Annotated in this window: 627 protein-coding genes, 4 tRNA genes, 11 pseudogenes and 1 riboswitch; of the genes and pseudogenes, 311 read left to right on the top strand and 331 right to left on the bottom strand. The window is 58.9% G+C overall.

Going from position 1 to position 714,209, the window contains the following annotated elements:
* Positions 1–218 precede the first annotated feature (218 nt).
* On the bottom strand, positions 219–2,027 hold the full coding sequence (locus ACP7BN_RS03210) for a monovalent cation:proton antiporter-2 (CPA2) family protein (protein ID WP_420648907.1): 1,809 nt from the start codon (positions 2,025–2,027) through the stop codon (positions 219–221).
* Positions 2,028–2,216: 189 nt separating this feature from the next.
* On the opposite strand from ACP7BN_RS03210, the gene ACP7BN_RS03205 reads away from it, so the two are divergent.
* The 3 genes from ACP7BN_RS03205 to ACP7BN_RS03195 all read left to right on the top strand — a co-directional run bounded on the left by ACP7BN_RS03205 (position 2,217) and on the right by ACP7BN_RS03195 (position 5,874).
* Positions 2,217–2,525, top strand: a complete 309-nt coding sequence (locus ACP7BN_RS03205) for an RcnB family protein (RefSeq protein ID WP_426201547.1) — start codon at positions 2,217–2,219, stop codon at positions 2,523–2,525.
* 192 nt (positions 2,526–2,717) lie between these two features.
* The gene (locus ACP7BN_RS03200) at positions 2,718–4,217 is read left to right on the top strand and encodes a diguanylate cyclase (RefSeq protein WP_420648905.1); all 1,500 of its coding nucleotides are present in this window, start codon (positions 2,718–2,720) and stop codon (positions 4,215–4,217) included.
* 112 nt (positions 4,218–4,329) lie between these two features.
* Positions 4,330–5,874: a class I SAM-dependent methyltransferase gene (locus ACP7BN_RS03195; RefSeq protein ID WP_426201545.1), complete on the top strand. Its 1,545-nt coding sequence runs from the start codon at positions 4,330–4,332 to the stop codon at positions 5,872–5,874.
* A gap of 73 nt (positions 5,875–5,947) precedes the next feature.
* Here the strand turns inward: ACP7BN_RS03195 and ACP7BN_RS03190 are convergent, their stop codons facing one another.
* The 3 genes from ACP7BN_RS03190 to ACP7BN_RS03180 all read right to left on the bottom strand — a co-directional run bounded on the left by ACP7BN_RS03190 (position 5,948) and on the right by ACP7BN_RS03180 (position 7,551).
* Positions 5,948–6,109, bottom strand: coding sequence for a DUF2986 domain-containing protein (locus ACP7BN_RS03190; protein WP_420648903.1), 162 nt, complete (start codon positions 6,107–6,109; stop codon positions 5,948–5,950).
* Positions 6,110–6,178: 69 nt separating this feature from the next.
* Complete coding sequence (locus ACP7BN_RS03185) at positions 6,179–6,490, bottom strand: protealysin inhibitor emfourin (RefSeq protein ID WP_426201543.1); 312 nt, start codon at positions 6,488–6,490, stop codon at positions 6,179–6,181.
* Positions 6,487–7,551 (bottom strand): M4 family metallopeptidase, encoded by a 1,065-nt coding sequence (locus ACP7BN_RS03180; RefSeq protein ID WP_426201541.1) that lies wholly within the window; start codon positions 7,549–7,551, stop codon positions 6,487–6,489. Before ACP7BN_RS03180 ends, ACP7BN_RS03185 begins: the two co-directional genes overlap by 4 nt.
* A 143-nt stretch (positions 7,552–7,694) precedes the next feature.
* Between ACP7BN_RS03180 and ACP7BN_RS03175 the strand changes: the two are divergent.
* Positions 7,695–8,033: pseudogene (locus ACP7BN_RS03175) on the top strand (FKBP-type peptidyl-prolyl cis-trans isomerase).
* 61 nt (positions 8,034–8,094) lie between these two features.
* On the opposite strand, the gene ACP7BN_RS03170 reads toward ACP7BN_RS03175, so the two are convergent.
* From ACP7BN_RS03170 to ACP7BN_RS03155, 4 genes are all read right to left on the bottom strand, one after another.
* Complete coding sequence (locus tag ACP7BN_RS03170) at positions 8,095–8,430, bottom strand: hypothetical protein (protein WP_426201539.1); 336 nt, start codon at positions 8,428–8,430, stop codon at positions 8,095–8,097.
* 81 nt (positions 8,431–8,511) lie between these two features.
* A complete protein-coding gene (locus ACP7BN_RS03165) occupies positions 8,512–8,793 on the bottom strand; it encodes a hypothetical protein (protein WP_426201537.1) in 282 nt (93 codons plus the stop codon).
* Positions 8,794–8,803: 10 nt separating this feature from the next.
* Positions 8,804–9,175 carry a DUF6124 family protein gene (locus tag ACP7BN_RS03160; RefSeq protein ID WP_426201535.1) on the bottom strand — a complete coding sequence of 124 codons (372 nt, stop codon included), beginning with the start codon at positions 9,173–9,175 and terminating at the stop codon, positions 8,804–8,806.
* Between the two features lie 453 nt (positions 9,176–9,628).
* Positions 9,629–10,729 (bottom strand): cytochrome P450, encoded by a 1,101-nt coding sequence (locus ACP7BN_RS03155; RefSeq protein WP_426201533.1) that lies wholly within the window; start codon positions 10,727–10,729, stop codon positions 9,629–9,631.
* Between the two features lie 78 nt (positions 10,730–10,807).
* Here ACP7BN_RS03155 and ACP7BN_RS03150 point away from each other — a divergent pair, with 78 nt between their 5' ends.
* From ACP7BN_RS03150 to ACP7BN_RS03140, 3 genes are all read left to right on the top strand, one after another.
* Positions 10,808–11,566 carry an ArsR/SmtB family transcription factor gene (locus ACP7BN_RS03150; protein WP_426201531.1) on the top strand — a complete coding sequence of 253 codons (759 nt, stop codon included), beginning with the start codon at positions 10,808–10,810 and terminating at the stop codon, positions 11,564–11,566.
* A 75-nt stretch (positions 11,567–11,641) separates the two neighbouring features.
* Positions 11,642–12,862, top strand: coding sequence for a putative DNA modification/repair radical SAM protein (locus ACP7BN_RS03145; RefSeq protein ID WP_426201529.1), 1,221 nt, complete (start codon positions 11,642–11,644; stop codon positions 12,860–12,862).
* A complete protein-coding gene (locus tag ACP7BN_RS03140) occupies positions 12,859–13,695 on the top strand; it encodes a TIGR03915 family putative DNA repair protein (RefSeq protein WP_426201527.1) in 837 nt (278 codons plus the stop codon). The genes ACP7BN_RS03145 and ACP7BN_RS03140 overlap by 4 nt, the downstream gene beginning before the upstream one ends.
* Positions 13,696–13,748: 53 nt before the next feature.
* Here ACP7BN_RS03140 and ACP7BN_RS03135 read toward each other — a convergent pair whose 3' ends face one another.
* From ACP7BN_RS03135 to ACP7BN_RS03115, 5 genes are all read right to left on the bottom strand, one after another.
* A complete protein-coding gene (locus ACP7BN_RS03135) occupies positions 13,749–14,768 on the bottom strand; it encodes a branched-chain amino acid aminotransferase (protein ID WP_420648892.1) in 1,020 nt (339 codons plus the stop codon).
* Between the two features lie 232 nt (positions 14,769–15,000).
* On the bottom strand, positions 15,001–16,374 hold the full coding sequence (gene lpdA, locus ACP7BN_RS03130) for a dihydrolipoyl dehydrogenase (RefSeq protein ID WP_426201525.1): 1,374 nt from the start codon (positions 16,372–16,374) through the stop codon (positions 15,001–15,003).
* Positions 16,375–16,377: 3 nt separating this feature from the next.
* Positions 16,378–17,646: a dihydrolipoamide acetyltransferase family protein gene (locus ACP7BN_RS03125; RefSeq protein WP_426201523.1), complete on the bottom strand. Its 1,269-nt coding sequence runs from the start codon at positions 17,644–17,646 to the stop codon at positions 16,378–16,380.
* On the bottom strand, positions 17,647–18,705 hold the full coding sequence (locus ACP7BN_RS03120) for an alpha-ketoacid dehydrogenase subunit beta (RefSeq protein ID WP_402804330.1): 1,059 nt from the start codon (positions 18,703–18,705) through the stop codon (positions 17,647–17,649).
* A gap of 1 nt (position 18,706) precedes the next feature.
* Positions 18,707–19,942, bottom strand: a complete 1,236-nt coding sequence (locus tag ACP7BN_RS03115; RefSeq protein ID WP_420648889.1) for a 3-methyl-2-oxobutanoate dehydrogenase (2-methylpropanoyl-transferring) subunit alpha — start codon at positions 19,940–19,942, stop codon at positions 18,707–18,709.
* 185 nt (positions 19,943–20,127) lie between these two features.
* On the opposite strand from ACP7BN_RS03115, the gene bkdR reads away from it, so the two are divergent.
* Positions 20,128–20,616: a Bkd operon transcriptional regulator BkdR gene (gene bkdR, locus ACP7BN_RS03110; protein WP_420648888.1), complete on the top strand. Its 489-nt coding sequence runs from the start codon at positions 20,128–20,130 to the stop codon at positions 20,614–20,616.
* Between the two features lie 13 nt (positions 20,617–20,629).
* Here the strand turns inward: bkdR and ACP7BN_RS03105 are convergent, their stop codons facing one another.
* Both ACP7BN_RS03105 and ACP7BN_RS03100 read right to left on the bottom strand, forming a co-directional pair.
* Entirely contained in the window at positions 20,630–21,490 is an 861-nt protein-coding gene (locus ACP7BN_RS03105; protein WP_426201521.1) for a tyrosinase family protein, read from the bottom strand.
* Positions 21,491–21,616: 126 nt separating this feature from the next.
* On the bottom strand, positions 21,617–22,480 hold the full coding sequence (locus tag ACP7BN_RS03100) for an MBL fold metallo-hydrolase (RefSeq protein WP_426201519.1): 864 nt from the start codon (positions 22,478–22,480) through the stop codon (positions 21,617–21,619).
* 104 nt (positions 22,481–22,584) lie between these two features.
* Between ACP7BN_RS03100 and ACP7BN_RS03095 the strand changes: the two genes are divergently transcribed.
* The 3 genes from ACP7BN_RS03095 to ACP7BN_RS03085 are packed head-to-tail and all read left to right on the top strand — an operon-like array spanning position 22,585 to position 25,015.
* Positions 22,585–22,920 carry an ArsR/SmtB family transcription factor gene (locus tag ACP7BN_RS03095; protein ID WP_420648885.1) on the top strand — a complete coding sequence of 112 codons (336 nt, stop codon included), beginning with the start codon at positions 22,585–22,587 and terminating at the stop codon, positions 22,918–22,920.
* 40 nt (positions 22,921–22,960) lie between these two features.
* A complete protein-coding gene (locus ACP7BN_RS03090) occupies positions 22,961–24,205 on the top strand; it encodes an FAD-dependent oxidoreductase (RefSeq protein WP_426201517.1) in 1,245 nt (414 codons plus the stop codon).
* A gap of 9 nt (positions 24,206–24,214) precedes the next feature.
* Positions 24,215–25,015 (top strand): sulfite exporter TauE/SafE family protein, encoded by an 801-nt coding sequence (locus ACP7BN_RS03085; RefSeq protein ID WP_426201515.1) that lies wholly within the window; start codon positions 24,215–24,217, stop codon positions 25,013–25,015.
* Positions 25,016–25,063: 48 nt separating this feature from the next.
* Here the strand turns inward: ACP7BN_RS03085 and ACP7BN_RS03080 are convergent, their stop codons facing one another.
* The 6 genes from ACP7BN_RS03080 to ACP7BN_RS03055 all read right to left on the bottom strand — a co-directional run bounded on the left by ACP7BN_RS03080 (position 25,064) and on the right by ACP7BN_RS03055 (position 31,321).
* Positions 25,064–26,344, bottom strand: coding sequence for a TRAP transporter large permease (locus ACP7BN_RS03080; protein ID WP_420648882.1), 1,281 nt, complete (start codon positions 26,342–26,344; stop codon positions 25,064–25,066).
* The gene (locus ACP7BN_RS03075) at positions 26,345–26,872 is read right to left on the bottom strand and encodes a TRAP transporter small permease (protein ID WP_420648881.1); all 528 of its coding nucleotides are present in this window, start codon (positions 26,870–26,872) and stop codon (positions 26,345–26,347) included. It abuts the gene before it with no gap.
* Between the two features lie 75 nt (positions 26,873–26,947).
* The gene (locus ACP7BN_RS03070; protein ID WP_426201513.1) at positions 26,948–27,919 is read right to left on the bottom strand and encodes a TRAP transporter substrate-binding protein; all 972 of its coding nucleotides are present in this window, start codon (positions 27,917–27,919) and stop codon (positions 26,948–26,950) included.
* Between the two features lie 60 nt (positions 27,920–27,979).
* Positions 27,980–28,870: an SMP-30/gluconolactonase/LRE family protein gene (locus ACP7BN_RS03065; RefSeq protein WP_426201511.1), complete on the bottom strand. Its 891-nt coding sequence runs from the start codon at positions 28,868–28,870 to the stop codon at positions 27,980–27,982.
* 50 nt (positions 28,871–28,920) lie between these two features.
* Positions 28,921–29,745 carry an NAD-dependent epimerase/dehydratase family protein gene (locus ACP7BN_RS03060; protein ID WP_426201509.1) on the bottom strand — a complete coding sequence of 275 codons (825 nt, stop codon included), beginning with the start codon at positions 29,743–29,745 and terminating at the stop codon, positions 28,921–28,923.
* Between the two features lie 283 nt (positions 29,746–30,028).
* Positions 30,029–31,321, bottom strand: a complete 1,293-nt coding sequence (locus ACP7BN_RS03055) for an OprD family porin (RefSeq protein ID WP_426201507.1) — start codon at positions 31,319–31,321, stop codon at positions 30,029–30,031.
* 235 nt (positions 31,322–31,556) lie between these two features.
* On the opposite strand from ACP7BN_RS03055, the gene ACP7BN_RS03050 reads away from it, so the two are divergent.
* The 5 genes from ACP7BN_RS03050 (at position 31,557) to ACP7BN_RS03030 (ending at position 38,417) form a co-directional block, all read left to right on the top strand.
* Positions 31,557–33,215 carry an MFS transporter gene (locus ACP7BN_RS03050; RefSeq protein ID WP_426201506.1) on the top strand — a complete coding sequence of 553 codons (1,659 nt, stop codon included), beginning with the start codon at positions 31,557–31,559 and terminating at the stop codon, positions 33,213–33,215.
* On the top strand, positions 33,212–34,354 hold the full coding sequence (locus ACP7BN_RS03045; protein ID WP_426201504.1) for an HlyD family secretion protein: 1,143 nt from the start codon (positions 33,212–33,214) through the stop codon (positions 34,352–34,354). The genes ACP7BN_RS03050 and ACP7BN_RS03045 overlap by 4 nt, the downstream gene beginning before the upstream one ends.
* 212 nt (positions 34,355–34,566) lie before the next feature.
* Positions 34,567–35,325, top strand: coding sequence for a DNA polymerase III subunit epsilon (gene dnaQ / locus ACP7BN_RS03040; RefSeq protein WP_420648874.1), 759 nt, complete (start codon positions 34,567–34,569; stop codon positions 35,323–35,325).
* A gap of 207 nt (positions 35,326–35,532) precedes the next feature.
* Positions 35,533–37,788, top strand: coding sequence for an Orn/Lys/Arg decarboxylase N-terminal domain-containing protein (locus tag ACP7BN_RS03035; RefSeq protein ID WP_426201502.1), 2,256 nt, complete (start codon positions 35,533–35,535; stop codon positions 37,786–37,788).
* 14 nt (positions 37,789–37,802) lie between these two features.
* Positions 37,803–38,417, top strand: a complete 615-nt coding sequence (locus tag ACP7BN_RS03030) for a GNAT family N-acetyltransferase (protein ID WP_426201500.1) — start codon at positions 37,803–37,805, stop codon at positions 38,415–38,417.
* On the opposite strand, the gene ACP7BN_RS03025 is transcribed toward ACP7BN_RS03030, so the two are convergent.
* Together ACP7BN_RS03025 and ACP7BN_RS03020 are read right to left on the bottom strand one after the other, a co-directional pair.
* Complete coding sequence (locus ACP7BN_RS03025) at positions 38,383–39,276, bottom strand: LysR family transcriptional regulator (protein ID WP_426201498.1); 894 nt, start codon at positions 39,274–39,276, stop codon at positions 38,383–38,385. The two genes, ACP7BN_RS03030 and ACP7BN_RS03025, sit on opposite strands and share 35 nt — an antisense overlap.
* Positions 39,277–39,362: 86 nt before the next feature.
* The gene (locus ACP7BN_RS03020) at positions 39,363–39,599 is read right to left on the bottom strand and encodes a hypothetical protein (protein ID WP_420648870.1); all 237 of its coding nucleotides are present in this window, start codon (positions 39,597–39,599) and stop codon (positions 39,363–39,365) included.
* A 185-nt stretch (positions 39,600–39,784) separates the two neighbouring features.
* Here ACP7BN_RS03020 and ACP7BN_RS03015 point away from each other — a divergent pair, with 185 nt between their 5' ends.
* Both ACP7BN_RS03015 and ACP7BN_RS03010 read left to right on the top strand, forming a co-directional pair.
* A complete protein-coding gene (locus ACP7BN_RS03015; RefSeq protein ID WP_420648869.1) occupies positions 39,785–40,342 on the top strand; it encodes an NADPH-dependent FMN reductase in 558 nt (185 codons plus the stop codon).
* 89 nt (positions 40,343–40,431) lie between these two features.
* Positions 40,432–41,715 carry an arsenic transporter gene (locus ACP7BN_RS03010; protein ID WP_426201495.1) on the top strand — a complete coding sequence of 428 codons (1,284 nt, stop codon included), beginning with the start codon at positions 40,432–40,434 and terminating at the stop codon, positions 41,713–41,715.
* A 150-nt stretch (positions 41,716–41,865) separates the two neighbouring features.
* Here ACP7BN_RS03010 and ACP7BN_RS03005 read toward each other — a convergent pair whose 3' ends face one another.
* A complete protein-coding gene (locus ACP7BN_RS03005; protein ID WP_426201493.1) occupies positions 41,866–42,816 on the bottom strand; it encodes a DUF1853 family protein in 951 nt (316 codons plus the stop codon).
* A gap of 113 nt (positions 42,817–42,929) precedes the next feature.
* Between ACP7BN_RS03005 and ACP7BN_RS03000 the strand changes: the two genes are divergently transcribed.
* The 8 genes from ACP7BN_RS03000 to pepN all read left to right on the top strand — a co-directional run bounded on the left by ACP7BN_RS03000 (position 42,930) and on the right by pepN (position 51,468).
* The gene (locus ACP7BN_RS03000) at positions 42,930–43,820 is read left to right on the top strand and encodes an NAD(+) kinase (RefSeq protein ID WP_085733063.1); all 891 of its coding nucleotides are present in this window, start codon (positions 42,930–42,932) and stop codon (positions 43,818–43,820) included.
* Complete coding sequence (locus ACP7BN_RS02995) at positions 43,820–44,791, top strand: metallophosphoesterase (protein ID WP_420648866.1); 972 nt, start codon at positions 43,820–43,822, stop codon at positions 44,789–44,791. Before ACP7BN_RS03000 ends, ACP7BN_RS02995 begins: the two co-directional genes overlap by 1 nt.
* 57 nt (positions 44,792–44,848) lie before the next feature.
* Positions 44,849–46,198: an ATP-binding protein gene (locus ACP7BN_RS02990; protein ID WP_426201491.1), complete on the top strand. Its 1,350-nt coding sequence runs from the start codon at positions 44,849–44,851 to the stop codon at positions 46,196–46,198.
* Positions 46,198–46,683: a hypothetical protein gene (locus ACP7BN_RS02985; protein WP_420648864.1), complete on the top strand. Its 486-nt coding sequence runs from the start codon at positions 46,198–46,200 to the stop codon at positions 46,681–46,683. Before ACP7BN_RS02990 ends, ACP7BN_RS02985 begins: the two co-directional genes overlap by 1 nt.
* A complete protein-coding gene (locus ACP7BN_RS02980) occupies positions 46,683–47,606 on the top strand; it encodes a tetratricopeptide repeat protein (protein ID WP_426201489.1) in 924 nt (307 codons plus the stop codon). Before ACP7BN_RS02985 ends, ACP7BN_RS02980 begins: the two co-directional genes overlap by 1 nt.
* A 106-nt stretch (positions 47,607–47,712) precedes the next feature.
* The gene (locus ACP7BN_RS02975; RefSeq protein WP_420648862.1) at positions 47,713–47,973 is read left to right on the top strand and encodes a YeaC family protein; all 261 of its coding nucleotides are present in this window, start codon (positions 47,713–47,715) and stop codon (positions 47,971–47,973) included.
* Complete coding sequence (locus ACP7BN_RS02970; RefSeq protein WP_420648861.1) at positions 47,970–48,800, top strand: DUF2797 domain-containing protein; 831 nt, start codon at positions 47,970–47,972, stop codon at positions 48,798–48,800. Before ACP7BN_RS02975 ends, ACP7BN_RS02970 begins: the two co-directional genes overlap by 4 nt.
* A gap of 10 nt (positions 48,801–48,810) precedes the next feature.
* Positions 48,811–51,468 carry an aminopeptidase N gene (gene pepN, locus ACP7BN_RS02965; RefSeq protein WP_426201487.1) on the top strand — a complete coding sequence of 886 codons (2,658 nt, stop codon included), beginning with the start codon at positions 48,811–48,813 and terminating at the stop codon, positions 51,466–51,468.
* Between the two features lie 233 nt (positions 51,469–51,701).
* Here pepN and katG read toward each other — a convergent pair whose 3' ends face one another.
* From katG to ACP7BN_RS02935, 6 genes are all read right to left on the bottom strand, one after another.
* Positions 51,702–53,975, bottom strand: a complete 2,274-nt coding sequence (katG, locus tag ACP7BN_RS02960) for a catalase/peroxidase HPI (protein WP_426201485.1) — start codon at positions 53,973–53,975, stop codon at positions 51,702–51,704.
* Between the two features lie 133 nt (positions 53,976–54,108).
* On the bottom strand, positions 54,109–56,319 hold the full coding sequence (locus ACP7BN_RS02955; protein WP_426201483.1) for an LTA synthase family protein: 2,211 nt from the start codon (positions 56,317–56,319) through the stop codon (positions 54,109–54,111).
* A gap of 320 nt (positions 56,320–56,639) precedes the next feature.
* The gene (locus ACP7BN_RS02950; protein WP_426201481.1) at positions 56,640–57,116 is read right to left on the bottom strand and encodes a copper chaperone PCu(A)C; all 477 of its coding nucleotides are present in this window, start codon (positions 57,114–57,116) and stop codon (positions 56,640–56,642) included.
* The gene (locus tag ACP7BN_RS02945; RefSeq protein WP_426201479.1) at positions 57,116–57,721 is read right to left on the bottom strand and encodes an SCO family protein; all 606 of its coding nucleotides are present in this window, start codon (positions 57,719–57,721) and stop codon (positions 57,116–57,118) included. Before ACP7BN_RS02945 ends, ACP7BN_RS02950 begins: the two co-directional genes overlap by 1 nt.
* Before the next feature lie 156 nt (positions 57,722–57,877).
* Entirely contained in the window at positions 57,878–59,284 is a 1,407-nt protein-coding gene (locus tag ACP7BN_RS02940; protein ID WP_426201477.1) for an efflux transporter outer membrane subunit, read from the bottom strand.
* Between the two features lie 43 nt (positions 59,285–59,327).
* A complete protein-coding gene (locus ACP7BN_RS02935) occupies positions 59,328–60,122 on the bottom strand; it encodes a helix-turn-helix transcriptional regulator (protein ID WP_426201475.1) in 795 nt (264 codons plus the stop codon).
* A gap of 473 nt (positions 60,123–60,595) precedes the next feature.
* Here ACP7BN_RS02935 and ACP7BN_RS02930 point away from each other — a divergent pair, with 473 nt between their 5' ends.
* The 5 genes from ACP7BN_RS02930 to ACP7BN_RS02910 all read left to right on the top strand — a co-directional run bounded on the left by ACP7BN_RS02930 (position 60,596) and on the right by ACP7BN_RS02910 (position 101,231).
* A complete protein-coding gene (locus ACP7BN_RS02930) occupies positions 60,596–66,988 on the top strand; it encodes an amino acid adenylation domain-containing protein (RefSeq protein WP_426201474.1) in 6,393 nt (2,130 codons plus the stop codon).
* A 253-nt stretch (positions 66,989–67,241) separates the two neighbouring features.
* Positions 67,242–80,264: an amino acid adenylation domain-containing protein gene (locus ACP7BN_RS02925; protein WP_426201472.1), complete on the top strand. Its 13,023-nt coding sequence runs from the start codon at positions 67,242–67,244 to the stop codon at positions 80,262–80,264.
* The gene (locus ACP7BN_RS02920) at positions 80,261–98,068 is read left to right on the top strand and encodes a non-ribosomal peptide synthase/polyketide synthase (RefSeq protein ID WP_426201471.1); all 17,808 of its coding nucleotides are present in this window, start codon (positions 80,261–80,263) and stop codon (positions 98,066–98,068) included. The genes ACP7BN_RS02925 and ACP7BN_RS02920 overlap by 4 nt, the downstream gene beginning before the upstream one ends.
* Before the next feature lie 56 nt (positions 98,069–98,124).
* On the top strand, positions 98,125–99,273 hold the full coding sequence (gene macA, locus ACP7BN_RS02915) for a macrolide transporter subunit MacA (protein WP_426201469.1): 1,149 nt from the start codon (positions 98,125–98,127) through the stop codon (positions 99,271–99,273).
* 2 nt (positions 99,274–99,275) lie between these two features.
* Positions 99,276–101,231, top strand: coding sequence for a MacB family efflux pump subunit (locus tag ACP7BN_RS02910; protein ID WP_426201467.1), 1,956 nt, complete (start codon positions 99,276–99,278; stop codon positions 101,229–101,231).
* Between the two features lie 5 nt (positions 101,232–101,236).
* On the opposite strand, the gene ACP7BN_RS02905 is transcribed toward ACP7BN_RS02910, so the two are convergent.
* Positions 101,237–101,986, bottom strand: coding sequence for a helix-turn-helix transcriptional regulator (locus tag ACP7BN_RS02905; RefSeq protein WP_426201465.1), 750 nt, complete (start codon positions 101,984–101,986; stop codon positions 101,237–101,239).
* A gap of 274 nt (positions 101,987–102,260) precedes the next feature.
* Between ACP7BN_RS02905 and ACP7BN_RS02900 the strand changes: the two genes are divergently transcribed.
* Positions 102,261–102,911, top strand: a complete 651-nt coding sequence (locus ACP7BN_RS02900) for a glycosyltransferase (RefSeq protein ID WP_426201463.1) — start codon at positions 102,261–102,263, stop codon at positions 102,909–102,911.
* Positions 102,912–102,935: 24 nt separating this feature from the next.
* Positions 102,936–103,136, top strand: coding sequence for a hypothetical protein (locus tag ACP7BN_RS02895; RefSeq protein WP_420648844.1), 201 nt, complete (start codon positions 102,936–102,938; stop codon positions 103,134–103,136).
* A gap of 60 nt (positions 103,137–103,196) precedes the next feature.
* Here ACP7BN_RS02895 and ACP7BN_RS02890 read toward each other — a convergent pair whose 3' ends face one another.
* Together ACP7BN_RS02890 and ACP7BN_RS02885 are read right to left on the bottom strand one after the other, a co-directional pair.
* Positions 103,197–103,673: a hemerythrin domain-containing protein gene (locus ACP7BN_RS02890; protein WP_420648843.1), complete on the bottom strand. Its 477-nt coding sequence runs from the start codon at positions 103,671–103,673 to the stop codon at positions 103,197–103,199.
* 225 nt (positions 103,674–103,898) lie between these two features.
* On the bottom strand, positions 103,899–104,345 hold the full coding sequence (locus tag ACP7BN_RS02885; RefSeq protein ID WP_426201460.1) for a short chain dehydrogenase: 447 nt from the start codon (positions 104,343–104,345) through the stop codon (positions 103,899–103,901).
* Between the two features lie 326 nt (positions 104,346–104,671).
* Here ACP7BN_RS02885 and ACP7BN_RS02880 point away from each other — a divergent pair, with 326 nt between their 5' ends.
* Both ACP7BN_RS02880 and ACP7BN_RS02875 read left to right on the top strand, forming a co-directional pair.
* Entirely contained in the window at positions 104,672–105,556 is an 885-nt protein-coding gene (locus tag ACP7BN_RS02880) for a manganese catalase family protein (protein WP_426201458.1), read from the top strand.
* 60 nt (positions 105,557–105,616) lie between these two features.
* Positions 105,617–106,546, top strand: coding sequence for a ZIP family metal transporter (locus tag ACP7BN_RS02875; protein ID WP_426201456.1), 930 nt, complete (start codon positions 105,617–105,619; stop codon positions 106,544–106,546).
* Here the strand turns inward: ACP7BN_RS02875 and ACP7BN_RS02870 are convergent.
* The 10 genes and pseudogenes from ACP7BN_RS02870 to ACP7BN_RS02825 all read right to left on the bottom strand — a co-directional run bounded on the left by ACP7BN_RS02870 (position 106,543) and on the right by ACP7BN_RS02825 (position 119,819).
* Positions 106,543–109,125: a bifunctional diguanylate cyclase/phosphodiesterase gene (locus tag ACP7BN_RS02870; RefSeq protein ID WP_426201455.1), complete on the bottom strand. Its 2,583-nt coding sequence runs from the start codon at positions 109,123–109,125 to the stop codon at positions 106,543–106,545. The genes ACP7BN_RS02875 and ACP7BN_RS02870 overlap by 4 nt on opposite strands.
* Before the next feature lie 899 nt (positions 109,126–110,024).
* A pseudogene (locus ACP7BN_RS02865) lies at positions 110,025–110,165 on the bottom strand (heme-binding protein); the annotation flags it as partial.
* A complete protein-coding gene (gene glcF, locus ACP7BN_RS02860) occupies positions 110,116–111,363 on the bottom strand; it encodes a glycolate oxidase subunit GlcF (RefSeq protein ID WP_426201453.1) in 1,248 nt (415 codons plus the stop codon). The gene glcF and the pseudogene ACP7BN_RS02865, both read right to left, overlap by 50 nt.
* Positions 111,364–111,366: 3 nt before the next feature.
* Positions 111,367–112,431 carry a glycolate oxidase subunit GlcE gene (gene glcE, locus ACP7BN_RS02855; RefSeq protein WP_426201451.1) on the bottom strand — a complete coding sequence of 355 codons (1,065 nt, stop codon included), beginning with the start codon at positions 112,429–112,431 and terminating at the stop codon, positions 111,367–111,369.
* On the bottom strand, positions 112,431–113,930 hold the full coding sequence (gene glcD / locus ACP7BN_RS02850) for a glycolate oxidase subunit GlcD (protein WP_426201588.1): 1,500 nt from the start codon (positions 113,928–113,930) through the stop codon (positions 112,431–112,433). The genes glcE and glcD overlap by 1 nt, the downstream gene beginning before the upstream one ends.
* 167 nt (positions 113,931–114,097) lie before the next feature.
* Positions 114,098–114,922, bottom strand: coding sequence for a suppressor of fused domain protein (locus tag ACP7BN_RS02845; protein ID WP_426201449.1), 825 nt, complete (start codon positions 114,920–114,922; stop codon positions 114,098–114,100).
* A 137-nt stretch (positions 114,923–115,059) separates the two neighbouring features.
* Positions 115,060–116,562, bottom strand: coding sequence for a glycine betaine/L-proline transporter ProP (proP, locus tag ACP7BN_RS02840; RefSeq protein WP_420651417.1), 1,503 nt, complete (start codon positions 116,560–116,562; stop codon positions 115,060–115,062).
* Positions 116,563–116,744: 182 nt separating this feature from the next.
* Positions 116,745–118,127, bottom strand: a complete 1,383-nt coding sequence (locus ACP7BN_RS02835; protein WP_426201446.1) for an LLM class flavin-dependent oxidoreductase — start codon at positions 118,125–118,127, stop codon at positions 116,745–116,747.
* Between the two features lie 28 nt (positions 118,128–118,155).
* Positions 118,156–119,001: an amino acid ABC transporter permease gene (locus tag ACP7BN_RS02830; RefSeq protein WP_426201444.1), complete on the bottom strand. Its 846-nt coding sequence runs from the start codon at positions 118,999–119,001 to the stop codon at positions 118,156–118,158.
* On the bottom strand, positions 118,998–119,819 hold the full coding sequence (locus ACP7BN_RS02825) for an ABC transporter substrate-binding protein (RefSeq protein ID WP_426201443.1): 822 nt from the start codon (positions 119,817–119,819) through the stop codon (positions 118,998–119,000). The genes ACP7BN_RS02830 and ACP7BN_RS02825 overlap by 4 nt, the downstream gene beginning before the upstream one ends.
* Before the next feature lie 234 nt (positions 119,820–120,053).
* Between ACP7BN_RS02825 and ACP7BN_RS02820 the strand changes: the two genes are divergently transcribed.
* Positions 120,054–120,317 carry a hypothetical protein gene (locus ACP7BN_RS02820; protein WP_426201441.1) on the top strand — a complete coding sequence of 88 codons (264 nt, stop codon included), beginning with the start codon at positions 120,054–120,056 and terminating at the stop codon, positions 120,315–120,317.
* A 212-nt stretch (positions 120,318–120,529) separates the two neighbouring features.
* On the opposite strand, the gene ACP7BN_RS02815 is transcribed toward ACP7BN_RS02820, so the two are convergent.
* Entirely contained in the window at positions 120,530–120,979 is a 450-nt protein-coding gene (locus tag ACP7BN_RS02815) for an NUDIX hydrolase (protein ID WP_426201439.1), read from the bottom strand.
* Between the two features lie 241 nt (positions 120,980–121,220).
* Between ACP7BN_RS02815 and ACP7BN_RS02810 the strand changes: the two genes are divergently transcribed.
* Both ACP7BN_RS02810 and ACP7BN_RS02805 read left to right on the top strand, forming a co-directional pair.
* On the top strand, positions 121,221–121,436 hold the full coding sequence (locus ACP7BN_RS02810; protein WP_207866938.1) for a hypothetical protein: 216 nt from the start codon (positions 121,221–121,223) through the stop codon (positions 121,434–121,436).
* Positions 121,437–121,712: 276 nt separating this feature from the next.
* Positions 121,713–122,261 carry a hypothetical protein gene (locus ACP7BN_RS02805; protein ID WP_426201437.1) on the top strand — a complete coding sequence of 183 codons (549 nt, stop codon included), beginning with the start codon at positions 121,713–121,715 and terminating at the stop codon, positions 122,259–122,261.
* 39 nt (positions 122,262–122,300) lie between these two features.
* Here ACP7BN_RS02805 and ACP7BN_RS02800 read toward each other — a convergent pair whose 3' ends face one another.
* A complete protein-coding gene (locus ACP7BN_RS02800; protein WP_426201435.1) occupies positions 122,301–122,636 on the bottom strand; it encodes a helix-turn-helix transcriptional regulator in 336 nt (111 codons plus the stop codon).
* 271 nt (positions 122,637–122,907) lie between these two features.
* On the opposite strand from ACP7BN_RS02800, the gene ACP7BN_RS02795 reads away from it, so the two are divergent.
* Positions 122,908–123,321, top strand: a complete 414-nt coding sequence (locus ACP7BN_RS02795) for a hypothetical protein (RefSeq protein ID WP_426201433.1) — start codon at positions 122,908–122,910, stop codon at positions 123,319–123,321.
* Between the two features lie 289 nt (positions 123,322–123,610).
* A complete protein-coding gene (locus tag ACP7BN_RS02790; protein WP_426201431.1) occupies positions 123,611–123,829 on the top strand; it encodes a hypothetical protein in 219 nt (72 codons plus the stop codon).
* Between the two features lie 215 nt (positions 123,830–124,044).
* Here the strand turns inward: ACP7BN_RS02790 and ACP7BN_RS02785 are convergent, their stop codons facing one another.
* The 5 genes from ACP7BN_RS02785 to ACP7BN_RS02765 all read right to left on the bottom strand — a co-directional run bounded on the left by ACP7BN_RS02785 (position 124,045) and on the right by ACP7BN_RS02765 (position 129,091).
* Positions 124,045–125,463, bottom strand: coding sequence for a hypothetical protein (locus ACP7BN_RS02785; protein ID WP_426201429.1), 1,419 nt, complete (start codon positions 125,461–125,463; stop codon positions 124,045–124,047).
* A 275-nt stretch (positions 125,464–125,738) separates the two neighbouring features.
* Positions 125,739–126,131: a hypothetical protein gene (locus ACP7BN_RS02780; RefSeq protein WP_426201427.1), complete on the bottom strand. Its 393-nt coding sequence runs from the start codon at positions 126,129–126,131 to the stop codon at positions 125,739–125,741.
* Positions 126,112–127,245, bottom strand: coding sequence for a polymorphic toxin type 44 domain-containing protein (locus tag ACP7BN_RS02775; RefSeq protein ID WP_426201425.1), 1,134 nt, complete (start codon positions 127,243–127,245; stop codon positions 126,112–126,114). The genes ACP7BN_RS02780 and ACP7BN_RS02775 overlap by 20 nt, the downstream gene beginning before the upstream one ends.
* Before the next feature lie 225 nt (positions 127,246–127,470).
* Positions 127,471–127,833, bottom strand: a complete 363-nt coding sequence (locus tag ACP7BN_RS02770) for a DUF6124 family protein (protein ID WP_426201423.1) — start codon at positions 127,831–127,833, stop codon at positions 127,471–127,473.
* A 460-nt stretch (positions 127,834–128,293) separates the two neighbouring features.
* On the bottom strand, positions 128,294–129,091 hold the full coding sequence (locus tag ACP7BN_RS02765) for a response regulator transcription factor (protein WP_426201421.1): 798 nt from the start codon (positions 129,089–129,091) through the stop codon (positions 128,294–128,296).
* A gap of 120 nt (positions 129,092–129,211) precedes the next feature.
* On the opposite strand from ACP7BN_RS02765, the gene ACP7BN_RS02760 reads away from it, so the two are divergent.
* From ACP7BN_RS02760 to ACP7BN_RS02750, 3 genes are all read left to right on the top strand, one after another.
* The gene (locus ACP7BN_RS02760) at positions 129,212–130,027 is read left to right on the top strand and encodes a carbon-nitrogen hydrolase family protein (protein ID WP_426201420.1); all 816 of its coding nucleotides are present in this window, start codon (positions 129,212–129,214) and stop codon (positions 130,025–130,027) included.
* A gap of 93 nt (positions 130,028–130,120) precedes the next feature.
* Positions 130,121–131,230 carry a polyamine ABC transporter substrate-binding protein gene (locus ACP7BN_RS02755; RefSeq protein WP_426201418.1) on the top strand — a complete coding sequence of 370 codons (1,110 nt, stop codon included), beginning with the start codon at positions 130,121–130,123 and terminating at the stop codon, positions 131,228–131,230.
* Positions 131,231–131,289: 59 nt separating this feature from the next.
* Complete coding sequence (locus tag ACP7BN_RS02750; RefSeq protein ID WP_426201416.1) at positions 131,290–132,423, top strand: P1 family peptidase; 1,134 nt, start codon at positions 131,290–131,292, stop codon at positions 132,421–132,423.
* 140 nt (positions 132,424–132,563) lie between these two features.
* Here the strand turns inward: ACP7BN_RS02750 and ACP7BN_RS02745 are convergent, their stop codons facing one another.
* The 3 genes from ACP7BN_RS02745 to ACP7BN_RS02735 form a co-directional block, all read right to left on the bottom strand.
* Positions 132,564–133,511 (bottom strand): AraC family transcriptional regulator ligand-binding domain-containing protein, encoded by a 948-nt coding sequence (locus tag ACP7BN_RS02745; RefSeq protein WP_426201414.1) that lies wholly within the window; start codon positions 133,509–133,511, stop codon positions 132,564–132,566.
* Between the two features lie 54 nt (positions 133,512–133,565).
* Complete coding sequence (locus ACP7BN_RS02740; protein ID WP_426201412.1) at positions 133,566–134,402, bottom strand: oxidoreductase; 837 nt, start codon at positions 134,400–134,402, stop codon at positions 133,566–133,568.
* A 400-nt stretch (positions 134,403–134,802) separates the two neighbouring features.
* A complete protein-coding gene (locus ACP7BN_RS02735; protein WP_426201410.1) occupies positions 134,803–135,165 on the bottom strand; it encodes a DUF6124 family protein in 363 nt (120 codons plus the stop codon).
* A gap of 524 nt (positions 135,166–135,689) precedes the next feature.
* Between ACP7BN_RS02735 and ACP7BN_RS02730 the strand changes: the two genes are divergently transcribed.
* The gene (locus ACP7BN_RS02730) at positions 135,690–136,256 is read left to right on the top strand and encodes a hypothetical protein (RefSeq protein ID WP_426201409.1); all 567 of its coding nucleotides are present in this window, start codon (positions 135,690–135,692) and stop codon (positions 136,254–136,256) included.
* A 183-nt stretch (positions 136,257–136,439) separates the two neighbouring features.
* Here ACP7BN_RS02730 and ACP7BN_RS02725 read toward each other — a convergent pair whose 3' ends face one another.
* Together ACP7BN_RS02725 and ACP7BN_RS02720 are read right to left on the bottom strand one after the other, a co-directional pair.
* Entirely contained in the window at positions 136,440–137,438 is a 999-nt protein-coding gene (locus ACP7BN_RS02725; protein ID WP_426201408.1) for an NADP-dependent oxidoreductase, read from the bottom strand.
* Between the two features lie 3 nt (positions 137,439–137,441).
* Positions 137,442–138,230 (bottom strand): annotated as a pseudogene (locus ACP7BN_RS02720) (SDR family NAD(P)-dependent oxidoreductase).
* Positions 138,231–138,405: 175 nt separating this feature from the next.
* On the opposite strand from ACP7BN_RS02720, the gene ACP7BN_RS02715 reads away from it, so the two are divergent.
* Both ACP7BN_RS02715 and ACP7BN_RS02710 read left to right on the top strand, forming a co-directional pair.
* Positions 138,406–138,990 carry a TetR/AcrR family transcriptional regulator gene (locus ACP7BN_RS02715; RefSeq protein WP_426201406.1) on the top strand — a complete coding sequence of 195 codons (585 nt, stop codon included), beginning with the start codon at positions 138,406–138,408 and terminating at the stop codon, positions 138,988–138,990.
* A 12-nt stretch (positions 138,991–139,002) separates the two neighbouring features.
* Complete coding sequence (locus ACP7BN_RS02710) at positions 139,003–139,764, top strand: alpha/beta fold hydrolase (protein WP_426201405.1); 762 nt, start codon at positions 139,003–139,005, stop codon at positions 139,762–139,764.
* 10 nt (positions 139,765–139,774) lie between these two features.
* Here the strand turns inward: ACP7BN_RS02710 and ACP7BN_RS02705 are convergent, their stop codons facing one another.
* Complete coding sequence (locus ACP7BN_RS02705) at positions 139,775–140,587, bottom strand: DUF1206 domain-containing protein (RefSeq protein ID WP_426201403.1); 813 nt, start codon at positions 140,585–140,587, stop codon at positions 139,775–139,777.
* 192 nt (positions 140,588–140,779) lie between these two features.
* On the opposite strand from ACP7BN_RS02705, the gene ACP7BN_RS02700 reads away from it, so the two are divergent.
* Entirely contained in the window at positions 140,780–141,355 is a 576-nt protein-coding gene (locus ACP7BN_RS02700) for a TetR/AcrR family transcriptional regulator (protein WP_426201401.1), read from the top strand.
* A gap of 138 nt (positions 141,356–141,493) precedes the next feature.
* Entirely contained in the window at positions 141,494–142,048 is a 555-nt protein-coding gene (locus ACP7BN_RS02695; RefSeq protein WP_426201400.1) for an OsmC family protein, read from the top strand.
* Positions 142,049–142,212: 164 nt separating this feature from the next.
* Here the strand turns inward: ACP7BN_RS02695 and ACP7BN_RS02690 are convergent, their stop codons facing one another.
* Both ACP7BN_RS02690 and ACP7BN_RS02685 read right to left on the bottom strand, forming a co-directional pair.
* Entirely contained in the window at positions 142,213–143,319 is a 1,107-nt protein-coding gene (locus ACP7BN_RS02690; protein ID WP_426201398.1) for an alkene reductase, read from the bottom strand.
* Positions 143,320–143,362: 43 nt separating this feature from the next.
* On the bottom strand, positions 143,363–143,695 hold the full coding sequence (locus ACP7BN_RS02685) for a carboxymuconolactone decarboxylase family protein (RefSeq protein ID WP_420650234.1): 333 nt from the start codon (positions 143,693–143,695) through the stop codon (positions 143,363–143,365).
* A gap of 339 nt (positions 143,696–144,034) precedes the next feature.
* Between ACP7BN_RS02685 and ACP7BN_RS02680 the strand changes: the two genes are divergently transcribed.
* On the top strand, positions 144,035–144,274 hold the full coding sequence (locus tag ACP7BN_RS02680; RefSeq protein WP_426201396.1) for a hypothetical protein: 240 nt from the start codon (positions 144,035–144,037) through the stop codon (positions 144,272–144,274).
* 51 nt (positions 144,275–144,325) lie between these two features.
* On the opposite strand, the gene ACP7BN_RS02675 is transcribed toward ACP7BN_RS02680, so the two are convergent.
* Positions 144,326–145,123 (bottom strand): helix-turn-helix transcriptional regulator, encoded by a 798-nt coding sequence (locus tag ACP7BN_RS02675; RefSeq protein ID WP_426201394.1) that lies wholly within the window; start codon positions 145,121–145,123, stop codon positions 144,326–144,328.
* 105 nt (positions 145,124–145,228) lie between these two features.
* Here ACP7BN_RS02675 and ACP7BN_RS02670 point away from each other — a divergent pair, with 105 nt between their 5' ends.
* The gene (locus ACP7BN_RS02670) at positions 145,229–146,188 is read left to right on the top strand and encodes a threonine dehydratase (protein WP_426201393.1); all 960 of its coding nucleotides are present in this window, start codon (positions 145,229–145,231) and stop codon (positions 146,186–146,188) included.
* 66 nt (positions 146,189–146,254) lie between these two features.
* Here the strand turns inward: ACP7BN_RS02670 and ACP7BN_RS02665 are convergent, their stop codons facing one another.
* On the bottom strand, positions 146,255–147,532 hold the full coding sequence (locus ACP7BN_RS02665; RefSeq protein WP_426201392.1) for a carbohydrate porin: 1,278 nt from the start codon (positions 147,530–147,532) through the stop codon (positions 146,255–146,257).
* 95 nt (positions 147,533–147,627) lie between these two features.
* Entirely contained in the window at positions 147,628–150,033 is a 2,406-nt protein-coding gene (locus ACP7BN_RS02660) for a glucose/quinate/shikimate family membrane-bound PQQ-dependent dehydrogenase (protein WP_426201391.1), read from the bottom strand.
* Positions 150,034–150,294: 261 nt separating this feature from the next.
* On the opposite strand from ACP7BN_RS02660, the gene ACP7BN_RS02655 reads away from it, so the two are divergent.
* A complete protein-coding gene (locus ACP7BN_RS02655; protein WP_426201389.1) occupies positions 150,295–152,313 on the top strand; it encodes a DUF262 domain-containing protein in 2,019 nt (672 codons plus the stop codon).
* Positions 152,314–152,369: 56 nt separating this feature from the next.
* Here the strand turns inward: ACP7BN_RS02655 and ACP7BN_RS02650 are convergent, their stop codons facing one another.
* A complete protein-coding gene (locus ACP7BN_RS02650; protein ID WP_426201387.1) occupies positions 152,370–152,723 on the bottom strand; it encodes a hypothetical protein in 354 nt (117 codons plus the stop codon).
* Between the two features lie 3 nt (positions 152,724–152,726).
* On the bottom strand, positions 152,727–153,626 hold the full coding sequence (locus ACP7BN_RS02645; RefSeq protein ID WP_426201385.1) for a LysR family transcriptional regulator: 900 nt from the start codon (positions 153,624–153,626) through the stop codon (positions 152,727–152,729).
* Positions 153,627–153,741: 115 nt separating this feature from the next.
* On the opposite strand from ACP7BN_RS02645, the gene ACP7BN_RS02640 reads away from it, so the two are divergent.
* The 17 genes from ACP7BN_RS02640 to ACP7BN_RS02560 all read left to right on the top strand — a co-directional run bounded on the left by ACP7BN_RS02640 (position 153,742) and on the right by ACP7BN_RS02560 (position 176,303).
* Complete coding sequence (locus tag ACP7BN_RS02640; RefSeq protein WP_426201384.1) at positions 153,742–154,782, top strand: AbrB family transcriptional regulator; 1,041 nt, start codon at positions 153,742–153,744, stop codon at positions 154,780–154,782.
* Between the two features lie 91 nt (positions 154,783–154,873).
* Entirely contained in the window at positions 154,874–155,998 is a 1,125-nt protein-coding gene (locus ACP7BN_RS02635; protein ID WP_426201382.1) for an alkene reductase, read from the top strand.
* Positions 155,999–156,050: 52 nt separating this feature from the next.
* Positions 156,051–156,371: an ArsR/SmtB family transcription factor gene (locus tag ACP7BN_RS02630; RefSeq protein WP_426201380.1), complete on the top strand. Its 321-nt coding sequence runs from the start codon at positions 156,051–156,053 to the stop codon at positions 156,369–156,371.
* 289 nt (positions 156,372–156,660) lie between these two features.
* The gene (locus ACP7BN_RS02625) at positions 156,661–157,194 is read left to right on the top strand and encodes a fimbrial protein (protein WP_261735259.1); all 534 of its coding nucleotides are present in this window, start codon (positions 156,661–156,663) and stop codon (positions 157,192–157,194) included.
* Between the two features lie 86 nt (positions 157,195–157,280).
* Entirely contained in the window at positions 157,281–159,725 is a 2,445-nt protein-coding gene (locus ACP7BN_RS02620; RefSeq protein WP_426201378.1) for a fimbria/pilus outer membrane usher protein, read from the top strand.
* Positions 159,726–159,773: 48 nt separating this feature from the next.
* Complete coding sequence (locus tag ACP7BN_RS02615) at positions 159,774–160,511, top strand: fimbrial biogenesis chaperone (protein ID WP_426201376.1); 738 nt, start codon at positions 159,774–159,776, stop codon at positions 160,509–160,511.
* The gene (locus ACP7BN_RS02610; protein WP_426201375.1) at positions 160,508–161,527 is read left to right on the top strand and encodes a fimbrial protein; all 1,020 of its coding nucleotides are present in this window, start codon (positions 160,508–160,510) and stop codon (positions 161,525–161,527) included. Before ACP7BN_RS02615 ends, ACP7BN_RS02610 begins: the two co-directional genes overlap by 4 nt.
* A gap of 117 nt (positions 161,528–161,644) precedes the next feature.
* Positions 161,645–162,832 carry an EAL domain-containing response regulator gene (locus tag ACP7BN_RS02605; RefSeq protein WP_426201372.1) on the top strand — a complete coding sequence of 396 codons (1,188 nt, stop codon included), beginning with the start codon at positions 161,645–161,647 and terminating at the stop codon, positions 162,830–162,832.
* Between the two features lie 42 nt (positions 162,833–162,874).
* Entirely contained in the window at positions 162,875–163,501 is a 627-nt protein-coding gene (locus ACP7BN_RS02600) for a response regulator (protein ID WP_420650251.1), read from the top strand.
* The gene (locus tag ACP7BN_RS02595; protein WP_426201370.1) at positions 163,502–167,140 is read left to right on the top strand and encodes a transporter substrate-binding domain-containing protein; all 3,639 of its coding nucleotides are present in this window, start codon (positions 163,502–163,504) and stop codon (positions 167,138–167,140) included.
* Between the two features lie 206 nt (positions 167,141–167,346).
* A complete protein-coding gene (locus ACP7BN_RS02590) occupies positions 167,347–169,647 on the top strand; it encodes an autotransporter outer membrane beta-barrel domain-containing protein (RefSeq protein WP_426201368.1) in 2,301 nt (766 codons plus the stop codon).
* A 115-nt stretch (positions 169,648–169,762) separates the two neighbouring features.
* Positions 169,763–170,968, top strand: coding sequence for an EAL domain-containing response regulator (locus tag ACP7BN_RS02585; RefSeq protein WP_426201366.1), 1,206 nt, complete (start codon positions 169,763–169,765; stop codon positions 170,966–170,968).
* Positions 170,969–171,160: 192 nt separating this feature from the next.
* Positions 171,161–171,946: an EAL domain-containing protein gene (locus ACP7BN_RS02580; RefSeq protein WP_426201365.1), complete on the top strand. Its 786-nt coding sequence runs from the start codon at positions 171,161–171,163 to the stop codon at positions 171,944–171,946.
* A gap of 84 nt (positions 171,947–172,030) precedes the next feature.
* Positions 172,031–172,852 carry an alpha/beta fold hydrolase gene (locus ACP7BN_RS02575; protein WP_426201364.1) on the top strand — a complete coding sequence of 274 codons (822 nt, stop codon included), beginning with the start codon at positions 172,031–172,033 and terminating at the stop codon, positions 172,850–172,852.
* Entirely contained in the window at positions 172,842–174,347 is a 1,506-nt protein-coding gene (locus tag ACP7BN_RS02570; RefSeq protein WP_426201362.1) for a PAS domain-containing sensor histidine kinase, read from the top strand. The genes ACP7BN_RS02575 and ACP7BN_RS02570 overlap by 11 nt, the downstream gene beginning before the upstream one ends.
* Positions 174,348–174,470: 123 nt before the next feature.
* On the top strand, positions 174,471–175,913 hold the full coding sequence (locus ACP7BN_RS02565; RefSeq protein ID WP_426201360.1) for an ATPase domain-containing protein: 1,443 nt from the start codon (positions 174,471–174,473) through the stop codon (positions 175,911–175,913).
* 24 nt (positions 175,914–175,937) lie between these two features.
* Entirely contained in the window at positions 175,938–176,303 is a 366-nt protein-coding gene (locus tag ACP7BN_RS02560) for a response regulator transcription factor (RefSeq protein WP_426201358.1), read from the top strand.
* A gap of 14 nt (positions 176,304–176,317) precedes the next feature.
* On the opposite strand, the gene ACP7BN_RS02555 is transcribed toward ACP7BN_RS02560, so the two are convergent.
* Complete coding sequence (locus ACP7BN_RS02555; RefSeq protein ID WP_426201356.1) at positions 176,318–177,205, bottom strand: LysR substrate-binding domain-containing protein; 888 nt, start codon at positions 177,203–177,205, stop codon at positions 176,318–176,320.
* 110 nt (positions 177,206–177,315) lie between these two features.
* Between ACP7BN_RS02555 and ACP7BN_RS02550 the strand changes: the two genes are divergently transcribed.
* The 7 genes from ACP7BN_RS02550 (at position 177,316) to ACP7BN_RS02520 (ending at position 182,672) form a co-directional block, all read left to right on the top strand.
* On the top strand, positions 177,316–177,741 hold the full coding sequence (locus ACP7BN_RS02550; RefSeq protein WP_426201355.1) for a VOC family protein: 426 nt from the start codon (positions 177,316–177,318) through the stop codon (positions 177,739–177,741).
* A 115-nt stretch (positions 177,742–177,856) separates the two neighbouring features.
* Positions 177,857–179,116, top strand: coding sequence for a cation:dicarboxylate symporter family transporter (locus ACP7BN_RS02545; RefSeq protein ID WP_426201354.1), 1,260 nt, complete (start codon positions 177,857–177,859; stop codon positions 179,114–179,116).
* A 75-nt stretch (positions 179,117–179,191) separates the two neighbouring features.
* Complete coding sequence (locus ACP7BN_RS02540) at positions 179,192–179,773, top strand: TetR/AcrR family transcriptional regulator (protein ID WP_426201352.1); 582 nt, start codon at positions 179,192–179,194, stop codon at positions 179,771–179,773.
* Positions 179,774–179,830: 57 nt separating this feature from the next.
* The gene (locus tag ACP7BN_RS02535; protein WP_426201351.1) at positions 179,831–180,934 is read left to right on the top strand and encodes an alkene reductase; all 1,104 of its coding nucleotides are present in this window, start codon (positions 179,831–179,833) and stop codon (positions 180,932–180,934) included.
* A 39-nt stretch (positions 180,935–180,973) separates the two neighbouring features.
* Complete coding sequence (locus ACP7BN_RS02530; protein WP_426201349.1) at positions 180,974–181,717, top strand: SDR family oxidoreductase; 744 nt, start codon at positions 180,974–180,976, stop codon at positions 181,715–181,717.
* 59 nt (positions 181,718–181,776) lie between these two features.
* The gene (locus tag ACP7BN_RS02525; protein ID WP_420650265.1) at positions 181,777–182,163 is read left to right on the top strand and encodes a nuclear transport factor 2 family protein; all 387 of its coding nucleotides are present in this window, start codon (positions 181,777–181,779) and stop codon (positions 182,161–182,163) included.
* 68 nt (positions 182,164–182,231) lie between these two features.
* On the top strand, positions 182,232–182,672 hold the full coding sequence (locus tag ACP7BN_RS02520) for an SRPBCC family protein (RefSeq protein WP_426201347.1): 441 nt from the start codon (positions 182,232–182,234) through the stop codon (positions 182,670–182,672).
* 3 nt (positions 182,673–182,675) lie between these two features.
* On the opposite strand, the gene ACP7BN_RS02515 is transcribed toward ACP7BN_RS02520, so the two are convergent.
* Genes ACP7BN_RS02515 through ACP7BN_RS02500 form a run of 4 tightly spaced genes read right to left on the bottom strand, consistent with a single transcriptional unit; the run spans position 182,676 to position 186,674 of the window.
* Positions 182,676–182,816, bottom strand: a complete 141-nt coding sequence (locus ACP7BN_RS02515) for a DUF2256 domain-containing protein (RefSeq protein WP_426201345.1) — start codon at positions 182,814–182,816, stop codon at positions 182,676–182,678.
* Entirely contained in the window at positions 182,813–184,351 is a 1,539-nt protein-coding gene (locus ACP7BN_RS02510; RefSeq protein ID WP_426201343.1) for a cryptochrome/photolyase family protein, read from the bottom strand. The genes ACP7BN_RS02515 and ACP7BN_RS02510 overlap by 4 nt, the downstream gene beginning before the upstream one ends.
* A gap of 30 nt (positions 184,352–184,381) precedes the next feature.
* The gene (locus ACP7BN_RS02505; RefSeq protein WP_426201341.1) at positions 184,382–185,593 is read right to left on the bottom strand and encodes an MFS transporter; all 1,212 of its coding nucleotides are present in this window, start codon (positions 185,591–185,593) and stop codon (positions 184,382–184,384) included.
* Positions 185,594–185,651: 58 nt separating this feature from the next.
* On the bottom strand, positions 185,652–186,674 hold the full coding sequence (locus tag ACP7BN_RS02500; RefSeq protein ID WP_426201340.1) for an alpha/beta hydrolase: 1,023 nt from the start codon (positions 186,672–186,674) through the stop codon (positions 185,652–185,654).
* A 168-nt stretch (positions 186,675–186,842) separates the two neighbouring features.
* Here ACP7BN_RS02500 and ACP7BN_RS02495 point away from each other — a divergent pair, with 168 nt between their 5' ends.
* Positions 186,843–187,757, top strand: coding sequence for an AraC family transcriptional regulator N-terminal domain-containing protein (locus ACP7BN_RS02495; protein WP_426201338.1), 915 nt, complete (start codon positions 186,843–186,845; stop codon positions 187,755–187,757).
* A gap of 27 nt (positions 187,758–187,784) precedes the next feature.
* Here ACP7BN_RS02495 and ACP7BN_RS02490 read toward each other — a convergent pair.
* The 3 genes and pseudogenes from ACP7BN_RS02490 to ACP7BN_RS02480 all read right to left on the bottom strand — a co-directional run.
* A pseudogene (locus tag ACP7BN_RS02490) lies at positions 187,785–187,922 on the bottom strand (NAD(P)-dependent alcohol dehydrogenase); the annotation flags it as partial.
* A gap of 41 nt (positions 187,923–187,963) precedes the next feature.
* Entirely contained in the window at positions 187,964–188,803 is an 840-nt protein-coding gene (yghU, locus tag ACP7BN_RS02485; protein ID WP_426201336.1) for a glutathione-dependent disulfide-bond oxidoreductase, read from the bottom strand.
* Positions 188,804–188,832: 29 nt separating this feature from the next.
* A complete protein-coding gene (locus ACP7BN_RS02480; RefSeq protein WP_426201335.1) occupies positions 188,833–189,405 on the bottom strand; it encodes an AAA family ATPase in 573 nt (190 codons plus the stop codon).
* A 300-nt stretch (positions 189,406–189,705) separates the two neighbouring features.
* On the opposite strand from ACP7BN_RS02480, the gene ACP7BN_RS02475 reads away from it, so the two are divergent.
* Positions 189,706–189,942: a hypothetical protein gene (locus ACP7BN_RS02475; protein ID WP_426201333.1), complete on the top strand. Its 237-nt coding sequence runs from the start codon at positions 189,706–189,708 to the stop codon at positions 189,940–189,942.
* A 100-nt stretch (positions 189,943–190,042) separates the two neighbouring features.
* Positions 190,043–190,423 carry a type 1 fimbrial protein gene (locus ACP7BN_RS02470; RefSeq protein ID WP_426201331.1) on the top strand — a complete coding sequence of 127 codons (381 nt, stop codon included), beginning with the start codon at positions 190,043–190,045 and terminating at the stop codon, positions 190,421–190,423.
* Between the two features lies 1 nt (position 190,424).
* Here ACP7BN_RS02470 and chrA read toward each other — a convergent pair whose 3' ends face one another.
* Positions 190,425–191,636, bottom strand: a complete 1,212-nt coding sequence (gene chrA / locus ACP7BN_RS02465; protein WP_426201329.1) for a chromate efflux transporter — start codon at positions 191,634–191,636, stop codon at positions 190,425–190,427.
* Positions 191,637–191,762: 126 nt separating this feature from the next.
* Here chrA and ACP7BN_RS02460 point away from each other — a divergent pair, with 126 nt between their 5' ends.
* Positions 191,763–192,266 (top strand): GNAT family N-acetyltransferase, encoded by a 504-nt coding sequence (locus ACP7BN_RS02460; RefSeq protein WP_426201327.1) that lies wholly within the window; start codon positions 191,763–191,765, stop codon positions 192,264–192,266.
* On the opposite strand, the gene ACP7BN_RS02455 is transcribed toward ACP7BN_RS02460, so the two are convergent.
* Genes ACP7BN_RS02455 through ACP7BN_RS02445 form a run of 3 tightly spaced genes read right to left on the bottom strand, consistent with a single transcriptional unit; the run spans position 192,267 to position 195,066 of the window.
* Positions 192,267–193,031, bottom strand: coding sequence for an ABC transporter ATP-binding protein (locus ACP7BN_RS02455; RefSeq protein WP_426201326.1), 765 nt, complete (start codon positions 193,029–193,031; stop codon positions 192,267–192,269). It lies immediately after the preceding gene.
* Positions 193,028–194,032: a FecCD family ABC transporter permease gene (locus tag ACP7BN_RS02450; protein ID WP_426201586.1), complete on the bottom strand. Its 1,005-nt coding sequence runs from the start codon at positions 194,030–194,032 to the stop codon at positions 193,028–193,030. Before ACP7BN_RS02450 ends, ACP7BN_RS02455 begins: the two co-directional genes overlap by 4 nt.
* Positions 194,033–194,040: 8 nt before the next feature.
* On the bottom strand, positions 194,041–195,066 hold the full coding sequence (locus ACP7BN_RS02445) for an ABC transporter substrate-binding protein (protein ID WP_426201324.1): 1,026 nt from the start codon (positions 195,064–195,066) through the stop codon (positions 194,041–194,043).
* A 140-nt stretch (positions 195,067–195,206) separates the two neighbouring features.
* Positions 195,207–195,403: riboswitch (cobalamin riboswitch) on the bottom strand.
* 599 nt (positions 195,404–196,002) lie between these two features.
* On the opposite strand from ACP7BN_RS02445, the gene ACP7BN_RS02440 reads away from it, so the two are divergent.
* Positions 196,003–196,890: a LysR family transcriptional regulator gene (locus ACP7BN_RS02440; RefSeq protein WP_426201584.1), complete on the top strand. Its 888-nt coding sequence runs from the start codon at positions 196,003–196,005 to the stop codon at positions 196,888–196,890.
* Between the two features lie 2 nt (positions 196,891–196,892).
* On the opposite strand, the gene ACP7BN_RS02435 is transcribed toward ACP7BN_RS02440, so the two are convergent.
* On the bottom strand, positions 196,893–198,113 hold the full coding sequence (locus ACP7BN_RS02435) for an MFS transporter (RefSeq protein ID WP_426201323.1): 1,221 nt from the start codon (positions 198,111–198,113) through the stop codon (positions 196,893–196,895).
* A 279-nt stretch (positions 198,114–198,392) separates the two neighbouring features.
* Here ACP7BN_RS02435 and solA point away from each other — a divergent pair, with 279 nt between their 5' ends.
* The 4 genes from solA (at position 198,393) to ACP7BN_RS02415 (ending at position 203,261) form a co-directional block, all read left to right on the top strand.
* A complete protein-coding gene (solA, locus tag ACP7BN_RS02430; RefSeq protein WP_426201321.1) occupies positions 198,393–199,571 on the top strand; it encodes an N-methyl-L-tryptophan oxidase in 1,179 nt (392 codons plus the stop codon).
* Positions 199,572–199,756: 185 nt separating this feature from the next.
* A complete protein-coding gene (locus ACP7BN_RS02425) occupies positions 199,757–201,952 on the top strand; it encodes an OsmC domain/YcaO domain-containing protein (RefSeq protein ID WP_426201319.1) in 2,196 nt (731 codons plus the stop codon).
* 208 nt (positions 201,953–202,160) lie between these two features.
* Positions 202,161–202,796 carry an isochorismate family cysteine hydrolase YcaC gene (gene ycaC, locus ACP7BN_RS02420; protein WP_420650285.1) on the top strand — a complete coding sequence of 212 codons (636 nt, stop codon included), beginning with the start codon at positions 202,161–202,163 and terminating at the stop codon, positions 202,794–202,796.
* A gap of 183 nt (positions 202,797–202,979) precedes the next feature.
* Positions 202,980–203,261: a hypothetical protein gene (locus ACP7BN_RS02415; RefSeq protein ID WP_426201317.1), complete on the top strand. Its 282-nt coding sequence runs from the start codon at positions 202,980–202,982 to the stop codon at positions 203,259–203,261.
* A gap of 13 nt (positions 203,262–203,274) precedes the next feature.
* On the opposite strand, the gene ACP7BN_RS02410 is transcribed toward ACP7BN_RS02415, so the two are convergent.
* Complete coding sequence (locus tag ACP7BN_RS02410) at positions 203,275–203,871, bottom strand: LysE family translocator (RefSeq protein ID WP_426201315.1); 597 nt, start codon at positions 203,869–203,871, stop codon at positions 203,275–203,277.
* Between the two features lie 50 nt (positions 203,872–203,921).
* Positions 203,922–204,758 (bottom strand): AraC family transcriptional regulator, encoded by an 837-nt coding sequence (locus tag ACP7BN_RS02405; RefSeq protein WP_426201313.1) that lies wholly within the window; start codon positions 204,756–204,758, stop codon positions 203,922–203,924.
* Between the two features lie 177 nt (positions 204,759–204,935).
* Between ACP7BN_RS02405 and ACP7BN_RS02400 the strand changes: the two genes are divergently transcribed.
* From ACP7BN_RS02400 to ACP7BN_RS02360, 9 genes are all read left to right on the top strand, one after another.
* Positions 204,936–207,062, top strand: a complete 2,127-nt coding sequence (locus ACP7BN_RS02400) for a TonB-dependent receptor family protein (protein WP_426201311.1) — start codon at positions 204,936–204,938, stop codon at positions 207,060–207,062.
* Positions 207,063–207,261: 199 nt separating this feature from the next.
* Positions 207,262–208,308 carry an isopenicillin N synthase family dioxygenase gene (locus ACP7BN_RS02395; protein ID WP_426201309.1) on the top strand — a complete coding sequence of 349 codons (1,047 nt, stop codon included), beginning with the start codon at positions 207,262–207,264 and terminating at the stop codon, positions 208,306–208,308.
* A 17-nt stretch (positions 208,309–208,325) separates the two neighbouring features.
* The gene (locus ACP7BN_RS02390; protein WP_426201307.1) at positions 208,326–209,135 is read left to right on the top strand and encodes a MetQ/NlpA family ABC transporter substrate-binding protein; all 810 of its coding nucleotides are present in this window, start codon (positions 208,326–208,328) and stop codon (positions 209,133–209,135) included.
* The gene (locus ACP7BN_RS02385; protein WP_426201305.1) at positions 209,132–209,932 is read left to right on the top strand and encodes a methionine ABC transporter ATP-binding protein; all 801 of its coding nucleotides are present in this window, start codon (positions 209,132–209,134) and stop codon (positions 209,930–209,932) included. The genes ACP7BN_RS02390 and ACP7BN_RS02385 overlap by 4 nt, the downstream gene beginning before the upstream one ends.
* Positions 209,929–210,600 carry a methionine ABC transporter permease gene (locus ACP7BN_RS02380; RefSeq protein ID WP_426201304.1) on the top strand — a complete coding sequence of 224 codons (672 nt, stop codon included), beginning with the start codon at positions 209,929–209,931 and terminating at the stop codon, positions 210,598–210,600. Before ACP7BN_RS02385 ends, ACP7BN_RS02380 begins: the two co-directional genes overlap by 4 nt.
* A gap of 8 nt (positions 210,601–210,608) precedes the next feature.
* A complete protein-coding gene (locus ACP7BN_RS02375) occupies positions 210,609–212,165 on the top strand; it encodes a sugar ABC transporter ATP-binding protein (protein ID WP_426201302.1) in 1,557 nt (518 codons plus the stop codon).
* Positions 212,158–213,183 (top strand): ABC transporter permease, encoded by a 1,026-nt coding sequence (locus ACP7BN_RS02370; RefSeq protein ID WP_426201300.1) that lies wholly within the window; start codon positions 212,158–212,160, stop codon positions 213,181–213,183. Before ACP7BN_RS02375 ends, ACP7BN_RS02370 begins: the two co-directional genes overlap by 8 nt.
* Before the next feature lie 30 nt (positions 213,184–213,213).
* Positions 213,214–214,269: a substrate-binding domain-containing protein gene (locus ACP7BN_RS02365; RefSeq protein ID WP_426201298.1), complete on the top strand. Its 1,056-nt coding sequence runs from the start codon at positions 213,214–213,216 to the stop codon at positions 214,267–214,269.
* Positions 214,270–214,758: 489 nt separating this feature from the next.
* A complete protein-coding gene (locus ACP7BN_RS02360) occupies positions 214,759–217,146 on the top strand; it encodes a TonB-dependent receptor plug domain-containing protein (protein ID WP_426201296.1) in 2,388 nt (795 codons plus the stop codon).
* A gap of 22 nt (positions 217,147–217,168) precedes the next feature.
* Here ACP7BN_RS02360 and ACP7BN_RS02355 read toward each other — a convergent pair whose 3' ends face one another.
* A complete protein-coding gene (locus tag ACP7BN_RS02355; RefSeq protein WP_426201295.1) occupies positions 217,169–217,630 on the bottom strand; it encodes a DUF3574 domain-containing protein in 462 nt (153 codons plus the stop codon).
* Positions 217,631–217,765: 135 nt separating this feature from the next.
* Positions 217,766–217,999 carry a hypothetical protein gene (locus ACP7BN_RS02350; protein ID WP_426201293.1) on the bottom strand — a complete coding sequence of 78 codons (234 nt, stop codon included), beginning with the start codon at positions 217,997–217,999 and terminating at the stop codon, positions 217,766–217,768.
* A 167-nt stretch (positions 218,000–218,166) separates the two neighbouring features.
* On the opposite strand from ACP7BN_RS02350, the gene ACP7BN_RS02345 reads away from it, so the two are divergent.
* Positions 218,167–218,808 (top strand): ATPase, encoded by a 642-nt coding sequence (locus tag ACP7BN_RS02345; RefSeq protein WP_426201291.1) that lies wholly within the window; start codon positions 218,167–218,169, stop codon positions 218,806–218,808.
* A gap of 260 nt (positions 218,809–219,068) precedes the next feature.
* On the opposite strand, the gene ACP7BN_RS02340 is transcribed toward ACP7BN_RS02345, so the two are convergent.
* The 3 genes from ACP7BN_RS02340 to ACP7BN_RS02330 form a co-directional block, all read right to left on the bottom strand.
* A tRNA-Gln gene (locus tag ACP7BN_RS02340) sits at positions 219,069–219,143 on the bottom strand.
* 193 nt (positions 219,144–219,336) lie between these two features.
* Entirely contained in the window at positions 219,337–219,546 is a 210-nt protein-coding gene (locus ACP7BN_RS02335; RefSeq protein WP_426201289.1) for a hypothetical protein, read from the bottom strand.
* An 85-nt stretch (positions 219,547–219,631) separates the two neighbouring features.
* Entirely contained in the window at positions 219,632–220,039 is a 408-nt protein-coding gene (locus tag ACP7BN_RS02330) for a RidA family protein (protein ID WP_426201287.1), read from the bottom strand.
* A 121-nt stretch (positions 220,040–220,160) separates the two neighbouring features.
* Here ACP7BN_RS02330 and ACP7BN_RS02325 point away from each other — a divergent pair, with 121 nt between their 5' ends.
* Complete coding sequence (locus tag ACP7BN_RS02325) at positions 220,161–221,102, top strand: LysR family transcriptional regulator (protein ID WP_426201285.1); 942 nt, start codon at positions 220,161–220,163, stop codon at positions 221,100–221,102.
* Here the strand turns inward: ACP7BN_RS02325 and ACP7BN_RS02320 are convergent.
* Positions 221,065–221,925 carry a LysR substrate-binding domain-containing protein gene (locus ACP7BN_RS02320; RefSeq protein WP_426201284.1) on the bottom strand — a complete coding sequence of 287 codons (861 nt, stop codon included), beginning with the start codon at positions 221,923–221,925 and terminating at the stop codon, positions 221,065–221,067. The two genes, ACP7BN_RS02325 and ACP7BN_RS02320, sit on opposite strands and share 38 nt — an antisense overlap.
* Before the next feature lie 136 nt (positions 221,926–222,061).
* Here ACP7BN_RS02320 and ACP7BN_RS02315 point away from each other — a divergent pair, with 136 nt between their 5' ends.
* On the top strand, positions 222,062–223,114 hold the full coding sequence (locus ACP7BN_RS02315) for an agmatine deiminase family protein (RefSeq protein ID WP_426201282.1): 1,053 nt from the start codon (positions 222,062–222,064) through the stop codon (positions 223,112–223,114).
* A gap of 74 nt (positions 223,115–223,188) precedes the next feature.
* Here ACP7BN_RS02315 and ACP7BN_RS02310 read toward each other — a convergent pair whose 3' ends face one another.
* Entirely contained in the window at positions 223,189–223,572 is a 384-nt protein-coding gene (locus ACP7BN_RS02310; protein ID WP_426201280.1) for a hypothetical protein, read from the bottom strand.
* Positions 223,569–224,075, bottom strand: coding sequence for a PaaI family thioesterase (locus tag ACP7BN_RS02305; RefSeq protein ID WP_426201278.1), 507 nt, complete (start codon positions 224,073–224,075; stop codon positions 223,569–223,571). Before ACP7BN_RS02305 ends, ACP7BN_RS02310 begins: the two co-directional genes overlap by 4 nt.
* Before the next feature lie 197 nt (positions 224,076–224,272).
* On the opposite strand from ACP7BN_RS02305, the gene ACP7BN_RS02300 reads away from it, so the two are divergent.
* A complete protein-coding gene (locus ACP7BN_RS02300; protein WP_426201276.1) occupies positions 224,273–226,183 on the top strand; it encodes a tyrosine-protein phosphatase in 1,911 nt (636 codons plus the stop codon).
* A gap of 11 nt (positions 226,184–226,194) precedes the next feature.
* Here ACP7BN_RS02300 and ACP7BN_RS02295 read toward each other — a convergent pair whose 3' ends face one another.
* From ACP7BN_RS02295 to ACP7BN_RS02280, 4 genes are all read right to left on the bottom strand, one after another.
* The gene (locus ACP7BN_RS02295) at positions 226,195–227,160 is read right to left on the bottom strand and encodes an AraC family transcriptional regulator (protein WP_426201274.1); all 966 of its coding nucleotides are present in this window, start codon (positions 227,158–227,160) and stop codon (positions 226,195–226,197) included.
* A gap of 486 nt (positions 227,161–227,646) precedes the next feature.
* Entirely contained in the window at positions 227,647–229,323 is a 1,677-nt protein-coding gene (locus ACP7BN_RS02290) for an MFS transporter (protein WP_426201272.1), read from the bottom strand.
* 1,246 nt (positions 229,324–230,569) lie between these two features.
* Entirely contained in the window at positions 230,570–231,265 is a 696-nt protein-coding gene (locus ACP7BN_RS02285) for a transposase (RefSeq protein ID WP_426201270.1), read from the bottom strand.
* Between the two features lie 1,259 nt (positions 231,266–232,524).
* Complete coding sequence (locus ACP7BN_RS02280; RefSeq protein WP_426201268.1) at positions 232,525–232,908, bottom strand: DUF6124 family protein; 384 nt, start codon at positions 232,906–232,908, stop codon at positions 232,525–232,527.
* Between the two features lie 457 nt (positions 232,909–233,365).
* On the opposite strand from ACP7BN_RS02280, the gene ACP7BN_RS02275 reads away from it, so the two are divergent.
* Complete coding sequence (locus ACP7BN_RS02275; RefSeq protein WP_426201582.1) at positions 233,366–233,797, top strand: DNA methylase; 432 nt, start codon at positions 233,366–233,368, stop codon at positions 233,795–233,797.
* A complete protein-coding gene (locus ACP7BN_RS02270) occupies positions 233,797–234,501 on the top strand; it encodes a DUF72 domain-containing protein (RefSeq protein ID WP_426201267.1) in 705 nt (234 codons plus the stop codon). The genes ACP7BN_RS02275 and ACP7BN_RS02270 overlap by 1 nt, the downstream gene beginning before the upstream one ends.
* Here the strand turns inward: ACP7BN_RS02270 and ACP7BN_RS02265 are convergent.
* The 14 genes from ACP7BN_RS02265 to rfaH all read right to left on the bottom strand — a co-directional run bounded on the left by ACP7BN_RS02265 (position 234,476) and on the right by rfaH (position 251,143).
* Positions 234,476–235,939 carry a LamG domain-containing protein; glycoside hydrolase family 16 protein gene (locus ACP7BN_RS02265; RefSeq protein WP_426201265.1) on the bottom strand — a complete coding sequence of 488 codons (1,464 nt, stop codon included), beginning with the start codon at positions 235,937–235,939 and terminating at the stop codon, positions 234,476–234,478. The genes ACP7BN_RS02270 and ACP7BN_RS02265 overlap by 26 nt on opposite strands.
* A 30-nt stretch (positions 235,940–235,969) precedes the next feature.
* Positions 235,970–237,025, bottom strand: coding sequence for a UDP-glucose 4-epimerase GalE (galE, locus tag ACP7BN_RS02260; protein ID WP_426201263.1), 1,056 nt, complete (start codon positions 237,023–237,025; stop codon positions 235,970–235,972).
* A gap of 29 nt (positions 237,026–237,054) precedes the next feature.
* Positions 237,055–238,473 carry an oligosaccharide flippase family protein gene (locus ACP7BN_RS02255; RefSeq protein WP_426201261.1) on the bottom strand — a complete coding sequence of 473 codons (1,419 nt, stop codon included), beginning with the start codon at positions 238,471–238,473 and terminating at the stop codon, positions 237,055–237,057.
* Positions 238,474–238,488: 15 nt separating this feature from the next.
* Complete coding sequence (locus ACP7BN_RS02250) at positions 238,489–239,412, bottom strand: glycosyltransferase family 2 protein (protein ID WP_426201259.1); 924 nt, start codon at positions 239,410–239,412, stop codon at positions 238,489–238,491.
* Entirely contained in the window at positions 239,406–240,701 is a 1,296-nt protein-coding gene (locus ACP7BN_RS02245) for an O-antigen ligase family protein (protein WP_426201257.1), read from the bottom strand. Before ACP7BN_RS02245 ends, ACP7BN_RS02250 begins: the two co-directional genes overlap by 7 nt.
* The gene (locus ACP7BN_RS02240) at positions 240,698–241,810 is read right to left on the bottom strand and encodes a glycosyltransferase (protein ID WP_426201255.1); all 1,113 of its coding nucleotides are present in this window, start codon (positions 241,808–241,810) and stop codon (positions 240,698–240,700) included. Before ACP7BN_RS02240 ends, ACP7BN_RS02245 begins: the two co-directional genes overlap by 4 nt.
* Entirely contained in the window at positions 241,807–242,880 is a 1,074-nt protein-coding gene (locus tag ACP7BN_RS02235; protein ID WP_426201254.1) for a glycosyltransferase, read from the bottom strand. Before ACP7BN_RS02235 ends, ACP7BN_RS02240 begins: the two co-directional genes overlap by 4 nt.
* A gap of 15 nt (positions 242,881–242,895) precedes the next feature.
* On the bottom strand, positions 242,896–243,603 hold the full coding sequence (locus ACP7BN_RS02230; RefSeq protein ID WP_426201252.1) for a WecB/TagA/CpsF family glycosyltransferase: 708 nt from the start codon (positions 243,601–243,603) through the stop codon (positions 242,896–242,898).
* A complete protein-coding gene (locus ACP7BN_RS02225) occupies positions 243,600–244,952 on the bottom strand; it encodes a UDP-glucose dehydrogenase family protein (RefSeq protein WP_426201250.1) in 1,353 nt (450 codons plus the stop codon). The genes ACP7BN_RS02230 and ACP7BN_RS02225 overlap by 4 nt, the downstream gene beginning before the upstream one ends.
* A gap of 29 nt (positions 244,953–244,981) precedes the next feature.
* The gene (locus tag ACP7BN_RS02220) at positions 244,982–246,373 is read right to left on the bottom strand and encodes an undecaprenyl-phosphate glucose phosphotransferase (RefSeq protein WP_426201248.1); all 1,392 of its coding nucleotides are present in this window, start codon (positions 246,371–246,373) and stop codon (positions 244,982–244,984) included.
* A 168-nt stretch (positions 246,374–246,541) separates the two neighbouring features.
* Positions 246,542–248,857, bottom strand: coding sequence for a GumC family protein (locus ACP7BN_RS02215; protein ID WP_426201580.1), 2,316 nt, complete (start codon positions 248,855–248,857; stop codon positions 246,542–246,544).
* A 2-nt stretch (positions 248,858–248,859) separates the two neighbouring features.
* Complete coding sequence (locus ACP7BN_RS02210; RefSeq protein WP_426201246.1) at positions 248,860–249,393, bottom strand: polysaccharide biosynthesis/export family protein; 534 nt, start codon at positions 249,391–249,393, stop codon at positions 248,860–248,862.
* A gap of 12 nt (positions 249,394–249,405) precedes the next feature.
* The gene (locus tag ACP7BN_RS02205) at positions 249,406–250,572 is read right to left on the bottom strand and encodes an outer membrane beta-barrel protein (protein WP_426201244.1); all 1,167 of its coding nucleotides are present in this window, start codon (positions 250,570–250,572) and stop codon (positions 249,406–249,408) included.
* A 52-nt stretch (positions 250,573–250,624) separates the two neighbouring features.
* Entirely contained in the window at positions 250,625–251,143 is a 519-nt protein-coding gene (rfaH, locus tag ACP7BN_RS02200) for a transcription/translation regulatory transformer protein RfaH (RefSeq protein WP_426201242.1), read from the bottom strand.
* Between the two features lie 757 nt (positions 251,144–251,900).
* Between rfaH and ACP7BN_RS02195 the strand changes: the two genes are divergently transcribed.
* From ACP7BN_RS02195 to ACP7BN_RS02180, 4 genes are all read left to right on the top strand, one after another.
* Positions 251,901–252,875, top strand: a complete 975-nt coding sequence (locus ACP7BN_RS02195) for an NAD-dependent epimerase/dehydratase family protein (protein ID WP_426201240.1) — start codon at positions 251,901–251,903, stop codon at positions 252,873–252,875.
* Positions 252,876–252,947: 72 nt separating this feature from the next.
* Positions 252,948–253,328: a RidA family protein gene (locus tag ACP7BN_RS02190; protein ID WP_426201238.1), complete on the top strand. Its 381-nt coding sequence runs from the start codon at positions 252,948–252,950 to the stop codon at positions 253,326–253,328.
* Positions 253,329–253,508: 180 nt separating this feature from the next.
* Positions 253,509–255,497 carry a peptidase U32 family protein gene (locus tag ACP7BN_RS02185; protein WP_426201236.1) on the top strand — a complete coding sequence of 663 codons (1,989 nt, stop codon included), beginning with the start codon at positions 253,509–253,511 and terminating at the stop codon, positions 255,495–255,497.
* Positions 255,498–255,620: 123 nt separating this feature from the next.
* The gene (locus ACP7BN_RS02180) at positions 255,621–256,604 is read left to right on the top strand and encodes a GlxA family transcriptional regulator (RefSeq protein WP_426201578.1); all 984 of its coding nucleotides are present in this window, start codon (positions 255,621–255,623) and stop codon (positions 256,602–256,604) included.
* A 127-nt stretch (positions 256,605–256,731) separates the two neighbouring features.
* On the opposite strand, the gene ACP7BN_RS02175 is transcribed toward ACP7BN_RS02180, so the two are convergent.
* Entirely contained in the window at positions 256,732–257,778 is a 1,047-nt protein-coding gene (locus tag ACP7BN_RS02175) for an alpha/beta fold hydrolase (RefSeq protein ID WP_426201234.1), read from the bottom strand.
* 217 nt (positions 257,779–257,995) lie between these two features.
* Positions 257,996–258,190 (bottom strand): PLD nuclease N-terminal domain-containing protein, encoded by a 195-nt coding sequence (locus tag ACP7BN_RS02170; protein ID WP_420650331.1) that lies wholly within the window; start codon positions 258,188–258,190, stop codon positions 257,996–257,998.
* Between the two features lie 413 nt (positions 258,191–258,603).
* On the opposite strand from ACP7BN_RS02170, the gene ACP7BN_RS02165 reads away from it, so the two are divergent.
* From ACP7BN_RS02165 to ACP7BN_RS02145, 5 genes are all read left to right on the top strand, one after another.
* Positions 258,604–261,510 carry a type VI secretion system tip protein VgrG gene (locus ACP7BN_RS02165; protein WP_426201232.1) on the top strand — a complete coding sequence of 969 codons (2,907 nt, stop codon included), beginning with the start codon at positions 258,604–258,606 and terminating at the stop codon, positions 261,508–261,510.
* Positions 261,507–266,120, top strand: coding sequence for an RHS repeat-associated core domain-containing protein (locus ACP7BN_RS02160; protein ID WP_426201230.1), 4,614 nt, complete (start codon positions 261,507–261,509; stop codon positions 266,118–266,120). Before ACP7BN_RS02165 ends, ACP7BN_RS02160 begins: the two co-directional genes overlap by 4 nt.
* Before the next feature lie 11 nt (positions 266,121–266,131).
* The gene (locus ACP7BN_RS02155; protein WP_426201228.1) at positions 266,132–266,638 is read left to right on the top strand and encodes a DUF4265 domain-containing protein; all 507 of its coding nucleotides are present in this window, start codon (positions 266,132–266,134) and stop codon (positions 266,636–266,638) included.
* Positions 266,639–266,792: 154 nt separating this feature from the next.
* Positions 266,793–267,056, top strand: coding sequence for a PAAR domain-containing protein (locus ACP7BN_RS02150; protein WP_426201226.1), 264 nt, complete (start codon positions 266,793–266,795; stop codon positions 267,054–267,056).
* 106 nt (positions 267,057–267,162) lie between these two features.
* Positions 267,163–267,804 (top strand): LysE family translocator, encoded by a 642-nt coding sequence (locus tag ACP7BN_RS02145; protein WP_426201224.1) that lies wholly within the window; start codon positions 267,163–267,165, stop codon positions 267,802–267,804.
* A 10-nt stretch (positions 267,805–267,814) separates the two neighbouring features.
* Here the strand turns inward: ACP7BN_RS02145 and argP are convergent, their stop codons facing one another.
* Positions 267,815–268,744, bottom strand: coding sequence for an HTH-type transcriptional regulator ArgP (gene argP / locus ACP7BN_RS02140; RefSeq protein ID WP_426201222.1), 930 nt, complete (start codon positions 268,742–268,744; stop codon positions 267,815–267,817).
* A gap of 782 nt (positions 268,745–269,526) precedes the next feature.
* On the opposite strand from argP, the pseudogene ACP7BN_RS02135 reads away from it, so the two are divergent.
* Positions 269,527–272,457, top strand: a pseudogene (locus tag ACP7BN_RS02135) (Ice nucleation protein); the annotation flags it as partial.
* Between the two features lie 6 nt (positions 272,458–272,463).
* Here ACP7BN_RS02135 and ACP7BN_RS02130 read toward each other — a convergent pair.
* Complete coding sequence (locus ACP7BN_RS02130; RefSeq protein ID WP_426201220.1) at positions 272,464–273,354, bottom strand: EamA family transporter; 891 nt, start codon at positions 273,352–273,354, stop codon at positions 272,464–272,466.
* Positions 273,351–274,580, bottom strand: a complete 1,230-nt coding sequence (locus ACP7BN_RS02125) for an MFS transporter (RefSeq protein ID WP_426201218.1) — start codon at positions 274,578–274,580, stop codon at positions 273,351–273,353. The genes ACP7BN_RS02130 and ACP7BN_RS02125 overlap by 4 nt, the downstream gene beginning before the upstream one ends.
* 136 nt (positions 274,581–274,716) lie before the next feature.
* On the opposite strand from ACP7BN_RS02125, the gene ACP7BN_RS02120 reads away from it, so the two are divergent.
* Entirely contained in the window at positions 274,717–275,181 is a 465-nt protein-coding gene (locus ACP7BN_RS02120; protein ID WP_426201216.1) for a winged helix-turn-helix transcriptional regulator, read from the top strand.
* Here the strand turns inward: ACP7BN_RS02120 and ACP7BN_RS02115 are convergent.
* Positions 275,156–276,049 (bottom strand): alpha/beta hydrolase, encoded by an 894-nt coding sequence (locus ACP7BN_RS02115; protein ID WP_426201576.1) that lies wholly within the window; start codon positions 276,047–276,049, stop codon positions 275,156–275,158. The two genes, ACP7BN_RS02120 and ACP7BN_RS02115, sit on opposite strands and share 26 nt — an antisense overlap.
* Positions 276,050–276,236: 187 nt before the next feature.
* Here ACP7BN_RS02115 and ACP7BN_RS02110 point away from each other — a divergent pair, with 187 nt between their 5' ends.
* Positions 276,237–277,163 carry a Gfo/Idh/MocA family protein gene (locus ACP7BN_RS02110; RefSeq protein WP_426201214.1) on the top strand — a complete coding sequence of 309 codons (927 nt, stop codon included), beginning with the start codon at positions 276,237–276,239 and terminating at the stop codon, positions 277,161–277,163.
* 12 nt (positions 277,164–277,175) lie between these two features.
* On the opposite strand, the gene ACP7BN_RS02105 is transcribed toward ACP7BN_RS02110, so the two are convergent.
* The 6 genes from ACP7BN_RS02105 to ACP7BN_RS02080 all read right to left on the bottom strand — a co-directional run bounded on the left by ACP7BN_RS02105 (position 277,176) and on the right by ACP7BN_RS02080 (position 282,995).
* Positions 277,176–279,560, bottom strand: a complete 2,385-nt coding sequence (locus ACP7BN_RS02105) for a DUF3772 domain-containing protein (protein WP_426201212.1) — start codon at positions 279,558–279,560, stop codon at positions 277,176–277,178.
* A gap of 264 nt (positions 279,561–279,824) precedes the next feature.
* A complete protein-coding gene (locus ACP7BN_RS02100; protein WP_426201210.1) occupies positions 279,825–280,220 on the bottom strand; it encodes a GFA family protein in 396 nt (131 codons plus the stop codon).
* A gap of 49 nt (positions 280,221–280,269) precedes the next feature.
* Positions 280,270–280,890 (bottom strand): LysE family translocator, encoded by a 621-nt coding sequence (locus ACP7BN_RS02095; protein ID WP_426201208.1) that lies wholly within the window; start codon positions 280,888–280,890, stop codon positions 280,270–280,272.
* A gap of 43 nt (positions 280,891–280,933) precedes the next feature.
* Entirely contained in the window at positions 280,934–281,401 is a 468-nt protein-coding gene (locus tag ACP7BN_RS02090) for a metallophosphoesterase family protein (RefSeq protein WP_426201206.1), read from the bottom strand.
* Positions 281,402–281,588: 187 nt separating this feature from the next.
* Positions 281,589–282,206 (bottom strand): glutathione transferase GstA, encoded by a 618-nt coding sequence (gene gstA / locus ACP7BN_RS02085; RefSeq protein ID WP_426201204.1) that lies wholly within the window; start codon positions 282,204–282,206, stop codon positions 281,589–281,591.
* 108 nt (positions 282,207–282,314) lie between these two features.
* Positions 282,315–282,995: an NAD(P)H-dependent oxidoreductase gene (locus ACP7BN_RS02080; protein WP_426201203.1), complete on the bottom strand. Its 681-nt coding sequence runs from the start codon at positions 282,993–282,995 to the stop codon at positions 282,315–282,317.
* Between ACP7BN_RS02080 and ACP7BN_RS02075 the strand changes: the two genes are divergently transcribed.
* Positions 282,976–283,923 (top strand): LysR family transcriptional regulator, encoded by a 948-nt coding sequence (locus ACP7BN_RS02075; RefSeq protein ID WP_426201201.1) that lies wholly within the window; start codon positions 282,976–282,978, stop codon positions 283,921–283,923. The genes ACP7BN_RS02080 and ACP7BN_RS02075 overlap by 20 nt on opposite strands.
* Positions 283,924–284,006: 83 nt before the next feature.
* On the opposite strand, the gene ACP7BN_RS02070 is transcribed toward ACP7BN_RS02075, so the two are convergent.
* Positions 284,007–284,735 carry a nitroreductase family protein gene (locus ACP7BN_RS02070; protein WP_426201199.1) on the bottom strand — a complete coding sequence of 243 codons (729 nt, stop codon included), beginning with the start codon at positions 284,733–284,735 and terminating at the stop codon, positions 284,007–284,009.
* A 98-nt stretch (positions 284,736–284,833) separates the two neighbouring features.
* Between ACP7BN_RS02070 and ACP7BN_RS02065 the strand changes: the two genes are divergently transcribed.
* A complete protein-coding gene (locus ACP7BN_RS02065; protein WP_426201197.1) occupies positions 284,834–285,460 on the top strand; it encodes a TetR/AcrR family transcriptional regulator in 627 nt (208 codons plus the stop codon).
* A 285-nt stretch (positions 285,461–285,745) separates the two neighbouring features.
* Here the strand turns inward: ACP7BN_RS02065 and ACP7BN_RS02060 are convergent, their stop codons facing one another.
* Positions 285,746–286,174 (bottom strand): Rrf2 family transcriptional regulator, encoded by a 429-nt coding sequence (locus tag ACP7BN_RS02060; protein WP_426201195.1) that lies wholly within the window; start codon positions 286,172–286,174, stop codon positions 285,746–285,748.
* A gap of 141 nt (positions 286,175–286,315) precedes the next feature.
* Between ACP7BN_RS02060 and ACP7BN_RS02055 the strand changes: the two genes are divergently transcribed.
* Positions 286,316–287,203, top strand: a complete 888-nt coding sequence (locus tag ACP7BN_RS02055) for an NAD(P)/FAD-dependent oxidoreductase (protein WP_426201193.1) — start codon at positions 286,316–286,318, stop codon at positions 287,201–287,203.
* Positions 287,204–287,239: 36 nt separating this feature from the next.
* Here ACP7BN_RS02055 and ACP7BN_RS02050 read toward each other — a convergent pair whose 3' ends face one another.
* On the bottom strand, positions 287,240–287,491 hold the full coding sequence (locus ACP7BN_RS02050; protein ID WP_426201191.1) for a DUF6555 family protein: 252 nt from the start codon (positions 287,489–287,491) through the stop codon (positions 287,240–287,242).
* A gap of 221 nt (positions 287,492–287,712) precedes the next feature.
* Here ACP7BN_RS02050 and ACP7BN_RS02045 point away from each other — a divergent pair, with 221 nt between their 5' ends.
* Both ACP7BN_RS02045 and treZ (ACP7BN_RS02040) read left to right on the top strand, forming a co-directional pair.
* Positions 287,713–287,991 carry a hypothetical protein gene (locus tag ACP7BN_RS02045; protein WP_426201189.1) on the top strand — a complete coding sequence of 93 codons (279 nt, stop codon included), beginning with the start codon at positions 287,713–287,715 and terminating at the stop codon, positions 287,989–287,991.
* Positions 287,992–289,791: a malto-oligosyltrehalose trehalohydrolase gene (gene treZ / locus ACP7BN_RS02040; RefSeq protein ID WP_426201188.1), complete on the top strand. Its 1,800-nt coding sequence runs from the start codon at positions 287,992–287,994 to the stop codon at positions 289,789–289,791. It begins immediately after the preceding gene.
* A gap of 6 nt (positions 289,792–289,797) precedes the next feature.
* On the opposite strand, the gene ACP7BN_RS02035 is transcribed toward treZ (ACP7BN_RS02040), so the two are convergent.
* On the bottom strand, positions 289,798–290,925 hold the full coding sequence (locus tag ACP7BN_RS02035) for an ATP-binding protein (protein WP_426201187.1): 1,128 nt from the start codon (positions 290,923–290,925) through the stop codon (positions 289,798–289,800).
* A 38-nt stretch (positions 290,926–290,963) separates the two neighbouring features.
* A complete protein-coding gene (locus ACP7BN_RS02030) occupies positions 290,964–291,638 on the bottom strand; it encodes an HAD family hydrolase (protein WP_426201185.1) in 675 nt (224 codons plus the stop codon).
* A gap of 223 nt (positions 291,639–291,861) precedes the next feature.
* Here ACP7BN_RS02030 and ACP7BN_RS02025 point away from each other — a divergent pair, with 223 nt between their 5' ends.
* The 4 genes from ACP7BN_RS02025 to ACP7BN_RS02010 all read left to right on the top strand — a co-directional run bounded on the left by ACP7BN_RS02025 (position 291,862) and on the right by ACP7BN_RS02010 (position 293,831).
* Positions 291,862–292,221 carry a response regulator gene (locus ACP7BN_RS02025; RefSeq protein WP_426201183.1) on the top strand — a complete coding sequence of 120 codons (360 nt, stop codon included), beginning with the start codon at positions 291,862–291,864 and terminating at the stop codon, positions 292,219–292,221.
* A gap of 120 nt (positions 292,222–292,341) precedes the next feature.
* Positions 292,342–293,040 carry a hypothetical protein gene (locus tag ACP7BN_RS02020; RefSeq protein WP_426201181.1) on the top strand — a complete coding sequence of 233 codons (699 nt, stop codon included), beginning with the start codon at positions 292,342–292,344 and terminating at the stop codon, positions 293,038–293,040.
* 64 nt (positions 293,041–293,104) lie between these two features.
* Positions 293,105–293,491: a hypothetical protein gene (locus ACP7BN_RS02015; RefSeq protein WP_420651481.1), complete on the top strand. Its 387-nt coding sequence runs from the start codon at positions 293,105–293,107 to the stop codon at positions 293,489–293,491.
* Between the two features lie 43 nt (positions 293,492–293,534).
* A complete protein-coding gene (locus ACP7BN_RS02010) occupies positions 293,535–293,831 on the top strand; it encodes a DUF7660 family protein (RefSeq protein ID WP_426201179.1) in 297 nt (98 codons plus the stop codon).
* Positions 293,832–293,915: 84 nt separating this feature from the next.
* On the opposite strand, the gene ACP7BN_RS02005 is transcribed toward ACP7BN_RS02010, so the two are convergent.
* From ACP7BN_RS02005 to ACP7BN_RS01995, 3 genes are read right to left on the bottom strand one after another with little or no spacing between them, the layout of a single operon-like run.
* Positions 293,916–294,542: a glutathione S-transferase family protein gene (locus ACP7BN_RS02005; RefSeq protein WP_426201177.1), complete on the bottom strand. Its 627-nt coding sequence runs from the start codon at positions 294,540–294,542 to the stop codon at positions 293,916–293,918.
* Between the two features lie 45 nt (positions 294,543–294,587).
* On the bottom strand, positions 294,588–295,130 hold the full coding sequence (locus ACP7BN_RS02000; protein WP_426201175.1) for a GNAT family N-acetyltransferase: 543 nt from the start codon (positions 295,128–295,130) through the stop codon (positions 294,588–294,590).
* A 39-nt stretch (positions 295,131–295,169) separates the two neighbouring features.
* Positions 295,170–296,525, bottom strand: a complete 1,356-nt coding sequence (locus ACP7BN_RS01995; RefSeq protein ID WP_426201173.1) for a PBS lyase — start codon at positions 296,523–296,525, stop codon at positions 295,170–295,172.
* A gap of 93 nt (positions 296,526–296,618) precedes the next feature.
* On the opposite strand from ACP7BN_RS01995, the gene ACP7BN_RS01990 reads away from it, so the two are divergent.
* Positions 296,619–297,083, top strand: a complete 465-nt coding sequence (locus tag ACP7BN_RS01990) for a GNAT family N-acetyltransferase (RefSeq protein WP_426201575.1) — start codon at positions 296,619–296,621, stop codon at positions 297,081–297,083.
* 23 nt (positions 297,084–297,106) lie between these two features.
* On the opposite strand, the gene ACP7BN_RS01985 is transcribed toward ACP7BN_RS01990, so the two are convergent.
* The 3 genes from ACP7BN_RS01985 to ACP7BN_RS01975 form a co-directional block, all read right to left on the bottom strand.
* Positions 297,107–297,517, bottom strand: a complete 411-nt coding sequence (locus ACP7BN_RS01985; RefSeq protein WP_426201171.1) for a hypothetical protein — start codon at positions 297,515–297,517, stop codon at positions 297,107–297,109.
* Between the two features lie 32 nt (positions 297,518–297,549).
* Complete coding sequence (locus ACP7BN_RS01980) at positions 297,550–298,578, bottom strand: alpha/beta hydrolase family protein (RefSeq protein WP_426201169.1); 1,029 nt, start codon at positions 298,576–298,578, stop codon at positions 297,550–297,552.
* 141 nt (positions 298,579–298,719) lie between these two features.
* Positions 298,720–299,349, bottom strand: coding sequence for a TetR/AcrR family transcriptional regulator (locus ACP7BN_RS01975; protein ID WP_420650922.1), 630 nt, complete (start codon positions 299,347–299,349; stop codon positions 298,720–298,722).
* Between the two features lie 127 nt (positions 299,350–299,476).
* Between ACP7BN_RS01975 and ACP7BN_RS01970 the strand changes: the two genes are divergently transcribed.
* Positions 299,477–300,694, top strand: coding sequence for an MFS transporter (locus tag ACP7BN_RS01970; protein ID WP_426201167.1), 1,218 nt, complete (start codon positions 299,477–299,479; stop codon positions 300,692–300,694).
* 12 nt (positions 300,695–300,706) lie between these two features.
* Here ACP7BN_RS01970 and ACP7BN_RS01965 read toward each other — a convergent pair whose 3' ends face one another.
* Positions 300,707–301,240: a hypothetical protein gene (locus ACP7BN_RS01965; protein ID WP_426201165.1), complete on the bottom strand. Its 534-nt coding sequence runs from the start codon at positions 301,238–301,240 to the stop codon at positions 300,707–300,709.
* Between the two features lie 207 nt (positions 301,241–301,447).
* Here ACP7BN_RS01965 and ACP7BN_RS01960 point away from each other — a divergent pair, with 207 nt between their 5' ends.
* On the top strand, positions 301,448–302,149 hold the full coding sequence (locus ACP7BN_RS01960) for a tRNA (adenine(22)-N(1))-methyltransferase (RefSeq protein ID WP_426201163.1): 702 nt from the start codon (positions 301,448–301,450) through the stop codon (positions 302,147–302,149).
* A 10-nt stretch (positions 302,150–302,159) separates the two neighbouring features.
* On the opposite strand, the gene ACP7BN_RS01955 is transcribed toward ACP7BN_RS01960, so the two are convergent.
* The 5 genes from ACP7BN_RS01955 to ACP7BN_RS01935 all read right to left on the bottom strand — a co-directional run bounded on the left by ACP7BN_RS01955 (position 302,160) and on the right by ACP7BN_RS01935 (position 306,661).
* Positions 302,160–303,182: a sensor histidine kinase gene (locus ACP7BN_RS01955; RefSeq protein WP_426201161.1), complete on the bottom strand. Its 1,023-nt coding sequence runs from the start codon at positions 303,180–303,182 to the stop codon at positions 302,160–302,162.
* Between the two features lie 40 nt (positions 303,183–303,222).
* Positions 303,223–304,677, bottom strand: coding sequence for an RAD55 family ATPase (locus tag ACP7BN_RS01950; RefSeq protein WP_426201159.1), 1,455 nt, complete (start codon positions 304,675–304,677; stop codon positions 303,223–303,225).
* Positions 304,674–305,108: a hypothetical protein gene (locus tag ACP7BN_RS01945; RefSeq protein ID WP_426201157.1), complete on the bottom strand. Its 435-nt coding sequence runs from the start codon at positions 305,106–305,108 to the stop codon at positions 304,674–304,676. The genes ACP7BN_RS01950 and ACP7BN_RS01945 overlap by 4 nt, the downstream gene beginning before the upstream one ends.
* Before the next feature lie 148 nt (positions 305,109–305,256).
* Complete coding sequence (locus ACP7BN_RS01940) at positions 305,257–306,159, bottom strand: bestrophin family protein (protein WP_426201155.1); 903 nt, start codon at positions 306,157–306,159, stop codon at positions 305,257–305,259.
* A gap of 145 nt (positions 306,160–306,304) precedes the next feature.
* Positions 306,305–306,661 (bottom strand): DUF7079 family protein, encoded by a 357-nt coding sequence (locus ACP7BN_RS01935; RefSeq protein ID WP_426201153.1) that lies wholly within the window; start codon positions 306,659–306,661, stop codon positions 306,305–306,307.
* Positions 306,662–306,834: 173 nt separating this feature from the next.
* Here ACP7BN_RS01935 and ACP7BN_RS01930 point away from each other — a divergent pair, with 173 nt between their 5' ends.
* The 4 genes from ACP7BN_RS01930 to ACP7BN_RS01915 all read left to right on the top strand — a co-directional run bounded on the left by ACP7BN_RS01930 (position 306,835) and on the right by ACP7BN_RS01915 (position 309,400).
* Positions 306,835–307,284 (top strand): anti-virulence regulator CigR family protein, encoded by a 450-nt coding sequence (locus tag ACP7BN_RS01930; protein ID WP_426201151.1) that lies wholly within the window; start codon positions 306,835–306,837, stop codon positions 307,282–307,284.
* Between the two features lie 450 nt (positions 307,285–307,734).
* Positions 307,735–308,097, top strand: coding sequence for a DUF6124 family protein (locus ACP7BN_RS01925; RefSeq protein WP_426201149.1), 363 nt, complete (start codon positions 307,735–307,737; stop codon positions 308,095–308,097).
* A gap of 237 nt (positions 308,098–308,334) precedes the next feature.
* A complete protein-coding gene (locus ACP7BN_RS01920; RefSeq protein WP_426201147.1) occupies positions 308,335–308,844 on the top strand; it encodes a hypothetical protein in 510 nt (169 codons plus the stop codon).
* 145 nt (positions 308,845–308,989) lie between these two features.
* The gene (locus ACP7BN_RS01915) at positions 308,990–309,400 is read left to right on the top strand and encodes a hypothetical protein (protein ID WP_426201146.1); all 411 of its coding nucleotides are present in this window, start codon (positions 308,990–308,992) and stop codon (positions 309,398–309,400) included.
* 243 nt (positions 309,401–309,643) lie between these two features.
* On the opposite strand, the gene ACP7BN_RS01910 is transcribed toward ACP7BN_RS01915, so the two are convergent.
* On the bottom strand, positions 309,644–309,961 hold the full coding sequence (locus ACP7BN_RS01910) for a hypothetical protein (protein ID WP_426201144.1): 318 nt from the start codon (positions 309,959–309,961) through the stop codon (positions 309,644–309,646).
* Between the two features lie 627 nt (positions 309,962–310,588).
* Here ACP7BN_RS01910 and ACP7BN_RS01905 point away from each other — a divergent pair.
* Complete coding sequence (locus ACP7BN_RS01905) at positions 310,589–310,861, top strand: ECs_2282 family putative zinc-binding protein (RefSeq protein ID WP_426201142.1); 273 nt, start codon at positions 310,589–310,591, stop codon at positions 310,859–310,861.
* Positions 310,858–311,334, top strand: a complete 477-nt coding sequence (locus ACP7BN_RS01900; RefSeq protein ID WP_426201140.1) for a hypothetical protein — start codon at positions 310,858–310,860, stop codon at positions 311,332–311,334. Before ACP7BN_RS01905 ends, ACP7BN_RS01900 begins: the two co-directional genes overlap by 4 nt.
* Positions 311,335–311,463: 129 nt before the next feature.
* Here the strand turns inward: ACP7BN_RS01900 and ACP7BN_RS01895 are convergent, their stop codons facing one another.
* The 3 genes from ACP7BN_RS01895 to ACP7BN_RS01885 form a co-directional block, all read right to left on the bottom strand.
* A complete protein-coding gene (locus tag ACP7BN_RS01895; RefSeq protein ID WP_426201138.1) occupies positions 311,464–312,003 on the bottom strand; it encodes an AAA family ATPase in 540 nt (179 codons plus the stop codon).
* Between the two features lie 184 nt (positions 312,004–312,187).
* Positions 312,188–312,706 (bottom strand): GNAT family N-acetyltransferase, encoded by a 519-nt coding sequence (locus ACP7BN_RS01890; RefSeq protein WP_426201573.1) that lies wholly within the window; start codon positions 312,704–312,706, stop codon positions 312,188–312,190.
* Between the two features lie 59 nt (positions 312,707–312,765).
* Positions 312,766–313,308, bottom strand: a complete 543-nt coding sequence (locus tag ACP7BN_RS01885; RefSeq protein ID WP_426201136.1) for a DUF3833 domain-containing protein — start codon at positions 313,306–313,308, stop codon at positions 312,766–312,768.
* Positions 313,309–313,544: 236 nt separating this feature from the next.
* Here ACP7BN_RS01885 and ACP7BN_RS01880 point away from each other — a divergent pair, with 236 nt between their 5' ends.
* Entirely contained in the window at positions 313,545–314,345 is an 801-nt protein-coding gene (locus tag ACP7BN_RS01880) for a 2OG-Fe(II) oxygenase (protein ID WP_426201134.1), read from the top strand.
* A 50-nt stretch (positions 314,346–314,395) separates the two neighbouring features.
* Here the strand turns inward: ACP7BN_RS01880 and phnE are convergent, their stop codons facing one another.
* The 7 genes from phnE to gstA (ACP7BN_RS01845) form a co-directional block, all read right to left on the bottom strand.
* A complete protein-coding gene (gene phnE / locus ACP7BN_RS01875; RefSeq protein ID WP_420650937.1) occupies positions 314,396–315,163 on the bottom strand; it encodes a phosphonate ABC transporter, permease protein PhnE in 768 nt (255 codons plus the stop codon).
* Positions 315,160–315,987, bottom strand: a complete 828-nt coding sequence (locus ACP7BN_RS01870; RefSeq protein WP_426201131.1) for a PhnE/PtxC family ABC transporter permease — start codon at positions 315,985–315,987, stop codon at positions 315,160–315,162. Before ACP7BN_RS01870 ends, phnE begins: the two co-directional genes overlap by 4 nt.
* On the bottom strand, positions 315,981–316,778 hold the full coding sequence (locus tag ACP7BN_RS01865) for a phosphonate ABC transporter ATP-binding protein (RefSeq protein WP_426201129.1): 798 nt from the start codon (positions 316,776–316,778) through the stop codon (positions 315,981–315,983). The genes ACP7BN_RS01870 and ACP7BN_RS01865 overlap by 7 nt, the downstream gene beginning before the upstream one ends.
* Positions 316,775–317,647 carry a putative selenate ABC transporter substrate-binding protein gene (locus ACP7BN_RS01860; RefSeq protein WP_426201127.1) on the bottom strand — a complete coding sequence of 291 codons (873 nt, stop codon included), beginning with the start codon at positions 317,645–317,647 and terminating at the stop codon, positions 316,775–316,777. The genes ACP7BN_RS01865 and ACP7BN_RS01860 overlap by 4 nt, the downstream gene beginning before the upstream one ends.
* Before the next feature lie 130 nt (positions 317,648–317,777).
* Complete coding sequence (locus ACP7BN_RS01855; RefSeq protein WP_426201125.1) at positions 317,778–318,419, bottom strand: paraquat-inducible protein A; 642 nt, start codon at positions 318,417–318,419, stop codon at positions 317,778–317,780.
* A complete protein-coding gene (locus ACP7BN_RS01850) occupies positions 318,416–319,012 on the bottom strand; it encodes a paraquat-inducible protein A (protein WP_426201123.1) in 597 nt (198 codons plus the stop codon). The genes ACP7BN_RS01855 and ACP7BN_RS01850 overlap by 4 nt, the downstream gene beginning before the upstream one ends.
* 123 nt (positions 319,013–319,135) lie before the next feature.
* Complete coding sequence (gene gstA / locus ACP7BN_RS01845) at positions 319,136–319,747, bottom strand: glutathione transferase GstA (RefSeq protein ID WP_426201121.1); 612 nt, start codon at positions 319,745–319,747, stop codon at positions 319,136–319,138.
* Between the two features lie 109 nt (positions 319,748–319,856).
* Here gstA (ACP7BN_RS01845) and ACP7BN_RS01840 point away from each other — a divergent pair, with 109 nt between their 5' ends.
* Positions 319,857–320,750 (top strand): transcriptional regulator GcvA, encoded by an 894-nt coding sequence (locus ACP7BN_RS01840; RefSeq protein ID WP_426201119.1) that lies wholly within the window; start codon positions 319,857–319,859, stop codon positions 320,748–320,750.
* Between the two features lie 28 nt (positions 320,751–320,778).
* On the opposite strand, the gene ACP7BN_RS01835 is transcribed toward ACP7BN_RS01840, so the two are convergent.
* From ACP7BN_RS01835 to ACP7BN_RS01765, 15 genes are all read right to left on the bottom strand, one after another.
* Positions 320,779–321,129: a hypothetical protein gene (locus tag ACP7BN_RS01835; RefSeq protein WP_426201117.1), complete on the bottom strand. Its 351-nt coding sequence runs from the start codon at positions 321,127–321,129 to the stop codon at positions 320,779–320,781.
* A gap of 11 nt (positions 321,130–321,140) precedes the next feature.
* Entirely contained in the window at positions 321,141–321,839 is a 699-nt protein-coding gene (gene arsH, locus ACP7BN_RS01830) for an arsenical resistance protein ArsH (protein ID WP_426201115.1), read from the bottom strand.
* A 12-nt stretch (positions 321,840–321,851) separates the two neighbouring features.
* Positions 321,852–322,322, bottom strand: coding sequence for an arsenate reductase ArsC (locus ACP7BN_RS01825; protein ID WP_426201113.1), 471 nt, complete (start codon positions 322,320–322,322; stop codon positions 321,852–321,854).
* A 34-nt stretch (positions 322,323–322,356) separates the two neighbouring features.
* Entirely contained in the window at positions 322,357–322,704 is a 348-nt protein-coding gene (locus ACP7BN_RS01820) for a metalloregulator ArsR/SmtB family transcription factor (protein ID WP_426201111.1), read from the bottom strand.
* 115 nt (positions 322,705–322,819) lie between these two features.
* Positions 322,820–323,260, bottom strand: a complete 441-nt coding sequence (gene tspO, locus ACP7BN_RS01815; protein ID WP_426201109.1) for a tryptophan-rich sensory protein TspO — start codon at positions 323,258–323,260, stop codon at positions 322,820–322,822.
* Between the two features lie 119 nt (positions 323,261–323,379).
* Positions 323,380–323,580 (bottom strand): hypothetical protein, encoded by a 201-nt coding sequence (locus ACP7BN_RS01810; protein ID WP_426201108.1) that lies wholly within the window; start codon positions 323,578–323,580, stop codon positions 323,380–323,382.
* A gap of 78 nt (positions 323,581–323,658) precedes the next feature.
* Positions 323,659–325,833, bottom strand: coding sequence for a TonB-dependent siderophore receptor (locus ACP7BN_RS01805; protein ID WP_426201107.1), 2,175 nt, complete (start codon positions 325,831–325,833; stop codon positions 323,659–323,661).
* Between the two features lie 184 nt (positions 325,834–326,017).
* Positions 326,018–327,880: an ABC transporter ATP-binding protein gene (locus ACP7BN_RS01800; RefSeq protein WP_426201106.1), complete on the bottom strand. Its 1,863-nt coding sequence runs from the start codon at positions 327,878–327,880 to the stop codon at positions 326,018–326,020.
* A gap of 124 nt (positions 327,881–328,004) precedes the next feature.
* The gene (locus ACP7BN_RS01795) at positions 328,005–330,560 is read right to left on the bottom strand and encodes a fimbria/pilus outer membrane usher protein (RefSeq protein ID WP_426201105.1); all 2,556 of its coding nucleotides are present in this window, start codon (positions 330,558–330,560) and stop codon (positions 328,005–328,007) included.
* A 75-nt stretch (positions 330,561–330,635) separates the two neighbouring features.
* Positions 330,636–331,385: a fimbrial biogenesis chaperone gene (locus ACP7BN_RS01790; RefSeq protein WP_426201104.1), complete on the bottom strand. Its 750-nt coding sequence runs from the start codon at positions 331,383–331,385 to the stop codon at positions 330,636–330,638.
* 70 nt (positions 331,386–331,455) lie between these two features.
* The gene (locus tag ACP7BN_RS01785; RefSeq protein ID WP_420650955.1) at positions 331,456–332,040 is read right to left on the bottom strand and encodes a fimbrial protein; all 585 of its coding nucleotides are present in this window, start codon (positions 332,038–332,040) and stop codon (positions 331,456–331,458) included.
* A 168-nt stretch (positions 332,041–332,208) separates the two neighbouring features.
* Positions 332,209–332,856, bottom strand: a complete 648-nt coding sequence (locus tag ACP7BN_RS01780; RefSeq protein WP_426201103.1) for a response regulator — start codon at positions 332,854–332,856, stop codon at positions 332,209–332,211.
* 37 nt (positions 332,857–332,893) lie between these two features.
* The gene (locus ACP7BN_RS01775; RefSeq protein ID WP_426201102.1) at positions 332,894–336,112 is read right to left on the bottom strand and encodes an ATP-binding protein; all 3,219 of its coding nucleotides are present in this window, start codon (positions 336,110–336,112) and stop codon (positions 332,894–332,896) included.
* A gap of 77 nt (positions 336,113–336,189) precedes the next feature.
* Entirely contained in the window at positions 336,190–337,383 is a 1,194-nt protein-coding gene (locus ACP7BN_RS01770) for an EAL domain-containing response regulator (RefSeq protein WP_426201571.1), read from the bottom strand.
* On the bottom strand, positions 337,370–340,021 hold the full coding sequence (locus tag ACP7BN_RS01765; RefSeq protein ID WP_426201101.1) for an ATP-binding protein: 2,652 nt from the start codon (positions 340,019–340,021) through the stop codon (positions 337,370–337,372). The genes ACP7BN_RS01770 and ACP7BN_RS01765 overlap by 14 nt, the downstream gene beginning before the upstream one ends.
* On the opposite strand from ACP7BN_RS01765, the gene ACP7BN_RS01760 reads away from it, so the two are divergent.
* The 3 genes from ACP7BN_RS01760 to ACP7BN_RS01750 all read left to right on the top strand — a co-directional run bounded on the left by ACP7BN_RS01760 (position 339,995) and on the right by ACP7BN_RS01750 (position 342,616).
* Complete coding sequence (locus ACP7BN_RS01760) at positions 339,995–340,303, top strand: hypothetical protein (RefSeq protein ID WP_426201100.1); 309 nt, start codon at positions 339,995–339,997, stop codon at positions 340,301–340,303. The two genes, ACP7BN_RS01765 and ACP7BN_RS01760, sit on opposite strands and share 27 nt — an antisense overlap.
* Before the next feature lie 30 nt (positions 340,304–340,333).
* A complete protein-coding gene (locus ACP7BN_RS01755; RefSeq protein ID WP_426201099.1) occupies positions 340,334–341,296 on the top strand; it encodes a fimbrial protein in 963 nt (320 codons plus the stop codon).
* A 66-nt stretch (positions 341,297–341,362) separates the two neighbouring features.
* Positions 341,363–342,616: a ferredoxin reductase family protein gene (locus tag ACP7BN_RS01750; protein ID WP_426201098.1), complete on the top strand. Its 1,254-nt coding sequence runs from the start codon at positions 341,363–341,365 to the stop codon at positions 342,614–342,616.
* Between the two features lie 307 nt (positions 342,617–342,923).
* Here the strand turns inward: ACP7BN_RS01750 and ACP7BN_RS01745 are convergent, their stop codons facing one another.
* On the bottom strand, positions 342,924–343,973 hold the full coding sequence (locus ACP7BN_RS01745) for a tyrosine-type recombinase/integrase (RefSeq protein WP_426201097.1): 1,050 nt from the start codon (positions 343,971–343,973) through the stop codon (positions 342,924–342,926).
* A gap of 1 nt (position 343,974) precedes the next feature.
* The gene (locus ACP7BN_RS01740; protein WP_426201096.1) at positions 343,975–344,217 is read right to left on the bottom strand and encodes a DUF4224 domain-containing protein; all 243 of its coding nucleotides are present in this window, start codon (positions 344,215–344,217) and stop codon (positions 343,975–343,977) included.
* Between the two features lie 101 nt (positions 344,218–344,318).
* Between ACP7BN_RS01740 and ACP7BN_RS01735 the strand changes: the two genes are divergently transcribed.
* On the top strand, positions 344,319–344,540 hold the full coding sequence (locus ACP7BN_RS01735) for a hypothetical protein (RefSeq protein WP_426201095.1): 222 nt from the start codon (positions 344,319–344,321) through the stop codon (positions 344,538–344,540).
* 50 nt (positions 344,541–344,590) lie between these two features.
* Here ACP7BN_RS01735 and ACP7BN_RS01730 read toward each other — a convergent pair whose 3' ends face one another.
* The 4 genes from ACP7BN_RS01730 to ACP7BN_RS01715 are packed head-to-tail and all read right to left on the bottom strand — an operon-like array spanning position 344,591 to position 346,605.
* Entirely contained in the window at positions 344,591–344,908 is a 318-nt protein-coding gene (locus ACP7BN_RS01730; protein ID WP_426201094.1) for a hypothetical protein, read from the bottom strand.
* Positions 344,905–345,240 carry a hypothetical protein gene (locus ACP7BN_RS01725; protein ID WP_426201093.1) on the bottom strand — a complete coding sequence of 112 codons (336 nt, stop codon included), beginning with the start codon at positions 345,238–345,240 and terminating at the stop codon, positions 344,905–344,907. Before ACP7BN_RS01725 ends, ACP7BN_RS01730 begins: the two co-directional genes overlap by 4 nt.
* A 58-nt stretch (positions 345,241–345,298) precedes the next feature.
* On the bottom strand, positions 345,299–346,006 hold the full coding sequence (locus tag ACP7BN_RS01720) for a hypothetical protein (protein ID WP_426201092.1): 708 nt from the start codon (positions 346,004–346,006) through the stop codon (positions 345,299–345,301).
* Positions 346,003–346,605 carry a hypothetical protein gene (locus ACP7BN_RS01715; RefSeq protein WP_426201090.1) on the bottom strand — a complete coding sequence of 201 codons (603 nt, stop codon included), beginning with the start codon at positions 346,603–346,605 and terminating at the stop codon, positions 346,003–346,005. The genes ACP7BN_RS01720 and ACP7BN_RS01715 overlap by 4 nt, the downstream gene beginning before the upstream one ends.
* Before the next feature lie 110 nt (positions 346,606–346,715).
* On the opposite strand from ACP7BN_RS01715, the gene ACP7BN_RS01710 reads away from it, so the two are divergent.
* Positions 346,716–347,207 carry a hypothetical protein gene (locus ACP7BN_RS01710; RefSeq protein WP_426201089.1) on the top strand — a complete coding sequence of 164 codons (492 nt, stop codon included), beginning with the start codon at positions 346,716–346,718 and terminating at the stop codon, positions 347,205–347,207.
* A 36-nt stretch (positions 347,208–347,243) separates the two neighbouring features.
* Here the strand turns inward: ACP7BN_RS01710 and ACP7BN_RS01705 are convergent, their stop codons facing one another.
* Positions 347,244–347,825, bottom strand: coding sequence for a hypothetical protein (locus ACP7BN_RS01705; protein ID WP_426201088.1), 582 nt, complete (start codon positions 347,823–347,825; stop codon positions 347,244–347,246).
* A gap of 104 nt (positions 347,826–347,929) precedes the next feature.
* Here ACP7BN_RS01705 and ACP7BN_RS01700 point away from each other — a divergent pair, with 104 nt between their 5' ends.
* On the top strand, positions 347,930–348,691 hold the full coding sequence (locus tag ACP7BN_RS01700) for a hypothetical protein (protein WP_426201087.1): 762 nt from the start codon (positions 347,930–347,932) through the stop codon (positions 348,689–348,691).
* Between the two features lie 32 nt (positions 348,692–348,723).
* On the opposite strand, the gene ACP7BN_RS01695 is transcribed toward ACP7BN_RS01700, so the two are convergent.
* On the bottom strand, positions 348,724–349,578 hold the full coding sequence (locus tag ACP7BN_RS01695; protein ID WP_426201569.1) for a DNA adenine methylase: 855 nt from the start codon (positions 349,576–349,578) through the stop codon (positions 348,724–348,726).
* Positions 349,579–349,676: 98 nt separating this feature from the next.
* Here ACP7BN_RS01695 and ACP7BN_RS01690 point away from each other — a divergent pair, with 98 nt between their 5' ends.
* On the top strand, positions 349,677–350,093 hold the full coding sequence (locus tag ACP7BN_RS01690; protein WP_426201086.1) for a hypothetical protein: 417 nt from the start codon (positions 349,677–349,679) through the stop codon (positions 350,091–350,093).
* A gap of 476 nt (positions 350,094–350,569) precedes the next feature.
* Positions 350,570–350,758, top strand: a complete 189-nt coding sequence (locus tag ACP7BN_RS01685; protein ID WP_426201085.1) for a hypothetical protein — start codon at positions 350,570–350,572, stop codon at positions 350,756–350,758.
* A gap of 289 nt (positions 350,759–351,047) precedes the next feature.
* On the opposite strand, the gene ACP7BN_RS01680 is transcribed toward ACP7BN_RS01685, so the two are convergent.
* The 7 genes from ACP7BN_RS01680 to ACP7BN_RS01650 form a co-directional block, all read right to left on the bottom strand.
* Entirely contained in the window at positions 351,048–351,419 is a 372-nt protein-coding gene (locus tag ACP7BN_RS01680; RefSeq protein WP_426201084.1) for a hypothetical protein, read from the bottom strand.
* A 75-nt stretch (positions 351,420–351,494) separates the two neighbouring features.
* Positions 351,495–351,959: a hypothetical protein gene (locus ACP7BN_RS01675; RefSeq protein WP_426201083.1), complete on the bottom strand. Its 465-nt coding sequence runs from the start codon at positions 351,957–351,959 to the stop codon at positions 351,495–351,497.
* Positions 351,960–352,205: 246 nt separating this feature from the next.
* On the bottom strand, positions 352,206–352,769 hold the full coding sequence (locus tag ACP7BN_RS01670) for a siphovirus Gp157 family protein (protein WP_426201081.1): 564 nt from the start codon (positions 352,767–352,769) through the stop codon (positions 352,206–352,208).
* Positions 352,766–353,500 carry a hypothetical protein gene (locus tag ACP7BN_RS01665; RefSeq protein WP_426201080.1) on the bottom strand — a complete coding sequence of 245 codons (735 nt, stop codon included), beginning with the start codon at positions 353,498–353,500 and terminating at the stop codon, positions 352,766–352,768. Before ACP7BN_RS01665 ends, ACP7BN_RS01670 begins: the two co-directional genes overlap by 4 nt.
* 157 nt (positions 353,501–353,657) lie before the next feature.
* On the bottom strand, positions 353,658–353,852 hold the full coding sequence (locus tag ACP7BN_RS01660) for a hypothetical protein (RefSeq protein WP_426201078.1): 195 nt from the start codon (positions 353,850–353,852) through the stop codon (positions 353,658–353,660).
* Complete coding sequence (locus tag ACP7BN_RS01655; RefSeq protein ID WP_426201076.1) at positions 353,849–354,040, bottom strand: hypothetical protein; 192 nt, start codon at positions 354,038–354,040, stop codon at positions 353,849–353,851. Before ACP7BN_RS01655 ends, ACP7BN_RS01660 begins: the two co-directional genes overlap by 4 nt.
* On the bottom strand, positions 354,037–354,441 hold the full coding sequence (locus tag ACP7BN_RS01650; RefSeq protein WP_426201074.1) for a hypothetical protein: 405 nt from the start codon (positions 354,439–354,441) through the stop codon (positions 354,037–354,039). Before ACP7BN_RS01650 ends, ACP7BN_RS01655 begins: the two co-directional genes overlap by 4 nt.
* Before the next feature lie 431 nt (positions 354,442–354,872).
* On the opposite strand from ACP7BN_RS01650, the gene ACP7BN_RS01645 reads away from it, so the two are divergent.
* Positions 354,873–355,112 (top strand): YceK/YidQ family lipoprotein, encoded by a 240-nt coding sequence (locus ACP7BN_RS01645; protein ID WP_426201072.1) that lies wholly within the window; start codon positions 354,873–354,875, stop codon positions 355,110–355,112.
* Positions 355,113–355,301: 189 nt separating this feature from the next.
* Here the strand turns inward: ACP7BN_RS01645 and ACP7BN_RS01640 are convergent, their stop codons facing one another.
* The 4 genes from ACP7BN_RS01640 to ACP7BN_RS01625 form a co-directional block, all read right to left on the bottom strand.
* Positions 355,302–356,081: a hypothetical protein gene (locus ACP7BN_RS01640; protein ID WP_426201070.1), complete on the bottom strand. Its 780-nt coding sequence runs from the start codon at positions 356,079–356,081 to the stop codon at positions 355,302–355,304.
* A gap of 448 nt (positions 356,082–356,529) precedes the next feature.
* A complete protein-coding gene (locus ACP7BN_RS01635; RefSeq protein ID WP_426201068.1) occupies positions 356,530–357,411 on the bottom strand; it encodes a hypothetical protein in 882 nt (293 codons plus the stop codon).
* Positions 357,408–358,286 (bottom strand): hypothetical protein, encoded by an 879-nt coding sequence (locus ACP7BN_RS01630; RefSeq protein WP_426201067.1) that lies wholly within the window; start codon positions 358,284–358,286, stop codon positions 357,408–357,410. Before ACP7BN_RS01630 ends, ACP7BN_RS01635 begins: the two co-directional genes overlap by 4 nt.
* Complete coding sequence (locus ACP7BN_RS01625; RefSeq protein WP_426201066.1) at positions 358,267–358,842, bottom strand: helix-turn-helix domain-containing protein; 576 nt, start codon at positions 358,840–358,842, stop codon at positions 358,267–358,269. Before ACP7BN_RS01625 ends, ACP7BN_RS01630 begins: the two co-directional genes overlap by 20 nt.
* Positions 358,843–358,950: 108 nt before the next feature.
* On the opposite strand from ACP7BN_RS01625, the gene ACP7BN_RS01620 reads away from it, so the two are divergent.
* The 10 genes from ACP7BN_RS01620 (at position 358,951) to ACP7BN_RS01575 (ending at position 364,628) form a co-directional block, all read left to right on the top strand.
* Positions 358,951–359,151, top strand: a complete 201-nt coding sequence (locus ACP7BN_RS01620; RefSeq protein WP_032877429.1) for a Cro/CI family transcriptional regulator — start codon at positions 358,951–358,953, stop codon at positions 359,149–359,151.
* Between the two features lie 68 nt (positions 359,152–359,219).
* Positions 359,220–359,690 carry a YmfL family putative regulatory protein gene (locus ACP7BN_RS01615; protein WP_426201065.1) on the top strand — a complete coding sequence of 157 codons (471 nt, stop codon included), beginning with the start codon at positions 359,220–359,222 and terminating at the stop codon, positions 359,688–359,690.
* A gap of 145 nt (positions 359,691–359,835) precedes the next feature.
* Positions 359,836–360,564, top strand: coding sequence for a Rha family transcriptional regulator (locus tag ACP7BN_RS01610; protein WP_426201567.1), 729 nt, complete (start codon positions 359,836–359,838; stop codon positions 360,562–360,564).
* Position 360,565: 1 nt separating this feature from the next.
* Positions 360,566–361,537: a phage replication protein gene (locus ACP7BN_RS01605; protein WP_426201064.1), complete on the top strand. Its 972-nt coding sequence runs from the start codon at positions 360,566–360,568 to the stop codon at positions 361,535–361,537.
* Positions 361,524–362,321, top strand: coding sequence for a hypothetical protein (locus ACP7BN_RS01600; RefSeq protein WP_426201062.1), 798 nt, complete (start codon positions 361,524–361,526; stop codon positions 362,319–362,321). The genes ACP7BN_RS01605 and ACP7BN_RS01600 overlap by 14 nt, the downstream gene beginning before the upstream one ends.
* Positions 362,318–362,545: a hypothetical protein gene (locus ACP7BN_RS01595; RefSeq protein WP_426201060.1), complete on the top strand. Its 228-nt coding sequence runs from the start codon at positions 362,318–362,320 to the stop codon at positions 362,543–362,545. The genes ACP7BN_RS01600 and ACP7BN_RS01595 overlap by 4 nt, the downstream gene beginning before the upstream one ends.
* The gene (locus ACP7BN_RS01590) at positions 362,538–363,008 is read left to right on the top strand and encodes a hypothetical protein (RefSeq protein WP_426201059.1); all 471 of its coding nucleotides are present in this window, start codon (positions 362,538–362,540) and stop codon (positions 363,006–363,008) included. Before ACP7BN_RS01595 ends, ACP7BN_RS01590 begins: the two co-directional genes overlap by 8 nt.
* On the top strand, positions 363,005–363,625 hold the full coding sequence (locus tag ACP7BN_RS01585; protein WP_426201057.1) for a recombination protein NinG: 621 nt from the start codon (positions 363,005–363,007) through the stop codon (positions 363,623–363,625). Before ACP7BN_RS01590 ends, ACP7BN_RS01585 begins: the two co-directional genes overlap by 4 nt.
* The gene (locus ACP7BN_RS01580; RefSeq protein WP_426201056.1) at positions 363,622–364,203 is read left to right on the top strand and encodes a hypothetical protein; all 582 of its coding nucleotides are present in this window, start codon (positions 363,622–363,624) and stop codon (positions 364,201–364,203) included. The genes ACP7BN_RS01585 and ACP7BN_RS01580 overlap by 4 nt, the downstream gene beginning before the upstream one ends.
* 230 nt (positions 364,204–364,433) lie before the next feature.
* Positions 364,434–364,628, top strand: coding sequence for a hypothetical protein (locus ACP7BN_RS01575; RefSeq protein ID WP_426201565.1), 195 nt, complete (start codon positions 364,434–364,436; stop codon positions 364,626–364,628).
* A gap of 218 nt (positions 364,629–364,846) precedes the next feature.
* On the opposite strand, the pseudogene gmtX reads toward ACP7BN_RS01575, so the two are convergent.
* The 3 genes and pseudogenes from gmtX to darA all read right to left on the bottom strand — a co-directional run.
* Positions 364,847–365,002 (bottom strand): annotated as a pseudogene (gene gmtX, locus ACP7BN_RS01570) (gamma-mobile-trio protein GmtX); the annotation flags it as partial.
* 162 nt (positions 365,003–365,164) lie between these two features.
* Positions 365,165–366,316: a beta-ketoacyl synthase DarB gene (darB, locus tag ACP7BN_RS01565; RefSeq protein ID WP_426201054.1), complete on the bottom strand. Its 1,152-nt coding sequence runs from the start codon at positions 366,314–366,316 to the stop codon at positions 365,165–365,167.
* Positions 366,317–366,323: 7 nt separating this feature from the next.
* The gene (darA, locus tag ACP7BN_RS01560; protein WP_426201053.1) at positions 366,324–367,265 is read right to left on the bottom strand and encodes a 2-hexyl, 5-propylresorcinol biosynthesis aromatase DarA; all 942 of its coding nucleotides are present in this window, start codon (positions 367,263–367,265) and stop codon (positions 366,324–366,326) included.
* 776 nt (positions 367,266–368,041) lie between these two features.
* Between darA and ACP7BN_RS01555 the strand changes: the two genes are divergently transcribed.
* From ACP7BN_RS01555 to ACP7BN_RS01545, 3 genes are read left to right on the top strand one after another with little or no spacing between them, the layout of a single operon-like run.
* Complete coding sequence (locus tag ACP7BN_RS01555) at positions 368,042–368,380, top strand: MFS transporter (protein WP_426201052.1); 339 nt, start codon at positions 368,042–368,044, stop codon at positions 368,378–368,380.
* Positions 368,377–368,742, top strand: a complete 366-nt coding sequence (locus tag ACP7BN_RS01550; protein WP_426201051.1) for a hypothetical protein — start codon at positions 368,377–368,379, stop codon at positions 368,740–368,742. The genes ACP7BN_RS01555 and ACP7BN_RS01550 overlap by 4 nt, the downstream gene beginning before the upstream one ends.
* The gene (locus tag ACP7BN_RS01545) at positions 368,739–369,239 is read left to right on the top strand and encodes a DUF2514 family protein (protein WP_426201050.1); all 501 of its coding nucleotides are present in this window, start codon (positions 368,739–368,741) and stop codon (positions 369,237–369,239) included. Before ACP7BN_RS01550 ends, ACP7BN_RS01545 begins: the two co-directional genes overlap by 4 nt.
* A gap of 73 nt (positions 369,240–369,312) precedes the next feature.
* Here the strand turns inward: ACP7BN_RS01545 and ACP7BN_RS01540 are convergent, their stop codons facing one another.
* Positions 369,313–369,714, bottom strand: coding sequence for a hypothetical protein (locus tag ACP7BN_RS01540; protein WP_426201048.1), 402 nt, complete (start codon positions 369,712–369,714; stop codon positions 369,313–369,315).
* A gap of 79 nt (positions 369,715–369,793) precedes the next feature.
* Here ACP7BN_RS01540 and ACP7BN_RS01535 point away from each other — a divergent pair, with 79 nt between their 5' ends.
* The 12 genes from ACP7BN_RS01535 (at position 369,794) to ACP7BN_RS01480 (ending at position 379,083) form a co-directional block, all read left to right on the top strand.
* Positions 369,794–370,315 carry a hypothetical protein gene (locus ACP7BN_RS01535; protein WP_426201047.1) on the top strand — a complete coding sequence of 174 codons (522 nt, stop codon included), beginning with the start codon at positions 369,794–369,796 and terminating at the stop codon, positions 370,313–370,315.
* 1 nt (position 370,316) lies between these two features.
* The gene (locus ACP7BN_RS01530; protein ID WP_426201046.1) at positions 370,317–371,804 is read left to right on the top strand and encodes a terminase; all 1,488 of its coding nucleotides are present in this window, start codon (positions 370,317–370,319) and stop codon (positions 371,802–371,804) included.
* The gene (locus tag ACP7BN_RS01525; protein WP_426201045.1) at positions 371,801–373,216 is read left to right on the top strand and encodes a DUF4055 domain-containing protein; all 1,416 of its coding nucleotides are present in this window, start codon (positions 371,801–371,803) and stop codon (positions 373,214–373,216) included. Before ACP7BN_RS01530 ends, ACP7BN_RS01525 begins: the two co-directional genes overlap by 4 nt.
* Positions 373,191–374,276: a minor capsid protein gene (locus ACP7BN_RS01520; protein ID WP_426201044.1), complete on the top strand. Its 1,086-nt coding sequence runs from the start codon at positions 373,191–373,193 to the stop codon at positions 374,274–374,276. Before ACP7BN_RS01525 ends, ACP7BN_RS01520 begins: the two co-directional genes overlap by 26 nt.
* Positions 374,277–374,308: 32 nt before the next feature.
* Complete coding sequence (locus tag ACP7BN_RS01515; RefSeq protein WP_426201043.1) at positions 374,309–374,620, top strand: hypothetical protein; 312 nt, start codon at positions 374,309–374,311, stop codon at positions 374,618–374,620.
* Positions 374,621–374,710: 90 nt separating this feature from the next.
* Positions 374,711–375,439, top strand: coding sequence for a hypothetical protein (locus ACP7BN_RS01510; protein ID WP_426201042.1), 729 nt, complete (start codon positions 374,711–374,713; stop codon positions 375,437–375,439).
* Between the two features lie 12 nt (positions 375,440–375,451).
* Complete coding sequence (locus ACP7BN_RS01505) at positions 375,452–376,414, top strand: major capsid protein (protein ID WP_426201041.1); 963 nt, start codon at positions 375,452–375,454, stop codon at positions 376,412–376,414.
* Between the two features lie 47 nt (positions 376,415–376,461).
* Positions 376,462–377,067 carry a hypothetical protein gene (locus ACP7BN_RS01500; RefSeq protein ID WP_426201040.1) on the top strand — a complete coding sequence of 202 codons (606 nt, stop codon included), beginning with the start codon at positions 376,462–376,464 and terminating at the stop codon, positions 377,065–377,067.
* A 61-nt stretch (positions 377,068–377,128) separates the two neighbouring features.
* A complete protein-coding gene (locus tag ACP7BN_RS01495; RefSeq protein ID WP_426201039.1) occupies positions 377,129–377,632 on the top strand; it encodes a DnaT-like ssDNA-binding protein in 504 nt (167 codons plus the stop codon).
* A 16-nt stretch (positions 377,633–377,648) separates the two neighbouring features.
* On the top strand, positions 377,649–378,017 hold the full coding sequence (locus ACP7BN_RS01490; RefSeq protein WP_221729488.1) for a hypothetical protein: 369 nt from the start codon (positions 377,649–377,651) through the stop codon (positions 378,015–378,017).
* Positions 378,014–378,670: a hypothetical protein gene (locus ACP7BN_RS01485; protein ID WP_426201038.1), complete on the top strand. Its 657-nt coding sequence runs from the start codon at positions 378,014–378,016 to the stop codon at positions 378,668–378,670. Before ACP7BN_RS01490 ends, ACP7BN_RS01485 begins: the two co-directional genes overlap by 4 nt.
* Complete coding sequence (locus ACP7BN_RS01480) at positions 378,667–379,083, top strand: phage tail terminator-like protein (protein ID WP_426201037.1); 417 nt, start codon at positions 378,667–378,669, stop codon at positions 379,081–379,083. The genes ACP7BN_RS01485 and ACP7BN_RS01480 overlap by 4 nt, the downstream gene beginning before the upstream one ends.
* A 6-nt stretch (positions 379,084–379,089) precedes the next feature.
* Here ACP7BN_RS01480 and ACP7BN_RS01475 read toward each other — a convergent pair whose 3' ends face one another.
* Entirely contained in the window at positions 379,090–379,326 is a 237-nt protein-coding gene (locus tag ACP7BN_RS01475) for a hypothetical protein (protein WP_426201036.1), read from the bottom strand.
* 186 nt (positions 379,327–379,512) lie between these two features.
* Between ACP7BN_RS01475 and ACP7BN_RS01470 the strand changes: the two genes are divergently transcribed.
* Genes ACP7BN_RS01470 through ACP7BN_RS01455 form a run of 4 tightly spaced genes read left to right on the top strand, consistent with a single transcriptional unit; the run spans position 379,513 to position 384,348 of the window.
* A complete protein-coding gene (locus tag ACP7BN_RS01470) occupies positions 379,513–380,166 on the top strand; it encodes a phage tail protein (protein ID WP_426201035.1) in 654 nt (217 codons plus the stop codon).
* Between the two features lie 9 nt (positions 380,167–380,175).
* Positions 380,176–380,568: a phage tail assembly chaperone gene (locus tag ACP7BN_RS01465; protein WP_426201034.1), complete on the top strand. Its 393-nt coding sequence runs from the start codon at positions 380,176–380,178 to the stop codon at positions 380,566–380,568.
* Between the two features lie 17 nt (positions 380,569–380,585).
* Positions 380,586–380,879 (top strand): DUF1799 domain-containing protein, encoded by a 294-nt coding sequence (locus ACP7BN_RS01460; protein ID WP_426201033.1) that lies wholly within the window; start codon positions 380,586–380,588, stop codon positions 380,877–380,879.
* A gap of 10 nt (positions 380,880–380,889) precedes the next feature.
* Complete coding sequence (locus ACP7BN_RS01455; RefSeq protein ID WP_426201032.1) at positions 380,890–384,348, top strand: phage tail tape measure protein; 3,459 nt, start codon at positions 380,890–380,892, stop codon at positions 384,346–384,348.
* A gap of 24 nt (positions 384,349–384,372) precedes the next feature.
* Here the strand turns inward: ACP7BN_RS01455 and ACP7BN_RS01450 are convergent, their stop codons facing one another.
* Positions 384,373–384,585 (bottom strand): hypothetical protein, encoded by a 213-nt coding sequence (locus ACP7BN_RS01450; protein ID WP_426201031.1) that lies wholly within the window; start codon positions 384,583–384,585, stop codon positions 384,373–384,375.
* Positions 384,586–384,633: 48 nt separating this feature from the next.
* Here ACP7BN_RS01450 and ACP7BN_RS01445 point away from each other — a divergent pair, with 48 nt between their 5' ends.
* From ACP7BN_RS01445 to ACP7BN_RS01395, 11 genes are all read left to right on the top strand, one after another.
* On the top strand, positions 384,634–384,969 hold the full coding sequence (locus ACP7BN_RS01445) for a phage tail protein (RefSeq protein ID WP_426201029.1): 336 nt from the start codon (positions 384,634–384,636) through the stop codon (positions 384,967–384,969).
* A complete protein-coding gene (locus tag ACP7BN_RS01440) occupies positions 384,969–385,667 on the top strand; it encodes a phage minor tail protein L (RefSeq protein ID WP_403016118.1) in 699 nt (232 codons plus the stop codon). Before ACP7BN_RS01445 ends, ACP7BN_RS01440 begins: the two co-directional genes overlap by 1 nt.
* Before the next feature lie 10 nt (positions 385,668–385,677).
* Positions 385,678–386,451, top strand: coding sequence for a C40 family peptidase (locus tag ACP7BN_RS01435; protein ID WP_426201028.1), 774 nt, complete (start codon positions 385,678–385,680; stop codon positions 386,449–386,451).
* 62 nt (positions 386,452–386,513) lie between these two features.
* Positions 386,514–386,864, top strand: coding sequence for a hypothetical protein (locus tag ACP7BN_RS01430; RefSeq protein ID WP_426201027.1), 351 nt, complete (start codon positions 386,514–386,516; stop codon positions 386,862–386,864).
* 56 nt (positions 386,865–386,920) lie between these two features.
* Positions 386,921–387,574 carry a tail assembly protein gene (locus tag ACP7BN_RS01425; protein ID WP_426201025.1) on the top strand — a complete coding sequence of 218 codons (654 nt, stop codon included), beginning with the start codon at positions 386,921–386,923 and terminating at the stop codon, positions 387,572–387,574.
* A gap of 78 nt (positions 387,575–387,652) precedes the next feature.
* On the top strand, positions 387,653–391,216 hold the full coding sequence (locus ACP7BN_RS01420) for a host specificity protein J (protein WP_426201024.1): 3,564 nt from the start codon (positions 387,653–387,655) through the stop codon (positions 391,214–391,216).
* Positions 391,217–391,256: 40 nt separating this feature from the next.
* Positions 391,257–391,520: a hypothetical protein gene (locus ACP7BN_RS01415; RefSeq protein ID WP_426201022.1), complete on the top strand. Its 264-nt coding sequence runs from the start codon at positions 391,257–391,259 to the stop codon at positions 391,518–391,520.
* On the top strand, positions 391,520–392,410 hold the full coding sequence (locus ACP7BN_RS01410) for a hypothetical protein (protein WP_426201020.1): 891 nt from the start codon (positions 391,520–391,522) through the stop codon (positions 392,408–392,410). The genes ACP7BN_RS01415 and ACP7BN_RS01410 overlap by 1 nt, the downstream gene beginning before the upstream one ends.
* Positions 392,411–392,474: 64 nt before the next feature.
* Positions 392,475–393,482, top strand: a complete 1,008-nt coding sequence (locus ACP7BN_RS01405) for a hypothetical protein (protein ID WP_426201019.1) — start codon at positions 392,475–392,477, stop codon at positions 393,480–393,482.
* The gene (locus tag ACP7BN_RS01400; RefSeq protein ID WP_426201017.1) at positions 393,479–393,919 is read left to right on the top strand and encodes a tail fiber assembly protein; all 441 of its coding nucleotides are present in this window, start codon (positions 393,479–393,481) and stop codon (positions 393,917–393,919) included. The genes ACP7BN_RS01405 and ACP7BN_RS01400 overlap by 4 nt, the downstream gene beginning before the upstream one ends.
* 61 nt (positions 393,920–393,980) lie before the next feature.
* Positions 393,981–394,406, top strand: a complete 426-nt coding sequence (locus ACP7BN_RS01395; RefSeq protein ID WP_426201015.1) for a cell wall hydrolase — start codon at positions 393,981–393,983, stop codon at positions 394,404–394,406.
* A 16-nt stretch (positions 394,407–394,422) separates the two neighbouring features.
* Here the strand turns inward: ACP7BN_RS01395 and ACP7BN_RS01390 are convergent, their stop codons facing one another.
* Positions 394,423–394,782 (bottom strand): hypothetical protein, encoded by a 360-nt coding sequence (locus tag ACP7BN_RS01390; RefSeq protein WP_426201013.1) that lies wholly within the window; start codon positions 394,780–394,782, stop codon positions 394,423–394,425.
* 177 nt (positions 394,783–394,959) lie between these two features.
* On the opposite strand from ACP7BN_RS01390, the gene ACP7BN_RS01385 reads away from it, so the two are divergent.
* Together ACP7BN_RS01385 and ACP7BN_RS01380 are read left to right on the top strand one after the other, a co-directional pair.
* Positions 394,960–395,178 carry a hypothetical protein gene (locus ACP7BN_RS01385; protein WP_426201011.1) on the top strand — a complete coding sequence of 73 codons (219 nt, stop codon included), beginning with the start codon at positions 394,960–394,962 and terminating at the stop codon, positions 395,176–395,178.
* Between the two features lie 316 nt (positions 395,179–395,494).
* On the top strand, positions 395,495–396,427 hold the full coding sequence (locus ACP7BN_RS01380; RefSeq protein ID WP_426201009.1) for a diguanylate cyclase: 933 nt from the start codon (positions 395,495–395,497) through the stop codon (positions 396,425–396,427).
* A gap of 89 nt (positions 396,428–396,516) precedes the next feature.
* Here ACP7BN_RS01380 and ACP7BN_RS01375 read toward each other — a convergent pair.
* A pseudogene (locus ACP7BN_RS01375) lies at positions 396,517–396,730 on the bottom strand (hypothetical protein).
* A gap of 214 nt (positions 396,731–396,944) precedes the next feature.
* Here ACP7BN_RS01375 and ACP7BN_RS01370 point away from each other — a divergent pair.
* Positions 396,945–397,460 carry a GNAT family N-acetyltransferase gene (locus ACP7BN_RS01370; protein WP_426201008.1) on the top strand — a complete coding sequence of 172 codons (516 nt, stop codon included), beginning with the start codon at positions 396,945–396,947 and terminating at the stop codon, positions 397,458–397,460.
* 215 nt (positions 397,461–397,675) lie between these two features.
* Here ACP7BN_RS01370 and ACP7BN_RS01365 read toward each other — a convergent pair.
* Together ACP7BN_RS01365 and ACP7BN_RS01360 are read right to left on the bottom strand one after the other, a co-directional pair.
* Positions 397,676–397,875 (bottom strand): annotated as a pseudogene (locus ACP7BN_RS01365) (hypothetical protein); the annotation flags it as partial.
* A 207-nt stretch (positions 397,876–398,082) separates the two neighbouring features.
* Positions 398,083–398,170 (bottom strand) — tRNA-Ser (locus ACP7BN_RS01360).
* A gap of 122 nt (positions 398,171–398,292) precedes the next feature.
* Between ACP7BN_RS01360 and ACP7BN_RS01355 the strand changes: the two genes are divergently transcribed.
* Entirely contained in the window at positions 398,293–398,964 is a 672-nt protein-coding gene (locus ACP7BN_RS01355) for a Bax inhibitor-1/YccA family protein (protein ID WP_095118699.1), read from the top strand.
* 62 nt (positions 398,965–399,026) lie between these two features.
* On the opposite strand, the gene ACP7BN_RS01350 is transcribed toward ACP7BN_RS01355, so the two are convergent.
* Positions 399,027–399,353, bottom strand: a complete 327-nt coding sequence (locus ACP7BN_RS01350) for a YceK/YidQ family lipoprotein (protein WP_426201007.1) — start codon at positions 399,351–399,353, stop codon at positions 399,027–399,029.
* A 57-nt stretch (positions 399,354–399,410) separates the two neighbouring features.
* A complete protein-coding gene (locus ACP7BN_RS01345; RefSeq protein WP_401211098.1) occupies positions 399,411–399,848 on the bottom strand; it encodes an Lrp/AsnC family transcriptional regulator in 438 nt (145 codons plus the stop codon).
* 136 nt (positions 399,849–399,984) lie between these two features.
* Here ACP7BN_RS01345 and ACP7BN_RS01340 point away from each other — a divergent pair, with 136 nt between their 5' ends.
* On the top strand, positions 399,985–400,878 hold the full coding sequence (locus tag ACP7BN_RS01340; protein ID WP_426201006.1) for a DMT family transporter: 894 nt from the start codon (positions 399,985–399,987) through the stop codon (positions 400,876–400,878).
* A 2-nt stretch (positions 400,879–400,880) separates the two neighbouring features.
* Here the strand turns inward: ACP7BN_RS01340 and ACP7BN_RS01335 are convergent, their stop codons facing one another.
* The 3 genes from ACP7BN_RS01335 to ACP7BN_RS01325 form a co-directional block, all read right to left on the bottom strand.
* Positions 400,881–402,773: an acyltransferase family protein gene (locus ACP7BN_RS01335; RefSeq protein ID WP_426201004.1), complete on the bottom strand. Its 1,893-nt coding sequence runs from the start codon at positions 402,771–402,773 to the stop codon at positions 400,881–400,883.
* 83 nt (positions 402,774–402,856) lie between these two features.
* Positions 402,857–403,897, bottom strand: a complete 1,041-nt coding sequence (locus ACP7BN_RS01330; RefSeq protein ID WP_426201563.1) for an FUSC family protein — start codon at positions 403,895–403,897, stop codon at positions 402,857–402,859.
* A 44-nt stretch (positions 403,898–403,941) separates the two neighbouring features.
* Positions 403,942–405,567: an NADP-dependent glyceraldehyde-3-phosphate dehydrogenase gene (locus ACP7BN_RS01325; RefSeq protein ID WP_426201003.1), complete on the bottom strand. Its 1,626-nt coding sequence runs from the start codon at positions 405,565–405,567 to the stop codon at positions 403,942–403,944.
* Positions 405,568–405,807: 240 nt separating this feature from the next.
* Between ACP7BN_RS01325 and ACP7BN_RS01320 the strand changes: the two genes are divergently transcribed.
* From ACP7BN_RS01320 to ACP7BN_RS01260, 13 genes are all read left to right on the top strand, one after another.
* A complete protein-coding gene (locus ACP7BN_RS01320; RefSeq protein ID WP_426201001.1) occupies positions 405,808–406,161 on the top strand; it encodes a c-type cytochrome in 354 nt (117 codons plus the stop codon).
* A gap of 76 nt (positions 406,162–406,237) precedes the next feature.
* A complete protein-coding gene (locus tag ACP7BN_RS01315; protein WP_426201561.1) occupies positions 406,238–407,566 on the top strand; it encodes a D-arabinono-1,4-lactone oxidase in 1,329 nt (442 codons plus the stop codon).
* 74 nt (positions 407,567–407,640) lie between these two features.
* Positions 407,641–408,849, top strand: coding sequence for a DSD1 family PLP-dependent enzyme (locus ACP7BN_RS01310; protein ID WP_426201560.1), 1,209 nt, complete (start codon positions 407,641–407,643; stop codon positions 408,847–408,849).
* 326 nt (positions 408,850–409,175) lie between these two features.
* Positions 409,176–409,778 carry a transposase gene (locus tag ACP7BN_RS01305; RefSeq protein WP_426201558.1) on the top strand — a complete coding sequence of 201 codons (603 nt, stop codon included), beginning with the start codon at positions 409,176–409,178 and terminating at the stop codon, positions 409,776–409,778.
* 50 nt (positions 409,779–409,828) lie between these two features.
* A complete protein-coding gene (locus ACP7BN_RS01300) occupies positions 409,829–411,427 on the top strand; it encodes a ShlB/FhaC/HecB family hemolysin secretion/activation protein (RefSeq protein ID WP_426200999.1) in 1,599 nt (532 codons plus the stop codon).
* A gap of 15 nt (positions 411,428–411,442) precedes the next feature.
* Positions 411,443–413,242 (top strand): DUF2341 domain-containing protein, encoded by a 1,800-nt coding sequence (locus tag ACP7BN_RS01295; RefSeq protein WP_426200997.1) that lies wholly within the window; start codon positions 411,443–411,445, stop codon positions 413,240–413,242.
* Positions 413,243–413,253: 11 nt separating this feature from the next.
* The gene (locus ACP7BN_RS01290) at positions 413,254–413,679 is read left to right on the top strand and encodes an ExbD/TolR family protein (protein ID WP_420649933.1); all 426 of its coding nucleotides are present in this window, start codon (positions 413,254–413,256) and stop codon (positions 413,677–413,679) included.
* 2 nt (positions 413,680–413,681) lie between these two features.
* The gene (locus ACP7BN_RS01285) at positions 413,682–414,389 is read left to right on the top strand and encodes an energy transducer TonB family protein (RefSeq protein ID WP_426200995.1); all 708 of its coding nucleotides are present in this window, start codon (positions 413,682–413,684) and stop codon (positions 414,387–414,389) included.
* A 39-nt stretch (positions 414,390–414,428) separates the two neighbouring features.
* The gene (locus tag ACP7BN_RS01280) at positions 414,429–416,129 is read left to right on the top strand and encodes a putative porin (protein ID WP_426200994.1); all 1,701 of its coding nucleotides are present in this window, start codon (positions 414,429–414,431) and stop codon (positions 416,127–416,129) included.
* A 17-nt stretch (positions 416,130–416,146) separates the two neighbouring features.
* On the top strand, positions 416,147–416,776 hold the full coding sequence (locus ACP7BN_RS01275) for a DNA repair protein (protein WP_426200993.1): 630 nt from the start codon (positions 416,147–416,149) through the stop codon (positions 416,774–416,776).
* A 32-nt stretch (positions 416,777–416,808) separates the two neighbouring features.
* A complete protein-coding gene (locus tag ACP7BN_RS01270) occupies positions 416,809–417,282 on the top strand; it encodes a YbjN domain-containing protein (RefSeq protein WP_420649929.1) in 474 nt (157 codons plus the stop codon).
* Positions 417,279–418,226, top strand: coding sequence for a peptidylprolyl isomerase (locus tag ACP7BN_RS01265; protein WP_426200992.1), 948 nt, complete (start codon positions 417,279–417,281; stop codon positions 418,224–418,226). Before ACP7BN_RS01270 ends, ACP7BN_RS01265 begins: the two co-directional genes overlap by 4 nt.
* 175 nt (positions 418,227–418,401) lie before the next feature.
* Positions 418,402–419,379 (top strand): LysR substrate-binding domain-containing protein, encoded by a 978-nt coding sequence (locus ACP7BN_RS01260; RefSeq protein ID WP_426200991.1) that lies wholly within the window; start codon positions 418,402–418,404, stop codon positions 419,377–419,379.
* 283 nt (positions 419,380–419,662) lie between these two features.
* Here the strand turns inward: ACP7BN_RS01260 and ACP7BN_RS01255 are convergent, their stop codons facing one another.
* A complete protein-coding gene (locus tag ACP7BN_RS01255; RefSeq protein ID WP_426200990.1) occupies positions 419,663–421,270 on the bottom strand; it encodes a hypothetical protein in 1,608 nt (535 codons plus the stop codon).
* A 210-nt stretch (positions 421,271–421,480) separates the two neighbouring features.
* The gene (locus tag ACP7BN_RS01250) at positions 421,481–421,747 is read right to left on the bottom strand and encodes a short-chain dehydrogenase (protein ID WP_426200989.1); all 267 of its coding nucleotides are present in this window, start codon (positions 421,745–421,747) and stop codon (positions 421,481–421,483) included.
* A 382-nt stretch (positions 421,748–422,129) separates the two neighbouring features.
* Here ACP7BN_RS01250 and ACP7BN_RS01245 point away from each other — a divergent pair, with 382 nt between their 5' ends.
* From ACP7BN_RS01245 to ACP7BN_RS01235, 3 genes are all read left to right on the top strand, one after another.
* Positions 422,130–422,519, top strand: coding sequence for a hypothetical protein (locus tag ACP7BN_RS01245; protein WP_426200988.1), 390 nt, complete (start codon positions 422,130–422,132; stop codon positions 422,517–422,519).
* Positions 422,520–422,572: 53 nt separating this feature from the next.
* Positions 422,573–423,082: a GNAT family N-acetyltransferase gene (locus ACP7BN_RS01240; RefSeq protein WP_426200986.1), complete on the top strand. Its 510-nt coding sequence runs from the start codon at positions 422,573–422,575 to the stop codon at positions 423,080–423,082.
* A 115-nt stretch (positions 423,083–423,197) separates the two neighbouring features.
* The gene (locus ACP7BN_RS01235) at positions 423,198–423,689 is read left to right on the top strand and encodes a hypothetical protein (RefSeq protein ID WP_426200985.1); all 492 of its coding nucleotides are present in this window, start codon (positions 423,198–423,200) and stop codon (positions 423,687–423,689) included.
* 250 nt (positions 423,690–423,939) lie between these two features.
* Here the strand turns inward: ACP7BN_RS01235 and ACP7BN_RS01230 are convergent, their stop codons facing one another.
* Entirely contained in the window at positions 423,940–424,161 is a 222-nt protein-coding gene (locus tag ACP7BN_RS01230) for a cbb3-type cytochrome c oxidase subunit 3 (protein WP_426200984.1), read from the bottom strand.
* 15 nt (positions 424,162–424,176) lie between these two features.
* The gene (gene ccoN / locus ACP7BN_RS01225; protein WP_426200983.1) at positions 424,177–425,604 is read right to left on the bottom strand and encodes a cytochrome-c oxidase, cbb3-type subunit I; all 1,428 of its coding nucleotides are present in this window, start codon (positions 425,602–425,604) and stop codon (positions 424,177–424,179) included.
* 252 nt (positions 425,605–425,856) lie between these two features.
* On the opposite strand from ccoN, the gene ACP7BN_RS01220 reads away from it, so the two are divergent.
* From ACP7BN_RS01220 to ACP7BN_RS01205, 4 genes are all read left to right on the top strand, one after another.
* Positions 425,857–427,530, top strand: coding sequence for a nitrite/sulfite reductase (locus ACP7BN_RS01220; RefSeq protein ID WP_426200982.1), 1,674 nt, complete (start codon positions 425,857–425,859; stop codon positions 427,528–427,530).
* Positions 427,527–428,006: a DUF934 domain-containing protein gene (locus ACP7BN_RS01215; RefSeq protein ID WP_426200981.1), complete on the top strand. Its 480-nt coding sequence runs from the start codon at positions 427,527–427,529 to the stop codon at positions 428,004–428,006. Before ACP7BN_RS01220 ends, ACP7BN_RS01215 begins: the two co-directional genes overlap by 4 nt.
* Before the next feature lie 298 nt (positions 428,007–428,304).
* Positions 428,305–429,279: a hypothetical protein gene (locus ACP7BN_RS01210; RefSeq protein ID WP_426200979.1), complete on the top strand. Its 975-nt coding sequence runs from the start codon at positions 428,305–428,307 to the stop codon at positions 429,277–429,279.
* 119 nt (positions 429,280–429,398) lie between these two features.
* Positions 429,399–430,070 carry a DUF3313 domain-containing protein gene (locus ACP7BN_RS01205; RefSeq protein WP_420649914.1) on the top strand — a complete coding sequence of 224 codons (672 nt, stop codon included), beginning with the start codon at positions 429,399–429,401 and terminating at the stop codon, positions 430,068–430,070.
* Positions 430,071–430,085: 15 nt separating this feature from the next.
* On the opposite strand, the gene ACP7BN_RS01200 is transcribed toward ACP7BN_RS01205, so the two are convergent.
* A complete protein-coding gene (locus ACP7BN_RS01200) occupies positions 430,086–430,511 on the bottom strand; it encodes a YciI family protein (protein ID WP_426200978.1) in 426 nt (141 codons plus the stop codon).
* Between the two features lie 219 nt (positions 430,512–430,730).
* On the opposite strand from ACP7BN_RS01200, the gene tpx reads away from it, so the two are divergent.
* The 5 genes from tpx (at position 430,731) to ACP7BN_RS01175 (ending at position 440,392) form a co-directional block, all read left to right on the top strand.
* Positions 430,731–431,231 (top strand): thiol peroxidase, encoded by a 501-nt coding sequence (tpx, locus tag ACP7BN_RS01195; protein ID WP_258696018.1) that lies wholly within the window; start codon positions 430,731–430,733, stop codon positions 431,229–431,231.
* A 188-nt stretch (positions 431,232–431,419) separates the two neighbouring features.
* On the top strand, positions 431,420–432,724 hold the full coding sequence (locus ACP7BN_RS01190) for an MdtA/MuxA family multidrug efflux RND transporter periplasmic adaptor subunit (protein ID WP_426200975.1): 1,305 nt from the start codon (positions 431,420–431,422) through the stop codon (positions 432,722–432,724).
* Positions 432,721–435,825 (top strand): MdtB/MuxB family multidrug efflux RND transporter permease subunit, encoded by a 3,105-nt coding sequence (locus tag ACP7BN_RS01185; RefSeq protein ID WP_426200973.1) that lies wholly within the window; start codon positions 432,721–432,723, stop codon positions 435,823–435,825. Before ACP7BN_RS01190 ends, ACP7BN_RS01185 begins: the two co-directional genes overlap by 4 nt.
* Positions 435,822–438,929, top strand: coding sequence for an efflux RND transporter permease subunit (locus ACP7BN_RS01180; RefSeq protein WP_426200971.1), 3,108 nt, complete (start codon positions 435,822–435,824; stop codon positions 438,927–438,929). Before ACP7BN_RS01185 ends, ACP7BN_RS01180 begins: the two co-directional genes overlap by 4 nt.
* Positions 438,926–440,392 carry an efflux transporter outer membrane subunit gene (locus ACP7BN_RS01175; RefSeq protein WP_426200969.1) on the top strand — a complete coding sequence of 489 codons (1,467 nt, stop codon included), beginning with the start codon at positions 438,926–438,928 and terminating at the stop codon, positions 440,390–440,392. The genes ACP7BN_RS01180 and ACP7BN_RS01175 overlap by 4 nt, the downstream gene beginning before the upstream one ends.
* A 13-nt stretch (positions 440,393–440,405) precedes the next feature.
* Here the strand turns inward: ACP7BN_RS01175 and ACP7BN_RS01170 are convergent, their stop codons facing one another.
* On the bottom strand, positions 440,406–442,034 hold the full coding sequence (locus ACP7BN_RS01170) for a hypothetical protein (RefSeq protein WP_426200968.1): 1,629 nt from the start codon (positions 442,032–442,034) through the stop codon (positions 440,406–440,408).
* A 416-nt stretch (positions 442,035–442,450) separates the two neighbouring features.
* Between ACP7BN_RS01170 and ACP7BN_RS01165 the strand changes: the two genes are divergently transcribed.
* Positions 442,451–444,532: a putative bifunctional diguanylate cyclase/phosphodiesterase gene (locus ACP7BN_RS01165; protein WP_420649908.1), complete on the top strand. Its 2,082-nt coding sequence runs from the start codon at positions 442,451–442,453 to the stop codon at positions 444,530–444,532.
* A gap of 90 nt (positions 444,533–444,622) precedes the next feature.
* Positions 444,623–445,369 carry an SDR family oxidoreductase gene (locus tag ACP7BN_RS01160; RefSeq protein ID WP_420649907.1) on the top strand — a complete coding sequence of 249 codons (747 nt, stop codon included), beginning with the start codon at positions 444,623–444,625 and terminating at the stop codon, positions 445,367–445,369.
* Between the two features lie 150 nt (positions 445,370–445,519).
* Here ACP7BN_RS01160 and mapR read toward each other — a convergent pair whose 3' ends face one another.
* The 3 genes from mapR to ACP7BN_RS01145 form a co-directional block, all read right to left on the bottom strand.
* Positions 445,520–446,929: a GntR family transcriptional regulator MpaR gene (gene mapR, locus ACP7BN_RS01155; protein WP_426200966.1), complete on the bottom strand. Its 1,410-nt coding sequence runs from the start codon at positions 446,927–446,929 to the stop codon at positions 445,520–445,522.
* A gap of 219 nt (positions 446,930–447,148) precedes the next feature.
* Positions 447,149–448,585 (bottom strand): cytochrome c oxidase accessory protein CcoG, encoded by a 1,437-nt coding sequence (gene ccoG / locus ACP7BN_RS01150; RefSeq protein ID WP_426200964.1) that lies wholly within the window; start codon positions 448,583–448,585, stop codon positions 447,149–447,151.
* A gap of 195 nt (positions 448,586–448,780) precedes the next feature.
* Positions 448,781–449,014, bottom strand: a complete 234-nt coding sequence (locus ACP7BN_RS01145; RefSeq protein ID WP_420649904.1) for a DUF3203 family protein — start codon at positions 449,012–449,014, stop codon at positions 448,781–448,783.
* A 122-nt stretch (positions 449,015–449,136) separates the two neighbouring features.
* Between ACP7BN_RS01145 and ACP7BN_RS01140 the strand changes: the two genes are divergently transcribed.
* The gene (locus ACP7BN_RS01140) at positions 449,137–449,655 is read left to right on the top strand and encodes an MgtC/SapB family protein (protein WP_426200962.1); all 519 of its coding nucleotides are present in this window, start codon (positions 449,137–449,139) and stop codon (positions 449,653–449,655) included.
* Between the two features lie 8 nt (positions 449,656–449,663).
* On the opposite strand, the gene ACP7BN_RS01135 is transcribed toward ACP7BN_RS01140, so the two are convergent.
* Positions 449,664–449,822, bottom strand: coding sequence for a hypothetical protein (locus ACP7BN_RS01135; protein ID WP_420649902.1), 159 nt, complete (start codon positions 449,820–449,822; stop codon positions 449,664–449,666).
* Positions 449,823–450,039: 217 nt separating this feature from the next.
* Between ACP7BN_RS01135 and ACP7BN_RS01130 the strand changes: the two genes are divergently transcribed.
* The 3 genes from ACP7BN_RS01130 (at position 450,040) to glgB (ending at position 457,802) form a co-directional block, all read left to right on the top strand.
* Positions 450,040–452,037, top strand: a complete 1,998-nt coding sequence (locus ACP7BN_RS01130; protein ID WP_426200960.1) for an alpha-1,4-glucan--maltose-1-phosphate maltosyltransferase — start codon at positions 450,040–450,042, stop codon at positions 452,035–452,037.
* A gap of 189 nt (positions 452,038–452,226) precedes the next feature.
* Positions 452,227–455,568 carry a maltose alpha-D-glucosyltransferase gene (gene treS / locus ACP7BN_RS01125; protein WP_426200958.1) on the top strand — a complete coding sequence of 1,114 codons (3,342 nt, stop codon included), beginning with the start codon at positions 452,227–452,229 and terminating at the stop codon, positions 455,566–455,568.
* Positions 455,569–455,570: 2 nt separating this feature from the next.
* Positions 455,571–457,802, top strand: a complete 2,232-nt coding sequence (glgB, locus tag ACP7BN_RS01120) for a 1,4-alpha-glucan branching protein GlgB (RefSeq protein WP_426200956.1) — start codon at positions 455,571–455,573, stop codon at positions 457,800–457,802.
* 607 nt (positions 457,803–458,409) lie between these two features.
* Here glgB and ACP7BN_RS01115 read toward each other — a convergent pair.
* The 17 genes from ACP7BN_RS01115 to ACP7BN_RS01035 all read right to left on the bottom strand — a co-directional run bounded on the left by ACP7BN_RS01115 (position 458,410) and on the right by ACP7BN_RS01035 (position 480,483).
* Positions 458,410–459,480, bottom strand: a complete 1,071-nt coding sequence (locus tag ACP7BN_RS01115) for an autotransporter domain-containing protein (RefSeq protein WP_426200955.1) — start codon at positions 459,478–459,480, stop codon at positions 458,410–458,412.
* A gap of 346 nt (positions 459,481–459,826) precedes the next feature.
* Positions 459,827–460,624 (bottom strand): endonuclease/exonuclease/phosphatase family protein, encoded by a 798-nt coding sequence (locus ACP7BN_RS01110; protein ID WP_426200953.1) that lies wholly within the window; start codon positions 460,622–460,624, stop codon positions 459,827–459,829.
* 65 nt (positions 460,625–460,689) lie between these two features.
* Positions 460,690–461,451 (bottom strand): PIG-L deacetylase family protein, encoded by a 762-nt coding sequence (locus ACP7BN_RS01105; protein WP_426200952.1) that lies wholly within the window; start codon positions 461,449–461,451, stop codon positions 460,690–460,692.
* Between the two features lie 242 nt (positions 461,452–461,693).
* On the bottom strand, positions 461,694–462,293 hold the full coding sequence (locus ACP7BN_RS01100; protein ID WP_426200950.1) for an SAM-dependent methyltransferase: 600 nt from the start codon (positions 462,291–462,293) through the stop codon (positions 461,694–461,696).
* Positions 462,290–463,048: a PIG-L deacetylase family protein gene (locus ACP7BN_RS01095; protein ID WP_426200948.1), complete on the bottom strand. Its 759-nt coding sequence runs from the start codon at positions 463,046–463,048 to the stop codon at positions 462,290–462,292. Before ACP7BN_RS01095 ends, ACP7BN_RS01100 begins: the two co-directional genes overlap by 4 nt.
* A complete protein-coding gene (locus ACP7BN_RS01090) occupies positions 463,045–464,043 on the bottom strand; it encodes an acyl-CoA dehydrogenase (protein WP_426200947.1) in 999 nt (332 codons plus the stop codon). The genes ACP7BN_RS01095 and ACP7BN_RS01090 overlap by 4 nt, the downstream gene beginning before the upstream one ends.
* Before the next feature lie 2 nt (positions 464,044–464,045).
* On the bottom strand, positions 464,046–466,205 hold the full coding sequence (gene glgX, locus ACP7BN_RS01085; protein WP_426200945.1) for a glycogen debranching protein GlgX: 2,160 nt from the start codon (positions 466,203–466,205) through the stop codon (positions 464,046–464,048).
* 99 nt (positions 466,206–466,304) lie between these two features.
* Positions 466,305–466,616 carry a DUF2934 domain-containing protein gene (locus ACP7BN_RS01080; RefSeq protein WP_426200944.1) on the bottom strand — a complete coding sequence of 104 codons (312 nt, stop codon included), beginning with the start codon at positions 466,614–466,616 and terminating at the stop codon, positions 466,305–466,307.
* 29 nt (positions 466,617–466,645) lie between these two features.
* Positions 466,646–469,435 (bottom strand): malto-oligosyltrehalose synthase, encoded by a 2,790-nt coding sequence (locus ACP7BN_RS01075; RefSeq protein WP_426200942.1) that lies wholly within the window; start codon positions 469,433–469,435, stop codon positions 466,646–466,648.
* Positions 469,432–471,510, bottom strand: coding sequence for a 4-alpha-glucanotransferase (gene malQ, locus ACP7BN_RS01070; RefSeq protein ID WP_426200941.1), 2,079 nt, complete (start codon positions 471,508–471,510; stop codon positions 469,432–469,434). Before malQ ends, ACP7BN_RS01075 begins: the two co-directional genes overlap by 4 nt.
* The gene (treZ, locus tag ACP7BN_RS01065) at positions 471,507–473,309 is read right to left on the bottom strand and encodes a malto-oligosyltrehalose trehalohydrolase (protein WP_426200940.1); all 1,803 of its coding nucleotides are present in this window, start codon (positions 473,307–473,309) and stop codon (positions 471,507–471,509) included. Before treZ (ACP7BN_RS01065) ends, malQ begins: the two co-directional genes overlap by 4 nt.
* 17 nt (positions 473,310–473,326) lie before the next feature.
* Positions 473,327–474,913, bottom strand: coding sequence for a glycogen synthase GlgA (gene glgA / locus ACP7BN_RS01060; RefSeq protein WP_426200938.1), 1,587 nt, complete (start codon positions 474,911–474,913; stop codon positions 473,327–473,329).
* A gap of 460 nt (positions 474,914–475,373) precedes the next feature.
* Positions 475,374–476,327, bottom strand: coding sequence for a D-2-hydroxyacid dehydrogenase family protein (locus ACP7BN_RS01055; protein WP_426200936.1), 954 nt, complete (start codon positions 476,325–476,327; stop codon positions 475,374–475,376).
* Between the two features lie 13 nt (positions 476,328–476,340).
* Positions 476,341–477,366 (bottom strand): alpha/beta fold hydrolase, encoded by a 1,026-nt coding sequence (locus ACP7BN_RS01050; RefSeq protein ID WP_426200934.1) that lies wholly within the window; start codon positions 477,364–477,366, stop codon positions 476,341–476,343.
* 86 nt (positions 477,367–477,452) lie between these two features.
* Positions 477,453–477,887 carry a YqaA family protein gene (locus ACP7BN_RS01045; RefSeq protein WP_426200932.1) on the bottom strand — a complete coding sequence of 145 codons (435 nt, stop codon included), beginning with the start codon at positions 477,885–477,887 and terminating at the stop codon, positions 477,453–477,455.
* Positions 477,887–478,333 carry a DUF411 domain-containing protein gene (locus tag ACP7BN_RS01040; RefSeq protein WP_420649883.1) on the bottom strand — a complete coding sequence of 149 codons (447 nt, stop codon included), beginning with the start codon at positions 478,331–478,333 and terminating at the stop codon, positions 477,887–477,889. Before ACP7BN_RS01040 ends, ACP7BN_RS01045 begins: the two co-directional genes overlap by 1 nt.
* A gap of 158 nt (positions 478,334–478,491) precedes the next feature.
* Entirely contained in the window at positions 478,492–480,483 is a 1,992-nt protein-coding gene (locus tag ACP7BN_RS01035; RefSeq protein WP_426200930.1) for a methyl-accepting chemotaxis protein, read from the bottom strand.
* A 381-nt stretch (positions 480,484–480,864) separates the two neighbouring features.
* Here ACP7BN_RS01035 and ACP7BN_RS01030 point away from each other — a divergent pair, with 381 nt between their 5' ends.
* Positions 480,865–481,398, top strand: a complete 534-nt coding sequence (locus ACP7BN_RS01030) for a hypothetical protein (RefSeq protein ID WP_420649881.1) — start codon at positions 480,865–480,867, stop codon at positions 481,396–481,398.
* A gap of 47 nt (positions 481,399–481,445) precedes the next feature.
* Here the strand turns inward: ACP7BN_RS01030 and ACP7BN_RS01025 are convergent, their stop codons facing one another.
* From ACP7BN_RS01025 to ACP7BN_RS01005, 5 genes are read right to left on the bottom strand one after another with little or no spacing between them, the layout of a single operon-like run.
* Entirely contained in the window at positions 481,446–482,384 is a 939-nt protein-coding gene (locus tag ACP7BN_RS01025) for a GNAT family N-acetyltransferase (protein WP_426200929.1), read from the bottom strand.
* A complete protein-coding gene (locus ACP7BN_RS01020) occupies positions 482,372–483,673 on the bottom strand; it encodes a phenylacetate--CoA ligase family protein (protein ID WP_426200928.1) in 1,302 nt (433 codons plus the stop codon). Before ACP7BN_RS01020 ends, ACP7BN_RS01025 begins: the two co-directional genes overlap by 13 nt.
* Positions 483,670–486,123 (bottom strand): aldehyde dehydrogenase family protein, encoded by a 2,454-nt coding sequence (locus ACP7BN_RS01015; protein ID WP_426200926.1) that lies wholly within the window; start codon positions 486,121–486,123, stop codon positions 483,670–483,672. Before ACP7BN_RS01015 ends, ACP7BN_RS01020 begins: the two co-directional genes overlap by 4 nt.
* A 1-nt stretch (position 486,124) precedes the next feature.
* On the bottom strand, positions 486,125–487,255 hold the full coding sequence (locus tag ACP7BN_RS01010; RefSeq protein ID WP_426200924.1) for an acyl-protein synthase: 1,131 nt from the start codon (positions 487,253–487,255) through the stop codon (positions 486,125–486,127).
* Between the two features lie 14 nt (positions 487,256–487,269).
* Positions 487,270–488,517 carry an MFS transporter gene (locus ACP7BN_RS01005; RefSeq protein ID WP_426200923.1) on the bottom strand — a complete coding sequence of 416 codons (1,248 nt, stop codon included), beginning with the start codon at positions 488,515–488,517 and terminating at the stop codon, positions 487,270–487,272.
* 376 nt (positions 488,518–488,893) lie between these two features.
* Between ACP7BN_RS01005 and ACP7BN_RS01000 the strand changes: the two genes are divergently transcribed.
* Positions 488,894–489,082: a hypothetical protein gene (locus tag ACP7BN_RS01000; RefSeq protein ID WP_420649874.1), complete on the top strand. Its 189-nt coding sequence runs from the start codon at positions 488,894–488,896 to the stop codon at positions 489,080–489,082.
* An 18-nt stretch (positions 489,083–489,100) separates the two neighbouring features.
* Here ACP7BN_RS01000 and ACP7BN_RS00995 read toward each other — a convergent pair whose 3' ends face one another.
* Positions 489,101–489,478 (bottom strand): fe2+ zn2+ uptake regulation protein, encoded by a 378-nt coding sequence (locus ACP7BN_RS00995; protein ID WP_420649873.1) that lies wholly within the window; start codon positions 489,476–489,478, stop codon positions 489,101–489,103.
* 335 nt (positions 489,479–489,813) lie between these two features.
* Between ACP7BN_RS00995 and ACP7BN_RS00990 the strand changes: the two genes are divergently transcribed.
* Positions 489,814–492,117, top strand: a complete 2,304-nt coding sequence (locus ACP7BN_RS00990; protein ID WP_426201556.1) for an acylase — start codon at positions 489,814–489,816, stop codon at positions 492,115–492,117.
* A gap of 50 nt (positions 492,118–492,167) precedes the next feature.
* On the opposite strand, the gene ACP7BN_RS00985 is transcribed toward ACP7BN_RS00990, so the two are convergent.
* The gene (locus tag ACP7BN_RS00985) at positions 492,168–493,169 is read right to left on the bottom strand and encodes a FecR family protein (RefSeq protein ID WP_426200921.1); all 1,002 of its coding nucleotides are present in this window, start codon (positions 493,167–493,169) and stop codon (positions 492,168–492,170) included.
* A gap of 153 nt (positions 493,170–493,322) precedes the next feature.
* Here ACP7BN_RS00985 and ACP7BN_RS00980 point away from each other — a divergent pair, with 153 nt between their 5' ends.
* Positions 493,323–493,592 carry a PepSY domain-containing protein gene (locus tag ACP7BN_RS00980; RefSeq protein WP_420649870.1) on the top strand — a complete coding sequence of 90 codons (270 nt, stop codon included), beginning with the start codon at positions 493,323–493,325 and terminating at the stop codon, positions 493,590–493,592.
* 59 nt (positions 493,593–493,651) lie between these two features.
* On the opposite strand, the gene ACP7BN_RS00975 is transcribed toward ACP7BN_RS00980, so the two are convergent.
* Positions 493,652–497,143, bottom strand: a complete 3,492-nt coding sequence (locus ACP7BN_RS00975; protein ID WP_426200920.1) for a dermonecrotic toxin domain-containing protein — start codon at positions 497,141–497,143, stop codon at positions 493,652–493,654.
* Between the two features lie 75 nt (positions 497,144–497,218).
* Positions 497,219–498,436 carry a hypothetical protein gene (locus ACP7BN_RS00970; protein ID WP_426200918.1) on the bottom strand — a complete coding sequence of 406 codons (1,218 nt, stop codon included), beginning with the start codon at positions 498,434–498,436 and terminating at the stop codon, positions 497,219–497,221.
* A 187-nt stretch (positions 498,437–498,623) separates the two neighbouring features.
* Between ACP7BN_RS00970 and ACP7BN_RS00965 the strand changes: the two genes are divergently transcribed.
* Complete coding sequence (locus tag ACP7BN_RS00965; RefSeq protein WP_426200917.1) at positions 498,624–499,655, top strand: Ldh family oxidoreductase; 1,032 nt, start codon at positions 498,624–498,626, stop codon at positions 499,653–499,655.
* Positions 499,656–499,714: 59 nt separating this feature from the next.
* Here the strand turns inward: ACP7BN_RS00965 and ACP7BN_RS00960 are convergent, their stop codons facing one another.
* On the bottom strand, positions 499,715–500,032 hold the full coding sequence (locus ACP7BN_RS00960) for a DUF883 family protein (RefSeq protein ID WP_420649867.1): 318 nt from the start codon (positions 500,030–500,032) through the stop codon (positions 499,715–499,717).
* Between the two features lie 153 nt (positions 500,033–500,185).
* Between ACP7BN_RS00960 and ACP7BN_RS00955 the strand changes: the two genes are divergently transcribed.
* On the top strand, positions 500,186–500,440 hold the full coding sequence (locus ACP7BN_RS00955) for a hypothetical protein (protein ID WP_426200916.1): 255 nt from the start codon (positions 500,186–500,188) through the stop codon (positions 500,438–500,440).
* Positions 500,441–500,447: 7 nt separating this feature from the next.
* On the opposite strand, the gene ACP7BN_RS00950 is transcribed toward ACP7BN_RS00955, so the two are convergent.
* Complete coding sequence (locus ACP7BN_RS00950) at positions 500,448–501,362, bottom strand: LysR family transcriptional regulator (RefSeq protein ID WP_426200914.1); 915 nt, start codon at positions 501,360–501,362, stop codon at positions 500,448–500,450.
* Between the two features lie 83 nt (positions 501,363–501,445).
* On the opposite strand from ACP7BN_RS00950, the gene ACP7BN_RS00945 reads away from it, so the two are divergent.
* Positions 501,446–502,369 carry a carbon-nitrogen hydrolase family protein gene (locus ACP7BN_RS00945; RefSeq protein WP_426200912.1) on the top strand — a complete coding sequence of 308 codons (924 nt, stop codon included), beginning with the start codon at positions 501,446–501,448 and terminating at the stop codon, positions 502,367–502,369.
* A 134-nt stretch (positions 502,370–502,503) separates the two neighbouring features.
* Here ACP7BN_RS00945 and ACP7BN_RS00940 read toward each other — a convergent pair whose 3' ends face one another.
* The 4 genes from ACP7BN_RS00940 to ACP7BN_RS00925 form a co-directional block, all read right to left on the bottom strand.
* Positions 502,504–503,049 carry a GNAT family N-acetyltransferase gene (locus ACP7BN_RS00940; protein ID WP_426200910.1) on the bottom strand — a complete coding sequence of 182 codons (546 nt, stop codon included), beginning with the start codon at positions 503,047–503,049 and terminating at the stop codon, positions 502,504–502,506.
* Between the two features lie 53 nt (positions 503,050–503,102).
* Positions 503,103–503,576: an LEA type 2 family protein gene (locus tag ACP7BN_RS00935; RefSeq protein WP_426200909.1), complete on the bottom strand. Its 474-nt coding sequence runs from the start codon at positions 503,574–503,576 to the stop codon at positions 503,103–503,105.
* Between the two features lie 67 nt (positions 503,577–503,643).
* Positions 503,644–505,101 carry a nucleobase:cation symporter-2 family protein gene (locus ACP7BN_RS00930; RefSeq protein WP_426200907.1) on the bottom strand — a complete coding sequence of 486 codons (1,458 nt, stop codon included), beginning with the start codon at positions 505,099–505,101 and terminating at the stop codon, positions 503,644–503,646.
* Positions 505,102–505,377: 276 nt separating this feature from the next.
* The gene (locus ACP7BN_RS00925; RefSeq protein ID WP_426200906.1) at positions 505,378–506,271 is read right to left on the bottom strand and encodes a LysR family transcriptional regulator; all 894 of its coding nucleotides are present in this window, start codon (positions 506,269–506,271) and stop codon (positions 505,378–505,380) included.
* 99 nt (positions 506,272–506,370) lie between these two features.
* Between ACP7BN_RS00925 and ACP7BN_RS00920 the strand changes: the two genes are divergently transcribed.
* The 5 genes from ACP7BN_RS00920 (at position 506,371) to ACP7BN_RS00900 (ending at position 510,752) form a co-directional block, all read left to right on the top strand.
* Positions 506,371–507,462, top strand: coding sequence for a polyamine ABC transporter substrate-binding protein (locus ACP7BN_RS00920; RefSeq protein WP_426200905.1), 1,092 nt, complete (start codon positions 506,371–506,373; stop codon positions 507,460–507,462).
* A 15-nt stretch (positions 507,463–507,477) separates the two neighbouring features.
* The gene (speB, locus tag ACP7BN_RS00915; protein WP_426200903.1) at positions 507,478–508,437 is read left to right on the top strand and encodes an agmatinase; all 960 of its coding nucleotides are present in this window, start codon (positions 507,478–507,480) and stop codon (positions 508,435–508,437) included.
* Between the two features lie 15 nt (positions 508,438–508,452).
* A complete protein-coding gene (zapE, locus tag ACP7BN_RS00910; protein WP_426200901.1) occupies positions 508,453–509,571 on the top strand; it encodes a cell division protein ZapE in 1,119 nt (372 codons plus the stop codon).
* Positions 509,572–509,589: 18 nt separating this feature from the next.
* Positions 509,590–510,171, top strand: coding sequence for a DinB family protein (locus ACP7BN_RS00905; protein WP_426200899.1), 582 nt, complete (start codon positions 509,590–509,592; stop codon positions 510,169–510,171).
* Between the two features lie 83 nt (positions 510,172–510,254).
* Positions 510,255–510,752: a GNAT family N-acetyltransferase gene (locus ACP7BN_RS00900; protein WP_426200897.1), complete on the top strand. Its 498-nt coding sequence runs from the start codon at positions 510,255–510,257 to the stop codon at positions 510,750–510,752.
* A 79-nt stretch (positions 510,753–510,831) separates the two neighbouring features.
* On the opposite strand, the gene ACP7BN_RS00895 is transcribed toward ACP7BN_RS00900, so the two are convergent.
* The 4 genes from ACP7BN_RS00895 to ACP7BN_RS00880 all read right to left on the bottom strand — a co-directional run bounded on the left by ACP7BN_RS00895 (position 510,832) and on the right by ACP7BN_RS00880 (position 515,743).
* Positions 510,832–511,038, bottom strand: coding sequence for a hypothetical protein (locus tag ACP7BN_RS00895; protein WP_420649855.1), 207 nt, complete (start codon positions 511,036–511,038; stop codon positions 510,832–510,834).
* A 169-nt stretch (positions 511,039–511,207) separates the two neighbouring features.
* Entirely contained in the window at positions 511,208–513,454 is a 2,247-nt protein-coding gene (locus ACP7BN_RS00890; RefSeq protein ID WP_426200895.1) for a TonB-dependent siderophore receptor, read from the bottom strand.
* A gap of 146 nt (positions 513,455–513,600) precedes the next feature.
* Positions 513,601–515,349, bottom strand: a complete 1,749-nt coding sequence (locus ACP7BN_RS00885) for a phosphoethanolamine transferase CptA (RefSeq protein WP_420649853.1) — start codon at positions 515,347–515,349, stop codon at positions 513,601–513,603.
* 211 nt (positions 515,350–515,560) lie between these two features.
* On the bottom strand, positions 515,561–515,743 hold the full coding sequence (locus tag ACP7BN_RS00880) for a DUF6026 family protein (RefSeq protein WP_420649852.1): 183 nt from the start codon (positions 515,741–515,743) through the stop codon (positions 515,561–515,563).
* A gap of 273 nt (positions 515,744–516,016) precedes the next feature.
* Here ACP7BN_RS00880 and gnd point away from each other — a divergent pair, with 273 nt between their 5' ends.
* Genes gnd through ACP7BN_RS00865 form a run of 3 tightly spaced genes read left to right on the top strand, consistent with a single transcriptional unit; the run spans position 516,017 to position 519,323 of the window.
* Entirely contained in the window at positions 516,017–516,997 is a 981-nt protein-coding gene (gene gnd / locus ACP7BN_RS00875) for a phosphogluconate dehydrogenase (NAD(+)-dependent, decarboxylating) (RefSeq protein WP_426200893.1), read from the top strand.
* On the top strand, positions 516,994–518,517 hold the full coding sequence (gene zwf, locus ACP7BN_RS00870) for a glucose-6-phosphate dehydrogenase (RefSeq protein ID WP_426200891.1): 1,524 nt from the start codon (positions 516,994–516,996) through the stop codon (positions 518,515–518,517). Before gnd ends, zwf begins: the two co-directional genes overlap by 4 nt.
* Complete coding sequence (locus tag ACP7BN_RS00865) at positions 518,514–519,323, top strand: HAD family hydrolase (protein ID WP_426200889.1); 810 nt, start codon at positions 518,514–518,516, stop codon at positions 519,321–519,323. The genes zwf and ACP7BN_RS00865 overlap by 4 nt, the downstream gene beginning before the upstream one ends.
* Positions 519,324–519,849: 526 nt before the next feature.
* Here ACP7BN_RS00865 and nhaB read toward each other — a convergent pair.
* The 3 genes from nhaB to ACP7BN_RS00850 all read right to left on the bottom strand — a co-directional run bounded on the left by nhaB (position 519,850) and on the right by ACP7BN_RS00850 (position 523,264).
* The gene (gene nhaB / locus ACP7BN_RS00860; RefSeq protein WP_426200887.1) at positions 519,850–521,352 is read right to left on the bottom strand and encodes a sodium/proton antiporter NhaB; all 1,503 of its coding nucleotides are present in this window, start codon (positions 521,350–521,352) and stop codon (positions 519,850–519,852) included.
* 74 nt (positions 521,353–521,426) lie between these two features.
* Positions 521,427–522,716, bottom strand: coding sequence for a hypothetical protein (locus tag ACP7BN_RS00855; protein WP_426200885.1), 1,290 nt, complete (start codon positions 522,714–522,716; stop codon positions 521,427–521,429).
* 281 nt (positions 522,717–522,997) lie between these two features.
* On the bottom strand, positions 522,998–523,264 hold the full coding sequence (locus ACP7BN_RS00850; protein WP_420649846.1) for a hypothetical protein: 267 nt from the start codon (positions 523,262–523,264) through the stop codon (positions 522,998–523,000).
* 345 nt (positions 523,265–523,609) lie between these two features.
* Here ACP7BN_RS00850 and ACP7BN_RS00845 point away from each other — a divergent pair, with 345 nt between their 5' ends.
* Positions 523,610–524,935 (top strand): sigma 54-interacting transcriptional regulator, encoded by a 1,326-nt coding sequence (locus tag ACP7BN_RS00845; RefSeq protein ID WP_420649845.1) that lies wholly within the window; start codon positions 523,610–523,612, stop codon positions 524,933–524,935.
* An 85-nt stretch (positions 524,936–525,020) separates the two neighbouring features.
* On the opposite strand, the gene ACP7BN_RS00840 is transcribed toward ACP7BN_RS00845, so the two are convergent.
* From ACP7BN_RS00840 to ACP7BN_RS00795, 10 genes are all read right to left on the bottom strand, one after another.
* Positions 525,021–525,374, bottom strand: a complete 354-nt coding sequence (locus tag ACP7BN_RS00840) for a hypothetical protein (protein ID WP_426200883.1) — start codon at positions 525,372–525,374, stop codon at positions 525,021–525,023.
* A gap of 242 nt (positions 525,375–525,616) precedes the next feature.
* Positions 525,617–526,921 (bottom strand): hypothetical protein, encoded by a 1,305-nt coding sequence (locus ACP7BN_RS00835; protein WP_420649844.1) that lies wholly within the window; start codon positions 526,919–526,921, stop codon positions 525,617–525,619.
* Positions 526,922–526,966: 45 nt separating this feature from the next.
* Positions 526,967–527,713 (bottom strand): hypothetical protein, encoded by a 747-nt coding sequence (locus tag ACP7BN_RS00830; protein ID WP_426200881.1) that lies wholly within the window; start codon positions 527,711–527,713, stop codon positions 526,967–526,969.
* Between the two features lie 44 nt (positions 527,714–527,757).
* On the bottom strand, positions 527,758–528,438 hold the full coding sequence (locus ACP7BN_RS00825; protein WP_420649842.1) for a C39 family peptidase: 681 nt from the start codon (positions 528,436–528,438) through the stop codon (positions 527,758–527,760).
* Positions 528,439–528,501: 63 nt separating this feature from the next.
* Positions 528,502–529,479, bottom strand: coding sequence for a heme utilization protein (locus tag ACP7BN_RS00820; RefSeq protein WP_420649841.1), 978 nt, complete (start codon positions 529,477–529,479; stop codon positions 528,502–528,504).
* A gap of 68 nt (positions 529,480–529,547) precedes the next feature.
* Complete coding sequence (locus tag ACP7BN_RS00815; RefSeq protein ID WP_420649840.1) at positions 529,548–530,120, bottom strand: adhesin; 573 nt, start codon at positions 530,118–530,120, stop codon at positions 529,548–529,550.
* A 1-nt stretch (position 530,121) separates the two neighbouring features.
* Entirely contained in the window at positions 530,122–530,571 is a 450-nt protein-coding gene (locus tag ACP7BN_RS00810; RefSeq protein ID WP_426200879.1) for a hypothetical protein, read from the bottom strand.
* A 357-nt stretch (positions 530,572–530,928) separates the two neighbouring features.
* Positions 530,929–531,453: an AAA family ATPase gene (locus tag ACP7BN_RS00805; RefSeq protein WP_426200877.1), complete on the bottom strand. Its 525-nt coding sequence runs from the start codon at positions 531,451–531,453 to the stop codon at positions 530,929–530,931.
* Positions 531,450–532,013: a nicotinamide riboside transporter PnuC gene (pnuC, locus tag ACP7BN_RS00800; RefSeq protein WP_426200876.1), complete on the bottom strand. Its 564-nt coding sequence runs from the start codon at positions 532,011–532,013 to the stop codon at positions 531,450–531,452. The genes ACP7BN_RS00805 and pnuC overlap by 4 nt, the downstream gene beginning before the upstream one ends.
* Positions 532,014–532,226: 213 nt before the next feature.
* Entirely contained in the window at positions 532,227–533,861 is a 1,635-nt protein-coding gene (locus ACP7BN_RS00795) for a methyl-accepting chemotaxis protein (protein WP_426200874.1), read from the bottom strand.
* 308 nt (positions 533,862–534,169) lie between these two features.
* Between ACP7BN_RS00795 and ACP7BN_RS00790 the strand changes: the two genes are divergently transcribed.
* The gene (locus ACP7BN_RS00790) at positions 534,170–535,000 is read left to right on the top strand and encodes an undecaprenyl-diphosphate phosphatase (protein WP_426200872.1); all 831 of its coding nucleotides are present in this window, start codon (positions 534,170–534,172) and stop codon (positions 534,998–535,000) included.
* Positions 534,997–535,425: a DUF1294 domain-containing protein gene (locus ACP7BN_RS00785; protein ID WP_426200870.1), complete on the top strand. Its 429-nt coding sequence runs from the start codon at positions 534,997–534,999 to the stop codon at positions 535,423–535,425. The genes ACP7BN_RS00790 and ACP7BN_RS00785 overlap by 4 nt, the downstream gene beginning before the upstream one ends.
* Here the strand turns inward: ACP7BN_RS00785 and ACP7BN_RS00780 are convergent.
* The gene (locus ACP7BN_RS00780; RefSeq protein ID WP_420649833.1) at positions 535,422–535,781 is read right to left on the bottom strand and encodes an MmcQ/YjbR family DNA-binding protein; all 360 of its coding nucleotides are present in this window, start codon (positions 535,779–535,781) and stop codon (positions 535,422–535,424) included. The genes ACP7BN_RS00785 and ACP7BN_RS00780 overlap by 4 nt on opposite strands.
* Positions 535,778–536,686 (bottom strand): LysR substrate-binding domain-containing protein, encoded by a 909-nt coding sequence (locus tag ACP7BN_RS00775; RefSeq protein WP_426200869.1) that lies wholly within the window; start codon positions 536,684–536,686, stop codon positions 535,778–535,780. The genes ACP7BN_RS00780 and ACP7BN_RS00775 overlap by 4 nt, the downstream gene beginning before the upstream one ends.
* Positions 536,687–536,813: 127 nt before the next feature.
* Between ACP7BN_RS00775 and ACP7BN_RS00770 the strand changes: the two genes are divergently transcribed.
* Positions 536,814–537,425, top strand: a complete 612-nt coding sequence (locus tag ACP7BN_RS00770) for an FMN-dependent NADH-azoreductase (protein ID WP_426200867.1) — start codon at positions 536,814–536,816, stop codon at positions 537,423–537,425.
* 168 nt (positions 537,426–537,593) lie between these two features.
* A complete protein-coding gene (locus ACP7BN_RS00765; RefSeq protein WP_420649831.1) occupies positions 537,594–538,631 on the top strand; it encodes an alpha/beta hydrolase family protein in 1,038 nt (345 codons plus the stop codon).
* A gap of 84 nt (positions 538,632–538,715) precedes the next feature.
* Here the strand turns inward: ACP7BN_RS00765 and ACP7BN_RS00760 are convergent, their stop codons facing one another.
* Complete coding sequence (locus ACP7BN_RS00760) at positions 538,716–540,302, bottom strand: ABC-F family ATPase (RefSeq protein WP_420649830.1); 1,587 nt, start codon at positions 540,300–540,302, stop codon at positions 538,716–538,718.
* Positions 540,303–540,613: 311 nt separating this feature from the next.
* Here ACP7BN_RS00760 and lpxO point away from each other — a divergent pair, with 311 nt between their 5' ends.
* Positions 540,614–541,513 carry a lipid A hydroxylase LpxO gene (gene lpxO / locus ACP7BN_RS00755; RefSeq protein WP_426200865.1) on the top strand — a complete coding sequence of 300 codons (900 nt, stop codon included), beginning with the start codon at positions 540,614–540,616 and terminating at the stop codon, positions 541,511–541,513.
* Between the two features lie 156 nt (positions 541,514–541,669).
* Here lpxO and ACP7BN_RS00750 read toward each other — a convergent pair whose 3' ends face one another.
* Positions 541,670–542,515: a Ku protein gene (locus tag ACP7BN_RS00750; protein WP_426200863.1), complete on the bottom strand. Its 846-nt coding sequence runs from the start codon at positions 542,513–542,515 to the stop codon at positions 541,670–541,672.
* 188 nt (positions 542,516–542,703) lie between these two features.
* On the opposite strand from ACP7BN_RS00750, the gene ACP7BN_RS00745 reads away from it, so the two are divergent.
* Positions 542,704–543,045: a hypothetical protein gene (locus ACP7BN_RS00745; protein ID WP_420649827.1), complete on the top strand. Its 342-nt coding sequence runs from the start codon at positions 542,704–542,706 to the stop codon at positions 543,043–543,045.
* A 35-nt stretch (positions 543,046–543,080) separates the two neighbouring features.
* A complete protein-coding gene (locus ACP7BN_RS00740) occupies positions 543,081–544,232 on the top strand; it encodes a PQQ-dependent sugar dehydrogenase (protein ID WP_426200862.1) in 1,152 nt (383 codons plus the stop codon).
* Between the two features lie 35 nt (positions 544,233–544,267).
* On the opposite strand, the gene rimI is transcribed toward ACP7BN_RS00740, so the two are convergent.
* Positions 544,268–545,368 carry a ribosomal protein S18-alanine N-acetyltransferase gene (gene rimI / locus ACP7BN_RS00735; protein ID WP_426200860.1) on the bottom strand — a complete coding sequence of 367 codons (1,101 nt, stop codon included), beginning with the start codon at positions 545,366–545,368 and terminating at the stop codon, positions 544,268–544,270.
* 92 nt (positions 545,369–545,460) lie between these two features.
* Between rimI and ACP7BN_RS00730 the strand changes: the two genes are divergently transcribed.
* Positions 545,461–547,035, top strand: coding sequence for a RimK family protein (locus ACP7BN_RS00730; protein WP_426200858.1), 1,575 nt, complete (start codon positions 545,461–545,463; stop codon positions 547,033–547,035).
* A gap of 7 nt (positions 547,036–547,042) precedes the next feature.
* Positions 547,043–547,966 (top strand): magnesium transporter CorA family protein, encoded by a 924-nt coding sequence (locus tag ACP7BN_RS00725; RefSeq protein WP_426200856.1) that lies wholly within the window; start codon positions 547,043–547,045, stop codon positions 547,964–547,966.
* On the opposite strand, the gene ACP7BN_RS00720 is transcribed toward ACP7BN_RS00725, so the two are convergent.
* Complete coding sequence (locus tag ACP7BN_RS00720; RefSeq protein ID WP_426200854.1) at positions 547,947–548,285, bottom strand: DUF2834 domain-containing protein; 339 nt, start codon at positions 548,283–548,285, stop codon at positions 547,947–547,949. The two genes, ACP7BN_RS00725 and ACP7BN_RS00720, sit on opposite strands and share 20 nt — an antisense overlap.
* A gap of 264 nt (positions 548,286–548,549) precedes the next feature.
* On the opposite strand from ACP7BN_RS00720, the pseudogene ilvA reads away from it, so the two are divergent.
* Positions 548,550–549,539 (top strand): annotated as a pseudogene (gene ilvA, locus ACP7BN_RS00715) (threonine ammonia-lyase, biosynthetic); the annotation flags it as partial.
* 41 nt (positions 549,540–549,580) lie between these two features.
* On the opposite strand, the gene eco reads toward ilvA, so the two are convergent.
* On the bottom strand, positions 549,581–550,066 hold the full coding sequence (eco, locus tag ACP7BN_RS00710) for a serine protease inhibitor ecotin (protein ID WP_426200853.1): 486 nt from the start codon (positions 550,064–550,066) through the stop codon (positions 549,581–549,583).
* 370 nt (positions 550,067–550,436) lie between these two features.
* Between eco and ACP7BN_RS00705 the strand changes: the two genes are divergently transcribed.
* Entirely contained in the window at positions 550,437–550,706 is a 270-nt protein-coding gene (locus ACP7BN_RS00705) for a DUF1652 domain-containing protein (RefSeq protein WP_420649819.1), read from the top strand.
* Here ACP7BN_RS00705 and ACP7BN_RS00700 read toward each other — a convergent pair.
* From ACP7BN_RS00700 to ACP7BN_RS00640, 13 genes and pseudogenes are all read right to left on the bottom strand, one after another.
* Positions 550,703–551,101 carry a hypothetical protein gene (locus ACP7BN_RS00700; RefSeq protein ID WP_420649818.1) on the bottom strand — a complete coding sequence of 133 codons (399 nt, stop codon included), beginning with the start codon at positions 551,099–551,101 and terminating at the stop codon, positions 550,703–550,705. The genes ACP7BN_RS00705 and ACP7BN_RS00700 overlap by 4 nt on opposite strands.
* Before the next feature lie 89 nt (positions 551,102–551,190).
* Complete coding sequence (locus tag ACP7BN_RS00695) at positions 551,191–551,460, bottom strand: DUF2790 domain-containing protein (RefSeq protein WP_420649817.1); 270 nt, start codon at positions 551,458–551,460, stop codon at positions 551,191–551,193.
* A 190-nt stretch (positions 551,461–551,650) separates the two neighbouring features.
* A complete protein-coding gene (locus ACP7BN_RS00690; protein WP_426200850.1) occupies positions 551,651–552,313 on the bottom strand; it encodes a YcxB family protein in 663 nt (220 codons plus the stop codon).
* 89 nt (positions 552,314–552,402) lie between these two features.
* Positions 552,403–553,356, bottom strand: coding sequence for a PoNe immunity protein domain-containing protein (locus tag ACP7BN_RS00685; protein WP_426200848.1), 954 nt, complete (start codon positions 553,354–553,356; stop codon positions 552,403–552,405).
* On the bottom strand, positions 553,353–553,571 hold the full coding sequence (locus tag ACP7BN_RS00680) for a hypothetical protein (RefSeq protein ID WP_426200846.1): 219 nt from the start codon (positions 553,569–553,571) through the stop codon (positions 553,353–553,355). The genes ACP7BN_RS00685 and ACP7BN_RS00680 overlap by 4 nt, the downstream gene beginning before the upstream one ends.
* A gap of 36 nt (positions 553,572–553,607) precedes the next feature.
* On the bottom strand, positions 553,608–554,258 hold the full coding sequence (locus ACP7BN_RS00675) for a DUF2931 family protein (protein WP_426200844.1): 651 nt from the start codon (positions 554,256–554,258) through the stop codon (positions 553,608–553,610).
* A 229-nt stretch (positions 554,259–554,487) separates the two neighbouring features.
* Entirely contained in the window at positions 554,488–555,438 is a 951-nt protein-coding gene (locus tag ACP7BN_RS00670) for a PoNe immunity protein domain-containing protein (RefSeq protein WP_426200842.1), read from the bottom strand.
* A gap of 63 nt (positions 555,439–555,501) precedes the next feature.
* Positions 555,502–556,461: a PoNe immunity protein domain-containing protein gene (locus ACP7BN_RS00665; RefSeq protein WP_426200840.1), complete on the bottom strand. Its 960-nt coding sequence runs from the start codon at positions 556,459–556,461 to the stop codon at positions 555,502–555,504.
* A 19-nt stretch (positions 556,462–556,480) separates the two neighbouring features.
* Positions 556,481–556,639: pseudogene (locus tag ACP7BN_RS00660) on the bottom strand (type VI secretion system tip protein TssI/VgrG); the annotation flags it as partial.
* Between the two features lie 84 nt (positions 556,640–556,723).
* Entirely contained in the window at positions 556,724–558,850 is a 2,127-nt protein-coding gene (locus ACP7BN_RS00655; RefSeq protein WP_426200838.1) for a lipase family protein, read from the bottom strand.
* Positions 558,851–558,861: 11 nt separating this feature from the next.
* Entirely contained in the window at positions 558,862–559,656 is a 795-nt protein-coding gene (locus ACP7BN_RS00650; protein WP_426200837.1) for a hypothetical protein, read from the bottom strand.
* A 61-nt stretch (positions 559,657–559,717) separates the two neighbouring features.
* The gene (locus ACP7BN_RS00645) at positions 559,718–560,569 is read right to left on the bottom strand and encodes a DUF4123 domain-containing protein (protein WP_420649813.1); all 852 of its coding nucleotides are present in this window, start codon (positions 560,567–560,569) and stop codon (positions 559,718–559,720) included.
* A complete protein-coding gene (locus tag ACP7BN_RS00640; protein ID WP_420651456.1) occupies positions 560,566–562,638 on the bottom strand; it encodes a type VI secretion system tip protein VgrG in 2,073 nt (690 codons plus the stop codon). Before ACP7BN_RS00640 ends, ACP7BN_RS00645 begins: the two co-directional genes overlap by 4 nt.
* Positions 562,639–563,009: 371 nt before the next feature.
* Between ACP7BN_RS00640 and ACP7BN_RS00635 the strand changes: the two genes are divergently transcribed.
* A complete protein-coding gene (locus tag ACP7BN_RS00635; protein ID WP_426200835.1) occupies positions 563,010–564,311 on the top strand; it encodes an OprD family porin in 1,302 nt (433 codons plus the stop codon).
* Between the two features lie 135 nt (positions 564,312–564,446).
* Here ACP7BN_RS00635 and ACP7BN_RS00630 read toward each other — a convergent pair whose 3' ends face one another.
* The 12 genes from ACP7BN_RS00630 to ACP7BN_RS00575 form a co-directional block, all read right to left on the bottom strand.
* Positions 564,447–565,052: a hypothetical protein gene (locus ACP7BN_RS00630; RefSeq protein ID WP_420649810.1), complete on the bottom strand. Its 606-nt coding sequence runs from the start codon at positions 565,050–565,052 to the stop codon at positions 564,447–564,449.
* A 62-nt stretch (positions 565,053–565,114) separates the two neighbouring features.
* A complete protein-coding gene (locus tag ACP7BN_RS00625) occupies positions 565,115–566,053 on the bottom strand; it encodes a carbohydrate kinase family protein (protein WP_426200833.1) in 939 nt (312 codons plus the stop codon).
* A 12-nt stretch (positions 566,054–566,065) separates the two neighbouring features.
* Positions 566,066–567,562 (bottom strand): xylulokinase, encoded by a 1,497-nt coding sequence (xylB, locus tag ACP7BN_RS00620; RefSeq protein WP_426200832.1) that lies wholly within the window; start codon positions 567,560–567,562, stop codon positions 566,066–566,068.
* Positions 567,563–567,771: 209 nt separating this feature from the next.
* Positions 567,772–569,244 carry a mannitol dehydrogenase family protein gene (locus tag ACP7BN_RS00615; RefSeq protein WP_426200830.1) on the bottom strand — a complete coding sequence of 491 codons (1,473 nt, stop codon included), beginning with the start codon at positions 569,242–569,244 and terminating at the stop codon, positions 567,772–567,774.
* Positions 569,245–569,259: 15 nt separating this feature from the next.
* Positions 569,260–570,363, bottom strand: a complete 1,104-nt coding sequence (locus ACP7BN_RS00610) for an ABC transporter ATP-binding protein (protein ID WP_426200828.1) — start codon at positions 570,361–570,363, stop codon at positions 569,260–569,262.
* 32 nt (positions 570,364–570,395) lie between these two features.
* Positions 570,396–571,226, bottom strand: a complete 831-nt coding sequence (locus ACP7BN_RS00605) for a carbohydrate ABC transporter permease (RefSeq protein ID WP_426200826.1) — start codon at positions 571,224–571,226, stop codon at positions 570,396–570,398.
* A gap of 8 nt (positions 571,227–571,234) precedes the next feature.
* Complete coding sequence (locus ACP7BN_RS00600) at positions 571,235–572,161, bottom strand: carbohydrate ABC transporter permease (RefSeq protein ID WP_426200825.1); 927 nt, start codon at positions 572,159–572,161, stop codon at positions 571,235–571,237.
* Between the two features lie 143 nt (positions 572,162–572,304).
* Positions 572,305–573,615 carry an ABC transporter substrate-binding protein gene (locus tag ACP7BN_RS00595; RefSeq protein ID WP_426200823.1) on the bottom strand — a complete coding sequence of 437 codons (1,311 nt, stop codon included), beginning with the start codon at positions 573,613–573,615 and terminating at the stop codon, positions 572,305–572,307.
* 156 nt (positions 573,616–573,771) lie between these two features.
* The gene (locus ACP7BN_RS00590; RefSeq protein ID WP_426200821.1) at positions 573,772–574,677 is read right to left on the bottom strand and encodes an AraC family transcriptional regulator; all 906 of its coding nucleotides are present in this window, start codon (positions 574,675–574,677) and stop codon (positions 573,772–573,774) included.
* A gap of 78 nt (positions 574,678–574,755) precedes the next feature.
* Positions 574,756–575,622, bottom strand: a complete 867-nt coding sequence (locus tag ACP7BN_RS00585) for a phospholipase (RefSeq protein WP_426200820.1) — start codon at positions 575,620–575,622, stop codon at positions 574,756–574,758.
* 147 nt (positions 575,623–575,769) lie between these two features.
* Entirely contained in the window at positions 575,770–577,062 is a 1,293-nt protein-coding gene (locus ACP7BN_RS00580) for a glycosyltransferase (RefSeq protein WP_426200819.1), read from the bottom strand.
* 125 nt (positions 577,063–577,187) lie between these two features.
* Positions 577,188–577,553: a response regulator gene (locus tag ACP7BN_RS00575; protein ID WP_420649799.1), complete on the bottom strand. Its 366-nt coding sequence runs from the start codon at positions 577,551–577,553 to the stop codon at positions 577,188–577,190.
* 262 nt (positions 577,554–577,815) lie between these two features.
* On the opposite strand from ACP7BN_RS00575, the gene ACP7BN_RS00570 reads away from it, so the two are divergent.
* From ACP7BN_RS00570 to ACP7BN_RS00550, 5 genes are all read left to right on the top strand, one after another.
* Positions 577,816–581,310 (top strand): response regulator, encoded by a 3,495-nt coding sequence (locus tag ACP7BN_RS00570; RefSeq protein WP_426200817.1) that lies wholly within the window; start codon positions 577,816–577,818, stop codon positions 581,308–581,310.
* Positions 581,310–582,143, top strand: a complete 834-nt coding sequence (locus tag ACP7BN_RS00565; RefSeq protein WP_420649797.1) for a CheR family methyltransferase — start codon at positions 581,310–581,312, stop codon at positions 582,141–582,143. The genes ACP7BN_RS00570 and ACP7BN_RS00565 overlap by 1 nt, the downstream gene beginning before the upstream one ends.
* Positions 582,140–582,733, top strand: a complete 594-nt coding sequence (locus tag ACP7BN_RS00560; protein ID WP_426200815.1) for a chemotaxis protein CheB — start codon at positions 582,140–582,142, stop codon at positions 582,731–582,733. The genes ACP7BN_RS00565 and ACP7BN_RS00560 overlap by 4 nt, the downstream gene beginning before the upstream one ends.
* Positions 582,727–583,920, top strand: coding sequence for a hybrid sensor histidine kinase/response regulator (locus tag ACP7BN_RS00555; protein WP_420649795.1), 1,194 nt, complete (start codon positions 582,727–582,729; stop codon positions 583,918–583,920). Before ACP7BN_RS00560 ends, ACP7BN_RS00555 begins: the two co-directional genes overlap by 7 nt.
* Positions 583,921–583,985: 65 nt before the next feature.
* The gene (locus ACP7BN_RS00550; protein ID WP_102356158.1) at positions 583,986–584,363 is read left to right on the top strand and encodes a response regulator; all 378 of its coding nucleotides are present in this window, start codon (positions 583,986–583,988) and stop codon (positions 584,361–584,363) included.
* 39 nt (positions 584,364–584,402) lie between these two features.
* Here the strand turns inward: ACP7BN_RS00550 and ACP7BN_RS00545 are convergent, their stop codons facing one another.
* From ACP7BN_RS00545 to ACP7BN_RS00535, 3 genes are all read right to left on the bottom strand, one after another.
* Positions 584,403–586,073 (bottom strand): ATP-binding protein, encoded by a 1,671-nt coding sequence (locus tag ACP7BN_RS00545; RefSeq protein WP_426200812.1) that lies wholly within the window; start codon positions 586,071–586,073, stop codon positions 584,403–584,405.
* Positions 586,070–587,572 (bottom strand): ATPase domain-containing protein, encoded by a 1,503-nt coding sequence (locus ACP7BN_RS00540; RefSeq protein WP_426200811.1) that lies wholly within the window; start codon positions 587,570–587,572, stop codon positions 586,070–586,072. Before ACP7BN_RS00540 ends, ACP7BN_RS00545 begins: the two co-directional genes overlap by 4 nt.
* Before the next feature lie 138 nt (positions 587,573–587,710).
* Positions 587,711–588,766: a tetratricopeptide repeat protein gene (locus ACP7BN_RS00535; RefSeq protein ID WP_426200809.1), complete on the bottom strand. Its 1,056-nt coding sequence runs from the start codon at positions 588,764–588,766 to the stop codon at positions 587,711–587,713.
* 356 nt (positions 588,767–589,122) lie between these two features.
* Here ACP7BN_RS00535 and ACP7BN_RS00530 point away from each other — a divergent pair, with 356 nt between their 5' ends.
* Positions 589,123–591,024: a potassium transporter Kup gene (locus ACP7BN_RS00530; RefSeq protein ID WP_426200808.1), complete on the top strand. Its 1,902-nt coding sequence runs from the start codon at positions 589,123–589,125 to the stop codon at positions 591,022–591,024.
* 132 nt (positions 591,025–591,156) lie between these two features.
* Here ACP7BN_RS00530 and ACP7BN_RS00525 read toward each other — a convergent pair whose 3' ends face one another.
* The 9 genes from ACP7BN_RS00525 to namA form a co-directional block, all read right to left on the bottom strand.
* Complete coding sequence (locus tag ACP7BN_RS00525; protein ID WP_426200806.1) at positions 591,157–592,578, bottom strand: efflux transporter outer membrane subunit; 1,422 nt, start codon at positions 592,576–592,578, stop codon at positions 591,157–591,159.
* Positions 592,575–595,754 (bottom strand): efflux RND transporter permease subunit, encoded by a 3,180-nt coding sequence (locus ACP7BN_RS00520; protein WP_426200804.1) that lies wholly within the window; start codon positions 595,752–595,754, stop codon positions 592,575–592,577. Before ACP7BN_RS00520 ends, ACP7BN_RS00525 begins: the two co-directional genes overlap by 4 nt.
* 15 nt (positions 595,755–595,769) lie before the next feature.
* Complete coding sequence (gene mexE, locus ACP7BN_RS00515; protein WP_420649788.1) at positions 595,770–597,023, bottom strand: multidrug efflux RND transporter periplasmic adaptor subunit MexE; 1,254 nt, start codon at positions 597,021–597,023, stop codon at positions 595,770–595,772.
* Positions 597,024–597,295: 272 nt separating this feature from the next.
* Positions 597,296–597,748 carry a DUF805 domain-containing protein gene (locus tag ACP7BN_RS00510; protein WP_420649787.1) on the bottom strand — a complete coding sequence of 151 codons (453 nt, stop codon included), beginning with the start codon at positions 597,746–597,748 and terminating at the stop codon, positions 597,296–597,298.
* Between the two features lie 17 nt (positions 597,749–597,765).
* Positions 597,766–598,113: a DUF4190 domain-containing protein gene (locus tag ACP7BN_RS00505; protein ID WP_420649786.1), complete on the bottom strand. Its 348-nt coding sequence runs from the start codon at positions 598,111–598,113 to the stop codon at positions 597,766–597,768.
* A gap of 145 nt (positions 598,114–598,258) precedes the next feature.
* A complete protein-coding gene (locus ACP7BN_RS00500) occupies positions 598,259–598,915 on the bottom strand; it encodes a hypothetical protein (protein WP_426200802.1) in 657 nt (218 codons plus the stop codon).
* Positions 598,916–599,145: 230 nt separating this feature from the next.
* Positions 599,146–599,520, bottom strand: coding sequence for a nuclear transport factor 2 family protein (locus ACP7BN_RS00495; protein ID WP_426201554.1), 375 nt, complete (start codon positions 599,518–599,520; stop codon positions 599,146–599,148).
* Positions 599,521–599,653: 133 nt separating this feature from the next.
* Complete coding sequence (locus ACP7BN_RS00490) at positions 599,654–600,037, bottom strand: nuclear transport factor 2 family protein (RefSeq protein ID WP_420649784.1); 384 nt, start codon at positions 600,035–600,037, stop codon at positions 599,654–599,656.
* Between the two features lie 45 nt (positions 600,038–600,082).
* Positions 600,083–601,123, bottom strand: a complete 1,041-nt coding sequence (namA, locus tag ACP7BN_RS00485; protein WP_426200800.1) for an NADPH dehydrogenase NamA — start codon at positions 601,121–601,123, stop codon at positions 600,083–600,085.
* Positions 601,124–601,236: 113 nt separating this feature from the next.
* Between namA and ACP7BN_RS00480 the strand changes: the two genes are divergently transcribed.
* The gene (locus ACP7BN_RS00480; RefSeq protein ID WP_426200799.1) at positions 601,237–601,626 is read left to right on the top strand and encodes a winged helix-turn-helix transcriptional regulator; all 390 of its coding nucleotides are present in this window, start codon (positions 601,237–601,239) and stop codon (positions 601,624–601,626) included.
* Positions 601,627–601,748: 122 nt separating this feature from the next.
* Here ACP7BN_RS00480 and ACP7BN_RS00475 read toward each other — a convergent pair whose 3' ends face one another.
* Positions 601,749–602,663: a LysR family transcriptional regulator gene (locus ACP7BN_RS00475; protein ID WP_426200797.1), complete on the bottom strand. Its 915-nt coding sequence runs from the start codon at positions 602,661–602,663 to the stop codon at positions 601,749–601,751.
* Between the two features lie 270 nt (positions 602,664–602,933).
* Here ACP7BN_RS00475 and ACP7BN_RS00470 point away from each other — a divergent pair, with 270 nt between their 5' ends.
* The 4 genes from ACP7BN_RS00470 (at position 602,934) to pgm (ending at position 609,162) form a co-directional block, all read left to right on the top strand.
* Positions 602,934–603,956, top strand: a complete 1,023-nt coding sequence (locus ACP7BN_RS00470) for a zinc-dependent alcohol dehydrogenase family protein (RefSeq protein WP_426200796.1) — start codon at positions 602,934–602,936, stop codon at positions 603,954–603,956.
* A gap of 548 nt (positions 603,957–604,504) precedes the next feature.
* Entirely contained in the window at positions 604,505–605,959 is a 1,455-nt protein-coding gene (locus tag ACP7BN_RS00465; protein WP_426200794.1) for a hypothetical protein, read from the top strand.
* Between the two features lie 49 nt (positions 605,960–606,008).
* Positions 606,009–607,439: a PLP-dependent aminotransferase family protein gene (locus tag ACP7BN_RS00460; protein ID WP_426200792.1), complete on the top strand. Its 1,431-nt coding sequence runs from the start codon at positions 606,009–606,011 to the stop codon at positions 607,437–607,439.
* A 76-nt stretch (positions 607,440–607,515) separates the two neighbouring features.
* Positions 607,516–609,162 carry a phosphoglucomutase (alpha-D-glucose-1,6-bisphosphate-dependent) gene (pgm, locus tag ACP7BN_RS00455; protein WP_426200790.1) on the top strand — a complete coding sequence of 549 codons (1,647 nt, stop codon included), beginning with the start codon at positions 607,516–607,518 and terminating at the stop codon, positions 609,160–609,162.
* 65 nt (positions 609,163–609,227) lie between these two features.
* Here pgm and ACP7BN_RS00450 read toward each other — a convergent pair whose 3' ends face one another.
* Positions 609,228–609,923, bottom strand: coding sequence for a pirin family protein (locus tag ACP7BN_RS00450; RefSeq protein WP_426200788.1), 696 nt, complete (start codon positions 609,921–609,923; stop codon positions 609,228–609,230).
* A gap of 280 nt (positions 609,924–610,203) precedes the next feature.
* Between ACP7BN_RS00450 and ACP7BN_RS00445 the strand changes: the two genes are divergently transcribed.
* Complete coding sequence (locus tag ACP7BN_RS00445) at positions 610,204–612,678, top strand: UvrD-helicase domain-containing protein (RefSeq protein ID WP_426200787.1); 2,475 nt, start codon at positions 610,204–610,206, stop codon at positions 612,676–612,678.
* Between the two features lie 56 nt (positions 612,679–612,734).
* On the opposite strand, the gene ACP7BN_RS00440 is transcribed toward ACP7BN_RS00445, so the two are convergent.
* A complete protein-coding gene (locus ACP7BN_RS00440; protein ID WP_420650757.1) occupies positions 612,735–613,007 on the bottom strand; it encodes a DUF1652 domain-containing protein in 273 nt (90 codons plus the stop codon).
* Positions 613,008–613,270: 263 nt separating this feature from the next.
* On the opposite strand from ACP7BN_RS00440, the gene ACP7BN_RS00435 reads away from it, so the two are divergent.
* The 14 genes from ACP7BN_RS00435 (at position 613,271) to ACP7BN_RS00370 (ending at position 634,920) form a co-directional block, all read left to right on the top strand.
* The gene (locus tag ACP7BN_RS00435) at positions 613,271–614,086 is read left to right on the top strand and encodes a helix-turn-helix domain-containing protein (protein WP_426200785.1); all 816 of its coding nucleotides are present in this window, start codon (positions 613,271–613,273) and stop codon (positions 614,084–614,086) included.
* A 51-nt stretch (positions 614,087–614,137) separates the two neighbouring features.
* A complete protein-coding gene (locus ACP7BN_RS00430; protein WP_426200783.1) occupies positions 614,138–615,544 on the top strand; it encodes an NAD(P)/FAD-dependent oxidoreductase in 1,407 nt (468 codons plus the stop codon).
* 30 nt (positions 615,545–615,574) lie between these two features.
* Entirely contained in the window at positions 615,575–615,916 is a 342-nt protein-coding gene (locus ACP7BN_RS00425) for a cupin domain-containing protein (RefSeq protein WP_426200781.1), read from the top strand.
* 55 nt (positions 615,917–615,971) lie between these two features.
* Positions 615,972–617,057, top strand: coding sequence for a polyamine ABC transporter substrate-binding protein (locus ACP7BN_RS00420; RefSeq protein ID WP_426200779.1), 1,086 nt, complete (start codon positions 615,972–615,974; stop codon positions 617,055–617,057).
* Between the two features lie 415 nt (positions 617,058–617,472).
* Complete coding sequence (locus ACP7BN_RS00415; RefSeq protein WP_426200778.1) at positions 617,473–618,939, top strand: serralysin family metalloprotease; 1,467 nt, start codon at positions 617,473–617,475, stop codon at positions 618,937–618,939.
* Positions 618,940–619,031: 92 nt separating this feature from the next.
* Entirely contained in the window at positions 619,032–619,460 is a 429-nt protein-coding gene (locus ACP7BN_RS00410) for an AprI/Inh family metalloprotease inhibitor (RefSeq protein ID WP_426200776.1), read from the top strand.
* A gap of 204 nt (positions 619,461–619,664) precedes the next feature.
* Entirely contained in the window at positions 619,665–621,452 is a 1,788-nt protein-coding gene (locus ACP7BN_RS00405) for a type I secretion system permease/ATPase (protein WP_426200774.1), read from the top strand.
* Positions 621,449–622,798, top strand: a complete 1,350-nt coding sequence (locus ACP7BN_RS00400) for an HlyD family type I secretion periplasmic adaptor subunit (RefSeq protein ID WP_420650738.1) — start codon at positions 621,449–621,451, stop codon at positions 622,796–622,798. Before ACP7BN_RS00405 ends, ACP7BN_RS00400 begins: the two co-directional genes overlap by 4 nt.
* A gap of 2 nt (positions 622,799–622,800) precedes the next feature.
* Entirely contained in the window at positions 622,801–624,165 is a 1,365-nt protein-coding gene (locus tag ACP7BN_RS00395; protein ID WP_426200773.1) for a TolC family outer membrane protein, read from the top strand.
* 311 nt (positions 624,166–624,476) lie between these two features.
* Positions 624,477–627,428, top strand: coding sequence for an autotransporter domain-containing protein (locus tag ACP7BN_RS00390; RefSeq protein ID WP_426200771.1), 2,952 nt, complete (start codon positions 624,477–624,479; stop codon positions 627,426–627,428).
* A gap of 204 nt (positions 627,429–627,632) precedes the next feature.
* Positions 627,633–630,719 (top strand): autotransporter domain-containing protein, encoded by a 3,087-nt coding sequence (locus ACP7BN_RS00385; RefSeq protein ID WP_426200769.1) that lies wholly within the window; start codon positions 627,633–627,635, stop codon positions 630,717–630,719.
* Between the two features lie 22 nt (positions 630,720–630,741).
* Positions 630,742–632,430 carry a polyurethane esterase gene (locus ACP7BN_RS00380; protein WP_426200767.1) on the top strand — a complete coding sequence of 563 codons (1,689 nt, stop codon included), beginning with the start codon at positions 630,742–630,744 and terminating at the stop codon, positions 632,428–632,430.
* A gap of 103 nt (positions 632,431–632,533) precedes the next feature.
* Entirely contained in the window at positions 632,534–634,387 is a 1,854-nt protein-coding gene (locus tag ACP7BN_RS00375; RefSeq protein WP_426200766.1) for a polyurethane esterase, read from the top strand.
* Positions 634,388–634,545: 158 nt separating this feature from the next.
* Positions 634,546–634,920 (top strand): hypothetical protein, encoded by a 375-nt coding sequence (locus ACP7BN_RS00370; RefSeq protein WP_426200764.1) that lies wholly within the window; start codon positions 634,546–634,548, stop codon positions 634,918–634,920.
* A gap of 45 nt (positions 634,921–634,965) precedes the next feature.
* Here ACP7BN_RS00370 and ACP7BN_RS00365 read toward each other — a convergent pair whose 3' ends face one another.
* The gene (locus ACP7BN_RS00365; protein ID WP_420650731.1) at positions 634,966–635,190 is read right to left on the bottom strand and encodes a YgdI/YgdR family lipoprotein; all 225 of its coding nucleotides are present in this window, start codon (positions 635,188–635,190) and stop codon (positions 634,966–634,968) included.
* Positions 635,191–635,390: 200 nt separating this feature from the next.
* On the opposite strand from ACP7BN_RS00365, the gene ACP7BN_RS00360 reads away from it, so the two are divergent.
* The 6 genes from ACP7BN_RS00360 (at position 635,391) to ACP7BN_RS00335 (ending at position 643,050) form a co-directional block, all read left to right on the top strand.
* Positions 635,391–637,043, top strand: a complete 1,653-nt coding sequence (locus tag ACP7BN_RS00360) for a VRR-NUC domain-containing protein (RefSeq protein ID WP_426200762.1) — start codon at positions 635,391–635,393, stop codon at positions 637,041–637,043.
* On the top strand, positions 637,040–639,325 hold the full coding sequence (locus ACP7BN_RS00355; protein ID WP_426200761.1) for an ATP-dependent DNA helicase: 2,286 nt from the start codon (positions 637,040–637,042) through the stop codon (positions 639,323–639,325). Before ACP7BN_RS00360 ends, ACP7BN_RS00355 begins: the two co-directional genes overlap by 4 nt.
* A 187-nt stretch (positions 639,326–639,512) precedes the next feature.
* Positions 639,513–640,127: a zeta toxin family protein gene (locus tag ACP7BN_RS00350; RefSeq protein ID WP_426200759.1), complete on the top strand. Its 615-nt coding sequence runs from the start codon at positions 639,513–639,515 to the stop codon at positions 640,125–640,127.
* Positions 640,128–640,157: 30 nt separating this feature from the next.
* The gene (locus tag ACP7BN_RS00345) at positions 640,158–640,421 is read left to right on the top strand and encodes a hypothetical protein (protein ID WP_426200757.1); all 264 of its coding nucleotides are present in this window, start codon (positions 640,158–640,160) and stop codon (positions 640,419–640,421) included.
* Between the two features lie 95 nt (positions 640,422–640,516).
* Positions 640,517–642,439, top strand: coding sequence for a PAS domain S-box protein (locus ACP7BN_RS00340; RefSeq protein ID WP_426200755.1), 1,923 nt, complete (start codon positions 640,517–640,519; stop codon positions 642,437–642,439).
* A 74-nt stretch (positions 642,440–642,513) separates the two neighbouring features.
* Positions 642,514–643,050 carry a hypothetical protein gene (locus ACP7BN_RS00335; RefSeq protein WP_426200753.1) on the top strand — a complete coding sequence of 179 codons (537 nt, stop codon included), beginning with the start codon at positions 642,514–642,516 and terminating at the stop codon, positions 643,048–643,050.
* Between the two features lie 54 nt (positions 643,051–643,104).
* On the opposite strand, the gene ACP7BN_RS00330 is transcribed toward ACP7BN_RS00335, so the two are convergent.
* The gene (locus ACP7BN_RS00330; RefSeq protein WP_426200751.1) at positions 643,105–643,401 is read right to left on the bottom strand and encodes a hypothetical protein; all 297 of its coding nucleotides are present in this window, start codon (positions 643,399–643,401) and stop codon (positions 643,105–643,107) included.
* Between ACP7BN_RS00330 and ACP7BN_RS00325 the strand changes: the two genes are divergently transcribed.
* Positions 643,400–643,600, top strand: a complete 201-nt coding sequence (locus ACP7BN_RS00325; RefSeq protein WP_426200749.1) for a hypothetical protein — start codon at positions 643,400–643,402, stop codon at positions 643,598–643,600. The two genes, ACP7BN_RS00330 and ACP7BN_RS00325, sit on opposite strands and share 2 nt — an antisense overlap.
* On the opposite strand, the gene ACP7BN_RS00320 is transcribed toward ACP7BN_RS00325, so the two are convergent.
* The 3 genes from ACP7BN_RS00320 to ACP7BN_RS00310 all read right to left on the bottom strand — a co-directional run bounded on the left by ACP7BN_RS00320 (position 643,575) and on the right by ACP7BN_RS00310 (position 648,326).
* On the bottom strand, positions 643,575–644,930 hold the full coding sequence (locus tag ACP7BN_RS00320) for a cation:proton antiporter (protein ID WP_426200747.1): 1,356 nt from the start codon (positions 644,928–644,930) through the stop codon (positions 643,575–643,577). The genes ACP7BN_RS00325 and ACP7BN_RS00320 overlap by 26 nt on opposite strands.
* Before the next feature lie 178 nt (positions 644,931–645,108).
* On the bottom strand, positions 645,109–646,251 hold the full coding sequence (locus ACP7BN_RS00315) for a MalY/PatB family protein (RefSeq protein ID WP_426200745.1): 1,143 nt from the start codon (positions 646,249–646,251) through the stop codon (positions 645,109–645,111).
* A gap of 107 nt (positions 646,252–646,358) precedes the next feature.
* Entirely contained in the window at positions 646,359–648,326 is a 1,968-nt protein-coding gene (locus ACP7BN_RS00310; protein WP_426200743.1) for an alkyl/aryl-sulfatase, read from the bottom strand.
* A gap of 104 nt (positions 648,327–648,430) precedes the next feature.
* On the opposite strand from ACP7BN_RS00310, the gene ACP7BN_RS00305 reads away from it, so the two are divergent.
* Positions 648,431–649,315 (top strand): LysR family transcriptional regulator, encoded by an 885-nt coding sequence (locus ACP7BN_RS00305; protein WP_426200741.1) that lies wholly within the window; start codon positions 648,431–648,433, stop codon positions 649,313–649,315.
* Positions 649,316–649,346: 31 nt separating this feature from the next.
* Here ACP7BN_RS00305 and ACP7BN_RS00300 read toward each other — a convergent pair whose 3' ends face one another.
* A complete protein-coding gene (locus tag ACP7BN_RS00300; RefSeq protein WP_426200739.1) occupies positions 649,347–649,691 on the bottom strand; it encodes a hypothetical protein in 345 nt (114 codons plus the stop codon).
* Between the two features lie 322 nt (positions 649,692–650,013).
* Here ACP7BN_RS00300 and ACP7BN_RS00295 point away from each other — a divergent pair, with 322 nt between their 5' ends.
* Positions 650,014–650,256, top strand: a complete 243-nt coding sequence (locus tag ACP7BN_RS00295; protein ID WP_426200738.1) for a hypothetical protein — start codon at positions 650,014–650,016, stop codon at positions 650,254–650,256.
* Positions 650,257–650,299: 43 nt separating this feature from the next.
* Here the strand turns inward: ACP7BN_RS00295 and ACP7BN_RS00290 are convergent, their stop codons facing one another.
* The 3 genes from ACP7BN_RS00290 to ACP7BN_RS00280 all read right to left on the bottom strand — a co-directional run bounded on the left by ACP7BN_RS00290 (position 650,300) and on the right by ACP7BN_RS00280 (position 652,973).
* Positions 650,300–650,665 (bottom strand): hypothetical protein, encoded by a 366-nt coding sequence (locus tag ACP7BN_RS00290; RefSeq protein WP_426200736.1) that lies wholly within the window; start codon positions 650,663–650,665, stop codon positions 650,300–650,302.
* Between the two features lie 233 nt (positions 650,666–650,898).
* Positions 650,899–652,233, bottom strand: coding sequence for an ATP-binding protein (locus tag ACP7BN_RS00285; protein WP_426200734.1), 1,335 nt, complete (start codon positions 652,231–652,233; stop codon positions 650,899–650,901).
* Positions 652,230–652,973 (bottom strand): response regulator, encoded by a 744-nt coding sequence (locus ACP7BN_RS00280; RefSeq protein WP_426200732.1) that lies wholly within the window; start codon positions 652,971–652,973, stop codon positions 652,230–652,232. The genes ACP7BN_RS00285 and ACP7BN_RS00280 overlap by 4 nt, the downstream gene beginning before the upstream one ends.
* 130 nt (positions 652,974–653,103) lie before the next feature.
* Between ACP7BN_RS00280 and ACP7BN_RS00275 the strand changes: the two genes are divergently transcribed.
* The 5 genes and pseudogenes from ACP7BN_RS00275 to ACP7BN_RS00255 all read left to right on the top strand — a co-directional run bounded on the left by ACP7BN_RS00275 (position 653,104) and on the right by ACP7BN_RS00255 (position 657,590).
* Positions 653,104–653,415, top strand: coding sequence for a hypothetical protein (locus tag ACP7BN_RS00275; protein ID WP_426200730.1), 312 nt, complete (start codon positions 653,104–653,106; stop codon positions 653,413–653,415).
* The gene (locus tag ACP7BN_RS00270; protein WP_426200729.1) at positions 653,415–654,101 is read left to right on the top strand and encodes a DUF3313 domain-containing protein; all 687 of its coding nucleotides are present in this window, start codon (positions 653,415–653,417) and stop codon (positions 654,099–654,101) included. Before ACP7BN_RS00275 ends, ACP7BN_RS00270 begins: the two co-directional genes overlap by 1 nt.
* Before the next feature lie 84 nt (positions 654,102–654,185).
* Positions 654,186–655,572 (top strand): annotated as a pseudogene (selA, locus tag ACP7BN_RS00265) (L-seryl-tRNA(Sec) selenium transferase).
* Positions 655,569–657,488: a selenocysteine-specific translation elongation factor gene (gene selB / locus ACP7BN_RS00260; protein WP_426201552.1), complete on the top strand. Its 1,920-nt coding sequence runs from the start codon at positions 655,569–655,571 to the stop codon at positions 657,486–657,488. The pseudogene selA and the gene selB overlap by 4 nt, the downstream one beginning before the upstream one ends.
* Positions 657,489–657,494: 6 nt before the next feature.
* Positions 657,495–657,590, top strand: a tRNA-Sec gene (locus ACP7BN_RS00255).
* Between the two features lie 50 nt (positions 657,591–657,640).
* Here the strand turns inward: ACP7BN_RS00255 and ACP7BN_RS00250 are convergent.
* Complete coding sequence (locus ACP7BN_RS00250) at positions 657,641–658,936, bottom strand: OprD family porin (protein WP_426200727.1); 1,296 nt, start codon at positions 658,934–658,936, stop codon at positions 657,641–657,643.
* 183 nt (positions 658,937–659,119) lie between these two features.
* On the opposite strand from ACP7BN_RS00250, the gene ACP7BN_RS00245 reads away from it, so the two are divergent.
* Entirely contained in the window at positions 659,120–659,728 is a 609-nt protein-coding gene (locus ACP7BN_RS00245) for a dTMP kinase (protein ID WP_420650707.1), read from the top strand.
* Between the two features lie 87 nt (positions 659,729–659,815).
* On the top strand, positions 659,816–660,577 hold the full coding sequence (locus ACP7BN_RS00240; protein WP_426200725.1) for a YoaK family protein: 762 nt from the start codon (positions 659,816–659,818) through the stop codon (positions 660,575–660,577).
* A 114-nt stretch (positions 660,578–660,691) separates the two neighbouring features.
* On the opposite strand, the gene ACP7BN_RS00235 is transcribed toward ACP7BN_RS00240, so the two are convergent.
* From ACP7BN_RS00235 to ACP7BN_RS00210, 6 genes are all read right to left on the bottom strand, one after another.
* On the bottom strand, positions 660,692–661,630 hold the full coding sequence (locus ACP7BN_RS00235; protein WP_426200723.1) for a fumarylacetoacetate hydrolase: 939 nt from the start codon (positions 661,628–661,630) through the stop codon (positions 660,692–660,694).
* Between the two features lie 5 nt (positions 661,631–661,635).
* Positions 661,636–662,907 carry an MFS transporter gene (locus ACP7BN_RS00230; protein WP_426200721.1) on the bottom strand — a complete coding sequence of 424 codons (1,272 nt, stop codon included), beginning with the start codon at positions 662,905–662,907 and terminating at the stop codon, positions 661,636–661,638.
* A gap of 132 nt (positions 662,908–663,039) precedes the next feature.
* Positions 663,040–664,089: a type III polyketide synthase gene (locus ACP7BN_RS00225; protein ID WP_420650704.1), complete on the bottom strand. Its 1,050-nt coding sequence runs from the start codon at positions 664,087–664,089 to the stop codon at positions 663,040–663,042.
* A 194-nt stretch (positions 664,090–664,283) separates the two neighbouring features.
* Positions 664,284–664,724, bottom strand: coding sequence for a Zn-ribbon domain-containing OB-fold protein (locus ACP7BN_RS00220; protein ID WP_426200718.1), 441 nt, complete (start codon positions 664,722–664,724; stop codon positions 664,284–664,286).
* Positions 664,725–664,735: 11 nt separating this feature from the next.
* Positions 664,736–665,932: a thiolase family protein gene (locus ACP7BN_RS00215; protein ID WP_426200716.1), complete on the bottom strand. Its 1,197-nt coding sequence runs from the start codon at positions 665,930–665,932 to the stop codon at positions 664,736–664,738.
* 29 nt (positions 665,933–665,961) lie between these two features.
* Complete coding sequence (locus tag ACP7BN_RS00210; RefSeq protein ID WP_426200714.1) at positions 665,962–667,050, bottom strand: hydroxymethylglutaryl-CoA synthase; 1,089 nt, start codon at positions 667,048–667,050, stop codon at positions 665,962–665,964.
* Between the two features lie 447 nt (positions 667,051–667,497).
* Between ACP7BN_RS00210 and ACP7BN_RS00205 the strand changes: the two genes are divergently transcribed.
* The gene (locus tag ACP7BN_RS00205; protein WP_420650701.1) at positions 667,498–668,094 is read left to right on the top strand and encodes a TetR/AcrR family transcriptional regulator; all 597 of its coding nucleotides are present in this window, start codon (positions 667,498–667,500) and stop codon (positions 668,092–668,094) included.
* A gap of 60 nt (positions 668,095–668,154) precedes the next feature.
* On the opposite strand, the gene phlG is transcribed toward ACP7BN_RS00205, so the two are convergent.
* Positions 668,155–669,033 (bottom strand): 2,4-diacetylphloroglucinol hydrolase, encoded by an 879-nt coding sequence (gene phlG / locus ACP7BN_RS00200; RefSeq protein WP_426200711.1) that lies wholly within the window; start codon positions 669,031–669,033, stop codon positions 668,155–668,157.
* Between the two features lie 142 nt (positions 669,034–669,175).
* Here phlG and ACP7BN_RS00195 point away from each other — a divergent pair, with 142 nt between their 5' ends.
* The 3 genes from ACP7BN_RS00195 to ACP7BN_RS00185 all read left to right on the top strand — a co-directional run bounded on the left by ACP7BN_RS00195 (position 669,176) and on the right by ACP7BN_RS00185 (position 672,505).
* The gene (locus tag ACP7BN_RS00195; RefSeq protein ID WP_426200709.1) at positions 669,176–669,838 is read left to right on the top strand and encodes a TetR/AcrR family transcriptional regulator; all 663 of its coding nucleotides are present in this window, start codon (positions 669,176–669,178) and stop codon (positions 669,836–669,838) included.
* Between the two features lie 248 nt (positions 669,839–670,086).
* Positions 670,087–670,161, top strand: a tRNA-Lys gene (locus tag ACP7BN_RS00190).
* Between the two features lie 55 nt (positions 670,162–670,216).
* Positions 670,217–672,505 (top strand): hypothetical protein, encoded by a 2,289-nt coding sequence (locus tag ACP7BN_RS00185; protein WP_426200707.1) that lies wholly within the window; start codon positions 670,217–670,219, stop codon positions 672,503–672,505.
* Positions 672,506–672,681: 176 nt separating this feature from the next.
* On the opposite strand, the gene ACP7BN_RS00180 is transcribed toward ACP7BN_RS00185, so the two are convergent.
* The 6 genes from ACP7BN_RS00180 to ACP7BN_RS00155 all read right to left on the bottom strand — a co-directional run bounded on the left by ACP7BN_RS00180 (position 672,682) and on the right by ACP7BN_RS00155 (position 680,465).
* Positions 672,682–673,194, bottom strand: coding sequence for a cupin domain-containing protein (locus tag ACP7BN_RS00180; RefSeq protein ID WP_426201549.1), 513 nt, complete (start codon positions 673,192–673,194; stop codon positions 672,682–672,684).
* A gap of 110 nt (positions 673,195–673,304) precedes the next feature.
* On the bottom strand, positions 673,305–675,431 hold the full coding sequence (locus ACP7BN_RS00175) for a TonB-dependent siderophore receptor (protein WP_426200705.1): 2,127 nt from the start codon (positions 675,429–675,431) through the stop codon (positions 673,305–673,307).
* A 195-nt stretch (positions 675,432–675,626) separates the two neighbouring features.
* Positions 675,627–677,981, bottom strand: coding sequence for a TonB-dependent receptor (locus ACP7BN_RS00170; protein ID WP_426200703.1), 2,355 nt, complete (start codon positions 677,979–677,981; stop codon positions 675,627–675,629).
* 40 nt (positions 677,982–678,021) lie between these two features.
* Complete coding sequence (locus ACP7BN_RS00165; RefSeq protein WP_426200701.1) at positions 678,022–678,969, bottom strand: FecR domain-containing protein; 948 nt, start codon at positions 678,967–678,969, stop codon at positions 678,022–678,024.
* Complete coding sequence (locus tag ACP7BN_RS00160; RefSeq protein ID WP_426200699.1) at positions 678,969–679,478, bottom strand: sigma-70 family RNA polymerase sigma factor; 510 nt, start codon at positions 679,476–679,478, stop codon at positions 678,969–678,971. Before ACP7BN_RS00160 ends, ACP7BN_RS00165 begins: the two co-directional genes overlap by 1 nt.
* Before the next feature lie 87 nt (positions 679,479–679,565).
* Positions 679,566–680,465, bottom strand: a complete 900-nt coding sequence (locus tag ACP7BN_RS00155) for a helix-turn-helix domain-containing protein (RefSeq protein ID WP_426200697.1) — start codon at positions 680,463–680,465, stop codon at positions 679,566–679,568.
* A 161-nt stretch (positions 680,466–680,626) separates the two neighbouring features.
* On the opposite strand from ACP7BN_RS00155, the gene ACP7BN_RS00150 reads away from it, so the two are divergent.
* The 5 genes from ACP7BN_RS00150 (at position 680,627) to ACP7BN_RS00130 (ending at position 686,799) form a co-directional block, all read left to right on the top strand.
* Complete coding sequence (locus tag ACP7BN_RS00150; RefSeq protein WP_426200695.1) at positions 680,627–681,985, top strand: glutamine synthetase family protein; 1,359 nt, start codon at positions 680,627–680,629, stop codon at positions 681,983–681,985.
* 110 nt (positions 681,986–682,095) lie between these two features.
* Positions 682,096–683,184: a polyamine ABC transporter substrate-binding protein gene (locus tag ACP7BN_RS00145; RefSeq protein WP_426200693.1), complete on the top strand. Its 1,089-nt coding sequence runs from the start codon at positions 682,096–682,098 to the stop codon at positions 683,182–683,184.
* Entirely contained in the window at positions 683,181–684,482 is a 1,302-nt protein-coding gene (locus ACP7BN_RS00140) for an NAD(P)/FAD-dependent oxidoreductase (protein ID WP_426200691.1), read from the top strand. Before ACP7BN_RS00145 ends, ACP7BN_RS00140 begins: the two co-directional genes overlap by 4 nt.
* 99 nt (positions 684,483–684,581) lie before the next feature.
* Positions 684,582–686,237 (top strand): intermembrane transport protein PqiB, encoded by a 1,656-nt coding sequence (locus ACP7BN_RS00135; protein ID WP_426200689.1) that lies wholly within the window; start codon positions 684,582–684,584, stop codon positions 686,235–686,237.
* A gap of 16 nt (positions 686,238–686,253) precedes the next feature.
* Entirely contained in the window at positions 686,254–686,799 is a 546-nt protein-coding gene (locus ACP7BN_RS00130) for a PqiC family protein (RefSeq protein WP_426200687.1), read from the top strand.
* A gap of 3 nt (positions 686,800–686,802) precedes the next feature.
* On the opposite strand, the gene ACP7BN_RS00125 is transcribed toward ACP7BN_RS00130, so the two are convergent.
* Complete coding sequence (locus ACP7BN_RS00125) at positions 686,803–687,693, bottom strand: site-specific integrase (protein WP_426200686.1); 891 nt, start codon at positions 687,691–687,693, stop codon at positions 686,803–686,805.
* A gap of 402 nt (positions 687,694–688,095) precedes the next feature.
* On the opposite strand from ACP7BN_RS00125, the gene arnB reads away from it, so the two are divergent.
* From arnB to ACP7BN_RS00075, 10 genes are all read left to right on the top strand, one after another.
* Entirely contained in the window at positions 688,096–689,244 is a 1,149-nt protein-coding gene (arnB, locus tag ACP7BN_RS00120; RefSeq protein WP_426200684.1) for a UDP-4-amino-4-deoxy-L-arabinose aminotransferase, read from the top strand.
* Positions 689,241–690,260: an undecaprenyl-phosphate 4-deoxy-4-formamido-L-arabinose transferase gene (arnC, locus tag ACP7BN_RS00115; protein ID WP_426200682.1), complete on the top strand. Its 1,020-nt coding sequence runs from the start codon at positions 689,241–689,243 to the stop codon at positions 690,258–690,260. Before arnB ends, arnC begins: the two co-directional genes overlap by 4 nt.
* The gene (arnA, locus tag ACP7BN_RS00110; protein WP_426200681.1) at positions 690,257–692,263 is read left to right on the top strand and encodes a bifunctional UDP-4-amino-4-deoxy-L-arabinose formyltransferase/UDP-glucuronic acid oxidase ArnA; all 2,007 of its coding nucleotides are present in this window, start codon (positions 690,257–690,259) and stop codon (positions 692,261–692,263) included. Before arnC ends, arnA begins: the two co-directional genes overlap by 4 nt.
* A complete protein-coding gene (gene arnD / locus ACP7BN_RS00105) occupies positions 692,263–693,147 on the top strand; it encodes a 4-deoxy-4-formamido-L-arabinose-phosphoundecaprenol deformylase (protein WP_426200680.1) in 885 nt (294 codons plus the stop codon). The genes arnA and arnD overlap by 1 nt, the downstream gene beginning before the upstream one ends.
* A complete protein-coding gene (gene arnT, locus ACP7BN_RS00100) occupies positions 693,144–694,793 on the top strand; it encodes a lipid IV(A) 4-amino-4-deoxy-L-arabinosyltransferase (RefSeq protein ID WP_426200678.1) in 1,650 nt (549 codons plus the stop codon). Before arnD ends, arnT begins: the two co-directional genes overlap by 4 nt.
* Positions 694,790–695,134, top strand: coding sequence for a 4-amino-4-deoxy-L-arabinose-phosphoundecaprenol flippase subunit ArnE (gene arnE / locus ACP7BN_RS00095; protein WP_426200676.1), 345 nt, complete (start codon positions 694,790–694,792; stop codon positions 695,132–695,134). The genes arnT and arnE overlap by 4 nt, the downstream gene beginning before the upstream one ends.
* A complete protein-coding gene (arnF, locus tag ACP7BN_RS00090) occupies positions 695,131–695,535 on the top strand; it encodes a 4-amino-4-deoxy-L-arabinose-phosphoundecaprenol flippase subunit ArnF (protein ID WP_426200675.1) in 405 nt (134 codons plus the stop codon). Before arnE ends, arnF begins: the two co-directional genes overlap by 4 nt.
* Positions 695,532–696,911: a UDP-glucose dehydrogenase family protein gene (locus ACP7BN_RS00085; protein WP_426200674.1), complete on the top strand. Its 1,380-nt coding sequence runs from the start codon at positions 695,532–695,534 to the stop codon at positions 696,909–696,911. Before arnF ends, ACP7BN_RS00085 begins: the two co-directional genes overlap by 4 nt.
* A gap of 36 nt (positions 696,912–696,947) precedes the next feature.
* Positions 696,948–698,126, top strand: a complete 1,179-nt coding sequence (locus tag ACP7BN_RS00080) for an MFS transporter (RefSeq protein ID WP_426200672.1) — start codon at positions 696,948–696,950, stop codon at positions 698,124–698,126.
* A 167-nt stretch (positions 698,127–698,293) separates the two neighbouring features.
* Complete coding sequence (locus tag ACP7BN_RS00075) at positions 698,294–698,980, top strand: HPP family protein (protein ID WP_426200670.1); 687 nt, start codon at positions 698,294–698,296, stop codon at positions 698,978–698,980.
* Positions 698,981–699,077: 97 nt separating this feature from the next.
* Here ACP7BN_RS00075 and ACP7BN_RS00070 read toward each other — a convergent pair whose 3' ends face one another.
* The 3 genes from ACP7BN_RS00070 to ACP7BN_RS00060 all read right to left on the bottom strand — a co-directional run bounded on the left by ACP7BN_RS00070 (position 699,078) and on the right by ACP7BN_RS00060 (position 700,733).
* Entirely contained in the window at positions 699,078–699,437 is a 360-nt protein-coding gene (locus ACP7BN_RS00070) for a hypothetical protein (protein WP_426200669.1), read from the bottom strand.
* Between the two features lie 88 nt (positions 699,438–699,525).
* Positions 699,526–700,122, bottom strand: a complete 597-nt coding sequence (locus ACP7BN_RS00065) for a hypothetical protein (RefSeq protein WP_426200667.1) — start codon at positions 700,120–700,122, stop codon at positions 699,526–699,528.
* 104 nt (positions 700,123–700,226) lie between these two features.
* A complete protein-coding gene (locus ACP7BN_RS00060) occupies positions 700,227–700,733 on the bottom strand; it encodes a PAAR domain-containing protein (protein WP_426200665.1) in 507 nt (168 codons plus the stop codon).
* Positions 700,734–701,262: 529 nt separating this feature from the next.
* Between ACP7BN_RS00060 and ACP7BN_RS00055 the strand changes: the two genes are divergently transcribed.
* The 6 genes from ACP7BN_RS00055 to ACP7BN_RS00030 all read left to right on the top strand — a co-directional run bounded on the left by ACP7BN_RS00055 (position 701,263) and on the right by ACP7BN_RS00030 (position 708,261).
* On the top strand, positions 701,263–701,529 hold the full coding sequence (locus ACP7BN_RS00055) for a short-chain dehydrogenase (protein ID WP_426200663.1): 267 nt from the start codon (positions 701,263–701,265) through the stop codon (positions 701,527–701,529).
* Positions 701,530–702,124: 595 nt separating this feature from the next.
* Positions 702,125–704,575, top strand: a complete 2,451-nt coding sequence (locus ACP7BN_RS00050) for a cytochrome P450 (protein WP_426200661.1) — start codon at positions 702,125–702,127, stop codon at positions 704,573–704,575.
* A complete protein-coding gene (locus ACP7BN_RS00045; protein ID WP_426200659.1) occupies positions 704,572–704,970 on the top strand; it encodes a Rid family hydrolase in 399 nt (132 codons plus the stop codon). Before ACP7BN_RS00050 ends, ACP7BN_RS00045 begins: the two co-directional genes overlap by 4 nt.
* A gap of 41 nt (positions 704,971–705,011) precedes the next feature.
* Entirely contained in the window at positions 705,012–705,830 is an 819-nt protein-coding gene (locus ACP7BN_RS00040; protein WP_426200657.1) for an alpha/beta hydrolase, read from the top strand.
* Positions 705,831–705,999: 169 nt separating this feature from the next.
* Entirely contained in the window at positions 706,000–707,106 is a 1,107-nt protein-coding gene (locus tag ACP7BN_RS00035) for an enoyl-CoA hydratase/isomerase family protein (protein WP_426200656.1), read from the top strand.
* Positions 707,107–707,109: 3 nt separating this feature from the next.
* Entirely contained in the window at positions 707,110–708,261 is a 1,152-nt protein-coding gene (locus ACP7BN_RS00030) for an acyl-CoA dehydrogenase family protein (RefSeq protein ID WP_426200654.1), read from the top strand.
* 52 nt (positions 708,262–708,313) lie between these two features.
* On the opposite strand, the gene ACP7BN_RS00025 is transcribed toward ACP7BN_RS00030, so the two are convergent.
* The 5 genes from ACP7BN_RS00025 to ACP7BN_RS00005 are packed head-to-tail and all read right to left on the bottom strand — an operon-like array spanning position 708,314 to position 713,896.
* Entirely contained in the window at positions 708,314–709,087 is a 774-nt protein-coding gene (locus ACP7BN_RS00025) for an enoyl-CoA hydratase (protein WP_426200652.1), read from the bottom strand.
* 15 nt (positions 709,088–709,102) lie between these two features.
* Positions 709,103–710,230, bottom strand: a complete 1,128-nt coding sequence (locus ACP7BN_RS00020; protein ID WP_426200650.1) for an acyl-CoA dehydrogenase — start codon at positions 710,228–710,230, stop codon at positions 709,103–709,105.
* Between the two features lie 20 nt (positions 710,231–710,250).
* The gene (locus ACP7BN_RS00015; RefSeq protein ID WP_426200648.1) at positions 710,251–711,441 is read right to left on the bottom strand and encodes an acetyl-CoA C-acyltransferase; all 1,191 of its coding nucleotides are present in this window, start codon (positions 711,439–711,441) and stop codon (positions 710,251–710,253) included.
* Positions 711,442–711,453: 12 nt separating this feature from the next.
* A complete protein-coding gene (locus ACP7BN_RS00010; RefSeq protein WP_426200646.1) occupies positions 711,454–712,215 on the bottom strand; it encodes an SDR family NAD(P)-dependent oxidoreductase in 762 nt (253 codons plus the stop codon).
* Between the two features lie 16 nt (positions 712,216–712,231).
* The gene (locus ACP7BN_RS00005) at positions 712,232–713,896 is read right to left on the bottom strand and encodes an AMP-binding protein (protein WP_426200644.1); all 1,665 of its coding nucleotides are present in this window, start codon (positions 713,894–713,896) and stop codon (positions 712,232–712,234) included.
* Positions 713,897–714,209: the final 313 nt, after the last annotated feature.

The following is a 714,209-nucleotide window of genomic DNA, read 5'->3' as shown; positions in this document are numbered from 1 at the left end:
TCTTTATCGGCGCTTGGGTGAAAGGAGGAGGGGCGAAATCTCCCACGGATCTGTACTGCGTCAACAGTCAGAAGCCAGCCTAGTCCCTCCTCCTCCCTTCAAGTACCAAGCATACAAGCTAGCCTGCTGGCGATGGCGTCCGTTCAGTCACCGGTGATGGTGGCTGAACTGGCGCTATCGCCAGCAGGCTTGCTCTCACATTTGGATCTGTGCAAGGCTCAGGATCTACCGGACTGTTCTTCCAGGTGATCGGATTCAAACAATCTGGCCAATTCCGCCCGCGCTTCCTGGGCGGTTTGCAGGACTTTCGCCGCGTCGTCGTATACCGCGTGTTGAGCTTCCAGCACTTGTTCGTCGTGATGCTTGAAGCGCTTGATCCGCGCATCAGCCTGCGCTTGAGTCAGGCCAAGTCCGACCAGCGTGCGCCGGCTCATTTCCAGACTCGAATAGTAAGTCTCTCGCACCGCCTCAGCCCCCACATCGACCAAGCGATGCACATGCTGACGGTTACGCGCGCGGGCGATGATTTTCATGTGCGGATACAGCTTGCGCACGATCTCGGCGGTCTTGATGTTGGTGTCCGGATCGTCCGTGGCGATCACGAAATATTCCGCTTCCCCGACCTTGGCCGCATTGAGGATTTCCGGACGCATCGGGTCGCCGTAGAACACCGGCACGCCGCCAAAACTGCGCGACAGTTCAATGGTTTCCACCGAGGTATCCAGTGCGACGAACTTGATGTTCTGCGCGCGAAGGATCCGCGCGACGATCTGGCCCATCCGACCCATGCCGGCGATCACCACGCGCGGTGCATCGGTATCGATCTGACGGAATTGTTCCGGCACTTCCACAGGTTGCACTTTCGGGCTGACCAGCCGCGCGCAGATCAACAGCAGCAACGGCGTGACGGCCATCGACAGGGTGATGGTCAGCACCAGCAGGTCATATAGACGTGGTTCGAACAGGCCCTGATCGCGGCCGATCTTGAACACCACAAACGCAAACTCACCGCCCGCTGCCAACACAATGCCGAGGCGGATTGCACTGACCTTGTTCAACCCACCGGCTAATCGCCCGACCACGAACAACAGCGGCAATTTCAGCGCGATCAACAGCAGCGTCAGACCCAGCACGGTGATCGGTGCGCTGAGCAGCAGACTCAAATTCGCACCCATGCCCACGCTGATGAAAAACAGCCCGAGCAACAGACCTTTGAACGGTTCGATCTGCGCTTCCAGCTCATGCCGGTATTCCGAATCCGCCAGCAGCAGACCGGCGAGAAACGCGCCGAGCGCCATCGACACGCCGACCTGATCCATCAGCCACGCCGTGCCGATCACCACCAGCAGCGCGGTCGCTGTAGAGACTTCCGGCAAGCCGGTTTTCGCCACAATGCGGAACACCGGACGCAACAGATATCGTCCACCGATCACCACCACGGCGATGCTGCCAAGTACGCGCAAACCGTGATTCAGATCCTCGGCGGCGCTGGTGGTGTGATCGCCGCCGGCCAACATCGGTACCAGCGCAATCAACGGGATCGCGGCGATGTCCTGGAACAGCAGAATCGCAAACGCCAAGCGCCCGTGGGGGCTAGTCAGTTCCTTGCGCTCGGCAAGGCTTTGCAGACCGAACGCAGTCGACGACAACGCCAGACCGAGGCCGAGCACAATCGCGCTGTTAAGCGACTGGCCGAAGACAAACAGCGCCAACACACCGATCACCGAGCCGGTCAGCAGCACCTGCGCCAGACCAACACCGAACACCGCTTTGCGCATCACCCACAAACGTCGTGGCGACAGCTCCAGACCGATGATGAACAACAGCAACACCACGCCCAGTTCCGAGATGTGGCTGACGCTTTGCGGATTACCGATCAGGCCCAGCACCGACGGGCCGATAATCACCCCGGCAAACAGATAACCGAGCACCGCGCCCAGTTGCAGACGCTTTGCCAGCGGCACGGTGAGCACGGCGGCGAACAGAAACACGACGGCGGCTTGTAACAGATTGCCTTCATGGGGCATGAGCGGGACTCCAGACACTCGGTACGGCGGGGGCGACAAGGATAAAGGCTGATCCGCCGGCACACCACATACTCCTGGAGATAGGGTGCGTCTGTCGCAATACTCCACAGAAAAATCAGCCATTCACAAGGAATGTTTCCAGCGCTGCGCAGTCGGAGTTCTGGTACTTAACACTCAAGAGGTTGACCCATGAACAGCAAAACCCTGATTGCCAGCCTGGCCCTCGTCGCAGGCATCGCCGGGATCACCCCGATCGTTCAAGCGGCCGAAACCTCGAACGACACCGTTCAACATTCGCCTGCTGGCGGACGTGAACTGAAAGCCAACGACCGCGCGCCGGACGTTTATCAGCGTGAAGACAAAGCGCTGAAAGACTGGAAAAAACGTGGCCTCAAGGCACCGATTGAGGAGTCGCAGTGGGTGCAGATCAACGACAAGTACGTGATGGTGATGATCACGAACGGCACGATTGTCGAGATTCAGCCGGTGGTGCGTTAAGCCTGTTGCAACAATTGGCCACGGATGGCTGATTGCATTCGAGCACTGTTCGGGTAAAAACGTCGCCCTGATCTGTTGCTGCAGTAGTGCACGGCCACTTATATCCTGATTCAATAGAAGGACATACGGTCGCCGTTATTGCCCGGATCCAATAGCTGAAACGGAAAATCGGACTTTCCCTAAGGTAATGACGTGAAACGTGATACCCGCCTCGTTGTGCTTTTGCTGCTGGTCATCGGCTGTTCCCTGGCCTCGCTGACTGTCTGGAAGGTGCTGGCCTCCCGCGATCGAGCGCTGGAGGAAGTCGATGTCCATGGGTTGAACCTTACCCAGGCGCTTTCCACTTACTCCGAAGGCATCGTCCGCCAAAGCTCGCTGCTGTTGCTCGGACTCGTCGAACGCCTGGAAACCGAAGGCAGTGGCCCCATGCAGATCGAGCGACTCAGGGCCTTGGTTGATCGCCAGGAACCGCTGATGCCCCAGCTCAGTGGCATCACCATCTACGACAATCAGGGACGCTGGCTGATGTCTTCCAATCGGCCGATTCCGGCCGGGGCGAACAGCAGTGACCGTGCCTATTTCATTCATCATCGCGACGATCCATCCCGCGAGACCTTCATCGGTCCGCCCATCCAGAGCCGTTCCAATCTGGAATGGGTAATCACCGTCAGCCGCCGTTTCAATGATGTTCACGGGGAGTTTGCCGGGGTGGTGGCGGTGACTCTGGGGGTGGAAAACTTCCTGCGCCTGTTCGGCAAAATTGACGTCGGGCAGGACGGAGCCATCGGGTTGTCTTACACCGACGGGACCTTGCTGGTGCGCTATCCGTTTCGCGAGCAGGACATGGGGCGCAACTTTTCCAAGTCACCGATTTACGCGAAATATCTGGTGGATCGATCCGTTGGTACTGCGTCGTTCACGTCCAGTCTGGATGGCGTCGAGCGACTTTACGCCTTTCGCAAGAGTGAAAAACTGCCGCTGATCACGACCGTCGCGCTCGGCAAGCGTGAAGCCCTCACGGCATGGCGGATGGAGGCCTTGCTGTCGGCAGTAGTGGTCACGGGACTGCTGGGGCTTACGGGCCTGATTGGTTGGTTTTTGATGCTGGATATCCGTCGGCGCACCGAAGTAGAGGGGCAGCTGAGGGGCGCTCAACAACAGTTGCTTTCATCTAATCGGCAATTGGAGTTATTGGCACTCAAGGATGCGCTGACAGGTTTGGCGAATCGGCGCTGCTTTGATGAGACGTTGGCCCTGGAGGCGCGACGTGCTCAGCGCGAAGGCACGTATTTGGCGCTTTTGATGATTGATATCGACTACTTCAAACTGTTCAACGATTCCCTTGGGCATGTTGCCGGGGATGCTTGCCTGCAGAAAGTCAGTCAAGCGATTGAGGAGTGCGTACGTCGACCGTCGGATCTGGTAGCGCGTTATGGCGGTGAAGAGATAGGCGTGATCATGCCCAATACGGACAGTGAGGGCGCGCAGGTTGTGGCGCAACTTATCCTCGACCGTTTGCGCCAGGAGAACATTAGCCACGACACCAGCCCATTGGGTCGCGTGAGTGTCAGCATAGGGATTGCCGCCGCCACTGGTTCGCGTCTGGACCCGGTGCAAGGTTTGATCGAAGCGGCAGATCAGGCGTTGTATAGCGCCAAGGCGCTTGGGCGCAACCAGCTTGTAACAAGCTAAAAGGGCAGAGATTTATGCATGAATAGTAAATCTCTGCCCTGTGGCACTTGTGGTTGGTAATCCCAACCCCTTATAAGAGCAACCTTTCACTCGCCCTATGAAGGATGCACGTATGAGCAACGCCTGGAATGAAGGTTATTTCACCGATGAGGGCTACACCTACGGGTATAGCCGGGAAATCAACCCGGTTTTTCAGCGTTATTGCTTGTTGCTGCGTGGTTTTGCCAGTCTGGAGAGTACGGACGGCTATCACTGCGAACTGGGTTTTGGCCAAGGTGTTTCGATCAACATCCATGCCGCAGCCAATCCGGGCTCCTATGTAGGCACCGACTTCCATCCCGGCCAGGCCGCCCACGCAAGTGCATTGGCAACTGCCTGCAACAGTAATGCACAGCTGTATGACGACAGTTTCGAGCAGTTGCTGGCGCGCAATGATTTGCCGCAATTCGATAGCATCAGTCTGCATGGCATCTGGAGTTGGGTCAGCCGTGACAACCAGAAGCTGATTGTCGAATTCGCCCGGCGTCACCTCAAGCCAGGAGGGTTGCTGTACGTCAGTTACAACTGCTTCCCGGGCTGGTCGCCTTCGGCTCCATTGCGCCAACTGTTCAGCCTGCACGATCGCTTTGCCAGTCAGGCCTGCGCGCGCCCGGATCAGCGTATCGATGCAGCGCTGCAATTTTCCGAAGCGCTGCTGGCGGCCAATCCGAAGTACGCCCACTCAGCGCCGAGCCTTGGTGCCAAGTTGGAGAACATCAAGGGCCAGAATCGCCAGTACGTCGCCCATGAGTATTTCAACCGCAGCTGGGACTGCATCTATTTCACCGACATGGTGGATGCCCTCGCTGGCGCCAAACTCGACTACGCGACGACGGCCGTGCCGCTGGATTCGGTAGCCCCGCTCAACTTGAGCGCAGAAGGTATGGATTTTCTCGAGGGCATCGAGCACCCGATCATGCGCGAGCAGGCGCGGGATTACTTCGTCAATCAGAATTTCCGCCGAGATCTGTACGTGCGCGGCGCCACCCGACTGTCTGCCCCGGAGCATCGCGAGAGCATGCTCAACACCCGGTTTGTGCTGCTGCAAGTAGTTGCAAACGTGCCGGGTTCGGTCACCGGTCCTGCCGGCGAAGCTTCGTTGCAGGAAGAGATCTACGGCCCTGTACTGGAAGCGCTGGCGGCCAAAGCCTACGCACCGAAAACCCTGCGTCAGTTGATGGGGGCGCTGCCTTCGATGGCTTATGACGACCTCGAACAGGCCATCAACGTGTTGATCGGTATGGGCGCTGCGGCCCCGTGTCAGAGTGAAGCGGCCGAGAAACTGGTGCAGGATCAGTGCAACACCCTCAATTTGCAACTGTGCAGACGCTCGCTGTTCAACAACAACATCCAGGTATTGGCCAGCCCGGTCACGGGCGGCGGCGTGCCGGTCAGCCGCTTCCAGCAACTGTTCCTGATATCCATCAAGCAAGGCAAAAAGCTGCCAGGCGAATGGGCGCAGTTGGCTTGGGGCATTATCGGCAACCAGGGCACAGTGATCCTCAAGGACAACCAGCCGCTGAGCACGGCCGAAGAAAACATCGCCGAACTGACCGAACAGGCGCGAGTGTTCGCCGAGACGTCGTTGATCATTCTGAAGGCGTTGAAAATCGCGTAAGAGGTTGTCTGGTCCTGAAATGAAAAAAGGGGGACAGATTTATTTTATAAATAAATCTGTCCCCCTTTGGTTATCAGTTCTCGGAAGAAACGACTGTTTCTTGACCGCCTTCAGCCTCTAGCTTCGCCCGATCAGCTTTGCTGATGTACTTGTCTTTGCTCTTTGGCGCGAGTTTCGCGCTGGCCTTTTTGGCGTTGGCTTTGAGGATCTGGTTCAGTTTCTTGCGACGGTTCATGCGTTTTACTCAGCTTGTAAATTCTCGAATGGCGCCAGTTTAAACGTTAACCGGATCTCGTGGCGCGTCCTACAGCAACTGGCCTTTGTCCCACAGGTGCACCAGTTCCCCCGGCGCCTGATCTTCCGGGACTTTCAGGGTCATTTCGCCCGTGCCATAGCGCACTTCGATCTGATAAAAACGCTGATCGCCACGGCCGGATTCGCTGCTGTCGAGCGTCAAGCACCCCTCTAACACTGAACAAATGCGCGTGCGCTGGGTGATATCGCACTGCGCGAACTCGATTTCCCGAGGTCGGGTCAGGCTGTGAATCGCCGCCATGCCGCCCTGACGCGACACGCGCACTACCGAATCGTCGCCCAGTTCGGGCAGGGTTTTCATACGGCCTCCTCGGATAATTCGATGCCGACCTGCGCCCAGCTCTGACGGACTGCCGCGACCTCTCTGGCGCTGAAGCGCCTGGCGGCGTGTGCGACGGTGAGTTGGGCGAACGCCTCGAACGTGGCGTCGCGGCTCAAGCGCTTGTCGCAGAGTGTGTCGTACCAGATACGCCCGGCCTTTTCCCAGGCGAAACCGCCCATGGCCCTGGCCGTGAGATAGAACGCGCGGTTGGGAATCCCGGAGTTGATGTGCACGCCGCCGTTGTCTTCGGTGGTGATGACAAATTTGCGCATGTGATCCGGTTGCGGGTCTTTGCCGAGTAACGGATCGTCGTACGCAGTGCCGGGGTGGGACATCGAGCGCAGGCCTTTGCCTTTGATCTTCGGTGTGAGCAGGTCAGCGCCGATCAGCCAGTCGGCTTGTTCGACGGTATGGCTGAGCGCGTACTGTTTGGTCAGCACGCCGAACACGTCCGACAGCGATTCATTCAGTGCGCCGGATTGGTTGGCGTAAGTTAGGCCAGCTTCGCTTTCGGTCACGCCATGCGCCAGTTCGTGGGCGATCACGTCCAGCGAGCGGGTGAAGCGCTGAAAGATTTCGCCATCACCATCGCCGAAGACCATTTGTGCGCCGTTCCAGAATGCATTTTCGTAACCCTGGCCGTAATGCACGCTGCCAATCAGGGCAAAACCTTGATTGTCGATCGAGTCGCGGCCGAGCACCTTCCAGAAGAAATCATAGCTGGCGCCCAACGCGTCATAGGCTTCGTCGACCGCCGGATCGCCTGAGGCCGGTTGGCCCTCGGCGCGCACCTGCACGCCCGGTAACAACATTTTGTTTTGCGCATCATGCACGCTGCGCTGGGCCAGGCCCGGTTTGCCGTGTTGCTGCAGAACTGCCCGCTCCGGGAAACGCGACATCGGGCCGGGATTGGGCAGCAGGCTGCGGACATGATTAAGGGTGACCATCGCCGCTGCACGTTGCGGCTCCGAACCGTGTGCAATGATTCGGTTGAGGATGTAGGGCGGGATGAAGCTGCGCAGCAATCTGGAGTCGGTCATCAGAGCTTCCCTGGCTAAATACGATGTCGATAAGCATGTGAGCAGCGGCGAGAGTTTCCGTTCCGTGGATTGCCATCGGCGGCGGTTTCTGCGAAAAAGTCCGCCCGCGTCCCGACCGGGCCAAACGAATCGAGTAAACAACCATGACAGACGAACTGCAAATCATCGACCTGCAAATCGGCGAGGGCAAAGCCGCCGTCAAAGATGCGCTGATTACCACCCAATACACCGGATGGCTGGAGGACGGCACCGAGTTTGATTCTTCGTGGAGTCGCGGCAAGCCATTCCAGTGCGTGATCGGGACTGGCCGGGTTATCAAAGGCTGAGATCAGGGGATTATGGGGATGCAGGTTGGCGGCAAGCGCAAATTGCGGGTGCCGGCGCATTTGGGCTACGGCGAGCGGACAATGGGTAAAATTCCGCCGAATTCGGATTTGGTGTTTGAGATTGAGTTGTTGGAGGTTTTGACGCGGGAGGATTGAGGAAGGTGGTGATGAGAGGACAGGTTGCTCATCACCATTCCTTATTCGAACGCTCACTTGGTCAGGTAAAAGCGTGAATATCATCGAGCGTGTCTTCAACAACTCCTTCCAAGGCTGAGAAAGTTGTTTTGACGGTTTCGAGCGCAGGGATGACCGATTCTTTATCTACCTCGCCGTGCCTGCGCGCTATGTGCCCGAGCGCGGTCACGGCTGCTGCCACAACCAATTCGCTTTCGGCTTCGAGGTGTTTCAGGCACGTGTTCTGCGCCCAGATTCTGTCGGATTCGTTCAGGCCAATTGAAATTAATGCGGCGGCAGTTTCCGCATCCGCGCCACTGGCCAAGAGCCTCAGTGCTCGATCATGGGTCATCGTTGGGTCTTGATAGATCAGGCTCACTTTTAAACTCCCGCGAAAACAAATCACCCGCTGCATTCGTAAATGAACGCATCGGGTGTTTTTATCTGCTCTGCTGGTTAATCAGGCAACCATCGCCAAATTACCCAACACCGCAGCCACCGTTCCAGTCAGCCCCGGAAACCTGCGTTTCACTTTATCCAGCGCGGGTAATACGCGCTCCCGATCCAGTTCACCTCGATTCCGGGCAATTTCGCCAAGGGCGGTGACGGCGGAGGCGACGATGGATTCTCTTTCGCTGTCGACGAGGATCAGGCAGGCCTTCTGCGCCCATTGGCTGTCTCGATCATTGAGACCGATGGAGATCAGCGCGGCGACGACGTGTGCGTCGGTTTTTATTGTCACGGTGATGTCCTCAGTTCGATGGGTCGATGTTGTCGAGGGCGCGGTTGACGGCGAGTTCACCGCCCATGACCACTTGGGCGATGCCCAGCACGGTGTTGCGGTAGGGCGCGTCGAGCAGGGCGGCGAAGTCGCTGAGCATGATGCTGGCCGAGGCCATGGATTCGCAGGCGTGGGCGAGGAGGGTTTCTTGATCGGTTTCGGGTGCGATCAGGAACATGGTGCTGGGTTTTCGGCGTTTCGGGGCTTGGGGTTTCAGGTAGTGGTCGAGGGCGCGTTCGGCGGCGTCGTGGAGTTTGCTTGAATCGAGGGTGGAGTAGGGCGAGGCTGGATCGGCTTCAGTTGGAGCGTCCGCTTCGGGCGGATTTGGAGTGACTTTTATCATTGCTTGAATACCTCAAATTGAGGGCCGACACTTCTTGCGACTAAACAATAGGTGGCAGCTGTACGCAGGTTAGTCGACCAGTATCCAAGCACTACCGGCGCGCCCGAAAGCGCCCTGCGCACAGCCGCCATAGAGTGCAGGCGTGACAGTGCCTGACTGAATAACAGCTTGCGAACTTGAATAAATCACCGAGCGACTAAACCCGTTCACTGACCATTCAGTGATGCGATTCAAGTTACCGGCAGGCTCCAAGCCGCACAATCGGCGGATTCTGGCGTAGTTGTAGGCAAAGGCGCAAGGCGATGTAGCCTGCCGGATGATGCTGAAATGATGCTGCGCTTTTCCGGGCCTCATCGCGGGCAAGCCCGCTCCCACAGGATTCGATGCTGTTCCCACATTCCAGGTACGACGCGAAATACTGTGGGAGTCGGGCTTGCCCGCAATGGCGGACTGTCAGGCGTCCAAGATGCTGAACAGCGGAATCCGGCCATTGAGCGAAGGGCGGTACTGCCAGCTCAGACGATCCAGATCAATGCCTTGCGCGAGGATCTGACTCACCGTGGCGCTGGCGATGGTCATTGCCAGCACCCGCCCCGGACATTGATGCCGCCCGTTGCCGAAACTGAAGCTGCGACGGTTCGGTCGATCCAGCAAAAACTTGTCGGGCTGCTCATTGATCGCCGGATCACGATTGGCCGAGGCCAGCAGCACCAGAATCACGTCACCCGCTTCCAATCGAACGCCATCAATCTCGCAACTTGCCGCAACAAAACGCCGAGTGTTCTGCACCGAAGGATCGAAGCGTTGCACTTCGGCCAACAGCTCATCCGGCCCTGCGCTGCGCAATGACGATTCGCGATGCAGGGCGAGCAAGGCATTGCCGATCAACCCGGCGCTGGCTTCGAACGTCTGCGAACACAGGCCAATCAGGTTGGCGATCAGCGCGTCCTCATCCCCGGAGAATCGCTGCTGAGTATTCGCAACGAACACATTCGGCTCGGCCAACAACTCAACGAAATACCCGCGCAATTGCTCCGCCGCGCGGTGCGCCGCGTCCAATTGCAGATCGTTGCTCAATGGCGACAGACACGCGACGAAATCCGCCGTCAGTTCACTGATCAGCCGAGCCTGCGTCGGGTTGAAACCGAGCAGCGCCGCGACCACGCATACCGGGCCGCGAAACATTGCCTTATATAAGCCGTCAGCGTCGGGCGTGATCAGCCGCGCGGCAACCAGTGCCTTGATCGCAGCCATATCAATCAAGGCCAATTGCGGCTCGATCGCCGAACGCGGGCAACGCTGGCGCTCACCGTCATTCATGCGCATCAATTGGCCGAACACCTGACCCGCCCATCCGCCAGCAATGGCGTTGGGCACTGGTTCTTGCGTAGGACGCACACGGCAATTGGCGTGAGCCAACACCGCGCAAACCGCGCGCGCACTGCTGGCGACCCACAGCTTCAGTCCATGATGAAAGGTCAAACCGCCCTCGACGCGCAGCTCGGCGTAATAAGGGTAGGGATTGGCATGAGTCGCAGCGATGATCGGGTCCATGGTCGCAGCCTTGTCGGTGGGGAAAGTGTTGCTACTATCTCCAGTCCGTCAGGGCCTTGATTCGTTCGGGAGCGAAGTATGTATGCACAACAGCACGACATCGGCGTCTCGCAGGTGGCCGCCGCCATCGCCGAACCGGCGCGCACCAAAATCCTTTGCTCGTTGATGGACGGCCATGCGCGCACCAGTACGGAGCTCGCGGCCATCGCCGAAGTCAGCGCTTCGACCGCCAGCGCGCACTTGGCCAAACTTAAAGAGCTGGAGTTGGTGCGTTTGCACGTGCAGGGCCGCCATCGTTATTACAGCCTGGCTGACAAGCGCGTGGCCCAAGCGCTGGAGGCGCTGATGGTGATCGGCCACAACCCTGCGCCGACTTTCAAGCCGCACACGCCGGATCGGCTGCAATTTGCCCGCACTTGCTACGACCACATGGCTGGAACGCTGGCGGTGTTGCTGCATGACCGCTTGCTGGCGGCGGGATGGCTGGTGGAGACCGATGAGCGGGCGTATCGCTTGAGCGAGAGCGGTGGGGCGCTGTTTGAGGGGCTGGGGATTGAGGTTGCGGACTTGTCGACGATGCGGCGCAGGTTTGCTTGCCCGTGTCTTGATTGGAGCATGCGTCGGCCGCATCTGGGCGGATCGCTTGGGGCAGCGTTGTTGCAAGTCGCGTTGAAGCGTAAGTGGGTGACGCAGGATCTGGACAGTCGGGCGTTGGCGTTGACGGTAGTGGGGCGTAAGGAAATTGAGGGGCGGTTTGGGGTTGAGTTATCAGACGAAGGCAAGATCAACAGATCGCAGCCTTCGGCAGCTCCTACAGGGGATTTGCGATCCAACTGACGAAGGGTCGTTTTGCATCTTGTCGAATTTGACTCGGCTCTATACTGTATATGCGAACAGTATAGAGTCAGTGCCATGCAAATCATCGACAAGCTCAGCATCCTCGCCGACGCCGCCAAGTACGACGCCTCCTGCGCCAGCAGTGGCGCGCCCAAGCGCAGCTCGGAAGGCAAAAGCGGCTTGGGTTCAACCGATGGCATGGGCATTTGCCACAGCTATACGCCGGATGGGCGCTGCGTTTCGCTATTGAAAATCCTCCTGACCAATTTCTGCCTTTACGACTGCCAATACTGCGTCAACCGCCGCTCCAGTGACGTGCCACGCGCACGCTTCACGCCGGAAGAAGTGGTGGCGCTGACCATGGATTTCTACAAGCGCAATTGCGTCAGCGGGTTGTTCCTCAGCTCCGGGATCATTCGCTCGGCCGACTACACCATGGAGCAGCTCAACCGTGTGGCCAGGTTGCTGCGCGAGGAACACGAATTCCGCGGCTACATCCACCTCAAGACCATTCCTGAGGCCGACCCGGCATTGATCGCAGAGGCCGGCCGCTATGCTGATCGACTCAGCGTCAATATCGAGTTGCCCACCGACGCCAGCCTGCAAGTCCTGGCGCCGGAGAAGGACATCGGTTCGATCAAGCAGGCGATGAGCACCATCTACACCGGCGTGCAGACTGTATTGAACGAACCGCGCTCGGCGAAATTCGCCCCGGCTGGACAAAGCACGCAGATGATTGTCGGCGCCGATGACACCGACGACAGCACCATCCTGCACAGCGCACAGGCCTTGTACGGCAACTTCCGCCTGCGCCGGGTCTATTATTCGGCGTTCAGCCCAATCCCCAACAGCCCGAAAAGCGTGCCACTTGCGGCGCCGCCGCTCATGCGTGAACACCGTTTATATCAGGCCGATTTCTTGTTGCGCAGCTATGGCTACAGCGCTGGCGAATTGTTCAAAGGGCCGGGGCATCTGGCGCTGGATATCGATCCGAAACTGGCGTGGGCGCTGCAGAATCGCGAAGTGTTTCCGCTGGACTTGAACCGCGCCGAAGCCTCGTTGATCTCGCGCATCCCCGGCATCGGCCTGCGCACCACCGAGCGGCTGGTGGAACTACGCCGGCAGCGGCGCATTCGTTACGAAGACCTGACTCGCATGCGCTGTGTGCTGTCCAAAGCGAAGCCGTTCATCATCACCAGCGATTACCACCCGCAGCAGGCCGAAGTCACCAGCCAGATGCTTTATCAGCAGCTGCGCGACCGGCCGATGCCGCAACAAATGGGGTTGTGGGGATGATCAATCTCGATTGCGACGATCTGTTCGAGACTTGGCGCCAGCAGGCGCGTTGGCTGCTCAGCCATGAAGTCGACCCGAGTCTGGTGGGCTGGGCCACGGAAGGGGTCAGCGATCTGTTTGCCAACGATCATCACGTGCCCGAAGGGCAGGGGCCGTTTCAGGCGCGGATCCCGCGCGCACTCCTCGACACCCTCGAGCGTGCCGCTCGTTACCGTGGCGATCAGCGCTGGAGTCTGTTGTATGAGGTGCTGTGGCGCGTCAGCCATGGTGACCGCACGGCGATGATGGCCGGCGACAAACTGGGCAGCGAGTTGCAGCGCCGGATCAAGCAGGTGCAACGCGAAGCCCATCATTTGCATGCGTTCGTGCGATTCATCGAGCGGCCGCCAGGCAGTGCGGGCCCGGAGTACGTGGCCTGGCATGAACCGGCCCACGATATTTTGCATAAGGCCAGCGAGCATTTCATTGCGCGTATGGGGCGTCATCGCTGGTTGATCGCTACGCCGCGCGATGGGGTTTATTACGATGGTGAGCAACTGGTGCATCAACGCGAGTGTCCGGTGGAGTGGCAGCAACTGGCGCAGAATGTCGAGGACCCGCATGGGGATCTTTGGCTTACTTATTACAGCCATATCTTCAATCCGGCGCGGTTGAACCCGAAAGTGATGCAGGGGCATTTGCCGGTGCGCTTCTGGAAAAATCTGCCGGAGGGGGAATTGATTCCGGGGTTGATTACGCAGGCGCGGATGGGCAAGCAGCAGAATGGGCAGGCGAGTGGGATTGCCGGACGTTCCGGTAAGCGGATCGCCATGAAAGGCAGCGAGCGAAGCTAATAAAAAGCCCCCACCGGTTTTCCGGTGGGGGCTTTTGTACATCTGGTGTCAGATCAAACCTTAACAATCCAGCCCGCCGGCGCTTCAATATCGCCAGTCTGCACACCCGTCAGCTCTTTATAGAGCTTCTGGGTAACCGGACCCACTTCGGTCTCGCTATGGAACACATGCAGGTGATCGTTGTAGCTGATCCCGCCAATCGGCGTAATCACCGCAGCGGTACCGCAAGCACCGGCTTCTTTGAAGTCCGACAACTTGTCGATCAGCACATCACCTTCAACCACTTCCATGCCCAGACGGGACTTGGCCAGCTCGATCAGCGACAGACGGGTGATACCCGGCAGTACCGACGGCGAGTTCGGGGTGACGAACTTGTTATCGTGGGTGATCCCGAAGAAGTTGGCCGAACCTACTTCTTCAATTTTGGTGTGAGTCATCGGGTCCAGGTAGATGGCGTCGGCGAAGTTGGCTTTTTTCGCCTTCGAGCCTGGCATCAGGCTGGCGGCGTAGTTGCCACCGACCTTGGCTGCGCCGGTGCCTTGTGGGGCCGCGCGGTCGTAGCTGGAGATCTGGAAGTTATGCGGGGTCAGGCCGCCCTTGAAGTAGGCGCCGACCGGGATGCAGAAGATCGAGAAGATGAACTCGGGTGCAGTGCGCACGCCGATGTTGTCACCCACGCCGATCACGAACGGACGCAGGTACAGCGCGCCGCCGGTGCCGTAAGGCGGAATGAAGCGTTCGTTGGCGCGAACCACGGCTTTACAGGCTTCGATGAACTGCTCGGTTTCGACGAACGGCATCAGCAGGCGCGCGCAGCTGCGTTGCATGCGCAGGGCGTTCTGGTCCGGGCGGAACAGGTTGATCGAGCCGTCCTTGCAACGATAGGCCTTCATACCTTCGAAGCACTGCTGGCCATAGTGAAGGGCAGTCGAGCCTTCGCTGATGTGCAGCACGTTGTCTTCGGTCAGGGTGCCTTTGTCCCACTCGCCATTGCGAAAGTACGACAGAAAACGTTTGTCGGTTTTGATGTAGTCAAAACCCAGCTTGTCCCAATTGATGCTCTCGTTACCCATGACACCCTCTATCACTGAACAACCGCCGGAACGGTTCAAGGCTTCTGACGTTTTTTGGATGGGCACAACAATACTTCATTCTTGAGCGCTTGTGGCGAGGGAGCTTGCTCCCGCTCCAGTGCGAAGCACTGGCAAAACCGGTAACGCAGTGCACCGGACATTCGGTTTTGGCCGATTTGGGGCTGCTGCGCAGCCCAGCGGAAGCAAGCTCCCTCGCCACAGGGGTTGGCGTTTACAGATGTAAAGCGTGACCCAACGCACGCAACGCCGCTTCCTGCACCGCTTCACCCAAAGTCGGGTGGGCGTGAATGGTGCCGCCGATGTCTTCCAGTCGCGCGCCCATTTCCAGGCTCTGCGCGAACGCCGTCGACAATTCAGACACGCCAACCCCGACCGCTTGCCAGCCGACAATCACATGATTGTCCCGACGAGCGACCACCCGCACGAAACCGGTTTTCGATTCCAGCGTCATCGCTCGGCCATTTGCGGCGAACGGGAAGCTCGAGACGATGCAATCCAGTCCGGCAGCCGCAGCTTCGTCCGGCGTTTTGCCGACCACCACCAGTTCCGGATCGGTGAAGCACACCGCAGCAATAGCCGTCGGGTTGAAGTCGCGGTTTTTGCCGCTGATCAACTCGGCGACCATCTCGCCCTGAGCCATGGCGCGGTGAGCGAGCATTGGCTCGCCGCTCAAGTCGCCGATGGCATAGACGTTGCGCATGCTGGTCTGGCAGCGGCTGTCGATCTTGATCGCCGAGCCGCTCATGTCCAGATTCAGTGCTTCGAGGTTGAAGCCTTGAGTATTGGGCCTGCGACCCACGGCAACCAGCACCTGATCCGCTTCCAGATTGAGCGTGTCGCCGTTTGGATCGCGCACCTGCAAGCTGCCGTCGAAACCTTCAACGCTGTGCTTGAGGTACAGCTTCACGCCAAGTTGCTTGAGCGCTTCGTGCACCGGTTGGGTCAGTTCGGCATCGTAAGCCGGCAGAATCCGCTCCTGCGCCTCGACAACGCTGACTTCGGCGCCGAGTTTGCGATAAGCGATGCCCAGTTCCAGACCGATGTAACCACCGCCGACCACGATCAGGCGTTTTGGCACAGAAGTAGGTGCCAGCGCTTCGGTGGAGGAGATGACCGGCCCGCCAATCGGCAGCATTGGCAAGTTGACGCTTTTCGATCCGGTCGCCAGCACCAGATGCTCACACTGGATGCGCGTGTCGCCGACTTCTACGGTTTTGCCATCGATCACTTTGGCCCAGCCATTGATGACTTGAACCTTGTGCTTTTTCAGCAACGCGGCGACGCCGGTGGTGAGGCGATCAACGATGCCGTCCTTCCACTCGACGCTTTTATTGATGTCGAGGGTTGGCGCCGAGACGCTGATACCCAGCGCCGAATGCTGGCTGTGATGCTGCGTCTGATGAAACTGTTCAGCCACATGGATCAGCGCTTTGGACGGAATGCAGCCGATGTTCAGGCAGGTGCCGCCCAGCGACTGGCCTTCAACCAGAATGGTCGGAATGCCCAATTGTCCGGCACGAATCGCCGTCACGTAACCGCCAGGCCCGCCGCCGATGATCAGCAGCGTGGTGTTCAAAGTTTGCATGCGTTACTCCACAAACAAAGTGGCAGGTTGTTCGATCAAGCCGCGAATGGCTTGGATGAAGAGCGCCGCGTCCATGCCATCAACCACGCGGTGATCGAAGGAGCTGGACAGGTTCATCATCTTGCGAATTACCACTTGGCCTTTGACGACCATCGGCCGTTCGACGATTTTGTTCACGCCGACGATGGCCACTTCCGGCAGGTTCAACACCGGCGTGCTGACAATCCCGCCCAACGCGCCGAGGCTGGTCAGGGTGATGCTCGAGCCGGACAGCTCGTCGCGGCTGGCCTTGCCATTACGCGCGGCGTTGGCCAAACGCGAGATTTCCGCTGCGCTGTCCCACAGGCTGCGCGCTTCGGCGTGACGCACCACTGGCACCATCAGGCCGATATCGCTTTGCGTGGCGACGCCGACATGCACGGCGCCGAGGCGCGTGATCACCTGAGCCTCGTCATCGTAACGCGCGTTGATTTGCGGGAAGTCACGCAGGGCAACCACCAGCGCTCGCACCAGAAACGGCAACAAGGTCAACTTGCCACGGCTGGCGCCGTGTTTCTCATTGAGGTGCGCGCGTAGCTCTTCAATCGCGGTGACGTCGATTTCTTCGACGTAACTGAAGTGAGCGGCGCGCTGGGTGGCGTCCTGCATGCGCTGGGCAATCTTGCGGCGCATACCGATCACCTGAATCTGCTCTTCATCGTTACGCTGGGCGTAAGCGGCAGATGCAGGCGCCGAGGCGTTCGACTGACCTTGCGCCAGATAGGCTTCGAGGTCGTTGTGCAGCACGCGACCGGCCGGGCCGCTGCCGCGCACAAGGCGCAATTGAATGCCCAGATCGAGCGCGTGTTTGCGCACGGCGGGGGAGGCCAGTGGACGCTCATTCGCTTCGCGGGCAACCATCGGGCCTTGGCATACAGCAGCCGAACGCGGCGCGGCGGCGGGTTTGCTTTCAACAATCGCCTCAACTTTTGCAGCAGCAGGCGTGTCTTTAACCGGCGCAGGCGCTGCAGACTCTTTCAGATTCCCCGCGCCTTCAACTTCAATGCTGATCAGAATACTGCCAACTGCCATCACTTCACCCGGCTGACCGCCAAGCGCAATGACCTTGCCATGCACCGGCGACGGAATATCGACCATCGCCTTGTCGGTCATCACGTCCGCCAACACTTGATCCTCAACCACCAGGTCGCCGACCTTGACGTGCCACTGCGACAGTTCAACTTCTGCGATGCCTTCGCCAATGTCCGGCATCTTGATTACGTGCGTGCCCATTCAGACCTCCATGACCCGTTTCAGCGCCGCGCCCACTCGGGACGGCCCAGGGAAATACGCCCACTCTTGCGCGTGCGGGTAGGGGGTGTCCCAACCGGTGACGCGTTCGATTGGCGCTTCCAGGTGATGGAAGCAATGCTCTTGCACCAGCGACACCAGTTCGGCGCCGAAACCGCAAGTACGGGTGGCTTCGTGAACAACTACGCAGCGGCCGGTTTTCTTCACCGAATTGACGATGGTTTCCAGGTCCAGCGGCCACAGGCTGCGCAGGTCGATGACTTCAGCATCGACGCCGCTTTCTTCAGCAGCCACTTGCGACACATATACGGTGGTGCCGTAGGTCAGCACGGTGACATCTTTGCCCGGACGAGTGATTGCGGCGACGTCCAGCGGCACGGTGTAGTAACCGTCCGGAACTTGCGCGGCAGGGTGTTTCGACCACGGGGTTACCGGGCGGTCGTGGTGGCCGTCGAACGGGCCGTTGTACAGGCGTTTCGGCTCGAGGAAGATCACCGGGTCATCATTTTCGATGGAGGCGATCAGCAACCCTTTGGCGTCGTACGGATTGGATGGCATGACGGTGCGCAGACCGCAGACCTGGGTGAACATCGCCTCGATGCTCTGGCTGTGGGTCTGGCCACCGTAGATGCCGCCGCCGCAAGGCATGCGCAGGGTCATCGGCGCGGTGAACTCGCCAGCCGAGCGATAACGCAGACGCGCTGCTTCGGAAATGATCTGGTCAGAGGCCGGATAGACGTAGTCGGCGAACTGGATTTCCGCCACCGGACGCAAGCCATAAGCGCCCATGCCCACCGCCACGCCGACGATGCCGCTCTCGGAGATCGGTGCGTCGAACACCCGCGAAGAACCGTATTTGGTCTGCAAGCCTTCGGTGCAGCGAAACACGCCGCCGAAGTAGCCGACGTCCTGGCCAAATACCACGACGTTGTCGTCGCGTTCAAGCATCACGTCCATGGCCGAGCGCAGGGCCTGGATCATGGTCATGGTGGTCGTGGTCATGGCGGTTTCCAGCTGGATATTGTTGTTGTGATCGTTCATCTCAGACCCCCAACTGCTGACGCTGGCGCTTCAAATGCTCCGGCATCTCTTTGTAGACGTCTTCGAACATGGTCGCCGCGCTCGGGATCTGGCCGCCGGCGAGGGTGCCGTACTGTTCGGCCTGTTTTTGGGCGGCAATCACTTCGGCTTCAAGTTCGGCGCTGACGGCAGTGTGTTCTTCTTCCGACCAGTGGCCTTGCTTGATCAAGTGCTGCTTGAGACGGGCAATCGGATCGCCCAGCGGGAAGTGGCTCCAGTCATCGGCAGGACGATATTTCGATGGATCGTCGGAAGTCGAGTGCGGGCCGGCGCGGTAGGTGACCCATTCGATCATGGTCGGGCCGAGGTTACGGCGGGCGCGTTCGGCAGCCCAGGCCGAGGCGGCGTAGACCGCGACGAAATCGTTGCCATCAACGCGCAAGGACGCGATACCGCAACCAACGCCGCGTCCGGCGAAGGTAGTAGCTTCACCGCCGGCGATGGCTTGAAAGGTCGAAATCGCCCATTGGTTGTTGACCACGTTGAGAATGACTGGCGCGCGGTAAACGTGAGCGAAGGTGAGGGCAGTGTGGAAGTCCGATTCGGCGGTAGCGCCGTCGCCGATCCAGGCCGAGGCGATTTTGGTGTCGCCCTTGATCGCCGAGGCCATGCCCCAGCCCACGCCCTGAATGAATTGGGTGGCGAGGTTGCCGGAAATGGTGAAGAAACCGTAGTCCTTGACCGAGTACATGATCGGCAACTGACGGCCCTTGAGCGGGTCGCGCTCGTTGGACAGTAACTGGCAGATCAGGTCGACCAGCGGCACGTCGCGCGCCATCAGAATGCTTTGCTGGCGGTAGGTCGGAAAGCACATGTCGTCGACGTTCAGCGCCAGCGCCTGAGCGCTGCCAATGGCTTCTTCGCCGAGGCTCTGCATATAGAACGACATTTTTTTCTGACGCTGGGCGACCACCATGCGGTTGTCGTAGATGCGCGTCTTGAGCATGGCGCGCATGCCTTTGCGCAGGATCTCGACCGGCACATTTTCAGCCCATGGGCCGAGAGCGTTGCCCTGGTCGTCGAGCACGCGGATCAGACCACGAGCGAGGTCGGCGGTGTCGGCCGGTTCAACGTCAATTGGGGGTTTGCGCACCGTGCCGGCATCGGTCAGATGCAGGTAGGAGAAGTCGGTTTTGCAGCCTGGACGGCCCGATGGTTCGGGGACGTGCAGACGCAGCGGTTCATACGCTTGGGTCATGGCTTCTACGCTCGATCTTGTGAATTTCTTGTAGTGAGCTGGCAGTCATTCTCTTGTAGGAGAAATCTTGTCCTACAACAATCATAGGCGCGGGCAAGAAGAATATTTCTCTCTGTTTCGTTGCACTGGAGACGATTTGCAGATAGAAATTCTGCATAAACATAAAAAACAGGTGGTTTTGTCTCATGCGCAAACTGGACCGTACCGATATCGGCATTCTCAATAGCCTCCAGGAGAACGCGCGCATCACCAACGCCGACCTCGCCCGATCGGTGAATCTGTCGCCAACGCCGTGCTTCAATCGGGTCAAAGCCATGGAAGAACTCGGCCTGATCCGCGAGCAAGTGACCCTGCTGGATGCCGATCTGCTCGGGCTGCATGTCAACGTGTTCATCCACGTCAGCCTGGAAAAACAGGTGGAAGAAGCCTTGCAGCATTTTGAGGAGGCAATCTCCGATCGCCCGGAAGTCATGGAGTGTTACTTGATGGCCGGCGACCCGGATTACCTCATCCGGGTGCTGGTGCCGACCATTCAGTCGCTGGAACGCTTCATGATGGACTTTCTGACCAAAGTCCCCGGTGTGGCGAACATCCGTTCAAGCTTTGCGCTCAAGCAGGTGCGCTACAAGACTGCATTGCCGTTACCGGCCAATGGTCTGATTCTCGGGAGCTGAATGTCCGGGTTCGTCAGAGGTCGTCATAGCCGTAATCCAGATTGGCAGTGATCAGCGTCTCTCCGACCGTAAAAGGCTGCAGCCAGGGCGCAGGCTCATTGTCTGGATTGAAAATCAGCGTTGAGCCAAGCATTCCATGCGGCGCGTTTTCGGGAAAGTTGATGACTGGCTCCGTCGGATGTCTGCGTTTCCAACGCTCCCACAAATAGTCGAGATAGCAGTGGTGCAAGAAGAAAACCGGGTCGTTTGGTGAAGAGGCTTCACCCATATTGCCGCCCACCCAGCCATGCACGACGTTGTGCATCAATTCTGTAAGGTTCTCCCAGCCGTTCGGTACGGACCAGTAGGGTGTCAATTCCCGGACCGACTCGACATCTTGTGCCGATGGCAGTGGCGGGCCATCCGCGCCGAAGTTCCGGCGCAGCCCCGCATCTCCCGGTTCGCCATCCCAGACCTTTATCCCGAATAAACGATGTTCGAAGGCAAACGGGCCAAAGGTCACACGCTGGCTCTGTGCAGGATCGCCATCTCTGCCCATGAAATCATCGGTGAACGGGTCGTCTGACCCGCTCATGCTCCAGTTCCAGTAGGGCAGGGTGATGCTCGGGTTGTCGGCCGCGGCTTGAAGTTCCAGTTCAAACTGGCGAATCAGGATGCGATGCCAAGGGAAAAACAGGGGAGTGCGGTGCGGGTTGGGAAAGATCGGGTTGCCTCGCCCCATGGAATTTTTGTGAATCTGCACAAAGTCATCGTAGCGATTCTGCTGGCCAGGACGCAGTACGCTGGGGGTGTGGTTTTTCAGGATCAGAACGGCATTTACGAAAGCGCGTTTCTGCTCAAGCGTCATGTCACGGTGGTTACGGCGAATATCCATATTGCCAAATCTCCAGTGGTTGATTGCCCAATGAAGTCTGCCTGTTGGCTGAAACTGCGAACAGTTCATGGCATTCGACGCGAGGTGTAAGAAAAGCATCAGCCGCAATAACGGCGATGTTTTTTCTTACACTGAATTGATGGGGATCTTCAGATACACCACGCCATTTTCCTCAGCGGGCGGAAGATTCCCCGCCCGAACATTCACCTGAATCGCCGGCAGTAACAGGGTAGGCATGCCCAACCCGGCATCGCGTCGGGTGCGCATTTCAACGAACGTCGCTTCATCGATGCCGTCATGCACATGGATGTTGCTTTTGCGTTGCTCGCCGACCGTGGTCTGACATTGCGCCTGACGACTGTCGGGCGGGTAGTCGTGACAAACGTAAAGCTTCACGCCAGCCGGGAACGCCAGCAGTTTGCGGATCGAGTTGAACAACTGATGCGCGTTGCCACCGGGGAAGTCGCAGCGGGCGGTGCCTACATCGGGCATGAACAGGGTGTCGCCCACCAGAATCTGTTCGCCGTCGATCAAGTAAGCCATGTCCGCCGGCGTGTGGCCGGGGACGTGCAGCGCGGTGGCCTTGAGGTTGCCGATCAAAAACGACTCGTCAGGCGCGAACAGGTGATCGAATTGCGAACCATCGACGCAAAATTCCGGTTCCAGATTAAACAGCGCCTTGAACACGTTCTGCACTTTGCTGATCGATTCGCCGATGGCGATCTTGCCGCCCAGCTCGCGGCGCAGGTAAGGGGCTGCTGACAGGTGATCGGCGTGGGCATGGGTTTCCAGCAGCCATTGCACCTGCAACTGATGCTCGCGGACGAAGGCGATGATTCGGTCGGCCTGCGCAGTGCAGGTGCGGCCGGCCGCGCCGTCGTAATCGAGCACCGGGTCGACGATTGCGCATTGCCCGCCATCAGCTTCGTAGACCACGTAGCTGTAGGTCGAGGAGGCGGGGTCGAGGAAGGCTTCAATCAACGCGGGCATGGACATGAACCTGTGCAAGGAGGGCGAAAAGTCAGTCAGGGTTGCAACACTTTATGTTTACACATAATGTCCGCAGCTTAAGTGACGTTGAAGGCATCGTGCAAATGCAATCCAGTCTGACCGAATGTGAAGTCGCCCAACTGCGTGCGTCGGCCTCCAAGGCCTGCTCGCTGCTCAAAGCGCTGGCCAATGAGGATCGGCTGCTGATCCTGTGTCAGTTGACTCAGGGCGAACGCAATGTCGGCGAACTGGAGAAAATGACCGGCGTGCGCCAGCCGACCCTGTCCCAGCAACTGGGCATATTGCGCGATGAAGGACTGGTCGCGACCCGTCGGGAAGGCAAGTACATATTTTACGGTCTGGCCAGTCACGAAGTGATCCAGGTGATGAAAACCCTCTCCGGACTCTACTGCGGGGCCGTGCTCAAAAGCTGGGCGTAACCGACCCGGCATCCCTTGCGTGCAGCAAAAGGAACAAGCAATGAACGATCAACACTGGGGCCCATCCATCAGTGCGGACATCGTGGTCATCGGCGGCGGCACTGCCGGCATCGGTTTCGTCGCCAGTCTGCTCAAGCGCGAACCACATCTGAAGATCACTGTGATCGAGCCAAGTGCCGAGCATTACTATCAGCCGGCGTGGACGCTGGTCGGTGGCGGTGCTTACAACGTGAAAGACACCGTACGCCCCATGGGCTCGGTGATGCCACGTCAGGCCAAATGGCTGCAAGCGTCTGTCACCGGCATCGACCCGAACCAGCGCCTGCTGACCCTCGATGACCAACGCAGCGTCAGTTATCAAAATCTGATCGTCTGCCCCGGCCTGCGTCTGGCCTGGGAGAAGATCGAAGGCTTGCAGGAAAGCCTCGGCCAGCATGGCGTGACCTCCAATTACAGTTTTCAGCACGCTAACTACACCTGGGAACAGGTTCAAAAACTCAAGTCCGGCAAGGCGCTGTTCACTCAGCCCGCAATGCCGATCAAATGCGCCGGCGCGCCGCAGAAGGCGTTGTACCTGTCCTGCGATCACTGGCGCAAACGTGCTGTGCTGAACAACATCGACGTGGAATTCAACCTGGCCGGCGCGGCTTTGTTCGGCGTGGCGACGTTTGTGCCGCCGCTGATGAAGTACATCGAGAAGTACAACGCACGACTGGCGTTCAACGCCAATCTGGTCAAGGTCGACGGCCCGGCGCAAACCGCATGGTTCGAAGTTAAAGATGCCGATGGGAATGTCACGCGCCAGGCGAAAACCTTTGATCTGTTGCACGTCGTACCACCGCAAGTGTCGCCGGATTTCATCGCAAACAGTCCGCTGGCCGACGCTGCGGGTTGGTGCGAAGTCGATCCGCACAGCCTGCAACATCCGCGTTATCCGGACGTCTTCGCCCTCGGCGATATCTGCGGCACGACTAATGCGAAAACCGCCGCCGCGGTGCGCAAGCAAATCGTGGTGGTCGCTGAAAATCTGCTGGCCTTGCGCAAGCAACGACCGCTGCCGCTGAAATACGACGGTTACGGTTCCTGCCCGCTGACGGTGGAGAAGGGCAAGGTGATCCTCGCCGAGTTCGGCTATGGCGGCAAACTGCTGCCGACCTTTCCTCTCGACCCGACCGTGCCGCGCCGTTCGGCGTGGTGGCTGAAGGCGACGTTGCTGCCGTGGTTCTACTGGAACGGCATGCTCAAGGGTCGCGAGTGGCTGACGCGTGTGTCGCGGGTCGATTGAGAAAATCCTATGTTGCTGGCAAGTCTGTTTGGCGTGTTGATGGGATTGCTCCTCGGACTGACCGGGGCCGGTGGCGGCATCCTCGCGGTGCCGGCGCTGGTGCTGGGACTTGGCTGGAGCATGACGCAAGCGGCGCCGGTGGCGTTGTTCGCGGTGGGCAGTGCGGCGGCGGTCGGCGCTATCGATGGCTTGCGTCATGGTCTGGTGCGCTATCGGGCGGCGCTGCTGATAGCAGGACTCGGCGCGGTGTTTTCACCGCTGGGCATCTACTTCGCCCATCAGCTGCCGGAAAAAATCCTGATGATTCTGTTCAGCCTGCTGATGGTGATGGTTGCCTGGCGCATGCTGCGGCGCGAACGTCAGGCGCCTGGCCCAAGTGACCATGGCCATGCCAGTTGGGGCCAGAAAAATTGCATGCTCGATGAAGAAACCGGGCGCTTCGACTGGACTGCCAAATGCACCGCGACTTTAGCGGCGTTAGGCGCGGTGACCGGCGTGGTCTCGGGTCTGCTCGGGGTTGGCGGCGGGTTTCTGATCGTGCCGGCGTTCAAGCAACTGACCGATGTGCAGATGCGCGGGATTGTAGCCACGTCGTTGATGGTGATCAGCCTGATTTCGGCGATCGGGGTGATCGGCGCGTTTCATGCCGGAGTGCGCATTGATCGACTTGGGATGGCGTTTATCGTCGCGAGCATTGTCGGGATGATCATCGGCAGAAAGCTGTGCGCGCGGGTGCCGGCGCGGGCCTTGCAGGTCGGGTTTGCAAGTGTGTGTCTGGTGGTGGCGGGGTACATGCTATTTCGAGCTTGAAGCAACCCCTGTGGCGAGGGAGCTTGCTCCCTCGCCACAGGGGTGGGGTTAGAGCACCAGGTGCGGCAACCACAGCGACAGCGCCGGCACATAAGTCACCAGCATCAGCACCAGAAACAGCACCGCGTAGAACGGCAGCAAAGCCTTCACGGTGCTTTCAATACTGACCTTGCCCACCGCTGATCCGACAAACAACACCGCACCCACCGGCGGCGTTATCAATCCGATCCCCAGGTTGACCAGCATGATCATGCCGAACTGCACCGGGTCGACGCCGATGCCGAGGATCACCGGCATCAGGATTGGCGTAAGGATCAGGATCAGCGGCGCCATGTCCATCACCGTGCCGAGCAACAGCAGCATGACGTTGATGCACATCAGGATCACGTAGCGGTTGTCCGACAGGGTCAGGAACATCGTGGTGATCTTCGCCGGGATCTGCATCAGCGTCATGATGTAGCCGAAGCTGGCGGCGAAACCGATCAGGATCATCACGATGGAAATGGTGCGGACCGTGCGATGCATCAGCTTGGGCAGTTCACTCCATTTGTAGTCGCGATAGATGAACATCGTCACGAAGAACGACCACAACACAGCGATGGCCGCCGACTCGGTGGCGGTGAAAATCCCGGAGAGAATCCCGCCGAGGATGATTACCATCGCCATCAGGCCCCACAGCGCTTCGCCGCAGATTTTCAGCGCCTGACGCATCGGGATGACTTCGCCCTTCGGATAGTTGCGTTTACGCGCGAAGATCAGGCACAGCACCATCAGGCACGCGCTCATCAGCAGGCCCGGAACCACGCCGGCCATGAACAGCGAAGCGATCGAAACCGTGCCGCCGGCCGCCAGCGAGTAGAGCACCGAGTTGTGGCTCGGCGGCGTCAGCAAGGCCTGCACCGAACCGCTGACTGTCACCGCGGTGGAGAAGTCGCGCGGGTAGCCCTTGCGCTCCATTTCCGGGATCAGCACCGAGCCGACGGATGCGGTGTCCGCCACCGATGAACCGGATATTGCGCCGAAAAATGTCGAGGCCATGATGTTGACCAGTGACAGTCCGCCGCGCACAAATCCCACCAGCACCCCGGCGAATGCCACCAGCCGCCGCGACATGCCACCCTCGGCCATGATCGCACCGGCCAGTACGAAGAACGGAATCGCCAGCAGCGAAAACTTGTTCACCCCGCCAGCCACTTGAATCATCAGCGCCTGAAACGGGATGTCGATCCACCACGCGCCGATCAGCGCCGACAGACCGAGGGCGTAGGCGACCGGCATGCCGATCAGGATCAATGCGATAAAACTGCCGAGCAGAATCAGAGCGTCCATTTAAGCGGCACCTTCACTTTCTTCAACCAGGTCGAAACGCACGACCCGACGGTTGCTCTGATCACCGAGCAAGAGTTTTTCCAGCACGAACACCAGCGTCAGTGCGCCGCCAATCGGGATCGGCATGTAGGTGACGCCGACGCGCAGGGTGGGCAGGGCGCTCATGAACTGGTTCCAGGTGGACATGCACAGCTTGGCGCCCCAGATGGTCATGAACAGACAGATGGTCGCCATCAGCAGTTGCGAAACAATGCTCATGGTCTTGCGCAGATTCGGTGGCATGCGGTCGGTGAGCATCGCCACTGCCATGTGCGCGCCGGCGCGGTAGCTGGCGGCGGCGCCGATGAAGGTAAACACCATCATCAGCAGGATTGCAGTGGGCTCCGGCCAGCTCGAACCGGTGCCAAGCACGTAGCGGGCAAACACGCCCCACGGGATCATCAGGGAAATGGCCAACACCGACAGGCCGGCGACCCAGATGCAGGTCATGTACAGCTTGTCGTTGAAGCGCAGCAGCAAATTCTTCATTGGGGTCCACCGTAACCGGGCACTCACGGACGTCAGTCAACGCCAGCGGTGCCGGGCCTTTGCTTGAGGGGAGGGTTACTGCACGGCTTCGATGCGCTTGATCAGGTCAGCGTAAGGCGCGCCGTATTTCTCGCGAACCGCAGCGGTGGCCTCGTAGAAGGGTTTCTTGTCGACGGTAATGAACTCGACCCCGGCGGCCTTGAGCTTTTCTTCGCTGCTGGCCGACTTGGCATCCCACAGCGTGCGTTCCTCAGCTTGCGCAGCCTTGGCGGCTTTCTTCACTAGCGTCTGCTGATCGGGGGTGAGTTTTTCCCAGGTGATTTTCGACATCACGATCGGCTCGGGCAGGATCAGGTGCCCGGTCAGGCTGTAGAACTTGGCGTTCTGAAAGTGGTTGTGTTCGAGCAGGGTCGGCGGGTTGTTTTCCGCGCCATCAATGACGCCGGTTTGCAGGGCGCTGAAGATCTCGCCGGTGTCCATGGCGATGCCGTTACCACCCATGGCATTGATGGTGTCGATGAACATCGGGTTGCCCTGCACGCGGATCTTCATGCCCTTGAGGTCTTCAAGTTTGCGCACTGGTTTCTTGGTGTAGATGTTGCGCGTGCCGCCATCCATCCAGGCCAGGGCTACCAGGCCAAACTCGGAATTGGTGATCTTGTCGAGAATCGCGTCGCCGACTTCACCGTCGATGACTGCGCGCATGTGCGCCTGGTCACGGAAGATGAATGGCATGTTGAACACGTTCACATCCGGCACCACCGGGCCGACGATGCCGAGGCTGACTCGAGTCATCTGAATTGCGCCGACCTGAGCCTGCTCAATGACCTCTTTTTCCGATCCCAGAACACCGCCCGGGAAATATTTGAAGGTCAGTTCGCCATTGGTCTCCTTGGTCAACGCCTCGCCCATGCGTTGTTCAGCGACCACGGTTGGATATCCGGCGGGATGAATATCGGCGAACTTCATTTCCAGTGCATGAGCAGCACTGGCGAAGGTGAAGGCGAGCGGAAGTGCAGCGGCGAGCAAGGTGCGTTTGAAGTCCATGGGGCGAGTCTCCAGTCTTGTTATTTTTGTGTTCAAGGCACAGCAATGCAGCAGAAGCGGTTACAGCGAATCGTTGAAAGTCGGCTCCGGCAAGCCTTTGACGCCGGGGTTCAGGGCAAACACGCCGCCAGCGAGTGATTGCGGATCATGGTCATCACCGGGGCGGATCGAGGCGACAAACAGGGTGTCCAACCGGCTGCCGCCGAAGGCGCACATGGTCGGCTTCCTGACCGGGACCGGCAGCGAATAATCGAGGCGCCCATCGGGGGTGAATCGGTGGACGAGACCTGCGTCGTTGGCGCAGATCCAGTAGCAACCTTCGGCATCCACGGCGGCGCCATCCGGGCGGCCGAGGAAATGATTCATGTCGACGAACACCCGGCGATTCGAAGGCGTACCGGTTTCAGTGTCGTAATCGAACGCCCAGATCAGTTGCACATTGGGGTGTGAATCCGACAGGTACATTGTTCGGCCATCGGGGCTGAAGCCGAGGCCGTTGGGCACGATGAAGCCGTCGAGTTGCGCTGCGATCACATCGAGTCCGGCGCCGTAGCGATACAGCCGACCCTCGGGCGCATTCAGGCCCATGTTCAGCACCATGCTCCCGGCCCAGAACCGGCCCTGACGGTCGCAGCGGCCGTCGTTGAGGCGCATGTCGACGCGGGCATGTTCGACGCGGGCGAGAAGTTCGCTGTCGAGGCTGCCATCGTTATTCGTCTGTAGATGAAAGAAACCGCTCTCCATCCCGGCGACCCAGCCGCCACGTTTGTGACGGGCGATGCAGGCGAGCATTTCCGGAGCCTTCCAGGCGTAGACATGGCCAGTGTCGGCGCTCCAGCGTTGCAGTCCGCCGTTGGGAATATCCACCCAGTACAGAGCGTTTTCCTCGGGCACCCAGACCGGGCTTTCACCGACGGCGTTGCGTGCGTCGACGATCAATTCAGCTTGCATACTCATTCCCTTGGTTTTTATTGGAGGGGATCAAGTCACCAGTGAGCGCGTCAGTCGCCGAACGGCCCGGCCGCGACGAAAGCGCCGCCCTGATAGATTCGCGCCGGGTCATCGGCGGCCGGCATCGGCTGCGCTTCGACCTGCTCGCGAAACACTTCGGAGCTGTCACGAGCCTCGAAACCGAGGTGGCTGGCGAAGCGGTTGTCCCACCACACATCCTTGTTATCCGACATGCCGTAGACCACGGTGTGGCCGACGTTCGGCGTGTACAACGATTTTTCGAGTAGCTGGGTGAGGTCGTCGAAACTCAGCCAGGTGTGCATCATTCGCCGGTTCTGCGGCTCCGGGAATGAGGAGCCGATGCGGATGCTTACGGTCTCGATGCCGTAGCGATCGAAGTAGAAACTGGCCATGTCTTCGCCGTAGGACTTGGACAAACCGTAGTAGCCGTCCGGCCGGCGCGCCGAGCTGGCGTCGAGCTGCTCGTCCTGCTTATAAAAGCCGATGACGTGGTTGGAGCTGGCGAAAATCACGCGCTTCACGCCATGGCGACGCGCCGCTTCGTAGATGTGAAACACGCCGCAGATGTTGGCGCCGAGGATCTCTTCGAACGGCCGCTCCACCGAGACGCCGCCAAAGTGCAGGATCGCGTCCACGCCTTCGACCAATTGGTGCACGGCGTTTTTGTCGGCCAGATCGCAGACGACGATTTCTTCGCGATCATCGATGGCGGGGGCGAGAGCGGCGATGTCCGACAGGCGCAAAACGTTGGCGTAAGGGCGCAGGCGTTCGCGCAGGACTCTGCCCAGTCCGCCGGCGGCACCGGTCAGCAACAGGCGGTTAAAGGGCGTTCGATCTGTGGGGGTGGTCGTCATGGCAATCCCTGAACTTGTTGTTTTGGATTTGTTGTAGGTTGTCGTATGACTGTGTCGAAGTATCGGTAGGGTTTCCGGATATTGTCAACGCGACTTTTGGGGTAAATGACGGAAGGGGCATTCCCGTGCTGTCTGTCAGATAATCCCCTGTGGCGAGGGAGCTTGCTCCCGCTGGGTGGGGCAGCCGCCCCCGCCGTTTTTATTTAAAAGCGACGACTGCTGCGCAGCCGAGCGGGAGCAAGCTCCCTCGCCACAGGTATTTGATCGAACACGCTTTCATGAGTTACAACAACGAAATCGGATAGCTGATAAAGATTCGGTTCTCGTCAAACTCATTGGTGCTGAAGTCGCGGCGGATGCTTGCGTTGCGCCATTTGACGTTGAGATTTTTCAGCGCGCCGCTCTGCACGGTGTAGGCCAGCTCTGATTCGCGGCCCCATTCCTTGCCGTCGCTGGTGGCGGCGGTGTGCACGTTATCGCCGCTGATGTAGCGGTTCATCATGGTCAGGCCGGGGATGCCGAGCGCGACGAAGTTGTAGTCGTGGCGTACTTGCCACGAGCGCTCTTTGGCGTTGTCGTAACTGGCGTTGTAACTGTCGTTGGCCAGGGTGCCGCCGCTGGTGCCGTTGACACGCATCCAGGCATCTTCGCCGCTGAGTTTTTGCAGGCCGACGTAGAAAGTGTTGCCGCCGTATTTCGCCGAGAGCATGGCGAACGCGGTTTTATTGTCGAGGTCGCCGGCCTGGGCGCTGCCGTCTTCCTTGCCGGTAAAGAAGCCGAGATTGGCGCCCAGTGTCCAGTCGCCGAGCGGCTGGCTGTGGCTGAAGTTGAAGTACTGCTGCTGATAGATATCGCTGAGTTCGGCGTACCACACGCCGACCATGGTGCGTTTTTCGTTGAAGCTGTATTCGCCGCCGCCGAAGTTGAAGCGATCGGATGTGAACGCACCGCGGCCGTTCATTGACATGTCTTCCATGCTCGCGTCGTTGCGCGGGCTGTTGCCACGAAACTGGCCGCCGTAGAGGCTCAGGCCATTGACCTCGGTGGAGGTGATCTGACCGCCGCGAAAGGTCTGCGGCAGGGAGCGGCCGTCGTCGGAGCGCAGGATCGGCAGCACCGGCATCCATTCGCCGACCTTCAGTTCGGTCTTCGAGACCTTGGCTTTCAGCGCTACGCCGAGCCGGCCGAAGTTGTCCGCCGGGCGTCCGTCATCATGGATCGGCAACAGCTGAGTGCCGCCAGTGCCCTTGCCGCCATCGAGCTTCTGCGAGTACATGCCGAGCAGGTCCAGGCCGAAGCCGACGGTGCCCTGGGTGAAGCCGGATTTGGCGTCGAGGATGAAGTTTTGTGTCCACTCTTCAGCCTTGCCCTGAGCGTTGTCCGGGTTGGTGAAGTTGCGGTTGAAGTAGGCGTTGCGCAGGTTCAGCGTGGCTTTGCTGTCTTCGAGAAAACCTTCGGCTTCGGCGTTCATCGGCAGGGTGAGGGCGAGGCTGCCACAGCTGATCAGGCTCAAGGTGCAACGGTTGGCGAGGCTGGAACGGGAAGGGCGGACGGAATTACAGACGAGTGTGCTCACTGTGACGCTCCCTTTTTCGATTGTTATTTTTATTTTTGTCATACGTCGTCGTACAACATTGAGGCGGATATTTGCGGGGTTTTCCGCGAATGTCAACTGGAAGTTATACGATGACTTGAATCGGAAAAATCTCGGTCCAACACAGAACCCGGCGGGAGCTGTTGTTGCCTACGCAGATGTGTGTTGCCGGTGAAATTGCGGCAAACTTCAGCCATCTTTCGTACAAGGCTTGGCAATGGATCAATACGCCCCGCGCAACTGGCAGCCCCACGAGCGGCCCAGCTTGCCCGGTTCCCCCTCGACGCCGTTGCACTCCAACCCCAAGCGCATCGCCTATGCGCTCGTTGGATTGCTGGTGGCATTGACCGGTGGCCTCGGTAATTCGCTGGTGGTCGCTAATCTGATCTACCTGCAAGGCGCGCTGGGGGCGACCACTGCCGAAATGGCCTGGCTGCCGGCGGCGTACGTGATGACCAATGTGTCGATGAACCTGTTGCTGGTGAAGTTTCGTCAGCAGTTCGGCTTGCGCGCGTTCACCGAGGTGTTTCTGGTGCTGTATGCGCTGGTGACCTTCGGCCATTTGTTCGTCAACGACCTGAGTTCGGCCATCGCGGTGCGGGCGGCGCACGGCATGGTCGGGGCGGCGCTGAGTTCGCTGGGCCTGTATTACATGGTGCAAGCGTTCCCGGCGAAGTGGCGGATGAAGGCGCTGGTGCTCGGGCTGGGTGCTTCGCAGTTGGCGTTGCCTATGGCGCGGCTGTTTTCTGAGGACTTGTTGCAGATTGCCGAATGGCGTGGCTTGTACCTGTTCGAGCTGGGCATGGCGCTGATCTCGCTGGGCTGCGTGTTTCTGCTGAAACTGCCGCCGGGCGATCGCTTCAAGACCTTTGAAAAACTCGACTTCCTGACCTTCGCGATTCTCGCCAGCGGCGTGGCTTTGCTCTGCGCGGTGCTGTCGCTGGGGCGTATCGACTGGTGGCTGGAAGCACGCTGGATTGGCGTTGCGCTGGCCGGCTCCATCGCGCTGATTTTTGCCGGACTGGCGATCGAACATAACCGCAGCAACCCGATGCTGATGACCCGCTGGCTCGGCAGCGGCACGATGATTCGGCTGGCGCTGGCGGTGGTGCTGATCCGGATGGTCACCTCGGAGCAATCCACCGGCGCCGTCGGCTTCATGCAATACCTCAATATGAGCAGTCAGCAGCTGCACAGTCTGTACGTGGTGATGCTGATCGGCAGCGTCGCCGGGCTGCTGACCAGTGCGCTGACCATCGACCCGAAACACTTGCTCCTGCCGCTGATCATTTCGCTGGCGCTGATGGCCACCGGTTCGGTGATGGACAGTTATTCGAACAACCTGACGCGCCCGCAAAACCTGTATTTCAGTCAGTTTATGTTGGCGTTCGGCAGCACGTTTTTCCTCGGCCCGACCATGGTTTTGGGCACGCGCAATGTACTGACCAATCCGCGCAATCTGGTGAGTTTTTCCGTGTTGTTCGGGATCTGTAATAACCTCGGCGGCTTGCTCGGCGCGGCGCTGCTGGGGACGTTCCAGATCGTGCGCGAGAAATTTCATTCCAGCCACCTCGTTGAGCATCTGACGTTGTCCGATCCGTTGGTGGCTGCGCGGGTGCAGAGCGGCGGCTCGGCCTATGGCTCGTTGCTGGCCGACCCGGGCCTGCGCAATCTGGCGGGCATTCGCAGCCTGTCCAATGCAGCCGCTCGCGAAGCCAACGTGCTGGCCTATAACGATGTCTTCATGCTGATCGCGGTGATTGCGGTGCTGACCATGATCTGGATTTCCATCCGTGCGCTGTGGCTGATGAGCACCACCAAAGCCGTCGACGCGACACCTTCTTCCGTACCTTCCAGCGGTGTCACTTCTTCATGACCGAACCGACCACCACGACCACCAATGCCATTGCCGCCACCCCCGAAGGCGTGGCGCCGCCGGCTTCGCCGAACACCGAGCCGCGCTCGCTGCGGGTGCGGATCATCTCGTCGCTGGGCTTCGCCGCGATTGCCATCGTCGGCGTGTTGATCGTGCTCTATGCCTGGCAATTGCCACCGTTCAGCAGCGCGGTCGAGACCACCGAAAACGCCTTGGTGCGCGGGCAGGTCACGGTCATCGGCCCGCAACTCGCCGGCTATGTTTATGAAGTGCCGGTGCAGGATTTCCAGTTTGTGAAGGCCGGGGATTTACTGGTGCGCCTGGACGACCGCATCTATCAGCAGCGCCTCGACCAGGCGCTGGCGCAACTGGCGGTGCAGAAAGCCGCGCTGGCGAATGTGGTGCAGCAGCGTAACAGCGCCGAGGCGACCATCAAGTTGCGTCAGGCAGTATTGGCCGACAGCGAAGCGCAGGCGCGCAAAAGTGATGCGGATCTGCGCCGTAACAAAGAGTTGGTCAGCGACGGTTCGGTGTCGAAGCGCGAGTTTGACGTGACTCTCGCGGCCAGTGCGCAGACTGCCGCGTCGGTGGCGCAGGCCAAGGCCAATCTGGAAATCGCCCGCCAGGATCTGCAAACGGTGATCGTCAATCGTGGCTCTCTGGAAGCTGCGGTGGCCAGTGCCGAGGCGGCGGTGCAATTGGCGCGAATCGACCTGTCGAACACGCGGATCATTGCGCCGCGTGACGGTCAGCTCGGGCAGATCGGCGTGCGCCTTGGTGCCTACGTCAATTCTGGTGCGCAGTTGATGGCGTTGGTGCCGGATCAGAAGTGGGTGATCGCCAACATGAAAGAAACCCAGATGGACAATGTGCGAGTCGGGCAACCGGTGCGCTTCACCGTCGATGGCTTGAACCACCGCAAATTCACTGGGCGGGTGCAGCATATTTCGCCGGGCACCGGTTCGGAATTTGCGCTGTTGCAGGCGGATAATGCCACTGGCAACTTTGTGAAGATTGCTCAGCGGGTGCCGGTGCGGATTACGATTGATCCGGATCAGCAGGAGATTGAACGGTTGCGGCCGGGGATGTCGGTGGTGGTCAGCATCGATACGGCGGCGGGTGACACTCAGCATCACTGATGCACCTTCTTACCCTGTGGGAGCTGCGGTGCGACGATTCGACTTGCCAGCGATGGCGGCCTTATAGCCGACCAATCGTTTTCGGATGTACCCAGTTTCACTGTGGGCCAGCCGCTGGCGATTGCAGGCGACACGGTCTGACTGAAACACCCTTGCAAGCGTGTTAACATCGCCGCTTTTGCACGATTGACCCCGTTGAGAGCTGAACACTGATGGCCACCAGATCCGTTGTACTCGATACCGAAACCACCGGCATGCCGGTGACCGACGGCCACCGGATTGTCGAGATCGGCTGTGTCGAGCTGATCGGTCGACGCCTGACCGGGCGGCACTTTCACGTGTATCTGCAACCGGATCGCGAAAGTGACGAAGGCGCTATCGGTGTTCACGGCATCACCAACGAGTTTCTGGTCGGCAAGCCACGTTTTGCCGAAGTGGCGGATGAGTTTTTCGAGTTCATCAACGGCGCGCAACTGATCATCCATAACGCGGCGTTCGACGTTGGCTTCATCAACAACGAATTCGCATTGATCGGCCAGCAGGATCGCGCCGATATCACCAGGCATTGCTCGATCCTCGATACCCTGATGATGGCCCGGGAACGTCACCCCGGTCAGCGCAATAGCCTTGATGCATTGTGCAAACGTTACGGCGTCGACAACTCCGGCCGTGAACTGCACGGCGCCTTGCTCGACTCGGAGATTCTCGCCGACGTCTACCTGACCATGACCGGCGGCCAGACCAGCCTGTCGCTGGCGGGTAATGCTTCCGACGGTAATGGTACGGGCGAGGGCAGCGATAACTCGGCTACCGAGATTCGTCGTCTGCCGGCAGATCGGCAGCCAGGGCGGATCATTCGCGCGACTGAAGATGAGCTGGCTGCGCATCTGGTGCGGTTGGAAATCATTGCCAAGTCTGCGGGTGCGCCGGCGTTGTGGACGCAATTGCTGGAAGCCGAAGCGCAAGCTTGAAGATCAAGAGATCGCAGCCTCGTTGCACTCGACAGCTCCTACAGTGAAATGCCAATTCCTTTGTAGGAGCTGTCGAGTGCAACGAGGCTGCGATCTTTTTTGCGTTGGATAATGCTGACAAGTGGCCACACTCGCGACATTCGCTGCGACCCTCTACCCTGAGGACATTGGCAGATCACCATCCGCCGCCTCAGGACACTGAGCCCCATGTATAAAGATCTGAAGTTTCCGGTGTTGATCGTCCACCGTGACATCAAGGCTGACACGGTTGCCGGGGAGCGCATTCGTGGCATCGCCCGCGAGTTGGAGCAGGAAGGCTTCAGCATCGTCTCGGCCACCGACTACACCGAAGGCCGGCTCGTCGCGTCGACCCACCATGGCTTGGCGTGCGTACTGATCGCCGCCGAAGACGCCAGCACCAACTCTCATCTGCTGCAGAACATGGCCGAACTGATCGGCCTCGCGCGGGTGCGTGCGCCGGATCTGCCGATCTTCGCCCTCGGCGAGCAAGTCACTCTGGAAAACGCGCCGGCCGATGCGATGGCCGAGCTCAATCAGTTGCGCGGCATTCTCTATCTGTTCGAAGACACCGTACCGTTTCTCGCCCGGCAAGTGGCGCGGGCCGCACGCAAGTATCTGGATGGTTTGCTGCCGCCGTTCTTCAAGGCGCTGGTGCAGCACACGGCTGACTCAAATTATTCGTGGCACACCCCCGGGCATGGCGGCGGCGTGGCGTATCACAAGAGTCCGGTGGGGCAGGCGTTTCACCAGTTTTTCGGTGAAAACACTTTGCGCTCGGACTTGTCGGTGTCGGTGCCGGAACTCGGATCGCTGCTCGATCACACCGGGCCGCTGGCCGAGGCGGAAGAACGCGCGGCGCGCAATTTCGGCGCTGATCACACGTTTTTCGTGATCAATGGCACCTCGACTGCCAACAAGATCGTCTGGCACTCGATGGTGGCGCGAGATGATCTGGTCCTGGTCGACCGCAACTGCCACAAGTCGGTTTTGCACTCGATCATCATGACCGGCGCAATCCCGCTGTATCTGTGCCCGGAGCGCAACGAACTGGGGATCATCGGCCCGATTCCGCTGAGCGAATTCAGCCGCGAATCGATTCAGGCCAAGATCAACGCGAGTCCGCTGACCAAGGGCCGCGAGCCGAAAGTCAAACTGGCGGTGATCACCAACTCGACCTATGACGGCCTGTGCTACAACGCCGAGCTGATCAAGCAGAGCCTGGGCAACAGCGTCGAAGTGCTGCATTTCGACGAGGCGTGGTACGCCTACGCGGCGTTTCATGAGTTTTTTGCCGGGCGTTACGGCATGGCCACTTCGCGCAGCGCGGACAGCCCGCTGGTGTTCACCACGCATTCCACGCACAAGTTGCTGGCGGCGTTCAGTCAGGCCTCGATGATTCATGTGCAGGACGGTGGGGCGCGGCAGCTCGATCGCGATCGTTTCAACGAAGCATTCATGATGCACATCTCGACTTCGCCGCAATACAGCATCATCGCCTCGCTGGACGTGGCCTCGGCGATGATGGAAGGCCCGGCCGGGCGTTCGCTGTTACAGGAAACTTTCGATGAAGCTTTGAGCTTTCGCCGCGCGTTGGCCAATTTGCGCCAGCACATTGCTGCTGACGATTGGTGGTTCTCGATCTGGCAGCCGCCGGGCGTCGAAGGCATTGATCGAGTACAGACCGCAGACTGGCTGCTGCAACCCGGCGCGGAGTGGCACGGCTTCAGTGACGTCAGCGACGATTACGTACTGCTCGATCCGATCAAGGTCACGCTGGTCATGCCCGGCCTGAATGCGGGCGGCGCGCTGAGCGACAAGGGCATTCCCGCAGCCGTGGTCAGTAAATTTCTCTGGGAACGCGGATTGGTGGTGGAGAAGACGGGGCTGTATTCGTTCCTCGTGTTGTTCTCCATGGGGATCACCAAGGGCAAATGGAGCACGCTGCTCACCGAACTGCTGGAATTCAAACGCAGCTACGACGCCAATGTCAGCCTCGCCACTTGCTTGCCGTGCATAGGCCAGAAAGACCCCGAGCGTTATCGCGGCATGGGCTTGCGCGATCTGTGCGATCAGTTGCACGCCTGCTACCGTAGCAACGCCACCGCCAAACATCTCAAGCGTATGTACACCGTGCTGCCGGAAATCGCCATGAAACCGGCATATGCCTACGATCATCTGGTGCGCGGCGAAGTCGAGGCAGTGCCGATTGATGATCTGGAGGGCCGCGTGGCCGCCGTGATGCTGGTACCGTATCCGCCGGGTATTCCGTTGATCATGCCCGGTGAGCGCTTTACCGAAGCGACCCGCTCGATCATCGATTACCTGAAATTTGCCCGCACGTTCGATGCGAGTTTTCCAGGTTTCGTTGCCGATGTGCACGGGCTGCAACATGAAGATGAGGGCAATGGGCGGCAATACACCGTCGATTGCGTCAAGGAATGAGGACTTATCCGAGCATGCAACCTGCCGTGAATCCAAAATACCCGGGTCTTTCGGTGCGCGTCGCCGATGAAGGTTTTGCGCCTTATATCTGGGGCAGCGATTTCAGTTTCGAGGTCGCCGCTTACGGCGAAGCGCTGATTGGCAAGCCGGTCGAGCAATGGCCGGTGACGCCGATCGTGCCGTATCGCAAGTGCTATGGCATCGATCCCGAGGAGTTCAGCAGCTATCGCGATGCCGCCGACAGCGCGATTTTCATGGCCTGGCTCGACGACGAACCGGTCGGCCATCTGGTGATCAGCACTAACTGGAACGGCTTTGCGCACATCGACGAACTCGCGGTACACGCCCCGGCGCGCCGCCATGGCGTGGCCAAGGCGTTGCTCGATGTGGCGCAGTTCTGGAGTCGCAAGAAGAAGCTGCCGGGGATCATGCTCGAAACTCAGAACAACAACCTCGGCGCCTGTCGTTTATACGAGCGCAGCGGTTATGTGATCGGCGGGATTGACCACATGCGCTATCGCGGGATCGATCCGAACACTGCTGAAGTGGCGTTGTTCTGGTACCGATTGTTCGATAACCCGCTGGAAAATCCGATCAACTCGCCAGCATCGCCGCGGCTTGTTCCGTAATAATGGTGAGCAGAGTCTCAATCGCCGACGAAGGTGCGGCGTGCTTGAAGGTCAACGCATACAGGCTGATCGGCACCGCCGGTGACAACGGGCACACGTCGAGACCTGCGGCCCGCGCGCCAAGCGCGGTGAACGGGTCGACGATGGCCAAACCTTCGCCGGCCTCGACCATGCTGCCCATCATCTGATGAGTCTGCACGCGGGTCTGGATCACCGGCGCCGGGTGCAAAGCCTGGAGTTTGTGCTCGAGCGCCGGGCTCAGCGGGTCTTGGCCTTCAAGGCCGACCAGCGCTTGACCAGCCAGATCCTGCAATGAAATGTACTTCTGCTTCGGTTGCAGCCAACCGTGGGGCGCGAGCAATTGCAGCTTGCCTTGGGCCAGCGGCTGGCAATCGATGTCGGGATGTTCGGGGTCGTGCAGGCTCAAGCCCAGATCGCTTTCACGCAACAACAGACTGCGCACGATATCGCGGGTCGGCAGGCTAAGCAGGGTGCACGGCGCATCGGGCAAGCGCCGACGCAGGGCGGCCAGGCTTTGCGGCAACAGTTGCTGAGTAAGCGGCGGGGTGCCGATGACGCGCAGAGGCGGGGCGAGGTATTGCTTGAGGCTGCTGGCCAGGCGTTGCACCGGCTCCAGCGCTTCGTAGACATGCGCGATTTCTGCCTGCAACGCGCGCGCTTCGGCAGTCGCCGTCAGTCGTCCGCGCACGCTGGCGAACAACATGAAACCCAACTGACTCTCGGCTTCGCGCAGTCGCTCTTCGACTTCAGTCACCGGCAATTGCAGCCATTCGGCGGCAGTGCCTACGTGACCGGTCTGCAACAGCGCCTGAATCACTTCGATATGACGTAAACGCATGCGTGAAGTCCATGTCCGAGCAGTTGGGGTCAGTGGCTGAATCCTACCCCAACTCTGCGATTAAGACTTCTGCTCATAACGGCCAGTTATGAGGCGGCAATCGGCTCAGGTTCGCGGGTCAGGATAATGCCCGACTGAACCAGCTTGAATTCAGCGTCATCAAGTTTCTCGATGCGATCGCCAATGGCCAGTTTGTAAGTGGTGACGGGCTCCGTGCCGGTGATTCCGTCCGCCGACGGAGTGGATTCCTGGAACTCATGCACGGAATAAACGCGGCCTTCCGCATCTCTTGCATGGAACTGACCGACGAGTACTGCTGCCATCTGCTTAAAACCTCTGGAGATAAAACACTTGATTTGCGGCTTGGTAGACCATCATCTAGCGCTGTAAGTTTTCCTACAGGAAAAAAAAATTCAGGACGCGGGAATTTACCCTCGTCGTCTGGTGGAACCGTCGCCGGATCATCTATAACTACAGCCTTCTCCCACGCACAGTCGAGAGTCTTCCCATGAGCAATGTCTATAACGTCGCTGTAGTCGTCGGCAGTCTGCGCAAAGCCTCGATCAACCGCAAAGTCGCGCTGGCACTGGCGGAGCTGGCCCCGGCCAACCTCAAGCTGAGCATTGTCGAAATCGGCGATCTGCCACTCTACAACGAGGACATTGACGGCGATTCACCGCCCGCAGCCTACAGCACTTTCCGGGAGAAAGTGGCTTCATCCGACGCGGTGCTGTTTGTCACACCTGAATACAACCGTTCCGTGCCGGCGCCGTTGAAGAATGCGATTGACGTTGGTTCACGGCCTTATGGCAAAAGTTGCTGGAGCGGCAAGCCCGGCGCGGTGATCAGTGTTTCGCCGGGTGCGATCGGCGGTTTCGGCGCGAACCAGCATCTGCGCCAGTCGTTTGTGTTTCTCGATGTGCACTGCATGCAGCAGCCGGAAGCCTATCTGGGCGGCGCGGGGTCGGCGTTTGACGAGGCGGGCAAGCTGAGTGAATCGGTGAAGCCGTTTTTGCAGAAATTCATCGATGCGTATGGACAGTTCGTCGAACAACACAAAAAATGATTTGCCAGAAATTGCCTGTGGTGAGGGGACAGTCCCTCCACCACAGGTGTTCCTCCTACTAAATATTTTGTTGAACAAGGCTGTTTTGAATGCTCGCTGCGTCACTGATTTTCCTGCTGACCATCACTCTCGTCATCTGGCAACCCAAAGGCCTCGGGGTCGGCTGGAGTGCAATGCTCGGCGCCATCCTGGCGCTGATTTTTGGCGTGGTCCACCTGAGCGATATCCCGCTGGTGTGGCAGATCATCTGGAATGCCACCGGGACCTTTGTCGCGCTGATCATTATCAGTCTGCTGCTCGACGAAGCCGGGTTCTTCGCCTGGGCTGCGCTGCACGTGGCGCGTTGGGGGAAGGGCCGTGGACGCAAGCTGTTTGCGTTCATGGTGCTGCTCGGCGCGCTGGTTTCGGCGCTGTTCGCCAACGACGGCGCGGCGCTGATTCTCACGCCGATCGTGATTTCGATGCTGCTGGCGTTGCGTTTTTCGCCGGCGGCAACCTTGGCGTTCGTCATGGGCGCAGGCTTCATTGCTGATACCGCCAGTCTGCCGCTGGTGGTGTCGAACCTGGTCAACATTGTCTCGGCGGATTTCTTTCACATTGGGTTCAACCGTTATGCGGCGGTGATGGTGCCGGTCAACTTTGTCAGCGTGGCGGCGACGCTGGGCATGTTGCTGTGGTTCTTCCGCCGTGACATTCCCAAGGCTTACGACCCTGAGCAACTTGAACAGCCACACACCGCGATCCACGACAAGGCCACGTTCTACGCCGGTTGGGCGGTGTTGGTGATTCTGTTGATCGGCTGTTTTGCACTGGAACCGCTGGGGATTCCGATCAGCGCAATTTCAGCGGTGTGCGCCGCGTTGCTCCTGGGGATTGCCGCGCGCGGGCACAGGATTTCCACGCGCAAGGTGCTGAAGGATGCGCCGTGGCAGATCGTGATCTTCTCGCTGGGCATGTATCTGGTGGTCTATGGCCTGCGCAATGCCGGGCTGACGGACTATCTCGCGGGCTGGCTGAATGTCTTCGCTGGCTACGGCATATGGGGCGCGGCGCTGGGCACCGGGGTGCTGACCGCGTTTTTGTCTTCGATCATGAACAATATGCCGACGGTGCTGATCGGCTTGCTGTCGATTGATGCCAGTCAGGCGAGCGGTGTGGTCAAGGAAGCGATGATCTACGCCAACGTGATCGGCAGCGATCTGGGGCCGAAGATCACGCCGATTGGCAGTCTGGCGACGCTGCTCTGGCTGCATGTGCTGGCGCGCAAGGGAATTCAGATTGGTTGGGGGTATTACTTCAAGGTCGGGATTGTGCTGACGGTGCCGGTTTTGTTAGTGACCTTGGCGGCTCTGGCTCTGCGGTTATCCATTTAGACCGGGTCGGCTTCATCGCTGGCAAGCCAGCTCTCACAGGGAATGCATTGCAAATTGAGGGAGTAGCCAGTTCCCACAGCTCCAGTGTTCACCGCGAAACCTGTGGGAGCTGGCTTGCCAGCGATGAGGCCGGTTCAGACAAAGCAAATCTCAGGACTGGCCCGGTACATTCGGCCAAAGATCCGACACCAGAAACAAGCGCTCAGCCTCTTCCCATTCCCCCTGAGCGTTTTCGATCAGGCGCACCATCAACTGCGCCGGGGCCAATGGCTCCAGCTCATCAAGCCACATCTGCAAATGTTCAAGGCTCCAGGTCTGATCCGCCGGGTAATGCGCCGGCGCTAGCCAGGCGTGGCGGGGCAGGGGTTGCCAGCGTCCGGCCGGGCGCTGTGCGACAAATGCCGGCCAGTCTTTCTGATGCAACCAACTGCCACGCAAATGCTGCGGATGCGCGCCGCTCGGCGATTGCGCCTGACCGGGCCACGGATACAGCAGATAACCGCCCAGCCACAGCTGCGCGCTGAACTCGCCGATATCCAGCCGCGCCAGCACTTCGCGGCTTTCCGGGCGCGCCGAGATCGGCAGTTGATGCTGACTCAGATGCGCCAGTTTGCGATCCAGCCGATCATGGCAACCCGGCCCCAGCCACTGCGCTGAATCGCGCCCATCGCCATTTTGTGGGCCGAGATAGAGTTTGATCGCCAGTTCCAGATGATGCACGCCGTCGCGGTCGCGCAGCAGCATGTCCAGCTCGCCAAGGGTGTGGCCCTCACGACGGATCGGCAGATTCGCCGCAATCAATTCGATGCCCGGCGCATGCTGCACGGCAAACTGCCACAAGCGCTCGTAATACAGACCCAGCCGCCGCGTGCGCGCCTGCGCCAACCAATGCAGCAGGCCATAACTGTCGCGGTCGAGCGCGCGTAACCAATGCTCCAGACGCTGGGGATCGTCCACCCACTCGCTGCCGGCCAGCGGATGCCGCTGCGGCCACGGCGTAATGGCAAGCATCGGCGGGGCGAGGATCACCCACGCCAGATCGCGCACCTCGGGGTGGCGCAACTGGTGGGGCAACTGGAGCAAATCGGGAAATAGGATCATCTTGCGAGCATAGCCGCAAACACCGGCGCCTCCTTGAGGCTGAAAGGATTTTGTCTATCGCAGGCTTTCGCCCATAATCGGCCTTTTCGCACCCGACACCCCGCAGGAGCCCCATGGAGCAATTTCGTAATATCGGCATCATCGGTCGCCTCGGCAGTTCGCAGGTGCTGGATACCGTCCGCCGACTGAAACGCTTTCTGCTCGATCGGCACCTGCATGTGATCCTCGAAGACACCATCGCCGAAGTCCTGCCGGGGCATGGCCTGCAAACCTCGTCGCGCAAGATGCTCGGCGAAGTGTGCGACATGGTCATCGTGGTTGGCGGTGACGGCAGCCTGCTTGGCGCCGCGCGGGCGCTGGCCAAACACAATATTCCAGTGCTCGGGATCAACCGGGGCAGCCTCGGCTTCCTGACAGATATTCGCCCGGATGAGCTGGAAGTCGAAGTCGCCAAGGTGCTCGACGGCCATTATCTGGTGGAAAACCGCTTTTTGCTGCAAGCCGAAGTCCGCCGCCATGGCGAGGCCATCGGCCAGGGCGACGCGCTCAATGACGTGGTGCTGCATCCCGGCAAGTCGACGCGGATGATCGAATTCGAGCTGTACATCGATGGCCAGTTCGTTTGCAGCCAGAAGGCTGACGGCCTGATCGTCGCCACGCCGACCGGTTCCACCGCGTATGCGCTGTCCGCCGGCGGGCCGATCATGCACCCCAAGCTCGATGCCATTGTGATCGTGCCGATGTATCCCCATATGTTGTCGAGCCGGCCGATTGTGGTCGACGGCAACAGTGAGCTGAAAATCGTCGTGTCCAAAGATATGCAGATTTATCCGCAAGTTTCCTGCGACGGGCAGAACCATTTCACCTGCGCGCCGGGCGATACCATCACCGTTAGCAAGAAAGCGCAGAAGCTGCGTCTGATCCATCCGCTGGATCACAACTATTACGAAGTGTGCCGCACCAAGCTCGGTTGGGGCAGCCGCTTGGGCGGTGGAGGCGAGTGATGCTCGATCCCGCGCGTAGTTACGATCTGATCGGTGACGTGCACGGTTGCGCTCTGACCCTTGAGCACTTGCTCGACCGCCTCGGTTATCACAAACAGGCTGGCGTCTGGCGGCACCCGTCGCGCATGGCGGTGTTTGTCGGCGACATCATCGACCGCGGCCCGCGCATTCGCGAAGCGCTGCACATCGTCCACGACATGGTCGCGGCCGGTCAGGCGCTGTGCATCATGGGCAACCATGAGTTCAACGCGCTCGGCTGGAGCACGCCGGCACTGCCGGGCAGCGGCAAGCAGTTCGTCCGTGAGCACACACCGCGGCATGCGCGCCTGCTGCACGAAACCCTGACCCAATTCGAAGACCACCCGGGCGACTGGCATGACTTTCAGCAGTGGTTCTACGAGCTGCCGCTGTTCGTCGATGCCGGGCGTTTCCGCGTGGTGCACGCCTGCTGGGACGCCGGCCTGATCGAGCCGCTGCGCGCGTTGTTCCCGGATGGCTGCATCGACGAACACTTCCTCCAGGCCTCGGCCGTGCCCGGCAGTTTTGCCTGCACCGTGTTTGATCGCCTGTTGCGCGGCACCGACATGCCCCTGCCGGATGGCCTGACCATGACCAGCGGCGATGGTCTGGTGCGTTCGTTCTTCCGCACCAAATTCTGGGAAGACGACCCGCAAACCTACGGCGACATCGTGTTCCAGCCCGACGCGCTGCCGGAACCGGTGGCACAAAAGCCGCTCACCTCGAGCGAAAAAAACAACCTGCTGCGCTACGGCGAAGACCAGCCATTGCTGTTCGTCGGCCATTACTGGCGCAGCGGCAAACCGGCGCCGATCCGGCCGAACCTCGCCTGTCTGGATTACAGCGCAGTGCTTTACGGCAAACTCGTGGCCTATCGTCTGGATCAGGAAACCCGCCTCGATCCGCAGAAATTTGTCTGGGTCGATGTCGAGCGGCCGGAGGTGCTGCGATGACCCCGGGCCGGACGTTCTATTTGTTCAATCTGCAACTGGCTGTCACAAGGATTCACCATGGATGACACGACGCTGGATCAACTGGAGGCCGCTCTGCTGGCCTCGCCGGGAAACGTTGCGCTGATCACCTTGCTGCTCAAGGCGTGCCTTGAGCGTGGTGATCACGCGCGCGGGCTCAAGCTGATCCCCGAAGACCTGCCGCAACTCAAGGATGCCGAAGCGCTGCAACCCGTCGCGGCCCAGCTGTATCTGGCCGCCGGACAGGCGCAGAAGGCGCTGGACGTCGCGGTTGGCGATGACCCGGCGTTGCGCCTGTTGCGCGCGCGGGCGCTGGCCGATCTCGAACGTCTGAAGGAGGCTCAGGTTGAATACCGCGCGGCCATCGACGCCAATCCGTCACTTGAGGACATGGTGCTGTGGCGCCGGCTCAACGTGTCGGTGGTGGACTTTGCGGGCGGCGAGGGTCGTCCGAAGTTGCGGGTGATCTCCAACGATGACACCGACCAGACCGAAGTCCGCCGTCTGCTGGTGCCGGAAGATAAAACGGTCACCTTCAGCGATATCGGTGGTCTGGACGATCTGAAAAAGACCATCCACAAAAAGATCATCCTGCCGTATCAGAAACCCGGTCTGTTCGAACGCTTTCGCAAGCGTGTCGGCGGCGGCGTGCTGCTGTACGGCCCGCCGGGTTGCGGCAAGACCCTGCTGGCGCGGGCCACGGCCGGCGAGTGCAACGCCAAGTTCTTCAACATCGCGATCTCCGATGTGCTGGACATGTACATCGGCGAATCCGAGCGCAAGTTGCATGCGTTGTTCGAGCAGGCGCGGGCGCAGGCGCCGGCGGTGATGTTCTTCGATGAAGTCGAGGCGCTCGGCGGCAAACGCTCCAACACCCGCGAGTCGACGTCGTCGAAACTGGTCAGCACGTTCCTGTCGGAAATGGACGGCTTTGCGAAAAACAACCATGGCGTGCTGATCCTCGCCGCGACCAACGTGCCGTGGTCGGTGGATTCGGCGTTCCGTCGTCCCGGTCGCTTTGATCGCGTGCTGTTCGTGCCGCCACCGGATCGTCCTGCGCGGGAAAACATGCTGCAAATGATGGTCAAGGGCCGGCCGCTGGCGGCGGATATCGATTTCGCGTTTCTCGCCAAACATACTTCTGGATTCTCCGGGGCCGACCTCGGTGAGCTGGTGGAAACCGCCGCTGACGAAGCCATCGAAGAATCGATCAATGAAGGCTCCGAGCAACCGATCTGTGACCGGCATTTCAAGCAGGCCTTGAAAGAAGTGCGTCCGACTACGCTTGAGTGGCTGACCACGGCGCGCAACTACGCGCGTTATGCCAACGAAGGCAATCAGTACGACGAAGTGCTGGCCTTTCTCGACAAACATGGCAAGGGACGCTGATGGCCAGCCAGAATTTTTACCGGATTGAAGACGAACCGCGCCCGGGTGGCCTGGCGCGATTTGCCGTGTCGCCGTTCTGGCCGCTGCTGGCGCTGATGATGGGCGGGGCTTGGCTGGGCTTGCCGTGGTTCGTGCTGAACTCGATTGCGGTGGGCAGCCCCACCCGCGTGCGCGAATGGATCTGGGTCGGCGTCGGCGCGGTGGGCAGCCTGCTGATCGGCCTGGCGCTGATCAGTCTGTTGAACAACGGCTATCTGAGCACTCAGGCGCAGATTCAATACGCCTTGCTGGTGCTGGTGGTGTGGAAACTGACCATTGGCTATGTGCTGTTCACCCTGCAAAACGCGACCATCGAGCTGTATCAGTATTACGGCGGCGTATTGAATCGCTTCGCGCCGCTGGTGGCGCTGGGTGGCGCGTTCGTGCTCAAGGGCTTCGTGGTCAAACTGGTGCCTGCCACCCTTTGGTATCTGGTGGTGAGCTGATGAACACTTCGCATCTGTTACAAGTCGCTTATCAGCGTCTGGATTCCGGGCATTTCGACGGCGCCATCGACAGCCTTCGCCAGTTATTGGCCGATGATCCCGAGTGCTCGGAGGCGCACGCGCTGCTGGCGCTGTGCCTGATGAACATGCGTCGCCTGCACGCGGCGCGGCATGAGGCTGCGCTGGCACTGGCGATGGACCCTGCGTTGCCGCTGGCGCATTACGCCGCCGCGCACACCGCCATGGCCTCGCGTCAGTTCAAGATTGCCGAGCAGCACTTGCTGCAATTGCTCGACATGGAACCCACCGACCCGCGCTATTACCGCAGCCTTGCCGATCTGTTCCAGCTCACCGGTCGCTTGAGTCAGAGCCAGCCGTTGCTGGAAAAAGCGCTCGAGCTGGAGCCGGATGCCGCTGCCAACCTGGTGGCCATGGCCGAATACCATCTGGCCTGCGGACACTGGGAGCAGGCCGAAGGCTTTGCCCGTCAGGCGTTGCAGGCCGATCCCGGGCATGCCGCAGCGGTGATCGTGCTCGGTCGTTTGCGTCTGCGTGAGGGCGACGTCAATGGCGCGCGCGAGCACGCGATCTGGGCCTTGCAGGAAAACGCCAACAACGTCTCGGCGCTGAGTTTGCTGACCGCGGTCAAGGCGCGCAGCAACCTGTTCATGGGCTTCTGGTGGCGCTTCAACAGCTGGCTGACCGAGCGCAGCACCACGCGCGCAATCATTTTGTTGCTGGCCATGTTCGTGGTGTATCGCGTCACCGTGATCACGGTCACGGCGCAGGGTTATCCCGGTGCCGCCGAGGTGATCGACTGGCTCTGGCTGGGTTTCGTCCTCTATACCTTCACCGCGCCGCAGATTTTCAAGCGCGCGATGGAGAAGGAACTGACCCAGGTAAAACTTTCAAGAGAGTTCTAGGACGGCAGGCGTTACGCCCGTCGCTTCGCTCGCTGACCTGATGCCCGGCACTGTGCTGGCGCATCAGCGTCGTTAAACTAGCGACATTTTTTGGAGAGTGTTCAACATGTCGTCTTTTGCCGAATTGATTAAAAACATCACCCCCGATATCTACCAGAGCCTGAAACTGGCGGTGGAAATCGGCAAATGGGCGGACGGTGGCAAGCTCACCGCCGAACAGCGCGAATTGTCGTTGCAGGCGATGATCGCCTGGGAAATCGACAACCTGCCTGAAGACCAGCGCACCGGTTACATGGGCCCGCAGGAATGCTCGTCGAAGTCGATCGAAGTGCCGAATATCCTGTTCAAGTCGGACGCCATCCATTGATCGAGATTGGCCGCGGTGCAATCAGCAAGATGTCGGCGCGCCTTGACGGGCCGAACGTGCAATACGCGTTTCGTCTGGATGACGTCGAGGTGCCGGTCAACCCGTTGATCGGCAAATCGCTGCGTCTGGAGTTCCTCGGAGCGATCCACTGCTCGCATTGCGGGCGCAAGACCAAAACCAGTTTCAGCCAGGGTTATTGCTACCCGTGCATGACCAAACTGGCCCAGTGCGACCTGTGCATCATGAGCCCGGAGCGTTGCCACTTTGATGCTGGCACTTGCCGTGATCCGGCGTGGGGCGAGCAGTTCTGCATGACCGACCATGTGGTCTATCTGGCGAATTCGTCGGGGATCAAGGTTGGCATCACGCGTGCCACGCAATTGCCCACCCGCTGGATCGATCAGGGCGCGAGTCAGGCATTGCCGATCATGCGCGTCTCGACGCGTCAGCAATCGGGCTTCGTCGAAGACCTGTTCCGCAGCCAGGTGGCCGACAAGACCAACTGGCGTGCACTGCTCAAGGGCGATGCGGTGGCGGTGGATCTGGCGCAGGTGCGTGATCAGTTGTTCGAGAGCTGTGCCGAAGGCTTGCAAGGTTTGCAGGAACGTTTCGGTTTGCAGGCGATTCAGACGATTGCCGATGTCGAACCTCTGGAAATCCGCTACCCGGTCGAGCAGTACCCGGCCAAGATTGTCAGCTTCAACCTGGACAAGAACCCGATTGCCGAAGGCACGCTGCTGGGGATCAAGGGCCAGTACCTGATCTTCGACACCGGCGTGATCAATATTCGCAAGTACACGGCCTATCAGCTCGCCGTGCATCAATAAGGACTCCAGCATGCGCACCGAACAACCGAAGATGATTTACCTGAAGGACTATCAGGCGCCCGAGTACCTGATCGACGAAACGCACCTGACCTTCGAGTTGTTCGAGGACCACAGTCTGGTCCATGCGCAACTGGTGATGCGCCGCAACCCGGCGCGTGGCCCGGGCCTGCCGCCACTGGTGCTGGATGGCCAGCATCTGGAACTGCTGTCGGTGACGGTGGCCGATAAGGCGCTGTCCGAAGGCGACTACGAGCTGAGCGAAGACCACCTGACCCTGCACCCGACCAGCGAAAGCTTCACGGTCGATACCAGCGTCAAGATCCACCCGGAAACCAACACCGCGCTGGAAGGCTTGTACAAGTCCGGCACGATGTTCTGCACCCAGTGCGAGGCCGAAGGTTTCCGCAAGATCACCTATTACCTCGACCGCCCGGACGTGATGAGCAAATTCACCACCACCGTGGTCGCCGAGCAACACCGCTACCCGGTGCTGTTGTCCAACGGCAACCCGATTGCCAGCGGCCCCGGCGAAGACGGCCGGCACTGGGCGACCTGGGAAGATCCGTTCATGAAACCGGCGTACTTGTTTGCGCTGGTGGCCGGTGACTTGTGGTGCGTTGAAGACAGCTTCACCACCATGTCCGAGCGCAACGTGGCGCTGCGCATTTACGTCGAGCCGGAAAACATCGACAAGTGCCAGCACGCCATGACCAGCCTGAAAAAGTCGATGCGCTGGGACGAAGAGGTCTACGGTCGCGAATACGATCTGGACATCTTCATGATCGTCGCCGTGAACGACTTCAACATGGGCGCGATGGAGAACAAGGGCCTCAACATCTTCAACTCCAGCGCCGTACTGGCCCGCGCCGAAACCGCTACCGATGCCGCGCACCAGCGCGTCGAGGCGATTGTCGCCCACGAATACTTTCACAACTGGTCGGGCAACCGCGTGACCTGCCGCGACTGGTTCCAGTTGTCGCTCAAGGAAGGCTTCACCGTGTACCGTGACGCGGGTTTCTCCGCCGACATGAACTCGGCCACGGTCAAGCGCATTCAGGACGTGGCATACCTGCGTACCCACCAGTTCGCCGAAGATGCCGGCCCGATGGCCCACGCCGTGCGCCCGGACAGCTTCATCGAGATCTCCAACTTCTACACCCTGACCGTGTACGAAAAGGGTTCGGAAGTGGTCGGCATGATCCACACTTTGCTCGGCGCCGAAGGCTTCCGTAGGGGCAGCGATCTGTACTTCGAGCGTCACGACGGCCAAGCCGTGACCTGCGACGATTTCATCAAGGCCATGGAAGATGCCAATGGCGTTGACCTGACCCAGTTCAAACGCTGGTACAGCCAGGCCGGTACGCCGCGTCTGGCGGTCATCGAGTTCTACGACGCTGCGGCGAAGACCTACAGCCTGACCTTCCGCCAGAGCTGCCCGGAAACTCCGGACAAGGTTGAAAAACTGCCGTTCGTGATCCCGGTGGAATTGGGCCTGCTTGACTCGAAAGGCGCGGCGATTGCCTTGCGTCTTGCCGGTGAAGCCAGCGCTCAGGGCACTTCGCGGGTGATTTCGGTGACTGAAGCCGAACAGACTTTCACTTTCGTCGACATCGCTGAACAGCCGCTGCCGTCGTTGCTGCGCGGCTTCTCGGCGCCGGTGAAACTCAGCTTCCCGTACAACCGTGATCAGTTGATGTTCCTGATGCAGCACGACAGCGACGGTTTCAACCGCTGGGATGCCGGTCAGCAACTGTCGGTGCAAGTGCTGCAAGAGCTGATTGCCCAGCAGCAGAAAGGCGAGAAGCTGGCCCTTGATCCGCGCCTGGTTTCGGCCCTGCGCAGCGTGCTGTCGGACGAATCGCTGGATCAGGCAATGGTCGCGGAAATGCTCTCGCTTCCAGGCGAGGCGTATCTGACTGAAATCAGCGAAACGGCTGACGTCGACGCGATCCACATCGCCCGCGAATTCGCGCGCAAGCAATTGTCCGAAGGCTTGTTCGAAGCGCTGTGGTTGCGTTACCAGGCCAATCGCGATCTGTCGAAGAAAACCCCGTACGTGGCCGAAGCCGAGCACTTCGCTCGCCGCGCGTTGCAGAACATTGCGCTGTCGTACCTGATGCTCAGCGGCAAACCGGAAGTGCTGGCGGCGACGCTGGAACAGTTCGAAACCGCCGACAACATGACCGAACGCCTGACCGCGCTGGCGGTGTTGGTCAACTCGCCGTTCGAGGAACAGAAGGCTGCGGCACTGGCGAGTTTCGCCGAGCAGTTCAAGGACAATCCGCTGGTCATGGATCAGTGGTTCAGCGTGCAGGCCGGCAGCACCTTGCCGGGCGGTCTGCAGCGGGTGAAGGCGCTGATGCAACATCCGGCGTTCACCATGAAGAACCCGAACAAAGTCCGCGCGCTGGTCGGCGCGTTTGCCGGGCAGAACCTGATCAACTTCCACGCGGCGGATGGTTCGGGGTATCGCTTCCTCGCCGATCTGGTGATCGAGTTGAACGGCTTCAACCCGCAGATTGCTTCTCGGCAATTGGCGCCGCTGACGCGCTGGCGCAAGTATGACGCTGCTCGTCAGGCGTTGATGAAGGCTGAGCTGGAGCGAATCTTGGCGTCAGGGCAGCTGTCGAGTGATGTGTATGAGGTGGTAAGCAAAAGCCTGGCTTGAGAGATTGGCTCAAAAGCTTTCCCCTCACCCTCACCCTAACCCTCTCCCGGAGGGAGAGGGGACTGACCGAGGTGTTCTTTCGAGTTACACCGACTTGAAGTACCGAGTCGAACTCAAGTTTCAAAAGCACGAAGATCGGCTCCCTTTCCCCCTCGCCCCCCTGGGGGAGAGGGCTGGGGTGAGGGGGTTAGATGTTCGCCATGCCACAAAACAGGAGCCGAATAAAAAACCCTCTACTTCTTCAGATCGAACCGATCCAGGTTCATCACCTTCGCCCAGGCCTTCACAAAGTCCTGCACGAACTGCTCTTTGGCATCCGCACTCGCATACACCTCAGCCACCGCACGCAATATCGCGTTAGACCCAAACACCAGGTCCACTCGGGTCGCCGTCCACTTCACATTGCCGTTCTTGCGATCCCGCCCTTCAAACTCGTCCGCACTTTGCGAGGTGGGTTTCCACTCCACCCCCATGTCCAACAGATTTTTGAAAAAGTCATTGGTCAAAGTGCCGGGACGGTCGGTGAAAACACCGTGTTTCGTTTGGCCGACATTGGTGTCCAAAACCCGCAAACCGCCAATCAACACGGTCAACTCCGGCGCCGAAAGGGTCAGCAGTTGCGCCTTGTCGATCAACAACGCTTCGGCCGGGACGCGGAATTTGCTTCGGGCGAAGTTGCGGAAGCCGTCGGTGTGCGGTTCGAGGAAGCCGAATGATTCAACGTCGGTTTGCTCCTGAGTCGCATCTGCGCGGCCGGGCGAGAAGGGCACCGTCAGCGTATGCCCGGCATTCTTCGCGGCCTGCTCAACCCCGGCATTGCCTGCCAGCACGATCAGATCCGCTAGTGAGATTTTCTTGCCGGACGCTCCAGCGTTGAAGTCGTTCTGAATCCCTTCCAGCGTGCTCAGCACCTTGCTCAGTTGCTCCGGCTGATTGGCCTGCCAGAATTTCTGCGGCGCCAGACGCAGGCGCCCGCCGTTGGCTCCGCCGCGTTTGTCCGAACCACGGAAGGTGGAAGCAGCTGCCCAGGCAGTGGAAACCAGCTCTGAAACGGACAAGCCAGAGGCAAGTACTTTGCTTTTCAGATCGGCGACTTCAGCGTCGCTCACCAATGCATGAGTCACGTCGGGAATCGGGTCCTGCCACAGCAGTTCTTCCTTCGGCAGTTCCGGGCCGAGATGACGGGACAGCGGCCCCATGTCACGGTGGATCAGTTTGTACCAGGCACGGGCGAAGGCGTCCGCCAATTGATCGGGATTGGCCAGGAAGCGCCGGGAAATCTGCTCGTAAGCCGGATCGAAACGCAACGCCAGATCGGAGGTCAGCATCGTTGGACTGAGGCGCTTGTTCGGGTCGTGGGCATGCGGAATGGTGCCAGCGCCGGCGCCGTTCTTGGGTGTCCACTGATGGGCACCGGCCGGGCTTTTAGTCAGTTCCCACTCGAAGCCGAACAGGTTTTCCAGGTAGTTGTTGCTCCACTGGGTGGGGGTGGTGGTCCAGGTGACTTCCAGGCCACTGGTGATGGTGTCAGCACCCTTGCCGGTGCCGAAACTGTTTTTCCAGCCCAAACCTTGTTGTTCGAGGTCTGCCGCTTCCGGTTCCGGGCCGACGTTATCCGCAGGGCCGGCGCCGTGGGTTTTGCCGAAGGCGTGCCCGCCAGCGATCAGGGCCACGGTTTCTTCGTCGTTCATCGCCATGCGGCCGAAGGTTTCGCGAATGTCCTTGGCCGAGGCGACTGGATCGGGATTGCCCTCGGGGCCTTCCGGGTTCACATAGATCAGGCCCATTTGCACTGCAGCGAGCGGGTTTTCCAGATTGCGTTCGCCCTGATTGGTGCGGCTTTCTTCGTTGCCATGCAAGTCGGGTTCGGCAACAAGGGTGCCGTCACCGGGTTCTTGCATCAGCTGTTGTTCCTTACCGTAGCGGGTATCGCCGCCGAGCCATTTGTTTTCCGAACCCCAATACACATCTTCATCCGGCTCCCAGACGTCAGCGCGACCACCGGAGAATCCAAAGGTCTTGAAGCCCATGGATTCCAGCGCGACGTTGCCGGTGAGCACGATCAGGTCAGCCCAGGAAATGTTGCGACCGTACCTTTGCTTGATCGGCCACAACAGGCGACGGGCCTTGTCGAGGCTGACGTTGTCCGGCCAGCTGTTGAGCGGGGCGAAACGTTGCTGGCCGGAACCGGCACCGCCGCGACCGTCAGCGGTGCGGTAGGTCCCGGCGCTGTGCCAGGCCATGCGAATGAACAGTGGGCCGTAGTGGCCGAAGTCGGCGGGCCACCAGTCCTGTGAGTCAGTCATCAGCGCCGTCAGATCGCGTTTCAACGCTTGGAAATCCAGACTCTGAAACGCCTTGGCGTAGTCGAAGTCCTTGCCCAGCGGGTCGGACTGCGGCGCGTGCTGACTGAGGATTTTCAGATTCAGTTGATTCGGCCACCAATCACGATTGGTCGTGCCACCGCCGGCAGCGTGATTGAACGGGCACTTCGATTCGTTTGCCATGTTCGGGTCCTTATCAGGTCTTTGCGGCCGGCTCGTGCCGACTTCGGACTTGTAAGGCTAGACCCGACTTGGCCAGTCAGCTAATAGGCCGACTATTGGTGGCTGATAGGCAAAGTCTTTTATCCAATCAGAGTCAACTCGATTGCGCGGCATCATCCGCCGGTACGTCATCGAGCATATCTTCCTGCCCCGGCAACTCGGTGATCACGCTGAAATCGGTCACCTCGACCGCGCCCAACCCATAACCCAGCAAGTGAAAAGAGAACGCTTTGCGCGGCAGGGGGTTGTCGAAGCTGAAGTCCATTTGCAGCGGTTGATCGGCCGTGGCGACCATTTCTGTTGGCAATCCGAGTTGCACGTCCTGCTCGAATTCCTTGGCCTTGAGCTGTATGTAGGCAGCCTGCTGCGGATCCATCGAACGCACGGTCAGGCGCACGCGGGTGTGCGAGCCTTTGGGCATTTCCAGATATTGCGCGCCGATCAGGTTATCGGCCCAGTCATCCTTGATCTGCGCTTGCAGCGGGATGACGTTGTCGCTGCCGAACTGATAACGATGGTTGAGCGAGGTGCGCAGCAGCGACAGATCCAGGGCGTTGGCACGGGCGGCGATTTGCCGGGCGCTGTGACTGCTGGCGTTGCCTTTGAATTTGGCACTCTCGGCGATGAACCCGCTGCTGGCGTAAGAACGGCAGCGGCGCGGCATGTCGCACTCGGTGAGGATGCCGTTGCCATCGTGGTAGCGCAGTTTGCCGTTGGTGAACGACATGATTTCGCGGCCGGTATCGTAATCGCGAAACAGCGAGCGACCGCTAAGGGCGGAAGGCACCGGAAAATCAAAGTAATCAAGGATCGACGCGCTGAGGTCGACGTGGCCATACACCCCGGAGTTCAAGCGCGGCAACTGCGCCTGCTCCGGCGCGAGGGTCAGGTTGAAACCCCACGAGGAAGCGAGACGCACGCCGTCGATGCCGTGGGATTCATCCGAGGTAATCACCACCAGCGTGTCTTTCAGCACGCCCTGACGCTCCAGCCCTTGCAGAAACTGCTCCAGCGCATCGTCCAGATACCCGACGGCGGCTTGCTTGGGCGTGTCGTAGCGTTGCAGATACTCATCCGGCGCGGAGTAGGGCTGATGGGTGCCGACGGTCAGCAGGGTGAGCATCCACGGCTGCCTGGTTTTCTTCAACTGGCCGACGTACTTCAACGCGCCTTCGAAAAACGCCTTGTCATCCTTGCCCCACGGGAACTCCAGATAATTGGCGTTGGTGAACCATTCCAGACCATGGGTCGCATCGAAACCGATGTGCGGCATGATCTTGTCCTTGGCCATGAAACGCAGACCCGCGCCTTGCAGGTAGTGAGTGGCGAAACCGTGCTGGCGCAATTGCGCGGGCAGGCAGGCCTGATTGCGTTCCTGCTGGGTGAGCATTTCCACGCCTTTGGGCGTGCCATTGTCGAGTTTGTCGTAATCGCCGCAAAGCATGGCGTACAGCCCGCGAATCGTCTGGTGGGTGTGCAGTACATAATCCGGGGTGTTCATGCCGCGCTCGGCCCAGCGGCTGAGATTGGGCATCAGGTCTTCCTGATAATGGCTGCCGATGGCTTCGCGGTTGGCACCAATGTAGGCACCGGGAATGCCTTCCAGGGCGATGATCAACACGTTGCGCGCCTGACCTCGCCCCGCCAGCAGGCTTTGGCCGTTGAGGTCGACATCGGTCAGACCGGCCATCGGCGGTGTAGCTACGACGGCGTCGCCGTCCAGCCATTCCTCGGCCTGCATCTGCACATCGGCCACTTGAGTGGCGAGCAGTTGGTGCGGGAGGTTGTACAAACGCCACGGGTCGGCATCGCTCGGGGAGATGTTTTGTGCGCCCCAGTGTGCGGTGAACAGCAGCAACGGCCCTGCCCATATCGCACGCGGCAGGGCCGGGGCCGGTATGGCACGACGGGTCCACTGCGTCACCAGCCACGCGATCAGCGCCAGCAGCAGCGCCACGGCCAACCCCGGATGGGCGAAACCGCCACCGGTGGAGTTTTCCACGAACTGCGGGTCGATCAGATAATGCAGATCGGTCGGGTTGGGCAAGCGGCCCACCGCACTGACCAACTCTGCCGTGGCCACCGCCAGCAAACCCCAGAACACCAGCACCGGTAGCGCCAGCCACCAAGGGCGGCGATGCAGCAGCACGACCAGCAGGCTGCCGATCGCCAGATCCGACAGATAGCCGAACGGCGTCGACCAGCCGAGTGCCGCGCGCAGGCACACGGGCACGATCAGCACCAAAGTGATCAGGGAGACAAGGCGTGCATCCAGCTGCCGCAACCGGTGAAAAATAGCGCTCACAAAAAAAGACCTTCCAGTCATCAAACCGTCATAAAAAGTGGGCGCGATGATAACAAGGGTAGGAGCGCTGATCGTGTTTTTAAACGCCAAATTGATCTGGCCGCGGAGCACCGCGCGGCCACTGCGCATCGCGTGAGACCTTGACCGGCGCTCACGTCAGCCTTGGTGGCTGTTGATTCAGAGGAGGGGGAATTATTGTTTCAGGCTATTTATCGAGCCTGTGTGCCTTCGATCTGTTTAAGCTGCATTTACATCAAAAGCAAAACGGGGCGACATGATCAAGATCATATCGCCCCGTTTTTACTGCTTGGAACGCGCGATCAATGCATCTTGCTGTGATCGTGCGCTTCCATGGTCAGCGCCTTGACCTGCGCCTCAACCTTGACCGTTTCCTTCTCGCCTTTGGCGTTCTCGACGGTCAGGGTCAGCGGCACGGTTTCGCCTTCTTTCAACTGACCGGTCAGGCCCATCAGCATCACGTGGTAGCCGTTCGGATCGAAGTTGACGGTTTTGCCCGCTGGCAGCTCCACCGACTTCACCGGGCCCATGCTCATGACGTCGTTCTTCATGCTCATTTCGTGGATCTGCACATCTTTGGCCGCAGGCGAGGCGACGCTGAGCAGTTTGCTGTCGCTGTCGGCGGTGACGGTCATGAACGCGCCGCTGGCCGACTGGTTCGGCACGGTCGCACGCACCCAGGCGTTGTCGACGCGGGTCTGCGCCGCAGCGCTGAATGCCAGGCCCAACAGGGACAAGCCCAGTACGGCACGTTTGATATTGGTGAAAACAGGGTTCATCAGCAGACCTCCATGACGGTAAGCAAATCTTCGGTGCACTCTTGTGCAGTCAGCGATTGGGACAGGCCCACACGCAGTCCGCCACGGGTGTCGTAGACGTAACTGGTGGCGGTGTGGGAGATGGTGTAGGTATCGCCGGCCGGGACTTTTTCGAAGAACACATCGAACTCCTTGGCCGTGGCTTTGGTTTCTTCAAGGGTGCCGTACAGCGCGACGAAGCTTGGGTCGAAGGCTTTGACGTAGGCGTCGAGAATTTCTGGCGTGTCGCGTTCCGGGTCGAGGGAGATGAACACCACTTGCAGGATGTCGCCGTCCTTGCCCATCAGCTTCTTGATTTTTGCCGCGCGGGCCAGCGTGGTCGGGCAGACTGCCGGGCACTGGGTGAAGCCGAAGAAGATCATCGGCATCAGGCCGCGAAAGCTCGACAGCGACACGGTGTTGCCTTCGGTGTCTTTGAGCTTGAAGGTGCGCCCCATGATCTTGTCGCTCAGATCCTTGCCGTATTTGTACGACAGTTGGCCACGGGTGTCGCAGCCGGCGAGCAGGCCCAGACCGAGCACGCCCATTCCCGCAAGCACCTTGCGGCGAGTCAACAAAGCCGTCATTTCATACCGCCTTTTGTAGCCCGCCAGTCGCTGAGACAGGCGGGCGGTTAACCGTAAAAGCGGCGCATGATAGCAAACTGAACCGGCGGGTCGGTTTTCGATCGTCCGTCAATGTCGGATCCGGCGACAAAAGGTGTAAGAAAAAGTGACCTGCGGTTACTGAGTGATGGGCTCAAACGTGCTCCAGCCCCCGCCGAGCGCGGTGTACAGGTTTACCTCGGCGACCAGTTGCGCCAGTCGATCAGTGATCAAGCCTTGCTGCGAACTGAACAGCGAACGCTGGGCATCGAGGAACACCAGGCTGCTGTCGACTCCGCTCTGATAGCGGTGTTGCGCCATGTTGTAGTAATCCTGCGTGGCCTGCACCAGATCGCGCTGGGCTTGCAGTTGCTGCTGATAAGTCTGGCGCGCCGCCAACCCGTCGGCCACTTCCTGAAACGAGGTCTGGATCGATTTCTCGTATTGCGCCACGTTGATGTCTTTCTGCAGTTTCGAGTAATCCAGACTCGCGCGCAGGCTGCCGGCGTTGAAAACCGGCAGGTTGATCTGCGGTTGAAACAACCACGCGCCCGAGCCACCCTTGAACAGTCCGGACAGATCACTGCTGGAGGTGCCGGCATTCGCGGTCAGGCTGACACTGGGGAAAAACGCCGCACGCGCCGCGCCGATGTTGGCGTTGGCCGCGCGCAGTTGGTATTCGGCCTGAACAATATCCGGCCGGCGTTGCAGCAGATCCGACGGTAGCCCGGCCGGCAGTTGCGCCAGCAGATCGCTCGACAGCGGACGCGCCGGCAGCGTGTCGGGCACTGGCGCACCGACCAGCAGCGTCAGGCTGTTCAGGTCTTGCGCCACTTGCCGCTGATAGCGCGCAAGGCTGGCGCGGGTGCTATCGACGCTGGTCTGCGCCTGAATCTGTTCCAGCGCCGAGGACTTGCCGGCCTCGCGATTGCGCGTGGTCAGGCGCAGGCTTTGCTCATCGGCGGTTAGCGTCTCGTGGGCCAGAGCGAGCAGTTCCTGATCGGCGCGCCAGGTCAGGTAGGCGTTGGCTACGTTGGCTACCAGACTCAATTGCGCACTGCGCCGTGCTTCTTCGGTCGCCAACCAGCTCAGCAGCGCCTGCTGGCTGAGGCTGCGCACCCGACCGAAGAAGTCCAGTTCATAGGCGCTGACCCCGAGATTGACGCCGTAGGTGGAAGTGATTACGGCTTTGCTGTTAGCCACAGGCATGCGTCGGCGCAATTCAGAGGCAGTGGCCGAAACCGCTGGAAACAGATCGGCCCGTTGAATCCGGTACTGCGCCTGAAACGCCTCGACGTTGAGTGCCGCCACCCGCAGATCGCGGTTATTCACCAGCGCACTTTCAATCAACTGCTGCAACGCCGGGTCGTTGAATAATCTGCGCCAATCCTGATCAGCGCTGGAAACCTGCGATGCAGCCGGGTAAGCCGGGCCTTGCGGATATTGCGTAGCACTCGGCGACGTCGGGCGCTGGTAATCGGGAATCAACGAACAGCCGCCCAGCAGCAACGCCACGGACAGCAGGGAAATCGGCAACCTGAACATCAAACAGCCTCATGCACACAAGAAAACCGCCACCAAAACCGCATCAGGCCCCGGCCATCCATTTCGCCAGACCGTGTCGACCACTGACGCCGAGCTTGGCCGCCGCACGTTTCAGATAGGTCTCGATCGAGCTGTTTTTGACCCGCAGCTTTTCCGCCATTTGCGGCACGGTGCCGCCGGTCAACAGGCCCAGACACACCTCTTTCTCACGCGCCGACAAGCTGATTTCGCCCATGGCCAGGCGCTCATCGAAGACGTGTTGCAACGGTGTCTGTTCCTGATCTGCAGTTGGCAGGCGTGGCTGCCTGGCACTGGTCTGACGGCTGAGTTGCGCGTGGCGCTCGATCAGTGGCAACAGGGTGTCGGACAGGCTCTTGAGAAACGACAGTTCCGGCAGCGAGAAGACCCGATGGGTGTGCGGACGGTAAAACGCGATGACGCAGCGGCGATTCGAGGTGCGCGACACCAGATTGCACTGATGCACGCTGTGGTGCGGGGATTGCTGTCGCAACGAGGCTTTCAATTGGATCAACAGCGAGTCATTCATCTCGATCATCTTCTGCAGCAACGGATGATCGTCAGGTCGCTGCAAGGGATCAGGCGCAGGAAAGGTATCAGGCAATCCGGCACTGCCAAGGGGCTTGACCTCGACCACGCTGGCCTGGCGTTCATCCAGCGTCCACTCACTGAGATCGACGCGATTGACCGGCACCAGCGTGTCGACCAACTGGAACATGTTGTTGGCGAAATGATCGCCACCGGTGCTGGCAATCAACTCACCCAGTTGCCAGTAAAAATGCGGGTTTTCCGTGTTGCGAATACTGCCGGTCAGATTCATATCCTTGTCATCCTTGAATGAGAGCCATCGCTGAATCGTCTGCCGTGCACGCCCTGCCAAAAACCGTTTCTCCTTGAAAGCGATCTGCAGCGGGATTTAAGCCTATACATTTGTCCTACGTCTGTAGGGGAAAACAGGGACACAAAATGCCACCATTTCCGAAAAGCTGCTGCGACGCTTTCGACGCAAAAAGTCCCCACGGCGCGTTCGTCATGACCGAATGGTCACGGCTGCGCCCGATAATCTGCGGCATGAGCACAGTGGCGCGTTAACCGGCGGGTCTGGGGTGTGGCGTTTTTCCTACAGGTTTTTCAGCCTTTCCTTTCCGAACTTTTAGACGGATCGCCAAGTGTTAGCGCTCTGCACGGGGCCACAGGGCGCGCTGGCCGCTCAGGACTGTCCGGGTTTCAGGTGTCATGCCGGTTTCGGGGCCGATGCTTGAATATCAGGCATAACGCCATGAGACGGATCTTATGAACCATTTTGCTGCCGACGCAGTGGACGCTCTGTCCGCCACTTGCGAGACCTTCCCGCTGACCACTGCGCAACGCGACATCTGGCTGGATCAACTGAGTCAGGGCGATTCACCGCTGTACAACATTGGCGGCTATGTAGAGCTAAATGGCGTAATCGATCCGGTGTTGATGCAAGCGACCGTGGAGTGTCTGGTCGCGGCCAACGATGCGTTGCGCACAGTTTTGCTACCGGGCGCCGGCGCGGATGGATTACCGCTGCAAACCTTCGTCGCATCGCTGCCGGCGCCGCTGGCTTTGGTAGATTTTTCTGCGCATCCGGATCCGCACTCAGCCGCTCAGGCGCTGGTTGAAGCGCAGATGCAAGAGTCCTTTGCGCTGGATGGCCAGCCGTTGTTCCGCTTTGGGCTGATCCGCCTCGACCAGCGGTGTTACTGGTTCACCGCGCAGGCACATCATTTGATTATTGATGGCTGGGGTTTTGGGCTGCTGTTCAAATCCGCCGGCGAGATCTACAGCGCGTTGAGTGCAGGACAACAGCCGCTGTTGTCGGCTCCGTCGTTTGCCGGATTTATCGACGAGGATGGCCAATATCACGACTCCCCGCGTTACTTGAACGCAAAGACGTACTGGCTGGAAAAGTACCGCAACGTCCCCGAACCGCTGCTGACCGCGCGTTACCGGGAACAGATCGCACCGCCAACGCCGGCCCACGTCGTGGCCTTCCCGGCAGCGCTGCATGAGCGTATGAAAGACGTCGCGCGCACGCTCGGTGGCTCGGCATTTCATGTATTGCTGGCCGCACTGCATGTGTATTTCAGCCGCACCGCGCAGCGGGATGAGTGGGTGGTCGGCGTGCCGATCCTCAATCGCTCCGGCGCGCGCTTCAAAGCCACACTTGGGTTGTTCACCCAGGTCAGCGCGGTGTCGATGCACTTCGGTCGCGCGCTGTCGTTTGCCGAATTGATCAAAGCCATTGGCGATGAACTGAAGCAGGATTTTCGTCATCAGCGTTTTTCCCTGAGCGAGATGAACCGCGCGCTCGGCTTACTGGCTGAAGGGCGTTCGCAGTTGTTCGAAGTGTCACTGTCCTACGAGCAGGACGACCATGAGTATCTTTATGCTGAGGCGCCGGGACACGTGGTCAAGGTTTCCAATCGGCATGAAGCCACGCCGCTGGCCATTCATCTGCGCAGCAACCGATTCAACGACAAGGCCTGGCTGCATCTGCTGTATGGCTCGGCGTATTTCGACGCCGCCGAGGTCGCGGCGCTGGCGGAATGTCTGCTACTGATATTGCAGCAGGGGCTGGACAACCTCGATTTGACGGTTGGCGAGTTCAGACTGAATACCCCGGCAGAACTTGCGCAGTTGCAGCAGTGGAACGACACCCGCGCCGACTACCCGCAGGGCCTGACCATTCATCAACGCTTTGCCGCACGCGCAGCCGAGCAGCCGGATGCAGTCGCGGCGGTTAGCCAGGGACAGCAACTGACCTACGCCGAACTGAATCACGAGGCCAACTCACTCGCGCACCTGTTGATCGGGCTGGGTGTGCGGCCGGATGACCGAGTCGCGATTGTCGCCCGCCGAGGGCTGGACACGCTGGTCGGGCTGTTGGCGATTCTCAAGGCTGGCGCGGCGTATGTGCCGATTGATCCCGCGCATCCGGCCGAGCGCTTGAGTTATCTGCTCGGCGACAGCGCGCCGGTTGCGCTGCTGACTCAAAGTGATCTTCGCGAGCGCCTGCCGCAGTACCAAGTGCCCGTGGTCGAACTTGACCGGCGCCTGTGGCCGGTCAACCCGGTCAATCCGCAGGTGGCGAATCTGACCAGCGAACATCTGGCCTACGTGATCTACACCTCCGGCTCCACCGGCCAACCGAAAGGCGTGATGGTTGAACATCACACGCTGTCGAACCTGGTGGACTGGCACCGCGAAGCCTTCGACCTTGACGCTGACAGCCACACCTCAAGCCTCGCCGGATTCGGTTTCGACGCCATGGCCTGGGAAGTCTGGCCAGCGCTGTGTGCCGGGGCGACCCTGCATCTGGCACCGGCCAATGACGGCAGTGAAGACATTGATGCGCTGCTGGAGTGGTGGCGCGCGCAACCGCTGGACGTGAGTTTCCTGCCGACGCCGATTGCCGAATATGCTTTCAGTCGGCACATCGAACACCCGAGCTTGCGCACGCTGCTGATCGGCGGTGATCGCCTGCGCCAATTCAACCGCGCGCAGAGCTTTGAGGTGATCAACAACTACGGCCCGACCGAGGCCACGGTGGTTGCCAGCTCTGGCCGCATCGAACCCGGCGCGCCGCTGCACATTGGCAGACCGGTGAGTAACGCCACGCACTACGTGCTGGATGAGCAGCAGCAAGCGCTGCCGATTGGCGTTGCCGGTGAGCTGTATGTCGGGGGTGCCGGGGTTGCCCGTGGTTATCTCAATCGACCGGAGTTGACGGCCGAACGCTTCCTCGACGATCCGTTCAGCACCCAGCCGAACGCGCGCATGTATCGCAGCGGCGATCTGGTGCGCTGGCGGCCTGACGGCAATCTTGAATACCTGGGGCGCAATGACGATCAGGTGAAAATCCGTGGCGTGCGCGTCGAACTCGGTGAAATCGAAGCCGCGCTGGCCAGTCATGAATCAGTGCGCGAAGCCGTGGTGCTGGTACGCGACGGCCAGTTGCAGGCGTGGTTCACCGAGCATCAACCGCTGGACATCACCCTGTTGCACGAACATCTGAAAAACCATTTGCCCAGCGCATTGCTGCCGTCAGCCTATGTGCGCATCCCGGCGCTGCCGCTGACCGCCAACGGCAAACTCGATCGCCAGGCGTTGCCTGCTCCGGGGCCGGACGCGCTGATCCGCAGGGTGTACGAAGCACCGCAGGGCGACGTGGAAATTCTCCTGGCGCAACTCTGGGGCGAAGTGCTGCAAGTCGAGCGAGTAGGGCGCCACGACCATTTCTTCGAACTGGGCGGGCATTCGTTGCTCGCGGTCAATCTGATCGAACGCATGCGCCAGAATGGCATGAGCAGCGACGTGCGCGTGCTGTTCGGTCAGCCGACACTCGCGGCATTGGCCGCTGCGGTGGGTAGCGGTCGCGAAGTGGAAGTGCCGGCCAATCGCATCCCGCTCGGTTGCACGCATATCACCCCGGATATGCTGGCGCTGGTGCAACTTGATCAGGCAACCATCGACACTGTTCTGGCCACGGTGCCGGGTGGCGCGACCAATGTGCAGGACATCTATCCGCTGGCGCCGTTGCAGGAAGGCATTCTTTACCACCACATCACCGCCGAGCAGGGCGATCCGTATCTGCTGCAATCGCATCTGGCCTTCGACAATCTCGCGCGGGTGGAAGCCTATGCGGCGGCGCTGTGTGAGGTCATGGCGCGCCACGATATCTTGCGCACTGCGGTTGTCTGGGAGGGATTGAGTACACCGCTGCAAGTGGTTTGGCGCGAGGCGCAACTGCCGGTGCAAGAGATCGTGCTCGATCCGGCCGAGGGCGATGTGCTGGAGCAACTGCATCAGCGCTTCGATGCGCGCAGCTATCGCCTGGATATCAGCCAGGCGCCGCTGATTCGACTGTTTTATGCGCGCGATCCGGCCCGTGGGCGCATTGTCGCGATCTTGCTGTTTCATCACTTGGCGATGGATCACATCGCACTCGAAGCGATGCGCGAAGAAATGCGCCTGAGCCTGATGGGCCATACCGATCCGCTGCCGGCGGCGGTGCCGTATCGCAACTATGTGGCGCAGACTCGGCTGGGTGTGAGCGAAGCCGAACACGAGGCGTTTTTCCGCGAAATGCTCGGCGATATCGATGAGCCGACGCTGCCTTTTGGGTTGCAGGATGTGCAGGGTGACGGTCGTGGCATCGACGAAGCGGTGCAAACATTACCCGCCGAGATTGATCGACGTTTGCGCCTGCAAGCGCGGCAGTCGGGTGTCAGCGTGGCGAGCCTGATTCATCTGGCATGGGCGCAGGTATTGGCAGCGACCTCAGGGCTGCAACACGTGGTGTTCGGCACGGTGCTGATGGGCCGAATGCAGGGCGGCGAGGGGGCGGATCGTGCGCTCGGCGTGTTCATCAATACCTTGCCGTTACGCGTCGATGTCGATCAAGGCGTGCGCGCAGCAGTGCAGGCGACCCATGCGCGGCTGACCGCGCTGCTCGGGCATGAACATGCGTCGCTGGCACTGGCCCAGCGTTGCAGTGGCGTGGCCTCGCCGTCGCCGCTGTTCAGTGCGTTGCTCAACTACCGGCACACCGACGCCGAGCAATCCGCACGTCAAGTCTGGGAAGGCATCGAAACCCTGGCCAACGAAGAGCGCACCAATTACCCGGTGACCCTGAGCGTGGATGATCTGGGCAGCGGCATGCAATTGACCACCCGCACGCTCAACAGCGTCGGTGCACAACGGATTTGCGCTTACGTGCAAACCGCGTTGCAATCGCTGGTCGACGCGTTGGAACACGCCCCGCAACAACCCTTGAACCGCTTGTCGATCCTGCCGGCGGCGGAGCTTGAGCAACTGTTGATCGAGTTCAACAACACCGAAGTCGATTGCCCGATTGATCAGCCGCTGCAAACCCTGTTCGAGCAACAAGTGCAGCGCAAACCGCATGCCATCGCGGTGCAGGCGGGTGAGCAGACGCTGACTTACCGCGAACTCAACGAGCAGGCCAACCGACTCGCCCATCACCTGCGCGAGCACGGCGTGCAAGCGGATTCGCGGGTGGCGATCTGTGTCGAGCGCAGTCTCGATCTGGTGGTCGGTCTGCTGGCGATTCTCAAGGCTGGCGGCGCGTATGTGCCGCTGGATCCGGAGTATCCGCTGGAGCGCCTGCATTACATGCTCAAGGACAGCGCGCCGGTGGCGGTGCTGGTGCAGGCCGCCACCCGCGAACTGCTGGGTGATCCGGGCCTGCCGCTGATCGATTTCGATCAATGCGCGTGGCAGCAAAAATCGCCGGGCAATCTGCATGTGCCGGGCCTGAGCGCGGCGAATCTGGCCTACATGATTTACACCTCCGGCTCCACCGGCACGCCGAAGGGCGTGATGATCGAACACCGTGGCCTGTGCAATCTGGTGCATTGGGGTTCGCAGATCTGCCCGCCGACGCCGGATGCGGCGCTGCTGCAAAAAGCGCCGTTCAGTTTTGACGGTTCAGTGTGGGAATTCTTCTGGCCGCTGACGGCGGGTGTACGGCTGGTGCTGGCGCGTCCCGGCGGCCATCGCGAGCCGGCGTATCTGGCGCAGGTGATTCGCGAGCAGCAAATCAGCGTGGTCAAATTCGTGCCGGCGCTGCTGCAACAATTCCTCGAGCTGGAAGGCGTCAGTCAGTGCAGCAGTCTCAGCGACGTGTTCTGCGGGGGCGGCGAACTCACCGCAGCCTTGGCCCGCAGCGTGCGCCAACGCCTGCCGTGGGTGCGTTTGCATAATGTCTACGGCCCGACCGAAGCCACGGTCGACAGCACCGCGTGGACGCTGGAGCCAAAAATGCCGATGCCGGAGAGCGAGCTGCCGATTGGCAGCGCCATCTGCAACACCCGGCTGTATGTTCTAGATGCGCATGATCGACCGGTGCCGCTCGGCGTCAGCGGCCAGTTGCACATTGGCGGGGTTGGCGTGGCACGCGGTTATCTCGGCTTGCCGGACATGCAGGCCGAGAGGTTTATCGACAGCCCGTTCGTGGCCGGTGATCGGCTGTATCGCACCGGGGATCTGGTGCGTTATCGGGCCGATGGCAATCTTGAGTTTCTCGGGCGCAATGACTTCCAGGTCAAGCTGCGTGGCTTGCGTTTGGAACTGGGTGAAATCGAAGCGCGGCTGATCGAGCATCCGGCGGTGCGTGAAGCGGTGGTGCTGGTACGCGACGAGCGGCTGGTGGCGTATTTCAGCGTACGCGACGGCGAGTCCGCGCCGGGCATTGAAGCCTTGCGCGCGCATGTGCTGGAGCGTTTGCCGGATTACATGACGCCGGGCGCGTTTGTGCTGCTCGACACGTTACCACTGTCGCCGAACGGCAAGGTCGACCGCAAAGCCTTGCCGGCACCGGATCAGGCCTCGGTCATCAGCCGTGCATACGAGGCGCCGCAAGGCGCAGTCGAAACCGCGCTCGCGCAGATCTGGGCCGAGGTGTTGGGTGTCGAGCAGGTCGGCCGTCACGACAACTTCTTCGAACTTGGCGGGCATTCATTGCTGGCGGTGAGTCTGGTGGCGCGCATGCGTCAGGCCGGGTTGCACGTCGATGCACGCACGCTGTTCAGCCAGCCGACGCTCGCGGCACTGGCCGCGCAGACCACGGCGCAGGCGAGGCAGGTCGAAATCCCGCAAACCACCATCCCGACACTCAACCGCAAACGCCGACTCTGAGCGATGTACGGCCTCACTGTAGGAGCTGCCGAAGGCTGCGATCTTTTGATCTGGATCTTAAAAAACAAGATCAAAAGATCGCAGCCTGCGGCAGCTCCTACAGGGGAATTGTGGCAAGTGCTGCCAAATCTTGTCCCCGCTTCCCATGTCAGCCCCGCAAGCCTTGATGTTTTAGTTTTTCCAAGCTGCGCCCAATCGGCAGGGACTCGCCGCTGCGCGCTCCTTTTTCATGCATTTACAGCAGGTTACCCCCATGCATTTCAGCGAACTGATGGCTGTTATTTCCACCCATGCGATCCGCCTTCAACAGGAAGATGAAGACTTGGTCATTCTGGGTAACGACGACGCCTTGGACGATGCGTTGTGGGACAGCCTCGCCGAGCATAAGGCGCAGCTGCTGGAACTGGTCGCGCGGCATGGCGGCGGCTGGTCGAGCCCGGCGCTGCGCATCACCCCGGACATGCTGCCGCTGGTGGATCTCGATCAGGACACCCTTGACCGTATCGTCGACACCGTGCCGGGTGGCGCGGCCAATGTGCAGGACATCTACCCGCTGGCGCCGTTGCAGGAGGGCATGCTCTATCACCATCTGTCGGCGGCTGATGGCGATCCCTACGTGTCGCAGGCGCGGTTCAGTTTCGCCAGTCGCCAACATCTGGAGGCGTTCGCTGATGCATTGCGCTGGGTGATCGAGCGCCACGATATTCTGCGTACTTCATTCATCTGGGAACGTCTGGATCAGCCGTTGCAAGTGGTCTGGCGCCAGGCGCCGCTGGTCTGCGAAGAAATTCACCTCGACGCCAGCGCTGACGTGCTCACGCAACTGCTGCAACGGCATGACCCGCGCCACTTCCGTCTGGACTTGCAGCAAGCGCCGCTGTTGCGCGTGGCGTACGCCGAGGACGCCAATGACGGTCGTATCGTCGCGTTGATGCTGTTCCACCACATGATCATGGATCACATCGCGCTGGACGTGGTGCGCAGTGAAATTCAGGCGTATCTGCTTGAGCAAACGGCTGATGTTCCGGGCGCCGTGCCGTATCGCAATCACCTGGCGGCGGCGCGTATGCGCGGCGAGGAACAGGCCCACGAAGCGTTCTTCCGCGAGATGCTCGGCGACATCGACGAGCCGACGCTGCCCGGCGGTTTGCAGGATGTGCAGGGCGACGGTCAGCACATCGAAGAAGCCGTGCTGATGCTCGACAGCGATCTGAGCCGGCAACTGCGCGGGCAGGCGCGGCAACTCGGTGTCAGCGTGGCGAGCCTGATGCACCTTGCACTGGCGCGGGTGCTCGGCCAGTTATCCGGGCGTACAGCGGTAGTATTCGGCACCGTGTTGCTCGGGCGGATGGACGCGGGCGAGGGCGGTGAGCGGGCGTTGGGCATGTTCATCAACACCTTGCCGCTGCGCGTGGATGTCGGTGCAGAAAGTGTGCGTGACGGCGTGCTGGCGACCCACCGCCGCCTGACGGCATTGCTCGCTCACGAACAGGCGTCACTGGCGCTGGCCCAGCGTTGCAGCGCAGTGGCGGTGCCGACGCCGTTGTTCAGCGCGATGCTCAATTACCGTCATAGCACGCTGGAAGAAGTCGCCGAGGTAGTTGATCTGGTACCGGGGATTCAGGTGCTCGGCGCCCGCGAGCGCACCAACTACCCGCTGACCGTGAACATCGACGACCTCGGCCAGGACTTGCGCATCACCGCACTGGTCGATGCAACCCTCGGCGCCGAGCGCATTGCGCACTACCTGCACACCGCGCTGGAAAGCCTGGCGCAGACTCTGAAAGACACGCCGCAAGCGCCGCTGCACAGCCTGAATATTCTGCCGAGCGCCGAGCGCGAATTTTTGCTGCACGGCCTCAATTCCCCACAGGCGCAGTTCGCCGAAGCGCCGCTGATCCACCAGCAATTCGAAGCCCACGCGCAATTGCAGCCCGATGCCACGGCGCTGATTTTCCAAGAGCAAACGCTGAGCTACGGCGAACTCAATCGCCGCGCCAATCAGGTCGCCCAGCGCTTATTGGCGCTGGGCATCAGGCCTGATGATCGCGTGGCGATCTGCGTCGAGCGTGGCCCGCACATGCTCATCGGCTTGCTCGGCGTGCTCAAGGCTGGCGCCGGTTATGTGCCGATTGACCCGGCGTATCCGCTGGAACGCATCGCTTTCACGCTGACGGACAGTGCGCCGGTAGCGCTGCTGATGCAGGCCGACACGCAGGATCGCGTTGCCGATCTCACTGTGCCGAAAATCGATCTCGATGACCCGACGCTGCAAGCCGAACTGGACTGCAATCCGCAGGTTCCAGGACTGACCCCGGCGCACCTCGCCTACGTGATCTACACCTCCGGCTCCACCGGTCTGCCCAAAGGCGTGATGGTCGAGCACCGCAACGTCGCGCGGCTGTTCTCGGCGACCGATGACTGGTTCAACTTCAACCGGCAGGACGTGTGGGCGCTGTTCCATTCCTTTGCTTTCGACTTCTCGGTATGGGAAATCTGGGGCGCGCTGAGCTTCGGCGGGCAGTTGCTGATCGTGCCGCAAAAGGTCAGCCGCTCGCCGGACGAGTGCTACGCGCTGTTGTGCAGTGCTGGCGTCACCGTGCTGAACCAGACGCCGAGTGCTTTCCGTCAATTGATCGCAGCGCAAGGGCGCAGCACGTTGCAGCATTCGCTGCGCGAAGTGATCTTCGGCGGCGAAGCGCTGGAACCGGGCCTGCTCAAAACCTGGTACGCCCGGGTCGGCAATGCCGGCACGCGGCTGGTCAACATGTACGGCATCACTGAAACCACGGTGCACGTGACCTATCGCCCGTTGGCGGCGGCGGATGCCCAACTGGTCGGCGTCAGCCCGATTGGCGTACGCATTCCCGACCTGCAACTGTACGTGCTCGATGAGCAGCGCGAGCCGTTGCCGGTCGGCGTAGTCGGGGAGTTGTACGTCGGTGGCGCCGGGGTGGCGCGGGGTTATCTCAATCGTGAAGGCCTCACGGCTGAACGCTTCATCAAAGACCCATTCACCGCTCGCGCCGACGCACGTTTGTACAAGACCGGCGACCTCGCACGCTGGGCGGCCGACGGCAGCCTCGACTATCTGGGGCGTAACGACGATCAGGTGAAAATCCGCGGTTTCCGCATAGAACTCGGCGAGATCGAAGCACGTCTGGCCGCGTGCACAGGCGTGCGCGAAGCGGTGGTAATCGCCCGCGAAGACAGCCCCGGCGATCAGCGACTGGTCGCGTACTGGCTGGCTGAAGAGGGCGCCGATCCGAGCGTGGCGCAACTGCGTGAACAACTGCTGGTGTCGCTGGCCGAATACATGCTGCCAAGTGCGTTCGTGCACCTCGAAGCCTTTCCGCTGACTGCCAACGGCAAGCTCGATCGCAAGGCCTTGCCGCAACCGGACGCTGACGCCTATGCCCGCCGTGGTTTCGAGGCGCCGCAGGGCGATGTCGAACAGCGCATCGCCGCGATCTGGCAGACCTTGCTGCAACTGGAGCAGGTTGGCCGCCACGACAACTTCTTCGAACTCGGCGGCCATTCGCTGCTGGCGGTCAAGCTGATCGAACGCATGCGTCAGCAGGAAATGCACTGCGACGTGCGCGTGTTGTTCGGCCAGCCGAGCGTCGCGGCGCTGGCGGCAACCTTGGGTGGTGAGCAAGCGGTGACAGTGCCGGCCAATCGCATCGAACCGGGCTGTACGCGCATCACCCCGGACATGTTGCCGCTGGCCACTCTGGATCAGGACTCCATCGACCGCATCGTCGCGAGCATCCCCGACGGCTTCGCCAATGTGCAGGACATCTATGCGCTGGCACCGTTGCAGGCCGGTATTCTCTATCACCATCTGGCGACCGCCGACGGCGATCCCTACGTGTTGCAGGCGCAATTCGCCTTCGACGGACTGCCACAGATCAAGGCGTTGGTTCGCGCGCTGAACAGCGTGATCACGCGCCACGACATCCTGCGCACCAGCGTGCACTGGGAAGGCCTGGAGGAACCGGTGCAGGTGGTCTGGCGCGAGGCGCGGCTGGCGCTGGAGCGGGTCGACGCTGATCCAGAGGACGGCGACGTATTGCAGCAAATGCAACATCGTTTCGACCCGCGCCACTATCGCCTCAATCTCAACCGCGCGCCGCTGATGCGCTTCGCCTACACCGAAGACCCGCTGCAACAGCGCTGGGTCGGCATTCTGCTGTTGCACCACATTGTCCTCGACCACACCGCGCTGGAAGTTCTGGTGGCAGAGATCAGCGATGCCATGCACGAACAGATCAGCGCACTGCCGCCGCCGGTGCAATACCGCAATTACGTGGCGCAGGCACGGCTCGGCGATAACGCTGAGGCCCACGAAACATTCTTCTGCGACATGCTCGGCGACATCGACGAGCCGACCGTGGCCTTCGGTGTGCAGGATGTGCATGGCGACGGCAGCACGATCATTGACAGTGAACTTGCGCTGGATGCAGAGCTGGGCCAACGCCTGCGCCAACAGGCGCGCCGACTGGGGATCAGCGTCGCTAGCTTGGTGCATCAGGCCTGGGGTCAGGTGCTGGCGCAGGTTGCAGGGCGCGACGACGTAGTGTTCGGCACCGTGCTGCTCGGACGCATGCAGGGCGGCGCCGGGGCCGAGCGCTCGTTGGGGATGTTCATCAACACCTTGCCGCTGCGCGTCAGCGGCGGGGCGCTGGGCGTGGAGCAGGGCGTGCGCGCCACCCATGAACGGCTGGCGCAATTGCTCGCGCACGAACAGGCTTCACTCGCGTTGGCCCAGCGTTGCAGCGGCGTGGCCGGTTCGCTGCCGCTGTTCAGCACTTTGCTCAATTATCGCCACAGCGCGGCTGAACCGGCGACGCTGGACTGGGACGGCATTCAGATTCTCAGTTCCCGCGAGCGCAGCAATTATCCGCTCGTGGTCAGTGTTGATGACCTTGGCGAAGCCTTCCGTCTTTCGGTGCAGGCAGTACCTGAAGTGGATGGCTCGCGGGTGTGTGATTACCTGCAAACCGCGTTGAACAATCTGGTCTTGGCGCTGGAGCAAAGTCCCGCCACAGCGCTGCATGACGTTTCGATTGTGTCGCCGAACGAGCGCCAGAAGGTGCTGGTCGGTTTCAATGTTACTGGCCGTGAATATCCACCCGCGCAGACTGTGCAACGTCTGTTCGAAGCGCAGGTCGCGGCGCGTCCGGACGCGGTGGCGGCGGTGCAGGGCGCGCAGTGGCTGACTTATCTTCAGCTGAATCAGCAGGCCAACCGACTGGCCCATTACCTGATTGACCTCGGCGTCAAACCGGATGACCGTATCGCCCTTTGCGTAAAGCGTGGCCCGCAGATGCTGGTCGGGATGCTGGCGATTCTCAAGGCTGGCGCTGCTTATGTGCCGGTTGATCCCGCGCATCCACGCGAGCGAATCGCGTATTTGTTACGTGACAGCAAACCAGTTGCCGTGTTGGCACAAGCTTCAACGATGGATCTGCCGGGCGCAGGGCCGGTGATTGATCTCGACAGCGGCAACTGGCAGCACATGGCAGACACCAATCCACAACTGCCAAGCCTGACCCCGGCGCATCTGGCTTACGTGATCTACACCTCCGGGTCGACCGGCGAGCCGAAAGGCGTGATGGTCGAGCATGCGACCCTGGAAAACCTCGTGCACTGGCACGCCGAAGCGTTCGACCTGCACGCCGGTAGCCACACCGCGAGCATTGCGGGCTTGGGTTTTGATGCGATGGCGTGGGAAGTCTGGCCAGCGCTGTGCGTTGGCGCGACCCTGCACCTGCCGCCCGAGTCGATCAGCAACGAACACCTTGATGAACTGCTCGACTGGTGGCGCGCGCAGCCGTTGCAAGTGAGTTTCCTGCCAACCCCGATTGCTGAATACGCCTTCAGTCGAAACGTAGGCCATCCGACTCTGCGCACGCTGCTGATCGGTGGCGACAAACTCCGGCAGTTCCCGCGCGACCAGACCTTTGAGGTGATCAACAACTACGGCCCGACCGAGGCCACCGTGGTCGCAACATCCGGGCGCATCGAATCTGGGGAAATCCTGCACATCGGCCGGCCCATCGCCAATGCCAAGGCCTACCTGCTCGACAAGCAGCAGCGCCCGGTACCGGTTGGCGTCGAAGGCGAGTTGTACGTTGGCGGCGCAGGTGTCGCCCGTGGCTACTTCAATCGCCCGGAGCTGACTGCCGAACGCTTCCTGCGCGATCCGTTCAGCCACCAGCCAAACGCGCGCATGTATCGCACCGGCGACCTTGCACGCTGGCTCGCCGACGGCACCATCGAATACCTCGGACGCAATGACGATCAGGTCAAACTGCGCGGCGTGCGCATCGAACTCGGCGAAATCGAAGCCGCGCTGGCCAGTCACCCAGCGGTTCAAGATGCCGTGACGCTGGTGCGTGACGGGCAATTGCTCGCGTGGTTCACCGAACGCGAGCCGGTCGATATCCAAGCGCTGCGCAGCCACTTGCAGGCATGTTTGCCGCAGGCGCTGGTGCCTGCGGCGTATGTGCGACTGGATGCGTTGCCACTCACCGCCAACGGCAAACTCGACCGCAAAGCCTTGCCGGAACCGGATCAAAGCGCCTGGCGCAAGCGTGAATTCGAAGCGCCGCAAGGCGCGGTCGAAATCGCCCTGGCGCAGATATGGGCCAGCGTGCTCAAAGTCGAACAGGTCGGGCGGCATGATCATTTCTTTGAGCTGGGTGGCCACTCACTGCTGGCGGTCAACCTGATCGAACGCATGCGGCAAGCGGGGCTGAGCACTGATGTGCGGGCGCTGTTCAACCAACCGACGTTGGCGGCATTGGCCGCAGCAGTCGGCAGCGGCCGCGAAATCGCAGTCCCGGCCAATCGCATTCCGCTTGGTTGCACGCACATCACCCCGGACATGCTCAGCCTGACCGAACTCGATCAGACGAGCATCGAGCGCATCGTCGCCAGCGTGCCCGGTGGCGCAGCCAATGTGCAGGACATTTATCCGCTGGCGCCGTTGCAGGAAGGCATTCTCTATCACCACTTGAGCGCCGAGCAGGGCGATCCGTACTTGCTGCAATCGCGCCTGGCTTTCGACAGTGTTGAGCGGCTGCGCAACTTCGCCGGCAACTTGCAGCGGGTCGTCGCGCGTCACGACATTCTGCGCACCAGCGTGGTCTGGGAAGGGCTGCCTAGCCCGCAACAAGTGGTCTGGCGCCACGCCGAACTGCTGGTGCAACAGGTTGCGCTGGACCCGGCCGACGGCGACATTCTCGGCCAACTGCACGCACGTTTCGACGCCCGACATTACCGCTTCGATCTGAGTCATGCGCCGTTGCTGCGCATCGTGTATGCCGAAGACCCGACAGAACAACGGGTCGTGGCCATTGTGCTGTTCCATCACCTGATCCTCGATCACACCGCGATGGAAGTGGTGGGTGAGGAAATGCGTGCGTTCATGTTTGATCGGGCGGATACGTTGCCCGCGCCGATGCCGTACCGCAATTACGTGGCGCAAGCGCGACTGGGAGCAGGCGAGCGAGAGCACGAAGCGTTCTTCCGCGAGATGCTCGGCGATATCGATGAGCCGACCCTGCCGTTTGGTCTGCATGACGTGCAGGGCGATGGCCGCGCCATTGAGGAAGCGCTGCAACCGGTGGACGCCGCACTCAACCGGCGTCTGCGCGATCAGGCGCGGCAACTGGGTGTGAGCGCGGCGAGCCTGATGCACTTGGCCTGGGCGCAGGTGTTGGGCGCGGTTTCCAGCCGCCGCGATGTGGTGTTCGGCACCGTACTGATGGGCCGCATGCAGGGCGGTGATGGTGCCGACCGCGCGCTGGGGGTGTTCATCAACACCTTGCCGTTGCGGGTGGATGTCGGCGAGGGCGTGCGCGCGGCGGTCAAGGCGACCCATGCCCGACTCACCGCGTTGCTCGGGCATGAGCATGCATCCCTGGCCTTGGCGCAACGTTGCAGCGGCGTTGCCAACGGCTCGCCGCTGTTCAGCGCGTTGCTCAATTACCGCCACACCGTGGCCGAGCATCAGCCGCGCGATGGCCAAGGCATCTGGGCCGGTGTGCGCTTGCTCGGTGGCGAAGAACGCAGCAATTATCCGCTGACGTTGAGCGTGGATGACCTGGGCGAAGCCTTTGCCTTGAACGTGCTCGCGGTGGCTCCGATCGGCGCGCAACGGATTTGCAGCTACATGCATACCGCGCTGGAGCATTTGGTGCTGGCGCTGGAGCAGTCGCCGCAACTGCCGCTGAATCACTTGCCGATCTTGCCAGCCGCCGAGCAGGAGCGCTTGCTCAACGGTTTCAATCAGCACGCTCAGGCGTATCCACGCGGGGCGATGATTCATGCGCTGGTCGAGGCTCAGGCCGAGCGCAATCCCGAAGCCATCGCGGTCATTCAGGGCGCGCAGCAACTGACTTATCGCCAACTCAATCAGCAGGCCAATCGACTGGCCCATCACCTGATCGGCCTCGGTGTGCAAGCCGATGACCGCATCGCGCTGTGTGTAAAGCGCAGCCCGCAAATGCTGGTGGCATTGCTGGCGATTCTCAAGGCCGGCGCCGGGTATGTGCCGGTCGACCCGGCGTATCCGCAGGAGCGCATCGCCTATCTGTTGCAGGACAGCGATCCGGTGGCGGTACTGGTGCAGGCTTCGACGCGTCATCTATCGGGTTCGGTGCCGGTGATCGATCTGGACAGCGCCGACTGGAATTCACTGCCGGACAGTAATCCGCAGTTGCCGAACTTGACCCCGGCGAATCTCGCCTACGTGATCTACACCTCCGGCTCCACCGGCCAGCCGAAAGGCGTAATGGTCGAGCACGCGACCCTGGAAAACCTCGTGCAATGGCACGCCGATACCTTCGATCTGCACGCCGGCAGCCACACCGCCAGCGTTGCCGGTTTCGGTTTCGATGCTATGGCCTGGGAGGTCTGGCCGGCGTTGTGTGTCGGCGCGACCTTGCATCTGCCGCCGGAGTCGGTGGGCAACGAACACCTCGATGAACTGCTCGACTGGTGGCGCGCGCAGCCGTTGCAGGTGAGTTTCCTGCCGACCCCGGTTGCCGAATATGCGTTTAGCCGTCATATCGGCCATCCGACGCTGCGCACGCTGCTGATCGGTGGCGACAAACTGCGGCAGTTCGCACAGGCGCAGACGTTCGCGGTGATCAACAACTACGGCCCGACCGAAGCCACGGTAGTTGCCACTTCCGGCCCGGTCGAAGTCGGGCGGCCGCTGCACATTGGTCGCCCGATTGGCAACGCGCGGGTCTATTTGCTCGACGAGCAGCAACGGCCAGTGCCAGTCGGCGTGGCCGGCGAGTTGTACGTGGCGGGCGCCGGGGTTGCTCGTGGTTATCTGAACCGGCCTGAGCTGACTGCCGAGCGTTTCCTCGACGACCCATTCAGCGATGAACCGCAGGCGCGCATGTACCGCACTGGCGACCTCGCGCGCTGGCTGGCAGACGGCAATATCGAATACCTGGGGCGCAACGACGACCAGGTCAAATTACGTGGCGTGCGCGTCGAACTCGGCGAAATTGAAGCTGTGCTGAGCAGCCATCCCGCCGTGCAGGACGCCGTGGCGCTGGTGCGCGACGGCCAATTGCTGGCGTGGTTCACCGAGCGCTCGCCGGTCGATATCGAAGCGCTGCGCAGTCATCTGCAAGCGCGTCTGCCGCAAGCGCTGATCCCGGCAGCCTATGTCCGACTGCACGCCTTGCCGCTGACCGCCAACGGCAAACTCGACCGCAAGGCCTTGCCGGAACCGGATCAATTCGCGTGGCTCAGCCGCGAATATGCAGCACCAGAAGGCGCAGTTGAAATCGCCCTGGCGCAGATCTGGGCCGATGTACTCAAGGTCGAACAGGTTGGCCGCCACGACAACTTCTTCGAGTTGGGCGGGCATTCACTGCTGGCGGTGAGCCTGATCGAACGCATGCGTCAGATCGGCCTCAGCGCCGACGTACGTGCGTTGTTCAGTCAGCCGACCCTCGCGGCGCTGGCCACGGCGGTCGGCAGCGGACGCGAAGTCGAGGTGCCGGCCAACCTGATTGCCGCCGATTGCACGCGGATCACGCCGGAGCTGTTGCCGCTGGTGCAACTGGATCAGGCGAGCATCCAGCGCATCGTCGCGACGGTGCCGGGTGGCGCGGCCAACGTGCAGGATATTTATCCGTTGGCGCCGTTGCAGGAAGGGATTCTGTATCACCACTTGAGCGCCGCGCAGGGTGATCCGTATCTGCTGCAATCGCGTCTGGCGTTCGACAGCCTCGAACGGGTGCAAGCGTTCGCCGCTGCGCTGAGCCAAGTCATGGCGCGTCACGACATTCTGCGCACCGGTGTGGTCTGGGAAGGCTTGGCGGCGCCGGTGCAAGTCGTGTGGCGGCATGCCGAGTTGCCGGTTGAGGAAGTTTTACTGGATTCGGCGCAGGGTGAAATTGCCGATCAACTGCACCAGCGTTTTGATGCGCGGCATTTCCGGCTGGACATCGGCCAGGCGCCGCTGATGCGTCTGGTGTATGCCCGCGATCCGGCCAACGACCGCGTGGTGGCGATGCTGCTGTTCCATCACATCGTCATGGACCACACGGCGCTGGAAGTTGTGAGCCAGGAAATGCAGGCGATCCTGCTCGGGCACGAAGCACCATCGATTGCTGCGGTGCCGTACCGCAACTACGTAGCACAGACGCGTTTGGGCATCAGCGAGCAGGAGCACGAAGCGTTCTTCCGCGCGATGCTCGGCGGCATCGATGAACCGACCTTGCCGTTCGGTCTGCAAGACGTGCGCGGCGACGGCCACGATATTGAGGAACTGCGTCAGCCGCTGCCGGCAGCGTTGGCCCAGCGTCTGCGCAGTCAGGCGCGGCAAATCGGCGTAAGTGTGGCCAGCCTGTTTCATCTGGCGTTCGCGCAAGTGCTGGGTGCGACGTCCGGGCGCGATTCGGTGGTGTTCGGCACCGTGCTGTTGGGCCGGATGCAGGGCGGCAGCGGCGCGGATCGCGGCTTGGGCATGTTCATCAATACCTTGCCGCTGCGCGTTGATCTGGCTGATATCAGTGTGGGCGCCGGGGTCAAGGCGACCCATCAGCGCCTCACCGAATTGCTTGGGCATGAACACGCTTCGCTGGCATTGGCGCAGCGCTGCAGCGCGATTGCCGCGCCGTCGCCGCTGTTCAGCGCGATGCTCAATTACCGGCATGGCGCCAGCGAGGACGCGCAACAAGCCGCGCGTCTGGCCTGGCAAGGCATTGAAACGCTGGGCGGTGAAGAGCGCACCAACTATCCGCTGAGCCTCAACGTCGATGACTTGGGCAGCGATTTCATTCTGACGGCGATGACCCCGTCGCAGATTGGCGCTGAACGCATCTGCGGTTTCATGCAGCGCACCTTGACTGCGTTGGTCGAAGCGCTGGAGCACGCGCCGCACCAAGCGTTGAAGCGCTTGCCGGTGTTGCCGGACGCCGAACGCCAGCGCTTGCTGGTCGACTTAAATGCCACCGCGGTTGATTACAACCTCAACCAGAGCATCCATGGCCTGTTCGAGGCGCAGGTATTGCGCACGCCGCAGGCCGTCGCGGTGCAAAGTGGCGAATCGCGTCTGACCTATACCGAGCTGAATCAGCAGGCCAACCAATTGGCTCAGCATTTGCGTGAACTGGGCGTGCAGCCTGATTCACGGGTGGCGATTTGCGTGGAGCGCAGTCTGGAAATGGTCGTCGGCCTGCTGGCGATTCTCAAGGCTGGCGGCGGTTACGTGCCGCTGGATCCGGCGTACCCGGCAGAACGCCTGGCCTACATGCTCGAAGACAGCGCGCCGCTGGTGGTGCTGGTGCAGGGTTCGACGCGGAATTTGTTGGGCGAAGTGGCCGCGACGGTCATCGATCTTGAGCAAAACACCTGGCAATCGCAGTCCAGCGCCAACCCTCAAATCCCGACGCTGACCGCGCAGCACACCGCGTATGTGATCTACACCTCCGGTTCCACCGGCCAACCGAAAGGCGTGATTAACGAACACGCGGCAGTGGTCAACCGCTTGCTGTGGATGCAGGACGCCTATGGCCTGACGGCTGAAGACTCAGTGCTGCAGAAGACTCCGTTCAGTTTCGACGTGTCGGTCTGGGAGTTCTTCTGGCCATTGATGACCGGCGCGCGGCTGGTGATGGCGCGGCCCGGCGGACACAAGGATCCGCTGTACCTCAGCGAAGTGATCGAAGCAGAAAACATCAGCACGCTGCACTTTGTGCCGTCGATGCTCGACGTGTTCCTCGCCCATGGCGACAGCGCGCGTTGCGCCAGTCTGCGCCAGGTTATGTGCAGCGGCGAGGCACTGCCGGGCAGTCTGGTACGGCGCTTCAAGCAGCAACTGCCATCCAGCGCATTGCACAATCTGTACGGCCCGACCGAAGCGGCGGTGGACGTGACTGCGTGGAATTGCGCCGGGCCACTGCAGCAAACCCCGGATAACACGCCGATCGGCAAACCGATTGCCAACACGCGTATGTACATCCTCGACGCTCAGCAGCAACCGGCGCCGCTGGGTGTGGTCGGCGAGTTGTACATCGGCGGCGTGCAGGTTGCGCGCGGCTATCTCAACCGTCCTGAACTCAGCGCCGAACGCTTCCTCGACGATCCGTTCAGCGAGCAGCCGCACGCACGCATGTACCGCACTGGCGATGTCGCGCGCTATCGGGCGGACGGCAATATCGAATACCTGGGGCGCAATGACGATCAGGTGAAGATTCGTGGTCTGCGCATCGAACTCGGAGAAATTCAGGCGCGTCTGACCGCGATTGCCGGCGTGCAGGAGGCTGCGGTGTTGGCCCGCGAAGACGTGCCGGGGGACAAGCGTCTGGTCGGCTATTACACCGGGACACAGCTTTCCAGCGATCACTTGCGCACGGATCTGCTGGCGCATTTGCCGGAATACATGGTGCCGGCGCTGTTCGTGCATCTCGAAGCCTGGCCGCTGAGTCCCAACGGCAAACTCGATCGCAAAGCCTTGCCGGCACCGGATCAGACCTCGCTCATCACCCGCGAATACGAAGCACCGATTGGCGAGGTGGAAATCACCCTCGCACGGCTGTGGGCCGAGTTGCTCAACGTCGAGCGGGTAGGGCGCCACGACCATTTCTTTGAATTGGGCGGGCACTCATTGCTGGCGGTCAGTCTGATCGGCCGCTTGCGTCAGGAAGGCATGGAAGCCGACGTCAGGGCGTTGTTCGAACAACCGACCCTGGCCGGCTACGCCGCAATTACCGAAAGAATGGAGATCGTCCTGTGAGCGTGTTCGAACTGTTGGCAACCCTCAAAGCCAAAGACATTCAGTTGGCAGTCACCGACGATCAGTTGCGCGTGCAGGGCAACAAACAGGCCTTGAGCGATCCGGCGCTAGTGGCGCTGCTGCGCGAGCACAAACCGGCGTTGATCGAGCTGATCAAGGCCGGTGAGTACTCGGCGAGCAAGAGCGGTCAGGTCACGGTGCCGGATAACGGCATTGTTCCCGGTACCAGCCGAATCACTCCGGCAATGCTGACGCTGGTCGAACTCGACCAGCCGACCATCGACCGACTGGTCAGCGACGTGCCCGGCGGCGCCGCCAATGTGCAGGACATCTACCCGCTGGCGCCGTTGCAGGAAGGCATTCTTTATCACCATGTCAGCGGCGGTGAGGGCGATCCGTACATCATGCAGTCGCAGTTCGCGTTCGCCAGTCTGGAGCGTTTGCACGCGTTTGCTCAGGCGCTGCAAAGCGTGATCGATCGTCATGACATTCTGCGCACGGGCGTGGTCTGGGAAGGCCTTGATCAGCCTTTGCAAGTGGTCTGGCGTCAGGCCGATTTGCCGTTGGAGGAGGTTGTACCGCAGGCCGACGGAGATGTTCTCGCGCAGTTGCATGAGCGTTTCGACGCCCGGCATTTCCGCATGGATGTCAGCCGCGCACCGCTGATGCGCCTGGCTTACGCCGTCGATGCTGCCGGACAGCGTGTGGTCGCGACCTTGTTGTTCCACCATATGGCACTGGATCACTCGGCGCTCGACGTGGTGCGCCACGAGATGCGCGCGTGCCTGCTCGGGCAAAGTGAACTGCTGGGACGCCCGGTGCCGTTTCGCAATTACGTGGCGCAGGCGCGACTGGGTGTCAGCGAAGCCGAGCACGAGGGGTTTTTTCGCGAGATGCTCGGCGATATCCACGAGCCGACGCTGCCGTTCGGGTTGCAGGATGTGCAGGGCGACGGTCAGGGCATCGCTGAGCTGAGCGTGCCGATCGATGCGCAATTGGGCCAGCGCCTGCGCAGTCAGGCGCGGCAACTCGGCGTCAGCGCGGCAAGCCTGTTCCACTTGGGTTGGGCGCAGGTGCTGGCGACCATTACCGGCAAACAATCGGTGGTGTTCGGCACCGTATTGATGGGCCGCATGCAAGGCGCCGAGGCCACAGATAGAGCCTTGGGGATTTTCATCAATACTCTGCCGTTGCGCGTCGATATCGATGCGCAAAATGTGCGCGCCGCCGTCCACGCGACCCACGCGCGGCTGACCACGGTAATGCGCCACGAACACGCGCCGTTGGCACTGGCTCAGCGTTGCAGCAACGTGGTGTCGCCGACGCCGCTGTTCAGTTCCTTGCTCAACTACCGCCACAGCCACACTGCCGCGACGGCCAGCGCTGAAACCCTGTCGGCGTGGGAAGGCATCAGCAACCTGCATTCAGAAGAACGCACCAACTATCCGCTGACCCTGAGCGCCGACGATTTTGGCGACGCCTTTAGCCTGACGCTGCTGGCCAGCACGCAAATCGATCCGCAGCGGGTGTGCGCTTACATGCACTGCGCGCTGGAGAGTCTGGTGCTCGCGCTGGAGCAGGCACCTGAAACGCCGATGAATCAGTTGTCGATTTTGCCGGCGGCCGAGCGTGAGCAAGTGCTGGTCGGCTTCAACGCCACAGCGGCCGACTACCCGCGTGACATGACCATTGCGCAGCGCTTCGAGGCTCAAGTTTTGGAGCGGCCAGAAGCTGTGGCGGCGGTATTCCTCGGTGAACAGCTGACCTACGCCGAACTCAATCTGCACGCCAATGCTCTGGCCCATCACCTGATCGATCTGGGTGTGCAGCCTGACGACCGCGTGGCCATCGTCGCCCGCCGGGGGCTGGATACGCTGGTCGGGCTGGTGGCGATTCTCAAGGCGGGCGCCGGTTATGTGCCGGTCGATCCGGCGCACCCGGCCGAGCGTTTGCACTATCTGCTGAGCGACAGCGCACCGGTCGCGGTATTGATCCAGAATGACCTGCGCGAGCGCTTGCCCGCGCTCGCGGTACCAGTGATTGATCTCGACCGCTGCACCTGGCCGCTGAATTCGGCGCTCGATCCGCAAGTGCCCGGCCTGAGCGCTGAACACCTCGCCTACGTGATCTACACCTCGGGTTCGACCGGCCTGCCCAAAGGAGTGATGGTCGAACACCAGACCTTGTCCAACCTGGTTGACTGGCATTGCAACGCGTTCGATCTGTGCGCCGGTCGCCACACTTCAAGCCTTGCCGGATTCGGTTTCGACGCCATGGCCTGGGAAGTCTGGCCGGCATTGTGCGCGGGCGCGACCTTGCATCTGGCGCCAACGCAGGACGGCGGCGAGGACATCGACGCGCTGCTGCAATGGTGGCGCGCACAACCGCTGGACGTGAGTTTCCTGCCAACGCCAGTCGCCGAATACGCCTTCAATCAGAACCTCGAACACCCGACTCTGCGCACGCTGCTGATCGGCGGTGATCGCCTGCGCCAATTCAGCCGCAACCAGCATTTCGACGTGATCAACAACTACGGCCCGACCGAGGCCACGGTGGTCGCGACCTCCGGCAAGATCGAAGCCGGGCAGACCTTGCATATCGGCCAGCCAGTGAGCAACGCCACGGTGTACCTGCTCGATGCACAGCGGCGCCCGGTGCCGATTGGGGTTGCCGGCGAGTTGTATGTCGGTGGCGCCGGGGTAGCCCGTGGTTATCTGAATCGTCCGGAACTGACTGCCGAACGCTTCCTCGACGATCCATTCAACAGCGGCCGCATGTACCGTACCGGCGACCTCGCACGCTGGTGCGCCGACGGCACGCTCGAATACATCGGGCGCAATGACGATCAAGTCAAAATTCGTGGCGTGCGCATCGAGCTCGGCGAAATCGAAACCCGCCTCAACCAGCTCCCGGGGATTCAGGAAGCGGTCTTGCTCGCCCGTGAAGATCAACCGGGCCAGGTGCGGCTGGTGGGGTATTTCACCGAACAGGCGCATGTCGAACCGCTGGCAGTCGGCGAACTGCGCGCGCATTTACTGACTCAGTTGCCCGAGTACATGGTGCCGGTGGCGTTCGTCAGGCTTGATTCGCTGCCGCTGACGGCCAACGGCAAAGTCGACCGCAAGGCTTTGCCGAAGCCCGAACACAGCGCACTGTTCACCCGCGAATACGCGGCGCCGCACGGGGAGCTGGAAATTGCCTTGGCGCAGATCTGGGCCGATGTGCTGCAAGTCGAGCGGGTCGGGCGGCAGGATCACTTCTTCGAACTCGGCGGGCATTCGCTGTTGGCAATGCGCATGGTGTCGCAAGTGCGCCAACGCCTGGGCGTCGAGTTGGCCTTGAGCGACTTGTTCGCCAATGCCGAACTGGCTGCGGTGGCCGAGGTGCTGACCCGGGCGGCGCGCAGCACCCAGCCGGAAATCCTGCCGGTGCCGCGCGACGGCGCGCTGCCGCTCTCCTTCGCCCAGCAGCGACTGTGGTTTCTGGCGCAGATGGAAGGTGCCAACACCGCTTACAACATCCCCATCGCCCTGCGTTTGCGCGGTCGCCTCGATGACGATGCGCTGCAACGCGCGCTGGCGCGGATCGTCGCGCGGCATGAAACCCTGCGCAGCCGTTTCGTCCAGTTCAACGATGCAGCGCAGGTGCTGATCGCGCCAGTCGACAGCGGTTTGCTGCTGCGAGTCGAGGATTTGCGTGAGCACCCGCAGGCTGACGAGGTGTTGCAGGCGCTGATCGAAGGCGAAGCGTCCGGTCCGTTCGATTTGCAGGACGATCCGCTGATTCGCGGGCGCCTGGTGCGCCTCGCCGATGATCATCATGTGCTGCTGCTGACGGTGCACCACATCATCGCCGACGGTTGGTCGATGGGCGTGCTGACCCGCGAACTGATGGCGTTGTATCAGGCATTCAGCCACGGCGAGGCGGATCCGCTGCCGCCGCTGGCGCTGCAATACACCGATTACGCGGTGTGGCAGCGGCGCTGGCTGAGCGGCGAGGTGCTGCAACGGCAGAGCGAGTACTGGCAGCAAACGCTGGCCGGTGCGCCGGCATTGTTGCTGCTGCCGACCGATCGCCCGCGTCCGGCGCAGCAGGAATTCGCTGGCAGCACCGTTGAGGTGCTGCTCGATGAGCGCCTCACCGCTGGACTTAAAGCGCTGTGCCAGCGGCACGGCGTGACCCTGTACATGGCGCTGATCAGCGCTTGGGCAGTGTTGCTCAGTCGCCTGTCCGGCCAGTCCGACGTGGTGATCGGTTCGCCGGTAGCCAACCGCAGCCGCGCGGAAATCGAAGGCCTGATCGGCATGTTCGTCAACACCCTCGCGCTGCGCATCGACACTTCGGGCGAGCTCAGCGTTGAAGCGCTGTTGGCGCGGGTCAAGACGCTCACGCTGGAGGCGCAGGCGCATCAGGATCTACCGTTCGAACAAGTGGTGGAAATCACCAGACCGCCGCGCAGTCTGGCGCACAGTCCGTTGTTCCAGACCATGTTCAGTTGGGACAGCGGCAACGGTTCCGGCCTGACCCTGGGGGATTTGACGCTGGAAGGTGTGGCCGAGCCGAGTCACTTTGCCAAGTTCGATCTGTCGCTGACGCTGGGCGAGGTGCAGGGCGAGATTCGCGGTGTACTGGAATTTGCCACGGCGCTGTTCGATGAAGCGACGGTTGTGCGGTTTGTCGGTTACTTCCAGCGCCTGGTGCAGGCGATGGTCGGCAATGATCAGGCGCTGCTCGAGCAAGTGGAAATAGTGGCGCAGGAAGAACGCCAGCGCTTGCTGGTCGACTTCAATGCCAGCGCTATGGAGTCTGATCTGGAGCAGACCGTTCAAGGCTTGTTCGAGACGCAGGTATTGCGTACGCCAGACGCGGTGGCGCTGGTTGCGGGCGAGCAGATGTTGACTTATGCCGAGCTGAATCAGCAGGCCAATCGCCTCGCGCAGCATTTGATCGAACACGGTGTCGGGCCGGATTCGCGGGTGGCGATTTGCGTCGAGCGCTCGCTGGATCTGGTGGCTGGTCTGTTGGCCATTCTCAAGGCCGGCGGCGCTTATGTGCCGCTGGATCCGGTGTATCCGCCGGAACGTCTGGCCTACATGCTGGAGGACAGCGCACCGGTCGCGGTGTTGGTACATGGCGCGACGCGCTCCTTGCTCGGCGCGAGCGCGACAAACCTGATCGATCTCGATCGCTGCACCTGGCAAAACCAGTCCGGGCGCAATCCGCAAGTGCCCGGCCTGACTGCGGCAAACCTCGCTTACGTGATCTACACCTCGGGTTCCACCGGCACCCCGAAAGGCGTGATGGTCGAGCACCGCAGTGTGGCCAATCTGCTGCACTGGAGTGCCCAGTTGTGCCCAACCGTGGCCGACGCGGCGCTGTTGCAGAAAACTCCGTTCAGTTTCGATGCCTCGGTCTGGGAGCTGTTCTGGCCACTGACGGCCGGTTTGCGTCTGGTGCTGGCCAGCCCGGATGCGCATCGCGATCCGGCTGAGCTGGCGCGGGTAATCGTCGAGCAACGGATCACTGTCATTCAATTCGTCCCGGCGCTGTTGCAGCAGTTTCTTGAGCTGGAAGATGTTGGCCAGTGTCGCAGCCTTACCGAGATTGTTTGCGGTGGCGGCGAGCTGAGCGCGGCGCTGGTGCGCAGTGTGCGCGAGCGTCTGCCGCAGGTGCGCCTGCACAACGTGTATGGCCCGACTGAAGCGACGGTAGACAGCAGCGTGTGGACGCTGGAACCGAATTCGCCTCTGGCGGACAGCGCGCCGCCGATTGGCAAACCGCTGTGCAACACCCGCGTGTACATCCTTGATGCGTGGCAGCAACCGGTGCCTTTGGGCGTGGTTGGGGAGTTGTATATCGGCGGCGAACAGGTCGCGCGGGGTTATCTGAATCGTCCGGAGCTGACTGCCGAACGCTTTCTCCAGGATCCGTTCAGCGCTGATGCACGGATTTACCGCACAGGTGACCTCGGCCGCTATTTGGCGGACGGTAATATCCAATACCTTGGTCGCAATGACGATCAAGTAAAAATCCGTGGCTTGCGCATCGAACTCGGGGAAATTCAGGCGCGTCTGAGCCAGATCGAAGGCGTACAGGATTGCGTGGTAATGGCCCGTGAAGACGTGCCCGGCGACCAGCGTCTGGTGGCCTATTACGTCGGCACACCGCTGGATACCGAAGTGCTGCGCGCTGATCTGCTCAGGCATCTGCCGGATTACATGCTGCCGGCGCTGTTCGTGCATCTGGATGCATTGCCGCTGAGTCCGAACGGCAAAATCGAGCGCAAGGCATTGCCCGCACCCGATCAGTCGGCGCTCAGCACCCGTGAATATGCGGCGCCGATTGGCGAGGTGGAAATCGCCATTGCCGGCCTCTGGGAAGAGCTGCTGAAAGTCGAGCGAGTAGGGCGCCACGACCACTTTTTTGAACTGGGCGGGCATTCCCTGTTGGCGGTCAATCTGGTGGCGCGCATGCGGCGTGCCGGGTTATCAGCGGATATTCGCGTGCTGTTCGGCCAGCCGACCCTGGCTGCGCTGGCGGCGGCCGTTGGTGGGGCGCAGGAAGTCGACGTGCCGGCCAATCTTATTCCTGAAGGCTGCACGCAGATCACGCCTGAGCTGTTGCCACTGGTTGCGCTGGATCAGCCAGCCATCGAACGCATTGTCGCCAGCATTCCGGGTGGCGCGGCTAACGTGCAGGATATTTATCCGTTGGCGCCGTTGCAGGCGGGGATTCTGTTCCATCACCTGTCGGCAACCGAGGGCGATTCGTACGTGTTGCAGGCGCAATTCGCGTTTGCCGATGAGCAGCGGTTGCAGGCCTTCACCCAAGCTCTGCAAGAGGTGATCAACCGCCACGATGTGTTGCGCACGTCACTGTTCTGGGAAGGACTGGAGGAACCGGTGCAAGTGGTCTGGCGCCACGCGGCGCTGGAATGTGAGGCACAAACGATTGACGCAGCGGGCGGGGACGCAATGGCCCAACTGCGCAGCCGTTTCGACGCTGCGCACTATCGCATGCCCGTTACCCAGGCACCCTTGATGCGCGTGGTGCATGCGCCGGATCCGGCCAATCAGCGTGTGGTGGCGTTGCTGCTGTTCCATCATCTGGTCATGGATCACGTGGCGCTGGAGGTGTTGCGTCACGAGATGCAGGCCGTGCTGCTGGGTCAGGCGCAGCGTCTGGCTGAGCCAGTGCCGTACCGCAATTATGTGGCGCGCACGCGCTCGGGGCTGAGCGAACAGGATCACCAAAGCTTCTTCCGCGAGATGCTCGGTGATGTTGATGAACCGACTTTGCCTTACGGGCACAACCCGGCGCAGGAGGGCCTGGCGCAACAGGCGCATCTGGCGCTGGAAAATCCGCTGAGCCGGCGCATACGCGCGCAGTCCCGGCGACTGGGCGTCAGCGCCGCCAGCCTGATGCACTTGGCTTGGGCGCAAGTGCTGGGACAACTCTCCGGGCGCCACGACGTGGTGTTCGGCACCGTGTTGCTCGGGCGTTTGCAGGGCGGCGAAGGTGCGGAGCGCGCAATGGGCGTATTCATCAACACCTTGCCGCTGCGCATCGATCTGGGCGCACACAGTGCCAAAGGCGCGGCGCTGGACACCCACCAACGATTGAGCCAGTTGCTGCAACATGAACACGCGCAACTGGCGCTGGTGCAACATTGCAGCGCGATGGCGCCGGGCACGCCGTTGTTCAGCTGTTTGCTCAATTACCGCCACAGCTCACCGATGGGCGCGGTATCCGACGAGGTGCAAACGGCGTGGCGCGGCATGCAATTGCTGCAGGCCGAGGAGTACAGCAACTATCGCCTGACCCTGAGCGTTGATGACCTCGGCGAAGGTTTCAGCCTGACGACGTTGGCCGGTGCCGGGATCGACGCCGGGCGGGTTTGCGCTTATATGCATCAGGCCTTGGCCGAGTTGCTGGAGGCGCTGGAACATTCGCCGCAGTCGGGGCTGGATCGGTTGTCGATTGTGCCTGCCGCCGAACTTGAGCAAGTGCTGGTCGGCTTCAATGCTACGGCGGCAGAGTATCCACACGGGCTGACGATTGCGCAGCGCTTCGAGGCTCAGGCAACTGCACGGCCAGAGGCGCTTGCGGCAGTTTTCGCTGGGGCACAGCTGACGTATGCCGAACTGAATCGCGAGGCCAACGCACTGGCCCATCACCTGATCAATCTCGGTGTGCGGCCTGACGACCGAGTAGCCATCGTCGCCCGGCGCGGGCTGGAGACGCTGGTCGGGCTGCTGGCGATTCTCAAGGCTGGCGCCGGTTATGTGCCGGTCGATCCGGCGCATCCCGCCGAGCGCCTGCACTATCTGTTGAGCGACAGCGCACCGGTGGCGGTGCTCACGCAAACCGATTTGCTCGAACGACTGCCGGCGCTGGAGGTGCCGGTGATTGAACTCGACACCCGCAGCTGGCCCAACGCTGCAACGCACAACCCAACAGTGCCCGGTCTGACCGCCGAACACCTGGCCTACGTGATCTACACCTCGGGTTCGACCGGCCTGCCCAAAGGCGTGATGGTCGAGCATCAAACGCTTTCGAACCTGATCGATTGGCATTGTGCTGCGTTCGACCTGCGCGCCGGCCGCCAGACTTCCAGCCTCGCCGGGTTTGGCTTCGACGCCACGGCCTGGGAAATCTGGCCCGCGTTGTGCTCCGGCGCGACACTGCACCTGGCGCCGACTCACGATGGCAACGAGGATATCGACGCGTTGCTCGAATGGTGGCGCGCGCAACCGCTCGACGTCAGCTTCCTGCCGACCCCGGTCGCCGAATACGCCTTCAGCCAGAATCTTGACCATCCGACCTTGCGCACGCTGCTGATCGGCGGCGATCGCCTGCGTCAATTCACCCGCACTCAGCGATTTGAGGTGATCAACAACTACGGCCCGACCGAGGCCACGGTGGTGGCCACCTCGGGCAGAATCCACGCCGGACAAACGTTGCACATCGGCAAACCGGTGAGCAATGCCACGGTGTATCTGCTGGACGAGCAACTGCGCCCGGTGCCGCTGGGTGTGGCGGGTGAGCTGTATGTCGGCGGTGCGGGGGTGGCCCGCGGCTATCTGCATCGTCCTGAATTGACCGCAGAACGCTTCCTCAAAGATCCGTTCAGCAACGGCCGCATGTACCGCACTGGCGACCTCGCACGATGGCGCGTCGACGGCACCCTCGAATACCTCGGTCGCAATGATGATCAGGTGAAAATTCGTGGCGTGCGCATCGAACTGGGTGAAATCGAAACCCGTCTCAACCAGCTCGCCGGGATTCAGGACGCCGTGCTGTTGGCGCGCGAAGACGAACCCGGTCAGCCGCGACTGGTGGCGTACTTCACCGAACAGACGCCATCCGAACCACTGGTTGTCAGTGATCTGCGGGCGCAGCTGTTGGCGCAATTGCCCGAATACATGGTGCCGGCGGCGTTCGTCAGACTCGACGCACTGCCGCTGACCGCCAACGGCAAGGTCGATCGCAAGGCGTTGCCGATGCCGGACCGGGCGGCACTGTTCACCCGCGAGTACGCAGCACCGCAAGGAGCCGTTGAAGGCGCTTTGGCGCAAACCTGGGCCGAGGTGCTGCAGGTGGATCAGGTCAGCCGTCACGACAACTTCTTTGAACTCGGCGGCCACTCGCTGCTGGCCATGCGCATGGCCTCGCAGGTGCGGCAACGGCTGGGCGTGGAGTTGCCGTTGAGCGAACTGTTCGCCAATCCCGAACTGGCGGCCGTGGCCGAAGCGCTGACTCGTGCCGGACGTTCTACGCTGCCGCAGATTCTGCCGGTCGAACGCGATGAAGTGCTGCCGCTGTCCTTCGCGCAGCAACGTCTGTGGTTCCTGGCGCAGATGGAGGGCGGCAACGCCGCCTACAACATTCCGCTGGGCCTACGCCTGCGTGGGCGGCTCGACGAAGCCGCGCTGCAACAGGCATTGGCGCGCATCGTCGCCCGCCACGAAACCCTGCGCAGTCGCTTCACCACTATCAACGATGAAGCGCAGGTGCAGATTGCGCCGGTTGACAGCCAATTCCTGCTGCAAGTCGACGATCTGCGCGGCGAGCCGAAGGCCCGAGAACGCATGCAGAAACTGATCGAAGACGAGGCTTCTGCGTCCTTCGATTTGCAATATGACTGGTTGATTCGCGGGCGACTGGTGCGTCTGGTCGATGATCACCATGTGTTACTGCTGACGGTGCATCACATCATCGCCGACGGCTGGTCGATGGGCGTACTGACCCGCGAGCTGATGGCGCTGTACGCCGCGTTCAGTCATGGCGAACCCGATCCGTTGCCGCCGCTGGCGTTGCAATACACCGACTACGCCGTATGGCAGCGACGCTGGCTGAGCGGCGAAGTGCTGCAGCGCCAGAGCGAATATTGGCAACAGACGCTGTCCGGTGCGCCGACCCTGCTGACGTTGCCCACTGATCGTCCCCGTCCCGCGTTGCAGGACTACAGCGGCGCAGGCGTACAAATCTGGCTGGATGCCGAGCTGAGCGCCGGGCTTCGGGCCTTGAGTCAACGTCATGGCGTGACTTTGTACATGACCATGATGAGCGCCTGGGCACTGCTGATGAGTCGCTTGTCGGGGCAGTCCGACGTGGTGATCGGCTCGCCAGTGGCGAACCGTGGCCGGGCCGAGATCGAGGACCTGATCGGCATGTTCGTCAACACCCTGGCATTGCGCATCGATACGTCGGGCGAACTGACGGGCGAGGCGCTGCTGGCGCGGGTCAAGGCGCGTACGCTGGAGGCTCAGGCCCATCAGGATCTGCCATTCGAGCAAGTGGTGGAAGTCGCGAAACCGGCGCGCAGTCTGGCGCACAGCCCCTTGTTCCAGACCAGCCTGAGCTGGAACAGCGCCACTGGCACTGATCTGGTGCTAGGCGATCTGACCCTGGAAGCGCTGGCCGGGCAGGTACACGTCGCCAAGTTCGACCTGACCCTGACGCTGGGCGAATCGAAGGACAAAATCGGTGGCTGGCTGGAATACGCCACCGCGCTGTTCGACGAGACGACGATCAAGCGTTACGTCGGTTACTTCCAGCGTTTGCTGCGGGCGATGGTCAGTAATGATCAGACGGTGCTGGAGCAAGTGCCGATCATTGAGGAGCACGAGCGCAACCGGCTGCTGGTCGAGTTCAACGCGACTGCGCGGGAGTATCCGCAAACGCTGAGCGTGCATCTGTTGTTCGAAGCGCAAGTGCTGGTCAATCCGCACGCCGTGGCTGCCGTTCATGGCGAACAACAGCTGAGCTATTTCGAACTCAACGCGCAGGCCAACCGGCTGGCGCATCAGTTGATCGGGCAGGGCGTGCAACCCGGCGCGCATGTGGCGCTGCTGCTGCCGCGCTCGCTGGATCTGCTGGTCGCACAACTGGCGATCAGCAAGTGCGCGGCGGCTTATGTGCCACTGGACATCAACGCGCCGAGCGAACGCCAGGCGTTCATGGTGCGGGACTGTGACGCAGTGGCCTTGCTGACGTTCAGCCATATGGAGGTCGACTACGCGGTCACGCGGATTGATCTGGACACGCTGACGCTCGACGGCCAACCCGACTACAACCCGGATCTGCCGCAATCGAGTGAATCGCTGGCGTACATCATGTACACCTCCGGTTCCACCGGCATGCCGAAGGGCGTGATGGTGCCGCATCGGGCGATTGGCCGGTTGGTGATCAACAACGGTTATGCCGATTTCAATCCGCAGGATCGTGTGGTGTTCGCGTCCAACCCGGCCTTCGACGCCAGCACCATGGATGTCTGGGGCGCGCTGCTCAATGGCGCTCAGGTAGTGGTGATCGACCATGCGACCTTGCTCGATCCGCTCGCGTTCGGTGAAGTGCTGGCCTCAAGCGGGGCGACGATCCTGTTCGTCACCACGGCGTTGTTCAACCAGTACGTGCAACTGATTCCCGAGGCCTTGAAGGGCTTGCGCATCCTGTTGTGCGGTGGCGAACGGGGCGATCCGGCGGCGTTTCGCACACTGCTGGCCAAAGCGCCGGGACTGCGCATCGTGCATTGCTATGGCCCGACTGAAACCACGACGTATGCCACCACATACGAAGTTCACGAAGTAGCGCATGACGCCGAAACCGTGCCGATTGGCGGGCCGATTTCCAACACTCAGGTCTATGTACTCGACGCGCATCAGCAACCGTTGCCGCTGGGCGTGACCGGCGAGCTGTACATCGGCGGTCAGGGTGTGGCGCTGGGCTATTTGAACCGGGCGGATCTGACTGCCGAGAAATTCCTGGAAGACCCGTTCAGCGACAAACCTGGTGCATTGCTTTATCGCACTGGCGACCTCGCGTGCTGGAATGCAGCCGGGCAACTGGAGTGCATCGGGCGTAACGATGATCAGGTGAAAATCCGTGGTTTCCGCATTGAACTGGGGGAAATCGAAAATCGTCTGCTGAGCTGCAATGGGGTCAAGGAAGCCGTGGTGCTGGCGCGTCAGGACGGCCAGGAACCGCTGCGTCTGGTGGCTTATTTCACCCTGAGCGATGCAACCGTGCAAAGCGCCGATCTACGCGCTCAGTTACAAGCGCGACTGCCGGAATACATGGTGCCGTCGGCCTGGGTGCGCCTCGACGTTTTGCCGCTGACCAACAATGGCAAAGTCGACCGTAAAGCTTTGCCGATCCCGGCGCAGGACGCGTTGCTCAGCCGTGGCTACGAGGCCCCGGCCACTGCGCTGGAACACACCCTCGCACGGTTGTGGGCCGAGGTGCTGCAGGTCGAGCAGGTCGGTCGTCACGACAACTTCTTCGAACTCGGTGGGCATTCGCTACTGGCGATGCGCATGGTTTCGCAGGTGCGGCAGCAGCTCGGGGTGGAGCTGACGCTGAATGATCTGTTCGCCAACGCTGAACTGGCGGCCGTGGCCGAGGTATTGAGCGGGGCCGCACGCTCCACGCTGCCGGACATCCTGCCAGCGTCACGCGATGAAGTGTTGCCGCTGTCGTTCGCGCAGCAACGGCTGTGGTTCCTCGCGCAAATGCAGGGCGGCAATACCGCTTACAACATTCCGATTGGCCTGCGCTTGCGTGGTCAGCTCGATGAGGTGGCGCTGCAACAGGCGTTGTCGCGCATCGTCGCCCGCCATGAAACCCTGCGCAGCCGTTTCACTTCATTCAACGATCAAGCGCAGGTGCTGATCGCGCCGCTCGACAGCGCCTGGCTGCTGCGCATCGAGGATCTGCGCGGGCACCCGCACGCCGAGCAAACCCTGCAATCGCTGATCGAAACCGAAGCCTGCGCGCCCTTCAATTTGCAGGACGGCCCTTTGTTCCGAGGACGTTTGGTGCGCCTGGCCGACGATCACCATGTGCTGCTGCTGACTGTGCATCACATCATCGCCGACGGCTGGTCGATGGGCGTGCTGACCCGCGAACTGATGGCGTTGTATCAGGCGTTCAGCAGAGGTGAGGAAGATCCGCTGCCGCCGCTGGCCTTGCAATACACCGACTACGTCGTGTGGCAACGGCGCTGGCTGACCGGCGAAGTGTTGCAGCGTCAGAGCGATTACTGGCAACGAACCCTGGCCGGTGCGCCGAGCGTGTTGACCTTGCCCCTTGACCGGCCGCGCCCGGCGCAGCATGACTACAGCGGTGCCGGCGTCGAAATTGTCCTCGACCAGCCACTGAGCGCTGCACTCAAAGCACTGTCGCAGCGTCACGGCGCAACCTTGTACATGACCCTGCTCAGCGCCTGGGCGATGCTGCTCAGTCGCCTGGCCGGGCAGTCCGAAGTGGTGATCGGTTCGCCAGTGGCCAACCGCAACCGCGCCGAGATCGAAGGGTTGATCGGCATGTTCGTCAACACCCTCGCGTTGCGCATCGACACCTCGGGCGAACTCAGCGTCGAGGCGCTGCTGGCGCAGGTCAAGGCGCGCACGCTGGAGGCGCAGAGTCATCAGGATCTGCCGTTCGAGCAAGTGGTGGAAATCACCCGGCCGGTGCGCAGTCTGGCGCACAGTCCGCTGTTTCAGACCCTGTTCAGTTGGGACAGCAGCGGCGGGCCGACTCTGGCCTTGGGCGAGCTGACGCTGGAAGGCGTGGCGGCGCAAAGTCATTCGGTGAAATTCGATCTGTCGCTGAGTCTAGGTGAGGCGCAGGACGGCATTCGCGGCGCGCTGAACTACGCCACGGCGTTGTTCGATGAAGCGACGATTCAGCGTTTTGTCGGTTACTTCCAGCAGTTGCTGCGGGCGATGGCCGCGAGTGATCAAACGATCCTCGAGCAGGTGGGCTTGTTGGGGCAGGACGAGCGGCGGCTGCTGCTTGAAGATTTCAACGCCACGGCCGTCGATTGCGCGATTGATCAGCCGATCCAGATGCTGTTCGAAGCGCAGGTGCGGCTCCAGCCGGACGCGGTTGCGTTACAGGCGGGCGAGCAATGCCTGACTTACCGTGAACTCAACGAACAGGCCAACCGACTCGCTCATCATCTGCGCGAACAAGGCGTGCAACCCGATTCGCGGGTGGCGATCTGCGTCGAACGCGGTCTGGAACTGGTGATCGGGCTGCTGGGGATACTCAAGGCCGGCGGCGCGTATGTGCCGCTGGACCCGGATTATCCGCTGGAACGCCTGCATTACATGCTGCAGGACAGCGCGCCGGTCGCGGTGCTGGTGCATGCGCCGACGCGGGATCTGTTTGCAGACAACGCTCTGCCGCTGATCGATTTCGACCGCTGTACCTGGCTTGATCAATCGGAAGCCAACCCGCACGTATCGGGCCTCAGTGCCTCGAACCTGGCCTACATGATCTACACCTCCGGCTCCACCGGGACGCCGAAGGGCGTGATGCTCGAACACCGTGGTCTGTGCAATCTGGTGCATTGGGGTTCGCAGATCTGCCCGCCGACGGCGGATGCGGCGCTGCTGCAAAAAGCCCCGTTCAGTTTTGACGGTTCAGTGTGGGAATTCTTCTGGCCGCTGACGGCGGGTGTACGGCTGGTGCTGGCGCGTCCCGGCGGCCATCGCGAGCCGGCGTATCTGGCGCAGGTGATTCGCGAGCAGCAAATCAGCGTGGTCAAATTCGTGCCGGCGCTGCTGCAACAATTCCTCGAGCTGGAAGGCGTCAGTCAGTGCAGCAGCCTCAGCGACGTGTTCTGCGGCGGCGGCGAGCTTACCGCCGCACTGGCCCGAGCTGTTCGCCAACGCTTGCCGTGGGTGCGTTTGCACAACGTCTACGGCCCGACCGAGGCCACGGTCGACAGCACCGCGTGGACGCTGGAGCCACAGATGCCGGTACCGGAGAGCGAATTGCCGATTGGCAGCGCCATCTGCAACACCCGGCTGTATGTCCTCGATGCGCATGATCGACCGGTGCCGCTGGGCGTCAGCGGCCAGTTGCACATTGGCGGGGTTGGCGTGGCACGCGGTTATCTCGGCTTGCCGGACATGCAGGCTGAAAGGTTTATCGACAGCCCGTTCGTGGCCGGTGATCGGCTGTATCGCACCGGGGATCTGGTGCGTTATCGCGCCGATGGCAATCTCGAATTTCTCGGGCGCAATGACTTCCAGGTCAAGCTGCGTGGCTTGCGTTTGGAGCTGGGCGAAATCGAAGCGCGGCTGATCGAGCATCCGGCGGTGCGTGAAGCGGTGGTGCTGGTACGCGACGAGCGGCTGGTGGCGTATTTCAGCGTACGCGATGGCGAGTTAGCGCCGGGCATTGAAGCCCTGCGTGCGCATGTTTTGGAGCGCCTGCCGGATTACATGACACCGGGCGCGTTTGTGCTGCTCGACACGTTGCCGCTGTCGCCGAACGGCAAGGTTGATCGCAAAGCCTTGCCGGCACCGGATCAGGCTTCGGTCATCAGCCGTGCATACGAAGCGCCGCGAGGCGCAGTGGAAACCGCGCTGGCGCAGATCTGGGCCGAGGTGTTGGGTGTCGAGCAGGTCGGGCGCCACGACAACTTCTTCGAACTTGGCGGGCATTCGTTGCTGGCGATTCGGCTGGTCAATCTGATGCAGCGCGCGGGTCTGCAAGTGACGCTGGCCGAGCTGTTCCAGCACCCGAGCATCGAGTCGGTGGCGACGCTGCTCAGCCGGGGCGACGCAGTTGTCGAGCAGCCGGAAGGCTTGGTCATCGTGCGCGCCGCAACGACAGGTACGCCGCTGTTTCTGGTGCATGAGTTCAGCGGCCGGGACGTGTATTTCCCGGCGCTGGGCATGCACATCGCTGGCGAATTCCCGATCTACGGGTTGCCCGGCGTGCCGCTCGGTCAACCGCAACTGCGCACGCTGGAATGCATGGCCGCGCGCATGGTCGGGATCATTCGTTCGGTGCAGCCGCAGGGGCCGTATCGTCTGGCAGGGTGGTCGTTCGGCGGGTTGTTGGCGTATGAAATTGCCCAGCAATTGCTTGGGCTGGATCAAGCGGTGGCTTTCGTCGGCATGATCGACACTTACGCGCCGCGCCCGGCCAGTCAAAACAAGGCGCAATGGAGCGGCGCCCATCTGCACGAGCGTCTGTTGCTGCAACATTGCCAGGCGCGTGCGTCATTGTCGGGAGGCGATGAGCAAGCGGCGGTGGCCCGGCTCGAAGCTCAAATGCCGCACATGGACTTCGCAGAGTTGTTCACACATTGCTGCGAGCAGCAGTTGCCGGATCCAGAATTGGCCGCGCTCGCGCCAGCCGATGCCTGGCACTACTTCGAGCGTGAAGCCGCGCACGGTCAGGCGTTGGCGCATTACCGGGTCAGCCCGGCGAGTCAGCCGATTCATCTGCTGCGCGCCCAGTCGCTGATGCCAGGACAGCTGGAAACCAGCCCGACGCGTTATTGGGGCGAGAAGATCTCCGCTGATTTGTTGCGGTGCATCGATGTGCCCGGCGATCACAAAAGCATGATGCAAGCGCCGCATGTCCAGATGCTGGGGGAAACCCTCAGCCGCGCAATGGAGGCGGCGAGCGTGCCTGCGCCCGTGACCTATCAACCCCTGCTGACCATTCAGACCGGACAACCCGGCCAGGCGCCGATCTTCTGCATACCGGGGGCGGGCGACAGCGTGACCGGGTTCATCCAGCTGACCGAGGCACTCGGGCCGGAGTGGCCGATCCACGGCTTGCAACCGCGTGGTCTGGATGGCGTCAGCGTGCCGCACACCCGGGTCGAGGCCGCTGCGGCGTTTTATCTGCACGCCATCGAGCAGGTTTACCCCGAAGGCGCCGTGCACTTGATCGGGCATTCGTTCGGCGGCTGGGTCGCGCATGCCATGGCCGCGCAGTTGCAAGCGGCCGGGCGCCCGGTGGCATCGTTGACCCTGATCGACACGGAGGCGCCGGATGGCAACGAAGTGACGGGCAAACCGCACACCACCACGGCGGCGTTGCAGCGCTTGATCGAAACCCTGCAATTGTCCTGCGGCAAATCCTTGGGAATCGATCCGCAGACCTTCGCCGATGCCGACGACAGTACGCAAATGCGCCTGCTGCACGAAGGCATGGTGCGTGCTGGCGTGTTGTCGCCACGCGCGGTCGCAGATGCGATGCATGGTCCGGTGCGCACCTTCGCTACGGCATTGCGCACGCTGTATCAGCCGACCCTGAGTTACAGCGGGCCGGTGCGGCTGGCGCTGGTCGATGACCCGAAACTCGATGCCGAGGGCAATCAGAGTGAGCAAGCGGCGCTGGTCGATGGCTGGCAACGGCAGGTCAGCGATCTGGCGGTGTGGTACGGGCCGGGCAACCACTTCACGATTCTCAAGGCACCGAATGTGTTCAGCCTCGCGGCGTGGTGGCACGACGGGCTGACGCACAAGGCCGGTGAAGTGCTGTCCTGATTTTCTGCAGCCCGGTCGCTGGCCGGGCTCACCCTTAACGGATTTTGTGGGCATTTATGGAAAAGTCGAAGTTGCGCAGAGTCGCTATGGGATTGGCGTTGTTGGCGGTGGCCGGGCTGGTGTTTTATGCGGTGCAGGCGCCGGCCGAAGCGCCGCAGTACCTGACCGCCACGGTCGAACGCAGTGACATTGAAAACGCGGTGCTGGCTACCGGGTTGCTCGAAGGCATCAAGCAAGTGGATGTCGGCGCGCAGGTCTCCGGGCAATTGAAGTCGCTTAAGGTCAAGGTTGGCGACAAGGTGAAGAAGGGCCAGTGGCTGGCGGAGATCGATCCACTGGTGCTGCAAAACACCTTGCGTCAGGCCCAGGTCGACGAGGAAAACCTGCAAGCGCAGCGTCGGGCAACCCAGGCGCAGTTGAAGCAGACCAAGGCGATTTACATGCGTTATCAGGATTTGCAGGAGGACGCGTCAATCTCGCGGCAGGATTTCGAAACCGCGCAATCCAACTACGAAGTGCAGCAGGCCAATCTGCTGTCGCTGGATGCGCAGATCAAAAGCGCACACATCCAGATCGACACGGCCAAGGTCAACCTCGCGTACACGCGGATCATTGCGCCGATTGACGGTGACGTGGTCGGCATCGTCACCCAGGAGGGCCAAACAGTGATCGCCAGTCAGTTGGCGCCGGTGCTGCTGAAACTGGCGGATCTGGACACCATGACCGTCAAGGCCCAAGTGTCAGAAGCCGATGTGATCCATATCGAGCCGGGGCAGGAGGTGTATTTCACCATTCTCGGCGAGGACAAACGCTATTACGGCAAACTGCGCGGCACCGAGCCGGCACCGCAGAACTTCCTCGAAACCGCGCCGGCCGGCACGCCGAAGCAAAACACTGCAGTGTTCTACAACGCCTTGTTCGAGGTGCCAAACCCCGATCACCGCTTGCGCATCTCGATGACGGCGCAAGTGCGGGTGGTGCTCGATACTGCCAAATCCACCCTGACAATTCCGGTGGCCGCGCTCGGCCCGCGCAATGCCGACGGCAGTTTTCCGGTGCGTGTACTCGATGGCAAAGGCCAGGCGCAATCGCGCAATGTGCAGACCGGCATCAACAACAACGTCAAAGTGCAGATCAACGCCGGACTGGCCGAGGGGGATCGGGTGGTGATCGGCGATCCGGTGTCGAGCGTGGCGGGGTCATGAGCATGAGCGAACCGCTGCTGCAACTGACCGGCATCACCCGCAGTTTTACCGCTGGCGACCGCGAGTTTCTGGCGCTCAAAGACATCAACCTGACGATCCATGCCGGGGAAATGCTGGCGATCATCGGCGCTTCCGGCTCTGGCAAATCGACGCTGATGAACATCCTTGGCTGCCTCGATTACGCCACCGCCGGCAGCTACAAGATCAACGGCCAGGAAACCCGCGATCTCGACGATCAGGCCCTCGCTGAGCTGCGCCGCGATTACTTTGGTTTCATCTTCCAGCGCTATCACTTGCTGCCGCACCTGAGCGCGATGCACAACGTCGAGATGCCGGCGATCTACGCCGGCACGCCGCAACTGCAACGCCACGCCCGCGCCCGTGAGTTATTGGCGCGGCTGGGGCTGCAAGGGCATCTGACGCATCGGCCGAGTCAGCTCTCTGGCGGCCAGCAGCAGCGGGTGAGTATCGCTCGCGCCTTGATGAATGGCGGCGAAGTAATCCTCGCCGACGAACCGACCGGCGCGCTCGACACCGCCAGCGGCAAAGAGGTAATGCGTATTCTGCTGGAGCTGCACGCGGCCGGGCACACGGTGATTCTGGTGACTCACGACCCGAAAGTCGCGGCCAACGCCGAGCGCATCATCGAGGTCAGCGACGGCGAAATCCTCAGCGACCGGCGCAACGAGCGCGACACTGCGCAGTTGCCGACCGAGTCGGTGCCAGCCAGATCCAGCACCGCGCGGCGGCTGGTGGCCAGTCTCGGGTTATTCAAAGAAGCCTTCGCCATGGCCTGGGTCGCGCTGATTTCGCACCGCATGCGCACCTTGCTGACCATGCTCGGGATTGTCATCGGCATCACCTCGGTGGTGTCAATCTCGGCCATCGGCGAAGGCGCCAAGCGCTATGTGCTCAAGGACATTCAGGCGATCGGCAGCAACACCATCGACATCTATCCCGGCGCGAGTTTTGGCGACAGTCGCTCGGCGTCTATCGAAACCCTCACGCCTGCGGACGTCACGGCGCTGAATCAACTGTATTACGTCGACAGCGCCACACCCGTAGTCGGGCGCAATCAGCTGCTGCGTTATCGCAACATTGACGTCGATGCGCAGGTCAACGGCGTCAGCCATCTGTATTTCCAGGTGCGCGGGATCAAGATGCAGGCGGGCATTCCATTCAGCGAAAACGATGCACGGCGTCAGGCACAAGTTGCGGTGATCGACCATAACACCGCCGGGCGCTTGTTCGGCGCAGGGGTCGATCCGCTGGGGCAGGTGATCCTGATCGGCAATCTGCCGTGTACGGTGATTGGCGTGGCGGCGGAAAACAAAAACCTCTTCGCCTCGGGCAAATCGCTGAACGTCTGGCTGCCTTACGAAACCGCTGCCGGGCGATTATTGGGCCAGCGTTATCTGGACAGCATCAGCGTGCGCATCAAGGACGGCCAGCCGAGCAAAGTGGTCGAAGACAACGTGATCAAACTGATGCTGCAACGCCACGGCACCAAGGATTTCTACACCAACAACCTCGACAGCGTGATGCAGACCGTGCAGAAAACCAGCCGCTCGCTGGCGCTCTTGCTGTCGCTGATCGCGGTGATTTCGCTGGTGGTCGGTGGCATCGGGGTGATGAACATCATGCTGGTGTCGGTGACCGAGCGCACCCGTGAGATCGGCATTCGCATGGCGGTCGGCGCGCGGCAGTCGGATATCCGTCAGCAGTTTTTGGTGGAGGCGGTGATGGTTTGCCTGCTTGGCGGTGCGATTGGCATTTCGCTGTCCTACGCCATCGGCCATCTGTTTTCGGTGTTCATCAAGGAATGGGAAATGGTGTTCTCGCTGGCCTCGGTGCTCACGGCAGTGGCCTGTTCGACCCTGATCGGCATCGTGTTCGGCTTCGTCCCGGCGCGCAACGCCTCGCGGCTGGATCCGATCGAGGCGTTGGCCCGCGATTAAACGGGTCAGGCGGCGCTGGATGTGTCCTGCGGCGAATACATCCAGCGCATCAGTGAGTGACGACCGCTGATGCCGAGTTTGATCGCGGCGCGCTTCAGGTAGCTTTCCACGGTGTTGACCTTGAGTTGCAGTTGCTCGGCCAGTTCCGGCGCGGTGCGCCCGGCAAGCAGGCCGACGCAGACTTCCAGTTCGCGGTTCGACAGGCTCAGGCCCAGTTGATCCATGCGCTCGCAAAAACGCAGGCGCAAGGTTTGCAGACCTTGCGCGGCCGCATCCTGAGATTGCTCGGCGGGCACTGCACAGATTGCAGGTTGCAGGGCGTTGATGTGCTTTTCCACCATCGGCAGCAGCACTGGCGAGATGTCCTGCAAGAGGCTGCGCTCGTGCGCCGAGAAGCGTTTGGACGCGCCGTTGCGATACACCGAAATCACGTAGCGGTAATCGTCCGTGCGGCGGGTCAGGTGCAGCTGCGAGGCATCGGTGACTGGCAAGCTTTCACGGCTGGGCATATCTGATGAGGGCGGTGCGCTGCTCAGTTCCGAGTACACCGTTTCGGCCAGCAGGGCGGCTTCCTTGGCGCTTTCCAGTTCACTGCGAAGGAGCGCGTGTCCGACCGGTTCTACGCGCATCTGGCGAATGTGCGTGGCGTCCACGGCCAGTTGGGTGAGGATCAGATCGTGCAGCATGCGCGGGAAATGCCGGCTGCCGGTGCTGGCAATGACTTTGCCGATGTGCGGGAACAAATGTGAATTCATGTGTTTCATCCATGAGTTGCAATGGGCTGATTGCATCCCGGACGCGCCGACCTTGAGCTCCGTGGCCGACGAAATTCGTCAGGAATTGGATCCTATGCTAGTACAACGCGTAACCAAGCGTTTAATAAAGGCGCTATTAGCTCATAACCGGCCAGTCCGTTGGCCGATATCAATGCAGTCCAGAAAAAAATCGAACCGAGGCAAATCCGCGCCGGTCTGTCTCCTAACGGTCACTCGAAATCAGTTGATCGACAGGGCAGGCAGGAGCATACACATGATTGGCGTCGTCATTCCCGCACACAATGAAGAAGCGTTGCTCCGGCATTGCCTTGAGTCGGTGCTTACAGCTGCGGCGCATCCGCTGTTGGATGAGCCGGTGGAAATCCTCGTGGTGCTCGACAGTTGCTCTGACGGTTCGGCGCGGATCGCGGAGCAAATGGGCATCAAAACCTTGACCACACGCGGACGCAACGTGGGCGAGGCGCGCTGGACCGGTGCTGAGTCGCTGATTGGCGCAGGCGCGCGCTGGCTGGCGTTCACCGACGCCGACACTCTGGTATCGCCGCAGTGGCTGGTGCGGCAACTGGATTGTCGCGCCGATGCGGTGTGCGGAACGGTCAGCGTTGATTGTTGGGACGCACATGCAGGGCAGGTACGCGCCAGATACGAGAACCTTTATCAGCCGGTCGAGGGCCATCGCCACATCCACGGTGCCAACTTCGGCGTGTGTTCGATTGCCTACCAGCGGGCCGGCGGCTTTAAACATTTGCAGGCGCATGAGGACGTGCATCTGGTGCGTGATCTGGAACGGGCGGGTGCGCGGATCGTCTGGACTGCGAGCAACAGCGTGGTGACCAGTGCACGCAAGGAGAGTCGCTGCCGCCAAGGATTTGCCGATTATCTGCTGTCTCTTGAAACCGCCTGAATCACCATTGAATGCGAGAACCCTATGATCGATCAGCGCAAGCGAGAATCACTGGCGGCATGGCGCAAACTGGCAACCCAATCGCAGCTGCGCATGGATCCGGAAGAACAGTACGACGAATTGCTTAAAGCGGCGGACGACATGGAAGAACAAGGCCTGATCAACAGCGCCGAATGGCGGCAGTTGGTGCGCGATGCGGGGAATGTTTTCACCAGCGGCGGGTAGGATGATTTACGCAGATACAACAAGGCCCGGCAAATGCCGGGCCTTGTTCATTTCCGTCAATCAAGCGGCCATGTTGCCGGCCGCCATTTCTTTCTTGTAACTGGCTTTCATGGCTTCCATCTGCGCACCCAGCTCATCGAGTCTGGCCTTGCCCAGGAGCTTCTTCGCCTTGGGAAACATTTCGGTCTCCTCTTCTTCGATGTGGTGCTCCAGCAGCTCTTTGACCACTTTCACCCGGCCGGCGAATTCCGGCGTACCTGGATCAGTGATTTTCAGATCCGGCAGCACCAGTGAGTCGACAGTGCGGTGCTCTTCCTTGGCCTCGTAATACATGATGTCCTCTTCCTTGCTGCCTGCTTCCTTGAAGGCCGGGTAGAGAATCTCTTCTTCCAGTCGAGTGTGAATGGAAATTTCCATTTCCAGTTTGGCCAGCAATTCGACGCGTTTTTTCAGCGCGCGATCGGTGGATTCGCTGAGTTGGCTCAGGATGTCTTTGACTTTTACGTGGTCGGCTTTGAGAAGGTCGATGGCATTCATGGTGGGTTGCCTCTGCGGTTCACGGGTAGACACAGTCCGCTGTCTCGCGGTGCTGCGGATTCCCTACAGCTGTCGCATTTGCCGTGCCAGTTTTGATCGCTGACCGCATTGCAACAGGATCAAGGACTTGCGCCGCTCAAGGCACAACGCCTTCGTGCAGCCTGCATGAAGCGCGTGTGGCGGGCATTGCAGATCACGGCTCGGGGCCATGACTGTTGCGCTGACTTAGCGCTGGCGTCGCGAGCGCGTTGCCAGCAGATAAGTTCCGAGCAACAGTGCCGCGCCGGTCAACAGCATGCGCGCTGAGGGGCGCGGCATCGCCGGAGCAGGGGGGAGCTGCTCGTAGTCGAGTGGCGGCGAGAGCGTGTCGGCAAGCATGCTGTCCTGGGCCTCGTAGGGCATTTGATTCAGCGGCAGACGGGCGCCGTCCGCCAGCGTCAGCGTCAGATCTTCGATCACCCCGGCCACGCGTCCGGGAAACACCGGTTCGCCGCTGGGGTCGAGTTCGTCATAGAGAAATCGGTTGCCCTCCAGCCAGCCGACAGCCGTGAGCAGTTCCGGGCTGAGGTAATACTTTCCGTCGAGAAAAAATCCTGGAAAGTGCCGCGCGCGTTCGATGCTTTCAACGGTGTAACGCTCACCGGATTTCATACCTGTCGATGGGGCGATCATGGTGCAAGTCCTCCGTGGTGGTCTGCGATAGAGAACACGCGATCACAGCAGGTTCCATCGAAATGCATGACCGGTATGGGGGGATAAACGCGGGAAATTTGTAGAGGCAATGGGAGAGAGGAAACTCGGCGAAAGTTTGAATTGAATGGCGGATACCAGACGACGGACACGAGAAATCGTGCATTTCGCGGTAAGTCCACCGCCCGTCGCAGCCAGGCTTGAATTTTGAAATTAACCCGATGGCGTGCCCTTCACATGACTGTGGGGCCGCATTCGATCATTCATCGGATGAGCAGCGACCCTCGTTTTGCCTGAGGAGAATTGTCATGTTTCTACATAACAAACGTCTGCAATACACCGTCCGTGTGGCGCAACCGAATCCGGGTCTGGCGAACCTGTTGCTCGAACAATTTGGCGGAGCGCAGGGCGAGCTGGCCGCGGCGTCCCGCTACTTCACTCAAGCGTTGGCCGAAGATGATCCCGGCCGCAAGGACTTGCTGATGGACATCGCCACCGAGGAGCTCAGTCACCTGGAGATCGTCGGCTCGATCATCGTCATGCTCAACAAAGGCGCGAAGGGACGCATGGCCGAGGGGGTTGAAGAGGAGGGCGAGTTGTATCGCGCGATCAACGGCGCCGGTAATGACTCGCACATCACCAGCCTGCTGTATGGCGCCGGCGCGCCTCTGACCAACTCGGCGGGCGTGCCCTGGTCGGCGGCGTACGTCGACACCATCGGTGAGCCGACTGCTGATTTCCGCTCGAACATCGCCGCTGAGGCGCGGGCGAAAATCGTCTACGAGCGTCTGATGCACGTGACGGATGATCCTGGGGTAAAAGAAGCACTGGGATTTTTGATGACGCGGGAAATCGCTCATCAGTTGTCGTTCGAAAAAGCCCTGCATGCAATCCAGCCGAATTTTCCGCAGGGCAAGGTTCCGGGGATGCCGGAGTTCACTAATGTCTACTACAACATGTCCCAAGGCGAAGGCAGCATGCGCGGACCATGGAACGAGGGTGAGGATTGGGATTTTGTCGAGGATCCGGCGCCGGCGGTGGACGGCGGTGACGGTACGGCCAGCGTGCAGCTCAGCGCAGAAGATGAAGACCTGTTGCTGAACATGAAGGTCCGGACAATGTCCGATCCTGAAAGCAACCCGATCACCGGGGCCGATCTGGGTGCTGGTGTGCAGGGCGAACCGCGCGACTGATGAAATTGCCGCACGCCCTCGCGGCGTGCGGTGATCGTCAATGGGAAAGAGGAGATTTTCATGCCGCAACCTTCACCTTCGCTGGGATCGCCCGTGCGCTCATGGCTGCGTCAGGTTTCACGCTCGGGATGGGGCGGGATTTTTTTCTGGCTGGTGCTGGCCGGCGTGGCCGTTTTGCTGTTGCTCAGCGGTTACGGCGCGCTAGTTGGGGCCAACAAGGACAATCTGCACTACGCCGTTCTCGGCGGAATGTCGGGCTTCGCTGCAACTGCACTCGGCGCGGTGATGGCGATTGCCTTGCGCGACATTGCTGCGCGCACCCAGGACATCATGCTCGGATTCGCCGCGGGCATGATGCTCGCCGCCAGTTCGTTCTCGCTGATTCTGCCGGGCATCGAAGCGGCGCAGGCACTGTTTGGTAACCCGTTGCTGGCCGCCAGTGTGGTGGTGGCGGGGTTGGCGCTGGGCGTGGCGTTGATGGTCGGACTCGATCGCTTCATCCCGCATGAGCATGTCGAAAGCGGTCGCCGCGGGCCGCAAGCGCAGCGCATCAACCGGGTCTGGCTGTTCGTGCTGGCGATCACCTTGCATAACTTGCCGGAAGGCATGGCGATTGGCGTGAGCTTCGCCAACGGTGACATGCAGGTCGGATTGCCACTGACCACCGCGATTGCCATTCAGGATATTCCCGAGGGCCTAGCGGTTGCGTTGGCCTTGCGGGTAACTGGCATTTCGGCGCTGCGGGCGGCGTTGATTGCGGTCGGTTCCGGCCTGATGGAGCCGTTGGGCGCGATTGTCGGGTTGGGCATCTCCAGCAGTTTTGCCTTGGGCTACCCGATCGCATTGGGGCTGGCGGCCGGTGCGATGATTTTCGTGGTGTCGCACGAGGTGATTCCCGAGACCCACCGCAACGGCCACGAGACGCCGGCCACACTGGGCCTGATGCTGGGTTTTGGCGTGATGATGTTTCTCGACACGGCGCTGGGCTAGGACCGCACTGCCTGCGGTGGGTCGCTGCGCGAAGCCGCCAGCAGCGCCGCGAAGGCGTGTTTGTCCACCGGGCGGCTCATGAAATAGCCCTGCACTTCGTTGCATTGATCCTTGCCGAGAATGTCCAGTTGTTCCTCGGTTTCCACGCCTTCGGCCGTCACGGTCAGACCCATGGCCTTGCCCAGGCCGATGATCGCTTGCACCACTGCGCGATCATTGTCGCCGCTGCTGATCGAGGCAATGAAACGCTTGTCGATCTTGATCCCGTCGAACGGGTAAGCGCGCAGATAGCCCAGCGACGAGTAGCCGGTGCCGAAGTCATCCATGTTCAGGCGCACGCCGAGTTCCTTGAGCGCAGTCATGGTGGTCAGCGCGCCGTCAGTGTCGTTGAGCATGACGTTTTCGGTGATTTCCAGCTCCAGCCGACTGGCCGGAAAACGCGTTTCGACCAACACTTCACGCACATCCTCGACCACATCGCTTAGCGCAAACTGCGCCGGCGAGAGATTGACTGAAAGAAACACGTCACTCGGCCAATCGAGTGCCGTTTGACAGGCTTCACGCAGCACCCAGCGACCGAGTGGCACGATCAGATCGGTTTGCTCGGCCAGTGGAATGAACAGGTCCGGCCCGAGCAGGCCTTGGGTCGGATGCATCCAGCGCACCAGTGCTTCGACCGAAACGATCTGCTTGCCATCGACCTTGTAGCGCGGTTGATAGTGCAGCACGAACTCATGGTTCTTGATCGCCAGGCGCAGGTCGTCCTCCAATTGTCGGCGGCTCTGAATCTGATCGCTCATGTGCGCTTCGAAATAGCACCAGGTGTTCTTGCCGTCGGACTTGGCCTTGTACAGCGCAATGTCGGCGCAACGGATCAGTTCGCCGGGCACGTAACCCTGGCGCCGACTCAGGGCGATGCCGACGCTGGCGCCGATGTGCAGCGGGTGATTTTCGAAGTTGATCGGCTGGTGCAGGCTGCCGATCAACCGCGTGCAGAACTTGTCGATTTCCTGATGGGTGTCCATGCCGTTGAGCACCACCACGAACTCATCGCCGCCCAAACGGGCGACCAGGTCCAGCTCGCGGGTGCACTCGCGCAGACGGCTGGCGACTTCCTGCAACACCGCATCACCGGCCGGGTGACCCAGCGAATCGTTGATCGGTTTGAAGTTGTCCAGGTCAATCACCAATACAGACAAGGGCGCGGAATGCTCCTTGTGCAATAGCGCTTCATCCAGATAGCGCGCGAGTTTGTTGCGGTTGGGCAGGCCGGTCAGCGCATCGTGCATCGACAGGTGCTGGATCTGCGCGTGTGCGGCGACTTCGTCGGTAATGTCGCTGGCGGTGCCGCGATAGCCAGTCACCGATCCGTTGTCGAAGATCGGCCGTGCGGACAGTCGGCAATGGCGCTGCTGCCCGGACTGGTCGCGGTAGGTGCAGCGCAGGTCGCTGGCATTGGTTTCCTCTGGCAACTTGTTGAACCACAGATCCAGCGGTGTGGTGTCGCAGACCAATAATTCACCGATGTTGCGGCCCAGCCAATGCGCCTCTGCATAGCCGGTCACTTCGCTGAAACGCGCGGAGAGATACGTGATGGACTGGTGATTGTCGGTTTCCCAGATCCAGTCCGAAGCCGCTTCGGCGACCGCACGAAAGCGTTCTTCGCTGGCCTCCAGCGCACGATTGGCAGCCTGCATGGTTGCGAAACTGCTATCGACGAAGCGCGAGGAGCGCAATGCATGGCGGAAAAAGTAAGCCGTCAGCAGCATCAACACCAGTAACGTGCCGCCCAGCGGCGGTAGTAGCGACCACAACAACTGTTGCCCGGGTCGCTCGAGATCGGCAATCAGGCTGTAGCCGGTGCTGTCGAGTGCGACACGCGGCTGTCCGGCATCGATGGTTTCGTCCGGTGCCAGCGTCAGGTTGTTCAGGCCGTAGCCGCTGCCAAGCTTGCGCAGTTTGGTTGGCGTGAGCTTGTCGACGAACACCAGTACCGAAGTTGTCTGCGGGTCGCCCAGCGGTCGCTCGTCGTTGGGGATAATCGCCGCAGCAGTAATCAGTGCGGGCCAGCCTTCAAAAAGCGAGTAGGTGGCAATCGGTTTTGTCAGATCCGGCTGGCTCTGTACTTGATCGACCAGATTTGCGGCGGACATTTGCAAGAAATTCGAGATATTCGAATCGAGCATTTGACCGCGAACCACGCTGTACTTGGTGCGCTCGCGATCGAGCACGAACACGCCGTCATAACCGTCGCTGGTGAACAGGGTTTTGCCGACATTTTGCTCGGTGAAAGCCCAGTTGATGTCGATCTCACCGCTAAGGTGCTCGTAGGCGCTGGTCCAGTAGGCGTAACTGGTGATGTAGTTTTTCGACGCGATGATACGGTTTTCCAGCGCGCGGGCTGAATAGAATCTGGTTTCGTTGACGTCCTGGGTGTCGAGGTGGCTGGCGATGCCAAGCAGGGCGCTGGCGGCAGCGAACACGCCGACAATAAACAGCAGACCTACGGCAAATGCCAGGCGCCGGGTCACTGCGCTTTGAGGAGCGAGGATTGGCGCCGCGTAAGTGGAGGTTTGCATTTCGCTCGTCCTTGATCCGTTTGCTACGGCATCTGGAACATTGCAGTTGGCAGATTGTTCAGACCTTCTGCGGGATTGCGCTGATCCGAATAGCCGAAAGCATAGTGAACTCGATTTGGCTTTGCCCGCCCTTATCTGAAACGGCTGAATTTTCTTTGCTTATACGGGCCTGCGATGTGTCCTGCAGTGGTAGGTCGGTGATTCATATTAATGACAGCTTATATGGTTCGAAAAAAAGCCCGCTTCAGCCGAGACTGAAACGGACTTCCCCCGCATTGATGACCGTTACTTCAGGTCGTCAAAGTGGTCTCGCAGGAATTCGTAAAAGCGGAACGCTTTAAACGATCTCCATACGAGGCTCAGCGTACGCAGCAAAAGCTTCATACGTTTTGGCCTCCAGGTTGGGGGCCAATCCTCCAGCGCACTTACCGGATCATGCGCGCCTTCGGCCGGCACGTCAGTACGGCTTGTGAGGCGGCCGGTCGAAATCCCTCCGAATCATCATTCCGGCACGGCTGCAAAACCGTGTCAGAGGGCATGAAACCGTTGGGTCGTCGGTCAGACCTCACCGCGGCACTGTCATGTGAGCGCAGGCATCCTAACCCAGAAAATTCACGCGAGAAGACGTATCTTTGCGGTTCGCTGGCCTCAAACTCACGTTTTCTGTAAAGCGTTATTTCTGTCAGGTATTGTTTGAAATGTTTATTGCGCGGGTTCACTATTCGTGCAGTGATTTGCGGCGCTATGCCACGAGAAAAAACCGTTGCACCGAGGAGCGAACGCAAATACCATGCGTCCACGTCAGTGCGGCTTGTGAGGCACAAAGGCTCAGTTGCAAGCTGAGCCTTACGAAAAAACCGTCCCGCAAAGACGGTTTTTTTTCGCCTGTCATTTACCCCTCAATCCAGACACTGCGCGCCCGCTCGGGCTACTTGCGCATCCTGCTCGGCCTTCACCCCCGACACCCCGACCGCGCCAATCACCTGCCCATCAAACGCGATCGGCACGCCGCCTTCGGGCGAGGCCAACAGCGTCGTCGACCAGTTCGATCCAGTGCCTCACGGGCGTGCGACCCGCGCCGTCGAGGTGGGACTGACAGCCGATATTGGCTGTGGCGATGATTTCCGGGTGACCACTTTCCAGTGCATTGAGTTTGTTGTCGCGCAGCTCTCGCGCCAGTTCAGGTTGGGTCAGCGAATAAGTGCCGGCCGAGCCGCAACACAGATGCGCGTCCGGCACAGCGGTGAGGCTGAAGCCCAGGCGCAGCAACACCGACTCCACCGCGCCGCCGAGTTTCTGCGCGTGTTGCAAGGTGCAAGGGCAATGGAACGCCAGTCGCCGATCCCCGTGAACACCGAGGGATTCCAATGGTTCATCCCTGAGCACTTCGACCAGATCCTTGGCCAGCGCGCTGACCCGTTTGGCCTTCTCGGCATACGCCGGATCGGCACACAGCAGATGCGCATAATCCTTGATGAACGCGCCGCATCCGCTGGCGGTTTGCACAATCGCTTCGGCGCCAAGTTCAATGGCCGGCCACCACGCATCGATATTGTGCCGGGCGCGATCCAGACCCACGTTCTGTGCGTCGAGGTGATAATCCACCGCGCCGCAGCATCCAGCTTCAAGGGCGGCAGTGACGCTGATACCCAAGCGATCCAGCACCCGCGCCGCTGCCGCATTGGTATTGGGCGACAACCCCGGCTGCACGCAACCTTCCAGCATCAACACTTGTCGCGCATGTCGGGTCACCGGTCGTGATCCAGGCGCTGCGGCGTTACGCGGCAGTTTGGCCTGTAAACTGCCCGGCAGCAGCGCACGAAACACCTGGCCGCTGCTGATCAACCCTTTGAACAAACCGGCATTCGGCGCCACGCTGCGCAGTCCTTCACGCAGCAAACGCTGACCCATCGGACGCGGCACCGCGGCATCGACCACTGCGCGACCAATATCCAACAAATTGTGATAATCCACCCCGGACGGGCAGGTGGTTTCGCAGTTGCGGCACGACAGACAGCGATCCAGATGCTCTTGAGTCTTGCGCGTGACCTGATTGCCTTCCAGCACCTGCTTGATCAGATAGATGCGCCCGCGTGGCCCATCGAGTTCATCACCGAGCAGTTGATAGGTCGGGCAGGTCGCGTTGCAAAAGCCGCAGTGCACACAGCTGCGCAGGATTTTTTCGGCCTCTTCGGCGCGCGGCAGTTGCCGGGATTCTGCGCTCAAGGTGGTTTGCATGGCTCACAGCTCCGCGTACAGACGACCGGGATTGAAGATCCCGCGAGGGTCGAGTTGTCGCTTGAGGGTTTGATGATAGTGCAGCAGGGCCGGCGGCAGCGGCTGGAACGGACTGTCCACCAGGCCATAGCTGTAGCAGGTCGCATGTCCACCGACTTCGCCGACTACCTTGCGAATAAGCGCTGTATCAGCATCGGACTTGAGCCAGCGCTGTGCACCAGCCCAGTCGAGCAACTGCGCGCCGGGCAGATTCAGCAGCGGCGTATTGTTTGGCACCGACAAGCGCCACAGCGGCTGGATTTCATCGAAAAATGCCAGTCGATGCTCATTCAAATCCGCCCAATACGCGGCATCAAGCAACTCGCCGCCCAATCGATCATGCGCCGCCGCCACCGAACCCTCGCCACCCTCCAGACGCAGATGCAAACGCTCGCCATCGTGACAAGCCGCGCTGATCGGCAATGGCTGTTGCCCCCATTCGGCCAGTCGCAAAAGAGCGCGTTGGCTGTTCATCTCAAGACTGATGCTCAGGCACTTTCGCGGTTTCGGCAGCACCTTGAGCGAGACCTCGGTGATCACGCCAAGCGAGCCATAACTGCCGGCCATCAACCGCGACAGGTCGTAACCGGCGACGTTCTTCATTACCTCACCGCCGAAGCGCAAATGTTTGCCATGCCCGGTAATGACCCGCGTACCCAACACAAAGTCGCGCACCGAACCCGACCACGGGCGGCGCGGCCCCGACAAGCCACTGGCGATCATGCCGCCTACCGTGGCGCCGTCGGCGAAGGCGGGCGGTTCGCATGGGAGCATCTGATGTGCGGCGTCTAATATCTCAAGCAATTCATTCAGCGGTGTGCCACAGCGCACGGTGACCACCAGTTCAGTCGGGTCATAGCTGACGATGCCGCGATGACTGCGCGTATCAAGTATCTCGCCAGCAACGATGCGCCCAAGAAACGCCTTGCTGTTGCCGCCCTGAATGCGCAACGGCGTTGCGTTTTCCAGCGCCTGATTGACCTGATCGAGCAACGCCGCGCTGTCGTCGAAATCCTGCGCATTACCCATCAGAATCGCTCCAGCTCTGGGAACGGCAACTGCCCGCCATGCACGTGCATCGCGCCAAACTCGGCGCAGCGCTGCAGAGTTGGAATGTTCTTGCCCGGATTGAGCAGACCGCTCGGGTCGAACGCCGCTTTCACCGCATGAAACAGGGCCAATTCGTCGCTGTTGAACTGCGCGCACATTTGATTGATTTTCTCGCGCCCGACACCGTGCTCGCCGGTGATGCTGCCGCCGACTTTCACGCATAACTCAAGAATCTTGCCGCCCAATGCTTCGGCGCGATCCAGCTCGCCGGGCTGGTTGGCGTCGAACAGAATCAATGGGTGCATGTTGCCATCGCCCGCGTGGAAAACGTTGGCCACGCGCAGACCGTATTCAGCGGACAGCTGTTTGATCGCATGCAATACGCCCGGCAGTTCTCGGCGCGGAATCGTGCCGTCCATGCAGTAATAATCCGGCGATAGACGCCCGACGGCCGGGAAGGCATTTTTGCGCCCGGCCCAGAAGCGCACGCGCTCTGCCTCGTCGCGCGCCTGACGCACCTCGGTCGCTCCGGCTTGCTCGAGCACTTGGCGTACCCGGTCGCAGTCGTCGTGGACATCGGCTTCGACGCCATCCAGTTCACAGAGCAGAATCGCTTCGGCATCCACCGGATATCCGGCGTTGATGAAGTCTTCGGCGGCACGGATCGCCAGGTTATCCATCATCTCCAAACCACCGGGAATGATCCCCGCAGCGATGATCTCACCCACCGCGCGCCCGGCCTTTTCCACCGAATCGAATGATGCCAACAGCACCTTGGCGGTCTGTGGTTTGGGCAGCAGTTTGACGGTCACTTCGGTGATCACCCCGAGCATGCCTTCGGAACCGGTGAACAGCGCCAGCAAATCAAATCCCGGAGAATCCAGCGCTTCGGAACCGAGCGTGAGCTGCTCGCCATCGACCGTCAGAATGTCGACCTTGAGCAGGTTGTGCACCGTCAGACCGTACTTCAGACAATGCACGCCGCCAGCGTTTTCCGCGACATTACCGCCAATCGAACAGGCGATCTGCGACGAGGGATCCGGCGCGTAATACAGCCCGAACGGCGCGGCAGCCTGCGAGATCGCCAGATTGCGCACCCCCGGCTGAACCCGTGCGGTGCGCGCCGCCGGGTCAATCTGCAGAATATTGTTGAAGCGCGCCATCACCAGCAACACGCCTTTCTCCAACGGCAACGCACCGCCGGACAACCCCGTCCCCGCACCACGCGCCACCACCGGCACCTGCCGCTCATGGCATATCCGCAGAATGCCCTGAACCTCATCCAGATGCCGGGGCAACACCACCAGCAACGGCGTGGTGCGGTAGGCGGAGAGGCCATCGCACTCATATGGCTTGAGTTCTTCGCGATCGTGCAGCACTTGCAGATCCGGCCATTGGCTGTGCAGAGCCTGCAGCAGCGCGGCTTTGTCGACGTCCGGCAACACACCGTCGAGCTGTTCGTCGTAGAGAATGTTCATGATCGGTGCACGACCCTCCTTGTAGTTTTCAGAGGTGTGGATCGTTGGGCGGCTCAATGCAACATTGAGCCGTTGGTGCCGGTGAGTAAAGCTGAGGAGGGAGGAGGATGGGTCAACGTGCGAAAAAGAATGGTGCTTGTCACGCCGTCACTGAGTTCCGCACGGCATCAAACAACGCTGGCACGTTGCAGACTGCTCACATACCCGATGCCCGCAGCGTTCAAGCGGCTGACCAGATCCTCGCGTGCGGCGCGCCCACCCGAGCGCACGTAGGCAAGCTCCGCCGCCGTGATCAACACCACCGGCACCAACCTGACCGGCGATAAAGGCATGTCATCCAGGCGCGTCGGGAAATCGGGTTGCGGGCCGCCCAGCAGCACGCCGACACAATCGTCATCGGTGACGAAGAGGGCGGGCACTTGACCGTCAATATGGTGCGATTGGCTGAACCCCGGGACGTCGACGGAGAGCACTCCGTGCTGATCGAGACTGTGGGTGATACCGCCCGCGTTGGCCACGGTTTTGGCGAGGGTTTCCAACAGTTCGAAAGCCCAGCTGCGCTTGAATGGATCGACGTCACCTACGGCGCCCTTGGCATGTTCGGGGATATCGGCGGTTTCGATGAATAACTCCATCTCAAACCCATTGGACATATCGTCCGTACCATCGAACGGGTCTGACAAGCCTTCGGTGGCAAGAATGATTGAATCGCCACGGCGCACCACGCGGTAGGCCTGGCGGGTAGACGGCCAGTCAGGGCCACCGGAAAAGCTCGGGCTGATCATGTAGGACAGGACATCCTGCTCGACAGCCCCGACCGATCGCCAGTGCCGATCCAGGCATTCCGCGCCGGCCACGCGAGCTGCATCGTGCGCCGCTTCGATCTCGGACCAGTCAGGCAGATCATCCGGCACGTCAGGTTGTGTTACCGGAGGAGCCGATTGAACGACGGGTTTTTTCGCTGAGGAGAAAAGCTTTTTGAAGAAACTCATGTGCGGTCCTTGCGGGGTTTGGTTCGGGATCGAAAGCAGCCGTTCATGACTGGCCGCTTTCGCTCCTTGATTTACCCGGCACTAAACCACTTATTCAGCGTTCTGCGAAGCCCGCGAGAGCGCTGAAAGCGAGTTTTTTATTCAATCCGCGGATGCTGCTGCACGAGGTTCTCGCGCTTGGCTTCCAGCTCGGCAATCTGCGCATCAATGTCCTCAATCTTGTGCTCGATATTGTCGTGATGCTCTTGCAAGAGTTCCTTGGCTTCTTCAAGGTCGGAAGCTGCAGGTGCCGCGCCGCGTAGCGGTTTGTTCGCGGTTTCTTTCATGGTCAGGCCGGTAGCGAGGCCGACCACCGCAATCACCATCAGGTAATACGCCGGCATGTACAGATTCTGCGTGGTCTCCACCAGCCAGGCGACGAGGGCAGGGGTCAGGCCGGCGATTAGCACCGAAACGTTGAACGCACTGGCCAGCGCGCTGTAGCGAATGTGCGTGGGGAACATCGCCGGCAGGGTCGAGGCCATCACGCCGATGAAGAAGTTCAGCAGCACCGCCAGCATCAGCAGGCCGGAGAAGATCAGGCCGATCTTGCCGCTGTTGATCAGCGTGAACGCTGGAATCGCGAGGATGAACAGGCCAATGCTGCCGCACACGATGAAGGGTTTGCGCCCGATCTTGTCGCTGATGAAGCCGATCAGCGGCTGCACGAACAGCATGCCGACCATGATCGCGATGATGATCAGCACACCGCTATTTTCGCTGTAGTGCAGGTTGTGGGTCAGGTAGCTCGGCATGTAGGTGAGCAGCATGTAGTAGGTGACGTTGGTTGCCGCGACTACGCCGATGCACGTCACGAGGCTGCGCCAGTGCTTGGTTACAACCTCTTTGAACGAGACTTTCGGGCCGTGGGCCAGACCTTCACGGTCGCCTTGTTCAAGTTGTTCGACGTGCTGCTGGAACGCCGGGGTTTCTTCCAGCGCGTTACGCAAATACAGGCCAATCATGCCCAGCGGCAGGGCGAGGAAAAACGGCAGACGCCAGCCCCATTCTTCGAATTTCTGTTCACCGAGAATCGTCGAAATCAGCACCACCAGACCGGCGCCGAACACGAAGCCGGCAATCGAGCCGAAGTCCAGCCAACTGCCGAGGAAACCGCGTTTGCGATCCGGTGCGTATTCAGCGACGAAGATCGAAGCACCGGTGTATTCACCGCCGACCGAAAAGCCTTGGGCGACTTTTGCCAGCAACAACAGGATCGGCGCCCAAATGCCAATCGAGGCATATGAGGGAATCAAGCCAATCGCGAAAGTACTGAGCGACATGATGACGATGGTCGCGGCGAGGACTTTCTGTCGTCCGTACTTGTCGCCCAACGCGCCGAAAAACAACCCGCCCAACGGCCGAATCAGGAACGGCACCGAGAAGGTCGCCAACGCGGCAATCATCTGCACACTTGGATCGGCCCCGGGAAAGAACACCTTGCCGAGCACGTAGGCGACGAAGCCATAGACGCCGAAGTCGAACCATTCCATTGCGTTGCCGAGTGCGGCGGCGGTGATCGCCTTGCGCATCTTGACGTCGTCGACAATGGTGATGTCTTGCAACCCGATCGGGTTGACGCTGTTTTTAGCTGCTTTCATGCGAGTCCACTCTGATCCAATCAGTCTTGATGCAAACCGCCCTGAGCCCCGTGTGGCGCGGGCTGGACAGCTTGCCTTGGCCGTTGCCATCTATTTGATGGCACAGCTTGTTCCTGATCAGATACAACTGGACACGAAAAAATTCACCGCTTTCGGCGATTTTTTGCTAATCGCCGACGCGGTCACTGTGTACGGTCGAAACGGAACGACGCGCCGTAAGCCGAATCCGGCAAATGATTCGCGCCATCGCCACGCAATCTCGAGCGGAACGTCCCGCGTTGCGGCTCAGTGCGATACAAACCGCGCTTCTGCAATTCGGGGATGATCAGTTCGACAAAGTCTTCGAGGCTGCCGGGGCTGATCAGCGGGTTGAGCATGTAACCGCTGGTGCCGGAGATCCGCGCGTGTTCTTCGATGCGATCCGCCACTTGCTCGGGTGTGCCGACCAGAATCAGGTCGCTGCCGCGCGTGACGCTGGCGAAGCGCTGTTTGACGTCGCCGGCGGTCAGCGGTTTGCCGCTGCCATCGGCGCGCATCACGTAGGAGGTCAGGCCTTCGGTGTGGGTCGAGAGCGCTTCATTGTCGGCATAGCGGCTGATGTCGATGCCGGTATCGCCGGCGTAACTGACCAGTTGCGCTTGCAGGTGATAGTTGCTTTGCAACTCGTCGTATTTGCGCTGGGCTTCGATCTCGGTTTTGGCGGTGACGATGCGCAACACGGTCAGCGATTTGACGTCCTCGCGTTGCCGACCGAGCGCCTGCGCCTTGGCCCAGATGTCTTCCAGCCCCTGGCGAATTTCCTGCGGATTGGACTTGGCGATGAAGATCAGCTCTGCATGCTTGGCGGCGAACTCGCGACCACGTCCCGACCAACCGGCCTGAATCAACAACGGCGTACGCTGTGGCGACGGTGAAGTCAGGTGTGGCCCGGCCACCCGGTAATGCGCGCCTTCATGATTGATCGGCCGCACCCGATCGCCGCGTGCGTAGAGCTGGCGCGCCTTGTCGGCGACCACCGCGTCATCCGCCCAGCTGCCTTCCCAGAGTTTGTAGACCACGTCCATGAACTCTTCGGCGCGCTCGTAGCGGTCGTCGTGTTTGATCATCTGTTCTAGGCCGAAATTGCGTGCGGCGCTGGACAGGTAAGAGGTGACGATGTTCCAGCCGACCCGGCCGTTAGTCAGGTGATCGAGGGTGCTGAAGCGCCGCGCGTGAGTGAACGGATGCTCGTAACTGGTGGTGACGGTCACGCCGAACGCGAGGTTTTCCGTCACCGCAGCGAGGGCCGGGATGATCATCAACGGATCGTTGGCCGGCGCTTCCACCGCCCATTTCATCGCCGCATCGCCGTTGCCGCCAAACACGTCATAGAAGCCCAGCACATCGCCGAAAAACAGCATGTCGAGATGCGCCTGATCGGCAATCCGCGCCAGGTTCGACCAGTAGCCGAGCGAGTTGATGCTCAGGCGTTCGTCAGCCGGGTGAGTCCACAGGCTTGGCGCACCGCCGCAGCCGACGCTGGCCTGTTCATAGAGTGCAAACAGCAGAGGTTTTGGATCGGACATTATCGTTCCTGAAAATATCGTGAGCGGCTTAGCGCTGATGCTTGAAGCCCCGGCCGTAATGGCGTTCGAGGCGGTGCTGGATCAGTTCGAGACCGATGGACAGCAGCCAGTAAATCACGGCTGCGGTGGTGAGCATTTCGATGTAGCGATAGGACGAGCGACCGTACGACTGCGCGAGAAACATCACTTCCCAGACGCCCATCACCGAGATCAACGAAGAATCCTTGAGCATCGAAATGAACTGGCTGGTGGTCGGCGGCAGAATCGTGCGCATCGCTTGCGGCAGGATGATGTGGATGAACGTGGCTGCCGGTTTCAGACCCAACGCTGCGGCCGCCTCACGCTGCCCCGGTGCCACACCGAGGATGCCCGCGCGGAAAATCTCACTGAGATAGGCGCCATAATTCAGCGACAACGCGATGATCCCGGCGCTGATCGCCCCCGGCACCACACCGAGCTGCGGCAGACCCAGATAGATCAACAGGATCTGAATCAGCAACGGCGTGCCGCGAAAGAACGAGGCATAAAAACTCGCAATCCCAAACGCCACCGCACTGCTCGACAACCGCGCCAGCGCCGTGACAAACCCCAACAGCAAGGAAAACCAGATCGAGCAGAAGCACAGAAAAATAGTCAGCGCCGCGCCCTGCAAAAAACCGTTCGGCCCCAGATGCACACCGACCAGGTTTGGCAGCTTGTCGAGAATGATCGAAAACTTCAGATCGAAGCTCAGGAAAAACATCACGCACAAACCGAGCAGCGCCGCCCACGTCAGATACAGCCGCGTGCGGAAACCGAACCACTGACGTGGTTGCTGCGGCGCAGGTTCGGGGACGACCCGGGTTTTCGCCGGGTGAGGGTTAAGGGCTGTCATTGGCTGATATCGGAGCCGATCCACTTCTGTGAGATCTTGCTCAGCGTGCCGTCAGCCTTGAGTTGCGCGATGACCTCGCTGACCTTGGCGTTCCACTGCGGATCACCTTTCTCGACCGCCACCACGTTCGGTTCGGCATACAGCGGCTCGCCGGCAACCTTGAAACGCGAATCCTGCGCGATGCGCTCGCGGGCGGTGATCAGGTTGGTGACCATCGCGTCCAGACGCACGCCGCTGCCCAAAGCGAGATCCTGGAATGCCACGGTTTCGTTGTCATACGGCGCGATCTGCACGCTTTCAAATGGATAGCTGAGCGGCTTGTCCTCGGCGCCTTCGATCACCAGATCCTTGTTCAGATAAGCCTCGTAAGTCGATGCGCTGATCACCCCGACTTTCTTGCCCGACAAATCCTTGCCCGCAGCGATGGCCGTGTCCTTGGCATTCACCACGATCACCGCCGGCGACTGGTAATACTGCACCGGAAAATCAAACACCTCGGCGCGCGCCTTGCTCGGTGTCATCGAGCACACGCAGATGTCGTAACGACCATTCCAGTGCCCAGCGGCGATCACATCCCACGACGGCGTCTCAAGTCGCAACTTCACACCCAGCTTCTCGGCCACGGCTTTCGCGACGTCCACATCGAAACCGTCCAACTGGTTTTGCGCATTGAGGAAAGAGAAGGGCGGATAACTCTCCATCAACACACCGGTGAGCACACCTTTCTGCGTGACGCGGTCGAGGATCGGCCCGGCGAGTGCGGCGGAGCAAGTGGTGGCCAATGCCAGGCCCAGGGTTAGAAATGCCGTGGTCTTCAAGTGCGAATGCTCCAAACAGAAAAAATCCTGAATAGATTAAAACGCACTATAAAAACTGTTTGTACTTCGATTTTTGCATATGCTGCTTTGTTCGTGGCATATCGGCTTTGCGGGTGAGGGCGGGGCATCATTGACTGCGTCGATAACAGCCATTAACTCAATGAAGTTCTCATATCGGAGGCGCGGCGTAAGATCGGCTCCATACCCAACCACTGCAACCCGGAGCACACAACCATGAAACGCCAAACCATCGTAGGTATTGTTTTCTCGATCTTCGCACTGAATGCCTTTGCGGCTACTGAGACTGATCCGCTGTTTAGTGATGCTGTGGCAGCGGCTACGCAGACTGATCCGTTGTTTAGTGATGCGGTGGCGGCGGCTACTCAGACTGATCCGTTGTTTAGTGATGCGATTGCTGCTGATGGGTCGGATCGATTGAAAGGTAATGAGGTTGCCGCCGACGGTTCGGATCGTCTGATCGAACGCCGTGCGGTGTAAGTGCAGGGTTTTACCGTAGGCCTCGACGAGAGCCCGGCCTTAGTAGCCGGGCTTTTTTTATCTTTTGGTTTCTGATCAGGAACGGCCAGTGGAGCGTTCACAACCTGCGAGATAACTCCGGCCGGCGGCAAAATCAGTAAGCACCAGAGGCTGCTATCGGCCATAAGCGGTCGCTCGAAAGACGTCTAAGGACATCAAGTCGGAGTTTCGGATCACGTATTTCTGCTGTGCTCTTGAGCCAACACAAAACCTCGCGCTGTCAGCCTGGCAGTTAGGAACCTTAACGCTCGACGGAAGACCGGATGACAGTCGGCATACGGCAAATTATCGAGCGGAGCCCAAAAAAAGCTGAAGGTATGGCCATGGTCATCAAGCGTGAGATGAGTCCATTGCTCCGGCAAGGATACCTGGATGAGACACAGCTGAAATGACCATATCTGGTCGAGATGCCCGGCGTCCCAGCAGCCCATATCGCTGACAACCGAGACGTCCGTAATGCCTGATTCTTCGCTTAATTCGCGCAGAGCGGTCTCAGCTGGAGTTTCGCCTTTCTCGATTGTCCCTTTGACCAGTTGTACGCCTGCTATTGGATGGCGGAACAGAAGGATGTGTGCACCAGGAATGCTGGAGAGGATTACGGGGCAAGCCTTGTTCGGTGACATGCGATTTCCTTATCGACAACGAAGCACCCATCTTACGACCCTATCCTCTGCGTGAGTCGCCAGATATTCTGATGTCCGCTTCGGGTCGGAAGCTGTCGTTCGTGGATGACTGCTTTCGGCCCAGAGTATGTAAAAACTCCAAAAACAGCTCGGATGATTAAAAATCGCCCCAAAATGCGCATTGCCGCATCTGTCCGGCGTCAGTAGGATTCGGTCATCACTGACATAAATGGATGTGTATATGGAAAGCATGCCGAGAATGGAAATTGAGCGCGTTGCGTATCAAGAGTTTTTAACTCTTTGGGAACGCGGAGCGTTCGATAATCAGCGCTTAGGCCAAGCGTTCTATAACCATTTTCGGCTTCATCGTCTAAGCGACCAAACGCGCCTGTTCGGTCTCTATGAAACTGACGGAGACAAGGCCATGACCGCGATCTCCCGCCTGTTCCAAATCTGATAACTCCGACCCCGCGTTTCGCGAGAGCAGGGTCAGCCTTGGGTGAAAATTTGGTCGCCATCGACGGAAGTAAATTCAAAGCCGAAAAAATAAAAAAATGGGGACGGATTTATTTTTTAAAAAAATGGGGACGGATTTATTTTTTCGGAAAATAAATCCGTCCCCATTTTTCGAAATCAGCTCAGCTCCAAAAGCTGTTATCGGCCAAAAGCAGACCCTGGACACGTAGCTAATACGCCAAGAGCAGACATTGACGAAAATACAGGTCCCCATCGTATGCCGACATCCCATCTGAACCCGTTAAGAGAAATCATCAATCAATGCCAAACGTCCCAACCCCCGTCTCCCTGGGAGCTCGCCGGGGAGTACACCGTTGCCGGTTTGTATGATGTTGGCTTTGATCGTGACTCGGAGTTGTTACTTGTATCTTCCAGTTCAGGACTAGGTCTATTCGATTGTGAGACCGGAGAAAAAATTGCCCGAGACGCTTCTGATCGAGCACTCACAGACCGCTTCCTCGAATGCAAGGGCATCGGTGCGCTTGAAAACAAGACCATCCGCATGGCTGGCATTTATGGCGGCAGTCTACCCTCTACTACACCCGATGGTTGGTCGACTGAGACCGTGACTTTGAAATGGCCTGAGCATCACTTGCTATTGTTCAAGCCGGGTTCCTGGCTTCATGGTGCCGAATGCAATCTACCATCGAGCTTTCACAAACTGGCGATCGATTCCGAAGTGAGAGCATTCGGTTTTTCCTACTCAGGGCAGACATTGGTGATTGCGACCTCTGGAGATGTGGTGATTTACAGGCGTCACGGTTGAAGGGCGCGGCAAGGTTCCGTCACGATTGACTGAACGTCGTCAACTCGCCTTGCGATAGCGTATCGGACTGATGCCGGTCCAGGTGGTGAAGGCACGGACGAATGAGTTACCGTCCTGGAAACCCAAGAGAAAGGCGATTTCCCCAGACGACAAGGTCGAGTTGTTCAGATAATGCCGGGCCAGCTCGGCACGGGTGGCGCCAAGAATGCCCTGGAAGTTGGCTGCTTCGGCACTCAAAGCCCGCTGCAAACCCCGCTTGCTCATGGCCAGGTGACTGGCTACGGCCTCGATGGAACCCAGCCCGCTGGAAAAAATGGCAGATTCCAGTGCGTTACTCGACGAAAGCTCGGCCTTACCCGCCGGGCTTTTTTGCATTTGTCGTGAAGCACCCCGAATTGCCCCCTGAGAATTTGTTCAGCTCGGCGGAAACTTAATGTAGGAGAACCAGTCTGTATAGATAATGGCACGCTGCCACCGTCGCTATTAACTTTTATGTAAGGCGTTACAGTTTCTTCGGGCTGGATCAAGGAGTTACAGGCAGTCCATCTTTTATGTTTGTCCTGGTAATAAACTCTAAAGTATTCGGGCTTAATGGCTCGGCGTCCTAGTGTTTCCAATGATATGTCCTGCTCGTTCAAGGAGTGTTATGAAGCTCAAGTTTGCTTTGCTGGGTGCGATTTTGTGTGGGTCGCCGCTGTATCAAGCCTTTGCGGACAGTTGCTCTGCCAATATCTACGGTGGCTATGAATGTCGATACGATAACGGAACAACTTCTTCGAGCAGTGCGAACATCTACGGCGGACAAGAAACCCGCTACAGCGACGGCCGCACCTCGACCAGCAGCGCAAATATTTACGGCGGACAGGAAACCCGGTTTAGCGATGGCCGTACTTCTTCCAGTAGTTCGAATATTTATGGCGGGCAAAACACTACGTACAGCGATGGAAATTCATCGCAGAGCAGCGCCAATATTTACGGGGGGCAAGAAACCCGTTATCGCGACGGTCGCAGTTCTTCCAGTCGTGCCAATATTTATGGTGGGCAAGATACGCGGAACTGAATAACGGGTTGTGGTTGAGTTGGTGATTCCAAAAGGGGCGGATTACTTTGGGTGATCTGCCCTTTTTTACGGTCTTTTTTCGTCAGATTGTCCGCTGTGCTCTCACTGGGTACCAGGAATGATCAATTCGCGACAGCGGCCATTCGAGTGCGTGGAATTTCTGGCAGGTATGAAGTGGCCTCGTCAATTCGCGAAAGGGTGTCTGCCGGCCTTTCAAACTAGCTAAGCAAGTTAGCTATGTGATAGCTCGGCCTGAACTTCAGTCTTTAACCCTCAGCAAGCCAACCACATGACCTCACCATTTTCGGGCGATAAAAAAATGGGGACGGATTTATTTTTTCGGAAAATAAATCCGTCCCCATTTTTCATCATCGTGATCACCTTAAATCTTGTGCTGCGTGACAAGAATAGCCGTGATATTAGTTCTTCGTCAGTTGGAACTGAAAATTACTGTCCCTCGCTTAGTGGCTTGCTGGGTGTTCATGGCGTCAACGACCAGGCAGATTAAATGACAGCTTATTCGTGAACACATCTGACTTGCTGGTGGACTGTCCGCTTTTGGCCGATTGCTGCCGTTCATGGCCGACCGCCCTACCTGAACTTCAACAGCCAGATATCAAACCATCGTGGCTGATCTTAAGGAAAAGGTCGTTCAGAACCGCCTCGAGCTTTTCTAATGTGATGAAAAAGCACCGTCTGCTGCATACTGCGAGTGTTAAAAGCTCAAGCCCGATCCGCCTCTACTTCACTCAAAGAATCATTGCAGCTACTGACACTTAAAAAGTCGACATCTCCTGCCATTGGCAAGCCTTTAACTACAGACCATAGAACTATTCTTGCATCGGTGCCATTTAACCCTAAACCACCGACTTCATTGAGAACCCTTCTACAAAAGGCGTCTGCAGCAGCCTTCTTGGCCAAAGGATTCATAAAACTCAGCTGTGCCGATGTGTACCAATCCTGCTGAGAAATAAATGCTTTGATGCTTCCGAGTCCCTGGGGATCACTGGTCAGCTTATAGTTAAGCACTTGGCTAACATCAATTTCTTTATGAATCTTCTCCAGTGCGGCTCTCCTGGTTTTTGCACATCTGGGAAGGGTCGACGCACTACACACTCGCCAATCTGAAAATATAGAAGGTCGCGGATGATCGAAGGTGATAATCCAATTTCCCACGGGCGAAGGCGCCGAGTTCCAGTCAGTCGTATCATTCGGTATGTGGAAACTCACTTTCACACCCTGAGGCGCGTTATTGTTCCCCGCTCTCCAGAATCGAAGATCTCTGTCAGTCCAATGCTCCTCAGTGACACCGCTAGAAAAAAGACGAGATATAGCATCATCAATCGCTCTTGCTTTGTCTCTGGTTGCCTGTTCGGAGAGCCGCGTTATCACTGACGCTGACCCTGCAGAGGCGCGCGCCACTCCAAGTGCAACCTGAACAGCCGCTGCGGCACCTCTAGAGGAGTAGGATTGCGTACCGTTGACTGTAAGCTTAACGACGGGAACTGAAGCGCTACCATCTGCTTTTACCAGAAATAACGGGAAGTTAGCTTTAGAGTGGTGGATAACCCGGTTCCACTGTTCGCCATTCGAATCACTTACGTGGCCTACGGTTGCGAGCGGGATGGTTGATTCAAATCCCCCCACTGTGACACTTGCCGTCAAATTTATTGAAAAGTCGCGCCCGACCAGAAAGCGTGATAACCAACCTCTTTTTTCGTAGCCCATTACCGGCAACGAGTCACCGGCGTCGCCTGCGTCTCCGTGTCGATAAGCAGGTATATCGCTAAGAATCAATAATCTCGTGTAGGAGTCGGAAAAGTTTTCTCCGTCTGCCCCTTCATATCCCCAGTCGTCATCAAACCCACTCAGAGGTGTGAGATTTAGCGGTTTTCCCTTTGCTAGGGGTTCAGGTGTGATTGCAGGTGCAGGTGCAGGCGGGACTACCGCTACGTTCACCGTTTGCGCATTTGCGGAGTATTCAGGAATGAGATACCCGCGTCGTTCGGAAGTGCTAGTGCAGCCCGTCAAAAAAATCATAAATGCAAGGCAGAGAGAAATCTCAGACACTCTTGTCTTTATGGAATGTTCGTCATTTAAATAAAACTCATGTCGGCTATTCCCAGCGTGCTCCAACTCCATTGCAGAATCTCCAAAATAATCGTCTTTAGAGTTTTGCCGGGATCAGTTTTTCTACTATCGCTGATCTGAGCACAGAACTCGCCGTACGTACGATAGTAGAGTGCCATCACCCTCGCAAGTCGTCTCGGGCACGATCCTGGGGCTAAAAGTCAACCAGCGTTTACATACTGAATGTCCGCTTTTGGTCGAAAGCCGCCACTCACAGAGGCGGTTACAGTAAAAAGGAGGCTGATTTTATTTATCATATTCATCAGTCCCCTTTTTACTCGGATTTTTTATTTTGGCAGTGGCCCACATGCTTCAATAACGTCGCCATCAGTACGGCCATCGATAGCGCCATCTGCCCCGATATATACGTCAGTGTTGGGCCATTTCGGTTTGACCCGGATGCAGTGCGATTTCCCTCCGTTGTTCCAATCAAACTCCATAAAAAACTGACTGTTCGGGAAGATGTGGCCAGCCCCTCCAGTGGCTTCACCTGGGTAAATCTCGCCTTTCGAAATGCCATGCTGAACATTCAAAATGTACCCGAGTCGCCCCTGTCCCTTGTCAGAGAAGTGGAAGCTCACTTGTGGTGTGGCGACATACCAAAAGACGATGGGGGCGAGTAGTAGCGCCATCACCCAGCGCCAGAAATGCCGTTTCGGTTTATTTGCAGACGTGGTCACGTGTGCCGTCTCCCCAGCTTGAACGTGGTAGTGCTAATACTTCATCCATTAGCATCTTTGCTGTAATTCCGCCGTTTGGATGCTGCTCGTAAAGTTTGATGCCAATGCTGATTGATACCCGGTCACCTACGTCATCCCAGGCCCGCATTCCGTCAATGTCTGCTGAGCGGTGAGGCCCTTTTCGCTCGTCCCACTTTTGAACTTTCCGCAAGGAGTCCGAGGCAATTTGCTCAAGCCCGGCACCGTCCAGGAGAACGCTTTCAGAAAGCCCCCCAGCGCGGCCTACATAGCCATAGTGGATGTTCGACCAGATGTCGTAGAAGTAGTCCAGTTGACCTTGTTTCTGCCAAGGTCCGCCGAACTCTTCCCCAATCGGTCCCTTGTGATCCCATTTCCGACCTTGTGCAACCCGCTCAGTCCATAGGGCCATCGCAGCCGCAGCGTTACCGAGCTCCATCGCTTGGAAATTGGGCGGTGAGATGCGTGCGTACCAAGGTAGCTTTTGAAACTTTGCATTTTCCGCTACTGCGTCAAAGCTGGTTAGCTTCTTCATTTTTAGTACGGATGGGTGCGTGATGTTGCGGTTCATTTCACCGGCGATATAGGTGGCCACCTGTTCCATCAGGTCAGGGTCTTTGCACGTAGCGGGGACTTTTGGTTCAGTCTTTGCGTCTGGCTTGTTCGGAGCGGCTTTGGGATCTACCAGAGCGTTTGCAGCAACTGCTTTCTCTTTCAACTTTGGGTCAGCGAGCAGTGTGGCCATTTTCTCATCGTCCACAGTGCCATCCGGCCTGAAGACTCCTAGCATCATGAAGTTGACGATGGTCGCACCACCAGCGTCGCCCATGACAAAACCGCCGCCAACATCGCCTGATCCGGTGATGATCGTTCCGCCGTGACTGGTTGGGCTGGCCAGGTGGGCCATAGGACGCCCGTTCACTTGAATAGACGGGAATCCTGTGGTGATTACGGCTCCACAGCCACAGGTATCGCCAACCCGAGCAGATCCCATGAAGTTGATATTTACGTCACCACTGGCGGAAGCAATCGGGGTGGTGCCGTGACCGGGCATTGGGCAGACATGCTTGTCACCCAATCGAGCGGAGGGAGTCATTCGTCATCCTTGTCGTGCAGTAAAAAGCCTCCGATGGAGGCAAAAAAACCTTTTTTTAACGCTCCGGGAGATTATCCCAGCGGTTGGAGGCGAGTCTGTAGGAAAAGTTCGAGTGTGAGCGTCTGGTCTTCTGTTTTGGTCGAAAGCTGCCTCTCACAGAGGCAGCTTCGAGTGGCCGTTAGCATCTGAGGCGTTGCGCTATTAGCTAACCTCAGCAGCCAATCCTCAAACCTTCACCTCAACATTATCCAGCGCCTGATTCACCGCCAATTCCCCCAACATCACCACCTGCGCAATTCCCAGCGCAGTCTTGCGGTGGGCAGGATCAAGCACGGCAGCAAAGTTGTGGAGCATTTCGCCCGCCGACCCAAGTGATTCACTGGCATTAGCGAGCAGCGATTCGGTGTCGTACGCCGTGTTGGCGATGAACATCGGGTCGTGTTTGTGGTGGCTGCCCATGATGCGTTGCTTTGGGGTGAGGTAATGGTCGAGGGCGCGTTCGGCGGCTTCGTTGAGGGTTCTTGAATCTGGAAATTGGTAAGGGGAGACGGGATCGGTTTCTGGGGGATTCGGTGTTGGTTTGATCATGATGACGCTCCTTGTGTCGCGATTCGGAGCCATCAACCTCGCGCTACCAAACGGAGGGTGGTGGCCATACGCAGGTTGGTAGACCGGGACACAAGGAGACCGGCGCACTCGAAAGTGCCCTGTGCATGACCACCATAAAGCCGAGACGATAGAACGCCGCGATGATGTGTTGTGCACCTTGTGTATATCCCGGGCTACCAAACCCGATCACTGTTTCTCAGTGACCGGCCAACAATAGAACCCGCGCCCAAGACGCACAAGCCGGCGGATTCTGGCGTAGTCGTAGGCAATGGCGCAAGCCGCTGTAGCCTTTAGGGAGTAACGTTTAGTGTCCTTAAACGCCATCCGCAAACCCGATTAAACACCCACGCCAACTGGTCGCTTTCGATCAAATCTTCCAAGCATCATCCACGCATGCATCAATTCGCCGGAGACCGCCAGCATGTGCGAAACGACGGCCTCAGCTCTGCGCGTTCAGAAACAGTGAGAACATCTCGGACTGGGATTTGATGCCGAGTTTGCTGTACATGTGCTTGCGGTGGACTTTTACCGTTTCTGCGGAGATCGCGAGCTTGCGCGCGATTTCTTTGTTCGAGCAACCGCTGAGCATCAGTCGACCGACTTCCAGTTCGCGGGCAGAGAGCGGTGTGTCGAGTTGCTGGTCAGTGGAGCCCAGCCAGCTCTGCCAGCTTGGCGCAGGCGACGCGGTTTGTTCTGGTGACTCGCGCTCGAATGTCATGCGCTGGCGCATCAGCGCCGCAACCCAAGGCTGGATGAGTGTGAGTAAGGCATTTTGTTCTGGACTGAAGCGGCCTTCGCTTCCCAGCGACAGACTCAGGGTGCGTTGCGCGTCGAGCTGGACGTTGATATGCACTTCGTCCGCAACGACATTGAGGCGGAAGTAACGTTGGTAATAGTCGGTCTGTTCGAAACACTCTGGCGCCACGTCGGCTAGCCAGAACAAACCGTTGTGCGGCGTTTCCCGGTTGGCCAGGTAAAAGGGGTCGAGCAGGTACAGGCCTTTGAGGTAATCCTGAAACAGCGGATCTGGCCCGCCGTCCTTGCCTGGGCATTCGGCAAGTACCTGCGGGCGGCCGCTGCCGAAAACCAGCACGACCCAGCTGTCCACCGGAATGTGTCTATCGAGCAGACGCACCAACGTCAGCCAGAAATCAGGCCGGTCAAGCGCCTCGATAAGCCGGCCAATCGCCTGATGCCAAGCCATGTCGTGCAGTGTGATGTTCTCGTTTCTACCCATACGGGGTTACCCCATCGATGTGATTACTTTCCTTTTTGTGGCTCTCCATACTCCATCCAGCCCTGGCAAGTGCTGTTCAGGTTGGCGATCACGAGCCACTGACACCCGAAAGGATCACCGATGAAGATTGAACTCGTACAACTAAGCGGTCGCGATGGCGATACCGCTTATAACCTGCAGCGTACATTGCAGGCCATCGCTACCTGCGCGGCCGATACCGATTTGCTGGTTTTTCCAGAGACCCAGTTGATGGGGTTTGCCAGCGCGCAACAGCTCGTTGAAATCGCCGAACCCCTGAACGGCCCAAGCGTGCAGGCAGTGCAGCGCGCCGCACGCCAACGGAACGTGTCGGTGGTGGTTGGCATGGCTGAGAATGACGCCGGAATGTTCTATAACACCTCCTTGCTGGTGACCCCGGAAGGGATCGCCTTGAGTTATCGCAAGACTCACCTTTGGCCGTCGGAACGCGGCTTGTTTGAGCCGGGGGACCGCTATGCCACCGTGCTGTGGAAGGGCGTGCGTGTCGGCATCCTGATTTGCTACGACATTGAGCTTCCGGAAAGTGCCCGCGCCCTCGGCCAACTCGGCGCCGAACTGATTCTGGTCACTAACGGCAACATGGATCCCTACGGCCCTGTTCACCGCACCGCGATCATGGCTCGCGCTCAAGAAAATCAGGCATTCGCGGTGATGGTCAATCGCGTCGGCGACGGCGATGAAGGACTGGTTTTTGCTGGTGGGAGTGCGGCTATCGACCCTTTCGGACGCCCGTTATTCGAAGCTGGGCGTGCTGAATGTCGTCAGGTGGTAGAGCTGGATCTCGACCTGCTGCGAACTGCCCGCCGCGACTATGACTACCTGAGCGACCGCCGCTTGCTGCTGACTGGCGAGCAGGTTGAACACGTTGATGGCCGGCGTGAATTATTGATCCGCTGAAGCTGAAGTCGACCCTGCCACAACAAAAACCACAAACCCGCAGGAGCAGTGCTCGTGTCCCTGGACTCGGCGCTAACGCTCTGGAGTATCCCGATGAAATCTCCTCGTTACATGCAATTAGTCCTGGTCACGCTTTTAAGTGCAGGTCTGGCATGCGCCAAGGCCGAAGAGCCAGGCAAATCGAGCGTGCATATCTACAACTGGTATGACTACATCGCCCCGAACACGATGAAAGACTTCCAGAAAGAAGCGGGCATCAGTGCTGTTTACGATGTGTTCGATAACAGCGATGTCATGCAAAGCAAGCTGATGGCCGGCCGCAGCGGCTATGACGTAGTGGTTGCCAGTGGTGACCTGCTGCCGAACCTGATCAAAGCGGGCGTGTTGAAAAAACTCGATCGCTCGAAGCTTCCGAACTGGTCGCATCTGGACCCCGACATTCTTGCCAAGTTAGAGGGTAATGATCCCGACAACAGCTATGCAGCTCCATATCTGTGGGGGACTACCGGCATCGGCTATGACGCGGACAAGGTCAAAGCGATTCTCGGGCCGGATGCGCCAGTCAATTCCTGGGATCTGATTTTCAAGGAAGAGAATCTGGCCAAACTGAGTCAGTGCGGCGTTGCCATGCTGGATGCGCCGGGAGAAATCATTCCCATCGCGTTGCACTACCTCGGACTGCCTTACAACAGCCAGAACCCCGAGGATTACAAAAAGGCTCAGGCGCTGTTGCTCAAGCTGCGCCCGCATATCGTCTACTTCGATTCTTCCAAGTTCATCTCTGATCTGGCCAACGGCAACGTCTGTGTCGTGTTGGGCTGGGGCGGAGGTGTTGCCGATGCGCAAAAGGCGTCCGAACTGGCGGGAAACCATCGCAACCTTGTTTACAGTATTCCTCGCGAAGGCGCACCGGTGTGGGTGGAGAGCCTGGTGCAACTCAACGACGCACCCAATCCGGAGCAGGGTTTGGCCTTCATCAACTACATGCTGCGTCCGGAAGTCATCGCGCAGGCCTCCAATTACCTGAGCTATCCGAACGCCAACAAAGATGCGACCGCGCTTGTCGATCAGAAAATCCGCGACAACCCCGGGGTGTATCCGTCGAAGGAGGTGTTGGACACATTGTTTCCGCTCCAACCCCTCCCGCTGAAGATGGAGCGTGTGCGGACCCGCACCTGGAACACGGTCAAGACCGGCGCTTGATTGGTGGACTCGTGCCGAGCCACGACTCCTTTTAAATCCCCATTGAAAAAGTGAACCCCATGAAAGACATGAAGAAACCCCGTGCCCGCGATTTGGGTATTCAGTTCGGCCAACTGCAGCCCGGTCCGCTCAATGCCATCACAGATGTGCCGGGTGTGCGGGTCGGCCACAGCGATGTGCGAGGGCGCACTGCCAACGGCCGCGACATCCTGACCGGTGTCACGGTCATCGAGCCGCGTGCCGGCTCTACCAGTCAGCAGCCGTGTTTTGCTGGCGTCCATGTGTTGAACGGCAACGGCGACGCCAGCGGTCTGGAATGGATTCGCGAAGCAGGGCTTTTGACCAGCCCCATCGCCTTCACCAACACCCATAGCCTGGGCGTGGTGCGCGACGCGCTGATTGTGCTGGACCGTGAACAGCAACCGGATGACGGCCGGCTCTACTGGAACATGCCGGTCGTGCTGGAAACCTTCGACGGTTTGCTCAACGACATCAACGGTTTTCATGTGAAGCCCGAGCATGTCGCCGAAGCTCTGCTCACTGCGCAGAGTGGTCCGGTAGTCGAGGGCAATGTAGGGGGCGGGAGCGGCATGATCTGCCATGAATTCAAGGGCGGTATCGGTACGGCTTCGCGGCAACTGAGCAGTGCCGAGGGTGGCTGGACTGTGGGGGCTATCGTTCAGGCCAACCACGGCATCCGCAATGAATTGCGGGTCGATGGTTACCCGGTCGGACGCTACATGGAAAAGGCCGACTCACCGTTTCTCAAAGCTTCGCTGCCGCATCCGGGTATGGGTTCGATTGTGGTTTGTCTGGCCACCGACGCGCCATTGCTGCCACACCAATGCACTCGCCTGGCCCAGCGCGCCAGCCTCGGCCTGGCTCGCACCGGCGGTGGCAACGAAGACCACAGCGGCGATATCTTCATCGCCTTTGCGACCGGCAACGACATGCCGCCCGCGGCTTATGAAAGCAAAAAAGCGCCGACCTGCGACAACCTGCGCATGGTGAATAACGATCACATCAGCGAACTGTTCTTGGCCGCCACTGAAGCGGTCGAGGAGGCGATCATCAATGCATTACTGGCAGGCGAAACGGCTGAAGGTAATGGGCATGCCGTGCCGGGGCTGGATGCCGAGACGTTGCTAAAAGCGCTGCATCTGGCTGGGTGGCCGGGATCGGCGCAAGGCTAGTTCATCGAGCATCAAAGGGGGGAGCGCACCTATTTAATGGAAACTGACACAGCTGATGAGGTTTCGGGCCAAAAGGTCATTGCATCGGCAGCCGATCAGTAGGGTGGATCCGTGTTTCCGTCACGATTGACTGAACGTCGTCAACTCGCCTTGCGATAGCGTATCGGACTGATGCCGGTCCAGGCAGTGAAAGCACGGACAAACGAGTTACCGTCCTGGAAACCCAAGAGAAAGGCGATTTCCCCAGACGACAAGGTCGAGTTGTTCAGATAATGCCGGGCCAGCTCGGCACGGGTGGCGCCAAGAATGCCCTGGAAGTTGGCGGCTTCGGCACTCAAAGCCCGCTGCAAACTGCGCTTGCTCATGGCCAGGTGACTGGCTACGGCCTCGATGGAACCCAGCCCGCCGGGGAGCATCTGCAGCAGTGCCACCCGCACACGCTCGGCGATGCCAGCCTCGGCATCCAGCATCGACAGACGCTGGCGCAGGTTGCTCGCAAAGAAGTCCCACATCTGCACATCCTCGGTTAAAAACGGCCGCTCCGCATCTGCGGTGCAAAAGCGGATGCGATTGCTCGTGCCGGCGCTGACAGGCACACCGAAGAAGTCTTGATAGGCTTCGGCCTGCTGTGGCGGCTGCACCAGCGTCACCGCCAATGGCACGATCGCCTGTCGGGTCGCCAGCCGCGCCAGTTGGGTGAAGAACACCAGCTCCGTGGTACACAGCGCACGCGGCAACGCACCGCTATAGCCGTAGCAGCTCAGTTCGACCGTGGTGGCGTCGGCAGTGACCTCCTGCAACAGGTGCATTGGCCCGATCAGGCGCTTGAACTCGCTCAGGCGCTGCAGGGCGACATTCAGATTGGGGCTGCAAAGGCTGGCGAAAATCGGCGGATCAAAAACTTCCACCGAGAGTGCCTGGGCAATCGCCAGTGGCAGCTCCAGATCGCCTGCAGCTGTCTCCAGGCCACGCCACAAGGCAAAGTAATCGGCCGGTGTGAGGCTGGCGTCGGCGCGACTGAACAGATCGCCCGGCAAACCGGCCAGAGCCAGGACGTCGGCCGGCTGCAGCCCCAGATCGGTGATCAACAGTCTCCAGCCGCGGTGGACACTAAAACGACTCGCCTGCTTCACGGTGTACCCTTACTTCACGGTCGACAGCACCAGTTTGTCGAAAAGCCGGTCACCAAACCACTTGCGGATGAACAGCATCGGTCGTGCGTATTTGCCAGCGATATAGCGCGTTTTCGGGCGCCGTGCACGGACTGCCTGCAGGATCAGCGTGCTGATCACCTGCGGATCAGAACCACCGCCACTGGCATAGCTGCTCCGGGTGGCGGCGGCCACAGCCTGGGCCATGGGCGCGTAGGCACCACTGCCGGAGCGCTGCAGCAGGGGCGTGACCATGACCTCACCAAACTCGGTGGAAATGACTCCTGGTTCGATGATCACCACCTTGATGCCAAAAGGCGCCAGTTCCAGACGCAAGCAGTCCGACCAACCCTCCAGGGCATGTTTGCTGGCGTGGTACCAACTACCCAGCGGTGTGTAAAGGCGGCCGCCCATCGACGAAATATTGATGATCCGCCCGCCACGCCGCTCGCGCATCGCCGGTAACAGCAGTTGAGTCAGGCGCGCCAGACCGAACAGATTGACCTCGAACTGATAGCGCGCCTCATCGATGCCAATATCTTCCATGGCGCCATACAGACCGAAGCCGGCATTGTTGATCAATACATCCACCGCTCCATGCCAGCCCTGAATGCGCTCGACGGCCGCCCGTACTTGCTCATCGCAGGTGATGTCCATCTGCAACGTATGTACGCCCAGCTGTCGCAAATCGTCCATCTGTTCCAGACGACGAGCGACGGCATAGACCACCAGGCCCTCATCGTGCAATGCCTTGGCGAAAGCCTTGCCCATACCTGAAGAGGCACCGGTAACCAGGGCCACTCGTGTGGTTGAATTGTGCGCGGTCATCTGCTTTCTCCTCGATTGGAATGCATTCGATGCTACGCAGCCATACTCCGGGAGTAACTCGCAGATCACGCCAATTTCAATGCCGATGGTGCCGGGTGCCGGGTGCCGGGTGCCGGGTGCCAGCACAGCGCGCCGGAAAAAATGGGGACGGATTTATTTTTTCGGAAAATAAATCCGTCCCCATTTTTTGTTTATTTTCGCCTGCTTTGGGTCACCGTTGGCCTTATGAGGGAGGTGAATGAGCTCGGTATTCCATCTACATTTGGGTATGCAATTGGCCAAAAGCTGACGGCAGGAACTGACCGCTATTGGCCGAATGCTGCCTCTCAAAAGAGGCAACATTCGGCTGAGGCGATTCAGCTCATGAGGTGCCGTACTACCAGCAGTCCTCAGCAGCCAATCAAACCTTCACCTCAACATTATCCAGCGCCTGATTCACCGCCAGCTCCCCCAACATCACCACCTGCGCAATGCCCAGCGCAGTCTTGCGGTGGGCGGGGTCCAGCACAGCGGCAAAGTTATGGAGCATTTCTCCAGCCGACCCCAGCGATTCACTGGCATTAGCGAGCAGCGATTCAGTGTCGTGCGCCGTATTGGCGATGAACATCGGGTCATGTTTGTGGTGGCTGCCCATGATGCGTTGTTTGGGAGTGAGGTAATGGTCGAGGGCGCGTTCGGCGGCTTCGTTGAGTGTTTTTGAATCTGGGAATTGGTAAGGGGAGACGGGGTCGGTTTCTGGGGGATTCGGTGTTGGTTTGATCATGATGAAGCTCCTTGTGTCGCGATTCGGAGCCATCACCCTCGCGCTACCAAACGGAGGGTGGTGGCCATACGCAGGTTGGTAGACCGGGACACAAGGAGACCGGCGCACTCGAAAGTGCCCTGTGCATGACCACCATAAAGCCGAGACGATAGAACCCGAACCACAAGCGCACAAGCCGGCGGATTCTGGCGTAGTCGTAGGCAATGGCGCAAGCCGCTGTAGCCTTTAGGGAGTAACGTTTAGTGTCCTTAAACGTCATCGGAAAACCCGATTAAACACCCAGGCTGACGTCTGAATGGGAGCTGGTAGTGTTATCCTTCGGCCGCCGCGCATGGCAAGGATCCAGCCGATCTTCCCTGAATGTTGGATTCAGTCCTGCAGTTCGCCGCAGGTTCAGAACGGGAGTTTCAAGGAAGAACAAGCATGATTCATGAACGAAGAGGCAAGCGCATCCATCCCAGTCATACCCAAACTCGCCCCCAGATAAATGTAGTCACGACGAGTCTAATGGCAGGCGCGTTGAAATGGTTATGACACGCTTATTGAAAGCGTTGAGTCGTGCTCTTTGGGGAACAGTTAAATACCTGGCTCAAGTCTTAATTAAAATCTTGCTGGGTATCGCTGCAATTGTGACCTCGGTTGTAGTTCTTATCTACGCAACGGCTGATTCGACCAGCATCGATATGGTGCCTCGGCTAAATACTCTGATCACCAGAGTCAATGATTATAAGGTTACTTATTTCCAGGATCAGGACTGGTGCAAAGCTCTGCTTGCCGAGGCGGGTAACTATGCCAGCTCACCAGCCTCTACCTGCGGCGATGGCGACAAAGCCCAACCCTTTGACGAGCAGGGAAGCGAGATTTTTACCAGGATCAGAGATGCAGCGAATAAGGCCAGCATAACTCCCATCATAATCAGTGTCCGGTCCGAGGGAGGCATTGTCTCGTTCGCGCAAGTCGATCTTTCGTGCTTCTACTGTTATGCCTCTTATATATATTCACCGCAGGCTGCATACCAGCCCGATAAGGCGGAGAAAGCCAGCGTCACTGACATGGGTGGGGGTTGGTACTACGTAAATACGGGTATTTGATTTTTCCGCTCGGCGAGGATGGAGTTGGGCTTTAGTGGCTATGAATCGTTATGTTAATTGTTCAGGGTCCGGAGTGAACCGACTGCTCCGGAGCGTCGGGAGTTGGCTTTTCCTCCGGCGCAGGCGCTGGAGGCTGATGCTCGGCAACATCCACGCTATCTACTGACATTCTTCGCAACGCACTTATCTCAATGTCACGGTGACTTTGCCCTTCGATCTGCCTTGCTCAACGTACCGCAACGCCTCCGCAGTCGATTCAAAAGGGAAGGAGCGATCAATAACCGGTTTGATAACCCCAGCCTCAATCAGCGCAGTGATTTTTTGCAGCTGTTTCCCATCAGCCCGCATAAACAAAAACGCATAATTCACCCCGTGCTTGCGGGCCTTTCTGCGAATCCCGCTGCTCAGCAGGCGCATGACTTGCCCCAACACCCAAGACAAACCTTGTTCTCGGGCAAATTGCGCAGTCGGTGGCCCTGATAGGGAAGTCAGCTTTCCACCAGGCTTGAGAACCTTGAGCGATTTCGCCAATACGTCGCCGCTGAGGCTGTTCAAGACCACGTCGAAATCGCTTAACTCGTTGGCAAAATCCTGCCGCTTGTAATCGATAACCACATCCGCCCCGAGCGCTTTCACCCATTCGACATTCGCCGTGCTGGTGGTGGTCGCAACGAAAGCGCCGAGGTGTTTGGCGAGCTGGATGGCGAGCGTGCCGACACCGCCGGAACCCGCGTGAATCAACACCTTCTGACCCTTTTTCACCTGAGCGATTTCAACCAGCGCCTGCCACGCGGTTAACGCGGCCAAGGGGATGGACGCCGCTTCGGCCATGTCGAGATTCGCGGGTTTCAGCGCGAGCGCGTTTTCATTCACGGCGATCAGTTCTGCAAACGTCCCGATCCGAGCCTCGGGAGGTCGGGCATAGACTTGGTCCCCCGGCTTGAATTGCGTCACCGCCGAACCTGTACGCACGACCACACCGGCGAAGTCATTGCCTAAAATCAGTGGAAATTTGTAGGGCAGAATCAGTTTGAATTCACCGGTTCTGATCTTCGAATCCAGCGGGTTGACGCTGCTTGCATGCACCTCGACCAGAACGTCATGTTCACCGACAGCAGGGGCGGGCACTTCGCCGATCATGCCGTTGTGCTTGCCGTAGCGCTCGATAAAAAATGCCTTCATGGTTCAGACTCGAGTCAAATAACGTTGCGCCACGGCGGACTGGCGGATCTGCGTCAACAGGCCCTGACGCGCGGTTTGCAGGGCATCCCAGCGCTCGCCTTCATGCAGCGGCGGAATGGTCACGGGTTCGCGACGGTCGAATCCCACCAGCGCGGCATCGACCAGATCCCCGACTTCCATGATTTCGCTCAAGGTATTGATGTCGATCCCGGCGCGATCTCAAATCTCGGTGCGGGTGGCGGCGGGCAGCACGGCTTGCACGTAGACACCCTGAGGCGACAGTTCCAGGCTCAGGCCTTGGGACAGGAACAGCACAAACGCCTTGGTCGCCCCGTAGACGGTCATGCCGAACTCAGGCGCCAGACCCACCACCGAACCGATGTTGATGATCGCGCCGTCACCTGCCTTGGCCAGACGTGGTGCGATGGCGCTGGCGAGCCGCACCAGCGCGGTGGTGTTGAGGGCCACCAGTTGCGCGACGCTGTCGGTGCTTTGCTCGATGAAGTTGCCGGACTGGGCGGCGCCGGCATTGTTGATGAGGATGCCGATGCGCGCGTCATCACGCAGACGCGTTTCGACGGTGTGCAGGTCGCTGAGTTGCGTCAGGTCGGCCGCAATTACTTCAACGGCAACGTTGTGTTCGCCACGCAACTTTGCTGCGAGGGCTTCAAGACGCGATTGGTCGCGGGCGACCAGTACCAGATCATGCCCGCGCTGGGCGAAACGCTCGGCGTAAACCGCGCCGATGCCGGTGGAAGCGCCAGTGATGAGAACGGTAGGGCGGTTAATCATGATGTAGGCTCTTTTTCGGGAATGTGGATTGGGATTGATGGGCGAGCGCGGCGTCGAAATCGATTCGCTTGAGTTTAGGATGATGATCGAAATCTAAACTGTCAACGGTTTTGATTACGGTCAACATCTATGTATGATCGGGCGATGAATTTCCAGCGGTAGCGAGGTAGCGAACATGCGAGTGTCCAAGGCGCAGGCCCAGGCAAACCGCGAGCACATCGTCGAAACGGCTTCAGTGGTATTCCGCGAACGCGGTTTTGACGGAGTCGGCGTGGCCGACCTGATGGCGGCCGCCGGTTTCACTCATGGTGGTTTTTACAAACATTTCGGTTCGAAGGCTGACCTGATGGCCGAAGCCTCGGCCAACAGTCTGGCGCAGTCGCTGGCTACTGCCGAAGCGATGAGCGTGCAGGACTTCATCGACGTGTATGTGTCGAGGGATCACCGCGACGGGCGCGCCACCGGTTGCACCATGGCGGCGTTGTGCGGTGACGCGGCGCGTCAGTCGGGTGATTTGAAATTGGCCTTCGCTGAAGGCATCGAGCGCACGTTGCAAACGCTCGGCGAGAAATACCCGACCGGACCGGACGCTGCGCCGGATGAGGCGCGGGTGAAAATGATCGACCTGCTGGCGCGCGCGGTTGGCGCGATCATGCTATCGCGCGCCTGTCCTGACGACTCTGCGTTGGCTGATGAAATCCTGGCGGTGTGTCGTGCGCAGATGAGCGAATCGTTGGCTGGTCAGTCAGAAGGAATCTAAAGGGAGAAATCCGTGACCACACGCCGACTCACCATTGATGACCTCACATTGAATATTTCAATCTGCGGTCAGGGTTCACCGCTGCTCTTGCTCAATGGCTTGGGTGGCTTGATGCGTACCTTCGATCCGCTGCGTGAGGAACTTGGGGACTACACGACCATCACCCTGGACGTGCCCGGCGTCGGCAAGTCGCAAATGCCCCGTTGGCCAATGCGTCTGCCGCGGCATGCCGATTTGATCGCCGAGATGCTCAAGCAATTGGGGATCGATCAGATCGACGTGTTCGGTGTGAGTTGGGGCGGTGCATTGGCGCAAGAGTTCGCTCTGCGTCACCCGCGTAGGGTGCGCCGGCTGATCCTTGCGGCGACTTCAGCTGGCCCGGCGATGCTGGTGAAGCCTGCCGACATCCTCGATTTTTTTGGCGCAAGCAAAAACGCCAAGCTGCGCAAGCAAGAAGGCTCGCGCAATTCGATACAGACGCTGCTGCGCTTGGGTGTGGCGAAGCGCATGCTAACGACAAACCCGCGAAGCTATTTGTACCAACTCGCGGCTCTGGTCGGCTGGACCAGCCTGCTCAGGCTTTTCCGTCTGCGCCAGCGCACGCTGATCCTCACCGGCGAACGCGACACCCTGGTTCTGCCGTACAACGCGCACATTCTGCGCCGTAGCATTCGCCGTGCTGAACTCCAGGTCATAGAGGGCGAGGGGCATTTTTTCGTGGTCACGAGCGCCAAGCGGACTGCCGAAGCAATCCGCGAATTTCTCTGCAAGTGATTGCGACATCTTAAAGTCTCGATACTCCCGGCACATCCATATTGATTTTGCGCCAGAAAGCCTCAGAGAAGCTGTACACCGAGAAGGCAATCAGCCCGAAGGCCATCACCATCAAAATCAGCCATCCAGCGGGGAGATTCTGCAGCGCGTCGAGGGCTTCCTTCATGCCGGGTGGATCCATGGCTTTATAAGCGGAACCGCTGACCGCCAACAGCAAGGCAATCTCGATAAACACCACCCCACGGGCGATTAACCCGAAGCGCGACACCGGGCGCACGTAGCGCATGACGTCTTCGTCAGCCTCAAAATATTTTTCGAACGTCGCCTTCCAGCCTTTGATGATGTGCGCAATGCCTACACCCAGCGGAATCAGGGCGACCACATAAATCAACAAGTTCGAGTAATCCCAAGACAGAAGATGCGCCAGCCAATCTTTGGTTTGCCCCCCGGAATTGCCCGAGCTTCGAATACCGCTGATGAGCAGGCCCAGTGCGAAGAGCGCCAAAGTGCCATTGACCAGACCTCCTGCAAACAGCCCCGCGCGAATCACCAGCCCTTTGAAGTTTTTTCCGTGGTGATCGACATCACGCGTCGCTTGCAGCACGCGCCAAGCCGCAAATGCCAGCAGACCCGCCACCACAAGCCCGACTAAAAAATACCCGAATGGCTGAGCCAGCAATGCTTCCAGGCTCTTGTGGCTATCCTTTGGTTTTGTCGAGTCCTGCGCTGCCAGCAGCGCGAAAATACCGATGATCAGATAAAGCACTCCCCGCGCGGCGTAGCCTCCCCGAGCGAGTAGTACAAGACTGTGTTGTGCGGACATGGGTTGTATTTCCAAAAGGTAATACAGAGCAGACCAGTCTCGCCGGGAGGGGTTCTATTGAGGTGGAGCAGGTTTGACTGGAATCCAAGTCCCTCATCTCTTTACGCGGAGGCGAGGCTGAAAATGTCGAGCGCTGTCTTATGAACAAGCACTAATTTATGATGCGTCATTACCGATTTTGGAAGCGACCCAATGAGTACACGTTCCGACCTTCTTGCCAGCGCTGAGATTTTGTTGCGTACCAAGGGCTATGCCGCGTTCAGCTACGCCGATCTGGCTGAGGAAATCGGTATCAAGAAAGCGAGTATTCACCATCACTTTCCAACCAAAGAGGGGTTGGCGATCGCCATCGTCGAGAGTTATCTGTTCCGCTTCAAGAATCAGCTGGAAAGCATCGACGATACACATCCCCTCATTATCGACCGACTTAATGCGTTCGCCCTTATGTTCGCGCACAGCAGCGAAAGTGCGTTGCTTCCGCTATGCGGCGCCTTGGCAGCCGAGCTATCGGCTTTGCCTGAAAGTTTGAAAGAGATGACACGAGATTTTTTCGAAATTCATCTGAATTGGCTTCAGGCCAATATTGTGCGGGGCCAGAAGGCGGGTGAGCTCAAAACCGACCTCGACAACGTCAAGGTTGCACGACTCATCTTGAATACGCTGGAAGGCGGCAGCTTTGTATCTTGGGCGCTGAACGACAACTACCAACATTTTTCCGGTATCGAGATAATTTTAGATGGACTGCGCCCTACCGGGACGCAGCACTAAGGCTCAACCATACGGTAATCTTCTCGGTCGATGCCCGTTCTCATTGCGGAATAAAACAATCTGTTGATGATCAACCTACCAGTTGGTAGGCTTATTTCTCTTTCGGGCTGCTGCCCAGAATTCAAGAGGAACAAGCATATGAGTAACAACCTGAACGGTATCGATGTCGCCGCGCTCCAGCAGTTTGCCCAAGGCGTAGCCGAGGATCAGACAAAACGGCTTGCAAGCTTTAACGTAAAGACCGAGTGGAAAGGCCAGACCCGTTCCGTGGCAAAGGTCAGCCGTTACAGCCTGGCGGGTGAAACCTATGCGCGGGATTTCGAAATCATTGCCGACGAACCAAACGAATTACTTGGACAGAACTCCGCACCTAATCCGCAGGAACTGCTGATGGCGGCTCTCAACGCGTGCATGTCGGTCGGTTATGCCGCCAACGCCGCAATGATGGGCATCAAGATTCACAGCCTGGAAATCGAAACTGATGGCACGCTCGACCTGCGTGGTTTTCTGGGTATCGACGAAAGCGTTAACCCGGGTTACGACGAAGTGAGTGTGGTGATCCGCCTGCACACCGACGCCTCGCGTGAGCGCGTTGAAGCATTGCACAACGTGGTGCTCAAGACCTCGGTCAACTACGCCAACTTCTCCAGGGCTATCCGCATGGTGCCGACGCTCGAAGTTCTTGAGGGCTGATCGTTTTAGTCTTCGACATTGAACGATGAAGCCGGTTTGTATGACACAAAAAAGCTCCTTGGAGATTGAGTACAAATGCACTCAACGACCAAGGAGCTTTTTTTATTTGAAAGTGCCGCTGATTACTCACTGGCCCGCAATTTCAATTATGTCTCAGCCGGGATTCAGGCTATGGCCGCAGCATATTCCGGATAATCGGTGTACCCCTTGTCAATCGAATCGCTGACACCGTAATAGGTTGCACGATCTCCCTCAGCCAATGGCCAATTGTTCTGCATACGCTCTACCAGATCCGGGTTGGCAATATAGGGCGTGCCGAAAGCGATCAGGTCAAGTTCACCTTTGGCCAGCTCAGACTCCGCAAGTTCTTTGGTGAAGCCGCCAGCCGCCATCAAGGTGCCTTTGTAAACTTCGCGGAATGCGGCGCCAAAACCCGGTGGTGTTGGTGCGGCGACGATAGTGGGTTGGTAGTTCAGGTGAACGAACGCCAGTTGGCGCTCATTGAGCGCCGCCGCCATGCTCATCCAGGTTTGTTCTTCGCCCTCGTACACGCCAAAGTCATACAGGCGGCCGAACGGCGACAGGCGTACGCCGATCTTCGAGCCACCGATCTCGGCTGCAATCGCATCTATGGTTTCCAGCAGGAAACGCTGGCGATGGGCGATGGAGCCACCGTACTGGTCGGTGCGCGTATTCAGGGCGCTGCTCAGGAACTGGTCGAACAAGAAGCCATTCGCGGCCATGATTTCAATACCATCGAAACCAGCGTCCATGGCCATACGCGCAGAGCTTACGAAGTCCGCAATCACGCGTTGCACTTCAGCAGTCTCCAACGCACGGGGTGCGCTGGGTTGCACTGGGCCTGACTTGCCAGGCTCGATCCAGGCATACACCGTGGTATCAACCGCAGCCACCGTGCCCGAGGAGACTGGCACCATGCCATGCACCGAGACATGGGACATCCGGCCAACGTGCCAGAGTTGCGCAAAAATCTTGCCGCCCTTGGCATGCACTGCGTCAGTCACTTTGCGCCAGCCAGGCAAGTGCTCATCTGCGTAAATACCCGGCGTATAAAGATAACCGCGAGCCTCGTCGGAAATCGGCAGGCCTTCGGTGATCAACAGGCCGGCGGAAGCACGTTGCGCGTAATACAGCGCGTTGGACTCATTGGGAATGTTGTCCAAAGTCCGGGTGCGAGTCATCGGGGCCATCACCACTCGATTCTTGAGCGCGGTACCTGAAAGATTGTACGGGGTGAACAGCTTATTCATGATTGATCTCGACGTGGTTGACGAATAGAGGGCCGGCGGTGGATCAAGACTTGTCGAACGCGTCGAGCACGTGAGTGCTGTAGACCAAAGCGGCACCGGCATTCATGTTGATTGCCACGCCTAGGGCTTCAGCAACTTCTTCGCTGGTGACTCCGACTTTCTTCGCTTCGGCAGCGTGGAAAGCGATGCATCCGTCACAGCGAGTAGTCACGGCTACGGCCAGGGAGATCAGCTCCCGAGTCTTGGCGTCCAGATGATTGGTTTTCGCGCCAGCGGCACCGAGCGCTGCCATGCCCTTCATGGTTTCAGGGCTCAAAGCGTTGAGTTCCATCAGTCGGGTGTTGATGTCTTTGCGGGTTTGCTTCCAGTCTTGCATGGGATTCTCACGAGAGTAGAGATACGGTGGGCGTCGCGTTGGTGAATCTGCGAAGAACACTACCATCCAGTTGGTAGGCTATCAAATGCCGCGCGTTGATATTAGCTATCAACGATATTTCTATCGTGACGAATAGAGCGCAGATTGGATGCCCGATACATAGATGACAGATTGATCACTCGGTTTTCGCGTGAGGTCCCATTTTCCCTGCCGCCCATCGCGTATCTCTATGCATCAAAAAAATTTGAACCGCTTCCAGACGTGCTCGCCTAATGATTAGCGTGTGGGTAATCCCACAGGCAATTTGCCAATATCGGCATACTCCGAGAGGTGTGTAACGTGGCTAAAGACGAGAAGAAAAGCAAAGACGACGCTTCGAAAGCCAGCAAGGATTTGAAGGACAAAAAGTCATCGCCAGCGAAAAAATCAGCAGCGGCATCGGCTCTTTCGAAATCTTCCGACAAGAAAGACAAGAAGAAAGACGCCGAACCGAAGAAGTCTGCAAAAAAGGCTGACAGCAAGCCGGAAAAGGCCAGGAAATCCGAGAAGTCGGACAAGCCGGCGAAGAAGAAAAAGTGACATCTGCATGAAGCTAGGGCTTTGCGCCCTAGCTTTCTCTTTTCGCTACCATCAAAAAATCTTGCGCAACTCCCCCGGACTCACCCCAAGCCGCTGCCTGAAAACCGTCGTCATATGCGCCTGCGAGTTAAACCCGCACGCCAGTGCAATCTCCGCCAGACTCGCCGCCGAATCGCGCATTTGCGCCCGCGCCTTGGCCAGGCGCCGGTCGATCAGATAGCTATGCGGACTTTTCCCCGTCGCCTGCTTGAAGGCGCGCATGAAATAGCCTTCAGACAACTCGAGCAATTGAGCCATCGCCTGAATACTCAGTGGCCCATCGAGTCCGGCGTCAATGAACTCATCCAGCAAACGCATGCGATTACCGGTCAAGCAATGCGGATGTTCAAAAGAAAAATCCCCCTGAACCCGCTCAGCCATCGCCAGCGCCCAAGCTTCGATATCGTCATCAACCGAGGCCTGCAACAACGCGCGGCGCATTTGCAGGGCCAGCTCAATCGCCTGCGGATCAACCCGGTTACTGAACTCCCGATCCCCGACCAACGCCGCGCCGTCAGTACGAATCACCCGCAGATATTCGCCACCTGACGGCGACTCGGACAACACGTCACACCCCACCGGCACGAATGCCAAGCCATTGGGTAACGCAGCAAACGGGCGCACCCGGTCACTGCCAATCGCGTGTACGCCGCGCTGGCTGTCGAAGGCGAAACCGATGGCTGACTGAGTCGCCACATAGCGCGTTGCGTAAGCGGCGCCGGGCAGCAGTTCGATCGCCCACGGCCCGGCTTCGATTCGGCAAATCGTTTGCGGGGCGGGCGAGGGCGATGGGCGATTTCGGGAATTCATGAACTGCATAGTAGTGAAGTGCCGAGGCAAAAGTCAGGTGAGTTTTTTGAAAGCCGACGTGTTGCGCCCGCTCCTAGACTGGGCACAATTTCAGGGAGACGACTCATGCACACACTGACTCGCGACGATATCGAACAAGCTGCGCAGCAGGTTTATCAGGTTATGCAGCCTACTGCGCAATACCGTTGGCCGTTGCTGGCCGAGCGCTTGGGCTGCACGGTGTGGGTCAAGCACGAAAACCATACGCCGACCGGCGCGTTCAAGGTGCGCGGCGGTATTACCTTCATGAACTGGCTGCGTCGTGCGCATCCGCATGTGAAGGGCATTGTCTCGGCGACGCGCGGCAATCACGGGCAGAGTCTGGCGCTGGCGGCCAGTGCCGTGGGGTTGCAGGCGTTAATCGTTGTGCCGATCGGTAACTCGGTGGAGAAGAACAACGCCATGCGCGGCTTCGGCGGGGAAGTGGTCGAGTGCGGGAAAGATTTCGATGAGGCCCGCGTGGAAGCCTGGCGTCTGGCGCAAGCGCGCGATCTGTATCTGGTCCCGCCGTTTCACAAAGAGCTGGTGAAAGGCGTGGCGACCTACGCGCTGGAGCTGTTCACGGCGGCGCCGGATCTGGACACGGTGTATGTGCCAATTGGCTGCGGGTCTGGCATTTGCGCCGTGATCGCCGCCCGCGATGCGTTGGGCCTGACCACCGAAGTGGTGGGTGTGGTATCCACCGAGGCCGCCGCTGCGAAGTTGTCGTTTGAAGCGCAGGAGATCCGCGAAACCGCCTCGGCCAATACCTTCGCCGACGGCCTCGCGGTGCGCATGCCGATTCCCGATGCGTTCGCCATTTACGGCGCCGGTGCCGCGCGCATCGTCTCGGTCAGCGAAGAGGAAATCGCCGAGGCGATCCGCGTGTATTACACCGACACCCACAACCTGGCGGAAGGCGCGGGCGCGGCGGCGTTGGCCGCGCTGATGCAGGAGCGCGGGTTGATGGAGGGCAAGAAGGTCGGGGTGATTTTGTCCGGCGGTAATATTGATCGCTCGGTGTATGCGCGGGTGATCGGCGAGTAGAACTTCAGCAAAACTGAACCCCGCCGGAGTGCAACGGATGAATCCGGCGGAGCTGTACTTTGAGGGTCAGAGCGCGGCTTTGACCTGCAAACCGACCACCAACGCATTGTCGATGTCCTGCCCGGAAAACGCGCCCGGCTCGATGATGTATTGCAGGTTCGGGCGCAGGGTCAGCCAAGGCGTGGCCTGATAACCGTAGCCGAGTTCGATCAACTGCTCGCCGCTGTCCAGATTGGACAGCGGCGTGCCATTGGCCAGCGCGGCGTCTTGCAGCACATCGCGGCTGCGCGGGTTGGGCACGGCGCGGCCGTAACCGAGGGCGAGGGTGTCACGCGGGCGACCTTCGAACGGTTTGTACAAAACCACCCCGGTGCCGTACCACTTGCTGAACGGCGAGGCCGCTTGGCTGGCCGCCGAATACTGGCCGAAGGCATGCAGGCTGCGGCCCTCGGAAGTCGGCGAGCGCCAGACAGCTTGGTCGACCAGCAGATAATGGCCGCCGCGACCGGACACTTCCTTGTCGCTGCCGATGCGTTTCACGTCGGAACTGTCGTAGTAGTAACCGAGCTTGTATTCGCCGGGCAGGCTGCCGGCGTGCTTGTACACCAGCTCGATTGGCACCACGGTGCCGGTGGTGTGTTTCGGGTCGAGGTGCCAGGCGCGGCTGGAGTTGCCGTTGCTTTCCGGGTCGACATTGAACGCGGCCACGCGCAGCTGCCAGGAGGACGACAGGTCGTATTTGACCCGCACGCCGAGGCGCGCATTCGGGTAGTTGGTCCAGCCGCTGCCGCCGGACATGTTCAGCGGATGGCCGCAGAAACCGGCGTTCATGAAGTTGCACAGAATGCCGCTGTCGAGGCCGCCGAGGTCGTTGCCCATGGCCATGTAGCCGAGTTTTACGTTGAGCGCCGGGGTGAACAGGCTGCGCTCGTAGCTGAGTTCGGTCAGGCGCGTGTAGAGGCCGCCGTAGTTTTCCTGAATCGGCAGACGGTTGCCGACCAGATCTTCCGAGGCGCTGTTGCCGCGTCGGTCGTTGATCGTGAGCTGGACCTTGCCGGCGTTGTCGACGCCATACAGTTTGCTCAGGTCGAACTGCACGCCGAGCTTGATGTTCTGCGAGTAGCGCGTCGAGCGGTGCAGGCCGCCATCGGCGTTGTAGGCGGTCTCGCCGCTGTAATCGCCGGTGAACTTCACGCCGTCTGCATCGAGCTGATGGCGCAGGCCGCCCCAGTCGCCGGTTAGCGTGTTGCGGGTGAAAACGCTGGAGTCGGTATCGGCGAGGGCGGGCAGGGCGGCGCCGCAGGTCAGGCCTGCCAGCAAGGCGTATTGAGGGAAACGAGACATGTGAATCTTCCTGCTGAAATCTGAGGCGATAGACAGAAAACGACGCGGCACCCGAAGGTGCCGCGCACTGTTGCGATGAAGGTGGTTGCTGCGGTTTACGGCAAGGCGTAAGCCATCACGTAGTCGCCACGGTCGGTCGATTGACGCGCACCACCAGCGGTGACGACGATGTATTGCTTGCCGGTTTTCGGCGAAACATAAGTCATCGGGCCGCCCTGACTGCCGACCGGCAGACGCGCTTTCCAGACTTCTTCACCGTTGCCGCTGTTGAAGGCGCGCAGGTAGAAATCCTGAGTGCCGGCGATGAAGATCAAGCCGCCCTGAGTCGACAGGGTGCCGCCGAGGGTTGGCAGCCCGATCTTGATCGGCAGGTGCATGCGGATGCCCAGTGGGCCAGTGTCTTCAACGGTGCCGACCGGCACTTGCCAGGCGACTTTCTGGGTCTTCATGTCGATCGCGGTCAGGGTGCCGAATGGCGGCGCCTGGCACGGAATGCCGGCCACCGACAGGAAGCGGTTTTTGTTCACCGCATACGGCGTGCCCTTCAGCGGAACCGCGCCCATGCCGGTGTTCAGCGCTTCGCCACCGGAGGTTGCCTGACCTTTGTTCTGCGACGGGATCATCTGAATCCACAGGCCCAGACGCATGTCGTTGACGAAGATGAAACCGTGCACCGGGTCAGTCGAGATACTGCCCCAATTCATGCCACCCAGCGAGCCGGGAAAGCTCAGGGATTTGTCGGTGCCCGGCGCGGTGTACAAGCCGTCATAACGCATGCCTTTGAAGTCGATGCGGCACAGCAATTGATCGTATGGCGTGGCGCCCCACATGTCGGATTCGGTCAGATGCTGAGCACCGATCTGCGGCATGCCCACCGATTTTGGCTGGGTCGGCGAGTAAGGTTCGTTGGGGATATTGGCGGCTTTGACCGGCACTTCATCGACCTGAGTCAGTGGTTTGCCAGTAGCGCGGTCGAGCACGTAAATCTGCCCGGCCTTGGTGCCGATCACCAGCGCTGGAACGGTTTTGCCGTCCTTGGTGAAGTCGATCAGGCTCGGCTGCATCGGCAGATCGAAGTCCCACAGATCGTTGTGCACGGTCTGGAATACCCAATTTTCCGCGCCGCTGTTGGCGTCCAGCGCGAGGATCGAGGCGCCGTAGGTGTGATCGAGTTTGCTGCGTTCGACGCCGTAGATGTCGGTTGAAGAGCTGCCCATCGGCAGGAAAACCGTGTTGGTTGCAGAGTCATAAGACATCGGCGCCCAGCTGTTCGGTGTGCTGCGGACGTAAGTGCTGCCGTCGGCCGGAGCGTTGCGGTCCTGCGGGTTGCCCGGATCGAATGCCCAACGCATGGCGCCAGTGATCACGTCGAAACCACGGATCACGCCGCCCGGCATATCGGCTTGCACGTTGTCGGCAACCCGACCGCCAACTACCACGGTAGTGCCGGCCATCAGCGGCGCGGAGGACAGTTGATAGTAGCTGTCCGGGACATCGCCCAGACCGGCCTTCAGATCAACCTGACCGTTGTTGCCGAACCCCTGGCAGAACTCGCCGGTGTCGGCATCGACTGCGATCAGACGTGCGTCGATGGTGTTGGTCAGCAGACGACGGGTGCAGTTGGCGCCGGGAGCAACTGGTGTTTCGGTAATCGGCGAACTGCTCGGTTTGGCGACGGCGGTGCTGGCATCGAAATAGGCCATGCCACGGCAACGCTGCCAGACTTTCGACTGGGCGTTGATGGCGTTTTTCCACAGTTCTTTACCGGTATCGGCATCCAGTGCGATGAGATTGTTGTGCGGGGTGCAGATGAACACCTTGTTGCCGATTTGCAGCGGCGTCAGCTGGTCTTCGGCGCCATTGCCGTCGCTCTCGGCGATGTCGCCGGTGTGGTAGGTCCACGCGACTTTGAGTTTGTCGACGTTGCTGCGGTTGATCTGATCCAGCGCAGCAAAGCGGCTGCCGCCTTCGGTATTGCCGTAGTGCGCCCAATCCTTCTGGGCCTTGTCCGGTGCAACCGGGGTCAGGCCCGGGCCGGTGCCGGTCGCGGCGACGGTCGGATGCGCAACGAACATGTTGCCGACAGCAACGGCCAGGCCCACTGCCAGAACAGCCGCAACCGCATAAGCACCACGCCCGGCAATGCCACCGTTGGCACGTTTGAGCAGCGGATAAACCAGCGTCACGGCAAGGCCGACGGCGCTGAACATGAACAGCCGCGAGAACACCGGCCAGAATTCCAGACCCACATCAACCACGGCCCAGATCGCTGTGCCGAGCAGGAACGCGGCAAACACCCACGCACCCGCAGGCTTGTAGCGGGCGATCAACAGACCGGACACGGCCATCACCAGACCGCCCACCAGGAAGTACCACGAGCCTCCCAGGCTGACCAGTTTCACGCCGCCAGCAGCGAGTGCCAGGCCGAGCAGGGCGATGATCACCCCGAGCCCGACCAATATGATTTTTGATACGCCGGAGACGCGTTGACTTGGCTTCACGTTGGGAGTCCCGTTGGAAATGAAGCGGCGATTATATAGGGAGCTATCTATTTAGTAACTGTTTAGTTCAAAGTTGAGAAAAGCCGTGGATCGCTTGGGATCCGGGAGCGCGATTTCACACTTCAGCGTGGCGCAGATTCGGTAAATGGCAAGGCACGCTTCAGAGCCGCCGGCCTCAAAAGGTGACTGCAATTTGATATTGAATGGCCACATCCTTAGACTTGCGCGGTTTTTCAGTTCGCTCATTTCCAAGGAAGGCCCATGCAGCCCAACGATCCAACCCTTCGCCATTTCGGTGAAGTGCTCGAGCATTACAGTTTTCTGATTCCGGATTACCAGCGTGGATATTCCTGGGGCGAAAGTCAGTGGCAGGCGCTGTGGCGGGATATTCAGAATGTCGCGCGCAGCGGTGCCGAGCAGCACTTCGCGGGCATGATGCTGGTACGTCCGTGTACGCAGAAAAAAGGGCCGCCACGAGTTGAGGTCGTCGACGGACAGCAGCGACTGATTACGGTGATCATCCTCGCGAATGCGCTGCGTACCTGCCTCGGTGAGGCGCCTCAGGACTTCGCAGTTGAGTTCAAGGGCAACAAGGAGCTGCAGGATTATTTTGACTTCTACGCTTTGGGCAATGCTGATGCTGAATCCAGCCTCTCGCGAGAGCCCTCCAGCTATGCGTTGAGTCTGAAGGCGGCTGCGGTGTTCTATGGCGATTTGGTCACGCAACTGCCCAACGCGGAGGCTCAACAGGTGCTGGATATCCTGCTGGACAAGTTTTGCGTGTTCTTGCTGGCGGTGTCGCCAGCGTTCGATATTCACATTGCGTTTGAAACGTTGAATAACCGCGGGCGCCCGCTTTCGAAAATGGAGCTGCTGAAAAACCGGCTCATCTATCTTTCAACTGTCGTCGCCCAGCCTGGCGACAATGCCGCGGACTTGCGCAATCTGGTTCACGAGGCGTGGAAGGGCATTTATCAGGCTTTGGGGCGCAGTGAAAAGACCCAGCACCACGACGATGAGTTTCTGTTGGCGCACGCCACCGCTTATTTCAAGCGCAAGCGCGAGGCTGACTGGCTGGAAAACACCCTGTTCAACGACGTGTTTACGGTTGGCAATGAGCAGACCACGTTCGCGTTTATTCAGGAGTACATCCAGAGCCTGCAGAGCGCGGCGCAATGGTGGTCGCACATTCATTCGCCTACGTTGATGCCGTCGGGGCACCAGAAGCAACTGGATCGACTGGAGCATTGCGGCTTTGCTTTTTTCAAACCGCTGATTCTCTCCGCTTACTTGCGTGCCTCCTCAGGTATTCGTGGAGCAATCGTCAGCCCGCGCGAGCATGCACGCGCATTGTCTTGCGTTGAAACGCTATTGGCGGAAATCGAACGCTTCATCGTGGTGGTTTTGAGGCTTTCCGGAGTTCGAGGAAACACCGGAAGAGCTGACATGGAGTCCGCTGCCTACACGTTGCTCAAACCTGGCAGGGATGGTTTTCTCGCCGAAGAGAACGGGATACACAAACTCAAGAACCATGAGGCAATTGAGCTGACCTCCCGCTTTGTCAGAGCCAGCGCGAGTAATGTGGAATACGAAGATGGAAGCTTTGACGATGACGAGTTTCCATGGGAGGGATTCTTTTACCCGAGTCAGTTGCAAGCGCATATCGAGCGGCGTTTTCAGAAAGGCGACGGCTTCTACAAATGGGATTTCACCCGTCTGGCTCTATATGAGTATGAAACGAGCTTTCAAAATGACGGCAACAATCCTGTGAAAATCCCGTGGTCGGATTTTCATTTTGATGAAACGGTCGAGCATATTTTTCCGCAGAATCCCTCTGGAGCGGGCAGAGCCTATTGGGATGAGAAGTTCTCTGTGGACGGGCGTTCAGATCGTCAGGGCCGGATTATCAAAGCGTTGCAGAACTCTCTGGGTAACTTGTTGTTCCTTTCGCGCGCCAGTAACTCGGCAGCCTCGAACGACGCCTACAGCATCAAACAAGGGCGAAGCGAGACTGGCAAGCGCATGCGCTACACGAACGCGAGCTATTCGGCGACTGAAGTGGCTCAATCCTTTCGCGAATGGAACGCGCAAAGCATCGCGGTCCGCGGTGTGGCGTTGCTCAAATTTATCGAGCAGCGCTGGGACATCGAATTGACGGATACCCCCGACGACCTCAAAAGCTATCTGCCACTGTGCTTTGGCTCACAAGGCCAAGCTATCAAAGAGGGCAAGGCCGGGAAAATATCCACGCGCAGTTTGAGAATGAAACAGGCCAACTGAGCAGCAAGAGCCTTTGCATAGGGCGTTGAGAGCAGGTAAGCCCGCTCGCAACGCTGTCAGTCTTCAGCGTGGGCTTCAAGCTGCTGCGGGTCTATCAACAACGGCAAATCATCTTCGCGCACGCCTTCGTCCCTCAGTCGCGCGCGAACTCTTGCGGTTTCTTCCACCAGGTCGAAATCGCAATCCAGCGGAATGTAGACCTGATCCCACATCTCCAATATCCGGTACTGGATTCGGCAGCCGTTCGATTGCAGAAATGCACCGAATTGCTGATCGGTGGGACGTGAAAAGTCCGAGCACCAGTAAGGCAACTTTCGGGCGAAATAGCCTCTGGCGATTACCAGATGGTGATGGAAGCTCTCATTCAAAATTGTGATCTCCGTGCTGGACAGGTGGTTGAGCTGTGACACTGATCATTTTTCCCGCAGTGTTCGCTGGATCACATCAACAAACGCTCTTACCAACGGACTGCGCTCGCGCTTTCGCGTCAATAACAGCAGGGGGGCGGTGGCGCCAGCCTCGGCTAACGGGCGATAGGTCACGCCGCGTTTAACCAGCGCTTGTGCGCATTGCGGAACGACAGCGACACCACGGCCGGCGGCGACCAAAGCGATAATCGAGGTGATCTGTTTGCCCGTCGGCGCCGGTAAAGGCGTCAGCCCATGGCGGCGATACAGCGCTTCGATGATGTCATTCAGGCCAGAACCATAGTCGGTCGGAAAGGCAATCAACGGGTAGGCGCTCAGCTCGGCCAGTGTCACTTGAGCCTGGCGGGCGAGTGGGCTGTCGCTGGCAATCGCCGCGACCAATGGTTCGTTGTCCAGGCAGATGGCCTGAATCTCTGAATCGTCTCCGGGCGGCTGCATGCGACTCATGCCGATGTCGAGCCGACCTTCGATAATCTGCGCACACTGGGTGCTGGAGGCACCTTCTTCCAATGTCAGTTGCACGTCCGGATACAGCGAGCAGAACGCCTGAATCGTCTGGCTGAAGATGTCCGACAGCGCAATCGAGCTGGCGTAGCCGACCGCCAGATGGCCAACGCTGCCGGCCGCCAATTTGCGGGTGATGGCTTCGGTGAGGTCGACCTGCTCCAGCACCGCCCGGGCGTAGGGGAGGAAATGCCGGCCCTCGGAGGTCAGCGTCACGCTGCGGGTGTTGCGGTCGAACAGGCGAAAACCCAGTTCGCTTTCGAGTGCCGAAATCTGCCGTGTCAGCGGTGGTTGGGCAGTGTTCAGGCGCAACGCGGCACGGCCAAAGTGCAACTCTTCGCTGACAACCAGAAAGCAGCGCAGGCGGCGGAGATCGATCATCGTCATCCTTGGGTATCAATCGGTCGAAAATAGGTATTGGATCCTTTCGTCGGCCCATCTTATAAAACTGTTTAAAAATATTACGAAGTTTTTCACCCCTCCACGGAATGGACAGATGACCCGAAACAGGCTGCTGGCACTGCAAAACGTTATTCCTGTCCCGGTGGCGGCATTGGGCGCATGGATCGGCTACATGACCGGGTTGCCGCTTGGCGAGTTGATCGGTGCGATTTGCCTGGTCACCGCGTTGAGCAAAATGGGCGTACGCATGCGCATGCCTTACCCGTTTGTGGCCGCGGTGCAGTTACTGCTTGGGGTCAGCGTCGGCTCGATCGTCACCGCGTCGATGATCAGCGAGTTAAGCGATGTGAGCATTCTGGTCGGCCTGCTGATCTGCATGACCACGCAGATTTTTGTCGGCTACAACTGGCTGCGGCGCATGGAAAAGTGGGGGCATATCGAGAGTTTGCTCGGTTCGATTCCGGGGGCGATGGCGGCCGTGATGACGGTGTCGGGCGAGGAGGGACCAGCGTCCGGGCGCATCGCGTTCGTGCACATCGTGCGTCTGCTTGCGCTGCTGCTGGTGGTGACGATCATTGCCGGTGGGCATGCCGACAGCGTGGCGCCCGCGCTGGGCTCTCTGGACAACTACCTTGGCGTCATTCCGCCGGCGATTGCGGCAGTCGCGCTCGGTTATCTGCTCGAGCGTTTCGATGTACCAGCGCCGTACATGCTGACCGGGCTGATTTGCAGCGCAGCGGTGAATGTGGTTTTCCCCCAAGCCCATCTGCGTGTGCCCGACCCGCTGGCGATTGTCGCGCTGATTCTGCTCGGCGGGCTGATCGGCATTCGTCTGAAAGACATCACCTTCAAGGATTTCGTGCGCTACATCCGCGCGGGTCTGGTGGTCACCGCGCTGACCTTTTGCACGACCCTGGCGGTCGCGTTCGCGTTCAGCAAACTGACCGGCAAACCGTTTCTGGCGTTGTTCATGTCCTGGGTCCCCGGCGGCGTCGAGGTGATGACGGCCGCGGCGTTGCTGCTCAAACTCGATCCGGCGTTTGTCATGCTCAATCATGTGGTGCGCATGTCGATCATCCATATTTCGCCGGCGTTTCTGCCCAAGCGTTTGCTGCAAGAGAATCCTTCAGCCTGATTGAGCGGGGAAAAGGTTCTTAAACACAACGTATTCATGTATTCGAATGTGTTAATGTGTGGCTCTCATTCAGCAGAGCTGCAGAAATTTCATGACCGAATCAAGCTTGTTCGCCCCGTTGTCACTGGGCGGCCTGACCCTTAAAAACCGCATCGCACTGCCGCCGTTGACCCGCTCGCGAAGCTCGCAGCCGGGTGACATTCCCAACGAACTGATGGCCACCTACTACCGTCAGCGCGCCACGGCGGGTTTCATGGTCACCGAAGGCACGCAGATCGAACCGCGTGGCCAAGGCTACGCATGGACGCCAGGCATCTATAGCCAAGAGCAAGTGGCTGGCTGGCAGAAAGTCACCGAAGCCGTGCACCAGGAAGGCGGGGTGATTTTCTGTCAACTCTGGCATGTCGGCCGTGTTTCACACACCAGTCTGCAACCCGACGACCAGCCGCCAGTCGCGCCTTCTGCGCTGCGTGCGACTGCGGTGAAAGTCTTCATCGAGACCGGCCCCGAGGCGGGCGCATTGGCGGATCCAAGCATGCCGAGGGCGTTGAGCACCGCTGAGGTTAAAGAGTTGGTCGAGCTGTATCGGCTGGCGGCGGTCAACGCCAAAGCCGCTGGCTTCGATGGCGTGGAACTGCATTCGGCGAATGGTTATCTGCTCAACCAGTTCATCTCCGAGCACACTAATCAGCGCACCGACGAATACGGAGGCTCCCTGACGAATCGCCTGCGTTTTCTGCGTGAAGTCACCGAAGCCGTGATCAGCGTATTTGGCAGCGAACGGGTCGGTGTGCGTTTCGCGCCGTTGTTCGAAACCACTGACGAAGAACGCGTGTATCTGGGGCTGGTCGAGAGCGATCCGCACGCCACCTACGTTCAGGCCGCCGCCATGCTCAATGAGTTGGCCATCGGTTATCTGTCGATTGCCGAAGCCGATTGGGACAACAGCCCGGACTTGCCGCTGACCTTCCGCGCTGCACTGCGCGAAACCTTCAGCGGGCCGATCATGTACGCCGGGCGCTACACCGAAGCCAAGGCCAAAAGCATCCTCAGCCAAGGCTATGGCGACCTGTTCGGCTTCGGTCGCACGTTCATTGCCAACCCGGATCTGCCGCACCGATTGCAGAATAATTTGCCGCTGAACCCGGTCAACCCTGCGACCTTGTACGGCGGCGGCCAGCAGGGCTACATCGACTATCCGTTCAGCCCGGCATAAAATGCGCCGCTAATCCCGGGGCTCGCTCCGACCGCACAGGAGCGAGCAACACATGACCGATCTGAACGAGACGCTCAAAGTCCTGGCAAGCCCGGTCAGGCGCACGGTGCTGACCTGGCTGAAAGACCCGCACACATCGTTCGCTGGCTACGAGCAACTCTACGACTTCAATGTGTATGGCGTCTGCGCCAGTTTGATTCAGGACAAGGCCGGGCTGGCGCAACCCGCGACCTCGCTGTGCCTCAAAGCCCTTGGTGACGTTGGCCTGGTGAAAGCCACCAAAGTTGGAAAGTGGACTTATTACCAGCGTAACGAGGAACAAGTAGCTGCTGCCATGGCGGGTTTGTTGGCAGACCTTGAAGTAAATCTCTGAATGCCGACGCGCTGATTTATTCCGCCGGAAAAATCCTACAAATCGGGCGGAAAGAACTTACATTTCCAGTCTTGGGTAACGCGCATTATTTTCCCCGGAGCAGAGCGATACGACTTGCATGATTATTATTGACGCATAACTTCTCAACTACTGCCGAGCATATGAAAGGGGGCGCCGCAGTTTTTCAGAAGTTCTGGATTTTCCTGAGGGGAAGTTGGATTTCTGGCAATCAATAGTCTGCAAGTCGATCGCTGGGCCTGATAAATAATTATCCCAAGAGATGGATTAAATGAAAAAGATTGTCGCTGTTACCGCCGCTACTGTTGTCATGGGCCTTGCTTCCTTCGCCAACGCCGCCACGCCGGCGAGCGGCAACCCGGGGACTGTGCGTTTCATCGGTGAAATCGTTTCCGGCGCTTGCGGTATCGACGCCAGCTCGCTGGACCAGACCGTGTCTCTGGGCCAAGTGCCGTCGAACCAGTTCAAGGCGATCGGTGATCGTTCTACGCCGACCAAGTTCGACATCATCCTGACCGACTGCGATACCGCCACCCAGAAAAACGCCCGCTTCACTTTCAGCGGCGTGCAGGATCCGGCGGTTCCGGCGCTGTTCGCCACCACCGGTCTGGCGCAAAACGTCGGCATCCGTCTGCAGGCCAGCGCCGGCGAAATGCTCGACAACGGCAAGGAGCAAGTTGCACCGGTTGTCCTGCAGAACGGCAACAACACCGTCACCTTCGCGGCCATGTATGAAGCCACTGCCGCGACCGTGACCACTGGTGAAGCAGACAGCGTTGCCAACTTCACCGTGGCTTACAACTGATACGCCCGTATCGAGTGTTGTAAGGAAAAGGGGCGAAAGCCCCTTTTTTCTTTGTCCGTTACGCTGCTGATTGAAGGGTACTTTCCGTGTACTGCCGCAAACTATTGGTGTCTTGCGTATTGATCTCCTGCGCGCGTTATTCCGCTGGGCTGGAATTCAATACCGAGTTTCTGAACATTGATCAAAATGACGATATCAGCCTCGGTCAGTTCACCCATGCGCAATACACAGTGCCGGGCAGCTACTTGCTGGATATCGTGGTTAATCAACGTTATTTCGGCACTCGCTCGATCGAATTCAAACCTGGCGACAACCCGCAGGAAAGTTACGCGTGCCTGGACGAAGAACTGGTGACCAAGTTTGGCCTTAAACCGGACTTGTTCAAAAACTTGCCGCGCCTCGCCGCAGGCCAGTGCGTGGACTTGCGTGCCATCGACAACGCCACGATCAAATACCTGAAAAACCTCGGTCGTCTGTCGATCAGCCTGCCACAGGCGTCGTTTGAGTACGACGACCCCAATTACATTCCTCCGGCGGCCTGGAGCGACGGGCTCGATGGCGCGTTGCTGGATTACCGGCTGATTGCCAATGATCGCCAGTCCAGCGCCGCTTCGGGCGATTCGCGTTCATTGCAGAGTTACGGCACCGCGGGGCTGAACATCGACACCTGGCGGGTGCGCGCCGACTATCAAGCCCAGCACAATTCCGGTGAGCAGAATCGCGGTTTCGACGACAAGGCGTTTCAGCTCAATCGTCTGTACGCCTATCGCGCACTGCCGGCGATTCGTTCGAAATTGTCGGTCGGCGAAGACTATTTGAACTCCGACGTGTTCGATACTTTCGCGCTGCGCGGCGCGACCCTGAGCAGTGACGATCGAATGTTGCCGCCCAACCTGCGCGGCTATGCGCCGTTGATCAGCGGCCTGGCGCGCACCAACGCGACGGTCACGGTTTCGCAACAGGGCCGGGTGTTGTACTCGACCACCGTGACCCCTGGCGCGTTCAGCATTCAGGATCTCAACAGCAGCGTTCAAGGCACGCTCGACGTGACCGTGCGCGAGGAGGACGGCAGCGAGCAGACCTTCACGGTGTCCACGGCGGCGGTGCCGTTTCTGTCGCGCGAAGGCGAGTTGCGTTACAAGGTCTCGGCGGGACAGCCACGGCTGACCGGCAGTGGCGGCACAGAACCCGGGTTCGTCGCCTCGGAAATGGCTTATGGCTTGCCCCACGACTGGACGGTTTACGGCGGTGTGCTGGCGGCCAGCGATTACCTGTCAAACGCGTTCGGCGTCGGCAAAGACCTCGGCGTTTTCGGTGCGCTCTCTGCCGATATCACCACCTCGCGCGCCAAGTTGCGCTGGACTGGCGAGGCCGCGGTGGGCAACTCGTACCGCATCAATTATTCCAAGCACTTCGATGGGATTGGCACCGATCTGCGCTTCCTCGGTTACCGTTTTTCCGACCGGACCTTTACCAACTTCTCGCAATTCGTCGGCGACCCCGATTCCTATGCCCTGAACTCGGGCAAGCAGCGCTATTCGGTGACGCTGGCCAAGCATTTTGGCTGGCTGTCGACGAGTTTTTCCTACGATCACTCGACCTATTGGGACGCGGCCCCGTCCGACCGTTTCGGCCTGTCGCTGGCGCGCAGTTTTTCCGTGGGCAACGTCAAGAACATCAACGTCAATCTGTCGGCTTACCAGACCCAGAATGCGCAGCGCAACGACTCGCAGATCTACCTCGGGGTAAGCATTCCGTTGGGCGGCAATTCGATGTTGTCGAGCAACGTCCAGCGCTCCGGTTCCGGTGGGTCATCGGCCAACGTCGGCTACAGCCACGACGACGGTCAGGGCGTGAATTACCAACTGTATGGCGGCGTGGGCGACAACAAATACGTGAATGCCTACGTCGGCAAACGTGCCTCGACTTATCGCGCCAACGCCTCCGCGACCACCGATGGCAGCACCTATCGCTCGCTGACCGGCGAACTTGACAGCTCGCTGGTCGTGACCCGTTATGGCGTGTCGGCGCATGGCAACGGTTCCAACGGCGACACCCGGTTGCTGGTGTCCACCGACGGCGTGCCGGACGTGGCCTTTACCGGCCAAGCGCGGACCAACAAGGATGGCTACGCGGTCATGGATGGCTTGCCGTCGTTTCAGGCCTATGAGGCGCGGGTCAACATGGAAAAGTTGCCGCTCAATACCGAAGTGACCAACCCGATCCAGCGCCTGGCTTTGACCGAGGGCGCAATCGGCTACGTCAACTTTGCCACCGGCCAGGGCCACAACGCGCTCGTGGCGTTGACCCAGGCCAATGGTCAGCCGGTGCCGTTCGGCGCATCGGTTCAGGACAAGGACACGAACAAGGAAGTCGCAATCGTCGGCGAGGCGGGCGTGACCTATCTGCTCGGCGCCAAAAGTGGCGCGCAACTGGTTGCGCGCTGGGACGACTCGAAAAGCTGTGCGCTTACCGCGTTACCCGACGAAGACGTGCTGAGCAATGTCGCCAAGCCCGTGCGGTGCCGGTAATCCGGGCATCGATGGATGCCTGTTCCTTGATTTTTGTGGAGAACCCTTATGTCAGTTTTCAAGATCCAGCCTTTATTCAATCGCCTGAGCCTGCTGGTCGGGTTGTGTATCCCGCTGCTCGCCAACGCGGCCGTTGTGCCGGATCGCACGCGAGTGATTTTTGAAGAGAGTGCGCCGTCGGTGAGCGTCACCCTCAGCAACAAGAACCCGCAATTGCCCTTTGTGGTGCAGTCGTGGATCGAAGACCAGAACAGCAAAAAGGTCAGTTCACCGTTCATGGTGCTGCCGCCCTTGCAGCGCATCGAGCCTAACGAAAGCAGCGTGCTGCGCATCGTCAAGCTGCCGGATGTGGCATTGCCCGCCGATCGGGAGTCGGTGTTCTACCTCAACGTACGCGAGATCCCACCGAAGACTGAAGCGGTCAATTCGATGCAGATCGCCCTGCAATCAAAGATCAAGCTGTTCTACCGCCCGGCGGCCGCCAAGCGTGAGCGCGGCGAAGATCTGGCATTGCGCATGAACCTGAAAATCGATCCGGTCGGCAAGCAATTGCTGGTGGACAACCCTTCGCCGTTTCACATCACCGTGGTCGGGCTGCTCACGGGGCCTGACAAGACCAAAATGCCCATGGACACCATCATGATCGCGCCCTTCAGCGGCGCCCGGATTGCCCTGAACAATATCGGTTTCAGCGAACTGCGGGTGTCGAACATGAACGACTTCGGCGGCCAGACCGACTCGCTGTTCAACTGCGCAGCCAATGTCTGCAAGGCCGTGAAGCCATGACATGCCGTGCGTTGCTCAGGCTGGGCGTTGTCGCGTTGTTGTTGGCGTTTTCTCAGGCGTCGTGGGCGCTGGTGTGCAAGTCGTCGCAGGGCGGCAGCTATCTGAGCGAGTACATCGGCCCGGTCTCGGTGCCTGACACCGTGCCCGACGGCACAATCATCTGGCGCTCGAAAACCCACGTGGTGCCCGCCGATTGCTGGAAGGTGCACGACATTCACTATCAGGAAAACGATCCGATCTATTTCTACGGCAACCCGGCCGGCCTCGACGCCACGCCCTGGGGCATCGAATTCGGCCTGGTGTACCGGCAGGTCACGTCGTGGGACGGTGACTGGAGCGCCAATCCGACTCAAGGCGTGAATACCGGCGTGATCGCGCCGGGTTGCCCTAACGCCAACAATGATGCCGATATGTTGGCCTGTTCGCGTGTGACCCCGAGCATCGCGTTCCAGGTGGTGATTCGTAAACGCGGGTTGCTACCGCTGCAGCGTCCGTCACAGGACACCTACGACGTGTTTCAGTTTGACGGCCTGTACGGACTCAACGGCGGCCCGAGCAACCCGTTCGGCAACTTCCGCTTCCAGCTGAGCGGCTTGCAGAACATCGTCGGCACCGCGTGTACGGTCGATGTCACCGTGACCCCGGAGCCGGGCATCGTCGACTTCGGCGTGATCCAGAAAACCGCCACCGGATTCTCACCGCCCAACCCGACCAAGCCGTTCAGCCTGGCGCTGGAGAAGAAATGCAGCAGCGCGATCAACATCGGCGCGACCTTCGTTACGGCCAGTCAGCAGGGTGAGTACAACGTCTTGCCCGCCGCTGACAGCCAGTTCGGTATTCAGGTCAGGGACGCGCACAACAACCTGGTGCCGATCAATGAGCCATTCCCGCTGGCGAATTTTCCGGCGGACGTCAGCCATATTGATGTGCCGTTCAGTGCCTCGGTTGTTTCGCTGGGTGACCCCAAGGTCGGGCCGTTCGAAGCGATCATGGTGGTGCAGGTGATTTACTACTGACTCTTTCAGGGTGTCCGTGGGAATTTTCCTACAAGACGCTCGGATGAATCCTTCGCTCGGCATCACGCACGCTCGCCACTATGCGCTATCACGGGTCGATTGAGCGACGGAAAGACGATGGCCTTCCCACGAGTGTTGGTGCTGGAAAATCAGGGTTTCGCGCGCAGCGTGCTGGTCAGGATGCTGCAGCGACTCGGTGCGCGGGACGTGTTGCAAGCCTGCGATGGCGAACACGCCATGCTGCAACTGCATTTGCTGGGCAAAGTCGATGTGGTGTTCTGTGATCTCGGTGATCGAGGGCTGGACTGTCTTGAATTTCTGACCCGCGCCAGCCAGGGCGCAATGGTTCGTTCGGTGGTGCTGTGCGGCGAACTGCAACCGGAGTTACAGCGCACGCTGGGTCAGTTGAGCTCGCTCGCCGGGTTGCGGCTGCTCGGTGTGCTGAGCCATCCGATCCAGTTGCGCGCCTTGCATCGTGTCCTGCACGGGTTCACGTTCACACCGCTTCCACGTCATGCACCGTTGCCACCCCGCGAGCTGCCCAGTGAAAACGATGTGCGCCGTGGCTTGGCCCTCGGCGAGTTTCGTGGCTGGTTTCAGCCGCAGTTCGACCTGCGCAACGGTGGCGTGGTGGCGGCGGAAGCGCTGGTGCGCTGGGAGCATCCGGCGCGAGGTGTGCTGTTGCCGTGCGATTTTCTCGCCGCGGTCCTCGCGTATGACTTGATCGACCAGATGTTCTTGCAACTGCTCGAACAGGGCTTGAGTCTGTTGCAGATCCTGCGTCGTCGCGGTGTGAACCTGACGCTGGCGTTCAACCTGCACGCTTCGCAGTTGGCGGGCGATGGCTTGATCGAAGACATCAAGCGCACGCTGGAACGCCATGGGTTCAAAGGCTCGACGCTGGTGTTCGAGCTGGCGGAAAACGGCTTGCTCGATTGCCCGCCGCAGACCCACGAAAACCTGTTGCGCCTGCGATTGCTCGGCTGTGGTCTGGCGATCGATGATTTCGGCGTGGGATTTTCCTCGCTGAAATGGCTTTGCCAGCTACCGTTCAACCAGATCAAGCTCGATGGCCGCTTTGTTCAGCGACTGGATCGGCCGGCTGACCGCGCGATGGTCGCCAGCACCCAGGCGCTGGTGCGGGCATTGGGCATGAGCCTCTTGATAGAAGGCATCAGCAGCCCGCGCATGCGCGACCGACTGCTGGAGCTGGGTTGCGAAACCGGCCAGGGGTTTTATCTGGAAAGGCCCATGAATGGCCATGCGCTGCTGCAATGGCTGGATAAAACCGCAGACGTACGGTAAAAAACCTGGCGCGCTCGCGAAAACATGTCGACAGAGGTTTTTATGTTTAAAGCGATGGTTGTGGACGATCATCCGTTCATTCGCTCTTCGGTCAAAATGCTCCTCAAGCAAGAAAACTTCGACGTGGTGGCGGAAGCGGATAATGGCGCCGATGCGGTGCAAATGGCCCGCGAGCACGCCCCGGATCTGATCGTGCTCGACATCGGCATGCCCAAACTGGACGGCCTCGAAGTGATTTCGCGGATCAGCGGGCTGGGCCTGTCGTCGAAGATTCTGGTGCTGACTTCGCAATCGGCGCAGTTCTATTCGATGCGTTGCATGAAGGCCGGTGCGGCCGGATTCATCTCCAAGACCAACGACATCAACGAGCTGATCAAAGCCATCAAAGCGGTCATGGATGGCTACACCTTCTTTCCCAATCTGGCTGGCAGTTCGGTACGGCGCAGCGATGTCGAGGCCACGGAACTGGATCTGATCCAGACATTGTCCGACCGCGAGCTGACGATTCTGCAGCAGTTGGCCAATGGTCTGAGCAACAAGGAGATCGGCGAGGCGATGCTGCTCAGCAACAAGACTGTCAGCACCTACAAGACGCGCCTGATCGAAAAGCTCAACGTCAAATCGGTGGTCTACCTCGCTGATTTCGCCAAACGCAATCACCTGGTCTAGATGAATATTCCCATCAAAAAATGCCTGGCCATTGTGTGGCTGCTCGGCACCTTCGGCGTGTTCAGCGCAGCGGCTGCCGAACCCGATGCCTTGCAAGTGCTCGGCCGCTCAACCGTGGACGAGTATTCAGTCTCTCTTGATGAAGCAGACTGGCAGTGGCTGCGGCACAAACGCAGCTTGCTGCTCGGTGCTTCGGCGCCCGATTACTCGCCGTTCGGCATCACCGGCAACAGCGACGATTACGAAGGCCTGACGGCGGATTACGCGCAGTTGGTCTCGCAACTGTTGCACATCAAAGTCGAGGTGCGGCGTTATGCGTCGCGCGCCGAAGTGCTCGCCGCGCTGAAGAACGGCGAGATCGATCTGCTTGGCACCGCCAACGGTTTTGAAGCCAGCGACCCGCAGTTGGCGATGTCCGAGGCCTACGCGGACGATCAGCCGACGCTGGTAACCCGCGTCGGTGATAGCCAAAACCTGCCGACAGACCTGGCCGGCAAGCGTGTGGCCATGCTCTATCACTATCTGCCGCCGGATACGGTCAAGGCGTTTTACCCCAAGGCCACGGTGCAGCTCTATCCATCGACCCTGAGCGCAATCGGCGCCGTCGCGTTCGGTCAGGCTGACGTCTATCTCGGCGACTCGATCAGCTCCAATTATCTGATCAGCAAGAATTATCTGAACAACGTCCAGCTCAGCGATTTCTCGCGCATGGAAGTGCAGCCGTTTGCGTTCGCCGTGGCCCGGGACAACGCGCGTCTGCTGCGAATTCTCAACGTGGCGCTGAAGGCTATTCCGGTCGACGAACGCATGACGATTCTGCGCCGCTGGAATGCCGGTGGCGCGACGATGCCTGGGCACAAGGTATTGCACTTCAGCGTCAGCGAGCAGCGCTGGCTGGATCAGCATCCGCGGATAACAGTCGCGATCAACGAAAACTTCCTGCCGCTGACGTTCATCGACGATGACGGTAACTTTCGCGGCATCAGCGCTGACGTGCTGGCGAAGATCAGCCTGCGCACTGGCCTGAAATTTGATTTGCAGCGCGCTGACTCGGTGCATGACCTGATCGACCGGGTGACCGATGGCGAAGCGGACATGCTCGCTGCGTTCACCCCGAGTGTGGAGCGCGAAAACGAGCTGCGTTTCACCCGGCCGTATTTGACCAACCCGTTTGTGCTGGTCACGCCGGTTGGCGCTGATCGGCCGCAAACCCTGGACCAGATGGCCGGCAAACGCCTGGCGTTGATTCGCGGCAACGTGCTGCGTGAATACCTGATCGAGCATTATCCGCGGGTGCAACTGCTGCCAGCGGACAACGCCGTCGACGCCATGGCCATGGTCGAGCGCGGTGACGCCGACGGCGCGATCAATTCGTTGATCAGCGCGCGTTACATGATCTCCCGCCAGTACCGCAATCGCCTGCAAGTCACCAGCACCGTCGGCACCTTGCCGGCGCGCATCGCGTTTGCGACCAACCGTGGCGCTCTGGAACTGTATTCGATTCTCGACAAGGCTTTGTTGAGTATTCCGCCGGAGGAAATGGACGAGCTGACCAATCGCTGGCGCAGCGAGATCGTCATCGATGACAGCTACTGGCTGCGCAACCGCAGTGCGATCATCCAGGGCTTCGTGGTGGCGGGCGTGTTGTTGCTGGTGGCGCTGGGCTGGATTGCCTATTTGCGTTTGCTGATCCGCAAACGACGGCAGGCCGAAGCCGCGCTCAACGATCAGATGGAGTTCATGCGCGTGTTGATCGACGGCACGCCGCACCCGATTTACGTGCGTGACCGCAATGGTCGTTTGATGACCTGCAACAGCGGTTACCTGAAAGTGTTCGGCGTCGAGCGCGACGCGGTGATCGGCAAAACCGTGATTGAAGGCGTGCTCAATAATGCTGATGAGGCGCGTGCCTATCACGAGGATTATTTGCAGGTCATGGACGAAGGCCTGCCGCGTATTCAGGATCGCCGGCTGACGTTGGCGCAGGGGCGAGTACTGACGATCTATCACTGGATGCTGCCGTATCGCGGCAGTGACGGCGCGGTGAGCGGCATGATTGCCGGATGGATCGACGTCAGCGAACGTCAGCAGCTGTTGCAGCAATTGCAGGAAGCGAAGGAGGGCGCCGACGACGCCAACCGGGCGAAGACCACGTTCCTGGCGACCATGAGTCACGAGATCCGCACGCCAATGAATGCGGTGATTGGCATGCTCGAACTGGCGATGAAGAAAGCCGATCAAGGCGTTCTGGATCGTTTCGCCATCGAAGTCGCCTCCGGTGCCGCGCGCGGTTTGCTCGATCTGATCGGCGACATTCTCGACATCGCCCGGATTGAATCCGGGCGCCTGTCGCTGGCGCCGGAGCGCGCCAATCTGCGTGAACAGATCGAATCGGTAGCGCGTATTTTTGACGGCTTGGCGCGACAAAAACAACTGCGTTTGCAACTCAATCTGGATGCGCTGAGCAACGTTGAAGTGCTGGTCGATCCGCTGCGCTTCAAGCAGATTCTTTCCAATCTGGTGAGCAACGCGATCAAGTTCACCGACACCGGGCATGTGCGCCTGAGCGTGCAAGTCGATACGAATGGCGGGCCGGAGCGGTTAGCGCTGTGTGTGCGGGTCGAGGACAGTGGCCGCGGTATTTCGCTGGAGGATCAGCAGCGGCTGTTCAGCCCGTTCACCCAGGCCGGCAATCACGGACAGACGTCGCGTGGCGGCTCCGGGCTGGGCCTGGTGATCAGCCGCACACTGTGCGAAATGATGGGCGGCACCTTGGTGCTGCACAGCACGCCGGGGCAGGGCACGCAGATTGAAGTGCGGCTGGATTTGCCGTTGCTTGAACCACTGGCTCATGTGCCGGTGGCCGAGGTAGAACCGGTTGAAGTCAGTCGCGCGTTGAATATTTTGGTGATCGATGACTACCCGGCCAACCGCCTGCTGCTGTCGCAGCAACTGAGTTATCTCGGTCACCGGGTCACGGATGCCGAGGACGGTGCCCATGGTCTGCGCGCGTGGCGCAATGAGCACTTCGACGTGGTGATTACCGACTGCAACATGCCGATCATGAACGGCTATGAACTGGTCAGGGCGATTCGTGACGAGGAGGCGGCACGTGGCTTGCCACGCAGTCTGGTGCTGGGTTTCACGGCCAACGCGCAGATCGAAGAAAAGCAGCGCTGCGCCGAAGCCGGCATGGACGATTGCCTGTTCAAACCGATCAGCCTTGAAAGTCTCAACGCACGGCTGGCTTCGGTCACACCGCAGCCTCGCGCAGAACCAGACGACATGCCTGCGGCGCCCGGCCCGGGCGAGATTGACCTGAGCAGCCTCGAGCAACTGACTCGCGGCGATCAGGCCTCCATAAAAAGCCTGCTGGCCGATCTGGCGACCAGCAACGATGACGACATGGCCAAGCTGATCCGCTTGTTCAGCCACAACGACTTGCCCGGCCTGGCGGATCTGGCGCACCGGGTAAAAGGTGGCGCGCGAATCATCAAGGCGCAGGCGTTGATTGAGGCCTGCGAAGCGTTGGAAGTCGCCAGCGAGGGCATGGATGCGCCAGCGCTGACCGAGGCGGTCGACAACTTGCAACAGGCCATGGAGCGGCTGGCCGGGCAATTGGAGATCCATCTGGCTTGATCGAGTGGTTTTTCCTGTTAACGCGTGACCGCTGATTGGCGTGGGAAAATTCCTACAAATGTAGGGAATTTTCCTACTCTTTTCCTCCGCTCTGATCTCTAAATTAGGTACCTCAACTGAGCCACTGGCCTCCCGTCAGATGCTGCTCAGCCTTATGCCATGGGCATTTGCATCGCCGGATCGGCGGTAAGACTGAGGTACTGAACATGACGACCCTTCACCCGAAAAAATCTTCGATTCTGGTTCTGTCGCCACTGGCGATGGCCATCTTCATGCTGCAGCCGATGCAGGCGCAGGCGTTTACTTCGACGGTCAACAACGGCGCGGTCGTTGACGGCGAAACCGTGACGGGAGGGCAGCAGACCATCGGCACTAACGGTACGGCGAACAATAGCCTGATCGAGGTGACCGGCACTCAGGTTGTATTCCTGAATGGCGTGTCGAGTGATGCCACGGTCAATGGTCTTCAAACGGTGCAAGGCGGTACGTCCAATCGCTCTATCGTCAACGCTGGCGGCAGACAGGATTTGAGGATGGGGGGTATCTCTAGCGGCACCGTTTTGAATGGTGGTATGCAGACTGTGGAAGCACTCAATAAATTCGGCCATAGCCGCGCCATTGGCACTGAGATTAACGCTGGCGGCGTGCAAGCTGTTTCGTTTGATGGCGTAGCTGTCGATACGGTTATCAATGACGGCGGGGTGCAGACCCTGCACAGCCTAGGCATGGCCGGTAGGACCGTGGTGCACACCGGTGGTGTGCAGAACATCGAGCGCGGTATCCTGGGCGGTGCGGTGGCAACCGGTACCTTGATCGACGGTGGCGTGCAAAACGTAAGAGACACCGGCACTGCCAACAGCAGTACCGTCAGCAACGGCGGCCAGGTCAATCTGTACAGCGGCGCCCAGGCTAACGGCCTGGTGGCAGAGGCGGGCGGCACGGTCAATGTGATGGAAAACGGCGTGAAGACGGTCGATTCGCTGACCCTCAACGGCGGCCGTCTGGCGTTCATGCCGAGCACCGATGGTACGTTCAAGACGTTTACCGTTAATGCATTGTCCGGCAGCGGCAGCATCTCGATGAACACTGACATCGCCACCGCCCATGATGATTTGCTGGTGGTTGAGGGGGCCGGCCTGGCGAATGGCGACCACACTTTGATCGTGGGCGACTCGGGCCATGAACCGACTACGTCTGACGGGCGTTTGCTGCTGGTCGACACCAACGGCGGTAACGCGAAGTTCGGTCTGTACGGCGGGCATGTCGACGCGGGCGCGTTCCGCTACACATTGCAGCAGGAAGGCAATGACTGGGTACTGGCGAGTGGCGGAACGACTCCAGTGACGCCGGTTGATCCGGTGAATCCAGTCGACCCGGTCAACCCGGTTGATCCGGTGAATCCAGTCGACCCGGTTAACCCGGTTGATCCGGTGAATCCAGTCGACCCGGTTAACCCGGTAAACCCGGTTAACCCGGTTAACCCGGTGGATCCGGTAAACCCAGTAAACCCTGTCGATCCCGTAACCCCAGTTGATCCAGGCAAACCCGTAGACCCGGTAACCCCGATTCGTCCGGTCAATCCAAACCCGGAAAACCTGTCCAAGGGCGCCAACGCCGCCGTGGCCGCGCACACCGCCAGCGCCAGTCTCTGGAGCGCGCAGATGAATGCGTTGGTCAAACGCATGGGCGAATTGCGCATGGGCAAGGATGACGGTGGCGTCTGGACCCGCGCTATCAGCAAGCGCTTCGATATCAGCGAGCAATCCAGTCGTGCCTATACCCAGGACATTTCGGGTGTCGAGATCGGTGCGGACAAGGCTTTCGCGCTGAACAGCGGCAAGGTCTACGTCGGTGGCATGGTGGGTACCGCTCAGTCGGACCTGGAATTCGGTGAAGGTGCGTCCGGCAAAATCGACAGCAAGATGTTCGGCGTTTACGCCACCTATCTGCACGACAACGGCATCTACGTCGACAGCGTTTTGAAGTACAGCCGTTTCGACAACGACATCAAGATGCCAAGCAACCTTGGAGAGTCGGTCAAGGGATCGTATAAAACCAACGGCGTGGGCGCGACTGTCGAGGTCGGCAAACAGATCAAACTGGGCAACGGCTGGTTCGTCGAGCCGCAAGTGGAACTGACCGCAACCCGTACTCAGGGCGCGAGCTACACCGCGAGCAATGGCCTGAAGGTCAAGTCCGACGACATGGATTCCCTGCAAAGCCGCGTCGGTTCGTTGTTCGGCCGCAGCATGGAACTGAGCAACGGCATGAAAGCCCAGCCCTACGTGAAAGCCTCTTACGTTACCGAACACGCTGGCAGCAGCAAAGTCAGCGTCAACGGCAATAAACTCGATGCTGAAGTGCCGGGCAACCGTGTCGAATTGGGTTTTGGCGGTGTGCTGCAAGTCAGCGAAAAGAGCAAGATTTCCATCGATGCCGAATACGCCAAGGGCAACTCCATCGAACAACCTTGGGGTGTCAGCGTGGGCTATCGCTACCTCTGGTAATGCAGGAAACGTCGCGGATGCTTGGGACATTTCGTACAAGCATCGCGGCATTTTCCTGAATAGATTGGCGCTTGAATGCCGGACACTGTCCTGAACAACAGAGGAGTTGACTACCATGCCCTGCCTTCCACTTCGCGTACTGGTTCTTGAGGATCACACGTTCCAGCGCTCCGTGGCGGTGAGCATGCTCAAGCATCTGGGCTGCAGTGAAGTGCTGGAGGCGGTCGATGGTGCGCAAGCGCTGGCGCTGCTGGAGACTTCAGGCCCGGTCGATATCGCGCTGTGCGATTTGCAGATGGAGGGCATGGACGGTCTGGAGTTCATCCAGCGCATCGGAGCAAGCGGGCAAGTGCGCTCGATCATCATCAGCAGTTCGTTGTCGGCGGATTTACGCCGCGCGGTGCGGCAGATCGTTTCGCTGCTGGGGCTGGAGTTTCTTGGCGACGTCGGTAAACCTTTGCACGCCGATGCGCTGGGCAAACTGTTGAACAAACAGTTGAACGCCTGCCCGGTGCCGGCATCGCCAGCCGCCGTGGCAACGGACCCGGCCAGTGAATCAGACGTGCGCCGGGCGCTCGCCACGCAGCAATTCAAAGCGTTTTACCAGCCCAAGTTCAACCTGCAAACCGGCGATGTGTGTGGTGTCGAAGTGCTTGCGCGTTGGCTGGATCCCTGCAAGGGCGTGATTTCTCCGGCGGCGTTTCTGCCGACGCTTGAGCGCTGTGGCCTGATGGATCAGTGGTTGTATGCGCAAATGGACCAAGCGCTGCACGTACAGGCGCAAGCCAGGCATCAAGGCTTCGCGTTGAACATGGCGTTCAACCTGCATGCTGCGCAATTGGCCAACCCTGAACTGGCGAGCAACATCCGTCAGTTGCTGACACGTCATGGCGCTGCGGGAAGCGCAGTGACGTTCGAGGTGACCGAAAGCGGTCTGCTGGAGGCGCCGACCATCAGTCTGGAAAGTCTGGTGCGCCTGCGCATGATGGGCTGCAGGCTGTCGATCGACGACTTCGGCGCCGGATTTTCTTCACTGCAACGCCTGTGTCAACTGCCGTTCAACGAAATCAAACTGGACGCCGAATTCGTCCGCACACTGGAACACGAACCGCGCTGCCTGGCGGTCATCGGCAGCACCCTGGCGTTGGGCGAAACCCTCGGCATGTCAGTGGTCATCGAAGGCATCGAAACCGAAGCGCAGTGTCAGCAATTGCGCGCGCTCGGCTGCACGCAAGGGCAGGGCTACTGGTACGCCCGACCCATGGCCGCTGAAGATCTGCTGAAATGGTTGCCCCGAGCAAACGCTGCTCAGAACGCCTGACCCCTCACAATCGCGCCGCGCCGGCCGATAACCTTGCACACGGCTGATTGCTCCAGCGACACGCGGCTGACGGGTTGTATGTGAAAAATACAGAACGTCCGCTTGCTGTCCGGAGTCTACGGTCAATAATCCATGCAAGCAGTCTCAAGAGTCACGCCATGGAAGGTGGCACATTATTTGGGCGAGGGCGTCATGACAGATTTTTCAGAACTATTCCCGCCACCCAGTGGCTGTCAGGGATGCAAGCGTAGCGGCGGATCCGATCTGGATTTTTCCTTCGCCTATCAACCGATCGTCGATCTGCGTGATCGAACAATTTTCGCCCATGAGGCGCTGGTCAGAGGGCCGAGTGGGGAAGGTGCCTTGACGGTGCTCAGTCAGATCGACGACCAGAATCGATACCGGTTCGATCAACTGTGTCGGGTGCGCGCGATATCCACCGCGGCGCAGCTTGGCATGACGCAGCACTTGTCGATCAACTTCCTGCCCAACGCGGTTTACCGCCCGGAGCTGTGTATTCGCAGCACCCTTGAAGCCGCGCGCACGCACAACTTCCCACTGGATCAGTTGATCTTCGAGGCGGTTGAAAGTGAACACGTAGAAAGCAACAAACATTTGACGAACATTCTGCGCGAGTACCGTGAGTTTGGCTTCAAGACCGCCATTGACGACTTCGGCGCAGGCTATTCAGGCTTGAATCTGCTGGCGGATTTTCAGCCGGACCTGATCAAACTCGACATGGCGCTGATCCGCGATGTCCACCTTGATCGTGTACGCCAGGTGATCGTGCGCAGTGTGGTGAATATGTGCATGGAGTTGGGCGTCGAGGTGATCGCCGAAGGCATCGAGCTGCCCGAGGAGCGCGACTTTCTTGCCGACTGCGGGATTTATCTGATGCAGGGATTCTGGTTCGCCAAACCTGCGTTCAAGTCTTTGGCCGAGATACCGGACAATGCCTGGCCATCGCTCTCGGAATGAATTAATCATCGCCAGGCATGTCCGAGTTTTTATCGAGCTGCTCGCCTCTGTGCCTGCGACTTCTCTTCAGCGCAGGAGCTTCATTTGTCCGTTCTAATTCGCAACAACGTCCGTGTTCGAGGTTCGGGACCGGCCACGCTGGTTTTCGCCCACGGTTTTGGCTGCGATCAGAATATGTGGCGGCTGGTGGAGCCGGCATTCAGCGACGCCTATCAAACCGTGTTGTTCGACATTGTCGGCTGTGGCAAATCGGATCTAGCGGCCTATGACGTCGCGCGCTATTCGTCCCTCAAAGGCTATGCGCAAGACATCATCGAGATCATTGAGGAATGCGCGGACGGTCCGGTAATTTTTGTCGGCCACTCGGTGAGTGCGATGGCCGGCGTGCTTGCCGCGAATATGCGCCCGGGGCTGATCGGCGCCCACGTGATGGTGGGGCCGTCGCCGTCCTATATAAATGACGGCGATTACTTTGGCGGCTTCAGCCGCGAAGACATCGAATCGCTGCTGGAAACCCTGGAAAGCAATTATCTCGGTTGGTCGAGTGCGATGGCGCCGGCGATCATGGGCGCGCCTGAGCAGCCTGAACTTGGCGCGGAACTGACCAATAGCTTCTGCCAGACCGACCCGGAAATCGCCCGGCGTTTCGCCCGCGTGACGTTCCTTTCGGACAATCGCAGCGACGTGGCGAAGCTGGACGCGCCAGCGCTGATCATTCAGTCAAACGAAGACATCATCGCGCCCGTCGAGGTCGGCGAATACCTGCATCGGGTGATTCCGCACAGTCGACTGGAAGTGATCGACAACGTTGGCCACTGCCCGCACCTGAGTGCGCCAGACCTTTGCATCGATGCGATCCGAAGCTTCCTCGCAAGCGTTCAGGATCGCATCGTCAATGCCGGTTGATCCTGTCCAGCTGCCTGACGCCGAAGCACTTTTCGAGCACGCGACCTGCGCACTGATCATCACTGACAAGACCGGCCTGATCCTCAGAGCCAATGCCACATTTTGTGGCTGGCTCGGTTACACCCGCGAGCAACTGGTGGGGCGGCGCAAGTTGCAGGAACTGCTGAATATCGGCGGGCGGATTTTCCACCAGACTCACTGGATGCCGCTGCTGCAGATGCAGGGTTCGATTTCCGAGGTCAAGCTTGAGTTCAAGGCGCAGGACGGCAAGACCCTGCCGATGATCCTCAACGTCGTCAGGCGCGAACACCCGACTGGCACCTTCGACGAAGTGTCGGCGTTCGTGGTGATCGAACGTCATCGGTTCGAGCAGGAAGTGTTGATCTCCAAGCGCCAGGCCGAGGACTCGCTGGCCGCGCACCTGGCGTTACAACGCGACCTCTCGGTCGCTGATGCAAGGCTGCGCGTTGCGCTGGAATCGGCGCAGATGCACGTCTGGGATGTGGATCCGGTGACCCGTGAGCGCCGCTACGACGACAGCGTCGCGCAGCTGTTGGGCTATGCGTCGAGCCAGGCTGTCAGCAATGTCGAGTATTCGCGCTGCATCGACCCCAAGGATCATCAGAAAGAACTCGACCTGTTTGCCGCGGCACTCGGGTCTGTCGCCCAGGAGTATCGATGCATCTACCGCTTGAATGGTATTGACGGCGTGCAGCGCACCGTACTTTCGACCGGGCGCGCAGCGTTTGATCCGGATGACCGGCTCGTGCAGTTTGTCGGCATTCTCCACGACATCACCGATGTCACTCGAGCTGCCGAAGACCGCGCGTTGTTCGCCGAACAGATGGTCGGGATTGTCAGCCATGACCTGCGTAATCCGCTGTCGGTGATCTCGATGGCGGCAGAAATGCTCGAACGCCAGGGGCTCACGCCCAAACAGCAGAAATTCGTCTCTCATGCTCAAGACGCTGCGCAGCGTGCGCGCAGGTTGATCAATGATCTGCTGGACTTCACCCAGGCGCGGATCGGCCGCGGTATCGGCGTGACCACCGTGCCTGTCGACCTGCACCGGTTGATCGGCGGGACCGTCGAGCAACTGCGCATCGTTTATCCGGCACGCGAGCTCGTCCACATCAGCCGTGGCGAGGGTGCCTGCGTTGCGGATGCCGACCGACTGTCCCAGCTGGCCGGCAATCTGATTTCCAACGCGGTCGCGTACGGTGCAGTTGACCGCCCGATAACCGTCTCCACCGTAGTGACCCACGACTGTTTTGAATTGGCGGTACACAACTGGGGGACGCCGATTCCCGAGCAGTTCATCGCCAATGTCTTCAGTCCGATGACCCGTGGCGTGAATCTCCCGCAGGACACGCGCAGCGTGGGTCTGGGATTGTTCATCGTCAGCGAAATCGTCAAGGCTCACGGCGGTACGGTTGCAGTGACATCGACGGCAGAAGAAGGGACGACCTTCAAAGGCGTTTTTCCGCTGATCTGACTTGGTCATCGGCAGTTTATTTTTTCTGCCTTCCTTTGGAAGTGGCGATAGCCCCGGCGTGGAAATGGCGTTAGCATCCATTCCATTGGTTAAACAGCGTGTTTTTCAGATCAGGGTCGCATTGTGGAAAAGCTAAATCGCCTTCAGAGCGGAATCGAAGGTCTGGATGCTCTGCTCAAGGGAGGGTTTGTCGCAGGTGCCTCCTATATCATTCAGGGGCGTCCGGGGTCTGGCAAAACCATCCTCGCCAATCAACTTGGATTTCACCATGCAAGCAATGGTGGCCGGGTGCTGGTCGCCACGCTGCTGGCCGAATCCCACGACCGGCTGTTCCAGTTCCTGTCGACGCTGAGCTTCTTCGATGCGGCCAGGGTTGGAGCGGAAATCCAGTTTGTCAGCGCGTTCGATACGCTGGAAAACGAAGGGCTTGATGAAGTCGTCAAGTTGCTGCGGCGTGAGATCAGCCGTCAGAAAGCCACGGTTATGGTGGTCGACGGCTTGCTCAACGCACGGTCGAAGGCCGACTCACCGATCGACACCAAAAAATTCATCTCCGAACTGCAAGGGCATGCCGCGTTTGCCGGTTGCACGGTGCTGTTTCTCACCAGTTCGCGACTGGACGATGGCAGCCCTGAACACACCATGGTCGATGGCGTCATCGAAATGGGTGAAGAGCTGTTCGGCACGCGTTCGGTACGGCGCATTCAAATGCGCAAGACCCGTGGCAGCGGCGCACTGACCGGGTTGCACGAGTGCGAAATCACCGATCAGGGGTTGGTTGTGTACCCGCGTCTGGAGAGCCTCTACAGCCATCCGTCATCGGCCGACAGCGCCGACATGACCCGGATCGGCAGCGGCATTCCTGCACTGGACCAGATACTGGGCGGTGGCCTGTACAGTTCCAGCGTAACGCTGGTCATGGGGCCTTCCGGGATCGGCAAGACGACGCTGGGGCTCAAATTCCTGTCCGAGTCGACGGTCGAGGAACCGGGCCTGCACTTCGGTTTCTATGAGAGCCCACAACGCTTGTGTCTGAAGGGTGAATCGCTGGGGATCGATATCAAGAGCATGGAGCGCAGCGGTGCCTTGAGCATTGTCTGGCAGCCGACCACCGAAGGACTGCTGGATGGATTGGGCGCGCGCCTGCTGAGCATTGTTGAAGAGAAGGGCATCAAGCGTCTGTTCATCGATAGCTTGAGCGGCATGACCCGGGTTTCGACCAATCCGGCACGCATCACTGATTTTTACAGCGCGCTGATGAACGAATTGCGCTCCCGCGGAGTGACAGTCTTTGCTTCATGGGAAATGCGCGGCATGTTCGGTTCCGAGATCAGCGCACCGAACTCTGACCTGTCGAGCATTGTCGACAACCTGATGCTCATGCGCTTCTTCGAGAATCGCTCTGAACTAAGCAGGACCGTTTCCATTCTTAAAGTTAGAGATAGCTCTTATGACCCCTCACTCTTCGAGGTGGTTATCCGTGACCAAGACGTTGATCTGAAAAAGGCTTCAAGTAATGAACCGCCAGTTCCCACTCATTCAGCGCTGCCTGGTTCAACATCCTAAGTCTTTGATTCGGGTTAAATTGACATGACCACTATCCTGGTCGTCGACGACGAGTATTTGATCGCTGATATTCTCGGCTATGCACTGGAAGACGAGGGGTACATGGTCGTGAAAGCGAGTAATGGCCAGAAGGGACTTGAAGTGCTGGACCGCGAACGCCCCGCACTGATCATTACTGACTTCATGATGCCGGTGATGGACGGCCTCGAGTTTGCCAAAGCCGTCCGCGCACAGCCCTCCGTCAATCATCTGCCGATCATTCTGGTCAGCGGCGCGCAAGCGCATATCGGCATGCAGCGCTCGGACCTGTTCGACGCGGTGCTGGACAAGCCGTTCAACATTGACGTGGTGATTGCCGAGGTCAGAAGCCTTCTGCGGGCTGGCAGCTGATCCAGCCTTACTGACTATTCGGGTTGTCCAGACTTGCCCAACGCATGCTCGATGATCAGTGCGGCCAGCAAGCGCACCGGTTCTGTCAGGCTTTGCCGAGACCGGTGGATCAGCCCGATATCACGATGAAAAGTGTGCTGCCCCAGATCCAGCGCGCGCACTCCCGCCGGCAATTGCTCAAGCGTCGCCGTCTGCGGTACCAGCGCCACGCCGACGCCGTTCTCCACCAGTTTGACGATCGCTTCCAGCTCATCCAGCTCGCAAACCTCGCGCAAGTTGAAGTGCATCTGCCGCAGGAAACGATCGACCTGCCTGCCACCAAATGACGACCGGTCGTAGCGAACGAACGGCTGACTCGAAAGCAATTCGACCCAGTCTTCTCCTGGCAGGTCCTGCGGTACGAGCAGGCGATAAGGCTCAAGCGCCAGCGTGGTCCAGCGCAAATCGCTGTGCAGCGAGAAGGGCGGACGGATGATCGCAGCCATGTCGATCTCGCCGGCATCCACCAGATTGACTAACTCCATCGACAGACCGGGGACGACCCGTGTCCTGCACTGCGGACTTTGCTGGTGAAATCTGGCGAGCGCATCCGGCAGAAACGAGCGCTGCACAGACGCGATGGCCCCGACATTGACGAGCACGCTCGCCGGCAATCCGACCGTGTTCGACCCCAGATTCTCGTAAAGGCGCAACAGCTCCTGAGCTTGCAGAAGTATCTGATGACCCATTCGATTGAGATGGGCAGTGCGCCCCTTGCGGTCAAATATCTCAAAGCCGAGTTCAGCCTCCAGACGCTGGATCTGCGCGCTGACGGCGGCCTGCGTCAGGCCGATTTTATTACCCGCAGCGGCGAAAGTGCCTTCGCGTGCAACCGCGATGAGTGTCTTCAGTTCTTTGATCATTCACAAATATTAATTGTGTTTCTGAGAAATATATATTGATTTTTTTGCTGGAATTGCCGGCCTAGGATGGGCCTGTCATCCACCAACAACAATATCGCCCTGGAGTTCTGATGAGCCTCTCGCCTTTCCACCTCGCAATACCGGTTTACGACCTCGCAGCTGCGCGCACCTTTTACGGTGAAGTGTTCGGTCTGCAAGAAGGTCGTTCCAGCAATCAGTGGGTCGACTTCGACTTTTACGGCCATCAACTGGTGATTCATGAACACCCGAAAACCGCTTCGCAGGAAAGCGTCCACAGCAATCCGGTCGATGGACATGACGTCCCGGTTCCGCACTTCGGGATCATTCTGGGCTGGGCCGAATGGGAAGCACTGGCGGAACGCCTGAAGTCTTTCGGCACCGAGTTTGTCATCGAGCCCTACATCCGTTTCAAAGGCCAGGTCGGCGAACAAGCCACCATGTTCTTGTTCGACCCGTGCGGCAACGCGCTTGAATTCAAGGCCTTCAAGGATATGGGCCAACTGTTCGCCAAATAACCGCAGTACCCATGGCACAACCCTGTTGTGCCATTTGATCTCAAGTGAGCTGGAAGCTCATGACTCTAGCAACTGCCATTAACGCAGACCTTTCATTCCAACAAGAAGGCTAGACATGAAACGTATTCCCTTGGTGTGGCAAATCGTTGCCGGGCTGTTGCTCGGCGTGTTCGTCGGTTGGTATTTCAATACGCATCCGCAGTATCAATCGTGGGTCAGCGCGGAAATTCTCAAACCGTTGGGCGACATCTTCATCAAGATGATGAAGATGGTGGTGGTGCCGATCGTGTTCTGTTGCATGATTCTCGGCATTGCAGGTGGCGGTGATAACAAGTCGTTCGGCCGCATGGGCGCCAAGTCGTTAGGCTACTTCTTTGCGATCACCGGGCTGGCGATTGTGCTGGGCCTGGTTTTTGCGAACATCTTCGAGCCTGGCAGCGGGACTGATATTTCCGGTATTACCCATAGCGCTGCGTCGATAACCATGGAGCCTTCAAAGGGCGCCTTGGTGATCGTGCAGAACATCGTCCCTGATAACGTGTTTGTGGCGATGTCGGAAGCGAAGTTGCTTTCGGTACTGTTCTTCGCGGTGTTGTTTGGCATGGCATTGAATGCGCTGCCAAGGGAGAAAAGCGCGCCTGTGGTAGCGGTGGTGCAGGGCATTTCCGATGCGATGTTCAAAGTGGTGTCGATCGTTATGGCCTACGCGCCGATTGGTGTGTTCGGCATGATCGGCGCGACGGTCGCGACCTTTGGTTTTGCCTCGCTATTGCCGCTGCTCAAATTGATCGGTGTGGTTTATCTGGCGCTGGTTGTGTTCGCCGTGGTGGTGCTCGGCGGGATCTGTTATCTGATCGGCGAGAACATCTTCAAGTTGATCAAATACTTTCGCAACGAGCTGATTCTGGCGTTCTCGAGCGCCGCTTCCGCAGCAGTCATGCCGCAGTTGATGAGCAAACTGGAAAGTTATGGCGTGCCGCGCCGGATCGTCAGTTTTGTGGTGCCGGTGGGCTATGCGTTCAACCTCGATGGGGCGTCGATCTTCCTCGGCGTGGCGACCATTTTTGTCGCGCAACTGTATGGCATCGACTTGTCACTTTCGCAGCAGATCTTGCTGGTGGTGACGATGGTGCTGACCTCCAAGGGGGCGGCCGGAGTGCCGGGGTTCGCCATCATTATTCTGTCGGCGACGCTGGCATCCGCCGGTTTGCCATTAGAAGGCGTAGCACTGATCGCGGGCATTTTCCGGATCATCGACAGCGGCACCACGACGCTGAACGTGCTGGGTAATGCGGTTGCACCGTTGGTCATTGCGAAGTGGGAGAGGGCGGCGTTAGAGCCTTCTTCAACGATATCGGCAGTGCAAAAAGTCTAATGTTCCAAGTCACTTCGTCAGGTGGCGGCACGAGTTACTAGACGACCGGTCTAGTTTTGTATAGGCTGCTTCCCCATGAAGAAACCTATCCAAGACATGCGACAGCACATCATCGATGTGGCCAAGTCGTTGATGACCAACAAAGGCTACACCGCCGTCGGCTTGTCGGAAGTGCTGACAACCGCGGGCGTGCCGAAGGGGTCGTTCTATCACTACTTCCGTTCGAAAGAGGAATTCGGCCAGGCGCTGCTCGAAGAGTACTTTCAGGAGTACATCGGCCGCGTTGACATCGTCATGGCGGCAGAGGGCACTGGCGCCGAGCGGCTGTTGGGCTACTTGAACTATTGGGCCAAGACCCAGGCGTTCGATCACCCCGAGGAGAAATGCCTGGTGGTGAAACTCGGCGCGGAAGTCTGCGACTTGTCCGAAGACATGCGCACGGTGCTGGAGGAAGGCACCGCCCTGATCATCCAGCGTATCGAACGCTGTGTTGAACAGGGCATGGCGGACGGCTCTGTGACAACGACCCAGGATGCGGCTTCGTTAGCCGAATCGCTCTATCAGCTGTGGCTGGGTGCTTCGTTGCTGGTCAAGGTCAAGAAGACCACCGACCCCTTTGAAACCGCACTGATCACGAGCAAACGCCTGCTGGTATAGAGGCGTTTTTTTTAACCGGATAACTAGACGACCGGTCTAATATTTGAGGAATCCAACATGATTGATAACAGTCGCAACACCGATCTTTTCGCGCCGACGCAGATGGGCGCGCTGCAATTGGCCAACCGCATCGTGATGGCTCCGGTGACACGCAGCCGTATGGCCGAAGACGGCGTGCCCAACGAACTGCACGCGACTTATTACGCCCAGCGGGCCAGCGCCGGCCTGATCATCGCCGAAGCCACAAACATTTCTGCGCAAGGGCGTGGCTATGCCAAAACGCCGGGCATCTGGACCGAGGAGCAAGTCGCAGGCTGGAAAAAAGTCACGGACGCGGTCCACGCGGCGGGCGGCAAAATCGTCAGCCAACTGTGGCATGTCGGTCGCTTTTCCAGCGTCGAGTTACAGCCGAACGGCGAATCGCCGGTGGCTCCGTCGGCGATCAAAGCCGAGGGCAGCACCTACACCGAAAACGGCTTTGTTGAAGTATCAATGCCGCGCGCCCTGGAAACCTCGGAAATTCCCGGCATCATCGAGCAATACAAACACGCGGCTGAAAACGCTAAACGCGCCGGTTTCGATGGCGTGGAAGTGCATTCCGCCAACAGCTATCTGCTCGACCAGTTTCTGCGCGATTCGACCAATCAGCGCACTGACCAATACGGCGGTTCGATTGAAAACCGCACACGTCTGACGCTGGAAGTCACCGAGGCCGTTGTTGAGATCTGGGGCAGTGATCGGGTCGGCATCCGTCTTTCGCCAGTGACCCCGGATGCGGGAAATACGCCGCCCGACAGCAATGTCATGGCGACTTACGGCTATCTGATCCAGCAGCTCAATCGCTTCAATCTGGCCTATTTGCACTTTGTCGAAGGCGCCACTGCCACCTCGCGCACCGTGCCGGAAGGCGTGGATCTGGACGCACTGAGCGCGCAGTTCGAAGGGGCGTTCATCGGCAACAACAACTACGACCTGGACATGGCACTGGAGCGTCGGGCGCAGGGCCGCATCGACGCGGTGGCATTCGGTCGCCTGTTCATCTCCAACCCGGATCTGGTGCAACGACTGCGCCACGGCATCGAGCTGACCATCGCCCCGCGTGAGAGCTACTACGGTGGCGGCGCCAAGGGTTATACCGACTGGCCGAACGCTGCTGCCTGAGTCCGGCCGATCAGAATTCACCGCGAAGAGACATTGAACATGAATTATCTGCAGAACAAAGTCGCCATCGTCACCGGCGCGTCCTCCGGCATTGGTGCCGCTACGACTCGCGCGCTGGCTGCACATGGCGTGCGCGTCGTGGCCGCGGCGCTTGATCAGCAAGGTCTGGAAGCGTTCGTCGCCGAGCTGCGCGAAGCCGGCCACGAGGTGCTCGCGTTCACCACCGACGTCACTCGACCAGAGCAAACCAGCACGCTGGCGCAGTTTGCCCACGACACCTACGGCGCCGTCGACATTCTGGTGAACAACGCTGGCCTGATGCTGTTCTCCAACTGGGTCGATCTGGCCGTGCAGGATTGGGACAAGATGATCGACGTGAACATCAAAGGCTATCTCAACGCCATCGCAGGCGTGCTGCCGTTCATGCTGGAACAGAAGTCCGGGCAGATCCTCAACATGGACTCCGTGGCCGGCCATCAGGTCGGGCCGGCGGCGGGCGTGTACAGCGCTACCAAATTCTTCGTCCAGGCCATGACCGAGTCGATGCGCAAAGAGCTCGGCGTGCAGCACGGCATTCGCGTCAACACCGTCAGCCCCGGCGTGATCAACACCGGTTGGGCCGATAAGGTCAGCGATCCCGAAGGGCGCAAAGCCGCGCAGGAACTGAACAAGATCGCCATCGCGCCCGATGACATTGCGCGCGCCGTGATCTATGCGCTCAACCAGCCGGAAAACGTAACGGTCAACGACCTGATCATCTCGCCGACGCGCCAGGATTGGTAACGCTAGTCGGCCATCAACTCCAGCACTCAATCCCGAGTGCTCACCCAAAGGAAACCACCATGTCCAAGAACATCAAAGCCGTCGCCACCGCTGACTACAACGCGGTCATCGCCACTGCCAATCAATACGTCGAAGGCCTGCGCGTCGGTAGCTCGGCCGATATCGCCAAAGCCTTCCACCAAGACGCCGTGATGTACGGTTTCACCAACGGCCAACTGCTCGGCGGCCCGATCAAAAACCTGTTCGATTTCGTCGACAGCAACGGTAAAGCCGCCAACATCACTACCCGACTCGACGTGCTGGCGATCACGCCAACCACCGCTGTGGTACGCGTTGATATGGAGCAGGACGCCATCGGCGCCGACTACAACGATTACCTGACCCTGATCAAAATTGACGGCAGCTGGAAAGTCATCGCCAAGGTTTATCACCAGTTCGAAAACTGAGTCCGTTCGCCCCGATGGCCGGTCCGCCGGGGCGGCGTTTACGCCCGAATAATCAGGAGGAAATCACAGTGCCGAGGGTCGAATTTTCCGCTGTGCTGGACAGCGATACAGGACACGCATGGAGCGTGTTGAAGCAGTTTGGCGAAATCCACAAATGGCATCCATCAATTGTGCAAAGCACGATTGAGGGCAATCAGACTGACGCCATCGTGGGATGCGTGCGCAAACTGGTACTGGTCGATGGCGCCGTGGTCAGAGAGCGTTTGCTGGCAGTTGATGATCGACATCTGACGTTGTCGTATCGCTTCGAAGAGGCGCCGCTCCCGCTGGATAACTACGTGGCCACGGTGAAGCTTGAGCCACTCACCGGCCAGGCAAAATCCTTTATCAAATGGTCGGCCAGCTTCGATGTGCGCGACCTGGCGACTGCGCAGCAGTATGAAGCGCTGATCCGTGGACTGATTGTGGACGGTCACAACAGTCTTCAGGAATTCCTCGCGACGCCGTGAACCTCACGGCGCCGAACTTTTATGCCGGCGGCAACGCTCCGAGCAATACCGCACTTCATCCCAACAGCGCGCCCATTTCTTGCGCCACGCAAAGGGCAGGCCGCAGACCACGCAGGTTTTGACCGGGAGTTCGCTTTTCTTCAAAGCGCCTCCCCGGCATCCAGTTTCGCCAGCAGCATCTGCCCGCGTTGCCAGAGCGCTTGCTGCTTGGCCTCAGTCATGCGATCAAGGTTTTTGTAGAGCATGCCCATGCGCTGATTGCCGCGCAAAACGTCGCCGTGACGCATCAGGAAATGCCAGTACAGGGAATTGAACGGGCAGGCATTGTCAGCAGTGCTTTCGGTGACTTTGTACGCGCAGTCGCCGCAGTAATTCGACATGCGTTTGATGTACTGGCCGCTGGCGCAATATGGCTTGGAACCCAGATAACCGCCGTCGGCGTGCATGACCATGCCCAACGTGTTGGGCAGCTCGACCCAGTCGAAGGCGTCCATGTAGATCGCCAGATACCACTCGCAAATCTCGCTCGGCGCAATGCCGGCGAGCAGGGCAAAGTTGCCCGTCACCATCAATCGCTGAATGTGATGTGCGTAGGCGAACTCCAGACTTTGGCCAATCGCCTGACGCATGCAATTCATCTTGGTATCAGCAGTCCAGTAGAACTCCGGAAGCGCGCGGCTGTTGCCGAACACGTTGCCATTCGCATACTCCGGCATCTTCAGCCAATACACGCCGCGCACGTATTCACGCCAGCCGATCAACTGGCGGATAAAGCCTTCAGCCGCGTTCAAAGGGACACTGCCAGACCAGTAGGCGGACTCGACGTCGCTGCATACCTGACGCAAATCCAGCAGGCCGATATTCAGCGCGGCGCTGATGCGTGCGTGAAACAGGAACGGCTCGTTGCTGGCCATCGCATCCTGATAGTCGCCGAATCCGGCCAGCGCATAATCGAGGAAATACGCCCACAGCTCCTGCGCCTCGGCGTGGGTCACCGGGTAGTCGAAATTGTCTACGGCGCCGTAGTGACTGGCGAAACGTTCCTTGACCAGTGCGATGACCTCGCGGGTAATCGTATCTGCAGAGAAACGTGCCGGGTAGGGCGCCTTCACGCCCTTGGGCAATGCCTTGCGATTGTCCGCATCGAAGTTCCACGCGCCGCCGACCGGCGTACCGTCGTCGTTGAGCAAAAGCCTGCTTTTGCGACGCATCTCGCGATAGAAGAACTCCATGCGCAGTTGCTTCTTGTCCTTGGCCCAGGCAGCGAATTCGTCGCGGCTACACAGGAAACGGCTGTCGGCGTGCCACTCGATCGGCAGGCCGCAATCCTTCATCGATTGCTCCAGCCGCCAGTCGCCGCACTCGGTTACGTGCACTTCTTCAGCGCGCGTCTGCGCCTGCCAGCGCTGTAACTCGCCGGGCACCGAACCGGTGTTTTGCGGGTCATCGAGGGTGACGTACTGCACCTGAAAACCCTGCTGGCGCAGTTCTTCCGCGAAATGGCGCATGGCGCTGAAGATCAGCACGATCTTCTGCGGATGGTGCGGCACATGGCTGGCTTCTTCCATGACCTCCACCAGCAACACCCTGTCGCGCTCGGCATCCAGCCCCTGCAAGCAGGCCAGATCAAACGATAACTGGTCGCCGAGAACCAGGCACAGACGGCGAATCGCGTTCATTTTGCTCAATCCAATAGGTGACCATGAGGTCTAGACACTATTTTCGCCTGCAAACTCCACGCGCCTCAATGCCGTTGTTGCGGCGCGTCCGGCCATGAACGCGAGAACAGCGGCTACGCCGAGCAAAACCGCACTCAATTCGAACGTTGCACGGTAGCCGCTGGTATCGAAAGCCAACCCGCCAAGGGTGGCGCCCGAAGCAATGGCGAGCTGGATGATTGCCACCATCAGCCCGCCGCCTGCTTCGGCATCATCGGGTAAGGTCCTCGCCAGCCACGTCCACCAGCCGACCGGCGCGGCGGTCGCAACCAGTCCCCACAAGCCGAGCAATACCGTGGTGATCAGCGCCGAGCTGCCAAACGCGACCAGCGCCATGGCGATCACCGCCATCAACATCGGGATCACGATCAACGTCCGCTGCAGGCCCTTTTTGATGAAGGCCTCGATCAGGAAGGTTCCGGCAAGCCCGGCCAGTCCCAACACCAGCAACATCAGCGACAGCATGGAAACGCTGACGTGAGTGACGGTTTCCAGGAACGGTCGCAGGTAGGTGAACAGCATGAACTGGCCCATGAAAAACACGCTGACGGCAATCATGCCCAGTGCGACGGGTCCGTTCTTCATCAACCGGAAGACATTGGTGCTAGCAGTATTGGCCTGGGCTTTCATTGCCGGCAGGCTGAACAACAGCCAGACCGTGGCGATCAGCCCCATCGGCACCACGCAAAAGAACGCGCCGCGCCAGCCGATCAGCGAACCGAGGAAACTCCCCAGCGGCGCTGCAACCACCGTCGCCAGTGCGTTGCCGCCATTGACGATGGCCATCGCCCGCGTCACCTGATCGTCAGGTACCAGGCGCATTGCCGTTGCCGCCGACAGCGACCAGAACCCACCGATGGCTACGCCGATCAGCGCACGGCCAATCATGAATATCGTGTAGTTCGGCGCGAACGCGACCACCGTTCCAGACACGATCATCAGCACGGTCAGCGACACCAGCAGCGGTTTGCGTCCGACCCGCGCCGCGACCAGCGGGATCAACAGACTGGTGAACAAGGCAAATACGCCCGACACGGAAATGCCCTGACCGGCCTGACCTTCCGTGACGTGCAGATCCGCCGCGATCGGCGTCAGCAGGCTGACCGGCATGAACTCGGACGCCACCAGCACAAACGCGGCCAGCGACATGGCGAAGACAGCGCCCCAGGAATACGAGGGCGTTGCGGGAGGGGAATGGGTCATGGTTTGAATCCTGTATTGCGTGAAGCGTCGCGGCCTCGCGAGCGAGGCCGCGATCAGGCTACTTCAGGTGAGTTTTGAAGAACGCGGTCAACTTGGCGAACGGAATCAGCTCGACCCGATCGTAAAGATCCACGTGCCCGGCGCCCGGGACGATCACCAGCTCTTTAGGCTCGGCGGCGCGTTCAAAGGCGTCCTCGCTGAACTCACGCGAGTGCGCCGCAGCGCCGGCGATGAACAGCATTGGCCGCGGCGAAATGCTCTCGATATCGTTGAACGGATAGAAGTTCATGAACTTCACGTTGCTGGTCAGCGTCGGCATGGTGGTGGTCTGCGCCGAGGCGCCGGCCGGGGTGACTTCGCCGCGCGGGGTGCGATAGAAGTCGTAAAACTCATCGCCGATGGCATTGCCGGTCAGTTGCAGCGGCGTGCCGCCGGTGTAGCGCACGGCGCCGCCCTGGAATTCCACATCACGCTGCGCGGCTGCTTCAGCAATGATTTTCTGACGCTGGGCCAGTGTCACCGAATGCTTGAGGCCGTTACGGTTGGCCGCGCCCATGTCGTACATGCTCACCGTGGCGATGGCTTTCATACGCGGATCGATCTTCGCCGCGCTTATGGCGAAGCTGCCACTGCCGCAGATGCCGATCACGCCGATACGCTGGGGATCAACCAGCGGTCGAGTGCCGAGGAAATCCACGGCGGCGCTGAAGTCCTCGGCGTAGATATCCGGTGACACGGCCTGACGCGGCGTACCTGCGCTGGCGCCCCAGAACGACAAGTCCAGCGACAAGGTGACAAAGCCTTGTTCGGCCATTTTGGTGGCGTACAGGTTGGCACTTTGTTCCTTCACCGCGCCCATGGGGTGACCGACGATGATGGCGGCATTTTTCGAGTCGGGTTTCAGGCCTTTCGGGGTGAACAGATTGCCCGCGACCTGCATGCCGTATTGATTGTTGAAGGTGACTTTTTCCATGCTCACCTGATCGCTTTTGTAGAAGTTGTCGGCACCGTTTGACATGTCGGCTCCCATTGAAGAAAACGAGGTCGCAAGCAGCCCGAGGGCCAGCAAAATTCCTTTCACGGGTAATTCCTTTCGAGTGAGTGGGCGAGCCAACATTCTCTCGCCCACGCCAGGCGTGCCGTAGTGCAATGCGCTGGATTGCTTGCCTGATCCTATGAGTCTTGAGTGTTTAGCGCGACGCATGTGCGCGGGGGCGCTAGAGTTCAGGCAAAGAGGGATTGAACGAAAATGACCAGCCTGCAAGAAACCGACACTCAGCGCACGGCGCTCGTGCAAACGCTGACACAGATCATCGCCGCCCGTGTTGCAGAACCGGGTGACTTCCCGATGCCGATTGCCGGGCTTGGCTTCTTCCGCCGCGAACAGCCATCAGCGCCGGTGGTGTGCATGGTCGAGCCGAGCATCATTCTGGTCGCGCAAGGCGAGAAGCAGCTGTGGGTCGGCGGCGAGGGGTATCCCTATGACACCTCGCGGTTTCTGGTCACGTCGTTGAACCTGCCGGCAAATTCCGAAGTGCTTGTGGCCAGTCCGGCTCTGCCGTGTCTGGGGCTGACGTTCAAGCTCGACCTGCGCATGCTCGCCGAGCTGGTGGCGCAGAATGAAACCCCGCCTGCGCGCGAGCGAGCAGTTTCCAAAGGCGTGGGGATTGGCACGGTTACCGTGGAAATGTTGAAGTCATTCGAGCGGCTGCTGGCACTGCTGGATGAACCCGAGGCGATCCCGGTGCTCGCACCGCTGATCCAGCGCGAAATTCACTTTCGTCTGCTGCAAAGTGATCAGGCGGGGCGGTTGCGGCAAATCATCGCCGTCGACGGTCAGGGCTACCGGATCGCCAAAGCCATCGACTGGCTGAAAGTCAATTACACCTCACCGGTACGCATCGAAGAACTCGCCGCACGGGTGCAGATGAGCGCGCCAACCTTCCATCACCACTTCCGCCAACTGACGGCGATGAGCCCGTTGCAATACCAGAAATGGCTGCGTCTGAATGAGGCGCGGCGACTGATGCTGGTCGAGCATCAGGATGCGTCAACGGCGGCGTTCAAGGTCGGTTATGAAAGTCCGTCGCAATTCAGCCGCGAGTACAGTCGGCTGTTCGGGGCGGCGCCGAAGCGTGATATCGAAGCGTTGCGCGGGGTTTGATGCCCACCCGCAGATGGGCATCGCGGGTTATCCAGCCAGCGTCGCGTTATCAATCACGAAGCGATACTTCACATCGCCCTTGAGCAGGCGCTCGTAGGATTCGTTGATCTGATCCGCGCGAATCAGTTCGATATCCGACACGATGCCGTGCTCGGCGCAGAAATGGGCACAATCACGCAGGCGAGGTGTGAGACATCAGCAGGGATTTAATCCAGATCTGCAGCTTCATGCCGCTCGGGCACCTGACTCGCCTCATCGCCCCACGTGCGATTGACGCGCTGACCGCGAATCACCGCCGGCCGCTTGGCAATTTCTTCGGCCCAGCGCTGCAGGTGCGTGTACTCGTGCGCCGAGAGAAACTCCGCCGCCGAGTAGACATTGTTGCGAATCAGTTGCCCGTACCACGGCCAGACCGCGATGTCGGCGATGCTGTAGCTGTCGCCCGCCAGGTAACGACTTTCGCCGAGGCGTCGATCCAATACATCCAGTTGACGTTTGGTTTCCATGGTAAAGCGGTTGATCGGGTACTCAAGCTTGTCCGGCGCGTACGCATAGAAGTGCCCGAAGCCGCCGCCCAGATAGGGTGCGGCGCCCATTTGCCAGAACAGCCAGTTCAAGGTTTCGGTACGACCGGCCGGATCGGTTGGCAGGAACGCGCCGAACTTCTCCGCCAGATAAAGCAGGATCGCACCGGACTCAAACACGCGAATCGGCGGCTCGACGCTGCGATCGAGCAACGCCGGAATCTTCGAATTCGGATTGATCTCGACGAAGCCGCTGGAAAACTGATCACCCTCGCCGATACGGATCAGCCAGGCGTCGTACTCGGCCGCGCTATGCCCCAGCGCCAGCAGTTCTTCGAGCAGAATCGTGACCTTCACGCCATTCGGTGTGGCCAGCGAATACAGCTGCAACGGCTGCTTGCCGACCGGCAGAGTTTTTTCATGCGTCGGCCCGGCAGTCGGGCGATTGATGTTGGCGAACTGACCGCCAGACGGCGCGTCGTTTTTCCAGACTTGCGGCGGAACGTAAGACGCTTTGCTCATGACACAGACCTCATCGGTTGCTTGCTGGGCTAGGCGCCGATTCTGTCGGTTGATTGTGGGGCGGACAAGGGGTCATTGATGAAATCAGCAGCCGGCAAGCTCGCGACAAACGCCGCGATTTGCCCAGTACCGCGTAAATGCACTACGGGAACGTCGGGGCCGACGGCCAAGCGCACTGCGTCGATGCCCGGCCGATAGCCACGATCAAAAGTCCACACGAACTTGAGAAAGGTCAGGAATTCCCGGTCGAGTTTCTCTGTGCAACCAGCGGCAAGATCCGCGCGAGGGCGGTTCATGACGCTGCGCACGATCACCCGCCAGAAACAGGTAAGCCGCGGGGTGTCGAGCCAGATAATCAGGTCGGCACGCGGCAGGCGCAACTCGAAGGTGCGCCGCGCATAGTTGCCTTCACACACCCAGTTATCGGCGGCGATTGCTTCGCGAACCCTTGCGCGAAATTGCTCAGCGTCGGGTTCGACCCAGCCGGGTTCCCAGAACAGCGTGTCGAGGTGTATGACCGGCAGGTCCAGACGCTTGCCGAGCGCGCGGGCGAGGGTGGATTTGCCGCTGCCCGCGTTGCCCAGAATCACAATCCGTTGCATGAAGCTTTCCTGTCTTGAAAAAGCCGGAGATTGTGCCGGTTTTGGATGAACTGCTAAAGCGCTTGCCTGCGGTTAAACATATGCAAAAAGCCTTTAGTCGAACACCAGATCCGGAACGAGCGCTGGATATTCCTTGCTCACATCAATCTGTACAAGCGGTTTGCGCATCATCATAGGCGTCTCAAGGTCGTGCGGCTCACGCCGGAATATCGAAGAGGGCAAACATAGCAGCTGAACTAAAACGCTGACCATCAAGTCAGCATATTCAGTTGCTCTCTTCCCTTCACGAGGATCCATTCCATGCACAATGTCACTGTCGAATACCTGTTCAACGGCGAACCGCGCACGCATTCTTTTGAGCTGGAACCTACTGAACTGTCCGACCACGAAGCCGCGATGCACCTGTTGCAACTGCATTTCGGGGATGGCGAAAACAGTCTGATCATGCCGAGTGCGGACGCAACGCCGGAGGAGATTCTGGAGCAGGCTGAGCTGATGGGGCTGACGCAGATCCAGGTGGTCGGTCACCCGGCTTGACTTGACGTGCCGTTAACCGTTTCCAACAAACAACGTTAAAAGACTCAAGTTTCTGGGCAAACCTGTCGATGCACTCCATATACCTCACGGAGTGTTGGCTATGAACTTGAATCGTCTGTCGGTCGGTATCAGCCTGTTATCCGCACTGAGTGGCAGCTGTCTGGCGGCGGCCCCGTCCAGCCAGGGTGTCATCCATTTCACCGGCAGCATCGTGGAACCGGGATGTACGTTTAACGCCGGGACAAGTTCGACCTTCGAACTCAACGGCTGCGCAACCCCGGCGCGTGGCGGCGCTGTCAGTGCGCGCAGCGTCGAGCCCGTGCGTTCGGTCACGGCGCTGAGGCGTTCTGCAGTCAATGTCAGACTGATCGCCGAGAGTGGCGAAGGTACTCGCTACTCTGACCAGCAGTATCAGTTGGTCGACGGCGCTGGAAAGCCGATCCGCTCGGGAAATTACGTGGTGACACTGACCTCGCCGTGACTCATGCCACAACGCTTAAACCCCACCCCAATATCCCGCTTGTGACGACCACCAGCCACGGCGGGAGCTTCCAGAACATCAGCGCCACCAGTGCGAGCAGTGCGAGGCCAAAGTCTTGCACCTGAACAATCGCACTGGTCCAGACCGGCTGATACAGCGCCGCCAGCAGCAGCCCGACCACCGCCGCATTCACCCCGGCAAGGGCGGACTGCGTACGCCGGTTGCGACGTAATTGCTCCCAGAACGGCAACGCACCCATGATCAGTAAAAACGACGGCGCGAAAATCGCCAGCAGGCAGATCAGACCACCGAGCCAGCCAGATGGAGCGGTACTCATCGATGCGCCAAGGAATGCCGAAAACGTGAACAAGGGCCCGGGCATGGCTTGCACCGCGCCGTAACCGGCGAGGAAAACTTCGTTGCTCACCCATCCGGCTGGCACCACTTGTGATTGCAGCAGTGGCAACACCACGTGCCCTCCGCCAAACACCAGCGCGCCTGCGCGATAAAAGGCGTCGACCACTGCGACAGTCTGATTGGGCAGCGCGTAGGCAAGCAGTGGCAACCCCGCCAGCAATACGAAAAACAACGCAAGCCATATCGCACCCGCACGCCGGCTGATCATGATCGGCAGCGGTTCATGCTCGGCAATCGGCCCCGGTTTGAATATCAGCAGTCCCAAGATGCCTGCGCCGACAATCACGCTGATCTGTCCCAATGCTGACGGTGCAAACAAGGCAACGCACGCCGCAATGATCATGATGCTGACCCGCATCACGTCGGTGCACAGGTGTCGCGCCATCCCCCACACCGCTTGCGCAACCACCGCAACGGCGACCACTTTTAGGCCGTGCAATGCGCCGGGCGAGAGCACCGAACCGTAATGCGAAATGCCCAGCGCGAACGCAATCAGCACGACGGCCGAGGGCAGGGTGAAGCCGGCCCAGGCAGCCAGCGCGCCACGGTAGCCGGCGCGTGACAGGCCCAAGGCGATCCCGACCTGACTGCTCGCAGGCCCCGGCAGAAATTGGCAGAGCGCAACGAGATCTGCGTAGCTGCGTTCACTCAGCCAGCGCCGTCTGGTGACGAATTCATCGCGAAAGTAACCGAGGTGCGCGACGGGACCGCCGAAAGACGTCAGGCCCAGGCGCAGAAAAATCAGAAACACCGATGCCGCGCTGCTTCTATGATCGATGCAACGGTCACTGGTCATGCCTGATCGCCCTGTCAAATGAACTCCGGGAACGCCTTGGTTACAGAGAATTGCTATAGCATTTTGCGAAACATACGTTTCAGTGTGGATACAAGGCAATCTCAATCAACCCATCATGGCGGGTGCATGACTGATAAAACCACCATCGAGGCCGTGAACGCCTCCGACATTCCTGAGGTTCTGGAGTTTGTGCTGCAAGCACGCGCCGAGCTGTTTCCGAAGCTGAGCGCGACTGGAATCCCGGTCGATCTGCAAAAATTTGAAGAAATTTACTTGCGCGGCGAAGGCGCGTTTTTGGTGGCGCGTGACGGAGGACGGATTGTCGCCTCGATCGGCTATCTGCCCTACGACGGACGTTTTTCGCAGTTTGATTATCAGCAACTGAACGTCGTGGAAGTGGTGCGGCTTTTCGTCCTGCCCGCGTTTCGTCGTTCGGGACTGGCCGGCAAGCTCTATCGGGCGTTGAAAGCGCTGGCGGTGGAGAACGGGGTGGAGGTGGTCTATCTGCACACTCATCCGTTCCTGCCGGGCGCGATTGATTTCTGGCTGCGGCAGGGTTTTGAGGTGATCGATGTCGAGGCCGATCCGCTCTGGCAGACGACCCACATGGAGAGTCGTCTGCCGCTGTGATCAGACCGAGCGCAAACGCAGGATCTGCGCCCCATCAAACGGATCGGTCAGGTAATGCGCCTGCACCGCGAAGGTGTCGAGCAGACGTTGCGGAGTCAGGACCTCCAACGGTTTGCCCAGCGCCACCAGACGCCCGCGTTCGAGTACAGCGAGGCGGTCGCAGGTCAGCGCCTGATTCAGATCGTGCAGCGCAATCAGCGTAGTCACCGGCAACGCTTGAACCACATTCAAAATCGCCAGTTGATGCTGGATATCCAGGTGATTAGTCGGCTCGTCGAGCAGCAGGATCTGCGGACGCTGGGCCAGCGCTCGGGCGATGTGTACGCGCTGGCGCTCGCCGCCGGACAGGCTGCGCCAGGTGCGGGTGCTCAGGTGTGTGGCGTCCACATCGTGAAGCGCCTGGTGGACGATTGCATCGTCGGCGGTTGACCACGGGCTCAGGGCCGACAGCCACGGTGTGCGACCGAGCGCGACGGCGTCGAACACGCGGATCGCATCGTCGGTATCGGCCTGTTGTTCGACCACTGCCAGACGTTGCGCGATGTCGCGCCGGGACAAGCGACCAATGGATTGACCTTCAAGTTGAACCGCGCCCGCGGAGGGAACACGCAACCCGGCAAGTAGCTTCAGCAATGTGGATTTCCCCGAACCATTCGGCCCGACGATGCCCAGCGTTTCCCCGCGCTGGACGTCCAGATTGATCCCGTGCAACAACTGCGCGTCACGCACCCTGAACGCCAGATCGGAGCAACTGAGTACGCTCATCGCGCGTTTCTCCGGGCAATCAGAATTAGCGCAAACACCGGCGCGCCGACCAGTGCCGTCACCACGCCAACCGGAATTACCTGACCTTTGATCAGGGTGCGCGACAGCACGTCCGCTGCAATCAGAAATACCGCGCCGCCCAGCGCACTTGCCGGCAGCAAGCGACCGTGACTGGTGCCGAGCATCAGCCGCGCGGCATGCGGAATCACCAGCCCGACAAAACCGATCGAGCCGACAATCGAGACCATCACTGCGGTCACCAGCGCCGCGCAACCGATCAGCACAAACTGCACGCGGCGCACCGGAATGCCCAGCGAAGCCGCCGAGTCGGCACCAAAGGTAAACGCATCCAGCGCCCGCCGATGCCACAGACACACCGCCAGGCCCAGCACCGCCACCGGCATCGCCAGCCACACCGAAGGCCAGCGCACGCCGCTAAGGTTGCCCAGCAGCCAGAACATGATGCCGCGCGCCTGTTCGGAGCTGGCCGACTTGGTGATCAGAAACGCGGTGAGCGCATTGAACAGTTGTGAGCCAGCGATCCCGGCCAGAATAATCTGCCCGGTGCCATTCGCGGTGCCGCTGGCGCGCGCCAGCAGAATCACCAGCCCGAACGCCGCAACGGCCCCGACAAACGCGCCCGCCGACAATGAAATCAAACCGGCGCCAACGCCCAACAGCGTGACCATCACTGCGCCGGTCGAGGCGCCAGCGGAGATTCCCAACAGGTACGGATCGGCCAGCGGATTGCGCAGCAGCGATTGCAGGATCACCCCGCAAGTCGCGAGTCCGGCGCCACACGCGGCAGCCACCAGTGCGCGGGTCAGGCGATAATTCCAGACGATGCCTTGATCAATCGGATCCAGCGCATAACCCGCGGCCCACAGCTTGTTGGCCAGCGTCTGCAACACCACGCCCGGCGCGATAGCGGTTTCGCCGATGGACACTCCGGCGAGTACGGCGATCAGCAAAACGCCGAGCGCCAACAGGATTCGCAACACGATCGCAGTCATTTGCTCAGGTCGTAGCCGTTGATGGCCGAGGCCAGTTGTTCCAGACCATCGAACATGCGCAGGCTGGCCTGCATGGCCATGGCATCAAGGATGATGATGCGGTTGTTTTTCACTGCGTCCATGTTGCGCGTGACCGGATCGTTGCGTAGAAACTCGAGTTTTTTCTGATAGTCATCTGCCGGGAAACGCCGGCGGTCCATACGTGCGATCACCAGAAAGGTCGGATTGGCCTTGGCGATGGTTTCCCAACCGACAGTTGGCCATTCTTCATCGGACTGCACGATGTTGCGCACGCCAAGCGTCTCGAGCATGAACTCGGGAACACCCTTGTGTCCGGCCACGAACGGATCGACCTCCAGCTCCGCACTGGAGAACCAGACCAATGCGCTGGCCTGTTGTTGCTCATGTTGGTGCTCGTGCTGTTTAGCCGTGGCGATCGATTTGGCGAGGCTGGCCTTGAGGTCGGCGTTGAGCTTCTCGCCACGCTCCTGCACGTCGAAAATCTCGGCGAACTGGCTGACGCTTTTATAAATGCTGTCGATGTGGAATGGGGCAAGACGTGTGCCGTCAGCGCCGACCAGATTGTTCTTCGCTTCACAATCGGAGGGCATCAGGTAGGTTGGGATTTTCAGCTCGTGAAACTGCTCGCGGGTGCCGACAGCGCCTTGCGCGCCGACCATCCACTCCAGTTCAACCGCGACCAGTTGCGGGCGCTTGGCGATCACCGCTTCGAAACTCGGCTCGTTGTCGGCCAGCCGTTCGATCCGCTGATCTTGTGCTTGGTACTTGGCCAACACATCGTTGTACCAGACTGAAGTGCCCAACACTTTGTCGCCCAGATCCAAGGCGTAAAGCATTTCGGTAGCGGCCTGGCCGACGGTTACGGTGCCGCTCGGGGCATGCTGAAAATTCAGGCTGCTGCCGCAGTTTTCCAGCGTCAGCGGGTAGTGAGTCGGGGCGGCGTGGGCGAGGGCGCAGACGCCAAGTCCGGTGATGAGCGCAGTAACGCGGGCCAGCAGCATGATGCATCTCCATTGGAACCGTACACGGAGCAGGGGTACGGACTGGAAACACATCGAACGCTGCCGCAGGAGCAGGGTAGGGCCGGTCGAAGAGGAAATTGCGCACGGCAGCGATGTCCTTCCCGGACACCCCGCCGGTTAGTGATATTGCATGGCCGGCAGGTCTCCTGACTGATGCGTCGTCGCCACGCTCCAAGCCTTCCCGGACATAAATCCAGTGGCAGAAAAGGAGCAGGCTCGGCATCTACAGTTGCGGGGGCAGTTCCGTTTCACGCCTCGTGAGGCGCTACGGATTCCCTATTAATCCCATTTGGAAACCGGCGGCGGCATGGTAGTCGATCGGGCGATGGAGGGGGAGTTAAATGTCTGAAACGGTGGGTGCATATCCGTTGCTGCGGTTATGGCTGCTTGGGATTCCGCCCTTACGGCGGGTCACCTTTTCCAGACGCCGGGATGCCGGCCCAGCGAAAAGGTAACCCAAAAGGCTTTACCCTGACGTTCGGCCCTCGCTGTGGCTCGGGTTCCTTCGCTGCGGGATTGATCCGGGGGCATCGCCTCCGGTTTGCTGCGCTGCACCTCCTCTCGATGTGTTTGGCTGCGCCAAACGGTCGCTGCGCTCCCACCCCCGGATCAATCCCTCCGCTCAGCCTGCCGACGGGCGCTCGAGATCAAGAGCGGTACTCGAGCTAACGCTCATTGTGTTGAGTGGTGGAAAGCGAAGTGCGGTTTTCGGGTGGCTGTAGATTCTGTGGGAGCTGGCTTGCCAGCGATGGCGGCCTGACAGACGAGCAGTCTCTTGGAGATGTACTCAGTTCTACTGTGGGAACTAGCCTGCTAGCGATTGGCATCCCCTCGCTCCAAAATCCTCCGCTTTGCAAATGGCCCTTGCACATCTACTCTGCCTGATCTCCCCCTGCACCGAGCACACCTTCCATGATGGACAGCCTCAGCGGTATCACCACCTTCATTCAGGTGGCCGAAACCCGCAGCTTTACCGAGGCCGGGCGTTTGCTGGAGATCTCCGCTTCGGCGGTGGGCAAAAGCGTCGCGCGCATGGAAGAACGCCTCGGTGTGCGGCTGTTTCATCGCAGCACCCGCAGCGTGACCCTGACCACCGAAGGCGAGCTGTTTCTCGACCGTTGCAAACGCATCCTCAGCGAAGTCGAAGCCGCACAAATGGAGTTGTTGGAACTGTCCGCTACACCGCGTGGCAAGGTGCGCATCAGCGTGCCGATTCAGAACGTGTTGATCATGCCGGTGCTCGCCGGTTTCATGCGCGCCTACCCGGATATCGAGCTGGACCTTGACATGTCCGACCGCATGGTCGATGTGATCGAGGAAGGCTTCGACGCAGTGATCCGTACCGGCGCGCCGCAGGACTCGCGGCTGATGGCGCGCAAGCTCGGCGGATTTCAATTGCAGTTGGTGGCGTCCCCAGCCTACCTCGAACGCAATGGCGAGCCGGCGCACCCGGACGATCTGAGTCGCCACGTGTGCCTGCTGCACAAGTTTCCTGCGACCGGGATGATCGAGCGCTGGCCGCTGCGCGTCGGTGATACGCACATCGAGCCAAACCTGACGCGTGCATTGACCAGCACCACGACGGACTCGCTGATGTACCTGGCACTGGATGGGGTGGGGATTGCGTGTCTGCCGGATTTTTCAATCCGCGAGCCGTTGGCCGATGGCCGGCTGAAGGTGGTGCTGGGGGATTACACCGATCACACCGGCAACCTGTGGATGCTCTGGCCTGCGTCGAAGCAGACGGCACCGAGGCTGCGAGTGTTGATCGACTATTTCAAAGACAACATATTGAAGGGCTGAAATCAGCGTTGCAGGGTCTCGGCAATAGGCGCTTTGCTCAGGCCGAAGCTGAGCATCACTACCAGCCCGAGCGCGCCAATCGCCGCCGCCAGCCACAGCACTGCAGACACGCCGGCATGATCGACCACCAGCCCGCCGGCCAGCGAACCCGAGGCAATCGCCACCTGGAACATGGTCACCAGCATCGCCGAACTCGCCTCAGGCAACTTCGGTGAAGTCAGTTGCATCCAGCTGCTCACGCCCAGTGGAATTGTCCCATACGCGATGCCCCACAGCAACACCGCCAACGTCACGCTCCAACCCTGCAACTGTGGCAAGGCCAGTTGCGCGATCACCATCAGCACTACCACCGCGCCCAGCGAGGCGCGTAAATGCGTGGTGATGGTGCCGGCCATGGCGAAATTGGCGAGCATGCCGGCCAGCCCGAAGCCCAATAGAATCGCGGTAGTCTCTCTCGGCGAGAAACCGGCCTCGTGTCCAAGGAATGGAGCGATGTAGGTGTAAGCGGTAAAATGCGCGGCCACCACGGTAGCCAGCAAGAGCATGCTGCGACGCGCGTTGCTGCGCGACAAAAAGGCCCACAGTGCGCGCATTTTCAAGCCTTCACTGGAGGGCAATGACGGCAACGTCAGCGCCTGCGCGACGAGTGCAATCAACGCCAGAGCGGCCGCCACCGCGAACGACACACGCCACGAAAACAGAGTGCTGACAAACGTCCCGAACGGCACGCCAAACACCGTCGCCAAGGTAATCCCGGCAAAGATCAGCGCCGTGGCTTTGGCCGCTTTCGACGGCTCGACCAGACGCCCGGCAACGGCAATCGCTACCGCCCAGAACCCACCCAGGGCCACGCCCAGCAGTGCGCGGCCCAACAGCATGAACGGCAACGACGGCGAAACTGCCGACACCAGATTTGAAACCACTAGCAGCAGCGTCAACAACAGCAACAACCGGCGCCGGTTCATGCGGCCGGCGCCGAGCATGATTGCTGGTGCCGCCACCGCCGCAACAATCCCCGGCACCGTAACCATCAACCCGGCCACGCCTTCGGTGACGTCGAGTTGATCGGCAATCTGCGGCAACACGCCGACCGGCAGGTATTCGGTAGTGACAAAGGCAAAAGCGCCGAGGGCCACCGAGTACACCGACAGCCAGTCGCGCCAGGAGGAGGGCACCTCCCGTGCAAGCGGCGCGGTGGCGGGAAGTGCGGATAAATCGTGCATGGCATAGCTCCACAATAATAAGTGGAGCCATGCTAGGTAAGCGCTTGCGTGAGAAAAACGGGGCGCGGTTCCGATCACTGCGGAGCAAACGCTCCGCAATCGATCAACCTCTGCCGTTTCGCACCGCATAGTTGAGCACGAACTGCACATGCGCCTTGGTTGATCCTGTTACTAACCAGTTCGACTAACGCGGCAATGGCATATGGATATGCCCATTTGTGCGTTGTTTTTTATAAGGATTTCCTCTCAACTGGCGGTTTTCTGCTTGGGCGAGCATTGATGTCTGAACGATTTGAAGCACTGGTAATCGGCTTGGGAGCCATGGGCGCGGCGACGGTTTATCAATTAGCCAAAGCCGGGGTAAAAGTCGCCGGCATCGACCGTCATCACCCGCCGCATACTTTCGGCTCAAGCCATGGCGACACGCGCATCACCCGGCTGTCGGTGGGCGAAGGCGCGCAGTACGTGCCGATCGTGCGTAACTCGCACCGTATCTGGCGTGAACTTGAGGCGCAGTCCGGCGAGTCTCTGTTCGAGCAGTCCGGTTTGCTGGTGCTGACCTCAAGCCCGGACTTCGATCCAGCCGATCAAACCGATTTCACCCTGCGCACCATCGGCCTGGCACAGACCTACGGCATCGAACATGAAGTGCTGGATGCCACGCAGATTCGCCAGCGCTTCGCGCAGTTCGCCGAGGTGCATGACAGCGCCGTCGGCTACTTCGAACCGGGCGGCGGTTTCGTGCGGCCCGAGCGCTGCATCGATGTGCAACTGAAGTTGGCGGAGCAACTTGGCGCGACTTTATTCATAGGCGAGATTGTTACCGAGATCAGTTCGGACGAGCAGGGCGTCAGCGTCACCACCAACCAGCGCACGTTGCAGGCTGACAAACTGGTGATCAGCGCGGGCAACTGGATGGGTGGACTGGTCGGTGATCCGCTGGACGGGTTGCTCAAGGTCTATCGACAAAAACTGTTCTGGTTTGAGCTGGAGCCTGATGCCGATCTGGTCGGCAGTTCGCCCACCTTCATCTTCACCCACGGCAAGGGTGACGACAGCGTCAACTACGGCTTCCCGGCCCAACCGGGCGAGGGCAGTCTCAAAGTCGCCACCGCGCAATACCACACGGCATCGTCGCCCGACACGCTTGACCGTACGGTCTCGATGGCAGAGCAGCGCGACATGTACGCGCAACAAGTTGAGGGCCGCATCGCCGGAGTTACTGACAAGGTGCTCAAGTCGGCGGTCTGCGCGTACACCGTCACGCCGGACCGGCATTTCATCATCGACGAGCATCCTTTGTTGCAACATACCTTGCTGGTGTCGGCCTGTTCCGGCCATGGTTTCAAACATTCGGCGGCACTCGGCGAAGCCTTTGCCCAATGGTGCATACGCGGCACCACCGACCTTGATCTCTCGTCTTTCTCCCTGAAACGCTTCGAAGGAAATCCATCGTGAAACGAGTAAGGTGAAAAACTTCATCCTGGAGCGCTATGACGGCTAAGTGGTTCCGGCGTTTTAAAGCGCTGAACACCTGAATTCACCGCTGTCATTCAGCGGTGAATTCAGGAAAGCACAAGACTTCAAGCGGAAAAACCGGATAATGGCGGCCAATTCGTAGCTCGCTATTCTGGTATTCCCGCATGGAAATCAAGGTCAACTTTCTCGACAACCTTCGACTTGAAGCCAAGTTCGACGACTTCACGGTGATCGCCGATCAGCCCATCCGCTACAAGGGTGACGGCTCGGCGCCGGGGCCGTTCGATTACTTTCTGGCTTCGTCGGCGTTGTGTGCGGCTTACTTTGTGAAGTTGTACTGCGACACGCGCAATATTCCGACCGACAACATCCGGCTGTCGCAGAACAACATTGTCGATCCGGAAAACCGCTACAACCAGATTTTCAAGATTCAGGTCGAACTGCCGGCAGACATCTCCGACAAAGATCGTCAGGGCATCCTGCGCTCCATCGACCGCTGCACCGTGAAGAAAGTGGTGCAGGCCGGGCCTGAGTTCGTCATTGAAGAAGTGGAAAATCTCGACGCCCACGCCCAGGCCTTGTTGATGCCGGCCTCGGCATCCGGCGCAAGCACGTTCATTGCCGGCAAGGACCTGCCGCTGGAGCAGACCATCGCCAACATGTCGGGCATCCTCGCCGACCTCGGCATGAAGATCGAAATCGCTTCGTGGCGCAATATCGTGCCCAACGTGTGGTCGCTGCACATTCGCGATGCGCACTCGCCGATGTGCTTCACCAACGGCAAGGGCTCGACCAAGGAAGGCGCATTGGCCTCGGCGCTCGGCGAATTCATCGAGCGGCTCAACTGCAACTTCTTCTACAACGATCAGTTCTGGGGCGAAGACATCGCCAACGCGCCGTTCGTGCATTACCCGGACGAGCGCTGGTTCCAGCCCGGCCCTAACGATGAACTGCCGGTAGAAATTCTCGACGCGCATTGCCTGAAAGTCTACAACCGCGAAGGCGATCTGCGTGGCTCGCATCTGTTCGACACTAACTCCGGTAATGAAGCGCGCGGCATCGTTTCGCTGCCATTCGTGCGTCAGTCCGACAAGGAAGTGGTGTACTTCCCGTCGAATCTGATCGAGAACCTGTTCCTCAGCAACGGCATGAGCGCCGGCAATACGCTGGCAGAAGCGCAGGTACAGTGCCTGTCGGAGATCTTCGAGCGCGCGGTCAAACGCGAAATCATCGAAGGCGAATTCGCGCTGCCGGACGTACCCGCAGAAGTGCTGGCCAAATACCCGAGCATCCTCGCCGGCATTCAAGGCCTGGAAGAGCAGGGCTTCCCGGTGCTGGTGAAGGACGCGTCGCTGGGCGGTGAATTCCCGGTAATGTGCGTGACTTTGATGAACCCGCGCACTGGCGGCGTGTTCGCCTCGTTCGGCGCGCACCCAAGCTTCGAAGTGGCGCTGGAGCGCAGCCTCACCGAACTGCTGCAAGGCCGCAGTTTCGAAGGCCTCAACGATCTGCCGCAGCCGACTTTTGAAGGTCACGCAGTCACCGAGCCGAACAACTTCGTCGAGCACTTCATCGACTCCAGCGGCGTGGTGTCGTGGCGTTTCTTCAGCTCCAAATCGGATTACGAGTTTGTCGAGTGGGACTTCACCGGTAACGGCGAAAACTCCAACGCCGAAGAAGCCGCGACCCTGTTCGCCATCCTCGAAGGCATGGGCAAAGAAGTCTACATGGCGGTCTACGAGCACATCGGCGCCACAGCCTGCCGCATCCTCGTGCCGGACTACTCGGAGATCTACCCGGTCGAAGATCTGGTCTGGGATAACACCAACAAAGCGCTGTTCTTCCGCGCCGACATCCTCAACCTGCACAGCCTCGACGACGCTGAACTCGCGGCACTGGTCGAGCGTCTGGTCGAGAGCGAACTGGATGATTACACCGACATCACCACGCTGATCGGCATCGAATTCGACGACAACACTGCGTGGGGTCAGTTGACGATTCTTGAGCTGAAACTGCTGATCTGGCTCGCCCTTGGCCAAACTGAAGAGGCCAAGGAAGTCGTGGAAATGTTCCTGCAGTACAACGACAACACTGTCGAGCGCGGCTTGTTCTACCAGGCTGTGAACGCGGTGCTGGAGATAGGCCTGGACGACGATCTGGAGCTTGAAGACTACGAAGCCAACTTCCGCCGCATGTTCGGCAACGAGCGCATGGACGCCGCGATTGGCTCGGTGGACGGCAGCGTGCGCTTCTACGGCTTGACGCCGACCAGCATCAAGCTGGAAGGCCTGGATCGCCATCTGCGCCTGATCGACAGCTATAAAAAGCTGCATGCAGCGCGCGGCGGTGTGACGGGTTAATCCGGCTAATCGCGCTCACAAGAAAGCACCTTCGGGTGCTTTTTTGTTTTGGGGAGAGATTCAGTTTTTTGGCTGCGTCTACTTGCATTGTCCTGCTCAGGTTGACAGTCAAACACTTTTCAGGCGATTTATCCCCGACGGAGGAGTCATTAATCTGTGCCCATGTTGAACGCAACCAAACTTCCATAACTTGAAAAGGGATTCAAACATGAGCACTGCAACCTACAACCGCCTGAACAAAGACGACGCCGTGGTACTGCTGGTCGACCACCAGACCGGTCTGATTTCACTGGTTCAAGACTTCTCGCCGAACGAGTTCAAGAACAACGTGCTGGCCCTGGCCGATGTGGCCAAGTTCTTCGACCTGCCGACTATCCTCACCACCAGTTTCGAACAAGGCCCGAACGGCCCGTTGGTGCCGGAACTCAAAGAAATGTTCCCGGATGCGCCATACATCGCTCGCCCAGGCCAGATCAACGCGTGGGACAACGAAGACTTCGTCAAAGCGATCAAAGCCACCGGCCGCAAACAGATCATCATTGCTGGCGTAGTGACAGACGTGTGCGTAGCGTTCCCGACACTCTCGGCGCTGGCGGAAGGCTTTGATGTGTTCGTGGTTACCGATGCTTCCGGCACCTTCAACACCACCGTGCAACAGGCCGCATGGAACCGCATGACTCAGGCCGGCGCGCAGATGATGAACTGGTTCTCGGTGGCCTGTGAGTTGCAGGGCGACTGGCGCAACGATATTGAAGGGCTGGGCAATCTGCTGTCGCAGCGGATCCCGAACTATCGCAACTTGATGAATGGGTATGCGGCGTTGACGGCTCGTCAGGCCTCTTAATCGCCAAAGATCAAAAGATCAAAAGATCGCAGCGTGCCGCAGCTCCACTGGGTGTACATCATTCCAATGTAGGAGCTGCGGCACGCTCGGGCCGCGATCGGACGATCTTTTGATTTTGCTCTGCGTGTGTGGAAGAAGATCTAAACTTTGTCTTAAGAATCACGTATTCCAGAGGCGGACCGGATGAACACCCAATCACGACGCAAGTGGATCCTGCCCTCGATGCTCATCATCAGCGTGATGTTCACAGCTGGATGCACTCGAAAATCCGCTCACTACTCAGCCTCGAACGTCGGCGACAGCTGTTACGCCAAAGCGCTACCGACAGTGGGCGAGGGCGGTCTGGCGTGGGGGGCGACTCTGAGCGTGGCACGCAAAAAATCACTGAGTAACTGCATGCGCTACGCCGGCAGGTCCGGAGGGACGCCGAACACCTGTCAGGTGGTCTTGGCCAAGTGCAAGTGACCGGCAATGAAGCCTAAACCAACACAGTCAGCCACGCCGACACCAGCAGCAAAACTGCCAACCCCGTGTTCATGCGTTTGAATGCCTGTGGCGAACTCAACGCCCGCGCACTGCCCACACCAAGCAGCGCCCAAAGGGTCATGCATGGCAGGCAGACCAATAGAAACGCCAGCGACAACACCAGCATCCGCAGCGTCTTGTCACCGCTGCCGGCAAACACGCTGGCCACCGCAATCGCCATCATCCACACCTTGGGATTGATCACTTGCAGCAGGGCGGCGCCGAATGCGCTGAGCTCGTCATCGCGCGCAGTTTGTGGCTCGAGCGATGGCGGCGCGCTGCGGAAGATCTGCCAGGCCAGCCAGCTCAACCAGAGCACCCCGGCCCACGCCATCAGCTGTTGCACACGGGGGAATTGCAGCAGTGTTTCGCCCAGCCCGAGGCCCACGGCCAACACCACCAAAGTTGCCGCCAGACAGGCGAAGAAAATGATCGGCAGCGTCGCCGTCAGGCCGCGCCGCGAACTGTAGCTCATCACCAGAATATTGGTCGGCCCGGGAGTGATCGAGGCAACGAAGGAGAACAGCAAAAACGGCAGCAACGATTCCATGGCAAGCATTCCACAATGAGTAGACGGCCATGGTCGCGAGTCAGGACGATTCAGTCTGGAAGGTTTGAGCAGCGCTTGCGGTAATCCGCCGGGGTGAGGTGGTAGGCACGGCGAAACCAGCGTCCAAGATGGCTTTGATCGGCAAACCCGAGGGCGCTCGCGACCTGCGCCGGCGACTCGCCGCGCGCCAGCAATTGTCGGGCCTTGGCCAGTCGCAGTTGGATCAGATACGCATGCGGCGCCAGCCCGAAGGCTGACTTGAAGGCGCGCGTCAGACGAAAGCGATCAACCCCGCAAGCGAGTGCCAGGTCATCCAGTCCGATGTCCTCGAAGGCATGCGCATGCAGATAATCGCGCGCCACTTGCGCCACCAGCGGCAGGCGCGGATCGACAGTCTGGCGCTTGCGCCAATCGAGGTGGCCAGTCAGCGCGCCGAGCAAATTGTCGACAGCGCTCTGCCGCACGATGCGCAAATCGCCCTCATGCAACGCGCGAAACGCCAGATTGATCGCGACGCTCAGGCGCGGGTCCTGACTCAAGGTGTCGGCAAAACCCGGCTGACTGTTGCTCGGCGCATTCTCGAACAACGCGTGCAGTTCGCGCTCCAGCCAGTGCGGATCGAGATACAGCATCGAATAGGTGAAACCGTCCTCGGTCGGCGCATGCCCGTCGTGGATTTCCCCCGGTTCGAGCATGAACACTTTGCCCAGCGTGCTCAGATGGCGCACCCGGCGGCAATTGAACTGCTGCACGCCTTGCTCGGTGACGCCCACCAGAAAACTGTCGTGCCAGTGCGGATCGTAGGCATGCCCCTGAAAATGCGCGCGAATCGATTCAATCCCGGTTTCGGCATCCTGAGACAGATCAATCCAGCTGCGTTTGTCCACGCAAGGCTCCTGGGGCGTTGAAGCGGTTGGCTGGCTAAATTACCGCGCTTTGCCAATAGCCGTTTAGAAGATTTGTGCAGGTTTGGCGGTCGGCCAAAGCAAATTCTCATGTGTTGCGTTCGTCCTTTCATACGTCGCAGTTCTCATTGCCCGTTCTCGTATGTCTGGAGTTTCTCGATGCCCGCGTCCAAATCCCTGCCCACTGCATTGTTGGGGCTGGCCCTTGCCTGTCCGGCCATGGCTGACGCCCAGAGCATGGAGTTGGGCCAAGTGCTGATCGGCGCCGAGGAAACCAGCGGCGCAGATCAGGCGGTCGAGGATGCAAAAGTGCGGCTGGATCAGGTTGCCGGTGGCACCAATCTGGTCGATATGCGCCGCCCGTTGCAGGGTAAAGTCGCGAGCAACCAGGACGTGCTGGCTTATCAGCCGGGCGTCTACGCGCAGTCGGCGGGCAATGAAGGGGTAAAGATTTCGATCCGAGGCTCGGGCATCAACCGCGCACCCGGCGCGCATGCTTCGGGCTTGTACACGATGCTCGACGGACTGCCGCTGACCGGGCCAGGTGGCACGCCGTATGAGTTGCTTGAACCGCTATGGCTCGACCATGTGGAGGTGCTGCGCGGCGCTAACGGTTTCGACCGAGGCGCACTGGCGTTGGGCGGGGCGGTCGATTACGTCAGCCACACCGGCTACGACGCACCGCGTTTGCAAGTGCGCTACGCAACCGGCAGCCACGGTTACCAGCAACGGCAGATCAGTTCCGGCCAAGTACTCGGTGATTTCGATTACTACCTGGCCGTGACTGATGCGCGCTCTGACGGTTATCAGGATCACACCGCCAGCCAGAGCCAGGGCGTGATCGCCAACTTCGGTTATCGCTTCAATCCGAACCTGGAAACGCGTTTCTACATCCGCCACCGCGAGACCGAAAACGACCTTGCCGGGCGCGTAACCAAAAACTCGATCGAACACACACCGCGCTCCGCCAACCCGGCTTACGTCTCGCGTGACGACAGCCGCGATCAGCCGGGTAGCACCTTCATCGGCAACAAAACCACGTACTACATCGATGACGATTCAAGCATCCAGACCGGGCTTGTCTATCATGACTATCCGATGGATTTGCGCGAAGGCCCGAACCGTCTGAAAGTCGCCTACAGCGATGTCAGCGGCACCTTCGACTACAAGCGTCGCGACACGCTTTGGGGCCTCGAAAGCCGCAGCACCGTCGGCCTGCGCGTCACCAAACACCTGCCGAATGCCGGCGCCAGCGAACTGGTGCGGATCCCCACCGGCAACACCGCCGGCTACGCGCCGGGCACGCCTATTCGCAATTTCACCTATCAAGGCTCGGACACTGTCCTGCACTTTGGCAATGACCTGGAAATCGCCGACGACCTGTGGCTGACCACCGGCCTCGCCGCTATCTACACCCGCCGCGAAAGCGCCGTGACCTACCCGCAAAGTGGCGGTAAAACCAGCATGAACGACTGGGATTACGCACCGCGTCTGGGCCTGCGCTACCAACTGACACCCGATCTGCAACTGTTCGGCAACCTCAGCCGCTCGGTCGAAGCGCCGCATCCGTGGTCGCTGATCTACAGCTCTAACGTTCGCTTTCCAATAGGTAGCGGCGTCGCCACCGGCGCGCAACGCGATCCGATCGAGCTGCAAAACCAGACCGCGACCACCCTTGAACTTGGCGGTCGCGGCGACAGCGTAATCGGCGAATGGAGCCTGGCGTGGTACTACGCTCAGGTACGCCACGAATTGCTCTCGGTGCTGCCCGACGCCAACGCCACCACGCCCTACGAACTCAACGCCAGCCCGACCGTGCACCAAGGCGTTGAAGCCAGCCTGCAAAGCAACCTGTGGTCAGCGAAGGATGGCGGCAAGCTCAGCCTGCGCCAGGCTTACACCTTCAGCGACTTCCACTACCGCGACGACCAGCGCTTCGGCGACAACCGCCTGCCGGGCCTACCGATGCATTACTACCAAGGCGAATTGCGCTACGACTTCCCGCAAGGCTTCTTCGCCGCCGTCAACACGCAACTGGTGTCCAAAGTCGCGGTGGATTACGCCAACAGCTACTACGCCGATCCGTACGCGACATTCGGCGCCACGCTGGGCTACAACGCGCCCAAGGGCGACTGGCAAACCTGGCTGGACATGCGCAACCTGACCGACAAGCACTACGCCGCTACCGTCACGCCGGGTTATGACGACAAAGGTCTGGATGCCGCAAGGTCGACGCCGGGGGAGGGCATGGCGATGTATGTCGGGGTTTCATGGAGTTTGCTTTGAGGGCAGTTCCTACAGGGTGAGCGTGCATCGGAGCTAAGCTAATGCAAAAATGATATTTCCCCGATGTTTTTAATATCGTTTAGTTTTGTCCTCACAAACGAATCGAAAGCATCAAACCGACAGACCTCCCGATTGCCATGACGGCGCACGCTGAATCGATCATCAGGCTCTTCAGGTTTGATTCACATGGGAGTGAATCATGCCGCACACCTCAGATATTTCCGCGTTACCGATCCTCGACCTGTCCCTGCTGGATGGCTCCGACTCGCAGCGCCAACGCTTCCTCGCCGACCTGCGCCACGCCGCGCGCGATGTCGGCTTTTTCTATCTGACTGGTCACGGCATCGACGCGGATCTGCTGCGCCAGGTGCAAGACCACGCCCGCCAGTTCTTCGCCCTGCCGGACAGCGAAAAAATCGCCGTCGGTATGATCAACTCGCCGCATTTTCGTGGCTATAACCGTGCGGCATCAGAGATCACGCGCGGCAAACCCGATCAGCGTGAGCAATTCGATCTCGGTGCCGAGCGTGAGGTCTTGCCACTCAATCCGCACAGTCCGCTGTGGGCGCGCTTGCAAGGCCCCAATCAATGGCCAGGTTCGTTGCCGCAAATCAAACCGCTGCTGCTCGATTGGCAGCAAGCCATGACGCAAATGTCCCTGCGCCTGCTGCGCGCCTTCGCTGAAGCCCTGTCGTTGCCGCCAAACGCCTTCGACCGCTTGTACGGCGACAAACCCAACGAACACATCAAGCTGATGCGCTATCCAGGTCAGTCATCCGAGGCGAGCAATCAGGGCGTTGGCGCGCACAAGGATTCCGGTTTCCTCAGCTTCCTGTTGCAAGACCAACAGGCCGGTCTGCAAGTCGAAATCGAAGAGGGCCGCTGGATCGATGCGCTGCCGCGCGACAACACCTTGGTGGTGAACATCGGCGAATTGCTGGAGCTGGCCACCAACGGTTATCTGCGCGCCACCGTGCACCGGGTGCAGTCGCCGCCGGAGGGTGTCGAGCGCTTGTCGATCGCGTTTTTCCTTGGTGCACAACTCGATGCGGTGGTGCCGCTGTACCCGTTGCCGAGCGTGCTGTTGCGCGAAGCGCGTGGCCCGGCGAGTGATCCGCACAATCCGCTGTTGCGTGATGTCGGCTGGAATTACCTCAAGGGCCGTTTGCGCTCGCATCCGGATGTCGCCCAACGGTTTTACGCCGACGCGTTGATCCCGCACACCCTCAAAGCGCTCAGCGCCTGATCTGAAGGATGCTCGCCATGCTGAAGAAAACCGGATTGACCCTGGCCATCGTCGGCGCGCTGCTGACATCCTGCAATGCGCTTGCGCTGGAGCCATTGCGCGTTGCTGCCGACCCCGTGCCCCACGCGCAAATCCTGGCGTACATCCAGAAAATCGACCCGCAACTGAACCTGAAAGTCATCGAAATCCCCAATGGAGTGAACTCCAACGAATTGCTGGTGCACGGCGACGTCGATGCCAATTACTTCCAGCATCTGCCGTACCTGAAATCCCAGGAACAAGCCCTCGGCGAAAAACTCGCAGTGGCCGCCACGGTACACATTGAGCCGCTGGGAATTTACTCCCGGCGCCACACAGACTTTGCCCAAGTGCCGGATAAAGGCACGGTTGCTGTGCCGAATAACGTCACCAATCTGAGCCGCGCGTTATACCTTTTGCAGGACAACGGCCTGATCAAACTCAAACCCGGGTTCAACGACCCGGCCGCCGATCAGGCCACGCCCAAGGACATCGCCGAAAACCCGAAACGCCTGAAAATTCTCGAGATCGAATCGCCGCAAATCCCCCGCGCACTGGATGACGTCGATCTGGCGGTGATCAACGGCAACTACGCGCTGGAGGCGGGTCTGGTGCCGGCCAAGGATGCGCTGGGGCTGGAGAAGGCCGAGCACAATCCGTACGCGAACATTCTGGTGACCACGCCGCAGTTGCAGAACGATCCGCGCATCCAGCAACTGGCCAAGGACCTGACTTCACCGCAAGTGGCCAAATACATCAGCGAGAACTTCAAAGGCTCGGTGATTCCGGTCGTGGACGCCCAGCCATGATCATCGTCGAGCAGTTGAGCAAGACCTATCCGTCAGCCTCGTTACCGGCGCTGGATCAAGTGTCGCTGAGCATTCCCGATGGTGCGGTTTACGGGATTCTCGGACGCAGCGGCGCCGGTAAATCGACGCTGCTGCGCTGCCTCAATTTGCTCGAACGCCCGGACTGCGGGCGGATTCTGCTCGATGGAGTAGACCTCGCCGCGCTGTCCGACAGCGACCTGCGCCAGCAGCGCCAGCGCATCGGCATGATCTTTCAGGGCTTCAATCTGCTGCATTCGCGCAACGTGTTCGACAACATCGCGGTGCCGCTGGAGATCGGCAAGGTCGCCAAACCCCAGCGTCAGCAACGGGTGCGCGAGTTGCTCGATCTGGTCGGCCTGAGCGACAAGGCGCTGGCGTTTCCCTCGCAATTGTCCGGCGGGCAAAAGCAGCGCGTTGGCATCGCCCGCGCATTGGCCGCACGCCCGGCGTATCTGCTCTCGGACGAGGCCACCAGTGCCCTCGATCCGGAAACCACCGCCTCGATTCTCGAACTGCTCAGCGACATCAACCGCCAACTTGGCCTGACCATCGTGCTGATCACCCATGAGCTGGACGTGGTCAAGTCGGTCTGCGACCACGCAGCTTCGATGGCGAATGGACGATTGGTCGAAGCCGGGCCGGTGGCCAAATTACTCGCTGATCCGAATTCTGCGCTCGGTCGCTCACTCAGGCCGAGTTGCGGGTTGCCGCTGGGCCACGACGCACCCGGTTTGAGCTTCCTCAAACAATACGGCGTACGGGCGGCGCACTCATGAACCGCACGATCAACTGGGATGAAATCCTGCAACTGGTACTCAATGCGACCGGCGAAACCCTGTACATGGTGTTGTTGGCCGGGCTGTTCACGCTGCTGATCGGTTTGCCGCTGGGCGTATTGCTGTTCATCAGCCGCCGCACTGGCCTGTACCCGATGCCCCGGCTGAATGCGGGGTTGGGCGCGGTGGTCAATCTCGGCCGTTCGATGCCGTTTGTGGTGATGCTGATTGCCCTGATCCCGCTGACTCGCCTTGTAGTCGGCACCACTTTGGGTAGCACCGCCGCTGTGGTGCCGATCACCATTGGCGCCTTTCCGTTCTTCGCGCGGATCGTCGAAAACGCGCTGGATGAGGTCGACAAGGGCCGCATCGAAGCCATCCTCGCGATGGGCGGTGACCTGCGCCATGTGATTTTCAAAGTGCTGCTGCCTGAAGCGCTGCCGGCATTGCTCGCGGGTATCACGCTGACGCTGGTGATGCTGATCGGCTTCTCGTCGATGGCCGGTGTGATTGGCGGCGGCGGGCTCGGCGATCTGGCGATTCGCTACGGTTATCAACGCTTCAACAATCAAGTGATGGTCGCCACTGTGGTGGTGCTGGTCATCCTCGTTCAGGGCGTGCAAAGCCTGGGCGATCGGCTGGTACGTTCGCTGGCTCATCGACGTTAAGGAATTTTATGAGTGGGCCTGTCTCCGTGGCATCCGCGCCGCTGATTCGTGTGCATGAACTGAGCAAGAGCTTCGGCTCGAACCGCGCGCTGGATGCGGTCAGCCTGCAGATTTATCCCGCTGAAGTGGTGGCGTTGCTCGGCGCCAACGGGGCGGGCAAATCGACGCTGGTGAAGATCCTCGCCGGCAGTCAGAGTGCTGATGGCGGGGAGCTGTGGGTGGACGGTCAGGCACGGCATTTCAGCTCGCCGCTGTCGGCGCGCCGAGTCGGGATTGTCGCGGTGCATCAGCAGATCAACGACGGCATCGCGCCGGGACTGAGCGTGGCCGAGAACCTGCTGCTCGATGAGCTGTGCCGGCCGGATGCGGGCTTTTGGCTCAATCGCAAGAAACTGCTGGAACGCGCGGCGAATATCGCCGCCGGTCTTGGCCTTGTGTTGCCGCTGGAGCAACCGATTGAACACTTGGGCCAGGCTGAACGGCAACTGGTGGTGCTGGCGCGAGCCTTCGCTTTGCAACCGCGTCTGCTGATTCTCGATGAACCGACGGCAGCTCTGTCGGATGCCGAGGCGCAGCGGCTGTTCGGGCTGATCGACACGCTGCGCAGCCGTGGCGTGGCGATTCTGTACATTTCTCATCGTTTGTCCGATCTGCAACGGGTCGCGGATCGCGCCATCGTCCTGCGTGACGGCAAACTCGCGGGTGAGTTCAGCGCTCGGCAGTTGCCGGAAGCGGTGGAAGCCATGCTCGGGCACTCGCTGGAGGTGCATGTCTACACGCCGCGACCTGCCGGGCGCGAGGTGCTGAGACTGCGTGGCGCGCAAATCCTGCCGCGTTCTTCAGCCTTTGATCTGAGCCTGCACGAAGGCGAAGTGGTGGTGCTGACCGGATTGCTCGGCGCCGGTAAAAGCGAAATTGCCGAGGTGCTGTTTGGCCTGCGCATAGCGGCGGCCGGCAGTCTGCTGCTGGATGGTGTCGAATGGCAGCCGGGTTCACCACGGCAGGCCATTCAAAGCGGCGTATTTCTCGCCGCCGAAGACCGCGCCAGCCAATCGCTGGTGCCGGATTTCTCGCTGCGGCGCACGCTGACGCTGCCATTTCTCGAACGTTTCACTCGCGGCGGTTTCATTCGCAATCGCGCTGAAGCAGCGGCGGTCGAAGCGCAAGTGGCGGCGTTGGGAATCAAGACGTCCGGCATCGATGTGCCAATGAGCGCGTTGTCCGGCGGTAACCAACAGAAAGTCGTGCTCGGCCGCTGGTTGCTCGGGGAAGGGCGGGTGTTGATTCTCGATGAGCCGTTTCAGGGCGTCGACGTGCGTGCCCGGCGCGAGATCGGCGAGTTGTTGCGCGACAGTGCCGCTGGCCGCGCGACGTTGGTGATCTGCGCCGATGTCGATGAAGCGCTGGAAATTGCCGACCGCATCTTGCTGGTACGCGATCACGCGGTAGTCGCCGAATACCCGCGCGCCGGACTGAGCCGCGCCACGCTGGTCGCCGCAGTCGCCGGCAACGATGTAGAAAATTCCAATGTTCACGCCGCGCCAAGGAGTAGAGCGAGTGCCTGATTCAAGTTCGCTGTTGTCGACAGCCCCGCCGATCACCGAGCGCTTTTTGCAGGCGCTGATCCGTTACGGCTTGCTCTGGGTGTTGGCGCTGATCGTGGTGTTTTTCAGTGTTGCCGAACCTGCGTTTCTGCGCGTGGGCAATCTGTTCAGCATCTTGCAGTCGGTATCGATTGTCGCGTTGCTGGCACTGGGCGTGACGCTGACCATGGCCGTGGGTGGGCTCGATCTGTCGATTGGCGCGGTGGCGGCGATGAGCCTGATGATCGCCAGTTACGTGATGGTCGTGCTCGGCTGGGGCGCGGTGCCAGCGGTGTTGATCAGCCTCGCGGGTGGCGCTCTGGTCGGGCTGCTCAACGGCTGGCTGATTGTGCAGATGCGCGTGCCGGACATTCTCGCGACGCTGGGCAGCATGTTTCTGGTGATCGGCGTGCAGTTGATTCCCACGGGCGGGCGCTCGATTGCGGTCGGCATGACGCTGCCCAATGGCGATGAAGCCGAAGGGGCCTTCAGTGCGACATTTCTGGCCCTCGGTCGCGGGCGCCTGTGGGAGGTGGTGCCGATTCCGGTGCTGGTCACCGCTGTGGTTGCGCTGGCGGTGTGGTTGTTTCTTGAGCGCACGCGCATCGGTCGCTTGTTCTATGCGATTGGCGGCAACGAGCAGGCCGCGCGGCTGGCCGGTGCGCCGGTGCAGCGCTTCAAACTGCTGGCTTACGTGCTCTCGGCGCTGCTCGCGTCGTTGGGCGGTTTGCTGTTGGCGGCGCGACTGGGGCGCGGCGATGTCAGCTCCGGCAACGGTCTGGTGCTGGATGCCCTGGGCGCTGCGCTGATCGGTTTTGCGGTGCTCGGCGCGAAGAAGCCCAATGCCTTCGGCACGCTGGTCGGCGCGCTGTTGGTGGCCGCGTTGCTCAACGGTCTGACCATGCTCAACGCGCCGTATTACGCGCAGGATTTCGTCAAGGGACTGGTGTTGGTGCTGGCCCTGATGTTCACCTTCGGCCTCGCGCATCGGGCGCGCTGAGCCGGTTCAACTTTGCTCCAGGGAAGATGTATGCACGGTTCAATCAAACAGTTCGCACGCCATTGCCTCAGCGCCGCTTTGCTCTCGGCGCTGGCCCTCAATGCTCAGGCCAAGGCCTTGCCCGGCGCTCCGGCGCCGTTCGATAAAGGCGAGGTGCAAATTGCCTTGGTCGGCTATCTGTTCTCCGGGGATTTCCCCGAAGCCTATCTGCGCGGCGTGGAGAAACAGACCGAAGCCCTCGGCGCCAACCTGCGGGTATTCGATGCGCGGCAACAGGCGGCCAGTCAGGGCGAGATGATCGATCAGGCCGCCGAGCTGGGTGTGGACGGAATCATCGTTCAACTGGGCCTGGCGGAAACCCTGAAAGGCCCGATTGACCGGGCCATCGCCAAAGGCATCAAGGTTGTGGCGTTCGACGTCGATCTGAACAACGCGCAAGTCACACAGGTCGAGCAGGATCACCACGCTCTGGCGCGGTTGGCGCTGGATCAGGCAGTCAAAGACAACGGCACGCGTTTCGACGCCGGCTATGTATACATCAGCGGTTTTACGCCGATGGAGCGTCGCGACGATATCTGGAGTCAGGTCAAAGCGGCCAATCCGGGGATCATCGAGAAGGCGCGTTTCGGCACGCTGAATCCGCCGATTGCCAACTCGGTCGCCGATCAGGCCAGCGCCGTGTTGCGCGCCAATCCGGGGATCAGCGTGATCTTTGCGCCGTTCGACGAGTTTGCCAAAGGCGCGAAAATCGCTGTCGATGAGGCGGGACTGAGCAGCAAGGTGAAAATCTACAGCGCCGACATTTCCACCGCGGATATCCAGATCATGAAAGAACCGAACAGCGCCTGGGCCGCGACGGCAGCGGTCAACCCGCAAGTGGCCGGGGCGATCAGCGTACGCAGTCTGGCGATGTTGATCGCGGGGGAAAATCCTGGCCACCAGGTGCTGGTGCCGCCAACCCTGATCACGCGTCAGCAGTTGCTCGATCTGGACGTGAAAAACGTACGCGATTTAGGGCAGAAACTGCCTGCGTTCGGTGACACCGCCAACGTCGCGCGGGCGTCGTGGATTCCTGTGGCGAACTGACTTTTCCCGGTGCCTGACGCACCGCCATCGCGGGCTTGCCTGCGATGAGGCCGGTAAATCCAACTTATCCTTAGCCGACACACCGCTTTCCCTGACCCGCTCGCACAAGCGGAATTGTGGTTTAAATACTTTCGGAAAGACTGCCTTGGCACAACTAGTGCGAAGCATGGTTGCGTCCGCGTTAGTTAATGATTGTTTGATCTTTTGTGTTGTTCCGCAAACATAGCTGTTGCTCAACCAACAATCTGTGCGCCGGGCATAACCTAAGCGTTATTGGTTCTTTGGCGTCAAGCGGCGGCTCGTCTAGGATCGCTATCTGGGGCATTTACTGACTTTTTGGTTACAGCGTTTCACCACTCGATAGTTGTTTAAGAACTTTCGCTTTTATTCAACACATCAAAACTACAGCAGACATTGCCGTGCACGAATTGTCGCCCGCTTACGGAGCGACAACGGCCGACTATTAGCTGCGATTCAAGGAGCTCTTGCATGATTCACCGTTCGCGATCATTACTCGCTATCGCTGTTATTAGTGCGATCTGGCAACTGCCTGCGCAAGCCGAAGACTCTGCGGCGCGCGTCGACGATGACACACGGTTGGGTACCGTGCTGGTCACCGGCACCCGCGGCACCGCGCGCACTGTGCTCGATTCGCCAGTGCCGGTGGACGTGCTGACTGCTGAAGACTTGAAGTCCGCTGGTGCCAGTGGCGGTGAGCTCGGCCAGGCGTTGCAGACGCTGTTGCCGTCGTTCAGCTTTCCGCGCCAGTCCAACTCCGGTGGCGCCGACCACGTACGCGCCGCGCAACTGCGCGGCATGAGCCCGGATCAGGTGCTGGTGCTGGTCAACGGCAAGCGCCGCCACACTTCGGCAGTGGTCAACGACTCATCGAAAATCGGTCGCGGCACAGCGCCAGTGGACTTTAACTCGATACCGATCAGCGCGATCAAGCGCATCGAAGTTTTGCGTGACGGCGCGGGCGCGCAATATGGCTCCGATGCGATTGCCGGGGTGATCAACATCATCCTCGACGACGCGCCCGAGGGCGGTGAAGTGACCACCAGTTACGGCGCCTATCACACCCATCAGGACGCCATCGGCAAAACCACCACCGACGGCCAGAACAGCATGACCACCGCCAAGATCGGCACGCGTCTGGGCGAGGACGGCGGCTTCATTCGTGGCGGTACCGAATACAAGGATCGCAACCCGACCAACCGCGCCGGTTTCGACGGTTTCGCCGATACGCCCGGCCAGCGCAACTACGTGATGGGCGACGGCATTGCGCGCGACGTCAACGCCTGGTTCAACGGCGAGCTGCCGCTGGCCGGCGGTAAAGCCTACAGCTTCGGCACTTACAACGAGCGTCATACCACCGGCGCCGAGTTCTATCGCTACCCGTCCGAGCAACCGCAGTTCTATCCCAACGGCTACCTGCCGCAGTCGCTGGGCGACAACACCGATATCTCGGCCACCGCCGGTTTCAAAGGCTTTATTGGCGATGATTGGGACTTCGACAGCAGCGTCACTCACGGGCGCAACCGCTTTGACGGGGCGACGCGGCGCACGCTGAACGTCAGCCTCGGTGCAGACTCGCCAACGCGTTTTGACACGGGTGATTATGAGCTGCGCCAGACCACCTCCAACCTCGATTTCAGCCGCGAACTGCGCCTTGGCGGACGCTCGTTCGTGCTGGCAGTGGGCGGCGAATATCGCTATGAAAACTACCTGACGTTTGCCGGCGACGAGGCTTCGTATATCGGCACCGGTGCGGACGGCGCCAACGGTCTGCGCCCGAGTGAAGAGTCGGATCTGGATCGCAACGTGTTCGGCACATACGCCGAGTTGTCCGGTGATCTCACCGACCGCTTGTTCGTCGACGGCGCGACGCGCTGGGAGCATTACGACGACGCTGGCAGCGGACTCACCGGCAAACTCAGTGGCCGCTACAAATTGACCGAGCAATGGGCGGCGCGCGGCGCGGTGTCGAACAACTTCCGCGCGCCGTCGCTGGCGCAAAGTGGTTTCCAGAACACCACCAGCAACTTCGGCGACGGCGGCACCCTGACCGACATTCGCGTGCTGTCGGTCAACGATCCGATTGCCCGTGCGCTGGGCGCGGAAAAGCTCGATCCGGAGACTTCGAAGAACTACAGCCTCGGCCTGACATTCCAGTTCAACGAACGCTTCGATGCGTCGCTGGACGTGTTCCGTATCGACGTCAAAGACCGCATCACCCTGTCCCAGCGCATCGGCAGCGACGCCCTGGAAACCTTCATCAACGACAACTACGGCGTGGCCGGTGTGCACGACGTGAACTTCTTCACCAACGCCGCCGACACCAGCACCCATGGCGCCGAACTGGTGCTCAACTATCACCAGCCGTTCTACGCAGGGCAGCTTGGCCTGACGACTGCGTACACCTACAACCACACCAAAGTCACCAGTACCAAAGGCACACCGTCGCAACTGACTGCATTGGGGATTGGCACCGACGCGCTGGTCGGCGTCGAAGAAACCAACACCCTGACCGACGCCGCACCCAAGGATCGCTTCGTGTTCTCGGCGAACTGGGCCAGCGAACATTGGGGCTTGCTCGGACGTCTGACGCGCCAAGGCGAGGCTACCCGTGTGTTCGACTTTGGCGACTCGCAACCTGAGCAAACCTACGGTGCGGTATGGCAACTGGATGCCGAGGTGGAATACAAATTCACCCCGAAATTCAACCTCGCCGTCGGCGGCAACAACCTGACCGACAACTACCCGGATCGCTCCAACTCCGCGATCAACTACGGCGGCAACCTGCCGTACGACGCGCTGTCGCCGATCGGCACCAACGGTGCGTATTACTACGCCCGCGCTACTTACGGCTTCTGAGTTCGCCCGCCACGGACGGCAATCAGAACGACACCTCAGCAGGTTGCGACAACCGCAGCACCGACAAATCCCCAGTCACACGCTTATAAGCCAGACGAATCGCCTCAATATTGCTCGCATTCTTCGGGCTGTTTTCATGCAGGATCACGATGACCTTGGTCGCCAGCCGCTCGGGCTCTTTTGCCCCGTGGTCGCGCCACTGGCCGTAAGCATCCAGCACGCTGAAACCGTCGGGAAACCGCGACGTGACCTCCTGATCAAGAAACTCGCGCCAGCGCGCCGGGCTGACCACTCCTTCCTTGCCATCCAGCGACCCCACCGAGAAATACAGCTCGGTGCGAATCCACTGCGCCTGCGCCGGACGCGTGGCATCGCCTTGCAAGGTCGAGCTGGCGGGGTCTTTGGTATGAACGGAGGCGGGCGGGGGTGTGACACAACCGGCGACTGCAATGAACAGCGCTGCCAGTATCAAATGTCGAGGCATGAAACGTCCTTAGTGTTGTTTTGAATTAACAAAATTATAAAACGCGCTGATGATCGCTATAAAAGATTAAAAAACCTCGCGCACAACACTTATGGAATAAGCAACAGGCTGAGAATGCTTGCCGCACAGGCGTTGTCAGAGCCAGGTTTCCTTGACCCGTCGATCCAGCTCTTCCCAGTCGGCCATGCCCAACACACGCGTGGTGTTCAAACCGCGCAGATAACCACGCAATTGATTTGCCATCGCCGGCACCAGTCCCGCATCCGCGGCGTCATTGAGCAGCACGCTTTCGTATTCCACCAGATACTCAGCAACCCGCTCACGATATTCGGGCAGGACGGCATCGCGGATCAGATCAAAGGTTCGCATGGGTATTCCCCCCAGGATTGTTTGGCTTGTTATCGACTGTCTCGCAGTCTGCACGTGGGGTAACTATTGGTTCAAGCAATAGTGATCATCAAGAATCGCGAGTTCTGCTTTGTCGGCGATGGGCACAAACTTGGCTCCATCGAAAACGCTGCTGAAGGAATTGCGCGATGAACATCATGACCCGACTGGCTGCAATTGCCCTGCTGATGAGCGGGATGTCTGCAACGGCGGTTTACGCCGATAACGCTCAGTCGTGTCACTTGTTGCCGATCACCGCCAGCAGTGCCGCACTCCAGCATTCGCAAACGGTCGGCGTGCTGTACAGCGACAACACCCTGGACGATCTGCAATACCTTGAGCGCTACCACGATGTGGCGGTGAACGGCGCCAAAGACGCGCTCGATGCCCGGATTCGCGAGGCCTTTATTGACAGCTCCGATCCGGAACTGGCGATCGACTGGCTGACCAGTTCGTTGCAACAGCAGTTTCTCTCGGTGACCGTCTACGACAACCTCGATGCACTGGTGCAGGCGCACCCGGACGTGGTGGTGATGCTCGACACGCATAACCGCTTGCTGACCCAGCGCAACAGCCAGGTCGAAGCGCGGTTTGCCGCAAGGTTCTACGACGCCGATCTGCAATACATCGGCAAGGCCGAAGGTGCGGTCGAGAAACAGATGCCTTCGGTCTGGGTGCACAACAAGGCTGCCCCCGAAATTGCCGCGCAGATCGCCCAGCAGCGGGATCTGCAACTGACTGCACTGAAACAGTTCGATGATTCGCTCAAGTCGCTGGTCAGCGCTGGCTGAGGAAGATTTCTGAAGATGCTCCTTTGGTTGGCCGCAACCAACCAATTTTTTGCCCCGCCAAGTGCGGGGCTTTTTTTGGACGCAAAAAAGCTCGCAGCGTGCCGCAGATCCTACAGATGAATGTGTAGGCGCTGCGGCACGCTGCGAGCTTTTGAATTTTTGGCGAATGTTTTAAACGATGAAGTAATTACGTAAACAAGAAGAAGTAAACAGAGGATAAGACGAGGGAAAGCTGGAGGAGGGTGAAACGAGGAAAAAAATGGCAGGGGCGGCTGGATTTGAACCAACGCATGGCAGGATCAAAACCTGCTGCCTTACCGCTTGGCGACGCCCCTGTAACCGTTGCTGTCAGCCCTGTGTGGGCCTCTGCTCGAGTGGGCGGCAATTTACCAGCGTTCTTGCCATCTGTGAAGCCCTGAGATGAATAAATTTGAAGAAAAACAGCTACTTATTTCCAGGGCCGGCTCAAATACCGCATTTTCAGACACTTGAGGATGCAAAAAGGGGCCGTAACGCGGCCCCCACCGGTCAATTGCCATCGGCAACCTTGCGTTCGATTTCTGCGGTTTTGCGCTGCAACTCCTCGGCTTCCTGCTCTTTGGTACGAATGGAGGTGGGCGTAATCACCTCATCCACGGTGCGGGTGTCATCGTCCGGGTCCCGCAGATCGCGCTCAACTACATTCACCGGTTTGCCGGATGCATCGCTGGCCTGGGTTTGGTTGTCGTCGCTGTTCATGTTGAATTCCTCCGTTGGCTTAAACGTTGGATACAGCGACGGCACGCGAGTTCGAGTTTTTTGCCGGGGAGTCTGTGCCCGCTGATTATTCCTCGGGCAGTCTCGCGATGACTTTGATCTCGAACTGAAAGCCATAAAGCCAAGTCACACCCACCGCGGTGATGTTCGGAAACGGCGCCTCGCCCCAGAACTCCGGCACCACTTCCCAAATGGTTTCGAACGTCGATTGCGGATCGACCATGAACACGGTCACGTCCACCACATCGTCGAAACTGCAACCGGCGGCGCCGAGGATTGCATTGAGGTTGGTGAACGCCAGGCGCACTTGTTGTTGCAGATCAGGTTCCGGCGAGCCGTCTTCATGACTGCCGACTTGCCCGGAGACGAACAGAAAACCGTTGGAGCGCACGGCCGGCGAGTAACGGTTACGTTCATAAAGAGCCTGACGGCCGGGTGGAAAAACTACGTCGCGTTTTGTTGTAGAAAGCGTCATGGGGAGTCTCCTTCAAGGTGTTGAGAAGACTTTAGGGGCTTGCATCCGCGCGATAAACCAGCAACCTTGGCGCTCACTGTTTGGAAATCCCAAACAATCGAACCGCATTCAGGGGTTGGATATGGACCGTTTTGACGCGATGCAGGCTTTTGCCAGAGTAGTGGAGGCGGGCAGTTTCACCAAAGCCGCCGACACCCTGCACATGAGCAAGACCACCGTGACGCACTTGGTGCAGCAACTGGAGGCGCGCCTGCGAGTGAAGTTGCTCAACCGCACCACGCGCAAGGTCAACGCCACGGCCGACGGTGCGGCGTATTACGAGCGAGTGATCAGAATCCTCGCCGAGATGGACGATGCCGACACCAGCCTGTCCGGCGCATCGGCGCAGCCCAAGGGGCGCCTGCGGGTTGATGTACCGAGTCCGCTGGCCAATCTGATTCTGGTGCCGGCGCTGCCGGAATTCTGCGCGCGCTATCCGGATATTCAGATCGACATGGGCGTCAGCGACCGCATCGTCGACATCATCGATGAGAACGTCGATTGCGTGGTACGCGGCGGTGAGTTGCTCGACCAATCGTTGATGGCGCGGCGTGTGGCTGATCTGCAACTCGGCGTGTTCGCCGCGCCGAGTTACCTCAAGCGCGCCGGCACGCCGTTGCATCCGCGAGAGCTGGAAGACTCGCATCATCGCGTGGTCGGGTTCCTCTGGGCGCGCACCGGTAAACCGGTGCCGTACGCGCTGCACAATCACAGCGAAAACCTGCAAATCAAAGGTCGTCACGTGCTGGCGGTGGATGACGGCAACGCTTATCTATCAGCCGGCCTCGCCGGGCTGGGCGTGCTCTGGCTACCCAAGTACATGTCCGGAGCTCATGAGGCGCGCGGCGATCTGGTGCCCCTGTTCGAAGACTGGCAACTCGATCCGATGCCGCTGTACATCGCCTATCCGCCGAACCGCCATATCAGCCTGAAACTGCGGGTGTTCATCGACTGGGTTGCCGAGGTGATGGCGCGGCATGCGCCGGTCATGCATCGGCCAGGTTACTCAGCAGCCACTCGGTGAAACTGCGCGCCATCGGGTCATGCTCGCTGTCGCGGTGGGTCAGCAGCGCCCAGTTCGGCCCGCGAATGGTGTCCTCGACCAAAGGTTGCAGCAGGCCATTTTCCCGGGCCTGACGGCTGAGCAACTGGCTGACCAAAGCGATGCCGAGTCCGCCGCAAGCCGCATCCAGCAACAAACCCGGATCGGAAAAATTCAGACCCTGATCCTGCTGGCCGACATCGATCCCGGCTTCGACCGCCCAATGACTCCAGTCCATTTCCCGCTCGCCGTGCAGCGTGGTGCGCTGCTGTGCGGGCAACTGTAAAAGGCTCGGGTGACAGGCCGGATATAGCCGATCCGCATGCAGCACGTTGAAGCTGCATTCAGCCTGCGAACTGATGTCGTCACGCACCGCCAGATCGATGGTTTGCGTGGCCATGTCCGGCACTTCATCGGTGCTGAAAATCCACAGATCGACATCCGGATGCTGGCGGCGAAACTCGCCCAGTCGTGGCAACAACCAATGACGGGCGAACGCGGGCGTGGTGTTGAGCACCAGTTGATTGGGCTTCTGATATTGGCCGAGCCGGCGGATGCCGACCGCCAGTTGCTGCAACATCGCCTGCGTAGTGCTGAGCAAATCATGGCCGGCGTCGGTCAGGGCGACGCTGCGGCCGCTGCGATGAAACAGCGGTTGCTCCAGATACGCCTCAAGGCTGCGGATCTGCTGGCTGATCGCAGATTGAGTCAGGCTCAACTCGTCGGCAGCCTTGTGAAAACTGCCCAGCCGCGCGGCCGCTTCGAAGCCGCGCAGGGAACTCAGGGGTGGCCAGTGTTTAAGCATGATCGATAAGCTCCGCTAATCATTTGTCCGCTAAATCCATCGTTTGTTCGCCGGTTTTGCCGACCGTAGCATACACATCAATCCCGCACAGGCGGATTTGACTGAACACAACGGCTTAACTGACGAGGCTTTTAGCATGCACCAACAGAACAATAACAACAGCGGTTGGATGATGCCGGCAGAGTGGGTAAAACACGCCGCGACGTGGATGGTATGGCCACACAATCAGGCGTTGTGGGAGTCGGGCTGGCGCGTGACTTTGCCGCAAGTGCAGGAAGATTTCGCCCGTGTGGCCAACGCCATCGCGCGGTTTGAACCGGTGAAACTGGTGGTCGATCCATCGGCGTTGGCCAGTGCCAAAGCCCTGTGCGGGCCGAACATCGAACTGATCCCGCTGGCGGTCAATGACAGTTGGTGCCGCGACTCCGGCCCAAGCTTTATCTGCCATCCGCAGCATGGTTTGGCTGGGGTGAGCTGGCGCTTCAACGCCTGGGGCGGCAAATCCGCGCACGATCTGGATGAAAGCCTGGCGCGCCGTGCACTCAATCATTTGCAGCTGGAATGCTTCGGCACGGCGCTGAGTAACGAGGGCGGAGCGATTCACGTTGATGGCCAAGGCACGTTGATCACCACCGAATCGGTGCTGCTCAACCCCAACCGCAACCCCGGCGTGAGCAAAGCCGAGATGGAAGACATCTTCAGCCGTCTGCTCGGCGTGAAGAAAACCATCTGGCTGCCCGGCGACCCGGACTACGTGACCGGCGACATGACCGACGGCCACGTCGATGGCGTCTGCGCCTTCGCCCGTCCCGGCGTGTTGTTGGTGGATGCCACTCACGATCGTAGCTCGGTGTACGCCGAAGTCGCCCGGGAAAACCGCCGCGCGCTGGAACTGGCCACCGATGCTCAGGGCCGCAAGTTCGAACTGATCGAACTGTTTGAAGCGTCCGATGCGGTGGACAGCGAAGCCGAAGTTTTCTGTGCTTCGTACACCAATTTCTACATCGCCAACGGCGCGATCATCATGCCGGCGTACGGCATCGAGGCCGACCACATCGCCGCAGAAACCCTGGCCAAAGCCTTCCCCGGTCGCGAAGTGGTGCCGGTGCAGATCAACCATCTTGCGCATGGCGGCGGCGGTGTGCATTGCATCACCCAGCAGCAGCCGGCCTGGCCATTGGAGGCTTGAGCCATGACGCTGCTCAAAGTCGCCACCACGCAAATGCCGTGCACTCGTCAGCTCCTACACGGCACGTCGACATTTCACTTTGCGCGCAGGTAGCGCATCAGGTTTGCGGTTTTTGTGATTACGCCATAGGCCACTGCCACGATCATCAATCCGGCCACCGCCACGCCGAGCGCATTGAGGCCAGTGAGGATCTGGATATCGAACGCCAGCAGCAGGATGAATACGACATAACTTGCGACTGTCTGTCTGAAGAACGCCAACACCAGCGGTATGAGCGCGACTGCCGCCGAGTGCGCAGCAACGCTCAGCAGGATTTCGATGATCAGATCCGAAGACGCATCCTCGACTTGTGCTTGCGCGATGATCAGCATGGGGCCGTCTATCAACCAGTGCAGCCCGCCGATCACCGCCAGGCTGATGGCGATGATCAGCAGGATACTGATCAGCCTGATATTCATTGATCGTCCTTGCGGCCATGCGCGGCGGCTGCCAGTTGTTCGGTATCGACGCGCACAAACACCGAATCACCCACGGCTGTCAGCACCTCTCCGGCATACACCTCGCAAATCACCCGCGTCTTGCGTCCGACTTCTCCCTCGACTTTGGCTTTCAGCGTCAGCGGCACGCCCATCGGCGTCGGCTTGATGAACTTGATGCCGAGGTTGCCAGTGACGCAGTTGATGCGTGGCAGGCTTTCGACGTCGCGCTGTTCGGCGCGGTAGTGGTAGGCCATTGCCGTCCAGTTCGAATGGCAGTCGACCAGCATCGCGATCAAGCCGCCATAGACCAGATCCGGCCAGCCGCAGAATTGCGCGTCAGGAATGTGTTCGGCGATGACGTGCACGCCGTCTTTGTGCCAGAAACTCTTGATGTGCAAACCGTGCGGGTTGCTGCTGCCGCAGCCGTAGCAAACACCGTCGGGCGCGGCGCTGTCTTGCAGGGAGGTGTCGAGCGTGGCCATGCCGGGATCATCCTTAAAAGTGGAAGCTGAACCGCGCTGATATTAACGCTGAATGCAGATCCTCGATATTCACGGACAGAAAACGCAGTGCCCGGACCGATCGCGCAGGGATTTTGCTGACAGGCATTTCTGTCACATTGCCGCTTGGTTGATTGCAGATAGTGGCGGCCCCAACCTGTTTCCCGTGAGGCTGCGCCGTGTTTCAACGTCTTGTGTGTTCGCTGTCCGTTTTGAGCCTGTCCATCGCCGCCGCGCAGGCGGCTGACCTTGATACGCCGCGTCTGCAGGGTATCGACAACTTCCGCGATATCGCCGGCACCACCAGCGCCTATTCAACGGCCAATGACGGCACGATGCGTTCGGGTGTGTTCTATCGCTCGAATGCGCTGACGCCGACTGCGGCAGATCTGACCGTCCTCAATGGCTTGGGGATCAAAGCCATTTACGATCTGCGCACGCCAAGCGAAATTGCCGCCACGCCGGACACACTGATCAGCGGTGCGACCTATCGCAACATCGACATTATTGGCGCCACCACGTCGGGTTCGAACATCACCAACATTTCGTTCCACAGCGCCGCCGAAGCCGTGGCGATGATGCAGGAGACCAACCGCGCCTTCGTCAGCGATGCCGGTATGCGCGGGCGGTTCACCACGCTGTTCAACGAACTCGCCGGAGTCGATGGAGCGGCGCTGTTCCACTGCACCGCCGGCAAGGATCGCACTGGCTGGACTGCCGCCGTGCTGCTGAGTATCGCCGGGGTCGACAGCGCCACGATCATGGACAATTACCTGGCGACCAACGAGTACACCGCCGCGCGCGTAGCGAAAACTCTGGCATCGATGCCTGCAAGCATGGCCGCGATATACGCGCCGCTGCTCGGCGTCGAGGCGAGTTTTTTACAGGCCGGTCTCGATCAAGTGACCACCCAATACGGCAGCATGGATAACTACCTCAAACAGGGATTGGGTCTATCGCAGGAAACCATCTACGTCCTGCGCGGCAAGATGGTTTATTACAACAGCCTGCCGGGTCAGCAGGGCCTGATCGGCAACGCCGGCGCCGGCGCGCAACTGTTGCAGCAACTGCAAAACAGCAGCCTGTCGGGCAGTTACAGCGACTACAACTATTACCTGCAATCAGCGATCGATGCCGGCACTCTCGGTGGTGTCGAATCCACGGTCGGCGGCCAGGTGCACGCCGATGCCGCGAGCTATTTGCTGCGTCAGGGCGCGATGATCGATCAAGCCGCTGCGCCGTTCACCAGCGGCACCGATCTGAAGATTGGCCAAACCCGGCTGTGGAGCACCGGACTGGCGGGTTATCTCGGCAACGACGGCTCGGCGCATGCCGCCAGCAGCAACGAGCACAGCCAAGGCCTGATGATCGGACTGACCCAACGTTTCAGCGAACAACTCAGCGCTCACGCCGGTTTCGGTTACAGCAAGGGCAATGTCGGCGGCGCGAGTGGCGAGGCGGATACTGATCTGACGTTCTTCGCGGTCGGCGCACGCTTCGCTCCGAATGGTCTGGAGCGCGGGCTGTTTGTCGATGCGGATGCCAACGCCGGTTGGCTCGACTACGAGAGCAAACGTGATCTCGGAGGCGGCCTCGGCTCAGCCAAGGGCGACAGCCACGGCAATCTCACTGGCGCGACCTTGGCGCTGGGGTATCGGCTGCCATTTAGCGGGATGATTTTTGAGCCAAGCCTCGGTATGCGCGTCAGTCATCTGGACCTGTCGGGCTTCAGGGAGAAGGGCAGCGAACTGGCGCTGGATGTCGACAGCATCCGAGAGACGCGCCGCAGTGCGGTGGCCAACCTCGACGTGTCGTTCGCGCCAGTTGCGATGGGTGCGTGGCAGCTGGTGCCGGGTGTTCGCGTGGGCTACGAGCATGTGCTGGGTGATCATCAGGTCGATAGTGAAGGGCATTTGCTCGGGCTGAATATCGAGCAGCGCGCGGCGTTCGACAATCGTGATCAGTTCACGGGTGGGGTGAATGTCATGGCCAACCTCGGCGCGTTCAGCGTCGGCGCGGAAGTCGCGGCCAGTGGCGGTGGGGACAGCCATGGTTTTGGCGGCAGTCTGAAGGCCAGTTACCAGTTCTGACGTTGCGGGTTTCAGCCCTTGCGCACCTGCGCGGGGCTGACGCCGTAGGCGCTTTGGAAATACTGGCAAAACCGGCCGACGTTGCTGAAGCCGAATTGCAAAGCCACATCACTCACTGTCGGTGACCCGTTTGTAAGTGCATGGTGGGCGCATTCCAGCCGAACTTGCCGCTGATAACTGACAATCGACGTCCCGGCAAAGCGCCGAAAACCGTCCTGCAACGCGCGCAGGCTGACGTTGCTCAAACGCGCCAGATCCGTACCACTGACCTGATGATCGGGGTGCGCCTGAAGGTAATCGATGGCCTGCTTCACATGCCTTGGTGCGATCAGCGGTTCGGGTCGATTCAGGGCTTCACTGAAGTTATGCGGCCAGGCTTGCAGCACAGCATCGACCAGCATTTCCCTCAGACGCGAGGGCATCAGCGAACCGCTGCTCAGTAGCAAATCAAACTCCGTGCCGGTCGCCAGATCAATCAGCGCGCGAATGCCCTGGAAGGCCTTGATGTTCAGATCCACCATGGGTTCGAAGCGCAGTTTTTGTAGCAGCGGCTTGCCGAGTAACGTTGCCAGGCGCTCGGTCAAAATCCCGCGCCCGATCGAAATCCCATGCTGCGCGTGATTGTCGATAAAGCGCATCGAACGCAACTCGGCTTTGTCGATGGCCAATCCGACTTGAGTCAAACCGACCGACTCGCTGCTGTGTTCGAAAACAATCTTGCCCGCCGTGGGAATCACAAAGGTGATCTCGTCAAACGGCGCCGGGAACGCCACAGTGAAATCACCGCGATAGTGCATCCGCCGAAAACTCACGCCCTCATGCCGCCCGTAAACCCCGCCAATGATGATGTTGCTCGGTAGCGGCGACGAGTCGGCATAGCGATTGCCGAACATCCGCGAGAACAGTGCGCCGAAGTCGTCGCAGTTCATGGCGTCGGAGCGAAGAATGATCGGTTGGCGCGTCGGGCTTGAGAACACCTTGGGTGATCGCCTTGCAGAGAGGGAGGCGCAAGGACGCTACCAACCAACAATGACAAACCTGTGACCACCACAAAACCCTGTGGGAGATTCTATGTTTGGGGGGAAGCCCCCAAACCTGTTTTTGACTGAGTCCATATCCGTTGCTGCGCTGCACCTCCTCTCGATGTGTTTGGCTGCGCCAAACGGTCGCTGCGCTTCCACCCCCGGATCAATCCCTCCACCCAGCCTGCCGACGGGCGCTCGAGATCAAGAGCCGCAGCCGAGCTAACGCTCATCCTGTTGAGTGGGGCGGCTTCGCCGCGGGGGTGTACGCAAATTTCTATTGTGGGAGCTGGCTTGCCAGCGATGGCGGCCTGACAGCCGACCGATCTCTAGCAGATGTACCCAGTTCCCACTGTGGGAGCTAGCTAGCCTGCTAGCGATGGCGCCAGAACATCCACCCAACATCGTGAATGTCCCAACGCCCTTACAAGCCTCGCCGCCTCAATCCTGATTAATCTCCCGATCCTTGGTTTCCGGCAAGAAGAACGTCCCAAGCACCGCCGTCATCACCGCAATCACAATCGGGTACCACAAGCCGTAATAGATATCGCCAGTCGCCGCGACCATGGCAAACGCCACCGTCGGCAGGAAACCACCGAACCAGCCATTACCGATGTGATACGGCAGCGACATCGAGGTGTAGCGAATACGGGTCGGGAACAGCTCAACCAGCCACGCCGCAATCGGCCCGTAAACCATGGTCACGTAGATCACCAGGATCGTCAGCAGCAGCAACACCATCGGGTAATTGGTCTTGGCCGGGTCGGCTTTTTCCGGGTAGCCAGCCTCTTTCAGGCCGCTGGTGAGGGATGCGGTGAAGGCGTCGTTGCGGGTCTTGAAATCGGCGGCTGGCAGCACACTGCCTTCGAAGCTTTCGACAACTTTATCGCCGATGCGCACTTGCGCCACCGTGCCCGGTTCGGCTTTGACGTTTTCGTAAGGGATCGCGCGCTTGGCCAGAATCGTCTTTGCCAGATCGCAGGAACTGGTGAATTTGGCCTTGCCCACCGGATCGAACTGAAACGAGCAGGCGTCAGGATCGGCAATGACTTTGACCGGATTCTTCTCCTGTGCGATGAACACGTCGGGATTCCCGTACTGCGTCAGCGCATGGAAGATCGGGAAGTAAGTCAGCGCCGCCAGAATGCACCCGGCCATGATGATGCCCTTGCGCCCGATGCGGTCGGACAGGCTGCCGAAGATCACAAAGAACGGCGTGCCAATCAGCAGCGAACCGGCGATCAGAAGGTTGGCGGTTTGCGGGTCGATCTTCAGCGTCTGCAGCAGGAAGAACAGCGCGTAGAACTGCCCGGTGTACCAGACGACGGCTTGCCCAGCGGTGCCGCCGAGCAGCGCCATGATGACGATTTTCAGGTTGTCCCAACGAGCGAAGGATTCAGTCAGCGGCGCCTTCGACGTCTTGCCTTCAGCCTTCATCTTGAGGAACACCGGCGACTCGCTGAGTTGCAAACGGATGTACACCGACACCGCCAGCAGCAGGAGCGACAGCAGAAACGGAATCCGCCAGCCCCACGCTTCGAACGCCTCAGTCCCCAGCGCCGTGCGGCAGGCCAGAATCACCAGCAGCGACATGAACAGGCCCAGCGTCGCTGTGGTCTGAATCCACGACGTGAAAAACCCGCGCTTACCCTTCGGTGCGTGTTCGGCGACATACGTCGCCGCGCCGCCGTACTCGCCACCGAGCGCCAGACCTTGCAGCAAACGCAGGGTAATCAGAATGATCGGCGCCGCCACCCCGATGGTCGCGTAACCGGGCAGGAAACCGACGATAGCCGTAGACACGCCCATGATCACAATCGTGATTAAAAACGTGTGCTTGCGCCCGATCATGTCACCCAGTCGCCCGAACACAATTGCGCCGAACGGCCGCACAGCGAAACCAGCGGCGAAGGCGAGCAGGGCGAAGATGAACGCCGTGGTTTCGTTAACCCCGGCGAAAAAGTGCTTGGCGATGATCGCTGCCAGAGAGCCGTACAAGTAGAAGTCATACCACTCGAACACCGTGCCGAGGGACGAAGCGAAGATGACCTTGCGCTCTTCACGCGTCATCCCCTGATTCGGGGCGCTGCCAGTCGATGCTGTGTCGATAACCGCCATGGGTGTTCTCCGTCGTACGTTTTTGTTTTAGGCCGGAGCACCTAACAATGTTGCTGTACCCGTGGCCTGGGGTGTGGCGCTTCGCGGGTTGCGGGAAGCGTGGACAGACTATGGGCCTCGCGCTGGGGGCGGGGTTAGGTTGAGCTTAATTGGGTTTTTGGGGATTTCCAGTTGATGTACCTGACTGACAGGTGTAGTGCGCGTCGGTCGTGATAGCGACTTTTAAGGGGATTTAGGAAATTACGGTTATTTCTTATTGTTATTAAAGACTGTCATTTCTATCAGGTGCGGCCGAGTGTGGTTGTGTTGATACTTCTTTTCGAGAAGGGGCGATTTTATCAGGTCGCAAGGCATTGAACTTCTGCGGTGGAAAATAAATCTGTCCCCTTTGTTGCCGTCCCCTTTGTTGCCTTTGTTGCCCCATTTGTTCTTCGTCCCCTTTGTCTGTTCGTGAGTAATAAAATATGCCTTCCAAGATCATTAAAAATATTCCGGTTCATGCCGCTGATGAAGCGCTGCTCGCTTTGTTGAAAGAGAGTTGCGCGGAAAAATTACTGGGTTAAGACGGGCGGCGGGGGCAACAACCGCTGTCGTGACATACGAGCTTGAGCTGGCGAACACTGGCAGGAATCCGCTCGTGATTATTGATAAGGATATTGACGATGAAACGCTATCAACGCTTATTCTAAATCGCTTTCGTAAGAGCTGAAAATGATCAAAGAATCAAAGAAGAATCAAAGGGGACAGATTTATTTAATTCTCCCTTGTCTAAAGCGGACGGCTGCTCAGAAAATAAATCTGTCCCCTTTATGCTTTCTATCAGGTGCGGCTGCGTGTGGTTGTGTTGATACTCGCTTTTGTAATAGCGCGGTTTTATGAGTGCGTAAGATGTTGCTATTCAAAGCTGAAGATAAATCTGTGTGCTTTAAGTTTTGTTGTCGTAAATTTAAGTTGAGGAGGTGTGTCGTGGTATTGGTCGATAGAGATGGAGATCCTGTTCAAGCAATAATTAATTACGAATTTGGAACAATCATTTATGATTATGGAGGTGGTGTCTACAGAGGTGCTTACGCTGACGGGGAACTTATCACGCTAATTTGTCGGTCGCTTGAAGAGGTGAAATTGCAGATAGGAAGACATGTAGCTCTTGATCATATTGGGCCAATATAATTTTAGGGAAGATCAAAGGAGGGGAATCAAAGGCGACTAAAAGGGGACAGATTTATTTAATCGTCCCCTTTGTGCCTTAAGACATTTTCTCTGGTCGCCCTCGCTCTCTAAGCAGGACTCGCCTACCGGTTATCTGTTCAATTTCGTCTACGAATTTCAAACCGCCCGTAAGCTGCCCCCTTTGAAGCGCGCCCCTTATAAGTTGCAATTCGTCCGTTGGCGTAGCCATCTCGACAAATGACTTGTAACGCTCACGCCGGACGGCGTCAGTAGGCCCGAGCTCCAGAAAGCAAGGATCCTTGTCCAGCCATGTGCTTTCCGAGTAGTCGTTGAGACGTAGAGCAAAACTCGACCAGCGGTAGCCCTCCGCACACGCCACCATATTCGCTCGCACCGGGTTTAACTCGATGTATCGGCTGCACGCCAGCAGATAGGTGTCGGACTGCACAACACTGGATTTGTAGCGGCTCTCCCATAACGTGCCAGTTCGCCCGTCGATCTTGTTGCGATAACGCGTCATCCGACCCGCTAGAGTTTTCATGAACTGTCCAAGGGCGGACGTATCGTCTCCAGGGGCAATCAGCAAATGGACATGATTGGTCATTAAGCAGTAGGCATAAACTTTTATACCTAATGCTTCTTTGAGTTCGCGCAGGTCAGAAAGATAGTGCTCGAAATCCTCCGGCTCGGCGAAAACGACCTGCTTGTTATGGCCACGCTGCACGATGTGGTGCGGGTAGTTTGCTAGCACAATGCGTCCCGTTCTGGGCATTAGTTATCCTACATCCTTGTTGAGATCCCTAAGAAGACTAGAAGGGAATGAGTGCGACGCATGGCGGATTTGTCAGGGAATGTATCGAGCAGGACTGGGATGGATTGAATCTTGAATAAGTCAGATTAATTTTACTGATATAGCGTTCGGGAATTTTCGTTGTTCTAAAAAGATATTAAAGACTGTCATTTGTATCAGGTGCAGATGAGCCTTATTGTGCCGATACTTCATTTGGTGAAGGGGGCAGTGGTGGAAATAAATCTGTCCCCTTTGATTGTCCCCTTTGATTTCGTTTCTTTCATAAATTTGGTCGAAAAGTGAGGTTTAGGATGGCTCGTAAAAGAGGTGTTAAATATTTGTCTACTATTTATTCTGGATATAAGACAAGGGAGCAGCTTGATCAATATTTGGCGATGCATAGTATTTCATTCGCGGATGTTGAAGCGAATGGTTCGGATTTTATTGTCTATTATGAGGATTCGAAAGGAGATGTGTATAAGCCATTCGCGAAAATCGAGTCGCTGCAGAATCGTCATCCGCCGGTCGATGAGAGATCCTGAGCTCCTATGAGCTTAGTGCAACTGAAAGGGAGGATGTAGATTTGCGTCTTTTTACAAATTTTATTTTTCTATATCCTTGCTTATCAGGGAAATGGTTTTATGAAGCTTCCGGTTGTGCACGCCATCGTTGCATCTTTTGTCGCTGTGGATATGCCTGCATTGGCACAAGCAGCTCTAGCCATCTGAAGGGGTTGTCTTACTTCTGACAACCTCCGACGTAGCGACAGGATCGGCCGTTGAGGTGGATGTGACAGTGCGTAGCGATCTAGTTGGGAAGGTTAGCGGTGTAGTGCAATTCGCGGCCTTTAAAGGTTCAGGCTCGATACTCAGCTCAGCCAACCAAACATTCTCGGTCGCGAATACTAAGGTCGTAGTAAATACGAAGCCTACATCTATTATTAATAACTACAAAGGCACATTGTTAGGTGTGGTGAATGGTGTTCAATGTGAGAAGAGGGTGGAGGGTGCGCTCGATTTGCACGCTCCATAACAAATCAAAGGGGAGATACCCATTGGACGGTTACTAATCAAGATTAAAGGCTGTCACCTTTGTTTTGCATCGACGAACTTCACTCCGCTCGTAGCGCATATCGTAAGTGCGGCCATGTAGGAGCTGCCGCAGGCTGCGATCTTTTGACTTTGAAGATCAAATGATCGCAGCCTGCGGCAGCTCCTACATTGGTGTAATACGGTATAGATCTATTCGGTCGGGACTAGATTATCCAGCACCTGATTCACCGCCAACTCACCTAACATCACAATCTGCGCAATACCTAGCAGCGTTTTGCGATGCGTGCCTTCGAGTAGTGCAGCAAAGTCGCTGAGCATGACGTTGGCTGAGCCGAGGGTTTCGCTGGCGTCGACCAGTAGGGCTTCGTTGGTGGACTTGGGGTTTGCGATGTAGAGGCGGTTGGGGTAGTAGGGCGCGGCCATCATGCGAGCGGCGAGTGGGCCCAAGTGGTAGTCGAGGGCGCGTTCGGCGGCTTCGTTGAATTTTTTGGAATCAGGACATTCGTAAGGCGATGTCGGGTCGGTGATGTGTGCCGGCTCGGTTACCGGCGGATTAGGCGTGACTTTGAACATATGCATTCTTTTCCGTGGTGAAGCCGTCAGACCCGAGCTACTAAACAGGGGTGGAGGCAGCTGTGCGCAGGTTAGTAGACCGGGGAAAAGAACAAAGCCGGCGTGCCCGGGGGCACCCTGCACACAGCCACCATCAGATACAGGTATGTGATTACCTGAATGACAGACGCCTGTGCACTGTTCAAATACCAACGGGCTACTAAACCCGATCACTGCGAATCAGTGACCCGATCAAAGTTACCGGCCGACCCCAGGTCGCACAAGCCGGCGGATTCTGGCCTAGCGGTAGGCAACGGCGCAAGGATTTGTGGGCATTTGGACGTAACACAGCGTTTCGCTAAACAGTCCTGCACTGCCCGGTTTATCGGCTTGCAACCATCAAAGAAAAGTCCCACAGAACCCCATGCCATTCGTCGGCAGCACCGCACTCAACCCCGCCGCACCCCTCCAACCCAACATGACCAAAACCATCACCGCCCAAGACCTGCACATCGCAATCGCCCCCCAAAACGAACCAGCCCTGTTCAAATGGCTGCTCGCCAGTTTCCTGATGGGCAAGCGCATCCAGGCTGATATCGCCGCCGAGGCCTACCGGGTGATTGTCGAAAAGCACCAACGCGACACGCCGCGTAAACTCGCCAATTGCACCCACCGCGAACTGGTGCGCATGCTCGGCGAAGCGCATTACGTGCGCTACGACGAAACCACCGCCACACGTTTGTTGGCACTCGCCGCCAAACTCAACGAAGAATACGCCGGCAAAGTCAGCGCCATCGTCGAGGCCAGCACCGACCGCAGGGATTTTGAAAAGCGCCTGCAAGCCTTCGAAGGCATCGGCCCCAAAACCGTGGAAATTTTCATGCGTGAAGCGGGCAGGGTGCTGTTTTGATGTTCATCGGTTGCGCAGGCTGGAGCCTCGGTCGCGAGTACTGGCCGGACTTCCCCACCGAGGGCACGCACCTGCAACGCTACGCGGCGCGGGTCAATTGCGCGGAGATCAACAGCTCTTTCTACGGCCCGCACCGCCGGCAAACCTATGAACGCTGGGCCGAATCCGTACCACCGAACTTCCGTTTCAGCGTCAAGCTGCCAAAGCTGATCACCCACGAACTCCAATTGCAGCACTGCGATCAGGCGCTAGACGAATTCCTGCAACAATCCTCGGGATTACAAGAAAAACTCGGATGCCTGCTAATCCAGCTCCCGCCAAAACTGGCCTTCGAAGCACCACAGGCCGACGCCTTTTTCAGCGAGCTCCGAGAACGCTTCAACGGTGACGTAGTGCTCGAACCACGCCACGAATCCTGGACAACTGCCCATGATCTGCTGATAGAACATCGCATCGCCCAAGCCGCAGTCGATCCCTCCCGCATCAGCACCGACGCAACGCCACAGGGCTGGCCGGGCGTACATTACTGGCGCCTGCACGGATCGCCCCGCATCTACCACAGCGCATACGACCCAACGTTTCTGCAACAACTGGCCACCCAAATACAAAAAGACAACACCTGGTGCATCTTCGACAACACCGCCAGCGGCGCCGCCCTCGGCAACGCGCTGTCACTGGTTACTTGCTGCGAGTCCAGACCTTGATGTAATCCACGCGAAACGTCGAAGGCAGATCTGCATCGTCAACCACCCCAAACCACTGCCACATCGCCTCGCTGTCGAACACGATCTGCATCGGAAAATGCCAGTGCGTGTTCTTCGCCTCGCGCACCAGTACCCCATCGACGTACCAGCGCAGCGTGCCCGGTTGCCAGTCAAACCCGTACACATGAAAGGTGCTCGCGAAACGCCACGGCGCAGTCCAGCTGCTGCCCTCGCTCAGGTGTTGATTGTTACCGGGTCTGGCCCAGACGTGGGCGTTCATGTTGTACAGCCGATCAAACTTGCCATCCCGGGTCTTGCCGCCGATTTCGAAGATATCGATCTCGGTGGCGTTGTCCGCCAACCCGGTCCACGCCAGCCAGAACGCGCTGGAACCGGCGGAATTCATCGGTTTCGCCCGAGCTTCGTAATAGCCGTAAAAACCCCGTTCGATGGTGCGCACCATCGCCGAGCTGTAATCCTTGTACCCAAGGCGCACGTACTTTTCCGGCAACACCTGTTTGCGGAAGTAGATGTTCAGATTGCCGTTGGCCACCTTGGCGTTCTCCGGCAAGAACAGCGCCGGTTTGCGTCCCAGCGAATCGGTGCCGGTCGCGTCGTTGACGTGCCAGCGGTTGCGGTCGAGGGCCGCACCGTTGAAGTCGTCGGACAGGCGCGTGTCGAGTAGCCATTGCCCGGCATTGGCTTGATCCGAAAGCGGCAGATTCGCGTTCATATGCTTCGGCGTTGGACCGAGCGGGCCACTGCGGGTCCACGCGCTGGACTGCTGCGGGATCGTCACCGCCCACTTTTCCGCGAGGTAGGCGAACACCTGCTCGCGTTCTGCCTGGGACACCAGCGGCCGGTCGTAGACCAGTACTTCGGCGATATCGCCGCGCAAGATTTCCGAGGTGCCGACCACGTTGCGCGCCACCGCAAACGGGCCGATCGGGACGTCGGTGGCTTCGACGAACGCGATGGCGGGTTCATACGCCGTGGTCTGCTGCACGCTGAGGCCGAAGTTCGGCGCGACGTTGTCGTTGTCGGCCAGTTGCGGACGCGAGCTGAACAGGCGTTGCCAGGCTTTGCCGCCAGCCTGCTCCGGCAAGCGTCGCGACACTACGAACACGCTGACCGGCCCGGTCCCACTGCGAATCGACGGGCCGATAAACGCCGACACGCCGCTGAAGCGCACCACCGAACGACCGTTGATGGCGTCGTTGACCAGTGTCGGCAATGCGCTCGCCGCCGGATTATCCAGGCTGACATTGACCGCGCGCGGTGATTTATCGCGCCAGCTCAACACGCCGTTCTGCCCGTCGATGCTCATGTGCGTCGGATCGGCGCCGTCCAGCCACAGCACCAAACCCTCGGTGACCATCGGCGCGGCCAGCGCATTCGTCGACAACAAACACAGCCAAATCACGCATTGCCTGAACATACGAAACTCCTTCCTTGAGTGAACCGGCTATTACTTGCCCGCGACTGCCAGCAACGGCGCAATGGGCGCGTGATAGCCGTGGGGATTGTTCGACTGCCAGCGCCAACTGTCAGTCAGCATCTGCCCGAGATTGCGTTGCGCCGACCAGCCCAGTTCGCGCCCGGCCTTGCTCGCATCGGCCCAGCACTGCGCAATATCACCTTCGCGGCGCGCGGCGAAACGGTAGGGAATGCTGATCCCGGTGACGTCTTCGAAACCCCGGATGATCTGCAGCACGCTGTAGCCGATGCCGGTGCCGAGGTTCCAGATGTGAATGCCGTGGTCGCCGTGCAAGCGTTCGAGTGCCTTGAGATGCCCTTCGGCCAGATCGCTGACATGGATGTAATCGCGCACGCAGGTGCCATCGACCGTGGCGTAATCATTGCCATACACGGTTAATTCGCCGGCCCGGCCGATGGCAACTTGGGTCAGGCAGGGCAGCAGATTATTTGGCACACCGTTAGGTGCTTCGCCGATCAGACCACTTTCATGTGCGCCGATCGGGTTGAAGTAGCGCAGCAGGGCGATGTTCCAGCGCGAATCCGAGCGCGCCAGGTCGGTGAGCAATTCTTCGGTCATCAGCTTGGAGCGGCCGTAGGGATTAGCCGGTTTGCCGGTGCCGAGCGCTTCGTCAATCGGCGTGCGCGCTGGCTCGCCGTACACCGTCGCCGAGGAGCTGAACACCAGATTGAACACATGCGCGCGGGCCATCGCCTGGCACAGAAACAGCGTGCCGACCACGTTGTTCGCGTAGTACTCCATCGGTTTGCGCACGCTTTGGGCCACCGCTTTGAGGCCGGCGAAATGCACCACGGCGTCGATGGCGTAGGCGCTGAAAATCTCGTCGAGCAGCAGTGGATCGCGGATGTCGCCTTCAATGAACTCGATCTGCGAGCGGGTCAGTTGTTCCAGGCGCGCGATGGATTCGACGCAGCTGTTGCTCAGGTTATCCAGCACCAGCACGCGATGGCCGGCCTCCACCAGTCTTACTACCGTGTGCGAACCGATGTAGCCGGCACCGCCCGTGATCAGCGTGGTTTTGCGCATGACGAAATGCTCCAGAGAGACAGCGCTGCTCACCGGGTGGTGAACACCGATTTGAATTCATGCGGCCAGCGCGGATGCAGCACGCTGTAGGCGAGGGTGTAGGTCAGCGCGCCGGCGAGGATGTTGGCGCCCAGATGCAGGTAGCCCGAGAGGTCGGATTGATGCGAGACCCAGACGACTACAGCGGCCATCACCAGCGTCGCGAGGACGCTGCGGTAAGCCGAGTCGAAGAAGCTGCGCCAGCGGTAACCGATGGCGGTGTTCAGCCCGCGAATCTGCAACGGCGTGATCGCCAGCATGCGCATCAGCAACGCGACGGCTGCGGCCATGCCGCCGTAAACCGGCCCCAGCGCATACACCAGCGCCAAGGCAAGAAAGGTGGTGGCGACTTCGGCCTTGAGCGTCAGATAGGTGCGATTGACTGCCACCAGCGCGGTGGTCGCGTACAGCGCCAGATTGCCCAGCGCGGCGGTGACGGCCAGCACTTGCAGCAGCACAATCGCGTCGGCCCATTTGTCGCCGAAGATCAACAGAATGATGTCTTCGGCAGTCAGTGCGATGCCGACGAACAACGGAGTCAGCAGAAAGCCACTGATGGCGGTCGAGTCGCCGATCAGACCGATCAGCCGCGACGGCTCAGCACTGCGCCGGGCAAACGCTGGCAACGCGTAACTCATCAAACCGTTGTAAATCGCCGAACGCGGCAGATCGATGATGCGCATCGCCAGGTTGAACATACCCACTGCATGCGCGCCGGCGGTCATGCCGAGCACGATGTTGACCCCGCGTTGCAGGGTTTGCGAACTCATCACATTGATCGCCACCGGCGTGCCGCTGCGCAGCAAGTCGCGCAACACCGCACCATCGATGACGAATGGAATGCGCCGCCGATCACCGCGCATCAACACTACCAGCGCCAGCAGATCCATGATCAGCGCCTGGGCAATCACCGCCCACGCGCCGAAGCCCAGCAGCGCGACGACGATCCCGGCGCTGCCGCCGGCAACCTTGCCCAGCAGCGTGCGCGAGGCCAGCAACTTGAAATTGCCGGTGCGGCGCATTTGCGCGACATAGACCCGCGCCATCATGGTGAAGAGGATTTTCACCGAGGCGATGGCCGTCATCCATTGCAGCACTGGCGACGAGGTATACAGGAATGCGCCGAGCGAAATCACCACGATCGAAACAAGGCTGATCAGCACCGAAAACCAGAACGCGGTGCTGATGTGCTTGTCTTCCAGACGCTCAAGCCTGACCAGCGGATCTTCCAGCACTGACGAATACAGAATGCCCACCACTTCGACGATCGCGATGATCACCGTGCCGATCCCCAACTCGGTCGGCGTGAGCAAACGTGCGTAGACGACGAAGGTGATCATCGACAGGAAAATCAGGCCGAATTTCTCGGTGAAGATCCAGATCAATGTCGTCAGGCGATGGTTGGCCATGGCAGCACCCGCGCTTCAGGAGGTCTTGCGCAAGGTCTTCGCCACGGCGTAGACGTAGCGCAGAGTCGGTTTGCCACGGGAGAAAAACAGCGTCTGCCACGAGTGCCCGAGCATGTTGCGAAAGACCTTGATCACCTGCGCGTGCTCGCCGCGCCGGGAGAATGCCGCGAGAAATTCGGCATGGTTGGCCAGCACGAAATGGATACGTTGCTGCTTGCTCAGTGTCGCGCCGTAGCGGGCCAGAAACAGCTCGATGAAGCGCATTTTGTGCGGGTAGTACTTGATCGGTTGCGCGGTGATGTTGCCGGCGTTGACCCCGCGCCGATGCAGTATTTCCGGCACCGTGTGGATTTCCCAGCGCTCGGCAATGCGTGTCCACAGCAAACGGTCTTCGGCAAAACGCAGGGTCTGATCGAAGCCGTTCAACGCCATCAGCACTTCGCGCCGCACCAGCACGCCGGAGGTGCCGTTGATCACGTTCTCGCGCATGAAATCGGCAAAGTGCTGGCCGCTTTTGCGCCGGTCTTCGAGCTGCCGGCGGCCGTCGCTGAATTCGCTCATCTGGTAGCAATCGATCAGCCCGACATCATGGCCGTCCGCAGTCAGCTGCTCGTAGAGCGCCAGTTGCTTTTCCAGCTTTTGCGGGTGCCATTGATCATCGGCATCGAGGAACGCAATGAAGGTTTCGCTGGCGTTGAAAATCCCTTGATTGCGCGCGCTGGCCGGGCCTTGGTTGGCCTGTTGCAGGAGCAGCACCGGGAACGGCGCCACAAAGTCCCGGACAATTTGCGGGCCTTGGTCTGTGGAGCCGTCGTCGATCACGATCACCTTGTCCGGACGCCGGTTTTGTTCGGTCAGCGAATCGAGCGTCTGGCCAATACTCGCGGCGCCGTTGTACAGCGGAATCACCACGCAGACCGTTGGCTTGTCATTCAACATGCTTTGTACTCCTTGGCCATGATGGCGCGCCGACGCGGCAGTGGCGCAGGGCGTTTGATGGCGTGATGACGGAACGACAGGGCCAGAACGCAGAACACCAGGAACTCGCCCGAGCGATAGTTGGGGATCACGTAGGCCACGTAATTGGTCACCACGAACAGGCCGATGATCACCAGCGCGCAGGCGTGATAGCGCGCCGATTGATCGGCGGTGATCGCGCGGTATTGCTTGGTCAGCGCTTCAGTGAACAACAGGATCAGCGCGATCAACTGGATCAGTCCGCCATTGAGCAGGGTTTCGACGTAGCCGCTGTGCGCGTTGCCGATGTAGCCCCAGCGGGTGATGAAGCCGTCGGCGTCGGGGCTGGTCCAGAACGCGCCGAAGCCGTAACCCTTGAGGAAACGCTCGTCGATCAGCGGCCCGAGCAGTTCCCAGATCAGCGTGCGGTCGGTGAGTGACGGGTCACGCCCGAGCCATTCCAGCAGCAGCGTGTAGTTGCCGTAGAGAAACAGGCAGATCAGCAAGTACACCACGGTGGCGACAAAAAACGCCGACAGCGAACGGTTGATGCGCAAGCGGATCAGCGTGAGGAAATACCAGTAGCTGGCGGTGCCTGTGACGATCAGCGCGATGCCGGTGGCCGACTGCGCGAGGCCGATGGCGATCAGCGAAAACAGCGCGTAAAGGATGGCTAACGGGTTGCGCTGGCGGATCATCGGCAGCAGCAACAGGATGCCGATTGCATTCAGCCGTGCGCCGGCGTTCTTCTCGGCAAAAATGCCCTTGAACGCGCCGTCGCGGATGCCGCCGGAAATAAACGCGATGTCGGGTCGGATCACGGCGAAGATCAACCCCACCAGCGCAGCGGCGCCGATCACGCAGCCGAGCACGAAAGCGATTTTTTCCAGGCTGTAGTGGTAAGCAATGAACCCGGCGAAGAACACCACGCTGAGCAGCGCGACAAAGCGTTTGAGGCTGAGCATCGGGTCGCCGGACCAACTGATGGACGCCGCGATGCACAGCAGGAACACCAACAGAAAGGTGTTTTGCCGGTAGAAGCTTTTGCTCAGGAACACCTTGTTGCGGATGAAGAAGAACAGCGGCACCAGCAATGTAATCAAGCCGCAGACCTGATTGACGACGTTGCCTTCGAGGTCTTTTTGCGCGTCATCCAGACTGGCCGCATTGCCCAGCCCGAGAAAGAAGCCGATCACTTGCAGATAAAACAGCACGCCGAACAGGGTGAAGGCGTCGCGCAGGCTGCTGTAGCGGATTTGCAGGCTGTTCATGGCGCTGGACTCCCGAGCAACGCTGCGAGATAGGTGTGCACCGCGCGACCACTGACAAAACGCGCCGCAGCGTCGAGACGCCGCTGGCGGTGCAGGTCTCTGGGCAAGGCCAGTTCGAGGGCAATGGCTTGCGCCAGCGCGGCGGGATTTTCTACTTCCACCAGTGGCGCAACCGCGCCGTCAGCGAGGATTTCTTGCGGGCCGTACGGACAGCGGGTCGAGATGACGGGCGTGCCGGTCGAAAGTGCTTCGACCAGCGCATTCGGGCTGCCCTCGAAACGCGACGACAGCACGAAGCAATCCGCCGCGCTGATCTGCGCCAACGGATCGGCGGCGTATCCCGGCAAATCGATACGTTCGGCAATGCCCAGGCTGGCAGCTTGTTCGAGTAATTCAGCCCTGAGCGTGCCTTCGCCGAAAATGATCAGCCGCGCACGGCGATCCGGCAGTTGGGCGAAGGCTTCGAGCAAAACATCAAAACCTTTCTGCCGCGCCAGCCTCCCGACGGCGACGATAACCGGTGTGGTTTTCTCCAGCAGCCATGGGTGGGTTGGGAGCCTTGGTGGCTTGTCGCGAAAGTCGTTGTCGAGCACCGGGTTGTCGGCGATAGTCACGTCCCGCGCGCGGGCCAGCGTGGTGTCGACCAGATCTTCGGCGACCCCGCGCGAGACGCAGATCACCGGGTTCGGAATCATTCGGTACAGCAGCGGCGCCAGCCAGTAAGCGAGGCGCACCGCTAACGCCGGGTTGACGTGTTTGTCGCGGGAAAACGCATTGCGCTCGCTGACGTGCAGCCGCGCCAGAGTGCCTGACAGCGTGGCGGCGGCGATGGCGATCACGTTGACGTGGGTGAGGGCGGCCAGTTGCGCGTCGAAGCGATTGTTGCGCAGAAAACGCGTGAGTGCCGGCACTGCGGCAGCGCTGCGCGGACTTTGCAGTTCGACCTGTTTGACCCGAGGATCGAGCGCCGCGACATTGATGCCGCCACCGGTGAGCATCAGCAAAGTCACGTCGTTGCCGGCCTCGACCAAGGCCCCGGCGAGGCGCGCCATCATTTTCTCGGCACCACCCGCGCTGAGATCTTGAAGGATGATCAGCAGTTTTTTCATTGATCCCACACCTGATAGTAGGCCTGCGCCGCATGCTGACTGGTGTAAGGCAACACCGCTTCGGCGGTCGCCAGCGCGGCGTTGACGCTGTCGGTATTCAGGCTGCGCAGCATGGCTTTGGCCAGCGCCGGCACATCGTTGACCGGCACCAGTTGGCCGAGTCGGCCGTGGTCGAGCAGTTCACGCGGGCCGCTGCCGCAATCGGTGGAAATCACCGGGGTGCCGAGGGCCAGCGCTTCGATCAGCACGGTGGGCAAGCCTTCGTGAAAGGAACTGAGCACCAGCAGTTGTGCGTGGCGGATCAACGGGTAGGGATTGCGCAGGTGTCCGGTGAAATGCACCCGGCGTGCGATGCCCAGCGCAATCGCCTGGGCTTCGAGTGTCGAGCGTTGCGGGCCGTCGCCTGCAAGCACCAGATAGGGCACGTCGGCCTTTTTTGCGGCCATCGCGTAGGCCTCCAGCAGTAAGTGAAAGCCCTTGGTTTCCACCAGACGACCGATGCCCAGCCAGAATCGCGCCGGCAGATCAGCCGGCAACGCTGCTTGTCCGGCACTGAGCAAATGCTCGCTGACCACCGCGTTCGGGCAGTAACGAACCCGCGGCCGGCCCCACGGCATCAAACCGGCCAGCGCCTGACGCAAACCCAGCGACACCGCCACGACTTTGCCGCTGCCGCACAGGTACAAGGCGTACAGCAGGCGCAGGCTGGCGACACCGGTTTTCTGTTCGGCGCAATCCAGTGCGGCGTGGCGGGTGTAGATCACCTGACACGGCGTGCCGAGGGTGGCGATCCAGCTACAGAGGTTGGCCTGTTCCTTGGCGCTGATCACATGGGTCACGCCTTCGTGCAGGATCGTCCGGCGCAGTAACCGCACCGATCTGAGCAAGCCGCGCAAACCATTGCCGCCGCCAGTGATGGTCGGCACATTCTCCAGTTCCGGTTGTTCGCCGTTCATGACGAAGAAGCTCACGTGCTGGCCGTCCAGCAGGAACTGACGGGCCAGCCGCTGCTGCACGCACTCGACACCGCCGCCGGGCTTGAAGTCTTTCAGAGTGAACAGGATGTGCATGGGAATCCCCGGCGCTCACGGCGCTGTGATGTCGATGGCGACCTTGTGCCGAACAATCATTTCGGCCAGTTGCAGGAAGTTGCGCGGGTAGTCGAGCAGGTAGCGCTTGATGGTGTGCGGCTCGCGGTACATGCGGTAGAACGCGCGCAGGTGCAGGCGATCAATGACTTCGGGGTAGTAGTGCTCGCTGGCGCTGGCCTCCTGACGGATGAAGCCGCCACAGGTGAAGGCCACGCCGTCGAAACCGGCGTTCAGCGCATCAATCACGAAGCGTTCCTGCAAACCGGCGCCAAGTCCCACCAGCAGCAAATTGGCCTGGCTGTGGCGGATGTCAGCCTGAATCCGCGCCGCTTGCGCCGGGTTGAAATAACCATTGTGCGTGCCGGCAATGATCAGCTGCGGATAACGCCCGCGCAGCTTGCCGATGAACGCGTCCAGTTCGGCTTGTCGGGCGCCGACGATGTACACCCGCAACTGCTGTTGTTCGGCGTCGCGCAGCACCGGATCGGCAATCGAGGTGAAATCGAAACTGACCCGTTGCACCGGTTGCCCGCTGACTCTGGCCATGAAACCCGACATCAGCATGCCGTCGCAAAAGTAGGCGAGGGCGGCGGGCGGCTGGCGCATGAAGCTGCCGACCGAGGCGAAGTTGATAAAGGAAAACGCCCGGTTGCAGCTCAGCAGGCTCGGTGAATAGTGGCCGACCACTTCGAGGCGGATCATGACGCGTCACTCGCTGCGGCGGGTGTCGGGCGGCCGACTGAAACGTAGGTGAAGCCGCGGCTGCTCAGGCGTTGCGGTTCGAACAGGTTGCGGCCGTCGAAGATCAATGGCTGTTTGAGCTGGCGTTTGAGCAGGTCGAAGTCCGGCGCGCGGAATAAGGCCCACTCGGTAACGATGATCAACGCATCGGCGTTTTTCAGTGCCGCTTCCTTGGTGCCGGCCAAGGTCAGATCATCGCGGGCGCCGTAGTGCCGTTGGGTCTCTTCCATGGCTTTCGGGTCGTAGGCCTGCACATTGGCGCCAGCGCGCCACAGCCCTTCCATCAGCACCCGGCTTGGGGCTTCACGAATGTCATCGGTATTCGGCTTGAAGCTCAGGCCCCACAGCGCAAAGGTCTTGCCTTGCAGCGCGCCGTTGAAGTGCTCGGAGATTTTGCGAAACAGCGTGGTTTTCTGTTCGTGGTTGCGCGATTCCACTGCTTTGAGCAGCCGTGCGTCGAAGTCCACCGTCTCAGCCGTGTGGATCAGCGCCTGCACATCCTTGGGAAAACACGAGCCGCCGTAGCCGATGCCCGGATAGATGAACTGGTAACCGATGCGCGGATCGGAGCCGATGCCGTGGCGCACTTTTTCGATGTCTGCGCCGAGTTTTTCCGCGAGGTTGGCCATCTCGTTCATGAAGCTGATCTTGGTCGCCAGCATGCAGTTGGCGGCGTACTTGGTCAGCTCGGCGCTGCGCACGTCCATGACAATGACTTTGTCGCGGTTGCGGTTGAACGGTTCGTACAACTCGCGCATGACTTCTTCGGCGCGCGGGCTGTCGGTGCCGATGATGATCCGGTCCGGGCGCAGGCAATCTTCGACCGCGCAGCCTTCCTTGAGAAACTCGGGATTGGACACCACGTCGAAGGTCAGGTCGCTGCGCTGAGTGTCGGCGAGTGTCTGGGCAATGCACTCGCGCACAAGGTCCGCCGTGCCCACCGGCACCGTCGATTTGTCGACGATGGTCGCGTGCCGCTGCAAATGCTCGCCGATGGTTTGCGCCACGCTGAGCACGTGTTTGAGATCGGCCGAACCGTCCTCGTCCGGCGGAGTGCCAACAGCGATCAACTGCACATCACCATGGCGCACCGCTGCGGCCAGATCGGTGCCAAAGCGCAGCCGACCGCTTTGATGGTTTTCGCGCACCAGCGCCTTCAGGCCCGGCTCGTAGATCGGCAGCGTGCCGTCTTCCAGCGCTTGCACCTTGGCGGCGTCTACGTCCACGCACAGCACGTCGTGGCCAACTTGCGCCAACGCAGCGCCCTGCACCAGGCCCACATAGCCTATGCCGAATACACTCACATTCATGGGTAAACCTCGGATGGGGTGAAGCGGGGTCAGTAGATGTCTTTGGAAAACAGGGTGAAGGGCGTCTTGCAGAGGATTTTGATGTCGAGCCACAGCGACCATTGGTTGATGTAGTTGAGGTCTTGGGCGACCCGCAGCTGCATCTTTTCCAGGGTTTCGGTTTCGCCACGATGGCCGGTGATTTGCGCCAGCCCGGTGATCCCCGGTTTCAGCCGATGGCGGGCCATGTAGGCGCGGACTTTGCCGGTGTAGTAGATGTTGTGGGTAACCGCGTGCGGGCGCGGACCCACCAGCGCCATGTGGCCGAACAGTACGTTGAACAGTTGCGGCAGTTCATCGATCGAACTGCGCCGCAAGAAGCGCCCGAGCGGGGTGATGCGATCGTCCTCACGGGTGGCCTGGCGCACCTGCTGATCGTCATGCACGCGCATCGAGCGAAACTTCCAGACCTTGATCACTTGCCCGTCGCAGCCGTGGCGGTTCTGCTTGAACAGCACCGGACCCGGCGACGTGAGCTTGACCGCAAGCGCCACGCCGAGCAGCAGCGGGCTGAGCAGAATCAGCGCGACTGCTGCCAGGCTGCGCTCGAACAAGTCCTTGCAGAACAGGCTGCCGGGGTGCGAGGTGATCAGGCTTTCGTTGAGGTAGATCGCCGGCATCCGTTCGATCTCCGAGATCGAATGGTTAAGCAAGACCATGCTGCCGAAATCCGGAATCCACACCACGTCGACGTTCATGTCGAGCAAGTCGATGTACAGCGCTTCGATGGTCGCGGCATCGGCCATCGGCAGCACGATGTACACCCGCCGCGCTTCAAGACGGCCGATGATTTCGCGGATATCGTCGACGTGCCCGAGCAGCGGCAGAATGCTTGGCGCCGGGCGCGCCGGATGGGTGGCGGCAACGAATCCGAGCAGCAGGGTGCGATCCGGATTGATGAGTTTTTTCGCCAGTTCATGGGCGGTCGGACAGGTGCCGATGATCACTGCGCGACGCTCGTTGCTGATCATTTTCGAGTACAGGCGCGCGATGAAATGCAGCGGCAGGAAACTGCAGGCCTGGACGAGGAACCCGGCCAGCGCCCAGACGATCATTACTTGCCGCGAAAACAGCGCACTGGTCTGCGTGACGAAGGCGATGGCGCTGAGTACCGCCAGCAGAATCAGCCAACCGGCGAGCAAGCGGCCGAGTCCGATCAACAGCCCGTGGCGCTTGTGATAGACCTGCATCAGGCTGTAGGTCGGCACTGAGCCGAGGATGGTCAGGATCATCAGCATTCGGTATTCGCTGGGCAAATAGCCGATCCGCCAATGCACGAGCACGATCAGCAACAGATTGACCAGGGTCATTGCGGCCAGCCACTGGCCCCAGAAAGTCAGGCCCCGGCGATGGGCCATTTGCGCGGTGTATTGCGGCGTCATGACTTGATCTCACAAAAGAGGAACGACCGGGAACCTGTGGCGAGGGAGCTTGCTCCCGCTGGGCTGCGTAGCTGCCCCAAAATCCTGTGAGCGCTGCGCACTCAAGCGGGAGCAAGCTCCCTCGCCACAGGGGGAGTTGTTGGCTGGCTCGGTTGCGGTGAGCAGGGTTTAGCGCGGGGCGAAGTCGTAGTCGTAGAACGAGCGCGAATGGCTGTGGCCGTACTTTCGCGCCTTGCGCAGGTCGACTTGGTTGAGCACCACGCCGAACACCGTGCCCTGACTTTGCTGGAGCATCGCCAGGCTTTTTTGCACCTGGCTGACTGGCGTGCTCTCGGCCTTGACCACGTAGATCACCGCGTCCGAATGCCGGGCCAGCAACAGCGCGTCGCTGACCATTTCGGCGGGTGGCGAGTCGATGATGATGTGTTGGTAGCGGCCCTTGAGCGCCTGCAACATGCGCCCCAGCCGTGGCGAGCTGAGCAGGTCCTGCGCCGGTGGCCGGTGCGCAGCGCTGAGCGGATCACGTGCCGAAGGCAGGCGCGGCGCATCAAACGGATCGAATGGCTCGAGGGACAGACTGCCGGCCGGCAGCATGTCCAGATTGCCTACGGTGCGGATGCAATCCTCAAGTTTGGCGGTGCCGGCGATCACATTGGCCAGACCCGGATTCTCCGGCGGGAAGTCGAAGTTCAATGACAGCGTGGGCTGGCGCATATCGGCGTCGATCAGCAGCACGCGCTCCAGCGACGTCAGTGAGCAGGCGAGGTTGTTGGCGATGGTGCTTTTGCCTTCGCCGGCCACGGAGGAGGTGACCAGCACCACTTGCGACGGCGTTTCGCTGCTCTGCAACATCAGCCAGGTGCGCAGGTTGCGGATGGTTTCGCAGAAGCGCGGATGGTCGTTGTCCTCGAACAGTCGCGCCAGTTGCCGACGGCTTTTCTTCATCACTAATGGCACCACGCTGAGCAGCGGCACGCCGAGGGTAGACTCGATGGTTTCATCACTTTTGAAGGTGTTACTCAGGGTCTCGAGCAAGAACGCCAGCGCCACGCCGAGCACCGCAGCGGCCAGCGCGACGATGGCGACGATCAGGCTTTTGCGTGGTTTGCTGGCTTCGGTCGGCACAATCGCCGGATCGACGATGCGCGCCTTGGCTGAATCCATGTCAGAGGTGGCGGCGGTTTCTTTCAAGCGGGTGACGAAGGTTTCGTACAGCGCGCGGGTGCTATCAACCTCGCGCTGAAACTCGCGCAGCTGGAATTCCTTGCGCGAAATGTCCTGGATCTGCGCCTTGTTGGTGTTGAACGACTGACGCAGGGCGTTTTCGCTGGCGACCGAGAGCTGGTATTGACGCTCGATACCGGCGACCACTTGCTGGACTTGCAGACGCAGGCTGTTGGCGGCGGTGCGCAGTTCGGTCTTGGCCGAGACCAGCGCCGGATGTTTTGGCCCATAACGACTGGACAGCTCTTCGACCTTGGCTTGCGACTTGGCCAGATCGGCCTGGAACTGCTGAATCAGCGGGTTGCTCAACACTGCGGGGACGCTGGAGAGGCGGCTGATATCACCGTTGCTCAGCGCTTGCGCCTGACGGAACTGGCTCTCGGCCTCGGCGCGATTACGCCGCGCATCGATCATGCGGTTGCCGGTCATTTGCAGCTCGTTGGCGCTGATAGTGGCGACGCCATCGACATCCACCAGACCTTGCTCTTCGCGATAACCCTGCAGCTTGTTTTCCGCATTGCGCAGGTTATTGCGCAGTTCCACCAGGCGGGTGTTCATCCAGCTGGTGTTGTTTTGTGAGGACTTGAGGCTGGTGTCTTGCTGGCTGTCGATAAAGCTCTGGGCCAGCGCATTGGCCACTGCCGCCGCGAGCGCAGGGTCAGGCAGTTCGACTTCGATTTCGATCAATTGGCTCTTGCCGACAAACTTGACGCTGGTGTGCAGCATCAGGTTCTGCGTGACGGCGTTGAACACGTCTGCTTCGGTTGGCGCAGGCTTCGCGGCGGGCAGAAGATCCATCCATGGCAGCCATTGATCGCGATTGAGCTCGGCCAGCCATTGGCGCGGTGTGAACCATGATGTCGGCCGCTGGCGCGGGTCGGTGATCGGGTGGGTGGTGAGGTTGAGTTTTTTCACCGCGCGCTCGGCCAGCTCGCGCGATTGCAGCAGGGCCAGTTGCGTCTGCAAGTAGTCGGTGGTGGTTGAGCCGCCCGAGTCGTTGGTCTGCTGAAAGCTCATCACCGGTGGGGTTTTGTCTTTGATCAGCAATGTGGTGCTGCCGACGTATTGCGGGGTGATGAACGACAACGCCGCCACCGCCAGTGCGCAACTGAGCGCCACCAGCAGCGCGATGTTCCACTTCGCCGCCCAGACCACGCGCCACAACTGCAGCAGGTCGAGGGTGTCCGATTCTTCGGCATGCTGCTGATGCACATGCGTCTGGAGCGGGCGTTCGGTGTAGGTGCTAGGGCTGTTATCGATCATCAGAAAAACCCCTGTGCGATAGAAATCGTGTCACCGGGACTGATGACGGTGGTGCGGCTGATGTCGTCGATCACCGGTGGGCCACCGGCGCCGCGCAGGATCGTCACGCGTTTCATAGAGGCGCGCTCGGTCAGACCGCCGCCCAGCGCAATGGCTTTTTCCAGTGTGAGGCCGGGCTGGAACGGGTAGCTTCCGGGCTTTTGCACTTCGCCATTGATGTAGAACGGGCGGTATTCGATCTGGCTCAGGCTGACTTTCGGGTCGACCAGATAGCCTTGCTTGAGGCCGTCGACGATCTTGCGTTCGACCTGATTCGGGGTGAGTCCGGCGGCGGTGACTTCGCCGAGGAACGGGTAGGAGAAGGTGCCGGCGTCGTTAAGGCGCACCTTCTTGATGCTCAGTTCCGGCTCGCCAAATACGGTGATGCGCAACACATCGCCGGCGGCCAGTTTGTAGTCGGGGGCGGGCTCAGCCGCATGGGCCGCCGGGATCAGCAGTACCAGCAACAGCAAATAAACAATGCGCGATTTCATGGGGCTGGCCTCTCAGAGACTGACGTCGAAACTGATCTGGAACACGTTGCGGGTGAAACTCTCGTTGTCGGCATCGGCATCGGAGTCGTTGTCGCGGTAGCGATAGCCGAGCTCGAGATCCAGCCAGCGGCGCATCTTGTAGATCACCGCGAGGTTGTAATCCTGCAGGTTGTCGGTGCGGTCCTGGCCTTCGTACTCGTAGCGACCCATGCCGGCCTGGGCGACGGTGATGACCCGTTCCGTCCAGCCGTGGCGCCAACCGACCTGGGTGAAGGTCGACTTGACCGCGTCGGCACCGTCGTCGCCCTCGGCCAAAGCCTGGCGGGCGAGAAAAGTGAAGGTCGAATAGGTGCGCGGTTTGAATTGCAGATCGACTTGCCAGGTGGGGTTGCTCAGGTCGTCGGAGGCGTTGTCATCGAAGTTCTTGCGTTCATAACCGAGCTTGAGCTTGCCGGTGGTGCGCGCGGTCATGTCCCATTCCGCGCCGGCGAGCAAGGCGTCCGACTTGCTGCTGCGCACGCTGTCAGATTGCAGGTAGTCAAAGCGCGTATGGTCGTATTCGAGCAGGCTGCGGGTCTTGCTGCCGAGGCGGTGATACCAGGTGGTGTTGAAACCGCTGGTATTGCGCTCCTTGTCATCGTTGATGCCATCGGCGTTGTCGTAACGCAGTTGCGCATAGTTGGCGCCGAAGTCGAGCTGATTGGCCGCGGTCTTGGCGCCGTAGGTGTACACGCCGTTGACCCGGGTATTTTCGATCTTGTCGTTGATGCCATCGACCGCGGTGGAGGTGGTGCGCTCGTATTTGCGCGCCTCGGCTTCGAGTTTCAGCCGATGACTGTCGGTGAATTCCATGATGCTCTCGGCACGCAGGCGCTGGGCGGTGTTGGAGGCGTCGGAATCCGAGTGATAGATGTAGCGCGTCGGTTGCCAGATCACCCGCGTGGCGCTGTTGCGATCTTCGGCCTTGAGTTCGAACGAAGGCGCGAGGCGGGTGATCATGGTCGACTCGACATCGTGTTCAAGTTCGCGAAAGTTATCGTCGTAGCTTTCCGACATGGAGAAGGTTGGAATGAAGTCGAAGCCATACACATTGATGGCTTGCGGATCCAGACTCCAAGCCGCCTCGGGGTAAGCAAAAGCCAAAAGCAAGGCGACAGGGCAGCGTGACTTCAGGGCCATGAGCCGTGCTCCTGGAGAAGTTTTTGTTGTGCGAAAGGGAGTGTTCCGGCGGTTACTGGCGTTGCCGCTCGACTACGTTCAGCGGTACGCAGACATGCTGTTGGCGGTTGAGAAACTGCAACAGGATCATCACCCGCTCGGCACCTTGCATCGACATGAACACGCCTTCCAGAGGCGAAAACGGACCTTGAACGATATTCAGGGTTTCGCCGGGTTCAAGCGTGTGGTTCGCCGGGGGTAGCACCGGTTTCAGGCTGCGCTCGCGCAGGTGCTCGATCACTTGCCCATGCACGATGGCCGGCTCATGGTTGAACTCGACAATGCGACTGACACCACGGGTCGAGCGGATTGGCGCCCAGTTGTCATCGCTGCTTAGTTGGATGAACAGGTAGCCTGGAAACAACGAGTCGAGCACCTTCAAGCGTTTGCCACGCACAATCCTTTCGCTCATCAGTTGCGGGCGAAAGGTCGTGTAGTCCTGCTGGAGCAAGTTGAATTGCGCCCGTTCATCCTGGCGGGGCTTGCACTGCAATAAATACCAGTTGGAGCCATTGCGGCTAACTGTCTGCATGCTGGAGTACTCCATACATAGCCAAAGTTTAAGCGCGCCAACGCACAGGTCGGTGCGGGTCGGCAGGCTTGCTAGTAGGTAGTAGGCTGATCAAGGCCAAATTGGCGAAACCAGATGCTAAGTGTGTTTTATCGGCAGTTTGAAGTGTTTCAAATTTGAATCACTTGCGCGGGGTATTAGTTATATGGTCGGTTGTCTTGAGCATAAGCCAGCGGCAGTTTTGTTTGGGCAAAGCTACCGCACGGTGTGCATTCGCAACCTTTGATCAATGTACTTGGATATTGGCCCGGCACTGCCTGGATGGAAACCGCCATGTTTGAGCGAGTCAATGCCGGGGTGGGATTAGTTATCAGCCAGTCTTGGCTTGCTGTCAAATGATAACAGTCAAAAAGCGCGCCTTTTATCCAATAGTTAGGGTCGAACGTCATAACCTGCTGTTTCTATTGGGCTTAAAATTATAGTTATTTAACATTAAACTTTTTCAGTGCTGTGAAGTCACGTTAGCCGGATTCCCCGGTAGTGGGTGATGTCAAACTAGATACATTGATTGTCATGTTGCTGTGATCTGCTGAAACTTGTGTTGGTGCAACTCTTTGTTGTTGCTGAATTTTAACTCTGGCTGTTGCGTGGTCTACATATGCCTGACTTCGATTAGTTGCTACGCCAGCGCGCCGCGCCTAGATTTAATGCTCTGCCAGATGTTCACTTTGGATCCATGCCGCCATCGAAACACATGTTCTGATCGGGAGTGCTCGTCATGACGATTCTGGTTACAGGTGCCGCCGGATTTATCGGCTTTCATACGGTTCAGCGCTTGTGTCGCGAAGGTTTTGAGGTGGTTGGCGTGGATAATCTCAACGCCTATTACGATGTGTCGTTGAAACGGGCGCGGCTGGAGCTGTTGCAGGGATTGCCGCAGTTTGAGTTTCTGCCGTTGGATATCGTCGACAAATCGGCGTTGGTTGGCCTGTTCGAAAAGCAGCGTTTTGAGTTTGTCGTGCACTTGGCGGCGCAGGCTGGTGTGCGTTATTCGCTGGATAATCCCGACGTTTACGGGCAGTCGAATCTGCTCGGCTTTTTAAATCTGCTGGAGGCCTGCCGGCAATATCCGCCTCAACATTTGATCTATGCCTCAAGCAGTTCGGTGTACGGCGCCAATCACAAGATGCCATTCAAAGAAAACGACCCGGTTGAGCAGCCGGTGTCACTGTATGCCGCGACCAAACGCGCCAATGAATTGCTCGCCTATAGCTATTGCCATCTGTATGGACTGCGGGCCAGCGGACTCCGGTTCTTTACCGTATATGGCCCTTGGGGCCGGCCCGACATGGCGTTGTTCAAGTTTACGGAGGCGATGCTGAAGGGGCGGGCAATCGATCTGTACAACCAGGGCGAGATGGCACGCGATTTCACTTATATCGATGACATTGTCGAGGCGATCTTTCGCCTGTTGAGCAAACCGCCTGCAGGCGAGGGGCAGCGCGGCGCCAATCGACTGTTCAACATCGGACGTGGCAGCCCTGTAGCGCTGCTGGAGTTTGTCGAGTGTCTGGAGTCGGCGCTGGGCATCAAGGCGCAGCGCAACTTTTTGCCGATGCAGGAGGGCGACGTAGTGCGCACCTGGGCCGATGTCTCGGCGTTGGCGGCACACATCGGCTTCAGCCCGCAGGTGTCGGTGGATGTCGGGGTGCAGGCGTTCGTTGAGTGGTACCGCGCGTACTACCGGCTATAGCGATGTTTTTCACATCGCGCGGCGGGCTGTAGACTGGCTGGCCAGAATTTCGATCACTCCTACAGGATTCTCATGGCCAATCAAGACATCACCTTCACCCCTGATCCGGATGCGGACTCGATCTCCTCCGACGTCACCGAGTTCAACGGCATTCTGATGTCGACGCAGATTCCGACCCATGGCGATGGAAGCCTGGAACTGGGCGACATCACCGCGCAAAGCGAATGCACATTGCAGGCGCTGAAAGTCGCGCTGGAGCGGGCCGGCAGTTCGATGGATCGGGTGATGCACCTGACCATCTACTTGACCGATATGGCTGATCGCCCGGCATTCAATGAAGTCTACAAGCGCTTCTTCGCCAAACCATGGCCGGTGCGTGCGGCGGTTGGTGTGGCTTCGCTGGCGGTTGAAGGGATGCGCGTGGAAGTCACCGCAATGGCCGCCAAGGCCTGATCCAGCGACATATTTCCCTTGTGGGAGCTGCGGTGCGACGGTTCGACTTGCCAGCTCCCACAGGGATTGCGGTGTCTCCAGCATTGTCGTCAGCTGCCACCCGGCAGCACAGGCGTGCCGGTCGCGCGTTTCGCGGCTACAATGCGCGCCTCGACCGTGACAGCCTGACTAAAAAAATATATGTCCTTGCCCAAGCATCACCTGGAATTGCTCAGCCCCGCCCGCGACGTGGCCATTGCCCGCGAAGCTATCCTGCATGGCGCCGATGCGGTGTACATCGGTGGCCCGAGCTTCGGCGCGCGGCATAACGCGTGCAACGAGGTCAAAGAAATCGCCGAACTGGTGGAATTTGCCCGCCGTTACCACGCGCGCATCTTCACCACCATCAACACCATCCTGCACGACAACGAACTGGAGCCGGCACGCAAGCTGATCCATCAGTTGTACGACGCCGGCGTTGACGCGCTGATCGTCCAGGATCTCGGTGTGATGGAACTGGATATCCCGCCAATCGAGCTGCACGCCAGCACCCAGACTGACATCCGCACTCTGGATCGCGCCAAGTTCCTCGATCAGGCCGGTTTCTCGCAGCTGGTATTGGCTCGTGAGCTGAACCTGCAAGAAATCCACGCCATCGCCGCCGAAACCGATGCCGCCATTGAGTTCTTCATTCACGGCGCGTTGTGTGTGGCGTTCTCCGGCCAGTGCAACATTTCCCACGCGCAGACCGGGCGCAGTGCCAACCGTGGCGACTGCTCGCAGGCTTGCCGTCTGCCGTACACCCTGAAAGACGAGCAGGGCGGCGTGATCGCCTACGAAAAACACCTGCTGTCGATGAAGGACAACAACCAGAGCGCCAACATCCGCGCGCTGGTCGAGGCGGGCGTGCGTTCGTTCAAGATCGAAGGTCGCTACAAGGACATGGGCTATGTGAAAAACATCACCGCCTATTACCGCCAGCGCCTCGACGCCGTGCTCGAAGATCGTCCGGATCTGGCTCGCGCCTCCAGCGGCCGCACCGCGCATTTCTTCCTGCCCGACCCGGAAAAAACCTTCCACCGTGGCAGCACCGATTACTTCGTCAGCGAGCGCAAGGTCGACATCGGCGCGTTCGATTCGCCGACTTTCACTGGTCTGGCCGTCGGCGTGGTCGAGAAAGTCGGCAAGCGTGACATGCAAGTGATCACCCACGAGCCGCTGTCCAACGGTGACGGTCTTAACGTGCTGGTCAAGCGCGAAGTGGTGGGTTTCCGCGCCAACATCGCCGAGGCCAAGGGCGAATTCGACGAGGACGGCGAGAAGCGTTATCGCTACCGCGTCGAGCCCAACGAAATGCCCGAAGGCATGCACAAGCTGCGGCCCAACCATCCGCTCAATCGCAACCTCGACCACAACTGGCAGCAGGCCTTGCAGAAGACTTCTGCCGAGCGTCGCATTGGCCTGACCTGGCTGGCGCGTTTGCGTGAAGATCGTCTGGAACTGATCGCCACCAGCGAAGAAGGCATCAGCGCCAGCGTCCGCCTTGACGGGCCGTTTGGTGTGGCCAACAAGCCGGAACAGGCGCTGGAAACCCTGCACGATCTGCTCGGCCAACTCGGCACCACTGAGTATCACGCGACGTCGATCGAGCTGGATGCGCCGCAAGCGTTTTTCATCCCGAATTCGCAGCTCAAAGCTCTGCGCCGCGAAGTGATTGAAGCGCTGACCGCCGCGCGCATTGCCGCGCATCCACGTGGTGGGCGCAAGGCGGAAACCACGCCGCCGCCGGTGTACCCCGAGTCGCATCTGTCGTTTCTGGCCAACGTCTACAACCACAAGGCGCGCGAGTTCTATCATCGCCACGGCGTGAAGCTGATCGACGCGGCCTACGAGGCCCATGAAGAAAAAGGCGAAGTGCCGGTGATGATCACCAAGCACTGCCTGCGTTTCTCCTTCAACCTGTGCCCGAAACAGGCTAAAGGCGTGACCGGCGTGAAGACCAAAGTCGCGCCGATGCAGTTGATCCATGGCGACGAAGTGCTGACCCTGAAGTTCGACTGCAAACCGTGCGAGATGCACGTGATCGGCAAGATGAAAGGGCACATTTTCAACCAGCCGCAACCGGGCAGCGTGGTCGGGCATATCAGCCCGGAAGACTTGATGAAAACCATCCACCGAGCACCGCACTGATAGTGCTGCAAGCGCGACGTTTCGGCGTCGCGCTTGCGTTCGGTGGCGCCCGCGCTTACAAATCTTGTTCCAACAAGAACAGTGGGCAGGACCTTGATCGAACGACGCCAATTCAGCGGTGGCATGAAGGGCAAGAACCTTCGCTACCTGAACGAGCCTTCCAGCGGCCCGGGGCACATGACCCGCACCGGTTTTGTGTTGCTGGAGCATTTCTCCTTGCCGGCGTTCACTCAAGCGCTGGACACCCTCATTACTTCGAATCTGCTGCGTCCGGGCTTGTTCTCGACGCGGACCTTTGGCCTGGACGAACACGAAGTCGTCAGTGATCTGGGATTGGTGATTCGCCCGGATGCACGGCTCGATGTCAGCGCACTGCAAGAACTCGATCTGCTGGTGATTTGCGGCGGTTATCGCACCGAACTGAAGGCCAGCGATGAATTCATCGGCGTGCTGAAACACGCGGCAGAGGCGGGCATCATTCTCGCGGGCTTGTGGAACGGCGCCTGGTTTCTCGGCCGGGCAGGGGTGCTGGAAGGCTATCGCTGTGCGATTCACCCGGAGCATCGGCCGGCGCTGGCAGAGATTTCCAGGGCGACTCAGGTCAGCAGCGAGCCTTATGTGATCGACCGTGACCGCTTGACCGCGTCCAGTCCGTCCGGGGCTTTTCACATGGCGCTGGACTGGATCAAGTCGCTGCATGACAAGGCTTTGGTCGAGGGCATCGAAGACATTCTGGCGTTCGAGGAATCGCGCTATCGGCGGATCAAACCGACCGAAAACATCTGCGTCAGCGCGCCGTTGCGTGAAGTGGTGAAACTGATGGATGCCAACCTTGAAGAGCCGTTGGAACTGGAGCAACTGGCGGTATACGCCGGGCGTTCGCGGCGCCAGCTCGAACGGTTATTCAAAGAACAACTCGGCACCACGCCACAGCGCTATTACATGGAACTGCGCATCACCGAAGCGCGGCGCTTGCTGCAACACACCGAGCTGTCACAAGTGGATGTGCTGGTGGCGTGCGGGTTTGTCTCGCCGAGCCATTTCAGCAAGTGCTACAGCGCCTATTTCGGTTATCGCCCCTCAAAAGAAAAACGCCTGATCAAGTAACTTGCGGCGATGGGCTCTTGTGGCGAGGGAGCTTGCTCCCGCTGGACTGCGCAGCAGGCCCAGATTTTAGGGGTCGCTTCGCAACCCAGCGGGAGCAGGCTCCCTCGCCACAAGGTTCGGTTATGCGTCACAAGTGATCCGCGTCGATGATCGCCTTGGCAAATGCTTTCGGGTCTTCCTGCGGCAGGTTGTGGCCGATGCCGCCGTCGATCAAGCGGAACTGGTATTTGCCGGTAAAACGCTTGGCATAGTCCGCCGGCGCCGGATGCGGCGCGCCGTTGGCATCGCCTTCGAGGGTAATGGTCGGCACGCTGATCGATGGCGCGCTAGCGAGCTTCTGTTCCAGCGCATCGTATTGGCTTTCACCCTGCACCAGACCCAGACGCCAGCGGTAGTTGAACACCGTGATCGCCACATGATCCGGGTTGTCCAGCGCAGCGGCACTGCGCTCGAACGTGGCGTCATCGAACGCCCACTTCGGTGACGCCAGTTGCCAGATCAGCCTGGCGAAATCGTGGGTATTTTTCTGGTAACCGGCGGCGCCGCGCTCGGTGGCGAAGTAGAACTGATACCACCATTGCAGCTCAGCCTTGGGCGGCAGCGGGTTCTTGCCGGCGGCCTGATTGCCGATCAGATACCCGCTGACCGACACCAGCGCCTTGACCCGCTCCGGCCACAACGCCGAGACAATGCCCGCCGAACGCGCGCCCCAGTCGTAGCCGCCGAGCACTGCTTGCTTGATTTTCAGCGCGTCCATGAAATCGATAACATCGCTGGCCAATGCGGCAGGCTGGCCATTGCGCACGCTTTTGTCAGAGAGGAAATGGGTGTCGCCATAACCGCGGGCATAGGGCATCAACACGCGATAGCCCTTGGCGGCCAGCAGCGGCGCGACGTCGTCGTAGCTGTGAATGTCGTAGGGCCAGCCGTGCAGCAGAATCACCACCGGACCATCGGCCGGGCCGGTTTCCGCGTAGGCCACGTCGAGCAAACCGGCTTTGATGTGCTTGAGCGGGCCGAACGGCAAACTGACGCTTTTCACGACCTGCGGCGCAGCACTTTGCGCATTGGCGACGTTGAAAACGCCGAACTGCATCAGTGCAGTCGCGATGATCGACAAGCCCAGCAGGCGCCGGCTGTTGGCGGATGAGGTGGTGCGCAGTGCATGCTTCATCTGAAGTCCCCTTTGCAAGCGACGGGTCAGGGCTCTGGCTGAACCCTGCAAACCTTGAACTTCAGTAAATCTTCTCGACGTATCTGCGCTGTTTCAGTTTTGCTCGCCAAATGCCGTGGGCTGTACCCGCGAGCATTCGGTACACACTGCGATACAAACCCCGGCCAATAAAAAACCCCGAATCATCGGGGTTTGTTTTGCGTCCATGAAGCAGGCGCTAAGCCTGGGTCACGTGCTTCGGCCCGGCCAAGGCCCAAGCGATCAATCCAAGCAACGGTACAAACACGATCAGTACGATCCACACACCCTTGTTACTCGATTTGCCTGCGCTTTTGCGCACCCGGTTGATGGCCCACAACTCGACCAGCAACAGCGCGACGGCCAACACAACCCATATTGTTTCGATCTGCATGAGCTACCTCCTGATGGTCTGTTCTGTTAGGCGGAGGCATGCGCGCAGGGTTCATTTAATTTGCCCGAAGCGGTCGCTGGCGAGCGGAAAATATTACGGTGAGTTGCGCAAGAAGTTGCGCAGTGGTTTTCGCCAAATCCTCCCGTGAATCGTCTACAAGCCACGCCGTTCGTGGCCTACAGCCAAGTGCGCAAGAAGTTGCGCAGTACTGCGCAACTTCTTGCGCACTTTTAGGCTGTTTCCTACAGAGAAAATCGAAGATTCCCCGCGCTGACGGCGTAAATCATTGATCCGTAATAGCTCACTAATGGCTGGCACGCATTTTGATGTGTGAATCGCTATCTCGAGCGGCAATCCCGTCTGCCCACATGGGCATGACGCGCGCGTGCTGCACTTCTGCGAGGAACAAAGGAATGTTCTCACCGGCCAATCAGCCTCATTTCAACCTGACCATCGATGGCGTGGAAACCGATTTCCAGGTCTTGTCGTTTACCGGCCGGGAGGCACTCAACACCCCCTTCGAATTCGAGCTGGAACTGGTCAGCGAAAAGGCTGCGATCAACCTCGAAAGCGTGCTGCACAAACTGGCTTTTCTACAACTGTCGCCCAGCGGCACCGGGATTCACGGGCTGGTCTACAGCATCGCTCAGGGCGAGGCGGGCAAGCGTCTGACCCGCTACAAGATCACCCTGCGCCCGCAACTGGCGTACCTGGCGCACCGGATCAATCAGCGGATTTTCCAGCAGATGACCGTGCAGCAAATTATCAGCCAGGTGCTGGAAGAACACGGCATCCTCGCCAGCGATTATCACTTCCAGCTCAGCGCGATTTACCCAGAGCGCATCTACTGCGTGCAGTACGACGAGTCCGATCTGCATTTCATCCAGCGCCTGTGCGAGGAGGAGGGGATTCACTACCACTTCCAGCACAGCGCCAGTGGCCACAAACTGACCTTTGGCGATGACCAGACGGTGTTCCCGAAACTGGCGCCGGTGGCCTATCAACAGGACTCCGGGCTGGTCGCGGACAAACCGGTGGTCAAGCGTTTCGGCCTGCGTCTGGCCACGCGCACCAGCCGTACCACACGACGCGATTACGACTTCGTCAAACCCAAGATCGAGCTGGAAAGTGATGCCAAAAGCAGCGCCCAGCCGGATCTGGAAGATTACGATTACCCGGGTCGGTTCGTTGATCGCGACCGCGGTAAACATCTGGCTAATCGGGCGCTGGAACGGCATCGCAGCGACTATCGTCTGGCCGAAGGCAACAGCGACCAACCAATCCTCGTCACCGGGCATTTCCTCGCCCTGACCGAACACGCCAACCCGACCTGGAACGACCTGTGGCTACTCACTGAGATCTTCCACGAAGGCAAGCAGCCGCAAGTGCTGGAAGAGTCGGTCACCAGCGACACCACTGACCTGAAGGACGATTTTCACCAGGGCTACCGCAACCGCTTCAGCGCGATCCTGTGGGACGTGCCGTACCGTCCGCCGCTCGATCACCCGAAACCGAAAGTCCTCGGCGCGCAAAGTGCGGTGGTCACCGGCCCTGAAGGCGAAGAGATCTACTGCGACCAGTATGGCCGGGTCAAGGTGCAGTTCTTCTGGGACCGCGAAGGCAAGCACGACGACATGACCACCTGCTGGATGCGCGTGGCGTCGAACTGGGCGGCGCAGACCTTCGGTTCGATCAACATCCCGCGGGTTGGCATGGAAGTGCTGATCAGCTTCCTGGAAGGCGATCCCGACCAGCCGTTGATCACCGGTTGCCTGTACCACGGCGCGAATCTTCCGCCGTACAAGCTGCCGGATTTCAAGACCCTGGCCACGGTCAAGAGTAAGGAATACAAGGGCAGCCGCGCCAACGAACTGCGAATCGACGACACCACCAGCGAGATCAGCATCGCGCTGCGCAGTGATCACGGTGCGAGCGCGATCAACCTCGGTTATCTGACGCATCCGCGCCCAAGCGGCGGTCAGCCGCGTGGCGAAGGTTTCGAATTGCGCACCGACCGCCACGGCGCAGTGCGTGCCGGTGCCGGTCTGCTGATCACCACCGAGCCACGTCCGAACGAATCCAAACACCACAAGGATCTGCCGGAAACCGCCGAACGCCTCGCCACCGCGAGCGATCAGCAGGACGGTTTTGCGGTGCAGGCCAAAGAGTTGCAAGCGCAGGAATCCGGCGATCAGGACGACGTGGCCAAGGCCTTGCACGCCCAGCATCAAGGTGTGCTCGGCAGTGGCCCGGCGAACATGACAGCCAACGAATTCCCGGAATTCACTGAACCGCATCTGGTACTGGCCAGCCCGGCCGGCATCGCCCTGACCACACCGCGCTCCAGCCACATCGCCACCGGCGAACATCTGGCATTGAGCAGCACCGGGCACACCAGCCTGTCGATCGGCAAACGTCTGCTGGCCAGCGCCAGTCGCGGCATGCGCCTGTTCGTTCAGAGCATGGGTTGGCGTTTGGTAGCCGCGTCCGGTGACATCGACGTGCGCGCGCTGAAGGACAGCATCAACCTGCTGGCCAAACTTAACATCACCGCCAATGCCGACCGCATCACCATCACCGCCAAGACTGAACTGGTGATCCAGGGCGGTGGCAGCGCCACCACCTACAACGCCGGTGGCATCACCCACGCCACCAGCGGCCCGTACACCGCGCATGCGGCGAACTTCGCCTATACCGGGGCCAAATCCTTGGCGGGCGTATTCCCGGAGCCACCGAAACCGGGCAAAGGCAACCTCGAACTGTTCAACCAATACGCCGGGCGCCAGGGCATCAAGGAAGGCGATTACGAAGTCATCGATGCCTTGGGCAAAAGCATCAAGGGCAAGCTCGACGCCAAGGGTTTCGCCAGCGTCTCTGGCGCCGCTCCGGGGCCAGCGCGCGTGCTGTTCGGCAAGGATCCGGCAGACACCTGGAGCGACGGCAGTTACATCGGCAAACCGGAGTGGCCGTTGAATCCGCCCGACGCTGCAGAGGTGCCAAGTCAGGTGCAAGCAATGGTCGCGCAGGTATTGCCAACGAAGAACTGGGACATGCTGGAGAAGGGCAAGGAAATGGCACAGACAGGGATGAGTGCGGTGCAGACGGCACAAGGCGCAATGCAAACGGCGCAGCAGGTGAAAGGCGCAGTGCAGGGCGGAGTGGCCGGATTGCCGAAACTGGCGAGTGCCGCCATGCCGAGTGCTTCTAGTGTGCTGAGCCTGGCGAGCAAGACGGGCAAGTTGCCGACGCTGCCGGCGCCAACGCTTGCGAAACCTTCCTTGAAAACTCCGGGTTTGTTGGCGGGTGAGGTGTTGGTATGACGACTGAGAATGCTGTGAAACGGCAGCCTCAGGTTGCCATTGTTCCGCTCAACACGATCGACATCAAAGACGTCGGGCGCGGTGCCGCGAGATTTGATGCCTGGCTGCAATCCATCAGTGGTGGTGTAGTCACGCTGGATCGGATCAAAAACGTCGCGGGCGCCTTGCCCGTGGTGGGCAACATCATGGCGTTGGTCGATGCGCTGGGCGATATCGTCACGTTGTCCAAGAGCAAGCAACGCGAGCTGCTGGACTGGGTCAGTCTGGGCATCAATCTGATTGGTGTGTTACCGGCACCGCCTACCATGGCGTCGGCGCGGATGAGCTTGCGTCCGACCTTGGCACTGGTGCGCCAAGAGCTGCGTAACAGCGCCAAAATGCTGCTCGGTGACTCATTGATCGAAGTGCTGATCGGCCATTTGAACGCGACCATCGTCGGCACAATCGATGACTTTGTAAAACAGGCCCAGCCCAAATTGGCAGGCATTCTTGATGATGCTGGCACACTCGGTAAAAACGCCGTAAACGAAATTGCCAAAGGTCTGGAAACCGTAGTCAACGGCAAGCTCGACGCCAAGGGCGACCTCAACGCGGCGGGCGCCAAAATGAGTGCAGCCGGCGGACAATTACTGCACAACCCCAAAGCCGCCATTGGCAATATTTTTGGCGCGGCCTTCAGTGCTTATAAAGCCGTAGGTAAAGGTGCGGCCAACAGCGCCGCGAAAAATCTGCTGCCAGAAAGTGCCAAGGCCTTGGTGCTCAGTCACACGTCCACCCTGCGTACTCTGGGCTCAGAGTTGCAAACCCAGTTGAAGAAACTGGGTAATCCGGGTGTGCAGCATTCGATCGGTTGGCTTCTGCAGATGCTGGCCGGTTCTGTGGTGACCTGGCGCAAGCGTAGGTCACACGGGCAGGGCGCCAGCGTCAAGCCCGCGGCGACCAGTAAAGCTCAACACCGGGCGGGAGAGGGCCGCCTGGAGGCCACGAGTCGCCAGGCGCCGGCGACAGGAGCAGCCAATGGCAAAAAGAACGGCACTTGCTCCAGCACCTGCCATAGAATCAACTTTGCACTCGGTTCAGAAACCCTACACCACACCGATTTCAGTCTTCCAGGTCCATTCCCGATTGAATGGACGCGCACCTATAACTCACGCCTCGGCGCCTACGATCACAGCGAACTGGGTGCGCGCTGGATCACTAAATTCACTACGCGGTTTGACTGTGTGGACGATGGCCTGACGTTCCACGGCGCCGACGGACGTAACCACAGCTATCCGTTGCCCAAGCTGGGTCTGGTCCACTACGACGCCATCGAAGACATCACCCTGGTTCGTACTGGCGAAGATCAGCTATTGCTGTGCCGCGGTTTCGAGCGCAAGGAAACCTATGTGCGCCGTGGTCAGCGCTTTGTGCTGACGAATATTTCGCTGCGCAACGGCGCTGGAATCATGCTGCATCACGAGCATCGTCACGGCGAGCATTCGGTGCTCTCGGATCTGATCACCTATCAGGAAAACGATGTCAGCAAAGTCCACCTGCACCTCGGCACGCTGATCGATGATCACGGCCGCTTGATTGGCTTGTGGGAAATTGTTGATGGTGCCCCGCTGCGGCAACTTTGCGCTTACCAGTACGGCACTGATGGCGACCTGATTCAGGCACAGGACGAGAATGCCTCGGTCTGGTCATATCAATACCAACATCACCTGATCACCCGTTATACCGACCGCACCGGTCGTGGCATGAATCTGCAATGGCAAGGCGTCGGCGCCGATGCCAAAGCCGTGCGCGAATGGGCTGACGACGGCAGCTTCGACACGCGTCTGGAGTGGGATGAGAACATTCGTTTGACCTATGTCACGGATGCGCTGGGCAACGAGACGTGGCACTACTACGACATCCAGGGTTACACCTACCGAATCCGCTACGCCGATGAGCGTTCGGAATGGCTGTTCCGTGACGAGGCGAAAAACGTGGTGCGCCACGTACACACTGACGGCAGCACGGATCGCTACAGCTACGATGAGCGCGGCAATTTACTTGAGCACCTACGCGCCGATCAAACTGTGATGCATTACGCCTACGACGATCAGGATCTGCTGACCAAGATCAGCGATGCCGAGGGCGGGCAGTGGCAGCGCACCTATGACGACCAAGGCAATCTGGTCGAAGCTGTCGATCCGCTGGGCAATAAGACCGAATACGCCTACAACAAGGCTGGTAAACCTACGGCAATTAAGGACGCCAACGGCAATGAAAAGACGTTGGATTGCAACGACGCTGGGCAACTGGTGGAGTACGTCGACTGTTCGGGCAAAACCAGTGCTTGGGAGTACAACGAACGGGGGCAGATGATCTCCTTCACCGACGCCGCCGGGAACGCCACCGAGTACGAATACAAAGCCGGGCAGTTGGTACTGATCAAGCACCCGGACAAAACCGAAGAGCGCTTCGAGCGTGACGCCGAAGGTCGTTTGCTGGCGCATGTCGATGGGCTGGATCGCTGCACCACCTGGAGCTATACCACTGCTGGTTTCATTGCCGAGCGTGTTGATGCGGCAGAGCAGACGCTACGTTATCGCTGGGATCGCCTGGGACGGTTGCAGGCACTGGAAAACGAAAACGAACAACGCGCGCACTTCCACTACGACCCGGTAGGTCGTCTGCTGGAAGAGTCCGATTTTGATGGGCGCACCACCCGTTATCAGTATGATCCACTCACTGGTTGTTTGGCCCAGTCCGCCAATGGCGAGCGCGTGATCGCGCTGAGCTTCGACCCAATGGGACGTTTGACCGAGCGTCGCGCGACCTTCGGCGATCAGTCACAAAGCGAGACCTTCGCCTACGACGGCAACGGCAACATGGTGCTGGCCGACAACGCCGACAGCCGCCTGCAATGGTTCCACGACCCGGCCGGCAATCTGCTGCGCGAACACCAACATTACCTCGGCCTGGAAAAGCCTACCGTCGCAATCTGGCAGCACGAGTACGACGTGCTCAACCAACGAGTTGCCACCGTGCGCCCCGACGGCCACCGCGTCAGTTGGCTGACGTACGGCAGCGGCCACCTGCTCGGCCTGCGCCTGGATGAACATGAACTGATCGGCTACGAACGCGACGACCTGCACCGCGAAGTCGCCCGCCATCAAGGCAATCATCTGCTGCAAACCCAGAGCTGGGACCCGGCCGGCCGCTTGCAGGAACAGTTGCTGGGACGCAGCGACGACAAATCCACACTGCTCAAACGCGAGTACACCTACGACGCTGCAGGCCAACTGACTGACATCAACGACAGCCGTCGCGGGCCGCTCGTCTATCGCTACGATCCGGTCGGCCGACTGCTCAGCGCCGCGACGCGTCAAGGCGTGGAAACCTTCGCGTTCGACCCGGCCGGCAACCTGCTGGACGACAAAGCGACGGAAATTCGTCGTCCTCTGGACCTGACCCCGCCGCGCAGCAAACTGGTCGACAATCTGCTGCGCGAATACGCCGGCACCCACTACGACTACGACGAACGCGGCAACCAGATCCAGCGCTGGCACAACGGGCAGCGTAGCGATCTGAAGTGGGACTTGTTTGACCGGCTGGTGCACTTCGAAGATCCACGCCTCGCGGTCGATTTCGCTTATGACGCGCTGGGGCGACGCCTACACAAAAACTCTCGCGCTCACTACAAGCAGCGCCCGGAAGCCGGCTCCCTGTGGAACCGCAACGAACACGCACGCAAGCAGCAAGAGCTGGGCTGCGGCTTCACGCTCTACGGTTGGGATGGCGACAACCTTGCATGGGAAAGCAGTCCCCCGCAGGCCGATGGAGAGCCTGGGCGCACTGTTCACTACATCTTCGAACCAGGCACCTTTGTTCCTGTTGTGCAGGCGGTGCGCCATGCACCGATTGTTCTTATGGAGCTTCCGAATTACACCAGTGCTTTCAGTCTTGATGATGACCCGTTGTGGAATCACAAAGCCATAGCAATGCAATTTGATGCGTTGGCCTGGTACCAGTGCGACCACCTGGGCACGCCGCAGGAGCTGACCGATCAACAAGGCAATATGGCTTGGGCTGCACAGTACAAGGCGTGGGGACAACTGACGGAGCAGCGTTCGGAATGGGCGCGGCAGCATGGTGTGACCAACCCGATACGGTTTCAGGGGCAGTACCATGATCATGAGACTGGGCTACATTACAATCTATACCGGTACTACGACCCGAGCACAGGAAGGTTCATCAGCAAAGACCCAATAGGGTTGGCGGGTGGACTCAACGTGTACCAATATGCACCGAACCCGTTGGAATGGGTTGATCCCTTAGGCCTTGCTCGCATTCCTAAAAAAGTGAAGGCTAACGTAGCAACGGAGAACAAGGAATTCTACGGTGTCGAGACGTGCGAAAAGTGTCTTATTGCAGTGGTGCCGGGTAAGAAGAGCCAGCGGGGTGTCACTCCCCCTTCGAATGAACGACAATTCGACCATATTGATCCTGACTCGCTGGGCGGAGGTAACGATGAGGCTAACACTGAGATACTGTGCCGTCATTGTAATCGCGAGGATTCAAACTCAATCAAGCCGAATTACAAGATTTTGAATCGCCTAGGTCGTTCCAACCCATGAGCGCATCTCACATGACCGAAATTTTTCATAAAATTATTTTTGAGTTAACACCTGATGAGGACGATTACCCACCGGTTTCTGCGGAGTCGGTATGGGGGATTTACCAAGGAGATAATGTTTATATTGTCGACAATACGCCTTATTACACGTATGGCGTAAGCAAGGGGGATAGCGTGCTAGCGCGTCAGAATGATGGCGAGTTAATCGTAACGCATGTAATCAGGCAGGGTGGGCACTCAACAATCAGGGTGTATGCCAATAATCCTGAAAAAAAATCAGAAATTATCGACAAGCTTCAAAAGCTTGGTGCTTCTTGTGTGTCTAACAAGGAGTTGTCACTCTTTTCAGTTGATATCCCCGGCTCTTGTGTTTTCTCGGTAGTCGATGAGTATCTTTCGGCCATCTCTGATGGAGAAAATATTGCGTACGAAGACGCATGCTTACAACACTCAGGCATCTCATCAGCTCGTCTGGATGAGTGCTTATCGCTTGCCACTGTTCCGTTCATGACACACTGATGACGTTACGAGATGGGCACCTGATAACTTTGTTCCTGACGGACTTGGATGAGCGAGCTGTCTAAATATGGAGGTAGTTGATTACTCCTTCCAGTCCGCTCGGAATGTATCGACTCAGACAGCCAGCCCCAACCCAAGTCAAAGGAGTGACAGTTTGAAAGACGCAATTCGCCTCGGCGACTCCACCACTCACGGTGGCAAGGTGCTCGAAGCATTCCCCCAGACCGACCTCAACGGCAAGCCGATTGCCGGGGTCGGTCATAAGGTCAGTTGCCCATTGTGCAAAGGGGTTTTCCCGATTGTCGAGGGCAGCAGCACCTACACCGTTGATGGCACGCCCATCGCTCTGGACGGTATGAAAACCGCTTGCGGTGCTGCGCTGATTGCCAGTGGACCGAAAGGGGCTGTGATCAGTTGAACGTCTGTTCTCCGGTCCGGCTTCCTTCCTGGAGTTGCAATGCTCGTCGCTTCTCACACGGATGTGACGACTGTAATATGGCCAACCCACTCCAACGAGCATGAAAATGGACTCTCACTCGCTTCTGGCTTTCACCCTGGTCGGTGCAATTGCCATCGCCAGCCCCGGCCCCGCGACGTTGATGGCGATCAACAACAGTCTGGCTCACGGCCAGCGCAGCGCGATCTGGTCGTCCCTTGGCAACGCGAGCGGTCTGTTCTGCCTGTCGGCCGCTGCGATGCTCGGCCTCGGCGCGTTGCTCGCCAGTTCTGAGATGCTGTTCAACGCGGTAAAGATCATCGGCGCCTGCTACCTGTTTTATCTGGGTATCAAGCAGTTCACCAAGAAGGGCCCGATGCTTGCGCAGGGTGCCGAGGCCGACGTGGCCAAGAGCCGGCCGACGCGCACCAGGCTGTATAAATCGGCGTTCCTGACGGCGGTGACCAATCCCAAGGCGACGATGTTTTTCACTGCATTGTTCCCGCAGTTCATCAATCAAAGTGAGGCGTTGCTGCCGCAGTTTTTGATTCTGACGTCAATCTTCATGGCGCTGTCGGTGACGTCGCTCAGCATGTACGCAGCACTCGCCTCGCGAGCCAAGGGTTGGTTGACCCGGCCGGAACTGTCGCGCTGGGTCAGCCGGGTGGTGGGGACGACGTTTATCGGTTTCGGCGCGGCGATTCTGACGATGCGTCGGCAGGCTGCGTAAGCGCTGCGTTTTATCTCTGTTTCAGCACGGTAGAGCGCTTGGTCGGTAACTTCGCGCTCAGGATGCGCCGGGCGGCATGTATCACGTGCCGCGTAAGTGCTTCCATACGCGGTGACTGTACGGCCCAGGCGTGCCAATAGAGCGCGACATCGGCGAAGTGGCCGGGCGCCAAATCCACCAACTCCCGGTTTTTCAGCAAGTCGCTCACTTGCAGCTGTGGAATCATGCCGTAGCCGAGGCCGCGGCGAATGGCCTTCAGGCGTGCCTCCGGAAGTGATAAGTAGTGAATCGGGAACGTGTCCGGGTGCAGGCCCAGGCGAGACTGCATGAACTCGGACTGCAACGTGTCTTTGCGCGAGTACGCAAAAATCGGCGCCTTGCGCGCCGCGTCTCGTGTCAGCCCTTTGGCAAACCATCGCGCCTCAAAGGCCGGGGACGCCACCAGCTGATAGCGAACCGACCCCAGAAGCTCTGCGAAACAACCCCGCATTGGCAGAGCGCGCGTGCCGATGCACGCAATGACTTGGCCACTTTCCAACAGCGTGTAGGTGTGATCCTGGTCGTCGACCACGACATCGAGCAGGATATTTTCGCTCACGAAGAACTCGGCGAGTGCCGGGAAAAACCATGTACACAGGGTGTCACCGTTGACGCCGACCACGACTCGCAAGTGGTCTTTTTCATCGCCGGACAGATCATGCAGCAGCTCTTCCTCAAGCACTGTTGCGCGGCGAAGATAGATCATCAGTTTTCTTCCAGTCAGCGTCGCCTCGCACGGGCGCCCGCGCACCACCACTGCACTGCCGAGCCGGACTTCGAGCGCGTGAATCCTCTGCGATACCGCTGAAGGCGTGACACTCAAGCGTTGCGCAGCCTTCTCAAAACTGCCACTTTCCACTACCGCCAGAAACGCCTGCATTTGTTTTGCGTCGAGCTTCATGACTGCAGTCCTGATTAAGTATTTCTAATCGATACTGAAATCTACTTCGTTTTTCTTCATATAAATACCGATTTGCTCAATCATTACCCTGTCGCAATGTGATTACGGTTGCAAATTGCGGTTATTGTTCAGAGTCGAAAGATTAACGTATTTGGTTTTTAGTGTGTCGCAGTCAGATGCTCTGTATCTGTGTCGACGTTATTGCCTGATTTGATTCTGCACATGGATTCTATGAAGGACGTTCGACTCCAAAGGATTTCAGAGATTTAAAGTTGTGAAGGTATCAGGAAATGAACACCGACAAGGTTTTGGTGCTGCGCACATGTGCCAATAACATGGCCGACCACTGCGGTCTGGTCTGGCCCATCTCAGGATGGGTGGAATGCAAGTATTGGGAACCTACGCGAAAGCTTGAAAATGGCTTGACCGGGTTGCTTTGGGGGCAGGGGCCAGACGCTCATTTGAGCATGCAGACAGATGCGCGATGGGTCGTATGTGAAGTTGCGGTGAGTGACCTGATTTTTCTTGAAGATGATGAAGGGGTCAAATTTTCGCGGGCTGAAGTGGTTCATGTGGGTACACGAGATAGCGCAATGGGCTATCTCTGCGATAACGCTGAGAAGTTTGAATCCTCGACGACGAATTTGATTGAGGCATTTGTGTTGCCTGAAGTGCAGCCAGACACCAGTGCGGTAACTCCCGTCCTGGCGCTGACAGCTGAAATTGCTCCCGATACCGTCAAACGCCGGACAACTGTTCGGGTTGTGCAAAAACTCGAAACCGCTGTTTATGGAAGTACCCTGACTGGCGCAAATCAGAGTCAGCTCATCGCAGGCTATGGCAGCACTGAAACTGCTGGAGATCGCAGCACGCTGATTGCCGGATATGGCAGTACCGGGACGTCGGGCTCCGATAGTTCGATCATTGCCGGCTACGGCAGTACCCAAACTGCCGGAGATGAAAGCTCGCTGATGGCGGGATACGGCAGCACGCAAACTGCCAAAGTTGGCAGTGATCTCACCGCAGGCTATGGCAGCACCGGCACCGCAGGCTCCGACAGCTCGCTGATCGCCGGTTATGGCAGCACGCAGACTGCCGGAGGTGAAAGCTCTTTGACCGCCGGTTACGGCAGTACGCAAACGGCGCAGGAAGGCAGTGATCTCACGGCGGGCTACGGCAGCACCGGCACCGCAGGTTCCGACAGCTCGCTGATTGCCGGTTATGGCAGTACGCAGACTGCCGGGGAAGACAGCTCCCTGACTGCCGGTTATGGCAGTACCCAAACAGCTCAATTGGGCAGCGATCTTACTGCCGGTTACGGCAGTACGAGCACCGCGGGTTCAGACAGCTCGCTGATTGCCGGTTATGGCAGTACGCAGACCGCCGGGGAAGACAGCACCCTGACTGCCGGTTATGGCAGTACGCAAACGGCTCAATATGGTAGCGATCTCACTGCCGGCTATGGCAGCACAAGCACAGCAGGCTCAGACAGCTCGCTGATCGCAGGCTATGGCAGTACGCAGACTGCCGGGGGAGATAGCTCCCTGACCGCCGGTTATGGCAGTACGCAAACGGCTCAATTGGGCAGCGATCTCACCGCTGGTTATGGCAGCACCAGCACCGCTGGCTCCGACAGTTCGCTGATCGCCGGTTATGGCAGCACCCAGACTGCGGGAGGAGAAAGCACCCTGACTGCCGGCTACGGTAGTACGCAGACGGCTCAGGAAGGTAGTGATCTCACCGCCGGCTACGGCAGTACGGCTACTACTGGATCCGGGAGTATGGTGACTGCCGGGTATGGCAGCTCGCAAACCGCCGGGCACGGAAGTGCATTAATCGCTGGTTACGGCAGCACTCAGACAGCAGGCTACAAAAGCATTCTGACCTCGGGCTACGGTAGTACTCAGACAGCCCAGGAAAGCAGCGATCTCATCGCCGGCTACGGCAGTACTGAAACCGGTGGATACGACAGCTCATTAATCGCCGGGTACGGCAGCACACAAACCGCCGGGCACGGCAGCGTTCTGACTGCCGGATACGGCAGTACCCAAACAGCGCAAGAAGGCAGCTCGCTGACCACGGGTTATGGCAGTACAAGCACAGCCGGGCCTGACAGTTCGCTGGTCGCGGGTTATGGCAGTACGCAAACCGCCGGTCAAGAAAGCACGCTCACGGCGGGCTACGGCAGTACCCAGACGGCGCAGGAAGACAGTTCACTCACTGCGGGTTATGGCAGTACTTCAACAGCCGGATTCAACAGTTCGTTGATTGCAGGCTATGGCAGTACTCAAACAACCGGCTATGACAGCACCCTGACTGCCGGCTACGGCAGCACGCAAACCGCTCAGGACAACAGCTCGCTTACCGCTGGCTACGGCAGTACGTCGACTGCGGGTTATCAAAGTTCGCTGATCGCCGGGTACGGCAGCACCCAGACCGCCGGCTATGATTCAACGCTCACCGCGGGTTATGGCAGTTGCCAGACGGCTCAGGAGCAAAGCTGGTTAACTACCGGCTACGGAAGTACATCGACCGCCGGCTGCGAAAGCACGCTGATCGCCGGCTACGGCAGTACGCAAACCGCAGGCTACCAAAGCACACTGACCGCAGGTTACGGCAGTACTCAAACCGCTCAGGAAGAAAGCTCGCTGACCACCGGTTATGGCAGCACCTCTACTGCGGGTTATAGCAGTACGCTGGTGGCCGGTTATGGCAGTACTCAAACCGCCGGTTACGCCAGCATCCTGACCGCAGGTTACGGCAGTACGCTGACCGCTCTGGACAGCAGCACGCTCACCGCGGGTTATGGCAGCACGCAAACGGCTGGTTTTGATAGCTCGTTGATGGCCGGTTACGGCAGCACGCAAATCGCTGGTTATGCCAGTACGTTGACCGCCGGTTACGGCAGTACCCAGATGGCAGCGCGCGACAGCACGCTCACCGCAGGTTATGGCAGCAACGGAACAGCGGGGCAGGACAGCTCACTGATTGCCGGTTACGGCAGCTCCTTGACCAGTGGCATGCACAGCTTCCTCACGGCGGGTTATGGCAGCACGCTGATCAGTGGACTTGAAAGCGTGCTGACCGCCGGTTATGGCAGCAGCCTGACTGCCGGCATGCACAGTAGCCTGACGGCCGGGTACGGCAGCAACCAGATCGCCAGTCACAAAAGTTCGCTGATTGCGGGCCAGGAAAGCACGCAGATTGCCGGGCACAAAAGCATGTTGATCGCCGGCAAGGGCAGTTCGCAGACGGCGGGTTCGCGCAGCACGTTGATCGCCGGCGCTGACAGCATCCAGATGGCCGGTGACCGCAGCAAACTGACTGCGGGTGCGGGCAGTAACCAGACCGCGGGCGACCGCAGCAAACTGTTGGCTGGCAGCAAGAGTTACCTCACCGCGGGCGATCGAAGCAAACTCACGGCGGGCGACGATTGTGTGCTCATGGCCGGTGACGCCAGCAAGCTGACGGCCGGCAAGAACTGCGAGCTGACCGCAGGCGCCAACAGTCGCCTCATCGCGAGCATTGGCTCAACCCTTACCGGCGGCGAAAACTCGACATTGGTATTCCGCTGCTGGGACGGCAAGCGCTACACCAACGTGGTGGTCAAGACCGGTACGGATGGCGTTGAGGCAGATATGCCCTATCAGTTGGATGAGGACAGAAGCGTCGTCATCAGAGCTGATGATCAGGCCGAAAGTGCAGCGATCTGATCGCCTTCATACGGTTGCGTAGCGCTTTAGAACCGCGCCAAGCAACCGCTGCCCATACAACCCGACCCCAAGCCCCGACACAATCAGCACCACCGCAATAATCTTGTTCAGCGACAATTGCTCATCAAAAATCACCACCGAACCCAGCAACCCGAACACCGGCACCAGCAACGACAACGGCGCGACGGTGGACACCGGATATTGCTTGAGCAACGAGTTCCATACCCAGTAGCCGAACAGCGTGTTGGGATAGACCTGAAACAGAATCGACAGGACGGCGCGGTAGTCGAGTTGGCTGACCAATGCGCTGTACCCCGTCGTGCCGTTCACCGCGTAATCCAGTGCAAACAGCGGTATCGGCGAGAACGCACTCGACCACACAAGAAACGCAAAAACCTCGGTGGTTCTGGCTTTCTTGTTGATCACGTTGGCCGCGCTCCAGGCAACTGCGCCGAGCAGCACCAGGCTCAAGCCAAGCGTGGTGACGGTGCCATCGACGATCGAAAGAATGCTCAGCAGACCACACAACGCGAGCGCCATGCCCGCGTATTGAAAGCGCGAAATCCTTTCCTTGAACACCCACGACCCGAGCAGGATGGTGAAGAACGCGCTGAACTGCAGCACCAGCGAAGCAATGCCCGCCGAAAGCCCGGATTTGATCCCGAGATTGACCACGCCCCACAACCCGATGCCGAACACCAGTCCGTAGCCGATGATGTAGCGCCATTGCACGTCAGGTTTCGGGATGAACAGGATCGCCGGCAGCGCGCACAGGGTGAAGCGAATGCCGGCGAGGATGAACGGGTCAACCGTGGTCAGTCCCAGTTTGATCACCGAGAAATTGATGCCCCAGATTGCGGTAATCGCAATGGCGAGTAACAGGTGCCTGGCCTTCATGCGGGTCTTCCTTGAGCGGGCGTTGAGTGATGAAGCGTGAGAAACCACAGGAGCAGGGCGGTCGCGCTGATCGCAGCGCCGAGCAGGCTGACCGCGATCCAGCCCCAGCGCGCGTAAACCTGGGTCGCGGCGACGGCGCCCAGTGCGCTACCGACTGAGTAGAAACACATGTACGCCCCGACCATGCGACTTTGCGCGTCGGGTCGTGCGGCGAAGATCATGCTCTGGTTGGTGACGTGCACGGCCTGCACCGCGAAGTCGAGCAGGATCACGCCGATGACCAGCGCGATCAGCGAAGACTCGGCAAAACTGCTGGGCAGCCATGAAAACGTCAGCAGCGCGAGGGATATGCCGGTCACCCGTTGCCCCAAACCCCGGTCAGCCCAGCGACCGGCACTTCTGGCCGCCAGCGCACCCGCAACGCCGGCCAAGCCAAACAGGCCGATCGCCGTATGAGAAAGCGACAGCGGCGGGGCGCTCAATGGCAGCACCATCGACGTCCACAGCACCGAGAAAGCGCCGAAGATCAACATCGCCAACAGGCCTCTGACCCGTAACGTGCGTTCGGTGATGAACAGTTTGAACAGAGAACCGATCAGCGCCCGATACGACTCTCGATGGCGCGGCAGCGCGGTGACCGGTGCGACTTTCCACAGCACTGCGGCGATGCTCAGCATCAACCCCGATGACACAAAATAAACCGCACGCCATCCCGCAAGATCTGCAATCACACCAGAAGTAAACCGCGCCAACAGAATGCCCAGCACGATGCCGCTGGTGACCGTGCCCACGGCTTGTCCGCGTTGTGCGGGCGTTGCGAGCATCGCGGTGTAAGCCACCAACACTTGAACCACCACGGCCAACAAACCAACGGCGATCATCGCGCTCAACAGGACCAGCCATTGCTGTGCAGCGCCGACAGCCGCGAGCGCCGCTGACGACAACAGGACTTGAGTCAGAACCAGCCGCTTGCGATTGACCAGATCCCCCAACGGCACGATGAACAATAACCCCAGCGCGTAACCAACCTGAGTCGCCATCACCACGATCCCGATCATCGACGGCGCTACGCCCAGGCTCTGAGCGATGGAATCAAGCAACGGTTGGGCGAAGTAAACATTGGCCACTGCCAGCGCGCAGGTGACCGAAAACAAAAACGTCAGCGCCGGCGATAGCCCGTCAGTCGCACGCGATGTGTTGATGGCCAATTTTGCATCTGCTGTCATGCACGCCTCCATGGCGTTAAACTGGTTTCAAATTAAAACCTGAGCTGATTGTTGCAATATCAGGTTTCAAATTGCAACCATGTTTCGCCTGGCGGGTCGCTAGACTCGCCAGGATCAAATTTCGGGAGGTCCCAACATGGTCGAAGTCGCATCACCGTCAGGCAACGAATGCCCAGTCGCCAGAACCCTTGAGGCCATTGGCGATCGCTGGTCGCTGATGATCATCCGCGATGCGTTTGACGACATTCGCCGCTTCAGTGAGTTTCAGAAGAGCCTCGGCGTGGCGAAAAACATTCTGGCGTCGCGCCTGAAAGCCTTGGTCGAGGTCGGGGTGTTTGATGTGCAACCGGCGTCGGACGGCAGCGCTTACAAAGAGTACGTACTGACCGAGAAGGGGCGGGAGATTTTTCCGCTGGTAATCAGCATGCGCCAGTGGGGCGAGCGCCATCTGTTCGAGCCGCAGGAGACGCGCTCGCTGTTGCTGGATAACGCCTCCGACCAACCGCTGCTGCCGATTGAAGTGCGCTCGGCAAGCGGTGAGAAACTCGGGCCGCGTGACTGCCACCGGATACGCCTTATTGGCGGCAAGCTGGCTGGTTGATGCGCGCGCTGATCCACTGTCGGCTGTGGCTCAGAACCCGTGCTGCGACAGTTGTGGGGAAGTGAATGAAGCCATGGGGACAGGCCGGCAACAGGTGCAGGTCAACTTCGGCGGCTTTCATCCACTGCCGGGCGATCAGCAGCGTGTCGTCACGCAACGGATCGAGCTCACCGGCAAACAGCAGCGCCGGAGGCAGACCGCTGAAGTCGCCATACAGCGGCGATAGCGGCGGTTGGCGACGTTGTTCGTCGCTCCTGTCTGGCGTGAGCATGCGCAGTGCTTCAACCATACCTGGGCCGTCGAGCAACAGCGTATCCGGGCCAGCGGCGCGCACGCTTGGCGTTCCGGTCAGGTCATAGACGCCGTAATACAGAACCGTCCCGAGTACGCGTTTGAGCAAGTCGGGCGAGGCTTTCAGTGACAACAACGTTGCAGCGGCGAGATGCGCACCAGCGGATTCGCCGACGACGATAACCGGCAGGTCCTTGAATTCTTCGCAGTCGCCCAACAGCCAACGCGCCGCGCCAAGGCAGTCACTCAGCAAGCCTTCGATCGGCGTCGACACCGCCAACCGGTAATCAACCGACACGGTGATCACCTCGCACGCGTTGACCATCGCCACGTTAAACGCGTCATCCATCTGCGCATTGCCAATCACCCAGCCGCCACCGTGGTAGTCCAGCACCACGCCTTTTGCCGGGCCTTCGGGTCTGATAATCCGCAAAGGAACGGCCACGCCGTCCACCGTGATCACTTTGGTCTCGGCAACAACCCCGCGCAATGTCCCCGCGCCAGAGATCTGCGCAACCCGCAACAAACCCTGAATCAAACGCGGCGTCAGACGATTGCGAATGCGGAAACGCGGCATCCATTTGAGCTTGCGGTTGAAGCGCTGCACCTGCTCCCGTTCTCTTTGGTCTAATGGCGCAAATTCTCTGCTATCCAATCTTTCACTCCCTTGTCAGGATAAGTCCCCGCGAACCCGCGGATTGTAGTGTGACCGCGTTCGACCTATAAACGCTTCCTAAAACAAGACAAACAATCAGGAGTCATTGATGCAACCGATCCGTCTCGGTCTGGTGGGCTACGGCAAGATTGCCCAGGATCAACACGTGCCAGCGATCATGGCCAACCCGGCGTTCGAGTTGGTGGCCGTGGCAACGCAAGGGCAGCCTTGCGCCGGCGTTGAGAATTTCCGATCCCTGAGCGAGCTGCTGGAAAACGGCCCGCAGGTCGATGCGGTTGCCTTCTGCACGCCGCCACAAGGTCGCTTCGCGCTGGTGCAGCAAGCGCTGGCCGCCGGCAAGCACGTACTCGTGGAAAAACCGCCGTGCCCAACCCTCGGTGAAGCGCTGGCGTTGGTCGATCAGGTCAACGCGCAAGGCGTCAGCGGTCTGTTCGCCTGGCATTCGCGTTACGCGCCGGGCATCGAAGCGGCGCGTGACTGGCTGGCCAGCCGCACTCTGCAAAGTGTGCAGATCGACTGGAAGGAAGACGTGCGCAAATGGCACCCCGGTCAGGCGTGGATCTGGCAGCCCGGCGGCCTCGGTGTATTCGATCCGGGCATCAACGCCTTGTCGATTGCCACCCACCTGCTGGCGTTGCCGCTGTTTGTCGAATCCGCCGAGCTGCGCGTGCCGAGTAACTGCCAGTCGCCGATTGCCGCGTCGATAAAAATGTCCGACGCGCGCCAGCTCGATGTACGCGCCGAGTTTGATTTCGATCACGGTCACGATGAGCTCTGGAGCATCGAAGTCCGTTGCGCCGAAGGTGTGCTGCGCCTCGACAATGGTGGCGCAATGTTGAGCATCGACGGCGTGCGCCAAGCGGTGTCGGAGGAGGGCGAGTACGCAGCGGTGTACCGACATTTCCAGCAGTTGATCAAGGACAAAACCAGCGACCTCGATCTGCAACCGCTGCGGCTGGTGGCTGACAGTTTCTTCGTCGGCAGCCGCGAGTTGGTTGCGCCTTTTTACGACTGACCGACGCAAGCGTCAGGCGGGCGGTTGGGCCGGTTTTGCCAGCTCGATTCCCGCCGCGCTCAAGCGCTTGAGGATTTCGAACAGCAAATCACTCTTGGTCGTGCCGACAATCCTCGGGCTGGCCACGTAACCGGTCACCGTCAACGTGATCCCGTCCGGCGACAGCTTGCTGAAGCGCACGAACGGCGCCGGGTTGGCGAGGATGGTTTCGTGTTCGGTGTAGGTGTCGAACAGCAGGTTCTGCACCTGCTCCGGGTCGATGTCCAGCGGAAACATCAGCTCCAGCGTCGCTACACCCTGGGCGCTGCCGCCGAGCGTGACGTTGCGCAGATTCTGCGAGATCAGCTGCGAATTGGGCACGATCACAATCGAGCGATCGCTGAGCTGGATCTCGGTGGCGCGCACATTGATGCGGCGGATATCGCCCTCGACGCCGCTGATGCTGATCAAATCGCCGACCTTGACCGGGCGCTCGGTCAGCAGAATCAGACCGGAGACGAAGTTCTTCACGATCTCCTGCAAACCGAAACCGATACCCACCGACAGCGCACTGACGATCCACGCCAGATTGGTCCACTGCACGCCTAGCGACGACAGCGTCAACAGAATTACCAACGCATAACCGATGTTGGAAAACAGTGTGCTCAGCGAGGCGCACATGCCAGGGTCCATATCGGTCTTTGGCAGAAACTCGTGGTCGAGCCAGCGGCGCAAAGCGCGGATCAGGTAGATGCCGATCAGCAGCGCCAGCATCGCGTTGAGCAAATGCCCAGGCACGATGTTCAATTTGCGCAGCCCGGCACCGCCAAGGATGGTGCCGATGTTGGCGATCAGTTGCCCGAGCGTAGTGCCGATGCCGCCGACGAACATGGTAATCACCGCCAGCAGCAGCAATCCGGCGCGCCCCACGCCCGCCAGCAGCGTCGAGGCTTGTTCAAGGCGCCGATCGCCGATGCCCAGCAACTGCTTCAACGCCTTGCCGCTGGAGTGGCGCGGCGAGAACAGGTACTCGCAGCTGTCCTTGAGCAGTTGCATCAGCAGATAAAATCCGCAGAACACGATGAACGCCCACACCAGCTCGTAAGTGATAAAACGCGCCAGCGACACGTAGCCGATCAGCAGCGCGCCGAGCGCAATTACCATTGCCAGAGTGGCGACGGTGTACACCACACCGGCAAATGTATTGCCCGCGACCGGCGCTTCACCGGCCGCCGCCAGCGCCTTGCGCACCTTGCCGAGTCGATACAGCAACGTCGCCACAATCCCCATCACCACCAGCGCTATCACCCCACGCCCGGAGATCACGATCTGGCTGCTCATCCCGGAAGCGTTGAAGATCTGCACCAGCGTGACCAGCACCAACAGCGTACCGGCGAGAATCTGAAAGAATGGCTTGAGTGTGAGTGCGACCTCGTCCGCCATCCCCGGCAAACGCCACGTCGGACGCTCGGTCGAGAGCAACGCGCGGCTCAACCCGGTGATCAGCACACAGGCATAAACCACCTTCTCGAATTCATCGGAAAACGTCGCCAGCATCGGCGGCAACGGTACATGCCGAGTGCAGGCGTAAAACAACAACTCCAGCGCAATCGCTGTGGCCGCCAGCGTTGCCAGCGCGGAAGCGAATGCCAGCGAACTGCGGCGCAAGCGTCCCTCCGGCATCCGATGAATACACACCCATGCCAACCACCGATCAGCGAACCGCCGGCCCAACGTCCACACCAGCCAGGCCAGCAGCACCAGAACGCCGGTGTAAAACCGCTGTTGCGGCCTCAATGCTTCGGCACCGGTTGCCTTGATTTGATCAACAAACCCCCCCAACCGGTGACGGTCGTCCCACGACGGCGCAACCAGCGGCGCCCAGAACCCGGTGCTCAACACACTGTGGCTGCGCAGAGTCAATTCGCTTTCCAGCAGCGTGCGCCTAATGCCAGCGATCTGGGTGATCAGCTCCGTCGCACTTTGCTTCAGCGTCGCGACATTCTTCAGCGCGGTATCGACCTTGTTCTTTTGCTCGGTCAAGGCCGCACGCTGCGCCACGATATCTGCCTGCTCGGCCGCCACCTCACCGACCGGTGCCGCGCCCAAAACACCAAGCTGCACGGTCAACTGCGCCTGCTGCGGCAACAACGAGGCCGACAACCGATCCAGGTCCAGAATAAACGCCTGCACCCGATCCTGCGGGCCTTCGAGCTGGTTGTAATTGTTCGCGGAGGAGATCTGCTGTTTGAGACCGTCAAGGCGCTGTTGCAGTGCCTGCAAATCGGTTTGAGTGACACCGGGGAGCGGGGCAGCGGTGTTGATCTCGGCCGTGCCCGGCAGATCGGCGGCCGACACCGACGCGATGGCTGGGCCGAGGAGGAGAAGCGCGAAGAAAAACAATAATGCTTTTTGCATGGGGGCTCGAACCAGGTTGATCACACAATCCTAAGAGGTTAGGTGATCGAAACGCGGAGCGAGGAAAAGTTTGGGGTGGAGTAGTTGAGCAAATGATTCAGATGCGGATTGATCGTGTCGTTGCGACATGGCGAAAAAACCTCATACCAACGGGTCACTCGCTAAATACAATTCCAGTGACTGGAGCCGATGCGCAGTTCCCCTGCGCCGTAATCAATGCCGGAGTCTTGCGACCAGAATGTCGGGAAACAGATCTTCATTTCGTCAACTCCACGTGCGGAACGGAATCTCATACCACGAGGCCTTCGACGCCACTTGAACGTGCTTTTGTTTGGCAGAGAAAAACTCAGTATCCAATGTCCCCAGCGCAATCGAGATCCAGTCGGCGTGTGCACCTGCGCTTGCGGACCAGAAGAGTGACGAGCCGCAATTGCCGCAAAACTGGCGAATGACTGATGGCGAAGACGCGTACGACTTGATGTCGTCGGCGCCCTGCACAAGGTGCAGGTCATCGCGCAACACGCTGGCGTAGCTGGCGAACGCGGCACCGTGACTTTTGCGGCATTGGCTGCAATGGCAGTGCGAAAGCGCTTTTGGACGGGAGTTGATCTGGTATTTAACGGCGCCGCACAGGCAGCTGCAGTGGAAAGTGTCAGTCATTCAGGCGTTATTCCTTGAGCGCGAGAGTGCACGGATTTAATCGATCAGATCAGCGCTTGCTGAACGCCAACCGCGCAGCAAACAACACAAAAATCAGCCCCGTGGTGCGATCCATCCAGCGGATCACCTTCTCACGCCGCAGAAACCCCGACAGCGGCTGCGTAGCGCCGATCAACACCGAGGACCAGATCAAACCCAGTACTACATGAATGCTCACCAGCCCGAACGTCCACGTCACGAGCGGCGCGCCCTGTGGAATGAACTGCGGCAGAAAAGACACGTAGAAAATCCCGATCTTCGGATTGAGCACGTTGCCGAGCATGCCCTTCAAAAACCAGTTCGAACCCGATTTGCCGTTGGCCTCAACCGCGCCCAACGAGCGGCGAGGGCGCAGCAGCATGTTCAACCCGAGCCACGCCAGATACGCCGCGCCGCAGTACTTCAATACGTTGTAGGCCAACTCGGAAACGGCGATCAACGCACCCAGGCCGAACGCGACCGCAGCGCCCCAGAGCAGACAGCCGGCATTGATGCCCAGCGCGGCGCGAAAGGCTTGTTGCCGGCCTTCGACGGTGGCGGTGCGCAAGATCAACGCGGTGTCGAGGCCGGGCGTCAGCGTCAGCACTGTGGCGGCGAGGGTGAACGCGAGGAGGTTGTCGGCGATGGACATGGATGCGTGAGTTCTTGGTGAATGTGCGGCTACGTTAGCGGTTTCAGGTGGACGGTTCCAGCAGGGAAATCAGGCGCGGTTCGAGCGATTGCGCGGTTACTTCGAGCAATGCCAGCGTCACCGGTAACTTGAAACGACGCGGGCCGGCACTACCCGGATTTATGTAGAGCCGCTCACCGCGCCACTCGATCAAAGGTTTGTGGGAGTGGCCGGTGATGACGATTTTGATCGCGGTATCGAGATTGGCCGGGACGTCGGCAATGTCGTGGACGAGCAGGGTCTGGTAGCCGTTGAGGTCGAAGGTCAGGACATCGGCCAAGTCTTGCGCCCATGGCGCGGATTGATCGTTGTTGCCGCGTACGGCGTGGACCGGGGCAATCGTTTCGAGCTGGGCGAGAATGGCAGCGCTGCCGATGTCGCCGGCGTGGATGATCAGCTCGCAGGACTGGATCGCCGCCAGGGCTTCGGGGCGCAGGAGGTTGTGGGTGTCGGAGATGATGGCGGTTTTCATGGGGTGTTGAGTCTGGTCAGTTGGGCAATTGGCTGGTATCTAACTACGCTTATGGCTTCTGGGGCAATTTGCGACGGACCGGTCTTGGCCTCGGTTGCGATTTGCACATCGCCACTGTCACCAGTCCAGACGTTCAGAGTAAGGGAGATAAATCTCCCCTTTTTTCTTGTCAGCTTGCTCGCTGAACTCAGCGTCGATCGTAATCCTCTTCCAGACCTTCAGCGTGGAGCGCGGCTTTGACTGCCGGACGGGCCTCGACACGCGCCATGTAGCCTCTGAATTCCGAGAACGTGTCTAGCGAAATCTTGAATTTGGCACACCAGCGTGTGAGGGCGTAGAGGTAGGCGTCTGCCACGGTGAACACGTCGCCCAGGATGTAGGCGCGACCACCGGCCAGCAAGCTGTTGAGGTAAGTCAACTTGGTGATAACCGGCCGCTGAGCGTCAGTGGCATCCGCATCGGTAGCCAGGTAGAACAGCGGAGTGAAAGACTTGTGAAAGTCCGAGGACAGGAAGTTCAGCATCTCGTGCAAGCGTGTGCGTTCGAGCGTGCCATTGGCAGGCACTAATGCAGGGGCGTAGCGGTCCGCCAGGTACTGTGTAATGGCTGGGCCCTCTGTCAGAAGATTTCCCTCGAACTCAAGGGCGGGCACAGTGCCCTTCGGGTTGATCCGGTAGTAATCGTCGCCCGATGCAGTCTTGTGCTTCCACAGATCGACCATCGATAGTTCATGGGACAGGTTGGCTTCGCGTAGCACGATGTGGACGGCCAGTGAGCAAGAGCCAGGGGAGTAATACAGTTTCATCTGAGTGCCTTGAAGATAATTTAGGAGGTGAGCGTTAAGAGCAAACAGCAGCATTGTTCCTTTCGGAGATGAATCTCTGCAGGAATGCGGCAGCGCGCGACTGGTCGATCAGGCGTGAAGTTGCTGTCCAATTCTGGCGACGCGAGCTGCGTAGAGCTTTACGGTTTCGAGGTCTCCTTGCGGAATGCCTTGGGCATCCTGATCGGATGGCGACTGCACCAGCGCGCCGACCGATCCGCCCAGGTTATTCACGTCTGCCCGCGTGGACCCCGATGAATTGGCAGGAGCCAAACCGAGACTGACCCAGATACCGCCGTGCTGCGATGCCAGCGTTTGCAGAAAGATCAGGGAAACTTGTTTGTCACCGTTCAAGCTTGCGCTGTTGGTAAAGCCTCCGAAGGCTTTGTCCTGCCATTGCCGAACGAACCACTTGTTGGACGTGGCATCGGCGAATTTTTTAAATTGCCAAGGCACCGAACCCATGTATGTCGGGGCACCGAAAATGATCGATTGCGCTCCGTCCAGTTGACCCCATGCAGTCTCGGGAATGTTGCCCTCGCCATCGATCTCGATCAGCGCTGCCTGTGCACCCTCTGCTGCCGCTTCCGCCACGCGCCTGGTATGGCCATATCCGGAAAAATAAACGACGACCGCTTTTGACATGATGATTTCCAAGTGAGTGAAGTTGACGGCAGAAATCGTAATTGGTCGCGCAAAAAAGAAAAATCTGATCCAGAATGACTCTTGGTTCAATAATTGCGAACAATAGATGGATAAGCTCACCGCCATGGCCACCTTCGTGAAGGTGGTAGGCGCCGGCAGCTTCACGCGTGCTGCCGATGCCCTGAATCTTCCCAAAGCACGTGTTTCCCAGCGCATCAGTGACCTTGAGAAATATCTTGGCGTGCGATTGCTCAACCGTACGACCCGTGCTTTGAGCCTCACAGACGACGGCAGCGCCTACTTCGATAAGTGCCAAATCTTGCTGCAGCAGATTGATGAGCTGGAGGCGACTCTGAATGGAGGGGCTGCAACCCCCATCGGCCGCCTGAGAGTTGACTCTCTGGTCTCCATTGCACGCTGGGTGATCGCTCCAAGGTTGCATGATTTTCAGATGCGTTATCCGAGGATCCAATTGCGGTTGAGCAGCTCTGACCGCATCAGTCACTTGCTGGAGGACGGCATCGATTGCACGATCAGGGGAGGTGCGCTCAAGGATTCGAGCATGATCGCTCGACATCTCTGCGACATTCATATGGGGCTGTATGCATCGCCCGAGTATCTTGCTTCTGTCGGGAGTGTGGACACTCCGAATGCGCTGTCGCAACTCAAGCGAATAAGCTGGTTCAGCGGTAGGGAGCGCAACCCGTTTGTCTGGGAACTCGAGTCGGGGACTCAACGCTTCGTAGTGCAGCCTGGCGAAGGTATGCAGTTCGATGAACCCGATGTCGCTATTTCGGCATGCATGGCGGGAGGCGGTATCTGCCCAGGTGCCCCTTTTGCGGTTGCCGGATTCGTCCGATCCGGGAAGCTTGTCCCGGTACTACCCCAATGGCAGTTCTCCCCCCGCCCCGTTCATATGGTCTATCCAGGCTCAAGGCACCTGTCGGTTCGCGTGCGCTGCTTTGTTGACTGGGTTTTGGAGATTTTTTCAGAAAATGGCGAAATCAAACTCACGCCCTTTGCGCTTGCACAGGATTCCAGCCATCCGCGATGAGTGACATCGCCGGTTTGCAGAGTTCTCGGCTGATCAGAGTCACGGCAATACTCCATTGACCGCTTTTGGCGAGAACGATGAACTCAATGTAAAACCACCATATCCGAGATCGGCTTGCGCCAGCGATCCTCAATCCTCGCGTCATCTGCTCGATAACCTAGTGCGATTACCAAAGGGATAACGCAGCCCCGTTGGAGGCCCAGAAGTCTGGCGACTTTCCTGGCCGAAAACCCCTCCATCGGACAAGAGTCGATGCCTTTCGCTGCTGCGCCCAACATGATCGTCTGAGCCGCGAAGATCGCATTACGCGCTGCCCACTGACGTCCTCCGAGATTGCCGATTGGCAGCAGTGAAAGTGTCGGCTGAAACAGGGCCGCAAGTGCAACAAGCGGGGACCACAATACAGATGACCCAATACCCAGGATTTTCTGAAACATCCCGACCTGCTTGCGGTAGTAGGCCTTCGAGTCCATTCCCAACGCCGACGAGTCTTCCACATGCGCGAGTTGCGCTTTGGCTGTGCGTAGCCCCAGCGCAGGGCTGGCCACGATCACGATAAATTCCGCGGCCGATGCAGCTGCCTTCTGACCGTTGCAGGCGATCGCCAGGCTGGTTTTCAATGCAGGATCTCGAACCCAGTGAAACTCGTAAGGCTGCATGTTCCCGCTCGAAGGTGCGTATGCCGCCTCCGTCAGCAATGCATGAATTTCACCTTCTGCGATGGGGGTCGAGTTGAATTTGCGAATGGCTCTGCGAAAACGGTTTGCAGCCTGAAAGCCGTCCCAAGGACGCACGGGGTCTTGAGTATTCATGGTTCATGGGGGCTCGGTTCGTGATCAACATTGTGTTTTCACAGGCCAAATCGTAAGTTAAAGCTTAGATTCAAAAAACTCATGTTCTGGAGCCCTTCGTGAGCACAAGCCGACCGGCCATCAAACCCAGAAAAATCCCGGGCCAGGCGCGTTCTCGTGCGACTGTCGAAGCGATTATTCAAGCGGCAACTTACATTTTGACCCGAGCCGGCTGGAGAGGGCTTACGACCAACGCCATCGCGGAGCGCGCGGGCGTCAATATCGGTTCGCTGTACCAATTTTTTCCGAACAAGGAAGCAGTGATCGCCGAACTGCAGCGACGCCATGCGGCCGCAACTCGCACCGATCTGTTCAAGGCATTGGAGGTTTTGCCGCAGCAGGGCTCTCTGCGAGAAGCGCTGACCATGATCGTTGAGATGATCGTCGCCGAACACTGCGTTGCGCCTGCACTTCACAAGGCAATTCATGAAGAGCTGCCAAGTGCTGTTCGTCAACTTGACGAGGACCAAGAGCATTTGCAGCAGCGCTTCTCGGAAGTATTGCGGCCGTTCATGCTCAACGTCCCGAACCCGGATCTCTCAATCTACCTGATGGGCATCGCAGCACACGCGATCATCCATACCGTCACAGCCGATCGGCCGAACTTGCTGGAGCAACCAGAGTTTGTAGTCGAGGTTGTTGCCATGCTGGAGAATTATCTTTATCGGCAGGTGCCGACGTCATAGCTGTTCGACTATGGCACTGTTCGGCGCAGATATCGATTTCCCGAGTGTTCAGACTTAAGAAACCCTCAATATATGCCCGCCGACACCGTCATCTGATCTTCGCAGCGGTGCTGTTCTTTTACTAAGTGCGCTTAGATTTCTTCAGTATTGATGGATACAGTGATGTTGAAGAATTTTATGTCTGACCACGAATCCCGTTTGTTCACCGAGTGCATTCCACATACTCTACAAATTCAGGCTAGCGGACGGATTGATCTCCTGCGCCTATCCTGCCCTCAACACCCCTTACAAACTCTGATACCGCCGCTCAAAATCCTCCGCCAACTGCTCAAGCGTGACACTCCCCAATCGCTCCAGAAGCAACGCCTGCGCCGCATCAAACGCATCTGTCAGCGCAGCGTTCACCGCTTGCTCGACCAGACATTTTGGATGGTCGGTTGACAAACCAATGGCAAAAACCGAGGACGAGCCCAAGGCTTGGTGGATATCCAGCAGCGTCATGTCCGCCAACGGTTTCGCCAGTGTCCAGCCGCCACGGTGACCCTTTTCCGAACTTACATAACCCTGTTCCTTGAGCAGCGCCATAGTGCGTCGGACCACCACTGGGTTGGTGCCGAGCATCTGCGCGATGGTGTCGGAGGTGGCCGGTTGTTCGTGGCGGGCCATGTGGATCAGTACGTGCAGCATGCGCGACAGGCGGGTGTCGTTTCTCATGGATGGTGATCTTCTGAATTGCTTGCGCCGAGTATCGCTCGATACAGCATAAGTTACGAGACCATTGACACTCCAATGTCACGTAACTTACGGTGTGTCTAGAATTCTTCGAGCAGGTCGAAGACTCACGGAGACACACCCATGGTTTACGACGTGATCATCGTTGGCGGCAGTTATTCCGGCATTTCCGCAGGCTTGCAACTGGCGCGGGCGCGGCAAAAAGTGTTGGTGATTGATGCGGGGCAGCGACGCAATCGCTTTGCTCACGCCTCACATGGATTTCTCGGGCAGGACGGTCGCGACCACGCAGCGATCGCCGATGAGGCACGCGCTCAGTTGCTTGCTTACCCGACTGTGGAGTGGCTTTCGCAGTCGGCCATGCAGGCGAAGGCGGGCGGCGATGGATTGGTGATAACGGCCGAAAACGGGCGCGAGTTTGCGGCACGGCGTCTGATCCTGGCCACCGGCGTGGTGGACGAATTGCCCAAGGTTCCCGGATTGGCAGAGCGCTGGGGGCAGTGCGTGTTTCACTGTCCGTATTGCCACGGCTATGAACTCGACAGCGGGCCGATCGGGGTATTGGCCGCGTCGCCTGTAGCGATTCATCAGGCGCTGATGTTGCCCGACTGGGGGCCAACAACGCTGTTGCTCAACCAGGCATTCGAGCCGGATCCCGAACAGTTGGAAAAGCTCGCCGGTCGTGGCGTTGTGATAGAGCGCGAAGCTGTGTTGTCGGTAGGCGGGGAACAAGCCGATGTGTTACTCGCCAGCGGCCGTGTAATCAAATTTGCCGGGTTGTTTACTCAGCCTCTGACGCGAATGGGCAGCCCATTGGCGACGCAACTGGGTTGCGAGTTTGAAGCTGGGCCAACGGGGGAATTCCTCAAGGTCGACGCGATGCGCGAAACAACCGTCCCCGGCGTATTTGCCTGCGGGGATGCGGCCGTTGGCGCGGGCAATGTGGCAATCGCCGTGGGCGACGGTGCACGCACGGGAGGCGCGGTGCACCAGTCGCTGATTTTTCGCTGAATGCAGGTATCGAGACCTGCAAAGCCAATCGAGTGATCAGGTCGTAACCTCCGACCACTCCAGCGACTCGGTCTCGCGCCATTTCACTTCGGTCACCCCGTATTTCTCCGCTTGTGGTTTGGACACCACCTTGAGTGGCGGCCTCCCGGGTTTCGGGATTGGCGCCATCCCCGCATCACAACTCGCCCAGTGCCACGCGTCCGCATTGCGCATCGATTTTGTGCGGATGACGAAGGACTTCGGCGCCCCATGGAGTTTGTATTCAATGACGAAAATATCAGTGTTCATGAGACCCTCCTCTAGCTCATAAACACAAGGAGTGACTGCGTCAGAAAAAATTCCAAGATTTTTCCGGGCAATTACAAGCCCATGAATCTGCGCGAATATTTTTCATTGTGCGGCCCCTGATGGGCAGTGCAGGCAAGAAGAAAATCACCCCTCGTCGGACGTTCTGAACCGGCCGTCAATTCCGAAGCTCCATTCTGAAACCTATCGGGATCGACGCTGCCATGAGTCATTTCAAAACCATGCTCCTGCCCGTTCAACTCCGGCGACTGCATGCGCTGGATTCCTGGTATCGCACTTTTGAAAATTGCGCGTTGCGGATGGATTGCCCGGACAGCTATCACGAAGAGCTTCTGCGTCAGGCAGATGAGATGGATCGCAAGTGCATCGTTGACTGGGATGAGTGGCGCGAGCTGCGCGTGGCCGCCGATCAGGCTTACTTGCGCGCAGTCGCGGGCGCGGATTACCAGCGGGGCGAGCAAGACACGTCGAAGGAGGATTGAATGGATCTGCCGACCGATTTGCGCGCACGCCACGGCGCAATCTTCATGGATTCGGGGCTGACGCGTTTCGCGCTGTGGGCGCCTGATGCGCAGACAGTCAGTGTCGTGACCTCCGACGGTCGCTCATGGCCGATGCCAGCACAACAGGGTGGCTGGTTCGTGCTCGAAGTCGAATGCGCGGCGGGCACTCTCTACAATTACAGAATTGACGGCCATCTGGAGGTGCCTGATCCGGCTTCGCGCGCTCAGGCTGAAGACATTTATGGGCACAGCGTGGTGCTCGATCAAAACGCCTTTCGCTGGCAGCATCAGGCGTGGCAGGGTCGGCCCTGGCATGAGGCGATCTTTTACGAACTCCACGTTGGCCTGGTGGGCGGCTATGCGGCAGTGGAGGCGATGTTGCCGCGCCTGGCTGATCTGGGCGTCACGGCTATCGAGCTGATGCCGCTCGCGCAGTTCCCGGGTATTCATAACTGGGGTTATGACGGCGTGTTCCCGTACGCGCCGCATGCATCCTACGGATCTCCACACGAACTCAAGTCGTTGATCGACACCGCGCACGGGCTGGGTTTGGCGGTGGTGCTGGACGTGGTCTACAACCACTTCGGACCAGACGGCAATAATCTGAATGCGTATGCCAGGAAGTTTTTCCGCAGCGATAAGGAGACGCCGTGGGGCGATGCCATCGATTACCGGCGGCGTGAAGTGCGCGATTTTTTCATCGACAGCGCGCTGATGTGGCTACAGGACTACCGTTTTGATGGCTTGCGGCTGGACGCCGTCCACGCCATCGAGGATCCGACTTTTCTCGAGGAATTTTCGCAGCGCGTTCGACAGCAGTGCGACGCAGCGCGTCAGGTCTGGTTGATCCTGGAGAACGAACTGAACGAGGCGCATCGACTTGAACAAGGTTTCGATGCGCAGTGGAATGACGACGGGCATAACACGCTGCACGTGCTGCTCACCGGCGAGACCGACGCCTATTACGCCGACTTCGCGCAAGCCACCACGCAAAAACTGGCCCGGATGCTGAGCGAGGGATTTGTTTACCAGGGCGAGCCGACCAGCGATGGCCAGTCCCGCGGTGAATGCAGCGCGCAGTTGCCGCCGAGTGCTTTTGTGCTGTTCCTGCAAAACCACGATCAGATCGGCAATCGCGCTTTCGGCGAACGGCTGGTACATCTTGCTCCCACGCCAGCCTTGCGCGCTGCCACGGTCTTGTTGCTGCTCTCGCCGATGATTCCGTTGATCTTCATGGGCGACGAATGTGGGGCCGATCAGCCGTTTCTGTTCTTCACTGACTTTCGCGATGAACTGGCGCAGCAAGTGTGTGAAGGGCGGCGAGGGGAGTTTGAAAATTTTGCCGCGTTTGCGGACAAAGAAACACGCGAGCGCATCCCTGATCCGAACGCCACATCGTCATTCGAAAACTCGATACCGGCACTGGATGCACCATCAAAGCAAAAAGACCAAGACCTCAATCCCGCCGACTGGTTGGCCTTGTACCGTGAGCTGCTGCAACTACGCCAGCGTGAGATTTTGCCCCGACTGCCTGGCGCCAAAGCGATTGAAACACTGGTGCTGGGTGATAAAGCAGTATCGGCACGCTGGCGCATGGGCGACGGTTCAGTTCTTCGGATCGATTTGAATCTCTCGGATCGGATCGTCTACCAGTTCGAAAATCCTGTGGGCCGAACGCTCTATGAACTTCCTGCGAGAAATGAGGAAGATTCGCTACGCTTGTCGCTTGATCGCTATGCGGTTTTAGTCACGCTCCAACCGAGCGGGGGGGACGCGTGAAACGCTTCACGCACGCTTCGGCATCGTTACCACGAAAGTGGTGCCGCTTCCCTGCTTTGAAATGACCTCGACGGCGCCACCGTGTGACGTAACGATCTCCGACGCGATGAACAAACCCAGACCCAGACTTTCACTTGGCCCATGGTCGGCAACCGGGTGCTGAGAAAAGCGGCCCATCGGGTTGAAAATGAACGGCAGCACATCGTCCGGAATCGGTTGACCACTGTTGTGTACCGAGAACGTCACACCGTCCTGCGAAGCATCCAGTGTCACCATCACAGGTTGCTGGTTATCACCGTGCTGCACGGCGTTGCCGATCATGTTGGAGAACACCTGCTCCATTCGCGCGCCGTCAAACTCGCCCTCACAGGAAGTGCTTTTCTCTAAGAGGATATCCGTGCCTGGATGGAATGCCCGAAGCTCATCAACAATGCGCTCGCACAAAGGCACCAGGTCCAGCCGCTCTCTTTTCACCGGAATACCCGGGCCCATCTGGCATCGCGTCAGATCCAGCAGATCGCCGACAATCTGACTGGCGCGTTTGACGCTGGTGTAAATCTGCGATGCGATTTTGGTCCCTCTGGGTCCGATGTCCTCCGAGCGTCGCAACATGTCGGCCCCGAGCAAAATGGCGCCCAACGGCGTTCGCAAATCATGCCCGAGAATGCCCAGAAAGACGTTGCGTGACACTTCGACCGCGCGTGAGTAGCTGGCGATGGATTCCGCCAGCGCCTGGTCGATTGCTTCGTGAAATCGGGTCATGTCATCCACGTCGAGTGGCGTGCCAGCCTTCATTTGCTTTGACCACTGACTGAGCACGCTCGCCCTGAGCGCACGGTACTCGGACGCCATCTGATCGATGGTGAAGCCTGCCATCAGTCGGGTGACAGCGTGGGTTTCCGCAGGCGTTTCGACCGGGCTGGCAGGTGCGTTGCCATGGGATTTCGCAAGCTGCTCCTGGGCCGTTTGCTTGGTGCGCAGATCTACCACGATGGCCTGGAGCATCTGTTCGGCGTGATCACGCAACGCGGTGGTACCTAACGGTGCGCCAGGCGTGTCGATGGTCCGTGCGAAATCTTCCCAGTCCTGCAAGATGGGCTCGATGTTGTCGGTGATGAAATCTGACAGCCGCATGTAGGTGATCCTGATAAAAATACAAAGTACGCGACGGGCTATGGACGCGATGCAACCTCATCCAGATGCTGCAAAAGGTTCAGCGGATCCTCGTAAACCCGCAGCGCCCCGGCACGCTCAAGCTCACCCGTGTCATAACCGCCTGACAGCAAGCCTATGCCGGTTGCCTTGCTGCGTCTGGCCGCGAGCATGTCCCAGACCGCATCGCCAATCACCAGGCATTGTTCTATCGGCGCATCGAGTTTTTGCGCTGCTGCCAGAAACAGGTCGGGATCCGGTTTGCCGTACTTGACATCATCGCGCGTGATGAGATTGACGCCTTGCGGATCAAGCCCTAGCGCCTTCAAGTTGATGCTCGCCGTTTCGATCCCGCCGCTGGTGGCAATGCACCATTTCAATTTCTCTTCGGTCAACGTGCCCAGCAATTCAATCGCACCGGGCAGGGCGGTGATCTGATGGCGCAGATCCTGATAAACCTCAGCGTGCTTTTTGCTCAACCTTTGCGCCTGTTCTGCGCTGATCTCTTGCCCGGTTTCCCGCGACAGCGTCTTGAGCATCAGCCCGCCGCTCATGCCGATCTTGCGGTGAATACGCCACATCGCCAGCGGAATACCTTCTGAATCCAGCGCCGCTTTCCAGGCGAATACATTCTGGTAAACGCTGTCGGTCAATGTGCCATCAAGGTCGAAAATAAATGAAGTCTGCGGCCGCATGCGGATACCTGTCTGTTGCTTGCATCGTAAAAATGAACTTCCTGCACCTCTTGATTAGACGTGCTGTATTTTTCGAAAGCAGGAGGGGGGCAGTCGTTCATTCTTTTGCTCAAGACAGGCTTGCAATTGCAGACCGATTGCGTCGATTCAGACCACTGGTCAGCCACGTAAAACGTCCAGCAACCGCGACAGCACTAAGTATCAAGGTCTTGGGATTTACGATATGTCGCTTACGGTGTTGGTAGTAGAAGATGACGAAACATTGCGCTCCCTGATCGTGGAGGCTGTCTCGCTGCTGGGTTTTCGAGTGCTGGATTGTGCCTCTGCGGATGACGCGCTCACCACTTTGGTTGACTGTTCTTCAGTGGCGTTGGTCATAACCGACGTTTGCATGCCGGGCAGTATGGATGGAATAGGGCTGGCGAAAATGATCTGGATACGGTGGCCATCTTTGCCCGTGATCATTACCTCCGGCAACCGTACGATGCCGGAGGACTTACTTCCCGATCACGCAATGTTCCTGCGCAAGCCATGGACGCTTGATGTGTTGCACAGCGCGATTACGGAGTATTTGCCCGAGTAGGATCGCGCGAGCAGCTGCCACGATCTGGCGTGCCCATCTGTCCCTTCTTGATTGTTTTTTACAGAATTTCAGCCCGGTGACGACAACCTGCCCGTACCTTTCTCTATGCGTGAGTCCTTCATGAAGAAGTTCGCTGTCCTGATGTTCGCCGTTCTGTTCCTGGCCGGATGTGCCAACCAGAAATTCAAACCCGAATACCGCACACAGATCCACACCGTGAAAATTCTGCCGGTCGCGTGGAAGCCCAAGGAAATGAGTTACATGGGCCGAGAACAAGCGTGGGGCGCAGCCATTGGCGCGGGCGTTGGAACCGGTGTTGGTTTGGCGGCGGAGGCCGGCAAAATTGGCACGGCGGCGTTGGGCGGTGCCGGATTTGCCGCGGGTATGAAGGCGGGCGATCTGGCGTCAATGTCGACGGTCGATGCGATCCTTTACAACATGGAAACCGCCGACATCAATCTCGGCGATCTGGTAAAGAAGAGTTTCGAGGAAAAACTCGCCGCCAGCGGCCGTTTCAAAATCGTCGGCGAGAACGAGCCGGCTGATGCGCAGATCGAGCTGACGATTTTCAGTTGGGGTTTCGCACTGACTCAAGGCTTCAGCAGTGTGGTCTACCCAACTATCGGGGTGAGCGGTGTGATGAAGCGCGGCGACGAGTTGATCTGGCAACGCAATGAACCGATCACCGCGTTCAACGGCGCCAACACCTACGGTTACGAGCCGCTGCGCTATCGCACCGAGCCCGAGTTGGTGCGCACGGCGTTGACCGGCGTTTCGCAAATTGTCGGCGGCTATCTGATCAGCGATTTGAACGAGTGAACGCGGCCATTTTGGTGCTCGATGAGCTGATGCACCTCAACCCCAAGCAGACTCTGCGAGGCGTATGACCAGGATATTTCCCACGCACGAACTCAACCGACTTTTGCGCGAAGCCGAAGCAGATGGCTTGACGCTGGGTGATCTGGCCGTCTCTTGCGAAAAGTTCGATATTGCGCCGACAGACCTGCTGAACGAGTTGTCTGTCGCAGTTGCGCATGGCTACCTACAGAGGGCCCTGAGCTATGATTTTTGCGATGCTGTCATGAACGGGATCATAGGTGCTGTGGTTGAAGTGGGGATGACTGACGATATGCCTCAGCCGGCTTTCGCCCTTTATCAGGCATTCGATCAAGGTGAATGGATTCGCCGTTACGATCCTCCGGAGACCAACCCGGCTGAGAAATACACGAGGCCGATGGTCGATCAAATCATGCGCAAGCTTAGAAGTTAGTTTCCGCAGATCCCAACGCCAGCAACCCGATATGAGGATAGCGATGCCTGTAGATTTGGATGAATTGTTGAAAAACGTGAACGATGAGCAATCGTTTATCGCGTTTGTTCAGGCGCTGGGTTGTGATTTTGCCAGAGAGCGTGTGCTGGAGCGGTCGACTCCCTCATCTCCGTACGGGCCCGGGGTTTTGGGTTGGGAGAATGGATCTGTCGATGCGTTTCTGGATGCAGCAGCTGCCTGGGCGACCGCTGACTCCAGGAGTACTCCGTCGAGTACTCCGGAACCAAATGTATGGCAGCGTTGTGCGGAAATTCTGCTCGCTGGCAAGTTTTATGAGTAAGCGAAGGTAAAACGGAGAGGGGACAGATTTATTATCCGTAAATAAATCTGTCCCCATTTTTACGGTCCCCATTTTTACGGCATCTCACTTCGCAAACGCATACTCCCCACCTTGTTCCAGCGCCTTGCGATACGCCTCTCTGCCCTGAAAGCGCTTCACCCACGCCGCGAGATTCGGGTACGCCTGCAACTTGCCCTGCGCCCCGGCGATTTCGCCGATAAAGCTCATCTGGATATCTGCGCCGGTCAGTTCTTCGCCCAACAGATACGGCGAGTGTTCCAGCGCGTCGTTCAGGTAACCAAGATAATTGGCCACTTCCGACTCAATACGCGGATGCAACGGCGCGCCGGCTTCCCCGAGGCGTCCGACATAGAGGTTTAGCATCAGCGGCAGCATGGCCGAGCCTTCGGCGAAGTGCAGCCATTGCACGTATTTGTCGTAGGTGGCACCGGCCGGATCCGGTTGCAGGCGACCGTCGCCATGGCGGCGGATCAGGTAGTCGACGATCGCGCCGGATTCGATCACCACGTTGGCACCGTCCTCAATCACCGGTGATTTTCCCAGCGCATTGATCGCCTTGAGTTCCGGCGGCGCGAGATTGGTTTTCGGGTCGCGCTGATAGCGCTTGATCTCGTAGGGCAGACCGAGTTCTTCGAGCAGCCACAGAATGCGCTGCGAGCGTGAGTTGTTGAGGTGGTGGACGATGATCATGTCGGCGCTCCAATGTGCACAGCCAGGGGGTGTATGAGCAGACTGCTATGCGACAGCAGAGTGCCCTGAATTGATTGACTTGTCTGACGGCAGTGGAGGATTTTGATTCAAGCGCATGCCCATCTCGACCGCGCGATTCTCAAACCCGAACTCCGCATACATGCGCGCCGCACGCTCATTGAACGGCCAGACCGTCAGTCTCAAGTCCTGCGCGTCATGCTTGACCGCCCAATCCCTGACACGCTGAATAAGCCCGCGCCCGATGCCTTTGCCGGAGAACCGCTCGGCGACACACACCGAACCGATGCGCACCACATTCATCGGCTGCATCAACGGGCCGACGCTTGGCGCTATGTTGGCAGTGATGAACGCGGCAGGTTGCTGATCGACATGCGCGATGAATACAACGTGCCCCGGCTTCTCGAACACGCCTGACCAGTGCGGCAGATCACGCGCAAAATCTTCGGTGGGCGCGGCGTAAATGTCGGGCCGGGCAACGTGGTGGACCGCGTTGAGCAATTGACCCAACTCGCACATGGTCAGTGCGTCGTCTGCGGTGGCGGTTCGGTAGGTGATGATTTCTTCCATGAGGTGTGGCTCTCGACGAATGGGTAAGGGCTACGCAAATTATCTGGTAAACCGGGTAACACTGACTTTGCATATGAGGCCGACGGCCGCAAGGTCACGCAGTTTTGTCACCACGGCTTCGCGCTCGGTTTTAGGGGTAAATGAATCCTGAACTGCATAGCGACCATCGCACCACGCATTGAGATGGCGGAGCCAGAAATCCTCCACAACCGGCTCTTTTTCCAGTCGCAGCAACAGGTACGCCACCTGCTGCCAACCGGGCCGCAAATGTAGTATTTGTTGGCGGCGACGTGGCGATAACTCATGCCAGTCGCGATCCAGTTTCTCGCCGACCAACGCGTTCACTGCAGACCAGGACTGCTTGTCGAGCCGCGCGATTGCTGTGGCGAACACCTTGTCGCACGGGTCATCAAGTGCCCCGAGTAACTCGGGCAGATGCGCCTCGCCAAGCAGCCGCGCCGTTGCCTGACGCACTGTGGGAAAGCTGGAGCGCAGCGCTGCGGTCAGCCATCGTTGGTCGAGGCAGGCGTCAATTTCGCCCGCCAGACCAAGGATGCCTAGCCACTCGCGTTTGCCTGTCGGGTGATCGTGCGCCAACCGTTCATTCAACGCTGCCAGCGCATCGAGGTCGTGACGCGGTGCCGACCAGCGCGCCAGACTGCGGATCGCGGGCGATGCATCGAGCAACGCCTTGCGCAACAGCGGTCGCGGGTCTTCGAACAACGGCAGTAGAGCGCGAAGCACGCACACCCGCACTTTCGCCCCCTGACGCGCCAAAGCCTCAACTAACAAAGGTGAGGCTTGCTGTGCCGGCAATTGCTGGCAGGCAGCTACTGCATCCAAGCGAACGATCAGCTCGCGATGAGCCAAGGCATCGCGCAGGAGGCCTTGCGGGTCGGGATCGTTCTCCAGTAAAAGCGCAAACAGATAGCGCGCGGCTTTACCCTGTCGTGTAAGGAAATCGGCATGGACTTGCGCGCGAGTTTCGGGCAATTGCAGTACGGCGCGAGCGGCATGCAGGGTCGGGCCGTGGTCGGCTCTTTGCCGCGCAGCCAGCGCAATGAGCGGCACCAGCGCGAACAACAACGCCGAAGCGTGCAAGGGCGTCAGATAACGGTTCAGCCCGGCCCGCGCCAGTTCACGGATCTGCGGCACCCAATCATTCAGGCGCACGATCAGCGCCACGAGTGTTTCTGGCGAAGCGTCGTTGCACAGTTCTCTGACTGCGACTTCGCGCACGAAACCGTTGTAGTGAGTGCTGAGCTCTATCCATGATCCGCTGCCCTTGGCGTTCGCCAGCAGCTCCAACGCTTCGGCGCGTCGACGCTCCTCCCATTTGCACTCGGATGTGTGCTTGTTCTTCAACCTGTCCAGCCATTCCCATGTGGAGCTCACGCTGCAATCCTTTCTGTACGCTGGTGCGGTCTGTTTGGCGGATACTCTAGCGACTTTTTCCGGCTGGTTGGCCAGTAGCACAAGGAGATTCAAATCATGGAGATCAAACGCGCCCGCCCCGGCGATGCCCAAGTGGCATTCGACATCCGTCTGCGAGCGATCAGGCATCAATGCATCGGCGCCTATACCGAGGAACAAATGCTGATCTGGACCAAAGGCGCGGCCGAGGACGGATATTGCACGCTGATGGAAAAGCACTTCTATCTGGGCTGCATCGAGGGCGAGCCGGTGGCAACCGGGATGCTCGATCTGGAGCATCGGGAGATCGGCGCGATCTTTGTATTGCCCGATTTCATGCAGCGCGGCCTCGGTCTGCAGATGCTGGATTTCCTTGAGTCGGTTGCGCGGGAATCGGGCCTCGAAAAAGTCAGCCTGGATGCCACGTTGAATGCGGCGGACTTCTATCGCCGTAGCGGTTATGAAGGTGAGCAAACGGCGATTTACCATTCGCCGTCAGGTCTGCAACTGGCGTGCATTCCGATGGTGAAGCAGCTTTAGCGCCGCGTCACTACCGTCGAGCGTTACTTACCGCCCATGCAATCAGGGAGGTTAGAGCCAACCTCGATCATGCCGACCGAAACACTTCTGCCCCAATAAAGATTGCCGCCGAAGTTAACGAGATCGTAGATGCCGCTTTCGCTGATGAATTCGCCGGTGTGATTGTTATACAAGCGGAAAAACGCCGGAGATTCCCACCCGACAAACCAGTGGGTTTCCATCATCTCATCAGGGTGGGGTTTAGGGTGGAAGAAGCTTGGCAAAACCCAGTAAGGTCTGAATTGCTGAACTCGGTAGCAGCCATTGGGGCTGATGTCGGCGGCATGGGCGGGTTTCGCCCACGCCTTTTCCCACCATTGCGAAGCGCCCCAAAGGGTCGTGCAGATCGCTAAAGCAACAAGGATCAACTTCGGGCGGCGGGTCCGATCGTTCAAGTCAGATAACTTCCATTTAAATAACGTCCGATCTAGCCGCGCGGTGCGTGCGCCAGAAACCCTGTGATCAACGAAGTCACCTCCTTCTGGATCACTTCGCGCGCGCGGCCACCCTCGCCATCGCCGCAAATGATGCCATCGCCGGGCGACGATTCTTCGATCAACTCCACCGCACCGGGTTTGCATCGGGCCATGAAGGTGAAGTGGCTGGCGTCCGCGATCTCGACGTAGCGCGACGACGCTGCGGGCAAGCGTTTTGCCAGATCGGCGGATTCCAGCTGCACGGGGAGGTCTACCGACGGCACGCCCGCGCCGATCACCAGCACGGGCACCGGCAGGGCCGCAAGGCTCGCATCGGTGAAGCCGCGGGACAGGCCGAGGTCCAGCGAGACGACGGCGCTGATCCGCTTGTCGCTCAAGTCAGCGGCCAGACGCGCCTCAGGGGTGGGATTGAATTTTTGGTAGTTGATGCAACTGCTCAGTTGCGTATGAACCTTGCAATCCTTGGCAAACAGGTCTGGATCGAAACGCGAGCCGGCGAGTTCAAGCGCGGTCCAGCCTCCGAGCGAATGGCCGACGACGGCAATGCGTTGCTTGGCAACGGCGCCAAACTTTTCCGGTTGCGCCGTCACTGCGTCGATAGCCCGGCGGATGTCGTTGGGCCGTTGCCACAACTGCGCCGCTGCCTGCGGACTGCGATCTTTGCTGGTGGTGCCGGGATGATTGACCGCCGCCACAATGTAACCCTTATGGGCCAACGCGCTGGCCAGCCACGCCTGGTTGATCCAGTTACCGCCGTTACCGTGAGAAATCACCACCAATGGATGTTCGCCCGCAGTCGGTGGCGCGTCGGGCACAGCAGGGTTACCGACGAACACGATGGTGTCGGCGATCAACTCCGGAGTAGTGGTGGTTGTGCTGGGGTACCAGACGACCATTTCCAGCGGACGATTGTTTTGTGCGTCCGGCAGGGTAGTGGTCTGAAAGCCGATAGGGCTGTCGACTGCGAATGCGGAGGTGTTCAGGCAAATCAGAAGGAGTGAGGCGAAAGCTTTTTTCATTGTTTTTATCTTCCTTGAATGGATCAACTCATCGGGAGCAACGCGTCAGGCGAGTCTGCCCCTGAGCGACGCTGCCGCCGATGCTAACAGCGGGGTATCGCGACAGGCTAGTGCCAGGCAGAACCGCTGCGTGATCGATGGTTATCGACGCGTCGAGATGGCGGAGGCCGCAATGTCCCACGTCAGCATTATCTGGGTGATCGCCGCATCGATGACCTCGTGCGATGTGTTGTCCCGAGCAAGTATCGAGATGCCCTGCAAGAAACTGTCAAACACCGTCGCCATGCCGTGCGCGTGGGTATTTCCCGGTAGTTCACCGGCAATGATTCCGCGCTCGACACACGCCAGAATCCCCGCGCGAGTGCGGGCGCGAGAGTGGGACAGCGCCGCGACCACCCGCGCATTTTCCGGGCTGGGTGCGCTCATCACGCCGAGGGTGACCATGCAGCCTTTCGGGTGGCCGTCTTCACACTGCATCAGCGCCGACTGCCGCAGTGCGGTTTCGATGGCGCGGCGGGGCGGCAGGTTCTCGTCCCACAGGCATTCGGTGACTTGGGCAAATGTCGTCAGATAACGCTGTACGCACTCATCAAACAGCGCTTCTTTGGAGCCGAACGCCGCATAGAAGCTCGGTGCGGAAATCCCGCCGCCCATGCCGTTTTTCAACTGCGCGAGCGAAGTGGCGTCGTAGCCGTGTTGCCAGAACAACAGCAAGGCCTGTTCTACGGCCTGGTCGCGGTCGAAGTTACGTGGGCGGCCCATTTGTGCCATTTCAACACTCCTCTGAGGAAGAGATAAATACTAGTCGATACATAAATCGTTGACAACGAGGCGTGTCGCCCGCAACATTTGTATCGATCAGTATTTAAATCCGCGATACGCTTTCAAGGAATCTCCCGTGACCCCCTCAATGACTTTATCCGCAGCGCCCGAACGCTTGCCTATCGGAGCTTTGCTCGCACTGGCGATGACTGGCTTCATCTGCATCGTCACCGAAACCCTGCCCGCAGGTCTGTTGCCACTGATTAGCGAAGGCCTGGCGATTTCCCCGTCGATGGCCGGCCAGATGGTCACGGCTTACGCACTGGGTTCAGTGCTGGCGGTGATCCCGATGACCATCGCCACCCGTGGTTGGCGTCGGCGCAATGTGTTGCTGCTGACCATTGTCGGTTTCTTGCTGTTCAATTCCATTACCGCATTCTCATCGCATTACGGCGTGACGCTGGTGGCGCGCTTTTGTGCCGGGATTGCGGCCGGGTTGGCCTGGAGCCTGCTGGCAGGTTACGCGCGGCGCATGGTCGAACCTCATCAACAGGGCAAGGCGCTGGCACTGGCCATGGTCGGTGCTCCGATTGCGTTGTCGTTGGGCGTGCCGCTCGGCACCTGGCTGGGTGGGCTCGTGGGTTGGCGCACCACCTTCGGCATCATGTCGGCGCTGACCCTGGTGTTGATTGCGTGGGTGCTGGTTAAAGTCCCTGACTACCCACCGCAAGCGGCGCACCAGCGCATGTCGCTGCGCACTGTGCTGACCACTTCAGGTGTCCGACCGGTGCTGGCGGTAGTGATCAGCTGGATGCTGGCGCACAACATTCTCTACACCTACATTGCGCCGTTCGTGGTGCCAGCGGGGTTGGGTGACCAAGTGGATCTGGTGTTGCTGGTGTTTGGAATTGCCGCGTTGCTGGGGATTTGGCTGACGGCCAAACTGGTTGAGCCGTTGTTACGCAAGACCGTGCTGGTGAGCCTTGCGGCATTTGCAGCGGTTTGCGTCGTGCTGGGACTTTTCGGGCGCGGGCCTGAGGTGATTTATCTGGGCGTGGCAGTTTGGGGGCTGAGCTTCGGTGGCGCGGCGACGTTGCTGCAAACCGCACTGGCCGACGCCGCCGGCGATGGGGCGGATGTGGCGCTGTCGTTGAATGTGGTGGCGTGGAACAGCGCGATTGCTGGCAGCGGCGTGATGGGCGGAGTGTTGCTCGACACATGGGGCGTCGCCTCTTTTCCTTGGGCGATGCTGGTGTTGGTCGGGGTGGGATTTGCGATTGCCTGGCGGGCGCGGGTTCACGGCTTTAAAGCAGGCCGCCGAGCGACGGGCAAGCCTGTGGTGGCGGGGCACTGACGGGTAAAAAATTCAATCGATGGTGGTCAACCAGCGAGTTACAACGCCTTCAAGGTCGGCGGGTAGCTCGTTGAGCAGCACCACGGATTGATCACCCTGATTAAGGAAGATTATGAAATCTTCAGTGCTGAAGACTGTTTTGAAACCTACGAGGTGATTACTTGGGCCAAGCTTGGTGTCGACCATGCCACGAACGTCGGTTATTACGGTGTTCTTGAGATGAGTTGCTGAAAGTCTGGTCAGGAGGCACTCAATTCGCCAGGAACAGATCGCGCCTGGTTCAATCTCAAAGGTGGGCGGCGTGTCGATAGGCAGTAAATCTGCACCTACAGACTCGCCATCACTCAGCGTATGCATTGAAACAGTCAAATGCTCAGCGCACTGCCACTGAATTGAACCTGCGTCGTCCCGGCATATTTGATCGTTGAAGTAATAAGGATTATGTAGCAGTGCAGTCACTGTCTGCCCGATCAGTTTTCGAGCATGGATAAGATCTTGGGTTTTTCGGTTGGCTCTCGCCGCCATGCGATGGTTCAGGTCATTCATGTGGCAGGTTTACTTGAGTAATAGCGGCCATAGATTTAAACAGCCGTTGTTCTGGTTGTCGACTGACGGCTTGGTGGCATCCGCGAGAGTTCGACCAATCTGCCACGGCCTTCATCGCATAAATTTGAAATGTGCTGCATTGCCCGACACAATCGCGCCCCGATCCGGCCCACAGCGCCGGACGTTCGTGGTGAAAAGGATCTGCAGTTGAATCAACACACATTGTCCATGCGCCTGGAACGCGTGGCGGCGCATGTGCCGGCGGGTGCGCGGCTGGCTGATATCGGTTCGGATCACGGCTATCTGCCGGTGGCGTTGATGCGCCGTGGCGCCATCTCGGCGGCGGTTGCGGGGGAGGTGGCGTTGACGCCGTTTCGCGCGGCGCAACGCACCGTGCGCGAAAACGATCTCGAGCAGCGAATTACGGTGCGTATGGCCAGTGGTCTGGCGGCAATCGAACCCGGCGACGGAATTACCGCGATCAGCATCTGTGGCATGGGCGGCGAGACGATTCGCGACATTCTCGAGGCTGGCAAGGCTCAACTGAGCGGCCGCGAGCGGCTCATCCTGCAACCCAACGGCGGCGAACAGCCTCTGCGCCAATGGCTGATGCAACACGATTACCGCATCGTCACTGAAGAGCTGCTGCGGGAAAATCGTTTTTACTATGAAATCATCGTCGCCGAGCGCGATGGCCCGGTGGCGTACAGCCCCGAAGAGCTGTACTTCGGCCCACTACAAATGCTCGGGCGCAGCCAGGTGTTTTTGAGCAAGTGGCAACACATCTTGCGGCACAAGCAGCAAACTCTGACCAGCTTCGCTCAGGCGCGGCAGGCCGTTCCCGAGGAGAAGGTGCAGGAGACGGCGCAACAGGCCAAATGGATCAGCGAGCTGCTCAGCCAAGCCTGACAAGCGGCTTTCAAGGACGCACCAAAGGCAACGTCACAGTGAATTCGCTGCCTTTGCCTTCGCCTTCACTGCGACCAATCACCGTGCCGCCGTGGGCTTCGACCAGTTCGCGCACCACTGTCAGACCAATCCCCAGGCCCGACCCGTTGAAACTGATGGCGCTTACGTCCTGTACATAGGGATCGAAAATGAAGGGCAGGGCATGCGCGGCGATGCCAATACCATTATCGGCAATACGGATCACCACCAAGTCGGATTCGGATGCAACAGATAGCTCGACCGTCCCGTCATTCGGCGTGTACTTGGTCGAGTTGGTCAGCAGGTTGTGCAGGATCTGCGCGAGACGCACCGCATCACCGTTGACCATCAGCGTTTCATCAGGGAAATGAGTGGTCAACTGCAGGTTTTTAGCGCTCATCATCGGACTGCATGTCTCGATTGCACTGTTGATGACTTGCACCATATCAACGTCGCAACGATTCAGGCGCAGCTTGCCGCTGCTGGCGCGCGACACGTCCAACAAGTCTTCGACCATGCGCGACATATGCTGAATCTGGCCTTCGATCAGCGCGCGCATGCGTGGCAACTCAACGCTCGGCATCTTGACCATGCGTTCGGCAATCATGCTGATCGGGGTCAGTGGATTGCGTAGCTCGTGGGCGACTTTCGCCAGAACGCTTTTTTGCTGCGCCAACGCCTGCTCGGCCCGCGATTGCAGGTCTTGAGCGCTGAGGGCGGCGAGAACCAGTTGCTCGTTGGCTTCAAGGGTTTCCAGATAGGACTCGGACAGCTCCGCGTTGGCCGGCGCATCCGGATCCGACAACGCCCCGAGCAGCGCCAGGACCAATTGTTGATTGGCCTCGATCAGATGCTCGATTTGCGGGCTGTCGCGCAGTTCACTGTTGACGTCGACCAGTTCTTTTTCCAGCGTTACCAGCAGCGCCCGGGCGTTGATGATTTTTTTGCCCAACAACAAGAGCTCGCGGGCGGCGTTGGCCAGCTCGCGTTCGTTCTTGCCACCGGTTTCGCTCATGTGAGGCACTCAGTCATATTCGTCTCCCAGACGTGGAGCATCAGGACGTGCTTTTAGTCGGGCGTCCGCCCAACAACCCTTCACGACCGTGGAGCATTTCGCCAACCTGCAACCCGTTGTCGTCGATCTGATACAGACGCAGTTCATCCGAGTGCGCACTGGCACGAACCTTGACCACACCCATGATGCGTAACAAGCGGCTGTCGACCTCGATATAGCGCTGCACGATGATCGCATCGGTGAGGAACGCTGTACCGTAAGGGCTGAACCGCAGATCGGTATACCGATCTTCGAGTTCGGAGGTCATCAACACCGTAACACCATATCCGGTCAAGGCGATGACCAGTCGCGACAACGATTCGCGGAAGTCGTCGCGAAAGGTCGGTGCCACCGCCAGTTCGAAGCCCGAGAGGGAGTCGATGACCACGCGGGTGGCGCCCAGACGGCGGATCTCGTCCAGCAGCATTTGCACAATCTCATCGATCGACAGATCGGGCGCGTGGCTTTCGACCAGTCCGACCTTGCCACTCTGAATCAACGCGGCCAGCTCAGCGCTACGCAGGTGATTGGGCCGCTGCTCGAAAACTGCGATGACCCCGGTTTCACCGTTGCGCGCGCCTTCGGCGAGGAACATCGAGGCGAGGATGCTTTTGCCTGATCCCGAAGGTCCGGCAACCAGCAATGAATAACCGCGGGGCAGGCCGCCACCGAGCATTTCGTCAATACCCGGCACGCCGATACTCAGACGTCCAGACTGCTTGCCGGCCGCTGAATCGGCCATTACTGCCCCGTCTGCGCCTGCGGGTGGAAAAACCTTTATCCCGCATTCGGCAATCCGGAAGGTGTGCAGCCCCGGCAGAGTCGGCTGGCCGCGCATCTTCATGATTTCCATCTTGCGCACCATCGAGTTGCGCTGGACGCTCTGACGCAGCCAGATCAAGCCATCGGCCACGGTGAAAATCGGGTTGGTGTCGGTTTCGGTGAAGTATTCGCCGATCAGGAACGTGGTGGCCTGCCAGGTGGTCATCAACATGCCCAGTTGTTGCACGAACTGCGGCAGATTGTTGTTCGGATTGACCTGTGTCTGGCTCGCCAGCACCACCGAGCGGAACGAATCGACGAACACCAGGCCCGGCGAGTATTTTTCGACTTCGATGACGATGCGGCGCAACACTTCGTCCAGATCACCGGCGAGTGTGTCGTCAGCCAGGTTGATGTAGCGCACCGACTTGTTGATGGTTTCACTGTCGAAAAAGTCGAACTGCTGCTGATAGCGCAGCATTTTCAGTGGTGGCTCACCCAGTACGGTGAAAAACAGCGCAGGACGCTCCGGGGTGGCCAGGGCGAACATCATTTGATGCGCCAGCGTGGTCTTGCCGCAGCCAGGCGGGCCGGCAATCAGGTTGAAGGAAAACTCCGGCAAGCCTCCGCCCAGCACTTCGTCCAGCCCGGGTACGCCCGTAGCCAAACGGTTGATTGTCACTTTGGTACTCATGGCGAGATTTCCTGCGCGGGTGGGGCGCTCGAATTGATGTCCCACACATCCAGAAGCAGACGTGCGCAGAGCGAATTACCGATCAGCGTGGCGAGCAACGCATACAGCGCTTTCAACCATTCTTCGCCAAAGAAAATGACGTCGGTTCGATTTTGCTGGACGAGGATGGATCTGAGATCCTCCAGATCCAGCGGGTCTGCGAGGCGCCGAGAAATGTCGACCAGCCGTGGCTGCGCAGAGGTGCAGAGGTTAAGACTACGGCGATAGAGTGCAGCGACCCCTTTGGGGCCAATGACCGGAACGAGCGCAGCGCTGGTGTCATGGAGCAACGTAATGATCGCACCGGCGACTTGGTCGATGTCTGCGATGTGATCAACCCGGAGCGCCAGGGACGCAACGATCCGGCGGCCCTCTTCGCTTTCCGTAGGCATGGCTGAAAGATTTCCGATGTGTGTACGTCGAGTCTACACGGGTGGGGTGGATGCAGCGGTGTTTTCCAGAGGTGCACAACAGATGGACAGTGGTTGTTGCGGGTTAGTTTGATATATCGGTTTTTTTCGGGCGTCGGAGCGCAAACCCTCAAGCCGGCTCTTCCAGCCTGCGCCCATGCCCCAAAGAATCTCGCTGCATCGATTGCAGGTTTTTCTCGATGGTTTCGCACAGGGCTTCCATCTGAATCTGATGTTCGCTATGGCGAAACGGGCTTTGCAGGTCGGTGCCGATGCGTTCGATGGCCAGCAGCATGAAACCCACCACGGTCGAGGCGAGTGGCGTGTACCAGCCCAGCGACTCAACCAGGCCCACCGGCACGATCAGGCAGAACAGCGAGATAAACAGCCGCGGAAAATACACGTAAGGGTAGGGCAGCGGCGTATTCGCGATCCGCTCCATGCCACCTTGGCTGTTGGACAAATCCACCAACGTCGACTCCAGCCGGGCCAGACGAATGCTGTCCAGCCGTCCGGCCTTGTACTCGCGCGCCAGCAACGCCGCCGAGCCGGTGAGAATGTCGTTGGCAAAGTTATTGGTGGTGCCACTGCGCGCAAATTCATCCGCAGGAATAAATGCACGGATTTCATCCGGGCAAGGATGGCCCTGCAGATGCGCCGCGAGGCAATTCACATACGCCACGTGGCGGCGCAGCAGAGTCGATTTGACCGGATTGACCTCGGCGCCAGCGTCATCCAGCAACGTCAGCACCTGCCGGGCGAAGCTGCGCGAATTGTTGATCATCGACCCCCACAACGTCCGCGCTTCCCACCAGCGGTTATACGCGCTGCTGTTACGAAAACTGATCAGCACCACCAATGCCGAACCGAGCAACGTCAGCGGCATCAACGGCAGGTTGATCTTGGCGTTGAGGAACAGCATGAAGTCCACAGTAACGGCAATGTCCCAGAGCAACAGCCAGAACAAAGCCCAGCCTACATAACCCATGGTCTTGATGATCAGACGGTATTTTTTGATGATGGCAGCTTTCAAACGGAAACCTCGTGGCGAGCGGTAAACATTAATGCCTAAGCTCGGACGGTGTTTTTGGGGGAAAGGTTCGCTGGCGGCTTGAGTCGTTGTAGAGCAGCCGACGAAGATACGGCGGATGGCTGTTAACCGCGGCGCGTTCAGGCGCTCATAGCCTGGAAGCAATTTCCTTCCAGATGTCGCTGTAGTTGTATTTCAGCCAGCGCACCAACGCTTTATCAAACTGCCTGCGAAACCAGTTACGTTCCCTTGCCGCCAACCTTTCCTCTATCGAAGCCCTGAGTAGATCGGGATCGAAGCCCGTCCACACCGGGGGCACGGGCGTCATAAGGTTGGTGAAGCACACTGGTGCGACCTCTGAATAAAGGATTTCGTAAAGTACGTCAGGATCGACGCCTCTTACGCTATTCGCTATGTAGTCATACTCGACGGCAAAATCGTTGAACGGCCAGGAGAGTGCGGCTCTGACGTCGGTCAACTGCGGCTCACTCAGAAAATGTCCCAATGCGAAAACTCCTTCAGCTCTTCATCCAATGAATCGGCGGTTGCTTGGCACGCGCTGCCACCTTCTTTCCAGTTTCTGAAAGGCTGTCGTTGCAGGTCAAGCGTAACGACGCCCTGATCGTCAAATGCGTCTATGGTTAAAAGACACCCCTTGGTCTTCTGAAGGAACGAACCATGCCCAACGTTCGCGCGTTATTTGCCACGATTACTTGTCTCGCGCTTGCCTGCGGCTCGGTGACGACACTGGCCGATCCTGGGAAGGGTCAGGGAAAAGCGCAAAACGGCCAAGCCCAAGGCAATTCGAAGTCGCATACAAACAAGGGCAAAAGTGCCGACGCAGACCGGAGCCATGGGCCGAGTATTGACCGCGGTAGCGTGCTCGGAATTGTCGGCGGCTATCGAGACTACTGGAGCCAAGGCCCAGCGTTGCCACCCGGCATTCAAAAGAATCTTGCGAGGGGTAAACCGCTTCCACCCGGCATCGCCAAAAAACTCGATGGCCGGCTGGTCGGCAGACTGCCTCATTACGACGGATACGAATGGCAGCAGGCCGGTACCGACTTGATACTGGTCGCGCTGGCGACCGGAATCATTTATGAAGTTCTCAACGGAGCATTTGATTAGTGGGGAATTTCTGCGCTGAGCGGTAAGCATTCGTGTGGTTGCGCGACTTCGACGTGATCTGACGCCTGATTCACCTCCAACCTTGTTTAATCGGGTTTTTCGATGGTGTTTAAGGACACTAAACGTTACTCCCTAAAGGCTACAGCGGCTTGCGCCGTTGCCTACGACTACGCCAGAATCCGCCGGCTTGTGCGTCTACGGCGCGGGTTCTATTGTTGGTCGGTCACTGAGAAACAGTGATCGGGTTTGGTAGCCCGTGTCCGTCAGCAGCACAAGACTACTGTCTTGCGGCGACTCTTATCGTCTCCGTTCTATGGTGGTCATGCGCGGGGCGTCCTCGGACGCGCCGGGGTTCCTGACGGCCGGTCTACCAACCTGCGTATGGCCACCACCCTTCGTTTGGTAGCGAGGGTGATGGCTCCTAATCGCTTATCCGTTGGGAGTTACACCATGATAAAACCTACGCCAAATCCTCCAGAAACCGACCCGGTTTCCCCTTACCAATTCCCCGATTCCAAAACCCTCAACGAAGCCGCCGAACGCGCCCTCGACCATTACCTGACGCCCAAGCAACGCATCATGGGCAGCCACCACAAACACGACCCCATGTTCATCGCCAATACGGCCTATGACACCGAATCGCTGCTGGCTAACGCCAGCGAATCTCTCGGTTCGGCCGGGGAAATGCTCCATAATTTTGCTGCCGTGCTGGATCCTGCTCACCGGAAGACTGCGCTGGGGATTGCGCAGGTGGTGATGTTGGGGGAATTGGCGGTGAATCAGGCGCTGGATAATGTTGAGGTGAAGGTGTGAGCATTTGCCACCTCGTCTAGGGGGCTGTGAGCGCACATAACTTGACCATCGCTTGGCCGGAGTTGCTTGGTGACAGGCAGCTATCGGCCAAAAGCGGCCGCACGAAGTGTGTACGATCGCAGTGGCGATTCCTATTTCTCCAATAGGGCTAGCGCATGAGCTTTAATGAAAGCTGACAGATACTGACAACGAAGCCCTTAGGGCTTCCTTTTGGAATTCTCGCAACTAGGAGGTTTCATGGACGAAGTAGTCAAATTTTTACTGCCTGTCGTATTGGCTATCCTTGCGTGGTGGTTGAAGCTAGCTCGGGAGCACAACACTGTTGGTCGAGCTATTTACTCGGAGATCATGGCGCTCATAGAGATAACTAGGCATCGTCACTTCTTGCAGGACTTGAGAATGCGTGCCCAGCTTTATAACAACGACCCTTCGAAGCCGGCCGAGGAATATAGGATACCCGTCGCTGACCATTACTGTAGGGTCTATGCCGGGAACATTCAAAACATTGGTTGCCTAGACGCGGAACAAGCGGCCCTCATTGTCAGGTTCTACCAGCTTGCGGATAGTGTCGTGAGAGACGTATCGGAGGGTGGGCAATTGTACCAAGGCACCAGTGATCCAAGTGCGTATGAGGAGAACGCTTTGCTTCTTGAGCAAGCCATGCAGGTTGCAGAGAATCTGAAAAGGCTGCGAGAGAGACAGTCAAATGAGCGCTGGTATCGACGCTGCTGGAGAGCGATTATATGACTCATGTCGTAGCGGCGATTCACAGTTCGCCTATTCTGCCGCAGGTAGTAGTGTCTGCCTGGATTGGGCTAGGTGTCTGTTGAATCTAAAACAGAAAGCTTGACGAGCACTTGGTCAAGCGTTACGAGTCACATGGAGTTGATGTATGAGTGGTATTGTTTCCAGAATCAACCAGGGAAGATATGACTCTGAGCAGAGTCTGCTGAATCTTCGTGACAATGCTATTGATAAAGATCGAACTGATGTTCTGGACTCAGTAAATCAACGCCTTAAAAAGTGTCATCCAAAAATCTATGAGCGGCTCGTAGGGCCACTTCATGAGCGTAAAAGAGACAAGAAATTCAAATGCTATTGTAATAATCCGCAGAGTCTGCATGCTATTTACCAAGACATCATAAGTGACGATGTTCATTTCCATTCGTTAATGTGTGATGCCTGCTGGCAGAAAGACATCGCCAAAACTTGGGGATACTACGGTTGGTCAAGCAAATTGATTCCAAAGAAAATATGGGACGATTTATGTGAAAAACGTGCGTATGAAAAATTCGTTGAGTGAATCGACCTCAATTTAGTAGATGTTTTGAGTGACTGCATCTGGCCGAATGCGGACATGGCGCCCGACATGACAGCTAATTAGAGCCCTAGCCCCCAAGCCGTGCACTTTAGAGTCACAACTAATTGTTTTATAAGTAAAACATCCATTTTTTACGTGACAAAACATCCGCTTTCCTTTGCTTATGCAAACGGTAAACCCTGCCTTCTAGCGGAGGTTTCGCGCAAGATTTTTCACTCAGCACACTCAATCTGGAGCCACCCAAGTGGCGATCCCCTGCAAAACTATTGAGATGGCAACCAAGGTGGCTGCCCACCTTAGATACGCACCATTGCGTTTTTCATCATTGGTGTTATTTAGTTGACGAAACCTGATTTCCGCTTCGCTTGGCATCCTAGGCTTATCGTCTCTCGCTTTTTCATATATTTCTTTTAAAAAATAGACCGGTAGTTCTTCCTCAGCTCGGCTGATGGCCAGCATTTTCAGATCTATGCGTGTCGCGAGCCACAGAGCAAGGAGCTGAAAAGCGTACGATGCAAGATTCAGGATTTTGACAGTGGTCATTTTGTCACTCGACTCGAAAGGTCAAGCATAATGCTATGAGACACCAAGGGCTCAAATTCCCCGGCTTATTCACTTGAAAAACCACCGAAGTCGACGGAAAAAGCGCACAGAATTATTTTTACGGCTAATAAGTTACCCTCCGGCACACTAAATGACGAAGGGCTGCCATTCTGCGTCTAGTCACCAGGCTTGTGCTTGTGAATAGGTAAAGTCGGGTGTTTTTTATCGTTAGGCGGATCTACGTGCCGTCTGCGGTCGTCTTTGCCATCCTCGCGCTTAGGTTTCGGGCCAGGCTTGATATCAGTAAACATACATACTCCTTAAAGAACAGTAGATGAAAAGCTTTCAAACAGTAGTACATAGCTACCCATCTCGCTCATATCGCAGGAAAAATCGCCGCTAAGTCGAGTTCTTGGGCAGGGGTATGGAAGCAGATAGGAGCGTTGTCTCGCCTCCGGAGCGGCCGAAAGCAGACTTGAGCCCTGAGACAGTTTTGGCCGCAACCCTTTTGGCGTGAATGAGACGGACAGCTAATGCCGTGAGCGCTTGTTTTTTAGCTTGGGCTATACTCAATCCCAAGCTGTGCGCATTTCAGCCCAACCCTATCTCAAACAGCTGAGGTTGATTATGAATCTTGATAAGCACTCCCGTACTATTGCCCTACAGTGCCCGACTTGTGGAGGCTCATCTTTTGAATCTGAAACGATTGAAAGTCCTGAAGTCAAATGCGTTCAGTGCGAGAGAGTAATTCAGCGCGATGAGCTTTTGCGCGAGAATAGTGAAAACATCCAGGAGAATTTAAATGAAGTAAAGTCAAACGTTTCAAAAGACATTGCCGGCCAGATTAGAAAGACTTTGAAAGATGCCTTCAAGGGTAGCAAGAATATTAAATTCAAATGATTAGTTTTGTAGTAGATTCCGGAGACATAATTGCAGGGCTTGCATTGGTTTTTTCAATCTATGCAACTTTCAAAACTATTAAGTTTAACAATCGGCAGCAAAAACTGATTCTTACACAAGAGAAGCTTAATCAGTTACTGCTTGAGAAAGAAACCACGGTAATTGAGGTCGAAAAGCAAGCTGAGCTCGGCGCGTCCTTTCTAAAGCTGGGAAGCAACAAGTATCGACTGAAAATTTGGAATAAAGGTAAGGCGCTCGCACAGAATGTCTCAATAGAGTTTCCTGAAGGAAATGAAGTTATTTCAGAGCGCGAGATCAATGAAAAATTTCCGCTGCAGTTCCTTGATGTTCATCAGGCTGTTGAACTCATTGCATCCGTGAGCCTCAGCACCAAGTCGAAGCACCTTGTAAAACTTGAATGGTCGGACGGAAGAATACAGAGAGTTGAAAAGCTCATATGGGTAACGATCTAACAATTGCAACTTTAAGAAGCCTGCGAACGACCGCTTCTGGCCGATCGCTGCCTCTCAAGAAAGGCTGCATTCGGCCAATACCAGCCGCTCGCAACCGGCAGTTTCCGTACTAAAGCAGTCAACCGTCGATCAATCTCGCGGATTCTGGCCAGCCAAATATCCAATGCTCGTGAGAAAAACTCTGATATCGCGATTACACCGCAGATGAACGACCCGGCAAGCCGATGGTGCAGTCGCCACGAGTTGCTGCATCTTCACCCGCGCTGATTTTTTTGTCCGCCACATGAATCTAAAAAACTCTGGCAGATTCGCCAGCAGTTCGGGGCAGTTCTCCGGCAGATCAGGCCGAGACCGGCCGCGCTGGAGCAGCGTTCTGAGCAGCACGCGCCAGAATCGAAGCGTCGCCGAACGATCAATCCATATCAAAATATCGGCGCGGGCCATCCGGTTGTTCCAAGTGGCTGAATGGCCACCTTCGAATATCCAGCGATCACAGGCCTCGACCTCGTGACAAAGGCGCGTCTTCTCGTCCCGGCTCCGTTCGACCCACCCTGGCTGCCAGTGGATTGTATCTATATGAACGACTGGCAAGCCCGTGCGCAGCCCAAGCTCACGCGCCAAAGTGCTTTTGCCCGACCCAGGCTGACCAACAATCATCACCCGTTGCATCGAAGCACCTTCTCGATATGCACGCTGTTTTTTGGGGTGGCGATTTTACGTCAGCGCCCGACTTCGTCAACAACAAGCAGACATCTTGTGGAAGAAGGGGACGGATTCGTTATCCAGCTAAAATAAATCTGTCCGCTTTTCTGCTTTTCTTTCCCAGGGGCTTAGAGGCCTGAAGGTTTTGCACTTAAATCACCGACCATGCCATGGCACACCGACTTTCCGGAGCGAATCCGTGGTTGTACTCCTCGCGCAATATCCCCGCGAGCCTCTGATCCAGGTCTGTGGTGGCTCTAATCTGAAATCCTGCGCGGGAGTAAAACGGTGCGTTCCATGGCACGTTTGTGAATGTCGTAAGCGTCACGAAACCCAGTCTGTTTGAGCGTGCATAATCCTTCGCTGCCTCAATCAGGCGCCGCCCCGTACCTTGTCCTTGCATCGATTGCATAACTGATAATTCATAGATGTGAAGATCACTGCCGTGGCGCTCAGCACTGAGAAATCCTTGTGGCCGATTTTCGGCATCAAGTGCAACCCAACAGGTCGATAGCGCAATTAGTTGGCTATGACGCTCGATGGACATCGGAGGCGATTCAGCCAGCCAACTCAACTCATCAATCATGCGAAATGCTTGAGCAGCGGAGATTTCAATGGCGGGCAGGAGTTGGGCATCTTCCGGTTGAGCTAGGCGGATAATCGCAGGCATGTGTCGCTTTTGGTGATGTGAGTTTTCCTCGGCACAGCGCGGATCCTGTTTGGGGCGGTTCACTGACTCGCTCCGGCGCTCTGGCGACGGAAGAACAACGTTACCTGGCCGACCTCTACCCCGAGCTTGGACATACTGGTGCGGTTGATCAAGGTGTCCTCGTCCATCAAGTACATCCAGTCGTCCATGCTCATTTCGTAGGTCGAGTCGTCGACCGGCAGGTTCAGGCGATAACGCCAGTGCAACGTGTTGCCAGCGATCTGGCCCTTGGCGACACCCACTACATCGTCCGCGCGCCCGCTCCAGCGGCCTTGGCCCTCAGGCGTCAGAGTCCAGACACGGCGCTGGCGAGTGCCGTCGCTGTAAAGGAAGCGCTCGTCGAGAATCAGGTTGCCGTCCTCACGACGGCTGACGATGTCGACCCCGAAACGCTTGGTTACCTCACCGTTGCTCTTCTGAAACATCCCCCAGGCTTTGACGGGCCGGCTAAAAAAATCCTCCAGACTCAATGCCGGTTTTTGATCCGCATAACGAGCGACATCCACGCTGCCGCAGCTCGCGACGCTGAGTACCAATGTCAGTAACAACAGAAACCGGGTCATTGCGTTACTCCCTGCGAAAAGTACGAAAAGGGGACTATTTCATACCGACATGTTTGTGACAGCCAGAAACATGCCGTAACAGCGTCCCACCACGTTTTGGAAAAGGACACTCGGCAGGCCATTGCTGACGTGGCAACCTGCTCGTACCTCTTCTCCGCGAGCCAACAGCGGCACTGTGCCGAGTCTCAGGCCCTGTTTGACGAACCCTGAAAGTTTTAAAGACCATTGGAGCGTCAATGTCAGCCAACACGCAAACACTCCCCATCACCTTGAACCCGCAACTCGACTTCGACCAAAACGCCGCCAGCGTTTTCGGCGAGTCGCTGACCAGTGAATATAGCCAGGCGACCCCATTCCCGCACATCGTCATCGACAACTTCCTGCAGACAGACGTCATCGCCAGCATCCGCGAAAACTTCCCGGTTGAACCGACCAACAACGAAATGCTTTACGAGCGCGGCTACAAAGGCCAACTCAAGCGCCAGATCAGCCCGAACGAATGCAGCCCCTTCTTGAAGAGCGTGTTCAACACCTTCAACTCCGCGCCGATGCTGCAATTCCTTGAAAAGCTGACCGGCATTCACGGGCTGATCCCCGATCCCTATTTCACCGGTGGTGGCCTGCACGAAACGAGAAGTGGCGGTTTCCTCGGCGTACATTCGGACTTTCGCCTCAACAAAAAGCTCAACGTTGAGCGGCGGCTGAACGTGATCATTTACCTGACGGAGGATTGGCAGGAGGAGTACGGCGGGAACCTGGAGCTTTGGGATATAGGGATGAAGAAATGCCTGAAAAAGGTTTTACCGATCTATAACCGGTGCGTGATCTTCAACACGGACAAGGACAGCAATCACGGACATCCGGAGCCGTTGACTACGCCTGAGGGCATCACACGCCGATCCATTGCGCTTTATTACTACACCGCGAGTACGCAGGCATCAGATCCGTCGCAGCGGAATAAAACGCACTACAAGCCGCGACCGAAGGATCGGTGGAGTTTGAAGTATTACGTGAACAAGTTGCTTAAGAAGCGATGAGGGGCTAATTGCTCACTGATCGCTATAGGCAGGCTTGAGGATGCGAAAATCTACGCCTTAACCCACCGCCCCCGACTCCACGCACTCAACATATCCACCCCCAAAACCAACACCAACATAGCCAAAATCACCGTACTCGCCTGCGCCTCCTGAAACAGACTCAAGCTCACATACAACATCTGCCCCAACCCACCCGCGCCAACAAACCCAAGTACGCTGGCCATCCGGATATTGTTCTCCCAGCGGTACAAACAATAAGCCAGCAACTGCGGCGCAAGGTTCGGCAGCGTGCCGTAGCAAAACGCCAGAACCGGATTGCCGCCTTGCAAACGAATCGCCTCTGCAGGTTCTGGCGGTGTGTTCTCCAGCGCTTCGGCGAACAGTCGGCCGAGTACGCCGGTGGTGTGCAGGGCGAGGGCGAGGGTGCCGGCGTTGGGGCCGAGGCCGGCGGCGAGGACCATGAGAGCGGCCCAGACCAGTTCGGGGATGGCGCGCAGGGCGTTGAGCAGCAGGCGTGAGGCGCTTTGCAGGGGCCAGCCGAAGCGGCCGGCGGCGGGGAGGGCGAGGGTGAGTCCGAGGATGGCGGCGAGCAGGGTGCCGAGGGCGGACATGGCCAGGGTTTCCATTGAGCCGCGCAGCACGGCTGTCAGGTATCCCGCGCTCAGATCGGGGCTGAGGAAGCGCTGCACGTAGCTGCCCATGTGTTTCAGGCTGTCGGCGCTGGCGAGTGCTTCGAGGTCGAGGCCGAGGTAGGCGAATGAGGCGATGACTGCGCCGAGGATGCCGGCGATCAGCAGCAGGTTGATCAGGCGCTTCATGCCAGCCTCCAGCGCAGCAGGCGGCTGAGTTGGTCGGCGCCGAGTACCAGCAGCAGGAAGGTCAGCAACATGCTTGCGACTTCACCGCCGGCGAACATGCGGATCGATAGGTCGATCTGTTGTCCCAAGCCTCCGGCGCCGACGAAGCCCATTACGACTGACGCGCGAATCGCGCATTCCCAGCGATACACCGTGTACGAGAGCAATTCCGCCGCGACATTGGGCAGAACGCCGTAGGCGAAACTCGCCAGCCGTCCGCTGCCGGCCTGCAACAAGGCGTGGGCCGGGCGTTGGTCGGTGGATTCATAGATTTCGGCGTAGACCTTGCCGAGCATGCCGCTGTAGGTGATGGCGATGGCCAGCACGCCCGCCGCCGGGCCGAGGCCGACGGCGCGCACGAACAGCAGCGCCCAGACGATTTCCGGCACGCTGCGCAGGAAGATCAGCAAGCCGCGCACCGGCCAGCGCAGCAGTCGGCCGAGACGGCTAGGTCGGCCGCTACGCGAAGCCGCAGACAGCGACAGCGCGCGGCTGGCGAGCAGGCTGGCCGGCACCGCCAGCAGCAGCGCCAAAGCCATGCCGGCCGTGGCGATGGCCAGGGTTTGCAGGGTGGCTTTCAGGAGTAATTGCAGAAAATCCCGATCATGCGCGGGCGGCCAGAATGCCGAGACAAAGCGGCCCATTTCACTTTGGCTGTCGGCATTAAACAGCACGCCCAAATCCAGTTCACTGAGCTGAATTCCCGGCCACAGCAACGCAATCGCCAGTAACGTAAGCAACAGCCGTGGCCAAGCAGCGGGATCGCGTGAATCAGCACTCAGCATCGAGGAATCTGCACAGTCAGAGACGCCGCGACGGTCACCGGCGATTGCAGTTGTTCGTTGGCGTACAACGCATCAAGCATTTCGCGGCTGACTTCTGCAGAAGGGCTATCAAACAGAATCTGCCCATCGCGCAAACCGATGATGCGCGGGAAGTGCGCCAATGCCAGTTCCACCGCATGCAGGCTCGCCACCAACGTGACGTTATGTTCCCGCGCATGCCGCGACAGGATCGACAGCGTGTGCCCGGCGAGCACCGGATCCATCGCCGAAACCGGCTCATCGGCCAGCAAGATTTCCGGCGCCTGATACAGCACTCGCGCAATGCCGACGCGCTGCAATTGCCCGCCGGACAGTTGCTGGCATTGAGCGAAGAGTTTGTCGCTCAGATCCAGCCGCGCCAGCGCCGCGCGGGCGCCGGGCACGTCCAGCGGATGCAGCAGATTGAGCAGACTTTTGCCGAGGCTCCATTGCCCGAGCTTGCCGGCCAGCACCGCTGTCACCACCCGTTGTCGTGGCGGCAGCGGCGGCGCCTGATGCACCAGACCAATGTGCGCACGCAGGCGTTGCCGTTGACGGGCGGACAAGTGCCAGGCGCGTTGGCCGAGCACCTGGATTTCACCGCTGCTGGGTTTCACAGCGGTGGCCAGCAAGTTGAGAAGACTCGATTTACCCGCACCGGACGGGCCGATGATCGCCACTTGCTCGCCCGCACCAATCTGCAAATCCACACCACGCAAGGCTTCGACCCCGTTGGCGTGGCGCAGAAAACCTTGCTCGAGGCGTAACGTCATTTCAACAGGTCGGCAGCGCGGGCGGCTTCCTCGATGCCTTTGTAGTTGTCCGGGCTGGTTTCGATGAAACGGCTGGCGGCTTGCAGATCGAGAATCTTCTTCTGCTCAGGTTTGGCCGGGTCGAGGTCGAGGAAGGCTTGCTTGATCTTCGCCGCCAGCGCCGGGTCGAGGGTGCCGCGCACGGTCCAGTTGTAATCGAAGTAGGTCGGGGTGGTGGCGAAGACTTTGACCTTGTTGGTGTCTACCTTGCCGGCGTCCACCAGTTTTTGCCAGACGCTGGCGTTGAGCACACCTGCATCGACTTTGCCGGCCTGCACCCAGGCGACGGTGGCGTCGTGCGCGCCGGAGTAGCCGACACGGCTGAAATACGATTCTGGCTTGATGCCGTCCTTGAGCATGAAATAGCGCGGCATCAGGCTGCCAGAGGTCGACGAGACCGAGCCGAACGCGAAGGTTTTACCTTTCAGATCGGCGAGGCTTTTGACGTTCGGGTCGGCGCTGATGAATTTGCTGGTGAACTGCGCATCTTGCTCACGCTGCACCAATGGAATGACTTTCGGGTCGCTTTTCAGCTGCGCCTGAACGAAGGTAAAGCCGCCGAGCCAGGCCATGTCGAGACGGTCGGTGGCCAAGGCTTCTACCACTGCCGGATAGTCGGCAACCGGCACAAACTCGACTTTCATGCCCAGCTCCTGCTCCAGATAGGCGCCCAACGGCTCGAATTTGCGCAGCAGTTCGGTCGGTGCTTCGTCGGGAATGGCGCTGACTTTCAAAACGTCGGCGGCTTGCGCCAGCACGGCGGATAAGGACAGGGCCAGGCCTGCGGTCAGTGCCAGGGTGCGCTTGAGCATGAATATTCTCCGTTTCATAAGCGTCGAGATGGATGCGCCGCGATTGCAAATCACAGCGGCGGCAAAGTCAGGTTAGACGAAGCGGGCGAGAGTATACGTCTTGAGGTGGTTTCACCGAGGTGGCTTTGTCACGGTTTATTGCGTGGCTTCAGGTTGACGGTTGCGGCTCGCCAAGCTCATCCGGCGCATCCTGCCAGATCAATCGCGGATCAAAACTCATCGCCGCGAGCATGGTGAACACCACGACCAGACCAAAAAACAGAATGCCCACGCGCGGCTCGATATCACCCAGCGCCTGGAACTTCACCAGCGCCGCCACCAGTGCTACTACGATCACATCAAGCATCGACCAATAGCCGATCAGTTCAACGAAGCGGAACATTTTCGAGCGCTCGCGCCGTGCCCAGTTGCTGTTGCGCTGCACGGTGATCAGCAGCAGCGTCAGCGCCACGAATTTGATGCCCGGCACGGCGATGCTGGCGATGAAAATGATCAGCGCGATGTCCCACGCGCCGTGCTGCCAGAACTCAATGACGCCGCTCATGATCGTGCTGTCGGCGCCATTCCCGAGCATTACGGTGTTCATCACCGGCAGCAGATTGGCCGGCACATAAAACGCCAGCGCCGTGAACATGTAAGCCCAGGTTCTGGCCAGTGAATTGGTTTTGTAACGATGCAAATCAGCGTCGCAGCGCGGGCACTGCTGCGGTTCTCCGGTCATGTCGCAGGCGAGTCCGCAGCTGTGGCACAGGCATAGATTGAGTTCGGGGGCGGTTGGTGGCCGGCTCATAGAATCTCCCACAGGTCGCGCACATCGCGCCCGGCAATGCGGATCAGCAACAGACTGAGCGCCGCCAGCGCGAACAAGCCGATGCCTGGCAATACGTCGAGCATCCCGGCCAGTTTGAACACTGCGACCATCGCGCCCAGCAGGCACACTTCGAGCATGCTCCACGGGCGCAGCGTCTCCAGCCAGCGCATGCAGGTCTTGAATCCCGGCGAGCGCTGTGAGGCGAGGGCGAAGCCCAGCACCCAGGTCAGCAGCACCAGTTGAAAGGCCGGGGCGATAATGATGGAGATCGCCGCGACCATCGCGATGAAGGTGATCGGCCCCTGACTCAGCGCCAGTACCGAATCCCACAACGTCGCGCTGTTCTTGATGCCTTGCAGGCTGATGCTCATCACCGGGTAGAAATTGGCGAACAGCCACAACATGCTCGCGGTGAAGGTCAACGCCAGCCGTTGTTGCACCGTCAGTCCGTTGTAGCGCTGCAGCACGCCGCCGCAACGCACGCATATAGTCTTCTGATGTTTGGCGAGTGGGACTTTTTCGTACACGCAGTCGCAGTGCTCGCAGATGATCAAGTGATCAGTCGTGGCCATGGGGCGCTCAAGGATGAAGGGCAAAGGCTGCCTTTAATATAGAAGCGCTGCGGCATTCGGCAACCCGCGCGTGCCTTTGGTCTGCCGGATGGCCGCTTTATCGGCAAGCCGCAGCCGGGAGACTCAAACCGGCTGCGTTGCGGCTTCTGCGGCGATGGCGGCCAGTACGCTCGGTCGGGCGCCGATTCTCTTCATGTACAGCGCCAGCGCTGGCCAGTCGTTGATCTCGATGTTGAACGCCGGCAGCCAAGTGAGGACGGTGAACAGATAAGCGTCGGCCACGCTGAAGCTTTCCATCAGGTACGCCTGAGTGCTGAGAATTCGATTGAGATAATCCAGACGCTTGAACAGTTTTTGCTGAAACATCTTCCTGGATGATTCCGGCAGATCAGCGCTGAATAACGGCGCGCAGCCGCCATGAATTTCCGAGCTGATGAAATTCAAATGCTCCTGCAACCGCGAGCGCGCCCAGGTACCAGCGGCCGGCGCCAAAGCTCGGCTGGGCATAAGGTCGGCAAGGAACTGCAAAATCGCAGGGCCTTCGGTCAGCACTTGGCCATTCTCCAATTCCAGCGCCGCCACGTAGCCCTTCGGATTGATCTGGCGAAAATCGCGGCCGTCGGCAGTGCGTTTGGTCTGGTTGTTGACCCTTATCAGTTCAAACGGCAAGCCAAGTTCACGCAGAACAATGTGCGGCGACAGCGAGCAGGTCATGGGGGCGAAGTACAGTTTCATGGGATTTCCTTTGAATGATGCGGCTCAGCATCCACCAACGCTGCGGCGCTTCGCAAAGGACATCTAGGGTGCTAGCGTATGACAAAATCTCATGGATCGAAGCCTGCCTATGCTCACCCGATTACCCTCGCTCAATGGATTGCGCGCGTTCGAATGCGCCGCCCGACACATGAGCTTTACCAAGGCCGGCGAAGAGCTGAACGTCACGCAAACTGCGATCAGCCACCAGATTCGGCGACTGGAAGATGAGCTCGGCGTGCGCCTGTTCATGCGTTTGAAGGACGGGCTGGCGCTGACCGATGAGGGCCAGGTTTATCTGCCTGGCGTGCGCGCGGCGTTCCATGAATTGCGCCATGCCACCGAGCAGTTACAGGCGTCGAGCAGCCACAGCGTGTTGACCATCAGCACGCTGGTGTCGGTGGGGTCGAAATGGCTGTTGCCGCGGTTGCCGTCATTTCGCGAGGCGCATCCCGAGATTGATGTGCGCATCAGCGCGTTCACCGAGCTGGCAGATTTTCGCAAGGGTGGCATCGACGCGGCGATTCGTTACGGCGACGGCAATTGGCCGGGGCTGCGCGCCGACTGGTTGATGTCCGACGAGATTTTCCCGGTGTGCAGCCCGCGCTTGCTCGCCGGGCCGAATGCGCTGCAAACCCCGGCCGATCTGGCTAATCACACGCTGCTGCAAGTCAACGGTGTGACCGGCAATGACTGGAGCAATTGGCTAAGCGCTGCCGGTCAGCCGCATCTCGCGGCGAAGGATGCGCGTCTAACGTTCGATCTGGCGCTGATGGCGGTGCAAGCGGCGGTGGACGGGCAGGGCGTTTGCATTGGTCGTTCCACCTATGTGGAAGACGACTTGCGCGCGGGCCGGCTGGTGGCGCCGTTTGATCTGCGCTTGAAGTCAGACTCGGGGTTTTACCTGGTCGCGCCACATGCCACGGCTGAGTCCCGGAAAATCACGGCATTCAGAAACTGGTTACTCAGCCGCGTGAACATGTAGGCCTGTCGGATAGACAGGCCTACATGAATCAGGGTTTTTTTGCGTCTTTGGAATCGCTTGAGGTGGCGGCGTCTTTTGCCGTTTCGTGCGATTCAGCGCCAGAGTTGTTACCGGAGGCTTCTTCGCCTTTTTTATCGGCCTTGTCGTATTTGGATTCCGAGCCTTGAGCCTGATCGACCCCGGGAATCCCGCTCGGTGGCGCGGCGGATCCCGCCGAGGATTTGTCGGCCGCCAGCACCGACAGCGAACAGAACGACAGCAGCCCGGCGAGCGTGAGAACGGCGATTGTTTTGTTCATCATCAAATCTTCCGTGCGAGGGGGTGTACTGCGTTGGAAGATTGTCGACGCCAAAGGTGCAGCGCACAGGACGAGCGGCAAGTTGCTCGTCCTCAGATCGAGCGCTGATTCACCCGCGCACTCAGTTGCTCGGCGCTTTCCTTGCGTTCGGAGTAGCGATCCACCAGAAAATCCTGATTGTTGCGCAGCAGCACAGTGAACTTCACCAGTTCTTCCATCACGTCGACCACCCGGTCGTAATAGGCTGAAGGCTTCATCCGGCCTGCGTCGTCGAACTCCATGAAAGCCTTGGGCACCGAGGACTGATTGGGGATGGTGAACATGCGCATCCAGCGGCCGAGCACGCGCAGTTGATTGACCACGTTGAACGACTGCGAGCCGCCGCACACCTGCATCACCGCCAGCGTCTTGCCCTGGGTCGGGCGAACGGCGCCGAGTTCCAGCGGTATCCAGTCGATCTGCGCCTTGAACACGCCGGACATCGCGCCATGGCGTTCCGGCGAACACCACACCTGACCTTCCGACCACAGCACCAGCTCGCGCAGTTCCTGCACTTTCGGATGCGTATTCGGAGCGTCATCCGGTAGCGGCAGACCGGACGGATTGAAGATGCGCACTTCAGCGCCGAAGTGTTCCAGCAGGCGCGCCGCTTCTTCGACCAGCAGGCGGCTGAACGAGCGCTCGCGAGTCGACCCGTACAGCAACAGCATGCGCGGTTTGTGCTCGCTAGGATTCGGCGTTCGTGGCTCTTCGAACAGGCTCAGATCGAGATTGGGCAGGTGCTCTGACATGAAAAGTGTTCCTTAAAGTGTGCCGATTCGGGCCAGCTCTAGCGTGAGTTGTTCGCGGCTTAGCGTATCGAAGGGAAGCCCGAGGAAGGCTGTGCAGCGCTGCTCGATGCGCGCCAATGTGGCGCGGAAAGCCGCGTCGATTTGCGCTTCGTCACCGATCACGTCGGACGGATCTTCCAGCCCCCAATGGGCTTTCAGCGCCGGGCCGAAATACACCGGGCAGGTTTCGCCCGCAGCCTTGTCGCAGACGGTGATCACCACATCCGGCGGGTTGTCCGCGAAAGCGTCATTGCCCTTGCTGTGCAAACCGTCGATGGAAATCCCGGCCTGCTGCAACGTGGTGAGGCTGCGCGGCAGGACCTGGCCTTTGGGGAAACTCCCGGCGCTCACGGCTGCGAAACCGTGGGGTGCCAGGTGATTGAACATGGCTTCTGAAAGGATGCTGCGGCAACTGTTGGCCGTGCACATGAACAGGACTCGCATAAATGCTCCTTGCGCGTGGGCGCAGGTTAGGGATTCAGCAGCAGGCTGCGTCGCGGACAGGACGGCTATCCATGTTTTGCAGGCGCGCAGCGTTGCTGTGCAGCCATTCGGAATTGGCTTGCGCGGTCAGCTGCAATATCTGCTGCACCCACTCTGGCAGCGCCGGGTTGAGGCGGTAATAAACCCATTGGCCCTGACGCCGATCCAGCAGCAGACCGCTGCTGCGCAGTTGCGCGAGGTGACGGCTGATCTTTGGCTGACTGTCGTCGAGTGCACACATCAGCTCGCATACGCACAGTTCACCCTGACTGGCGATCAGCAGTGTGGCGCGCACGCGGGTCTCGTCAGCCAGGCTTTTGAAGAGTTCGGGAGGGGTGATCACGTAGGCGGCTCATTACATGTGGATGGCCGAATATACGGATATCCATATGTTGTGAGCAAGCTTGAATTTGCGAATGGGGGGCGGGGCGCTTGAATCCCCCGCCCGAAACCTGTCCTCAGCGGTTCTTGATCAGGATCGAAAAATTCAACGCAGCTGCGACGCACAGCCAGGCAAGATAAGGAAACAGGATCAAACCGGTGATCACGTCCAGCTGCAACGCCAACACCACCATCGCCGCGACCACCAGCCAAAGCACGGCCAAAATCACCATCGCCGCGAAAATCTTGTGGGCGCCGAAGAACACCGGTGTCCACAGCGTATTCAGCGCAATCTGTGCGGCCCATAACGCCAGAACTGTCTGGCTGCCGGGGATCAAGCTCAACCGGTAACCGGCCCAGGCGAGCAGCAGGTAGATTGTCGTCCACGCGACCGGGAACAACCAATTGGGTGGCGTGAAGCTCGGTTTGGCCAGCGCTTCATACCAGTCGCCCGGTTTGAACATCACGCCGGTGGTTGCCGCAGCAGCGCAGGCCAGAAGGAAAATAAAGAAAGTCATCACCAGTCCTTAGCTGAAATCAGCTGTCCGCTTTTGAAAAGCCATGTCGGCAGTCTTAAAGACACAGACCGTTTCGCTAGCGGAAAAGTTTGGATCGAGGCGAGACTTGTTCTCGACTCTCAGTGCAGGACTCTGCGGCTCTCGCCGATTCTGATGCGGTCAAGTGCGCGGTTCAACGCATCCAGCGCATCGAGAAGGGCTTTGGCTTCGGCTTCGCGGCCATCACCCCACAAGCGCTCGGCCATTTTGTTCAGCGCCTGGATCGAGCGCTCTATTTCGGCGGCGGTGGGGGTCTGGCTTTGCGGTGGCTTCTTCGGCATTTCGGTAACTCTCGGGCTGATGCCGCAAGCTTACAACGCGAACTGCCTGGTGCGAGCGCGTCCCTGCGCTGAAGCTGTTTAGAAGCTGTACTTGGCAGTCAGCATCATGTTGCGCGGGGAGCCATAACTGTCGCCGCCGTAATCCGCCGTGGTGGCAATCGACGAGTAGTAGCTGCGGTCGAAAATGTTGTTGGCGTTCAGTTGCAGATCCAGGTGCTGGTTGACGCGGTAGCCGGCCATCAGATCGGTAACCGCGTAGGCGCCTTGTTTGAGGCGGTTGCTGCTGCCATCAGCCAGTTCGATGTCGTTGTACATGCGGCTCTGCCACAAGATGTTGCCGCCCACGCGCAGTTTTTCCAGCGGACCCTGAAGGTGGTAGGTGGTGGTCAGTTTGAACAGGTGCTCCGGGGTATCGGTGTCGAACTGTTTGTTGATCTTCTGCGGATTTTCCTGGTCCTTGATGGTGTGCGTGCGGGCGTAGGTGTAGCCAGCGCCGACCTGCCAATTGTCGGTGAGCGCGCCTTGCAGTTCGAAGTCGATACCCTGGCTGCGGATCTCGCCGGAGCTTTCATAGCAGGCAGACTGCGGGCAATTTGGCACGAACACTTGCACCGCGCGGTTTTCCTGATCCACGCGGAACACGGCGAAACTGGCATTCAGCGCGCCGTCAAGGTATTCGCCCTTGATGCCGACTTCGTAGTTTTTGCCGGCAATCGGTTTGACCGGTGTGCCCGAAGTGTCCTTGTTGCTCTGTGGAGTAAAGATGTCGCTGTAGCTGGTGTAGAGCGAGTGATGCTCGTCCAGTTCGTAGATCAGACCGGCGTAGCGCGTGACGTTGCGCGTGACCTTGTAGTCGCCATCGCCATCACGGTTGTCGTAGTCATACCAGTCCAGACGCCCGCCGAGAATCAGTTTGAGCGGATCGGCCAGGCTCAGGCGGGTGGTCATGTACAAACCGTCCTGCGTGGTAACTTCGCGCGTGTTGTCGGTGTGGGTGAAGTTCGGCTTGCCGGCGTTGATCGGCCAGTTGGTGTCGTACGGGTCGTAGTTGTGGGTGGTCATGTCGTAGATGCGCTTGCTTGCGCCGACCACCAGTTCATGGCTACGCCCGAATGCTTCGAATGGACCGCTGAAGAACGCGTCCAGACCTGCCTGATTTTCATCGTGGGCCGACTGGTAAACAGTGCGCGCCAGCGTGTTGTTGACCCAGCGCGACTGATAGGAACCGGAGAACAGCGCGTTCTGTTCGGAGTAATTTGCGTTGACCTGCAGCTTCCAGTCATTGGCCAGTTGCTGGCGGACCTCGGCGAACAGCGTGTTGATCTCCTGATCCTTGTTCTCCCACTTGGTGCCCGGGTTGTACGAACGCGGCAGGTCGAGGTGATGGCCATCCTGGCCGATCATCGATGAGCCCCAGAAGTAGTTGGTCTTGTCTTTCTGGTGCGAGAAACCCAGGGTCAGCGTGGTGTCTTCGCTCAGGTCGGCTTCAGTGATGGCGTAGAACAGATCGTGTTGTTCCTCGACGTCATCGATGAAGCTGTTTGTGTCCTGATAAGACGTGACTACTCGACCGCGCAGGGTGCCGCTGTCATTCAGCGGGCTGGAGGCGTCGATTTCGCCGCGATAGTTGTCCCAGGTCCCGGCTGCGCCCGTCAGGGTGACTTTCTGCTCGGCCAGTGGGCGTTTGCGCACCATGTTGATCGCCGCCGAAGGGTTGCCTGCGCCGGTGACCAGACCGGTGGCGCCGCGCACAACTTCTACCCGATCAAACATCGCCAGATTCGGCTGGGCGCCCACGGTTACACCGTTGTAGCCGCTGGGAATGCCGTCGTACATGATGTTGTCGATGTCGAAACCACGCGCGGTGTACGACTGGCGACCGGGACCGCTGGAGAAATTCAGGAACAGCCCCGGCGTGTATTTGACCACGTCGTTGATGCTGGTCATCGCCTGATCGTCCATGCGCTGGCGGGTGATGACCGTCACGGCTTGCGGCGTTTCACGCAAGGTCAGCGGCAACTTGGTCGCGGTGGCCATGGTGCCGGTGGTGTAGGAGTTGGAGCCTTCGGTGGTGCTGCCCAATTGATTCGAGGTGATTGCGGTCGCGCCGAGTTCGAGGACGGCTGGCGGGGCGCTGTCCTGGACCGGACTGCCTTCTTCGGCCAGTGCCGGAGTGATGATCGCCATGCAGACGGCCATGGACAGGAGATTGCGTGACGGATTGAAACGGCAATGCGAGGCGGGGCGCGACATGATTACTTCCTGACTTCTAACTAAGAGTAATGGAGCTAATGCGAATCATTACTATTAATTGTGTCAGGGTTTTTTACAGTGACAAAGGCATTCGTGAAAAAAATGTGAACTGGAAGCGGGAACTGGCGCTTTCGCCTGATGAACTCAAGCGAAAGCTTTGAGGGCATTTACGTCGGTGGAGCGCCTACGCCTGATCCAGCGTCTCCGCCACGCCTTGCTCCTCACCCAGAAAACCACCGCTTTGATGCTGCCACAGCCGCGCGTAGGTGCCGTTCTTCGCCAGCAATTCAGCGTGGGTGCCTTGTTCGATGATGCAGCCCTCATCCATCACAATCAGCCGATCCATGGCCGCGATGGTCGACAGCCGATGGGCGATGGCGATCACGGTCTTGCCCTGCATCATTTCATCGAGGCTTTCCTGAATGGCCACTTCGACCTCGGAATCCAACGCGCTGGTCGCCTCGTCGAGCAACAGGATCGGCGCGTTCTTGAGCATCACCCGGGCGATGGCGATGCGTTGGCGTTGGCCACCGGAAAGTTTGATACCGCGCTCGCCAACAAGCGTGTCATAGCCGGTATGGCCATTCTGGTCGCTCAGTTGCTCGATGAAACCGGCGGCCTGCGCATTCGCCGCAGCAGCACGCACCTGGGCGTCGGTGGCATCCGGGCGACCGTAGGCAATGTTGTCGCGAATGGAGCGGTGCAGCAGGGAAGTGTCCTGAGTGACCATGCCGATAGTGCTGCGCAGGCTGTCTTGAGTCACTTGCGCGATATTCTGTCCGTCGATGCGAATTTCACCGCTGTTTACGTCATAGAAACGCAGCAGCAAATTGATCAGCGTGGATTTACCGGCACCGGAACGGCCGACCAGACCGATTTTTTCGCCCGCACGAATGTTCAGGTTGAGGCCGTCGAGTACCTGGCGTTCACCGTTGTAATTGAAGCTGACATTGTCGAAAGTCACCGCGCCGCCCGCGGGCACCAGCACGCCGGCGTTCGGCGCATCCTGCACCTTCGGGCCGCGGGTCAGGGTGGCCATGCCGTCCTGTACGGTGCCGATGTTTTCGAACAGTGACGTCATCTGCCACATGATCCAGTGCGACATGCCGTTGATGCGCAGCGCCATGGCAGTAATCGCCGCCACCGCACCGGTGCCGACTTCGCCCTGATGCCACAGCCACAGCGCATAGCCGCCAGCGCCAAGGATCAACCCGACCACCAGCGCCTGATTGACGATCTCGAACTGACTGACCAGACGCATCTGCTTGAAACCGGTCTGTTTGAAATCCTCCATCGCCGCGCGCGCAAAGTGCGCCTCACGTTTGGAGTGCGAGAACAGTTTCACAGTGGTGATGTTGGTATAGGCGTCGGAAATCCGTCCGGTCATCGACGATCGCGCATGCGCCTGTTCTTGGCCGACTTTGCCCAGGCGAGGCACGAAGTACAGCATGGCCAGCCCGAACAAGACGATCCAGCCAAGAAACGGCAGCATCAGTTTCAGGTCAAAGGCGCCGGCTAGCGCGATGATCGCAATGAAGTAAACGCCGATGCCCGGGGCGATTTCGATCAGGGTGAACAGCACTTCGCGCACCGACAGTGCGGTCTGCATCACCTTGGTCGTGACCCGGCCGGAGAACTCATCCGAGAAAAACGAAAGGCTTTGCCGCAGCATCAGCCGATGGAAATCCCAGCGCAGCCGCAGCGGCAGATTGATCGCAAGAATCTGGTGCTGAACCATGGTGCGCAGCGCCACCAGCCCGATGCTGGTCAGCAACACAATGCCGATACCCCACAGTACTCGACGTTCTTCCTGCCCGTTGATATCGCCGCCGGCCTTCCAGGTCGAGAGCAGATCCACCACTTGCCCGAGGAAGGAAAACAGCCAGGCTTCGTAGATCGACACACTGGCACTCAACAGCGCCAGCAGCAGCACATAACCGCGCGCACCGCGTGTGCAGGCCCACAGAAAGCGCATCAGGCCGTCGGGCGGTGGCGGCGTTTCGTCGGGGGGGAATGGGTCGAGTCTTCGTTCAAACACGCGAAGCATTGTGGTCTCCGAAAAGGGCAGGTTGAGGGATTCTGCCATTGAACGAAGACATCTCGAAGAAATTGCGTGTAGCCAGCCCCGCTCCATGCCTCCGGGGTCTATCTGATCGCCCCCGGAGTCAGCACTACTGCATGCAGGTCAGCGCGACTCGCTCATAGTTAAGTGCCTCATCGCGCGGAGGCAGCGAGTAGGTCGCCTGACATTGCTTGCCGGCCCATTTAATCGTCAGCGTTGCACTCTGGTCTTGCACCAGGGCCAGAGCTTTGCCGGAAGGGTCGGTAATTGCGATCTGTTTCCCCGCCGCATCCTCCAGCGCTGCACCAAACGGCAAGCGATTGTGCGCGGTGTCGAACAGCTCGAATTGTACCCGGCGCCCGGTCTGCGAAAGGTAGCGCACCAGAACCGCTGCGCCACGGCGCGGTACGACTTGTTGGGTGGCGTTTTCGATCTCGACATTAGCGCCCAGGTCGCGGGTGTCCAGGCTGATCCAGTTGACCCGGTAGGGTTGCGTGTTGGGGATCACGGCAAAACCGTTGCGGCCGGTTTCGGTGCCGCTGTAACTGCCGATCTTGACGCCAGCCGGTACGTCCGGCACTTCGGCCAGGGCGAAGGTTTCGCCGAGGGTCTGGCCCAGGTTGATACCGCCGGCATGCGCGACGACCGAACCCGCCAGGCTGAGGTTTTGCGAGGTGTAGCCGCTTCCCTGGCTGTAGCCGGCGTTGACGTCGACAAAAGAATTACGCGTGCTGATGCTCGCCGATCCCGAATTGCCGCTGGTGCTGTTGTTGCCCGCTTGAACCGAGTAATAGGTGTCGCTGTTCTCCGACAGATAGCCATTCACGCCCAATTGGGTGTTGTCGCCGGATTTCTGGCTGGTGGTCGAGAGGAATGCGCGCGGTGCGCGAGGCGTCGAGCCCAGCGGGAATGACAGCGACAGGCTTAGCTGAGTGTCGTTGTTCGACGGCCCGGAATTACCGACATCCTTGGTGTGCATCACGCCGAGGTTGTACGTCATATCGCGCCAGTTGTTGCTGTAACCGGCGGACAGACTTTGCGATCCGCCACGCCCCCAATAGCGCTGGTCGGTGGCATTGAGGTACACGTTGCCGAATCGCTGGTCGCGGCCAAGGCTCTGGCTCACGGTCAGGTCGGTACGCGTCTTCGAGTTGCCGCGCCGTTGCTCTGTGGCACTTTCATCTTCAATGTGATCGGTCAACGTCCGATAACCCTCGGTGGAGTAGCGATAGGCGGCGAGGGTGAAGTTGGTGTCGGTGCCGGTGAAAGTTTTCGCGTAGAGCATCCGCAGGCTGTTGCCCTGGGTGGTCTGGCCACGTGCCTGGCTGGAAGAGTGGGTGACATCGAACGACACCGCGCCGAACGAGGTGTTACGGCCCATGCCCAGCGACATCGCATTGAAGTTGTCGCTGGTCTGCACGCCGAGAATACCGGTCATGTTGCTGCTCATGCCGTAGGCCAGGGTGCTACTGATGAACTGCGGCGAGGCCAGTCCTTCGCTGTTGCTTTTGTATTTGCCGGCCGAAACGCTGTAATTGATCTGACCCTGACGCACCATGATCGGCAGGCTGGAAAACGCCTGTACGGTTTCGCGCCGACGGCCATCGGCCTCGATGATTGTCACCTGCAGATCACCGTTGGAGCCGCTGGGATAAATATCGTTGATCTCGAACGGGCCGGGCGGCACGTTGGTGGTGTAAAGGATGTAATCGTTCTGCCGAATCTCGACCGTCGCATTGCTCTCGGCCACGCCACGAATCACCGGCGCATAGCCGCGCTCGCTGTCGGCGCGCATGCCTTCATCGGAGCTCAACTTGAGGCCGCGATAACGCACGCTGTCGAACAGTTGCGAGTCGGAGAAAATATCGCCGGCGCTGAACTGACCCTTCAACGCGGTCACGTCATGCTGCAGATAAGTGCGGTTGCTGTGGAAGGTATTGGGCTGGCCGGTGCGGCTGCTGAAGTTCGATTCATTACGCAGGCGCCAGGCGCCCAGATTGACGCCGTTACGCAGCCCGAGATTGTTCGAAATCGTCGTGCCGTTGTCGGTGTTTCTGCGGTTGCTACTTAACTGATAGTTGATGAACGCGGCAGACACGCCGGCATCCCACAGCGCAGGATCCACGTAACCGTGCATCCCGCGTTGCATGGCAACCTGCGGCACGCTGATCGACAGTCGCAGCCGCGCAGGGTCGTAATTGACCTTGGCCTGATCGATCAGGCTCGGCAGGTCGTAACAGGCCTCAGGCACGCCGGGTTGCAACTGGCCGGCTGCTTCCAGTCGGCTCATATTGATGCCCAGTTGTTGCAACATATCCAGGGTCAGACAGGCTTCAACCCGGCCGGTTTTTTCAACGCGACGAAAATCGATATCGCGGCGACCGACCAAGACTTCGTTGCTGTAAACGTCAACCCGGTAATTGCCGGGTAATACGCGGTTGGCCGACAACAACAAATCCAGGTCGACAGACGACCCGACACCCTGCAGGAACGAGGTGTTGAATTGGTTATCTTGTCCCTGGTTCGTTAGAACGACCGACTCGCTTGCATTCGCAAGTTGGGGCACGCCAACGATTATCGCCAGATACAGCGCGTTTAATCCCGGATTGATTGCAAGGCAATGTGGAGGATTAAAGTTGAAAATGCCGCGTGGGAATAAATACATGCCCAGCCCTATATTGCTACAGAGGACAAAAAGATTAATTAGTTATTAAAATCAGGTGGTGTCGCGACGCGCGAGTTACTCTTCGCCAGTTGATTGCGCTGGTTTGGCGCTGATTGCGCTATCGTGATTGAGCATCGCCGTGTAGCGATCTTGCGCGCCGTAGTCGTTGATACTGGAGAAGTTCAACAATGAATAATGCGAGGCGCTTGCAAGTTTAAGTTTCAGGGTTTTGCTTTGACCCGGTGCAATCATCATTGAGTCGACCAGAAGTTCATTTGTGGAACCTGAGCGAACAGTCACGTCTGACATGGACACGTGATAGAGGCCTGGATTGCTGATCGTCAATGTGGCGTGACGTCCTTGCTCATGTATTTGCCACAGCAGTTGTGTCGGAGCGAGATAAGCTTTCGCTGCAAGGCCGGCAGGCCGGAAAAACACTTTGATACGCTGGCGTACAGCCAACTGCAGGGTGTTTTCTTTCTTGGCTGTTTGCGGGATTTCCTGCACGTTGAGCCATACCACTGATTCTCTGTCGGTGGGCATGCCCGTGCCTTCATAAATCACCCGCAGCAGTTGCTGCTCCCTGGACTGGATTCTTGCCAACGGCGGGGTCACGGCGAAAGGCACAGCGTCGCCAGCGTCGTTATCAATCCAGGACTGGATCAACAGGTCGTCGCCATTGTTGCTGACTTTGATGCTGGCTTCCTTGTGTTCACCATCGAACACAAGTCGGGTCGCGCTTAATGAGATACCGGCACCTGCTTGAGGCGTGATCAACGCGCAGTGCAAGCCCAGACATACGCAAAGGAAATGACGAATTAACATGGGTAAACCGCCTGATATTCAAAAAAGGCGGGACGATCACGTCCCGCACAATGTCAGCCCGGAGCCTCGATTACTCGTATTGCAGAGTAAACGGCAGGGTGGCATCGCCACGGCCGGCAACTGCCGTTTTAGGATCGGCAGTGGTCACGTAAGCGGCAGAGAATTTCAGCGTGGTGTCGCCATCCTGCAGGTTGTTTTCAATTCTGGCGGCGGTCGGGGAGCTCAGGTCGATCAGCTCGCCCTGGGCGTCGAGCAATGCAATACCGATGTTTTTCGCTGCACCCACACCCGGGATCAAATTAAGCACTTTAGTGCCGGGGAAAATGCCCGAACCACCGCTCTTGGTCGGTTCGAAGATCATCGCTACTTTTGTACCGGCGTTGCAGTTGATTTTCATATCAAAGTTTTCGACACTCAACTTGCCGCTGCCTTTCGGTGCAGCCGCGGTGCCCATGTCTTTGATGGAAACGTCGCCCATCGCTACCGAGATGGTTTTACCCGGGCCTGCGTCTTCGATCGAGCAGGCGTCATTGTTGATGGTGCCTGTGAAGTTAATAGTGCCGCTGCCCGCTTTGGTCGGGGTTTCAGCGGCAAAGGATTGACCCGCCACAGCGAGCATGGAAAGTGTCAGCAGAGTCAGCGAAAGCTTTTTCATTTCAATATCCATCAGGTCGGAGATAAGTTGTGTTCTAAAACACGACCGAGAATATAAAACGGGTGTGATGGGGTGCCCATCAGACGATTCTTAGAGTCCGGGCTGGATTCGGATAGTTGCGTAATCTCAAGAGGCCGATCACGCTACTGGGTGTATTTCGCAGAACCATTAGTTGAAAACATTGGTTTCCAGGCAATACGTCAGCAGATCCTGGTCACTGCAAACATCCAGCTTGCGCATGGCCGCAATCTTCTGCGTGCTGATGGTTTTTGTACTTCTGTTAAGGCTGCGGGCAATCGTGGTGACGCTCTGCCCGGCGACAAACATGCGCAAGATTTCGAATTCCTTGGGCGACAGCCGCGACAGCCTTTCATCCAGCGCAACATTCGGTTCCATCACGCACGTTGGCGTCGGCTTGGCGCTGTTGAACGGGCGACCTTGCGCCACAGCCATCAACGCCAATTGAATTTCGTCATGCAACTGGCTTTTTTGAATGACTCCGACGACGCCCAACTCATACAGGCGCGTCAGGATCAACGGGCTGGAGATCATGGTCAGTACCAGGACTTTCACATCAGCGAAATGCCTGAGCAGGTATTCCACCAGTTTCAATCCATCGCCGTAAGGCGAGTCGGCGGGCATGTTGAAGTCGGTGATCACCAGGTCGACCGCTTGACGCTTGAGCAGCTCGATCAGCTCGTTCGAGCAAACCGCTTCACCCACGACGCGAAATCGCTCATCGCGCTCTATCAGCTCACGTACGCCCAGTAATACGATGGGGTGATCATCGGCGATCACGACGTTGAGTTTTGCCATGTTCGGCGTTCCCTGTTTATTGTTGAATGCATACGGATTACGCCAACGCGTCGAGCATTGCTGCCAGTCGCTCCAGCATAGCGCTGATCTCTGTAGCCAAGGCCGGAGTGAGAGGGTGACCATCGAGGCGGCTCTCAAGGTTGATGCACGCGTCTGCCAGGCTGCCGGCCTGCACGGCGCCCAAAGCTCCGGCCATGCCATGCAGATGTTGGCCAAGTGCCGCCGCGTCGTTCTCTTGAAGTGCTGCCGTGACCTTGTCGATGTCCTGCTGCATGGTGCTGAAAAACAAGACACGCATTTTTGCTGACAACTGCGGCTGATCAAAGCCAGGCTTGACGTGCGTGGGCCTGTGAGGATCGGCCGCCGGCGAAGTTTCGGCGACTTTGCAATGTTTGAGCAGTTGCGTTCGCAGTGTCTGCAGGTTTAATGGCTTGACCAGCCACGCATTCATGCCGACCGTTGCACAACGTTCGCCTTCATCGCGCAGGGCATTGGCGGTGATGCCGATAATCGGCAGATCGGCGTCGTTCTCGCGCAGCGCTATGGCGAGTTCATAGCCATTCATCACCGGCATGTTTACGTCCGTCAGCACCATGTCGAACAAGCCTGGCAGCCATTGGTGCAGGGCTTGTTCGCCATCGGCGGTGGCGACAACCGTGCAACCGAGCGCTTCCAGTTGCTCTTTGATGATTGCCCGATTGATCGGGTTGTCTTCGGCAATCAGGATATTCAGATCCAGCCGCCGGGCTTGCTCCGTGAGCGCAGTGCGGCTGTGCTCGCCCACGCCTTGTTGCGCGAAGCTGACCGCCCAGGCCATCGCCCGGATATCGTGCGCATCGACCGACCAGCCCTCGGCGGTGTACTCCGCCGGGTTGGCCCCGGCGCTGGTGGCAATCACGCGTGCGCCGCTCCATGCGGTTTGCGCGGACGGCAGCACATCCAGCAACAGCGCTGAAGTGCCGGGCAGTTGTTTTGCGTCCGGGCCGAGGATGCGCGCTTCCTGCCCCAACCGGCTGAACCAGTTGCACACATGTTGCGCCAGTTCCGGTGCCGGGGCCTGTACGTAAAGCGGCGGCGCATCAGGTGCGAATTCGGGGCAATCGCTCAACTGACCTTGTGCGCAAGCGAGATGCAATTGCAGCGAGAAACTGCTGCCCAGTCCGGGTTCGCTGACCACCTTCAATTGCCCGGCCATCAGTTCGCACAGCCACCAGCAAATGGCCAGGCCGAGGCCGGCACCGCCTTCGCTGGAGGCATCGCGGACCTGATAGAACGGGTCGAACAATTGGCTTTGCTGGGCCTGGGAAATACCGATGCCTGAATCGCTGACCTGCCATTGCAGATTGGCGCCACCGGCGTGGAGATCCAGTAGCCGCAGTCGCAAGACCACGCGGCCGTTGTCGGTGAACTTGATGGCGTTGCTCAGCAGATTATTCAGAATCTGCCGGATGCGCAGCGGATCGCCCTGCACCCGGTCCGGTATCGACGAATCAATGCACGCATAAAGCTGCAAACCCTTGGCCTCTGCGAACGCACTGTAGGTGCGCAAGGTGTCTTCGGTCAGCTCTAGCGGACAGAAGTCCTGAGCTTCGATGGTCATTTGCCCGGATTCGATTTTTGACACGTCGAGCACGTCGCTGATCAGTTGAAAAAGGGTGGCAGAAGAGCGCTGAATGGTGCGCAAGTATTCCTGTTGACGCGGCCCCAGATCGGTCAGACCCAGCAGTTCGAGCGTACCCAGTACACCGTACAGCGGCGTACGGATTTCATGGCTCATGGTCGCGAGAAAGCGCGTTTTCGCCTCGTTCGCCGAGTCGGCTGCACGCAAGGCTTGCTCCAGTGCTGCGGCATCATCGATGTGCCGGGTGACGTCATGAAATGCGCAGATCCACACATCTTCGCCATGGTAGCGAGCGCCGACCACTCCCACATGCAGATGGCGACCGTCAATTTCCAGGTCGGTCTGGCCGGGGCTGGTCAATGGGTGTTTCTGGTCGAGAGCGGCGATCAGTTGGTCGCTTGGTTGCCACTCTAGAATGCGCTGGTTTTCCAGCATTACCTGATGATCACTGCAACGCACCACACACAGCCCGGTGGGTGCAGCGTCGATGACCGCGCGGCTGAATGCCTGGCTTTCGGCAATGCTCCGGTGCGCTTGATGGGCTGGCAGCACCACGCGGATTTTGTACCAGCGGTTGAAGGCCAGGCCGCCGGCGATAGTGGCAAGCATCAACGTCAAGACGCCGAGCAACGGCCGCCACGCGTAGTCAATGAAGCTCTTGAAGCCGATGACGTACACGGCGGTCCAGCGTTGCGGGCCGGCACTGGAAATCTTGAACACCAGACCATCGAGGCGCACGTGCAGCCCCTCGCTCAACGCACGGTCGAGCTGCCCGCTGCCGATCAACAGGCTGCCGTTGGGCGCGGTCAGGCTGAAGCTGTCGTAAATCGACCACTTCATGATGCGCTCGATGTCGTTGATCTGGTTCAGGTTCATCAGCGACGCCACGACCACCCATGCACTGGCGCCGTCGATGGCCAATTGCGCCGCAGGCAATTCGATATTGACGTAGCCCAGAACCGTAGGCGGTTGAGCCTCATTCGATGCAGAGCCATAACGTATCCAGTGGACTTGATTGTCCAGCGGGCTGGAGTTGGAGGCATGCAGTCGTTCCCGCACCTGCTTCATCACAGGCTGGAACTCGCCGCCCTGGATCTGACCGGCACCGCGCAACTGGCCCACCGCTGGTACGGTGATATCAAAGTTGTTCGGCATGTTGAACAGGAATACCTGAGGTGACTGATAATACGATGCCGACCAGAATGCGCTGTAGTAACTGGCCAGGTGCGCACCCAATGCAAAGACTTTGTGTCGTTCACTGCGATGAATCGATAGCGGATTGATGTTCACGCTGAAGGGCAGGGAGAGCGGCAGCTCCTGACCTTTGAAGATCTCCTGTCCTTCTGCGGGTAGCGCTTGCTCCACAATCATGCGCAACTGATGAGTATCCAGCGGCAAGCCTTTGGCACTTTGAGTGGCGAGCGCACTGAGAAAGACTTCCTGTTCCTCGATGTTTTCCATCAGACGCGCGAAGTGAAACCGCACCGTGTCACGCTGTTCCTCAATCATGCGATTGAGGCCCCAGGCAGTCAGGCCGACCAGTATCGATGCGAGGCCGCACAGCACCACCAGACCCTTGTTCATCCGTAGTGAGCTGCTGGTCAGTTTCTGCAAAAGCGCGTTCGCGTGCGTCATTGGGCAGGTCTGCTGAAACTGCGTCGATAGACTGTGGGCACCATCACCTCCGATGAAAACACCATTGTACGCAAGGGTCAGTCAGCAACAGCCGGGCCGTCCTGAATCAGCAACTGCTGAAACACGGATGACGACACTGCGTGCGAAATGAGAAACCCCTGTACCTGAGTGCAGTTGATTTTACGCAGCAGGGCCAGTTCTCGTGCGGTTTCGACGCCTTCTGCCACCACCGTCAGGCCAAGCTGAAGGCCGAGTGCGACGATACTGGTGAGAGCCTGGGCCAACTCCTCGTTTTCGCTGCAGCCGTGCACCAGCGCCCGATCGATTTTCAGTTCGGTAAGGGGCGTCGAGACCAGGTTCATATACGAACTGTAGCCCTGACCGAAGTCGTCCTGCGACAGACCGAACCCCTTCATCCGTAACCGGCATGCACCGGCGTAAAAATTGCTGATGTCATCGGGCATCGAACATTCCATCAGCTCAAAGCAGATCATCGCCGGAACGCCGTGCTGCGCAATGACAAAATCGAGAATGCGGTCAGCCAGATCCGGGCTGTTCAGCAGGTGCGTGGGCAAGTTGATGGATACGGGAATCGCATAGCCTTTCGCGCCCCACAACTTTTGTGCCTTGATCGTATGCGAGAGGATTTGCCAAAGCAGGGATTCTTCCAGGTCGAACGCCTTGAGCGCCGGCAGAAAAGTTCCGGGTAACAGTACGCCGTGCTCGTGATGTATCCAGCGCACCAATGCCTCAGCGGCAACGATCCGGCCATTGGCAAGCGACTTTTTTGGCTGAAACCATGCCTGCAATTGACCATTGTCCAGTGCGGCGAGAATGCCCGGGCGATCGATTTTCGGACCGGCCTGGGGCAGGAGCGCGATAGCCTGGCGCAGATTGCCCAATTGGTCCGTGAGGGTGCGCAAGGCGTGGCTCTTGACCGGTTTGGAAATCAGACCGATGACGCGCACGCCCAGATTGCGCGCGGCGAGGCTGGCGCTGGTCAACATCCGACGTGACGCGACACTCATGATTGCCAGCGCAGGTCGTGAGCCCGAAGCTGCCAGCCCCTGAATGAACTGCACGCCGTCCATGCCCGGCATGAGCAAATCGGTCAACACCAGATCGAAGTCACGGCGCTTCAGACAGTCCAGTGCCGCGCTGCCTTCCTCAGCAAATGCCAAGTCGAAGTCGCCGAGTTCACTTAACAGATTTTGTAGATACAGTTGCTGGAATGGATGATCTTCAACGATCAGGATGCTAAGTGGTTTCATTGGGGATTCTTTCGTAGGGCGCCAGTTGGTTGTGCAGAGCCTGCAACGTGAAAGGTTTAACCAGACAATCGTCCATCCCAGCCGCCAGGCAGAGGGCTTCCTCGCCGCGCATGGCGTTGGCAGTTGCACCAATGATCGGCACCTTGCAGCCCAGACGACGTAACTCGCGAGCCAATTCGTAGCCGTTTTTTTTCGGCATGTTGACGTCGCTCAACACAACATCGAAGCGTCCCGCGTGCCACATCGCCAAGGCTTCCTCGCCGTTGCCGGCCAGCTCCGCCGTGCACCCCAGTTCGTGCAGTTGGTCATGCAGGATCAATTGGTTGATCACGTTGTCCTCTGCCACCAGCACATGCAGATGCAGTTTTTTCATCTGCAGTTGGGGATTTACCGTGTCCGGTTCGATGGCAGGCAACCCTAGGGCGCGGCCGAGCGCTTGGCGAATGGCATTCAAGTGATTGATGTTGACTGCCCAACCGCCCGAGCCGGGTTGCGGTTCGTTAAAGCCATCACCGGTGGCCAACACCAGCGGTCCTGACCATTCAGGGACCAGACGCTTGTCAAAGCGACCGGGGTGCAGTTCGAGCAATACGGCTTGCTGGTTTTTCATGCCGGGTGATGGCCGTTCCAACTGAGGGCGAGCACCCCAGCGGCGTAGCCAGCCGCTGATGGCTTCGGCCAGTTCGCGAACGGGCGAGACGACGAAAATCACTTTCGACGGCAATGCCGGCAAATCATGCGGCAGGGCCGAATGCACAGGCTGCTCCAGCGAAAGATCCAGAGAAAAACTGCTGCCGAGTCCGGGTTCGCTGACCACGCGGATGCTTCCGTTCATCAAGTGGGTCAGACGCTGGCAGATCGGCAACCCCAGTCCAGTTCCAGCGATCACGTTAGTGTGGCCACGCGACTGATAGAAGGGTTCGAAGATTTGCGCCTGGTCTTCCTCGGTAATGCCTTTGCCGGTATCCGAAACCTGCCACAACAGGTTGGTGCGTTCACCGTCCCGACCAAGCACGCTCACACGCAGGACGATGCGGCCGGCATCGGTGAATTTCAGCGCATTGTTCAGCAGGTTGTAGAGAATCTGCCGGATGCGCGACACATCGCCGATCACCCGCTCCGGCGACTTCGCATCAATCACGGCGTACAAATCCAGACCTTTGCCATGGGCGGCTGCGGCGTATCCTTGAATCACCTCGTGGACGAGTTCAAGCACGCTGAACTCCGTCAGTTCCAGCGCCAGTTGCCCGGCTTCGATCTTCGACACATCGAGCACATCGCAAATCAATTGCAACAGCGTTGCGGAAGACCCTTCAATGGTGCGCAGATAGTCGGTCTGCTGCGCATTCAGTTCGGTTCGGGCGAGTAACTCGAGGGTGCCCAGCACGCCATACAGCGGCGTGCGTATTTCATGGCTCATGGTGGCCAGGAACAGAGTTTTCGCTTCATTTGCGGCATCGGCTATTTGCCGCGCCTGATCCAGCGCTTCTTCAATCTGAGTGCGCGTGCTGATGTCGCTGAAGGCGCAGAGCAACACGTCCTCGCCCTTGTAACGAGTGGGCGCGCAGCTCAGGTACAGGTGGCGTCCGTCGGCGGCTTCGAAGTAATCGGTGACTTGCGGATTCATCTCGTCGAACGCCTGGTAGATCCAGCGCCGGCTAAGACGCTCACGCTCACCACTTGGGCCCAGCCATTGCTCTGACAAGGTGTTTTCCAGCACCACCTGGCCGTTGGCCCGACGCAATACGCACAGCGCAACCGGTGCGGTCTGGATCACGTCGCTGCTGAACAGTTCGCTTTCGACCAGCGCCTGAATGCGACTGATGGTGGGCGTAATAAAGCGGTATTCAAGGCGTCGAATCACAACCCACATCATGCTGATGCTGAACAGGCAAAACAGCAGGGCGCCACCCACTCGCGGCCACAGCGCGATCAGCACATCCTGTAAATCGATCGAGTAAACCAACTGCCAGTCGGAAAACTTCAGTTGTTTGCGCATCACCAGATTTTCGGGCAGCCAGTTTCTGCCGACAAAGCCAAAGAAATTCTGCCGCTGCATTTGCATGAGATTGCGACACAGCTGTACAGGTTGGCTGTTGCTGAACACCAACATTCCGTTGGGGTGAAACATCATGAACTGCCCGGCGCTTTGATCATCCAGCGCATGCGAGACTTCGCGGCCATCCATCTCAAGACCCAGCCAGCCGGAGTCGAGGTCCTGCGCATCGAGCCGGATAAACATGTAAAGCTGCGAATGGCTGGGCGATTGTTCGGTCAACCACAGTTCGTCCATCGCATTGCTGTTGTCGCGTTTCAATGCCTGCAAGCGATCGAGCATCGCTTGAGGGAAATCAGCGCGTATCGGGGTGGCCGTATAAAGCCTTTTCACCTGAAGGTCGTTGCCACTGCTGACGTACAGCAGATTGACCTGCTTGCTGGTCAGGTATTGCCGGATCCGCTCGGTAAGCCAGATGCTCCATTGCTTACCGCGCGTGGTGCCGAGCAATAGACGGACTTCTTCCGGCGAGACGAGCTGTTTCGAACCATTGGACTGGCGGATGGCCGACAGGCTCAGGCTCTCGAGCAGCGCCTCGCGCGTGGTGAAAAACGTGTGGGCTTCAGCGATCGCACTGCTCATAAGGCTGCGCCTGCGCGACACTTCGGCATTGAACGTCAGCAGCAAAAAACTGTAGACACCGCTCAGAATGCCGACGAGCAAGACCACACCGAAAATACGCAACAATCGTCGCGCAGCGTTTGGTGTGGAGAGGAGGGGATTTATCTGGTGAAGGTAGTTCTTCAGTTTCATCTGGTTACCCTAATGAGGGTAGGTTTGGATGTGTATCAGACGATTCCTAAAGTGCTGGAGCCAGTTCATTTAAGAATCGTCTTATCGCTCGGGCCAATTGTTCGCATGTAATGTGGGTAAAAGGCCGGAGGTGTTGTGTAGATGAAAAGCATTGTGTCTGTAAGTAAGTGTAGGGGGTCTTATCAAACAATCATAAAGTTGTTGGTGGCTTTAAATTTTTCAATCATAGCTGGTCAGGCCAATGCGGGCTGCGTTCTTTCTATCGGTTCCACGGCGCAAATAAGCTATTTTATACCCCAAACTATTGCGATACCCGCTGATACGCCAGTTGGGACTCTTCTCCATACATCGGAATCTTCAACATCAGCTCATGTGAGAGTTAGATGTACGGGTACCTATAACAGAGGGTTGAAAGGGGAGCGAGGTGCAGTGGCAAATAACGGAATACTTCCTTTCGGCGAGTCAGGGCTTGGGTATAAACTTTATTCTGCTGTAAGTCCGGCGAATGGGAATAGTGATAGCATTTATCCAAATCCCACTTCTGGTCCGGATTTGGGAACCAAAAATCCTTTTACTCTAGAAATCTACAAAATTGGCCCGATCAAAGGCTCTATAATTCCCGCAGGGGCGTTCGCGAGCTTCTATGGTGATTCGGTGAAAATGTATACCGCGAGTCTCGCCAGTGATGTTTATATCAATCAGAGCAGCTGCGAAGTACCCGACGTCACAGTGCAGATGGGTAATCAGCTGGCGTCTGATTTTACCGGCATTGGCGTGACCGTAGCTGCAAGAGATTTCTATATCGACTTGGTACGCTGTGGCTCAGGTATCAACAAAGTCACCTACATGCTGGATGGCGCTGACGGAAACTATTTTTCTGATCAAGGTGTTATAAAACTCGACCCGCAAAGTGTTTCCGGTGTAGGCGTGCAAATCAAGCGTGACGGCCATCCCGTTTCATTAGGGGCGTGGCTAACCGATTTTATCAAGCCGCAAATGGGCAGTAACCGGTACAGCTTTTCAGCATCTTATTATCAAGTAAGCAAGAACGTTTCGGTTGGGTCGGCAAATGCCTCGCTTAGAATAACGGTTAAATATTTATAGTGCTCGTCTCTGATACATGCGAGGCGTCGGTCTTGTAGTCCGGAATTAATGATTGGAGTATATTGGTTGAAAACCTCACATTGCATAATCGGAATCTTGCTGATTACGACGCTATTACTGTTGATTGAAATACCGATCGACACTTGGCTGACGTCGGCAACCCTGAGCCTGACACTTGGGGCCAGCGCACTGGTTTACATGGCGGCTTCCTGTCTGCTAGCCAGCCGCTGGGGGTTTATTGAGAGTCTGTTCGGCGGCCTGGATCGCGTCTATGAGGCACACAAGTGGCTAGGTATATGGGCTCTGGTATTCGCCACGTATCATTTTGTATTCAAGGCGGATCTCGATGTCTGGCACAGCGCATCTATCCTGGAATTACCCCGATACTGGACGCGACTGGTTCGCCAATTAAGCTATGTCGCATTGGGTCTGATAGTGCTACTGGCGCTGAACCGTCATATTCCTTACAGCCTGTGGCGATGGTGGCACAAACTCTCCGGCCCATTGTTCCTGCTCGTGATCTTGCATTGGCTCAGTTTCAGATCGCCGATCACCTTACTCAGCCCTTCGGGTATCTGGTTGACGCTGTTCTGCACACTGGGTGTGCTCGCTGCCCTCTACAAGCTGGTGCTCTATCCATTTGTTGCCCGTGCGGGCGAGTATCGAGTGACAGCCGTGCATAGAGAAAAAGATGCGCTGCATTTGACACTGCAGCCGACTCATAAAGGTTTTGAATTCAAAGCCGGGCAGTTCGCTTTTCTGGCAATGCAGGAAAAGGGCCTGCGCGAGCCGCACCCCTTCACGATAGCGAGCTCCAACGGTGCGGATGGGCAGATTGCGTTCATCATCAGAGGGCTGGGGGATTACACGAAAAAGCTCTGCGAATGCGCCACAGTCGGAATGCGCGCCACCGTCTATGCCCCTTACGGACGTTTTAAACGCGCCTCTCAGGCCGAGCGGGAAATCTGGGTCGGCGCAGGTGTGGGTATTTCGCCTTTCATTTCCTGGTTGCAGGACCCAGACGGCAAAGACTTCGAAAAAGCGACGCTGGTCTATTGCTTCACACCCGCGCGCGCCTTCCCCGCGCCCGAGGAGTTGCAAGTCATGACCGAGAGGCGTGGGGCGCAATTCGTGCGCAACGTCGGTGGTATCGAACAGCTAGCTGAAACCATCGGTCAGGCGGTGACCCAAACCGAACCGCGCAAAATCCACATCAGTTTTTGCGGTCCCAAAGGCTTGCTGACCAAGGTGCATGAGCTGATGGATATCAACCGGATCCCGAAAGCCAATCTGCACTTCGAAGTTTTCGAGTTCCGTTGATTTGCAGGGCTGGCGCTTGTAACGCTACACCGAGCTCCCCGCGGAGCTCGCGATTGACCAATTCCGGGCAAACCCCAGAAACGACAAAGCCCTGAATAATCAGGGCTTTGTCGGTACAAATATGGCGGAGGCGATGGGATTCGAACTCATGGACCTGTTACAGTCGACGGTTTTCAAGACCGCTATTCAAAGCCTTTAAAATCGCGGCGTACAGCGATTTTCCGTTCCATTACTTTTGTTTTTCGACACCCCTACAGACCGCGAATTATAAGGGGGGGCGTTTTGAGTTATGGAACGCTTTTTTTGGTTACTTTGAGGGTTTCGCGATGGCACCGACACGGCGATAAACGCGCTCGGTGATGTCGCCTTTCGTGTGCCCAAGCAACAAACTTGCGTCGCCCACATCGCTGATCTCTGACGCGGCCTTTGGGCGAATATCGCGGAACTGAAATTCCCCGATCCGGCCGGCGAGGAGATCGTCACCTTTCTCAAGCGCTTCCAGTTTTGCTTTCTCGCGCGCCGCATCCCACCGTTTTCTCAGCATCGTCGCCGTCATCCTCTTGCCGCTCCGGCTCACGATCAGATAGCTCGAAACCAGCAGAGTGTTTCGCTCTGTGATTTCCGCTATCAGCTTGCCCAGGCTGTTTGCCTCCCCGGCGGTGGTCATCTGGATGCGCAGTTTTTTGTGCGTCTTGTTCTGCTGCACCGTCAGGTATCCGCCCTCAACATCATCCTTCCTCATAACCAGCACATCTGCCGGCCGCTGTCCGGTCAGATAGGCCAGGTCCATCGCTTCTTTCAGCTCCTGAGCTGCCTTCTTGTAAACCGCATCCCACACCACATCATTCGCATAATAATCCCTCGGCGTCTCCTTGTTCTTGCGCACTCCTTGGCAGGGGTTTTCCTTCGTTGTCAGCCCCCATTCGCGGGCAATGTTGAAGACGTGCGAGAGGGTGGCGATCTCACGGTTCGCCCGCACCTTGGCCGAGCGAGCGTCCCGGTAGCCGGCAATGGTTGCCGGCGTGATCGAGTCAATCGGCGCGCCGTCGAACATCGGCCGGAGCTGCTTGATCTCCGCCAAGTTGTCCTTTTGCGTGCGCGGGGCCTTCTTGGGCACGATCTCGCGGATGTACCTGTCGAAAATGCCTTTCATCGTGCGCAAGTCGAGCGGCTTTTCCTTCGCCTCAAGTTCCGCCCATTTGAGCCTGGCTTTGTCGAGATCCTTGCCCAGCGGAATATCCTTCCCGAGTAGGTCGCGGTAGTAGTAGGCCGTCCAAACGCTGCCGTTTTTGCGTTTCCGTGAACGTTGGTACATCCGGGGCGGCAGGTGGTGGTGCTCGGTCTTGCGGGGGCGCATATCAGTTCACCTGCGAATAGTCTGGCGTCCATACCGGTGGAGCCGGCCGTGGGTTCGGGTCGGCAATGGAGGGGCTGATCATGCCCAGCTTCATGCGGGCATACATCCGACCCACCAATGGGCGTTTACCGCGGCTTTCGACGAACACCCACTGGCGATCAATCAACCATCGGCGCTGATACGCGCGCGCCTTGTAACCGGTGAGATCCGCCAACTCCTCGTCGGAGAGGATTTCTGTTTCCATGCTGGTGCTCCATGCCGCGCGTGGCGGCAGAGGTGGTAGGTATTGAGTGGTCGCACTTGGTCTACAGTTAGTGGACGCGCTACTTGATGCGGAGAAAATGGATGTTCAGCAGGTATCCCGAACAGAAGCAGAGCCGAAGGGTGATAGGTGCTTTCGGTGCCGCATTCCTTGCTTTGGGCTTATTTCTGATTGCCATCGAGGGAGTGGGTGGAGTTCTTTTCACCGTCATGGGGAGCGGTCTATTACTGTTGGTTTTTCTTGCGAATGAAAAAGCGTATGCGAGAGCAATGCGTGTTCTAGGCTGGTTCGACGGACTTTCGTGAATGGATCGCATCCCCCCTTCCACCGGCAGACTGTTGAGTAGGGTGAGGGGTTACTGCTGGGTGAGTTCGGCGGGGACGTTGACCGTGGCGCCGCGCTTGGCGAAGACCACTGCGCGGAACACTGCGATGGTCCGGGTTTCGCCGGGCTGGCGGTTGAACGGATCGTTCGTCATGTCGGCCAGCCACGGCTGCTGATGGCCGACATCGACCCAGACGCCGTGCTTCGTGATAAGCCGCTCGGCGTCGGGCAGGGCGAAGAGATCCATCTGACCCGCGACGGGCTGCTGATCACCCTCGATCGCATCGATTGCCCATTCCAGCGCCGGGCCGGTCAGTTCCTCGGTGCGGACGCTGACCATGCGGCTCATGGCTTCCAGCGCGTGCCAACGCGAAAAACCATCATCAGATTGTGGTGGAGGGGCACTTTGAGCACGCGGTCGAAAAACTCACCTTTTCCAGAGATGAAACCCGTAGGTACTTTGCTTCTTTCGATCCCGAACTCTCGCCAGCATTCTTCGCCGCCGTTCTCGTCCCAGTAGGCCCGCTCGCGCTTCGGAAGCTCATCGTAGGTTTTCATGAAGACGGAGTGACCCGGAATATCACAGATCCGGCGCCATGCTGGATTGCGCTTGCACCAGTCGACGGCATGCTGGGCAGCTTGCTCGGCAGAATAAAATTCGTTGGTGTTTTGTTCGGTCATCGCCACGGCCCCTTGTAGATGAGGTAGGCCATGTAGAGCGGCGCTGCTATGGGGAAGATCATGGCGTCACCCGCTTGAACTCGACGACCCAGACCCACGGATTGGCTTCCCAGTCGCCGCCAGTTGATTCCCAGAGATGGCGCCATGCGGCTTGCAGTGTGGGACGTCCGTCAGCGCCCGCCCCTGCGTGGCACATGTCGTATCGGTCTTGCCCGTCGGCCAGCGCATCCAGATCAATGCCCTCGGCTTCAATCTCGGTGTCGCTGAGGTCCTGCAACCGCTCGACGCGGACGTCGGTGATCTCCAGCAGGATGCGGCAGGCCCAGCGCGGCATGTGGATGCTCGGACGACCTTTGCCAGTCGTGACCATGGAGCAACCGGTCTGACGGACAGCTCCATCTGCTGGGTACCAGATTGGTTCGCCTTGGCTCAGGTCGCGAGGCGCTATCGAATCTACTTGCGCATCACAAGCCCATGCCTCGCGCACCCACAGCCGTTCACCGGGCCGGCCGTAAGGGCAAGGCGCGAACTCCTCCAGCTCTTTGGCGCACTCCGCTTCGGTCGCTCCGAACACGCCGAAACCGTAGCGCGGGTCGCGCTGGGCAATTGCCATCCAGCGATGGCGCTCGCCGGCAGCAACTGAAGCGTCCTCGGTCGGGATCTGTGCACCCTTTACCGGCCGCCGGGTGACCGTCTTCCGCCCATCCAGAATGGCGCGCACCATCGGTGCCGAGAACAGGATGGGGCGCTCCTTGATGGCGGTCATGGCATCACCTCGCATGCTGCCGCTCTCGCGGCAGTGACTTCGTCGATCAGCGATTGCGGGAGCTGCGCGGCGAATTCGCCTTCTGACCAGGACAGTGGCTCCGACTGGCGGATCATTTCGTTCAGCAACTCGAAGGCTGCGAGCAACTGGTCGTCGCGGATCTCGCCGTCTTCTGGCAGGTCGTCGCAGAAGTGGTCTGCCGGATCAATTTGACTGGGATAGTTCGGTTCGCAGATGCAGAGCTGTACGTCGGCCAGTTCGATATCACTTTCGATCAGGTAGTCGCGCAGGCTGTCCTCATCGAAGAAGTACCGGTCGCCATCGAAGATAACCAGCGGCTCGCCGGCCCATTCCTTGATCGGCATCGCCGCGAATTTTGCTCGGCGCCGGACGTGTCGGCACTCATAGCAGGAACTGTTCACCTCATAGATGGGGTGTTCAGGGTTCACATCGCAGCGTCGGTGACTTGCGCCGCAGTAGCGGGCAAGGTTTTCGTCGGCGCCGAAAAAGCGCCCGTCAGCGGAAACCCAGCCGGTTACCGTTTGGAGGCTGGCCGCTTCAGGAGCGTCGTACATGATGATTGGCTTTTGTGCAGACATGACTTCGTCCTTGCCGCTATAGCGGCTGACTTTTAAGGGGGGGGGTAGCTAAAATGTGATATCTATAGCAATGGGAAGTTTTTCATTATTGATAAGGTACGGAGTTGAAAGTGGAGCCTGTCCTAGATGAGGCATTATGTGCTGCTGTTGGAGTTGCAGTGCTGAGTTCGCAAGCATTTGAAAAAATGTTCGTATTGGCTGCGCGTCATGCGATCAAACAAGCGGATGCGCTGACAATTGAAGATATCGTTCCGGTGAATGCGTCAAAGGCCTTTAAACAGCCCGTCACCGCTTTACTGAAACAGATCTCTGGCAGCGTAGAAATTAAAGATCTGGAAGAAAGGATTCTTCGTTACATTGAAGATCGACATATCGTAGTTCATCGGCTGGTTGAAAAGGACTGGTCTGGTGAAGGCGGTCTGGATGCCATAAAAGAGACTTGTATGCGTGTTGCGTCTGAGTCGATAGAACTGCATAAGATTTTTACGATAATGTTCGGTGAGTGGCTATACAAGTTTCCAGAGTTTCACGCCGTAATTGAAGAGTACGAAATATTTAAAATGTATGGGTTAGGTAATTCCGCAGGAGCAGATAGCAATTAGTTTGATTAAAGAGCTGAGGGCCGACGTAGTCGCGCTTCATGCAGTCTCCTGCTGCGGGCGTTCTTGCCGTAACGCCTGCTGCACCGCGAGGATGATTCGCTCTAGGTAGGCGTAATCGGGATTTGGCTCAGTGGCATCACTTGTCATGTGCCACCACTCGTCGCCGAACAGCTTTGTCATCAGCTCGCTGAGGGCGCCGTGGAGATGATCAATCGAAGGCGGTTCGCGTAGATCCTCTGCCGCGTCGAACATTTCTCGCGCTTCGTCCGATGTGTAGCCGAATCGGCGGCGATCTTTCAGCACTAGGCGCTGCGCTTCGTTTGCCAGGGCATCACCGCTGAACTGGCGCGACCTGATGTTCTGATCGAAGTAGCCGATGATGTAGCTGGTGTTCAGCTCACAGAAGGATTGCGCAATGGTGTGGCCATCCCACATGCCGCCCCAGTACGCCGCCCAACTCTTGCCCCAGCAACTGACGGTGATCTTGCCTTTGGACGGAGCCAGGTCTTCGAGGAAGACGGTGATTGGATCGAGATTCTGCGCGCCGGTAATCACCAGCTTCGTTACTGTCGAGCGCTCAACCTTCAGCGGCTCGGCCGTTTTGTTTTCTGTGGGCATGGGGCGTCCTATGCCGCGGCATGCCCGGGCGGTGGGGGGGTGGGTAGTTTCCCGGTAGGCTCAGCAGTTCGGCATAATCGCGATTCAACTCGGAGGATGCGGTCGTGATTAAGGACAAGGTGGTATGGGGCGGGTGCGTTGGTCTTTTTCTAACTGGCGCCTTGTTCGCTTATGGCTTCTCGGGAGAGAAGGCCGAAGGCTTCAAAATCGTTGACCTGTTCGCGATCATTTCTGCTGTCGCGACGGCGTTCGCTGCCTTCGCAGCATGGAGCGCAGCAAGCGCTGCTCAGAAGCAGTCATTTGACTCTTCAATATCGATACGACGTCAAACATACAGGATGCACTTCGAGTCCTTTAACGAGTGGCTGGACGGGGTTGAGTCTTCTCTCAATATTGAGTTTTATCGAAGATACGAACTGTATGACTCGATCTTTCCAGACAACCGAAATCCATCCCTTGGATTCAGTGAGGTCGGGGATCCCGAACTTTTTTCATGGCAGAAGGCATTTAAGAGTCTCGCGGACCTTGCATGCAAACCAATTCAGCCAAGCAGACGGGAAGTTGCGACTTGGATTGGAGACTTCGCCTCACTTTCCGGGTATATGCATTACACGTTTCTAAAAGCTGACAAGGTTCAAATTTATCTTGGCGGTCATGTTCGATCAGAGATTTCAGCGGAGAACTTTAAGCGGGCCCTACCTGTTATGGGCATGGTATTGACCGCACTGACGAAGTTTTCGTATGTCGAAGGAGCGTCTTCTGATCGAGGCATGTCCCTTGAGTTTGAGTTCGCCTTCAATGAATTTATGGAAGCGATCATGGAAAGTTCATGGCATCAGCATGAGTACAAGATCATGCCTATTTGACGGCGGCTGACGTGGTTCGATGCTTGGTAGCGTTACGGTCGTTCGCCAAGATCCAAGCCGATTTGGCTGACCCGATCGAAACATACCGGGCTCAGCCAGACGCATTCAGTTCGACTTGCAGTGCCGCGGCTGGCGCTGATCCGCGCCGAAGTGCTGTAGCAGGCCCAGTCCGGCAGCATCTCTGCGTAAAGGTCGCTCGGGTATCCAGACAGCACTACCATGCCTTTCAGCTCAAGCAAAGCGCCGAGCAATTCGCGGTGCGCTGCGTCGTCCATTTCGTGCTTGTAGTAGCGCCCGCTCGATGCGCCTTTGTATCTGGTGTCATGCACATAGGGCGGGTCGACGTAGTGCAGAGTCTGCGGCCCGTCATGGGCTTTTATCACCTCGATCGCCGGCCTGTTCTCGATCAGCACTCCGCTCAAGCGCTGACCAACCTCGGCGAGTTGCTCAGGGTACGTAGCCCAAAGCGACTGAGCCGTGCCGTACTGCCGTTTCGTGTCGATGCGAAAGCCCGTTACGCCCTTGGTGGCGCCGGCAGAACCAAAACCCATCTGGGCACGGATGATGGTTCGCCTAGCGCGTTCGACCGGCTCGGCGCTCGGCTCCCACGATAGTTCGAACTCCTCGCGGGAGTAGGGCGTGAAGACCAGGCGTTCCGTGAGTCCCGATCGCGTCACCGGATCCTGTAGGACGCGGAACAGGTTGACGATGTCGCCGTCCAGGTCGTTGTAGACCTCGGCATACGATCGAGGCTTCTGCATCAGGACGCCGGCGGCACCGCCGAATGACTCGACGTAGCAGGTGTGCGGAGGAAAGTGTTGCAGCACCCACGGCGCAAGCCGGAACTTGGCACCGTGGTAGCGGATGACCGGTGCGGTGATGGTCATATTGAATTCCATGTGCGCGCCTGCCTCGCCGGCTGGCGTGATTCGAAGAAGTGGGCTATTTGTATTGGGCTCGGCATGAAGCCGGTTGGAGAAACACAGTGGAAAAAAGTGAAGCTGTACTCATCATCCGCAATCTTGCGGATTGCCTCAGAGCGAAGCCTAATCAGTTCACGTTCAATGTTTCTGCCAAAGCTGTAGGGCAGAAAATCGTCAGCAGTGGCGGAATTGGGATGGTCGTGAATGCGATTGGTGGAGCAAGTGGATCGTCAGTGATTGGCAACAAAGTCTCTGTGAGCAGCGCTGACGTTTCGATCGCTGTTGACGGAGCAAATGCCGCTATTGCCCAGCAGATGCAAGGTTTGATTGATTCCCTCGACGAGATCGCTAAGCAGTTGGAGTCCGTGAATCCAGACACAGGCTACATTCAGAAAGTGCTCAACTCCTTCAGCGAAGCCTGGGTCCCGCCAATTATCACAACCGTTATAAGCACGGTGACTGGTCTACTTGTGCCTTAGTTACGGAAAGACCGCATGTCGCTCTTGGTCATTTCGGGGTGTGGATCTCGTAGTCAGGCTCCGGCGGATCACCGGCAAGCGAGTTCATGCCGGCCGCCTAGATAAGTCGCGACACCTTTTCCGTTATGACAAAAGGTGTCGTGACACAGCGAAGCATCCACGTCTGTGTTTCGAAGTCGGCGCCGATTAGGTTTCGAATCAGGTCTTGATGATTTTCCTGCTGGTTGTTGAAGCCATGATCACTTATCACTTTCTTTAGATCGTGCTTGAACACGCCGGCGACCTCAGTCGTAAACTTCTCGACGCCCAATGCAGCGTCCTTTGCTGCTGCCTTCTCGCGCGTCCTGCGCTGCTCGATGGCTTCCGCCGTGGGCTGCTACTGTTCCTCGACCATGGCCTAGCTCTTCAATTCCGCTGGCCGGCAAGTCACTAGATGATGTATCAACCCCCTCAACTCACACTGGCAGGAGGCCGGCATGAGATTGCAAAGCGATGTAGATGCGCTCGCTGCAATTGAGGAAGACGCGCGAGCAATGCTGAAGCGGATAGGGTTGCCCGACAACGGCCAGAAGATCGAGATGGTCATCTGCCTGCGTCAGATAATTGATCTCGCCACCTATATGGATTCAACTGACCGCTTTATCGAAGCGCCGGGCGTTATCTGAGTCAGACACCACGCAACGCGATCGTTGCCTTAACACATTATTATGGCAATTAGATGTCACTTAGGTTATTTCTAGGGGTTCGGTATCGAGAGCTGCTAGGGACTATTTATGAGCATCCAGAAATTCATGGACGAGTGCACAAGGCTGACAAGCAACATGCAGGCGAAACTCGCTGCCTCGAAGCGTCTTGCTCTGTATGACTACTCAACCTCGAGTCACGTAGAAGAGTTTCTCAACGCGCAGCAAGAGCTGCACCGATCTATCCGGGATTTTGAAAATTTTCTCAGGTCTAGCTTGGGAAATAATCTTCAGGCGTGACAATCTCGTCGCCCGGATCGGCTGCCAGTTCGGCGATGCTCTTTTCGTCAAATGATTGCGACACCTTTTCGCTCAACTCATAAGGTGTCGTGACATTCCGCAACATCCAAGCCTGTGTTTCGAAGTCGGCGCCGATCAGGTTCCTCAGCAGCCGCTGGTGAACATCCTGCTGGTTGTTGATTCCATGGGCCTTCATGACCTTCTGCAAGTCAGGCTTGAATACTCCGGCCACTTCGATTTGAAACTTTCCGATCCCGAGCGCGGCATCCTTCGCCGCTGACTTCTCGCGCTTCCTGCGCTGCTTCATAGCTTCCGCCGTCGGCTGCTGCTGTTCCTCGGCCATGGCCTACCTCTCGAATTCCGCTGGCCGTCAAGTCCAGCCAGGTCTGTCGTTTACGTTGTTGGGTGCGAAAACGTCTCACGCTGCTACCTTCACCTGGTGCCAAGCGCCGGCGGCGTAGAACAGCTTCGCGGCTTGTGCTTCGTCGAGCGATACCTCTGCCGGGATGGCGATCCAGCCTGATGCGACCATGTGGTTTGGGTTACAGGCGTTTCGCAGCTCCAAGTAGTAATGCTCGATGGCATTGGTCAATCGCTCGACTTTGTACATGCCCTCGGGCGAGATCTCGACCGACTTGATGTACTCGGCGCCGCGCTCGTCTCGACACATGGCGCCGATGTAGATCGTCCATCGGTAGGAGAAGTCGAAAAGGGCGTTGGCGATCGCAACACTTCGAATCTGCCGGCAGTTCTTCCAGTTCGCCATGATCTGGCTGCCGCTCGGATCGATGTTCACGACCGCGACGTGGTTGGTGCTGAGCAGTGCCCGGCAACTGCGTTCGGCCCGGGCGAAACCGTTGTTGGGTTTTCGTTTCGATTTCATAGCGAGTCTGCCATTTTGCGCAGCGCCTTCCGGTCGGCAGCCGATATCGGCTTCGGGCGCCGTTTGAGAACCGTTTCAGGGTCTATTTTGTTGGAGCGGGGCGGCGGCAGCGGGTTGCGCGGCGGGCTTTTCAGTTGTCCGATTAGCCCGCCGGCGGCTAGGTATTGGGTGACCTGCGCCTATATCTCCTCGGCGCTTTGTCGCTGCTGTTCGACCAGGTTGAGATAATTGCTGATCATGCTTGCCTCACTTGATCCGGATTGAGCTGTCGCCGCGCTCAAGATGCGCCCACGCTGGCTCAGGAAGCAGTTCGTGTTCCGCGTCTTCGCCGGCGGCCATCCGCTTGCGCACCGCTTCGTTGTGCTCTCGGATTTCCTTGAGCTTGGCGGCGATGGCATTCTTGTCCGGCGCGATGCTGGTTTTCACGGCGGTCAACTCGTCGGGCACCGCGTCCTCGTTGTCGACGATGACCTTCTCTTTGCCCAGGGCGAGGGTGATGGTGAACAGAGGCCGCTTGATCGATTTGAGGTTCGCGGCTTCCATGTTTCGGCGCAGGTAGTCGCTGATCTCCGAAACACTGTTGGTCTTGATCCTCTTTAGCTCGGTGAGGCGCTCAATTTCGTTTTCGATCGCGGTTACATCACTTTCAATGTTGCGGCGCAGCATGACGATGTTGTCAGCCTTCACCTCAAACTCGCCTTGGATCTCGTCCATGGCGTGCTGCAGGGCCTCTTTCAGACCCTCGTCATCGGTGTCAGCCATTCCCTGAAGTTCGGCAAGCTTGCCGGTCAGTGCGTAGAGCTGGGTCATGCTGCTGCCTCCGTGCCTTTCTCAAGGCTGGCTTTGCGCTCTTCGAATGCGCGGGTGATGCGAGCGATATGCGTGGGCTCGTTTCGGCGGGTCGCTTCTCGAATGTATTTCACGTTAAGTGTTTTCAATTCGTAGGTTGTTACCGCTTTCCCGATGGTTTCGACTGCCGAGGCGAGCCAGTCGATGCGCTCCTGCTTCTGGCGCATAATTTCGGCATCCTTATCTGCGGCATCCTCAAGGCGCTCTTCATCCTTAAGTTGCTCGACGTAGCCGGCGTCATCAAACATGCCAAGGAATACGTCGGCACTGAAGCCGAGCATCGACAACGACTTTTTGATGGCGTCGGTCAGGGACTTTTTCGGCGCCTCGCCATCGGTGGTGGTGCCGTACTTCGATTTGTAGAGATAGCGAGTGCAGCCGTACTGCTCGATTTCGCCACGCTTGCCATTCAGCTCGAACCAGAAGCGAATCTTGATGGTGTGGTTGAGTTCCCGGCCCAGCACCAGGCGCTTGTCGCCTTCGCCGCTGACCATTTCGGAACCTTCGTCGAAGCGCTCCTCAATAATCGACCAACCGAATCCGATGCCGACCGGGCCAAATATCTCTGTTGCCTTCATGATCATCGCGGTGCCGTTGAGGCTGGTGATCTTCTGGCCGCCCACCTCAGCGGCTTTTGTGTACCGGGTATCAGTCGTGCTGACCTTGTCCCAGATCTGCATGTTCGTGGACACGAGCGAATCCTTGCCGCGCCGAGCGCAGCGATTGAATGCTTTGTTTATTGAGTGATGCGGTCGGCGAGGGCGCTGAGCAACATCAGGAGGGTGAAAACGCCGAGGGAGGTGAACGCACCGCGCCAAATAAGCAGGCGCCGCGCCCACTGGCGACCGGTCACGGCCTAACTCTCACTGCAATCTGTTTGCCCTTCATGCTGGGTGCCAGGCGCTGCGGGAGATTGGCGACCAGGTCCTCGCGCTTACGGCCGATCACCTCATTGAAGGGAAGGCCAAAACCGAGAATGGCGATCTTGTGTTCGATGTCCTCGAGCTGCTCTTCAATCAGCGATTTAACCGGTGCCGTACTCATGCCGCCTCCTTCCGCTGCTGACAGATGTCGCGCAGCCGCTTGCAGTAGTGGTTGAACTCGTCGATGGAGATAGCGCCGTCGGTGAAGAGGCGGGTGATTAGCCCCTGTACCAGCAAGCTGATGTCTTCTTCGCCGGCAGGCACTGACACGCCATCGAGCGCTTGGTCGATCAGGATGTGCGGGCTCAAAAGCCGCACTCCCTTTCAACGTGGTCACTGTCCCGTTTGGCATCCCGATACTCGTTGGCGTGTACTGCTACCAAGTCACTCGCCAACGACCGAACGATCTGCGGATCTCCGCCGACGGCCTCAACGGCCCATTCGTGCAAAATTCCACCATCACCGCGCCTGATCAGCTCGATCAAAATCTTCTCGATGTAGCGATCAGGATCCGGGGTCGCGGCCATGTAGTCCGTCAGGGCTTCCGGCAGGTGGTCAGCGTTGACCAAAACTTTGCTTCGGCCCACCGGGTTTGGTGCCTCGATGTGGCGTCGGCACAGCAGATCGTCGACTGATTCAGTCAGCCATTCCTGACCAGCTTCTGTGTCGAGAAAGTCGTCTTCCGGGATGAGCTTGCGTAGAGCTGACATGGTCGCCTCCAGAGTGGCGGGGTGTTGATCCAACAAAACTCGGATGCACTCATCCGCTCCGCTGGTTGCCGTTGGGCGCGGAGGGGAGTGCATTCGGGTGGTGTCGGGCAGTGACTAACTTTCCGTGATTGCGTCTACAGGCCACACAATGGAAAAGTGATAAGGAAGTTACGTGCTACGGAAGCTCATTTTGATGTTGGCCATTTCACAGTTGAGTGGCTGCGCCTGGCTTGGCGCAGTTACCAATCCGAATAGCTCATATGACTGCTATGACGGTGTTGAGGGTGAATACGACCTTTGGATGTTTCTCGGCCCGCTTGTGTTCATCGACTTACCATTCACTTTCGTGGCTGATACTGCGTCACTCCCTTTTTGCTGGTACTGATCACCGCAAACGCTGGCATGAATGCAACCATTAAAAAGGATGTTACGTGTTTCGAAGGGCGATTGTTTTGGCGCTACTTGCCAATGTCAGTGGGTGTGCGGCGACCGCTATGCGGATGGATTACGACGAGCGCCGGTGCCCCTATATCGGTGTGCGGTTTGATTGGTGGGCGGTGGGCGCATCCAAAGGAAAATTAATTCCATTTTTGCTGATCGATGCGCCGTTTTCTTTGGTCGTCGACACCGTCTTTTTCCCCTTCGAGTATCAATACAGCTGCAACCTTTGAGCTGTTATCAGGCGTCCGCATCGGGGTGTGATCTTGCAGGTGCCAATCCCTGCATCGATCCGAGTTCATTCCTCCGGATCTCGCTGGATGGAAGCTGTGCTGCTTGGCGGCAGGATTCAGATCACACCCCGGTGCGCTCTCATAGAGAGGATCGGGCAGTTAACGACAGGCTGTCGTGGTGCTGGTTGGTCAGTCGTCGAACCCGTAAGAGAAATCGCCTTCCTCGCAGTCGATCAGCAGAACGGCTTCGCCAAAGTAAAGCGAAGCCAGGATGCGCTCCCACTTCGTTTGAATTTTCATTTTTACCGAGACCTTCTTCTCGTCGAGCTGGGCGCTGTATACCTTCCCGAATTCGACTTTCGGTCTCCAGTGGTCGCCGGTTTCGCGCTCGCCTTCAACCATCACATGGAGATTGTGCTTAAGGCTGTAGTCGCTACGGCGCTCATTGCTAAGGCTGTAACGATTCCCGCCTTCTGGCTGCGGGTCGAAGTAGATGTGATAGAACTTGTGGGAGTGGCTGTCGTCCTCGGTAAAACGGATTTCCGGGGCGCTCCATCGCTCGTCCGCAGCCTCTTCTTTGTGCTCATCAATGAATGCTTCGAGCAAATCCTTCAGCGAGATCTCACCCGTGAGCAGACCTCCGCCGGTCAAAACCTCAGTGATGGATGCATCGGCCTGCTTCATGATTGCCGACTCCATACCCGCTGCCTCCCAGCGCTCCCGCAAAGCATTGGCGATCAGCGCGTTGTAGCGCTGAAGTTCAAACATGTCGGTGACATTGGCCGGAAAGGCTTCCTTCACGGCCGTTTTTATTGATTCGCCGATGGTGCCGTAAGATCTGAAAGCATCTTCGACGATGCTTTTGAACATCTTGTCGATGCCCTCATCGATCAGCTCGCGAGGGCGATCAGAGAGGGCGTAGGTGCTGACACGCTCGGCGAGCAGCGCTTGAAGTGTTTGTTCGCTCATTTGATGCTCCGTGCTTGATCGGTTGTTTTCCCAATGCACCCGTCACCAGGTGCATCAGTGAAACTTTCCGTGTTGCTGTCCGCCCCATGCTCGGCGCCGCGGTTTCCCCACCTGGCCGGCGTCACACATTTCGCATTCGGTGTTCTTCGCCGGCTGGCTTGCATGGTTTGGCGTTCTCCCATATGGGGAGTCCGGCAGGTTCCAGAGCCTGCATGGAGATCGAAGTTTGTGTTTCGCGCTGTTCCCGTTTCCGGGGATCGATCCGCGAAGATTTCTGACTGTTAAAGAGCGACGGGTCTGTTGAGGCCCTTCGCAGTAACTGTGTGTCGCTGCGATGAATGAACATTACCAATGGCATTATTAGCTGTCAATGCCATTGGTAATAATATTTGCCGATGGCAATAAAAAGCCCGCACTAGGCGGGCTGATTTGATGGATGATTTAGGCGTTATGCGACTCTATCTTCCCACCATTCGATTGTTTGATTGGCCAATGCGTCAGTCGATACGGCTTCGATGACGTCAACACCAGCCTTGCTGGCCCGATCCATCTGGCGAAAGGCCGTGTCATGGACCTTCCGAAATTCCTCTGCGGACATACCGCTATCAGAACTAGGCATAAGTACCGAAATAGAGCCTTTTCGATCTGAGTTGCTGGTGATGAGCAGAATGTCCGAGGCTGCTTGCAGGATGTTGTGCTCAACCACCAACGGACTCTTGTACCACGCTGAGACAATCGTGCCGGCGGCATCACTGCTAAGCAGTGGAACGTCTACTTCGATGCGGTTCGCAGACCCCTTCATTTTTAAGCTGAATTTTCCCTGCTGAATGATGCGGGATGCTTTTAGCCTCATTTTCTCTTCCATTATTCTCAGCACTCCGTCCCGTAGCTTGGGTGTGGAGTGATAGCGGAAGTGGTCACGCCTGGCTCCAAATTTTGGGCGGGCGAGGGTCACTACGTCATTGAAGAACTCATCAACGACGCTTTCTGCCGTGGCGCCAGATGCAAATAGGGCCTCGCCCAGTCGCACATCGTGTCCGATAAAGTCAGGGAGATTTCCGCCATAACTCAGCAGGGTGGCCTCTACGTCTTGAAGGTAATGAACCAAATCGTTTTGATCGATTCGACCATCATATAAGCAAGCCAGGCGTTGGAATGTATCGAGCATGCGAATCTCGACTTGCGCGCCATGCTGGAAGGCAACCCCGACATTAAGGAATTCCCCTGCATCAGGATCAAGGCACATGCTTATGCTTCTCCAGGAGCCACGCACGAGCTCCTGGCGGGGGGCACCGCCTATGCGACTTCTGAGCTTTTCGGAGATATTCATGATATTCCCAGCATTCCAAGTTCCTTGGAGTATCGGTCATTATCCAGACGCGCGGCAATGAAGTCGACCACCTGGGCTGACCCCTCGTCGCCTAGAAAGCTCGATAACATTTCCGTTGTTTTTTCTGCTCCACCGTCCCGAAAAGCCACAGAGAACGAATTGTACGCGATCAGCCTAGCGCTTCGAACAGGTAGATTCTGACTCCACTGAGGGACATAAAGATCGATTATTTCCATCAGCCTATTTGGGCATTTTCTTGCCCCGCTCAGCTTGGCTGGAGTCCAGTCAGGCCAGACAAATAGCCTTCCGTGATCTATCAGAGTGTACGATCCGCTAGACGCCCACAGCAGGTTCCCGAGGTGCCTATCAGAGTTCTGAAGCCATGCATCAAAAGACAAAATTGCCGGGATAGACTTGTTCTTGGATAGCTGCGCTACGAGTCTCTTTGCTCGACGCTCCTTCATGAAATCAGGAAAACCATCCACGTGCTTTTGCACAAGATTGGGATACGTCGTGTCTTGCGAGAACCACGCCAAATAGCTTTTCTGTGGGCCCGAGGGAGAAATAAAGTCGAGCGCGCGCTGAACTCTCTCAGGAATTTGGTCGCGGTCCAGCTCAATAACCCCCGCATTCTTAGCCACCGGCAGACCTACGATGCCGGCCAGCGCATACCCGATTGCCTCGCTTACGATTTCAGATGACTCAAACTCGTAGGTGCCCGGCCTTTCCCAAACCTTATCTGGGATCGGCTTTACGTAGCAGTGCAAAGACTCGTCACCGACCCGAATCTTTGCGCGAAATAATGGGTTAAGCCCTGTCTTAACTGGGTCACGCAATTGACCGCCGAAGCAGTCGCTATTCAGAAACTGGATCATGTTGAGTCAGCTTTTTCCTTAAACGCTGATGAGGCGATTCTGTTTTGGTGGTGGCCTTGATCGAGAATCGAGTGGCAATAGCCTCTAGGAGCAGAACATCTTGCTCACTAAGTAATCCAGAATCTGCGGCCTCGGCAATCCGCTCAAGCGCCAATCTAGACCTTGGGCTTGCGGCCAAGGCCAGGGCCCTTGCTTTATCGCCAGCCCCAGCAAGATCGCGATCAGACACAGAATAATCTTCGCTACTCACGAGAGGGGCGCGAACAGATCCACTTTGGTGCTGATCGACGGATGCTGCCATTTGAGAAATCTCTTTGGCGAGACGCTCACTAAAGTCGCGAACATCGACCTTCAATATGTTCGCGAATGACGCGGCAATCGAAGGATTAAGCGGGTTCACGCCATTTAAATAGTGGCTGACAGAGCTTTGATTGATTTCTAAGGCGTGAGCCAGCTTCTCCTGGGTCAGGCCAAGCTCATTTTTCTTTCTATTGAACAGCGCCTTCAGCCGAAGGCACTCTTCCTTTTTATCTTGCGGTAGGGGTTTCTTGCTCATCCCTGAATCGTATTCCCATCGGTAATATAGCTACAAATGCCAATGGCATTTACTTTTAAAAATGCCATAGGTAATATCTCCGCATGAAGAACCACGGAGATCACTCCTATGAATCGAATTCACATCACTGATTTTGCCCGCTGGCTTGGGCAGAGCGAGGCAGCCGCTCTACTGGGGATGACGCAGGGCGCCATCAGTAAAGCCATTCGTATTGGTCGTGACATCTACGTCACCCCTCACCCGAATGGGATTTGTACAGCAGAAGAGGTGAGGGCTTTTCCTTCTCAGAATCAGCGCCTCGCCAGCTAGGCGACATCCCTGTCCGCCGATCCATTGAAGCCATCTTGACCGCAACCGACCCAAGGAAAAACTAGACGATGAAGCCGTCAGTGCTAGAAACCCGCAGAGCCGCAGTGATTGCTGCCGCCAACGCCATCTCGGGCGGCCTTCCTTGCGCCGCTGCCTTTCTTGGCGAGGAAGACTTCAAGCGTTTCAAGAACCGGATTTATGAGTCTGCGGGGGTTAAGCGGTTGACTGATGACGAAGTCTGCGTTCTCGAAACCCAAGCAAAAACCACCTTTCTGCCCGATTACATCTGCGGAATGTATGGCGGTGTGTTCGTGAAGATCCCGGAAGCGGGGGAGCTGGACAACGTTGATCTGTATCAGCGCTCGCTGGCTGCATCCGCACAGCGCGGCGCTCTTGATCAGATGGTGGCTTCCGCCTTGGAAGACGGTGAGATCAATTCGGACGAAGCCAAGAAGATTCGCGCCCTACACGCCAAATACATGTCGGCGAGCCTTGAGGCTGTCGGCGCAGTAATCGAGTTGCACAAGGTTCGCGGCTGAATCGCGAGCACAAAAAAGCCGGGTTCACGGCCCGGCTCATTGCTACATCTGCGAGGCAATAATGAATACACAGAATGCTTACGTCAATACCCCCAACAATGTCGCGACACGTTTTTCGAATTCTGAAAACGTGTCGCGCACCGTTATGTCCTCTCGCGAGATCGCCAACGTCACCGGCAAACGTCACAACAACGTAAAGCGGGACATTGCGGCAATGCTGAAAGAACTTAAATTAGATGTGCTCAGTTTTGAGCACATCTATCTGGACGGCCAAAACCGCGAGCAGGTTGAGTACATGCTCGATCGCGAGCACACGGACTGCCTACTAACCGGCTACAGCGCGCCGATGCGCATGAAGGTTATTCGCCGCTGGCGAGAGCTGGAGCAGCAGCAGGGCGCCCGCGAACAGGTTCTGCTGAACGGCACAAAGGTCGTCGGCGAGATCGCGATCATGGAGTGCTTCACGCGCCTGCTGAAGCCTGCACCATCCTGCCAGATGGCCATGCTCACGAAAATCGCCCAGAACAACGGCCTAGACCCGAAGTTTCTCCCAGGCTACGCCATCGATGCCGCACCAGATGCTGCTGGTGGTTTCTCCATGCCTACCAAGTCGGCCACGGCCTTACTGAAGGACACCGCAATCCGTTATGCGCCGGCTGCATTCAACCGCGCCTTGGCGGCGAAGGGGTTTCTGAAGCAGCTTCAGCGCAAAAACTCCAAGCAGGAAACCGTGGACTTCTGGTCGGTTACCGAAAAAGGAATGGCCTTTGGCAAGAACCTGACCAGCCCACAATCGCCCCGTGAGACGCAGCCGCACTGGTATGTCGATCGTTTCGTCGAACTGGCCACGCTGGTATTGGCAGGGAAGGCCTGACATGCAATTCACCGTCACGATCAATCAGGTGAAGGCGCTGGAGTGGGGGCTGAATTCTCAGCAGGCCCTGCTGTTCGCCTTTGTCTACGGCTGCCCGAGCTGGACCAAGCCAATCAAGACTGACGACGGGATCTTCTTCGCTCTGAGCAAGGCCAAAATTACTGAGGAGCTGCCGCTGCTCACGGATAAGCCAGACACTGCTTACCGCATGCTGAAGGCTCTGGAAGAAGCCGGTTTGATTGAGCTTTCCAGTACATCGAACATCACTCTTTTCCGTCTGACCGAGAAGGCGATCGAGTGGAACCAGAAGCTGGACGGGTCGGAAAAATATCCGACCCCACCAAAGAACGAAGGTCGGAAAAAAATCCGATCTACCTCGGACAAAAATCCGATCAAGGTCGGAAAAAAATCCGAGGAAGGGTCGGAAAAATCTCCGACAAATCAGGATACCAATCATCAGGGTACTAATCAGGATACCAGTCAGGACTTGCAGGGTCGCCCGGACAAGCCGGCCCGCAATCTGGTGCTGGTGGTTGATCGAACCGATGCGCCACGGGTTGAAATCCCTGCCGACATGCCAGGCCCGAAAGACCAGTCCTGCAAAACCTTCAAAGTCTGGGCGAACTACGCCATGGCCTACCGCAAGCGTTACAACACCTGGCCGGTGTGGAACGCCAAGGTCGGTGGACAGCTTGGTCAACTCGTCGACCGCCTTGGCGCCGATGTCGCTCACCACGTCGCTGCCCACTTCCTGAAAACCGCTGATGCCGCCGTGCTGCGGAAGTGCCACAGCCTCAACGAACTACTGGCCAATGCCGAGAGCTACCACACCCAGTGGGTGACTGGTCAGCGCATCAACGGCACGACTGCCCGCCAGATGGAACGCACTGAAGCGAACGTCTCCGCCGCCGAACAGGCTGCGCAAATGGTCTTGGCCAAGCGCCAAGCGGGAGAGCGGAATGAATACCTCTGAAATGAACGATGCGCAGGTCGCTGGGTTGGCTGCCGCGATCTGCGCCACTGGCGAGGCCATGGGTCAGGAAATGAATCCAGGCACTGCGGCGATGATGGCTGAAGACCTTTGCTGCTACTCGGTCCCCGCAGTGAAGTCCGCGCTGAAGGCCTGCCGCTTCGAGGTGAAGGGCAAGCTGGCGATGGCGGACATCCTTCAGCGAGTACAGGCCTCCGATGGCCGACCGGGAAAAGACGAAGCCTGGGCGATCGCCATGACCGCGAACGACGAATTCGAAACCGTGGTGCTGACCAACGAGATCCAACTCGCGCTTGCTGCCGCAAAACCGATTCTCGACGCCGGCGACAAGGTGGGCGCGCGCATGGCGTTCATCAGCGCCTACGAGCGACTGGTCGGCCAAGCGCGCGAGGACACCAAGCAGGTGAACTGGCACGTCTCGGTGGGGTTCGACGCGAACCGTCGTACTCAGGCGATCACCAAGGCTGTGCAGATGCAGAGAATCCCACAGGAAAGCGCTCAGCAGTACTTGGCCGACTTGAGTGTTTCGCCGGTCACTGAGGATGGCAGGGCGGTCGTGGCGTTGCTCACCGGCGAAGTCGCGCGTCCATCGCCGAAGCTTCGGGCAAAGCTCGAAGCAGTGAAAGTTTCGATGCTCGCCATGCGCAGAGCGTCGGCAGAGGAAAAAAAAGAACTGCGAATTCAAGCGGCCAACGAACTGGCTGATCGCCGGGCGCTGCTGATCCAGCAGGCCAATCAATTGGAAGCCAGGAGGGCGGCTCAATGACCATCAACAAACAAAAACTCCAAGCACTGCTCTGGGCCGAAGCCGCCTCTTGGAGTTCTGATTGCGGTGATTGGAAGCGCAACACCGAGGCGCTGCAAGATTTCCTAGGGGAGAAGACCGTCGAGGAAGTGGCGCTGGAGCTGCTGGCTGAGAACGAACGACTGACAAAGCAACTTGAGGAGTTGATCGGCGGATTGGCTAGCAAGGTGGCAAGCCATGGCTGACAAAATCAGCGTCAATTGTCAGGCCAAGCTTTCCGAAGCCATTACCAAGCTGAGTGCAATGTACCGTGACAAGAAGTTCGTGGTGGTGTCGCTACGCCCGGGGAAGGATCGCACGCTCGACCAGAACGCCTTGTGGTTCGGAATGTACAAACGCATTTCCGAGATGACTCAGATTGGCGATGAAGCCGATGCCCGCCGGTACTGCAAGCTGCACTTCGGTGTTCAGATCCTGCTGAACGAGGATGCAGGGTTTCAGACGGAGTGGTATCGGGTTATGCGGCACCTGCCGTACGAAATGAAGCTGACCATGATGGGCGGCTGCAAGCTGTTCGGTCCCGACGGATTCCCAGTGACCAGCCTGTTCAACCGCGCCCAGGGCATCCAGTACACCGACCGCATCGCCACCTACTTCACTTGTCATGGCGTGGTATTCACTGACCTGCTGAGCAAGGAGGCCGCATGAAGCGCACTGAACTGAGGCGCACAACGCCGCTTAGCTCTGGCGGTATCCAATCGCGGGAGAGGCGCAAGAAGCGCTGCAAAGTATGCGAAGTCATGTTCACGCCTGTCCGCAACTTCCAGACAGTGTGCGGGGAGATCGCTTGCGCCATAGCCCACGCTCCAGCCAATCAAGTGAGGGCGCGTAAGGCGCTGGCCGACCTCGAGCGCAGCGAAATCAAAGTCCGCAAGGAGAAGCTGAAGAGCCGCGCCGAGCATCTGCGCGAAGCTCAGACGGCATTCAACGAGTGGATTCGCCTCCGTGATGGCGATCGCCCATGCGTGAGCTGTGGTCGCCACCATGAAGGCCAATACCACGCTGGTCATTACCGCTCTGTGGGAGCGAACCCAGAGTTGCGCTTCGAACCGCTGAATGTCTGGAAACAATGCGCCCCATGCAACACGCACCTGTCCGGCAATTTGGTTAATTACCGGATCGCGCTCGAGCAGATCATCGGCGCCGAAACAGTCGCATGGCTCGAAGGGCCTCATCCGGCCCGCAAGTACACCGTTGAAGAAATCAAAACCATCAAAGCCGAATACCGGGCAAAGACAAGAGAATTGAAGAGGGCGGCAGCATGAAAATTCATTCCACGCGTCAGGCTTGGCACGATTGTAATTATAACCCGGCCCCGGGTCAGACTTCGGACGCCGCCGAGCTGGGCGTAGTTGTGCAAAGCACTGAACGCGGCCCTACGGCCAACTCCGCAATACACGGTGCGTTGGCTGGCCACATCCAGTCAGCGATTGCGCGACTCCACTTCCAGCTTCGAGCCTTCGGCAATGCCATGTATGCGGCTGAGCCGACAGATGATGATCGGGAGGAGGCCGAAGCTGCGGTTTTCAATCTTGCATGTTCGCGAGCAATACGCATGACCGCCAGCAAGCGGGAGCGGGCCGAGTACGTTGCCAAGGGCGTGTTTCGACGCTACCGCTACATGCATCAGGGTGGACAATCTGCCAATGCTGATCCGCTGATTAAGCCGGAATTTTTTCGAGCCTGGGTGAAAGGGGAGTACGACATTGAGCTTCCGTCGGCGGCGTGGGGGCGAGATTGGGAGCCGTTCGTGCAGCTCTGCTTCGACGCCTGCTACGACATCGATGCCCGAGCATTGAGTCCGATTGGTGGAGTGATCTACAAGATTAAAGAGGCCGCTTAATCAGATCAGATAAGGTCAAAAAACATTTAATTGACTTCCCGCACGGCTGAAGGCATCATTTTGCCATAGTTAGCATTTTGCCTACGGCAACTAACGCTGAAAATTTAAATAACCCGGCCGTCGCGCCGGGTTTTTTATTGCCCACCGTTCGTCCAATGTTCGGCACTCGCGCCATGTTGTGTTCTCTCACCTTCAAGCGTGGACATCCTGCGCGCCAGTGGAGAGCCACAATGGACATCGACGAGAACGCCCCAGGCAATATTTCGCAGCAGGACGTGACGCGCACGACCGACGACGAAGCCGGTCACGACCCAAAGCGTGATGATCAGGTTCCGCTGCCGGCGGACGATGAAGCGCCGCTTGAGGAAGATATGACGGATCTGGATGCTGCCGATTCGGTAGCGGGCGAGCACCCCGCGCCGTAGCGTTCGACCTTTGCCAGAACCCGGCCACCGAGCCGGTTTTTTTTTGTCCGCCGGAATGCAAAAAGCCCCGACAAGTTCTGGGCTTTTTTATGCACGGAGAAAAAGAGAGGGCGACCGCAATGATTGCGCCCTGTGGGCGCCGGTCTACGGTCACCTGCGTGTTGGCCTTCAGAATTGAGCTGCGCCTTGAACTTGTCACGCTCGGTGATGACAGCCTGCATGATGGATCGGATGGCCGGGTCCTCAATGCGCATCAGGTACTCGTGACTTGCCAACGTCTTTCGCCGTTTGGGCGTCGGCGGCCCGGCGTAGGCCGCCCAGGCTTCGATGAGCACTCGGTATTCGGCGGACTGGGCATTGTGAGGCGTGGGCATAATTTGTGAAGTCTGCTTGGTTGACGCCCAGTTCGGGCGCCACCACTTTTTCCACATGTTGTTCGAACGTTTCCATGTTCATTCCCTTGCGGTTAGATGCGTACCACGAAACAGTGGCCGGCCCGTGCCGACCACTGGGCTCTTGAGACATGGCGATGCGTATCAGACCGCCGTCAGATGCATGAAACCACCGGAGAAGCGCCCGCTTTCCGGGACGAAACACAGCACGCGCTGCCCTTTGTCCAGGCGTCCGGACTCAAGCAGCTCGTGGATCATGATGTAGATCGACGCCGAGCCAGTGTTGCCACGCTGGGACAGGTTGGTGAACCAGCGCTCCTGGGGAATCGCCAATTCGGTGTTTTCCAGGCACTCGACAATCGGTTTGCGGAAGTATTCCGATGACATGTGCGGCAGGAACCAGTCGATGGCCTCGGGCGACAGGTTGTACTTGATCATCACCTCCTTGAGCGGCTTGCCGAGGGTGTACTTCACCACGTTCTCGTTCAGCAGCCGCACATCTTGCTTGATTGCGAAAATCGAGCGCGACGCCCATTGCTCAGAGGGCAACCGCATCCAGCCGGTCAAGCTGTCGTCCTCGGCCTTTTCCGCGCCCGCGTACATGCAGGTCGGCAATTCGTTAGCGTAGGAAAAGATGTCTATCCAGTCGATACGTAACGACAGGCTGCCGGCCCGTGGTTGGTTCTCCAGCAGGAAGGCCCCGGCCCCGTCGGATAGCATCCAGCGCAGGAAGTCTTTATCGAAGGCGATTTCTGGGCGGGCCGCCATCTGCGCCACCAGCGCTTCGTTTTCCGCATCGAAATTGCGCGCATGCAGCACCGGCGAAACCACCTCCGAAGCTGTGGCCACTGCATTGCGGCTGGCTCCCGCAAGCACCGACAGGTAGGCATATTTCAGCGCGGTGAGGCCAGCCAGGCAGATGCCGGCGGTGGACACCACCTCACAAGGTTTGTTGCCCAATTCGCCATGCACCATCACGCCATGGTTGGGCATCAGTTGGTCCGGCAAGGTGGTGCCGGTGGACAGGCATTCCATGGAGTCCAGGGTAAAATCGTCGCCCACCAGGCCCTTGATCGCCTCGGCGGTTATTTGCGCGTTAGTGAAACGGGGAACACCAGTCTCCGGGTCCAGCACATAATAGCGTTGCTTGATTCCGTTATTACGTAACACCACCTGCCGAGACCGTGAAGGTCGCCCGCCCACATACCCGAGAATGTTCTCCATCGTATCGTTATCGACCGCCTCTCCCGGCATATAAGTGGATGTTTTCGTAATATAGACAAACGATTTACTCATGATTATTTCACTCTTTAGATTCAAAATTTAGTTGCGAACCGGACGGCTGTTCGTAATAACGCTGCAACTCATTGAGGCGCGTCCGGATAAATGGATGAAGCAAGCGGCGTAACACAAGTGAAATAGGCAGGACGGTCATGATGACCAACAATAGATAGACGATGAATAAGCACAGCAAGAGTCGCCGTAGCCATTGTCCATACTTGCCAAAACGGCAAATTATTCCCGACCAGAACTTGAAGCCTCTATAAGCCGCTCGCTCGCTGAGTATCAGCCCAGGATTGACGGTCGCCGCCCCCAGTCCAGCCAGCATCGGCCCTTCGGCTTTCTCTTTATTGGCATACAGGGCGGCATTCAATGCCCGCCCGAAACGTGCAGTGCCTTGGACATCCTGGGCGCTAATCCCGGCCTTGGGCAGGCCGAGGAATGACTCGCGGTTGCCGGTGAACATCCAGCGCGGTGTGGTAATCAGTGTGGCGAAGGTATTGGCCCGGTCGGTTAGCACCACGTTGTCGCGCAACTGCGCGCCGGCCTCATCCAGTAGACGCTTGACCGCCTCCTGGGCCATCAGCCACATGTTGCGGCAGGCGATCACCGTGACCACCGGGCGCCCGGCCAGCAGACGCTTGCCTTCCGCGCTCTTGAGAAATGCGGTGATCAGCGGTGATGGCGACAGATACCAGACCTGATACGCTAGGATCACCAAGTCGAAGGGCTGAGTGTGATTCGTATACACCGGTTCGATGGCCGGCGGGCTGAGCTGCACGGTCTCGGGAAACACGTCGAAAAATTTGCCCACCGGCCAAGGAAATGGATAGGCGACCCGGGGCTTGAGCACCACTTCATGTACCTTAACCTCCTGTGTCGAACGTAGAGGCGAGATTAGACTTTCGACCACTTCGCTCAACTGACCGCTTTGCGAATAACGAATCACAAGAACATGTTTCATAAGTGCAGGGACCTTTTGCTTTTCAACTACACAAACACGCCAGAGATTCGAGTGGCAGTTCTGTAGAGCGAGATGCACCACCCCGGATAGCTTGTTGGGGTAATGGCACACCAAGTTTTTAACGTCTGATTTTTATTCGGGACGAGCGAATGCAGTACGTCACTAGTGGCGTACGCAATAGGAGAGGGGCGTCAACTTGCAGATAGCCGCGGAGGCTGTCTGGCGAAAGTCGATATACGAGTGGGCGGGATTGTTCTGGTAGGCTTTTGCGCGGTTCAACTGCGGCTCATCCGTGATCTTGTACATCATGCAACTCCTGGTTCTAGCTCGGGCAGACTGGATTCCTTCCAGTTCTTCACAGACGAACTCTAGATACTTATTGTGGCCTGTCAAATAACTGCGGCGAATTTTATCGCGTGCCCTCGATTCAGTGGCGCGAATACACGATGGCGCTGTTGGGCCAGGACGTGGTGTAACTCCCATGTTCTGCAGGTGTCCCGGATTGTGTAACCGTAATTTCTGTTCAACTTCGCTCGCATTCAAAGGAAGGGAGAAGGCCGAGAGCAGTAAGGCGAAGATTTCGATTTCTTCATTTATCTGTCCATAGAACGCTAAAAATTCGCAGTGGTTAAACCTCGCGCGCTGCGATTGCGCACCTATTCATGGCCTCGACATTGATGGAGGTCTTTTCGTTTTTGGCTCCGCCACCCATTGCTCCGAGCTGGGAGTGCAGCGGACGCCGATTTATTCAATCATGCACCCACGGAGTCGAGCGCATGGAGTTATTGCAGCGCCTGCTCGACAAGATCGACAGGCTGGAATTGCTGATCGCAGGACTGATCGGCGCTGTCGTCGCAAGTTGGTGGCACAAAGACGACCTAACCGACTGGCGCGCTTGGCTGTTTTTTCTGACCACCGGGTTGGCGTGCGCCATGTACCTCACTGGGATGGTGACCGCATACCTCGGCGTGACTGAGCCAAACATCGTCATCGGTATCGGCTTCCTGCTCGGCACCTTCGGTGGCTCGCTGCTGGCGGCCATCAACCGCGCCATCAAAGCCGCTGACCTCTGGGCGCTTATCCGCCAGCGGTTCGGGGGAGGCAATCCACCATGAATTTTGAACTGATCAACTCCATCGCCTGCGGCTTGATTGCGTTGTGGGCGACCTGGTGCGTTCTGAGCGGGCGAGTGCGCGACGGTATCCTCGGCAAGCTGATCTATTCGGCGATCGCCATTGGTGGTTTTGTCGTGATGAGTCGTAACCAGAACATCTTCATGATGGGGCCGACCACCGCCGGGATTACGTTGCACGTATCGCTCGCGCTCGCAGGCCTGCGCCACATCTTCATGGTTATCTGGTGGCAGCGGGTGAAAGCCTGGCTCTGTCGCACGATGAACTGCGAGCACTGCTTGAGCTGCGATCGCCAGACGGGACCGGACAAGCCTGGAGAGGCTCCGGCGAGGAAACTCCCGTGAGCGGCCTTATCCGGTTGATCCCGGTCTGGATGTGGGTGGTTTTGGCTGCTCTCGGATCTATCGGTTACCTAGCGATTCGGCTGGACAGCGTGAAGGCGGATCGAGCAGCCATCACGACAGAGCGCGACATTGCCAATGCGCGAGTGACCTCGATTACAAACACGCTGCGCCTTCAGCGCGAAATCACCGACGACATCAATCGAGTCTCCGACGATGCGAAAGCCAAGTCTGAACACGTTACGGCTGCCGTTGCTCTTGCTGACGGCCGCGCTCGCAGCCTGCAGCAGCAAATCACCGACCTCATTGCCAAGCGACAGTCTTGTACTGCCGAGGTTGCCAGCGGAAGCAAGGCAAGAGCCGACCTTACCGTTCTGCTCGCCGACTTGCGTCGAAGCGCTGACGAAACAGCGGGAAGACTGGCAGAAGCGCTTGACCGAAGCCGAATAGCTGGGTTTGCGTGTGAGGCTGCATACGCGGCCGCGCAAAAGAACAGGTAGGTCGCGACACGTTTCGCGAATCAGCAAATTGTGTCGCGTCAAATGAAAGACGTTAGCCGGTTTGCCGCTTACGTCAGGCTCTTTGCCTTTTCAGCGTAACGGCGAGCATGGCTGTCGACACTATTCCAGGCAATATAAAGATGTACGTGAGTGCGGGAAGGTCGCGCATATAGTAAGCGAGAAATATGCCCCAGATCATGGCAGCCACAGCACCCAATGCGAGCGATCGAGGGTTGCGCACGTTTGGTGAGGCTGCCATCGCGAGAGCATATATTTTCCATGCTGACCATATTGCAAGCAACGAAATGATGAAGGCGGCTATACCTCCCAGCACGACTAGAGGGGGATCTTGGTCGACAAAAAAGAGCGGAATGAACAAACCCACGATGCCAGCTGCGAAGAGGAGGGTAATTGGCAAAAGCCCGACAAGCGCTCCGATTGTCAGCGCGATGCGCAATTTTGTAAGGTTTTCCATTTTCCACCTTTTTCTGTAGCGCCATTTGTGCGGACTTAATACCGGCAAAAAATTGCTATTTCAAGCATCAGAGAATCCTATGACGACCAAGCAACCCGACTGGGAGGCGATCGAACGAGCCTACCGGGCCGGTCTGCTTTCCCTGCGCGCCATCGCCGCTGAACACGGGGTGGCGCACAACACGATCATGAAGCGCGCCGAGAAGGAAGGCTGGCAGCGTGACCTGACCAATAAGGTTAGAAGCGCTGTAAAGGACAAGGTGACCAGAGCGGTGACCACGGATGGTGACCACGAGAAGCTGGTCACTGATGCGGAGATCATTGAGGAGGCATCAGATCAAGCCGCGGCTGTGGTGCTTGCCCACCGATCCGGCTTGGCCCAATGGCGAGGCATTGCGAGCAAGCTCAGCACGTTTCTCTCCAGCGTAACGGTCACGGATGATAACCACGGCGACTTCGCTCGCTCACTCAACGCCGGCGTCGACGCTCAGCTCAAGGTCATCAAGGGCGAGCGCCAAGCATTCAACCTCGACACGGAAGAGGGCGATAAAACAGTCGACACCCTGGCCGCGATGATGGACGAACTATCGAAGGACGCCTGACATGAAGCCCGAGTACATGAAGCTGCTCCGGGACAAGCGATGGCGGTTGAACAATCTCTACTTCATCACCGACAAGCAGGGGAAGAAGACCCGCTTCCGGATGACGGACGAGCAGATTGAGTACTTCGATGGGATGCACACCCGCAACATCATCCTTAAGGCTCGGCAGCTCGGCTTCACCACTGAGTGCTGCATCATCCAGCTCGACGCCGCACTGTTCGAGTCGGCCAAGTGCGCGCTGATCGCCCACACCCTGAACGACGCCAAGCGCCTGTTCCGGGAGAAGGTGAAGTACGCCTACGACAACCTGCCGAAGGAGATCCGCGCTGCAAACCCGGCGAGCAACGACGCCGCCGGTGAGCTGGTATTCAGCAAAGGCGGCTCGCTCTACGTCAGCACCTCGTTCCGGGGCGGCACGCTGCGTTATCTGCACGTCTCCGAGTTCGGGAAGATCTGCGCCAAGTTTCCGCACAAGGCGCGCGAGATCGTCACCGGTGCCTTTGAGGCTGTGGCCACTGACTGTTTCGTCACCATCGAATCAACGGCGGAAGGCCGGGCCGGCTACTTCTTTGATTATTCGCAGACCGCCGAGAAACAACTGCTGTCTGGCACGCCGCTGGGCAAGCTGGATTGGAAGTTCTTCTTCTTCAGTTGGTGGAAGAACAAGGCCTACTGGCTCGACCCGACCGACGCGGTGATCCCGCAGCGCCTGACCGACTACTTCAACGAGTTGTTCGCCAAGCACGGCATCGACACCAACCCCGGCCAGCGCGCCTGGTACGCCGCCAAGGAGAAGACCCTCGGCGACGACATGAAGCGGGAATACCCGTCTCTGCCTGCCGAGGCTTTCCAGCAGTCGATCGAGGGCGCGTATTACGCCCAGCAGTTCAATAAGTTGTACGCCAGTCAGCGCATCGGCTTGCTACCGAACAACGACCACCTGCCGGTGATGACCATCTGGGACATCGGCGTCAGCGACTCCACGGCCATCTGGTTCGTGCGTCAGGTCGGCGAGCAGTACCACATCATCGATTACTACGAGAATTCCGGCGAAGGCCTGCGGCATTACATGAAGGTGCTCAAGGACAAGGGCTACACCTACTCCGAGCACTGGGGGCCGCATGACATCGACAACCGTGAGTTCGGTAGCGATGCCAAGACTCGTCGCGAGATCGCCCGCGAGGGTTACGAAATCGACGGCGAGAAATACAGTATGACGTTCCAGGTCGTCCCCAAAATTGGCATCAACGACGGCATTGAACAGGCTCGCGAGATCCTCGCCAGTTGCGCCTTCGATGAGGCCAAGTGCGAAGAGGGCATCAGCTGTCTCGAAAACTACCGAAAGGAGTGGGACGACAAGCGCGGCTGTTGGAAGAACAACCCGCTCCATGACTGGACCTCTCACGGCTCCGACGCCTTTCGGTACTTCGCTGTCGCCAAGAGCGCGCGGAAGCCGGCCACCTTTATCAAAATGGGATACGCCCGATGAGCAACGACGTTTCCTTCAAGCGGGCGGACTACATCGAAGTGCTGGATCGCTGGGCGACCGTGCGCGATGTCTGCGCCGGCCAGCACCGCGTGGTCGACCGACTGCCGTACATCAATGCCCACGACAAGTCGCCGGAAAACACCGACCGCAACAAGGCCTACCGCGAGCGAGCCGTGTTCAAGAATGCGACCGGGCATACACGCAATGGCTTGCTCGGCCTCGCGTTTCACAAAGACCCGACGCTGACAACGCCGAAGAAACTGGAGTACTTGCAGGACAACGCCAATGGATCGGGAGTGAGCATTTACCAGCACTCCCAAGGAACACTGGAAAAGGTTCTTGAGGCTGGTCGCCACGGCCTATACGTCGACTACCACCAAGATGAAGGCGCCGGCGGGCACTCAGTTATCCTCTCGTACTGCGCTGAGGACATCATCAATTGGCGCACCGGCATGGTGAACGGCCACAACGTGCTGACCTTGGTCGTGCTACGAGAGATGCCAGAGGTTGAGGACGGGTTCGGCTTCAAGGTTGTCGAGCAGTTCCGAGAGCTTGCGCTTGAGCCTGAAGGATTTGTATGCCGTGTCTGGCGCCGCTCTGGCCCACGGGGTGGTGGGCCACTGGAGGTCACGGACACATTCACTCCGGAGGGCGTTACCGGACGGCTGAAAGAGATTCCGTTCACCTTCGTCGGTGCGCAGAACAACGATCCGACTATCGACGAGTCGCCGCTATACGACATTGCCATGATCAATCTAGGCCATTACCGGAACAGTGCTGACTACGAAGACAGTGTCTTCTGGTGTGGCCAGGCTCAGCCTTGGATTTCCGGGCTGACCGAGCAGTGGGTGAAGTTGCTGGAAGAAAAGGGCGTGTACGTCGGCTCCCGGGCGCCAATGCTGCTTCCTGTCGGTGGCGCTTTTGGCTATGCGCAGCCGCTCCCGAACACGTTGGTCAAAGAGGCCATGGCCGACAAGAACCAGATGATGATCGAACTGGGCGCTCGCATGGTGGTGGCTTCGCTGGCCACCAAGACCGCGACCGAGTCGCGCGGCGATCAGTCAGCATCGACATCGGTGCTCGCCGGCTGCGTGGCCAACGTCAGTGAGGCGTACACCCGAGCGATCATGTGGTGCGGTCAGTACATGGGAATCTCCGACAAGGTCGCTTATCAGATCAATCAAGAGTTCGTTGAGCTGACCGCCGATCCGCAGATGATCACAGCCTTGGTTGGCTTGTGGCAGAACGGCGGCTTCGCTAAAGCAGACCTGCGTGCCTACCTGCGCAAACTGGGCCTGATCGCGCCGGAGCGAACCGACAAGCAGATTGACGGCGAGCTGGAGGAGCAGGGCGTTGGTCTGGGCCTGGACGACGAGGATAAATTAGATGGCGGCAAATCAAGCAATCCTTGACGCCACGATTCGGCATGCGGTTTTTCTCGAAAAGCTGAAGGCAGGAGAGGTCGGCAAGTTCGCGCCTTTCCTCAAAGAGATTGACCGCTCGATCCGCGAGCGGCTTACACAGTCGGATCTGACCGAGTACAACGTCAAGCGTCTGGAGGCGCTGCTGAAGGAGGTCGATAGCCTGCTGCTGGGCATCTTCGACCGCTACAGCGCGCAGTTGAATCTCGACCTGATCGACATCGCCAACTACGAGGCTGAATTTGAGGCGTCGAGCCTGGCCCGGTCTGCACCAGTTGGCGTCTCGTTGGATGTGGTCGCGCCAACGGCAGCGGCTATTCGCACTGCGGTGCTGACCAATCCCCTTAGTGTGCGCGGCACCGGTGGCGGCAAGCTGCTGAAGTCGTTCATCAAGGGTTGGACCAGTGCAGAGCGCGAGCGCGTCACCGGCACGATCCGACAGGGCTTCTTTGAGGGGCAGACGAACTTCCAGATCATTCGCAACATCCGAGGTACAAAGTCTGCCGGCTACAAGGACGGTATTCTCGCCACCACCAACCGCAATGCCAGCACAGTCGTACACACCGCGATTCAGCATGTGTCGTCTCAGGCGCGCATGGAAGTGGCCAAGGGCAACACCGACATCGTGTCTGAAGTCGAGATGGTCGCTACGCTGGACAGCAAGACCAGCCAGCAATGTCGGTCGATGGATAAGCGACGGTTTCCGGTCGACTCCGGGCCGCGACCACCGTTTCACCCAAATTGCCGCACGACGTTCGTCCTACTAACCAAGCTCAGCGAGATGTTCGCCAAGGACGCTACCCGAGCTTCCGTAGGAGCTAGTGGAGCGGGGCAGGTCAGTGCGAGCCTCGATTATTACCACTGGCTTCAGCAGCAGCCTGCTTCGTTCCAGGATGTGGCTATCGGTTCGGTCCGGGCCAAGCTATTCCGGGAGGGCGGGCTGAGCATCGAGCGATTCTCCGAGTTGCAACTTGATCGCAATTTTTCACCTCTGACCCTCGCACAAATGCGAGCGCTTGAGCCGCTGGCGTTTGAAAAAGCCAAGCTGTAGATTGCCCGGCTCATCAGTCCGGAGCGTCTAACATGGTTGAAAATCTGAATATTTTCGAAAGAGCAGAATTGGCTGCGATCTTTAGGTGCGTCATGGCCAATCCGGATGATGCAGCTCTATGCAAGGCTAAACACGAAGAGCTTAAGGTTTTGACCGATAGGGCAGTACGCGAAGGTCGGCTTGAAAAGAACATATACAACGCGATGTTGACGGCGTTCATTCACAACACCTGGATGTTTAGCAAAGGCAAGGAGCTGAAAAGCATAGAAGTAGCTGAGCCGCGTTATCCGTTTGGCCCGGACGAAGTGAAGATTTGGCAGCTGGAGGATGACCTCGGGCTCTAGTAATACCTTACACATTATTTTTAGAAACCCGCTTCGGCGGGTTTTTTTATGCCTGTAAAGCGGGCAAACAAACCCAAGGGGTGCATCAACGTGGCAGAAGAAAACGAAATCGACCTGGAAAACCCGGCAATCAAGGCCGCTATCGCGACTGCCGTTGACGCCTCCGTCGCTGGGTTAAAGGGCAAGAACTCCGAACTGCACGGCAAGCTGAAAGACGCGACCACGAAGCTGAGCCAGTTCGAAACCCAGTTTGAAGGCATCGATATCGACGCCGTCAAAGGTCTGCTCAGTCGCGCAGGCCAAGACGAAGAAACCAAGCTGCTGACAGAGGGCAAGGTGGACGAAGTCTTCAATCGCCGAACCGAACGCCTGCGCGCAGATACCGACAAGCAATTGAAGGCAATCACTACGCGTGCCGAGAAGGCTGAGGCGTTTGCTGCCAAGTTCCAGGGCAAGGTCCTGGGCGACTCGGTGCGCGGCGCAGCGCTGAAAGCCGGCGCGCTACCTGAAGCAACCGACGACATCATCCTGCGCGCCAAAGGCGTGTTTTCACTGAACGAAGAGGGCGAAGCGGTCGCTGTCGATGAGTCTGGCCAGACCATCCTCGGCAAAGATGGCAAGACCCCTCTGACCCCGCTCGAATGGGCGGAGTCACTGCGCGAAAGCGCGCCTCACCTGTGGCCAAGGGCTTCAGGGACACAAGCCCCGGGCGGGGGTGGCGGCCAGGCTGCATTCAAGCGCTCCGAAATGACCTCCGAGCAAAAGCGCGATTACCAGCGCAAGCACGGCCAAACCGCATATCTGCAATTGCCCAAGTAAGGGGAACCACCCATGGCAACGACTGTTAACAGCGACCTGATCATCTACAACGATGAGGCGCAAACCGCATATCTGGAGCGCGTCCAGGACAACCTCGATATCTTCAACGAATCGTCCAATGGCGCGATCGTGCTCGACAACGAGTTGATCGAAGGCGACTTCCGCAAGCGCGCGTTCTACAAGATCGGCGGCTCGCTCGAACATCGCGACGTCAATTCCACCGACAAGGTGACCGCGAAAAAGATCGGCGCTGGCGAGGCCATTGGTGTCAAGGCTCCGTGGAAATACGGCCCTTATCAGACCACCGAAGAAGCGTTCAAACGTCGCGGTCGCCCAGTCGAAGAGTTCTCCCAAATTATCGGCGCCGACGTTGCTGACGCGACACTGGAAGGATTCATTCAGTACGCCACTGCCGCACTGCGTGCCTCGATCAGCTCCAACGCTGACATGGTGGTTTCGGCCAACATCGAGACCGACGGCAAGAAGACCCTGACCCGTGGCATGCGTAAGTTCGGCGACAAATTCGGCCGCATCGCGCTGTGGGTCATGCACTCCAGTGCTTACTTCGACATTGTCGACGAGGCGATCGCGAACAAGGTCTACGAAGAGGCTGGTGTCGTCATCTACGGCGGTCTGCCAGGCACCCTTGGTAAGCCGGTGCTGGTCACCGACACCGCGCCCGCTGATGTGATCTTCGGCTTGCTGCCAAATGCTGTGGTGATCACCGAATCGCAGGCGCCGGGCTTCCGCTCGTACGCGGTGAACGATGAAGAGAACTTGGGCATCGGCTATCGCGCTGAAGGCACTGTCAACATCGACGTTCTTGGCTACAGCTGGAAGGAAACCGCTGGCGGCGCGAATCCTACGCTTGCTGCTGTGGGCTCGGCCGCGAATTGGGTCAAGCATTCCAATAGCAACAAGGTAACTGCTGGCGTGCTGATTTCTCTGACCACCACGCCACCAGCCGGCGGCTGATGCTGCCCCCCTGAAAGCGGCCAGCGATGGCCGCTACGGAGATTTTTATGGAACTGGTTTACTCAACTCAGAATTCGGACTTCGATCCGGAAAAGCGCTACCGCAATCCTTCGCATTTTGACCGGCCGGAGGCAGGGGTGACCCATGCAGTCGTGATCGGTGATTGGCCGAAAGTGGTTGCTGCCTACGCGAGTGTCGGCGTCGACGTGACTGCGGTCGAGGCTGAGCCGCGCCAGGTTCTGGTCCCAGTTGCTGACGGCACGGCCAAACTGGAAGAGGTGATCGGCAAGCTGCGTATCGAAAGCGACATGGTGCGCGCGGTCATCGATGGACTCGACGCCGGCGAGATTGAAAAGCCGGAAGCTGGTGAGCTCGCGATCCGGTTGTTTCAGTCGCTGGACGGACTCAGCCTCAAGATGGCTGAGCTGGTCGATCAGCGTGATGCTGAAGCTGATCGCGCCAGAAATCTGCAAAAGAAGGTGGACGACCTCTTGGCTCAGGCTGCTCAGGCTCGACTGGAAACAGGCGACGCCAAGGAGGCGAAGGAAATCGCCGAGCTGAAGGCTAAGCTCGACACTGCCAGCGTGCCGTACAGGGCAAACGCCTCGAAAGAATCCTTGGAAAAGCTCGTGTCTGATCTACCCAAGGCGTGATACTGCTGGCTGCCGGTAGACGGCAGTCAATCATTCAAAACTCAATCCAGCGAGTTGCTTCATGACACTCATCATTGAGGACGGCACCAGCAAGCCCGATGCCGAAAGCTACGCGAGCGCTGCGGATTTGGTCATGTACGCCGGCAAGTTCGGCGTGGCCATTCCTGCGGACGAGCCAGCGCAAGAGGCACTGCTTCGTCGAGCCGCTCTGGCAATGGATGGCAAGACTTGGAAGGGGCGCAAGTCCAGCAGCGAGCAGGCATTGTCTTGGCCGCGCCGGGGTGTCGAGCTGGATTACGAGATCAAGCCCGACAACTATCTGCCGGCGCGCATCCAGTACGGACAGATGGCTCTGGCGGCCGAGATCCATCAGGACGATATCGATCCGGTGGAGAAACGCAAAGGCGCTGTGACGCTGGAGCGTGTCGAAGGAGCGGTAACGCGCGAATACGCGACGATCCCGAACACCAGCGGCCGACTGTTGCCAGCGGCGCCGGACCGGCCGAGCGCAACTCAGTTCGCCGACTATCTGCAAAAGCGCGGTCTGTTCGCAGTGCGCGCATAGCTGAAACGGAGCCAACATGGCCTTCTACGACGAAATGGCCGTGATGGCTCTGGAGATGATCACAGAGTTCGGCCAGCCCGTGATCATCCGGGCGACTACTGTAGGCGAGTACGATCCGGACGCCGGTACCGCGCCGCCTGACACTACGAAAGAGCAAACCGCCCAAGGCATCCTGCTCGACTTCACCGGTCAAGAATTCCAGAACAATAGCCTCATCAAGCAGGGCGATAAGAAGCTGAAGATCGCTGCACAGGGGCTGGAGTGGGTGCCTGAGTTGCTGAACAAGGTCATTGTTCAGGGGCGCACCTGGTCAATCGTCCCGCCGCTGAAAGAGATCAACCCGGCCGGCACGCCGATCCTCTATGAGCTGCAGGTGCGCTCATGAGCAAGTACTCGGGCTTGAACGGCAGCTTCGCCGAGAACATCCGCCAGTTTGCCGAGCAGGCCCAAACGGCGCTCGACGCCACTTTCCGCGAGATCGTGATCGAGCTTGGTAATAGCGTGATCCGCATGTCGCCGGTGGGCAAGCCCGAGATCTGGGCGGCCAACGTCGCGCACCGAGCGGCCAACACCCGCGCGGCCGACGACTACGACTTCAAGGTGGCCGTGCGCAACACAGCCATCAACCTGACCGACAGCAACTTCACCAAGTCAGGCAGGCTCAAGCGCGGCGTGAAGTACGCCAAGCCACTGACCAAAACCGAGCGGAACCAGAACTTCAATGTGAATGGGCTGGTGGCCGGCAAGGGTTACGTAGGCGGGCGCTTTCGCGGCAACTGGCAGTTCTCCATCGATTCCCCGGCTGAGGGTGTGCTCGATCAGATCGACCCGTCCGGCAACGCCACGCTGGCGGCGCTGAGAGCACAGGTGTCCGCGCTGACCATTGGCCAGACCGCGTACATCGTGAACAACCTGCCTTACAGCATCCCGTTGGAATATGGCCACAGCAAGCAGGTGCCGCCCGGCGGGATGGTTCGCACGACACTCGCTCGCTTCCAGCAGACCGTTAGCGACGCCATCAGGAACAACCAGGTATGAGTCATCACCTCATTGCCTCGATCTACGAGGCCAAGCTGATTAACTGGGCCAAAGCCTTGCCGGTACCGCTGAAGGTGGTCGTCGAGAACGAAGCCTACAACCCCGTCGACGGTGAAACCTACCTGCGTGCCTTCACGCTGCCGGCCGACACCGCGAGCAATACGCTCAGCGGCGATCACCGGCTCTACACCGGCGTGTTTCAGGTCAGCATCGTCACGCCGTCGGGTAAGTACCGCGGCGCAGCCGGCGCGCTGGCCGATCAGATCGCCGCGCTGTTCCCGCTGTATGAGCGCAACACCCTAGGTGCGCTGACGGTGGTGACCATGAGCCCGGTCGACCCAGGTCCCGGTATCCCGGACGACACCACCTTCACCGTGCCTGTTTCGTTCATGTACCGAGCCGATACCAACTGAAGATTCCTACGCCTTGGCGCGCCGATTCAGGAGAAACCTTACTGCATACAAAGGAATCATCAGCATCAGCACCAGGCCCGCTGCTCCTGGCAATGAATCAATCCAGAGCGATCCCAAAAGCTTGGACTTGAATAGCCACCCCTGTGTGCCATTCGCGCCCATTTGGCCGTATGCCGAAATAAGTGAAACCATCGATGTAACTATCACTAGATTCATGGCTTCGCGAGCCAGTTCCCTTTTCATTTTTACCGAATCCCTTTCTGGACTTGAACAAGGCCTGCGATGCTATCAAGTAGCCATGTCAAGATCCATGCACTTGCAGGCGTGACAGTTGTTGAACTGTTCCGCGTTGCCAAGACAGCCCATAGGGCACCCCCACGAACCCGCCCTCGAGCGGGTTTTGTCATTTCTGCAATGAGGTAACACACCATGGGCTTCAGACTCCCCAATGGCGCGACCCTTGAGATCGCCGCCGCGTACGGCGTTGCCATCAAGGTCACCGCGCTCAGCAACGCCGCCCCGGCCGTCGCAACGGCTTCCGCGCATGGCCTGGCCGACGGCGACATCATCGCGGTGGCTTCGGGCTGGACGCGCCTGAACGATCGAGCGGTGCGCGTGGCGGATATCCAGTCCGGCACCTTCGCCTTGGAAAACATCAACACCACCAACGTGCAGCCATACCCGGCGGGCTCCGGTGTCGGCTCGGTCCGTGAGGTCACGGCGTTTCAGGAGATCTCGCAGATCACCGACCTGGCCTCGAGCGGCGGCGATCAGCAGTTCTTCAGCTTTGGCTTCCTGGCTGAGGATGACGATCGGCAGATCCCGACCACCAAGAACCCGGTGACCCTGGCAATCACCGTGGCCGATGATCCGGATCAGGCCTATGTGCCGATCGTCGAAGCAGCCGATGAAGACCGCGAAGTCCGGGTGCTGCGCCTGAACCTGCCGAACGGCGACATCATCCTCTACAACGGCTACGTGTCGATCACCTCGACCCCGGCTCTGGGTCGCAACAACCTGATGACCCGGGTGATCAGCGTGGCGCTGTCTGGCCGTCCAACCCGCTACAAAAAAGCACCTTAAGGGGTCCGCATGGCTACCAAATTCAAAATTGCCCAGAACCCGACCTTCAAGGTCGAGGTGGACATCCCGCGAGTCGGCGGCACCACAATCAAGGTTCTGTTCGAGTTCAAGTATCGCGACCGCAAGGAACTCGCCGCGCTGTTCGCGGGCTGGCAGGAGCAGACCAAGGCGGATCAGGAGCGGTTCAAGGCCAAGGGTGATGACCTGACCCTGGTGGAGATCACCGACTCGCACATCGAGCGCCAGATCGAGCAGGTCCAGGCGCTGGTCTCCGGCTGGGGCTTCGACGACAAGTTTGACGACGCGGCCATTCGTGCCCTGGTGGAAACCTCTGCCGGCGCCGGGGATGCGATTGTCGAGGCCTACCAGAAGGCGTTTGTCCCGGCCCGCCTGGGAAACTGACCCGGGTCGCCCGGCTGATGTACGAGCGTGGCCCGTCGGACGCTGATCTGGCGGCGCTCGGCATGTCCCGTGCGGACATCCCGGGCGAGGAGTGCGAGGTGCTGCCGGACAACTGGCGCACCTTCATCCTGTTCAACGCACTGTCCACGCAATGGCGCAGCGGCATGGGCGGCCCGACCGGTCTGGACTACACGTCGATTCGCGACGTGGCGCGCTACCTCAGCATCAAGAAAAAACAAATCGCTGAGATTTTCCACGACCTCCAGGTGATGGAGGCCGAAGCCCTGCTCGTCATGAGCGAATCGAAGTAATGGAGCACTCATGTCGGGCACAATTGCGCAGTTAGGTGTCGCCGTAGATTCAGGCGAGGCAGTCCAGGCCGCTACGGATCTGGAGCGTCTCGCGCAGGCCGGCGCCAAGGCAGAGAAAGCCGCTGATGGTGTGGCGGCTGGTTTCGACAAAGCGGCGGCAGCGTCCACCGGACTGGCCTCCGCCGAGGGCAAACTGTCCGAGTCCACCGACGACGCCATGAAACGTCTGACGGCAATGGCCAAGGCGTCTCTGGATTCCAGCGAGTATTACCAGCGGCTGACGACCAGCGTCGGTACCAGTGCATCAGCAATGGATGCCTCGGGTTCCTCAGTCAGCAGTCTCGCGGCACTCAAGCGGCGCTTGCAGGCTGAATCGGACGCACTGGTCGGCTCGACGGATAGAGAGGCTGATGCGGCTAAGAGGGCGGCGGCTGCGACCGGTGTACAAGCGGAGGGATTGCAAGCGCTGCTCGGCAAGATCAATCCTGCCATTGCCGCGCTCGACAAGCTGGACCAGCAACAGGCCCAGTTGCAGAAGTACAAAGCGGCTGGCCTGATCGATGCCGACACCTTTCGCGAGTACTCGACCCGCATCGAAGCATCCCGGCAGAAGCTGGGGGACTTTGATGAGGGCTTGCGCAAGACCGGTGTTAGCTCGAAGCAAACCGAGGCCGCACTCCGGCAGCTTCCGGCGCAGTTCACAGACATCTTCACCAGCCTGGCTGGCGGTCAAAACCCACTGCTCGTTCTGCTTCAGCAGGGCGGGCAGATCAAGGATTCTTTCGGCGGCGTGGGTGCCACGTTCGATGCCCTCGGAGCAAAGATAAAATCCCTGTTCACCGGCGGCGCAGGGGCGGCGGTGCTGGGCGAGTCACTCGCCGGCATAGCTGTCAACGCCAAGGACATGGCCGAGAACACCAGTGAAGCAGGTGAAAGCCTGTCTGGCCTAGCTGAGGGTGCCAACACGGCGGCCGATGCTACAAAAAATGCCAAGGAGGCCGCAGCGGCACTGAACGCCGCAACTCCTCCTTTGGGGGTTGGGCTGGGGGTAGTTCTCGCTGGAGCCGTCGCGGCAGCTGCGGCCATTGCGGCGCTGGGTTTCGCGTACAAGCAGGGCAGTGCGGAGTCCACCGCGTACTCCACCGCACTGGCGATGACCGGAAATACAGCCGGGATAACGGCCGCGCAGCTCAGCGTCATGGCCAGGTCCGTGTCCGAATCAAACGGGACAATTAATGAGGCTGCTGCAAGCCTGGCTCTGCTCGCAGGCTCGACGAGAATCCCAGTCACCTCGTTCGAAATGATCGCTACGGCCGCGGCGAATTTTGAGGATGCCACTGATAAAGCGGCATCAGAAACCGTCGCCAACTTCGAAAAGATCGCCAAAGAGCCAGTTAAGGCAGTCCTTGCCCTTAACGAGTCGATGAACTTCCTGACGGTCAGCACATATGAGCAGATCACTTCGCTTGAGCGCCAAGGCCGAACCCAAGAAGCTGCGAACGTTGCGAGCAAGGCTTACGCGGATTCGCTGAACACAGTTTCCTCGAACGTAAAGGCGAACCTCGGCGTTATCGAGTCAGCCTGGAAGGATGTCGCGGACGGCGCCAAAGGTGCTTGGGACGCGATGCTCAATGTCGGTCGGGAGAAGTCCTTCGCTGACAAAATGTCAGACCTCGAACGGCGCATCGCCGATTTCAAGACGCAGGGTGAAAGCATTGGCGGCAGCTACGGGGCGTCTCTTGCGGCCAACGGCGTGGCAAAGCTTGAAGCCGAAAAGACCCAACTCCTGATTGAAAAGGGAGAGGAGGATCGCCGGGCGGCCGCTAAAGGGTTTGCTCAGCAGCAGGAACAGAAAGCGGTTGCAGCGGCAGAGCACATCGGCAAAGTCCGCGAGGGCTTCCAGAGCAACGAGCAGAAGCGCGATAAGGAGATTCTCGATTACCGCAAAAGCGTCGAGGAACTCAGGAAGCGAAATGCGGCCAGCCCCTTGCTTGACGAGAAGCTGGTTGCGAAAGATATCCAGAACATCAAGGACAGATACAAGGACCCCAAAGCAGCTTCTGCTGGCGCCGTTGACCTCACCGGTTACAACGCCGCGCAAATTGCCCTCAAGGAAATCCAGGCCGATTACGCGAACACCCAGAAACAACTGGATGCAGCGCAGAAGGCCGGGCTGATTTCGCAGCAGGACTATCTGCTAAAGCGCGAGGCGTTGATCGGCAACGAGCGGGAAGAGGTCACCGCCGCATACGAGGCGGAGATCGCAGCGCTCGAAGCCGCGAAGGCGAAAGCCAGCACCACCGCCGAGCAGCGCATTCAGCTTGATCAAAAGATCGAAGACGCGCGCACGGACATGGTCAAAGCGCAGAAGACGGCGGACAGCGAACTGGAAGTGCTGGCGACGAATGAGCTGGGGCGGCTGAAGAAGCAGGAGCAGGCCGTTCGAACTTACACCAGCGCGTTGCAGCAGCAGGTCGATACCTTGCGCGAGCAGGGCAAGCGCGCTGCCGCTGGCCTGGGTCAAGGTGATCGGCAGCGTGGCCTGACCGATCAGCAGAACGCTATCGACGACCGCCTCAACTCGCAGAAGCTTGATCTGGCCAACCAGTATGGCGATGGCTCGCGCGGCATGAGCCTCGACGAGTACACGCAGAAACTCGCGGCGCTGAAAACCACGCAGCAGGATCTGCACGACACCGTTCAGGCCAACTATGACGAGATGACTGCCGCTCAAGGCGACTGGAGCGCCGGTGCGTCTTCGGCTTGGCAGAACTACCTGGAGTCAGCGCGCGACGTTGCCGGGCAGACCAAAAGCCTGTTCACCAACGCCTTCAGTTCGATGGAAGACGCGGTCGTCAACTTCGCCATGACCGGGAAGCTTTCGTTTGCTGACTTCACCAAGTCGATCATTGCGGATATGGCGCGGATTGCGAGCCGCCAAGCTTCGTCTGGGATTCTCAACGCAATTATTGGCGCGGGCGCCAACTATTTCGCTGGAGGCGGCGCTACTGCTGAGGCTACGGCCGGGAGTGCTGACGCAGGAGCACAAGGGTTCGGCAGTCAATTTGATGCCAGTTCTGCAACTGTTTCCTTCGGCGGTGGCCGCGCTACCGGTGGGGGTGTCGATCCGAACACACTCTACGAGGTGAACGAGAAGGGGCCGGAGCTTTACAGCGAGGGTGGGAAATCATTTCTGATGACTGGCGCGAATGGCGGCAGTGTTACGCCGCTGACCACTGGTGGCGGCCCTGGAATGGTCGCTTCTGGCGGCACGGGCGGCGCGCCTCAGGTCTACATCAACATCTCCAGTGACGGACAGACCGATGTTTCGAGCAATCAGTCTGGGCTTGAAAGCTTCGGCGCTGAAATCGGGAAATTCGTTGAGCAGAAGTACAAGCAACTGGAGGCGAAGTCTTTGGGGGCCCAAGGCAATATCCGTAGAGCTATCGACGGGAGGATGGGCAGGTAGTCGAGAGTCTGCATGCCCACGTCTTCATAGCAAGGATATCGCTTTGCTTATGGCCATCTCCTCAACCTCAGCGAAAGTAAGTGATTTTGGATCGCGATGTTCTACCTCGACATCGATGTCACCGCCGATTTTCGCTTCGGGGTCGTTAAAGACAATCATCAGCTTTGCAGTGAAGTACGGACTTTCGTCTGGGTTATATGGTGCCTGTATCGAAAATCGCAGCAGTTTACATTTCATAGAGAGCTCCGTTTTGGGCCTCCATAGTACACAGACGGGGGCCGCTTTATGGCTAACACATTCACGTTCCGTCCGGATAAGTCGGTCCCGGTGACGTTCGCCCAGCGGACACGATCGGCCACTTTCGGAGGCTACAAGCAGACTGCCGGCGACGGACTCAACACAGAAACCCAGACTTGGTCGCAGACCTTCACCGGCTCGAAAGCGAGGATTGTTGCGATCCTTGCCTTTCTACGGGCACATCAGGGCTACAAGTCTTTCATTTGGGTAACGCCTCTCGATGGGCCGCTGTATTTCACATGCAACGCTTACGGCGCCACACCGCAAGGCGGCAACGCCTGGGTGCTCACCGCTACCTTTGAACAAACCTTCCAGGTGCAATGATGGCTGAGAGTATTTACGAAGACATCCAGAAGCTGGAGGTCGGCCTATATGTCGAGTTGTTTGAACTCGATCTGACACCCATGAGCGGCGACATCTACCGCTTCCACGGGTACACGCAGCTTGGGCCGATCTACTGGCAAGGCGTTGAGTACTCGCCCTGGCCAATCAAGATTGAAGGCTTGGGCATGACGGGGGAAGGCCAGCAATCCAACCCCTCGCTCACTGTCGGCAACGTAACCGGCTTCATCACTGCGCTCTGTGCTACCTATCAGGATCTGGTCGACGCCAAGTTGCGCCGTCACCGAACTCTCGGCCGCTACATGGATGCGGCGAATTTCCCGGGCGGAAACCCTGAAGCTGACCCGAACGAGTACTTCGCTTCGGATAGCTACGTCATCGATCAAAAGCAATCGGCCGATGGCGAGGCAGTGGTTTTTGTCCTGAAGTCACCTCTGATTGCAACCGACCGCAAACTGCCCGGCCGGCAGATTGTCGCCAACTGCTGCCAATGGTCATCCATCGGGGGGTACCGCGGCGTCTACTGCGCTTGGACCGGGTCGAACTATTTCACTGACAAGGACGTGCCGACGGACGATCCTGCCAAGGACATGTGCTCGTTCACTCTGAAGGGCTGCAAGCTCCGCTTCGGCGAAAACAACCAACTTCGCTACGGATCGTATCCCAGCGCCGGAAACTAAGGGGCATTGCATGAAACTCAGCAAATCCATAGTCGAGGCCATTTACGCTCACGCCGAAGCGGAAGACCCCAAGGAGTGCTGCGGCATTGTGGTGCTGGCCGGCGGGAAGAAACGTTATCTGCCACTGCCAAACGCTGCCGAGGCACCCGAGAAGGATTTCCGTATCAGCGCCGAAAGCTGGGCCGGCGCCGAAGACCAGGGAGAGCCGGTGTGTGTCGTGCACAGCCACCCAGGGCAATCGGCCCGACTGAGTGGCGCCGACCGAGTTTCGCTTGAGGCTACCGAGTTGCCTTGGCTGATCGTGGAGGTGCGCGAGGGCAAGCCCCTCTCACATCTGATCCACTTGCCAACTGGTTACCAGGCTCCTCTGCTCGGTCGCTCGTTTCATCATGGCGTGCTCGATTGCTACACACTGGTCCGCGACTATTACCGGCGAGAACTGGGCATTGAGTTGGCAGATTATGAGCGCGAGGACGGTTGGTGGAACGGCACCGAAGACCACTACATGGAGAAGTACGAAGCAACCGGATTCCGTCAAATCGATCCGAGCGAGCTTCGTCAGGGCGACCTGATCATCATGCAAGTGCGGGCCGAGAAGGCGAACCACGCCGGCATCTATTTGGCAGACGGAAAGCTGAAGACCGAGCCGAATCACCATCCGGTGCTCGGGTGCATCCTTCACCACCTTTACGATAAAGATTCGAAGCGCGACATCTTTGGCGGGTACTGGCGTGATGCGGCTCGGCTATATCTGCGTCACAAGGATGCGCCTTCAGCGACATAACCAGAGATTCGTACAGGCGCAAACCGGTGATATGGTTGGCGCTTTCCACAGGAGTGACCTGCATGAAATTATTCGTAGGGGCGTTGGCGCTGGTGGCGCTGGCTGGGTGCTCGACGCCGACGATGCCGGAGATGCGTCAGTCCGAACCGGCGAAGACATACTCGTCGAACAAGCCAGAGGACGCGCTGGCCAAGTGCATTCTGTTTGCATGGCAAGATAGCAGCCTCTCTGGAGGTGGTATGCCGATGGGGATGCAGCCCGGTCGAGATGGCGGTAAATCCGTTTATGCTGGGAATCGCGAGTATTTTGCTGACGTGATCTCGGCAAAGCAGGGCACCAGTATCAAGTATTATGAAATTGCCAACAGTTGGGTTTCAAAAATACTGAAATCTGAAATTGAAGCCTGTCTATAACCCTTCAAAAACGAAAAGCCCGCGCTCTGCGGGCTTTTTTTCGTCCGGAGAAAGTCATGATATCCAGTTCGATCAATTCTTCTGCCAACGACCGCTTAAGAGAAATCCGCTTGGACGGAGCTCTTGGCAAGCGATTCGGCAGGGAGCACAGCCTTGCAGTCAGTAGCTTCGCAGAGGCGATCCGAGCATTAGGTGTACTGAAGAAAGGATTTACTCAATATCTGAATGAGGCCAAAAGCCGAGGAATTGTCTTCGCCGTTTTCTACGGTGATCGGAACATTTCAGATAGTGAGTTACGCGACCCGCCGGGCAGCGGGGTTATGCGTATTACCCCAGTCGTCCAGGGAAGCAAAAACAGTGGTGGGCTTCAGACCATTATTGGTATTGCTCTGGTTGTTGCCGCATCTTATTTCACGGCAGGTGCTGCGTCTGGCGCTGCCGGAGCGGGCCTGTTCGGCACCGCCAGTGCGGCATGGACGGTCGCCGGTACAGTCGGTCTATCCCTTGCTATCGGCGGTGTAGCCCAGATGGTCGCCGGCACCGCGCCTGGCATCGACAGTTCGGAGGCCGCCAATAACCAGCCCAGCTACAACTTCAGTGGCATCAAAAACACGGTAACCCAAGGCAACCCGGTCCCTCTCTGCTACGGCGAGATGGTCGTTGGCTCTGCCTGCGTTTCGCTAGGAGTTGTCGCAGAAGACCAGCAGTAGGCAAGCCTGCCCAGCCGCACCAAACACACAGAAATCCCAATGACCGCTACAGCGGTTTTTTTTCGCCTGGAGAAAAGCATGGGCGCAGCACAAACATTCGGCGCCGGCGGCTCGAAAGGCGGCAGCGAGAAACCGCATTCGCCTGTAGAGAGCCCGGACAGCCTGATCAACACCAGCTACGCCAACATCCTCGATGCTGTCAGCGAAGGGCCGATCGTCGGCCTAGTGAATGGCGCCCAATCGATTTTCTACAACCAGACGCCGCTGTCCAACTCTGACGGCAGCCTGAATTTTACCGGTGTGACCTGGGAGCAGCGCACAGGCGAGGCTGAACAGGAATACATCCGTGGCTTTCCGGCGGTTGAGTCTGAGACCTCTGTCGGTGTTGAGCTGAAGTTCTCTCAGTCGTGGACGCAGGCGATCAGCAATAGCGAGCTGTCGGCTGTGCGTGTTCGCCTGGGCGTATCGACGCTTTACACGACCGAGACGGACGGCGACACCGTGGGGTACGTGGTGCAATACGCGATCGACCTTTCCACGAACAACGGTGATTACGTTACCGTCCTGGCTCAGGCTTTCGACGGCAAAACCACGGGAGGATATCAGCGCAGCCATCGAATCGACCTGCCACCGTCTGACGGAGGCTGGCAGATTCGCATCCGCCGCCTGACCCCGGACGCCCCTAACTCCAGCATCCAGGCCAACACCTCGATCGTCAGCTACACCGAGGTGATCGACGCAAAGCTTCAATACCCATATACCGCGCTGATCGGCACCAAGATTGATGCCTCACAATTCAACTCAATCCCTGAGCGCGCCTTTCACATCAAGGGGCGCATCATCCAGGTGCCGGCCAACTATGACCCGGGCACTCGGGTTTACATGGGCGCCTGGGACGGCACCTTCAAACTGGCCTGGACCGACAACCCTGCCTGGATATATCGCGACCTGATCCTCAATGACCGCTACGGTTTGGGGGCGGTGATCAGCGATAGCCAGGTGGACAAGTGGGGTCTCTACCAGATTGCCGGCTACTGCGATGAGCTGGTGGATGACGGGAGGGGCGGTAAGGAGTCGCGTTTTACTTGCAATCTCTACCTGCAAAGTCGCGCCAATGCGCTGACCGTGCTGCAGGACATGGCCAGTATTTTCCGCGGCATGAGCTATTACGCTGGCAGCGAAGTGATGGTATCGGCAGACATGCCGAGTGACCCGGTTTACACCTACACGAACGCCAACGTGATCGATGGTAAGTTCAGTCGTTCGGCTTCGAGCGGCTCGACTCGTTACAGCGTGTGCAAGGTTTCCTGGTCTGACCGGACCAACTTCGGCGCCGCCAAAGTCGAGTTCGTCCAAAGCCAGAAAGCGATCGCCAGGTATCAGATCCGTGAAACTGAAACCACAGCATTTGGCTGTGTATCGCAAGGGCAAGCCCAGCGGCTTGGTCAATACATCCTGCTGACCAATCACTACGAAACAGACACGGTGAGCTTCTCAGTAGGCATGGATGGCACCATTGCTCGCCCCGGGCAGTTGATTCGGGTTGCTGACGAAAACTACAGCGGTAAACCAATGTCAGGGCGAATCAAAGCCGCAACTGCCGGCAGCGTGACGCTGGATGCTGACATTGAGGTGGAAGTCGGGGATACGCTGGTTGTGATCCGTCCCACTGGCACCGCCGAGGCCCGAGTCATTCAGAGCGTGTCCGGGCGCATTGTGACGGTGACTGAGCGCTTCTCGTCGATACCGACCTCGCAGTCGGTCTATACGATTGAGTCGGCCGAGCTGAAGGCGGAGACATTTAGGATTCTGTCTGTTGTCGAGAACTTCGGTGATGACAAGCTGCAGTACGACATCGTCGCCGTGCAGCACAACGCAAGCAAATTCGCGGCAATCGATAGCGGCGCGCAGATTGTCAAACTGCCGACAACGGTTCTTCCATCAGCCGTCCAAGCGATACCGACCAACGTGACGCTGTCAACGTTCGACGCGGTTCGCCAAGGGGTAAATGTTGCCACTATGCGCATTACCTGGACTGCACCCAAGGGCGCTGCTAGCTACAACGTGTGGTGGCGAAGAGGCTCGAGCGACTGGATTTTTGGCGGGCGCGTGTATACCGCCTCAATGGAAGTGCCGGGCATTTATACCGGCACCTACACGGCTCGCGTAGCGGCCATTGGTGCGAACGAAAATAGCTCTCTGTGGGCGTTCTCCGAGCCTACTGCTCTTCAAGGTAAAACCGGAAACCCACCCGCGCTCAGCTATCTGACGGCCACGCCGCTGATCTTCGGCATCTACCTGAAGTGGGGTTTCCCACCAGGTGCTGAGGACAGTCAGCGCACGGAGATCTGGTACGGGCCGACGACTAGTTTAGAGGCCGCCACCAAGCTGACTGATCTGGCCTACCCGCAAAGTGATTTTTCGCTGCTGGGCCTGCGCGCCGGCGTGACGTTCTACTTCTGGGGGCGAATCGTCGACAAGATCGGAAACATCGGGCCGTGGTATCCGATCGGCATGGGTGTGCAGGGTCAGTCGAGTTCGGACGCCGCGGCGATTCTCGAAATGATCGCTGGCCAGATTGGCGAAACGGAGCTTGGCCAAGACCTGCTGGACGAGATCCAGAAAATACCGGGTCTTCAGGCGCAGATCGATGCGCTGGACGGGCTGAAAACGTATGACCCGGAAGCCACTTACGAGGAATACGACCTTGTGGTGGTGGGCAAGCGGATCTACCAAGCCACCGGCCCGGTACCGCGCGATACACCGCCACCGAATCCCGGTTACTGGCTCGACGTCGGCCAGACGGTACAGACCGCCAATGGACTTGCTCAGCAAGTCGCAACCAACACCGCCGAGATCACTGAACTCGACGGCGTGGTGACGGCGCATGCGACAGCGTTTCAGGCGCTGCGCGCTTCGTCCCGCGAAGATGATGGATCGGGGGATCTTTCCGATGCGATGAAGGGCTGGACCAGCACGGCCGCGATAGCCTCGGAAAGTAAGGTCAGCGCCTCTGATCGCGAAGCGACAGCCCGACGCCTGACAAGCTTCGATGCAAAAGTTGGCGAAAACGCGGCGAACATCACACAACTGGAGCAGGTGGTGACCACCGCCAACTCGGCGACCGCCACAAAGATCGGGCAGCTCGGCGCTTCGGTAGGCCAAAACACTGCTCTGATCCAGGAGACATCGACTGCCTATGCGGACACGGCCGATAAGCTGACAACGTTGTGGTCCGTAAAGATGCAGATAAACGCTCAGGGGCAGTACATCGCCGCAGGGGTTGGCCTCGGCATCGAAAACACAGGCGCAGGCCTGCAAAGCCAATTCCTGGTGAGCGCGGATCGGTTCGCCATCGTCAACACCATCGCCGGTGGCGCCATCTCGGTACCGTTTGCGGTTCAGGATGGGCAGGTGTTTCTGCGCTCGGCATTTATCCAAGACGGCACCATCACCAACGGGAAGATCGGGGGAGCGCTTCAATCCACGGATTACATCGCCAACACACAGGGCTGGATGCTGCCTCGCGCCGGGGCTTGGCAAATGAATGGTACCAACGGCGCGGGCAGACTCCAGATCGCCAACACAGCCATCAAGCTCTACCACGCCAATGGCGTGTTGGGCATCGACATAAGTTTGTGACATGACTGGACTGACTATAAGAAACGATCAGGGTGTGGTCATGGTTGATATGACCATGAAAATCAGCCAAATGCAGGGGTATATCGACACGGGCGGCGGCAACGGATCTGCTGCTTTACCCGCGGCGCCCGCTGGAAAACAGCAGTTCTTTATGGTGGTGCCGCTGGTGGATTTGCAGCAGGAGGCGGGGAAAAAGCCGGGTGTGACGCTTTCCGGAGGCGTGCTGTCTTGGGCCTATGCCTACTCCACGGCAGGTTTTGGATTCTTCTCGGCAAACTGCCGAATCTTCTACGGATACTACTGATGGCGCACCTGGTGGTAAGCAAGGACACGGGCGAACTTTTGTTCGACACCGATCTGATCAGTTATGGATTGATCAAAAGTGGCTATCTGGCGTACTCGCAGTCTTGGACTCGCCGCATGCTGAGATCCATTCACCTCGATCCAAACAACGGGGCCAACTGGTTTCCTGTCGTTGTCACCGTCAACGAGTCCTATGATGACCGACTGCATGGATTCACCGTCGCCAATGCGATTTGTCCGGTGGTGTTTTTGGTGGGGCCGGGGACACTGAGTGGGACATCGCGCAGCGGCAACACAATGACCTTTCTGTATGCCAATGCAGAGACCTCGACGAGGTTCTACTGCTTCGACTTGATGGCTGACAATATCCCCGGCTCGCCCTATTTAAAAACGTGGGATCCCACGGGACGGATCACCTTCAATTCACTACAGCCACCAATGAATGTGGTCGCCGCTATTCAGGCGCCAGGCCCGGGAGCGCTGGATTTCTTCGGGCGATACAAGACCTGCTACGCCAATGGCTATAACCAGTCGGTAAGCCGCCCTATATCCTCTCGGAACAACTACTCAAACCTTCATTCGAAAGTAAATATTCCTCTCTCACCGGGCGTTGAGTACGCGGCCTATCTGCCTTGGAGTCGTGGAGTCGGTATCAACGACCTTTTCCCATATAACGGCTACGACAACTTCTCTCAGTACGGCGGAAATGAAGGGGCGTATGGATACGTGGGAGGGATCAGCTTCATGTTTGGCGTGGCTCCAGGAACTACAAGCGCTGGGCCGTCCGTTGCCAACCAGGTAGTGCCCTGTTCGTTCTTCAATTTGCCAACCGACCGCTACCCCGTAGCGCTGGTGATTCAAACGAGCTCATACCCGTTTCCATACGGTTAAAAGGGTCTGCAGATTTATACACCGCCATCGAGCGGTTTTTTTTTGCCTAAATTAAGGAAATGCCATGCCTTGGCACAGAGCGGGGACGGTTTCTGTCACCCAAAACTCAAGCACCGTGACCGGTGTAAACACCGCTTTTGCGGCAAACACCCGAATCGGCGACGCATTCATTGGCCCCGACGGTCGACAGTACGAAATCGGGAACGTGGCCAGCAATACGGTGATCTCGATTATTCCAGCCTATATAGGGCCTACCGTCTCCGGTGCCGGCTATGCAGTCGTACCCGTTCAGGGCTATCAGAAGGGGCTTGCTGATGAGGTTCGTGGCTGGGTAAACACCTACGGGCCGAAGATGGCGGCGCTCGGAACCACTGGCAACTACGATGTACTGCCCGTCGAGAAGGGCGGCACTGCGGCCAGCGATCCAGCATCAGCGAGAGCAAATCTCGGCCTGATCTTGCAAAACTCGGCAACCGACTACGCGCCGGGGAGGATCTTACTGGCGGGAGCTTTTGGCCTGGGTGGCAATGGCGGCGCACCGATCGTCACCGACCTGTACAACGGCCGCGCATTTGAAGCTGTGCAATTCAATAGCGGAACCGCGGGCGGACAGACCTCGTTTGGATGCGCGCTACGAATCCAAGGCTCCTCTGGCGAGTGGCGGAACGTACTTCAGTTTGGTACCAGCGGGGAACTCAACTGGACTTCGATCACGAACCCCTCCGCTGGCGGTACTTGGCGAAATTACACGATTTACCACAGCGGGCTTGCGGCTGGTAACTACATTCCGACCACGCTGCAGAACAATTACTCGACTCAACCGAGCCGCCTGAACGGTTACCGAATGTACCTCGGCAAAGTCGAGGTGAAGATGAACATCAGCTTCCCTGCGAGCTACACGGATGGCATGGTTGTTACGACATTACCTGCGGGGTTTAGACCCGATCAGGCGTTCGCGATACCGGGAACCTTTGGCTCTCGGGTGGTTGTGAACACCGACGGCACGGTCGCCGTTAATGGGGGTGTCGCCGGCGCCTCTACCAGTTTCGCCTTTGAGTTCAAGCCAGCATGAATCGAATCGTAGAGCTAGACCCGTCCGGGAGGTTCGTCTCGGACTTCATTGAAGGCATGGGCCTTCCAACCCCCAATGATTGGACGGCTGATATTTGCCCGGATGGATTCTTCGCCGCGCGCTATGCAGGCTCAAGAAGTATTTCGGGCGAGTGGGTGAAAGGTGTCTGGGTTGATGACAAAGCGCTGTCCAAGCTGGAACTGGCTGATTTGGAGCATGGGCAGTTGGTGAATGAGGCAATGGCGAAGGTTGATCGACTTCTCGAACAGGCCGCGCTGCGAATCGCGCCACTGCAAGATGCAGTGGACATCGATGAGGAGACAGAGGACGAAGGCGTTCGGCTGAAAGCCTGGAAGAAATACCGCGTTGCCCTCAATCGTCTCGCGGAGCAGGCGGGGTATCCGCAGATCATCGCATGGCCCATTGCTCCGGCTTGAACCGTTGCAGAACCCATTTAGAACCCACCTTGAGTGGGTATTTTTTTGCCCGGAGAAAACAATGAGCGCTACCGAAAAAGACCGCGACATCCTCGCCCGCACGCTGTGGGCTGAGGCGCGCGGCGAATCGCTGGTCGGCCAGATCGCCGTGGCCTGCACGATCCGCAACCGAGTAAATGACGGCAAGACCAAATCGTGGTGGGGCGAGGGCTACGCCGGCGTGTGCCAAGCGCCGTACCAGTTCAGCTGCTGGAACAAGACCGACCCGAACTATCAGTTCCTGATCGGCGTGAAGCAGATCCCTTTCCGCGAACTGGCGCAAGCGCGGATCGCTGCCGATCAGGTGATTGACGACAAGGTGCCGGATCCGACCGGGGGCGCCACGCACTATTACGCCGTCAGCATGAAAAAGCCGCCAGCGTGGGCGGCGAAGGCGAAGCAGACCCTCAAGCTGGGCGGGCACGTCTTCTTCAGGGATGTGCCGTGACGCGAGTGGTGCGCGATCATTCTTCCTCGCTATCGCGCCTCTCCCTGAGCAGTCGCTGATTTTCACTCTGTAAGTACTGTCTTTGATGCTCCACGTCAGCGAAGCTGCGCTTCTCGCACAACAAGTCCGTTTCCGCCCAGGCCAGCTTTGCCCGCAGTGAATCCCGATCGCTGGTGATCTCGTCATTCATGCGCACCAGCCCCTGAACGTTTTCCAGCGCCCGCGCCAGTCGAAGGGTGAGCGATTCAAATTCGTTCTCGTACATCCTGAGCTGGTGGCGGCAGGTTTCGAGCGGCTCGGGATTGCCAAGCCAGTCGTCAGTGTTTTCGATATCGGAGGGATCCACGGTAACGCCTTTGTTGAATACTGTTTGCATATACAGTAATCGAGGCGCGGCAGGTGGGCGAGGGTGAGGCGACGAGCTGTTGTGGATGGCGGTCCACGATCCTGCGCGGAGGGTTACGGGGATTGCTTTGGGAAAAATGATTGTTGGACAAACTAATCCGGACGCATGGACTACGCTGTTCCCAACCATCATTTTAGGACTGATCCCATGCCCAATAACTCAGGTTCCAACATCGCTACGGCAGATGCGCTGACATTGCTCCTGCACAACCAGCATGCGTTGGCGGCTGCAATAGAGGAGGTCACCGTATGGCTTTCAGCTAATGGCGTGGAGGTAGTTGCAGATAACGCTGTGATCGCTATGGAGACCCTAGACACAAACGCAAAAGCGATTACAGATGCGATCATGCGGATACGGCAGTCTTAGGAATCGCCCTAGCTGGCGGCAATCGGCCAGAAGCTGCCGGTCACCAAGCGGCCGCGCGCAAAATGAAGTGGCCAATTAAGCCTTTATCTGATGCCCTAATGCAGTTCATTTCTGTCGCAGTCAGCCAGCCAGGGCTGTTTCTGCGGAGCTTTTGACTGAAGTCAAGCGCAGCGGCTATCGAAAGCATAAAAAACAGACATTGTATTTTTTTCAACGACTACACTTATACATTCGTCAAGTTAATTAACTTTCTAGTCTAGATGGTATGCCCTTTTAAGACAGCTCTCCTCCATCCAGTCCTATCAAAGGAATTTGCATGAAAATTGAAATTCTTAAACAGGCAGTTATGGATTCACGAGACGGCATCACCATCTCTGACAATGGTATTGACGACAATCCGCTGATTTTTGTAAATCCTGCTTTTGAGCGCATGACCGGTTACTCGTTTGAAGAAATCACGAATGTTAACTGTCGATATCTACAAAAAGACGATCGAGAACAGCCTGAGCTTGAAATTGTTTCCAGTGCCGTTAAAAATGGAGAGTACTGCCTTGTAACATTGCGTAACTATCGCAAGGATGGGACGATGTTTTGGAATGAGCTGAGCATATCTCCAATTCATGATGAAAATGGTGTTGTGACAAATTTTTTGGGTATACAGAAAGATGTAACGCCTCGCATGCTGATATTGCAGCAGCTTCGCGACGAGCATCAGTCTCTTGAAGAGATGAAGGCGCACTTCGAGCAATTATCTATAAAAGATGGGCTGACAGGTATTTATAATCGTCGTTTTTTTGATACGCAGTTTGAAGTTCAATGCAGAATCGCGTGCCGTACCAGTGATTCATTGACTCTCGCCATGATTGATGTTGATCACTTTAAGTTATTCAATGATGTTTACGGGCATCAAGTTGGCGACGAAGTATTGAGGCGTGTCGCGGATAGTTTGAATAAGTCTTTCCAGCGAGGCTCAGATTTTGCAGCTAGGTATGGCGGTGAAGAATTTGTAGTTCTTTTCAGCGGAATGACAATCGAGCAATCAGCTCGGCACGTCGAAACTCTATGCCAGCTAGTGCGAGATTTGAGAATACCGCAGTGTGCTTCTAAGACAGGATACTTAACTATAAGCGTTGGTTTTTCAGTACATGTATTTAGTCCTCTGCACCCATGTAACGATCTGCTAGCCCGAGCCGACAGAGCTCTTTACATAGCTAAAGAACGTGGTAGAGACCAACACTTTAACCTATAAGGTCTGTACGTAAGTCTGGAGAAAATGGCTTTGATGATTTTGCTCCTTCATTCCAGTGAGAATAATCTGGGCAGACGTCTACACTCAATCTAGCCCTCGCTCTTTCCCCTCAACTTGGCCAAGCCCTGCTTGATGTGACCAGCGCTCTCGCCGATCCCCCACAAGGCGTCACGAACGTTTTCACCAACGCCGGCCAAACCTTGCTGTTCTGCGTGAAGCGTCAACCATCAGGGTCGCTTCCAAACCGAGCTGATTCTGGTACATCCTTTCCAGCGCATCCGATAACGAATACTCGTCTGACACTGCTCCCATTCCTTTCGAAAAATAACAAGCATAGCTTCTGAAGGGCGGTGATACCTGGAGCAAGTTATCTGGAAGTCCGCTTCTGGCCGATTGCAGCCTGTCGTAAAGGGCCGCAATTGACCCGAAGAGGACGTTCGATTCGCTGAAGAAACGATCAGCATGTTACTTTTACCGGACACAAGCGGAGTACTGCACCTCTGATATGGAAATTACGATGCCCGTCGATACCCGCGATATCTGCATTCAGTCGCCACACCTTCGTATTGAGCCATTCTGCGCGCAGGACGCGGTTGAATCCTACACTTGTATAACTGCCTCGTTGACTCGCTACATGTCGTGGGAACCACCTGCTTCGCTTGAGGATTACGCACAAGTCTGGCGGCAGTGGTTGCCTTCAATCGCTGATGGCAGCGACTTTGTGTTCGCAATTAGACAACTCGAAGATGCCCGTTTTACTGGCTTGGTTGGATTGCACGATACCCAAAGTGAAACACCAGAGCTGGGTATCTGGATTCGTGAAGATGAACACGGGCTAGGCTTTGGAGGTGAAGCGGTCCGAGCGGTTGTTCAGTGGGCCAGCCAGCGAATGGTAGCAAAAAACTTCATCTACCCCGTTGCGACAGACAACTATGCGAGTCGACGTATTGCCGAGGCTCTGGGTGGGATCATCCTCGAGATGCGCACATCAGCCAAGTACGACTCGGTTGTTTACCAAATACCAACCGTTTAATCACCTCTGTCACACCCGTGACTGACTGCTTTTGGCCGAGGCTGTGTAAAAACGTTTTTCAGCGCGATTGGAGCCCAGTGTTGGACTGAGAATCGCGTTTCTACGCAAAATCCAGCTCGCTGAGCAGCCGAAAATTTTCAGATTTCGCATAGACGCGCGAACTTCAGTTTTGACGAAGCGTTTTTACACACTCTGGGCCGAAAGCGGTCAGTCGAGGTCATCAATACAGTCAGGGACATCTTGATAGTTCCTCGTTACTGTCGATCGTCCAGAGCGCGCCACACACGTTCTCCGCGACGCAGACATATCCGCGCTGCTCGACGCCACAGCGTCAGCTCCATGATGGCGGCTTCGAGGGCGAGTTGGTTTTCGTTGATTTGTAGAGCAGGGAAGGAAGCAGATCTGAGTTTTGCATTGGGCTTCCTTCGTGAATGAACCCAGCCTAGCACCGTGTTACATGAAGAGTATTTAACGATCGGCAGGACGCCGGAGAAGGGGAAAAACAGGCCGAGTTATGGAACACGTCCATAAAAGTTATGGAACACATCAGGACGAGCCGGAATTTTCTCGAACCCCAGAAACGACAAAGCCCTGAATAATCAGGGCTTTGTCGGTACAAATATGGCGGAGGCGATGGGATTCGAACTCATGGACCTGTTACAGTCGACGGTTTTCAAGACCGTTGCCTTAAACCACTCGGCCACACCTCCGTTGCGTTGCGGGCGCCATAATACCTGAATGAAACACACTGTCAAACTCTCTGCATGGCTTGTTACAGAGCGTCTGTTATGATCTTTGCGACTGAACGTTTCAAACCAACAGGAGTGTCGCCATGCGCGAACAGGATTACGCAGTTAATAACAGCGTGCAGGCTGAGCAGCTAGAGGTTAGCCGCGTCCTGCGCAACACTTATGGCCTTCTGGCGCTGACGCTTGCATTCAGCGGCGTGATGGCTTTCGTGGCTCAGCAGATGCGTGTTGGCTACCCGAACATTTTCGTGGTGCTGATCGGCTTCTACGGGCTGTTCTTCCTCACTAACAAACTCCGCGATTCCGCGTGGGGCCTGGTGTCGGCATTTGCCCTGACCGGTTTCATGGGTTTCCTGCTCGGCCCGATCCTCAACCGTTACCTGGGCATGCAGGGCGGCGCTGAAGTGGTCAGCTCCGCGTTCGCGATGACCGCACTGGTCTTCGGTGGTCTGTCGGCCTACGTGCTGATCACCCGCAAGGACATGAGCTTCCTCGGTGGCTTCATCACCGCTGGTTTCTTCGTCCTGCTGGGCGCAACCCTGGCGAGCTTCTTCTTCCAGGTCAGCGGTCTGCAACTGGCAATCAGCGCCGGTTTCGTGCTGTTCTCGTCGGTCTGCATTCTGTTCCAGACCAGCGCGATCATCCATGGTGGCGAGCGCAACTACATCATGGCGACCATCAGCCTGTATGTATCGATCTACAACCTGTTTGTCAGCCTGTTGCAGATCTTCGGCATCATGAGCCGCGACGACTGATAGCTAGACTCGCAATAACGAAAAACCCGCTTCGGCGGGTTTTTTGTTGCCTGCGATAAAGGCTAATTGATGATGATGCTGCCATCGGCATTCTGTTTGTAGATCGTGTAAGGCAGCAGCAACGTGTCGAGCACCCCGGACGCTGCTGCATCGATCAGCAGACCTGGCGTTGCGTTTTTGTAGTTGAACGCATCGACATTTTCCGGGCGCTCGGCGTGCAGCATGCAGAAATCGTAGGTTACGCCGCTGTAGATCCGTGGCACGGCCCCACAGTAGGATTTCTGTTTTCTCAGATCCTTCGCCGCCGACTCATCGCTGAGGACCACGGTCTGCACCGTCCCGCAACCGGCAAGCATCATCGCCGCCAGCATCACTGCGTGAATTCTCATGCCGCCAATCCTTCGCCGGAAAAGTCTCAATCTACGCCGAACGCGGTTAAAAAGCACTCAAGCCATCGGCGGCAACCGGCGTTTGACCGGGGTCTTCTTGACGATCGCAGTATTGGTTTCAGCCAGCGTGTTAAGGCGATCCAGCAGCGTATCCAGTTGTTCCATCGAGCGCACATGCAGGCGCGCGATGAAGCAGTCTTCTCCGGTCACCTTGTCGCATTCGGTGAACTCGGGAATCGACTGGATCTGCCGCTCGACTTCCTGCAATTGTCCGGGCAGCGGTCGCACCCGAACGATGGCCTGCAACTGATAACCGAAGCACTTCGGGTCGATCTCCACGGTGTAGCCCTTGAGCACACCGCGCTCTTCCAACCGGCGCAGGCGCTCGGCGACGCTCGGTGAAGACAATCCGCTGATCTGCGCCAGCGCCTTGAGCGAACGCCGCGAGTCTTCCATCAATGCGCCGATGAGGATCTGGTCGATATCGTCAGTCATATACAACTCCAGCATTAGGCAATCACTGCGAACTACCCGCGATAAAAAAGGCAGAAACCGAGTTTAGCCTGCTTTATGCGCTGGAGAAGCCCTGTGTCCGCTTGGCATACTTTCCCTCAAACACAGGAGATCAATGATGGACAAAACCCTCCGGCGCGGCTCGTTCGAGATGACCGCCGCCATGCTGATTTCCGGGACCATTGGCTGGTTCGTGCTGGTGTCCGGGCAACCGGTTCTCGACGTAGTGTTCTGGCGCTGCGTGTTCGGCGCCGGCACTTTGCTGTTGATCTGCGCCGCGTTCGGCTTTCTAAAACCAGGCATTCTGACCCGCACCACGTTCCTGTTGGCAGTCATCAGCGGCGTGGCGATTGTCGGCAACTGGGTGTTGCTGTTCGCCTCGTATTCGCGGGCGTCGATTGCCATCGGCACGGCGGTGTACAACGTGCAGCCATTCATGCTGGTGGGACTGGCGGCGCTGTTTCTCGGCGAGAAAATCACCGTGCAGAAACTGTTGTGGCTGGCGGTTTCCTTCCTCGGCATGTTGGCGATTGTCAGTGCGCATGGCGGGCAGGGCGAGGGCGGCAGCGATTACCTGATCGGTATTGCCCTGGCGCTCGGCGCAGCGTTGCTCTACGCCATCGCCGCATTGATCATCAAACGCTTGACCGGCACGCCGCCGCATCTGATCGCGCTGATTCAGGTGTGCACCGGGATCCTCTTGCTCGCACCGTTTGCGCATTTCTCCGCGCTGCCACAGGCAACCAGTGCGTGGGCCAGTCTTGTGACACTGGGCATCGTTCACACCGGTTTGATGTATGTGCTGCTGTACGGCGCAATTCAGAAACTGCCGACCGCGCTGACCGGCGCACTGTCTTTCATCTATCCGATTGCCGCGATTTTCGTCGACTGGTTCGCCTTCGGCCATCGCCTGCAACCGCTGCAATGGCTCGGCGTGGCGGCGATTCTGCTGGCCGCGGCCGGCATGCAACAGGGCTGGGGGTTGAGAGCGCGGCGCTTGGCGGCGCAGTGACCTCATATGTCCTTGAACACCGATTTAAACAAGCCTTTGAGCTGCAGATTGCCGGCATCCACCAGATGGTTGTCGTCAAAGTACAAAGGCACGCCATCCTTCGATCCCATGCAATTGCCGTCAGGGCAAAGATTCGCAGTCGGGTCCAGCACCTGAGCGTTGCAGCGTTTCGCCGCTACGGCGATGGCGTTGTTGGCAATGCTGTTGCGCCGTTCATAGTCGAGCAACGGGACCGAAATGTCCGAAGCATCGCCAAAGATGCGCTGATGCAGATTCAGCCCCTTGAAGACGCTGAACGGCATCTCCGGAATTGGCCTGACGATGTACACCGGGTGGTTCTCGGCGATTGCGCAGACGGTTGCGGCGTACTCGGCGATGTAGGCATCGCTGAAGGCCACGTGTTGTTGATCTGGAAAGCGAATCCGGTAGCTGTTGCCGCGGCTTGGATCGGCATACAACGCCGCCCGGCTGAACAGCACCACAGGAACACCCGCGTATGAATCCTTGAGGATTTTCAGCTTGTCGTGATTGAACGCACGGCATTGGCCTTCTAGCTCTTTGTCGCGCATCTGAAAGTTCTGCAACGTCGGGCAACCGCCACGGGCCCAGGAAAACGCTGCATTCGGGTTATCCAGCTGCACGGCGGCCGCGGTGGATTGCGCATGGCTGTCGCCGAACAGAATCACCGATATCTCGCCGGCACCGAGCTTGCAATCGGCTGCGGCGTAGGCGTTGGGGTAGCACTCTTGCGTATAGAGCTTGCTGGTGTACTCCGGTTGCCCGAGGTCAACAAAGGCAAAGCGCAGATCCGGATGCGCCTTGACCAGCGAGGCCGTCGTGGCCGACAGCACAACCACCCCGACCACGGCCCCTGCAAACTTGAACAGCGTGCCGCGTGCCGAACTGATCGGCTTCACTCTGGATTCAACCAGGTAATAAGACAGGCCACCCAGCGCGAACGAAATGATCACCGCGCCGAGAACGTGCGGCCAGCTATCGAGCAGGCCGCAGGTATAGAGAAACACCACCAGTGGCCAATGCCACAGATACACCGAATAGGAAATAGTGCCGGTGAATTGCAGCGCCTTGTTATTACTGAAGACCGACTGCGTATTGGCGTAGATCACCAGCACCGTACCGAGCACCGGCAACAAGGCGAGGTAACCCGGCCACTGATCCTGCTCCGAAAAGCACACCACACTGGCCGCAATCGCCAGCAGCCCCAACCCCTCGCAGATCACGCTGTTGCGCTTGCTGATATGCAGCGGGAACAGAAACACCAGCCCGCCCGCAAGCAATTCCCAGGCGCGGGTCGGCAGCATGTAGAAAGCAAAAACCGGATCTGAACGAGTCACAACAACTGACGCCACAAACGAAACCCCAGCCAGCACCAGCACGGCGTAGCGAAACTTCTGTGGATCAAGCAACTTGTACAGCACCATTAGCAGCAGGGGATACAGCACATAGAACTGCCACTCCACCGACAGCGACCACGTATGCAGCAACCAGTTTTCCTGCAACGGCGCGTCGAAGTAGCTGCCACCCTTGGCGAACATGAAGTTGGAGCTGAACAGCAGGCTGCTTTTGATCGATCGGATAACTTCGCGAAAGTCATCCAGCGGCAGGAACACGAAACCAAACAGTAACAAGGCCACGCACAGCACCAGCAGTGCGGGAATGATTCGGCGAGCCCGGGATGCGTAAAACCCCAGAATCGAAAAACGCTGCTGCTCCAGCCCCTTGCAGATGATGCCGGTCATCAAGAAGCCGGAAATGACGAAGAACACGTCAACCCCGGCAAAGCCTCCGCCGAATCCTGTAATGCCGAAGTGATACAGCACCACCGAAAGTACGGCGAGCGCGCGCAAGGCGTTGATGTTCGTCCTGAATTGCATTTGGCGTCCGTGTCACATCCATGATGGGGACGCATTGTAGAGAGGGTATCGGGTTTGTTACATCAAAAAATCCCGGCGAATGATCAGATGTTCCAGCGCGGCGCCGTCTTTGCCAGACGCTGACGCATCTCGCCGATGTTGCTCGCCAGTTGCCGGGTCAGCAAACGATAGCCGTCGAGCGCGCTGTAGACCGGTGCATCAAGGCTGGCGTCCGGCAAATCCACGGGACGTGCCAAGCGCTGGGTCGAGCCGGTTTTCAGCGACCGGGCCATACCGATCAGTTGCACACGAATCTGTCGATGTTCAGCCTTCAGCGCCAATTGCAAATGCGCCATCGCCTCGGGGTCACTGGCGTCTGGTCGGGTATTGCCGAGTATTTCCAAGGTACTGATGCACATGCGCAGGTTGCGCTGGATCGCATCCAGTTCGGTCATGGAAACCTTCACTTCCTTGGACACCGACGGCATCAGCGAACGCAGCTGCACCATCACCGTGTTCAGTTTGCCCATCAGTTTTAGATGTTCATCGGCCGTCACCGGCTGGCCGCTGATGATCCGCCCGTACACCGTGGCGCAGTCGCGCAAAGCGTCAGCCAGGTTGTAGCGCCACGAGTACACCGCGTACAGCGGCAGCGCGAAAGAGAATGCCAAGGCCAAGGCGATGCCGATCAGGATGTCGACTCCGCGCCACAGCCCGTCGGTGATCGGATTGTCGCCGTGGCCGGCAACAATGAATACGGTAATCGCCGAGAGCAGGGCGGTGTAGCCACCCTTGCCGATGGCGTGATAGGAGAAGAAACCGCACACCACCGCCATCGCGAAATACGTCAGCCACGGCATGCCCAGCCACGCTTCCTGCGCCACCAGCAATAACCCTACGCCGGCACCGATCAAAGTGCCGGTAGCGCGTTCGGCGGCTTTTTTGCCGATATTGCCGTGATGCTGCAAACCGCCGATCACCACCAGCATCGTCACCGACGCCCACTCGCCGTGGGGCAGGTTGATGCCGGTGGTCAGCACGATCGTCGCCAGCAGCCCCAACGCCACCCGCACCGCGTGGATCAGCCGCGCATGTCGATAGCGGCGATACGGGTCCAATACAGGACGCAGAATCCGCCGCAACAGCGGTGGCCAACGGTGCGGGCTGAACGTGCTCAGTGTTGGTCTCCTCAGAAGATGTAGTCGGTGGTCAGGAAGCTTGAATCGCGTCCGCGAATGATCTCGCTGATCAGATCCTTGTTGCTGTCCTGGAACTTGGTCGCCACCAGCGTGCGGATCGAAAACACCCGCAATGCATCGTGTACCGACAGCGTGCCTTCGGCGGAGTTCTTGCGACCGTTGAACGGATAAGTGTCCGGGCCGCGTTGGCACTGGGCGTTGAGGTTGATCCGTCCAACCTGATTGGCAAACGTATCGACCAGTCGGCCGACCGCCACCGGGTTGGTACCGAAGATGCTCAGTTGCTGGCCGAAATCCGACTCGAGCACGTAATCGATCACGGTATCGAGGTGACGGTACGGCACGATCGGCACCACTGGGCCGAACTGTTCTTCCTGATACACGCGCATTTGCGGCGTCACCGGGTACAGCACCGCCGGATAGAAGAACGATTCGCGGGATTCGCCGCCATTCGGGTTGACCACTTGCGCGCCTTTGCTCCGGGCATCCGCCACCAGGCCGTGCAGGTAATCGACCTTGCTCGCTTCCGGCAACGGCGTCAGGGACACGCCGCTATCCCACGGCATGCCCGGTTTCAGGGTGGCGAGTTTGGCGTTGAATTTCTCGATGAAGCTGTCGACCACGTCTTCATGCACAAAGAGGATTTTCAACGCGGTGCAGCGCTGGCCATTGAACGACAGCGAACCGGTGACCGCTTCGCTGACCGCGTTGTCCAGATCGACCTCTGGCAGAACGATGCCGGGGTTTTTGGCGTCGAGGCCCAGAGCAGCACGCAAGCGGTGTGGTTTCGGATGCAGTTTTTTCAGGTCGCTGGCGGCTTTGTTGGTGCCGATGAAGGCGAAGATGTCGATCTTGCCGCTGGCCATCAGCGCGCTGACTGTCTCGCGGCCGCTGCCGTAGATCACGTTGATCACGCCGGTGGGGAAGCTGTCGCGAAAGGCTTCGAGCAACGGACGGATCAGCAACACGCCGAGCTTGGCCGGTTTGAACACCACGGTGTTGCCCATGATCAGCGCTGGAATCAGCGTGGTGAAGGTTTCGTTCAGCGGATAGTTGTAAGGCCCCATGCACAGCGCCACGCCGAGCGGCACGCGGCGGATCTGCCCGAGCGTGTCCTGTTCCAGCTCGAAACGGCTGGAGCGGCGATCGAGTTCTTTCAGTGCGTTGATGGTGTCGACGATGTAGTCGCAGGTGCGGTCGAACTCTTTTTCCGAGTCCTTGAGGTTCTTGCCGATCTCCCACATCAGCAACTTCACCACGGCGTCGCGCTGTTCACGCATGCGGCGCAAGAAGGCTTCAACGTGCTGGATACGTTCGGCCACGCGCATGGTCGGCCACAGGCCCTGACCACGGTCATAGGCGCGCACGGCGGCATCGAGGGCGGTGAGGGCAGTGTCGGCATCGAGCAGCGGCGTACTGCCGAGGATCACTTGTTCGTCGCCGTTTTCGCCCTTCAAGTAAACCGGGCTGCGCACCGTGGCGAGTGGGCCGTCCCAGCGGCGCAACTGGCCGTCAACCAGATATTCGCGTTGCTCGACTTGACCCTCGAGGCGATATTTTTCCGGGATGTCGCTGACAGAAGGGAACAGGTTCTCAAGGATGTGTGCTGTGGCCATGTCGCTACCCCATAGAGTTTGTCGGCGTGCCGATCGGAAAAGTCTGTACTGGTTATACGCCTGAATGCGCCGAAATTTAAACCCGCAAATGTCACGCGAATGTCACGCAAAGGCGCAGAACAGAGGCGATTGGCTGGCCCCGGAAGTCCCCATCAATGGCCCGCAATGCCCGCAGCGTCTGGCTTATGGTTGAACTCGCAGGAATCACAACAATAAAAGGCATTCCACGCGAGGATCACGATGCGCGCACCCCGACTGACTTTATTGATCGCGCTGTGCATGGCGCTGGCCGGTTGCGACGAGGATGCCAAGCCAGCGGCCGTCGTCGGTAAAGGCATGCCGGCCGATCCAGCCCTGGCACATATTTACGCCAACAGCTGCCAGCTCTGCCATGCCAACCCCGCCGCCAACGCGCCACTCACCGGTGATCGCAAAGCCTGGGAACCACGCGTGCAGCAAGGCACCGACACGTTGCTCGATCACGCCATCAACGGCTACAACGGCATGCCGCCGATGGGCCAGTGCGTCGAGTGTTCGGAAGATCAGTTTCTGCAGTTGATCGGCTTCATGGCCGATCAGCCGCTGCCACGCTAAGGGGGCGCGCATGACGATGGACCTGACACGGCGTCAGTTGTTGCAACGGGCAAGCATTGTCGGTGCGTTCAGTGCGCTGGCATCGAGCCCGGCGTTGGGCCAGTTGCTGCGCGCGCCTCGGTTGATTCCGTGGCGCAACTGGTCGGGCGGGCAGAGCTGCCAACCAGCCGCGCGCCTGGCGCCGAAGACTCTCGATGAACTGACCTCGGTGATCCAGCAGGCACCGGGCAAGATCCGCCCGGTCGGCTCGGCGCATTCCTTCAGCGCACTGGTGCCCACCGACGGCACGTTACTGTCCCTGAGTTACTTCAACGGCTTGCTCGAACATGACCCGAAAACCCTGCAAGCCGAATTCGCCGCCGGCACCCCGATGTCGCGCATGGGCGTGCCGCTCAAAGAGGTCGGCCAGGCCCTGCAAAACATGGCGGACATCGACTATCAAACCCTCGCTGGCGCGATTGCCACCTCGACCCACGGCACCGGCAAAACCTTCCAGTCTTACTCGGCCCATGTCTGCGGCATGCAACTGGTGACCGCCAGCGGCGAAGTGCTCGACTGCGACAGCCAACGTCATCCCGAAGTGTTCACTGCTGCTCGCGTCTCCCTCGGCGCACTCGGCGTAGCAACGAAAATCCGTATGCAAAACCGCCCAGGCTATCGCCTGCGCGAAACCCAGTGGATCGCCAGGACCGAAGAACTGCTTGAAGACCTCGACAAGAACACCCGCGAAAATCAGCACTGGGAAATGCTCGTCGTCACTCATTCCGACTACGCACTGTCCATCGCCCTCAACGAAACCAGTGATCCGCCCACACCGCCGATCAGTCCCGAGGAGGAGGGCGGTAACGAGTTCGTAACGCTGATCGAAAAGATCGACAAGTACGCCAGTGATTTCCCGGATCTGCGCCGCACGCTGCTCAATAACCTGCGCCATCTCGCCAGTTTCGATGACCGGGTTGGTGACTCGTTCGACATCTACGCCAACGTGCGCACCGTGCGCTTCAACGAGATGGAATATTCGGTGCCCGCCGAATACGGTCCGGCCTGTCTGCGCGAAATTCTCAAGCTGATTCAGGACAAGGATTTGCGCACCTGGTTTCCCATCGAGTACCGCTACGTCGCGGCCGACGATATTCCGCTGAGCATGTTCGAGGGCCGCGACAGCTGTTCAATCTCGGTGCACCAGCATTACCAGATGGATCACCACAACTTCTTCGCAGCGGTCGAGCCGATCTTCTGGAAGTACAACGGCCGCCCGCACTGGGGCAAGTTGCACACGCTTAATGCGCGGACGTTGCAGACGCTGTATCCGCGCTGGCAGGAATTCATTCAGGTTCAGCAGGCGCTGGATCCGGGCGGCAAGTTTCTCAATGCACATCTGTCGTCGATTCTGGGGGTGAGCTGATGGCGGTCAATCGACGCAATTTTCTGCTCGGCACATTGGGTGTTAGCGCGTTGCTGGTGGGAGTTGGCGCGTGGCTGCGGCCGGGGGATCGCGGCGCGCCATACAGCGAATATTTCCGCGCGCTGAATCGCGAACTCAAGGCGAACGGCCCGATGCGCCCGGTGTTGTTGATTGATCTTGATCGCCTCGATCACAACGTTGACGTGGTGGTGGCGTCGGTCAAACGCAGCGGCAAACATCTGCGGCTGGTGGAGAAATCCCTGCCGGCGCCGGGCCTGTTGAGTTACATCGCTCAGCGCGTCGGCACGCAGCGGCTGATGTCTTTTCATCAGCCGTTTCTCAATCACGATGCTTTGACGTTTCCGCAGTCCGATATTCTGCTCGGCAAACCGCTGCCGGTGCGTTCGGCCGAGCTGTTCTATCAGACGCACAAAGGTGAGTTCGAGCCGGCCAAACAGCTGCAATGGCTGCTCGACGGCCCTGAGCGCCTGCAACAATACCTCGACTTGGCGCGAGGCTTGGGCACGCGGATGCGCATCAACATCGAACTGGATGTCGGCCTGCATCGCGGCGGTGTCAGTGACGTGAATGTGCTCGGGCCGATGCTCACCATGATCGCCGCCAATCCGCAGCATCTGCAGTTCGCCGGGTTCATGGGCTACGACCCGTTTGTGGGCATGGGTGTGCCGGGGATTCTCGGTTCGCCTGAAGAGTTGTTCGCCAAGGTGATGGTGATTTACCAGCGCTGCGTCGACTTCACCCGCCAGCAATTCCCGGCGTTGTGGCATGACGGTTTGACTCTGAATACGGCCGGCAGTCCGAGCTATCGCATGCATGAAAATGAACGTCTGAGCACTGAAGTTTCGGTGGGCACAGCGATGCTCAAACCGACTCACTATGATCTGCCGTCGCTGGTCGATCACCTGCCCGCTGCCTACATCGCCACACCCGTGCTGAAAAGCACCGGTGCGGTGAACATCCCGGCGCTGGATGACAAGTCCAAGCTGTTCTCGTGGTGGGACGCCAACCAGCGCCAGACCTTTTTCATCTACGGCGGCAACTGGATGGCCGAGTTCGAATCGCCGCGCGGATTGCAAAGCAACGGCGTGTATGGCCGCAGCTCGAATCAGGAAATGGTCAACGGCTCGAATGCCGTGGGGCTCACCGTGGAGGATCAAGTGTTCCTGCGCCCGACCCAGACCGAAGCTGTCCTCCTGCAGTTCGGGGACTTACTGGCCGTGCGCGGCGGCAAGATCGTCGACACCTGGCCGGTCTACACCTGACATCAAATCACCACCAATCTCCTGTGGGAGCTCAGCCAGACACTCATTTTGCGTCCAACACAAAACCCTGTGGGAGCTGGCTTGCCAGCGATGGCAGTGTGTCAGCCAAATAAATGTTGCTGACCTGACGCTATCGCTGGCACGCCAGCTCCCACAGGTTTTTGTGGTGCCCCGTCGATCTCACTCCAATTCCGACATGAAGCTTTCATGACAAAAGTTCGGTAGCACATAGCCAGTCCGGTCATGCCTATGTAACGCGCTTGAGGGGCCTTGAGGCCGCTTTTCACAAGCCGAGGCGGGACGCCGGGAGTGAGGCAATGGGGACTATGGAACGCTACTCGAAAGTGGGCATGCAGGAACTCGATCAACGCCTGTCGAAGATCGTCGAAGCCGCGCGCAAGAAGCCGGTTTCGGTGTATCGCTACGGCGCGCCGTGGGTCTGGATCGTGTCGCAGGATGACTGGCAGGGCGCCTTGAAAGAGGTCTCCAGCTACATTCCGCCCGGCCATTCGCTGGTGCTGCTGCGCCCGCAGATCGACGATCTGCTCGACGCCCATCGCGAGCTCCTGCACGACCTCAACGCCCAGCCCGGCATGCTCATCCCCGCGCAAACGGTCATGCACATCCTGCTCCTGCAACTGCTGTATTCGGTGCCCAGCGAACAGCAGCTCTACGAACAGCTGAATTACAACCTGCTGTTCCGCTGGTTCGTCGGCCTTGGCCTGAACCAGAAAGTCTGGAGCTTCAACGTCCTCAGTCGCGACATCGCCACGCTGCTCAACAACCCGCGTGCGGTGCAGCTCATCCAGAAAATCATCGGCGAAGTGTTCTGCGGTGCCTTGCTGCAAATGCCCGAGTTCTCGTTGAACTTCGCGCTGTTGCACACCTGGCTCGGCAAGCATTCCTGCGCCTCGACAGCCAGCAATTGATGACGCGGCGCTTGAGCGCCAACAGATCCAAGGGAATTTCAGGGGGTAGTGTGGAACAGATTTTCACGTCACGGCTGGCGCTGTGGGGCTGGTTGCTGGTGACGGCGGGCGCGCAGCCGGTGTTCGCCGAAGAGGCCGCCGAAAGCGCTGCCGCCCAGCGTCTGGTCGACGTCAACGAATACTTCGTGCGCGGCAACACCGTGCTCGATGCGCGGGCGATTGAAGAGGCGGTGTACCCGTTTCTCGGCCCGCAAAAAGCCCTGACCGATATCGAAGGCGCGCGTGATGCGTTGCAGAAGGTCTATCAGGAACGCGGCTATCAATCGGTGTTCGTCGAACTGCCGGAGCAAGCGGTCGCTGACGGCATCGTCTACCTGCAAGTCAGCGAAACCAAGGTCGGCCGGGTGCGGGTGGTCGGCGCCAAACACTATTCGCCGCTGGATATCCGCGACAACGTCCCGGCGCTGAAAGAAGGCGAGGTGCCGGACTTCGCCAAGGTCCAGGGCGAACTCGCGCAACTCAACAAAACCCCGGGCCGGCAAGTCATGCCGCTGGTGCGCGAAGGTCAGCGCCCCGGCACCATGGACGTGGATTTGCAGGTCGAAGACCAGAACCCGTGGACCGCCAGCGTCGGTCTCAACAACGACTACAGCGCCGACACCGAAAAACTGCGTGCCGTCACCAGCCTTGGCTACAACAACCTCTGGCAGCTCGGTCACAGCATTTCCCTGACCTACTTCACCGCGCCCGAAGACACCAGCAACGCCAAAGTCTGGTCCGGTTCCTACACCGCGCCGCTGACGGATCGCTGGAGCGTGCAATTCTCCGGTTATCAGTCCGACAGCAACGTCGCCACCATCGGCGGCAGCAACGTGCTTGGCAAAGGTCATTCCTATGGGGTTGCGGCGATCTACACGCTGCCGTCCAGTGGCAACTGGTCAAACTCGCTGTCGGCCGGCATCGACTTCAAGGATTTCGACGAGCGCCTGACCCTGTCCGGCGAGAGCGACAAAGTCCCGCTGCAATACGCGCCATTCACCTTCGCCTACAACGGCTATCGCTACACCGAAAAGAGCCAGCTCGGTCTCGGCCTGAGTCTGGTCGCCGCCACGCGCAGCATCTTCGGTTACGGCAGCTCCGACGAAGATTTCGACTACAAACGCTACCGCGCCAACCCGAGTTTCGCCGTACTCAAGGGCGACACCAACTTCACCTGGACCTTCAACAACGACTGGCAGAGCGCCAGCAAAGCCGCGTTCCAGTTGGCATCCGGTCCATTGGTTTCCAACGAACAGTTCTCCGCCGGTGGCGCAACTTCGGTACGCGGCTATCTGGCCGCCGAACGCACCGCGGATGACGGCTACTTGCTCAGCCAGGAACTGCGCACTCCATCGCTGGCCAAGTACGCCGGCACCTGGGTGCAGGACTGGCGCTTCTACGCCTTCGCCGAAGGCGCGCAGCTGTATCTGCGCGACGAACTGCCTGATCAGGACGCCAATTACGCCCTGGCCAGCGTCGGCCTCGGCACCCGCGCCAGCCTGAGCAAATGGCTGTCCGGCAGCCTCGACTGGGGCTACCCGCTACTCGAAGGGCCGAACACCTCGAAACAGGAATCGCGCCTGCACTTCAACCTTCAGGCCACTTTCTAACAAGGAGCACTTTTCATGCAGCGCCTCTTCCTTTCGTTGTTGATCTGCCTGGGCTTCGTGCTCCCGGCCACGGCTCAGGCCTGGTGGCAGGACGACTGGCATTACCGCAAACAGATCGCCGTCGACACCACGCCACAAGGCGCGGCGATCAATCAGGCGCTGGGCCGCACCGCGCTGCTGGTGCGCCTGCACACTGGCAATTTCACCTTCGACGGCGTGAAGGAGGACGGCTCGGATTTGCGCTTCGTCAGCGCCGACGATAAAACCGTGCTCAACCACCAGATCGAAAGCTTCGACGCGCTGATGGGCATGGCGCTGATCTGGGTCGATGTGCCGAATGTCGAGGGCGGTCAGCGTCAGGACATCTGGATGTACTACGGCAACCAGAAGGCCCAGGCCACCGGCAACGGCCAACTGACGTTCGATCCGAATTACACCGCGCTCTATCACTTCGAAGGCGCCACCGGCACCCCGGCCAAAGACACCACCGCTTACGGCAACACCGCGCAAAGCGCGACCGGCGCGAGCATCGACGGCGTAGTCGGGCGGGCCTTGCAGTTCAGCGGCCAACCGTTGCTGCTGCCGGCCAGCCCTTCGCTGCAACACAACGCGGGCAGCTCGTTCACCTTCAGTGCCTGGTTGCGCCTCGACCAGGCGAATGGCGAACAGTTGATTCTGGCCCGTCGTGAAGGCGCCAACAGTCTGCTGATCGGTGTGAACCAAGGCGTGCCGTTTGTGGAAATCGATGGCCAACGCGCCGTCGCCACGCAACCGCTGAATCCAGGCCAGTGGCAGCATGTTGCGCTGACGGCTGAAGGCTCCAAAGTCACGTTGTTCATCAACGGTCGCGAAGGCGCGACGTTGGCTGTGGCGATGCCCGCGTTCAACTCGGTCATGGCTGTTGGTGGGGATCTCTCGGCCAGCGCATTCCAGCCATTTACCGGCGCCATCGATGAGCTGCGCCTGTCGAAAGTCTCGCGTCCGGTACCGCTGTTGCTGGCCGATGCCACGTCTCAGGGCGCGGAGTCGAAACTGGTCGCTTACGGCGTTGATGAAGAACAGTCCGGTTTTGGTTTCGGCAGCCTCGGCTTCCTGCTCAACGCGGTGCCAATCGACGCCTGGGTGATCATCGCGGTGCTGGTGCTGATGATGTTCCAGTCGTGGGTAATCATGTTGCGCAAAAACCGCACCCTCGGCCGCGTCACCGCCGCCAACGAACTGTTCCGCGAGCAATTCGCCAAGGTCGGCACGCGCCTGGAGATGTTCGCCGATGACGTGCAACTCGCCCAGCGTTTGCAGCATTCGTCGCTGTGGCGTTTGTACCTGGTGGCGGTCAAGGAGATTCGCACCCGCCGCGAGCAGGGCGCTGACACTTCTTCGGTTTCCGCTGCGACCATCGAAGCCATCCGCTGCTCGATGGACGGCGTGCGCACCCGCGAAAACCAAGCCCTTGGCTCGAAGCTTTCGACCCTGTCCAACGCCATCGCCGGCGGTCCGTACATCGGCCTGCTCGGCACGGTGATGGGGATCATGGTGGTGTTCCTCGGCACCGCCATGGCCGGTGACGTCAACATCAACGCCATCGCACCGGGCATGGCCGCAGCCTTGCTGGCCACCGCCATGGGCCTGTTCGTCGCGATCCCGGCGCTGTTTGGCTACAACCGCCTGATCACCCGCAACAAAGAGGTCAGCGCCGACATGCGCGTGTTCGTCGACGAGTTCATCACCCGTCTGGCGGAGATGCATGGCGAGAGCCAGTTCAGTGAAGCGGCGCATCAGCGCGGCCATCACGCCAATGCATCCGTACCGGCCTGAGGAGCACTGACATGGCGTCCGTAAATACCTCCCACGACGATGATGACGATGCACCGGTCGACAGTATCAACATCACGCCACTGGTGGACGTGCTGATGGTGGTGCTGGTGATGTTCATCCTCACCGCCACCGCGCAGGTCTCGGGGATCCAGATCAACCTGCCGAAGGCCAGCGCCTCGGTGTCGCTGTCGGAAGCCAAGACCAAGGCGATTTCGGTCAACGATGGCGGTCAGGTGTTCCTCGATGCGTACCCGGTGACTTTGCCGGAGCTGGAGGAACGCCTGCGCATCGAGAAGGCGCAGAACCCGGATTTCCCGGTGATCGTGCGCGGCGACGCTACGGTGCAGTACCAGAAGGTCATTGAAGTGCTCGACCTGCTGCGCCGGCTCGAACTGTCGCAGGTCGGTCTCGTCACCGGCAAACCGAGCCAGGGCTGACCATGACCGCACAACTGCCAATCGAGCCACTGCCGCCGGTAAAGAAGTCGCCGCTGCGCTTTGTGAAGTGGGGCGCCGGGTTGCTGCTCGGCGCCATCGCCGCGTATTTGCTGTGGCAGTGGGCCAACGACATGAGCGGCATCCGCCGTGAAGCGCCGAAGGTGCCGACGATCATTCCGTTGCCACCACCGCCGCCACCGCCGCCAGAAAAACCGCCAGAGCCGGAAACCCCGGTCGAAGAAAAAATCGTCGAGCCCGAGCCAACGCCCGAGCCGCAAGAGGTCAAGCCCGAGGAAGAAGCACCGCCATCACCAGCGGACGATCTGGCCAACCCTATGCAAATGGACGGCGACGCCCAGAGCGGCAGCGATGCTTTCAACATCGGTGCAGGCAAGGGCGGCGGCATGGCCGGTGCGGGCGGCGGGCGCCTGGGCAACGGCACTTACAGCCAGTTCCTCGCGTTCACGTTCCAGAAGCTGCTGCGCGAGAACCCCGACCTGCGCAACCTCGCGTTTTCGTTGCAGGCCGATGTGTGGCTGAGCAGCGTTGGCGAGATCACCCGCGTCGAGCTGATCAAGTCCAGCGGCAACCCCGAAATCGACACTCAGGTGCTGGCTGCCTTGCGTAACGCGCCTGCCTTAAGCGAGCGGCCACCGGCCTCCATCACTTTGCCTGTGCGCATGTCCCTGCAAGGGCGGCGTCCGGGTTAACCGAACTTTTAGAGTTTTGCCATAAGGAGTTGTGTGCAGATGATTTCCAACGTGAATCGATTGTCCCTGGCGGTCGGCATGGTCATCGCGACCCTGGTCGGTCAGGCCGTGGCAGCGCCTGCGCCCTCGGAGAACGCCACGATCAATCTGATCCGCTTGCTGGTCGAGCAGGGCATTCTGAAACAGGACAAGGCTGACGCGCTGATCGCTCAGGCGCAGAACGAAGCCGCGCAAGCCAAACAGGCTGCCGCATCCACCGCCGTGGTCGCCGCCGGGCCGGTCGCAGCGCCGGGTGATGTGCGTGTGCAATACGTGCCGGCAGCGGTGCGTGACCAGATCCGCGATCAGGTCAAAGCCGAAGTCATGGCCACCGCCAAGCAGGAAAACTGGGCCGCCCCCAATACTTTTCCCGACTGGATTTCCCGCGTCAGCTTTGACGGCGACATCCGTTTGCGTGACGAATCGCGTTACTACTCGGGCAGCAACAGCAACGAAATCGTCGACTTCGCCAAGCTCAATAACAACGGCCCGTACGACGTAAACCCCAACAGCAGCACCGCATTGCCGCCGTTGCTCAACACCCGCGAAGACCGCGAAAACCTGTTCCGCCTGCGTGCGCGTCTGGGCATGAAAGCCGTGATCTCGCCGGAATGGACTGCCGGCATCCGCATCGGCACCGGCTCGGACAACAACCCGGTTTCCACTACGCAGAGCCTCGGCGGTGGTTTCGCCAAAAAAGACATCTGGCTCGATCAGGGTTATCTGAGCTGGAAGCCTTCGGACGAGTTGACCCTTACCGGCGGCCGATTCGGCAACCCGTTCATGTCCACCGACATGCTCTATTCCAACGACTTGAACTTCGACGGCGTGGCAGCGATTTTCGACCACAAACTCAGCCGCGACTGGGGCGTGTTCGGCACCGTCGGCGCGTTCCCGGTCGAGTACACCAACGACACCGCATCGAGCAACGGCTTCGACAAGGAAGACAGCGACAACAAGTGGCTGTACGGCGCGCAGCTTGGCGCGAAATGGGCGATCAACAGCAACAACCGCATCAAGGGTGCGTTGGCTTATTACCGTTTCGACGACATCGAAGGACAGCGCTCCAGCCCTTGCGAACCGTGGGCTGGCGCGCCGGGTTGCGACACCGATGGCAGCCGCAGCGCCTTCATGCAGAAGGGCAACAGCGTGTTCCTGCTGCGCGACATCACGCCGAACCCGCTCAACCCGTCGACCACGCCGCAGCCGCAATTCGTTGGCCTGGCTTCGGAGTTCAACCTGCTTGATCTGAACGTGGTGTGGGACGCCGACCTGCCGGAAGACTTCAAACTGCGCAGCCAGGGCAACTACATCCACAACCTCAGCTACGACGAAGGCGACATGCGCAAGCGCTCGGCCGGGCAGATCGTCAACAACCTCGACAGCAACGGCAACGTCGAAAGCGGCGCCAATGCGTGGATGGTGCAGTTCACGCTCGGCACCGCGCTGGAGCTGAAGAAGCAGGGCGACTGGAACCTGTTCGCGGGCTACAAATACATCCAGCCGGATGCCTTGCCGGACGGCTTCAACGACTCCTCGTTCCACCTCGGCGGCACCAACGCCAAGGGTTACTTCCTGGGCGCCAACTACGGTCTGGCAAAAAACGTCTACGCCACTGGCCGCTGGTTGAGTTCGGAAGCGGTGTACGGCGCGCCGTACGACATCGACGTCATGCAGCTTGAGATCAACACGCGCTTCTAAGGCGCCGGGAGAGGCTAATGCACATGCGCATTTTGTTGTTTGGTTTGGGGGTTTTGGTCGCCAGCGGGGCCAGCGCCGAAGGCATGGAAGAACGCCTGCGCACCCAGTTGCGCAGTACCACCCAGCAACTGCAAGCCCTGCAAAGTCAGCAGGCCCAGGCCAGCGCCGCGCAACTGGCGGCGCAGAACGAGGCCAAGGCTGCGCAGGCGCAGATCAAGCAATTGAGCGCTGAACTGGCCAAGGCCCAGGGCGTTGCCGAGCAACTGGCCGGGCAGCAGCAGAACCTGCACAGCCAGGCGCAGGCGCAAGTGGCGGCCAGCAACGAGCAGACCGGCAAGTTCAAAAAGGCCTATGACGAGTTGCTGGTCATGGCCCGTGCCAAAGAGGCGGAACGGTCTAAGCTTCAGGCGCAATTGGCTGAACGTGACACACAAGTGCAGCAATGTTCAGTCAAGAATCAGCAAATGTACGGCGTGGCCAAGCAGATCCTCACTGCCTACGAAAACATCGACGTGGCCGAGGTGATGAAGATCCGCCAGCCCTTCGCCGGCACGGCCCGGGTCAAGTTCGAAGAACTGACGCAAGGCTTTGGCGACGATCTGTACAAGACCCAATTCGACGCGCCACAAGCTGCGCTCGCACACTGATTGTTATTAGACGGATCAACAAGGAAGAACCCATGACTCAATTGATCACCCACGTTTCTCCGCAATCGCTGACCGACGTGCTGCAAGCTGCCGGTTATCGCGTGAACCAGACCGAACAGAACGGCATCGTGCAGTTGCTCAGCGCCAGTCAGGGCATTGGCTACGCGGTGCGTTTCGGCAATCCGGCGGTGGAGCAGGGCAGTTTCGTTGACTTCACGTTCAGCTGCGCGCTGCGGGTGCAGGGTGAATTGCCGGTCGGTGTCGCCGAGCAGTGGAACGCCTCGCGCCGTTTCGCTCGCCTGTCGTTGCAGGGCGAATTTCTGGTGATGGAAATGGACGTGGTGGTCGCGGCCGGGGTCAGCAACGAACACCTGCGTGGCAATCTCGAATTGTGGGATCGCCTGCTGCAGGAATTCATCGTCTATCTGCGTGATTTCGCGCAGAACGGTGCCGCCGCGCAAACCGCGAAAGTAGCGGTCGCCGAGCAAGAGGAAGTCGCGCTGTGAAGAAACCGGCCATGGTAATCAGCGCTGCGGCTGTAGCGTTGTTGGTGGTCGCCGTGGCGCTGGTGGTGCGACCGGGCAGTGACCCGGTCGCCGCTCAGCAACCGTCGCCAGTGGCAGCGGTTGCTGGCGGGCCGGCGGTTGCGCGGCTCGGCAATCAGCACGTCTCACCGGAGGAATTGCAGACGCTGTTGGCGACCGTGCCTGAGGCGACGCGCGAGCAACTGCGCGGCAACCGCGAGGCGCTGGAGCGCTGGATTCGTGCGCGGCTGGCGGAGAAAGCCGTGCTGGAGCAGGCGGATGCACAGGGCTGGGCGCAGCGTCCCGAAGTTGCACGACAGACCCGTGCGGCGACTGAGCAGATTGTGTTCCGGGATTATTTGCAGTCGGTGAGTCAGGTGCCGGCGGATTACCCGAGCGCGGCTGAATTGCAGCAGGCGTATGACGCGGGTAAAGCCAATTGGCAAACGCCGGCGTTGTATCGGGTCAGTCAGATTTTTCTTGGCGTGAGTGATGCGCAAAATCTGGATGCGGTGCGTAAGCAGGCGGGGGAACTGAGCAAGAAAGTGCAGACCGCTCCATCCGAGTTTGCCGTGCTTGCTAAAGAATTTTCTCAAGACCGCGTCACGGCCGAACGCGGCGGCGACACCGGCCTGCAACCCTTGCAGCAACTGGTGCCGGAAGTGCGCAGCGCCGTCGCGCGGCTCAAGGTTGGCGCAGTCTCCGATCCCGTCCAAAGCAGCGCCGGTTTCCACATCATCAAACTCACCGAACAACAACCGGCCCGCACCGCGACCTTGGATGAACTGCGCGACCAACTGACCAAAGCCCTGCGCGCCCAACGTCAGGAACAAATCGCCCAGGCCTACCTGGACGGCATGCTCAACACCGCGACCCTGAGCATCGACGGCGCCGAACTCAACAAAATCCTGGAGCAAAAACAATAATCCCAGCATCACCCCAAACCCCCTGTGGGAGCTGGCTTGCCAGCGATGAGGCCGGTAAATCCAGCATCATTGGCGCCTGACACTCCGCCATCGCTGGCAAGTCGAATCGTCGCACCGCAGCTCCCACAGTGGATGTGTGTAACGACCAACAACAAAGATCGACAGGGAGTCATCGATGTCATTCACCGAACCCGCAGGACGACCGGGCAATCCCGATTTTCGCTGGCCACAAGACACCGCCGAGCCTTGGCTGGCCCAGGCCGCGAGCATTGAGGGCGAGATCGCACAATACTTTCTGGTCAGCGCCCGTTGCGGCTGCTTCATGCAAGCCGCGCGCAGCCTCAACGTGCGCTCGACCCTGCTGCGCAAACAACTCGCGCTGCTTGAACAAACCCTGCAACGCTCACTGTTCAGCTTCCAGGGCAGCGCCCTCAGCCTGACCCGCGAGGGCCAACAATTGCAGGCGCAACTGATCGCCCTCGCACACGAACGCAAACTGCCGGTGATCGAACAGCCACTGATCCGCCTCGCCGTGGCCGAATCGATCCTGCACGACATCCTCGGCCGCGACCTCATCGCACTGCTGCGGCGCAACGCCAGCGTACGCCTGGAAATCATCGCCCTCGACAGCGAACTGGCCCTGCAAAGCATCAGCGCTGACATCGTCCTCTGGCTGGCCCCCGGCGACAGCCCAACCCCCGGCCCGACCTTCGCCACCAGCCAACCACAACGCCTCGCCCAACTCGACTACCTGCCGCACATCGCCAAACGCTACTCCCGCGTCACCGCCCGCCCGGAAAGCCCCGAAGACCTCGCCGACTTCATGCTGGTGCAATGGCAGCACGACCGGCAGATCGACAGCTTTCGACCGTGGAATGATCTGGTCGAGCAGCGGTTGGCTGGCGTGGTGCAGATGCAGTCTTATGAGCTGATGCTGGAGATGATTCGCTGCAGTGCGTGCATCGGGTTGTTGCCGATGTACATGAGCCGCTTTGATCGTGGGTTGGTTGCGTTGCCGGGGTTGTTTGACGAGGTGATGCGGTTGCGGGTTTGGTTGGCGGTGAATGAGCATTCGCAGGATGTCGCTGAAGTGCAAACCCTTGTGGAGCTGATTCAGCGCACGTTTAGTGAGCGGGGGGAGTGGTTTGAGTGACTGCGTAAAGGACGGACTTGTTTAATTAAATAAATCCGTCCCGTTTGTTAGTCCCGTTTGTTAGTGCGATCCGTTTTCGCTACTGTCAGATCTGACGGGTGGCGACGAATGGTCATAGTTAGCGTGTGATTACGGGCATCAGCATCAAAAGATCGCAGCCTTCGGCAGCTCCTACAAAGGCTGTGAGCTTTTGATTTTGCTCGACGAAACGGGATTTTATTTATTTGTTAATTAAATAAATCGGCCCATTGTTGCTGGAATGAAAGTCGAGCACTACTTGCGGCTATAAAAACTCTATCCGATCGATGATTACCTGACCATCCGACACCACCGCAATAGACTTGATACCGTTCAGAGCCCCTGTGTCGATCTCTTGCTGACGCTGGTAACGGGTGACCATTCGGTTGATGGTATTAATTGTCTCTCCCGCAGCGTCCCGAAAAACCAAATTAAACTGAGCGGCGCCACCGAAAATATTTCCACCTGCTATCCAGATTCGGAGTCTATTGGCGGTCCTGCCAACTAATTCCACATCATAAGATATGAAGCTGGTCTGCCCATTTGGCGTCGCTAGATATCCATAGAACGCTTGTCCTTGTGCATCTACATCGCCGACGAAATTACCAATCGCCAGACTATCGTTTGAATGCACTTTCCCCGTCAGAGTTACTTTGATTTTGCTAGTCGATACTGACTGCCCAACTTCAGAGGCTCCCTGATTGGGTGCGCCATCGAAATCCTCAATGTCCGGCAACCCCTGTCCAATGACCTGCGCTTCGGCGACTTTGGAGACCCCCACAATCTTGCCTGCCCTGATCTGCTCATACGTCACCTTCACTTCACTATCGGCAACTGCCTTTGCGTTAGGAATTCTGGATGCCAGCTGAGTCGGTAGATCGGTGACAGTCAAAGTGTCCTCGTGGGTTCCAACCAGCACGCCATTCAGCCACGCCTCGAACAGGACATGAATCTCATCACCCAATTTCCAGATACTCTCTCCCACTTGAATCAACGCCCACAACGGCCCGCCCTTCATTTTGTCGAGATCAACCACCGCCGGATCGTCATTGTTATCGGTAGGGTTCTCTCGAAGAATTGCCTTCGAAAGCAATACCTGATCCAGCCGCACATCAACCACAAGAGCCTTGGACCAATGATCTTGCGGATTGAAAACACCGAACTGCGTCGTGCCCGAGAGATTGCCAGTCTCACTTCTCACGTTGTACTTAATTTCAAACTGGGGATTGTTACGGTCGTTAGCGAAGTGCTGAGTGGTCAGGATGATTTCAATAGGTTTGGTCAGATCCGGGTTTGGGTCAGCAACCGTAGGCGCGATCTGAACAGTAATGATCACTCCACCGCAATTGATGGTTATTACGTCGTAAAGATGTTTGTGCGGGTAATCCAGCGTCAGCGTCACCCCGTTCGCCGCTTGCGTAGCATCGACAATGGGGTGGCTGATGCTGCTGGCCAGCTTCGAATGCCCGCCACCGGCAACCAGGTCGTCGCCGCCGGGTGCGAAGGTGTGGTAAAGCACATCCAACGGCGGCGACGTTTCGCGATTACCTGACAGGCGCTCAACTTCGCATTTCAGGCTGTTGATACCCTCCAACAGCAGACCCGGTGGCATACGCATTAACACTGGTGCGCTACTACTTTGAACCACGGTACTGCTGATCGGAGTGGGATTGCCGTTCAGGAGCAGGTGGAGCGGTTCAAGCGGAGTCTGACCCGGATAAGGCCCGAACACGATCATCACGCCCAACGAGTCCTGGAATTGGTTGACGATCCCCAGCCCGACATGCCCCTGGCTGACAGGCGTGATGTCGAGCGGGATTTGCACTGGCGTAAGGGCGAAAGGGCTGATAGGTGACGAAGTGGGAGTAGTCATGACGGATGCTCGCTCTGGGACGGATGGAGGCCTGCATCATCAGAGCATCGCGTGCGGGTGTTGCCTACTGTCAGATCTGACAGGTGGCGACGAGTGGTCGGAGTCGGTGTGTGATTGTGGACATCAGGATCAAAAGATCGCAGCCTGCGGCAGCTCCTACACAGCCCGCGTACGTTCGCGAACAGGCTGCGATCTTTTGATTTTGCTGGGTCAGGCCTGTAATTGAATCTGCCGGCCCAGCACATCCATCACATCGCAGCCGTCACGCAACAACATTGCTGCTGCGTGCGCGAGTTGCTGCACGTCTGCGCCTTTGGCACCGGTGATGTCGAGGCTGGCGAGGCTTTCCATCATCTGTGTTACGGCGAGGAAGCGGCTGGCTGCGCTGGCGTGGAGGACGTCGAGTGGTGCCTGGGTTGACACGAGCAGGACGGGGATTGCGTCTTCGTTGTGGGTCATTGCGATATGCGTGTTCATCGGTGTAGCTCCTTAGTAATCAAGAGCTGCCACTTGGTCGCCGTCAAACGATAGGGTGGCAACTGTGCGCAGGTTGACGGACCGGTCTAAGGTACCCGGCGCACTCGAAAGTGCCCTGCACACAGTCACCATTAGTCTTTGTTCCGAGCACACGAGTGCACGAGCAAAGTTTGGGAACAATGCGCACCTTAAAAACCGCCGAGCCGTCAAACCCGATCACGAATGAGTCGTGACAGGCGCGAGGATAGGGAGTGAGGGCAGGGCAGTCAATCGCCGGAGCGCCTGAAAGCGCTGGTTTGCCTGTAGGTCGTTTCCGGCGTTCAGCGTAGAACGCACGTCCTGTACCATTCGCAAAATTCTCAAGATTCGAATGGAGCAATTCATGGCAGGCAAGCCACCACGCAAGTCCCGGAAAATGGCGGTCTGCCTGGCCGTGTCATTGCTGATCAACGCAGGTTTTCTGACGGTCGTTGCGCTCAAGGTATTTGGCCAGCGCACGGACATGCTGAAAACCACAGAACCGCTGGTGATTGAAGCGAACAACGACGATGACAACGTCTACGTTCTGCCGCGTGGCACGACGCTTTATTACGAGAAAAGCTATCCCGAAGGGTTCAGCCGTTATCGGGTGTATTTCAATCATAAGGGCGTGATCGCCGGTGATCCGGTCCGCATGGAACCGAAGTATTGGGGCACGCTGATTGATCCGCTGTGGTTGGCGAATATTGATGCGGATACGTTGAAGGGGATATGTACAGGATCTGGCAGATGAGCGTCTGTCCGGTTTAGAGTGATCAGCCACACAACGATCACGGACGAATCGCCATGCCAGACCACAACTCCGCCATTCACCTCGAGCGCTTCAGCGAGCAGCATCTCGATGGCGTCACCGCGCTCTACAACGACCCGGCCGTGGCGCGGCAGGTGTTGCAGATGCCATTTCAGTCGGTGGAGATCTGGCGTCAGCGGCTGCTGGCGGGCAATGACCGGGCGCTGAAACTGGTGGCGGTGCATCAGGGCGTGGTGGTCGGGCAGATCGGGCTGGAGGCGTATTCGCGGATTCGCCGCAGCCATGCCGGCAGTTTCGGCATGGGTGTCGCGACAGCGTGGCAGGGCAAGGGTGTCGGTTCGAAGCTGTTGGCAGCGGCGCTGGATGTGGCCGACAACTGGATGAATCTGCACCGCGTCGAACTGGCGGTGTATGCGGATAACGAAGCGGCGATCGGCCTGTATCGCAAATTCGGGTTTGAGGATGAAGGGTTGTTCCGCGACTACGCGGTGCGCGACGGGCAATGGGTCGACACCCTGAGCATGGCGCGCCTGCGCAAGGTCTGACCTTTTGTCAGTGAATGCCTGACAAGGCGGCCGTGCAGGCAAATCACTTGCACGGTCGTCATCGGCATCTGCCATGCTCAAAGTCCGCAGCACCGCTTCTCAAAGGAACACCGCAATGGACGACGTACAGCAACTGGGCGAAATGCTTCGCCACTATGCCGACAGCGAAGCGCACAAGAAGCAGCAGTTCGAGACGCAATCGGTGACGTGGGCCACACGTATCACCGAACTGTTCGACAAGATTCAGCAATGGCTGGAACCGGTGCAGGCGCCGGGTTTGCTGGAGGTTGGCCGTGAGGCGTATGTCGCGTTCGGGCCGAGTACGCCGGTTGAGACGTCGACCTTCAAGACTGAAAAACTGACCATTGTGATCGCTGGCAAACCGGTGGAGTTTGTGCCGGATGTGATGGGCAGTGGCGGGCAGATTTCGCTGGCGGTGATGGGGCTGACGGCTGCGCGTTACGGCAGTATTTCGCTGGTGGGGTTGCCGGGTGGGGAGTGGCAGTGGCGCAAGACTAACGGGTTGAAGGATCCGGATACGTATGCGTTTGATGCGAACTTTCTGGCGCAGCAACTGCAAAGCCTGATCCCGCGTGAACGCGGCTGAGATCAAGAGCTTACCCCCTCACCCCAACCCTCCCGAAACGTCGGACCGCCCCCAAGGGGGCGAGGGGGAAAGGGGGCAGATCTGCGTTGTTGTCGAAAACGAGGTCTGCGGGAAATGGGGGCAGATCTTTGTTGCTTTCAAGTTTTGAGTTCACCTTCGATATTTCACGTCGATGTATCTCGAACAAACAACTCGGTCAGTTCCCTCTCCCTTGGGAGAGGGCTAGGGTGAGGGCTACCGCTGACACCCCTCACATATCAACATTCCCCCACCCCGGCTTCGCCACCTCCGGCGCCACCGCTTTCACTGTCTTGCCCGTCGCCAATTCAACCCGCCGCGCCACCTCCGGATCATCCGCAAACGGCGTCAGACTCGCGTCCTCCAGACTCTGCGCAGTCTCATTGCGCAAGCAGTACTCCACCGCCAGCCACAAAAACACCACGCCCAGTACATTCAAAAAAATCTCGAACATGACCTGCTCCCTTGATCAGGCGATCTGCGCTTCACGGTGGGCCAATGCTACGTCCGCCACCCGCACGGTGCGCCACACGTTGTAAGCCATCAGCAGCATGCCGCTGAGGAAGAACACCCCGCCGGCAAAGCGCACGATGAACCCCGGATGACTGGCTTGCAGCGCTTCGACAAACGAGTAAGTCAAAGTGCCGTCCTCGTTGATCGCGCGCCACATCAGGCCCTGGGTGATGCCGTTGACCCACATCGAGGCGATGTACAACACCGTGCCGATGGTCGCCAGCCAGAAGTGCAGGTTGATCAGCGGTGTGCTGAACATCTGCTCGCGGCCGAAGATTTTCGGCACCATGTGGTAGGTCGCGCCGAAGGTGATCATTGCCACCCAACCGAGTGCCCCGGCGTGGACGTGGCCGATGGTCCAGTCGGTGTAGTGCGAGAGGGCGTTGACGGTCTTGATCGCCATCATCGGACCTTCGAAAGTCGACATCCCGTAGAACGCCAGTGACAGCACCAGGAAGCGCAGGATCGGGTCGGTGCGCAATTTATGCCAGGCGCCGGACAAGGTCATCATGCCATTGATCATCCCGCCCCAGCTCGGCGCGAGCAGGATCAGCGACATCGCCATGCCCAGCGACTGTGCCCAGTCCGGCAGTGCGGTGTAATGCAAATGGTGCGGGCCGGCCCAGATGTACAGGGTGATCAACGCCCAGAAATGCACGATCGACAACCGGTACGAATACACCGGGCGATTGACCTGCTTGGGCACGAAGTAATACATCATCCCGAGGAACCCGGTGGTCAGGAAGAAACCCACCGCGTTGTGTCCGTACCACCACTGCACCATGGCGTCGGTGGCGCCGGAATACACCGGATAGGATTTGAACCAGTCCACCGGAATCGCCAGGTGATTGACGATGTGCAGCATGGCGATCACCAGGATGAACGCGCCGAAAAACCAGTTGCCGACATAGATGTGTTTGGTCTTGCGCTGCACCACGGTGGTGAAGAACACCATGGCGTACGCGACCCAGACCACGGCCATCCACACCGCGCCGGAGAATTCGATTTCGGCGTATTCCTTGGTGGTGGTGTAACCCAGCGGCAGGGTGATAAACATCACCACGATCACCGATTGCCAGCCCCAGAACGTGAACGCGGCGAGCTTGTCCGAGTACAGCCGCACCTGGCAGGTACGCTGCACCGCGTAGTAGCTGGCGGCGAATTGCGCGCTGCCGGCGAAGCCGAAGATCACCAGGCTGGTGTGCAAAGGTCGCAAGCGGCCGAAGGTGGTCCACGGCAGGTCCAGATTCATTTCCGGCCATACCAGTTGCGAGGCAATCCATACCCCCATCGCCATGCCCACGACGCCCCAGAAAATAGTGGCGATGACGAATTGGCGGACGACCTTGTAGTTATAAGCCTGTCCGATTGTTGCTGTGCTCATGGTCAGTTCATCCACGGTTGCAAAGTCTTGCCAGGCCACCCGGTCTGGCATGGACTGCACTGTAGAAACACCGTCGGAAACAAAACAGGCTCAGGAATATTCGATTTATGCGGATCAGATAGGAGCACTGCCTGCGGCCATCTGCCGCGCGCTGATACGGTTTTTATCGTTTCAGGTGAATCTGTAACAGGCTGCGCTGCACGTCCATAGTCCTCATCTGGAAAAGTTGCATGATTCTGATGAGGTAGGCCGATGTATCAGTACGACGATTACGACCGGGCGCTGGTGTTCGAGCGCGTTGCGCAGTTTCGCGATCAGGTCGAGCGCTTCATGGGCGGGGAGTTGAGCGAAGAGGAGTTCCTGCCGCTGCGTTTGCAAAACGGCCTGTACATGCAAAAGCACGCGTACATGCTGCGCGTGGCGATTCCCTACGGCACCCTCGGCGCCGATCAGCTACGAACGCTGGCGAGCATCGCAGCCGACTATGATCGCGGCTACGGCCACTTCACCACGCGCCAGAACATGCAGTTCAACTGGATCGAGCTGAGCGATGTGCCGGACATCCTCGAGCGCCTGGCGCAGGTCAACATGCACGCGATCCAGACCTCTGGGAACTGCGTGCGCAACATCACCACCGAGGCCTTCGCCGGGGTCGCGGCAGACGAGTTGATCGACCCGCGCCCGCTGGCGGAGATCCTGCGACAGTGGTCGACGATCAACCCGGAGTTCCTGTTTCTGCCACGCAAATTCAAGATCGCCATTTGCTCGGCCAAGCAGGATCGCGCGGCGATCATGATGCATGACATCGGCCTGTATCTTTACCCCGGTCGCGACGGGCAGATGCTGTTGCGCGTGATCGTCGGCGGCGGGCTGGGGCGTACGCCGATCCTTGGTTTGCAGATTCGTGAAGGCTTGCCGTGGCAGCATTTGCTCTCGTACGTCGAAGCGGTGCTGCGGGTCTACAACCGCCATGGCCGACGCGACAACAAGTACAAGGCGCGGATCAAGATTCTGGTCAAAGCGCTGGGCATCGAGGCGTTCGCCAAGGAAGTCGAAGAAGAATGGCAGCACCTCAAGGACGGCCCGGCGCAGTTGACCGAAGCGGAATTCCAGCGGGTCGCCAACGCGTTTGTGCCGCCGATCTATAAGGCGCTGGCCAATACCGATCTGGAGTTCGGCACGCACATGGCCGAGACACCAGCGTTCGCCCGCTGGGTCGCGCGCAACGTGCAACCGCACAAAGTGCCGGGTTACACCAGCGTGGTGCTGTCGACCAAACCCGGTCAGGCTTCGCCGCCAGGGGATGTCACAGGTTTGCAGATGCTGGCGGTGGCCGACTGGTCCGAGCGTTTCGGTTTTGGCGAGATTCGTATTGCCCATGAACAGAACATCGTCTTGCCGGACGTGCCGAAGGCGCAACTGTTTGCGCTGTGGCAACAGGCCTGCGCACATGGGCTGGGCAGTGCCAACGTCGGCTTGCTGACCGACATCATTGCCTGCCCCGGTGGCGACTTTTGCGCATTGGCCAACGCCAAGTCGATCCCGATTACTCAGGCGATTCAGGCGCGTTTCGACAACCTCGATTATCTGCATGACCTCGGTGATATCAGCCTGAACATCTCCGGTTGCATCAACGCCTGCGGCCATCATCACATTGGCAACATCGGCATTCTGGGTGTCGATAAAAACGGCAGCGAGTGGTACCAGATCACCCTTGGAGGCGCGCAGGGTCGCAACAGTTCGCTGGGCAAGGTGATCGGCCCGTCATTCAGCGCAGCGGAGATTCCGCAGGTGATCGAGCGGATCATCGGCACGTTCGTGCGCTATCGCGAGAGTGAGGAGTTGTTCATCGATACGGTGGCGCGCATCGGGTTGGAGCCGTTCAAGGAACGCGTGTATCCGAAAGCGCTCGAGGTCTCGGCATGAATAATCTGCTGCGCATGGAGGAGGGTGGCGCGCGGATTGTCACGGATGATCCGTGGACGCTGGTGCGCTCGCCTGAAACCGATCTTCCCGCTGCCATGGCGATCCTGCCGCTGGCGCACTGGCTCGAATCGCCCTCGACCCACGCGGTTTGGCTCGGGCCGGATGACGGCGTTGAAAGCCTGCTGCCGTGGCTGGCCTCACTGCCGCTGATTGCCCTCGACTTTCCGAGCTTTCGCGATGGCCGCGCCTATAGCCAGGCGTATTTGCTGCGCAGTCGTTTCGGCTGGGCCGGGGAGTTGCGCGCGATTGGCGATGTGCTGCGCGATCAACTCAGCCACATGCGCCAGTGCGGGTTTGACAGCTTTGCCGTGCGCGAGGACAAATCTGCAGAGGATGCGCTGAAGGGTTTGGCCGGGATGAGCGTGCTGTACGGCCGCTCGGTGATCGAGCCAAGGCCGCTGTTTCGGCGGCGCTGATTCTATCTCTCTGACAGTAGAGTGCTTTTGTGGCGAGGGGATTTATCCCCGTTGGGCTGCGCAGCGGCCCCCTGCGATTTGGCATGGGAACCGAGTACTCAGGATTGACGACTGCTGCGCAGCCGAACGGGGATAAATCCCCTCGCCACAGGTTCTTTGTGCGCCAGCAATGCAGGGGAAACCCCTATACGCTTGCCCATTTCGGGATTTCTCCTTGGGTCGATGCTGGCCTTTTGGTAGAGTCCTCGCCGCCAGCGGGTTTTCGGCTGGACGACGGAACGAAGAAGGGAGTCTGTTTGTGACTGTGGGCAAGAAGATCTTGGGCCTCACGGCGTTGCTTTTGATGCTGATGCTGTGGGCCAGCTATTTTTACGTGTTCAAGGAAAACCGCGACGGCCAGTTGGGCGGCGCCAACCAGAGCACCGCGTGGTGCGGCACGCCGCCGTCCAATGAAGCGGCGCTGCTGGGCAAGGATCAACTGACCTTGCGCATCACCAACAACCTGCGCGGCGAGTTCATGCTCAGCGGCGCGGTGGTGGTTTCCGAGCGCACCTTCAACCGCTACGACCTCGGCCGCAACGAACTGCGCCTGCGGCTGGAGCCGTTGCAATGGTCGTACGGCGTCACGCCGATTTTCCTTGAACAGGTGAAAGTCCTGCCCCTGAGCCGTAACCTGGCGGCGACCAATAAAAGCGCGTTCGCCGAACTCGAATCGCGGCCGATCGGCGTTCAGGGCCGCGTCACCGAATTCCCCTTCGACACCTACCGTTACGGCTACAAACCGGTGCTCTACTACCTCAAGGGCACCGAGCGCGTCGACCTGCGCTTCAAGAACATCACCACGCTGATGGAGATGTCCAACACCTTCACGCCAATCCAGAAGTACAACCGCGTCGACTACATCAGCGAGAACAACTCGATGATCCGCGACGAGGACTACAAGGCCTATGGCGCGCATGAATGCGCGTTCAGCGTCGAGCGTAAAGATTCGTTCAAGGTTCTGGTGTTCATGCTGTTGCTGGTGCTGTCCCTGCCGTTGCTGCTGGTGTTCTTCCGCGAAGAGCCGGGGATCGATTTCCTCGCGACGCTGGTGGGGATTGCCGTAGTGCGGGTGTTGCTGGTGGGGCCGGTTGAAGACTTTCAGCTGTACAACATCGACTTCCTGTTTGGCGCGGCGATCTTGCTGGTGGGGACGGTGTCGTTGATCAAAGCGATGCGTGCCAATAGTCGGCGCGAGATGAAGATGAGGAGTGGCGAGACTTCTTCCTGGTAATCAACTGTGCTTGTGATCGGTTGCGCGAATTTTGCGTTCGGCGAACGCAAAAAACCGGGGTTTAGCTATAACTGTATTTCCCCACGCAATAAATCCGGACATCTGACAGGAGTTACAGCATGAAGCTAGCAGTAATGATGAGCACGCTGTGCATTGCCACGCTCGGAGTGGTGGGCTGCTCCAGCAAAACCGTCGCTCCCGATGAGTACTCCGGCTTCCTGAAAGATTACAGCCAGCTCAGGGAAGCCAAATCGCCGTCGGGCGCCGAGGTGATGCGCTGGATGGATCCCAAGCTCGACACCCGCAAGTTCACCAGTGTTTACATCGAGCCGACTCAGCTCTATCCCAAGCCGCAAGCTACGGTGAAAATTCCGCAGCAGACCCTCAATGGCATCACCGGTTATTACGATCAGGCGCTCAAACGTGAGCTCGGCAAGTCGCTGCCATTGGCCGCTGCTCCTGGCCCGGGCGTGATTGTGGTGCGGGCGGCGATCACCGCAGTCAGCAGCAAGACTGAAGGTCTGAAACCGTATGAAGTGATTCCGATTGCACTGGTGGCGGCGGCGGTCAGCACGGCCAGCGGTATTCGCGATCAGGAAACCACGCTGGCCACTGAAGCGGTGTTTCTCGATGGCGGCAACAACCATGTGCTCGCTCAAGTCGTGCGCAAAGGCACCGGCAAACCGCTGCAAAACGATTCGCAGGTGATGCAGGCCAGTGACGTTAAAAACGTGATAGATGGCTGGGCTTCGGATCTGCATCAGTCCTACCTCAAGCTCAAATCCAAATAACCAACTTTCCAGGTGTCAGGTTTTTCTGGACTGGTCGCGAATGCGTTCTTCCTGTTCGCGCAACTCGGGGGTGAATTCAGCGCCAAAGTCTTCGGCGCTGAACACCTGGCGAATCTCGATTTCGGCATCGGTGCCGGGCATCGGATTCGGGCAGCGTTTGACCCATTCGATGGCTTCGTCTTTGGATTTCACGTCCCAGATCCAGTAGCCGGCGATCAGCTCTTTGGTTTCGGCGAACGGGCCGTCGATCACGCTGCGGGTTTCGCCGCTGAAACGTACGCGAGCACCTTTGCTGCTGGGGTGAAGGCCGTCGGCCGAGACCAGAATCCCGGCGTTGGCCAGTTCTTCGTTGTAGTTGCCCATGGCGGTGAGCAGTCCTTCGCTGGGCATGACCCCGGCTTCGGAATCCGGGCTGGCTTTGACGATGATCATGAAGCGCATGGTTTTTTCTCCAATGGTTTTGCGGTTATTCAAGGTTTAGTCGAATGAGCGAAACCTGAATCGACAAACCGAGAAAAAAACAAGAATCACCGCAGACCCCCTGTGGTGCCGGCTGGCAACCATGACAATTTCAGTTCAACCATAGGTCGTCGGACAATTTCGTGGTTAACTTCGGCCTCTCAGAAATTCTTAACAACAACGTTCAGAAGGACTACGTTCATGGCTCAAGTCACTCTTAAAGGCAACCCGGTTCAAGTCAACGGCCAGTTGCCACAAGCCGGTTCCAAGGCACCAGCCTTTTCTCTGGTTGCCGGCAACCTGTCCGACGTGACCCTGGCGAGCTTCGCCGGCAAGCGCAAAGTGCTGAACATCTTCCCAAGCGTCGACACCCCGACCTGCGCCACCTCCGTGCGCAAGTTCAACGCGCAGGCCAATGACGTGGCCAACACCGTGGTGCTGTGCATTTCGGCTGACCTGCCGTTCGCTCAGGCACGCTTCTGCGGCGCCGAAGGTCTGGAAAACGTACAGAACCTGTCGACCCTGCGCGGCGCCGAGTTCATCGAAAACTACGGCGTGGCCATCGCTGACGGCCCGCTGAAAGGCCTGACTGCACGTGCCGTGGTCGTGCTCGACGAAAACGACAACGTGCTGCACAGCGAACTGGTCAAGGAAATCGCTGAAGAGCCGAACTACGACGCAGCGTTGGCAGTGCTTAAATAAGCATTCGCAAACAGCGTTTTTACAATTGTTAACGGCCTGGCCCTGTCCAGGCCGTTTTCATTTGTGTATCAGTGTTTTGCCTCACACCTTGAAACGTAAGTTGAAGGTAAATTGCCGGTAAAGCTGCTTTGCTTTACCCCCATCAGTGCTTATCGTTCAGCCTCCCGTAGAAGAAGCCCACGCGCCCAATGGTTAATCACTCCATGCAATCGTCCTCCCGTAACTCCCGTCGCTGGCTGATCAGCCTGCTTGTATTGTTGGTCATCGCCGTTCTGTGCTGGAAATTCTGGCCCGCCGGCTCAGCCAACAAGGAGGGCGCGGACAAGGCTGCCGGGCATACCGGACGTTCGGGAATGATGCGTCCGGGCTTCGGCGGTGCGGCCGGGCCGATTCCGGTGCGTGTGGCGCCGGCGGTCAAGGGTGACTTCCCGCTGTACTACAAAGCCTTGGGCACGGTAACAGCGCTGAACACCATCAATGTGCGCAGCCGGGTTGGCGGCGAACTGGTGAAGATTCATTTCGAGGAAGGGCAGATGGTCAAGGCCGGCGACCTGCTGGCAGAGATCGACCCGCGCTCGTACCAGAACGCCTTGCTGCAGGCTGAAGGCACCTTGCTGCAGAATCAGGCCCAGCTGAAAAACGCGCAGGTCGACGTCGAGCGCTATCGCGGCCTGTTCAAGGAAGACAGCATTGCCAAGCAGACACTGGACACCGCCGAAGCGCTGGTCGGCCAGTATCTCGGCACCGTGAAGACCAATCAGGCGGCGGTCAACGACGCCAAGCTCAATCTCGAATTCACCAAAATTCGCGCACCGATTGCCGGCCGCGTTGGTTTGCGGCAGATCGACGTTGGCAACCTGGTCACCGCCAATGACACCACGTTCATTGCGGTCATCACCCAGACCCAGCCAATCAGCGTCGCGTTCACGCTGCCGGAAAATAGCCTGGAAACCGTACTCGCGCGCTACCGCAGCGGCGCCAAGTTGCCGGCCGAAGCCTGGGATCGCGGCGATACCAAATTGCAAGCGACCGGTGTGCTGCAGAGCCTCGACAACCAGATCGACGTGACCACCGGCACCCTGAAATTCAAGGCACGCTACGAAAACCGCGATCAGTCGCTGTTCCCCAACCAGTTCGTCAACATCCACCTGCTGGCCGACACGCTGAAAGGCGTGGTGCTGGCACCGTCGGCGGCGATTCAGTTCGGCACCAACGGCACCTTCGTCTACGCACTGGACGGCGACAAGAAAGTCACCATCCGCCAGCTGAAAATCGGCGCCAGTGACGGCGACAACACGGTCATCACCGAAGGTCTCGCCGCCGGCGATCGCGTTGTGCTGGAAGGCACCGACCGTTTGAAAGAAGGCAGTGAAGTGGAAGTGGTCAACGACAGCCAGGACGTGCCGACCACTCCGACCGAACACCTGCAAGGCAAATCGGCCGCCACCCCGGCTGACGCTGCGCTAACCGACAAGGCCAAGAAGGGCGCATGAACATTTCGCGGCTGTTCATCCTCCGTCCGGTAGCCACTACCCTGAGCATGCTGGCCATCGTGCTGGCCGGTCTGATCGCTTATCGCTTGTTGCCGGTTTCGGCGTTGCCACAGGTCGATTACCCGACCATCCGCGTCATGACTCTGTATCCCGGCGCCAGTCCGGATGTGATGACCAGCGCCGTGACTGCACCGCTTGAGCGCCAGTTCGGGCAGATGCCGGGCCTGACGCAAATGGCCTCGACCAGTTCCGGCGGCGCCTCGGTGCTGACATTGCGTTTCAGCCTCGACATCAACATGGACGTCGCCGAGCAGCAGGTGCAAGCCGCGATCAACGCCGCGACCAATCTGCTGCCGACCGATCTGCCCGCGCCGCCGGTGTACAACAAGGTCAACCCGGCGGACACCCCGGTACTGACCCTGGCCATCACCTCGAAAACCATGCTGCTGCCCAAGCTCAACGATCTGGTCGATACGCGCATGGCGCAGAAAATCGCGCAGATCAGCGGCGTCGGCATGGTCAGCATTGCCGGCGGCCAACGTCAGGCGGTGCGGATCAAGGTCAACCCGGAAGCATTGGCGGCCAATGGTTTGAACCTGTCGGACGTGCGTACTTTGATTGGCGCGTCCAACGTCAATCAGCCCAAGGGTAACTTCGACGGCCCGACCCGGGTGTCGATGCTCGATGCCAACGACCAACTGACTTCACCCAAGGATTACGCCAACCTGATTCTGGCCTACGCCAATGGCGCGCCGCTGCGACTGAAAGATGTGGCGGAAATCGTCGACGGCGCCGAGAACGAGCGCCTGGCCGCATGGGCCAATCAGAATCAAGCGGTGTTGCTGAATATTCAGCGCCAACCGGGTGCCAACGTGATCGAAGTGGTCGACCGGATCAAGGCGCTGCTGCCAAGCATCACCGACAACTTGCCGGCCGGCCTCGAAGTCACCGTGCTCACCGACCGCACCCAGACCATCCGCGCCTCGGTGACCGATGTTCAGCATGAATTGTTGATCGCCATTGCCTTGGTAGTGATGGTCACGTTCCTGTTTCTGCGCCGTGCCAGCGCGACGATCATTCCCTCGATTGCCGTGCCACTGTCGCTGATCGGCACCTTCGGCGTGATGTACCTGGCCGGGTTCTCGGTGAACAACCTGACGCTGATGGCACTGACCATCGCCACCGGTTTTGTGGTCGACGATGCAATCGTGATGCTGGAGAACATCGCGCGCTTCATCGAGGAGGGCGACAGTCCGATGCAGGCAGCGCTCAAGGGCGCGAAGCAGATCGGCTTCACCCTGATTTCCCTGACCCTGTCGCTGATTGCGGTACTGATACCGCTGCTGTTCATGGCCGATGTGGTCGGGCGGTTGTTCCGTGAATTCGCCATCACCCTGGCGGTGGCGATTCTGATTTCGCTGGTGGTCTCGCTGACCCTGACGCCGATGATGTGCGCGCGCTTGCTCAAGCGTGAGCCTGAAGCGCACGAGCAGGGGCGTTTCTACCGTTCCAGCGGTGCGGTCATCGACTGGATGATCGCCGCGTACGGGCGCAAGTTGCAGTGGGTGCTCAAGCATCAGCCGCTGACCCTACTGGTGGCCATCGGCACACTGGCACTGACCGTCGTGCTGTACATGGTGGTACCGAAAGGCTTCTTCCCGGTGCAAGACACCGGCGTGATTCAAGGCATCTCGGAAGCACCGCAGTCGATTTCCTTTGCGGCGATGGGCGAGCGCCAACAGGCACTGGCCAAGGTGATTCTTGAAGATCCCGCCGTGGAAAGCCTGTCCTCCTACATCGGTATCGACGGCGACAACGCCACGCTCAACAGTGGCCGCTTGCTGATTAACCTCAAACCGCACGGTGCGCGTGATCTCAGCGCGACCGAGGTGATAGCTCGCCTGCAACCACAGTTGGACAAGCTGGTGGGGATTCGCCTGTTCATGCAACCGGTGCAGGATCTGACCATTGAAGACCGGGTCAGCCGCACGCAATACCAATTCAGCATGTCCTCGCCAGACTCCGAACTGCTCAGTCAGTGGAGCGGGCGTCTGGTCGAAGCATTGGCGCAGCGCCCGGAACTGACCGACGTCGCCAGCGATTTGCAGGACAAGGGTTTGCAGGTGTTTCTGGTGATCGATCGCGACGCGGCTTCGCGCCTCGGCGTGTCGGTGTCGAACATCACCGATGCTCTGTACGACGCCTTTGGCCAACGGCAGATTTCCACGATTTACACCCAGGCCAGCCAGTACCGCGTGGTGCTGCAAGCGCAGTCCGGCGAGAAGATCGGCCCGCAGGCGCTGGATCAGATTCACGTCAAAACCACCGACGGCGGTCAGGTACGCCTGTCGAGTCTGGCGCATGTCGAAGAACGCCAGGCGCAACTGGCGATCACCCATATCGGCCAGTTTCCGGCAGTGATGATGTCCTTCAATCTCGCGCCCGGTGTGGCGCTGGGGCATGCGGTGGACGTGATCGAGCAGGTGCAGAAAGACATCGGCATGCCGATTGGCGTGCAGACCCAGTTCCAGGGCGCGGCCGAAGCATTTCAGGCCTCGCTGTCGAGCACCTTGCTGCTGATTCTGGCGGCGGTGGTGACCATGTACATCGTGCTCGGCGTGCTCTACGAGAGCTACATCCACCCGATCACCATTCTTTCGACCCTGCCGTCGGCGGCCGTCGGCGCCTTGCTGGCGTTGCTGCTCAGTGGCAACGATCTCGGGATGATTGCGATCATCGGCATCATTCTGCTGATCGGTATCGTCAAGAAGAACGCGATCATGATGATCGACTTCGCCCTCGATGCTGAGCGCAATCAGGGCATGGACCCGGAAACCGCGATCTATCAGGCCGCGCTGCTGCGTTTCCGGCCAATCCTGATGACCACACTGGCTGCGTTGTTTGGCGCGGTGCCGCTGATGCTGGCGACCGGTTCCGGCGCTGAATTGCGTCAGCCGCTGGGTCTGGTGATGGTTGGTGGATTGCTGCTCAGCCAGGTGCTGACGCTGTTCACCACACCTGTGATCTACCTCTATTTTGACCGTCTCGGTCGGCGCTGGGGCCGTGCGCCTTCGGCCGTGGAGCCGGTAGAACAGCCATGAACCTGTCCGGTCCTTTCATCAAGCGCCCGGTGGCGACCATGCTCCTGAGCCTGGCGATCATGCTGCTGGGTGGCGTGAGTTTCGGCCTGCTGCCGGTGGCGCCGCTGCCGCAAATGGATTTCCCGGTGATCGTGGTGCAGGCCAGCCTGCCCGGTGCCAGCCCGGAAGTCATGGCCTCGACCGTGGCCACGCCGCTGGAGCGCTCGTTTGGCGCGATTGCCGGCGTCAACACCATGAGCAGCCGTTCCAGCCAAGGCTCGACCCGAGTCATTCTGCAATTCGACCTCGACCGCGACATCAACGGCGCGGCGCGCGAAGTGCAAGCGGCGATCAATGCTTCGCGCAACCTGTTGCCGAGCGGGATGCGCAGCATGCCGACCTACAAGAAGGTCAACCCGTCGCAAGCGCCGATCATGGTGTTGTCGCTGACCTCCGACGTACTGGAAAAAGGCCAGCTGTACGATCTGGCCTCGACCATCCTTTCGCAAAGCCTGTCGCAGGTGCAGGGCGTCGGTGAAGTGCAGATCGGTGGTAGTTCGCTGCCGGCGGTGCGCATCGAACTCGAACCGCAAGCGCTCAATCAGTACGGCGTGGCGCTCGACGATGTGCGCAAGACCATCGCCGAAGCCAACGTGCGCCGGCCGAAAGGTTCGGTCGAGGACGGCCAGCGGCTGTGGCAGATTCAGGCCAACGATCAGTTGGAGAAAGCCAAGGATTACGAATCGCTGATCATCCACTACGCCGACGGTGCCGCGTTGCGTCTGAAAGACGTGGCCAAGGTCAGCGACGGCGTCGAAGACCGCTACAACAGCGGCTTCTTCAACGATGACGCGGCGGTGCTGCTGGTGATCAACCGCCAGGCCGGCGCCAACATCATCGAAACGGTCAACGAGATCAAGGCCCAGTTGCCGGCGCTGCAAGCGGTGTTACCGGCCAGCGTCAAACTGAATCTGGCGATGGACCGCTCGCCGGTCATCAAAGCCACGTTGCACGAAGCGGAAATGACCCTGTTGATCGCCGTGGCGCTGGTGATTCTGGTGGTTTATCTGTTCCTCGGTAACTTCCGCGCTTCGTTGATCCCGACGCTGGCGGTGCCGGTGTCGCTGGTCGGCACCTTTGCGGTGATGTACCTCTACGGGTTTTCGCTGAACAACTTGTCACTGATGGCGCTGATTCTCGCCACCGGGCTGGTGGTGGACGACGCCATCGTGGTGCTGGAGAACATTTCCCGGCACATCGACGAGGGTGTCAAACCGATGCAGGCCGCGTACCTCGGGGCCAAGGAAGTCGGCTTCACCTTGCTGTCGATGAACGTGTCGCTGGTGGCGGTGTTCCTGTCGATCCTGTTCATGGGCGGGATTGTCGAAAGCCTGTTCCGCGAATTCTCGATCACGCTGGCTGCAGCCATCGTGGTGTCGCTGGTGGTTTCGCTGACCCTGACGCCGATGCTTTGCGCGCGCTGGCTCAAACCGCATACGCCAGGTCAGGAAAATCGCCTGCAACGCTGGAGTCGCCGCACCAACGACTGGATGGTCGGCAAATACGCCACCAGCCTCGACTGGGTGCTGCGCCATCGACGCCTGACCCTGCTCAGCCTGTTCGTCACGGTCGGCGTCAACGTCGCGCTGTATGTGGTGGTGCCGAAGACTTTCATGCCGCAGCAGGACACCGGCCAATTGATCGGCTTCGTGCGTGGCGATGACGGACTCTCGTTCAGCGTGATGCAGCCGAAGATGGAAATCTTCCGCCGCGAAGTGCTCAAGGACCCTGCAGTAGAAAGCGTTGCCGGTTTCATTGGTGGCAGCAACGGCACCAACAACGCGTTCATGCTGGTGCGTCTGAAACCGATCAAGGAGCGCAATCTGTCGGCGCAAAAAGTCATCGAGCGCATGCGCAAGGAAATGCCCAAGGTGCCGGGCGCACAACTGATGCTGATGGCCGATCAGGATCTGCAATTTGGCGGTGGCCGCGAACAGACCACGTCGCAGTACAGCTACATTTTGCAAAGCGGTGACCTTGGGGCCTTGCGCGAGTGGTACCCGAAAGTGGTTACCGCGCTCAGAGCCTTGCCGGAACTGACCGCGATCGATGCCCGCGAGGGCGGAGGGGCTCAGCAGGTGACGCTGATTGTCGACCGCGATCAGGCCAAACGTCTCGGCGTAGATATGGAGATGGTCACCGCTGTGCTCAACAACGCTTACAGCCAGCGGCAGATTTCGACGATCTACGACAGCCTCAACCAGTATCAAGTGGTGATGGAGGTCAATCCGAAATATGCCCAGGATCCGGTGACGCTCAAGCAGGTCCAAGTGATTACCGCCGATGGCGCGCGAATTCCGCTGTCGACCTTCGCTCACTACGAAAACAGTCTGGAAAACGACCGTGTCAGCCATGAAGGCCAGTTCGCTTCTGAAAGTATCGCGTTCGACATGGCTGAAGGCGTGACGGTGGAGCAGGGCGGCGCTGCCATTGAGCGGGCGATCGCCAAGGTCGGGTTGCCGGAAGACGTGATCGCGAAAATGGCCGGCACCGCCGACGCCTTTGCCGCCACGCAGAAGAGCCAGCCGTTCATGATTCTCGGCGCGCTGCTGGCGGTGTATCTGGTGCTTGGCGTGCTGTACGAAAGCTACATTCACCCGCTGACCATTCTGTCCACGCTGCCTTCGGCCGGGGTTGGCGCGTTGCTGTCGATCTACGTGCTCGGTGGCGAATTCAGCCTGATTTCTTTGCTCGGGCTGTTCCTGCTGATCGGCGTTGTGAAGAAGAACGCGATCCTGATGATCGACCTCGCGCTGCAACTGGAGCGCCATCAAGGGCTGTCGCCGCTGGAATCGATCCGCAGCGCCTGTCTACAACGACTGCGGCCGATCCTGATGACCACGCTTGCGGCGATCCTCGGTGCGTTGCCATTGCTGCTCGGCCGCGCCGAAGGTGCGGAAATGCGCCAGCCGCTGGGCTTGACCATCATCGGCGGGCTGATCTTCAGCCAGGTGCTGACCCTTTACACCACCCCGGTGGTTTACCTCTATCTCGACAAGTTGCGCCATCGTTTCAACAAATGGCGCGGCGTGCGTACTGATGCTGCTCTGGAAACTCCGCTATGACCGACCGTTCGCTTTTCACTCTGGCCACTGTTCGCGGTTCGCGTCTGTTGAGCCTGTCACTGTGCGTGGCCATGCTCAGCGCCTGCGCTGTCGGCCCGGACTACCAGCGCCCGCAAACCGCTGAAATCGCGCAGTACAAAGAGGCCGAGGGCTGGCGTCAGGCCAACCCGAGCGACTCGCTGGCGCGTGGCGCGTGGTGGGAACTGTATGGCGACCGCCAGCTCAACGAACTGATCGAGAAGCTCAACAGTTCGAACCAGACCGTCGCCCAGTCCGAAGCCCAATACCGTCAGGCCCAGGCGTTGGTGCGCAGCGCCCGTGGCGCGTTTTATCCGAGCGTCGATCTGAGCGTCGGCAAGACGCGCTCCAGCCAGGGCACCGGCAGCAGCAGTTCGAGCCTGAGCAGTTCTTCCAGCGGCATTCGTGATACCTACAACGCCGAGCTGGGCGTCAGTTGGGAGGCCGATATCTGGGGTAAGTTGCGCCGTGGTCTGGAGGCTGATGAAGCCAGCGCTCAGGCGAGTTTTGCCGATCTGGCAGCGATGCGCCTGAGCCAGCAGTCGGAACTGGTGCAAAACTATCTGCAATTGCGCGTGATCGATCAGCAGAAACGCTTGCTCGAATCGACCGTAGCGGCTTATCAGCGCTCGCTGAAAATGACCCAAAACCAGTACAACGCCGGCGTTTCCGGGCGTGATGCAGTGGCGCAGGCGCAGACTCAGCTGAAAACCACCCAAGGTGATCTGGTCGATCTGATCTGGCAGCGCGCGCAGTTTGAAAACGCGATCGCGGTGCTCACCGGTCAGCCGCCGGCGCAGTTCAGCATTGCCGAAAGCCAGGACATTCCCAAGCTCCCGCAGATTCCGCTGAGCCTGCCATCGCAATTGCTCGAACGCCGCCCGGACATCGCCTCGGCCGAGCGCTCGGTGATTGCCGCCAACGCCAACATCGGCGTGGCCAAAGCCGCCTATTACCCGGACTTGTCCCTGAGCCTCAGCGGTGGTTACAGCAGCAGTACTTCGCAGAATCTGATGAGCCTGCCGAACCGCTTCTGGTCGGTCGGCCCGAAAATGACCCTGCCGCTGTTTGACGGCGGTATCCGCTCGGCAGAAGTCGACCGCACCGAAGCGGTCTACGACCAGACCGTCGCCAAATACCGCCAGACCGTGCTCGACGGCTTTCGCGAGGTGGAAAACTATCTGGTGCAACTCAAGGTGTACGAAGACGAAGCGGCAGTGCGTCAGGAAGCGCTCGACGCCGCGCGTGATTCTCTGCGTCTGACCGAAAACCAGTACAAGGCTGGAGTGATTGCTTACCTCGACGTGGTGGTGGTGCAGGCGACTGCGTTGAGCAACGAGCGCACCGTGTTGAATATCCTGCAGAGTCGCTTGATCGCCAGCGTGCAACTGATTGCCGCATTGGGTGGCGGCTGGGACGGCGAGCTGGAAACCACCGCTGAGTAGCCCGCCATACAGGTTATTCGGGCAGGGGTGCCGTAGTAATCGACGGGTCAATGTCGTTTTGCACAGTTCCCATAGAACCCATAGCGTCTGTCACGTCCGGTCTCCGATAAAAGCCGAGGCCGAAGCTTTGGTCTGAGTTCGGGTCTACCGTGTAAAAAGTCTTCGACACGTAGTTGTAAACTTCGCCGACAGCAGCTCCCGTCCAGGCTGTTGGATATTCAGGGGACACCCCTCCAAAAAAGGGGAAGTTGTAGCAGCGCTTTAATACAGCAAGCAAGGTCGGTGTCAGCCCCAAATATCCCTTTTGATTTTGCCACGTAATGTACTTTGCGTAAGTCCAGGGACGATCGCTGTGGTAGACCCAATGCGAATAGATATTCCTAACCGAAACTGAGTACCTGACTTCAGCACCGACGCTGTCGCGTATCACGATGTCGCAGACACCATTCTCCATGCCTGTAACTTTGCCATCAGCGTCTACTTTGACTGCTACGCTGGTCGATCTAAAAGTGTAGGGTTTAACACCGCCTTCCGGGAGGCGTCTCGCCGTGTTGTCTTCTGCATCGACACCATTCAACGTTCCCAGATAACTGCCTGTGACCATGACGCCGTGCAGCCTGAGCAGCGAGGTGTCCACGGTCAGCGGAACAAACGGTTCGACGACCGCCGTTGCGGTTCTTGATGTTCCTTCCAGTACTCCATTTCTGAAAAGCTTGTACGACATGCGCGCTCTGCTGTCCGGCATGACTTTGTGGTTCTCGATCTGGAGGACGCAGGCCTTTTTCTGCCCCAGTTCATCTTCTTCCACAACCCCGGTTGTCTCGGTGACGACATCCGGCAAGCCCGGCTTCTCAGTGAGGTATTGCGCCTTGATCATGTCCCCTTTCTTGAAACGCGAGTCTTGTGTGAGAACGATCAAAGACAGCGGACTTGAACCCAACTTTTTCAAGCTGATGATGCCCGGGTCATCGATCGTATCGCTGAGGATTTCTCGCGGGATCAGTGGCGCTAATTTGAGGCCTGCCTGATCGACGTCCTCAGTTTCAACGGCAGACCAAACAGCATCTGAGTCCGGACCGTTTTCGATTTGGTCGTTGACCGTAAATGAAAATTTGAAGTCAGGATCATCTTTCAAGTCAGCGCTTGTGACCTCGAAACATATCCGTGTAGGAATCGGCGATCCATGACTCGGCGGTGCTGGGGCCTCAAGGATTGTCACCGTACGGTAGACGTCATGGCCATTGCAATTCAGGCGGATGCGGTCGTACGCACGACACCACGCGTATTCCACGCACACCGTTGCTTTGATGAAACCCGGACCGACACCGTCAGTAATCTCCTTCGGTAGAAATAGCTTGAGTGAAGAGTTCGCACCGTCACCGGGTGTCACATCCTGCTCACCCGGACCCTCTTTGTTGTAGAGGATTTCGATAGGTGGCTGAGAGGTGCCTGCGTTTAAACTGCCGCGCATCACGGTGTAAGTCAGCAGGTTGACGATCCCCGGGATAAGCAAGCCATGGGGTATGTAAAGTTTGACCGAGTCACTTGTCCCCTGAGTGGTTGTACTGTCGACATCAGGCTGGCCATTCACGTTTATTTTGACGGTGTCGCCTCCCTGCTGTCCCAGGTAGGCATCAACCACAACCTCGCAACCCTTGGGGTCCAGATCGTAGATGGCCCGACGTACCCCGTAGTGAGCGTCCACTACTGGGGCAGTCGCACGGGGGATCTTCGGCGCATATAGCACCAGCGTGGACTGTGGGGGTGTCGATGAGTTAGGCATGCAGAGATTCTCGTGGGCGCTGATTGCGGCTGGCGAGTAATCAAACCCCGGGTCATGCAGGCGCACAACTGTCAGAAGTTACAGGTCTGGTGTGGATTCCGATAAACGGTAGCGACTCTCGCAAGTCCATGCATAACATATCGAACAAGCGTTTCATCGGCTTGATGGCCAATTGCTCAGTTTGTCAGTGCGTTCTTCCGTGCAATCAGTACAATCGCCGCCTTTGGCCCCGCCGAGAACGGACGCAGTACGGCGGGGTGGTCACGAGAATTCGCATGCTCATCGGTAGTTATTCCTTCACGCTGGTCTTCATTTCGCTGTGTGTGGCGATTCTCGCGTCCTATACCGCGCTTGATCTGACCGGGCGCATCGCCACGGCCAGAGGTCGCGCCGTGCATTTCTGGATGGCGGGTGGCGCGTTCGCCATGGGCATCGGCGTCTGGTCGATGCATTTCATTGGCATGTTGGCTTTCAAACTGCCGATCAGCCTGGGTTACGACGTCGGTATCACTGCGCTGTCGCTGGTGATTGCCGTGCTGTCCTGTGGTTTTGCGCTGTGGCTGGTCAGTCAGCCGAAGTTGCCGGCATGGCAACTGGCGTTCGGCGCGTTGATCATGGGCGCCGGTATCAGCGCCATGCATTACACCGGCATGGCCGCGATGCGCATGACACCCGGGATTGATTACGATCCGACCTTGTTCGGTGCTTCGTTGGTGATTGCGGTCGGCGCGTCTGCCGCGGCACTGTGGATCGCCTTCCGGCTGCGGCAGAATTCGCCCTACGTTCGGCTGTTCCGCGCCGGTGCGGCAATCATCATGGGCGTGGCGATTGTCGGCATGCACTACACCGGCATGGCGGCGGCGCGGTTTCCCGAAGGCAGTTTTTGCGGCGCCGCGTTCAGTGGCTTGAACGGCAATGGTCTCGACAGCCTGGTGCTGATCACGACGTTGGCGGTGCTGAGTATCGCGCTGCTTACCTCGGTTCTGGATGCGCGCCTCGAAGCACGTACTGCCGATCTGGCCCACTCGCTGGTCGTGGCCAACCGCGAACTCACGCAGCTTGCCTTGCACGACACATTGACCGGTCTGCCCAATCGTCTGCTGCTGGACGACCGGATCAATCAGGCCATGAAAAAGGTCAAGGAGCAGGGCGGCTGCTTTGCGTTGATGTTCATCGATCTGGACGGTTTCAAACCGGTCAACGATGCCTTCGGCCATCACATGGGCGATCAGTTGTTGCGCGAAGTCGGTGTGCGTCTGCGCGAAGATCTGCGCAGTCTGGATACGTTGGCGCGGATCGGCGGCGATGAATTTGTGCTGCTGGTACGCCTGAGTGAACCGAACGATGCGCTGGGTCTGGCCGCGCGCCAGGTCAGCTTGATCGGGCAATCGTTCCGCGTCGCCGACCACGACTTGCAGATTTCCGCCAGCGTCGGCATTGCGCTGTACCCCGGTAACGGCGAAACCGCGCAGGAATTGCTGATGAACGCCGACGCCGCGATGTACCACGCCAAGGGCGGCGGCAAGAACGGCTACAGCTTCTTCGACGCCTCGATGAACAGCAACGCGCGCAAGCAATTGCAGTTGTTGCAGGACTTGCGCGCGGCACTGGAACACGGCGAATTCAGTCTGCATTACCAACCAAAATTCGATGCCGTCGGCGGTCGCGCGGTGGGTGCCGAGGCGCTGCTGCGCTGGGAACATCCGCTGCACGGCATGCTGATGCCGGACAAATTCATCGATCTGGCGGAGAAGTCCGGGCTGATCATCCCGATTGGCGAGTGGGTGCTCAACGAAGCGTGTCGGCAGATGCGCGAGTGGTACGTGCTCGGCTACACCGACTGGCGCATCGCGGTAAACCTGTCGGCGCTGCAATTTTGTCACGCCGGGTTGGTAAAGAGCGTCGCCAAAGCCTTGGCCACCCACCATTTGCCGGCCAACAGCCTGACTCTGGAAATCACCGAAACCACCGCCATGAGCGACGCCGACGCCAGCATGATGGTGTTGCAGGAGCTGTCGGACATGGGCGTCGATCTGTCGATTGATGACTTCGGCACCGGCTATTCGAGTCTGATGTACCTCAAGCGCCTGCCGGCCAACGAGCTGAAGATCGACCGGGGTTTTGTACGCGATCTGGAGCACGACAGTGACGACGCAGCGATCGTCTCCGCCATCGTGGCGCTGGGTCAGGCGCTCGGTCTGCGAATTGTTGCCGAAGGTGTCGAGACCGGCGTGCAGCAGGATTTTCTGACGAAACTGGGGTGTGATTCGCTGCAGGGCTATCTGCTTGGGCATCCGTTGCCGGCGGATCGCTTCATGCGCGACATCGTACGTGGCGAGCAACTGGCCAAGGTCTGACCTGGGTCACTACGCTCGCCATGCAAAAACCGCCAATGACGGTTATTCTTGCCCCCGACTGTTACGTGTGCATTCAGGGGAACGGCCAGCATGGATAAAGTCATTGTGATTACCGGAGGCGGGCGCGGGATTGGTGCCGCCACGGCAATGTTGGCTGCCGAGCAAGGCTATCGGATCTGCATCAATTACCAGTCGGACGAACAGGCTGCCCATCACGTGCTCGATCAGTTGCGTGAACGCGGCGCCACAGCGATTGCGGTGCGCGCCGATGTCAGTATCGAAGACGAAGTGATCGCGCTGTTTCAACGGGTCGACAGCGAATTGGGCCGGGTCACTGCACTGGTGAACAACGCCGGCACCGTCGGGCACAAGTCGCGGGTCGACGAGATGTCCGAATTTCGCATCCTCAAAATCCTCAAGACCAATGTTCTGGCGCCGATCCTCTGCGCCAAGCACGCGATCCTGCGCATGTCGCCCAAACATGGCGGGCAGGGCGGCAGTATCGTCAACGTCTCGTCGGTTGCCGCACGGTTGGGATCGCCCAATGAGTACGTTGACTACGCGGCTTCCAAGGGTGCACTCGATACCTTCACCATCGGCTTGTCCAAGGAAGTGGCGGGCGAGGGGATTCGGGTGAATGCGGTGCGGCCGGGCTACATCTTCACGGATTTTCACGCATTGAGCGGTGATCCCGATCGCGTGAGCAAGCTTGAGTCGGGGATTCCGATGGCCCGCGGGGGGCGTCCGGATGAAGTGGCGGAGGCGATTGTCTGGTTGCTGTCGGACAAGGCTTCGTATGCGACCGGGACTTTTGTTGACTTGGGTGGTGGGCGTTAACTTCTGAGAGCTTTGTTGTCCGGGCGGGCCTCATCGCGGGCAAGCCCGCTCCCACAGTGTTCTATGCTGGCCGCAAATTTTGTGTACGGCATTAAAACCTGTGGGAGCTGGCTTGCCAGCGATGGCGTCAGATCAGACAACACGGAAACGTCAGAACGACCGCACAATCCGCCCCAACGTCTCCATCGCCTTTTCGGTGTCTTCAGTCCACGGGCTGCCATAGTTCAAGCGAATACAATTCCTGAAGCGCTGGGTCGGTGAAAAAATCGGCCCCGGCGCGATGCTGATGCCTTGCGCCAGCGCCATCTGAAACAACTTCAACGAGTCCATCTGCGCTGGCAGCTCCAGCCACAGAAAGTAGCCGCCCGCCGGTTGGCTGACCCGCGTCTGCGCCGGAAAATAACGCGCAATTGCCGCAAGCATCGCACTCTGCTGTTCTTCCAGTGCGTAGCGCAATTTGCGCAGGTGTCGGTCATAACCACCGTGTTGCAGGTAATCGGCAATGGCCGCTTGCGCCGGCATCGACGCACACAAAGACGTCATCAGCTTCAGGCGTTCGATCTTCTGCGCGTAACGTCCGGCGGCGACCCAGCCGATGCGATACCCGGGCGCGAGGCTTTTGGCGAACGAGCCGCAATGCATCACCAACCCTTCGGTATCAAACGCCTTGGCCGGTTTCGGCGCCTGCTGGCCGTAATACAGCTCGGCGTAAACGTCGTCCTCGATCAGTGGCACTTGATGGCGGCGCAGCAGTTCGACCAGTTCCTGCTTCTTGGCTTCGGGCATGGTCGCGCCCATCGGGTTCTGGAAACTGGTCATGCACCAGCAGGCTTTGATCGGATGCCGTTCCAGCGTTTGCGCGAGCACGCCGAGATCGATGCCGTCGCGCGGGTGCACGGGGATTTCCACGGCTTTGAGTTTAAGCCGCTCGAGCACTTGCAGGCTGGCGTAAAACGCCGGGGCTTCGATGGCCACCAGATCGCCGGGTTCGGTGACGGCTTGCAGGCACAGGTTCAGCGCTTCAAGCGCGCCGTTGGTGATCAGCAGTTCTTCCATCGGCAACATCAGGCCGCCGACCATGTAGCGCAGGGCGATCTGCCGACGCAGTTGCGGGTTGCCCGGCGACATGTCGGTGACGACCATGCGCGGGTCCATCTCGCGCGCAGCGCTGGCCAGCGAGCGCGACAGGCGTTGTAGTGGGAACAGCGTCGGGCTAGGGAACGCCGAGCCGAATGGCACGGTGCTCGGGTCCTTGATCGAATCCAGTACCGAGAACACCAGTTCGCTGACGTCGACTTCGGTCGAATCGCTGACGTGGCTGCTGATCACTGGCTCCGAGAACGGGCTCGGTGCGTGGGTGTTGACGAAGTAGCCGGAACGCGGGCGGGCGCGGATCAGGCCCCGGCGTTCCAGCAGGTAGTAGGCCTGGAACACGGTGGACGGGCTGACGCCGTAGGTCTGGCTGGCGTAGCGCACCGACGGCACCCGTTGGCCGGGGCCGAGAACGCCGGAGCGGATCAGTTCAGCGATGTCTTCGGCGAATTTTTCGTAGCGTTTCATCGGGGGCCTTGGTGCTTGCTGGATGTGTAGGGTGGCAGGGAAAAGCCCCTCACCCTAGCCCTCTCCCGGGGGGAGAGGGGACTGATCGGGGATGCTCACGAAATACATCGACCTGGGATATCGAGTCGAACTCGGGTTTGAAAACAACTGAGATCTGCTCCCTTTCACCCTCGCCCCCTCGGGGGGAGAGGGCTGGGGTGAGGGGGGGATTCTAACGGCTCAACGATTCATCGGCGCAACAAACCGGCTCTTCGCCACGCTATTCACCGCCGGCTCATCACTGTCTTCAATCTTGAAACTCACCGTCTGCGAGCTGCTCGACGGCCGATCCGTGGTCATCGCTACCGACACTGGCACATCAACAATCTCGCCCGGCGCCAGGCTCAGCTCGGTCTTGCCCTGCAACTGGAAGCCGTCGCCATCCACCAGACTCAGCTTGTAGTCCTGGCGCTGCTGAGTCTTGTTGATGACTTTCATGCTGTAGATGTTCTCGATCTGGCCCAAGGCGTTCTCGCGGAACAAGCCGCGATCCTTGGTCACGTCCAGCGAGACCATCGGCCGCTCGACCAATGCCAGCACCAGCGCGCCAATCATCACCAGCAGCACCGCGACGTAACCAATCAAACGCGGGCGCAGCAGATGCGTCTTGCCACCCTGCAACTCGCGCTCGGAGGTGTAGCGGATCAGGCCGCGGGCGTAATTCATTTTGTCCATGATCGAGTCGCAGGCGTCGATACACGCTGCGCAACCGATGCACTCCATTTGCAGACCGTCGCGGATGTCGATCCCGGTCGGGCAGACCTGCACGCAGAGTTGGCAGTCGATGCAATCACCGAGGCCGGCCTCAAGGGGTTTGACGTCGCGTTTGCGCGGGCCACGGTTTTCGCCACGCGCCACGTCGTAGGAAATCGCCAGTGTGTCTTTGTCGAACATCACGCTCTGGAAGCGCGCATACGGGCACATGTGCATGCACACCGCTTCGCGCAGCCAACCGGCGTTTATATAGGTGGCTGCGGCGAAGAACAGCACCCAGAAGAGGCTGACGCCGCCGATTTGCAGGGTCAGCAGTTCTTCGGCGAGCGGGCGGATCGGCGTGAAATAGCCGACGAAGGTCAGGCCGGTGAGCACGCTGATCGCTAGCCACATCGTGTGCTTGGCGGCGCGGCGCGCGAGTTTGTTCAGACTCCACGGCGCGGCTTGCAGCTTGATGCGCTGGTTGCGTTCGCCTTCGGTGACCTTTTCGCACCACATGAAAATCCACGTCCACGAACTCTGCGGGCAGGTGTAACCGCACCAGACCCGGCCGGCAAACACCGTGATCGCGAACAGGCCGAATGCGGCGATGATCAACAGCGCCGACAACAGAATGAAATCCTGCGGCCAGAACGTCGCGCCAAAGATGTGGAATTTGCTCTCGGAAAGGTCCCAGAGCACGGCTTGGCGCCCGCCCCAGGTCAGCCACACCGTGCCGAAGAACAGCAAAAACAGAAACCCCGCGCCGCTCATGCGCAGGGTTCGAAACAGCCCGGTGAAGCTGCGGGTGTGGATCTGGTTGTCGCTGTAGCCGGCCTTGGTCTTCATTGGACGCAATGGCACATTCTGAATCTTCGGCTTGGAATCTGGTTCTAGGGTTCGGACGGGGATTTGTTCGCTCATGGTCAGTCGCTCATCAGCCTCCATCAGGCCGATGCACTATGAGCGCCGATCTGTTTGCATAACAGACTCAGCTAAATGAATAAAAAGCGGATCAGATGGGGCGTGGTCGCGTGCCTGCGACAACTTGAAGCAGCCCGCAGGCACAGGCGCAGATGTCTATCCCAGACGTCTGCGCGGGGTGTTGATCAAGGTCAGTCAAATCACCGAATCACTGCTGTCGGCCTTCAGATGCTTACGACCATCCGTGGCGCCTGCAACGGTCAATGCGTCGGCTTCTGCTTCGGTGATATACACGCGACGGCCCTCTATTTCCACGGCTGACATGGCTTTGTCGCTGTCGGTGATCACCGTCAGATCACTGCACAAACGGATTTCCTCGCCGTTTTCACTGGCGAAAAAGCAGGTCTGGTTTTCGATGCGCATGGTCATGAGGCTGTCCTTTTTCCGAGGGGTGTTGAGAGGTTAGGACGCGTGGCGTAGCGATGGTTCTACGCAACTGATTAATGGTCGGCGCTGTCCACCGTTCATCAATCTGAAACAAGGATGACGCAATGAATGCGTGGTGGCATGAAGTCTGGGTGACCCTGCAGGCGGAGTTCGCCGAAATCGGCGATGCGTCGCAATTGACGCGCATTACCGTGCGCTTGCTGGTGGCGGCGATTCTGGGCGGGATTCTCGGTTTTGAACGTGAATCCAAAGGCAAGGCTGCCGGGGTACGCACGCACATGCTGGTGGCGCTAGGCGCGGCGCTGTTTGTGCTGGTACCGCAAACCTCCGGGTCCGAATCCGACGCAATGAGTCGAGTGGTGCAGGGCGTAATTGCGGGTATCGGTTTCCTGTGCGCCGGTACCATCCTGAAAAATCAGGACGGCGAGGAAGGTCGGGTCAAAGGCCTGACCACGGCCGCCGGATTGTGGATGACCGCCGCCATCGGCGTCGCGGCCGGTCTGGGCCGCGAAGCGACGGCGTTGCTCAGTACATTGCTTGCGTTGGGCATCTTCAATGTCATGCCGAGGATCGTGAAAATCTTCGACAAGGATCACGACGAACGACCTAACGACAAGCTGTAATTCAAGCGCTAGAGAATCACCGGAGGCATTGTCGTCGGTGGTTCTTCCTTGGGCGGCGGCGTGGTGCCTGGCGGCTCCTGCTCGGGGATCGGTTGCGGCTCGGTTTCCGGAATCACCGGGTTGTCGATGTTCGGATCTGGCGTTTCAGCCGGGAACGGGTTGTTCATCAGATCTACCTCCGTGTGGCACATGGCGTGAGAAGTGCTTAAGTGGATTGACCACCTCGCAGCGAATTCGATCCAGTTTTGTTGTGCGGCAAATCCCTGTGAACTTTTCCCCGCGCCGGTCGCTCGGTATCTAGGTGAGTTCGTGGCGGACAAGTGCTTCGCTGTGGACATCTATCAGGCAAACGAGCGTCCTTGGGGCGTTAAGGAGAGATGCTCAATGACTGCTGAAACAGGTTCCGATTCGAGCTACAACCCGCATATTCCGCTGTCGCAGGCGCTCTTGCTGCCACGCATAGCAATAGAAGACGTTACGCCGACCCTTGATGGCGGACAGTTTGCTGTCAAGGCGATTGCCGGCCGTGAAGTCGTGGTCACCAGCAAGGTCTTCGCCGACGGTCACGACAAACTCGCGGTGCGTATCCGCTGGCGTGAAGAGGGCGAGCAGACCTGGCAAACCGAGATCATGGCCGATCAGGGCAATAACGGCTGGCAGGGCCAGTTCCGCCCGGAACGCATGGGCCGCTATCTGTTCCTGATCGAAGCATGGATCGACCAGTTCGCCAGTTTTCAGTACGAACTCGAGAAGAAACACGCTGCAGCCGTGCCGGTCAGCCTGGAGTTGCAGGAAGGTCGGAGCATGGTGCAACAGGCCGCCGAACGCAGCGAAGGCCAGCTCAGTGAACAACTGGCGGCTTTGCATCATGAGCTGTCCGGGCTGCTCGAAACCGAGCAGGTCGCGCTGTTTCTGCACCCGCAAAGTGCGCAACTGATGGCCGAGGCCGATCATCGCGCCTATCTCAGTGTCAGCCCGGAATTCCCGCTGGACGTCGAGCGTCAACTTGCCGAATTCGCCAGTTGGTACGAGCTGTTCCCGCGCTCGATCACCGACGATCCGGCCCGTCACGGCACCTTCAATGACGTGCACTCGCGCTTGCCGATGATTCAGGACATGGGTTTCGACGTGTTGTACTTCACGCCGATCCACCCGATTGGCCGCAGCCATCGCAAGGGCCGCAACAATTCCCTGACCGCCGGCCCTGACGATCCGGGCAGTCCGTACGCGATTGGCAGCGAGGAGGGCGGGCACGAGGCGATCCATTCGCAGCTCGGCACCCGCGAGGATTTCCGCCGATTGGTGACAGCGGCTGCCGATCACGGTCTGGAAATTGCGCTCGATTTCGCCATTCAGTGTTCGCAGGATCATCCGTGGCTCAGGCAGCATCCGGGCTGGTTCAACTGGCGGCCGGACGGCACGATCAAATACGCGGAAAACCCGCCGAAGAAATATCAGGACATCGTTAACGTCGACTTCTACGCGGCGGATGCGATTCCGAGCCTGTGGATCGAGTTGCGCGACATCGTGATCGGCTGGGTGGAAGAGGGCGTGAAGATCTTTCGCGTCGACAACCCGCACACCAAACCGCTGCCGTTCTGGCAATGGCTGATTGCCGATGTGCGCGCGCTGCATCCGGAGGTGATCTTCCTCGCCGAAGCCTTCACCACGCCGGCAATGATGGCGCGCCTGGGTAAGGTCGGTTACACCCAGAGCTACACCTATTTCACTTGGCGCAACACCAAGGCCGAACTGGCGACCTATCTCACCGAACTGAACCAATCGCCGTGGCGCGAGTGCTACCGGCCGAACTTCTTCGTCAACACCCCGGACATCAACCCCGCATTTCTGCACGAGTCGGGGCGCGCAGGTTTTCTGATCCGTGCGGCGCTGGCGACCATGGGCTCGGGCCTGTGGGGCATGTATTCCGGCTATGAACTGTGCGAAGCGGCGCCGGTGCCGGGCAAGGAGGAATACCTCGATTCGGAGAAGTATGAAATCCGCGTCCGCGACTTCAATGCGCCGGGCAACATCATTGCCGAAATCGCCCAGCTCAACCGCATTCGCCGGCAGAACCCGGCGCTGCACACGCACCTGGGCCTGACCATTTACAACGCGTGGAACGACAACATTCTGTACTTCGGCAAGCGTAGCGCGGATGGCAGCAACTTCATTCTGGTGGCGGTGAACCTGGATCCGCATAACGCGCAGGAGGCGAATTTCGAGTTGCCGCTGTGGGAAATGGGCCTGCCGGATGATGCCACCACCCACGGCGAGGATTTGATGAGCGGGCATCGTTGGGACTGGCATGGCAAATACCAGTTCATGCGGCTCGACCCGGCGCAACAGCCGTTCAGTATTTGGCGCATCACTACTTCTTGAATTTGCTGCACAGCACTGTGGCGAGGGAGCTTGCTCCCGCTCGGCTGCGCAGCAGTCGTCAATCCGGTGCATGCGGTTTGTACGAAGAAATGCAATGGGGCTGCTTCGCAACCCAGCGGGAGCAAGCTCCCTCGCCACAGGGGCGCATTCCAGTCCATGTGGCTTCAGTGAATTTTTCAGGAGTTACACATGGCGAAGAAACCCAAGGCTGCCACTTTTATCAAAGACCCGCTCTGGTACAAGGATGCGGTGATTTATCAGGTTCACGTCAAATCGTTTTTCGACTCCAACAACGACGGCATCGGTGACTTTCCCGGGCTGATCGCCAAACTCGATTACATCGCCGAACTCGGCGTCAACACCATCTGGCTGCTGCCGTTCTATCCGTCGCCACGTCGCGATGACGGCTACGACATTGCCGAATACCGTGGCGTGCACAGCGACTACGGGACCATGGCCGACGCCAAGCGTTTCATCGCCGAGGCGCACAAGCGTGGTCTGCGGGTGATCACCGAATTGGTCATCAACCACACCTCCGACCAGCATGCGTGGTTCCAGCGTGCGCGCAAGGCCAAGCCTGGTTCGGCGGCGCGCGACTTCTACGTGTGGTCGGATGACGATCAGAAATACGACGGCACGCGGATCATTTTCCTCGACACCGAAAAGTCCAACTGGACCTGGGATCCGGTCGCTGGCCAATACTTCTGGCACCGCTTCTATTCGCACCAGCCGGACCTGAACTTCGACAATCCGCAAGTGATGAAAGCGGTGATTTCGGTGATGCGTTACTGGCTCGACATGGGCATCGACGGCCTGCGGCTGGACGCGATCCCGTACCTGATCGAGCGCGACGGCACCAATAACGAAAACCTGCCGGAGACCCACGACGTCCTCAAGCAGATCCGCGCCGAAATCGACGCCAACTATCCGGACCGCATGCTGCTCGCCGAAGCCAACCAATGGCCGGAAGATACCCAGCTGTATTTCGGCGACGCCGACGCGCACGGCCTGAATGGCGACGAATGCCACATGGCGTTCCACTTCCCGCTGATGCCACGCATGTACATGGCGCTGGCCCAGGAAGATCGCTTCCCGATCACCGACATCCTGCGCCAGACCCCGGAGATTCCAGCCAATTGCCAATGGGCAATCTTCCTGCGCAACCACGATGAATTGACCCTGGAGATGGTCACCGATAAAGAGCGTGACTACCTGTGGAATTACTACGCCGCTGACCGCCGCGCGCGGATCAACCTCGGTATTCGTCGACGTCTGGCGCCGTTGATGGAACGCGACCGTCGTCGCGTGGAACTGCTCAACAGCCTGTTGCTGTCGATGCCCGGCACGCCGACTTTGTACTACGGCGATGAAATCGGCATGGGCGACAACATCTACCTCGGCGACCGTGACGGCGTGCGTACGCCGATGCAGTGGTCGATCGACCGCAACGGCGGCTTCTCGCGCGCCGACCCGGCGAGCCTGGTGCTGCCGCCGATCATGGACCCGCAGTACGGTTATCAATCGGTCAACGTCGAAACCCAGGCCGGCGATCCACATTCGCTGCTCAACTGGACCCGGCGCATGCTCGCCGTGCGCAAGCAGTCCAAGGCGTTCGGCCGTGGCACGTTGAAGATGCTTTCGCCGAGCAATCGACGCATTCTGGCCTACACCCGCGAATTCACCGACGCCGATGGCAAGCACGAAATCATCCTGTGCGTAGCCAACGTGTCGCGCAGCGCGCAAGCGGCGGAACTCGATCTGTCGGCCTACACCGGCATGGTTCCGGTGGAGATGCTCGGCGGCAACGCGTTCCCGCCAATCGGCCAGTTGAATTTCCTGCTGACGCTGGCGCCGTACGGCTTCTACTGGTTCGTGCTCGCCGCCGAAAATCAGATGCCGAGCTGGCACGTGGAACCGGCGCAAAGCCTGCCGGACTTCACCACGCTGGTGCTGAAAAAACGCATGGAAGAACTGCTCGAAGCGCCGTCGCGAACCACGCTGGAGCAACAAATTCTGCCGAACTGGTTGCAGAACCGCCGCTGGTTCGCCGGCAAGGATGCTGCCATCGATAAGGTCAATCTCACGTATGGCGTGCGCTTCGGCGATGCCCAGCACCCGGTGCTGCTCAGCGAAATCGAAGTCACCAGTGGCGGGCAGACCAGCCGCTATCAGCTGCCGTTCGGCTTCATCGGCGAAGATCACGTCGGCCCGGCGCTGCCGCAGCAATTGGCTTTGGCCCGCGTACGGCGTGTGCGTCAGGTCGGTTTGATCACTGATGCGTTCAGCCTCGAAACGTTTGTCCGCGCCGTGCTGCAAGGCATGCAGGCCAACACGGTACTGGCGTCGGACGCCGGCGAGATTCGCTTTGAGTCCACGCCGCAGCTGGACGCACTTGGCCTTGGCGCCGAGTCCGAGGTGCGTTACCTGTCGGCCGAACAGTCGAACAGTTCGGTGGTGATCGGCAACAGCCTGGTGCTGAAACTGATCCGCAAAGTCGCCTCTGGCGTACACCCGGAACTGGAGATGAGCGCCTATTTGACCGCCGCCGGTTTCGCCAATATCTCGCCGTTGCTCGGCTCGGTGATTCGCCGTGACGCGCAGGGTGAAGACAATTTGCTGATGATCGCCCAAGGCTATTTGAGCAATCAGGGCGACGCCTGGGAATGGACGCAGAACAACCTCGAACGGGCGCTGCGTGATGAGCTGGCGGACGCCATGTCCGAGCAGGAGCAACATTACAACGCGCTCGGCGAGTTGAGAGATTTCGCCGGCATGCTCGGTCAGCGTCTGGGCGAGATGCATCAGGTGCTGGCAGCCAAGACGGACGACCCGGACTTCGCGCCGCAAGTCAGCTCGGCCAAGGATGCGCAGGCCACCGCCAAGGATGTCGCCGCTCAAGTCGAACACGCATTGAAGCTGCTCAAGCAGCATCAGGGCGAACTGACCGCCGCGGATCAGAAGCTGGTTACGCGGCTGCAAGACAACAAAAAAGCCATCCTCAGCCACGTGCAGGATCTGGCGAAGAAATCTGCTGGCGGCCTGCGCATCCGCGTGCACGGCGACCTGCATTTGGGTCAGGTGCTGGTGATCAAAGGCGATGCGTTCCTCATCGACTTCGAGGGCGAACCGGCGCGGCCGTTGTCCGAACGTCGTGGCAAGCACAGCCCGTATAAAGATGTCAGCGGTGTGTTGCGCTCCTTCGATTACGCGGCGGCGATGACCATTAATGTGCATACGGTCGACATGAGTGCCGAGTCCGAAGCGGCGCGCAAACGTGTTGCTGATCGCTACTTGCGTGAGGCCCGTGAGGCATTTGTTCAGGCATATCGCCAAGCGGCAGCTAGTCTTGATCATGCCTGGCAGGATCCTGAAGGTGCTGACGCCGCACTGGCGTTGTTCGGCCTGGAGAAAGCGGCCTACGAAGTGGCCTATGAAGCCGAAAATCGCCCTACCTGGCTGCCCGTGCCGTTGCACGGTCTGTACGGGTTGTTGTCGGGGCTTAAACCCTTTTCCGATCTTGGTGGAGAGTAGTCATGAGTTTCTCAAACAAGGAACAGGGTCACGCTAAAGAAAGGTTGCTGCCCGCGGCGAGGGACATCGATGCCTTGGTGCGCGCGGTGCATCCCGACCCGTTTTCGATTCTTGGCCCGCATGGCGATGGTGCTGGCGGGCAGTTCATTCGCGCCTATCTGCCCGGCGCGTTGAGCGTTGCGGTGCTGGACAAGGACAGCGGCGAAGAAATCGGCGCATTGGAGGCGACTGAAACTGCGGGGCTGTTCGTCGGCCACTTCCCGCAGGCACGTCCATATTTATTGCGCACGCGTTGGGCTGGCGGCGAGCAGGTTGCGGAAGATCCGTACAGCTTCGGCCAGTTGCTCGGCGAAATGGACTTGTACCTGTTCGCCGAGGGCAATCACCGCGACCTGAGCAGTTGCCTCGGCGCACAGCTGACCAGCGTCGATGGCGTTGACGGTGTGCGCTTCGCCGTGTGGGCGCCGAATGCCAAACGCGTTTCGGTGGTGGGCGATTTCAACGTCTGGGATGGCCGTCGGCATCCGATGCGCTTACGCCATCCATCCGGGGTCTGGGAATTGTTCATTCCGCGCCTGCAAGCCGGGGAGTTGTACAAATACGAGATTCTTGGCGAACACGGCATTCTGCCGTTGAAAGCCGATCCGATGGCGCTGGCCACCAGCCTGCCGCCGGACACCGCTTCGAAAGTCGCTGCGCCTCTGCAAGTCGACTGGCAGGATCAAGACTGGATGAACAGCCGCCGCGAGCGCCACGCGCATGCGGCGCCGCTGTCGATTTACGAGTTGCACGCCGGTTCGTGGCAATGCGAGCTGGATGATCTCGGCGAGGTCGCGCGCCAGTACACCTGGCCGGAACTGGCCGAGCGCTTGATTCCCTACGTCAAGGAACTGGGTTTCACCCACATCGAACTGATGCCGATCATGGAGCATCCGTTCGGTGGCTCGTGGGGTTATCAATTGCTCTCGCAGTTCGCGCCGAGTGCGCGCTACGGCACGCCCGAGCAGTTTGCTGCGTTTATCGACGCCTGCCATCGGGCTGAAATTGGCGTGATCCTTGACTGGGTCCCGGCGCATTTCCCGACCGATACCCATGGTCTGGCGCAGTTCGATGGCACCGCGCTGTACGAATACGGCAACCCGCTGGAAGGTTTCCATCAGGACTGGGACACGCTGATCTACAACCTCGGCCGCACCGAAGTGCATGGCTACATGTTGGCTTCGGCGTTGCACTGGTTGAAGCATTTCCATATCGACGGTCTGCGCGTGGATGCGGTGGCTTCGATGCTTTATCGCGACTACTCGCGCAAGGCTGGCGAGTGGGTGCCGAATCGGCATGGCGGTCGCGAGAATCTTGAAGCCATCGACTTCCTGCGTCATTTGAACGACGTGGTCGAGCTGGAAGCGCCGGGCGCGTTGGTGATTGCTGAAGAATCCACCGCGTGGCCGGGCGTGAGTCAGAGCACCCAGCAGGGCGGCCTCGGTTTCGCTTACAAGTGGAACATGGGCTGGATGCACGATTCGCTGCACTACATTCAGCAGGATCCGGTGTATCGCGCTCATCACCACAACGAGCTGAGCTTTGGTTTGGTCTATGCGTGGTCCGAGCGCTTCATCCTGCCGATTTCCCACGATGAAGTGGTGCACGGCAAGCATTCGCTGATCGACAAGATGCCCGGCGATCGTTGGCAGAAGTTTGCCAACCTGCGCGCGTATCTGAGCTTCATGTGGACCCATCCGGGCAAGAAGCTGTTGTTCATGGGCTGCGAGTTTGGTCAGTGGCGCGAGTGGAATCATGATCAGCAGCTTGATTGGTATCTGCTGCAGTATTCGGAGCACAAAGGCGTGCAGAAGCTGGTTGGCGACCTTAATCGGTTGTACCGCGAGGAGCCGGCGCTGCATGATCAGGATGACGCGCCGCAGGGTTTTCAGTGGTTGATCGGTGATGACGCAATCAACAGCGTTTTCGCTTGGTTGCGCTGGAGCAAGGACGGTACGCCGGTGCTGGTGGTGGCTAACTTCACGCCGGTGCCGCGGCAGGCGTATCGGGTGGGCGTGCCGTTTGCCGGGCGCTGGAAGGAGTTGCTTAACAGTGATGCCGAGCAATATGCCGGTTCCAATTATGGCAATGGTGGTGGGGCGTTTACTGAAGAGGTGGCGAGTCATGGTCAGTCGTTGTCGCTGGAGCTGAATTTGCCGCCGCTGGCGGTGTTGATTCTCAAGCCTGAGGGTTGATCCCGGACCGGGTTGCTGCCATCGCTGGCAGGCTATCTTTCAGGCGCAGAAGCTATGGTGGATGTACCCAGAACCTGTGGGAGCTGGCTTGCCAGCGATGGCGACGGGTCAGGCGATGGATTTTTCTGGCGGTGTACATATCCGTTGCTGCGGTAACGGCTTCCTAGGGTTCCGCCCTGACGGCGGGTCACCTTTTTCAAACGCCAAAAAGGTAACCCAAAAGGCTTTTCCCTGACGTTCGGCCCTCGCTGTGGCTCGGGTTCCTTCGCTCCGGGATTGATCCGGGGGCATCGCCTCCGGTTTGCTTCGCTGCACCTCCTCTCGATGTGTTTGGCTGCGCCAAACGGTCGCTGCGCTCCCACCCCCGGATCAATCCCTCCACTCAGCCTGCCGACGGGCGCTCGAGATCAAGAGCGGTACTCGAGCTAACGCTCATTGTGTTGAGTGGGGCGGCTTCGCCGCATGGGGCGTGTGCAAATCAAAATGTGGGAGCTGGCTTGCCAGCGATAGCGTCGGCACATTCAATATCATCGCTGAATGTGCCAACGCTATCGCTGGCAAGTCGAATCGTCGCACCGCAGCTCCCACAGGGTCTCGGCGAATCCACTTACCAGCGCATGCGCACCCCCATGCTGCCGATCAACCCATTCAAGTCGTTGTCATCCACGTCACTGCTGTAATCCGCGCTGACGTACAGACTCACCGTCGGTGTCACCCGCGCCACCAGTCCCAATCCGACTTCCACGGTCGAGGATTTGCGGCTGCTGCTGATCTTGTCCACCTGATCCAGCGTCACCGTGTTGCCGGTGTAGACCGTGTGCCACAGGTTGGTGCGCACGTACGGCTCGACTGGCAGACCATTCAGATCGTAACTGCCTTTCAAGCGCGCGCCGACCCGGCCGCTCCACGATGAGATATCGCTCGATGACGCGTTGCCCGAGCCGGCATACGGCGTGTCGAGGGTGATGCGTTGGTTGATCAATTGCGCCTGCGGTTCGACCACCCAGTTTTCGCTGATGCCGATCGGGAATCCGCCTTCCACCGACAGCGTCATCGCGCTGCCTTCGGTGGCTTGGCGTGCGCCTTGTTGGTTGCGGCTGAAACCGCTGACGCGGCCGCCACTGGCCGACAGATCGACGTGCCAGCCTTGCGGGCCGGTCAGGCTGTAGTAAGCGCCGAGGCTCTGGCCTTGCAGGTTGAGGGTGTCGGAATTCGGGTCGGCGAGGGCGCGGCTGCTGATCAGGCCGTTGCCGTTGGCCTGGATCTGATTGACCCCGCCGATCAGGCCGATTTTTTGTGTGTGGCCGCTGCTACTTTGCAAGGTCAACACGGCAGGGCCTTTGAAGTCGCCGCTGCCGGGCATCGCGAAACCGGGGCTAAGGACGTCGGTTTGTGCCTGGCGTGAACTCGGTCCGTAAAGCTGATCCCACGCTGTCGGCGAAATGTCTTCGGTAATCAGGTGATTGCCGCGCAGATCGGGGCGCGGACTCAGGCGTTGCGGCTCGGGTGTGATGACGGTGGCAGGCAAGGTCATGACCGGCACGTTCTCTCGGTACCAGGACGTTGTCTCATCCGCCGCAGAACCGGCCTGCGCCTCCATGGATGAGCACAGCAAGATAGAACTCGAAACAGTGCAGAAGGTTGTTTTGATCTCTTGAGCAGTGAATGAAGTTTTCATGGAGGTCTACCTTGCTATCGCATGCGCACTCTCGCCTTGTCGTCTCTCCTACCCCGAATGAGGGGCGACCGAATGAGACGGGGCGAACCGCCGGGCGCCCGTTTTCGCGGGTGTCCGTGGGTTAGCCCCGAGTAGTATTTCCGGGGGTAGTAACCTAGATTCAAGAAGACCCGCGCCCATGCGTCAAGAAAATGAACGATGAGCGGTAGGGCTAAAACAGGTAATGCAAGTGTTTGTTTATCCGAACATATCTAAGTTCTTGTTTGTATGGAAGAACGGCCTCGAGTCCGTGATTCAGAGCGCTTGGGCAACTGACCACCGGTGCGCGCCGCTGTCAAAACTGCGACTACAGATGCACCTCCACCGCCAACGGCAAATGATCCGACAGATGTGTCCAGGGCTTGTTGCCGAGAATCTGTGGGTCGTGGCTGCTGGCATTGCGCAGGTAGATCCTGTCCAGTCGCAGCAGTGGGAAACGCGCGGGATAGGTTTTCGCAGGTCGACCGTGATGACGCTCGAAGGCTTCGTGCAGGTAGTCGCGGCGGGAGAGGGCGGCGTTGCCCTGCAATTGCCAGTCGTTGAAGTCGCCGGCGATGATCACCGGGGCATCTTCGGGCAGCGACTCGAGCAGTTGGCAGAGCAACTGCAACTGCAATTGCCGATGACTTTCCAGCAGGCTCAAGTGCACGCAGATCGCGTGGACTTCCGCATGTCCCGGTACGTCCAGCACGCAATGCAAAAGCCCGCGTCGCTCGGGGCCGGTGATCGAGACGTCAAGGTTGCGGTACTCGCGGATCGGGTACTTCGACAGCAGGGCATTGCCGTGATGGCCATGGGGATAAACGGCGTTGCGCCCGTAGGCGAAGTCGGCCCACATGCTGTCGGCGAGAAACTCGTATTGCGAGGTTTGCGGCCATTCGTTGTAACGATTGGAATGGCGTTCGTGCTCGCCAACCACTTCCTGCAGAAACACCAGATCGGCTGACGTGCTGCGCACTGCTTCGCGCAGTTCGGGGAGGATGAAACGTCGGTTGAGTGCGGTAAAACCCTTGTGTGTATTAACCGTCAGCACGCGCAAGCGATGGATGGCCGACGGCTCCAGGGGCTGAGCGTCGATAGCGTGACGCTGGGGATCACTGGACACGTTTACTCCTATGAATCATGACTGCCTGTGCATGCGACTGACGTGCGAACGCGCAGTTCAGTGTTTCAGTCGACGAGCACGATTTCATAGGGCAGGCGCATGCGTTCAAGAATCGCCCGCGGCAGCATCGGGGCAATGCCGATGGCCGGCTCGCCTGTGAGCTGGCTGGCGTAGGCGTGGGTCGCGTGGCTTTTGCGCGCGACAGTCCAAGTGTCCAGACGCAATTTGCGTGCGCGGTGCCAGGGAATCTGCGCGTGATCGCGTTCCGGCCAGTGCCAGGCCCAGACCGGCACATCATGGTAGGTAGCACCGGCCTGCAGGGCGGCGCGGGCACTGGCGCGACCTACCACTTGATGGTCGTCGCTGCCGTCTTTGCACCAGGTGCTGAACACCACATCGCCAGGGCGCAGGTAACGCATGATGAACTCGCTGAGCTGGAGTTCCTTGTCGAACAGGGCGTTGTGGGTAAAGCCGCCACGCACCCATTTCAGGCTGTGCATCGGCAACCCCAGACGCCGTAGCGCCTCGACGCTCTCTTGCGGGCGGAATACGCTCAGGCGTTTCTCTGACCATTGGCGCGAGCCGGGATGGCTGGCGCTGCCGTCGGTGATAGAGAGCAGTTGCAACGGATGGCCGAGGCTGGCGAGCAGTTGCAGCAGGCCGCCGCAGGTCACTACCTCGTCGCCGGGATGCGGGGCGATGACCACGGCACGTGCGCCGGCCGGCACCAGACTGCGGGTGTTGATGACGGGAATGTTGTCGAGTTGCGCGGCGCTGTTCCAGATTTGCGCCGGCAGGCTGCCTTCATTTAGGGATAACGGTTTCATGAGTGCTACGTCCTTGTTGTGTCTCGCCCTCAATCGCGCGCGGCGAGCATCGCTCAAGCGCTTCGACCCGTGAAGGCTGGTGGAAAACCATGCGGCGCTCCGAACCCTGGATTGCCGCGCAGAAGAGTATTGCTCATGGCGCGCGGTTCGTCGCGTCGGCGAGCAATCTGATCTGTGTTTTTTTGTTATAGCTGTGTTGGAGGTCGCAGACCGGCGCAGAAACGTTGAGCGACATCAGTGATTCAACGCAAACCTTCCAAAGCCGCGACGGAGCGCGGTTCGCGGCTCCAGACCTCGAGAATGAAGTCTGCTTCCTGATGCAAAACCAGCCTCGGCAGAGCCAATTGGTCGTGGATCTGATCGTGCACCTGCCGCGCATTCAACGGGCATTGATCAATCGGCGGGCGCCAGTGGCACGCCAGCAGTTGCCCGTCTGCGCTCAGGGAATTGCTGATGTGACGGATCACGGCTGTCAGATCATCGCCATCGAGGTAGTAGCCGATTTCGCTAAATACGATCAGGTCGAATTTTTCTTCTGGCCAGTCATCTGGCAGGCGGTTTTGGCGGACCTCGGCGTGATCGAACAAGCTCAAGCGCGTTTGCGCCAGACCCACCGCAGCGGCGGCCGTGTCGCAACACAATAACCGGTCACAGCGCTGCGCCAGCTCGGCACTCAGTTCACCATTGGCGCAGCCCGGTTCGAAGATTGCGCGATAGTGCGGGCGCGGCAGTGCCGCAAGCGTGATCGCCCGTTTGCGCTGCTCGTACCAGCGTTGGCGAAACGCCCAAGGGTCGTCGTTGCCGGCAAACAGCCCGTCGAAATAGCGGTCGTCGACGCTCACAGGAAGATCACCTCAAACGGTTGCAGCAGTCGATCCAGTACGTACGGTGCCAGCACCGGGCCGAGTCCAGCCACTGGGTCGCCTTCCAACTGACTGGCGAACGCATGCACCGCGTGGCGTTTGCGCGCGACTTGCTCACACGTCAGATTGATTTTGCGCGCGCGCTGCCAGGGCACGAAGGCATCTTCGGGCGTCGCCCAGTGCCACGTCCAGACCGGTAATTCATGACAGGTTGCGCCCGTGCGACGAGCCGCTTCGCTACTCGCGCGGCCAACCGCTTCATGATCGCAGTGACCGTCCTCGCTCCATGTAGTGAACACCACGTCGTTGGGGCGCAAATGGCGCTGGATGAATTCGCACAACTCGGCTTCACGCGCCGCCACCTGAGTATCGGCAAAACCGCCGCGCAGCCATTTCAAGCGATGCATCGGCAGGCCGAGGCGACGCAGGGCTTCGGCGGATTCCTGCGGACGGACCACGCTCAGGCGCTCAACCGGCCACCGTTGCGAGCCGGGGTGGCTGGCGCTGCCATCGGTGACCGAGATCAATTGCAGCGGACGTCCGGCAGCGGCGAGCAATTGCAGCAAGCCGCCGCACCCGAGCACTTCGTCGTCCGGGTGCGGCGCGATGACCACCGCGCGCGAACCGGGCGGCACCAGGCTGAGAATGTCGATGCTGTCCAGTTCAGCCAAATGCTGCGAGCTCTGCCATTGGTGCAGGGTCGTGCCCTGGCCGACAATCGGATTGGTTTTCATAACGTCCATGTCTCCGTGGGTTGCGCTGCGATCAATTGCCCGAGGGCGGCGAGGTCACGTTCGGCATGGCTTTGACGCAGGAACACCGGCAGATCAGCGCTCAAACGGGCGAACTGGCGATCCTTGCAGAACGGCCCGGCGCCCAATGCGCGACCAACATGATCAATGACTTGTGCGGCAGACTGCTCGACCACCGCCCGCGCACGGCGGGCCAGCAGTTCGGCATTGGCCTGCGGATGAGCATCAATGTGCAGCGCGCTGAAACGCAACACATCGGCAGCAGCCTGCAACGCCACATCGACCGCACCCAGATGCGCCAGCGAATGCGCTTCCTCGCGTTGCGCACAGTGCTGGCGCAATCGTTCGGCGATCTCACGTGCAGCGCCGTACCAACAGGCGGCGATGCCGATTCCGCCTTGCCAGAAACCCGGCCGTTGCAGGTAGTCACCGGGACTGCCAATCGCTTGGCCCTCGACCCTGTCAAACAACACCTCAACCGACCCGGTGGCGCCCATGCCGACCGCTTGCCAGCCTTGATCGGTGATGGTCACGCCCGGTTGATCGAGCGCGACCGCCACCAGTTGCTGGCGATCTGCTTCATCCCACGCCGTCAGCAGCGCATGACTGAGCACGGCAGCGCCGGAACACCACGCCTTGCGCCCGTCCAGCACCACCATGTGCCCGGATGGACTGACCTTGACCCGCGCCTGTGGTGGCTCGGCGGCCCACATGCCCCAGGTGCTGCCAGGAGTCGGCGCGCCACCCAGTTGCTCGATGATCGACAACGCGTCGGTGTGGCCCTCATACAGTTTGCACACGCCCAGATCATGCCCGCCCACGAGCGCCAGCCCTTGAAAACGCTCAAGGGTGTGGCCACTGCCCGGCAGTGGCAGGCGATCCAGTCCGGCCTCGACCAGCTCACGCAGACACTGGCCGAGGGCTTCGGGGTCGGCGTAATCCGCAGTGCGCGCGGATAAATAGCCGTGCAGGTCCATGATCAATCTTCTTCTTCGCGTTGCAGTTCGAACATCAACAGCGAGCGACCGGTGACTGAGTATTCATGGCCGAACTCGAAGCGCTCCTGGCCGCGAATTGCCGGCTGATTGGTGTCGATCATGCAGGTCCAGAAACTGCCTTCCGGTACTTCCGGCAGCGTGAAGTTGACGATGTCGTGATGCGCGTTGACCACCAGCAGCAAGGTCGCGTCTGCGCCTTTGCGGCGAATACCGGTTTCCTGCGCGCGGCCGTCGAGCAACATGCCCAGGCAGCGGTTGTGCGCGTCGTGCCAGTGCTCGGTGGTCATCTCGGTGGCGTCCGGCGCCAGCCAGGTTACGTCCTTGACGCCTATGTCTTCGTTGTACTCGCCGACCAGGAAACGCCCGCGACGCAGGATCGGATAGGCCAGGCGCAACTTGATCAGGCGTTTGACGAATTTCAGCAGGGCCTTGCCGTCTTCGCTCAGATCCCAGTTGACCCAGCCGATCTCGCTGTCCTGACAATAGGCGTTGTTGTTGCCGTCCTGAGTGCGGGCGAATTCGTCGCCGGCGACGATCATCGGCGTACCTTGGGCCAGCAGCAGCGTGGCGAAGAAATTGCGCATCTGCCGTTGGCGCAGCGCATTGATTTCCGGATCGTCGGTCGGGCCTTCGACGCCGTGGTTCCACGACAGGTTGTTATTACTGCCGTCCTGATTGTTCTCGTCGTTGGCCTCGTTGTGCTTGTCGTTGTACGACACCAGATCATTCAGGGTGAAGCCGTCGTGGGCGGTGATGAAGTTCACCGAGGAATATGGCCGGCGTCCACGTTCATTGAACATTTCGCCAGAGGCGGTCATGCGACTGGCGAAGTCGGCAACCTGGCCGTCGTCGCCTTTCCAGAACGCGCGCACGGTGTCGCGGAATTTGTCGTTCCACTCGACCCAGCCCGGCGGGAAGTTGCCCACCTGATAACCACCTGGGCCGCAGTCCCACGGCTCGGCGATCATTTTCACCTGACGCAGCACCGGGTCCTGACGGCAGGCCACGAGGAAGCTGTGGCGCTCGTCGAAACCATCGTGATAACGCCCGAGAATGGTCGCCAGGTCAAAGCGGAAACCGTCGACGTGCATTTCGCTGGCCCAGTAGCGCAGCGAGTCGGTGACCATTTGCAGCACGCACGGGTGGCTCAGATCCAGCGTGTTGCCGGTGCCGGAATCGTTGATGTAGTAGCGCTTGTCGTCCGGCATCAGTCGGTAGTACGACGCGTTGTCGATGCCGCGCATCGACAGGGTCGGGCCTTGCTCGTTGCCTTCGGCGGTGTGGTTGTAGACCACGTCGAGGATCACTTCGAGGTTGGCTTCGTGCAGGTGCGCGACCATCTCCTTGAATTCAGCGATCTTGCCGCTGGCCAGATAACGCGGGTCCGGGGCGAAGAACGCGATGCTGTTATAGCCCCAGTAGTTGGTCATGCCTTTATGCAGCAAATGCTGGTCGTTGACGAAGGCGTGGATCGGCAGCAGCTCCACCGAAGAAACCCCGACGCTGCGAATGTGTTTGAGCACATCGTCATTCATCAGACCGGCAAACGTACCGCGTACGTTTTCCGGCACCGAGGGGTGACGCATGCTGATGCCGCGTACGTGGGTTTCGTAAATGATGGTTTTGTCCCACGGCACGCTGACGCGCTGGTCGTTGCCCCAGGTGTGCGCCGGGTCGATGACTTTGCACTTGGGCACGAAGGGCGCGCTGTCGCGTTCGTCGAAGCTGAGGTCGGCGTCCGGGTGGCCGATGGTGTAGCCGAACAGCGCTTCCGACCATTTCAACTCGCCGACCAGTTGCTTGGCGTACGGGTCGATCAGCAGTTTGTTGTGGTTGAAACGGTGGCCGTTGGCCGGGTCATAAGCGCCGTAGACGCGGTAGCCGTAGATCAGCCCCGGATGCGCGTCGGGCAGGTAGCCGTGGTAGATCTCGTCGGTGTATTCCGGCAGTTCGATGCGCTCGAGTTCAACTTCGCCAGCATCGTCGAAAATGCACAGTTCGACCTTGGTGGCGTTGGCGGAAAACAGTGCAAAGTTGACCCCCAGACCGTCCCAGGTCGCACCGAGCGGGAAGGGCAGGCCTTCACGGATTCTCGAAGGCTCGGTATGTGCGGCGGGATCGGCTTTTTTTGGACTGGTCATACAATTGCTCCTGCAAAATCGGGGAAATCCGGGACGAGTTTGTCCTCGGTGGCGAGCGAGCTCGCCACACGGTGGTTCAAATCAAAGTTCTAAGTAGCGTCAGTTCGCCGGTTTGCGCGAGGTGCGCGGTTTCTTCTCGGCGGCTTTTTCGCCTGGAGGAATCACTTTGGCAGCGCCGGCAGGCTTGGCCTTGTCCGCAGCCTTGGGCTTGGCGTCAGCAGTCTTGGCGGTCGCGGTTTTGCCAGCAGTTTTGCTGCCAGCAGCCTTCGGTGACTTCTTCGGTGCCAGTGCTTCGGCTTCGGCCAGTTTGCGTGCCATCTCCCAATGACGAGCGTCTTCGCCCTCGGGTTGACCTTCGGATTCCCAGATCTGATAGGCGAATTCGCGAATGCGTTTATCGTCGGTACTCATCGCAATGCTCCTGAACTGAACTAGTGCTTCTATAAGTGTTGGATAAACAGATTGACCGGGAAATCCCCCAGCGCGGCGCTGACGTTCAGCTCCCTGTTTTTTGTGACTGCGACGCTGGAAAAAAGTCCCTTCAGATTTGCGTCAGAGGCGAGGAACGGTAAAACCACCCGCGTATCGCCCCAGCGCAGCGCATCTATCTGAGGTACGGCACTGTCTTCCAGCAGTGTCGCGCAACGGACTGGAACAACCACGATCGCCCGGTGCCCTGCATGTTCGCGACTGAACGCGAGCACTCTGTGTGCCTGGCTGCCCAGTACCTCAAGCGCCTGGTACGAACCACGGCGAAACAACTCCAGCTGTTCGGCGCGCAGGTTCAATACCTGTGCAATCAGCGCCTGCTTGATGCGCCCGTCGCGCCAGTTCGCCAGCAGTTCCGGCACCGGCGCGACTTGCTGTAACGCCTGTTCGCGCGCCGGGTAATCCACCGGCCGCCGATTGTCCGGATCGACCAGGCTGAAATCCCAGAACTCGTTGCCCTGATACAGATCGGGAATCCCCGGCACGGTCATGCGCAGCAAGGTTTGCGCCAGACTGTTCAGCGCACCCGCCGCGGCGATGTGGTCGACCGTATCGGCGAGTTTGCCGCGCAGCAGTCGGCCCTCGGGTGACAACAGCAGGCGTTCGGTGAAGTCTTTGGCGCTGTTTTCGTAAGCCTCGTTCGGCGCGCTCCAACTGCTTTGCAACTTGGCTTCGCGCAAAGCTTTCTGTTGCCACTGCCAGATGCGCCGGGCGTAATCGCTCAGGGCGTTCTGATCATCCGCGCGCAAATCCAAGGGCCAACTGCCGAGCAGGGCTTGATAGAGGATCAATTCGTCACCGGCTGACGGTTGTTGCTCATCACCACGCAGCGGCCGCGCCAGCACGCGCCACAATTCGATCTGGTCGGCATACCAGGCGCTGCGTTCGCTGAGCACTGCCAGTCGCGCGCGGGTGTCTTCGCCGCGCTTGTGGTCGTGGGTAGCGGTGGTCAGCAAGTTGTCCGGGAAGCTCTTCAAGCGCTGCTGACAGATGTCGTGGAAATCACTCAGTGGCGCGCTGAATTGTTCGGTGTTGTAGCCGACGTCATTGCGCGACAGCAGCACCGCCGAGCGATACAGCGCGGTGTCTTCCACGGCTTTGGCGGCGGCGGGCGAAGTCAGTTGCTGGAAACGCACACAGGCATGCTTGAGAATCTTGCGTGAGCGGCCACGCGGTTTGTTGCGCCATGGTTCGCCGCCAAGCCACGCGGCCACGCAGTCGAGTACTGGCCAGTCGCCTTCGCCGAGGGTCTGGCGCGCACCGTCCATGGCTTGCTGAAAGAATGCATCGTCCTGCGCCGAACGGCCCATGGCGCCGATGTAAGTGCGGTAAACCGGGAAGTGCACGATCAAGGCTTGCAGTGCGCGGCGGATCGCGCCGAGTGTCAAATCTCGGGTCATCAAGTCGTCGCGCGCCACTTGCAGCAGGGCTTGAGCAACGCTTTCGAAATCACTGGCCAGCGAGCCGTTGAGGATTTCCCGACGAGCGAGCTGCGCTTCCTCGATGAAAGCAGGAGAGCGCTCGGCATGGCGTTGCCACAATTCGCCCAACACTTGCTCGCCGCTCGGCTCATGTTGCAGCAGCGACAGTTGATTCATGAATTCGTAACCGGTGCTGCCGTCTACCGCCCAATCTTCGTGCAACGTTTCGCCTTCGCCGAGAATTTTCTCGACGTACAGCGGCAGATGCCGATCCGGGGCGAGCAGGTCGAGACGGCGGCGCAGTTTGCGGCAGTACCCGCGTGGATCGGCCAGACCGTCGATATGGTCGATGCGCAAACCATCAACCAGACCTTGGCTGATCAACTGGAAAATCTTGCCGTGAGTCGCTTCGAACACCGCTGGGCGCTCGACGCGCAAACCACCGAGTTCATTGACATCGAAGAAGCGCCGCCAATTGATGTCATCGGCAGCGGTGCGCCAGCTGGCGAGGCGATAGCTCTGGCGCTCCAGCAGTTGATGCAGGCGCTGGAAGCCTTGTGCGGTTTTCGAATCGTACAGCGCGAGGTTACGGGTGATGGCTGCAAGTGCCTGCGCATCACTGACGAGTTCGCTGAGTTCCTTTTTCAACGGAATCGCCAATGCATGCGCGTCAGTCTGATGGCTGAGGCTGTTGAAACGATCGGCGAGGTTGTTCAGTGCCTGGGCGCGTTCGCTATCGACAGCCGCGTCGGGCTTGAGCAGGTCGCCGTAGTCCTTGGGGCAGATCGGGAAGTGATGCTCGTAGTGCTCGACATGGAAGCTGCCGGTATCGGCGTTGAAGCACAGCGGCAGCGTCGCATCCTGCAAGGCGATACCGTAATCGCTGCCGAGAAAGGGCAGCAGCAACTGGCCTTCCATCAGCGGGTCGGGCGAGTGCCATTGAATATCGAAGAACTCGCCGTAGGGGCTGAGGCGACCCCATTCCAGCAAGTCCAGCCACCACGGGTTGTCACTGCCGCCAACGGCCATGTGGTTGGAGACGATATCGAGGATCAGCCCCATATCGTGTTCGCGCAGCGTCTTCACGAAGCGCCGCAGTGCCACTTCGCCGCCCAGTTCCGGATTGACTTGAGTCGGATCGACCACGTCGTAGCCGTGCATCGAACCTGCGCGGGCGGCGAGCAGCGGCGAAGCATAAATGTGGCTGATGCCGAGCCTGGCGAAGTACGGCACCAAAGGCACAGCATGATCCAGGGTGAAACCCTTATGGAATTGCAGGCGCACCGTGGCGCGTATGGGTTTGGTTATCGGCGTGCTCATTGGTCACGCTCGGCAGCTTGCAGGCGGGCGCAGGCCAGCAGTTCCAGACGGCGCGCGGCGTCAGCGCCATCGAGCAATGCTTCACTGGTGCCCGGCAGCCGTCGTGACCAGTTCGGATGAGTGTCGATAGTGCCGGGGAGGTTGGCCTGTTCGTCGAGGCCAAGGGCGTCTTCCAATGGCAGCAAAACCAGTGGCGCGCGGGTGTGGCCAAGGAAGCGTACGGCCGCGTCCACCACTTGGTCGGCCTCGTGGGATTCTTCGCGAAAGTTTTGCGGGTCTTCGCTGAGCGCGCTGCGCAGGCCTTCGCGTTCGCGAGCACGATGATGGCGCCATTCGATCTCGCCATTGGCATCGACAAACCCCAAGCGCGAATTCCAGTCGATGTCGCGGCCATGCCACCAGCCATTGAGCGTCGGCAAGTCGTGGGTGCTGGTGGTCGCCAAGGCGTTGTCCGGCCAGTCGAGGATTGGTTTGAAACGGGTGTTGTCGTGTTCAAACAGCAACACGCGCATGCCGAGCATGGCACGGGCGATGAGTTTTTCCTGGAGACCGTCGGGTACGGTGCCGAGGTCTTCGCCCAATACGATCGCTTGATGGCGGTGAGACTCGAGGGTCAGCAAGCGCAGCAAGTCGTCTACCGGGTAATAAAGATACGCGCCGTCCGCCGGAGCTGCGCCGTTGGGAATCACCCATAAACGTTGCAGGCCCATGACGTGGTCGATGCGCAGACCGCCTGCGTGGGCAAAGTTGGCACGGAGCATTTCGATGAACGCGCGGAAACCGTTGCGCACCAGACCTTCCGGGGAAAACGCGGAAATCCCCCAGCCCTGACCGGAGCGATTAAGAATGTCCGGCGGTGCGCCGACCGTCAGGGAAGCGAGCAATTCATTCTGAAAGCTCCAGGCCTGACTGCCGCCGCCATCGGCCCCGACGGCCAGATCGGCAATCAGACCGATGCCCATGCCGGCGCTGCGAGCGGCAGTTTGTGCGCGCTCCAGACAACGGTGGATAAGCCACTGGCAAAAAGCGAAGTAGCCAATGCGGTCGGCATTCTCCTCGGCAAAAACGCCTAAGGCCGTGCCACGCGGGTCACGCCATTGCTCTGGCCATTCGCGCCAATCTAGGCTTTCACCCCGGGCAGCGCGCATTTCCTGAATGGCTTCGAAGCGACAATGGTTTTCCAGCGCCGCGCCGCCGACGTGACGGAAACTGGCGAAGTCCTCGTGCAGCGGATGCGCGCCGCTGGTGAAGCCTTCGTACAAGGCGTGCAGGAGTTTTTGCTTGGCCTCGGCGGCGGTTGGCCAGTCGATCAGTTTCAGCTCTTCAAGCTGCTTGAACTGCTCGGTCAGCCCGGCGGATTCGATTGCATCACGCAGGGCGCGCTCACCGAGAATCGCACCTGGCGCCGCGTAAAGCGGATTGAGGAACAAGCGGCTGGAAGGCGAGTACGGGCTGTAACGCCCGGTGTCAGCGCTGAACATCGCGTGCAAAGGGCTGATCGCCAGCGCTTCGGCACCGCGTTCACCCGCCACTCGGGCCAGTTCTTCTAGCGCCTGAGTGTCGCCGAAGCCACCATCGCCGGGGCGACGCAGCCCATAAAGTTGAACACTCAAACCCCAGGCGCGGGGGATCGGACTGTCCACCGCATCGCCAACGCTGTAGCAACGCTCAGGGGCCACGGCCAAAGTGAAATGCTGATCGTCGATGTGCACTTGCTGGTAACCGACCGGGATCAGGCCGGGCAAGCGTGCTTCACCGTCGAGCTTGAGGTCCATGCGCGAACCGTCTTCGAGGTGAATTTCGCAAGGCGTTTCAGGCTTGAAGTAGCGTGCCAGATCCACGCCGACACCGACGTCGGCGGTCAGCAGCGGCGGCAGGTGGCGATCCTGCTGCACTTGTTGCAGTTGCAGCAGACTGGCGTCGATTTCCTGTGCGGTACTGGCCGGGTGGCCAAGTCCGGTGAGGACATTGCGCAGCACTGCCGGAGCGACTTTCTGCGGACGGCCGTTGGCATCGATCCAGTCGACGGCCAGGCCCGCGCGGCTTGCCAGAATTTCCAGTTGCGCATCGCTCATAGGCGCTCTCCATCCAAAGGTTGCAAAGGGGTTGCGGCCGTGAGGCTGACAAGTGCGCAGTACGGAGGGAGCAGGCCCTCATCCGCCGTCTCGTCGGCGGGTGGCTGCTGAAAGCGCCACACCGCGTCGGTCCGTGGAAGGTTGACCACTGGCTTGTCGCTGAGGTTCAGGTCAATTCGCAGCTCACTGCCATCGCCCAGCCGCCAGCGTGCACTGACGGCGCCGCGGTCGAGCAATTGCGCGCCGAGTGCCTGAGTGCCGGACAGATGAGGGATGATGTATTGATGGCGCAGCTGCAGCAGTTGCTGGTACAGGGCCAATGTGGCTTGTTGTTTTGGCGTGCCGTTGCCGATCAGCCGCGGTTGCGAGGCAAGGAAGGTTTTTTCGGCATTCGGATCGGGAATTCGCTGACGTTTTTCCGGGTCAGCGAAGGCACTGAAACCGGCGAATTCATTGCGCCGGCCATCGCGCACCAGCTCGGCCAGTTCATCGTGATGGTGGGTGAAAAACACGAACGGCTGCTCGGCGGCGAATTCATCGCCCATGAACATCAGCGGAATCATCGGCGACAGCAGCAACAGCACCGTAGCCGCTTCCAGGGCCCGAGGGTCGGCCAGTTGATGCAAGCGTTCGCCAAACGCGCGGTTGCCGATCTGATCATGGTTCTGCAAGAACAGCACGAAAGCGGTCGCTGGCAAATGGTCGCTAGGCTCGCCGCGCGGTTCACCGTGGCGCGTGATGTGGCCCTGAAACACGAAGCCCTGACTCAGGCAGCGGGTCAACTGGCGTGTCGGTTGCAGCGCGTAATCCGCGTAATAAGCGTCGGTTTCACCGGTCAGCAGCACGTGCAGAGCGTTATGGCCGTCATCGTTCCACTGCGCGTCATAGTGCTCTTCGAGCAGGCTCGACTGGTTGAGTTCGTTCTCCAGGGTCAGCCATATGTGGCGGCCCGGGTCGGTCTGCTGGCGAATGCGCTGCGCCAGTTCCGGCAGGAAATCCTCGCTTTCTATCGCGTGAACCGCGTCCAGACGCAGGCCGTCAAAGCGATATTCGAACAGCCACATCAGCGCGTTGCCGATGAAAAAATCCCGCACTTCAGGCAGGCGAAAATCAATCGCGGCGCCCCACGGCGTGTGTTTGTCTTCGCGGAAGAAGCTCTCGGCGTAGCGATGCAGATAATTTCCGTCCGGGCCGAAATGGTTGTAAACCACGTCGAGGATCACCGCCAGGCCATGGCCGTGGGCGCTGTCGATCAAGTGTTTCAGTTGTTCGGGCGTGCCGTAGGAATCTTGCGGCGCGTAATGCAGGACGCCGTCATAACCCCAATTGCGTTCGCCGGGGAATTGCGCGATGGGCATCAGTTCGATGGCGGTGATGCCCAATTCGGCGAGGCGCGCGAGGTGCTGTTCGACTTCGGCGAAGCCGCCAAGCGCACCGACGTGCAGCTCGTAGATCACCGCTTCACTCCACGGCCGACCCTGCCAGGATGTGTTTCGCCATTGATAGGCGAGGGGGTCGACCACCACGCAGTGGCCTTGGAGGCCACCATTTTGCGCCCTGGAGGCCGGGTCCGGCACTTGCAGTTCGCCATCGATATTGAAGCGGTACTGACTGCCAGCGGGGCAGCGAGTCTTGACTACAAACCAGCCGTCATCCTGCGGCAGCATTGGTAAGGATTGCCCATCGGCCAGTTCGACACTGACGTAAAACGCATCCGGCGCCCATAACGCAAACTGTGTGTGTTCGGCGTCCAGCATGATCGCGCCGTGGGGCCAGGTTGCTATAGACCGTGACGGCATTGTGGAAAATCTCTCTGTTATCTATGGCTGGCTTTACCTAGCGCCTTGGCGACCAGTTGTTCGTAAAGTTCAGCGTAGGGTTCGACCGCTTTGGACCAATTGAACGGTGCAGCCATCGCCCGGCAACGCATGGCGTTGAGCAGTTCGGGATAAGCGAAGACTTTGAATGCGCGGCTCAGGGCCTCGCGGTAACTGTCGGCAGTGGATTCGTCGAAGAGGAAACCGGTGACGCCGTTTTCGATGGTGTCAGCCAGGCCGCCGGTATTGCGTGCCACCGGCAACGAGCCGAAACGCTGGGCGTACATCTGGCTCAGGCCGCAAGGTTCGTAACGTGATGGCATCAACAGGAAATCGCTGCCGGCGAACATGCGTCGGGCGTCGGTTTCATTGAAGCCGATGCGCACGCCGATCTGGCCGGGGAAGCGCAGCGCCAGTTCGCGCATGGCTTGTTCTTCCTCTGGCTCGCCACGACCGATGATCGCGATCTGGCCACCGTTCTGCACGATGTACTCAGACACTGCTTCGGTCAGATCCAGACCTTTCTGGTAAACCAGACGCGAGACCACGGCGAACAGCGGGCCGGTGGAATCTTTCAAGCCGAACAACTGGCGCACATGCGCGGCGTTGACCGCTTTGCCTTCCCAGTCACCAATGGCGAATGGCGCAAACAAGTGCGGATCAGTAGCCGCATCCCAGCTCTCATCGATGCCATTCGGGATACCGCTGAGCAAACCTTGTTGGGTCTTGGCGGCGAGAAAACCGTCGAGGCCGCAGCCGAAATCCGGGGTGGTGATTTCCTGCGCGTAGGTCGCACTGACGGTGGTGATGTGGCTCGAATAAGCCATGCCAGCCTTGAGGAACGACATCTTGCCGTAGAACTCCATGCCTTCCTGTTGCAGTGCATGGTTGGGAATGCCGAGTTCCGGGCACGAACCGAGGCTGGTCACGCCTTGATAGGCCAGGTTGTGAATGGTGAACAGGGTCGGTGTGCGTTGCCCGCGCCAGTGCATGTAAGCAGGCGCCAGACCGGCCGGCCAGTCATGGGCGTGCACCAGATCCGGGCACCAGTGAATTTGTGCGAGGTTGGCGGCGATATCGGCAGCGGCCAAGCCCAGACGGGCGAAACGAATGTGGTTGTCCGGCCAGTCGCGACCGTTGTTGGCGCCGTAAGGTGAACCTTCGCGCTCGTAGAGTTCGGGGCAGATCAGCACATAGATGACCAGACCATCAGGCATGTCCATGCGCCCGATCTTGCAGGGTGGCAACGCGGCATGCCCGCCCAGCTCGCCGATAATATGAATCGGGTTTTCGCTGTTCATCACCTGTGGGTAGCCGGGGATCAACACGCGCACGTCATGCAGGTGCGCCATGGCCCGAGGCAGCGCGGCGGAAACGTCACCCAGACCGCCGGTTTTCACCAGGTCGGCGATTTCCGAGGTGACGAACAAAACTTTCTTCTTGTTGGGATTCTGGCGGATTACCGGCGTCAGTGGCTTGGTACCCGGGACGTTGATTGTCCGGGTGCCGGGAACGCTCACTGTGGTCGAGTCACCGATCGACTGCTGCACACGCTCTCCCTGAATATCCAATGCCACGCTGATCATATGAATCTCCCGTCGTTGATCTGATTCTTGTCTGGAACACCCGATGACCATGGCCAAGTCCTGTGGCCGGGCGCAAACGCGCCACGCATCGGTGAGCAAACGCTACCCAACACGTGCAAGCAGAATGGGTGAGGAGGCCATTGCAAAAGTTGAACCACTCGCGTTGGCCTTGCCTTTCAGATGACCCGCCGCCTTCAGCAAAAGTTTCGATTAATTTTCTGCTATGTGACGGCGAGATTTCGCCCCGCGAAAACCAGTCTAGGCCAGATCCTAGAGCGGGCGAGGGCAATCGGACGAATTGTTCGACAATCTGTTTCAGCGCCAGGTAAATCGCGGGTTGCAGCGGGGGTACGCACCGACGAAGTGCAGGTTTTCAGTATCGGGCGGGTCAAAATGGTGACTGATCAGTCACGGTTTCGGGCGCGGCAGGCGCCCGGGTGCACCGTTGCGGTGCGGAGAGTCAGTTCAGTAGTCGAATCGGCTTTCCAGCCGACCAAGCCTGAACATCTTCGATCATCTGCGAAAAGAACAACTCGTAGTTTTGCCGGCTGACATAGCCCACATGCGGCGTCGCCAAGACATTCTCCAGCGTGCGGAAGGGATGCAGCGACGGCAGCGGCTCCTGATCAAACACATCCAGAGCCGCGCCGCCGATCTGTTGTTTCTGTAACGCCTTGATCAACGCCGCTTCATCGACGATCGGCCCGCGTGCGGTGTTGACCAGCAGCGCAGTGGGTTTCATCCAGCCCAAGGCCTGAGCATCAACCAGGCCACGGCTGCGCTCGCTGAGCACCAGATGCACCGATAACACATCGGCTTGTTCGAACAGTTGCTGCTTGCTGACGTAAGTAGCGCCGACCTCGGACGCGCGTTCGGCGGTAAGGTTTTCGCTCCAGGCGATCACGCGCATGCCGAACACCTGCCCGAACTGCGCAACCCGCTGGCCAATGCTGCCCAGCCCGAGGATCCCCAGGGTCTTGCCGTGCAGGTCGCCACCCAGACCTTGCTGCCACTGGCCGTCGCGCAGGGTATTGGCCTCGGTCACCAGGTTGCGGGTGGCGGCCATGATCAGCGCCCAGGTCAGTTCGGGAGCGGCGTGCTTGTAGCTGTCGGTGCCGCAGATCCGGATGCCCAGCTTCGCAGCGGCTGGCATGTCCAGCGCGGCGTTGCGCATGCCGCCGGTGACCAGCAACTTCAGGTTTGGCAGTCGCTTGAGCAAATCCTCATCGAACCGCGTGCGCTCGCGCATCACGCAGATCACTTCGAAGCGTGCCAGACGTTCGGCCAGTGTGGCGTTGTCCGCCGGATACTCATGCACAAAACTCACTTCGCCCAGGCTGTCCAGCACCGACCAGTCGACCACATCGCGAGCCACGTCCTGCCAGTCATCGATCACTGCGATTTGCAACGCCATCAGCCTTACCTCATCAAGGAGAGAGTTTGTTTTGCGCCAGCCAGCCGAGCAGTGCCTGGTGGAATTTGGCCGGTTCTTCCATCTGCGGGGCGTGGCCCATGCCGGGGAATTCCACCAGCGTCGAATGTGGAATCAGCTTCGCTACCTGCTTGCCGAGTATCTCGTAATGCCCGATTTTCGCCTTCACCTCAGGCGGCGCGATGTCCTTGCCGATGGCCGTGGTGTCGGAGGTGCCGATCAACAGCAGGGTCGGCATTTTCAGGTCTTTGAACTCGTAGTACACCGGCTGGGTGAAAATCATGTCGTAGATCAGCGCCGAGTTCCATGCGACTTGTGTCTTGCCCGGGCCGTTGCTCAGACCCGAGAGCATGTCTACCCAGCGGTCGAATTCAGGTTTCCAGCGGCCGTCGTAATAAGTTGTGCGTTCGTAGTCGCGGATGCCTTGGGCGGTGACTTTCAGTTCACGCTGATACCACTGGTCTACGGTGCGATACGGCACGCCGAGGGCTTTCCAGTCTTCCAGACCGATCGGGTTGACCAGCGCCAACTGGTCGACCTGATCCGGGTATTGCAGCGCATAGCGGGTGGCGAGCATGCCGCCTGTGGAATGGCCGAGCAAGGTGGCTTTCTGGATACCCAGCGCCTTGAGCAATTGCTGGGTGTTGGTCGCCAGTTGCTGGAAACTGTACTGATAGTGCTCGGGCTTGCTGGAGCTACAGAAACCGATCTGATCCGGTGCGATCACCCGGTAACCGGCCTCGCTCAGGGCTTTGATCGAACTGTCCCAGGTCGCGCCGCAGAAGTTCTTGCCGTGCATCAGAACTACCGAACGACCATTGGCCTTGCCATCGGCGGCGACGTCCATGTAGCCCATTTGCAGGGATTTGCCCTGGGATTGAAATTCAAAGTGCTTGAGGGTGTAGGGATAGTCGAAACCTTGCAGTTCCGGCCCGTACTGCGCGTCTTCGGCATGCGCAACCAGCGGCAGAGTGGCGGTCAGGAGCAGGCCGGGCAGCCAGCGGGAAAGCGACACAGACATAGGGGCAACTCCGTAGGAAATCGACCGATGCTTGATCGGCCGGATTATGGCGACGTTAACCACAGGCAATACCCGCGCCCGAACGCTCAACCGAGCCAGCCGAGCGTGAGCATCGCGACCACCGCATAACGTGCACCTTTGGCCAGCGTGACGATCAACAGAAAACGCCATAGTGGCTCGCGCATCACGCCCGCAACCAGCGTCAGTGGATCACCGATCACCGGCAGCCAACTGAGCAGCAGCGTCCAATGTCCGTAGCGCTGATAGTGCTTGCGTGCTCGCGCCATGTGTCTGGCGCTCACGGGAAACCAGCGCCGATCCTGAAACCGCTCCAGCCCGCGCCCCAGCCACCAGTTCACCAGCGAACCGAGCACGTTGCCCAATGTCGCCACCGCGAGCAAGCCCCACAGCCAATAGCGCTCGCTGACAATCAAACCGACCAGCAATGCCTCGGATTGCAGCGGCAGCAACGTCGCGGCCCCAAATGCGGCGAAGAACAGCCCGGTGTAAGCCGCCGCCATCAATGCGCCGGGTAGTCCGCCACGATCACGTCAGTACCGTCCTTTTTCAGACCGATGACTTGATACGCATCGCTCATGCCGTCCATTTCCATGCCGGGCGAACCCATCGGCATGCCCGGTGCGGCCACGCCAAGCAGGTCGTCACGCTTGCTCAGGGCGAGGACTTGTTCCGCGGGCACGTGGCCCTCGACGAATTTGCCGTTGATGATTCCGGTGTGGCACGAGTTCAGACGTGGCGGCACGCCGTGCTTGAGCTTGAACTCGCTCATGTTGCTTTCGACGTGATCCTCGACCTTGAAGCCGTTGGCTTCGAGGTGGCTGATCCACTTTTTGCAGCAGCCGCAGTTGGCGTCACGATGGACTTCAATCGGGATCAGGTCGGCGGCTTGCGCCAGGGAGGAAATGAACAGGGCGCTCAGGGCGACCAGACGCAGAGGGTTTCGCATACAGGGCTCTCGGCTTGAATGTGGTCAGAAAAGAACGCATTTTGACCTGATTTTCCTGCCGGGCTTCAACGGAGTGTTTCCAGTTAATTCAAGGCAGGCCTGCCAGGATGATCGTAGATCAAACCTGACAGGCCGCTGAGTGGCAGATGACAAATCTGTCAGCGAACCTTGAAGCGTCCCATGATTGCGCTGACGCGGCTGTTGGCTTCGAGCAACTGACGGGTGTTGAGTTCGCTGGTGTGGCCGCTCTGCACCAGCTCTTCGACCATGTGGCGGATCTGCACCATGCTGCGGTTGATCTCTTCGGTCACCGCGCTTTGCTGTTCGGCAGCGGTAGCAATCTGTGTGCTCAGGCTGTTGATGTGGCTGACCGAACCGGCCATTTCGTCGAGGCCGGAATTGACCCGGGCGGTTGCGTCGGCGGCCGACTGGCAACTGACCTGAGTGTTTTCCATGGCGCTGACCGACGAACTCACGCCTTGGGTCAGGCGGGTCAACATCTCGTTGATTTCCGAGGTGCTGGCCTGGGTGCGGGCGGCGAGGGCGCGTACTTCGTCAGCTACCACTGCGAAGCCGCGACCCTGCTCGCCAGCGCGGGCCGCTTCGATGGCGGCGTTCAGCGCCAGCAGGTTGGTCTGACCGGCGATGGCGCCGATCACGCCAAGGATTTCGGTGATGCGCTGTGCGTCCTGCTGCATGCTCTCGACTTTGCGCGTGGCGCTGGCGACTTCGTCGATCAAGGCCACGACGCTGTTGGAGGCCTCGCCGACGACGACCCGCGAGCGGTCGGCGTTTTCGTTGGCGCGCTGGGTGAAGGCTGCGGTTTCGGCGGCGTTCTGCGCAACGCTTTCGGCGGTCGAACTCATTTCGGTGATGGCGGTGACGGTCTGGTCGGTTTCCGAGGCGTGGCGCAGCAGGATCTGGCTGGTGTGCGCCGAGGTGCGTTGCAGATCATCAAGGCCGGACGCCATCGCGCCGGTGGCCTGGGTGACTTCGCCGATCATGTTTTGCAGGTAAACGATGAAGGTGTTGACCGAGTGGCCAATGGCGCCCAGTTCGTCTTCGGCGCGAATGGTTATGCGTCGGGTCAGGTCGGCGTCGCCGCTGGACAGCAGATCGATGTTGGCTTTGAGGGCTTTCATGCGCTGCACCAGTTGGCGGATCGCATAGAGCTGCAACAGCACCAGCAGGATCACCATCGGAATCTGCAACAGACTCAGCGTGCTCAGTACGTCATCGCGCTGAGCGGTGATCAGGCGGGTCGGCAGGGCGGTGGCGAGGAACCACGGCGTGCCTTCGATCGGACGCATGAAGAAGGTGCTGGCTTCGCCGTTATTGTCGAATTCGACACGCTGCGCCTGATCGCGTTTTTGCAGTCCGGCCTTGACCTGGCTGGCGAAGGTCGAACTGGCGGCGAGTTCGCTGATGTTTTTCAGGACGATCGGGCCGCTGATGCGCGAGCTATTACTGATGACCTTGCCGTCGGCTTCGACGATGAGCATTTCGGCACTCAGGTCTTTTTCCTTGCGCGCCACCAGGTCGTTGAAGAAGCCCAACGTAACGTCGATGGTCGACACGCCCCAGGTGCTGCCGTTTTTCTGGATGGCCATGGCGCAGTTGGTGCGCGGTTCGGCACTGGCGTCGTCTTTATAGGCTGCGGCCCATGCGCACTGACCGCGCGGGGTCTGCATGCCGCCCTTGTACCAGCTCTGATCGTAATAGTTGGGTGCCGCGTCGCTGTTCCAGAAGGTGTTGACTGCCAGTTTGCCCGAGGCATCGCGGTGCCAGAACGTGCTGAATTTGTTGCGCCCGGCTTCGCGCTGTCCCGGCAACGGCCAGATCCCGCCACCGAACACCTTCAACTCGCCGTACTGATCCACCAGCCCCGGCAGCACCGTGTCGATGGCTGCGCTGTCGAGCAGCGGAATAGTCTGGGTGATGCTGCGCTGCTGCGACTGCACCTTGTTCAGTTCGCCCTGAATCTGCTCGGCGACCTCGGCAATACGATTGAGCACCACTTGCTCTTCGGTGTGGCGCAGCTTGGGCGCAACCAGTTGGCTGATGCCAACCACCGTCAGCACCGACAACAGCAAGATGAACAGAACCAGAAACAGCGTATAGCGAGCCTGAATAGTGCGGAATGCGGGCATGGAGACCGGTCCTTGAGCAGGGATTCTTATTATCGGCGGAGAGAAAACAGCGCGGGGTTCTACTACTTATCGTCGTGGCGCAAAGAAGCTTGAGGTACTCGAGTACTAAAAAGTGCTTTGAAGACCAGTGGCAGGTATCGAGATCGATACATGAAGACTAACCAGACGGTTCATTAGTCTTAAAGCTGCAATCTGGTGATCAGGCCAGAGCCGACAAAAGTCAATGATTGCTAGGGGAGGCTGGTTTGTGTCCGGAATGTACAAGATTTGTAAAAAATATGAGAAAAGAGTTGGATCCATCTGTTCATCGACCGATACTCGCCGCAATTTGCAGTCGATCAATAAGGAAATACCCATGTCTTTCTCGCAAGGAACCCGCTCATGACGATCGGCCTTACTGGAACCTGGCAACCCAAGGCAGGTTTGCTGGTGCGCGATACTTCGGTTTCCGGCAAACCGGTGTCGCAAAACCTCAAGGTCAAGCAGATGCTGGCCCTGGTCGGTAACGATCCAACAGCGATCAACACCGCGGAGATGGACAAGCAGGGGTTGCACAAGGCAATCAGGGGTTTTGATCCGGAAAACGTTTCGACCAAACAGATGGGCAAATTGAGTGAGATGCTGCGCAGCCGCGGCCTGATCTCCGAGATCACGTCGATCAACCTGTTCAATGCCGGTGACAAGTTCGATCGCTTCGGCGTGCCGAAGGACATCGACGCCAAGTTCAACGCGCTGGAGTATTTCGCCACGCAACTGGACAACATCCAGAGCAACAATATCCAGGGCAACAAGTACGCCAACGCGTTGATCCCCGAGTATAAAAAAGCCATTTATGTGCTGCAGAACCTGAAGACCTACGGCCAGGGTGGCGAGCGCCTTCCGCCTACCGACAAGGGCGTCAGCGCCAAGGCCTGATGCTGGTTTGTGGCCCGTCCGATGACGGAACGGGCCTTGTCCTCCGATCAGCTTCCTTCAAACCGCGTGTTTTCCACAGATGATGACTGGATGCCCATCCGGTCATGCAGATCCTGCATGTGCGTACAGCGCAGCGCCATCGGCCGTGGTTGATAGCCGCGATGAAACAACGCCAGCCATCCTCCCCCCCTGTCGTCGGGCGCCAGTCCGGTGAACACGAACCCCATGTTCGATAGCGTGTGTTCTGCGGTGTCGAAACCTTGTGCCAACCTGAGCCGGATCGAGATCATCCAGTGCGCGGGCAGACGCTCTAGCTGCGTCAGCAGACTGGCGTCCAGCTCCTTGAACGTCCCGTCGTAACGGTCGGCATTCTGTTCGAGATGCACCGGGGCACCGATCCATGGTGACGCGGTCGGCTGCGTCCCGAATACTGCGCATTGGCGCAGCATGAAATCGCGACACGCCACGGGCCAGGCCAACGCCGGAATTGCGCGTTGATAACCGTCGATGGGTTGATAACCGATGAGCAGCGTCACCGGCTCCGACTCGCCATACGGAGATCGGGCGTAGTCAGGCAAAACGCCGATGTTGTGAAAGCCGAGGCGGGCAGCCATGCGTTGCGTGTAGTCATGGTGGGTGACCTGCTTGATCGTCACGCCTTGACAGCCCAGCGCCTGGGCGTGAATCAACAGGTGCTGTGACAGCCGGGTAGCGATGCTCTGGCCGCGGGTATCCGGGTCAACCACGGTCAATGCCAGTTCAGCGATACATGACCCTTTGGCGCGCACGAGTGTGGCATGCCCCAGCATCTGATCATCGGCCACCGCCACCAGTGAGTGCCAGCGACCCGCCGCGTGGTTCTGGTTGATCATGCATGGCAGGTAGACCTGAGGTTGCACGTAACAGTCGCCATAAACCTTGCGAAACAAATCGGTAACGGCCGAAGCGTCGCTCTTGCGGAAGCTTCTCAGAATCACGCTTTGCATGATGAAAGCTCCTGAGGCGAACTGTCGTACTCGCGCAGATCGATTACCTGGCGGTGCTTGCCCGAACGCGGATGGCGTGACAGCGCATCGACCGGGCAGCACTGCGTGTGCAAATCGAGGAGCTGATCGGCGCGCAGTTGGTCAATCAGTGGGTAGTGTTCGATCAACGCCTGGCGCAGTGCGCGATTGGCCTCGGCAGGTGTAAGCGTGGTGCCGACCGGCGCCCATTTCACGCTCAGCACATCTTTGCGCCCGGTCTGCTCGATGACCAATTGCCAGTCGACACTGCCAGTGCAGCGTTGCACGAGCTCGCCAAGCGTGCGGGTCAGCAGCGTCAATATGCCCACGCGCACACGCTGGCTGTCAGCGCTGCGGCCCATCAACGCGAATTTGCGCATGGGCGTCGCGCAAGGCTCGCGCCAGCAGGCCCGATCACCCACCGGGTAGCGGATCATTGGCATCAGGCGCCGCGTGAGGTTGGTCGTCACCAGCATGCCGATGCGATCACATTCAGTAATCACTTCGCCGGTGTGCTCGTCGATGATCTCCAGAACGCTGTGGCCATCCGGCGTTCGGTGTTCACCCAGGATGCAATCAAGATGACTGGCGCCGAGGAACCCGGCGTCGACGCTGGCGTAGCCCATCGAGGCAACGCGCACGTTGGGGAAGACCCGGCCGAGCAATTGCAGTTGCGCGGGGAACAGGCTTTCGCCGCCGTAGAGCAGGGTTTCAACGCCGTACAGCGTCTGGTCGTGTTGATCCAGCCACGCAGCGAATGTCAGTAGCTGTGCAGGTACGCCGGCCAACACATTGATCCGTTGCTGCGCAATCGCTTCGGCCAGAACTGCGGGCTCGACCATGCCGGTAAACGGAAATTCGACGACCCCCGGCCCTGCGTGTGCCAAGGCATCATGCACAAATATGAAACTGGCATACAGGTCGCCTACAAAGAACAGGTTCGCCACGCGGTCGCCTGCATTCAGTTGCTGCGCAAGACTGTTGCCGAAGTCTTGCACCAGCATTCGCCATTCTTCCCGGTCGAATACCGAAAACCGGCCTTCGCCGGTGGTGCCTCCGGTTTTGTAGATCAGTGCGTTGCTTACCGCGCAACTCAGCACTGGCCACTGGTCCAGATCATGGCTGTCTTTCCAATAGGCAACCGGGTCGACGATCGGCAGTTCGCTGAGCAAACGTATGTGTTCGGGTACGCCGGTGAAATGCTCGCGGTAAAAACTTGAATGCTCACGCGCGAAAGCGACCAGCTCGTTCAGTTCAATGAAGTCGTTCATGACGTTTGCTCCAGAGCGACCGTGCGAGTGGCGGGTGCAGATCGCGGCGGGCGCCGGTTATCGATCACCAGCGGTGTCTTGCCGCTGTGGGTATTTCGCGCGAATTGCCCTTCGTCGCAGACTTCAGCGTCCACGCGCAGCAACCCGGTCTGAATCACCGTGGCCAGTGTCGGGTAGTTCAGCAGTCGCGCATGCACCTCGTCTGGCGCTGTTGCGCTGCGCAACAGCATGCGTTCGAGTCCGTCATCCGCGTGATCCAGCACCAACTGAAACGGTGTTTGCAGGTGCTGCGCCAGTTCCGTCAGAGAGATGAAGTCCGTGCCGATGCGCAGCAGCTTGCCGTGGCGTTGCAGCAATTCGAAGCGTGGCGATGTGAGGCCGCATGCGCATGGACCGTTGACCCAGCGGCCGCTGTCGCCGATGTCGTAACGGTGAACGTGCTGGCCTTCGCGAGCGATTGATGTAAATAGCAGTCGACCGATTTCATCGCCGCTGACTGGCTGATCTGCCTCGAACGCGACTATTTCCAGATGCTGCGCGTCGCTCATCAGATGAAACACACCATCACCTGTAGCCGTGCAGGCATGGCCCAACGGGCCGGCATCGACGCTGCCGTAAATCGCCGAGCGAATCAACGTGGCGCCGCAGCTGTGCATCAACTGGCGGCTTTGCTCACCCATGTGCTCGCCGCCGAGGAAGATTTTTTCCACCCCGGCATAGTCGCGCAGTCGCTGCCCCTCATTGAGAAACAGGCGGTGCAGGGTGCTGGGCATACCGACCAGCGTTGTTACACGTTGATCGACGATCAGTTGGGCAATTTCGCTGTAATCGTCGTCGGCCGGCGCGCCCATCGGCAGATGCGTCACGTCCAGTTGCTCGAGGACCTTGGCGAAACTGAAGAACCCCCCGTACAAGCCACCGCAGAAGAACAGATTCATCACCCTGTCCCGGGCTGGATCGAGACCGGCGGCAAACAAACCGTCGGCCGCGGCGCGCATTTGCTGGTGGAAGTCGCGATAGCTGTAGCCCGCCAACGCTGGCACGCCGCTGCTGCCACCGGAGCGAAAGTACAGCTGCGCCGACGGATTGATCGGGTGCGCGGCAAACGCCTCTTTGCTCAGGATCGGCTGACCGATGACGCAGGGCGCTGATGGCAACGCGTCAAGTGTGGCATGGCGGGGCAATATCGCTGGCGACAGGCTGACCGACACCCGTCGGCTCAAGCGTTGCAGGGCGTAGACGCCATCGTGCGGCTCGCCATCGTAGCCGTCATGGATCGCCTCGATCGGCGTGATGCGGGTGATACCTGCCGCAATCAGCGTGCGCGACAATTCGGCAGATTCTGGCTCGGCGCAGATCAGTGCACAGCTTTGCAGGACATTGCGCCAGGGCAGCAGAGTGCCGCAGATGAGTGCCCGCGGCAGCGGTTTGAGCAGCAAGGTGCGAAACAGCGGCGAGGGCTCGAGTTGCCGGTCGTGCGCCCAGATCACCCGCCATCCCGCTGCGTGCCAGACCTGGCCGGCGGTCCCGGCGAAACTCCGGGCAAGGTTGGCCAGGGCAGTGCGGGTGGTGATTTCCGAGGCTTCCTGAAGCGTAGGCAGCAGGGCCGGCCATTGCGCGGCGCGGCGCTCGAAAGCAGCGGCCAGGCCCGCGCCGATTGCGCGCAATACAGCCTCGTCGTCGCTGTCCACCAACAGCCACTGCGGGCTGGAACAGGCTTGCTGATCGAGGCGGCAAACTTCATCCACCACGCCATCCAACACCTGTGGCGCGACTGCGTCCGGCGTCAGATACGCGCAACTGATGCGGTGCCCCCAGTCAATCCAGCGACAGCCCGCCGGGATCTGCTGGCGTATCGCTTGCAGCGCCGACTCGCCACCCCATGCCGATACGCCGTTGGCCATTTTGCACACTTGGGCGATTTGCGCCGTGCTGGTCGGCAGCACGGCAATGTGGCCGGCCAATTGGCCGCTGGGGTCGCACTGCAGCAGGGCGTGGAGCAGTTGCGCGGTCAGACCCCGATCACTGCTGCTGGGCCGCAGCCAGTTGATATTGCCCGCCAGCAGACCCTCGACCACCGCGCAGAATGCCAGCAGCGGGGCATTGCCCGGTGTGATATGCACCACCAGTCCCAAAGGACTCCAGCGTTCGAAGCGCGACTGCCGATAGTCGATTCGCCGCAATGACTCGGGATGCTCTCCCAGCTCGCGTCGAAGCTTGCGCAGCAGTGCTTGCGGCTGGCAGAACTCGATCAGTGCCAGACGTTGTTCCGGATCCAGGGGCAGTGCGGTTTCTGCGGTCTGTAGTCGCGCAGCGAAGGCGGTGACTGCCGTGATCACGGTCGCACTGTTCAACTCGCTACTCAGATGTTGCGGCAGTTCAAGGTGCAGATGCTCGAGTACGGACTCAAGGTTGCAATCGTCATGCAGTTGGCCGTTGACAAGGTACATATCAGTGTCTCCCCAGCAGTTCGGATGCCGCCATCGCGCAACTTCTGCCCGCCGTGGTCGCGGCGCGGCCCTGCAGTTCGAACCAGTCGCCAGTCAGGCCGCAACCGCAACTTTCGCCCGGGTACAGAGTGGCGAGATCGCTCATGACTACTGCATGTGCGGGACTGGATGAAATGTACGGTGAAACAAAACTCAGCAAACCCGGCTGGCCGTAGGGCAGGACAGCCGCGTCGTATGGACTGCGCACAAACACCTTTGCATACACCGGCACATGAAAATGATGGTTGGCACATTCGACATAAGGCACCGGGTGCTCGACCGCGCCGTAACCGTCGCGGCAGCGGGTCAGATCCATGCCCAGTTGTTGGTGCATCCGCTGGTACAACTGCTGACGGGGAATTTCTTGCGCGGCACGGTCTTTCCAGCCGCCGCCAAACAACGCCAGTGAATCAGGCGCCAGTTGCAGGTCCGCCACCCCGGTGGCGCGCATGCGTTGCAACACCTGCCAGAGGAACGCCGGGAAGCCGATGATCCGCACCGGCAAGCCTTGAGCAGCGAATGCCTGCAACGCTGCGATTACCCCGAAACCATCGAATTCATGCCCGCTGGCGGTGCGCCGCAGTGCATAAACCACCTGATTGACCGGCGCGAATCGACATAGAAACTGGTCCGTGTAAGAGGTGCCCAAAGTGATGTCGCCTTTCGGTTCATAGCTCAGCAGCAAGTAGTTGCACGGTGTCTGCGGGGTATCCCAGCCGTAATGATCGAAGATCCGCTGCACCATGTACTGCGCCGCCCGCAGACTGCGCTCGTCGTAGCGCATTCGGCTCTGCTGGCCGCTGGTGCCGGACGAGGTAAGCTCCAGCGCGTCGCGGCCGGCGGTGCTGAGCACTTGTTGTTGCTTGAAAAAGTTGGCATAGATCGGCGGTAATCGCGACCAGTCATCGAGGCCGTCGAGATCCTGCACGGCGAGTCCATTGGCGTTCAGCCAGTGCACATAACCCGGTGTGTGCTGGCTGTGAAACCGGCAGATTTCGGCCATCGCCTGGTCAAACAAACCTTCCGGCACGGAATCCGGGCAATAGGGATGCGGCAACGCACACAGCGCGTCGCTATGGGGGAGTTGAGTCATGGGAGTCCTTATTGTTATTCGGTAGATGCGATGGGCGGGGAAGTTCTCTGTAGAAAACGGTAAAGCAGCGGCAGGCTCGACAGGCCGCTGAGTGCGGCGCACAGCGCAAAGGATTCGAGGCCGGTTGCGCCGCCAATGACTGCAATCAGCGAACCGCCAAGCCCCATCACGGCAATCGAAATCATGCCGACGGCGGCGGAGACCAGTCCCTTGCTGTCATCACTGGAAAACAACGCCAGGCGGTACAGCGCGGCGTTGCTCATTCCCAGCCCCACGGCATACACCGCAAGACCGCTGATCAGCAGTCCGAGGGATGTGCCGAACAGTGCGCTGCCGAGCAACAGCAACAAGCCAAGGCAGAACGGCCACAAGGCGACGCGAATCAACTGCGCCAGTTCGCGTGAAGCCAGTAAACGGTCAAGGATCAGATTGCCGCAGATAACTGCCGAGAAAATCGGGATTTGCCACAGGCCATATTCCAGCGTGGACAAGCCCAGCAGTTGCACCAGCAACAGCGGCGCAAGTCCGATCCAGGCTATCAGTGGCAAACCCATCAGACCGAGGGCAAGGCACGCGCCGAGGAATTGGCGGTTGCGCAACAGCGCCAGGTACCGTCGACGCAACGCCTGCCCGGAAAACCGCATCGGTGGCTGCTGCCCGCCATCGCGGCGCATGACGCCGATGGTTTCCGGCATGCAGGCGTAGAGGCACAGCCAGACTGTCGCTGCGGCAAGGCCCAAGCCGAGAAACAGTCCACGCCAGCTCAGCCATTGGAGTAACAGAGTGCCGAGCAGAGGGCCGAGCAGTGGCGACAGTAGGGCGACGTTGCCGAGCAGGGCCATCAGGCGCACGGCATCTGCCTCGCTGAACACTTCCTGAAGCGCCGGATAGCTGACCGCCACGACGAATCCGATGCCCATGCCCTGCACCAGTCGTAGTGTGTTGAACACTGCGATGCCGGGTGCAGCGATCGCGGCTGCACAGGACACCGCGAAGAGTGCGCAGCCGATCAACAGCAGCGGACGCCGGCCGAAATGATCGGACAGTGGACCGATCAGCCATTGCAGGCACACGCCGCCGATCAGGTAAAGGTTGAAGGCGTTGGGGATATGCGCGGGGTCGGCCGCAAATTCTGCAGTGACCGTGAGCATGGCAGGCATGATCACGTCGCTGGCCATATAAGTCAGCAACTCGAACAAGGTGATGGCCAGGCAAAAGCCGAGCGTTTGTAACGGCGGGATAGTGATCAGTGTCCTTTGCATACGCTTCCATGTCGTTTGATTGGGAGCACAAAGGGTAGGGGCGCAGGTGCGGATTTTCCTACGCTGCAGGTACGACAAAAAATGTCTTCAGTTTGCCTGGTGTTGCAATGTACATAAGTCGCACGCAGGTGGGCGAATGGGACTACAGGCCGGGGATGATGGAGCCACAAACCCTGCCCACATTCATGCAGGCAGAGCTTGAGGTGCTAAACATTTTTTTGCAGTTGCTGCCGGATTTAACCCCGCATGAAGCCAAAGCTCTTCGTCGGCTGTAACATGAGACCCCGTTTGCGGCGGCGCATCCCCGTAACACGGTAAGCGCATGGCGTGCATGCCGATACAAACCGGATACATTTCCAAGCTTCAGGAACCTGTAATGACCAACTCGCAACGCTTGAAATATTCGATTCTGATTGCCCTGACGGTACTGGCGATCATGCTCGGCCTGTCCTGGCTGCAAAACGCCGGCAAAATCACTGAGCAGATGTTTCAGTACGTCGCCATCGGCGTGGCGGTAATCGTGGTAGTAATCAATGGCGTGATGCGCCGCAAGGTCAAGCCTTGACGGCGCCTGTCGCAGGCATCAATCGCTGTTGAGTACCGCGGCAGCCTGCGGGTGCAGGCTGTAGCTCTTGTCGGCATTGAAGGTGATCACGCCTTCGGCGCACAGGCGCTTGAGTACTTCGCGCACGCTGAGAAACGACAGCGGAATGTCCAGCTCGAGCAACTGGGTATGCACCCCGCGCACGCCCAGACGACGCTCGTCCTCGGCGGCGACCAGCAAGGCATCGAGGACTTTCAGCCGGATCAGGCTGGTGCGCAGGCCGAAACTCTTGAGCAGCACACGAATGCGCTCATTACCATGACGTTCGACCCGATGTTTGAAAACGCTGGCGCTGGAACCCATTGAAGCCCCTTGCGGCGCCTGGCTACCGTCCGTTGGTAGGTGTGGGGTGTACATGCGATTACTCCTTTCAGAGCCTGCTCAGGAAAAGTTTTTGGTTGCTCTCTGGGTATAAGACGAATCAGCTCGCAAAATCATGAACGGCAACATGTAGAAAATTTGTCGCCGATTCGTCGTTTCTCCGTAATCACGGCGCAAAACCCCGGGCCTGGGGGCTAAATTTTTTTTTCCGGCTTCGTTTCTTGGGAAGGCTCATGGCGCGTGGACGCGTGGGTGTTTTCAGAACGGATCCGGCGTGCCCTCGTACTTGAGCACAACACGCCCTTCGGCATTCTTCATCAGGAGCGAGCGTGATCAATACCAGACAGTTAACCGGCGTGGCCGTAGCCGGCATGTTTCTAGGACTGAGTCTGTCCGCACAGGCGTTCAGCCCGTCCACCGAGACCGGCGCGGATATCCGCCGGACAGCGTTCGGCGTCCCGCATATCCGCGCTGAAACCGAACGCGGCCTCGGCTTTGGCATCGGCTATGCCTACGCGCAGGACAACCTTTGCCTGCTGGCCAACGAGATCGTCACCGTCAACGGCGAACGTTCACGCTACTTCGGGCCAGAGCAGTTGACCGTTGAAGAACGCGAAAACCGTGTCAGCGACGTTTTTTTCACCTGGCTCAACACCCCGCAAGCGGTGCAGGCCTTCTGGCAGGCGCAGCCTGTCGAGGTGCGTGATCTGGTGGAAGGTTATGCCGCCGGTTACAACCGCTATCTGGCCGAACGCCGTCAGCAGGGCCTGCCGCAGCAATGTCAGGGCGAGTGGGTACGCGACATCGCCGCCGAAGATCTGGTCAAGCTGACCCGGCGGCTGCTGGTCGAAGGCGGTGTCGGCCAGTTCGCCGAAGCACTGGCAGGTGCAACGCCACCGCAGGCGACCGCTCAGGTTCAAAACCACACTCGTTCCTATGAACTGGCTGATGCGCGCATGCAACGCTTTGCACTGGACCGGGGCAGCAACGCGGTGGCTGTGGGCAGCGAGCGCTCGTTCAACGGCCGCGGCATGTTGCTGGCCAACCCGCACTTTCCCTGGGTCGGTGGCATGCGCTTCTATCAGATGCACCTGACCATTCCCGGCAAGCTCGATGTGATGGGTGCGGCGTTGCCGGGGTTGCCGATGATCAACATCGGGTTCAACCAGCATGTTGCCTGGACGCATACGGTTGACTCGTCCAAGCATTTCACCTTGTATCGTTTGCAACTTGATCCGAAGGATCCAACGCATTATCTGCTCGACGGCAAATCCCTGCCGTTGACCAAGCAAACCGTGACGGTGCAGGTCAAACAACCCGACGGCCAGCTCGTGCCGGTGGCGCGTGATATCTACAGCTCACAGTTCGGCCCGATCGTGCAGTGGCCGGGCAAACTCGACTGGGACAAGCAATACGCCTATAGCCTGCGCGACGCCAACCTCGATAACGACCGCGTGCTCAAACAGTGGTACTCGATGAACCGCGCGGCCAATCTCAAGGATTTGCAGGATTCGGTACACAAGATTCAGGGCATTCCGTGGGTCAACACCCTGGCAGTGGATGATCAGGGCCAGACTTTGTATATGAACCTGTCGGTGGTGCCGAACGTCAGCGCCGACAAACTGGCCAAGTGCAGCGATCCGCGTATTGGCCTGGAGATGATCGTGCTCGACGGCTCCAATAGCGCCTGTGCCTGGGACATCGATCCGCAAGCGGCGCAGAAAGGCATCTACGCCTCCAGCCAGTTGCCGCAGCTGCTGCGCAAAGATTTCGTGCAGCACTCCAACGACTCGGCCTGGCTGGCCAACCCGGCGCAGCCGTTGACCGGATTTTCGCCGCTGATCAGCCAGGAAGGCCAGCCGCTGGGCTTGCGTTCACGTTTTGCACTGGATCGACTGGGTGTCTTGAGCAAACACGGCGCTGTGTCGGTTAAAGACCTGCAACACATGGTCATGGACGATCAGGTGTACCTCGCGACTCAGGTGGTGCCGGATCTGCTCAAGTTCTGTGCTGGTGATCTGGGCGCGGATGCGCCTGCGGTAAAACCGGTGTGTGTGAGCCTCAAGGATTGGGACGGTCGGGCCAATCTGGATTCGGGAATCGGGCTGATGCACTTCCACAGCATCATGCAGACGTTGCAGCAATCCCCGGATGTCTGGCGCGTGGCGTTTGATCCGAAGGATGCGCAACACACCCCGCGCGGGCTGGCGGTAGAAAAACCTGAAGTGGCCAAAGCCGTGCGCGAAGCGATGCTGGCGTCAGTCGCTTCAAGCGAAAAAACGGGCTTGAAACCTACGACCCGTTGGGGCGATGTGCAAGTGGTCAGCAGCGGCGGCCAGCAAACGCCGATTCATGGCGGTCCGGGTACGCTGGGGATCTACAACGCGATCCAGAGCGTGCCGCGCGAAGATGGCAAACTCGAAGTGGTCAGTGGCACCAGTTATCTGCAGGTGGTGACGTTCGACAAGGATGGGCCGCACGCTCAGGGCCTGTTGGCGTTTTCGCTGTCGAGCGATCCGGCCTCGAAGTACTCGCGCGATCAGACCGAGGCGTTCTCGAACAAGCAGTGGAGCGTACTGCCATTCACTGAACAGCAGATCAAGGCTGATCCGCAGTATCAGGTGCAGTCCGTGCGCGAAGCGTCGGACCTAGCGGGGAAGGTGGTCAGCCAGTAACGGTTAGACCAGCTGCGCAAGAAGGCCGCCTCCCTCTCGGGACGCGGCCTTCAGCTTTTTGGCGGTTGTTGCGGCATTGAATTGATCACCGGGTTGCCTTCCTTGTTGCGCGTCAGATAGACCGGCAACACGCGTGGCAAAGAGCTCACCAGGCTGTTGAGTTCCTTGACGTTGTAGATGCCACCCACGCGGATATTGCCCACGCTGCTTTCGCCAAGCATCAGCGGCTTGTCCAGATAGCGGTTGATCAGTGGCAGCGCCTCGCTCAGCGCCAGGTTATCCAGTACCAGCTTGCCGTTACGCCAGGCCAATGAGCTGTCGTTGGCGTAGGTCTGGCTGATTTGCGGCATGTAGTCGCCAGGCTTGTAGCGAGCCTGCATCGATGGCCCGAGGCGCAGACCATCGCCGGACAACTGCGAATTGCTGGCCACCAGCACCGAACCTTCGACCAGGTTGACCTTGACCTGATCTTCGTACAGCCAGACGTTGAAACGTGTGCCGGTGACGCGAATCCGGCCTTCGCCGGCCTTGACGATGAACGGATGGCTCATGTCGTGGCTGACTTCGAAGAACGCTTCACCCTTTTTCAGGGTGACCCGGCGCTCATCCTTGTAGTTGCTGAAGGTCAACTCGGTATTGAGGTTGAGCTCGACCTGGCTGCCGTCGCCGAGCGTTACGTGGCGGACGTTATCAGTGGATGCGAAATGCTCGAAGCTGTTGGGCAGCCAGCCGAGATTCCATCCCGCGAATGCGCCGAGCGGCAATGCCAGCGCGCAGACCGAAGCTGCCAACGCGTAATGGCGCCAGGATTTCAGCGGTTTGCCGATTGGCGCGACCAGCGCAGACTCCGGGCGCGGCAAGTGCTCGGCGACTTGCCAGATTTCCAGCATGGCTTCGTACTCGAATGCGTGCAGCGGATGCGCAGCAAACCACTGTTCGAAGGCGTGGCGCTCTTGAGCACTGCAATCGACGGCATGCATACGCATGCACCAATGCGCGGCGGCATCGGTAATGGCATCGTATTCGGCTTCCGAGAGGGTGTCTTGGGTCATTGACTCATCCTGATTTCGCGCATTCTACCCTTCAGCGGAGTCTGCCGAGAACATCACTCATGGCAATTACCCATCAAAGTGGAACTTATTTTTCACTCAGGCGCCCAAAAACCAGGACGTCCTGTTACCACTATCCACAAATGGAGTGAAAAAATGATCAAAAGAACTTTGGCTGCCGTGGTTGCTACTGCCAGTCTGTTGAGTGCCGGTGCCGCGCTGGCCGACCGCCCGGGCGCCGGCTGGATCACCATCGAAAAAGCCATCGAAACCGTCAAGACCAAGGCCGGTTATGTTGAGGTCTACGAGATTGAAGCCGACAACAACGGCTATTGGAAAGGCGAGGGGCGCAAAGCTGACGGCGTGGTCTACGAGTTCCGCATCGACGGCGCCTCCGGCAATGTACTGCGCGATCAGAAAGACTGATTCAGCGCATCACCAGCAAAATGCGCAGGTATTGCACCTGCGCATTTTTTTTGCCTGTATCAAGGTGTCGGCACTGTATCCAGTTGCCGGCCGACTTCGCAGATCAACCGCGCGATGGAATCGGCATTGCGCAAGATGACGTCGATGCGCACGTCCGGTGACTGTCGATCGAGGAAGGCATTGCGCGCCTCGTTCATGGTCTTGCTGTTGGTCAGTTTCAGGATGTCGCTACTCATGTGTTTCACATCCGGGATGCTTTCGAAGCTGATCCAGTCCTTGACCTTGGTGTTCCACTGCGCAAACAACTGTGTACGCGGCGTCGCCAGTGACAAGGCCATTTTCTGCGCGTCCTGCAAATCGATCTTCATATTCGAGCCGTTGCGGGTTGCGCTCGAAATGAGGTCAGCAAAGGGCTCGCGTGCCCTGACCGTGGCAATGTCCCAGGCTTTGCTGAACTGATGGGCAAACTCGTGGATCAAGGTTGCAGCTTGTGCATGGCCGTCTATATCGAACCAGCGCGCAGTGACATTTGCGTAGTCATGCAATTGCTGGTCAAAAAAGTGTTGGGTGAAATGCACTTTTTTCTGTTGGTCGCCATCCAGCACGAAGGCAATCACGTCATGCAGATACCGGGTCGAGCCGACAATAAAGCGCTCGGTGTTGAGCAGTTCATCATTGGGATCCACCAATGCGCTGCAAAGCGGCTCGATGGCTTTTTTGATTTTGACCAGAATCGGTGCGGTGATTTGCGGCACGTCAAACAGATCCATGAGAAAACGGTTGACTCGCCCTCCGGAGACAGCGATGTCGAGGATGGCCAGGTTGTGCAGGCAGTTGAACGCATAGTACCGAGCGAGGTCGACCGCATGCCCCAGCACTCTGGCCTTTTCCGGAAAGCGTTGGTTGATTTCTTCCATTCCCTCGGCTTCGATATTCAACATGGTCCGGCGCACGGTTGAGTAGGTGCTGCGGTTGACCATTTTCGAGATGGCTTTGCCGTAATGCACGGTTTGCCCCGCCGTGACCTGCACCATGCGCGAGCCGCTCTTGACCAGCGTCGGGCCGCGTTTGTCATCGCGCGCCAGTTGCCAGCCCTCGCTACTGTTGACCACCCCATAGACCTTGCCATCAACCTCCGCGTAATTGCGGTTGTTCGAGGTCTGGCGGTAAACCGCATCGGTGGCGCTGTGCTTCAGATCTTTGAGTGCGACGTCGGTGACTTCGAAAGATTGCAGCGCAGTGCGTTGCGGCGCGGTTGATTCAATCTGCGCCAGGTTCGGGGCAAGGGGTGTCTGGGTCTCTTCAACGGTTGCTTCAGCCAGCCCGGAATCGGCAGACAATTCCGGCAGCAGGCCCACCAGCACCATTTGCGCCGCGCCTTCGATGAACGACTTCAGTGCGCGTTTCCAGTGATGGTTCTGCAGCGCCTCGGCGGAGTCTTTGAATTCGTCGTAGGCCTGCCAGAGAAAACGGAAATACGCGAGTTTGCCCTGGAGCATCTCCGAGGATTGTCTGATTTCATCGCTGAACAGGACTTTGGCGGTCTCCCAGTCAAATTGCCCGTCGCTGTGCTTCTGCGCCCCGAGCATCTGCGTCAACAACCCGAGATTGTCCTGATACAGCTGCTCGAGCAGATTGCCACCGATCGCAACATTGGCCAGTTTGATCTCGCTGGTCTGACCGAGTGTGGCGGTGAGCAAGTTGCGAAACACTGCTTGCTGCGCTTCGGGCAAGCGCCGCAGCAGCAGGTTTTGCAGAGATCCGCTGGTGTTGAGCGCGCTGATCAATGTCTGTTCATCGGCGAATTCATGGAAAGCCTGCTCGGTATAGGGCGCGTAAAGCACCAATGGGCCCTTGTGCCCGGCACCGGGAATAAACACATACAAACCCAGTGCGGTGACCGCCTGCGCACCGACGGTTTTCACCAGCGCCAGCGGACAGGCAATCGCGTGGGCACCCGCCACGGCGGCACGGGCGATGGCGTCGGGCATGTCGAGTACCTGACGGATGAAACTGAACGCGGTATCAGACAAATGTTGCTGCAGTTTCAGGGCATGCGCATGTTGCAGCAGTTGCCACGGCAACTGACGGAAGAAGCGCTGTTTGCGCGCAAGGCCGTCGACAGTGCCGACCGACAACGCATCGGTGACTTTTTTGCCAAAGGTTGCGGGTATCGTCAGCGACAACAGCAGCTGTGTAACCGCACTCTGATCCAGCCCGGCCGGCAACGCGTCGGTGGTTTTGGAGGCTACTTTGAAACCCGTCCCCTGGGCGATGTTGATGTGATTGAGCGCGAACTCCACCAGCGTGCGGGCCGGCCCGGCCAATGCCAGGTTGGGGGTGATTTCGATGTGGTGCGGGTTCAGTTGACTGCCGGGGAAGCGGTTGTCGAGCAGCGTTTGCAACGCTTGTTCGACATACCCGACCAGCGACGGAACGCCGCTCAGGTAATCCTTGGCGTCGACGACACTTTGTTGCCACTGCTCAAGAAGCTCGACGTGCAGCTTTTGCTCGGCGACTGGCGCCATGCCCAGCCATGCGGGATAAGTCTGCTGCGTGGCGATGGCCCGGGCATGTTCGGTGGAGCGCTTGAGGTTGGTGTGCAACGGCACGTCGCGCAGCAAGGCCAGGGCTGCGTTGCGCTTGACTGGATCGGTGACGTGCTTGCGCAGCTGTTCGCAGCGACCGAGAAAGTGCTCGATGGTCGATTGCATGCGGTTGTGCAGTACGTTGTGTTCGATGAATTGAAATTCGGCCAAGGTGTAGCGCTGATGGGGCAGATGCTGCGCGGGCATAAGGTTTTCCAGCAGTGACAAACGTTGCACGCTGTGCAGCAAGCGCCGGTCAAGCATGCGCTGGGCGACCGCCACGGAGGCAAACACTTCCAGACCCAGCGCGGGCGTCCATAGCACCGTGCGCCCGGAGTGTTGCACGTCGAGGCCGCCGCGCTCGGTCATCAGCAGGCAATGAGCGAGTGGCAGCAAGCTCTGTTGGCCGGCGGATTTGAGCGTGAGCGCATAGGCATCCGGGCGAAAGCCATCCAGCGCCGGGCGCAATGCGCGGCTCGGCTGATCGGCATTGATGACCGTGTTGACGATCGCCTGCACTGAGGCCGGAAGAGTGCCGCTCAGCGCGCGAAGCCGGGCTTCAGCGTTTACCCCGACAGACCAGGCATGCGCCAGATCCGCGCGCATCTGTTCGAGAAATGGCCGCTGGACATCCATGGTCGCCATGGGCTGCGTCTTGAGCATTTCCTCCAGCGGGCCTTCAAGGCTGGCGAAGGTCTTGATCGCGGCGAGGGCCTTGTCCGCCAGCACCAACGACGGCTGCTGATTGCCGGACAACACCGGATGGGTGCTCCAGCGTCCTGCGCTGTCGAGTCCGAGCAAGCGCTGATGAATCATCGAGCGAATGTCCAGACTCTTGTCGAACAGCGCCTGCAGGTTGACGTGGCCATCGCTGTGGCGAAATACCTGCAAGGCGTAGTCGATGTTCTGGCGTTGCTTGGTGATGATCAATTCAAAAAGCATTTTGAAGGTTGCGCCGGCCATGCGCTCGCCGGATACCTGCGGCTCGTGGAAACCGATAAAACGCTTACGCTCCTCCAGACCGAGGAGGCCATATAGCTACTCTTCGTGCCCCTTGGCCATGAACTTGCTCTGCAGCGTCTGTTTCAGATCCTGGTAATCGTTGAGCAGTTGCAGGCCCTGCGCCGGCGTGTACAGATAGGCATTGGTGTCGCTGATCATCAATGACCCGGCGAGTTCGACGTAGTTGGCCGGGTGCTCCCACAGCCGCACGGTTTCCGTCAGGGGCCGATGCGGGCCATCGGCCATCGGTCTGATCAGTTGATGCAGCGCATCGAACTGGGCCGGCTCCAGGATGCCGGTCTCGCGTTTGCCCATCCATTCGGCGCAGGCTTGATCTTGCAGCACCTGGGCGAAGAAATCCCGTCGCGGCGAACCGTCGGCAGACGGGGCGTCCCAGTAACGCTCCAACTGCCGAAACCACAGTGCCGGCAATTTGCTTGACGCACTTTCGACGGCGTCCTCCCATTGTTGCTGATCTTTATCTGCCGCCTGCCGGGCGGGATTGGCGAACTCGCGCAGCGCGGCGCCCGGCCAGCGTTGGTGGCGATAATGCAGCAACACCGCGTCGCTCAGGCTCATTGATTCGAGCCAATGTTTGTCGGTTGCTGCGTCGTCGGCGCCGACCGTGTAAAAACTGACGCGCGTTCGGCTCTGCTGCAAGGCCCCGAAGTGCGCTTTAAGCAGTTCATCCAATACGCTGTCCAACAGCGCAGTGAGGGCAGGCAGTTGCTTGAGTTCCTCGCGCATCGCTTGTGCATTCAGCAGTTGGCCTTGGCGGATGGCCGAGGTCTGATCTTCGAATACATCACCCTCTATGGTACTGAACGTCAGTGAAAGGCTGTCTGCGTCCAGCAGGCGTTTACGCTGGGCCATGGCCAGAAACGCGAGCAGATTGTCCTGATCGTCTGCGTCTTTCAGGCGTTGTTCGAGCTGCAGTTTGAGGCTCGCACGGTCGGCGTATTTCTTGATGCCGTCGTACGGTGTGTAGAGGATCAGGCCTTTGTCGCCTGGTGTTTCGCCGAGGACAAACGCGCCAGGCAGGGGCAGGGGAATCTGGTCGCCGAAGTTGAGCATGATGCGCTCGGCGTGCATCGCCGGAGTCTGTTCGCTGCGCAGGGTGGCGGAGCTGAGTTTGGCGTGAGCCAGCCACTTGAAATCCTGTTCCGACAGGTCGTGGGTTAGCCCCAGTTCGCGCCACAGGCCGGGGGAGTTGAAGGCTTCGGGGAATAACAACGGTTTGCTCGGTGCTGACATGGTCGAGTCTCGCAGGGGGCACGTTCGCACGCACCGTGGGTCGAGGCTCAAGGCTAGAACCGGCGATGACCGCGCAGGTGGTAGATAGATATTGCGGGGTTGACAGGCCACGGGCCGCACGTGATTAATCCCCTCGCGGCTTGCTCGTTCGCTGTTGTTCCCTCCAATAATTATTCTGGAGCTTCAGATGTCTGCGCCACACGATCATGCGAATTCGTCGACGCTTTCCCTCGACGAACTGACCCAACTGCTTGAAAGGATTTTCACCCGTCACGGCACCTCCGCCGAAGTCGCGCGTACTTTGGCCGCGAACTGCGCCAATGCTGAGCGCGACGGTGCCCACAGCCACGGGGTGTTCCGGATTCCCGGTTATGTCTCGACCCTCGACAGCGGCTGGGTCAATGGCCAGGCAGTGCCCAAGGTCGAGGACGTTGCCTCGGGATTTGTCAGCGTCGACGCCGATAACGGTTTTGCCCAGCCGGCATTGGCGGCGGCGCGTGGGTTGCTGGTGGAGAAGGCGCGCAGTGCCGGGATCGCGGTGTTGGCGATCCGCAACTCCCATCACTTTGCCGCGCTGTGGCCGGACGTCGAGCCGTTCGCCGATGAAGGGCTGGTGGCGCTGAGCGTGGCCAACAGCATGACCTGCGTGGTGCCGCATGGCGCCGACCGGCCGCTGTTCGGCACCAACCCGATTGCCTTTGCTGCACCGCGTGCCGGTGGCGCACCGATTGTCTTCGATCTGGCCACCAGCGCCATCGCCCACGGTGACGTGCAGATCGCTGCGCGCAAAGGCGAGAAGCTGCCGGCCGGCATGGGCGTCGACAGTCTCGGCCAGCCGACTTGCGATCCGAAAGCCATTCTCGAGGGCGGCGCGCTGCTGCCGTTTGGCGGGCACAAGGGCTCGGCATTATCGATGATGGTCGAGTTGTTGGCAGCGGCGCTGACCGGGGGCAATTTCTCGTTCGAATTTGACTGGTCGCAGCATCCAGGCGCCAAGACGCCGTGGACCGGACAATTGCTGATCGTCATCGATCCGGACAAAACCGCCGGACAAAGTTTTGCCGAACGCAGTCAGGAACTGGTCAGGCAGATGCATGGGGTAGGGCTCAAGCGCTTGCCGGGTGATCGGCGGCATTTGCAGCGGGCGAAATCGTTGGCCGAAGGAATCGTGCTGGATGCGCAGACATTGGCGCAACTGCGTGGACTGGCCGGGATATAAGGGATCGCGGATATGAAAAAGGCGAGCCAACCGGCTCGCCTTTTTTATTCGTGCGTTACTCAGCGACGGCCAAGCAACAAACCGACCACCAGACCAAAACCGGCCGAGATCGCCACGGTTTGCCATGGATGCCCGCCGATATAGCTTTCGGTGGCTTCCACCACCGGTTTGGTGCGTTCGCGCACGCTGGACACCGAATCCAGCGCCTGCTGCAATTTCAGGGCAACTTGCCCACGCAGCGACTCCGCTTCTTCGCCGACCAGTGAGGCGCTGCTCTTGAGCAGTTTTTCCGACTCTTCGATCAGAGCCTGAAGTTCGCTGAAGGCCTGATCCTTGATTTGGTCTTGAGCGGCTTGCGTGGCGGTTTTCCGGGCCATTGGGTGACTCCTTGCAGTTGAATGGACAGTGAACAATGGAGTGTTTGGCGGTGCAAAAAGTTGCAGCGATTTTGTGCCTGAAAGAAAAACCAGCGCGGGAGATTTCCGTTCAGCGTGTAAGATGTCGCCATTTTACGCAGCAGGTATTTCCCCATGAGTTTCAATCTGGCCGACAAATCCCTCGCCGAGCGCGCCGCGCTGGAAGACGAGAAATCCCGTCTGTTCGAACTCTGGCAGAACAATCTGGGCAAAGCCAAAGGCGAAGCTGCTCGCTTGTTCGGCGAACGCGCCAAGCGCAAGGGCAAGTGGTCGGAGTGGGTGCGGGCCGAACTGGACGGCATGTCGCCGCCGGAATTCGCCAACATGGTGCGCAGTGAAGTCAATCGCCTGATGGCTGCGAGCAAGTAACGCGCTGTCAGTCTCTGACGAAACAGGCGGCAATCGCCTCGCGTACTTTCAGTAGCACCGGGTCGATCTGCGTGCTGGTGCGCCAACCCAGTTCGATCGGGTAACGCGGCAGGGCCAGCGGGCAGGGCAGTAAGGCCAGCCCGCTCATCGACGCAATGGCCTGTGCCGCGTGTGCCGGGATGGTGGCGACGGCCGCGCTGCCCTTGAGCAGATGCGGCAACGCCGCGAAGTGCGTGGTCGAGGCGCACACCCGGCGGCTCAGACCCAGCGTCGCCAGGCCTTCGTCGGTGATGCCAATGAAGCCGCCGGACGACACCAGAATGTGCTCGCGAGCCACGAACTCTTGCAGACTGATCTGCTGCTGGCCAGGCGCAAGGCTCGCCGGATCCATCAGACACGCGTAACCCCCTTCACCCAGCACCTGACGACTGAGCAGGCGTTCAGCGAACCCGCCGGCGGTGATCGCCAGATCGATGCTGCGCTCCATTAACGCAGCGCCGACGATCTGACTGTGGGTTTGGCGGAATATCAGCCGCAGCTTCGGTGCGCGAAGGGCGATTTCTTCGATCAGGCGTCGTCCGTAGGCAATCTCGAAATCATCCGACAAACCCAGCGTGACGGAACGCCCCTCGAAGTGATTGGCCGCTGGATCAACCATTGCCAGGCTTTGCCGGCATTTATTCAGTGCTTCGCTGACCACCGGTTTCAACTGATTGGCCTTGAGCGTCGGCGCCAGGCCGCGCCCGGTGCGCACAAACAATTGATCGCCATACACCTCGCGCAAGCGGCGCAACGCCGCGCTGACGGCCGATTGCGTAACACCGAGCCTGAGCGCGGCGCGACTGGCGCTGGATTCTTCGTGCAGGGCTTCAAAGACTTTCAGCAGGTTGAGATCGATATTGGCGATATTCATTTGGTTCATATCATTCAGCAGTGAATCGGGCTTTCTCGATGATCGCGTGCGGCCGGAGAATGGGCAACCCTGAAGCTTACGGAGTAAGAGTAATGCCCAAATCTATCGTTGCAGCCCTGCAAATCGGCGCCTTGCCCGGTGGCAAGGGGGAAACCCTGGAACAGATTCTCAGTTGGGAGGCGGCGATCAGCGAATCCGGGGCGGCGTTGGTAGTGATGCCCGAAGCGTTGCTCGGCGGTTACCCGAAAGGTGAGACATTCGGCACGCAACTCGGCTACCGCTTGCCTGAAGGACGCGAGGCTTATGCGCGCTACTTCGCCAACGCCATCGATGTGCCCGGCGCCGAAACCGAAGCGCTAGCCGGACTGTCCGCACGGACTGGCGCCAATCTGGTGATCGGCGTGATCGAACGCGCCGGCAGCACCTTGCATTGCACCGCGCTATATTTCGATGCGCAACATGGATTGATTGGCAAGCACCGCAAATTGATGCCAACCGGCACCGAGCGGCTGATCTGGGGCAAGGGCGACGGCTCGACGCTGCCGGTGTTCGACTCTCAGGTCGGTAAGCTCGGCGCAGTGATCTGCTGGGAAAACATGATGCCGCTGCTGCGCACGGCGATGTACGCCAAGGGCATCGAGGTCTGGTGTGCGCCTACGGTTGATGAGCGCGAAATGTGGCAGGTGAGCATGCGCCACATTGCCCATGAAGGACGCTGCTTTGTGGTCAGCGCCTGTCAGGTGCAGGCTTCGCCTGAGGAATTGGGGGTGCAGATTGCCAACTGGCCACAGGATCGCCCGCTGATTGCCGGCGGCAGCGTGATCGTCGGGCCGATGGGCGACATTCTCGCAGGGCCATTACGCGGTGAGGCCGGGTTACTGACTGCTGAAATCGACACCGACGAACTGATCCGCGCCCGCTACGACTACGACGTGGTCGGCCACTATGCGCGGCCGGACGTGTTCGAACTCAGCGTCGACGAGCGCGCGAAACCGGGCGTGCGTTTCAACATTTAACTCTGGGAAAACTGTGTAGGAGCTGTCGAGTGCAACGAGGCTGCGATCTTTTGATCTTTTTTTTACAAGCAAAATCAAAAGATCGCAGCCTTCGGCAGCTCCTACAGGGGGCGGTGATCACATTCGGGAAACAGTCACTGCCGTTGCAACCATTCATCCCGAGTGATTTCCCAGATTTCATTCGGCAATCGCCCGCTGACGAAGTCGCCGTCATCACTGCGAACCATGCGCATGCCGGCACGCTCGGACAGTTTGCGCGAGCCGATGTTTGGCGCAGCTTTGGGCACGCGCATTAGCGGCCGTTCGAGCGTTTCGAACCAGTAGCGCGTCACCGCCGCAGCGGCTTCGGTCATCAAACCCTGACCTTGCCACGCAGGCGCGAGCCAGAACCCACGGTTGTTATCCGGTGCGTCCATCAGGCTCACATTGCCGATCAATTGCCCGGGGGCGGATTTCAGGCGAATCGACCAGTGCCACTCCGTGCCGGCAGCAATTGCCGGCAGCGCGATATCGCGCAGGTAGGTGAGGGCGCCGTTTTCCGGATACGGCCAAGGCACGAAGGCGTTCAGATAACGCACCACTTCCCAGTGTGGAAATTGCTGCTGGACAGCGACGGCATCCGCCAACACGAGTGGACGCAGAATCAGCCGTTCGGTGTACAACGTGGGTGTGTCGTCCATAAGCCTGCGGCCTCCATTCCTTTGCGTATTAAACGACGCAGGCTAACGCATTTTTACCAAGTGGCCGCAGTGGCTTTGGGCAAACTCAGCTTGCCGGTATCGACAAAACGCATGGTGCCGAACAACCCGCCCGCGAGTTTGCCGCGCAGCACGTAGGGCAGGTTGTCGAGAGTTTGTGTCTGGCTCAGGCCGAGGGTCTGGCGCAGGACCGAGAACGCCGAAATGCTCACCGGCACGCTGACCACGGTTTCCGAGAAACGCGGGATGGAACCGCTCTGATCGCTCACACCCGATGCCAGCGAATGACCGTTGACGTCCAGGTCCAGAGCGATGCCGTTGTAATCAATGGCGGTGTCGTTGGGGTTCTGCACCCGCAGCTTGATCGCGAAGCGCACTTCCAGCTCCTGACTCGGCAGCGGTTCGAGGCCGACCACGTTGATGTTCACCGGGTCGCGGTTGGGGAACAGCGCACAGGCGCTGAGGGACAGCATGAGCAGGGACAGGATGACGGCGTGCAAGCGGCGCATAAACAGTCTCTCGACAAAAAAGGGCTGAACCGTTGCCGGCTCAGCCCTTTTTGCGAGGGGCAGAGTGTCAGCGGTTCAACTGTGCGACCGCTTCAGCGTTCGCGGGTTCAGCCTGGGCGGGGTTTTCCATCACTTGCAGGATAGAAGCTTCCGGGTCGAAGTCGTCTTCTTCCAGCTCGATAAATTCTTCCGGCAGGAAAATATTCAGCAGGATGGCGCACAACGCACCGACGGTGATCGGCGATTCGAAGATGTTGCGCAGCGCCTGCGGCAGGTCGCGCAGCACTTCCGGCACCGCGGCGATGCCCAGGCCCATGCCCAGCGAGATCGCCACGATCAGCATGTTACGCCGATGCAGGCCAGCCTCGGCGAGGATCTTGATGCCGGCCACGGCGACGGTGCCGAACATCACCAGTTCAGCGCCACCGAGCACCGGTTTTGGCATCAGTTGCAGCACCGCGCCGATCATCGGGAACAGCCCGAGCAGCACCAGCAGACCGGCAATGAAAAACGCCACGTAACGACTGGCCACACCGGTCAGTTGAATCACGCCGTTGTTCTGCGCGAAGGTCACCATCGGCATGCTGTTGAACACAGCGGCCATTGCCGAATTCAGGCCATCGGCGAGCAGCCCGGATTTGATCCGGCGGATGTACAGCGGACCTTTGACCGGCTGACGCGAGATCATCGAGTTGGCGGTCAGGTCGCCTGCGGCTTCCAGCGGCGACACGAGGAAAATCACCGCCACCGGGATGAACGCCACCCAGTCGAAATTGAATCCGTACTTGAACGGCACCGGCACGCTGAACAGCGGCACCTCGGGCATGTTGGCGAAATCGACCACGCCCATCAGCCACGCCACCACATAACCAAAAGTCAGGCCGATAACGATCGCGCCCAGACGCAGGAACGGCACATCAACCCGGTTCAACACCACGATGGTGCCAAGCACCAGTGCCGCCAGAAACAGATGGCTGGAGGCACCCAGATCCGCCACGCCAAAGCCGCCGGCAATGTCGGTCATCGCCACTTTGATCAGCGACAGGCCCATCAACGTGATGATGGTGCCGGTGACCACTGGCGTGATGAGCATGCGCAGTTTGCCGATGAACTGGCTGAGCACCACTTCGATGAACGCGGCGAAAAAGCACACGCCGAAGATCGTCGAAAGGATTTCATCGGTGCCGCCACCACGCGCCTTGACCATGAAGCCGGCGCTGAGAATCACGCTGATAAACGAGAAACTGGTGCCTTGCAGACACAGCAAACCTGAGCCTACCGGCCCGAAACGCCGCGCCTGGACGAAGGTGCCGAGGCCGGAGACGAACAGCGCCATGCTGATCAGGTAGGGGATTTCGCTTTGCAGGCCGAGGGCGCCGCCCATGATCAGGGTCGGGGTGATGATGCCGACGAAGCTCGCCAACACGTGCTGCAGCGCGGCAAACACGGTCGCGGTGAGGTGCGGACGGTCGTCGAGGCCGTAGATCAAATCGTTGTTGCGCAAGGCTTTTTCAGAGACGGTCATGGTGGTTTGCGTGCCGCGAAGCGGGGCCGGGTCAGAAAATGGAGGCGCAGGATGCCGGAACAGGACGGCGAGGGCAACGCATTAAAACTGCCTGAAAGGTCAGCTTTTGCGGGCTGGAACGGGTTAATCAAACATTGCGGGCTTACCGCAGACCTGTGGCGAGGGAGCTTGCTCCCGCTCGGCTGCGCAGCAGTCGCCTTGGCTTGTCAGTCAAATTAGAGGGCCGCTTCGCAGCCCAGCGGGAGCAAGCTCCCTCGCCACAGGGGTTGTGTTGAATCAGGTAAATGCGTTGAGCAAATCTTCTTCGAATGCCTTCTGCGCATCCCCCGGCACTTGCGCCCGATGTCGGGCCAGGTGAAACGCCACTTCAAAACTCAATTCCCCCTCGCGCACCGAGCGCAACAAACCCTTGTCCTGCCAACTGCGCGCAAAGTGGCTTGGCAGATACCCCACATGCTTGCCCGACAAAATGAACGCCAGTGTGCCTTCGACCTGTTCCGAACGTGCCGAACTGGCCTTGCCCTGAAACGGCTCGTCACTGCGTAAAAACCGATACGGATGATCAACCGGGTCACAGGCCTGCAACGCCGCGTCATCCGGTGCGTCGTCGGTAAACAGCGGGTGGCCGGGCGCGCAGTACAAATGCTGGGTTTCGCTGAATAACTGGCGATAGTCGAACGCGTTTTGCACCTGGGAGAAGTAACCAATCGCCAGATCCAGCTTTTGTTGCAGCAGCAACCGCTCCATCTCACCGGGCATCGCACTGATCAACTCGATGCGCACTGACTCATCGCGCTCACGAAAGCGCCGGATCGCCTCGGCCACTCGTTGCAGCACCGATTGATCAAGCGCTTCCGACAGCCCCAGCCGTACCTCACCAATCAAACGCCCGGCGACGCCGTTGGATTGATGGCGAAAAGTCTCGATCGATTCGAACAACGCCCGCGCCGCGATCAGCAGTTGCTCGCCTTTGGCGGTCAGGCTAAACCCGCCCTTGCCCCGGTTGCACACCCGATAACCGAGGCGGGTTTCCAGTTTGGCCATCTGCTGGCTGATGCTCGACTGGCTCAGGCCCAGCTCTCCTTGCGCAGCGCTGAACCCCTTGGATTCGACCACGCCGATAAACAGGCGCAGCAATTGCAGATCGACATCGTGAAGTTGGCCGAGCATCACATTACCTATCGATAAAGTCAGGTTAACAAACTTGATATTTCGAGAATGTATCCGACGGCGCACTGTGCATCCACTTCCTCCGGTCAGGTGCTGGTCATGGCTCCCGTGTTCAAACTGTGTTTCCCCGCGCTGTTGCTCACTCTGGCGGTCACCGCCCAGGCCGAGGACAAGACCCTCAATCTCTACAGCTGGGCCGATTACGTTGCGCCGGAGACCTTGCAGCGCTTCGAGCAGGAAACCGGCATTCATGTGCGTTACGACACTTTTGATTCGTCCGAGGTGCTCGAAACCAAATTGCTCACCGGCGGCAGCGGTTATGACGTGGTGGTGCCGTCCTCCAGCGTACTTGCGCGTGGGCTGGCGGCCGGCGCATTGCAGGAAATCCCCCACGCCGGGCTCAAGGGCTACGCCAATCTCGATCCGGACCTTCTGCAAAAACTCGCGGCAGTCGACCCCGGCAACCGCTTCGGCGTGCCTTACACCTGGGGCACGCTCGGTCTGGGCATGAACGTCGAAGCAGTCAAGCAACGCCTGCCGGACGTGCCGCTCAATAGCCTGGACTTGCTGTTCAAGCCCGAGTACGCGGCCAAGCTCAAGGATTGCGGGATTGCCGTGCTCGATTCGCCGCAGGAAGTCATCGGCCTCGCGCTGCATTACCTCGGCAAAAATCCCTACAGCACTGACAAACAGGATCTGGCCGCCGCCGAAGCCCTGCTGCAACAGCTGCAGCCGTCGGTGCTGTATGTCGCAACTGGCCGGCAGATCAGCGATCTGGCCAACGGCAGCGTGTGTCTGGCGCTGACCTACAACGGCGACGCGAGCATGGCCGCCGATCAGGCGCGCAAGGCCAACAAACCGTTCGAAGTCGCCTACCGAATTCCCAGGGAAGGCACGCTGGTGTGGCAGGACAACCTCGCCATCCCCAAAGACGCACCGCACCCCGAAGCTGCACGAGCCTTTATCGAGTTCATGTTGCGCCCCGAGTCCGTGGCAGCGCTGAGCAACACGCTGTTCTTCGCCACGGCCAATCAGGCGGCTACATCGTTGGTTGACCCGGCAGTGCGCAACGATCCGGACATCTTTCCGCAGCCCGACGTACGCGAGCGGCTGTACGCCGACCGCAGCATGAGCCTCAAGGATCTGCGTCAGCGCACCCGCCTGTGGACCACTTTCCGTAGCCGCCAATAACCCAGGAGCACACCGATGGACGTGCCAATGCAAAACGATCAGGCCATGACCCGCGACAGTCTCTACGGCACCGCCGCCGAAAGCACCTACGCCGGCATTACCAGTTTCATGCGCCGGCGTTATAGCCGCGATTTGCGCGGGGTGGATGTGGCGGTCAGCGGCGTCCCGTTCGACACCGCCACCAGCAACCGTCCCGGCGCACGTTTCGGGCCGCGCGGGATTCGCGCGGCATCCACCGGGATCGCCTGGGAACGCCACTGGCCGTGGGCATTTGATCCGTTCGATCATCTGGCGGTGATCGACTACGGCGACTGCGATTTCGATTACGGCTCGCCGCACAGCATCCCCGAAAGCATCGAGGCCCACGCCGAGCATATTCTGAGTTCCGGCAGCGCCATGCTCACCTTCGGCGGCGATCACTTCATCAGCTATCCGCTGCTCAAGGCGCATGCGCGCAAACACGGCAAGTTGTCGCTGATCCACTTCGACGCGCACAGCGACACCTGGCCGGACGAGGCGGGCAAGCGGGTCGACCACGGCACCATGTTCTGGCACGCGGCGCGTGAAGGGCTGGTGGATCCGGCGCGCTCGGTGCAGATCGGGTTGCGCACCACCAATGACGATCATCAGGGCTTTCAGGTGCTGGATGCGCGGCAAGTGCATCGCCAGGGTTGCGCGGCGATTGTCGAAGCGATTCGTGCGCGGGTCGGCGATAACCCGGTGTACCTGACGTTCGATATCGATTGTCTTGATCCAGCTTTTGCGCCCGGCACCGGAACGCCGGTATGCGGCGGCTTGAGCACGGTGCAGGCGCTGGAAATCCTCGGCGGCTTGCGCGGGATCAATCTGGTGGGCATGGACGTGGTGGAGGTCGCGCCGGCTTACGACCATGCGGATATCACCTCATTGGCGGCAGCGACCTTGGCCATGGAAATGCTCTGCCTGTACGCCGCGAGGCACAAAGTCGACGTCTGAGGCATACTCTGGCGCATGACTTTTGACTCCCCCCTCAGCGCCTGGCAACACGCCATCGACCAGAAAGGCTTCGTCCAGGACGAAGCTCAGGAACATGCAGTCTGGGCGCTGCAAAAATGCCATGAAGCCCTGCACGCCGGTGCCCGTTCGGTCACCGGCGTTTACTTGTGGGGCCCGGTCGGGCGCGGCAAGACCTGGCTGATGGATCAGTTCTATCAGAGCCTGCGTGTGCCGGCGCGGCGTCAGCACTTTCATCACTTCATGGGCTGGGTGCATCAGCGCTCGTTCCAGTTGACCGGGATTGCCGATCCGCTGCGCGCACTCGCCCGCGAGCTGGCGGCAGAAGTGCGCGTGCTGTGCTTCGATGAATTGTTCGTCAATGATATTGGCGACGCGATCATCCTTGGCCGACTGTTCCAGGTGATGTTCGACGAAGGCGTGGTGGTGGTCTGCACCTCCAATCTGCCGCCGGATCAGCTGTATGCCGACGGTTTCAACCGTGACCGCTTTGTCCCGGCGATTGCCGCGATTGAAAAGCACATGCAAGTGGTCGCGGTGAACGGCGCCGAGGATCATCGGCTGCATCCGGGTGTGATCGAACAGCGCTACTGGGTGGCGACACCGGGCGCGGGCAGTGCGCTGGAGCCGATATTCCAGACGCTGACGGCCGGGCAAACCACCAGCGCCGAGCCGGTGCCGGTCGGCTACCGTTCCCTGAACGTGGTGCGCGCCAGCGACTCGGTGCTGTGGTGCCGTTACGCCGACCTGTGCGAGCAACCGTTCGCCGCCATGGACTTCATCGCGCTGTGCGACCGTTACCGGACTATTCTGTTGAGCGAGCTGCCCAACCTGAGTGCGCAGAAACGCGAAGGGCGCATCGCTCGGGGCACCGAGGATGGCGCTGAACGGGTAGTGGCTGGCGACCGCGAACTGCCGCAATTGTCGGTTCACGATGACGGCGTGCGCCGCTTCATCGCGCTGGTCGACGAGTGTTACGACCGCAAGGTCCCGCTGTTCATCGAAGCCCAGGTGCCGATGGACGCGTTGTACACCGAGGGTTATCTGGAATTCCCGTTCCGCCGCACCCTCAGCCGTTTGCAGGAGATGCAGCTGCAACGTTTCGCCGAAGACTGAAAGCAAGGAGGGCGCCACATGCCGCAGCCACTGTCGCATCATCTGCTGACCATGGCCTACCAGAATGCCTGGGCCAATCATCGACTGGCCAAGGCGTGGAATCAGCTCAGTGACGTGGAACTGGCAGCGCCCAGAGTCAGCTTCTTCCCGAGCATCCGCCTGACGCTCAATCACATCCTTACCTGCGACTGGTTCTACGTCGACGCGCTGGAACGCGAATTGCGCGGCGACGAACCACATCCCGATTGCTATGTGTTTTTCAACATTGACGAGCCGTTTACCGAAGCCGCGGCGCTACAAAGTGAACAGGCGCATGTCGACCGCCGATTGATCGCCTACTGCGAACAGATGCGCGACAGCGAGCTGCCCCGTCTGGTCACCATCGCGCGCGACACGCCGCAACACGACAGCCGTTTGCGCATGCTCTCGCATCTGTTCGAGCATCAGTTGCACCATCGCGGCCAGGTGCACGCGATGCTTAGCGGCACCTCGGTCAAACCGCCGCAACTGGATGAGTTTTTCTGTGTCGGCGAGGCTGCACTGCGTGCCGAGGATTTCGCTGAATTGGGCTGGACCGAAGAATTGGTCTGGGGCCACTGACAAACGGTCGTCCGGCGCGGTAAGGTCTGTCGGCCTATCAGCGCGTATCGAGCGCGCCGGGGCCCGTGCGTTAGAGGTTGGAAATGGATTCCGCTGAGATACTCGTGTTGCAAGCCAGTTACACCAATCCAGTGCATGCCGAAGCCATCGGCGTGGTGCTCAATCATTACGCTGAAGACCCGTTTGGCGGCGGTCATTCGCTGGCGCCTGAGCTGCTGCAACGGCTGCCGGAGGAGCTGGCCAAGCGGCCGCATGCCTTCAGTGTTCTGGCATTTGTCGGCGGTGAGCCGGCGGGGCTGGTGAACTGTTTCGAAGGGTTTTCGACGTTCGCCTGCAAGCCGCTGGTCAACGTGCATGACCTGGCAGTAGTGAGCAAGTTTCGCGGCTTGGGACTGAGTCAGAAGATGCTGGAAAAAGTCGAAGAGATCGCCCGCCAACGCGGCTGCTGCAAGATCACTCTGGAAGTGCTCGAAGGTAACGCCGTGGCTCAGGGGTCTTATGCCAAGTTCGGCTTTGCGGCGGGCATGTTCGACCCGGATCACGGGCGCATGCTGTTCTGGATCAAGAATCTGCAGGCATAAAAAAGGCGCCCCAGAAGGGCGCCAAACTGTCATCTCCGAGGCCAGAGCGGAGCCGTCGAAGGTTCATCGGTAAAGCGTTTCAATCAGGTCGGTAGGACTCGGTCACTTGGGCGGTCTGGTCGTCCGGAACCCGTAGCTCACTGGCTCTGCTGTCAGTCTGGGTTTGCGCGGAATGGACCGGGAAGTTTTCCCAGTGATGTCGCATGCGCTCGGCGCCGCCTTCAGCGAAAGCGCTGGCCGATGCGAGGGTGAGTAGACCGGCAAGGATTGCAGTCGTGGTTTTCATGGTGCCTCCTACGAAAAAATGTCGGAGCCTTTCGTCCATGAATCAAGGTCTCGGGGCGCAGTGTCCACCGAGGGCATTAACTCGGGGTTAATGCCCGTTCAGTGTAGGTTTTACTGATTGTTTCCTACGGAAACCGGACGAACGCCGCGCGCGCAGGGCGAGGCGAGGCTTAGAGCTTCCAGTCGAGACTCAGCGTGACGGTGCGCGGATCGCCCCAGAACACGCCGTTGTAGAAGCCGACGTTGTCGTAGTACTTCTTGTCGAACAGGTTGTCGACGTTCAGCGAAGCCGACAGGTGTTTGTCGAATTCATACCGCGACATCAGCTTGACCACGGTGTAGGCGTCCTGGCTGATGCGCGCGCGTTCGGTGATGATCCGCCCGTTAGCGCCACGCCCCACCGGGCGGTTGGAATTGCCATAAACCTCACTTTGCCAATTCACCGCGCCGCCTACCGTCAGTGCGTGCCAGTTGCCCGGCAGGCGATAAGCCGTGGACAGGCGCAGCATGTTCAGCGGCTGATTGGTGTTGCTGCGCTGTTTCTCGCCGTTGGCCGAGTGGGTGTAGGTGTACCCGGCAGTCATGTTCCAGCCGTCGAGCACTTCGCCGGAGACTTCGGCTTCGAAGCCGTTGACCTTGTTGCCCTTGCCGCCGGATTTGTAGAACTCCTCGCCCGTCACCGGGTCCGGCGCCACCGAGTCGTCGACTTCGGCGACGTTGTCCTGCTTGCTCCAGAACACCGCCGTGGACAGATTCAGACGCTCCTCCAGCAGGCTGCCCTTGAGACCCACTTCATAGTTGCTGCCGACAATCGGATCGAGGTATTTGCGACTGGCGTCTCGCTGCTCCTGAGGATTGAAAATGTCGGTGTAGCTGACATACGCGGTGTACTCGGGCGTCAGGTCATAAAGCAGACCGGCGTAAGGCGTCCACATGTCGTTGTGTTGCTGGCGGGTGGTATCGACGCCGCTCAGTTGCAGGTTGGCGTTGTAGCTGTTGTCGGTTTTCGAGCCTTCCCAGCTGCCGTAACGGCTGCCGAGCACCGCGTGCAGGTCATCGGTGAAACTCAGGCGCGTCGCCAGATAGCCGGCCTTCTGCCGCGTGCTGGCTTTGGAGCCGGTCAGGCCCGTGACCGTGTCAGGAAATTTGGCGATGTCGCCCATGTATTTCCAGTCGCGAATCTGACCGTAACCCGCCGGCACCGGCCCATCGACGGTGTACGGAGAGTTCTCGCGGCGCTCGGCTTCACCGTAGCCGAACATCAATTCGTGCTCACGACCGAACAGCGAGTAGGGACCGGCCAGATTGAAGTCGTAAGCCTTCATGCTTTGATCGCCGATCATGTGGCCCATGTAGGCGCTCATGCCGCTGCGGTCAGCTTCGGGGAAACCGCCACCGCCGTAGTAGGTCTTGCCGTCGCTGTCGCTTTTGCGATGGGTGTACGCGGCTTTCAGATGCCAGCCAGCGGCCAGTTGCTGATCCAGCGTGGCGAATGCGGTTTTGTCGCGCAGCGGCCAGGAACTCCAGGACGTGGCCATGTTGGTCGAGCGGCCCAGGCCAGCCTTGCCACCCTCGGCATTCCAGTACGGAATCGTGCCCCACGCGGTGCCCTGCACCTGTTTGTCCTGATAGTCGTAACCCACCGCTAACACTGTGCTGTCGGTCAAATCGGCTTCGAGAATCCCGTAACCGACCTCGCGCTGCTGCGCATAGTGGTCGCGAATCGACTTGCTGTCGCGATAGGCCAGCACACTGCGCCCGCGCAACCGACCGTCGAACGCCAGCGGCCCGCCGACATCCACGTAGCTGTAGTAATCGTCGTAACTGCCGCCGCTTGCGCCGGCCAGCGCCTGCAACTGGGCGGTGGGGCGCTTGCGGACCATGTTGATGGTGGCCGACGGATCACCCGCGCCAGTGGTCAGGCCGGTCGCGCCGCGGACCACTTCGATGCGGTCGTAGATGATCGTGTCGGAGTCAGATTTCATGCGGCTGAAGGTATTGAGCATGCCATCGATCTGGAAGTTGTCGATCTCGTAACCCCGTGATGAATAGCTCACGCGATCCGAATCCAGATGCTGGACGACGATGCCGGTGGTCTGGCTCATGGCCTCGGACAATGTCCCGAGTTTGAAATCGTCCATCTGCTGGCGCGTGACCACAGACACCGACTGCGGGGTTTCCTTGATCGACAGGTTCAGCCGCGTTGCGCTGTTCATGGCGCCGGTGGTGTAGGCGTCGGTGTTTTCGGTGGTGGTGCCAAGCCCTTGGGCGGTGACGCTGGTGGACGCCAGTTCCAGCGCCGGGGCCGCTGGCTCCTGGCGTTTTTCGGCGTCGGTTTCAGCCAGCAACTCAGGGCTCAGCGCAGCGCTGCACAGGCCGAGGGTCAGGGTCATGGAACGGGTGATGGGCGCGAACATCGCAGCCGACTCCTTGTCTTCGAGGGAAAAATTCCGTTTGTTCAAAGACGAAGCGTATGGATGCGATTTAGTATCAAACGAGAAATATTGTTATTTCTGTGTGTCGCGCAAGCGTAAAAAAAGGCCGTTTCCGGCCTCTTTTTGAGTTACTGCTGAACCACCGAAGTGGTCGCTTCAGCAGGCGGTTTAGGCTTCATCAAGCTGAAGTCGATCAACGGCCGCTGCTGACGCTCATAGGGGTTGCCGATCATCAACGGACGTGGCTTGAAGCTGTCGCTGACCAGGCTTTTGCTGTGGTCCAGTTCATCGAAACTCAAACCGGCCATGTCCGCCCAGGTGTGAATCAGATGCGAGCTGCTGTACGGTCGGCTAAGGTCGCCAGCGAAGCTCCAGTCATGGTTTTCGCGCCATTTCGGCGAGGCCCAGGCCATGAACGGAATGGTGTACATCGGCGCGGTCGGTTTGTTTTCGTTACGGCCCAGCGTGTTGTGGCCGACCGAATCGAACACGTCTTCACCGTGATCGGAGAGGTACAACAGGAAACCGTTCGGATCGGACTTGGCGTAATCCTTGATCAGGCTCGACACCACGAAGTCGTTGTACAACACGGCATTGTCGTAGCTGTTGTAAGTCGGCACTTGATCGTCACGCACACCGGCCGGCACACCCTGGCGATCCTTGAACTTGTCGAAGCTCGGCGGATAGCGGTACTGGTAGCTCATGTGCGTACCGAGCAAATGCACGACGATCAGTTTGCGCTCTGCCGGATCAGTCAGGGCCTTGTTGAACGGCTCGATCACATCGCCGTCGTACTGCGCGGCATTCTGATTGCGGTTGTTGTTCAGGTACACCTGCTCGTCGGCCTGTTCGGAGAAGGTCGTGAGCATGGTGTTGCGCTTGGTCATGGTCTGCTGGTTGGTGATCCAGAAGGTCTTGTAACCCGCCTGTTTCATCATGCTCACCAGCGACGGCGTCGACAGGTACAGATCGGGATTTTCTTCGTCAGCGAAGGTCAGCACCTGTTGCAGCGCTTCGATCGTATACGGGCGCGGGGTGATGACGTTATCGAACACCGACAACTGATCCTTGAGCTTGTCCAGCTCAGGAGTGGTGTTACGCGGATAGCCATAAAGGCTCATGCGCTGACGGTTGGTCGATTCGCCGATCACCAGCACCAGCGTCGCAGGCTGATTGGCGCCGGCGTCCTTGAGGTTGTGCAGCGGCGGGATCTTGCTCGCGCTGTGCAACATGCCCTGCATGTCGGCCAGCGTGTCGAGGTAGCGGTGGTAGGCCACGGCCATCTGCCACGGCACGGCGGGCTCGATGCGGGTTTCGAACTTCTCGAAACCGCCGGCGAGGCTGCCGGTGCGCATGGTTTGCTTGATCAGCGGATAACCGACCACAGCCAGCAGAATTGCCATCGCGGCGACAAACGCTTGACCACGCGGCAGGTACACCGGGCGCAGGCGGGTCCACAGGAAATACGCGAATGCAGTGTGCGCGAGGAACGCCGGAATCATCCACCAGGCGAAGTACTGAGTCATGTATTCGCCAGCTTCGGAGATGTTCGACTCGAACATGATGAAGATGACGCTTTGCGAGAATTCCTGCTGATAGATGAAGAAGTAACCGAGGCTGGCCATGGAGCAGGCCCACAACACCACACCGATCACTGCCGCCATCAGGCGCGTGCGTTTCGGGAACAGCAGCATCGGCGCGAGCCAGACGGCGCTCATCACGAACGCCTGACGGAAACCGGTGAACCCTGAGGTGCCGGTCAACTGGATCAGTAGCTGGGTGATGCCGGAGAAGTACCAGAAGAACACGAACAGCCAGAGAAACCCGGCCCAGTCGAAACCCGTCGCAGTCGTTTTGCTGCGTTTGAACAATGCCATTCAGCACTCCAGCTCAATCGTCACACCTACCGCCGGACGCGTCCGGAAAACCAGAGCATGAAGCCGACGAACGAAGGCCGAGCGCATACGCCCGGCCAGAATGCGCCAGAGTATCGAAAAGCGAGTGTGAAAACTTTGTTAGTTGTCGGAAATTGCCAAGCGTGCAGCATGTCGGGAACAGCGTCGGCGGTTCCCGAAGCGGGCGGGGAGATCAGGCGTGTGGCGCGCGCTGTACGCGCGGCAAGGGCTGCGGTTGCGCGCCTTGGGTCAGCTGGCGCAGTTGCGCAAGTTCGTGCTTGAGTTGATCGCGTTCATCCTTCAACTGACGCAATTCATCGCGACGGATGGTGACGTACAGAGTTTGTGGCTGGATTGCTGTGTGTACTGTGCCCATTGCTCACCTCGCAAATGGATTGTCTCAACTGTAGATCAGCCCCGATTTCGGGTGCTGACATACTATCGGCCGCGATTTTGATTTCTTTTGCCCATGAATGGAACTTTTTTATTTCTCATGGTCGGTGTGTCTTCGGCACGATTCCCGACGTTATCTGTCTGGATCGGGCACAATGCCCGGAAACTTCACCCCAGTGCTCTGGACTAACCTCCATTAGTCGCGTTGGGCTATAACCTTTGACACACTTTTATTTGTAGTAAGGAGCATCAGCACATGCAACTCGGGATTATTGGACTGGGCCGCATGGGCGGCAATATTGCACGGCGTCTGATGCTCAACGGTCATTCCACCGTTGTGTTCGACCGCAATACCGCCTTTGTCGAGACCCTGGCCGCCGAGGGCGCCACCGGCGTCGCTGATCTACCCGGCCTGATCGCCGGCCTGGCCAAACCGCGTGCGGTGTGGGTCATGCTGCCGGCCGGCGCGCCGACCGAAGACACCATCGAAACCCTGAGCAATCTGCTTGAAGCCGGCGACACCATCATCGACGGCGGCAACACCAACTATAAGGATGACATCCGCCGCGCCAGGACTCTGGCCGAAAAGGGCCTGCACTACATCGACGTCGGCACCTCGGGTGGCGTCTGGGGTCTGGAGCGCGGCTATTGCATGATGATCGGCGGCGACGCCGAGACTGTGCAGCGTCTGGATCCGCTGTTCGCCGCGCTGGCTCCGGGCATGGGCGACATTCCGCGCACCAAGGACCGCAAGTCCGATGACCAGCGCGCCGAGCACGGCTACATCCACGCCGGTCCGGCCGGTGCCGGGCACTTCGTCAAGATGATCCACAACGGCATCGAGTACGGCATGATGGCCGCCTTCGCCGAAGGCTTCGACATCCTCAAGACCAAGTCCAGCGAGCGCTTGCCGGAAGATCAGCGCTTCGACCTGAACGTGGCCGACATCGCCGAAGTCTGGCGTCGTGGCAGCGTGGTTTCGTCGTGGTTGCTCGACCTGACTGCTGACGCGCTGGCCAGCGACCCGAAACTCGACGGTTTCTCCGGTTCGGTAGCCGACAGTGGCGAAGGTCAATGGACTATCGAAGCGGCGATGGAGCAAGCGGTGCCGGTTCCGGTGCTGTCGAACTCGCTGTTCTCGCGCTACCGCTCGCGTGGCCAAGGCACCTTTGGCGACAAGATTCTCTCGGCCCAGCGCTTCGGCTTCGGCGGCCATGTGGAGACCGCGAAAAAATGACCCACACGATCCGCAGGAAATCCAAGGCAGACCCCGCGCCACCGACCACGCTGTTTCTGTTCGGCGCCCACGGTGATCTGGTCAAGCGCTTGCTCATGCCGGCGCTGTACAACCTGAGTCGCGACGGCCTGCTCGACGATGGCCTGCGGATCATCGGCGTTGACCACAACGCCATCACGGACGAGGCCTTTGCGCAAAAGCTCGAAGACTTCATCCGTACCGAAGCCGCAGCGAAGGTCGGCAAGGGCGATCAGATACTTGATCCAGCCTTGTGGGCCAAGCTCGCCAAAGGCATCAGCTACGTCCAGGGCGACTTTCTGGACGACAGCACCTATTCAGCGCTGGCGGCGAAAATCGCCGCCAGCGGCACCGGCAATGCGGTGTTCTACCTGGCCACCGCGCCACGTTTCTTCAGCGAAGTGGTGCGCCGTCTCGGCAGCGCCGGTCTGCTCGAAGAAACCCCGGACGCTTTCCGCAGGGTAGTGATCGAAAAACCTTTCGGCTCCGACTTGCAGACGGCAGAAGCGTTGAACGCCTGCCTGCTCAAAGTCATGTCGGAAAAGCAGATCTACCGGATCGATCACTATCTGGGCAAGGAAACCGTGCAGAACATTCTGGTCAGCCGGTTCTCCAACAGCCTGTTCGAAGCGTTCTGGAACAACCACTACATCGACCACGTACAAATCACCGCCGCCGAAACCGTTGGCGTGGAAACCCGTGGCAGTTTTTACGAACACACCGGTGCGCTGCGCGACATGGTGCCCAATCACCTGTTCCAGTTGCTGGCGATGGTTGCGATGGAGCCGCCAGCGGCCTTCGGCGCTGACGCGGTGCGCGGCGAGAAGGCCAAAGTGGTCGGCGCGATCCGCCCCTGGACCACCGAGGAAGCGCGCGCCAACTCGGTACGCGGCCAGTACAGCGCCGGTGAAGTCGGCGGCAAATCTCTGCCCGGTTATCGCGAAGAAACCAACGTATCGCCCGACAGCACGACGGAAACCTACGTCGCGCTGAAAGTCATGATCGACAACTGGCGCTGGGTCGGCGTGCCGTTCTACCTGCGCACCGGCAAGCGCATGAGCGTGCGCGACACCGAGATCGTCATCTGCTTCAAACCGGCGCCGTATGCGCAGTTCCGCGATACCGAGGTCGACGAATTGCAGCCGACCTACCTGCGCATCCAGATCCAGCCCAACGAAGGCATGTGGTTCGACCTGTTGGCCAAGCGGCCGGGGCCGGCACTGAACATGGCCAACATCGAGCTGGGATTCGCCTACAAGGATTTCTTCGAAATGCAGCCGTCGACCGGCTACGAAACGCTGATCTACGATTGCCTGACCGGTGATCAGACGCTGTTCCAGCGCGCCGACAACATCGAAAACGGTTGGCGCGCGGTGCAGCCGTTCCTCGATGCCTGGCAGCAGGATGCGAGCGTGCAGACCTACGCCGCCGGTGACGATGGCCCGCAAGCCGCCGATGAACTGCTGACTCGCGATGGTCGCGTCTGGCATGGTCTCGGATGAGCGAACCGATCCGTTTTCTGCTGAGCGACATGGACGGCACGCTGTTGCTGCCCGATCACAGCCTGAGCCAGCGCACGATTGATGCGGTGCGTTCGTTGCGTGAGGCGGGCGTGTTGTTCAGCCTCGCCACCGGGCGTCCACCGAAAGCCATGCTGCAGCAGATCGAAGCCTTGGGCGTTGATCTGCCGACGGCGGCGTTCAACGGCGGGACCATCGTCAATCCGGATGGCAGTCTGTTAGCCGCTCATTATTTGCCGGCGACCGCAGCGCTGACCGCATTGGCGCTGTTCGCCGATAAACCTGAGGTGGAAATCTGGGTATTCAGCGGCGGCGACTGGCTGCTGAAAGATCCGCACGGGCCGATGGTGCCGCGCGAGCAGCACGGTCTCGGTTATCCGCCGGTGGTGGTCGACAGCTTCGAGCCGTACCTTGAGCGCATCGACAAGATCGTTGCGACCAGCAACAACACCGATCTGCTGATCGAACTTGAGGCGCAGCTATTGCCCAAAGTCGAAGGCCAGGCGCAGGTGTCGCGTTCGCAACCGGTTTATCTGGATGTGACGGCACTGGAAGCGAACAAGGGCAGCGCACTGGCGACCATTGCCAGACATCTCGGCATCCCGCTGGCGCAGACTGCCGCGATTGGTGATGGCGGCAACGACCCGGCAATGTTCCATTGCGCCGGGCTGTCGATTGCCATGGGTCAGGCGGAGGAAGCGGTCAAGCGACAGGCCGATGTGGTTACTGGCTCCAATACCGAAGACGGCGTGGCGCAAGCGATCGAGAAATACATCCTCCCGCGCTGACACCACCCAAAACCATTGTGGGAGCAGGGTATATCTGCAAGAGATTGGTCGGCTCGGAGGCGGCCATCGCTGGCAAGCCAGCTCCCACAGGGTTTAGGTCCACCCGAAAACCGCACTTCGCTTCTAACCACTCAACACAATGAGCGTTAGCTCGAGTACCGCTCTTGATCTCGAGCGCCCGTCGGCAGGCTGAGTGGAGGGAGTGATCCGGGGTGGGAGCGCAGCGACCGTTTGGCGCAGCCAAACACATCGAGAGGAGGTGCAGCGCAGCAAACCGGAGGCGATGCCCCCGGATCGATCCCGGAGCGAAGGAACCCGAGCCACAGCGAGGGCCGAACGTCAGGGAAAAGCCTTTTGGGTTACCTTTTTGGCGTTTGAAAAAGGTGACCCGCCGTCAGGGCGGAACCCTAAGCGGCCATAACCGCAGCAACGGATATGCACCCAGCCAGAAACAACCCCACCGCCTGAGAAAACGCCATCGCCAGCAGGCTGGCCCCCACAGTTGTATCGGCTGTGCCTACAGCCCTTACAACCAGTAACTCACGCCATACCAGCCCAGCAACCCCATCACCACGGTGTACGGCAACGCCATCCACACCATGCGCCCGTAAGACAAGCGCACCAGCGGCGCAATCGCCGACGTCAGCAGAAACAGAAACGCCGCCTGACCATTCGGTGTCGCCACGCTCGGCAAGTTGGTGCCGGTGTTGATCGCAATCGCCAGCGTTTCGAAGTGCTCGCGGCTCATGTGGCCAGACACAAATGCCTGTTTGACTTCGGTGATGTAAATCGTCGCAACGAAGACGTTGTCGCTGATCGCCGATAGCAACCCGTTGGCAATGAACAGCATCCCCGGTTGCTGATCCGCCGGCAGCGCCAACACCCACTGGATCAACGGCACGAACAGTTGTTGATCGTGGATCACTGCCACCACCGCAAAAAACACCACCAGCAGCGAGGTAAACGGCATGGCGTCCTTGAACGCGTTGCCGAGGCGATGCTCGTCGGTGATCCCGGTAAACGCCGTGATCAACACAATCACCATCAGCCCGATCAATCCGACTTCAGCGACGTGAAGCGCAAGCCCGACAATCAGGATCAGCGCCGCCAGACCCTGCACCACCAGAGCAGCACGTTGGCGTGGGGTGCGTTCGGCGTTGTCTTCAGCGGCGTAGTTGGCCAGCACGCTGCGCACGTTGTCCGGCAGCAAGGTGCCGTAACCGAACCAGCGCAGTTTCTCCAGCAGCACGCAGGTGATCAGGCCGGCGACCAGCACCGGCAACGAAACCGGCGCGACCTTGAGGAAGAATTCGGCGAAATGCCAACCCATCTCATGGCCGATCAGCAGGTTCTGCGGCTCACCGACCAAGGTGCACACACCGCCGAGCGCTGTGCCGACTGCGCCGTGCATCAACAGGCTGCGCAGGAAGGCGCGGAATTGCTCAAGGTCTGCATGATGCAACTTCGGCAGGTGCTGATCGTCGCTGAATTCGCTGTCCTGACGCGGGTCGTTGCCGGACGCCACGCGGTGGTACACCGAGTAGAAGCCGACCGCTGCGCTGATGATCACGGCGGTGACGGTCAGTGCATCGAGAAACGCCGAGAGAAACGCCGATAGAAAGCAGAACATCAGCGCCAGCAGCGCTTTCGAGCGCACGCCGAGCAACAAGCGCGAGAACAAAAACAGCAGCAGGTCCTTCATGAAGTAAATGCCGGCGACCATGAACATCAGCAGCAGGATCACCGGGAAGTTGTGCTGCAACTCTTCGTACAGGGCTTGCGGCGTGGTCATCTTCAGCAGCAGCGCTTCGATCAACAGCAGGCCGCCGGGCATCAGCGGGTAGCACTTGAGCGCCATCGCCAGGGTGAAAATGAACTCGATCACCAGTAGCCAGCCGGCGGCGACCGGGCCGACGGTCCACATCACCAGCGCATTGAGGATCAGGAACCCGATGATGCACGCCTTGTACCAGCGCGGCGAGTGCCCGAGAAAGTTGTGCGCGAAGGCCTGGGCCATTGAACCGGACATCGGCTGCTCCTTGTTTTAAGAAGCGCGCAAGTTGCCGTAAGCGCCGCGGAAGATCAAGTGTAGGAAGTTTCTGATTATTGATTCAGATATCGCGCTACGACGGCCCGGTACTTTCCATCAAGCGAGTAACCGCCAACCAGAATCCCGCCTGATGCCTGCACAGCCAGCGAAGTGGCGGTATCCAGACTGCGGCCCAGGCGCGTGCGTAACCAGCCACGGGCCTCGGCGAACTGCGGATCCAGCCGGCCATTGGGCAAATATCGCGCGACAACAAAATCAGCCTCGACACCGCCGATAGTTGCGCCCACAGCGACGATGCGACCATCACCCATGCGTTGCGCGGCGGTCCATTGGCAGCCGCTGGGGCCGATGTCCAGCAGGTGCGGCTGACCATTGTTATGGTGCAAATCGGGGCGGCCGTTAGTGTGAACGGCCAGCGCCATGCAGCGGATCGGATCCCGGCTGCTGCCAAAGCACTGCAGATGCCCGGCAGATTCCACTACCTGACTGACTTGAGCGCTTTGACCGTTGGCTTTAAACGCCATGAAGCCGTCCACGGCAAAGCGTTGATCAAGTTGCCCATCAGGCAGATAGCGCGCTAACAGACCTTGTTGCGGGAAGTCGATAGAACCTGCCACCACAATCCGCCCGTCGTTTTGCAGCGTCAGGCTGCAGAGCCAGGTATTTAGCAGCAGGTGGCGAATCATCACGAAGCCGCGGCCGTTGAAGGCTGGATCAAGTTGGCCATCCGCTGTCAGGCGAATCAGCATGCCGACCTGGTCGGAAAAATCGTAATGATGGTTGGCGATCAACAAAATCCGACCGTCATTCTGAACCGCGCAATCGCACGCTTCGGCACCGGGAACGCCCGGTGGCAACCACGGATCGCGAGACCCCATGGACAGGTCGCCGGGCAGGCGGACGATTTGCACGCCATTGTCGCCAAAACGTGTATCCGGCCGGCCGCAAGCGTCGAACATGGCGAGGGCGGGCAGGGTGCGCCGGTCGTTTTGGTAGTGCAGGCCCACCAACAGAATGCGTCCGTCGGGCAGCACCTGGACTTTGCCACCGGTGGCTTCGAAGCCTCGGGCAAACTGGTCGATCACACTGCCGTGCACGCCGAAGCTCAAGTCCGCCGAACCATCCTCTAACAGGCGCGCCAGACCAAAATGGCTGCCGTCAGCCGTTCCGACTTTGGCGGCTACCAGCACTCGCCCTTGTGCATCCAGGGCCAGGCCTTGCGTCATGCTCGATGTGCTGCCGGCAAAATACACCTGAGCCAGGCCACGATTGGCAAAGTCCGGGTCAAGTTGTCCGCTGTCGGTGGCGAGTGTCGGTAGCGCAAAGGCGTTCCGGGATGGCATGCATGCTTCTCCTTGCAAGTTGACCTGCGCCCGGGGCCGGGCGGGTAACTGCATGAGCGAAACATTCAACCTCTGAATCAGCGCCAGTACAACTGACAGAAATAACAGGTGGAGGGTCGCACTGTGCCAGAACAGTGTCTTTTGGAACCAGTTGCAAGCCTGCCAAGTACTTCGTCGATAAAAGCACTGGCGCAAGTTGTACAACGTGCGGCGGGGTATAGGTTTTTTCTAACGGGCAATAAAAAAGCGGATGACTCGAAAGTCATCCGCTTTGGTTTGAATCAATGTGGCATCGACCACGATTGCAGCAAGTAACCGTCTTCGCTCAGTTCGGCGCGAGCCTGTTGCAACAGCAGTTCAAGCTGAGCCGGATCGGAGTAAGCGCTGCTCGGGATTTGCGTACGGCCGATGTGCGAGTTAGTCCGGTCGATAACGGTCAGGCTTAGTTCGCCGTTGCCGTCTTGTGGCGCCCAAGCCACGCATTGGTAGGGTTTGAACGCGTGGTTGGCAATCAAAAGAGCTTCGTTGATACGGAGCGGGGCGGTCATGGGATCTTCTCTCTAATAGTGCCCAATCAAGTGATGTGCCGTCGGTTGGGCTTACCGTTCGGCTGGTTACTTGTACTGATGCACGCAACCCGGTGATGGGTCACACAAGATTCGAAGAAATTTGTTTTTTCTTTCACGCCCTCAGCTTTAAGACAGCTATTGAAAGGCTGGTGAAAGATTCAAGTCGATAGCTAACTAATAAACCCGCTGCTTATAACTGCTTGAGTTGTACGCCTATAAGCAATCGATACAAGGCGCCGTCAAATTCTTGCTAATGTTACAGCCAGGTCTGCCAAATGACTGTTTTTACAATCATTTCTTTTAATTTGGCGCCAAGGAACAGTCATGAGCGAAGCGCCTGCGTTACGACGTTTATTGGTGGTCGATCCGTGTGACGACTGTCATCGACTATTGCCCGGATTGCGCGCGGCAGGCTGGGATGTCGACAGTTGTACGCTGGAACATGCCGGCGACCGAAGTTGCGACGTCGGCCTGCTGCGTTTGCAGCCTTTTCACCTTGAACGGCCTGAAGCCGTCAAAGAGCTGATCAGTCGCAGCGGCACCGAGTGGATAGCCGTGCTCAATCAGGAAGTGCTGCGGCTGCAAAATGTCGGAGATTTCGTCTGCGAGTGGTTTTTCGATTTTCATACCTTGCCGTTTGACGTGTCGCGGGTACAGGTCACCCTCGGCCGCGCATTCGGCATGGCGCGCCTGCGCGGGCAGGGCACGATTCATATTGATCAGCCAGAACACGAGTTGCTCGGTGACAGCAAACCGATCCGCGAGCTGCGCAAACTGCTGAGCAAACTGGCGCCGACCGAGTCGCCGGTGTTGATCCGTGGCGAAAGCGGCACCGGTAAAGAACTGGTGGCGCGCACGCTGCATCGGCAGTCGCAGCGCCACAGCAAGCCGTTCGTGGCGATCAACTGCGGGGCAATTCCGGAGCATCTGATCCAGTCCGAGCTGTTTGGTCATGAAAAAGGCGCCTTCACCGGTGCGCATCAGCGCAAGGTCGGGCGTATTGAAGCGGCCAACGGTGGCACGCTGTTTCTCGATGAAATTGGTGATCTACCGTTGGAACTGCAAGCCAATCTGCTGCGCTTCCTCCAGGAAAAACATATTGAGCGCGTGGGCGGCAGTCAGCCGATTCCGGTGGATGTACGGGTGTTGGCCGCGACTCACGTCGACCTCGAAGCGGCAATCGAGAAGAAACGCTTTCGCGAAGACTTGTACTACCGCCTCAACGTCCTGCAAGTGGTCACCGCGCCATTGCGCGAACGGCATGGCGATTTGTCGATGTTGGCCAACCACTTTTCGCACTTCTATAGCCACGAAACCGGTCGCCGGCCGCGCAGCTTCAGTGAAGATGCGTTGATCGCCATGGGTAAACATGACTGGCCGGGCAACGTGCGAGAGCTGGCTAACCGCGTGCGGCGTGGCCTGGTGCTGGCCGAAGGTCGGCAGATCGAGGCGCGCGATCTAGGTTTGATCAGTCAGCAGTCGATTGCTGCGCCGATGGGCACGCTAGAGGATTACAAGACGCGTGCGGAACGTCAGGCGTTGTGTGATGTGTTGAATCGGCACAGTGACAATCTGAGTGTGGCGGCGAAAGTGCTCGGGGTTTCACGGCCTACGTTTTATCGGTTGTTGCATAAGCATCAGATTCGTTGAAGGCACGAAGCCAAAAGAAAGCCTCGCAATCGCGGGGCTTTCTTTTTGGGCATGAATAAAATAAATCTGTCCCCTTACAAATCTCTTACCGATCGATCATCCCGTGTCCGCCATAAGATACCGATCCAGCGAGCTCCATCATGCGCAGTGAATACTCGTGCGCGGTTTCGTACGGAATAATCAGTAGCTTATCAGCAAGTTTTTTCGCTTGCGCCGGACCGTGAACCGCTTCTAGTTGCACGGCAAACTGCTTGCGCAGCTCCCCCAGATCCGCAGTCGCGTCGAACTTGTCTTTGTAGGTGCGCCGGATTGTGAATTTATAGTCGGTCACCGCCTCATGCGTTATATGAAACTCTGTAAATCCCGCTGCTGCCAAGGCCCTGCCGACCATGTCAATATTAAGGGGCTGGGGAATGTCGCTGACTTCTACTACTTCCATTATGGTAATCCTCCATTTATTGGGTCCGGCACAACAGCACTGCCAGTAGGTCGATTGTGAGCTTACTCCGAAGCGAATGACCACTGTCAGAACTGTCAGTTTTTCAGAACATTACGAAATATAAAACTACCGTCTAAGTCCCCCGTTGAGCCATCTGTGAGGAGGGCTTGGCGGGAGCAAGCACATTCCTTCCGCCCCCCGGCAAACCGAGGGGGGAAGAAGAGGTTCTCCGGTGGTATTACCTAGAAGTAGTAAGGGAATTTCAAACTGAAGGAAAAGTCCGGCGCATCGTCGGTCATGCCAATCGACAAGTTCGGCACGATGGTCAGGTTGTCGGTGGCAGCAACGGTCATGCCGATGTTGAAATAACCGGCGTTGGCATCACTGGAGACCACAGACTCCCAATCCCCGCCATCCTGTTTCAGCTTGCTTTTGCGTTGCACCAGATCAGACACCGAGAACGACATACTCATTTTCTCGTTCAGTGCGAAGGCTACGCCGGCACCGATCTGGAAGCTGTCGCCAATGCGCACCTTGCCCGGGTTTTTCTGGTTGACGGTCGAGCTGATGTCGTCGAACGACTCCTCGAGGTTGTGGGTGTAGGACAGGCTGCCGAACAGTACGGCCGGGTCGAACGTCTTGACCAGCGAGATGCCCGGTGTGATCGACCAGACACCGTTGCCGGTTGGCAGTGTGTCAGGCACGAACAGGTTGGAGTTGGCATCGGTCTGGCGCAGCTTGATCCCGAACGGGTCCTTGCCGGTAGGGGCTTTGACCCGCAATGTGACTACCGCATCCGGAGTGTTGACCGACTCGTCGAGGAACTTGTAAGCCACCCCGAAGTTGACGTCGCCAATGGTTGGATCCTTGGTGACGGTTTCTTCCGTGGTCACACCTGCCGCGCCCTGATTGCCACCGCCCGACTGGTAAGTCGATTCGCGATACACGACCGGCACGTTCAGATCGAACTGCCAGCGGTTATCGAAGTTGTAGCGGCCCGTGAGATCGAGGGTCCAGGTGTCGGCCTTGATCCGGTCGAGGTTGATGTTGCCGAGAAAGATCGAGTCCAGCGCGAGGAAGCCGTTGAGGATCAGTTGGCGCGTGTCGTAGCGCGAGTAAGTCACCCCGGTTTCGACACTGAACTTGCCGCCACCGAAGAAGCCACTGGCCTCGTCGTACAGGTTGGACACGCTCTGCGCCGGCTGCGAATCATCGGCCAGGGACTGACCGTAAGATGCGCCACTGCCTCCCGCTGCGCCCCCCGACGCTGCGGCAGCCCCCGTCCCGGTGGCTACGCGATTGCCTTTCATGTCGGATGGCGACTTGGCCAGACGTTTTGGTGGCGGGGAAGCGGGCTGATCTTCGACCTGACGGACCCGTTGTTCGAGTACCGCCAGGGCTTTCTGTTGTGATTCGTATCGTTGCTTAAGCTCCAGAAGCTCCTGTTTCAAAGCCTCTACATCGGCATTAGGTGCCGCTTGCAGCATGGCGGCCGGCAGTAGAGTGCTCAAACATACAGCGGCGCGCAGTGATACTGATCGATACATGAATAAGCCGTCCCTTTAAGCCCAATGATCGAGACTCAGCGTAGTTCAATATCCAATACTGCGTAGTGCTCTGAGTTGGGTCAGGTTGCAGTCCAGTGCACCGGCACTCATGCCGTTGTTATTCAACACGACGTTGAGTTGAGTCAGGTTGTTGACCACGTTGGCACTACCGAGCAGACGGGTATTTTGCAGCAAACCGCCCTGAGCGACCTGTTGCAGCGCTGTACCCTGATTGCCCGAGGCTTGAATGGCCATTTGTACACCACCGTTGGTGGCCGACACCGCCACATTGCCGGCGGCGTTGCTGCCGGTGATGGTCTGCCCGGCCATCAAGGCCTGGCCCTGGGTTGGCATCAAAGCGGGCGCCTGCGCGGCTTCCTTGACGTTGATCGCGACGTTGTTGGTGGCCGTGTTGCCATCACCCGCGGCGCGTACGCTTTGCGTTATCCCCTGGGAACTGTTGAGCCCGGCACCACCAATGACTTCGCCAGTCCCCAGTTGCGGGGTGCTGCCGTTGCCGTGTTCTTTGATGGTCTGGACGTAGAATTCAGGTTTGACTGATGCAGCCTGAAGTTGCATCGAGGTCGCTGCCCCGATCAGATCGCCACTGGCGTTGCGCCAGGTACTGCTCATGACAATGCCGAAGCTGATGATTCGCCCCGGCATGACATATCGACCACGCAGCTCGGCCAGCTCCTGGTCCTTGATTTCGATGGGCTTGAATCCTGCATTGGCATAGCCTGACGCACTCGCTGCCAGGCAGGCGGCGGCCAGCCAGTCTGAGGTTTTCATTTGCTGCTCCCGGGACATCCAGTCCCACTCTTTATAATCGGCGATTAAAAGAAGTCGCTCTGTATGAACCCGAAATCCATCAATTCAGCATCTTTGACAGGGTTGAAGCCATCCAGCTTGTTTTTCGCAGTCAGCGGCAGCGGAGGGCTGCGCAAGGCATTGGCCTTGTCATATCCGGGGCCGACGATGGCGAACACAATACCGTTCCAACCTTTGACAAAATCATCGTGCTTGTAGCGTTTATGGCCCAGAACCGGGTCTCCGATGTAAACCCAATCCTTGTCAGCACGCTGCAAAACCACGAAATGCTTGTAGCCGCGAATGTCCATCAGTACCACCACCGGAATCGTTACTGAATCGAGCTTCTCCGGCGGAATCCTGTAGCCCCTGGCGCGCATGCCGATGCTTTCTATATAGCGCTTCATGTCGAGCATGGAAAAACCCTGAGTACGAACAAGGTCCTGGTCAGCGTTGACCAGCATGCCTTTGATGATGTGCTCCTCATCGACGTCGAGCCAATAAGCCTGGCGTAATACCGTAGCCAGTGCAGCGGCGCCGCAACTGAAATCGGTTTTTTGTTGGACTATGTCGGCAAACTTGCGCTCACGCAGGCTTTGCACATCCTTGTAGACCAGCACACCACCCGGCAGGGCAGCGACCGGCATCTGTGCAGCCTGACTCAGGCCAGACAGACAAAGCAGGGCGATAAGGGCAGTTTTACGCATGATCGATACGCCTTTGCGGACTGAGGAAAAGCCCCGTTTCCGGGGCTTTCGTTTCGATCGCGATTACATGCAGGCTTTGCAACCTGCGGCGATGGACAGCGAGTTGCTTTGTTGGTTGCCCACACCCGCCGAGACGTTGGCTCCGCCGTTGCCGGAGAAGTTGTTCATCGAGTTGGTCATGTTGGCGTTGTTGACGACAGGTGCTTTCCAGCCATCTTTGGTCAGCACTTGCTGAGTGGTCACGCCAGCGAGGCCAAAGGTACCCACGGCTTCGAACTTGGCTTTCTGGTCATCGTTGCCGCCGTGGCCGCCGCCACGATTGCCCCAACCGCCGTGATCGTTATCGTCTTCGATGGTTGCAGTGCCTTTGGCTTTGAACACGCCAGCCGCTGCATAAGTGCCGGTGAGGGTGTCGGTTTTGTAGGTACGTACGCCTTTGTTGTCGACAACCAGGCCAGTGGAGGACTGGTTGGCAGCAGCAGCGGCAGACGCGACGCGACCACCCGATACAGCGATTGCCAGGTTGTTTTTCTGTTGGTTGAAGTTGCCGGCAGTCACGTTGATCCCGATGTTGCCGGAACCGTTATTGCCAGCGTTGTTGAGTGTTGCAGTATTGGTGGTCGACGAGTTTTTCACATAGTTGTTGTTGTTGACTTGAGTCGCACTCGAGACAGCAACAGCAGTGCCGAAGATGAAGCTTTCGTCGGCGGTAGCCAAGGCTGCAGCGTTGTCTTGCTGGTTGCCGTCGCCGGCTGCCACGTTGGCGCCCATGTTGCCGTTGGAACCGTTGAGCGAGTCACTGGCATTGGCGGTGTTTTTGGTGCCTTGGTTGTTCACCTCGTTGCCGTCGCTGTTTTGCTCGTCGAGCACAGCGGCGCCAGCACCCGCGGTAATTTGCAGAAGTTGTTCCAGGGTAGGGCCTTTCGGACCATGCCCATTACCATGACCGTGATCATCATCACGACCGCCTGCCTGTGCTGCGATTGCCATCACTGCTGCAAGTGCGAAAACCAGTGGTTTGAGAGCCATTGTAGGTTTCATGGTGTTTCTCCGTGCTTATTAGTTGGTTAAGTGTTGGTACTTTCTAATTGCACTGCTTTTTATATGGGTCAGTCTGCGACCCGGATGCTCAGGGTGTTAGCCATACGGTTCCCCACCCCGGCACTCTGGTTCACCTGAATCACCCCTCGGCTGCCGGTGAAGGCCTGATCACTTGTCGTGACCTGGCGACTGCCGGTTGGGGTGCCAGTTGCTCCTGAGCTCGGTAACAACGCCACGTTCTGTTGCGACAGGGCGCTATCGTCAATGCTCTGCGGGCCGGCACTGATGCTGACGCGCGTTACATTGGCCATCTGGTTGTTGGCACCGGCGCCTTGGTTCACGCCCAGGATCCCGTTGCCATTACTGAAAGAGGTGCCACCGATGGTTGAACTGGCGTTCATCGAGCGGTCGGCGGGTGTATCGATCTTCTGAATCACGCGGGTGCTGGCGTTTGACTCAGTGCCAATGGCGATCGCCTTGACGTTGGCCTGCTGCATCTGGTCGCCAGCGGCCTGGTTGACGTTGAAATTGCCTTTGTACTGGACGCCGGAATTCTGGATGTCTGCCTGGTTGATCGAGGATGGATCGGCCATTGCGCTGGTGCAGCCGAGCAAGGCAAGCAGGAGCAGAGAACGAGTCATCTTATTGGCCTCCAGCCATGCGGGTCAGCGGGGCCAGGCCAGTGCTCATGGCCCGGTTCACGGTATTCGAGATCGAACCGCCGGCACCGCCGCCAGTGCCGGTTCTCATGCCGGGCAAACCGTTGGTGTTGGTTAGGGTGTTCATGCCGGGCAGATTGGAACTTGGCGTATTGATGTTGCCGCGGATGGAGGACCCGCTGGCGACGCCGGCAAAATCACCGTCATTGAGTTCGGTACTGTTCAACGTCGAGTTGATGCGCGCCGAAGGGTTGGCATTGACGGTGGTGGGATAGGGATCTTTGCCGCCATTGCGGCCAATCGGGATCGGTTGCACGTCACGATTGAGTACGATCACGCCATTGCCTTCGGCCTGAACGTTGAAACTGATAAAAGGGCTGGCGGCTGATCCGATCAGCACGAGGCAAGTAAAGGCTTTTTGAATATTCCCCACGGCGGCAATTCCTTCTTCAGTGGGCTGGGCCTGTTCAGCGTTGTGAAGGAGAGAGCGAAAGCTGTGCCGCTTTTTGAAATTGCCGTGGATTCAAAGGCTTGAGTTGCGATGCCGCGCTGCTGATACAGAAACTGTTTCAACCGTGAAACACCCACCCGGCGCGGTAACTGCCGATTGGCATTGCAAAGCTCTGGCACAAGGGTTTGCGCGCAGGTGTTTCATCTGCGTAACAAGTCCCGTGACAAACTGATGAAGGGCGTTGAGACGGGCACTTTGCACCCGCAGATGTGTTTCAGGAATGGACACTTGTGCCCCAAAGCAGGGGAAAACAGGGGCACAGCCCCCCCGCAGAATGGGTCAGCCTGCCAGCAGCTCGGCCACGGCAGCGCAAGCCTGGCGGCGACGCTCGAGCCAGTCTCCCTGAATTATCAGCAGGGGTTGCTGATGCAATTGCAGCCAGGAGGAGGTGGCGTCAAAGAATGCCCTGCGCTCACTCAGTTGCGGCTGGCAGCGCTGGCCATCATCGGTCCAGTCGATCTGCTCCGGCGAGAGCAACAGATGCAGATCGTAATGACGACTGAGCAACTCTGGCTCCAGCCATGCCGGGCAATCGCCGAATAACGTCTGACTCCACAGAATATTGCTCAGCAAGTGCGTGTCGAGAATCAGCAGCGGCGGTTGTTGCGCGCGCGCCTGATCTTCCCAGTGCAACTGGCCGCGGGCGATCTCGGGGATATCTGCCAGGCAGGTGTCACGCGGGTTCTGCTCGATGAACCAGCGCACGTACTCGTCCACCCGCAGGCCGCCGAATTGTTCTTGCAGCGCCGCTGCCAGCCAGCTCTTGCCCGTGGATTCCGGGCCGGTCAGGACCACGACTTTCATGCGCGCAACGCCGGATCGGCACGCCATTCGCGCCAGCCTTGCACCGCGATCAGCGTGAACAGTGCATACAGCGCGGCAGTCAGGTACAGCCCTTTATAGAGGAACAGCCCGACGAAAATCACATCGAGTACGAACCACAGTGCCCAGCATTGCAGGCGTTTGTGTGCCATCCAGAATTGCGCAACCAGGCTGAAACCGGTCAGCGCGGCGTCGAGCCACGGCTGCGCAGCGTCGGTCCAGTGGGCCATGGCTGCGCCGAGCGCCAGACTGCCGACGGCACCGATAGCCAGGCCTTTGACAATCGACTGGGGGGCGAGTCGGCTCACCTGGCGCCCGTCATGCATCGAGCCGGCGCGGGTCCATTGCCACCAGCCGTAGACCTGCAGCGCGGCATAGATGACCTGCAACAACATGTCCGAATACAGCTTCACCTCAAAGAACACCCAGCTGTAAAGCAGCACCATGACCAGCCCGATCGGCCAGCACCAAGGATTCTGTTTGACCGTCAGCCAGACCGCGATCACCCCGAGGGCGGCAGCAAACAGTTCAAGCCCGGACATGCGAGATCCTTGGAGGAAATGGAGGAGGGCGCGGATTGTACCGAAAAACCTGCGGAGGTCAGCATTCCACGCCATAACTGTGGTTTGCCACAAATCCTGTGGGAGCTGCGGTGCGACGATTCGACTTGCCAGCGATTGCGTCGGCATAGCCAGCATTTTTGGTGAATGACACACCGCAATCGCTGGCAAGCCAGCTCCCACAGGGGAGAGAAATTACACGCGGAACTGGCGCAGGAGGCTGTTCAACTGTTCGCTCAACTGGCCCAACCGCGCACTGGCCACGCTCGACTGCTTCGCGGCCAGCGCCGTGCTGTGCGACAGTCCGGCAGCCTGAGTAACGTTCTGGTTGATGTCTTCAACCACATGCGCCTGTTGCAGCGTGGCACTGGCAATCGAAGCGTTCAGACCGTTGAGGTTACGCAGCGCCTGACCAATTGCACTCAGGCTCGCACCGGCCAGCCCCGCCTGTTCGATGGTCAGTTGCGAGGCCTTGCTGCTGTCGCCGATCACCTTCACAGCCGCTTCCGAGTGATTCTGCAAACGTTCGATCATCGTCTGGATTTCAGCGGTCGATTTCTGCGTACGCTGCGCCAGCAAACGCACCTCGTCAGCCACCACCGCAAAACCGCGACCTTGTTCACCGGCCCGCGCGGCTTCGATCGCCGCGTTGAGCGCCAGAAGGTTGGTCTGTTCGGCAATCGAACGGATCACTTCCAGCACACTGCCGATCTGCGTGCTCTCGGCCGCCAGCGTGCGAATCACTTCCACCGCTTGGTCGATAGTCCCCGAGAGCTTGTCGATCTGTTGCAGGCTGCCGTCGATATTGATCTGGCCCTGCTGCGCCTGTGCCTCGGCGTCGCGCATTTCGCTGGCGGCGTGTTCGGCGTTTTTCGCCACGTCCTGCACGCCGTAGGTGACTTCGTTGATGGCGGTGGCCACCAGTTCCATCTGCTGCGACTGTTGCTGGCTGCGCTGTTGCGCTTGAGTCGCATCGTTGCCCAGTTCGCTGGACGACTGGCCGAGTGCGCTGGCGGATTTCTGCAAGTCGCCGATGACCCCGCGCAACTTGGCGGTGAAGGCATTGAAGTGATGCGCCAGTTGCGTGACTTCGTCCTGGCCGTGGGTGTCGAGACTGCGCGTCAGGTCGCTTTCACCACTGGCGATGTTGGCCATGGCGTTTACGGTTTCCTGCAACGGGCGCACGATACTGCGCGCAATCAGGACCACCAGCAGCACCATGATCAGCGCAATCACCAGGCCCGCGACTGACGCTTTGATCACCTGGCCCTGGAACTCGGCCTGTACGTCATCGACATACACTCCGGAACCGAGGACCCAACCCCACGGCTCGAACAGTTTCACGTAAGAAGTCTTGGCTACAGGCTCACTGGCGCCGGGCTTCGGCCAACGGTAGTCGACCATCCCAGCGCCCTTGGCCTTGGCGATCGCGACCATTTCGTTGAACACCGCAAAGCCGTCCGGATCGCGGATCGCCGAGAGGTTCTGGCCTTCAAGTTTCGGATTGGTCGGGTGCATGACCATCACGGGCGTGAGGTCGTTGATCCAGAAATAGTCGTTCTGGTCATAGCGCAAGCCGCGAATGGCGGTCAGCGCCTGTTTCTGCGCGGCTTCACGGGTCAGGCTGCCGGCGGTTTCCAGGCCCTGGTAATAGTTCAGCAAACCGCTGACCGTCTGCACCACGTGCTGGGTTTTCTGGGCTTTGGCGTGATAGAGGTCGTCGTGGATCTGCTTGAGCATCAACACGCCCAAGGTCAACAACATCACCACGGCCACAATCAAGATGAGCCACAAGCGTCGGCTGATCGACACACTGCGCAAGCTGTTCATAACGCTGTCACTCCGATTTCTTTTTCTTGTAATAACTCACCGCCAGCATCCAACCACGTTTTGTGTGACCGGGCATACGCGACTCAAGTCGTACAGCGCACCAGCGCTAATACGGCGTGTCTGTTAGGATTTCGGCCCCGCGCGGAAAAACCTGAGTCGAGATTGATTTTTCACGCAATTTTGACTGTTTTGCAGCGATCCTCTGCGCCGGGAAAACGCTACAGAAACAGCCAGCTACGCTGGACGCAGTGCACAGTTGGAAAAATATTATCGGGGCATGCCAGCGGGTATCGCTTCTTGGGGGATTGATGGATCTTTGGACGGCCTTGCAGGCACTGATTCTTGGAGTTGTAGAGGGGCTGACGGAGTTTTTGCCCATTTCCAGTACCGGACACCAGATCATCGTTGCCGACTTGCTCAACTTCGGTGGCGAGCGGGCCATGGCGTTCAACATCATTATTCAGCTCGGCGCGATCCTCGCGGTGGTCTGGGAGTTTCGCCGCAAGATTCTCGATGTGGTCGTCGGTTTGCCGACTCAGCCGAGTGCACGCAAGTTCACCGCCAACCTGCTGATCGCGTTTCTACCGGCGGTGGTGTTGGGGGTGATCTTTGCCGACCTGATCCACGAATACCTGTTCAACCCGATCACCGTGGCTGCAGCGCTGGTGATCGGCGGCATCATCATGTTGTGGGCCGAACAGCGCCAGCACGAGGTACACGCTGAAACTGTCGACGAAATTCACTGGACCGACGCCTTGAAGATCGGCTTCGCCCAATGCCTGGCGATGATTCCCGGCACCTCGCGCTCCGGCTCGACGATTATTGGCGGTCTGTTGTTTGGCTTGTCACGCAAGACCGCCACCGAGTTTTCGTTCTTCCTCGCCATGCCAACCATGGTTGGCGCGGCGGTGTACTCGGGATACAAGTATCGCGACCTGTTCGTGCCGGCGGATTTTCCGGTGTTCGCGATTGGCTTCGTCACAGCGTTTATCTTCGCGATGATCGCGGTACGCGGTTTGCTCAAGTTCATCGCCAGCCACAGTTATGCGGCGTTTGCCTGGTACCGAATCGTGTTTGGTCTGGTGATTCTGGCGACCTGGCAGTTTGGCTGGGTTGACTGGTCGGCAGCCAAGCCATGAATGATGCCCGCTCACGCCGCCCGGATCAGCGTTCATCGGGGAGCAACATTCAGTACCTGAAGTTGAAACTGCTGGTGTTGCTGATCGTCTGCGCGTTGCCACTGTTTGGCGCCGCGTCGATGTGGCTGGACGGGATCTCGCGGGTAGCGCTGACGGCCTATGCGGTGGTCAGCGTGCTGGCGGTTTTGCTGTATTGGGCGGACAAACACAAGGCCCGTACTGGCGCTTGGCGCATCCCGGAAAATGTCCTGCACGCAGTGGAACTGGCCGGCGGCTGGCCCGGCGCATTGATCGCCCAGCAAGTGTTCCGGCACAAGACGCGCAAGGTGTCGTTTCAGATTCTGTTCTGGCTGATCGTGGTGTTGCATCAGGTGTTCTGGATTGATCAGTTGTTCATCGGTTCGACGCTTTCGGCGATGTTCTAAAGCAGCAGTCCGACCTGAGTTTTCTTCGGCAGTTTGCCCACCACCAGTTGATGCGAACGTTGCAACAGCCCTTGCAGTTCCTCGGCGCCCAGCGGGTAGGGCGGGTGCATGATGATCCACTGCGCCCGCGCCAGATACGGCGCCGGGTGAATGCCCGGACGGTCGCAATGGCCGAGAAACAAATCCTTGTCGACCTTGAATGCCAGTGAATCGCCGCGCAGCCCCTGCAAGGCGAACATCTTGTTGCCGGCAATTGAAAACACCCGCACGCCGCCCCATTTGTAATCCTCGCGTGCGCCGGGCAATGCCAGGCAGAAGTCGGCAACATCCGTTTCGCTCATCTTTGCTTTTTTCATAGCAGCCGCTCCCCGCAGGCATTGAACGATTCGACCAAGTGGTCGATCCACGCGCGCACCGCTGGCATCACCCCGCGCCGATGCGGATACACCGCTTGCAGCCAGCCACCGGGCAATGACCACTCGGGCAACAAGCGTATCAGTGTGCCGTTGTCGAGTTCCGCTTCGCAAAACATCATCGGCAGCAACGTGAACCCTTGGCCGGCGAGGACGCAAGCTTTGCGCACCACAAAATCGTCGATGCCTAGTCGGGCTTCCAACGCCAGATCGCAGCTTTTGGCGTTCTGATCGATCAGGCGCACATGCACCAGGCGATCAGGTTCCAGCGCGCCGAGCACCGGCAGACTTTTCAGATCCTGCGGATGATTGATTTGTGCATCCTGAATAAACGAGGGGCTGGCGACCACCACCATTTGTGCCTGACGCAACCGCCGGGTGACCAGCATCGGGTCTTCATCGCCGTGTTCGCGCACGCGCAGCGCGACGTCGATACCTTCGTTGATCAGGTCCACCCGGCGATTGAGCAGGATGACCTCAAGCTGCACCTGCGGGAATTTGTCGAGGAAACTGCTGATCACCAACGGCAACATCTCATGCGCCAGCCCGGTCGGGCACGACACGCGCAAGCGTCCACGCGGTTCGCTGGACATACTCGCCACCGCTTCATCGGCCATTTCCGCTTCCAGCAACATCGCCTGGCAATGGCGCAGATAACGTTCGCCGACCGCCGTCAGTTTCAATTGCCGGGTCGTGCGTTGCAGCAAACGGGCGCCGAGGCGCTCTTCGAGTTCGGCAATTCGCCGTGACAGCCGCGACTTGGGGATACCGAGCAAGCGGCCGGCGGCAGCGAATCCACCGGCCTCGACCACTTTGGCGAAATAGTAGAGATCATTGAGGTCTTGCATGGGGAAATCCAACTGTTCTATCAGTGGGACAAACTATCGCATTGTCGGCGGCTAATCGAGTATTGGTTTCGTCTGTAGGATTGTCTCCATTGCGTCGACCCCGACGATTCCTTACAGGAGATTCCTCATGAAACTGTTGCATATCGATTCGAGCATTCTGGGCGACAACTCGGCTTCCCGTCAGTTGAGCAGCGAAGTGGTCAAAGCCTGGCAGGTTGCTGAACCAAGCGCTGTGGTTACCTACCGTGACCTGGCCGCCGACGCCATCAGTCACTTCTCGTCGACCACCCTGGTAGCTGCCGGCACCACCGCCGAACTGCGCAACGCCGCACAACAGCACGAAGCCGAGCTGAGCACTTCGACGCTGGCCGAATTCATCGCTGCCGACGCCATCGTCGTCGCCGCGCCAATGTACAACTTCACCGTGCCTACCCAGCTCAAAGCCTGGATTGACCGCATCGCAGTTGCCGGCCAGACGTTCCGTTACACCGACGCCGGCCCGGAAGGCCTGTGCGGTGGCAAGAAAGTGGTGATCGTGTCGACTGCCGGCGGCATCCACGCCGGTCAGGCTTCGGGCGTTGCTCACGAGGAATATCTTAAACTGCTGTTCGGCTTCCTCGGCATCACCGACATCGAAATCGTGCGTGCCGAAGGCCTGGCGTATGGTGATGAAGTGCGTAACAACGCACTGACCGCTGCCCACACGCAGATCAGCGAACAACTGTTCGCCGCGGCGTAAGGCCTGCGTAAAGAACAGCCTCCGTTCAGGCAATTCCCAAAAAACTCTGTATTCTGGTTCCGCAAGGGCCGAATACGGAGTTTTTTGTTTCTGGCTGTTACATAATCTGGCCCGGGTTATGCAATTAATGTTCTGACGATCTTCGGAACCAACAGGGTGGGCCATCCCATGATGCGTCTTTGTGCAACGTTACTGATTTGCCTGCTTGGCAGCCTGAATTCAGTGCACGCTGCGCCAGGCGTACACCCGCGCTGGAGCGTCGGTTATCACGAGATGACTTTCCTCGATCCGCTGGATCTGCAACCGATGCGCGCCATCGCGTTTTATCCTTCCAGTGACCGCGAACACCAGAGCCTGCTTGAGGGCTACTCGGTCGAGGCTGGTGAAGACACCAGGATCGCCATCGGGCGCTTTCCAATGCTCATGCTCTCGCACGGCAACACCGGCACACCGCTGGCGCTGCATGACCTCGCCACCTCGCTGGCGCGTAAAGGCTTTGTCGTAGTGGCAGTAATTCATCCCGGCGACAACTCCAAAGATCACAGCCGACTTGGCACTCTGAGCAATCTGTACGGGCGGCCAATTCAGATTTCCGAAGCGATTACCGCCACGTTGGGTGACCGTATGCTCGCGCCGTTTGTGAACGCCGATCAGGTCGGTGTAATTGGCTACTCGGCCGGCGGCGAAACCGCGTTGATTCTCTCGGGCGCGCAGCCGGATCTGGATCGACTGCGCCGCTACTGCGAAGAACGTCCGGACGACCGCGATGCCTGCAACACCAAGGGCGAGTTGATTGTCGACCGCGATGACCTGCAACCGGTGGCCGATCCACGCGTGCATGCGTTGCTGCTGATGGCGCCACTGAGCCTGAAATTCGGCCGGCATACCCTGGCTGATGTGCATGTGCCGGTGCTGCTCTATAGCGGAGACGGCGACAAACTGGTGGCCTTCGACAAAAACGCTGCGGCTCTTGCGCGCAAATTGCCGACCGCGCCGGACTTCAAGCTGTTGGCCGGGGCAGGGCACTTTGTGTTCATGGCGCCGTGCAATGAAGCGCAAATCCTCGCCATGCCGGCGCTGTGTACCGATGCCGACGGAGTCGACCGCGAGGACATCCATCGCAATCTGATTTCCGAAGCCGGGCGCTTCTTCTCGCATGCGCTGGGCGCGCCAACCCGCGCCGGCATGCAGACTGCGGATCAATAAAAGCGGCAGATCAATCCCTTGAATGCAAAAAGCCCGGTCACATGGACCGGGCTTTCAACTTGCAGCTAAAGGCTTGTACCGCCCTTAGAACACTACGCCCTGGCTACGCAGGTAGTCATCGTAGGTGCCGCTGAAGTCGGTCACGCCAGTCGGGCTCAGCTCGATGATTCGAGTAGCCAGGGACGACACGAACTCACGGTCGTGGCTGACGAAAATCAGCGTGCCCGGGTAGTTTTCCAGCGCCAGGTTCAGCGCTTCGATGGATTCCATGTCCAAGTGGTTGGTCGGTTCGTCCATGATCAGCACGTTCGGCCGTTGCAGGATCAGCTTGCCGAACAGCATGCGACCTTGCTCACCACCGGAGATCACCTTGACCGACTTGAGAATCTCGTCGTTGGAAAACAGCATCCGGCCCAAAGTACCGCGAATCATCTGTTCGCCCTGAGTCCACTGACCCATCCAGTCGAACAGCGTCATGTCGTCTTCGAAGTCGTGGGCGTGATCCTGGGCGTAGTAGCCCAGTTCGGCGGCGTCGGTCCACTTGATGCTGCCGGCGTCCGGGGTCAGTTCGTTGACCAGGGTGCGCAGCAGAGTGGTCTTGCCGATACCGTTCGGGCCGATGATCGCCACGCGCTCGCCAGCTTCAACCTGGAAGCTGAAATCTTTGAACAACGGCTTGCCGTCGAAGCCTTTGGCCATTTTTTCGACCATGACGGCCTGGCGGTGCAGCTTCTTGTTCTGATCGAAGCGGATGAACGGGCTCACGCGGCTCGATGGCTTGACCTCGGCCAGCTGGATCTTGTCGATCGCTTTGGCGCGGGAGGTGGCCTGCTTGGCTTTCGAGGCGTTGGCCGAGAAGCGGCTGACGAACGATTGCAGCTCGGAGATCTGCGCTTTCTTCTTGGCGTTGTCCGACAGCAATTGCTCGCGGGACTGGGTCGCCACGGTCATGTACTCGTCGTAGTTGCCCGGGAACAGGCGCAGCTCGCCGTAGTCGAGGTCAGCCATGTGCGTGCACACGCTGTTCAGGAAGTGACGGTCGTGAGAGATGATGATCATCAGGCTGGAGCGCTGGGTCAGAATATTTTCCAGCCAGCGGATGGTGTTGATGTCCAGGTGGTTGGTCGGTTCGTCGAGCAACAGCACTTCAGGATCGGAGAACAATGCCTGCGCGAGCAATACGCGCAGTTTCCAGCCCGGCGACACTTCGCTCATCGGGCCGAAGTGTTGCTCGATGCCGATACCCAGGCCCAGCAACAGCTCGCCGGCACGGGATTCGGCGGTGTAGCCGTCCATTTCAGCGAATTCGGTTTCCAGCTCGGCAACGGCCATGCCGTCTTCTTCGCTCATTTCCGGCAGCGAGTAGATGCGGTCACGCTCGGCCTTGACCTTCCACAGCTCTTCGTGACCCATGATCACGGTGTCGATAACGGTAAATTCTTCGTAGGCGAACTGGTCCTGGCGCAATTTACCCAGACGCACGTTCGGCTCGAGCATGACCTGACCGCCCGACGGATCGAGGTCGCCGCCGAGGATTTTCATGAACGTCGACTTGCCGCAACCGTTGGCGCCGATCAGACCGTAGCGGTTGCCCGCGCCGAACTTGACCGAAACGTTTTCGAATAGCGGCTTGGCGCCGAACTGCATCGTGATGTTAGCTGTAGAAATCAAAGGTTTTTCCTGTGGAGCATGCTTGGATAGCGAGGGTGCGGCCGGAGCGCTTGGCCCGAGTCGAAGTGCGCTGAGGCGGGAATTCCCGTCATCAACCAAGGGGGGCGCTAAAGTTTGGCGGCGATTGTACTGGTCTGGCTCTTTAAACGATAGGGCAGTGAGCAGCCGATCAGCGTTTGGGGTGATCGCGGGACAGTTTTTCACAGATGAGTGTTCACGGTTGGTTACAAACTGTGGCTAAAATGCCATCCATTCGCCTAACGCCTCTAAAAGGCGCGTAGTTTGTTCACTTCCGACGTGTGACGATTTCCGTGAAACTCATCATTGCCGCTGTTTATGTCATTTCCATTGCATACGTGCATTTGCGTGGCCGTGTGCGACACAAGCTCGGTCGCCAACTTAGCGATCATTCGACGTTTCTGGCGCCGATCAACTGCTTCCTTTATCTGTTCTCGAAGATCCCCAACAAGCCGTACCTCGATCCGAAGGACTTTCCGGACTTGAGCCCGTTGCAGACGCACTGGGAAGAAATCCGCGCCGAAGGCCAGCATCTGCTGCGCGCCGGTGAGATCAAGCGTTCGAATCAGTACGACGATGTCGGCTTCAATTCTTTTTTCAAGTCTGGCTGGAAGCGTTTCTATCTGAAGTGGTACGGCGAAAGCCACCCGTCGGCGATGAAGCTGTGCCCGCGCACTACTGAATTGGTACAGAGCATTGGCTCGATCAAGGCTGCGATGTTTGCCGAGCTGCCACCGGGGTCGAAACTGGTGCGTCATCGCGATCCGTATGCCGGTTCCTATCGTTACCACTTGGGTCTGGACACGCCGAACAGCGCCGGTTGCTACATCAACGTTGATGGCGAGAACTATCACTGGCGTGACGGCGAAGCGGTGATGTTTGACGAGACCTTCATTCACTACGCCGAGAACACCACGGAGCAGAACCGCATCATCCTGTTCTGTGACGTTGAGCGGCCGATGAAGTATCGCTGGGCGGCGGCGTTCAACAGTTGGTTCAGCCGCACTGTGATGTCGGCTGCAGGTGCGCCGAATGATGCGGGTGACCGCACGGGCGGTCTCAACCGCTTGTTTAGCAAAATCTACAAGATTCGTTTGCGTGGTAAAGAGCTGAAAAAGCGTAATCGTGCGCGGTATTACATGGAGAAGTGGGCGATCTTTGGTGGGTTGCTCGCTGTTTTCATTTTGATCTGAAATTGCTGTTGTTTGGGCGGACGCCATCGCTGGCAAGCCAGCTCCCACAGGTTTCCAGGTGATACATAAATAGTATTCACACCGAAAAACCCTGTGGGAGCTGGCTTGCCAGCGATGAGGCCATCAAAACCACCCAAGACTTGCCTGCCTAACCTCCTAAGCCTTTTTAGCCTTCTTGGCCGGCGCAGCCTTGGCCTTCGCCTTGGCCGGCGCTTTCCCACCCAAGCTACGTTTAAGCAGTTCGGTCAAGTCGATCACATCCGCCGACTTACGCTGTTCCTCGCCAGTCGCCGTCTCGACATCCTCGATCTTGCCTTCGTGGGCCTTCTTGTCGACCAGCGCCATGATCTTGTCTTCGAACTCATCCTTGTAGTCTTCGGGCGTCCAGTCCGCGCTCATGTCTTCCACCAGCCGTTTGGCCATGTCCAACTCACCCTTGGCCAGTTTTGGCTCGGTCACTTCGCTGCCCAGTTCCAGTTGATCAAGACTACGCACTTCCTGCGGCCAACGTAGTTTTACCAAAACCAGCGCTGACTCCAGTGGCATCAACGCTGCCAGATACTGGCGGGTGTGCAGCACAACCCGGGCGAGGGCGACTTTATTGGTCTTGGTCAGGGTTTCGCGCAGCAATGCGTAGACCTTGCCACCGCGTTTGTCCGGGGCCAGGTAATACGGCGTGTCGATGTTCTGCAGTGGGATCTGTTCGCTATCGACGAAGGCGAAAATGTCGATGGTCTGGGTCGAAACCGGGTGCGCCGAGCGAATTTCCTCTTCGCTGAGCACCACATAGCGACCCTTTTCGAACTGCACGCCTTTGACGATGTTCTCCTTGGTCACTTCCTTGCCGGTGACCTTGTTTACGCGTTTATAGCCCACTGGATCCATGCTGCGGCTGTCCAGCCAGTCAAAATCCACACCTTGCGAGGAGGTCGCCGAAACCAGCGCCACAGGGATGTGTACCAGTCCGAAGCTGATTGCGCCTTTCCAGATTGCCCGAGCCATGGTGCGTCCTCCGAGTGATGTTCAGGTGACCTGCGGCGTGGCGCAAAAGTTTCGAGTGTTTAGATCTCGGCGGTCGGCCGGTCAAGTCGTGTTACATCTTGTTTAGCAGCGACGGGTTAACAAATCCGAACCCACGGCGTAGCGTGGACTCGAAGGCTCTAGTCCAAGCGCATCGAGAGAGGCCGCTCATGAACCGTTTTCTATTTGGCATCGCAGCCCTGGCCCTGAGTGGCGGACTGGCTCATGCAGACGTAACTGCTGCGTCCTCAGCGCTGTTGCTGGCGCAGAGTCCGACCGGCAACAGCAACAATCCCTACAACAGCCCGATTCGCCGGGCCAATCCCAACAGCATGCAGGGCACCCAACCGAGTACGCCGCCTGTCCGTGGCCCGAACACTGTGCCGGTGCCTCGCCCGCCGACCCTCGAAAACGGCGGTATCGGCAATGGCCAGCCGATGCGCTCGGTGCCGAGCACGCCACCCAAATTCATTCCCAATCCAGCGCCCCGTAGCACCGGCAGCACCCGTTGAGCTGCCGACCCGCCAACAAACAAAAGGAATCGTGCATGTTGCGTAAAACCCTTCTGGCCAGTTTGTGCGCCAGCGCATTGATCAGCTTTACCGCCCCGGTTTTCGCCGAGGCCCCCAAGGAACTGCAAAGCGAGCAGGGCACGCTTGAAGTGACGACCATCACTCAAGGCCTGGAACATCCATGGGCGCTGGCATTTTTGCCGGATCGTCAGGGCATGCTGGTGACCGAGCGGCCCGGTCATCTGCGAGTGGTTGGCGCTGACGGCAAGTTGTCGGCGCCCATCAGCGGCGTGCCGGAGGTGTGGGCCAAGGGGCAGGGCGGTTTGCTCGACGTGGTGCTGTCCCCGGACTTCAAGGCTGATCGTATGGTGTATCTGTCTTACGCCGAGGGCGGCGGCGCCGGTGACAAGGCCGGGACAGCGGTCGGGCGCGGACGTCTGTCAGATGATCTGAAAACACTTAAGGACTTCAAAGTGATCTTCCGCCAGGAACCGAAACTGTCGGTGGGCAATCACTTCGGCTCGCGGCTGGTATTTGACCGTGACGGCTATCTGTTCATCACGTTGGGCGAAAACAACGACCGCCCGACCGCGCAGGATCTGGACAAGCTGCAAGGCAAGGTCGCGCGTATCTATCCCGACGGCAAAGTGCCGGACGACAATCCTTTCGTTGGCCAGTCTGGCGTGCGTCCAGAGATCTGGTCCTACGGCCATCGCAACCCACAAGGCGCGGCGCTCAACCCGTGGACCGGGACCCTGTGGGAAAACGAGCACGGCCCGCGCGGCGGTGACGAGGTGAACATCGTCGAGCGCGGGAAGAACTATGGCTGGCCATTGGCGACCCATGGCATCAACTATTCACTTCTGCCAATCCCTGAAGCCAAGGGCGAAACCGCCGAAGGCACACTCGGGCCGCATCATGTCTGGGAGAAGTCTCCGGGCGTAACAGGTATGGCGTTCTATGACGCCGACCGTTTCAAACCGTGGCAGCACAACGTGTTTATCGGCGCACTGGTGGATCAGGAGCTGATTCGCTTGCAGTTTGACGGCGACAAAATCGTGCACGAAGAACGCCTGCTCGGTGAACTCAAGCAGCGCATCCGCGACGTGCGCCAAGGGCCGGATGGTTACTTATATGTGCTGACGGATGAGTCGGATGGCGCGCTGTATAAAATCGGCCTGAAATAACGCAATCCCTACCACTTACAACTTTTGTGGCGAGGTTATTCGTTGCGGGCATACAGCACCACCGCCGCCCGCAACTTGCCCCGGCCAAACCGGCACATCTTGTCGAACTCCCCATGGCTGACCGGTACATGCTGGCAGTCGATGGGCTGTCGGTGCTGACTGTGATCAACATCCGGGTCGTGCAGATAAACGAATTCGTCATCGCAATCGGTAACCATCACCCAGTGCGGCGACTTGGATCGGGTCAGTCGATAGCTGCTGATCAACACCAGCGGCTGTCCTCCTGCATCAAGCAAGCGCGGCAAATCCAGCGCGGTGCCGATGCTTTGCTCAACATCCGAGTCACGTAACTGCGCGGTGAACTCTTCATGCACCAGGCGCATGACGTCTTTTTTATGCTCATCGCGCACGCCGTCGAGGAACAGCGGCCCGTTTACGCTCAGTTGCAGTTGCACCCGAAAGCCGCGCCGCCACGCCGCCAGCGCCAAACCCTGCGGACTGCATCCGCCATGCCCGGAGGTCATGAAAACAGTGGTCGCCTCACGCCAGATTTGCAGCTCTTCGCGCCGCTCCAGCAGCCGATCGGCCTGCAAGGCGCCCATGGCCATTAACAGACAAGCCGGGCCGCAAGTGAAGTCGGTGGTTTGCTGGTAATGCGCAACGTTGATGTTGCGCGAGTCGCGGTGCTGAAGAATACGTTTTTCCAGGCGCAACGCATCGGCATGGTCTTCGTAGTAATCGTGAATCAGCGCAAAGCGCCGGTAGCCGTGCTTTTCATAAAGAGCTATCGCGGCCGGGTTGTCAGTGCGAACCTCCAGCCGCAGGTACGCGCAATCATGCTCAAGCGCACAGGCTTCAATGCGCTGCAGCAGTTGCGTGCCCATCCCGAGACCCCGCGCCGCGGGAGCAATAGCGATCGAATACAGCCGCGCAAGCGATGTGCCGCGATGAAACAACACCAAGGCGTAACCCGCCAGCTGTCCATCGCGCTCGGCCACCATTAGCTGCGCATGCGCACGGGTAATCATCCATTGAAAGCTGCGCCGGGTCAGGCGGTCTGTAGTGAAACAGTGGGTTTCCAGCGCCAGTAGCGCCGGCAAGTCTTCAACTACTGCCGAACGAAAAACAGTGTGCATATGACCGCCGTAAAAGTTGCGTAACGAAACGAGACTTTCGAAAAAGTTCGTGCTTAATAGAAAAGGTCTTGTTCTCCAACGGATCAATCTCTATGTCAGCGGTACAGGGTCATTGGCGCGAAGTATCCGAGCAAAGTTTGCCGGCGGCAACTTATTTAAATCCAGTCGCGAGAGTTTCCAGTCAAGTGTTGATCATTGTCGAACGCAAGGAAGACTGGGCCTCTTACTTTCCCAGTGAAGACATCCTCACGGCTCAGGAATACCTCGGGAAAACCCGTGATGACGAGTCGGGCAAGCGGGTGCAGGTGATCAACCTGTGCCGCAGCTACAAGTACCTGGGGCACGGCTATTACTGTTCGTTGCTGGCCGAGGCACGAGGGCACAAGGTGATTCCGTCGGTGCGCACCATCAGCGAACTGACGCGCAAATCACTCTACGGCCTGGCGCTGGACGACCTCGACAAAACTCTGGAAAAAGCGCTGAACCACCAGCTCTACAGCGACACCGAAGGTTTTACCCTGACACTGTACTTCGGTAAAACCAATATCGAGCCGTTGCAGGACTTGGCGCGACAATTGTTTGAAGTGTTCCCGTGTCCGATTCTGTTAGTTGAATTCCGTAGAAATAACGGCTGGCATATTGAAGGTATAAAGTCCGGTGCGCTGCACAAGTTGCGCGACGATCAGGAAGATCAATTCGCCAATGCGCTGGACAGTTTCAGTCGCAAGATCTGGCGCAGTCCACGATCACCGCAAGTGGCCCGCTACGACCTGGCGATCCTGCATGATCCGCAAGAAGCCTTGCCACCCTCCAACCCCCGGGCACTGGAGAATTTCATCCGCGTCGGCAAAGGCATGGGCATCGATGTCGAACTGATCGAGCGCAAGGACTACGCACGCCTGGCCGAGTACGACGGCTTGCTGATCCGCGAAACCACCAGCGTCGACAATCACACCTATCGCTTCGCCAAAAAAGCCGAAAGCGAAGGGCTGGTGGTGATGGACGATCCAGCCTCAATCCTGCGCTGCACCAACAAGGTCTATCTGACTGACCTGCTCAACAGCCATCAACTGGGCATGCCCGCCACCGAAATTCTCTACAAGGAGCGACCGGAAGATTTCGAGCGGGTCGGCGAGCGCTTGGGATTCCCGTTGGTGCTGAAGATCCCCGACGGATGTTTTTCCCGTGGCGTGATCAAGGTTGAAAGCCAGCAGGCATTGCTCGAAGCCACTGCCGAACTGTTTGAGCATTCGGTGCTGTTGCTGGCTCAGGAGTTTTTCTACACCGAGTACGACTGGCGCATCGGCGTGCTCAATCGCAAACCGATCTTTGCCTGCCAGTACTTCATGTCCAAAGGCCATTGGCAGATTTACAACCACAAGGCCAAAGGGCAAGACGTCAATGGCGAGTGCCGCACCATGGCGATCCATGAGGCGCCGCGCGCCGTGGTGGAGCTGGCGGTGAAGACCGCAAATCTGATCGGCGACGGCCTCTACGGTGTCGACCTCAAACAGGCGGGCGACAAAGTGGTGGTCATCGAAGTCAACGATAATCCCAACCTCGATGCCGGCACCGAGGACGCTTACTTGCAGGACGATCTGTATTCGCTGGTGCTGGAAGAGTTCGTGCGGCGTCTGGAGCTTAAACGGCGCGGGCAGGCATGGTGATGCGCCGATGATCAACAGCTTTGCACTGAGCCACGGAGCCTTGCAGCGGGTAGAACGGCTGGATGCCGAAGTGATGCTGTTCAGCAATCCCGACGCCGCCGAGCGCGACTTGCTGCACAGTCACTTCAAGCTGGATGAACATGCGCTGGCCTCGGCACTGGACCCGGATGAAGTGTCACGGATTGAGTTCCATCCAGACCATTTGTTCCTGATCTGGAAACGTCCGGAAAACTATTCCGGCGGTGGTAGCCTGGCGTTTGAGGTCTCTTCCTGCGGCTTGCTGTTTTCGCCGGGCCAACTGTTGGTGATCGCCACCGACGACACGCCGCTGCATGGCGTCGGCACACGGCAATCGCTGAATACGCCACTGGATGTGTTGCTCGATCTGTTGTTCAACAACATTCATCACTATCTCGGGCATTTGAAGGTGATCAAGCTGGTTGCCCGAGAGTTGCAGCAGAAATTCAACGCCTCGATGCAGGATCAACACCTGCTGCAAATGTTTAACCTCAGCGAAAGCCTGATCTATTACATCAACGCCCTGCACAGCAACGGTGCAGTGCTGACGCGGCTGCGCAATCACGCTGAAAAGCAGCATTTCGGCAGCGAAGCGCTTGGCCTGATCGACGATCTGATCATCGAAAACAACCAGTGCTACAAACAGGCGGAGATCTATTCGACGGTGTTCTCCGGGCTGATCGATGCGCGCGGCAATCTGATGAACAACAGCACCAACGGCCTGCTGCGCAAACTGACGCTGATCAACGTGGTGTTCCTGCCGCTCAACCTGATCGCGAGCATCGGCGGCATGTCGGAGTTCAGCATGATGACGGCGGGCACGCCGTGGTGGGTGGCGTACCCGCTGTTTCTGCTGGCCATGATGTTGGCGGCAGGCGCGATGTTGTTCGGGCTCAGGCGCTTGGCGAAGTGATCGGGGTTTTCAATTTGCGATCTTTGAGGCCGCGAACCACCAGATACAACAGCGGCCCGACCGACACAAATATGGCCGTCAGCAACAGATACGGCAGCACCGACCAGCCAGACGCCCCACGCTTGCGCGCATCCTTGTACATCCACACGCCAGCCAACGTCGCCAGCAGATACAGATCGATCACCACCTGCGCGGTATCAGGTCTCGACATCAGACTGATGCCGAAATCGAGCAACGACTGTTCGGCTTGCAGCATCACCGAAACGGTGTAGCCACTGAACGCGATCAAAGCCGCGAGGGGCAGGGCGACAGACATCATGCAATCCTTCCTTGGTGAGATGAGCGAATGGCCAGACTACGAAATTCACGATTGACTTGCCATCATTGGTCGGGCTAATTTCAGCCCATGACTTCCACCGTATTGCGCTGCCAGCCAAGCATTATTACCGCCATTCCTCATTTGGCGGGCTAGCTCACGACTGCAGCACCCAACCCGCCCTAGAGGCGGGTTTTCATTTTCTGTCTCTTCGGTTTGAACGCGGTCCCACACCGAACGTTTGAATGCGTTATCAAGGAGACGACCATGAATTGCACCGCCGATCAGCAAGCCTTGCTTGAGCAATACGTAAAAAAGATCCTCGCCGCGCCGGTTTACGATGTCGCGGTGCGCACGCCGTTGCAGCTGGCGCCAGCTCTGTCCGAAACCCTCGGCAACCGGATTCTGCTCAAACGTGAAGACCTGCAACCGACGTTCTCTTTCAAGATCCGTGGCGCTTACAACAAACTGGTGCAATTGAGCGAAGAACAAAAGGCGCGCGGGGTGATCACCGCTTCGGCGGGCAATCACGCCCAAGGTGTGGCATTGGCGGCCAAAACACTGGGCATTGCCGCAACTATCGTCATGCCATCCACCACGCCGGATCTGAAAGTGCTCGGCGTAAGCAGTCGCGGTGCCGAGGCGTTGCTGCATGGCGAAAGTTTTCCGTTTGCCCTGGCCCATGCGCTGCGATTGGCCGAGCAGAGCGGCCGCACCTTTGTCTCGCCGTTCGATGACCCGGACGTGATTGCCGGGCAAGGTACGGTGGCGATGGAAATCCTGCGTGAACATCAAGGCGCGCTGGACGCCATCTTCGTCCCGGTCGGCGGTGGCGGACTGATCGCCGGCATCGCTGCCTACGTCAAATACCTGCGCCCGGAAGTACGCATTATCGGCGTCGAGTCAGAACATTCGGCCTGTCTCAAGGCTGCGATGCAGGCCGATGAACGCGTGGTGCTGCCCAGCGTTGGCACCTTCGCCGATGGCGTGGCGGTGGCGCAAATCGGCGCTTACGGCTTCGAGCTTTGCCGCTTTTGCGTGGATCAGGTGATCACCGTCAGCAACGACGAGCTCTGCGCCGCGATCAAGAACATCTACGACGATACCCGCTCGATCACCGAGCCTTCAGGCGCATTGGCCGTGGCAGGGATCAAACAGTATGTGGCGCAAACCGGTGCCCGGGATCAGACGCTGATCGCCATCGACTCCGGCGCCAACATCAACTTCGACAGCTTGCGCCACGTCGCCGAACGCGCGGCGGCGTTCGGCATTCCCGCATGAGTGTGATCAGGCCCGAATTATTCCGGAATGGCTGTGCCGACTTTGTCCGAGGCGGTCCAGATGCGATAGCGCACTTCGACGTCTTTCGGCGCGTAGATCACGATCGGCAATTTGCTGTTGTATTGAATCCGGAAACCGTCGCCGACAACCGGCACGAACGCGCGTTTCAGTTTGCTGCCGGGAGGGCAAGCCATCTTTGTGCTCATCGGCCCGATGACTTTCTCCAGGCGGTAAAACGGATAGCCCCAGCCTTCGAGATTTTTCTCCTCGAGCATGCCGCCCAGGCGCTGGCGGTTGCAGTCAACTTCGAGGGTTTTGCCGGCCAGTACTTCGACCTGGAAGTTTTCTTCCTGCGCCTGCTGCGGCAGATGGATCACCTGACGGGTGAAGCCCGCTTCAGCCTTGGGGTACGGCGCAGTGTCTTCAAGCTTCGCCGCGTGGGCGAAAGTGGAGAGGCCGGCAAGCATCAGGCCGGTGGTCGCGTAAACGGTGAAAGTACCCATAAAGGCCTCCGTGCGGGTGTAGGGTGATGACTGGCATTCTCACTGTCACCGGCGCCGAATGCAAACCCGCCACGGGTTGCAAATTGCGCTGCCCGATCTGATCAATCTTGCAGATTGCAACAGGCCCAATGCTGGCCACCCGCGCAAGTTGTTGATTTCTATGACGGCGAGAACCACCCGATGGAAGGCACGTTTTATGCGTTCAATAGGTGCGGCGCGCCGGGTTTGGGCGCCTACAATCCAATGGGCATTTCGCAGTACAACCGCTTGTCACACTCAAGGAATCAGCGGGGACACACCCGTGCAGAGAAGTGGTAACGGTCAACGTGAATACTTGATTGGCAATCTCACAGTAAGGAGAGCGTTAGCCATGTTTCTGTCTGCCTTGGAACTCCGCAATATCATTGAGAGCAGTTTCCTGCCGAAACGCTGCCAATGCACGCTGTCCCCGGATCTGTCGATGACCGTCAAAGTGTATGGCGATCACCAGACCGATCAGGTTGATCTGCTGGTGAGCGGCATCGATGCCAGTCACCTCAACAGCTGTCGCGAGATCAACGGTCTGATCGCCGGTTTGCGCATGGATCTGGCGCAAAACGCCACCCCTCATCACTATCTGCCGCGATCGAAAGCTATTTAGCCGACCGTTTCACCCAGTTCGACCGTCACGCGCCGGGCCTGCACAAATCCAAGGCCCAGCGCGAACTCGACCAGCACCGCGAGCAAGATCGCGGGGCCGGCATGGCCGTTCAACCATTCTGCGAAACCCAGCACCGCCAAACCGAAACAGCCGACGATAAATCCGTTGCTCATGGCATTGCGCGCAATCGACACCGGCGCATTACGCACCAGATAAAACATCACCCCCAACCCCGCAAACAGCACCGCACTGCGCCGCGCAACAAACCCGGCTGCCGGCGAATATTCGATGCTCCAGATCGCCAGCAACACCTCCGGCACCAGCCCCCAAACCAGCGCCAGCAGAAAACACAACGAACAGGTGAAGGTCGACAACGTGCGAAACGACAACTGCATGGCGAATCCTTGCGGCAGTAGGGGGAGGCCCGAGCATACCGGCCTGACCGATGCGTGCCTACCGCAGACCCGCGAATCAGACGTTTCCGTCAGTTCTGATAACTGCACGCGTCAGACAATTTCCGATAGCTGATTTCCTCAGGCTTGCCGGTGTTGTCGATGTACTTCATGTCAGCGGTGATGACCTTGCACTCCAGGGTTTGCGGCTCGGTCAGTGACACGACTTTGGCAACGTGCAGCGGCATGCCGTATCGATAGGGCACGGCTGTGGACGTGGCGGATGTGTCATTGGCCTGAGCCAACCCGGCAAACGCAGAGCAGGCGAGGGCGGTGGTGAGCAGCAGTGAGCGAATGTTCATGGTGGACTCCCGAATGCGTTGGACTCGGCACAAAACGCCGAACCTGCCGCACTGGGCGTCAGCCAATGACTGAGGGCGTGCGGTTCAGTAGAGTTTTTGACCGCGGCGTTAAGGGATGGTTAACCGGGGTGAACGCCGGCTGTCGTGTGGGGGGATTGTTTCTGGGCGAGCGCTCGGCAGATTCCTGGCATCAACTGGCCAAAACAGGCACCCGGCTCAAAAACACTTCCAAGCCTTGCTGATACATGTCCGCATCCATTACATCGCTGTGTCTTGGGATGTGATACGCCTTGCCCTTGCTATCCAGTTTGGCGCAGGCAATGCAATAGAAGTCGGGCGTGATCTTTAGCCGCACTATCTGCGCCCAAGCCAAAGTGCTTTGGGCGCCTTTGCCTTTCATATTGATTAGGGTGAAACCGTGGTCGTCGAACTCCAGACGATAGGCACCTTCTGTAGCCTTGAGGTGGGTACGGAGCTTCAATTCGATCAGACGCTGGCTCGCGTTGCGAAAAGGCATACGCGGCTTCTTCGCACGGTTGGAGGCTATACGGTTGCGCAAACGACCCAACAGCCGCCCGGAAAAAATCCACCAACATACCCCGTAAACCATTGCGAACAGCGCCATCGAGATAATTTTCTGGGGGCTGAACTCACGCGCGGGGAAATAGATCGCCAGCGCGCCGGCAACCAAACCCAGAAAAAACATAAGCGGGGCGAGCAGGCGGTCCTGCTGGCGATTTACATAGCCTGTCACTCGGGCATGCAGCTGATCGTCCTTGAGCATTTCTTGCTCAAGCAGTTTGCCGATGCGCATCTGTGTGTGGTCGGGGGTGATGGTGAATTGCAATTCCATGATGTTGAATCCAGCGTCCATTTTGATGAGGGTAAAGTTTACATGTCTGGTCGGCCCCTAAAAATGGTCTGACCGAATGGTGGGGCGATTTAATCTTCGCCTGTCCAGTACCAAATTGTGTGGTTCGAGTTTGACTCACCGAAGTCAGGCATGATTTCACGATGTGAGAAGCGCCGTCTGGAATTGGCTTGTGCCGGGGTGAACCAATAGCCAGTCTTGCTGCACGGTTGCCCCGCATCTATGCGAGCGACCTGAGAGCTATTGGTCGGCCGGCAGTTACGTGCATGTTCGACCAAATCCTTTGGATAAACCATATGGTCTATTTTGCTGTCGTCTATGCCGTATAAAAATGCAATGGCCCCTGCTTCGATAGCCCAATATCCTACATAATCTCCGTCGTCGCCTTCGATTTCGAGATGGCTGTCATGCCAGTTGGTTTGTAAGCTTTCAAACGCCGGGTACCATTCCTTGCAGTATTGAAGAAGTAAGTCGCTCGCCTCACTTCCTTGCGATGCGTAAATAGCTCTGATAAGGGGCGTGTATAAGTCGTGGTACCATTCGTCGATATCTGATCTTCCTGGAAGGTGTTTACGCAAAAGATCTTCGTATAAGGTGTCCTCGTGTGCGTATCCTGCTTGATCAATGAGACTAACGAAGCGAACAACTAAGTCTTTTCGATGAAGTAAGATACACAGACTGATGACTTGGATGCACTCTTCGTACTGCTCAGGCCAGTCGTCGATTGCTAACGGAGAAATATCAGGCTCCCCTTCATCTATGGCCAAAGCTTGTTGATATATTTCATAGAAATCAATGAGCTTTTCCAGTCTAGGGTTCAGTAGTTCTATTGGTTCACCGGCCGTGTAAGAAATTAAGAGCGCCTTGAATGCCGATTCTTTGAAATAGCCCGTCCGTAATGCTTTCTCCTGTGTAGGAATATCCGCCTGCATTGTTTCGTTATTCCAGCGTGCTTCCGTACCATCATATAAATCTATGGATTTATTGTAATAAGACTCAAATATGAATTTTTGCCGTCTATTCATGCTAAAGCTCCGCTCTCTGCAGCTACGCCGCTCATGGCACGACGATATACTTGACCTTGGATATCAATAACGTCCGCAGTTTCGATCCAGACCTCCATATAATTAGGGGCGGAAAACCCCAGTCGCCATGCCTTGTAAGGCAAAGGCCCGCCGTTGGCATGCGCCCACTCACCAAACTGAAAAGCCATAAGAACGATAAGGAATAAACGACTCATGCAAAATTAATCCGCAATGGGATATTCCCCATTTGATCACCAAGAGTCGTATGGCACACCGAATTTTTCCACATAGGCTTTGGACTCATTGGAGAGAGTGTTATATCCACCGCCAGATTTTCCTTCATAGGGCCCACGCGGGTCAATCTCAGCTTTTATTTTCGCAACTTCGATAGCTGTCATGCAGGGTCCAGATACCCAGACTTTCGCAATGCCCCCGGGGGCAAGCCTCACAACTACTGACTGGCGATACCCGGTAATCAACTTCCCATCTGCCGCACAGGTAACGTTTTCACTGTTGCGCATTAAATTTCGAGTTGATTCAGATATGTCGATTTCCATTTTGTATGTCTGAGGTTCCACCAACGATTGCCATCGTACGTAGATCTTTTTAGGCAAATCTGCGCCCGTAACGTACTTGCCACTCCCGATACCAATTTTTTTGGGCCATCCGCGAGGGTTGCCAGAATTGTTAGGAGGCGTAAGCCATGAAGCGACCCCGCTCATTGCACGCCTGTAGATCTGTCCTTGAACATCAATTACATCTGCCGTTTCTATCCAAACCTCCATGTAGTCAGGGGCGGAAAACCCAAGGTACCAAGATTTATATGGCATTGACTGACTATGTGCATTCGCAAAACCACTGAGCATAAACAACGTAACAGCGAGGCGGATAGAACTATTCATTTGGATGCACCGTTGTCGCCGCATTTTTTGTGCTGCTGTTGATAAATACCATCGATGGGAACTTTCGATTAGCGCCGGGGAGGGCGGATTTTGTTCGGGTTGATTAATCAGGCACTTGGAAAAAACAGATATAATTTGTGGCTCGAAGGTTTAGGGGTTTAGAGCGCGAAGCTGGCCGGAAATAGCCAAGTGCAAATGGGGCGGATGAAAAATACGCCCCTTGATCATCTTACTCTTCACCAGACCAGTACCAAATAGTATCACCCCATTTTGAGCCGCTGAAATTAGGCATGAGTTCGCCTTGTTGAAAGTACCGTCTTGAGTTAGCCTCTGCCGGGGTGTACCAATAACCTGTTTTTCTGCACGGTTGCCCCGCATCTATGCGAGCGACCTGAGATGCATGAGATATTGGATGATTTCGGGCGTACTCGACCAGATCACTTGGATAAACCATATGATCAATTTTGCTGTCGTCTATTCCGTATAAGAAGGCAATCGCTCCAGCCTCGATAGCCCAATAACCAACGTAGCTGCCTTCCTCTCCTTGAAGATGAGTGTCGTGCCAAGGAGCCTGTTCAAAAGCCGCGTACCATTCGCAGCAGTATTTCTCAAGAAGTCGCGCTGCGTCTTCTTTGGTTTTCGCGTATATCGCTTGCACTAGTGGGGTATATACATCGTGATACCATTGGTCAACATCACTTCTGCCTGGTAAAACTTTGCAGAGTAAATCTTCATAGAGCGTGTCGTCGCCAGCATATCCTGCTTCATCTATCAAGGTCACGAAGCGCTTTAGCAAGTCAGTGCGATGCAGGAGAATGCACAAACCAATGACTTGTACACATTCTTCATATTGGTACGGCCAATCATCTATTGCGAGGGGGGATATGGTTGGTGCATCTTCATAAAGGGCTAATTTGTTTTGTCGAATTTCGTATTTTTCCACTAACTCCTCGAGCAATGGAATAAGCAATTCTATCTCTTCTCCAGCGGTATAGCAGGCTAACACCTTATCAAGTAACAGACCTTGCAGGTGCCTTGCTCGAAGTGAGGCCTCCTGTTCTGGAGAGTCGGACTCAAATGTGTTTGTTTTGCAAAATTCAAGAACTTCGCCATATTCCTTCAGGAAGATTCTGTATTGATTTTCAGTGTAGAATTTTTGTCTTTTATTAAAGTGACTCAAACCTCAATCCTCAGGGGGGCTGATGTTGTTAACTTTTCTAACATAGAGTGTACGATTGTGATCTTACTCATCACCAGACCAGTACCAAATAGTATCACCCCATTTTGAACCGCTGAAATTTGGCATAAGTTCACCTTGTTGGAAGCGACGTCGTGAGTTGGCTTCGGCTGGGGTAAACCAATAGCCGGTTTTGCTGCACGGCTGTCCCGCATCCACGCGAGCAACCTGAGATCCATCAGTCGGTCGATGATTTCGGGCATATTCGACCAAGTCTTTTGGATAGACCATATGGTCTATTTTGCTGTCGTCTATGCCGTATAAAAATGCAATGGCCCCTGCCTCGAATGCCCAATATCCTACGTAGTTACCTTCCTCTCCTTGAAGGTGAGTGTCGTGCCAAGAGGCTTGTCTAAAAGCTGAGTACCATTGATTGCAGTATATCTTAAGAAAATTTGAGGCATCTTCTTTTGTTCCTGCATATATCGCTTGAACAAGAGGAGAGTAAACATCGTGGTACCATTGATCTATATCACTTCTGCCTGGTAAGACTTTGCAGAGCAAGTCCTCGTACAGCGTGTCATAACCTGCATAACCTGCATAACCTGCATAACCTGCATTATCAATGAGCCTGACAAAGCGTTTAAGGAGATCTATGCGATGCAAAAGGATGCAGAGGCCTATAACTTGTACGCATTCTTCATATTCGTGTGGCCAGTCGTCAATCGCTAGTGGCGAGATGTCTGAAGCTTGTTCAGATTCTGCTAGCGCTGCTTGACTGACTTCATATTTTTGAATTAGATCCTCCAGCAAGTGGGTAAGAGACGATATGTCTTCGCCCGCTGTATAGGTCGCAGTTAGTTTTCGAAGTGCGAGGCGCTGAATAAAACTTGAACGAAGAGTCGCTTCGCCTTTGGGGGAGTCGGATTTGAATTTGGTGGTTTTTAAAAGCTTGCCTGCTTCGTCATGCTCTCTTAAGAAGTTTTTATAATGAGCTTCGCTGAAGAATTTTTGTCTTTTAATCATGTCTTTATGCCTCAAGTTTAAGTGAGTCTAGCTTGAGGTCGGGGCGAGCACTGACCAGTTCAATGTCGAAACGGAAGGGCTGGTTGAGGGCTTCGCGACCGGTGAAGCTGAGCACTTGCAGGTCGGCGGAGGCGCCTTCGAGCGTGAGGGTGATGTGGGTTGCGTTGGCGTCCAGCATGCCTTGAATTCCGTCCATTGAATAAGCAGAGGAGGATGCTGCAGGATGAAGCTGCAAGCACAATCTCCCCTGACTGTTCAAATGCTATGCGGTCCGAAGTTGAGCACTGCTCGCTTGGGGAATCATAGCAAGCTGTACCTCGATATTGTTCTCCTTCTTCGCCAACCACCGTTCTACGTTCAGGTCATGTTCCGGTGCTTGAGTTGCAGAGCCGTAGATGTCCTCTGGGGCAATTGTGATACGGCGCAGCCTATTGAGGCGCTGGCAGGACATGTCTACTAGGCCGATTTCTGCCGTCAGTATTCTCGTTTGTTGCGTCAGCTCTCTCCGATCAGAGAGGAGAGAATTCAATTCTGCCGTTTTGGCTTCCAAGCGTGCCCGCATTTCCGCCAGTTCGTAGGAGACCTGATCGTATTCGGTTTTCGTCACCACAGTGCCCCCTTTCTTTTGAGTTTGCTGCCAGCGGCGAAGTGTTGCCCATGCGTTCGGGATGTAGGCCGATGCCATGTAATGGTGAGGCATTTGGAACAATTGTTGGATGAAGGGCGCGCGGACTGGCATGTCACCTAGCTTTTGCAACTGTTTAGTACATGCTGCACCTTCGATGGATTCGCACCCGGGATTCCACAGAATAGAAGATTGCTCACGGCCTTTAAAATGCACTGGCATGAAATGGTGCAGTTCGCCTTGATGCTCGTAGGATGAACCTCCGATCTGCGATATACCGACACCAAAAATCATTGCACCGAAGGGGCCGGAAATGAAACTAATGATAACGCCAGGCACCCATATACTTTTCCGGGTGTTCATCCAGAGGGCCGGAACACTTGGGATTGGGTCGTTGTCGTTGACCATGCGGTGGTGGGCCAGTTCGGATGCGCCTTTGACAAAGTCAGCATTACCGGCTCTTGGCGAGCCGTAGGTGTAAAGCAGGATGTCGTATTTTTTCGAGCCTTGTCGCAGCGCTTCGGCGAGCAAAGTTGCAATGGCTCCGCCGAGGCTATGGCCGCAGATGATGATTTTTTGGTCTGCGTGGAATCTATCGAGATACGTTTGGACAAACGTGGCCATCGCTTCATATGCTTGATAGAAACCTTGGTGAGCCTTGCCTACGCCGACCTTCACCGGAATCTGCTCTGCATCTGTATCTCGTACGAAGTCAACGAGTTCCAGTGTGCCGCGAATGGAAATTAGAATAACTTCATCATGGTGTGTAATGAATGCCTGAGTGTTTGTTCCATCGTCTTCTTTACTGTCATCGAAGAAATGTAGTTTAGCTGGGTGCTCTTGTTTTAGTCCGAGCGTTGGTTTGTTTTGCTCATATAAATTTGGATCAAACGGCAAAATCTCAAACCGCTTCGAGTAAGGCACGTCTTCATAAAGTGGGTAGTATGCAGAAGGTTGGGTGGCGTTGATCTTCCACGATTCTTTGTAGCACGCCATGCCTTCACCAAACATATTCCCTACGCTTGGGTCGAGAGGAAAGCTTACGGTGTCGGTTGGCTGTTCAGCAGGTGATTGACCAAAATCGCAATAACTTAACGCCGCGAACAACGAAAGTTGATACAGGTTCAGAGCGCTAAATTTGTTATCCTTAGATAGCATAGGGCGAAATGCGCGCAGTGGCCGCACCTCAAGGACGGTGTGTTTATTCGGTAAAAGCGCAACCCCCCTCAATTCAGACTCTTCTGGTCCAAATCCAAGATCACCCATGATCTTGAGCAAGCTAAAATTGGGAGGATACTTTCTCGGAGAATAGCGCGGTAGATGTGCAGAGTTTTTGACCAGGTCTCTAACTTCAACATGGAAAAATTGACCTGCCTTTTCTTTCGCAGGGTTATTTTCAACCCTTGTCCCATCCTTTTTCGCAAAGCGAGTGTTCTCTGCTTTTACCTGTAGTTCAGTGATGGCAAGAGGGTAGCTTTCCCGATTGGCAAGAGCGTTGTAATACTGTTCTGCTCCTTTATAAGGGGTATCCACCGTCAAAACTATGGGGCCTTGATAATGGTTCACAACTTTGGCTGAACCATCAGCGTCCAATACCCCAGAGTATTTCTGGTGCGCGCTATCCTGTAGTACGTAAGCAAGGCCTGCATAAGGCTTGCCGTCCCCGGTCTCGTCTACTAGTTGAAAGCTAACCCAGTCGCCCCGCAATGGGCATGCTTCGGATTTACCACTCAACAGAGGATCGCAAGGCACCTTCTGCTCCATAAAAAATCTCCTTATTCAGTACAGTTCGGGTATACGGAGCAATCTCGACCGTCCGGCATTTTGAATGGTTTGAATTTAGTGGTATTTCCACGGCAGAAAGCGTAAGCGTCCTCTAAGCTGTCGCCCATGCAACGTTTCCAACCCTCCGGAAATTTAATCCATGTATCACGCATATACGGACGCTCTTCCGCCGCTACCGAAAACTGGACGTTCAATGTCTTACCCGCCAAATGAGAACGCTGCAGCGGCCCATTTGCAACTGCGCCACTCTCTTGCTCCGGAGTAGCTATAGGCGCGCATTTCAAAATCTTGACAATATAACGATCCGGTCCAGCCGTGCGAAACAACCATTCACACTGCCTTTTTAGCTGCAGCGGCGTAGGCGAGTTAGGGTTGTCCGCAACGTTCTGTTGGAAAGCGATGCCTGTGTAATCGCGTCCCACGTTATCGTGTGCAGGACCATATTTGGCATCAACTTCATAATCAAAACTATCCAACACAAGTGGGCATCCTCCCTCGACACTGGTCAAAGGGACCTGAAACTGAGCGGTCTGTGGCTTTTCGCTGTGCGCTTGCTTGAAGAACTTGAAGCCCGGATGCGCACGGCCTTTCTTTACCGGGACAGTGCAAGTTTCACCAGGGCGAGGCACATACTGAGCCTCTCCCCGAATCTGAAACCCAGGCGGAAGCTCAGTAACCAAAGTAAAACTGTCCTGTTGAGCAACAGAACATGCGGTAACTCCAATCGTGCCCAACCCGATCATCAAGCTGCGAGCAAGTCCATTGAAAGCTTTGCGGTAACGCATTTGGTTGTCCTTTGTTTTGCGGGTTGTTGCTTCGAGCGAACGACGCTCAAGAAGCCCTGCTTTAACTGCGCCCGAGGTTGTCGGATATCACCGCAAAAACTCGCTCACAGCGCCCGAAATGTTGCTCCGGTGTTTCTCCGGGCAGCGGTTGCCACGCCACATCCTCTGCGCACTTGGGATCGAGGCGCAGGGTCAGCATGAACTCGCGTTGCTCCGGTGTGTTCCATTGCCAGGATTCGAGCAGATCGATCTGCTCTTCCAGCCATTCGAGGATGTTGCGGGTTTGCGAAAGTTCTGCGGCAGTTTCTGCGTGATTTACCAGCAACCAGCGTTTCAAGTTTGCCTGCAGGATTTCCCGCGAACGCTCCGGCGGTGTCGGGACTTGTAGCCAAGGCGCAGGATTCGGCACCGTATACATCCCCGGCTTGGTGTTGTTTACGCTTTTCCACTGATCCTCGTCCCAATACATCACGCTGCTGAGCGGCCCGAGCAATAGAGGCCAATCGGTCTCTTTCAGAATGCCCAGGCAGCGCGCGAGAACGCGGTTGTCCTGGAAGCGAAACAGCGAGCGGTCGCCGTCTTCGTCGATCACCATACGCGCGATCCAGTGTTGGGTCAGGCTGTCGAGGTCAGCCTTGTCCATGCTGCCGATCCAGCCCCAGTTGCGTTGCGGGTCGTCCAGTAATTTGCGGAAAGCTTCGTCACCCGGGTTGTGCAGTTCGGTCAGCCAGGGGCTGATGGACGCGAACTGCGCGAATTCGGTGCGGCGATAGAGCTGTACCGAGCGCTTCATCACGCCAGCGCTGTACAGCGAAGTGACCGGGTTAGGCTCGGCGAGGCTGTCGAGGGCGAGGATCAGCACACGGTTCAGGCGTGCCTGTTCGCCCAGCCAGTTGTTGAGGGCGTCGCTCATGCTGTGGCTCCCAGATCACATTTACCTTCGCGGCACGCTTCACAGATCGGGCAGCGAATGTCGCCTGCTTTACGGGCTGCTTTGGCCAAAGCCATCTGCACGGCAGCCGGGACGAGCAGAGCGCCGGCCTTGTCTTTGGCGGCCGCCCACGGGATGACCGGGGCGAGGATGCCGATCCCGGTGCCAGCGCCCGGCGCACCACCGGTGTTCACTTTCACCTCAGCCCCGCTGATGGTCACGCCACCCGCATCAACCTTCACGAAACTCCCGCCAGCCTTGGCCGTCAGTTCCATCCCGCCTTCGACGACGACTTTCTCGCCAGCGTGGTAGTGGATTTCCGTCCCGGCCTCGACGAACTGCCCGGTGCCCACCTTCACATGCTGAGTCACGCCAACCGTCAGGTGATCATCCGCGCGCATTTCGCTCTTGCGATCGAGATAGGTGATGCGGTGTTCTTCGACTTTGAATTCGCTGAGAACATTGGCCTCGACCGTGTCGTGTCGCTCGTTGCCGACGCGGATTTTCTGGTCGTGCTCGATGTTTTCGTCCCAGTCGCGTTGGGCGTGGATGTAGATTTGCTCGACGCCTTTTTTGTCTTCGATGCGGAATTCGTTGTAGCCCTTGCCACCCGGGGAGCTGAGGGTTTTGAAGGTGCTGCGGGTTTTGTTCGCCGGCAGGTCGTAGGGGACGACGTTTTCCTTGTGGTACAGGCAACCGGTGACCAGCGGCTGGTCGGGGTCGCCTTCGAGGAAGGTGACGAGGACTTCCATGCCGACGCGCGGGATGGCGATGCCGCCGTAGGCGCTGCCGGCCCAGCCGCTGGCGACGCGCATCCAGCAGGTGGTCTGGTCGTTGGACTGGCCGTCGCGATCCCAGAAGAACTGGACCTTGATGCGGCCGTACTGGTCGCAGTGGATTTCTTCGCCGGGCGGGCCGGTGACGACGGCTGTCTGGCTGCCGAGGACTTTGGGTTTCGGGTGTTCGAGGGCCGGGCGGAAGTGCGCGTCCCACGGCGTGGCGAGGAAGCTGTTGCGGTAGCCCTGATGGAAATCGCTTTTATTGTCGGTGACGTCGCTGGTGACGTTTTCACCAAGCACTTGCGGCTGTTTACCTTCGTGGACGATTTCCAGCAACAGCCACATATCGTTCCACTCGGCGCGCGGATGCTCGGCGAGGGTCAGGAAGTGGCCGCTGGTAAGGGTCGGCTCGTCGCCTTTGCCTTCGGCCAGTTTGTAGTCGCTGCGATGACGTTCCAGGGCGCGGGTCGAGAGGAATTTGCCGCGCTCGCGGGTGGTGAAACGACCGGGGTAGTCGTAGTCTTCAAGATCCGGGGCGAACTCGGATTTGGCTGCGCCTTCGGGCAGGATCTTCGGTTTCTCGAAGTCGTAATCACGGCGGCTGACGCGGGTGGTGCGGGTTTCCAGGCGCAGGTTGAAGCGCTTGATCACCGGTTTGTCGGCGGTCATGCCGGAGTCTTGCTGATAGTTGACCGCTTTCAGCTTGCGGAACACTGTCTGGTCATCGCCGAACACCAGTTTGTGTCCGCTGCTGCTGTGCTGGAAGTGGAAGTGAATGCCTTCTTCTTCACACAGACGCTGGATGAAATGCAGGTCGGATTCGTCGTACTGCACGCAGTACTCACGTTGCGGGTATTCGGCGCTGAGCTGAAAACTGTAGGCATCGGCCAGAATCCCGCGATCTTCCAGAACCTTGGCAATGATCTTCGGCACGGTTAACTGCTGGAAAATCTGCTGGTCATGGTTGTGACGCAGGTAGGCGAGTTGCGGCACCAGACTGATGCTGTAGCGGGTCAGGGTCTTGCCGGAATCACCTTGCTCGATGCGGTACACCAGACCATGAATCTTGCCCTCACCAGTGGCGCCGAATGTCAGGCAGCCAGGTTTGTGCAGGAGTTCTTCGAGCTTGAGGTCGGGGCGTGCGCTGACCAGTTCAATGTCGAAACGGAAGGGCTGGTTGAGGGCTTCGCGACCGGTGAAGCTGAGCACTTGCAGGTCGGCGGAGGCGCCTTCGAGCGTGAGGGTGATGTGGGTTGCGTTGGCGTCCAGCATGCCTTGAATTCCGTCCATTGAATAAGCAGGGTGTCGATGTTGCAGGAATAGCCGATCTCGTACAACCCGAAAATGCCGTAGGCAATACCCGCCGGGGCTATAGGGAAATCCCTTAGGACTGACGTTTCGCACAATGAATTCGGGCGTTCGCCTACAAACCAGCAACGCTGATGCACTGTCTCAGGCCCTTCGAATAGCGAAGAACAATCAGTCAGTTTCAGACTAAAGTCGCCTGTAGCACGTCAAAGCCATCTGCCATCATCGCTTTTCACCCCCGCGTTTCACTTCCTCCCGGCGTATGTCGATCCGGAACGGAAGCTTTTTTTTGGCGGTCTGCGCGTGGCGCAATCGCTGTTCTGTTGGAGTTTTTCATGCGTCCCCCATTTGCCCTCATCACCCCGCGTCCGTCATTGGGCTTCGGAGCCTTGCTGCTGTGCGCCGGTTTTACCGCGCAGGCACAGACCAGCGGATTTATTGAAGACACCACGGCGAAAATCGAATCGCGCACGGTGTATTTCAACCGCGATTTCCGTGACGGGCACACGTCGAATGATCAGGGCGCGTCCAAGCGTGAAGAGTCGGCTCAGGGCTTCATCTTCAATCTGCAATCGGGTTACACCGAAGGCACGGTCGGTTTCGGCATCGATGCGCTGGGCATGCTCGGTTTCAAACTCGACTCCAGCGCCGACAGCAGCAACAGCGGGCTGCTGCCGTCCAGCGGCGATAACCCGCGCGGCTCGAAGGATCAATACGCCAAGCTCGGCTTGACCGCCAAGGTGAAAGTCTCGGATACAGTGCTGAAGTACGGCGCATTGTTGCCGGATCTGCCGCTGCTCAAATACAACGACGGCCGTTTGCTGCCAACCATGTTCAATGGCGCAATGCTGACGTCGAAGGACGTGAAGGATTTGACCTTCATGGCTGCGCGCCTGGACAAGTACACCGCGCGCGATTCCACCGATTCGCAAGACCTGCGCGTGCACTGCAAGAACAAGCGCTATGCCTGTAACACCACCGCCGATCATTTCGACATGTACGGCTTCGACTACAAGATCAACGACCGCCTGACCGGCCAGTATCACTACGCCGAACTGGAAGACATCTACCGTCAGCACTTCGTTGGTCTGCTGGCCAACCAGCCGCTGGGCAACGGCGTGTTGAAAGCCGATGTGCGCTTGCTCAAGAGCGCTGACAGCGGCGCGGCGCGAGCGGGTTCGATTGATAACCGCGCGTTGAGCAGCCTGTTGTCTTACGCAGTCAGCGGTCATACCTTCAGCGCCGGTTGGCAGCGCATGAACGGTGACAACTCGATGCCATATCTGGATGGCAGCAATCCGTACCTGGTCAACTATGTGCAGGTGAATGACTTCGCCGCCGCGCAGGAACGATCGTGGCAGTTGCGTTATGACTATGACTTCAAGGCAATCGGCATTAACGGATTAAGCTTTCTGACGCGTTATGTGAATGGTGATCACATCAAGGTGCCGGGCAGTGATCAGGAAGGTAAAGAGTGGGAACGCGACAGCGAATTGAAGTACGTGGTGCAGAGCGGCACGTTCAAGGGTGTGAGTCTGCGTTTGCGTAACGCGACGTACCGGACCAACTACGAGAAGTTTGCCCGGGATGTGGATGAGACCCGGCTGATTGTGAGTTACAACTTCTCAGTCCTGTAATTTGTAGTGTCTGGGGGACCGCCATCGCGGGCAAGCCCGCTCCCACAGTGACCGCGTCGTGCACACCCTTTGTGAACACCACTGAACCTGTGGGAGCGGGCTTGCCCGCGATGGCGGTCGTTCAGGCGCCGCCTGCTACAACCAATGCCAGAACCGGCTCCAGAACCCGCGATTCAGGTCGTTCTTGCACCCGGCATATTGGCGGGCATAAACGTCCGAGCGGTTTTGGACTTTGCGGGCGGTCGGCATCAACCAAGCCTTGGCGGCGTAGGTTTTCTGACGATAGCCGCCCCAGCCTTCGTGGTAGTTCAGGTATTGGTTGTAGGCATCGTACTTGTACACGCCGTTGATCGACGTGGTCTTGTCCATGTACCAGCCGACGAAGTCGATGGCGTCGTCGAAGTCTTCGCGATCAGCGCCGCTGCGTCCGGTGCTTTTCTGGTAGTCGGCCCACACTTCATCCTTGGCCTGCGCATAACCCGAGGCAGTCGAGACGCGGCCCCACGGGATCACCCACAACAGGTATTTACGCGGCGTCTTGGCGTCGTAGCGGTAGCCTGACTCTTGATACATGATCGCGAACGGCACTTGAATCGGCACACCCCAGCGCTTTTGCGTGACTTGCGCGGCGTCGTACCAATCGCCTTTTTCGCGGAAGATTTCGCAAATGTCTTCAGGCGAACGCGGCGGCGAGGTGCCGCATCCGCTCAGCACTGCCGCCAATGTTAAAAGTCCAACCATCCGCCCTGAATTCAAAAGCTGTCATCCCGTCATGCGCGTAAAAAAGGCGGCAGTTTACTCGCTCAGGTCAACTGGTGGCGATAAGGCAAATCCGGGCCGGTCTTGCTGCAGGTCAGCGCGGCGGCTTGCACGGCGAATTTGAGCATCGCGTCGATCTGTTCTCGACCCAGCCCTTGCACGCCCTCGACTGAATCCAACCCTTGCTCGGTCAGCCACGTAATCAACGCGGCCTGGAAGGTATCACCCGCGCCGACCGTATCGGCAATCTGTACCGAGCAGGCTGGCACCGACCATGAGCCATGGGCTCGACTGAACACTGTTGCGCCGTCGCCACCTCGGGTCAGAAACACCACTTGGCAACGGTGTTCGAGCCAGCCTTCGATCACGCGTTGCGGATCCTGCTCCGGGTAGAGCAGGCTCAAGTCCTCGTCGCTGACTTTGATCAGATCCGCCAGTTGCACCAGCGTGGCAATGCGTTCGCGCCACAGATCGATATTTGGCTCTGGGTTAAGGCGCACGTTCGGATCAAGGCTGATCAGGCGTTTGCCGCTTTCACGCTGAACCAAAGCGAGCAGGGCATCGGCAACCGGTTGCACCACCAGCGAAAACGAACCGATGTGCAGACCGCGCACTTCGGCGCCGAGCGCCGGCAGATACGCCACGCTCAATTGACGATCAGCGCAGCCTTCGCCACGGAAACTGTAATGCGGCGAGCCATTGGCTCCGACTGCAACCATCGCCAGCGTGGTCGGCGCGGCAAAATCCACCAGATAGTCCGGGCGCACGCCTTCTTCTTGCAACACTTGCCGCAAACGCCGGCCGAGGTAATCGGTGGACAGCCCGGCGAACAGCGCCGAATCCACGCCCAAGCGGCGCAATCCCACCGCGACGTTGAATGGCGAACCGCCGGCAATCGCCTTGAAATTGACTTTCGAGGCCAGACCGCTGGCATCGTCTTCGCTGAAAAAATCAAACAGTGCTTCGCCACACACCAAGTACATAGTTGTTCGCTCTTATAGGGTTGCGACATGCTGTTGATAGCGTTCATAGACCTGCTGAAACGCCGCGACGTGCGCGGCAATCGGCAGGGTTTCACTGCTCAAATCAAGTTTCACGCAGCGCTGGCACAGGTCTGCCAACGTATGTTCGTGACCGTTCGACCATGACGTGCACCACGCCGCCTGAATCGCCGCACCGAGGGCCGCGGCTTCGCTTTGTTCGGTGCAGATGACCGGGGTGTTCATGATGTCGGCGACGATCTGCCGCCACACTGCGCTTTTCGAGCCGCCGCCGATTAAACAAATGCTGCGGCTTTGTAAACCATTCTGGCGCAACAGATCCAGTCCATAACGCAAGCCGAAGGTTGTGCCTTCGACCACGGCCCGGCACAGATTGGCCTGGGTCAGATTGCTGGTGGTCAGGCCGTGCAGGCTGCCGCTGGCGTGGGGCAGGGCGGGGACGCGTTCGCCGTTGAAGAACGGCAGCATGCTCACGCCTTCGGCGCCGATGGGAGCCTGCTCTACGAGTTGGTTGAATTGATCGAGATCGAGGTCGAACAGCTCGCGAATCGCCCCGGTGGCGTTGGTCAGGTTCATGGTGCAGATCAGCGGCAGCCAGCCCCCGCTGGAGGAGCAGAAGGTCGCGACCGACGCTTCCGGACTGACCTTGGGCAGGTCGGAGTAGGCGTACACGGTGCCGGACGAACCGAGGCTCATGGTGATCGCGCCCGGCTGGATATTGCCGGTGCCGATGGCGCCCATCATGTTGTCGCCGCCGCCGCTGGAGACCAGTGCGCCGGGGTTGATCCCCAGATGCTCGGCAATCGCCGGCAGGATGGTGCCGACGGGTTGGTGAGCGTCGATCAGTTCCGGCAACGCTGATTGCAGGCGTCCGGTGGGGTCGATGTCGCGCAGCAGTTGCAAGTCCCACTGACGAGTGCGCACGTTGAAATAACCGGTGCCGGAAGCATCGCCGCATTCGCTGCAACTGCGGCCGGTGAGCCAGAAATTCAGGTAGTCGTGGGGCAGCAGGATGCGAGCGATGCGCGAGAAAATCGCCGGATGTTGCTCTTTGGTCCAGAGCAGTTTGGACACGGTGTAGCCCGGCGCGATGACCACGCCGAGGCGTTCCAGCGAACCGGTTTCGCCGCCCAGATGTGCCAGCAAGCGCTGGTTTTCAGCGCTGGTTTCGGTGTCGCACCAGAGCTTGGCCGGGCGCAGAACCTGGCCTTGGTCGTCGAGCAATACCAGACCGTGTTGCTGGCCGGAGACGCCGATACCGAGGATTGCCTGGCCGTCCACATTCGCGTCGAGCAGCGCTTGACGAGTGGCGAGGGCGAGCGCTTGCAGCCATTGAGCGGTGTCCTGTTCGCGCCGGCCGTTGGCGGCGCTGATCAGCGTGTGCGGCCCGCCACCCTGGCCGAGGACTTCGCCGCTGGAGGCGTCGAGGATGACGGCTTTGGTGCCTTGGGTGCCGCAGTCGATGCCGAGGAAGAGTTGTTGGATGGTCATGGTGTGAGCCTGTGGAATTTGCGGTGAAGATCAATAACGTTACCCCCTCACCCCAACCCTCTCCCCCAAGGGGGCGAGGGGGAAAGGGGGCAGATTTTTGTGCTGTTCAGAATCCGCGTTCGCCTGCGTATTTTCAGGTCGATGTACCTCGAACAAACACCTCGGTAGGCTCCCTCTCCCTCCGGGAGAGGGCTGGGGTGAGGGGGGCTTCAGGCCAAAACGCGTTCCAAGGTCCGCGAAACCCCCACCGCGCGCAAACTCTCCAGACACCACTCAAACGCCGCCAAAAACTCCGCCGACTGCGCTATCTCCGCACCAAAAATCTCCTCAACCCCTAGCAACCGCTGGCTGATCAACGCATCCTCCGCCACCAACGCCTGACAAAACGCAGCTCTAGGATCAGGAATCGAATAAACATCACCGTTCTCATCCACCCCCTTCAAATACAGCGCCCAAGCCGCCACCACCAACGCCGCCCGTTTAGTCTCCCGCCCATCATCAATCAACCGATTGATCGTCGGAACAGTGAACTTGGGAAACTTCGACGAACCATCCGAACAAACCCGCTCCAACTGATCAGCAATCGCCTGATTGGAAAAGCGCGCCACCAGCGTGTCCTTGTAATCGGACAAATCGATCCCCGGCACCGGCGCCAGTTGCGGGGTGACATCCAGATCCATGTAGACGCGCATGTAGCGCACAAACAACGGGTCATTCATGGTCTCGTGAACGAAGCGGTAGCCTTTCAAAAAGCCCAGATAAGTCAGGGCCAGATGACTGCCGTTGAGCAGTTTGATCTTCATCTCTTCATACGGCGAAACATCGTCGGTGAACTGCACGCCGACCTTCTCCCACGCCGGACGGCCGTTGACGAATTTGTCTTCCAGCACCCATTGCACGAACGGTTCGCAAACCACCGGCCAGGCATCATCCACCGCGTGTTTGTCTGCCAGTTGCAGGCGATGCGCAGTGCTGGTCATTGGTGTGATGCGATCGACCATCGCGTTAGGGAAACTCACGTTGGTCTCGATCCAGTCACGCAGTTCGCTATCGCGCAACGCAGCAAATGCCAGCAGCGCTTTACGGGTGACGGCGCCATTGTGCGGCAGGTTATCGCAGGACATCAGCGTGAACGCCGGAGTGCCGGCGGCGCGGCGTTTGGCCAAGGCTGCGCAGAGGAAGCCGAACACGGTTTTCGGCTGATCCGGATGTGCCAGATCGTGTTGAATCTGCGGCAGATGCGCCATGAATTCGCCGTTGCTGTCGTCGATGCAATAACCGCCCTCGGTGATGGTCAGCGAGACAATACGAATCTGCGGATCGGCGAGTTTGTCGATCAATGCCTGAGCGCCATCCTCGGCCAAGAGCATGTCGCGGATGGCACCGATGACGCGGACTTCGGTGTCGTCGCTGTCACCGAGTTCGAACAGGGTGAACAGGTAATCCTGCTCTTTCAAATCGTCACGGGCGCGGCGGTCATCCGCGCGCAGGCCGATGCCGCAGATCGCCCAGTCCAGTGCTTCGCCGGTGTTCATCAGCGCGTCGGTGTAGTACGCCTGATGCGCGCGGTGAAAGCCGCCGACGCCGATGTGCGCGATGCCTTGGCGGGTGTCGCTAAGGCTGTACGCCGGCAGTTGCACTTCGGCGGCGAGGCGATTGAGGTTGGAGATGTTGAGTTTCATCAGTCAGTCCCGAAATCAGGCGGCTGCGCGCAGCGGGCGGGTCAGCGCCACGCCGTCGGCATCAAATAAATGGCAGTGGCTGGCGTCGAGATGCAGGCTCAATTGCTCGCCATAACGGCTCGCCAAGTCTCCGCGCACACGCATGGTCAGGGCTTCGCCGGCATTGGTTTTGACGTGGCAGAAGGTGTCGCTGCCCAGACGTTCGCTGACGTCGGCAGTGACTTGCAAGGTGCAATCGCCGGTTTGCGCGAGCTCCAGATGTTCCGGGCGAATGCCTAGGGTCACGGCACCGCCGACGCTCAGGTTCGCCGAGCTGAAGGGCAGGCTGATGCGCGTGCCGGCGTCCAGCGCGACTTCGCAACTCTGGCTATCGACCCGCGCGATTTTGCCTTTGAGGAAACCCATTTTCGGCGTGCCGAGAAAACCGGCTACGAACAGGTTCGCCGGGTTGTGATACAGATCCAGCGGCGAGCCGACCTGCTCGATCTTGCCGCCATTCAGTACCACGACCTTGTCGGCCATGGTCATCGCTTCCACTTGATCGTGGGTCACGTAGATCATCGTCGCTTGCAGGTCTTTGTGCAGACGCAGCAGTTCCAGACGCATTTGCACACGTAGCGCGGCGTCGAGGTTGGACAGCGGTTCGTCGAACAGGAAGATTTTCGGGTTGCGCACAATCGCCCGGCCGATCGCTACACGCTGGCGCTGGCCACCGGACAGTTGTTTTGGCTTGCGTTCGAGCATCGGCCCAAGTTCGAGAATGCGTGCCGCTTCGCCGACTTTTTTCTCGACTTCAGCTTTCGGCACACCGGCCAGATCGAGAGCAAACGACATGTTCTTTTTCACGGTCATGTGCGGGTACAAGGCGTAGGTCTGGAACACCATCGCCAGGTCGCGTTTGGCCGGGCTGACTTCGGTGATGTCGCGGCCGTCGAGTTCGATGGTGCCGCCGCTGACTTCTTCAAGGCCGGCGATCAAACGCAGCAGGGTGGATTTGCCGCAGCCGGACGGGCCGACGAATACCACGAATTCCTTGTCGTTCACCTCAAGGTCAATGCCCTTGATGATGGAAAAGCCTTCGAAGCCTTTTTGCAGATTCTTGATTTTCAGGTTGGCCATGATGGCGCTCCTTTATGCTTGTTCTGAGAGGGCTATTTCACGGCGCCGAACGACAGGCCGCGCACCAGTTGTTTCTGACTGAACCAGCCAAAGATCAGGATCGGCGCACAGGCCAGGGTCGAGACCGCCGATAACTTGGCCCAGAACAACCCTTCGGGACTTGAGTAGGACGCGATCAACGCAGTCAGCGGTGCGGCTTTGGATGAGGTCAGGTTCAGCGACCAGAACGCCTCGTTCCAACACAGAATCAGCGACAGCAGCACCGTGGAGGCCAATCCGCCCTTGGCAATCGGCAGCAGCACGCGAACCATTTCCTGCCACAGCGTGGCGCCGTCGAGGCGGGCGGCTTCGAGGATGTCTCTGGGGATGTCTTTGAAGTAGGTGTAAATCATCCAGACCACAATCGGCAGGTTGATCAGCGTGTAGATCACGATCAGCGCGATGCGCGTATCCAGCAGGCCGAAACTCTTGGCCAGCAGGTAGATCGGCATCAGCACACCCACCGGTGGCAGCATTTTGGTCGAGAGCATCCACAGCAGCGTGCCTTTGGTGCGTTGGGTTTCGTAGAACGCCATCGAGTAGGCTGCCGGCACCGCAATCAGCAGGCACAACGCGGTGGCACTGAAGGAAATCACCACCGAGTTCCAAGCGAAGCTGAAGTAATCGCTGCGCTCGTTGATGTGCAGGTAGTTCTCCAGTGTCGGTGTGAAGATGAACTGCGGCGGCGTTGCGAAGGCGTCGATTTCGGTCTTGAAACTGGTCAGCACCATCCAGAAGATCGGGAAGAAAATGATGATCGCGATGGCCCAGGCCAACGTGCCGAGCAGCAGGCTTTGCAGACGACGGGATTGTTGAAGAGTCATGGCAGGCCTCAGGCTTTGTCGGTCAGGTTTTTGCCGATCATCCGCACCAGAATGATCGCGGCGATGTTGGCGATGACCACGGCGATCAAGCCGCCAGCAGACGCCATGCCGACGTCGAACTGCACCAGCGCCTGGTTGTAGATCAGGTAGGCGAGGTTGGTCGAGGCATAGCCGGGGCCACCGTTGGTGGTGGTGAAAATCTCGGCAAACACCGACAGCAGGAAGATCGTTTCGATCATCACCACCACGGCAATCGGCCGCGCCAGATGCGGCAGGGTGAGGTGCCAGAAAATCGCAATCGGACCTGCGCCATCCAGGCGTGCAGCTTCTTTCTGTTCCTGATCCAGGGACTGCATCGCCGTCATCAGAATCAGGATTGCGAACGGCAGCCATTGCCACGACACAATGATGATGATCGACAGCAGCGGGTAGTGCGCCAGCCAGTCCACCGGTTGCGCGCCGAACAGCTTCCAGAGGTAGGCGAGGATCCCGGACACCGGATGGAAAATCAGGTTCTTCCAGATCAGCGCGCCGACCGTGGGCATGATGAAGAACGGCGAAATCAGCATCACCCGCACGATGCCGCGACCGAGGAATTCACTGGCCTCCAACAATGCACTGATCAGCACGCCCAACACCACGCTGATCAGCAACACACTGCCTACCAGCAGCAACGTGTTGGACGCTCCCGGCAGAAACCCGGAATCAGTCAGGAAGTAGCTGAAGTTATCCAGCCCGACGAATTCGTTTTCACCGGGGTAGAGCAGGTTGTAGCGGATCATCGAAAAGTAGATGGTCATGCCCAGTGGCACGATCATCCACAGCAGCAACAGGGCCACCGAAGGGCTGACCAGAAACCAGCCGGGATTGGCCACGCGGCTTTTGCGCTGCGGCTGGGCGAGGTCGATGTGGGCTTTGGCAGTTGAAGTATTCATGGCGATCACAACCAATGATGAACAGGCAGACGAAGTTCACTGTGGGAGCTGGCTTGCCAGCGATAGCGGTCTGTCAGCCGACAGCAATGTTGAGTGTGCTGACGCCATCGCGGGCAAGCCCGCTCCCACAGGTTTAGTGGTGGTTACTTGGGGTAACCGGCGCGCTTCATCTCGCGTTCTGTGGTTTGCTGCGCCGCGGCCAGCGCCTGATCAACCGTGGTCTGACCGATCAGAGCCGCCGAGAACAGCTTGCCAACCTGCGTGCCTACCGCCTGAAATTCAGGAATGGTCACCAATTGAATGCCGATGTAGGGCACAGGTTTCAGAGTCGGCTTGCCCGGATCTGCCACCTTTAGCGATTCCAGCGTCACCTTGGCAAACGGCGCGGCGCTCATGTACGCCTCGCTGTAAGTCGAGGCACGAGTGCCCGGCGGCACGTTGGCGATGCCGTCCTTCTCGGCGACCAGTGCGCCGTACTCCTTGGAGGTAGCCCAGGCACTGAATTGTTTCGCCGCGTCTTTGGCTTTGGAACTGGTCGGAATCGCCAACGCCCACGAGTACAACCACGCCGAACCTTTCTCGGTGACCTGATGCGGGGCGAAGGTGAAGCCGACATGATCGGCAACCTTGCTCTGAGTCTTGTCGGTAACGAATGAGCCGGCAACGCTGGCATCCACCCAGATCGCGCACTTGCCACTGTTGAACAGTGCGAGGTTTTCGTTGAAGCCGTTGCTGGAAGCACCCGGCGGGCCGGATTTCTTCATGGTTTCGACGTAGAAGTTCAGCGCGTTTTTCCACTCCGGGCCGCTGAATTCAGGTTTCCACTGCTCATCGAACCAGCGCGCGCCGTAGGCATTGGCGACGGTGGTGACCAGCGCCATGTTCTCGCCCCAACCGGCCTTGCCGCGCAGGCAGATGCCGTACTGCTCTTTGTCTTTATTGGTGAGTTTTTCGGCGAAACCGGCAATCTGCTCCCAGGTTGGACGCTCGGGCATGCTCAGGCCGGCATCCTTGAACAGGTCAGTGCGGTAATAAGTGATCGAGCTTTCGGCGTAGAACGGCAGGGCGTACAGCGAACCCTTGACCGACAGGCCTTCACGCACCGACGGAAACACATCGTCGAGAGCGTAACTGGCCGGCAGGTCCTTCATCGGCTCCAGCCAACCCTTGGCGCCCCAGAGTGCGGCTTCGTACATGCCGATGGTCAACACATCGAACTGCCCGCCTTGGGTGGCAATGTCGGTGGTCAGGCGTTGGCGCAGGACGTTTTCTTCCAGCACCACCCAATTGAGCTTGATCTCCGGGTGCTCGGTCTCGAAAGTTTTCGAGAGCTTTTGCATGCGGATCATGTCGCTATTGTTGACGGTGGCGATGGTCAGGGTCTGGGCGCCAAGGCTGACGCTGCTGAGGGTCATGCAGGTGAGGGCCAGCAGAGCTTTTGCAGTGGGTTGCATCGTGCACTCCTTTTCTGAGTCCAGCAGGAATCAGAAGGACAGTTATTGTTTTTGTGTCTTCCGGGGCAGGAAGAATGTGCACTGATTACAGCCTTCAATCGCCGGCGTTACAAATCATCCCTAGCACTGGAACCGATACTTTTTTGCACTGGATTTTTAACCGCGATTCTGCTCGGTCAAGCGTTGCACGACGAGGCGCCGATAATGCGAAGGCGTCATGCCCTTGAGCTGCTGGAAGCGCCGATTGAAATTCGAGATGTTGTTGAAGCCCGACTCGAAACACACCTCGGTCACCGGTTTGTCGCCGTCGGCCAGCAGTTCGCAGGACTTGCTGATGCGCAGGCGATTGACGAACTCGATGAAATTGCGCCCCGTCGCCTGTTTGAACACGCGACTGAAGTAAGTCGGTTTCATGCCCAAATGCTCGGCGACTTCCTCCAGCGGCAGTTCCCGCGCATAGTGCGCGAAGATGTAATCCACCGCGCGGTTGGTGCGGTCGATGTTGTGCTCGTCGGCCAGTTGCGGCGTAGTGGCGCCGGACAGCAGCTGGTAATCGTCGCTGGCAGCGAGCAGCTCCATCAGGATCAGAAAATGGCCGAGGCGGGTGATGCCGCGCGAATCGGCGATGCGTTGCATCAGCGTCATGGCTTGGCGGATGGTCTGCGGCGAGCGGAACTCGATGCCGTATTGCGCACGCTCCAGCAGCGGCGCCAGAGTTTTCAATTCGGCAAATACCTGATGGCCACTCTCGAACAGCTCGTCAGTGAAGTTGACCAGCATGTCGCGCTTCTCTACCACCTCGTCTTCAGCAACCTGGCTGATCCAGTTGTGCGGCAGATTTGGCCCGGTCAAAAACAAGGTCTGGGGATAGAAATTGCCGATGTAGTCACCGATGAACACCTTGCCCGAACTGGCGACAATCAGGTGCAGTTCGTATTCCTTGTGGAAATGCCAGCGCACCAGCGGGCAGGGGAAGCCATGCTGGCGGTAGATGATGGACAAGCCGTTATGGTCATCCATCAACTCGTAGGAGGGGTCGGTCACGCGGGCAGTTCGGGTCATGGCTGGGTGCTTTTTTTGTTATCGCCAGAGGATCATGCCTCTTTGCGTATCCGTCGCGCTAGCGTGTAGAGCGTTTGATCAAGGGGTGCGCTGGCGAGCTTTGGCCAGGTTCACCGCTCGGCAAAACTCAACCACTCTGGACTCCTCAATGAAATCCACGTTGATAATGTTGCACCTCGCCGCCCAGTCACTGTGAGTCGGATCAAACCACTGATTCAGCTCGTCGTGAATATCCACCGGGCCGCCCAGCGCGGAGTAACAGGTGGCGGAAAGCGACCAAGGTGCCCAGCTGCCAGGTGGTGTCTGCAGAACTTTGTCGATAAAGAATTTCAATTCATCGGCGCTGACCAATGCTTTGCCAATCCATTTATGGTTGATGTAATCGAGAAATACATTGCTATCAAGTTCCCAATGCGATCTTGCGGCAACAAACACTCGCTGCTCAGCGCTGACTTGTTTGAGCTGATGCAGACTGAGGTGCATGTTTCTGCTTGGGATAAGCCGGCGCCCGAGCAAGTGAGTAATCATTTTGTTGAAGTAATCGTAATCAAAGTCCGCGCCGTCAAGGCTGTGAAAGTCCAGAAGGATAAATTCATCGGGATTTTTCTGAAGGAAATTATTTACGTCGTCAATGATGTGGCCCAATGTCCTGGAGTTTGGATATTTATCGTGACAGGCTCGAAACCGAGCCAATCCTTCAGCCTTCGGTTCATACACCAATCGGAGGTCCAGAACCCGTGCGCCGTGCTGCAGCTGGGCGTAAAACGAGTCATGCTGGCACGCCAGCCAATGGCGCGGAGGAGCCCAAATCGGATACGACGCCCGCCAGTCACTGCCCGCGTTGTGAGTGCCCGGCAGCGTCAACTCACAGATTGACAGTGAGTCGATGGCGGGCGTGGCAGCCATCCAGTTAGTCTTGGAATAGTTGTTATCTAGTTCGTTCATGATTGCATCTTGCGTGAATGAATAATGCGCCACCCATCAAGTAGTGAGGGTGGCGGTTGCAAGATGGTTATAAGGCGTAAGTTGCTTGATTGCGATGCAATAATTAATGCAGATTATTGGCTAGTGTGTTCACAAGTTTCGGTAACCCTATGAGTTGCGGTTTTTCGCTTCAATCCATTGCGCCATGTATTGCGTACTTTTGTGTGCGTGGTGGCGCAACATGCTTCCGGTAAAGTTATTGTTTCTTAGTTGGGCAAGATTGTTACGGCATTCGAGCAGTTTGTTGACTAGGGCCAGGCCGTGCTCTGCACGCTGGTAACGCTCCTCCAGCAGTGCATGTCCCCGCGCCTGGGCTGTTTGCCAGCGTGTTTGATCAACGTAGAGTTGCACTGCCGCATTGGCGAAATCTTGCGCGGTCAAGGTCACAGCCCCCGGCCATGCGTGGTGACCGTGCATGGCTTCCGCTCCGATCGGTGTGGTGATGCTCGGGGTGCCGCAAAGCATTGCATCGACCAATTTACCTTTGATTCCGGCACCAAAGCGCAGGGGCGCCAGACAGATCCGCGCATCCGACATGACCTGCAGCGCATCCTCAGCCCAGTTCATCACATGAAAACCCTGAGCCGCGTTGTGCAGCGCGGTCGCCTTGGGCGGCGTGTAAGCACCATATATATGCAGTTGCGCCTTCGGCAGTTGTTCGCGGATCAGCGGCCAGATCGTGGTTTTCATCCACAACACCGCATCCCAGTTGGGCGCGTGGCGAAAGTTACCGATACTCAGAAAGTGCGCGCGCTGTTCGAACGGTTTCGCCGGCTCAACGGGCGGGTCGACCATCAGCGGACACCAGTGCAACAGTTCGCGCGGCAGTTTGAACTGCTCTACCAGCAACTCGATTTCCACTTGCGAGATCATCAAGTTCAGATCACAGCGATAAAGTGCGGCGATCTCGCGTTTGGCCAGATCGGTGTCCGCCATCAACTGAAACTCTTCAGCCAGTGCCGGGGCGAACAACTCATTGAAGTCGTTGGCGTCATCGCTGGCCTTGAGCCGATCTTTCAAGCGCTGGTGCCGAGCGTGCCGCAGACTTTGCAAATCGGAGGTTTCCAAAACGCGCAGGGCGTCGGGGCAGTGCTTCTCCACGCGCCAGCCGAACTGTTCTTCGATCATGAACTGGTCGAACAGGACAATATCCGGCGCCAGCTCACTGATGAACACATCAAAACTGCTGTTGTTCAATTCGATCGGGACTTGGCGAATGCCCAACTCAGTGAGGTCAGCCGGATGTTCGCCGGCACCGGCAGGGCTGGCAAACGTAATGTCCCAGCCCTGACGCAAGAAGGTATCGAGGATTTGCATGACATGCCCACTTGCGGCAGAAGAGCGCGGTTCCGGCCAGACGTAACCAATCACCAGCACTCTGATATTGCGGGGGGTGTTCATGGACAACAGGACCTCGACACGACAACGAATTGGGCTAACACGAAAGGGTCGCGATTAAACCACAGCTGTAGCGCGGGATCACTGGGACGGTCAGTCGGCGATTGACCAACAGGACAAGTACGTATTCAAGCTTGCAGGAGTATGCCCTTGACCTTGTCACGCAACTGATCAATCGAAAACGGCTTGCCAATTACATGCATATCTTTCGGTGCATCGATAGTTTCGGCATAACCACTGGCAAACAGGATTGGCAGAGCAGGGCGCAGCTTGCGTGCTTCTTGCGCTAATTCCCGCCCATCCATCCCCGGCAGGCCGACATCAGTCATCATCAAGTCGATATGCACATCATCATTGGCGAGCTGCTCCAGCGCCTGCTCGCCACCATCTGCCTCAAGCACCTTGAACTCCAGTTCCTCCAGCACATCGACAATCAACATACGCACGATGTCGTCGTCTTCTACTACAAGGATGGTGGATGCTGGGGTGGACATATTGGCTGCTCTCGAGGGTGGATTTCAGGGGCGCCGGTCGATCGAAAATACCGGGCTCTTGCATGAGTAAATGGCGCATGGCCACAAGTTCCCGAATGGTTACAAAAAAGCATAGGCGCAAACGGCCGGCAAGGATAACTGTTGGCCGTGATCCATAGCAGGCAAATGTAGGATTTAGCCGCATAAGCTGTGAGAAATATGGATCCAGCCCGTAGTTTTCGGGCAAACTCCGTGTTTTTCAACAGTTCGACAAGGCTAATCCATGTCCTCTCCGTCTTCGGTTGATGAGCAACGGTTTCGTAAACTCCTGAGTCGCAACATCAGCCTGCCGCTGGGCGTTGGCGTACTCAGCGCCGTGTTTTTCGTGTCGCTGATTACCTATTTGCTGTCGGTTATCCAGTGGGTTGAACACACCGACCGGGTGATCAATAACGCCAATGAAGCGGTGAAGCTCACCGTCGATCTGGAAACCGGCATGCGCGGTTTCCTGCTCAGCGGCGACGAGCATTTTCTCGATCCGTACGAAACGGCCAAGCCGCGGATCAATGTCGCGCTCAATACCTTGCTCGAACTGACGGCCGACAACCCGGTGCAGACTGACCGCCTGCGCCGCCTGCAAGCCTTGCAGACCGAATGGGCGACCTACGCGCAATCGATGATCGACCTGCAACGCGCCAGCGGCGACTACCGTGCAGCAGTGAAGGCCGGGCGCGGCAAGCGCCTGACCGACGAGATCCGCCGGCAGTTCGAAGACGTGATCGAGATGGAGCAGCAGTTGCGCACCACACGTAACGAAGACGTACGCCGCACCACTATCTTGAGCATCACCCTCTATTTGCTGTTTGTTGCCGGCATCAGCGCTTTGCTGGCCTACATCGGCCGTCGCGACCTGGTGAATTTGTCTGAAAGCTACGGTGCGACCCTGGCTGCGCAAAACGCCAGCGCCCGGCGTCTGGAGCAACAAGCCTGGCTGCGCAATGGCCAGACCGAACTGGCCGAGCAGGTCCTGGGGCAACTGACGCTCAATCTGCTGGGGCGCAACATCCTGCAATTCTGCGCGCAATACCTCGGTACAGCCGTGGCGGCCATGTATGTGCGCGAAGAACATGGCGGATTGAAGCGCGTTGCCAGCTATGGTTTCTCCCGCGAGCAGGAAGAACAGGCGCAGGCCATCTATAGCGGGGAAGGCATTGTCGGCCAGGTCGCGCAACAAGCGCGCCTGATCCGTCTGGACTCGGTGCCGTCCGATTACTTCAAAGTCAGCTCCGGTCTTGGCCAAGGCTTGCCGCACAGCGTGCTGGTGGTGCCGACCAGCGATGACGAACGCGTCAACGGCGTGATCGAACTGGGTTTCCTGCGTCCGCTCACTGACCGCGACATCGAACTGCTGGAGTTGATTGCCGGCAACATCGGCACCTCTATTGAAGCGGCGCGTTATCGCCAGCGTCTGCAAGAAGTGCTGGCCGAAACCCAGCAACTCAACGAAGAGTTGCAGGTGCAGCAGGAAGAGCTGAAAACCGCCAACGAAGAACTCGAAGAGCAATCGCGGATTCTCAAGGAATCCCAGGCGCATCTGGAAACCCAGCAAGTCGAGCTGGAACAGACCAACGAGCAACTGGCCGAACAGGCACAGATCCTCGCCGACCAGCGCGACGCCATGGATCTGAAAAACACCGAGCTGAATCAGGCCCAAGTGCAACTCGAGGAGCGCGCCGAAGAGTTGCAGCGCTCGAGCAAGTACAAATCCGAATTCCTCGCCAACATGTCTCACGAACTGCGCACGCCGCTGAACAGTTCGTTGATCCTCGCCAAGTTGCTCGCGGAAAACCCGCACGACAACCTCAGCGCCGAACAGGTCAAGTTTGCCGAGTCGATCTACTCGGCCGGCAACGATCTGCTGAATCTGATCAACGATATTCTGGATATTTCCAAAGTCGAGGCCGGCAAGCTTGAAGTGCTGCCGGAAAACACCAGTGTGGCGCGCTTGGCTGAGGGCTTGCGCGGCATGTTCGAACCTTTGGCGGCCGACAAGAAACTCGCGTTCAGCGTCGAGTTGCAACCGGGCGCACCGGGCATGATGTTCACCGACCGCCAGCGCCTGGAGCAGGTGATCAAGAACCTGCTGTCGAACGCGGTGAAATTCACCGAGAAAGGCGCGGTCAGCCTGACTATTGCCGCTCAACCGAACGAGCGCATTGCGTTTATCGTGCAGGATTCCGGGATCGGCATCGCGAAGGATCAGCAGGAAAGTATTTTCGAAGCGTTCCGTCAGGCCGATGGCACCACCAATCGCAAGTACGGCGGCACCGGTCTGGGGCTGTCGATCTCGCGGGATCTGGCGAACTTGCTCGGCGGCTCGATCAGCATCAGCAGCACTCCGGGGCAGGGCAGTGTCTTCACCCTGGTCTTGCCGCTGCAATACCGCGAACCGGGTGAAACCCCGTTTGCGCCGCTGACGTTCACCCCTTCGATAACCACCACGCCGGTTGCCGCCCCGGTCGCGCCAATTTCGCCATTGGCGCCGGTGCACATCCCGCGCTTCAACGACGACCGCGGCAACGCGCCGTTCGCCACGCGCTGCATTCTGGTGGTCGAAGACGAACCGAATTTTGCGCACATTCTGTACGACCTCGCGCATGAACTCGGCTATCAGTGCCTGGTCGCCCATGGCGCGGACGAAGGTTACGACCTGGCGCGGGAGTTCGTGCCGGACGCGATCCTGCTCGACATGCGCCTGCCGGATCACTCCGGCCTGACAGTGCTGCAACGCCTGAAAGAACGCGCCGAAACCCGGCACATCCCGGTGCACGTGATTTCGGTCGAGGATCGGGTCGAAGCAGCCATGCACATGGGCGCCATCGGTTACGCAGTCAAACCGACCACCCGCGAAGAGCTCAAAGACGTGTTCGCCCGTCTCGAAGCCAAGCTGACGCAGAAGGTCAAACGCGTGTTGCTGGTCGAAGACGATGACTTGCAGCGCGAAAGCATTGCTCGCCTGATCGGCGATGAAGACATCGAAATCACCGCTGTCGGCCTCGCCCAGGAAGCGCTGGAGCTGCTGCGCACGACGATTTTCGATTGCATGGTCATCGACCTGAAGTTGCCGGACATGCTCGGCAACGAACTGCTCAAGCGCATGGCCACCGAGGATATTTGCTCGTTCCCGCCAGTGATCGTTTACACCGGGCGCAACCTGACTCGTGATGAAGAAGCCGATCTGCGCAAGTACTCGCGCTCGATCATCATCAAGGGCGCACGCTCGCCAGAGCGGCTGCTGGATGAGGTCACACTCTTTCTGCACAAAGTCGAATCGCAGCTGTCCCATGAACGGCAGAAGATGCTCAAGACCGCGCGCAGCCGCGACAAGGTGTTCGAGGGGCGCAAAGTGCTGCTGGTGGACGACGATGTGCGCAACATTTTCGCCCTGACCAGCGCACTCGAAACCAAAGGTGCGGTCGTAGTCATCGGTCGAAATGGCCGGGAAGCGATCGAAAGACTCAATGAGGTCGAGGACATCGATCTGGTGTTGATGGACGTGATGATGCCGGAGATGGACGGTTTTGAAGCCACCATCGAAATCCGTAAGGATCCGCGCTGGCGCAAGCTGCCGATCATCGCGGTAACGGCCAAGGCCATGAAGGACGATCAGGAGCGCTGTCTGCAAGCGGGCGCCAATGATTACCTGGCCAAGCCTATCGACCTCGATCGCCTGTTCTCGTTGATTCGCGTGTGGTTGCCAAAAATGGAACGTATTTAGTGGAAAGCAGTAATCCGGCAGAGCGAAATAGCGAAATCGAGTTGCGCCTGCTGATCGAGGCGATCTACCTCAAATACAGCTACGATTTTCGCGATTATTCCGGCGCTTCGATCAAGCGCCGGGTCAACCACGCCTTGAGCCAGTTCGAGTGCGCGACCATTTCGGCGCTGCAGGAAAAAGTCCTGCATGACCCGACCGCGTTCATGCAGTTGCTGCAATTACTGACGATTCCGGTCAGTGAGATGTTTCGTGATCCGTCGCACTTTCTGGCAATTCGCCGCGAAGTGGTGCCGCTGCTCAAGACGTATCCATCGATCAAGATCTGGATCGCCGGCTGCAGCACGGGCGAGGAGGTCTATTCGATGGCGATTCTGCTGCGCGAGGAAGGATTGCTCGACCGCACGATCATTTACGCCACCGACATCAACCCGCGCTCGCTGGACAAGGCCAAGCAGGGGATTTTCTCGATGGAGAACGTGCGCGCCTACACCGCCAATTATCAGCAGGCTGGCGGTCAGCGTTCGTTCGCCGACTACTACACTGCCGCGTATGGATACGCGATTTTCGACAAGACCTTGTGCGAGAACGTGACGTTCGCCGATCACAGCCTGGCGACCGATAGCGTGTTCTCTGAAACTCAATTAATTTCCTGTCGTAACGTGTTGATTTACTTCAATAAAAAGCTTCAGGATCGAGCCTTCGGATTGTTCCATGAGTCGCTGTGTCATCGCGGCTTTCTGGTGCTGGGCAGCAAAGAGACACTGGATTTCTCCAATTACGCCAAACAGTTCGAACCCTTGGTCAAACAAGAACGGATCTACCGCAAATCATGAACATCGCAGCGGATTTGCCTCGGATCGAGGCCATTGTGATCGGCGCTTCGGCCGGTGGCGTTGAAGCGTTACTGACGTTGTTCGGTTCGCTGCGTGCAGGATTTGTATTGCCGATTATCGTGGTCCTGCATTTGCCGGATGATCGCCGTAGCCATTTGGCCGAAGTGTTCTCCCGGCGCGTGGCGTTACCGGTCATGGAAGCGAGCGATAAACTGGAGATCAAGGCTGGCACTTTGTACTTCGCTACGCCGGGGTATCACCTGTCGGTGGAAGAAGATCGCAGCTTGTCGCTGAGTCTCGAAGAGCGTCTGCACCATTCGCGACCGTCGATTGATTTTCTGTTCGAATCCGCCGCCGATGTCTACGGGCCGACACTGGCCGCTGTGCTGCTGACCGGCGCCAACCATGACGGCGCGCGCGGCCTGGCCAAGGTCAAACGCTATGGTGGGCTGACCATCGTGCAGGATCCGGACGACGCGCAGGTCGACACCATGCCTAAAGCTGCACTGAAGATTCATCAACCGGACCATATTCTTCCCATCCACGGCATCGGCCGTCTGCTTGTCGAGCTGGAACGAATCGCATGCTGAGTAATATTCAAGCAAAACTGCTGATCGTCGACGATCTGCCCGAGAACCTGCTGGCCCTCGAAGCGCTGATCAAACGCGAAGACCGCACCGTCTATAAAGCGCTGTCGGCCGACGAAGCGTTGTCGCTGCTGCTGCAACACGAATTTGCCATGGCCATTCTCGACGTGCAGATGCCCGGCATGAACGGCTTCGAACTGGCCGAGCTGATGCGCGGCACCGAGAAAACCAAGAACATCCCGATCATCTTCGTCAGCGCCGCCGGCCGTGAGCTGAATTACGCGTTCAAGGGCTACGAAAGCGGCGCTGTGGATTTCCTGCACAAGCCGCTGGATATCCACGCGGTGAAGAGCAAGGTCAATGTGTTCGTTGACCTGTATCGCCAAAGCAAGGCAATGAAAGAACAGGTCGAAGCGCTGGAACAGAGCCGCCGCGAGCAGGAAGTGCTGTTGCAGAAATTGCAGAGCACCCAAGGCGAGCTGGAGCAGGCGGTGCGCATGCGCGATGACTTCATGTCGATCGTCGCCCATGAAGTGCGCACGCCGCTGAACGGCCTTATCCTCGAAACACAATTACGCAAGATGCATTTGGCGCGGGACAACGCTGCGGCGTTCACCCTCGACAAGATGCACGCCATGGTCGATCGCGATGAGCGCCAGATCAAAAGCCTGATCCGCCTGATCGAGGACATGCTCGATGTGTCGCGTATCCGCACCGGCAAGCTGTCGATCCGCCCGAGTCGTTTCGATCTGGCGCAACTGGTGGGCAATCTGCTGGAAAACTTCGCGGCGCAGATTGAAGCCGCCGAGACCGAAGTCAGCTTCTCTGCGCCGGAACCGGTGGAAGGGCATTGGGACGAGTTCCGCATCGAACAAGTGGTGACCAATCTGCTGACCAACGCTTTGCGCTACGGCGGCCGGAGTCCGGTTCAGGTGCGTGTCTATGCTGTAGATGGCGAGGCGCGGGTCGAGGTTCAGGATCGCGGCATCGGTATCAGCGAAGAGAACCAGAAGCGCATTTTCCAACAGTTCGAACGGGTGTCCGCCAAGACGGTGGTGGCCGGGCTCGGGCTGGGTCTGTTCATTTCCGAGCAGATCATCGCCGCCCATGGCGGCTCAATCGTCGTCGAGAGCAAGATCAACGAGGGCGCCCTGTTTCGCGTTTGTCTGCCGCTCCAGGAAATCGGCTAAACAAACGCAACCTCTGAGTGACCACACGGTCGTATCAGCAGCTATTGACCGAACATAGGCTTCCCATGAGCGTAGATGCACAAGATGTAGTACTCGTCGTCGAGGACGAACCGGTTATCTTGATGGTGCTGACCGATTATCTGTCGGGCCAGGGATATCGCGTGTTGCAGGCCGAAAACGGCGAGCAGGCGTTCGAGATTCTGGCGAGCAAGCCACATCTGGACATGCTGATCACCGATTTCCGTCTGCCCGGCGGCATCTCCGGCGTGCAGATCGCCGAGCCGGCCGTCAAGTTGCGCCCGGATCTCAAAGTGATTTTCATCAGCGGTTATCCGCAGGAAATCCGCGAGACCGGCAGCCCGATCACGCTCAAGGCACCGATCCTGGAAAAGCCGTTCGATCTGGATGTGTTGCAGGAAAAGATTCAGGAATTGTTGGCATAAAAAAGGCCTGCTGATGCAGGCCATTTTTTTGTCTGTCGTTCAGCTTTTGATCATCTCGCGCACCTTGGCGGTCAGCAGATCAAAGGTGAAAGGCTTGGTGATCATCTGCATCCCCGAGTCGAGGAAACCGCCGCGTACCGCCGCGTGTTCGGCATACCCGGTGATGAACAGCACCTTCAGATCCGGCCTGAACTGGCGCGCAATTTCCGCCAGTTGCCGACCATTCATGCCCGGCAGGCCAACGTCGCTGATCAGTAGATCAATACGCTGCGTGGAATCCAGAATCGGCACCGCGCTGTCCGCGTCACTCGCTTCAACATACGCATAACCCAATTCACTGAGCACCGCGCTGACCAGTACGCGAACGGCCGGATCATCCTCGACGATCATCACGGTTTCGCCTTCGACTGCATCGGGGGCTTGCTCTGGGTTGGGAGAGGATTGCGGGACAGGCTCGCCACGGAAACGCGGCAGGTAGAGCCTAACGGTCGTGCCCTGATCAATCTCGCTGTCGATCGACACGTGACCGCCGGACTGTTTGCTGAAGCCGTAAATCATCGACAAGCCCAATCCTGTGCCCTGGCCGATGGGCTTGGTGGTGAAAAACGGATCAAAGGCGCGACTGCTGACACTCGGAGGCATGCCGCAACCGGTGTCAGATACGCTCAAGACCACGTATTCGCCGGCTTTCAGATTGCTATAGGCTGCAGTGAAGCTCTCATCGAGGATCTGGTTACTGGTCTGCACCATCAGTTTGCCGCCGTCCGGCATCGCGTCGCGGGCATTGATCACCAGATTGAGCAGGGCGCTTTCCAGTTGATTGGGGTCGGCTTCGGCTACCCATAATTGCTCATCCAGATGCAGCTCCATCCGAATGCTCTCGTTGACGCTGCGTTGCAACAATTCGCTCATTGATTGCACGAGGCTGTTCATATCGACCGGTTTGGGATCAAGCGACTGCCGACGGGAGAAAGCCAACAGCCGATGAGTCAGGCCGGCGGCGCGGTTGGCGGAGGTCACGCCCAGATCGATCAGGCTGTCGAGATCATCCAGTCGACCGCGCGCCAGGCGCCGACGCAATAGCTCCAGACTGCCAATGATACCGGTCAGCATGTTGTTGAAATCGTGCGCGATACCACCGGTAAGCTGACCGACCGCTTCCATTTTCTGCGACTGACGCAAGGCTTCTTCGTTGTGCCGTAATTGCGCAGTGCGTTCCTCGACCTGTTGTTCCAGCGATTCGAGGGTAGATTGCAGTCGCTGCTCGCTTTCGCTGAGGTCGATCAGACGGTCACGCGCATCGTATTGTCGGCGGCGACCGCGCAGGGCGGCTGAAACCAGACTGACCAGGGTCACCGGGTGAAACGGACGCTCGAGGAATGTCACGTTGCCGAGTAACCCGCGCAGTCTTGAGGAGAACCCTTGCTCCTGGCCGCCATGGTGGGTCAGCAGAATGATCGGCAGGTCAGACCAGGTAGGCTGGTGCTCCAGATACGCCAGTAACGTTTCGATCTCCAGACCGCTGAGCGCTTCCGCAGCAATCAGCAGCAGCCCCGCACCAGACTCAAGCTCGGCGCACAGTTGCCCCAGATCCGGTGTGATAACACCGCCGTAACCTGCCTCGTTGAGGATCATCAGCGCCACCTGGCTGTCCCGTCCCTGCGGCGCGAGAATCAGCGCGCGTTCGGACGGTGTCACGTTGACCGTCACAATTTGTCTTCCTTGAGCAGCGGTTTGCTGGCGCCCATGTAGGTCGGGACGCCGCGCAATACACCCTGAAATGCATCCAGCGGTTCACCGATGGTCATGCCCTGGGTCGAAATCTTGTACTCGCGGATTGTCGATTCGTGGCTGCCGGTGCGCTTTTTGATCACCGATATAGCCCGACGAACCTGGCCGATGGCCTCAAAGTAGCGCAAGAGAATCACGGTATCTGCAAGGTAGGTAATATCGACCGGCGCTTGCATGTCACCGACCAGCCCATGCTGCGCGACCGTCATGAAGGTCGCGGCGCCGCGGCGGTTGAGATACAGGAGCAGTTCGTGCATGTGCAGCACGAGGGAATTTTCTTCCGGCATTGCCGCCTGGTAGCCATTGATGCTGTCGATGACAACGGTCTTGATGTTGTCCTTGTCGACGCAGCGACGCACCCGGTGGGCAAATTCGCCGGGCGACAATTCGGCGGCGTCAACTTGTTCGATCATCAGGTTGCCGGTATCGCGCAGGGCCTTGAGATCAATGCCGATATTTTTCATGCGTTCGAAGAGCAATCCCAGCTCTTCGTCGAATATGAACAGTGCCGCCTTCTCGCCGCGGGCCACTGCCGCAGCGGCAAAGATCATCGTGATCAACGATTTGCCGGTACCGGCCGGGCCGAGAATCAACGTGCTGGAGCTGGTTTCGATGCCGCCGCCCAGCAACTTGTCCATTTCAGGAATGCCACTGCTCAGTTGTGAGCGAACAGAATCACTGCGATATTCGGCCGCGACCAGCCGTGGGAACACATGGATGCCATCCTCCATGATGCTGAAATCGTGAAAGCCGCCGCGATACTTCTGGCCGCGATACTTCACGATGCGAACGCGACGGCGCTCGGCACCGTAGGCGGGAGTCAGTTCTTCCAGACGAATCACGCCGTGCGCGACGCTGTGCACGGTCTTGTCGAGGGATTCGGTAGTCAAATCGTCGAGCAACAGGACGGTAGCGTCATAGCGCACGAAATAGTGCTTGATCGCCAGAATCTGCCGGCGATAGCGCAGCGAGCTCTGCGCCAGCAGACGGATCTCCGACAGGCTGTCGAGTACCACACGCGTCGGTTTGAAGCGTTCGACCACTTCAAAAATCTGCTTGGTCGCTTCGCCCAACTCCAGGTCAGAGGAGTAAAGCAAGCTTTGCTGGTGTTCGGCGTTGAGCAAGCTTTCCGGCGGCGTCAGTTCGAAAATCTCAATGTTTTCGTCCAGTTCCCAGCCGTGCGAGAGCGCGCCTTGACGCAGCTCCCGCTCGGTTTCCGAAAGCGTGATGTACAACGAGCGTTCGCCGGCACGCGAGCCCGCCAACAGATACTGCAAGGCGACCGTGGTTTTGCCGGTACCGGGCTCACCTTCCAGCAAAAACACATGACCGCGTGAAAGGCCACCGGCAAGAATGTCGTCCAGACCTTCGATGCCGGTAGCGGCTTTTGCACTGATCAACTCGTTAGATTTAGACAAAAAATGTCCTCTAGTGACTAAGGAGAGCGAAGCGGATGGCGCATTTTGCCAATCCTGCCTGCCTGAACACTTGACCCCTGGCCTAGATGACGGTTCCGAAGTTTCTTTATGCAGATGAAGAAACTCTGTCGAAATTGTTTAGAGTCCCTGTTGCAATGACGGGTCGTCCGGGTTCATTTGCTCAAGTTGAGCCAGCAGAATCTGCACGTTCTGCAACTGGCCGCTTTCTTTCCAATAGTTGATCAGCAATACCCGCGCCTTGCGGTCAGCCGGGTGACGCTGAACGATCTCCTGCAACTGCTTCTGCGCCGCTTCCAGTTCGTCGGCATCGTGCAGGGTGGTCGCAAGGTCGTAGCGGTAGTCCTTGTTGTCCGGTTCCAGCTCAACGGCTTTGGACAGGCCGAGCAGGGCGTACTCGCGCTGACCGTGGTGCAGCAGCCACAAGCCCAGCGCGTGTTGCAGATAGGCCGAGTCCGGTTGGTTTTTCAGTTGTTTGGCGAGCAGTTGCCGGGCAGCGTCGCTTTGGCCCTGGCGGTCGAGCACATCGATCTGCATCACCAGGGCCGGCAAATTTCCAGGTTGCAGACGCAGGGTTTGCTCTAGCGCTTCCTGCGCCGCTTTGAGTTCGGCGTTGTGCAGGTGCAGTCGCGCCAGTTGCGCGGAATTGGCGGCACTTTCCGGTTGGGCTTTAAGCACTTGTTCCCAGCTGTCGATGGCCTGTTGCAGCGGGCCGAAATACAAACCGAGGTCATCCGGCGATAAACCGAGCAGGGCGTTGATTGCAGCGAAACGCACGCTTTGCTCCTGGTCGTCGAGCATCGGCCCCAGCAGCAAGCTGCGCGGCCCGCCCGGAACCAGCCCGACCACGCTCTTTATGGCTGCGAGCCGCACTTCGACGGCTTCATTCTGCAGATCGGCATCTGCCAGCTTCAAAGCTTGCGGACTCGGGTAATTCGGCAGTTCAGCGTGCAACCAGACGCGGCGTTTTACCGAAATATCCGGGCGCGCCAATTGCTGATACAGCACACGCGCCGCGCCCGGTTGACCGGTGCGGGCAGCGGCCAACGCTTCGCTATAGCCGTGTTTGATCGACGCGGGCATCACCGGTGCGGTGTTGCGCAAGGACAACCAGGCAACAATGATGACAAGCACAAGGCCAAGGCTGATGAACAGGTAGCGGCGAGACTGGGGCATGCAGTTATCCGAAACATTGATACTGAACCAGAGGGCAAGCTTCGGTCAGCTAGAGCTGTGAGTCAAACACCTGAAACTGTCATTTTGGTTGAAGCGTCCTGCAATCTGCGTCGAAAGGTCTGACGGTACGTGATATGCCGCGCTCGCGCGCCTTGGCTACCGCGCAGACCTGATGGTCTCAAGTTTGCAGCTCGCGCCCGCCGATTTTTACGCTTTCTTTACGGTAGATGTCTCGATCGGTAACGATACTAGCCGCGCTTTTTGGCCGCGCGCCTCGCTGTTGCGAAGGCGCCGGAATTCGTGAATGCGCAAGGATGGCGTGCCCCAACCCTCAGAAAAGTTGAGAGAAGCGTCCCTTGAATGTCACAACGACCGCGGTAAATGAGGACTCCCCATCCAGAACGTCAGCAGCAGGCTTGCTCGTCGCTGCTGTCGGGGTGGTTTACGGGGATATCGGCACCAGCCCCCTTTACACCCTCAAAGAAGTGTTTTCCGGCCACTACGGCGTTCAGGTGAATCACGATGGCGTGCTGGGCATTCTGTCGTTGATATTCTGGTCACTGATCTGGGTCGTCTCGATCAAGTACGTACTGTTCATCCTGCGTGCCGACAATCAGGGTGAAGGCGGCATCATGGCGTTGACCGCATTGGCACGCCGCGCAGCAGCCCCTTATCCGCACATGAGCAAAGTCCTGGTTCTGCTGGGACTGTTCGGGGCGGCGCTGTTCTACGGGGACAGCATGATTACCCCGGCCATTTCCGTGCTTTCGGCGGTGGAGGGATTACAGCTGGCGTTTGACGGAATAGAGCACTGGGTCGTGCCTATTTCAGTGATCGTGCTGGTGGCGCTGTTCCTGATCCAGAAACACGGTACGGCGCGAATCGGAATTCTCTTCGGCCCGATCATGGTGGTGTGGTTTGTGGTGCTGGGCGCACTCGGTATCCACGGCATTTTGCAGCGCCCGGAAGTATTGCAGGCGCTTAATCCCGCTTGGGCAGTGCAGTTTTTCATCGCTCACCCAGGAATGGGCGTGGCAATCCTGGGTGCTGTCGTGCTGGCCTTGACTGGCGCCGAAGCGTTGTATGCCGACATGGGCCACTTCGGCCGCAAACCGATTTCCCGTGCCTGGTTCATCCTGGTGTTGCCGGGGCTGGCGCTGAACTATTTCGGCCAGGGCGCCTTGATTCTGGAAAACCCGGAGGCGGTGCGCAATCCGTTTTACCTGCTTGCACCGAGCTGGGCACTGTTGCCGATGGTTGCACTGTCCACCATGGCGACCATCATCGCTTCTCAAGCAGTCATCTCCGGTGCATTCTCCCTGACGCGCCAGGCCATTCAACTTGGCTACGTCCCGCGCATGTTTATCCAGCACACCTCAAGCCAGGAGCAGGGGCAGATCTACATCGGCACCGTCAACTGGGCGTTGATGGTGGGTGTCGTTCTGCTGGTGATCGGGTTCGAGTCGTCCAGTGCATTGGCGGCCGCATATGGTGTTGCGGTGACAGGCACCATGTTGATTACCACGCTGTTGTCTTCGGCGGTTGTCCTGCTTCTGTGGAAGACGCCGCGCTGGCTTGCGGTTCCGTTGCTGCTCGGCTTTTTGCTGGTAGACACGCTGTACTTCGCCGCCAATGCACCGAAGATTTTCCAGGGCGGTGCATTCCCGGTGATCGCGGGTATTGGCCTGTTCATCTTGATGACCACCTGGAAACGCGGGCGAAAAATCATGGTCGAGCGGCTGGACGAGACCGCACTGCCTCTGCCGCTGTTCATCAGCAGCATCCGCTCACAGCCGCCGCATCGTGTACAGGGTACGGCGGTGTTCCTGACGGCCAGGGCTGACGCTGTGCCGCATGCGCTGTTGCACAACTTGTTGCACAACCAGGTATTGCACGAGCAAGTGGTGCTGCTCACCGTCGTATCCGAAGATCGCCCGCGGGTGACTGCTGATCGGCGGTTTGAGGTTGAAGCTTATGGCGAAGGATTTTTCCGCGTCAGTCTGCACTTTGGCTTTATGGAGGAACCCGACGTACCGATGGCGTTGAGTCTGTGTCATTTGCATGAGCTGGACTTCAGCCCGATGCGCACGACCTATTTCCTCAGTCGCGAGACCGTTATTCCCACCAAGCGCATCGGGATGGCACGCTGGCGAGAAAGCCTGTTCGCGTTCCTCCTGAAGAATGCCAACAGCAACCTGAAGTACTTCAAATTACCGCTTAACAGGGTGATTGAACTGGGTACGCAGGTTGAAATGTAACGCAGGCCAGGCATTCGCCAAGTGTGACAGGAAGATCACGAAAAACAGGCACAAAAAAGCCCCGCGACCGAATGATACGCGGGGCAAAAAATTGGTTGGTTGCGGCCAACCAAAGGAGCTCTTGAAAATCGGTTACTTGGTCGCGACGGTCTCCGGTTGCCAGCCGCCACCCAGTGCCTTGTAGATCGCGACGATGCCGCGATACTGGTCGACTTCGGCTTGCGCCTGGCTGTCTTCGGCGGCCAGACGTTCACGTTGGGCGTCGAGCAGCACGAGGAAGTCGGCGGTGCCTTCGCGGTAACGGATCTCGGCGAGGTCGGCAGCCTTGCGGCTCGATTCGCTCTGACGGATCAACGAGATCAGGCGTTGCTGACGCTTGCCGTAATCGCTGAAAGCGTTTTCCGATTCTTCCAGGGCAAGCAGCACTTGTTGCTCGTAATTGGCCAACGCGCCTTCGGCATCCGCATCGGCGCCGCGCATCCGGGCGCGCACGCTGCCAAGGTCAAACGCTGCCCAGGTGATGCTCGGGCCAAGTGCCCAGGCGCTGGCGGCCGACGAGCCAATCTGCGAGCCGCGCCCGGCCGTCCAGCCGAGGAACCCGCTGAGGCTGACCCGAGGAAACAGATCCGCTTTGGCCACACCGATACGCGCAGTGGCGGAAGCCAATTGACGCTCGGCGCTGAGGATATCCGGACGACGTTGCAGCAGTTCGCCCGGATCACCGATTGGCAGTGCCTTGGCAATTGCCGGCAAGTCTTTCGGGCTCAGATCGACAGTCAGTTTGTCCGGGCGCTCGCCCAATAGCGTGGCGATGCGGTTTTTCTGTCGAACCTGCTCCGCCTGCAATTGCGGCACGCTGGCTTCGACCGAGGCCAGACGCGCATCGGCACGTTCCACGTCGAGTTGATCGCCGACGCCGGCGTCACGCAGGCTGATGGTGATCTTGCGCGACTCTTGCTGATTGTTCAGGTTGGCCAGTGCGATCTTCTCGCGCAGTTGCGCACCGCGCAGTTGACCGTAAGCGTCGACCAGTTCGGCAATCATGCTGACTTGCAGTTGGTACAGATCGGCTTCGGCGGCCTGCTGATCGGCATCGCTGGCTTCCAGATTGCGCTGGATGCGCCCGAACAAGTCCAGTTCCCAAGCCATGTCCAGGCCCAGGTCATAGCGTTCGCTATTCACCCGGTTGGTGGTCTGGCCGGGAATCTGACCTTTGGCCAGGTCGCTGCTGGCGCGGCTGGTGATGGTCGGCATTACATCGTTGCTGGCATCGTCGCGGATTGCCCTGGCGGCTTTCCAGCGCGCGAATGCCACGCGCAGTTCACGGTTGCCTTGCAGCGATTGAGTCACCAACTGGTTAAGCGTCGGATCATCGAACTGCTGCCACCAGATGCCTTCGAACTTCGAACGGTCGTAGTTCTTCTGACCTGCGGCGCCGTCGGTGGCGGACGTGATGTGCGCCGCCTCCGTGGCTGGGGTCTTGTAGTCGGGGCCGACGGCGCAGGCGCTGAGGGCCAGCACCAGCAGACTCGGCAGGAAGACTTTCAGACTCATTGTTGCGCCTCCAGTTTCAAGGACTTGGCCGCTTTGCGGGCTTCACCGCGTTCGACAAAGTTACGAATCAGTACGTAGAACACTGGTGTCAGCAGCAGACCGAAGAAGGTCACCCCGAGCATCCCGGAGAACACCGCCACACCCATGGCGTGACGCATCTCGGCACCGGCACCGCTGGAGAACACCAGTGGCACCACACCCATGATGAACGCGAAGGAAGTCATCAGGATCGGCCGCAGACGCAGACGGCAAGCTTCGAGCACCGCAGCCAGCGGGTTCATGCCTTCTTCCTGTTTGTCCTTGGCGAACTCGACGATCAGAATCGCGTTCTTACACGCAAGTCCCACCAGTACGATCAAGCCGATCTGGGTGAAGATGTTGTTGTCGCCTCCCGAGATGATCACGCCGGTGATGGCCGACAGCAGGGTCATCGGTACGATCAGGATCACCGCCAGTGGCAGGCTCCAGCTTTCGTATTGAGCTGCAAGAACCAGGAACGCCAGCAGTACGCAGAGCGGGAACACGAACAGCGCGGTGTTGCCGGACAGAATCTGCTGGTAGGTCAGGTCGGTCCATTCGTAGGTCATGCCGTTCGGAAGTTCTTCCTGGAGCAGTTTCTCGATGGCTTTTTCGGCCTGGCCCGAGCTGTAGCCGGGGGCTGCGGCACCGTTGATTTCAGCGGTGATGAAGCCGTTGTAGTGCATCACGCGATCTGGCCCTGAGGTGTCGCTGACCTTGATGAAGGTCGCCAGCGGGATCATTTCGCCTTTGTTGTTGCGCACTTTGAGCTGACCGATCTGATCCGATTCGAGGCGGAACTGTTGCTCAGCCTGAACGTTGACCTGATAAGTACGACCGAAGCGGTTGAAGTCGTTGGCATACAGCGAACCCAGGTAGATCTGCAGGGTATCGAAGATGTCGCTGACGGCTACGCCGTGGGTCTTGGCTTTTTCCCGGTCGATGGCGGCATCGACTTGCGGCACGTTCACGGTGTAGCTGGTGAACAGTCCGGCCAATTCAGGCACGTTGTGGCTTTTGTTGATGATGTTCATGGTTTCTTTGTACAGCTCGTCGTAGCCCAGGTTACCCCGGTCTTCGATTTGCAGACGGAAACCACCGATGGTGCCCAGACCTTGTACCGGCGGCGGCGGGAAGATCGCCATGTAGGCTTCTTGAATCCCGGCGAACTGGCCGTTCAGGGCCCCGGCGATTGCACCGGCAGACATGCTTGGATCTTTACGCTCGTCGAACGGTTTCAGGGTCACGAACACGATGCCGGCGTTCGGACTGTTGGTGAAGCCGTTGATCGACAGACCGGGGAACGCTACGGCGCTTTCCACGCCTGGCTGTTTCAGTGCCAGGTCGGACATGCGCTTGATCACGTCTTCGGTGCGATCCAGGCTCGAAGCGTCCGGCAGTTGCGCGAAGGCCACCAGATATTGCTTGTCCTGGCCGGGTACGAAACCGGTCGGGGTGTGCGCGAAGCCGAAGAAGGTCAGCACCATCAGGCCTGCGTACAACAGCAACGCGATGCCGCTGCTACGGATGACCCGCGCCACGGTGCCGACGTAACCATGACTGGCACGTTCGAAGAAACGGTTGAACGGACGGAACAACCAGCCACCGAAGATCTTGTCCAGCACCTTGGAGAAACGGTCTTTCGGCGCATCGTGACTGCGCAGCAGTACCGCGGCCAATGCTGGCGACAGGGTCAGCGAGTTGAACGCCGAGATCACTGTGGAGATCGCAATGGTCAACGCGAACTGTTTATAGAACTGTCCAGTCAGGCCGGAGATAAACGCCGCCGGGATGAACACCGCACACAACACCAGTGCCGTGGCAACGATCGGACCGGTCACTTCACGCATGGCGCGCTTGGTGGCCTCGACCGGTGTCAATCCGAGCTCGATGTTGCGCTCGACGTTCTCCACCACCACGATGGCGTCGTCCACCACGATACCGATTGCCAGTACCAGACCGAACAGTGACAAAGCGTTGAGCGAGAAGCCGAACAGGTGCATCACCGCAAACGTACCGATCAACGATACCGGCACCGCCACCAACGGAATGATCGAGGCGCGCCAGGTTTGCAGGAACAGAATCACTACCAGTACTACGAGGATCAGCGCTTCAAACAGGGTATGAACCACCGCTTCGATCGAGCCGCGCACGAAGATCGTCGGGTCATAGACGATGCTGTAATCCATGCCCTGCGGGAAGCCTTTCTTCAGTTCGTCCATCTTTGCCCGAACGTCGTTCGAGATGTCGATGGCGTTGGAACCTGGGCGCTGGAAGATCGGAATGGCCACCGCCGGTTGGTTGTCGAGCAACGAACGCAGGGCATATTGGCTGGAGCCTAGCTCGATGCGAGCAATGTCTTTGAGGCGAGTGATTTCACCGTTGTCGCCTGCGCGAATGACGATGTTCTCGAACTCTTCCTCGCTGACCAGACGGCCCTGGGTGTTGACCGACAACTGGAAGCTTTGGGTATTCGGGGCAGGGGGCGCACCGAGTTGGCCGGCAGCCACCTGACGGTTCTGCTCACGAATTGCCGTGACCACATCAGTGGCAGTCAGATTGCGCGAAGCGGTCTTGTTCGGATCAAGCCAGACCCGCAGCGAGTAATCGCCCATGCCGAACAGCTGCACATCACCCACGCCACCCAGACGAGCCAGCTCATCCTTGATGTTGAGGATCGCGTAGTTGGACAGGTAGAGCATGTCGTAGCGCTTGTCCGGCGAGGTCAAGTGCACAACCATGGTCAGGTCGGGTGAAGCCTTGTCGACGGTAATACCGATGCGCGTCACTTCCTCGGGAAGTTTCGGCTCGGTCCGCGTCACGCGGTTTTGCACCTGCACCTGCGCGTTGTCCAGGTCAGTGCCCAGCGCGAAAGTGATGGTCAGGGTGATCTTGCCGTCAGCGGTGGACTGCGAGGACATGTACAGCATGTTCTCGACGCCGGTGATGGCTTGCTCCAGCGGAGCGGCCACGGTTTCACCGATGACTTTAGGGTTGGCGCCCGGGAAGTTGGCACGTACCACCACGGTTGGCGGCACGACTTCCGGGTATTCGCTGATCGGTAGCTGGAACAGCGAAATCGCACCGGCGATCAGGATCAGCAGCGACAGCACCGCTGCGAAGATCGGCCGCGAAATGAAGAATTGGGAAAAATTCATCGGAGTTGTTGTCCCTTAACCGCGTGGAGTCGCAGCAGCCAGTTTCACAACCGAACCCGGCGCGCCTTTGGCTGGCGCGACTTTAGGCAGGTTGCTGGCTTCCAGCGCTTGTCGTTGTTGAGCGAGTGCCGCGAGGGTCTGTTCGCTGGCCATCGGGATCACTTCAGGGGTGACCGGCGAGCCAGGACGTACCCGTTGCAGGCCCTTGACGATGATCGTGTCGCCTTTGTTCAGGCCGCTACGCACAATGCGCAAACCTTCGATCTTCGGCCCGAGTTCGACCGGACGGTAGGCGGTGTTGTTGTCGCCATCCATCACCAGCACGAACTTCTTGCCGAGGTCCGTTCCGACGGCTTCGTCGTTGATCAGCATGGCGTTGTAGGTGCCGCTGCCGACCAGTTTCAGACGTGCATACAGACCCGGGGTGTAAGTGCCGTCGCTGTTGTCGAACACGGCGCGACCACGGATGGTGCCGGTTTTCGGGTTGACCTGGTTGTCGACGAAGTTCATCTGGCCCTGATGCGGGTTGCCGTCTTCATTCGACAGGCCCATGTACACCGGGGTCGTAGCGCCGCGCTGGCCCTGACGAGCGAGCTGGGTGTATTTGAGGAACACACGTTCATCGGCGTCGAAGTAGGCGTAGACCTTGTCGGTGGAAACCACGCTGGTCAGCGCGGTGGTATCGGCGGTGACCAGGTTGCCGGCGGTGATTTCGGCACGGCTGACGCGGCCGCTGATCGGCGACGTGACGCGGGTGAAACTCAGATTCAGTTTCGCCAGATCGAGTTGCGCTTGCAGCGCGCCTACCGCTGCACGGGATTCTTGTGCGGCGCTGGTGCGCGAGTCGGCGAGTTCGGCGGAGATGGCGTTGCTGGTGCGCAGACGTTCGCCGCGAACGGCTTCGTTTTCGCTGCGATTGGCATTGGCGCGGGCTTGAGCAACCAGGGCTTCGAGGCGGCGAACTTCGGCCTGGAACGGACGCGGATCAATCTGGAACAGCAAGTCGCCTTTCTTGACCAACGCACCTTCGGTGAAGGCGACATCATCGATCTGGCCGGAGACGCGAGGACGGATTTCGACGGTTTCCGGAGCTTCGAGGCGACCGGTGAATTCGTCCCACTCGTTGACCGGTTGTTCCAGCACCTTCGCTACGCTGACTTTGGCAGCGGGCGGGGCGGCGGCGGATTCCGGATTCTTGCCGCAGGCGCTCATCACCACGACGGCCAACAAGGCCAACGGGAAGCGCAAATGTTTGAGTGACTGTTCCATGGAATGCATCCGCCAAGTATTGAAGATGGGCGGATGATGATCGGCGGGCTGGAAGCAAACGAATCGAATGACACGAAGGTAACTATCATTCGGAATGATATAAGCGCCGGGAAAGCCCTCTAGCATGCGCCTTTCGTTAGGGGGCTATCAATCTGATTGATGACAATTCATTGTTGCTCGACAAGTAACGTTCAGATCGGAGCGAAACCAGGTAGCCGCAAACAAAGAGACGGCCATGAAGGCCGTCTCGGTCAGCTAGCTGTCAACGTGTATCAGTTGATGCCTTTACGGTTTGGACCAAAACGGTTCGGCCCCGGCTGGCTGTCTTGCGCCAGGAACACCAGGTTGACGATTGGCAGCAACAACCACCAGCCGCTGCGATCGGTGTCATGCATGCGGCGTGCGCCGACTGCAATGCTCGGCAGGAACATGGCCAGACTGTAAAGGTTGGAGATGATGCCTTTGGTGCTCAGCAGTGCATCGATGACGCCGATGACTATTGCGATCCCGAGGTTGATCAGAATGAACATCCAGTATTCGCGGCGAGTGGCACGGCCCTGGAACACAGCGTAATTTTTCAACGCTTCCATGTATGGGTTACCCGTTGTAATCGCGGGGCCCTGTGCATAGGACTGTTGGATTACCTGAGTCGCACCGCACTGTGGGCAAGCTGCCGCTGTGCTGTGAATCTCTTTGGCGCAACCACGACAAAAAACCATGCTCATATTTTTTTCCCTAAAAATTAATCGATCGACAGCCCGATGAACACAAGCGCAGCAATGCCCGACAAGACAACGCCGGCGATTGCAAGATTGTGTCCAGGGAGTCTTTTATTGATGCTGAGAATGCCGCAGACGAGACCTGCGACGGCGAAAACGCTCAAACCAGCGAGCGTGTCACTGTCCCATTCGGAATCATCAAACAGGCTGAGTACGCAGAGAATGCCTAAAACCAACGAAACGATGGCCAGCCATGGCGACCCGGCTTGTTGGTGCGGCACGTTGGCCTGCTGGCCAGCCCCGCACTGGGGGCAGGTGGGCGCCGTTTCGTGAAGCTCCTTGGCACATGCACGACAATAGACCATTGCCATCGTTTTCCTTAACTTGAATGCGAAATGCCCGACCTTCCGTAGGCCGAGGCGGCGGTAACTTAATCTTTATTACAAGATTTGTCATCAGGCACTTGGCCATTAGCGGTGTCTGGCGCTGAAATTAACGCTGCTGGCGCTGTCGGGGCTAAGGTTTGCGGGAGGTCTCGTCCTCTTCAACCTTCAGGCGCAACGTCAATCCTTGAAGCTGGCGGTTTTTCAGCATGCCCAATCGCCGGCCCTCGCGCTCCTTGCCGTTGGCGTCCAGTCCATGACATTGAAGTTCGCGCTTGGCGGGACTGCCGGGCTTTAGAGCCTCCCAATGACAACGCACTTGAAGTAGCTGCTCGTCAATCCGGGTGGACAGCTCTTCGTCCTCCTTGAGGTAAGTCTCTACGTCTAGCTCAACCGTGGAAATGTCGAAGTAGTTACCGTTGGCTTTGTCCGTCCCTTCGATCATGAACTCAATGCCACTGAGTGCCATAAAGCAGTCTTCGAGCGTATAACCGACCGGCACCTCGAACTCTGAAGTGAAAGGCGTCGCATGGAGGTCGCTGCTGAATCTTTTCTTGTCAGGCTCCGGATCGCCCTTGTAATCGTCAGGTAAAAAACACACGCCTGCGAACAATTCGCTGTACTGCGCGGTAACGGAGACCGTGTAGTTTGCGGGCAACTCGGTTTTCAATGTGAATTTGTTCGACATGATCGCGCAGCCGCTGCCAAGCAAGATAAAACTTGCCAGCAGCAGGGTCTGAAAGGAGCGGATCACGGATTTTGCAGATGGCAGTTGTAGCAAAGGGAACATCAGTACGTCCTTGTAACTTCAGGTAGGGCACCAGCAAAAAGACAAAGCCCCTGAATCGGGGCTTTGCTGTGGCATTCAACGAATCAATTCAAAGGCTATCCGGAACCCGAAAACACTTTGACCTGGCTCTAAAGCGGTAAGTGTGTGAGAGGCGTTCAGAGTACGTCAAAAATGTGATCAGGTGGAGGGGCTTCTTCCAGGGTGAACGCGATCAGCCCTGATGCGAACTTTCAATGTGCCTGGAAAATCTTGCTAACCACAGTCCACTTGCCTTCGACTTTCAGTAGATGGAAGAAGTCAGTGAAAGACATGCCTGACATGCCGTTAGCGTCGATGCGAGCGCTAGCCGCAGTGCCTACGATCTCGATGCGGACAATAGCGGCCTGGGCGTCAGGGGAGGGCCGGAAATCCTTATCGATTCCCTCGAACAGGGTTTGAATCGCGCCGCCTGTCAGCTTGCCATCGGCGCCGACGCTGTACATCGTCGCATGTTCGTTGAAAGCGGGCTTCATGATGCTGCTCTTGGCCTGCTTGCAACCCTCGATGTACTTGTTAAGCACCTCAGTGATCGCCTGATATTCTTCTACATACGTAGGGTTTCTCACTACTGCACTGGTGACTTGTTGCTCACTTGGCAGGTTATCTGCTTGAGCAATCGCGCCAAAACCAGAAATCAGGGCGACAAAAAACAAGCTCTTGATGGAGGCAATTTTCATGCGTTCACTCATAATTTGAGATTCAAGGTGCGACGTGGGTGTGGAAGATCTTGCTGACCACCGTCCACTTGCCATGCACTTTCAGAAGATGGAAAAAGTCGGTGAAGGAGATACCGGACATGTCATTCGCGTCGATGCGAGCGCTAGCCGCAGTGCCGACGATCTCGATACGGACAATAGCTGCCGGTGCGTCCGGAGATGGGCGAAAGCCCTTGTCGATCCCCTCGAACAGAATCGGAATCGCGCCACCCTCCAGCTTGCCGTCGCCATTGACGCTGTACATGGTCGCTTGTTCACTGAAAGCGGGCTGCATGATGCTGCTCTTGGCCTGCTTGCAGCCCTCAATGTATTTGTTCAGCACTTCAGTAATAGCTTGGTATTCCTGGACGTAAGTAGGCTTGGTCATGTTGTTGCTCCAGTGATCATTGATTTGATTAATGCGAAACGCACTTCACGCTTTGGTATCAAGCCAGACGGATCCATAGCGTGTGTAGGCAGCAGGTATCTCAATGACTTCTTTCAGGTCATCTGCAGCGGTGCGAACCCAGAATGGATCTCGCAGCATTTGCCGACCCACGAACACCAGATCAGCTCGGCCGTTTTGCAGGATTTCTTCGGCCTGACGCCCACTCTGAATCACACCCACAGCACCTGTAGCGATATGCAATTCATTACGCAGTAATTCAGCGGCCGGGACCTGGTAACCCGGGTAGGTCTGCACCTTGACCATCTTGATTCCGCCGGAGCTGCAGTCGATCAGGTCAACACCTTGCTCTTTCATCCAGCGACCATATTCAAGGAACGACTCAGGCGTGTTTCCGCCTTCGGCGTAATCGGAACTGGATATGCGAACGAACAGAGGGCGATCGCCCCAATGGGTTTTGACCTCTTCTAGCACTTCCCGCAGGAAACGATAGCGACGTTTGGCATCTCCGCCATATTCGTCGTCGCGGATATTCGCCAGCGGCGAAAGGAACTCACTCAGCAAGTAACCGTGCGCGGCATGGATCTCAAGTACGTCGAATCCGGCATCGCTGGCCCGCCGTGCGGCATCGCCGTAAAGCTTGACCAAACCCGGAATTTCATCCGTAGCGAGTTCGCGAGGCACCGGGCTGGTTTCCGTGAACGGAATCGCCGATGGCGCGATGTGGATCAGACCGGGCAGATCAGCATTGCGCCCCGCGTGGCCGATCTGGGCGCCGGCTTTTGCACCAAAGCCGTGAAGCAGTTCAGTCAGCGCTTTCAAGCCGACAACGTGTTCATCGCTCCAGATACCGAGGTCACCGGCGCCGATACGACCGTCAGCCTGGATAGCCAGCGTTTCGGGGAAAATCAGCGCCGCCTGACCCAGAGCGCGAGCACCGTAATGAACGCGGTGCCAGTCAGTGACGAAGCCATCATCCGCTGCCATGTGCATACACATAGGCGACATGACGACGCGGTTTTTCAGTTTAAGGCCTTTGATTTCATGAGGGGACAGCAGCAAACTCATCTGGCGGATTCCATAGTGGCAGGTATGGAATTCATGCTAGCGTGCACAGCACTTTCTTGTAAGTACGCACAATTTTGTGCTGTAGGCACACTTTTTATACCAAGGTGATTAAAGTGAAAAAATGCAATCCTCAGGATGAGATGGAGGCCTTCGCTTGCCCCGTCGCGTTTACCGTCGATGTCATTGGGGGGAAATGGAAATCGCTCATACTGTTTCATCTGATGTCAGGGACGAAGCGCTTCAACGAGCTGCGTCGCCTGATACCAGACATCACGCAGAGGATGCTGACCCTCCAGCTGAGGGAACTGGAGACTGATGGGATTATTCATCGCGAAATCTATCGCGAGGTCCCGCCCAAAGTAGAGTATTCGCTCACACCACTGGGTAACTCTCTCGCGCCTGTGGTGAGTGCCATGCGAGAGTGGGGAGCTGTGCACGAGCGCACGATCCTCGAACTGCGACGATCTGCGGTCAATGAGGGTAAGTTCGAATCTCTAGCTTGAGTTTGTAGCGCAGCGCGACGCTGCAGGTCGATAGAGTGTGGCGATCTAGTGGTCTGGAATAGACGATCCCCACGGCCTGTGAAAGGCAGGCATGATCAAGATGAACAGCCTGCCGACGACGGTTAGAGGCTATCCGGATCCCCAAAAAACATCTGAATCCGCGACCTTAACCAACGCTCACCCGGATCATTATCCTGCGACCCACGCCAAGCCATGTGCAGCTCAAACGTGCGTGTAGGCAACGGCGGATCTTCTGCACGTACACCGCCAGCCGACGTCAGCGCATCGGCCGCGTAGTCCGGCACGGTCGCCACAATGTCAGTGCCGGCGAGCAATGTACTCAAGCCGTTGAACTGCGGCACAGCCAGCACCACGTGGCGTTTGCGGCCAAGTTTTTCCAGCTCTTCATCGATGAAACCACTGAGGTCGCCAGCGAACGACACCAGCGCATGCGGGCGCGCGCAGTAATCATCAAGGCTCAACGGCCCCGGCACGGTATCGGCGCGTAGCAGCTTCGGTGCGCTGCGGCGCAACACCTTGCGTTTGGCATTGGCCGGCAGGTCAGTGGTGTAGCTGACGCCAATCGAGATTTCCCCGGAGGCCAGCAGGCCCGGCATCAGGATGTAGTTGACGCGGCGTACCACCAGAACAATTCCGGGGGATTCGGCGCGCAGGCGTTTGAGCAGCATCGGCAGCAGGGCGAATTCGACATCATCCGACAAACCAATGCGGAACACCGAAGTGCTGGTCGCAGGGTCGAACTCTGCGGCGCGGCTGACGGCCGTGGAAATCGAGTCGAGGGCCGGGGAGAGCAGGGCGAAGATTTCTACCGCGCGGGCAGAAGGCTCCATGCTGCGCCCGGTGCGCACGAACAGCGGATCATCGAACAGACCACGCAGGCGTGAAAGCGCTGCGCTGATCGCCGGCTGGCCGAGGAACAATTTCTCCGCAGCACGGGTCACACTGCGCTCATGCATCAGTGTTTCAAAAACGATCAACAGGTTCAGGTCGACACGACGCAGGTCATTACGATTCATCTGGAGTCCTGGCAGAGTCATCAAGCTTGACGAGAGCGGCCATATGAGAACAATGGCCGGCATGAATCTTACGGGTAAAGGCTGGTACTCTGCACCGGAAAATTCAGCTTTACTGAAAGGGCGGCAGCAGTTTGTTCATCATTTTTGCCAGTGCCGTCCTTGCTGCGGAATCAATGACAGGCATGTCGACTATTAATAGCCACTGATGGTCTTGGCTGAAAAGCCCATATAGAGTTCAGGGCATTAGAGGTTACTTTGACGAGGTTTGCGATGTCCCGCACGATCCGTTTTCACAAGTTTGGTCCGGCCGAGGTGCTCAAATGCGAAGAGCATGCGGCCGCTCAGCCAGGTCCTGGCGAAGTGCAGGTGCGTGTCGAAGCGATCGGCATCAGCTGGTACGACACGCTTTGGCGTCAGAATCTCGCCTCGTCCCAGGCTCGCCTGCCTTCTGGCCTTGGTCATGAAATGGCCGGTGTGGTCACGGCTGTCGGTGACGGCGTTGAAGATCTGGCAATTGGCGACAAGGTTGCCAGTTTCCCGGCCGAAAGCCCGAACGACTATCCGGTTTACGGCGAGCTGATCGTTCTGCCGCGTACCGCGCTGACCCGTTATCCGGACGTGCTCAGCCCGATCGAAGCGAGTGTGCATTACACGCCGTTGTTGATCGCCTATTTCGGTTATGTCGATCTGGCACGGGTCAAACCGGGGCAGTTTGCCTTGGTGACCGACGCCAGTCATTGCGCCGGCCCATCCTTCGTACAGCTGGGCAAAGCGCTCGGCGTGCGGGTGATTGCCGCAACTAAAACCGCTGAAGAGCGTGAATACCTGCTTTCGCTGGGTGCCGAGAAAGTCATCGTCACCGAAGAGGAAGATCTGCTCCTGCGGATCAACAAGATCACCGACAACCGTGGTGTCGACGTCGTGTTTGACGGCCTCGGCGGCCCACAGATGTCGTTGCTCGGCGATGTGCTGGCACCGCGTGGCAGCCTTGTCCTGTATGGCTTGCAGGGTGGTAACCAGACACCCTTCCCGGCCTGCGCAGCGTTCCAGAAGAACATTCAGTTCTTCGTGCACTGCATCGGTAACTTCACCGGCAAACCGGAGCTGGGCATTACTCAGGATCACGTCGCCTTGCAGCGTGCCTTGCGCGATATCAACCAGTTGACGGCCGATCGTGTGCTGCTGCCGCTGAAAACTCGTGTATTCCCCTTCAACGAGTTTGTTGAAGCCCACCGCTACATGGACGAATGCCCATGCCGCGAGCGGGTAGCCCTGCAGGTCGAGCCGGCCTGATCCTCCCGACCAGAGTCCGTGGCCCCACGGACTCTCCTGTACCATAACCCCTGTCACCCACGAGAATCCCGGGCCCGGCGCTTGGGACAGTTCAGCAACTGAACTGGTTTTTGCTCTCGATCTGTATCTTCTAATCCCCCTCCAGACACTGATAATTGAACGACTACTTTCATCTCAAGGAATGAGCGATGGCTGTGCACTTCAATTGCTCTGCGCGATATCAATCTGCTATTTTTCAGCAGCACCCAAACTTCTGTTTAAAAGTTGTAGGACCGCCATGTAAGCCCTTCTTTTTTTCTTGTGCTCGTTATGCGCGAGACATTGTAAGAAGTTTCCTAGGCCGTTTGTTTCATTCTGGAACCCCTTTGAAACCAAGGGGTTGCGCGGTATTGACGTTAAACCAGAAAAAACTCGCACTGAACTGTTTCAAATAACTACAAAAACTTAAGTGTTAGCATTTAGCGTCTATTACTTACTGATGAATGATTGCGCGCTCTGCGTCCTGCGGGCGGCGCGACATCAAACTTTTTATACCGGGTGAAGTACCGATGAGCACGATCCATGATCAGGCAATGAACTATGTCTACCAGCAAGTATTGCAACGTTTGCTGAGTTTCTTTTCCCGCGCAGAACGCACGGCATTGCAGCTGTTGATTCAGCGACTGGCCGTTGCCGCTGGCGGCATGGAGCGCATCGGTGAATTCAAGGTACTGGCTATTCAATCCGGCACTCGTGACAGCGCTTACAGCCTGGCCCTGCTGCGTGCTGCACAGCTGAGCATCGCCGGACGCGCACCGGCGACCTTCCAGTTGCGAGTCGCTGCGCTGCGCTGGAGCGGCATGCCGGCGTCGGCGCTGCACAACATCCACCGCAGTTTCAGCGCGCTGTTTCTGTACGACGATCCGCGAGTCGAATTGCTCATGGCGGACCACCGCGAAATTCTGCCGTTCGATCTCCAGGTGCCGATGAGCGAGGAGGGGCGCGACGCCGGTCGCATCAATTTGCTGATGGTGGGCCATCGCAGGGACTGGAGCGAAACACTGCAATTATGGGATGAGCAGTATCTGGCGACCGCCGAATTCTACGGCCAGGTTGCTCGCTGGAATAACGGTGTAGACGCATTGGTCACCAGCGATACGCTGGCCAGTCAGGAGCGTTTTCTCGACGGTCTGGATCGGGCGGCGCAGAAAGCCGGGATTGGTGGTCTGCAACGCCATGCTGTCGGGTTTGATGAGCTTTTCAGTCTGCTGGACAACCTGGGGGGCGATTGCTATCGGGAGTTTTATCTGGAATCCGAGCGTACGCCATGGCGCCCGTTTGGGCATTTCGAAGCGTGCCGGCGCACCAGTTACGTGGGCATCCATGACATGGTGGTGGGCAAGATGGATGAGCGCTGGCCACTGCTCAGTGAATTTCTCGGGTATCAGGCTGATGAGCTGATGCTCGAGCCGAGCGTCGGTGAATGTCCCGATCCAATGATCGCCGCCTATCTGAACGGCCTGCAGACGAGTCATGTCAACGGACGCACCTATGCCGCCGGCGCTTCTGAATATCTGCATGGCTGTCTGGCCACGATGCGTCAAAAGCAAGTGCCGGAGCAGATCTGCGAACGTTTTCTGGCGACATTCGGCACCCTGACCGACTTCACCGAACAAAGATCGCATGCGGTATCTGCCCTGCAAAAAAACTTTGGCCTCAGCGAGTCGCAAATGGTCTGCGTGTTGTTTGCGCCATTTATTGACGGCGGTGCAGGCCTCGAGCGCTTCCTGCGCACCTGCCATCCCGGGATGCTCGTTGCGATGCCGGACCTGCATCGCGCCATGCAAGGTCTGCACGCTCCGGAACAAGTGCAACAATGGATGACCGACGTCAGTGGCTTGCCGGTGCGGTTGATTGCTCGACTGTATGCCATGGGGCCCATCCGCATGGATCAGCAGACGACAACTCCGGTAGCAGCGCCGGATACACAGGCGGGCCGGGCTGACCGTTCCGCGGAAGGTTGAGCGTGAGCGGCTTGCCCGGCCTCGCGGCCATGCCTGCGCAGGCGGGCATATGAAAGCGTCGCGAGCACACGACTTCGCCTATCAGGCGGTGTATCGCTACCTCACTCAATTGATCAGCGAGCCATCCGCAAACGGTGATCTGCGCCTGCCGTCACTCAGGCAACTGGCAGAGCGCTTGAACGTGTCGGTCTCGACCATTCAGTACGCGTACGCACTTCTGGAAAAGGAGGGGCGGGTCTACTCAGTGGCGAAGTCCGGCTATTTCGCGCAAGCGGTAACGACGGTCATGCCGCCGGGTCGAGGCGGCGATTTGCTGGAAACGGTCTACGTCAACACCAGGTGTCCGGGTATGCGCGTGTTGAGCGCAGACGATCCCGCTTCGATTCAGCCGCTGGACAATCCATTACTGATGCTCGAGCGGGAGTTGATTCGACAATATCCGCGCCAGCCACAGATCCTCGCGCAACCGTGCGGCGAGCTGGAACTGCGCACACTGCTCGCCGCCCGCTACACCACATCACCCACTCGATGCTGGCACGCCGAGGATGTCTATATCGGGGCCGATCTGCGTGGAGTGCTGGAAATACTGATCGCCGTGCTTGAGCTGCGCAGGACTACCGTTGTAGTCGAATCACCGTGTGACTGGGTGATCTTGCGCTTGCTCAAGTCGGCCGAGGTACGCGTCGTCGAACTGCCGCTGCAAGCGAGCGGGGCGCTCGACCCACAGCGGCTGGAGCGATTGCTGGCCACCGAACCGGTGCGCTTGATCCTGCTGTCATCGGGATTGAACATGCCGCATGGCAGTCGGGTACCTGAAGATAACCGCCAGGCCATTGCGCAATTGCTCGAGCGTCATGGCACCTGGGTGCTTGAAAATGATTGCTACGGCGAGCTGGTGGACGACGCAAGCGCTCAACCGCTGCGTGATCTTCTGGATCCCGATCGGCTGCTGGTGTTTTCCACCTTCGAAAAATTCATCGGCGTAGAAGCGCCGTACGGATTTGTCCTGTCGCGCCAGTGGCGCACTGATTTACAGCGGCACTTTCTGTTGCGCGCGTTTCGCCTGTCGCCGATCCGCCAGAAGGCCATCGCGCGGTTGTACGCCAGCGGGCGCGTCGACCAGCATCTGCCGGTGCTCAAGCGGCTGCTCAAAGAGCGCCGCACGCTGTTGATCGAGTTACTGCGTGAGCGTCTGGGTGATGCGTTACACATCGTCGAGCCACAGGGCGGCGCGACTATCTGGCTGCGATCTGCGCGCCCGGTCGCAATGGGCGCGGTGTTCCAGCGACTGTTGCAGCAACATGTCTTGATCGCGCCTGGGGAGCTGTTCAGCACTCAAGGGCTGTATGCGCAGCATATGCGCCTGAGCGCGATTGGCAGTTGCGAGCACGAGTTGTTAATACTTGTCGGGCTGCTCGCTGACGCGCTCAGGCTGGCCCCGCTGCTCGACCCGCAAAAACACCCGGCATGCGTCGGATAGATCCCATCGCACTGCGGTCAAACTGCCAGTAAACTGCTGCGTAATTTCCTGAATCACTCTATTTCAGAGGTTTTGCATGACTCTCAGTCCTTTTGCGGGCAAACCGGCACCGGCAGAATTGTTGGTCGACATCCCGCGACTGGTTACGGCGTACTACACCGGCCAACCCGATGCCTCGATTTCCACCCAGCGCGTGGCATTCGGCACCTCCGGCCACCGCGGCAGCTCCTTTGAGCTGAGTTTCAATGAATGGCACGTTCTCGCCATCAGCCAGGCGATCTGCCTGTACCGCGAAGCCCAAGGCATCACCGGCCCGCTGTTTGTCGGCATTGATACCCACGCGCTCTCGACTCCGGCCGGAGCCAGTGCCCTGGAAGTACTCGCGGCCAACGGCGTGACCGTAATGATTGCCGAAGGTGACGAATACACGCCGACGCCGGCAATTTCCCACGCCATTCTCTGCTACAACCGTGGCCGCACGACCGGCCTGGCTGACGGCGTGGTGATTACCCCGTCGCACAACCCGCCACAAAGCGGCGGCTACAAATACAACCCTACCAACGGTGGCCCGGCCGATACCCATATCACCAAGTGGATCGAAGCCAAGGCCAACGAGTTGCTGAGCAACAAACTGGCGGGTGTAAAGCGCATCAGCTACGAGCAGGCGCTCAAGGCCAGCACCACGCACCGGCATGACTACCTCAACACCTATGTCGCCGACCTGATCAATGTCATCGACTTCGATGCCATTCGTGACGCGAAACTGCGTCTGGGCGTTGATCCGTTGGGCGGAGCAGGGGTGCGTTACTGGTCGGCAATCGCCGAGCATTACCGCCTCGATCTCGACGTGGTGAACAAGCAGGTCGACCCGACGTTCCGCTTCATGACCGTCGATTGGGACGGACAGATCCGCATGGACCCGTCGTCCAGCCACGCGATGCAAGGCTTGATCGGTCTGAAAGAACGCTTCGACGTTGCTTTCGCCTGCGATCCCGATCACGACCGTCACGGCATCGTCACTCCATCCGGTGGCCTGCTGGCGCCGAACAACTACCTCGCTGTATCTATCGACTACCTGTTCCAGAACCGCCCGCAATGGCGCGCTGATGCGGGCATCGGTAAAACCGTGGTCAGCAGCGGTCTGATCGATCGGGTGGCCAAGCGTCTGGGCCGTCGTCTGTACGAAGTGCCGGTTGGTTTCAAATGGTTTGCCGATGGACTGTTTGACGGCTCGCTGGGTTTTGGCGGCGAAGAAAGCGCCGGCGCGTCGTTCCTGCGCAAGGACGGCGGCGTCTGGAGCACCGACAAGGACGGCCTGATTCCAGCCCTTTTGGCTGCCGAGATGACTGCACGCACCGGTCGCGATCCAAGTCAGGCGTACAACGCGCTGACTGCTGAACTGGGCGAACCGTTCTCGGTGCGTGTCGACGCCAAGGCCAACCCTGAGCAGAAAGCCTTGCTAAGCAAGCTGGCGCCAGAGCAGGTGACTTCGACCGAGCTGGCGGGCGAGAAGATTCAAAGCATCCTCAGCCACGCACCGGGCAACGATCAAGCCATCGGCGGTCTGAAAGTCATGACCGAAAACGGCTGGTTCGCCGCACGTCCGTCGGGCACTGAAGACATCTACAAGATTTACGCCGAAAGCTTCATCAGCGACGACCACCTCAAGCAACTGGTGGCCGAAGCGCAAACCCTGGTGGACGGCGCGATCAGCGCGAAGTAAATCCGGGCTGAATAGAAAAGGGCGACCATGACGGTCGCCCTTTTTTGTGGCTTGGATTCAGCGGATCAGGCCAGATCCACCAGCACGATTTCGCTGTCTTCAATGGCCGTAACCGTCAGCACTTGCTCATCAGCCACCGCAACGCCGTCTCGAGCTTGCGCACGCAAGCCATTGACTTCAATCACTCCGGTAGCCGGCACCAGATACGCACGACGCCCGGCATCGAGACGATACTCGGCAGTTTCCCCAGCCTTGATGTTGGCCGCCACCAGTCGCGCATCGGCACGAATGCGCAGGCTTTGATCATCGCCGTCCTTGCCGCTGGCCAGCGTCACGAAACCTTCGCGCTCACCTTTGGGAAACGGCTTGGCGCCCCAGGATGGCGGCGCACCGGTTTCGGTCGGCAGAATCCAGATCTGGAAGATCCGCGTTTCGCTGGACTCCAGGTTGTACTCGCTATGCGCAATCCCGGTGCCAGCGCTCATGACCTGCACGTCGCCGGCTTCAGTGCGGCCCTTGTTGCCTAAATTATCCTGGTGAGTGATCGCACCTTCACGCACGTAGGTGATGATTTCCATGTCGCGGTGCGGGTGAGTCGGGAAGCCCGTACCGGCGGCGATGATGTCGTCATTCCATACGCGCAGGTTGCCCCAGTTCATGCGCTGCGGATCGTAGTATTCGGCGAACGAAAAATGGTGATGGGCATCCAACCAGCCGTGATGGGCGCCGCCCAAGGTGTTGAAAGGTCTGAGTTCAAGCATGATCGTCTCCTCAAAAGGTCCGTCATGGGGCGTAGATGCCTGATGCCACGAAGCGAAACCGGTGATTGATGGCGAGCATCTTCCATCAGTCATAGATCGACAAAAAGCGTAAAAAGTGCGGCATTCTGATCGAATTGGTTGATGTGAAAGCAACCCAAAACGCTCTCAGCCGACATTCAGTTCATCGCCTAAACCAATGACCTGTAAGCATTTCGCTAGAACTCAAAAGCAAATGCGGACACCATAGCCGTCAACAGCCTCAACCCCGGAGTCCGTCAGCGTGGCGCAGCACACCCCCGATCTTCCTCCCGAACTTCGTCCTTTATCCGAAATGCCTTGGTTCAAGCGCATGGCAGCGCGGTTCTTTGGACATGGCTTGACCCGCTTGCGCGCCCAGCACCGTGCGTCGTGGCTGCATGGCCAGGCGGACGGCTTTCGCAGCGGACACACCGCCGGGGTCGATTACGGCTATAAGGAAGGCAAGCTCGATGGATTGGAGGAGGGACGCCAGGTTCTGTTGATTCGCGATAGCCGCAACACTGAGCATCGGCCGCCGGGCATCGACAACCATTTGTTCGATGACTGGCGCCTGCCGCTTAACGCCGAACTGAAAAAACGCATGAAAGTCGACGTCGCCCGGTTGCTGCCGGCCCACGCTCAGCCCAGCGCTGCGCAGTGGAAGATGATCTTCAGCGACACGCCGTCAACCTCGGTGATCGCCGGGGCGGGCGCCGGCAAATCCACCACGCTGGTGCTGCGCATCCTGCTGCTGACCCACTATCTGGGCTTTGAACTCGATTCGATGACCGTGGTGACCTTCACCCGCGAGTCGCGCAAGGACTTCATCAACAAGCTGATCGAACTGTTCGCATTGTGGGGGCGCACGCTCGGCCAAAAACAGGCGCGCGAACTGGTGCGCACTTTTCATTCGCGCATTCTGCCAATGGTGCGCAGTCTGCCGGGCTTCGAGCGTTTGCAGGCTTTCGAAAACCTCAGCCTGCGAGCGCCTGGCGCTGACGAAGATGTCGACAGCAATCCGTTCGACCTGCGGATCAATGACGCGCAGCGCCAGCAGCTGAATGCCTGCTATCACCGCTTGCACAGTGAAGATGAACGATTTCGCCAGTTGATCCAGCCGCTGTCCCGGCATGCCTTGCAGCTCAAAGAGCTGGAGCGCGATCATCCGGACGTGCAAAAACGCATGGCGGTGACCGAGTTGGCGGCCAAGCGCGACGAAGAACTTTGCGATGTGATCGAGGACCTGTGGCTGCGTGCCGGTGCCTGGCCAGTCAAAGGCATCGAAGCCAAACGCCAGACGTTCGACATCAACGGCGCGAAATTCCACAGCCACGGCTACATCCCGAGTCTCGATGCGTGGGTAGTGCTCGGTTTCGATCCGCGAGAGAACGCGCAGATTTGCCGCCCGAACGCCAAGCTGACGGTTCGCGCAGAATGGGCCGTCAAGCGCACCCTGTTTCAAGCTTTCTGTCGTAAGCCATTGATTTGGATGGATAGTTACGAGTCGTCCAAGCGTGTTCTGGCCTCTCTGGCCGGCGACGCCAGCGCCGGTCCGGGCTTCGATTACAAGGTCAAAGGTGAGCTGGCCTCCGCGCCGCTGCTCGACTGTTTTGTCGCCGCCGCCGGCTTCATCGAAAACCTCGGGCTGGACGTACCGGACGCCGTTGGCCGCATGACCTTCGCCAAAGACGACCCGGACCGGTTTTTCTTCGAAGCTTTGAGCCTGTTCTGGCGCGCGCTGGAAGATCATCTGCTCGACCAGAAACCGCCGGTGATGACCTACAACCGCATGTTCGCGTTGTTCAGTGAGCACTCGCCGGAGAACCTCAAACTGCTCAGCGACGAGCTGCTACGGCCGATGTCGCACTTGATGATCGACGAATTTCAAGACGTGTCGCCGCAAATCGTCTCGTGGATTCGCGCCAGCCTCGCGGAAATCCGCAGCCGTGGCCCGGCCATGCATGTCGGGCGCGGTGCGCAACGCTCGTCGCTGCTCTGCGTCGGCGATGACTGGCAGTCAATCTACGGCTGGCGCGGCAGTTCGCCGAGCTACTTCATGGAGTTCAACAAGGAGTTTTCCTCGCCGAGCACCACGCGGGTGATGCTCAGCGATAACTATCGCAGCCATCAGCACATCATTGATGCGGCAGAACACGTAGTGCGTGCGGTGCCCGCCATTCCTGGCAAGAAGGCCAAGGCCAGTGGGGAGGACAAGCCGCTGCATCCCGTCAGCGTGCTGGAGCGTGATGACCAGGCGCTTGGCCAGCGCCTGGCCGAACACTACAATCGCGGCGATTCAATCTTGATGCTCTATCGAAAAAGCAGCGATAAGTTGTTGATAGAACAGCATATTCAGTCGGTAGTTAATGTGGATTCGAGCTTGCCGTACGACGCCCGACGCCTTAAACAACTGACTTATCACAGCGCCAAGGGCTTACAGGCTGACGCAGTATTCCTGCTCGGCGATTGCCAGCACCTGACCAGTTCACCGTACAAGAACCAGGTCTATCGCATGGCCGGGTTGGGCAAGGCCGGCGACAGCGAACCGTACGACAGTGCGCAAAAGGACGAAATCCTGCGCCTGGCCTACGTCGGCATCACCCGCGCAGTCAGCCATTGCTACTGGTATGTCGAACCGCAAGACACCCAAGCGGTGAACATGCCGCGCGCCTCTGACCGGGTGGCGGGAGGCAAGGCATTCTTCGCCGACCATCGGCCCGAGAAGAAAACTGCCTGAACCTGCGCCCACAAAAAAGCCCGCATCAAGCGGGCTTTTATTTGTAAATCAAGATCTTATGCGTAACTCCTGAGACTTGCTGGAGGAATAAACGTCTCCAGCTCGTCCTCAACGGCTTCAATTATCCGTTCGACATCCGCCGCATTCATCACCGTGGCACACGGGATGCCGGCGATGGCGATCATGGTCTCGCCGCTGGCACGGTCGAACAGACGGGCAACCATACTGCCCGGCGCGTCCATTGTGGCTTCGAATCCCACGGGATGAAAATGCCAGCGCATCAGCTGGCAAGCGTTGGGAAACGTGACTTTGCTTGAGCCTTTATTCATGTGTTGCCCGCCTTCTTCATCGAGCGCTTCCGTTTGCTCATGGTAGGTGGGAAGAGCCTTCATTGGCTCAACCGGTGATTGCCATTAAAAATAGCATCCGGATGTGAATTTCCTGTGAGATTTTTCAGTCGATTTGGCGATTGAGCGGATTTTTTTGATGTACATCACGTACAGCGTATTCCCAACCAAATAGCCACTATCGATTGCACGTTGCTGCGCGCGCCGAAGTTGGGCAAGCTCGGTTTTTTTCACCGAGCCATGTTATGCACGCCGATGATGACGGCCCGCAACAAACCCGGGCCACGGGCGAAACAGTGATGCGCTATCACCTGTGCTGGAAACACCGCGATCTGGACGGCGTGATGGCGCTGTATCACCCGGACATCCAGTACAACGATTTCTTCCAGAACCGCGTGCTCGGACTCGCTGAGTTACGCGAATACGTGCGCGTGAGCATGCCGCGCGAGTCGGACGAAGCGCTGGAGCATTGCGACCGCATTCGCCTCGATGGCAATACCGCGTTCATACAATACGAGGTGACGTTGCGTGGCGGTAACGGCCTGGTGTCGTTTCGTTCCAGTGAGGCGATCACGGTCAAGGACGGCTTGATTTGGCGCGTTAACGAGTACGCTTCACTGGTGCGAGCGCCATCCGCCAGCCCGACGGCGCCAAGTCAGCGCCCGGCAGTCAGTCGGCTGGGCCTGTCGCCACGTCAATTGAGCTTCATGGCTGAGGATCTGCAGCAATACTTCGAGCGACAGCAACCGTATCTCGACCCGGAGCTTGATCTGCAGCGAGTGGCGAAGGAGTGCGGGTACAGCCGCAATCAGATTTCCTACCTGCTGAATCAAGTGCTGGGCCAGAGCTTCTACCGCTACGTCAATCAGGCGCGCCTGCAGCATTTGCTGCACTCGCTCGACAGCGCCACGCCGCCGCTGCGCATCGATGAATTGGCTTTCGCTGCCGGCTTCAACTCGCTGTCGGCGTTCTATAGCTGTTTCCGCCAGCACACCGGCCAGTCCCCCAAGGCCTACGCCAAACAAATTTCTTTGCGGACACGCGCGCAAGACAGCCCTTGATCTGACGCACTAGGATCGACGCCAACGTAGAATGGATTGGCGGGGTCTGGCATGTCGGCGTGGCGCACTATCAGTTTATGGATGGATCAACTCGACGAGCCGCTGACCGCGCGCCCGACGCTGGAGCGCGATCTGGACGTCGATGTGGCGATCATCGGCGCCGGCTACACCGGCCTGTGGACCGCGTACTACCTGAAAAAACTCGCGCCCGGCCTGGATATCGCCATCATCGAAGCGCAAACCGCAGGTTTCGGCGCTTCCGGGCGCAACGGCGGTTGGTTGATGGGCAATCTGCTCGGCGAGGATCGTCTACTCGCCGGATTGTCACCAGAACAACGCCGCGCCTCTTTCGATTTGCTGCACAGCATCCCCGACGAAGTAGAGATCGTCCTCGAACGCGAAGGCATTGACTGCGATTACCGCAAGGGCGGCGTCCTCTATTGCGCTGCACGCTATCCGGAGCAGGAAACCGCGCTACGCGACTACCTCGACAAACTGCACGCCCAAGGCCTGACCGACGACGATTACCGCTGGCTCAGTCCCGAGCAACTGGCGCAGCAGATCCGCATCGCCAAGCCTTACGGCGGGATTTACGCGCCGCACGTCGCGACCATCCACCCGGCGAAACTGGTACGCGGCCTGGCCCGCACCGTGCAGGGCATGGGGGTGAAGATCTACGAAAACAGCCCGGTAACGCACTGGCAGGCCGGCAGCCTGCGCACCGACAAAGCCAGCGTGCGCAGTCGCTGGATTGTCCCGGCAGTCGAAGGCTATTCGGTAACCACGCCGCCGCTGGGGCGTTATCAACTGCCGGTGCAAAGCCTGATCGTCGCCACCGAGCCGCTGTCACCGGCGACCTGGGATGAAATCGGCCTCAATCGCGGCCAAGCCTTCAGTGAGTTCAGCCGCCAGGTCACTTACGGCCAGCGCAGTGCCGACAATCGCCTGATATTCGGCGCGCGCGGCGGCTATCAGTTCGCTGGCAAGCTGCGGCACAACTTCGACCTGACCGAGGACGAAGTGCAACTACGCCGCTATCTGTTCGGCGAACTGTTCCCGCAACTGAAGAACGTGCAGATCACCCACGCCTGGGGCGGCAACCTCGGCATGTCGCGGCACTTCAAGCCGCACATGCTTTGCGATCGCGCCAATGGTATTGCGCTGTCTGGCGGTTATGGCGGGGAGGGCGTTGGCGCGAGCAATCTCGGCGGCCGCACCCTGGCCGACCTGATCCTCGAGCGCGATACCGAGCTGGTGCAGCAACCGTGGGTGCTGGCGGACGGCGGGATTCACGCACTGAGAGCTTGGGAACCGGAGCCGTGCCGCTGGCTCGGTTACAACGCGATCATCAAAAGCTTCGTCCACGAAGACCAGACTTTGGCCAATCCGGCGACCGCACCGTGGCGGCGCAAACTCGCCAGTCGCGTGGCCGGATTCATGGAAGGTTTCATGCACTGAACCTCGTTTTCCCCAACCACAGGTAACGCCATGAGCATCACCCAATTCAAAAACACCGCCAGCCTGCAACTGGAAGAATCAAATCCCGTGGCCGTACCGCTCGGCACGCCGGTAGCGATTGCCTCGACCACCAGTGTCGAGCGCGACGACGGCGTCGAAACCGGCGTCTGGGAATGCACGCCGGGGCGCTGGCGCCGGCAGATCACCGCGCAAGAGTTCTGCCACTTCATTTCCGGGCGTTGCACGTTCACCCCGGACGGCGGCGAAACCCTGCACATACAAGGTGGCGACGCACTGATGTTGCCGGCCAATACGCTTGGTATCTGGGATATCCAGGAAACCGTGCGCAAGAGCTACGTCCTGATTTTCTGATTGTTTCGATCTTTGATTGCCTGCCAAACAACAATAACCCCTACAGGAATCGCCCATGATCCAGAACACCCTCGCGTTGGCGCCGCTGCTGCTGGTCGCCTCACTCAGTCACGCGGCCGAGACGGTCAAGGTCTACAACTGGTCCGACTACATTGCGCCGGACACCACGAAAAACTTCGAGAAGGACACCGGTTTCGGCGTCACCTACGACGTCTACGACAGCAATGAAACCCTCGACGGCAAGCTGATGACCGGAAAATCCGGCTACGACGTGGTGTTCCCGTCCAACCACTTCATGGCGCGGCAGATCCAGGGCGGGGCGCTGAAGAAACTCGACAAGAGCCAGCTACCGAACTGGAAAAATCTCAATCCCGTGCTGCTCAAAGCCCTGCAAACCAACGATCCGGGCAATGAACACGGCTTCCCGTACCTGTGGGGCAGCACCGGTATCGGCTATAACGTCGCCAAGATCAAAGAAGTACTAGGCGACAACGCGCCACTGGATTCCTGGGACCTGATCTTCAAGCCCGAATACATGGAGAAACTGCAGAAGTGCGGCGTGGCAATCCTCGATAACGGCCCGGAATTGTTGCCCGCAGCCCTCAACTACCTGGGCTTGCCGCACCACAGCCAAAATCCGGAAGACTACAAAAAGGCCCAGGCCTTGCTGATGAAGGTGCGGCCGTACGTCAGCTATTTCCACTCATCGAAGTACACCAGCGACCTGGCCAACGGCGACATCTGCGTAGCGGTGGGCTTCTCCGGCGATATCCTGCAAGCGGAAAACCGCGCCAAGGAAGCGAAGAACGGCATAGAGATCGGTTACTCGATTCCCAAGGAAGGCGCGGCGATCTGGTTCGACATGGTTGCCATGCCTGCCGACGCACCGGACGAAAAGGCCGGTTACGCGTTCATGAACTACCTGCTGCGCCCGGATGTAATGGCCGGCATCAGCAACCATGTGCACTACGCCAATGGCAATGAACAGGCTGACAGCCTGATCGACCCGGCGATCAAGAACGACACCAAGGTTTACCCGAGCCCGGAAATGATGAGCAAACTGTTCGCGCTCGAAGCCATGCCGCTGAATATCGACCGGATTCGTACGCGGGTGTGGAACAAGATCAGGACCGGTAGCTAATCCGGTTCATATGTAGAAGCTGACGAGTGCAAAAGGCTGCACTCGTCAGCTTCTACAAAGGGGGGGAATGATGTTTCAAGTAGGTGATATCAATGCACTGGCACTTGCATTGATAAGTCTGAAAAGTGAGACGTGACCAACAAAAAACAACTTAGCGCTATTTAATATTTAAATAGAAAATCGTCAGACAATTAGGCAAAGGTACCAAACTTACGACAATCTTTCGGCGCTATACCCTTTGTTTACGGGACTTTTCCGGGACAGTTCAATTTGATATCGAAAAATCACTAGACGGTAGATTTCAAATTGTGTCAGGTTTCTTACGCCTTCATTGGGCGAGTGATAGGACAATCTCGCCAGGGGTTGTTGCTATCTGACAAAAACTGTTCCATTTGCTAAACAAGGAAGTGTGTTTATGTCGAAAATAAAAACGAACGCTATTGATACCGCCGAACAGGCTTTTCTGCTGGGCGCGGCGCCGCAACCACTGGCAGCATCCAGTACGGCGTATAACCAGATCAATAGCTTCAGCCATCAGTATGATCGCGGCGGCAACCTCACGGTCAATGGCAAACCCTCCTTTTCCGTCGACCAGGCCGCAACTCAGTTGCTGCGCGACGGCGCTGCCTACCAGGACAAGGACGGCAGCGGCAAGATCGAACTCACCTACACGTTCCTGACTTCTGCTTCATCGAGCACGATGAACAAGCACGGGATCTCCGGGTTCAGTCAGTTCAGTACTCAACAGCAAACCCAGGCCAAGCTCGCCATGCAATCCTGGGCCGATGTCGCCAACCTCACCTTCACCGAGAAAGCTACCGGCGGTGACGGCCACATGACCTTCGGCAACTACAGTGGCGGCCAGGATGGCGCGGCAGCGTTCGCCTATCTACCAGGGTCCGGCGCCGGTTATGACGGCACCTCGTGGTACCTGATCAACAGCAGCTACACGCAGAACAAAAACCCGGAGCTGAACAACTACGGCCGTCAGACGCTGACCCATGAGATCGGCCACTCGCTGGGCCTCGCGCATCCGGGCGACTACAACGCCGGCAATGGCAACCCGACCTACAACGACGCTTCCTACGGGCAAGACACCCGCGGTTACAGCGTCATGAGCTACTGGAGCGAAAACAACACCAGTCAGAACTTCAGCAAGGGCGGCGTGGAAGCTTATTCCTCCGGCCCGCTGATGGATGACATCGCAGCGATCCAGAAACTCTACGGGGCCAACCTCACCACCCGTACCGGCGACACCACCTACGGCTTCAACTCCAACGCCGGGCGTGATTTCCTCAGCGCCTCGTCGTCGTCCGACAAAGTGGTGTTCTCGGTCTGGGATGCGGGCGGCAAGGATACTCTGGACTTCTCGGGATTCACCCAGAACCAGAAGATCAACCTCAATGAAGCCTCGTTCTCCGACGTTGGCGGCATGGTGGGCAACGTGTCCATCGCCAAGGGCGCCACCATCGAGAACGCGATTGGCGGTTCGGGCAACGATCTGCTGATTGGCAACAGCGTAGCCAACGAACTGAAGGGTGGTGCAGGCAACGACATCCTTTGGGGCGCCGGCGGTGCCGACAAGCTGTGGGGCGGCGCGGGTTCGGACACCTTTGTGTTCGCTGCCAGTTCCGATTCCAAGCCTGGTGCGATCGATCAGATCCTCGACTTTGTCAGCGGTCTGGACAAAATCGACCTGACCGGGATCACCAAAGGTGCGGGTCTGCACTTCGTCAGCGCTTTCACCGGCGCGGCGGGTGATGCGGTGCTGAGCAACTCTGGTGGCAACAGCCTGCTGTCGGTGGACTTCTCCGGGCATGGCTCGGCAGATTTCCAGGTCAGCACCGTTGGCCAGGCAGCACTGAGCGACATCGTGGCCTGATGTGAAGGCAGAAAGCGGCGCACACGCGCCGCTTTCTTTACTTGCATCGCCCTGCGCTGTACGCAAGGCTACGCACCGGAGCGAAATTTCCCATGACCCTACGCGCTTTTACGCACAAGGCAGCGCTATGGCTATTGCCGACGCTGATGACGATTTCTGGAGCAACAACCATGGCAAGCAGCCTCAGACTTGAAGACCCATCGATGTTTGCCGGCCAGTGGCAAGCGACCCTGACCGCCCGCGATGAAGCGCCCGAGGCCCAGGCGCAACAAGACAAACCGTCGAATACCTGCCTGATTGAACTTGAATCCAACCAGACGCTGGGCAAAGGCGCCGAGTGCCTGGGCGCCTGGCTTGAACAAACGCCAATCGGCTGGTTTCCCGATCCCGATGGTTTGTCTATTACCGGCAAGGAAGGCTCAAGAATCCAGTTCTTCAGCCGACAACGTGATGGGCTTTATCTGAGCACTTTGAAGTCGGGTCTGGTTATTACGTTGCAACGTGCTGCGCAACAGCCCTGAACAGCAAAATCGCTGCAGATTTTTATATAAGTAGCCTCGCTGCAGTTATAAGCCTGACTGCGATAACGCTGACGCCGCAGTTGATCAGCGAAGTTGTTATCAAAGTGTAAGCGGACCATTGCAAAGTACATCCGCGCCCGGTGCACGGACTATTAATCGAAGACGCGCCAGAGAGTGGCGAAGAATATTTTTCAGGAATGAACAATGAAGATGGCGAAGGCCCCAGCCACTGCTCCCTTATTCAAGGCATTGGGTGACTATAAAAGCATCCTGATCAGCGTCGGCTGCTTTACCGCGCTGATCAACGTGCTGATGCTGGTGCCCTCTATCTATATGTTGCAGGTCTACGACCGCGTGCTGTCTTCGCAGAACGAAACCACGCTGGTGATGCTGTCGCTGATGGTCGTCGGTTTCTTCGCATTTATCGGCCTGCTGGAAGTGGTGCGCAGCTTCATCGTGATCCGCATCGGCAGTCAGTTGGAGCGGCGTTTCAACCTGCGGGTCTACCAGGCCGCGTTCGAGCGCAACCTGTTCAAGGGCGAGGGCAACGCCGGCCAGTCGCTGGGCGACCTGACGCACATCCGCCAATTTGTCACCGGGCCTGCGCTGTTCGCGTTTTTCGACGCGCCATGGTTCCCGGTGTATCTGTTTGTGATTTACCTGTTCAACGTCTGGCTGGGCGTACTCGCCACGGCCGGCGCGCTGCTGCTGATCGCGCTGGCGTGCCTCAACGAATACATGACCAAGAAGCCGCTGGGCGAAGCCGCCGGTTTTTCGCAGAAATCCAGCCAACTGGCCACCAGTCACCTGCACAACGCCGAAACCATTCAGGCGATGGGCATGCTCGGTGCGCTGCGCAAGCGCTGGTTCCAGGTGCATTCGCGCTTCCTCGGTCTGCAAAACCAGGCCAGCGACACTGGCGCGGTGATCAGTTCCCTGAGTAAAACCCTGCGTCTTTGCCTGCAATCGCTGGTGCTGGGCCTCGGCGCGCTGCTGGTGATCAAAGGTGACATGACCGCCGGGATGATGATTGCCGGTTCGATCCTGATGGGACGCGTGCTCAGCCCGATCGACCAGTTGATTGCCGTGTGGAAACAGTGGAGCGGGGCGAAGCTCGCTTACCGTCGTCTCGATTCGTTGTTGCAAGCGTATCCGCCGAGCGATGAGGCCATGGCACTGCCGGCGCCGAAAGGCCAGATCACCTTCGAACAAGTCAGCGCCGGCCCTCCGGGACAGCGCGCGGCGACTCTGCACATGGTCAATTTCAATCTGGCGGCGGGTGAAGTGCTTGGCGTACTCGGTGCTTCCGGCTCCGGCAAATCGACTTTGGCGCGAGTACTGGTCGGCGTCTGGCCAACCCTCGGCGGCACAGTGCGGCTGGACGGCGCGGACATCCATCGCTGGAACCGCGACCAACTCGGCCCGTACATCGGCTACCTGCCGCAGGACATCGAACTGTTCAGCGGCAGCATCGCCGAGAACATTGCGCGTTTCAGCGACGCTGATCCGCAAAAAGTCGTGGCCGCTGCGCAACAGGCCGGCGTGCACGAAATGATCCTGCGTATGCCGCAAGGCTATGACACGCAACTGGGCGAGGACGGCAGCGGCTTGTCCGGCGGCCAGAAACAACGTGTGGCCCTGGCCCGTGCGATCTATGGCACGCCGAGCCTGGTGGTGCTGGATGAACCGAACTCCAATCTCGATACCGTTGGCGAGGCGGCGCTGTCCAGCGCCATCGTGCAACTCAAGGCTCAGGGCACGACAGTGGTGCTGGTGACGCACCGTTCTTCGGTTTTGGCTCAGGCCGACAAGTTGCTGGTGCTCAACGACGGTCGTCTGCAAGCCTTCGGCCCGAGTCAGGACGTGCTTAAAGCGCTGTCCGGCCATCAGGAACAACAACGGGAGCAATCACGGGAAAAACCTGCGCAAGCACCGGGCGGGCTCAGCATGAGCCGGCAGTACCAGCCCACGACAAGGAATTCGGGTGTATGACCAGCGCACGCATGAACACTGAAAACGAAGCAACCATGGAACACGCTTACATCACCGAGCGCCCGGAGCGCGATGCGAAATTTTTCGCACGCATGGGCTGGATACTGGCGGTGGTCGGCGCGGGCAGCTTCTTCACCTGGGCGGCTTTGGCGCCGCTGGATCAGGGGATTCCGGTGCAAGGCACTGTCGTAGTCTCCGGCAAGCGTAAAGCCGTGCAGTCGATGAGCAGCGGCGTGGTCAGCCGGATTCTGGTGCGCGAAGGCGAAATCGTTAAACAGGGCCAGCCGCTGTTCCGCCTCGACCAGACGCAGGTCGCCGCCGATGTGCAGTCGCTGCAAGCGCAGTACCGCATGGCGTGGGCCAGCCAGGCGCGCTGGGAAGCCGAGCGCGACAACCTCAAGCAAGTGACTTTCCCGGCCGAATTGAGCAATGACCCGGATCCGCGTCTGGCGTTGGTACTTGAAGGCCAACGCCAACTGTTCAGCAGCCGCCGCGAAGCGTTTTACCGTGAGCAGGCCGGACTCCGCGCGAGTATCGAGGGCGCCACCGCGCAACTGGCCGGCATGCGCCGCGCGCGCACCGACCTGACCGCTCAGGCCAGTTCGCTGCAACAGCAGTTGAGCAATCTGCAACCGCTGGCCGACAACGGCTACATCCCGCGCAACCGCTTGATGGATTACCAGCGTCAGCTGTCGCAAGTGCAGCAGCAACTGGCGGAGAACACCGGTGAAAGTGGCCGGGTCGAGCAGGGCATCCTCGAATCGCGCCTGAAACTGCAACAGCACAGCGAGGAATATCAGAAGGAAGTGCGCACGCAACTGGCCGAAGCGCAGTTGAAAAGCGTGACCCTGTCCGAGCAACTGACTTCCGCCGGTTTCGACCTGCAACACAGCGAGATTGTCGCCACCTCCGACGGCGTGGCGGTCAATCTCGGTGTGCACACCGAAGGCGCCGTGGTGCGGCAGGGCGAAACCCTGCTGGAAATCGTCCCGCAAGGCACGCGTCTGGAAGTCGAGGGACACCTGCCGATCAACCTGATCGACAAGGTCGGTCCGCACTTGCCGGTGGACATTCTGTTTACCGCGTTCAACCAGAGCAAAACCCCGCGCGTGCCGGGTGAGGTCAGCCTGATTTCCGCCGACCAGATGATCGACGAGAAAACCGGCGCGCCGTATTACGTGTTGCGCAGCAGCGTCAGCGATCAGGCCATGGAAAAACTCAACGGTCTGGTGATCAAGCCGGGTATGCCGGCAGAAATGTTCGTGCGCACGGGCGAACGCTCACTGCTCAACTACCTGTTCAAACCGCTGCTCGATCGGGCCGGCTCCGCGTTGACCGAAGAATAAGGATGTTCGGCTGTATGAATAAGTTTTCGATGCTGACAGCAGCGTTCGCGCTGCTGGCGGGCAACAGTGCACTGGCGGCCATGGGGCCGTTCGAGATTTACGAACAGGCGTTGCGCAATGACCCGGTATTCCTCGGTGCGATCAAGGAGCGTGATGCCGGTCTGGAAAGCCGCGCCATCGGCCGCGCCGGGCTGCTGCCCCGACTGGGTTACAACTACAACAAGGGCCGCAACTCATCAAAAGCCACCTCGCTCGATGAGCGCGCACGCAACAACGACACCGACAAACGCAACTACAACAGTTACGGATCGAGCCTGACCCTGCAACAACCGTTGCTCGATTACGAGGCGTATGCCGCGTATCGCAAGGGCGTGGCGCAGTCGCTGTTCGCCGACGAGAACTTTCGCGGCAAGAGCCAGGAACTGCTGGTGCGCGTGCTGGATAACTACACCAAGGCCTTGTTCGCGCAGGATCAGATCGACATCGCTCAGGCCAAGAAAAAGGCCTATGAGCAGCAGTTCCAGCAGAACGAGCACATGTTCAAGCAAGGCGAGGGCACCCGCACCGACATCCTCGAAGCCGAGTCGCGCTATGAACTGGCGACCGCCGAGGAGATCGAGGCGCGTGACGAGCAAGACGCCTCGCTGCGTGAACTTGGAGCACTGATCGGCGTGCCTGCGGTCGACATCAACGACCTCGCGCCGCTGGATCAGAATTTCCAGACGTTCGCGTTGCTGCCGGCCAATTACGACACCTGGCACGAACTGGCGATCACCAATAACCCGAACCTGGCGTCGCAACGCCAAGCGGTGGAAGTTGCGCGTTATGAAGTGGAACGCAACCGCGCCGGGCATCTGCCGAAGGTCAGCGCCTATGCGTCGTTGCGCCAGAACGAATCGGAAAGCGGCAACACCTATAACCAGCGCTATGAAACCAACACCATCGGTTTTGAAGTCAACGTGCCGCTGTATGCCGGTGGCGGTGTGTCGGCCTCGACGCGCCAGGCCAGCCGCACCATGGAACAGGCTGAATATGAGCTGGACGGCAAGACGCGCGAGACGCTGATCGAGCTGCGGCGGCAGTTCAGCGCGTGTCTGTCGGGGGTGAACAAGTTGCGCGCTTATCAAAAGGCGCTGAGTTCGGCCGAGGCGCTGGTGGTGTCGACCAAGCAGAGCATTCTTGGCGGTGAGCGGGTCAATCTGGATGCTCTGAATGCCGAGCAGCAGCTGTTTACCACGCGCCGCGATCTGGCGCAGGCGCGCTACGACTATCTGATGGCGTGGACCAAATTGCATTACTACGCCGGGACCTTGAGCGAACAAGATCTGGCGCGGGTGGATGAAGCGTTTGGTGTGGCTCGACGTTGATGTGCATGGCTTGAGAGTGGCCCTCACCCTAACCCTCTCCCAGGGGGAGAGGGGACTGATCCGGGGATGCTCGAGAACTACATCGACCTGAACCTGCTGTACCGAATCCACAATCGACCCGGTCTTTCAGGTCGACGTAAAACCCGAGACACCTCGGTCGGCCCCCTCTCCCTCGGGGCGGTCCGACGTTTCGGGAGGGCTGGGGTGAGGGCAGCGATTTTGAGCCGTACGCCATTCGAAGCAACACCGCAAAACCACCCCAACGATTGGGGCTTAAAACTCTAAAAACGCCAAAAAAGCGAGTAGTGAACATGGAAGTACGCATCAAGCCGATCACGGTCGGCAGCCTGTTGCTTGTGATTTCTGCAACCCAGGCCCAGGCCCAATACCTTGAAACCGGCAAACCCGGCGACGCCGCCAGTTGGCGCAGTGCGGAATTCCTGCGCGACTGGGGCCTGTCCCGCATGCAAGCCGAACAGGCCTACGCTGCCGGCATCACTGGCAAAGGCGTAAAAATCGGCGCCCTCGATTCCGGCTTCGATGCTGCCCACCCAGAGTTCGCCAGCGATCGCTATCACCCGGTCAATGCCAGTGGCAGCTTTGTCGACGGTTCGCTGTTCAGCGTCAACGGCACCCTCAACCCGAACAACGATTCCCACGGCACCCACGTGGTCGGCACCATGGGCGCATCGCGCGATGGCGCTGGCATGCACGGCGTCGCGTACAACGCGCAGATCTACGTCGGCAACACCAATAAGAACGACAGTTTCCTGTTTGGCCCCAAGCCCGATCCGCGTTATTTCAAAGCGGTTTACGACGCTATGGCCGACGCCGGCGTGCGCGCGATCAACAACAGCTGGGGCAGTCAGCCGCCGGATGTCAGTTACCGCACGCTGGCCGATCTGCACGCTGCTTACGCTCAACACTGGAACAAAGGCACCTGGCTGGATGCGGCAGCGGATGTATCGCGGCGCGGCGTGATCAACGTGTTCAGCGCCGGCAACAGCGGCTACCCGAACGCCAGCGTGCGTTCGGCGCTGCCGTACTTTCAGCCGGATCTGGAAGGCCATTGGCTGGCCGTGTCGGGCCTCGATCAAAGCAATCAGCAGAAGTACAACCAGTGCGGCATCGCCAAATACTGGTGCATCACCACCCCCGGCGCGAAGATCGACAGCACCATTCCCGGCGGCGGCTATGCGATCAAATCCGGCACCTCAATGTCGGCGCCACATGCCACCGGCGCCTTGGCGTTGGTGATGGAACGCTATCCATACATGAACAATCAGCAGGCGCTCGAAGTGCTGCTGACCACTGCCACCCAGCTCGACGGTTCCGTGACGGACGCACCGACCGAACGCGTCGGCTGGGGCGTCGCCAACCTGAATCGGGCCATGCGCGGGCCGGGGCAATTGCTCGGTGCGTTCAATGCCAATCTGGCGGGCGGCCAGGCTGACGTGTGGAGCAACAACATCTCTGACAAGGCGCTGATCCAGCGTCAAAGCGAAGACCTCGCCGAGCACAGCGCCTGGCAGCAAACCGTGCAAAACAAAGGCTGGCAGAACGGCGTTGCGACCAACGCCAGTCAGCAGGATCAGACCGACTACGCGGTAGGCATGGCGCGTGATGCAGCGGCGGCCGCTCGGGTTTATCAGGGCAGCCTGATCAAGTCCGGGGCAGGGCGGCTGATTCTGACGGGCGAAAACACCTATCGTGGCGCGACCACGGTCAATGGCGGTCTGCTGACGGTCAACGGTTCGCTGACTTCGGCGGTCACCGTGAATGACAGCGCCACCCTCGGCGGTTCCGGACGCATCGGCGCGTTGACGGCCAACAGCGGCGCTCGCGTGGCGCCGGGCAATTCCATCGGTACGTTGAATGTGGCCGGTGATGTGACCTTCGCGCCGGGTTCGACTTACGCGGTTGAACTGTCGCCGACCAGCAGCGACCGCATCGTTGCTGGCGGCACCGCGACTGTCAGCGGCGCCACTGTCAGCCTGTCACTGGAAAACAGCCCGACCCTGCTCAGCGCACCCGAGGCACGCAGCTTGCTCGGCCGGCAGTACGACATCCTGCAAGCGGCGGGCGGCATTCAAGGCCAGTTCGGCGCCGTCGTGCCGGATTACCTGTTCATCGGCGGTAATCTCGCTTACACCGGCAACGGCATTCAATTGAACGTCGAACGCAACGCGACGACTTTCGCCAGCGTCGGCCAAACGCCGAATCAACGCTCTGTAGCGACTGCGGCAGAAAGTCTCGGCGCCGGCAATTCGGTGTACGAAAGCCTGCTGTTGTCGGCATCCGCCAGCGATGCACAACGAGCCTTCCAGCAACTCAGCGGGGAAATCTATCCGGCCCTCGGTTCGGTGTTGATCAACGACAGTCGCCAGTTGCGCGATGCCGTCGGCGAACGCCTGCACGATGCATCCGGCGCGCAAAGCAACGGCTGGATCAAAGCCCTCGGCGCCTGGGGCACGACTGATTCCAGCCATGAGACTGCCGGTTACAGCACTTCGATCGGCGGACTGCTGGCCGGTGTCGACGGCGCGCTCGACGAGCAAACGCGCATCGGTCTGGTCACCGGTTACAGCGACAGCTCGCTGAGCATGGGGTCGGGCACGCATTCCTCGGCCAAGGTCGACAGCTATCACCTCGGTGCGTACGCCGGTCACGAAATCGGTGCCTGGCGCCTGAGCACTGGCGCCGCCTACAGCTGGCATCGCGCGGATGTGAAACGTGACTTGCAGTACGGCGAGGTCAGCGCCAAACAGAAAGCCAAGGTCGATGCCGCTACCACCCAAGTGTTCGGTGAAGCGGCTTACCGGCTCGATCTGCAACCGTTGGCGCTGGAACCCTTCGTCAACCTTGCCTACGTGCACCTGAATACCGACGGCTTCACCGAGAAGGGCGATGCTGCCGCGCTGAAAAGCGGCGACGACCAGCGCGATGCGGTGCTCAGTACCCTCGGCGTGCGGGCGCTCAAGACAATCAATCTGTCCGCCGGCCAAGCGCTGGACCTGAGCGGGCATCTTGGCTGGCAGCACAGCCTGAGCGACATCGAATCCGAACAACATCTGCGCTTCGCCAGCGGTGGCAGCGCGTTTACGGTGGAGAGTTCGCCGCTGGTACGTGACGCGGCGCTGGTCGGTGTCAAAGCCAGCCTGGCGCTGACCCGCGATGTGCGCGTGAACCTCGATTACACCGGCCAACTGGCCAGCCGCGAGAAAAATCACGGCGTGGGACTGAGCCTGAACTGGCAGTTCTGACACTGACTGAACGCGACCCTGTGGCGAGGGGATTTATCCCCGTTGGGTCGCGCAGCGGCCCCCTGCGTTCTGTCGGCCAGACCGAGGTGAATGGTCTTGCGACTGCTGCGCAGCCGAACGGGGATAAATCCCCTCGCCACAGGGGTCCCGAGCATATCGGGAAATACACGGAATTTTCGCAACACAACTAAGGAAGGTCGCTGGATGAATAACAACAAAACACCCGCGCTATCGGGTGGATGCTTTCGCTTGAAAACCCTTAACGCGGCGGTGCTCTGCGCCTTGGCCACAGCGGGCAGCGCTCACGCGGTGCCCTATGTGGAGAACGGCCGGACCGGGGATGCCGGCAGTTGGCGCAGCACTGAGTTCCAGGCCGATTGGGGCCTCGGCGCGATTGGCGCCGATCACGCTTACGCCGCTGGCTACACCGGCAAAGGCGTGAAACTGGGGATCTTCGACCAGCCGGTGTACGCCGCACACCCGGAGTTCTCCGGCACCAATAAAGTCGTCACGCTGGTCACCAGCGGCATTCGCGAATACACCGACCCGTACATCCCGGTCAAAGCCGGCGATGCGTTCCGCTATGATGGCTCGCCCTCGGTCGGCTTCGACGGCAAACTCGGCGCCCACGGCACCCACGTTGGTGGTATTGCAGCGGGTAGCCGCGACGGTGGCGTGATGCACGGCGTAGCCTTCGGTGCGCAGATCATCAGCGCCGATAACGGCGACCCCGGCCCGGAAGACGGCATCGTCCGTGGCAACGACGGCGCGGTATACAAGGCCGGTTGGGATGCACTGATTGCCAGCGGCGCGCGAATCATCAATAACAGCTGGGGCATCGGCATCACCGACCGTTTCGATCTCGGTGGCAAAGACCCGGCGTACCCGCACTTCACGGTCAACGACGCGCAACTGCAGTTCAACGAAATCAGCACGCTGCTCGGTACTAAACCGGGCGGCGCCTATGACGGCGCAATCGCCGCCGCACGCAGCGGGATCGTGACGATCTTCGCCGCCGGCAACGATTACAACCTGAACAACCCGGACGCCATCGCCGGCCTCGGCTACTTCGTGCCGGAGATCGCACCGAACTGGATCACCGTCGCCGCGTTGCAAAAGAACCCGGATCTGGCCAGCGCCAATCCGTACATCATGAGCACGTTCTCGTCGCGTTGCGGCTACACCGCGAGCTTCTGCGTCTCGGCGCCGGGCACGAAAATCTTCAGCGCGATCATCGAAGGCACCAACGCCGACAACCTGACCACTGGCTACAAAAATTACAACGGCACCTCGATGGCGGCGCCGCATGTGGCCGGTTCCATGGCGGTGCTGATGGAACGCTTCCCGTACATGACCGGCGCGCAAGTCGCCAGCGTGTTGCGTACCACCGCCACCGACCTCGGCGCACCGGGCGTCGACGCCTTGTACGGCTGGGGCATGATCAACCTGCGCAAGGGCATCGACGGCCCGGCGATGTTCGTCACCGAGCAGGACATTCCGCAGGAATTCCGTATCGAAGGCGCTTATGGTTCGAGCCAGTTCGTGGCCGATCTGCCGGGCATCGGTGCGATCATTGATCAGGGCAAGCCAACCGAACGGCTGTGCAACGACATCACCTGCGGCCTCGACACCTGGCGCAACGACATTTCCGGGCACGGCGGTTTGACCAAGCAGGGCATCGGCACACTGGTAATGACCGGCGCCAACACTTACAGCGGCCCGACCCTGGTCAATCAGGGCCGACTGGCGATCAATGGCTCGCTGCAATCGGCTGTCACGGTCAACGACAGCGGCATCCTCGGCGGTAACGGGCGCATCGCGGCATTGACCGCGAAAAGCGGCGGCACCGTGGCGCCGGGCAACTCCATCGGCACCTTGAATGTCGCCGGTGACGTAGTGTTCGAGCCGGGTTCGACCTACGCCGTGGAAGTCTCGCCAACCAGCAGCGACCGCATCGTTGCTGGCGGTACAGCGGTGATCGAAGGCGCAACCGTCGCCCTGTCCCTGGAAAACAGTCCGAACCTGTTGACCACTGGCGAGGTGCAATCCCTGCTCGGCAGCCAGTTCAACATCCTGCAAGCGGCCGGCGGTATTCAAGGCCAGTTTGGTCAGGTATTGCCGAATTACGCGTTTCTTGGCGGAACCCTCGCTTACTCGGCGAGCGGCGTTCAGCTTGAGGTGGGGCGCAATGGCGCGTCGTTCGCCAGTGTCGGCCTGACGCCAAACCAACGCGCAGTCGGCGCGGCTGCTGAACGTCTGGGCGCAGGCAACGCGTTGTTTGAAACGCTGCTGTTGTCGGCCAATCCTGCCGTCGCGCAGAACGCGTTCCAGCAACTGTCCGGCGAGATTCACCCGGCCATCGGCACCATGCTGCTCAACGACAGCCGTTACCTGCGCGATGCGGTCGGTGAACGTCTGCGTGAACGCGACATGTTCGATGCCGGCGCGCCGACCGATGATCGCAGCAACGTCTGGATGAAAGTGCTTGGCGCTTGGGGCAAGAGCGATGGCGGGCATGAGAATGCCGATTCCACCAGCTCCATCGGTGGCCTGCTGGCGGGTGTCGACGGCTTGGTTGCTGAAGATACGCGTCTGGGTTTCGTTACCGGTTATAGCGACAGCTCACTGAGCATGGGCGATGGCACGCACTCGTCGGCGTCGGTCGACAGCTATCACTTGGGTGCGTATCTGGGGCATCAAATCGATGCGCTGCGTCTGAGCGTCGGTGGCTCGTACACTTGGCACCGGATCGACGTCAAACGTGATCTGCAATTCGCTGACGTCAGCGGCAAACAGAAAACCAAACGCGATGCGGCCACCACTCAGGTGTTCACCGAAGCGGCGTATGACTTGGGTCTGCAACCGATGAATCTGGAGCCGTTCGCCAATCTGGCTTACGTGCACCTGAACAGCGATAGCTTCACCGAGAAGGGTGATGCCGCCGCGCTCAAAGGTGGTGAAGACAACCGCGAAGCCGTGCTCTCGACCCTCGGCGTACGCGCCAAGCGCACCTTTGCCCTGAGCGACAAGCATCAACTGGAACTCGGTGCGACCCTCGGCTGGCAGCACAACCTGAGCAGCACTGGCGCCGAGCAACATCTGGCGTTCGCCAACGGTAACAGCGGCTTCAACGTGCAAAGCGTGTCGATGGATCGCAACGCCGCCGTAGTCGGTGTGCGCGCGGGTCTGGCACTCAATAAAGATGCGCGTCTGAATCTGGATTACAACGGCCTGATCGGTTCGAATGACAAGAACCACGGTGTCGGCCTGACCCTCGACTGGGCGTTCTGATTACAGGAAGAGAGAGCACAACATGGGACTGTTCGATTATAAAAATGCCGATGGCAAAGCGTTGTACAGCGACGCCATCGCCCTCACGTTATACGCCTACACACCGACCGGCCAGCCATTGCCGGCCACTGCCTGGGCGCCGATTGGCGCCACGGCGCTGGGCTATCAGGGCAAGGTCGGCGCGCAGGGTACGTTCTTCGGCGAGAAGGACGGCTTCACCAGCGCCGAGGCCGAAGTGCTCGGCAAATACGACGCGGCGGGCAAGCTGATCGGCATCGGCGTGGCCTTTCGTGGCACCGGCGGGCTGGATTACAGCGACACCTTCGGCGACATGAAAAACAACCTGCTGGCAGCGGTCGGCCCGGTGGATTACGCGAGCAATTACGCGAAAAACGCCTTCGACAATCTGCTCAAGGCTGTGGCTGCGTTTGCCACCGGCCATGGCATTGCGGCCAAGGACGTGTTGATCAGCGGCCACAGCCTTGGCGGCCTCGGGGTCAACAGCGTCGCCGAGTTGAGCGCCAGCAACTGGGGCGGTTTCTACAAGGACGCGAATTACATCGCGTTCGCCTCGCCAACCCAGAGCAGCACTGGCACTAACGTGTTGAACATCGGATACGAAAATGACCCGGTGTTCCGCGCGCTGGACGGCACCACGTTCAGCAGCGGCTCGCTGGGCAAGCACGACTCACCGCATGCTTCGACCACCGACAACATCGTCAACTTCAACGACAACTACGCGTCCACCGCGCAGAACCTCGTGCCGTTCAGCATCGTCAATCCGCTGAGCTGGTCGGCCCACGGTTCGCTCGGTTATGCCGACGGCTTGAACCGGGTGATCGACTCGAAGTTCTACAACCTGACCAGCCAGGACTCGACCATCATCGTGTCCAATCTGGAGCAGGCGTCGCGCGGCAAGACCTGGGTTGAAGACTTGGGCCGCAGCGGTGAGCCGCACACCGGCAGCACCTTCATCATCGGCACCGACAGCAACGACTGGCTCAAGGCCGGGGCGGGCAACGACTTCCTTGAAGGTCGCGGCGGTGACGATCGATTCCGCGATGACGGCGGCTTCAACATTCTCCTCGGTGGTCAGGGCCACAACACCTTCGAACTGCAAAAACCGTTGCAGAACTTCAGCTTTGCCAATGACGGCGACGGCACCTTGTATGTGCGCGACGCCTATGGCGGCATCAGCATGACCCGCGACATCGGCGCGCTGGTGAGCAAGGAGTCGGGTTCGTGGTGGAGCAGCAAGGAAATCACCTGGAACGTCACCGCCAAAGGCCTGGCCAATGGCAGCGAACTGACGCAGTACAACCATTCGCTGAACGGCGGCGCACTCGGCGACACGCTGAAAGCCACGGCTGACGGCGATTGGCTGTTCGGTCTGGGCGGCAACGATCACCTGCAGAGCGATAAAGCCAACGTGACCTTCGTTGGCGGCGCCGGCAACGACCTGATGAACGCGGTGGGTGGCAATAACACCTTTCTGTTCAGCGGCGCGTTCGGTTTCGATGCGATCAATGGCTATCAGGGCAGCGACAAACTGCTGTTCATGGGCGTCGAAGGCGCAGGGCAGGGCTACGACGTGCGACAGCATGCGTCGCAGGCTGGTGCCGATACCGTGCTGAAGATTGGCGAGTTTGCCGTGACGCTGGTGGGCGTGGGACTGGCTAATCTGTCGGATTCCAGTTTTGTGTTTGCCTGACAAGGAGGCTGTAACAAGGCACTGAATGCTCCGGGGCGTCCCGCGAGGGGCGTCCTGGTTGTGAGCTATCTCTGACAATTCCAACAAAAGAGAGGCAACAGCAATGGGTGTGTATGACTACAAGAACTTCGGCACAGCAGATTCCAAGGCGCTGTTCAGCGACGCCATGGCCATCACGCTGTATTCCTATCACAACCTCGATAACGGCTTTGCCGCCGGTTATCAGCACAACGGCTTCGGCCTCGGCCTGCCGGCCACATTAGTCACCGCGCTGATCGGTGGCACTGATTCCCAGGGCGTGATCCCCGGCGTGCCGTGGAATCCCGACTCGGAAAAACTCGCGCTGGATGCGGTGAAAAAGGCCGGATGGACACCCATCACTGCCTCGCAACTGGGCTATGAAGGCAAGACCGACGCGCGCGGGACTTTCTTCGGCGAAAAGGCCGGCTACACCAGCGCTCAAGTGGAAATCCTCGGCAAGTACGACGCCCAGGGCCATCTCACCGAACTTGGCATAGCCTTTCGCGGCACCAGCGGCCCTCGGGAAATCCTGATTGGCGACTCCATCGGCGACGTGATCAACGACCTGCTCGCGGCGTTCGGCCCCAAGGATTACGCGAAGAACTACGCCGGCGAAGCGTTCGGCAATCTGCTCAATGACGTGATGGCATTCGCCAAGGCCAACGGCCTCAGCGGCAAGGACATTCTGGTTAGCGGCCACAGCCTTGGTGGGCTGGCGGTCAACAGCATGGCGGATTTGAGCAACGGCAAATGGGGTGGATTCTTCAAGGATTCGAACTACATCGCCTACGCCTCGCCAACCCAGAGCAGCACCGACAAAGTGCTCAACGTCGGCTACGAAAACGACCCGGTGTTCCGCGCGCTCGACGGCTCGACGTTCACCGGCGCTTCAGTCGGCGTGCACGATGCACCGAAGGAGTCAGCGACCGATAACATCGTCAGCTTCAACGATCACTACGCCTCGAACGTGTGGAATGTCTTGCCGTATTCGATCCTGAATATTCCAACGTGGATCTCGCACCTGCCGACCGCGTATGGCGACGGCATGAACCGGGTGATCGAGTCGAAGTTCTACGACCTGACCAGCAAGGACTCGACGATCATCGTCGCCAACCTGTCCGATCCGGCCCGTGCCAACACCTGGGTGCAGGACCTCAATCGCAACGCCGAAACCCACAAGGGCAGCACCTTCATCATTGGCAGCGACGCCAATGACCTGATTCAGGGCGGCAGCGGCAGCGACTATCTGGAAGGTCGCGCGGGTAACGACAGCTTCCGCGATGGCGGCGGTTACAACGTGATTCTCGGCGGTGCGGGCAATAACACGCTGGACTTGCAGAAGTCGGTCAACACGTTCGACTTCGCTAACGACGGCGCCGGCAATCTGTACATCCGCGACGCCAACGGCGGGATCAGCATCACCCGCGACATTGGCAGCATCGTCACCAAGGAGCCGGGCTTCCTCTGGGGCCTGTTCAAGGATGACGTGACCCACAGCGTGACGGCCAGCGGCTTGAAGGTCGGCAACAACGTCACTCAGTATGAGTCGAGCGTGAAGGGCACCAGCGCCGCTGACACGCTCAAGGCGCATGCTGGTGGCGATTGGTTATTCGGGCTGGAAGGCAACGATAATCTGATCGGCGGGGCGGGCAACGATGTGTTTGTCGGCGGCGCCGGGAATGATCTGATGGAGTCGGGCGGCGGGGCGGATACGTTCCTGTTCAACGGCGCGTTTGGTCAGGATCGGGTGACGGGTTTTACTGCCAACGACAAACTGGTGTTCCTCGGGGTGCAGGGTGTGTTGCCCAACGATGACTTGCGCGCGCATGCCTCGACCGTCGGGCAGGATACGCTGCTGAAGTTTGGCGGAGACTCTGTGACCTTGGTCGGGGTTTCGTTGGCCAGTTTGAGTGGCGATAGCATCGTGATTGCCTGACAGTAATTGTGGAGGGGGGAACCCCCTCTCCACATGCAAAGTGACTCATTGGCCACTACCTGACTCAAATACCCTGCACCAACAGGAACGCGGCACTAAATCCTCCACATGACCAGACGTCATGTAGAAGCCGCTAATTGAGCACAGGAGATTCACGCGTGAAGGTTTACACAGGCTACATCGGGGTTCTGGGACTGGCGCTGTTTGCGACCAACACTTGGGCCGATCTGCCTCACAGCTCGATTCTGAGCCGCTACGGAGTCACCACAGATCAATTGCCTGCACCGGCCAAGACCGACAAGGTCAAACCCGTCGAAGAGAAAAGCCGATTTCAGATTCAGCCCGAACAACCGTTCGTTACGATCCGGTTGGGTGACGGCAAACAGCCGCAAACCACCGGCAACCTGAGCATCGACCGCATGGCCCAGCAGGATCTGGAACGTTGCAAGCGCATGCAAGGCGAAGTGGCCCGGCGCGGCGGGCGCTACGTGACGTGCGACAACAGCATTCCGGGCATGACCCAACCGCAATAACCGCAATATTCTCGGAGCTGCCGGTCAGGCAGCTCCACAAAACGATCAGTCTTCCTTGCGCACCGTCGCCACTTCATCGGCGCGGACTTTTACCTTGGCTCCGGAAATATCCTCGAACTCATAGAAACCGTCATTGGTTTTGGTCTTCGGCATGTCTTCGGTCAAATACTGAGTACCGTTCTGCAGGGTCACCACCGTCGGAGTGGAGCAGCCTGCCAGGCTCAGCAGCGCTGCAACAGCCAAAGGCACACCCAAAGTCTTGAAATTCATAGCAACCTCTTATTCCATGTCTTGTGACCGAAGTCGGTCTTATACCGCGGTTGGTGCCGTCAGATCGGTAAAAGTTCATACACCGGTGAAAAAATCCCCCACGATCAGTGCCGCTGATCCTTTTCCGTTTGCACCCGTCGGGGCGTAGCTGTTATCTGTACGCATAACCAGTACCCGCTCGCCATGGCTCCGAAATCACCGTGATTGCAAATCCGCTCGACGACCCGTTCTATTACCTCAACAACTTCCAGCAAGTGCTTGATTGGCTTGAGCTTCGCTATGCCGATCTGATGAGTGAGGACGAACTCGCGTTCATCCAGACCTTCAACACATTGCCGCGCGCCTCGCAGGGTTTGCTGGTGCGCATGGTGATGCGCAAGGGTGTGCACTTTCGCGTCGGCAAACTCAATTATGCAGAAATCGGCGACATTCCTGGCGCGGCGCAACCTTTGCTCGATCTCGGCTGGCTCGACGACGCGGCGCCAGTGTCGATGCACGAGCTGTTTGAAGTGTTGCTCAAGGCGGAAATCCTGCAAGCGTTCGGCCCGGCCATCGTTGAACCCAAGGGCAAGAAAGTCGATTGGTTGCCGTTGCTGCACGATCTGCATCCGGAACCGCGCTCGTTGGTTGATTGGTGCCCGTCATTGGAAGACCGATTGCTGAGCCTGACGCTCATGGATCTGTGCGACCGATTCCGCCTGATGTTCTTCGGCAATCTGTATCAGGACTGGTCGGAGTTCGTGCTGGCCGATCTCGGCATCTTTACCTATGAAAAAGTCGAATTCTGTGCCGACTCCCGCGGCCTGCGCAGCCGTGCCGACGTCGATGCCTGCCTGTTTCTGCACGCATGCCAGCAGCGCTTCGAGGCCGGCGAGCCGTTGGAGGAGATTGTCGAGCAAGTCCACGCGCTGCATTTCGACAATCCATGGCTGCAACGCCGCCGGGCCAAGCTGTTGTTTCAGATCGGTCAGTATTGCGAACGCATCGGCGAGTTCGCTCTGGCGCTTGGTGTTTACCGCGATTGCACTTATCCCGGTGCACGCTTGCGCATGATCCGCGTGCTTGAGCGCAGTGGCGAATACGCGTTGGCGCTGGAGCTGGCCGAGATTGCTCAGCAGGCGCCGCACAGTGCTACCGAGCAGCAAGGCCTGCAGCGGGTGATGCCACGCCTGCGGCGCAAACTCGGTGGCCCGCCGCTCAAACGTGCTGCGGCGAAACCCGTGGAACGACTCGATCTGCACCTGCCGCGCACTGATCTGACGCGTTCGGTGGAATTCCACGTACAGGCGCATCTGCATGACGATGCCGGCCCGGTGCATTACGTGGAAAACAGTCTGATCAACTCCTTGTTTGGCTTGCTGTGCTGGCCAGCGATTTTCGCGCCGTTGCCAGGGGCATTCTTTCACCCGTTCCAGCGTGGGCCGGTGGATCTGCTCAATGAAGACTTCCAGCAGCGCCGGGGTGAACTGTTCCAGGCTTGTCTGGCTGAACTCGACGACGGGCGTTATGCCGACACCATCCGCACGCGCTTCGTGACCAAGTGGGGCGTGCAGTCGCCGTTCGTGTTCTGGGGCGCACTCAATGAAAACCTGCTGGAGCAAGCACTGGCCTGTTTGCCCGCCGAACACCTGAAACACTGGTTCAACCGCTTGCTGCTGGACATCAAGGCCAATCGTACCGGCATGCCCGACCTGATCCAGTTCTGGCCGCAGGAAAAAACCTACCGGATGATCGAAGTCAAAGGCCCCGGCGACCGTTTGCAGGACAACCAGTTACGCTGGATCGAGTTCTGCCACGCGCACCAGATGCCGGTTGCCGTGTGTTACGTGCAATGGGCGGAGCAGGGCGCTTGAGCTACAGCATTGCCGTACGCGCGCTGTGCGAGTTCACCGCCAAGACCGGCGACCTCGACTTACGCTTCACGCCGTCACCCACCGCGCTGGAAGGCATCGCCGGCCACCGCACCGTGGCCTCGCGCCGCAGTGAGGGTTATCAAAGCGAAGTCTCGCTGGAAGGCTCATTCGGTCAACTGAAGATCAAAGGTCGGGCGGACGGTTACGACCCGGCGCAGAACTGCCTGGAAGAAGTCAAAACCTACCGTGGCGACCTGAGCAAGCAACCGCTCAATCACCGCCATTTGCACTGGGCGCAGGCGAAAATCTACGGCTGGCTGATGTGCCAGAAGCTGCAGCTTGAACAAATCAATCTGGCGCTGGTGTATTTCGACATCGTCAGCGAGAAGGAAACCTGTCTGGTCGAAGCCTTCAGTGCCGAGGTGTTGCAACAGTTTTTCGAGCAGCAGTGCCGGTTGTTCCTGCAATGGGCCGAGCAGGAAATGGCCCATCGCGAGGCGCGCAATCGTGCTGCGGCGGATTTGAAATTCCCCCATGCCGGTTTTCGTCCCGGTCAACGTCATCTCGCAGAGTCAGTCTTCAAAGCCGCGAGCACCGGCCGCTGCCTGATGGCCCAGGCACCGACCGGCATCGGCAAAACCCTGGGCACTTTGTTTCCGCTGCTCAAGGCCATGGCGCCGCAGCAACTCGACAAAGTGTATTTCCTCACCGCCAAGACGCCGGGGCGCAAACTGGCACTGGACGCGGCGCAAGTGTTGTTCGATCACAGCGAAACCTTGCCGCTACGGGTGCTGGAAATGGTCGCCCGGGACAAGGCTTGCGAGCATCCGGACAAGGCCTGTCACGGCGAATCCTGTCCGTTGGCGCAAGGCTTCTACGATCGCTTGCCCGCAGCACGCAAGGCTGCCAGTCAGTTGAATCTGCTCAATCAAGCGGCCATCCGCGAAGTCGCCGCGCAACACACGGTGTGCCCGTATTACCTCAGTCAGGAAATGGCCCGCTGGGCGGACGTGGTGGTGGCCGACTACAACTATTACTTCGATTTCAGCGCGCTGTTGTTCGGCCTTGCGCAGCTCAACCAATGGAAAGTTGCGGTGCTGGTGGACGAGGCGCACAACCTGGTCGAACGCGGGCGGCAGATGTACAGCGCGACCCTTGATCAGGCGGCGCTGAACAATGTGCGCAAAACCGCGCCCGAGCCGTTGAAGAAGGCATTGCAGCGGGTCAACCGCGAATGGAACGCGCTGCACAACGGCCAGCTCGCCACTTATCAAGCCTACGACAAGGCTCCGGAGAAGCTGCTTCAAGCAATTTCCCTGTGCAGCGGCAGCATCGGCGATTACCTTAACGATCACCCGCAAGGCCTCGACAGCGGCTTGCAGAATTTCTACTTCGAGATGCTGCAGTTTGGCCGGGTGGCGGAGCTGTTCGATGCGCACTATCTGTTCGACATCAGCAAACGTGACCTCGACCGCAAGCGACCGCTGTCGCAACTGTGCCTGCGCAACGTAGTCCCCGCCGCGTTCATCGGCCCGCGCCTGACCGCCGCGCGCAGCAGCGTGCTGTTTTCCGCGACCCTCAGCCCACGGCACTATTACGCCGACTTGCTCGGCACCCCGGCCGACACCGTGTGGATCGACGTCGAATCACCGTTCAGCGCCGAGCAGTTGCAAGTGCAGATCATCAGCCGGATTTCTACGCGCTTCGCCCACCGCCAGGCATCGCTGGAGCCGATTGTCGAGTTGATCGCCCGGCAGTTCAGCGAGCGGCCGGGCAACTATCTGGCGTTCTTCAGCAGCTTCGATTACCTGCAACAGGTCGCGCAACTACTCGCCGAGCGCCATCCGCACATCACCTTGTGGCTGCAATCGCGGGGCATGGCCGAGGGCCAACGGCAGGATTTTCTCGATCAGTTCACCGCTGACAGCCAGGGCGTAGGCTTCGCGGTACTCGGTGGCGCGTTCGGTGAAGGCATCGACTTGCCCGGCGCGCGGCTGATCGGCGCATTCATCGCGACCCTCGGGCTGGCACAACTGAACCCGGTCAACGAGCAATTGAAGCGGCGCATGGCGGCGATCTTCGGCGCCGGTTACGACTACACCTACTTGTTCCCCGGCGTGCAGAAAGTGGTGCAGGCCGCCGGGCGGGTAATCCGCACGCAGCAGGATCGCGGGGTAGTGATGTTGATCGATGACCGCTTTGGCGAGAGCCGGGTCAGGCAACTGCTGCCGCGTTGGTGGTCGGTGGACTGTCAGGAAAATGACCGGGAGATCGCAGGCTGATGCCTATTTGTTCGTGCGCTCGCGGAGTCCATTTCGAGTGAGAATTCACTTTAAGTTGTAGGAATATTTCCCTTTAAATCCAATGACATATCTTGTCAAACACCGTCCTTTGAAAAAGCCCCCGAACGGGTCTTTAGTCATAGGGCCGGCCCTCGGCACATACCGACATTTGATAAGGAAATCACCCATGTCCACCTCCGCAACCTACAGCTACACGCCGCAACAGCTAAGCGCCGCATTCGATACGATCAGCGCCACGCTGTTTGCCGGCATCACGGCCGAAACCACGCCGAAAATGTTAGTGACTGCTGGCGTACAAAGCTCCGGCAAAACCTACCTCCTGGAAAAACAACTGCTGCCGTCTGGTCGCTACACGAATTACGTGCGGTTGTACCTGCCGGAATACCGCAAACAGCACCCGCAATACGCAGAGATGATCAAGCAAGGGGTTCTGCATGCCTATGAACACACCGATGCCTTCATTCGCGACCTGTGCGGGCAAATCTTCAAGCAAGCCTTCGCGCAAAAACTCAACATCATTATCGAGTGCGCTTACGACAGTATCGATTTCGCGGCATTACCTGATTACGCAGCGAATGCTGGCTACCAAATGGAAGTCCATGTCGTCGCCTGCAACCTGCCGTTTGCGTTTATTTCAGGCGTGCAGCGTGGCTTCAAAAGTCTGGAGAAAGGCGAGCTGGAACGTTTTCTCCGGCCCGCGACGCTGAAATCCAGTTTCGACACCGCCCATGCAGTGCTGTACGCGCTGGAGGCAGCGAGCAAAAAAGTCAGCGGCTCCTAGGTGTTTCTGTACGAACGCGGATTCGGAGCCATGCAAGATCGAGCACTACGGGCACACAGCGCCTATGCCCTCGATGCAGAAAACCAACTGACGATCACCTCAACCTCCACTCCCTACAGCTATAGCGTCTATGAGCGCATCGTCGGCAAGTCGGTCGGCAGCGAAGCCGAACGCAACGAGCTGATCAAGGAAAGCCATCTGGCACTGCACAAAGCCACGCAATACGCAGCGCAGGTGCCAGATTATCTGTTCAACGCCCTGTATTCGCGCATCGTCAAATACGTCCAGCGCTGAACATTCGCCCATCGCGTAAACCAGTGTGCTTTTGCGCCTCCCCAATCCGTCGGATTGACGCATACTTCTGCCAATGACTACGTGCGGTGAGCCCAATGAGCGAGAACAACAAGAAAAATACCGCGATTGAGGAAATGCGCTTCCGTCTGTTGATCGATGCCGTGGTCGATTATGCGATCTACATGATTGACCCCACCGGCGTCATCACCAGCTGGAACTCCGGCGCCAAACGCTTCAAGGGTTATGAAGAAGCCGAGATTCTCGGTGAGCACTTTTCACGCTTTTATACCGATGAAGACCGCGCCGCCGGTTTGCCGCAGCGTGCGCTCGACACGGCCATCCATGAAGGGCGGTTCGAAGGCGAAGGCTGGCGGGTACGCAAGGACGGCACGCACTTCTGGTGCCATGTGGTGATCGACCCGATTTTCAGCCCCGGCGGAGAGTTGCTGGGGTTTGCCAAGATCACCCGCGACCTGACCGACCGCAAGATGGCCGAAGAAACCCTCAAACGCAGTGAACAGCAGTTCCGTTTGCTGGTGCAGGGCGTCACCGACTATGCGATCTACATGCTCAGCCCGGAAGGTTTGGTAACCAACTGGAACCCCGGCGCACAGCGGATCAAGGGTTACGCCCCGCAAGAAGTCATCGGCGAGCATTTTTCGATGTTCTACACCCCCGAAGACCGCGAACTGGGCGAGCCGCAACGTGCACTCGAAACCGCGGTGCGCGAAGGGCGCTTCGAGAACAAGACCTGGCGCATGCGCAAGGATGGCACCCGGTTCATGGCGCACGTAGTGGTCGATGCGATTCGCGGCGACACCGGCACCTTGCTCGGTTTCGCCAAGATCACCCGCGACGTCACCGAAGCCCACCAGACCCAGCTCGATCTGGAGCGCACCCGTGAAGCGTTGTTCCAGGCGCAGAAGATGCAAGCCATCGGTCAACTCAGTGGCGGCATCGCTCACGACTTCAATAATTTGCTGACAGTGATCCTCGGCAATCTGGAGATCGTGCGTAAACGCGTTGGCGAAGACCCGAAAATCAATCGCCTGCTGGAAAACGCCACTCAAGGTGCGCTGCGCGGCGTGTCGCTGACCCAACGCATGCTGGCATTTGCCCGTCGTCAGGAACTCAAGACCGAAGCGGTCGACATTCCCAAACTTGTGCAAGGCATCAGCGGCCTGCTGCAAAGTTCATTGGGGCCGGGGATCAAGATCGACAGCCATTTCCCCGCCGATCTCGAACCGGTGCTGGCCGACACCAACCAGCTGGAACTGGCGGTGCTCAATCTGGCGACCAACGCCCGGGATGCGATGCCCGACGGCGGCAGCGTGGTGATCCGTGCACAACCCGAAGTCGTGCTGGAAAACATTCATTCGACAATGGCAGCTGGGCGTTACGTCTGTCTGAGCGTGAGCGATAACGGCGAAGGCATGGACGAAACGACCCTGGCGTCAGCCACCGATCCGTTTTTCACCACCAAAGGCCTCGGCAAAGGCACCGGGCTTGGCTTGTCGATGGTGCACGGGTTTATCGAGCAACTCGGTGGACGTTTCATCCTCAAAAGCGCCACGGGGCAGGGCACCACGGCCGAACTATGGCTGCCGGTCGCCGGCCATGACGTAACCGTCAAGCTGTTGAGGCAGAATGTCGCGACGGCTGTGGTGCCGCGCTTGAGCGTATTGGTAGTGGACGACGACAGTCTGGTGCTGACCAGTACCAGCCTGTTGCTGGAGGATCTGGGCCATCGCGTGCTGAATGCCGAATCCGGTGCCGAGGCGCTGGCATTGATTGGTCGAGGCGAACCCATCGACCTGATCATCACCGACATGGCCATGCCGCAGATGACCGGAGCGCAACTGGCGCATGCCGTGCGTCTGCTCAAACCGGATCTGCCGATCATCCTCGCTACCGGTTACGCCGAACGCCTGGAAGGCTTCGCGGCGGGCTTGCCACGTTTGCCGAAACCGTTCAATCAACTCAATCTGGTGCAAATCATCGCCCAATCGATGAAATGATCCCAGCCCGATCCGGCTGAACTTGTGCGCGACCGCAGACATCGAAACGCTTTGTCCCTTTGAGCGTGTCTCCCGTGCCTCGCATCCTGACCGAACCCACCGCTGAAGAAACCCTGACCGAACACCACGCCAAGATGTTCGGCTCGCCCAAGGAACGCCTGGATTTCTACCGCCGGGAAATTCAGTACGAAACCACCATTCTGGCCAACCGCACCGACGCCTATCTGGCCGCGCAATCGTTTCTGGTGATTGCCTTCGCGTCATGCATGGCCAATCTCAATCCGGAATGGGGCAAGTTGTTCACCATCGTGGTGCCGCCATTTCTCGCGTTGCTCGGCCTGCTCAGTTCACTCAACGCCTGGCCGGGTATTCGTGCGGCGTACGACATCATTGATCACTGGCATTACAAACAAAGCGAATTGCTGCGCGCCGAACCGTTGATGGGGCTGGCGTACGACGAATCGCCGCTGTTCGCCGAAATGGAGTCGAGCCACAAGGGTTATCGCAAGTCGCTGCTGTTTTCGGTGCGTACGCCGTGGATCTTCGCCACGTTCTGGGTGCTGCTCGGGACTTACTCTTTCTATATTCAGGTGACCAATCCCGGCAGCTGAAAGACGCGCAACAAAAAGCCCGGCCATTTTTGGCCGGGCTTTTTGTTGCACGGATCAAACGTGCGATTCAAGCTCGCGGCGCAAGCCTTGCGAGTTCTGGGTCGACATCGGCACAGGCGGGAAGTCTGCGTTAAGTACGCACAAATGCTCGATGGCATCCTCGAACTTCGAATCGGCCTTACGGCGCAACGCCTGATAGTGATCAAACTTCTTGAAGTCCAGATCATGTCCTTCCAGCAGCTCGTGGGCCTGTCGATTGAGCGTCTGCGCTTCTTCGAACAATTGCTGGTTACGCTCGAGGGCGAGGGTTCTGCAAGCCTTGATCTGTGCGGGAGTCGAGCATTCTTTCATGACCGTAACCTTCTTCTTCGGGATTCCTTGGATCGGGCTGGATGCCGCAGGGGAACCGAACCTGCCGGACTTCGCCGAACATGTTTGGCGAGGAGTTATAGCTGTGACCGGAGACAAACGCGGCGGGATCCATTTTTTTGCAGAAGAAAATTCGATGGTTAAGCGCCGAGTATTCAGCGCAAAGAATCGGCTTTTCTGATTTTAAGCTGCTCGTACCGGGCAAGAATCGGCTGGGTGCTGATGCCATGCAGCAAAATGCTCAGCGCTACCACTGACAAGGTCAGATCGGTGCACAACGTGGCCAGCGAGTCGCTCAACCCATGATTCAAGGCATAGAACAGATAAAACAGACTGCCGATCCCGCGAATACCGAACCAGCCAATCAACAAGCGTTGTCGCCCCGCCAGCAACGTGCCCCACGGCATTGCGACCACACACAGCGGACGAATCACGCAGAACAGCACGCCGCCGACCAGCAGCGCCCGCCAGTCCCAGTGCGCCAGCAGCACCACCCCGAGTAACGTCACCAGAAACACTTCCATTGCGCGCTCGACCAGACTGCCGAACGCGAGCATGTCGCTCATCATGATGCCCGCAGCGACCTGGCTGTCTTCCAGTTGCTCGGTATTGCCATGCACCGCGTGCTGCGGCTCGACGTTCTGATGACCGACCACCGGCTGCACCAAATGCTCGGCGGGCGGCTGGCCGGCGCCGGTGGATTTGACTTCCTCCTGACGCAAGCCCAGACCGGCGGCGAACACCGACAAAAAGCCGTAACCGCCAATGGCCTCGGCGACCACGTAAGCCAGCGCGATCAGCGCCAGCGCCAGATAGTCATTCGGGCTGAGCGTGCTGTCGTCGTTGTGAATTCGCAGCGACAAAGTCAGCCGTCCAATACCGCGGCCCATCCAGTAACCGGTGAGCAGTCCGGCCGGCACTGCCCACAGCACACTGCGCAAAACCCAGTCGGTCCACTCGCCGGACATGCCGTCGCTGTGCAACAGCAACAGTCCAAGAATCACAAACGGGAAGGCGATGCCGTCATTCAGACCCGCCTCGCCGGACAGACCGAAGCGAACGCTGTCCTCGTCTCGCGCATCGTTGACCGATACCAGCGCCGCCAGCACCGGATCGGTCGGGGCCAGCATCGCGCCGATCAACACCGACGGCCCCCAATCCAGACGCAAGCCGAAATGCAGCAACAGGCACACGCCGATGATGGTCAACACCATCACCGGCCCGGCCAGCCCGAATGCAATCCGCCAGCGCTTGTCGCGCAGTGGCAAACGCAGCTTGAGTCCGCAGACAAACAGCGAAAACAGCACCGCGACTTCGGTCAGGTGCTCCATCCACAGAGAGGCGTCGTCCAGCGACAGTTTCAGCAGATCCAGACCACTGGGGCCGATACCCACGCCCAACAGCAAACACACCGCCGAAGTGGTGACCGGCATCCAGCGCAGATACGAGGAGGTCAGCGCCAGGGTCAGCAGCACTGCGCCGAGCACAGCTACCCAAATGATGAAACTCATGGCACAGCCTCATGACAGTTATGGGCGGTTGACCCGGCGCGCCTGCCATGAGTTCGGTTGGATGTGCGACACATTCAATGTGGGAGCGGGCTTGCCCGCGATAGCGTCAGTCAGCCAACATCTATATCGACTGGAATTACGTCATCGCGGGCAAGCCCGCTCCCACAGGGTGAGTGGTTTATTTGAGGCTGCGCTCCATCCGCGCAATGCCTTCTTCGAGCAGCGCACGCGGGCAGCCGAAGTTCAGGCGCACGAATTGCTGGCCGTGATCGCCGAAATCCAGACCCGGGCTGAGGCCGACTCGCGCCTGTTCAAGGAAAAACTTCTGCGGATCGTCCAGCCCCAGCGCCGAGCAGTCGAGCCACGCCAGATAAGTGCCCTGCGGCACATTAACGGTCACGCCCGGCAGGCGACTGCGCACCGCGTCGACCAGATAATCACGGTTGGCTTGCAGATACTGCTTGAGCGCTTGCAGCCACGGGCCACCTTCGCTGTAGGCCACGCGGGTAGCTTCCATGCCCAACGGATTGACACTGTCGACCATGCCGCAACGCGCGTGGTTGACCCGCTCACGTACGGCAGCGTCCTGAATAATCATGAACGAGGTCTTGAGGCCCGCAATGTTGTAAGCCTTGCTCGCCGACATCAGCGTAATCGTGCGCCGGGCGATCTCAGGACTCAGTGCCGCGGTCGGAACATGCACGCGACCGTCGTAACACAGCTCGGCGTGGATTTCGTCGGAGATGATCCACGCGTCCTGCGCCATGCAGATGTCCGCCACGGCTTGCAGCTCGGCACGATCAAACACCTTGCCGATCGGGTTGTGCGGATTGCTCAGCAACAGCGCGCCGCCGCCAGTCAGTGATTCACGCAATGCATTCAGCGGCGTGGCGTAGGTGCCGTCAGCCTGCGCGTCAAATTCCAGCTCAACCTTGTTCATCCCCCAGTTCCCCGGCGCGTGGCGCAGTGGCGGGTAGTTCGGGGTCTGCACCACGACGTTCTGTTGCGGTTGCACCAAGGCTTTAAGCGCCATGTTGAAACCCGCTTCGACGCCGGGCAGGAACACCAATTCCTGCGGCTGCACGCGCCAGGCAAACTTGGCCCACAGATCGGCGACGATGGCCTCGCGCAGATTCTGCTGCGGCACGCTGTAACCCACCAGCGGATGCAGCAGGCGCTTTTGCAGCGCCTCGATGACCACGGGCGGCGCGGCGAAATCCATGTCAGCGACCCACATTGGCAGCACGTCAGCCGAATAGCGGCTCCACTTGGTGCTGCCGGTGTCGTGGCGGTCGAATACCTGATCAAAATCGAAAGTCATGCGCGGTCTCGTGAAGGCGGGGACATTGGTGCCCGCCATGATAAGCCCGGAACCCGTGTAGGAGCAGCCTCGTTTCACTCGACACCTCCTACAGGGTTTTGTATTGATCAGCGTTGCGAGGTAACGATCGAGAAATTCCCCGGCGCTTTTTCCAGCAAACCGAGAAAGCGCACCAGATCGATTTTGCTGCCGTCCACCCGCAACTCGTCGGATGTCAGCGCCTCTTTCAGCCCGGCGCTGCCACCGAGCAGTTGCACGAACAGATTCTTGGTCACTGTCAGCGTCGCATTGGCATCCGCCACCGGCGCGGCTTGGCGGTAGTGCAGCACGGCGTTCTCGATCCACAGCACGAAGGATTCGTGGGTGTCGGTCAGCACCAGGTTCAACGTCAGGTTTTTACCCGCAGCCGCTGGCCCGTCGAGACTGGCGGCCATGGCTTCGAGGAAGCGCTCGGTCGGCGTTTGTTTCATCAATTCGAGCAAATCCGAACGACGCAGGCCTTTGCTGGGCGGGCCATTGCGCAATTCATCGGCGGCCGTCAGGTAGCTGTTGCGCCAGGTCGCCGATTCCGCCTGATAGCCCATCTGCTCGTAGGCACGCGCCAGCAATTCCTTGGCGGATTTGTCGTCGGGCGCGTCCAGCACCGCTTGATTGAGCAATTCAGCGACCCAGCGGTAATCGCCGTTGTCGTAGGCCACTTGGGCTGCCTGAACCACCTTGGCCGTGCCGCCCATCAATGCAACGTAGCGCTTGGCGGCGTCTTTCGGTACCAGGGGATTGAGGTTCGCCGGGTTGCCATCGTAGGCGCCTAGGTACAGCTGATAGATCGCTTTGACGTTGTGCCGCAGGTCGCCGTAATAACCACGGGTGCCGAAGTACGAGGCCAGCGAGTCGGGCAACTGGATCTGGTCGGCGATTTCGTTGGGCGTGTAGCCGGCGTTCATCAGGCGCACGGTCTGGTCGTGCATGTATTTGTAGACGTCGCGGTGTTTGCTGATGAATTCACGAATTCGCTCGTTACCCCAGATTGGCCAGTTGTGTTGGCCGAAATACACTTCGGTGTCACCCAGCTGATCCAGCGCGGTTTGCGTGTAATTAGACCAGAGCAGCGCATCGCGCACCTTGGCGCCACGGATCGGCAGCAAGTTGTGCATGGTCTGCGCGAGAATCTCCGCGCCGCCATAGGCCTTGCGCGCGGGTACGGAAAAGGTCAGTTCCGCCGGCGCTTCGGCACCGGGCATGTTGTGGAAAATCATGCTCACGCCGTCGAGCACCAGCTCCTGAGTCGGCTGATCGATGATCTGCGTCGGTGCAAGAATGCCGATGCTGCCGTAAGCGACGGTTTTGCCCAGCCCGGTATCGACCATGCCTTTGGCACCCGGCGCGAGGTTTTTGCCGAACTGGTACATCGAACGGCGCGACATCGCCGGGCCGGCCAGCACGTTTTCGCTGGTGGCTTCTTCCATGAAGCCGGCCGGGGCGACGATTGGCAGCTTGCGTTGCGCCGCGTCTTCAACCGAGGTGATGCCGAGCACACCGCCGAAATGGTCGGCATGGTCATGGGTGAAGATGATCGCGGTCACCGGTTTGTCGCCGAGTTGCTCGCGAGCGAAGGCCAGCGCAGCGGCGGCGGTTTCCCTGGAGGTCAGCGGATCGACCACGATCCAGCCGGTCTGGCCTTCGATCAGGGTCATGTTGGCGATGTCGAAACCGCGCAGTTGATAAATACCGTCAGTGACTTTGAACAGGCCGATCTGCGCATTGAGCATCGCATGGCGCCACAGGCTTGGATTGACCGTGGGCGGGGCCTTGCCGGCGACGAAGGTGAACGCATCGAAATCGATCAGGACGCTGCCGTCCGAGCCGAGGATTTTCCCGGTCGGGCGTGCGATGAAACCACGTTTGGCGTCGTCGAAATCCTTGGTATCGGTCAGGTCCAGGCCTTTGACCGAAGCTTCGATCACTGCTGCGGTCGCGGGTGTGGCATCGCCATTGGCCACGCTCACTTTGTGGTTGTCGCAGCCGCCGAGTGCAAGCAGCGTCAATGCGATGAGGGCAGGGCGGGTCGATCTCATTATTGTTGTTCTCTGTGGTCGAGTACGGCCCAGCGTAGGGCGACAGGTGTGATGTGGCCAATGCATTGTTTACATCCAGACAATGCGTGGCTAGCATCGACGCCATGGATCTGAAACGTCTCAATCATCTGTTAGCCCTCGCCGAAGAACGCCATTTCGGCCGCGCTGCCGAGCGCGTGCACCTCAGCCAACCGGCCCTGAGCCGCAGCATTCAGGCGCTGGAAAACCAGACCGGCCAGCGCCTGTTTGATCGCGACAGCGGCGACGTGCGACCGACGCCGGCCGGGGAATTTCTGATTCAGCGTGCGCGACAATTACTGTTCGATGCGCGCTCCCTTGAACGCGACATGGCGCTGTATGGCGACAGCCAATTGGGCAGCATCGCCTTCGGCGTCGGACCGTTTCCGGCGGCGATGTTGATGCATCAGGTGCTGCCGCAATTACGTCTGCAGCATCCGCAGGTTTCGTTGCGCGTAGAGGTAAACAACTGGCAGATTCTCGAAGCGCGGCTGCGCACTGAGGCAATCGAATTTTTCGTCGCCGACATCCGCAACTTCTCGGCTGATAAGGACTTGCTGATTCGATCGTTGGGCCAGGTCTCGGCGGGATTCTTCGTGCGACCGCAGCATCCGCTGGCCGGGCGCGAAGTGACGATGAGTGAGTTGCCGAGCTACGGCGTCGCGACCACACGCCTGCCGGCCGTGGTGAAGACCGAAGCGCTGCCGATCATGGTCGAGTGTGATGATGTGGCGTTGTTGAAGTCCGTGGCGATGCGCACCGATACGATCCTCGGCGTGATCCATGGCGCGGTGCTTGACGATGTGCAGGCGGGCAGGTTGGTCGAACTGCGGATTGTCGATAAGCCGGAGCTGCACTCGGAGATTGGCGTGGTCAGTCTGCCTGACAGAAGCCTTTCGCCGAGTGCGCGGTGTGTGATTGAGGCGATTGTTGTCGAGATGGAGGGGGGCGTTGCCCCTGGTATCGGGTAGGGGCAACGGTGGATCGGTTATACGGCGAGCCCTAACCTAACGCCGCTACGTGGCGCTTCGCCATATCTACCCACTTGTCCTCCTGCTCCGAGCTAATCTTAAATGTCACAATTTTGCCGGTCCGCAGTGAATTGATTAGTTCTTCAGACAATTCAGTTGTGTACGCCATCCAACCCTTCTCGACGGCCCATTCATCAGACATGGAGGAACTGAAAAACCCATCAAGTCCTGAGAACTCCTCAGGTGAGGTGTTTGTCAAGAAATAATTTCCCGGGTATCTGCGAACTGATGGCTCGCGCACATTGCCTGCGCGAAAGAGCTCTTCGACATCCTTCCATGTTTTTGGTTCGGGTACGATGAAACCGTATTCTGACATGAGATAGCTCCTCAAAATGATCATAAGCGCCTGCGCCCACTCATGCGCGCGGCATTCCTTGCTTTCGCTACGCCGGGCTGCCATAACGACAATCACCCCGCACATGTCGATCGTGATCCCTGCGACACGTCTCGGCTACTGTCAGAAATACCAGTCTTTTAGATCAATACGAAATTTGAAACCGTTGTTCAATTTCGAACTCGGCTACGCGTCTGTCGCTGCCGAAATGACCTCAATCCTCGCCGGGCAACTCAACCCTCGCCACTAACCCCGCGCTCGAGCGATTACGCAGCGTCAGCTCAAAGTCTCGGCGGGATTCTTCGTGGCGTTGTTGAAGTCCGTGGCGGGGAGCACCGATACGATCCTCGGCGTGATCCAAGGCGCGGTGCTTGACGATGTGCAAGCGGGCAGGTTGGTCGAGCTGCGGATTGTCGATAAGCCGGAGCTGCACTCGGAGATTGGCGTGGTCAGTCTGCCTGACAGAAGCCTTTCGCCGAGTGCGCGGTGTGTGATTGAGGCGATTGTTGTCGAGATGGAGGGGGGCGTTGCCCCTGGTATCGGGTAGGGGCAACGGTGGAGGGAGGCTATCCGGCGAACCCGATAACGTCTCAGTACCCTATTGGGGCGGGGGGGGCGTAACGTTTCGCCTTTGGTACCCACGCATCCAACTCATCATCTTTGATTTCACCGAGCACAATCTGGTCGCGCTGCAGAGCTTGCATCACTTCTGGGGAGGAGAATACAGCCTCTGCATCCACAAAACTGCCTCGAAAGATCCAGACACCTGACTTTGGAGTATTTTGCTTGTCTGGACGTATTACCCACATTTCAAGTTTTCGCTGCTCCTGGCCGGGGATTGTCGTGAATAAGCCTTCCCCGTAGTCGCGAAGTGTGGGCACGTCGAAGCAGGCCACCTTTAAACGGGCTGTCAGCTCCGCCTGCGTTCCTTTGGGGAAGATGAAAACGAATGCCATGAGATAGCTCCTCAAAATGGTAATAAGCGCCTGCGCCCACTCATGCGCGCGGCATTCCTTGCTTTCGCTACGCCGGGGCTGCCACAACGACAATCACCCCGCACATTTCGATCGTGATCCCTGCGCAACTTCTTGGCTACTGTCAGAAATACCAGTCTTTTAGATCAATACGAAATTTGAAACCGTTGTTCAATCTCGAACCCGATTACGCGTCTGTCGCTGCCGAGATGACCTCAATCCTCGCCAGGCAACTCCACTCGCGCCACTAACCCCGCGCTCGAGCGATTACGCAACGTCAGCTCGCCACCCTGTTCGCGCACAATCGCGCGGGCAGCCGACAGACCGAGTCCGACACCCCCAGTGTCACGATTGCGGGAGGTTTCCAGGCGGAAGAACGGATCGAACACTCGCTGCAAAAACTCCTCGGGAATCCCCGGCCCGGCGTCGCTGACTTCAATGCAGATCGAATGGCCGTCACGACTCAGAACCGTGCGTGGTTGCGTCCCGTATTTCACGGCGTTTTCCAGCAGGTTGACGATCACCCGTTTGATGCCCAGCGGCCGGCCGTAATACACCAGATGTGGCGGGCCGCTGAAGTCGATGGCGATGTTCTGGTCGCGGTAGTCGTCGATGATGGTTTGCAGCAACTCCGAGAGATCGAACGCGGTGCATGGCTCGAGGTGCGTGTCTTCGCGGAAAAAGGCGAGTGCGGCATTGATCATCGATTGCATCTCTTCGATGTCGCGAATCATCTTGCGCTGGTAATCGAGGTCTTCCATGAACTCGCTGCGCAGGCGCATGCGCGTCAACGGCGCGCGCAAATCGTGGGAGATGGAGGCGAGCATGTGCGTGCGCTCGGCGATGAAATGCTGGATCTGCGCCTGCATCGTATTGAAGGCGATGATTGCCTGACGGATCTCGTGCGGGCCTTCGATGTGGATCGGCGGTGCCTTGATATCACCGCCAAACCGGCGTGCGGCATGCGCGAACCGCTGCAACGGGTTGGCCAGTTGCCGCGTGGCGATCCACGCCACCAGCAACGTGGCGACCAGTCCGAGGCCGATGATCACGGCAATCCGCAGGTTAAAGCTCAGGCCCCAGCTGCGTTCGGGCGGGGTGAACGATAACCAGCTGTCATCGGCCAGCCGCACCAGCGCAACGTAGTGCGCCTGCGGATTGCCTTGCGGCCAGTCGTCGGGGCTGAACGCGTCGATCTGCCGGTTATCGCCGAGCAACTGCCGCAACGCCGGCACTTTGCCTGCTTCAACCGGGGCGCCGGCGCCGGGCAGATCGAAATCCGCTCGATGGGCTTTCCACAACACAACCAGCGTCGGGCTGCTGGCTGCGCTGGCCAACTGCGCGCGTAACTCAGCGGGCGCCGCTTCGATCACCCGGGTGGTGGCGGCGATCTGCTCCAGCAGGCCGCTGCGCTCGATGGGCGGACGCGCCCAGATGCCTGCGACCTGCACGAACATGGCGTTGAGGATCAGCGAGGCGAGCATGGCCGCGACAATCGTCAAGGCGATCCGCCGCCGCAGGCTGTCGTGGCGCAACAGGCGCAGGATCACGAGCGGCTGACCTTGGCGGTAAACATATAGCCTCCGTTGCGCACGGTGCGGATCAAGTCCGGGCGCTTGCTGTCGGGTTCGATCTTGCGCCGCAGGCGACTGACCTGCACATCAATGCTGCGATCAAACGCCTCGTGGCCCTGGCCGTGCGTCAGGTCGATCAGTTGTTCGCGAGTGAGGATGCGTTGCGGGTGCTCGAGAAACACCAGCAACAGATCGAATTCGCCGGCCGACACAGGGATCATCACGTCTTCGGGCGAGCGCAGTTCGCGGCAGGTGATGTCCAGATGCCAACCGGCGAAAGCAATGATTGGCCGTGAGGGTTGGGTACTGCGAGGCGCCTGATCAGCGGCCCGGCGCTGCAAGGCACGCACGCGCGCCAGCAACTCCTGCGGGGCGAAGGGTTTGGTCAAATAGTCGTCCGCCCCCAGCTCCAGACCGACAATCCGGTCACTCAATTCGGCCATGGCCGTGAGCATGATGATCGGGATGCCCATCTGCGCCCGAACCTTCTGGCACAGGCTCAGACCACCTTCACCGGGCAGCATCAGGTCGAGAATGATCGTGTCCGGCCGGGCCTGCGCAATCGCCGCCCACATGGCCTCGCCATGCGCGGCCACTTCGACCTCATAGGCGTGCTGCACGAAGAACTTCTTCAGCAGGGAGAGAATTTCCACGTCGTCATCGACGATCAGCAGTCTGCTCACGTTGGCGCGATCCAGGAACCGAAAAGAACGCATCTAAAAGCATTTCGCCGCCCCGGTCATTTATTTCAATCCTGCAACATTCCTTCCGTGCGGACATCAACGCGACATCGCCGGGCAAAAAACCTCGGGCAATCTGCGGGCATTCCATCCAAGGGAGGCTCACATGAAGTACATGAATAGCAGCTTTGGCACCAACGGCCACGGCGCCACGCGTCCGCTGATCCTGACCCAGCGCACCACTGCGCCGGGCCACGACACGCCGATGTTTTTCCAGGAGATCGGCCTCGGGCTGACCAGCGATCAGAACCAACTGGTCATGCGTCGCTACTTCGAGCGTTTCAGCGCGGAGGGCGCGCAATGGGTGGAATACATCCACTCGATTTCGACGGTTGAATTCATCCACTGGATCATGGCGCACGGCCAGTTGCGCATCGAGTGTTCCGACAATACCCCGCACAAGAAGGAAACACATTGATGAGTAGCCATCGCTCACTGGCGCTGTTGTTCGCCGCCACGCTCGTGTCGGCATGCAGCAGTAAAAAAGTCCCCGTCGAGCCGCATGCGGGATTTCTCTCCAATTACAGCGTACTCAAGGAAGGGCAGACGCCCTCGGGGCAGAAGGTGTTGAGTTGGGTCAGCCCGGCATTGGCGAACGGCCATTACACCAGTGTTTATCTGGCACCCAGCCAGTTCTATCCGAGGGCAGAACCTACAGAGCGGATCCCACAAAGCACGCTGTCCGGCGTGACCAGTTACTACGATGCCACTCTTAAACAGGCGCTGGGCAAAGTGGTGCCGCTGGTGTCTAAACCCGGTCCGTACACGCTGATTGTGCGACCGGCGATTACCCAGGTTGCGGCCAGCACTCAAGGGCTGCGCTTTTATGAATGGCTGCCGGTCACGCTGGTCGCGGCGGGCGTAAGCACGGCCACCGGCATTCGTGATCGGGACAGTGAAATCGCCACCGAAGTGTCATTCCATGACGGTGCGACCGGGGAGGTCGTAGCAGAGGTAGTGCGTGCGGGCCTGGGCGTGCCACTGGAAAACGACAAACAAGTGATGACGCCGGACAACGTTAAAGGCGTGCTCGATGGCTGGGCCACTGACCTGAGTCAATCGTATGTCGCCGTTCGCAAAGCACGGGTGGTCGGCATCCACTAACATCATCAGGCGGATCTTCGAAGCGAAGCTGCGCCAGGGCGCCAGCGAGTCTGGCGCCACGGCGGTTATGTTCGGGAGTGCCTGATGTCTGTGAGTGTTGCGCCGCGTTTACCTTCCATCGACAGTTTATTGCGCCACGCGGCGTGTCAGCCGCTGGCCGAGCGTTATGGGCGCGAGGCGTTGCTCGAGTGTTTGCGTCAGTTGCTCGATGAACTTCGATCCGACGTGCAGCAAGGTCAATTGACGGCGATTGAAATCAGCCCCGAAGTCCTGGCCGGCGATGCAACAGCGCAGCAATGTGCGCCGGGTGTTCAACCTGACTGGCACGGTGTTGCACACCAATCTCGGCCGCGCCTTGTTGCCTGAGGAAGCGATCGAAGCGGTGCAGATGGCCGCGCGTTATCCGCTGAATCTCGAGTTCGATCTGGCCAGCGGTAAGCGCGGCGACCGCGATGATCTGATCGAAGATTTGATCCGCGAACTGACAGGCGCCGAAGCCGTGACCGTGGTCAATAACAACGCCGCCGCCGTGCTGCTGACGCTGAACAGCCTCGGCGCGCGCAAGGAAGGCATCATTTCCCGGGGTGAGTTGATCGAGATCGGCGGCGCATTCCGCATCCCCGACATCATGGCCCGCGCCGGCGTGCGCCTGCACGAGGTCGGCACCACCAATCGCACCCACGCGCGCGACTATGCAGCGGCGATCAATTCGCGCTGCGGTTTGATCATGCGCGTGCATGCGAGCAACTACAGCATCGAAGGTTTCACTGCGCGGGTGCCGACCGCGGAACTGGCCGAGTTGGCGCACAGTCACGGTTTGCCGCTGCTTGAAGACCTCGGCAGCGGCAGTCTGCTGGATCTGACTCGTTGGGGGTTGCCGGCGGAACCGACGGTGCGTCAGGCATTGCTCGATGGGGCAGACATCGTCACTTTCAGTGGCGACAAATTGCTCGGCGGGCCGCAGGCCGGGTTGATCGTCGGGCGTAAAGAGCTGATCGCGAAGATCAAGAAAAACCCGCTGAAACGCGCGCTGCGAGTCGACAAGCTGACCTTGGCCGCGCTGGAAGCGGTGCTCGGGCTGTATCGCGATCCGGATCGATTGGCCGAGCGCCTGCCGAGTCTGCGCCTGTTGACCCGAGCGCAAGCGGACATTCTTGAGCAAGCCCGGCGCCTGCAACCGCCAATGGCGCAGGTGTTGGGGGAATCGTGGAATGTCAGCGCAATCCCGGCACTGTGCATGATCGGCAGCGGCAGCCAACCGGTGGCGCGGCTGCCGAGCGCGGCGCTGTGTTTGCGCCCGCACGTGTCGAAACGCTTGCGCGGGCGCTGTCTGTTGAATCTTGAAGCGGCGTTGCGCGCATTGCCGATTCCGGTGCTCGGGCGCATCGACGATGACGCGTTGTGGCTGGATCTGCGTCAGCTCGATGATGAGCCGGCGTGGCTCGCGCAACTCGGGCAGCTACAGACGTGATCGTCGGTACGGCTGGGCACATCGACCACGGCAAGACCTCGCTGCTGCAAGCGCTGACCGGGCAGTCCGGCGACCGTCGCCCGCAAGAACGCGAACGCGGGATGACCATCGACCTCGGTTATCTCTACGCCGAGCTGGCGCCGGGTGCGGGGCTGAGCGGATTTATCGACGTGCCGGGGCATGAAAAATTCACCCACAACATGCTCGCAGGCGCGCAGGGCATTGATCTGGTGTTGCTGGTGGTCGCGGCGGATGACGGCGTAATGCCGCAGACGCGCGAGCATCTGGCGATTGTGCAATTGCTCGGGATTCCGCGGGCACTGGTGGCGATTACCAAGTGTGATCGGGTCGAGGCGGGCAGGGTGGAGGAGGTGCAGCGCCAAGTGCTGGATCTGTTGGCTGCCGGACCGTTTGCCGACGCGCCGGTGATCGCGGTTTCGAGCGTGACGGGCGAGGGCGTTGATGCGTTACGCGAGGCCTTGCTTCAGGCGCAGAACGAAGCTGCTGCGCGAAGTGTGACGGGCGGATTTCGTTTGGCCATCGACCGGGCGTTCAGTGTGGCCGGCGCGGGAATCGTGGTGACGGGGACGGCGTTATCCGGCTCGGTTAACGTGGGCGAAAAGCTCATGCTCGCGCCGGCAGGCAAAGCCGTGCGGGTGCGCGGGCTGCATGCGCAAAATCAAGCGGCCGAACAGGCTGTCGCCGGACAACGCGTGGCACTGAATATCAGCGCCGAGCGTCTCGAACTCATGCACATTCATCGCGGCCAGTGGTTGCTCGCCGAATGGCTGCATGCGGCGACCCAAAGGCTGGATATAGAGTTCCAGTTATTGCCTGAAGAGCCGCGCAACTTCGAACACTTCCAACCGGTGCATCTGCACCTCGGCACACAAGACGTGATCGCGCGCGTGGCGTTGCTTGAAGGATCACGCCTGAATCCCGGCGAGCGCATGTTCGCGCAATTGCTGACGAACGCGCCGGTCCACGCAGTGAAGGGCGACCGGCTGATCCTGCGTGACCACAGCGCACAACGCACTCTCGGCGGCGGCATCGTCCTCGATCCATTCGCCCCGGCCCGCCAGCGCCGCAGCCCCGAACGCCTAGCGCAGCTGAAAGTGCTGGCGATCACCGCTGATCTCGAACAAGCCTTGCCGAGCTTGCTCGAACACAGTCCCGGCGGCCTCGATCCGCAACGGCTGGCGCGCCAATTCAATCGTCCGCGTGACGGTTGGACACTGCCAGAAAACGTGCGACAGATCGAAACCCGCCAAGGCCCGGTGCTGTTCAATGCGCAGCGCTGGGGCATTCTCAAGTTCACGCTACTGGAGCAACTGGCGCGCCTGCATGAGCAGGAACCCGACCAGATGGGGCCGGATCGTGATCGTCTGCGGCGTTTCAGTGGCTTGAACCTTGAACGCGCGACTTTTATCAGTCTGCTCGACGAATTGCTGGTTGCCGGTTCGATCAGTGCGAGCGGCCCGTGGCTGCACTTGCCCGATCATCAAGTACGCTTGAATGCCGACGACGAAAACCTCTGGCAACTACTGCAACCGTTGTTCGAAGACGCCGGTTTCGATCCGCCGTGGGTGCGCGATGTCGCCCATGCCGTAGGCCAGGACGACGCCACTGTGCGTCTGCTCCTGCGCAAACTGGCGCGGCTTGGCCTGATGCATCAAGTGGTGCGCGATCTGTTCTTCAGCGATATCACGCTGCGGCAAATAGCGGCGGTGCTACTGCGCCTGGCCGAGGAAAATCCGCAGATCCAGGTCACAGCGTTCCGCGATGCGCTAGGCTTGGGGCGCAAGCGCAGTATTCAGATTCTGGAATACTTGGATCGTCTGGGGCTGACCCGGCGCATCGGTGATCGTCGGCAGATTCGCCTGGACAGCGCGCTGGCAACGTCCGTGGTCAACTGAGTTCAAGGAAGGCAATCGCGCCCGGTGGCGCGGCCGGGCTTCAAACCCGGTTGGGGACGGCATCCGTTCCCGGGCAGGTTCGACTCCGGCTGCCTTCCGCCAATCCACCGTCAAGCGCGAGTTCTTCGAACAGCTGGACGAGTTGTTCTGACTCAGAACCCCAGCGGGTACTGAATCACCACATACACCCGATCAATGTCATCGCCGGCCTGAGCACCGTTCGCACGGTGCGAAACATGCGACAACTGCACCGACAGATCCTTCGCCGGCCCCGACTGCACAACATAGTGCAGATCAATATCGCGCTCCCAATGCCGGCCGCCGTCGCCTTGCTGCGGTTGGTAGTCACCGCTGTCGACATCAAACGGGTTGTAGGCACCGCCCTTGGGTGCGCGGGTGCCGTCGATGTGGCTGCCGGAAACGTAGCGGGTCATGAATTTCAGGCCGGGAATGCCCAACGCGCCGAAGTCGAGATCGTAACGGGCCTGCCAGGAACGTTCGTTGGCGCCGTTGAAGTCGGCGTATTTGATCGAGTTGGCGAGGTAGATCGAGTCGCCGCCAACGAAATCGAACGGCGTGTTGCCATCGATGCGCTGCCAGCCGAGCAGCACGGCCTGCGCGCCAAAAGTGTATTTGCCGGACAGACTGAACGCGGTGTTGTCGATGGCGCCGGCCAGCGCCTGCCCGGTATCGCGGGTGTGATAAACGTTAGCGTCGAGCAGCACGCCGGACTGCTTGAAATGCAAGTTGGCGTAATACTGGTGCCAGGTATCGCTCAGATCCGAGGCGTACAGCGCACCGCCGAGCGGGCTGTCGCTGAACAGATCGGCGCCGACGAAACTGATGCCGCCGGCCTCGGTATTGGCTCCGTAGCCGTAGAAATCGCCTTTACCGGATGAACTGTCCTGATTTTTGAATGCAGTGAAATGACCCGCGACCAGGTTCAGATTGTCGATTTCATGGCTGGTGAGCAGTAAACCCGTAGCGTATTCGGGTTGCAGGCGTTTGTCGGAGGTGTCGAATATCGGCGTTTCTACGGTCATTTCACCGAAGGCGAGGGTAGTGCGCGAGGCCTTGATCTTGAGCGCGCCACCGGCGCTGGAGTACGCACTTTCGCTGCGCCCGTCGCTGTCTACCGGTAGCAGTCCCGTGCCGGAATGGCCTTTGCCGCCATCCAGTTTCAGTCCGTAAAAGGCGTGAACGTCCACTCCAAAACCGACCACTCCATCGGTGAATCCAGATGCGAAAGTGCCGATAAACCCCTGAGCCCACTCCTGTTTATAGTTTTTGCCTGTAGGCGAGGGCGAGCGGTAGTCGTTGTTCAGGTAGAAGTTGCGGCTGAGCACTGCGGTTTGCGCATCGTCGAGAAAGCCGCTGGCTGCCGCCGCTTGGGTCAACCCCGAAACCAACAGCGCCAGCGTGACAGGCGAATACGAAAAAACCTTCATGGGGGCGTGACCAGCAGTGGGGAAGTGCGCTGATAGTCGGAGACATTAGGGTTCGACGATTGAGCGGATGTGCTGAGTGATGTCCATTGCCGATATTCGTAAGCGGTCGTGGCCTTCGACGCTGAAACCCGCCAGCCAGAAATCAAGTTAAAGTGCTGATCAATTTCTGTTGATGCCTGAATGATGAATCGTCAGCTGTTTGTTTCTCTGGATGGACCCAAGGGCACGGGTAAAACCACGCTGTTGGAGGCTGTTACCAAAGCACTGAGGGCCGAGAACAAAAAGGTCATCCGGCTTTGCGAGAAAAAAAGCGATCCCTTCAGAGGGGAAACGATGGCCCTCGTTAACCAATTCGTCAGACATCCAACCCGGGATCTGGAATTGAGGGTGTGTGAGCGCTTTGCAGATAGCCGTGCCTGGATGTCCGAGCACGTGCTGACCAGGCAGCCAGCAGACAGCATCATCCTGATCGATCGCTGGTATCCCTCCGATGCCGCGTTTCGCCGGATAGTGCCGTTTGCAGAAACTCTGCAGTTGAACATCGATCGCAACGTGCGCGTGCCAGACCTGCATGTCGGGGTTGTCACCGCCCCTGAGATTTCCTGGGCAAGGGCAGCGGAACGACGGCGTGGACTGAGCAGTACCGTGATGCACAAGCTGGAAGAACAGGTCGCGAGCACCGCAGCGTTCGAGCAAGCGATTGCGGATCATGGCTGGATATTGTGCCGCAACGAAGGAACGATCGAAGACGCAACGATGCAGGTGATTTCCGAGATCTATAAAGTCCTTTGATGCAGGGGCAGGGGCGCACAGCCATGCCCGTGAACATATTCGGATGCGGCACAGCTACTCACATTTATGCGAAAAGGGGCGAAATAATTGCCGATCAAATATGTTCGCAGCCTCACTGGACGAAGGCGCACCCCGGACGCTAATCGTCACCTTGGATTGGCCTTGGCCTTTGTCGCTGGGGCAATCAATGCAGGTGGTTTCCTGGCGGTAAATCAATACACCTCGCATATGACCGGCATCGTCTCCGCAATGGCGGACAACAGCGTATTGGGAGCATACGGTTTGGTGCTGAGTGGCGCCGGAGCCTTGTTATCCTTCATCGCCGGTGCTGCATGCTCTGCGGTCATGGTCAATTACTCCCGACGAAGGCGAATGCACAGTGAGTTTGCATTGCCACTGCTGTTTGAGGCGGTTTTATTGATTGCCTTCGGCTTTCTGGGGGCGCGGCTGTCGACGGTAGATGGTTTGTTCGTATCCGTCACGGTGATGTTGCTGTGCTTCATCATGGGTTTGCAGAACGCGGTGATTACAAAAATTTCCAGGGCAGAGATTCGTACAACGCACGTCACCGGAATCATTACGGACATTGGCATCGAGTTGGGAAAACTGGTCTATAGGAATGCCGTGGATACATCCGGGCAACCTAAAGTCCTCGCAGATCGGGCCCGACTGAAAATCCTGATATTGCTGGCGTTGAATTTCTTTGCAGGCGGCATGGCAGGTGCTTTCGGGTTCAACTACATCGGGTATATCGCAACCATTCCGCTTGCGATGGTTTTGTTGACGCTGGCGATCGTGCCGGTTCTGGATGACGTCATACGCTTTGTTCGCCGCGCGATGCGCAGGTAGTACGCAGAAGTAATAACAACGGATTTACTGAATACGAGGCTGCAGCTCAAGACCGAGCAGGAGCGTGTCGCGATCGAGGCCGGTGAACTGGCGCCCGATAGCGATCTGTCAGCGTTATTTGCGCTTGAGCAAGTTCGGGTCGTTGCAGCGCTGATGCAGTTGCGTCACCCGCGCGGGCAGACCCGCTCCAAGCGCACGTTTATCGAGCGGGCACAGATGCAACAACTCTTCTTCGACGATGCGATTGCTCAGACCCAACTCCAGTTCCGGGCAATCGAGATCGAGCCAGTCACCGTGTTGCAGCGGGGTTTCGCTGTCAGGATGGCCCAGGCCATGAAACACGTAGTGAACCATGCCTGGCTGCAGGAACTGTTCGTGTTGTTCGAGGAATGCTTGGGTGTATTTGCGCAGTGAGTGCCATTCCTTCAGATCGATATCGTACTCGCGATAGGAGATTTGCCTTTCCTGACGCTCGATACGAGCGTTGATCGACAATCGACACTGCAACTCTCCAAGAATCATTGCCGGAGCCAGTGCGCATTCGCGAAGATACGCCTGGTTGGCGTCCGGCGAGTCGAGGTTGCCGAGCAGTGGATCGTGCACTTCGTTACCGATGGTGAATCCGACAAAGTGCAGTTTGCCGAAGGAGTCGACCATATAAATGCAGACGATTCCCGGTTCACTGGCAATGCTCAGCGCCTGATAAGGGATGTTGAGCGCCTCACCCTGCGTCTTGAGCAGACTGCCGTTGCCTTTGTAACTCCACGCCTGCTTTTTCGACATCGTCAGGCTGACCGTGCTGACCTGGGCGAGCAAGTTATTGCCGGGTTTGAGTGGTGGCTGCAGGTCGATGTCCTGGGTGCTGTCACTGGCGGGCAGATGCTTGAGATGCTCGGCCCAGCCGCGATGCCAGCGACTGCAATACTGCAATGTTTCATACAGCCCGCCCTGTTCGGGAAACATGCGCAGGTTCTGGCCCGTCTGGAAGTCGAACACACCGATGCCTCGGTGTTCATGCTGGCGAAGGTCGAGCAACATCAAATAGTGTCCCATGATCTCTAATCCTTGAGCGGTAGGCTGATCGGCAATGCGTTCGCGGCTGACGGGGCAGGGAGGGGTTGCAGATTGTCGCGCAGACCAAGCGACAACAGCAGGCCGCCGATGCTCCCGGCCAGTGCGACGTACAAAATCGATGGCAGGCCGAAATGCATGGCGGCGTAACCGGCGACGGCGGGTGACACGCCACCGCCAAGGATCTCGCCAAACCCGACGACAATGCCGGTGGCAGTGGGAAGCAGTGCAGGTGGCACCGACTCGCTGGTCAACGGCCCGACGGTCATGCAGATCAGGCTGAAGTTGAAGAAAGACAAAAGAAACAGCAGCACAAATAGCAAACCGGTAATGGCCGGGCTGATGATTAACAGTCCCACCAACGTTGCGCTGGTCATGAAGGAAACAATGACCACCGGTTTGCGTCCCAGTCGGTCCGACATCGCCGGAATGATCAACTGACCGATAAAACCACCAACACCCAAGGCGGATATCACGAAGGCCATCGACAGCGTTTCAAGGTGCATGTAGTCCGTGAGGTAACTGGGCAACATGGCACACAGTACGAACTGGCAAGTAAGAATGCAGAACATGATCAGGATGTTCAGGCTGACATTGCCGCTTTTAAAGGCACTCAACCAGTTCGCCCAAACCCTGCCTGAAGCTGGTTGCTGTTGTGCCGGCAAGGGCGCCGGTGTATAGATTTTCCACAAATAGCCGGCCAGCAGTAGACCGGGCAACGAGATAATCGCGAAAACCATGCGCCACGAATCGAATAGCTCCAACAGACTGGCAGCCAGCAATGGCCCCAGGCACAGTCCGAGAATCGGGAATAACGCCTGCTGGAAACCCAGATTCTGTCCGCGGCGCTGCGGATGCGAAACCTCATCGGTGACTATGATACTGGTCGGTGTGAACGCACCTTCGCAGAGACCCATCAGCCCGCGGATGACGACCAGCCCGAAAAGTCCTCCGGCCAGAGCCGACATCCCCGAGAGCAGCGACAGCACTGCAATTGAAAGGACCAGCACGGTCTTGCGACCCAATCGATCAATCACGTAGCCCGCGCCCAGGGCTGAAAAGCCCCAGGCGAAGGCCAGTGCTGCCGAGAGCATGCCGAGGTCCTGATAATCCAGCTGCAAGTCACGCATGATCACGGGAAACAGCGGCAAAATGATAAAGCGATCGAGCCCGACGAGGCCGAAACTCAAGGACAGCAGCAAAACCATCCGTCGTTCATATTGCCGCTTGGGCGGCGTAGCGAGATTGTCTCTGATCATCGTTCATCCTCCATGTGAAACCATTAATCAGGTGCAATGAAGGGTTTGCGAAAGAGGTCGAGAAACCTTGGCGTCGTACAGACCGCCAAGGTTTCTTGCAGACTCAAACGTGGCCCCGGCAAAACACGGGAATCAGGCTACCCATTCACCCACGGCCATTTCGGCGGTGAAGCCTGGGCCGAAAGCTGCCAGCATGCCGACATCGCCGGAGTTAAGACCCGACTCGAACTGTCGCTTGAGCACGTCGAAAACCACAACGCTGGCAATGTTGCCGGCTTCGGCGAGGCTGTTACGCGACTGCGAAACACGGTTCGAGGCAAGGTCCAGCTGCAGGACCAATTCGTCAAGAATCTTGCGGCCGCCAGTGTGGAAGATGAAGAAGTCGTTCTGCGCACAGTTCTGTTCAAGAGTGTCGTAGTTGAGTTTCTCCATAATCGGCGCGACATCTTTAATGGAGTTCATGACAGCTTTGTCCAGCGTAAAGTGGAAGCCGGTGTCCTTTACATCGTATTTGATGTAGTGCTCGCTCTTCGGTAGGAAGAAAGAGTTGGTAGAACGGATCTTGAAGCCTGACGCTTGATCATCAGCGCGCAATACGCAGGCAGAAACAGCATCGCCAAAAAGTGCAGCGGAAATGAACGCGTGCAACTTGGTATCGTCAGGCTGATAACACAGCGACGAGAACTCCAGCGAGACAATCAACACATGATTACGCGAATCCAGTTTGGCGAAGTCATTCGCCCGGTTAATTGCAGCAGCACCGGCGACGCAACCGAGCTGGGCGATCGGCAACTGCACCGTAGAAGTTGGCAAGTCCAGATCGTTGATCAGGTGTGCGGTGAGTGACGGCATCATGAAGCCGGTGCACGAGGTGACCACTACCATACGGATGTCATTGGTCGTCAAGCCAGCGTTTTCAATGGCTTGGCGGGCAGCCACGGAAGACATCTGGCGGGCTTCACGCTCATAGACAATGCTGCGGTGAGTGAAGCCGGTGTGCACCGCCAGCTCTTCGATCGGCAGGATCAAATGCCGTTCGTTGACTTCGGTATTCTGGATCATACGTTTGGCCAGGGCCATGCGCGGATGGTCGCCGTGCAAGCTCTCCAGATGTTCAATCATCTGTTGCTGAGTGATCTTGTTCTTCGGGAACATTACGTGCGGGAGACAAAGAGTCGACATGATGAATCCTCGGCCATATATAGCCAATAATTAGTTTGGGAGTAATTCCCGGTTTAAAGTAACGGCAGTTTGCCATCCCCGGAGGAACAGGGGGTTAAATGCTTTTGGCTAATAAGTTATTTTTATAAGCAACGCAATTCTTGTTTTAATATTCAAGCGGTCGAGCGTCAGAAACTAACGCTCGGCCGTTTTATTTATACGTCCAATACAAACTTGTAGGCGTATTGCCAGGCCAGATTGCTTTCGCGCACATGTTTGCGTACGACCATGCGTACCGGCGCGCCGGTTTTCAGTTTTTCCGGATGAGTGATGTCAACGATTTCCGACGCGATCACCAAGCCATCGTCCAGACGAACCATCGCCATGCAGCGAGGCACTGTTTCGCCGTAGCCCATGGCTGCAAGGATCGGATTCTCGGCATGAGCCATGACTTCGATCTTGCCGCTGCGGGCGCAGCGATACGGTTTTACGTTGAGCGAGTTGCAGGCGCCGCAAACAGTACGACGTGGGAAAAAGATTTCCTTGCAGTCTTCGCATTGACTGCCTTCCAGACGATATTTGCCGCCGTGTTCGCGCCATTCGCGAAGCATGCTGGCAGTGGTCATCCGATGAATCTGTTCGGGGTACATAGACATGGTCCGGCTCCTTAGTCGTTGGAAAGAACGATCACTGAGTTGTGGGCGGCATAACCTCCCAGGTTTTGCGACACGCCGATGCGCGCGCCCTTGACCTGGTTGTCGGATTCACCACGCAACTGACGGAACAGTTCGGTGATGTGCAGAATGCCGTCACAACCGGACGCATGACCGCGGCCAATGTTGCCGCCGTCGGTGTTCAATGGCAGCGGACCGTCAATGCCGATGCCGCCCTCCAGGACAAAATCACCGGCCTGACCCTGTTTGCAGACACCCATCGATTCCATCTGGATCAGACCCGCGCCGAGCAAGTCGTAGACCTGCGCGACATCGATATCCTTCGCGGTGATGCCGGCCTTTTTATAGGCGATTTCAGCGCAAGCGATGGAGTTGGCCGAGACGGCCATGCCGACATTTTTTGGCAGGCCCGGGTGATGCAGGGTCGGGTTGTGAAAACGCGTGCCGAAGTAATGGGAAACGCCGGTATAGGCGCATCCGCGAACGAATACTGGTTTGTCGGTGTATTTGTGAGCCAGGTGTTCGGCGACCAGAATCGCGCAACCGCTCGCTTCACCCCAAGCCAGCATCGAGCCAAAGGCTTCGCTGTTTTTCAGGGCATCGATAGATGGAATCGCATGGCCGAAGCGTGTGGCATTCGGGGTGTTGTGCGCATAAATACGCATCTGCCGGCCAAAGGTCGCCAACACATCAGCTTCACGCCCGGCATAACCGAACTTTTCAAAATATTCCGCCGTCGCTAAGGCAAAAGCGTCGGTGTGGGAAATACCCAGGAAGTAGTCGTACTCACATTCGGTACTGGAACCGATGTATTCGGCATAGTTGAAGTGGTCGGTCATCTTCTCGAAGCCGCCGACCAGAACAATGTCGTATTCCCCGGAGGCAATCATTTGATGGCCCATCTGGAACGACACGGAACTGCTGGTGCAGTTGGCGGTGCTCATGAAGGTCGGCGCCGGGCTGATGCCCAAAGTGTCGGAGATGGTCGGGCCGAGACCGCCATATTCCGAAATGCCCTCGCCGTGATAACCGTAGGCCACACCCTGGATTTCCCGAGGATGCATCCTGGCGTCTTTAATAGCTTTATAAGCCGACTCGACGATCATTTCCTTGAACGTCTGCCGGACCCTGGAACTTCCCGGTTTCGGCGTATAGGCGGCCGAAACGATTGCAACACGACGTGCGCACATGTACATGCTCCTTGCGTAGACAGGCGAAATCAGAGGTAGGCGGTGAGGGCGTAGTCAGGTCGCAAATACTTGAACTCGTATTTGATGGAAGTGCCGTAATCCACGTACAGCTTGTTTTCAAGCGATTCGCGCAGTGGCTTGTTGCGCTTTTGGTAGGCCTCGATGGCAGGGGTAACCGTCAAGGCGATTGCGTCGCTGCCGGCACCGAAACCGTAAGACACCAGCAGGATTTTTTGACCGGGACGCGCCTGGTCGAGCACGCTGATCAAACCGAGTAGGGGGCTGGCAGCACCGGTGTCACCAACGCTGCTCGCGTAGATGCCGGGCTCGACCTGTTTCGGATTGAAACCCAGATGCTTGGCGAGGGAGTAGGGCGTGGACACCAGATTCTGCTGGAACACGACATAGTCGTAGTCCTGCGGGCAGGTGCGCAATTTGGCCATAATGCCTTCCGCCGCCCGGCGAGTCTGGTCTTCCAGACCGATGCTGTTTTTGTCCGAGCCAAGTCCCATCCCGGAGCGAATATAACGATCGCCTTGCGGGCGAATGTTGTCGGCTACATCGGCTGCACAAGAGAAATTGCCATCGAATTCTGCGATGACATTCTCCGTGCCCACCAATAAAGCTGCCGCACCGGCGCCCGCATAGGATTCGGTCAGATCACCTGGGGCAGTGTTGCGATTGATAGTGTCGGCGCCGATTGCAAGGGCGCTGCCGGTCATGCCGGAAGCAACCAGAGCCTGGCAAATCTGCAGCGCAGAAGTGCCGGATTTGCCCGCGAACTGGACGTCGGCGCAATAGGCGTCATAGCCGCAACCGAGCATTTCGAGGATGACAGAGGCCGAGGCGCGGGAGTCATAGGGGTTGGTGCAAGTGCCCAGATACAAAGCCTCGACGCTACTGCCGGGGGCCATATCCAGTGCACGTTGGGCGGCCAATACACCGAGAGTGATCACATCTTCATCAGGTTGAAGAACTGCTCTTTCGGCCACCCCCAACTGGTTTTGCACGAGATGGAGATCGGTGTTCTTCCAGACGTTAATCACTTCTTCGACTTTCAAGCGACAAACGGGAACGCCAGTGCCGTAGCTCACTATTCCTGCTTTTTTCACGTTCATTTTCCTTTTGATTCCATTCGCTGTCAGAAAACAAGGGTGTTGCGTCGCCGTATATCCTGAAACATACGGAAAACTATCTTTAAAGCCTCGCATATCGGAGTTTTGTCGTTTAGCCAGCAAAATCAGCGGTTTGGAGTTTCCGGACGGTTACCCAAAAAAGGGTGCTGATACTGCCACTTTGCCTCTCTCACTGCTATGATACGGAACGTATCGTTTCAGAATTAAAACTGCAGGCTTGATGGTGGTAGAGGACGCTTCCTTGCTCAGACATCCTGGTTGAGCAGTCGGAAACCCCTAAATTAACCAAAAAAGCCTGAAGCAAATTGATTGGAGTCAATGCTCAGCGCGTTTACGTCACTCGAAACGAAACGGACCGTTTCGTTGCGATTTTCGGAAATCCTATACCTTGCATTGTATTTGTCAAGCACCCTGCCTGGAGAATTTACTGTGGCTCGTACACCCTCTCGCAGCTCCATCGGATCCCTACGGAATCCCCACACGCACAAGGCGATCATCAGTTCGACAATTGAGATCCTCAAGGAATGCGGTTATTCGGGACTCAGTATTGAGTCGGTTGCCCGACGGGCGGGAGCGAGTAAACCGACGATTTATCGATGGTGGAGCAACAAGGCTGCATTGATCGCAGAAGTCTACGAGAATGAAAGCGAGCAGGTCAGAAAGCTTCCTGATCTCGGCTCATTAAAAGCGGATCTCGACTTTTTGCTGCACAATCTCTGGAAAGTCTGGCGTGAAACGATTTGCGGCGAAGCATTTCGCTGCGTCATCGCGGAGGCTCAGTTGGACCCTGTGACATTGGTTCAGTTGAAGCACCAATTCATGGAGCGCAGAAGGGAAATGCCGAAGAAGTTGGTGGAAAATGCCATCAGCAGTGGTGAGTTACCGAAGGACACCAATCGCGAACTTTTGCTGGATATGATCTTTGGATTTTGCTGGTACCGGTTGCTGACCGAGCAGTTGGAGATGGAGCAAGATATCGAGGAATTTACGACTCTTTTACTAAACGGTATCAGTTCGAAGGGATGATTCTGGTTTTCGAGATGTTCCCCTTAGCCTTGCGCTTGGGGGGAACATTTTTTTGCGGGTTCAGTCAGTGCCGAACTCTCGATACAGCTGTGGCAGGAAACTGGCCAGATGGTTGAATTCGCACAGGTCATGAACGGCGAATTCGTAGGCGAGGGTTTCCAGTTCCGCTTCGCCGAAACCGTTGGCCTCCATCAGTGCGGCAGCCTTTTCGGCACCAGGAAAACGCGACATCGACGGATGACTGCCGACCCAGTAGCGGCTGGTGAGATAGAGGCCTTCCGGAGTTTCTTTGAACAGGTGCACCATCAGCGACACCGGCACCTCGGGTTGTTCCGCCAGGCTCATCAACGCGCTGACACTACCGTCGATTTTCGCCTCGCGATACAGATCGGCATGCAAGCCCAGTTTTTCCGGGTCCTGGAAGTGGATATGCAGGTGCATCAGGCGATCGCCGACATATTCCGAGGCGCAGAAGGTGTTGCCGTACAAGCGCTGTTCGAAACTCAGCGACGTCTGCTTGAGGCGTTCGTGATTGACGCAGGGATTGCTGACATGGGCATAAGGAAACCACAGGGTATAGCGTTCGGCTTCCAGCGGGTGCCACATGAACCACCATTTCAGCATCGCTGCGGTCGAGCCCGGGAAAAACTTGCGGCTCTGGACATAAGCCATTGGCCCGGGCAGCAGGGCGTATCCCGATTCCTCGCTGACGAAGTCTGCCTCCAGCAACCGATTGATGTCCTCGATGCTCGGCGTCATGGTCTGTTCCAGCGGCAGTGGTCCTTGCTGGATCTTGCACACGGCGGAAAGGGGGACATTCATCTGCGCAGAGAAATACTTGGCGTAGGGCTTGTCCTTGATCGCCTCGCGATTGCGCAGGAATTGCTTCTGCATCGGCAGAGAGAAGTAGGTGAACGGGGTCATTACGCGCGCATCCATTGCGGTGTTTTCCTTTGGCTAAATGGCCTTGGACCTGACAACATTCGTCGCCAATATCCGTACCTATCGAGGTATGTAGGTGATTTGAAGCTAAGCTTCATAAAAATAAAAGTCAAATTTGAATTTGAGTTAATAGGAGTTCATGCTCGTGTCCGGTCCAAATCAGGCAGCCTCTCTACGTGCTCAGCGACAAGATGGCCGGGTAACCCGCCAGCACATTCTGGAGACAGCAGGGCAGTTGTTTGCCGATCTGGGGTATGCCAACACCACCAGCAAACAGGTCTGCGAGAACTCCAACTCGAACGTGGCGTCGGTCAATTATCACTTCGAGAACAAGGAGGGCCTGTACCGTGCCGTGCTGCTCGAAGCCCATGACCGTCTGCTCAGCATCGATATATTGTTCAGCTTGAGCCAGAGTCCTGCCTCTGCTGAGGACAAATTGCGTTTGATCATCACCGTCCTGATCGAGCGCGTGCGCAATCATCGAGATGCCTGGGCGCTCAAGGTGTTGAGCCGGGAATTGCTGTCGCCTTCGAGTCTGCTGCCCTCGGTGCTGGAGCAGCAGGCCTATCCGAAAGCGAAGGTGTTTCGCGGCATTCTTGGGCAGATCCTGGGCTTGCCGGACGATCACCCGACCACGCTGCATTGTGCGCTGGGCGTATTTGCGCCTTGTCTTTTCCTGCTATTGGCCCACGAAGCGTTGAGCGAGAACGTGCTGCCGGGACTGGAAATGGAACCCGCCGGGCTGATCGAGCACATGATGACTTACGCTCTCGCGGGCCTCAAAGCCGTGTCGGCGCAATAGCGAACGCGATCAGCGCTGCGCATCGAGTCGCATGCTTTCCAAAACTTGTTCATGACCGACTGTTCAGCTCGCAGCGGTGCAGACATTGGTTATCTGCGCAGTTGCCTCTGGCATCGCGGTGGGGGGAGGGGGACGGGAAGGAAGTTACGCCAATATTTTAGAACGGGAGTAATCCCTATATGCGTCACGAGCGGCAACGTCTTCAATCTTCACATTCGTTCGTTGCGAGTAGACAATGTCCGCTCTGTTCCGGGGTAGTTCAGCGGTAGAACACTCGGCTCTTAACCGGGTGGGCGCTGGTTCGAATCCAGCCCCCGGACCCACTACATCACAGGGTCAGAAGGACATATGTCCAGGCACGATAGGGAATCGAATGCAATGGCCGGCATAAACACTGGTTATGCGGTCTTTCAGTTATCGCGAGCATTGACCGCATCGGATCCAGACAGTGAGAAAGCGCGCGAACGGATCGAGCGCTGGCAGCAGGTGGTCGAACACATGGTGCAGGGCACCGCGCTGTATGGCTCGCGTATACCACTCGTGGATGTGCCTGAATGGGTCACACTGGAGGTAGTCACGGGTGGCTTTGCCACTGGACAGTATCTGGCCGGTGGTGCACTGACCGAGTACGAGCGGCGGCTGGCCGCCTCAATCCCAGGCATCCGCCCTGGTTTTGAACGACTTGATCTCAACACCTGGCACCTTACGGATGAGGGGATCGAAGCACTGCAAAAGCAACTGGTGAACAGCGACTATCGGATTGATGTACCAGAAGAGGCAGCGCTACTGTACGTGGCTTGGCTGTTGGGACAGCAGCGCGCGGAGGAAGCACGCAGACTGATTGAATCGATCGCCCCTTTTTTTGAGCAACTGCGTTTCTTTCCAATGGCTTCTGACGGGATACCGCTCGCGGCGGTGGAAGTGCAGATCTTCGATGTCGGCGAGACCAAAGAGCTGCTTTCAAAACTCCCTGCGCAGCAGCGTCTGGCGGTGCAAAAACATGTGGTCGTGACTCGGTTGCCTTTCTACGATGCAGCTATTTCGCTCTTCCTCTCAACGTACCAGGATGATTGGCCTTGTCGGCAGTATCCTGAAGGCTGGCTTGAGCGGGCGAATGCGCTAAGTAGTCAGTTCGATGCCACCGGTAGCAATGACATCCTCAACGTTGAAACTTTCAGGGGCCGGGTAGGGGAGTTATACGCGTTGCTAAGGCTCTGCTCCCGTGACCCAGCCTCGCTGACAGGGCGTCAAGTCGGACGTATTCGGCGTATCGTCAATGATTTCGTGTGCAAACATGGTCATCCCGAATCCGAAAATCATCTACAGAGCCGAGCCATGCAGCGCCATCAGGTGGTCGGGCCCGAGCATCACCTGATCGCCAAGGCGGTTTCTGAGCGTCTGACCAGCTATACGAGCTCGGAAGGTATCTCTGATTTTTCGTCCCTGTTGGAGCCGATTACCAGTGAGGAGGCGAAGGCATATTCGCTGAAAACAGGTGTCGCCATTCCATCAGCAGTTCGCCGACGCCTCGAGCGCTGTCGAAAGGGAACCATCACTCAGTTGATTGACAAGGGATTGATCACATCTGGGGATACCGTGGCGCGAGTACTGCCAGCCATAACGGCCGAAATCTGCAATGCTGGATTTCGCGATACGACACTGCGCACGTTGTCCATCGCAACGTATCGTTCTTTTCGGCGACGCCGTTCATTGCTGCTGCTCAACCTACAGAGCCAAGTCAAAATCACTCAGCTACCTTGGGTGGCGGCCGTTGAATGTGAACGAGAGGCACACACTGTCGCCGTTGAGGGAGCCCGACATGCCTTGATCGAATCCTCGGCAACAACCCTCGCTGCGTTCCCTCAGGCAATCCTTCCGAACAAGCTACTTCAGGAGTTTAGTTCGCTTGCTGTCACGGCGAATCTGGATCTTCCTTTTGTGGAGGAGGTCGCGGCGGACATTTTCATGGGAACCTTTTCGAATAAATTCGCGGAAGCAGCCAGGCGAGCTGCCTCGTTGATAGATGGCACCCTTTACGCCCATTATTACGACATTGACACGAACCAACTGGCGAACCTCCCCGATAAACCGAAATCAAAGAGCAGAAACTATTTCCAGCGTAACTTAAATATCAGTGATGCATTGGCGAACCTGTGCGCACAGCGTGCTGATGCACCCATGAGTGGATGGCATTCAGCAACCAACGGCAAGATCATCGAGCAACAACAGATTTTGACGACGCAAAATCTTTCGCTTCTATTTGGTGATCTCGGTTTGAAAGCGCTACTACATCATCGCCTGGGTTCGCTTGCTCAGGAGTGCTTCCAATGGATATGCATGCGGCAGCAGATGAAAATCAAGTTCTATCACTCAAGCTTGGTGATGCTCAAAAACACCGCTTATGCCTGGCGCCAGATGGTGTTTTATTTATCCATGCAGGATGACGCCGAGAGGCGCTGCACAATCGCTAGCATCGAAGCTCATTTCGCGGCTCAACCCATTGCATTCAGGGAGAGATTTTTACCGGCAATTATGGGTTTGCGTTTGGCAGTTTCTGGACTCCCGTTGACCCTGAGCCGCCAGAAAAGTGAGGGGGTTCAGGTTTTTCTCGGATGGACCACCGAACGACATTGGTTGTTACCGCCGCAAATGAATGACATCAGTTAAACGCTCGTATCGATGTTGAAACATCACCTCAAACACAAGCATTGAAAGTTCCACGCAGACACATTATTTAACATAATATACATTACACGTAACAACGTATTACAGGATTAGCCCAGTTGCACAGCAGATTTGAATCTGCGAAACGACTTCTGTCCCAGCCTCACAGCTTTTCCTGTTCAACCATCCGCACGTGTCAGCTGTTCAATCACCGCCTGATGCTGTGGATACTGCGCAATCAATTTCCGCCGATCACCCATCTGCATATCCCCAAAATCAAATCCCGGTGACACCGCTTCGCTGATCAAGCCAAAACCATCCGGTCCGTCTAGCAACCGTGAAGCTTTCCAGATTCCGCCAGGCACGTGCAGTTGTAATTGCTGGCCAGCCAGAATGTCACTGCCCATGATCAACGTCTGCAATGAACCGTCGGCGAAGATCAGGCTGTATTCGACAGGATCGCCCAGGTGGAAAAAATGCAGGATGTCTGACTGGTTGAAATGAAACTGACCAACCGGCGATTGCTCGGTCAGCAGATAGTAAATCGACGTCATCAGATAACGTGGTCCGCCAGCGGTTTCGAGCGTGGCGCGCTGATCAGCCTGAAAGGTTCTGCGGAAATAGCCGCCTTCAACGTGAGGCTGTAATTCCAGCGCTTTGATGACATCTCCAGCGCTTGCTTGCTGACTCATGAGTTCCCCCTCCAATTCTGCTGCATATGCATTAACTACACTAAATCGCCATTTAGTATAGCTATTAGTTATATCACCACAAGACGCGTAACGCAGGCCATGTTCGAGGGTCACAACGTGTAAGAAATCCCGACCTGAACCGTTCTTGGCGCCCCCGGATAGGCATAAACGTTACCGAACGCGCCTTCTTCATAATCGCGGTCGAATACGTTTTTGAGGTCCAGGTTGAGCCGAACCTTATCGTTGACTTTGTAGAAGCCCAGCAAGTCCACGACCGTATAACTGCCCATCGAGAATGCAGTGTTGGCCGTCTGCCCTGCGCGTTCATCGATGTACTTCAGACCGGTGCCGAGACCGAGGCCTTTGAGCGTGCCATCCTGGAATTCATACATGTTGAGCAGGCTGAAGCTGTTCTTCGGGATGTTCAACAGCCGCGTGCCAGAGCGCAGCACGTTGTCTTTGGTGACTTCAGCGTCGACGTAGGCATAGCCGCCGATCACCCGCCATTCGGGGGTGAGATTGCCGGCGACGTTGACGTCAAAACCACGGCTGCGCACTTCACCGGCGGCGACATTGAAGGTCGAGTCCACAGGATCGGTGGTCAGCACATTGCGCTTCTCGATCTGGTAGATCGCCGCGTCAACGCTTAACTGCTGATCCAGCGCTTCCCACTTGATGCCCATCTCGTATGACTTACCCTTTTCCGGCGCGAAACCACCGCCAACGCGACTGGCACCGGTGTTCGGTTTGAACGAGCGCGCCGTGTCGGCGTACACCGCCAGCGTCTCGGTCAAGTCGTAGGTCACGCCGATGCGCGGAGTGACTGCATTATCACTGGCCTGCCAGCTCTTACCGGTCGGCACGTAAGTTTCGTAGTCATGTTCGAAGCGTTCGAAACGTGCGCCGGCGAGCACTTTCAGCTTGTCGGTCAGGGCCACTTGATCCTGCACGAACGCGGCGTATGTCTTGAGGTTTTCCTTGTCGTGCGTTGGCGTGCGGGTCAATGCCGGGCGCGGCTGGCCGTAGACCGGATTGAAGATGTCGATCGGGTAGGCACCGACCGCACCGCTGGAACGTTGAATGATCGACTTGTAGTCGTAATCTTCGTACTCGATGCCGGTGAGCAAAGTGTGCTGCAAACCGCCGGTAGTGAAATGGCCGGTCAGGTTGAGCTGCGTGTCCTTGTCGGTCCACTCCAGCTTGCGATAGTTGAAGTTGCGTCCCAGGGTCCGCCCATCAGCAGCGATGCCGTTGGCCTCGATTGCGTCGCCCTTGAGCGAACCGTCGAGCCACTGGAAGCCGCCGCCCAGCGTCCAGTCGTCATTGAGCATATGCTCGAAACGCAGCTGCGCCATGTTGTTGTCATTGTGCAGTTTGCCGACATCTTTCTCGCCGAAAAACGTGTCGCGCGAGGCCGTGCCGATCTGTCGCGGATAGCGCGTCACGCCACGATCCAGCGGCGCGTTGTTGCGCATGAAATCGCCTTCGAAAATCAGCTTGGTCGCGTCGGTGGCCTGCCACGTGAGTACCGGCGTGATGCCGTAACGTTCGGTTTCAACATGATCGCGGAAGGTGTCGCCGCCCTCGCCGATCACGTTCAGTCGATAAGCCAGGCGACCGTCTTCGTCGAGCGGGCCAGAGGCGTCGAGCGTGCCGCGCTGCATCCCTTGATCATTCAACTGGCTGCCCAGCGTGACGGTACGCTCGGGCAGCGGCTGCTTGGACACCACGTTGAACGTTCCACCCGGATCGCCGCGGCCATAGAGCATGGTCGCCGGACCGCGCAGCACTTCGAGTCGCTCGATCGAGTTGGCATCTGGCATGTTCGGGTAACCGCGGTTGATCGGAAAGCCGTTGCGGTAAAACTCGCCGGTGGTGAAACCGCGAACGGTAAACGTGGTCAGGCCCTGCCCACCGAAGTTGTTTGCCCGCCCTACTCCCCCGGCGTAATCCAGCGCGTCCTGCAAGCGGGTGGCACCCAGATCCTCGACCACATCCTTCGGGACCACGCTGATCGATTGCGCAGTTTCATGGATCGAGGTGTCGGTGCGCGTGGCGCTGGCCGAGCGCGTCGCGCGATAACCCTGCACCGGGCCATCGGCCCTTTCATAATTCGCGGCGCCGACAATATCGGTTGCGTCCAACTCAAGGGTTGCGGGGGCCACGTCCGTTTGTTCAGCCCATGAGGAAGACGAAAACGCTTGCAGCATGCAAAAGGAAAGCAGGGTTCGACGCATGAAAGAGACAACCTTTACGAATAGGCCAATACAGGAGGTAAATACGCCAACAAATACCCGTGCATGCTATACAAAACCATTCGCAATTAAAACGTATTCCCATTAACGCGGTAAAACCCTGCAGCGTTTATATCTTGGCCACCAGCGCATCGGCGATGCGAATGCTCAGTGCCGCAGCCGCGCTTGAGCGCTCGATCAAAAATCAACCGTAGCCGAAAGCAGATAGGTCCTCGGCGTAGACAGCGTCAACCCCGGCTCACTGTCATCCGAAGCCCCGGCAGAACTCCAGTAGCGTTTATCCGCCACGTTCTCGACATTCGCGCGCAAGGTGATGTTTTTCTCGTCAACCTTGAACGCATACCGCGCCCCGACATCAAGCCGCTCCCAGGCGTCGATTTCCTTGTTGTTCGACTGATCCAGATACTGCGAGCTGGAATAGATCCCGCGCCCGGTCAGCGTCAAACCCTGCACGTTCGGCACATCCCACTCGGCACCCAGATTGACGTTGTACTTGGGCGTCGCCGGCGCACGATTTCCGTCGAACGTACCGTTTCTGGTGTTGGTCAGCTCGCTGTCGATGTACATCACGCCGCCGAGTAGGCGAAAACCTTGCAGCGGCTCGCCGAACACCGTCACTTCCACACCGTTGTTCTGGCGTTTGCCATTCGGGCCGAAGACCCGCGTGACGGCGTTGGTTTCATAGGCCGGTTGCTTGATCCGGAACACCGCAGCCGTCAGACCAAATGTTCCAGCATCGTACTTGGCCCCGACCTCAACCTGACGACTGATAAACGGCGGGAAAATCTCGTCCTCATTGATTGAAGTCGACGGCGCAATCTTGCCCTGACTCAGGCCTTCCATATAGTTGGCGTACAGCGAGAATCGATCGGTGGCTTTGAACAGAATGCCAGCCGATGGCGAGACCTTTTCTTCATCGTAAGCCGTGGCGCCTTTGATGTTGTCGCTCCAGTCATCCACCTTGACCCGCTGCCAGCGCGCGCCGAGTGTCAGTAGCAAACGGTCGTCGAAGAAGCCCATGGTGTCGGCCAGTGCCACGCCGCTGAAACGATTTTCGGTATAGACCTCGGCGTCTTGACGGGTTGCTCGCACCGGTGTCGGTGTGTCCACCGAGTTATAGAGGTTGCTCGGCGAAGCGGCATATCGCGCGCCGCCGTTTTCGAAGTCCATATAGAAGTAGCTGGCCGCCAGGTTGATCTCATGACTGACCGGCCCGGTGTGGAACCAGTTGCGCACACCAGCGGTGGCCGTGCGCACGTTTTCGTCGCGGGTGAAGTCACGCGGCTGCACGCTGAAATCGCCTGCGTTGTTGGTGACTGAAACCGCATGGCGCAAGAATTCGTGATTACTTTTGCGCGCACCGACGCCGCCATACAGCATCGTCGAATCGTTCACGTCGAACTCGGCGTTGAGCATGCCGAAGGTGTCCTTGGTGCGCGCCTTGCTCCAGGCTTGCGCATAGTTGTGCCGCACGTCGCTGGCATTCGGAACCCGGGCATTCGCGCCGACTTGCACGCGCTCCTGCGGCGCATCGGTAGCGCGTTCGGTGTGGCCGACATCAGTCGATAAGCGCAGGCGCTCACCGCGAAAATCCAGGCCCAGCACCGCCATGTCGCGGTCGACACTCTGCTGATCCCATTCGGTATCGCCAGATTGCTTGACGCCGTTGAAACGGATGCCGAACTTGTCGTCTTCACCGAAACGTCGGCCGATATCCACCGCGCCGCCCAACTGATTGTTCGACGCATAACTGCCGGTGAACGAGGTGATCGGCTTATCGCTCGCGCGTTTGGGCACCACATTGATGCCGCCACCCACACTGCCGCGCGGTGAGATGCCGTTGATCAGTTGGCTCGGGCCTTTGAGGATATCGACGCGATCAGCCATTTCCATGTCGATGGTGTAAGTCGGCAACATCCCGTAGAGACCGTTGTAAGCCACGTCACTGTTGAACAGGCTGAAGCCGCGAATGGTGAATTGCTCGTAACGCCCGCCGGCCGGATTGGTCGCGCGCACCGAAGGATCACTGGCAATCAGATCACCCAGCGTGCGCGCCTGCTGATTCTTCACCGCTTCGCTGGTGTAGGTGGTCATGCTGAACGGCGTTTCCATGAAGTCGCGCGAGCCGAGCAAGCCTTGCGAACCGCGCCGCGCAACCTGGCCACCGGCATACACGTCGCCACTGCCCGCGTCGTTGGCGCCGAGGATCGAGGTCGGCGCCAATTGCAGACTGCCGCCCTCGGGCGCCGGCAGCAGAATGTACGCTTGCTCCCCCACCGCTTGCAGCTGCAATCCGGAGCCCAGCAGAAGCCGGGCGAAGCCCTCCTCCACCCCACACTCGCCGGTCAAACCGTTGCTGTTACGCCCACTGACCAGCGCCGGATCCACCGACAGATTGACCCCGGCCAGTCCGGCAAACCGCGTCAACGCTGTGCTCAAACTGCCGGCCGGCACCTGATAACTGCGGCGCGCGGCGGCGTCATCGGCCCAGCTCACTGGAATCAATAACGGACTGGCACTCAGGCTCAACATTACCTGGAATGACCGGTGAGGCGAAAAAAAGGGACAGGCTTCACGCAATATTTTTTCGAGGGACCAACGTTACCCAAAAACGCGTGCGCGATTGCACCTCCAGCGGCAGACTGGCAGCCAGCAACGCGAGCACGCGATCAGTGTTGTCGAGGCGGAAACTGCCGGTGATGCGCAAGGCCTCCAACGCCGGATCCCAACGCAGCAGCCCCGGCCGATAACGGCTCAGTTCGCGCAGGAAATCCCCCAGCGGCTGGTTTTGCGCAGTGAGCACGCCGCTGCGCCAGTCCGCCAGCATTCTGTCGTACGTGCCAATTGCACCGGCCCCACTGGCTTGCAGGCTGACCTGTTGCCCGCCGGTGAGCACCATCAACGGCCCATGCAGAGGTTGTAGCTGCACCGAACCACTGACCACCGACACCTGACAATCGCGCTCATTCAGGCGCACACAAACTTCACTGCGACTGGCGATAACGCTCCCATAAGGCGAACGAATCGTCAGCGCTGCAGTGCCCGGAACATTCAGTGCCATCTCTCCACGCACCAGCGTCAACACGCGCGTAGCGAGATCGACATTCACCGCGCTGTCGGTATTGAGCTGCAACGCACTGCCATCGGCCAACGGCAATTGCTTGCGCTCGCCGGTACTGGTTTGTAGATCGGCGCGCCACACATCCAGCGGCAGTTGCCGGCCGATCAACCACGCCGCCGGTACCAATGCAGCAACGCCAAGTGCACGTTTGATCGCCGCTCGGCGAGCCAGATCCGGACGATCCAGCGTGGCCATCGCCAACTGCGCCGGCAAGCCGGAAAAGCGCTGACGCAACGTCTGGACTTTCTGCCAGGCACTTTCATGGCGGCTATCGCTGCTGCGCCAGGTGTGCAGACGCACAAGATCGTCATCGCGCGCGTCCCCGGATTCCAGTAGCGCCAGCCACTGCGCCGCCGCGCGTGCGACTTCACGGGATTCGGCGGATGGCGCCGCGCGCATTACAAATCCACCAATAGACAGTGTTCGTAGGCTTGCGCCATATAACGTTTGATCGTGCGCTCGGAGACTTTCAGCCGCTCGGAAATCTCGCGGTAACCCAGACCTTCGAGCTGACTCAACAGAAACGCCCGGCGCACCGGCGCTGGCAATCCGTCGAGCAACTCATCCAGCGCTTGCAGGGTTTGCAGCAAAATCCAGCGCTGTTCCGGGGATGGCACGCAGGCTTCGGGAAGATTGGTCAACGCATCGAGGTACGCCTGCTCCAGGCTGCGGCGACTGTAGAAATTGCTCAGCAGGCGTTTGCCGATAGTCAGCAAATACGCGCGCGGTTCACGCATGTCGACGATTGAATGCGAACTGCCAAGTACACGCAAAAAGGTGTCCTGACTCAGATCCGCCGCATCCCACGCGTTGCCCATGCGCCGGCGCAGCCAGTTTTCCAGCCAGCCGCGATGGTCACGGTACAAGGTGTCCAGACTGTGATCCGGCGGCGTCGCTGCTTCAATCATCTCAAGAGACCCTGCGCGAAGGCTTAAATGAGACTGATTCTAATTAATGTTTCAGCGCAAAACCATGCTCATTTCTGACGATTACCATCAGCCGCGCTTCAGCGTCTCACTCGGCAATTCTTTGAACAGCGCGCGATAACTGCTGGAAAACCGCCCCAGATGCCAGAACGACCAGTTCATCGCCACCTCGGCCACCGTGGTTTCCGCAGCGCTACGCGCGAGCAATTCGCGCCGCGCGCTGTTTAGGCGGCGCAGGCGCAGCCACTGGGTCGGCGACATCCCCGTGTAAGCCTTGAACGTCTGTTGCAACTGGCGCAGTGAACCGCCGGCAACTTGCGAAAGCTCAAGCAGATTGAAGGTTTCTTCCGGCGAATCCGCCGCCCAGTCCCCCACGCGTTTCATGATCAGGCGTTCCTCTGCACGGCGCTGCATCGCACCACGATCCAGGCATATACAGGCGTTATCGAGGATAAACAGACAGTCTTCGAGCAACTGTTGAGTCAGGGCTTCGCGGGTCGGCGGATCGAGATTTTGCGTGAGTCGGGTCAGGGTCGAACTGAGCCAGCGACTGAACAACGCGTTCTGCCCGCCATTCAGCGGCGCCATGAACAAACCTTCGAGCCGCGCCACATCCAGACCGTGCTGACGGACGAACTCCGGGCCGAACACCACGGCGATTTCCTGATAATTCTCGGGGGTGATCCAGATGTTGCGGCTGTCTTCGTTGAGCAGATACAGCGCGTTGTCACTGCGATCAAAACAGAACGCCAATGAACCTTCCGGCGCGCTGAAATTCTGCTCGACGCGGGTGTTCATCTGCTCTTCGTAAACCTCCACGCCCTGCAAGTCCAGATAGCGGATTTGCCCGGCGAAATGCCCCGGCGACATCTGCTGGTACTGCTGGACCCAACCCGGTGTGACGCGGATTTGCTCGGCGACATCGGCGGTGTTGAAGGCTTGAACCTGTATCGGATTACACGTCGTCATGGGTGACCTTGCGCACTCTTTTGGTGCGCTTTGGTGCTGCTGAAAGTGGATAGATGGAACTGCAAGGCACACCCAAGATAGTCGTCAACGCGTCTCAGGGGAAGTGCAGGCGGATGAAACCACCCTCCCCGGCGTTAAACAAAACCAATAACGAGGTCTCTATGAATGCCCCTTTCGATCAGCTGTTCACTTGGCTGAAAGATCACAAGATTACCGAGGTCGAATGCGTGGTCAGCGACCTGACCGGCATTGCCCGCGGCAAGATTGCACCGACCAACAAGTTCCTCAATGAACGAGGCATGCGCCTGCCGGAAAGTGTGCTGCTGCAAACGGTAACCGGGGATTTTGTCGACGACGACATCTACTACGACCTGCTCGACCCGGCCGATATCGACATGATCTGCAAGCCGGTGTCCGACGCCGTGTACGTGATTCCATGGGCGATCGAGCCGACTGCCATCGTCATCCACGACACCTTCGACAAGTTTGGCAACCCGATCGAACTGTCGCCGCGCAACGTGCTGAAGAAAGTCTTGCAGCTGTACACCGACAAAGGCTGGAAGCCGATCGTTGCGCCGGAAATGGAGTTCTACCTGACCCAGCGTTGCGAAGACCCGGACTTGCCACTCAAGGCACCACTCGGCCGCTCCGGTCGTGCTGAAAGTGGCCGTCAGTCGTTCTCTATCGACGCGGCCAACGAATTCGATCCGCTGTTCGAAGACGTCTACGACTGGTGCGAACTGCAAGGTCTGGATCTCGACACGCTGATCCACGAAGACGGCCCGGCGCAGATGGAAATCAACTTCCGGCACGGCGATGCACTCGATCTGGCCGACCAGATCACCGTGTTCAAACGCACCCTGCGTGAAGCGGCGCTCAAGCACAACGTCACCGCAACCTTCATGGCCAAGCCGATTGGCGACGAGCCCGGCAGCGCCATGCATTTGCACCAGAGCGTGGTCGATAGCGTCACTGGCAAACCGATCTTCGCCAACGCTGACGGCAGCATGAGCGAGTTGTTCCTGCACCATATCGGCGGCCTGCAAAAGTACATCCCGAAACTGCTGCCGATGTTCGCGCCGAACGTCAATTCGTTCCGCCGCTTCCTGCCGGACACCTCGGCACCGGTGAACGTCGAATGGGGCGAAGAAAACCGCACCGTCGGCCTGCGCGTGCCAACCTCTGGTCCGGAAGCCATGCGCGTGGAAAACCGCTTGCCCGGCGCTGATGCCAACCCGTATCTGGCGATCGCCGCGAGTCTGCTGTGCGGTTACATCGGCATGGTCGAGGGTATCGAGCCGAGCGCGGCGGTTGAAGGCCGGGCTTATGAACGGCGCAACCTGCGTCTGCCGATCACCATTGAAGAAGCGCTGACGCAGATGGAAGAGTGCCCGACCGTGGCGCGTTATCTGGGCGATAAATTCGTCCGCGGCTATGTCGCGGTAAAGCGTGCCGAGCATGAAAACTTCAAGCGCGTAATCAGTTCGTGGGAACGCGAGTTCCTGTTGCTGAGCGTCTGAGCAACACCACCCAACCCTGTGGGAGCTGGCAAGTCGAATCGTCGAACCGCAGCTCCCACAGGAGAAAGTGCCACCTGAATAATCCAATAATTCCAAGAAGAGGTGTCGTTATGCGTCTGTTGAAATCCCTGATCCCCGCCGCCCTGGCGTTGGCGTGCAGCGCTGCCGCCCACGCCCAACCGCAAGTCAGCGTCTACAACTGGACCGACTACATCGGCGAAACCACCCTCGCCGACTTCCAGGCCAAATCCGGGATCAAGGTCATCTATGACGTTTTCGACTCCAACGAAACCCTCGAGGGTAAACTGCTCGCCGGGCGTACCGGTTATGACGTAGTGGTGCCGTCCAACCACTTCCTCGCGCGTCAGATCAAGGCCGGCGCGTTCCTCAAACTGGATCGCGCACAGTTGCCGAACTGGAAAAACCTCGATCCGAAACTGCTCGCGCTCCTTGAGAAAAACGATCCGGGCAACCAGCACTCTGTGCCCTATCTGTGGGGTACCAACGGCATCGGCTACAACGTCGACAAGGTCAAGCAGGTGCTCGGCATCGATCACATCGATTCCTGGGCGGTGCTGTTCGAACCGGAAAACCTGAAGAAACTCAGCCAGTGCGGCGTGTCGATGATGGACTCGGCCGACGAAGTGTTCCCGGCAATCCTCAACTACATGGGCATGGACCCGCGCAGCGAAAATCCGGAAGACTTCAAAAAGGCTGAAGCCAAACTGCTGAGCATCCGCCCGTACATCACCTATTTCCATTCCTCGAAATACGTTTCGGATCTGGCCAACGGCGACATCTGCGTGGCTTTCGGTTATTCCGGGGACGTGTTCCAGGCCGCCAACCGAGCCAAGGAAGCCAACAACGGCGTGAACATCGCCTACGCGATTCCCAAGGAAGGCGCCAACCTGTGGTTCGACTTGCTGGCGATTCCCGCCGATGCCGGCAACGTCAAACAAGCCCACGAATTCATCAATTACCTGCTCGATCCGCAAGTGATCGCCAAGGTCAGCGCCTCGGTCGGTTATGCCAACCCCAACCCCGCAGCCAAGCAATACATGGACGCGGCGCTGGTGAACAATCCCGAGGTCTATCCGCCGCAAGAAGTCCTCGACAAGCTCTACATCTCCTCTACCCCGCCCCAGCCGATCATGCGTCTGATGACCCGTTCCTGGAGCAAAGTGAAGTCCAACCAATGAATCAGCACACCCAAGAACACGCTCGCTCCTATTACGCCGCGTCCGCCCGCGCCAGCACGCCCTATCCGGTGCTGGATGGCGACTTGATCGCCGATGTCTGCGTGATCGGCGGTGGTTTCACCGGCGTTAACACCGCCATCGAACTGGCTCAGCGCGGCCTCAGCGTGGTGTTGCTCGAAGGCCGGCGCATCGGTTGGGGCGCCAGCGGGCGCAATGGCGGGCAGTTGATTCGCGGCATTGGCCATGAAGTCGAGGGCTTCACGCGCTATGTGGGCGAAGAAGGCGTGCGCTATCTGCACCGTGCGGGAATCGATTCGGTGGATCTGGTGCGCCAGCGTATCAATGACAACGGCATCGAGTGCGATCTGCGTTGGGGCTTCTGCGAACTGGCCAACACCGAGGCCCAATTCGCCGCGTTCAAGGACGAGCAAGTCAGCCTCGCGCAGCTCGGCTATACACATGAAACGCGGCTGGTCGACCCCGAGCAGATTCGCCAGCAAGTGGTGGATGCCAGCGTCTACAAAGGTGGGCTGATCGACATGGGTTCCGGGCACCTGCATCCGCTGGATCTGGTACAGGGCGAAGCGCGGCTGGCGGCGTCACTTGGCGTGCGCATCTTCGAACAGAGTCCGGTGCTGGAAATCATCCATGGCCCGACCGTGCAGGTGCGTTGCGCCGCCGGGACGGTGCGCGCCGGCAGTCTGGTGCTGGGTTGCAACGCGCATCTGGATGAACTCGAACAGCAACTGACCGGCAAAGTGCTGCCGGCCGGCAGTTACATCATCGCCACTGAACCGCTGCCGGAAGAACGCGCCGCACAGTTGATTCCACAAAACCTCGCTCTGTGCGACCAGAAAGTCGGCCTCGATTATTACCGACTCTCGGCGGATCGACGCCTGTTGTTCGGCGGTGCCTGCCACTATTCCGGACGCGATCCGGCGGATATCGCAGCCTACATGCGGCCGAAGATGCTCAAGTTGTTCCCGCAACTGGCAGACGTGAAAATCGACTATCAGTGGGGCGGCAAGATCGGCATCACCGCCAATCGTTTCCCGCAGGTCGGTCGGCTGAAACAGCATCCGAATGTGTTCTACGCCCAAGGCTATTCCGGCCACGGGCTGAACGTCACCCACTGGTGCGCCAAGTTGCTCGGTGAAGCGATTCACGCCGGTCACAGCCAGGGCATGGACGTGTTCAGCGGTGTGCCGCACATGACCTTCCCCGGTGGCCCGGCGTTGCGCTCGCCGCTGCTGGCTCTCGGTATGTTCTGGTATCGATTGCGCGAAATCCTCGGCTGAAGACACCTTCACATTTGCTCTATCGCGAAGCACTTCTATATTAATGAGGTGCTTTTGCGTTCCTGACGCTCAGTGCCTAACTCACCCTGGAGATCATGGATGCAGTCGTCAGCCACGGATAACCCGCGAACACCCGGCCAGGCGCCAATCAAAACCCGGCGGTTGAGCATTTCGCTGGTGTGGATCGTGCCGATCGTCGCGGTGCTGGTGGGCATTTCGCTGGTGGTGCACAACCTCATGCAGGAAGGCCCGACCATCGTCCTGACCTTCAAGACCGGCAGCGGCCTGACCGCCAACAAAACCGAAGTCAAATACCGCAACGTGGTGATCGGCCAGGTTACCGACGTCGAGCTGAGCAATGATCAGAAAAGCGTCGACGCCACGATCAAACTGTCCAAGCAAGCGGAAACCTTCACCCGCGAAGACTCGCAGTTCTGGGTGGTGCGCCCACGCATTGGTGCGGGCGGCGTTTCGGGCATAGACACCCTGCTCTCCGGCGACTACATCGGCGCCGACATCGGTCAGTCCAACACCCGCGCGAAACACTTCAAAGGCCTGGAAAACCCGCCGCCGATCACTTACGGCGAACCGGGCAAGCGCTTCAACCTGCACACTCAGGATCTGGGCTCGCTGGACATCGGCTCCCCGGTTTATTACCGCAAGATCCCGGTAGGCCAAGTGGTGGCCTACGCGCTGGATGCCGACGGCAAAGGCGTGACCATCGAAATCTTCATCCACTCGCCGAACGACGCCTACGTCACCGAAAACACCCGGTTCTGGAACGCCAGCGGCATCGACGTCAACTTCGGCGCCAACGGCCTCGCAGTAAAAACCGAATCGCTGTCGACGCTGCTGGTCGGCGGCATCGCCTTTCGCGCCCCGGACTACAGCCCCAACGACGTCGCCGCTGCGGAAGAAAAAACCTTCGAACTGTTCGATGACCAGCAAGTCGCACTCGCCCCGCCCAATGGCAAGGCGCAATACCTGAGCCTGCGTTTCGATCAGTCATTGCGCGGGCTGAAAGTCGATGCTCCGGTCGAATTCCTCGGCATGGAAATCGGCCGAGTCGTGAGCATCAACCTTGATTTCGACGCGAATAAACGCAGCTTCCCGGTCAACGTCGGCATCGTGATTTACCCGCAGCGGTTGGGGCAGGCCCATGTGAAGATGCTTAAGGTGCTCAATCACAATCCGGACGACGAAGCGGCTGGCGTGCGCCTGATCGGCACCTTCATCGACAACGGCCTGCGCGCTCAGGCGCGCAGCGGCAACCTGCTGACCGGTCAGCTTTACATAGGTCTGGATTTCTACCCGAAAGCCGAGAAAGTCGCGTTTGATCCGACGGCCCGGCCGATCAGCATCCCGACCATTCCCGGCAGTCTCGAACAGTTGCAGGAAAAACTCGAAGCGATGGTCAACAAGATCAACAAACTGCCGGTTGAGCGCATCGCCAGCAACCTTGACGGCAACCTGGTTGAGTTGCGCAAAGGCCTGACCCAGTTCAATGCCAAGACCCTGCCCGGCGTACAGAGCACACTGGGCGAGGTGAGCAAAACCCTACAATCGGCCAGTTCGACGCTGGCCGAAGACTCACCGCAACGTGAACAACTGACCCAGACCCTCGACGAACTCGGCCGCATGTCACGCTCGCTGCGTGAGCTCTCGGACTATCTGGGCCGGCATCCGGAATCGCTGATTCGCGGGCGTCCGGACAACGCTGCGCCGTTGGATCTCAAAGGCCCGCCACGCAATTGAGCACAGGAGCTGACCCATGGCTTTACCGCTGAAGATCACCGCGCTCGCGGCGTGCCTGTTGCTTGGCGCCTGTAGCAGCGCCCCGATCAGCTTTCATACGCTGACCCCGGCGCAACCGATGGCTGGCCGCGGCGGTTCGGAAATCGCCATCGAAGCCATCAGCGTGCCGCCGCAAGTCGACCGGCCGCAGATTGTCATTCGTGAGGGCAACAGCGGTCTGGCGATTCTCGAGACCGAATGGTGGGGCGCCAGCCTCGTTGATGAATTGCGCAGCGCGCTGGCCGATCAACTGGGCAACGCCGGCGGCCAGCGCAAAGTGTCGGTGCGCATCGATGTGCAACGCTTCGACTCGGTGCCCGGCCAGTACGGTTTGATCGACGTCAAATGGCGTCTGCGCGAGGCCGGCGCGGCCGAAAATGCCTGCCGTTCAACCTTGCAAACCCCGTCCGGCCCGAGCATCGATGAACTGGTGGCCGCTCAGCAGAACAACGTCAAACGTCTGGCCGCGCTGATCAGTCAGGCAGCCGCCAGCAACTCCCGCAACTGCCCTGCCGCGCATTGACCTTCACAGGTCGAAACGATCTACCGCGCGGCGCCGCTCATTGTCGTCGCGCACATCGTAGTTGGCGGTAGTCTGAATATTCGCGTGATGCGCGAGTTTCTGCGCAATCGACAGATCATGTTCCTCGATCACCCGCGTGATAAACGAGCGGCGAAAATCGTGCGGCATGATCTTCACCCCGACTTGCGTGCCACGCTGGCGGGCGATGTAGTAAATCGCGTGTTTGGTGATGCGCTCGCGAGTGATGTGGCTGCCCCGGCGGATGCGGTTGAACAGGAATGGATCGTCGCTCTCGCCTTCCTTGAGTTGCGAACGACGCAGTTCCAGCCAGTCATTGAGCTTGGCAAACGCCCAGGACGGCGCGTACTTGATCAGCTGTTTGTTGCCCTTGCCGGTCACGCACAAACTGCGCTCGGTGAAATCGACCTGATTCAAGTCCAGATCCACCGACTCCGATTTACGCATGCCGGTGCCGTACAGCAAGGCAATCACCGCCGCATCGCGCAGCCCTTGCGGACGCGGATCGGCGGCACAGACTTCCATCAATTCGTGAATCAAGGTGCGCTTCAAGTTGCGGCCCTGCGACAGGCGCGTGCCGGCGATGCCTTTGACCGAACGCATCTTCAACAGATGATCCTGGCTGATCAAACTCATGCGCCAGGCTTCGTTCATCACCCCGCGTACCGCGTTCACATACAGCGAAGAAGTATTCGGGGCGTAGTTGTCTTCGCGCAATGCGGCGACCAGCGCCACCACATCTTCCGGTTGCAGCGCGTGCCACGGAATGTCCTCGACATTCATGTCTTCAAAGCCGAGACGGTCGGCGGCGTCCTGCAATACGTAACGCATGGTCAGTTGGCTCGAAGGCGCCAGACGTGCCAGATAAACCGTCATCGGATTGCTCTTGAGGGAATCTGCGGGTACCACGGGTAAGTCAATCAAACGAAACGGCCTTGAATAATAAACAGTTCAACAAAACAACTAAAAATGGCAATAAAACTTAAATAAGTCCGGGCACTTCTGTAGGACTTTTCCGCGAAAAACGCCGATGAGCGGAAGAAGTCTGAACGCTGGCTGTAGAAGTTACAGAAACACGATTTGCCCACCGGTTTTTCATGTTCCTTTGACAAAAACGCGCCTAACCTTGATTACATCCAGTGGGCCCCGAACGGCTCACAACGTGCCGCCCGGGGGCGCAAAAGTCAATCAGGCATTCCCCGGCCGGTATTCCAAACCCTTGAAAATACGTGTTTTTCAGACAATCGGCTGAAGGATGGCTGTCGCCCCGAGGTTCATATGAGTCAGGCGTTTCTCGCGTTTTCCCGCCCGAGTATCGGCGAAGAAGAAATAGCAGCGGTCGAGCAAGTATTGCGCTCGGGCTGGATCACTACGGGGCCAAAAAGTCAGGCACTGGAAGAACAGTTTTCGAACTATGTGGGGTGTCGGCATGCAGTGGCATTGTCATCGGCCACCGGTGCTATGCATGTAACTTTGCTGGCGCTTGGCATTGGCCCCGGCGATGAAGTGATCACCCCTTCGCAAACCTGGGTTTCGACCGCCAATATGATCTCGCTGATCGGCGCCACCCCGGTGTTCGTCGACGTCGACCGCGACAGCCTGATGACCGACGCCGCGCGCATTGAAGCGGCCATCACCCCGCGCACCAAAGCGATTATCCCGGTGCATTACGCCGGGGCCGCGTTTGATCTGGATCCGCTGTACGCCTTGGCCGACAAACACGGCATCGCGGTAATCGAAGACGCCGCGCATGCTGCCGGCACCCGCTACAAGGGCCGCCACGTCGGTGCGCACGGCACCGCGATTTTCTCGTTTCACGCGATCAAGAACATGACCTGCGCCGAGGGCGCAATGTTCGTCACTGACGACCAAGCGCTGGCCAATCGCGTGCGCATGCTCAAATTCCACGGTCTGGGCGTCGATGCCTACGACCGCATGACCCACGGCCGCAAGCCGCAGGCGCAAGTGATGGAGCCGGGCTTCAAATACAACCTGGCCGACATCAACGCCGCGATTGCCTTGGTGCAACTCCAACGTCTGGACGCGATCAACGCGCGCCGCAGCGAACTGGCCGCGCAGTACCGGCAAAAACTCCAAGGCCTGCCGGTGCAACCGCTCACCGTCCCGGATTACGCGCAACAGCACGCCTGGCACCTGTTCATCCTGCGTATCGACAGCGAGCGCTGCGGCATGGATCGCGAAGCCTTCATGCAAGGTTTGCAGGCGCAAGGCATCGGCACCGGTATCCACTTTATCGCCACTCATTTACACACCTGGTATCGCCAGCGTGCCCCGGATCTGTACCTGCCCAATACCGAATGGAACTCGGCGCGTCTGTGCTCGATTCCACTGTTTCCCGACATGACCGACCACGACCTCGACCGGGTCGTCGCTGCCATTCAACACCTCGTAGGAAAACGCCCGTGAGACCTTATCCGATCCATTGCGTGTCGATCGTCATTCCGGTCTACAACGAAGAGCAAAGCCTGCCCGAGCTGCTGCGGCGCACGGCGGCGGCTTGTCAGCAATTGCGTCACGACTACGAAATCGTCCTGGTTGACGACGGCAGCCGCGACAACTCGGCGCAATTGCTCGAAGAAGCCGCCAGCCGCGAAGACAGCCCGTTCGTGGCGGTGATCCTCAACCGCAACTACGGCCAGCACGCGGCGATCATGGCCGGTTTCGAGCAATCCAGGGGCGACGTAGTCATCACCCTCGACGCCGACCTGCAAAACCCGCCGGAAGAGATTCCGCGCCTGGTTGCCGAGGCTGAAAAGGGCTTTGATGTGGTCGGCACGGTGCGTGGCAATCGCCAGGATTCGGCACTGCGCCGCTATCCATCGAAACTGATCAACCTCGCCGTGCAGCGCTCGACCGGCGTGGCCATGAGCGATTACGGCTGCATGCTGCGTGCTTACCGGCGCACGATCATCGACGCGATGCTCGCCTGCCGTGAGCGCAGCACATTCATTCCGATTCTGGCCAACAGCTTCGCCCGCCACACCAGCGAAATCACCGTGGCCCACGCCGAGCGCGAACACGGCGATTCGAAATACAGCCCGATGCGCCTGATCAATCTGATGTTTGACCTGATCACCTGCATGACCACCACCCCGCTACGCCTGCTGAGCATCGTCGGTTTTGCCATGGCCGGGCTTGGCGTGCTGTTTGCCGCCGCGCTGATCGTGATGCGTCTGGCATTCGGCGCCGGCTGGGCTGGCGACGGTTTGTTCGTGCTGTTCGCCGTGCTGTTCGTGTTCACCGGTGGCCAGTTCATCGGCATGGGCCTGCTCGGCGAATACCTCGGCCGGATGTACAGCGACGTGCGTGCGCGCCCGCGCTTCTTCATTGAAAAAGTCTTGCGTGGCCAGCCGGCGCCCCCGGCGCGCGCAATCACCGTTGACGGTCTCTCTTCCACTTCTGCCGATCAGGTTCTCTCATGAGTGCAAAAACAGTTGTCTTCGCCTACCACGACATTGGCTGCGCCGGCATCGAAGCGCTGCTCGCCAGCGGCTACGACATCGCCGCTGTGTTCACTCACGCTGATGATCCGCAGGAAAACGCCTTCTACGCTTCGGTCGCGCAACTGTGCGCCAACCAAGGCATCCCGGTGCATGCGCCGGAAGACGTCAACCATCCGCTGTGGATCGAGCGCATCGCCAGGCTCGACCCGGAGTACATTTTCTCGTTCTACTACCGCAACCTGTTGAGCGAGCCGCTGCTAGCCACCGCGAAGAAAGGTGCGTTCAACCTGCACGGCTCGCTGCTGCCGCGCTACCGTGGCCGCGCGCCGGCCAACTGGGTGCTGGTCAACGGCGAGACAGAAACCGGCGTCACCCTGCACCGTATGGTCAAACGCGCGGATGCCGGCGCGATCATCGCCCAGCAACGGGTGGCCATCGAGCGCGCTGACACCGCGCTGAGCCTGCACGGCAAACTGCGCATCGCCGCGATTGACCTGCTGCGGGATGCGTTGCCAGCGATGCTCCACGGCAAACTCCGTGAAACCGCGCAGGACGAATCGCAAGCCACGGTGTTCGGTCGCCGCACCCCGGCGGACGGCAACCTGGTGTGGGCCAAACCGGCTGAACAACTGTTCAACCTGGTGCGTGCCGTCACCCAGCCCTACCCCGGCGCGTTCTGTGCTGTGGGCGAACACAAACTGATCGTGTGGAGCGCACAAGTCATCCACGGCAACCAAGGTCAGACGCCGGGCCGGGTGATCAGCGTCAATCCGCTGCGCATTGCCTGCGGCGAGGATTCGCTGGTGATCAACGCCGGCCAGCGCAACGACAACGGCCTGTACCTGAGCGGCCCGCAACTGGCCAATGAGCTGGGGCTGGTCGACGGTTCGTTGTTGCGCGGTGCTGAATCCGCGCGTGCGCCACGCCGCACGCGGGTGCTGATCCTCGGCGTCAACGGCTTTATCGGCAATCACCTGTCCGAACGCCTGCTGCGCGATGAGCGCTACGAGGTTTATGGCCTCGACATCGGTTCCGACGCCATCGAACGCCTGCGCAATCACCCGAATTTCCACTTCGTCGAAGGCGACATCAGCATTCACTCCGAGTGGATCGAGTACCACATCAAGAAGTGCGACGTGGTCCTGCCGCTGGTGGCCATCGCCACACCAATCGAGTACACGCGCAATCCGCTGCGGGTGTTCGAACTGGATTTCGAAGAAAACCTGAAACTGGTGCGTTACTGCGTCAAGTACAACAAACGCGTGATCTTCCCCTCGACCTCGGAAGTGTATGGCATGTGCGAGGACGCCAATTTCGACGAAGACACTTCGAATCTGGTGGTGGGCCCGATCAACAAACAGCGCTGGATCTACTCGATCTCCAAGCAACTGCTCGACCGCGTGATCTGGGCGTATGGCCAGAAAGGCCTGAACTTCACCCTGTTCCGCCCGTTCAACTGGATGGGCCCGCGTCTCGATCGTCTGGATTCGGCACGTATCGGCAGCTCCCGCGCCATCACCCAGTTGATCCTCAATCTGGTGGAAGGCACGCCGATCCGGCTGTTCGACGGCGGCGAGCAGAAACGCTGCTTCACCGACATCGCCGATGGCGTTGAAGCACTGGCGCGCATCATTGATAACGACCATGACGCCTGCAACGGTCAGATCATCAACATCGGCAACCCGGACAACGAAGCGAGTATTCGTCAGTTGGGCGAAGAGCTGCTGCGTCAGTTCGAAGCGCATCCGCTGCGCCACAACTTCCCGCCGTTCGCCGGTTTCCGCGACGTCGAGAGCAAGGCGTTCTATGGCAGCGGTTATCAGGACGTGTCGCACCGCAAACCGAGCATCGCCAACGCCAAGCGCCTGCTGGACTGGACGCCGACCGTGGAAATGCGCGAGACCATCGGCAATACGCTGGATTTCTTCCTGCGCGAGGCCATGCTCGAAATCGCCGAACACTCCACCGAAGAAGCATATTGATGCAGGCCGGTTTGCGCATTGACGTCGACACCTTTCGTGGCACCCGTGAAGGCGTGCCGCGATTGCTCGACCTGCTCGATGAAGCGCAGATCAAGGCGACGTTTTTCTGCAGTGTCGGCCCGGACAACATGGGCCGGCATCTGTGGCGCCTGATCCGTCCGCAGTTCCTCTGGAAGATGCTGCGTTCCAACGCTCCCGGTCTGTACGGCTGGGACATTCTGCTGGCCGGCACTGCATGGCCGGGCAAGCCGATCGGCCGCGAACTCGGGCATTTGATGCGCCGGGCGCGGGATGCCGGGCATGAGGTTGGTCTGCACGCCTGGGATCACCACGGCTGGCAGACCAACGCCGGCCGCTGGAGCGATGCGCAATTGATCGAGCAGATCCGTCAGGGCGTCGACACCCTCGGCGAGATCCTTGGCGAGAAGATCCAGTGCTCGGCGGCGGCCGGTTGGCGTGCCGATGAGCGTGTGATCGAAGCGAAACAGGCGTTCGGCTTTCGCTACAACAGCGATTGCCGCGGCACGCGTCTGTTCCGGCCGTTGCTCGCGGATGGTTCGGCGGGTACGCCGCAGATTCCGGTGGATCTGCCGACCTTCGACGAAGTGGTCGGGCCGCACCTGGCAGCGCAGGATTTCAACGCCTTCATCCTTGAGCGGTTCCGCGCGCAACAGCTCAACGTTTACACCATTCATGCCGAGGTCGAAGGGATTCTGATGGCCGAAGATTTTCGCCAGTTGCTGGCGGCTGCACGCCAGCGCGACATCCAGTTCCAACCGCTGGGTGATTTGCTCCCGGCGTTCCTCAACAGCTTGCCTGTAGGCCGCGTGCAGCGTGGTGCTCTCGAAGGCCGGGAAGGCTGGCTGGGAGTGCAAGGCGCATGAGTCAACGCTGGGCATTGCCGCTGTTGCTGGGGGTTTTTCTGCTGGCCTGTCTGCTGCCGCTGGGCACCCATGGTTTGTGGATTCCCGACGAAACCCGTTACGCGCAGATCAGCCAGGACATGCTGCTCAGCGGCAATTGGGTGGCGCCGCATTTCATGAGCCTGCGCTACTTCGAAAAACCGGTGGCCGGTTACTGGATGATCGCCATCGGCCAATGGCTGTTCGGGCAGAACCTGTTCGGCGTGCGCTTCGCCTCGGCCCTGAGTACCGGGCTCAGCGTGTTGCTGTGCTTTGTGATCGCCCGGCGCTTGTGGAATGACCCGCGCAAAAGCTTCGTCTGCGCGTTGCTCTACATGAGTTTCACCATCGTTGCCGGTCAGGCCGGTTACGCCAATCTCGACCCGCAATTCACCTTCTGGGTCAACCTGAGTCTGGTGGCGCTGTGGTTCGCGCTCGACAGCCACAGCGGTGGCAAACGCATGGCCGCGTGGGCGCTGGTGGGTCTGGCCTGTGGCATGGGCTTCATGACCAAGGGTTTCCTCGCCTGGCTGCTGCCGGTGTTGATCGCCGTGCCGTGGATGCTCTGGCAAAAGCGCTGGAAGGAGTTGCTGATCTACGGCCCGGTGGCGATTGCCGTGGCGATTCTCGTGAGCCTGCCGTGGGCCTTGGCGGTGCACGCTCAGGAACCGGATTACTGGCGCTTCTTCTTCTGGCACGAACACATCCGCCGCTTCGCCGGTGACGATGCCCAGCATGACGCGCCGTGGTGGTTTTATCTGCCGTTGCTGGTGGCGTTCAGTCTGCCGTGGGTCGGCCTGTTGCCGGTTGCGTTGAAGCAAGCGTGGCACACCCGGCGTGACGCGAGCATCGCGTTTCTTGGTTTGTGGCTGCTGATGCCGCTGGTTTTTTTCAGTCTGAGTAACGGCAAGCTCCCGACCTACATCCTGCCGTGCCTGTTGCCTTTGGCGCTGCTGCTCGGGCATACGCTGGCCGACCGTTTGCATCTGAAACAAGGCCGGGCCTTGGGCCTGAATGGTCTGCTCAACCTCTCGCTGGGCGTGCTCACCCTGATCGCGCTGGTCTACGTGCAACTGAAGCGCCCACTGTACGACCACGAACTGCACAGCCTGGTGCTGCTGTTCATCGGTCTGATCGGCTGGATCATCAGCAACCTGCTGCAAGCGTTCCGGCCGTTGCAATGCTGGGCGGCGCCAGCGCTGGGCAGCTTGTTGCTGATCGCTGTGCTGCCGGCGGCGCTGCCAAAATCGGTGGTGGCGAACAAGATGCCCGACCAGTTTGTCCTGACTCACAGCGCCGAACTCGCCGCCACCACGCACCTGTTGAGCAACGATCCGGGCGCCGCTTCGGCGTTGGCCTGGCGCATCAAACGCCCGCGAGTCGCGTTGTACAACACGATAGGCGAACTGAAATATGGCCTTGCCTATCCTGACGGCATTCAACAACGGGTCGACCCCGAACAGGTGCAACAGTGGATGCGCGATGCGCGCAAGACTGGATCGGTCGGCGTGGTGATGCGGATCAAGGGGCAAGGCGAACTGGACGAACTCGACAAACTGCCGAAGGACGGCACCCGTTATGAACAGGGCAATCTGGTGATCATGATTCTGCCCAAGGATGCGTCATGAGCCTGTGGCTGCTGTTGGCCGCGTGCCTGCTGACGTGCCTCGGTCAGGTCGCGCAGAAATACGCCGTGGAGAGCTGGCGCGGGGTTGAATTGCCGCTGAGCGCCAAGCTGCGTTCGCCGCGGCTGTGGCTCGCCCTCCTCACTCTCGCCGCCGGGCTGCTGGTGTGGCTGCTGGTGTTGCAGCGCCTGCCGGTCGGCATCGCCTACCCGATGCTCAGTCTGAACTTTGTGTTCATCACTTTGATCGCGCGTTTCGTGTTCCGCGAACACATCGACCGCCAGCATTGGTTCGGTGTGGCGTTGGTGCTCGGCGGCGTGGCGCTGCTGGGGCAACACACATGAACCCGCGTCGCGGCATGACGTTCGCGCTGGGCAGCGTGTTGCTGGTCAGCGCCGCGCAACTGGGCATGCGCTGGAGCATGACGCGCCTGCCTGCGCCGCAAGACTGGCTGCCGTTGAGCAACCTCGATGTGACTGCGCTGACGGTAGTGATGGCGGCAATTTTCGCCTACGCCCTGTCGATGCTCTGCTGGCTGCTCGCCTTGCGCGATCTGCCGCTGGGCCGCGCCTATTCGCTGCTGAGCATCAGCTATGCGCTGGTGTACCTGCTGGCGGCGAGTCTGCCGCTGTTCAACGAAACCTTCAGTTTTTCCCGATCCTTGGGCGTGGCGCTGGTCATCCTCGGGGTCATCACGATCAACACCCGTCCGGCTCGTACGTCCCGACTCAGGAGTTCGCCATGAAAATCACAGTGTTTGGTAGCGGTTATGTCGGTCTGGTGCAGGCCGCTGTGCTCGCCGAGGTCGGGCATGACGTGGTGTGCATGGACATCGACGAGAAAAAAGTCGAGCTGCTGCGTCAGGGCCACGTGAGCATTTTCGAACCGGGGCTGGCCAGTCTGGTGCGCGAAGGTCTGGAGGGCGGACGCCTGCAATTCACCACCGACGAACAATTCGCGGTGCAGCACGGGCAGGTCGCATTCATTGCAGTCGGTACGCCATCGCGTGATGACGGTTCGGCGGATCTGCGCTACGTGTTGTCGGTCGGTGACGCCATCGCTCGGCATCGTCAGCAGCCACTGATTCTGGTTGAGAAATCTACTGTGCCGGTGGGCACTGGCGACACCTTGCGTGCGCACATCGACAAAGCCTTGCTCAAGGTCGGGCGGCTGTTGCAGTTCGATATCGTCTCCAACCCGGAATTCCTCAAGGAAGGCTCGGCGGTCGCCGATTGCCGCCGCCCGGATCGCATCGTCATCGGTTGCGAGCGCGAAGACGTGCGCGACGTGATGCGCGATCTGTACTCGCCTTTCAATCGCAATCACGACCGCATCATGTTCATGGATCTGCGCAGCGCCGAGCTGACCAAGTACGCCGCCAACTGCATGCTCGCGACCAAGATCAGCTTCATCAATCAGATTGCCGAGTTAGCCGAGCACCTGGGCGCCGACATTGAGTCAGTACGCCAGGGCATCGGCGCCGATTCACGCATCGGTTACCACTTCATCTATCCGGGTTGCGGCTACGGCGGTTCGTGTTTCCCCAAAGACATGCGCGCGCTGATCCACAGCGCGGAAGAGGCGCACTGCTCCAGCGATTTGCTGCAAGCGGTGGAAGCGATCAACCAGCGGCAGAAACACAAACTGTTCGAACGCATCAACGCGTTCTACAAGGGCGAATTGCGCGGCAAGACTTTTGCGCTGTGGGGCCTGGCCTTCAAACCGAACACCGACGACATGCGCGACGCACCGAGCCGAGTGCTTCTGGAATCGCTGTTCGCCGCCGGCGCCAGCGTGCGCGCGTTCGATCCGGAAGCCATGCAGGAAACCCAGCATCTGTACCCTAACGAAGCGAAACTGATGCTGATGGGCACCCCGGAATCGGTGTTGCCCGGCGCCGACGCCTTGATCATCTGCACCGAATGGCAACAGTTCAAGGCGCCGGATTTCAGCCTGATTCAACAACGCCTGAAAGCCCCGGTGATCTTCGACGGGCGCAACCTGTACGACGCTGAACGCCTGGCGCGCAATGGCTTCAAATATTTCCCGATGGGCCGGGGTGAATCGCGTACGCTGCCGATTCCTCTACAGCAGTGGCCGGCGGCGTCGGACGTGGCATGACACTGCAACGGACTTCGATAAGGACATTGCACTTCCGTGGCTACTTACTCACCCCTGATTCGCCGGTTGATGCTCAGTTCGCTGAGCATCGTCATGAGCCGTGCGTTGATCAGCCCGCTGCTCACACTGTTCCTCAGTAATAAACTCGGCCTCAATCCACAGGACGTCGGGCTACTGCTCGGTATCGCCGTGTTCAGCGCCACGCTGCTGTCGCTGTACGGCGGCTACATCATCGATCGGCTGGACAAGCGCCAGTTGCTGATCCTGACCATGCTCTCCAGCGGCATCGGCTGGATCCTGCTGACCTTTGCGCAAAACCTGTATCTGGTGACGCTGATCCTGATCATCAGCGAAACCGCTTCAGCGCTGTTCCTGATCGGTTCGAAAGCGATCCTCAGCGAAAATCTGTCCATCGGCCAACGGGTCAAAGCCTTTTCACTGACCTACACCCTGACCAACATCGGCTATGCCATCGGGCCGATGATCGGCGTGGTGATTGCCGGGATTCAACCGACAGCGCCGTTTATCGTTGCCGGCCTCGGCGCCTGCGCCAGCATCTTTTTGCTGACCGGCGTCAAACGCGAGGCCAGTCCGGTTGCCTCGGTCAGCCAGCCGCAAAGCTTCCTCAAAACCCTGATCATCCTGAAGAACGATCGCACGATGATCCTCTTCACTCTTGGTTGTCTGCTCAGCACCGTGGTGCACGGACGTTTCACCCTGTACCTGTCGCAGTACCTGCTGGTCACGCAAACCCAGCAAGGCACGCTGGACACCATGGCCGCCCTGCTCGCCTGCAACGCGCTGACAGTGATCCTGTTGCAATACCAGATCGGCCGCTTCCTCAAGCGTGAGCACCTGCGCTGGTGGATCGTTGGCGGGACCGCGCTGTTCGTGGTCGGGCTGATCGGTTTCAGCCTGGCCAACGGGCTGATTGGCTGGTGCGTCGCGATGTTCATCTTCACCTTGGGCGAAATGATCATTTACCCGGCAGAATTCCTGTTCGTCGACACGCTGGCGCCGGAGGAACTGCGCGGCAGCTATTACGGCGCGCAGAATCTGGCAGCCGTCGGTGGTGCGATCAGTCCCGTGATCTGCGGATTTCTGCTGATGCACTCGCCGCCACCGACGATGTTCTACGCCTTGAGTGCACTGGCGGCACTGGGTGGGTATTTGTGTTTTGTCAGCGGTCGCCGCGTTGCGAGAAAAATCAGTTGAATACAAAATAAATGCACTAAAGCAGCATTAATATGAATTTGTCAGCATCCAGTTTGCTTGGCACACTGTGCGCGTTCCTCCCCCAATAGTTGGAACAACTTCGAGGGCTTTCCGCATGCCGGACAAGTCCTTTTTTTTGCCCGGATTTTCTTGAGGATTGCGTTTTCATGCTCGCTCGCTGGTTGCCCGCCACCATCAACACCCGCCCCACCGAATGGAGCCGCGCCGCCATCGGCATGGCGTTGGGGACATTGTTCAGCGTGTGGGCGTGCAGTCAGGTGTTCGGCCTCGAAGTCGCGTACCACCTGATCGGCCCGCTGGGCGCGTCGGCGGTGTTGTTGTTCGCCGTGTCGTCTGGCGCGTTGGCGCAGCCGTGGTCGATCATCGGCGGCTATTTGTGTGCGGGTGTAGTCGCATTGCTAGTGGCGCACGTACTCGGCCGCACCTTGGGCAGCGCGTGCCTGGCGGCGGGCATGGCGCTGATCCTGATGTGCTGGCTGCGCTGTTTACATCCTCCGGCCGGTGCGCTGGCGCTGACGCTGGTACTGGCCGATCCGGCAACCATCGCCCTCGACTGGAAAGCCATGGAGCCGGTAATGCTCGGCGCGGCATGCATGCTCCTGAGCGCCCTCGCCTACAACAACCTGACTCGGATCCGCTATCCGAAACGCCCTGCCGAACCGGTGCCCTCTGTCACGCAGGTCGACATTCAAGCCATCACCGCCGACGACCTGAAACTGGCATTGGCTGACATGGAAGCCTTCATCGATATCACCCCCGAGGATCTGGAACAGCTGATCCACGCCAGTGAATTGCATGCCAAACGGCGGAGCATCAAAGCAGTCTTCTCCTGACCCATACACAAAAACCCTGTAGGAGCTGTCTCGTACTACGAGGCTGCGATCTTTTGATCTGAAAATTCGCAGCCTTCGGCAATTATCTGGAGCAAACTCAGTCCGGCATCGAGCGGATAATATCGGCCAAATCATCCTTAGTAATTTCATTGGCCTTGATAGCTTCAGCAATGTCTTTTTTTGATAGTGGAAAACGTTTGAAAATCTCTTTCAACGTGTCTGCATCTACGTTCGTCAACCATAGAGGGTCAATTAGAGTGCCGCCATACTCCGGTTTCATTGGGACCTCATCACCCGCAATAATACCTTGGTGATTAAAGTAAACCATATAGCGGCTAAATCCCTCGGGGTAGCTTTGATCATAGTAAAGCGTAGTTCCCCGGGGCAACACATAATAATTTTCGTCGCCACTGCGTCCGGCAATCAGTAAAGGCTCTCTAATCTTAACCATGTCCATACTATGAGTCCTCATCAAACCATTAGAAACCACAAATATTAGCGTGCCAACGTTGATCAGCGTCACTATCAGCAAAAAAACAAACAATCTATTTCTTGTAAACATTTTTCTTGTCATAGCGTGCCTCAGTATTGCCTTCGAGCATGGCCTGAAAATCTGCCGGCATGAATATTCCATCCCTAGGCGAGCTCTGAGTATGCGTTGCCTGCCTTTCCACCCACGAAAGCCCTCTCAATTCTGCATACAGCTCCGGATTTTGTACGATCATTTTTCCTGAGGCTTTTGCGCCCTCAATGGTCATGGTCGTGCAATTGTTAGTGGTTGGCTGGTAACTTTCCGGCAAAAGATACCGGGTAGAGGTTGGGAATTTCATCCTCACCTCTTTTTTTCTCGCAATGACTCCAGCGAAGTGCTCATTCACCGCCTCTGCCTTTTTATTGTCAAGGTAATAAACAAAGCCCGTGGTCGTTCTGCCATAACGGTTTTCGTTAGCTATATATGCACTAAAAGAAGTCCACACGTTAAATATACCTTCCCCTTCACTCTTGAACGTTCCCCACACCAGCCCGTACCGCCCGAAGTCATACGTAATATCTTTACCACCCACAACAATACGCAAAGCTGCATGACCATATGTATGGTCTTCTCCTTTCAGCGTGTAGGGGCCGCCGATCAGAATTTCCATATATGCACCTGACACTACCAACTGATTAGTTTTAGTAGTCTTTCCTGATGCACCCGTAGTTTTCGCTGCCTGCCTTGTACCCGCCATTTTCGTAGGCTGAACCATTAAAGACGTTCCATATCTTCAAGTTTCGGAAATTTTATGCTGCAACTTCCCCGCGGAATATTTGCCACGTGCACCAGTCCGTTTGCGTCGAGAACACCAGTGATCAACCTTCCATCAGGAAGTGTCAGTTCATATGCCTCGTTGGCAATAGGCTCGTCTCGCTCATTCAGTAACTGAAACTCGACGAAAGTTTTTTCTTTCAAAAACTGCGAAAAAAAGTTGCTGGCAGGCCCGCCGCCAGAATCACCTACGAAAGTGTCGGGAGAACCGGCCGTGATCGTAGCCCCGCAAGCCGTCTGCGAACCGACATGTGCAACATCTTTCCCGAGTCCGAAAACGTGAGGTGCCCCCGTCGTGATCGGATTTGCGCCATGGATAGGGCATGAATAGATATCGCCCACCAAAGCAATGGGCAATGAATTGACGAAAATGGGACTTGATCCAGTGCTGATGTTTCCGCCGTGACTGCCTGGATCTCCAAGTCGCGCAACTGGCTTACCTGCCATCGTCCTACTCCTTTAAACATCAAGAACTGCGGATGGTACCCGATCTTCGACTGATGCTGAACGAGCGAAACTCGAACCGGAATCGGCCTACACAATAAGCGGGGGTTTCCGGCTCTGCTTTGGTTGACTGCCCCGTCCTCACTCCCTATCCTCGCGCCTGTCACGACTCATTCGTGAACGGGTTTGACGGCTCGGAATTCCAAGATGCGCATTGCCCTTCAATGTGTTCGTACACTCGTGTGTGCGAAACACCGCTTAATGGTGACTGTGTGCGGGGCACCTTCGGGTGCGCCGGGTGTTCTTGGACCGGTCCGTCAACCTGCACACAGTTGCCACCTATTCGTTTGACGGCGATGAAGTGGTAGTTCTCTGACTTCCAAGAGGCTACACCGATGACCGGTACAACCACACGATCCACTCCTTTCGCTCGCTGCGATCACGTCGACCATTATCTCCTCGCGGTGCAGACTGAGATCCCTCTGCTAGACACCCTTGAATACAGTCACGCGACTCAAGCTGGAGGTGAAGCATGAGCTCGCAGATATCGATGACACACAACGAAGACAGCATTCCGGTATTGCTCGTTTCTACTGAAGCGCCACTGGATGTACTGCACACTAGCGCAGCCAGTCGCTTTCTGGCCGCGACGCAGATGATGGAAAGTCTGGCCAGTCTGGATATTTCGTCTGCCAAGGGCGCCGATTTACAACAACTAGCCCATGCGGCGGCGATCCTGCTACGTGATGCGTGTGATGTGATGGACGTTCTGGGACGCCAGATTCAAAAGCTGGTCTGAGATAGAGAGTGGAATGGGCTGCGATTTTTTGACTTTGATTTTTCGAGATCAACAGATTGCAGCCTCGTTGCACGAGACAGCGGCTATATTGGCCTTTCTTCAAAGTAAATTTGCAGCATGGATATGGGCACATTGGTCCGTGGGCCGGCAGTCAGTTGTTCGGTATCGACGTGGTGGCGCACGCACTCGGTCCAGTGCTTGGCAGCGTGCCTCGCCTGTAATTCAAGCTTCAGACCAATGGCGGGTCGCTCACCTTGCCAACCGCCGACCAGCAACTAGATTTCACCTTTGTACCGCACAGAGTTGTCTGCCTTTCACTTAGAAGTCTGGCCCGCCGTATTGCCCAGTAGCGATGACACAGGATGTCTGACTATGGAGAAAACTCACTTTAAGTGAGTGGCAAGGCTGGCTTCTCGCTTTGACAGCACCGTCCTCCCCTCAGTATTCAGCGCACGCAGGTTGCCCGATTCAGGCACGCCTGCGGGCGCTGTGGTTTTCAGTCCTCCGTCTCTGGTGGTTTCGAACCCAATTCGAATCTACGAGGGAATCACCATGACCGAATCACTCCTGCAAATGCTTCAATCTGCAGACCACGGTGACGCATGACCCGGTGGCGCAATGTCTGGTTCTCAATACTCCGACACCTTCTGCCTGCAAGTTCTGGATCGGTAATGCCTTGCACGCGGCGCAAGTGATGATGGTGTTGGCACGGCTGATCGTTGACGATAAAGACGAAGGCTTGCACTGGTTCCGCGTGCGCATCCGCGACAAGGAAAACGGCCCGTTGTCAGCCGGCGTCAAGGTCATGGCTTGCGACCCCAAGGGCGGAATTCACGCCAACCAAGTGGCGGGCATACGCTTTACCGGGATGAATATCCCGCTCGACGCGCTGATGCAAAAACATTCCCGATTCTCGCCTGAAGGGCAATTCAGCAGTGAAGTACCCCGCGAGCGACGCGCTACAGCCGCCATGGAAACCTTCATCCAGGAACGTGTTCTTCTATTGGCGGCAGCGCGTGGCAGTGCGGGGTTGTGCAGTTGGCTGGCCTACCGTTTCGTCACTCATAGAAAAAATGCAACCGCCCGCCAGACCTTGATGAATAACCCGCTGGTCCGCCAGCGTCTGTACGAAGAACAGCTCAAGGCGCTGGCGCTCAAGCTTCTGGAGCAGGCGGTCCTGCGGCGCTTCGAAACGCTGTGGCATCAACCGGAAAAACGCAAGGAGCTGCATATCCTCGCGGCTGTCGCGAAAAGCGTCGGGACATGGATGGGCCACGACGTGATGGTTAAATGCCGGGAGATATGCGGCTCACAAGGTTTCCACCATCACAACCAGATCATCACGCAATGCATCGATTGCGAGATCAGCATCACCTTCGCCGGGGACAATTCAGTGCTGGCTTATCAGGTAGCCAGAGATGCCGTGACCCGACCTCGGTTTGCCTCTCGTCCTGTGACCAACATTGCTCAACGGAGCGAGAAATCGATTGCCGAGCTGCTCAGCAATCCTGGGGAGGTTTCGCACCGTCAGGCTGTTGCACTGGCTTATGCGCGAGCACTGGACCTGGTGATCGAAGAGGCTGGACGCGATAAACGCGTGTCGTCGCAACTGCTGGAAGACCTGATCGCCGTGTTCGCGACGCAGCTGCGCGAAAGCGGTCTGGCTATCGCCAATGTGGATGTAAATCGCGCCACAGAAACGCGAATTGCATTGCTGGCGGAATGGCTCAAACCGCCAAAAGAACTGGTGACAGCGCCCATCGCTGATGCGGACTACATCGAACAACTTACCTCCCCGTTGTACGCGTTCGACGCGAAAGAGCAGGCGCTGCTCGATTTCACCCATCGCGACACGGTGCGCAATCCCTATCCTGCTTATGCGCACCTGCGTAAACACGAGCCAATCTACTGGAGCGAGCAATTCAACGCCTGGTTCATGACCCGCTACAGCGACGTATCCGCAGCCCAGGGCGATTCGCAACGCTACTCCTCCGATCGCATGCAGCAATTGGTCGATGCCCAACTGTCACCCGACAAGCGCGAGAAAATGGCGCCGTTCGTCAAACTCGCTTCCGAATGGATGTATTCGCAGGATGGCGCCGCCCACAAGGCCAGCCGGCAGCTGCTCGGCAAAGCCTTCACACCTCGCGTTATCGAATCCTTGCATCAGACCATTCAGGCGATCACCGACAAGGAAATTGCCAAACTCAAAGGACGAACCGACCTGATGGCGAGGCTGCTCAACCGAGTACCGGCGCTGATTCTCGCCAAACTTTATGGGATCCCACTCAAAGACGCGTTGAAGCTCAGGAACTGGACCGACGACATTCTGATTTTTCTGGTGGGAAGTCTCGACCCCGACTACGGTCCCGAGCAAGCGCTCAAAGGGGTGGAGGAAATGTATGCCTATTTCGCAGAGGTCATCGCCCGGCGGCGCAAATGCCCCAAAGATGATCTGGTCAGCCACGTTCTGGAGGCCAGCGCAGGCAGCAACTCCAGTACTGACCAAGTGCTGGCGCAAATTGTTTTCATCCTGGTCGCGGGCTACACCACCAGTGCCGATCAGTTGTGTATCGGTTTGCTGCACTTGCTTGAGCATCCCGAACAAGTAGCTGCGCTGTTGGCAGATCCTGATCTGATTAAACCTGCCATCGAAGAAATGCTGCGCTTCGACTCGGCAGGATCTTTCAGCCATCGAGTGCTCAAGGAAGACGTGGCCATGCACGGCGTGACGATGCGCAGAGGTGAACTGGTGTACCTCATGCGCGGTTCTGCCAATCGTGACCGGTTAAAATTCCCCGACCCCGACCGCTTCGATATCAGGCGCTCGCATAACGCTCACTTGGCCTTCGGTCTTGGTGGACACTTTTGCATGGGCACTGCGCTGTTTCGCCTGGAAGCGAAAATCGTCTTCACCTCCCTGTTCAAACGCTTTCCGCAGTTGAGCCTGATTGCGCAAAAGCCCCCTGAATGGCGCACCAACAACCTGCAATTTCGCGGTTTGAAATCACTGCCCATCGACTTGGGCCAAGGAGTGGCGCAATGAAAATCCAACGAGTTTTTTCCGAAGCCCCCTGGGAATCCATGGCGGGTTATTGCCGAGCGATACGCGCCGGGAAAAGAATCCTGATGGGCGGCACGGTTGCCTTCAAAAAGGACGGTAGCCCTTATAAGCCGGGGAACGCTTACAAGCAGACACTGCATTGTCTGAAGATTATCGAAAGGTCAATTCAACAGCTGGGCGTAGATCGGCGCAGCATCATCGGCATCCGTATCTACACCACCAGCATGAAACACTGGCCAGAGATCGCCAGGGCCCACAAAAAGTTCTTCGAGGGACATCCACCCACACTCATGTGCCTGGCGGTGAAGCAACTGATCACCAAAGAATACGTGGTTGAACTCACCACTGAAGCAATCGCGCGGAAAGTGAAGTCATGAGTCCGTCCTCACCTGCCCACCCGACAGTCGAAAGCACTCGAATGGCACTGCGCACCACCATGGTGCTGCGTGTGACCGATCTGACGATCGACAATCACGGACGGCCCCTGCCCTTGCGGATTTATCTGCCGCCCGGCCCGGCACCGCATGCAGTGCTGATGTTTTTTCATGGCGGCGGTTGGGTCACCGGCGATCTGGATACCCACGACGGTTTTTGCCGACTGCTGTGTGGATGGGCCGGATGCGCGGTGGTCGCGGTGGACTATGCACGCCCTCCGGAGTACGTGTTCCCCGCAGCTCTGGAGGATTGTTGCTGTGCAACGCAATGGGTGGTCGAACACGCCGCAGCCATCGGTCTGGATGCCTCGCGTCTGGCAGTGGGTGGTGGCGGCTCGGGTGGGGGACTTGCCGCTGTTGTCTGCCAATGGGCACGGAAAAAGAGAAAGGTCCCGATTGCCTTTCAACTACTCCTGTATCCCTTGCTCGATTGCATCACCAACAATCCCAGCCATGAACACTTTGCTTCAGGCCCTGGACTGACTGCCCAGATGCTTGAGTGGTATATCGCGCACTATGTGCCGCGAAGCATTGCGCGTGATGATCCAAGGGTGTCGCCAGTGCGCTGCAAAAATCTTCGCGGCTTAGCGCCGGCGCTGATTCTGACGTCGGGACAGGATGTTCTGCGGGACGAAGGCCGCAATTACGTTCAGCGACTCAAAGAGGCCGGTGTTGATGTGCGACACCTCGAGTACGACAACATGCCGCACGGCTTCATCAACTATCCTGCGCAACATGATGAAGCCAGACAGGCATTGCTGCTTTGCGCCAGATCTCTCCAAGAGCATTTGCAAATCTCCTGAAGACTCAGAGGCCCGTGCGGGCAGTCCGGCCCCACTTTCGCAACGCTGCAAAAATGCACACTGCACCTGCACATATCCCGGTTGTACACGGCAAATTTGCACTGGTACGATCCGGCAACGCTCGCGCGCGAGCATTTGCATAAAAAACAATAAAAGCAGGGAGTTACTGATGACTGCTCAGGCTTCATCCCCGCGGACATCGTCCATGGATGCCACGCAACACGAAGTGCTGGCCGAGGTTCGCAATCACATCGGTCACCTGACCTTGAACCGCCCCGCCGGCCTCAACGCCATCACCCTCGACATGGTTCGCTTGCTGCAAAAGCAACTGGATGCCTGGGCGACTGACGCCAATGTGCATGCCGTGGTGCTGCGCGGTGCTGGCGAAAAAGCCTTCTGCGCTGGCGGCGACATTCGTTCGCTGTACGACAGCTACAAAAGCGGCGACACGCTGCATGAAGATTTCTTCGTCGAGGAATATGCCCTCGACCTGACGATCCACCACTACCGCAAACCGGTGCTGGCGCTGATGGACGGTTTTGTCCTCGGCGGCGGCATGGGCCTGGTGCAAGGCGCTGACCTGCGGGTGGTCACCGAGAAGAGCCGTCTGGCAATGCCGGAAGTGGCCATCGGGTACTTCCCGGATGTCGGCGGCAGCTATTTCCTGTCACGCATTCCCGGCGAACTGGGAATTTATCTAGGCGTCAGTGGCGTGCAGATCCGCGCTGCCGATGCGTTGTATTGCGGTCTGGCCGACTGGTATCTGGACAGCAGCAAACTCGCCAGCCTCGACGAACAACTCGATCAGCTGGAATGGCATGACACGCCGCTCAAGGATCTGCAGAGTCTGCTCGCCAAAACCGCCGTGCAAACCTTGGCGGACCCGCCGCTCGAAGCGCTGCGCCCGGCCATCGACCACTTCTTCGCCCTGCCAGACGTGCCGAGCATGGTCGAGCAGTTGCGCGCGGTGACCGTCGCCGACAGCCATGACTGGGCGATCAGCACTGCCAATTTGCTGGAAACCCGCTCGCCGCTGGCGATGGGCGTGACTCTGGAAATGCTCCGTCGCGGCCGGCACCTGAGCCTGGAAAACTGCTTCGCCCTCGAACTGCATCTGGATCGCCAGTGGTTCGACCGCGGCGACCTGATCGAAGGCGTACGCGCCCTGATCATCGACAAAGACAAGACCCCACGCTGGAACCCGCCGACCTTGCAGGCGCTGCACGCCGAGCACGTTGAGAGTTTCTTCCACGGTTTCGCTGAGAGCGGGAGCTGAGCCATGCACGATCTCGAACTGACTGAAGAACAAGTGATGATCCGCGACATGGCCCGGGACTTTGCCCGGGGCGAAATCGCACCGCACGCGCAGGCCTGGGAAAAGGCTGGCTGGATCGACGACGCCCTGGTCGCGAAGATGGGCGAACTCGGTTTGCTCGGCATGGTGGTGCCCGAGGAATGGGGCGGCACTTACGTCGACTACGTGGCCTACGCGTTGGCGGTGGAAGAGATTTCTGCCGGCGACGGTGCCACTGGCGCGTTCATGAGCATTCACAACTCGGTGGGCTGCGGCCCGGTGATGAACTACGGCAGCGAGGAACAGAAACAGACCTGGCTGGCGGATCTGGCCAGCGGCGCGGTGATCGGTTGCTTCTGCCTGACCGAACCGCAAGCCGGTTCCGAAGCGCACAACCTGCGCACCCGCGCCGAACTGCGCGACGGTCAGTGGGTGATCAACGGCGCCAAGCAATTTGTCAGCAATGGCAAACGGGCGAAACTGGCAATTGTGTTTGCGGTGACCGATCCGGATCTGGGCAAGAAAGGTATTTCGGCGTTTCTGGTGCCGACCGATACACCGGGGTTCATCGTTGACCGGACGGAACACAAGATGGGCATTCGCGCGTCTGACACCTGCGCGGTGACGCTGAACAATTGCAGCATTCCCGAGGCGAATCTACTCGGCGAGCGCGGCAAGGGGCTGGCCATCGCGCTATCCAATCTCGAAGGTGGACGCATCGGTATTGCCGCGCAGGCATTGGGCATTGCGCGTGCGGCATTTGAAGCGGCGCTGGTGTATGCGCGGGATCGGGTGCAATTCGGCAAGGCGATCATTGAGCATCAAAGCATCGCCAACCTGCTGGCGGACATGCAAATGCAGATCAACGCGGCGCGCTTGTTGATCCTGCATGCGGCGCGTTTGCGCACGGCTGGCAAACCGTGTCTGTCGGAGGCTTCGCAAGCGAAGTTGTTTGCTTCGGAAATGGCCGAGAAGGTCTGTTCTTCGGCGATCCAGATTCATGGCGGGTATGGGTATCTGGAGGATTACCCGGTGGAGAAATACTACCGGGATGCGCGGATTACCCAGATTTATGAAGGGTCGAGCGAGATACAGCGGATGGTGATTGCTCGCGAACTGAAGAACTACCAACTGTAAAAAGCAAAAGCATCGCTGGCAAGCCAGCGATGGCGTCAGTCGGCGCGCAGCATTACTTGCCTTGGAACTCCGCAGGACGCTTGGCGACAAATGCCGCCATTCCTTCCTTCTGATCCTGCGTCGCAAACGCCGCATGGAATACCCGGCGCTCAAAGCGCACGCCTTCAGCCAGGTTCACTTCGAACGCACGATTCACGCTCTCCTTGACCATCATCGCAATCGGCAACGACTTGCTGGCAATCAACGCCGCGACTTTGAGCGCCTCATCCAGCAATTCATCGCTCGGCACAATCCGCGCGACGATGCCGCAGCGCTCGGCTTCCACTGCGTCGATCAAACGTCCGCTCAGGCACATTTCCATGGCCTTGGCCTTGCCCACCGCGCGGGTCAGGCGCTGGGTGCCGCCCATGCCCGGCAGCACGCCGAGGTTGATTTCCGGCTGACCGAATTTGGCATTATCGCCAGCCAGAATGAAGTCGCACATCAACGCCAGTTCACAACCACCGCCAAGAGCGAAGCCGTTGACCGCCGCAATGATCGGCTTACGCCGGTTGGCCACGCGGTCGCTGTCGCTGAACAGATCGTCCATGTAGATCTGCGGATAAGTCAGGTCGGCCATTTCCTTGATGTCGGCGCCAGCGGCGAAGGCTTTTTTCGAGCCGGTGATGACGATGCAACCGATGTTCGAATCAGCTTCCAGTCCGTCCAACGCGTGATTCACTTCGCTGACCAATTGCGCGTTCAAGGCGTTCAGCGCCTGCGGGCGGTTCAAGGTAATCAGGCCAACCCGGCCATGGATCTCCAGCAAAATCGTTTCGTAAGTCATGAGCAAAATTCCTTGTCAGAGATTGCGCGAAATAACCATGCGCTGAATGTCGCTGGTGCCTTCATATATCTGGCAGACGCGCACGTCGCGGTAGATGCGTTCCAGCGGGAAGTCGTTGAGGTAACCGTAACCGCCCAGCGTCTGCAATGCCATCGAGCAGACCTTTTCGGCCATTTCCGAGGCGAACAGTTTCGCCATCGAGGCTTCGACCAACGCCGGTTGTCCGCTGTCGCGCAGAGCAGCGGCGTAATGCACCATTTGCCGGGCGACGGCGATCTGCGTGGCCATGTCCGCCAGGCGAAACGCCACGGCCTGATGTTCGATGATCGGCTTGCCGAAGGTGTCACGCTCGCGGGCGTAATCACGCGCTGCTTCGAAAGCGGCGCGGGCCATGCCCACCGATTGCGCAGCGATGCCGACGCGTCCGCCTTCAAGGTTGGCCAAAGCGATTTTGTAGCCTTCACCCTCCTCGCCCAAACGGTTGGCGACCGGCACTTTGATGTCTTCGAACAGGATCCGGCAAGTGTCCGAGGCGTGCTGGCCGAGCTTGTCTTCAACGCGCGCGACTTTGTAGCCCGGTGAATCGGTCGGCACGATGAATGCTGTGATCCCGCGTTTGCCAGCGCTCGGATCGGTCACCGCAAACACGATCACGATCCCGGCATTCTGCCCGGATGTGATGAACTGTTTACAGCCGTTCAGCACGTAGTGATCGCCCTCCAGCCGTGCGCGGGTTTTCAGGCTGCTGGCATCGGAACCGGCCTGCGGTTCGGTCAGGGCGAAGGCGCCGAGCATCTTGCCGCTGGCCAGCGGTTTGAGGAAACGTTCGCGCTGATCGTCATTGCCGAACTTGAGGATCGGCACGCAACCCACCGAGTTGTGCACGCTCATGATCGTCGAGCACGCGCCGTCGCCGGCAGCGATTTCTTCCAGGGCCATGGCGTAAGCCAGGTAACCGGTGTCACAACCGCCCCACTGCTCCGGCACCAGCATGCCGAAGAAGCCCAGCTCGGCCATTTCGCCGATGGCTTCCTTGGGGAAGCGGTGTTCGCGATCCCACTCGGCGGCGAACGGTTTCAGCCGCTCCTCGGCAAACTGCCGGGCCATGTCGCGGATTTGTTGTTGGTCTTCATTGGCAATCATGGTGAATCCTTAATCCAGGTTCAGACACACTCGACGGCCATGGCCGTGGCTTCGCCGCCGCCGATGCAGATCGCCGCGATCCCGCGTTTCAGGCCTTTCTGGCGCAGCGCCGAAAGCAAGGTCACCAGAATCCGCGCACCGGATGCGCCGATCGGATGGCCGAGCGCACAGGCACCGCCGTGTACATTGAGCTTCTCGTGCGGAATGTCCAGATGCTTCATCGCCGCCATCGCGACCACAGCAAACGCCTCGTTGACCTCGAACAGATCAACCTCGTCCAGCGACCAGCCGGTTTTCTTCACCAGTTTGTTGATGGCGCCAATCGGCGCCACCGGGAACAGCCCCGGCGTGTCAGCAAACGCCGCGTGGCCGTGAATCACCGCCAGCGCTTTCAAACCGAGTTTCTGTGTTTGCGACTGGCGCATCAGCACCAGCGCCGCCGCGCCGTCGGAGATCGAGCTGGAGTTCGCTGCTGTCACCGTACCGCCATCGCGGAACGCGGGTTTCAGCGAGGCGACCTTGTCCAGTTTGGCTTTCGGCGGTTGTTCGTCGTTGCTGATCAGCACTTGTTCCTTGCCGACGGTGACGGTCAACGGGACGATTTCGTCCTTGAAGCTGCCGTCCTTGATCGCTTGCTGCGCGCGGGTGGTCGAGGCGATGGCAAACGCGTCCTGGGCCTCGCGGCTGAACTCGTTGCTGTCGGCGCATTCCTCGGCAAAGGTGCCCATCAGACGGCCCTCGTCGTAGGCGTCTTCGAGGCCGTCGTGAAACATCGAATCCAGCACCTTGCCGTGGCCCATGCGATAACCGCTGCGTGCGCGATCCAGCAGATACGGCGCGTTGGACATGCTTTCCATGCCGCCCGCGATCACCACATCGGCGCTTCCGGCGAGCAGCATGTCGTGGGCCAGAATGGTTGCTTCCATGCCCGAGCCGCACATCTTGTTCAGGGTGGTGCAACGGGTGGATTTATCCAGCCCGGCGCCCAGTGCGGCCTGGCGCGCAGGTGCCTGGCCAAGGCCGGCGGGCAGCACGCAACCGAACATCACCTCATCGACTGCATCTGACGAAACACCGGCGCGTTCAACCGCTGCCTTGATAGCCGCTGCACCGAGTTGCGGCGCGGTGAGGCTTTTCAGTTCGCCCTGAAAACCGCCCATCGGGGTGCGGACGGCGCTGACGATGACAATCGGATCTTGGGAAATGGTCATGACAAATCCTCCTTATTTCGCGGCCATGCGCAAGGCGCCGTCGAGACGGATCACCTCGCCGTTGAGCATGCTGTTTTCAATGATATGCCGCACCAGCGCGGCGTACTCGGCAGGTTTGCCCAGACGCGGCGGGAACGGCACGCCGGCGGCCAGCGAATCGCGGACTTCCGGGGTCATGCCGGCCATCATCGGTGTTTCGAAAATGCCCGGCGCGATGGTCATCACGCGGATGCCGAAGCGCGCCAGTTCACGGGCGGCGGGCAAGGTCAGGCTGGCGATGGCGCCTTTCGACGCGGCATACGCAGCCTGACCGATCTGGCCGTCGAACGCTGCCACCGAAGCGGTGTTGATGATCACGCCGCGCTCGCCGTCGGCATTGGCTTCGCTTTCGGCAATCGCCGCAGCCGCCAGACGCAGCATGTTGAAGCTGCCGATCAGGTTGACGTTGATCACCTGCGCGAAGCTCGCCAGCGCATGCGGGCCGGTTTTGCCGAGAATCTTCTCGCCACGCACGATGCCGGCGCAATTGACCAGCCCGTTGAGGCTGCCAAAGGCTTTGACGGTCGCCTGCACGGCGGCTTCGGCGGCGACTTCGTTGCTGATGTCGGCGACGACGCTGTGCGCGCCGAGGCGTTCGGCTTGCGCGGCAACCGCTTCGGCATTCATGTCCACCAGCATGACTTTGGCGCCGGCATTCACCAGCAATTCAGCGGTGGCCGCACCGAGGCCGGACGCGCCGCCAGTGACGATAAAAACCTTGTTCTCGATCTGCATGAGTGTTTCCTTCGATTCAAGCTGAAACGTTGTGCGCCGCGGCCTCTTGAGCCTTGGCGATTTCCTGGTTGCGCAAGATAAAGCGCTGCAATTTGCCGCTTGGGGTTTTCGGCAACTCGCTGACAAATTCGATTTCACGCGGGTACGAATGCGCGGCCAGACGCTTGCGCACGTGTTGGCGCAGCTCCTCGGCCAGCGCGGGTTCGGCGCGATATTGCGGGTTGAGCACGACGAAGGCTTTGACCAGTTCGGTGCGCTCCGGATCGGGCTTGCCGACCACGGCGGCTTCGATTACTGCCGGGTGTTCGATCAGCGCGCTTTCGACATCGAACGGGCCGACGCGATAGCCCGAGGTGGTGATCACGTCATCGCTACGCCCGACGAAGCTGATGCTGCCGTCCGGGTTCCATTCCACGGTGTCGCCGCTCAGGTAATAGTTGCCGACGAAGGCTTTGGTCGGCGCGCCGGCATAACCGGCGAACCAGCACATCGGCGATTGCGTTCGGTCGATGGCGAGAATCCCCGGCTGACCGACGCCGAGTTCGTTGTTCTGTTCATCAAGCACCACGATGCGATGGCCCGGCGAGGCGAAACCGGCTGCCCCCACATGGATCGGGTGTTCGAGGCCGTGGTGGTTGCACAGCACCATGCCCAGTTCGGTCTGGCCGTAGTGATCATGGATGACCACGCCGAGGTTGTCGGCGAACCAGCGAATCACTTCCGGATTCAGCGGCTCGCCGGCGCTGCTGACAATGCGCAGTTTGCCTTTGATCGAACGGGCGAATTGATCGCCGCCGGCAATCAGCAAACGGTAGGCGGTCGGGGACCCGGTGAGGTTGCTGATGTTGTATTTGTTGATCACCCGGCAGGTGCTTTCGAGGGTAAACGGGCCATCGTAAAACGTGATCGGATGCCCCATCGCCAACGGCCCGGTGACGCCGAAATAGATGCCATAAGCCCAGCCCGGATCAGCGACGTTCCAGAACGCATCTTCGGGGCGCAGATCCACGGCGTCGCGGGTGTAGCTCTGGAACGCGACGATGGCCTTGAGCGGCACCGACAACGCTTTCGACGGGCCGGTGGTGCCCGAGGTGAACATCAGCAGAAACGGGTCTTCGCCCGTGAGCATGAGCGGTTCACAGACGTTGGAATGATTGGCCAGCTCGGCCCAGAAACTGAAATCGCCACGCACGATGCCCTGGCCCTTTGGACCGCCGACGGTGACCACGGTCGGGCAATCGGCGACCTCGGTGAGTTTCGGCCGGTTGACTGCATCGCTGACTACAACTTTGGCGCCGGAACTGTTCAGCCGATGTTCCAGCGCTTTCGGGCCGAACGCCGTGAACAGCGGCTGATACACCGCGCCGATGCGCCAAGTGGCGAGCACGGTGATGAGTAATTCGACATTGCGCGGCAGCAGACCGGCAACCTTGTCGCCCTTCTGCACGCCTTGCGCGAGGAGGAAATTGGCGAAACGCGCGGCTTGCTCTTGCAGATCGCTGAAGGTGTACGTCGCACTGGCGCCGTCGCGCCCCTCCCAGAACAGCGCAATGCGCCCCGGCAATGCGTGACGGTCACAACATTCGACGCAGGCGTTCAGCGCCTCGAGCGTACCGCTGAGCGCGGCGTCGACGGTGTGCTGGTAGTTGAACTGTGTGGTAGCAGACAAGTGATCGCGCATTGCCAGAATCCCTCTGTGTTTTTATTAGGTTGGGGAACCTTGAACAGCAGAGAGATAGTCGCGCCGCGCAGCGGTGGCGGCAATGGTCAAAGCCATCAAAGTGGATGACTGGTTTGGCCAAGGTTCAGGTGATGTATCGCCTGGACCGGCGCTATCGCTAGCAGGCTAGCTCCCACAGGGGGAACGCATTTCAAATGTGGGAGATTCTATGGTTGAGGGGAAGCCCTCAACCGACTTTCGGTTGGTATTCGTCCTCCCCCTTCAACAGTGCAAATACCACTCGGGCAAGCTTGCGGGCCAGGATCACCAGGGC

It is taken from the genome of Pseudomonas sp. TWP3-1 (assembly GCF_049896625.1).
Lineage (GTDB): Bacteria > Pseudomonadota > Gammaproteobacteria > Pseudomonadales > Pseudomonadaceae > Aquipseudomonas.
The sequence above is the reverse complement of the archived record's forward strand: the minus strand, read 5'-3'. Positions and strand labels throughout refer to the sequence as shown.

What these genes read in the sequence shown, in the direction of transcription:
- dnaQ (WP_420648874.1), top strand. Translation starts at nt 34,567, where the DNA reads ATGGCCACCAGATCCGTTGTACTCGATACCGAAACCACCGGCATGCCG.
- ACP7BN_RS03045 (WP_426201504.1), top strand. Translation starts at nt 33,212, where the DNA reads ATGACCGAACCGACCACCACGACCACCAATGCCATTGCCGCCACCCCC.
- ACP7BN_RS01920 (WP_426201147.1), top strand. Translation starts at nt 308,335, where the DNA reads ATGGACGAAGTAGTCAAATTTTTACTGCCTGTCGTATTGGCTATCCTT.
- ACP7BN_RS01685 (WP_426201085.1), top strand. Translation starts at nt 350,570, where the DNA reads ATGAGATTGCAAAGCGATGTAGATGCGCTCGCTGCAATTGAGGAAGAC.
- ACP7BN_RS02625 (WP_261735259.1), top strand. Translation starts at nt 156,661, where the DNA reads ATGAAAAAGATTGTCGCTGTTACCGCCGCTACTGTTGTCATGGGCCTT.
- ACP7BN_RS02265 (WP_426201265.1), bottom strand. Translation starts at nt 235,939, where the DNA reads ATGTTCAGGCAATGCGTGATTTGGCTGTGTTTGTTGTCGACGAATGCG.
- ACP7BN_RS00930 (WP_426200907.1), bottom strand. Translation starts at nt 505,101, where the DNA reads ATGACCGTCTCTGAAAAAGCCTTGCGCAACAACGATTTGATCTACGGC.
- ACP7BN_RS00920 (WP_426200905.1), top strand. Translation starts at nt 506,371, where the DNA reads ATGGCTCCCGTGTTCAAACTGTGTTTCCCCGCGCTGTTGCTCACTCTG.
- ACP7BN_RS03120 (WP_402804330.1), bottom strand. Translation starts at nt 18,705, where the DNA reads ATGAACGATCACAACAACAATATCCAGCTGGAAACCGCCATGACCACG.
- ACP7BN_RS02355 (WP_426201295.1), bottom strand. Translation starts at nt 217,630, where the DNA reads ATGCCTCGACATTTGATACTGGCAGCGCTGTTCATTGCAGTCGCCGGT.
- ACP7BN_RS02505 (WP_426201341.1), bottom strand. Translation starts at nt 185,593, where the DNA reads ATGACCCATTCCCCTCCCGCAACGCCCTCGTATTCCTGGGGCGCTGTC.
- ACP7BN_RS00060 (WP_426200665.1), bottom strand. Translation starts at nt 700,733, where the DNA reads ATGGCAGGTAAGCCAGTTGCGCGACTTGGAGATCCAGGCAGTCACGGC.
- ACP7BN_RS01280 (WP_426200994.1), top strand. Translation starts at nt 414,429, where the DNA reads ATGATTTCCAACGTGAATCGATTGTCCCTGGCGGTCGGCATGGTCATC.
- ACP7BN_RS00940 (WP_426200910.1), bottom strand. Translation starts at nt 503,049, where the DNA reads ATGGACGACACACCCACGTTGTACACCGAACGGCTGATTCTGCGTCCA.
- ACP7BN_RS00385 (WP_426200769.1), top strand. Translation starts at nt 627,633, where the DNA reads ATGAATAACAACAAAACACCCGCGCTATCGGGTGGATGCTTTCGCTTG.
- ACP7BN_RS02665 (WP_426201392.1), bottom strand. Translation starts at nt 147,532, where the DNA reads ATGTCTCGTTTCCCTCAATACGCCTTGCTGGCAGGCCTGACCTGCGGC.
- ACP7BN_RS02005 (WP_426201177.1), bottom strand. Translation starts at nt 294,542, where the DNA reads ATGATCATCGTCCACCACCTCAACAACTCACGCTCGCAGCGCATTCTG.
- ACP7BN_RS02120 (WP_426201216.1), top strand. Translation starts at nt 274,717, where the DNA reads ATGGTCGAAGTCGCATCACCGTCAGGCAACGAATGCCCAGTCGCCAGA.
- ACP7BN_RS01705 (WP_426201088.1), bottom strand. Translation starts at nt 347,825, where the DNA reads ATGCCCACAGAAAACAAAACGGCCGAGCCGCTGAAGGTTGAGCGCTCG.
- ACP7BN_RS01250 (WP_426200989.1), bottom strand. Translation starts at nt 421,747, where the DNA reads ATGAACACGCATATCGCAATGACCCACAACGAAGACGCAATCCCCGTC.
- ACP7BN_RS01715 (WP_426201090.1), bottom strand. Translation starts at nt 346,605, where the DNA reads ATGTCTGCACAAAAGCCAATCATCATGTACGACGCTCCTGAAGCGGCC.
- arnB (WP_426200684.1), top strand. Translation starts at nt 688,096, where the DNA reads ATGAGTCAGGCGTTTCTCGCGTTTTCCCGCCCGAGTATCGGCGAAGAA.
- ACP7BN_RS02705 (WP_426201403.1), bottom strand. Translation starts at nt 140,587, where the DNA reads ATGTCCGCACAACACAGTCTTGTACTACTCGCTCGGGGAGGCTACGCC.
- ACP7BN_RS02700 (WP_426201401.1), top strand. Translation starts at nt 140,780, where the DNA reads ATGAGTACACGTTCCGACCTTCTTGCCAGCGCTGAGATTTTGTTGCGT.
- ACP7BN_RS02820 (WP_426201441.1), top strand. Translation starts at nt 120,054, where the DNA reads ATGAAACGCCAAACCATCGTAGGTATTGTTTTCTCGATCTTCGCACTG.
- ACP7BN_RS02470 (WP_426201331.1), top strand. Translation starts at nt 190,043, where the DNA reads ATGAACTTGAATCGTCTGTCGGTCGGTATCAGCCTGTTATCCGCACTG.
- ACP7BN_RS01095 (WP_426200948.1), bottom strand. Translation starts at nt 463,048, where the DNA reads ATGAAAACCAATCCGATTGTCGGCCAGGGCACGACCCTGCACCAATGG.
- ACP7BN_RS00135 (WP_426200689.1), top strand. Translation starts at nt 684,582, where the DNA reads ATGCAGTCGTCAGCCACGGATAACCCGCGAACACCCGGCCAGGCGCCA.
- ACP7BN_RS01385 (WP_426201011.1), top strand. Translation starts at nt 394,960, where the DNA reads ATGCCCAATAACTCAGGTTCCAACATCGCTACGGCAGATGCGCTGACA.
- ACP7BN_RS02585 (WP_426201366.1), top strand. Translation starts at nt 169,763, where the DNA reads ATGCCCTGCCTTCCACTTCGCGTACTGGTTCTTGAGGATCACACGTTC.
- ACP7BN_RS01295 (WP_426200997.1), top strand. Translation starts at nt 411,443, where the DNA reads ATGCAGCGCCTCTTCCTTTCGTTGTTGATCTGCCTGGGCTTCGTGCTC.
- ACP7BN_RS02415 (WP_426201317.1), top strand. Translation starts at nt 202,980, where the DNA reads ATGAACACCCAATCACGACGCAAGTGGATCCTGCCCTCGATGCTCATC.
- ACP7BN_RS01790 (WP_426201104.1), bottom strand. Translation starts at nt 331,385, where the DNA reads ATGTTAATTCGTCATTTCCTTTGCGTATGTCTGGGCTTGCACTGCGCG.
- ACP7BN_RS01080 (WP_426200944.1), bottom strand. Translation starts at nt 466,616, where the DNA reads ATGAGTACCGACGATAAACGCATTCGCGAATTCGCCTATCAGATCTGG.
- galE (WP_426201263.1), bottom strand. Translation starts at nt 237,025, where the DNA reads ATGCGCAAAACCACGCTGATCACGGGCGGTGCCGGCTACATCGGTTCG.
- ACP7BN_RS00740 (WP_426200862.1), top strand. Translation starts at nt 543,081, where the DNA reads ATGTTGCGTAAAACCCTTCTGGCCAGTTTGTGCGCCAGCGCATTGATC.
- ACP7BN_RS02730 (WP_426201409.1), top strand. Translation starts at nt 135,690, where the DNA reads ATGGTTATGACACGCTTATTGAAAGCGTTGAGTCGTGCTCTTTGGGGA.
- ACP7BN_RS00425 (WP_426200781.1), top strand. Translation starts at nt 615,575, where the DNA reads ATGAGCATCACCCAATTCAAAAACACCGCCAGCCTGCAACTGGAAGAA.
- ACP7BN_RS00580 (WP_426200819.1), bottom strand. Translation starts at nt 577,062, where the DNA reads ATGAACACCCCCCGCAATATCAGAGTGCTGGTGATTGGTTACGTCTGG.
- ACP7BN_RS02755 (WP_426201418.1), top strand. Translation starts at nt 130,121, where the DNA reads ATGAAATCTCCTCGTTACATGCAATTAGTCCTGGTCACGCTTTTAAGT.
- ACP7BN_RS01440 (WP_403016118.1), top strand. Translation starts at nt 384,969, where the DNA reads ATGGCTGAGAGTATTTACGAAGACATCCAGAAGCTGGAGGTCGGCCTA.
- arnD (WP_426200680.1), top strand. Translation starts at nt 692,263, where the DNA reads ATGCAGGCCGGTTTGCGCATTGACGTCGACACCTTTCGTGGCACCCGT.
- ACP7BN_RS02165 (WP_426201232.1), top strand. Translation starts at nt 258,604, where the DNA reads ATGTTCTCACCGGCCAATCAGCCTCATTTCAACCTGACCATCGATGGC.
- ACP7BN_RS01395 (WP_426201015.1), top strand. Translation starts at nt 393,981, where the DNA reads ATGAGCGCTACCGAAAAAGACCGCGACATCCTCGCCCGCACGCTGTGG.
- ACP7BN_RS03180 (WP_426201541.1), bottom strand. Translation starts at nt 7,551, where the DNA reads ATGACCGACTCCAGATTGCTGCGCAGCTTCATCCCGCCCTACATCCTC.
- ACP7BN_RS00185 (WP_426200707.1), top strand. Translation starts at nt 670,217, where the DNA reads ATGGCCGGCATAAACACTGGTTATGCGGTCTTTCAGTTATCGCGAGCA.
- ACP7BN_RS00035 (WP_426200656.1), top strand. Translation starts at nt 706,000, where the DNA reads ATGACTGCTCAGGCTTCATCCCCGCGGACATCGTCCATGGATGCCACG.
- ACP7BN_RS02685 (WP_420650234.1), bottom strand. Translation starts at nt 143,695, where the DNA reads ATGCAAGACTGGAAGCAAACCCGCAAAGACATCAACACCCGACTGATG.
- ACP7BN_RS00015 (WP_426200648.1), bottom strand. Translation starts at nt 711,441, where the DNA reads ATGACCATTTCCCAAGATCCGATTGTCATCGTCAGCGCCGTCCGCACC.
- ACP7BN_RS01595 (WP_426201060.1), top strand. Translation starts at nt 362,318, where the DNA reads ATGACCATCAACAAACAAAAACTCCAAGCACTGCTCTGGGCCGAAGCC.
- glcD (WP_426201588.1), bottom strand. Translation starts at nt 113,930, where the DNA reads ATGAACATTCTCTACGACGAACAGCTCGACGGTGTGTTGCCGGACGTC.
- ACP7BN_RS02795 (WP_426201433.1), top strand. Translation starts at nt 122,908, where the DNA reads ATGAAGCTCAAGTTTGCTTTGCTGGGTGCGATTTTGTGTGGGTCGCCG.
- glcF (WP_426201453.1), bottom strand. Translation starts at nt 111,363, where the DNA reads ATGCAAACCACCTTGAGCGCAGAATCCCGGCAACTGCCGCGCGCCGAA.
- ACP7BN_RS01955 (WP_426201161.1), bottom strand. Translation starts at nt 303,182, where the DNA reads ATGAGCGAAACCGGTGGCAAGAACGAACGCGAGCTGGCCAACGCCGCC.
- zapE (WP_426200901.1), top strand. Translation starts at nt 508,453, where the DNA reads ATGACTTTTGACTCCCCCCTCAGCGCCTGGCAACACGCCATCGACCAG.
- ACP7BN_RS03100 (WP_426201519.1), bottom strand. Translation starts at nt 22,480, where the DNA reads ATGCCCGCGTTGATTGAAGCCTTCCTCGACCCCGCCTCCTCGACCTAC.
- ACP7BN_RS01290 (WP_420649933.1), top strand. Translation starts at nt 413,254, where the DNA reads ATGGCGTCCGTAAATACCTCCCACGACGATGATGACGATGCACCGGTC.
- ACP7BN_RS01035 (WP_426200930.1), bottom strand. Translation starts at nt 480,483, where the DNA reads ATGCCCGCATTCCGCACTATTCAGGCTCGCTATACGCTGTTTCTGGTT.
- ACP7BN_RS02690 (WP_426201398.1), bottom strand. Translation starts at nt 143,319, where the DNA reads ATGAATAAGCTGTTCACCCCGTACAATCTTTCAGGTACCGCGCTCAAG.
- ACP7BN_RS03155 (WP_426201533.1), bottom strand. Translation starts at nt 10,729, where the DNA reads ATGGACCCGATCATCGCTGCGACTCATGCCAATCCCTACCCTTATTAC.
- ACP7BN_RS01325 (WP_426201003.1), bottom strand. Translation starts at nt 405,567, where the DNA reads ATGGCCACAGCACACATCCTTGAGAACCTGTTCCCTTCTGTCAGCGAC.
- ACP7BN_RS02195 (WP_426201240.1), top strand. Translation starts at nt 251,901, where the DNA reads ATGACGATTCTGGTTACAGGTGCCGCCGGATTTATCGGCTTTCATACG.
- ACP7BN_RS00250 (WP_426200727.1), bottom strand. Translation starts at nt 658,936, where the DNA reads ATGAAGGTTTTTTCGTATTCGCCTGTCACGCTGGCGCTGTTGGTTTCG.
- treZ (WP_426200940.1), bottom strand. Translation starts at nt 473,309, where the DNA reads ATGCCGTCACGGTCTATAGCAACCTGGCCCCACGGCGCGATCATGCTG.
- ACP7BN_RS00345 (WP_426200757.1), top strand. Translation starts at nt 640,158, where the DNA reads ATGCAAGATCGAGCACTACGGGCACACAGCGCCTATGCCCTCGATGCA.
- ACP7BN_RS02545 (WP_426201354.1), top strand. Translation starts at nt 177,857, where the DNA reads ATGAAACGTATTCCCTTGGTGTGGCAAATCGTTGCCGGGCTGTTGCTC.
- macA (WP_426201469.1), top strand. Translation starts at nt 98,125, where the DNA reads ATGGAAAAGTCGAAGTTGCGCAGAGTCGCTATGGGATTGGCGTTGTTG.
- ACP7BN_RS00005 (WP_426200644.1), bottom strand. Translation starts at nt 713,896, where the DNA reads ATGCGCGATCACTTGTCTGCTACCACACAGTTCAACTACCAGCACACC.
- ACP7BN_RS01380 (WP_426201009.1), top strand. Translation starts at nt 395,495, where the DNA reads ATGAAAATTGAAATTCTTAAACAGGCAGTTATGGATTCACGAGACGGC.
- ACP7BN_RS02245 (WP_426201257.1), bottom strand. Translation starts at nt 240,701, where the DNA reads ATGAACAGCCTGCAAATCCGCTACAGCAGCCTGCGCGACGCCTTCACC.
- ACP7BN_RS02560 (WP_426201358.1), top strand. Translation starts at nt 175,938, where the DNA reads ATGACCACTATCCTGGTCGTCGACGACGAGTATTTGATCGCTGATATT.
- ACP7BN_RS03030 (WP_426201500.1), top strand. Translation starts at nt 37,803, where the DNA reads ATGCAACCTGCCGTGAATCCAAAATACCCGGGTCTTTCGGTGCGCGTC.
- ACP7BN_RS02590 (WP_426201368.1), top strand. Translation starts at nt 167,347, where the DNA reads ATGACGACCCTTCACCCGAAAAAATCTTCGATTCTGGTTCTGTCGCCA.
- eco (WP_426200853.1), bottom strand. Translation starts at nt 550,066, where the DNA reads ATGGGTACTTTCACCGTTTACGCGACCACCGGCCTGATGCTTGCCGGC.
- ACP7BN_RS02815 (WP_426201439.1), bottom strand. Translation starts at nt 120,979, where the DNA reads ATGTCACCGAACAAGGCTTGCCCCGTAATCCTCTCCAGCATTCCTGGT.
- ACP7BN_RS00745 (WP_420649827.1), top strand. Translation starts at nt 542,704, where the DNA reads ATGAACCGTTTTCTATTTGGCATCGCAGCCCTGGCCCTGAGTGGCGGA.
- ACP7BN_RS01355 (WP_095118699.1), top strand. Translation starts at nt 398,293, where the DNA reads ATGCGCGAACAGGATTACGCAGTTAATAACAGCGTGCAGGCTGAGCAG.
- ACP7BN_RS01520 (WP_426201044.1), top strand. Translation starts at nt 373,191, where the DNA reads ATGGCGGCAAATCAAGCAATCCTTGACGCCACGATTCGGCATGCGGTT.
- ACP7BN_RS02830 (WP_426201444.1), bottom strand. Translation starts at nt 119,001, where the DNA reads ATGACAGCCCTTAACCCTCACCCGGCGAAAACCCGGGTCGTCCCCGAA.
- phnE (WP_420650937.1), bottom strand. Translation starts at nt 315,163, where the DNA reads ATGAAGCGCCTGATCAACCTGCTGCTGATCGCCGGCATCCTCGGCGCA.
- ACP7BN_RS00630 (WP_420649810.1), bottom strand. Translation starts at nt 565,052, where the DNA reads ATGGTTGGACTTTTAACATTGGCGGCAGTGCTGAGCGGATGCGGCACC.
- ACP7BN_RS01600 (WP_426201062.1), top strand. Translation starts at nt 361,524, where the DNA reads ATGAATACCTCTGAAATGAACGATGCGCAGGTCGCTGGGTTGGCTGCC.
- ACP7BN_RS02315 (WP_426201282.1), top strand. Translation starts at nt 222,062, where the DNA reads ATGCACCAACAGAACAATAACAACAGCGGTTGGATGATGCCGGCAGAG.
- ACP7BN_RS00555 (WP_420649795.1), top strand. Translation starts at nt 582,727, where the DNA reads ATGCTGAGTAATATTCAAGCAAAACTGCTGATCGTCGACGATCTGCCC.
- treS (WP_426200958.1), top strand. Translation starts at nt 452,227, where the DNA reads ATGGCGAAGAAACCCAAGGCTGCCACTTTTATCAAAGACCCGCTCTGG.
- mexE (WP_420649788.1), bottom strand. Translation starts at nt 597,023, where the DNA reads ATGGAACAGTCACTCAAACATTTGCGCTTCCCGTTGGCCTTGTTGGCC.
- ACP7BN_RS02445 (WP_426201324.1), bottom strand. Translation starts at nt 195,066, where the DNA reads ATGCTGCTGGCCCGCGTTACTGCGCTCATCACCGGACTTGGCGTCTGC.
- ACP7BN_RS00325 (WP_426200749.1), top strand. Translation starts at nt 643,400, where the DNA reads ATGACCGTAACCTTCTTCTTCGGGATTCCTTGGATCGGGCTGGATGCC.
- ACP7BN_RS02635 (WP_426201382.1), top strand. Translation starts at nt 154,874, where the DNA reads ATGACCGAATCAAGCTTGTTCGCCCCGTTGTCACTGGGCGGCCTGACC.
- ACP7BN_RS00045 (WP_426200659.1), top strand. Translation starts at nt 704,572, where the DNA reads ATGAAAATCCAACGAGTTTTTTCCGAAGCCCCCTGGGAATCCATGGCG.
- ACP7BN_RS01975 (WP_420650922.1), bottom strand. Translation starts at nt 299,349, where the DNA reads ATGGCACAAATGGGCCGCCCACGTAACTTCGACCGCGACCAGGCCGTA.
- ACP7BN_RS02900 (WP_426201463.1), top strand. Translation starts at nt 102,261, where the DNA reads ATGATTGGCGTCGTCATTCCCGCACACAATGAAGAAGCGTTGCTCCGG.
- ACP7BN_RS00730 (WP_426200858.1), top strand. Translation starts at nt 545,461, where the DNA reads ATGTCAGCGGTACAGGGTCATTGGCGCGAAGTATCCGAGCAAAGTTTG.
- ACP7BN_RS01470 (WP_426201035.1), top strand. Translation starts at nt 379,513, where the DNA reads ATGGGCTTCAGACTCCCCAATGGCGCGACCCTTGAGATCGCCGCCGCG.
- ACP7BN_RS00890 (WP_426200895.1), bottom strand. Translation starts at nt 513,454, where the DNA reads ATGTTCGCGCCCATCACCCGTTCCATGACCCTGACCCTCGGCCTGTGC.
- ACP7BN_RS01490 (WP_221729488.1), top strand. Translation starts at nt 377,649, where the DNA reads ATGGCCTTCTACGACGAAATGGCCGTGATGGCTCTGGAGATGATCACA.
- ACP7BN_RS00655 (WP_426200838.1), bottom strand. Translation starts at nt 558,850, where the DNA reads ATGGAGCAGAAGGTGCCTTGCGATCCTCTGTTGAGTGGTAAATCCGAA.
- ACP7BN_RS01215 (WP_426200981.1), top strand. Translation starts at nt 427,527, where the DNA reads ATGAATAATCTGCTGCGCATGGAGGAGGGTGGCGCGCGGATTGTCACG.
- ACP7BN_RS01610 (WP_426201567.1), top strand. Translation starts at nt 359,836, where the DNA reads ATGTCCTCTCGCGAGATCGCCAACGTCACCGGCAAACGTCACAACAAC.
- ACP7BN_RS02375 (WP_426201302.1), top strand. Translation starts at nt 210,609, where the DNA reads ATGAGTGGGCCTGTCTCCGTGGCATCCGCGCCGCTGATTCGTGTGCAT.
- ACP7BN_RS00245 (WP_420650707.1), top strand. Translation starts at nt 659,120, where the DNA reads ATGAATCGTCAGCTGTTTGTTTCTCTGGATGGACCCAAGGGCACGGGT.
- ACP7BN_RS02615 (WP_426201376.1), top strand. Translation starts at nt 159,774, where the DNA reads ATGTCAGTTTTCAAGATCCAGCCTTTATTCAATCGCCTGAGCCTGCTG.
- mapR (WP_426200966.1), bottom strand. Translation starts at nt 446,929, where the DNA reads ATGAAACGCTACGAAAAATTCGCCGAAGACATCGCTGAACTGATCCGC.
- arnF (WP_426200675.1), top strand. Translation starts at nt 695,131, where the DNA reads ATGAACCCGCGTCGCGGCATGACGTTCGCGCTGGGCAGCGTGTTGCTG.
- ACP7BN_RS01670 (WP_426201081.1), bottom strand. Translation starts at nt 352,769, where the DNA reads ATGACCCAGCTCTACGCACTGACCGGCAAGCTTGCCGAACTTCAGGGA.
- zwf (WP_426200891.1), top strand. Translation starts at nt 516,994, where the DNA reads ATGACCCACACGATCCGCAGGAAATCCAAGGCAGACCCCGCGCCACCG.
- yghU (WP_426201336.1), bottom strand. Translation starts at nt 188,803, where the DNA reads ATGAGCAAAGCGTCTTACGTTCCGCCGCAAGTCTGGAAAAACGACGCG.
- proP (WP_420651417.1), bottom strand. Translation starts at nt 116,562, where the DNA reads ATGAAAGCAGCTAAAAACAGCGTCAACCCGATCGGGTTGCAAGACATC.
- tspO (WP_426201109.1), bottom strand. Translation starts at nt 323,260, where the DNA reads ATGACTTTCTTTATTTTCCTTCTGGCCTGCGCTGCTGCGGCAACCACC.
- ACP7BN_RS01775 (WP_426201102.1), bottom strand. Translation starts at nt 336,112, where the DNA reads ATGACGCACGCGAACGCGCTTTTGCAGAAACTGACCAGCAGCTCACTA.
- ACP7BN_RS01580 (WP_426201056.1), top strand. Translation starts at nt 363,622, where the DNA reads ATGAAAATTCATTCCACGCGTCAGGCTTGGCACGATTGTAATTATAAC.
- ACP7BN_RS01950 (WP_426201159.1), bottom strand. Translation starts at nt 304,677, where the DNA reads ATGAGTACCAAAGTGACAATCAACCGTTTGGCTACGGGCGTACCCGGG.
- ACP7BN_RS01855 (WP_426201125.1), bottom strand. Translation starts at nt 318,419, where the DNA reads ATGAGCCGGCCACCAACCGCCCCCGAACTCAATCTATGCCTGTGCCAC.
- ACP7BN_RS02775 (WP_426201425.1), bottom strand. Translation starts at nt 127,245, where the DNA reads ATGACTCCCTCCGCTCGATTGGGTGACAAGCATGTCTGCCCAATGCCC.
- ACP7BN_RS01255 (WP_426200990.1), bottom strand. Translation starts at nt 421,270, where the DNA reads ATGACTACTCCCACTTCGTCACCTATCAGCCCTTTCGCCCTTACGCCA.
- ACP7BN_RS00765 (WP_420649831.1), top strand. Translation starts at nt 537,594, where the DNA reads ATGATGCGTCTTTGTGCAACGTTACTGATTTGCCTGCTTGGCAGCCTG.
- ACP7BN_RS01925 (WP_426201149.1), top strand. Translation starts at nt 307,735, where the DNA reads ATGATAAAACCTACGCCAAATCCTCCAGAAACCGACCCGGTTTCCCCT.
- ACP7BN_RS02175 (WP_426201234.1), bottom strand. Translation starts at nt 257,778, where the DNA reads ATGAAGCATGCACTGCGCACCACCTCATCCGCCAACAGCCGGCGCCTG.
- ACP7BN_RS01160 (WP_420649907.1), top strand. Translation starts at nt 444,623, where the DNA reads ATGGATAAAGTCATTGTGATTACCGGAGGCGGGCGCGGGATTGGTGCC.
- ACP7BN_RS02110 (WP_426201214.1), top strand. Translation starts at nt 276,237, where the DNA reads ATGCAACCGATCCGTCTCGGTCTGGTGGGCTACGGCAAGATTGCCCAG.
- ACP7BN_RS02630 (WP_426201380.1), top strand. Translation starts at nt 156,051, where the DNA reads ATGACCGATCTGAACGAGACGCTCAAAGTCCTGGCAAGCCCGGTCAGG.
- ACP7BN_RS03015 (WP_420648869.1), top strand. Translation starts at nt 39,785, where the DNA reads ATGAGCAATGTCTATAACGTCGCTGTAGTCGTCGGCAGTCTGCGCAAA.
- ACP7BN_RS03125 (WP_426201523.1), bottom strand. Translation starts at nt 17,646, where the DNA reads ATGGGCACGCACGTAATCAAGATGCCGGACATTGGCGAAGGCATCGCA.
- ACP7BN_RS02760 (WP_426201420.1), top strand. Translation starts at nt 129,212, where the DNA reads ATGAAGATTGAACTCGTACAACTAAGCGGTCGCGATGGCGATACCGCT.
- ACP7BN_RS02285 (WP_426201270.1), bottom strand. Translation starts at nt 231,265, where the DNA reads ATGCCCAGAACGGGACGCATTGTGCTAGCAAACTACCCGCACCACATC.
- ACP7BN_RS02870 (WP_426201455.1), bottom strand. Translation starts at nt 109,125, where the DNA reads ATGCAAACCTCCACTTACGCGGCGCCAATCCTCGCTCCTCAAAGCGCA.
- ACP7BN_RS01220 (WP_426200982.1), top strand. Translation starts at nt 425,857, where the DNA reads ATGTATCAGTACGACGATTACGACCGGGCGCTGGTGTTCGAGCGCGTT.
- ACP7BN_RS02995 (WP_420648866.1), top strand. Translation starts at nt 43,820, where the DNA reads ATGCTCGATCCCGCGCGTAGTTACGATCTGATCGGTGACGTGCACGGT.
- ACP7BN_RS01005 (WP_426200923.1), bottom strand. Translation starts at nt 488,517, where the DNA reads ATGCAAAGGACACTGATCACTATCCCGCCGTTACAAACGCTCGGCTTT.
- ACP7BN_RS02275 (WP_426201582.1), top strand. Translation starts at nt 233,366, where the DNA reads ATGACCAAAACCATCACCGCCCAAGACCTGCACATCGCAATCGCCCCC.
- ACP7BN_RS02895 (WP_420648844.1), top strand. Translation starts at nt 102,936, where the DNA reads ATGATCGATCAGCGCAAGCGAGAATCACTGGCGGCATGGCGCAAACTG.
- namA (WP_426200800.1), bottom strand. Translation starts at nt 601,123, where the DNA reads ATGAGTTTGCTGCTGTCCCCTCATGAAATCAAAGGCCTTAAACTGAAA.
- ACP7BN_RS00850 (WP_420649846.1), bottom strand. Translation starts at nt 523,264, where the DNA reads ATGACCGCCCCGCTCCGTATCAACGAAGCTCTTTTGATTGCCAACCAC.
- ACP7BN_RS01230 (WP_426200984.1), bottom strand. Translation starts at nt 424,161, where the DNA reads ATGTTCGAGATTTTTTTGAATGTACTGGGCGTGGTGTTTTTGTGGCTG.
- ACP7BN_RS02230 (WP_426201252.1), bottom strand. Translation starts at nt 243,603, where the DNA reads ATGATCCGCCTCGAAGTGGTCGGCCACTATTCACCGAGCCTGCTGAGC.
- ACP7BN_RS01725 (WP_426201093.1), bottom strand. Translation starts at nt 345,240, where the DNA reads ATGACCGAACAAAACACCAACGAATTTTATTCTGCCGAGCAAGCTGCC.
- ACP7BN_RS02210 (WP_426201246.1), bottom strand. Translation starts at nt 249,393, where the DNA reads ATGAAATCGCGCATTGTTTATTTGCTGTTGCTGGTACTGCTGATCCCG.
- ACP7BN_RS02495 (WP_426201338.1), top strand. Translation starts at nt 186,843, where the DNA reads ATGACCAGCCTGCAAGAAACCGACACTCAGCGCACGGCGCTCGTGCAA.
- glcE (WP_426201451.1), bottom strand. Translation starts at nt 112,431, where the DNA reads ATGGGTAATGCGCAGGATTTCGACGACAGCGCGGCGTTGCTCGATCAG.
- ycaC (WP_420650285.1), top strand. Translation starts at nt 202,161, where the DNA reads ATGAGCACTGCAACCTACAACCGCCTGAACAAAGACGACGCCGTGGTA.
- ACP7BN_RS03020 (WP_420648870.1), bottom strand. Translation starts at nt 39,599, where the DNA reads ATGGCAGCAGTACTCGTCGGTCAGTTCCATGCAAGAGATGCGGAAGGC.
- ACP7BN_RS01045 (WP_426200932.1), bottom strand. Translation starts at nt 477,887, where the DNA reads ATGGCGGCGGCTTACACCGGGCTGTTCTTCGCCGCATTTGGGGCCGCG.
- ACP7BN_RS01140 (WP_426200962.1), top strand. Translation starts at nt 449,137, where the DNA reads ATGAATGCGTGGTGGCATGAAGTCTGGGTGACCCTGCAGGCGGAGTTC.
- ACP7BN_RS00990 (WP_426201556.1), top strand. Translation starts at nt 489,814, where the DNA reads ATGTTTCTAGGACTGAGTCTGTCCGCACAGGCGTTCAGCCCGTCCACC.
- ACP7BN_RS00960 (WP_420649867.1), bottom strand. Translation starts at nt 500,032, where the DNA reads ATGGCCCGGAAAACCGCCACGCAAGCCGCTCAAGACCAAATCAAGGAT.
- ACP7BN_RS01865 (WP_426201129.1), bottom strand. Translation starts at nt 316,778, where the DNA reads ATGACGTTACGCCTCGAGCAAGGTTTTCTGCGCCACGCCAACGGGGTC.
- ACP7BN_RS01115 (WP_426200955.1), bottom strand. Translation starts at nt 459,480, where the DNA reads ATGAAAACTTCATTCACTGCTCAAGAGATCAAAACAACCTTCTGCACT.
- ACP7BN_RS00615 (WP_426200830.1), bottom strand. Translation starts at nt 569,244, where the DNA reads ATGAAACTCAACATCTCCAACCTCAATCGCCTCGCCGCCGAAGTGCAA.
- ACP7BN_RS00270 (WP_426200729.1), top strand. Translation starts at nt 653,415, where the DNA reads ATGAGTAGCCATCGCTCACTGGCGCTGTTGTTCGCCGCCACGCTCGTG.
- ACP7BN_RS02990 (WP_426201491.1), top strand. Translation starts at nt 44,849, where the DNA reads ATGGATGACACGACGCTGGATCAACTGGAGGCCGCTCTGCTGGCCTCG.
- ACP7BN_RS02385 (WP_426201305.1), top strand. Translation starts at nt 209,132, where the DNA reads ATGATCATCGTCGAGCAGTTGAGCAAGACCTATCCGTCAGCCTCGTTA.
- ACP7BN_RS00140 (WP_426200691.1), top strand. Translation starts at nt 683,181, where the DNA reads ATGAATCAGCACACCCAAGAACACGCTCGCTCCTATTACGCCGCGTCC.
- ACP7BN_RS00855 (WP_426200885.1), bottom strand. Translation starts at nt 522,716, where the DNA reads ATGCCATCCCGGAACGCCTTTGCGCTACCGACACTCGCCACCGACAGC.
- ACP7BN_RS00085 (WP_426200674.1), top strand. Translation starts at nt 695,532, where the DNA reads ATGAAAATCACAGTGTTTGGTAGCGGTTATGTCGGTCTGGTGCAGGCC.
- ACP7BN_RS01040 (WP_420649883.1), bottom strand. Translation starts at nt 478,333, where the DNA reads ATGCGAAACCCTCTGCGTCTGGTCGCCCTGAGCGCCCTGTTCATTTCC.
- ACP7BN_RS02555 (WP_426201356.1), bottom strand. Translation starts at nt 177,205, where the DNA reads ATGATCAAAGAACTGAAGACACTCATCGCGGTTGCACGCGAAGGCACT.
- ACP7BN_RS00965 (WP_426200917.1), top strand. Translation starts at nt 498,624, where the DNA reads ATGTCTGCGCCACACGATCATGCGAATTCGTCGACGCTTTCCCTCGAC.
- ACP7BN_RS00215 (WP_426200716.1), bottom strand. Translation starts at nt 665,932, where the DNA reads ATGTGCGCACGTCGTGTTGCAATCGTTTCGGCCGCCTATACGCCGAAA.
- ACP7BN_RS01640 (WP_426201070.1), bottom strand. Translation starts at nt 356,081, where the DNA reads ATGAGCGAACAAACACTTCAAGCGCTGCTCGCCGAGCGTGTCAGCACC.
- ACP7BN_RS01850 (WP_426201123.1), bottom strand. Translation starts at nt 319,012, where the DNA reads ATGGCCACGACTGATCACTTGATCATCTGCGAGCACTGCGACTGCGTG.
- arsH (WP_426201115.1), bottom strand. Translation starts at nt 321,839, where the DNA reads ATGTCAGAGCACCTGCCCAATCTCGATCTGAGCCTGTTCGAAGAGCCA.
- ACP7BN_RS00835 (WP_420649844.1), bottom strand. Translation starts at nt 526,921, where the DNA reads ATGTATCGATCAGTATCACTGCGCGCCGCTGTATGTTTGAGCACTCTA.
- ACP7BN_RS01720 (WP_426201092.1), bottom strand. Translation starts at nt 346,006, where the DNA reads ATGACCGCCATCAAGGAGCGCCCCATCCTGTTCTCGGCACCGATGGTG.
- ACP7BN_RS01605 (WP_426201064.1), top strand. Translation starts at nt 360,566, where the DNA reads ATGCAATTCACCGTCACGATCAATCAGGTGAAGGCGCTGGAGTGGGGG.
- ACP7BN_RS02810 (WP_207866938.1), top strand. Translation starts at nt 121,221, where the DNA reads ATGGAAAGCATGCCGAGAATGGAAATTGAGCGCGTTGCGTATCAAGAG.
- ACP7BN_RS02980 (WP_426201489.1), top strand. Translation starts at nt 46,683, where the DNA reads ATGAACACTTCGCATCTGTTACAAGTCGCTTATCAGCGTCTGGATTCC.
- ACP7BN_RS02550 (WP_426201355.1), top strand. Translation starts at nt 177,316, where the DNA reads ATGAGCCTCTCGCCTTTCCACCTCGCAATACCGGTTTACGACCTCGCA.
- ACP7BN_RS01345 (WP_401211098.1), bottom strand. Translation starts at nt 399,848, where the DNA reads ATGACTGACGATATCGACCAGATCCTCATCGGCGCATTGATGGAAGAC.
- ACP7BN_RS03010 (WP_426201495.1), top strand. Translation starts at nt 40,432, where the DNA reads ATGCTCGCTGCGTCACTGATTTTCCTGCTGACCATCACTCTCGTCATC.
- pgm (WP_426200790.1), top strand. Translation starts at nt 607,516, where the DNA reads ATGACTCTCAGTCCTTTTGCGGGCAAACCGGCACCGGCAGAATTGTTG.
- ACP7BN_RS01135 (WP_420649902.1), bottom strand. Translation starts at nt 449,822, where the DNA reads ATGAACAACCCGTTCCCGGCTGAAACGCCAGATCCGAACATCGACAAC.
- ACP7BN_RS00170 (WP_426200703.1), bottom strand. Translation starts at nt 677,981, where the DNA reads ATGTTGAGCCTGAGTGCCAGTCCGTTATTGATTCCAGTGAGCTGGGCC.
- ACP7BN_RS00340 (WP_426200755.1), top strand. Translation starts at nt 640,517, where the DNA reads ATGAGCGAGAACAACAAGAAAAATACCGCGATTGAGGAAATGCGCTTC.
- ACP7BN_RS00785 (WP_426200870.1), top strand. Translation starts at nt 534,997, where the DNA reads ATGAATGATGCCCGCTCACGCCGCCCGGATCAGCGTTCATCGGGGAGC.
- ACP7BN_RS02180 (WP_426201578.1), top strand. Translation starts at nt 255,621, where the DNA reads ATGAAGGGCAAGAACCTTCGCTACCTGAACGAGCCTTCCAGCGGCCCG.
- ACP7BN_RS02880 (WP_426201458.1), top strand. Translation starts at nt 104,672, where the DNA reads ATGTTTCTACATAACAAACGTCTGCAATACACCGTCCGTGTGGCGCAA.
- ACP7BN_RS01795 (WP_426201105.1), bottom strand. Translation starts at nt 330,560, where the DNA reads ATGTATTTATTCCCACGCGGCATTTTCAACTTTAATCCTCCACATTGC.
- ACP7BN_RS02320 (WP_426201284.1), bottom strand. Translation starts at nt 221,925, where the DNA reads ATGCTTAAACACTGGCCACCCCTGAGTTCCCTGCGCGGCTTCGAAGCG.
- ACP7BN_RS01885 (WP_426201136.1), bottom strand. Translation starts at nt 313,308, where the DNA reads ATGACCCGGTTTCTGTTGTTACTGACATTGGTACTCAGCGTCGCGAGC.
- ACP7BN_RS02075 (WP_426201201.1), top strand. Translation starts at nt 282,976, where the DNA reads ATGGATAAGCTCACCGCCATGGCCACCTTCGTGAAGGTGGTAGGCGCC.
- ACP7BN_RS01410 (WP_426201020.1), top strand. Translation starts at nt 391,520, where the DNA reads ATGGCGCACCTGGTGGTAAGCAAGGACACGGGCGAACTTTTGTTCGAC.
- ACP7BN_RS01130 (WP_426200960.1), top strand. Translation starts at nt 450,040, where the DNA reads ATGACTGCTGAAACAGGTTCCGATTCGAGCTACAACCCGCATATTCCG.
- ACP7BN_RS00465 (WP_426200794.1), top strand. Translation starts at nt 604,505, where the DNA reads ATGAGCACGATCCATGATCAGGCAATGAACTATGTCTACCAGCAAGTA.
- ACP7BN_RS02035 (WP_426201187.1), bottom strand. Translation starts at nt 290,925, where the DNA reads ATGCGGCTGTCAGATTTCATCACCGACAACATCGAGCCCATCTTGCAG.
- ACP7BN_RS02570 (WP_426201362.1), top strand. Translation starts at nt 172,842, where the DNA reads ATGCCGGTTGATCCTGTCCAGCTGCCTGACGCCGAAGCACTTTTCGAG.
- ACP7BN_RS02185 (WP_426201236.1), top strand. Translation starts at nt 253,509, where the DNA reads ATGTCCTTGCCCAAGCATCACCTGGAATTGCTCAGCCCCGCCCGCGAC.
- ACP7BN_RS01425 (WP_426201025.1), top strand. Translation starts at nt 386,921, where the DNA reads ATGATATCCAGTTCGATCAATTCTTCTGCCAACGACCGCTTAAGAGAA.
- ACP7BN_RS03090 (WP_426201517.1), top strand. Translation starts at nt 22,961, where the DNA reads ATGAACGATCAACACTGGGGCCCATCCATCAGTGCGGACATCGTGGTC.
- ACP7BN_RS02910 (WP_426201467.1), top strand. Translation starts at nt 99,276, where the DNA reads ATGAGCGAACCGCTGCTGCAACTGACCGGCATCACCCGCAGTTTTACC.
- ACP7BN_RS00310 (WP_426200743.1), bottom strand. Translation starts at nt 648,326, where the DNA reads ATGAGATCGACCCGCCCTGCCCTCATCGCATTGACGCTGCTTGCACTC.
- ACP7BN_RS01335 (WP_426201004.1), bottom strand. Translation starts at nt 402,773, where the DNA reads ATGCAATTCAGGACGAACATCAACGCCTTGCGCGCGCTCGCCGTACTT.
- ACP7BN_RS02380 (WP_426201304.1), top strand. Translation starts at nt 209,929, where the DNA reads ATGAACCGCACGATCAACTGGGATGAAATCCTGCAACTGGTACTCAAT.
- ACP7BN_RS02440 (WP_426201584.1), top strand. Translation starts at nt 196,003, where the DNA reads ATGGACAGCCTCAGCGGTATCACCACCTTCATTCAGGTGGCCGAAACC.
- ACP7BN_RS01055 (WP_426200936.1), bottom strand. Translation starts at nt 476,327, where the DNA reads ATGGCGTTGCAAATCGCAGTGATCGATGACTGGCAGGACGTGGCTCGC.
- ACP7BN_RS00750 (WP_426200863.1), bottom strand. Translation starts at nt 542,515, where the DNA reads ATGGCTCGGGCAATCTGGAAAGGCGCAATCAGCTTCGGACTGGTACAC.
- ACP7BN_RS00945 (WP_426200912.1), top strand. Translation starts at nt 501,446, where the DNA reads ATGCCCAAATCTATCGTTGCAGCCCTGCAAATCGGCGCCTTGCCCGGT.
- ACP7BN_RS01030 (WP_420649881.1), top strand. Translation starts at nt 480,865, where the DNA reads ATGACGATCGGCCTTACTGGAACCTGGCAACCCAAGGCAGGTTTGCTG.
- ACP7BN_RS02310 (WP_426201280.1), bottom strand. Translation starts at nt 223,572, where the DNA reads ATGAATATCAGGCTGATCAGTATCCTGCTGATCATCGCCATCAGCCTG.
- ccoN (WP_426200983.1), bottom strand. Translation starts at nt 425,604, where the DNA reads ATGAGCACAGCAACAATCGGACAGGCTTATAACTACAAGGTCGTCCGC.
- ACP7BN_RS00330 (WP_426200751.1), bottom strand. Translation starts at nt 643,401, where the DNA reads ATGAAAGAATGCTCGACTCCCGCACAGATCAAGGCTTGCAGAACCCTC.
- ACP7BN_RS00510 (WP_420649787.1), bottom strand. Translation starts at nt 597,748, where the DNA reads ATGAGCATGGTTTTTTGTCGTGGTTGCGCCAAAGAGATTCACAGCACA.
- ACP7BN_RS01880 (WP_426201134.1), top strand. Translation starts at nt 313,545, where the DNA reads ATGTCAGCCAACACGCAAACACTCCCCATCACCTTGAACCCGCAACTC.
- ACP7BN_RS00820 (WP_420649841.1), bottom strand. Translation starts at nt 529,479, where the DNA reads ATGAAACCTACAATGGCTCTCAAACCACTGGTTTTCGCACTTGCAGCA.
- ACP7BN_RS00895 (WP_420649855.1), bottom strand. Translation starts at nt 511,038, where the DNA reads ATGAAAACCACGACTGCAATCCTTGCCGGTCTACTCACCCTCGCATCG.
- ACP7BN_RS02605 (WP_426201372.1), top strand. Translation starts at nt 161,645, where the DNA reads ATGGCCTTCCCACGAGTGTTGGTGCTGGAAAATCAGGGTTTCGCGCGC.
- ACP7BN_RS02255 (WP_426201261.1), bottom strand. Translation starts at nt 238,473, where the DNA reads ATGGCCAACCATCGCCTGACGACATTGATCTGGATCTTCACCGAGAAA.
- ACP7BN_RS02360 (WP_426201296.1), top strand. Translation starts at nt 214,759, where the DNA reads ATGATTCACCGTTCGCGATCATTACTCGCTATCGCTGTTATTAGTGCG.
- pnuC (WP_426200876.1), bottom strand. Translation starts at nt 532,013, where the DNA reads ATGTCCGGGCTTGAACTGTTTGCTGCCGCCCTCGGGGTGATCGCGGTC.
- ACP7BN_RS03205 (WP_426201547.1), top strand. Translation starts at nt 2,217, where the DNA reads ATGAACAGCAAAACCCTGATTGCCAGCCTGGCCCTCGTCGCAGGCATC.
- ACP7BN_RS02610 (WP_426201375.1), top strand. Translation starts at nt 160,508, where the DNA reads ATGACATGCCGTGCGTTGCTCAGGCTGGGCGTTGTCGCGTTGTTGTTG.
- ACP7BN_RS02540 (WP_426201352.1), top strand. Translation starts at nt 179,192, where the DNA reads ATGAAGAAACCTATCCAAGACATGCGACAGCACATCATCGATGTGGCC.
- ACP7BN_RS00440 (WP_420650757.1), bottom strand. Translation starts at nt 613,007, where the DNA reads ATGAATAAAGGCTCAAGCAAAGTCACGTTTCCCAACGCTTGCCAGCTG.
- ACP7BN_RS01945 (WP_426201157.1), bottom strand. Translation starts at nt 305,108, where the DNA reads ATGCCTACGGAAAGCGAAGAGGGCCGCCGGATCGTTGCGTCCCTGGCG.
- ACP7BN_RS00165 (WP_426200701.1), bottom strand. Translation starts at nt 678,969, where the DNA reads ATGCGCGCGGCGCCATCCGCCGAATCCCGTGAAGTCGCACGCGCGGCG.
- ACP7BN_RS02890 (WP_420648843.1), bottom strand. Translation starts at nt 103,673, where the DNA reads ATGAATGCCATCGACCTTCTCAAAGCCGACCACGTAAAAGTCAAAGAC.
- glgB (WP_426200956.1), top strand. Translation starts at nt 455,571, where the DNA reads ATGAGTTTCTCAAACAAGGAACAGGGTCACGCTAAAGAAAGGTTGCTG.
- ACP7BN_RS01400 (WP_426201017.1), top strand. Translation starts at nt 393,479, where the DNA reads ATGAATCGAATCGTAGAGCTAGACCCGTCCGGGAGGTTCGTCTCGGAC.
- ACP7BN_RS03135 (WP_420648892.1), bottom strand. Translation starts at nt 14,768, where the DNA reads ATGGGTAACGAGAGCATCAATTGGGACAAGCTGGGTTTTGACTACATC.
- ACP7BN_RS00210 (WP_426200714.1), bottom strand. Translation starts at nt 667,050, where the DNA reads ATGAACGTGAAAAAAGCAGGAATAGTGAGCTACGGCACTGGCGTTCCC.
- ACP7BN_RS01025 (WP_426200929.1), bottom strand. Translation starts at nt 482,384, where the DNA reads ATGCAAAGCGTGATTCTGAGAAGCTTCCGCAAGAGCGACGCTTCGGCC.
- ACP7BN_RS00195 (WP_426200709.1), top strand. Translation starts at nt 669,176, where the DNA reads ATGCTCGTGTCCGGTCCAAATCAGGCAGCCTCTCTACGTGCTCAGCGA.
- ACP7BN_RS01680 (WP_426201084.1), bottom strand. Translation starts at nt 351,419, where the DNA reads ATGGCCGAGGAACAGCAGCAGCCGACGGCGGAAGCTATGAAGCAGCGC.
- argP (WP_426201222.1), bottom strand. Translation starts at nt 268,744, where the DNA reads ATGAAGCTCGACGCAAAACAAATGCAGGCGTTTCTGGCGGTAGTGGAA.
- ACP7BN_RS00230 (WP_426200721.1), bottom strand. Translation starts at nt 662,907, where the DNA reads ATGATCAGAGACAATCTCGCTACGCCGCCCAAGCGGCAATATGAACGA.
- ACP7BN_RS01870 (WP_426201131.1), bottom strand. Translation starts at nt 315,987, where the DNA reads ATGCTGAGTGCTGATTCACGCGATCCCGCTGCTTGGCCACGGCTGTTG.
- ACP7BN_RS02985 (WP_420648864.1), top strand. Translation starts at nt 46,198, where the DNA reads ATGGCCAGCCAGAATTTTTACCGGATTGAAGACGAACCGCGCCCGGGT.
- ACP7BN_RS02235 (WP_426201254.1), bottom strand. Translation starts at nt 242,880, where the DNA reads ATGCACATCCTGTTCACTCTGAAAGACTTCAAGCCCGGCGGCGGTGTC.
- ACP7BN_RS00475 (WP_426200797.1), bottom strand. Translation starts at nt 602,663, where the DNA reads ATGAATCGTAATGACCTGCGTCGTGTCGACCTGAACCTGTTGATCGTT.
- ACP7BN_RS02530 (WP_426201349.1), top strand. Translation starts at nt 180,974, where the DNA reads ATGAATTATCTGCAGAACAAAGTCGCCATCGTCACCGGCGCGTCCTCC.
- ACP7BN_RS00825 (WP_420649842.1), bottom strand. Translation starts at nt 528,438, where the DNA reads ATGCGTAAAACTGCCCTTATCGCCCTGCTTTGTCTGTCTGGCCTGAGT.
- ACP7BN_RS00885 (WP_420649853.1), bottom strand. Translation starts at nt 515,349, where the DNA reads ATGGCATTGTTCAAACGCAGCAAAACGACTGCGACGGGTTTCGACTGG.
- ACP7BN_RS02790 (WP_426201431.1), top strand. Translation starts at nt 123,611, where the DNA reads ATGACCTCACCATTTTCGGGCGATAAAAAAATGGGGACGGATTTATTT.
- ACP7BN_RS00030 (WP_426200654.1), top strand. Translation starts at nt 707,110, where the DNA reads ATGCACGATCTCGAACTGACTGAAGAACAAGTGATGATCCGCGACATG.
- ACP7BN_RS02160 (WP_426201230.1), top strand. Translation starts at nt 261,507, where the DNA reads ATGACGACTGAGAATGCTGTGAAACGGCAGCCTCAGGTTGCCATTGTT.
- ACP7BN_RS00585 (WP_426200820.1), bottom strand. Translation starts at nt 575,622, where the DNA reads ATGAACGAACTAGATAACAACTATTCCAAGACTAACTGGATGGCTGCC.
- ACP7BN_RS03160 (WP_426201535.1), bottom strand. Translation starts at nt 9,175, where the DNA reads ATGATAAAAGTCACTCCAAATCCGCCCGAAGCGGACGCTCCAACTGAA.
- arnA (WP_426200681.1), top strand. Translation starts at nt 690,257, where the DNA reads ATGAGTGCAAAAACAGTTGTCTTCGCCTACCACGACATTGGCTGCGCC.
- ACP7BN_RS00925 (WP_426200906.1), bottom strand. Translation starts at nt 506,271, where the DNA reads ATGCTCGGCCAACTTCACGATGTCGATCTGCAATTGCTGCGCCTGTTT.
- ACP7BN_RS01505 (WP_426201041.1), top strand. Translation starts at nt 375,452, where the DNA reads ATGGCAACGACTGTTAACAGCGACCTGATCATCTACAACGATGAGGCG.
- ACP7BN_RS02410 (WP_426201315.1), bottom strand. Translation starts at nt 203,871, where the DNA reads ATGGAATCGTTGCTGCCGTTTTTGCTGTTCTCCTTCGTTGCCTCGATC.
- ACP7BN_RS00725 (WP_426200856.1), top strand. Translation starts at nt 547,043, where the DNA reads ATGATCAACAGCTTTGCACTGAGCCACGGAGCCTTGCAGCGGGTAGAA.
- ACP7BN_RS01890 (WP_426201573.1), bottom strand. Translation starts at nt 312,706, where the DNA reads ATGCCTGCGATTATCCGCCTAGCTCAACCGGAAGATGCCCAACTCCTG.
- ACP7BN_RS00460 (WP_426200792.1), top strand. Translation starts at nt 606,009, where the DNA reads ATGAAAGCGTCGCGAGCACACGACTTCGCCTATCAGGCGGTGTATCGC.
- ACP7BN_RS01000 (WP_420649874.1), top strand. Translation starts at nt 488,894, where the DNA reads ATGACCAACTCGCAACGCTTGAAATATTCGATTCTGATTGCCCTGACG.
- ACP7BN_RS00150 (WP_426200695.1), top strand. Translation starts at nt 680,627, where the DNA reads ATGAATGCCCCTTTCGATCAGCTGTTCACTTGGCTGAAAGATCACAAG.
- ACP7BN_RS00365 (WP_420650731.1), bottom strand. Translation starts at nt 635,190, where the DNA reads ATGAATTTCAAGACTTTGGGTGTGCCTTTGGCTGTTGCAGCGCTGCTG.
- ACP7BN_RS00390 (WP_426200771.1), top strand. Translation starts at nt 624,477, where the DNA reads ATGGAAGTACGCATCAAGCCGATCACGGTCGGCAGCCTGTTGCTTGTG.
- ACP7BN_RS01010 (WP_426200924.1), bottom strand. Translation starts at nt 487,255, where the DNA reads ATGACTCAACTCCCCCATAGCGACGCGCTGTGTGCGTTGCCGCATCCC.
- ACP7BN_RS03000 (WP_085733063.1), top strand. Translation starts at nt 42,930, where the DNA reads ATGGAGCAATTTCGTAATATCGGCATCATCGGTCGCCTCGGCAGTTCG.
- ACP7BN_RS01965 (WP_426201165.1), bottom strand. Translation starts at nt 301,240, where the DNA reads ATGAATGACCTGAACCATCGCATGGCGGCGAGAGCCAACCGAAAAACC.
- ACP7BN_RS00535 (WP_426200809.1), bottom strand. Translation starts at nt 588,766, where the DNA reads ATGCCCCAGTCTCGCCGCTACCTGTTCATCAGCCTTGGCCTTGTGCTT.
- ACP7BN_RS02395 (WP_426201309.1), top strand. Translation starts at nt 207,262, where the DNA reads ATGCCGCACACCTCAGATATTTCCGCGTTACCGATCCTCGACCTGTCC.
- ACP7BN_RS00130 (WP_426200687.1), top strand. Translation starts at nt 686,254, where the DNA reads ATGGCTTTACCGCTGAAGATCACCGCGCTCGCGGCGTGCCTGTTGCTT.
- gnd (WP_426200893.1), top strand. Translation starts at nt 516,017, where the DNA reads ATGCAACTCGGGATTATTGGACTGGGCCGCATGGGCGGCAATATTGCA.
- ACP7BN_RS01630 (WP_426201067.1), bottom strand. Translation starts at nt 358,286, where the DNA reads ATGATCCAGTTTCTGAATAGCGACTGCTTCGGCGGTCAATTGCGTGAC.
- ACP7BN_RS00500 (WP_426200802.1), bottom strand. Translation starts at nt 598,915, where the DNA reads ATGTTCCCTTTGCTACAACTGCCATCTGCAAAATCCGTGATCCGCTCC.
- ACP7BN_RS00070 (WP_426200669.1), bottom strand. Translation starts at nt 699,437, where the DNA reads ATGGACATGGTTAAGATTAGAGAGCCTTTACTGATTGCCGGACGCAGT.
- ACP7BN_RS02130 (WP_426201220.1), bottom strand. Translation starts at nt 273,354, where the DNA reads ATGAAGGCCAGGCACCTGTTACTCGCCATTGCGATTACCGCAATCTGG.
- ACP7BN_RS00595 (WP_426200823.1), bottom strand. Translation starts at nt 573,615, where the DNA reads ATGCAACCCACTGCAAAAGCTCTGCTGGCCCTCACCTGCATGACCCTC.
- ACP7BN_RS00830 (WP_426200881.1), bottom strand. Translation starts at nt 527,713, where the DNA reads ATGAAAACCTCAGACTGGCTGGCCGCCGCCTGCCTGGCAGCGAGTGCG.
- ACP7BN_RS03080 (WP_420648882.1), bottom strand. Translation starts at nt 26,344, where the DNA reads ATGGACGCTCTGATTCTGCTCGGCAGTTTTATCGCATTGATCCTGATC.
- ACP7BN_RS01740 (WP_426201096.1), bottom strand. Translation starts at nt 344,217, where the DNA reads ATGGAAACAGAAATCCTCTCCGACGAGGAGTTGGCGGATCTCACCGGT.
- ACP7BN_RS00980 (WP_420649870.1), top strand. Translation starts at nt 493,323, where the DNA reads ATGATCAAAAGAACTTTGGCTGCCGTGGTTGCTACTGCCAGTCTGTTG.
- ACP7BN_RS00470 (WP_426200796.1), top strand. Translation starts at nt 602,934, where the DNA reads ATGTCCCGCACGATCCGTTTTCACAAGTTTGGTCCGGCCGAGGTGCTC.
- ACP7BN_RS02050 (WP_426201191.1), bottom strand. Translation starts at nt 287,491, where the DNA reads ATGAACACTGATATTTTCGTCATTGAATACAAACTCCATGGGGCGCCG.
- ACP7BN_RS01585 (WP_426201057.1), top strand. Translation starts at nt 363,005, where the DNA reads ATGAAGCGCACTGAACTGAGGCGCACAACGCCGCTTAGCTCTGGCGGT.
- darB (WP_426201054.1), bottom strand. Translation starts at nt 366,316, where the DNA reads ATGAGTAAATCGTTTGTCTATATTACGAAAACATCCACTTATATGCCG.
- ACP7BN_RS02975 (WP_420648862.1), top strand. Translation starts at nt 47,713, where the DNA reads ATGTCGTCTTTTGCCGAATTGATTAAAAACATCACCCCCGATATCTAC.
- ACP7BN_RS03060 (WP_426201509.1), bottom strand. Translation starts at nt 29,745, where the DNA reads ATGACGACCACCCCCACAGATCGAACGCCCTTTAACCGCCTGTTGCTG.
- ACP7BN_RS00280 (WP_426200732.1), bottom strand. Translation starts at nt 652,973, where the DNA reads ATGCGTTCTTTTCGGTTCCTGGATCGCGCCAACGTGAGCAGACTGCTG.
- ACP7BN_RS01860 (WP_426201127.1), bottom strand. Translation starts at nt 317,647, where the DNA reads ATGAAACGGAGAATATTCATGCTCAAGCGCACCCTGGCACTGACCGCA.
- ACP7BN_RS02155 (WP_426201228.1), top strand. Translation starts at nt 266,132, where the DNA reads ATGACCGAAATTTTTCATAAAATTATTTTTGAGTTAACACCTGATGAG.
- ACP7BN_RS01825 (WP_426201113.1), bottom strand. Translation starts at nt 322,322, where the DNA reads ATGCGAGTCCTGTTCATGTGCACGGCCAACAGTTGCCGCAGCATCCTT.
- ACP7BN_RS00650 (WP_426200837.1), bottom strand. Translation starts at nt 559,656, where the DNA reads ATGCGTTACCGCAAAGCTTTCAATGGACTTGCTCGCAGCTTGATGATC.
- ACP7BN_RS01780 (WP_426201103.1), bottom strand. Translation starts at nt 332,856, where the DNA reads ATGGCAAAACTCAACGTCGTGATCGCCGATGATCACCCCATCGTATTA.
- ACP7BN_RS01495 (WP_426201039.1), top strand. Translation starts at nt 377,129, where the DNA reads ATGACACTCATCATTGAGGACGGCACCAGCAAGCCCGATGCCGAAAGC.
- ACP7BN_RS02095 (WP_426201208.1), bottom strand. Translation starts at nt 280,890, where the DNA reads ATGTCCATCGCCGACAACCTCCTCGCGTTCACCCTCGCCGCCACAGTG.
- ACP7BN_RS01800 (WP_426201106.1), bottom strand. Translation starts at nt 327,880, where the DNA reads ATGCTTCGCGTGTTTGAACGAAGACTCGACCCATTCCCCCCCGACGAA.
- speB (WP_426200903.1), top strand. Translation starts at nt 507,478, where the DNA reads ATGGACGTGCCAATGCAAAACGATCAGGCCATGACCCGCGACAGTCTC.
- ACP7BN_RS00055 (WP_426200663.1), top strand. Translation starts at nt 701,263, where the DNA reads ATGAGCTCGCAGATATCGATGACACACAACGAAGACAGCATTCCGGTA.
- ACP7BN_RS02750 (WP_426201416.1), top strand. Translation starts at nt 131,290, where the DNA reads ATGAAAGACATGAAGAAACCCCGTGCCCGCGATTTGGGTATTCAGTTC.
- ACP7BN_RS02480 (WP_426201335.1), bottom strand. Translation starts at nt 189,405, where the DNA reads ATGCAACGGATTGTGATTCTGGGCAACGCGGGCAGCGGCAAATCCACC.
- ACP7BN_RS01695 (WP_426201569.1), bottom strand. Translation starts at nt 349,578, where the DNA reads ATGACCATCACCGCACCGGTCATCCGCTACCACGGTGCCAAGTTCCGG.
- ACP7BN_RS01735 (WP_426201095.1), top strand. Translation starts at nt 344,319, where the DNA reads ATGTTCAGCAGGTATCCCGAACAGAAGCAGAGCCGAAGGGTGATAGGT.
- ACP7BN_RS01020 (WP_426200928.1), bottom strand. Translation starts at nt 483,673, where the DNA reads ATGAACGACTTCATTGAACTGAACGAGCTGGTCGCTTTCGCGCGTGAG.
- chrA (WP_426201329.1), bottom strand. Translation starts at nt 191,636, where the DNA reads ATGACCAGTGACCGTTGCATCGATCATAGAAGCAGCGCGGCATCGGTG.
- ACP7BN_RS00695 (WP_420649817.1), bottom strand. Translation starts at nt 551,460, where the DNA reads ATGAACATTCGCTCACTGCTGCTCACCACCGCCCTCGCCTGCTCTGCG.
- ACP7BN_RS02535 (WP_426201351.1), top strand. Translation starts at nt 179,831, where the DNA reads ATGATTGATAACAGTCGCAACACCGATCTTTTCGCGCCGACGCAGATG.
- ACP7BN_RS00705 (WP_420649819.1), top strand. Translation starts at nt 550,437, where the DNA reads ATGTTTCTGTCTGCCTTGGAACTCCGCAATATCATTGAGAGCAGTTTC.
- ACP7BN_RS00155 (WP_426200697.1), bottom strand. Translation starts at nt 680,465, where the DNA reads ATGACGACGTGTAATCCGATACAGGTTCAAGCCTTCAACACCGCCGAT.
- ACP7BN_RS01615 (WP_426201065.1), top strand. Translation starts at nt 359,220, where the DNA reads ATGAAGCCGTCAGTGCTAGAAACCCGCAGAGCCGCAGTGATTGCTGCC.
- ACP7BN_RS00175 (WP_426200705.1), bottom strand. Translation starts at nt 675,431, where the DNA reads ATGCGTCGAACCCTGCTTTCCTTTTGCATGCTGCAAGCGTTTTCGTCT.
- ACP7BN_RS00605 (WP_426200826.1), bottom strand. Translation starts at nt 571,226, where the DNA reads ATGACTCTTCAACAATCCCGTCGTCTGCAAAGCCTGCTGCTCGGCACG.
- arnT (WP_426200678.1), top strand. Translation starts at nt 693,144, where the DNA reads ATGAGTCAACGCTGGGCATTGCCGCTGTTGCTGGGGGTTTTTCTGCTG.
- ACP7BN_RS03095 (WP_420648885.1), top strand. Translation starts at nt 22,585, where the DNA reads ATGCAATCCAGTCTGACCGAATGTGAAGTCGCCCAACTGCGTGCGTCG.
- ACP7BN_RS00995 (WP_420649873.1), bottom strand. Translation starts at nt 489,478, where the DNA reads ATGTACACCCCACACCTACCAACGGACGGTAGCCAGGCGCCGCAAGGG.
- ACP7BN_RS00405 (WP_426200774.1), top strand. Translation starts at nt 619,665, where the DNA reads ATGAAGATGGCGAAGGCCCCAGCCACTGCTCCCTTATTCAAGGCATTG.
- ACP7BN_RS02945 (WP_426201479.1), bottom strand. Translation starts at nt 57,721, where the DNA reads ATGACGGCTTTGTTGACTCGCCGCAAGGTGCTTGCGGGAATGGGCGTG.
- ACP7BN_RS00610 (WP_426200828.1), bottom strand. Translation starts at nt 570,363, where the DNA reads ATGGCCAACCTGAAAATCAAGAATCTGCAAAAAGGCTTCGAAGGCTTT.
- ccoG (WP_426200964.1), bottom strand. Translation starts at nt 448,585, where the DNA reads ATGAGCGAACAAATCCCCGTCCGAACCCTAGAACCAGATTCCAAGCCG.
- ACP7BN_RS01445 (WP_426201029.1), top strand. Translation starts at nt 384,634, where the DNA reads ATGGCTAACACATTCACGTTCCGTCCGGATAAGTCGGTCCCGGTGACG.
- ACP7BN_RS02330 (WP_426201287.1), bottom strand. Translation starts at nt 220,039, where the DNA reads ATGACGCTTTCTACAACAAAACGCGACGTAGTTTTTCCACCCGGCCGT.
- ACP7BN_RS01930 (WP_426201151.1), top strand. Translation starts at nt 306,835, where the DNA reads ATGCCCAACGTTCGCGCGTTATTTGCCACGATTACTTGTCTCGCGCTT.
- lpdA (WP_426201525.1), bottom strand. Translation starts at nt 16,374, where the DNA reads ATGCAAACTTTGAACACCACGCTGCTGATCATCGGCGGCGGGCCTGGC.
- ACP7BN_RS02435 (WP_426201323.1), bottom strand. Translation starts at nt 198,113, where the DNA reads ATGCACGATTTATCCGCACTTCCCGCCACCGCGCCGCTTGCACGGGAG.
- ACP7BN_RS02270 (WP_426201267.1), top strand. Translation starts at nt 233,797, where the DNA reads ATGTTCATCGGTTGCGCAGGCTGGAGCCTCGGTCGCGAGTACTGGCCG.
- ACP7BN_RS00145 (WP_426200693.1), top strand. Translation starts at nt 682,096, where the DNA reads ATGCGTCTGTTGAAATCCCTGATCCCCGCCGCCCTGGCGTTGGCGTGC.
- ACP7BN_RS02475 (WP_426201333.1), top strand. Translation starts at nt 189,706, where the DNA reads ATGCACAATGTCACTGTCGAATACCTGTTCAACGGCGAACCGCGCACG.
- ACP7BN_RS00975 (WP_426200920.1), bottom strand. Translation starts at nt 497,143, where the DNA reads ATGGCCGGCGCAACCTTCAAAATGCTTTTTGAATTGATCATCACCAAG.
- ACP7BN_RS00450 (WP_426200788.1), bottom strand. Translation starts at nt 609,923, where the DNA reads ATGCTTGAACTCAGACCTTTCAACACCTTGGGCGGCGCCCATCACGGC.
- ACP7BN_RS01540 (WP_426201048.1), bottom strand. Translation starts at nt 369,714, where the DNA reads ATGGAAAACCTTACAAAATTGCGCATCGCGCTGACAATCGGAGCGCTT.
- ACP7BN_RS01465 (WP_426201034.1), top strand. Translation starts at nt 380,176, where the DNA reads ATGGCTACCAAATTCAAAATTGCCCAGAACCCGACCTTCAAGGTCGAG.
- ACP7BN_RS02725 (WP_426201408.1), bottom strand. Translation starts at nt 137,438, where the DNA reads ATGAAGGCATTTTTTATCGAGCGCTACGGCAAGCACAACGGCATGATC.
- ACP7BN_RS00815 (WP_420649840.1), bottom strand. Translation starts at nt 530,120, where the DNA reads ATGACTCGTTCTCTGCTCCTGCTTGCCTTGCTCGGCTGCACCAGCGCA.
- ACP7BN_RS00690 (WP_426200850.1), bottom strand. Translation starts at nt 552,313, where the DNA reads ATGGAATTGCAATTCACCATCACCCCCGACCACACACAGATGCGCATC.
- ACP7BN_RS01340 (WP_426201006.1), top strand. Translation starts at nt 399,985, where the DNA reads ATGGACAAAACCCTCCGGCGCGGCTCGTTCGAGATGACCGCCGCCATG.
- ACP7BN_RS01420 (WP_426201024.1), top strand. Translation starts at nt 387,653, where the DNA reads ATGGGCGCAGCACAAACATTCGGCGCCGGCGGCTCGAAAGGCGGCAGC.
- ACP7BN_RS00900 (WP_426200897.1), top strand. Translation starts at nt 510,255, where the DNA reads ATGGATTCCGCTGAGATACTCGTGTTGCAAGCCAGTTACACCAATCCA.
- ACP7BN_RS00315 (WP_426200745.1), bottom strand. Translation starts at nt 646,251, where the DNA reads ATGACTTTCGATTTTGATCAGGTATTCGACCGCCACGACACCGGCAGC.
- ACP7BN_RS00625 (WP_426200833.1), bottom strand. Translation starts at nt 566,053, where the DNA reads ATGTACTTGGTGTGTGGCGAAGCACTGTTTGATTTTTTCAGCGAAGAC.
- ACP7BN_RS01205 (WP_420649914.1), top strand. Translation starts at nt 429,399, where the DNA reads ATGAAGCTAGCAGTAATGATGAGCACGCTGTGCATTGCCACGCTCGGA.
- ACP7BN_RS02090 (WP_426201206.1), bottom strand. Translation starts at nt 281,401, where the DNA reads ATGAAAACCGCCATCATCTCCGACACCCACAACCTCCTGCGCCCCGAA.
- ACP7BN_RS02060 (WP_426201195.1), bottom strand. Translation starts at nt 286,174, where the DNA reads ATGAGAAACGACACCCGCCTGTCGCGCATGCTGCACGTACTGATCCAC.
- ACP7BN_RS03150 (WP_426201531.1), top strand. Translation starts at nt 10,808, where the DNA reads ATGTATGCACAACAGCACGACATCGGCGTCTCGCAGGTGGCCGCCGCC.
- phlG (WP_426200711.1), bottom strand. Translation starts at nt 669,033, where the DNA reads ATGGATGCGCGCGTAATGACCCCGTTCACCTACTTCTCTCTGCCGATG.
- ACP7BN_RS00865 (WP_426200889.1), top strand. Translation starts at nt 518,514, where the DNA reads ATGAGCGAACCGATCCGTTTTCTGCTGAGCGACATGGACGGCACGCTG.
- ACP7BN_RS00680 (WP_426200846.1), bottom strand. Translation starts at nt 553,571, where the DNA reads ATGAGTCGTTTATTCCTTATCGTTCTTATGGCTTTTCAGTTTGGTGAG.
- ACP7BN_RS01620 (WP_032877429.1), top strand. Translation starts at nt 358,951, where the DNA reads ATGAATCGAATTCACATCACTGATTTTGCCCGCTGGCTTGGGCAGAGC.
- ACP7BN_RS00525 (WP_426200806.1), bottom strand. Translation starts at nt 592,578, where the DNA reads ATGAGTCTGAAAGTCTTCCTGCCGAGTCTGCTGGTGCTGGCCCTCAGC.
- ACP7BN_RS02950 (WP_426201481.1), bottom strand. Translation starts at nt 57,116, where the DNA reads ATGAACCCTGTTTTCACCAATATCAAACGTGCCGTACTGGGCTTGTCC.
- ACP7BN_RS02045 (WP_426201189.1), top strand. Translation starts at nt 287,713, where the DNA reads ATGAGTCATTTCAAAACCATGCTCCTGCCCGTTCAACTCCGGCGACTG.
- ACP7BN_RS02930 (WP_426201474.1), top strand. Translation starts at nt 60,596, where the DNA reads ATGAACCATTTTGCTGCCGACGCAGTGGACGCTCTGTCCGCCACTTGC.
- ACP7BN_RS00420 (WP_426200779.1), top strand. Translation starts at nt 615,972, where the DNA reads ATGATCCAGAACACCCTCGCGTTGGCGCCGCTGCTGCTGGTCGCCTCA.
- ACP7BN_RS00840 (WP_426200883.1), bottom strand. Translation starts at nt 525,374, where the DNA reads ATGGAAGTAGTAGAAGTCAGCGACATTCCCCAGCCCCTTAATATTGAC.
- ACP7BN_RS03105 (WP_426201521.1), bottom strand. Translation starts at nt 21,490, where the DNA reads ATGGATATTCGCCGTAACCACCGTGACATGACGCTTGAGCAGAAACGC.
- glgX (WP_426200945.1), bottom strand. Translation starts at nt 466,205, where the DNA reads ATGACCAGTCCAAAAAAAGCCGATCCCGCCGCACATACCGAGCCTTCG.
- ACP7BN_RS00560 (WP_426200815.1), top strand. Translation starts at nt 582,140, where the DNA reads ATGAACATCGCAGCGGATTTGCCTCGGATCGAGGCCATTGTGATCGGC.
- ACP7BN_RS00275 (WP_426200730.1), top strand. Translation starts at nt 653,104, where the DNA reads ATGAAGTACATGAATAGCAGCTTTGGCACCAACGGCCACGGCGCCACG.
- ACP7BN_RS01455 (WP_426201032.1), top strand. Translation starts at nt 380,890, where the DNA reads ATGTCGGGCACAATTGCGCAGTTAGGTGTCGCCGTAGATTCAGGCGAG.
- ACP7BN_RS01435 (WP_426201028.1), top strand. Translation starts at nt 385,678, where the DNA reads ATGAAACTCAGCAAATCCATAGTCGAGGCCATTTACGCTCACGCCGAA.
- ACP7BN_RS00375 (WP_426200766.1), top strand. Translation starts at nt 632,534, where the DNA reads ATGGGTGTGTATGACTACAAGAACTTCGGCACAGCAGATTCCAAGGCG.
- ACP7BN_RS02220 (WP_426201248.1), bottom strand. Translation starts at nt 246,373, where the DNA reads ATGACGCCGCAATACACCGCGCAAATGGCCCATCGCCGGGGCCTGACT.
- ACP7BN_RS02645 (WP_426201385.1), bottom strand. Translation starts at nt 153,626, where the DNA reads ATGATCGATCTCCGCCGCCTGCGCTGCTTTCTGGTTGTCAGCGAAGAG.
- ACP7BN_RS01405 (WP_426201019.1), top strand. Translation starts at nt 392,475, where the DNA reads ATGCCTTGGCACAGAGCGGGGACGGTTTCTGTCACCCAAAACTCAAGC.
- ACP7BN_RS01320 (WP_426201001.1), top strand. Translation starts at nt 405,808, where the DNA reads ATGCGCGCACCCCGACTGACTTTATTGATCGCGCTGTGCATGGCGCTG.
- ACP7BN_RS00400 (WP_420650738.1), top strand. Translation starts at nt 621,449, where the DNA reads ATGACCAGCGCACGCATGAACACTGAAAACGAAGCAACCATGGAACAC.
- ACP7BN_RS01660 (WP_426201078.1), bottom strand. Translation starts at nt 353,852, where the DNA reads ATGAGTACGGCACCGGTTAAATCGCTGATTGAAGAGCAGCTCGAGGAC.
- ACP7BN_RS00020 (WP_426200650.1), bottom strand. Translation starts at nt 710,230, where the DNA reads ATGATTGCCAATGAAGACCAACAACAAATCCGCGACATGGCCCGGCAG.
- ACP7BN_RS02935 (WP_426201475.1), bottom strand. Translation starts at nt 60,122, where the DNA reads ATGAATCTGACCGGCAGTATTCGCAACACGGAAAACCCGCATTTTTAC.
- ACP7BN_RS01675 (WP_426201083.1), bottom strand. Translation starts at nt 351,959, where the DNA reads ATGAAATCGAAACGAAAACCCAACAACGGTTTCGCCCGGGCCGAACGC.
- ACP7BN_RS00640 (WP_420651456.1), bottom strand. Translation starts at nt 562,638, where the DNA reads ATGCTGGACGCCAACGCAACCCACATCACCCTCACGCTCGAAGGCGCC.
- ACP7BN_RS02735 (WP_426201410.1), bottom strand. Translation starts at nt 135,165, where the DNA reads ATGATCAAACCAACACCGAATCCCCCAGAAACCGACCCCGTCTCCCCT.
- ACP7BN_RS01895 (WP_426201138.1), bottom strand. Translation starts at nt 312,003, where the DNA reads ATGCAACGGGTGATGATTGTTGGTCAGCCTGGGTCGGGCAAAAGCACT.
- ACP7BN_RS03115 (WP_420648889.1), bottom strand. Translation starts at nt 19,942, where the DNA reads ATGACCCAAGCGTATGAACCGCTGCGTCTGCACGTCCCCGAACCATCG.
- ACP7BN_RS01350 (WP_426201007.1), bottom strand. Translation starts at nt 399,353, where the DNA reads ATGAGAATTCACGCAGTGATGCTGGCGGCGATGATGCTTGCCGGTTGC.
- ACP7BN_RS03025 (WP_426201498.1), bottom strand. Translation starts at nt 39,276, where the DNA reads ATGCGTTTACGTCATATCGAAGTGATTCAGGCGCTGTTGCAGACCGGT.
- ACP7BN_RS02675 (WP_426201394.1), bottom strand. Translation starts at nt 145,123, where the DNA reads ATGAATTCCCGAAATCGCCCATCGCCCTCGCCCGCCCCGCAAACGATT.
- ACP7BN_RS02070 (WP_426201199.1), bottom strand. Translation starts at nt 284,735, where the DNA reads ATGAATACTCAAGACCCCGTGCGTCCTTGGGACGGCTTTCAGGCTGCA.
- ACP7BN_RS02190 (WP_426201238.1), top strand. Translation starts at nt 252,948, where the DNA reads ATGGCCAATCAAGACATCACCTTCACCCCTGATCCGGATGCGGACTCG.
- ACP7BN_RS01530 (WP_426201046.1), top strand. Translation starts at nt 370,317, where the DNA reads ATGAAGCCCGAGTACATGAAGCTGCTCCGGGACAAGCGATGGCGGTTG.
- ACP7BN_RS03070 (WP_426201513.1), bottom strand. Translation starts at nt 27,919, where the DNA reads ATGGACTTCAAACGCACCTTGCTCGCCGCTGCACTTCCGCTCGCCTTC.
- ACP7BN_RS00025 (WP_426200652.1), bottom strand. Translation starts at nt 709,087, where the DNA reads ATGACTTACGAAACGATTTTGCTGGAGATCCATGGCCGGGTTGGCCTG.
- ACP7BN_RS01285 (WP_426200995.1), top strand. Translation starts at nt 413,682, where the DNA reads ATGACCGCACAACTGCCAATCGAGCCACTGCCGCCGGTAAAGAAGTCG.
- darA (WP_426201053.1), bottom strand. Translation starts at nt 367,265, where the DNA reads ATGAAACATGTTCTTGTGATTCGTTATTCGCAAAGCGGTCAGTTGAGC.
- ACP7BN_RS03145 (WP_426201529.1), top strand. Translation starts at nt 11,642, where the DNA reads ATGCAAATCATCGACAAGCTCAGCATCCTCGCCGACGCCGCCAAGTAC.
- xylB (WP_426200832.1), bottom strand. Translation starts at nt 567,562, where the DNA reads ATGACCATCCAACAACTCTTCCTCGGCATCGACTGCGGCACCCAAGGC.
- ACP7BN_RS02510 (WP_426201343.1), bottom strand. Translation starts at nt 184,351, where the DNA reads ATGAACGCGATTCGCCGTCTGTGCCTGGTTCTCGGCGACCAGTTATCG.
- ACP7BN_RS00720 (WP_426200854.1), bottom strand. Translation starts at nt 548,285, where the DNA reads ATGATGTCTGTCGCCCTGCCCCTCGCGGCTTTGATCGCGTTCAGTGGC.
- ACP7BN_RS01180 (WP_426200971.1), top strand. Translation starts at nt 435,822, where the DNA reads ATGAACCTGTCCGGTCCTTTCATCAAGCGCCCGGTGGCGACCATGCTC.
- ACP7BN_RS02350 (WP_426201293.1), bottom strand. Translation starts at nt 217,999, where the DNA reads ATGCGAACCTTTGATCTGATCCGCGATGCCGTCCTGCCCGAATATCGT.
- ACP7BN_RS02055 (WP_426201193.1), top strand. Translation starts at nt 286,316, where the DNA reads ATGGTTTACGACGTGATCATCGTTGGCGGCAGTTATTCCGGCATTTCC.
- ACP7BN_RS02115 (WP_426201576.1), bottom strand. Translation starts at nt 276,049, where the DNA reads ATGCCGCGTTTCCGCATTCGCAATCGTCTGACGCCGCGTTTGATTCAG.
- tpx (WP_258696018.1), top strand. Translation starts at nt 430,731, where the DNA reads ATGGCTCAAGTCACTCTTAAAGGCAACCCGGTTCAAGTCAACGGCCAG.
- ACP7BN_RS00380 (WP_426200767.1), top strand. Translation starts at nt 630,742, where the DNA reads ATGGGACTGTTCGATTATAAAAATGCCGATGGCAAAGCGTTGTACAGC.
- ACP7BN_RS00645 (WP_420649813.1), bottom strand. Translation starts at nt 560,569, where the DNA reads ATGAGCGACGCCCTCAACAACTGGCTGGGCGAACAGGCACGCCTGAAC.
- ACP7BN_RS00575 (WP_420649799.1), bottom strand. Translation starts at nt 577,553, where the DNA reads ATGTCCACCCCAGCATCCACCATCCTTGTAGTAGAAGACGACGACATC.
- ACP7BN_RS01370 (WP_426201008.1), top strand. Translation starts at nt 396,945, where the DNA reads ATGCCCGTCGATACCCGCGATATCTGCATTCAGTCGCCACACCTTCGT.
- ACP7BN_RS02765 (WP_426201421.1), bottom strand. Translation starts at nt 129,091, where the DNA reads ATGGGTAGAAACGAGAACATCACACTGCACGACATGGCTTGGCATCAG.
- ACP7BN_RS00065 (WP_426200667.1), bottom strand. Translation starts at nt 700,122, where the DNA reads ATGGAAATTCTGATCGGCGGCCCCTACACGCTGAAAGGAGAAGACCAT.
- ACP7BN_RS01785 (WP_420650955.1), bottom strand. Translation starts at nt 332,040, where the DNA reads ATGAAAAAGCTTTCGCTGACTCTGCTGACACTTTCCATGCTCGCTGTG.
- ACP7BN_RS02345 (WP_426201291.1), top strand. Translation starts at nt 218,167, where the DNA reads ATGAACATCATGACCCGACTGGCTGCAATTGCCCTGCTGATGAGCGGG.
- ACP7BN_RS00970 (WP_426200918.1), bottom strand. Translation starts at nt 498,436, where the DNA reads ATGTCAGCACCGAGCAAACCGTTGTTATTCCCCGAAGCCTTCAACTCC.
- ACP7BN_RS02925 (WP_426201472.1), top strand. Translation starts at nt 67,242, where the DNA reads ATGCATTTCAGCGAACTGATGGCTGTTATTTCCACCCATGCGATCCGC.
- ACP7BN_RS00305 (WP_426200741.1), top strand. Translation starts at nt 648,431, where the DNA reads ATGGATCTGAAACGTCTCAATCATCTGTTAGCCCTCGCCGAAGAACGC.
- ACP7BN_RS02875 (WP_426201456.1), top strand. Translation starts at nt 105,617, where the DNA reads ATGCCGCAACCTTCACCTTCGCTGGGATCGCCCGTGCGCTCATGGCTG.
- ACP7BN_RS00125 (WP_426200686.1), bottom strand. Translation starts at nt 687,693, where the DNA reads ATGACGGTTTATCTGGCACGTCTGGCGCCTTCGAGCCAACTGACCATG.
- ACP7BN_RS00985 (WP_426200921.1), bottom strand. Translation starts at nt 493,169, where the DNA reads ATGACCCAAGACACCCTCTCGGAAGCCGAATACGATGCCATTACCGAT.
- ACP7BN_RS00570 (WP_426200817.1), top strand. Translation starts at nt 577,816, where the DNA reads ATGTCCTCTCCGTCTTCGGTTGATGAGCAACGGTTTCGTAAACTCCTG.
- ACP7BN_RS01525 (WP_426201045.1), top strand. Translation starts at nt 371,801, where the DNA reads ATGAGCAACGACGTTTCCTTCAAGCGGGCGGACTACATCGAAGTGCTG.
- ACP7BN_RS00410 (WP_426200776.1), top strand. Translation starts at nt 619,032, where the DNA reads ATGACCCTACGCGCTTTTACGCACAAGGCAGCGCTATGGCTATTGCCG.
- gstA (WP_426201204.1), bottom strand. Translation starts at nt 282,206, where the DNA reads ATGAAACTGTATTACTCCCCTGGCTCTTGCTCACTGGCCGTCCACATC.
- ACP7BN_RS01810 (WP_426201108.1), bottom strand. Translation starts at nt 323,580, where the DNA reads ATGCCGAAGAAGCCACCGCAAAGCCAGACCCCCACCGCCGCCGAAATA.
- ACP7BN_RS00415 (WP_426200778.1), top strand. Translation starts at nt 617,473, where the DNA reads ATGTCGAAAATAAAAACGAACGCTATTGATACCGCCGAACAGGCTTTT.
- ACP7BN_RS01915 (WP_426201146.1), top strand. Translation starts at nt 308,990, where the DNA reads ATGAGTGGTATTGTTTCCAGAATCAACCAGGGAAGATATGACTCTGAG.
- ACP7BN_RS01745 (WP_426201097.1), bottom strand. Translation starts at nt 343,973, where the DNA reads ATGCGCCCCCGCAAGACCGAGCACCACCACCTGCCGCCCCGGATGTAC.
- ACP7BN_RS01480 (WP_426201037.1), top strand. Translation starts at nt 378,667, where the DNA reads ATGAGTCATCACCTCATTGCCTCGATCTACGAGGCCAAGCTGATTAAC.
- ACP7BN_RS02390 (WP_426201307.1), top strand. Translation starts at nt 208,326, where the DNA reads ATGCTGAAGAAAACCGGATTGACCCTGGCCATCGTCGGCGCGCTGCTG.
- ACP7BN_RS03140 (WP_426201527.1), top strand. Translation starts at nt 12,859, where the DNA reads ATGATCAATCTCGATTGCGACGATCTGTTCGAGACTTGGCGCCAGCAG.
- ACP7BN_RS00790 (WP_426200872.1), top strand. Translation starts at nt 534,170, where the DNA reads ATGGATCTTTGGACGGCCTTGCAGGCACTGATTCTTGGAGTTGTAGAG.
- ACP7BN_RS00550 (WP_102356158.1), top strand. Translation starts at nt 583,986, where the DNA reads ATGAGCGTAGATGCACAAGATGTAGTACTCGTCGTCGAGGACGAACCG.
- ACP7BN_RS03035 (WP_426201502.1), top strand. Translation starts at nt 35,533, where the DNA reads ATGTATAAAGATCTGAAGTTTCCGGTGTTGATCGTCCACCGTGACATC.
- ACP7BN_RS01275 (WP_426200993.1), top strand. Translation starts at nt 416,147, where the DNA reads ATGCACATGCGCATTTTGTTGTTTGGTTTGGGGGTTTTGGTCGCCAGC.
- ACP7BN_RS00320 (WP_426200747.1), bottom strand. Translation starts at nt 644,930, where the DNA reads ATGAGTTTCATCATTTGGGTAGCTGTGCTCGGCGCAGTGCTGCTGACC.
- ACP7BN_RS00665 (WP_426200840.1), bottom strand. Translation starts at nt 556,461, where the DNA reads ATGATTAAAAGACAAAAATTCTTCAGCGAAGCTCATTATAAAAACTTC.
- ACP7BN_RS00700 (WP_420649818.1), bottom strand. Translation starts at nt 551,101, where the DNA reads ATGCAGTTGTCGTTTCGCACGTTGTCGACCTTCACCTGTTCGTTGTGT.
- ACP7BN_RS02580 (WP_426201365.1), top strand. Translation starts at nt 171,161, where the DNA reads ATGACAGATTTTTCAGAACTATTCCCGCCACCCAGTGGCTGTCAGGGA.
- ACP7BN_RS01240 (WP_426200986.1), top strand. Translation starts at nt 422,573, where the DNA reads ATGCCAGACCACAACTCCGCCATTCACCTCGAGCGCTTCAGCGAGCAG.
- ACP7BN_RS01625 (WP_426201066.1), bottom strand. Translation starts at nt 358,842, where the DNA reads ATGAGCAAGAAACCCCTACCGCAAGATAAAAAGGAAGAGTGCCTTCGG.
- ACP7BN_RS02905 (WP_426201465.1), bottom strand. Translation starts at nt 101,986, where the DNA reads ATGAATTCACATTTGTTCCCGCACATCGGCAAAGTCATTGCCAGCACC.
- ACP7BN_RS00880 (WP_420649852.1), bottom strand. Translation starts at nt 515,743, where the DNA reads ATGGGCACAGTACACACAGCAATCCAGCCACAAACTCTGTACGTCACC.
- ACP7BN_RS00775 (WP_426200869.1), bottom strand. Translation starts at nt 536,686, where the DNA reads ATGCAAGACCTCAATGATCTCTACTATTTCGCCAAAGTGGTCGAGGCC.
- ACP7BN_RS00935 (WP_426200909.1), bottom strand. Translation starts at nt 503,576, where the DNA reads ATGCGCCGCTTGCACGCCGTCATCCTGTCCCTGCTCATGCTGTCCCTC.
- ACP7BN_RS01500 (WP_426201040.1), top strand. Translation starts at nt 376,462, where the DNA reads ATGGAACTGGTTTACTCAACTCAGAATTCGGACTTCGATCCGGAAAAG.
- ACP7BN_RS02335 (WP_426201289.1), bottom strand. Translation starts at nt 219,546, where the DNA reads ATGAACAGCGACGACAACCAAACCCAGGCCAGCGATGCATCCGGCAAA.
- ACP7BN_RS02170 (WP_420650331.1), bottom strand. Translation starts at nt 258,190, where the DNA reads ATGCAGATCGAAACAATATGGGTTGTGTTGGCCGTCGCGCTGTTGCTG.
- ACP7BN_RS00235 (WP_426200723.1), bottom strand. Translation starts at nt 661,630, where the DNA reads ATGGGACACTATTTGATGTTGCTCGACCTTCGCCAGCATGAACACCGA.
- rfaH (WP_426201242.1), bottom strand. Translation starts at nt 251,143, where the DNA reads ATGCAGACAGTTAGCCGCAATGGCTCCAACTGGTATTTATTGCAGTGC.
- ACP7BN_RS03210 (WP_420648907.1), bottom strand. Translation starts at nt 2,027, where the DNA reads ATGCCCCATGAAGGCAATCTGTTACAAGCCGCCGTCGTGTTTCTGTTC.
- treZ (WP_426201188.1), top strand. Translation starts at nt 287,992, where the DNA reads ATGGATCTGCCGACCGATTTGCGCGCACGCCACGGCGCAATCTTCATG.
- ACP7BN_RS01260 (WP_426200991.1), top strand. Translation starts at nt 418,402, where the DNA reads ATGTCATTCACCGAACCCGCAGGACGACCGGGCAATCCCGATTTTCGC.
- ACP7BN_RS01910 (WP_426201144.1), bottom strand. Translation starts at nt 309,961, where the DNA reads ATGACCACTGTCAAAATCCTGAATCTTGCATCGTACGCTTTTCAGCTC.
- ACP7BN_RS00300 (WP_426200739.1), bottom strand. Translation starts at nt 649,691, where the DNA reads ATGTCAGAATACGGTTTCATCGTACCCGAACCAAAAACATGGAAGGAT.
- ACP7BN_RS03195 (WP_426201545.1), top strand. Translation starts at nt 4,330, where the DNA reads ATGAGCAACGCCTGGAATGAAGGTTATTTCACCGATGAGGGCTACACC.
- ACP7BN_RS01165 (WP_420649908.1), top strand. Translation starts at nt 442,451, where the DNA reads ATGCTCATCGGTAGTTATTCCTTCACGCTGGTCTTCATTTCGCTGTGT.
- katG (WP_426201485.1), bottom strand. Translation starts at nt 53,975, where the DNA reads ATGGCAAACGAATCGAAGTGCCCGTTCAATCACGCTGCCGGCGGTGGC.
- ACP7BN_RS01415 (WP_426201022.1), top strand. Translation starts at nt 391,257, where the DNA reads ATGGTTGATATGACCATGAAAATCAGCCAAATGCAGGGGTATATCGAC.
- ACP7BN_RS02845 (WP_426201449.1), bottom strand. Translation starts at nt 114,922, where the DNA reads ATGAGTTTCTTCAAAAAGCTTTTCTCCTCAGCGAAAAAACCCGTCGTT.
- ACP7BN_RS01535 (WP_426201047.1), top strand. Translation starts at nt 369,794, where the DNA reads ATGACGACCAAGCAACCCGACTGGGAGGCGATCGAACGAGCCTACCGG.
- ACP7BN_RS00600 (WP_426200825.1), bottom strand. Translation starts at nt 572,161, where the DNA reads ATGAATACTTCAACTGCCAAAGCCCACATCGACCTCGCCCAGCCGCAG.
- ACP7BN_RS01755 (WP_426201099.1), top strand. Translation starts at nt 340,334, where the DNA reads ATGAAAAGCATTGTGTCTGTAAGTAAGTGTAGGGGGTCTTATCAAACA.
- ACP7BN_RS03065 (WP_426201511.1), bottom strand. Translation starts at nt 28,870, where the DNA reads ATGCAAGCTGAATTGATCGTCGACGCACGCAACGCCGTCGGTGAAAGC.
- pepN (WP_426201487.1), top strand. Translation starts at nt 48,811, where the DNA reads ATGCGCACCGAACAACCGAAGATGATTTACCTGAAGGACTATCAGGCG.
- ACP7BN_RS00770 (WP_426200867.1), top strand. Translation starts at nt 536,814, where the DNA reads ATGAAACTGTTGCATATCGATTCGAGCATTCTGGGCGACAACTCGGCT.
- ACP7BN_RS02100 (WP_426201210.1), bottom strand. Translation starts at nt 280,220, where the DNA reads ATGACTGACACTTTCCACTGCAGCTGCCTGTGCGGCGCCGTTAAATAC.
- ACP7BN_RS01905 (WP_426201142.1), top strand. Translation starts at nt 310,589, where the DNA reads ATGAATCTTGATAAGCACTCCCGTACTATTGCCCTACAGTGCCCGACT.
- ACP7BN_RS00350 (WP_426200759.1), top strand. Translation starts at nt 639,513, where the DNA reads ATGTCCACCTCCGCAACCTACAGCTACACGCCGCAACAGCTAAGCGCC.
- ACP7BN_RS02025 (WP_426201183.1), top strand. Translation starts at nt 291,862, where the DNA reads ATGTCGCTTACGGTGTTGGTAGTAGAAGATGACGAAACATTGCGCTCC.
- ACP7BN_RS02290 (WP_426201272.1), bottom strand. Translation starts at nt 229,323, where the DNA reads ATGGCGGTTATCGACACAGCATCGACTGGCAGCGCCCCGAATCAGGGG.
- ACP7BN_RS01515 (WP_426201043.1), top strand. Translation starts at nt 374,309, where the DNA reads ATGGTTGAAAATCTGAATATTTTCGAAAGAGCAGAATTGGCTGCGATC.
- ACP7BN_RS02365 (WP_426201298.1), top strand. Translation starts at nt 213,214, where the DNA reads ATGCACGGTTCAATCAAACAGTTCGCACGCCATTGCCTCAGCGCCGCT.
- ACP7BN_RS01980 (WP_426201169.1), bottom strand. Translation starts at nt 298,578, where the DNA reads ATGAAAAAAGCTTTCGCCTCACTCCTTCTGATTTGCCTGAACACCTCC.
- arnE (WP_426200676.1), top strand. Translation starts at nt 694,790, where the DNA reads ATGAGCCTGTGGCTGCTGTTGGCCGCGTGCCTGCTGACGTGCCTCGGT.
- ACP7BN_RS02000 (WP_426201175.1), bottom strand. Translation starts at nt 295,130, where the DNA reads ATGGAAGAAATCATCACCTACCGAACCGCCACCGCAGACGACGCACTG.
- ACP7BN_RS01390 (WP_426201013.1), bottom strand. Translation starts at nt 394,782, where the DNA reads ATGCAAACAGTATTCAACAAAGGCGTTACCGTGGATCCCTCCGATATC.
- ACP7BN_RS01575 (WP_426201565.1), top strand. Translation starts at nt 364,434, where the DNA reads ATGGACATCGACGAGAACGCCCCAGGCAATATTTCGCAGCAGGACGTG.
- ACP7BN_RS01050 (WP_426200934.1), bottom strand. Translation starts at nt 477,366, where the DNA reads ATGTCTGTGTCGCTTTCCCGCTGGCTGCCCGGCCTGCTCCTGACCGCC.
- ACP7BN_RS01900 (WP_426201140.1), top strand. Translation starts at nt 310,858, where the DNA reads ATGATTAGTTTTGTAGTAGATTCCGGAGACATAATTGCAGGGCTTGCA.
- ACP7BN_RS00520 (WP_426200804.1), bottom strand. Translation starts at nt 595,754, where the DNA reads ATGAATTTTTCCCAATTCTTCATTTCGCGGCCGATCTTCGCAGCGGTG.
- ACP7BN_RS02080 (WP_426201203.1), bottom strand. Translation starts at nt 282,995, where the DNA reads ATGGCGGTGAGCTTATCCATCTATTGTTCGCAATTATTGAACCAAGAG.
- ACP7BN_RS02030 (WP_426201185.1), bottom strand. Translation starts at nt 291,638, where the DNA reads ATGCGGCCGCAGACTTCATTTATTTTCGACCTTGATGGCACATTGACC.
- ACP7BN_RS00685 (WP_426200848.1), bottom strand. Translation starts at nt 553,356, where the DNA reads ATGAATAGACGGCAAAAATTCATATTTGAGTCTTATTACAATAAATCC.
- ACP7BN_RS01235 (WP_426200985.1), top strand. Translation starts at nt 423,198, where the DNA reads ATGGACGACGTACAGCAACTGGGCGAAATGCTTCGCCACTATGCCGAC.
- ACP7BN_RS02655 (WP_426201389.1), top strand. Translation starts at nt 150,295, where the DNA reads ATGCAGCCCAACGATCCAACCCTTCGCCATTTCGGTGAAGTGCTCGAG.
- ACP7BN_RS01475 (WP_426201036.1), bottom strand. Translation starts at nt 379,326, where the DNA reads ATGAAAAGGGAACTGGCTCGCGAAGCCATGAATCTAGTGATAGTTACA.
- glgA (WP_426200938.1), bottom strand. Translation starts at nt 474,913, where the DNA reads ATGATCAGCGTGGCATTGGATATTCAGGGAGAGCGTGTGCAGCAGTCG.
- ACP7BN_RS02770 (WP_426201423.1), bottom strand. Translation starts at nt 127,833, where the DNA reads ATGATCAAACCAACACCGAATCCCCCAGAAACCGATCCCGTCTCCCCT.
- ACP7BN_RS00950 (WP_426200914.1), bottom strand. Translation starts at nt 501,362, where the DNA reads ATGAACCAAATGAATATCGCCAATATCGATCTCAACCTGCTGAAAGTC.
- ACP7BN_RS01015 (WP_426200926.1), bottom strand. Translation starts at nt 486,123, where the DNA reads ATGTACCTTGTCAACGGCCAACTGCATGACGATTGCAACCTTGAGTCC.
- ACP7BN_RS01840 (WP_426201119.1), top strand. Translation starts at nt 319,857, where the DNA reads ATGCTCACCCGATTACCCTCGCTCAATGGATTGCGCGCGTTCGAATGC.
- ACP7BN_RS01245 (WP_426200988.1), top strand. Translation starts at nt 422,130, where the DNA reads ATGGCAGGCAAGCCACCACGCAAGTCCCGGAAAATGGCGGTCTGCCTG.
- ACP7BN_RS00955 (WP_426200916.1), top strand. Translation starts at nt 500,186, where the DNA reads ATGAGTTTCAATCTGGCCGACAAATCCCTCGCCGAGCGCGCCGCGCTG.
- ACP7BN_RS02305 (WP_426201278.1), bottom strand. Translation starts at nt 224,075, where the DNA reads ATGGCCACGCTCGACACCTCCCTGCAAGACAGCGCCGCGCCCGACGGT.
- ACP7BN_RS01305 (WP_426201558.1), top strand. Translation starts at nt 409,176, where the DNA reads ATGGAACGCTACTCGAAAGTGGGCATGCAGGAACTCGATCAACGCCTG.
- ACP7BN_RS00290 (WP_426200736.1), bottom strand. Translation starts at nt 650,665, where the DNA reads ATGGCATTCGTTTTCATCTTCCCCAAAGGAACGCAGGCGGAGCTGACA.
- ACP7BN_RS00805 (WP_426200877.1), bottom strand. Translation starts at nt 531,453, where the DNA reads ATGAAAGTCGTGGTCCTGACCGGCCCGGAATCCACGGGCAAGAGCTGG.
- nhaB (WP_426200887.1), bottom strand. Translation starts at nt 521,352, where the DNA reads ATGTCCGGTTCAATGGCCCAGGCCTTCGCGCACAACTTTCTCGGGCAC.
- ACP7BN_RS02205 (WP_426201244.1), bottom strand. Translation starts at nt 250,572, where the DNA reads ATGGCCCTGAAGTCACGCTGCCCTGTCGCCTTGCTTTTGGCTTTTGCT.
- ACP7BN_RS02640 (WP_426201384.1), top strand. Translation starts at nt 153,742, where the DNA reads ATGACCCGAAACAGGCTGCTGGCACTGCAAAACGTTATTCCTGTCCCG.
- ACP7BN_RS01460 (WP_426201033.1), top strand. Translation starts at nt 380,586, where the DNA reads ATGTACGAGCGTGGCCCGTCGGACGCTGATCTGGCGGCGCTCGGCATG.
- ACP7BN_RS01430 (WP_426201027.1), top strand. Translation starts at nt 386,514, where the DNA reads ATGAAATTATTCGTAGGGGCGTTGGCGCTGGTGGCGCTGGCTGGGTGC.
- bkdR (WP_420648888.1), top strand. Translation starts at nt 20,128, where the DNA reads ATGCGCAAACTGGACCGTACCGATATCGGCATTCTCAATAGCCTCCAG.
- ACP7BN_RS01075 (WP_426200942.1), bottom strand. Translation starts at nt 469,435, where the DNA reads ATGAGCACGCCGATAACCAAACCCATACGCGCCACGGTGCGCCTGCAA.
- ACP7BN_RS02225 (WP_426201250.1), bottom strand. Translation starts at nt 244,952, where the DNA reads ATGAATGTGAGTGTATTCGGCATAGGCTATGTGGGCCTGGTGCAGGGC.
- ACP7BN_RS00395 (WP_426200773.1), top strand. Translation starts at nt 622,801, where the DNA reads ATGTTCGGCTGTATGAATAAGTTTTCGATGCTGACAGCAGCGTTCGCG.
- ACP7BN_RS01805 (WP_426201107.1), bottom strand. Translation starts at nt 325,833, where the DNA reads ATGTCGCGCCCCGCCTCGCATTGCCGTTTCAATCCGTCACGCAATCTC.
- ACP7BN_RS03050 (WP_426201506.1), top strand. Translation starts at nt 31,557, where the DNA reads ATGGATCAATACGCCCCGCGCAACTGGCAGCCCCACGAGCGGCCCAGC.
- ACP7BN_RS00780 (WP_420649833.1), bottom strand. Translation starts at nt 535,781, where the DNA reads ATGAAAAAAGCAAAGATGAGCGAAACGGATGTTGCCGACTTCTGCCTG.
- ACP7BN_RS00430 (WP_426200783.1), top strand. Translation starts at nt 614,138, where the DNA reads ATGTCGGCGTGGCGCACTATCAGTTTATGGATGGATCAACTCGACGAG.
- ACP7BN_RS02670 (WP_426201393.1), top strand. Translation starts at nt 145,229, where the DNA reads ATGCACACACTGACTCGCGACGATATCGAACAAGCTGCGCAGCAGGTT.
- ACP7BN_RS01190 (WP_426200975.1), top strand. Translation starts at nt 431,420, where the DNA reads ATGGTTAATCACTCCATGCAATCGTCCTCCCGTAACTCCCGTCGCTGG.
- ACP7BN_RS02250 (WP_426201259.1), bottom strand. Translation starts at nt 239,412, where the DNA reads ATGTTGAATGACAAGCCAACGGTCTGCGTGGTGATTCCGCTGTACAAC.
- ACP7BN_RS01270 (WP_420649929.1), top strand. Translation starts at nt 416,809, where the DNA reads ATGACTCAATTGATCACCCACGTTTCTCCGCAATCGCTGACCGACGTG.
- ACP7BN_RS00160 (WP_426200699.1), bottom strand. Translation starts at nt 679,478, where the DNA reads ATGATTGAAGCAGCGACGCCGCCGGATCACAGTCTGGACACCTTGTAC.
- ACP7BN_RS01105 (WP_426200952.1), bottom strand. Translation starts at nt 461,451, where the DNA reads ATGAAACCGTTATCCCTAAATGAAGGCAGCCTGCCGGCGCAAATCTGG.
- ACP7BN_RS03075 (WP_420648881.1), bottom strand. Translation starts at nt 26,872, where the DNA reads ATGAAGAATTTGCTGCTGCGCTTCAACGACAAGCTGTACATGACCTGC.
- ACP7BN_RS02425 (WP_426201319.1), top strand. Translation starts at nt 199,757, where the DNA reads ATGGAAATCAAGGTCAACTTTCTCGACAACCTTCGACTTGAAGCCAAG.
- ACP7BN_RS01770 (WP_426201571.1), bottom strand. Translation starts at nt 337,383, where the DNA reads ATGAAACCACTTAGCATCCTGATCGTTGAAGATCATCCATTCCAGCAA.
- ACP7BN_RS02940 (WP_426201477.1), bottom strand. Translation starts at nt 59,284, where the DNA reads ATGTTCAGGTTGCCGATTTCCCTGCTGTCCGTGGCGTTGCTGCTGGGC.
- ACP7BN_RS01175 (WP_426200969.1), top strand. Translation starts at nt 438,926, where the DNA reads ATGACCGACCGTTCGCTTTTCACTCTGGCCACTGTTCGCGGTTCGCGT.
- ACP7BN_RS02020 (WP_426201181.1), top strand. Translation starts at nt 292,342, where the DNA reads ATGAAGAAGTTCGCTGTCCTGATGTTCGCCGTTCTGTTCCTGGCCGGA.
- ACP7BN_RS00220 (WP_426200718.1), bottom strand. Translation starts at nt 664,724, where the DNA reads ATGTCTATGTACCCCGAACAGATTCATCGGATGACCACTGCCAGCATG.
- ACP7BN_RS02455 (WP_426201326.1), bottom strand. Translation starts at nt 193,031, where the DNA reads ATGAGCGTACTCAGTTGCTCCGATCTGGCGTTCAGGGTGCGTGACGCG.
- ACP7BN_RS00225 (WP_420650704.1), bottom strand. Translation starts at nt 664,089, where the DNA reads ATGTCGACTCTTTGTCTCCCGCACGTAATGTTCCCGAAGAACAAGATC.
- ACP7BN_RS01590 (WP_426201059.1), top strand. Translation starts at nt 362,538, where the DNA reads ATGGCTGACAAAATCAGCGTCAATTGTCAGGCCAAGCTTTCCGAAGCC.
- ACP7BN_RS02885 (WP_426201460.1), bottom strand. Translation starts at nt 104,345, where the DNA reads ATGATCGCCCCATCGACAGGTATGAAATCCGGTGAGCGTTACACCGTT.
- ACP7BN_RS02835 (WP_426201446.1), bottom strand. Translation starts at nt 118,127, where the DNA reads ATGTCCGATCCAAAACCTCTGCTGTTTGCACTCTATGAACAGGCCAGC.
- ACP7BN_RS02695 (WP_426201400.1), top strand. Translation starts at nt 141,494, where the DNA reads ATGAGTAACAACCTGAACGGTATCGATGTCGCCGCGCTCCAGCAGTTT.
- ACP7BN_RS00845 (WP_420649845.1), top strand. Translation starts at nt 523,610, where the DNA reads ATGAGCGAAGCGCCTGCGTTACGACGTTTATTGGTGGTCGATCCGTGT.
- gstA (WP_426201121.1), bottom strand. Translation starts at nt 319,747, where the DNA reads ATGAAACTGTACTTCGCCCCCATGACCTGCTCGCTGTCGCCGCACATT.
- ACP7BN_RS00675 (WP_426200844.1), bottom strand. Translation starts at nt 554,258, where the DNA reads ATGAATAGTTCTATCCGCCTCGCTGTTACGTTGTTTATGCTCAGTGGT.
- ACP7BN_RS02145 (WP_426201224.1), top strand. Translation starts at nt 267,163, where the DNA reads ATGGACTCTCACTCGCTTCTGGCTTTCACCCTGGTCGGTGCAATTGCC.
- ACP7BN_RS01145 (WP_420649904.1), bottom strand. Translation starts at nt 449,014, where the DNA reads ATGACCATGCGCATCGAAAACCAGACCTGCTTTTTCGCCAGTGAAAAC.
- ACP7BN_RS00905 (WP_426200899.1), top strand. Translation starts at nt 509,590, where the DNA reads ATGCCGCAGCCACTGTCGCATCATCTGCTGACCATGGCCTACCAGAAT.
- ACP7BN_RS00505 (WP_420649786.1), bottom strand. Translation starts at nt 598,113, where the DNA reads ATGGCAATGGTCTATTGTCGTGCATGTGCCAAGGAGCTTCACGAAACG.
- ACP7BN_RS01635 (WP_426201068.1), bottom strand. Translation starts at nt 357,411, where the DNA reads ATGAATATCTCCGAAAAGCTCAGAAGTCGCATAGGCGGTGCCCCCCGC.
- ACP7BN_RS01765 (WP_426201101.1), bottom strand. Translation starts at nt 340,021, where the DNA reads ATGAGCAGTGCGATCGCTGAAGCCCACACGTTTTTCACCACGCGCGAG.
- ACP7BN_RS00010 (WP_426200646.1), bottom strand. Translation starts at nt 712,215, where the DNA reads ATGCAGATCGAGAACAAGGTTTTTATCGTCACTGGCGGCGCGTCCGGC.
- ACP7BN_RS03085 (WP_426201515.1), top strand. Translation starts at nt 24,215, where the DNA reads ATGTTGCTGGCAAGTCTGTTTGGCGTGTTGATGGGATTGCTCCTCGGA.
- ACP7BN_RS02525 (WP_420650265.1), top strand. Translation starts at nt 181,777, where the DNA reads ATGTCCAAGAACATCAAAGCCGTCGCCACCGCTGACTACAACGCGGTC.
- ACP7BN_RS00435 (WP_426200785.1), top strand. Translation starts at nt 613,271, where the DNA reads ATGCACGCCGATGATGACGGCCCGCAACAAACCCGGGCCACGGGCGAA.
- ACP7BN_RS01555 (WP_426201052.1), top strand. Translation starts at nt 368,042, where the DNA reads ATGGAGTTATTGCAGCGCCTGCTCGACAAGATCGACAGGCTGGAATTG.
- ACP7BN_RS01485 (WP_426201038.1), top strand. Translation starts at nt 378,014, where the DNA reads ATGAGCAAGTACTCGGGCTTGAACGGCAGCTTCGCCGAGAACATCCGC.
- ACP7BN_RS02280 (WP_426201268.1), bottom strand. Translation starts at nt 232,908, where the DNA reads ATGTTCAAAGTCACGCCTAATCCGCCGGTAACCGAGCCGGCACACATC.
- ACP7BN_RS02240 (WP_426201255.1), bottom strand. Translation starts at nt 241,810, where the DNA reads ATGAAAAAACTGCTGATCATCCTTCAAGATCTCAGCGCGGGTGGTGCC.
- ACP7BN_RS00795 (WP_426200874.1), bottom strand. Translation starts at nt 533,861, where the DNA reads ATGAACAGCTTGCGCAGTGTGTCGATCAGCCGACGCTTGTGGCTCATC.
- ACP7BN_RS02740 (WP_426201412.1), bottom strand. Translation starts at nt 134,402, where the DNA reads ATGACCGCGCACAATTCAACCACACGAGTGGCCCTGGTTACCGGTGCC.
- ACP7BN_RS01200 (WP_426200978.1), bottom strand. Translation starts at nt 430,511, where the DNA reads ATGCGCTTCATGATCATCGTCAAAGCCAGCCCGGATTCCGAAGCCGGG.
- solA (WP_426201321.1), top strand. Translation starts at nt 198,393, where the DNA reads ATGTCTGAACGATTTGAAGCACTGGTAATCGGCTTGGGAGCCATGGGC.
- ACP7BN_RS02600 (WP_420650251.1), top strand. Translation starts at nt 162,875, where the DNA reads ATGTTTAAAGCGATGGTTGTGGACGATCATCCGTTCATTCGCTCTTCG.
- ACP7BN_RS01450 (WP_426201031.1), bottom strand. Translation starts at nt 384,585, where the DNA reads ATGAAATGTAAACTGCTGCGATTTTCGATACAGGCACCATATAACCCA.
- ACP7BN_RS03185 (WP_426201543.1), bottom strand. Translation starts at nt 6,490, where the DNA reads ATGAAAACCCTGCCCGAACTGGGCGACGATTCGGTAGTGCGCGTGTCG.
- ACP7BN_RS02400 (WP_426201311.1), top strand. Translation starts at nt 204,936, where the DNA reads ATGCCCGCGTCCAAATCCCTGCCCACTGCATTGTTGGGGCTGGCCCTT.
- malQ (WP_426200941.1), bottom strand. Translation starts at nt 471,510, where the DNA reads ATGAGCGATGCGCAACTGGAAATTCTGGCAAGCCGCGCGGGCCTGGCC.
- ACP7BN_RS01550 (WP_426201051.1), top strand. Translation starts at nt 368,377, where the DNA reads ATGAATTTTGAACTGATCAACTCCATCGCCTGCGGCTTGATTGCGTTG.
- rimI (WP_426200860.1), bottom strand. Translation starts at nt 545,368, where the DNA reads ATGCACACTGTTTTTCGTTCGGCAGTAGTTGAAGACTTGCCGGCGCTA.
- ACP7BN_RS00180 (WP_426201549.1), bottom strand. Translation starts at nt 673,194, where the DNA reads ATGAGTCAGCAAGCAAGCGCTGGAGATGTCATCAAAGCGCTGGAATTA.
- ACP7BN_RS02010 (WP_426201179.1), top strand. Translation starts at nt 293,535, where the DNA reads ATGCCTGTAGATTTGGATGAATTGTTGAAAAACGTGAACGATGAGCAA.
- ACP7BN_RS01090 (WP_426200947.1), bottom strand. Translation starts at nt 464,043, where the DNA reads ATGGACCTGCACGGCTATTTATCCGCGCGCACTGCGGATTACGCCGAC.
- ACP7BN_RS01730 (WP_426201094.1), bottom strand. Translation starts at nt 344,908, where the DNA reads ATGAGCCGCATGGTCAGCGTCCGCACCGAGGAACTGACCGGCCCGGCG.
- ACP7BN_RS03005 (WP_426201493.1), bottom strand. Translation starts at nt 42,816, where the DNA reads ATGATCCTATTTCCCGATTTGCTCCAGTTGCCCCACCAGTTGCGCCAC.
- ACP7BN_RS02805 (WP_426201437.1), top strand. Translation starts at nt 121,713, where the DNA reads ATGCCGACATCCCATCTGAACCCGTTAAGAGAAATCATCAATCAATGC.
- ACP7BN_RS00590 (WP_426200821.1), bottom strand. Translation starts at nt 574,677, where the DNA reads ATGACCCGAACTGCCCGCGTGACCGACCCCTCCTACGAGTTGATGGAT.
- ACP7BN_RS00490 (WP_420649784.1), bottom strand. Translation starts at nt 600,037, where the DNA reads ATGACCAAGCCTACTTACGTCCAGGAATACCAAGCTATTACTGAAGTG.
- ACP7BN_RS02800 (WP_426201435.1), bottom strand. Translation starts at nt 122,636, where the DNA reads ATGCAAAAAAGCCCGGCGGGTAAGGCCGAGCTTTCGTCGAGTAACGCA.
- ACP7BN_RS01185 (WP_426200973.1), top strand. Translation starts at nt 432,721, where the DNA reads ATGAACATTTCGCGGCTGTTCATCCTCCGTCCGGTAGCCACTACCCTG.
- ACP7BN_RS02105 (WP_426201212.1), bottom strand. Translation starts at nt 279,560, where the DNA reads ATGCAAAAAGCATTATTGTTTTTCTTCGCGCTTCTCCTCCTCGGCCCA.
- ACP7BN_RS00040 (WP_426200657.1), top strand. Translation starts at nt 705,012, where the DNA reads ATGGCACTGCGCACCACCATGGTGCTGCGTGTGACCGATCTGACGATC.
- ACP7BN_RS02460 (WP_426201327.1), top strand. Translation starts at nt 191,763, where the DNA reads ATGACTGATAAAACCACCATCGAGGCCGTGAACGCCTCCGACATTCCT.
- ACP7BN_RS02125 (WP_426201218.1), bottom strand. Translation starts at nt 274,580, where the DNA reads ATGACAGCAGATGCAAAATTGGCCATCAACACATCGCGTGCGACTGAC.
- ACP7BN_RS02015 (WP_420651481.1), top strand. Translation starts at nt 293,105, where the DNA reads ATGACCAGGATATTTCCCACGCACGAACTCAACCGACTTTTGCGCGAA.
- ACP7BN_RS02595 (WP_426201370.1), top strand. Translation starts at nt 163,502, where the DNA reads ATGAATATTCCCATCAAAAAATGCCTGGCCATTGTGTGGCTGCTCGGC.
- ACP7BN_RS02785 (WP_426201429.1), bottom strand. Translation starts at nt 125,463, where the DNA reads ATGGAGTTGGAGCACGCTGGGAATAGCCGACATGAGTTTTATTTAAAT.
- ACP7BN_RS01650 (WP_426201074.1), bottom strand. Translation starts at nt 354,441, where the DNA reads ATGTCAGCTCTACGCAAGCTCATCCCGGAAGACGACTTTCTCGACACA.
- ACP7BN_RS00075 (WP_426200670.1), top strand. Translation starts at nt 698,294, where the DNA reads ATGCTCGCTCGCTGGTTGCCCGCCACCATCAACACCCGCCCCACCGAA.
- ACP7BN_RS00635 (WP_426200835.1), top strand. Translation starts at nt 563,010, where the DNA reads ATGCGTCCCCCATTTGCCCTCATCACCCCGCGTCCGTCATTGGGCTTC.
- ACP7BN_RS02715 (WP_426201406.1), top strand. Translation starts at nt 138,406, where the DNA reads ATGCGAGTGTCCAAGGCGCAGGCCCAGGCAAACCGCGAGCACATCGTC.
- ACP7BN_RS03190 (WP_420648903.1), bottom strand. Translation starts at nt 6,109, where the DNA reads ATGAACCGTCGCAAGAAACTGAACCAGATCCTCAAAGCCAACGCCAAA.
- ACP7BN_RS02325 (WP_426201285.1), top strand. Translation starts at nt 220,161, where the DNA reads ATGGACCGTTTTGACGCGATGCAGGCTTTTGCCAGAGTAGTGGAGGCG.